665 protein-coding genes, 8 tRNA genes, 1 other RNA gene, 5 pseudogenes and 1 riboswitch (1 of these 680 cut by a window edge) are annotated in these 720901 nt (G+C 65.7%); of the genes and pseudogenes, 344 read left to right on the top strand and 335 right to left on the bottom strand.

The genetic code is table 11. The annotated features are described in order from the left end of the window. From C8J47_RS05260 to C8J47_RS05245, 4 genes are all read right to left on the bottom strand, one after another. On the bottom strand, positions 1 to 2100 hold a 2100-nt coding region (locus tag C8J47_RS05260; protein ID WP_121884673.1), incomplete at its 3' end, for a dihydropteroate synthase. Positions 2101 to 2227: 127 nt separating this feature from the next. Further along, positions 2228 to 3286: a homocysteine S-methyltransferase family protein gene (locus C8J47_RS05255; RefSeq protein ID WP_121884672.1), complete on the bottom strand. Its 1059-nt coding sequence runs from the start codon at positions 3284 to 3286 to the stop codon at positions 2228 to 2230. Between the two features lie 43 nt (positions 3287 to 3329). Then, positions 3330 to 4274: a methylenetetrahydrofolate reductase gene (gene metF, locus C8J47_RS05250; protein ID WP_121884671.1), complete on the bottom strand. Its 945-nt coding sequence runs from the start codon at positions 4272 to 4274 to the stop codon at positions 3330 to 3332. After that, the gene (locus C8J47_RS05245; protein WP_121884670.1) at positions 4271 to 5224 is read right to left on the bottom strand and encodes a metalloregulator ArsR/SmtB family transcription factor; all 954 of its coding nucleotides are present in this window, start codon (positions 5222 to 5224) and stop codon (positions 4271 to 4273) included. Before C8J47_RS05245 ends, metF begins: the two co-directional genes overlap by 4 nt. Positions 5225 to 5417: 193 nt before the next feature. Here C8J47_RS05245 and C8J47_RS05240 point away from each other — a divergent pair, with 193 nt between their 5' ends. The 3 genes from C8J47_RS05240 (at position 5418) to C8J47_RS05230 (ending at position 7048) form a co-directional block, all read left to right on the top strand. Beyond that, complete coding sequence (locus C8J47_RS05240; protein ID WP_093399210.1) at positions 5418 to 5789, top strand: hypothetical protein; 372 nt, start codon at positions 5418 to 5420, stop codon at positions 5787 to 5789. 111 nt (positions 5790 to 5900) lie between these two features. Then, positions 5901 to 6104, top strand: coding sequence for a hypothetical protein (locus C8J47_RS05235; RefSeq protein WP_121884669.1), 204 nt, complete (start codon positions 5901 to 5903; stop codon positions 6102 to 6104). Continuing rightward, positions 6101 to 7048 (top strand): aldo/keto reductase, encoded by a 948-nt coding sequence (locus C8J47_RS05230; protein WP_121884668.1) that lies wholly within the window; start codon positions 6101 to 6103, stop codon positions 7046 to 7048. Before C8J47_RS05235 ends, C8J47_RS05230 begins: the two co-directional genes overlap by 4 nt. Before the next feature lie 143 nt (positions 7049 to 7191). On the opposite strand, the gene C8J47_RS05225 is transcribed toward C8J47_RS05230, so the two are convergent. Beyond that, complete coding sequence (locus C8J47_RS05225) at positions 7192 to 8574, bottom strand: short-chain fatty acyl-CoA regulator family protein (protein ID WP_121884667.1); 1383 nt, start codon at positions 8572 to 8574, stop codon at positions 7192 to 7194. Between the two features lie 191 nt (positions 8575 to 8765). Between C8J47_RS05225 and C8J47_RS19135 the strand changes: the two genes are divergently transcribed. Further along, on the top strand, positions 8766 to 8930 hold the full coding sequence (locus C8J47_RS19135) for a hypothetical protein (RefSeq protein ID WP_164913371.1): 165 nt from the start codon (positions 8766 to 8768) through the stop codon (positions 8928 to 8930). A 301-nt stretch (positions 8931 to 9231) separates the two neighbouring features. Then, complete coding sequence (locus C8J47_RS05220; protein WP_121884666.1) at positions 9232 to 10200, top strand: cation diffusion facilitator family transporter; 969 nt, start codon at positions 9232 to 9234, stop codon at positions 10198 to 10200. A gap of 56 nt (positions 10201 to 10256) precedes the next feature. Here C8J47_RS05220 and C8J47_RS05215 read toward each other — a convergent pair whose 3' ends face one another. Both C8J47_RS05215 and C8J47_RS05210 read right to left on the bottom strand, forming a co-directional pair. After that, positions 10257 to 10901 (bottom strand): DUF4893 domain-containing protein, encoded by a 645-nt coding sequence (locus C8J47_RS05215; RefSeq protein ID WP_121884665.1) that lies wholly within the window; start codon positions 10899 to 10901, stop codon positions 10257 to 10259. 86 nt (positions 10902 to 10987) lie between these two features. Beyond that, positions 10988 to 11773 (bottom strand): 3-hydroxybutyrate dehydrogenase, encoded by a 786-nt coding sequence (locus tag C8J47_RS05210; protein WP_121884664.1) that lies wholly within the window; start codon positions 11771 to 11773, stop codon positions 10988 to 10990. A gap of 102 nt (positions 11774 to 11875) precedes the next feature. Between C8J47_RS05210 and C8J47_RS05205 the strand changes: the two genes are divergently transcribed. Further along, positions 11876 to 12790, top strand: coding sequence for a neutral zinc metallopeptidase (locus C8J47_RS05205; protein ID WP_056050780.1), 915 nt, complete (start codon positions 11876 to 11878; stop codon positions 12788 to 12790). Between the two features lie 126 nt (positions 12791 to 12916). Here C8J47_RS05205 and C8J47_RS05200 read toward each other — a convergent pair whose 3' ends face one another. From C8J47_RS05200 to C8J47_RS05180, 5 genes are all read right to left on the bottom strand, one after another. Then, positions 12917 to 13198, bottom strand: coding sequence for a DUF427 domain-containing protein (locus C8J47_RS05200; protein ID WP_121884663.1), 282 nt, complete (start codon positions 13196 to 13198; stop codon positions 12917 to 12919). A gap of 11 nt (positions 13199 to 13209) precedes the next feature. After that, positions 13210 to 13566, bottom strand: a complete 357-nt coding sequence (locus tag C8J47_RS05195) for an ArsC family reductase (protein ID WP_121884770.1) — start codon at positions 13564 to 13566, stop codon at positions 13210 to 13212. 29 nt (positions 13567 to 13595) lie between these two features. Next, on the bottom strand, positions 13596 to 15101 hold the full coding sequence (locus tag C8J47_RS05190; protein WP_259467361.1) for a S10 family peptidase: 1506 nt from the start codon (positions 15099 to 15101) through the stop codon (positions 13596 to 13598). Further along, positions 15098 to 16870: a DUF885 family protein gene (locus C8J47_RS05185; RefSeq protein WP_121884768.1), complete on the bottom strand. Its 1773-nt coding sequence runs from the start codon at positions 16868 to 16870 to the stop codon at positions 15098 to 15100. Before C8J47_RS05185 ends, C8J47_RS05190 begins: the two co-directional genes overlap by 4 nt. A 175-nt stretch (positions 16871 to 17045) precedes the next feature. Continuing rightward, positions 17046 to 18056 (bottom strand): alpha/beta hydrolase, encoded by a 1011-nt coding sequence (locus tag C8J47_RS05180; RefSeq protein ID WP_259467360.1) that lies wholly within the window; start codon positions 18054 to 18056, stop codon positions 17046 to 17048. A 74-nt stretch (positions 18057 to 18130) separates the two neighbouring features. Between C8J47_RS05180 and C8J47_RS05175 the strand changes: the two genes are divergently transcribed. The 4 genes from C8J47_RS05175 to C8J47_RS05160 are packed head-to-tail and all read left to right on the top strand — an operon-like array spanning position 18131 to position 22931. Beyond that, positions 18131 to 20176, top strand: a complete 2046-nt coding sequence (locus C8J47_RS05175) for an NAD(+) synthase (RefSeq protein WP_121884766.1) — start codon at positions 18131 to 18133, stop codon at positions 20174 to 20176. 54 nt (positions 20177 to 20230) lie between these two features. Further along, positions 20231 to 21091: a CDP-alcohol phosphatidyltransferase family protein gene (locus tag C8J47_RS05170; RefSeq protein ID WP_121884662.1), complete on the top strand. Its 861-nt coding sequence runs from the start codon at positions 20231 to 20233 to the stop codon at positions 21089 to 21091. A 15-nt stretch (positions 21092 to 21106) separates the two neighbouring features. Continuing rightward, positions 21107 to 22198 carry an inositol-3-phosphate synthase gene (locus C8J47_RS05165; protein ID WP_056050788.1) on the top strand — a complete coding sequence of 364 codons (1092 nt, stop codon included), beginning with the start codon at positions 21107 to 21109 and terminating at the stop codon, positions 22196 to 22198. A gap of 1 nt (position 22199) precedes the next feature. Beyond that, a complete protein-coding gene (locus tag C8J47_RS05160; RefSeq protein ID WP_121884661.1) occupies positions 22200 to 22931 on the top strand; it encodes an NTP transferase domain-containing protein in 732 nt (243 codons plus the stop codon). Between the two features lie 126 nt (positions 22932 to 23057). On the opposite strand, the gene C8J47_RS05155 is transcribed toward C8J47_RS05160, so the two are convergent. Then, the gene (locus C8J47_RS05155; protein WP_259467359.1) at positions 23058 to 24257 is read right to left on the bottom strand and encodes a sensor histidine kinase; all 1200 of its coding nucleotides are present in this window, start codon (positions 24255 to 24257) and stop codon (positions 23058 to 23060) included. A 62-nt stretch (positions 24258 to 24319) separates the two neighbouring features. Here C8J47_RS05155 and C8J47_RS05150 point away from each other — a divergent pair, with 62 nt between their 5' ends. Continuing rightward, positions 24320 to 24892, top strand: a complete 573-nt coding sequence (locus C8J47_RS05150) for a Uma2 family endonuclease (RefSeq protein WP_121884660.1) — start codon at positions 24320 to 24322, stop codon at positions 24890 to 24892. Here the strand turns inward: C8J47_RS05150 and C8J47_RS05145 are convergent, their stop codons facing one another. Next, positions 24893 to 25444, bottom strand: coding sequence for a hypothetical protein (locus tag C8J47_RS05145; protein WP_121884659.1), 552 nt, complete (start codon positions 25442 to 25444; stop codon positions 24893 to 24895). 7 nt (positions 25445 to 25451) lie between these two features. Next, positions 25452 to 27131, bottom strand: coding sequence for an energy-dependent translational throttle protein EttA (ettA, locus tag C8J47_RS05140; RefSeq protein WP_121884658.1), 1680 nt, complete (start codon positions 27129 to 27131; stop codon positions 25452 to 25454). Between the two features lie 121 nt (positions 27132 to 27252). Here ettA and C8J47_RS05135 point away from each other — a divergent pair, with 121 nt between their 5' ends. From C8J47_RS05135 to C8J47_RS05125, 3 genes are all read left to right on the top strand, one after another. Next, positions 27253 to 28656 (top strand): M20/M25/M40 family metallo-hydrolase, encoded by a 1404-nt coding sequence (locus tag C8J47_RS05135; RefSeq protein WP_121884657.1) that lies wholly within the window; start codon positions 27253 to 27255, stop codon positions 28654 to 28656. A 154-nt stretch (positions 28657 to 28810) separates the two neighbouring features. Further along, a complete protein-coding gene (locus C8J47_RS05130; protein WP_056050797.1) occupies positions 28811 to 29077 on the top strand; it encodes a hypothetical protein in 267 nt (88 codons plus the stop codon). Between the two features lie 135 nt (positions 29078 to 29212). After that, a tRNA-Ile gene (locus tag C8J47_RS05125) sits at positions 29213 to 29288 on the top strand. Positions 29289 to 29818: 530 nt separating this feature from the next. Here the strand turns inward: C8J47_RS05125 and C8J47_RS05120 are convergent. The 4 genes from C8J47_RS05120 to C8J47_RS05110 form a co-directional block, all read right to left on the bottom strand. Continuing rightward, entirely contained in the window at positions 29819 to 30388 is a 570-nt protein-coding gene (locus C8J47_RS05120) for a class I SAM-dependent methyltransferase (RefSeq protein ID WP_259467367.1), read from the bottom strand. Beyond that, entirely contained in the window at positions 30385 to 30642 is a 258-nt protein-coding gene (locus C8J47_RS19320) for a class I SAM-dependent methyltransferase (RefSeq protein ID WP_220683332.1), read from the bottom strand. The genes C8J47_RS05120 and C8J47_RS19320 overlap by 4 nt, the downstream gene beginning before the upstream one ends. A 661-nt stretch (positions 30643 to 31303) precedes the next feature. Further along, on the bottom strand, positions 31304 to 32296 hold the full coding sequence (gene araD1, locus C8J47_RS05115) for an AraD1 family protein (protein ID WP_121884764.1): 993 nt from the start codon (positions 32294 to 32296) through the stop codon (positions 31304 to 31306). A gap of 188 nt (positions 32297 to 32484) precedes the next feature. After that, complete coding sequence (locus C8J47_RS05110) at positions 32485 to 33807, bottom strand: sugar MFS transporter (RefSeq protein ID WP_183129016.1); 1323 nt, start codon at positions 33805 to 33807, stop codon at positions 32485 to 32487. Positions 33808 to 33995: 188 nt separating this feature from the next. Here C8J47_RS05110 and C8J47_RS05105 point away from each other — a divergent pair, with 188 nt between their 5' ends. The 4 genes from C8J47_RS05105 to C8J47_RS05090 all read left to right on the top strand — a co-directional run bounded on the left by C8J47_RS05105 (position 33996) and on the right by C8J47_RS05090 (position 39549). Next, positions 33996 to 35090, top strand: coding sequence for an aldose epimerase family protein (locus tag C8J47_RS05105; protein WP_404969249.1), 1095 nt, complete (start codon positions 33996 to 33998; stop codon positions 35088 to 35090). Between the two features lie 24 nt (positions 35091 to 35114). Continuing rightward, positions 35115 to 36917 (top strand): IlvD/Edd family dehydratase, encoded by a 1803-nt coding sequence (locus C8J47_RS05100; RefSeq protein ID WP_121884656.1) that lies wholly within the window; start codon positions 35115 to 35117, stop codon positions 36915 to 36917. Between the two features lie 265 nt (positions 36918 to 37182). Then, positions 37183 to 38172 (top strand): LacI family DNA-binding transcriptional regulator, encoded by a 990-nt coding sequence (locus C8J47_RS05095; protein ID WP_121884655.1) that lies wholly within the window; start codon positions 37183 to 37185, stop codon positions 38170 to 38172. A gap of 144 nt (positions 38173 to 38316) precedes the next feature. Further along, entirely contained in the window at positions 38317 to 39549 is a 1233-nt protein-coding gene (locus tag C8J47_RS05090; protein ID WP_121884654.1) for an MFS transporter, read from the top strand. A 15-nt stretch (positions 39550 to 39564) separates the two neighbouring features. On the opposite strand, the gene C8J47_RS05085 is transcribed toward C8J47_RS05090, so the two are convergent. Both C8J47_RS05085 and C8J47_RS05080 read right to left on the bottom strand, forming a co-directional pair. Next, positions 39565 to 41964, bottom strand: coding sequence for a TonB-dependent receptor (locus C8J47_RS05085; protein WP_259467358.1), 2400 nt, complete (start codon positions 41962 to 41964; stop codon positions 39565 to 39567). Positions 41965 to 42112: 148 nt separating this feature from the next. After that, positions 42113 to 43204 (bottom strand): Gfo/Idh/MocA family protein, encoded by a 1092-nt coding sequence (locus tag C8J47_RS05080; RefSeq protein WP_121884652.1) that lies wholly within the window; start codon positions 43202 to 43204, stop codon positions 42113 to 42115. 22 nt (positions 43205 to 43226) lie between these two features. Between C8J47_RS05080 and C8J47_RS05075 the strand changes: the two genes are divergently transcribed. From C8J47_RS05075 to C8J47_RS05025, 13 genes are all read left to right on the top strand, one after another. Beyond that, entirely contained in the window at positions 43227 to 44138 is a 912-nt protein-coding gene (locus C8J47_RS05075; protein ID WP_121884651.1) for an aldo/keto reductase family oxidoreductase, read from the top strand. After that, positions 44135 to 45202 carry an LLM class flavin-dependent oxidoreductase gene (locus C8J47_RS05070; protein ID WP_121884650.1) on the top strand — a complete coding sequence of 356 codons (1068 nt, stop codon included), beginning with the start codon at positions 44135 to 44137 and terminating at the stop codon, positions 45200 to 45202. The genes C8J47_RS05075 and C8J47_RS05070 overlap by 4 nt, the downstream gene beginning before the upstream one ends. Before the next feature lie 129 nt (positions 45203 to 45331). Then, on the top strand, positions 45332 to 45514 hold the full coding sequence (locus C8J47_RS05065; protein ID WP_121884649.1) for a hypothetical protein: 183 nt from the start codon (positions 45332 to 45334) through the stop codon (positions 45512 to 45514). A 79-nt stretch (positions 45515 to 45593) separates the two neighbouring features. After that, the gene (locus C8J47_RS19450; RefSeq protein ID WP_259467357.1) at positions 45594 to 45725 is read left to right on the top strand and encodes a hypothetical protein; all 132 of its coding nucleotides are present in this window, start codon (positions 45594 to 45596) and stop codon (positions 45723 to 45725) included. A 100-nt stretch (positions 45726 to 45825) separates the two neighbouring features. Beyond that, complete coding sequence (locus tag C8J47_RS05060; RefSeq protein ID WP_121884648.1) at positions 45826 to 46191, top strand: CsbD family protein; 366 nt, start codon at positions 45826 to 45828, stop codon at positions 46189 to 46191. Between the two features lie 58 nt (positions 46192 to 46249). Beyond that, positions 46250 to 47728 (top strand): PAS domain S-box protein, encoded by a 1479-nt coding sequence (locus tag C8J47_RS05055; RefSeq protein ID WP_259467356.1) that lies wholly within the window; start codon positions 46250 to 46252, stop codon positions 47726 to 47728. Beyond that, positions 47725 to 47898: a hypothetical protein gene (locus C8J47_RS19130; protein WP_183129015.1), complete on the top strand. Its 174-nt coding sequence runs from the start codon at positions 47725 to 47727 to the stop codon at positions 47896 to 47898. Before C8J47_RS05055 ends, C8J47_RS19130 begins: the two co-directional genes overlap by 4 nt. A 35-nt stretch (positions 47899 to 47933) precedes the next feature. After that, positions 47934 to 48812 carry a hypothetical protein gene (locus C8J47_RS05050; RefSeq protein WP_121884646.1) on the top strand — a complete coding sequence of 293 codons (879 nt, stop codon included), beginning with the start codon at positions 47934 to 47936 and terminating at the stop codon, positions 48810 to 48812. A gap of 465 nt (positions 48813 to 49277) precedes the next feature. Continuing rightward, positions 49278 to 50567: an MFS transporter gene (locus C8J47_RS05045; protein WP_183129014.1), complete on the top strand. Its 1290-nt coding sequence runs from the start codon at positions 49278 to 49280 to the stop codon at positions 50565 to 50567. Continuing rightward, positions 50564 to 51685, top strand: a complete 1122-nt coding sequence (locus C8J47_RS05040; protein ID WP_121884644.1) for a metallophosphoesterase — start codon at positions 50564 to 50566, stop codon at positions 51683 to 51685. Before C8J47_RS05045 ends, C8J47_RS05040 begins: the two co-directional genes overlap by 4 nt. Next, entirely contained in the window at positions 51682 to 52932 is a 1251-nt protein-coding gene (locus tag C8J47_RS05035; RefSeq protein WP_121884643.1) for an arsenic transporter, read from the top strand. The genes C8J47_RS05040 and C8J47_RS05035 overlap by 4 nt, the downstream gene beginning before the upstream one ends. Further along, positions 52929 to 53309 carry a hypothetical protein gene (locus C8J47_RS05030; protein WP_121884642.1) on the top strand — a complete coding sequence of 127 codons (381 nt, stop codon included), beginning with the start codon at positions 52929 to 52931 and terminating at the stop codon, positions 53307 to 53309. The genes C8J47_RS05035 and C8J47_RS05030 overlap by 4 nt, the downstream gene beginning before the upstream one ends. After that, entirely contained in the window at positions 53306 to 53938 is a 633-nt protein-coding gene (locus C8J47_RS05025) for a DedA family protein (RefSeq protein ID WP_259467355.1), read from the top strand. Before C8J47_RS05030 ends, C8J47_RS05025 begins: the two co-directional genes overlap by 4 nt. Before the next feature lie 13 nt (positions 53939 to 53951). On the opposite strand, the gene C8J47_RS05020 is transcribed toward C8J47_RS05025, so the two are convergent. Next, positions 53952 to 54025, bottom strand: a tRNA-Gly gene (locus tag C8J47_RS05020). 143 nt (positions 54026 to 54168) lie between these two features. On the opposite strand from C8J47_RS05020, the gene C8J47_RS05015 reads away from it, so the two are divergent. Next, on the top strand, positions 54169 to 54585 hold the full coding sequence (locus tag C8J47_RS05015) for an HIRAN domain-containing protein (RefSeq protein ID WP_121884641.1): 417 nt from the start codon (positions 54169 to 54171) through the stop codon (positions 54583 to 54585). Between the two features lie 147 nt (positions 54586 to 54732). On the opposite strand, the gene C8J47_RS05010 is transcribed toward C8J47_RS05015, so the two are convergent. Then, positions 54733 to 55491: a molybdopterin-binding protein gene (locus C8J47_RS05010; protein ID WP_121884640.1), complete on the bottom strand. Its 759-nt coding sequence runs from the start codon at positions 55489 to 55491 to the stop codon at positions 54733 to 54735. A gap of 51 nt (positions 55492 to 55542) precedes the next feature. On the opposite strand from C8J47_RS05010, the gene map reads away from it, so the two are divergent. Then, positions 55543 to 56370 carry a type I methionyl aminopeptidase gene (map, locus tag C8J47_RS05005; RefSeq protein ID WP_121884639.1) on the top strand — a complete coding sequence of 276 codons (828 nt, stop codon included), beginning with the start codon at positions 55543 to 55545 and terminating at the stop codon, positions 56368 to 56370. A 2-nt stretch (positions 56371 to 56372) separates the two neighbouring features. Here map and C8J47_RS05000 read toward each other — a convergent pair whose 3' ends face one another. Continuing rightward, the gene (locus C8J47_RS05000; protein WP_121884638.1) at positions 56373 to 56771 is read right to left on the bottom strand and encodes a DUF1842 domain-containing protein; all 399 of its coding nucleotides are present in this window, start codon (positions 56769 to 56771) and stop codon (positions 56373 to 56375) included. Positions 56772 to 56969: 198 nt separating this feature from the next. On the opposite strand from C8J47_RS05000, the gene purL reads away from it, so the two are divergent. From purL to bfr, 4 genes are all read left to right on the top strand, one after another. Then, complete coding sequence (gene purL / locus C8J47_RS04995; RefSeq protein WP_121884637.1) at positions 56970 to 59198, top strand: phosphoribosylformylglycinamidine synthase subunit PurL; 2229 nt, start codon at positions 56970 to 56972, stop codon at positions 59196 to 59198. 845 nt (positions 59199 to 60043) lie between these two features. Next, positions 60044 to 61243, top strand: coding sequence for a DUF418 domain-containing protein (locus C8J47_RS04990; protein WP_121884636.1), 1200 nt, complete (start codon positions 60044 to 60046; stop codon positions 61241 to 61243). Positions 61244 to 61318: 75 nt separating this feature from the next. Beyond that, a complete protein-coding gene (locus C8J47_RS19445) occupies positions 61319 to 61489 on the top strand; it encodes a bacterioferritin-associated ferredoxin (protein WP_082441433.1) in 171 nt (56 codons plus the stop codon). A gap of 103 nt (positions 61490 to 61592) precedes the next feature. Continuing rightward, a complete protein-coding gene (bfr, locus tag C8J47_RS04980; protein ID WP_093399561.1) occupies positions 61593 to 62108 on the top strand; it encodes a bacterioferritin in 516 nt (171 codons plus the stop codon). Between the two features lie 146 nt (positions 62109 to 62254). Here bfr and C8J47_RS04975 read toward each other — a convergent pair whose 3' ends face one another. The 8 genes from C8J47_RS04975 to secG form a co-directional block, all read right to left on the bottom strand. Then, positions 62255 to 62692, bottom strand: a complete 438-nt coding sequence (locus C8J47_RS04975; RefSeq protein ID WP_121884635.1) for an Hpt domain-containing protein — start codon at positions 62690 to 62692, stop codon at positions 62255 to 62257. Positions 62693 to 62775: 83 nt separating this feature from the next. Then, positions 62776 to 62985: a sulfurtransferase TusA family protein gene (locus tag C8J47_RS04970; protein ID WP_121884761.1), complete on the bottom strand. Its 210-nt coding sequence runs from the start codon at positions 62983 to 62985 to the stop codon at positions 62776 to 62778. Positions 62986 to 63000: 15 nt separating this feature from the next. Further along, positions 63001 to 64389 carry a ribosome biogenesis GTPase Der gene (gene der, locus C8J47_RS04965; protein ID WP_056050847.1) on the bottom strand — a complete coding sequence of 463 codons (1389 nt, stop codon included), beginning with the start codon at positions 64387 to 64389 and terminating at the stop codon, positions 63001 to 63003. A gap of 192 nt (positions 64390 to 64581) precedes the next feature. After that, positions 64582 to 65904 carry a PQQ-binding-like beta-propeller repeat protein gene (locus C8J47_RS04960; RefSeq protein ID WP_121884634.1) on the bottom strand — a complete coding sequence of 441 codons (1323 nt, stop codon included), beginning with the start codon at positions 65902 to 65904 and terminating at the stop codon, positions 64582 to 64584. Then, the gene (locus C8J47_RS04955; protein ID WP_056050851.1) at positions 65901 to 66641 is read right to left on the bottom strand and encodes a tetratricopeptide repeat protein; all 741 of its coding nucleotides are present in this window, start codon (positions 66639 to 66641) and stop codon (positions 65901 to 65903) included. The genes C8J47_RS04960 and C8J47_RS04955 overlap by 4 nt, the downstream gene beginning before the upstream one ends. A gap of 69 nt (positions 66642 to 66710) precedes the next feature. After that, on the bottom strand, positions 66711 to 67571 hold the full coding sequence (gene panB / locus C8J47_RS04950; RefSeq protein WP_121884633.1) for a 3-methyl-2-oxobutanoate hydroxymethyltransferase: 861 nt from the start codon (positions 67569 to 67571) through the stop codon (positions 66711 to 66713). A gap of 231 nt (positions 67572 to 67802) precedes the next feature. Continuing rightward, positions 67803 to 69437, bottom strand: coding sequence for a CTP synthase (locus tag C8J47_RS04945; RefSeq protein WP_056050854.1), 1635 nt, complete (start codon positions 69435 to 69437; stop codon positions 67803 to 67805). An 85-nt stretch (positions 69438 to 69522) separates the two neighbouring features. Continuing rightward, positions 69523 to 69918, bottom strand: a complete 396-nt coding sequence (secG, locus tag C8J47_RS04940; protein WP_121884632.1) for a preprotein translocase subunit SecG — start codon at positions 69916 to 69918, stop codon at positions 69523 to 69525. A 234-nt stretch (positions 69919 to 70152) separates the two neighbouring features. Here secG and C8J47_RS04935 point away from each other — a divergent pair, with 234 nt between their 5' ends. The 8 genes from C8J47_RS04935 (at position 70153) to eda (ending at position 77582) form a co-directional block, all read left to right on the top strand. After that, positions 70153 to 70497 (top strand): MarR family transcriptional regulator, encoded by a 345-nt coding sequence (locus tag C8J47_RS04935; protein WP_056063384.1) that lies wholly within the window; start codon positions 70153 to 70155, stop codon positions 70495 to 70497. Then, positions 70409 to 70843, top strand: coding sequence for a hypothetical protein (locus C8J47_RS04925; RefSeq protein WP_259467352.1), 435 nt, complete (start codon positions 70409 to 70411; stop codon positions 70841 to 70843). Before C8J47_RS04935 ends, C8J47_RS04925 begins: the two co-directional genes overlap by 89 nt. Continuing rightward, positions 70840 to 71763 carry an N-acetyl-gamma-glutamyl-phosphate reductase gene (gene argC / locus C8J47_RS04920; RefSeq protein WP_121884629.1) on the top strand — a complete coding sequence of 308 codons (924 nt, stop codon included), beginning with the start codon at positions 70840 to 70842 and terminating at the stop codon, positions 71761 to 71763. Before C8J47_RS04925 ends, argC begins: the two co-directional genes overlap by 4 nt. 45 nt (positions 71764 to 71808) lie before the next feature. Next, positions 71809 to 73272: a glucose-6-phosphate dehydrogenase gene (gene zwf, locus C8J47_RS04915; protein WP_121884628.1), complete on the top strand. Its 1464-nt coding sequence runs from the start codon at positions 71809 to 71811 to the stop codon at positions 73270 to 73272. A gap of 48 nt (positions 73273 to 73320) precedes the next feature. Then, the gene (gene pgl / locus C8J47_RS04910) at positions 73321 to 74025 is read left to right on the top strand and encodes a 6-phosphogluconolactonase (protein WP_056062623.1); all 705 of its coding nucleotides are present in this window, start codon (positions 73321 to 73323) and stop codon (positions 74023 to 74025) included. A 2-nt stretch (positions 74026 to 74027) separates the two neighbouring features. Beyond that, positions 74028 to 75842 carry a phosphogluconate dehydratase gene (gene edd, locus C8J47_RS04905; RefSeq protein ID WP_121884627.1) on the top strand — a complete coding sequence of 605 codons (1815 nt, stop codon included), beginning with the start codon at positions 74028 to 74030 and terminating at the stop codon, positions 75840 to 75842. A 154-nt stretch (positions 75843 to 75996) separates the two neighbouring features. Next, positions 75997 to 76965 (top strand): glucokinase, encoded by a 969-nt coding sequence (glk, locus tag C8J47_RS04900; RefSeq protein ID WP_056486103.1) that lies wholly within the window; start codon positions 75997 to 75999, stop codon positions 76963 to 76965. Next, on the top strand, positions 76962 to 77582 hold the full coding sequence (gene eda / locus C8J47_RS04895; protein WP_121884626.1) for a bifunctional 4-hydroxy-2-oxoglutarate aldolase/2-dehydro-3-deoxy-phosphogluconate aldolase: 621 nt from the start codon (positions 76962 to 76964) through the stop codon (positions 77580 to 77582). Before glk ends, eda begins: the two co-directional genes overlap by 4 nt. 163 nt (positions 77583 to 77745) lie before the next feature. On the opposite strand, the gene mltG is transcribed toward eda, so the two are convergent. From mltG to fabD, 6 genes are all read right to left on the bottom strand, one after another. Beyond that, the gene (mltG, locus tag C8J47_RS04890; RefSeq protein ID WP_121884625.1) at positions 77746 to 78714 is read right to left on the bottom strand and encodes an endolytic transglycosylase MltG; all 969 of its coding nucleotides are present in this window, start codon (positions 78712 to 78714) and stop codon (positions 77746 to 77748) included. Between the two features lie 71 nt (positions 78715 to 78785). Further along, a complete protein-coding gene (gene fabF / locus C8J47_RS04885) occupies positions 78786 to 80048 on the bottom strand; it encodes a beta-ketoacyl-ACP synthase II (RefSeq protein ID WP_121884624.1) in 1263 nt (420 codons plus the stop codon). Between the two features lie 121 nt (positions 80049 to 80169). Further along, positions 80170 to 80406 carry an acyl carrier protein gene (locus tag C8J47_RS04880; RefSeq protein ID WP_031393971.1) on the bottom strand — a complete coding sequence of 79 codons (237 nt, stop codon included), beginning with the start codon at positions 80404 to 80406 and terminating at the stop codon, positions 80170 to 80172. Positions 80407 to 80483: 77 nt separating this feature from the next. Continuing rightward, positions 80484 to 81221, bottom strand: a complete 738-nt coding sequence (gene fabG, locus C8J47_RS04875) for a 3-oxoacyl-[acyl-carrier-protein] reductase (protein ID WP_121884760.1) — start codon at positions 81219 to 81221, stop codon at positions 80484 to 80486. Between the two features lie 11 nt (positions 81222 to 81232). Continuing rightward, positions 81233 to 81652: a GxxExxY protein gene (locus C8J47_RS04870; protein WP_121884623.1), complete on the bottom strand. Its 420-nt coding sequence runs from the start codon at positions 81650 to 81652 to the stop codon at positions 81233 to 81235. A gap of 27 nt (positions 81653 to 81679) precedes the next feature. Beyond that, on the bottom strand, positions 81680 to 82639 hold the full coding sequence (gene fabD / locus C8J47_RS04865; RefSeq protein ID WP_121884622.1) for an ACP S-malonyltransferase: 960 nt from the start codon (positions 82637 to 82639) through the stop codon (positions 81680 to 81682). Positions 82640 to 82839: 200 nt separating this feature from the next. Here fabD and C8J47_RS04860 point away from each other — a divergent pair, with 200 nt between their 5' ends. From C8J47_RS04860 to rplI, 4 genes are all read left to right on the top strand, one after another. Continuing rightward, positions 82840 to 83196, top strand: a complete 357-nt coding sequence (locus C8J47_RS04860) for an RcnB family protein (protein WP_121884759.1) — start codon at positions 82840 to 82842, stop codon at positions 83194 to 83196. Between the two features lie 310 nt (positions 83197 to 83506). Next, positions 83507 to 83941, top strand: coding sequence for a 30S ribosomal protein S6 (gene rpsF / locus C8J47_RS04855; RefSeq protein ID WP_056050884.1), 435 nt, complete (start codon positions 83507 to 83509; stop codon positions 83939 to 83941). A gap of 2 nt (positions 83942 to 83943) precedes the next feature. Continuing rightward, positions 83944 to 84168: a 30S ribosomal protein S18 gene (gene rpsR / locus C8J47_RS04850; protein WP_031393978.1), complete on the top strand. Its 225-nt coding sequence runs from the start codon at positions 83944 to 83946 to the stop codon at positions 84166 to 84168. Between the two features lie 11 nt (positions 84169 to 84179). Beyond that, entirely contained in the window at positions 84180 to 84776 is a 597-nt protein-coding gene (gene rplI / locus C8J47_RS04845) for a 50S ribosomal protein L9 (RefSeq protein WP_107952437.1), read from the top strand. Between the two features lie 398 nt (positions 84777 to 85174). On the opposite strand, the gene C8J47_RS04840 is transcribed toward rplI, so the two are convergent. The 3 genes from C8J47_RS04840 to recR form a co-directional block, all read right to left on the bottom strand. Then, positions 85175 to 86617 (bottom strand): DNA recombination protein RmuC, encoded by a 1443-nt coding sequence (locus C8J47_RS04840; RefSeq protein WP_121884621.1) that lies wholly within the window; start codon positions 86615 to 86617, stop codon positions 85175 to 85177. Between the two features lie 448 nt (positions 86618 to 87065). Next, positions 87066 to 87590, bottom strand: a complete 525-nt coding sequence (gene def, locus C8J47_RS04835) for a peptide deformylase (RefSeq protein WP_121884620.1) — start codon at positions 87588 to 87590, stop codon at positions 87066 to 87068. Between the two features lie 44 nt (positions 87591 to 87634). Further along, positions 87635 to 88231, bottom strand: a complete 597-nt coding sequence (gene recR, locus C8J47_RS04830) for a recombination mediator RecR (protein ID WP_056052820.1) — start codon at positions 88229 to 88231, stop codon at positions 87635 to 87637. A gap of 52 nt (positions 88232 to 88283) precedes the next feature. Here recR and fmt point away from each other — a divergent pair, with 52 nt between their 5' ends. Beyond that, a complete protein-coding gene (gene fmt / locus C8J47_RS04825) occupies positions 88284 to 89210 on the top strand; it encodes a methionyl-tRNA formyltransferase (protein WP_121884758.1) in 927 nt (308 codons plus the stop codon). Next, positions 89207 to 89947, top strand: a complete 741-nt coding sequence (gene truA / locus C8J47_RS04820; protein ID WP_121884619.1) for a tRNA pseudouridine(38-40) synthase TruA — start codon at positions 89207 to 89209, stop codon at positions 89945 to 89947. The genes fmt and truA overlap by 4 nt, the downstream gene beginning before the upstream one ends. Positions 89948 to 90019: 72 nt before the next feature. Here truA and C8J47_RS04815 read toward each other — a convergent pair whose 3' ends face one another. The 11 genes from C8J47_RS04815 to smpB all read right to left on the bottom strand — a co-directional run bounded on the left by C8J47_RS04815 (position 90020) and on the right by smpB (position 104003). Further along, a complete protein-coding gene (locus C8J47_RS04815; protein ID WP_121884618.1) occupies positions 90020 to 91216 on the bottom strand; it encodes a class I SAM-dependent RNA methyltransferase in 1197 nt (398 codons plus the stop codon). Beyond that, the gene (locus C8J47_RS04810) at positions 91213 to 92697 is read right to left on the bottom strand and encodes an NAD(P)H-hydrate dehydratase (RefSeq protein WP_121884617.1); all 1485 of its coding nucleotides are present in this window, start codon (positions 92695 to 92697) and stop codon (positions 91213 to 91215) included. The genes C8J47_RS04815 and C8J47_RS04810 overlap by 4 nt, the downstream gene beginning before the upstream one ends. After that, a complete protein-coding gene (locus tag C8J47_RS04805) occupies positions 92697 to 93059 on the bottom strand; it encodes a hypothetical protein (protein ID WP_259467351.1) in 363 nt (120 codons plus the stop codon). Before C8J47_RS04805 ends, C8J47_RS04810 begins: the two co-directional genes overlap by 1 nt. Positions 93060 to 93078: 19 nt before the next feature. Then, positions 93079 to 94800 carry a dihydroxy-acid dehydratase gene (ilvD, locus tag C8J47_RS04800; protein ID WP_121884616.1) on the bottom strand — a complete coding sequence of 574 codons (1722 nt, stop codon included), beginning with the start codon at positions 94798 to 94800 and terminating at the stop codon, positions 93079 to 93081. Between the two features lie 64 nt (positions 94801 to 94864). Then, positions 94865 to 95098, bottom strand: coding sequence for a hypothetical protein (locus C8J47_RS04795; protein ID WP_121884615.1), 234 nt, complete (start codon positions 95096 to 95098; stop codon positions 94865 to 94867). A 230-nt stretch (positions 95099 to 95328) separates the two neighbouring features. Next, positions 95329 to 95694 (bottom strand): response regulator, encoded by a 366-nt coding sequence (locus C8J47_RS04790; protein WP_060527091.1) that lies wholly within the window; start codon positions 95692 to 95694, stop codon positions 95329 to 95331. 65 nt (positions 95695 to 95759) lie between these two features. Beyond that, complete coding sequence (locus C8J47_RS04785) at positions 95760 to 98135, bottom strand: response regulator (protein WP_121884614.1); 2376 nt, start codon at positions 98133 to 98135, stop codon at positions 95760 to 95762. Between the two features lie 468 nt (positions 98136 to 98603). Next, positions 98604 to 100649 (bottom strand): M13 family metallopeptidase, encoded by a 2046-nt coding sequence (locus C8J47_RS04780; RefSeq protein ID WP_121884613.1) that lies wholly within the window; start codon positions 100647 to 100649, stop codon positions 98604 to 98606. A 120-nt stretch (positions 100650 to 100769) separates the two neighbouring features. Next, entirely contained in the window at positions 100770 to 102848 is a 2079-nt protein-coding gene (locus C8J47_RS04775) for a M13 family metallopeptidase (protein ID WP_121884612.1), read from the bottom strand. An 83-nt stretch (positions 102849 to 102931) separates the two neighbouring features. Next, complete coding sequence (locus C8J47_RS04770; RefSeq protein ID WP_056052830.1) at positions 102932 to 103426, bottom strand: DUF2062 domain-containing protein; 495 nt, start codon at positions 103424 to 103426, stop codon at positions 102932 to 102934. Between the two features lie 94 nt (positions 103427 to 103520). Then, positions 103521 to 104003: an SsrA-binding protein SmpB gene (smpB, locus tag C8J47_RS04765; RefSeq protein WP_055879372.1), complete on the bottom strand. Its 483-nt coding sequence runs from the start codon at positions 104001 to 104003 to the stop codon at positions 103521 to 103523. Between the two features lie 334 nt (positions 104004 to 104337). Between smpB and C8J47_RS04760 the strand changes: the two genes are divergently transcribed. After that, a complete protein-coding gene (locus C8J47_RS04760; protein ID WP_121884611.1) occupies positions 104338 to 104988 on the top strand; it encodes a hypothetical protein in 651 nt (216 codons plus the stop codon). 9 nt (positions 104989 to 104997) lie between these two features. Here C8J47_RS04760 and dapA read toward each other — a convergent pair whose 3' ends face one another. Then, positions 104998 to 105882, bottom strand: a complete 885-nt coding sequence (gene dapA / locus C8J47_RS04755) for a 4-hydroxy-tetrahydrodipicolinate synthase (protein WP_121884610.1) — start codon at positions 105880 to 105882, stop codon at positions 104998 to 105000. Between the two features lie 90 nt (positions 105883 to 105972). Here dapA and C8J47_RS04750 point away from each other — a divergent pair, with 90 nt between their 5' ends. The 4 genes from C8J47_RS04750 (at position 105973) to C8J47_RS04735 (ending at position 109837) form a co-directional block, all read left to right on the top strand. After that, positions 105973 to 107994, top strand: a complete 2022-nt coding sequence (locus C8J47_RS04750) for a lytic transglycosylase domain-containing protein (protein WP_121884609.1) — start codon at positions 105973 to 105975, stop codon at positions 107992 to 107994. A 90-nt stretch (positions 107995 to 108084) separates the two neighbouring features. Then, complete coding sequence (greB, locus tag C8J47_RS04745) at positions 108085 to 108561, top strand: transcription elongation factor GreB (protein ID WP_121884608.1); 477 nt, start codon at positions 108085 to 108087, stop codon at positions 108559 to 108561. Between the two features lie 120 nt (positions 108562 to 108681). Next, positions 108682 to 109062 (top strand): DoxX family protein, encoded by a 381-nt coding sequence (locus tag C8J47_RS04740; protein ID WP_121884607.1) that lies wholly within the window; start codon positions 108682 to 108684, stop codon positions 109060 to 109062. Between the two features lie 10 nt (positions 109063 to 109072). Then, the gene (locus C8J47_RS04735) at positions 109073 to 109837 is read left to right on the top strand and encodes an NYN domain-containing protein (RefSeq protein ID WP_121884756.1); all 765 of its coding nucleotides are present in this window, start codon (positions 109073 to 109075) and stop codon (positions 109835 to 109837) included. Positions 109838 to 110000: 163 nt separating this feature from the next. On the opposite strand, the gene C8J47_RS04730 is transcribed toward C8J47_RS04735, so the two are convergent. The 6 genes and pseudogenes from C8J47_RS04730 to C8J47_RS04695 form a co-directional block, all read right to left on the bottom strand. Next, the gene (locus C8J47_RS04730) at positions 110001 to 111509 is read right to left on the bottom strand and encodes an MATE family efflux transporter (protein ID WP_404969245.1); all 1509 of its coding nucleotides are present in this window, start codon (positions 111507 to 111509) and stop codon (positions 110001 to 110003) included. Positions 111510 to 111986: 477 nt separating this feature from the next. Then, positions 111987 to 115033, bottom strand: a pseudogene (locus tag C8J47_RS19440) (valine--tRNA ligase). Positions 115034 to 115117: 84 nt separating this feature from the next. Beyond that, on the bottom strand, positions 115118 to 116722 hold the full coding sequence (locus C8J47_RS04710; protein ID WP_121884604.1) for a histidine kinase famiy protein: 1605 nt from the start codon (positions 116720 to 116722) through the stop codon (positions 115118 to 115120). A gap of 123 nt (positions 116723 to 116845) precedes the next feature. Beyond that, on the bottom strand, positions 116846 to 117406 hold the full coding sequence (locus tag C8J47_RS04705; RefSeq protein WP_121884754.1) for a DUF2497 domain-containing protein: 561 nt from the start codon (positions 117404 to 117406) through the stop codon (positions 116846 to 116848). A gap of 36 nt (positions 117407 to 117442) precedes the next feature. Then, positions 117443 to 118969 (bottom strand): TolC family outer membrane protein, encoded by a 1527-nt coding sequence (locus C8J47_RS04700; protein WP_121884603.1) that lies wholly within the window; start codon positions 118967 to 118969, stop codon positions 117443 to 117445. An 8-nt stretch (positions 118970 to 118977) separates the two neighbouring features. Beyond that, a complete protein-coding gene (locus tag C8J47_RS04695) occupies positions 118978 to 119607 on the bottom strand; it encodes a protein-L-isoaspartate O-methyltransferase (RefSeq protein WP_259467366.1) in 630 nt (209 codons plus the stop codon). A gap of 566 nt (positions 119608 to 120173) precedes the next feature. Here C8J47_RS04695 and C8J47_RS04690 point away from each other — a divergent pair. After that, positions 120174 to 120247 (top strand) — tRNA-Cys (locus C8J47_RS04690). Between the two features lie 735 nt (positions 120248 to 120982). Here the strand turns inward: C8J47_RS04690 and C8J47_RS18840 are convergent. Further along, positions 120983 to 121408 carry a surface-adhesin E family protein gene (locus tag C8J47_RS18840; protein ID WP_147454280.1) on the bottom strand — a complete coding sequence of 142 codons (426 nt, stop codon included), beginning with the start codon at positions 121406 to 121408 and terminating at the stop codon, positions 120983 to 120985. A gap of 504 nt (positions 121409 to 121912) precedes the next feature. Between C8J47_RS18840 and C8J47_RS04685 the strand changes: the two genes are divergently transcribed. After that, on the top strand, positions 121913 to 122911 hold the full coding sequence (locus C8J47_RS04685; RefSeq protein WP_121884602.1) for a 2-keto-3-deoxygluconate permease: 999 nt from the start codon (positions 121913 to 121915) through the stop codon (positions 122909 to 122911). A gap of 95 nt (positions 122912 to 123006) precedes the next feature. Here the strand turns inward: C8J47_RS04685 and C8J47_RS04680 are convergent, their stop codons facing one another. Further along, positions 123007 to 123429 (bottom strand): (deoxy)nucleoside triphosphate pyrophosphohydrolase, encoded by a 423-nt coding sequence (locus C8J47_RS04680; protein ID WP_121884601.1) that lies wholly within the window; start codon positions 123427 to 123429, stop codon positions 123007 to 123009. Between the two features lie 31 nt (positions 123430 to 123460). On the opposite strand from C8J47_RS04680, the gene C8J47_RS04675 reads away from it, so the two are divergent. Together C8J47_RS04675 and C8J47_RS04670 are read left to right on the top strand one after the other, a co-directional pair. Next, complete coding sequence (locus C8J47_RS04675; RefSeq protein ID WP_121884600.1) at positions 123461 to 123664, top strand: Flp family type IVb pilin; 204 nt, start codon at positions 123461 to 123463, stop codon at positions 123662 to 123664. Positions 123665 to 123824: 160 nt separating this feature from the next. Further along, positions 123825 to 123998, top strand: coding sequence for a Flp family type IVb pilin (locus C8J47_RS04670; RefSeq protein ID WP_055879343.1), 174 nt, complete (start codon positions 123825 to 123827; stop codon positions 123996 to 123998). A 101-nt stretch (positions 123999 to 124099) separates the two neighbouring features. On the opposite strand, the gene C8J47_RS04665 is transcribed toward C8J47_RS04670, so the two are convergent. The 4 genes from C8J47_RS04665 to C8J47_RS19435 are packed head-to-tail and all read right to left on the bottom strand — an operon-like array spanning position 124100 to position 127962. Further along, complete coding sequence (locus C8J47_RS04665; protein ID WP_121884599.1) at positions 124100 to 125047, bottom strand: acetyl-CoA carboxylase carboxyltransferase subunit alpha; 948 nt, start codon at positions 125045 to 125047, stop codon at positions 124100 to 124102. Between the two features lie 53 nt (positions 125048 to 125100). Next, complete coding sequence (locus tag C8J47_RS04660; protein ID WP_259467350.1) at positions 125101 to 126000, bottom strand: tyrosine recombinase; 900 nt, start codon at positions 125998 to 126000, stop codon at positions 125101 to 125103. Next, a complete protein-coding gene (locus C8J47_RS04655) occupies positions 125997 to 127844 on the bottom strand; it encodes a hypothetical protein (protein WP_259467349.1) in 1848 nt (615 codons plus the stop codon). Before C8J47_RS04655 ends, C8J47_RS04660 begins: the two co-directional genes overlap by 4 nt. Beyond that, positions 127828 to 127962 (bottom strand): hypothetical protein, encoded by a 135-nt coding sequence (locus C8J47_RS19435; RefSeq protein WP_258191373.1) that lies wholly within the window; start codon positions 127960 to 127962, stop codon positions 127828 to 127830. Before C8J47_RS19435 ends, C8J47_RS04655 begins: the two co-directional genes overlap by 17 nt. Positions 127963 to 128063: 101 nt before the next feature. Between C8J47_RS19435 and C8J47_RS04650 the strand changes: the two genes are divergently transcribed. The 3 genes from C8J47_RS04650 to C8J47_RS04640 are packed head-to-tail and all read left to right on the top strand — an operon-like array spanning position 128064 to position 129864. Beyond that, complete coding sequence (locus C8J47_RS04650; protein WP_060526913.1) at positions 128064 to 128627, top strand: shikimate kinase; 564 nt, start codon at positions 128064 to 128066, stop codon at positions 128625 to 128627. Further along, positions 128624 to 129724, top strand: a complete 1101-nt coding sequence (gene aroB, locus C8J47_RS04645; protein ID WP_121884598.1) for a 3-dehydroquinate synthase — start codon at positions 128624 to 128626, stop codon at positions 129722 to 129724. The genes C8J47_RS04650 and aroB overlap by 4 nt, the downstream gene beginning before the upstream one ends. Then, on the top strand, positions 129724 to 129864 hold the full coding sequence (locus tag C8J47_RS04640; RefSeq protein WP_082444318.1) for a DUF2256 domain-containing protein: 141 nt from the start codon (positions 129724 to 129726) through the stop codon (positions 129862 to 129864). Before aroB ends, C8J47_RS04640 begins: the two co-directional genes overlap by 1 nt. 84 nt (positions 129865 to 129948) lie before the next feature. Here the strand turns inward: C8J47_RS04640 and C8J47_RS04635 are convergent, their stop codons facing one another. The 7 genes from C8J47_RS04635 to radA all read right to left on the bottom strand — a co-directional run bounded on the left by C8J47_RS04635 (position 129949) and on the right by radA (position 135811). Further along, positions 129949 to 130278, bottom strand: a complete 330-nt coding sequence (locus C8J47_RS04635; protein WP_121884597.1) for a DUF423 domain-containing protein — start codon at positions 130276 to 130278, stop codon at positions 129949 to 129951. Next, positions 130275 to 132038 carry a cation:proton antiporter gene (locus C8J47_RS04630; protein ID WP_056050948.1) on the bottom strand — a complete coding sequence of 588 codons (1764 nt, stop codon included), beginning with the start codon at positions 132036 to 132038 and terminating at the stop codon, positions 130275 to 130277. The genes C8J47_RS04635 and C8J47_RS04630 overlap by 4 nt, the downstream gene beginning before the upstream one ends. After that, complete coding sequence (locus tag C8J47_RS04625) at positions 132038 to 132469, bottom strand: iron-sulfur cluster assembly scaffold protein (protein WP_121884596.1); 432 nt, start codon at positions 132467 to 132469, stop codon at positions 132038 to 132040. The genes C8J47_RS04630 and C8J47_RS04625 overlap by 1 nt, the downstream gene beginning before the upstream one ends. After that, complete coding sequence (locus tag C8J47_RS04620; RefSeq protein ID WP_121884595.1) at positions 132466 to 133032, bottom strand: CvpA family protein; 567 nt, start codon at positions 133030 to 133032, stop codon at positions 132466 to 132468. Before C8J47_RS04620 ends, C8J47_RS04625 begins: the two co-directional genes overlap by 4 nt. Before the next feature lie 95 nt (positions 133033 to 133127). After that, positions 133128 to 133688: a YkgJ family cysteine cluster protein gene (locus C8J47_RS04615; RefSeq protein WP_121884594.1), complete on the bottom strand. Its 561-nt coding sequence runs from the start codon at positions 133686 to 133688 to the stop codon at positions 133128 to 133130. Between the two features lie 48 nt (positions 133689 to 133736). Then, a complete protein-coding gene (locus tag C8J47_RS04610; RefSeq protein WP_121884593.1) occupies positions 133737 to 134069 on the bottom strand; it encodes a hypothetical protein in 333 nt (110 codons plus the stop codon). 371 nt (positions 134070 to 134440) lie between these two features. After that, entirely contained in the window at positions 134441 to 135811 is a 1371-nt protein-coding gene (gene radA, locus C8J47_RS04605) for a DNA repair protein RadA (protein WP_121884592.1), read from the bottom strand. A 115-nt stretch (positions 135812 to 135926) separates the two neighbouring features. On the opposite strand from radA, the gene C8J47_RS04600 reads away from it, so the two are divergent. Then, entirely contained in the window at positions 135927 to 137078 is a 1152-nt protein-coding gene (locus C8J47_RS04600) for a glycosyltransferase family 1 protein (protein WP_121884591.1), read from the top strand. A 900-nt stretch (positions 137079 to 137978) separates the two neighbouring features. On the opposite strand, the gene C8J47_RS18835 is transcribed toward C8J47_RS04600, so the two are convergent. The 3 genes from C8J47_RS18835 to C8J47_RS04590 all read right to left on the bottom strand — a co-directional run bounded on the left by C8J47_RS18835 (position 137979) and on the right by C8J47_RS04590 (position 139817). Continuing rightward, complete coding sequence (locus C8J47_RS18835; protein ID WP_147454279.1) at positions 137979 to 138413, bottom strand: hypothetical protein; 435 nt, start codon at positions 138411 to 138413, stop codon at positions 137979 to 137981. Positions 138414 to 138930: 517 nt separating this feature from the next. Then, positions 138931 to 139236: a DUF2218 domain-containing protein gene (locus C8J47_RS04595; protein WP_121884590.1), complete on the bottom strand. Its 306-nt coding sequence runs from the start codon at positions 139234 to 139236 to the stop codon at positions 138931 to 138933. After that, positions 139233 to 139817 carry a PadR family transcriptional regulator gene (locus tag C8J47_RS04590; RefSeq protein ID WP_259467348.1) on the bottom strand — a complete coding sequence of 195 codons (585 nt, stop codon included), beginning with the start codon at positions 139815 to 139817 and terminating at the stop codon, positions 139233 to 139235. The genes C8J47_RS04595 and C8J47_RS04590 overlap by 4 nt, the downstream gene beginning before the upstream one ends. A 254-nt stretch (positions 139818 to 140071) precedes the next feature. Between C8J47_RS04590 and C8J47_RS04585 the strand changes: the two genes are divergently transcribed. Both C8J47_RS04585 and C8J47_RS04580 read left to right on the top strand, forming a co-directional pair. Beyond that, the gene (locus C8J47_RS04585) at positions 140072 to 141385 is read left to right on the top strand and encodes a replication-associated recombination protein A (protein ID WP_121884588.1); all 1314 of its coding nucleotides are present in this window, start codon (positions 140072 to 140074) and stop codon (positions 141383 to 141385) included. A gap of 86 nt (positions 141386 to 141471) precedes the next feature. After that, a complete protein-coding gene (locus tag C8J47_RS04580; protein WP_121884587.1) occupies positions 141472 to 142392 on the top strand; it encodes a hypothetical protein in 921 nt (306 codons plus the stop codon). On the opposite strand, the gene C8J47_RS04575 is transcribed toward C8J47_RS04580, so the two are convergent. Then, the gene (locus tag C8J47_RS04575) at positions 142389 to 143459 is read right to left on the bottom strand and encodes an endonuclease/exonuclease/phosphatase family protein (RefSeq protein WP_147454278.1); all 1071 of its coding nucleotides are present in this window, start codon (positions 143457 to 143459) and stop codon (positions 142389 to 142391) included. The two genes, C8J47_RS04580 and C8J47_RS04575, sit on opposite strands and share 4 nt — an antisense overlap. A 153-nt stretch (positions 143460 to 143612) precedes the next feature. On the opposite strand from C8J47_RS04575, the gene C8J47_RS04570 reads away from it, so the two are divergent. The 8 genes from C8J47_RS04570 (at position 143613) to C8J47_RS04535 (ending at position 150249) form a co-directional block, all read left to right on the top strand. After that, positions 143613 to 144386, top strand: a complete 774-nt coding sequence (locus tag C8J47_RS04570; RefSeq protein WP_121884585.1) for a hypothetical protein — start codon at positions 143613 to 143615, stop codon at positions 144384 to 144386. Positions 144387 to 144410: 24 nt separating this feature from the next. Then, positions 144411 to 145301 carry a hypothetical protein gene (locus tag C8J47_RS04565; RefSeq protein WP_259467347.1) on the top strand — a complete coding sequence of 297 codons (891 nt, stop codon included), beginning with the start codon at positions 144411 to 144413 and terminating at the stop codon, positions 145299 to 145301. Positions 145302 to 145347: 46 nt separating this feature from the next. Next, positions 145348 to 145423: transfer RNA gene (locus tag C8J47_RS04560), tRNA-Thr, on the top strand. Between the two features lie 359 nt (positions 145424 to 145782). Further along, a complete protein-coding gene (locus C8J47_RS04555; RefSeq protein ID WP_147454277.1) occupies positions 145783 to 146067 on the top strand; it encodes a hypothetical protein in 285 nt (94 codons plus the stop codon). Between the two features lie 140 nt (positions 146068 to 146207). Further along, on the top strand, positions 146208 to 147095 hold the full coding sequence (locus C8J47_RS04550) for a LysR family transcriptional regulator (protein WP_259467346.1): 888 nt from the start codon (positions 146208 to 146210) through the stop codon (positions 147093 to 147095). A 13-nt stretch (positions 147096 to 147108) separates the two neighbouring features. Continuing rightward, on the top strand, positions 147109 to 148407 hold the full coding sequence (locus C8J47_RS04545; RefSeq protein WP_220683330.1) for an MFS transporter: 1299 nt from the start codon (positions 147109 to 147111) through the stop codon (positions 148405 to 148407). 119 nt (positions 148408 to 148526) lie between these two features. After that, entirely contained in the window at positions 148527 to 148937 is a 411-nt protein-coding gene (locus tag C8J47_RS04540) for a cupin domain-containing protein (protein WP_121884581.1), read from the top strand. An 88-nt stretch (positions 148938 to 149025) separates the two neighbouring features. Beyond that, a complete protein-coding gene (locus C8J47_RS04535; RefSeq protein WP_259467345.1) occupies positions 149026 to 150249 on the top strand; it encodes a hypothetical protein in 1224 nt (407 codons plus the stop codon). A gap of 63 nt (positions 150250 to 150312) precedes the next feature. Here the strand turns inward: C8J47_RS04535 and pbpC are convergent, their stop codons facing one another. Both pbpC and C8J47_RS04525 read right to left on the bottom strand, forming a co-directional pair. After that, positions 150313 to 152418, bottom strand: coding sequence for a penicillin-binding protein 1C (gene pbpC / locus C8J47_RS04530; protein ID WP_121884579.1), 2106 nt, complete (start codon positions 152416 to 152418; stop codon positions 150313 to 150315). Continuing rightward, on the bottom strand, positions 152415 to 158171 hold the full coding sequence (locus tag C8J47_RS04525) for an alpha-2-macroglobulin (protein ID WP_121884578.1): 5757 nt from the start codon (positions 158169 to 158171) through the stop codon (positions 152415 to 152417). Before C8J47_RS04525 ends, pbpC begins: the two co-directional genes overlap by 4 nt. A gap of 287 nt (positions 158172 to 158458) precedes the next feature. Between C8J47_RS04525 and C8J47_RS04520 the strand changes: the two genes are divergently transcribed. From C8J47_RS04520 to C8J47_RS04450, 15 genes are all read left to right on the top strand, one after another. Further along, positions 158459 to 159433, top strand: coding sequence for an alpha/beta hydrolase (locus tag C8J47_RS04520; RefSeq protein ID WP_121884577.1), 975 nt, complete (start codon positions 158459 to 158461; stop codon positions 159431 to 159433). 94 nt (positions 159434 to 159527) lie between these two features. Further along, the gene (locus tag C8J47_RS04515; RefSeq protein WP_259467344.1) at positions 159528 to 162035 is read left to right on the top strand and encodes a glycoside hydrolase family 9 protein; all 2508 of its coding nucleotides are present in this window, start codon (positions 159528 to 159530) and stop codon (positions 162033 to 162035) included. Then, complete coding sequence (locus C8J47_RS04510) at positions 162035 to 162922, top strand: alpha/beta hydrolase (protein ID WP_121884575.1); 888 nt, start codon at positions 162035 to 162037, stop codon at positions 162920 to 162922. The genes C8J47_RS04515 and C8J47_RS04510 overlap by 1 nt, the downstream gene beginning before the upstream one ends. A gap of 85 nt (positions 162923 to 163007) precedes the next feature. Continuing rightward, entirely contained in the window at positions 163008 to 163886 is an 879-nt protein-coding gene (locus C8J47_RS04505; RefSeq protein WP_121884574.1) for a type 1 glutamine amidotransferase, read from the top strand. A 14-nt stretch (positions 163887 to 163900) separates the two neighbouring features. Next, complete coding sequence (locus C8J47_RS04500; RefSeq protein ID WP_121884573.1) at positions 163901 to 164209, top strand: hypothetical protein; 309 nt, start codon at positions 163901 to 163903, stop codon at positions 164207 to 164209. 108 nt (positions 164210 to 164317) lie between these two features. After that, positions 164318 to 165013 carry an endonuclease/exonuclease/phosphatase family protein gene (locus tag C8J47_RS04495; protein WP_121884572.1) on the top strand — a complete coding sequence of 232 codons (696 nt, stop codon included), beginning with the start codon at positions 164318 to 164320 and terminating at the stop codon, positions 165011 to 165013. A gap of 36 nt (positions 165014 to 165049) precedes the next feature. After that, positions 165050 to 167338, top strand: a complete 2289-nt coding sequence (locus C8J47_RS04490; RefSeq protein WP_121884571.1) for a patatin-like protein — start codon at positions 165050 to 165052, stop codon at positions 167336 to 167338. 104 nt (positions 167339 to 167442) lie between these two features. Continuing rightward, entirely contained in the window at positions 167443 to 167805 is a 363-nt protein-coding gene (locus tag C8J47_RS04485; protein ID WP_121884570.1) for a LapA family protein, read from the top strand. After that, positions 167802 to 168476: an orotidine-5'-phosphate decarboxylase gene (gene pyrF, locus C8J47_RS04480; RefSeq protein ID WP_121884569.1), complete on the top strand. Its 675-nt coding sequence runs from the start codon at positions 167802 to 167804 to the stop codon at positions 168474 to 168476. Before C8J47_RS04485 ends, pyrF begins: the two co-directional genes overlap by 4 nt. Before the next feature lie 170 nt (positions 168477 to 168646). Beyond that, positions 168647 to 169282, top strand: coding sequence for a phosphoribosylanthranilate isomerase (locus C8J47_RS04475; RefSeq protein WP_121884568.1), 636 nt, complete (start codon positions 168647 to 168649; stop codon positions 169280 to 169282). A 162-nt stretch (positions 169283 to 169444) separates the two neighbouring features. After that, complete coding sequence (gene trpB / locus C8J47_RS04470) at positions 169445 to 170683, top strand: tryptophan synthase subunit beta (RefSeq protein ID WP_121884567.1); 1239 nt, start codon at positions 169445 to 169447, stop codon at positions 170681 to 170683. Positions 170684 to 170807: 124 nt separating this feature from the next. Next, positions 170808 to 171635 (top strand): tryptophan synthase subunit alpha, encoded by an 828-nt coding sequence (gene trpA, locus C8J47_RS04465; protein WP_183129012.1) that lies wholly within the window; start codon positions 170808 to 170810, stop codon positions 171633 to 171635. Continuing rightward, positions 171632 to 172483: an acetyl-CoA carboxylase, carboxyltransferase subunit beta gene (accD, locus tag C8J47_RS04460; protein WP_121884565.1), complete on the top strand. Its 852-nt coding sequence runs from the start codon at positions 171632 to 171634 to the stop codon at positions 172481 to 172483. Before trpA ends, accD begins: the two co-directional genes overlap by 4 nt. A gap of 117 nt (positions 172484 to 172600) precedes the next feature. Beyond that, positions 172601 to 173914: a folylpolyglutamate synthase/dihydrofolate synthase family protein gene (locus C8J47_RS04455; protein ID WP_121884564.1), complete on the top strand. Its 1314-nt coding sequence runs from the start codon at positions 172601 to 172603 to the stop codon at positions 173912 to 173914. 68 nt (positions 173915 to 173982) lie between these two features. Beyond that, positions 173983 to 174411, top strand: coding sequence for a DUF6628 family protein (locus C8J47_RS04450; protein WP_056051010.1), 429 nt, complete (start codon positions 173983 to 173985; stop codon positions 174409 to 174411). 92 nt (positions 174412 to 174503) lie between these two features. Here C8J47_RS04450 and C8J47_RS04445 read toward each other — a convergent pair whose 3' ends face one another. Both C8J47_RS04445 and C8J47_RS04440 read right to left on the bottom strand, forming a co-directional pair. Continuing rightward, entirely contained in the window at positions 174504 to 176141 is a 1638-nt protein-coding gene (locus tag C8J47_RS04445; protein WP_404969248.1) for an inorganic phosphate transporter, read from the bottom strand. Between the two features lie 274 nt (positions 176142 to 176415). Continuing rightward, on the bottom strand, positions 176416 to 176745 hold the full coding sequence (locus C8J47_RS04440; protein WP_121884562.1) for a UrcA family protein: 330 nt from the start codon (positions 176743 to 176745) through the stop codon (positions 176416 to 176418). A 219-nt stretch (positions 176746 to 176964) separates the two neighbouring features. Here C8J47_RS04440 and C8J47_RS04435 point away from each other — a divergent pair, with 219 nt between their 5' ends. Both C8J47_RS04435 and C8J47_RS18830 read left to right on the top strand, forming a co-directional pair. Further along, entirely contained in the window at positions 176965 to 179244 is a 2280-nt protein-coding gene (locus C8J47_RS04435) for a UvrD-helicase domain-containing protein (protein ID WP_121884749.1), read from the top strand. A 124-nt stretch (positions 179245 to 179368) separates the two neighbouring features. Next, entirely contained in the window at positions 179369 to 179647 is a 279-nt protein-coding gene (locus tag C8J47_RS18830) for a hypothetical protein (protein WP_147454276.1), read from the top strand. A gap of 31 nt (positions 179648 to 179678) precedes the next feature. Here the strand turns inward: C8J47_RS18830 and C8J47_RS04430 are convergent, their stop codons facing one another. After that, entirely contained in the window at positions 179679 to 179975 is a 297-nt protein-coding gene (locus tag C8J47_RS04430; protein ID WP_121884561.1) for a HigA family addiction module antitoxin, read from the bottom strand. Then, positions 179975 to 180262, bottom strand: coding sequence for a type II toxin-antitoxin system RelE/ParE family toxin (locus tag C8J47_RS04425; RefSeq protein ID WP_121884560.1), 288 nt, complete (start codon positions 180260 to 180262; stop codon positions 179975 to 179977). The genes C8J47_RS04430 and C8J47_RS04425 overlap by 1 nt, the downstream gene beginning before the upstream one ends. A 185-nt stretch (positions 180263 to 180447) precedes the next feature. On the opposite strand from C8J47_RS04425, the gene C8J47_RS04420 reads away from it, so the two are divergent. Next, the gene (locus C8J47_RS04420) at positions 180448 to 180741 is read left to right on the top strand and encodes a hypothetical protein (RefSeq protein ID WP_121884559.1); all 294 of its coding nucleotides are present in this window, start codon (positions 180448 to 180450) and stop codon (positions 180739 to 180741) included. Positions 180742 to 180844: 103 nt separating this feature from the next. Continuing rightward, positions 180845 to 181387 carry a glycine zipper 2TM domain-containing protein gene (locus C8J47_RS04415; protein WP_056051024.1) on the top strand — a complete coding sequence of 181 codons (543 nt, stop codon included), beginning with the start codon at positions 180845 to 180847 and terminating at the stop codon, positions 181385 to 181387. Positions 181388 to 181516: 129 nt separating this feature from the next. Here the strand turns inward: C8J47_RS04415 and C8J47_RS04410 are convergent, their stop codons facing one another. Beyond that, on the bottom strand, positions 181517 to 183628 hold the full coding sequence (locus C8J47_RS04410) for a prolyl oligopeptidase family protein (RefSeq protein WP_183129011.1): 2112 nt from the start codon (positions 183626 to 183628) through the stop codon (positions 181517 to 181519). A 149-nt stretch (positions 183629 to 183777) separates the two neighbouring features. Between C8J47_RS04410 and C8J47_RS04405 the strand changes: the two genes are divergently transcribed. Next, a complete protein-coding gene (locus C8J47_RS04405; RefSeq protein WP_121884557.1) occupies positions 183778 to 185172 on the top strand; it encodes an MFS transporter in 1395 nt (464 codons plus the stop codon). Between the two features lie 269 nt (positions 185173 to 185441). Here C8J47_RS04405 and C8J47_RS04400 read toward each other — a convergent pair whose 3' ends face one another. Beyond that, entirely contained in the window at positions 185442 to 187181 is a 1740-nt protein-coding gene (locus C8J47_RS04400; RefSeq protein WP_121884556.1) for a DUF885 domain-containing protein, read from the bottom strand. Between the two features lie 125 nt (positions 187182 to 187306). On the opposite strand from C8J47_RS04400, the gene C8J47_RS04395 reads away from it, so the two are divergent. After that, on the top strand, positions 187307 to 188131 hold the full coding sequence (locus C8J47_RS04395) for an alpha/beta fold hydrolase (protein ID WP_121884555.1): 825 nt from the start codon (positions 187307 to 187309) through the stop codon (positions 188129 to 188131). A 138-nt stretch (positions 188132 to 188269) separates the two neighbouring features. Here the strand turns inward: C8J47_RS04395 and C8J47_RS04390 are convergent, their stop codons facing one another. Continuing rightward, positions 188270 to 188554 (bottom strand): septum formation initiator family protein, encoded by a 285-nt coding sequence (locus C8J47_RS04390; protein ID WP_235518634.1) that lies wholly within the window; start codon positions 188552 to 188554, stop codon positions 188270 to 188272. 67 nt (positions 188555 to 188621) lie between these two features. Then, positions 188622 to 189902: a phosphopyruvate hydratase gene (gene eno / locus C8J47_RS04385; RefSeq protein ID WP_121884554.1), complete on the bottom strand. Its 1281-nt coding sequence runs from the start codon at positions 189900 to 189902 to the stop codon at positions 188622 to 188624. A gap of 175 nt (positions 189903 to 190077) precedes the next feature. On the opposite strand from eno, the gene C8J47_RS04380 reads away from it, so the two are divergent. From C8J47_RS04380 to C8J47_RS04360, 5 genes are all read left to right on the top strand, one after another. Next, positions 190078 to 190566 (top strand): hypothetical protein, encoded by a 489-nt coding sequence (locus C8J47_RS04380; protein ID WP_121884553.1) that lies wholly within the window; start codon positions 190078 to 190080, stop codon positions 190564 to 190566. Positions 190567 to 190570: 4 nt separating this feature from the next. Continuing rightward, complete coding sequence (locus tag C8J47_RS04375; protein ID WP_235529837.1) at positions 190571 to 190924, top strand: phage holin family protein; 354 nt, start codon at positions 190571 to 190573, stop codon at positions 190922 to 190924. Further along, complete coding sequence (locus tag C8J47_RS04370) at positions 190921 to 191193, top strand: hypothetical protein (RefSeq protein WP_056062302.1); 273 nt, start codon at positions 190921 to 190923, stop codon at positions 191191 to 191193. Before C8J47_RS04375 ends, C8J47_RS04370 begins: the two co-directional genes overlap by 4 nt. Positions 191194 to 191296: 103 nt before the next feature. Beyond that, a complete protein-coding gene (locus C8J47_RS04365) occupies positions 191297 to 191776 on the top strand; it encodes a hypothetical protein (protein ID WP_056486302.1) in 480 nt (159 codons plus the stop codon). Positions 191777 to 191840: 64 nt separating this feature from the next. Then, positions 191841 to 192068, top strand: a complete 228-nt coding sequence (locus C8J47_RS04360; protein ID WP_056051043.1) for a DUF4170 domain-containing protein — start codon at positions 191841 to 191843, stop codon at positions 192066 to 192068. Positions 192069 to 192533: 465 nt separating this feature from the next. Here the strand turns inward: C8J47_RS04360 and C8J47_RS04355 are convergent, their stop codons facing one another. The 5 genes from C8J47_RS04355 to carA all read right to left on the bottom strand — a co-directional run bounded on the left by C8J47_RS04355 (position 192534) and on the right by carA (position 198962). Beyond that, on the bottom strand, positions 192534 to 193184 hold the full coding sequence (locus tag C8J47_RS04355; protein WP_093399389.1) for a rhomboid family intramembrane serine protease: 651 nt from the start codon (positions 193182 to 193184) through the stop codon (positions 192534 to 192536). Between the two features lie 5 nt (positions 193185 to 193189). Then, positions 193190 to 193666, bottom strand: a complete 477-nt coding sequence (greA, locus tag C8J47_RS04350) for a transcription elongation factor GreA (protein WP_056052861.1) — start codon at positions 193664 to 193666, stop codon at positions 193190 to 193192. Positions 193667 to 193741: 75 nt separating this feature from the next. Further along, a complete protein-coding gene (gene carB, locus C8J47_RS04345) occupies positions 193742 to 197074 on the bottom strand; it encodes a carbamoyl-phosphate synthase large subunit (protein WP_060526860.1) in 3333 nt (1110 codons plus the stop codon). Beyond that, positions 197074 to 197664 carry a hypothetical protein gene (locus C8J47_RS18825; RefSeq protein WP_147454275.1) on the bottom strand — a complete coding sequence of 197 codons (591 nt, stop codon included), beginning with the start codon at positions 197662 to 197664 and terminating at the stop codon, positions 197074 to 197076. Before C8J47_RS18825 ends, carB begins: the two co-directional genes overlap by 1 nt. Continuing rightward, positions 197661 to 198962: a glutamine-hydrolyzing carbamoyl-phosphate synthase small subunit gene (gene carA / locus C8J47_RS04335; RefSeq protein WP_121884551.1), complete on the bottom strand. Its 1302-nt coding sequence runs from the start codon at positions 198960 to 198962 to the stop codon at positions 197661 to 197663. Before carA ends, C8J47_RS18825 begins: the two co-directional genes overlap by 4 nt. A gap of 140 nt (positions 198963 to 199102) precedes the next feature. Between carA and C8J47_RS04330 the strand changes: the two genes are divergently transcribed. The 6 genes from C8J47_RS04330 (at position 199103) to C8J47_RS04305 (ending at position 206018) form a co-directional block, all read left to right on the top strand. Further along, positions 199103 to 199570 carry a GatB/YqeY domain-containing protein gene (locus tag C8J47_RS04330; protein ID WP_120299179.1) on the top strand — a complete coding sequence of 156 codons (468 nt, stop codon included), beginning with the start codon at positions 199103 to 199105 and terminating at the stop codon, positions 199568 to 199570. A gap of 135 nt (positions 199571 to 199705) precedes the next feature. Beyond that, positions 199706 to 200053, top strand: coding sequence for an endonuclease domain-containing protein (locus tag C8J47_RS04325; RefSeq protein WP_404969244.1), 348 nt, complete (start codon positions 199706 to 199708; stop codon positions 200051 to 200053). Further along, positions 200054 to 201916, top strand: coding sequence for a DNA primase (gene dnaG / locus C8J47_RS04320; protein ID WP_121884549.1), 1863 nt, complete (start codon positions 200054 to 200056; stop codon positions 201914 to 201916). It abuts the gene before it with no gap. Then, positions 201916 to 203943: an RNA polymerase sigma factor RpoD gene (rpoD, locus tag C8J47_RS04315; RefSeq protein WP_056051057.1), complete on the top strand. Its 2028-nt coding sequence runs from the start codon at positions 201916 to 201918 to the stop codon at positions 203941 to 203943. The genes dnaG and rpoD overlap by 1 nt, the downstream gene beginning before the upstream one ends. Before the next feature lie 567 nt (positions 203944 to 204510). Beyond that, complete coding sequence (locus tag C8J47_RS18820; RefSeq protein WP_147454274.1) at positions 204511 to 205152, top strand: hypothetical protein; 642 nt, start codon at positions 204511 to 204513, stop codon at positions 205150 to 205152. Positions 205153 to 205478: 326 nt separating this feature from the next. Continuing rightward, on the top strand, positions 205479 to 206018 hold the full coding sequence (locus C8J47_RS04305) for a pseudouridine synthase (protein WP_121884547.1): 540 nt from the start codon (positions 205479 to 205481) through the stop codon (positions 206016 to 206018). Positions 206019 to 207012: 994 nt separating this feature from the next. On the opposite strand, the gene rplS is transcribed toward C8J47_RS04305, so the two are convergent. Both rplS and trmD read right to left on the bottom strand, forming a co-directional pair. Continuing rightward, positions 207013 to 207405, bottom strand: coding sequence for a 50S ribosomal protein L19 (gene rplS / locus C8J47_RS04300; protein WP_031395442.1), 393 nt, complete (start codon positions 207403 to 207405; stop codon positions 207013 to 207015). Next, complete coding sequence (trmD, locus tag C8J47_RS04295) at positions 207402 to 208133, bottom strand: tRNA (guanosine(37)-N1)-methyltransferase TrmD (RefSeq protein ID WP_121884748.1); 732 nt, start codon at positions 208131 to 208133, stop codon at positions 207402 to 207404. The genes rplS and trmD overlap by 4 nt, the downstream gene beginning before the upstream one ends. 108 nt (positions 208134 to 208241) lie before the next feature. Here trmD and C8J47_RS04290 point away from each other — a divergent pair, with 108 nt between their 5' ends. Continuing rightward, on the top strand, positions 208242 to 209147 hold the full coding sequence (locus tag C8J47_RS04290) for an NAD(P)/FAD-dependent oxidoreductase (RefSeq protein ID WP_121884546.1): 906 nt from the start codon (positions 208242 to 208244) through the stop codon (positions 209145 to 209147). Between the two features lie 27 nt (positions 209148 to 209174). On the opposite strand, the gene rimM is transcribed toward C8J47_RS04290, so the two are convergent. The 4 genes from rimM to ffh form a co-directional block, all read right to left on the bottom strand. Then, positions 209175 to 209675 (bottom strand): ribosome maturation factor RimM, encoded by a 501-nt coding sequence (gene rimM, locus C8J47_RS04285; protein ID WP_121884545.1) that lies wholly within the window; start codon positions 209673 to 209675, stop codon positions 209175 to 209177. Then, a complete protein-coding gene (locus C8J47_RS19125; protein WP_183129025.1) occupies positions 209653 to 209796 on the bottom strand; it encodes a hypothetical protein in 144 nt (47 codons plus the stop codon). Before C8J47_RS19125 ends, rimM begins: the two co-directional genes overlap by 23 nt. Before the next feature lie 233 nt (positions 209797 to 210029). Then, a complete protein-coding gene (rpsP, locus tag C8J47_RS04280; protein WP_056062272.1) occupies positions 210030 to 210458 on the bottom strand; it encodes a 30S ribosomal protein S16 in 429 nt (142 codons plus the stop codon). A 67-nt stretch (positions 210459 to 210525) separates the two neighbouring features. Further along, positions 210526 to 212082 (bottom strand): signal recognition particle protein, encoded by a 1557-nt coding sequence (gene ffh, locus C8J47_RS04275; RefSeq protein ID WP_107952269.1) that lies wholly within the window; start codon positions 212080 to 212082, stop codon positions 210526 to 210528. Between the two features lie 361 nt (positions 212083 to 212443). On the opposite strand from ffh, the gene C8J47_RS04270 reads away from it, so the two are divergent. The 4 genes from C8J47_RS04270 to C8J47_RS04255 all read left to right on the top strand — a co-directional run bounded on the left by C8J47_RS04270 (position 212444) and on the right by C8J47_RS04255 (position 216997). Next, a complete protein-coding gene (locus tag C8J47_RS04270) occupies positions 212444 to 214015 on the top strand; it encodes an EAL domain-containing protein (RefSeq protein ID WP_310886116.1) in 1572 nt (523 codons plus the stop codon). Between the two features lie 71 nt (positions 214016 to 214086). Beyond that, positions 214087 to 215334: a tRNA (N(6)-L-threonylcarbamoyladenosine(37)-C(2))-methylthiotransferase MtaB gene (gene mtaB / locus C8J47_RS04265; protein ID WP_121884543.1), complete on the top strand. Its 1248-nt coding sequence runs from the start codon at positions 214087 to 214089 to the stop codon at positions 215332 to 215334. Next, positions 215331 to 216266 (top strand): signal recognition particle-docking protein FtsY, encoded by a 936-nt coding sequence (ftsY, locus tag C8J47_RS04260; protein ID WP_056051078.1) that lies wholly within the window; start codon positions 215331 to 215333, stop codon positions 216264 to 216266. The genes mtaB and ftsY overlap by 4 nt, the downstream gene beginning before the upstream one ends. Positions 216267 to 216385: 119 nt before the next feature. Further along, complete coding sequence (locus tag C8J47_RS04255) at positions 216386 to 216997, top strand: septation protein A (protein WP_258191250.1); 612 nt, start codon at positions 216386 to 216388, stop codon at positions 216995 to 216997. Between the two features lie 72 nt (positions 216998 to 217069). Here the strand turns inward: C8J47_RS04255 and C8J47_RS04250 are convergent, their stop codons facing one another. The 6 genes from C8J47_RS04250 to C8J47_RS04225 all read right to left on the bottom strand — a co-directional run bounded on the left by C8J47_RS04250 (position 217070) and on the right by C8J47_RS04225 (position 223047). Beyond that, on the bottom strand, positions 217070 to 217684 hold the full coding sequence (locus C8J47_RS04250; RefSeq protein WP_121884542.1) for a superoxide dismutase: 615 nt from the start codon (positions 217682 to 217684) through the stop codon (positions 217070 to 217072). Positions 217685 to 217786: 102 nt separating this feature from the next. Beyond that, positions 217787 to 218584, bottom strand: coding sequence for an SDR family NAD(P)-dependent oxidoreductase (locus tag C8J47_RS04245; protein WP_121884541.1), 798 nt, complete (start codon positions 218582 to 218584; stop codon positions 217787 to 217789). Between the two features lie 15 nt (positions 218585 to 218599). Beyond that, on the bottom strand, positions 218600 to 219364 hold the full coding sequence (locus tag C8J47_RS04240; RefSeq protein WP_121884540.1) for an SDR family oxidoreductase: 765 nt from the start codon (positions 219362 to 219364) through the stop codon (positions 218600 to 218602). 125 nt (positions 219365 to 219489) lie between these two features. Further along, positions 219490 to 220533: a phosphotransferase family protein gene (locus C8J47_RS04235; protein WP_121884747.1), complete on the bottom strand. Its 1044-nt coding sequence runs from the start codon at positions 220531 to 220533 to the stop codon at positions 219490 to 219492. Positions 220534 to 220550: 17 nt separating this feature from the next. Then, a complete protein-coding gene (locus tag C8J47_RS04230) occupies positions 220551 to 221633 on the bottom strand; it encodes a Zn-dependent alcohol dehydrogenase (protein WP_121884539.1) in 1083 nt (360 codons plus the stop codon). A 130-nt stretch (positions 221634 to 221763) separates the two neighbouring features. Then, the gene (locus C8J47_RS04225; RefSeq protein ID WP_121884538.1) at positions 221764 to 223047 is read right to left on the bottom strand and encodes an acyl-CoA dehydrogenase family protein; all 1284 of its coding nucleotides are present in this window, start codon (positions 223045 to 223047) and stop codon (positions 221764 to 221766) included. A 156-nt stretch (positions 223048 to 223203) separates the two neighbouring features. Here C8J47_RS04225 and C8J47_RS04220 point away from each other — a divergent pair, with 156 nt between their 5' ends. Continuing rightward, positions 223204 to 224448 carry a TetR/AcrR family transcriptional regulator gene (locus tag C8J47_RS04220; RefSeq protein ID WP_121884537.1) on the top strand — a complete coding sequence of 415 codons (1245 nt, stop codon included), beginning with the start codon at positions 223204 to 223206 and terminating at the stop codon, positions 224446 to 224448. 98 nt (positions 224449 to 224546) lie between these two features. Continuing rightward, a complete protein-coding gene (locus C8J47_RS04215; RefSeq protein ID WP_121884536.1) occupies positions 224547 to 224942 on the top strand; it encodes a hypothetical protein in 396 nt (131 codons plus the stop codon). Between the two features lie 11 nt (positions 224943 to 224953). On the opposite strand, the gene C8J47_RS04210 is transcribed toward C8J47_RS04215, so the two are convergent. From C8J47_RS04210 to C8J47_RS04200, 3 genes are all read right to left on the bottom strand, one after another. Next, positions 224954 to 226255, bottom strand: coding sequence for an MFS transporter (locus C8J47_RS04210; protein WP_121884535.1), 1302 nt, complete (start codon positions 226253 to 226255; stop codon positions 224954 to 224956). 392 nt (positions 226256 to 226647) lie between these two features. Beyond that, positions 226648 to 227394: a hypothetical protein gene (locus tag C8J47_RS04205; RefSeq protein ID WP_121884534.1), complete on the bottom strand. Its 747-nt coding sequence runs from the start codon at positions 227392 to 227394 to the stop codon at positions 226648 to 226650. Positions 227395 to 227501: 107 nt separating this feature from the next. After that, on the bottom strand, positions 227502 to 228209 hold the full coding sequence (locus tag C8J47_RS04200; protein WP_121884746.1) for a glutathione S-transferase family protein: 708 nt from the start codon (positions 228207 to 228209) through the stop codon (positions 227502 to 227504). Between C8J47_RS04200 and C8J47_RS04195 the strand changes: the two genes are divergently transcribed. The 5 genes from C8J47_RS04195 (at position 228190) to C8J47_RS04175 (ending at position 233465) form a co-directional block, all read left to right on the top strand. Further along, positions 228190 to 229773, top strand: coding sequence for a class I adenylate-forming enzyme family protein (locus C8J47_RS04195; protein WP_121884533.1), 1584 nt, complete (start codon positions 228190 to 228192; stop codon positions 229771 to 229773). The two genes, C8J47_RS04200 and C8J47_RS04195, sit on opposite strands and share 20 nt — an antisense overlap. A gap of 90 nt (positions 229774 to 229863) precedes the next feature. Then, positions 229864 to 230640: a thioesterase family protein gene (locus C8J47_RS04190; RefSeq protein WP_121884745.1), complete on the top strand. Its 777-nt coding sequence runs from the start codon at positions 229864 to 229866 to the stop codon at positions 230638 to 230640. 112 nt (positions 230641 to 230752) lie between these two features. After that, the gene (locus C8J47_RS04185; protein ID WP_183129010.1) at positions 230753 to 231274 is read left to right on the top strand and encodes an EF-hand domain-containing protein; all 522 of its coding nucleotides are present in this window, start codon (positions 230753 to 230755) and stop codon (positions 231272 to 231274) included. A gap of 69 nt (positions 231275 to 231343) precedes the next feature. Beyond that, entirely contained in the window at positions 231344 to 232063 is a 720-nt protein-coding gene (locus tag C8J47_RS04180) for a response regulator (RefSeq protein WP_056051122.1), read from the top strand. A gap of 52 nt (positions 232064 to 232115) precedes the next feature. Further along, positions 232116 to 233465, top strand: coding sequence for a HAMP domain-containing sensor histidine kinase (locus C8J47_RS04175; protein WP_259467340.1), 1350 nt, complete (start codon positions 232116 to 232118; stop codon positions 233463 to 233465). A gap of 120 nt (positions 233466 to 233585) precedes the next feature. On the opposite strand, the gene C8J47_RS04170 is transcribed toward C8J47_RS04175, so the two are convergent. The 3 genes from C8J47_RS04170 to C8J47_RS04160 form a co-directional block, all read right to left on the bottom strand. Beyond that, a complete protein-coding gene (locus C8J47_RS04170; RefSeq protein ID WP_107952251.1) occupies positions 233586 to 234875 on the bottom strand; it encodes an MFS transporter in 1290 nt (429 codons plus the stop codon). Further along, on the bottom strand, positions 234875 to 237016 hold the full coding sequence (locus tag C8J47_RS04165; protein ID WP_121884531.1) for a M3 family metallopeptidase: 2142 nt from the start codon (positions 237014 to 237016) through the stop codon (positions 234875 to 234877). Before C8J47_RS04165 ends, C8J47_RS04170 begins: the two co-directional genes overlap by 1 nt. Before the next feature lie 107 nt (positions 237017 to 237123). Further along, positions 237124 to 237843 (bottom strand): Crp/Fnr family transcriptional regulator, encoded by a 720-nt coding sequence (locus C8J47_RS04160; protein ID WP_121884743.1) that lies wholly within the window; start codon positions 237841 to 237843, stop codon positions 237124 to 237126. 131 nt (positions 237844 to 237974) lie between these two features. Between C8J47_RS04160 and gntA the strand changes: the two genes are divergently transcribed. Together gntA and C8J47_RS04150 are read left to right on the top strand one after the other, a co-directional pair. Further along, the gene (gene gntA, locus C8J47_RS04155) at positions 237975 to 238661 is read left to right on the top strand and encodes a guanitoxin biosynthesis heme-dependent pre-guanitoxin N-hydroxylase GntA (RefSeq protein ID WP_056051135.1); all 687 of its coding nucleotides are present in this window, start codon (positions 237975 to 237977) and stop codon (positions 238659 to 238661) included. Continuing rightward, complete coding sequence (locus C8J47_RS04150; protein ID WP_121884530.1) at positions 238654 to 239241, top strand: DUF1989 domain-containing protein; 588 nt, start codon at positions 238654 to 238656, stop codon at positions 239239 to 239241. Before gntA ends, C8J47_RS04150 begins: the two co-directional genes overlap by 8 nt. Before the next feature lie 5 nt (positions 239242 to 239246). On the opposite strand, the gene C8J47_RS04145 is transcribed toward C8J47_RS04150, so the two are convergent. After that, a complete protein-coding gene (locus C8J47_RS04145) occupies positions 239247 to 240413 on the bottom strand; it encodes an alpha-hydroxy-acid oxidizing protein (protein WP_121884529.1) in 1167 nt (388 codons plus the stop codon). Positions 240414 to 240583: 170 nt separating this feature from the next. Between C8J47_RS04145 and C8J47_RS04140 the strand changes: the two genes are divergently transcribed. The 3 genes from C8J47_RS04140 to C8J47_RS04130 are packed head-to-tail and all read left to right on the top strand — an operon-like array spanning position 240584 to position 244876. Continuing rightward, positions 240584 to 241270, top strand: coding sequence for an ABC transporter ATP-binding protein (locus C8J47_RS04140; protein WP_121884528.1), 687 nt, complete (start codon positions 240584 to 240586; stop codon positions 241268 to 241270). Further along, the gene (locus C8J47_RS04135; RefSeq protein WP_259467338.1) at positions 241260 to 243806 is read left to right on the top strand and encodes an FtsX-like permease family protein; all 2547 of its coding nucleotides are present in this window, start codon (positions 241260 to 241262) and stop codon (positions 243804 to 243806) included. Before C8J47_RS04140 ends, C8J47_RS04135 begins: the two co-directional genes overlap by 11 nt. Next, on the top strand, positions 243806 to 244876 hold the full coding sequence (locus C8J47_RS04130) for a lipocalin-like domain-containing protein (protein ID WP_121884526.1): 1071 nt from the start codon (positions 243806 to 243808) through the stop codon (positions 244874 to 244876). The genes C8J47_RS04135 and C8J47_RS04130 overlap by 1 nt, the downstream gene beginning before the upstream one ends. A gap of 10 nt (positions 244877 to 244886) precedes the next feature. Here the strand turns inward: C8J47_RS04130 and C8J47_RS04125 are convergent, their stop codons facing one another. From C8J47_RS04125 to C8J47_RS04080, 9 genes are all read right to left on the bottom strand, one after another. After that, positions 244887 to 245456, bottom strand: a complete 570-nt coding sequence (locus C8J47_RS04125) for a septal ring lytic transglycosylase RlpA family protein (protein WP_121884742.1) — start codon at positions 245454 to 245456, stop codon at positions 244887 to 244889. 5 nt (positions 245457 to 245461) lie between these two features. Beyond that, a complete protein-coding gene (locus C8J47_RS19710; protein WP_121884525.1) occupies positions 245462 to 246133 on the bottom strand; it encodes a cell wall hydrolase in 672 nt (223 codons plus the stop codon). 190 nt (positions 246134 to 246323) lie between these two features. Next, the gene (locus C8J47_RS04115) at positions 246324 to 246566 is read right to left on the bottom strand and encodes an AlpA family transcriptional regulator (RefSeq protein ID WP_107952245.1); all 243 of its coding nucleotides are present in this window, start codon (positions 246564 to 246566) and stop codon (positions 246324 to 246326) included. After that, complete coding sequence (locus C8J47_RS19120) at positions 246563 to 246955, bottom strand: hypothetical protein (RefSeq protein WP_183129009.1); 393 nt, start codon at positions 246953 to 246955, stop codon at positions 246563 to 246565. Before C8J47_RS19120 ends, C8J47_RS04115 begins: the two co-directional genes overlap by 4 nt. Positions 246956 to 247251: 296 nt before the next feature. Then, positions 247252 to 247437, bottom strand: coding sequence for a hypothetical protein (locus C8J47_RS04105; RefSeq protein WP_121884523.1), 186 nt, complete (start codon positions 247435 to 247437; stop codon positions 247252 to 247254). After that, positions 247434 to 248234: a hypothetical protein gene (locus C8J47_RS04100; RefSeq protein WP_121884522.1), complete on the bottom strand. Its 801-nt coding sequence runs from the start codon at positions 248232 to 248234 to the stop codon at positions 247434 to 247436. The genes C8J47_RS04105 and C8J47_RS04100 overlap by 4 nt, the downstream gene beginning before the upstream one ends. 84 nt (positions 248235 to 248318) lie before the next feature. Next, on the bottom strand, positions 248319 to 248531 hold the full coding sequence (locus tag C8J47_RS04095) for a hypothetical protein (RefSeq protein ID WP_133030475.1): 213 nt from the start codon (positions 248529 to 248531) through the stop codon (positions 248319 to 248321). Between the two features lie 50 nt (positions 248532 to 248581). Then, complete coding sequence (locus tag C8J47_RS04090; RefSeq protein ID WP_147454273.1) at positions 248582 to 248935, bottom strand: hypothetical protein; 354 nt, start codon at positions 248933 to 248935, stop codon at positions 248582 to 248584. Between the two features lie 662 nt (positions 248936 to 249597). Continuing rightward, the gene (locus tag C8J47_RS04080) at positions 249598 to 250485 is read right to left on the bottom strand and encodes a LysR family transcriptional regulator (RefSeq protein ID WP_121884518.1); all 888 of its coding nucleotides are present in this window, start codon (positions 250483 to 250485) and stop codon (positions 249598 to 249600) included. Between the two features lie 95 nt (positions 250486 to 250580). On the opposite strand from C8J47_RS04080, the gene C8J47_RS04075 reads away from it, so the two are divergent. The 7 genes from C8J47_RS04075 (at position 250581) to C8J47_RS04045 (ending at position 256414) form a co-directional block, all read left to right on the top strand. After that, on the top strand, positions 250581 to 251684 hold the full coding sequence (locus tag C8J47_RS04075; protein WP_121884517.1) for an aldo/keto reductase: 1104 nt from the start codon (positions 250581 to 250583) through the stop codon (positions 251682 to 251684). A 130-nt stretch (positions 251685 to 251814) separates the two neighbouring features. Continuing rightward, the gene (locus tag C8J47_RS19785) at positions 251815 to 251991 is read left to right on the top strand and encodes an NAD(P)-binding protein (RefSeq protein WP_121884516.1); all 177 of its coding nucleotides are present in this window, start codon (positions 251815 to 251817) and stop codon (positions 251989 to 251991) included. A 138-nt stretch (positions 251992 to 252129) separates the two neighbouring features. Beyond that, positions 252130 to 252510, top strand: coding sequence for a RidA family protein (locus C8J47_RS04065; RefSeq protein WP_121884515.1), 381 nt, complete (start codon positions 252130 to 252132; stop codon positions 252508 to 252510). A gap of 289 nt (positions 252511 to 252799) precedes the next feature. Beyond that, positions 252800 to 253900 carry a histidine kinase dimerization/phosphoacceptor domain -containing protein gene (locus C8J47_RS04060; protein WP_121884514.1) on the top strand — a complete coding sequence of 367 codons (1101 nt, stop codon included), beginning with the start codon at positions 252800 to 252802 and terminating at the stop codon, positions 253898 to 253900. Then, positions 253900 to 254364 (top strand): response regulator, encoded by a 465-nt coding sequence (locus C8J47_RS04055; RefSeq protein WP_121884513.1) that lies wholly within the window; start codon positions 253900 to 253902, stop codon positions 254362 to 254364. Before C8J47_RS04060 ends, C8J47_RS04055 begins: the two co-directional genes overlap by 1 nt. 258 nt (positions 254365 to 254622) lie before the next feature. Further along, positions 254623 to 255972, top strand: a complete 1350-nt coding sequence (locus C8J47_RS04050) for a PAS domain-containing protein (protein ID WP_404969243.1) — start codon at positions 254623 to 254625, stop codon at positions 255970 to 255972. Positions 255973 to 256063: 91 nt separating this feature from the next. After that, positions 256064 to 256414, top strand: coding sequence for a response regulator (locus C8J47_RS04045; RefSeq protein WP_121884511.1), 351 nt, complete (start codon positions 256064 to 256066; stop codon positions 256412 to 256414). Between the two features lie 177 nt (positions 256415 to 256591). On the opposite strand, the gene C8J47_RS04040 is transcribed toward C8J47_RS04045, so the two are convergent. After that, positions 256592 to 257122, bottom strand: coding sequence for a response regulator (locus C8J47_RS04040; protein WP_121884510.1), 531 nt, complete (start codon positions 257120 to 257122; stop codon positions 256592 to 256594). Continuing rightward, the gene (locus C8J47_RS04035; protein WP_183129008.1) at positions 257115 to 257921 is read right to left on the bottom strand and encodes a sensor histidine kinase; all 807 of its coding nucleotides are present in this window, start codon (positions 257919 to 257921) and stop codon (positions 257115 to 257117) included. The genes C8J47_RS04040 and C8J47_RS04035 overlap by 8 nt, the downstream gene beginning before the upstream one ends. Positions 257922 to 258464: 543 nt before the next feature. Here C8J47_RS04035 and C8J47_RS04030 point away from each other — a divergent pair. After that, complete coding sequence (locus C8J47_RS04030; RefSeq protein WP_259467337.1) at positions 258465 to 259142, top strand: PAS domain S-box protein; 678 nt, start codon at positions 258465 to 258467, stop codon at positions 259140 to 259142. A gap of 480 nt (positions 259143 to 259622) precedes the next feature. Here the strand turns inward: C8J47_RS04030 and C8J47_RS04025 are convergent, their stop codons facing one another. The 8 genes and pseudogenes from C8J47_RS04025 to C8J47_RS03995 form a co-directional block, all read right to left on the bottom strand. Next, positions 259623 to 260153, bottom strand: a complete 531-nt coding sequence (locus C8J47_RS04025; protein WP_147454272.1) for a restriction endonuclease — start codon at positions 260151 to 260153, stop codon at positions 259623 to 259625. 284 nt (positions 260154 to 260437) lie between these two features. Continuing rightward, positions 260438 to 260665 carry a hypothetical protein gene (locus C8J47_RS18815; RefSeq protein WP_147454271.1) on the bottom strand — a complete coding sequence of 76 codons (228 nt, stop codon included), beginning with the start codon at positions 260663 to 260665 and terminating at the stop codon, positions 260438 to 260440. A gap of 51 nt (positions 260666 to 260716) precedes the next feature. After that, complete coding sequence (locus C8J47_RS04020) at positions 260717 to 261280, bottom strand: hypothetical protein (RefSeq protein WP_121884507.1); 564 nt, start codon at positions 261278 to 261280, stop codon at positions 260717 to 260719. Then, the gene (locus C8J47_RS04015) at positions 261277 to 261936 is read right to left on the bottom strand and encodes a hypothetical protein (RefSeq protein WP_121884506.1); all 660 of its coding nucleotides are present in this window, start codon (positions 261934 to 261936) and stop codon (positions 261277 to 261279) included. The genes C8J47_RS04020 and C8J47_RS04015 overlap by 4 nt, the downstream gene beginning before the upstream one ends. Before the next feature lie 210 nt (positions 261937 to 262146). Next, positions 262147 to 262197 (bottom strand): annotated as a pseudogene (locus tag C8J47_RS19780) (hypothetical protein); the annotation flags it as partial. Between the two features lie 175 nt (positions 262198 to 262372). Beyond that, the gene (locus C8J47_RS04005) at positions 262373 to 263830 is read right to left on the bottom strand and encodes a caspase family protein (RefSeq protein WP_121884505.1); all 1458 of its coding nucleotides are present in this window, start codon (positions 263828 to 263830) and stop codon (positions 262373 to 262375) included. A 269-nt stretch (positions 263831 to 264099) separates the two neighbouring features. Then, complete coding sequence (locus C8J47_RS04000; protein WP_183129006.1) at positions 264100 to 265797, bottom strand: HNH endonuclease; 1698 nt, start codon at positions 265795 to 265797, stop codon at positions 264100 to 264102. A 1315-nt stretch (positions 265798 to 267112) separates the two neighbouring features. Beyond that, a complete protein-coding gene (locus tag C8J47_RS03995) occupies positions 267113 to 268657 on the bottom strand; it encodes a HEPN domain-containing protein (RefSeq protein ID WP_121884503.1) in 1545 nt (514 codons plus the stop codon). A 538-nt stretch (positions 268658 to 269195) separates the two neighbouring features. On the opposite strand from C8J47_RS03995, the gene C8J47_RS03990 reads away from it, so the two are divergent. Genes C8J47_RS03990 through C8J47_RS18810 form a run of 3 tightly spaced genes read left to right on the top strand, consistent with a single transcriptional unit; the run spans position 269196 to position 273463 of the window. After that, the gene (locus C8J47_RS03990; protein WP_121884502.1) at positions 269196 to 270212 is read left to right on the top strand and encodes a DNA cytosine methyltransferase; all 1017 of its coding nucleotides are present in this window, start codon (positions 269196 to 269198) and stop codon (positions 270210 to 270212) included. A gap of 39 nt (positions 270213 to 270251) precedes the next feature. Further along, entirely contained in the window at positions 270252 to 272249 is a 1998-nt protein-coding gene (locus C8J47_RS03985; protein WP_121884501.1) for an ATP-binding protein, read from the top strand. Continuing rightward, positions 272246 to 273463, top strand: coding sequence for a PP_RS20740 family protein (locus C8J47_RS18810; RefSeq protein WP_147454270.1), 1218 nt, complete (start codon positions 272246 to 272248; stop codon positions 273461 to 273463). Before C8J47_RS03985 ends, C8J47_RS18810 begins: the two co-directional genes overlap by 4 nt. 87 nt (positions 273464 to 273550) lie before the next feature. On the opposite strand, the gene C8J47_RS03980 is transcribed toward C8J47_RS18810, so the two are convergent. Next, entirely contained in the window at positions 273551 to 276073 is a 2523-nt protein-coding gene (locus C8J47_RS03980; RefSeq protein ID WP_121884500.1) for a DEAD/DEAH box helicase, read from the bottom strand. A gap of 134 nt (positions 276074 to 276207) precedes the next feature. Between C8J47_RS03980 and C8J47_RS19115 the strand changes: the two genes are divergently transcribed. Next, positions 276208 to 276381 (top strand): hypothetical protein, encoded by a 174-nt coding sequence (locus C8J47_RS19115; RefSeq protein WP_183129005.1) that lies wholly within the window; start codon positions 276208 to 276210, stop codon positions 276379 to 276381. Positions 276382 to 277796: 1415 nt separating this feature from the next. On the opposite strand, the gene C8J47_RS03975 is transcribed toward C8J47_RS19115, so the two are convergent. From C8J47_RS03975 to C8J47_RS03950, 6 genes are all read right to left on the bottom strand, one after another. Beyond that, the gene (locus tag C8J47_RS03975) at positions 277797 to 278450 is read right to left on the bottom strand and encodes a hypothetical protein (RefSeq protein WP_121884499.1); all 654 of its coding nucleotides are present in this window, start codon (positions 278448 to 278450) and stop codon (positions 277797 to 277799) included. Next, the gene (locus tag C8J47_RS03970; protein ID WP_121884498.1) at positions 278447 to 279298 is read right to left on the bottom strand and encodes a hypothetical protein; all 852 of its coding nucleotides are present in this window, start codon (positions 279296 to 279298) and stop codon (positions 278447 to 278449) included. The genes C8J47_RS03975 and C8J47_RS03970 overlap by 4 nt, the downstream gene beginning before the upstream one ends. A gap of 435 nt (positions 279299 to 279733) precedes the next feature. Continuing rightward, positions 279734 to 280447 carry a hypothetical protein gene (locus C8J47_RS03965; protein ID WP_060526759.1) on the bottom strand — a complete coding sequence of 238 codons (714 nt, stop codon included), beginning with the start codon at positions 280445 to 280447 and terminating at the stop codon, positions 279734 to 279736. Between the two features lie 19 nt (positions 280448 to 280466). Then, positions 280467 to 281732 carry a phage integrase central domain-containing protein gene (locus C8J47_RS03960; RefSeq protein ID WP_121884497.1) on the bottom strand — a complete coding sequence of 422 codons (1266 nt, stop codon included), beginning with the start codon at positions 281730 to 281732 and terminating at the stop codon, positions 280467 to 280469. Between the two features lie 160 nt (positions 281733 to 281892). Beyond that, positions 281893 to 281977 (bottom strand) — tRNA-Leu (locus C8J47_RS03955). Between the two features lie 66 nt (positions 281978 to 282043). Continuing rightward, entirely contained in the window at positions 282044 to 283552 is a 1509-nt protein-coding gene (locus tag C8J47_RS03950; RefSeq protein ID WP_121884496.1) for a YifB family Mg chelatase-like AAA ATPase, read from the bottom strand. Positions 283553 to 283682: 130 nt separating this feature from the next. On the opposite strand from C8J47_RS03950, the gene C8J47_RS03945 reads away from it, so the two are divergent. From C8J47_RS03945 to dapE, 10 genes are all read left to right on the top strand, one after another. After that, positions 283683 to 283985 carry a hypothetical protein gene (locus C8J47_RS03945; RefSeq protein ID WP_404969242.1) on the top strand — a complete coding sequence of 101 codons (303 nt, stop codon included), beginning with the start codon at positions 283683 to 283685 and terminating at the stop codon, positions 283983 to 283985. 87 nt (positions 283986 to 284072) lie between these two features. Continuing rightward, complete coding sequence (gene rpmH / locus C8J47_RS03940; protein WP_031393806.1) at positions 284073 to 284207, top strand: 50S ribosomal protein L34; 135 nt, start codon at positions 284073 to 284075, stop codon at positions 284205 to 284207. 56 nt (positions 284208 to 284263) lie between these two features. After that, entirely contained in the window at positions 284264 to 284620 is a 357-nt protein-coding gene (rnpA, locus tag C8J47_RS03935; protein ID WP_259467336.1) for a ribonuclease P protein component, read from the top strand. A gap of 198 nt (positions 284621 to 284818) precedes the next feature. After that, positions 284819 to 285076: a membrane protein insertion efficiency factor YidD gene (yidD, locus tag C8J47_RS03930; protein WP_121884494.1), complete on the top strand. Its 258-nt coding sequence runs from the start codon at positions 284819 to 284821 to the stop codon at positions 285074 to 285076. Continuing rightward, complete coding sequence (yidC, locus tag C8J47_RS03925; RefSeq protein WP_121884493.1) at positions 285073 to 286782, top strand: membrane protein insertase YidC; 1710 nt, start codon at positions 285073 to 285075, stop codon at positions 286780 to 286782. The genes yidD and yidC overlap by 4 nt, the downstream gene beginning before the upstream one ends. A 59-nt stretch (positions 286783 to 286841) precedes the next feature. Then, positions 286842 to 287459: a ribosome biogenesis GTP-binding protein YihA/YsxC gene (yihA, locus tag C8J47_RS03920; RefSeq protein WP_056052878.1), complete on the top strand. Its 618-nt coding sequence runs from the start codon at positions 286842 to 286844 to the stop codon at positions 287457 to 287459. 85 nt (positions 287460 to 287544) lie between these two features. Next, positions 287545 to 288978, top strand: a complete 1434-nt coding sequence (locus tag C8J47_RS03915) for a S41 family peptidase (protein ID WP_259467335.1) — start codon at positions 287545 to 287547, stop codon at positions 288976 to 288978. Between the two features lie 153 nt (positions 288979 to 289131). After that, positions 289132 to 290145: a phosphatase PAP2 family protein gene (locus C8J47_RS03910; protein ID WP_121884492.1), complete on the top strand. Its 1014-nt coding sequence runs from the start codon at positions 289132 to 289134 to the stop codon at positions 290143 to 290145. Between the two features lie 10 nt (positions 290146 to 290155). Then, positions 290156 to 290827, top strand: a complete 672-nt coding sequence (locus C8J47_RS03905; RefSeq protein WP_121884491.1) for a glutathione S-transferase — start codon at positions 290156 to 290158, stop codon at positions 290825 to 290827. Then, the gene (gene dapE / locus C8J47_RS03900; protein ID WP_121884490.1) at positions 290824 to 291948 is read left to right on the top strand and encodes a succinyl-diaminopimelate desuccinylase; all 1125 of its coding nucleotides are present in this window, start codon (positions 290824 to 290826) and stop codon (positions 291946 to 291948) included. Before C8J47_RS03905 ends, dapE begins: the two co-directional genes overlap by 4 nt. Before the next feature lie 53 nt (positions 291949 to 292001). Here the strand turns inward: dapE and C8J47_RS03895 are convergent, their stop codons facing one another. The 3 genes from C8J47_RS03895 to C8J47_RS03885 are packed head-to-tail and all read right to left on the bottom strand — an operon-like array spanning position 292002 to position 294620. Then, positions 292002 to 292640, bottom strand: a complete 639-nt coding sequence (locus C8J47_RS03895; RefSeq protein WP_121884738.1) for a Smr/MutS family protein — start codon at positions 292638 to 292640, stop codon at positions 292002 to 292004. Next, positions 292615 to 293976 (bottom strand): murein transglycosylase A, encoded by a 1362-nt coding sequence (locus C8J47_RS03890; RefSeq protein ID WP_259467333.1) that lies wholly within the window; start codon positions 293974 to 293976, stop codon positions 292615 to 292617. Before C8J47_RS03890 ends, C8J47_RS03895 begins: the two co-directional genes overlap by 26 nt. Then, positions 293976 to 294620, bottom strand: a complete 645-nt coding sequence (locus C8J47_RS03885; RefSeq protein ID WP_133030444.1) for a Tim44/TimA family putative adaptor protein — start codon at positions 294618 to 294620, stop codon at positions 293976 to 293978. The genes C8J47_RS03890 and C8J47_RS03885 overlap by 1 nt, the downstream gene beginning before the upstream one ends. A 174-nt stretch (positions 294621 to 294794) precedes the next feature. On the opposite strand from C8J47_RS03885, the gene secB reads away from it, so the two are divergent. From secB to trpS, 3 genes are read left to right on the top strand one after another with little or no spacing between them, the layout of a single operon-like run. Then, positions 294795 to 295307: a protein-export chaperone SecB gene (gene secB, locus C8J47_RS03880; protein WP_056051217.1), complete on the top strand. Its 513-nt coding sequence runs from the start codon at positions 294795 to 294797 to the stop codon at positions 295305 to 295307. 19 nt (positions 295308 to 295326) lie between these two features. Next, entirely contained in the window at positions 295327 to 296892 is a 1566-nt protein-coding gene (gene murJ / locus C8J47_RS03875) for a murein biosynthesis integral membrane protein MurJ (RefSeq protein ID WP_121884488.1), read from the top strand. 9 nt (positions 296893 to 296901) lie between these two features. Then, on the top strand, positions 296902 to 297909 hold the full coding sequence (gene trpS, locus C8J47_RS03870; protein WP_121884487.1) for a tryptophan--tRNA ligase: 1008 nt from the start codon (positions 296902 to 296904) through the stop codon (positions 297907 to 297909). Positions 297910 to 298134: 225 nt separating this feature from the next. On the opposite strand, the gene dnaA is transcribed toward trpS, so the two are convergent. The 3 genes from dnaA to mutM form a co-directional block, all read right to left on the bottom strand. Beyond that, entirely contained in the window at positions 298135 to 299649 is a 1515-nt protein-coding gene (gene dnaA / locus C8J47_RS03865; protein ID WP_259467332.1) for a chromosomal replication initiator protein DnaA, read from the bottom strand. 428 nt (positions 299650 to 300077) lie between these two features. Beyond that, a complete protein-coding gene (rpsT, locus tag C8J47_RS03860; protein ID WP_031394736.1) occupies positions 300078 to 300341 on the bottom strand; it encodes a 30S ribosomal protein S20 in 264 nt (87 codons plus the stop codon). A 107-nt stretch (positions 300342 to 300448) separates the two neighbouring features. Continuing rightward, positions 300449 to 301264, bottom strand: a complete 816-nt coding sequence (gene mutM, locus C8J47_RS03855; protein WP_121884485.1) for a bifunctional DNA-formamidopyrimidine glycosylase/DNA-(apurinic or apyrimidinic site) lyase — start codon at positions 301262 to 301264, stop codon at positions 300449 to 300451. Positions 301265 to 301320: 56 nt separating this feature from the next. Here mutM and C8J47_RS03850 point away from each other — a divergent pair, with 56 nt between their 5' ends. From C8J47_RS03850 to C8J47_RS03820, 7 genes are all read left to right on the top strand, one after another. Next, positions 301321 to 302085: a class I SAM-dependent methyltransferase gene (locus C8J47_RS03850; protein WP_056051226.1), complete on the top strand. Its 765-nt coding sequence runs from the start codon at positions 301321 to 301323 to the stop codon at positions 302083 to 302085. Between the two features lie 259 nt (positions 302086 to 302344). Then, on the top strand, positions 302345 to 303877 hold the full coding sequence (gene ubiB, locus C8J47_RS03845) for a 2-polyprenylphenol 6-hydroxylase (protein WP_121884484.1): 1533 nt from the start codon (positions 302345 to 302347) through the stop codon (positions 303875 to 303877). Positions 303878 to 303881: 4 nt separating this feature from the next. After that, positions 303882 to 305027, top strand: coding sequence for a hypothetical protein (locus C8J47_RS03840; RefSeq protein ID WP_121884483.1), 1146 nt, complete (start codon positions 303882 to 303884; stop codon positions 305025 to 305027). 10 nt (positions 305028 to 305037) lie between these two features. After that, positions 305038 to 306225 carry a bifunctional phosphopantothenoylcysteine decarboxylase/phosphopantothenate--cysteine ligase CoaBC gene (gene coaBC / locus C8J47_RS03835; RefSeq protein WP_121884482.1) on the top strand — a complete coding sequence of 396 codons (1188 nt, stop codon included), beginning with the start codon at positions 305038 to 305040 and terminating at the stop codon, positions 306223 to 306225. Further along, positions 306222 to 306659 (top strand): dUTP diphosphatase, encoded by a 438-nt coding sequence (dut, locus tag C8J47_RS03830; RefSeq protein ID WP_121884481.1) that lies wholly within the window; start codon positions 306222 to 306224, stop codon positions 306657 to 306659. Before coaBC ends, dut begins: the two co-directional genes overlap by 4 nt. After that, positions 306656 to 307120 carry a hypothetical protein gene (locus tag C8J47_RS03825; protein ID WP_121884480.1) on the top strand — a complete coding sequence of 155 codons (465 nt, stop codon included), beginning with the start codon at positions 306656 to 306658 and terminating at the stop codon, positions 307118 to 307120. The genes dut and C8J47_RS03825 overlap by 4 nt, the downstream gene beginning before the upstream one ends. Then, positions 307117 to 307878 (top strand): HesA/MoeB/ThiF family protein, encoded by a 762-nt coding sequence (locus C8J47_RS03820; protein ID WP_121884479.1) that lies wholly within the window; start codon positions 307117 to 307119, stop codon positions 307876 to 307878. Before C8J47_RS03825 ends, C8J47_RS03820 begins: the two co-directional genes overlap by 4 nt. 308 nt (positions 307879 to 308186) lie before the next feature. Here C8J47_RS03820 and galU read toward each other — a convergent pair whose 3' ends face one another. Next, positions 308187 to 309059 carry a UTP--glucose-1-phosphate uridylyltransferase GalU gene (galU, locus tag C8J47_RS03815; RefSeq protein ID WP_121884478.1) on the bottom strand — a complete coding sequence of 291 codons (873 nt, stop codon included), beginning with the start codon at positions 309057 to 309059 and terminating at the stop codon, positions 308187 to 308189. Between the two features lie 147 nt (positions 309060 to 309206). Between galU and wecB the strand changes: the two genes are divergently transcribed. Together wecB and wecC are read left to right on the top strand one after the other, a co-directional pair. After that, a complete protein-coding gene (gene wecB, locus C8J47_RS03810) occupies positions 309207 to 310367 on the top strand; it encodes a non-hydrolyzing UDP-N-acetylglucosamine 2-epimerase (protein WP_121884477.1) in 1161 nt (386 codons plus the stop codon). Next, complete coding sequence (wecC, locus tag C8J47_RS03805) at positions 310357 to 311640, top strand: UDP-N-acetyl-D-mannosamine dehydrogenase (protein WP_121884476.1); 1284 nt, start codon at positions 310357 to 310359, stop codon at positions 311638 to 311640. Before wecB ends, wecC begins: the two co-directional genes overlap by 11 nt. A 110-nt stretch (positions 311641 to 311750) precedes the next feature. Here wecC and C8J47_RS03800 read toward each other — a convergent pair whose 3' ends face one another. Together C8J47_RS03800 and rpsU are read right to left on the bottom strand one after the other, a co-directional pair. Beyond that, positions 311751 to 312356 carry an FKBP-type peptidyl-prolyl cis-trans isomerase gene (locus C8J47_RS03800; RefSeq protein WP_121884475.1) on the bottom strand — a complete coding sequence of 202 codons (606 nt, stop codon included), beginning with the start codon at positions 312354 to 312356 and terminating at the stop codon, positions 311751 to 311753. A 143-nt stretch (positions 312357 to 312499) separates the two neighbouring features. Beyond that, positions 312500 to 312706: a 30S ribosomal protein S21 gene (rpsU, locus tag C8J47_RS03795; protein WP_055878578.1), complete on the bottom strand. Its 207-nt coding sequence runs from the start codon at positions 312704 to 312706 to the stop codon at positions 312500 to 312502. 178 nt (positions 312707 to 312884) lie between these two features. Between rpsU and cysS the strand changes: the two genes are divergently transcribed. The 4 genes from cysS to C8J47_RS03775 all read left to right on the top strand — a co-directional run bounded on the left by cysS (position 312885) and on the right by C8J47_RS03775 (position 317115). Continuing rightward, the gene (gene cysS, locus C8J47_RS03790) at positions 312885 to 314318 is read left to right on the top strand and encodes a cysteine--tRNA ligase (RefSeq protein WP_121884474.1); all 1434 of its coding nucleotides are present in this window, start codon (positions 312885 to 312887) and stop codon (positions 314316 to 314318) included. Positions 314319 to 314530: 212 nt separating this feature from the next. After that, positions 314531 to 315469 carry a D-2-hydroxyacid dehydrogenase gene (locus C8J47_RS03785; protein WP_121884473.1) on the top strand — a complete coding sequence of 313 codons (939 nt, stop codon included), beginning with the start codon at positions 314531 to 314533 and terminating at the stop codon, positions 315467 to 315469. 98 nt (positions 315470 to 315567) lie between these two features. Further along, entirely contained in the window at positions 315568 to 316941 is a 1374-nt protein-coding gene (locus tag C8J47_RS03780) for a class II 3-deoxy-7-phosphoheptulonate synthase (RefSeq protein ID WP_121884472.1), read from the top strand. Positions 316942 to 317040: 99 nt separating this feature from the next. Further along, positions 317041 to 317115: transfer RNA gene (locus C8J47_RS03775), tRNA-Glu, on the top strand. Between the two features lie 139 nt (positions 317116 to 317254). Here the strand turns inward: C8J47_RS03775 and C8J47_RS03770 are convergent. From C8J47_RS03770 to C8J47_RS03730, 9 genes are all read right to left on the bottom strand, one after another. Continuing rightward, complete coding sequence (locus tag C8J47_RS03770) at positions 317255 to 318934, bottom strand: GMC family oxidoreductase (RefSeq protein ID WP_121884471.1); 1680 nt, start codon at positions 318932 to 318934, stop codon at positions 317255 to 317257. Between the two features lie 67 nt (positions 318935 to 319001). Further along, a complete protein-coding gene (locus tag C8J47_RS03765) occupies positions 319002 to 319835 on the bottom strand; it encodes a sugar phosphate isomerase/epimerase (RefSeq protein ID WP_121884470.1) in 834 nt (277 codons plus the stop codon). Beyond that, a complete protein-coding gene (locus C8J47_RS03760; RefSeq protein WP_121884469.1) occupies positions 319832 to 320413 on the bottom strand; it encodes a gluconate 2-dehydrogenase subunit 3 family protein in 582 nt (193 codons plus the stop codon). The genes C8J47_RS03765 and C8J47_RS03760 overlap by 4 nt, the downstream gene beginning before the upstream one ends. Next, positions 320410 to 321234, bottom strand: coding sequence for a DUF1080 domain-containing protein (locus C8J47_RS03755; RefSeq protein ID WP_121884737.1), 825 nt, complete (start codon positions 321232 to 321234; stop codon positions 320410 to 320412). The genes C8J47_RS03760 and C8J47_RS03755 overlap by 4 nt, the downstream gene beginning before the upstream one ends. A 5-nt stretch (positions 321235 to 321239) precedes the next feature. After that, positions 321240 to 322151 carry a hydroxypyruvate isomerase family protein gene (locus C8J47_RS03750; RefSeq protein WP_121884468.1) on the bottom strand — a complete coding sequence of 304 codons (912 nt, stop codon included), beginning with the start codon at positions 322149 to 322151 and terminating at the stop codon, positions 321240 to 321242. A gap of 13 nt (positions 322152 to 322164) precedes the next feature. After that, entirely contained in the window at positions 322165 to 322551 is a 387-nt protein-coding gene (locus C8J47_RS03745) for a cytochrome c family protein (RefSeq protein WP_121884467.1), read from the bottom strand. Next, entirely contained in the window at positions 322548 to 323669 is a 1122-nt protein-coding gene (locus C8J47_RS03740) for a Gfo/Idh/MocA family protein (RefSeq protein ID WP_121884466.1), read from the bottom strand. Before C8J47_RS03740 ends, C8J47_RS03745 begins: the two co-directional genes overlap by 4 nt. 17 nt (positions 323670 to 323686) lie before the next feature. Continuing rightward, complete coding sequence (locus tag C8J47_RS03735) at positions 323687 to 324751, bottom strand: sugar phosphate isomerase/epimerase (protein WP_121884465.1); 1065 nt, start codon at positions 324749 to 324751, stop codon at positions 323687 to 323689. Beyond that, the gene (locus tag C8J47_RS03730) at positions 324748 to 325992 is read right to left on the bottom strand and encodes an MFS transporter (RefSeq protein ID WP_121884464.1); all 1245 of its coding nucleotides are present in this window, start codon (positions 325990 to 325992) and stop codon (positions 324748 to 324750) included. The genes C8J47_RS03735 and C8J47_RS03730 overlap by 4 nt, the downstream gene beginning before the upstream one ends. A 125-nt stretch (positions 325993 to 326117) precedes the next feature. On the opposite strand from C8J47_RS03730, the gene C8J47_RS03725 reads away from it, so the two are divergent. The 3 genes from C8J47_RS03725 (at position 326118) to C8J47_RS03715 (ending at position 328913) form a co-directional block, all read left to right on the top strand. After that, the gene (locus tag C8J47_RS03725; protein WP_121884463.1) at positions 326118 to 327122 is read left to right on the top strand and encodes a LacI family DNA-binding transcriptional regulator; all 1005 of its coding nucleotides are present in this window, start codon (positions 326118 to 326120) and stop codon (positions 327120 to 327122) included. A gap of 272 nt (positions 327123 to 327394) precedes the next feature. Continuing rightward, a complete protein-coding gene (locus C8J47_RS03720; RefSeq protein WP_121884462.1) occupies positions 327395 to 328159 on the top strand; it encodes an NUDIX domain-containing protein in 765 nt (254 codons plus the stop codon). A 4-nt stretch (positions 328160 to 328163) separates the two neighbouring features. After that, positions 328164 to 328913: an extensin family protein gene (locus C8J47_RS03715; RefSeq protein ID WP_121884461.1), complete on the top strand. Its 750-nt coding sequence runs from the start codon at positions 328164 to 328166 to the stop codon at positions 328911 to 328913. 8 nt (positions 328914 to 328921) lie between these two features. Here C8J47_RS03715 and C8J47_RS03710 read toward each other — a convergent pair whose 3' ends face one another. The 4 genes from C8J47_RS03710 to C8J47_RS03695 all read right to left on the bottom strand — a co-directional run bounded on the left by C8J47_RS03710 (position 328922) and on the right by C8J47_RS03695 (position 331710). Further along, positions 328922 to 329476: a hypothetical protein gene (locus C8J47_RS03710; RefSeq protein WP_121884460.1), complete on the bottom strand. Its 555-nt coding sequence runs from the start codon at positions 329474 to 329476 to the stop codon at positions 328922 to 328924. A gap of 236 nt (positions 329477 to 329712) precedes the next feature. After that, a complete protein-coding gene (locus C8J47_RS03705; RefSeq protein ID WP_121884459.1) occupies positions 329713 to 330012 on the bottom strand; it encodes a hypothetical protein in 300 nt (99 codons plus the stop codon). Between the two features lie 80 nt (positions 330013 to 330092). Continuing rightward, complete coding sequence (locus C8J47_RS03700) at positions 330093 to 330872, bottom strand: transglutaminase family protein (RefSeq protein ID WP_121884458.1); 780 nt, start codon at positions 330870 to 330872, stop codon at positions 330093 to 330095. An 88-nt stretch (positions 330873 to 330960) separates the two neighbouring features. Continuing rightward, positions 330961 to 331710 (bottom strand): Bax inhibitor-1/YccA family protein, encoded by a 750-nt coding sequence (locus C8J47_RS03695; RefSeq protein ID WP_121884457.1) that lies wholly within the window; start codon positions 331708 to 331710, stop codon positions 330961 to 330963. A gap of 122 nt (positions 331711 to 331832) precedes the next feature. Between C8J47_RS03695 and thpR the strand changes: the two genes are divergently transcribed. The 3 genes and pseudogenes from thpR to C8J47_RS03685 all read left to right on the top strand — a co-directional run bounded on the left by thpR (position 331833) and on the right by C8J47_RS03685 (position 332970). Continuing rightward, positions 331833 to 332144, top strand: coding sequence for an RNA 2',3'-cyclic phosphodiesterase (gene thpR, locus C8J47_RS19775; RefSeq protein ID WP_404969241.1), 312 nt, complete (start codon positions 331833 to 331835; stop codon positions 332142 to 332144). Positions 332145 to 332159: 15 nt separating this feature from the next. Beyond that, positions 332160 to 332390: pseudogene (locus C8J47_RS19770) on the top strand (2'-5' RNA ligase family protein); the annotation flags it as partial. Positions 332391 to 332433: 43 nt separating this feature from the next. After that, a complete protein-coding gene (locus tag C8J47_RS03685; RefSeq protein WP_121884456.1) occupies positions 332434 to 332970 on the top strand; it encodes a superoxide dismutase family protein in 537 nt (178 codons plus the stop codon). A 463-nt stretch (positions 332971 to 333433) separates the two neighbouring features. Here the strand turns inward: C8J47_RS03685 and C8J47_RS03680 are convergent, their stop codons facing one another. The 3 genes from C8J47_RS03680 to C8J47_RS03670 form a co-directional block, all read right to left on the bottom strand. Next, positions 333434 to 335035 carry an MFS transporter gene (locus C8J47_RS03680; protein WP_121884455.1) on the bottom strand — a complete coding sequence of 534 codons (1602 nt, stop codon included), beginning with the start codon at positions 335033 to 335035 and terminating at the stop codon, positions 333434 to 333436. Between the two features lie 87 nt (positions 335036 to 335122). Then, a complete protein-coding gene (locus C8J47_RS03675) occupies positions 335123 to 335923 on the bottom strand; it encodes a hypothetical protein (protein WP_121884454.1) in 801 nt (266 codons plus the stop codon). Further along, positions 335923 to 337143: a TIGR04063 family PEP-CTERM/XrtA system glycosyltransferase gene (locus tag C8J47_RS03670; RefSeq protein ID WP_121884736.1), complete on the bottom strand. Its 1221-nt coding sequence runs from the start codon at positions 337141 to 337143 to the stop codon at positions 335923 to 335925. The genes C8J47_RS03675 and C8J47_RS03670 overlap by 1 nt, the downstream gene beginning before the upstream one ends. A 97-nt stretch (positions 337144 to 337240) precedes the next feature. On the opposite strand from C8J47_RS03670, the gene C8J47_RS19110 reads away from it, so the two are divergent. The 3 genes from C8J47_RS19110 to C8J47_RS03660 are packed head-to-tail and all read left to right on the top strand — an operon-like array spanning position 337241 to position 339822. After that, positions 337241 to 337387 carry a hypothetical protein gene (locus C8J47_RS19110; protein ID WP_183129004.1) on the top strand — a complete coding sequence of 49 codons (147 nt, stop codon included), beginning with the start codon at positions 337241 to 337243 and terminating at the stop codon, positions 337385 to 337387. Beyond that, on the top strand, positions 337380 to 338735 hold the full coding sequence (locus C8J47_RS03665) for a putative O-glycosylation ligase, exosortase A system-associated (protein ID WP_121884453.1): 1356 nt from the start codon (positions 337380 to 337382) through the stop codon (positions 338733 to 338735). Before C8J47_RS19110 ends, C8J47_RS03665 begins: the two co-directional genes overlap by 8 nt. Before the next feature lie 10 nt (positions 338736 to 338745). Further along, a complete protein-coding gene (locus C8J47_RS03660) occupies positions 338746 to 339822 on the top strand; it encodes an acyltransferase (RefSeq protein ID WP_310886115.1) in 1077 nt (358 codons plus the stop codon). 55 nt (positions 339823 to 339877) lie between these two features. On the opposite strand, the gene C8J47_RS03650 is transcribed toward C8J47_RS03660, so the two are convergent. Then, complete coding sequence (locus tag C8J47_RS03650) at positions 339878 to 340441, bottom strand: type 1 glutamine amidotransferase domain-containing protein (protein ID WP_056065353.1); 564 nt, start codon at positions 340439 to 340441, stop codon at positions 339878 to 339880. A 182-nt stretch (positions 340442 to 340623) separates the two neighbouring features. Here C8J47_RS03650 and C8J47_RS03645 point away from each other — a divergent pair, with 182 nt between their 5' ends. The 5 genes from C8J47_RS03645 to C8J47_RS03625 all read left to right on the top strand — a co-directional run bounded on the left by C8J47_RS03645 (position 340624) and on the right by C8J47_RS03625 (position 345537). Then, complete coding sequence (locus tag C8J47_RS03645; RefSeq protein ID WP_060526812.1) at positions 340624 to 341580, top strand: DNA topoisomerase IB; 957 nt, start codon at positions 340624 to 340626, stop codon at positions 341578 to 341580. Between the two features lie 11 nt (positions 341581 to 341591). Beyond that, positions 341592 to 342758: a mechanosensitive ion channel family protein gene (locus tag C8J47_RS03640; RefSeq protein ID WP_121884452.1), complete on the top strand. Its 1167-nt coding sequence runs from the start codon at positions 341592 to 341594 to the stop codon at positions 342756 to 342758. A gap of 130 nt (positions 342759 to 342888) precedes the next feature. After that, positions 342889 to 343347, top strand: coding sequence for a MaoC family dehydratase (locus C8J47_RS03635; RefSeq protein WP_121884451.1), 459 nt, complete (start codon positions 342889 to 342891; stop codon positions 343345 to 343347). 131 nt (positions 343348 to 343478) lie between these two features. Further along, positions 343479 to 344657: an acetyl-CoA C-acyltransferase gene (locus C8J47_RS03630; protein WP_121884450.1), complete on the top strand. Its 1179-nt coding sequence runs from the start codon at positions 343479 to 343481 to the stop codon at positions 344655 to 344657. A 397-nt stretch (positions 344658 to 345054) separates the two neighbouring features. Beyond that, the gene (locus tag C8J47_RS03625; RefSeq protein WP_121884734.1) at positions 345055 to 345537 is read left to right on the top strand and encodes a pyridoxamine 5'-phosphate oxidase family protein; all 483 of its coding nucleotides are present in this window, start codon (positions 345055 to 345057) and stop codon (positions 345535 to 345537) included. Between the two features lie 39 nt (positions 345538 to 345576). Here the strand turns inward: C8J47_RS03625 and C8J47_RS03620 are convergent, their stop codons facing one another. Beyond that, positions 345577 to 346809 carry a polyhydroxyalkanoate depolymerase gene (locus tag C8J47_RS03620; RefSeq protein WP_121884449.1) on the bottom strand — a complete coding sequence of 411 codons (1233 nt, stop codon included), beginning with the start codon at positions 346807 to 346809 and terminating at the stop codon, positions 345577 to 345579. Positions 346810 to 346971: 162 nt separating this feature from the next. Here C8J47_RS03620 and C8J47_RS03615 point away from each other — a divergent pair, with 162 nt between their 5' ends. Continuing rightward, positions 346972 to 348747 (top strand): ABC transporter transmembrane domain-containing protein, encoded by a 1776-nt coding sequence (locus tag C8J47_RS03615; protein ID WP_121884448.1) that lies wholly within the window; start codon positions 346972 to 346974, stop codon positions 348745 to 348747. Here the strand turns inward: C8J47_RS03615 and C8J47_RS03610 are convergent. Next, positions 348744 to 349082 carry a TfoX/Sxy family protein gene (locus C8J47_RS03610; protein ID WP_121884447.1) on the bottom strand — a complete coding sequence of 113 codons (339 nt, stop codon included), beginning with the start codon at positions 349080 to 349082 and terminating at the stop codon, positions 348744 to 348746. The two genes, C8J47_RS03615 and C8J47_RS03610, sit on opposite strands and share 4 nt — an antisense overlap. A gap of 108 nt (positions 349083 to 349190) precedes the next feature. Between C8J47_RS03610 and C8J47_RS03605 the strand changes: the two genes are divergently transcribed. Further along, positions 349191 to 350348, top strand: coding sequence for a trans-acting enoyl reductase family protein (locus C8J47_RS03605; RefSeq protein ID WP_121884733.1), 1158 nt, complete (start codon positions 349191 to 349193; stop codon positions 350346 to 350348). Here C8J47_RS03605 and C8J47_RS03600 read toward each other — a convergent pair whose 3' ends face one another. Genes C8J47_RS03600 through rnr form a run of 3 tightly spaced genes read right to left on the bottom strand, consistent with a single transcriptional unit; the run spans position 350349 to position 353258 of the window. Further along, positions 350349 to 350690, bottom strand: coding sequence for a hypothetical protein (locus tag C8J47_RS03600; RefSeq protein WP_147454269.1), 342 nt, complete (start codon positions 350688 to 350690; stop codon positions 350349 to 350351). Beyond that, entirely contained in the window at positions 350680 to 350976 is a 297-nt protein-coding gene (locus C8J47_RS03595; protein ID WP_121884445.1) for a hypothetical protein, read from the bottom strand. Before C8J47_RS03595 ends, C8J47_RS03600 begins: the two co-directional genes overlap by 11 nt. A gap of 50 nt (positions 350977 to 351026) precedes the next feature. Next, positions 351027 to 353258 carry a ribonuclease R gene (gene rnr / locus C8J47_RS03590; protein ID WP_121884444.1) on the bottom strand — a complete coding sequence of 744 codons (2232 nt, stop codon included), beginning with the start codon at positions 353256 to 353258 and terminating at the stop codon, positions 351027 to 351029. A gap of 228 nt (positions 353259 to 353486) precedes the next feature. On the opposite strand from rnr, the gene C8J47_RS03585 reads away from it, so the two are divergent. After that, positions 353487 to 353759, top strand: coding sequence for a hypothetical protein (locus tag C8J47_RS03585; protein WP_235529827.1), 273 nt, complete (start codon positions 353487 to 353489; stop codon positions 353757 to 353759). Between the two features lie 225 nt (positions 353760 to 353984). Here C8J47_RS03585 and C8J47_RS03580 read toward each other — a convergent pair whose 3' ends face one another. The 4 genes from C8J47_RS03580 to C8J47_RS03565 all read right to left on the bottom strand — a co-directional run bounded on the left by C8J47_RS03580 (position 353985) and on the right by C8J47_RS03565 (position 359523). After that, entirely contained in the window at positions 353985 to 354704 is a 720-nt protein-coding gene (locus C8J47_RS03580) for an SPOR domain-containing protein (RefSeq protein WP_121884443.1), read from the bottom strand. Beyond that, a complete protein-coding gene (argS, locus tag C8J47_RS03575; RefSeq protein WP_121884442.1) occupies positions 354704 to 356428 on the bottom strand; it encodes an arginine--tRNA ligase in 1725 nt (574 codons plus the stop codon). The genes C8J47_RS03580 and argS overlap by 1 nt, the downstream gene beginning before the upstream one ends. A gap of 396 nt (positions 356429 to 356824) precedes the next feature. After that, positions 356825 to 357979: a DUF1501 domain-containing protein gene (locus C8J47_RS03570; RefSeq protein WP_121884441.1), complete on the bottom strand. Its 1155-nt coding sequence runs from the start codon at positions 357977 to 357979 to the stop codon at positions 356825 to 356827. Between the two features lie 2 nt (positions 357980 to 357981). Further along, the gene (locus tag C8J47_RS03565) at positions 357982 to 359523 is read right to left on the bottom strand and encodes a DUF1800 family protein (RefSeq protein WP_121884440.1); all 1542 of its coding nucleotides are present in this window, start codon (positions 359521 to 359523) and stop codon (positions 357982 to 357984) included. Between the two features lie 218 nt (positions 359524 to 359741). Between C8J47_RS03565 and C8J47_RS03560 the strand changes: the two genes are divergently transcribed. Next, positions 359742 to 360035, top strand: a complete 294-nt coding sequence (locus tag C8J47_RS03560; RefSeq protein ID WP_259467329.1) for a hypothetical protein — start codon at positions 359742 to 359744, stop codon at positions 360033 to 360035. Between the two features lie 180 nt (positions 360036 to 360215). Here C8J47_RS03560 and C8J47_RS03555 read toward each other — a convergent pair whose 3' ends face one another. The 20 genes from C8J47_RS03555 to C8J47_RS03460 all read right to left on the bottom strand — a co-directional run bounded on the left by C8J47_RS03555 (position 360216) and on the right by C8J47_RS03460 (position 384462). Then, entirely contained in the window at positions 360216 to 361382 is a 1167-nt protein-coding gene (locus C8J47_RS03555; RefSeq protein ID WP_121884439.1) for a deoxyguanosinetriphosphate triphosphohydrolase, read from the bottom strand. Between the two features lie 25 nt (positions 361383 to 361407). Then, complete coding sequence (locus C8J47_RS03550; protein ID WP_121884731.1) at positions 361408 to 363516, bottom strand: tetratricopeptide repeat protein; 2109 nt, start codon at positions 363514 to 363516, stop codon at positions 361408 to 361410. A gap of 324 nt (positions 363517 to 363840) precedes the next feature. Next, positions 363841 to 365418, bottom strand: coding sequence for a cell division protein FtsZ (ftsZ, locus tag C8J47_RS03545; RefSeq protein ID WP_121884438.1), 1578 nt, complete (start codon positions 365416 to 365418; stop codon positions 363841 to 363843). A 113-nt stretch (positions 365419 to 365531) separates the two neighbouring features. Beyond that, complete coding sequence (ftsA, locus tag C8J47_RS03540) at positions 365532 to 366794, bottom strand: cell division protein FtsA (RefSeq protein WP_056051322.1); 1263 nt, start codon at positions 366792 to 366794, stop codon at positions 365532 to 365534. A gap of 1 nt (position 366795) precedes the next feature. Continuing rightward, the gene (locus C8J47_RS03535; protein ID WP_121884437.1) at positions 366796 to 367770 is read right to left on the bottom strand and encodes a cell division protein FtsQ/DivIB; all 975 of its coding nucleotides are present in this window, start codon (positions 367768 to 367770) and stop codon (positions 366796 to 366798) included. Continuing rightward, the gene (locus tag C8J47_RS03530) at positions 367767 to 368705 is read right to left on the bottom strand and encodes a D-alanine--D-alanine ligase (protein WP_121884436.1); all 939 of its coding nucleotides are present in this window, start codon (positions 368703 to 368705) and stop codon (positions 367767 to 367769) included. The genes C8J47_RS03535 and C8J47_RS03530 overlap by 4 nt, the downstream gene beginning before the upstream one ends. Then, the gene (gene murB, locus C8J47_RS03525) at positions 368702 to 369706 is read right to left on the bottom strand and encodes a UDP-N-acetylmuramate dehydrogenase (protein ID WP_121884435.1); all 1005 of its coding nucleotides are present in this window, start codon (positions 369704 to 369706) and stop codon (positions 368702 to 368704) included. The genes C8J47_RS03530 and murB overlap by 4 nt, the downstream gene beginning before the upstream one ends. An 83-nt stretch (positions 369707 to 369789) precedes the next feature. Continuing rightward, positions 369790 to 371208 (bottom strand): UDP-N-acetylmuramate--L-alanine ligase, encoded by a 1419-nt coding sequence (murC, locus tag C8J47_RS03520; RefSeq protein WP_121884434.1) that lies wholly within the window; start codon positions 371206 to 371208, stop codon positions 369790 to 369792. Continuing rightward, positions 371205 to 372359 carry an undecaprenyldiphospho-muramoylpentapeptide beta-N-acetylglucosaminyltransferase gene (murG, locus tag C8J47_RS03515; RefSeq protein WP_121884433.1) on the bottom strand — a complete coding sequence of 385 codons (1155 nt, stop codon included), beginning with the start codon at positions 372357 to 372359 and terminating at the stop codon, positions 371205 to 371207. Before murG ends, murC begins: the two co-directional genes overlap by 4 nt. Then, a complete protein-coding gene (locus C8J47_RS03510; RefSeq protein ID WP_060526809.1) occupies positions 372356 to 373537 on the bottom strand; it encodes an FtsW/RodA/SpoVE family cell cycle protein in 1182 nt (393 codons plus the stop codon). The genes murG and C8J47_RS03510 overlap by 4 nt, the downstream gene beginning before the upstream one ends. Before the next feature lie 71 nt (positions 373538 to 373608). Next, the gene (gene murD / locus C8J47_RS03505; RefSeq protein ID WP_404969240.1) at positions 373609 to 374688 is read right to left on the bottom strand and encodes a UDP-N-acetylmuramoyl-L-alanine--D-glutamate ligase; all 1080 of its coding nucleotides are present in this window, start codon (positions 374686 to 374688) and stop codon (positions 373609 to 373611) included. A gap of 232 nt (positions 374689 to 374920) precedes the next feature. Further along, on the bottom strand, positions 374921 to 375991 hold the full coding sequence (gene mraY / locus C8J47_RS03500) for a phospho-N-acetylmuramoyl-pentapeptide-transferase (RefSeq protein WP_056486650.1): 1071 nt from the start codon (positions 375989 to 375991) through the stop codon (positions 374921 to 374923). Beyond that, positions 375992 to 377383: a UDP-N-acetylmuramoyl-tripeptide--D-alanyl-D-alanine ligase gene (murF, locus tag C8J47_RS03495; protein WP_121884432.1), complete on the bottom strand. Its 1392-nt coding sequence runs from the start codon at positions 377381 to 377383 to the stop codon at positions 375992 to 375994. A 127-nt stretch (positions 377384 to 377510) separates the two neighbouring features. Beyond that, positions 377511 to 378926: a UDP-N-acetylmuramoyl-L-alanyl-D-glutamate--2,6-diaminopimelate ligase gene (locus C8J47_RS03490; RefSeq protein WP_121884431.1), complete on the bottom strand. Its 1416-nt coding sequence runs from the start codon at positions 378924 to 378926 to the stop codon at positions 377511 to 377513. A 10-nt stretch (positions 378927 to 378936) separates the two neighbouring features. Further along, positions 378937 to 380655 carry a penicillin-binding protein 2 gene (locus tag C8J47_RS03485; protein ID WP_060526690.1) on the bottom strand — a complete coding sequence of 573 codons (1719 nt, stop codon included), beginning with the start codon at positions 380653 to 380655 and terminating at the stop codon, positions 378937 to 378939. Beyond that, positions 380652 to 381341 carry a hypothetical protein gene (locus tag C8J47_RS03480; RefSeq protein WP_121884430.1) on the bottom strand — a complete coding sequence of 230 codons (690 nt, stop codon included), beginning with the start codon at positions 381339 to 381341 and terminating at the stop codon, positions 380652 to 380654. Before C8J47_RS03480 ends, C8J47_RS03485 begins: the two co-directional genes overlap by 4 nt. Continuing rightward, complete coding sequence (rsmH, locus tag C8J47_RS03475; RefSeq protein ID WP_121884429.1) at positions 381338 to 382288, bottom strand: 16S rRNA (cytosine(1402)-N(4))-methyltransferase RsmH; 951 nt, start codon at positions 382286 to 382288, stop codon at positions 381338 to 381340. Before rsmH ends, C8J47_RS03480 begins: the two co-directional genes overlap by 4 nt. Then, positions 382285 to 382812 (bottom strand): division/cell wall cluster transcriptional repressor MraZ, encoded by a 528-nt coding sequence (locus tag C8J47_RS03470; protein ID WP_183129002.1) that lies wholly within the window; start codon positions 382810 to 382812, stop codon positions 382285 to 382287. The genes rsmH and C8J47_RS03470 overlap by 4 nt, the downstream gene beginning before the upstream one ends. A 353-nt stretch (positions 382813 to 383165) precedes the next feature. Continuing rightward, positions 383166 to 383435, bottom strand: a complete 270-nt coding sequence (locus C8J47_RS03465) for a hypothetical protein (protein ID WP_243645466.1) — start codon at positions 383433 to 383435, stop codon at positions 383166 to 383168. A gap of 58 nt (positions 383436 to 383493) precedes the next feature. Beyond that, complete coding sequence (locus tag C8J47_RS03460) at positions 383494 to 384462, bottom strand: cysteine synthase A (protein ID WP_121884729.1); 969 nt, start codon at positions 384460 to 384462, stop codon at positions 383494 to 383496. A 190-nt stretch (positions 384463 to 384652) separates the two neighbouring features. Between C8J47_RS03460 and C8J47_RS19105 the strand changes: the two genes are divergently transcribed. From C8J47_RS19105 to aat, 4 genes are all read left to right on the top strand, one after another. Next, positions 384653 to 384805 carry a hypothetical protein gene (locus tag C8J47_RS19105; RefSeq protein WP_156364198.1) on the top strand — a complete coding sequence of 51 codons (153 nt, stop codon included), beginning with the start codon at positions 384653 to 384655 and terminating at the stop codon, positions 384803 to 384805. Between the two features lie 139 nt (positions 384806 to 384944). Continuing rightward, positions 384945 to 385328 carry a hypothetical protein gene (locus C8J47_RS03455; protein ID WP_056051347.1) on the top strand — a complete coding sequence of 128 codons (384 nt, stop codon included), beginning with the start codon at positions 384945 to 384947 and terminating at the stop codon, positions 385326 to 385328. A gap of 124 nt (positions 385329 to 385452) precedes the next feature. Continuing rightward, positions 385453 to 386163, top strand: coding sequence for a ParA family protein (locus tag C8J47_RS03450; protein ID WP_121884428.1), 711 nt, complete (start codon positions 385453 to 385455; stop codon positions 386161 to 386163). After that, positions 386160 to 386906, top strand: a complete 747-nt coding sequence (gene aat, locus C8J47_RS03445) for a leucyl/phenylalanyl-tRNA--protein transferase (RefSeq protein ID WP_121884427.1) — start codon at positions 386160 to 386162, stop codon at positions 386904 to 386906. The genes C8J47_RS03450 and aat overlap by 4 nt, the downstream gene beginning before the upstream one ends. 35 nt (positions 386907 to 386941) lie before the next feature. Here aat and C8J47_RS19705 read toward each other — a convergent pair. The 5 genes and pseudogenes from C8J47_RS19705 to C8J47_RS19100 form a co-directional block, all read right to left on the bottom strand. Continuing rightward, positions 386942 to 387175: pseudogene (locus C8J47_RS19705) on the bottom strand (DUF2155 domain-containing protein); the annotation flags it as partial. 197 nt (positions 387176 to 387372) lie between these two features. After that, positions 387373 to 387765, bottom strand: a complete 393-nt coding sequence (locus C8J47_RS03435) for an NADH:ubiquinone oxidoreductase subunit NDUFA12 (RefSeq protein WP_056051356.1) — start codon at positions 387763 to 387765, stop codon at positions 387373 to 387375. A 277-nt stretch (positions 387766 to 388042) separates the two neighbouring features. Next, on the bottom strand, positions 388043 to 388537 hold the full coding sequence (locus C8J47_RS03430) for a DUF192 domain-containing protein (protein WP_121884426.1): 495 nt from the start codon (positions 388535 to 388537) through the stop codon (positions 388043 to 388045). After that, positions 388537 to 389121, bottom strand: coding sequence for a cold shock protein (locus tag C8J47_RS03425; RefSeq protein WP_121884425.1), 585 nt, complete (start codon positions 389119 to 389121; stop codon positions 388537 to 388539). Before C8J47_RS03425 ends, C8J47_RS03430 begins: the two co-directional genes overlap by 1 nt. A gap of 94 nt (positions 389122 to 389215) precedes the next feature. Next, positions 389216 to 389893: a RecX family transcriptional regulator gene (locus C8J47_RS19100; protein WP_183129001.1), complete on the bottom strand. Its 678-nt coding sequence runs from the start codon at positions 389891 to 389893 to the stop codon at positions 389216 to 389218. Between the two features lie 98 nt (positions 389894 to 389991). On the opposite strand from C8J47_RS19100, the gene C8J47_RS03415 reads away from it, so the two are divergent. Beyond that, positions 389992 to 391779, top strand: coding sequence for a fatty acyl-AMP ligase (locus C8J47_RS03415; protein ID WP_121884424.1), 1788 nt, complete (start codon positions 389992 to 389994; stop codon positions 391777 to 391779). Positions 391780 to 391917: 138 nt separating this feature from the next. Beyond that, the gene (locus C8J47_RS03410) at positions 391918 to 394275 is read left to right on the top strand and encodes a bifunctional diguanylate cyclase/phosphodiesterase (RefSeq protein WP_259467328.1); all 2358 of its coding nucleotides are present in this window, start codon (positions 391918 to 391920) and stop codon (positions 394273 to 394275) included. 57 nt (positions 394276 to 394332) lie between these two features. Here the strand turns inward: C8J47_RS03410 and C8J47_RS03405 are convergent, their stop codons facing one another. Beyond that, positions 394333 to 395649 (bottom strand): M20/M25/M40 family metallo-hydrolase, encoded by a 1317-nt coding sequence (locus tag C8J47_RS03405; protein WP_121884423.1) that lies wholly within the window; start codon positions 395647 to 395649, stop codon positions 394333 to 394335. 286 nt (positions 395650 to 395935) lie between these two features. Between C8J47_RS03405 and C8J47_RS03400 the strand changes: the two genes are divergently transcribed. After that, positions 395936 to 396517: a hypothetical protein gene (locus tag C8J47_RS03400; RefSeq protein WP_147454268.1), complete on the top strand. Its 582-nt coding sequence runs from the start codon at positions 395936 to 395938 to the stop codon at positions 396515 to 396517. On the opposite strand, the gene C8J47_RS03395 is transcribed toward C8J47_RS03400, so the two are convergent. Beyond that, positions 396510 to 396965, bottom strand: a complete 456-nt coding sequence (locus C8J47_RS03395) for a universal stress protein (protein WP_056051362.1) — start codon at positions 396963 to 396965, stop codon at positions 396510 to 396512. The genes C8J47_RS03400 and C8J47_RS03395 overlap by 8 nt on opposite strands. Before the next feature lie 122 nt (positions 396966 to 397087). Here C8J47_RS03395 and C8J47_RS03390 point away from each other — a divergent pair, with 122 nt between their 5' ends. The 5 genes from C8J47_RS03390 (at position 397088) to C8J47_RS03370 (ending at position 402325) form a co-directional block, all read left to right on the top strand. Then, on the top strand, positions 397088 to 398431 hold the full coding sequence (locus C8J47_RS03390; protein ID WP_121884422.1) for a pyruvate dehydrogenase complex dihydrolipoamide acetyltransferase: 1344 nt from the start codon (positions 397088 to 397090) through the stop codon (positions 398429 to 398431). Positions 398432 to 398441: 10 nt separating this feature from the next. Next, entirely contained in the window at positions 398442 to 398672 is a 231-nt protein-coding gene (locus C8J47_RS03385) for a hypothetical protein (RefSeq protein WP_259467327.1), read from the top strand. A gap of 44 nt (positions 398673 to 398716) precedes the next feature. Beyond that, positions 398717 to 399058: an acyl-CoA thioesterase gene (locus tag C8J47_RS03380; RefSeq protein ID WP_056052938.1), complete on the top strand. Its 342-nt coding sequence runs from the start codon at positions 398717 to 398719 to the stop codon at positions 399056 to 399058. A gap of 15 nt (positions 399059 to 399073) precedes the next feature. Next, entirely contained in the window at positions 399074 to 400480 is a 1407-nt protein-coding gene (lpdA, locus tag C8J47_RS03375) for a dihydrolipoyl dehydrogenase (protein WP_121884420.1), read from the top strand. Between the two features lie 420 nt (positions 400481 to 400900). Continuing rightward, a complete protein-coding gene (locus tag C8J47_RS03370; RefSeq protein WP_121884419.1) occupies positions 400901 to 402325 on the top strand; it encodes a hypothetical protein in 1425 nt (474 codons plus the stop codon). Between the two features lie 16 nt (positions 402326 to 402341). Here C8J47_RS03370 and C8J47_RS03365 read toward each other — a convergent pair whose 3' ends face one another. The 4 genes from C8J47_RS03365 to C8J47_RS03350 all read right to left on the bottom strand — a co-directional run bounded on the left by C8J47_RS03365 (position 402342) and on the right by C8J47_RS03350 (position 405511). Continuing rightward, positions 402342 to 403418 carry an RcnB family protein gene (locus C8J47_RS03365; RefSeq protein ID WP_121884726.1) on the bottom strand — a complete coding sequence of 359 codons (1077 nt, stop codon included), beginning with the start codon at positions 403416 to 403418 and terminating at the stop codon, positions 402342 to 402344. 118 nt (positions 403419 to 403536) lie between these two features. Next, entirely contained in the window at positions 403537 to 404028 is a 492-nt protein-coding gene (locus C8J47_RS03360) for a GAF domain-containing protein (RefSeq protein ID WP_121884725.1), read from the bottom strand. Positions 404029 to 404346: 318 nt separating this feature from the next. Beyond that, complete coding sequence (arfB, locus tag C8J47_RS03355) at positions 404347 to 404772, bottom strand: alternative ribosome rescue aminoacyl-tRNA hydrolase ArfB (RefSeq protein WP_056051376.1); 426 nt, start codon at positions 404770 to 404772, stop codon at positions 404347 to 404349. Positions 404773 to 404791: 19 nt separating this feature from the next. After that, a complete protein-coding gene (locus C8J47_RS03350) occupies positions 404792 to 405511 on the bottom strand; it encodes an RluA family pseudouridine synthase (RefSeq protein ID WP_121884418.1) in 720 nt (239 codons plus the stop codon). A 30-nt stretch (positions 405512 to 405541) separates the two neighbouring features. On the opposite strand from C8J47_RS03350, the gene C8J47_RS03345 reads away from it, so the two are divergent. Beyond that, the gene (locus tag C8J47_RS03345) at positions 405542 to 406306 is read left to right on the top strand and encodes a M15 family metallopeptidase (protein ID WP_259467326.1); all 765 of its coding nucleotides are present in this window, start codon (positions 405542 to 405544) and stop codon (positions 406304 to 406306) included. 208 nt (positions 406307 to 406514) lie between these two features. On the opposite strand, the gene C8J47_RS18805 is transcribed toward C8J47_RS03345, so the two are convergent. Then, on the bottom strand, positions 406515 to 406826 hold the full coding sequence (locus C8J47_RS18805) for a hypothetical protein (RefSeq protein WP_133030371.1): 312 nt from the start codon (positions 406824 to 406826) through the stop codon (positions 406515 to 406517). Between the two features lie 548 nt (positions 406827 to 407374). Here C8J47_RS18805 and rpoB point away from each other — a divergent pair. Beyond that, on the top strand, positions 407375 to 411529 hold the full coding sequence (gene rpoB, locus C8J47_RS03335; RefSeq protein WP_056051380.1) for a DNA-directed RNA polymerase subunit beta: 4155 nt from the start codon (positions 407375 to 407377) through the stop codon (positions 411527 to 411529). Between the two features lie 162 nt (positions 411530 to 411691). Further along, positions 411692 to 415978 carry a DNA-directed RNA polymerase subunit beta' gene (rpoC, locus tag C8J47_RS03330; RefSeq protein ID WP_056060318.1) on the top strand — a complete coding sequence of 1429 codons (4287 nt, stop codon included), beginning with the start codon at positions 411692 to 411694 and terminating at the stop codon, positions 415976 to 415978. 71 nt (positions 415979 to 416049) lie between these two features. On the opposite strand, the gene C8J47_RS03325 is transcribed toward rpoC, so the two are convergent. Then, positions 416050 to 416484 carry a hypothetical protein gene (locus tag C8J47_RS03325; RefSeq protein WP_121884415.1) on the bottom strand — a complete coding sequence of 145 codons (435 nt, stop codon included), beginning with the start codon at positions 416482 to 416484 and terminating at the stop codon, positions 416050 to 416052. Between the two features lie 197 nt (positions 416485 to 416681). On the opposite strand from C8J47_RS03325, the gene C8J47_RS03320 reads away from it, so the two are divergent. From C8J47_RS03320 to C8J47_RS03310, 3 genes are all read left to right on the top strand, one after another. After that, positions 416682 to 417404 (top strand): response regulator, encoded by a 723-nt coding sequence (locus C8J47_RS03320; protein ID WP_121884414.1) that lies wholly within the window; start codon positions 416682 to 416684, stop codon positions 417402 to 417404. Next, entirely contained in the window at positions 417401 to 418762 is a 1362-nt protein-coding gene (locus tag C8J47_RS03315; protein WP_259467325.1) for a HAMP domain-containing sensor histidine kinase, read from the top strand. Before C8J47_RS03320 ends, C8J47_RS03315 begins: the two co-directional genes overlap by 4 nt. A gap of 89 nt (positions 418763 to 418851) precedes the next feature. Then, entirely contained in the window at positions 418852 to 419664 is an 813-nt protein-coding gene (locus tag C8J47_RS03310) for an EF-hand domain-containing protein (protein WP_121884413.1), read from the top strand. A 52-nt stretch (positions 419665 to 419716) separates the two neighbouring features. Here C8J47_RS03310 and C8J47_RS19095 read toward each other — a convergent pair whose 3' ends face one another. Continuing rightward, a complete protein-coding gene (locus C8J47_RS19095; protein WP_183129000.1) occupies positions 419717 to 419893 on the bottom strand; it encodes a hypothetical protein in 177 nt (58 codons plus the stop codon). Positions 419894 to 420047: 154 nt separating this feature from the next. Between C8J47_RS19095 and C8J47_RS03305 the strand changes: the two genes are divergently transcribed. Further along, entirely contained in the window at positions 420048 to 421343 is a 1296-nt protein-coding gene (locus C8J47_RS03305; RefSeq protein ID WP_121884412.1) for a glycoside hydrolase family 130 protein, read from the top strand. A gap of 106 nt (positions 421344 to 421449) precedes the next feature. Here C8J47_RS03305 and C8J47_RS03300 read toward each other — a convergent pair whose 3' ends face one another. Continuing rightward, the gene (locus tag C8J47_RS03300; RefSeq protein WP_121884411.1) at positions 421450 to 422058 is read right to left on the bottom strand and encodes an isochorismatase family protein; all 609 of its coding nucleotides are present in this window, start codon (positions 422056 to 422058) and stop codon (positions 421450 to 421452) included. Positions 422059 to 422141: 83 nt separating this feature from the next. Between C8J47_RS03300 and pncB the strand changes: the two genes are divergently transcribed. Then, positions 422142 to 423446, top strand: coding sequence for a nicotinate phosphoribosyltransferase (pncB, locus tag C8J47_RS03295; protein WP_121884410.1), 1305 nt, complete (start codon positions 422142 to 422144; stop codon positions 423444 to 423446). Positions 423447 to 423578: 132 nt separating this feature from the next. On the opposite strand, the gene C8J47_RS03290 is transcribed toward pncB, so the two are convergent. Continuing rightward, positions 423579 to 423917, bottom strand: a complete 339-nt coding sequence (locus C8J47_RS03290) for a DUF2794 domain-containing protein (RefSeq protein WP_056051400.1) — start codon at positions 423915 to 423917, stop codon at positions 423579 to 423581. Positions 423918 to 423930: 13 nt separating this feature from the next. Then, complete coding sequence (epsC, locus tag C8J47_RS03285) at positions 423931 to 424623, bottom strand: serine O-acetyltransferase EpsC (protein WP_056057758.1); 693 nt, start codon at positions 424621 to 424623, stop codon at positions 423931 to 423933. 162 nt (positions 424624 to 424785) lie between these two features. On the opposite strand from epsC, the gene C8J47_RS03280 reads away from it, so the two are divergent. After that, on the top strand, positions 424786 to 425553 hold the full coding sequence (locus C8J47_RS03280; RefSeq protein ID WP_056052944.1) for a sulfite exporter TauE/SafE family protein: 768 nt from the start codon (positions 424786 to 424788) through the stop codon (positions 425551 to 425553). Positions 425554 to 425686: 133 nt separating this feature from the next. Here C8J47_RS03280 and C8J47_RS03275 read toward each other — a convergent pair whose 3' ends face one another. Beyond that, complete coding sequence (locus tag C8J47_RS03275) at positions 425687 to 426205, bottom strand: carboxymuconolactone decarboxylase family protein (protein ID WP_121884409.1); 519 nt, start codon at positions 426203 to 426205, stop codon at positions 425687 to 425689. Between the two features lie 128 nt (positions 426206 to 426333). After that, positions 426334 to 426879, bottom strand: a complete 546-nt coding sequence (locus C8J47_RS03270) for a peroxiredoxin (RefSeq protein ID WP_055879693.1) — start codon at positions 426877 to 426879, stop codon at positions 426334 to 426336. Positions 426880 to 427027: 148 nt separating this feature from the next. Between C8J47_RS03270 and C8J47_RS03265 the strand changes: the two genes are divergently transcribed. From C8J47_RS03265 to C8J47_RS03255, 3 genes are all read left to right on the top strand, one after another. Next, positions 427028 to 427930 (top strand): hydrogen peroxide-inducible genes activator, encoded by a 903-nt coding sequence (locus C8J47_RS03265; RefSeq protein ID WP_056051404.1) that lies wholly within the window; start codon positions 427028 to 427030, stop codon positions 427928 to 427930. A 241-nt stretch (positions 427931 to 428171) separates the two neighbouring features. Then, a complete protein-coding gene (locus C8J47_RS03260; RefSeq protein ID WP_121884408.1) occupies positions 428172 to 428804 on the top strand; it encodes a fasciclin domain-containing protein in 633 nt (210 codons plus the stop codon). A gap of 134 nt (positions 428805 to 428938) precedes the next feature. Further along, entirely contained in the window at positions 428939 to 429592 is a 654-nt protein-coding gene (locus C8J47_RS03255) for a fasciclin domain-containing protein (protein ID WP_121884407.1), read from the top strand. 112 nt (positions 429593 to 429704) lie between these two features. Here the strand turns inward: C8J47_RS03255 and C8J47_RS03250 are convergent, their stop codons facing one another. Genes C8J47_RS03250 through pgsA form a run of 3 tightly spaced genes read right to left on the bottom strand, consistent with a single transcriptional unit; the run spans position 429705 to position 430975 of the window. Continuing rightward, a complete protein-coding gene (locus C8J47_RS03250) occupies positions 429705 to 430154 on the bottom strand; it encodes a molybdenum cofactor biosynthesis protein MoaE (protein WP_121884406.1) in 450 nt (149 codons plus the stop codon). Next, on the bottom strand, positions 430151 to 430408 hold the full coding sequence (moaD, locus tag C8J47_RS03245) for a molybdopterin converting factor subunit 1 (protein ID WP_121884405.1): 258 nt from the start codon (positions 430406 to 430408) through the stop codon (positions 430151 to 430153). The genes C8J47_RS03250 and moaD overlap by 4 nt, the downstream gene beginning before the upstream one ends. Before the next feature lie 15 nt (positions 430409 to 430423). Further along, positions 430424 to 430975 (bottom strand): CDP-diacylglycerol--glycerol-3-phosphate 3-phosphatidyltransferase, encoded by a 552-nt coding sequence (gene pgsA / locus C8J47_RS03240; protein ID WP_121884404.1) that lies wholly within the window; start codon positions 430973 to 430975, stop codon positions 430424 to 430426. A gap of 115 nt (positions 430976 to 431090) precedes the next feature. Between pgsA and C8J47_RS03235 the strand changes: the two genes are divergently transcribed. Then, positions 431091 to 432416, top strand: coding sequence for an MFS transporter (locus tag C8J47_RS03235; protein ID WP_121884403.1), 1326 nt, complete (start codon positions 431091 to 431093; stop codon positions 432414 to 432416). A gap of 104 nt (positions 432417 to 432520) precedes the next feature. On the opposite strand, the gene C8J47_RS19090 is transcribed toward C8J47_RS03235, so the two are convergent. Further along, the gene (locus tag C8J47_RS19090; RefSeq protein WP_165899569.1) at positions 432521 to 432685 is read right to left on the bottom strand and encodes a hypothetical protein; all 165 of its coding nucleotides are present in this window, start codon (positions 432683 to 432685) and stop codon (positions 432521 to 432523) included. A gap of 195 nt (positions 432686 to 432880) precedes the next feature. On the opposite strand from C8J47_RS19090, the gene C8J47_RS03230 reads away from it, so the two are divergent. The 3 genes from C8J47_RS03230 to C8J47_RS03220 all read left to right on the top strand — a co-directional run bounded on the left by C8J47_RS03230 (position 432881) and on the right by C8J47_RS03220 (position 437067). After that, positions 432881 to 433999 (top strand): DUF47 family protein, encoded by a 1119-nt coding sequence (locus tag C8J47_RS03230; RefSeq protein ID WP_060526799.1) that lies wholly within the window; start codon positions 432881 to 432883, stop codon positions 433997 to 433999. 165 nt (positions 434000 to 434164) lie between these two features. Further along, positions 434165 to 435163, top strand: a complete 999-nt coding sequence (locus tag C8J47_RS03225) for an inorganic phosphate transporter (RefSeq protein ID WP_121884402.1) — start codon at positions 434165 to 434167, stop codon at positions 435161 to 435163. Between the two features lie 110 nt (positions 435164 to 435273). After that, positions 435274 to 437067 (top strand): autotransporter outer membrane beta-barrel domain-containing protein, encoded by a 1794-nt coding sequence (locus tag C8J47_RS03220; protein ID WP_121884401.1) that lies wholly within the window; start codon positions 435274 to 435276, stop codon positions 437065 to 437067. A gap of 110 nt (positions 437068 to 437177) precedes the next feature. On the opposite strand, the gene C8J47_RS03215 is transcribed toward C8J47_RS03220, so the two are convergent. Both C8J47_RS03215 and C8J47_RS03210 read right to left on the bottom strand, forming a co-directional pair. Beyond that, a tRNA-Ala gene (locus C8J47_RS03215) sits at positions 437178 to 437253 on the bottom strand. 82 nt (positions 437254 to 437335) lie between these two features. Then, on the bottom strand, positions 437336 to 437662 hold the full coding sequence (locus C8J47_RS03210) for a TIGR02300 family protein (RefSeq protein WP_031395784.1): 327 nt from the start codon (positions 437660 to 437662) through the stop codon (positions 437336 to 437338). A 99-nt stretch (positions 437663 to 437761) separates the two neighbouring features. Here C8J47_RS03210 and aroA point away from each other — a divergent pair, with 99 nt between their 5' ends. After that, entirely contained in the window at positions 437762 to 439096 is a 1335-nt protein-coding gene (gene aroA, locus C8J47_RS03205; protein WP_121884400.1) for a 3-phosphoshikimate 1-carboxyvinyltransferase, read from the top strand. Between the two features lies 1 nt (position 439097). Further along, positions 439098 to 439736, top strand: coding sequence for a (d)CMP kinase (gene cmk / locus C8J47_RS03200; RefSeq protein WP_056051420.1), 639 nt, complete (start codon positions 439098 to 439100; stop codon positions 439734 to 439736). Between the two features lie 307 nt (positions 439737 to 440043). Here the strand turns inward: cmk and C8J47_RS03195 are convergent, their stop codons facing one another. Continuing rightward, entirely contained in the window at positions 440044 to 440301 is a 258-nt protein-coding gene (locus C8J47_RS03195) for a SemiSWEET family transporter (protein WP_056060411.1), read from the bottom strand. Positions 440302 to 440576: 275 nt separating this feature from the next. Between C8J47_RS03195 and rpsA the strand changes: the two genes are divergently transcribed. Together rpsA and ihfB are read left to right on the top strand one after the other, a co-directional pair. Beyond that, a complete protein-coding gene (gene rpsA / locus C8J47_RS03190) occupies positions 440577 to 442295 on the top strand; it encodes a 30S ribosomal protein S1 (protein WP_055879635.1) in 1719 nt (572 codons plus the stop codon). 160 nt (positions 442296 to 442455) lie between these two features. Next, the gene (gene ihfB / locus C8J47_RS03185; RefSeq protein ID WP_056051424.1) at positions 442456 to 442734 is read left to right on the top strand and encodes an integration host factor subunit beta; all 279 of its coding nucleotides are present in this window, start codon (positions 442456 to 442458) and stop codon (positions 442732 to 442734) included. Positions 442735 to 443160: 426 nt separating this feature from the next. On the opposite strand, the gene C8J47_RS03180 is transcribed toward ihfB, so the two are convergent. Continuing rightward, entirely contained in the window at positions 443161 to 443358 is a 198-nt protein-coding gene (locus C8J47_RS03180) for a hypothetical protein (RefSeq protein WP_082470946.1), read from the bottom strand. A gap of 169 nt (positions 443359 to 443527) precedes the next feature. Here C8J47_RS03180 and C8J47_RS03175 point away from each other — a divergent pair, with 169 nt between their 5' ends. Continuing rightward, positions 443528 to 444223, top strand: coding sequence for an outer membrane protein (locus C8J47_RS03175; RefSeq protein WP_121884399.1), 696 nt, complete (start codon positions 443528 to 443530; stop codon positions 444221 to 444223). A gap of 43 nt (positions 444224 to 444266) precedes the next feature. Next, positions 444267 to 445337 carry a PA0069 family radical SAM protein gene (locus C8J47_RS03170; protein ID WP_121884398.1) on the top strand — a complete coding sequence of 357 codons (1071 nt, stop codon included), beginning with the start codon at positions 444267 to 444269 and terminating at the stop codon, positions 445335 to 445337. Positions 445338 to 445608: 271 nt separating this feature from the next. Here the strand turns inward: C8J47_RS03170 and C8J47_RS03165 are convergent, their stop codons facing one another. Beyond that, the gene (locus C8J47_RS03165) at positions 445609 to 445971 is read right to left on the bottom strand and encodes a VOC family protein (RefSeq protein ID WP_121884397.1); all 363 of its coding nucleotides are present in this window, start codon (positions 445969 to 445971) and stop codon (positions 445609 to 445611) included. Positions 445972 to 446150: 179 nt separating this feature from the next. Continuing rightward, on the bottom strand, positions 446151 to 447686 hold the full coding sequence (locus C8J47_RS03160) for an aminoacyl--tRNA ligase-related protein (RefSeq protein WP_121884396.1): 1536 nt from the start codon (positions 447684 to 447686) through the stop codon (positions 446151 to 446153). A gap of 204 nt (positions 447687 to 447890) precedes the next feature. Between C8J47_RS03160 and C8J47_RS03155 the strand changes: the two genes are divergently transcribed. Beyond that, a complete protein-coding gene (locus tag C8J47_RS03155; protein WP_121884395.1) occupies positions 447891 to 448787 on the top strand; it encodes a DMT family transporter in 897 nt (298 codons plus the stop codon). 149 nt (positions 448788 to 448936) lie between these two features. Here C8J47_RS03155 and C8J47_RS03150 read toward each other — a convergent pair whose 3' ends face one another. The 7 genes from C8J47_RS03150 to glmU form a co-directional block, all read right to left on the bottom strand. Continuing rightward, complete coding sequence (locus C8J47_RS03150; RefSeq protein ID WP_121884394.1) at positions 448937 to 449449, bottom strand: CcdC protein domain-containing protein; 513 nt, start codon at positions 449447 to 449449, stop codon at positions 448937 to 448939. Between the two features lie 149 nt (positions 449450 to 449598). Then, positions 449599 to 451260 carry an aminomethyl-transferring glycine dehydrogenase subunit GcvPB gene (gcvPB, locus tag C8J47_RS03145; protein ID WP_121884393.1) on the bottom strand — a complete coding sequence of 554 codons (1662 nt, stop codon included), beginning with the start codon at positions 451258 to 451260 and terminating at the stop codon, positions 449599 to 449601. Then, positions 451257 to 452627 (bottom strand): aminomethyl-transferring glycine dehydrogenase subunit GcvPA, encoded by a 1371-nt coding sequence (gcvPA, locus tag C8J47_RS03140; RefSeq protein ID WP_121884392.1) that lies wholly within the window; start codon positions 452625 to 452627, stop codon positions 451257 to 451259. Before gcvPA ends, gcvPB begins: the two co-directional genes overlap by 4 nt. Positions 452628 to 452759: 132 nt before the next feature. Further along, positions 452760 to 453131, bottom strand: coding sequence for a glycine cleavage system protein GcvH (gcvH, locus tag C8J47_RS03135; RefSeq protein WP_056057335.1), 372 nt, complete (start codon positions 453129 to 453131; stop codon positions 452760 to 452762). Position 453132: 1 nt separating this feature from the next. Further along, complete coding sequence (gene gcvT, locus C8J47_RS03130) at positions 453133 to 454380, bottom strand: glycine cleavage system aminomethyltransferase GcvT (RefSeq protein ID WP_121884391.1); 1248 nt, start codon at positions 454378 to 454380, stop codon at positions 453133 to 453135. Between the two features lie 155 nt (positions 454381 to 454535). Next, a riboswitch (glycine riboswitch) is annotated at positions 454536 to 454639 on the bottom strand. A gap of 254 nt (positions 454640 to 454893) precedes the next feature. Further along, positions 454894 to 456717, bottom strand: a complete 1824-nt coding sequence (gene glmS / locus C8J47_RS03125; protein ID WP_121884390.1) for a glutamine--fructose-6-phosphate transaminase (isomerizing) — start codon at positions 456715 to 456717, stop codon at positions 454894 to 454896. A 40-nt stretch (positions 456718 to 456757) separates the two neighbouring features. Beyond that, positions 456758 to 458149, bottom strand: a complete 1392-nt coding sequence (gene glmU, locus C8J47_RS03120) for a bifunctional UDP-N-acetylglucosamine diphosphorylase/glucosamine-1-phosphate N-acetyltransferase GlmU (RefSeq protein WP_121884723.1) — start codon at positions 458147 to 458149, stop codon at positions 456758 to 456760. A 65-nt stretch (positions 458150 to 458214) separates the two neighbouring features. Between glmU and C8J47_RS03115 the strand changes: the two genes are divergently transcribed. Beyond that, positions 458215 to 458898 carry an HAD family hydrolase gene (locus C8J47_RS03115; protein ID WP_121884389.1) on the top strand — a complete coding sequence of 228 codons (684 nt, stop codon included), beginning with the start codon at positions 458215 to 458217 and terminating at the stop codon, positions 458896 to 458898. Then, on the top strand, positions 458895 to 459254 hold the full coding sequence (locus C8J47_RS03110) for a hypothetical protein (RefSeq protein ID WP_121884388.1): 360 nt from the start codon (positions 458895 to 458897) through the stop codon (positions 459252 to 459254). Before C8J47_RS03115 ends, C8J47_RS03110 begins: the two co-directional genes overlap by 4 nt. Positions 459255 to 459264: 10 nt before the next feature. On the opposite strand, the gene C8J47_RS03105 is transcribed toward C8J47_RS03110, so the two are convergent. The 4 genes from C8J47_RS03105 to C8J47_RS03090 are packed head-to-tail and all read right to left on the bottom strand — an operon-like array spanning position 459265 to position 461771. Further along, positions 459265 to 460242, bottom strand: a complete 978-nt coding sequence (locus C8J47_RS03105) for a nucleotidyltransferase family protein (RefSeq protein WP_404969239.1) — start codon at positions 460240 to 460242, stop codon at positions 459265 to 459267. Beyond that, entirely contained in the window at positions 460239 to 461099 is an 861-nt protein-coding gene (locus C8J47_RS03100; RefSeq protein WP_121884387.1) for an HprK-related kinase A, read from the bottom strand. The genes C8J47_RS03105 and C8J47_RS03100 overlap by 4 nt, the downstream gene beginning before the upstream one ends. After that, positions 461096 to 461371, bottom strand: coding sequence for an HPr-rel-A system PqqD family peptide chaperone (locus C8J47_RS03095; RefSeq protein ID WP_121884386.1), 276 nt, complete (start codon positions 461369 to 461371; stop codon positions 461096 to 461098). Before C8J47_RS03095 ends, C8J47_RS03100 begins: the two co-directional genes overlap by 4 nt. A 4-nt stretch (positions 461372 to 461375) precedes the next feature. After that, positions 461376 to 461771 (bottom strand): hypothetical protein, encoded by a 396-nt coding sequence (locus C8J47_RS03090; RefSeq protein WP_183129021.1) that lies wholly within the window; start codon positions 461769 to 461771, stop codon positions 461376 to 461378. A 152-nt stretch (positions 461772 to 461923) separates the two neighbouring features. Here C8J47_RS03090 and C8J47_RS03085 point away from each other — a divergent pair, with 152 nt between their 5' ends. From C8J47_RS03085 to C8J47_RS03045, 9 genes are all read left to right on the top strand, one after another. Next, positions 461924 to 463150, top strand: a complete 1227-nt coding sequence (locus C8J47_RS03085) for an ATP-binding protein (RefSeq protein WP_121884385.1) — start codon at positions 461924 to 461926, stop codon at positions 463148 to 463150. Between the two features lie 46 nt (positions 463151 to 463196). Continuing rightward, complete coding sequence (locus tag C8J47_RS03080) at positions 463197 to 464267, top strand: substrate-binding domain-containing protein (RefSeq protein ID WP_121884384.1); 1071 nt, start codon at positions 463197 to 463199, stop codon at positions 464265 to 464267. 313 nt (positions 464268 to 464580) lie between these two features. After that, positions 464581 to 465957, top strand: a complete 1377-nt coding sequence (pstC, locus tag C8J47_RS03075; protein WP_121884383.1) for a phosphate ABC transporter permease subunit PstC — start codon at positions 464581 to 464583, stop codon at positions 465955 to 465957. Beyond that, a complete protein-coding gene (gene pstA / locus C8J47_RS03070) occupies positions 465950 to 467248 on the top strand; it encodes a phosphate ABC transporter permease PstA (RefSeq protein WP_121884382.1) in 1299 nt (432 codons plus the stop codon). Before pstC ends, pstA begins: the two co-directional genes overlap by 8 nt. Continuing rightward, positions 467248 to 468027: a phosphate ABC transporter ATP-binding protein PstB gene (gene pstB / locus C8J47_RS03065; RefSeq protein WP_056051462.1), complete on the top strand. Its 780-nt coding sequence runs from the start codon at positions 467248 to 467250 to the stop codon at positions 468025 to 468027. Before pstA ends, pstB begins: the two co-directional genes overlap by 1 nt. Before the next feature lie 14 nt (positions 468028 to 468041). Continuing rightward, complete coding sequence (gene phoU / locus C8J47_RS03060; RefSeq protein WP_056057297.1) at positions 468042 to 468731, top strand: phosphate signaling complex protein PhoU; 690 nt, start codon at positions 468042 to 468044, stop codon at positions 468729 to 468731. Next, entirely contained in the window at positions 468731 to 469423 is a 693-nt protein-coding gene (gene phoB, locus C8J47_RS03055; protein WP_055873047.1) for a phosphate regulon transcriptional regulator PhoB, read from the top strand. Before phoU ends, phoB begins: the two co-directional genes overlap by 1 nt. 127 nt (positions 469424 to 469550) lie before the next feature. Further along, positions 469551 to 469892 (top strand): hypothetical protein, encoded by a 342-nt coding sequence (locus C8J47_RS03050; protein ID WP_121884381.1) that lies wholly within the window; start codon positions 469551 to 469553, stop codon positions 469890 to 469892. Positions 469893 to 469987: 95 nt separating this feature from the next. After that, a complete protein-coding gene (locus C8J47_RS03045) occupies positions 469988 to 470887 on the top strand; it encodes an SDR family NAD(P)-dependent oxidoreductase (protein ID WP_121884380.1) in 900 nt (299 codons plus the stop codon). Positions 470888 to 470962: 75 nt separating this feature from the next. On the opposite strand, the gene C8J47_RS03040 is transcribed toward C8J47_RS03045, so the two are convergent. Both C8J47_RS03040 and C8J47_RS03035 read right to left on the bottom strand, forming a co-directional pair. Next, positions 470963 to 471319, bottom strand: a complete 357-nt coding sequence (locus C8J47_RS03040) for a PilZ domain-containing protein (protein WP_056051469.1) — start codon at positions 471317 to 471319, stop codon at positions 470963 to 470965. A 106-nt stretch (positions 471320 to 471425) separates the two neighbouring features. Further along, positions 471426 to 471836, bottom strand: a complete 411-nt coding sequence (locus C8J47_RS03035) for a phasin family protein (protein WP_056051472.1) — start codon at positions 471834 to 471836, stop codon at positions 471426 to 471428. A gap of 142 nt (positions 471837 to 471978) precedes the next feature. Between C8J47_RS03035 and C8J47_RS03030 the strand changes: the two genes are divergently transcribed. The 6 genes from C8J47_RS03030 (at position 471979) to C8J47_RS03005 (ending at position 479693) form a co-directional block, all read left to right on the top strand. Continuing rightward, the gene (locus tag C8J47_RS03030) at positions 471979 to 472593 is read left to right on the top strand and encodes a TetR/AcrR family transcriptional regulator (RefSeq protein ID WP_121884379.1); all 615 of its coding nucleotides are present in this window, start codon (positions 471979 to 471981) and stop codon (positions 472591 to 472593) included. A 311-nt stretch (positions 472594 to 472904) separates the two neighbouring features. Next, a complete protein-coding gene (locus tag C8J47_RS03025) occupies positions 472905 to 473303 on the top strand; it encodes a hypothetical protein (RefSeq protein ID WP_093400325.1) in 399 nt (132 codons plus the stop codon). Continuing rightward, entirely contained in the window at positions 473300 to 474577 is a 1278-nt protein-coding gene (locus C8J47_RS03020) for an efflux RND transporter periplasmic adaptor subunit (RefSeq protein WP_404969238.1), read from the top strand. Before C8J47_RS03025 ends, C8J47_RS03020 begins: the two co-directional genes overlap by 4 nt. A gap of 144 nt (positions 474578 to 474721) precedes the next feature. Further along, positions 474722 to 477913 carry an efflux RND transporter permease subunit gene (locus C8J47_RS03015; protein ID WP_121884378.1) on the top strand — a complete coding sequence of 1064 codons (3192 nt, stop codon included), beginning with the start codon at positions 474722 to 474724 and terminating at the stop codon, positions 477911 to 477913. A 10-nt stretch (positions 477914 to 477923) separates the two neighbouring features. Beyond that, complete coding sequence (locus tag C8J47_RS03010; protein WP_121884377.1) at positions 477924 to 479336, top strand: efflux transporter outer membrane subunit; 1413 nt, start codon at positions 477924 to 477926, stop codon at positions 479334 to 479336. Positions 479337 to 479423: 87 nt separating this feature from the next. After that, on the top strand, positions 479424 to 479693 hold the full coding sequence (locus tag C8J47_RS03005) for a hypothetical protein (RefSeq protein ID WP_056051483.1): 270 nt from the start codon (positions 479424 to 479426) through the stop codon (positions 479691 to 479693). Between the two features lie 43 nt (positions 479694 to 479736). On the opposite strand, the gene C8J47_RS03000 is transcribed toward C8J47_RS03005, so the two are convergent. Then, complete coding sequence (locus tag C8J47_RS03000) at positions 479737 to 480075, bottom strand: hypothetical protein (protein WP_235529821.1); 339 nt, start codon at positions 480073 to 480075, stop codon at positions 479737 to 479739. A gap of 257 nt (positions 480076 to 480332) precedes the next feature. Here C8J47_RS03000 and C8J47_RS02995 point away from each other — a divergent pair, with 257 nt between their 5' ends. After that, positions 480333 to 481406, top strand: a complete 1074-nt coding sequence (locus tag C8J47_RS02995; RefSeq protein WP_121884376.1) for a lactonase family protein — start codon at positions 480333 to 480335, stop codon at positions 481404 to 481406. A gap of 8 nt (positions 481407 to 481414) precedes the next feature. Here C8J47_RS02995 and C8J47_RS02990 read toward each other — a convergent pair whose 3' ends face one another. From C8J47_RS02990 to C8J47_RS02965, 7 genes are all read right to left on the bottom strand, one after another. Continuing rightward, complete coding sequence (locus tag C8J47_RS02990) at positions 481415 to 481690, bottom strand: hypothetical protein (protein ID WP_121884375.1); 276 nt, start codon at positions 481688 to 481690, stop codon at positions 481415 to 481417. A gap of 94 nt (positions 481691 to 481784) precedes the next feature. Continuing rightward, positions 481785 to 483329, bottom strand: a complete 1545-nt coding sequence (locus C8J47_RS02985) for a DHA2 family efflux MFS transporter permease subunit (protein ID WP_060526619.1) — start codon at positions 483327 to 483329, stop codon at positions 481785 to 481787. A gap of 271 nt (positions 483330 to 483600) precedes the next feature. Continuing rightward, on the bottom strand, positions 483601 to 484764 hold the full coding sequence (locus C8J47_RS02980; RefSeq protein ID WP_121884374.1) for an efflux RND transporter periplasmic adaptor subunit: 1164 nt from the start codon (positions 484762 to 484764) through the stop codon (positions 483601 to 483603). Continuing rightward, positions 484761 to 486173: an efflux transporter outer membrane subunit gene (locus C8J47_RS02975; protein WP_121884373.1), complete on the bottom strand. Its 1413-nt coding sequence runs from the start codon at positions 486171 to 486173 to the stop codon at positions 484761 to 484763. The genes C8J47_RS02980 and C8J47_RS02975 overlap by 4 nt, the downstream gene beginning before the upstream one ends. Next, a complete protein-coding gene (locus C8J47_RS02970) occupies positions 486170 to 486643 on the bottom strand; it encodes a MarR family winged helix-turn-helix transcriptional regulator (RefSeq protein ID WP_121884372.1) in 474 nt (157 codons plus the stop codon). Before C8J47_RS02970 ends, C8J47_RS02975 begins: the two co-directional genes overlap by 4 nt. An 81-nt stretch (positions 486644 to 486724) precedes the next feature. Continuing rightward, complete coding sequence (locus C8J47_RS19085) at positions 486725 to 486886, bottom strand: hypothetical protein (RefSeq protein WP_183128999.1); 162 nt, start codon at positions 486884 to 486886, stop codon at positions 486725 to 486727. A 521-nt stretch (positions 486887 to 487407) separates the two neighbouring features. After that, positions 487408 to 490944 (bottom strand): autotransporter domain-containing protein, encoded by a 3537-nt coding sequence (locus C8J47_RS02965; protein WP_121884371.1) that lies wholly within the window; start codon positions 490942 to 490944, stop codon positions 487408 to 487410. A 427-nt stretch (positions 490945 to 491371) separates the two neighbouring features. On the opposite strand from C8J47_RS02965, the gene acnA reads away from it, so the two are divergent. Beyond that, on the top strand, positions 491372 to 494068 hold the full coding sequence (gene acnA / locus C8J47_RS02960; RefSeq protein WP_121884370.1) for an aconitate hydratase AcnA: 2697 nt from the start codon (positions 491372 to 491374) through the stop codon (positions 494066 to 494068). Positions 494069 to 494444: 376 nt separating this feature from the next. Here the strand turns inward: acnA and putA are convergent, their stop codons facing one another. Beyond that, a complete protein-coding gene (putA, locus tag C8J47_RS02955) occupies positions 494445 to 498047 on the bottom strand; it encodes a trifunctional transcriptional regulator/proline dehydrogenase/L-glutamate gamma-semialdehyde dehydrogenase (protein ID WP_121884720.1) in 3603 nt (1200 codons plus the stop codon). Positions 498048 to 498154: 107 nt separating this feature from the next. Between putA and C8J47_RS02950 the strand changes: the two genes are divergently transcribed. Next, the gene (locus C8J47_RS02950) at positions 498155 to 498616 is read left to right on the top strand and encodes an Lrp/AsnC family transcriptional regulator (RefSeq protein WP_121884369.1); all 462 of its coding nucleotides are present in this window, start codon (positions 498155 to 498157) and stop codon (positions 498614 to 498616) included. A gap of 24 nt (positions 498617 to 498640) precedes the next feature. On the opposite strand, the gene C8J47_RS02945 is transcribed toward C8J47_RS02950, so the two are convergent. Then, positions 498641 to 499150 (bottom strand): DUF2141 domain-containing protein, encoded by a 510-nt coding sequence (locus tag C8J47_RS02945; RefSeq protein WP_404969237.1) that lies wholly within the window; start codon positions 499148 to 499150, stop codon positions 498641 to 498643. After that, positions 499147 to 500070 carry a hypothetical protein gene (locus C8J47_RS02940; protein WP_147453163.1) on the bottom strand — a complete coding sequence of 308 codons (924 nt, stop codon included), beginning with the start codon at positions 500068 to 500070 and terminating at the stop codon, positions 499147 to 499149. Before C8J47_RS02940 ends, C8J47_RS02945 begins: the two co-directional genes overlap by 4 nt. 244 nt (positions 500071 to 500314) lie before the next feature. On the opposite strand from C8J47_RS02940, the gene C8J47_RS02935 reads away from it, so the two are divergent. The 10 genes from C8J47_RS02935 to C8J47_RS02890 all read left to right on the top strand — a co-directional run bounded on the left by C8J47_RS02935 (position 500315) and on the right by C8J47_RS02890 (position 514649). Continuing rightward, positions 500315 to 501187: a DUF2334 domain-containing protein gene (locus C8J47_RS02935; RefSeq protein ID WP_121884718.1), complete on the top strand. Its 873-nt coding sequence runs from the start codon at positions 500315 to 500317 to the stop codon at positions 501185 to 501187. Further along, complete coding sequence (locus tag C8J47_RS02930; protein ID WP_121884368.1) at positions 501184 to 502374, top strand: glycosyltransferase; 1191 nt, start codon at positions 501184 to 501186, stop codon at positions 502372 to 502374. The genes C8J47_RS02935 and C8J47_RS02930 overlap by 4 nt, the downstream gene beginning before the upstream one ends. Further along, entirely contained in the window at positions 502371 to 502607 is a 237-nt protein-coding gene (locus C8J47_RS02925; RefSeq protein ID WP_121884367.1) for a hypothetical protein, read from the top strand. Before C8J47_RS02930 ends, C8J47_RS02925 begins: the two co-directional genes overlap by 4 nt. Positions 502608 to 502729: 122 nt before the next feature. Next, positions 502730 to 503230, top strand: a complete 501-nt coding sequence (locus tag C8J47_RS02920) for an RNA polymerase sigma factor (protein WP_121884366.1) — start codon at positions 502730 to 502732, stop codon at positions 503228 to 503230. Between the two features lie 84 nt (positions 503231 to 503314). Beyond that, positions 503315 to 504301, top strand: coding sequence for a FecR domain-containing protein (locus C8J47_RS02915; RefSeq protein ID WP_121884365.1), 987 nt, complete (start codon positions 503315 to 503317; stop codon positions 504299 to 504301). Beyond that, the gene (locus tag C8J47_RS02910) at positions 504201 to 506549 is read left to right on the top strand and encodes a TonB-dependent receptor (RefSeq protein WP_121884364.1); all 2349 of its coding nucleotides are present in this window, start codon (positions 504201 to 504203) and stop codon (positions 506547 to 506549) included. The genes C8J47_RS02915 and C8J47_RS02910 overlap by 101 nt, the downstream gene beginning before the upstream one ends. Before the next feature lie 130 nt (positions 506550 to 506679). Further along, complete coding sequence (locus tag C8J47_RS02905) at positions 506680 to 509208, top strand: exo 1,3/1,4-beta-D-glucan glucohydrolase (RefSeq protein WP_121884717.1); 2529 nt, start codon at positions 506680 to 506682, stop codon at positions 509206 to 509208. Positions 509209 to 509357: 149 nt separating this feature from the next. Continuing rightward, a complete protein-coding gene (locus tag C8J47_RS02900) occupies positions 509358 to 512303 on the top strand; it encodes a glycosyl hydrolase 2 galactose-binding domain-containing protein (RefSeq protein ID WP_121884363.1) in 2946 nt (981 codons plus the stop codon). 109 nt (positions 512304 to 512412) lie between these two features. After that, complete coding sequence (locus C8J47_RS02895) at positions 512413 to 513180, top strand: GDSL-type esterase/lipase family protein (RefSeq protein ID WP_121884362.1); 768 nt, start codon at positions 512413 to 512415, stop codon at positions 513178 to 513180. Beyond that, on the top strand, positions 513180 to 514649 hold the full coding sequence (locus C8J47_RS02890) for a carboxylesterase/lipase family protein (RefSeq protein WP_121884361.1): 1470 nt from the start codon (positions 513180 to 513182) through the stop codon (positions 514647 to 514649). Before C8J47_RS02895 ends, C8J47_RS02890 begins: the two co-directional genes overlap by 1 nt. 12 nt (positions 514650 to 514661) lie before the next feature. Here C8J47_RS02890 and C8J47_RS02885 read toward each other — a convergent pair whose 3' ends face one another. Then, positions 514662 to 515558: an ROK family protein gene (locus C8J47_RS02885; protein WP_121884360.1), complete on the bottom strand. Its 897-nt coding sequence runs from the start codon at positions 515556 to 515558 to the stop codon at positions 514662 to 514664. A gap of 206 nt (positions 515559 to 515764) precedes the next feature. Further along, positions 515765 to 517033: an ROK family transcriptional regulator gene (locus C8J47_RS02880; RefSeq protein WP_259467324.1), complete on the bottom strand. Its 1269-nt coding sequence runs from the start codon at positions 517031 to 517033 to the stop codon at positions 515765 to 515767. A 299-nt stretch (positions 517034 to 517332) separates the two neighbouring features. On the opposite strand from C8J47_RS02880, the gene nadB reads away from it, so the two are divergent. Beyond that, positions 517333 to 518910 carry an L-aspartate oxidase gene (gene nadB, locus C8J47_RS02875; protein ID WP_121884359.1) on the top strand — a complete coding sequence of 526 codons (1578 nt, stop codon included), beginning with the start codon at positions 517333 to 517335 and terminating at the stop codon, positions 518908 to 518910. 118 nt (positions 518911 to 519028) lie between these two features. Beyond that, complete coding sequence (locus C8J47_RS02870) at positions 519029 to 520141, top strand: serine hydrolase (RefSeq protein ID WP_183128998.1); 1113 nt, start codon at positions 519029 to 519031, stop codon at positions 520139 to 520141. A gap of 144 nt (positions 520142 to 520285) precedes the next feature. On the opposite strand, the gene C8J47_RS02865 is transcribed toward C8J47_RS02870, so the two are convergent. The 5 genes from C8J47_RS02865 to hflK form a co-directional block, all read right to left on the bottom strand. Next, a complete protein-coding gene (locus C8J47_RS02865; protein WP_121884358.1) occupies positions 520286 to 521530 on the bottom strand; it encodes a M20 family metallopeptidase in 1245 nt (414 codons plus the stop codon). Between the two features lie 173 nt (positions 521531 to 521703). Beyond that, positions 521704 to 523347: a helicase HerA-like domain-containing protein gene (locus C8J47_RS02860; protein ID WP_121884357.1), complete on the bottom strand. Its 1644-nt coding sequence runs from the start codon at positions 523345 to 523347 to the stop codon at positions 521704 to 521706. A gap of 111 nt (positions 523348 to 523458) precedes the next feature. Then, positions 523459 to 525015, bottom strand: coding sequence for a Do family serine endopeptidase (locus C8J47_RS02855; RefSeq protein WP_121884356.1), 1557 nt, complete (start codon positions 525013 to 525015; stop codon positions 523459 to 523461). A gap of 102 nt (positions 525016 to 525117) precedes the next feature. After that, on the bottom strand, positions 525118 to 525984 hold the full coding sequence (gene hflC, locus C8J47_RS02850; RefSeq protein WP_121884355.1) for a protease modulator HflC: 867 nt from the start codon (positions 525982 to 525984) through the stop codon (positions 525118 to 525120). Beyond that, positions 525981 to 527114, bottom strand: coding sequence for a protease modulator HflK (gene hflK / locus C8J47_RS02845; RefSeq protein ID WP_121884354.1), 1134 nt, complete (start codon positions 527112 to 527114; stop codon positions 525981 to 525983). Before hflK ends, hflC begins: the two co-directional genes overlap by 4 nt. A 70-nt stretch (positions 527115 to 527184) precedes the next feature. Here hflK and C8J47_RS02840 point away from each other — a divergent pair, with 70 nt between their 5' ends. The 5 genes from C8J47_RS02840 to C8J47_RS02820 all read left to right on the top strand — a co-directional run bounded on the left by C8J47_RS02840 (position 527185) and on the right by C8J47_RS02820 (position 529998). Further along, positions 527185 to 528135 (top strand): Mrp/NBP35 family ATP-binding protein, encoded by a 951-nt coding sequence (locus tag C8J47_RS02840; protein WP_121884353.1) that lies wholly within the window; start codon positions 527185 to 527187, stop codon positions 528133 to 528135. Between the two features lie 98 nt (positions 528136 to 528233). Then, a complete protein-coding gene (locus C8J47_RS02835; protein ID WP_121884352.1) occupies positions 528234 to 528677 on the top strand; it encodes a CoA-binding protein in 444 nt (147 codons plus the stop codon). A 54-nt stretch (positions 528678 to 528731) separates the two neighbouring features. Further along, on the top strand, positions 528732 to 529085 hold the full coding sequence (locus C8J47_RS02830) for a hypothetical protein (RefSeq protein WP_121884351.1): 354 nt from the start codon (positions 528732 to 528734) through the stop codon (positions 529083 to 529085). Between the two features lie 7 nt (positions 529086 to 529092). Continuing rightward, positions 529093 to 529521 (top strand): hypothetical protein, encoded by a 429-nt coding sequence (locus C8J47_RS02825; RefSeq protein ID WP_147454266.1) that lies wholly within the window; start codon positions 529093 to 529095, stop codon positions 529519 to 529521. 15 nt (positions 529522 to 529536) lie between these two features. Then, positions 529537 to 529998, top strand: coding sequence for a hypothetical protein (locus tag C8J47_RS02820; RefSeq protein ID WP_121884349.1), 462 nt, complete (start codon positions 529537 to 529539; stop codon positions 529996 to 529998). Between the two features lie 249 nt (positions 529999 to 530247). Here the strand turns inward: C8J47_RS02820 and C8J47_RS02815 are convergent, their stop codons facing one another. Then, on the bottom strand, positions 530248 to 531537 hold the full coding sequence (locus C8J47_RS02815) for a homoserine dehydrogenase (RefSeq protein ID WP_121884348.1): 1290 nt from the start codon (positions 531535 to 531537) through the stop codon (positions 530248 to 530250). 91 nt (positions 531538 to 531628) lie between these two features. Here C8J47_RS02815 and C8J47_RS02810 point away from each other — a divergent pair, with 91 nt between their 5' ends. Continuing rightward, on the top strand, positions 531629 to 534376 hold the full coding sequence (locus C8J47_RS02810) for a [protein-PII] uridylyltransferase (protein ID WP_121884347.1): 2748 nt from the start codon (positions 531629 to 531631) through the stop codon (positions 534374 to 534376). A gap of 167 nt (positions 534377 to 534543) precedes the next feature. Here the strand turns inward: C8J47_RS02810 and C8J47_RS02805 are convergent, their stop codons facing one another. The 3 genes from C8J47_RS02805 to thrS all read right to left on the bottom strand — a co-directional run bounded on the left by C8J47_RS02805 (position 534544) and on the right by thrS (position 540556). Continuing rightward, positions 534544 to 537462, bottom strand: a complete 2919-nt coding sequence (locus C8J47_RS02805) for a TonB-dependent receptor (protein WP_121884346.1) — start codon at positions 537460 to 537462, stop codon at positions 534544 to 534546. A gap of 465 nt (positions 537463 to 537927) precedes the next feature. Next, a complete protein-coding gene (gene infC, locus C8J47_RS02795; RefSeq protein ID WP_056051537.1) occupies positions 537928 to 538446 on the bottom strand; it encodes a translation initiation factor IF-3 in 519 nt (172 codons plus the stop codon). Positions 538447 to 538567: 121 nt separating this feature from the next. Continuing rightward, positions 538568 to 540556 (bottom strand): threonine--tRNA ligase, encoded by a 1989-nt coding sequence (gene thrS / locus C8J47_RS02790; RefSeq protein WP_121884344.1) that lies wholly within the window; start codon positions 540554 to 540556, stop codon positions 538568 to 538570. Between the two features lie 134 nt (positions 540557 to 540690). On the opposite strand from thrS, the gene C8J47_RS19080 reads away from it, so the two are divergent. Beyond that, entirely contained in the window at positions 540691 to 541242 is a 552-nt protein-coding gene (locus C8J47_RS19080) for a hypothetical protein (RefSeq protein ID WP_183128997.1), read from the top strand. 155 nt (positions 541243 to 541397) lie between these two features. Here the strand turns inward: C8J47_RS19080 and C8J47_RS02780 are convergent, their stop codons facing one another. Beyond that, positions 541398 to 542213 carry an LD-carboxypeptidase gene (locus tag C8J47_RS02780; RefSeq protein ID WP_121884343.1) on the bottom strand — a complete coding sequence of 272 codons (816 nt, stop codon included), beginning with the start codon at positions 542211 to 542213 and terminating at the stop codon, positions 541398 to 541400. A 49-nt stretch (positions 542214 to 542262) separates the two neighbouring features. Between C8J47_RS02780 and C8J47_RS02775 the strand changes: the two genes are divergently transcribed. The 11 genes from C8J47_RS02775 to C8J47_RS02725 all read left to right on the top strand — a co-directional run bounded on the left by C8J47_RS02775 (position 542263) and on the right by C8J47_RS02725 (position 549390). After that, a complete protein-coding gene (locus C8J47_RS02775; protein WP_121884342.1) occupies positions 542263 to 543660 on the top strand; it encodes a glutamate ligase domain-containing protein in 1398 nt (465 codons plus the stop codon). 26 nt (positions 543661 to 543686) lie between these two features. Continuing rightward, complete coding sequence (locus C8J47_RS02770) at positions 543687 to 543941, top strand: DUF6356 family protein (protein ID WP_121884341.1); 255 nt, start codon at positions 543687 to 543689, stop codon at positions 543939 to 543941. A gap of 181 nt (positions 543942 to 544122) precedes the next feature. Next, positions 544123 to 544536 (top strand): hypothetical protein, encoded by a 414-nt coding sequence (locus C8J47_RS02765; RefSeq protein ID WP_259467323.1) that lies wholly within the window; start codon positions 544123 to 544125, stop codon positions 544534 to 544536. Further along, positions 544533 to 544742, top strand: a complete 210-nt coding sequence (locus C8J47_RS02760; RefSeq protein WP_121884340.1) for a helix-turn-helix transcriptional regulator — start codon at positions 544533 to 544535, stop codon at positions 544740 to 544742. Before C8J47_RS02765 ends, C8J47_RS02760 begins: the two co-directional genes overlap by 4 nt. Next, positions 544739 to 545680 (top strand): alpha/beta fold hydrolase, encoded by a 942-nt coding sequence (locus tag C8J47_RS02755; protein ID WP_121884339.1) that lies wholly within the window; start codon positions 544739 to 544741, stop codon positions 545678 to 545680. The genes C8J47_RS02760 and C8J47_RS02755 overlap by 4 nt, the downstream gene beginning before the upstream one ends. Positions 545681 to 545700: 20 nt before the next feature. Next, complete coding sequence (locus C8J47_RS02750; protein WP_121884338.1) at positions 545701 to 546468, top strand: alpha/beta fold hydrolase; 768 nt, start codon at positions 545701 to 545703, stop codon at positions 546466 to 546468. Continuing rightward, positions 546465 to 547286, top strand: coding sequence for a hypothetical protein (locus C8J47_RS02745; RefSeq protein WP_121884337.1), 822 nt, complete (start codon positions 546465 to 546467; stop codon positions 547284 to 547286). Before C8J47_RS02750 ends, C8J47_RS02745 begins: the two co-directional genes overlap by 4 nt. Before the next feature lie 144 nt (positions 547287 to 547430). Continuing rightward, a complete protein-coding gene (locus C8J47_RS02740) occupies positions 547431 to 547847 on the top strand; it encodes a VOC family protein (protein WP_121884336.1) in 417 nt (138 codons plus the stop codon). Between the two features lie 7 nt (positions 547848 to 547854). Continuing rightward, the gene (gloB, locus tag C8J47_RS02735; protein WP_121884335.1) at positions 547855 to 548580 is read left to right on the top strand and encodes a hydroxyacylglutathione hydrolase; all 726 of its coding nucleotides are present in this window, start codon (positions 547855 to 547857) and stop codon (positions 548578 to 548580) included. Positions 548581 to 548620: 40 nt separating this feature from the next. Next, a complete protein-coding gene (locus tag C8J47_RS02730) occupies positions 548621 to 549037 on the top strand; it encodes a hypothetical protein (RefSeq protein WP_259467322.1) in 417 nt (138 codons plus the stop codon). Next, positions 549037 to 549390: a hypothetical protein gene (locus C8J47_RS02725; protein WP_121884334.1), complete on the top strand. Its 354-nt coding sequence runs from the start codon at positions 549037 to 549039 to the stop codon at positions 549388 to 549390. Before C8J47_RS02730 ends, C8J47_RS02725 begins: the two co-directional genes overlap by 1 nt. Before the next feature lie 255 nt (positions 549391 to 549645). Here C8J47_RS02725 and C8J47_RS02720 read toward each other — a convergent pair whose 3' ends face one another. Beyond that, entirely contained in the window at positions 549646 to 550428 is a 783-nt protein-coding gene (locus C8J47_RS02720) for a crotonase/enoyl-CoA hydratase family protein (RefSeq protein WP_121884333.1), read from the bottom strand. Positions 550429 to 550521: 93 nt separating this feature from the next. Between C8J47_RS02720 and C8J47_RS02715 the strand changes: the two genes are divergently transcribed. Both C8J47_RS02715 and C8J47_RS02710 read left to right on the top strand, forming a co-directional pair. After that, positions 550522 to 550977 carry a PaaI family thioesterase gene (locus tag C8J47_RS02715; protein ID WP_093398789.1) on the top strand — a complete coding sequence of 152 codons (456 nt, stop codon included), beginning with the start codon at positions 550522 to 550524 and terminating at the stop codon, positions 550975 to 550977. Further along, positions 550974 to 551363 carry a PaaI family thioesterase gene (locus C8J47_RS02710; protein WP_121884332.1) on the top strand — a complete coding sequence of 130 codons (390 nt, stop codon included), beginning with the start codon at positions 550974 to 550976 and terminating at the stop codon, positions 551361 to 551363. Before C8J47_RS02715 ends, C8J47_RS02710 begins: the two co-directional genes overlap by 4 nt. 164 nt (positions 551364 to 551527) lie before the next feature. On the opposite strand, the gene C8J47_RS02705 is transcribed toward C8J47_RS02710, so the two are convergent. Then, a complete protein-coding gene (locus C8J47_RS02705) occupies positions 551528 to 552652 on the bottom strand; it encodes a PQQ-dependent sugar dehydrogenase (RefSeq protein ID WP_121884331.1) in 1125 nt (374 codons plus the stop codon). A 178-nt stretch (positions 552653 to 552830) separates the two neighbouring features. On the opposite strand from C8J47_RS02705, the gene rimP reads away from it, so the two are divergent. From rimP to C8J47_RS02645, 12 genes are all read left to right on the top strand, one after another. After that, positions 552831 to 553421: a ribosome maturation protein RimP gene (gene rimP / locus C8J47_RS02700; RefSeq protein WP_121884330.1), complete on the top strand. Its 591-nt coding sequence runs from the start codon at positions 552831 to 552833 to the stop codon at positions 553419 to 553421. Further along, complete coding sequence (gene nusA / locus C8J47_RS02695) at positions 553421 to 555229, top strand: transcription termination factor NusA (protein WP_121884329.1); 1809 nt, start codon at positions 553421 to 553423, stop codon at positions 555227 to 555229. Before rimP ends, nusA begins: the two co-directional genes overlap by 1 nt. Then, entirely contained in the window at positions 555229 to 555468 is a 240-nt protein-coding gene (locus tag C8J47_RS02690; RefSeq protein WP_121884328.1) for a 4-oxalocrotonate tautomerase family protein, read from the top strand. The genes nusA and C8J47_RS02690 overlap by 1 nt, the downstream gene beginning before the upstream one ends. Positions 555469 to 555664: 196 nt before the next feature. Beyond that, positions 555665 to 556402: a DUF448 domain-containing protein gene (locus C8J47_RS02685; protein WP_259467321.1), complete on the top strand. Its 738-nt coding sequence runs from the start codon at positions 555665 to 555667 to the stop codon at positions 556400 to 556402. Further along, positions 556399 to 559260, top strand: a complete 2862-nt coding sequence (gene infB / locus C8J47_RS02680) for a translation initiation factor IF-2 (RefSeq protein ID WP_121884326.1) — start codon at positions 556399 to 556401, stop codon at positions 559258 to 559260. Before C8J47_RS02685 ends, infB begins: the two co-directional genes overlap by 4 nt. 118 nt (positions 559261 to 559378) lie before the next feature. Next, entirely contained in the window at positions 559379 to 559768 is a 390-nt protein-coding gene (gene rbfA, locus C8J47_RS02675; RefSeq protein WP_107954753.1) for a 30S ribosome-binding factor RbfA, read from the top strand. A gap of 320 nt (positions 559769 to 560088) precedes the next feature. Then, the gene (locus C8J47_RS02670) at positions 560089 to 560664 is read left to right on the top strand and encodes a thymidine kinase (RefSeq protein WP_121884325.1); all 576 of its coding nucleotides are present in this window, start codon (positions 560089 to 560091) and stop codon (positions 560662 to 560664) included. Between the two features lie 144 nt (positions 560665 to 560808). Beyond that, complete coding sequence (gene truB, locus C8J47_RS02665; RefSeq protein ID WP_121884324.1) at positions 560809 to 561834, top strand: tRNA pseudouridine(55) synthase TruB; 1026 nt, start codon at positions 560809 to 560811, stop codon at positions 561832 to 561834. Between the two features lie 18 nt (positions 561835 to 561852). Then, positions 561853 to 562122, top strand: a complete 270-nt coding sequence (rpsO, locus tag C8J47_RS02660) for a 30S ribosomal protein S15 (protein ID WP_055881152.1) — start codon at positions 561853 to 561855, stop codon at positions 562120 to 562122. Positions 562123 to 562345: 223 nt separating this feature from the next. Then, complete coding sequence (gene pnp / locus C8J47_RS02655) at positions 562346 to 564778, top strand: polyribonucleotide nucleotidyltransferase (RefSeq protein WP_121884323.1); 2433 nt, start codon at positions 562346 to 562348, stop codon at positions 564776 to 564778. A gap of 119 nt (positions 564779 to 564897) precedes the next feature. Continuing rightward, positions 564898 to 565296 carry a response regulator gene (locus C8J47_RS02650; RefSeq protein ID WP_183128996.1) on the top strand — a complete coding sequence of 133 codons (399 nt, stop codon included), beginning with the start codon at positions 564898 to 564900 and terminating at the stop codon, positions 565294 to 565296. A gap of 116 nt (positions 565297 to 565412) precedes the next feature. After that, positions 565413 to 566147: a hypothetical protein gene (locus C8J47_RS02645; RefSeq protein WP_121884321.1), complete on the top strand. Its 735-nt coding sequence runs from the start codon at positions 565413 to 565415 to the stop codon at positions 566145 to 566147. Between the two features lie 86 nt (positions 566148 to 566233). Here C8J47_RS02645 and ssrA read toward each other — a convergent pair. After that, positions 566234 to 566589, bottom strand: a transfer-messenger RNA (tmRNA) gene (gene ssrA / locus C8J47_RS02640). Positions 566590 to 566689: 100 nt separating this feature from the next. On the opposite strand from ssrA, the gene C8J47_RS02635 reads away from it, so the two are divergent. Further along, on the top strand, positions 566690 to 567121 hold the full coding sequence (locus C8J47_RS02635; RefSeq protein ID WP_056065892.1) for an Rrf2 family transcriptional regulator: 432 nt from the start codon (positions 566690 to 566692) through the stop codon (positions 567119 to 567121). Positions 567122 to 567268: 147 nt separating this feature from the next. Here C8J47_RS02635 and mscL read toward each other — a convergent pair whose 3' ends face one another. Beyond that, a complete protein-coding gene (mscL, locus tag C8J47_RS02630; protein ID WP_093398784.1) occupies positions 567269 to 567739 on the bottom strand; it encodes a large conductance mechanosensitive channel protein MscL in 471 nt (156 codons plus the stop codon). 101 nt (positions 567740 to 567840) lie between these two features. On the opposite strand from mscL, the gene C8J47_RS02625 reads away from it, so the two are divergent. The 4 genes from C8J47_RS02625 to C8J47_RS02610 are packed head-to-tail and all read left to right on the top strand — an operon-like array spanning position 567841 to position 570472. Then, positions 567841 to 568437, top strand: coding sequence for a LemA family protein (locus C8J47_RS02625; protein WP_121884320.1), 597 nt, complete (start codon positions 567841 to 567843; stop codon positions 568435 to 568437). Between the two features lie 10 nt (positions 568438 to 568447). Then, positions 568448 to 569305 carry a YgcG family protein gene (locus tag C8J47_RS02620; protein ID WP_121884319.1) on the top strand — a complete coding sequence of 286 codons (858 nt, stop codon included), beginning with the start codon at positions 568448 to 568450 and terminating at the stop codon, positions 569303 to 569305. A 1-nt stretch (position 569306) separates the two neighbouring features. After that, positions 569307 to 569972, top strand: a complete 666-nt coding sequence (locus C8J47_RS02615) for a TPM domain-containing protein (RefSeq protein ID WP_121884318.1) — start codon at positions 569307 to 569309, stop codon at positions 569970 to 569972. Next, positions 569969 to 570472 (top strand): NUDIX hydrolase, encoded by a 504-nt coding sequence (locus tag C8J47_RS02610; protein WP_121884317.1) that lies wholly within the window; start codon positions 569969 to 569971, stop codon positions 570470 to 570472. Before C8J47_RS02615 ends, C8J47_RS02610 begins: the two co-directional genes overlap by 4 nt. A gap of 109 nt (positions 570473 to 570581) precedes the next feature. Here C8J47_RS02610 and C8J47_RS02605 read toward each other — a convergent pair whose 3' ends face one another. Then, positions 570582 to 570863, bottom strand: a complete 282-nt coding sequence (locus C8J47_RS02605; protein WP_056051595.1) for an ETC complex I subunit — start codon at positions 570861 to 570863, stop codon at positions 570582 to 570584. A gap of 8 nt (positions 570864 to 570871) precedes the next feature. Further along, positions 570872 to 573400, bottom strand: a complete 2529-nt coding sequence (gene hrpB, locus C8J47_RS02600) for an ATP-dependent helicase HrpB (protein ID WP_121884316.1) — start codon at positions 573398 to 573400, stop codon at positions 570872 to 570874. A gap of 453 nt (positions 573401 to 573853) precedes the next feature. Here hrpB and C8J47_RS02595 point away from each other — a divergent pair, with 453 nt between their 5' ends. From C8J47_RS02595 to C8J47_RS02585, 3 genes are all read left to right on the top strand, one after another. After that, positions 573854 to 576373 (top strand): penicillin-binding protein 1A, encoded by a 2520-nt coding sequence (locus tag C8J47_RS02595; protein WP_121884315.1) that lies wholly within the window; start codon positions 573854 to 573856, stop codon positions 576371 to 576373. Between the two features lie 133 nt (positions 576374 to 576506). Further along, a complete protein-coding gene (prfB, locus tag C8J47_RS02590; protein WP_121884314.1) occupies positions 576507 to 577634 on the top strand; it encodes a peptide chain release factor 2 in 1128 nt (375 codons plus the stop codon). A 23-nt stretch (positions 577635 to 577657) separates the two neighbouring features. Then, complete coding sequence (locus tag C8J47_RS02585; RefSeq protein ID WP_121884313.1) at positions 577658 to 578353, top strand: class I SAM-dependent methyltransferase; 696 nt, start codon at positions 577658 to 577660, stop codon at positions 578351 to 578353. A gap of 172 nt (positions 578354 to 578525) precedes the next feature. On the opposite strand, the gene C8J47_RS02580 is transcribed toward C8J47_RS02585, so the two are convergent. Next, the gene (locus C8J47_RS02580) at positions 578526 to 578903 is read right to left on the bottom strand and encodes a JAB domain-containing protein (protein WP_259467320.1); all 378 of its coding nucleotides are present in this window, start codon (positions 578901 to 578903) and stop codon (positions 578526 to 578528) included. Positions 578904 to 579003: 100 nt separating this feature from the next. On the opposite strand from C8J47_RS02580, the gene C8J47_RS02575 reads away from it, so the two are divergent. From C8J47_RS02575 to C8J47_RS02545, 7 genes are all read left to right on the top strand, one after another. Further along, on the top strand, positions 579004 to 579798 hold the full coding sequence (locus tag C8J47_RS02575; RefSeq protein ID WP_121884311.1) for a thymidylate synthase: 795 nt from the start codon (positions 579004 to 579006) through the stop codon (positions 579796 to 579798). A gap of 79 nt (positions 579799 to 579877) precedes the next feature. Beyond that, positions 579878 to 580393 (top strand): hemerythrin domain-containing protein, encoded by a 516-nt coding sequence (locus tag C8J47_RS02570; RefSeq protein WP_121884310.1) that lies wholly within the window; start codon positions 579878 to 579880, stop codon positions 580391 to 580393. A 159-nt stretch (positions 580394 to 580552) separates the two neighbouring features. Then, positions 580553 to 581209: a dihydrofolate reductase gene (locus tag C8J47_RS02565; RefSeq protein ID WP_121884309.1), complete on the top strand. Its 657-nt coding sequence runs from the start codon at positions 580553 to 580555 to the stop codon at positions 581207 to 581209. A 51-nt stretch (positions 581210 to 581260) separates the two neighbouring features. Then, positions 581261 to 582184 carry a bifunctional riboflavin kinase/FAD synthetase gene (locus C8J47_RS02560; protein WP_121884308.1) on the top strand — a complete coding sequence of 308 codons (924 nt, stop codon included), beginning with the start codon at positions 581261 to 581263 and terminating at the stop codon, positions 582182 to 582184. 68 nt (positions 582185 to 582252) lie between these two features. Further along, complete coding sequence (locus C8J47_RS02555) at positions 582253 to 585231, top strand: isoleucine--tRNA ligase (protein WP_121884307.1); 2979 nt, start codon at positions 582253 to 582255, stop codon at positions 585229 to 585231. After that, positions 585224 to 585727 carry a signal peptidase II gene (lspA, locus tag C8J47_RS02550; RefSeq protein ID WP_056065859.1) on the top strand — a complete coding sequence of 168 codons (504 nt, stop codon included), beginning with the start codon at positions 585224 to 585226 and terminating at the stop codon, positions 585725 to 585727. Before C8J47_RS02555 ends, lspA begins: the two co-directional genes overlap by 8 nt. Then, a complete protein-coding gene (locus C8J47_RS02545) occupies positions 585720 to 586148 on the top strand; it encodes a DUF3035 domain-containing protein (RefSeq protein WP_056051615.1) in 429 nt (142 codons plus the stop codon). The genes lspA and C8J47_RS02545 overlap by 8 nt, the downstream gene beginning before the upstream one ends. 286 nt (positions 586149 to 586434) lie before the next feature. On the opposite strand, the gene C8J47_RS02540 is transcribed toward C8J47_RS02545, so the two are convergent. The 5 genes from C8J47_RS02540 to C8J47_RS02520 form a co-directional block, all read right to left on the bottom strand. Next, on the bottom strand, positions 586435 to 587286 hold the full coding sequence (locus C8J47_RS02540) for a TorF family putative porin (protein ID WP_060526552.1): 852 nt from the start codon (positions 587284 to 587286) through the stop codon (positions 586435 to 586437). A gap of 221 nt (positions 587287 to 587507) precedes the next feature. Then, on the bottom strand, positions 587508 to 588155 hold the full coding sequence (gene bluB / locus C8J47_RS02535; RefSeq protein ID WP_121884306.1) for a 5,6-dimethylbenzimidazole synthase: 648 nt from the start codon (positions 588153 to 588155) through the stop codon (positions 587508 to 587510). An 18-nt stretch (positions 588156 to 588173) separates the two neighbouring features. Next, entirely contained in the window at positions 588174 to 589370 is a 1197-nt protein-coding gene (gene metC, locus C8J47_RS02530; RefSeq protein ID WP_121884305.1) for a cystathionine beta-lyase, read from the bottom strand. Continuing rightward, positions 589367 to 590209, bottom strand: coding sequence for a sulfurtransferase (locus tag C8J47_RS02525; RefSeq protein WP_121884304.1), 843 nt, complete (start codon positions 590207 to 590209; stop codon positions 589367 to 589369). Before C8J47_RS02525 ends, metC begins: the two co-directional genes overlap by 4 nt. A gap of 24 nt (positions 590210 to 590233) precedes the next feature. After that, the gene (locus tag C8J47_RS02520) at positions 590234 to 591784 is read right to left on the bottom strand and encodes a cryptochrome/photolyase family protein (RefSeq protein WP_121884303.1); all 1551 of its coding nucleotides are present in this window, start codon (positions 591782 to 591784) and stop codon (positions 590234 to 590236) included. Positions 591785 to 591981: 197 nt separating this feature from the next. Here C8J47_RS02520 and queF point away from each other — a divergent pair, with 197 nt between their 5' ends. The 3 genes from queF (at position 591982) to C8J47_RS02505 (ending at position 596205) form a co-directional block, all read left to right on the top strand. Further along, entirely contained in the window at positions 591982 to 592440 is a 459-nt protein-coding gene (gene queF, locus C8J47_RS02515; RefSeq protein WP_056411723.1) for a preQ(1) synthase, read from the top strand. Between the two features lie 146 nt (positions 592441 to 592586). Beyond that, complete coding sequence (locus tag C8J47_RS02510) at positions 592587 to 594857, top strand: glycosyltransferase family 4 protein (RefSeq protein ID WP_121884302.1); 2271 nt, start codon at positions 592587 to 592589, stop codon at positions 594855 to 594857. A gap of 64 nt (positions 594858 to 594921) precedes the next feature. Beyond that, on the top strand, positions 594922 to 596205 hold the full coding sequence (locus C8J47_RS02505; protein WP_056051630.1) for a glycoside hydrolase family 130 protein: 1284 nt from the start codon (positions 594922 to 594924) through the stop codon (positions 596203 to 596205). Between the two features lie 397 nt (positions 596206 to 596602). On the opposite strand, the gene C8J47_RS02500 is transcribed toward C8J47_RS02505, so the two are convergent. Beyond that, positions 596603 to 598588, bottom strand: a complete 1986-nt coding sequence (locus tag C8J47_RS02500; RefSeq protein ID WP_259467319.1) for an OPT family oligopeptide transporter — start codon at positions 598586 to 598588, stop codon at positions 596603 to 596605. A 132-nt stretch (positions 598589 to 598720) separates the two neighbouring features. After that, positions 598721 to 599962: an N-acetylmuramoyl-L-alanine amidase gene (locus C8J47_RS02495; protein WP_121884301.1), complete on the bottom strand. Its 1242-nt coding sequence runs from the start codon at positions 599960 to 599962 to the stop codon at positions 598721 to 598723. A 540-nt stretch (positions 599963 to 600502) separates the two neighbouring features. Between C8J47_RS02495 and C8J47_RS02490 the strand changes: the two genes are divergently transcribed. The 5 genes from C8J47_RS02490 (at position 600503) to C8J47_RS02470 (ending at position 607988) form a co-directional block, all read left to right on the top strand. Beyond that, positions 600503 to 603469, top strand: a complete 2967-nt coding sequence (locus C8J47_RS02490) for a ribonuclease E/G (protein ID WP_259467318.1) — start codon at positions 600503 to 600505, stop codon at positions 603467 to 603469. Between the two features lie 606 nt (positions 603470 to 604075). Next, positions 604076 to 605431, top strand: a complete 1356-nt coding sequence (locus C8J47_RS02485; protein ID WP_121884299.1) for a M48 family metalloprotease — start codon at positions 604076 to 604078, stop codon at positions 605429 to 605431. Then, positions 605428 to 606138, top strand: coding sequence for a DsbA family protein (locus C8J47_RS02480; RefSeq protein ID WP_121884298.1), 711 nt, complete (start codon positions 605428 to 605430; stop codon positions 606136 to 606138). The genes C8J47_RS02485 and C8J47_RS02480 overlap by 4 nt, the downstream gene beginning before the upstream one ends. A 144-nt stretch (positions 606139 to 606282) precedes the next feature. Next, positions 606283 to 607212 carry an ABC transporter ATP-binding protein gene (locus C8J47_RS02475; RefSeq protein ID WP_121884297.1) on the top strand — a complete coding sequence of 310 codons (930 nt, stop codon included), beginning with the start codon at positions 606283 to 606285 and terminating at the stop codon, positions 607210 to 607212. Further along, on the top strand, positions 607209 to 607988 hold the full coding sequence (locus C8J47_RS02470; RefSeq protein ID WP_121884296.1) for an ABC transporter permease: 780 nt from the start codon (positions 607209 to 607211) through the stop codon (positions 607986 to 607988). The genes C8J47_RS02475 and C8J47_RS02470 overlap by 4 nt, the downstream gene beginning before the upstream one ends. 272 nt (positions 607989 to 608260) lie before the next feature. Here C8J47_RS02470 and glpX read toward each other — a convergent pair whose 3' ends face one another. The 3 genes from glpX to C8J47_RS02455 form a co-directional block, all read right to left on the bottom strand. Then, positions 608261 to 609232, bottom strand: a complete 972-nt coding sequence (gene glpX, locus C8J47_RS02465; RefSeq protein WP_121884295.1) for a class II fructose-bisphosphatase — start codon at positions 609230 to 609232, stop codon at positions 608261 to 608263. A gap of 61 nt (positions 609233 to 609293) precedes the next feature. Then, the gene (dapD, locus tag C8J47_RS02460; protein WP_121884294.1) at positions 609294 to 610112 is read right to left on the bottom strand and encodes a 2,3,4,5-tetrahydropyridine-2,6-dicarboxylate N-succinyltransferase; all 819 of its coding nucleotides are present in this window, start codon (positions 610110 to 610112) and stop codon (positions 609294 to 609296) included. Continuing rightward, positions 610109 to 610774, bottom strand: a complete 666-nt coding sequence (locus C8J47_RS02455) for a pyrimidine 5'-nucleotidase (RefSeq protein WP_121884293.1) — start codon at positions 610772 to 610774, stop codon at positions 610109 to 610111. The genes dapD and C8J47_RS02455 overlap by 4 nt, the downstream gene beginning before the upstream one ends. A gap of 134 nt (positions 610775 to 610908) precedes the next feature. Between C8J47_RS02455 and C8J47_RS02450 the strand changes: the two genes are divergently transcribed. Both C8J47_RS02450 and C8J47_RS02445 read left to right on the top strand, forming a co-directional pair. After that, positions 610909 to 613242, top strand: coding sequence for a S8 family peptidase (locus C8J47_RS02450; RefSeq protein ID WP_121884292.1), 2334 nt, complete (start codon positions 610909 to 610911; stop codon positions 613240 to 613242). Between the two features lie 102 nt (positions 613243 to 613344). Next, positions 613345 to 614343: an LLM class flavin-dependent oxidoreductase gene (locus C8J47_RS02445; RefSeq protein ID WP_121884291.1), complete on the top strand. Its 999-nt coding sequence runs from the start codon at positions 613345 to 613347 to the stop codon at positions 614341 to 614343. Positions 614344 to 614498: 155 nt separating this feature from the next. Here C8J47_RS02445 and nudC read toward each other — a convergent pair whose 3' ends face one another. From nudC to mutY, 3 genes are read right to left on the bottom strand one after another with little or no spacing between them, the layout of a single operon-like run. After that, positions 614499 to 615377 (bottom strand): NAD(+) diphosphatase, encoded by an 879-nt coding sequence (gene nudC / locus C8J47_RS02440; RefSeq protein WP_121884711.1) that lies wholly within the window; start codon positions 615375 to 615377, stop codon positions 614499 to 614501. A gap of 5 nt (positions 615378 to 615382) precedes the next feature. Beyond that, complete coding sequence (locus C8J47_RS02435; RefSeq protein ID WP_121884290.1) at positions 615383 to 616735, bottom strand: serine hydrolase; 1353 nt, start codon at positions 616733 to 616735, stop codon at positions 615383 to 615385. After that, on the bottom strand, positions 616732 to 617781 hold the full coding sequence (mutY, locus tag C8J47_RS02430; protein ID WP_259467317.1) for an A/G-specific adenine glycosylase: 1050 nt from the start codon (positions 617779 to 617781) through the stop codon (positions 616732 to 616734). Before mutY ends, C8J47_RS02435 begins: the two co-directional genes overlap by 4 nt. 26 nt (positions 617782 to 617807) lie before the next feature. Here mutY and C8J47_RS02425 point away from each other — a divergent pair, with 26 nt between their 5' ends. The 7 genes from C8J47_RS02425 to C8J47_RS02400 all read left to right on the top strand — a co-directional run bounded on the left by C8J47_RS02425 (position 617808) and on the right by C8J47_RS02400 (position 626659). Then, on the top strand, positions 617808 to 618371 hold the full coding sequence (locus C8J47_RS02425) for a DUF721 domain-containing protein (protein ID WP_121884709.1): 564 nt from the start codon (positions 617808 to 617810) through the stop codon (positions 618369 to 618371). Next, positions 618371 to 619036, top strand: coding sequence for a thioredoxin domain-containing protein (locus tag C8J47_RS02420; protein ID WP_121884289.1), 666 nt, complete (start codon positions 618371 to 618373; stop codon positions 619034 to 619036). The genes C8J47_RS02425 and C8J47_RS02420 overlap by 1 nt, the downstream gene beginning before the upstream one ends. Before the next feature lie 26 nt (positions 619037 to 619062). Beyond that, positions 619063 to 619803 carry a thioredoxin domain-containing protein gene (locus C8J47_RS02415; protein ID WP_056051660.1) on the top strand — a complete coding sequence of 247 codons (741 nt, stop codon included), beginning with the start codon at positions 619063 to 619065 and terminating at the stop codon, positions 619801 to 619803. Between the two features lie 289 nt (positions 619804 to 620092). After that, positions 620093 to 623479 (top strand): chromosome segregation SMC family protein, encoded by a 3387-nt coding sequence (locus tag C8J47_RS02410; protein ID WP_121884288.1) that lies wholly within the window; start codon positions 620093 to 620095, stop codon positions 623477 to 623479. Positions 623480 to 623512: 33 nt separating this feature from the next. Then, positions 623513 to 623689, top strand: coding sequence for a hypothetical protein (locus C8J47_RS19075; protein ID WP_183128995.1), 177 nt, complete (start codon positions 623513 to 623515; stop codon positions 623687 to 623689). A 218-nt stretch (positions 623690 to 623907) separates the two neighbouring features. Then, positions 623908 to 625152 (top strand): putative DNA modification/repair radical SAM protein, encoded by a 1245-nt coding sequence (locus C8J47_RS02405; RefSeq protein ID WP_121884287.1) that lies wholly within the window; start codon positions 623908 to 623910, stop codon positions 625150 to 625152. A 121-nt stretch (positions 625153 to 625273) separates the two neighbouring features. Further along, on the top strand, positions 625274 to 626659 hold the full coding sequence (locus tag C8J47_RS02400; protein WP_121884286.1) for a UdgX family uracil-DNA binding protein: 1386 nt from the start codon (positions 625274 to 625276) through the stop codon (positions 626657 to 626659). 129 nt (positions 626660 to 626788) lie between these two features. Here the strand turns inward: C8J47_RS02400 and C8J47_RS02395 are convergent, their stop codons facing one another. Then, positions 626789 to 627586: an aldo/keto reductase gene (locus tag C8J47_RS02395; RefSeq protein ID WP_121884285.1), complete on the bottom strand. Its 798-nt coding sequence runs from the start codon at positions 627584 to 627586 to the stop codon at positions 626789 to 626791. An 80-nt stretch (positions 627587 to 627666) separates the two neighbouring features. Between C8J47_RS02395 and C8J47_RS02390 the strand changes: the two genes are divergently transcribed. Beyond that, complete coding sequence (locus C8J47_RS02390) at positions 627667 to 628299, top strand: DedA family protein (RefSeq protein WP_056051668.1); 633 nt, start codon at positions 627667 to 627669, stop codon at positions 628297 to 628299. On the opposite strand, the gene C8J47_RS02385 is transcribed toward C8J47_RS02390, so the two are convergent. From C8J47_RS02385 to C8J47_RS02270, 24 genes are all read right to left on the bottom strand, one after another. Beyond that, positions 628296 to 628997: a DJ-1/PfpI family protein gene (locus tag C8J47_RS02385; protein ID WP_121884284.1), complete on the bottom strand. Its 702-nt coding sequence runs from the start codon at positions 628995 to 628997 to the stop codon at positions 628296 to 628298. The two genes, C8J47_RS02390 and C8J47_RS02385, sit on opposite strands and share 4 nt — an antisense overlap. Before the next feature lie 281 nt (positions 628998 to 629278). Further along, a complete protein-coding gene (locus C8J47_RS02380; RefSeq protein WP_056051671.1) occupies positions 629279 to 629788 on the bottom strand; it encodes a DUF2306 domain-containing protein in 510 nt (169 codons plus the stop codon). A 233-nt stretch (positions 629789 to 630021) separates the two neighbouring features. Then, positions 630022 to 630537 carry a hypothetical protein gene (locus tag C8J47_RS02375; RefSeq protein ID WP_121884283.1) on the bottom strand — a complete coding sequence of 172 codons (516 nt, stop codon included), beginning with the start codon at positions 630535 to 630537 and terminating at the stop codon, positions 630022 to 630024. A 45-nt stretch (positions 630538 to 630582) separates the two neighbouring features. Then, positions 630583 to 631119: a demethoxyubiquinone hydroxylase family protein gene (locus tag C8J47_RS02370; protein WP_056051676.1), complete on the bottom strand. Its 537-nt coding sequence runs from the start codon at positions 631117 to 631119 to the stop codon at positions 630583 to 630585. After that, positions 631116 to 631598: a disulfide bond formation protein B gene (locus tag C8J47_RS02365; RefSeq protein ID WP_056051678.1), complete on the bottom strand. Its 483-nt coding sequence runs from the start codon at positions 631596 to 631598 to the stop codon at positions 631116 to 631118. The genes C8J47_RS02370 and C8J47_RS02365 overlap by 4 nt, the downstream gene beginning before the upstream one ends. Before the next feature lie 20 nt (positions 631599 to 631618). Beyond that, positions 631619 to 633004 carry a S41 family peptidase gene (locus tag C8J47_RS02360; protein ID WP_121884282.1) on the bottom strand — a complete coding sequence of 462 codons (1386 nt, stop codon included), beginning with the start codon at positions 633002 to 633004 and terminating at the stop codon, positions 631619 to 631621. Between the two features lie 462 nt (positions 633005 to 633466). Beyond that, positions 633467 to 634633, bottom strand: coding sequence for a murein hydrolase activator EnvC (locus C8J47_RS02355; RefSeq protein WP_121884281.1), 1167 nt, complete (start codon positions 634631 to 634633; stop codon positions 633467 to 633469). A 3-nt stretch (positions 634634 to 634636) separates the two neighbouring features. Continuing rightward, on the bottom strand, positions 634637 to 635059 hold the full coding sequence (locus C8J47_RS02350; RefSeq protein WP_121884280.1) for a 23S rRNA (pseudouridine(1915)-N(3))-methyltransferase RlmH: 423 nt from the start codon (positions 635057 to 635059) through the stop codon (positions 634637 to 634639). A gap of 14 nt (positions 635060 to 635073) precedes the next feature. Next, positions 635074 to 635481: a ribosome silencing factor gene (gene rsfS / locus C8J47_RS02345; RefSeq protein WP_056061225.1), complete on the bottom strand. Its 408-nt coding sequence runs from the start codon at positions 635479 to 635481 to the stop codon at positions 635074 to 635076. A 1-nt stretch (position 635482) separates the two neighbouring features. Beyond that, entirely contained in the window at positions 635483 to 636112 is a 630-nt protein-coding gene (locus C8J47_RS02340) for a nicotinate-nucleotide adenylyltransferase (protein WP_259467316.1), read from the bottom strand. Positions 636113 to 636203: 91 nt separating this feature from the next. After that, the gene (locus C8J47_RS02335) at positions 636204 to 636563 is read right to left on the bottom strand and encodes a hypothetical protein (protein WP_259467315.1); all 360 of its coding nucleotides are present in this window, start codon (positions 636561 to 636563) and stop codon (positions 636204 to 636206) included. 104 nt (positions 636564 to 636667) lie between these two features. Further along, positions 636668 to 638659, bottom strand: a complete 1992-nt coding sequence (gene ftsH, locus C8J47_RS02330; RefSeq protein ID WP_056051689.1) for an ATP-dependent zinc metalloprotease FtsH — start codon at positions 638657 to 638659, stop codon at positions 636668 to 636670. A 157-nt stretch (positions 638660 to 638816) separates the two neighbouring features. Beyond that, entirely contained in the window at positions 638817 to 639785 is a 969-nt protein-coding gene (gene tilS / locus C8J47_RS02325) for a tRNA lysidine(34) synthetase TilS (RefSeq protein WP_121884278.1), read from the bottom strand. 193 nt (positions 639786 to 639978) lie between these two features. Further along, complete coding sequence (locus C8J47_RS02320; protein WP_121884277.1) at positions 639979 to 640899, bottom strand: tetratricopeptide repeat protein; 921 nt, start codon at positions 640897 to 640899, stop codon at positions 639979 to 639981. Between the two features lie 96 nt (positions 640900 to 640995). Then, positions 640996 to 641940: a helix-turn-helix domain-containing protein gene (locus C8J47_RS02315; RefSeq protein ID WP_121884276.1), complete on the bottom strand. Its 945-nt coding sequence runs from the start codon at positions 641938 to 641940 to the stop codon at positions 640996 to 640998. Between the two features lie 101 nt (positions 641941 to 642041). Further along, positions 642042 to 644315 (bottom strand): phosphoenolpyruvate--protein phosphotransferase, encoded by a 2274-nt coding sequence (ptsP, locus tag C8J47_RS02310; RefSeq protein ID WP_121884275.1) that lies wholly within the window; start codon positions 644313 to 644315, stop codon positions 642042 to 642044. A 230-nt stretch (positions 644316 to 644545) separates the two neighbouring features. After that, positions 644546 to 645568: a Holliday junction branch migration DNA helicase RuvB gene (gene ruvB / locus C8J47_RS02305; protein WP_121884274.1), complete on the bottom strand. Its 1023-nt coding sequence runs from the start codon at positions 645566 to 645568 to the stop codon at positions 644546 to 644548. Continuing rightward, the gene (locus tag C8J47_RS02300) at positions 645565 to 645867 is read right to left on the bottom strand and encodes a type II toxin-antitoxin system RelE/ParE family toxin (RefSeq protein WP_183128994.1); all 303 of its coding nucleotides are present in this window, start codon (positions 645865 to 645867) and stop codon (positions 645565 to 645567) included. The genes ruvB and C8J47_RS02300 overlap by 4 nt, the downstream gene beginning before the upstream one ends. Next, entirely contained in the window at positions 645860 to 646111 is a 252-nt protein-coding gene (locus tag C8J47_RS02295; protein ID WP_121884272.1) for a type II toxin-antitoxin system ParD family antitoxin, read from the bottom strand. The genes C8J47_RS02300 and C8J47_RS02295 overlap by 8 nt, the downstream gene beginning before the upstream one ends. A gap of 49 nt (positions 646112 to 646160) precedes the next feature. Continuing rightward, a complete protein-coding gene (gene ruvA, locus C8J47_RS02290; RefSeq protein WP_121884271.1) occupies positions 646161 to 646757 on the bottom strand; it encodes a Holliday junction branch migration protein RuvA in 597 nt (198 codons plus the stop codon). A 76-nt stretch (positions 646758 to 646833) separates the two neighbouring features. Next, the gene (locus tag C8J47_RS02285) at positions 646834 to 647784 is read right to left on the bottom strand and encodes a hypothetical protein (RefSeq protein ID WP_147454265.1); all 951 of its coding nucleotides are present in this window, start codon (positions 647782 to 647784) and stop codon (positions 646834 to 646836) included. 291 nt (positions 647785 to 648075) lie between these two features. Next, on the bottom strand, positions 648076 to 648582 hold the full coding sequence (gene ruvC, locus C8J47_RS02280; protein ID WP_060526511.1) for a crossover junction endodeoxyribonuclease RuvC: 507 nt from the start codon (positions 648580 to 648582) through the stop codon (positions 648076 to 648078). A 195-nt stretch (positions 648583 to 648777) separates the two neighbouring features. Then, the gene (locus C8J47_RS02275) at positions 648778 to 649521 is read right to left on the bottom strand and encodes a YebC/PmpR family DNA-binding transcriptional regulator (RefSeq protein ID WP_056477859.1); all 744 of its coding nucleotides are present in this window, start codon (positions 649519 to 649521) and stop codon (positions 648778 to 648780) included. A 30-nt stretch (positions 649522 to 649551) separates the two neighbouring features. Continuing rightward, complete coding sequence (locus tag C8J47_RS02270) at positions 649552 to 650097, bottom strand: DUF1003 domain-containing protein (protein ID WP_121884269.1); 546 nt, start codon at positions 650095 to 650097, stop codon at positions 649552 to 649554. A gap of 113 nt (positions 650098 to 650210) precedes the next feature. On the opposite strand from C8J47_RS02270, the gene C8J47_RS02265 reads away from it, so the two are divergent. Beyond that, a complete protein-coding gene (locus tag C8J47_RS02265; RefSeq protein ID WP_056051716.1) occupies positions 650211 to 651674 on the top strand; it encodes an ATP-binding protein in 1464 nt (487 codons plus the stop codon). On the opposite strand, the gene C8J47_RS02260 is transcribed toward C8J47_RS02265, so the two are convergent. The 4 genes from C8J47_RS02260 to C8J47_RS02245 all read right to left on the bottom strand — a co-directional run bounded on the left by C8J47_RS02260 (position 651671) and on the right by C8J47_RS02245 (position 653321). After that, positions 651671 to 652108 carry a nuclear transport factor 2 family protein gene (locus C8J47_RS02260; RefSeq protein ID WP_121884268.1) on the bottom strand — a complete coding sequence of 146 codons (438 nt, stop codon included), beginning with the start codon at positions 652106 to 652108 and terminating at the stop codon, positions 651671 to 651673. The two genes, C8J47_RS02265 and C8J47_RS02260, sit on opposite strands and share 4 nt — an antisense overlap. A gap of 79 nt (positions 652109 to 652187) precedes the next feature. Then, positions 652188 to 652472 (bottom strand): DUF1294 domain-containing protein, encoded by a 285-nt coding sequence (locus C8J47_RS02255; protein ID WP_121884267.1) that lies wholly within the window; start codon positions 652470 to 652472, stop codon positions 652188 to 652190. Between the two features lie 89 nt (positions 652473 to 652561). Next, the gene (locus C8J47_RS02250) at positions 652562 to 652804 is read right to left on the bottom strand and encodes a DUF2312 domain-containing protein (protein WP_197942503.1); all 243 of its coding nucleotides are present in this window, start codon (positions 652802 to 652804) and stop codon (positions 652562 to 652564) included. Between the two features lie 214 nt (positions 652805 to 653018). Further along, on the bottom strand, positions 653019 to 653321 hold the full coding sequence (locus C8J47_RS02245; protein ID WP_121884266.1) for a DUF1244 domain-containing protein: 303 nt from the start codon (positions 653319 to 653321) through the stop codon (positions 653019 to 653021). Positions 653322 to 653413: 92 nt separating this feature from the next. On the opposite strand from C8J47_RS02245, the gene pyk reads away from it, so the two are divergent. The 4 genes from pyk (at position 653414) to C8J47_RS02225 (ending at position 658640) form a co-directional block, all read left to right on the top strand. Continuing rightward, positions 653414 to 654877 (top strand): pyruvate kinase, encoded by a 1464-nt coding sequence (gene pyk, locus C8J47_RS02240; protein ID WP_121884265.1) that lies wholly within the window; start codon positions 653414 to 653416, stop codon positions 654875 to 654877. 1008 nt (positions 654878 to 655885) lie between these two features. After that, positions 655886 to 657940 (top strand): carbon starvation CstA family protein, encoded by a 2055-nt coding sequence (locus tag C8J47_RS02235; RefSeq protein ID WP_121884264.1) that lies wholly within the window; start codon positions 655886 to 655888, stop codon positions 657938 to 657940. Further along, complete coding sequence (locus tag C8J47_RS02230) at positions 657937 to 658125, top strand: YbdD/YjiX family protein (protein WP_121884263.1); 189 nt, start codon at positions 657937 to 657939, stop codon at positions 658123 to 658125. The genes C8J47_RS02235 and C8J47_RS02230 overlap by 4 nt, the downstream gene beginning before the upstream one ends. After that, a complete protein-coding gene (locus C8J47_RS02225; RefSeq protein ID WP_147454264.1) occupies positions 658122 to 658640 on the top strand; it encodes a biliverdin-producing heme oxygenase in 519 nt (172 codons plus the stop codon). The genes C8J47_RS02230 and C8J47_RS02225 overlap by 4 nt, the downstream gene beginning before the upstream one ends. 11 nt (positions 658641 to 658651) lie before the next feature. Here C8J47_RS02225 and C8J47_RS02220 read toward each other — a convergent pair whose 3' ends face one another. Together C8J47_RS02220 and C8J47_RS02215 are read right to left on the bottom strand one after the other, a co-directional pair. Next, a complete protein-coding gene (locus C8J47_RS02220) occupies positions 658652 to 658954 on the bottom strand; it encodes a polyhydroxyalkanoic acid system family protein (protein WP_056051730.1) in 303 nt (100 codons plus the stop codon). Positions 658955 to 658963: 9 nt separating this feature from the next. Then, entirely contained in the window at positions 658964 to 659383 is a 420-nt protein-coding gene (locus tag C8J47_RS02215; protein ID WP_121884261.1) for a VOC family protein, read from the bottom strand. 374 nt (positions 659384 to 659757) lie between these two features. On the opposite strand from C8J47_RS02215, the gene lnt reads away from it, so the two are divergent. Further along, positions 659758 to 661290: an apolipoprotein N-acyltransferase gene (lnt, locus tag C8J47_RS02210; RefSeq protein WP_183128993.1), complete on the top strand. Its 1533-nt coding sequence runs from the start codon at positions 659758 to 659760 to the stop codon at positions 661288 to 661290. 71 nt (positions 661291 to 661361) lie between these two features. Further along, complete coding sequence (metK, locus tag C8J47_RS02205) at positions 661362 to 662579, top strand: methionine adenosyltransferase (protein WP_121884259.1); 1218 nt, start codon at positions 661362 to 661364, stop codon at positions 662577 to 662579. A gap of 413 nt (positions 662580 to 662992) precedes the next feature. On the opposite strand, the gene C8J47_RS02200 is transcribed toward metK, so the two are convergent. From C8J47_RS02200 to C8J47_RS02185, 4 genes are all read right to left on the bottom strand, one after another. After that, positions 662993 to 664072: an AI-2E family transporter gene (locus C8J47_RS02200; RefSeq protein WP_121884258.1), complete on the bottom strand. Its 1080-nt coding sequence runs from the start codon at positions 664070 to 664072 to the stop codon at positions 662993 to 662995. Between the two features lie 117 nt (positions 664073 to 664189). After that, positions 664190 to 664474 carry a hypothetical protein gene (locus C8J47_RS02195; RefSeq protein WP_060526497.1) on the bottom strand — a complete coding sequence of 95 codons (285 nt, stop codon included), beginning with the start codon at positions 664472 to 664474 and terminating at the stop codon, positions 664190 to 664192. 91 nt (positions 664475 to 664565) lie between these two features. Next, positions 664566 to 665198: a phosphatase PAP2 family protein gene (locus tag C8J47_RS02190; protein WP_121884257.1), complete on the bottom strand. Its 633-nt coding sequence runs from the start codon at positions 665196 to 665198 to the stop codon at positions 664566 to 664568. Further along, positions 665198 to 666022, bottom strand: a complete 825-nt coding sequence (locus C8J47_RS02185; RefSeq protein WP_121884256.1) for a formate/nitrite transporter family protein — start codon at positions 666020 to 666022, stop codon at positions 665198 to 665200. The genes C8J47_RS02190 and C8J47_RS02185 overlap by 1 nt, the downstream gene beginning before the upstream one ends. A gap of 65 nt (positions 666023 to 666087) precedes the next feature. Between C8J47_RS02185 and trmB the strand changes: the two genes are divergently transcribed. Further along, positions 666088 to 666768: a tRNA (guanosine(46)-N7)-methyltransferase TrmB gene (trmB, locus tag C8J47_RS02180; RefSeq protein ID WP_121884255.1), complete on the top strand. Its 681-nt coding sequence runs from the start codon at positions 666088 to 666090 to the stop codon at positions 666766 to 666768. 12 nt (positions 666769 to 666780) lie between these two features. On the opposite strand, the gene C8J47_RS02175 is transcribed toward trmB, so the two are convergent. Beyond that, on the bottom strand, positions 666781 to 667878 hold the full coding sequence (locus C8J47_RS02175) for a GNAT family N-acetyltransferase (RefSeq protein ID WP_121884254.1): 1098 nt from the start codon (positions 667876 to 667878) through the stop codon (positions 666781 to 666783). Between the two features lie 93 nt (positions 667879 to 667971). Here C8J47_RS02175 and C8J47_RS02170 point away from each other — a divergent pair, with 93 nt between their 5' ends. Together C8J47_RS02170 and C8J47_RS02165 are read left to right on the top strand one after the other, a co-directional pair. Then, the gene (locus C8J47_RS02170) at positions 667972 to 668430 is read left to right on the top strand and encodes a DUF2721 domain-containing protein (protein ID WP_056053043.1); all 459 of its coding nucleotides are present in this window, start codon (positions 667972 to 667974) and stop codon (positions 668428 to 668430) included. Next, entirely contained in the window at positions 668427 to 668816 is a 390-nt protein-coding gene (locus C8J47_RS02165) for a DUF4345 domain-containing protein (RefSeq protein ID WP_121884253.1), read from the top strand. The genes C8J47_RS02170 and C8J47_RS02165 overlap by 4 nt, the downstream gene beginning before the upstream one ends. A 172-nt stretch (positions 668817 to 668988) precedes the next feature. Here C8J47_RS02165 and C8J47_RS02160 read toward each other — a convergent pair whose 3' ends face one another. Next, on the bottom strand, positions 668989 to 670569 hold the full coding sequence (locus tag C8J47_RS02160; RefSeq protein ID WP_121884252.1) for an amidase: 1581 nt from the start codon (positions 670567 to 670569) through the stop codon (positions 668989 to 668991). Positions 670570 to 670679: 110 nt separating this feature from the next. Between C8J47_RS02160 and C8J47_RS02155 the strand changes: the two genes are divergently transcribed. Further along, positions 670680 to 671852, top strand: coding sequence for an MBL fold metallo-hydrolase (locus C8J47_RS02155; protein WP_404969236.1), 1173 nt, complete (start codon positions 670680 to 670682; stop codon positions 671850 to 671852). Positions 671853 to 672126: 274 nt separating this feature from the next. Here the strand turns inward: C8J47_RS02155 and C8J47_RS02150 are convergent, their stop codons facing one another. Both C8J47_RS02150 and C8J47_RS02145 read right to left on the bottom strand, forming a co-directional pair. After that, positions 672127 to 672513 carry a VOC family protein gene (locus tag C8J47_RS02150; protein WP_121884251.1) on the bottom strand — a complete coding sequence of 129 codons (387 nt, stop codon included), beginning with the start codon at positions 672511 to 672513 and terminating at the stop codon, positions 672127 to 672129. A 170-nt stretch (positions 672514 to 672683) separates the two neighbouring features. After that, complete coding sequence (locus C8J47_RS02145) at positions 672684 to 673514, bottom strand: ferredoxin--NADP reductase (protein ID WP_107963158.1); 831 nt, start codon at positions 673512 to 673514, stop codon at positions 672684 to 672686. Between the two features lie 166 nt (positions 673515 to 673680). Here C8J47_RS02145 and uvrB point away from each other — a divergent pair, with 166 nt between their 5' ends. Together uvrB and C8J47_RS02130 are read left to right on the top strand one after the other, a co-directional pair. Further along, positions 673681 to 675879, top strand: coding sequence for an excinuclease ABC subunit UvrB (gene uvrB, locus C8J47_RS02140; RefSeq protein ID WP_121884250.1), 2199 nt, complete (start codon positions 673681 to 673683; stop codon positions 675877 to 675879). 267 nt (positions 675880 to 676146) lie between these two features. After that, positions 676147 to 677496 carry a PQQ-dependent sugar dehydrogenase gene (locus tag C8J47_RS02130; protein ID WP_147454263.1) on the top strand — a complete coding sequence of 450 codons (1350 nt, stop codon included), beginning with the start codon at positions 676147 to 676149 and terminating at the stop codon, positions 677494 to 677496. A gap of 8 nt (positions 677497 to 677504) precedes the next feature. On the opposite strand, the gene C8J47_RS02125 is transcribed toward C8J47_RS02130, so the two are convergent. Next, a complete protein-coding gene (locus tag C8J47_RS02125; RefSeq protein WP_056051762.1) occupies positions 677505 to 677882 on the bottom strand; it encodes a PRC-barrel domain-containing protein in 378 nt (125 codons plus the stop codon). Between the two features lie 112 nt (positions 677883 to 677994). On the opposite strand from C8J47_RS02125, the gene C8J47_RS02120 reads away from it, so the two are divergent. Next, positions 677995 to 678579, top strand: coding sequence for a hypothetical protein (locus C8J47_RS02120; protein WP_259467314.1), 585 nt, complete (start codon positions 677995 to 677997; stop codon positions 678577 to 678579). An 818-nt stretch (positions 678580 to 679397) separates the two neighbouring features. Here C8J47_RS02120 and C8J47_RS02115 read toward each other — a convergent pair. The 3 genes from C8J47_RS02115 to C8J47_RS02105 form a co-directional block, all read right to left on the bottom strand. Then, positions 679398 to 679892, bottom strand: a complete 495-nt coding sequence (locus tag C8J47_RS02115) for a DUF2501 domain-containing protein (RefSeq protein ID WP_056051766.1) — start codon at positions 679890 to 679892, stop codon at positions 679398 to 679400. 69 nt (positions 679893 to 679961) lie between these two features. Then, entirely contained in the window at positions 679962 to 680588 is a 627-nt protein-coding gene (locus C8J47_RS02110; RefSeq protein WP_259467313.1) for a hypothetical protein, read from the bottom strand. 44 nt (positions 680589 to 680632) lie between these two features. Beyond that, positions 680633 to 682150, bottom strand: coding sequence for a fumarate hydratase (locus C8J47_RS02105; RefSeq protein ID WP_121884246.1), 1518 nt, complete (start codon positions 682148 to 682150; stop codon positions 680633 to 680635). Between the two features lie 197 nt (positions 682151 to 682347). Here C8J47_RS02105 and C8J47_RS02100 point away from each other — a divergent pair, with 197 nt between their 5' ends. After that, positions 682348 to 682566, top strand: coding sequence for a hypothetical protein (locus C8J47_RS02100; protein WP_121884245.1), 219 nt, complete (start codon positions 682348 to 682350; stop codon positions 682564 to 682566). Positions 682567 to 683054: 488 nt separating this feature from the next. Here C8J47_RS02100 and C8J47_RS02095 read toward each other — a convergent pair whose 3' ends face one another. Continuing rightward, positions 683055 to 683849 (bottom strand): hypothetical protein, encoded by a 795-nt coding sequence (locus tag C8J47_RS02095; protein ID WP_183128992.1) that lies wholly within the window; start codon positions 683847 to 683849, stop codon positions 683055 to 683057. Between the two features lie 217 nt (positions 683850 to 684066). On the opposite strand from C8J47_RS02095, the gene C8J47_RS02090 reads away from it, so the two are divergent. Then, on the top strand, positions 684067 to 684765 hold the full coding sequence (locus C8J47_RS02090) for an NAD-dependent deacylase (RefSeq protein ID WP_121884244.1): 699 nt from the start codon (positions 684067 to 684069) through the stop codon (positions 684763 to 684765). A 73-nt stretch (positions 684766 to 684838) separates the two neighbouring features. On the opposite strand, the gene era is transcribed toward C8J47_RS02090, so the two are convergent. From era to lepB, 3 genes are all read right to left on the bottom strand, one after another. Further along, entirely contained in the window at positions 684839 to 685762 is a 924-nt protein-coding gene (gene era / locus C8J47_RS02085) for a GTPase Era (protein WP_259467312.1), read from the bottom strand. Between the two features lie 264 nt (positions 685763 to 686026). Next, positions 686027 to 686731, bottom strand: coding sequence for a ribonuclease III (gene rnc / locus C8J47_RS02080; RefSeq protein WP_404969247.1), 705 nt, complete (start codon positions 686729 to 686731; stop codon positions 686027 to 686029). After that, a complete protein-coding gene (gene lepB, locus C8J47_RS02075) occupies positions 686686 to 687495 on the bottom strand; it encodes a signal peptidase I (protein ID WP_121884243.1) in 810 nt (269 codons plus the stop codon). Before lepB ends, rnc begins: the two co-directional genes overlap by 46 nt. A 125-nt stretch (positions 687496 to 687620) precedes the next feature. Between lepB and pgi the strand changes: the two genes are divergently transcribed. From pgi to C8J47_RS02045, 6 genes are all read left to right on the top strand, one after another. Then, positions 687621 to 689111 (top strand): glucose-6-phosphate isomerase, encoded by a 1491-nt coding sequence (gene pgi / locus C8J47_RS02070; RefSeq protein ID WP_121884242.1) that lies wholly within the window; start codon positions 687621 to 687623, stop codon positions 689109 to 689111. Positions 689112 to 689299: 188 nt separating this feature from the next. Beyond that, positions 689300 to 689677, top strand: coding sequence for a DUF4174 domain-containing protein (locus C8J47_RS02065; RefSeq protein ID WP_121884241.1), 378 nt, complete (start codon positions 689300 to 689302; stop codon positions 689675 to 689677). A 106-nt stretch (positions 689678 to 689783) separates the two neighbouring features. After that, positions 689784 to 691157: a glutathione-disulfide reductase gene (gene gorA / locus C8J47_RS02060; RefSeq protein ID WP_259467310.1), complete on the top strand. Its 1374-nt coding sequence runs from the start codon at positions 689784 to 689786 to the stop codon at positions 691155 to 691157. Between the two features lie 370 nt (positions 691158 to 691527). Next, positions 691528 to 694485: a TonB-dependent receptor domain-containing protein gene (locus tag C8J47_RS02055; RefSeq protein WP_121884239.1), complete on the top strand. Its 2958-nt coding sequence runs from the start codon at positions 691528 to 691530 to the stop codon at positions 694483 to 694485. 67 nt (positions 694486 to 694552) lie between these two features. Continuing rightward, entirely contained in the window at positions 694553 to 696022 is a 1470-nt protein-coding gene (locus C8J47_RS02050; RefSeq protein WP_121884238.1) for a glucoamylase family protein, read from the top strand. Between the two features lie 65 nt (positions 696023 to 696087). Continuing rightward, positions 696088 to 697284: a thiolase family protein gene (locus tag C8J47_RS02045; RefSeq protein WP_121884237.1), complete on the top strand. Its 1197-nt coding sequence runs from the start codon at positions 696088 to 696090 to the stop codon at positions 697282 to 697284. Between the two features lie 130 nt (positions 697285 to 697414). Here the strand turns inward: C8J47_RS02045 and C8J47_RS02040 are convergent, their stop codons facing one another. From C8J47_RS02040 to C8J47_RS02025, 4 genes are all read right to left on the bottom strand, one after another. Then, complete coding sequence (locus C8J47_RS02040; protein ID WP_121884236.1) at positions 697415 to 698794, bottom strand: dihydrolipoamide acetyltransferase family protein; 1380 nt, start codon at positions 698792 to 698794, stop codon at positions 697415 to 697417. Further along, positions 698794 to 699801, bottom strand: coding sequence for an alpha-ketoacid dehydrogenase subunit beta (locus tag C8J47_RS02035; protein WP_056053047.1), 1008 nt, complete (start codon positions 699799 to 699801; stop codon positions 698794 to 698796). Before C8J47_RS02035 ends, C8J47_RS02040 begins: the two co-directional genes overlap by 1 nt. Before the next feature lie 56 nt (positions 699802 to 699857). Continuing rightward, complete coding sequence (locus C8J47_RS02030) at positions 699858 to 701147, bottom strand: thiamine pyrophosphate-dependent enzyme (protein ID WP_121884235.1); 1290 nt, start codon at positions 701145 to 701147, stop codon at positions 699858 to 699860. Between the two features lie 137 nt (positions 701148 to 701284). Further along, positions 701285 to 702304: a fumarylacetoacetate hydrolase family protein gene (locus tag C8J47_RS02025; RefSeq protein ID WP_121884234.1), complete on the bottom strand. Its 1020-nt coding sequence runs from the start codon at positions 702302 to 702304 to the stop codon at positions 701285 to 701287. A 151-nt stretch (positions 702305 to 702455) separates the two neighbouring features. Here C8J47_RS02025 and C8J47_RS02020 point away from each other — a divergent pair, with 151 nt between their 5' ends. The 4 genes from C8J47_RS02020 to C8J47_RS02005 all read left to right on the top strand — a co-directional run bounded on the left by C8J47_RS02020 (position 702456) and on the right by C8J47_RS02005 (position 705613). After that, positions 702456 to 702701, top strand: coding sequence for a DUF6894 family protein (locus C8J47_RS02020; protein WP_060526429.1), 246 nt, complete (start codon positions 702456 to 702458; stop codon positions 702699 to 702701). 205 nt (positions 702702 to 702906) lie between these two features. After that, positions 702907 to 703635 (top strand): Crp/Fnr family transcriptional regulator, encoded by a 729-nt coding sequence (locus C8J47_RS02015; RefSeq protein WP_060526428.1) that lies wholly within the window; start codon positions 702907 to 702909, stop codon positions 703633 to 703635. A 225-nt stretch (positions 703636 to 703860) separates the two neighbouring features. After that, the gene (locus C8J47_RS02010; protein ID WP_121884233.1) at positions 703861 to 705288 is read left to right on the top strand and encodes a DEAD/DEAH box helicase; all 1428 of its coding nucleotides are present in this window, start codon (positions 703861 to 703863) and stop codon (positions 705286 to 705288) included. A 58-nt stretch (positions 705289 to 705346) separates the two neighbouring features. Continuing rightward, positions 705347 to 705613 carry a hypothetical protein gene (locus tag C8J47_RS02005; protein WP_093399082.1) on the top strand — a complete coding sequence of 89 codons (267 nt, stop codon included), beginning with the start codon at positions 705347 to 705349 and terminating at the stop codon, positions 705611 to 705613. A 208-nt stretch (positions 705614 to 705821) separates the two neighbouring features. Here the strand turns inward: C8J47_RS02005 and C8J47_RS02000 are convergent, their stop codons facing one another. The 5 genes and pseudogenes from C8J47_RS02000 to C8J47_RS01980 form a co-directional block, all read right to left on the bottom strand. Then, positions 705822 to 706487 carry a nitroreductase gene (locus C8J47_RS02000; RefSeq protein WP_121884232.1) on the bottom strand — a complete coding sequence of 222 codons (666 nt, stop codon included), beginning with the start codon at positions 706485 to 706487 and terminating at the stop codon, positions 705822 to 705824. A gap of 190 nt (positions 706488 to 706677) precedes the next feature. Then, the gene (gene hslU / locus C8J47_RS01995; RefSeq protein WP_121884231.1) at positions 706678 to 707973 is read right to left on the bottom strand and encodes an ATP-dependent protease ATPase subunit HslU; all 1296 of its coding nucleotides are present in this window, start codon (positions 707971 to 707973) and stop codon (positions 706678 to 706680) included. A 126-nt stretch (positions 707974 to 708099) separates the two neighbouring features. Then, a complete protein-coding gene (gene hslV, locus C8J47_RS01990; RefSeq protein WP_121884702.1) occupies positions 708100 to 708642 on the bottom strand; it encodes an ATP-dependent protease subunit HslV in 543 nt (180 codons plus the stop codon). Positions 708643 to 708805: 163 nt separating this feature from the next. Continuing rightward, positions 708806 to 709039, bottom strand: a pseudogene (locus C8J47_RS01985) (3TM-type holin); the annotation flags it as partial. A gap of 88 nt (positions 709040 to 709127) precedes the next feature. Next, the gene (locus tag C8J47_RS01980; RefSeq protein ID WP_121884229.1) at positions 709128 to 709664 is read right to left on the bottom strand and encodes a glycoside hydrolase family 108 protein; all 537 of its coding nucleotides are present in this window, start codon (positions 709662 to 709664) and stop codon (positions 709128 to 709130) included. Positions 709665 to 710234: 570 nt separating this feature from the next. On the opposite strand from C8J47_RS01980, the gene C8J47_RS01975 reads away from it, so the two are divergent. Continuing rightward, positions 710235 to 712517: an NADP-dependent malic enzyme gene (locus tag C8J47_RS01975; protein ID WP_121884228.1), complete on the top strand. Its 2283-nt coding sequence runs from the start codon at positions 710235 to 710237 to the stop codon at positions 712515 to 712517. A 265-nt stretch (positions 712518 to 712782) separates the two neighbouring features. Here C8J47_RS01975 and C8J47_RS01970 read toward each other — a convergent pair. After that, positions 712783 to 712859 (bottom strand) — tRNA-Pro (locus tag C8J47_RS01970). 279 nt (positions 712860 to 713138) lie between these two features. Between C8J47_RS01970 and yajC the strand changes: the two genes are divergently transcribed. The 4 genes from yajC (at position 713139) to C8J47_RS01950 (ending at position 716563) form a co-directional block, all read left to right on the top strand. Next, positions 713139 to 713480 carry a preprotein translocase subunit YajC gene (gene yajC, locus C8J47_RS01965; RefSeq protein ID WP_055875282.1) on the top strand — a complete coding sequence of 114 codons (342 nt, stop codon included), beginning with the start codon at positions 713139 to 713141 and terminating at the stop codon, positions 713478 to 713480. Then, a complete protein-coding gene (gene secD / locus C8J47_RS01960; protein ID WP_121884227.1) occupies positions 713480 to 715084 on the top strand; it encodes a protein translocase subunit SecD in 1605 nt (534 codons plus the stop codon). Before yajC ends, secD begins: the two co-directional genes overlap by 1 nt. Positions 715085 to 715098: 14 nt before the next feature. Next, positions 715099 to 716073, top strand: coding sequence for a protein translocase subunit SecF (gene secF / locus C8J47_RS01955; RefSeq protein ID WP_056051840.1), 975 nt, complete (start codon positions 715099 to 715101; stop codon positions 716071 to 716073). A 115-nt stretch (positions 716074 to 716188) separates the two neighbouring features. After that, positions 716189 to 716563 (top strand): Mth938-like domain-containing protein, encoded by a 375-nt coding sequence (locus C8J47_RS01950; RefSeq protein ID WP_060526420.1) that lies wholly within the window; start codon positions 716189 to 716191, stop codon positions 716561 to 716563. On the opposite strand, the gene C8J47_RS01945 is transcribed toward C8J47_RS01950, so the two are convergent. Together C8J47_RS01945 and C8J47_RS01940 are read right to left on the bottom strand one after the other, a co-directional pair. Continuing rightward, the gene (locus tag C8J47_RS01945) at positions 716545 to 717729 is read right to left on the bottom strand and encodes a glycosyltransferase (RefSeq protein WP_121884226.1); all 1185 of its coding nucleotides are present in this window, start codon (positions 717727 to 717729) and stop codon (positions 716545 to 716547) included. The genes C8J47_RS01950 and C8J47_RS01945 overlap by 19 nt on opposite strands. Before the next feature lie 307 nt (positions 717730 to 718036). Next, positions 718037 to 718861: a class I mannose-6-phosphate isomerase gene (locus C8J47_RS01940; protein WP_121884225.1), complete on the bottom strand. Its 825-nt coding sequence runs from the start codon at positions 718859 to 718861 to the stop codon at positions 718037 to 718039. A gap of 169 nt (positions 718862 to 719030) precedes the next feature. Here C8J47_RS01940 and C8J47_RS01935 point away from each other — a divergent pair, with 169 nt between their 5' ends. Both C8J47_RS01935 and recN read left to right on the top strand, forming a co-directional pair. Continuing rightward, positions 719031 to 719993: an outer membrane protein assembly factor BamD gene (locus tag C8J47_RS01935; RefSeq protein WP_056051853.1), complete on the top strand. Its 963-nt coding sequence runs from the start codon at positions 719031 to 719033 to the stop codon at positions 719991 to 719993. A gap of 73 nt (positions 719994 to 720066) precedes the next feature. Continuing rightward, positions 720067 to 720901, top strand: the 5' portion of a protein-coding gene (recN, locus tag C8J47_RS01930) for a DNA repair protein RecN (protein ID WP_121884224.1). The gene runs 830 nt beyond the window's last position; only the first 835 of its 1665 coding nucleotides appear in the window; the start codon lies at positions 720067 to 720069; the stop codon falls past the right edge of the window.

Genomic DNA, 720901 nt, shown 5'->3' with positions numbered 1-720901 from the left:
GGGGGGGGGGGGGGGGGGGGGGGGGGGGGCTGTTCCGGGCGCTGCATTGCTTGGCTGCCCCTCACCCCAGCCCTCTCCCCGGAGGGGAGAGGGAGCAGTGACCACCACATCATCACCCTCGCGGCGCGCTGGCCATAGGCCCGCGACACCGCGCGGGGTCAGCCATTTCTCCGCGACGATCGTATCGAGCATCGCCTGCGCATCCGCATACAGCGAACTCGCGCTCTCGCCGACCACTTCATCCGTCAGGATCGCCGGGAAATTTCCCGCAAGCTCCCACGCGCGGAAGAACGGCGTCCAGTCGATATAGTCGCGCAGGTCCGACAGGTCCCAGTCCGCAAACACATGCACGCCCGGCTTCACTGGTGCTGGCGGCTTCAGCGCGAAATCGGCTACGAACGCACGCTCGCGCGCCGTTGCCAACGGCAGCAACTCGCTCTGCCCCTTGTTCGCGCGCGAGATTCGCACCGCCTCGTATTCGTCCGCGGTCTTCGTCACGAACTCGTCGCGGATCGTGTCGCTGACCAGCGTCGACGCGACTCCCACCGCACGGCTCGCATCGAGCACATGTACCACGGGGCCGTCATAGGCCGGCGCAATCCGGAGCGCGGTGTGTACCTTCGAGGTCGTCGCGCCGCCGATCAGCAGCGGCATTGTCATGCCCGCCCGCTTCATCTCCTCGGCAACCGTCACCATCTCGTCCAGCGACGGCGTGATCAGCCCGCTGAGCCCGATCATGTCCGCATCATTCTCGTTCGCGGATTCGAGAATCTTCGACCACGGCACCATCACACCCAAATCGACCACGTCGAAGCCGTTGCACTGCAGCACCACGCCGACGATGTTCTTGCCGATGTCATGCACGTCGCCCTTGACGGTCGCCATGATGATCTTGCCCTTGCCGCGCGCGCCGGGCTCCTTCATCGCCTCGATATACGGCAGCAGATGCGCGACTGCCTTCTTCATCACGCGCGCCGACTTGACCACCTGCGGCAGGAACATCTTGCCCGATCCGAACAGGTCGCCGACGACGTTCATGCCATCCATCAGCGGGCCTTCGATGACCTCGATCGGGCGGCCGTTATTGCCGTCGATGATCAGCCGCGCTTCCTCGGTATCCTCGACGACGTGGAGATCGATGCCCTTGACCAAGGCATATTCGAGCCGCTTGTTGACGCTCAGCGAGCGCCATTCCGCCGCCGCCTTCTCGGCCACCACGTCGGTGCCGCGGTAACGTTCGGCGAGCGCGACGAGGCGATCGCCGGCCTCGGGATCCTTGTTGAGCACGACGTCCTCGACCGCCTGGCGCAGTTCGGGATCGATGTCGTCGTAGATGTCGAGCTGACCCGCGTTGACGATCGCCATGTCCATGCCTGCGGGGATCGCATAGTACAGGAACACGCTGTGCATCGCGCGGCGCACGGGTTCGTTGCCGCGGAACGAGAAGCTGAAGTTCGACAGCCCGCCCGAGATATGGACGTGTGGGCAGCGCGCCTTGATCTCACGACACGCCTCGATGAAGTCGACGCCGTAATTGTCGTGCTCCTCGATCCCGGTCGCGACCGCGAACACATTGGGATCGAAGATGATGTCCTCGGGCGGGAAGCCGATCCCGACGAGCAGCTTGTACGCGCGCTCGCAGATCTCGACTTTCCGATCCTTGGTGTCCGCCTGCCCGACCTCGTCGAACGCCATCACGACGACCGCCGCGCCGTACGCCATGCACTTGCGCGCCTGCGCGAGGAACTGCTCTTCCCCCTCCTTCATGCTGATCGAATTGACGATCGGCTTGCCGCTGACGCACTTCAGCCCCGCCTCGATCACGCTCCATTTCGAGCTGTCGACCATGAACGGGATGCGCGCGATATCGGGTTCGGCGGCGATCAGCTTGAGGAACGTCGTCATCGCGTGGTGCGCGTCGAGCAGCCCCTCGTCCATGTTGACGTCGAGCACCTGCGCGCCGCTCTCGACCTGCTGGCGCGCGACCTCGACCGCGGCGGGGTAGTCGCCCGCCATGATCAGCTTCTTGAAACGCGCCGAGCCGGTGACGTTGGTGCGCTCGCCGATGTTGACGAAACTGGTGGAGGAGGAGGTTGTCATCGGTTCGCTTCTTCTAGCCCCCTCTCCCCTCCGGGGAGAGGGTTGGGGTGAGGAGTAGTTCCGGGCGGTAGCGCTCGTGGCGCCCCTCACCCCGGCCCTCTCCCCGACGGGGAGAGGGAGCGGTGGCCTAAGCCGCCATCGTGAATGGTTCGAGGCCGGCGAGCTTGGTCCGCACTTCAGGCCGAGCCACGACACGCGGCTCAAGCCCGCGCACACCGTCGGCCATCGCCTTGATATGCGCCGGCGTCGACCCGCAGCAGCCGCCGAGCACGTTGACCTGCTTAGCCACCGCCCACTCGCCGACCAGCCCCGCCGTCGTCTCGGGCTGCTCGTCATACTCGCCGAGTTCGTTCGGAAGCCCGGCATTCGGGTAGATCATGATCAGCGTATCGGCGATCGCCGACAGCGTCTTCACATGCGGCCGCAGCTGCTCCGCACCGAACGAGCAGTTCAGCCCGATCGTGATCGGCTTGGCGTGCCGCACCGCATGCCAGAACGCCTCGACCGTATGCCCCGACAGGTTGCGCCCCGAAAGATCCGTCAGCGTCATCGACATCATGATCGGCACGTCGCGGCCGAGAGCATCGCCCGCCTCGATCGCCGCCATGATGCCGGCCTTGGCGTTGAGCGTATCGAACACCGTCTCGATCAGGATGAAGTCGACGCCGACCCCCTCGCCGCCTTCGAGCAGCGCATCGATCTGCTCGCGGTACACGCCCTTGAGATAATCGAAGTCGATCTCGCGGAAGCCCGGATCGTTGACGTCGGGCGACAGCGACAGCGTCTTGTTGGTAGGCCCGATCGCGCCAGCGACGAAGCGCGGGCGGCCGTCTTTCGCCTGATATTCATTGGCGAGCGCGCGCGCGATCCGCGCGGACTCGACGTTGATCTCGCGCACGAGATGCTCGGCGCCATAGTCCGCCTGCGAAATGATGTTCGCGCTGAACGTGTTGGTCGAGACGATGTCCGACCCCGCTTCGAGATATTCGCGAGTGATCGTCTCGGGGACGTCCGGCTTTGTGATCGCCAGGATGTCGTTGTTGCCCTTCTGGTCGTGCGACAAGCCGAGCGACCCTGCGTAAGCCGCCTCGTCGAGCTTCCAGTTCTGGATCTCGGTCCCGAACGCGCCGTCGGTGATCAGGATGCGCTTGGCGGCTTCCGCGTTGAAACGTTCACGTGGTGTCATCGTTTTCACTCCCCCCTCCCGCGTACGGGAAGGGGGCAGAAGTTTACGCCGCGGCGACCTTGTCGACCGGCTTCGCGCGCACACCCAGCATGTGGCAGATCGCATAGGCCAGTTCCGCGCGGTTGAGCGTGTAGAAGTGGAAATCCTTCACCCCGCCCGCGTACAGCCGCCGGCACATCTCGGCCGCGATCGTCGCCGCGACGAGTTGCCGCGCCGACGGATGATCGTCGAGCCCCTCGAACAGCCGGTCCATCCACGCCGGGATTTCAGCGCCACAGAGCCCCGCGAATTTCCGCGTCTGCGCGACGTTCGACACCGGCAGGATTCCCGGCAAAATCTGCGCAGTGATCCCGGCGGCTGCGACCCGGTCGCGGAACCGGAAATACGCTTCTGGCGAGAAGAAGAACTGCGTGATCGCGCGGGTCGCACCGGCATCGATCTTGCGCTTTAGATTGTCGATATCCGCATCATGCCCGCCCGATTCCGGATGGCACTCGGGATACGCCGCGACCGAGATCTCGAACGGATGCAGCTTCCGCAGGCCGGCGACCAGAGCCGCCGCGTTCTCATATCCGCCCGGATGCGCCTGATAAGGCTGGCCCAGCGTCGGCATGTCGCCGCGGAGCGCGACGATGTGACGCACTCCTGCCGCCCAATATTCCTCGGCGACCTGGTCGATCTCGGCATTGGTCGCCTCGACGCAGGTCAGGTGCGCCGCAGCGTTCATCGATGTCTCGCGCTGGATCCGCGCCACCGTCGCGTGCGTGCGCTCGCGCGTGGAGCCGCCCGCGCCGTAGGTGACCGACACGAAATCGGGTGCGAGCGGCTCCAGCGTGCGGATCGCCTCCCAGAGCTGCGTCTCCATCTTCTCGCTCTTCGGGGGGAAGAATTCGAAGCTCAGACCGACATCACCCGCAAGATCCGCGAAGAGCGGTTCTTCGAGCGCGCGGCGCGCTTCGGCCAGTTGGGGGATCGAAATGTTCGTCATGCCGCCTTCACCTCACGCAAGCTCGCGCCGATCTTCCGACCGAGCCATAATTTCACCGTCAACTCGCCGCCCTCGAGCGTTTCCACGCGCGCCGTCTGCAAGCCCGCCGCCTCGAACCACGCCGCCATCTGCTCGTCCGCGAACCCGAGACGCGTATGCGCATCGCGCAACCGCAGTTCCTCGCGGTCGTGGCTGGCGAAGTCGGCGATCAGCAACCGCCCGCCGGGAGCCAGCACCCGCGCCGCTTCGCTCACCGCAGCGCCGGGCTGTTGCGCGAAATGCAGCACGTGATGCAGAATCGCGACGTCCGCCGCCGCGTCCGCCATCGGCAGCGCGTACAGATCGGCCTGCCGCAGTTCGGCATGCGTCATATCATGCAGCTTGGCGCGTGCGAGCCGCAGCATCTCCGAACTGCGATCGATCCCGAGCGCAACCGTCGCGCGTCCGCCGAACAGTTCGAGCATCCGCCCGGTGCCCGTACCGATGTCGATCAGCGTGCCGACCGGCGCATCGCCGAGCACGGCGGCCATCGCCGCCTCGACTTCGCTGTCGGCGACGTGCAGCGACCGGATCGCGTCCCACTCGTCGGCATGCCCTTCGAACCACGCCGCGGCACTCGCCGCCCGATCCGCGCGCACTGCCGCGAGCCGCGCTGCGTCCGCGACCGCCCAGTGATCCGGCTCGACCTTCGCCCAGACATCGAGTGCGACCGCAACCGGCTCGACCACGTCCGCAGACCCCAGCGCGACGAACACCCAGCTGCCTTCCTTGCGACGTTCGGCAAGGCCGGCATCGCACAGGATCTTCACATGGCGCGAAACGCGTGGCTGGCTCTGACCGAGCACCTGCGCGAGCTCGCCGACCGACAGCTCCATCCGCCGCAACAGCGCGAGTATCCGCAGCCGGGTCGCGTCCGCCAAAGCACGGAAGATTTCGAGCGCCATCGTCATGCCAGGACATATAAAGAATTCTTTATATGAGGTCAACGCAGGCGTGCGGCTCTTCGACATTGGCCATATCCGCCCGCGGCTTATCGCATCGCGCGAGATCGTGACGGATCGGAAACGCTTTATCCGCGTTCGATTGCGCTATGGGCTGGGCGTTACCCGGTCCACAAGACGACATCCACGGGAGTAGATACCTATGAAGAAGTTCCTGATCCCCGCCCTCGCCCTGACCGCCGGCCTCGCAGCCTGCAGCAACAACGCGCAGGACCAGACCGCACAGGCCGCCAACGCGATCGCCGCCGATGCCAGCGCGACCACCGCCAATGCCGTCGACGACGTCAGCGCCGCCAGCGATCGCGCACTGGGTTCGGCCGAGCGTTCGCTCGACAATGCCGGTGCCAAGATCGACAACTCGACCGATCACCTCGACGCCAAGGCCGACCGCGCCGGCGACCGGATCGAGGCCGGTGCAGACCGTGCAGGCGCCGCCATCAGCAACGGTGCGGACCGCGCCGCCGACGCCACCGGCAACGCACTGACCCGCGCCGGCAAAGCGATCAAGGACTAAGCGTTGCCGAAGCGCCCCCACTTCTCCGTCACCCCAGCTTCCGCTGGGGACTCCCGGTTCGGGTCACGACGACCTCTACGGCAGGATACCAGCGTTCGCTGGCGCGACGGTATGATGGTGGGGGCGCTTTTCGCCATTTCAGCGCTCGCGGCGTGTTCGCCCGCGAGCGAACCCGGCGCGGTCACCGCCGACGAAGCACACCAGTTGAACGAAGCCGCCGCGATGCTCGATGCGAACAGCGTCGATCTGAATGCGGTCGCCGCCGCTCCTGAAGATACTGAACTCCCCTCGAATCAAAGCGATCAGACCCGATGACCCTCCGCCGCCTCGGCTCGACCGATCTGAAGATCGCCCCGCTCGTCCTTGGCGGCAACGTGTTCGGCTGGACTGCCGACCGCGCCGCCAGCTTCGCCGTGCTCGACGCGTTTGTCGCGGGCGGCGGCACGATGATCGACACCGCCGACGTCTATTCGGCCTGGGTCGACGGCCATCAGGGCGGCGAATCCGAGAGCATGATCGGCGAATGGCTGAAGGCCAGCGGCAAGCGCGACGACGTCCTGATCGCGACCAAGGTCGGCATGCTCCCCGGTGAGGGCGGCGAGAAGCTCGCCCCCGCGCGTATCGCCGCCGCTGCCGAAGCCTCGCTGAAGCGCCTCGGCACCGATCGCATCGACCTATATTACGCGCATCAGGACGACGACTCGCAGTCACTAGAGGCCGTCCTCGAAGCGTTCGGCAAACTGGTCGATGCGGGGAAAGTCCGCGTGATCGGTGCATCGAACTTCCACGCCGCCCGCCTCAAGTCCGCGGTCGAGGCTGCCAAGACGTCGGACCTGCCGCGCTATCACGTCCTCCAGCCCGAATATAACCTCGTCAGCCGCACAAAGTTCGAGGGCGAATTGCAGGATTACTGCGTCACCGAGAACATCGGTGTTCTGCCCTATTACGGGCTCGCCTCGGGATTCCTCACCGGCAAGTACCGGACGAAGGACGACCTCAGCCAGAGCGTTCGCGGCAGTCGGATGGGCGAATTGCTCGAAGGTACCGGCAAGGCTGTCCTTGAGGCGATGGACTCGGTCGTCGAAGCCACCGGTGCGACCCACGCGCAGGTCGCGCTCGCATGGTTGATCGCGCAGCCGGGCGTCACCGCGCCGATTGCGAGCGCCACCAGCGTGAAGCAGGTCGAAGACCTGCTGCCTGCGATGACGCTGGAGTTGAGCAAGGATCAGATCGACGCACTGACGACAGCCGGCGCCTGACCACTTGATCCTCCCCCGCCAGAGGGAGGTATCACCGAAGGTGACGGAGGGGAGGACGCGCAACAGAGGTTGGCCCTTCCTCCCCCTCCGTCAGGCAAGCGCCTGCCACCTCCCCCTTGCGGGGGAGGATTAGAAGGGCTCCCTTAGTCACCCGCAAACGTCAGCGCGGACGTCCGACGCTCCCGCTCGTTGATCAGCAGCGCCCGCCCGGCCGGCGCGACCGACCGCTGTGGGCAATCGTTGCGGAAACAGGCGCGGCAGCCGAGCCCGATAGGCATCGCCCTGCCCGCCAGATCGAAGCCGCTTGCCGCCGCCAGCACGCCCGCCTGCGCCGCCGCGACCCCGAGACCGATCGCGAACTCGGCATGCACTGCGCCAAAGCGGCTGCCCTGCGGCGTCACGGTGCGCGCCATCGTCAGCCAGCGCGCGCCATCCTCCAGTTCGACCAGCTGCACCATCAGGCTGCCCGGTCGGTCGAACGCATGATGCAACCGCCATAGCGGACAACGCCCGTCCGCTTCGACCAACGCCGCGCCGCTCGCGCCGGGATAGCGCTTCGACGCCTGTCCCGCCCGATCGATCCGGATCATGAAGAAGGGCAAGCCGCGCGCGCCGACGCGCTGCAACGTCGTCAGCCGGTGCGCCACCTGTTCGAAGCCCGCGCCGAACCGGCGTTGCAGCAGTTCGATGTCGTACCCCGTCGTCTCGCACCCGCGGAGGAATCGCGCATAGGGCATCATCAGCGCGGCGGCGAAATAGCCGAGAAGGTGGCGGCGATAGAGCCGTTCCGCCGCGCGATCGGTGAACCCGGCGCCTTTCGCCAGCGCATCGATCTCCGCCTTCGCCTCGATCTGGCCGAGCTGGAACGCGACCGCGAACGTGCGCGAGGCGGGGTCGAGCATCTCGCTCAACTGCAACTGGCGCGCGTGCAGGTCGAGGCGGCGCAACGTGTCGGGAAGCACGTCGGCGGGCAGCACGCGGATGGTCAGGCCGTGCTTCGCGCGCAGCCGCTCGGCGATTGCGCCGTAGAGATCGCCTGCGCCGAGCCGCAATTCGTCGGCCAACGCTTCGGCCGCGGCGTCGAGGTCGGCGAAGTGATTGCGCCAACGCTCTATTTCACGGCGGACGAGCGTAACCGGGTCGTCGCCCGCCTCGACCACCGCGCCGCCGCCGATCCGATCGAACACGCGGGCGAACGCCGCCGCACCGCCTGGGGCGCTGGCAAGCCACTCCTCGACTTCGTTGCGGTCGATCTCGAGGTCGGCGAACATCGGGTCAGCCAGCCGTCGCCGGATCGCGTCCGCGCCGCCACCCGGCTCACCCGCCGCGAGCGATCGAGGATCGAAGTCGAAGCTCTCGGCCAGCTTGATCAGCAGCGTCGCGGAGATCGGCCTCTGGTTGCGCTCGACTAGGTTGAGATAGCTCGGGCTGATCGCGAGCATTTCGGCCATCGCCGCCTGCGTCAGCCCCGTCCCGCGCCGCAGGCGACGGATCGCATGCCCCGCCAGCAATTTACGTTCCGTCATCGCAAACCCTCCTGTCACGATGTTTACAGAACGACACGTGTTCCACAAGCTGGACGGACACCGCGACGTTGCGGCGGCTCGTGGCGGCCTTCCAACTATCCGGCCCCGAACGCTATTGGCTGTGCATCGCCTCTCTCGGCACATGATACGTGTAAAGAGAGAGACAAGACGATCATCGAAGGAGGCAAGCCTTGCAGACGACCACCGAACAACCCCGCGCCCGCGCCGTCTTCTCGACCAACGATTTCGCGCTGATGAAGGAAGTCCTCGGCGAGATGATCAGCAAGACCTCGATCGACGACGAACGTCTGACGCGGATGAGTGCGCTGTACCACCGCCTCGGCCGGCTCGGCTAAACCGCTTCACACAGTTTCCTGGGGAGGAAAGGATCCCGCCGGTGGCTCGTCCATCGGCGGGTATTCCTGTTTAAACGGACGGGGCGCTCCCGAAGCCCGTCATCCTGACGAACGTCAGGATCCAGGGTAACGGGCGCTGGAGCTTGTGGCTCTGGATCCTGACTTTCGTCAGGATGACGGAGTGGGGGTGGCGGGTGCGTCCGCCTACCAGGGCACCGTCGACCTTACGCCGGACTAAGCATCCTCAACACATTGCGAAGGCCGCCCTTTCCAACACCGCCCCCTCGTGTAGGACGGCGGCATGGCCAAGACACTGACCGCTCGCATCAAGGACGACATCGTCCTCTACGGCGCCCTCGCCGCCAATCTCGGGATCGGCGTGGCGAAATTCGTCGCCGCCGGGATGACCGGATCGTCGTCGATGCTGACCGAGGGCTTCCACTCGGTGGTCGACAGCGGCAACCAGGTGCTGCTGCTCTACGGTCAGAAAAAGGCCAAGCGCCCGGCGGACGAAGCGCACCCGTTCGGCTATGGTCGCGAGCTGTATTTCTGGGCGTTCGTCGTCGCGATCCTGATCTTCGCGATCGGCGCGGGCGTGTCGATCTTCGAAGGCTGGCGGCATATCCGGCAGCCCGAGCCGCTCACCAGCCCGACCATCAACTACGTCGTCCTCGCAATCTCGTTCGCGCTCGAGGGCAGCAGCTGGACGATCGCGGTGCGCGAATTCTCGAAGTCGAAGGGCGACATGGGCTGGTGGCAGGCGATCCACCGGTCGAAGGACCCCGCCGGTTTCATCGTGCTGTTCGAAGATTCCGCGGCGCTGGCGGGCCTCGTCATCGCCGGGATCGGTATCTGGGCGAGCCATGCGTTCAACGATCCGCGGATCGATGGCGCCGCCTCGATCGCGATCGGGGTGATCCTCGCGCTGGTCGCGGTGCTGCTCGCGCGCGAATCGAAGGGCTTGCTGATCGGCGAGCGTGCCGACCCGGCGGTGATCGCGACGATCCGCAAGATCGTGTCCGCGCATCCCGCGATCGTCGCGGTCAACCACGTCCGCACGATCCACACCGCGCCCGAGAGCATCTTCGCCGCGATCAGCGCCGACTTCGACGATTCGGTGACGATGGGCGACGGCGAGACGCTGATCGAGGCGATCGAAACCGAATTACGTGCGGCGGTGCCGACGCTCTCCTCGATCTATATCCGGCCGGAAAAGCGCGAGAACGCGACACTCGCGCCGGTATCGACCGCTACCCCAAACTCTGCCTGAACTGCGACGCGTCGCTAGCGGACGTCAGACCGAACCACGGGGCCGGCGGCCCCGCGCTAGCTGGCGGGCACCAGTTCGACGACGTCGAGCACCGATTCAAACCGGGGATAGGGCAGCACCACGCGCCAGCGCTCCGTGCCGATCCGTTCGATCAGCCCAGCCATGTCGCGGTTGGCGTCGCGACCATAGCGCATCGGGCGCTTTTCATCGCCAAGTTCCATCGTCCCGAGAAAGACGGCGCGAAAATCGGTGTCGGCGAAGACCGTGCCGACCGGGCGCTGCGATCCGTCGAGCTTGACGAGGCTGACAACGCTCTCGCCATCGTCGCCACCGTCATCGCTGGCGCCGAACCGGCAGGCGAACCAGCCTGATCGCGTAAAGGTCGGGCCGATTCCCGCGCGCGCGCCGAGCTTGTAGGTCCGGCACCGGTACGCACCCGAGGGTGGCAACGGGTCGACCAGCGAACGATCGGGATCGAACAGGACCGGATCGCCCGTCACTTCGTGGGGATCGACCTGCGCGAGCGCGTTGACCCATGCTTCGCGCCAGCTCCGCAGCCGTGCGCGGTCCGCGGTGGTGGCGACCCGGCGCCAGTCGAGGCTCGGGCGGGACGGAGAGGCCCCCGCCGTTCCCACGCCGATACCAGTCGACCCGCAGACCGCGATCATCACGCACGAAGCAGTTCCGAACCAAGTCCGCATCGTCTGGTGTCCCCATGGCTTGACCGAGGCTACCCGCGCATCCCCTTGAACGGCAATGATTTTTCGAACGCCCCCGCGACTAAAGTTCACGCCGCGGTCCAGCCGCCATCCATCGACAGGTTCGCGCCGGTGATCGCCTTGGCCTCGTCGCGACACAGGAACAGCGCGAATGCCGCGACCTGTTCGGGCGTGACGAATTCCTTGGTCGGCTGTGCGGCGAGCAGGACATCGTTCATCACCTGGTCGCGCGTCAGCCCTCTAGCCGCCATCGTGTCGGGAATCTGGTTCTCGACCAGCGGCGTCCAGACATAGCCCGGCGAGATGCAGTTGACGGTGATGCCGTCGGTCGCGGTCTCCAGCGCGATCGTCTTGGTCAGCCCGGCGATCGCGTGCTTGGCCATGACGTATGCCGACTTGTTCGGGCTCGCGACGAGCGAGTGCGCGGACGCGGTCGAGATGATCCGCCCCCAGCCCTTCGCGCGCATCAACGGGACCGCGGCGCGCATCATGTGCCAAGCGGACGACAGGTTGATCGCGATGATCGCGTCGAACTTGTCGACGGGGAAGTCGGCGATCCCCGCGACATGCTGGATACCGGCGTTGTTGACGACGATGTCGACGCTGCCGGTTTCCGCCGCAGCACGCGCGACCATCGCGGCGATCTCGTCGGGCCTGGTCATGTCCGCCGCATCGTACAGCGCGGCGGTACCGCTGGTCTCCGCCAATGCGGCGCGGTCGCGCTCGATCGTATCCGCATCGCCGAAGCCGTTGAGCACGATCGCGGCGCCCTCGGCTGCGAACGCCTTGGCGTAGGCGAGCCCGATACCCGAGGTCGATCCGGTGATGACCGCGGTCTTGCCCTTCAGGAACATACGCACTCCTCGCTTCTCGCGTTCGGCCGATACGATGGCCGTGCAACCCTAGCGCCACCTTGCGCATTTCGTTCCCAAGCAGAAACGAAAAGGGGCATATTCATGCGGCTCGACGATTACGATCCGAACATCAACGTCGAGGACCAGCGCGGCTCGGGCGGCGGCGGTGGCGGTTTTGGCGGAGGCGGCGGCGGCCTGCTGATGGGGCTGTTGCCGATGATCGGCAGCCGCTTCGGCTGCGGCGGGATCGTCGTCGTGCTGATCCTGATGGCGGTGTTCGGCGGCATGGGCGGGCTCGGTGGCCTGCTCGGCGGCGGGCAATCGTCGGCGCCGACCACCCAGAGCGGACCGCGAGCCGGCACCAACACGGCGTCAAGCTGCAATTTGACTCCCGAGAGCAAGGCGGCGTGCAACGCGTTCAGTTCGGCCGACAACACTTGGGAGGCGATCTTCCAGAAGAACGGCCAGAAATTCGAAGCGCCCAAGCTCGTCTTCTATTCGGGTAACGGTCGCTCGGGCTGCGGCGCGGCGCAGTCGGCGATGGGGCCTTTCTATTGCCCGACCGACCAGGGCATCTATCTCGACACGAGCTTCTTCTCCGAACTCGCCAACCGCTTCCACGCGCAGGGCGACTTCGCGCAGGATTACGTGATCGCGCATGAGTTCGGTCACCACATCCAGAAGCTGCTCGGCACCAACGCGCAGGTCCAGCAGGCGCAGCGTCAGGCGAGCGAGACCGAAGGCAACGCGCTGTCGGTCCGGCTCGAACTGCAGGCGGACTGCTATGCAGGGGTATGGGCGGCAGCGAACAAGTCGCGGCTGGAGGCGGGCGATATCCAGGAGGGCATGACCGCGGCGCAGGCGATCGGCGACGATACGCTGCAGAAAGAGACGCAGGGTCGCGTGGTACCCGACAGCTTCACGCACGGCACGTCGGCACAGCGCCAGTCGTGGCTGAAGCGCGGCCTCGACAGCGGCGATCCGCAGCAGTGCGATACGTTCTCGGGCGCGATCTGACGCAGGATCGGTCCGACCCACTCCCGTTCCCCCGCGAAAGCGGGGGTCAGGAGCCACCAACGCCGTCCTGCTTGACCCTGGACTCCCGCCTTCGCGGGAGAACAAAGCGCGGGGCGGCAGCGTGAATCAGCCGACCGTCACGCCCTTCCAGAACGCGTACCGGTCCTTGATCTCCGCCGCCGCCGACTTCGGGTCGGGATAATACCAGACCGCATCGACGTTGCGCTTCCCGTCGACGACCAGCGTCCTGTAGCTCGCCACGCCCTTCCACGGGCAGTTCGAGTGCGTCGCGCTGTCCTCCAGCAGCGCCGGATCGACGCTGTCCGCGGGAAAATAATGATTGCCCTCGACGACGACGGTATCGTCCGATCGTGCGATCTCGTGGCCATTCCATGTAGCAACAGGCATTCTCGTCTCCTTCAAGCGCGCCCCAGCCCCGCCCCCTCATACGCCTCGGGCTTGAACCCGACCAGCAGCGTCTCGCCGGTATCCAGCACGGGTCGCTTGATCATCGACGGCTGCGCCAGCATCAGCGCCGTCGCCTTTGCCGCATCAAGATCCGAACGGTCGGCCTCGGGCAGCTTTCGAAACGTCGTCCCCGCACGGTTGAGCAACACCTCCCAACCGACCCGGTCGATCCAGTCGTGCAGATGCGCAACGTCGATTCCCGCCGTCTTGTAGTCGTGAAAAGCGTAGGGAACTTGGTGCTCGTCGAGCCAGGTCCGCGCCTTCTTGATCGTGTCGCAGTTCTTGATCCCGAACATCGTGATCGTCAAAATCGTCTCCTGTGTCATCGCGCCCGATTTTACTCGGCCTTGCCCGTGTAGATCGCCCGCGCGTCGCGCTTGAATGCCGCGCCGCTGTCCTCGCGGCTGTAGAACATGTGCCCGCCCGGATAGACGTTGAGCTTCACGCGCTCGGTCGCGCCGAAGCTCGGCATCTGGTCGACGATCAGCCGCGAGGCGAAGAACGGGCAGGACAGGTCGTCCCAGCCGTGCACGATCATCACCGCCATCTTGGGATCGTTGGCGATCGCTTTTCGCAGGTCGGTGACCGGCGTGTCGTCGGGCTTGCCGCGATCCCACGCCGCGTTCACCTCGTAGGACAGCGCGTGATAGCGCGCATCGGTCTTCCACCCGACAACGCGCGTGACGAAATCGACCATCGCGCTGGTCGTCGGCGCGATCAGCGCGTCGAGGATCGGGTCGTTCGACTGGCGCTGCGCGGACCAGGGAAACGGATCGAACGCGGTCACGTTCGAATCGTAGACGCTGCCGATCGTGCCGTCGGCGCGGTGGATCTCGCGCAGGAAGGTCGCGGAATCGACCCGGCCGCCCATCTTCTGCACCAGCGCCGGATCGAGCCCCGTCAGCCGGCTGACATTGGTGACGAGCCGCGAGACCGCCTGCGGATCGGTGCGTCCGCGCAGCAGATCGGTCGCGAAGGCGCCGCGTGTATACGCTTCGACGTCGACCATCGCCGCGGGGGTCAGTTGATGCTGCTGTTCGAGATGCGCCGCCGCCATCGACGGCAGGTCGATCATCCATGGCAACGGCGACAACGCCGTCGCGCCGTCGCCCGAGGCGGGATCGAGATACGGCGAGACCATCACGATCCCGTTGACCCCGACGCCGATCTGCGACTGGAGTTCGTACGCGATCCGCGGCGCGCGATAGCCGCCATAGCTTTCGCCCATAACGTATTTCGGCGAGCGCAGACGCCCGGCCTTCACGAGCCAGTCGTAGACAACTTTCGACAGGTATTTGATGTCGGGATCGTTGGCGTAGAACGCCTTCTTGGTCTTCTCCTCGTCGACCAGGCTGCGGCTGAAGCCAGTGCCGACCGGGTCGATGAAGACGAGATCGGTGAAGTCGAGCCAGCTGTTCGGATTGTCGGTGGTGATCGGTGCGTCGGACGGCGCATTGCCCTGCGCGCCGAACTGGACGCGCTTGGGTCCGACCGCGCCGAGGTTGAGGTAGACCGACGACGCGCCCGGCCCGCCGTTGAAGGCGAACGTCATCGGGCGGTTGGCGGCTCCACCGGTCGCGACATAGGACGTGTAGACGACCTGGCCGATCTCCTTGCCCTTGTCGTCGCGCACCGAGATCGTGCCGATCGTCGCGTCATAAGCAATCGACCGGCCGCCGATCGACGCCGACTGGCGGACCGTCTTGTCGGCGGGGAGCGGCGGGAACTTGACCTCGTCGTCGACCTTCTTCTCGACGGTCGAGGTCTCCTTCTTGTCCTGCGCCGCGATCGGGGCAGCGAGAAGGCTGGTAGCGGCCAGCGCGGTAACGAGGCGCGCGATCACTTCGCCGCCCCCCCGCCGACCGCGATCCACGCGTCGATCTTGCGTTCGAGCACCGGCATCGGCAGCGATCCGGTATCGAGCACCTGCGCATGGAAATCACGCGGATCGAACTTGGCACCGAGCGCCGCCTGCGCCTTGGCCTTGGTTCGCGCGATGGTCAGCTGGCCGATCTTGTAAGCGAGTGCCTGGCCCGGAATCGCGATGTAGCGCTCGACCTCGGCGGTCGCATCGGTCCGCGCCATCGGCGAGTTGGCGAGCATGTATTCGATCGCCTGATCACGCGTCCAACCCTTGGCATGGATACCGCTGTCGACCACCAGCCGCATCGCGCGCAGCATCTCGTCGTTCAGCCCACCCATCCGCTGATACGGATCGGTCTCCATGCCCAACTCCTTCCAGAGGCTCTCGGCGTACAGCGCCCAGCCCTCGACATAGGCGGTGTTGCCGCCGAACCGCATGAAGGCGGGCAGCGCGGTGTTCTCCTGCGCGAGGCTGATCTGGAAATGATGCCCCGGCACGCCCTCATGCAGGAACAGCGTCTCCATCTCCCACATGTAGCGCGAGGGCAGGTCGTAGCTGTTGTAGTAGAACACGCCCGGCCGCGATCCGTCCGGCGTACCGCCTTCATACGAGCCGCCCGCCGCGGTCTTCTCCTTGAATGCCGGGACCGGTCGGATTTCCAGCGCGGTCTTCGGCGTCAGCGAGAATTGCTCGGGAATCCGCTGGTAGATGCGCTTCTCGATTGCCTGATAGCCGTCGCGAAGCTGCGCGACCGAGCTCGGCTGGAACTGCTTGTCGGTACGCAGGAAGGTGAAGAACGCGGGCAGATCGCCCTTGAACCCGACCGCCTGCCTCTGAGCCTCCATCCCCTTGAGGATCCGCGCGACCTCCGACAGCCCGAGCTGGTGGACCTGCTCGGCGGTCATCGGCAGCGTGGTGCGCTGCTGGATCAGATAGGCGTAATAAGCATCGCCACCGGGCAGCGCGGACAGCCCGACCGTATCGCGCGCGACCGGCAGATAGGTCTTGGCGAGGAAGTCCCGCATCCGCTGGTGCGCGGGCGTGATGACGTCGCGGATCTGCTTGGCATAGGCTGCCTTCAACCGCGCCTGGTCGGCGGCCGAGATCGTCGCGGGGAAGGTCTTCACCGGGCCGCAGAAAGTCGAGCCCTCGACGCCTTCCGCGATCAGATTGTCGAACTCCTGGATCATGTTGGTCACGACCAGCTTGGGCTGGACGATCTTGTCCTTCATGCCCTGACGGAACAGTCCGATCGCACGGTCGAGCACCACCGCATATTGCGCGTTGCGCTTGAGGTTGTTCTCATAATCCGCGAGCGTCTTGAACGGAGCCGCGCCCTTGCCCGACGCGAAGTCCGGATAGAAGGTCTGGAAGCCGCCGAAATGGTCGATCGGCAGGTCGCGCTGAACTTTCAGGATGGCGGGCGCGTAGCCGGCGAGATCGGTCTCGTTACGCGTCTTGAACACGTCATAGGCGATCTGGTCGGTCGGCGTCAGCTTGGTCCGGTCGATCGCCTTCAGTGCGGCGAGATCATGCTCGATCGCCGCACGTTCGGCGGCGAGATACGCATCGGTCAGATACTCGCCGAGCCGGTCGGCGTAGCGCAGGTCGCCACGGAAAATCGCATCGACCGGGTTGCGCTTCAGGCTCGCCTCGTCGCTGTCGTAGAACAGCCGCTTGAGCCGCGCGTCGTCCGCACTTTCCCCGGGTTGCGCTGTGGGCGGGGGCAATGCCTGCGCGGTGGCCATCGACGCCGTGGCGGCGACGGTCAGCGTGGTGGACAACAAGGCGGCAATCACCAGTTTAACGGACAAAGGCGTTCCTTCGAATACGACGGGACGGGGGTAGGATGCGACGGGTGTCGCCGCAAGCGCCTGCGCGCGGCCGGAGACGTCGAGATCGGAATCTCCCGTATCCCGCACGTCACAGCATGCCGAGATCCTGCAGCCATTGCCGCACCTGCCCCGGCCATTCGCGGGTGACCGGGTCCGTCGTCGGCCGCATGCCGAAGGCGTGGCGGCCCTTCGCATAGAGGCGCAGATCGACCGGTACGCCGGCCTCGTTCAACGCGAGCGCATACGCGATCGCATGCCGGACATTATCGGTCGGATCGTTCATCGCATGGATGAGCAGCGTCGGCGGCGCCTTAGCACTGATCGTCACCCACGGCGCCAACCCCAGATCGGTCTTGGCGTTGCTCCGATCCCAGAGGCGTCCGGTATAGGCCAGCACGGCGAAATCGGGTCGCGACGGCTCGCGGTCGGCTGCGTCGACCGTCGGATAGGTTCGTCGCTCGGCATTGCTCAGCGATGCCGCCACGTACGCGCCAGCAGAAAACCCCATGACGCCGATCTTGTGCGGATCGATGCCGTAGCCGGCCGCCCCATAGCGCAGCAGACTGACGGCGCGTTGGGCATCCTGCAAGGCCAGCAGGATTTCGGGCCGTCGACCGAAGCCCGTCTTCTTGTCGACGGTCCATTCCTGGGGTGCGCGGTATTTCAGGATCACGCAGGTCATGGCCTGGCGGACGACCCAGTCGCAGATTTCGGTGCCTTCGAGATCGATCGCCACCGCCGAAAACCCGCCGCCCGGCAGGACCAGAATCGTCGCTCCGCCAGTCTTCCGTTTCGGTCGATAGACCGACATCGTCGGTCGCGAGACGTAGCTTGCCCAATGCCACGCCCGCCCCCCGACGAGCGGCGAGCCGTTGCCGGTTTCTTCGGGATGATCGCCGCTATCGGGCTTCAGGATCGCAAGGTCCTTCGGCCACAGTGGCACCTGCGTACCGCCCGGTCCCGGTTGCCACACCCCTACCGTCGCGACCTTCGCGATCTCCGTCGGCGGATCGGCGGTCGGTTTAGTCTGGGCTGGCGCCATCGCGACCGTGCCGATGGTCAGCAGCGATGCGGAGACCAGGGCCAAGATATTGTTCAAACCTGCAACTCCTTTTGCGCGCCGACGACGCAAGCCGGTGGCGTGACGCGGGCTTGGCGTTTATCGGTACGGGTATGACGCATCCGTTCTTCGCGATCCATCGCCACGGCCTGATACGGGTTGCCGCCGCCACGCCGCGCGCGTCGGTGGGGGATACTGCCGCCAACGCAGACGCGACGATCGCGTTGGCGAAGGAGGCCGGCGCGCGGGGCGTCGACCTCGTGGTGTTCCCCGAACTGAACCTCACCTCCTATGCGATCGACGACCTGCATCTGCAGACCGCGCAGCAGCGCGCGACGCTGGCGGCGATCGCGACCGTGGTGGCGGCCAGCACCGAGATGCGGCCGGTGCTGCTCGTCGGCGCGGCGCTGGTTCGCAACGGGCGGTTGTACAATTGCGCTCTGGCGATCGCGCGAGGCCGTGTGCTCGGCGCGGTGCCGAAGACGTTCCTGCCCAACTACCGCGAGTTCTACGAAAAGCGGTGGTTCGCGAGTGGCGCCGGGATGACCGGACTGACGATCGACCTAAACGGCGAGGAAGTGCCGTTCGGGACCGACCTGATCTTCGCCGCGCGCGACCTGCCCGGTTTCGTCTTCCATGCCGAGATCTGCGAGGATTACTGGGCCCCCACCCCGCCCTCGACCGCGGGCGCGCTGTCCGGCGCGCTGATCTGCTGCAACCTGTCCGCGTCGAACATCGTCATCGGCAAGGCGCGCGACCGAGCGATGCTGGCCGCGGCACAATCGGCGCGCGCGGTCTGCGCTTACGTCTATTCCGCGGCGGGACCGGGCGAGAGCACGACCGAAGTCGCCTGGGATGGCCAAGGTTTGGTCCACGAACTCGGCGAACAGATCGCGGAGTCGGCGCGGTTCTCCACTGAGCCCGAACTGGTCGTCGCTGACGTCGACTGCGAACGGATCACGCAGGAACGGCTGCGGACCGGCACGTTCAACGATGCGGCAATGTTCGCCGGCAATCCCGAGACACGCTTCCGACGGATCGCGTTCGATCACGCGCCGGTGCTCGCCGACAGCGGCCTCGAACGCGCGATCCGCCGGTTCCCGTTCGTCCCGAACGATCCGGCACGTCGAGACGACGATTGCTACGAGGCGTTCAACATCCAGGTGGAGGCGCTGTCGAAGCGCCTCGTCTCCGCGCATGCCGAGACGATCGTGATCGGCGTATCGGGCGGCCTCGACTCGACGCACGCGCTGATCGTTGCGGCCAAGGCGATGGATCGGCTTGGACGCCCGCGGACTAATATTCTTGGATTCACCATGCCCGGCTTCGCGACCGGCGAAGGCACCAAGGCAAACGCGTGGGCGCTGATGCGCGCGCTCGGCATCACCGCGGAAGAGATCGACATCCGCCCCGTCGCCACGCGAATGTTGCAGGACATCGGCCACCCGTTCAGCGAAGGCGAGCCCGTCTACGACATCACCTTCGAGAACGTGCAGGCTGGCCTGCGGACAGACTATCTCTTCCGCCTCGCCAACCAGCGCCGCGGGATCGTGCTCGGCACCGGCGATCTCAGCGAGATGGCGCTCGGCTGGTGCACCTACGGCGTCGGCGATCAGATGAGCCATTATGCCGTGAACAGCGGCGTGCCCAAGACGCTTATCCAGTTCCTGATCCGCTGGTGTATCCGCACCGACCAGTATGACGCGGCGACCGACGCGATCCTGTCGACGATCCTCGCACAGGAGATCTCGCCCGAGCTCGTCCCTGCTGGCGCAGACGGCGCATTGCAGAGCACCGAGTCGATGATCGGGCCCTATGCGCTGAACGATTTCTTCGCGCATTACGTGATCCGCTACGGCCTAGCGCCCTCGAAGATCGCGTTTCTTGCCTGGCACGCGTGGCGCGATGCGGGCGTCGGCGCCTGGCCTGAAGACCTGCCGGCGGATGCGCGCGTCGCCTACGACCTGCCGACGATCCGGCATTGGCTGGAGAAATTCCTGATCCGGTTCTTCACGACCAGCCAGTTCAAACGATCGGCGATGCCCAACGGGCCGAAGGTCTCGGCGGGCGGCGCATTGTCGCCGCGCGGCGATTGGCGCGCCCCGTCGGACGGGATCGCAGCCACTTGGATCGAAGAATTGCGGTCAAGCGTTCCGTAAGGTTCGTTGCACTACCTTGCATAAATCGCCCGCGCGGCGCATTATGAAAATCCTATGACAGTGGCTCCACCGGATGGATCGCGCGATCGCCGGATCGAGATCCCATCTAACCTTTGGCTGATTCATCCGGCGGGCCGTGCGCTGCTGCCGGTCGCGCTTGCGCGTGGTATTTCGGCGAATGCGGTGTCGGTGGCGGGGCTTTGTCTCGGCGGCGCCGCGGCTTTTGCCTATGCGCAATGGCATAGCTGGGCGCTTGCGCTGGTCGGTTTGGTGCTGTCGATCGGCTGGCTGATCGCCGATGGACTCGACGGCATGGTCGCGCGCGCGACCAAGACCGCGAGCCCGCTCGGGCGGATGCTCGACGGGCTGTGCGATCACGGCGTCTTCGCGCTGATCTACACCGCGCTGGCGCTGACGATTAATACCCCCGAGGGCTGGATCCTGGCGTTTGCCGCGGGTGGCGCGCATGCGGTGCAGTCGAACATGTACGAAGGCGAGCGGTCGCGCTTCCATCGTCGCATCAAGGGCGTGGCGCTCGAAGCCCCCCCCGTGCCGACCGGCAACGCGCTCGTCCGCTTCTATGACGGGGTCGCCGGCAGCATCGATCGGATCGCCATGCCGTTCGAACGCACGCTCGGCCAGTCGAGCGATCCGGTCGCGCTTGGCACGCTATACGGTGCCCGTGCCGTCGCCCCGTTGCGCTTCATGGCCTTGCTTACCGCGAATGTCCGGGTATGGGCGATCTTCGTCGCCTGCTTCGCGGGCAACCCGCGCATCTTCTGGTGGTTCGAGATCGTCCCTCTGACGCTCGTCGCCATCGTCGGGCTCGTCTGGCACCGTCGTGTCGAACGCGCCTTCGTTCGTCGTACTTCCGCAACGCGACCAAAGACCGCGTCGCGCATGCATCTTTCGTAAGGAACAGGGTCAGTAATGAATAGCATTCGGATCGCCGTGGTCGGCATCGGCAACTGCGCGAGTTCGCTCGTCCAGGGCCTCGAGCATTATCGCGAGGGGGCAAACGACCAGGTTGGCCTGATGCATTTCGACATGGGTGGCTACAAGCCGAGCGACATCAAGGTTGTCGCGGCTTGGGACGTCGATCGCCGGAAAGTCGGAAAAGACGTCGCCGAGGCGATCTTCGCCAAGCCGAACTGCACCGCGGTGTTCGCACCCAATGTCGGCAACACCGGCACGATCGTGAAGATGGGCAAGAAGCTGGACGGCGTCGCCGACCACATGGCCGACTTCAAGGACGACCGCACGTTCCTCGTCTCCGACGCCGCCGAGCCGACGCGTGAAGAGGTCATCGCCGAGCTGAAGGCGTCGGGCGCAGACGTGCTGATGAACTATTTGCCGGTCGGTTCGCAGGAAGCCACCGAGTTCTACGCCGAATGCGCGATCGAGGCGGGCGTTGCGTTCGTCAACAACATCCCCGTGTTCATCGCCTCGAACCCGGTCTGGGCGAAGAAGTTCGAGGACGCCGGCGTCGCGATCATCGGCGACGACATCAAGGCGCAGCTCGGCGCGACGATCGTCCACCGCGTGCTGACCGACCTGTTCGCCAAGCGCGGCGTGAAGCTGGATCGTACGTATCAGCTCAATACCGGCGGCAACACCGACTTCCTCAACATGTCGAACCATCGCCGGCTCGAGTCGAAGAAGATCTCGAAGACCGAAGCCGTCCAGTCGGTCGCGGCCGAGCGGATGGACGACGATAACGTCCATATCGGTCCGTCGGACTATGTGCCCTGGCAGAACGACAACAAGGTCTGCTTCCTGCGCATGGAAGGCCAGCTGTTCGGCGGCGTGCCGATGAACATCGAGCTGCGTCTCTCGGTCGAGGACAGCCCCAACTCGGCGGGTGTCGCGATCGACATGATCCGCTGCGCCAAGATCGCCAAGGATCGCGGCATCGCCGGCGTGATCGACCCTGCATCGGCGTATTTCTGCAAGCACCCGCGCACGCAGATGACCGACGATCTCGCGCAGATCGAAGTCGAGCGGTTCATCAAGGCCGCCTGACATGATCGAGACGCCCCGGATACAAACGGCGATCATCCTCGCCGCCGGGGAAGGTAGCCGCCTTCGCACCTCCGCCCCGTACAAGCCGCTCTGCGCGGTTGCGGGGCGGCCATTGATCGATCACGCGCTTGAAGGGCTGGCCGAGGCTGGCCTCACGCGGGCGATCGTGACGGTGAGCTATGGGCGCGAGGCGATCGAAGCGTATCTTGCGAGCCGGCGCTGGCCGTTGAAAGTCGAAACGGTTCTTGCGGACCACCGCGAACCTAACGGCGTTTCGGTACTGGCGGCGCGCGATGCGCTCGGCGGTAGTGAAGCAATTCTCGCGATGTGCGACCACCTCGTCAGCCCCGAACTTTACGCGCGCATGGCGAGGGCCGGCGCTGGCGGTGGTCTGCGCCTCGGCATCGACCGGCGCCTCGGCCACGATTGGGTCGACCCGGAGGACGTTACCTGCGTCGCGACCGAAGGCGACCGCATCGTCGCGATCGGCAAGGGTCTCGAACCGCACGACTGCTACGACACCGGCGTCTTCGCGATCTGCCCTGCACTGTCGGATGCGCTGGCCACGTTGGCGAGCCCCTCGCTCACCGAAGGCGTCCGTCTGCTGGCCGCGCAGGGCCTCGCCCGGATCGTCGATTGCAGCGACATCGACTGGATCGACGTCGACGACGCCCCCGCGCTGGCCAAGGCAGAGGCGTGGATGGCGACCAAAGCGGACGCCGTAGCGGCCTGAAACTCCCATTCTCCTGCGAACGCAGGAGAACCAAACCCGTCATCCTGACGAAAGTCGGGATCCAGAGTCACGAGTGGCGCTCTTTGGGCTCTGGGTCCTGACATTCGTAAGGATGACGGGATGTCGTCAGGACGCCGAGGCTTCCTCGACCCGAGGGTCAGGCACGTCCAGCGTCGCGCATGTCCCGACCGACGCGTTCTCGATCGTCACCGCCCCACGCAACTGCCGCGCGAGACTGCCGATCATCCGCATCCCGAGACTCTTGCGCGACGCCGTCTTCAGGTCGAAGTCCGCCGGCAACCCATCGCCCTCGTCCGACACTGTCAGCACGATCCGCCCCTCGGCGCTCCGCACCGTGACCAGGATCACGCCGCCGTCGTCGCCATACGCATATTTGATCGCGTTGGTGACCAGTTCGGTGACCAGCAACCCCATCGGAATCGCCACGTCCGCGCTGATCAGGATCGCCTCGATATCGCACTCGATCCGGTGGTTGGGCGACTGCTCTCCCAGCCCGGTCGCGATCCCGCAAACCAGGTCGTTGAGCGCGACGATGCCGACCTGATCGCCACGCCACAACTGGTCGTGCGTCTGCGCGATCGCGGTGATCCGCGCCTGCGCATCGCCCAGCAGCCGCCGGATCCGCGGATCGTCGTCCTCCTGCATCTGGAGGTTGAGCATCGCCGACACGAGCGCAAGGCTGTTCTTCACGCGGTGGCTAGCCTCCCGCGTGAGCAATTCCTGATGCTCCATCGCCTCGCTCAGCCGCTGCTCCGCCTGCTGCCGCTCGATCGCCACGCCGATGAGATTGGCGAAGCCCTGCATGAATGCAAAGTCGGCCGGCTCGAACTGGCCCTCGTCGGGGCTGTCGACCTCGAGCACGCCGAAGCGCTTGCCCGACGTCTCGACCAGCACGTTGATCGCGCGCCGGATATTGTGCCGTGCCATGAACTCGGGGGTCCGGAACCGCTGCTCGTTCTCAAGGTGGTTCGAAATGACCGGCAGGCCCGTCTCCAGCGCGAACCCGGCAGGCGACCCGAGATCGGTCCGCATCTCGGTCGACCCGACCACGCCCGGCTCCCAGCCGATGCCGGCGCGCACCAGCAGCGTATCCTGCTCGGGGCGATATTCGAGGAACTTGCAGTATTTCGAGCGCATCCCCTCGCCGCACAATTCGGTCGCACGCTGCAACATCGGCTGCAGATCCCGCGCGCGCAAAGCCTCGATCCCGAAATCGGCCAGGATCGATTGCTGACGCAGGCGATACTCAAGCTCGCCCGCACCCGGAGGACTATCCCCGCCGGGAGAAGGTTCGACGATAGGCAATACATACTCCGCTCTGTTTCACGCGTCTTGGGGACGCTTGCCGATCATGCTAGGCTTGCGCGATGACCGAGATGGTGCCTCTTACCACCGTGCCGCTCCCCGTAAAGCTTCGGGTCGAGGACTATCTGATGCTCGACGCCGCCGGCGCGTTCGAGGCGTATGCCAAGACCGAGCTGCTGGACGGGGAAATCGTCTATATAAATTCGCAGCACCGGCCGCACGCGCGGATCAAGTCACGGCTTTTCCGTCTGATTGCGGATGCGCTTGATACGTTGCCAGGCAATCTGGAGGCGCTGGTCGAGGGGTCGGTTTCGATGCCGCCGTACAACGTGCCGGAACCGGATATCGCCGTGACCGCAGAGCCGGAGGGCGAAGGCCTGATCCCGCTCGCATCGCTAGCGCTAGTGATCGAGGTTGCCGATACGACGCTGCGCAACGATCTCGGACGCAAGCGCAAGATCTATGCGCGCGAAGGCATCGCCGAATATTGGGTCGTCAACGTCCGCGCCCGCGTGATCCATCAGATGTGGGCACCGGTCGGCGATCGGTTCACCCAATCGCGCGACGCGACGTTCGATGCGGGCATAGAGTCGACGACCATCCCGGACCTGACAGTCGACACTGCGACGCTTTAATCAGCTCATCGCTTGGTGGACGAATATCTGTGCGCTTGATCGAGCGAGCAACGCCAACGTGCCGCCCTCAAAGTCCGGATCACACGTAACCTCGGACCGAGCCCATTCGGGTGGCTGCACGGCCGCTAGCGACGCGGCGTCGGGCTGCTCGATTTCGGCTAGCTCGAGCCCGGCAAGTGCCCCTTCGAACAGATGGATTCCGAATTCGCCCGACGCGCTCGGCACGGCATGCCGCCGCTTGCGGAGCCAGTGGCCCGGCAGCGCCGCGAACAGCGCGTCTTCCTCCGACGTCAGATACGTCGTCACTAGCGGCCGCGCGAGCGGATCGGGGACGTCGTATTTCTTCGACAGCTTGAGCACCACGCGCCCGCCGACGCTGTCGGTCATCCGCCGCAGCCGGCACCGCGTATCCGTAATGTAGAGATCCTCGATCAGGATCGACCGGCAACCAGCCAGCGATGGCCGCTTCAGAGGATCGACGAGAAACCGCCGCTCACGCTCGACATGCGAGTATTTGTGAGCCGCCAGTTCCTCGTCGAGGCCTCTCAGCACGCCATGATCAGCGCGTCAGCTTCTTGTAGGACAGCGCGGTCGGACGATCCGCCGCATCGCCCAGACGGCGGCGCTTGTCCTCTTCGTAGGATTCGAAATTGCCTTCGAACCATTCGACATGGCTGTTGCCCTCGAACGCCAGGATGTGCGTGGCGAGACGATCCAGGAAGAAGCGGTCGTGGCTGATCACCACCGCGCACCCGGCGAAGTTCTCGATCGCTTCCTCGAGCGCGCCCAGGGTCTCGACATCGAGATCGTTGGTCGGTTCGTCGAGTAGCAGCACGTTGCCGCCGCGCTTCAACATCTTGGCGATGTTGACGCGGTTGCGCTCGCCACCCGAAAGCTTGCCGACGTTCTTCTGCTGGTCCTGGCCCTTGAAGTTGAACGCGCCGACATAGGCGCGCGTCGACTGGTCGAACCCGTTGACCTTCATCGAATCGAGACCGTCGGAAATCTCCTCCCAGACGTTCTTCTTGTCGTCGAGATGATCGCGGCTCTGGTCGACATAGCCCAACCGCACGGTCGATCCCTTGTCGATCGTGCCGCTGTCTGGTGTCTCCTGCCCGGTGATCAGCTTGAACAAAGTCGACTTGCCGGCGCCGTTGGGACCGATGACGCCGACGATGCCGCCCGCGGGCAGCGTGAACGAGAGGTTCTCGAACAGCAGCTTGTCGCCGTAAGCTTTCGAAACGTTCTCCAGCTCGATCACCTTGCCGCCGAGACGCTCGGGCACCTGGATGACGATCTGCGCCTTGCCGGGGCTGCGATTCTCCTGCTGGGCGACGAGTCGTTCGAAGTTGGCGATACGCGCCTTGGACTTGGTCTGGCGTGCCTTGGCACCCTGGCGGATCCATTCGAGCTCGTTCTTGATCGCGGTCTGACGACCGGATTCCTCGCGATCCTCCTGCTCGAGGCGCTTGGCCTTCTTCTCGAGATAGGTGGAGTAATTGCCCTCGTACGGGAAATACTTGCCACGATCGAGTTCGAGCACCCAGCCGACGACGTTGTCGAGGAAATAGCGGTCATGGGTGATCATCAGCACCGCGCCCGCATAATCCTTCAGGTGGTTCTCCAGCCACTGGACGCTTTCGGCGTCGAGATGGTTGGTGGGCTCGTCGAGCAGCAGGATCCCCGGCTTCTGGATCAGCAGGCGGGTCAGTGCGACTCGGCGCTTCTCACCACCCGACAGCTTGTCGACCGGCCAGTCGCCCGGCGGGCAGCGCAGCGCTTCCATCGCGACCTCGAGCTGGTTGTCGAGCGTCCACCCGTCGACCGCGTCGATCTTTTCCTGGAGCGTGCCCATCTCTTCGAGCAGCGCGTCGAAGTCGGTGTCGTCCTGGGGATCGCCCATCTCGGCCGAAATCGCGTTGAAACGGTCGACCATGTCGGCAACGCCGCGCGCGCCGTCCTTGACGTTCTCCAGCACGGTCTTCGAGGCGTCGAGCTGCGGCTCCTGCTCCAGATAGCCGACCGTGACGTTCTCGCCCGGCCATGCCTCGCCGGTATAATCCTTGTCGATGCCGGCCATGATCTTGATCAGCGTCGACTTGCCCGCACCGTTGGGGCCGACGATGCCGATCTTGGCGCCATGATAGAATTGCAGGTTGATGTTCGACAGCACCGGCTTGGGCGCGCCGGGGAAGGTCTTCGTCATGTCCTTCATGACATAGGCGTATTGGCCGGCCACGGGGGTCTCCGTTCGGGTGTTCGTGAGGGCGGGATTGATCTGCGCATGTAAGGGCAGGCGCGAAGGTTGGCAACGCGCGCGCTCGGACCTAACGGTGGGTCGACACCAAGGGGAATAGCCGATGACGCGTATCGCACCATTTCTAGCGGCCTGTGCCGTCATCACCGCCGTTCCTGTCGTGGCGCAGCGCACCGCCGCCCCGGCAACCGCGGTCGACGCGAAGGTCGCCGCGCTGCGCGACAAGGCGCTGACCGACGATACGGCGTACAAGATCGTCGAGGGGATCACGACCGAGGTCGGCCCGCGCATGACCGGCACCGAGGCGGAAGCGCGCGCGCGCGTCTGGTCGGTCGCCAAGCTGAAGGCGCTCGGGTTCAAGAACGTGCGGATCGAAACCTACCAGCTGCCGGTCTGGCAGCGCGGCGCAGAGAGCGCCGAGATCGTCTCGCCCTACCCTCAGAAGCTTCGGCTGGTCGGGCTCGGCAATTCGGGTGCGACGCCGCCCGCCGGGCTGACGCTGCCGGTGACGTATTTCGCGAGCTACAACGACCTTGCGCTGGCGCCAGAGGGTAGCCTGAAGGGCCGGATCGCCTTCGTCTCGAATTCGATGCAGCCGACGCAGGACGGGTCGAGCTATGGCAGCCAGGGCACCGCGCGGTTCGTCGGCCCCAACGTCGCGGCCAAGAAGGGCGCGGCCGCGATCGTCATCCGTTCGATCGGCACCGACCAGGGCCGCGGGCCGCATGCCGGCACGACCAACTTCGAACCCGGCGTCACGCCGATCCCGGCGGCGGCGCTGTCGGTGTCCGACGCGGCGAACCTCGAACGGATGATCAGGCTCGGCAAGCCGGTGACGATGCGGCTGATCCTCGACGATCATCAGGTCGGCATGCGCGAATCCGGCAACATCGTCGCCGAAGTTCCCGGCACCGATCCCAAGGCCGGGATCGTGTTGGTCGGTGGCCATCTCGACAGCTGGGATCTCGGCACCGGCGCGATCGACGACGGCGCGGGGATCGCGATCACCGCGGCGGCCGCCAAGATCGTGATGGACGGCGGCCAGCGCCCACGTCGCACGATCCGCGTCGTCTGGTTCGGCGACGAGGAGGGCGGCGGCTTCGGCGGGCTCGCCTACGCCAAGGCGCATGCCGGCGAACCTCACGCGACCGCCGCCGAATCGGATTTCGGCGCCGATCGCGTCTGGCGGTTCGAAAGCAGCCTGCCGCCCGCCGCCAAGCCCATCGAGGATCGCCTGGCCGTCGCACTCGCGCCGCTCGGGATCATCCGCGGTGACGATGCGCCGCATGGTGGCACCGATGTCGGCCCGACGATCGCCACCGGGGTGGCCGGGATCGATCTCAACCAGTCGGGTCAGCGCTACTTCGACTTCCACCACACGCCTGAGGATACGCTGGAGCGGATCGACCCTGAGCAGCTTCGCCAGAACGTCGCGGCGTGGACCGCGATGATCGCAACGGTGGCCAATGCGCCCGAGGAAATCGGCCCGATCGTGCCCGGAAAGTGACCAGTCGCTGCAACCGAAACGTCATCGTTCTGCCGCAAACCTTGCGGAGAGATGAATTTAGCGGATTGACCCCCCGCCGGGGTCCGCTATTTGACGTGACTTCGCGACGGCAATCGGGTCGGCCGCGAGTGAAACTATGCTTGGGAGCATTCGAATGAAGAAGATCGTTCTGATCGCTGCTGCCGCCGGCCTGATGTCCGTCGCAGCCTGCAGCAAGTCGCCAGAAGCCGCCGCCGTTGAGAACAACGCGGACATGCTGGCTGACAACATGGAAATGCAGGCTGACAACATGGACGCCATGGCGGACAACACCTCGAACGGCGTCGCAACCGACGTTCTCGAGAACGCAGCCGACAACATGAACGCTGCTGCCGACAACGTCCGTGACGCTGCCGACGCAAAGACCGACAACATGAACTAAGACCCGTCGGGCGCTCGCGCTCGATAGAGTTTTAGTGTCGGAAAGGGCGTTCCTTCGGGAGCGCCCTTTTTCTTTGTGTCCGTTGCTTTGCGCTCTTTTGCGGGCTGGACGCTTGCGCTAACGCAAGCACCGGTGGGGCCTGTAGCTCAACGGTTAGAGCTGGCCGCTCATAACGGCTAGGTTGCGGGTTCGATTCCTGCCGGGCCCACCAACTCCCAATCCCACGCTGCACAGGTTGTCATATGGGCGTTCATTTCGCCTCTTTGCGGCTACTGTCTTTGTCCCATGCTGGAACCAGTAAGCTTGCCATAGATGGGGTAACCTTTGGGGGTATGCTCATCAACAGCGGCGGCAATACCCCCACGTAAGGGGTACGGTAATGGTCAGGCCACGGTCATGTGGCGATGCTTACCCGAACCGGCGGCGAAAAATTTGCGTTCACCAAAGCGGCTGACCGGGGCGGGCAGACGAGTTCCCGCACGTCCTGATCCGCGCAGTTTCGTCAGCGCTTCCCGCTCGGGCCAATTGGATCGATGATGTAGTCGGCGGGCTTACCAATTTTCCTGCGGATGCCGTGCACCTCAAGCCAGGACGTGCAGTTCGACGTCTCTCGCCGCGTCGCGATCCTCTGACCGGATGCCAGGAGCGCTTTGCCGCCGCCCTACTGCACCCATTACGAGCATGCGTAATAACATCCCGGGGACCGGCAAGGATGATCGTCGATTGTCCTAACGGCGCGAGTTACATGCGCTTCTTGGTACCGATCGCCACCCAGTACGGCACCCCGTCACGGAACCGTACATCCTCCAGGCCGGCAGCCTCCATCATCGCCTGAATCTGAGCTTTGGTGAATCGCTGCTCCAATCGCGTTCCAAAGCGATCGAGCGCGTCGGTCCGCATGGTATAGAAGCTGTATTTTCGATAGGAACTCAGCGGAATCGCATCGACGTTCCCACCCAGCCGGTCGACGACGGTCGCGACTTTTGCGGCAGGCCAATACACCGTGGCGGCGATCATCGAGGTGATGGCTTTGCGCGGACCGATCGGAAGCTTCGATATGCCGCGCCGGACCGTATCCGACGCTTTCCAGGTCGCGCGGAACCATGCGGGTCGCTGATCGAACGCGTAGTATAAATAGGTGAGGAAAGGCGCTCCGGGCTTCAGCTTGGTAACCGCGTCCCTCAGGGCCTGTGCCGTATCGGGAATATGGTGAAGCACGCCCAGCGAGTACCCGAAATCCTGGCTGCCGTCGGAGAGCGGTATGGCTTTAGCATCCGCGAGATGGAACTGGACGTTCGTGCTGTCTTTCAGGCGACGTCGAGCGCGGCGGCGGCGGGGTCGATGCAGTGCAGCTTACCGACTTTCGGCACGACTCCGGCCGCCCATCGGCCTGAGCCGCACCCGAGATCGAATCCCTCGGCCTCCGCAGGCAGTCGCGAAAAGTCGAGCAGCGAGAAATAGCCATCGAAATGGTGCTGCCATTCGTCGTTCGACATGGCCGTCTGATCGAACGCCGCCCACTCCTCGCCGAATCCCTCGACAGTCGCCTTGTCAATGTTCTGCACGCCCAGCCTCTCTCGTCCTTGGCACGATGGCCCGTCTGTCCTGTGTCCAGCTGCAACCGGGTCTTTTCGATCGCCGCAAAATGTGTTCGAAGCCCGATCCTGACGGAAGGTTCGCGCCTGCAGACGACGTGTTCCGCCGACAGCCGAAATCATCACCGATCGCACGATAAAACGCGCCGGATTATCTCCTGCCGGACGAACCGGCGAAGCATGCCGGACCGTCGCCTCCAATTTTTATGCCAAGTAGTTCTTCGTTTTTGACTGGTCGGCGCAATATTCGCCCAAACCTGATAACGCAAGCCATAACAAGCACATACATGTTGTGCTGTGCCGTTATTACCGGTGATACGAATTTCCAGCCGTCGCTATCGATCGGGCGACAGCATGTCTGCGCCGGGCGCGACGCGATCGCATTCTACGGCCTCGCCGCATTCGGAAATAGCGGTGACGGCTCATAGCCCACCCGTGTCGCGCGATCGTTTCGACCGCGTCATGCAGGACGCGGCGGGCGCGGCGTGACGGCCATCCGACGCACTCGTTATCCGATGACTGTCGATCCGCCGGACAAGACGGATCTACGGGCCATGCAAAGCCACATGCGCAACCGACGCTACGATGCGCGGACAGCCGAGCATCATAGCGTCGGTCGGTAGGAGCTAGCTTAGAGCGTGACGACCGACAGCGGGCGCGCGGCGGCCTTGGTCAGCGTGTTGCGCAGCGGCAGCGTGAACGGCGCGGCCTCGATCTCGAAGACGTCGCCCTCGCGCGTCGTCACGCCGTCCGCGAACGACAGCGTCGCGGTGCCGAAAAAATGGACGTGGACGTCGCCGGGCCGGCGGAACAGGTCGTATTTGAAATGATGCGCCTCGAGATTGGCGATCGTGTGCGACATGTTCGCCTCGCCCGACAGGAACGGCTTTTCCCACAGCAACGCGCCGTCGCGGTGAATGCGGCTCACGCCCTCGATATGCTCGGGCGGCGTGCCGACCAGCAGTTCGGGACCCAGCGACGCCTGCCGCAGCTTCGAATGCGCGAGCCACAGATAATTGTGCCGCTCGGTCACATGGTCGCTGAACTCGTTGGCGAGGCACAGCCCCAGCCGGAACGGCGTCCCATCCGGACCGATCAGGTAGATCCCGGCAAGTTCGGGCTCCTCGCCGCCGTCCTCGGCGAAATCGGGCATCGTCAGCGCGGCCCCAGGCGCGACCAGTCCCGAGCCATCGCCCTTGTAGAACCATTCGGGCTGCTGGCCGCGCTGGCCGGGCGCGGGCTTGCCGCCCTCGACGCCTTCGAGGAACATCCGCATCGAATCGGTCTGCTTGGACGCGTCCGCCGCCGCGCGGTGCATCTTGTCGCGCCCCTCGGCCGAGCCGAGATGCGTCAGGCCGGTGCCGGTCATGATCAGATGCGCCGGATCCACATGGTCTATCGGCGACACGATCCGCCCGGCCGCCAGCTCGACCACGATGTCGACGCTAGCGCCGGTACCGCACGATGCCACTGCCGCGGCCAGGTCGCTGCCGTCGGCGATCGCCTTGGTAGCCAGCGCGCGGACGCTGTCGACGTCCTTCACGAACACCGCGCGCTCGGCGGTCGCGGCGATCACCGAGCGCGTACCGTCGGCGCCGACATGCTGCAGCAAACGTAACGTCATCATTCTCTCCTAACGGACCCGGCGGTGACGGATTGCACCGACTCACGGCACAATGTCGTCAGATACACCAACGCCTCGACCGGCCGGAAAAGCGATCGAGGCGTATATATCGTATAAGTGCGCCCGGCAGAATAGTCCGACATGACAGCGAGCAGGGGTTGCCCCCTGCCGCGCAGTCATGCGGCCGATTATGCGACGGTCTGATCGGGCAGCGGATCGGTGACCTTCGATCCCCACACCGCATAGAACAGCACATAGAGTTCGCACGCCGCGGTCAGCAGGAACGACGACTGCAACCCGTAATTGTCGGCCAGCCAGCCCTGCACGATCACCAGCGCGCCTCCAGCGATTGCCATGATCAGCAGCCCCGAGCCCTCCTCGGTCAGCGGCCCCAGGCCCTTGATGCCGAGCGTGAAGATCGTCGGGAACATGATCGAGTGGAACAGCCCGACCGAGATCAGCGCCCACATCGCGACATGGCCGGTGGTGAAGGTGGCGATCAGCATGACGACGCACGCGCCGATGCTGGCGATCGCGAGCACGCGTTCGGCGGGCACGGTGCGCATGACATAGCTGCCGACGAGTCGACCGACCATCATCCCGCCCCACAGGATGAATAGGTAATGCGACGCCTGTTCGTGGCTCAGGTTGCCGATCTGCGGCTGGCTGACAAAGTTGATGAAGAGGTTGGCGACGCCGATCTCGGCGATCAGGTAGATGAAGATCGCTGGGATGCCGAACACCAGGTTGCGGTGCGACCAGAGCGACAGGCCCTTGCGCGCCTCCTTGGCGGAGCGCTGCGTCGAGGATCCCATCGCCGGCAACGGGAATCGCGCAATCACGATCGCGAGCACGACCAGAACGCCCGCGACGATCAGATACGGCAACACCACCGACTGCGCATCCGCGAGTCGCTCGGCGGCGGTCAGCGTCGCGGTCGAGCCCGCGGCCGCGGTGCCCGAAGTCGAGCGCCCCAGGATCAGATAGCCGCCGAACAGCGGCGCGAGCGTCGCACCCGCCGAGTTGAACGCCTGGACCAGGTTCAACCGCGACGACGCGGTCTCGGGCGGACCGACGACCGCGACATACGGGTTCGCGGCGACCTGCAGCAGCGTGATCCCGCTGGCGATGATGAACAACGCAACGAGGGTCACGCCGTAGGACGGGATCCGCGCGGCCGGCACCATCAACAGCGCACCGCCCGCCATCAGCGCGAGGCCGAACACCATCGACTTCTGATAGCCGATCCGCTCGATCAGCTTGGCCGACGGGATCGATGCGAAGAAATAGGCGATGAACCAGACGCTCTCGATCAGCGTCGTCTGCGTATAGCTCAGGTCGAACACGCTGCGCAGGTGCGGCAGCAGCGTGTTGTTGATGACCGTGATGAAGCCCCACATGAAGAACAGGCTGGCGAGCAACGTCAGCGCCGAGCGATAACTCGGCCCCGCGCCCTGCGCCCCCTGACTCAGGGGTCGTGTCGTCTGTGTAGGCTGTATCGGCATCGCCATAGTCGTCCATCCTCCGTGCCATGTCGGCGACCGATCGACAGTCTTTTACCGCATGGCTTGCTCAGAAATATATTGTCGGACTATATACCCCGACAAGGCGCGTCAACGGCGTCGGACGATTAAGGATGGGAACCGAAATGCGCGTATTGGGGACGACGGGGATCATCGTGGCGACGTTACTGGCGGTCATGCCGACACAAGCCGCGCACGCTGCCGAGGCGAAGCGTTCGCCCGCGGGCACGCTGCGGGACGGCACCGCGATCGAGGCGATCACGCTCAGCAACGCGCACGGCGTCTCGGCGCGCGTCCTATCCTACGGCGCGACGCTGCAATCGCTGATGGGCCCGGACCGCAGCGGCAAGATCGCCGACGTCATGCTCGGCTATGACGACCTCGCCTCCTATGTCGACCATCCCAATTTCTTCGGCGTGACCGTCGGCCGTTTCGCCAACCGCATCGCCGGTGGCCGCTTCACGCTCGACGGCAAAGCCTATCAATTGCCGCTCAACGACAAGGTCAACTCGCTGCACGGGGGCGGCAAGGGTTTCGACAAGGTCGCTTGGAAAGTGCTCTCGTTGAAGAGCGGCCCGACCGCGACCCTCGTGCTCGGCTATCGCAGCCCGGATGGCGACTCCGGCTATCCCGGCAACCTCGACGTCACCGTCACCTACACGCTCGACGAGGCCGGCAATCTCGGCATCGCCTATGACGCGAAAACCGACAAGCCGACGATCGTCAACATGACCAATCACGGTATCTTCGATCTCGGCGGCGAAGGCTCGCGGATCGGCACCTACGGCCACCGGCTGACGATCCCCGCCAAGGCGATCACCCCGGTGGACGACAAGCTGATCCCGACCGGCGTCCTGCAACCCGTCGACGGCACGGTGTTCGACTTCCGCGCCGGCCGCATCGTCGGTGATGGCATCCGCGACGGCCGCGACCAGCAGATCCGCTACGGGCATGGCTACGATCACAATTTCGCGCTCGACAAGGGCCTGACCGCCAAGCCCGAACTGGCCGCGCGGCTCGAGGATCCGGCTTCGGGTCGCGTTCTCGAGGTGCTGACGACCGAGCCCGGCGTGCAGTTCTACACCGGCAATTTCCTTGACGGGACGTTTGTCGGCAAGCACGGCCATCTCTACCGGATGGGTGACGGGATCGCGCTCGAACCGCAGAAATTCCCGGATGCCCCGAACAAACCGAACTTCATCTCCGCGCGCGTCGATCCGGGCAAGCCGTATCACCACGCGATGATCTACCGCCTTTCCGTCGCCCGCTGACACCCGATCTCCAGAAAGCCCCCGATGACCGACATGCCCAACCCTCTCCAGAAGCTCCGGAGCCGCGCGTGGTTCGACAACCCCGAGAACATCGACATGACCGCGCTCTATCTCGAGCGCTATCTGAACTTCGGGCTTAGCCTGGAGGAACTGCGTTCGGGCAAGCCGATCATCGGCATCGCGCAGACCGGCAGCGACCTGTCGCCGTGCAACCGCCACCATCTCGTATTGGCTGAACGGCTGCGCGAAGGCATCCGTGAAGCCGGCGGCATCGCGCTCGAATTCCCGGTTCACCCGATCCAGGAAACCGGCAAGCGCCCGACCGCCGGGCTCGACCGCAACCTCGCCTACCTGGCGCTGGTCGAGGTGCTCTACGGCTATCCGCTCGACGGCGTCGTGCTGACGATCGGTTGCGACAAGACGACGCCGGCCTGCCTGATGGCCGCCGCGACCGTGAACATTCCAGCGATCGCGTTGTCGGTCGGGCCGATGCTTAACGGCTGGCACAAGGGCGAGCGGACCGGCTCGGGCACCATCGTCTGGAAGGCCCGCGAACTGCTCGCGACCGGCGCGATTGATGACGAGGGCTTCATCAAGCTCGTCGCGTCGTCGGCGCCATCGACCGGCTATTGCAACACGATGGGCACCGCAACCACGATGAACTCGCTCGCCGAGGCGCTCGGCATGCAGTTGCCCGGCTCGGCCGCGATCCCCGCGCCCTACCGTGATCGCCAGGAAGTCGCGTATCGCACCGGCAAGCGCATCGTCGACATGGTCGCCGAGGATCTCAAGCCCTCCGATATCCTGACCAAGGAGGCGTTCCACAACGCGATCGTCGTCAATTCGGCGATCGGCGGCTCGACCAACGCTCCGATCCATCTTGCTGCGATCGCGCGCCATATCGGCGTCGACCTGCCGATCGACGACTGGCAGACGCACGGCCACAAGGTGCCGCTGATGGTCAACCTCCAGCCCGCCGGCGAATATCTCGGCGAGGATTATTATCATGCCGGCGGCGTGCCCGCGGTGGTGGCCGAGCTGATGAAGCAGGGCCTGATCCACGAAGACGCGATGACCGCCAACGGCAAGACGATGGGCGACAATTGCCGCGATGCGACGATCGAGGACGAGCGCGTCATCCGCCCGTTCGCAACGCCGCTCCTCCAGGACGCCGGCTTCATCGTGCTGCGCGGCAATCTGTTCGACAGCGCGATCATGAAGACCAGCGTGATCTCGCCCGAATTCCGCGCGCGCTATCTGAGCAATCCAGACGATCCCGAGGCGTTCGAAGGCCCCGCGGTCGTGTTCGACGGCCCGGAGGATTATCACCACCGGATCGACGATCCCTCGCTCGGGATCACCACGGACACGCTGCTGTTCATGCGTGGCGCGGGCCCGATCGGCTATCCGGGTGCCGCCGAGGTGGTCAACATGCGGCCGCCCGCGTATCTGATCCGCGAAGGCGTCCATGCCCTTCCCTGCATCGGTGATGGCCGCCAGTCGGGGACGTCGGGCTCGCCGTCGATCCTCAATGCCTCGCCCGAGGCTGCAGCGATGGGCGGGCTCGCGCTGATCCGCACCGGCGACCGCGTCCGCATCGATCTCGGCAAGGGCACCGCCGACGTGCTGATCTCGGCCGACGAGCTCGCCGAACGCCGGCGGACGCTGACCGCAGCCGGCGGCTATGCCTATCCCGGCTCGCAGACCCCGTGGCAGGAAATCCAGCGCGCCACCGTCGGCCAGTTGCAGACCGGCGCGATCCTCGAAGGTGCCGAGAAGTACCAGCGCATTGCGCAGACCATGGGCCTCCCCCGCGACAACCACTGATCCCGGTAATTGTAGCGCCCACGCCTCTTCCCCCCTCCCTGGAAGGGAGGGGTCGGGGTGGGTCGGCTTCCGCATCATCGAACGCGAGCGTCACAAGCGAACCAACCCACCCCCAGCCCCTCCCTTCCAGGGAGGGGAGTCCGTACCGCCCGGGGCAAGGCCAGCGGCATCTCGCCTCCCACGCCCAACGACCGCACAATCTAACCGATTGCCCAACGCAGTCGCCGATGCGAAACAATGCCATGACGCACGGACAGCATCGACGGTGAAACGGGTCACGATACGCGACGTCGCCACCGCCAGCGGAACCTCGATCAAGACCGTCAGCCGCGTCCTCAACAAGGAGCGCTATGTCGGCGCCGAAACGCGCGAGAGGGTCGAGCGCGCGGTGGCGGACCTGAACTTCCGCCCCAGTTTCGCTGCGCGCTCGCTCGCCGGCGGGCGGTCCTTCCAGGTCGCTCTGGTTTGCGACAACCCCAGCCCTGCCTATGTCTATGCGATGCAGCAGGGCATCCGCGACCGGTGCGAAGTCGATGGCGTCCGCGTCCTCACCCAGCCCTACGACCGGGGCTCGCCGCGTCTGCTCGCCGATCTCGACGCGCTGATCGCGACCAGCGGCCCCGACGGGATCATCCTGACGCCGCCGCTGTCGGATAACGACGACGTGCTGGCGCTGCTCGCCGCGCGCGCGATCCCCTTCGTCCGCGTGTCGCCCGGAACGCGGACGGGCCTCGCGCCGGCGACGTTCATCGACAACGTCACCGCCGCGCACGAACTGACCGCGCATCTGCTCGAGCGCGGTCACCGCCGGATCGCACATATCGCTGGCCCTCGCGACTATGCGACGAGTGCGCAACGGCGTGCCGGCTACGAAGCCGCGCTGCTGGCGGCCGGCATCGCGCCCGAGACCGAACTGATCGTCGAGGGGCGCTACGACTTCGCCAGCGGCGCGGAGGCCGCGGAAGTGTTGCTCGCACGCCCCTCCCCGCCGACCGCGATCTTCGCGGGCTCGGACGAGATGGCGGCGGGTGCGTTGATGGTCGCGCATCGCCGTGGCCTGCGCATTCCCACCGACATCGCGATCGCCGGGTTCGGCGACGATGCCCTGGCGAGCTATGTCTGGCCACCGCTGACGACGGTCCGCCAACCGGTGCGCGACCTCGCCTGGCAGGCAGCGGACCTGCTGCTGGGTCACGCGGAGCCGGACGAACGGCGCGCGGTGGCGCACGCGCTGATAATCCGCGCCTCGACCTGACCGATCATCCGGGGGGGGCGCTTCGCATGCCGGGCGACGTTGCGGACTGACGCCGGGGGCGGCATGAGGGCGCATGCGACAAGGGTCGAGCGCGATCGAACGCGCTATGCCATCGCTATCGGACTGTCGAAATCAGGAGAGCCTATGTCCACCGATCGCCGGCGCTGGATCATCGTCGCGCTCGTCTTCGTGGCGATCATGCTGAACTATGTCGACCGCCAGATCCTCTCGCTGTTGAAGCCGACGCTCGAGGCCGAATTCCACTGGTCGGACCAGGATTACGCCAACATGCTGTCGGCGTTCCAGGTCGCCGCCGCGGTCGCGTTCCTCGGCACCGGCTGGTTCATCGACCGCGTCGGGCTAAAGCTCGGGTTCGCGCTCGGGGTCGCGGTATGGAGCCTTGCGGGGATGGCGCACGCGGTCGTCAGCAGCGTCGGCGGCTTCATCGCCGCGCGCGTCGTGCTGGGCGGCGCGGAGTCGATCGGCACGCCCGCCGCGGTCAAGTCGGCCGCGACCTATTTCACGCAACGCGAACGCTCGATCGCGCTCGGCATCGGCAACACCGCCCCCAATATCGGCGCGGTCATCACCCCGCTGGTCGTCCCGGCGCTGGCCGTCGCCTATGGCTGGCGCGCGGCGTTCCTCGCGGCCGGTGCACTCGGGCTGGTCTGGGTCGTGGTCTGGTTCTCGGTGCGGATCCCCGCGGTCGCCGAGAGCAGCGTGCGCCCCGCGCCGATCCGCTGGTCCGATCTGTTCAAGCGCCGCGAAACCGCTGCGATCGCGATCGCCAAAGTGCTGTCGGACCAGGTCTGGTTCTTCATGCTAGCCTGGCTCCCCGACCTGTTCCACCGGATGTTCGGGCTGCCGCAGGGCACCGTCGGGCTCCCCGTCGCGCTCGCCTATGCGATGGCGGCGGCGGGGGCGCTGACCGGCGGCTGGCTGCCGACCCGGCTGATGGCGCGCGGCTGGAGCGTCGATCGCGCGCGCAAGGGCACGATGCTGCTCTACGCGCTGCTCGTCCTGCCGGTGACGCTGGTGCTGGTGGTCGACGATGCCTGGTCGGCGGCGCTGCTGCTCGGTCTCGGGCTGTTCGCGCATCAAGGGTTTTCGACCAACGTCTTCGCGCTCGCCACGGACATAGTCCCCGCCCGCGCGGTCGGCTCGACGATCGGGATCGCGGCGTTCTGCGGCAACATGTGGTCGATCGTGCTGATCCAGCTGGCCGCGGTGTCGCTCGCAGCGGGCTATGGCTATGGCCCGCTGCTTGGCGTCTGCTCGGTGTCCTATCTACTCGCCCTGGGACTGGTCCAGCTCATCATCCCGACCATCGTCGCGGTGCCGGACGACGGGTCGGACGTCGTAGCGATGGCGCACTGACGTCCGACCTCAAGGTCAGAAGTTGATCCGGCCGGTCACCCCGTAATAGCGGTCCGCCTCGCGCGGGATGATGTAGCGATACGCGCCGCCCGGCCCGCCGCTCGTGATCGCCGAGGCGAAGCTCGTGTCGAACACGTTCTTGACCGCGAACGTGATGCGGAACAGGTCGTCGCGCTGGACGATGCCCGCCGACAGGTCGAGCAGGCCGTAGCCCTTGATCGTCGTCGCCTCGCGGATGACGGCGCTCGCGTCGAGCTGCGAGATCTGCTTCGACTGGTAGCTGCTCTGCGCACCCAGCGCGAAGTCGATCCGCCCGCCGGTGCGATAGCGATAGTCCGCGCCGAGCGACCCCTTCCACTTCGGCGCATAGCCGAGCGGCGTGCCCGACGGCACCACGCCCGTCGTCACGCCGTTGGTTGGCACCTTGAACTGATCGATATGCGCGTCGGTATACGCGAGCCCGCCCGAGAAACTCAGGTCGCGGACCGGCTGGAACACCAGATCCAGTTCGCCGCCGCGCGTCGAGATCTCGCCCGCATTGGTGAACCGCGTCACCAGCACGCCCGCGACGATGTCGGGGTTGTTCGCCTGGAAATTATGATATTTCGCGTAGAACGCCGCGAGGTTGACGACCAGCTTGCCGCCGAACAGCGTGTTCTTCAGGCCGAGTTCGTAGCTGTCGGCGGTCTCCGGCGCGATCACGTTGGTGCCGGTCGCGGTCAGGTTGTAAAAGATGTTGAACGCCGGCCCCTTATAGCCGCGCGAATAGGTGGCGTAGGCTGTAGACTGACGGGCGATGTCGAACTGCACGCCGCCCTTGCCCGACCAATTGTCGTTGGTGGTCTTGGCGGTGAACGGCACGCCGTTCGAGGACGCGACGGCCTGCGTCGCGGCAAGATCGGGGCGGATGCCCTGCCCGACCAGCCGGACATACGCGTCGTTCACGCCCTGATCGAAATTGGGGTTGATGCCGGGGCCGGTCAGCGTCGTGCGACGGATATGCGACACGTCGAGCTGGTCGGTCGTGTAGCGGATCCCGCCGATCAGGCGGAGGCGATCGGTAAGCCGCAGCGTCCCCTGTCCGAACAGCGCGAAGTTCTTGAACACCGACCCGAAGTCCGCGGTCCCGGTCGGCCGCGTCGTCACGGTCCCGGTCGTTCCGCACGGGATCAGCACGGTGGTCGAGGTCGCCCCGGTGCAGGCGATGTCGTTGCGGGTAAAGGTGCGGTCGGTCTCGGCGCGCGAATAATAGGCACCCAGCACATAGCTGAAGACCTGGTTCGACGGCGATGTCAGCCGCAGTTCCTGCGTCAGCGTGTTGCTCACCTGCGGCCCGAAATCGTGCAGCTGGTTCAGCCCGACATAGGCCCGCGGCAGCCAGTCGCCATCGCGGATTTCCTCGTTGTCGTACTCGCGGTACGAACCGATATAGGTCAGCGTCTGGTTGCCGAGCGTCCAGTCGACCTGACCCGAAGCGCCCCAGCTCTTCTCGTTCGAGCGCGTGACCAGATCCTGGTTGATGACCCGGGACTTGTCGCCGCGCGGCGTCGGCAGGACGGTGGCGGACAGGTTGTTGGGCACGGTACCGATCACCTCGGCGCAGCAATTGTCCTTACTCCGGCGATAGTCGGCGATCAGCGTGATCGTCAGATCTGGCGTCGGATCGGCAACGACGATCCCGCGCACGCCGTAATGCTTGTAGCCGTTGACGCGCTCGTTGCCCTGCGCGAGGTTGCGGATGTTGCCGTCGTAATGGCCATAGAAGCCCGTAATCCGGCTCTTGATGATCCCCGAGATCGGCAGGTCGACCGCACCGCGCACGCGGTACTCGCTGCCGTTGCTGTAATACCCGCCCTCGACATAGCCGCCGAAGTCGTTGCCGGGTCGTTTGGTGACGATGTTGATGACGCCGGCGCTGGTGTTCTTGCCGAACAACGTGCCCTGCGGTCCGCGCAGTACCTCGATCCGGTCGACGTCGATCAGGTCGCTGAACGCTTCGCCGGCGCGGCTGTAGACCACGCCGTCGACCACCGTGGAGATCGACGGCTCGCCGGCGATCGAGAAGGTCGAGGTGCCGACGCCGCGCAGGAACAGCGACTGGTTGATCGCGGTGCCCGACTTGCGGAAATTGAGCGTCGGCACGAGATATTGCGCGCTTTCGAGGTTAGTGCCGCCCTTGGCGCTGATCGCATCGCCCGAGATCACCGAGACCGCGACCGGCACGTCCTGCAGACGCTCGGACCGCTTCTGCGCGGTAACGACGATGTCGCCGGGCTGATTCTGCGCGCCAGCAGTCGGCGCCTCGGCAGCTGCAACCGGCGCAGGCTGAGATGCATCGGTCGGCGGTGCCGCTGGCGCCTGCTGCGCGAATGCGGGGGCGGCAATCGCCAGCGCGGCCAGGGCGACGCCCGTCAACAATCCCGTGTTCAAATCGGCTCTCCCTTTTCCTACCTGACCGGTAGGTTATATTTCAAACGCCGCCTTGTCGTCGGCGGTTCGTCTTTGGTCCGGGCAAGGCCTGCTATCGTCGAGCCCGGTGTCAAACCGGGCGTCGAAACCGCCGTCAGAAGCCCAGTTCGCGCATCTCCACGACGCGGTGTTCGCGCGCGCTGATCTCGGCCGCGGTGCCGATCGCGACCGCCATCAGCCCGTCGCGCGCCGTCACTTCGACAGTCCCCTCGCCGCGCACCGCCGCAATGAATTTCTGGTGTTCGTAGAAGGTCGACCCGTGATGGCTGCCCGCGTCGAGTGCGACCGGATCGACCGCCACCACGCGGCGCGTAGCCCGCTTTGGGTTGCGGAAACCGACGCGCGGCGAGTGGATCAGCGCACCCTCGGGGATCAGCACCTCGAGCCGCGCCGCATCACCGACCGCCGCGATCTCCTCCTGGTTCTCCGCGCCGTCGGCGAACATCGACAGGTCGAGCATCGCGCGCACGCCGTTGGCGAAGTCGATCGTCGTGTAGCTGTTGTCGATGATGTCGGGCCGCGCGCCGTCGTAACGCTCGTCGAGATGGTTCACGTCCATCGCTCCCGAGCAATAGACGCGCACCGCCTCCGACTGCGTGATCAACCGCATCAGATCGAAGAAATGGCAGCATTTCTCGACCATCGTCCCGCCGGTGTTCCGCGCGAACCGGTTCCAGTCGCCGACCTTGGGCAGGAAGGGAAAGCGGTGTTCGCGGATCGACAGCATCTTCAGCGCACCGATCGCGCCACCGTGGATCTCGTCGATGAACGCGGCGGCGGGCGGCATGTAGCGATATTCCATCGCGGTCCAGAACGGCGCTTCGCTCGCCTCGGCCTGTTCGACGATCCAGCGCGCATCGTCGATCGTCGTCGCGAGCGGCTTCTCGCACAGGATCGCGATCCCCTCGCCGAACAGCGGTGTCAGCACGTCGCGGTGCGTGTTGTTGGGGCTCGCGACGATCACCGCGTCTACAAGGCCGCTCTTGGCCAACGCGCCGGAGTCGGCGAACGCAGTCACGCCATCTGCCCGCGCGCCCAGCGCATCTCGGGCCCAGCCGAGCGACGCCTCGGTCGGATCGGCGATCGCGGTAACGACCGCGCCGGGCGTGACGGCGAGGTTGGCGAGATGCTCCACGCCCATCATCCCGGTGCCTACCAACCCGTAACGGACTTGCTCAACCGGCATTCGTACCCCTATCATGACAACGATGTCTGACCTTCATGTTACACCTGATTCGCGTCCCCTCGGCAAGAGCGGAATCCTCGTCTCACCGGTCGCCTGGGGCATGTGGCGGTTCGCCGGCAACACCGAGAGCGAAGGCCGTGCGCTGATCGACGCGGCGTTCGAGGCCGGCGTGACGCTGTTCGACACCGCCGACATCTACGGGTTCGACGGCAGCGGCGGGTTCGGCGATGCGGAGACATTGCTCGGCCGCATCCTTGCCGCATCACCGGGCTTGCGCGACCGCATGGTGCTCACGACCAAGGGCGGCATCACCCCGCCCGTGCCCTATGATTCGAGCCGCGACTACCTGATGGCGGCGCTCGATGCGTCGCTCGCGCGGATGCAGGTCGAGCAGGTCGATCTCTACCAGATCCACCGCCCCGATATCCTGACGCATCCGCACGAAGTGGCGCGCACGCTCGAGGACATGGTGACGTCGGGCAAGGTGCGCAGCATCGGCGTGTCGAACTACACGCCCGCGCAGACCGCGACGCTCGCATCGTTCCTGACGAACGTGCCGATCGCGACGCAGCAACCCGAATTCTCCCCGCTGTTCCTCGATCCGATGACCAACGGGCTGTTCGATCAGGCGATCGAGCACGACATCGCCGTCCTTGCCTGGTCGCCGCTCGGCGGCGGTCGCATTGCCAAGCCGACGACGCCGCACGAAACCGCGGTCGCCGATGCGCTGGACACGGTCGCGGCGAAGTTCGGTGTCAGTCGATCGATCGCCACCTACAGCTGGATCATGGCGCATCCGGCGCGCGTGATCCCGATCGTCGGCACGCAGAACGCCGGCCGGATCGCCGAACTGCGCGACGTCTGCAAGGTCAGCTGGTCGCGCGACGACTGGTACGCGGTTCTGACCGCCGCGCGCGGAGCGCCGCTGCCATGACGACCGGCCCCTGCGAGATTTCGTGGTTCTCAGCGCTCTGCGATGACGATTACGAATTCCTCGGCCAGCCCGACCCCGCGCTGGCGTCGAGCTGGGAGCATTGCCGCGACATCGTGATGCAGGCCGAAACCGGCGGCTTCGACAATATCCTGCTGCCGTCGGGCTATGCGCTCGGGATCGACACGACCGCGTTCGCCGCGGGTATCGCCGCGCTGACCAAGCGGATCAAGCTGCTGATGGCGGTGCGCGTCGGCGAATCCTGGCCGCCGCAGCTCGCGCGCCAGATTGCGACGATCGACCAGATGACCGGCGGTCGCCTGACGATCAACATCATCTCGTCCGACCTGCCCGGCGAAACGCTCGCCTCGGCGCCGCGCTACGCCCGCACGGTCGAGGCGATGCATATCCTGAAGACGCTGCTCAACGGCGAGGCGCTCGATCACCAGGGCGAGTTCTGGCAGCTCAAGGTCGATCCGCCACGCATCCGCACGGTCTCGGGCAAGGCCCCCCTGCTCTATTTCGGCGGCCTGTCGCCCGACGCGCGCGAGGCGGCTGCCAAGGGCTGCGACGTCTTCCTGATGTGGCCCGACAAGAAGGAGACGGTCGCAGCGATCATCACCGACATGACCGCGCGCGCCGCCGCACACGGCCGCACGCTCCGCTTCGGCTACCGCGCACACGTCATCGTGCGCTATACCGAGGCCGAGGCGCGCACCTATGCCGACCGCCTGCTGTCGAAACTCGACGCGCAACAGGGTGCGGAAATCCGCGCGAAGTCGCTCGACTCCAACTCGGCCGGCGTCGCCGCGCAGGCCGCGCTCCGCGAAACCGCCGCCGATGACGGCTATGCCGAAGAGAATCTGTGGACCGGCGTCGGTCGCGCACGCTCGGGCTGCGGCGCGGCGATCGTCGGCGATCCCGATCAGGTGCTCGCCAAGCTGCGCATGTACCAGGACATGGGGATCGAGGCCTTCATCCTGTCCGGCTACCCGCATGCCGCGGAGGCCGACCTGTTCGCGCGTCACGTCCTGCCCCGGCTCGATCACGCCCCTCTGACGCGATAATCATACCGGGATCGCACCGGCATCGGCGGGTCCGCGCCGACATTTATACCCGTCGCACTGGTAGTTTCGGATCGTTCACCGCGCCGAAATTGGCCGTAGGTATGCGCCACGCAAACACGGGTGGTGGCCATGACGGATCTGTACGACGGCGGCGCAACGACTGCGCTCGACGACTTCATCGACGACGACGCGACGTATTTTCGCACGCGCGCGGCATGGCATCGTGCCCGCGCCTCAGTCGCGCCGGACTCGCCGACGCGCAACCTCCATCAGAAATTCGCGACGCTGTATGAAGCGCGTTCGCTCTCCTAACGTGGTACATCCCGCTTAGTGTTTGTGAGAAAAGTACCAGGAACCAATCGGTTACGCTCGGGTTTATCCGCCTGATCCGATGGCACATCGCTTTCGGACGATCGCTGGAGCGTTGTCGATGAAGCGTCTGTTCGAAATCGCCGAGGTCTCGACCTCGCGCGGACCGTCGCCTGCCCCACTGCTCCCCGGTCGCGACGCGGCAGCCGGGTAACGGCGGCATCCGCCCCCCCTACCCGCTTCGACATCTCCGCGCCTCTCTGCGCCGTGATCGGTCGAGCCGCTCGCGACATCTACAATCAAAGGACACCAGCATGAACAAGGACGAATTCCAGGGCGGTGCACGCTATGTCGGCGGCAAGGTCGAAAAGGCCATCGGCGACACCGTGGACAGCCGCGACTGGCAGGTCGACGGCGTCGTCGACCAGGTCGCCGGTGGCGCGCAGAACCTGTACGGCCGCGCGAAATCGGCGGTCGAGGACATCGTCGACGGCGCGCCCGAACTCGCTGACAAGCTGGGCAGCGAAGCGCGTCACGCCGCCGATCGCACCGCGAAGGTCGCTCGCCAGGGTGCGCAGACCGCGCAGGACTCGGCCAAGGACGCACCTTTGCTCTGGGCACTGGGTGCGGCGGCGATCGGCTACGGCCTCGCCTGGTTCGTTCACGGCCAGCGCGACTAAGCCTGTGACGTTGGTCCCGGTCCTCAAGTCTCTTCGCGACTCCGCGGATCTGCGCCATTTGCGCCAGATCATCGCGGGGCTCGACGAAGGCGTGATCCTGATCGATCCCGATCAGTCGATCCTGTGGGCGAACGCTGCGGCGCTCGCGATGCACGGGGTCGACTCGGTCGAGGATATCGGGGCCGATGTCGACGATTACCGCGGACGGTTTCAGCTACGGTATCGCAATAACCACCGGCTGAGCGGTGCCGACTACCCGATCGAACGCGTCGTGTCGGGTGAGGCGTTTTCGCAGGTCGTGGTCGAGGTCGCCGTCGCGGGCGAGGACGACCCGCGCTGGGTCCACCAGGTCCGCAGCCTCGTCCTGACCGACGACGACGATGCGCCGGAATGCCTCGTCCTGATCATCCAGGACGTGTCGGCGCAATTCGAGGCGGAAGACCGCTTCGAGCAGTCGTTCAACGCGAACCCCGCGCCCGCGGTGATCTGCCGCCTGAGCGATCTCAGGTTCGTCAAGGTCAACCAGGGGTTCGTCGAAATGACGGGGCACGACAAGGCCAATGTGCTGTCGCGCACCGTCTACGATATCGACGTGCTCGAACGCGCCGAGAAGCGTGATCTCGCCAAGCAGCGGCTGTCCGAAGGCCGCACCATCCCGCAGATGGAGGCCGAACTCGACCTGCCGGACGGCACGACCAAGCTCGTCATCGTCGCGGGCCAGCCGATCGACATGGGCGATCAGCCCTGCATGCTGTTCACCTTCGCGGACCTCGAACCGCGTCGCAAGGCCGAGACCGCGCTGCGCCAGAGCGAGGAGCGGTTCATGCGGACCTTCTCGCTTGCCCCCGTGGCGCTGGCGATCGGTTCGCTCGATGGCCACCGGCTGTGCGACGTCAACGAGGCGTTCACCGCGCTCACCGGCTATGCGTCGCAGGAGATCATCGGCCGCCCGCTCGGCGAAGTCGGACTGTGGGAAACGCCTGCGCTCCGGACCGCGATCGAGGCGGATATCGATGCCGGCGTGGCGATCCGCGACCGCGAGACTCGCATCCGCGAGAAGGACGGCGACGTCCTCGACTGCATGATCTCGGCCGAGCCGATCCATCTCGGCGACGAACCCTGCGTGTTGTGGGCGATGCGCGACATCAGCACGCGCAAGGCGTCCGAGCGCGAACTCGTCAACGCGATCGAAGCGGTGATGAAGGACACAAGCTGGCTGAGCCGGTCGATTATGGAAAAGCTCGCGCGGATCAGGACCCCGGAAGCGACACCGCCGGGCGTCGGGCTCGACGAGCTGACGCCGCGCGAGCGCGAGGTGCTGGCGCTGATCTGTCGCGGTCTCGACGACAAGTCGATCGCCCGCACGCTCGACGTCTCGGGCAACACGGTGCGCAATCACGTCGCACGGATTTATTCGAAGATCGGCGTCAACCGGCGCAACGCGGCGGCCGCCTGGGCGCGTGCACGCGGGTTCGACGGCGACTCGATGCCGACGCCGCAGCGCCCCGTCGCGCCCGCCAAGGAGATGGCAGCATGACCAGCAAGAAAGACGAGGCCGTGGTCCGCCAGACCAAGGGGTCCGTCCAGGAAGCCATCGGCAAGATCATCGGCGACGTCGCTGTGGAAAAGCAAGGCTCACGCGAAAGCAAGGCCGGCGCGAAGCAGGCGGATGCCGAGCCCCCCATCGACCCGAACGACAAGACGTAAGCGTTCGTCGAAACTTAGAATCAACAGGAGTGACTATGGCTATCAATACGACAACCGGCATTTTGCCGGAGCATGACGCGCGCTTTGTGAAGACGCCCGCCCGCATTTCGTGGGGCGCGATCTTTGCCGGCGTGGTGATCGCGATCGCGGTTCAGCTGGTGCTCGGCATTCTCGGCACGGGGATCGGGCTCACCATGGTCGATCCGGTCGAGGGTACCACGCCCGGCGCAGCCGGCTTCGGGATCGGCGCAGGGATCTACTGGATCATCACGACGATCATCGCGCTCGGCGCCGGCGGCTATTCCGCTGCACGTCTCGCCGGTGTCCATGACCGCTTCGACGGCCTGGTCCACGGCCTGGTCGTGTGGGGCGTGACGCTGATCCTGACGCTGTACCTCCTGACCTCGGCAGTCGGTGGCATCATCGGCGGCGCCTTCCGCACCGTCGGTTCGGTCGCGACCGCCGCCGGTAGCGGCATCGGTGCCGCAGCCCCCAAGGTTGCCGACGTCGCTGGCGTCGACACCGGCGATGTCCGCGACGAGGCGTCCGCCTATCTGTCGACCGCACCGTCGGATCCCGCCCAGATGACTCCCGAGCAGGCGCAGAAGGAAATCGCCAAGGAACTGCCCGCCCTTGCCCGCGGTGGTCAGGACGGCGCGCAGGCTGAAAGCCGCATCGTCGACATCGTCGCCGCGCAGCGCAAGATCAGCCGTCCCGAGGCACAGGCTCAGGTGACGCGTGCCAAAGCGCAGTTCGTGAAGACCAAGGAAACCGCGATCCAGACCGCGAAGTCGGCAACCGACAAGGCCGCCGGTGCCGCCGCCGGAACGTCGTTCATAGTCGTGATCGCGCTGCTGATCGGCGCCGCCGCAGCCGGCTTCGGGGCGACGGCCGCCACGCGCCGCCGCGTCTGATTTCGACACTTGATATCGAAGGGGACGGTATCGGCCAGACCGATATCCTCCTCGCTCGATCGACAATATGACGACGATATCCTGCGCCGCTGCCGATGACCTCGTGCAGCGGCGTAGTCGTATGGGAACGCCGCCAAAGCAGCGACGCATGCTGAACTCTGTTTGCCACGTGGTCAGTTCTGAGAACAATCTAGACCCTACAACGATGACTGCATGCTGGAGATCACGCTGCTCTCAAGCGCTCACGACGATTTCGGTACTTATAGATTCTCACACGGCAGTATTAATAAAATTAAACCGAACCTGAACGAACACATTCAGCCTTGCGTGCCATCGCTCCGGTATGCCGAACTCTACCGAGCCATTCAGCTCGGTACGGTTTGATGAAAAGATGTTCACGCTGGAACTTACCGTCTTCAAATCGTCTTTCCGATCCCGACTGAAGCGATGCGAGGACGTGCACACATGGCAAGCAAAGCGCTGACGCCGTCCGGCGAACGGCAAAGCGATGCCCGTCGCGCGAAGACGGCGCTCCAATCGCTCAATTTCTTCATGGCGGACATGCAGGCGGGGATCGGCCCGTTCCTCGGCGTGTTCCTCCAGCAGCGCGGCTGGTCGACCGGACCGATCGGTACGGTGATGACCGCGGGCGGCGTCGCCGGGATGATCATGACGGTCCCGGCGGGCGCGTTCATCGACCACACCGAGAAGAAGAGGATGGTGGTGATCGTCACCGGCATCTGCACGGTGATGGCGTCGTTCCTGATCCTGCTGTCGCAATCCGCCTGGGTCGTCACCGTCAGCCAAGTCGCGACCGCGATCGCCGGCGCCGCGATCGGCCCCGCGGTGGCGGGCATGACGCTCGGCGTCGTCCGCCAGCGCGGCTTCAACGCGCAGAACGGCCGCAACCAGGCCTGGAACCACGCGGGCAACATGATCGGCGCGGGACTGTCCGGCTATCTCGGCTGGAAATTCGGCATGCCGGCGATCTTCTATCTCGCCGCGGTGTTCGGCGTGCTCGCGATGGCGAGCGTCCTGATGATCCCCGAAAAGGCGATCGACCACCGCGCCGCGCGCGGTCTCGAAGCCGCCGACGACGATACCGGTAGCGAGGGAGAAGGCGGCAAGGCGGAAGGCTTCAAGGCGCTGCTCCGCAACAAGCCGATGCTGATTTTGGCGGCCGCCCTCGCCTGTTTCCATCTCGGCAACGGTGCGATGCTGCCGCTATACGGACTGGCGGTGGTCGGCGCGGGCAAGGGCAACGCCGCGCTCTTCACGGCCGAGACCGTCGTCGTCGCGCAAGCGGTGATGATCGTCGCGTCGTTGCTGGCGATGCGGATGTCGGCAGGCAAAGGCTATTGGCTGGTGCTGCTGATCTCGTTCGCCGCGCTGCCGTTGCGCGGATTCCTGGCAGGGACCTTCATCGAACATTGGGGCGTCTGGCCGGTCCAGGCGCTCGACGGAATCGGCGCGGGATTGCAGAGCGTCGCCGTGCCCGGACTGGTCGCATGCCTGCTCGACGGCACCGGCCGCGTCAACGTCGGCCAGGGTGCGGTGATGACCGTGCAGGGTGTCGGCGCCTCGCTCAGCCCCGCGATCGGCGGCTGGCTCGCGCAGGAACTCGGCTACAACATCGCCTTCTATATCCTCGGCAGCTTCGCGATCGTCAGCGTCGCGCTGTGGGTCGGTTTCGCGGGAACCCTGCGCCCCGCCTGTTCGGGATCGCGATCGCAGCATAAGGAACAAACGGCATGACGCCCTCGCTCACCTGGGTCCATATCGGCGATCTCCACATGGACGAGGCGAACGGCTGGCAGAGCCGCGACCGGCTCGCCGCGATCGTCGCCGAGATCAACGCGCATATCGGCGACGCCGCCGATTTCGTCTATCTGCCCGGCGACAACGCGAACCACGCGACCGCCGAGCAATACCGCGTCATCACCGACACGCTCGCGCCACTGTCGCTCCCCTACCGCGTCATCCCCGGCGATCATGATTTCGAACTCGGCGATCTCGCCAATTACGAGGCCGCGTTCCCCAAGGCCAACCGGCCCGAGGCGGAGGTCATCGCCGGCCATCGCTGCATCTTTCTCGACATCATTTCGGCCGGCGCGGGCGGTCCCGACTTCCGGCTGACGATGCACCACCGCAACCGTTTGCTCGAAGAACTCGCGCGCGCCGAAGCCGAGGGCCAGACCCCGGTCGTCTTCATGCACGCCTATCCCGGCGACCTCGCCGCCGATGGCGAGGACATCGCTCGCACGCTGGCCGATGCGCGAGTCGCGTTCGTCGACACCGGCCACACGCACTACAACGAACTGCTCAACGACGGCCGCGTGATCTACGGCGCGACCCGCTCGACCGGCGAGATCGAGGAGGGCGGCGGCAAGCCCGGCTTCTCGATCACGACGATCCATGGTCGCGTCCCGAGCTGGCGGTTCAAGGAAACCGGCGGCGATTGGCCGTTCGTCCAGATCGTCGCGCCTGCCGACCTCCGACTGGTCACACGCCCCGCCGATCCGACGCAGGTCCCGCGCCCCGGCGAGGTCGAGATCGTCGCCAAGCTGTTCGGCGCCACCGCCGCCGCCGTCACGATCTCGGTCGATGGCGCCGCCGCACAACCGATGATCCCGACTCCCGGCGCCGCATTCTGGACAGCCCGAGTCCCGCTCGACGCAGGACTGCACCGCGTGGAAGTTTCCGTCGGCACGGATCGCGACGTGATCGACATTCTCGTCCGCGGCGAAAAGGACATTCCCCGTCGCGGCATTCCGATCGCACCGGGCCGCGATATCCACAGTATCGGACCCTGGCCCGAACACGGTATCGAAGCGTCGAGGCTCGGCCCCAACAAGAACGGAAAGCATTGGTGATACTGGCGACGGGCGCGACTTGGGGGATTTGCGCCGCCTCGACCGCCGCGGTGATCGCGCGACCATTCCGCTGGCCTGAGGCGATCTGGGCGGTCGCCGGTGCTGCGCTGCTGCTGCTGTTCGGCCTGATGCCCTTCCCCGCGGCGCTGCATGCGGTCGAAAAGGGCATGGACGTCTATCTGTTCCTGATCGGCATGATGCTGCTGAGCGAAACGGCGCGCGCGGAAGGGTTGTTCGACTGGGTCGCGGCCACCGCGGCGATCCATGCCAAGGGATCGCGCGCGCGTCTGTTCGGGCTGGTCTACGTCACCGGGATCGTCACCACGACGTTCCTGTCCAACGATGCGACCGCGGTGGTGCTGACGCCGGCGGTGTATGCCGCCGCCAAGAAGGCGAAGGCGGACCCGCTGCCGCTGTTGTTCGCCTGCGCGCTGATCGCCAACGCGGCGAGCTTCGTGCTGCCGATCTCCAACCCCGCCAACCTCGTCCTCTACGGAGGCAAGATGCCGCCGCTCGGCCAGTGGTTCGCCTCGTTCGCGCTGCCGTCGCTCGCCTCGATCGTCGTCACCTTCCTCGTCCTGCGCTGGCTCGAGCGCAAGCGACTTGCGGGCGAGTGCGTCAGCGATGTCGAGCGCACGCCGCTGACCGCCGGCGGCAAGGCCGCGTTCGTCGGGATCGTCGCGACCGCAGTCGTCCTGCTCGTGGTCTCCGCGCTCGACATGGAACTGGGCCTGCCGACTGCGATCGCCGGGATCGTGACGACGCTGGCGGTATCGGCGATCGCAAAGTCGTCGCCACTTAAACTCGCGCGTGAAATTTCGTGGAGCGTGTTGCCGCTCGTCGCAGGCCTGTTCGTGCTGGTCGAGGCCCTCGACCTGACCGGCGTGATTGCAGAGGTCGCGCAGTACCTGCGAACGCTGTCGGTCGATCCCGCGCACGGTGCGGCGGTGTCGGGGACGATCCTCGCCTTCGGGTCCAACCTGATGAACAACCTACCCGCCGGCCTGGTCGCGAGCACCGCGGTCGCGCAGTCGCATCCGCCGCGCCTGATCGTCGACGGTCTGCTGATCGGCGTCGATCTCGGCCCGAACCTGTCGATCACCGGCAGTCTCGCGACGATCCTGTGGTTGCAGGCGATTCGTCGCGAGGGCGAGGACGTCGGCTTCTGGCGCTTCCTGAAAGTCGGCGCGGTCGCGATGCCGCTTGCGTTGCTCGCCGCGCTCGGCACGCGTATCGCGCTCGGATGACCCGCACCCGCCCCTGGCGCAAAGCCCTGATCGCGCTGTTCGTCGCCGTCGTGGCATTTACCGGCTACCACGCGGTCCGCACCGTCAGCGACGCGATCTACTGGAACGCGCACCGTGACGAGCCGATCGAACGCTGGATGACGATCGGCTATGTCGCGCATTCCTATCACGTGCCGCCGCACATCCTGCATCAGGCGCTGAACCTGCAACCCGCCCCCGATCACCGCACGCTCGGCCGGATCGCGCGGCAGAGCGGCCGGACGATGACGCAGGTCGAGGACAAGCTCACCTACGCGATCGTCCACGCGCGCCCGCCCTACCCGCCGCCCGGCCCGCCGCCGCGGCCTTTCCAGCCTGCGCCGTCGCCCAAACCGTGACGGAACAGCTCCTCGAACTGCTGACCACCTACGGCCTGCCGGCGCTGTTCGGCGCGATGGTGCTCGCCGCCGCGGGCATGCCGTTCCCGAGTTCGCTCACGCTGGTCGCGATGGGATCGTTCGTCGCGCAGGGCGAGCTGTCGTTCTGGCCGGTGGTATTCGCCGGCGCTACCGGCGCGATCGTCGGCGACCAGATCGGCTATGCGTTCGGTCGCTACGGCGGGCGCCCGCTGCTCGCGGCGGTGACACGGCGGATCGGCGGCGCGGACAAGGTCGAGCAGGCAGAGGCCTATTCGCGCAAATGGGCAGGCTGGGGCATTTTCTTCAGCCGCTGGCTGATCGGGCCGCTCGGACCATGGATCAACGTCACCAGCGGCCTCACCGAATATCCGTGGCTGCGGTTCATCGCGCTCGACGTCGCGGGCGAATTCCTGTGGCTGCTGATCTACGTATCACTCGGCCGCGCGTTCAGCGACCAGGTCCAGACGATCGCGAGCCTGCTCGGCAACCTCACCTGGGTCATCGTCGGAGTGCTCGTCGCCGGACTGCTCGGTTGGAAGCTGTTCGCGAAATCGTCGAACGGCGAGACCGCTTCGGAATCCGACGAACGGACCGCAACGAAGCGCTGATGCTGGCATGATGTGGAGCGGGTGAAGGGAATCGAACCCTCGTCACTTGCTTGGGAAGCAAAAGCTCTACCATTGAGCTACACCCGCATAGCCTTGAGATTACCGCGTAATGTCAGGCACCGGCGGTTGCTGTGCAGCGCGCCGATGCCCCGCCTCTATCCGCTGCCCGTGACCGGCGCAAGAGTCCCTTTTGCGCATGCGGCGGAGCGCTTTCCTGTTACGGTGAGAGTATGGACGAACTGACGCTCAGCGTGGTCGGCATCGACTTTCCCAATCCGGACCGGAGCAAGAGCAACCGGCGCATGGAACTGCTACTCTGCGCGCCCGGCGAACCGGTCGACCTCCGCCGCGAGCCCAAGAACCCGCACGACGCCAACGCGGTGGCGGTGTTCAGCGCCCGCGGCATCCAGATGGGCTATCTCTCCGCCGAGCGCGCGCCGCTGATCGGCCGACGGATGCAGCAGGAGGAACATGTCGCGGTGTTCCAGGCACTGACCGGCAGCATGGGCTACGTCCGCATCCGCTTCGGCGGCGGGGTACCGACATTGCCGGATCCAGAAGCGCCCACACCTGCGAGGTCTCGCGTGGCTACGTTCGACCCCGACGCGTTCTACCCAGATCCCGAAGGCCCCGAATGGGGCGCATGACCGCAAACCTCTGATCCTCCCCCGCCAGGGGGAGGTGGCCGGCTCTTGCCGGACGGAGGGGGCGGACACGCACCAGAGGTCGTTGCCGCCCCCCCCTCCGTCGCTACGCGCAACCTCCCCCTGGCGGGTGAGGATACTTAAACAGCCTTAGATCGCCTGTGCGGTGACGATACGCCCGGTCGCTTCAAGATCGCGCGTCAGGTCGGCGAGGCAGCGGTCGACCAGCGCCTCGTCCGAACTCCGCACCACGAAGTTCGCGCCCGTCTTGCCGTCGCGGAAGAACGGGTAACTGCCGATCGCGACGCCCTCATGCGTTTTCTCGGCGTCGCGCAGGATATCCGCCACTTCGCTCTCGGCCACCCAGCAGCCGATCGTCTTCGAGACCACCGGGCGCCCGCCCTTGAGCGTGCCGGTCAGCGCGTCGAGCATGCCCGCGGTAATGTGCGGCACGCCCGCCATGATGAAGATGTTGCCGATCTTGATCCCCGGCGCGCCCGACACCTTGTTGTCGATCAGGTCCGCCCCGACCGGCACCCGCGCCATCCGTGCCCGCGCCTCGGTCAGCCCGCCCCGCGTCGCGTAATACGCCTCCAGCACCGCCATCGCGCGCGGATGATGCTCGACCGCGACGCCCAACGCCTCGGCGATCGCGTCCACCGTGATGTCGTCGTGGGTCGGCCCGATCCCGCCGGTCGTTAACAGGTAATCGTTGCGCGCGCGCAAGATGTTGACCGCCTCGACGATCGCTTCGGTCTTGTCGGCGACCACGCGCACTTCGGCGAGGCGGATGCCCTGCACGTTGAGCCAGGCCGCGATCTGCGCGACGTTCTTGTCCTGCGTGCGGCCCGACAGGATCTCGTCGCCGATGATCGTCAGCGCGGCCGTCCAGATGCGTTCCTCTACCATGCCGCTCGCATAGCCTCGCAAAACCGTCCCCGCCACGCTATATCGCGCGTCATGACCGAATATGTAACCGTCACCTCGGACCAGCCCGACGCACGCACCGGCGCCATCAAGCTGCACGGCCCCGCCGCGTTCGCCGGCATGATGAAGGCGGGGCAGCTCGCCGCCGAAACGCTCGACATGATCGTCCCGCACATGGTGCCGGGCGTGACCACCGCCGAGATCGACCGGCTGATCTACGACTTCATCGTCGCCGGCGGCGGCGTCCCCGCGACGCTCGGGTATCGCGGCTACACGCACAGCGTCTGCATCTCGATCAACCATGTCGTCTGCCACGGCATCCCGAGCGAGAAGACGCTGAAATCGGGCGATATCGTCAACGTCGACGTCACGCCCCTGCTCGATGGCTGGCACGGTGATACGAGCCGGATGTACCTGATCGGCGACGTCCCCATCAAGGCGCGCCGCCTCGTCGAAGTCACCTACGAATGCCTGATGATCGGCATCGAGCACGCCAAGCCCGGCAACCGCATGGGCGACGTCGCCAACGCGATCCAGCGCCACGCGGAGAAGCACCGTTACGGCGTAGTCCGCGATTTCTGCGGCCACGGCGTCGGTCGGCTGTTCCACGATGCTCCCGAAGTCGTCCATGTCGGCAAGCCCGGCACCGGTCCCGAGCTTCGCCCCGGCATGATCTTCACGATCGAGCCGATGATCAACATCGGTCGCCCCGATGTGAAGCTGCTCGACGACGGCTGGACGGCGGTCACGCGCGACCGCTCGTTGTCCGCGCAGTTCGAGCATTCGATCGGCATAACGGAAGACGGCTGCGAGATCTTCACGCTCAGCCCCAAGGGCTACACGCAGCCGCCTTACGTATAGGCTCAGGTCGTCGAGACGTTCTTCACCGTGCAATCGGTGATAACGTTGCCATTATATTCAAACGATCCCTTGCCGTTCCAGTCTTTCGTGACGGCAAGCGCGACACTGAAGTGCGCCATATAGGATCCGATCGCAGGCGGCGGGAATGACACGTAGTACTGCCCAGTGAGATGCACGAGCAGCGTGTCCTGCCCGAATCCGGTGTGAAGGATAGCGCCCGTGACATGCGGAATGATCGTCGTGCCATAGGGTGGCGGTAATGCCTGCGTGATTTGCGCAGAGCCTATGACCTGTCCGGACACGGCATTCACACCCAGATCGAGATGAAGCACCGGCGCGCCGGCAAAACCACCATGCTGAACTTGTAGCTTTACTAGATAATATCCAACTGCCTCGGTCATGAATATTTCCTCCTGAGGATCCATGCTGATCCTTCATTCGAGTTCCTCATAGGACGACTGTCGAGTCCAGCGGGATTGGGTCCGAAACGAACCGGCCGAAGCCGGAGCGACCGGCCGAAACCCTCTTGCACGACTGCGCCATACGAATCTGACGTACAAAGGGTGACGCGGACCGCCAGCACCGCTATCTGCCGCCCCATGACCGAGATCACGCCCCAGATCGTCGCCGACCACGGCCTGTCCCCCGAAGAATATGAGCGCGTCCTGCGCGCCATCGGCCGCGAGCCGAACATGGTCGAGCTCGGCATCTTCTCGGTCATGTGGTCCGAGCATTGCAGCTACAAATCCAGCAAGATCCACCTGATGAAGCTGCCCACCAAGGGCCCCCGCGTCATCTGCGGCCCCGGCGAGAACGCCGGCGTCGTCGATATCGGCGACAATCAGGCGGCGATCTTCAAGATGGAGAGCCACAACCACCCGTCCTACATCGAGCCGTACCAGGGCGCGGCGACCGGCGTCGGCGGCATCCTGCGCGACGTCTTCACGATGGGCGCGCGGCCGATCGCCAATCTCAACGCGCTGCGCTTCGGCCGCCCCGATCACCCCAAGATGCGCCACCTGATCTCGGGCGTGGTCCACGGCATCGGCGGCTACGGCAATTGCGTCGGCGTGCCGACCGTCGGCGGCGAGGTGAACTTCCACAGCGCGTATGACGGCAACATCCTGGTCAACGCGATGACCGTCGGGATCGCCGACCAGGACAAGATCTTCTATTCGGCCGCCAGCGGCATCGGCAATCCGATCGTCTATGTCGGCAGCAAGACGGGCCGCGACGGCATCCACGGCGCGACGATGGCGTCGGCCGATTTCGGCGAGGATTCGGACGCCAAGCGCCCGACCGTGCAGGTCGGCGATCCGTTCACCGAGAAGCTGCTGATCGAAGCCTGCCTTGAGTTGATGGCGACCGACGTGATCGTCGCGATCCAGGACATGGGCGCCGCGGGCCTCACGTCTTCGGCTGTGGAAATGGCGTCGAAGGGCGGCGTCGGCATCGAGCTGACGATGGACGACGTGCCGCAGCGCGAGACCGGCATGACGCCGTACGAGATGATGCTCTCGGAATCGCAGGAGCGCATGCTGATGGTCCTGAAGCCCGGCCGTGAAGCCGAGGCCGAGGCGATCTTCAAGAAGTGGGAGCTCGATTTTGCGGTTATCGGCCGCGTCACCGACACCGGCCGCATGGTGCTGAATTTCAAGGGCGAGACCGTCTGCGACATCCCGCTGGGGCCTCTCGCCGACGAAGCGCCGCTCTACGATCGCCCGCACGTCCCGACACCCAAGCCCGCGCCGCTCGAAAACGCGCCGCATAGCAGCGACATCGCCGCCGATCTGCTCACGCTGATGGGCTCGCCCGATATCGCCTCGCGCCGCTGGATCTGGGAGCAGTACGACCACATGGTCGGCGCCGACACGGTCCAGCGCCCCGGTGGCGACGCCGCAGTCGTCCGCGTCCACGGCACGCAGAAGGCGCTGGCGATGACCACCGACTGCACGCCGCGTTACTGTTTCGCCGATCCCGTCGAGGGCGGCAAGCAGGCGGTCGCCGAAGCCTGGCGCAACCTGACCGCGGTCGGCGCGCTGCCGCTCGCCGTCACCAACTGCCTCAACTTCGCCAACCCGCAGCGCCCCGAGATCATGGGCCAGATCGTCGGCTGCCTCGAAGGCATGAGCGACGCCTGTATCGCGCTCGACTTCCCGATCGTGTCGGGCAACGTCTCGCTCTACAATGAATCCAAGGCGACCGGCGGCGGCTCGGCGATCCTGCCGACACCGGCAATCGGCGCGATTGGGCTGCTGGCGGACTGGCAGAAGAATGCGACGGTCGCGTTCAAGGGCTCGGGCGACATCATTCTCGCAGTCGGCACGCGCGGCGGCCATCTCGGCCAGTCGCTGTGGCTGCGCGAGTGCCACGGCCGCGAACAGCTCGACGCCGGCCCGCCGCCGCCGGTCGATCTCGCCGCCGAACGCCGTGTCGGCGATCTGATCCGCGAGGCGATCGCGCTCGGCCAGCTGACCGCGGTCCACGACGTCTCCGACGGCGGCATCGCCGTGACGCTGGCCGAGATGGCGCTCGCCGGTGGGATCGGCGCGATGATCGACCGGAAGCAGCCATTCGACTGCGCACGCTCGTTCTTCGCCGAGGATCAGGGCGTCTATATCGTGACGGTCGACGACCATTCGCTGCTCGACTTTCTCGGCGCCGCCCACGCTGCCGACGTAGAGGCCGAACCGCTCGGTCGCACCGGCGGCAAGCGCCTGATCTTCGAACGCCCCGACCGCGACGACGTCATCGCGTTGGATACGCTGCGCACTGCGCACGAGGGATTTTTCCCGAAGCTGATGGGCGTGGATGCCGCGCTGGCGTGATGGATTCGGGAGCGAGTAATTCGAAGCGCTCCGTCCTGAAAGAAACTACCCCGGCGAAGGCCGGGGCCCAATTGGGATTGCCGCAGTAACGAGGCACTGTCTCCAGCCACTACCGTCCCCCAATTGGGCCCCGGCCTCCGCCGGGGTGGTTGTCCTTCGAGGTAAGGCACCAACCCCATCCCACAGCATGTTTCCCCGCGAAGGCGGGGACCCAGTCTGGGCTCCCGCCTTCGCGGGAGGACAAGGAGCGGAGAGATGTCGTGCGATCAAGCTCAAGTAGGACGCGGCGACCTGCCCCTCTACGTCATCCCAGCGAAAGCTGGGATCTCCCTGGTCAGACCACAGCGCTAGCAAACGGGGATGCCCCAGCGTTCGCTGGGGTGGCCGGGGGCGCATTGGCTTCGGGGGCGACAGCCGAGGAGGACAACAGGTGAGGTACGGCGGGGTATCGCGCAGGGACGACAGGTCAAGCAGATGACCTACCGGCTCGCCCACACACCAAGCCGCGAGGCATGCGACGCCGAGATGCCCCTCAAAGCGGCCTGTCCTACACCACCCCGATATGCCAGCGTCGAACCATGAGCGAAGCATTCCAGACCTACAGCGCTACCAAGGCGCGTCGACCCGGTCCGAGCGTCGATCGAGCACCACCTGTATCGGGCCGGCCCGGTCGAGGCAGCCACGCTTGCAACGCCGCTGAGCGCGATCATGCCGTCTTCCAGCGTGGAGAACGACCTCACGGAAATGCTGCGCGAGCGTCTACACTTCCTATACTTCACTTTTCCCGCAAGCCCCCCGCCCCCCCCAGAATCGCGACGCTAGACCTGATCCGAGGGGTAGCCGTCATGGGCATCCTCGCCTCAAACATCGCCGCATTCGGCTTCCCCGAATTCGCCTACATGACCCCCGCCTCGATGGGCTGGCCAAGCACGCCCGACCTCATCGCCTGGACCACGACCTTCATCGTCATCGACGGCAAGATGCGCGGGCTCTTCTCGTTCCTGTTCGGCGCATCGATGCTGCTGGTCATCGACCGGGCCGAGGCGAATGGCGAAGACCCGGCGACCGTCCACCTGCGCCGCATGGCGTGGCTGTTCGTCTTCGGCATAGCGCATCTGTACCTTCTCTGGTGGGGCGACATCCTCGCGCACTACGCATTGGTCGGCGCGATCGCGTACATGCTCGCGCGGTTGCCGGTGCGCTGGCTGATCGGCGTCGGGCTCGCCTGCATCGCGTTCCAGACGGTCGAGCTGACGACGCTCGTCGCCTACACGTTCGACCTCCACGGTGCCGCGCACCGGCCGGGCGCAACGGCGCGCGTAATCACGAACTGGCAGCTGTTGGCGGATCAATTCGGCCAGCCCTCCCCCGCCTCCGTCACCCGCGAACTTGCCATCGGTCGTGGCGGATGGCGCGATCTGGTCGCGTGGCGCTGGACGCACGCCGCTGGGCCGATCACGTCCCTCACCGCCACTGGTCCAGAAACGCTAGGCTTCATGCTGTTCGGCATGGCGGGGCTGCGATCGGGGTTCCTGACGGGGGAATGGTCGCGGCGACGCTACACCGTGATTGCGGTCGTCGGGATCGGACTCGGCTGGATCGGCTATGCGGCCATCGCGGCGTTCGACATCGCCCACGGGTTCGACGCGCGCTATGTCGCGCTGTCGTGGCTCGCGCTCGCGACCCCGCTTCGGCCACCGACGATCATGGGGTACGCCGCGGCAATCATCCTGCTCGCACGGCCCGGCGGCTGGCTGACGACCCGAGTCGCGGCGGCAGGTCGAATGGCGTTCTCCAACTATCTCGGCACGACAATCCTCTGCACCACCCTGTTCTACGGGTACGGCTTCGGGCTGTACGGCACATTGTCGCGAGCCCAGCTCTATCTAGTCGTCGTACCGGTTTGCCTGCTGATGCTCCTATGGTCGAAACCCTGGCTCGATCGATTCCGCTATGGTCCGCTCGAATGGCTGTGGCGCAGCCTGTCGCGATTCGCGTGGCAGCCGATGCGCGGTTCGGCGTTCACGACGAACCGATCGGACTAGTTGCGAATAAGACGCAAAACAGCTTGCGAGTGGTTCGCATTATCCGTATCCCGTGCTTACAGCTAGGGAGTTCCCATGGTCGTCTGCGTTTGCAATGCCATACGAGAATCCGACGTTCGCAACTGCGCACGCGGCGGTTGCACGACACCGTGCCAAGCCTTCCGTTCGATGGGCCGGAAACCCAAATGCGGCCAGTGTACATCGATAGCGCGAGCGATTATCGACGAGGAACGCGCCGCTGCATAAGCGTCGCAACAGCTAAAAAAGCCCGGAAAACCGCCATTTTTGGGGGTTGTGCTAATCTGTGTCAGCCCGCTACATGCTCCTCAGAGGTGACGGAGATATGGCCATGCGCGGCGACCCACAAGTAATCGAATTCCTGAACGAGGCGCTCAAGAACGAGCTGACCGCGGTCAATCAATATTGGCTCCATTACCGGATGCTCGAGCATTGGGGCGTCTACAAGCTCGCCCAGTACGAGCGGATGGAATCGATCGACGAGATGAAGCACGCCGACTGGCTGTCGGAGCGCATCCTGTTCTTAGACGGCCTGCCGAACTTCCAGCTGCTCGGCCGCCTCCGCATCGGCGAGACCGTCGAGGAGGTCCTGAAGTCGGATCTGGCGCTCGAAGTCGAGGCCACCGTACAGCTCAAGGGCGCGATCGCGTATTGCGAAGAGGTCAAGGACTACATCAGCCGCGACCTGTTCGCGCGCATCCTCGCCAGCGAGGAAGAGCATGTCGACACGCTCGAGCGTCAGTTCGAGATGATCGCGCGGATGGGTATCCACAACTATATCCAGCTCAACTCGATCTCGGAGCATGATTCGCCAAAGGCTGGCGCGGCGCCGTATCTGAAGGGCTGATCTAGTCTCCCTCGTCCTGACGAAAGCCAGGATCTAGAGCCAAGGGTGCGTATCCTCGCGGCTCTGGATCCCAGCTTTCGCTGGGGTGACGGATCTGGTTCATTGTCTTCTTGTCGAGGGCTTCGATGAGCCCCGCATCGACGGCGTTATTCTTCGCCGAAGCCGGTCGGGACGGCGCGGCGACCGAAGCCGACAGCGGTGGGCTTGCGCGCGACGATCGGGTTGGCTTCGCGCTCCAGCAACGTCAGCGTCTCCCTGAACAACGGCCGCAACCGAACGATATGCTCCAGCGCCTCGTCCGGCGTATCCTGCATTTCGACACACTCGCGCGCGATGACCTCGATCGCTTCGGCCAGATCGGCGAGCGGCTCGGCCCCGAACTGTAGCGCTTCGCCCTTGAGCGTGTGCGCAGGGATCACCATTGCCGCCGCATTGAGCGACCGCATCGCCGCTTCGATCGCAGCGACCGACTTCACGCCGTCCTCGCGAAAATACCCGAGAATGCGGCCAAATCCCGCACCCAGCTCACTGCGCGCCTGCGAAAACGCCGGCCAGTTGATCACGGTGCTTCCTTCGAACGACACTGTCGCCTTCTCCCGTTGAGCAATAGCGCCATGAAGGTCAGGGCCGCATCTTACCCCATTCAGGTAAATACAATGTTGTCATACTACCGACAAGTTACGACATACGTCCGGTAAGTTTCATCCAAAATGATCTCGATCGTCGCATCGTTCGCTTCGGCAACCGCCGCAAGTTCGGTCGACGCCTGCGGATCGTCGGCAAGGATCTCGGCGATCCGCGCGCCGTCACGCAGCACGCGGGCGAGCCGCACCGCTGGCCAGGGGCAACGCATACGCCGGGCGTCGATGCGGACCATGCCGGACGCCACCGCCTAGCTGCCGCCGCCGCCCCTGCCGTTGTCGTCATAGGGATTCTTCGGCGCACGGAACATCAGACGCACCGGTACCGCACCGAACCCCAGATCTTTGCGCATCGAATTGACGAGATAGCGCTCGTAGCTCGCCGGCAGCTGATCGACACGCGTGCCGAAGATGACGAAGCTGGGCGGGCGCGTCTTGACCTGCGTGACGTAACGCATCTTGATACGCTTGCCGCCGGGCGCCGGCGGCGGAGTCGCCTCGATCGCACGCTCGAACCAGCGGTTGAGTTCGCCGGTACCGACTCGCTTCGACCATGCGTCGCGCGTGTCGAAGCACGCTTGCAGCAACTGGTCGATGCCCTTGCCGGTCGCGCCGGATACGGTCATCACGGTGACGCCCTTGACTTGGCTTAGGCCGTCTTCGAGCGCCCGCTTGACGCCGTTGAACAGCGACGAGGCGCTTTCGGCGATATCCCATTTGTTTAGTGCGATGACGAGCGCACGGCCCTCCTGGAGCACCTTGTCGGCGATGCGGAGATCCTGCGCCTCGAGCCCCAGCGTGGCGTCGAGCAGCAGGACGACGACCTCGGCGAAGTCGACCGCATGGAGCGCGTCCTCGACCGACATCTTCTCGAGCTTGTCCTGCACCTTGGCACGCTTGCGCATCCCGGCGGTGTCGATCAGGCGGACTTTGCGTGCTTCGCCACCGGTCGGGTGCCAGTCGTAGTCTACGCTGATCGAATCGCGCGTGATGCCGGCTTCGGGGCCGGTGATCATGCGGTCTTCGCCGAGGATGCGGTTGACGAGCGTCGACTTGCCAGCGTTCGGGCGACCGACGATCGCGAGCTTCAGCGGGCCCTCATATTCATTGTCGGGCTGTTCCTCGGGCGGCTCTTCCTTGCCTTCGAGCAGCGGCAGCAGGCCTTCAAACAGGTCGCCCAGGCCTTCGCCGTGCTCCGCCGACAGCTGCACCGGATCGCCGAAGCCGAGCGCGAGCGATTCGAGGATGCCGTCTTCGCCCGCGCGACCCTCGGCCTTGTTGGCGACGAGGATGACGGGGACGTCGGCGGTGCGAAGCCAGCGCGCGATCTCTTCGTCGAGTGGCACGATGCCTGCGCGCGCGTCGAACAGGAACAGCGCGACGTCGGCTTGCTCGACGGCGGCTTCGGTCTGCTGGCGCATGCGGCCGGGCAAAGTCTGCGCGTCGTGGTCTTCGTAGCCGGCGGTGTCGATGATGCGGAATTCGAGCCCGATCAGCGACGCATCGCCTTCACGACGGTCGCGCGTGACGCCCGGGCGATCGTCGACCAGCGCGAGCTTCTTGCCGACGAGGCGGTTGAACAGGGTCGACTTGCCGACATTTGGGCGGCCGACGATCGCGACCACGGGGAGTTTGGACATGCAAGGGGCCTTAGCGCGGGAACGCGCTGGCGTCACCTAGTCCCTCGCCCCTCCGGGGAGGGGGAGGGAGGAGCGAAGCGACGGAAGGGTGAGGGGAGTTTGGGCCGGCTTCCGCGCCTCACTCCCCTCACCCTTCCCACCGCAAGCGCGGCGGGCCCCTTCCCTCTCCCCGGCGGGGAGAGGGAGTCGACGTCACCGGTACGCGGTGACCTTGCCCTTCTGGTCGAGCGTGTAGAGCGTCGAGTTGGCGACGATCGGCGACAACGAGAACGGCGTCTTGGTCTCGATCGTCGAACTCACCGAACCATCGGTCGGCGAGACGAAATTGATCTCGCCGCGCGAGTTGGTGAGCACGAGGTGATTGCCGGCGAGGACCGGACCGAACCACGTGATCGCATTGCTGCGCTTCTTCTCGTTCTGGAACCGCGGCAGCTGGGAAATCCAGCGCGCCTTGCCGTTCGAGCGCGAGAGGCAGACGAGCTTGGCGTCGTCGGTCACCACGAACAGCCATTCGCCCGCGATCCACGGCGTCGAGATACCCGCGAAGTTCTGCTCCCACAGCCGCTGTCCGGTTGCCAGTTCCAGCGCGACCATCCGGCCACCCTGCCCGACCGCATAGACGCGACCGCCATCGATCACCGGCGCCGCATCGATATCCGACAGGCTCGACACCGAGGTCGTGATCGACGTGCGCGACAGCGCGTCCTGCCACAGGATACGGCCGTTCTCGTAGCGATAGGCGCTAAGTTCGCCGCTGGAGAAGCCGGCGACGACGGTGCCCTGGCTGACCGCTGGCGCCGCGACGCCGAACACGCCCTGCGTTTCGAGCGTGCCCGACTGGACCCACTGGACCTTGCCGTCGGTCTGGTTGAGCGAGAACACTTGGTTGTCCTGCGTCAGGACATAGACCGCGCCGTTGGCGACGGTCGGCGACCCGCGCAACGGCGCGCCGGGTTTGGCCCGCCACAGGATCTTGCCATCCGCCGCGCTCATCGCGACGACATCGCCGACGCCGTCGGTGGCGTAGAGCTTGCCGTCGTCATAGCTGACACCGCCGCCGAAGCGGGCTGCGCGGTTGATCTTGCCTTCGGTGATCGCCGCACTCCACAGCGCCGCGCCGGTATCGGCCCTGAAGGCGTGGATCGTCGCGGTGACGTCGCTCACGAACAGCATGCCGTCGGCGACGACCGGTGGCGCACCCAGGCGCTCACGGTTCGAGCCACCGTCGATCGACGCCTGCCAGGCGCGCTTGGGCTGGTCGCCCAGCGCGAGCTGCCCCATCGACTTGGCGGGGTTGCCGCCCGGCTGCGCCCATGCGTCATTGACTGCTGGCGCGGGCAGCAGAACCTGGACGTCGGCGATCGCCTTGTCGGTCTCGACCTGGTTCTCGGACACCAGGATCGATACGCGGTCCCCCACCGTCGGGGTCTTCTTGCCGCCGCCCTTGAAGATACCACACCCGCTCAAGGCCATCAGCGCGGCGACGGCGACCGTCACCCGATATGTCTTCATCATTGCGCCTTGGTATCCTCGTTTGATGCAGCCGTTTTGGTCGTTCCGGCACGCGCCTCGGTGCTCGCAACCGCGTCGACCCCCAGTACGCCGGCCATCTGAACCGCGCGTTGACGGATCGTGTCGGGCACCGTCGCGTCACGCGCGATCTGCCCGAACATCGTGCCGGCCTGCTGACGCTGGTTCATGCGGAGATAGGCGATCGCGACCATCTCGCCCGCACTGCCCAGCCATGCGCCACCCGGTACCGCCAGCGGCCGCAGCCGTTCGACCACGACCTGCGGCTTCAGCGTGTCGAACTCGGCCGACGTCTGGCGAACCAGCGCGAGATCGCGAAAGGGCTTGGCCAGCGAAGTATCCGCGGCGATCGCGCCGAGCTTGGCTGCGGCGCCCTTCAGATCGTCCTTCTGCAGCAGCACGTCGGCCTGGGTGAACTGGGCGAGCGCGCGGTAGCCGTCGCGGTTCGACTTGGCGAGTTCGGCCAGCGGCTTCGCAGCGGCCGCGGCATTGTTCGCGCCGAGCGCGTCATACGCCACCTGAAGCTGTTCGCCCTCGACGCCTGCCGCTTCACCATTATGGTGCTGCCAGTACAGGAAGCCGGCGAGTGCGGCGAGCGCGGCGACGACGCCGATCGCGACCCAGACGCCCCAGTTCGTCCAGAACCCGGCGAGTTGGTCGCGTCGGAGTTCTTCGTCGACCTCGCGCAAAAATGCTTCATCGGTTTTCGGCGGGAGGGCCAAGGACAGCTCCGGAATATTGGGGATGGACGGCGCGGACCTTAGCCGCGCGGGAACCGAAACGGAAGCGGATCAATCCTTGGGCGCGTAGACCTGCTCCGGCCCCGGAAATGCGCGGCTCCGAACGTCGTCGGCATAGGTCTGCGCCGCCGACGAGATCGTATCGGCGATGTCGGCGAACCGCTTCACGAACTTGGCGGTGCGCTCGAACATACCGAGCATGTCCTCGGCGACCAGGACCTGCCCGTCGCACTGCGCCGACGCGCCGATGCCGATCGTCGGGCACGCGATACTGTTGGTGATCTCGATCGCGATCGGCTCGACCACGCCCTCGATCACCAGCGCGAACGCCCCCGCCTCGGCGATGTCCTGCGCGTCGGCAACGATCTTGGCGGCCTCCTCGGGCGTGCGACCGCGAGCGCCATAGCCACCGAGCACGTTCACCGCCTGCGGGGTCAGCCCGACATGCCCCATCACCGGGATGCCGCGCTCGGTCAGGAACTTGACCGTCGGCGCCATTGGCGTGCCGCCCTCGAGCTTCACCGCCGCCGCGCCGGTCTGTTTCAGCAGATATGCCGCGCTCTCGAACGCCTTCTCGGGCGACGCTTCATAGCTGCCGAACGGCATGTCGATCACCACGACCGCATGATAGCTGCCGCGCACGACCGCCGCGCCGTGGGCGGCCATCATCTCGAGCGTTACCGGCACGGTCGACGGCAGCCCGTAGATCACCTGCCCCAGACTGTCGCCGACCAGCAGCATATCGCAATGCGGATCGAGCAGCTGCGCGGTCCGCACGGTGTAGGCGGTCAGCATGACGAGCGGCGTTTCGCCCTTCTGGCGACGAATCGCGGGCACGGTGAGGCGCTTCAGCGGCGCAGGCGTTGGATTGGCGCGACTCGTCGCGGTGTCGAGCGTGTAGGTCGTGGACATGCGGGCGTTCTAGCGATTGTCGGCGGGCTAGCCCAGCCGCCGAAATTTCAGACGCCGACACGGTCGCGGTTCGGACCGGGAAGAGCGGGAGCTTCCGACTGCAACTCTTCCCGGCGTCGCATTAGGAACGTGCGATGCGGCGCATGAACCTGCGCTGAGTGGGCTCGACACCTACTCAGGCGGATGCATCCTCTGGGTACGCCTCCACTACCGCAAAGGCGTACCGACAAATCAGACCAAGCGGCTTTGCTTGACCGCGGCTTCGATGAAGCTGGCGAACAAAGGGTGCGGGTCGAAGGGTTTCGACTTCAGTTCCGGGTGGAACTGGACGCCGACGAACCAGGGGTGATCGGGACGTTCGACGATCTCGGGCAGCGTGCCGTCTGGGGACATGCCCGAGAAGACGAGGCCGCCCTGTTCGAGCGCTTCCTTGTAGCCGGTGTTGACCTCGTAGCGGTGGCGGTGACGCTCCGAGATTTCGGTGCCGCCGTAGATCGACGCCACGACGCTGTTGCCGTCGAGCTTCGCATCATACGCGCCGAGGCGCATCGTGCCGCCCATGTCGCCCTCGGCCGCCCGCGTTTCGAGGCCTTCGCGGCCCATCCATTCGGTGATCATGCCGACCACCGGCTCGTCGGTCGGGCCGAACTCGGTCGACGAGGCATTGGGGATGCCGGCAAGATCGCGTGCGCCCTCGACGCAGGCCATCTGCATCCCGAAGCAGATCCCGAAATACGGGATTTTCCGCTCGCGTGCGAACTTGACCGAGGCAATTTTGCCTTCCGCGCCACGTTCGCCGAACGCGCCGGGGACGAGGATCGCGTCGCACGGTTCGAGCTGTCCGGCGATATCGCTTTCGGCGTTCTCGAACAGCTCGGCGTCGATCCAGCGGACGTTGACCTTCACGCGATTTGCGATGCCGCCATGGACCAGCGCTTCGTTGAGCGACTTGTACGCATCCTGGAGCCCGACATATTTGCCGACCACGCCGATCGTGACTTCGCCTTGCGGGTTGGTCAGGCGGTCCATGATTTCGGTCCAGCGCGACAGGTCGGGCGCCTCGGCGGGCTCGATCCCGAACGCGCGGAGCACTTCAATGTCGAGGCCTTCGCCGTGATACTGGAGCGGCACCGCGTAGATGCTCTTCGCGTCGAGCGCGGGGATGACCGCGCTGGCAGGGACATTGCAGAACAGCGCGATCTTGGCGCGTTCCGACGGCGGCAGCGGATGCTCGCAGCGGCACACCAGCACGTCGGGCTGCACGCCCAACGCCGCGAGTTCGCGGACCGAATGCTGCGTCGGCTTGGTCTTAAGTTCGCCCGCGGCGGCGATGTACGGCACCAGGGTCACGTGGATGCTGATCGCCTTGCCGCGACCTTCCTCGTTCTTCAGCTGGCGAATCGCCTCGATGAACGGGAGTGATTCGATATCGCCGACGGTGCCGCCGATCTCGCAGAGCACGAAATCGATATCGTCGGTCTCGGCGCGCGCGAATGCCTTGATCGCGTCGGTGACGTGCGGGATGACCTGCACGGTCGCACCGAGATAATCGCCGCGACGCTCGCGCGTGATGATCTGCTGATAGATCCGGCCCGACGTGACGTTGTCCGACTGGCGCGAGGGAACGCCGGTGAAGCGCTCGTAATGGCCGAGATCGAGATCGGTCTCGGCACCGTCGTCGGTGACGTAGACCTCGCCGTGCTGATACGGCGACATCGTGCCGGGATCGACGTTCAGATACGGATCGAACTTCCGAATCCTGACGGTATACCCGCGTGCCTGAAGGAGAGCGGCAAGCGATGCCGCCATGAGACCTTTACCGAGCGACGAAACCACGCCCCCGGTGATGAAAATGTACCGAGCCATGGGAAGAGTCTCGTAGCGTGTGTTGGGGACGAACGACAAGAGCCCCGCGGATCACGCAGGGGCCTTTTATCGGCGAATGGAGTGTTTAGCGGGCGAGTGGGACCGCGCCGTTGTCGGCCGGCTTGGTCGTGCCGGCGGGTACGCCAGCGTTCTCGGCGCCACCGGCGAACGGAGCCGCATCACCCTTGGGCTGCGCGGTCGGAACGGTCGTCGCCGCCGCCGGGGTGCGGGCGAGCGACGTGTCGATCGTGGTGGTGCGGTGATTCGCCGCGAGAACCGCGAGCAGGATCGAGAACAGCACGAACATCGTCGCGAGGACGCCGGTCGCGCGGGTCAGGAAATCGGCTGCGCCGCGGGCCGACATCAGGCCCGACGGACTGCCACCCATGCCCAGACCGCCGCCTTCCGAGCGCTGCATGAGGATCACCGTGACGAGGGCGGCCGCGATGATCGCGTGGATGACGAGCAGAAAGGCGAACATTGCGCGGAAAACCCCGGAACTTTTGCGAAGGCGCGCACATAGGCGACGTCGCGGTTTCGATCAACCGCAACACGGGCTCCGCATATCGCAAGCCAATCGCAAAACTACGGAAACATGACGTCCGGGCGGCGTTGTGAACCCGTAACGACGCTCATGACTGGGCATCGTGTTTATAAATTCAGATGGCGGATCAACGCTGTGGCATCAATGGCAGCCAATACCTTATCGACTTGGATGACCGCTCTGGTGGATTACGTCCGTTCGGGCGAACCCGATCTGACCAATCGGCAGATGGCGCTTCTTCTGCTCGTATATCTCAAACCGGGGCCGCATACGGTGCGCGGCCTGGCCCGTGCGCTGAACGTATCGAAGCCGGTCGTTACGCGCGCCTTGAACAGGTTGGGTGCCCTCGGCTATCTGCGCCGCCAACGCGACGATAGCGACAAGCGCAACATCTTCGTCGCGCGCACGACCGAAGGGGCAGATTTTCTTGAAGAGTTCGGGCAATTCATCGGCGACGGCCCCGCCCCAGCCGGCACTGGCAACGGATCTGGCGGCCGCGCAGCCGCTCACGCTTGAGCCGTTCGACGACCAGGCCCGTACGAGCTTTTCGCTGACGGGCCGCTCGGTCGACCTCGACCCGCGCACCCACGCGGTTCGCCGCGATATCGCCGACATTCGCCTCGCCGAATACGTATTCGCTCCACACTATGCCGTGCCGATGATACGGCCCGTCGCGCGCACAGCTTTGTTGCGCAGCGGACGAGACGAAGCGAGCGATACGATGGTCGACCTCAACCCTGGCGACAGTTTCGAAGTGCTGGAGATTGCTGGCGTGTCCGCATGGGGCGTTGCGCGCCCGAGCGGACTGGTCGGCTATGTCGAGGCCGCTGCGCTCGACCTTTCGACGACGGACGCAGCATGACCACGGTCTTCATCGATGGCGCGGTCGGCACCACTGGACTCGAGATCCGCGAACGGCTCGCCGGCCGGACCGACATCACGCTGGCGTTGCTGCCGGAGGATCGGCGCAAGGATCCGGCGGCACGGCGCGAGGCGCTGAACGATGCCGATTTCGTCATCCTCTGCCTGCCGGACGACGCATCGCGCGAAGCCGTCACGCTGATCGACAATACGCGCACGCGGGTCATCGACGCGTCGAGCGCACACCGGGTCGCTGCCGGCTGGACCTACGGCTTCCCCGAACTGCCGGGCCAGGCCGAGAAGGTCGCGACCGCGATGCGCGTGTCGAACCCCGGCTGCTACCCCACCGGTTTCCTCGCGCTCGTCGCGCCTCTGGTCGCGGCCGGTCTTATCCCCGCCGACCTCCCGCTGAGCGTCAACGCGACCTCTGGTTACTCGGGCGGCGGCAAGGCAATGATCGCGGCGTTCGAGAATGGCGAGCCGGCGACGGCGTTCCGCGCCTACGCGCTAGGCCTTGCGCACAAGCATATCGCCGAGATGACGCAGCATGCGGGCCTAACGCACGCACCGATCTTCGCGCCTGCCGTGGCGAACACCTACCGCGGCATGGTCGTCGAAGTGCCGTTGCACCTCCACGCCCTGCCCGGCCACCCGACGCTCGCGGCGATCGAAGACGTGCTGCGCGCTGCGTTCGATGGCTCGAAGCTCGTCTCGGTTGCCCCCGGCGATATCGGCTCGGTCGATATCGAGGAGAACGCAGGGACCGATCGTCTGACGCTTAGGGTCTGCGGCAACGACGCGGTCGGCCATGCGCGGCTGGTCGCGACGCTCGACAATCTGGGCAAGGGTGCCGGCGGTGCCGCAGTCCAGAACCTCAACATCATGGCCGGGGTCGATCCCGTAGCCGGCCTCGTTTTCTAGGACCGGCGTTTTCCGCCCGGCCCATCGGCAAATCCAGGAGCTTTCATGCACCGTAATCCCGTAGCCAAGCTGCTCCTGTTCGGCGCGACCGGCGATCTCGCGCAGCGCATGCTGCTGCCGTCGCTCTATGGCCTGCACGCCGACGGGTTGCTGCCCGAGGAGTTGACGATCACCGGCGCCGCGCGTCACGAGCATGACGACGAGGATTACCGCAAGTTCGCCAAGAAGGCGCTCGACGAGTTCCTGCCCGAGGATCGCAAGGACGAAAGCGCGATCGGGACGTTCCTCGACAGGATCTTCTATCAGCCGACCGACCTGTCGGACCCTGCGAGCTTCCAGCCACTGGCAGACAAGATCGGCGATATCTCGGGCGGTCTCGCGATCTATCTGTCGACCGCGCCATCGCTGTTCGAAGCCGCGATCGAGGGGCTGCACAAGGTTGGCCTGGCTGGCGAGACGGTCCGCGTCGGGCTTGAGAAGCCGCTCGGCTACGACCTGGAGACGAGCCGCGAGATCAACGATGCGGTGGCGAAGGCTTTCCCAGAGGACCGGACCTACCGGATCGATCATTATCTCGGCAAGGAAACCGTCCAGAACATCCTCGCGCTGCGCTTCGGCAACTCGTTCTTCGAGCCGGTGTGGAATGCTCAGGGGATCGACAACGTCCAGATCACGATCTCCGAGACGGTCGGGCTCGAGGAGCGCGCAGGCTATTACGAGACCGCGGGCGCGCTGCGTGACATGGTCGCCAACCACATGCTCCAGCTGCTCGCGCTGATCGCGATGGAGCCGCCTGCGCGCTTCGAGGGCACCGACGTCCGCGACGAGAAGTCGAAGGTTTTCCGATCGTTGCGACTGATCAAGCCCGAGGAAGTGCCGCACGTCACGGTGACCGGCCAATATGGCGACGGCGCGGTAAAGGGGAAGATCGTCAAGAGCTACTCCGACGAACTGGGCAAGCCATCGACCACCGAGACGTTCGTCGCGATCAAGGCGCATGTCGATAACTGGCGCTGGCAGGGCGTGCCGTTCTACCTGCGCACCGGCAAGCGGATGGCCACGCGCCAGAGCGAGATCGCGATCCAGTTCAAGGCGGTGCCGCACTCGATGTTCGCGGGTCGTGGCGGGCTGTTGCAGCCCAACATGCTGATCATCCGCCTCCAGCCGGAGGAGTATGTCCAGCTGCTGGTGATGGCGAAGGAGCCGGGGCTCGATCGCGAGGGCGTCCGCCTGCGCGAAGTGCCGCTGAACCTAAGCCTGGATGCCGAATTCGCCGGCTCGCGTCGGCGTATCGCCTATGAGCGGCTGCTGCTCGACCTGATCGAGGGCGACCAGACGCTGTTCGTGCGGCGTGACGAGGTCGAGGCGCAATGGACCTGGATCGACGCGATCCGCGAGGGCTGGAAGGCCAACGCGATGAAGCCCAAGAGCTATGCCTCGGGCAGCTGGGGTCCGTCGGCCGCGATCGCGTTGACCGAGCGGGACGGCGTGACCTGGCAGGACGACTGAGTTTTCGGGGAGGGAGCACCCTCCCCAAGGTTTTCAAGGAAAGATCGAATGACCGAAATCGAATGGTGGGAATATGACGACGCGGGCGAGCTCGCCAACGCGGTCGCGGGCGACATCCAGTTCGTCATCGAGAGCGCACTCGACGCGCGTGGCTCGGCGGTGATCGCGCTGGCGGGCGGCAAGACGCCGTTCGCCGCGTATGAGAAGCTTGCGCAGGCGAAGCTCGACTGGAAGAAGGTCACGATCATCCCCGGCGACGAGCGGATCGTGAAGCTCGGCGATCCCTTGTCCAACGTGACGGCGCTGGCGAAGATCTTCCTTCCCAAGGGTGCCCGCGTGAAGCCGATCGTTCCCGAAGCGATGTCGGACTACAAGGCTGCCGGTCGTTCGGCGGATGCGTTGATGCAGGATCTGCACTGGCCGCTCGACTTCTGCCTGCTCGGCATGGGCGGCGACGGGCATACCGCGTCGATCTTCCCCGGCCCCGATTACGACGAGGCATTGAGCGGGCCGAAGGAACGTCGTGCGCTCGGCGTCATGCCCGATCCGCTGCCACCCGAGGCTCCGCTCGCACGCGTCACGCTGTCGGCGGCGGCGATCGCATCGTCGAAGGCGCTGATGATCATGATCACCGGCGACGCGAAGAAGAAGGTTCTCGAACAGGCGATCGAACAGGGGCCGTCGTCGTCCTATCCGATCGGCCGCGTGCTGGCCGAGGTCGAGCTGCCGGTCGACGTGCACTGGGCGCCGTGACGATGCTTAACGCCGTCGTCTCCGCGGTGACCGACCGGATCATCGAGCGCTCGCGCGACAGCCGCGCTGCCTACCTCGCGCTGATCGAGCGTGAGGCGGCGGCGCAGGTCCGTCGTCCCGGTCTCGGCTGCGCGAACCTGGCACACGCCTATGCCGGGACCGAGGAAGACCGCGACGCGATGAAGGCCGATGCCGGCATGAACATCGGCATCGTCACCGCGTATAACGACATGCTGTCGGCACACGCGGTCTATTATCGCTACCCTGAACTGATGAAGATCTGGGCACGCGAAGCGGGCGCGACGGCGCAGGTCGCGGGCGGCGTGCCGGCGATGTGCGACGGCGTGACGCAGGGCTATCCGGGGATGGAGCTATCGCTGTTCAGCCGCGACACGATCGCGCTGAGCACGGCGATTGCCTTGTCGCACGGAACGTTCGAAGGCGCCGCTTTGCTCGGCATCTGCGACAAGATCGTCCCCGGTTTGCTGATGGGCGCGTTGCGCTTCGGGCATCTGCCGATGGTGCTGATCCCCGGCGGGCCGATGCCAACCGGCTTGCCGAACAAGGCGAAGGCCGCGGTTCGTGAGAAGTTCGCGGAAGGGTTGGTCGGGCGCGACGAGCTTCTCGAAGCCGAGATCGGCGCGTATCATTCGAAGGGCACGTGCACTTTCTACGGCACGGCGAACACCAACCAGATGATGATGGAGGTCATGGGCCTCCACATGCCGGGCGCGGCGTTCGTCAATCCGGGTACCAAGCTGCGCCAGGAACTGACGCGGGCGGCAGTGCACCGGTTGGCGAAGATCGGTGCCCGCGGCGATTCGTATCGGCCGCTCGGGCATTGCGTCGACGAGAAGGCGATCGTGAACGCCGCGGTCGGCCTGCTCGCGACGGGGGGCTCGACCAACCATCTGCTCCACGTGCCGGCGATCGCTCGCGCGGCGGGGATCATCATCGACTGGGAGGATTTCGACCGTCTCTCCTGCGCAGTACCGCTGATCGCGCGCGTCTATCCCAACGGCTCGGCGGACGTGAACGCGTTCGAGGCTGCCGGGGGCATGCCCTATGTGATCCGCGAGCTGCTCGGCGAAGGGCTGCTGCACGGCGACATCATGACGATCGGCGGCGACGACCTGTCGGCCTATGCGAAGACCGCGGTGGTCGAGGGCGATACGCTCGGCTGGCGCAACACGCCGGACAGCGGCGACGAGACGATCCTGCGCCCCGCGACCGCGCCGTTCTCTCCCGATGGCGGGATGCGGATTCTCGCGGGGAATATCGGCCGGGCGTGCATCAAGGTGTCGGCGGTCGAGCGCGAGCGCTGGATCGTCGAGGCGCCCGCGATGGTGTTCGACGACCAGCTCGACGTGATTGAGGCGTTCAAGCGCGGCGAGCTGGAGAAGGACGTCGTCGTCGTCGTCCGCTTCCAAGGGCCGCGCGCCAACGGCATGCCGGAACTGCACAAGCTGACGCCGCCGCTGGGGGTGTTGCAGAACCGCGGGTTCAAGGTCGCGCTGGTCACCGATGGCCGGATGTCGGGCGCGAGCGGGAAAGTGCCGTGCGCGATCCATTGCTCGCCCGAGGCGTTGCTGGATGGGGCGATCGGGTTGATCCGCGATGGCGACATGATCCGGGTGGATGCGGTCAACGGTACGCTGGAGGCGCTGGTCGACGCGGATGTGTGGGCGACGCGCGAAATGGTCGCGGTGCCGCCGCCGGTGAGTGGTATGGGCCGCGAACTGTTCGGCATGTTCCGCGGGCTTGCCGACGAGGCCGAGAAGGGTGCGTCGGCAATGCTGGCGGGGGCTGGGCTTTAGAACGTCGCACACGCCGCCGTCGCCTCAGCCACACCCCCGTCATCCCGGCGAAAGCCGGGACCTCGCTCCACGGGGACGGAGCATGCGGCTTGAGATCCCAGCTTTCGCTGGGATGACGGGGTGGCGGTAATGATGAAATCGGACGGAGGATGACATGGAAATCGTAGCGGCAGATATCGGCGGAACGCACGCCCGGTTCGCGATCGCCGAGGTCGAGAATGGCCGCGTCGTGTCGCTCGGCGAGCCGGCGACGCTGAAGACCGCGGATCACGCGTCGCTCCAGACCGCGTATCAGGCGTTCGAGGCCGGGCTCGGCCGCCCCCTCCCCCGCGCGCTCGCGATCGCGGTCGCGTCGCCGGTCGCGAACGACGTCATCCGGCTGACCAACAACCCGTGGATCATCCGCAAGTCGCTGATCACCGAGCGGCTGAAGGCGGACCAGTGGGTGGTGGTCAACGATTTCGGCGCGGTCGGCCACGCCGTCGCGCAGGTGCCAAGCAGCGACTTCATCCACCTTTGCGGGCCCGATACGCCGTTGCCTTCCGAGGGCATCACGACGATCTGCGGACCCGGCACCGGGCTCGGCGTCGCACAGTTGCTGCGGCGGAAGGACGGCTATCAGGTCCTTGAGACCGAGGGTGGCCACATGGATTTCGCCCCGCTCGACGGGATCGAAGACGCGTTACTGAAGCGACTGCGGAAGACGTTCACGCGCGTATCCGCCGAGCGCGTCGTCGCCGGGCCCGGCATCGTCGCGATCTACGAGACGCTTGCCGCATTGGAGGGCCGCGCAGTTCCCAGCCATGACGACAAGACGATCTGGACCGAGGCGATCGACGGTACCGATTCGATCGCGCTCGCCGCGCTGGACCGGTTCTGTCTCGCACTCGGCGCGGTCGCGGGCGATCTCGCGCTAGCGCAAGGCGCGAAGGCAGTCGTGATCGCCGGCGGCCTCGGCTTCCGGATCAAGGATCGGCTCATTCGCTCGGGCTTCGACCAGCGCTTCGTCGCCAAGGGTCGCTTCCAGGGCATGATGGCGGCGATGCCCGTCAAGCTCATAACCCATCCCCAGCCCGGCCTGTTCGGCGCCGCGGCCGCTTTCGCACAGGAACATACGCAATGACCGCAACCCCCTCGCGCGCAATCGCAGACATCATGCAGACCAGCGCCGTCATTCCGGTGCTGGTGATCGAGGATGCCGCGCTTGCTCGTCCGCTCGCGGAGGCGCTGGTCGCAGGCGGTCTGCGCGTCCTCGAGGTGACGCTGCGCACCGGCGCTGCACTGGAGGCGATCGCCGAGATGAAGAAGGTGCCGGGCGCGATCGTCGGTGCCGGTACCGTCGTCAACACGCAGCAGTTCGCGCAGGTGCGCGATGCGGGCGCCGAGTTCATCGTCTCGCCGGGGCTGACCGAACGCCTTGCCACGCCGATCATCGAGAGCGGTATTCCGTTCCTGCCGGGGATCGCCAATGCGGCGGACATCATGACCGGGCTCGACCTGGGGCTGACGCACTTCAAGTTCTTTCCGGCAGAAGCGAATGGCGGGTTGAAGGCGCTGAAGGCTCTGGCCGCGCCGTTCTATCAGTGCAGTTTCTGCCCGACCGGCGGGATCACCGAGGCCAGCGCGCCCGAGTGGCTGGCGTTCAAGCCGGTGCTGTGTGTGGGCGGAAGCTGGGTGACCGGCGGGACGATGGCCGAGATCGAGATCAAGGCCCGCGCCGCCAACGCGCTGCGAGGGTAAATCCTCCCCGGCACGGGGAGGGGGACCGCGACGCGGAGCGGCGGGGTGGAGGGGGAGTGCCACGAGAGTCCCGCCCCGCGGAATCCCGCCCCACTGACGGTACGCTCGCGGTGAGCCCCCTCCACCATCCTGCGGATGGTCCCCCTCCCCGTTCCGGGGAGGATTACATCTCGCCGCGGGCTTTGCGGATGGCGTACCATTTCTTCACGTTGGCATTGTGTTCGGCCAGCGTGTTCGCGAACACGTGGCCGCCGGTGCCATCCGCGACGAAATAGAGCGCCTGGGTCTGCGCCGGGTCGAGCACCGCGTCGATCGAGGCACGGCCGGGATTGGCGATCGGGCCGACCGGCAGGCCGGCTTCGGCATAGGTGTTGTAGCCGTTCTTCGCGTGCAGTTCCGACCGCAGAATACGGCGACCCAGCGGGCGGCCCTTGGTGATCGGGTAGATTACCGTGGGGTCGGCCTGAAGCGGCATGCCGCCCCGCAGGCGATTGCCGTAGACCGCGGCGACGGTGCGGCGTTCGGAGGGTTTGCCGGTTTCCTTCTCGACGATCGAGGCGAGGATGATCGCCTGTTCTGGCGTGCTCACCGCGATGCCGGGCTTGCGCGCGGCCCAGGCGGTGGCGAGGTAGGTCTTCATCGCCGCCTGCATCCGCGTGACGACCGATGCGCGGGTGTCGCCGGCCTGGAAGGCGTAGCTATCGGGGAGAATCGAGCCTTCCGCCGGGACCGGCACTGTGCCGGTCAGACCGTCAGCCTTCGCCAGCGCGTCGTGGACGAGCACCGAGGGATAGCCTTCGGGGACGACGACGAGGCGCTGGACGACCTTGCCGCCCTGCATCAGCTTGAGGATGTCGGACTGGCTGGTGTGCGGCGCGATGCGGTATTCCCCGGCCTTGATCGGATCGCCCGAGCCGAAGACGCGCGCGTACAGGCGGAAGCGGCGGGCCGAGGGAATGGCGCCGGCCTTTTCAAGTTCGGTGGCAGCGCCGGCCAGCGTACTGCCTTCGCCGATCTGCACGGTCAGCGTGCGGGGCGCAGGGCCAGCGCCGCCCCAGCCTTGGACGACCAGGAACAGCGCTACGACTGCCGCCAGGCCGATGATCAATCCGAAACAGCCGACCTTGCGCATTGGTACTCCTTGGATCCCCGCGAAGGCGGGGACCCAGTCTGGGCCCCCGCCTTCGCGGGGGAACAAGGCTTTTAGCGGACGTTCGTCATCACCAGCGAGGCGTTGGTGCCGCCGAAGCCGAACGAGTTGTTCAGCACCGCGCGGACTTCGCGCTTCTTGGCCACATGCGGCACGAGGTCGACCCCCACGCAGCTGTCGCTCGGATTGTCGAGGTTCAGCGTCGGCGGGACGATCTGGTCGCGCAGCGCGAGGATGCAGAAGATGCTCTCGACCGCGCCGGCCCCGCCAAGCAGATGGCCGATCGCGGACTTGGTCGACGACATCGACAGACCCGAGATCGCATCGCCGAACAAACGACGCACCGCGCCCAGTTCGAGCTCGTCGCCGAGCGGCGTCGAAGTGCCGTGCGCATTGATGTAATCGATGTCCTCGAGCTTGAGGCCCGACTTCTTGATCGCCATCTGCATCGAGCGGAACGCGCCGTCGCCTTCCGGATGCGGTGCGGTCACATGGTATGCGTCGCCCGACAGACCGTAGCCGATCACCTCGGCATACATCTTCGCGCCGCGTGCCTTGGCGTGCTCGTATTCCTCGAGCACCAGCACACCCGCGCCCTCGCCCATCACGAAGCCGTCGCGATCCTTGTCATAGGGACGCGAGGCCTTTTCGGGCGAATCGTTGAAGTTGGTCGACAGTGCGCGGGCCTGTGCGAACCCGGCGATGCCGAGCGGGCAGACGGTGCCCTCCGCGCCGCCCGCGAGCATCACGTCGGCGTCGTCCATCGCGATCATCCGCGCGGCGTCGCCGATCGCGTGCGCGCCGGTCGAGCAGGCGGTTACGACCGCGTGATTCGGGCCGCGCAGGCCGTATTTGATCGAGACCTGACCCGAGATCAGGTTGATCAGACGGCCGTGGACGAAGTGCGGCGACACGCGGCGCGGGCCCTTGGTGTGGAGCACGATCGATTCGCTCTCGATGCCCGGCAGACCGCCGATACCCGAGCCGATCGAGACGCCGGCGCGCCAGCTTTCTTCGAGCGTCATTTCGGTCAGCCCGGCGTCTTCCAGCGCCTGGCCCGCGGCGTCGATGCCGTAGATGATGAACGGATCGACCTGGCGCTGGACCTTGTGGTCGACGCGCTTGCCGGGATCGAAGCCATACTCGTGGTCGGCCGGCTTCACCTCGCAGGCGATGCGGCACACCTGGTCCGACGCATCGAAGCGCGTGATCGGGCCCGCGCCCGACTTGCCGGCGAGGATATTCGCCCAGGCCGTTTCAACATCCGCCCCCAGGGGGGTGACCAGGCCTAGCCCGGTTACGACGACACGCCGCATGGCTTCAAACTCCGTCTGCTCTCAAAACGAAACGGCTCCCCGCCCTCTTTGCCCAAGGACGGGGAGCCGCTCAAATCACACCCTTCAGGGCAGGTCCAAAGGTTTGAACCCTAGACCCTGATCAGGCCTTGTGCTCGTCGATATAGGTGATCGCGTCCTTGACGGTCGCAATCTTCTCGGCGGCATCATCGGGGATCTCGACACCGAATTCTTCCTCGAACGCCATGACGAGTTCGACGATGTCGAGGCTGTCTGCGCCCAGGTCGTCGATGAAGCTCGCGTCCTCGGTCACCTTGTCGGCTTCGACGCCGAGATGCTCGACGACGATCTTCTTCACGCGGTCAGCTGTCTCGCTCATGGTAGTTCCCTCTTCAAATCTGGGGGTTTTCGGTATTTCCTGAACGCACCTAGAACGCGGTAGTTCAGCGCGCAAGTTCAGATCATCGCCATCCCGCCGTTCACGTGCACGGTTTGTCCCGTGACGTACCCGGCTTCACGGCTGGCAAGGTACACGATCGCCGCGCCGATGTCTGCGCCTTCGCCGAGGCGACCGGCGGGAATCTTCGCGGTGAGCGCGGTCTTCTGCGCGTCGGGCAGCGCGTCGGTCATCGGCGAGGTGATGAACCCAGGCGCGACGCAATTGACGGTGATGCCGCGGCTGGCGAGTTCCTGCGCCATCGATTTCGACATGCCGATCAGGCCGGCCTTCGACGCGGCGTAGTTCGCCTGGCCGGGATTGCCAGTGACGCCGACGATCGAGGTGACCGAGATCATCCGGCCGAAGCGCGCCTTCATCATCGGCTTGGCGGCGGCGCGCATGAGGCGGAACGCGGCTTCGAGATTGACGCGGATGACGCTGTCCCACTCGTCGTCCTTCATCCGCATCGCGAGATTGTCGCGGGTGACGCCGGCGTTGTTGACGAGGATGTCGAGCTTGCCGAGCTTTCCCACTGCCTGTGGAACGAGCGCGTCGACGGCAGCGGCGTCGGAGAGGTTGCAGGGAAGCGCGACGTGGTCGCCGCCGAGGCTCGCGCGAAAGGCTTCGAGCTTGTCGGCGTTGGAGCCGGATACGGCCAGGCGCGCGCCTTGGGCGGCCAGTGCCTTGGCGATCTCGGACCCGATCCCGCCGGATGCCCCGGTGACGAGGGCGGTCATGCCTGTGAGGTCGAACATTTTGATCTCCATTAGATTTTGTTCACGCGAAGGCGCGATGGCGCGAAGGGGGTGTAGCCGTTGACGATCCGACGGAGCCCCTCCTTCAGCGTCTCGCCTCCGAAGTTGATCAGCAGCCCCAAGGGCTGTTTGGTTAGTCGCAGATAAGTCAGCAGTTGCTTTGCGTGAGCGGCATTCAGCCGCTCGACCGATTTAATTTCGACGAGCAACCGATTGCCGACAATGAGATCGATGCGGAACGCAGCGTCGAAGTGCAGTCCCTCGAAATCGATCGAGACAGAGCGTTGCCGCTCGACCTCATATCCGAGGCTGGCGAGCTTGCTCGCCAACACAGTCTCGTAGACGCTTTCAAGCAATCCAGGCCCAAGCTCGCGGTGAAGGCGAAGCGACACATCAATGACGTCGGAAGCGGCAGCCTCGAGATCCATCATCTTCGCGCCTTTGCGCCTTCGCGTGAATCACATCTTCTTCACCAATTCCTCGATGTCGTCCATCGTGATGACGCTCGTCGTTTCGACGTCGGGGGTGATGCGTTTGATCATCGGGCTGAGAACCTTGCCGCCGAATTCGACGAAGTGCTCGACGCCTGCCGCGTGCATCGCCAACACCGATTCGCGCCAACGGACCATGCCGGTGACCTGTTGCACCAGCAGGTGACGGATCGCAGCGGGGTCGGCGACCGCGGTCGCGTCTACATTGGCGAAGACGGGGACCAAGGGCGCGCGGAGGTCGGCGTCGAGGAGCGCGGCTTCCATGGCTTCGGCGGCGGGTTGCATCAGGGGGCAGTGGAAGGGGGCGGATACGGGTAGTAGCACCGCACGCTTGGCGCCTAGGTCCTTGGCCAGTGCGATCGCCTTTTCGATGGCGAGGCGGTGGCCGGAGATGACGACCTGCGACGGGTCGTTGTCGTTGGCGACGGTGCAGATCAGTTCGGGGCCGCCCTCGGCGAGGATCGCGTCGACCGCGGCACCAGCGATCAGCTGCGCCTTTTCGAGATCGGTGCCGAGCAGCGCGGCCATTGCGCCCTCGCCTACCGGTACCGCCGCCTGCATCGCACGGCCGCGCAGCTTCAACAGGCGGGCGGTCGTCGAGAGATCAAGCGCACCGGCGGCGCACAAGGCGGTATATTCGCCTAGGCTGTGGCCGGCGACGTAGTCGGCTTTGTCGGCGAGGCGGATGCCGCCTTCCTTCTCGGCGACGCGCAAGGTGGCGATCGCGTTCGCCATGATTGCGGGCTGCGCGTTCTCGGTGAGGAGGAGGTCGTCGGCAGGCCCTTCGCTCATCAGGCGGAACAGGTGCTGGCCGAGCGCCTCGTCGACTTCGGCGAAGACCTCGCGGGCGATGGCACTGGCGTCGGCGAGCGCCTTGCCCATGCCGACAGACTGGCTCCCCTGGCCGGGGAAGATGAACGCGCGCATGGCCTCTCCTCTGTGTTGGGTCTTCGTTTGAGCGCGGGGCCTATAAAGGTGCGCGTCGAGTTGCAACCTGAACGAACCACGCGGCCTTGCGACAATATGCGACCATTTCGCCGACCTTGCGACAATCGCCTGCGACAATCGGCGCCCAGATTATGGAGGACGCCGCAGCAACGGCGCCGTGTTTCAAACGGGAGATTATCATGAAGAAGTTCATCCTCAGCGCGCTCGCCGCCACCCTCGTCGCAAGCCCGCTGCTCGCCGCAGCGCCTGCCGAAGCGCAGCAGCGTCGCGAAGTCACCACCGTGCGCCACAACGACAACGGCCGCACCGTCGTCACCAAGCGCACCGTCGTCCGCACGCCGCAGTATCGCAACTGGCGCGCCGGCCAGCGCTTCGATCGTCGCCAGGCACAGAACTACCGGGTCATCACGACGTACCGCAACTATCGCCTCGCCGCCCCGCCGCGTGGCAGCCAGTGGGTCCGCTCGGGCAACGACGCGCTGCTGATCAACGGTCGCGGCAACGTGGTCCAGGTTCGTGGCGGCGCGTTCCGGTAAATCGGTAGGGCCAGATCTTGGGGGCGTAATAAGTACGCCCCCTCGCTCCACGCCCCGTCATCCTGACGAAAGTCAGGATCCAGGGTTACGAGCGGCGGCATTTCTGGCTCTGGATCCTGACTTTCGTCAGGATGACAGGACTAGTTGAACGAAGCACACCAACCTTGCCTTTGCCGGATAATCGGCTAAGGCCCTCTGCAACCGGGGTGAGAGATTCGCGTCTCTCGCCCCTGTTTGCATTCTAGACGACAGCCGGAGGGGTGCACGCATGGGGCGTGTATCAGCGATCGGCCAAGACGAAGGACAAGACATGGCTCTTTACGAGCACGTGTTCCTTGCGCGCCAGGATCTGGCACAAGCGCAGGTGGACGCACTGGCGGAAATCGCCACCAAGATCGTGAACGACAACGAAGGTCGGGTCGTAAAGACCGAGAACTGGGGCCTGCGTTCGCTGGCGTACAAGATCGCCAAGAACCGCAAGGCGCACTATGTCATGCTCGAGATCGATGCCCCGGGCAGCGTGATCGCAGAGCTGGAGCGCCAGACCCAGATCAACGAAGACATCATCCGTTACATGACGGTCAAGGTCGACACCCTCGAAGAGGGCCCGACCGTGATGATGCGCAAGCAGGATCGTGACCGCGAGCGTCGTGGCGACCGTGAAGGTGGCCGTGAGGGTCGTCCCGATCGTGGCGATCGTCCGGACCGTGGTCCCCGTCGTGACCGCGAAGAGGGAGCTGAATAATCATGGCACGTCCATTCTTCCGCCGCCGCAAGAGCTGCCCGTTCTCCGCCAAAGACGCTCCCCGGATCGACTATAAGGACGTCCGGTTGCTGCAGGGCTTCGTGTCCGAGCGTGGCAAGATCGTCCCGTCGCGTATCACTTCGGTGGCCGCAAAGAAGCAGCGCGAACTGGCCCAGGCCATCAAGCGTGCGCGTCATCTGGGCTTGCTGCCCTACATCGTTAAGTAAGGAGCGCCCACATGGACGTCATTCTGCTTGAGCGCGTCGAAAAGCTTGGTGCTATCGGCGACGTGGTGAAGGTCAAGGACGGTTACGCACGTAACTTCCTGCTTCCCAACAAGAAGGCGCTTCGTTCGAACGAAGCCAACCGCAAGGTGTTCGAGTCGAACCGTGCGAAGATCGAATCGGACAACGCATCGCGTCGCAGCGATGCCGAGACCGAAGCGAAGACCTTCAACGACGCGACCGTGACCCTGATCCGTCAGGCGTCGAACACCGGTCAGCTCTACGGTTCGGTCGCGGTTCGCGATCTGGTCGATGCGCTGGTGGCCGACGGTCACAAGGTCGGCAAGTCGGCGATCGTGCTCGACAAGCCGATCAAGGCAATCGGTGTCTACACCGTCAAGGTATCGCTGCACCCCGAGGTGTCGGTGGCCGTCAAGGTCAACGTCGCCCGCTCGCCTGAAGAGGCCGAGATGCAGGCTTCGGGCGTCGACGTTATGTCGTCGATGTTCGAGCGCGACGAGGCTGGCTTCGTCGAGGATTACGATCCGAACGCAGAGCCCGGCGCGACCGCCGAAGCACCGCGCGACCAGGAGGACGAAGCTCAGGGTTGATCCCTCCGCTTCCTTCTTGGCTGATACAGAAAGGCCCGCCCGGAGTGATCCGGGCGGGCCTTTTCTTTTGTGCTTTTGCGGTGGGTGTCAGGGGCAGGTTACGCAGGCGCCGATCATTGCTGCGAAGGGGATCAAGGCGCAGAGGATGGGGACTAGGTGTTTCATGACCGGGTGACTCTTGGGGGTGTTATCCGGTTAATGCGCAGGGTTGGGAAAGGTTGCCGGGAGGTGAACGAATTTTGTACCGACCGGTTTTTGGGGCCGAAGAACGCTACTTCCGCACCACCCCGGCGGAGGCCGGGGCCCAGTTGGGAAAGCTAGAGTAACGGATCGCAGCGCCCATCATCCGCGTCCCCCAACTGGGCCCCGGCCTTCGCCGGGGTGGTGGTAGTGGAAGGTCAGCTTTCGACATTCTCCGGCTTCTCGATCAGCGCGGGCCCCTCGCCTAACGCTAGCGCTTCTACCAGCGGCACGTCCTCAAGATCGCGTGGGCCCGTCTCGATATTCAGATCGCGAAATTTCCGGCCGGTGCCCATCAATCGACTATTGAACGAGTTCGTGAAGCCGTTGAAGTTCTTCACCGCGCTGTTGAGGCCGACGCCAACCTTGCGCAGGTCGTCCGCCACCTTGGCGAGGCGATCGTGCATCTCCTTGCCGAGTTCGCCGATCTTTCGTGCTTCGTTGGCCAGTTTTTCCTGGCGCCAGACCGCCGCGACGGTGCGCGCGATCGCGATCAGGTTCGTTGGGGTTGCCAGCAACACACGCTTTTCAAACGCGAAATCCCAGAGCGTCGGGTCGTGTTCGAGCGCCGCCGAGAGGAAGTGTTCGCCGGGGACGAACATGATGACGTAGTCGGGGGTGTCGGCGAACTGGCTCCAATAGGCCTTGTTGCCGAGGCCGTTGACGTGCGCGCGCATCGAGGCCGCGTGGGCGGCGAGGCCGATCAGGCGCTCGGCGTCGTCGACCGCGCCGAATGCATCCTGGTAGGCGTTGAGCGAGACCTTCGCGTCGATCACCAGAGCCCGGCCGCCGGGAACGCGGATGATCGCGTCGGGGCGTAACCTTGCCCCGTCGTCGCCGACCGCGACCGAGACCTCGGTCTGGAAGTCGGTGTGTTCGCTGAGGCCGCAGGTTTCTAGGACGTTCTTCAGCTGCTGTTCGCCCCAGCGGCCGCGGGACTTGGGGGCGTTGCGGAGGGAGTTGACAAGCTTGGCGGCTTCGGTCGAGACCTTTTCCTGGCCGAGGCGCATCTGTTCGATCTGGCCCTTGAGGTCGCCGAACGCGTCGCGGCGCTCGGCTTCTACCTTCGCGACGCCCTCTTCGTAGCGTTGCAGGCGGTCGCTGACGGGTTGCAGCATCGACTTCAGATTCAGACCGGCGGATTCCTCGGACTGGCGGAAGCGGGCGTCGGCGCGTTCGAGGAAGGTCTTCTGCGCGTCGCTGAGCAGCTTGTTGGCGACGTCGCCGAACTGGGCGGCCATGACGTCCTTTGCTTCGCGCAGGCGCATTTCGAATGCCTCGCCTTGAGCTTTCAGAGTAGCATTCTCGGTGCGAGCCGCGTCACGGTCCTTGCGGATAGCTTCCAAATCTAGGCGAATGCGATCGGTGTCGGTGGCGCGTTCGGCGTTCTGCGCGCGGAGCGTGGCGAGGTCCTGCATCGCGGCGTTGCGCTCGCGCTCGACCGCATCGCGCGCGGTGCGGATGAGGTCGGCGTCTGCGACCTTGGTTTGGGCGACGGCGAGTTCACTGGCGAGGGCGGCGGCTCGGCGGGAGGCTAGGAGCCAGCCCAGGAGGATGCCGGCGGCTAGCGCGAGGACGGCGATAATGGCGAACTCAGCCATTTTGCACCGGCGAATTTAGCTGGAAGTGCACAAAGTGCAGACGCTGGCGCAGCATTTTCTCAGGGGACAATGTGCGCATCGGCGAGCGGGTTTGGGCGGGGGATGGAGACGTCATGCGTGGAACATACGTCGAACGGTTGATGTAGGACAATCGGAATATGTTGTTCTCCCGCGGAGGCGGGAGTCCAGGGTTACTGACAATAGTAATCGTGGTCCTGGGCCCCCGCCTTCGCGGGGGAACTTGGGTGCGCGTCCGCACCCTCCAAAATAATACCACCCCGGCGGAGGCCGGGGCCCAATTGGAAAGGTCGGGGTAACAGAGGACTGCGCTCAGTTGGCGATGTCCCCCAATTGGGCCCCGGCCTTCGCCGGGGTGGTAGCTTGTTGGGTGATTGGGCGCCCACCCTCAAGCGCCCCTGCTCGTGCGGTGCTCGTGCTCGCCCCGCCCTCAGCCCACCTTGCGCTGCTTCGCCAGCTTCTTCAGCACCATGTCGCGCTTGAGGCGGCTGATGTGGTCTATGAACAGCACACCGTCGAGATGGTCGATCTCATGCTGCATGCAGGTCGAGAGCAACCCGTCGAAATCCTCCTCGTGCGCCGCACCGGTCTCGTCGAGCCACTTCACGCGGCACCGCGCCGGGCGCGCCACCTCGGCGTACTGCTCGGGGATCGAGAGGCACCCTTCGTTGTACGTGGAGACCTCGTCGCTGACCGACAGAATCTCGGCGTTGATGTACGCCTTGGGGTTCTTGATCGGCTTGTCCTCCTCGTCCTTCTCCTCCTGGAGATCGATGACGAGGACGCGCAGCTGGACGCCGACCTGAGTCGCGGCGAGGCCGATGCCGTTGAAGTCGTACATCGTCTCGATCATGTCGGCGACGAGCGTGCGGGTGGAGTCGTCGACCGTCTCCACCGGCTCGGCGACGAGGCGCAGGCGGGGATCGGGGACTTCGAGAACGGTCATGACGGTCATTCTGCGCAGCTAGGTTCCGCGCGGGGGTGCGTCAAGCACTTGGCTCAAGCCATTGGCCGCCTTGCCCTTAACGCCTGCGCCAGCGTGCCCTCGTCGAGATAGTCGAGTTCGCCGCCGACCGGCAGGCCGTGCGCGAGCTGCGTGACGCGGACGGGGAAGCGTTCGATGCGCTCGGCGATGTAGTGCGCGGTGGTCTGGCCTTCGAGCGTGGCGTTCATCGCGAGGACGACTTCGTCGATGCCGCCGGCTTCGATGCGGCGGACGAGGCTGTCGATGCTGAGATCCTCGGGGCGGATGCCTTCGAGTGCGGACAGGCGACCGCCGAGGACGTGGAAGCGGCCGGGGAACAGCCGCGAGCGATCGAGCGCCCAGAGATCGGCGACTTCCTCGACGACGCACAGCGAGCGCTGGTCGCGGCGCGGATCGGCGCAGATCGCGCACGGGTTGGTGGTGTCGACGTTGCCGCAGGTCGAGCAGTTCTCCAGCCGCTCGTCGACGGCGGTCAGCGCCTCGCGCAACGGACCCAGCGCCGCGTCGCGCTTCTTAAGCAGATGCAGCACGGCGCGACGTGCGGACCGGGGGCCGAGGCCGGGGAGCCGGGCCAGCGCCTGCGTCAGCGCCTCGATCTCGGGGGATGCCATAGGGAACAGATAGGGGGTTGCGCGGCTCCCCGCCAGCGTGTTCGAGAGGGCCATGCGGATCATCTTCATGGGAACGCCGGACTTCGCAGTGCCGGTGCTGGAGGCCCTCGTCGCGGCGGGGCATGACGTGGTGGCGGCGTATTGCCAGCCGGCTAGGCCAGGGGGGCGGCGTGGGCGCGAGTTGGTGCCGTCGCCGGTGCAAGTTCGGGCGGAGGCGCTGGGGATCGAGGTGCGGACGCCGGTGTCGTTCAAGGCGTCGTTGCCGGAGGGGCTGGCGGCTCGCGAGGCGTTTGCGGCCTTGGACGCGGATGTGGCGGTGGTCGCGGCCTATGGTCTTATTCTGCCGCGCGCGGTGCTGGAGGCGCCTCGGTTCGGGTGCCTGAACGTGCATGGGTCGCTGTTGCCGCGGTGGCGCGGGGCGGCGCCGGTCCAGCGGGCGATCCTCGCGGGCGATGCCGAGACGGGGGTCGGGATCATGCAAATGGAGGCGGGTCTGGATACCGGGCCGGTGCGGCTCGAGGGACGGACGCCGATCGTCGGCAAGACCGCCGGGGACCTGACGTCCGAGCTTTCCGCCATGGGAGCTCGGTTGATGGTCGAGGTGCTGGGCGACCTCGACGCCTACCCTGCCCGGCCGCAGCCCGAGGAGGGCGTCACTTACGCCGCGAAGATCGACAAGGCGGAGGCGCGGATCGATTTCGAGCGGTCGGCGGTCGAAGTCGAGCGGCTGGTGCGGGCGATGAACCCGGCGCCGGGTGCTTGGTTCGAGCATGCTGGCGAACGCGTGAAGGTGCTGGCGGCGGACGTGTTGCCGTTCTCGTTTCTTGGGTGCGAGGGGCTGACGGTCAACGGCGAGCTGACGATCGGGTGTGGCGACGGGGCGATCCGGCCGACATTGGTGCAGCGCGCTGGGCGTGGCGTGACCTCGGCGGAGGAGATGCTGCGCGGGTTTCCGATTCGGTCGGGGACGCAGCTTTGACGCGGTTCGCGTTGACGGTGGAGTTCGACGGGCGGCCGTTCATGGGCTGGCAGCGGCAGAAGCACGGGCCGAGCGTGCAGGCGGCGCTGGAGGCCGCGGTGCTGAAGATGACCGGCGAGACCGCGTCGGTGCAGGCGGCGGGGCGGACCGATGCGGGCGTGCACGGGATGGCGATGCGCGCGCATGTCGACATCGCGAAGCCGCTCGCGGCGTTTCGGTTGATGGAGGGGCTGAATGCGCTCGTTAAGCCCGCACCGGTGTCTGTGTTGGCGTGCGAGGTGGTCGAGGACGACTGGCATGCCCGGTTTTCGTGTGTCGGGCGGTCGTACGAGTACCGGATCGTCAACCGGCGCTCGCCGCTGACGTTCGAGTCGGGGCTCGCCTGGCAGGTGCCGCAGTTGCTGGATGCAGACGCGATGGCGGAGGCTGCGGAGGCGCTGGTCGGGCGGCATGACTTCACGACGTTTCGGTCTGCGCATTGCCAGGCGGATAGTCCGGTGCGGACTCTCGACCGGCTCGAGGTGGTGCGCGAAGGGGAGCGGTTGTTCGTCTATGCGGCGGCTCGATCGTTCCTGCATCATCAGGTGCGGTCGATGGTCGGGTGCCTGGCGCTGGTTGGTATGGGGCGTTGGGCGGTTGGCGATGTTGCGGTTGCGCTCGCGGCGAGGGATCGGGCGATGCTGGGACTGAATGCGCCGCCTGACGGGTTGTTCTTCGTGAGTGCCGTCTACCCGTAGGAAGCGTGTTCCCCCGCGAAGGCGGGGGTCCAGACTGGGCCCCCGCCTTCGCGGGGGACCACGCTTCCTGGGTTACCGAACGAACTTCGCCGCCAGCTCGACATGCGTCGACCAGCGGAACTGGCCGACCGGCTGGACCCAGTCGATCCGCCAACCCGCGTCGCACAGTTCCTTCGCATCGCGCGCGAAGCTTGCGGGATTGCAGGACACATAAGCGATCACCGGCGTCTTGCACTCTGCCAGCGCGGTCGCCTGCTCGCGCGCGCCGGAGCGGGGCGGATCGATCACCACCGCATCGAAGCGATCGAGTTCGGCCACCGTCAGCGGGCGGCGGTAGAGATCACGGTGTTCGGGGTAGACGGGCCGCTGGGTGCGGTGCGCGGCGGCCTTCAGCGAGCCGAGCGCGTCACGCGCGCCCTCTGCGGCATAGACCTTGGCGGGAATCGCGAGCGTGAAAGTGCCGAGGCCGGCGAAAAGGTCGGCGACCGTCGCTGGTTTGCCGATCGCTTCCAGGACGGCGGCGGTGAGTGCGGCTTCGCCATCGGGTGTAGCCTGGAGGAACGACGCGGGCGGGAGCGGCACGGGGACGCCGCCGAGCGTGATCGTGACCGCGTCGGGCTCCCAGCGCGTCTCCGGTCCGAGGCCGTCGTCGAACGCCACGCGGGCGATCTTGTTGTCTTCGCAGAATTTGGTGAGCGCTTCGGCGGCGGGGAGGCCTTCGGGGGCGAAGCCGGTGATCAGGATGTCCGCGCCCTGGTCGGCGAGCGTCAGGTGGATGTCGGCGCGGCGGCGGAAGTTGAGGCGCTTGAGCAGTTGGCGCAAGGGCTGGACGAGCGCGAACAGGCGCGGATCGAGAATCCAGCATTCCTTGATGTCGACGATCGTGTGCGCTTTCTCGGCGGTAAAGCCCAGCGTGATCTTGCCGCCCTTGGCCTCGGCGTGGAGCGTCGCGCGGCGGCGGCTGCGTTCGGGGGAGATGTGCGGCGTGCGGATCGGCGCGGACAGGTCCTGGCCGTCGAGCGCGGAGGCGATGCGGTCGGTGACGAACTCGGCATAGGCCTGGTCGTCGAGATGCTGGAGCTGGCAGCCGCCGCAGGTCGGGAAATGCACGCAGGGGGGAGTCTGGTGGTGCGGGCCGGGGATCACGGTGCCGTCGGCGGCGAGCGTGTCGCCGGGGGCCGAGAAGGCGGCGTGGCGACCGTCAGCGGTCATGCCGTCGCCGCGGGCCGCGACGCGGACGATGGTGTCGATATTCGATTCAGAGGTCATAGCGATGCTCTGGCCGACCGGAGCGCTTCCGCCAAGTCGTCGGCGATGAAGGCCGCGCCCAATCGGCGGGCAGCGTCACCGTGGAGCCACACTCCGGCGCAGGCTGCGTCGAGCGGATCGAGCCTGGCGGCGAGCATCGCGCCGATCGCGCCGGCGAGGACGTCGCCGGTACCGGCGGTGGAGAGCCAGTCGCTGGACCCTTGCGCAATGCGGACGCGGCCGTCGGGGGCGGCGATGACGGTGTCTGCGCCTTTGAAGACGACGATGGCATTAGCGCGGGTGGCGGCGTCGCGGGCTCGGGTGATCTTGTTCGCGTCGGATTTGCCGAAGAGCGCGTCGAACTCGCCGGCGTGCGGGGTGAGGATGACGGGGACGTCGTGCGCTTTGATCCGGTCGGGGTTCAGCAGGCGGAGAGCGTCGCCGTCGATGATCAGCGGGTGGCCCGAGGTCAGCGCGGCTTCGAGACGGGCCTTGGCGGTATCGTCGCGACCCAGGCCGGGACCGATCACGAGTGCGCCGATGCGATCGTTGGCCAGTGCGTGATCGGAGAACGGCGTGCGGACGAGCGCATGCGGGGGGCCTTGGCTGTCGCCGAGCAGGGTCACGTAGCCGGCGCCGGCGCGCATTGCGGCCAAGGCTGCGAGGTCGGAGGCGCCGGACATGGTGCCCGCGATGATCGCGACCATGCCTCGGGTGTATTTGTGAGAGTCCGGGCCGGGGGTTGGAAGGATTGGGGTTTTAAGGACTTCGGCTTGGCTGACGGTGGGGACGCCGATGTCGAGAAGGCGGATATGGCCGCAGTAGCGGGCTGCGGGTTGGAGGATGTGCGCGGGTTTTACCGCGCCGAGCGCAAGGGTAAGGTTGAAGACGGGCGGCGTGCTGAGCGCCTCGACTGTGTCGGTGGCAAGGCCACTGGGCAGGTCGACAGCGATGCTGAGCTGCGCGGCGTTTGCGAGGGAATGGAGACACTCGACCACAGACCGTTCCCCCGCGGACGCGGGGGCCCAGCTAAGTTTCAAGGGCGTACCCAGCGGCTTACTCTGGGCCCCCGCGTCCGCGGGGGAACGGTTGGGGGTCGGTGTTGTACTGGCGTCGAGCGGGCGCGTGAGGCCGGTGCCGAACAGCGCGTCTACGAGGATTGGAGCGGGTTTCGCCTCCGTCAGCGTTTCGACCGAGCCTAGCCACCCTACCCTCGCCGACTTGGCCGCATCCGTCTTGGGTCCCGACAGCGCCGCAACGCGGACCGCCACGCCCATTTCCGCCAGCACACGGGCCGCAATATAGCCGTCACCGCCGTTGTTGCCGGGGCCGCAGAGGATCAGAACTTCGTTCGCGCCAGCCAACCGGCGCACCGCGTGTGCAATCGCGGTGCCCGCGCGGTCCATCAGCGTTTCCACCGAGACGCCGGTGGCGATCACCGCATCCTCCGCTGCGCGCATCTCGGCGGCGGTCAGGATGGGGCGGCCTTCGATCTCGATCATCACTGCGGCGTGACGCCCCGGACCGTGGCGGGCAACCGGTAGCGATCGCCGCCGAGCGCTACTTCGATGCCGTCCCGACCCACTACGGTAACCGTTGCGGCCTCGGCCCCGTCCGCCGCGATCACCCCGCGACCATCCTGCGTGACGAGCAGGCGCCGAAATGCACCGTCGGCATGCCGCACCGTGAGGATCAGGCCGTCCTTGCCGAGCGCCTGCTCAACGGTACAGGTCGGGGTCAGCGCAGCCGTACCGCGCGCGCATGGAATCTGGCGATCGCCGGCGGTTTCGGCCTTCTGCTTGGCCTCGACGTCCGCGCTGGACGGCCCCCGCCCGCACGCTGCGAGCGGGAGCGAGAGAAGCACGGCAACCGCCAGTATTTGCTTAGATATCCGCGTAGACATGGGTTTCGGCTGCCGCTCCAGGGTGCGTGACGGCACCCTTGTACGCGGGGCCGACGGTCTTCGCATAGCGCCAGAGTGCGCCCGACCCGTAATCGTTGGTGCGCGGCACCCACGCGGCACGGCGCGCCGCCATCACGTCCTCGGGAACGTCGAGATCGATCGTGCCGGCTTCGGCGTCGATGTGGATGATGTCGCCATTCTCGACCAGCGCGATCGGGCCGCCGTCCGCCGCTTCGGGACCGACATGGCCGATGCAGAAGCCGCGCGTGCCGCCCGAGAAGCGCCCATCGGTGATCAGCGCGACGCTCTCGCCCATGCCGAGCCCGTAGAGCGCGGCGGTGGTCGACAGCATCTCGCGCATGCCGGGGCCGCCCTTGGGGCCTTCGTAGCGGATGACGATGACTTCGCCTTCGTTGATCTCGCGATTCTCGACCGCGGCGAAGGTGTCCTCCTCGCAATCGAACACTCGGGCGGGCCCTGAGAACTGGAGGCGGTGCATGCCGGCGACCTTCACGATCGCGCCGTCGGGGGCGAGACTGCCGCGCAGGCCGACGACGCCGCCGGTAGGGGTCAACGGGGTCTTGATGTCGTAGATGACCTTCTGGTCGGGGTTCCACGTCACCTGGTCGATGTTCTCGCCGAGCGACTTGCCGGTCACCGTCAGGCAATCGCCGTTGAGGAAACCGCCGGCGAGCATCGTCTTCATGAGCATGTAGACGCCGCCGGCCTCGTACATGTCCTTGGCGACGTACTTACCACCGGGTTTGAGGTCCGCGATGTACGGCGTTGTCTTGAAGATCTCGGCGACGTCGAACAGGTCGAATTCGATACCGGCTTCGGACGCCATCGCGGGCAGATGCAGCGCGGCGTTGGTCGAGCCGCCAGTCGCAGCGACGACGCGCGCGGCGTTGATGAACGCCTCGCGCGTGCAGATGTCGCGCGGGCGGATGTTGTCGGCGAGGCACTCCATGACCTGCGCGCCCGCCGCCACGGCGATCTGCTCGCGTGTGGTGTAAGGTGCGGGCACCATGTTGCTGTTCGGGATCGACAAACCGATCGCCTCGGCGACACAAGCCATCGTGTTCGCGGTATACTGGCCGCCGCATGCGCCGTGACCAGGGCACGCAACCTTCTCGATCGCGTGGACTTCGGAGAGCGGGCACGCGCCGGCGGCGTATTTGCCGACGATCTCGAACACGTCGACGACGGTGACGTCGCGGTCCTGATAGCGGCCTGGCAGGATCGAGCCGCCATAGACGAACACCGACGGTATATTGAGGCGGAGCATCGCCATCATCATGCCGGGCAAGGACTTGTCGCAGCCGGCGAACCCGACGAGTGCGTCGTAGCAATGGCCACGGACCGACAGTTCGACCGAGTCGGCGATGACTTCGCGGCTCACCAGCGAGGCCTTCATACCCTGGTGGCCCATCGCGATGCCGTCGGTGACGGTGATCGTGTTGAACCGGCGCGGCATCCCGCCGCCCTGGATGACGCCGGCCTGCGCGGCATCGGCCTGCGCGTCGAGCGTGGTGTTGCAAGGCGCGGAGTTGTTGCCGGCGGACGCGAGCGCGACGAACGGGCGGGCGATCTGCTCCTCGTCGAGGCCCATCGCGTAGTAATAGCTGCGGTGCGGGGCGCGTTCTGGGCCGACGGAGACGTGGCGGCTCGGCAGGCGCGATTTATCGAATATGCGGGTCATGGCGAACGCCTATGTCGCGAGAGGGGGTATTTGCGCAAGAGAGTTGCGAGGCCGAACGGGCAATTTAGTGGACGAGCGCCATCAGGGCGATGAGCAGGACCATGACCCCGATCGTGACGACGAAGAGCGTTGCGAGGATCAGAAACGTGCCGCTGTCATTGTCGAACGCCCAAGCGACCGGGGGGAGAGCGAGTATCGCGACGGCTGTCGCGACGCTGCTGCCGCCTAAACCATACCCTACGACCAGTGCCACCAGCGTGCACGACAGCGTGACCGTCCGGGCTCGCGAAAGTCGCATCAGATCTGGTGTAGCAAATACATAGGAACGCAGCGTGAGGCTGGGACAGTGTTTGTGCAATACGGTGGCATCGAGTCGCCAACGTGAGTCATTCCGACGAGGTCAGAATCCAAGGTTACTGACAATGCGCTACTTGGCTCTGGGCCCTGACTTTCGTCGGGATGACGGTCTAGATGGAGGTTGCTCTCACCAAGCGCCCCCAGCCTCACCTTTTCAAGGAGGAGAAGGAGTCAGAGGCCTTCGAGGGCCTTGGCGACCCCGTCCATCGTGAAGGGCTTCTGCAGGCGGGGACGGTCGCGGAATTCGGGGGCTACGCCGTCGTCACCGCCGCCGGTGGCGAAGACGAACGGGACGCCGCGCGCGGCCAGGGCCTCGGCGACCGCGGTGCTCTTTTCGCCGCCGCGGAGGTTGACGTCGAGGATGGCGCCATCGACGCCGCCCTGCTCGATCCGCTTGAGCGCGTCGGCGACGGTGTCGACCGAGCCTGCGACTCCCTTGTCCAGCACCTCGAGGAAATCCTCGAGCATCATGGCGATCAACGGTTCGTCCTCGACGATCAGAATCTGCTGCGGGAGGATCTGCTGGGAAGCGGTCATGCCATGCGCATAGTCGGGATTGTTACGACTTGCCAACATCTTGTCCAATTCATTCCGGTTTCGTTTCACCGCGCGGCGAGCACGTCCCGCGCCGCTTCGGCAAGTTCCTGGACCGAGAAGGGTTTCGGCAGGAACGAGACGTTGTCCAGATCGATCGATTTCCGCAGCTGCTCCTCCGCATAGCCCGACATGAACAGGATCGGCAGGTCGGGATATTTCTCGCGCACGTGCCGGACCATCGTCGGGCCATCCATCTGCGGCATGACGACGTCGCTGATGAGCAGATCGGGGCGCCCGTGTTTCTCAAGCACTTCGAGCGCGACCTCGCCGTTCTCCGCGGTCAGTACCGTATAACCCTGACGCGAGAGCGCGCGCTCGGCAACCGCCCGGACCATGTCCTCGTCCTCGACCAGCAGGATCGTGCCGGTGCCCCAGAGATCGACGGGCTTCGGCGCGGGCTTCACGATCGCGGGCCGCGTCGCGGCGGGGGCCGAATGAACCGGCAGATACATCGTGAAGGTGGCGCCCTGCCCCAGCTTGCTGTCGGCGAAGATATAGCCGCCGGATTGCTTGACGATCCCGTAGACGGTGGAAAGGCCGAGGCCGGTGCCCTTGCCGAATTCCTTGGTCGTGAAGAACGGTTCGAAGATCTTGGGCAACACGTCGGGGGGAATGCCGGTGCCGGTGTCCTGGACGATCAGCGCGGTGTAGTCGGCCACGGGCAGGATGTCGGAGGCCATCGCGCGGACTTCGGACGCGTACACCGCGCGGGTGGTTATGGTCAGCACGCCGCCACCGCGTGCATTGGCCGAGACGATCGCGTCGCGCGCGTTGACGGCCAGGTTGACGACGACCTGCTCGAGCTGGCCGGGATCGGCGCGCACCGGGCCGAGGTTGCGGCCATGCGTCATATCGAGGCGGACGTTCTCGCCCATGAGCCGTTTGAGCAGGTTCGAGACTTCGGAAACGACGTCGGGGAGTTGCAGGATCTGCGGCCTCAGCGTTTGCTGGCGCGAGAAGGCGAGCAGTTGGCGGGTCAGGCTGGCGGCGCGGTTCGAGTTGGTGCGGACCTGCTGGATGTCGTCGTAATCGCTGTCGCCGGGCGAATGGCGCATCAACATCAGATCGCAGTGGCCGATGATCGCGGTCAGGATGTTGTTGAAATCATGCGCGACGCCGCCCGCGAGCTGGCCGACTGCCTGCATCTTGGTGGCCTGCGCGACCTCGCGCTTGAGGCGGCTCTCCTCGCTATTGTCCTTGAGGCTGAGCAGAACGGCGGCGTCGCCCAATCCGCGCGCACCGGCGATGGTCAGCGCGACCGGCTCGTCCGGGTGATCCTTGAGGCGGACCGCCATGTCGGCGGAATGCGTCGCGCCGTTCGCGAACTTGCGGATCGCGTCGGCGACCGCGGCCTTGTCCTCGCGGACGACCAGATCGCCCGGATACAGCGGCGGGGCGACCGGATTGACGCCCGCCGCGCGCAGGAACGACGTGTTCATCTGAAGAAACCGGCCGTCACGGTCGACCAACGCCATCCCGAACGGCATCAGACTGACCAAGCTGCGGACATGCGCCGACGCACTGGCGCCGACCGGCGGAGCGGCCTCCTCGTCGTCCAGCAGCGCCACGAGAACCGGCGCATCGTCGCCTTCGAGAAACGGGACCTGGAGGACGCGAAGCGGCGTGCCTTCGAGACCCTCGCGTTCGAAGCGCACGAAGCCGCGGCTGTCGGTAATGAGAAAGCTCGCGAAATCGCGTCCGTCGATCGATTCGTGATCGTTGCCGCTAGCGCGCGCGCGCAGCACGCGGTTGGCGGTCCGCACGCGGCCGTCGGTGGAGAGCAACGCCGCCATGATGCCACTGCCGCCGAGCCGGTCGCCGGTCGGTCCGGGCAGCAGCGCCGCCAGCGTTTCGGCGAGATCGTGATCCTGCGCGGTGACGAATCGCCAGACGAGCATGTCCGCTTCATCGCCGGCGCGTGCGATGTGCGCGGACAGGCAGATCCCGCGGGCGTTGAGGCGCTCGACCCTCGCAATCCCATCGCGCCAGGCGGTTCGGCCGGCATCGGCGAGCGCCGCCGTGCCGACATCGTCGAGCGGCAATCCCGGGGGTGTCGGAAAGCCTGCGAACAGCGCGTCGTATGCGTCGTTGGCGCAGACCAGTCGGCCGGCGCGGTCGGTGATCGCGATGGCGTCGGTGCCGGCTTCGGCGACGGTGCGGGTGAGGTCCCAATCGACCGGGCGCGGCGCGTCCTTCGCAACCGGGTTCAGCAGACGCCACGCGATCAGCGCACCGATGACGATGACGGCCGCGGCGAAGAACCCCGCGGCGGCGATCCAGCTGCCGACGAGCAGGAGCACGATCGCGGCGGCGGCGACGCCGGACGCGATGGCGACGAGCGCGGCGTTGCGGGCGGGGGTGGATAAAGCGAACGATGCCATCGGGTGGGTCATCCGCTCAAGCGGGGCTGGGCGTCAAGCGGGTTGGTGGGTTTGGGGGGCCGGGCGGCGGCGGGGTGGCGCGGATTTATCGGACCTCCTCCGCTGGGAGGCTGTCTAGCCAGCCCCTGTTAGACTGCGCGGCATCAAATGTTGCCGTCCCGCTGCGGATGCAGGGGGCAGAGCTCCGGACAGTTGCGGTTGATTCCTGGGCCCCGCCTTCGCGGGGGAACCGGTCGTCACCAGCGGAGCGTTCGAGGAACGAATCGATCTCTTTTGCTCCCCTCCCTGGAAGGGAGGGTTGGGGGTGGGTCGGCCTGTTGGCGGATGCTGCGCGTTCCAAGCAGCCTACCCACCCCCGGCCCCTCCCTTCCAGGGAGGGGGACCGTTGGGGGTTGGGCGGACTTGGGCGCTTTGCTTTGCAGAGAGCGTCGTCGCTTCCGCTCCCCCGTAGTCCAAGGGAGTCGCCTATTACCAGATCCGAACGCGCTGTTCCGGCGTCAGGTACAGCTTCTGCCCGGGCGTCGGCTTATACGCCGCGTACCAGGGGTCGAGGTTGCGCACGACCCACGCGCGCTGTTGCGACGGCGAGTGAGGATCGGTCAGCAAGCGGTTGCGAAGGTTGGCTTCGCGGTAGTTGCGGCGCCAGACCTGCGCCCAGCCCAGATAGAAGCGCTGGTCGCCCGTGAACCCGTCGAGCACCGGCGCGGCCTTGGCACCGAGCGCGGTGTGGTAGGCATCGTACGCTACCGTCAGGCCGGCGAGATCGGCGATGTTCTCGCCCATCGTCAACTGGCCCTTCACATGCATGCCGGGGAGCGGTTCGTAGGCGTCGTACTGCGCGCCGAGCTTGCCCGTGAGCGCCTTGAAGCGCGAGACGTCCTGCGGCGTCCACCAGTCGGTGAGCTGGCCCTTGGCGTCATACTTCGAGCCCTGATCGTCGAAATGATGGCTCAGTTCGTGGCCGATCACCGCGCCGATGCCGCCGTAATTGACCGCGTCGTCGGCCTTCGGATCGAAGAACGGCGGTTGCAGGATCGCCGCCGGGAAGACGATCTCGACCATGCCGAAATTGGCGTAGGCGTTCACCTCCATCGGCGTCATGCCCCATTCCCAGCGCTGGAGCGGCTTGCCGAGCTTGGCGATGTTGTCCTGGTGCTGCCATTCGTTCGACCGCCATTCGTTGCCGAACGCGTCGCCGCTCGTGATCGTCAGCCCGGAGAAATCCTTCCACTGACTGGGGTAGCCGATCTTGGGCGTGAAGGCGGCGAGCTTGGCGTGTGCCTTGACCTTCGTCTCGGGCGCCATCCATTCGAGCTTGTCGATCCGGCGGCCCATCGCGGCGAGCACGTTCTTGACGAGCTTGTCGGCCGCCGCCTTGGTCTCGGGCGGGAAATACTGCGCGACGTAGAGCTTGCTGACCTCGTCATCGAGCGCGCCGGAGGTGAACTGGACGCCACGCTTCCAGCGCGCTTCCTGCTCGGGCGTGCCGCCGAGGACGGTGCCGAAGAACGCGAACTGCTCGGCGTCGAACGCCTTGGGCAGGACGTCCGCGTAACCGTCGAGCGAGCGGAGGATCAGTTGGTCTTTCAGCACGCCGATCGGTGCAGTCGCTACGAGCTTGGCGATGCCGGTGATCGCCGATGGCTGCGCGACGATGACGGTCGGGACGGGCGTGCCGATACCCTTGAAATACGCGGCAAAATCGAAGCCGGGCGCGCGCTTGGCGAGATCGGCGACGGTTATCTTGTTGTAGGTCTTGGTGGCGTCGCGGCTGTCGACGCGGGTCCAGCTGACCTTGGCGATCTCGGTTTCGAACGCGAGCAACGCTGTGGCGCGCGCCTCGGCGTTGGGTTCGCCGGCGAGAGTGAGCATCTTGACGATGTGTGCGCGGTAGGCGTTGCGTGCCTCGACCAGTTTCGCGTCGGTGCTGAGGTAATAGTCGCGGTCGGGGAGGCCGAGGCCGGACTGGCCGAGCGAGAGCGCGTATTGCTCAGGCGACTTGTCGTCCTGGCCGACGCCGCCGCCGAACGGGCCGCCGATGCCGGCGCGGTCTGCTTCGGCGAGGAGGGCCGGATAGCCCGCGCGATCGTTCAGCGCAGCGATCTTCTTCAGCCACGGGCGGATCGGCGCGAGGCCTTTGGCTTCGATCGTGCCGGTGTCGAGGTAGGTCGCGTAAGCGCGGCCGATCTTCGACTTCGGGTCCTTCGCGGCGGTGTCGAGGATGCCGCGGGTGCGGCTCTCGGACAGGTCGGACAGGAAGTTGAACGCGCCGTACGCCGCCTTATCGGCCGGGATCGGGGTGTTCTTCGCCCAGGTGCCGTTGGCGTAGCTGTAGAAGTCGTCGCCGGGCTGGACGGTCTTGTCCATGCCCTTCTCGTCGAAGCCGAAGGTGCCGTATTGCGCGCCGGTCGAGGCGGGTGCGGGCGGGGTCGGCTCAGCCGTTTGCGAGATGGCGGCGGTGACGCCGGTGATGGCGGTTGCGGCGAGCAGGCCGGCGACGATGAAGGACTTCATGTTTCTCTCCAGACTTCGTCATCCTGGCGAAAGTCAGGATCCAGAGCCCGCAGCGTTACCTGCGTGGCTCTGGATCCTGGGTCGAGCCCAGGATGACGGGGCTCTATGGAACGGGGTCAGTTACCAGATGCGGACGCGGTTGGCGGGGGCGAGGTAGCTCTTCTCGCCCGGCTTGGCGCCGAATGCGGCGTACCAGGGGTCGAGGTTGCGGACCGTGAGGACGCGCTGGTGGCCCGGCGAATGCGGGTCCGACAGCAACGTCTGCTGAAGCGCGGCGTCGCGGAACTTGGTGCGCCAGACGCCCGCCCAACCGTAATAGAAGCGCTGGTCGCCCGTCGTGCCATCGATGATCGGCGCCTGCTTACCGCCGAGCGACTTGTGGTACGCGTCGTAGGCGACCGTCAGGCCCGCCAAGTCGGCGATGTTCTCGCCGAGCGTCAGGCCGCCCTGGATATGTTGGCCGGGGAGCGGTTCGTACGCGTCGTACTGCTTCACGAGCGCGTCGGTGAACACCTTGAAGCGCGCGACGTCCTGTGGCGTCCACCAATCGGTGAGCTTGCCGTTGAGGTCGTATTTGCGGCCCTGGTCGTCGAAGTGATGGCTGATCTCGTGGCCGATCACCGCGCCGATGCCACCGTAATTGACCGCCGCGTCCGCCTTAGGATCGAAGAACGGGGGCTGCAGGATCGCGGCCGGGAACACGACCTCGTTCATCGTCGGGTTGGCGTAGGCGTTGATCGTCATCGGCGTCATGAACCACTCGCCGCGATCGATCGGCTGGCCGAGCTTCTTGAGGTCGCGATCATATTCGAACGCGTTGGCGCGCGCGACGTTACCGATGAGATCGCCCCGCTGGATTTGAAGCGCAGCATAGTCGCGCCACTTGTCCGGATACCCGATCTTCGGGGTGAAGGCGGCGAGCTTGGCGAGCGCCTTGGTCTTGGTTTCGAGCGCCATCCATTCGAGGTTCCGGAGCCGCTCGCCCATCGCGGCGATGACGTTCTTGACGAGGTCGTCGGCTGCCGCCTTCGAGGCTGGTGGGAAATACTTCGCCACGTACTGCTGGCCGATCGCCTCGCCCATCGCGCCCGATACGGTCGAGACGCCGCGCTTCCAGCGGGCCTGCTGCTCGGGCGTGCCCGACAGCGTGGTGCCGTAGAACGCGAAGTTGGTCTTGTCGAAATCGCTCGACAGGTACGGCGCGTACGCGCGCAGCACCTTGAGCATCGCATAGTCCTGCAGGACGTTGACCGGCGTATCGGCGAAGACCTTGGCCTCGCCGGTCACCGCGCTCGGCTGTGCGACGAGGTAGAACGGACGGCCGGTGACGCCCATCGCGGTCATGTACTGCGCCCAAGGGAAGCCCGGCGCCTTCGCGGCGAAGTCGGCGGCGGTCCACTTGTTGTAGGTCTTGTCGGCGTCGCGGCTCTCGATCCGCGTCCAGTGCGCCGTGGCGAGGCCCTTCTCCATGTTGAAGACGGCGGCGGCGCGGGTGGCGGCGTTTGGCTCGCCGGCTAGCGTCAGCATCCGCGCGAGATACGCCTGGTACGCGGTGCGGACGGTCGCGAGCTTGGCGTCGTCCTTCAGGTAATAGTCGCGGTCGGGGAGGCCGAGGCCGCTCTGGCCGAACTGGACGACATAGGTGGTCGGATCCTTGTCGTCCTGCGACACGCCGACCCCGACGAGGCCACCGACGCCCTGGCGCTGGAGCTTGGCGATCTCGGTGACGAGCGCGGTCTTGTCCTTGGTCGCCTTCAGCGCGGCGAGCATCGGCTTGACCGGGGTCACACCCTTCGCGTTGACCGCGGCCTCGTCCATGAAGCTCGAGTAGAAATCGCCGACCTTGTCGCCGGGCTTGGTCGCCGCGGCATCGAGGATCGTACGGGTACGCGCGAGCGACAGGTCCTGGAGGACATGGAACATGCCGTAGGACGAGCGATCGGCGGGGATCGGCGTCGTCTTTACCCAGCCGCCGTTCGCATAATCGAAGAAGTCGGTGCCCGGCGTCACGCTGGTATCGCGGCCTGCCATGTCGAAGCCGAAATCGCCGATCTGCGGCTTGTTCGCGTCCCTGGCCGCGACCGGGCCTTTCGCGGCCTTCGCCAGCACAGGCGATGGGCGGTTGGTGCTGGGTTTCGTCTGGGCGAAAGCCGACGCGGCGGACGCGAGCAGGATCACGGTAACAATCGACTTGCGCATCAAGAACCTCGGAGAAAGATCGTCAGGATGCGATGTGTTCTACGCCGATAGGACGGTCCGTCAATTCCAACCGGTGTCAAATGTTACGAAACATGACCGTGGCGATTGTCGTGGCGGTGCCGCCACTTGCGCGCGATCCACAATCGCCAGCCAAGCGCGCTGAGCGCATAGCCGCCGACCGAACAGACGACCGTGATGACCAGCAGGCCGAGCGCGGTGGCAGGCCCCGCCTGCATCAGCCACGGGATCCATTCGGTGCGCGCCGCGGCGTCGGCGACGGGCTGGCCGGGGACATGCGCGTCGAGCCGCAACAACGACGAGCCGATCCAATAGGCCGCGATCCAGAGAGGCGGCGTGGTCAGCGGGTTGGTGATGAAGGTGGTCAGCGCCGCGGTCGGCACGTTGGCGCGGAACGGCAGCGCGAAGATCGCCGCGACCGGCGTCTGCGCGACCGGGATCAGGATGCCCGCGACCATCCCCAGCGCAACGCCGCGCGGGACCGAGCGACGTGTGAAGCGCCATAGTTCGGGCGCGAGCACGCGGTGCGCGACCGGACGAAGGAGACGGTTCCGCTCCATCGATTCGCGGGTCGGCAGGTTACGACGCGACCACGCCGCGAGACGCCCGAATATGCTCAAGACGATAGGGTCATCGACACCGGCGCCACGTCGGTTATCCGCGATCCCGCATGATCCGGCCCTGCTCGCGCTTCCAGTCCTGTTCCTTCACCGAATCGCGCTTGTCGTGGTTCTGCTTGCCCTTGGCGAGCGCCAGTTCGATCTTCGCGCGGCCCTTCGAATTGAAATAGATCATCAGCGGCACGAGCGTCATGCCCTGGCGCGCGACCGCGCCGAACATCTTGTTGATCTCGCGCTCGTGGAGCAGCAATTTACGCGGCCGCTTGGGTTCGTGGTTGAAGCGGTTGCCGTGGCTGAATTCGGGGATGTTCGAATTCACCAGAACGACGTTCTTGCCCTTCACCTCGGCATAGGCCTCGGCGATCGAGCCTTCGCCGCCACGCAGCGCCTTCACCTCGGTGCCGGTGAGCGCGATGCCCGCCTCGAACACCTGCTCGATATAATAGTCGTACCGCGCGCGCCGGTTCTCGGCGACGATCTTGGTCTTCTCGAAGGTCGGGGGTTTGGGACGTGCCATGGGACGCGCGATGTAGGGGGTCGCGAGGCTTAGGGGAAGCGGTGGTGGTCGTTATTAACTGCCTCCTCCTCTTCTCCGCCCCTCCCTGGAAGGGAGGGGTTGGGGTGGGTCGGGTTCCGCATATCCGAACCGTGGCGGCTCAAGCTGGCCTACCCACCCCCTGCCCCTCCCTTCCAGGGAGGGGAGACCGTTGTGGTTGGTTCAAACGAGGTTCGCGTTCGCCAGGGCGGCGTAGACTGCGGCACAGGCCACCGTCTTACGACACCCCAACCAAACGTTCACACGCCTACACACACATGATTGCCGCCCCCCAGCCATTGGGTTAGCTCACGCCATGAACGTCACTGAACGCTATGACCAAGACGGCTATGCCGCCGTTCCGCGCCTGATCGCGCCGTCGGTCGCCAACGCCTTCCTCCGCCAACTCATCACCGACATGCAGGCTCGGGGCACGCCGTTGACCGCGCAGAAGAACGGCTCGGCGTTGCTGCGGCGCGACGCGATCGAGGTCTACGGGTTTCACTATCCGCCGATGCTGGGGTTCCTCTGGGGCCTGACGCCGTTCGTCGCGAACGCGATCGGGCGCGACCTGCTGCCAGCGTACAGCTATTTCCGGATCTACCAGGAAGGCGACATCTGCCGTGTGCACAGCGATCGGCCGTCGTGCGAGCATAGCCTGTCGCTGACGCTGGACTATAGCGACGGCGTGGCGTGGGACCTGGAAATCGGCACCGACCACATCGCCGTGCCGAAACCCGTGGTCGAGGATGATTTCGGTTCGGCGGGCTTCGCCTCGGTCAGCATGGAGCCCGGCGACGGCGTACTGTACCAAGGCGTGCACCGTCGGCACGGCCGGATCACACCCAATCCCAATGCCTGGTCCGCGCACCTGTTCCTGCACTGGGTCGAGCGTGGTGGGCCCAACGCCGCGTTCGCCTTCGACGGCAACCATGCGGCGACGCGGCCCGTCGATCTCGCCCTGTAGCAGCAGGCTTCAGACGAGCCGGGCGTGTGCGAGCGCGGCGTCCACCGCAGCCCGCGACGCTTCGCCGGCGGGGGTCATCGGCAGGCGCAGGGTTTCGGGGAAGCCGGCGCGCACCTTGGTCATCGCGTATTTTACCGGGCCCGGCGAGGCGTCGGTGAAGAGTGCTTCGTGGAGCGGGTAGAGCTGGTCCTGATACGCCAGCGCCTTGATAAAATCGCCCGCCTGGCACGCCGCCTGGAACTCCGCGCACAGCTTCGGCGCGACGTTGGCGCTTACCGAGATGCAGCCGGTGCCGCCCATCACGTTGAACGCCAGCGCCATATCGTCATTCCCCGACAACTGGCAGAAATCCGGTCCACATGACGCGCGGTGCTGCGAGACGCGCGCGAGGACACCGCTGGCATCCTTGACGCCGACGAACACGTCCGGGAACGCCTTCACGATCCGCGCCAGCGTCGCCGGCTGGATATCGGTCACCGTGCGCGCGGGGACGTTGTAGAGGATGATCGGCAGCGGGGTCGAAGTGGCGAGCGCCTCGAAATGGCGGAAGATCCCCTCCTGCCCTGGCCGGTTGTAATAGGGCGGCACCATCAACGCGGCGTCGGCGCCGGCGTCCTTCGCGGCGCGCAAATTGGCCGAGGCGACGCGCGTGTCGTTGGAGCCGGCGCCGGCGATGACGGGGACGCGGCCCTTGGCCTGGTCGACGCAGACGCGGACCACATGGAAATGCTCGTCGTACGACAGGGTCGCCGCCTCGCCGGTGGTCCCGCAGGCGACCAGCCCCGACGAGCCCTCGACGATCTGCCATTCGATGAAGTCGCGATAGGCGGGTTCGTCGAAGCTGCCATCGGCGGCGAACGGCGTGACGAGCGCGGGAATCGATCCTGAAAACATGCGGTGGCCTGCGGTCCTATTGCGCCAGATCCTGGGACGTATCTGGATTTCGTTCAGGACAGATACGGGTTCGATGCGTATGCTGTCCACATGGTAGCATCGATGTTCAAAACGAGCCTTCTTCTTGCAGTGGTCGCGGGGACGGCTGTTTCGTCCGGCGTGTTGGGCCAGGGCGGCGAGCAGACGCTGGATCGCTACAGCACGCAGCTCGCCAATATGGGGCCACAGGCCCAGCCGGTCGCGAACCCGACGATGAGTGACGGCGCGATCGCCGCGACCATCGCGCAGTGGCGCGCGTTGCAGCAGACCGATGCGCTGCCGTTCGACAGCTATGCCGGCTTCCTGATGGCGCATCCGGGCTGGCCCAACGAGGCGGCGAACCGGCGTGCGGCGGAGCGCAAGGCTTCGACCGGATCGCCGACGAGCGTCGTCGCGTTTTTCCGCCGCTTTCCGCCGCAGTCGGCGTCGGGCGGGGTCGGCTACGCGCGGGCGTTGATGGCGACGGGTGCGCGCGATCAGGCGTATGCGGCGGTGCGGACGGCGTGGCGGAGCAGCGGGCTGACCCCGACCGACGAGGCGATGGTGATGTCGGGCTTTCCGGGCGCGCTGACGCCGGACGACCAGGATGCGCGGATGGATGCGCTGCTGTGGGCGGGCCAGACAGGCACGGCGCAACGGCAACTGGCATGGACGAGCCCGGCGCGGCGGCCGATCTTCGAGGCACGGCTCGCGTTCCGGACGAATGCGCCGAACGCGTCGGATATCTCGTCTGCGACGCAGACTCTGTATGCGAACGATGCGGGCTATGTCGCGGACCGGGCGCAGTGGTTGCGTAATTCGGGGGCAAGCCCGTCCGCCCGCGCGTGGCTGGCGCGGCCTCGGTCGCTGGTGACGCGGCCGGGGAATGCCGCCGAGTGGTACGAGGTGCTCGTCACCAACGCGAACGGCGCGGCGAACGACGGGCAATACCAGACGGCTTACGATATCGCGCGGCAGATCGACGATGCGTATCCGTATGGCGCGGACATCGCGGCGAAGTCCTATGCCGAGCGCGACGAATACACCAATCTCGCCTGGCTTGGCGGGCGGGTGGCGATGAAGCAGCTCGGCCGGCCGGCGGATGCGATGACGCTGTTCGACCGGTACGCGCGCGGCTCGCGGTCGCCGCAGGTGCGGTCGAAGGGGTATTACTGGGCGGGGCGTGCGGCGGAGGCGGCCGGGTTGGCGCCTCAGGCTGCGGCGTTCTACGGTCAGGCGGCGGGGTACCGCGATCAATATTACGGGCAGCTCGCCAACGAGCGTACGGGTCGGGCGCTGGTCGCACCGCCGTCGGTCGCGTCGATCGTCGTCGATCCGTCGGTCCGCGCCGCGTTCGACCGGCGCGAGGTGGTGCGTGCGGTGAAGTTCCTCGGGCAGATCGGCGACTGGCAGGACCAGACCGCATTCGTCCGCCAGATCGCCGCGGATGCGACGACCGATACCGATCACCTGCTCGCCGCCGAACTGTCGAAGACGATCAACCGGCCGGACTTGGGCGTGATGGTCGGGCGGAGTGCGCTGGCAAACGGGCTCAGCGATTATTCCGCGGTCGGCTTTCCGATGGTGGCGGTGCCGGCGGGGTATGAGGATAACTGGACGATCATCCACGCGATCTCGCGGCAGGAGAGCCAGTTCGATCGTGCCGCCGTGTCGCATGCCGGCGCACGCGGGCTGATGCAGCTGATGCCGGCGACCGCGCGCGAGCAGTCAGGGAAGATCGGCCTGGCGTACAATCAGGCGGCGCTGACGACTGATCCGAACATGTCGATCATGCTGGGCTCGAGCTATTTCCAGCGGGTGTATGCGAATTACGGCAGTTATCCGCTGGCGGTGGCGGCGTATAATGCGGGCGGCGGCAACGTGAACAAATGGCTCCGCGCGAACGGCGATCCGCGGACGGGGGCCGTGGACATGGTCGATTGGGTCGAGGCGATCCCGTACCAGGAGACGCGCAATTACGTACAGCGCGTGCTGGAAAATGCGGTGGTGTACGACCTGATGAACCCTGCGCGGGCGAAGAGCCGGGGGGCGGCGCGGTTGTCGTGGTATCTGGGGAAGAACCGGCCGGGTTGAGGTCTCGCTACCTCATAAGATTGTTCTCCCGCGAAGGCGGGAGGCCAGACTGGGCTCCCGCCTTCGCGGGAGAACATGGTAGGGCACCGCATGGATCGCCCCAACTACATCACCCCCACCGGCTACACGATTCTTCGCGAAGAATATGAGCACCTGCTCGCTGGCGAACGGCCGAAGCTAGTCGAAGTCATCTCTTGGGCGGCAGGCAACGGCGACCGGTCCGAGAACGGTGATTACATCTACGGCCGCAAGCGCCTGCGCGAGATCGACCGGCGGCTCGGCTGGCTGTCGAAGCGGATGAAGGCGGCCAAGGTCGTCGACCCCGCCGCGCAGGAAGACCGCTCGCGCGTGTGGTTCGGTGCGTGCGTGACGGTCGCGGACGAGGACGATGCCGAGCGCATCCTGACCTTGGTCGGCGACGACGAGACAGACGCGAGCAACGGGCGGATCGGCTGGAACTCGCCGTTCGCACGCGCCTTGCGTGGCGCGGCGATCGGCGATGTGCGGCGCGTGGACCTGCCGGCAGGCGAGCGCCAATATGAGGTGATGGCGATCGCTTATCCATAATCCCCCTTTGGCGGGGGGATCGTGAGTTGCCCGTCAACGATGCGTTTCGATCTACGCGAATTGACCTCGACCCGCCTCCGTGTGACGTTTCGCCCACGCAACGACACTCGAGGAATCCCCATGCCGATACCCGCCACCTGGTCCGCCCGCCTGCTCAGCGTCATGCGCATCGTCGTCGCGCTGGTGTTCTTCAGCCACGGCATCTCGAAATTCTTCGGCCTGCCCCCCTTCCCGATGCCGATGAACCCGCTGCTGACCGTTGCCGGCGTGCTCGAAGTCGTCGGCGGCGGTCTGCTCATTATCGGCCTGTTCACGCGGCCGGTCGCGTTCGTGCTGTCGGGAATGTCCGCGGTCGCGTATTTCATGGCGCACATGCCGAAGGGCCCCTTCCCGATCGCCAATGGCGGCGAGGCGGCGGTGCTCTACTGCTTCGTCTTCCTGTACCTCGCCGCGGCCGGTGGCGGCGCGTGGAGCGTGGACGCGGCGCGCGCGCGGGGCTAACCTTGCGCGCATGATCGATACCACAGCGCGCAACGTCGCCCTCCTGATCGACGCGGACAATGCGTCCGCGGCGACCCTCGACCCGGTGCTGACCGTCCTTGCCGAGCTCGGCACGGTCAACGTCCGGCGGGTCTATGGCAACTGGTCGAAGCCCGCGCTGAAGGCGTGGAGCGACATGTCGATCAAGCACGGCATCGAGCCGCAGCAGCAGTTCGACCTGACCAAGGGCAAGAACGCTACCGACATGAAGATGACGATCGACGCGATGGACCTGCTGTTCCGCGGGCGCATCGACGGGTTCGGGATCATGTCGTCGGACAGCGATTTCATGCCGCTCGCGACCCGCATCCGCCAAGACGGGATTCCGGTGTATGGCTTCGGCACCAGCCGTACGCCGGAAGGGTTTCGGCAGGCGTGCACGCGGTTCATCGACGTCGGCGCGCTGAACGAGACGTCGCAGGCTATGCCCGCGTCAGTGCCTGCCCCGGTGGCTGGCGAGAAGCCCGCTACGCCGGCGCCGGTCGCTCGGCCAAAGACGGCGCAGCCGATCGACGAGCAGGTGATCAAGCTCCTGATCGACGCGTACAACGCGGTGAAGCGTGACGAGAAGGGGTATGCCAGCGTTGCCGAACTCGGCCAGCTCGCCGGGAACCGGTCGAGCTTCGATGCGCGCAACTACGGGTTCAACCGGCTGTCGGACCTGATCGAGACGATCCCGAACTTCCAGCACGAACGCCGCGAAGGTGGCCGTTCGTTCGTCAAGCGCCTGCGGTAGGCAGTTCAAGCGTGACTAAAAGGTGAACCACCCCGGCGAAGGCCGGAGCCCAGTTGGGGAACATTGCTAACCGGGCGCCGCACTTTGTTACTGCAACCTCTCCAACTGGGCCCCGGCCTCCGCCGGGGAGGTGGCTTTGACCTAGCGGGGCCAGATTTCGGTCTCACCCCGTAGGCTGCAACCGCCCACCCGGCTCACTCATGCCGTGCGCCTGTTCCTCGCTGTCGTCGGGCACTACCAGCGCGCCCTTCCGCCAGTTGCCATAGCGATAATACCACGCGGCAATCGCCAGCGTCGTGAGCGACCCTAGCGGAAAGCTCCACCACAACGCGTCCGCCCCGAGCCACGGTTTTGCCAGCAGCGCGAAGCCGATCCGCACCGGATACAGCGCGACGATCAGCGCGATCAGCGGCGCGATCACCGCGCCGTTCGCGCGGACGGTCGAGAACAGCACCATCGTCATCCCGAACAGGATGAAGTTCCAGCTCGCAATCAGCTGGATGTGCCGCGCGATTGGCAGCGCCGGGCTGGCCGTGCCGATGAACAACGTCATCACCGATCGGTCGAACAGGATGACCACGCCGACCATCGTCCCGGTCAGCGCAACGTTGAAGAGCAGGCCGTATTTCGTGATGTCGCCGACCCGGTCCCAGCGGCCCGCGCCTATATTTTGCGCCGCCATCGAACTGACCGCTGCGCCGATCGCTAGCGCGGGCATCTGGATATAGGTCCAGAGCTGCTGCGACACGGCGTACGCCGCCGCGGTATCCACGCCGAGCCGGTTGACCAGCCCGACCATCGCGAGGCCGGCGGTCGACATGACCAGCATCTGAGCGCCCATCGGCAGGCCTTTCCGCACGATCGTCCCGGTCAGCGCGCGCTCGGGAATGAGGTAGCGGAGTTCGTTGCCGCGCAGCCTCAGCGGCAGGTCGCGCTTGTAGATATAGACGATCAGCCCGAGCAGCGAGACGTGGCTCGCCACCAGTGTCGCCATCGCCGAGCCGGCGATGCCCATCTGCGGGAACGGGCCGATCCCGGCGATCAGCAACGGGTTGAGGCCAGAGTCGAGGATCGCGCTAAGCAGCATGAACCACAGCGGCGTCATCGAATCGCCGGTGCCGCGCAGGCCCATCATGAGGAGGACCATCATCATCGAAGCCGGCAGCCCGAGGAAGATCACGCGGAGGTAGGCGAGCGCGAGCGGCATGGCGTCGCCGGGGGTGGCAAGCAGGTGAAGGATCTCGGGCGCGAATACCCAGCCTAGCGCGGCGATCACGATTGCGCCGCCGAGGACCAAGCCGACCGCGGAGCCGAACGCCCGGCGCGCGCCTTCGAGGTCGTGACGACCGAAGCTCTGGCCGACCAGGATCGTCGCCGCCATGCCGAAGCCGAATACCGCGCCGAAGGTGAGGAACATGATGATGTTGGCGTTCGAGGTGGCCGCGAGCGCGCCTTCGCCGAGATAGCGCCCGACCCAGATCGCGTTGATCGAGCCGTTGAGCGACTGGAGGATGTTCGAGCCGAGCGTTGGAAGCGCGAACGCGAGCAGCGTGCGGCCGATGTGTCCGGTGGTGAGGTCACGCTGGCCTGGTTTGCCTCGGGAGCGGACGGGACCGGGGCTGGGCTCGCGGGAAACGGCGCTCGTCCCGACGTCAGATAAAAGGTCGCTCACACAGTCTCTCCGTCAGGCCGAACTTCGTCCGGCATGCACCGGCGAACGGGCAGGCGCCCTGTCATGTCGACGGCCTAACCGCGGAGTGAACTCCGGAACAAGCCGGTAGGTCAGTCGTGCTCGCGAACAACTATACCGCCCCGGCGGATGCCGGGGTCCAATTGGAAAGGTCGCAGCAACGAATCGCTAGCGCAGCTAGCGACGTCGCCCAATTGGACCCCGGCCTTCGCCGGGGGGGGAGCGGGGGAAACGGCGGTGCTGATTTGAGGGTCGAAGGCTCCCTCGCCTATGCTCGCCGATTCGCCATCCCGGCGGAACCTTGGGGGCGGACCTTGGTAGGAGCGACGAGGTCTTCAACCACGCATTCCCCTCCCGCATGCGGGAGGGGTCAGGGGAGGGCGCGACGTACGTACTGGCGTCCGGCTTCTTATTGCACGCCCCTCCCCCAGCCCCTCCCGCAAGCGGGAGGGGAGCAGGTTAGCCCAGGCGTCCGAGGGCAGCCTGCAACCGCGCAGCTTCGGCGGCCTTGTCGGCGTGGTCGGCCCTGGCCTTTTCCACCGCTTCGGGCTTGGCGCGTTCGACGAAGCTGGCGTTGCCCAGGCGGCCCGACAGTGCGTCGCGCTCCTTCTCTGCCGCCGCGATCGCCTTGGTCAGGCGGGCGCGTTCGGAGTCGAGGTCGATGACGCCTTCAAGGGGCAGGACGAAGGTTGCTTCGTCGACCACGACCTGCGCCGCACCGCCGGTGGCTTCGCCGTCTGCGCGCGTGACGCGGGCGAGACGCGCGAGCGCCGGCGCCTGGCGTTCCAACCGCGCCAACGTCGTCGCATTCGCATCACGGACGTGGAGCGGCAGGCGCGCGCCCGGCGGAACGTTCAGTTCGTTGCGCGCGGTACGGATTTCCTGAACCAGGCGGATCAGCCAGTCGACTTCCTTGCTCGCCTCGGGATCGAGCGAGCGCGCGTCCGCCATCGGCCACTGCGCGACGATCAGGTCGTGCTCGCGCGGATGGGCGGGGTCGGCCATCGCGTGCCACAGTTCCTCGGTGATGAACGGCATGAACGGGTGGAGCAACACCAGGATCTGGTCGAGCACCCAGCCTGCTACCGCCTTCGACTCGTCGTCGATGACGCCCCGCTCGTCGCCGACCATCTGCGGCTTGATCAGCTCGAGATACCAGTCGCAGAACCGGCTCCACGCGAACTGGTAGATCGCGTTCGCGGCACCGTCGAAGCGATAGTCGGCGAGCGCGAGGTCGACCGTCTGGACGGTCGCGATCGTCTCGGCGATGATCCACTTGTTCACGGCCAACTCGGCGCGCGGTGCCTCCAGAGTGGTGCTGGCGACGATGCCGTTGGATTGTGCGAAGCGGGCCGCGTTCCATAGCTTGGTGGCGAAGTTGCGATAGCCCTCGACGCGCTTCTCATCCATCTTGATGTCGCGGCCCTGGCTCTCCATCGCCGCCATGAAGAAGCGCAGCGCGTCGGCGCCGTAGGTGTCGATCAGGCCGAGCGGGTTGACGACGTTGCCCTTCGACTTCGACATCTTCGCGCCGTCCGCCGCACGGACGAGTCCGTGGAGATAGAGCGTGCGGAACGGCACGTCCTTCATGAAGTGCAGCCCCTGCATCATCATCCGCGCGTTCCAGAAGAACAGGATGTCGAAGCCGGAAATGAGCACGTCGTTGGGGTAGCGGCCGTTTAGCTGCTTCTGCTCCCTCTCCCCTGCGGGGAGAGGGTCGGGGTGAGGGGCGGTACCGGGCGTTGCGCCGCTTGGCTGCCCCCCCCCCCCGCCCCCCCCCCCGGGGGGGGGGGGGGGGGGGGGGGGGGGCCGGTACCGGGCGTTGCGCCGCTTGGCTGCCCCTCACCCTGGCCCTCTCCCCGGAGGGGAGAGGGAACGGCACCCTCCTCGGGCCAGCCGAGCGTGGCGAAGGGCCAGAGGGCGGACGAGAACCACGTGTCGAGGACGTCAGTATCGCGAAACAACAGGATCTTTTCGCGCTGCCGCTGTGACGCTTCGACTATGGTATCGCCAATACCAATATCGCCGTGTTCGCAAATCTGCACATGATCAGATCCGTATTTTTCTTGAGCAAGCTTAATCGCTTCCGCTTCGCTTTCAGCCACGAAGCACTCTCGTTGCAACCCGGTGATCAGCTCAACCTTCGGATTTGATCCGAGAAGATACGCAAGCTCTCCATCTGGTTTAATCGCTGGCCCGAACCAAGCCGGAATCCGGTGCCCCCACCATAGCTGGCGCGACACACACCAAGGCTGGATGTTGTCCATCCAGTTGAAGAACGTCTTCTCCCAGGTCTTCGGCACGATATCGATCGCGCCGGTCCGCACCGCTTCGATCGCGGGCTGCGCGAGCGTCTTCGCGTCGACATACCATTGGTCGGTCAGCCACGGCTCGATCACCACGCCCGAGCGGTCGCCATACGGCGTCTGGATCGTGCGCGGCTCGGCGTCGTGCTCTTCGCCGTCCTTGTCGACGTGCGGAATCAGGAAGCCTTCGTCCTTGAGCCGCGAAACGACAGCATTCCGCGCCTCAGCGGTCGTCTTGCCGAGCAGGTCACCCGGTATCAGCCCGTCCGAAACCTGTACCACCCGCGCCTTCGCATCGAGCATGTTGAGCATCGATCCCGCGGCCATCCCTGCCCGCTTGCCGACCTCGAAATCGTTGAAGTCGTGCCCCGGCGTGATCTTGACAGCGCCCGAACCGAGTTCCGGATCGGCATGATCGTCGGCGATGATCGGGATCAGGCGTCCGGTGATCGGCAGCTTCACCTGCTTGCCGATCAGCGCGGTGTAGCGTTCGTCGGACGCGTTAACCGCCACCGCCATGTCGGCGAGCATCGTCTCGGGCCGCGTGGTCGCGACCTCGATGAAGCCCGATCCGTCTTCGAGCGGATAGCGCAGATGCCAGAAGCTGCCCTTGATCTCGCGCGTCTCGACTTCGAGGTCGCTGATCGCGGTGCCGAGGCCCGGATCCCAGTTCACCAGGCGCTTGTCACGGTAGAGCAGGCCCTGCTTGTGGAGGTCGACGAACACCTTCAGGACGGCCTTCGAAAAGCCCTCGTCCATCGTGAAGCGCTCGTTCGCCCAGTCCATCGAGCAGCCAAGCCGGCGGAGCTGCTGCGTGATCTCGCCGCCGCTCTCTTCCTTCCACGCCCAGACCTTCGCGACGAACTCCTCGCGCGAGAAATCGGTGCGCTTCTGCGGCGGGGTGAGCGCGCCCATCTGCCGCTCGACCACCATCTGCGTCGCGATGCCGGCGTGATCGGTGCCGACCACCCACAACGCATCCTTGCCCTTCAGGCGGGCGTGACGCGTGAGGATGTCCTGCAGCGTGTTGTCGAGCGCGTGGCCGATGTGCAGCGAGCCGGTGACGTTGGGCGGCGGGTTGACGATCGTCCAAGGCTCGGCGTTCGGCCGGTCGGGGCGGAACTGGCCGCTCGCCTCCCAATGCGCGTACCAGCGCGATTCGATGGAGGCCGGGTCGAAGGTTTTGGGAAGCTCGCTCATGCGCCGAGCCTTAGCGAGCGTGCCCGCGCTAGGCCAGCCTCAGGTACGCCAACGTCAGGTACGCCAACGTCAGGTACGCCAACGTCAGGTACGGGCCCCCGGCTTGTCGAGCACCTGCCGGATCCTCTCGTTCAGTTCGTTGCGGCGGTACGGCTTGCGGATCAGCTCGAACGACCGGCTGCCCTCGTCGATCGCCTCGTCGGCGAACCCGGTGGTCAGCAGCACCGCAGTATGCGGATAATCGCGCCGCACCGACTGCGCGAGCGCGACGCCGTTCATCCCGCCGGGCATGAGGATATCGGTGAACAGCAGCTTGAAATCGGAATCACCCGCCAGCGTATCGAGCGCACTGCGCGCGCTGTTCACCAGCACGACCTCGTAGCCGAGATCCTCGAGAATCGTGCGGCCGAGTTCGCCGACTTCGATCTGATCCTCGACCATCAGCACGCGCTCGGCGCCACCGGTGCGCGGCGCGAGCGGGGCGGCAGGCTTGCGCTCGACCGCACCACTGGCGCGCGGGAAGTACAGCGAGAATTCCGCGCCGCCGCCAGCGCCGTTGCGGACGGTCGCCAAACCGCCCGACTGGCGCATGAAGCCGTACACCATCGCGAGGCCGAGCCCGGCGCCCTTGCCCATTTCCTTGGTGGTGTAGAACGGTTCGAACAGCTTGTCGGCGGTCGTCAGGTCGACGCCGGGGCCGTCGTCGCAGATGCTGACGACAACATATTCGCCGGGTTCGAGCTTGGCGAGGCTGGCATCCTCGGGCAGCACCGCGTTGCGCGTCGCGATCGTGACCTTGCCCGCGCCGCCCGTGGCATCGCGCGCGTTGGCGATGATGTTGAGCAACGCCATCTCGGCCTGGACAGGATCGACGCGGCAGTTCCACAGATCCTCCGCCAAATCGCGCTTGAGCGTGATGCCGCTACCGACGCTACGTTCGAGGATCACGCGGAAGTCGCCGATCAGCTGGTTGAGGTTCATCAACCGGTCGCGCAATTCCTGTTTCCGCGCGAACGCGAGCAACTGCTGCGTCAGGGTCGCGGCGCGCGTGGCGGAGGTCGAAATCGCGTCGACCGCGCGGCGTGCCGACTTGTCGTCGGGATCGATCCGCGCGTCGAGGATGTCGGCATAGCCCTGGATGACTTGCAACAGGTTGTTGAAATCGTGCGCGATCCCACCGGTCAGCTTGCCGACCGCCTCCATCCGCTGCGCCTCGTGGAGCGCCTCCTCGGCCTCGCGCCGACGTGAGATGTCGAGCTGGCTGGCGAAGAAATATTTGAGTGTGCCGTCCTCGCCGAACACCGGCGAGACAAACAGCGCGTTCCAGAAGGTCGAGCCGTTCTTGCGGTAGTTGAGGATCTCGACCGCGACTTCCTCGCGGTTCGCGATCGCCGCGCGGACTTCGGCGACGGCGGTGCGGTCGGTCTCGGGACCTTGCAGGAACCGGCAGTTGCGGCCGAGAATCTCGTCCTGCGAATAGCCGCTCAGGAACGAGAAAGCCTCGTTGCAGAAGATGATCGGGTTGTCGTCGCGGTGCGGGTCGGTGACGACCATCGGCATCCGCGTGGTCTTCACCGCAGCAAAGAAGATATCGCTGTTGGTGTCCGCGGACGAAAAGTCGTTCTGCCCGCCGTGCGACGCAGGAATTGCCGGTTTTTCGGCGGGGCTAACGGTCTCGGTATCGGACATGGATAGTAAAACACCGCATCGCACGGCGTTGTTCCGCAGCGATAAAACCAAATCGACCGCGTTGGCAACCCACTTGAGGTGTCCAGCGATATGAACGGCAGACGCGCGCGTCCGCCGCTCGGATCAGGGCTGCTGGTTCATGATCTTGGCGATCTCGCGCGCGACCATGTCCTCGACCAGGCCGGGCAGGTTCGCGTCCATCCATTCGCGCAGCATCGGCCGCAACATCTCGCGGACGAGGCCTTCGAGCGTCCCGTCGCTGTTGGCATCGGGTTTCACCATCATCCGCGTCAACGCTTCGAGCGGCGCACGCGTTGCAGCGGCCGTTTCGCGCGAGACGATCGGGCGATCGGTCGGTGCGGCGGCCGTCGCGGGCGCATCGACCGGCAGCGGCTTCGGCGCGGACTGGCGCGACTCGGCGACCGCATCGACGGAAGACAGCACCGGAGATTTCGGGGTGCGGGGCGTACGGTCGACCATCGGCATGGGATCGCTCAGTTCGAGGATTTCGTCGTCGTCAGCATCGGCGCCGCCGTCCAGATAGGCGTCGCGATCGACCGGCGACGGCATCGGCCGCGACGGACGGCGGTTACGACCGGGCATCGTATCGCCCTCTTCGGCAATGATCCGTTTGATCGACGAGAGGATTTCCTCCATCGACGGCTCCGCACTGATATCCCCCATCCGGACCATCCCAAACCCCGCGGCCGCGCGACGCCCCTATCGGCGGCTCGGCGCGTCCATACCTGTCGTCAATGCTGGGTTCCTGTCAACTGGCGTTGCGAGCAACGGATCGCTTTGCGGCTGAACATGCGCGTCCTGCGCGGGCGATTGCGCGGTGCTGGTCGCGACCGCAGCAGGTTCGCCGTCGCCGCCGAAGTCCCAGATCTTGTGGCTGACCCGCTTGTAATTGGCGACCGGATCGTAAAGCACGCCGCCGTCGAGCCCCAGGTCGCGCGCCTCCGCCTGCCCCATCGCGGCGAGCAACGCGAAGCCCGCGACATACGCATCGCGCCGCGCCGTCACCAGCGTGACCTGGCTGTTGAGCAATTCCTGCTCCGCGTTGAGGATATCGAGGATCGTCCGCGTGCCCACGCTGTTCTCGGCACGGACGCCCTCCAGGCTCAGCTTGTTCGCGTTGACCGCGGTTTCCGACGACTGGATCACCTGCTCCGACGACCGCCACACCGCATAGGCAGAGCGCGCCTGCGAGATGACGTTGCGCTCGGTCGCAGTCACGTTCTCGATCGCGCGCGAGCTGAGCGCCTCGGCCTGCCGGACCTGTGCCGCGGGACGCCCGCCCTGGAACAGCGGCAGGGTCAGCGACAGCCCGCCCTGCACCGTCTTGTTCGCGTTGGGAAACGCGGCGACGCCGTTGGTCTTGCTGATCGACCCGAGATAATTGGTGTAGCCCGCGCCGCCCGTCGCGCTGATCTGCGGCAGGCGAGTCGCGCGCGCCACGCCGATGTCGTAACGAGTCGCATCGCGCTCCTTTGCGGCGGCGAGCAGGGTCGGATTATTGTCGATCGCCACCGTCACCGCCGATGCCGGGCTGTCGGGCAGATGCGGCAACACCGGCGGTGGCTCGAGCGTGCCGGGCGGCGTGCCGACCAGCTGGATGTAGTTCTCCCGGCTGGAGATCAGCTGCGCCTGTGCGGATTGAAGCTGCGCGCGGGCGAGCGCGAGACGCGCCTCGGACTGCGCGACGTCGGTGCGCGTCAGGTCGCCGACCTGGAACCGATCGCGACTGGCCTGGAGATTGACGTCGAGCACGCGGACGTTCTGCGTGTTGAGCCCGACGATCGATTCGTCGCGGATCACGTTCATGTACGCGCTGACGACGTTGGTGAAGAGATCCGCCTCGGTCCCGCGCAGCGTCGCGCGGCCGCCCTCGACGCGCGTCTTGGCGGCGGCCACCGAATTTCGGACCTGACCGCCCAAATACAGCGGGATCGACACGTTCGCGCGCGCCACCGCCTGCCGAGGGGGTGCGATGAAGCTGTTCTGCGCGGTCACCACGAACTCGGTATAGTCGCCGGTCGCGTTCACCGACGGCAGTCCGGTCGCGCGCGCGATCGGCACGTTCTCGTCGCTCGCGCGCAGGGCGGCGCGCTGACCGGTGATCGTCGGGTTGGTGTTGTACGCCTTGACCAGCGCCTCGCGCAGCGTTTCGGCGCCAACCGGTGCAGCGCCGTAAACCAGCGCAACACCCAGAAACAAACGACGAATATGAGCGGTGCGCGGCATGGTCTGCCTCAGAACTTGAAGGATTTGGGCGTATCGAAGCCGGGTAGCGTGACGCATTCGACGTCGACGAAAGCCACCAGCGCGAAACCGCCGTCGGTCTTTCGTCCTGCCGCCAACCGGGTCAGCCCGCGCTCGGCGATCCCGGCGACGACCCGGCCGCCCGGACGGACCTGCGCGATCAGCGCATCGGGCACCGATTCGACCGCGCCGTCGACGATCAGCACGTCATAGGGCGCCCCGGCAGCGCTACCGTCCGTCATCGCCCCCTCGACGAGTTCGACGTTGCCGACCCCGGCCAGCGCCGTGCGTGCGGTCGCGACCAACGCCGGATCGCTCTCCACCGCGACCACCGAGGCGACGATCTCGGACAACACCGCGGCGGTGTAGCCGCTTGCCGCACCGATCAGCAGCACGCGGTCGCTGGCGGTCAGATACGCTTCGGTCAGCAGCCGGCCGGTCGCCATCGGCAGGTTGGCATAGCGACCGCCGCCGAGCGGGATCGCGGTGTCGCGGTAGGCGATCGACCGGACGGCCTCAGGCATGAACGTCTCGCGCGGCACCCGCGCCATCGCCGCGACCACGCGCTGGTCGTTGACCGCGTTGGTGCGCAGCTGGCTGGCGACCATCGCGTGGCGCATGCCGTCGAATGCCGATGCGGTGGGGCCGGTGCCTGCGCCGCCGATCGGGCGCGTGGCGGGCTGGGCGGTGTCGATGCTCATCGTCGTCATGGCTTATCCTGTCGCACAGCTGTTTTACATGTGCAATACACTAGTTGTCGTGATGACCTGATATCGCGCGCCCCGCGCTACGCCAAGCGCGCGTTTGGTTCAAAACAGGCGGAAGCCCCCGCACGACGCGACGAAGTGCGGAAGAGGGCCGATGCTGGGAGGGTGACGCCCCGCCCGCCCGTGTGACACCGAGATGCCGCGGGCGGGACGTCGAGGGCGCATGCGGAAGTCCACGGCAACACCTCTGTGGCTCCTCTAGCAAGCAAACCGACCGTCGTCCCGCGCAAATCGCCCTCGCGCCCTGCGGCTCACCGCATCCAGTGCCCCGCAACCGTCGTGACCAGACCGCGCTTCGAGGAACGGCCGGTCGGTTTGCGCGCCCCCGCCGCACCGATCGCGACAATTCGCCGCGATCTGCAAACTCCCGGTTGACCCGCCGCCCAAAACGAAGCATTTGCGCCGCCTTCACGCATCGGGGCCCGATGGCGGAGTGGTGACGTAGAGGACTGCAAATCCTCGCACCCGGGTTCGATTCCCGGTCGGGCCTCCAAATTAGCTAACTGTGATTTTCAGTTACTTAGCGCTGGCTAACTAGGTCTAATCGCGAATTTCGTCGATTGCTGGTCGGCTGGAATGTCTGAAATGGGAGGAAAGCGGACGTCCGCTGAGGAGCGTTCTGACTTAGTTTTAAGCGCATGGTTCGTTAGAAACCGTACCGTCCACTATCAAGGATCGGGAACTTAACTGACCAGTCTTGGCCTCGCATATGCCAGTTTGCTTAGTGGTGCCGTGGGCAGCACCAGATGTCGAAATGCACTCACCCTCGCAATCACTTCCATTCGTGCAGATCTTGCCTGCGTCTTTGTAAGGGCGAATACAGCCTTCAGCATTGAACGCTATCATTCCCGGCAGCCCGCCTGCGACGTGACAAGCGCGTAGCTCTTAAACGGATAGCCTTGTTATTGTTGGGCCATCCGGCAACGCATCCGCTGACGTAATTACGACAAGCAATGGAGTGGCAAGGAGTCGAGTTAAGAGAGCAGCCATAAGTCTAGCTTAATCAGCGGACGAATGTCCGCAAGTGGGCGCTTTACGACCGGGGTATCGCTAGGGTACAGTGCGACGCAGGCAGTGAAAAAAGCCGCGATTTGAGCTGGCCGCCGACGGGTGCGGCGGAGGGTGTCTCCGCCGCAAAGGTAGCCGTGACCGACGAATCCCGTTGCAAAGGTGTGCCGGGAGAGACCTTGGCGAATCCACACTCGGTTTTTCCGCTACCGTCGCGATGTCATCCAGGTGGCGGACTCCCGGCCCCGTCACAAACAGCGCTGAACGTCGCGGCGCCCACACTCTCCGGTGGCGCTGCCCTATAACTCGATTCGCCCGCTACCCAACTGTACGATTTCAGAACGTTGCCGTTCGCATCATATTCTAATGCTTCGCGAAGTCTCGATACGCCTGCCGAGCAGTCGTATTCGCGACGATCTTTTTCGATGATGTACGTCCGTTTCGGGTTTTTGGGAGCTAAGCGGTAATCCCACTTCTCCCATGCGAACACGCGCGAACCGTTTCGAACTATTGTATCTTTATCCACCGAGATTACGGTGCCTTCGTCAGTGCTCGCGGTTTGTACCCATTCCGTAGCCAACGCCGGTTGCGGGATCACCGTTGCAATCAACAGGAGAGATGTTATTTTCTTAAGATAATTGTTCATTTGCTGCCCCCGCGTCATCGAACAATCTTTCGATGAGTGCAATCGTGAGTCAATATCGAACGTTTCGGGATAGGCGGATTTAATTGTCTAAAAAGAATGCGGCAGAGTGAATATCCGCCGTCCGCGAGTGTCCGGGTTGGGAGGAAAGCGGAAGGACCGCTTTCGAACACGTCAGCGGCGATAGCTGCACCGCGCGGCGGGGTCGCCTTTCTCGCAGTGCTGATCGACCCCTTATTGACTACCGCCGCTGTGGACGTTCGGCTCATGCAGGATTGGCGAGGCCGGTCGAAACGGTCGAGCTTCGCGATAAAGTACCGATTCGGCCAGATGCGGCCGGGGTGATTGCCCTGTAGAAGCCTGCTCCGTGCTCTGCTCGCGGCCGGAGCAATCTTCTCCCGCGGCGATCGAACGAGGTGCTCCCGACATGACCAGCATTCTCAAGAATTTCGAAGCATACGAGCGGCGGGAAATCAAGCCAGCCAAGGCAACGAGGGCAGTGCCCCGATGAATATCAAGGACCGCGTCGACCGCATTCCGGGTGGCATGATGATAGTGCCACTGTTCATTGGCGCATTATGCCGAACGCTTGCCCCCGGCGCGCCGACGTATTTCAGCGGCTTTACCCAGGGGCTCATGACCGGGATCATCCCTATCCTTGCGATCTGGTTCTTTTGCATCGGCGCATCCGTCCATCTCAGCACGACCACGACGGTGCTCCGCAAATCCGGTTCCCTGCTGCTGACCAAGCTTCTCACGGCTTGGGTGATCGTTGCCATCGCGTCCCGGTACATTCCGCCGGACGTTGTTCAGACAGGCTTTTTTGCGGGCATGTCGCTTCTCGCGCTCGTGTGTGCAGTCGATATGACCAATGGCGGACTGTACGCGTCGCTGATGCAAAATTTCGGGAGCAGCGAGGAATCCGGGGCTTTCGTCCTGCTCTCGATCGAGTCCGGTCCGCTGATGAGCATGCTCATACTCGGGGCAACCGGCGTAGCGCATTTCAAAGTGGCGGTATTTGTCGGCGCCATATTGCCATTTGTGGCGGGCTTTGCTCTCGGGAACCTCGATCCGAAGTTACGCGACTTCTTTTCACCGGGATGCAAGATCTTGATCCCCTTCTTCGCGTTCGCGCTCGGCAATACGATCGATCTGCATACGCTTATGTCACCCTTGGCTGCGCTTGGGATCGTTTTCGCACTTTTCGTAATCGTCGCGACCGGCGTGCCGCTGATCATTGCGGACATTCTGGTCGGCGGAGGCACCGGTACTGCTGGCATCGCAGCATCGTCGACTGCCGGCGCCGCAGTGGCCAACCCTCTGGCAATCGCCGCCGTCGCACCGGAATTCATGCCCGTCGCTAAAGATGCCACGACGTTGGTCGCTATCTGCGTGATCATGACATCGATCATAGTGCCGATCATCACCGGGCTTTGGCACAAGCGCTTCGGCCAAGGCCGCAACGCCGGAAAGGGCGTCCAACGGTCTCCGAGTCTTTTTCCCTAGACGTCCCCCGGGTCGGTCGGACGCCATACGACGGCAGGGACGTTTGCCCAGCGGTTGCAGCCCCGATCGCAGTTGCGGCTGGCCGGATCGCCGAGTCAGATCAGCGCGTCGAGCAGGCCGATCAGCGGACGGTCGGCGGGCGGCATCGCCAGCGCGTGCATCTCGACCGGCCTCACCCAGCGCAACGCGGTCGCTTCGAGCGCGCGCGGGACACCGCTCCACTTGCGCGTCACGTACAGCAGCAACAGCAGGTGGCGATCGCCCAGCGGTGCACTCGCGAACGTCGCCGGGGCGAGGCAGGCGTGCGGGACCGCGATCCCGAGTTCCTCCTCGAGTTCGCGAATCAACGCCGCTTCGGGCGTCTCCCCCGGTTCGACCTTGCCGCCGGGAAATTCCCAGAGGCCGGCGAGCGACTTTCCCTCGGGCCGTTGCTGGAGCAGCACCCGCCCCTCCAGGTCGACGAGCGCCGCAGCCACCACGGGCAACAATCTCGCGGGAACACTGTCGTCGTTGGTCATTCTTTAATCTCCTACGCCTACACGTGCGAGCATGCGTTTCCTGTCGTCCAGATCGAACCGGGTGCCCCGCACCGTCGTTAGCATCGTCCGCGATTCACGCGGCGCGACGGCAATCGAATATGGCCTGATCCTGGGTCTCGTGGTGATCGCGATGATCGTCGGGCTGTCCGCCATGGCGGGCTCGACGATCGGCATGTGGAACACGGTCGATGCCAAGGTTTCGCAGGCGCGCTGACCCGCGGGGCGCCATCGCGCGCACTAAGTATCGGCACCGCCAAAACTATCGATCGCGACCTTAAACCTTTCTCAACCAGACACTTGTATCTGTCGATGCGCTGTTCCGGTCCATCCGGCCAGCCGGGTGACACTGAAGCAATCCAACAATGGAGACCGGAATGAAGACGATCCGCAAGTTTTTCAAGAACTCCAAGGGCGCAACCGCAATCGAGTACGGCCTGATCGCCGCGCTGATCGCCGTCGCCGCCATCGCTGCGATGCAGGGCCTGGGTAACAGCCTGAACAAGACGTTCAACAACGTCTCGACCAAGCTGAACACCTCGACCACGTAATCGAGTTACCAGTAGCGTACGAAAAAGGGCGGCGAAACTTCGGTTTCGCCGCCCTTTTTCGTTGCGCTGTTGGGCGAAGTGTCGCCGGGCGAGCGACCGCGTCAGAGGCGGCCCATCTTGAGGAACTTCGCCTGGCGATCCGTGCGGAGGTCGGCAGGCGCGAGCGGCGCCAGCTCGGCCAGCGCGGACGACACCGCATTGCCGAGCGACTCGATCGCTACCGCCGAGTCGCGGTGCGCGCCGCCGAGCGGCTCGGCAACGATATCGTCGATGACGCCGAACGCCTTGAGGTCCTGTGCGGTGATCCGCATCGCTTCGGCGGCCTCGGGGGCCTTGTCGGAGGTGCGCCACAGGATCGACGCGCAGCCTTCAGGGCTGATCACCGAATAGACGGCATGCTCGAACATCAGCACGCGGTTGCCCGCGGCGAGTGCGACCGCGCCACCCGAACCGCCCTCGCCGACGATCACCGCGACGATCGGCACGCCGGCGTTGAGGCACGCTTCGGTCGAGCGGGCGATCGCCTCGGCCTGACCGCGTTCTTCGGCCTGGATACCGGGGAACGCGCCCGAGGTGTCGACCAACGTGACGATCGGCAGGCCGAACCGGTTGGCGAGTTCGACCAGGCGGATCGCTTTCCGGTAGCCCTCGGGCTTGCCCATGCCGAAATTGTGACGGAGGCGGCTGGCGGTGTCGTCGCCCTTTTCGTGGCCGAGCACCATGATCTTGCGGCCCCGGAACGTCGCGAAGCCGCCGATGATCGCCTGGTCGTCGCCAAATGCGCGGTCACCCGCGAGCGGCACGAACTCGTCGAACAGCGCGGCGACGTAATCCTTGAAGTGCGGGCGCTCGGGATGGCGCGCGACCTGCGTCTTCTGCCACGGAGTCAGCCGCGCGAAGGTGTCCTTCAGCAGCTTGTCGGACTTGGCTTGCAGACGGGCGATATCGACCGACAGGTCGACGCTGCCTTCGGCGGCGGTGTCGCGGAGTTCGTCGATCCGGCCCTGGAGTTCGGCGATCGGTTTCTCGAAGTCGAGGAAGCTAGGCATGTGCGGCGGTTACGGCGCGGCGCCGTCCGCGTCAACGCGCCGCCCTGTTCGCGTCAGCGCGGCGGCATATCCGCAAGGGGGTGATGCGTGTTGACGAGCTCGACGAGGCGGCTCGAATCGACGTGCGTGTAGATCTCCGTCGTCGCGATATCGGCATGACCGAGCATCGATTGCAGCGCGCGCAGGTCGGCACCGCCGGCGAGCAGGTGCGTCGCGAACGCATGGCGCAGGACGTGGGGGCTGACGCGGTCGGGGGGAATGCCGGCTTCGGCGGCGAGCGCCTTGACGATCTGGTACAGCCGGATGCGCGAGAGGTGCCCCTTGCCCGACGGAAACAGCCAAGCGCGATCGGTCGCGACATGAGTCCGCCACAGCGCCACGGCGGCTCGCGCACGGTCGGAGATCGGGACGAGACGCTCGCGCCCGCCCTTGCCGCGCAGGATCAGGAACGGCCGATCGGGATGGACCGCGTTGCGCGGCAGGCTGACCAGCTCGGTCGCGCGCAGTCCGGAGCCGTAGAGCAGTTCGAACAGCGCGGACAGGCGCAGGTCGTTGGGATCGAGCGGATCGCGCGCTGCCCGTTCGGCGATCGCCGCGAACAGCCGGTCGACATCGGCGTGACTCAATATCCTGGGCAACGCGCGGACGGTGCCCGGCCGAGGGAGCGCGTTGCCGGGATCGTCGGGACGGTGGCCCTCGTCGGCAAGGAACGCGAAGAAACGCCGGAGCGACGCAGACTTCCGCCCGACCGTCGCGTTCGACAGCGCGGACCATTCGCCCGCGAGCGTCGCCAGCGCATCCGCATTCGCCTCGACTAGGCCGCCTTCGAGTGCCTGCGACGCTAGCGACAGGTCGCTGCGATACGCCGCGACGGTGTTCGCTGCCGCGCCGGCCTCCGCCGTCATCATTTCCAGGAAGCGATCGATCAGCGCGCGATCCCGACCGTGCGTCACGCCCGCGCGATCGCCTCGGCCGCGATCATCCGCGCTTCGCCGTCGAGCCCGACCGCGCGCAGCGCACCGACGATCCGGTAGAGCGCCTCGGGCGGGATACCCTTCCAGTTCGGCGCCTGCATGCCGATCGCCGCGAGCAGGACGACTGTCCCCGCCTGACCGTCGCGCGCGGCACGATCCAGCGCGCGCGTCCAAGCATTGGCGGCACCGATCCGCACGCCGAGTGTCTGCGCGGCGCGCTCGATGTCGCTCTGCGAAAGCCGGCCCATCCCGGCTAGACCCGCGAACAGCATCCGCTGCTTCAACGCCGAATCGCCCGCGCCGCCCGAATAGGAGGCAAGGTCGGCGTAACTCAGACGGCGATATGCATCGGGATCGCTCAGCACGATCATCGCCCAGGCGTCGCTGCCGCTCGGCACCGTACCGAGCCAGCGCGCCGCGGTCCGGTCGAGCCCGGCGGTCAGCATCGACGCGACCAGATGATCGGCGTCCGCCTTGCCCGAGGTCGGGTCGATCCGCGCCGCCGCCCGCGCGGTCAGCACCAGCCGCGCATAGGCAGGTTCCGCGTCCTTGACGCCCCACAACTGACGCAGCGCGGTCAGCCGCGTCTCGGCGTTGCGATCGGCATAGGCGGTCTGGAGATCGTTCGCCGTCGCGCTCGCGCCGCTCTGCGCGTCGTCGTCGGTCGCGGTCGCCGCATACAGGTCGACCAGCGCGGCGCTGGACAGCACGCCCTGCCCCGCCGCCGCCTCGGCAGGCGCCAGCCGGTCACCCAGCGCGACCGACGGCGAGAGCGCCTGCCAGTATCGCACCTGCGGCCCGGCGCTCGCATAGAGCTCGTCGGGCACCGCAACGCCGGTCGCCATCGCCAGCCCGAACCGCCAGGCGGTCAGCTGATCGACGCCGTCCCATTCGATCGTCACCGCCTGACGCCCCTGCGCCCCGGCACCGACGACCTTCTGCGCCAGCAGCATGTCGACGCCACTGGCGACGTTGCGGCGCTTGGCGGTCGCGATCAGCGGGGTGGCCTGCGCCGGATTGCCCGACAGCCCGGCGCATATCGCCTGCGCCATCGTCCAGCCGCGCGACGGGGCATAGCGCATCGCGCCGGGAACCAGCGGGCAGAACCCGGCAGGATCGCCGGTCGCCAGCGACGCGTTCATCGCGACCTGATACAGCTTGGGCGTGTAGTTGAAGGTATCGACGTTCTGCGTGACCGCCCGCGCGGCAACCGATTCGCCCATCCGCAACAACAGCCACGCCCGCTCGGCGGCGAAGTCCGCGCCGTTGGTATGGCTCGGCGTATCGACATGCGACACCAGCGCGCGCCGCAGCAGGATCGACATCCACCGCGACGGCAGCGGCGCGGTCAGCCGGCGCATCAGCGTCTCGACATACTGGCCATCGGCATCGCCGAACGCATCCGTCTCCAGCCCGCCCTCGCTCGCGGTGACCGGTCCGACCGTCTCGAGCGAACGCCGCGCGGATTCGGGCATCTCGTAGCGCGCGAGCACGCTCGGATCGACCGGTGCGGGCGTGGCGACGGGTGGTGGAACCGGTAGCCCGTCCGGCGTCGTCGACGGCAGCGGCTGGATCATCGCGCTGGAGGGCGATGGGGGTGTCGATGAGGAGGGCGATGATTGCGTAGGCGTAGTCGGGCGCGTCGGTTGCGGTGCGTTTGCAGGCGCGTTCGGTCGCGACGCGGGGGCCGGCGACGGGGTCGCATCGCCAAAGCCCGGCGGCAGGATCGATTCGGGGCGATCCTGGCCGATCGCGGGTGCCAGCGCGACGAGCGCCCCGACGGCGACGGCCGCCGCCAGCGTTGCCTTAAGAGAGGTTCGCAAGCGTCACGGCCTTTTCGACGTGGCTCTGCGGACGTTCCGTCGCGCGGCCCGCCAGCAGGAACAGGCCGCCGACCACGACCACAAGAACGACGACGACCGAGACGATGAAACGGGACATACGACGTAACCTTGTAGTGGACAGGGGTAGTGAACGGGGCAGAAAATCGCGCGCCAAGAGCTTTTGCCCTCGCGCGGAGCCGCTGTATAGCGCGGGCTACGATGTTGCAAAGCCACAACCCTTCAGGCGGGCCCTCGGGCAGTCGTCGCCCTGCCCCGATCGATCGCCCGATCGTGCTCGTCGGGCTGATGGGCGTCGGCAAGACGACCGTTGGCCGCCGCCTTGCGCTGCGCATGAACCTGCCGTTCGTCGACGCCGATCACGAGATCGAGGCCGCGTCGGGGATGACCGTCGCCGAGATTTTCGCGAAATACGGTGAAGAGTATTTCCGTGATGGCGAACGCCGCGTGATCGCACGGCTGATCGACGGCACGCCGAAGGTCATCGCGACCGGTGGCGGCGCGTTCATCAACGACGACACGCGCGCGCTGATCCTGCGCGATACGGTGTCGGTCTGGCTCAGCGCGCACCCCGACATCCTGGTGGAACGCGTGGGCCGGCGCGACAGCCGCCCGCTGCTCCGCAACCGCGATGCGGGGAAGGTGCTCACCGAACTGGCGCGCGTGCGCAACCCGATCTACGCGCAGGCGCACATCCATATTGTCAGCAACAAGACGCCGCACGAAGCGACCGTCGCCGCTATCCTGAGAGCGCTTGGCCGATGAAGACCGTTATTGTCGAACTGGGGTCGCGGACCTACCCGATCCATATCGAAGCGGGGATTCTCGCGCGGGCGGGTGAGTTCCTTGCGCCGCTTGCGAAGGGCCGGCGGGTGGCGATCGTCACCGACGAGAATTTGTCGGTCCACCTCGCGACGTTGCAGGCGTCGCTGACTGCGGCGGGGATCGCGTCGGAGGCGATCGTGTTGGCCCCCGGCGAAGGCAGCAAGAGCTGGGCGACGCTGGAGATGCTGTGCGACCGGCTGCTCGAACTCGGCGTCGAGCGCGGCGATCATGTCGTTGCGCTCGGTGGGGGCGTGATGGGTGACCTGGTCGGGTTCGCCTGCTCGATCCTGAAGCGCGGGTGCAACTTCGTGCAGATCCCGACGTCGCTGCTCGCGCAGGTCGACAGCTCGGTTGGCGGCAAGACCGCGATCAACACGAAGGCCGGCAAGAATTTGATCGGCGCGTTTCATCAGCCGGTGATGGTGCTGATCGACCCGCAGGTGCTCGACACGCTGCCGATCCGTGAGTTGCGCGCGGGTTACGCCGAGGTCGTGAAATACGGCCTGATCGACGACTTCGTGTTCTTCGAATGGTGTGAAGCCAACGGCGCTGCTTTGCTCGCGGGCGACATCCGCCTGCGTGAGTACGCGATCGCGCACAGCGTTTCGGCCAAGGCGCGGATCGTCGCGGCGGACGAGCATGAGACGAACGGGACGCGTGCTCTGCTCAATCTCGGGCATACGTTCGGCCATGCGCTGGAGGCGGAGACCGGGTTCTCGCAGGCGCTGATCCACGGCGAGGGCGTCGCGGCGGGTTGTTCGCTGGCGTTCGGGTTTTCGGCAGCCCAAGGGATTTGCTCGGTTCAGGTCGCGGAGCGCGTTGCAGCGCACTTGCGCGACGTCGGGCTTCCCGACGGTCTCGCGGCCGCGAAGATCGGCGCGAGCGGTGCGCGGCTCGTCGATCACATGCGGCACGATAAGAAGATGGCGGCGGGCACTCTCCCCTTCCTGCTCGCGCGCGGGATCGGCCAGACGTATCTCGACAAGACGGTCGACCTCGGGGACGTCGAAACCTTCCTCGACGCGCAGCCCCGCTGATGCCCAACGGTGTCGCCAAGCAGAACCTGCCGACCAAGGTGTGTCCGGCATGCGAACGGCCGTTTACGTGGCGGAAGAAGTGGGCTCGAGACTGGGACAGCGTGATCTATTGTTCGGACGCGTGCCGGAAGAAGCGGTAGCACCCGAGAACCAGAAAGAAGTTTGTTCACCCGCGAAGGCGGGTGCCCAGACTGGGTCCCCGCCTTCGCGGGGAAACAATTCTGCTAGGGGCGAGCCGCACTCCAAGCCAGCCACAACCACCCGCCGATCAGCAGCGCGCCACCGATCGGCGTAATTGCGCCGAACCAGCGCGGCGCGCCCAGCGCCATCGCGTACAGCGTCAGCGCGAAGATCGCCGCGCCGATCACGAACAGCCACGCCGGCCCGCGCGCCTCCATCCGCACCGCAACCAGCGCCGCCACGACGTGGACGAGCTGATACTGCGCGCCGGTCTTCAACCACTCCGCCGCGGAGCCACTCGCGCCGTGCGCCCCGAATGCTCCAGCCGCGACCGCGATCGCGCCCGACAAGGCGGCCAGTATGACGAGTATCATGTCGCGTCGTTCCCCCACGGAAAGCGTTCGGCGGTTTCGGCACGCGCCGCGCGCATGTCGCCCGAATCGATCTGGAGCTGCAACCGCTCCTTGTCACGCGCGCGGTACATGTCCTCCGCACGGTCGATATCCGCGCTCGCGACGCCGAGCCCGTCCATCGCCAGCCGCGCCATCTTCACCGCCGATTCGAGCACCTCGCGGATGACATACTGCGCCGACGTGTTCTTCAGCTTGACCAGCGCGCGCCGATCGAACGCGCGGACATAGATCGCGGCGTTCGGGAACGCCTCGTGCACGCCCTCAATCGTGTCGGGTTCGAGCTGATCGCCATCCATGCAGAAGCAGATCAGTTCGGCCTCCGCCGCCCCCGCCTGCCGCAACAGGTCGAGCCGCGTGCCGTCGCCGTAATAGACCTTCGCGCCGAACTCGCCGGCGATGTCGATCATCTCGATATCGGTATCGATCAGCGTCACCGGGATATCCTGCGTCAGCAGCATCTGGCCGACCGTCTGCCCAAACCGGCCATAGCCGACGATGATCGCGTTCGAGCCATCGGTCTTGGGCCCGTCGCGCTCCTGGTTCTTCGCCAGTGGTTCGGTGCGGAAGCGCCGGGTGATCCCCATCAGGAACGGCGTCGTCGCCATCGACAGCGTGATGATGGCGCCGAACAGGCTGGCCGCCTGCGGTTCGATCAGCAGCCCGGCCTGCGCCTGCGCGAACAGCACGAAGCCGAACTCGCCGCCCTGGCTGAGCAACAGCCCGAGCGCGAACGCCTGCCGCCACGTCATCTTGAACGCCATGCCGATCAGCATGATCACGCTGGTCTTGGTCGCGATCAGCGCGGCGGCCATCGCCATCACGAACACCGGCCGCTCGGCGATCGCGTTGAGGTCGAGCACCATGCCGACCGCGAGGAAGAACAGGCCGAGCAGGATCGAGCGGAACGGCTCGACATCGGCTTCGAGTTCATGCCGATACGGGCTGTCCGCGAGCATCACGCCGGCGATGAACGCACCGAGCGCGGTCGACAGCCCGAGCCATTCCATGATCGCGGCGCTGGCGATGACGGTAAAGAGGCCGGCGAACACGAACATCTCGCGCTCGCCGAGATTGCCGATGAGGCGGAAGAACGGGCGGAGCAAGAAGCGCCCTGCAACGACGAGCCCGACCACCGCAAGCACCGTATAGATCGCCAGCAGCCAGCCGGGAGGCGCATTCGCGTCGGCAGGGTTGCGGCTCATTGCGGCGACGATCGTGATCAGGGGGACGATCGAGAGATCCTGGAACAGAAGGATCGAGAACGCACGTTCGCCGAACGGGGTGCGCATCCGCCCCGAAGACCGCAACATCGGCAGCACCTGCGCGGTCGACGACAGCGCGAGCGGCAGGCCGAGCGCAAGCGCGGCGGGAAGCGAGAACTTCGCCCCGACCCAGACGATCGCGGTGATCGCGAGGCCGCAGATCGCGACCTGGAGAAGGCCCAACCCGAAGATCTCCTCCTTCATCTTCCACAGCCGTGACGGGTTCAGCTCGAGCCCGACGATGAACAGCAGCAGCGTGATGCCCAGTTCGGCGAAGCCGAGCTTCGACTCCGCATCGCCGACTAGCCCCAGCACATGCGGCCCGACGACCGCGCCCGCCACGAGATACCCCAGCGTCGCCCCGAGCCCGAGCCGCCGGAACAGCAGCACGAACATTAGACCGAACCCGAGCAGTACGACGCCGTCGCGGAGCAGCGACGGTGCCGTGCCCTCCGCCATCAGACTTTCGCCTTTGCGGCGGTGTCGGCAGCCTCGGCCGCGGCTTCGAACGCGAGCCGGATCGACGGGTGCCGCGCGGTGTAGTCGAGCGCGGGGGTGAAAATATCCATCCCCGGCCAATCGGGCGCATCGCCGTCGCGCGCAAGCCATGCCGTCAGCGCATCGCGCGTCGCGGCGAGCTCGGCGGGGGTGCGACCGAGGATGTTCGACGCCAGCAACGACGACGACGCCTGACCGAGCGCGCAGGCGCGGACCAGCAGGCCGACCTTGCTGACTTTGCCCTCATCGTCGACCGCGACATCGATCGTCACGCGGCTGCCGCAGATCGGCGAGCGTTTCTCCGCGGTCGCCATCGGCTCGGGCAGGCGTTCATGGTGGGGGATCGTGGCAGCAAGGCGCAGGATCTCGGCATTGTAGAGGGGCGCGCTCATGATTTCGGGTCGCTTGCGTTGTCGGGTCGGGAGGTCGGCGTGCGGGCGCCGAAGACGGGCTGACCGCGGCGACGGCGGTCGACGAAATCGGCGATGCCGGCGCTAGTCGCGTCGAGCAGCGGATAGGTGCGCGACCGGGTCATCCATTCGGGCCGGCGCGACGGTCCGCCGCTCATCGTATCGATCACGAGCGTGGCGAGCAGGAAGACGAGGCTGGCGAGGATGAGCCCTTTGAGCGCACCGAACCCGAAGCCCAGCGCACGGTCGACCGGGCCGAGAATGGAGGTCCGCGTCCGCGCGCCGATCGCGTTCGCGACGAGACGACCGCCGATATAGGTGACGCCGGTGATGATCGCGAAGGCCAGCACGGCTGCCCCTCCGACCGTGCCGATCATCGGCGACAACGCGGCGGCGAGCGGGATGTGGAACAGCTTCAACATCGCCACCATCGCCACCCAGGCGAACATCGACAGCACTTCGGTCACGAACCCGCGGATCAGCCCCAGCACTGCGGACCCGGCGACGGCAATCAGGACGACTATGTCTAGGGCGGTCAGGTTCATGCAGTCTGGAATAGGGACGCGGCGCGCGAACCGCTAGTGCACGCGGCGAGCGACGTGTTCAGACCGGTCATTCCGCTGCCGCGAAAACTGGAATCCTAGTGGTTCGCACCGAATACAGCGTAGTGTTCGCGCCATGCGGCGACTTCGTCCTGTAGATCCTGGGGGGCCGCGTCTCCCGAGAGGACGAAGCGCGCAACGTCGGTGTCGGGATGCATCAGCATCTTCTTTGAGCCGTCGCTGAACCAGACCGGGACCAACTGGTCGCACACGCCGTCCAGCACGGTGGCCGCCATCCCGTTCGCGATAGCGTCGCTGCCGGTGAGCATGCGGACATGAATCGAGACGCCTTCAAGGCAGTTCTGCGGCCTGTCGACGAAATTGAGCGAGACGAGAAGTCCGGACCGGTCGGGACGCGCTTCGTCCGGCAGGCTCGCGACGCGTCGCCACGCGCAGAACCAGGTCCGGCAGATGCGCGGGCGGATGGCATGGATACCGCACCCCTTGTCGGAAAGGTGGATGCACGGCGTTCCCGCGGGTTTGGCGAACTCGGGCGTGTTCACCGTCAGTTCGGTGCAGCACGCGGTGCAATCGCCGCACTCTCGATCGGGTAGGATCGGGCCCAGCAACGTCGTTTCCACGTCGGCTTGAGGCTGCATCTGCGCGCGTGGGTCGACCGGAGTCGGGGTATCACGCCGTTCCACGGTTCAATTCCCTTCGGAATCCACCGTGAAGACCATCGGCTTGCCGCGCGACATCGGCTCCCATCCCGCGGCCAACGCCGCCCGCACGCCGCGCGCGATCGTCGCGTCGTCGATCTGAAGACGCCCACGCGGCAAGCCTTTCAACAGGCGTTTCGGCGCGGGGAATTCGAGCAATGCTTCGCGCTGCGCATCGTCCTGCAACAGCGAGATCGTCATGCCCTTCCAGCCTTCGGCATCCGTGTGTTGCGGCTCGCGCTCCAGGTTCCAGTCGTATCGGGTGCCGTCGACCTCGACAGTGCCCGTGTTGCTTTTGGTGTTTGCCATGCCCGCGGCCATAGCATGGCTGTCGCGAGAGGCCATGCGTTCGCCGATTGGCCGAACCTGCCCGCCACGATGACGTCGTGTGCGGCTCGATCGACCGATGGCCGACAAAGGCCCTTACCACCCCACCCCGGCGGAGGCCGGGGCCTAATTGGAGAGGTCGTGATAACGAAGCGCAGCGGTCGTCAGCAGCGTTTCCCAATTGGGCCCCAGCCTCCGCCGGGGAGGAGACCATTCGGGACGTTAACAACGAACCGGAGCTATCCCCGTCGCAAGGGTACGTCCGACCCAACACCGTCACTAACGCTGCCCTGTTCTCCCGCGAAGGCGGGAGCCCAGTCTGGATCCCCGCCTTCGCGGGGAAACAAGTTGCCTTCCTGCGTGCGTTATCCCCGCCCCATCATGTGATCGACGAATGACGCGAGCGTCTTGAACCCCGAGAGTTTCATGCCACTCTTCTCCCCCGTCATCGACGCCGGCACCAACGCGCGTTCGAAGCCGAGCTTGCTCGCTTCCTTCAACCGCAGCGGGCCATGCGCAACCGGGCGGATCTCGCCCGACAGCGCGACCTCGCCGAACGCCACCGCGTCGACCGGGACGGGCCGCTCCGACATCGCCGATATCAGCGCTGCCGCCACTGCTAGGTCCGCGGCGGGATCCTGCACGCGGTAGCCCCCGGCGATATTCAGATACACTTCGGCATTCGAGAAGCTCAGCCCACACCGCGCCTCCAGCACCGCCAAAATCATCGCGAGCCGCCCCGAATCCCAGCCGACCACCGCACGCCTTGGTGTTGCCCCCGACGCCAATCGCACGGTCAGCGCCTGAATCTCAACCAGCACCGGCCGTGTCCCCTCCAGCGCCGGGAACACCGTCGCCCCCGTCATCGCGTCGTCACGGTGCGTCAGGAACAGCGACGACGGATTGCCGACCTCCGCCAGCCCCTCGGTCTGCATCGAGAACACGCCGATCTCGTCGGTCCCGCCGAAGCGGTTCTTGATCGCGCGGAGAATGCGGTATTGGTGGCTGCGCTCGCCTTCGAACGACAGCACCGTGTCGACCATATGCTCCAGCACGCGCGGGCCGGCGATCGAGCCGTCCTTCGTTACATGCCCGACCAGAACTACCGCCGTCCCGCGCTCCTTGGCGAAACGGATCAGCTCCTGCGCCGACGCACGCACCTGGCTGACCGTGCCGGGCGCGCCCTCGATCAGGTCGGAGTGCATCGTCTGGATCGAATCTATCACCAGCATCGCCGGCGGCTTGGTCTGCAATGTCGTCAGGATGTCGCGCGTCGAGGTCGCCGCCGCGAGTTGCACCGGCGCATTGCCGAGCCCCAGCCGCCGCGCGCGCAGACGCACCTGATCCGCCGCTTCCTCGCCAGACACGTACGCGACCGACTGCCCCGCCAGCGCCATCTTCGCCGCCGCCTGCAACAGCAGCGTCGACTTGCCGATCCCCGGATCGCCACCGATCAACGTCGCCGAACCCTCGACGAACCCGCCGCCCAGCGCGCGGTCGAGCTCGGCGATGCCGGTCGCCATCCGATCGGGAAGCTTGATCTCGGCGTCGAGCCCGACGAGCTGGATCGCCCGCCCACCGGTCTGCAGATTATGCTTCGTATGGAACGGCGTCGCGGCGGTGTTCGCCTCCTCGACCAGCGTGTTCCACTCGTTGCAATCGGCGCATTGCCCTGCCCATCGGTGGGACACCGATCCGCAGGCCTGACACACATAACGCTTCTGGGGTTTCGCCATACGCGGCATGTACGAGAACGATACGGGAACATCAATGGGCGCCGACGTGAACCGTGGCGACGCTATCGTGCGGATTTAGTGGCGCTTCACCGCACCCGGCGTTATCCGCGCGGCGATGGACGCCACCGACCTGCGTATTGCCCTGTTCAGCGGCAATTATAATTATGTTCGCGACGGCGCCAACCAGGCGCTGAACCTGCTCGTCGGGCATTTGCTGTCGCAGGGCGCAAAAGTCCGCGTCTACTCGCCGACCAACGCCAAGCCGGCCTTCCCGCCGACCGGCGATCTGGTCGCGGTCCCGTCGCTGCCGCTGCCGGCCGGGCGCGGCGAGTACAAGATGGCGCGCGGCCTGCCCGCTGCGATCCGCCGCGATCTCGATGCGTTCGCGCCGAACCTGATCCACGTTTCCGCACCCGATTTCCTCGGCCACCGCGCGATCGCCTATGGCCACCGCCACGGCCTCGCCACGGTCGCGTCGCTGCACACCCGGTTCGAGACGTATTTCCGCTATTACAAGATGGCGTTCTTCGAGCCCGTCATGATCAGGATCCTGACGCGCTTCTACAACCGCGTCGACGAAGTGCTGGTGCCGGGCCGCGGCATGGCCGAGATCGTCCACGATTGGGGCGTGACGACGCCGACCGCGATCTGGTCGCGCGGTGTGAACCACGATCGCTTCACGCCGACCCGCCGCGATCTGGACTGGCGCCGCGCGCACGGGATCGCCGACGGCGAGGTCGCGGTCGGGTTTCTCGGCAGGCTGGTGAAGGAAAAGGGCCTCGACGTCTTCGCCGACGTGATCCGCACGCTCGAGACGCGCGGCATAGCGCACAAGGTGCTGGTGATCGGCGAAGGTCCGGCGCGCAACTGGTTCGCCGAGCGCGTGCCCGGGGCAGTATTCGCCGGGTTCCAGTCGGGCGACGATCTCGGCCGTGCGGTCGCGTCGATGGACGTGTTCTTCAACCCCAGCGTCACCGAGACGTTCGGCAACGTCACGCTGGAGGCGATGGCTTCGGGCGTACCCGTCGTGGCGGCGCGCGCCTCGGGCGCGGTCGGCCTGGTCGACGACGGCGTCACCGGCTTCCTCGTTCCCCCGACCGATATCGCCGGCTATGCCGACGCGATCGGTCGGATCGTCACCGAACCGGGCCTGCGCGAGACGATGGGCTGGGCCGGCCACGACAAAGCCGCGGGCTATCTGTGGGATACGATCAACCAGGCCGTGCTTGATACGTATCTGCAAGTCATGGCCCGACGGGGAGCATAGTTCGCCACTGCGGGGTGGGCGCGGTGTGCGCTGTCCTGTTTTGCGGAGGTAGCGCCTTGTTCTGATCAAGGACACCCATTCGGAGCGACAGGTTCGCGTCATGAAGCGTATCAACCTCGGGCCGCTTGCCTGTTTCGCTTATCACCCGTTCCACGAGCGAAACCCCGTGAAAGGTTCGAGGATCAACGAGCTGGTGAGCAGGATCCTTTTACCAATTGACACATTCGCCTGGGCTAAATGCGCTTCCTACTGGTCGGTCGAACCCGGCGTAATATTGGCGGCTTTCCGTTATCGCTTTAGACTGACAAACAGAAGCTATTCAATAATTCCGCTCTTCAATGGCGGCAGGTTGTGGACTACCGTAGATTTTCTCCCATTCCGGATGAATGCTTTCGCGCGGCTATACTTCTCTAGAAGTTTAACTGCGGAAAGAGAGAATTGACCTTTTACAATAGACACGGTCGGTTAATTACCAATTCCTATAATTTCGGCAAAGCAGACCCAACGTGACCTAACAATTTCGCCGTTCCCCTAACGAACTCGGACACTCCGGTGTCAGCATAATCTGCGTCAGTTCTGTCGTAACTCACCGATCGCTCCCCGCGATGCGATGCGCGCGCCGCTGTTTTCCGAGGCCCGGTCCTCCTGGATAGGAATGCCCTATCCAATCTCAAACGCGGCCTACCCGTATTGCGGATACGGGGTCGGCACCTCGTAGCGGGCGCAGAACCAAGCCATCCGCGCGGCGCCAACACGCTAGCTACGTGACTACGGGCTGGTCACCGGCCGATGGCAGACGTGCCGGCCGCAGCGGTAGCGGGCAAGACACCAAATCCGAGCAGCGGAAAAAACCACGGATGCAAATGAATTCCTTCCGCCATCGGGCTCATATACCATTACTCATAGTGGAACAAATTCAACTTCCACTATATTTTTATTATCGAGATAGAAACTATCACCCTCTTTCCCCACAAGACTATTATTATCAAGACACTTTAAATTTTTACCTGATAATTGCCACTTGGCCGCAACATCCCAGCCTCTCATTTTCAAGCCGTTCGAAAATACGACGTTATTGCTCCGGTACGAAAGATAGTTGTTCGTAGATTTCTTTAGGTAGGTAAACCCACCATATGCAACTTGGGTCCAGGTTGTGCCGTCAACCTGACGCGGGGTTACAGTAATCCAGTATTCTGGCGGCCCTACGTCTGTAAACCAGCCCTGTTCAACGCCGTTCAAAAAAACCTTTATTTTGAATTCGCCAACAGAACTTGTGACATCTAGCGCAGGCTCGACATCGCTATTTGATATGAAATCGCCATCACCTTTGCTCATAACATCACCTCGGCTTATGATTTGCTTTTATCAATGCGTAGTTGTTAAACTTAGGCTAATGACTATTTAACATTACTACAATCCGAACATTACCGGTTGACGTGTAGCAGGGTCAAGCAATGTATATTAAGTCTCTGTATGCTATCGATTTGTATATCGACGTTAAAAACTGTTATCCACTGATATATAGTATTTTAATACGCTTGATATTGGTTCAGTTCGGATGCGATTGGCTTCATCATATAGATATCGCTCTGTTGATCAGGCGACGCTTGCATTTAAGCTTCAAGTGACCAGCTCACGCTTCTACCCGACGGTAGAAATGCAAACGCCCAATCCTTGAGGCAGAACCCTCTCCGCCCCGGCCTCGTTCGAGCGCAAGACGGCAGCGCCGCTCAACATGGGCTACCGCCATCGGTATCCCGAAACCAACAGTCCGGACTTCTCCGACCTCAGCCATTCCCCACGCCTTGAGACTTATCGCGCGCCCGCCCCGCCACAAGGGGAACGGATCGGTTTACGGCGCCAGCATCCAGTCGAACGTCAGCGGCGCCTCGCGGAAGGCGAAGCGGTCTAAGTGGCTCGACACCACGCCACGCATGCGGTCGACGTCCTCGCCCTCCGGCACCGTCAAGGCGACGTCGAGCGTGGCGGTGTCGGCGCGCATGTCGAGCACCGCGCCGTTCGGGAAGGCGATCCGTCCTTCTTCGGCCGAAAAGGTCACCTCCATCTTGTGGCTCCAGTGCTTGGCGAGTTGCTGGAGATACTTGCTGGCGGACTGCGTCGGCACGCGCGCGACCGAAATGATGGGCGAGACGCTCACTTGAGCCGCTCGATCTTCTGCGCCGCCTCGTCGAGCAGGCCCGCGACCGCGTGCAGCGTGTCCTCGTTCACGTCCTCGCGCATCAGCCGCGTCTGCAGCACCTGGCGCAGATTGCCCATCGCGCGGCGGATCGGTGCGCCGTCGGTCCGTTCGGACTCGGCGCCGACGGCGGCCAACCGGGCGAACAGCGCCTCGACGATCTCCGCATTGTCCTTCAGCAACTGGCGCCCTTCGTCGGTCACCGCGAAGCGCTTCTTGGAACCTTCCGACTTCTGCTCGTCGATCAGCCCCATGTCGTCGAGCGTACTGAGCGTGGGATAGATCACGCCCGGGCTTGGCGCATAGCTGCCACCCGCCAGTCCTTCGATCTCGCGGATCAGGTCGTAGCCGTGGCGCGGTGCATCCGCGATCAGCTTCAACAGCACGAGCTTCATCTCGCCGCCGTCGAAGACCCGGCGGCCGCGACCGCGTGCTCCCCCGCCCGACTTCCAATGGCCATGGTCCTCACCATGCTCGCGACGGCCGTGGCCGCCATGCCGGGGGCCACCGCTCCACGGTCCAAATCCCATTTCGTTACGCATTTGAGTATTCTCCGATATCTCTAAGATGGTTTGAGATATATCGCAGAATATTCCGAATTCAAGGGATGCGCTGAATTTTGTTCGATCGCGCCTAGCAGCAGTCCAGAGGCCGCCCCCCGCCGCCAAGGGTTCAATGTCGGCGCCACACCCCTTATGTTCTTTCAGGCGAAAGACCTGCCGCAGCGATGTCGGCGATGCCGTGCGCCGCGGTATCGCCCGCTGCGCCCCCCTCGATCCGTGGAACCCGAGACCCGATGTCCGACACGCTCTTCAGCGCCAACGCACCGCGACCGCTTGCGGAAATCCTGCGCCCGCGCCGGTTTTCGGACATCATCGGCCAGGAGCATCTCGTCGGGCCCGAGGGCGCGCTCGCGCGGATGATCGCTGCCAAGCGCCTGTCCTCGTTCATCCTCTGGGGCCCGCCTGGGGTCGGCAAGACGACGATCGCGCGGCTGATGGCGGACGAGGTCGGCTACAATTTCATCCAGCTTTCTGCGGTGTCGACCGGTATCGCCGACCTGCGCAAGGCGCTGGCGGAGGCCACGCGGCTGCGCGAATCGGCGTCGAAACCGACCGTCGCGTTCGTCGACGAGCTTCACCGGTTCTCGCGGCCGGTGCAGGACGCGCTGCTCCCCGCGGTCGAGGATGGGACGATCGTGCTGATCGGCGCCACCACCGAGAATCCGAGCTTCAGCCTGGTATCCGCACTGTTGTCGCGCGCGAAGGTCTACACGCTCAACCGGTTTGCCGCCGCCGACCTCCACCGCGTGATCGCGCGGGCGGAAGCGCATTTCGAACGTCCCCTGCCGCTCACCGACGATGCGCGCGACGCGCTGGTGGCGATGGCGGACGGCGACGCGCGCTATCTGCTCGGGCTGTGCGAGGATATCGTCGCGACCGATCATCCATCCGATCTCGATACCATCGCGCTCGCCACCTTGGTGCAGCAACGCGCGCCGCTCTACGACAAGGGGCAGGAAGAGCATTTCAACCTGCTCAGCTGCTTCCACAAGAGCCTGCGCGGTAGCGATCCCGATGCGGCGCTGTACTGGGCGGCGCGGATGATCGCCGGTGGCGAGGACCCGTCGGTGGTGTTCCGCCGGCTGTGCTGCGCGGCGTCGGAGGATGTCGGCATGGCCGATCCGCAGGCGCTGGTCCAGGTGATGACCGCGTGGCAGGCGTTCGAACGCGTCGGCCTGCCCGAGGCGCGGTTGTTCCTGGCGCAGGCGATCAACTATGTCGCGACCGCGCCGAAATCGAACGCCTCGTACCGCGCGTTCGACAAGGCCAGCGCGCTGGCGAAATCGACCGGGTCGATCGCGCCGCCCAAGCGCATCCTCAACGCGCCGACCAAGCTGATGAAGGAGCTCGGCTACCACGATGGGTATCAATACGACCACGATCACCCCGATGCGTTCGCCGGGCAGAGCTTCTTCCCCGACGAACTCGGCGGACATGATCATCCGGTGCTCTACGAACCCAACGAGCGCGGCTTCGAACGCGACGTGAAGAAGCGTCTCGAATTCTGGAACCGCCGCCGCAAACAGGCGCCCGAAGGCAAGGACTGACGTGAGATTGGACAACGGCGCGCGCCGATCTGCGTGGCGATGCGTTGGGGGTGCTCGTCCTGCCATCCCCAAGCCGTGAGATCCTCATGTCCATCATAGACCCCGCGCGCGACTATGCGACGCGCGACGCCAGCATCGTCGTCAACAGCTACACCACCGTGCTCCGCCGCCCCGGGGTTCCGCACGAGGTGTTCGCGACCTATTGGCGCGACGTCCACGGCCCGCTGTGCTCGCGCATCCCGGGGCTCGGCTGGTATGTCCAGACACATTTGAACCGCGAGCAGGACGCGCATCTGTGGCCGGCGATCGACGGCATCGCCCCGTTCGACGACTATGTGTTGGATGGCGGCGTCGAGATCGGCTTCGCCTCCGCCGAGGATCAGGACATTTTCAACGATGCCTGCGCGATCCTGTTCGCGGACGAACAGAACATGTTCGCGGCGACCGTCGCCTATGCGCTGCCGAAGGGGTCACGGACGCTGGTCGACCGCGCGCCGGACCCGATCCCGAACGGCGATGACGGCCTCGACCGCCTCCATGTCCATTTCGGCGCGCGCCACGACGACGCGGCAGGCTTTGGCGCGTACATGACGCAGTTCGCCGAGACGCTGGCGGGCGATCCGGCGGTGCTGAAGGTGCGGCTCCATGTGCCCGAGCGCTACGACAATGCGGACCCCGCCCCGCCCGCGCCCAACGTCGACCACAGCGTGCCGCCCGAACGCGCGCTGGTCGCGATCCTCGACATCGCGTTCGCCACGCCGATGACGCGCCGCGCATTCTACGCGTCCGACGCGTTCCAGCGCGCCACCGCGGAGCAGCAGGCGCATATCGCCTACACCTCGGCGTTCGCGGTGAGCGGGGTCTACACCTATGTCCGCGACGGCGCGCTGACGGTCGCGGGTCTGCGCGGCAGCCGCCCCGCGCAGCTGATCGAACGGCTCGGCGCCGCCAACCAGGTCGCCGACGACGCCCGCCACCTGCTCTTCACAGGCAAACTCAGGGGCTAGGCGCGGGTCGCAGCACCCTTTGCCCGGCGGCTGGCCAGCGTGCTGCCGGGCACCGAACGCCCGACCGAGCCGTCGATCCGATAGCGCACCATCACGCCGATATGATCCGACAGCATCGCATTGTCGGGACCGCGGCCGAACGGCGCGCTGAGCGCGAGCGGCTGGACGGCGGCGGCGGTCGACGGACGATACAGCAGGAAATCCTTCGCGCGCCCGGTCGAGTAGGCGATGTCGGCAGGCTGCGTCACCAGGCAGGTCCGCGACTCCCGGCACTTCAGCGAGCCGCCGGTCAGCGCGGTCGCTCCGCCGAACATGTGCTGCGCGAAATAGGCGCGCCGCGCGATGTCGCGGCCGACGTTGAAGTCGCCTGCCACCAGCATCGTCCCGCCGGGCCGCGCCATCGAACCGATGAACCCGCTGAGCACGTCGATCTGTCGCCGATATGCGTACAGCGCGCGCGGCTCGGACACGCCGGTCGCGCCGTTCGAATTGAGATGCGTGTCGATCACCGTGACCGGCCCCGCGACACCGGGCACCGCGATCAGCGCCGCCATCGCGCCCTTGTTCGCGAGGCAGTCATAGCCCGCACAGACCGGATAGCTGATCCGCCGCACCGCCAGGATCGGATAGTCGGAGAAGATCGCGAGACCACTGCCGACATGCTTGCCGACCCGCTCGCCGCGCAGCATGCTGCCATCCGCGACGAACTGCCGGTCCTGTGCGGTTGCGGGGTCCGCGGTCGCCTCGGCCGGCGCGCCGAACGCGACGTAGCGATAGCCTGCCGCGGCACCGATCGCCTTGGCCTCGGGCACGAACGATTCCTGCAACGCGACGATTCCGGGCTGCCGTCCCTCGGCGCGCATCGTGCGAAGCTGCGCGGCGATCGCCGACAACGCGCTCGATCGGTCCTCCGCGACCGGCCAGGGCACGCCGTGGACGTTGTAGGTCATCACCGACACGCTCGTGCCGGGCGCGGTCATCACGGCGGGGGGCGCTGCAGCGGCCGGCGCAGCGCTTCCGACCAGCGCGGCGATACCGACACCCAAACTCGCGATCCGTACCGACACCGTGCGATCTCCCTGCTCTTGCTTCGACGACGAGACGCCGCCGCGGCATCGGTTCCACATGTCCCGAGTAAAACTTCCGCGATTTTCCGGTGTGCGACACTGCGGATCGATCGCCTCGTCGGCGTCTCCCAAGTAACGCCAAGGGGGAATGTCATGACGGCTCGCGATCGCGCCACGCTCGCCAAGGTTGCCGCCAAGGTGCCGGCGGTGATGACGGCGTTCTGGATCATCAAGATCCTCGCCACCACGCTCGGCGAGACCGCGGGCGACACGGTCAGCATGTCGCTGAACCTCGGCTACCTCACCGCCACAATCGTCTTCGTCGCGATCCTGGTGCTGCTGGTGTGGCGACAGATCGCGGCGGACCGTTATCGCCCCGCGCTCTACTGGGCGACGATCATCGCCTCGACGACCGCGGGCACGACACTCGCCGACTTCGCCACCCGGTCGCTCGGCATCGGCTACCCCGGTGGATCGCTGCTCCTGCTCGGCTGCGTCGTCGCATCGCTGGCGCTGTGGCACAACCGGCTCGGCTCGGTGTCGGTCGAAACGGTCCACGAACCCCGCGCGGAACTGTTCTACTGGCTGACGATCACGTTTTCGCAGACGCTGGGCACCGCGCTCGGCGACTGGACTGCGGATACCGGCGGGCTCGGCTACGGCGGTGCCGCGATCCTGTTCGGCATCGTGCTCGCAGGGGTAACCGCGCTGTATCTGTGGACCGCGGTAGACCGGGTGCTCCTGTTCTGGAGCGCGTTCATCCTCACGCGCCCGCTCGGCGCCGCGGTCGGCGATTTCCTCGACAAGCCGCTCGATCATGGCGGACTCGCGTTCAGCCGACCCGATGCGTCCGCGGTGCTGGTGATCGCGATCGTCGTTCTGGTACTGCTCAAACCCTTGTACCCGTCCGGACGCCGCGCCACCTGAGCCGCGATGCCGAGCCCACCGCCTGTGAATACCGAACCCGGCAAGGCGACGCGGTTCACCCGGTTCACCGCGATCGACTGGTCTGGCGCGCAGGGGCACCGCCACAAAGGTATCGCGGTGGCGACCTGCGGGGTCGGCGACGCTGCGCCGATCCTGGTATCGCCCCCCGACTCGGCGGCCTGGTCGCGCGCGGACGTGCTCGACTGGCTGCTCGATCAGCGCGATTCGCCGATGCTGATCGGGCTCGACCTTTCGCCAGGGTTTCCCTTCGTCGATCAGGGCGGCTATTTTCCCGGCTGGCAGCAAAGCCCCGGCGACGCGCGCGCGCTGTGGAACCTGGTCGAGACGCTGTCGTCGGCCGATCCGCATCTCGCGGTCGACACGGTCCTGCGCGATCCCGACATCCGCCGCCATTTCCGCCAGCACCGCGATTGCGGCGATCTGTTCGCGGGCGGCGCTGGCCGGATGCGCGTGTGCGAGCGGGGCCAGCGCGCGATGGGCTTCGCGCCGACGAGCTGCTTCAACCTGGTCGGCGCGGCGCAGGTCGGCAAGTCGAGCCTGACGGGGATGCGCGTGCTGCACCGGCTGGCGGGCCGAATCCCGGTCTGGCCGTTCGATTTGCTGCCCGATCACGGTCCGGCGATCGTCGAAATCTACACCACCGTCGCCGCGCGCGCCGCCGGCATCCGCAAGGGCCTGAGCAAGATGCGCGATGCCGCCGCGCTCGACATGGCGCTGGCAGGGCTCGGCAGCGACCCGCATACGCCGCTGCCGCGCTACGACGATCACGCCACCGACGCGATCCTGACCGCGGCGTGGCTGCGCGCGAACGCGGATCGCGCGGATCTCTGGGCGCCGGCAGCCATGACGCGCGATATCGCCCGCTCCGAGGGCTGGACCTTCGGCGTTTCTTGAAGCATTGGAGCGCAACGTCGCGGACGCCTTGCCGCTGCGCACGTGGGCCGGTTTAGCTCAGTTGGTAGAGCGCCAGTTTTGTAAACTGGATGTCGCGGGTTCGATTCCTGCAACCGGCACCACTTTTCACCGCCGTTGGACAGACAGTCGAAACTCTTCGGCGGAAATGGCCTCTGTCTCGAGGTCCTGAAGCGGCTCGCCAAAGCGCCCGCCCCGCCTCGTCGAACAAATGGTTCGCCCGTCGAGGACAATATGGTTGCGCCGGAATTTTGCGCGCGTTGACATTACGGCGTGGGTCCACGATGGTATTCGCATGTACGCTCCTGCGACACATAAGCGTTTTCGCGACCACGCTGGCCAACTCGCCGCACGCGGTTAGCCCGAGCTCGCGGCCAATGCCGCTGGAGTTCGGGCTTTATTCGATCTGACCTTTGGGACGCGCGCTGCGCGCCCATGATCTCGAATGTGCGGAAACCGTAAAATGGCAGACAATATCTCGAAATCCGACGATCCTTCTGCGAACGACCATAAGCCGCCGGTTCGCAGCCCGTCGCCCCAGCCTTTTCTGAGAATGCGCCCTAAACACTTCTTCTCGAACAAATTCGACATGGAAATCGTCGAGGACTATTCGAAAGCCGATGCTGCGGGTGCACCGGATGGGAAGCGGAACTGGCTCGGTAGACTTATGGAGCTGAACCTTCTGCTTCTGATCCTTTTGATCGGCGTGCCGGTGCTGGTGTATTGCATCTTGTCCTCGGCGGCCTGACCCGGAACCGGACATCCGCGCCCAACCGGCTCGGCCAGTCACAGGCCGCGCCGCGTACCTGGCCCCTCTGCCCCCGGCGCGTATTGTCTTCGCCGGGGGGACGCTCCACACCGTGAGCCATGCCTTCCAGCCGACCCGACATGGCCGATTTCACCTATTTTCTGGCGATCGCGCGACACCGCAGTTTCAGTCGCGCGGGGCTCGAACTCGGCGTCACCGCTTCGGGCCTGAGCCATGCGCTGAAGGGGCTGGAAGGACGGCTTGGCGTGCGTCTGCTCAACCGCACCAGCCGCAGCGTCACGCTCACCGCGGCCGGGGAGGCGCTGCGCGATGCGGTCGAAGGACCGTTCGCCGAGATCGCTGTGGCCGTGGAAGGCCTCAACCGCTTTCGCGACACGCCGGCCGGGCGGATACGCCTCAACGTCGTCGCCGACGCGGCGACCTTGCTGCTCGGGCCGGTGATGTCGGCGTTCGCCGACCGCTATCCGGACGTCGAGGTCGACATCGTCGCCAGCAACCGGATGATCGATGTGATCGACTCCGGGTTCGACGCGGGCATCCGTCATGGCGGCACGGTGCCGGAGGACATGATCGCGCAGCGGCTGTCCGCCGACCTGCGCTGGGTGGTCGCGGCGGCGCCGTCGTATCTCGCGCGGTTCGGTACGCCGGCGACCCCCGCCGATCTCGTTCGGCATCGCTGCATCGGTGTGCGGTTGGGGGACGATCGCATCTATCGCTGGGAATTCGAGGGACCGGACGGGGAGTTCGCGGTGCCGGTCGCGAGCCGCATCACCGCCGACGATGGCCGCGCCATGCTGGCGATGGCGCTCGGCGGCGCCGGACTAGTCTATGGCATCGCGCCGATCTTCGCGCCCCATGTCGCATCCGGTGCGCTGTCGCTGGTGCTGGAGTCCTGGTCGACGACCGGCCCCGGCTACGAACTGTATTACCCGAGCCGCCGCCATGTGCCGACCGGGCTCCGGGCATTGATCGACTTGATCAAGGAGTTGCAGCCGCTCGGGCGGTGATGCGCAACGGTGAGTGTTGCTCACAGGTCCTTGGAGCGCATCGGGGCTAATCGCCGTCGATGAACAGGCCTATCTCGCCCGAGAAATACGCCGCCGCGTTCCGAGGAGAGCTTCGCTGACCACCGCAACCCTGATCGAAGCCGAGCACGGCCACGCGTCGCAAGCCTCCGCATGGGGCGCGGTGTACGCGATGACGCTCTGCACCTTCGTGCTGGTGGCATCCGAATTCATGCCGGTCAGCCTGCTCAGCCCCATTGCGGCCGATCTCCGGCTCTCCACAGGCCAGACGGGCCAGGCGATCGCGATCTCGGGCCTGTTCGCGATGATCGCCAGCCTGTCGCTCGGCCGGCTCATCAACGGCATCGATCGCCGCCTCGTCCTGCTCGGGCTGACCGCCCTGCTGATCGTGTCTGGCGCCGTGGTGGCCTGCGCGCCGAGCTACGCGATGCTGATGCTCGGACGCGCGGTGCTCGGGATTGCTATCGGCGGCTTCTGGTCGATGTCCGCGGCGATCGCGATGCGGCTGGTGCCGGCGGAGGCGGTGCCCAAGGCGCTCGCCATGCTCAATGGCGGCAACGCGCTCGCCACGGTGATCGGCGCGCCGCTGGGCAGCTTTCTCGGTGGCCTGATCGGCTGGCGCGGCGCTTTCTTCTGCGTGGTGCCGATCGCGATCGCCGCGACCGCGTGGCAGGCTTTGGCGCTGCCGTCGCTACCCGCCGAACGACGCGTCGGGGGCCGCGGCATGGTGGTCCTGTTGCGGCGCAGGACGGTCCTGCTCGGGCTGGCCGGCGCGGTCCTGCTCTTCATGGGCCAGTTTGCGCTCTACACCTATCTTCGTCCGTTCCTCGAACAGGTGACGCGGGTCGGGCTGGGCACGCTTTCGACGCTGCTGCTCGTGGTCGGCGTCGCGGGGTTCATCGGCACGACGCTGATCGGTCGCCTGATCGGCCGCCGGCTTCACCTCCTGCTCGCGGCAATCCCGGCGATCATGGCCCTCGTCGCGGTCGGCCTGGCGATCTTCGGGACGTCGGCCGCCATCGTCGCGGTCCTGCTCGCCGTGTGGGGCTTCGTCGCCACCGCGGCACCGGTCGGATGGTGGACCTGGTTGACCCGCGCCGCCCCCGATCATCCCGAAGCCGGTGGCGGACTGATGGTCGCGGTGGTCCAGTTCGCGATCATGTCCGGGGCGACCATCGGCGGCCTGGCGTATGATGCGGCCGGACCGAGCACGGAGTTTCTCGGCTGCGCGGCGATCCTCAGCGCGGCAGCAGCGGTCGCGCTGTTCTGCGGCACCGACCGCGCCGCCGCCTGACCGCGTCCCGCACCCCCTCGCGCCGGTACGCGCACTATCTCTCACGGCCGACGAACCCGCCGAAGCCAGCAAGGCATTCGGCGATATCCCGTCATGATCACCCACAAAGGAGTCGTTCGATGCACCTCAAGCGCGCAGGATCGCAACCGTCGCAGCCCGGCCCAGCCGAGTATTTCACCGGCAGCGTGCGTATCGACCCGCTGAACGCGCCGCCCGCTCCCGCCCGTCATTCCTGCGCGGCGGTGACGTTCGAGCCCGGCGCGCGGTCGTACTGGCACACCCATCCGCTCGGCCAGACGCTGATCGTCACCGCCGGCTGCGGCTGGACGCAGTGCGAGGGCGAAAAGATCGTCGAAATCCGCGCTGGCGACGTGATCTGGTGTCCTCCAGGCCACAAGCACTGGCATGGTGCGACCCCGACGACGGCAATGACCCACATCGCCGTCCAGGAATCGCTCGACGGCAAGAACGTCGAATGGCTCGAGCCCGTCACGGATGCGCAATATGCCGGCGTTCGGGACGATGCCTGAGACCGTGCCGCGCCGCTCGACCCATCCACCAGGATCGCGAAACGGCTAAAGGTGTGGAACACGGAGGCCCGGCTTGATAGCTTGGGCAATGCCTATGTCTCCCGCCACGCGCATCGCTTCCCTGCTGGTGCTCACGACGCTCGGCGCATCGGTCATGGCCAGGGAAGACCGTCCGGTGCGGAGCGTTCGCTTCGTGGGACCGGTCGAGCGGGTTACCACCGCCGGCCTCCCCAACTTGTCCTCCATTCTCGCCCGGCTGGCAGCGATCGATCCGGCGCATCCGCTGGGCGACGGGAGCACTGCACAGACGCTGAGCCTGTTCGGTCGGGAAGACCTGATCGCGGCGAGCAGCAAGGACTATCAGGCGAAGGCATGCGCGCCGGTCGAGGCCGCAACGGACGTTCTGACCGAGATCGAGCGACGCGCGCGGACGACCTCGATCGTCATCATCACCGAGAGCCACGAACGCACCGACCATCGCGGATTCAGCGCCGCGGTCGCGACGCGGTTGCGGCCGCTCGGGTACGATACGCTGGCACTGGAGACGCTGTCTCCGTCGATGACCGGCACGCCGACGCGAGATCTGCCCGCGTTCGTCCGGCAGCCGGCGCTGCCGTATTTCGAGGACGGCGACGGCCATTATCTCTCTGAGGCGGGGTACGGGCGGCTCGGTCGACGTGCGGAGGCGCTCGGCTATCATCTCCTGGCCTACGAGTTCATCGACGAACATCCGGCGGCGGACGCGACGATGGACCAGCGGATCGCAACGCGCGAGGAAGGACAGGCGCGCAACCTCGCCGCCTACGTCCACGATCATCCCGGTGCCAGGCTGCTGGTCCATGTCGGCTACTCGCATGCCGCGGAGGTGCCACGCGCCGACGGCACCCGGTGGATGGCCGCGCGGCTCAAGGCGACGACCGGAATCGATCCGCTCACCATCTCGCAGACGACGTGTCGCGGCGGTGGCGGCGAGGTGCGGCTGTCCGCGCTGCCGAACGACGAGCCGCCCGGCACGTTCGACCTGGTCGTCGATCACCCTACCGCGCGCTTTGTCCGCGGGCGCCCGCTATGGCGGCAGCGGGCCGGCGACCTGCCGGTCAGCATCCCGCGCGGGCTGTATCCGGCAAGCGGCTGGCGCGTCGTCGAGGCCCGCCCGGTCGGCGAGCCCGCCGCCTCCGTGCCGCTGGATCGGATCGCGATCCGCGCGGGGGATGATGTCGCGCTGATGCTGCCGGCAGGGCGCTATCGGTTGCGAGTGATCGACGTGGGACCGGCGCTAGGATCGCAGACACCCGGCAAACCGGCCCTGTGAACGGCGAACGGCAGGCTCCGCGCTTGATCCCTGCTCGCCAGCCCGTCCGCAAATGCAGCCCGCTCAGCGGATCGTGACGATCACCTGGTCGGCGGCGCGACCGGCTGGGTCGACGAGCCGCAACCGGTGTCGGCCCGGCGGAGCGAAGAACAGCAGTTGTTGCGCGGCGGGGCCGAGGTCGCGGTTGTCGAGGAAGACGTGATGCGCGCGGACGTCGCCGGTGGTCTCGATCGCGAGGCGCTGGCGGTCGGCGGGGATGTCGGGATCGATCGCGTAGACGCTGCCCGAGGCGGGGTTGACGATGCGCGCGCGCCGGGCGGTGGCCGGCGCCGCGGCGATCAGCGACTGGCCGGTGCCGCGGAGGAAATATTCGATGCGGGGCTGCTCGATCGCATCGGCGAATGCGATGCGGCGGTGCTCGACGCCGGCGGGCATGGGCGGCCCGCGTTCGTCGTCGCGTCCGAGCGCGAGCATAACGTCGCGCCACACCGGCGCCGCGCCGCTGGTGCCCGAGACCGCGCGCATCGGATCGCCCTCGACGTTCCCGACCCACACGGCGACCGTATAGCGGCGCGAGAACCCGACGCACCAATTGTCGCGCATGCCTTTCGAGGTGCCCGTCTTTACCGCGGTCCAGAACGGCAGGCGCAGGGCCGAGTCCAAGCCAAAGGTGGCGGCGCGGGCATTGGGGTCCGCCATCATGTCGGCGACGATCCAGGCTGCGGCAGGGGTCGTGACCGGGCGAGGTGCAACGTGGGGCGCGTCGGCGGTGAGGCGCAGCGGCGACCAGCGGCCGCCATTCGCGAGCGACCGATACGCGTCGGCCTGTTCGAGCAGCGTCACCTCGGCCGATCCGAGCGCAAGGCTGAACCCGTAATAATCGCCGTCCTCGACGAGGCCACGATAGCCCGTATCCCATAGCCGGTCGCGGAACGGTTCGACCCCGACCAGCAACAGCGTCCGCACCGCGGGCACGTTGAGCGACCCCGCCAGCGCACTGCGCACCGACACGCGCCCCTTGAACCCGCGATCGTAGTTCTGCGGTACGTACAGCCCCGACGCCGTGTCGAGCTGCACCGGGGAATCGTCGAGCACCGAGGCCGGAGTCAGATATCCGCGCTCGATCGCCTGCGCGTAGAGGAACGGTTTCAGCGTCGACCCGGCCTGGCGATAGGCGTTGGCGGCATCGACCGCCGGCGCGGTCGAGGCGCCGCCGATCCCGCCGACATAGGCGAGGACGTCGCCGCTCGCATTGTCGATCACCACCGCGGAACCGTCGCGCGCGCGCGATCCGCCAAGCCCGAGCAGCTGGCGACGCAGCGCGGCGGCGACCGTGCGCTGGAGCGCGGCGTCGAGCGTGGTGGTGATCCGCAGGCCGGGCTTGGTCAGCAGGCGGTCGGCGAGATGCGGCGCGAGCCCCGGATCGAGCGCCAGCGTCCGCACAGGCCCGAGCATCGACGCGGCCTCGCTCGCGAACCGTGCGCAGTCGCCTGTGCCACCCAGGCGACACGCCCGCGCGGCGATGCGCGGTGCGGGTGCCTGCGGATCGGGCAGCAGTGCGGTCAGCAGCAGCGCGTCGTCGCGCGCCATCGCGGCGGGGGTCTTGCCGAACAGCGACAGCGCCGCCGCACCGATCCCCTGCGCCTCGCCGCGGAACGGTGCGAGGTTGAGATACGCCTCGAGGATCTGGTCCTTGCTCCAGGTCATCTCTAGCGATCGGGCCGCGCGCATCTGGCGGAGCTTGTCGCGCCAATCGCGTGCGCCGGGCATCGCCAGCGTCGGCGACAGGAATGCGGCGACCTGCATCGAGAGCGTGCTAGCCCCCCTGCCCCGCTCGCCCTTCGCGCGCGCGCTAACCGACCCGAGGATCGCCAGCCAATCGACGCCGCCATGGCTGCGGAAGCGGGCGTCCTCCGCCGCGACGACGGTGGTGGGCACGACCGGTGCGATCTGGTCGAGAGGTACCCACGCCAGCCGTCGCGCGGCGAAATTGACGCGCGCGCTGTCGATCAGCACGCCGTGGCGATCGTACAGCCACGCCTCCGACGGCTTCCACGCAGCGCGCACCTGCGCATAGCCCGGCAGCGGCGGCGGGAACGTCGCCCAGTCGAACCCCACCGCGGCGAGGATCAGCACCAGCAATCCGACAAGCGCCGCGCGCTGCTTCATCGATCCGCGACGACCATCGTCTGGTTCGGCACCGCGGCGCGTATTGCGGGGGAATACATCGCCTCGACCCGGCTAGGCGGCATCTGGAACCGGCCGGCGCCATTGAGCCGCAGCGTGTACGTCACGGTGGTGGTCCCCTTGGGCAGCCACGCGAAATAGGCGCGCCACGTATCGCGTCCGCGTTCGACGTAGCTGGGACCGCCGCCCTCCCCTTCTGCCCCGCCGCCCTGCTGGAGCAGTTGCGACTGGCCGCCGAGATCGCCGATCACGGTCGCGCCGGCGGGCACCGGATCGCTGATCGCGACCCAGTTGCGCTCGGCGGTCGCCTCGACCGACAGCGTCACGCGGAGTACGTCGCCCGTCGTCAGCCGCCCGGCGGTGCGGGCCTGCACGACATCGACTTTCCGCGTCAGGCGATAGCCGGCGAACAGCGGTTGCCGAAGCGGTACCGCCGCCGAAATCGACACGGTCGCCCACGGCCCTGCCCCGCCGCCTTGCGCCAAGCGAAGCGGTCCGGCGGCGGCCAGCGGGAACGACACCGTCCGCGCCGGTTCCGCCAGCGGCCAGCCACGCGCAACGCTACGCCCAGCGTAGGACAGCATCGTCGTCCCCGTGACCGCCTGCGCCGGATAGACCTGCGCGAACCGCCGCGCGGCGATCGCACCCCAGGCGTTGGCGGTGGTCGTATCCCAATGCCCGCGCGACTGGCGCAGCGCCGTGCCGACCATCAGCCGCGGCGCGTCGTCCTGCCAACCCGGCCGCCCAAGCACCGCCGCGGTGGCCTTGTTCGCCGCCTCGTCCGCCGACGACATCAGCCACCACGACGCGTTGGCCGAGTCCGACAGATCGAGCCGCGTGCCCTCGAACACGAGGCGCGTGCGCAAAACTGCTTCGGCCTGCGCCTTGGCCTCGGTCGACGCGCCGGGGATCGCCGTCAGCGCGGTGATATAGTCGGCGAGGCTCGCGGTCGGCATTTCCGCGGACGTCATGCCGATCTGGCCAAGCATCGCCGGGGTGGCCTCGCCCTGCCGCGCCAATGCCGCCAGAGCCGCGACCTTGGTCAGGCGGACGTCGCCGTAATCCTCATGCCGCAAGCGCCCGTCGAGCACCGCCTTCATCGCCTCGATCATCCGCGCGCGCTGCACCGGCGGCAGCGACAGGTTCGCCGCGCCCGTCATCGACAGGACATAGGCGGTCAGCGCCTCGGACCCCTGCAGGCTGTCGCCGGGAAAATACCGGAGCAGGCCGTCGGGCGCCTGATAGGTCGGAATCTCGCCCGCCAGCGCCGCCCAGCCCGCCATGTCGCCGAGCACGACGACCCGCGACAGCCGCTGCTCGAAACAGTTGAACGGATAGCGGCTCATATAGTCGCGCACGCCGGCGAGCGAGGGCGCCAGCGTATCGGCAAGGTGGATATCGACGCTGCCACGACCCGGCAACGCGCCCATCGGCGGCGCGATCGGGATCAGCGTATTCTCGCCGACCTTCGCGAGCGTCGCCGCCCAGATCTCGGTCGGGACCGCGGGGATGACGTCCTGCGTCACCGTGACCTGATCGGTCGCACGGCCGTCGGTACTCTTCGCGCGCACCGTCCAGCGCAGCGTATCGACTCCGGACGGCGCGGTGAGGTTCCACGCCACCGGTGCAGCACCGCCCGCGGGAATGGTGACGGTGAGCGGCTTGCCCTGCGCAATTCGCGGGAAGACGTCGACGTTCGCGGTGACCGTCATTGCACGGTCCGATCCGTTCCGCAGCGTGAACCGCGCACCGTAGAAATCGCCCGAACGGACCAGCGGCGGCATCCCGGCATACAACGACAGATCTTGCGCGGTACGGATGTCGGTGCTGCCGGTACCGAACGCCTGCGCGCCGTCGGTGGCAATCGCGACGAGCTTGAACGACGACAGCGCGTCGGACAGCGGCACGGAAACGCGCGCACGCCCTTGCGCATCGAGCGGGACATGGCCCTTCCACAACAGCACCGGCTGGAAATTCTCGCGGTTGAGCCCCGACAGGTCGCCGCCACCACCGCCGCCACCCGCTTCGAGCGCCTTGCGTCCATAATGCCGCTTGCCGACGACCTGCATCTGCGCGGTCGCGGTCAGCACCGACAGCGGACGATCGCCCATCATCGCGTCGAGGATTTTCCAGCTGTCGTTCGGCGCGAGTTGCAGCAACGCCTGGTCAACCGCGGCGAACGCGACATCGGCCTCGCGCGCCGGGCTGCCATCGGGCTTCCGCACCTGGATCGCGACATTGGCCGTCCCCCGCGGCGCGTAACGCTCGCGGTCCGCCTTGACCGCGACGGCGAGCGTGTGGCCCTCCCAGCCGACCTTCACCTTGGCGATGCCGAGGCGGTAGGCGGGCTTGGCGAGATCGACCAGCGCGGTCGGCTCGGCTGCATCCTCCGGCGTATCCGACAGCCCGAGCGTCCGCGCGATCCGGTGGATCCAGCTCCAGAACCCGCTCTCGACGCGGCCGCGCACGACCAGCACCGAGACATAGACGTCGGGCGCATAGGCCGCGTCCATCGGCACCTCGATCACCGGGTCCTTGCCCGACAATTCGGTGACGAAGCTCGACAACACGCCCTCGCGCTCGACACTGACCAAAGCGGTCGCCGAGCGGAACGGCATCCGCACCTGGAACCGTGCGGTCTCGCCCGACGCATAGGTGAGTTTCTCGGGAACGACGTCCATCCGGTCGCCATTGTCGCCGCCGAACCACCAGTCGTCGTTCCCGGCGAGCCACACCGACTTCACCGCCCGCGCGACGTTGCCGTCGGCGTCGGTGGTGGTGACGACCGCGTAGATCTCGCCCGAGACGCCCGGGTCGGCCTTGCACTGCGCAAGCCCCTGCGCGTCGGTGGTGGCGCTGCACGACGCCGACAGCTTGGTCGTCCGCATCCGGTTGTCATAGGCGTAGAACCCGCCGATCAGCCGCCGCCGCGCGGTCAGGATCTGGCGGCTGTAGAGCGCGACCGACAGCTTTTGCCCCTTGATCGGCTTGCCGTCGGTATCGAGCGCGACGAAGCGCAGGCGAAGATCGTCCGCGCGCATCATCCAGCCATCGGTGGCGACGCCGAGTTGCACGCCCGAGGCGTAGATCGGGATCGATTTCGAGGCGGTCAGCGTCTCGCCGTTCGCATCGCGGTAATCCATCTCCACCTGCATATCGGTCGTGCCGGGGAGGGTCTGCGGCATGTCGACCGTCATCCGCCGCGTGCCGTCGCTGCCGAGCGTCGCCGGCAGCATCTGGGTCGGCGGCAACGGCGTCTTCGCATCCTCGCCCTCGCCGTCGAGCGGCTTGACGCCCTCGCTGATCGGTTCGCCGCCGAAGCTGAACTTGTCGTAGCCGACAGGAGTCGCACTATGCGCGAACCAGCCGATGCGGACGTCGACCGGCAGGCCGGGGGCACCGCCGCCCGAGAGATAGCCGGCGAACAGGTCGAGCTGTGCAGTGCGCGGTTTGATCAGTGCGGTCTTCGGCCCGGTGACGCTCGCGCGCATCGTCGGCAGGCGGTATTCGTCGACCTTGAACGACTGCGCGGATTCGGTGGTGGTGTCGCCGACGACGAAGACGAGGTCGTAATCGCCCATCGGCGCGCCCTTGGGGGCGGTCCAGACCGTCTCGCCGGTGCCGTTCGCGCCGATCGTCACGGGCATCTCGAACTGTGTATCCGAACCGCGATGCGACAGCCGCAGCGTGCCGGTAAAGCCGGGTGCGAGGCTGAAACCACGTGCATCCGGGCGGCGCAGGATGTGCTTCATGTGGATCGTCTCGCCCTGGCGGACCAGCGCGCGATCGAACACGGTGTGGATGATGTCGGTCGCCGCCGAATAGCCATAGGACAGGTCGAAATCGAACGGCCGGATGCCCTCGCCCCAGTCGGTCAGCGTGAAGCTGAAATCGTCGCCGGTACGCGCCGAGATCATCAGTGGATGTGGCGAACCCTCGCCCTTGCAACTGCCATAGGTCTCGGGTTCGGGAAGGCCGCGCGCGACCATCAGTCCGCCGCTCCTGTCGGTCGCGCCGCGCGCGAGCGGCTTCCCCGTGCAACTGTCGCTGACTTGCACCACCGCGTTCGCGACCGGCTTGCCGGTCGACAGCCGCGTGACCCAGGCGAGCGAGCGATCGCGCCCCCATTCGAAATGCACGGCCAGATCGGTGACCAGCGCGGCGCTCGCGACATAGCGCGGCACGTCGCGACCGAGCAGCGCACGCCCCAGCGTCGGGCTGGCGAGTTCGACGACGTAGAAACCGGGCTTGCCGAGCGGCAGGCCGACGACCTCGAAGTCCTTGCCCTTGCCCGGCAGATCGAGCTTGAACGGATCGCCCGCGCCCCCGCCTGCCCCACCGCCACCACTCCCGAACAGCAGCGGCTTCTCGCCGGTATGGTTGATCTGGAGTGGCTCGGCACCCTTGCGCTCGATCGTCTGATAGTCGGTCTTGCCCGCCTCCTCGACGCGCCGCAGCCACGCGGCGATCTCGCCGTCGGTGCCGCCCACGCGCAGCCGCTGGCCGCCGATCCCCGCGGTCTGGCCTTGCAGCGAGGGCTCGACGTTGCGCACGGTGACGGGCAGCACGCCGCCCTGTTTGGCTTCAAGGATGCCGAAGTCCGCCGCGAACTTGACGAGCGGCGGGGCCTCGTCGAACTTCACCTCGAGCGGAAAGCGTTCGCGGTTGGCGAGTATCCGGCCGCTTTCGTCCTTGAGGTCGGCGGGAATCGACACGTTGCCGCGCGTCGCGACCGGCAAGGGTGCGGCGAACGTGACCTGCTCGATCGTCGCGCGGGTCTTCTCCTCGTCGCTGAACACGGGCGCGATCGACTTGCCGTCGGCGAGCGTCAGCCCGACCTGCGTCGCCGCGCTCATCGGGACCGGCGCGGAGAATCGCAGATACGCCTTCTCGACCGGGCTGCATCCCGCCGCGGTGTTGACCCGCGAGCATTCGAACCGCGCGGTGAACGGTTTGCGGACGGTGAAGTCGAACCGCTGGTCGGCACCGGCGAGCTTGCCCCCGGCGCTGGCGATATTCGCGCCCCACACCAGCGCCATGTCGCGGCCCGGTGGCAGGGGCCGGCGGCATTTCAGCGCGGTAATGCCGGCCAGCGCGCGCTGGCGGGATGCGGCATCGGCGGGGACCGTCTTGGGCAGCCCGGCGCTTTCGAGGAAATTGGTCACCGAGTAGTTGTTTCCCAACCCGGCAAGCAGCTTGCCCGGCAAATCGGGCGCGAGCACGTCGACCGCGATCTTCTCGCCGATCCCGTCGACCGCGCAATAGGCGTTGGCAGCGATCGACTCACGGGTCGCGAGCATGTTCGCGGCGACCAGGAACACCTGGTCCTCCTCGATATCGCCCTCGCCGGGCAGCACCGCGCGGGCGATCGGACCGCCGGCATCGACGGCGAAGCTCTCCGCATCGACGCCGTAGCCCGCCGCGCTCTTGAGCCCCTCTCGCGTCGCGAGCGTGCAGCGCGTACCGCCGGGCAGGCCTTGCGCGAAGTCCCAGACATAGGTCTGCGGATCGACCCAGCGCCCTTCGCCCGGCACCGCGCACTCGACCTTCAGCGGCGAGGTGGCGCGCGGATCGCCGAGCGGGACGATCGCGTCGCTGAACCGCACGGTGAAACGCGTGATCGCGCCGTCCGAGATGTTGGGCGTGGCAAGCGTGACGTGCGGCGTATCGCCCCCGAACGCGGCAACCGGCGCAACGACGATCGCTAGCGCCGCCCACAGTCTAGCAAATCGCATCCCCGCTCTCCCCGCCGCCAGAATAGGGATCCGGGAGCGCTAGTCCAGACCGTTCCCGTCGAGATTGGAATACGGCGCCACGCTGCACCCGCGAATAGCCCGTTCGACAGGGGCGTGGATGGCCATGATGGCATTGAATACACGCGGAAGTCTTTGGCGGGCATCGCCGTCTTTCCGATAACTCAGTATGTTCGACGGCAACGCGCGGGATCGAAAGTATAAATTGCGCAATGGTAGCGCTCTCTTTATCGTGACGACCAATAACGATAAAACAGGGGAGAGCGATCATGGTACACGTGATGAGCAACAACGCGTCCGGCGGGGGCGTGCGCCGTCGCCGTTCGGGATTCGGGCTGGCGCGACTCGGTTTCGCCGCAGCGATGATCCTGGCGACTCCGGTCCAGGCGCAGTCCGACCAGATGACCCCGATCGCGATTCCCGCGCAGACCGATGCGATCGTCCTCGGCACCGGCAAGCTGCCCGGCGCGACCGCTCCCGAAGTCTGGCACAGCCAATATGGCAGCGTGTTCGCGCGCAACGTCACGATCGCCACACTGACCCCGTTCCTCCCCGATCCGGCCAAGGCGACCGGCACCGCGGTGATCGTCGCACCGGGCGGCGGCTTCAAGACGCTGTCGATGGAAAACGAGGGTTATGACGTCGCGCGCGCGCTGGCCGCGAAGGGTGTCGCCGCGTTCGTGCTCAAATACCGGCTTAACCCGACGCCCGAGGCGATGCCCGCGTTCGAAAAGTCGATGACCGCGATGTTCTCGTCGATCGCGCGGGCGCCGCGTCCGAAGCCCGATGCGATGATGGCGGGGCTCGCACCGCAGATCGCCGACGCGCGCGCCGCCTTCGCGCTTGTCCGCAAACGATCCGGCGAATGGCACGTCGATCCGACTCGCATCGGCATGGTCGGGTTCTCCGCCGGCGCGATGCTGACGATGGCGACCACCGTGGCGGGCGGCGACGCGAAGCCCGCATTCATCGGCAACATCTACGGGCCGCTCGCGGCGATGACGGTGCCAGCCGGCGCCCCGCCGCTGTTCGTCGCGCTCGCCGCGGACGATCCGTTCTTCGGCAATAGCGGGTTCGGGCTGATCGAAAGCTGGCACGCGGCCAAGCGCCCGGTCGAGTTCCACCTGTTCGAGCAAGGCGGCCACGGCTTCGGCATGTACCCCAAGACCACCACGAGCACCGGCTGGTTCGACGAGTTCACCCGCTGGATGGCGATGCACGACCTGCTCAAGCCCGCGAAGTAACCCCACCAAGACCTTGACTACCCGGCGGCCCCGCGAGCGCTCGATAGAAGCGCCGCCGCCGGACGAAACTGCAGACATCATCAGGGAGAGGCCTGTGCCAAGATCGGCGTTTATCGCTTTGCTCGCATCCGTCGGTGCGTGCGTCGTTCCAGCATTTTCCGGAGGCGCCGGAACGGCCGCCGCCCAATCGCTCACCGCGACGCCGGCCGGGACGCTGGAAACGCAGGGGCTGTCGGTGATCATCGACCAGAACCAGTTCAGCCCGATCTTCTTCGACGAGAAGAATGCCGGGATCCAGATCGTCCTGCACGGCAATCGCCTCGCGACCGACGGTGCCGTGCGGCTCGATCCCACCCCCGAACAATGGGCGCGCGTGCCCGCGTTCGTCAGCCGTACCGAGGGCAGCGAACCCAACCAGATCGTCGTCCGTTCGACCTACAAGGACGTGAACCTCGCTTATGCGGTGAAGGTGACGGCGGAGGGCGACGGCTTCCGGATCGCGGTCGATCTCGACCAGCCGCTACCCGCCAGCCTCGCGGGCAAGGCGGGCTTCAACCTCGATTTCCTGCCGACCGCCTATTTCGGCAAGACCTATCTGATGGACGCCGCGCCGGGCCTGTTCCCGCGTCATCCGACCGGACCGATGGCGAAGGACGGCTCGGGCGATCCACTGCCGATCGCGACTGGCGGCAAGTCGGTCACGCTGTCGCCCGAGGATCCGCTGACCCGCGTGACGATCACGTCGGATCAGGGGCCGCTGTCGCTCTACGACGCGCGCAATCGTGCACAGAACGGCTGGTTCGTCGTCCGCTCGATGATCGCCGCGGGGGCGAAGGAGAATGCGGTCGTCTGGCACGTCCGGCCCAACATCGTGAAGAACTGGGTGCGCGAGCCGGTCGTGTCGTTCAACCAGGCGGGTTATACGCCGAACCGGCCCAAGATCGCGCTGATCGAGCTCGATCCCAAGTTCAGGGCGCCCGCCGACGCTGCGCTCGTCAGGCTTACCGCGGATGGCGGCCAACAGACCGTGCTGCGCGCCCGGACGCAATCGCGCGGCCGTTGGACGCGCTACGATTACGCGGCGTTCGATTTCTCGACGGTGCGCGAACCCGGCATCTACGCGATCTCTTACGCGGGCAAGACGACCAACCCGTTCCGGATCGCCGCCGACGCGTATGACCGGATCTGGCAGACCTCGCTCGACACCTTCATCGCCGAACAGATGGATCATGTCGGGATCAGGGAGCAGTACCGCGTGTGGTCGGCGCCGTCGCATCTCGACGATGCGCGCCAGGCGCCGCCGAACATAACCCATTTCGACGGCTACAAGATGGGCGCGAACCTCGACTCGCCGTTCAAGGCGGGCGAGCACATCCCAGGCCTTGCGGTCGGCGGTTTCCAGGATGCCGGCGATTACGACATCCAGACTCCCGAGAACGCCTCGGTGGTGCGCGATCTGGTATGGGCGCGCGAGCTGTTCGGGCTCGACTGGGACGAGACCAGCGTCGACGAGGCCGCGCGAGCGGTCGAGATCCGCAAGCCGGACGGGGTCGAGGACGCGGTCCAGCAGATCCGCCACGGCACGCTCCAGCTGCTCGCGCAGTACAAGGTGTTCGGCCACGCGATCGTCGGCATCGTCGACCCGGCGCTGCGCCAATACGCGCATCTCGGCGAAGCGGGATCGCAGACCGATGGCCTGCTCTACGACGCCGCGCTGAAGCCGGCCGAACGCAAGGGCGGCACGTCGGGCGCTCCCGATGATCGCTGGGCGTTCACCACCGACCTGCCCGCCAACAATTTGCTCGTCGCCGCCGCGCTCGCCGCCTCGTCGCGCGCACTGGCAGCCAGCGATCCGGCGATGGCGAAGGACACGCTGACCGCGGCGACGGCGATGTGGGCGAAACAGCAGCGCGGCATCGTCAAGTCGGGCGACGGTCGCGATGACTCCTCGTCGCCGCGCTCGGCCGAGGCGGCTAACGTCGCCGCGACGATCGAACTGCTGATCACCAGCAAGGGCGACAAGGCCTATGCCGATCGCCTGCGCCAGTTGTTGCCCGTGATCCGCCAGAATTTCGGCTGGATCGGCGGCGTCGCGGTGCGGGCGATCCCGTTCATGGATGCGGACTATCGCGCGCAGCTCGCGCCGCTGGTCCAGCAGTTCAAGGCGAAGGCCGATGGCGACCGGGCACGCAATCCATTCGGGGTGCCGATCAGCGACGGCTCCTGGGCCGGATCAAACCAGGTCGTCAGCTTCGGCACCTCGATGTACCTGATGCACAAGGCGTTCCCCGAGCTGATCGGCACGGGCTACACGCTCGACGCGCTCGATTATGTGCTCGGGCGGCACCCCGCCAACAACCTGTCGCTGGTGTCGACCGTCGGCACCGACTCGAAACTGATCGGCTATGGTCACAACCGCGCCGACTACAGCTTCATCCCGGGCGGGATGGTGCCGGGCGTGCTGATCGTCAAACCCGACTTTCCCGAATTGAAGACCGACTGGCCGTTCCTGTGGTTCGAGAACGAATACACCGTCAGCACGACCTCGGCCTATATCCTCGCCGCGCGCGCGGCGATGGCGGCCGCGGCGGAAGCCAAGTGATGCGCGCCGTCTGGACGATCGCGGCGCTGATCATGGCGGGACCGGCGGCGGCACAGGATCCCGCGCCGGTACCGGCCCCGACCTATCGGTCGATCCCGCTCTGGCCGAACGGCGCGCCCGGTTCGACGGGACGCCGCAAGGAGGCCGAGGTCGGCCGCGATTACTGGGTGCGCAACATCCACGATCCGTCGCTGATCGCCTTCCCCGCCGCGCCCGCGCACCGCAACGGCGCGGCGATCGTCGTCATTCCCGGCGGCGGCCACAAGCTGCTGGTCTGGACCAACGAGGGGACGAAGGTCGCCACCGCGCTCAACCGCATGGGGGTGACCGCGTTCGTGCTGAAGTACCGGTTGGCGAACGAACCGGGCTCTCACTATTCGGTCGAGGGCGACGCCGCCGACGATGCGCGGCGCGCCGTGCGCTGGGTCCGAGCGCACGGCGCCGACTACGGAATCGATCCGCACCGCGTCGGCGCAATGGGCTTCTCGGCGGGCGGTGAACTCGTATCGCTGATCGCCAACAACCCCGAGCCACCTGCCCGGCCCGTGGTCGACGCGATCGACCGCCAGTCCGCGCGCCCCGATTTCCAGGTCCTGGTATTCCCCGGACCGCGTGGCATTCCGGCAAAGGCGATCAGCACCGCGCCACCGGCCTTCCTGATCGCCGGCAGTCGCGACGCCTGTTGTGCCGCACCGCCGGTCGCGCTCTACGAACAATTGCGCAAGGCGGGCGTCTCGGCCGAGCTGCACATGTATGCGGACAGCGACCACGCGTTCAATCTCGACGAGTCCGACCGTATCTCGATCCTGCACTGGCCCGACCGGCTGAACGACTGGCTCGCCGACAGCGGCTGGCTGTCCGCCAAACCTGCCACACCGCGGAAGTAGCGCAATAATTGTTCGCGGGCGCGCGGACCAAACGCCGGGCCATGCGTTGGGGGATGTCTGATCGATACTGGACGAAGGACGCAGCGTGCCGCACTTTCTCGTCGCCGAGAGCGAAACCGCCGACGAGCGTGACGCGCGGCGTCAGCATACCGGCAAGAGTTCGGGCGAAAGCTACGCCGCCACGCTCGAACAGCTTCGTCCCGATGCCAGGATCACGATCGTCGCTCCTGCGGACGACGATGCGGAGGTCTATGACGCCACCGAGATCGCGGCATTCGATGCGGTGTTCGTCACCGGTTCACCGCTCCACGTCTACGACGACACTCCCGAAGTCCGCCGCCAGCTGAGCTTCATGCGCAACGTCTTCGCATCGCGCACCCCGTCGTTCGGATCGTGCGCCGGCCTGCAACTCGCGGTGGCCGCAGCGGGCGGCACGGTGCGGAAGATGCCCGGCAAGCTCGAGGCCGGGCTCGCGCGCCGGATCACGCCGACCGACGCGGGGCGCAGCCATCCGCTGCTCGCGGGCCGGGCACCCAGCTGGGATGCGCCCGCGATCCACGGCGACGAGGTCGAGCACCTACCCGACGATGCCACCCTGCTCGCCAGCAACGCCGTCACGACCATCCAGGCGGCCGAAATCCGCCATGACGGCGGAATCTTCTGGGGTGTGCAATACCACCCCGAACTGGCGCCCGGCGAGATCGCGGTGGCGCTACGCCGACAGTCCGACGACCTGATCGAGGCGGGTCTCGCCGACACACGCGACGACGTCGAGCACCGCGCGGCACAGCTGGATGCTCTTCACGACGATCCCGGTCGGCGATCGATCCTGTGGGCGCTCGGTGTCGACAGCGAGTTCGCGCAGGAGGCAAGTCGGCGGATCGAGCTAACCAACTTCCTCGATCATTTCGTTGCCGCGACGAGCGCCGATCGTTCGAATCACCCCACCCCCCTTCCCGCCTAACCCAAGGAGTTCCCATGCCCACGACCCTCAAAGCCAAGTTCGACACCCGCCGCGAAGCCGAGATGACCGTCGAACGTCTCGTCCAGGAGCAGCATATCGAGCGGACCGATATCTTCATCACCACCGACGGCCCGGCCAACAGTGCCGGCAGCGAGACGGCGGGCGCGGACACCGAAGGCCAGGACCCTTCGCCCGCATCGCGCGACGACGCGGCGCTGGAGGACAAGATCGTCGTCTCGGTCGACATCGCGGACGAGGCCAAGGCCGCCAAGGTGAAGGCCGCGTTCGCCGAGTTCGACGCGAGCGACGTCGCGCAAGGCTGAATGCGCACGCCGACGCGGGTCGATCCCGCGTCGGCGCTCGATCGCTTTGTCGTTTCGCAGGCATGATGCCGCAACCCATTTCCCGGCCGCCGCGTTAAGCCCCCACGCATGATCAAGGTCGCCAGCTACAATATCCACAAGGGCATCGGGCTCGACCGTCGGCGCAATCCCGAGCGCGTGGTCGAGGTGTTGCGTGAAATCGATGCCGACGTGATCGCGCTGCAGGAGGCGGATCGACGCTTCGGCGCCAAGGCCTGCGTCCTACCGCACCATCTTCTCGACGAACATAGCGACTGGAAACCGGTCGATTTTGGCCTCCGCGCGCTCAGCATGGGCTGGCACGGCAATGTCATTCTCGTCCGCAAATCGGCGCGCATTGTCGCGAGCGAACCGCTGCATCTGCCCGCGCTCGAACCACGCGGCGCGGTGATGGCGGACATCGAACTCGCCGGCGCGACGCTACGCGTACTCGGCATGCACCTCGATCTGTCGGGGCTCTGGCGCCGCAAGCAGGCCGCCGCGATCATGAATCATGTCGACGCCTGCGCGCACCGTCATCCCACCGTGATGATGGGCGATCTCAACGAATGGAGTGCAGGCGCCGGGTGCCTGCGCGATTTCGGGCGCGACTATGCGTTTGCCGAAACCGGCGCGAGTTTCCATTCCAGGCGGGCGATCGCACGGCTCGACCGGATCATGGTCTCGCGCGACTTGCACGTCGCCGAGTGCGGCGTGCATGCAAGCCCGGCGGCGCGCAAGGCATCGGATCATCTGCCGATCTGGGCTATTCTGCAGCCGACATAAGCGCGGTACGAACGACGATGCGGGACGGGATGTAGAATGCGCGAGAAGGAACTGCGACTGGCGCTCGTCTGCTATGGCGGGATCAGCCTGGCGGTCTACATGCACGGCATCACCAAGGAAATCTGGCGGCTGGTCTGCGCCAGCCGCGCGTTCCACGACGGCGAGACCGCGGTCGGCGGCAGCCAGGGCGTCTATCACGCGCTGCTCCAGGAGATCGAAGAACACGCGTCGATCCGCGTGCGCGTGCTCGCCGACATCATTGCCGGCGCGAGTGCTGGCGGGATCAACGGCATCTTCCTCGCGCAGGCGATCGCCACCGGGCAGAGCCTCGATCCGCTGACCGACCTCTGGATGACCTCGGCCGACGTCGAGGCGCTGATCGATACCGAAGCGGCGCCGAAATCGCGCCTGTCGAAGGTCTGGGCGATGCCGCTCGCGTGGATGGCGGCGGGCCGCAGCACCGACAAGGTCGAGGAACTCGACGAGCCGACGCGCGAGGAGGTGCGGGCCAAGCTGTCGCACTTCATCCGCTCGCGCTGGTTCGAACCGCCGTTCGGGGGGAAGACCTTCACCAATTTGCTGCTCGACGCATTCGACGCGATGGCGGCCAGCACGCGCGGCCCCCGCCTGTTGCCACCCGGGCAACCGCTCGACCTGTTCGTGACGGTCACCGATTTCTCCGGCCATCCCGAGCGGTTGCAGCTCAACTCACCCGCCGAAGTGGTCGAAACCGAGCATCGGCTGGTGGTCGACTTCACCGACAATGGCGGTGCGACCGATACGCTCGCGCCGCGCGCGGAACTCGCGTTCGCGGCCCGCGCGACGTCGAGCTTCCCCGGCGCGTTCCCGCCGTTCACCGTGGCGGAACTCGATACCGTGCTCCAGACCCGCCAGATCGCATGGCCCGGGCGTGGCGCCTTCCTCAAGCGCGTCCTGCCGCGCCATGCTGCGGCGAAGGCGGCGGAGACCGCGGTGCTGATCGATGGATCGGTGCTCGCCAACGCGCCGTTCCGGCCGGCGCTCGATGCGCTCAAGGAACGGCCGGCACGGCGCCAGATCGACCGTCGCTTCATCTACATCGACCCATCGCCGGGCATCAAGCTGCGGCTCAATCGCGGCGAAGGCACGCCCGGTTTCTTCCAGACGATCATCGCCGCGATCAGCGACATCCCGCGCCAGCAGCCGATCCGCGACAATCTAGAGGCGATCGCCGAACGCTCCGCGCGGATCGACCGGATGCGCGGGATCGTCACCGCGATCCGCCCCGATGTCGAGGCCGATGTCGAATCGCTGTTCGGCCACACGCTGTTTCTCGACCGCCCGACCGCCCCCCGGCTGATCGCCTGGCGACGGCGCGCGCAAAAGGCGGCCGCGTCGAAGGCAGGGTACGGCTTCGTCGCCTACGGGCACGTCAAACGCAGCGCGGTGATCGAGACGATGGCCAGCCTGCTGTTTCACGCGGGCCGTCATCATCGCCCACGCCGCCTCGCCCAGATCAGGTCGGCGATCGTGGCGAGCGTCGTCGCGACCGGCGCCGATCAACTCGGCTCGAACTATCCCGGCGGCGCCAGCCCCGCGTCGATCGCGTTCCTCCGCACCTTCGACATCGGCTTCCGCATCCGCCGGCTACGGTTGATGGCGCGCCGGCTGGCCGAGGTGGAGACTCAGGCCGACGAGCCCGAACTCGCCCCGATGCGCGACGCGATCTACGAATCGCTGTCGCCGTATCTCGATCGGATGCGCGGCGAGATGCATGCCGGACAGCATGACGCGGTCCGCGCGATGCGCGGCGATGCGACCGAGGTGCTGGCGACGCTCGGCCGGACGTTCGACCTCGGTCGGCTCGACGCCGAGACCGACCAGCGCCTCGCCGCGGCGTTCGCGCAACTCGCCAAGCCCGCACGGCGCACGATGTTGCTCGCCTATCTCGGCTTTCCGTATTTCGACACCGCCACGCTGCCGCTGTTGCAGGGCGAAGGACTCGACGAGTTCGATCCGATCAAGGTCGACCGGATCGCCCCCGACGACGCCACCGCGATCCGCTCGGGTGGTGCCGACGCGACGTTGAAGGGGATCCAGTTCGGCACGTTCGGCGCGTTCTTCAGCCGCGCCTACCGCGAGAACGACTATCTCTGGGGCCGCCTGCACGGCGCCGAGCGGATGATCGACATCACCGTCTCGACGCTGCCGAAGACGGTGCGGATGAAGCCCGGCCGCGTCGCCGCGATCAAGCGCGCCGCGTTCGTCGCGATCCTCGACGAGGAGGAGCCCCGGCTCACCGCGATTCTGCCGCTGATCGCGCAGATCAGGACCGAAATCGGCTGAAACCCGACTTGTTCGGCACAAGACTGGCCAAACCGGCCGCTTGGCGGTAGCTCTGGCACACCCATCGGCGCTTCGGCGCGGAGGGACGCGATAGAGGTGGCCGCATGCAGTTCCTGAAAATCCTGTTCTGGTGCCTGTTGGCGTTCATCGCCGCAGTCTTCACGATCTCGAACTGGAATGCCGTCCAGATCCAGCTTTGGGGCGGGCTGATCGCCGACGTGAACCTGCCGCTGCTGCTGTTCGTCACGTTCCTGATCGGGTTCGTGCCGACGATGCTGTACAATCACGCGATCCGGTGGCGGCTGCGCCAGCGCCTTGCGACGTGCGAACGCGAGTTGGTCGAACTGCGGACGCCGCGGCCCGAGCCGGTGGCCTTCGCGCACGCCGAGACACCGGTTGCGCGGATCACCCCCGTTGGCCCAGCCACGGACATGTCGACCGCCACCCCGCCGGGCTCTCTGCTGTGAGCAACCGCATCTACGTCGCGCTCGATACGCCCGATCTTGCCAAGGCCAAGGCGATCGCATCGCGCGTCCGCCATCATGTCGGCGGCATCAAGCTGGGACTCGAATTCTTTTCCGCGCACGGCCAGGCCGGCGTCCAGGCGATGGCCGAACTCGGTTTGCCGATCTTCCTAGACTTGAAGCTGCACGATATCCCCAACACCGTCGCCAAGGCGGTGCAGGCGCTCGGCGCGCTCGAACCCGCGATCCTCACCGTCCATGCGAGCGGCGGCCGGGCGATGCTCGAGGATGCCAAGGCAGCTGCCCCGATCGGCACCAAGGTGATCGCGGTGACGTTGCTCACCAGCCTCGACGCGTCCGATCTTGCCGCGAGCGGCGTCGTCGGCAGCGCGCACGACCAGGTCTCGCGGCTGACCGAACTGGCGTGCCAGGCGGGGGTCGACGGCATCGTCTGCTCGGGTGCCGAGGTCGCGGCGGCGAAGAAGATCTGGCCGAAGGGGTTCTTCGTCGTGCCGGGCGTACGCCTGCCCGACGGCCACATCGGCGACCAGAAGCGAGTCGTCACGCCGCGCCAGGCGCTCGATGCAGGCGCGTCGATCCTCGTGGTCGGTCGCCCGATCACGCAAGCCGAAGACCCCGACACCGCCGCCCGCGCAATCGGCGCGACGCTCTAAGCTCACGTCGTCATCCTGACGAAAGTCAGGATCCAGTACCAAGATCGACAGCGTTCGTTACTCTGGATCCTGACTTTCGTCAGGATGACGGGCGCTTGAGCGCTACGAAGTAATCGATCGCTACTCCGTCCCGGACATCCGCTACCGTTGGCAAAGGCCGATAGAAGACCATGACCACCGCCAAGATCTGCGGCCTCTCCACGCCCGCGACGCTCGACGCCGCGATCCGGCACGGCGCAAGCCATGTCGGGTTCGTATTCTTCCCCGCCTCGCCGCGCCACGTGACGTTCGCCAAAGCTGCCGAACTCGCCGCGCGCGTGCCGGGCCATGTCGCAAAGGTCGGCGTGTTCGTCGATCCGGAGGACGACATGCTCGAACAGGCGGTCGGCTCGGCCGCGCTGGACGTGCTGCAACTCCACAAGGTGACCCCGCCACGCGCCGCCGCGATCCGCGCGAAATTCGAGATCGAGACCTGGGTCGCGGTGGCGGTTCGCACGCGCGGCGATCTGGATGCGGCGCATGGGTTCGTCGGGGTCGCCGACCGGATACTGTACGACGCGAAGACGCCGGACTCGGCCGCGTTACCCGGCGGGATGGGCTTGCGATTCGACTGGGACCTGCTTGACGGCTTCCGGCATCCGCTGCCCTGGGCCCTCTCGGGCGGGCTCGATCCGGCGAACGTGGCCGAGGCGATCCGGCGGACCGGCGCGGAACTCGTCGACGTGTCTTCCGGGGTCGAAAGCGAACCCGGTACCAAGGACGAAGCCAGGATCGCGGCGTTCCTGAAGGCGGTCGCCACGCGCTAGCACCACCCCGGCGAAGGCCGGGGCCCAATTGGAAAGGTCGCGGTAACGGAGCATCCGACTCGCCAAAAAGCCTTTCCCAATTGGGCCCCGGCCTCCGCTGGGGTGGGCTTTAGCGGAAACGGAAGGGGTGACAGCGATTTACGAAGTGCTAAACGCCCCTGCATGAATGCTCCCCTCGCCCCCAACTCCTACCGCGCCCAGCCCGACGAGCGCGGCCATTTCGGCGACTTCGGCGGCCGCTATGTCGCCGAGACGCTGATGCCGCTCGTCCTCGAACTCGACGAGGCGTACCGCGCCGCCAAGGCCGACCCCGCCTTCAAGGCGCAGTTCGACGATCTGCTCGAACATTATGTCGGCCGCCCGAGCCCGCTCTACTATGCCGAACGCCTGACCGAAGCGCTCCGCGAGTCCGCCCCCGAGGGCATGGGCGCGCAAATCTGGTTCAAGCGCGACGAGCTGAACCACACCGGCGCGCACAAGATCAACAACTGCATCGGCCAGATCCTGCTCGCGATGCGGATGGGCAAGACCCGGATCATCGCCGAGACCGGCGCGGGCCAGCACGGCGTCGCCACCGCCACGGTCTGCGCGCGCTTCGGCCTGCCCTGCGTGATCTACATGGGCGCGAAGGACGTCGAGCGTCAGGCGCCCAACGTGTTCCGCATGAAGCTGCTCGGCGCCGAAGTCCGCCCCGTGACCAGCGGCGCGCACACACTGAAGGACGCGATGAACGAGGGCATGCGCGACTGGGTCGCGAACGTCCACGACACCTTCTACATCATCGGCACCGCCGCCGGCCCGCACCCGTATCCCGAGATGGTCCGCGATTTCCAGAGCGTGATCGGCACCGAGGCACGCGCGCAGATGCTGGAGCGGGTCGGTCGCCTCCCCGACATGCTGGTCGCGGCGATCGGTGGCGGCTCGAACGCGATCGGGTTGTTCCATCCGTTCCTCGACGATGCCGACGTGCAGATGCTCGGCGTCGAGGCAGCGGGCCACGGGCTGGACAAGGAACATGCGGCGAGCCTCGCGGGCGGTTTCCCGGGCGTCCTGCACGGCAACAAGACGTACCTGTTGCAGGACGAGGACGGCCAGATCACCGAGGCGCATTCGATCTCGGCGGGTCTCGATTATCCCGGCATCGGGCCGGAGCATGCATGGCTGCGCGACATCGGCCGCGTCCAGTATGACAGCGCCACCGACACCGAAGCGCTCGACGCGTTCCAGCTGTTGTGCCGGACTGAAGGCATCATCCCCGCGCTGGAACCAAGCCACGCGATCGCCACGGTAACGAAGAAGGCCCGCGAGATGCGGCAGGACCAGATCATCCTCGCCAACCTGTGCGGCCGCGGCGACAAGGACATCTTCACCGTGGCCGAAGCGCTCGGGGTGGCGATATGATCGCACTTCTGCTCCCCTCCCGCCTGCGGGAGGGGTCGGGGGAGGGCCTGTTCGCTCCTCAGACCTTTAATGTGCGGCTATGTCAGCCCCTCCCCCAACCCCTCCCGCAAGCGGGAGGGGAGCTTTGAGCCGCCTCGCCGCCACCTTTGCGCGCACCGCCGCCACCGGCCGCGCTGCGCTCGTCGCGTTCGTCACCGCGGGCGACCCCACCACCGAAGCCACCGGCCCGATCCTCGACGCGCTCGTCGCGGGAGGTGCAGACGCGATCGAGCTCGGCATGCCGTTCACCGATCCGATGGCCGACGGCCCCGCGATCCAGGCCGCGAACATCCGCAGCCTCGCGCAAGGCACGCGCACCGCGGACATCCTCGCCACCGCCACCGCCTTCCGCGCGCGGCATCCGGACGTGCCGCTGGTCCTGATGGGCTATGGCAACCCGATGCTCCGGCGCGGCGCGGACTGGTTCGCCGAGGCAGCTGCCAACGCCGGCGTCGACGGCGTGATCTGCGTCGACGTGCCGCCCGAAGAAGACGATGCGCTCGGCCCACAATTGCGCGCTGCCGGAATCGACCTGATCCGCCTCGCCACGCCGACCACCGATGCTGCCCGCCTGCCGACGGTGCTCGATGGCGCCAGCGGGTTCCTATATTACGTATCGGTCGCAGGGATCACCGGGCTCCAGCAGGCGCAACAATCCTCGATCGAGGACGCCGTCGCGCGCCTGAAGGTACAGACCGACATCCCGATCGCGGTCGGCTTCGGCATCCGCACGCCTGAGCAGGCCGCCAACGTTGCGCGCGTCGCGGACGGCGTCGTGGTAGGCTCGGCGATCGTCGAGCTGGTCGCGCAGCACGGTGCCGCTGCGGCCGAACCGGTCCGCGCCTATATCAAGTCTCTCGCCGACGCCGTCGCCTCGGCTCGAAAGGAAATTCCCATGGAGATCGGGGCATGAGCTGGCTCAACAGCGTCCGCAACGTCCTGCCCTTCGTCGCGAAGCGCGAGACGCCCGAGAATCTCTGGCACAAGTGCAAGGGCTGCGGGCAGATGATCTTCACCAAGGAGCTCGAGGACAATCTCTACGTCTGTCCGAAATGCGATCACCACGACCGCATCGGGCCGAAGATCCGTTTTGCGCAACTGTTCGACGAGGGCAGCTGCAGCGAACTCCCCGCACCCAAAGTGCCCGAGGATCCGCTCAAGTTCCGCGATCAGAAGCGCTACACCGATCGCCTGAAAGCGGCACGCACCGACAGCAGCGAACAGGACGCGCTGATCAACGCACGCGGCGCGATCGACGGCCACCGCGTCGTCGTGGGCGTGCAGGATTTCGGCTTCATGGGCGGGTCGATGGGCCTGGCCGTCGGCGAGGCGTTCGTGCGCGGCGTCGAGGCAGCGATCGAGGACCGCGTGCCCTACGTGATCTTCACCGCGAGCGGCGGCGCGCGCATGCAGGAGGGCATCCTCAGCCTGATGCAGATGCCGCGCAGCACGGTCGCGATCCAGATGCTGCACGACGCCGGCCTGCCGTATATCGTCGTGCTCACCGACCCGACCTCGGGCGGCGTGATGGCGGCGTATGCGATGCTCGGCGACGTGCAGATCGCCGAGCCCAAGGCGACGCTCGCCTTCACCGGCCGCCGCGTGATCGAGAGCACGATCCGCGAGAAGCTGCCCGAGGATTTCCAGACGTCGGAATATTATCTCGAACACGGGATGATCGACATGGTCGTCCACCGGAAGGACCTGCGCGAACAGCTCGGCACGGTCATCGGGTATCTCAGCGCGCGCGAGGCTGCGTAACGCACTCCCTCTCCCCTTCGGGGAGAGGGTCGGGGTGAGGGGCAGCCACAGGCGCAGCGCCCCGGTACTACCCCTCACCCCAGCCCTCTCCCCGGAGGGGAGAGGGAGCCTAGAAGAATGCCCGACCACGCGACGTCCTCGTCCCCCGCAGTGCAAGCCCAGCTCGACCGACTGACCGCATTGTCACCGGGCGCGGACATCCTCGGCCTCGAGCGCATCACCGCGCTGCTGAGCCGTCTCGGCGACCCGCACCTCTTGCTCCCCCCCGTGTTCCACGTCGCCGGCACCAACGGCAAGGGCTCGACCTGCGCGTTCCTCCGCGCCGCGATCGAGGCCGCCGGGCACAGCGTCCACGTCTATTCCTCGCCGCACCTCGTCCGCTTCAACGAACGCATCCGCCTCGCGGGATCGCTGATCGAAGACGACCTGCTCGCCGCGTTGCTGGCCGAAGTGCTCGACCAAGCCGCCGACCTCCAGGCCAGCTTCTTCGAAGTCACCACCGCCGCCGCCTTGCTCGCCTTCGCCCGCACGCCGGCGGCAGCGACGATCGTCGAAGTCGGCCTCGGCGGTCGGCTCGACGCAACCAACGTCATCCCGAACCCGGTCGTCACCGGCATCGCCGCGCTCGGCATCGACCACCAGTCGTTCCTCGGCGACACGTTGCTCGAAATCGCCGGCGAGAAGGCGGGCATCGCCAAGCCCGGTGTCCCCCTCGTCACGATGGACTATCCCAAGGCCCTCCGCGCGAAGATCGCAGCCATCGCCGCAGCCGCCGGCGCACCCGTCGTCGCCCGCGGCACTGCCTGGACCAGCGAGACCGCGCGCGCGACCGTCCGCTACGAGGACGAAGGCTTTTCGGTCGTCACCAATCGCCCCCGCCTCGTCGGCGCGCACCAGTCGCGCAACCTCGCGCTGGCCATCGCCATGCTGCGGCACCAAGGCGCATTGCATATCCCCGAAGCCGCGATGCGCGCCGCCGCCGACTGGGCGCAATGGCCGGCGCGCATGCAGCGGCTCTCGGACGGCCCGCTCCTCGCGCGCCTCCCCGCCGGCAGCGAACTCTGGCTTGATGGCGCGCACAATCCCAACGCCGCCAAGCCGGTCGAAAGGACGTTGCGCCGGATCGCGCAAGGTCGCCCCGTCACGCTCGTCATGGGGATGCTGGCGAACAAGGATGCCGACGCCGTCCTCCGCATCCTGTCGCCGTCGCTGGCCCGGATCATCGCCATCCCCGTCGAAGGGCACGCGCATCACGCCCCCCAGGCACTGGTCGAGATCGCCGCCCGGTACGACGTCCAGGGCGACGTCGCTCCAGGCATTGCGGACGCGCTCGATCGCCTGTCCACGCAGGGTCCATCAGTCGTGCTGATCGCAGGATCGCTGTACATTGCAGGCGAAGCGCTCGTCGCAAACGACCAGCCGCCGGACTGATCCCTTATTGCTATTGACTATCAATAACCAACAGGCGAGTTTGGCGCGACCACCACGGAGTCGCGTGAATGACCGATGTTCGAACCGCCACCGCCCTGCTTCCGCACGCGTTGCCCGACTGTGAAAACGCGCGGATCGCGCTGTTCGCGATGCGGCGGATGGGCGCCAACGGCCTTGCCGACGCACGCGCCGCGCACACCCTGTTTACCGCGTTCGGCCAGAGCTTCCGGCGGCCGCTCGTCCTGCTGCGCGCGTTGATGGCGGATCTCGCCGGCACGTCCGCGGGAACGATCGCGATCGCGCCGTGCTGCTGCGCGCGGATGACGCCCGCGGAGGCAGCGATGCTGTCGATCCTAGCACGCATCGAGACCGCACCCGAGACCGCCCGCCTGCTGATGGCCGATCTGCTCGGCGTGCGTCGCGTCGATGGAGTCTTGGCGAGCGCCGCCGCCGTCGCCGCAGCCTTTGCCGACGAAGGACGCCCCGTCACCGCCTAGCGCGGGTCAGTCTGCGGCGATCGATCTACTGATGCCGGACGAGTGCCGGCATCCACGGTGCAGCAAAATCGAAGGATCGTTGCCGTCCTCGATCAATATCCCAGCGCGTGCGCCAGCGTCAGCAGCAGCCAGTACAGCCCCCCCGACAGCAGCATCGCCACCGGCAGCGTCATGACCCAGGCCAGCGCCATGTTCATGACCGTACGCCGCTGCAACCCGGCGCCATTGGCGACGCTCGCCCCCGCGACGCCCGACGACAGGATGTGCGTGGTCGATACCGGCAGGCCATAGCGGACCGCCAGCAGGATCGTCGCCGCCGCGACCAGCTCGGCGGACGCGCCCATCCCGTAGGTCAGATGCGACTTGCCGATCTTCTCACCTACCGTGACGACGATCCGCTTCCACCCCACCATCGTCCCGAGCCCGAGCGCCAGCGCGACCGAGATCTTGACCCAGGTCGGGATGTAGCGCGTGCCCTGCTCGAGCTGCCCGCTATAGCTTTTGAGCGTCGTGATCTCCTGCGCGGTGAAGCGGCTCTGCGCGGCCGTATCGGCGGTGATCAGCTTGGTCGTATCGAGCAGCAGATACATGTCGTTGCGCAGGTTCGGCGTTGCCGCCGCGGGCACCTTGCCGAGCGAGCCATAGCCCGCGATCCGCGTCGACACGTCGTCCGAAAGCGTCCCCAACGCACCATAGACGACCGGATCGGCAACCTGCTTGGTCTTCAGCGCGCGCGTCACGTCGATGCGCGCGGCGGCGACGTCGCCGGGCGCACCATTCGCATGCGCCACGAACGCGGTCGACGCGTCGTGCGCGGCCTGCACGAACGCCGGCGTCGCGCTCTCGGGCATCGTCCGGTTCAAGGCATAGGCGGTCGGCGCGCAGCCGATCAGGATGAGCATGATCAGCCCCATCCCCTTCTGCCCGTCGTTGCTGCCATGCGCGAAGCTGACCGCGGTGCAGGTGCCGATCAACAGCGCGCGGATGCCGCGCGGCGGCGGCGTATCGCTCTTGGGGGCCTCGTACAGCGCGCGATCGCGCAGGAACCGCTTCATCACGAGCAGCATCAGCAACGCGCCGACGAAGCCGACGACCGGGCTGAACGCGAGCGCCGACAGCACTTTCCAGACCTGCGCCATGTCGACGCCCGACGTGCCGTCAGCGCCGCCCTTGATCATCTGATTGGCGAGGCCGACGCCGAGAATCGACCCGATCAGCGCGTGGCTCGACGAATTGGGCAGTCCGGCCGCCCAGGTCGCGAGGTTCCACACGATCGCCGCGAGCAGCAACGCGAAGATCATCGCGAACCCGCCGACGCTGCCGACGTTGAGGATCAGGTCCACCGGCAACAACGTGATCACCGCGTAAGCGACCGCCCCCGACGACAGCATCACACCGAGGAAATTGAAGAACCCCGACCACACTACCGCGAGCGGCGCGGGCATCGAATGCGTGTAGATGACGGTGGCGACCGCGTTGGCGGTATCGTGAAACCCGTTCACGAACTCGAACCCCAGCGCGATCAGCAGCGCGAGCGCCAGGAACGCGAACGCTCCGCCCGCCAGCGACTCACCGACCTGCGCGGTATCGATCGCGATGCTGAACCCGGCATAAGCGAGCCCGCCGATCAGCACCGCGAGGAAAATCCAGCGGCCGGACGGATGGATCGCATGATCGAGTTTGGGACCGGTGCGCGGGGCCGACGCCGTAGCGCTCGAATCAGCCGTCATCGCATCGGGTGCAAATGTGGAGGTTGCCATGAGGATGTGCAGTCGGCCCTAACGATGACAATCTTATGACAGATGTAAATCAAGCGACGATCCGCCCTGATTGGGGACGAGGCCGTCACCGATCCTCCCCCGCCAGGGGGAGGTGGCTGGCTCTTGCCAGACGGAGGGGGAGGAAGCGGTAACTTCTGTTCCGTGTCCTCCCCCTCCGTCGCCTCCGGCGCCCCCTCGCGGGGAAGGGTCGCTAAGCGCCGACCTCCTCAACGACCGCTACAGCTCACCGCCCCGCGCCGATGCTGGCGAGCTGCGTCTCGTTGCGGCCGAGGATCGCGGCGAACTTGACGCGCGCATCGTCGGTCATCTCCTGACGGCACTGGCGCGCATCGGCGAGCGCATCGAGACCGTTGGTACGCGCCTGGCAGGCGCTGGCGATCGCCGATTGCAGGCGGCGCTGGAACGCGGTCCGCCCGGCGTCGCTGGTCAGGTCGAGTCCGCGATGCGACACGCGCACCGACACTGGCTCGCGCACGGCGCTGGCCGATGCCCCCGTCGAGAACAGGCACGCGCCAAAAATCGCCGCCGAAACGACGCTGTTGAAAAGCTTCATGATGATGGTCCTCAAATGGTCCTGCGGTCCGCAGGGCGCTGCCTGCGGGACGACGGCGCCAGTGCGTCGGGCAGCCTTTCTGAATGCGGCTGCTCCGACCACGAACCACGTCGCTGCGCCGTCTCTAGGCGCGCTTCATGACGCCCGCGCGACGATTCGGCGACGTTTCAAAGGTTGCCCGATCGCCCCCCGTTCCCTACCTGTTCACCGGTGAACCAGATCGCCCACTCGTCCGACGCGCAAGCAGAACCCCCTTATCTGCGCGGTCTCAATCCGCCGCAGCGCGAGGCGGTGCTGACCACCGACGGCCCCGTGCTGATCATCGCCGGCGCGGGCACCGGCAAGACCGCGGCGCTCACCGCCCGCTTGGCTCACCTGATCTTCACGAAGAAGGCGTGGCCTTCGGAGATCCTCAGCGTCACCTTCACCAACAAGGCCGCACGCGAGATGCGCGAGCGGGTCGGTCGCCTGGTCGGCGATGCGGTCGAGGGGATGCCGTGGCTCGGCACCTTCCACGCGATCGCCGCGAAGATGCTGCGACGTCACGCCGAACTGGTCGGGCTGCAATCGAACTTCACGATCCTCGATACCGACGACCAGTTGCGGTTGTTGAAACAGCTGATCCTCGCCGCGGACATCGACGAGAAGCGCTTCCCGACGCGCAGCCTCGCCGGGCTGATCGATCAGTGGAAGAACAAGGGCCTCGTCCCCGCCGATATCGATGCGGGTGAGAGCGAGCGCTACGCCAACGGCCGCGGCGGCGAACTGTACCAGCAATATCAGGCGCGGCTGATCGCGCTCAACGCGTGCGATTTCGGCGACCTGCTGCTCCACATGCTCGTCATCCTGAAGACGCACCGCGACGTGCTCGCGCAATACCAGCAGCGCTTCAAATACATCATGGTCGACGAGTATCAGGACACCAACTCGTCGCAATATCTCTGGCTGCGGCTGCTCGCGCAGGAGCGCAAGAACATCGCCTGCGTCGGTGACGACGACCAGTCGATCTATTCGTGGCGCGGCGCGCAGGTCGAGAACATCCTGAAGTTCGAGCGCGACTTTCCGGGCGCGAAGGTCATCCGGCTCGAACAGAATTACCGCAGCACGCCGCACATCCTCGGCGCCGCATCGGGCGTGATCGCCAACAATGGCGGGCGGCTCGGCAAGCAACTCTGGACCGAGCGCGACGTCGGCGAAAAGGTGAAGGTCATCGGTGTCTGGGACGGCCCCGAGGAGGCGCGCCGGGTCGGCGAGGAGATCGACATCGTCCGGCGCTCCGGCAAATCGCTCGACGAGGTCGCGATCCTGGTCCGCGCGCAGCACCAGACGCGCGAGTTCGAGGACCGCTTCATCGCGATCGGCATGCCGTACAAGATCGTCGGCGGCTTCCGCTTCTACGAACGCGCCGAAATCCGCGACGCGCTGGCGTATCTTCGCGTCGTCAACCAGCCGGCGGACGACCTCGCCTTCGAACGTATCGTCAACGTCCCCAAGCGCGGCCTCGGCGACAAGGCGGTCGCGCGCATCTACCAGCTCGCGCGCGCCACCGGCACACCGCTGACCACCGCCGCCGCGCGCATCCTCGACACCGACGAACTGACCGGGGCTGCGAAGAAGTCGCTGGGACGGCTGGTCGGCGACATCGCCCGCTGGCGCGACATGGCGACCAGCCTGCCGCACGCCGAACTCGCGCGGCAGTTGCTCGACGAGAGCGGCTACACCGCGATGTACCAGGCCGAGAAGTCGGTCGAGGCGACCGGCCGCCTGGAGAACCTGAGCGAACTCGTCCGCGCGATGGAGGAGTACGACTCGCTCGGCGCATTCCTCGAACACGTCAGCCTCGTGATGGACAACGAGGGCGGCGCGCAGGACCCGCAGGTCACGATCATGACCATCCACGCCGCCAAGGGCCTCGAATACGACACGGTGTTCCTGGTCGGCTGGGAGGAAGGCCTGTTCCCGTCGCAGCGCTCGCTCGACGAAGGCGGCGTGAAGAGTCTCGAAGAGGAACGCCGTCTGGCCTATGTCGCGATCACGCGCGCACGCCGGCTTGCGGTCATCATCCACGCCGCCAACCGCCGCATTTATGGCCAATGGAACTCGTCGATCCCCTCACGCTTCGTCGCCGAACTTCCGCCTGAGCATATCGACACGGAAACCACGATGTCCGGCGGCGCGAGCCTCTGGCAAGCCAACTGGTCCGACCGCGCCGATCCGTTCGCTGACGTCGCCCGCGGCACCGGCCGCGGCCCCGGCTGGCAGCGTGCGTCGGGCACCGGCAGCACCTTCTCCACCAAACCCGCGCGCGTCGTCGAAAGCCGATCGAGCGCGATCAGCCTCGGCAACAAGGGCCGCGACGACCTCTCGCTCGGCATGCGCGTCTTCCACCAGAAGTTCGGCTACGGCACGATCGCCGAGATCGAAGGCAACAAGCTGGAGATCGACTTCGAACAGTCAGGTCGCAAGCGGGTGATGGACAGCTTCGTTACGATAGGTTGAAGTAAAGCGTCGAGAGGCGCCCGATGCCGAACTGGACGGGAATTTTTTGCACGTTCCCGTAAACTTGCAACTTTCGGTCAAGTTTGAGATCATCACTCCAAGACTTCGAGTCGAGGACAGATGCATGTCGGGTAACAAGCGAACGATTCCGCAGATACGTTCTCGACTTCGCGAGATTGCAGACGAGTACGGAATCGAAGAACTTCACGATCTAGCCGACGAAACGTATCGAAATTCGCCCGTCACGCGCGCCTCGGTGCGAAGCGCACATTTCACGCCAGAACTCGCGGAGGATATCAGGGCATTCGTTGCCAAGTATCCAAAGCTACATCAACGTGACGTGGCACAGAAATTCAACGTAAATCCGGGACGCGTATCCGAGGCGTTGACCCGCCAGATGTAAAACGATCCTGAGGTGATCGACGTTAAGCCGCTTAGGCCGCCACTCGCTCTACCTCGATCTCGCCCTCACGCGTCCGCGCTAGTGCCAGATCATACGCCGCCTGCATCCGCATCAGCGTCTCAGCCTGCAGCCCGAATGCCTTCTCGAACCGGATCGCCATCTCAGCCGACAACCCGGCCCGACTGCCAAGCAAGTTGCTCATCGCCTGCCGCGTCACGCGCAATTTGGCGGCCGCGTCGGTCACGCTCAACCCATGCGGCGCGACGACTTCAGCCCGCAACCAAGCGCCTGGGTGAACCGCAAAACTCGCATGAAGCTTGATCGCCATCAGTGATAATCCTCCAGATCGAGATCCTCGATGCCACCCGCATCGTTGATCCAAAACGTCATCCGCCAATTCTTCGTCACCGTCAGCGACCATAGGCCTGCCCGATCACCCGCCAGGCGATACGCGCCGAAATTGGGTGGCACCGTCAGTTCGTCCGCGGCTTCGACAGCGGCGAGATACGCCAGCATATTTCGCAATCGATCGACGAGATTGCCGGGCAGTCCCCTCGACCGGCCGGTCTCGGCGAACGACCGCAACGCCTTATGCCGAATGCTTTCGATCACCATGATGGAACGTGCGCCATTCGATGCAGTCCGTCAACCGTCGCTTGTCGCTTTACGATCACGAGCTTCAATCGGCGGCTGGAATGATGGCAAACCTGTACCGCAGCCGACAACCCCGTTCAGGAACGATGTCACTCGATAGCCGTATCACCGGCACATCCCGATTGTCGGGTTCGAGAGGACATCTCATGAAGTTTACCCATCTCATCGCTGCCGGGCTGGCCTTCGCAACGCTCGGTCTCGGCGCCGCCGCACCGGCCGCGGCGCAGCGCGATCGCGGGCATAGCGAGCAGTATCGCGACAACGATCACCGTGGCGACCATCGTGGCGACCGCCGTGATTTCCGCCGGAACGATCACCGCGGCGATCGTCACGACGACCGCCGCTATCGTGGTCGCGACCATGATCGTCGCAACTGGAACAACAATCGCCGCTGCCGCACCGAATGGCGCAACCACCGTCGCGTGCAGATCTGCCGCTGATGTAAGGCGATCCGGCGCGTGAAAATCGCGCGCCGGGAAAGGTGGACGGTGGTACCATGCTGCCGTCCGCCGTTGCGTTCGACCCTCGATAAGGATTTCAGTCATGAAGCGTTTGTTCGGTACGGTTGCAGTGATTGCGGCGACGTGCCTTTCCGTAGCGACACCGGCGCTCGCGCAGAGCAGCGCCGACGACGCGCGTTTCGCCGCCGCCCAGTCGCGCCTCGACAGCGAATTGCAGATCTTCCGCCAGGAATTCGATCGCTACCAGTCGGTCCGCAATCGCGGCGGCTATGCGCCACAGGGCGGCTATCGCACCGCGCCCGACCGTGGTTATCAGGAAGCCTATCCCGACGAGCGCGACGAGGGCAATTACGACCCCTCGCGCTATTACCGCGCCGGCCCGAACTATCAGGAGCGCACGCTGTCGACCAACGACCGCGTCTATGCCGGTCAGGACGGCAAATATTACTGCAAGCGCAGCGACGGCACGACCGGGCTGATCATCGGCGCGGCCGGCGGCGGTATCCTCGGCAACGTAATCGACGGCGGCCGTTCGCGGACCGTGGGTACGCTGCTGGGTGCAGCGGTCGGTGGCCTCGCCGGCCGTGCAGTCGACCAGAACAACAGCCAGGTTCGCTGCCGCTGAGCCGCACTCCCATCCCGTCATCCTGACGAACCTCCGTCATCCTGACGAACGTCAGGATCCAGAGCCACAAGCACAACGCTCCGTGGCTCTGGATCCTGGATCAAGTCCAGGATGACGGGACGGCCGCCCCTACTTCGCCGGCCCGACCAGCTTCTGCGTGAAGTATGTCATCTGCAACGCCTGCAACCGGGCGCCCTGCTCGATATCCGCATCGCCCGAATGACCGCCCGCCGTGTCCTCATAATACAGATACGGCAGCCCATATTCCTTCAATCGCGCCGCGAACTTGCGCGCGTGCTGCGGCCCGACCCGGTCGTCCTTGGTCGTCGTCCAGATATACGGCTCCGGATACGCCACGCCCTTCTTGATGTTCTGATACGGCGAGATCGTCTCGAGGAACGCCTTTTCCGCAGGCACCGTCACCGAGCCATATTCGTCGACCCACGATGCCCCGGCCGCGATCCCCTCATACCGGATCATGTCGAGCAGCGGCACCTGGATCGTCACCGCCTTCCACAAATCCGGATGCTGGTTGAACTCGACGCCCATCAACAGCCCGCCGTTCGACCCGCCATAAATGCCCAGCTTGGCCGGACTCGTCAGCTTCCGCGCAAACAGGTCCTTCGCGACCGCCGCGAAGTCGTCGTAGATCACCTGCCGCTTGGTCTTGCGCCCGGCATCATGCCATTTCGGCCCGAACTCGCCGCCACCGCGGATGTTGGCGAGCACGTAAGACCCACCCCGCTCTAGCCACAGCTTGCCGGTGCTCCCCGAATAGCTCGGCGTCATCGACACCTCGAACCCGCCATAGGCGGTCATGATCGTCGGCGTCGTCCCGTCGAGCACGATGCCCTTCTTGTGCACCACGAAATACGGCACCTTCGTCCCGTCGGTCGAGGTCGCCTCGAACTGCTCGACGATATCGTTCGACGCATCGAACTTCGCCGGCAGCGTCTTGATCGGCTTGGGCGCAGCGCCCGTCGCCGCATCCAGCGAATAGAGCGAGGTCGGCGTGAGGAACCCGGTCACCGTCAGATAGGCGTCGTCGCTGCGATCGGTCGTGCTCACGACATCGATCGAGGCGTTGTCGGGCAGCGCGATCGGCTTGGCGGTCCAGCCCCCTGCCCCATGCGTATAGACCGACGCCCGGCCACGAACATTGTCCGACACCACCAGCAACAGCTTCGACTTGGTCAGCCCCATCCCGTCGACCGACTGGCGCGGCCCCGGCGCGAACACGATCGTCGGGTTGATCGTCCCCTTCTCAACCTCGACGAGCGGCGCCGACGCGACTGCGCCTTCGGGGATCTTGCCCCATGGATCGCTGGTCGAGAAGATCACCTGCCCGTCGATCATCCCCGCCGGAAACGTCCGGCCGGGCAGATCGAGCGGTCGTGTACCCGTCGGCGTCCACACCAGCTTGTCCGCCCCGAAGAACGTCTTCCGGCGCTGGATCACGATCAGGCGATTGCCCTTCTCGTCGGTCAGCACGTTTGCCGCGGTGCCGCCCTGATCGGTCGCCGCGCCGCGGTACACCTCGGTCGCGGCAGCTAGCGGCTGGCCGCGCTTCAGCTGCTTCATCACGAACGCATAGCCCGACTGGGTGGTCGTCCCCGCGCCCCAGTCGCGCGCGACCAGCAGCGTATCCTTGTCGACCCAGGTCGCATCCTGCTTCGACTTGGGCAGCATAAAGCCGCCCTCGACGAACTGTCCGGTCGAGAGGTCGAACTCACGATACGTCACCGCGTCCTCGCCACCCTCGGATAGCGCGACCAGGCACAGCCGCTGCTCGGGCTCGAGGCAGGTCGAGCCCTTCCAGACCCACTGCTTGCCCTCGGCCTTGCCCAGCGCATCGAGATCGAGCGCGGTGGTCCACTTTGGCGTTGCCGATGCGTAATCCGCCGCACTCGTCCAGCGCCACAGCCCGTGCGGATGATCGGCATCGCGCCAGAAATTATAGATCCGCCCGAACATCTGGTTCGGCATCGGAATGCGATCCTTCGCCGACGCGATCGCCAGCGCCTCGGCATAGAAGGTCTTGTAGCGCGGATCGTTCTGCAGCCGCGGCAACGTCTTCGCATTCTCAGCCTCGACCCAGGCGAGCGGCTTCGCGCCATCCTTGTCCTCGAGCCAGATATACGGGTCGGCGGCGGTGTTCGTTGTGGTCATTGGTGCGACTTGGGCGGTGGCTGCGGTCCCCGCAAGCAGTGTCGCCGCCGTCGCAAACAAGATACCACGCATATACAACTCCCTACCGTCACCCCGGGCTTGTTCCGGGGTCCACCGATCCGCATAACAAATCCTGTCGATTGTGCGGCACGGTGGTCCCCGGAACAAGGCTCTCCTGAGGAAAGTTGAAGTATCCGGGGTAACGAAGCGAGTTCAAGAAAATGCAGGACGGCCTGCCCAAGCCCCGCCGCTTCGTCGCCATCGCCGCGATCTCGGCAGGCACCGCGCTGACGATCATCGACGGCGGCATCGCCACAGTCGCACTCCCGACGATCGCGCGCGACCTGAACGTCGGCAGCAGCGCGGTGGTGACCGTCGTCACCGTGTACCAGCTGATCCTGGCGATGGCGCTGCTCCCGTTCTCGGGGCTCGGCGACCGGATCGGCCTGAAGCGCATGTACCAATACGGTCAACTGATCTTCACGGTCGCGACGTTGCTCTGCTTCTTCGCGAAGAGCCTGCCGTTCCTCCTGGTCGTCCGCGCCGCGCAGGCCCTGGGTGCGGCGGCGGCACTGAGCGTCTCGTCGGCGCTGATCCGCTCGATCTACCCGACCAAGCAGCTCGGTCGCGGGCTCGGCATCAACTCGGTGGTCGTCTCCAGTTCGGCGGCACTCGCCCCGACGATCGGCGGTCTAGTCCTCGCCATTGCCCCCTGGCCCTGGGTGTTCGCCAGTGCAGTACCGTTCGCGATCGCGTCGCTGGTGCTAGGCCGCGCGCTGCCCGAACCGCGGAAACACGACGAACCCTTCGACGTGCTCGGCGCAGTGATGTGCGCGGCGATGATCGGCCTCGTCATCGGCGGTGCGGAGAGCGCGGTCCACGGCGACAGCCCGATCGTCTCGGCCGCGATCGTGCTGACCGGCGCAGTGATCGGCTGGTTCTTCGTGAAACGCGAACAAGGCGAGACCAAGCCGATCCTGCCGATCGACCTGCTCGCTCGGCCCGTGCTCGCGCTGTCGGCGGTCGGTGCCTACACCGCGTTCATCGCGCAGATGACGCTGCTGCTCTCAACCCCGTTCCGCCTGACGCACGCCTACGGCTTCAGTGCGGCGGAAGTCGGCGCGGCGATCGCACCGTGGCCGCTCGCCAACATGTTCGTCGCGCCGCTCTCCGGCTGGTTGTCGGATCGCTACCCGGCCGGGCTGCTCGGCGGGATCGGGATGAGCGTCTCGATCTGCGCGCTGCTGCTGATCGCGTACATGCCCGCGGATCCGGGGTATTTCGACATCGCGTGGCGGATGGCCTTGTGCGGCTCGGGGTTCGGGATGTTCATGGCGCCGAATGCACGCCTCATCATCGGCTCCGCACCACGCGAACGCGCCGCAGCAGCAGGCGGCCTCGTCTCGACGGTCCGCCTGGTAGGCCAGACCACCGGCGCCACCTTGGTAGCCGCCCTCCTGGCCATGGGCGTAGGCGCTGGCATGATCCCGCCGCTCGTAGCTGCCGGCCTAGCACTAGTAGCAGGCCTATGCAGCCTAAGCCGCCTCCGCCCCTTGATCCGCAACCCACCGACCGAAGAAACCCAAGACGTGCAACCCGCCCAACAAACGCGGTGACTCTTGCTCCCTCTCCCCGAAGGGGGAGAGGGAGCAGGAGCAGAAGAAGAATGTTCACCCAGCTATTCCTCCCCGGCACGGGGAGGGGGACCGCCGCTCGCAGAGCGGGGGTGGAGGGGGATCACCCGGAGCGTAACGCCGCGAAGAACGAACACGGCAACCGCTGACGGCTACAAATCGCAACCCGAGCATCCACGACCGTAATTCCCGGGGTGAGCCCCCTCCACCAGCTTCGCTGGTCCCCCTCCCCGTTCCGGGGAGGATACCCCTCAAAACGCCGCCGTCGCTCTATCCTCCCCCATCATAGCAGCCCGCACCAAAGGAATCGGCGGCCCACCATAACTCAAGAACTGGTCATGAAACGCCTTCCAGGCCTTCCGCCCGCCCCGCGTCGCGGTCCAGTCCGCCCGCAGCTTCCGGATCATCAACTTACCCATAGTATAATTCAGATACGCCGGATCATACGTCCCCCGCGCCGCCTGCTGCTTGGCGTTCCCCTCATCCTGGTAACATTCATCGACGAACATCCGGAACGACTGCTCCTGCGTCATCCCCTTCGCATGCATGCGGATCGCCGAAAGATACCGGCAATCCCGCAGCAGCGCGTTCGAGATCTGCCCGACATGCGTCTCCGGATCGCCGTTGTTGAGCCCGGCCTCCCACATCATTTCCTCGGCGTAATGCGCCCACCCCTCGGCAAACGCATACCCCACGAACAGCCGCCCGAAGAGCGACGGCGAGCGGTTCGCATGCAGGAACTGGACGAAATGCCCCGGCATCACCTCGTGCACCGACGTGAACAGCAGGTCGTTCTTGCCCGGCACGAACGCGTCCTGCACCGCCTTGGTCCAGGTCGGGTCGGGCGGCGAAATATAGTAGATCGACGGCACGCCCTTATCGAACGGCCCCGGCGGATCGATATACGCCGAGTTCTGCCGGTTGTACGGCGGCGATTCCTCGACCAGCGCTTGCTCGGTCCCCGGGATCGTCACCAGATCGTGATCCACGACGAACTTCCGCAAGGTCGGGATCTGCCGCCGTGCCTCCGCGACCGGGCCGCCGACCGGCTTGTTCGCGTTCATCTTGTCCATGCACGCGAGGATCGTCTGCCCCTTGGCAAAGACCCCGCACGCCTGCGCCAGCGCCGCCTGGTTGCGCTTCAGGTCAGCGACACCCGCCGCCTCGAGCTGGTCGAGCGGCGTATCGACGCCCTCGGTCATCGCCACCATCCGCGAGAACTTGTCCGCCCCGAGCGCGAAATCCTGCGTCGCGGTCGCGCGCTGGCGCTCGGTCCACGTTCCCAGATCGCGCATCGCCTTCGACGCCGCCTGCGCCGCATCGGTCAGCTGCTTCTGCGCCGCCGCATCCTTCACGCTCGCAAACGCCTTTACCGCGTCGCCCGCATAATAGTCGGCAAAGCCGTTGAACGCCGCCGTCCCGTAATTGACATAGCTCAGCGGCATCGGCGTCTTGAGGTTCGCCTTGATGTTCCCCGCCGCCGCCGGGATCTTCTGCAGGAATGCGGTCAGCGCCTTCATCCGGGTCGGCGCATCGGCATAGTTGCGCGCGATATACGTGTTCGGATCGAGCCCCGCACTGACATACCACGCCGGATTATGGTGCGGCTGGTCGGCATCCTCCAGCCAGAACAGCTTGCCCTTGGCGACCTGCACCAGATAATCGCGCTCGAACGCCTCGGCGGGCTTCAGATCCTTGAACGCCCCCGCCTTGTCGATCGCGCCATGCAGGAAGTCCGCCTGCCGCTTCAGCCCCGCCGCGCTCCAGTCGCCCAAGCCGCCGTCATATTCGTGCTTGCCCTGATAGACCGCGTTGGCCGGATCGATCTTGAACCAGCCGTCGATGAAGCCATCGCGGAACCCCGCCCAGTCGCCCTTCGCAGCGGTCGTCGGCGCGGCAGGAGCCTGCGTGTTCGCGGTGGTCTGCGCAGGGCCGCACGCGCTCAAGGCGAGGACCGCGCCAAGCGCCGTCGTCAAAAGTCCGATCCGCATCCTGTCTCCAATTCCGATTCGTCCGGGACCATGCTGCCAGTCGAAGCTTCGGTACGCCAGCGTGCGGAACGGCGCGCGCGATGAGCCGTTGAGCGCACACCTCCCTAGAGAGACTGGATAGCCTGATGCCCTACGTAAAAACCCGTGACGGTACCGATATTTACGTCAAGGATTGGGGCACGGGACGCCCGGTGATCCTGACGCACGGCTGGCCGCTCAACGCCGACAGCTGGGACGCGCAGGCGATGGCACTCGCGCACGCCGGCTTCCGCGCGATCGCCTATGACCGCCGCGGGTTCGGTCGCTCGGGCCAGCCCTGGACCGGCTATAACTACGACACGCTGACCGACGATCTGGCCGACGTGATGGAAGCCACCGGCGCGAACACCGACGCGACGATCGTCGGCTTCTCGATGGGCGGTGGCGAGATCGCGCGCTACATGAGCCGCTACGAAGGCAAGGGTGTGGTCGCCGCCGGGCTGATCTCGTCGGTGGTGCCGTACATGCTCAAGACCGACGACAATCCCGACGGCGTTCCCGAAGAGACGCTGGCCAGCATCGGCGCCGGTATCGAAGACGACCGCCCGGCGTTCTTCAAGACCTTCCTCCAGCAATTCCTCGGCGTCGGGTTCATCACCTCGCCGGTCAGCGACGAGGTCGTCGACTGGGTCTGGAGCCTTGCGATGCAGGCGGGCCTGCACCCGACGCTGGAGTGCGCCAAGGCGTTCGGCCACACCGACTTCCGCGGCGACCTGGCGGCCTTCCGCGTACCGACGCTGGTCGTCCACGGGACGAGCGACAAGACGGTGCCGATCGACGCCACCGGCCGCGCCGCCGCCAAGGGTATCGCGGACTCGCAACTCGTCGAATATGACGGCGCCCCGCACGGCCTGACGATCACCGAGAGCGATCGCTTCACCAACGACCTGCTGACGTTCCTGGGTCGGTAATTTCTAAATCCTCCCCCGCAAGGGGGAGGTGGCACCGAAGGTGACGGAGGGGGAGGACGGCGAAACACAGGTTTCCCTTTCCTCCCCCTCCGTCTGGCAAGAGCCAGCCACCTCCCCCTGGCGGGGGAGGATCGAAGATCAGTTCCCCAGCGGGACGATAACCTCGTCGGGATGCGCGACGTTCAGTTCCTTGCGAACCATCTCGTCGACCATATCCGGGTTCGCATGATCCGGGTTCAGCAACGCGACCCGGTTCTTCAACACCTCGCGCTTGCGATCGAGCGCGGCATAGTCCTGCTCGCGCTTCGCAAGCTGGCGCTTGTAATCGCCATACGCGAACATCCCGTTCGGGCCGAGCACGGCATACGCGCCGAAGAACGCCATCAGCGTCAGCCCCAGCGCCGGCCACGCGGCCTTGCGCATCGTCTTCCGCAACTTGCTGGTCTTCGTCGTCACGCGTGCCATGTCGAACCTCCGGTTTCCGAACCTATCACCCCCCGATCAGGATGTCGCGCCCGGCATAGCGCGCCGCATCGCCCAGCTCTTCCTCGATCCGGATCAGCTGGTTGTACTTCGCCAACCGGTCCGACCGCGCGAGGCTGCCCGTCTTGATCTGACCGCAGTTGGTCGCGACCGCCAGGTCGGCGATCGTCGAGTCCTCGGTCTCACCCGACCGATGCGACATCACCGCCGTATACTTCGCGCGCTGTGCCATCGACACCGCCTCCAGCGTCTCGGTCAGCGTGCCGATCTGGTTGACCTTCACCAGCAGCGAATTCGCGATACCCTGGTCGATGCCGCGCTTCAGACGCTTCGGATTGGTCACGAACAGATCGTCGCCGACCAGCTGGACCTTGTCGCCGATCAGGTCGGTGAGCGTCTTCCAGCCCTCCCAATCGTCCTCGCCCATGCCGTCCTCGATCGAGAAGATCGGATAGCGCCGCGTCAGGTCCGCGAGATACTCCGCCATCTCGGCGCTTTCGAGGATCCGGCCCTCACCCGAGATGTCGTACTTGCCGTTCTTGTAGAACTCGGTCGCCGCGCAATCGAGCGCGAGCATCACGTCCTCGCCAGGCTTGTACCCCGCCTTCTCGATGCTCGACATGATGAAGTCGAGCGCCTCGGTGGTGCTGCCGATGTTCGGCGCGAAGCCGCCCTCGTCGCCGACGCTGGTCGACAGGCCCTTCTCGCTCAGGCCCTTCTTCAGCGTGTGGAAGATCTCCGAGCCACAGCGGACTGCTTCGAGGATGTTCGACGCGCCGACCGGTACGACCATGAACTCCTGGAAATCGATCGGGTTGTCGGCATGCTCGCCGCCGTTGATGATGTTCATCATCGGCACCGGCAGCAGATGCGCCTGCACGCCGCCGACATAGCGGTACAGCGGCAGGCCACGCGCTTCGGCCGCGGCCTTGGCGACGGCGAGGCTGACGCCGAGGATCGCGTTCGCGCCCAGCCGGCCCTTGTTCTCGGTGCCGTCGAGTTCGATCATCGCGCGATCGAGGTCCGACTGGTCCTCCGCGTCCATGCCGAGCACGGTGTCGGTGATCTCGTCGTTGACCGCATCGACCGCGCCATCGACGCCCTTGCCCCCCCAACGGGTCTTGTCGCCGTCGCGGCGCTCGACCGCCTCGTGTGCGCCGGTCGATGCCCCCGACGGGACAGCCGCGCGGCCGAAGCTGCCGTCTTCGAGCAGCACGTCGACCTCGACGGTCGGATTGCCGCGGCTGTCGAGGATCTGGCGTGCATGAAGGTCGATGATTGCGGTCACGTAACGATGCTCCTACAAATCCCGGTGCCGGGTCGTTCGCGCCGCCTCTACCGTCTCACGCCATATCGGGCAATCGCGCGGACATCCGAGAATAGTGTCGCGCAATCGCGCGACGGTTCGGGAACCGCGCTCCAACGACGGTGTTGAGGGCGTAACAATTCTGAAAGGGACCGTCATGGCCGACTCCAGCGTAAACGACACCGTCAACGACCTGAAAACGACCGCGAACGAGGTCGGGACCGAGCTCAGCAAGACGATCGATACCGGCGATGTCTCGGCCAAGGCCGGCGACGCCAAGCAGGCGATCAAGGACGGCGCCAACAAGTACACCGCGCAGGCGACCGACAAGGTCCGCACCTTCGCCGAGGACGGCAAGGCACGTGCAAGCGGTGCTCTGGAGCAGGTCGCGCAGTTGCTGACCGACGCCGCCGGCCAGGTCGACGAGAAGCTCGGCTCGCAATATGGCGGCTATGCCCGCAGCGCCGCCGACAGCGTCTCGGGTTTCGCCGACCAGGTGAAGGCGAAGGACATCGACGAGTTGTTCGACGACGCGCGCGAACTCGTGCGGAAATCGCCGGCCATCGCGGTGGGTGCAGCAGCGGCCATCGGCTTCGTCGTCGCGCGACTGGTGCAGTCGGGCGTCGATGCCAACTCGAAGGTCTGACGTCTTGGTCGATCCACTGACGTTCGCGACCGGTGAGGACGAGAGCCTCGTGTCGATCGTCGGTCGCCTGGCGACCGAGACGAAGAGCCTCGCGACCGCGGAAGTCGCTGTCTACAAGGCGAAGTTCGGCGAGACGGCGAGCGCGTACAAGTCCGCCGCGATGTTCTTCGCGGTCGCCGGCGTGCTGGCTTTGGCCGCGCTGATCGCACTGCTGGTCGGTGCGATCTTGACGGTGGCGACGCTGGTGGGGCCAGGATGGGCGACCGCCATCGTCGTGGTGGCCGTCCTCGCAGTGGCGGCGATCCTGGCGATGATCGGCAAGTCGAAGCTTCAGACGAAGAGCGAGCCCGTATCATGACATCCGCCAAAGTCGCCGCCGCAGAGATCGAATCGGCCCTCGCCCGCCAGCGCGTCATGATGACGATCGGGCAGTTGCAGGACCGGCTCAATCCGCGAAAGCTCGCGCTGAACGCCAGCCGCGACGTCGCCGATGCCGGCACCGCCGCGCTCAGCGCCAGCGTCGAGACCGTAAAGCGCAATCCGGGACCGACTGCGGGGTTCGCCGCGGTCGCCGGGCTGTTCCTCGCGCGTCACCGGATCGTCGGACTGTTCCGCCGCGGGCGGTGACCGCCCTGACCACGGTACCGTATTGAAACCTTGAAGTCCCGGCTCGCGTTGAACCCTCATTGCATTGAACGGCGAGCAGCTTGCCACCAGAAGGACATTTTCCATGACCGACGCAAAGACCACCGCCAACGAAGCCGCCCACGAGACCGAGAGCCGTCTCCGCGAGGGTCTCGACACCGTCCGCGAGACCGCGTCGAAGGTTTATCACGACGCCGGCGACAAGGCCTCCGAGGTCCTCGAAGTCTCGCGCGAGAAGACCAAGCGCGTCGTCAACAACCTCGAATCCAACCCGCTCGGCATCCTCGTCGGCGGCCTCGCTGTCGGCGCCCTCGCCGGCGCGCTGCTCCCGCGTTCGGCCCGCGAAAAAGAACTGCTCGCCCCCGTCGGCAAGCGCCTCAGCGAGACGCTCGTCGCGGCGACCGCGGCCGCGAAGGATGCTGGCCGCTCGGAACTCGGCGAACTCGGCCTGACCAAGGACAATGCGCGCGACCAGGCCAAGGGCTTGCTCGAAGGTATCGTCAAGGCGGTCACGACGGCTGGTACCGCAGGTGCGAAGGCGGTTTCGCAAAAGCCTACTGTCTAAGGGTTCAAACCGCGGGTCGAACACGCTAGGGAGGCGGCAACCCCCTCCCTAGGAAAGCAAGCGCATGAGCAAGCTCCACCTCGTATTCGGCGGCCGCGTCAGCGACCCGCGCACCCTGGATTTCAACGATCTGAGCAAGATCGAATTCGTTGGCGTATTCCCCGACTACGCCAGCGCCGAGAAGGCCTGGCGTGCTGCGGCGCAGCGTACCGTCGATGATGCCGAGATGAAGTTCGTTGTGGTGCACCTGCACCGGATGCTCGAACCGAACCTCGGCGCGACCGTAGCCTGAACTACTCCTGAGCCGTCATTCCCGCGAAGGCGGGAACCCATACCGGCTAACGTAGCGATCTGATCGCAACGACATAGGCTATGGATCCCCGCCTCCGCGGGGATGACGGTTCTGTGGCACCTGTCTGACGATCAAGTTTGCATGAAGCGGCCCCCCTCGTCCCTCTCCCCTCGGGGAGAGGGAAAGACGCCAACGGCGGCGATGGGTGAGGGCACGCTTAGCAGGACTATGGCTACGAACTCCCGCGGTCTCGCCAGTTCGCGGCTTGGGCAGTAGCCCTCCCCACCCCCGTTCGTGCTGAGTAGAGACCGAGTAGCTCCGCAGGGAGCGTATCGAGGGCTCGTATCGAAGCACAGGCCCCGCGCGCCAACTCATCCTTCGATACGCCGCTTCGACAAGCTCAGCAGCTACTCAGGACGAACGGGGTGTGCGTGGATCGAGTGGCGGTAGTTAGAGCCGGCAGGCTCAAGCCGCCCGGTAATGCCAAAGCAACAAAGGCCGAGCCAGCACCAGCCCCGCCAAGAACCCACCGATATGCGCGCCAATAGCAATCGGCCCGCTAGCCCCAACCGAAGCCCCAAACCCGGCCAGCCCCATCAGCAACTGAATCCCGATCCAGGCGGCAGCCAGCCACACAACATGCACAACCCCAGCCGGCACAGGCCCGATCGCCTGCGCCCGCCGCTCGCCATACAACAGCGCGTAAGCCCCAACGACCGCGGAAATAGCCCCGGAAGCGCCGATCATAGGCGCGGTGGAGTCAGGCCCGAAAGCCCAATGTCCCGCCGCCGCCGCATACGCGCCCAGCACATACAGAACGACCAACCCGACCGTCCCCAGCGCCTTCTCAACGAACTGCCCGCAATACACGAGCATCACGAGGTTCAGCGCGATGTGCGCCCAGCCGCCATGGATCAGAGTCGCGGTCAGCGGCGTCGCCCAGGATGGCACGACAAACATATGCTCGCTCGGAATACCGAGATCGGTCATCCGCAACGGAATGAACCCGGCGTTCACCGCCCAGTAGCCAAGCGACCCGCTCAGCACCAGAAACCCCGAGACGATGACCGTCACGATCGTGATGATCGCCGTCGCCCTCGTCTCGAAGAATTGCATAAGGCTCAGATGAACTCGATCTTGGAGACGACGTAGTAACGCTCGCCGGCCGGCACCGTAACCTCGACCTCTTCGTCGAGCTTGCGCCCGATCAGCCCACGCCCCAGCGGCGAATTATACGAGATCCGCCCGGTCTTGGCGTTCGCCTCGGTCTGGCCGACGATCTGATACTTCACCGGCTTGTCGTTCTCGTCGAGCAACGTCACTGTCGCACCGAACACGACCTTGTCGCCCGACAGGTCCTTCGGGTCGATGATCTGCGCACGCGACAACTTGTCCTCGATGTCGGAGATCGATGCCTCGACCTGGCCCTGACGCTCCTTCGCGGCATGATATTCCGCGTTCTCGCTCAGGTCGCCGTGCGCGCGCGCCTCTTCGATCGCGTCGACGATCGTCGGACGTTCGGCTTTCAGGCGCTTGAGATCCGCACTGAGCGTCTCATAGCCTTCCTGCAGCATCGGCATCTTTTCGACGGTCGCCATCATCTCGTCCCCAAATCCATTTCCCCGCGCGAGGCCCTGTACCAGCCCCGCCCACACATCATTCTCATGTCGGGATCAGTCGTGCGACTGCGAATAATAGGATTGCAGCGGCCGTACTTCAAGGCTGTGCGTCGAAAGCTTGGCGATCGCCTTCGCCGCTTCGAGCGAAGCCGGCGCGGTCGTGAAGTACGGAATGCGTTGTCCCAGCGCGGACGCGCGGATCGGCTGCGAGTCCTTCAGGCTCTGCCACCCCTCGGTGGTATTGAAGATCAGCGCGATATCGCCGTCCTTGATCCGATCGACGATATGCGGCCGGCCCTGCGCGACCTTGTTGACCTTCTCCACGGGCAAACCGGCAAGCGCGAGATGATCCGCCGTCCCACCGGTCGCGACGATCGAGAAGCCGGTATCGACCAGCGCTTTCACCGCCTCGACGATCATCGCCTTGTCGCCGTCCTTCACGCTGACGAAGACGTTGCCCTTGGTCGGCAGGATCGTCCCCGCGCCAAGCTGGGCTTTCGCAAACGCGATCGTGAAATCGGGATCGATTCCCATGACTTCGCCGGTCGACTTCATTTCCGGTGACAGCACCGGATCGACGCCGGGGAATTTGTTGAAGGGGAACACCGCCTCCTTCACCGCATAATAGTCGATATGCCGGTCGATCTTCGGCAAATTGACCAGCTTTTCGCCCGCCATCACGCGTGCGGCGATTTTGGCGATAGGCGCGCCAATCGCCTTGGCGACGAACGGCACGGTGCGCGACGCACGCGGGTTGACCTCGATGAGATAGACCAGCCCGTCCTTCACCGCGAATTGGATGTTCATCAGGCCGACGACGGACAAGGCATGCGCGAGCGCCACCGTCTGCCGTTCGATCTCGGCGATGATCTCCGCCGACAGCGAGTAAGGCGGGATCGAGCACGCAGAGTCACCCGAATGGACGCCCGCCTCCTCGATATGCTGCAACACGCCCGCGACCACCACGTCGGTCCCGTCGCAGATCGCATCGACATCGACCTCGATCGCATCGCGCAGATACTGGTCGATCAGCACCGGCGAGTCGCCCGACACCTGCACCGCGGTCGCGATGTAATGCTCGAGCTGCCCGATCGTGTCGACGATCTCCATCGCCCGCCCACCGAGCACATAGGAAGGCCGCATCAGCACCGGATAGCCGATCCGCTCCGCCGCCGCGACCGCCTCGTCCCGGCTCCGCGCCAGGCCATTGGCCGGCTGCAGCAACCCGAGCTTGGTGATCAGCGCCGCGAACCGCTCACGGTCCTCCGCCAGATCGATCGCGTCCGGCGTCGTCCCCAGGATCGGAATGCCCGCAGCCTCAAGCGCCCGCGCGAGGTTCAGCGGCGTCTGCCCACCGAACTGCACGATCACGCCCACCAGCGTGCCGTTCTGCTGCTCGACATGCAGGATCTCCAGCACATCCTCGGCGGTCAGTGGCTCGAAATACAGCCGGTCCGACGTGTCGTAATCGGTCGACACCGTTTCCGGGTTGCAGTTGACCATGATCGTTTCGTAGCCCGCGTCCGCCAGCGCAAAGCACGCATGGCAGCAGCAATAATCGAACTCGATCCCCTGCCCGATCCGGTTCGGCCCGCCGCCCAGGATCACGATCTTCTTGCGATCGGTCGGCTCGGACTCGTTCTCGGGCTCGCCAAAGCTCGGCGCCTCGTAGGTCGAATACATATACGGCGTCTTCGCATCGAATTCGGCCGCGCACGTGTCGATCCGCTTGAACACCGGCCGCACGCCGAGCTTCAGGCGATGCTGGCGCACCTCCTCCTCGGTCACGCCACCGGTCATCGCCTTGACGACCTCGTGGATCAGCCCCGAGCCGCGCGCGATCCCGCGGTTCATGCCGCGCAGATTGGCGGATTGCAGCGCCAGCCATGCGAGCCGCTTGTCGCTGAACCCCATGCTTTTCAGGCGGCGCATACCCGGCGCGTCGATCGGCAGGCCGTCCTTCATCACCTCGGCCTCGGCCGCGATGATCTCGGCGATCCGTTCCAGGAACCATGGATCGTACTTGGCGATCGCATGCACCTCGGCGACCGTGAAGCCCTCGCGCAACGCTTGAGCCGCCACCAGCAACCGGTCCGGCGTCGCGACGGCCAGCGCCGCCTCTATCTCCGCACGCGGCGCACCGACCAGATGATCGACCTGGTTGAACCCAGACAAACCCGTCTCGAGCCCGCGCAACGCCTTCTGCATCGATTCGTGGATGTTGCGACCGATCGCCATCACCTCGCCGACCGACTTCATCGCGGTGCCGAGCGTGTTCGACGCGCCCTTGAACTTCTCGAACGCGAACCGCGGAATCTTGGTGACGACGTAATCGATCGTCGGCTCGAACGCGGCGGGCGTAGCGCCGGTGATATCGTTCTCGATCTCGTCGAGCGTGTACCCGACCGCCAGCTTCGCCGCGACCTTCGCGATCGGGAAGCCGGTAGCCTTCGACGCCAGCGCGGACGAGCGCGAAACGCGCGGGTTCATCTCGATGACGACGAGCCGGCCATCCTTCGGATTCACTGCGAACTGGACGTTCGAACCGCCTGTTTCGACACCGATTTCGCGCAACACCGCGATCGATGCGTTACGCATGATCTGGTATTCCTTGTCGGTCAGCGTCAGCGCCGGCGCGACCGTGATCGAGTCGCCGGTGTGGACGCCCATCGGATCGACGTTCTCGATCGAGCAGATGATGATCGCGTTGTCGTTGCGATCGCGCACCACCTCCATCTCGTATTCTTTCCAGCCGAGCAGCGATTCCTCGATCAGCACCTCGGTAGTCGGCGACAGGTCGAGCCCGTTGCGGACGATCGCGATGAATTCCTCGCGGTTGTACGCGATGCCGCCGCCCGAGCCACCCATCGTGAAGCTCGGCCGGATGATCGACGGAAGCCCCGTCTTCTCAAGACCTTCCAAGGCTTCTTCAACAGTATGTGCGATCGCCGAGCGCGCGCTTTCCAGCCCGATCCGGTCCATCGCGTCGCGGAACTTCAGCCGGTCCTCCGCCATGTCGATCGCATCGGCATCCGCCCCGATCATCGTCACGCCGAACTTCTCCAGCGTACCGTCATGGAACAGCGCCAGCGCGGTGTTGAGCGCAGTCTGGCCCCCCATCGTCGGCAGGATCGCGTCAGGACGCTCCTTCTCGATGATCTTGGCGACGATCGCGGGCGTGATCGGCTCGACATAGGTCGCGTCGGCCAACTCGGGATCGGTCATGATCGTGGCGGGGTTCGAATTGACGAGGACGATACGATAGCCCTCCTCCTTCAACGCCTTGATCGCCTGCGTGCCCGAATAATCGAACTCGCACGCCTGGCCGATGACGATGGGTCCTGCGCCGATGACGAGGATCGAGGAGATGTCGGTGCGTTTTGGCATTATTCTTCTTTCGCCGAGTAGCGCGTGCAAAGCGGCCGCTGAAATTTTTTGGAGAATTTGTAGTTCAGACAACGGCGACCCCAACCACCGAACTGCTCCTTCGCTGACGCTTTCATCACCTCTAGCGCTGGCGCAAAGTCGGATCTCGCGATCGCGAACTCACTGACGTAGGATTCTAGTTGCGAGGTATTTAACGAACCTCGGCAAATCTCGATAATGTCGGCGCGGAGCCCTGTACCGAACTGCATCCATCGCTCGGTTGATGCTGCATTCGACTGATAGGTAAGCAGCGTGCCACCGGTCAATCTCCCACAAACCGTGTCGCTAAGGTCCGGCTTGGACAAATCGAACGTTGTAAAAAGATCTTGGCCATCATCGTCCAGCGAAAACCGAACGCGACGATCTGCTGATCGCCATTCGAGTCGTATTTTCTTCGTGACGAGCGGGGCATGCATAATCGGTGTATCGCTAATATCGTCGACTTCAGTGACGACGGCCAGCTTTCCAACCGGGACCGTCGTTACCGTCAGCTTTGCACTGGCCGGCCCTGCACATAACAGAAGGCCTATGAACGCCAGTGGTAGTTTCACCGCAGCGATCCGACGAACCGCTCGAAGAGGTACAGGCTATCCTGTGGCCCTGGGCTCGCTTCAGGATGATATTGCACCGAGAACGCCGGCTTGTCGGTCAGTTCCAGCCCCGCGTTCGACCCATCGAACAGCGACACATGCGTCTCGCGGACGTTCGCCGGCAGGCTGTCGCGCTCGACCGCGAAGCCGTGGTTCATGCTGGTGATCTCGACCGCGCCGTCGGACAGGCGCTTGACCGGATGGTTGGCGCCGCGATGACCTTGGAACATCTTGGTCGTGGTCGCGCCGACCGCGAGGCCGAGCAACTGGTGGCCGAGGCAGATGCCGAACAGCGGCTTGCCCGTCTCCAGCAGCTGGCGGATCACCGGCACCGCGTAGTCGGCGGTCGCGGCGGGATCGCCGGGGCCATTCGACAGGAAGATGCCGTCGGGGGCGAGCGCCATTACGTCGTCGAAGCTGGCGGTGGCGGAGACGACGGAGACCCTGGCGCCCGCCTCGACGAGGTTGCGGAAGATGTTGCGCTTGCTGCCATAATCGATCGCGACGACGTGGGGGGGCGCCTTCTGCTCCCCTCCCGCATCGCGGGAGGGGTTGGGGGAGGGCATGGCCTCAGGCGGGGTCGGCGCTGTTTGGTCAGCCCCTCCCCCGACCCCTCCCGCAAGCGGGAGGGGAGCAGAAGCACCCTCTCCTGCTTGCGAGCTGTCTCCGTAGCCGAAGCCCAGCTTCCAGACACCGCCGGGCGCATCCTCACCCCAGCCATAATGCATGCTCGTGGACACATCCTTGGCGAGGTCCATGCCCTCCAGCCCCGGCCACGCGCGCGCCATCGCCAGCAACGCGGCCACGTCGAACTCGCCGCTAGCCGAATGCGCGATCACGCCATTAGGCGCGCCCGCCACCCGGATCCGCCGCGTCAACGCACGCGTGTCGACCCCGGAAAGGCCGATCCGCGCATGCCGCTTCATCCAGCCATCCAGCCCCTCGACCGCACGGAAGCTCGACGGCTGCGTCACGTCCTCGCGGACGATGATGCCGAGCGCGTGCGGGTCGTCCGCCTCGACGTCGTCGGGGTTCGCACCGACATTGCCGATGTGTGGGAAGGTGAAGCAGATCATCTGCCCGGCGAAGGACGGGTCGGTCAGCACCTCCTGATAGCCGGTCATCGCGGTGTGGAAGCACACTTCGCCGACTGCACTGCCCTCTGCGCCGAACCCGCGACCCCAGATCACGTCGCCATTGGCGAGGACCAGGACGCCTGTTGCACCGGCAGGCATGGCTATAGGCTGGGTGTCGGCCATCAGGCTGGGCACTCTCTTTACGTTGACGATGTCGCTAAGTGGTGTCCGCTAAGGCCGGCGTGCCGCAGCGTCAATCTGTTAAACCGACGGCGGACGCGCTATCCCGTCGGGCTATCCCGAACCGCCTGAAAGACCAGTACATGATTCGCGACGACATCAAGGCTGCGCAGCTGACCGCCATGAAGGCCGGCGACAAGCAGAGCCGCAACGCTATCTCGTTGATCCAGGCCGCGATCAAGAACCGCGACATCGAGGCGCGTGCCCCTCAGTCCAGAGACGGCAAAGCCCCCGAGAGCGACGACGCGCTGGTGGTCGAGGTGCTCCAGAAGATGGTCAAGCAGCGCCGCGAGTCGATCGAGATGTTCTCGAAGGGCGGCCGCCAGGAGCTCGCCGATGCGGAGACGGCCGAGGTCGCGGTGATCGAACGCTTCCTGCCCCAGCAGATGAGCGAGGCGGAAACGTCGGCGGCGATCGAGGCGATCAAGGCGGAACTCGGCGCGACCGGCATGAAGGACATGGGCCGCGTGATGGCGGAACTGAAGGCGCGCCACGCCAGCGAGCTGGACATGAGCAAGGCGAGCGGCCTGGTAAAGGCGGCACTGTCATAAATGGATAAGGGCGGCCCCCTTCTTCCTCCCCTCCCGCAAGCGGGAGGGGACCGAGGGGTGGGCACGCGCCATCGTCTGGACCGACCAACAGAGAGGGCGCGAGACCTCCGCAACGACGCGACGAATGCCGAGCAGATGCTGTGGCGGCAGCTGAAGGGCTCCAGGTTGCAGGACCTAAAGTTCAGCCGCCAGATGCCGATCGCCGGGTATTTCGCAGACTTCGTGTGCCGCTCGCACAAGCTGATCGTCGAACTCGACGGCAGCCAGCATGTCGAAGGCCAACCTCATGACGACGCCCGCACGAAGCAGCTCGAAGCCGCCGGCTACCGCGTCATTCGCTTCTGGAACAACGATCTGACCTCGAACATGCCCGGCGTATTGGAGACCATTCTGACCGCTGCGAGCGGAACCGAGCGCGTGCCCACCCCCCAGCCCCCTCCCGCAAGCGGGCGGGGGGGCTCTGTCGTGGGCGGGGCGAGTTAGATGGCCCTAACCCCACAATTCCTCGACGAGCTCCGCGCCCGCACCTCGCTCAGCGCCCTCGTCGGCAAAACCACCAAGCTCACCAAGGCCGGGCGCGAGCACAAGGGCTGCTGCCCGTTCCACAACGAGAAGACGCCCTCCTTCTACGTCAACGACGACAAGGGCTTCTACCATTGCTTCGGCTGCTCGGCGCACGGCGACGCGATCAAGTGGATGACGGACCAGCGCGGCCTCCCCTTCATGGATGCGGTGAAGGAACTCGCCCAGGCCGCCGGGATGGACATGCCCGCGATGGACCGCCAGTCCGCCGCCAAGGCCGAGCGCGCCAAGGGCCTGCACGAGGTGATGTCCGACGCCGCCGACTGGTTCACCGAACAACTCAACGGCCTCCCCGGCACCGACGCCCGCGCGCTCCTCGACCGCCGCGGAATCAGGCCCGAGACGGCGCGTGCGTTCGGGATGGGGTTCGCCCCCGACAGCCGCGGCAAGCTCAAGACCGCGCTGAAGGACTACGGCGACCCGATGCTGGTCGAGTCCGGCATGCTCATTTCGGTCGAAGGCAAGGACCCGTACGACCGGTTCCGCGGTCGCCTGATGATTCCGATCCGCGACCCCCGCGGCCGGACGATCGCGTTCGGCGGACGCGTGCTCGACGGTGGCGAGCCGAAGTACCTCAACTCCCCCGACACGCCACTCTTCGACAAGGGCCGCACGCTCTACAATCTCGACAAGGCCGCCCCCGCCTCGCGCAAGTCCGGCCGCGTGCTGGTGGTCGAAGGCTATGTGGACGTCATCGCGCTAGCCCAGGCCGGCTTCGGCGAAGCGGTCGCCCCGCTCGGCACGGCCCTTACCGAAGCGCAGCTCGAACGCCTGTGGCGGATGGTCGATGTCCCCCTGCTCTGCTTCGACGGCGACGGCGCCGGCCAGAAGGCGTCGCTCCGGGCCGCCCACCGCGCGCTCCCGCTGCTGGCGCCCGGCCGCAGCCTCGCCTTCGTCACGCTCCCGCAAGGCCAGGACCCCGACGACCTCGTCCGCGCCGGCGGTCCCGGTGCGTTCGAGGCGCTACTGAAAACCCCCGAACAGCTCGTCGACCGGCTCTGGACGTCCGAAGTCGCCGCGGAGGCGCTCGACACCCCCGAACAGCGCGCCGGCCTCAAGCGCCGCCTCCACGAACTCGCCGAAGGCATCGCCGACCCGTCAGTGAAGCAGCAATATCACGCCGAGTTCAAGAACCGCTTCTACGAGCATTTCAAACCCGTCCGCGCCCCCTTCGTGCCCAGAGGCGAGCGCCCCAAAGGCGGCTGGAAACCTCCCGCAGCCCCCGTCACCGAAGACGCGAAGGCCTTCCTCGCCACCGGCATCGACCGCGTATTGGCCAAGGCGGTGCTCGCCGGCCTAATCCGCCACCCGGTCGAGATCGCGCGTCACATGGAGGTGCTCGGCTCGCTGCAAATGATCGACGGCGCGCTCGGGCGGTTGTTCGAAGCGGTCGTAGATGTTGCACTTGAGGACCAGAAGCTTGATAGCGGGCGCTTGCTCACCATATTGGCGAGGTCCGGTTTCAATTCAGTCGCGAGTGACCTGTTGAGAGCCGATACGATGCCCTATTCGTTCACGCAGACCACGGCCGATCCAGCCCGCGTCCGTGCCGACCTCGACGAGGCGATCGCGATCATGGTCGCCCGCCCTGAGGTAGACGCGGCACTCAAGCAGGCGACCGCGGCGATGCAGACGCACTTCACCGAAGATGCGTTCGAACGACAAGTGGCTATGGTAAGAGAGAAACAGGCGTTGGAAGTCCGACTTGCAAATCTTGTACAGTCGAACGAAGACGCCCGAGCGTTGGGTACCGAGGGCGATTGATGGCTAAGGCGAACATGGCGGAACCCGCCGAGACGAACGAAACCGGCGATGCGCCGCTGATCGACATGAACGATGCGTCGATCAAGAAGGTCATCGCGCGCGCCAAGAAGCGCGGCTACATCACCTATGAGCAGCTCAACGAAGCGCTGCCGCAGGGCGAGATGTCGTCCGACCAGATCGAGGACATCAGCGCCGCGCTGAGCGAGATGGGCATCAACATCGTCGAGAACGACGAAGCCGGCGAGGACGGCGAGACCGAGCCCGCCAAGGATGACGAGGACGAGCCGGAGGCCGCCGACGCGGATGCCGACACAGGCCCCGCGATCGAGAAGAAGAAAGAGACCATCGATCGCACCGACGATCCGGTCCGCATGTACCTGCGCGAGATGGGCGCGGTCGAGCTGCTCAGCCGCGAGGGCGAGATCGCGATCGCCAAGCGTATCGAGGCGGGTCGCGACACGATGATCCTCGGTCTCTGCGAATCGCCGATCACCTTCAACGCGATCATCGACTGGTCGACCGCGCTGAACGAGGGCACGATGCAGCTGCGCGAGATCATGGATCTCGACGCGATGTTGTCGAAGGACCCGGCGCCCGAAGCGATGGCCGAGGACGGCGAAGCCGACGACGGCGAGATCAGCGAGAAGAACGCCGGCCCTTCGTTCAAGGAAGAGGCCGAGCCCGAAGAGCCGTCCGCCGACGAGGACGAGGACGGCGAGCGCCGCGCCCCGCGCGCATCGGACGACGAGGAGGAGGACAACACCCTCAGCCTCGCGCAGATGGAAGAGCAGCTGAAACCAATCGCGCTCGAGCGGTTCGCCAGCATCACCGCGCTCTACAAGAAGTTCAGCAAGATCCAGCAGAGCCGCGTCGACGCGATGGGCATCGGCGGCGATTTCTCCGCGGCCGACGAGCGCAAATACCAGAAGCTGCGCGAGGAACTCACGGCGGAAGTCGAGAGCGTCCAGTTCCACAACGCCAAGATCGAATATCTGGTCGATCAGCTTTACGCTTATAACCGTCGCCTGACCGCGCTGGGCGGCCAGATGCTGCGCCTCGCCGAGCGCCACAAGGTGCCGCGCAAGGACTTCCTCGATCGCTATATCGGTCACGAGATCGACGAGAACTGGCTGACGACGGTCAACAAGGTCGATAAGAAGTGGACCGCGTTCGTCGCCAACGAGGGTGAGGCGGTCGAGCGCATCCGTGCCGAGATCGCCGACATCACGCAGCAGACCGGCATGGCGCTCACCGAGTTCCGCCGGATCGTCAACATGGTCCAGAAGGGCGAGCGCGAGGCGCGTATCGCCAAGAAGGAAATGGTCGAGGCGAACCTGCGGCTGGTGATCTCGATCGCCAAGAAATACACGAACCGCGGCCTTCAGTTTCTGGATCTCATCCAGGAGGGCAATATCGGCCTGATGAAGGCGGTCGACAAGTTCGAGTATCGCCGCGGCTACAAGTTCAGCACCTATGCGACGTGGTGGATCCGCCAGGCGATCACCCGCTCGATCGCGGACCAGGCGCGGACCATCCGTATCCCGGTCCACATGATCGAGACGATCAACAAGCTGGTCCGCACCAGCCGCCAGTTCCTCCACGAGCAGGGCCGCGAACCGACCCCGGAGGAGATGGCCGAGCGCCTCTCCATGCCGCTCGAGAAGGTGCGCAAGGTGATGAAGATCGCCAAGGAGCCGATCAGCCTCGAAACGCCGATCGGCGACGAGGAGGATTCGCATCTCGGCGACTTCATCGAGGACAAGAACGCGATCATCCCGGTGGATGCCGCGATCCAGGCGAACCTCAAGGAGACGGTCACGCGCGTGCTGGCATCGCTCACCCCGCGCGAAGAGCGCGTGCTACGCATGCGCTTCGGCATCGGCATGAACACCGATCACACGTTGGAAGAGGTCGGCCAGCAGTTCTCGGTGACGCGCGAACGCATCCGCCAGATCGAGGCTAAGGCGCTGCGCAAGCTGAAGCATCCTTCGCGCAGCCGGAAGATGCGGAGCTTCCTCGACCAGTAAGGGTTGGCAATTGCTGATCGAAAGGACGGGCCGCGGTGGAAACACCGCGGCCTTTTCTAATTTGTAGCGGCGTCCAACGTGGGCTGGCATCCGCACTGAGCTTCACGCCGAAAGAGCAACAGCGCCCCGCCAGCATTCGCCTGAACCTCGTTTGGCGATTGTGGACAGGTCAGATTAGCCACAGTCCGTAGGCCAAATGATATAGCAGGCTGGTCCTAATCTCTATCGTGTCGAGGCAACACTGTTGCTCCAGCCGTATCGGCTTGGCCTTGCGATCGCAGAAGCCAAGCAGGGAAGCGTAATGGTATTGTTCACGCCTGATGATAGCTGTGCCAAACCAAATGAGCATGGCGAGCAGGATGGCTATGGCTCGGTTCTTCAAGCTCGATCCTATGGCGACTGTGACACGTCATGCAGGGATGGAGATTGCCCTCTCGCAAATCTCTACCGAAATTAGGCCATAGCCGGGATGCGTTCAAATAAGGCCGCGCAGCAAGATAAATTCTGTTTATCCAGTCTTTTCTGTAGGCTAACTGGCGCTTATCAAGATGGCAGGGGGAATAAGATATGCTTGAATTTATAACATCCGTCAGACCGTATCTTGAAGTTTTGTCTTTTACTGCCACAATAATTCTCGTCATCGGTCTCATTTTGGCCCGTTCGCAGCTGGTAGCGTTTTCTCGTGACGCGAATGTCCGAAATGAACGACTGGCCAAGGAAAAGGCTATCGAGGCTGCAACGAGATATTTATCCGAATACATCAGGTTGGCGAATATCGAATATGATAAAATTGTCGAATTGAAGTTGCCTACTTTTAATGGAGAGGTCGATGATTTCAGTGCATTTTCGGTGTCAACAAATCTGCGCCGTAAGATGAATGAAACATTATTAATAGCAAAGACTGATCTTTCATCGATCAATGAGCTAGAACTAATCGCATCCTACTTTATTTCTCGCGTTGCTGACGAAAAAACAGGTTTCCGCATAATCGGCAGGTCGTACTGCGCGACCGTAAAATCAAACTATCACATTATTTCGATACTTCGTGGGAACGATACTGCGCAGCCTTACTGGTACAATATCGTAGCATTATATCAGCTATGGGCACCAAGTCTTACAAGAGAGGAATTGGAGTCAAGTTCCATTGGCTTGGCTCAAAGGCTTGCAGCGCTTCCCACCGACCGCTCTGTTGCGCCACTTGGTTGTTGAAAGGCACCTCGCCTGCGCTCGTACAAGGGGCTAATACAACGGTCCCGACGACGAAATAAATATCCTTTTTCCAGTTCTTACGGGGATTTTAACCGATCCCCCTCGGCTCCACCAATGCAGTCTTTCAGAACGATGATTGCGGTCGAAACCAATCCGGAAAACCGCCCCCCTATCCTCCCCTGTAAGGGGAGGTGGCGCGAAGCGACGGAGGGGTGACGCCCTATCGTGAGCGGGCCACCCCTCCGTCAGCGCTCTGCGCTGCCACCTCCCCTTGGAGGGGAGGAATTACGGTCGAATCCGCTCGCCAATCCCGATAAGCCCACGCCATGCCCCGGATAATCCTGTTCAACAAACCGTACGACGTGCTCAGCCAGTTCACCGACGTGAACAGTCCGACCCCGCGCGCGACGCTGTCGCAGTTCGTCGATGTGCCGGGCGTCTATCCGGCGGGGCGGCTCGATCGCGATAGCGAAGGGCTGTTGCTGCTGACCGACGACGGCCGCCTCCAGGCGCGGATCGCGGACCCGAAGTTCAAGCTGGCCAAGACCTATCTCGTGCAGGTCGAGGGCGATGCGGGCGAGGACGCGCTCGATCGGTTGCGGGGCGGCGTCGTGCTGAAGGACGGTCCTGCCCGCGCCGACGTCGAGCGGATCGCCGCGCCCGACCTCTGGCCGCGCGTGCCGCCGATCCGGGTCCGCGCGAGCATCCCCGATTGCTGGCTCAAGATAACGATTCGCGAAGGCCGCAACCGCCAAGTCCGCCGCATGACCGCCGCGATCGACCACCCCACGCTGCGGCTGGTCCGGTGGAGCATCGGCGACTGGACCGTGGCGGGTCTGGAACCCGGCACGTGGCGCGACGCCTGACGAGCGCTTGAGGCGGGCTGGCGGGTGCACGCTGGCCACCGGAGGCACGGGCGCCCATGGGCACCCTTCAGACGACAGCGTTCGCGACTGCGAGCGGAACGCCTGCCCACCCACGCCGTCATCCTGACGAAAGTCAGGACCCAGAGCCAAGCAGCGCGGCGTTCGCGATCCTGGGTCCTGACTTTCGTCAGGATGACGGAGAAGGGCATGTTCACGCGAAGGCGCTAAGGCGCGAAGAGAAGCAGCTTATTTAGCGCACTTGCCCGGTCTTCTCTTCGCGCCTTAGCGCCTTCGCGTGAATCCATTTCTTGAGCTGCGCTCCGTGGCGCAATGTGATCATAAGTCCCGAGGATAGCGTTCCCCGCCCGCGCGGGGAGTGCGTTGCGTGACGCGCCGAAATTGCATGGTGGCACGACGAAAACTCCCTCCCCTTCAGGGGAGGGTCGGGGTGGGGCATGTCCACGCGAGCGTGCTCAGCGTCACAAAGCCCCTCACGCCTCAAACGAGCAGCCATCCCAAGTCGCCCAGCAAGACGTGTTTCCCCGCGAAGGCGGGGACCCAGACTGGGCTCCCGCCTTCGCGGGAGAACAAGGAAGCGCAAGTCGGCCTGCGCAGGACAGCGCGTCCCTGTCCGACCGAATAACCGTCCCTATGTCCCGAAGGACAGAGGAGGTGTGCAGCCACCACCGCCACCGCCGGCCGGCGAGCTAATCGGCTGTCCTACACGCCCGGAGAAGCGCACCGTCACCAGATGCCCGCGCCCGCCCCCTTCACCACGACACCGCCCCCACACCCCGACGCCACCACCGCGGCGAAAATGCTTCACAGCGTCTACACTTCCTATACTTCCGTGCTGCAGCATAAACGCGAAACGCCAACAATCGGCAACACTTCCAACAGCTTGCAGCCCCAACCAGCCCCCACCCCGCGCACAACGAAAAAGGGCGCCGGGACCATCGCCCCCGCGCCCTTCTCCAACTCCAGCAGTCTCCGATTACTCGGCGGCTGCGGTGCCCTTTGCAGGGCGCATGTCGCGGCGCTCGGCGATACGCGCTGCCTTGCCGGTGCGGCCACGCAGGTAATACAGCTTGGCGCGACGCACGGCGCCCTTGCGGACGACTTCGATCGAATCGACGTTCGGCGAGTAGAGCGGGAAGACGCGCTCGACGCCCTCGCCGAAGCTCATCTTCCGCACGGTGAAGTTCGAGCCCATGCCCTTGTTCGAGCGCGCGATGCACACGCCCTCGTAGTTCTGAATACGCGTGCGCTCGCCTTCGACGACCTTCACGCCGACCTTCAGTGTGTCGCCGGGGCGGAAATCGGGGATCGTCTTGTTGGCCAGGAACTTCGCGATGTTCTCGGCTTCGATCGTCTGCAACAGGTTCATGTCTCGTCCTCGTGTCGCTGCGCGCCAGAGGGCGACTGGACCCGAACGCCCTCATGGCGCTCCCAAAGGTCCGGTCGCCGTGACCGTGTATCGATCTCCGCGCGGCGTTTGCGCCATGCAGCGATCTTCGCATGATCCCCCGATCGCAGCACCTGAGGGATCGTACGCCCTTCCCATGATTGAGGTCGGGTATAATGCGGATATTCGAGCAGCCCCGTTTCGAAGCTCTCGTCATCCCCACTAGAAGCCGCGCCCATTACGCCGGGCAGCAGCCGAATGCAAGCATCGAGCAGCACCAGCGCCCCCATCTCGCCCCCCGACAGGATGTAGTCGCCGATCGAGACCTCCTCGATATCCCGCGCCTCGAACAGGCGTTCGTCGAACCCCTCGAACCGGCCGCAAAGAATAGTGACGCCGGGACCCTGCGCGAGTTCGCGAACCCGCTCTTGGGTCAGCGGCTTCCCCCGAGGAGTCATGGCCAGCACCGGTCGCCCATCCGCAACGCTGTCGATCGCCGAGGCCACCACGTCGGCGCGCAGCACCATCCCAGCCCCGCCCCCCGCCGGCGTATCATCCACCGACTTGTGCTTGTCGGTCGCAAAGTCCCGGATCTGCACCGGCGAGCAGGACCACCGCCCCTCCCCCAGCGCCCGCCCCGCGAGCGATGTCCCCAGCGGCCCGGGAAACATCTCCGGATACAGCGTCAATATCGTGGCAGCGAAAGTCACAGCGTCCAGTTCTCTATGCGTTTGCGCCAGCACGTGGCGCCGAATGCGCCCAGCACCTATACGGATCGGCGCAGTGGAACAATTACGCTGGCGAAACGCTCGCGGCCAATGGACGATTGCATCATCATCGGCGCCGGCCCGGCGGGTCTCACCGCAGCGATCTATCTCGCGCGCTTCCACCTCTCGATCCGCCTGTTCGATTGCGGCAGCAGCCGCGCCGCGTTGATCCCGTGCACGCATAATCATGCCGGCTATCCCGAAGGCATCCGCGGCACAGACCTGCTCGGGCGGATGCTAGCGCAGGCCGAGAATTACGGTGCGGTGCGCGAGGGCGTGCGGGTCGATGCAATCGAGGTGGAGGACGACGGCTTCACCGTACGGCTCGGCGACCGCCGCGCGCGCGCCCGGAGCGTACTGCTCGCCACCGGAGTCGTGAACAACCGCCCCGACATGCCCGACGCTATCCACGACGAGGCGCTGGAGGCCGGGTTGCTCCGCTACTGCCCGATCTGCGACGGCTACGAAGTTACCGACAAGCGCGTAGGCATCATCGGCACCGGCGACCACGGCATGCGCGAGGCGCTGTTTCTGCGCGGTTACACGAAAGACGTAACGCTGATCGCCCCAGAGGGCGGCCACGATCTAGATCCGGCATGCGAAGCGGCGCTAGACGATGCCGGGATCGTCCGCGTCGGAGGCCCCTGCGGCAACTACGCGATCGAGGAAAACAAGCTTTCGCTGGAAACGGTGGAGGGCCGATTGTCGTTCGACAGCATCTATCCAGCGCTCGGATCGGTCATCCGTTCGGAACTGGCCGTCGCCGCAGGCGCACGCGCATCCGAGGACGGATGCCCGGAGGTCGACTCGCACCAGCGCACTTCGATCCCCGGCCTGTTCGCAGCCGGTGACGTGGTGAAGGGGCTCGACCAGATCAGCCACGCAATGGGCGAAGCCGGCGTCGCCGCGACGACAATCCGCAACATGCTCGCCGAACAGCGACCACTTCGGCGGTAATCGCTACTCAACTTGGGAGAACAAGGCTTACTCAGCCGCGAACGAAGCCTCGACGATAAGCCGGTCGGCATCCCATTCAGGAACGGCCTCGGGTCGCATCGGTATCATGAACCGCTTGCCGGGCTTGTCATCCACGGCCGGCCGTTCGATCTCGATCACGTCGCCCGCACCAAAATTATCGATCGCAACGACGCGCCCGATCGCCTCCCCATCGGTCGAGACGACATCGAGACCGATCACATCCGTGTGATAATACTCACCGTCTTCCAGCGGCGGCAACGAAGACCGCGGCACGGTCAGTTCGGTCCCGCGCATCGCCTCGGCGGCGTTGCGATCAGCGACTTCGGCAAAGCGCGCGATCATACCGTTGTTGCCGTTGCGCGCGGACTTCAGCGACAGCCCGCCATTGTTGAAGCTCTTATAGCTGCCGAAATTCTCGGCGAAGACCTTCAGCCGCACCTCGCCACCGATGCCGTGCGCACCGATGACGACGGCGAGCGTCACGTCAGCCTTGCGCGGAGCCTTCATCGCGACCGGGGGTCTCGTCGGAACCTTCGGCGGGGTCGTCGGCGGAGACGCCTTGGTTGGTGGCATCTTCGATATCCTCGGGTGCGGGGGCTGTGCGGGGGTCGGTTTCGGGGGCCATCATGCGCTCCTGTTCGGGGTTACCGATTGAGAGAACGCATGAAGTCCGGTTCGGGTGCGGTTACGCACGCGTAGGTGGAGGGGACACTCAGGCCCCGCTCCCTCACCGTCATCCTGGGCTCGACCCAGGATCCAGAGCAACGGAACGCTTTCGTCCGTGGCTCTGGATCCCAGCTTTCGCTGGGATGACGGGAAGAAAGACGGATCGGTCCAATCAGAACCGATCCGTCCGCCGTCTTACGAAGCGGCTTCTTCGGTCTCGGCAGCGGCAGGAGCCTCTGCCTCGGCAGCAGGTGCAGCCTTCGCAGCGGCTTCAGCCTCGGCAGCTTCAGCCGCCTTGGTCGCACGCTCTTCGGCGCGCTCGGTGGCCTTCTCGCCGGGCTTGCCCTTGTTCGGGTTGTTGCGCGCCGAACGCTCGAGCACGCCAGCCTGGTCGAGGAAGCGCGCGACGCGGTCGGTCGGCTGCGCGCCGACGCTCAGCCAATGCTTCGCGCGGTCGGCGTCGAGCTGCACGCGCTGCTCGTTGTCCTTGGCGAGGAGCGGGTTGTAGTTGCCGATCTTCTCGATGAAGCGGCCATCACGCGGCGAACGCGCATCGGCAACGACGATCTTGTAATAGGGACGCTTCTTGGAGCCACCGCGCGCGAGGCGAATGTTGATTGCCATGATATTTTCCTTCGTTTTCTAGATAGATCCCCGAGCAAAGCCGAGGTGTCGTGGTTGGATAAGGAGGTTATTTCTTCTTCAGAAAATCGTCGAAACCGGCCGGCATCTGCGGCATCTTGGGGCCACCAAGCCCCGGCAGACCGCCGCCGCCCATACCGCCGCCACCGCCCGGCAGGCCACCGGCGCCGGCCTTGTTGAGCATGTCGCCCATCTGCGGCCCGCCGATCGCATTGCCGATGCCGCCAAGACCACCGCCCATGCCGCCCTTGCCGAGCATCGCCATCATGCCCTTCATGCCGCCCATCTTCTTGATCTTCTTCATGGCGGTCGACATTTCGAGGTGCATCTTGAGCAGCTTGTTGACCTCCTGGACGGTCGTCCCGGAGCCCTTGGCGATGCGGATCTTGCGCTTGGCGTTGATCAGCTCGGGCTTGTTGCGCTCCTTGATCGTCATCGATCCGATCATCGCGTCCATGTGCACCAGCACCTTTTCGCCCCCGACCGACGCGACCGCGCCCTGCGCCTTCTTCATGCCGGGGATCATCCCCGCCAGTGCGCCGAGCCCGCCCATCCGCTGCATCTGCGCCAGCTGAGCCCGCAGGTCGTTCATGTCGAACTGACCCTTGGCCATCTTGGCGGCCATGCGCTCGGCGTCTTCGGCCTGGATAGACTCCGCAGCGCGTTCGACCAGGCTGACGACATCGCCCATGCCGAGAATACGCCCCGCGACACGCTCCGGATGGAACGCCTCGAGCGCATCGAGCTTCTCGCCGGTCCCTGCGAACTTGATCGGCTTGCCGGTGACCGCGCGCATCGACAGCGCCGCGCCGCCGCGGGCATCGCCGTCCATGCGGGTCAGCACGATACCCGTCAGCGGCACCTGGTCGCTGAAGTTCTGCGCGACGTTGACCGCGTCCTGGCCGGTCAGCGAGTCGACGACCAGCAGGATCTCGGCCGGGTTCGCGACGTCGGCGACCGCCTTCATCTCGTCCATCAACGCCTGGTCGACATGGAGTCGACCCGCGGTGTCGAGCATCAGGACGTCATAGCCCTGGAGCTTGGCCGCCTGCATCGCGCGACGGGCGATATCGACCGGCTGCTGGCCCTGGACGATCGGCAGCGTCGCGACGTCGATCTGCGTGCCGAGCGTCGCCAGCTGCTCCTGCGCGTTCGGGCGATTGACGTCGAGCGACGCCATCAGCACCTTCTTGCGCTCGCGACCGGCCTGTCCGAAATTGGCCTGCCCCGCCGCCAGCCGCTTGGCGATCTTGGCGGTGGTGGTCGTCTTGCCCGAGCCCTGGAGGCCGACCATCATGATGACGGCCGGCGGCGTAACGCCCAGCTCGAGCTCTACGGCATCCGAACCGAGCATCTCAACCAGCGCATCGCTGACGATCTTGACGACCTGCTGCCCCGGCGTGACCGAACGCAGGACGTTCTGACCGATCGCTTTCTCGGTCGCCTTCTCGACGAACTCGCGCGCGACGGGCAGCGCGACGTCGGCTTCGAGCAGCGCGACGCGCACCTCGCGCATCGCCGCGCGCACGTCCGCTTCGGTCAGCGCACCCCGGCCGCGAAGGCGGTCGAAGACGCCGCCAAGTCGATCGCTCAGGCTTTCGAACATCGAAATACTCCAAATCACCGCGACAAAACACAAAAGCGCCGGCGGGCGAAACCTCGCCGGCCAGCGTGCATCCTTGGATGCTCGTCCAATGCGCCCCGTAACGGAACGTGAGGTGCCGCCTACTGGAAGTGCGCACGAAGTGCAAGGCAGGCATGATCCCGGAGGCTCGCCACAGCGTACGGGGTCCTGCGTGTTCCCTTCACCGCAGCATATCAACGCCCCGGCGCAACGCCGCGGACCTTAACCTGTCCTACATATCTCACGGAGCACATCGGATGGACCAAGGACCCTACAGGCCGTTTTATCGATGATTTTACCGCCGGCGACGACCCGTTCGCTTCGCCTCATCAGCCGGGAATTCATGACCGGCGCGCTCACGGGCGCCGCACTGCTGCTGTTCATCGGCACCGGCGGGGGCGTATTGCTGGAAGCGATCGAGCATTTGAAGGGCGGCAACGCCGTCATCGATCGCACGCTGATCGCGGCGATGTTTCTCAACGTCGCGCTGATCCTGTTCGGCTGGTTCCGGTATCGCGGCCTCGCCGAAGAACTGTCGCAACTGTCGGACGCGGATCAGCGCGCGAAGCTGCTGTCGCAATATGATCCGCTGACTGGCTTCCTGAATCGCCGAAGCCTGATCGAGGAAGGCGCAGCGCTGTTCACCGGATCGCTTCGCCGGGGCAAGGCCTTGGCCCTGCTGACCATCGATCTCGATCACTTCAAGACGGTCAACGACGTGCACGGTTATGCCATCGGCGATGCGCTGCTCACGCTGGTTGCCGAGAAGATCAGCGCATTGGTCCCGGGGTCGAGCCTGCTCGCACGCCTCAACGCCGACGAGTTCGCCTGCGCGGTGGTATTCGATGCCGCCTATCCGGGAGTCGTCGACCGGATCGCCGACCGGCTGATCGCGGATCTCTCGAAACCGTTCCTCATCGGTGAGACCGAAGTCCATGTCAGCACCTCGATCGGCATCGCCCGCTCGGACATAGATTGCACGTCGATGGACGCGCTGTTGCGAACGTCGGACATGGCGTTGCACGCTGCCAAGGTCGCCGGGCGCAATCGTCACGCCTGGTTCGATGGCGCGATGGAGCGATCCGTCCAGTTGCGCGGCGAACTCGAGGCCGGGTTGCGCGTGGCCGTCCCCAACGATGCGATCGTGCCGTTCTTCGAACAGCAGGTCGATCTGACGACCGGCTGCATCACCGGGTTCGAGGTGCTCGCACGGTGGGAGCATCCGACGCGCGGCGCGATCGGGCCGGAAGTTTTCATTCCGATCGCGGAGGGGATCGGCCTGATCGGCGATCTGTCGCTGTCGGTGATGCGTCAGGCTTTCACCGCCGCGCGCGACTGGGATGCAGGCCTGTCGCTGTCGATCAACATCTCGCCGGTGCAGTTGCGCGACGCGTGGCTGGCGCAGAAGATCATCAAGACGCTCGTCGAGACCGGCTTCCCCGCCAGCCGGCTCGAGATCGAGATCACCGAAAGCGCATTGTTCGACAATCTGCCGCTCGCGCAGTCGATCGTCGGCAGCCTGAAGAACCAGGGTATCCGCATCGCCCTCGACGACTTCGGCACCGGCTATTCGAGCCTCGCGCATCTGCGCGCGCTGCCGTTCGACCGGATCAAGGTCGACAAGAGCTTCGTCGGCTCGATGCTCGACAACCCCGACAGCATGGCGATCGTCAACACGATCGTCCGGCTCGGCGACAGTCTCAACCTGCCGACCACCGCCGAGGGAATCGAGAACGCCGCAATCGAAGAGCGACTGCGCGGCATGGGATGCGCAAAGGGCCAGGGCTATCTGTACGGGCGGCCGCTGTGCGCTGCGCAGGTGCGCCGACTGCTCGCGGAAAAGCGGCTGCTAGCGCAACGACCGGACATCAGCGCGCGGCCTTCGCGCGGCATCGCGCCAAGGTTGGCGGGCTGATCGACGGCAGGCGGGCCCGACCCGAACCACAAGGCGTGGACTTCGCCCCCTACGGCTCCTAAATCGCGCGCATGTCACCCGCCCCCGCGCCAGAGGTCATCAGCCTCGGCTGCCGCCTCAACATCGCCGAAAGCGAGACCATCCGCGAGCTCGTCGCCGGGCGGGACATGGTGGTGGTCAACAGCTGCGCCGTCACCAACGCCGCGGTAAAGGCGACGCGGGTCGCGATCCGCCGCGCCAAGCGCGACCGTCCCGAGGCTCAGATCGTCGTCACCGGATGCGCAGCGCAGATCGACCCTGCTAGCTTCGCCGCGATGCCCGAAGTCGACCGCGTCATCGGCAATGCGGACAAACTCACGTATTCAGCTTGGAAGGCTGATGTAAAAGTCGTCGTCTCCGACATCATGCAGGTCCGCGAAACCGCCCCCCATCTCGCCGCCAGCTTCTCAGCCCACGCTAGAGCGTTCGTCGAGGTCCAGAACGGCTGCGACCACCGCTGCACCTTCTGCGCGATCCCGTTCGGCCGCGGCCCGAGCCGCTCGGTCCCCGCGGGCGCGGTGGTCGACCGGATCGCCGGTCTCGTCGACGCCGGCCACCGCGAGATCGTCCTCACCGGCGTCGATCTCACCAGCTACGGCCCCGACCTCCCCGGCGCCCCAACACTCGGCCATCTCGTAGAACGCATCCTGCACCACGTCCCCAACCTGGAACGCCTGCGTCTCTCGTCGCTGGACGGCATCGAGATCGACGACCGCCTCTTCGCGCTGCTGACGACCGAAGCGCGGATCATGCCGCACGTCCACCTCTCGCTCCAGGCCGGCGACGACATGATCCTCAAGCGCATGAAGCGCCGCCATTCGCGCGCCGAAAGCGTCGCGCTGGTCGATCGCCTAAAGACCGCGCGCCCCGACATCGCGATCGGCGCGGACCTGATCGCCGGCTTCCCGACCGAGGACGCGGCGATGTTCGCCAACACGCGCGCGCTGATCGACGACTGCCACATCGTCCACCCGCACATCTTCCCCTATTCGCCCCGCGCCGGCACCCCCGCCGCACGCATGCCGCAGGTCGAACCCGAGGTCCGCCGCCACCGCGCCGCCTTCCTCCGCGAGGCCGGCGAAACATCGCGCGCGAACTGGCTGCAAACGCTGGTGGGGACATCGCAGGATCTGCTCGTCGAACGCCCCGGCGACCGCGGCCATATCGGCAATTTCGCAGAAGTCCTGCTGGACGAACCCGCCATACCCGGCGACATCGTCCGCATCACGATCACCGGCGCCACGGCCGACCGCCTCAGCGCAACACGAGAACCAACATGAGCACCACCCCCACTTGGCACGACAAGCTGATCGGCGGCTTCAAGCGCACCTCCGACCGGCTGGTCGGCAACCTCGCCGGTCTCGGCGGCGCGCGGCTCGACGATTCGACGCTCGACGACATCGAGGAGGCGCTGATCGCCTCCGATCTCGGCCCCGAGACCGCCGGCCGCATCCGCCGCCGCCTTTCCGAAGGCAGCTTCGAGCGCAACATGGAGGAACTCGGCATCCGCGTGATCGTCGCCGAGGAGGTCGAGAAGGTGCTCGCCACGGTCGCCAAACCAATCGAGATCGACGCCTTCCCGCGCCCGCAGGTGATCCTGGTCATCGGCGTCAACGGCTCGGGCAAGACCACCACCATCGCCAAGCTCGCGCATCTGCTGATGGAACAGGACTACGGCGTGATGCTCGCCGCCGGCGACACCTTCCGCGCCGCCGCGATCGGCCAGCTCCGCACCTGGGCCGAGCGCGTGGGCGTGCCGATCGTTACCGGTCCCGAGGGCGGCGATGCGGCGGGCGTGGTATGGGACGCGGTAAAGAAGGCGACCGAGACGGGCATCGACGTGCTGATCGTCGACACCGCCGGCCGCCTCCAGAACAAGCGCGAACTGATGGACGAACTGGCCAAGATCCGCCGCGTGCTCGGCCGGATCAACCCCGAGAGCCCGCACGACATCGTTCTGGTGCTCGACGCGACGACCGGCCAGAACGCGCTCCAGCAGATCGAGGTCTTCAAAGAGGTCGCGGGAGTTACCGGCCTCGTCATGACGAAGCTCGACGGCACCGCCCGCGGCGGCGTTCTCGTGGCGGCGGCCGAGAAATACGGCCTGCCGATCCATGCGATCGGGATAGGCGAGGGCATGACCGACCTGCGCCCGTTCGATGCGAACGAGGTGAGCCGGATCATCGCGGGAGTAGAGAGCGTTCGAAAGTAACGCCTGCCCCGCCTCCCCCGTTCGTCCTGAGCGAAGTCGAAGGACTGGTCAGCTTGTGGCAATGTCCTTCGGCTACGCTCAGGACGAACGGCATCTTACCGTATTTCGTGGATAATCCAGTGACCAAGCCCCCCCTTTCCCCCGGCCTCCGCATGGCGGTCGACTATGGCCCGCTCGCGGTCTTCTTCGCGGTGAACTTCCTCACCCCCGGCCTGCCGATCGTCCGCGTCGTCGCCGCCACCACCGCGTTCATCATCGCCACGATCGCCGCGATGATCGTGTCGAAGGTCAAGACCGGCCACATCTCACCGATGCTGTGGCTATCAGGTGCGCTGATCGTCGTCTTCGGCGGGCTGACGATCTATTTCCACGACCAGCGCTTCATCCAGATGAAGCCGACGATCATCTACGCGATGTTCGCTGCGATCCTAACGTTCGGGCTCGTCACCGGGCGCCCACTGCTCCAGTCGCTGCTCGCCACCGCTTACCCCGGTCTGTCCGCCGATGGTTGGCGCAAGCTGACGCGCAACTGGGCGGTGTTTTTCGTGTTCATGGCGGTGCTGAACGAGGCGGTGTGGCGCAACACGACCTGGGATTTCTGGGTCGGGTTCAAGCTATGGGGTGCGATCCCGCTGACGCTGCTGTTCGCGTTCGCCAACATTCCGATGCTGCTGAAGCACGGATTGCAAACGGGCGACAAAGCCGTGACCGACCTGCCGCCCGAAGGGTAACTTCTTGTTCTCCCGCGAAGGCGGGAGTCCAGACTGGGCCCCGCCTTCGCGGGGGAACAATCTTAGCTCGGTTCAGCCAGCAACCTTCGCGTAGCGCTCAGCCACGACGTCCCAGTTCACGATGTCCCACCAGGCCTTCAGATAGCCCGGACGATCGTTCTTGTACGTCAGGTAGTATGCGTGCTCCCAGACGTCGTTACCGAGCAGCGGCGTGCCGGGCTCCTTGGCGTCGTCCATCAGCGGGTTGTCCTGGTTCGGCGTGCTCGTCACCTTCAGCTTGCCGCTCGCATCCGCGATCAGCCATGCCCAGCCCGAGCCGAACTGCCCCGCACCCTTGGTGTTGAACTCTTCCTTGAGCTTGTCGAGGCTGCCGAAGTCGCGATCGATCGCCTCGGCGAGCTTACCCGACGGTGCCTGGCCGTTCTTGGCCGCCATCGTCTTCCAGAAGAAGTCGTGGTTCCAGAAACCGCCACCATTGTTGCGCACTAGCGGCGGCTGCGACGAGATCATGCCGAGGATGTCCTCGATCGACTTGCCTGCCAGCGCAGAGTCCTTCTCGACGCCTTCGTTCAGCTTCGCGGTGTACGCCGCGTGATGCTTGTCGTGATGAAACTTCATCGTTTCTTGGTCGATCACCGGCTCGAGCGCGTCATAGGCATACGGCAGCGGTGGGAGTTCGAAAGCCATGGGGGTTCTCCTTTATGGGGGTCGGACGCTCAACGCCCGCAGGCTCCAAATGCTCCCCGCGAAGTCGTTACGCAAGCGTACCCCGCGTCTTCGCGAGCGGGATCAGGCGGCGGTCTTCCCGTATTCCTGCCGCGTGACGGGATGGCTCGACGAGAGACCGCCATCGACCGCGATCGCTTGGCCGTTGACGTAGCTGGCGTCGTCGGAGGCGAGGAACAGCGCGACCTTGGCGAGCTCCTCGGGCTGCGCGCCGCGGTGGAGCGGGTTGAGGCGGCCGACGCGGTCCATCTTGTTCGCCTCGCGTGCGTAGTCGAACACGGGTTTGGTCATGCCGGTCTCGGTAAGCCCGGGGCAGATCGCGTTGACGCGGACGTTCGAGCCGGTGAGTTGTTGCGCCGAGACGGCAGCGAGGTTGATGACGCCGGCCTTTGACGCAGAGTATGCGGGCGAGCCGGCGCCGGAGCGGATGCCGGCGACGCTGGCGGTAAGGACGATCGCGCCCTTCCCTCGCTCGGCGATCCGCGGCGCGGCGTGTTTGATCGCGAGGAACGGGCCGATCAGGTTGACGCGCAACACCTCCGTGATGAGCGCAACGTCGGTGTCGAACAGGTTCGCCATGCCGCCCGAGATCCCCGCATTGGCGAACATCACGTCGAGCCCGCCGAAGCTGTCGCAGGCGAGCGCGATCGTGCGGATCACGTCCTCTTCGAGCCCCGCGTCGATGCGGATCGCCTTCGCCGTGCCGCCGGCCTGCGTGATCAGGTGCGCGGTTTCGTCCGCGCCCTCGGTCTTGTCGGCGACGACGACCCTGCCCCCTTCGCTCGCGAACAGGAGTGCGGCGGCGCGGCCTATGCCGGATCCTGCGCCGGTGACGATGATCGATTTGTCGGTAAAGCGCATCGCATGGTCCTTCGGTTAGATCGTGACGCCGCCATCGATGACCATCGTCTGGCCGGTCATGAAATTGCTTGCCGACGACGCCAGAAAGACGACCGCGCCCGCGATTTCTTCCGGCTCGCCGATCCGGCGGAGCGGCACGCTGGTGTTCGCCGCCTCGATCCGCTGCGGGTCCTCCCACAAGGCTCGCGCGAAGTCGGTCTTGATCAGGCCCGGCGCGATACAGTTCACGCGGACGTTGGACGGACCGAACTCGACCGCGAGGTTGCGCGCGAGTTGCATGTCGGCGGCCTTGCTGATGCAGTACGCGCCGATCACCGGCGAGCCCCGCAGGCCGCCGATCGAGGAAATGATGATTATGCTGCCGCTGCGGCGCTCCAGCATCTCGGGCGCGACCATCTGGATCAGCCAGTGGTTCGAGACGATGTTGTTGTCGAGGATCTTCCGGAACTGGTCGTCGGCGATGCCGGCCTGCGGGCCGTAATAGGGGTTCGAGGCGGCGTTGCAGACGAGGATGTCGATGCGGCCGAACTGGGCTCGGGTCTGGTCGACAAGGTTCTGGAGACCCGCCTTGTCGGAGATGTTGGCGGCGATGGCGATCGCGGTGCCGTCTCCGTGCTTGGCGTTGAGTTCCGCCGCGACGGTATCGCAGGCGTCCTGCTTGCGGCTGGAGATCACGATCTTCGCGCCGTGTTCTGCCAGTTCCCGCGCGGAGGCGAGGCCGATGCCGCGCGAGGAGCCCGTGACGATGGCGACCATGCCGGTAAGGTCGAATTGCGACATTCTTGCTTCTCCCCTCCCGCATGCGGGAGGGGTCGGGGGTGGGCCCCCGGCCAGCCACAAACGGTATCGGTTATGGTGAGCGCGAGCCCACCCCTAGCCCCTCCCGCATGCGGGAGGGGGATGAACTAAGCCCCCGCCTTCACCGCGAACCCCCACGCAGCGTCCGCCAACCCGTGGATCTTCGCCACCGTCTTCTCCGCCTGCGCACTCGACGCAGTGCCGTCGATGATGCGCCTCTTGATGCCCTGGACGATGCCGGTCAGACGGAAGAGGTTGTAGGCAAAATACCAGTTCAGATCGGGGACGCCGTCGCGGCCGGTGGCGGCGCAATAGCGTTCGACCACCTGCTCGATCGTCGGAATGCCCGTCCCCGGCCCGGTCATGCCAAGCACGCCCGAGCGCCCTTCGGGTTCGGTCACCCAGCTCATCAGCAGATACGAGAAGTCCGCCAGCGGATCGCCGAGCGTCGACAACTCCCAGTCGAGCACCGCGATTACCCTCGGCTCGGACGGCGCGAAGATCATGTTGTCGATGCGGTAGTCGCCGTGGACGATCGAGGTGCGCGTTTGCTCGGGGAGCGTCCGCGGCAGCCACTCGATCAGGCGTTCGACCGACTCCATATGCTCGGTTTCGGCGGCGCGGTATTGCTTGGTCCAGCGGCCGACCTGACGCTCGAAATAATTGCCGGGCTTGCCGTACTCGCCGAGCCCCGCCGCCGCGTAATCGGTGTTGTGAAGTGCGGCGAGCGTGTCGACCATCGCCTCGTAATGCGCGTTGCGCTCAGGCGGAGTCGCGTCGGGCATCGCGCCGTCCCAGATCGTCCGGCCCTCGACCATCTCCATCACGTAGAAGGCCGAACCGATGACCGCCGCGTCCTCGCAGAGACCATAGGGCCGAGGCACCGGGAAGCCGGTCGGATGGAGGCCCGCAATCACGCGATATTCGCGGTCGACGGCGTGCGCGCTCGGCAGGATCGGGCCGAACGGTTTCCGGCGCAGGACATAAGCGCGCTCCGGCGTGTCGAGGCGGTAGGTCGGGTTCGACTGGCCGCCGGCGAACTTCGCGTAGGTCAGCGGGCCGGCATAGCCGGGCACGTTGGCGGTCATCCACGCGCCAAGCGTGTCGAGGTCGAGACGGTCCTTGTCGCCGACCTCGATCGTGCCGACCATGCTGGTCGATGCGTCGCTCACGAGAAGGTGATCACGCTACGGGTCGTGTCGCCGCGGCGGAGTTCGTCGAATGCGTCGTTGATGCGCTCCAGCGGCATCCGGTCGGCGATGATCGTGTCGAGATCGAGCAGCCCGCGCATGTAGAAATCGACCAGCCGCGGTATGTCGACCGGGAACCGGTTCGAGCCCATGAACCCGCCCTGCAACCGCTTGCCCGACAGCAGGTCCATCGCCGACAGCCCCACCTTCTCGCCGAGCGGCATCATCCCGAGGATCGTCGCGGTGCCCCCGCGACGCAGGACCTTGACTGCGGTCGCCGCCGATTGCGCACGCCCGACTGCCTCGATCGCGTGATGCACGCCGCCCTTGGTGATCGCGACGACCTCGTCCGCGGCGGTGTCCGACAGTGCGTCGATACTGTGAGTCGCGCCGAGCTTCTCCGCCGTCGCGCGCTTTTCAGGCACCGGATCGAGCGCAATGATCTTCCCCGCGCCTGCGATCTTGGCCGCGTTGACCGCCGCCAGACCGATACCGCCGCAACCGACCACGCACACCGTCTCGCCGGGCGTCACATCGGTGGTGTTGAACACCGCCCCTGCCCCGGTGGTAATCGCGCAACCGAGCAATGCTGCGCGGTCCATCGGCATGTCGCGGTCGATCGCGACGCACGCGTGTTCGTGGACCAGCATCATTTCCGCGTAGGCGCTGAGGTTTAGCATCTGCGCGATGGGTCGGTCGCCGAGCATAAGGCGCGGCGAAGCACCCTTCGGACGGCGGACACTGGCGTCGATACACAACGACATCCGCCCGGTGACGCAGAACTCGCACTGGCCGCAAAATGCCGAGAGGCAGGTCACGACATGGTCACCGACCTTCACGCCGCGCACTTCGTCGCCGATCGCCTCGACGACGCCGCAAGCCTCATGCCCCGGGATCGTCGGCATCGCGTGGGGATAGGCGCCGTCGACGAAATGCAGGTCGGACCGGCACACGCCAACCGCGACCGTACGGATCAGCACTTCGTGCGCTGTCGGCTTCGAGACGGTCACGTCCTCGATGCTGAGCGGGGTGTTGGCTTCGAAAAGGACTGCGGCTTTCATGGGTAGGTGCGCTCCGAAACGAGACCGTCATCCTGACGAAAGTCAGGACCCAGAGCCAAGATCGTCACCCTTGTGGCTCTGGGTCCTGGGTCGAGCCCAGGATGACGAAGAAGGAAAGACGAACGGGAGTTTACCGGCTCACCCCGACATCCCCGCTCGACACGCCGCCCTTCCGGAAGTCGCCGTATTTCCCGAACTCGTTGCGCGCGATCGAGCGATTGTGGACCTCGTCCGGACCGTCCGCGAACCGCAGCGTACGCATCGCCGCCCAGTCGTGCGCCAACCGGAAGTCGCCCGAGACGCCGCCGCCGCCATGCGCCTGGATCGCATCGTCGAGAATGCGCAACGCCATGTTCGGTGCGGCGACCTTGATCATCGAAATCTCGATCTGCGCGGACTTGTTGCCCGCCTTGTCCATCATGTCCGCCGCCTTGAGGCAGAGCAGCCGCGTCATCTCGATGTCGATACGCGCGGTGGCGATGCGCTCCTCCCAGACCGAGAAGTCGGCGATCCGCTTGCCGAACGCGACCCGGTCGAGCAGCCGCCGCGCCATCGCCTCGATCGCGGTCTCGGCCACGCCGATGGTGCGCATGCAGTGATGGATACGCCCCGGCCCAAGCCGTCCCTGTGCGATCTCGAACCCGCGCCCTTCGCCAAGCAGCACGTTCTCGACCGGCACGCGGACATTCTCCAGCACGACTTCGCCATGCCCATGCGGCGCATGATCGTACCCGTAGACCGACAGCATCCGCTTGATCGTCACGCCGGGCGTATCCATCGGCACGAGGATCTGGCTCTGCTGTTGATGCCGCGAGCCCTCGAAGCTCGTCTTGCCCATCACGATCGCGATCTTGCAGCGCGGATCGCCGACGCCGCTCGACCACCATTTGGTGCCGTTGATGACGTAGTGATCGCCGTCGCGCACCATCGACGTCTCGATGTTGGTCGCATCCGACGACGCCACCGCGGGCTCGGTCATCAGGAACGCCGAGCGGATCTCGCCGCGCATCAACGGCCCGAGATACGCCTCCTTCTGCTCGCGCGTGCCATAGCGGTGAAACACCTCCATGTTGCCGGTATCGGGCGCCGAACAGTTGAAGCACTCGCTCGCCCAGCTGATCTTCCCCATCTCCTCCGCGCATAACGCATATTCGAGATTGGTCAGCTGCGTGCCCTCGAACGCGAACGAATCGTCGACGTGCGTCTGGCCAGAATGCGGCGGCATGAAGAAATTCCACAAGCCCGCGGCCTTGGCCTTCTCCTTCATCTCCTCGATCACCGGAATTACCTTCCAGCGCTCGCCCTCATGCGCCTGCTGGTCGTAATCGGCTTGGCGCGGGCGGATATTCTGGTCGATGAAATCCCGGACCCGATCCCGGAAATACGTCTCTCGTTCGCTAAAGCTGAAATCCATGCGGGCTCTCCAATCGTCATCGCTTTGAAGGCGAGGTAGACCATACCGCACATTCGGTAAAGCGTGTGGAGGGCCCCGGAAAGCATGTTTTCAAGTCCGCCCTGAAAGCGCCTAAAAAGCACTGTATCTTCAAATCGAAGCTGTTAGGGTGTTTCGATGAAGGTTCCGGCAGAGGCCAGCGACGAGAGCGAACAGGGGACCAAGCGCTTCCGTGCGAAGCGTGACGCGATCCTCGCCGCGGCGGCAGAAGCGATCAACGAACAGAGTGCCAAGGGCATGACGTTCGCGGACGTGGCGCGGCGCGTCGGGCTCAACACGACGAGCGTTACCTATTATTTCAAGCGCAAGGAAGACCTCGCGGCGGCGGCGTTCGAGAACACGCTCGAATCGCTGATCGCGATGCTCGACGTCGCGGCGGAAGAAGCGACGCCGGAGGACCGCGTTCGGCGCTATCTCGCGCTCAACATGGACCGGCTCGGGCGGATCCAGCGCGGCGAGGAGAAGGCGTTCGCGGTCCTCTCCGATCTGCGCGCGACCGAGGAGCCCATGCGCGGCCGGCTGATGGCGGGCTGGCGCGAAGTGTTCCGCCGCACGCGGCTGTTGTGGGGGCCGACTTCGTCGCGCGCGCAGACCGATCTCAACGGCGCACGCGCGCATGTGCTGCTGGAAAACACGTTCTGGCTGCCGATCTGGCTGACGCGGTACGAGCCCGACCAGTACGGCCGCGTCGAGGAACGGCTGATGGACGTGTTCGCGCATGGCATCGCAGGGAAGGACGCGCGCTGGGCCCCTACCCTGCTCGATCTCAGCCATGACGAGGCCGAGCCGGGGCGCGAGGCATTCCTGCTCGCCGCGACGCGTCTGATCAACGAACTCGGCTATCGCGGCGCCTCGGTGCAGAAGATCGCATCCGAATTGAACGTCACCAAGGGCAGTTTCTACCACCATCTCGACGCGAAGGACGACCTCGTCATCGCGTGCTACCGCCGCAGCTTCGACACGATCGCCGATGCGCAGAGCCGCGGCGAGGCCGAGGGCGGAAGCTATTGGCACAAATTGTCGAGCACCGTCGCGACCTTGCTCGACGTGCAGTTCGCCGAACGCGGGCCGTTGCTTCGCACCACGGCGCTGAGCGGCCTGCCGGTCGGCGTACGCAACGCGATGGTCGATCGCTCGAACGGAATCGCGCGGCGTTATGCAGGCATGATGATGGACGGGATCGGCGAAGGCTCGATCCGCGCGGTCGATGCGTTGATCGCGGCGCAGGCGTTGATGGCGCTCCAGAACGCGGCGTTCGACATGCGCAAATGGGCGTCGACGATGCCGCGCGAGCGGGCGATCGCGATGTACGCCTCGACGCTGATGTTCGGGCTATTCGACGATCGGATGGCGCAGGGTTGATCCGCCGTCACAAGCCGGACGACAATCGCATTCGTAACGGTTTGGTTACGCGTCGTTAACGCCGAGCGGCCGATCCCGACACCTCCACGGAGGGCGTCATGCACACGATCACGACCGATCTCGACACCGGCATCATCGAGGTCGAGGCGTCCGGATTCTGGACGATCCCGCATGTCGAGGGCTTCCTCCGCGATCTGGATGGTGAGGCGCGGCGCGTGCTGGCAACCGGCAAGCGTCACATGCTGCTGGGCAATTTCTCGCGGTCCGCGATCCAGCCCCAGGAAGTGGTCGCGATGCTCCAGCGCGTCGCTCTGACCATCCCGCTGAAATCGCGGAAAGTCGCCTTGTTCACCGACGGCAAGCTCGCGCGGCTGCAGGTGAAACGGATCGTCGCGGTGCGCGACGACATGGCGGTGTTCGATGACCGGACAAGCGCGATGACGTGGCTGTTGGCGGATGCGTTGGCCCGCCCTGCCGCCGCCCAGCCAAGCTGACGAAGAAGCGATTACCTAGCAGCATCATCCGCGCGCTTCAGAAGAACCCCCGCGCGCCAGTAATGGAACAGTGCCCACGGCGTCATCAGCACGATGATGATCAGCGCATAGCGCAGCGAATCCTCGCCGAACCCCGGCTTCAGCAGATCGCTGAGCCACCCGACCAGCGTCGGCCCCAGCCCCAGCCCGACCAGATTGATCACCAGCAGCGTGATCGCCGCCCACATCGCACGGATCTGCAACGGCGCGAGGTGCTGGATCAGCGCAAAGCTCGGCCCGAGATACGAATTGGCGAAGATCAGCGACACGAAATAGCTGCCGATCGCGATCACCGGCGCATCAATCAGGTAGAAGGCGAGCGCGAACGGGAGCGACAGGCCCTTCATCACGAGTACCACCCAGGCCTGGACGTGCAGCCCATGACGCTTGGCGAGCATGTCGGCGATCTTGCCGCCCGCCAGCGCGGAGACCGCACCGAACAGCGCCCCCGGCAGCGCGATGTAGCGCGAGATGTCGAGCATCGAGATCCCGAGCGAGCGCTGGATGTAGCTCGGCCCCCAGCCGGTCAGCGCGTAACCGATCATCGACGTCAGCGTCACGCCGACCACCAGATGCCGCGCCGGAGCGCTCGCCCACATCGACGCGAACCCTTGCGCGACGCTCGGCATCGGCGTCGCCACCGCGCGGGCAGCGTCAGACAGACCGCGGCGCGGCTCGACCATGAACAGGCGGACGAGGACAGCGAGCACGATCCCCGGCAAGCCGACCGTCATCGTCGCAATCCTCCACCCATAGGAATGCGCGACGACGCCACCGATCAGCGTGCCGAAGCCTGCGCCGAGTACCACGCCGAGCGAATACACCGCCATCGCACTCGCGCGCTTCTCGGGCGGATACAGGTCGGCGATGATCGAGTGGCTGGGCGGACTAGACCCCGCCTCGCCGATGCCGACGCCGATCCGGAAGAGCATCAGCTGCGTGAAGTTCTGTGCGAGCCCGCATAGCGCGGTCATCGCGCTCCAGATCGTCAGGCTGGCGGCGATGATGTTGCGACGGCTGGTCCGATCCGCGAGTCGCGCAACCGGAATGCCGAGCGTCGCATAGAAGATCGCGAACACGAGTCCGGACAACAGCCCGAGCTGCGTATCGGTCAGCAGCAGGTCCGCCTTGATCCGCTCGAGCAGGATGGCGAGGATTTGGCGGTCCATGTAACTGAAGAAATAGGTGAAGGTGAGCAGCGCGAGCGTCAGGCCCCGTCGCTTCATCGCCAACGCGTCGGCGATCTCGGGATGGGACTGATACGCTACTGCCATTACGATACCTCGACATCGAATACTGCCCGAGGCTAAGGCATTGGTCGCGTACCAGACAAGCTAAACCTGCATCATAGCGCGGCTAGCGACCACCACGGCACGCGCAAATCGGCTGAAGCACAGGCCGTGGGCGGGGTTTTTGACGCGCCTGGCTCGAAAGGATGGGATGCGAAGAAGGACGGCGGAAGATGCGACCTCCGTGGGTCGCTCTTCCGCCTTATCCCCTCTCCAACCTCGTGGCCGGGCTCGTCGGTCCATCGGCGATGGAGCGGAGCGTCCGGGCAATCTGAATACCGGGTATGCGGCTCCCTCGCACAGAAAACCGGGATTGCAAAGGGTCTTTTCGCACAGGGGCTGGACCGATCGCACGGTGTCAGACGCCTAGCGGCTCGTCAGTCGCTGATCGTCCACCCCAGACGCGGATCACCGCCACGGACGGGTTGCGCGGCAGCGAGACGCTGCGCGATGGTTCCATAGGCGACGTAGGCGGGCGCGACTTTAGGAGCAGCATCCCCGAATAGCGGTCCGTTCGACCCCACCCACTCGAACATCGCGTTGCGCATAGCGGGCGTCGTGACGGGCGGAACGAACCGCGCCATCCGAACGCTCGGGCGGGCGATCGGAGTCGCGGCGCCGGTAAAGGCGGTGAACTCGCGACCTTCCTCGAAGATCGCGTGATGACCCGTGACGAAGGCGCCGGCGACGACTCCGCCGATCAGGATCGTACCGATCGTCTCGCCGGTCCGCCCGTCGCCCGCGGCGTGATAGCGGCCGACCACCGGGACCATGCGTCCCCCGACGTCGATCGACCTTAGCTCGATGTCGACCTTGCCCGATTTGCCAAACGCGCCCTTGCCGGTGCGATAGGTCACGGCGCCCGTTCCTGCGGTGCCGCGTGGGATCACCACCAGACCGTCGACGACGACATCGCGCGCCACCGAGACGGCAACCGGCTGACCGACGCGGGCACGGTCGGAGCCGATTTCCTCGTCCAGCCGCAACATCATCTCGGTATGCGCGGGCACGACGATCTGCGAAACCGGGGCGACCGCCACGGACGCGATACCGGGCCGTACATCTTCGGCCAATGCCGCCGTCGGCAGCGCGCAGATCGCTCCGATTAGTAACGCCGCTTTCATCGATGCTCCCCGAACTGTGCAATCAGCCTGTCGGGGGTTTTAGGTCGCGATGACTGCGATCTCGTCAAACGAGTTGGTTAATCCAGCCTGTTCGCATCAGGATAGCTCTACGCACTCGCACTGGGGCGCGCCGACGCACGCGCATGCCAGGCCTTCAGGTGCGCCAGATCGTCGGGCATCGCGATGCCGACGAACTTGGCGAAGTCGATCGTCGTGAGCAGAACGATGTCGGCGATCGTATAGCGTTCGCCGTCGAGCCAGTCGCGGCCGTCCAGCGCGTGATCGAACTCCGCCATCGCCGCGAGCACCCGTGGGCGCTGGCTCTCGCCGAACTCGGTATATTGCGGCTGGACGATCCGCGCGGTCCAGGGATGCGTGTGCAGCCAGACCATCGACAGTGGGGTCATCAGCCGCAATTCGATCCGCCGCGTCCACATGTCGATCTCGGCGATGTTGTGCGCACCGTGCCCGAACATCGGCGGTTCGGGGTGCAGCAACTCGAAATAGCGGCAGATCGCAACGCTCTCGGTCAGCACGCGGCCATCGTCGAACGCGAGCGCGGGCGTCTGGCCGAGCGCATTGACCGACAGGAACGCTTCCGCCTTGTGCTCTGCCTTGGGGATCGAAATCTGCGCCATCGGTACGCGGACATGCTTTTCGGCGAGGAATATGCGGACGCGGCGCGGGTTGGGCGCTGGCAGCGCGCTATCGTAGAACAGCAACGGCGTCTCCTCGAGTCCAGTTTTCGAATATACCGTATGGCATTGCCGGACGCGTTCGCCTAGCGATGCGCGGATGACGAACGCCGCAGACATGCTCGCCACCGGCTTTGCCACCCTGCCCGATCTGATCCGTGCGCACGCGCTCGAACGGGGGGATCGCACCGCCGTCGCCGACGCTCGGGGCAGCATCGACTATCGGACGCTGGACGCGATGATGGACCGGATCGCGGCGGCCTTGCAGCGCGATGGGGTGGCGCCGGGGACGGCGGTGGCGATCGTCGCGGCGCCGACGACGGAGTATGCGGCGGCTTTCCTTGGTTCGGTACGCGCAGGGTGTGTCGCAACGCCGATCGCACCATCCGCTACGCCGGCGGCGATCGCCGCGATGATTGCGGATAGTGGCGCGCCGATCGTGTTCCTCGATGCGGAGAATGCGCGAGCGTTGGAAGGGCAAATGCTGGCAGCCCGCCCGGTCTTGTTCTCCCGCGAAAGCGGGAGCCCAGCCTGGGCCACCGCCTCCGCGGGGGAACAATCTTTTGATGCGTGGCTCGCTCCTCCAGAGATCAAGCCAACCCCGGTCGATATCGCACCCGAAGACCCGTTCAACATCATCTATTCCTCCGGCACCACCGGCACGCCGAAGGGCATCGTCCAGAGCCACGCGATGCGCTGGGCGCATATTTCGCGCAACACGGCCGCGGGGTTCGACACCGCCGTGACGATGATCGCCACCCCGCTCTATTCGAACACTACCTTGGTCAGCTTCCTGCCGACGCTCGGCTGGGGCGGTACCGTCGTGCTGATGGGCAAGTTCGACGCGCGAGCCTATCTCGAACTCGCGCAGCACTATCATGCGACGCATACGATGCTGGTCCCGGTACAATATCAGCGGATCATGGCGCTGCCGGATTTCGACGCCTTCGACCTGTCGGCATTCCGCTTCAAGACCAGCACCAGCGCGCCGTTCTCCGCGACGCTGAAAGCCGACGTGGTCGCGCGCTGGCCGGGCGTGCTCGTCGAGTTCTACGGCATGACCGAGGGCGGCGCGAGTTGCGCGCTGAACGCGACCGCGAACCCGACCAAGCTCCACACCGTCGGCCAGCCGATGCCGGGCCACGAGATCCGCCTGATCGACGACGACGGCATCGAGGTCGCGCCGGGCGAGATGGGCGAGGTCGTCGGCCGCAGCCCGGCCATGATGAACGGCTATCACGGGCGCACCGAGGCGACGCGCGACGCAGAATGGCATGACGCAGACGGCAATCGTTATATCCGTCACGGCGATGTCGGCCGGTTCGACGAGGACGGTTTTCTCACGCTGATGGACCGGAAGAAGGACCTGATCATCTCCGGCGGGTTCAACATCTATCCGTCGGACCTGGAGGCGGTGTTGGCGCAGCATCCAGCGGTAGCGGACTGCGCGGTGATCGGCGTTCCGTCGGAGGCCTGGGGCGAAACGCCGGTGGGGTTCTACGTGCCGCGTGACGGTGCGACGGAGGATGCGTCCTCGATCCTAAGCTGGGTAAACGCACAAGTCGGCAAGACGCAGCGACTGTCGGCGCTTCACGTTACCGATGAACTCCCCCGCAGCGCGATCGGCAAGGTTCTCAAACGCGACCTGCGCGATCAGTTGGCCGCCTCCCTCCCGTCATCCTGACGAACGTCAGGATCCAGAGCCACGAATGCTCCGATGCTTGGCTCTGGATCCTGGGTCGAGCCCAGGATGACGAAGGATGAAAGGACCATAATGACCAGTCTCAAACAGGCGATCGACGCGCTCGAGCCGATCGAGGGGGGCTGGCGTGGCACCGTGCCGGAGAACTGGACGCAAGGCCGCACGGCCTATGGTGGCTTCTCCGCCGCGCTGGCGCTCCACGCCGCGCAGCAGTCCGACATCGACCTGCCGCCGCTGCGGTCCGCGCAGGTGTCGTTCATCGGGCCACTGTCGGGCGATATCACGATCCGGGCGCAGCGGTTGCGGCGCGGGCGCAACGCGGCGTTCGTCCAGGCCGACGTCGAGAGCGAGGCCGGGCTAGGCCTGCGCGCGACGTTCGTGTTCATGGCGGCGGTCGAGTCGCGCGTCGATCACCAGACCGGCAGCGCGCCCGACTTCCCGATGCCGGAGCCGGACACGCAGACCTTCCGCGGCCACAGCGGGGTCGCGTTCTCGCGCAACTTCGATCTGCTCGATCGTCGCGACGACAGCGTCGGGCCCGCCGAGTGGCTGCGCTGGGCGCGCCTGGTCGAGCGCGAGGGGCTCGATCCGATGGTCGAGCTGATCGCGATCGCGGACTGCCTGCCGCCTGCCGCGCTGAAGCTGCTCGGCGGCCCCGCCCCGCTCAGTTCGATGACGTGGCTGCTCAACATCCTGGGGCCTCAGCCGGTGACGCAGGACGGCTGGTGGCTGCTTCGCGCGACCACCGACTACACGCGTGAGGGGAGTTCGAGCCAGGAGATGGCGATCTGGAACGCCGACGGCACGCCGGTCGCGGAACAGATGCAGAGCGTCGCGATCTTCGCCTGATATCCGGCACATCTTGCGACACATTGGCGGCCCGGCGGCAAGAGCCTGCGACAACCGGGGCTTAGACCGGCGTCATTCGATGGGAATTCGTCCCACACAGCCGGAGTCCGACATGCGCAAGACCGTCCTCACCCTGATGCTAGCCGCCAGCGCGATCACCTCCGACGCCAGCGCGCAGACCGCGCCGGTAACCCCGCGTCCGCCGATGATGCGGCAAGATGCCAATCACGACGGCGTCGCCACACGCGCGGAAGCGATCGCGCAGGCCGACGCGCGGTTCGCGCAGATGGATACCGACCATGACGGCCGGGTGAGCGGCGGCGAGATGCAGGCCTATCGCGAGGCACTGCACGACCGGATGGTGGCCAGCGGCCGCGACGTGCCCGTGCCCCCGCCGGGCGGTCGCAAGCATGACGGGATGGGTCGGCGGATGGATCCGAACCGCGACGGCAGCGTCACGCGCGAGGAGTTCGAGGCGCGCGCGCTCAGGCGGTTCGACCGGATGGACGCCAATCACGACGGCACGATCGACGCGACCGAGCGCGCCAATGCCGCCGAGATGCGCCATGTCGACCGGCGCGAACGCCGCGAAGGCGTCACCCCGCCCGCACCAGCCCCCGCCCCTGCTCGATAATCCGGAAAGGGGGGAGGCACCACGCCCCGGTGCTTCCTCTGGACAGCCGCCATGCTAGACACTGCCCCGATGGGAGATATGCCGCATCTGCTGCTCGTCGACGACGAGCGCTCGATCCGCGAGCCGTTGGCTGCGTACCTCACCAAACAGGGGTTTCGCGTCACGCAGGCGGGCGATGCGGAAAGCGCGCGGACGCGGCTGACGGCGTATGCGATCGATCTCGTCATCCTCGACATCATGATGCCGGGCGAGGACGGGCTGTCGCTGTGCCGCCATATCGCCGCGACCAGCGACGTGCCGGTGATCCTGCTGACCGCGCGCACCGAGGAGACCGACCGGATCATCGGGCTCGAAATGGGCGCGGACGACTATGTGGTGAAGCCGTTCTCGCCCCGCGAGCTGGCGACCCGGGTGAAGGTCATCCTGCGGCGGGCGACCGCGGGCGGTGCGCGCCAGCACGCGCCCGAGGCGAACGCCTATGCCTTTGCCGGCTGGGTGCTTAAATCGGGCGAGCGTGCGCTGGTCGACCGCGAGGGCGTGTCGGTGCCGCTGTCGACGGGCGAATACAACCTGCTGCTCGCGCTCGTCACGCGGCCACGCCAAGTGCTGACCCGCGACCAGTTGCTCGATCTGACGCAGGGGCGCGAGGCCGCGGCGTTCGATCGCGCGGTCGACAATCAGGTCAGCCGGTTGCGGCGCAAGATCGAGACCGATGCCAAGACGCCCGAGTTGATCAAGACGGTCTGGGGTGGCGGCTATACGCTGGCCGCCGAAGTGACCCGCCTGTGATCGCCCGCCCGTGATCGCCCGCCTGTGATTACCCGCCCGTGATCCTACGCTCATGACCCGCCCGTGGCCGCGCAATCTGGCCGGGCAGATGGCGTTGCTGATCGCGCTCGCGCTGTTCGTCGCGCAGGCGATCAACTTCGGTCTGGTCCTGCGCGATCGGATCGAGTTTCGCCTTTCGCAGGCGACCCGCCCGGTCGCGACCCGGATCGCCGATGCGCTCGACCGCGAGGCGCATGGCGGGCGTCCCCTGACCGCGGATCGCGGCCGCGTCCGCCGTCTTCCCGCCGATCCGATCCGACGGATCGGAGACGAGCGCCATCCCGAGGTCGCCGCCGAACTTCGCCGCCAGCTCGGGGATCAGGGCGTGACGGTCGGGCGGATCGATACCGGGCTCCAGCCCTCGACGCTCGACGACGACAGCGACCGCGACAATCGCCGCCGTGCGGGGATCCGCCGCGGCGAACGCGATGGCGCCACGCTGTTGATCGCGGTCGAACAACCCGGCCGCGGCTGGCTGACGATCACCGCGCCCTGGCCGCAACCCGGTGCGCGCCTGCTGTTCGCGTTGCTGAGCCAGACCGCGATCCTCTACATCATCGTCCTGTTGCCGGTGCTGTGGATCGTCCGCCGACTGTCGCGCCCGCTACGTGACCTGCGCGTCGCGGCGGAGCGGTTCCGGCCCGGCGAACCCGGCGCGCCGATGCCGGCGGAAGGGCCCGACGACGTCGCCGCACTGATCACTGCGTTCAACGCGTTAAGGCTGCGCGTGACGGGCATGCTCGACGAGAAGGACCGCATGCTCGGCGCGATCGGGCATGATCTGCGGACGCCGCTCGCCGCGCTGCGCGTGCGGATCGAATCGGTCGAGGACGATACCGATCGCGCCAAGATGATCGACACGGTGGCGGAAATGAACCGGACGCTCGACGACATCCTGTCGCTGGCGCGGCTGGGACGGCCGAGCGAGCCGCCGACCGATGTCGATCTGGCGGCGCTGGTCGATGCGGTGGTCGAGGATTTTCGCGACATCGGCAGCGATGTGAGCTTCGTCGAGGCGGATCGGTTGCGGATGCGATTGCGGCCGTCGCTGATGCGCCGCGCGGTGCGCAATCTGATCGAGAATGCCATCAAATACGGCGTGTCGGCGGAGGTGCGTGTCGAGGCGGGTGCGAAGACCGTGGCGATCGTCGTCGCGGACCAGGGGCCCGGTATCCCCGAGGATCGGATGGGCGACGTGTTCGATGCCTTCACGCGGTTGGAGAGTTCGCGGAACCGGGAGACGGGGGGGATCGGCTTGGGCCTAGCGCTGGCCCGCGCGATCGTCCGGGAAGCTGGCGGTGAGATCCGCTTGGTCAACCGCGCGGCTGGCGGTCTCGACGCGATCATCGAGCTCCCGCGCTAATTCCTTCTCCCTCTCCCCTCCGGGGAGAGGGTCGGGGTGAGGGGCAGCCAAGCAGCGCATCGCCCCTGGAACAGCCCCTCACCCCAGCCCTCTCCCTGCAGGGGAGAGGGAGCAGTAAGTTCAATCCTCGACGATCTGACTGTTCGTCCGCGTGTCCTTCATGCGCAGGTACACGACCAGCGACACCGCGATCATCGCCGTCACATACCAGTAGAAGCCGCGTTCGAAGCCCGCGCCCTTGAACTTCAGCGCGACGAACTCCGCGGTCCCGCCGAACAGCGTGTTGGCGAGCGCATAGGGCAAGGCGACGCCAAGCGCGCGAATGTGCGCCGGGAACAGTTCCGCCTTCACGACCGCATTGATCGACGTATAGCCCGTCACGATCACCAGCGCCGCCATCACCAGCAGGCCAGCATAGATCGGGTTGGTCGCGGTCTCCAGTGCGGCGAAGATCGGGTAGGTGAACAGCACGCCGGCAATGCCGAACCCGACCATCAGCGGCTTGCGCCCGATCTTGTCCGAAAGCCCGCCCGCGATCGGCTGCAACAGCATGAACACGAACAGCGTCGCGGCGTTGATCTGGCTCGCCACTTCGCGGCTGAACCCGCTGGTGTTGACCAGGAACTTCTGCATGTAGATCGAGTAGGCATAGAAGGCGAGCGTACCGCCAGCGGTCAGCAGCATCACCGTGATCGTCTCGCGCGGATGCTTGGTGATCAGCTGGATGAAGCCCGACTTGGGCTTGCCGTCGCCTGCGTCAGCCTTGGCATTCTCGAAGCTCTGCGTCTCGGCAAGGCCACGACGGATGTAGAACACGACCACGGCGAGCACCGCGCCGATCGCGAACGGGATGCGCCAGCCCCAGGAATCGAGCGCCGCCTCGCTCATCGTCGATTGGAGGATCAGCAGCACGCAGATCGCGAGCAGCTGGCCCGAGATCAGCGTAACGTACTGGAACGACGAAAAGAACCCGCGGCGGTTCTTGCCCGCCATCTCGGTCAGGTACGTCGCCGACGCGCCGTATTCGCCGCCGACCGACAGACCCTGCATCAACCGCGCGATCACCAGCATCGTCGGTGCGAAGACGCCGATCGTCTCATAGCCCGGCGTGCACGCGATGATCAGCGAGCCCGCGCACATCAGCGTGACCGACACCGTCAGCCCCGCCTTGCGACCATGGCGATCCGCATAGATGCCCATGATCCATGCACCGATCGGCCGCATCAGGAAGCCGACCGCGAAGACCGCCGCCGTGCTGAGCAACTGCGCGGTGCGATCGGTCGACGGGAAGAAATGCGGTGCGAAATACAGGGTGAAGGCGGAATAGACGTACCAGTCGAACCATTCGACCAGATTGCCGGTCGATCCACCGATGATCGCCTTGAGGCGCGTTTTCTGATCGGGTGCCATTACTTCGTCCCCTGCGGAGCTTGTGTCGGAAAGCCGCGCTTCTTGAGGAGCGCATTCACGTCGGGATCACGCCCGCGGAACGCACGATACGCCTCGGCGCGATCGGTCTCGTTACCCGTCGACAGCAGGATCTTCGCGAACCTGTCCGCGGTCGGCTTGTCCCATGGACTGCCCGCCTCCTCGAACGCCGCGAAGGTGTCCGCGTCCATCGTCTCGGACCACAGGTAGCTGTAATAGCCCGCCGAATAGCTGTCCGAGGCGAACAGATGCTGGAACTGCGGCACGCGGTGGCGCATCACTAGCTGCTTCGGCATGCCGATTTCGGCGAGCGTCGCGGCCTCGAACTTGTCGGGGTCGATCACGCCGTCGGGGACGGTGTGGATCTTCATGTCGACGATCGCCGACGACAGATATTCCGCGGTCTTGAAGCCCTCGTTGAACTTGCTCGACTGCTCGATCTTGTCGAGCAACGCCTGCGGCATCGCCGCCTTGGTCTGGTAATGCCGCGCATATTTGTCGAGCACGTCGCGGGTCAGCAGCCAATGCTCGTTCACCTGGCTCGGATATTCGACGAAGTCGCGCGGCGTGCCGGCGAGCCCCGGATAATAGACGTTCTGGAGCATCGCGTGGATCGCGTGGCCGAACTCGTGGAACAGCGTCTGCGCATCGTCGAGGCTGATCAGGATCGGCTCGCCGGGCGCGCCCTTGGCGAAATTGTTGTTGTTAGACGACAGCACGAGCTGCGCCGGCGCGAGCCCACGTTGCCCACGATACGTGTTCGCCCACGCACCCGATCGCTTGCCGGTCCGCGCGAAATCGTCGCGATAGAACAGCCCGACATCCTTGCCGTTCTTGTCGGTCACGCTCCACACGCGCATGTTCGGTTCGAACACGGGCACGGTGCCGGTGATCTCCTTGAAGTTCAGCCCGTACAGCCGGTTGGCGGCGTACAGCGAACCCTGGATGATGTTCCCCAGCTCGAAATACGGCTTCAGCTGCGCCTGATCGAGGTCGTACCGAGCTTTCCGCACCTTCTCCTGGTAGAAGCGGTAATCCCACGGCTCGATCGTCAGCGAGGTGCCGGCGACCTTCTGCATGTCCGCGAGTTCCTCGGCCACGCGCGCCTTGGCGGCGGGCCAGACGCGCATCATCAGGTTCATCGCCGCGGCGGGCGTCTTGGCCATCGTGTCCTGCATCCGCCAGTCGGCATGCGTCTTGAACCCGAGCAGATGTGCGCGGTCGGCGCGGAGCTTGACGATCTGCGCGATCGTCGCGTTCGTGTCGTTCGCATCGCCATTGTCGCCGCGGTTGACGAACGCGCGCCACACCTTCTCGCGCAGCGCACGATCGGTGGCGTAGGTCAGCACGGGATCGACCGCCGACCGCGTGTTGACGATCGCGAAGCCCGGCAGCTTCCGCTCGGTAGCGGCAGCCTTGGCCACCGCCTTCACGCTATCGGGAAGCCCGGCAAGCTGTGCTTCATCGCCGACCGCGATGGCGGTGCTCTCGTCGGCGAGCAGCTTCTCGCCGAAGGTCGAGAACGCGGTCGCGAGTTGCTGGTTATACTGCGAAAGCTGAGTCTTCTGCGCGTCGGTCAGCTTGGCGCCCTGCCGCACATAGCTGTCGTAGATCCGCGTCACGAGCCGGATCTGCTGCGCGCTCAACCCGCTCGAATTGCGGCCTGCGTAGATCGTCTGGATCCGCGCGAACAGCGGCTTGTCGAACGTGATCGCGTCCGACGCGGCGGAGAATTTGGGCGACCATTCGCGGTCGAGCTTCTGATAGGCCGGGGTGTTCATGTTGCCGGTCATCACGCCGAACAGCGTCATCACCTGACCGTAGCGCCTGCCGGCCAACTGCATAGGTACGATGGTGTTGGCGAAGGTCGGCTTGGCCGGATTGTCGGCGATCTTGCGGTAGTCCGCGGTCCGTTCGGCGAGAGTCGTCTCGAACGCCTGCGGGAACAGTTCGGGGCGAACCTTGTCCCAGGGCGGCACTCCACCCAGCGGACCGGTCCAGTCCGCGAGCAAGGGGTTCGTGGCTGGCGTCGTCGGTGGCTGGGCGGCGGGCGCGAGCTGCGCGACGACGGAGGTAGACGCCATCAGCGCGACGGCGCTGGCGGCGAAGTATAGAAATTGCACATGGATCTCCCGGTCGATGTCCCGGGTAGCATAGTGATAAAGTCACAATGCGGAACCCTGCCGCAGGATCGGACGCGATCTTCGCCGATCCGCGACACTATTCCGGTTCACTGGTCCGTGTGCGTGCCATACAGATACTGCGGTTCGAATTCGGCAAGCTTGGCGAGTTTCTGCTGGTCGAGAATGCAGACCTGCCCGCCCTTGAACGTCAGCAATTCACGCTCGCGCAGCACGCGCAACACGCGGTTGACGTGGACTCCCGTCAACCCCGTCGCCTCCGCCAGATCGGGCTGGGTCATCGGCAACATGAACTGTCCGTCAGCCGCCATCCCGATCATCTCGAGCCGCGCGTTCAGTTCGCAGAACAGATGCGCGATCCGCCCTTCGGCGCCGAGCCGCCCGAGCCGGAAGATCCACTCGCGGTGCATCGCCGCATCGAGCAGCGTGCTGAACCACAGCTTTTTCGTCAGATGCGGATAGCGCTCGGTGATCGTCTGGAGCGTACGGTGTTCGAAGCAGGCGATCTTCACCGGCCCCAGCGTGGCGATGTCGTGATCGAGCCGCTTCATCGGGAAGGCATGGAGGTCGACGAAATCGCCCGGCACATGCACCGCGACCAGCTGACGCTGGCCTTCGCGATCGTCCATATAGCGGCACACGAAGCCCTCGATCAGCAGCGTGCTCGTCTCGATCAGATCGCCCGCGCGGACGATCTGTTTGCGCGCGGGCACCTGCCGCACGGATTCGATGCCGTCCTCCAGCACCTGCTTTTCTTCGTTGCTCAGCTCATGGCGGCCGCGCCCCATGAGGAATTTTTCCGAGATCATCGACACCCCTTCATCACCCGGCCTCGTACCGCCCCGCGCGATAGAAGAACAGATCGGGATTCGTACTGATCAATATCAAAGGTTATGCCGGATGCGAAACATTGCGGCGGTTCGCGGGTTCCTCCCCGACCATGTACCAGCCAATCTTCCAGAACGATCATCCGCTCGCGCGCAAGTTCATCGAAACGGTGCAGGCGCCGCAGTTTCCATGTGTCGGCGCCAAATCGGCGCTCGCCAAGGGACAGATGGACATCCTGGTCGCCCGTGACGTGCGATCTGCTTGGGACGACATGAGAATTTCTCCCGCGCTGGGTGAAACGGTGCGGAAATACCGTGAGGATCGCGCAATCTTCCGGACGCTCATCATTCTGTTCGAAGCGCCTGCTTTGCTGTCGGAAGAAGAGTTCGAGGCGCATCTTTGGGCCCGTGCTCAGTCACTTAGCGACAAGGACGAGTGGCTTGGCTACCGCCCCGACCCGTCGGTCAGCAGCGATCCCGACGATCCGCACTTTTCGCTGAGCTTTGCAGGCGAGGCGTTCTTCGTGGTCGGCCTGCATCCCAACGCGAGCCGTCCGGCGCGCAAGTTCGAATCGCCGGCGATGGTGTTCAACCTGCACGACCAGTTCGAAGTGCTGCGCGACCAGCAGCGCTACGACAAGTTGCGCTCGTCGATCCTCGCGCGCGATCTCGAATATGCCGGCTCGATGAACCCGATGCTGGCGCGCCACGGCGAATCGAGCGAAGCACGGCAGTATAGTGGGCGCGTCGTCGACGAATCCTGGAAATGCCCTTTCAAGCGAGGCGAAGCCCGTGGATGATATCAAGACGATCCCGCCGCGTTCGGGAGCCGGGTTCACGCTCGACAAGGGGCAGACGCTCACCGTGATCGATCCCGAGGGTCGTCAAGTGTCGGACTTGCTTGCCTACAACCGCGCGGACGTGCGTGAGGCGATCTCGTCGGGGCGGACGCTCGATTATGCGAGCCGACTGTACCTGACGACCGGCGACCTGCTCTATTCGAACCGCAGCAACGTTATGCTGGAGATCGTTTCGGACGATGTCGGACGGCATGATTTTCTGCTGACGCCATGTTCGAAGGAAACGTTCGCGATCATCTATGGCGATACCGATCCGCATCGCGGCTGTTTCGGCAATCTCGCCGAGGCGCTCGCGCCTTGGGATATCGAGCCCGACCAGATCCCGGTGGCATTCAACTGCTTCATGAACGTGCCGATCAATGGCGAAACGGGCGCCTTCACGGTCGAGCCGCCGCTGAGCAAGGCCGGTGACACGATCGTCTTCCGTGCGGCGATGGACCTCGTGATCGGCATGACCGCGTGTTCGGCGCTGCAGTCGAACGGCGGCAGTTTCAAGCCGATCCAGTACCGCATCGACTGAGCCGCTCAGCGCGATTGGCGAACCGCGCCGGCCGCGCGCACGTCGGCGATGCTCGGGTATCCGTTGACCGCCATCAGCAGGTCGGCTTCGGCGAGCAGGCACTTCAGGACATGCGCCGCGCCGTCCGCGCCATCGAGTGCCAGACCATAGGTATAGGGGCGGCCCACCCCGACCGCGGTTGCGCCGAGCGCGAGTGCCTTGACCACGTCGGTGCCGGAGCGCACGCCTGAATCGAACAGCACCGGCGTAGAGCCCGAGGCGGCGACGACATCGGCGAGCATGTCGATCGCGGCGATCCCGCCGTTCGCCTGGCGTCCGCCGTGGTTGGAGCAGTAGATCCCGTCCGCGCCCTCGTCGACCGTGCGCCGCGCATCCTCGGGGTGGCAGATGCCCTTGAGCACGATCGGCAGCTTGGTGAGCGAGCGCAGCCACGGCATGTCCGCCCAGGTCAGCACGCGTCCGAACGTCGCGGCCCACGCGCCGATCGCCGCCGCGGGATCCTCCTCGGGTGGTTTGGCGAGCAGTTTGCGGAAGGCGGGGTCGGAGAAGTAGTTCATCAGCACATGGCCGCGAAGCTGCGGGAAGTTCGCCGCATTCAGGTCGCGCGGTCGCCAGCCGGTCACCCAGGTGTCGAGCGTCACGACGATCGCCTTGTACCCCGCCGCCTCGGCGCGCTGGACCAGACTCTCGGCGACGCCGACGTCTTTCGGCGTGTAGAGCTGGAAGAAGCCCGGCGTATCGCCCAGCGCCTGCGCCACGGTTTCGAGCGGATCGTTCGACAGCGTCGACGCCATCAGCGGCACACCGGTCATAGCCGAAGCGCGCGCGGCGGCGAGATCGCCGTGCTGATCCTGCGTGCAAATGCCGTTGATCCCGACCGGAGCCATGAACAGCGGCGTCGGCAGCGTCATCCCGAATAGCTCGACCGACAGATCACGCGTCCGGCAGTCGACCATCATCCGCGGCACCAGGCCCCAATGGCTAAAGGCGCGCGCATTCTCGTCCTGCGTGAACTCGTCGCCGCACCCGCCCTGGAGATACGACAGCACCGCGGGCGGCAGCGCCGCGCTCGCGCGCCGTTCGAGCGTCGCGAAATCGACCGGCAGCTTCGGCACGACACCGCGCAGGCCCGCGCCATAGATCGCGTTCTGGAAATCACCGTACTGCGCCATCGGACCCTCTCGCGTTTTTTATTGCGGCGATCGTGCAGGAGCGGAGCCGCGCGGGCAAGCGGCGGAATACCCGCATGAAATACCGGGGCGGTAACATCGATGAACAGGATCAAGCGATATCCGCTAAATCGGACTTGCCCACCCCGCCCTCCTCCTGCACGGCTTGGGCCATGAGCGAACCCGCGCCCCTGTTATCGGTCAAGACGCTCGGCAAATCGGTGCCGGGGCCGCGGCGGCTGTTCGAGCACCTCGATCTCGAGGTCGCAGGCGGCGAGTTGGTCGCGATCATCGGCGAATCGGGGGTCGGCAAATCGACCTTGCTCAACATCCTCGCCGGGCTCGACGACGCCGACGAGGGCAGCGTCGCGATCGACGGCGTGATACTCGGCCCGCTCGACGAAACCGCGCGGACGCGGCTGCGGCGCGAGCGGATCGGCTTCGTGTTCCAGGCTTTCCACATCCTGCCTTATCTGACGTTGCAGCAGAACGTCGCGCTCCCTCTCGCGTTGATTGCGCCCGATGCCGGGGCGGCAAAAGTGCGTGCCGAGGCGATGCTCGATGCGGTCGGTCTCGGTCGCCGCGGCGACGGCTATGCGCGCGATCTGTCGGGCGGCGAATTGCAGCGTGTCGCGATCGCACGCGCGCTCGTCCACCGGCCTGCGTTGATGCTCGCCGACGAACCGACCGGCAATCTCGATCCCGAAACGGCGGCGCGCGTGCTGGCGTTGTTCGCCGATGCGGTGCGCGGCAACGGTGCAGCGGGGATCATGGTCACGCATTCGGCAGCGACCGCGGCGATCGCCGACCGCGTACTGACGCTCGGACGCGATGGGCTGGTGGAGCATCGTGGCGTCTGAGTCGCGTGAACCGAGTCTTCGCTCAAGCCGCCTCGCGCTCGGCTGGCTGATCGGCGGCGAGTGCCGGTTCCACCCTGCCCGCTTCCTGTTGACCGCGGTCGCGATCCTGGTCGGTGTGGCGCTCGGATTTGCGGTCCATCTCGTCAACGGATCGGCGCTAGCGGCGTTCGACGGAGCGATGCGCGGCGTCAGCGGTGCGGCCGAACTGTCGGTCCGCGCGACCAGCCCGCTCGGCATCGACGAACGGCTCTATCCGCGCGTGGCACGCGCCGACGGCGTCGCCGATGCGAGCCCGGTCGTCACGCTGGATGCGCGGGTCGGCAAGACCCGGCTGACGCTGCTCGGGGTCGACGTGATCCGTGCGGCGATGGTGACGCCGTCGCTGATCGGCGTGCGTCCGCCAAGTCTGGGCCAGGATGCGGCGAGTACCGACACCCCGTTCGACGAGGACTCGGTGTTCCTGTCGCGGGCCGCGCTGACGCAGGCCAGGACCGCGGTCGGGCGGCGCATCGTGGTGACCGCGAACGGCCGGTCGGTGCCGCTGCGTATCGCCGGCACGCTGCCCGCGTCCGACGCCGCGACCGCAGTCGCGGTGATCGACATCGCCGCCGCGCAGTGGCGGTTCGGGCGCCTCGGCCGGGTCGACCGGATCGACCTGGCGCTGGCGGATCGGCAAGCGGCGGAATCGGCGTGGCGCGCCATCCTGCCCGCCGACGCGATCCTCTCCAGCGCGCAGACGCAGAACGCGCAGGGCGACTCGTTGTCGCGCGCGTACCGGGTCAATCTCGACATGCTGGCGCTGGTGGCGCTGCTGACGGGCGGTTTCCTCGTCTATTCCGCGCAGTCGCTGTCGGTGGTCCGTCGCCAGCGCGCCTTCGCGTTGCTGCGGACGCTCGGCATGCCGCGTGGCGGGATCGTCGCGGCGGTGGTCGTCGAGGGGTTGGCGATCGGCTTGGTCGGCGCATCGGCGGGGCTCGCTGCTGGCTATGGCCTCGCCTGGGCGGCGCTACACTGGTTCGGTGGCGATCTCGGCGCGGGCTATTTCGGCGGCGGCGCGGCGCACGTCGTGTTCCAGCCGGGAGCGGCGCTCGGCTTCTTCGCGCTCGGGCTGCTTGCCGCTGTTCTGGGTAGCGCGCTCCCAGCACGCGCCGCCGCCCGCGCCGCGCCCGCCGCCGCGTTGAAGAACGCGGGCGACGTCCTCGACCCGCGCCGCGCCGTGCCGTGGTGGCCCGCCGCCGCGCTGTTGTTGGTCGGTGGCGGCGTGGCGATGCTGCCAGCGATAAACGGGCTCCCGCTGTTCGGCTTTGCCGGGATGGCGGCGATGCTTGCGGGCGGCGTCGCTGGCGTGCCGTGGTTCGCCCGGACGCTGCTCGCGCCGATGGCGAAGCGAACGCGCGGTAGCGTGCCGGGAATGCTGGCCATCCGCCATCTCCATGGTGCCCCCGGCGAAGCGGCGACCGCGCTGTGCGGGATCGTCGCGTCGACCGCGCTAATGATCGCGATGGCGACGATGGTGACCAGCTTTCGCGGCGCGGTCGACGAATGGCTCGGGCAGGTGCTGGGCGCCGATCTGTATCTGCGCACGACCGCGGGCGCGAGTTTCGATCCGGCGACGCGGACTCGTCTCGCCACCACGCCCGGCGTCGCGCGGCTCGCCTTCAGCCGCCAGATCCCGCTGACCATCACGCCCGATCGTCCACCGATCAGCCTGATCGCAAGGCCCGAACGCGGCGGTCGTGATCCGCTGTTGGTACTGATCGCGAAGGGGTCGGCCTTGCCCGCCAACGCCCTGCCCGTCTGGGTCTCCGAACCCGCACAACGGCTGTATGGCTGGGATCCGGACGAGACCATCACGCTGCCGATCGCCGGCCGCACTCGGTTCGTGGTCGCGGGCGTCTGGCGCGATTACGGACGGCAAGCGGGCGCGGTCCTAATCGACGAGGGCGATTACCAGCGGCTCACCGGCGACGAAGGCCGCGACGAGATTTCGGCGATGGTCGCGCCCGGCGGGGATATCGGCAAGGTCGCCGACGCGATGACCGCGCGCTTGCCCGCAAGCCTGCGCGATCAGGTCGAGGTCGGTCGCCCGGCAACGCTCAGGAAACTCGCGCTGACGCTCTTCGACCGGAGTTTCGCGGTGACCTATCTGCTCGAAGCGGTCGCGATTCTGGTCGGGCTGGCCGGCGTCGCGGCCACCATGTCGGCACAGACGATCGCGCGCGAACGCGAGTTCGGGATGCTGCGGCATCTCGGGCTGACGCGCCGCCAGTTGACCGCAATGCTGGGAATCGAAGGCGCGATCGTCGGGCTGACGGGTGCGCTTGCGGGGATCGGGCTAGGGTTGATCCTGTCACAGGTGCTGATCCACGTCATCAATCCCCAGTCGTTCAACTGGACGATGACGACGCGGATTCCCTACGAGACGCTGCTCGGGGTCGCCGCGGCGCTGACCGGGGCGGCCGCGATCACCGCCGTACTGGCAGGACGCCGCGCGACCGCGAGGAGTGCGGTGCAATCGGTACGAGAGGATTGGTGATGCGCCGCAAGCTGCCGTTGTTGCTTGGCTTGATCGCATCGCTCGGCATCGCCGCGCCAGCAGCGACGCCCTACCCCGTCGTCCGGCCCGGCATCGTCCTGCGCTTCCCGGCCGGCCACGGCGCGCATCCGCAGTTCCGCACCGAATGGTGGTACGTCACCGGCTGGCTGAAGACCGATGCGGGCGAGGATCTCGGGTTTCAGGTCACCTTCTTCCGCACGCGGCCGCCGGGCGACACGCGCAACCCGAGCCGGTTCGCGCCGAACCAGGTGCTGTTCGCGCACGCCGCACTGTCCGATCCCGCGACCGGCCGGCTGCTGCACGGCGAACGCGCCGCGCGGGCCGGCTTCGGCTTGGCGCAGGCGCGCACTGGCGATGCCGATATCGCGATCCGCGACTGGCGGATGCTGCGCGCGAAGGACGGGCATTGGACGACGCGCGTGACCGCCGACGGTTTCGGCCTGGCGCTCGATCTCCAGCCGACGCAGCCGCCGCTGCCGCAGGGTCGTGGCGGCTATAGCCAGAAGGGGCCGCGGCCCGAGGAAGCGAGCTATTATTACTCGATCCCGCATCTGCGCGTGACCGGGCGGGTGATGCGCGGCGGGCGAGCGGTCGCGGTGCGCGGCGAGGCGTGGCTCGATCGCGAATGGTCGTCGAACTATCTCGCACCGACCGCGCAAGGCTGGGATTGGACCGGGCTCAACTTCGACGACGGCTCCGCACTGATGGCGTTCCGCATCCGCCGCAAGGGGGGCGGGATCTTGTGGACGGGCGGGTCGCTGCGCCGCGCCGATGGCACGACGACGGTGTTCGGGCCCAACGACGTCGCGTTCCGCCCGCTCGCGACATGGCGGAGCAAGGCGACCGGCGCGACCTATCCGGTGGCGCAGGAGCTCAGCGTGCGTATCGCCGATCGGATCCAGCGCTGGCGCCTGACGCCGATGTTCGACGCGCAGGAACTCGACGCGCGCCGCAGCGGATTGCCGGTCTATTGGGAGGGTGCGGTTCGCACGCGTGGCGGCCGGGGGTATCTCGAGCTCACCGGCTACGATCGCGCGCTGGCGATGTAGGGCGCGCGCCTCAGAAGCCCGCGGCCGAAAGCTGCGACCGGAAGCTCAGGCGGTCATGCTCGGAGATCGGCGGCAATCCCTGTGCGGCCTTCCCCTTGCGCAACCGCGCGCGATCCTTTTCGGAAGGTTCGACGCGGCGGACTCGCACCGCAGCCAAACCGCCGGCGCGCACGCCAAGCAGTTCGGCGGCGCCGCGCGACAGGTCTAGGATCCGCGCATGACCGGCAAACGGTCCGCGATCGTTGATCCGGACGATGATCCGCCGCCCGGTATCGAGCGCGGTGACCTCGACATAGGTCGGCAGCGGCAGCGTCGTATGCGCCGCCGTCGGCCACTCGGCGCGGAAACGCTCGCCATTGGCGGTGCGGTTACCCGATTCACTGCCGTACCAGCTCGCATAGCCGAGCACGTCGTAGCTCGGGTCCGCCGCCGGGACATAGGTCGTGCCACGGACCCGATACGGGCCGCCGAGCTTTACCTGTGCGTCGCTGACCGGGCGGTACGATCCGCCCGCACACCCCGCCACGAGGAACACGCCGACGCACGCGATCCTGGCCAGCGGTCTCGAAAGTGTAAGCATGGACGTCATCGCCGTTGATAGAAGATATGGGATTCGACGGTCGCCACCTTGACGAGCGAGCTTCGCCAATACGGCACCATCCAGTCGGTATGATAGTGCGTCGCGCGGCCGACCGGCGCGTAGACATAGCCGCTCAGCGCACGGCGGGCGGCGCGACGCGCCTGCTCCCAGCCCTCATGTTCGGGCCGCCGCGTGCGCGATCCGTCGCAGCTGAATGAGAACTGGCACCCGGTCGTCCGGTTCGCGCCCTGGTAGACGACGCCGCACACCGTCTTGGGAAAGCCCGCCGCGCCGACGCGGTTGAGCACGACCTGGATCACCGCGCGCTGCGCGTCGCGGTCGTCGCCCGCCTCGTACAGCGCGACGGTCGCGAGGCAGTCGGTCGCCTGGAGCCGCGCGGCCGGACCGCCACGGAAGCGGAACGGCGTCGCCGCCCGGCGCTTGGCGGCCACTATCGGGACCAGAGCGTTCGAGGCACGCGCCTGCGCCATCGTCAGCCGCGGTTTCCGGTTGCCTGCGTTGGTTTCGGTCGGCCAGGGTACATCGGTCAGCCATCCGATGACGACCGCGAACGCAACGACGGCGCCGAGCAGGAGCAGCCAATGCTCGGACGATGGCCTCAGCCCGGACCGCTTGCGCCGTCGCGACGAGACATATCGGACCGGTCGCTTCGCCATCCCGCGTCCTTACCGGCGAAATTTTCGCAAGGGAACGATCGGTATGACGCTAGCCGCAAGGGTCGAAGCGCGATCGTTGGAGAGAGATGGTGCCCCTGGCCTCTGCCGGTTTTCGCCGATCATGATATTGTTGTTCCTGCGTTTTCATAGTTGATTGATTTGGGAGGTGCCCCCTTAAGTGCCCCCATCCTCAGGGGCGTAGGGGGCACGCTGCTAGCCGTTCGCGCATCCAATCATCGATGTCGGCCTGCCACCAGCCGCTGGCTTGCACGGTCAGCTTCACTTGCTGAGGGAACGTACCGGCCGCGACCATGCGGTAGATCGTCGATCGACCAAGGCCTGTGGTCTTCATCACGTCAGGTACGCGCAGGAAGCGACCGCCGGAGCTGGCCGCGCCGCGTTGTCTGGCGGTAGCGAGGGTCATAGCGGTCATGCGGCTTCCTTGAGGCAATCGTGTTCAAATAGGCGGGCGAGTACGGTGCGAAGACTGCGTGCATGGGCGAGGAGCCGTTCGCCCCTTCCCTCGCGGGCGGCCGCTGCGGACCTGATGTCGGCATCGGACGCGCCACGCTCGCCGCTGATTTTGTAATTGAGTGCGCGAACGGTGATGCAGAGTTCGTCTGCACGGCGGCCCTTGCCCATCAACCCCACTGCGGTATCCAGGCCCATCATCGGCACGACCTCGATAGGCAATGCTACCTGTTCCCGCTTTAAGGCACTCCCAGTTGGAGTGCGGCCCTGTTCCCGAATTGGGGAACAGGCAGCTAGCTGCTTCGATGGTTCATTCACGTGGGTTTCAACGGTCGCTGCAATGCTCATCATGAATTTCCCACTGGTGGAGATTCGGCTGCCATTGCGGAGCGATCGTCGCGGCGATCACACCGATCGACACGCCGCCCCCCCCTCATGAACAGAGCGATCCCGACGTCGTGAGGGATTGGCTGCGCGATCATGCGCGGCGGTCCGATACGCGGAGGCTGCCGGTTGTCGTTGGCTGCCATGGAAGCCGCTGCGGGAGCGGCTACAGGCTTGGCGTTTATCATCAGATGCGTTCCGGCAAGGCGGTGGCGTTCTCGGAAGCGCGTTCCGAGCGATGGGGTAGGGCGGACGTGTCGAAATTAGCGGGTGTGCTTGGCCTTGGGCGGTCGCAGGCGCGGCTTACTGGTCACGCGGTACGCCTCGACCAGTAGCGTCAGCCACCAGCGGACCAATAAGACCTGGAAAACCTCGCCGATCGGACGGGGCCTCGGCACCGTCTCCAACGGAGCGTAGAGGTCGGCCGGTTCGCGAGGCTTCACGATCATGCGGAAGCTCCGCCTTCTGGTGTGTGCCAGACCGATCGCAGAACCGCGGAGACGTCGATCGCGATCATGGACTTTGCGCCATCCGCGCGCGCCAATTTGCCTGCGTCGGGACCCCATCTGAAGCGGTAGTCGTCAGTCTCTCCAACCCGCCAGAAAAAGGTCAATTCCTCGGGGGATGCAACGCCGTCGGGCGCATAGCTCACCTCGGCCTGCTCGGTGATGTTCACATAGGGATCGAGGTGGCGGCGAAATTCCTCGCGCGGCATCCCTTCCCACAACTCCATGACGCGCACGGTTACCTTCTGCGCGCCGTGGATTTCAGCGGTCCACGGCACGATCTCGGCCCAAAGCTCGTCTTCCATCGAGATATTATCGGCCGCTTCTGCGGCAATCAGTGGGTTCGTCTCTGGGTCGAAGCCGGGGGCTTCAACTATGTCGCGATACCCCCAGCGCTTCACCCTGCGGGCGATCACGTTGCGCTCGATCATGTCGAGCGACCACATGGCGTGAACTTCGTCGCGAGTCGCGCCGCGACCGTCGAAGAACGCAATAGCGTCGCGATAGACCTTGCAGACCGACAGCATCCCTTTGATGCTGACGCCAAGGATGCGGAGCTGGTTCATGATCGCGGCAATGTTCGCCTCGTACCATTCGAACCGCAACTTAAAGCCGGTGCCCGTTTTCGGAGCCTCGATCGGGCGCAGCACGCCGCCCCGAACCCAGAACGTCATGACGTCCCGAGGGATTTCAGCCTTGGCCATGATATCGCCGCGTAGAATCGGCTCCTTGGTTGGCATCGGCCATCCTTGTATTCGACTGGCTCTCACTTCTAAGTGACCAAAGATCACTCCGCAAGCGACGATTTGGAAAGCCGGTGCCTGTCACGCTGCGTTCTGCCAAAGGATATCGATCCGCGCGTCTGCTATTGGGCCGTCTTCGTCCGCCGTGCCGCGGTCTAGGTCCCCGTCTTCCAAGTCCGGATCGCCTGCGGCTTGGTTCAGCAATCCAAACAACGCCTTGATCAGATTGCCAATCCGGATGCCGTCGACGCGATCGAGCGCAGCCGGCGCAACCGACTTAGCGAGGGCGAACACTTCGCCCTGCCTCACCAAGCTATCTGCGGCCTTCCGTTGCGACGCGGCCCTCACGCTGCCGTGACCTTTGGCAAGCGCTGGCCGGCCTTCTCCATTGCCCCGCCGACGTCGACGATCTCGGTTGCCTTGGTCCGGACCATCGTAAGCAACGACGCAATCGCACCCCAAAACTCGTTATCGATCAGGAAGGCGTCGGCGTGCTGATGACGCATCATTCCACGCTGCCGCTCGATCAAAACCTCGACGCCAAGTATCAGCGCGTCGATCGATTCGCCGCCCTCTTGGACGTCGCTGGAACCGCTCATGACTATGTCGCGGTCGGCCATGTCCACCAAAGGGACGTCGGCAGCATGAATTTCAGGTGCACGGATTGGCACACCCCTATAAGGGGCTTCAGCAGCCATATTCGATCTCCACTCGATCGGTTGTGGTCAGAGCTGGCGCGAGGGTCCTAAGCCTTGCGTCAGCTCGTCATATCTGGCACCAACTATTAACCATGTCAATTGTTGGCGCCAACAAAAGAGGTCGCGGAAGGCCGCCAGTGGGTTCGACACCCATCAACTTGCGCTTGGCTCCTGATCAACTCGCCACGCTGGATGCATGGATCGACCGCCAGACGAGCCCACTGTCTCGTCCCGAGGCAGTGCGCCAACTCATGATGGCACAGCTCGCCACAGCCGACTGATCCAGATTCGAATTTTGCATAATCCGCACAGACTGGGCCGCCTTTAGGGCTGTTGTTCCTGAACGGGGTCGTCCAAATCGGCTATGCAAATTCGCCCAGAGCATCACTGGTTCCGCCCGATTGGCATGAGTTTTCTGCGGCGATACAAATTCCTCTGGATCAGCCAGCCGCGAACGTCGGCAATCGGTCCTTGATGGCCCGGCCGGTTGGGGCCGGCGAGACCCATAGTCGGCCATCCGCGCGCCCTTCCACGCTTTCCAACTTCAGACACTCATTCATAAGCGCCTGCGCCTTCCAAGGTTGATGCCAACGTCCCCCACCGAGCGCCCAACGTACATCTTGAACATCACCGCTTTCATCCTCGCCAAAGCACGCTGGCGATCACACGCGCATCGCCGTCACGAAGGCCTGGAAGGCCGCAGTCGGTTGACGTCGGCTGGGATAGTAGAGGTGGTTCGGGGGTAACGTCGGTGCCCAACCGGCCAGCACTTCGACCAGCGTACCGTGGGCCAGTTGCAGCGCGGCGTGCGGCAGCGGCAGGCACGCCACCCCTAGCCCTGCCACGGCGGCGTCGCGCATCACATCGATGTCGTTGGTGATGAAGTCGCCGCGGACCGACCGTTCCGACGTCCGGCCGTCCCGCTCGAATTCCCAACGGTGGACGACGCCGGACGACGTGTATCGGTAACACAGGCAACGATGCGCCACGAGATCGTCGGGATCGAGCGGAGCCGGATGATCGGCGAGGTAGGCCGGAGCGGCAACGAAGACGAGAGGCACCGGCGCGCTGATCCGGACAGATATCATGTCGGCCTGCAGCGTCTGCGCGTGCCGGACCCCGCAATCGGAACGGTCGGCGACGATGTCGACTAGTCCGTCGTCGACGACCAGTTCGACGGCGATGTCGGGATAGGCACGTGCAAAGTCCGCCAGCCGCGGCAGGATAACGTAGATCGCCGCGACCCGATGCGCGCTGACCCGGATACGCCCCGCCGGTCGTTCGCGCGCGTTGTCCAGGTCGGCCAGCGCGCCCGCGACCGAGGCTATCGCCGGTCTCAACCGCACCAGCAGTTCCTCGCCCGCAGGCGTCGGCGCCAGCGAGCGGGTGGTACGGTCGAGCAGCCGCACACCCAGTTTCGTCTCCAGCGATCGCATCGCATGGCTGAGTGCAGAGGCCGACAATCCAAGCCGCGTCGCCGCTCGCGCGAAGCTGCCAGCCTCGACGATCGTTTCGAACACCGCGAGACCGGACCAGAGATCACGATCCATTCCTGAACATCCTTCAGCAACCCATGCGCCGCAGATGATCTAATCCTCGCGCCGTCCGGCGTCCATCTGGGGGCGACACACTGCAGGATGCCACCATGAACCTCGACACATATCGCCCGCTCGGCCGCTCCGGCCTTCTCGTTAGCCCGCTAGCGCTCGGCACGATGACCTTCGGCACGCCGCGATGGGGGCTGGACGAGAGCGGCAGCCGCGCGGTGTTCGACCGCTACACCGATCTGGGCGGCAATTTCATCGACACCGCCGACGTCTACGCAGGCGGGCGATCGGAAGAGATGGTCGGCAGTTTCGTCACCGCGCAATCGTCGCGCGACCGGCTGGTGATCGCGACGAAATCGGGATTTGCGACCGGCCGCGGCTATCACGCGGGCGGCAATGGCGCGCGCCACATATTCGCCTCCGTCGAAGGCTCGCTGCGCCGACTTCGGACGGACTTCATCGACCTGTACTGGGTGCATGTCTGGGACGGCGTCACGCCCGCCGAGGAACTGCTGCGGACGATGACCGCGCTCGTCGCAGCGGGCAAGATCCGCTATTGGGGCATATCCAACACACCGGCCTGGTACGTCGCCGAACTCGCGACGCTGGCGCGAGTCCAGGGCGATCCGGCGCCGATCGGCCTGCAATATTTCTACTCGCTGGTCGAACGCGGGGTCGAGGCCGAGCACCTGCCACTCGCCCGATCGGCCGGCATGGGTCTCGTCCCCTGGAGCCCCCTCGCCTATGGCCTGCTTACCGGCAAATACGACCGCGCGACCGTCGAGGCGGGTCCGAAGCGTGCGGGCGGCGTCCCCAACCAGGCCGGGCATGACGACGCCGCGCGGCCCGCCGACGACAAGCGGCTCGATGGCGACAACCCGTTCGGCGACACGCTGTTCACCGAGCGCAACTGGCAAATCCTCGACATACTGAAGCGCGTCGCAGCGGAGATCGGCGAGACGTCGGCGCGCGTAGCGCTGTCCTGGGTAGTCCGGCAGCCCGGCGTCGCATCGACGCTGATGGGCGTGAGCCGGGCGGCGCAGGTGACCGACAATGTCGCCGCGCTCAGCCTCAACCTGCCACCGGAGCACCGTGCCGCGCTCGATGCGGTAAGCGGTGACAACCTGCCGTTTCTATACGGCCTGTTCGCCCCTCCCGTACGCAACCAGGTCGTCTTCGGCGGCGGAGACGTTCGAAGGTGACGCGTCACCCGGAGCCGGCTGCCTGAGACTAAAGTCTGCGCCTAGGCCGGCTCTAATCGACGAGCCTGGCGTTTGAGGTCCTTCGGTCGGCCGTAAGTTCAGTCGCTGCACGCCGGGAGGGAGGAATGTCATGCGGAGCGGAATTATCGGTTTGGGAATGGCAGGCCTGTCCAGCGCCCAGGCGCTCCGCCACCAGGGTCACAATGCCATTTTGTTCGACACGAGCCACGGGCCCGGTGGCCGTATGTCTAGCCGTTGCATCGACACGCCGCTGTGTCATGCTGCGTCCGATCAAGGCGCGCAATAGCTGACGGCGCGCGACCCTGCGTTCGTGGCGCATGTCGACTGTTGGGCGTAAGGCGGCCATGTCGGGCGCACTAAAACTCTTGACCATTCCGAGTGCGCGGCGCCTCATACGGGCATTGATCCGGAGGCGCGGCGACGCATGTCCCGAACTATAATCTTCACAGCCGGCGCGCCTATTACACCGCCAGGCTATAGTCAGGCAGTAAAGGCTGCCGGGCTGGTGTTCGTATCGGGCACTCCTCCTGTCGACCCGCAGACTGGGAAGATCATTCCGGGATCAGTTCGGGAGCAGGTCGCACAATGCCTGGCGAATATCAGTGCGATCCTTGCCGAGGCAGGCAGCAGTCTGAAGCAAGCAGTCAGCGCGACGCTCATTTTGGCGGATGAGGAGGATTTCGCGGAGGCCGCCGAGGAATGGAGCAAGTGGTTCGACGTCGATCCTCCAGCGCGGCAAGGTGCCAAGATGCCAGTGCGGATCACTGGAATGAAAGTTTCGATTGCGATGATAGCCGAAGCCTAACATCACTCGCGGGCTGCTACCGTGTTCTCAGCATCGGCACCATTCGGACCCACAAGCGGACACTCATGAGCCGTTTCCGCTTTCCCCGTTTCTGCCGTTCGTTTATCTTCCAGCCTGCACGACATATCCCCGATTTGCTACCTCGAAGAGCCTTTGTACGCGCAAGCCATGCCGCCCAATGGTCATGCCTCAGTGAGACGAACTCGATCTCTCAGCGGAACGGAAGACGATCAAAACGATTTAGTCCCGGCACGGAGTTCGGCTGGTCGGCACGCTCCACGGAGGCGTGATGAAGCAGCGGGACGATTGGCATCTGACGGAAGCGCTCGATTACGAGCACGGGCGAGCGGACCCTTTTGCCGCGGCTGTTCGGGCTACCCGAATGCCTATGGTCATCACGGACCCCGCGCAGACCGATAACCCGATCGTCTTCTGCAACGAAGCCTTTCAAACGCTGTCGGGCTATGACCGAAGTGAAATCATTGGCCGTAACTGCCGCTTCCTGCAGGGTCCCGACACCGACCGAGAGCAGGTGGCTAAAGTGCGTCGGGCAATCGACGCCCAGACCGACATTGCCGTGGACCTTCTAAACTATCGAAAGGATGGATCTACGTTCTGGAACGCGTTGTATCTGAGCCCTGTACGCAATGACGCCGGTAAGGTTGTATTCTTCTTCGCCTCCCAGCTTGATGTTACTGACCGCGTCAAAGCGCAGACTATCATTTCAAAGCAGAAGTTATTGGTCGAACAGGAAGTCGAGGCGCGCACGTCAGACCTCGAGGCCGCGTTAGATGCGAAAACTCTGCTGCTTCACGAAGTCGACCACCGGGTAAAGAACAACCTTACGATGATCGGTTCGCTTCTGCGTTTGCAGGCGCGGAGCATATCTGACCCGGCCGTTTCATCAAAACTTGAAACCATGCTCGAACGGGTTGATGCGCTGGCGACAGTGCATCGCCGTCTTTATCAGTCGGACGACGTCACCCGGTTCGATGTCGGGGCGTTTACCGAAAATCTAATCAGCGACGTCGTTGGTGCCAGCCGACGCGACGACATCAAGCTTGTTTCGAACATTTCGCAAATAGAGGTGCCGTCCAGTAAGGCGGCATCGCTTGGGTTGATCCTCAACGAAATAGCGACCAACGCCATCAAGCATGCATTTGCCGACGGGCGAGCGGGTACGATTTCCGTCCGCACCGCCCTAGAAGGCAATAATGCCCTGATCGAAATCACCGATGATGGGCATGGGCTTGCCAGCAATGACGTTCAGCCGGACGGCATTGGCAAAATGCTTATTTCCCGCCTCGCCAAGCAAGTCAGGGCCGACGTCGTATGGTCCGACGCCGCCCCCGGTGTTCGTGTATCTCTCTCATTCCCGGTGGACGATTAATGAGTGGACGTGCCAAACCGCCGTTGAATGTGCTGATCGTCGAGGACGAAGCTCTTTTGGCGATGGATATTGAAGCGATGATCGAAGACGCCGGTCACCGTGTCGTCGGCGAGGCCGCGTCTCTCTACGAAGTTGAAGACCTGGCAGGCGATCTCCATCCGGACCTGGCTTTTGTCGACATACAGCTTGCGAAAGGCACCAGCGGCCTGGATGTCTGTGCACTGATCCGGAAGCGATGGGCGGACGCGATAGTCGTCTTCGTCACTGCAAACCCACTCAAGATCCCAGCCGACTTTGCCGGTGGCCATGGCGTCATACCCAAGCCCTTCTCCCGGAATGGTCTGATGTCCGCAATGCGCTACATTGAAGAGGGTGTCTGCGATCCGCCGCCCGTATCCCCGCAGCCAGCGAGCTTCATTGCAGCGCCCGCGTTTGCCGCAGAGTGGTCCCAGACCAGTCCCTGATTTCCGGGTTTAAGCGACAATCCACGGCCTCACGAAGTGGGACGACAGATGACAGAAGTTATGCATAATTTCGATTACGTTGATCCATCAACGTCTTACCGCTAGGACGTTCCCGCTTTGGACCGTCAGCCACTCCCGCCTTCGCCTATTCGACCGCACGATGCCTCAGGTGTCGTACGCGAGGCTGTCAACGCATTTGCGTCCCGCCTAAACGAGCATGACCCCTTCGTTGCGGCGTTCGATCACTGCATTACGCCGATGGTCGTCAGCGATCCAACGCTACCGGATAACCCGCTGGTTTACGTCAATCGGGCGTTCGAGGCTCTGACAGGGTTCTCGGCGGTCGAGGTCGTTGGCCGGAACTGCCGTTTCATGCAGGGACCGCTGACCGATCAGGCCGACGTCCGACGCATGAAGGACGCGATTGCTCGCCGTGAGCCGATCGATATCGACCTCCTCAATCACCGTCGTGATGGCACGCCGTTCTGGAACCGCCTCATGGTCGCGCCCGTGCATGACGCGACCGGCAGCCTACGCTACTTCGTGGCATCCCAGCTCGATGTCACACTCGAGCGGCACGGGCTGTTGCAGTTGGAACGCGATCGCGACTCGCTGAGTGCCGAGCTTGCGAAGCGTGAAGTCGCTTTGGCCGAACGAGAAGCGCGCTTGGCGCTTGCGCTCGATGCCGGAGGACTGGGCACGTGGACCATCGACCTGCCAGAATGGCGGCTTAGCTATTCGCCAAGCTGTCTTGCAAACTTTGGAAGGCCGGCCGGAGAAATATTATCGGCGGAAGGCCTGTTGGCTTGCGTGCACCCAGAGGATCGCGAACTCGTCAGATCTTCGCTAAATAGCGCTATAGAGCATGGCACGCGTTACAACGTCCAATACCGCATATTGACGCCTGAAGGCGAGCAACGCTGGATCCATTCCCAAGGCTCGCTGCAGCGCCGTGCGGATGGCACACCGTTGGCGGTTTCGGGCTTTTCGAGCAATGTTTCAGCTCGCAAATTTGCCGAGGAGCAACGGTCGGTTCTGGCACATGAACTGACACACCGCGTGAAGAACACGCTTGCGACGGTCAGTGCCGTTGTCAGTCAGACGCTACGCGATGCTGGGTCCCTTGCTGAGGCTCGGGATGCGGTGTCGGGCCGCATCGCTAGCCTCGCGTCTGCGCACGAACTGCTGCTCAAGGACGAGATCGAAGGCGCGGCAATCGGTGAGATCGTCGAGCGGGTGCTGGCGCCGTTCATGGACAGCAACGGTCGACGGTTTTCCGCTGTCGGCCCGACGATACGGCTAACCCCGGAAGTGACACTTGCGTTGTCTATGGCACTGCACGAGCTGGCGACCAATGCGATCAAATATGGTGCACTTTCGGTACCGGAGGGCCAGGTGACCATACGCTGGAACCTGAACGGCAATGTAACGGAACGCCGGCTCACCTTTTCCTGGACGGAGCAGGATGGTCCTATCGTTGCAACGCCAACACGTATTGGATTTGGTACGCGAATGATTGAGCGCGTCCTGTCGCGCCACATCCGCGGCAAGGCGGAAATCCAATATCTGCCGGAAGGTGTTCGCTTCGCAATTGAAGCGCCGGTCTAAGCTTTCGACCTTGCCTGACATTTATTAACGCCGTGGCGGGCCCATTGCGTGATCACATTGGTTAAGAGCTCAGCTTATCGGGATCTGTCATATGTGCCACGTGCTCGTCATCGAGGATGATTTCCTCATCGCCGATCACATCATCCAGCTGATCGAACGGGCTGGCGGCACATCCTTCGATCAGGCTGCCTCGCAAGATGAGGCAATCGATGCCGCCAAGTTGCGGCCTCCCTCCATCATCATGTCCGACGTCAATCTCTCAGTCGGTACCGGCCCTGACGCGGTAGAAGCCATCATCTTGGAGCATGGGCCGACGCCCGTAATCTTCGTGACCGGCACGCGCGAGGCATGCCATGTAAGTCGCCCATCGATGATTGTTCTCGACAAGCCGATCAACGAACAGGCTCTTATCGCGGCGTTCCAAAGCCTCGCCCCCGTCTAGGTCAGCGATCGCCGACGGTGAGTGACACAGTTTCGCCATCGGCGTTACCGGTAAGACCGGGCAATTCATCGAGCTCAGCAGCCTTCCGCGAAATTTCTCGCGACGACCCGGTTTCGAACATTCAAACCTGTTGCATCGCTAAACTTCAGACGCACGCTCATGTCATCAAAACGTTGATTAGCAGTTCAAGAACTGATCGATTGCGTTGACCGCCTCGTATAATCGTGCCGCTAATAGCGGTTCATGGATGCCGTCAGCTACGGCAATCTGAACGATCAGCTGTTCACGCAATTGCAAAAACGAGGTATGCTGAGAAACTTTGGCAACCGCTCCATCGGCGGTCGTATCGATTTTCTTGAGCGCATCGATTATCGACGAGGCCTTAACAGGTTTTTCTAATCTAACGATCTCTTTGTAGTTTGATGGAACATCGGCAATATCATTACCTGTTGCAAAGACGCAACGAACGCCCCGAGCGAGTAGGCGGTCGACCACTGGGTATACTTTCTGCTCGCCGAGGTTGATGTCGAGAACAGCGCCGTCGATACGCCCTCCCTGATCAAGCAAAGCCATTGCCTGGTCAACAGACGGCACCGGTCCAAGCACGGTAGCTCCCGCCCGTCTCAGAGTGCGCTCGATCGCTTCGGCAACGACATACTCGTCTTCAATCACAAGTACCCGCTGATGTTCCATGAGCATGTCAGCCATCTTGCACCTCCCCCGCTGTCCGGCGAGATACGACCGGCACCGCGATCGTACAGTGCACACCATCTTCGACGAAAGCATAATGTGTCTGAGCGCCAAGTTGGTAAGGCAAGGCTTTTTCGATCAGTTGACGACCATAACCGCCGGTAGACGGTGCAGCGACCGGTTGTGACATCCGAACACCGCTCTCGCGCCAGTCGACGTGGAGCCACAGAACGCCATCTTTTTCCGTCTCCACGTGCCACGTGATTGTAAGCAACCCTCCGAGGGTCCCCAACGCACCATATTTTACCGCATTGGTCCCAAGCTCATGGATCGCTAGAGCCAGGCTTTGAACTGCGCGCGAGCGTAACGGAACATCAGGTGGGCCTGCCAATATGAGATGGCCATCACCACCCTTCCGGCCAATGGCACCAAGCGAAAGGAGCTCCGCGCGCAAAAGATCGTCGAACTTTACTCGTTGGCCTGCTGTTGCATGCGAGAGCATCTGTTGGACGCGGGATAGAGCTGAAAGGCGGTCGTTGAAGCCACGCTCGAACTCTTGAAGCGACGAGGCACCATCCAGCATCCGCGCAGCAATCGAGCTTACAACCGCGATAAGGTTACGCGTCCTGTGTTGCAGCTCCGCAACCATCACGACCTGCCGTTGCTCGCTTTCCCGCAAAGATTCCGCGCTGCGCTTCAATGCGTTTATGTCACTGATTACGCTTGCTTGTCCGGTCAACTTGCCCAACTCGTCGCGTACCGGAACTGCCGCAACTCGCACCCAAATGGCCCGCTGGTCGTCATCGGTGAACAGCATTTCCTGACCAGGCGTAACACATTCTCCGCGGCGGGCGCGCGCACCGGGAAACTCGTCGGGTTGCAACGGCCGCCCATCCTCGTCCCACGCTTGCCACCGGGCTACGCGAGCCGGGTCCTGGGAGGGCATCAAGCCGGTGGGACAGAAACGCTGATACTCGGAATTGGAGGCTACCATTCGTCCGTTCATGTCCAACGTAGCAACGCCCGCAGGCACGCTTTCGAGCGTAGCCGCGAACCGAGCCTTACTCTGGTGAAGCGCTGCCTCTGACTCCGCCAGACGACGGCGTAAGTCGGCGATTGTTGCCACGTCATCCATCTTACATTCCATGTATAAGCGTCGGAGCGCGCCAAGGGGGGATAGCTACGTCAGCCTGTTCTTAGCCAAAAATGTCGTGCTATCTGTGTCAGTGTTTCCCATACGCCCTCTCCAACCCACGGGAAAAACGTCACAGATCGGCAAGCCATCCTTCGACGCTGCGAGATGCCTTGCAAGGAGAATAAACTGATATATGTCAATTGATACAAGGCTCGTGGTAAGGTAATGATGCCTGCAGGTCATTGCGTTTCGTCGATCGAAGGAGTCATTCTGCAAGCGGATCAGGGCTTGCTTGATCTACTTCAGCGTTGCGCCGACGAAGTTATCGGAGTTTCGTACCGCCAAATAACCGATGCTCGCGACTTGGATCGAAGCGCAGATATGCTAGCCGCGCTAAAGGACGGCGCAGCCCCCGTACGGTTGCAAAAGCGCTACCTTCGGCCTGATGGTAGCTCAGTAGCAGCGAATCTACTGGTCACCCGCTTCGCCAACCCCGACCGATTGATAAGCACGCTGTTCTGGCAAGAAAATGGCCGCCCTTTACCGCCAGCCAGGCTTTGGGAAGCAGCACTGCGTATGCGCCAGGTCCATGCCACCCGAGCCATGCTATTTGGGGATGATCTAAGCACTGACCCCATAGGTTCGCTGCTGATCGGCATCTATTTGGCGGAGGCAGAAGGCCGGACCATCGGACTAGCCGATGCCGCAGCCCATGCCAACATCCCGACATCTGGTACCGAACGGTGGATCAAGGCACTGCAGCAGCGCGGAGTGCTTGAACAACAAGATACTATGATGGATATTCGACTGACGCACGCAGGTCTGAACAAGGTAGAGGCGATGCTTGCTACTGCTTACGAATCACCTGACGCGGCAGCGATGCTTCTTGGTAGCTTTGATTGATGCCTTATGTTTCAAATATTATAATAGTACATCAATCCTGTTTCGCAGGCATGACTAGAGCCAAATGTAATACTCTGCGTAATTGGTTTAGAATTAAGTGAAATCGGTCAGCCCGGTTTACGTTATTATTCCCTTTCGAATGAAGGCGCCACTGTACTACTTTGACTCATAAACCGACATTCAGCGGTCATTTCGTTCTCCCCGACTTCAGACATCCATTCATGTTCGCTCGACGCCTCGACAGCCGGTCATAGAACGGCAAGAAGTGGGACATTACCGCTATTCCCGTGCCACTGTCGAAGCGGCGACTTTCTGCCGAACACCGGACGTTCTGAAAGAAAGCAGGCGGCGGCAGGGGATGGGAAAGGCGGCCGGTCGCGGATTGTCGGCTTCTGAAGCTCAGCTATGCAAGAGCGGACCATGCACATGACGATATTCGAATTGTTCGTGCCCGCCGATCCAGCTTCGATATTTACTGTTCTATGTGCCAGAACTTGATTTTGTTCGGCGTCCCTTCTCAGCGAGAGAAGCCTTAAGCGGAGTGGAGATCGATTTAGGGGTGGTTTCGTTAGCAGCCAAGTCCTCCAAGCCCTTGTAGAGGGTCACCGCGATATCCTCACCATTTCTCTTGGCATCCCGAAGCTCAGTCCTCGCGGGCAGGCTAAGACTCCCGGAGGTAGAATATAGCTGCCCGCGGCCTTTACCATTGCCCAATGAATTATTCCTCGCGGTCGCCTCGCGAAGGTTGACAATGTCTCGCTTTGGGATTGCCTTGTGTTGCTTGTAATGCTTAGCCTCGACGGTCAGTCTATTACCGGTATCTTCGTTCTCATAAAGGCCGTCATCTCCGTCTCTATTGCTCGCACCTCGAAGTTTTTTCATTTTCGGATCGATCTCGACAATGTTTCGAGAGACCTCCTCGAAATCAGAGTCTGACGGTGCAAAATTGGGATGATGCTTGTCCGGCTGACTGTCCGACATACTCAACGGCACCTTGGATATTGCTTTCAACAGCCCGCCGATTGCGTCAGCCGGTAGCTAATTGCAACGGCTGCCCCTTCAGCCTCTATCCGGGCTGGCAGCCTTGGGATAGCGGACGGTAGTTGTAAGGACCGTCAAACGAAGCTGGAGCGGTCAACTTGGGCGGCTGGCAGACCTGCCGCTGCCCCGCTTTCGAATTATCGATTCCGGCGTCAGCGGACATTCAAACGAACGCACGGAACGGCGGGAGTTGGTCGACCGCTGCCGGAAGGACGTGGGGATATCTCTGCCGCGCAGGAGCGCCGGGCGAAACGTCAGCCTTTGTCTGGAGGAGACGTTCCGCGCTCATGGATGAGAGCGCGGATTCGCAGAAGCCATGCCGGTTTCTTCATTTGTTCGATCCCGCCAACACCGCCGACGATGCCTGGCGGAAAAAGCCAGAACGCTTCGCCATCTGAGCCGTAGCCGTGGACGAGGACGAGGACGACCAGAGAGTCGGCTTGTCGCTGGATATTGGGATAGGCGGGGCCGGTGGGTATCATGCACTCCCATTCGACCGAGGTTTCAAGGTGCGAGGCGTTGGCCGTCCGGTCTTACCTTCCGCTACGCTTCCCAAGCAGTGGAGTGCAGCTGTCCCATAGCTCCTGCTCGAGCGCCTCCAGCTCGATCGGATTGATGTCTGGGTCATACGGCCACAATCTCAGGCCGATGGTCGCCGGCACCGCCGTCGCCCAGAGCGCCAGCCGCATCGAGTAAGTGCCCGCACCGCCTATGCGGCCGAGGTGCTGACCGATACGCGATCGGAAGCTCGCACTTGATCCGACGTAGAGAGCGCACGGGTCGGCGGGCGCCATCATGCGGCTGTATCGCAGCGTCTTCCCTTTTGAGTTCTCCATCGGCCTCGCGCCAAACGCATCTCGCAAATCAGCATAGGAAGTCGGGTCGCGCGCGACAAACTGGTAAATGACGCGACTGTCGCGATCGACCATATTGCCGAGGTCGACGTCGAGCGCCTTCAACGCGTCGGGGTCCGCCAGCCAGGCGAGTTCGAAGTCGATGCTATCGGCGCCCAGCGGACGACGATCGACCACCTTCGCAGACAAGAGCCGGAGTCGCGCCGAAGCTCGGGCAGCCAGGCCAAGGATCGGCTCGGTCATTTCTGCGCCCACCTCTTCCTCAGCAGTTTCAATTCGACCGCCAGTCTGATCAGGATGGCCGGTTGGCGATGCACTCGGTCGGGCGGGATGGCCGTCTCGCACCATAGGCTGCCGTCCATCTCCGCGTCGGGGTAGTAGGGCTCGGCTCCAGTGCGCACTTTCTGGACATCCCACGATCGCAGCATCTTCGCGCCGATCCGCGTGATCCCATTCGGGGCCGCCGTCCCGGTGGCACGGCTCTCGATGTAGGTGAGCGCGCCTTCGAGCGAACCGGCGACGTGAACACGGGGCGTAAGATAGTGGCGGTTGGTCCAAGTCGTGCTCGAGCCGCTGACGGTCAGGCCTTGAGCTTTGATCAGTCCGCGATATTCGCGCGGGCTCGCGTGATAGACATGGACGCCGGGGGTGACCGGCTCCTGCCAGGCTGGCTCGATGCAGAATTCAAACAACCCTGATCCTGCCACTATGGATTTCCTGGTAATGTACCAGCCGAGCGGGGTGACAACACTCGTCACGTCCGGCTCCCAATCCCGGCCGAGCATTGGACTAAGGCGGAACGCGACGCTGATATGGGATCGCTCGATCGAGCCCGCAAAGACCCCGCCCAGGCGCCAATCACTCGCTAGTGCGGCGATGATCTGCTTTGCCGTCGTCATGACGGGAGGTACTCCGTGATTGGTTGATACCGCTAGCACGCGTTGGCTCGAAGTCGATAGGTTCGATAATGCCCGTTCAGCACTTGACGGCCTCGAAGTGGGTGCGCGCGTCCGCGTTGGCCGACGCCCATTCACCAATGGCTGAGACGGCCCCTGCAGGGAGGCGCCGAGAGGCGCGAAGGAGCAGTCGACACGCGGCGGAATCGACGGTGTGACGGTGTGGATGACCAGTCCGCGCTCGAGGCTGCGCAGCGAGAGCATCAGGACCCGCTGGGAAATGGTGCCGCGAAACGCACACGTAAGCCACCAGTCGGCCGACGGCGACGTTCGCGCGCACTCTGATGGCCGTCGGGAAAACACTGGACGTCGGTTCCTAGCGAGAGCTGGTGTCGGAGGATTGACCAACGAACGGCGTGCTTTGGTCGTTTGCGTTCCGTCAGCTCATCCATTCGAGCGAATAGCCAACAGGGTAGCCCAGTTCACCGGGCGGCATGGAGAGATCAGGGAAGTTCAACACTTGTCGCGAAGTGGGCAGCGCAGCTTCAGCGGCGAGCCGATTCGCGAGGTCCTGCGGCCGGAACGCGAAGTATCGCGGTATCCCATGCTCATCGACATAGTCGGGGCTGTCGAGCGAGAGAATGTCGCGACCGCCTACTACAATCCCCGTGATGGACGGATTAGCTTTACCCGGTAGCATAGTTGTCGTGATGTCAACCGACACGTCATCGTCGATATTGGGGAAAGCGAGAAACCGCCGCCCGGTGTTGACCAGCACTTCGCCGATAAATTCGAGGCTTGGCCGCAATAATTTCGCGCTCGCCGCGCCGTAAAGCTCGTCGAAGTGCTTCGCTTTCGGCTTGCTACGCAAGATGCCGTCGCGATCGAAGAAAACTTCGAAGAGCATCCCGTCGAGCAGCGCCTTGCGCTTGTGCGGATCGACGCCGCCCGTCTTGGCGATGAAGTTGGTCACCCAGGGCTCGGCACCCTTGGATCCGCCATCGGCGGCGGAATAGAGCGCGCGACCGATCATGAAACAAGCGTTCTCGCGGAAGCCATTCAGATCCGAAGGCTTGATGCCCCGCGCGGCGGGATTCTGCCTGTACCAGTCGTGCGACTTCAGTTCATCGAGGACCACGTGCGCCGGTTTCTTTGGATCCGCGATGAACCCGCCGTCGCTCACCGCCTGCTCGCTGTACTGGGTCACGGGCACGTTGCGACTGCGGTTAAAGTAGAACTCCGCGATCAGCGAAGTGTGCTCCCATGGCGTCTGCTTCTTGCCGGTCGAGGTCGCCATCGTCGCCCGGACGCGCTTGAACATCGTTTCGACCGGACAGACCGCATCGAAGTGCTGGAGCAGAGCCTCGGTGTAGCGGCCATGCTTGCCGGTGCCGTTCATCGCCTTCTCGCCGGGCGACGTCGCGAACGCGATCAGCGTGCCCCGTGGCGCGGTCACCGGCCCCAGCCCGCCCGTACCCAGCGACCGGTCCCAGTTCTTGCCGAACGGGTTTTCGCGGCAAGCGTCAAGGATAACGATGTTTGTTTCCGATCCGGCATGGTCCATTAGGTCCACCACGTAGTCGAGTTTGAGGGAGTTGTGCTTCGCGTCGACCGCGCTCGTCGGGTCGGCGTCAATCCCGATCAGGTAGTTGACGCCATCGATCTCGACGCCGTGTCCCGCGAAGTAGAAAGTGGCGGCGCCGTCACGCTTGAGCGACTTACCGAAAGCTAGTGCGGCGTCCTGCATGGCCGTATGGTCGAGGTCCGTGAACTCGTTCACCTCGAATCCGCTGCGGCGCAGCGCCTCGGCTACGGCCACAGCGTCGTTCACAGCGTTTTCGAGATCGAACCCGGGCGCGTAGGCGCCGTTGCCGATCGCCAAGGCCTTACGCTTCATCTACATTCATGCCTTCCGAAATCGAGTTTTACGGGATGTAGTGTTGCGGCGCGAGCAACCACAATTTTTTGGAAAGGTCGACGGTCCACCTCACTTAGTCCCATCGGCAGTTTCTGTCCGGAGCCGTCGTTCACGGTGGCTGATCCGGGCGACCGGTTCTAGTCGTGAGGAGACTGGCAGGTTTCGAGCAGCCACGCGGGGGAAGCGGACCTTGTTCCCGGTTTCCGATGGAAGCGCGATTAGCGCCGCCATCTTCGTTGTTGGCCCCGTCAACCTTTACCACCACGCGCACGATATTCGGCTCGATGCCACGCGAGATAACGCGCATGCTTCGCCGATACGGCGATGGCGCGGTCGGGATCGCACCCCAGCGCGATCAGATCGCCGCGGCCGATCTCCGGCCCGTAGAGCATGTCGCCGGCATCGCTAAACGAGATCAAGAAACGGTCGAACAGCGCGTCGATATTGGCGACCAGTAGAAGACCATTGAAACGGTCGAGACGCTCGAAATTGTCTGCGGCGCGCCACGGTTTGATGTGCGAGGCCCGCAGGACCGGTCGGATCTCGCATGCGGTGACGGAGCAGCGACCGTTCCACAACTCGAGCAGCCGGTCGCGAAACAAGCCCTGCCCGACGCGAGCCTGGATCAGCTGATCCTTGTGGGTAACGGTCAGCTCGGGATCGTCTATCATCGCCCGCTCCGCGAGGAGATCGAGCCGGTCTTGGATATCCGCGGTCAGCCAGTATTTGCGCGGCGCACCGAACGTCCCGGTTGCCGCTGGCTTCATGCCGAGCCGGATACAGAAAAGCCTATACTCCTCCTCGAGGACCTGTTCAGGTCTCGGGGCATAGCCCATAATATCGTTTATCGCGGCATTGGTGAGCCGTCCGTCACGCGCCTCGTTCGCAGCATGGCGCGCGAAGCTGTTGCCGGCATAACCGATGAAGCGTGATGGCGCGAAAGCAATCCCGTCGCGCGACATATAGGGCAGGAAGCAGGTACCGCGCCTGATCAGCTCGATATAGGCGGCGTAGTCCGCTCTGCCGGGATTGGCACGGATGGCATCTAGCGTCTCGATATTGGCGAGCAGCGCGTCATGGTCTGACACAAACGCAATCACGGCGCTCTCCCGCGCCGGCTCGCCGCCACGACGCGCGAGATCGCAGAGCTCAACGAAGCGCGTGGTCGTGCGACGAATCCGCTCCTCGGAATCACCAAGACTGGCGACCAGAAACCAGCGCCGGGCGGCCGCACGACCGCTCGCCTTGATCGGCACGGCACTCAGTCCGGTCAACCGTTCGAACGCGGCCTCCCTGACATCGGGTGCCGAGCGGCGTCCGCGGAGCCTGCCCTGCCGCAGCAGATGAAGACCGCCGGTGGCATCCTCGGCGATTCCGGCAAGCCGGTTGTGGTCCCCAGGCTGGGGCGGCGCGTTGATTTCGACTGCCCATTCCGAACCCGTCGGATCGGTACCGAGCCGTGCATCGACCCCCGCAGGAACTAGGTCAGCTCGCATCCAGATGTTTTGTCCCGGCACCTGCACCGTCGCGCCTGACGGCACGCTTCCAGCCATAATCCTAGCCCAGGCGGCGAACGCGCTGCGCGATCGTACTTGTTCGGTGATCAGTTTCATCTCGGGCGGAATAAGGCCAAGTTCCTGCGCGAGCGCATCATAGCCGGGTTCGAAGGCCCCGATGCCATCGATCGACCAGTCAACGAGCTCTTCGAACGACATGCGTAGACCCTCCTCCGCAGTGAGGATCGCCGCGAAGGGCGAGGTGTGATTGTCGAAGTTGCGCAGTTCATCGTAGCGTTGCCTGGTCGGGGTCGCGTTGATCTGGACCGTGTCGAGTTTGACGCAGAACTCGCCCGACGCATCGATGCCGACGGTGTAGGCCAGCTCCTTCGGCGCGCTCGGCCGCGGATAGATGCGCACCCAAGGATAATATTTGAACTTCTGCGCCATGTGGTGGGCCGTGAGAGCTTGCGCACCTTGCCGTCGGCGAACAGCCGTTGGTTGACCGCATGCAGCCGTTGGTTGACCGCATGCGCCCATGCCGCCGTCGCTTCATAAGCCTCGACGAGACTGCCGAAGGCAGCATCTCTGCTGGTGCGGCGCTCGCCGGTCCAACGGTGCAGCAGTTCAAAATGCTCCGCGCGAAACCCGTGATTCATAAATCCTCTCTGAATTTTACAGGATGGCAAAATCGGGCCTGAGCGCAAGAGACGCCTCATGCCGAGGAGCCGCGGGCGCATCGTCCCGATGAGTCAGTAATACGGTGCAATCCCGACCGAGATGTCGATCGCAATCTGGTGGAAGTGGAAGGCAGCTATTGGTTGATCGGACGCGTTCCGTCAGTCTGAAGGGCCCAAGGCAAACTCCGTTTGCCACCATTGCCTGTTTTCGGCAGTGTCAACGCACCGATCAAACTTGCCAACGAACCATGGCCCGGACAGCACCGAAAATGCTCGAGGAATCCTCGCCAACCAGCTGAAGGAGTCTTGCAGTTCCTTGTAACTGACGCGCCCCTCCTCGCCGTTTAGCCGCCATAACAGTTGAGCAGATCGTTCTGACCCCGACGAATAGCCGGTAAGCCCGTGGCAAAGGCCGTTGCGCATTTTGAGTGCGTGTTGAAGCTGCTGAATAAGGTAGTCGGCCAATTCTCCTCGGAACTGTCCGATGTCGTTTGTATCAGGGATACTGCTGCGCCAAGAGCGGAGACACGCCGCTATGCCGTGTGCTGGTCTTGGGACTGTCCCGCAATATCTGGCGACCTGTTCCCGCAACTCCCGCTCGATGTCGGCCCACAGGAACAGCAAAGATCCGAGACAGGCTTGCATATCATGAACCGACACCGTCGTATTCTCAGGCATCGTCCAAACCTGCACGTCATTTGCTAACAACCGGTTTCCGATTGCCTAGCTTCGCATCAGAAGAAGCGGTAGGTCGAACGTCCAGAAAATGGCTTACTCAGAAGGACCGCTATGTCGCGGGGAAGATGAGATAGCGGACGTTCCCGCCGAAGTTCGCGCTTTTCGACGACAGTGCGAGTGACCGGCTGGTGACAAGATCCAGAACGGACAGTCAATGCGTCGTCAGCCCTTCTTCACCGCGGCCATTCGTTTATTTCTGCAAGACACAGTCGGCGCGGTTGACTGCTGGCGGCTCGTGACGACTGAAGTAGTTCGTAAACCGATCATGACGGGTCTGCTCGGACGAGTGCAATGGTAGCTCGGTAGCTGACCGAGCATCGTCAACTTTCTGGCGTAGGCGAGCTTGGCTAATCGGACCGATCATCCCCGGCGCCCTCTGGAATTCCATCGGCAGACATTTTCGGGGGAGCACTTAACCGGGACTCAAGCAGAAGCTCATCGTCGATGCGCTGGGGGCTAAGGTACTCTTGATGGCGGATAAGGCTCTGGAGCACCTGCCGCAAGACGCCGATTGCCTGCCTTGAGGCAGCATAGCCGCCATCGGCAGACGAGGCTGACCTCTTGCGACCGCCGTGCACGATTGCGGAACGGGCTTCGTATGTGTCCCTGATAGCATCGCGGACCTTCCCCATCGTCTCTCGGTCGGCATCTACGCCGGTCAGCGCCGCAGCCCTCATACGAAGCTTCCAAGCTATGGATTGACCGTCTCCGTCGCCCAGCAGGATTTCAAGCGCAATCGTCGCGTCAAGAATAGCGTCCGCGGGGTCGTCTCTGGTCATCGCGGCGTTCAGACGGCGCAACGCGAGTGCGAACCGACCATCCTCCAAGCCCTGCATATCCCGCCATGTGCTAGCCACCCTTTCGATGTCCGCGCGCCTTACTAGCGCAAGCTCCTCGGCATTCCAGCCATAGTCGTCGAACCACGTGGGGTAACGTCGCGCTCCGACCGCATAAACCTCAGGTTCCCCAATTCGCCCGTGGCTCCGCCAGCCTCGGCCAAGGCGTATTTCCTGGGCGTAGCCCGTCTCAATACCGAGTTCGATACGTAAGGCTGCGAAGAAGGATTCTACGACGGCAGTTACCTGCGGGGCAGGGCTCGATAGGGTCTGCCCTAAATCCCATTTTGCTTCGTTAGGAATGCTCCAGTCAGTGAGAATCAACGCATGCGTCGCCGAGGCCAGCACGGCATCGTGCCCGTTTGCTGCGCGTGCCTTCTGATCCCAGCGTGCCCGCTGGAGGCCTTCCGACATTCTAACAATTATTGCGTCCTCCGAAAGTCGCGCGCGGTCGAAGCCGAACCGCGTTAGGGCGATAGGTACGACGACCGGCGTCCGGAGGCGCGGGAGAATTATGGCATTCAGCACCGGCATGAGGGAGATCGTCCTCGTACCGAGGGTCGATTCTATTGCGCCGAACCTCTGAAAGTGGGTGTTGGCGGCCCACTCGACACCTCCTTCGACGAGTATCTCAAGGATGCGCTCGTGTGGATTGACCATGTATGCTGCGCCGACGTCGAGTTCGGTCGAGACGAACGATTTCAGCGCATGCATCGCCGGAAAGCGGTCAATGGGGAACTTGCCTTGCGCGCGAGCCTCGTCGTCTCCCCAGGGCGGCTCGAGGACGCTACTGTGCTCTATGGGTCCGTTTCCACCGCCAAAAGGCGCATCCGATATGGACGGCATGCCGTTCTCCCGGAGCGAAACCTGCGGACGTCCAGGCCGCTTCGGCTTTTGGCCCTCGCTCAGCCGCCCACGGATCGCGTCGACGACCTCGCTAACCGCACGGTCATAAAGCTCACGAAGACGATCGGCCTTGGGTGCAGGAACGATTACGGGATCTAGCGGCACTTTCATGTGGACCTGATAAGGCCGGACTGCCAGCATGTCGTCCATGATCAAAAGTCCGCCGCGCAAAGACGCGGAATTATCTGATCATGGTAATAAGAAGGCCTGAGCTTTGGCTTGCGCCCAGAAAGCGTACGAGGCGCAAGTTAGCTGCCGACCTCCTGACGCCCTTACGTGTCACAAACGCCTAAAGTCGACGCCTTCCTTCCCCAGCGGCAAAAGGACACTTCGAACAGGCGGGTGGCAAAGGATGGACATCGACCTGAAGACTGAGGGAAAGCTCATCGTGGAGAACCTCAACAGCGTACTAGTTCTGTGCCACACGCCATTGGCAACCTTGCGGCGCCTACCGCATGCTGATGCTCTACACACGTGCCGAGGGAACAAGCAAGGAGACCGTTATTGACGGCCTCACAAGAGCACCACCGCAATTTTTGGCGACTTCCAGGATCAGACCCCGTTGGCGTACGATCTTTGCCCGACATGCCTCTCAGGCGGTTGCCCCCCCCCCCCTTTACCGTCGCAATCTCGCTGGTATCCAATCGTAATGAGCTATAAAGGCCTAGCGTTTAGACGGGGAAAATGATTGCTGCTTAGCCTGTTTTGCGGTGCCGGCGGCCTAGATTTAGGCTTCGAGCGCAGTGGCTTCGACGTTGGGATCGCCGTCGATAAAAAGCACGATTCAGTTCGGTCATACAATCAGAACCGCGTAGCTCCCCCCCGGGGCCATTGCGTCGACGTGAATGACCTGTCTCTGTCTAGCCTAGACGAAATGTGGGGCCGAGAATTTAAGCCAACAGGCTTGATCGGTGGGCCACCATGTCAAAGCTTTAGTCAGGCTAATCGCTCAATAACCGAGGCCGATCCACGACACCAGTTGCCCCTCGTTTACGCGCGCCTTCTTACCGAGCTGAACGCGAGAAACCCCATGGATTTCTTTGTTATGGAGAACGTCAAAGGTTTGCGTAGTGGGCCCCACGCTCACCGACTGGTTCTCTTTAAGGCTGCCTTAACTGCTGCCGGCTTCCACGTAACCGAACGCCTTCTCAATGCTGCAGATTATGGAACGCCACAGTCGCGAGAGCGCATCTTCCTTGTCGGACTTAACAAAAAGAAGTTTGGTGAGCTCGAGTGGTCTCCGCCGAAAGCCTTACTAGAACGGCACCAGCGACTTACCGTAAGGACTGCCATTGGCGGTCTCAAGGAGCCGACTCACTTTTCTCGCGACGCAGAGCCGAGCAACTTTGCCCACCACAAAAACCATTGGTGCATGGCGCCTAAATCAAAGCGATTCAAAGAGGGTGGCGGCCTGAAGGCGGGAGACAGCTCGTTCAGAAGTTTTAAGACTTTAGATTGGGAAAAGCCGAGCATTACCGTCGCATACGGCCATCGCGAGGTTCATGTGCACCCTGACCGGCACCGCCGGTTGAGTGTCTACGAAGCGATGATTCTTCAAGGCTTTCCGCACAGCTACGAACTGGTGGGAACCTTATCCTCCCAAATTGACCAGGTAAGTGAAGCGGTCCCACCGCCTTTAGCGGAGGCCGTGGCACGCTCCGTTAAAGATGTTATCGCACATTGGCGTCAAGCAAGAGCCGCATGATCAGAACCCACACGCCCGCGAAGGCCCGGAGTAACGACAATGATCGCTGACGGCGACTTGGATAGGCCGTCGGCTGCGGTTTCGCAGGCCGAGGCTAAGTTCACTGCTGAGATGCGCAGCTATCGTACGTCTGGGAAACCGGCGGTTGCGACGTTACACACAGATGATCGGGTTTTAGCGAGGATCACAGACGGCATTTATCGGCAACCGTCATCGGCACTGCGAGAATTGATATCAAATGCTTACGACGCCGATGCTACCAACGTGACGATCGACACCGATGCCCCCCGGTTCAACGTGATCGAAGTACGGGACAATGGGCGAGGTATGAACGAGGAAGCCTTATCTCGTTTGATCCATCATATTGGGGGAAGCTCTAAGCGGACTACCTTAGGGTCTATTGTCGGTACGACAGACCCTGGAAATCCATCCCTGTCTCCTGGCGGCAGACGACTTATAGGAAAGATAGGCATTGGCCTTTTTTCCGTAAAGCAACTCACCTCGCACTTTCAGATAATTACCAAGGTCAAAGGTTCAGATCATCGCCTTTTCGCCGACGTTATATTACAGACTTACGCTGAGGATAGCGATGAGTTGTCCAGCGATGGTCAGTATGAAACTGGTCGTGTACAGGTTATCAGTGTGCCAGCCGATGATATTGACGCCCATGGCACTCAGATCATTCTGCGTCAGGTTAACCCGCGTGCGCGAGATATACTTCGAAGTAAGGACCGCTGGCAACGGATCGTAGAGCAAGATGCACTACCTGACGACGAAAAAGATCCCACGGTGATTAAGCCGGTGTTCCATTCGGGACACTTGGCCAAAGATCCCGACGACAATGATAACGAGTTTCTATATAACGTCGAGCCATCGCTGCCATGGAGCCGCATTGATCCTCCGTTAGAAAAGTTTAAACGGCTTCGTCAGGCTGTTGCTGATCAGACAGGCACCTCCTCAGATCGGCCTGATCTAGCAACGACGCTGGATAACTACCTAACTACAATTTGGACACTTAGCTTGTCGGCGCCGGTTATGTATGTGGAGCAGCACCCTTTTGACCTGACATCAGCTAGCGACGCCGTCCCGTATCGCCTAACGAACGCACGCGGCCAAGCTCAACCAATTAGACTTGAGCCAGATCAGACTATTCGAAGCGCCCTAAATTTGAAGGCGACAGCCGATACTTCTGCCGGCGGATTTGAGGTCATAGTCGACGGCGTTGAATTGCGTCGGCCCATCACTTTCGAATGGTGGCCGTCCACCCGGCAGGCCATCGGGTACCCTCTGATGTTTGTGGGAAGCTACGCACCAAATCTTTCTAACGTCTCAGCTGCGATTCGCGGTGGCGATCTTGAATTTGAGGCGTATCTATTTTGGAACTCTAAAGTGGTTCCGAAAGAAAATAATGGCGTACTCGTTCGAATAAATGGAGCTAGCGGAGCTCTGTTTGACGATACCTTTATGAGATATCAGGTTTCAGAGCAGACCCGCTTAAGACAAATAACTGCCGAGATATTTGTCACTAAAGGACTTGACGCAGCCTTAAACATTGACCGCGAATCATTTAACTTCGCGCATCCGCATTACGTTATTTTGAGCAATTGGTTGCATCGGGCACTGCGTCAATTAGCCAACACGCATAAAGCTATAAGCGCTTCAATAAGAGAAACGGAAAACAGTTCGCGACAGGCTGAGCGCCTGTCTCGGCTGGATGAATATGCCGATGAGGTTTGGCTTGAAACCCGTCGCGAGTCTTCTGAGCTGCCTCCGCGAGTAGAAGTCGTATCGACCTCAGAAGCAGCGATCCAGGAGCGAAAAGCCGGCCGTATTGCCTTTGACAAATCGCGGCTTCCGGCCGCTGATCCTCCAGGAGGCAGGCGGTCGTCAGAAATCGGTGAACAACGGCAAGCGCAAGTCCGGGCATTAGCAACCGTCTTGGACGGTTTCGGCATCCTAGACAGCATGGATTACGATAATCAGCATCGTCTTCTCAACGCCGTTTTGTCGATCTTTAGTGGTGATGAGACATTATGATCGCGGATGAAGTTGAGCAGACGCAAACGGACGATGAATTTGTCGATGAAGACGTCTATACGGCACTTCCGGAACATGGCTTACCGGAGCGCAGGCTGAAGGTCGACTTCCAGCCTTGGCATCATCCACGCAAGCAATACGTCAGGATTGAGCAATGGTGTGCTGGCGTGCGCGCACTAATCCCCCGACTTTCTTTACAAACCGGTGATTCGTTTCGTTATCTAACGCTGCCCGGCAATGAGTTACTTGATGTACGAGCCCTCCACGGCGTCTGCGAAAGAGCAGGAATAAACCTTCGGTACCTTGGCTTCAACAGTGTAGGCGCAAATACGGCTTCGCAGTCGGAGTTAGCCCTTTCTCAAAGCGAGGTTCTGGCGCTTTCGAATATTGATAGACTTTCGATGGTATTAGAAGATCGTCTTGAATCCGTTGTCAACAGTCGAAGTGTGGCCTTTAAGCGAACTGAGCAGGGCGGCCCATTTCACGCAATCAACCTAGATTTGTGTGATGCACTTACGTTTCGCGAGATCGGCGGTCGCAGAGGTAGCCCGCTTGAGGCAATGGGGAAGCTGCTTGAGCTTCAGGTGCAATCTACGTCCCCATGGTTGTTATTTGTAACCACGAAGGCGGAACCTGCTTTGGTAGCAGAATTTGCGCGTGAAGGTTTTATGCGCGCGGTCAACGCCAACGCCGAAGCGAGCTCCGATTTTAGGCAAGCATTAGCTGATCTTATAGCTGCCGACCTCATGAATCTCGATGAGCATTTGTCATCCGCGTGGCAGGATCAGGATCAAAAGTTTCTCCGGATCTTTTGCACCGGCTTAGGAAAATGGCTATTAGGCATTCTTGCACAGGCGGCTCCGCCGAGGGACTTGGAACTTCTTAGCAGCTGTTATTATCAGTCCGGTCCTGCCGGACCAGACATGCTTTCGCTTGCCTTTCTATGTTCCACCCCACCAATGCCGCTGCACGATCCGTCGGCGCTTCTACCCTCTGCGCCGCCTTCATCCCCGTTTTCAGAGGTAAACAGCGCGCTTAAGCTCGCCGCTCAAGTCGCTAATCTTTTCGATCTTGATGCAAAAGTCGCTTCAGCCGAAGGCCTAGCCGAAAAGCTGATCAAACAGTCTACAACGTTGCTAGCAAGCGCACGCTACGACGCAGACAGGTACGGATTGTGGGCTCGGGATAAGCTCAACAGTCAGCCGGCAACTTGATAGACCTACCGCGAAAGCTTGTAACAGAACATATGTCCGGTCGTAGCATAGTCGAAAATGTGGTGAAGACATTAAATCGACACCCAACTATTCTTTAAGGTCTTTTAACTTTTGAGAATAGGATGTCATGATCGACTGCACAGAGATTTTGTGCAAGTCAATCAGCTTTTGCGTATATTCGTCCGAAAGATCTTTGAAATTAAGTCCTTCAAATGCCTTGAAGAAATCTCGACATGCTTTCACAAACCTTTTCAGGTCGCCCTCTCGCATACCTTCGACCTTATGGGTAAAGGCTGCAGCGGTTTGAATCTTGCCTGAGGGATGGATGATGATCCGTTTGGCGTCAAATCCGGGATAATGTTTATCGAACCAGGCACTCGATCGATTCATTTGTTCTGCTTCGCGCTTGTTGATCTCGGCGCGTAAAACTTCGACCTCACTTTTGCATTCGATAAGGAGGTAGTTCTTATCGTCCAAGGCCCAAAGGTTGTCCGGCCCTTCCTTCCACTCGGTGTCGGGACGCTCTCCAGCAAATCCAAGAGCAAAGCTTAGCTCGTTCAAAGCGTGCTCAAATTTGTCGGCCTTCACGCCGAATACTAGCCGACTAAGAATATCCGTAACAGCAACATCAAGGTCGCCATAGCCGTCGAATCGGCGGATCCATTTCTGAACACGCTCAACGCGTCCTTGGCTGCGTACAGTTAGCTTGGTGACCGTCACGCCGGTCTCTGGCTTCAGAAGTAGCTTGTTACTCTTGTGCGCAGCCTTTTGTTGAACCTGTGAGTCTGGCCGAGCAGAGTTATAGAGGTAGCGGGCGCGCTCCTGTAGGTACCATCCTTTATCATCGGCATCGATTTTGCCACTGTCGAGTAGACGCTGCAAGATCGCTGCTGCTTCAGCATAGTCGTCGGCCATATAGGCTGTCTCGGCCTTGAGTTCCGCGGCATAGATTGCGAGAATAGCCTTATTCGCACCGGCAGGTGCAACCCCCGCCATCTGCTCACCATAATACGCCTTCCACTCATCGTCGCGGCTCAGGCTCTGCTTCACTAGTCCATTAAATGCGTCTAGCGGAGTTTCGCCATCTGCGATTTCTTGCTTCGCCATCTTGCCAAGCTCTATGCCGATCTTGACCTGTTTAGCGAATTGGGGCGAGAGATATTTCCGTGACGCAGCATCGCGCAACGTGCGCACAAGATCCGATCCAACGACGACGATGACAGAATAGTCCTTTTCGCCCCGGACGCTGCGTCCCATTCCCTGCTCAATCGTGCGCATCATTTTCGTGAGCGTCGCCTCGCTATTGGGCCGAACTCGTTCAGAATAAAGATCAGTTAGATTTTCGGAAAAAGGCTGTGAGTCAAACATAAGGATGCGGCAGGTGGAATCTGGCAAATCGATTCCGTCGTAGCGATTTACCAACACAACGGTCTTTTCATAAGCTCCTTTCCGGAGCTCGTCGATCGTCTCGTCAACATTGTCTTTGTCTGTTATGATTGCGCCATAAGATTCCCAGTCCTTAGAACGCGCCGCACTCGGCGTAAGTCCTACCCGGCCGAATTTCCGCTTATTGTTAGGCGTTGCGAGCCATTTGACCAAACTACCGCGATCAAGATCCTCATGGATTACCGAGGGAAGAAGTATCATCTTCTCGCCTGACCATGTCTCCTTCGCATAGGTCAGCGGGTTCGAGATTGTCTCCGGCGAGAGTTGAAGCCCTTTCACCAGAAAGGCGTCATCCGTTACCGTTGCAGACATAAAGATGCGGTGCGCCGCCTTGGAGTAAGAGCCAAAGGCGTCCAGCGGCGCGACGTGGGGCTCGATCTCAATCGCTGCTCCGGAGACGATGCACTGACAATGCTTGAGCATGTCCTTCAGCAAAGGCCAAGCAAACTTAATTGACTTGCGCTCGCTCTCCTGGGCAAGGATCGAGGCGACATCACCTTCGTGAGCGAGCCAACTCCAATAGGGCACTGGAAGGAAGGCGTGCCTTTTTTTGTTTTCGATCTCGGCAAAGGTACCCTTGCCCTGCTGTTCAAGATCAGTACCGAACAGCGCCATAAGCGCAGCGTAAGCAGGCTCTTCACGAGGGATGCGAATGCGACACTGTTCGCGAATACGGTCGGCACAGGCATGTGCGTCATCCATCAACACGGTGTCTAGTGAGATGGACTGTCGGTTAAGGCCAAACTTCGTCATGCCGTTGAACAATTTCTGCGCTGACGTCACGAGGATACGATCACCATTGATGAATTCCTCTGGTAGATCGCCGTCACTTGTGCAGGTTCTGATTCCGAACTGCTTGGCCTGCTCGCAGGTTTGATTGATTAGAAAATGATCAGGGCAGAGATAGACGACAGGGTGCTTCCCCGAATTCAGGCGCGATTGAAGCATTAGTAGTCCGATCAGCGTCTTGCCCTGGCCGGTGTGAAGCTTGACGATCACATCGCGCGTTTTAGCCTGATCATTATACCAATCTTTAAGGATTGCCTCTTGGGCTGGCCGCAAAGGCCCCTTGTCATGCGCACGATCGAGCGTGCCGTAAAGGGCCACAGGATCACTCGGCTTGGCCGCGATTTTGCCGGCGAGGTGTTTCTTAAAATTGACCATATGCCACCACCCTCAGAAATCTTGCTATGATCGCGATTAGTTTTTTGTGTCACGTGGTGCAATCCATCTAAGGCCCCATCCGCTCACATGACATCGGCTGCTACCCAGATCTGCCGGTCGATCGCCGCCACACCATGCGCCGTCGCAGCACGTTCGGCGCCCTGCAGACTAACCAGCGCTGCCGCTTCCCGTTGAAGCGCCTCCCGCAGAGCGTCATTCAGGCGATCTACCTCAGGTCTACCTTGCAAAGCTGCGAACTGCGCCACGGCGTTGGCAGCATCACGCTCGGCACCAGCCGCCTGATCTAGCAGCGGCCTATTGCGCGCTTTGAGTTCGCGCAGTTGCGCCGACGGCGCCTTATCGACACCTTCGCTCTTGCAAACGCTCAGTCAGCCTCCGCTGCAATCACCGTTAATGTGTTGACGTCCGGCCCCTCCTCACCGCCCTCCCCCTACCCGTAGATCGTCAAGCGTATCGTGCCGTCAAGAGACCAAGCCTGTTCGGAGCCCTACGAATACCGAGCAGACTATAATGTGCAGGCTTAAGCTCCTTACCCCACTACATGAACGAACGGCGGGAATCGCAGATGCGTCTCCCGAAAGCGGCCAGGCCGTAATCCACCAATTTCGTCGGTTCAAAGTTGCACACCCTAATACGGCGAAAGAACCCCCGCCTCGCCCGTTAGCTTCCCATGTGCCTTTTGATGCAATCGGGGAATCTGATGCGCGGCGCGCATAATCACTTGGCCCCCACGCCGCCATGATTCATCCTCCGGTGATGCGAACCGATGCACCCGCAACCCCATTTAACACGCTTATCCCCCCGCCTCGCCCGCGTACTTTCTGTGTCGCAAAAGGTGCAATCCCAGACCGCCCGGAAGCCGGCCCATGTCCTAGGCCGCGCGGCGTTTAGAACTGGCGCGGCGTGGGTGCAGTTTGGTGCACTTCCGGGGGTGCCAGGTGCAGCCTGTGGGGAGTGGCAGTCGAGGGGCGTTTGGGAAGGCCCCGCCACCCAGCCGCACTGGCACCCCGGCCCCGCGTGTCGGATCGATCCCCTCACACCGGCCGCCCTGTCGTAGCCCGCCTCGTGGCTCTTTCGTCTCGTTACCCGAAATACGGCGCAAGAACCCCCGCCTCGCCTGCGAGCTTTTTAGGCGGCTTTGGATGCAGTCTGCGCATCTGCCGCAGACTCGCAGAAAACCACGCCTTTAGGGGCTGTTTCGAGCGCATCGGTTGGATGCAGATTGCTGCAGCTACAGGCTTATTCCGGAGAGCCGATGTCAGATCCCCCCGGAGCCGAATTTAGCTCTTCCATTTGCTTGTCGAGCGCGTCGGCAATTCACGCAACATCGGCGCTTATGCTGCGACAGATTAATCCTTGATCTCAAGAAATTCAGCTTTTTTGTCCTTGGTTGAGACCGGGACTGTGATCGAGATGTACGGTTCACATTCCCGACCATCGACATCGAAGGTTGAGTACACCCTGAACTCGACCTCAAACGAAGCCGGCACTTCGGGTGTGCCAATCCTGTTAATGGTCGTGTTCCCTTGAACCTCTAACGTCGTCGGTACGGCGCCCTTACCATTGATGAACTAGATCTTCCCGTTCGATACGAAGGCGGTCTTAAGCATCACGATGGCGACTGTCTTTAGGCGCGAGAGAATACCGCGGGACCATGTTGCAAACCAGTGCTGATCGGCATCTGGTGAGAATCCTTTGGGGGTCAGTCCGGAGTACCCTTGATCTGGCATACAAGCGTGGCATTACCACCACCTCTGTCGTCCAGATAAAGTTGCGCATAGGGGTTGCTAGCAAGTCCCCTACTGTAGTGGCGGATCTTGTACTTCTTGTAGGATTGAAAATCTATCTGCAGACGGGCGGCATTGACGACCTGGTTCACGGTCACGCCGTTGTCGAAGACAGTGACGTACATCGCGTTCGCATCGCCGATCATGCCGTTTAACTCCACCGATCGGACAGGCAAGCCGAGAACGGTTAGGCCGGAGGGTGCCGCGATCTTGCCCCCCACGCTCTCAAGATCGCCGTCGCGCCCTTCCCGCGTGAAGCCGAGCGACTTGAGCAGCGTCACGTCGCGTGCGCGCTCGGCTCGCCCCGCCTCCGTCTTATGATAGGTCTGCACGGCAGTGGTGAGCTTCTCGTCGAAGTCGCACGACAGTGCCTTCACGTATTTCGCCGGCAGGTTCTTGCTGGCCACAGCCGACGTTCGGATCGTGTCCTTGCCCGGTTGCGAACTAGCCGCATCAGGGCTTGCCGCGTTGGTGGGAAGGTCCACGTCGGATCGATCCTTAGTTGAGCCACACGCGGTCAGCGCGATCAAGCACAGCAGGAAGGCCTTCATCGCCGATGCGTCCTTCATCGAGAAAAGTTCACATCGACACCAAATTTGGTGCTTTTCGATAACCGATTGACCAGCCTTCTGACTTCGATCGCGGTCGGCCACAAATGTCTTGGCAAGAGGTTGCTGTTGGGGTTCGTACTCATCTCCGTCCTGAGATCCGAATTGCGGCGGCCAGACGTAACCCCGCCTTGCCGGTTGGCGGGGATGAAAGCGTCCGGCCGCTGAAGCAACAGGCCCTCGCGCCCGTCCGGCTTGAAATAGCCGACACCGGGGTGGCTGTATTCGTCGGGTAGCCCGATGCAGTGACCGAATTCATGACTGAATGTCCACGCCTGTTCGGTCGCCGCGATGTGCATCTCGATCCTGTGCGATTGAGTCCAGGCGCCTGACATGACGAACGGCGGCCGGTCGGTCCTACCTGGGACCATGGGAAGATCGTTCTGTGTTGGGTACACGCACAAGACGTAATTGGCGCTCGCCATCGACCGAGTCCATCTGATCCGAAACTCGACATCCAGGCTGCGTGAGACGTCGGTGGACCGTCCTCGCTCGTCCAGCACGAACAATATCAGTCTCAACCTGCGCTGGTTCCACAGCGACCGGACCTGATCAACCAGCGTATCCTTGGCTCTCTGCATCTCGCCCGCAGTCGAAGAAAAGCCGTAGCCAGATAAGGCGAAGAAGTTCAGAGTGACCAGAACCTTTCTTCTGGACGAAGCCATGACGCTTAGGCTGGCCTTATAACCGGGAGCTCGCTCGCCGATCCTGTTCGCGCCTGCCGTATCGGAGTAATTGTTGTAATATACGCCTGCGCTGTTGCTAGTATTTATCCGCCCCAGCGCATCCGGCCAGTGTTGGTCACTCATGCCGCTTTCCTAAATCCATGCCGCGTTTGGCATCTCCCCTACGTAGTCTAACTTACGCGACGCCGCATCGAAGTCCAGCGCCGCGCGACGACCACACCCCACCAATTCCGCGAAATGCGAATGGCCTGTTGGCAGTAAATCACGTTTGGCTTCTGGCACTTTGACAACCTCAATCGCGATGCCTCAGCCGCTACCCGGTCCCCTAACTGCTATGGCGCGCGCGCAGGCCAAACGCCCTCTAACCGAGGATATCCGCGAGCATGGACGTCCGCGGCTGAAATGGCACCGAATTTGCGCATCCTCCCCAGGATGCACGGGACGGCGCAAGCCGGCTCGCTCACCCGCGGTCGCTGGATGTTGAACCCGTCGGGTTAGGGGCCTCGGAGGCTTGGTGGAGCAGCAAATCTGCGCACGCCAACGGCGTTCCTTTTATATTTAACCTTGTAGGGTCGGGTTCTGACCACCCGGTGAATTCGCGTTACAAAGATCTACGCGACGGCCTAGCGAAGCGAGAGCTTTCGCGAGAGGGGACTCGTCGCCGGCACGGAACGCCGCCAGATCCTCGGCCGAGATCGTCGCCAGCATAGCCGCGGTTTCCTCTTCGTTGGCCTTCCTGCGGGTTACCTCGTCGTCTGGCATCGGCCCCTTGCCCATCATGCGGCGGACCATGTCGGCCGCTTCCTTTGGCAAGCCGAACCAATACGCGTTCGTCACCTGCTTCACCTGGGGACCGAAGGCGTCGGGATCCTCGATCGGTTCGAACCGCCGAATCCAGTTGAGGAAGCCATGCTCCTTCAGACGCGCGAGCGCCTTGACGATCGCGCCGCGCGAACGGCTTAGCCGCGTCGCCAACGTCGCGATGGCGGGTTCGAGCCTGCCCGTCTTGAAGTCGATCATTCGCATCAGCTCGCGCAGCACGTCTACGCCGATCGCGCCAAGCGGCCCGTTACGCTTGCCTGCGATCTTGTGCTTCCGGTCGTAGGTTTCCGCAGCACGCATGCGCGCGTTGCGTTCAGCCTTGTTGAACGGCCGCCAATACCGCTGCTCGCGCTCGCCTGCACGATAGCTGCTACGGCGGACCGGCTGCCCGGTCCGATGGCCCTTTGAGGCTTTGCCGCCGACGATCTTGAAGAGGGAGCGCGCGGTCATGCCACTGCTCCCTGACGGGTCAGGCGTGTTGCCGTAGCCCCGTCAGCAATGATTCTAGCGGTGCAAGGTCCTGCACCAGCATATCCGCCCATTCCTGCGCCAGCTCGCGCCGACGCGGCATGTATGCGGCACGGTTGTAAGCGGCCTCGACGCTGTTGCTCGGCACGTGTGCCAGCATGAGGTCGATGATCGCACGATCCCCTACCCTGCTCTCTACCCCTGCCAGTTCGTTCATAACGGTCGAGAAGGTCGATCGCCAACCGTGCGGGACGTGAAGTCCGGTAAACCCGGCCTCGCGATATGCCTTGCTCAACGTACTGTCGCTCAACGGGTGGCGCGGATGGCGCACGCTGCGAAAGATCAACGGCCCCTTCCCAGCGAACTCCATTGCGACCCTCACTGTGTCGACGGCCTGCCGGGAGAGCGGGACGATGAATTCGAAGGCTGCATCTTCCTTCTGGTCGATAACCAGTTTCATCTTGGCTGCCGGGATACGCCAGATCGGCTCCGGCCCGCCCAGTCCCTCGAATTCCTTTGGCTCGGCCATGCGCAACACGCCCGATCGCACGGCCGTCAGCGAAAGGAAGCGCGACGCGAGCTTGGTTAGCGGATGCGCCGGCTGTTCCTCGACCTTCCGCAGGACGATCCGTGCGGCTTCCACCGTCCGCACCGCAGGCTGTTTGCCACGCTTGATCGGCGACAGCGCACGTTGCGCCACCCCGGCCGGATCCGCCGCCACGATGCCGCTGCCGATCGCTCGCGCGAACACCTCCGAAATCCGCTGCCGGATACGATGCGCCGTCTCGATCGCGCCGCGCTCCTCGACCGGACGTAGAACTTTTAGCACCAACGGCGTAGTGATCGCGTCGATCGGCAAATGACCGAGCTTCGGATACACGTCCTGCACGAAGCTGTTCTTCACGTTCTGCGCATACCGCTTGGACCAGGTCGCTTCCTGGCTGATCAACCAGTCCTCCGCGATCGTCTTGAACGTTGCGCCGACGCGAGCCACCTGCGCTGCCGCCTGTTGCACCTTGTGGATCGACGGGTCGATCCCGTCCCGCAGTAGCTTCGCCGCGTTCTCCCGCATGGCGCGCGCTTGAAGCAAAGTCGTGTCCGGGTAGGAACCGAAGACCAGACGCTTCTCCTTGCCGCCGTATCGGAACTTCATGCGCCAGCTGCGATATCCGCTGGGCATGATGTATAAATATAAGCCGCCGGAGTCGCCGAGCTTGTAAGCCTTCTCCTTCGGCTTCGCCTTTTTGATTGCTGTATCGGTCAGCATTCAGTGCCCCCAAGCACGAAACTCGGTGCCCCCGAAGTGCCCCCAAATGATCGTCGCTGCATTGGGTGACAATGGGACGCGATGAGACGCCGCACAACCCTGTAATAGCAACAAAACCCGCCCCTTGCGGGACGGGTTGGGATGCGTTGGAATTAGTGGTTGGTGCCCCTGGCCGGAATCGAACCAGCATGCCTTGCGGCAACCGATTTTGAGTCGGTCGCGTCTACCAATTTCGCCACAGGGGCAGCGGCAGGTTGGCTAGACGAAGCTTTCGTCCGCCGCAAGCCATCTCGGCGAGGAATTACGACCGTTCAGTTTCTCGGCGGTTGGCGGCGGTAGCTGAGCGCCTCGGCGATGTGGATGCGGCCGACGGTCTCGCTGCCGGCGAGATCGGCGATGGTGCGGCCGACGCGGAGGATGCGCGTGTAGCCTCGCGCGGTCAGCCGCATCGCTTCGGCGGCTTGGGCGAGAAGCTTACGGCCGGCTTCGTCGGGCGTGGCAACGGCGTCGAGCAATGCGCCGTCAGCCTCCGCATTCGTGCGTACCGGGTGGTCGCGGTATCGCTCGGTCTGGATCGCCCGGGCGACGGAAACGCGAGCGGAAACCTCGGCCGAGCCCTCGGTCGGCGGCGGGAGAATCAGGTCGGCGGCGCTGACCGCCTGGACGTCGATGTGCAGGTCGATTCGGTCGAGTAGCGGACCCGACACCTTCGCCTGATAATCCGCGGCGCATTTCGGGGCTCTCGCGCAGGCCAGGCTCGCGTCGCCGAGGTGGCCGCATCGGCACGGGTTCATCGCGGCGATCAACTGTACGCGCGCAGGAAAGGTGACGTGCGCGTTGGCACGGGCGACGCTGACCGTGCCCGTCTCAAGAGGTTGGCGCAGCGAATCGAGCACGGCGCGCTGGAACTCGGGGAGTTCGTCGAGGAAGAGCACGCCGAGATGCGCGAGGCTGACCTCCCCCGGCTTCACCTTCAACCCGCCCCCGGTGAGTGCCGCCATCGATGCGGAATGATGCGGCGCACGGAACGGCCGCGTGCGGGTCAGGCGCCCACCGGACAGCGTGCCGGCGATCGACTGGACCATCGACACTTCCAGCGCTTCGACCGGGTCTAGAGGCGGAAGGATGCCCGGAAGGCAGGAGGCCATCAGCGACTTGCCGGAACCCGGCGGGCCTACCATCAGCAGATTATGCGACCCGGCGGCGGCGATTTCCAAGGCGCGCTTGGCCGTCTCCTGCCCCTTCACCTGCCGCAGGTCCGGACCGTGATCGGCGGCTTCCGCGATGCCGGGCTTGGGTGGACTAAGCAAGCCGTGCCCCTTGAAGTGGTTGAGCAGCGACAAAAGGTCGGGCGCGGCGATGACCTCAATCTCGCCCGCCCATGCCGCTTCCGATCCTTGCGCGGCCGGACAGACGAGCCCCTTCCCGACTTCCGACGCATGCAGCGCCGCGAGCAACACGCCCGGCGATGCGGTGATCCGCGCGTCGAGGCCAAGCTCGCCGACGATCACGTAATCCGCCAGCGCCTCGGCATCGACGACGCCCATCGCCGCGAGCAACGCCAGCGCGATAGGAAGATCGAAATGCGATCCTTCTTTCGGGAGATCGGCGGGCGACAGGTTCACCGCGATGCGTTTCGGCGGCAGCGACAAGCCCATCCCGGCGATCGCACCCCGCACGCGTTCGCGACTTTCTCCTACCGCCTTGTCCGCGAGACCCACGACGTTGAACGCAGGAAGTCCTGGAATCAGTTGGACTTGCACCTCGACTGCGCGCGCTTCGAGCCCGAGATACGCCACCGTCGCTACGATCGCCGCCATGCCCGCTCCCCCGCGACATGACGTCACGCCTTATTCATACCCGATTTGCCATGTCTGCAAGGACGCGCGGTCGGGAACTCTCCGATCACGCCGTCTTGTGAACCTAATACACCGGACCCACATGCCTTCCGTGAAAGAAGTCCGCTCCCCCGTTCTTCGCTTCGGCCAGTTGGTGCTCGGGATAGTGTTGATCCTGAGTGCGCCCTTGCTCGCGCCGCTGCCGGGGCCTGCAGGTATCTTCCTGTTCGCGGGCGGGATGGTCCTCGTCCTGCGCAATTCGCGGTGGGCACGGCTCAAATGGGCGCGGTTGAAGCGGCGTTGGCCCCGCACCGGGCAGTTCGTCGATCGAATGATGCGGCGGCAGAGTGCGATGCGACGGCACGAGCGTGCCAAGGCTGCCAAAAACACGACCGTTACGACGGGTGTGAATTGACTTGTCGCGCCCCTTTCCGTAAGCGCCCAGCCATCAAGGCCGTCCTCGTGGCGGCCGTTTTCTATTTGATGACCTAGGGAATGACCAATGAAGCGGACCTTTCAGCCGAGCAACCTGGTACGCGCACGCCGTCACGGCTTCCGCGCACGGATGGCGACGGTCGGCGGCCGGGCAGTGATCCACGCACGCCGCGCCCGCGGTCGCAAGAAGCTGTCGGCCTAACCATTCTAGATAAGCGCCGCGATTTTCTCGCGGCGAATGCGGGGAAGCGCGCACCGATGCCGGGATTCGTCCTGCTCATGCGCCCTCGCGACGACGGTGACGACACGATGCGAATCGGCTTCACCGTCACCAAGAAGATCGGCAACGCCGTCGTCCGGAACCGCATGAAACGGCGGTTGCGGGCGTTGGCGCGTGAGCTGTTGGCGGAGCGCGGCGTTGCGGGTGCCGATCATGTGTTGATCGGGCGGAACGGCGGGGTCGAGCGGGATTACGCGTTGTTGCGGACCGAGTTGGGCAAGGCGTTTCGCAAGGTCACGCCGCAAGCTGCTGACACGCCAGCAGGTAAGGTTGCCACTCCCGCGGACACCACCACCCCGGCGAAGGCCGGGGCCCAGGTGGGAAAGCGGCCGTGATGCAGTACCGCCCTTCGTTAGCTACGTTCCCCAACTGGGCCCCGGCCTCCGCCGGGGTGGTACCTCAGTTTGGGTGGCACGGTGCAGAACGGGCAATCGCCCCTCGCTCCTTGTTCTCCCGCGAAGGCGGGAGCCCAGGCTGGGTCCCCGCCTTCGCGGGGAAACAATCTTGCAGCGGGGGCGAGCGTCGGCTTTGACATGCTAGCCCGCCTCCTCATCCTCCTCGCCCGCGCATGGCAACTCGGCCCCTCGCTCGTCCTGCCGTCGAGCTGCCGCTACGATCCTTCGTGTTCCGCCTATGCAATCGAGGCCGTTGGGCGCTATGGCGCGCTCAAGGGGGGCTGGTTGGCGGCGAAGCGTATCGCGCGTTGCCATCCGTGGGGCGGGTACGGACCTGACCCGGTCCCTGACCCAGTCGCCGATATCGACAAGAAATTGAAAGACGCCGCCCTGTGAAAGACGACAAGCAGAATTTCGTGCTGTTCGCGGTGATCGCGGCGCTGATCCTGTTCGGATGGCCGATGATCCAGGGCAAGTTCTTCCCGACCGCGAATCCGTCGGTCACGAAGATCGAAGCCGGCAAAACCAAGGCCGTCGCCAATCCCGCCGCCGACCCGGCCGCGGACGGTGCCGCCGCAGTGCGCGATCGCGCCGCAGTGATCGCCGAGACGCCGCGTATCCGCATCGAGACGCCTCGCGTGTCAGGTTCGATCAACCTGAAGGGCGCGCGGATCGATGATCTCGTGCTCAAGGGCTATGACGAAACGGTCGCGAAAAACTCGCCGCCGATCCGCCTGCTGTCGCCAGCCGGTGCGCCCGACGCGTATTTTGCAAGCTTCGGCTGGCGCGCGCAGGGCCTGACCCCGCCCGCAGCCGACGCCGTCTGGACCCCCTCGGGCGCGACCACGCTGACGCCGACCACGCCGGTCACGCTCGACGCGACCAACGCCACCGGGCAGCGGTTTCGCATCCAGATCGCGATCGACCAGGATTATATGTTCACGGTCCGCCAGACCGTCCTCAACGCCGGCACCGCGCCCGTCCCCGTCGCGCCCTATGGCCTCGTCAACCGCGTCGGGATCTCGAAGGATCCGTCGTCGATGACGATCCATGTCGGGCCGATGTCGGTCGACAATGGCGGCGCGCATTACCGCCCGAACTACAAGGACATCGACGCCGCCGCGCAGAAGTTCACGACGACCGGCGGCTGGCTCGGCTTCACCGACAAATACTGGCTGACCGCGATCATCCCCGACCAGGGTCAGGCGTTCGACGGCCAGTTCCGCGCCGGCGCCAACAAGGCGTACCAGGCAGACTACGCGCTCCAGCCCAAGCAGCTCGCCCCCGGCCAGGCGATCACGCAGACCTCGCGCTTCTTCGCGGGTGCCAAGGAAGTCCGCCTGCTCGATCGCTACTCGGATCAGGCCGGCGGCGTCGCCAAGCTCGATTACGCGATCGACTGGGGCTGGTTCCGGATCGTCGAGAAGCCGATCTTCTATTATCTCGACTGGCTGTTCCGCGTGATCGGCAACTTCGGTGTCGCCATCATCCTGCTGACCGTGACGATCCGCGGCCTGCTGTTCCCGATCGCGCAGCGCCAGTTCAAGTCGATGGCGGCGATGCGCGCCGTCCAGCCCAAGGCGAAGGCGCTCCAGGAAAAGCACAAGGACGACAAGGTCCGGCTGCAGCAGGAGACGATGGCGCTGTACAAGGCCGAGGGCGTCAACCCGCTCGCCGGTTGCGCCCCGACGCTGCTCCAGATCCCGATCATGTACGCGCTGTACAAGGTGCTGATGCTGACGATCGAAATGCGTCACCAGCCGTTCGTCGCGTGGATCAAGGATCTGTCCGCACCCGATCCGCTGACGCCGCTCAACCTGTTCGGCCTGCTCGCCTTCACGCCGCCTCACATGATCGCGATCGGGGTCGTGCCGATCATCCTCGGCATCAGCATGTACTTCCAGTTCAAGCTGAACCCGACGCCGATGGACGACACGCAGAAGCAGGTCTTCGCGCTGCTGCCATGGGTGCTGATGTTCGTGATGGCGCCGTTCGCGGTCGGCCTCCAGGTGTACTGGATCACGTCGAACTGCCTGACCATCATCCAGCAGAAGTTGCTCTACGCCCGCCATCCGGGCCTGAAAGTGCCGGTGACCAAGTGAACGAGCCATCCAACCTCGGCGCGGACCTTGAGCAGACCGACGCCCCGTTCACCCCGGAGATGCTGGAGCATGCGCGCAAATTGTTCGCGGGACATGTCGGCTTCCTGAAGTCGGCGCCGACGCTGGAGTTCCTGCCCGATGCGTCGGTACCGGAAGTGGCGTTCGCCGGCCGCTCGAACGTCGGCAAGTCGTCGCTGTTGAACGCGCTGACCGGGCGCAATTCGATGGCGCGCACGTCGAACACGCCGGGCCGTACGCAGGAGTTGAACTTCTTCGACGTCGGCGCGCCGCTCGCGTTCCGGCTGGTCGACATGCCCGGCTACGGGTTCGCCAAGGCCCCCAAGGACGTCGTCAAGAAATGGCGCTTCCTGATCAACGACTTCCTGCGCGGCCGTGACGTGTTGAAGCGCGCGCTCGTGCTGATCGATTCGCGTCACGGCATCAAGGACGTCGACCGCGAGATCCTCGAGATGCTCGACAAGGCCGCGGTCAGCTACCGCATGGTCCTGACCAAGGCGGACAAGATCAAGGCGTCCGAGCTGGTCGAGGTGACGGAGCGCACCGCGATCGAAGCGCGCAAGCGTCCGGCCGCGCATCCCGACATCCTCGTCACGTCGAGCGAATACGGCATGGGTATCCCCGAACTCCGCGCAGCGGTAGTCGAAGCGGTCAGCTAAAAGAACGATTGCGGATCGATCGACTGATTCCGCCTGACACCGTTCGTCAAACTCCGTAACGCCCCGTCAAAGGGGAGAATGCGGGATGCGTATGCGTGCAGGGGCGATGCTGGCGATGGCCGCTATGCTGTCGGGCTGCGGGGGTAGCGATAGCGGGTCGGTCTCGACGGGGGGCAGCACAGCCGCGACGCCGACGCCAACCGCGACTGCGGGCTGCTCGTTACGGGAGCGCCAGGACTGGGCCGCCGCACAATTGCGCGAATGGTATCTCTTCCCAGATACGTTGCCCGCAACCCTGAGCCCCGCGGCGTACAGCACGGTCGACGATTATATCGATGCGTTGACCGCCACCGCGCGGGCGCAGCGCAAGGATCGGTATTTCACCTATCTGACGTCGATCAAGGAAGAGACCGCCTATTATACGTCGGGGTCGAGTGCAGGGTTCGGCATCCGGTTCGCACTCGACCAGACCGGCCAGCGGCTGTTCGCGACCGAATCGTTCGAGGGGGCGCCCGCCCTCGCAGCCGGAATCGATCGCGGCACGGAGATCCTGGCGATCGGCACGACGGCGGCTACTCTCCGCACGGTCAGCGCGATCATCGCCGCCGAAGGCACCGCAGGACTGACCACGGCCTTGGGTCCCGATACCACCGGCACGGCGCGCGTATTCCGCGTTTCCGATGCTGCGGGAGCCCGGAACGTGACGGTTACCAAGGCCGACTTCACCCTGCTGCCTGTGTCGACACGGTACGGCGCGAAGATCATCGACGATAACGGCCAACGCGTCGGTTACATCAACCTCCGCACGTTCATCTCGACCGCCGAACCCGCGCTGAAGGCTGCGTTCGCCGATTTCCGCGCCAAGGGCGTTACCAACGTCATCGTCGATCTGCGCTACAATGGCGGCGGGCTGGTCGGGACTGCCGAGTATCTCGGCGACCTGCTCGGCGGCGGCCGATCGACGTCGGAAGTGTTCGACTACACGACGTTCCGCACCGAAAAGGCGTCGAACAACACCACCCGCTTTTTCGCACCCCAGCCCGAATCGATCGCCCCGACACGGATCGCGTTCATCGGCAGCGGGGGGACGGCGTCGGCGAGCGAACTGGTGATCAACGCGTTCACCCCCTATCTCCACGCCAATGCCGCGCTGATCGGCACCAACACCTATGGCAAGCCGGTCGGCCAGATCGCGCTCGACAAACCAGCCTGCGACGATCGCCTCCGCGTGATCGCGTTCGCGACGCAGAACGCGGCGCGCAACGGCAATTACTTCGATGGTCTGGCATCGACCGTCGAGGCGACCTGCCGTGCGGACGACGACATCGGCTATCCGCTCGGCGACTCGCGTGAAGCCTCGACGCGTCGCGTACTCGACTTCCTCGCAGGACGCACATGCTCGGCGATCACCAGCGATGTCAGCGCGCAATCGGCACGGACCACCGCGAGCACGCGGAAGGACCTGCTGATCCCAACCGCCCCGACCACCGCGCAACGGATGGTCCCCGGCTCGTTCTAACAAGGGGGCGCATACCGGGGCCGTCGCCTGCATAGCGACAGGCGACGTCCCGCGGGTGAGCCGAGGTCCGCTCGATCCCGTTCAGCCAAGCGAAAGCTGGTCCGGCCGACGGGGGTCGCTTGTTCTTCCCGATGTGATACGCGTTCGCCGACCATGAGTGACGTTTCCATTACAGCCACCCGGCCGCGCGCCGCCGAGTACCGTATCACCGCGCCCGCGAACGCCAGCCTGCCCGACTACGGGTGGTGGGTCGGCGGCGGCATGATCCTCAGCCTGGCGCTGTTGACGGTGATGATGCGCATCGCCGGTCTCTCGATCGACCCGTACGATGCGGACAACATGCCGTTCTACGTCAGCGGCATTGGCCTGTTTGCGTTGCGCTTCGGCCTTCGCGACCGGCCCTGGCGCCATGCCCGCGCGGTCGCCGACTGCGCCGAATATTACGGTGTCTTCACGCTGTTGGCACTGATGGGCGCGGTCGCGAGCTATCCGGTCGCGGCGATGACCCACGGTTTCCACGACGCCGCGCTGCAGCGGATCGACGCGCTGCTGCAGTTCGACTGGCTCGCCTGGTACCGGCTCGTCGCGGCGACGCCGATCCTGCAATCGCTCGGTCTCGCCGCGTATCGCAGCATCTACCTGACGCCCGTCATCCTGTTCGCGACCTTCGCCTTCACCGGCGACCGCGTTGCCGCACACCGTTTCCTCGCGACGTTCTGGCTGACCGCGATCGGCACGTTGATCCTCTACGCGTTCATGCCGGCGATCGGTCCGTTCTCGTATCTGTGGCATGGCCCGATCGCCTATATGCCCGAGAGCGAACAGTGGCAGCAGGGGCTGATCCCGGCGCTGCGCGATCACAGCGTGCGCGTGGTCGATCTCGGTCACCTGCGCGGCATCGTTTCGGCGCCGAGCTTCCACGCCGCCGCCGCGACGCTCTACATCAACGCCGCATGGCGGTTGCCGCGGCTGCGCTGGCCGGTCGTCGCGATCAACGCCGCGATGCTGCTGTCGACACCGGTCGAAGGCACGCATTATCTGATCGATATCATCCTCGGCACAGTCGTGGCGCTGGCCGCCATCGGTGTGCTCCACCGGATCATGCCGCGTGAACGCGCTGGCGTCGTGCCGATGCCCGACGTTGCCCCCGCCCGCCGACGCGGCTAGCACCGCTGCCATGAAACTGATCATCGGCAACAAGGCCTATTCGTCCTGGTCGCTTCGCGGCTGGCTCGCCTGCAAACAATCCGGGCTGCTCTTCGAAGAGGTGGTCGTGCCGATGTACGACGCCGATTGGGAAAAGCGCCGCTCGGGCGACGAGTTCGCGCCATCGTCGGGCAAGGTGCCGATCCTGTGGGACGGCGACGCGGTGGTGTGGGACAGCCTGGCGATCGTTGACTATCTCGCGGACAAGGTCGGCCGCGAGCGCTTCTGGCCCGAGGACGACGCCGCACGCGCAATGGCACGGTCGATGGCCGCCGAGATGCATTCGAGTTTTGCCGCGCTGCGTCGCAAGCACAGCATGAACGTGCGTCAGGTGTTCCCCGCGCAGCAACCCGACGACGACGTGCTGGTCGAATTGCAGCGGGTCATGGAATTATGGGCGCAGGCGCGCGCGCGCTTCGGCGGCGGCGGCGATTTCCTGTTCGGCCAGTTCGGCGCGGCGGACATCATGTTCGCGCCGCTCGTGACCCGCATCGTCACCTATCAGCTGCCGATCGCGCGCTTTGCGGCGGGCTATATGCAGGCGATGTTCGAACATCCGTTCATGCAGGACTGGATCGCCGCCGCGCAAGAAGAGGAATGGGTCCTCGAGCAATTCGAGCAGCCGGTGCCGACGCCTGCATGAGCGGGCAGATCGACCCGGTCGCGCTGACACAGGTGCTGCTCCGCGCGGATAGCGTCACGCCCGCGCGCGGCACCGTGTTCGATGTGCTGGAAGCCGCGCTCGTTCCGCTCGGTTTCGCGGTCGATCGCTTCATGAGCGGCGAGGCACCCGACGGTCCGGTAGAGAATTTGCTCGCGGTGCGCGGCGACGGCCCCCGCCATCTCGCCTTCGCCGGTCATGTCGACGTCGTCCCGCCCGGCGAAGGCTGGACCGGATCGCCCTGGTCCGGCGAGGTCCGCGGTGGACTGCTGTACGGACGCGGCGCGGTCGACATGAAGGGCGCGGTCGCGGCGTTCGTCGCTGCCGCCAGCCGGAGCAATGCCGGGACGCTGTCGCTGATCATCACTGGCGACGAGGAAGGCCCCGCCACCTACGGCACCGTGGCGTTGATGGAGCGTATGGCGGCACGTGGGATCGTGCCGGACTTGTGTCTGGTCGGCGAACCCACCTCGACCGCGCGCCTCGGCGACATGGTCAAGATCGGGCGGCGCGGTTCGGTCAACATCTGGATCGACGTGCCGGGACGCCAGGGTCACGTCGCGTATCCGCATCTCGCCGACAATCCGATCCCGCGGCTGATCGCGATCCTCGCGGAGATCGAAGGCGTGGTGCTCGACGAGGGCACCGACTGGTTTCAGTCGTCGAACATCGAGGTCACCGACATCACCGTCGGCAACCCCGCGCACAACGTCATTCCCGCCAAGGCGTCCGCGCGACTGAGCATCCGGTTCAATGATCGCCACCGCGGGGCGGACCTGATCGACCGTATCCGCGCGATCGCCGAGCGTCACGCGCCGGGCGTCGTGGTGACGGGCAAGGTTTCGGGCGAGGCGTTTCTGACTGCGCCGGGGGCATTCTCGACGCTGTTGTCGGAGGCCATTGCGGGCGCGACCGGGATCACCCCGGAACTGTCGACCACCGGCGGCACCTCCGACGCGCGCTTCCTCTCGAAGCTCTGCCCGGTGGTCGAGTTCGGGCTGATCAACGCGACGATGCACAAGGTCGACGAGGCGGTCGCGGTCGAGGATCTGCTGACGCTGACGGATATCTATGCGGACGTGATCGCGCGCACACTAGCCTAAGTCGGGTATGCTCGTTCGATCCTTCCCGCCAGGGGGAGGATCAATGCACTCGCCTACTCCCGCCCGCGGCGCAGGACGATATACAGTGCACCCTGCCCGCCGTGTCGCGGATGCGCGCCGCGGACCGCCGCGATCGAATCCGCGTGGCGCGAACCTGCCAGCCAGTCGGCGACCGCGGACCGGATAGCGCCTCTGGCGTGCGGGCGTTCGCTTTCGGGTCGGGGCGGCTTTCCCGTGACCAGCAGCAGCACGCGGTCGCCACGTGCGATCGCGCGGCCAAGGCCGACATCGAGGAGTGCATGTGCCGAGGCCAGCGTGTGCCCGTGCAGATCAATCGAACTGTCGGGACTCACCACACCTCGCGTGAGCCGCTTGTCCCAGCCACCATCGAGCGTGTTGGCGGTGATCGGTTTGACCGCCGGCCGCGCGACGACCGGCTTGGCCCCCGCACCGCCCCCTGCCCTTGCCGCGTACGGCGTCACGACGGTACGAACGAGCGGCTTCACGCGCCCCATCGGCGCAGGCGGCGCGGGCACGATCTTGCCGTTGGGACCGATGATCGGCTTGGGCGGTGGCGGCAAAGGCGGCGCGCGCTCGGGAATCCGTACGGCGACCACGCGCATCGGTCGCACGGTCTGCATCACCCTCGCCCAAAGCTGGGCTTCGTCAGGGTTGAGTGGTCGGCCCGCCATATCGCGCCCCATTACCCTGAGCGTTCAGCCGCGCGACCGTCCCGATCGGCAGCAGCAGATACGCCGTGCCGCGTCCGGCCATGCCGCCAGCCGTCGCCTCGGCCGCCGCGCCCGCACCCCAGAAGGTGTCGAAACGATTGCTGCCCTTGATCGCGCCGCCGGTATCCTGCGCGATCCACAGGCCGCTCGCGTCCTGACGATCGAGCGACAGGAACACGGGCGCACCGAGCGGCACGAACTTGACGTCGACGGCGGCGCTCACCTGACCCGTGACGGGCAAGCCAAGTGCCCCCAGCGGTGCCCCCTCAAGTTCGCAGAAAAACACGAAGCTCTTGTTCTCGCGCATGATCGCCTGCCCGTCGGCGGGGTGCGCGTGCAGCCACGCGACGATGCCCTGCATCGAGGTCTGGCCCGGCTGGAGCAGCCCGCGCGACTTCATCAGCGCGCCGATACCGGTATAATCACGGCCGTTCTGCGTCGCATAGCCGATCCGCAGGATTTCGCCGTCGGGCAGCCGCAACCGCCCGGACCCCTGGATCTGGAGGAAGAATAGTTCGACCGGATCGCGCGCCCAAGCGAGAATCGGCGCACGCCCCGAAATCGCACCCTGCTCGATCGCGGTCCGGTCGTAATAGGGCACGAGGTTGCTGCCATCGACGCGACCACGAACCTTCTTGCCCTTGAGCGCGGTGGAAAACGCGCCGAGATCGACATCGATCAGATCATTCGGGCGACCATAGATCGGCGCATAGCCATCGCGGCGCTCGAGCGAGCCGGCGATCTCGGGTTCGTAATAGCCCGTCGCGAACGCCTTGCCGTCGCCGATCTGCGCCGCCTCGAACCATTGCGCGAAGAACGCCCGCGCATCGCGACGATCGGTCGACGCCGCCGCGGCGCACGCCGGTTGCCAATCCGTACCCCGCGTTAGACCCGAGGAATCATTTCGACGCATCAGCGACGGGCAGCTCGTAACGAACGCGGCCAGCGCGGCCTGCGCCTGGCCGTCGTCGATCGGCAGCGTGGCGACGGCCGGTCCCGGCACCACGCCGGCGGCCGCAGCATTCAAAGGCTCGTTCGCAGGCACGACCGGGGCCGCCAGCAGAGGCACCGCACCGACGATCCGCGCCGGCATCTGGATCCCTCGGATGTTCGGTGAAGCCCCGGTATCGCGCGAGGGATGGACGCGGACCGGTTCGCTCGGCCGATCGGCTGGGCGCCCGGTTGGGCGATCGATCGGCCCCGGCCCGGATCGGGGCGGTTCGACGCCGCCGACGCACGCGCTCAACAGCAGCGCCATTCCCAGGCCAGCGAGCCCGCCCCCCCTGAAATCGCGCATCAGGCTTCGTCGGTGTCTGCGAGCTTCCAGTTCGGATCACTGCTCTTCAGCGTCCGCGCGAACGTCCAGACGTCATGCGTCTCGACGGCATCGGTCAGCGAGCCGGCGAGGACGACGCCCTCAGCGTCCCGCGTGACCGCCGCGATGTCCGCATCGAAGCGTACCGTGATCTGGGCATCGCGCCCGGAAACGCTCGCATCGGCGATCACCGCGCGCTCGATCGACACCAGCCGGTTGTCGAGCACTTCGCCCGCCTCGCGACGCGCGGCGATCGCCTCGACGAACGCGGCGCGGACGTCGTCGATCGCGAGATCGGCCAGCGCATCCTCATCGCCCTTCCAGAACGCTTCGAGGATCATGCGGTACGCGGCCTGCGACCCTTCCAGGAAGCGGCCGACGTCGAAGCCCGGCTCGCCTGCGACGATCGCGCGAAGCCCGGCTTCCGCCTGCGGCTCGATATTGCGGTTGGCGACGTCGCGCGGCTCGGCGACGGCATCGATCGTCCGCGGCACCGACACGGGCACCGGACGCTCTTCGGCCGCACGCGGCAACGGCTGTTCATGCCCGGTTCGCTTACCAAGCACGCTGTAAAGACGCATGGCGAGGAACCCGGCCACCATCGCGAGAAGAACTACGTAAAACAACGGTGCCTCCGATCTTGCGTCCAACATAGGCCAAAGCTGTGGTTATTCAAACCCGCGCCCGTTGAAACACCCCCCCGGCACTGCTAATCGCACCGGCTCGACCGATGGGAACGCGCCAGCGCTCCGGTTCGGTCCCGATTTTACGGCCTAGCCATAGCTTCAAGGACATGACGAATGGATGACCAGGATAACGGCGTGACGACGCCCGACCAGATGCTGGCGAACGGCGAGGACACGATCCCCGCCGCCGGGCTGATCTCGCAATACGTCAAGGACCTGTCGTTCGAGAACCCGAACGCGCCGGCGGTCTACCAGAACCAGACGCCGCCGGCGATCGACGTGCAGTTCAACATCGGCGCGGCGCAGGTCGGCGACGAGGTGCACGAGGTCGTGCTCAAGATCGACGTCCGCGCCGAGAGCGAGGGGCAGGTCGCGTTCATCGTCGACCTTTCGTACGCGGGCCTGTTCGGGCTGCGCAACATCCCGGCCGAGCACGTCCAGCCGTTCCTGCTGGGCGAGGCGCCGCGCCTGCTGTTCCCGTTCGCCCGCCGCGTGCTGTCTGACGCCGTGCGTGACGGTGGCTTCCCGCCGCTGCTGCTCGAGCCGATCGACTTCGGCCAGCTTTACCTGACGCAGTCGGAGCAGCAGGGCGTCCAGCCGAACGTCGGCGATTTCGGCCAAGCCTGATCGACCGGAGGCGGAATAAATGAACCTTACCAAGGCGCTGGGATCGGTCGGCGGGCTGACGCTCGCCAGCCGGATCCTGGGGCTGGTACGCGACTCGCTGTTCGCGCGGTTCGTCGGCGCGGGGTTCGCGTCGGACGCGTACCTGATTGCGTTCCGCCTCCCCAACATGTTCCGCGCCCTCTTCGCGGAGGGCGCATTCTCCGCCGCGTTCATCCCGATGTTCAACCGGAAGGTCGGCGACAAGTCTGGCCGTGGCCTGCCCGACGGGATCACGTTCGCCGAGGATGCGCTGTCGGTGCTGCTGCCGACGCTGATCCTGATGACCGTGCTCTTCGAGATCGCGGCATGGCCGCTGACGTGGCTGCTGACCTTCGGCTTCAACGGCGCGAGCGCGGAGCGGTTCGACTATGTCGTCCATCTGTCGCGGATCATGCTCCCCTATCTGCCGCTGATCAGCCTCGTGTCGCTGCTCGGTGGCATCCTCAATTCGCTGCACAAGTTCTGGATCAACGCGGCCGCGCCGATCCTGCTGAACGCGACGCTGATCGCCGCGCTGCTGCTGTTCCACGAACACCAGCCGCTGCTGACGGCGCGCAACCAGGCGATCGCGGTCACCGTCTCGGGCGCGCTCCAGTTGCTCTGGCTGATCTACGCCTGCCGCGCCTCAGGCGTGAAGCTCCGGCTCAAGCGTCCGCAGCTCAACCCCGACGTGAAGAAGCTCATGTCGCTGATCTGGCCTGCTGCCGCCGGCGCGGGCGCGGTGCAGATCAACCTCGTCGTCTCGACCGCGCTCGCCGCCGCGTTGCTGCCCGCGGGCTCGGTGTCGTACATCTATTTCGCCGACCGGCTGAACCAGCTCCCACTCGGGCTGATCGGGATCGGGCTCGGCACCGTCCTGCTCCCGACCATCTCGCGCCAGCTCGGCCGCGGCGAGGATGCGGAGGCGATGACCACGCAGAACCGCGGGATGGAGCTGGCGCTGTTCCTGACCCTGCCGGCGACGGTCGCGCTGATCGTGTGCGGCGGGCCGATTATCGCCGCGCTCTTCCAGCACGGCAAGTTCACCGCCGCGCAGACGCTGCCAACCGCGCAGGCACTTGCCGCCTTCTCGATCGGACTGCCCTCGTACATTCTCGTGAAGGTGCTGACGCCGGGCTATTACGCGCGCTCCGACACAAAGACGCCGGTGCGCTATGCGACGATGTCGATGGTCGTGAACCTCGTCCTCAACCTCGCCTTCATCAAGCCGCTCGGCCACATGGGCCCGCCGCTCGCCACCGCGATCGCCAGCACGGTCAATGTCGCGATGCTGTACCGGACGCTGGTCCGTCGCGGGCACTTCACGCCCGACGCGCGGCTGCGCCGGCGGACGTGGCGGCTGCTGGTCGCCGCATTGATCATGGGCGTCGTGATGTATTTCCTCAACGACCTGTTCCAGCCGTTCGTGACGGGCATCAGCATCCAGCGCTGGGGGGCGATGCTCGTGCTGGTGACAACTGGCGGTGTCGTCTATGCGATCGCGACCCTGCTCACCGGCGCGTTCCGGCTGGGCGACATCTCCACGCTTCTGCGTCGTTCCAAGTAAGGTTTCTCCATGCGCGTCGTTTCCGGCATCAAGCCCACCGGTAATCTCCATCTCGGCAATTACCTGGGGGCGGTGAAGCAGTGGGTGACGCTGCAGGATGATGTCGCGGCGCAGGGCGGCGAGTCGATGTTCTTCATCGCCGATCTCCACGCGCCGACCGAATGGATCGCACCGTCGGAACTGTCGTCCCACACGATCGAGGTCGCCGCGACGATGATCGCGGCCGGGATCGATCCGGCCAAGTCGATCCTGTTCAACCAGGCGCGCGTGCCGGCGCATAGTGAGATGGCGTGGTTGCTCAACACCGTCGCCCGCGTCGGTTGGCTCAACCGGATGACGCAGTTCAAGGACAAGGCGGGCAAGAACCGCGAGGGCGCGAGCGTCGGGCTGTACGATTACCCCGTGCTGATGGCGGCGGACGTGCTGCTCTACAACGCGACGCACGTCCCGGTCGGCGAGGACCAGAAGCAGCATCTCGAACTCGCGCGCGACATCGCCACCAAGTTCAACGGCGACTACGGCGTCGACCTGTTCACGCTCCCCGCGCCGCTGATCAGCAAGGCCGCACCGCGGATCATGTCGTTGCGCGATGCGTCGGCGAAGATGTCGAAATCGAACCCGTCCGAACAGTCGGTGGTCAAGCTGATCGACAGCGACGACACGATCGCCGACAAGTTCCGCAAGGCGAAGACCGATCCCGACGTGCTGCCCGCGACGGTCGAGGAACTGGGCGACCGCGCCGAGGCCCGCAACCTGCTGACGATCTACGCGGCGTTGGCGGACAGCGACGTCGCGACGGTGCTCGGCGAGTTCGGCGGCAAGGGCTTCGGCGCGTTCAAGCCTGCGCTGGCGGATCTCGCGGTGGCGAAGCTCGGGCCGATCCGTGACGAGATGGTGCGGTTGCTCGACGACCGCAGCGCGGTGACCGCAGTGTTGCAGGCGGGCGCGGAAAAGGCGCGCGCGCTGGCGGCACCGGTGCTCAAGCAGACGCAGGACGCGATGGGATTGCAGGTCTAAGGACCGCCCCCGGTCCCGTCATCCTGACGAAAGTCAGGATCCAGAGCCAAATAGGCCACCGTCCGTAACTCTGGATCCTGACTTTCGTCAGGATGACGGGGAAGTTTTTGGTGTGCCGGGTCACGCGGCTACAGGCCGCGATATCGCGCGCACTAGCGTGTTCCCCCGCGAAGGCGGGGGCCCAGTCTGGGCTCCCGCCTTCGCGGGAGAACACGGAGGGAAAGCCTAGCCTTCGAGCTCGCGCATCAGCACGCGCACCGCGGCATCGATATCGCGGTCCGAATCACGCAGTTCCTCGATCTTCCGCACCGCATGGATCACCGTCGAGTGATCGCGCCCGCCGAACTTCCGGCCGATCTCCGGCAACGACCGCGTCGTCAGCCGCTTCGCCAGATACATCGCGATCTGCCGCGGCCGCGCCACCGCCCGAGCCCGCCGCGCCGAAATCAGGTCGAGCGGCTTCAGTTCGAAATGCGCCGACACGAGCTTCTGGATCTCGTCGATCGTCACGCGCTTCTGCGCGCCGCGAAGCACCTCACCCAACGTCGCCACCGCGAAGTCGAGGTCGATGGTGTCCCCGGTCAGCTGCGCATACGCCACGACCCGGTTCAGCGCGCCCTCCAGCTCGCGGATATTCGCATGGATCCGCGCCGCGAGCAGGTCGAGCACATCGGTCGGCACGCGCATGTCGGGCAGGTCGACAAGCTTCCGGTCGAGGATCGTCCGGCGCAGCGTCAGGTCGGGCGCCTTGATGTCCGCAACGAGACCGACCGACATCCGGCTGACGATCCGCGCCTCGACGCCTTCGAGCGCCTGCGGGCAGCGATCGGCGGAGATCACCAGCCGCTTGCCCGCCGCCATGATCTCGTTGACCGTGTGGAAGAATTCTTCCTGCGTCGCGTCCTTGCCGGCGATGAACTGAAGATCGTCGATCAACAGCAGGTCGGCACCGCGCAGCCGCTGCTTGAACGCATGCGTATCGCGCGCGCGCATCGACGCGACGAAGTCGTACATGAACCGCTCGGCGGACATGCACAGCACGATCGCGTGCGGGTTATGCTCGAGGAACGCGTGACCGATCGCGTGCATGAGATGGGTCTTGCCCTGCCCCGTGCCGCTGTGGAGGAACAACGGGCTGAACCGGACCGGGCCGGGCTCGGCGAGCACCTTGGCCGCGTTGAACGCGACCTTGTTCGACGGATCGACGACGAATCGCGCAAACGTGTAGCGCGGATCGAGCGGCGGCCGCTCGGCCGGCACGCCGACCGGCGCGGCGGCCGCAACCGGCGCCGGCGCAGGCTTCAGCGAAGGATCGACGCCGAACTTCATCGAGACCTGCGCAGGCTCGGCGACCGGCTTGAGTGCCGGCTTGGCCTCGACCGGCACCGGATCGGCGACGGGCTTGGCTGGAATGGCATCGGCGACCGGCTCGATCGCCAGCACGACGGGCGCGCGACCCGGGGCCCGGGTCTCGATCTGGACGGTGCGGACGTGGGGCAGGATCTGCTTGAATTCGAGCACGAGCCGGTCGGCATAGTGATTGCGGACCCAGTTCGTCATGAACGCCGAGGGCAGTGCGAGCCGGATCGTGTCGCGATCGTCACCCGGAACGAGTTCAATCGGTTTCAGCCACTGCTCGAACAGGCGTGCCCCCGCCGACTCGCGCAAGGATGCACGTACGCGGGCCCAGGCCTTCTCGGCCTCGGTCGCGTGCGTCACTGATCCTTGCCACTTCGTCACGCGCACGCTTCTCCGACCCCGCGAGATTGCTCGCGCGGGTGATATAGTCCCGACAGAAAATGGTCCCCAGACGACCTCAAGGGTCATCCGGCATCTTCGCCCTGTGTGTTTGATGCAGCGGTGGAAACCACCGTCGCTGTGAGCCCCGTTATGAAGCGATCGGCGATCCGGGCAAGACCCCGACGCGTCACATTTTCGAAATAAAGCGGGTTGACTTGATCAAGCCGCGGAAATGCGTCGATATTTTTATAAGTGGCTGTGTTTACGTATTTTTTGCGAATTCAATCATTCCATGACTTGACTTCGGACCACTCGAATCGCGGGGAATCCGTGGGTTACGCACCGTCGCACTTGGTTCCCTTCGCAGACGCAAAAAACCCGCCGGGAATGTCCCGACGGGTGATCCGCTTTCGACAGTGATCGGTCGCTTATGCGAGCCCGGTCACGGCCTTGGTCAAACGCGCGAACTTGCGGCTCGCGGTGTTCTTGTGCAGCACGCCCTTGGCGACGCCACGCTGCAGCTCAGGCTGAGCGGCCGCGAGTGCGGTGGTCGCTGCGCCCTTGTCGCCCGATGCCAGTGCGGCCTCGACCTTCTTGATGAAGGTACGGATACGGCCGACGCGGTTGCCGTTCACTTCCGCGCGACGGTCGTTGCGACGGATACGCTTTTTCGCCTGCGGCGTGTTCGCCATGAAGCCCTCTGGATGTTCGAATGAATAAAAAGGGGCGCCGGATTGCTCCTACGCCCTCTCGAAGCCGCGGCCCTACCCACTTTGCTCCAGCGCGTCAACCGAAACGCTCAGCCGCGTTGGCACTTCGCACACCAGAAGGTCGAGCGCCCGCCCTCAGTACGCCGTTTGACGACGGCACCGCATTCGCACGCCTCCCCTTCACGCCCATAGACGCGCCATTGCTTGGAGAAATAGCCGAGTTCGCCGTCCGGCCGGACGTAGTCCCGGAGCGAAGACCCGCCCGCCAGGATCGCGGCGGTCAGCACCGTCCGAATCGCCTCGACGAGTCGCTCGAGTCGAAACAGCGAGATCCGCCCCGCCGCGCGTGACGGTGCGATCTTCGCCATGTGCAGCGCTTCGCAGACATAGATGTTGCCGAGCCCCGCGACGATTCGCTGGTCGAGCAGCATCGCCTTGATCGACGCCCCCCGCCCTTCAAGCGCTTCCAGCAGATACGCGGCGGTCAGGTCGGGGCCGAGCGGCTCCGGCCCCATGCTGAGGAACGGCGGGTAATTCGCGATGTCCTCGGTCGCCCACAGATCGAGAAAGCCGAATCGCCGCGGATCGTTGAGCGCCACCGTTCGCCCCGCCTCAGTGCCGATCAGCAGATGATCGTGCGCGAGCAATTCGCTCGGATCGACCCGCCAGCGGCCCGACATGCCGAGATGGAAGACGAGCGTATCGCCGCGATCGGTATCGATCAGCCCGTATTTCGCGCGACGTCCCAGATGCGTAACGGTCGCCCCGGTCATCCGCTGGCGCAGGTCGACCGGGATCGCTTTGCGCAGGTCGGCGCGGCGCGGCTCGACCGAGGTCAGGCGCTGGCCCTTCAGCACGGGCTCCAGCCCGCGCACGGTGGTTTCGACTTCTGGTAATTCTGGCACGGTTTGCAGCTAGGTTGCGTTTGCTCGCGCCACAAGGCGCGGCTAGAGCGCAGGATATGAACGACTTGATCGCGCCCGCGCCCGCACTCACGCCCGATACCGTCTCCTTCGGCTACGAAGACATCCCCGCCACCGAGAAGACCGCCCGCGTCGGCGGCGTCTTCTCGAACGTCGCAGGCAAATACGACCTGATGAACGATGCGATGTCGGGCGGCATGCACCGCCTGTGGAAGGACCGCTTCGTCCGCCGCGTGAAACCGCGCGAGGGCGAGCAGATCCTCGACATGGCCGGCGGCACGGGCGACATCGCCTTCCGCATGGAGCCGTCGGGCGCGTCGATCACGGTCGCCGACATCAACCCGCAGATGCTCGAAGTCGGCATGCAACGCGCGCAGAAGCGCGGGATCGACGGCCTCGTCTGGACCGAAGCCAATGCGGAAACGCTGACCTTCCCCGACAAGTTCTTCGACGCGTACACGATCGCGTTCGGCATCCGTAACGTGACGGATATCCCGAAGGCGCTCCGCGAGGCCCACCGCGTCCTGCGCCGCGGCGGCCGCTTTTACTGCCTCGAATTCTCGACCACCGTCTGGCCCGGGTTCGCCGAGGTATACGACGCCTATTCGCACAAGATGGTCCCGAAGCTCGGCCAGCTTCTGGCGCAAGACGCCGACAGCTACCGCTACCTCATCGAATCGATCCGCCGCTTCCCCGACATGCCCAAGTTCAAGGGCATGATCGCGGACGCCGGATTCGTGCAGACGAAGGTCGAGCCACTTCTTGGCGGGCTCGTCGCGATCCACAGCGGGTGGAAGATCTAGTGATCACGCGAAGGCGCGAAGGCGCGAAGATTTGTTCGCGCAGAGGCGCAGAGGCGCGGAGAGTAAGTGGGCGCGAGGGCGCCAAGGCGGCTCTTGCGCATCAGCGCTATGACGCCCTGACGTCGGTTATTAAAAGCCGCATCCGCGGCGAAGAACAACACCTCCGCGCCTCTGCGCCTCTGCGCGAACCAGTTCTTCCTTCTCTTCGCGCCTTCGCGCCTTCGCGTGAACAAAACCCTTCTCAAGGCGCCCTCGCCCAGTGACCGCGTCCACAACCCACGTCTGGCGCCTCCTCAAATGGGGCCGCATTCTCGCACGCCACGGCGCGCTGCGCGGGATCGAGCGTGATCCGAACACCCCCGCCCCCGTCCGCCGCCTAGCGCGGATCGCGCGGTTCGGAGCGCGCGTGCCGGCAGTGCCGCGCTATGCGGATGCGTTCCAGGCGATCGGGCCGGCGGCGATCAAGCTCGGGCAGACGCTCGCCACGCGGCCGGATCTCGTCGGCGAGGACGCCGCGCAGGATCTGTTGCGGCTTCAGGACCAGCTCTCCCCGGTCCCCTACGAGACGATCGAAGCGGCGATGCTGGCGAGCTTCGGCAAGCCGCTGGAGACGCTGTTCTCGCGCATCGAGCCGATCCCCGTCGGCGCCGCGTCGATCGCCCAAGTCCACCGCGCTGTTACGACGGATGGCCGCCAGGTCGCCGTAAAGGTCCTCCGCCCCGGCGTAGAAGACGACTTCGCGCGCGCGATCGACACCTACAGCTGGGCCGCAGCGCAACTCGAGGCGCTCAGCCCCGAGGCGATGCGCCTGCGCCCCCGCCTCACGATCGAGACGTTCAAGCGCTGGACCTTACGCGAACTCAACTTCCGCCGCGAAGCCGCGTCCGCCTCGGAACTCGCGGAGGGCATGACCGCCGAGCCCGATTTCGTCATCCCCGCGATCGACTGGGCACGCTCGACTGCGAAGGTCATGACGATCGAGTGGATCGACGGCATCAAGCTGTCCGACCGCGCGGCGCTGGTCGCCGCCGGCTACGACCTCCCCGCGCTCGCGCAGACATTGGTCCGCGCGTTCTTGCGCCAGGCGATCGCCGACGGGTTCTTCCACGCCGACATGCACCAGGGAAACCTGTTCGCGCTCCCCGGCAATCGCATCGCCGCGATCGACTTCGGCATCATGGGCCGGATCGACCGTCGTGCACGCGTCTGGCTCGCCGAGATCCTCTACGGCCTGATCACCGGCAACTACAAACGCGTCGCCGAGATCCATTTCGAGGCAGGCTACGTCCCCGCGCACCACGACGTCGCCGAATTCGCGACGGCGCTGCGGGCGGTCGGCGAACCGATGCGCGGGCTGCCGGTCAAGGATATGTCGATCGGCATGATGCTCGACAGCCTGTTCTCGATCACGCGCGATTTCGACATGGTGACGCAGCCGCATCTGCTACTACTCCAGAAGACGATGGTGATGGTCGAGGGCGTCGCGACCAGCCTCAACCCCGACATCAACCTGTGGGAAACCGCCGAGCCGTTCGTCCGCGACTGGATCCGCGGCGAGCTCGGCCCCGAGGCGATGATCGCCGAACGCCTGATCGCCGACGTCCAGACGCTGACCCGGCTCCCCGAACTGGTCCGCCGGATCGAGGCGCACTACCCCGCCCCCGGCGGCGCCCCGCCGACGATGCCGTTGCGCGAGATCGAGGTGATCCGGATCGGTGGCGGCTGGCGTTACGGTCTGGTCGCGGTGCTCGCTGCCGCTGCCGGGGTCGCGACGACGCTGCTTCTTGGTTGAGGGCATGAAGACGCGCCGCGGCGCTCCGGTATGGACGACCGGCGCGACCCGGTTCGCGGGCATGCCGTCGGCGCACGCGCGGATCGGTATCGTGGTGTTGCTCGTGTTCCTGGCGGCGTGCCTCGGCGCGATCGCCTCACCCGGCCCGCGACCGAGCAGCATGTCCGGGACCGCTGCCGGTTCGGTGGCTGCCGACCCGCCACCGCCGGGCCAGACCGACCTCCTGCTGTACCAGTCGATCGTTGCCGGGATCCGCGGCGGCTCGCCCTACTACACGGCCGCGGCCGAGGCGCAGCGCATGGGGCATTACCCCCTGAAACCCTTCTTCGCGGTCCGCCTGCCGACGTTGGCGGTCGTCGAGGCGGCTCTGCCCCCGATGCTGGTGAACCTGCTGCTGCTGGGGTTGTGCGTCGGAACGATCCTCGCCTGGGTCGCGCGGCTTCGTCCGGCGATGACCGGCTTGGTGCCGCTCGGTGCCGCGGGCTTGCTCGCCGTCGCGGGGCTCTTCGTAAACCTCGATCCGAGTTTCGTGATGTTCCACGAGGTGTGGGCGGGCCCGCTGATCGCAGTGTCGCTCGCGTTGCGCCGTCCCGGCCACTGGTTGCCCGCGGTCGCGTTCGGGCTGTCGGCGATGCTGATCCGCGAGACCGCGTTGCTGTACGTCGCGATCATGGCCGTCTTCGCGTGGCTCGAAGGCGAGCGCCGCGAGACGCTGGGCTGGCTCGGCGCGATCGCAATCTTCGCGATCGTCCTTGCCGCCCATGCGCACGCGGTGTCGCTGGTGAGCGGGCCGCTCGACCGCGTGTCGCAAGGCTGGAGCGGGCTCGAAGGGTTCGGGTTCTACGTCCGGCTCGCGACCATCTCGTCGGGCCTCGACATCCTGCCGCAATGGCTCGCCTCGCTGGTCCTCGGCATGGCGCTGTTCGGCTGGCTCGCGTGGCGCGATGCGGTCGCGACGCGCGCGCTGGTCGTGTTCGCCGCCTATGCCGCGCTGATCTCGCTGTTCGCGCGCAGCGACAATTTCTACTGGGCGCTGATGACCACGCCGGTGCTGCTGGTCGGGCTGGTGTTCGCGGTCGACGGCCTGCGCGACATGATCGCCGCCGCACGCGATACGCGACGCATTACGGTGACGCGCGTTATCCGCTAGAACTGCGCCGATGAAACGCATCCTCCTGATCGTCGGCGGCGGGATCGCGGCCTACAAGGCCGCCGAACTCATCCGCCTGCTCAAGACCAGCGGCCACGCCGTGCGCTGCGTGATGACCGAGGCGGCGCATCATTTCGTCACGCCGATGACGCTTGCCGCGCTCAGCGAGGACAAGGTCTACACGACGCTGTGGGACCTCAAGGACGAGGCCGAGATGGGCCATATCCAGCTCAGCCGCGAGGCCGACCTGATCGTCGTCGCCCCCGCGACCGCGGATCTGATCGCGCGTATGGCGACCGGCATGGCGAACGATCTCGCGACGACGCTGCTGCTGGCGACCGATACGCGCGTGCTGGTCGCGCCGGCGATGAACGTCCGCATGTGGCAACACGCGGCGACCGTCCGCAACGTGGCGCAGCTTCGCGCCGACGGGATCACCGTCCTGCAACCCGACGAAGGGATGATGGCCTGCGGGGAATTCGGCCCCGGCCGCCTGCCAGAACCGCCAGCGATCGTGGCGGCGGTCGAGGCGATGCTGACACCGCCCCGCCCCGGCAGACTGGAGGGGCGTCATATCCTCGTCACCGCCGGCCCGACGCATGAGCCGATCGACCCGGTCCGCTACATCGCCAACCGATCCTCCGGCAAACAGGGGTTCGCGATCGCCGCGGCGCTGGCGGATCTCGGCGCGCGCGTCACGCTGGTCGCCGGCCCGGTCACGCTTCCCACGCCTGCCGGAGTCGACCGGATCGACGTCGAGACCGCGCGGCAGATGGCGAGCGCGGTCGACGCGGCGCTGCCGGTCGACGCCGCCGTGATGGTCGCGGCGGTCGCCGACTGGCACGTCGACTCCGCCCCGCAGAAGATCAAGAAAAACGGTGCGACTCCGCTGCTCTCGCTCGCGGAGAACCCGGACATCCTCGCCACGCTCGCGCACGGCTCGCGGCGACCACGTCTGGTGATCGGCTTCGCCGCGGAGACCGAAAACGTGATCGAACACGCGACCGCCAAGCGCCTCCGCAAGTCGGCCGACTGGATCGTCGCGAACGACGTATCGGGCGACGTGATGGGCGGCGCCGACAACAGCGTCCATCTGGTCACCGCGACCGGCGTCGAAAGCTGGGAGCGGCTGCCGAAAGAGACGGTCGCCGCACGACTGGCGGACCGCATCGCCGATGCGCTAGAACCCGAATCATGATCCGGATCGAACTCAAACGCCTGCCGCACGGCGAAGGCCTGCCACTGCCTGCTTATGCGACCGATGGCGCTGCCGGGATGGACGTGGTCGCCGCCGAAGCGCTGACGCTCGCGCCCGGCGACCGCGCTGCGGTGGCGACGGGTTTCGCGATCGCGATCCCGCCCGGTCACGAAGTCCAGGTCCGCCCGCGCTCAGGCCTCGCGCTGAAGCACGGCGTCACCTGCCTCAACACCCCCGGCACGATCGACAGCGACTATCGCGGCGAAGTGAAGGTGATCCTCGCCAATCTCGGCCGCGAGCCGTTCGCGATCGCGCGCGGCGACCGCATCGCGCAGCTCGTTCCCGCGGTCGTCCTGCGTGCGACGCTGACCGAAGTCGCGATGCTCGACGACACGACGCGTGGCGCAGGCGGCTTCGGATCGACCGGACGATGATCGGCGCCCTGTTCGCCCTTCTCCAGGTCGTCGCCCCCCCCGGTGCGATCCTATCCACGCCTCCGGCTGCACAGACATCGCCCAGCATGCCGTCGAGCGGCGGGGCCTCTGCCGGCGTACCGCTGGCTCCGCAGGATTGGAGTGCCTTGCCGGTCCTGCGCATCCGCCAACGCTCGACGACGCTGGCCAACACATCGGCCTATGTGCACGGCGAAGTCATGGCCGGGCGGTGCGCAAGGGCGATCCGGACGACACAGGGCTGGACGCTCAGCATCGACCTTGCGGTGCTGATGACCCCCGACGGCCGCGTCCGGCGGATCACCCCGCGTGCGATCGACTGCCCGACCGTGGAGCAATATGCGGCCGGCGTCATCCTCGGCGCGCGCGATGCGATCGACGTGGTCGATACCGATAGCGACACCTGGTATCGCACCAGCCTGACGTTCGCCTGGGGCGCATGATCCTCTCCGACGACGAACTCACCCGGTATGCGCGGCATATCGTCCTCAAGGAATTCGGCGGCACCGGCCAGGCGCGACTGAAGGCCGCGACCGTCGCGATCGTCGGTGCCGGCGGGATCGGCTCGCCCGCGCTCCAATATCTTGGGGCCGCCGGGATCGGTCGGCTGATCCTGATCGACGACGACTTGGTCGAACCGTCCAACCTGCAGCGCCAGACGATCTTCACCACCGCCGACACCGGCGTCGCCAAGGTCGACGCGGCGGCGGCGGCGGTCGGGCGAATCAATCCTTACGTGACGGTCGACGTCCACCGTACACGCATCGACCCGACCAATGCCGCTGCACTGTTGGCGGGCGCGGACGTCGTGCTCGACGGTTGCGACAATTTCGCGACCCGGTTTTGCGTCGCGGATGCCGCCAACGCGCTACGCATCCCGCTCGTGTCGGCCGCCGTCGGCCAGTTCGAAGGACAGCTCGCGACCTACCGGGGGTGGGAACTCGACAAGCCGTGTTACCGCTGTTTCGTCGGCGACGATCCCGAGCGCGCCGAGACAAGCTGCGCGGAAGACGGCGTGCTGGGCCCGGTCACCGGCGTGCTGGGCAGCCTCGCCGCGCTCGAAGTCCTGCGCGCGATCGCACCGTTCGGCGACGATCAAGCGGGTAAGTTGCTGCTGGTCGACCTGCTCGGCCTGCGGTTTCGCACGATCCGTCTGCCCAAGGACCCCGGATGCCGCGGCTGCTCTGGGCAAAGGTTTTAGGGCGTACCGCCCTATGTTGGGCTTGATGCCCCGGCTCCCGTCATGCCGACTGGTTCCAGCATCCACCGTTCGGCAAAATCGACAAATCTAGATTTGTCGAACGGTCGATGCCGGACCAGTCGGCAGATATCCCTTTCCATGTACGGCTCCGTCATCCCCGCGGAGGCGGGGACCCAGATGCTCAAACGGTTGCGATCACGTCGCGAGGTTTGCCACTATGGGTTCCCGCCTGCGCGGGAATGACTGTACATGTCTGACGGGATACGCGGCGAACCAGTCCGCGGTGACGGAGAGCCGATAAACCCCGCTCAGCCCTGAAGCAGGCCCTTCGCGAAATCGCGAACCGCCGGACCGATATCGGCGCGCGACAGCGCGATCGCCAGATTGGCCTGGATGTAGCCGGCCTTGTCGCCGCAGTCATACCGCTGGCCGTCGAACGTGAAGCCGTGGAACGGCTGGTTGCCGATCAGCTGCGCCATCGCGTCGGTCAGCTGGATCTCGCCGCCTGCACCCTTTTCCTGCGTCTCGAGGATCCGCATCACGTCGGGCTGGAGGATGTAGCGGCCGGGGATCATCAGGTTCGACGGCGCCGAACCCTGCTTGGGCTTTTCGACGAGCGCCTTCACTTCGGTCAGCCGGCCATCGATCGCGCCGGGCGAGATGATGCCGTACTTGTCGGTCTCCGAATCGGCGACTTCGAGCGCACCGATCACGTTGCCGCCGACACGGTTATACGCCTCGACCATCTGCTTCATGAAACCCGGCTTGCCGACCATCAACTCGTCGGGCAGCAGCACCGCGAACGGCTCGTCGCCGACGATCTCGCGCGCGCACCACACGGCATGGCCCAGGCCGAGCGGCTCCTGCTGGCGGACATAGACGGGCGAACCCGGCTTCATCCGGATATGGCTGATCGCATCCAACGACTTGCCCCGCGCGCGCATCGTCGCTTCGAGCTCGTACGAGATATCGAAATGATCCTCGAGCGCGCCCTTGCCGCGTCCGGTCACGAAGATGATCTGCTCGATCCCCGCCTCGAGCGCTTCCTCGACCGCGTACTGGATCAGCGGCTTGTCGACGACGGTGAGCATTTCCTTGGGCATCGACTTGGTCGCCGGCAGGAAGCGCGTGCCGAGTCCGGCGACGGGAAATACGGCCTTGCGAAGCGGCTTGATCGTCATTCGGAGCTCCAATTATGTCGTCGAGGTCGTTTAGTTGCGGTGCACCATTTACCGATCGTTACGCACCCGCGCAATTCCGAACAGCCGACCAAAGAAACGCTGTAACCGGTTAGCGCGTCCTTAAATATCCTGGGCTAGAGAGGTTCCATGTCCAAGATCCTCGTCATTTTCGGAACGCGACCCGAAGCGATCAAACTCTTTCCGGTGATCCGCGCGCTGGCGGCGATATCTGGGCTTACGGTGCGAACCTGCGTGACCGCCCAACATCGCGGGTTGCTCGATCAGGTGCTCGCGATCGCCGACCTCGCCCCCGACATCGATCTCGACCTGATGGAGCCGGGCCAGACGCTCGACCGCCTGACCGCGCGTCTGCTAACCGGGCTCGGCGAGGTGATGGACGCCGAACGCCCCGATCTGGTCGTCGTCCAGGGCGACACCGCCACCGCGATGACCGGTGCGCTCGCCGCTTATTACCGCAAGGTGCCCGTGGCGCATGTCGAGGCGGGGCTGCGCTCGGGCGACATCTACCAACCCTGGCCCGAGGAGGTGAACCGCCGAATCGTCGCGCCGATCGCCGCGCTGCACTTCGCGCCGACCGACACCGCGGCCGAGGCACTGCGCCGCGAGACGATCGCCGCCGAGACGATCCACGTGACCGGCAACACCGTCATCGACGCGCTCCACTGGACCGCCGACCGGGTCGCCGCCGATCCTTCGCTGGCTGCCGGGCTCGACGACATCGCGCTGCGGTTCGCGGGGAAACGCCTCATCCTGGTGACGACGCACCGCCGCGAGAATTTCGGCGACGGCATGGCGGCGATCGCGCGCGCGATCGGGCGAATCGCCGAGCGTGAGGACGTCGCGGTCCTGTTCCCGGTCCACCCCAACCCCAACGTCGTTTCGGTGATGGACGCAGTCCTCGGCGACCGCGCCAACGTCGCGCGTATCGCGCCGCTCGATTATCCGCATTTCGTCCGCGCGCTCGGGATGGCCGACATCGTCCTGACCGATTCGGGCGGCGTGCAGGAGGAAGCGCCCGCGCTCGGCAAACCCGTCCTGGTAATGCGCGAGACGACCGAGCGACCCGAGGGAATCGCCGCCGGCACCGCCAAGCTGATCGGCACAGACGAGGACCGCATCGTAACCGAGATCTTTACACTGCTCGACGACCCCACCGCCCATGCCGCAATGGCGCGCGCGCACAATCCGTTCGGCGACGGTCACGCCGCCGCGCGGATCGCCGACGTCATTGCTCGAACTCTTGCCCGAAACTCCGCCCCGAAGGACGCCGCCGCGCATGCTCTCTGATCCCGAACTCTCCGTCGTCGTCATGGGCCTCGGCTATATCGGCCTGCCGACCGCGGCGGTGATCGCCCGCACCGGCGCGCGCGTGCTCGGCGTCGACGTGACCGAATCGGTCGTCGAAACGGTGAACTCGGGTCGCGTGCATATCGAGGAGGTCGATCTCGACGGCCTCGTTTCGGGCGTCGTGGCACGCGGCACGTTGCGCGCATCGATGACGATCGAGCCCGCCGACGTCTTCGTGATCGCGGTCCCGACGCCGTTCGACGCCGACCACGCGCCCAACATCGGCTATGTCCTCGACGCCGCGACGACCATCGCGACGGTGCTTAAAGCCGGCGATACGATCATCCTCGAATCGACGTCCCCCGTCGGCACCACTGAACAGGTGCGTGACGTGCTGGCCAGGCTGCGTCCCGACATCCGCGTACCCGGACGTGCCGGAGAACAGGCCGACATCGCGATCGCCTATTGCCCCGAACGCGTGTTGCCCGGCCGCATCCTGGTCGAACTCATCGACAACGACCGCGTGATCGGCGGGATCACGCCGCGGTGTGCGCGGAAAGCGCTGACCTTCTATCGTCGCTTCGTCCGCGGCGCCTGCGTCACCACAACCGCGCGCGCCGCGGAGATGACCAAGCTCACCGAGAACGCGTTTCGCGACGTGAACATCGCGTTCGCCAACGAACTGTCGCTGATCGCCGACACGATGGGCGTCGACGTGTGGGAGGTGATCCGCCTCGCCAATCGCCATCCGCGCGTCAATATCCTGCAACCCGGCCCCGGCGTCGGCGGCCATTGCATCGCGGTCGACCCGTGGTTCCTCGTCCACGCCGCCCCCGACCAGACCCCGCTGATCCGCACCGCGCGCGAGGTGAACGACGGCAAGACCGACCATGTCATCGCGCAGGTCTCGGCGCTGGTCGACTCGATGCCCGATGCGGTGGTCGCGTGCCTAGGCCTCGCGTTCAAGGCGAACATCGACGACTTCCGCGAGAGCCCCGCACTCAAGGTCGCCCAGGCGGTGGCGGAGGCGTTCGGCGACCGCGTGCGGATCGTCGAGCCCTATGCCAAGTCGCTGCCGATCGCGCTCGCCGAGACAGGGGCGGCGCTGATCGATGTCGACAGCGCGATCGAAACCTGTTCGATCATGGTCGTGCTGGTCGATCACGACGTCTTCAAATCGATCCCCCTCGAGGAACGCGCGGACAAGACCGTGCTCGACACCCGCGGCATCTGGCCGGACCAGCCGCGCCCGGTCGTCCCGCCCCGGCACTGATCACCTACCCGAACGAAAAAACGCCCGACGGCATAGGCCGCGGGCGTTTTTTCATGTCTCGATCGTAAGGTCCGTAAACCGGAGGACCGTCCGGCTTAAGTCGCCGCGGCTTACTGCTGCGGCTGGCCCTGCGCGCCACCCGGCATGCCGGCCGGACCACCCGGAACACCGCCCGGCATCGCGCCCGGTGCGCCACGACCCATCTGGGCCTGCGCCTGCATCTGCTGCACGACGCTCTGCGGCAGGAAGTCGAGCAGTTCGACATCGAACACCAGCGTCGAGTTGGCCGGGATCGGGCCGGCGGCCTTGTCACCATAGCCTAGCGACGGCTTCATCCAGAAGCGGTACTTCGACCCCTTCGGCATCAGCTTCAGCGCTTCGGAAAAGCCTGGGACGACGCCGGTCACCGGCATCGGCATCGGCTGCTGCGACTTGTCGAAGGTCGTGCCGTTGAGCAGCTTGCCCTCGTAGTTGACCAGCGCGACATCCGCATCGGTGGGCTTGGCCGCACCGGGCTTGCCGGGCGCGATCACCTTGTACTGCAACCCGGATGCGGTCACGACCACACCGCGCGCGCGTGCATTGCGGGCCAGCGGATCATCGCCTTGGCGCGCAAGTGCGACCGCGGCGATCAGCGCGAGCGCGATGCCGACCCAGAGATAGACGAGGTAGCTGCGCTTGGTGGGCTGCAGCGGCACTGCGGTGACGGTCGACATCGGATCAAGGCCCTCAGATCATCTGGGATCATCTGGTCACGCCGGAGCGCCGCGCGTGCCGTTGGAAAGCAAACGGGGGCGCCGATCACGACGCCCCCCGAAACTATCGGCCTGCCCGTTCGCCGGGCGTGGCCTATCAAATCTTACCGTGCGCCGTCGCGCTCTGCGCGCTTGCGGTCGAGCTTGCGCGAACGACGAATCGCCGCTGCACGCTCGCGTGCACGCTTCTCCGACGGCTTCTCATAGTGCCGGCGCAGCTTCATCTCGCGATACACGCCTTCGCGCTGCAGCTTCTTCTTGAGCGCGCGAAGGGCCTGGTCGACGTTGTTGTCGCGTACGATGATCTGCATAAACCCGTTAAGCTCCGGTCGAATAGATTTTTGCCGTCGCGAATAGGTCCGCGCCGCATGAACTGGGGCCCCTAACAGGGGAGTGCGGGGGTTTCAAGCCAAACCGCGCGTGCCGGTACGGCGACACGCCACTTTGCCCGCTTTGCGGCAGGACCAATGCATCGCTAAGAGCAGCCGCATGACCCGCATTCCCCTGACCCTGTATAACAGCCTCACGCGCCAGCTCGAGACGTTCCAGCCGATCGACCCGACCGATGTCGGGCTCTACACCTGCGGGCCTACCGTCTATAATTACCAGCATATCGGCAACATGCGTGCCTTCCTGTTTGCCGACACGCTGGGCCGCGTGCTGCGGTGGAAGGGATGGCCGACGACTCACATCATCAACATCACCGATGTCGGGCACCTGACCTCCGACGCCGATGTCGGCGACGACAAGATGGAGAAGGCTGCCGCCGCACAAGGACGTTCGATCTGGGAGATCGCAGCCTATTACACCGACGTGTTCAAACGCGACGTCGCGCGCCTTAACATCGTTTCACCAGCACGCTGGGCGGTCGCGACGGATCATATCGCCGAGATGATCGCGTTCGCCGAACAGATCGCGCCCAAGCACTGCTATATACTCGACAGCGGACTGTATTTCGATGTGGCGACGGTCCCGGACTATGGCCGCCTCGCACGTGCCGGGAACGACGACATCGAAAGCCGAATCGAACCCGTCGCCGGCAAGCGCAACCCGCAGGACTTCGCGATCTGGCGCACCTCGACTCCGGGCGAAAACCGCCAGATGGAATGGGATTCACCGTGGGGTCGCGGCGCGCCGGGCTGGCATCTCGAATGTTCGGTGATGAGCAAGCATTACCTCGGCGCGCATTTCGACATCCACACCGGCGGGATCGATCACCGCGAGATCCACCATCCCAACGAGATCGCGCAGAACCAGGCGCATTGCGAGTGCGCCGATACCGGTGCGAGCGTCTGGATGCACAACAATTTCCTGGTCGAACGTGCGGGCAAGATGTCGAAGTCGACCGGGCAGTTCACAACGATGCAGACGATCGTCGACCGCGGCTTCCACCCCCTCGCCTACCGCCTGATGTGCCTCCAGGCGCACTATCGCAGCGAACTTGAATTCTCCTGGGAGAACCTCGCGGCGGCAGCGATCCGCCTGAAGCGGATGGTGCAGGCGGTCGAGACGTTGCGTGCCCGCGAGCCCGGCGGCCCGTCGGGCAGCGCGCATGCCTATGCCAATCGGCTGGAGGAGGCTGTCTCTGACGATCTCGCTACCCCGCGCGCGCTGCCGATCCTCGACGAACTGCTCGCGGACAAGCGAGTCGCGCCAGCGGACCGGATCGCCGCGCTGGACGATTTCGACGCCGTGCTGGGACTCGATCTCGCGACGATCAGCCGCGAGGACCTGCGGATCCGCCCGGTAACGGCAACGATCGACGAAGCCACCATCGCCGCACGCCTCTCGGACCGTCGCGACGCGCGCGCCGCGAAGGATTTCGAACGGTCGGATGCGATCCGCGACGAACTCGCCGCCGCCGGAGTCGAGGTGATGGACGGCGACTCGCTGGGCTGGGACTGGAAGATCGCGGTGGCCTAAGCGTTTCGGTCGTCATTCCCGCGGAGGCGGGAACCCATACTGGCAAACCTCTCGATACGATCGCGACCTCGGAGCATATGGATCCCCGCCTGCGCGGGGATGACGAGATAATAACGGGAGGATGGTAACACTCTGGAACACGCGGACCGATCCACCCCCTCGCTAGCCCCGGCACAACTTGACATGCCTCGCCGGGCGCCGATGCTCTCCCAATGAAAGCCGTCCTCCCCGCCGCCGCCCGCCCGCTCCTCGAACCGCACCTCCCCGCGGACCTCGAAACCGCCTGGTTCACCAAGCCCGCCGAGGCGAACGCAATGATCGCCGATGCGGACATCGCCTGGGTCGACATGCAGCCGACCGAGCTCGTCGCCGACGCGATCCGCCACGCCGGACCGACCCTCAGATGGGTCTCGACGATCTACGCGGGGCTCGACGCGTTCCCGCTCGGCACGCTGCGCGAGAACGGCGTCACGCTGACCAACGGTGCGGGCATCAACGCCGTCGCGGTCGCCGAATACGCCGTGATGGCCGTGCTCGTCGCCGCCAAGCGCTTCGACACCGTCGTTCGCGCGCAGGACCGCCACGAATGGCTGAAGGACGCGCCCGGCAAGATCGAACTCGCCGGCACCAAGGCCCTCGTCATCGGCTACGGCACGATCGGCAAGATGATCGGCGATCGCCTGAGCGCGTTCAGCGTCGACGTCACCGGCGTCACGCGCACCGGCCGCGACGGCACGCTTACGCCGGACGCGTGGCGCGATCGGCTCGGAGACTTCGACTGGATCATCCTTGCCGCCCCCTCGACCGGTGCCACGCACGCAATGATCGGCCACGACGAACTCGCCGCGATGAAGCCGTCCGCCTGGCTGATCAACATCGCGCGCGGCGACATGATCGACGACGAGGCGCTGATCGTCGCGCTCACCGATGGCGGCATCGCCGGTGCGGTCCTCGACCCGACCAACCCCGAGCCGCTGCCGCCCGAGCACCCGCTCTGGTCGACGCCCAACGCGATCGTAACGATGCATCTATCCGGTCGCAGCCAGACCACGATGTTTGCGCGCGGCGCCGCGCTGTTCCTCGAAAACCTCGCCGCGTTCCTCGCAGGCAATCCGATGAAGAACGTCGCCGACCTCGACGCGGGCTATTGAAACCAGCCGCCACACCCGCCCCAAAGCTTTACTTCATTGCGCGAAAAGGCATTTTCCCGCATGGCCAGCCCCACAATTCATCGATCGGACGACATGATATGGCCGCGAACTGGGCCCCCGACAGCTGGACGCGTCACGAAGCACGACAGCTCCCCTCTTATCCCAACGCCGCAGCGCTGACCGCCGCGACCGACCAGCTGGCCACGTTTCCGCCGCTCGTCTTCGCCGGCGAAGCGCGCAACCTGACCGCGCAGCTCGCCGAAGTCGCCGCCGGCAAGGCGTTCCTGCTCCAGGGTGGCGACTGCGCCGAGAGCTTCGCGGAGCATAGCGCGAACAACATCCGCGACACGTTCCGCGTCATCCTCCAGATGGCGGTGGTGCTCACCTACGCGTCGAAGCTGCCGGTCGTGAAGCTCGGTCGCATGGCGGGGCAGTTTGCCAAGCCGCGCTCGACCGACACCGAGACGATCGGCGGCGTCGAGCTGCCCTCGTACCGCGGCGACAACGTCAACGACATCGCCTTCACCGCGGAATCGCGTGCGCCCGACCCGCAGCGGATGATCCGCGCCTATTCGCAGTCGGCGGCGACGCTCAACCTGCTCCGCGCCTTTGCGCAAGGCGGCTACGCGAACCTGCATCAGGTCCACCGCTGGACGCACGACTTCATGGGACGCAGCCCCTGGTCGAAGAAATACGCCGAGACCGCGGACCGGATCGGCGAGGCGCTCGAGTTCATGGCCGCCTGCGGGATCGATCCCGAGACCGTGCCGCAGCTCGCGCAGACGCATTTCTACACCAGCCACGAGGCGTTGCTGCTCCAGTACGAGCAGGCGCTGACCCGGCAGGATTCGCTGACCGGCGACTGGTACGACACCAGCGCGCATTTCCTGTGGATCGGCGACCGTACGCGCTTCGAGGGCTCCAGCCACGTCGAATACCTGCGCGGCATCGGCAACCCGATCGGCATCAAGTGCGGCCCGAGCCTGGAGCCCGACGCCTTGTTGCGCATGCTCGACACGCTCAACCCGGGCCGCATCCCTGGCCGGATGACGCTGATCACGCGCTATGGCTATGACAAGATCGAGGCGAACCTGCCCCGCCTCGTCCGTGCCGTCACCCGCGAGGGCCATCCGGTAGTGTGGAGCTGCGACCCGATGCACGGCAACGTCGTCAAGGCCGCCAACGGCTACAAGACGCGGCCGTTCGACCGCATTCTCGCCGAGGTCCGCGGCTTCTTCGCGGTCCACCGCGCGGAAGGCACGCATGCCGGCGGCATCCACGCCGAGATGACCGGGCAGAACGTGACCGAGTGCACGGGCGGTGCGGTCGACGTGACCGAGCAGTCGCTAGCCGACCGCTATCACACCCATTGCGACCCCCGCCTCAACGCCAGCCAGAGCCTGGAGCTGGCCTTCCTACTGGCCGAGATGCTCAACGAGGAAATGGCCGAGCGCAAGAAGGCCGCTGCCTGATAAAACGGGTGTGTAACAAAACAGGTGGGCGTCGCACGAAAAGTCGGCAGGTGTCTTGACGCCTGCCGCCCCATTCCGTAGACGCCCGCATCTGCTAACGGCCCCTTCGTCTAGCGGTTAGGACGACGCCCTCTCACGGCGTAAGCACGAGTTCGATTCTCGTAGGGGTCACCAGCTGTTCTTGAGAACACGTAGCGCTGGAATATGCGCCATCGTTCAACATCCCAAAGTATATAATTAGCGGGTCAAGACTTCCGCAGCATAACGCATGCCGGTCCGCCTATTTTCCGGTCAGCTGCGTAACCCACCATCGCTAGGCGTTCAATTTTTTCTGGCGAACCGCATGATCCGCAGCGCGGGCGGTCAGCGCCATGAACGTCAGCGACGGGTTCACACAGGCGATCGAGGCCATCTGTGCCCCGTCGGTCACATAGAGGTTTGACGCGGCGTGTGCCTGGCTCCATTCGTTGAGCACCGAGGTGCGCGGGTCTCGACCCATGCGGGCGCCACCCATCTCGTGGATCGCGTCGCCGGGGACGTGCTCGCTTTCCGAACTCTTGACGTTGGTCAGGCCCGCCGCCTTCAGCATCGCCTCGCCCTGCGTCCGTGCGTCGGTCATCATCTTCAGTTCGTTCTCGCGGAAGCGGACGTCGAAGCGCATCAGGGGGACGCCGTACCGGTCGACCTTCGACTGATGCAGCGACACGCGGTTGTCCGCATAGGGCAGGCATTCGCCGAACGCGCCCATGCCGAACCGCCACGGCGCGTATTTGCGCATGCCCTGCTTCATCGAGGCGCCGAAGCCGACAGGGGCGGCGGGGTTGCGATAGGCGCTGCCCTGATAGCCATAGCCACGCTTGAAGCCGACGCCCTCGTCGCCGCCGATGTTGCGGAAGCGCGGGATGTAGACGCCGCCCGGGCGGCGACCGAATTCGATGAACTCCTCCATGCCGGGGATGTCGCCCTCGATCCCGACGCGGAAGATGTGGTCCATCACATAGCGCCCGAGCGTGCCGCTCTCGTCGAAATAGCTGCGGTTGCTGCCCGGCGCGCGCGAGTTCAGCATGATCTGCGTGGATGCGATCGCCGAGGCGCACAGGAAGACGAGATCGGCGTTGACCGTCTCCGCCTGGCCGGTCTTCGCATCGATGTAGCGGACGCCGGTAACCTTTTTCCGCGCCGCGTCGTAGACAAGGTTGGTGACGACCGAGTCCGATTTGAGCGTCAACCGTCCGGTCGCGCGTGCGGCCGGCAACGTCACTGCCTGGGTCGAGAAGTAGGCGCCGAACGAACAGCCATTGCCGCACTGGTTGCGGAACTGGCACTTGGTGCGGTTCTGGTCGGGCTTGTCCTCGGTCATGTTGGACAGCCGCGTGTTGATCAGCTTCCGGCCCGGGAATTTGGTTTCGAGACCTTGCTTCAGCCATTTCTCGGCGACGTTCATCGGCATCGGCGGCTGAAATTCGCTGTCGGGGAGATAGGCGAGGTTCTCGCGCGAACCCGAGACGCCGATGTATTTCTCGACATAGCTGTACCACGGCGCGACGTCGTCATAGCGGATCGGCCAGTCGCCATCGATGCCGTCGCGCTTGTTCGCCTCGAAATCCTCAGGCGCCCAGCGGAAGCACCAGCGGCCCCAGATCAGCGACTTGCCGCCGACCGCGCCCGGCCGGATCCAGTAGAACTTGCTGCCTTCGTCATAAGCATAAGGGTTCAGCCGGTCGTCATTGTGGAACTCGCGGTTGCTGGGCTGGACATAGCCGTGCTTGCCGATGAAGTAATCGCTGTCGAGCAACGCCTTGGGCATGATGTTGCGCGCGGGCACCTCGTAGGCGGGCTTGCCGTCGTAGGTGTAGCCCTCGCCATGCTCGACCATCTTGCCGCGGTCGAGCATCAGGACGCGCAGGCCCTTTTCCGTCAGTTCCTTGGCAGCGAAACCGCCGCTGACACCAGATCCTATGACGATCGCGTCGAACCTGTTGGTCTCGGCCATGATCTTCCTCTCCTACTACTTAGAAACGCACCCAATTAGAAACGCCGCCGGTCAGAAGCGCGGTCGGTCAGAAACGAAGCGCGCGCAACGTCCGGAAACTCGTGGTGATGTCGGGCAGATAGGGCGCGGGGGCCTCGTCGTTCTCGACGTAGAAATGCCGGACGCCGGCGCTGCCCTTCAGCTTGAACAGCGCGGCGAAATCGATCGTGCCCTGCCCGACCGCGGTCATGCTCCGATCGGGGCGCATGTCCTTGACGTGATACGCGTAGAGGCGCGTCGACAGTCGCTCGATCAGCGTCGTCAGGTTTTCGCCGGCATGCAGCGCCCAGTAGAGATCGAGTTCGAGCTTCACGAGCGTGGGGTCGGTTTCCTTGAGCAGCCGCTCGTACAGGCTGACGCCACCCGGCTTGGTGGTGAACTCGAAATCGTGGTTGTGATAGGCGAAACCCAGCCCGGCCTTCTTCAGGTCGGTTGCGAACCGGTTGAAGTTCGGCAGCGCCGCGGTCCAGCCCGCCTCGTTGCGATGCTCGTCGGTCATGTACGGCAGCACGACGGTGGTGGCGCCGAGCGTCTTGGCCATCGTCACGGATTGGTCGAACCGCTGGAGCAGCGCGTCGTAGCCGATATGCACCGACGGCGAGGTCAGGCCGAGCTTGTCCATCGTCCGGCGCAGCATCGCATGGTCCATGCCCTCGAAGCCGCCGCCGCCGAACTCGACCTCGCGGTAGCCGATCTTCGCGACCTTGCCGAGTGTACCGACGGGGTCCTTCGAGAAGATGTCGCGGATCGTGTAGAGTTGCAGGCCGATCGCCTTCAACTGTGCCGCGGAAGCGGTCGGCACGAACGCGAGCGCTGCGACCGCGCCGGAGCCGGCAAGCAGGTTTCTACGGCTGAGGATCATGCGGAATACACCTTGTTGACCTGAGAATAGGGGAATGCGCCGTTATACTCGCCCGGCACCGGCAGATATTCGCGCTCCTGCGTCATGCCGATTTCCGACGTATAGTAACCGGTGACGACGAGCTGTCGGAACGCTTCGAAGAAGACGCCGCCGGATGGGATCTGGTCGTTCATCGCCAGCGTGAGCAGCGCATCCTGCTGCGCCGCGGTCGCTTTGGCGCCGGCAACCTTATAATCCTTCAGGCTGCGCGCCTCGATCGCGTCGAGCCCGGCGAGGATCGGCACGCGGTCGGCCGGCGCGGCCCAGTCGGCGAGCAGCTTCTCGATATAGGCCGGGACACCCGCGGCGATCGCGCCCGGCGTGTCGGTGGTCGGCAGGACGCGCTCGCTGAGCGCGGTCATCAGCGCGCGCTGGGAGGCCGTGAAGACCGCGACGCTGGGCGGCCCCTCGCTGATGACGGGGATCCCCGCCGCCGCGCCGGGGGCCTGGCCGACCCCTGCGGCGCGCGCGATGGGTGCGTACAAGGCGCTGCCGAACATGGCGACGACGCCGGCGAGTGCTGTTCTGCGATCGATCATTTACCGTCCCTCTTCAGATCCTGCGCGATCGCCGCTTCGGTCAGCGGACGGACCCAGATGTTGCGGAACGACACCGGTGAATCGTGATCCTGGAGCTGGATTGGTGCGGCATCGGCGTGCGCGGTGTAACTGGCGACCTTGCGCCAAATCGTGGTGCCGAGCATCGCCTGATGGTTCTGGACGAGCACGCCGTTAAGCAGCGCAGTGACATAGGCCGGACGGAGCAGGCTGCCGTCAGCGGCAAAGCGCGGCCGCTCGAACACGATGTCGTAGGTCTGCCATTCGCCGGGACGCCGCGCGGCGTTCACCAGTGGCGGCTTCCAGCCATAGACCGCGCCGACGGTGCCATCGGCATAGGTCGGGTTCTGCGAGCCATCGAGGATCTGCAATTCGTAGCGCTGCATGAACCAGATGCCGCTGTTGCCGCGATCCTGCGAGCTTTTCGTCGGCGGGTTGGGCGAGCGGAATTCGAGGTGCATCTGCACGTCGCCAAAGCTCTGCTTCGAGACGAGGTTGTTCTCGCCGCCGCTTTTCGCGCGCGAGGGGATAGTGAGGACGCCGTTGACGATCGACCACGCGGTGCGATCGGGCTTCCACGCGTCGGTCGATCGGCCGTCGAACAGCACGACCGCGTCGGCGGGCGCACCGCCGGGGGTAGCGGCTGGCGCGACGACGGTTGGCGCGGGCCGGTCGGCGTCGTGGACCCGCCACTGGCCGCCGGGCAGCATCGGGGTGTCGTTGAAGCCAGGCTTCTCCTGCGCCGCGACCGGACCCGCCAGCACCACAATGACACTTGCCATCACCACCGTCTTCATCCCCATCCCCTTCATGCTGCGTCGATCTCGCGATAGGCGGCGATCAGGCGATCCTCGCCTGCGCGGCCTGCGATCGAATTGCCGTGTTCCATGCCGATCACGCCGGTATAGCGTTGCGCCTTCAGCCATTTCACGACCGAGGCGAAGTTGATCTCGCCGGTCGACGGCTCGTTGCGGCCTGGATTGTCACCGAACTGGATATAGCCGATCTCGCTCCAGCAGGTCGCCAACGTCGGGATCAGGTTCCCCGACTGGATCTGCTCGTGATACAGGTCGGCGAGGATCTTCACCGCCGGGCTGTTGGCACCGCGCGCGACCGCATAGCCCTGCGCAATCGTCTGCATATAGACGCCGGGATGGTTGGTCCGCGTGTTGAGGGGCTCCATCACCATCGCCACGCGCGACGGCGCGACGATATCGCCCGCGCGGCGCATCACGTCGATGACGCGGGCGGTTTGGATATCCACGGGGACCTTCGGGTCCATGAACCCGGTGACGACGGTCATCCGCGTCGCGTTCAGTCGCTTGGCGACATCGAGCGAGGCGCGGATGTCGGCGAGAAAAGCCTCGCGCTCAGCGCCGTCATTGGCACCGAGGAGCGGCCGCGACTTCGCCCATTTGGGCATGCTGGCGACGAACACGCCCATCGTCATGCCGCGCTGCGCAAGCGCCTTGGCCATCTGTTCCTGCTCGGCAACCGAGCGCGTCGCCGCCTCGTTGTCCTCCCAGGCGGTGAAGCCCTGATCGGCGGCGTAGGCGATCTGCTCGATCCTTCCGCCGCGGCTCGCGAAGCTGCCCTCGTGCGGCGCATAGCCGAGCGAGAAGCGCGCGGCGTTCGTGCTACGACGCTGGGCGGCGATCCCGGCGGGGATCAGCGAGGCGGCGGCACCGGCGGCGAGCAAGGTACGGCGCGAGAGCGTCATGCGCGCGGCGCGATCACTTCGCGCCCTCCGCCTTGAGATACGCGATGATCGCCGCGCGCTTGGCCGCATCCGGCGTCGCGATCGGCATCCGCGTAGCCGGCACCTTCTTCGACGGGGCGGCGAGATACTCGTTCAGCGTCTGCTCGTCCCAGCGCAGCTTCGACGCCTTCATCGCGGGGGAGTAGTTGAAGCCGGGCGTCGCCGCGGCGGCACGCCCGACCACACCGTACAGGTTCGGCCCGATGCCGTTGCGGCCGCCCTTCACCACGGTATGGCAGGCGCGGCAGGCGGCGAACGCTGGCGGCGAGGCTGCGGTCGATTGCGCGATTGTCGGCACGGATATCGTGACCGTCGCGACCGCGGCGATGCTTCCCGCGACCAGGGCCATGAGCAGCTTCATTCATTCTCTCCCGGATTCACTGAAGTCCATTTCTGGTCCGACGCGGCGTTGGCGATCACCGCCTCGATGAAGCGCATCGTGCGCAGGCCATCGGTCACGCCCGGAAACCAGCGATCGCCTCCGCCACGGATCGCCGAGGCGAACGCGCGGTAAAGGTTGGCGAATGCTTCGATATACCCCTCGGGATGACCGGCAGGTGTACGCACCAGCGGGGCGGTCGCGTCGAGCATGCCGGGGCCACCGGTCCGCACGATCTCGGCCGGGCGGTCGAGCCAGCGCAATGTCAGCGTGTTCGGCTCCATCTGTGACCAGTCGAGCCCGCCGCGTTCGCCGTGGATGCGCAGTCGCAGCCCGTTCTCCTCGCCCGCCGCGACCTGGCTCGCCTTGAGCACGCCGCGCGCGCCGCCCTCGAACCGCAGCAGCGCGCTGACGTCGTCGTCGAGCCGTCGGCCTTCGACATGCGTGGTGAGGTCCGCCGAGACCGACTCCACCGAGAGGCCCGAGACATGCTCGGCAAGCTGGAATGCGTGCGTGCCGATGTCGCCGAGGCAGCCGCCAAGCCCGGCGCGGGCGGGATCGGTCCGCCATTCGGCTTGCTTGTTGCCATCGGTGTCGATCGGTTGGCTCAACCAGCCTTGCAGATATTCGACCTGCACCAATCGGATCGCGCCGAAATCGCCGCGATCGACCCGTGCGCGTGCCTCTTCGATCATCGGGTAGCCGCTATACGTGAACGCCAGCGCGAACTGGCGCCCGCTCGCCTTGGCAGCCGCAGCGATCGCTTCGGCCTCGACGACGCTCATCGCCATCGGCTTTTCGCAGAACACGTGAAAGCCGGCGTCCAGTGCCGCGATCGCCATCGGCGCGTGCAGGTGGTTCGGCGTGACGATCGCGAGCGCTTCGATGCGCTGGTCCTCTGGCAGCGTGCGTTCGTGAGCGATCAGTTCGTCGAGCGACGGATAGACGCGTTGCGCATCCAGTCCGAGCAGTTCGCCGGTGCGCATGTTGCGTCCGCCATCGGTGCTGAACGCGCCCGCCACCAGCGCCCAGTCGCCGTCCAGCGCCGCCGCCATCCGGTGGACCGCGCCGATAAACGCGCCCTCCCCACCGCCAGCCATGCCGAGACGAAGCCGGGTCACGGCCGCTCCTCCGACAGTCCGAGCAGCGTGCGGATGGCGGTGCGATCGACCCCGCTGGCGGCGAAATCGTCGAACGATCGCTCGGTCTTGCGGATGATGTGGTCGCGGATGAACGGCGCGCCTTCGCGGGCGCCGTCATCGGAGCGTTTCAGCGCGCACTCCCATTCGAGAACCGCCCAGCCGTCATAGCCATATTGCGCCATCTTGCTGAAGATGGACGAGAAATCGACCTGCCCGTCACCGAGCGAGCGGAATCGGCCGGCGCGGTCGACCCAGTTCTCGTAGCCGCCGTAGACGCCGGTACGCCCGTTCGGGTTGAACTCGGCATCCTTGACGTGGAAGCACGAGATCCGGTCGTGATAGCGGTCGATGAAGTCGAGATAGTCGAGCTGCTGCAGCACGAAATGCGACGGATCGAACAGCAGGCGCGCGCGCGGGTGGTTGTCGACCGCGGCGAGGAAGCGTTCCCAGGTTGCGCCATCGTGGACGTCTTCGCCGGGATGCACTTCGAACGCGCAATCGACGCTGGCGTCCTCGAACACGTCGAGGATCGGGACCCAACGGCGGGCGAGTTCGGCAAACGCTTCCTCGATCAGTCCAGCGGGACGTTGCGGCCACGGGTAAACGTACGGCCACGCCAGTGCGCCGGAGAAGGTCGCATGTGCGGTCAGCCCGAGATTGGCGCTCGCCTTCGCCGCCAGTTTCACCTGCTCGACCGCCCACAGCTGGCGCTCGGCGGGTTTGCCGTGGACTTCGGGGGGCGCAAAGCCGTCGAACAGCGTGTCGTACGCCGGATGCACCGCGACCAGCTGGCCTTGCAGATGCGTCGATAGCTCGGTCACTTCGATGCCGTGCTTTGCCAAACCACCGCGAAGATCGTCGCAATAGGTCTTGCTCTCGGCGGCGAGCTTCAGGTCGATCAGTTGCGCGTTGCAGGGGATCTGGACGCCGACATAGCCGAGCCCCGCCGCCCATTCCGCCAGACCGTCGAGCGTGTCGAACGGCGCTTCGTCGCCAAGAAACTGGGCGAGGAATATCCCGGGGCCCTTCATACCGGTCATGCTGCACTCTTTCTGGTGTCGTCGCGGAACGTGAACTGGAACAGCAGCGCGATCACCGCCGCGGCGATCGCGGGATACCACCACATATGCTGCCAGTCGGCGATGGTCGGCGATGCGGGCAGCTGCGCGTACAGCAGCGCGCCGATCTGCGACCCGAGCAGCATCCCGACGCCGTAGGTGAACAGCGTCAGCATGCCCTGCGCCTGCGCGTTCACACCCTTGGGCGTGGCGATCGTGCCGGTGTAGATCGCGCCGGCGACGAAGAAGAAATCATAGCATACGCCGTGCAACGCGACGCCGAGATACACCGCCCAGATCGACGATCCGCCATCGCCGATCGCGAACAAGGCGTAGCGCAACGCCCATGCGGCCATGCCGACCAGCAGCAACGGCTTCACGCCGAACCTGCGGTACAACCACGGCATCGAGAACATGAACACCAGCTCGGACATCTGCCCGATCGCGAGCGTGCCGCCGACGTTGCTGATCCCGGTCGCGCCGACATAGGGCGAGGCATAGGCGTAATACATCGCCAGCGGGATCGAGATCAGCGTGGCGCAGGTCATGAAGATCAGGAACGAGCGCTGCTTGAGCAACCCGAACGCCTCGACGCACAACACCTGGCGAAGCACGCTCTCGTCGCGCGGCGCATCCGACGAGACGTTCGGCAGCGTGAAGCTGTAGAGCCCCAGCGTGATCGAGACGACCGCCGCGACGCGGAAGATCTCCGGGCTCGCCGATAGCCCTGCCCATCCGATGATCAGCCCGGCGGTGATCCAGCCGAGCGTACCGAACGCCCGGACGAACGGGAAGTTGTCGGTCCGCTCGCCAAAGCTCTTCAGCGCGATCGTGTTCGCGAGGCCGACCGTCGGCATGTAGAGGATCATGTAGCAGAGCAGCAGCCAGACGAAGGTGCCGCCATTTTCCGGCGTGACCAGCGACGGCAGAACGAACAGCAGCATGCCGCCGACCAGGTGCAGGATGACCATCAGCATCCGCGGGCTGACATAGCGCGCTGCCGCCATGCCGAGCAGGAACGACCCGACGATCGACGCAATCGGCCCGACCGAAAACGCGTTGCCGATAAGGTTGCCGATGCCGACGGTCTGCATGACGAGGCCGAGCGTGACGGTCCAGGCGCCCCAGACGAAGAACTGCAGGAACATCATCACGCTCAGGCGGCCGGTCAGCATCCCACCGACGGCGGGCGCGGCCTGAAATCCATCGTTCGTCACGGCCATTCGCCACCTCTCCGATCGCAGTTTTCCTGCTTGTCGGACACGAGGCTACGGAGGCGTGAAACGAATGTAAAGGATTACATCGGATATATATCGACACTGCCCCAAACCGGATCCATGACGAACCGATGCCGACGATCATCGAAGTGGCCGCACTCGCGGGCGTCTCCACCGCCACCGTGTCGCGCGTGCTGAGCCGCCCCGAACAGGTGTCCGAGGAAACGCGGCGGCGGGTGCTCGCGGTCGTCCGCGAGTCGGGGTACGCGCCCAATGTCGCCGCGCGCAGCCTTCGCACGTTGCGCGCGGCGAAGATCCTGCTGACCGTCCCCGACATCTCGAACGCGTTCTTCGCCAGCGTCATCCGCGGCGCGGAGGAGGCGGCGCGAGACGCGGGGTATTCGGTCGTCGTCGGCGACACGCGGCACGATCCAGACGTCGAGGATCAGTACGCCGATATGCTCTCGCGCCGCGAAGTCGATGGGCTGATCTTCCTCGGCCACCGCCTGCCCGCCAGCCTTGCCCCGCTGATGGCACGCAAGGGGACCGCTGCGCCGATCGTCAACGGCTGCGAATACAGCCCGGAGCTGGGCGTCCCCAGCGTCCACATCGACAACGCCGCGGCGAGCGCCGATGCGATTAACCATTTGATCGATCTCGGCCACCGCACCATCGGCGTCATCACTGGCCCCGAGATAAGCCCGATCAGCCGCGACCGCCTCGCCGGCGCGATCGTCGCCGCGACCCGCGCCGGCCTGCGCGACAGCCTGCACATCCGCATCGGCGACTATTCCGCGGGATCCGCGGTCGATCACACCCGCGACCTGCTCGCACACGACGTCACCGCGCTATTCTGCTTCAGCGACGAAATGGCGATGGGCGCGCTCAGTGCGATCGGCGATGCGAGGCTATCGTGCCCCGCCGACATCTCGGTGATCGGCTTCGACGACCTGCCACTCGCACGTTATTTCCAGCCGCCGCTGACCACCATCGCCCAGCCCAAGGGCATGATCGGGCGCCGCACGGTCGAACTGCTCGTCGACATCCTGCGTGGCGTCGACGGCCCCCCTAAGCAAGTCACGCTCCACCACGAACTCGTGGTGAGGAAAAGCACCGCGGGACTTCGCCCTCGATGACAGAAATCGGCGACAGGATTGTCTGACCGAGATTGACCGTCGCTCTCTCCTTCGCATGACGCCCGCTGCGTCCCTAAATCAAAGCTCGACCGAACCGGCTCGGGCTATCGGCTGTGGCTCCGCCAACGCTAGGGGCGCCCCGGCTGAGCGTAGATCCGCCCGAGATTTACAGACCTTCGAGTCTTCGATGTCCTGAACCCCGCCGATCGAGACCGATCGGCCAACGTCGCGCATGCGCTACCGGACCGGCCGTTCGCGGAGTATCGCGGGCCATGCGCGAATCAGACCCGACGCCCCCGATCCCTGCAGCGACGTTGATCGTGTTCCGCGAAGCATCGGTAGGGCCACCCCAGATCCTGATGGTCGAGCGCGCGAAGGCGATGGCGTTCGCGGGGGGTGCACTCGTGTTTCCGGGCGGGCGGGTCGATCCCGGCGATCATGCGCTGGCGGCGTTGCTGGGGCGTTCCGACGCCGATACCGCCGCGCGGATCGCCGCGATTCGCGAGACTATCGAGGAAGTCGGACTGGCGATCGGCCTGTCGCCGGCACCATCGGCATCGACGCTCGCGACGCTCAGGGCCGCCTTGCACGCGGGGTTCCCCTTCGCGCAGGTGCTGGCGGAGGCAAAAACGCAGATCGACGTCGATGCGCTCGAGTATTTCGCGCGATGGCTGCCCGCGCACGCCGCCGTGCGGATCTTCGACACGCGCTTCTATCTGGCCCGCCTGCCCGCCGGTGCGCCCGCACCCCGCGTCGACGCAACGGAGAATGTCCGCCTGTTCTGGTCCACCGCCGCCGACGTGTTGGCGGATGCCGATGCAGGCCGGGCCACGATCATCTTCCCGACCCGTCGCAATCTCGAACGGCTGGCGCAATTCGCCGATGTCGAGACGGCGATCGCGCACGCGCGGAGTCACCCGGTTCGCACGATCACGCCGTGGATCGAGACGCGCGATGGCGTCGATCGTCTCTGCATTCCCGACGATCTCGGCTATCCCGTGACCGTGGAGCGGCTCAGCGACGCGGTCCGCGGCTGATCGCATGCGCGCGCTTCGTCGTACGATCGGCGGGCTTACGGGGCTCGCATTGCTTGTCGCGCTCAGCCTCGTGCTGTGGGTCAACCTGCGCGCGCGACCGCAGGACCTGCCGTGGACTCCGCTTGATCTCGGCCAACCGATCGGCGCGTTCACCGGCCGCAAGCTGACGGCGCTGACCCGAGATTTTCCGGCGTGCCGGGCGCTGCTCGACCAGGCCGGCGTGTCCTATGCGGTCCTGCCGCCCCGTCGGGACGGAGGCCAATGCGGCTATGCCGATGTGGTTCGCTTGGTCGAAGATCCCCGCGCGGCAGATGGCAAGGTTCGGCGGATCGCGTTCAGCCCGGCTGGATTGCGCCTATCCTGCCCGGTTGCGGCGGCGCTGGCGATGTGGGAATGGAATGTCGTGCAGCCAGCCGCCCAGCGGCATTTCGGCGCCCAAGTCGCGCGGATCGATCATCTTGGCAGCTATAGTTGCCGCCGCATCGCTGGCAACGGATCGAACGCGTGGAGCGAACACGCCACCGCCGACGCCGTCGACATCGCGGGGTTTCGGCTCAGCGACGGCACGCGCATCACGATCGCGGGCGACTGGCGGGGCAACCCGGCGAAAGCGGCGTTTCTCCACGACGTACGCAGCGGCGCATGCACGCTGTTCGCGACGACATTGTCCCCCGATTACAATCCCGCACATGCCGACCATCTCCACCTCGACCAGGCCGAACGCGGATCGATCGGCTGGCGCGCGTGTCGTTAGGTCTTTGCTCAGTTCGCCAGCGTCGTGCCCGAATCGACCTTCTCCACCCAATAGGGAAAGAACACGGGTTGACGGTTCGACCAGCCCGACGCGGTCGCCGCGGCTTCGCTGATCGACTGGAGCAATTTTCGCCGGAGTTCGGGATGCAGATGCGGCAGCGCGGCGGCAGCGCAGAAGGCGGACGGTAGCCATGGCCGGACCTCCGCCCCAATCAGCCGCTCGTACAGGAAGCGCAACGCGGAAAAGCTGGTCAACCGCCCCTGCCCCAGATCGAACGCGACAAGGGTCATCAGCGGCGCGAGGAATGGCTCGATCGCGTCGAGACCGCTGTCGTCGGGCACCATGACGCGAAGTTCGGGCAGCGCATTGTAGAGTCTCGCCTGGGCACGGATGCTTGCCGCCTCGACGATATCGCGGGACCACCGCTCGGTCGCATCGTCACGGTCCAGCCCGACATCCAGAGACCGTCGGATGTAGCGCTGAGCAGCACTCGGAAAAGCCGCGAATTCCTTCATCTCGGCGAGGGTCATCGATCCCTGTGCCGGTTTCATTCTGGAAGCCATGTCGTCACCCCGCTCTCGTCAAGGAACCGGCAGACTATGCGCTCGGATGGTTAACAACGACCCTATCGCGCGTCATCTTTCCGTAACACCAAGCGACCATGAAAGCTGTTGCGCTGCAACAAGGCTGCGACGAACCGAACGAAACTAAGCGATTTGATCGTCTTGCGAGGTGTTTGGGTAACAAAAAAGCGCCGGTCGTTGCCGACCGACGCCCGTTCATTGATCAGATGCGAGGGTTACGCCTGCTTTTCGCGCAGCGCCCGCTCAGCGTCCTCGTCATAACCCGACGACTTCGCCGGCTCGTTGCCAGATCCCGGCTGCGTCGCCGAAATCGGATCGCTGCCGTCCATCGACTCGTCGAGCCCGTTGTCGAGACGCGCGTCGGCGCTGTCGGGGTTCTTCTGCAGGCGTTTGCCGATCGACTTGTCCTGGCCCGCTTCCTGGCGTGGATCGCGACCCGAGCTCTTGCCCTCGGCATCGTTGTGGTCGGGCGCTACGGACAGGCTATCCAGCGCGCTCTTGTCTATGTCGGTCATTGCGACGTCCCTTTTTAATCTTGGCGATGACCAACGGTCGAGGTGCGCTTTGTTTCCCCGCGAAGGGCCCCGGGAAGCGCTCAATCGAGCGGCGTCACTTTCACCGTCTGCTCCCACAGATATGCCTGCCCGAACACCGTCATGAACGCGATATCGGTCGCATCTCTCCCCACACAGACCCGCGCGATATCGCTGCACGTCGCCATCTTGGTCGCATCGATCAGCCGCCAGTCCCCTGCCAGCCACAGCTCCGCGACCGCATGGAAGTCGGGCGGATCGACCCCCGGCGCATAGGCCGACACGCACCGCGCCGGGATCCCGCCCGCCCGTGCGAGCGACACCAGCAGATGCGAATAATCGCGACACACCCCCAAGCGCGACGCAAACGTATCGAGCGCGGTCGTCTCGCCGCTGCTCGATCCACAGCGATAGTCGAGCGACTGGTACACCCACTCGGTCAACGCCGCCGCCAGCGGACCGCCTTCCAGACCCCCGAACTCGCGCGCGACGAAGCCCTCGAAGCGGTCCGACGGACAATAGCGGCTCGGCATCAGATACGGCGTCAGCTCGCCATCGAGCATTCGCGGCGGCGTTGCCGGATACAGCTCGAGCTGCACCCGCTCGCGATTTACGGCGACGATGGCCTTATACTCGGCCGTGAACCGGCCATGCCCGCGCGACCAGCAACGCTGGCCGATCCCGTCCTCGCCGCGCACCGCCCGGATCGGACTGTCGGACCACAGAGTGAGGGACTCGGACTCGATCGTCTGGTCGGCCATCGCCGCCGCCTCGATCTGGAGGAGCACATCGGCATCCCCGGTGATCCCGTAATCCAGACGCACGTCGATCGAGAGCCGCATTGCGCGTCCCATTCCTGTCTCGAAGCCAAAAGAAAAGGGCCCGGCGGTGTCCCGCCGAGCCCTGCGTTCGTCACACCCTTAGCGGGAGTTAATTGCGGCTGCTACCAAACAGACGCAGTACGAACATGAACATGTTGATGAAGTCGAGGTACAGGCTCAGCGCCGACATGATGACGACCTTGCCGACCATGTCCGTGCCAGCGACCTGCGCATACAGGCTCTTGGTACGCTGCGTGTCATAGGCGGTAAGGCCCGCGAACAGCAGCACGCCGACGCCGCTGATAACCAGCTGCATGATGCCCGACTGCAGGAACATGTTGATCAGGCTCGCGACCAGCAGGCCAACGACGCCGATGATCAGGAACGTCCCGAACGCCGACAGGTCGCGCTTGGTGGTGTAGCCGTACAGGCTGAGACCCGCGAAACCGGCTGCGGTGGCGAAGAACGCACCCGCGATCGACGTGCCGCTATAGACCAGGAAGATGGTCGACATCGACAGGCCCATCAGGACGGCAAAGCCCCAGAACAGCATCTGCATCGTGCCGGTCGACATCTTGTTCTGGCCATAGCTCATGCCGAACACGATCGCGAGCGGCGAGAACATGATGACGTACTTCAAGATGCCGCCGGTCATGAACACCTGTGCGGCAGGCGACTCCGCGCCGCCCCATGCGAACAGCATCGCGACGATGCCCGTCAGCAGGACAGCCAAGCCCATGTAGTTATACACGGACAGCATGTACGACCGGAGACCAGCGTCATAGGCCTCGGTACGCTGGCCCGTGGCCGTCGTTCCGAACGGCGCGGCGCGGGGCCGGGGGTCAGACCAATTAGCCATGGTGAAATCAGCTCCTTTGTCCGGCATGGTGCCGGTTACGGTGAATATCGTCTTTTACAGGACGCTTTTCAAGCAGAGTGGTTGCATCGGCATGGTGGTTCGCGGTTAACCTGCCGCAATCCATGATCCGCCTTTTCGTCGCCCTCCGCCCGCCGCCCGCTATCCGTCAGAGCTTGCTCGACATAATGGAGGGCGTACCCACCGCGCGCTGGCAGGACGACGAGCAACTCCACGTGACGCTGCGCTTCATCGGCGAGGTCGAGCGGCCGGTGGCGGAGGACGTCGCGGTCGCGCTCAGCCAGATCGCCGCGCCGGCGCCGAGCGTGTCGCTCGCCGGAGTCGGACGTTTCGAGAAGCGCGGGCGCACCGATACGCTCTGGGCCGCAGTAAGCCCCCACGACGCGCTGGCGGCGCTGCACCGCAAGGTCGACTAGGCGTGCGTTCGTGCGGGTCTCGAACCGGAATGCCGCGCGTATCTGCCGCATATCACGGTCGCGAGACTGCCGCGGTCCAGCGGATTCGGTCCGGCGGTCGATGGCTGGCTGGCGGATCATGCCGGGCTTGCCAGCCCCCTCTTTCCGCTGACCCACCTCGTCCTGTATCAGAGCCATCTGGGAAACGACGGCGCGACCTACGCGCCGGTGGCCCGCTGGCCGCTGGGATCCGGTGGCGGAACCTGAGACACGTCGAAGGGTTCGCCAATACACAACAGGGAGAGACGATATGCGGATTGCGACATTGGCACTGCTCGGCGCGGCAACGCTTGGGCTGAGCGCCTGCGACCAGAAGGGCGTGAAGACGGGGACGCCCGTCGTCGGTGGCCAGCGCGCCACCGCGATGGTGCAGAACGCGAACGGCATCGACGTCGGCCGCGCGACCGCCACCGAAGTCGCCGGCGGCCTGCGCGTCACGCTCGACGCCCAGACGCTGCCACCGGGCACGCACGGCGTCCACATCCACACCGTCGGCCGCTGCGACGGACCCGACTTCACGACCGCGGGCGGACACTGGAACCCGACCGGCATGAAGCACGGCAGCATGAACCCGCAAGGCCCGCACGAAGGCGACCTGCCCAACCTGATCATCGGCACCGACGGTCGCGGCACGATCGGCATCACCATTCCGGGCGCGACGATGGCCGGGCTGCTCGACGCGGACGGCGCGGCGTTCGTCGTCCATGCGGGTCCGGACGATCTGATGACCGACCCGGCCGGCAACAGCGGCGGGCGGATCGCCTGCGGCGTTTTCCAGGCGGGGTAACACCTCCTTCCGTTCGTGGTGAGTAGAGACCGAGTAGCTTGGTAGAAGCGTATCGAGGGCGCGTATCGATGCATGGGTCCCGCGCCAACCCGTCCTTCGATACGCCATCTCGATACGCTGCTCACGCAGCCACCCGATGACTATTCAGAACGAACGAAAAGGGAGGTTGCAGCGACGAATCTCAAACCGCTGGATCCCCCCCCGCCGGGGGGGGAGGTGGCCGGCATCGTCGCCAGCCGGAGGGGGAGGTCAGAGTAAACCTCTGTTCGAAGCCCTCCCCTTCCGTCACCTGCGGCGACACCTCCCCTTGGCGGGGGGAATCAAATCCCGTCCGCGCACCGACGCGCACCGACCTGCCCCCCCCGTTCGCCCTGAGCGAAGTCGAAGGGCATGCCCCACGCTCAGTTGCCTCGACTTCGCTCGGCACGAACGGAAGAGGGTGACCGAACGGGTTCGGGAGCAGTCAAACCGCCTCCCCCGCCGCCCGAGCCCTAGCCTCCCGCGTAGCCTCGGCCTTCGGCGCCAGCCGGTACGCCGCCACCGCACAAACCAGCGTGATCGGCGTCACGACCAGCAACGACAGCATGCCCGTCGACAGGCTCCCGGTCAGCGTCGACACCCGCCCCGCCATATACGGCCCGAGCGCCAGCCCGATCAGCGTCGTCCCGATAAAGAACGTCGCTGTCGCCGTCCCGCGCATCCGCGGCAAGACCATATCCTGCGTGGTCGCCGCCGCAGCGCCCAGCGCACACGACGCGGTCAACTGCGCAAGGAAGATCCCGGCATAGAACGTCGTCGACGACAATGCGGTGAAGGCGAGCACGAGGAACGGGACCGGCACGACCGCGCCGAAGATCACCACCCACAGTCGCCCGGCGGGATTACCCTGCCGCAACCGGTCGGAGACCACGCCGCCGATCGTCAGTCCGAGAAACCCCGCAGTCGCGCCGAGGCTGCCGATCATGAACCCCGCCGACGCCGGCGTCGCGCCCAACTCGCGCAACGCATAGGGCGCCGCCCAGAAACTCGCGGCATAGCTCAGGAACGCGTTCAGCCCGTAGGCTACCACCGTGCACAGGAACGCCGGCGTGCCGACGATCAGCGCGAAGGTCGGCGGATCGCGCCGCTTCAACGCCGACGCCCAAGAGAACACCGCATACACGCCGATCCCGATCGCCACCCATTGCGGCCACGGTTCACCCGCTGCCACCAGCCCCGACACCGCCGCGACCACGACTGCCAGCGCAACCAGATTATAGCCGAGCGCCCGCGCGCCACCCATCGCCGCACCGATCAACGTCAGCGGCGGCACGATCGTCACCAGTTCGGCCCCGAACGCGCGGAACGGCGCCGGATGCTTCTCCGGCTCGGGCAGACCCTCGACCAGCCCGCGGATCGGCTCCTTCAATGTCGCGATCCACACCGCCAGCAACAGTCCCGGCACGCCGACCGCCATGAACGCCGCCTGCCAGCCGACCAGCCCGAGCGGTCCTCCGCCGGGATAGGCCTTGTTCCAGCCCTGCACGATCAGCCCGCCAATGAACAACGAACAGCCGCCGCCCACGTACAATCCAGCGGAGTAGATCGATAACGCCGTCGCCCGCAGCCGCTTCGGGAAATAATCAGAAATGATCGAATAGGCCGACGGACTCGCGGTAGCCTCGCCGATCCCGACGCCGATCCGCGCCGCGGCAAGATGCCCGCCGGTCTTCGAAAAGCCCGACAGCGCGGTCATTACCGACCAGAGCGACAGCCCGATCGTCATCAGCCTGACGCGGTGCCAATTGTCCGCCAGCCGCCCCAGCGGGATGCCAAACAGCGAATAGAACACCCCGAACGCAGTGCCGTACAGGAACCCGAGATCCTGGTCCTTGAGCCCCAGGTCGCGCTTGATGTCCTCCGCCAGGATCGAGATGATCTGCCGGTCGACGAAGTTCAGCACATAGACCAGGAACAGGACCGACAGCACATACCAGGCATAGCGCGATGCGCCCAGTTCGGAGGGCGGGACGACGCCCGAGCTATCGCCCGATCGGTCAGCAAGCTCGTCTATAGTCGCCGCCATGATCCCTCCTCGATGTTTTCGAAGCTTGGGTATCAGAGCTTACCAGATAGAAAAAGCGGTTTCGACCCTATCGGGTACGTCCGGCCCTCAGTGCGCGCCGAGCCGCCGCCGACGGCTCGCGCCCTTCTCAAGCCGGCGTAACAAGGCCTCGATCGTTTGCGGTTGCGCCGCCTCCTTGGGGGGCGTGGTCGGCTCGGCCGGGGGCGTTGCCGGCGCGACGACGGTCGGCTCCGCCACCGGCAGTTCGGTATCGGCGTGCCCCTTCGCCACAGGGACGTCCCCCGGCTCGAGCATCGCCACGGGATCGGCGCTGCCGGCTGCCGCCCTTCTGTTGAGGGCGACGCTCTCCGTCGCGTTCAGCGAGATGTGGATCAGCGACGACACCGGTCGAGCCGGTGCCATCGGTGTCGGCAGGATCGCCGTCGGATCGAACGCCGCCAGTGGAAGGTCGAGATCGACCGGAATGCCGCGCTCGTTGCGGGCAGCGCCGACGCCGACCTCCATCATCGGCGTCCCGAGATCGGCGGCCGACATCGGTTTGCGCGGCGGAGCGTCGGGATGCGCATCGGCGCGACGGACCACCGGCAGATCATCGTGGTGACGCGGGCGCCGGACGAGCAGACCGCCACGCCCTACCAACAGGAACAGCGACGACCACAGCAGCGCCGCGGCCAGCATGCCACCGCCCAAGGCCAGCAACAGGCGCGCCGTCATGCCGAGCGGCGGTGCGGCGGCCGGGATCAACGACGCAACCCCGGTGGTCCAGACCAGGCCTTCGAGGGTGGTGGTCGGCGACAGGAAGACGCCGCCCGCGACGATCACCGCGCCGACGACCGCGCCGTAGACGGGGACCAAACGGATCAGGCGTTGGCGGAGGAATGCGACCATCAATTTTCCCGTGCCGCGGCTGAAACGAGCCGCTGATAGACAGGTGCATAACGTAGAATGTTTGACGACCAGTTACGCTCCGCCTGCACGAAGGCGCGGCCCTGTGCTCGCCGCGCGTCCCAACCCGTGCGATCGTCGAACATCGCACCCAGTGCCGCGGCGATCGCGGCGGGATCGTCGGGCGCGAACAGCGTGCCGGTATCGCTCGCCTTGCCCTCGGCGCGGATCAGTTCGCGGTGACCGCCGACATCCGACGCCGCGACCAGCCGCCCCTGCGCCATCGCCTCGAGTGGTTTCAGCGGCGTGACCAGGTCGGTCAACCGCATCCGTTTGCGCGGATAGGCGAGGATGTCGACCAGCCCGTAATAGCGCTCGACCTCGCCATGCGGAACCCGGCCGATGAAGCGGATCGCGTCCGCCACCGGCGACGCCGCCGCCTGCGCGCGCAACGCCGCCTCCATCGGACCACCACCGACCATCAACAGCCGCGCGTTCGGACGCCGCGCCACCAGCATCGGCATCGCCGCGATCAGGTCGTCCAGTCCCTCGTAATCGTAGAAGCTGCCGATGAACCCAACCACGTCCGCGCCATCGAGCCCCAGTTCCGCGCCGAGCGCATCGTCGCGCGGCGGGGCGGTCCCGAACAGGTCGAGATCGACGCCATTGGGCGACACGATGATCTTGTCCGCCGCGATCCCGCGCGCGACCAGGTCGCCGCGCAGGCCTTCGCAGATTACCGCCACCGCATCCGCGCGCCGCACCGCCCAGGTCTCGAGTGCGCGCGTCGCCCGGTAGCGCAGCGACGTCGCCGTACCCGTTCCGTTGCCGACCGCCGCATCCTCCCAGAACGCACGGATCTCATACACCAGCGGCAGCTTCCGCTTACGCGCTACGATCAGCGCGGCGAGCGCGTCGATCACCGGGGAATGCGCGTGCAGGATATCGGGCTTGAACGCCTCGACCGCGGCCTCGATACGCCGGGCGAACGCCGCGATTCCCGCGACTTCGCCGATCGGGCCGGACGTCAGCCCCGCCGGCGTGCGATGAAAAATCAGCCCGTCGACCGACTCCACCGACGCCGGCGCGTCGCCGTGCCGCGGCCCGGTCACCGCCGCGACGGTCCACCCTAGCCCCTCCTGCGCCTTGAGGATCGCCCGCGTGCGGAACGTATAGCCGCTCTGCAACGGAAGGCCGTGATCGAGGATATGAAGAATGCGCATCGTGCTATCCGCTTGCCACCACATCGCTTAACGGCGCGTCAACCGACCCGACCTAAAGCTGTCGGTCCTAGCATCGTTGCCGGAAGGAGGCCGCCTTATGATCGACAATCTCGCACTCGGCCTCAGCCACGGGCTGATGATGCTCGCTGCGTTCCTTTTGCTCAAGCGCCCCGACCTCGATCGCGAGCCGAGCCCGCACGATACGCCCGAGAAGCCCGACACGAAGACCCGCCCCGGTGCGTGATCTCGCCTTCATCGCGTTCCTGCTGGCGTTCTTCGGGATGGGCTTCCGGCGGCCGTTCCTGCTGGTGCTCGTGTACGTCTATATCGATATCGTCTCGCCGCAGCGCCTCACCTACCTGCTGCTCAACACCATCCCGATCTCATTGATTGCGGTTGCGCTCGCGGTCGGCGGCTGGGTGCTCGCCGACGACAAGCGCGATACGCGGGTCGGCGCGCGGTCGATCCTGATCGTCGTGCTGATGCTCTATTGCTGGGCCACCACGCTCGCCGCCGACTTCCCGGTCGAGGCGCTAGAAAAGTGGGACTGGGTGTGGAAGGCGCTGATCTTCGCCGCGTTCCTGCCGCTGACGCTGCGGACGCGGTTGCGGATCGAGGCGCTGCTGGTCTTCATGGTCCTGTCCGCCTCGTCGATCATTATCGTCGGCGGGATCAAGACGATCGCCAGCGGCGGCGGCGGCTATGGTCAGTTGAACCTGATGGTCGACAATAATTCCGGCCTGTACGAGGGCAGCACGATCAGCACCGTCGCGATCGCGATCATCCCGGTGATCTTCTGGTTCATGGGGTATGGCACGATCTTGAAGCGCGACTGGCGGCTGAAGGGCTTCTGCCTCGCGCTGGTCTTCGCGTGCCTGCTGATCCCGGTCGGCACATCGACCCGTACCGGGCTGTTGTGCATTGGCCTGCTGGCGCTGCTGTCGTTGCGCGCGGTCAAGCGCAAGGGTCTGTATCTGGCGGCGATTGCCGCGCTTGGGGTTGCCGCCGTGCCGTTCCTCCCGTCGACCTTCACCAGCCGGATGAACACCATCAAGACCTATCAGGCGGACGAGTCCGCCTCGACCCGGCTGGCGGTGTGGAAATGGACGATCGACTATGCGAAGGATCATCCGTTCGGCGGCGGGTTCAACGCCTTCCTCGGCAACCGAATCCGCTACGACCTGAAGACCGCCGAGGGTGGCGCGATCACCGGCAGGTCGAAAGTCGAGGTCGACAAGGCGCGCGCGTATCATAGCGCCTATTTCGAGATGCTCGGCGAACAGGGCTATCCGGGGCTGGCGCTCTGGCTGGCGATCAACCTGATCGGCATCGTCCGGATGGAGGTACTGCGCCGCCGCTACCGCGATCCCGACGACGAACTCGCCTGGGCCGGACCGCTCGCCGCCGCATTGCAGAGCGCACATATCGTCTATCTGCTGGGCGCCGCGTTCATCGCGATCGCGTTCCAGCCGTTCATCTACATGCTGATCGGTGCGCAGATCGGCCTCGACACGTATCTCGGTCGCAAGCTCAGCGAGCAGACGTTCCGGCCGATGCGCCGCGTACCGCAATCGCGACCGGCACCCCTATGAAGACCTGCGCGTGAAGACCGAGCTTCGGGCGCTGACCGGCGCGCGCGGTCTCGCTGCCTGGCTGGTCGTCCTCTACCACATCCGGCTGTCGATCGCCGGGCTTCCGCAGGCGGCGCTCGCCATCATCGCCAAGGGCTATCTCGCGGTCGACTTCTTCTTCTTGTTGTCCGGTTTCGTAATCTGGCTGACCTGGCATGAACGCCTGCGTGTGCAGGGCGTCGCCGGGATCGGCCCGTTTCTGCGCAAGCGGATCGCGCGGATCTGGCCGCTGCACATCGTTGTGCTGGCGGGTGCGGTGGCGCTCGCGCTGGTGTTCGTCGCGACCGGCCGCGCCGACCCGGTCGATTATCCCTTCGCACGACTCCCGCTCGACATACTGCTCTTGCAGAATTGGGGGTTCACGGACCGCCTGGCCTGGAACGATCCGAGCTGGTCGATCAGCGCTGAACTCGGCGCCTATCTGCTGTTTCCGCTGCTGATTGCGACGGTCGACTGGCGGCGGCTAGCCAGCCCGGTCTTGCTGGTCGTCGCACTGGCGATCCTCGTGCTGCTCTACCTCACGACGGCCGCGCCGACGCTCGGTACAGATATCCCGCGCTACGGATTGCTGCGATGCCTGACCGAGTTCGCGACCGGTACGATCGTGAGCGCGCTCTGGCTGCGGTGGCGTGATGCTGGGAAAAGGCCGATCGTTATCGCTGCGTCGACCGCAGGCATCGCGTTTCTCGCAGCCTGGGTGGCTGGAGCACCCGAAACGCTGATGGTCCCGGCTGCGTTCGCTTGTCTGCTACTCGTATTGGCGCTCACAACCGCGGCAAATCACAATCCGCTCTCCAGCCGGGCGATCCACTATCTTGGCGAGATCAGCTACTCCACGTATCTCGGCCATTTCATGCTATGGGCGGTGTTCAAGCTGCTGTTCGTCAGCAATGTGGCGCGTGTCCCGCCGATATTGATCGCGCTATACCTCAGCCTGGTACTGCTGGCCTCGATCGCGCTCTACCACCTGGTAGAACGCCCCGCGCAACGCTGGCTCAACAGGCTCCCCTCCCGCCTGCGGGAGGGGTCGGGGGAGGGGCTGCGATAAAAGCCGCAACCCCGTCCCCTCCCCTAACCCCTCCCGCAAGCGGGAGGGGAACAGGTCAGTCGACCGGTTCGTCAGCCAGTTCTTCTTCCAGCGCGTCGATGATAGCCTTGTTGAACGCGGGGATATCGTCCGGCTTGCGGCTCGTGATCAGGTTGCCGTCGACCACGACCTCCTCGTCCACCACGTCCGCCCCCGCATTCTCCAGGTCCGTGCGGATCGACGGGAAGCTCGTCACGCGGCGTCCGTCGATCACGTCCGCCTCGGCCAGCAGCCACGGCGCATGGCAGATCGCAGCGATGATCTTGCCGTCCTCCATGAACTCGGTGATGATCTCGATGGCGCGCTCCTCCTGGCGCATCGTGTCGGGATTGGCGACGCCACCCGGCAGCACCAGCGCATCGTAATCGTCGGTATCGACCTCGTCGAGCGTCAGGTCGGGCGTCGCCGTCTCGGCCTTGTTGATGTCGCCCTTCATACCCTGGATCGGGTCGGTCTTGATCGACGCGAGCGTCACCTTCGCGCCCGCCGCCTCCAGCGCTTTGCGCGGTTCGAACAGTTCGACGGTCTCGAAACCATCGGCAGCGAGCATCAATACGCGAGCTTGGGAAAGATCGGCCATGTCATGTCTCCAGTGAAATCCCGTGCCCCCTCAACCAAGCGCAGCCCGCCTCGTTCCGGAACGATGCGCCTTCCCGAACATTTGCAGAGATAGTCAGAATCAGACGCCCCCAAGGGACCACCGCATTGCCCACCAAGATCGTGTATTCCGACGACTCCAAGCCCGGCATCACCCGCAAGAAGATGCGGAACGGCTGGGGCTATTGGGATGCCAAGGGCGAGCGCATCACCGACCGCGACGAGATCGACCGGCTGAACGCGGTCGGCCTGCCCCCCGCCTACCGCGACGCCTGGTTCTGCCCCAAGCCCAACGGCCATATCCAAGCGGTCGGCTGGGACGAGAAGGGGCGCAAGCAATACCGCTATCACCTGGGTTTTCGCGAAGCACAGGAAGCCGCCAAGTACGAACGTTGCGCCGATTTCGGCCACGCCCTCCCCAAGATCCGCAAGGCGGTCGAGGCCGATCTCCGTAAACGCTCGCTGACCCGTGAACGCGCGGTCGCCGCGGTCATCCGGCTGCTCGACGGCGGCCATATCCGCATCGGTAACGAAGCTTATGCCGAGGCGAACGAAAGCTTCGGCGCGACCACGCTTCGCAAGCGCCACGGCGAAGTGAAGGGCTCGACACTCAAGCTCCAGTACAAAGGCAAGTCCGGCAAGATGCGGACGCTCAAGATCACCGACCGCTCGCTCAGCAGTTTCGTCAAGAAATGCCAGGACCTCGACGAACAGCACCTGTTCGCCTGGCTCGACGATGCCGGCGTCGCGCACCCGGTCACCTCGACCGACGTGAACTGCTACATCCGCGATGTCACCGGCACCGATTTCACCGCCAAGAATTTCCGCACCTGGGCTGCCAGCGTCGCCGCGTTCGAGGCACTCGCGTCCGCCGAGCGGGACCTGAGCCTCAAGACGATGCTCGAACCCGTCGTGGCGCGGCTCGGCAACACCCACGCGATCGCGCGGAAAAGCTATGTCCACCCGTCACTGATCGCGCTGGTCAAAACTGGCCAATCAACTTTCCGCAAGGCGCTCCGCCTCCCCCGCGCCAAGCGCTACATGAGCCGCGAGGAATGTGGCCTGATCACCTTCCTCGAAGCCGGCACGCCCGCTGTTGCGACACTGGCCAAAGCGGCCTGACGAGTATTTCCATGACCAACACCACTGCCGCCGCCAAGCAACCGATCTTCGACGCGGGCGACGTCGGCGACCAGGCGCAGGGCTTCGTCACCGCGAGCTTCGCCTGGGTCCAGGCCTATTGGCTCCAGATCCTGATCGCATTCGGGATCGGCGCGGTCATCGTGATCGTCCTCCACACCGCGCGCCGCTTCGGCAGCAAGCTCTGCGAACGCCCGCGCGCGCTTAACGGCTGGGGTATTGTCGTCGGCAAGGCAATCGCGCGGACCGGCAATTTCTTCATCGTCATGCTCGCCGCAAAGCTGGTCGCGGGATACTCCGCTGCCCCCGGCGAGGTCGCGACGACGATCAACTTCCTCTTCACCGTCGCCGCGGTGTTCCAGGCCGCCGTCTGGGTCCGCGAGATCATCCTCGGCGCGATCGAGCACCGCACCCAGTCCGAACATTATTCGGGCGAAGCTTTGCTCTCGGCGATGGGCCTGATCCGCCTGCTCGTCACGTTCGTGGTGTTCGCGGTCGCGCTGGTCGTCGTGCTCGACAATCTTGGGGTGAACGTCACCGGCCTTGTCGCGGGTCTCGGCGTCGGCGGCATCGCGATCGGCCTGGCGGCACAGGGCATCTTCGCCGACCTGTTCGCCGCGCTCGCGATCATCTTCGACCGCCCGTTCCGCCGGGGCGACTCGATCAGCTACGACACCGCCTCGGGCAGCGTCGAGGCGATCGGCCTCAAATCGACCCGCATCCGCGGCATCGACGGCGAGGAGCGCGTGATCTCGAACAAGAACCTCCTCAACAAGGAGATCCTCAACAACACGCAGCGCAACCACCGCCGCGCGAAGTTCGTCATCGGCGTCACCTATTCGACGCCCCCCGAAGTCTGCTCGCGCATCCCGGCGATGCTGAAGGAGATCGTCGAAGCCAACGACAAGATTTTCACCCGCGCCGGCTTCACCGGCTTCGGCGCGTCGAGCCTCGATTTCGAGATCCAGTTCGACAGCAAGGGGCCGGATTACGCGAGTTTCTACGACGGCCGCACGGCCGTCGGCATCGCGATCCTGAAGCGCTTCAACGACGAGAAGATCGAGATCGCCTTCCCGACGCAGGTGAACATGATGGCGGCACCCGATGGATCGGTGGTCATGCCCTATCCCGAACGCAAAGCGGCCCGCGACGAAGTTTAGAACATCGGGTTCGCGCTTCCGCCTGAGCGAATACGGGTTTTTCCTCTTTTAGGTTGGTCGAGGCTTGCAGGAGCCTTACCGACATGCCTAGAGACGCCCAGCGTTCAGCGCCAACCATAAGGGGAATGCCGTGGCCACGATCACCACTGCCGAAATGCAGGCCCGCATCGGCACCGAGACGGTTTCCGACTGGGTCGAGGTGACGCAAGCCATGATCGACAAGTTCGCCGATGCGACCGGCGACCACCAGTTCATCCACATCGATCCCGCACGCGCGGCGCAGACCCCGTTCGGCGGCACGATCGCACATGGTTTCCTGACGCTCTCGCTGATGCCGCTGCTGTCGTCGAAGGTCCCCGATGCGCCGACCATCGAAGGCGCGAAGATGGGCGTCAATTACGGCGGCAATTCGGTCCGCTTCCTGACGCCGGTCCGCTCGGGCTCGAAGGTACGCGGCCGCTTCAAGCTGCTCTCGTTCGACGAAAAGCGACCCGGCCAGTGGCAGCAGGCCAACGCCTTCTCGGTCGAGATCGAAGGCCAGGAAAAGCCCGCCCTGATCGCCGAATGGATCAGCCAGATCTTCGTCTAAACTAATTCCCCTCCCGCTTGCGGGAGGGGTCAGGGGAGGGTCCGAGATAGCCGCAATTGCGCCGGCCGCTCTGGCCACCCCCTCCCCCAACCCCTCCCGCAAGCGGGAAGGGAGCAGATAAGGATATACTCATGCGTTCAGCCGTCATCGTCTCCACCGCCCGCACCCCCATCGGCCGCGCCTATCGCGGCGGCTTCAACAACACCCCCGCCCCCACGCTCGCCTCGCATTCGATCAAGGCCGCGGTCGAGCGCGCCGGCATCGACGGCGCCGAAGTTGACGATGTAGTCTTCGGCTGCGCCCTCCAGCAGGGTCACCAAGCCGGCAACATCGCCCGCACCTCGCTGCTGCGCGCCGGTCTCCCCGTCACCGTTTCGGGTATGTCGGTCGATCGCCAGTGCGCGTCCGGCCTCATGGCGATCGCCACCGCGGCCAAGCAGATCATCACCGACAACATGGACATCACGATCGGCGGCGGCGTCGAGAGCATCAGCCTCGTCCAGACCCCGCAGATGCGCGTCGCGCCCGATCCCCAGCTGATCGCGATGCACAAGGACGTCTACATGCCGATGCTGCAGACCGCCGAGGTCGTCGCCAAGCGCTACGGCATCAGCCGCGACGCAATGGACGCCTACGCGCTCCAATCGCAGCAGCGCACCGCCGCCGCGCAGGCCGCGGGCTATTTCGACGCCGAGATCATCCCCGTCGACGCCAACATGGCGATCGTCGACAAGGCGACCAAGGAAGTCACGTACAAGGACGTGACGATCACCAAGGACGAGGGCAACCGCGCCGACACGACGTTGGAAGGGCTCCAGTCGCTCAAGCCGGTGATGGGCCCCGACTTCACGATCACTGCCGGCAACGCGTCGCAATTGTCGGACGGCTCGTCCTCCTCGGTGCTGATGGAAGAGAAGATCGCCTCGCAGCGCGGTCTCCAGCCGCTCGGTCGCTATGTCGGCATGGCGGTCGGCGGCACCGAGCCCGACGAAATGGGCATCGGCCCGGTCGTGGCGATCCCCAAGCTGCTCAAGCGCTTCGGCCTCAAGATGGACGATATCGGCCTGTGGGAGCTGAACGAGGCGTTCGCGGTGCAGGTCCTGTATTGCCGCGACCATCTCGGCATCCCCGACGAACTGCTCAACGTCAGCGGCGGTGCGATCTCGATCGGCCACCCCTACGGCATGACCGGCGCCCGCGCGACCGGCCACGCGCTGATCGAAGGCAAGCGTCGCGGTGCGAAGTATGTCGTCGTCACGATGTGCGTCGGCGGCGGCATGGGCGCAGCCGGGTTGTTCGAAGTGCTGTGACCTTGCAAGGTATCCGGCAAAGGGATATTTAGAGTTCGGCGAAGGACATTCTCGCCTTTCTGGGAGCCTCGACCGTTGCAGCGGTCGGGGCTCTAATACGTTTGGGGCTTGGCTTGCAGGCCAAACCCCGCCCGTGTGCTTATCCTCGACGTGCCACTTCGATGATCTTCACGACCAAGGTCGCAAAGGCGAAGAGCACGCCTAGTATCAGACACAGATCGGTGAGAGACATTCTCGATCCTTTCTGGTCGACAGCAGAACTGCTGCCGCCGCCACCGTGACGCGTCGCATGCGCTTTCACCAAGCAGCATCGCATACGCCGATCCGGCCGCCCCCGCGCAACCAACCTCCGCCCCGCCCGTTCTCAGTGGCAATCCAAGCCAATAGGAGAATGACGATGGCCGACAAGGATACCCCGCAGGAAGTCGCAGCGAAGTTCATCGACAAGCTGAAGGCCAGCCCGTTCGTGATGATCGGCCTCAATGACGGCGAGCATTCCGAGCCGATGACCGCGCAGATCGACGACGATCAGCCCAACACGCTGTTCTTCTTCGCCGGCCGCGACAACCGCATCGCCAAGGGTGGCGCGGCGATGGCGCAGTTCGTCGGCAAGGGCCATGATTTCTTCGCGTGCATGGCGGGCGACGTCTCGACGTCGAACGACCGCACGCAGATCGACAAGCTCTGGAACAACCAGGTCGAGGCATGGTTTCCGGGCGGCAAGGAAGACCCCAACCTGACGCTCCTGCGCTTCGACATCGACAGCGCCGAGCTTTGGGAAACCGATATCTCGGTCGGCGGCCGCCTCAAGATGCTGTTTGGCGGCACGATCCGTTCGGACGAGTCGAGCAGCCACGCAGTGGTCAACTCGATCGCCTGAGCCGATTTTGGGCAGCCCGTACTGGGCTGCCCTTTTTTCTTACCCGTTCGCGGTGATGAACTCTTCCACTACCGGCGCGATCTTCTCCCGCCAGCGCGAGCCGTTGAAGATGCCGTAATGGCCGGCCCCCTCCGCCATGAGGTAGCGCTTCTTCTCGTCGGGTAGCGCGGTCGCCAGCGTCAACGCCGCCTTGGTCTGGCCCAGCCCCGAGATATCGTCGCGCTCACCCTCGACCGCGAGCAGGCCGATGTCAGTGATCGCCGCAGGATCGACCAGCCGACCCCGATGCGTCATGATCCCACGCGGCAGCGCATGGTTTTGGAACACGACGTCGATCGTCTGGAGATAGAATTCCGCGGTCATGTCGCAGACCGAGCGGTATTCCTCATAAAAATCCTGGCTCTGCGACGCGCTCTCGCCGTCGCCCTCGACGAGATGCTTATACATCTCCCAATGCGAGACCATGTGGTTGCCCAGGTTCATCGACATGAATCCGGCGAGTTGCAGGAAGCCAGGATACACCTTCCGCCCCGCACCCGGATAATTGCCCGGCACCGTCGCGATCACGTTCTGCTCGAACCACGCATGCGGCCGCTCGGTCGCCAGCGTGTTCACCGCGGTCGGGGCTTCGCGCGTGTCGACGGGACCGCCCATCATCGTCAGCGTCTTCGGACGGCACGGGTTCTTGTCCGCACTCATCAATGCGACGGCGGCGTAGCAGGGGACCGAGGGCTGGCAGACGGCCAGCATGTGCGTGCCCCCCTGCCCCTCATTCGCGCCGATCGTCTCCAGATATTCGATCAGATAATCGATGTAATCGTCGAGATCGAACCGCCCTGCCGACAGCGGCACGCTGCGCGCGTCGCGCCAGTCGGTGATGTAGACGTCGGCGAACGGCAGCATCCGCTCGACCGTCCCGCGCAGCAAGGTCGCGTAATGGCCCGACATCGGCGCGACGATCAGCAGCTTCGGACCGTCCTCCCCACCCTCGCGCACGAAGCGCTTCAGCTGCCCGAAGTCCTTCCGCAGCACGATCTCCTCGCGCACCGCGACCTCACGACCGTCGATCGTCGTCGTGTCGAGCCCGAACGCTGGCTTCCCTCGCGTCGCATTCGCGTGTGCGAACACCTCAAGCGCCGATGCGACCACCGTGCCGCCGCCCAAATAGGCGAACGGGTTTGCCGGATTGTTCAGCATATCCGCGCCGAAGCTCGCCATCTTGCTGGCGCCGGCCATCATCGAACGCTGGAATTCATAGGCATCGTAGAGCATGCGGTATCCTCTCGCCTCATCGGGCTTTGCACGGTGGTAACGCAATTTTGCCGCAGTGCAACGCGCGATCGACGGCCACTCCGTCCCGCGCGACCGGATCACCGCTCTCTGCGACGCCCGGTTCTCGTTGAGCGCCACCCCCGCCACTGCTAGGCACCGCGCATGGCCAAGCCGATACCCGAAGAGAAGACGTCCCGCCGGATCGGCGATCTCGCGATGGTGTGGCGTCACGCCTCCCAATATCCTCGCCAGATCGCGTTCGCCGGCCTCGCGCTGATGATGACCTCGGCGGCGACGATCGGCATTCCGTACGGGTTCAAGCGCGTCATCGACCGGGGCTTCGGCCCCGGCGCGGGCGGGTCGGTCGCCAACTCGTTCCACTATTTGTTGATGATCGTCGTGGTACTCGCGCTCGCGACCGCGGTGCGCTTCTATTACGTCTCGTGGCTAGGCGAGCGCGTCGTCGCGGACATCCGCACCAACGTGCAGCGCCACCTCCTCCGCCTGACGCCGCGCTTCTTCGAGGAGAACCGCCCGTCCGAGATCGCCTCGCGCCTGACATCGGATACGGCGCTGATCGAACAGGTCGTCGGCAGCACGGTATCGATCGCACTCCGCAACACCTTCACCGGCATCGGTGGGCTGATCTACCTGTTCGCGATCTCGCCGAAACTCGCGGGCATGCTGATGATCGGCATCCCGCTGATCATCCTGCCGATCGCCTTGCTCGGCAAGCGCGTCCGCAACTACTCGCGCACGTCGCAGGACCGCGTCGCCGACGTCGGCTCGATCGCCACCGAAACGCTCGGCGCGATGAAGGTCGTGCAGGCATTCGGCCAGGAAGACCGCGAGGCCGCGCGGTTCGCGTACGCGGTCGGCGCGACGTTTGCTGCGGCTCGCGCCCGGATCATGCTCCGCGCGGTGATGACGGCAATCGTCATCGGCCTCGTCTTCGGATCGATCACATTGGTCCTGTGGGAAGGTGCGATCGACGTAGCCGCCGGCCGCATCAGCGGTGGCGCGATCGCCGCGTTCGTCCTGACCGGAGGCATCGTCGCAGGCGCGTTCGGCGCGTTGACCGAGGTCTATGGCGACCTATTGCGCGGCGCCGGAGCAGCCGGACGCCTGTCCGAACTCCTGCGCGAAAAGCCCGAGATTGCCGCGCCCATTAACCCGGTCGCCCTGCCCCAACCGCCACGCGGCGCGCTCGCGTTCGAAGGCGTGCAGTTCCACTACCCGACGCGCCGCGACGTCGCCGCGCTCAACGGCTTCTCGCTCGACGTGAAGCCCGGCGAGACGGTCGCCGTCGTCGGCCCCTCGGGCGCGGGCAAGACGACCCTCTTCCAGCTGGTCCAGCGCTTCTACGACCCCGACGCCGGCCGCGTGACGCTCGACGGCATCGACCTCCGCGAGGCCGACCCGGCGGAAGTCCGCGCACGGATCGCAATGGTCCCACAGGAAACGATCATCTTCGGCGCCTCGGCCCGCGACAACCTCCGCTACGGCGACTGGTCCGCGACCGACGACCAGCTCTGGGCCGCCGCCGAAGCCGCCAACGCCGCCGAATTCCTGCGCAAGCTGCCCGAAGGCCTCGACACGTTCCTCGGCGAAGGCGGCGCACGGCTGTCGGGCGGCCAGCGCCAGCGCGTTACGATCGCCCGCGCGCTGCTCCGCGACGCGCCGATCCTGCTGCTCGACGAGGCCACCAGTGCGCTCGATGCCGAAAGCGAGCGGCTCGTGCAGGAAGCGCTAGAGCGGCTCATGGCGAACCGTACCACACTGGTCATCGCGCACCGCCTAGCGACCGTACGCGCGGCGGAGCGGATCATCGTGATGAGCGATGGTCAGATCGTCGAGGAAGGCTCGCACGCGTCGCTAATGACCAACAGCGGGCTCTACGCGCGGCTCGCCAGCCTGCAGTTCAACGAGGCCGCCTAGACCTTCTTGAGCTTGGACTTCTTCGGTTTCGGCATCGGCAGTTCCGCGGTCGAGATACGGACGAGTTCGGCCAGCCAGTCGGCGTCGTCCCAGCGATCGGCATCGACCAGCAGGCACGGTTTCGCCCCCGGATACGGCGACGCTTCGTCGATCGCCCCTGCGAACGCGCGGCCACCCGGGGTCGGCTTCACGAACAGCTGGTCGTCGCAGATCAGCGCGACCATTTTGCCGTCGCAATAGACGCCGTATTCGCCGAACATCGGCTTTGCGGAGACCTCCCCCGCCGCAGCGAGCTGATCGACGATGAACGCGACGGTCTTGGGATCGGATGCCATCGGGCGATCCTCGCAGATCGTCGCGGCCTTGGCGAGCCACCCCGACGACGGCGTTTCACTTGCGATGCCATGACTGCGCGCGCAAACTCGGCAAAACAGGAGATGGATATGCGCGACTTCGACATCGTCATCTACGGCGCGACCGGGTTCACCGGCCGGCTCGTGGCGGAGTATCTCGTCCAGACTTATCCCACGGGCGTTAGGTGGGCGATGGCGGGGCGATCGCTCGCGAAGCTGCAAGAGGTCCGCGACCTGATCGGAGCGCCTGCCGACATATCGCTAATCACCGCCGACTCCGACGATCCCGCCAGCCTCCGCGCCATGGCCGAACGCGCCACCGTCGTCATTTCCACGGTCGGACCGTACCAGCTCTACGGTTCCAACCTCCTCGCCGCTTGCGCCGCGACCGGCACCGGTTACGTCGATCTGTGCGGCGAGCCAGCCTGGATGCGCCACATGATCGACGCGCACGAAGGCGAAGCGACGCGGACCGGTGCGCGCATCGTGTTCTCCTGCGGCTTCGACTCGATCCCATTCGATCTCGGCGTGCTGACGTTGCAGGAGGCGGCAAAGGCCAAATACGGCGCCCCAGCACCGCGCGTGAAAGGCCGCGTGCGGAAAATGCAGGGCACGTTCTCGGGCGGCACCGCGGCCAGCCTCAAGGCGACGCTGGCTGCCGCCGCGCGCGATCCCGGCATCGTCAAGCTGCTGACCAGCCCGTTCGCGCTGACGCCGGGCTTCAGCGGACCGCACCAGCCGACCGGGTTGCTCCCCGAATACGATACGACCCTCTCGGCCTGGGTCGCACCGTTCGTGATGGCGCCGATCAACACCAAGAACGTCCACCGCACGAACTTCCTGCTCGGCGAGGCCTATGGCGCGGACTTCGTCTATGACGAGATGATGGTCGCCGGCCTCGGCGATCTCGGCAAGGTAGCGGCCGAAGCGATCGCCAAGTTCAATCCGTTCTCGGGCGACAAGGGGCCGAAACCCGGCGAAGGCCCGTCGAAGGAGGAGCGCGACGCCGGCCATTACGACCTTCTGTTCGCAGGCATCATGCCCGACGGCGAGCGGATCGACGCGGTCGTCACCGGCGACCGTGATCCCGGCTATGGCTCGACCAGCAAGATGATCGCCGAGGCGGCGCTGTGCCTCGTCCAGGACGTGGAGGGCGATGGCGGGATCTGGACACCGGGTGCGCTGATGGGGGCGAAGTTGCGCGACCGGCTGGTGGCGAAGGCGGGGCTGACCTTCACGGTCGGGTGATCAACCGCGGAAAAACCGCGTGGCGATCCAGGCAATCAGCACCGAGACGATGATGGCGATCGGCACGGCGAGACGTCGGCGTCGCTCGATCGCAGCATAATGCGCGTCGAGATCGAAGTAAAAGCGGCCTGGTGCGGTTTCGCGGACGATGCCGTTGGCGCGCAGCCGATCGAAAGCCGCCTGCTCCCAGGCATCACGCGGTAGGAAGGCGATCGCATCGTCGGGTCCGATCGCGTGTCGCGCCAGAAACAGCCCCGGGATGACTCCGCGGATCCGATGCGGTCGCAACGCCATCGGCATGCCGGATGGAGTCAGATTTACCGGCGAGAGCTTATTCGGCAAGCGCGAAGACCGTCGCCGCCGCCGCAACGCTTGCAGCGACGCCCGATACCCCGACGATCGCTGCGGCTCGAAGTCGTACCGACGCGCGAAATGCGCCAAGTTTGCGGGCGTCGAGATGGTAACGCCCGGCCCCGTCGTCGACGATCGCGCCATAGACTCGAAGTTGGCGAAATATCCGCGCGTCGTTCGCGACATAGGGGATCGCACGATCAGCCGACGTGGCCCGTGCCGCAACGAAATCCTTGACGATCCGTCGACGCGATCGGCCTAGAATAAGTCCCCTCATACTCTTCCCCCCGCGCCGATCTCGCATAGCGCGGGGGGTTTGCGCAAATCCTAACGTCGCTTGCCTTGGTGGCGGATGTTCGCCGGGCGACCACGTCGCTTGATCTCGCGCACCGGCTTGCGGCCGCCCCGTGGAGGCTGTGCGGCCCCCTTCCCCTCGGGCATCTCGAAGCGCAGAGCGCCCGAAACCGGGTTCGCCTCTGCCAAGCGCAACTCCAGCGTCTGCCCTTGCGCGAAAACGTCGCCACTATGCTCGCCGGTCAGCGTCCGCGCGCCCTCGTCGAAGCGGAAATACTCGCCGCCCAGATCACGCACCGGCATCAGGCCATCGCCCCCGATCCCCTCGACCGTCGCAAAGAAGCCGAAATTGGTCACGCCGGTGATCCGCACGTCCATCACCTGGCCGATGCGCTCCGACAGGAACGCCGCGACATAGCGATCCGTGGTGTCGCGCTCGGCCTCCATCGCGCGACGCTCCAGCCGGCTGATGATCTCGCCGACCGACTCCATGTTGGCCGCATCGTCCGCCGGCAACCCGCCCTCGCCAAGGCCGTAGGCGGACACCAGCGAACGGTGGACGAGCAGATCGGCATAGCGCCGGATCGGCGAGGTGAAGTGCGCGTAACTGCCGAGACTGAGGCCGAAATGCCCGTGGTTGCCGGGCGCGTAATAGGCCTGGGTCTGGGTGCGGAGGATCTGCTCCATCACCTGCGGCCGGAAATCCGCGTCGCCGATCCGCTCGATGATATGGTTGAACGTCGCCGGACGAACGACCTGCCCGAGCGCGAACGGCACGTCGAACGTCTCGAGATATTCCTTCAGCCCCGCCAACTTCTCGCGGCTCGGCGGCTCGTGGATGCGGTACATCACCGGCGCCTTCTTCGCCTCCAGCGCCTTGGCGGCGGCAACGTTGGCGGCGATCATGTAGTCCTCGATCAACCGGTGCGCATCGAGCCGTTCGCGCGGCGACACCGACATGATCCGTCCCTGCTCGTCGAGCACCACGCGACGCTCCGGCAAATCGAGATCGAGCGGCGCCCGCGCATCCCGCGCTTTGGCCAGCGCATGCCAGCAAGCCCAGAGCGGCTGCAATACGCTCAGCATATCGCCGCGCTCGTCCACCACCGGCGGTGTGGCGTCGATGATCGCCTGCGCTTCTTCATACGCCAAGTTCGCCGCGATCCGCACGACCGCGCGCGTGAACCGCCATGATTTGAGCGAACCGTCCTTGCCGATCCTGAGATGGCATGCGAGCGCCGCCCGGTCCGCGCCCTCCTTCAGCGAACATACCTCCGCCGACAGGATCTCGGGCAGCATCGGCACGACGCGGTCGGGGAAATACACCGAGTTCCCGCGCCGCCGCGCCTCGCGGTCGACCTCGGACTTCGGCCGCACGTAAAAGCTGACATCGGCGATCGCGACGATCGCCTTCCAGCCGCCGGCGTTGGAGGGATCGTCATCCGCCTCCGCCCACACCGCATCGTCGTGATCGCGCGCATCCTCAGGATCGATCGCGACGATCGGCAGGTCGCGCAGATCCTCGCGGCCCTCCCCTAGCGGCAGTTTCGACACCCGTTCCGCCTCGTCGAGCGCCTCCTGCGAGAACACGTCCGGAATGCCGAGCTTGTGGATCGCGATCAGCGAGAAACTGCGCGCCGCAAATGGATCGCCCAGCTTCGACACGACGCGTGCCGCGATCTTGGGCGGTTTACCCGCGAGTTCCGCCAACACCAGATCGCCCGGCGCCGCGCCACCTGCGTCCGCAACCGCGAACTCGCGCCGCTCGCGCTTGTCGACACCGGTCAGCCACAGCCGCCCCGCCTCCTCGCGCAACACGCCGAGCACCTGCTCGGAGGCAGGCGCGAGCACCTTCATCGGATGCGCGATCCAGCCGTTCCCGGCCTCCTCGGTCCGCGCCAAAATGCGTTCGCCGACGCCAAGCGCACCACGTTTCCGTTCGCGAACGCGCAGGCGTGGCGGCGGTACGCCTTCCGCCTCCCAGCGCTCCGGGACCGCCCAGACGTTGCCGCCGTCGTCGACATCGGCGATCCGCAGCACCGTCACCTTGGGGATGCCGCCCATCTTGTGGAACGCGCGACCGGGGGCACTGTCGATCAACCCCTCGTCGGCCATGTCCTTCAACAACGCTTTGAGCCCGATCTTGTCCTGCGCGCTGAGCCCAAAGCCCTTGGCGATCTCGCGCTTGCCCGCGGGCACGTCGGAGGTGGCGATGAAGTCGAGGATCTGCTCGCGCGTCGGAAGACCGGCTTTTGGTTTGTACATCGCACACAGATAAGCACGCCAACCCGTTCCGTCACCCCGGCTTCACTCGGACCGACAGCATCCGGAAGGAATGGAAGATAACTTATCCGGTACGGGATTGACGCTGAAAACGCCTGCCGACCAGGAGGACAGTCCTCCAGTTTCGAGCAATCGGTACGCCATTTTTGGCTTTAGGGCTTGCAACGGGTCCAGATGGGCATAGTCTACTGAAAACATTGAAGGAGAGGCATGATGGCAACGCCCCTGAAGCTCGAAGCGGACCCCGAGGACAAAAACCTCGTCATCCTGCAAAGCCTTATCTGCCTCCTGCGAGAGAAGAACGTTCTCTCTCGCGCGGATATCGAGGAGCTGTGCGACAAGGTTCAGGCCCGGGTCGCCAATCACGATAGCGATCCACTTCCTTGCCAGATGAACGGCGCGCTGGCCGCAGCGACCGAAGTCGCACAGATCGGCGATTATATCGGGCGCAAATACGGTGGAAAGCATCGTCGCGTGGTGTGATGCCCTAGCGAGTCGTCAAGCCAGGCGAAGACGATCGACTGTGCGATAGCGTCGCGCGACCGCAACGCGCCGCGCAACCTCAAGCAGAGCGCCGTGCGCGAGGCCGGTCGCACCTTGGCGGTGTTATTATGCCACCGAAACCGCGCGCAACAAATATATCTATGACAACCGGCGTTCAGCCAGGGTCTGCGGAAAACAGTAAGCTCCCGCCGATCGCCACAGCTCTTAGCTGGCGACGAAGCAAGTCTCGCCAGCGACCCGCAACCGGCCACAGATATCCGCCGCCTGGTTCGCGCTGCCCGCGTTCACGCGCAAACGATACAGGGTCCGACCACCCGTCGCGACCGGCTGGACCGACTTGCCGAGCGCACCGACATACGCGAACCGCTTCGAGAAGTTCGTCCAGGCCGCGTTGGCGACTGCTTCGCTTGGATACGCACCGAGCTGGACCAGCGAACCGCCAGTAGCCGCGCCAGCGCCACTCGGCTTCGACGCTGACAGCGGTGCCTTGGCGACCAGCCGACCACCCGATGCGGGAACCTGTGCGACCGCGTTGCGGCCCGCTGCGTCGTCAGCCTTGGCCGCGGCCGCACGCTTGCCGTCGACCGGCGCTTCCGGCACGCCGCGCAGATCGATCGCGCCGTTGCCCGACTTGCCCGCACTGGTCGCGATCGCCGAGTCGCCCTCGCCCTTGACCTTCAGGCCGCCGGCATCGTCGGGCTTGACCTTGTAGTCGCCTTCCTGCGCGGCGATCATCTGGCCATCGCCGGTCGGCGCGCGCTGTTGCAGCTTGTAGATGCCGAAGATGATCGCCGCGAGCACCGCGAGACCGAGCACGACGAGCGCAATGACGCGGCCGATGCCAACGGTTTCCTGCTCGTCCGGTTCGACGGTTTCGAGCCAGGGGAGCCGGTCTTCCTCGCGCAGATCCATGTCTTCGGCCATCACTTCATCTCCGAAACCGCTTCGACACCCATGATGGCGAGGCCGTTATGAATAATCTGCCCTATAGCGGACGCCAAGAAAAGCCGTGCCGCGGTCGCCTGTGGATCCTCGATCACCAGGAAACGACGGTCAGGACGGTCGTTTCCGACATTCCACAGCGCATGGAACGCAGCCGCCAAGTCATAGAGATAGAACGCAATTCTATGCGGTTCGCGCGCGGTCGAGGCGATCTCGACGAGCCGGGGGAACTGCGCCGCAAGCTGTACGAGCGCCAGTTCGTCCGTATCAAGCCGGGACAAATCCGCAGAAATAGGCGTGATTCCGGCCTCTTCCGCACGCCGATGCAGCGATGCGATGCGGGCGTGCGCGTACTGGACGTAGAAAACCGGGTTGTCCTTCGACGCCTCGACCACCTTGGCGAAGTCGAAATCCATCTGCGCATCGGACCGGCGAGTCAGCATCGTGAAGCGCACGACATCCTTGCCGACCTCGCGCACGACATCGGCCAACGTGACGAAATTGCCCGACCGCTTCGACATCTTGACCGGCTCGCCGTTGCGCAGCAGCCGGACCATTTGGACGAGCTTGACGTCGAACCGCGTCTTGCCGCCGGTCAGCGCCGCGACCGCCGCGACGATCCGCTTGACCGTGCCGCCATGATCCGCGCCCCAGATGTCGATCAGTTGGTCGGCGCTCTGGCTCTTCTGGAAATGATAGGCGAGATCGGCGCCGAAATAGGTCCACGACCCGTTCGACTTCTTGATCGGGCGATCCTGGTCGTCGCCGAACTGCGACGAGCGGAACAGCGGCAGCTCGACCGGCTCCCAATCGTCGGTCGTCTCGCCCTTCGGCGCTTCGAGCACGCCGTCATAGACCAGATCGCGCGACCGCAATTCCGCCTCGGCTGCCTCAGGCTTCTTCGCAGCCTGAAGTTCGGCCTCCGACGCGAACACCTCGTGCTCGATCCCGAGCAAGGCCAGATCGGCACGGATCATCACCATCATCGCGGCGACCGCCTGCGTGCGGAAGATGACCAGCCATTCGCTCTCGGGCGCGCCGACGTAGCGGTCGCCGAACTCCTTCGCGAGCGACTGGCCGACGGGGACGAGATAGTCGCCCGGATACAGGCCCTCGGGGATCTCGACGGTTTCGCCGAGCGCCTCGCGGTAGCGGAGGTGGACCGAGCGCGCGAGCACGTCGACCTGACCACCGGCATCGTTGACGTAATATTCGCGGATCACCTTGTGGCCGGCAAATTCGAGCAGGCTGGCAAGTGCATCGCCGACCACTGCACCACGGCAATGCCCCATGTGCATCGGACCGGTCGGGTTTGCCGAGACATACTCGATGTTGACGGTGATCCCGTCGCCCTGCTTCGACCGGCCGTAGTCGGCGCCCGCCTCGGGAATCGCGGCGAGTTCGGCGCGCCAGGCGTCGTCCGTGAGCTTCATGTTGATGAAGCCGGGTCCCGCGACGCTCGCCGAGGCGACGTCATCGAGCTTCGACAGTTCGACGACCAGCGCATCCGCGAGCACGCGCGGATTGGTCTTGGCGGGCTTGGCGAGCACCATCGCGGCGTTGGTCGCGAGATCGCCGTGGCTCGTGTCGCGCGGCGGCTCGACCGTAACGTTCTTGCGGTCGAGACCAGCCGGCAGCATCCCCGCCGCGGTCAGCGTGTCGAGCGCCGCATCGATATGCGCGGCGAAACGGGTGTAGAGCGTCATGGCAGTCCCGGTACGTCAAGGAAACGCGCGCTCTAGACCATCGCGGCTTTGCGCTCAATTTTAATCCCGTTGGAGGGACGGGTGATACGTGTCGACCAGTCCCACCGTCATTCCCGCGAAGGCGGGACGCCATACTGGCTAGCCAGGCGAGGTATAGCTGCCGTCCCGAGATATGGGTCCCCGCCTCCGCGGGGATGACGGATGGGATGGGGCACATGTTTAGCCCCCCCGTCATCCTGACGAAAGTCAGGAGCCAGGGTTATAAAGGGCGACATGTGGTACTCTGGGTCCTGACTTTCGTCAGGATGACGGACTTGGTGAAGGTTGCGGCTCTTCCGGTAAAGAAGCGCGGGCGAGCGGCGACTCGGTCGGGCGCATCTACAGCCCCCCCAACACTCAGACCCGCACCAGCCCTTCAACCACCGCCGTCCTTGCGCTCGCAGGAAACAACGCGGCCATCGCACGGGCTGGCTCGACGCCGAAATGCGACGACACCGCACCGCCGATGAACGCGTCGAGTTGCATCGTCGGTTTCAGATCGCGTGCCTCGTACAGCGCGGCGGGCGCGAGGCCCGGCCAGTCGGACACTACCCTGCCCCCTTTCACGCCGCCGCCGAACAGCATCGCCGATGTCCCCGTGCCATGATCCGTCCCCCCGGTGCCATTGACCGCGACGGTCCGTCCGAACTCGGTCGCGACCAGCACCATCGTGTCCGCCCATAACGGCCCCAGCCCCGCCTGCAGCGATGCGACCATCGCGTCGAGGCCCTTCAATTGCGCGGTCAGCCGGCCGCGTTGGCCGGTGTGCGTATCCCAGCCGCCGGTCTCGATCATCGCGATCCGCGCGCCGGTGTCGGGCTTGAGCAACCGCGCGGCGAGCGCACCGGTCGCAGCCGCATTGCGCCCGCCGTCCTGCGCGAGATCGCTGGTGAGTTGCCGCGTCGCCATCGCCTCGCTCCACAGGCCGTGCAGTTGCTGGTCGCCCTCGTACAACATCGCGACGCGTTGCAGCAGATCGTCGGACGCGTCCGGCAGGCTCGACGGCGCATAGGACGCCACCTCGCGCCGCCCCCGCAGCGCCATCGGCACGGTCGCCGCGACCGCGATTGCGCGTGCCTCGTCCGCAGGCAGCACGCCGAGCAGCCGGTTGAGCCAGCCGTCGCGGACCTGATACGCGCTGACCCCACCCGTTTCGAGCACGTTCTGGCCGTCGAAATGCGACCGATCCCGGTAGGGCGACGCGATCGCGTGCGCGAACAGCGCCTGGCCTTGTTTGTAGAGCACGGCACTCGCGGTCATCGCCGGGTGCAGCGTGAACATGCCGTCGAGCTTGGCGCCCGTCGCAAAGTCCGCCGCGAGATCGCCGCGCACGCCCGCAAACGCCGGATCGCCGACCGCACCGATCGTGCCGAGACCATCGGCCGCGCCGCGCTGGATGATGAAGACGAACCGCTTGTCGGTCGCCGCGCGCGCAAAGGCGATGCGAGGCGCGAAGGCGGACGCCAGCACGCCAAGCGTCCCGGTGGTGAGGAAGGAACGACGGTCGAGCATGACTATCTCCGCAGCGATTCGGGGGCGACGAGCAACAGTGCGAGCGCCTGCGCGGGGCTTTCCGCGCGAGACAGGCCCTGCGCAGTGGTGGGGCTGAGCGAGGCGGGGTATAGCGTCGGCGCCAACGCCCGCGCATCGACCGCCCCCGCCCGCGCGGCAAACCGTTCCGCCGCCTCCACACGCCGCAGGATCGCGTCGGGGCCGGCCCATGCTGCGGCGATATCGTCGTACCCGATCGGCTGCCCCGGCTGCCAGATCGGCTGGCCGAGCTGGTTCATCATCCCCACCGTGACACCGGGCTGGACCGTCGTCGTGCCGAGCGCGCGCTGGGTCGAGACATACCATTCCCATGGCGACTTGAACTTCACGGGTTGCGCCACCCATGCCTCGGGCGAGGCAACCAGCGCGCGATAGACCGTCGGCAGGTCGCCGCCCGATTTCAGGAACGCCGTCTTCAGCCGTGCGACCATCGCCGGGGGCGGCGTATCGCCGGCAAAATGCCGGGCGAGCTTGGTCGCGATGTGCGTCGCCGTCGCGGGGTGGACCGCGAGATCGGACAGCACCGCCTGTGCCTGCGCTTCCCCCGCCGCGGGATAGAGCTTGCCCATGACGGTTCGATCGCCGGGCTGATGAACGTCGTCGAGGAACAGGAAGGCGCCCGCGCGCGAATCGTCCTGGACGCGCGCACCGGGGCCACGACCGATGCCCGCGACCGTCCAGCCGGTCATCGCGCGCGCGAATTCGGTGACGTCGGCCTGACTGTAGCCGCTGCGGACGCCGAGCGTGTGCAACTCCATGATCTCGCGCGCGAGATTCTCGTTCAATCCGGTGCGTCGTTTGGTCTTCCGGACGGCAAAGGGACTGTCCGGACCGATCGACACCGCCTGGTCGAGATACAGCAGCATCGCCGGATGCCGCTCGACCGCGTTCAGCATGTCGGCGAACTTGCCCAGCACATGCGGGCGGATCGCCTCGAACTCCATTGGCCCGGCGAGCGCCATTACCTCGAATTTCTCGGTCGAGACCGCGAAATGGTTCGCCCAGAAATGCACGAGTCGCTCGACGAACGGCGCGTCGCCGGTCAGCGCCGCCATCGTCCGCGCCGCAACCGCCGCACCGTAATCACTGCGGCTCTGCTTGCCGATGACCTGTCGCGCCTCCTGCCGCGCCGCCGTTCCGGGATCGATCGCGCCCGGCGTGGCAGGAGGCTGCACCATGGTTGGAAGGGCAACGCCCGGGGGCACGGGGGCGGGACTCATCGCGCCGGACATCGTGGGACCGGAGACCGCGGGCTTCCCGCCCATGCCGATCGCAACTTTCGGCGTGCGCGGCCCGAACTGCGCCTTGATCGCCTTTTCCTGCGCATAATAGGCGACGAGCCCGACCGAAATCCCGGCAGTCGAGGGCGCGGTTGCGATCACCGCCGGCCGCGGCTCGAACCCTTCGCGCTGTGCCAACACCCACTTCGCCGGATCGCCGGCAATGGTATCACCGGGCCTTGCGCCGAGGCCAAACCGATTGAGCGCTATACTGGAAGCAGACACGACGCTTCTCCTTCGTCACCCGGCGTACGCGTCAAATGTCGTGCAAGTATGTCACGCGCGCCGCTGGTCGCATCCGCGCTGCAATTCGTCGTTGCACGGTACGCAATCGCGACGGATAGGTTTGCAATTGCAACTGATGCTGCACCGCAATATTTCATTGGATCGAGAGTTGGGTGGAGACTCGATCCGGCTCGATGCACCACGCGGGAGACACGATCATGCGCAACGCTATCAAGATCATCGCAGCAGCAGCGGCAGCCCTCACCTCGACGATCGGCATGGCCGCCGACGCCAAGCAGAGCTTCGTCCACGAGGGCAGCACGTATGTCTACACCTCGACGCAGGACGGCAGCCGCCAAGTTATCGACGGCCACCGCTATCCGTCGGGGCAGAAGTTCCACCTGATCGTCCGCGGCGATCGCGTATCGGGTGTGTCGGGCGGCGTTCCGGTCGCGTTCAAGACCATCGAGGCCAATGGCGCGGCTGGCGGCATCGCTGCGGTTACGCGCTGAGCTGACTTCTTCGTGAGACGGCATGACGGCGGTAGGACTTCGGTCCGGCCGCCGTTTTGCGTTTGGTTTCAGACACCGCCGTCATCCTGACGAAAGTCAGGATCCAGGGTAACGGGCGATGCCCTTAGTGGCTCTGGATCCTGACTTTCGTCAGGATGACGGACGAACGATGTCTCTGCCTCAGAACCCTTCGGGCAGGTCGATCGGGCCGACCAGTTCGCGGTAGCGCGATACGGCATACCGGTCCGTCATGCCCGCGATGAAATCCGCGATATGCCTGCTGCGGTCAGGATCCTCCGCAGGCAGGCGGTCGCGCCATTCCTCGGGCATGGTCATCGGATCGTTGCGATAGACCGCGAACAGGCCTGAGACGATTCCGTGTGCCGCATCCGCCGCGGCAAGCTGGCGCGGGTGGTGATAGAGATTGGCGTACATGAAGCGCTTCAGGTCGCGCTCCGCCTCGCGCATCTCGGGCGAGAAGCCGACCAGGCATTGGCCGGCATCGCGGACGTCGTCGACGCTGGTGACGCCGCTCGCCGCGATCCGCTGGCGCGTCTCGGCGATGAGGTCGTTGACCATCGTCCCGATCTGCGTGCGGACGAGTTCGCCGACCAGACGCTTCGGCTCGATATCGGGAAAGCGCCGTCGCACGTCGTCCCAGCCGCGCGCGACCAGTGGCACCGCCAGCATCTGGTCGAGCGTCAGCAACCCGGCGCGAAGACCGTCGTCGATGTCGTGATTGTCGTAGGCGATATCGTCGGCGATCGCCGCAACCTGCGCTTCGAGGCTCGAGAAACTGGTCAGAGCGAGTGGGTATTCCGCATCCGCCGTCGCCAGCGCCCAACCCGGATGCCGCACCGGGCCGTTATGCTTGGCGAGGCCCTCGAGTGCTTCCCACGTCAGGTTCAGCCCGTTCCACAACGGATACGGCCGCTCGATCGTCATCAGCGTGCGTAGCGTGTGGCCGTTGTGATCGAACCCGCCCTGCCCCTTCAGCGCCGCCTTCAGCGCATCCTCGCCGGCATGGCCGAACGGCGGATGACCGATATCGTGCGCGAGACACAGCGCCTCGGTCAGGTCCTCGTTCAGCGCCAGCGTCCGCGCGATCGTCCGGCCGATCTGCGCAACCTCGAGACTGTGCGTCAGGCGGACGCGGAAATGATCGCCGTCGGGCGCCATGAACACTTGGGTCTTGTGGCGCAGTCGCCGGAAGCTGATCGAGTGGATGATCCGGTCGCGGTCGCGCTGGAAGGCGTCGCGCGGGCCACGGACGGACCCGTTCTGTTCCTCGTGAAGCCGTCCTTTGCTGCGCGCCGGGTCCGATGCCCAGGGCGCGCGGTAACTCACTTCGACTGCCCGAGTGCGAACGCGCTCACTTCGCAGGAAGCTTCGTGATGATCTCGCCGGGATCGCTGGTGAAGGTGAACGTCGAGACGCCTTCCTTGGCGAGCTGGTTGACGAAGGTGCGTGCTTCCGCATCGGTCTTGAACGGGCCGGCGAGCACGCGGTTGGTGGCCTTCCACGGTGCAGTCCAGCCGCCGCGAGCGCCGAATACGGTCGGTGCCTTGGCCTTCGCCTTCTTCCAAGCCTTGGGTAGGTCACCCTCGGTCGCGCCGGTCGACACCTGCACCCAGACCCGCTCGGGATTGGCGCGCGCGATCCGCTTTTCCTCGGCCGCGGCCTTATCGGCGGCGAGCTTCTCAGCCGCGGCGGCCTTCTTCTCGGCCAGCGCCTTCTTGTCCGCGATCGCTTTTCTCGCAGCCGCCTTCTTATCGAGGGCAGCCTTCTTGTCCGCGGCGAGCTGCTCGGCGGCGATCTTCCTGGCCGCTGCGTCACGCTCGGTCTTGGCCTTGGCCTCCGCAAGCACGCGTTCGGCATCGTCGGGCATGGGGACAGCGGCCTGCGTCACGACGGGCGCGGGATGCATCGGTGCGACACCGAGTTCGGAAGCGGGGATCGACAGCCCCGCGACGATCCGCGCGAGGATCGAGTCCTCGCTCGCCGCAACCGCGCGCGGCGGGATCGCGGCGGCCACCTCGACCGGCGGCGTCGAGGGTGTCGCACCAGCGGAGAAACCGGGGCTCGGCAGCGGCGCGGCGCTGGCCTGCCGTACGGGCACCGGCTGTACGGATGTCGGCTGGGCCGCTGCCTGCTGCACCGGCGCCGGTTGCACGGGGCTCGCCGTCGCGGATTGGGCGGGCGTACGTGTCGCTGCGGCAGCCACCGAATTGGCCACCCGCTTGTTGCTCTCCGACTGTATGCGACCAGCGGGCACCGCGGCCATCTGCGTCACGGTAGTCGCCGGCAACGCCCCGGTCGGCATTGGCGCGACCCGCGCCGCCAAAACCGGCGACGGGGTTTGCGGCCCTCCAGTCGCTGCCTGCGCGACTTGCGGCGCGCGATAGGTCGGCTGCGGCGTTGCGATGCGCCCTCCTGCTTGCACAGGCGCGGCCTGCACCGTCCGAACCGACGCCAGTTGGGGCGGTGGCGCGATCGCAGCGGGCATAGTCGACGCGGGTGTCGCCGCAACAGGCATCGTCGCAGCGGCACGCGTGGTAGTCGCGGCCATCTCGGTCCGATCCGGTTTGCCGCGCCGGTTGCGTTTGGTCTTGCCGGAGGTCGCGACGACCGCCGGTCGCGGCACGGCGGCGACCATAACCGGCGCGGTCGGATCGGGCGCCAGCATGCCCAGCGGCGGGGTCATCCGCGCGTCGGCCAGACGCGTGGGCGTCGCGTGGACCTCGCCGAAATGTACAGCGAAGGCGCGGTCGCTCGCCGGCAGGCTTGGCAGGCGCTGGAAGAACGGTTGCAGACCCTGTGCGGTGCCAGCCGGCATCATCGTCGTCGCGATCTTCTCGGCACCGGCGACGTCCCCGTTCATCGCTATGATGAACGCACGCGAGCGCCATGCGCCACGATCGCTCTTGAGCAGCAATGGATTAAGCTGCTGGATCGCAAGCTCGGGCTTGCCCGAGATACCGAGTGACAACGCGTAGCGCCTGATCGTCTCGTCATCGGGCGCATCGCGGAGTGCCACGCGGTAATCGCGCTGCGCCCGGTCCTGCTGGCCGATCAGGTCATAGGCGAGGCCGCGGTCGGCGGCGAACTTGCGCGGATCGAGGCCGAGACCCTCCGCCTGCGCGTAATAACGCAGCGCTTCGCCCGGACGCTCGGACCGGACGAGAATCGACGCCATCCCCGCCTTCGCACGACCATCACGCGGGTTCACCTTCTCGGCGCGCGCGAACAGCGCCGCGGCACCGCTGAGATCGCCGAGCCCCATCGACAGATCGCCGGCCTTTATCAGCGCATCGATGTCGCGCGGATTGCTGGCCAGCTGGCGCATCACGTCGCCGAGCTTGTCCGCATCGGTCGTGCCCGGAAGTGCCTGGACGACGCCTTGCGCGGACGCGGCGGACGGCGCGGTCGCGAGCACGAGTGCCAGCGCAGCGGTCAGGAAATGATGGGACGAGCGGGTCATGAGGATCATCTGTCTAGACGCCAGCCCGACCGAACCGGCAATGTTTGCGTGCGCGGGTCGCGGCGAACCGGGGCGCGGTGGCGACGAACGATGCGTTGGGCAGAGTCATTCGCTCAAGAGCAGTATCTATCAGCTTGTGACACGCCTTCCTCCTAGATGCTCCGTCACCCCGGACGTGTTCCGGGGTCCATCGTGCCGCGTATCGCTGATCGGCGAGCTGCGGTGCGGTGGATGCCGGAACAAGCCTGGCGTGACGGAGCTTTCGAGGCGCGCTTCAAACTCAAACCCGTCAGTCGACCTCCCGCCGACAGGATGATTCCCGGCTTACTGGTTGTTCTGACGATGCAGGAAGCGGGGGATGTCGAGCGGGTCCTGAGGGGCCGCTTCGCCGTCTTCCTTCGCAGCACCGCGTGCCGCATTCGACATGCGCTCGAACAACGTACCGCCGAGCTTGACGCGCGGTGCGGCGGGAACCGCCTCGGGGGCAGCCTCGGCACCCGGAGCGAGCCAGCGGCGACGTGCACCACCTTCGTCGGCAGCGGGCGTCGGCACCGGAACAGCCGGCGCGATCGGTGCGCGAGCGGGCGGGACGGACGATGCCGAAGCTGGGCGCGCGATCGGACCACGACCGTAAGGCTCGTCGCCATACGTGCGCGGCGCGGGCGCCGGCTGCGGTGCAGGAGCAACCGGCGCAGGCGCGGCCTGCGGCACCATCGTCTCGGCACCGAGCACCAGCTCGTCATCCGACTTCGACGCCGACGGCTCGACTTCCGACGACGCGTTCAGGTCGAGCGGCTCTTCGTCGGCGGACGACGCAGCAGGCGCGGCCGACGATGCGGCAGGCTCGCTCGGACGGAACGAGGTGTTCTCGTCCGTCTTGCGCGATCCGAAGCTGAACGAGCGGGTCGGCTCGGGTGCAACCTCGGGTGGACGCGCGTCGGCGTCGATCCCGGTCGCGACGACCGAGACGCGAATCTTGCCTTCGAGCTCCTGGTTGAACGCCGAGCCCCAGATGATGTTCGCATCGGGATCGACCAGGTCGCGGATGTGATTCGCGGCTTCGTCGACTTCGAGCAGGCGCATGTCGTCGCCGCCGGTGATCGAGATGATGACGCCCTTCGCGCCGCGCATGCTGACGCCTTCGAGCAGCGGGTTCGAGATCGCCTTCTGCGCAGCTTCGAGCGCACGGTTGTCGCCGCTAGCCTCGCCGGTGCCCATCATGGCCTTGCCCATCTCCTGCATCACCGAGCGGACGTCGGCGAAATCGAGGTTGATGAGGCCCGGCATCACCATCAGGTCGGTGATGCTGCGGACGCCCTGCTGGAGCACCTCGTCCGCCATCGTGAACGCTTCCTTGAAGGTCGTGTTCGCGTTGGCGATGAGGAACAGGTTCTGGTTCGGGATGACGATCAGCGTGTCGACATACTTCTGCAGCTCGTCGATGCCGCCCTCGGCCGACTTGGCGCGACGATTGCCCTCGAACGCGAACGGCTTGGTCACGACGCCGACGGTCAGGATGCCCATGTCGCGCGCCGCCTTGGCGATGACCGGCGCTGCGCCCGTGCCCGTGCCGCCGCCCATGCCGGCGGTGATGAAGCACATGTGCGCGCCCTCGAGCATCTTGGCGAGCTGGTCGATCGTCTCTTCGGCGGCCGCGCGACCGATCTCGGGACGCGAACCGGCGCCGAGACCCTGCGTGATCTTGGTGCCGAGCTGGATCCGCTGCGGGGCGGTCGACTGCTTCAACGCCTGCGCGTCGGTGTTCGCCACGAGGAAGTCGACGCCCTGGACGTCGGCCCGCATCATGTTGGCGATCGCGTTGCCGCCTGCGCCGCCGACGCCGATCACCGCGATGCGGGGGGCCAGATCGTCCACTTCGGGACTAAGGAATTCGATGCTCATCGCCGTTCTCCGCACAACCCGGTAGATACGCTACGGCCGGGCCCCTGATTAATCTGTGTGCACCAACGTCACGGCCTGTTCCAGCCGAAATAACGCCAGACGCTTCGAAACTCTTAATAATTCGCGCGTGCTGCCTGAATCAACTTGCGCATCATGCCCATACCCTTTGGCCGATGGACAGTCGTCCGCTGCGGCGCGAGCCCGCGAAGGTCGATCGGGTTGGTCGCCGCATAGAAGGCCAACCCCGCTAGCGTCGCGAACGCCGGTCCGCCATGCGCTTCCGGCAGCGCGGTCAGACCACGCGGTCGACCGATCCGCACCGACCGCCCGAGCGCCTGTTGCGCGTAATCGGCGATGCCCTTCAGCTCCGCACCACCGCCGGTCAGCACGACCTGACGCCCGACCGGCCCCTCGAACTTCAGCTTGGTGAGCGCGTTGCGCACTTCGCCCATCTGATGCTCGAGCCGCTGGCGGATCACGCCGATCAGCTGCGCCTTGGTGATCTGCGCGCCTTCGCCCGCGCCGTCCTCGGCAGAGATCGGCATGACCGGGATCATGTCGTGATTATCGCGCGGGCTCGCATTGGCCGAGCCGTGGAAACACTTCATCCGCTCGGCATTCTGCCGCCGCGTGCCGAACGCGCTGGCGATATCGTCGGTAATGTCCTGCGCGCCGATCGGGATCGAGGTCAGCCCGACCAGCATGCCCCCTGCGAACAGCGACACGTTGGTGATCCCCGCCCCCATCTCGACCAGCGCGACACCAAGCTCGCGCTCCTCGTCGCTGAGGCACGCGAGCCCGGTGGCGACCGGCGAGGCGATGATCGACTTCACTTCGAGATGCGCCGACCGCACGCAGAGATCGAGGTTGCGCACCGGCGAACCGTCCGCCGCGACGACATGGATGTGCACGCCGAGCCGATCGGCGTGCAGACCGAGCGGCGTCTTCACCCCCGTAAGCCCGTCGAGCGTATAGAGCGCCGGCTGCGCGTGCAGCACCATGCGGCCCTGCGGATCGATCGAGTTGCGCCCGGCGGCAAGCAACGCATCGATATCCTGCTGCTCGACGCGGTGACCGCCCAGTTCGAACTCGACCTCGGCGACGTCGGACACGAGCCCACCGGCCGAGAATCCGACCCAGACATTCTCGATGTTGATCCCCGCGATCCGCTCGGCTTGCTCGACCGCCTCGCGCACCGCCGCCTCGGTCGTCGCCATGTCGGCGATATAGCCGCGCTTGACGCCGCGGCTCTCGCGCTGGCCGGTGCCGAGCACGATCAGCTCGCCGCCGTCCCCCTTTTGCGCGATCATCGCCGAAACCTTCGACGACCCGATATCGAGCGCCGTGATCAGCCCTTCCGGTGCCACCTTTGCCATGTCATCCCTCCCCGCCCGTTACGTTCGCGCCCGCCGTTTGCGACGGAGTATTCACAGTCTCGCCTGCCGCCGGCGCGCTTGCCCCCGCGCTGGCAGGTGCCGGCACGTCGACGCTGTGCGCCAGGCTCGCACCCGGCTTGCGCGCGACCAGCTTGGTCGGATCGCGCATGTCGAACCGGATCCAGCCGCGCCCCAGCAACGGCCGCGCGCCATCCAACTCGGCGAACTTCACGAGCGCACGCGGCGCACCGTCTTCCGGCAGCGCCAACGTCTCGCCGCTCTCGAAGGTAAGATCCCAGCGCCGATTGCCAACCCAAGTCGCCGCCTTCACGCGCGGCTTCAGCGCAGGCGCGGCGGCGAGCAGCGTCTGGTACGACGCCTCCTGTCGATCCGCGCCCGGACCGATCACCAGCGGCAGGTTCGGGATCGCATCGGGCTGAACCGGCTCGAGCAGCACCCCCGACGAATCGATCAGCGTGAGCTGGCCATTGTCTTGCCACACCGCCGCGGGGGTCCGCTCGACGATATCGACCAGCATCGTGTTCGGCAGCCGCCGCGAGACGTGCGCGTCCGCGATCCAGCCATAGCGCAGCAGCTTCTGGCGGACCGCCTCAAGGTCGACGGACAACATCGACGTCTGGTTCTGCTTGTCCTCCAGCGCGACCGCGTAGACCGACATGCGGTCCATCCGCTTGAGCCCCGTGACCTCGATCTGCTCGACCTTGAAGCCCGCACGCCCGGCACCCTCGGCCACCGCCGCGCCGATCATGCCGGGAATGCCGACCCACGTCGCTGCCGCAATCGCCACCGCGCCGCCCGCGCCGAGGATCGACCAGGTCGCGATTTTCCGGAGCGTATCCTCGCTGACCGGGAGCATCCCGACCAGCCGGTCCATCACCGACACCTTCTTGACCGCGACCTTCCGGCGCGGGGCGGGCCGCTTGGGCGGCGGACCGCGCTTAATCGTGCGGCTCATGGAGAAGGATGGTCCTGAAGCGCTTCGTCGACGATTGCCTGGACCAGCTCGGCATAGCTCATGCCGATATGTCGCGCCTGTTCGGGCACGAGGCTCAAAGGCGTCATCCCCGGCTGCGTGTTCACCTCGAGCAGGAACAGCCCATCGACGCCGCGCTCGTCATCCCAGCGGAAGTCCGACCGCGACGCGCCCTTGCAGCCAAGCAACCGGTGCGCTTCGAGCGCGAGGCTCTTGCACGCATCGGTGATCTCGTCGGGGATTTCGGCCGGGCAGACGTGGACCGTCATCCCGTCGGTGTATTTCGCGTCGTAATCGTACCAGCCGCTCTTGGGCTTCAACTCGGTCACGCCAAGTGCCTTGCCGCCGAGCACAGCGGTCGTCAGTTCACGCCCACGGATATAGGGCTCGGCGAGCAATTCCTCGAACTCGCCCCACGGCCCGACGCTATCGCGCGCGATCGGATTTCCGTAATTGCCGCTGTCGGTGACGATCGCCACCCCGACCGACGAGCCCTCGTTGACCGGCTTCAGCACATACGGCCGCGCCATCGGATCGCTCTCGAACAAGTCCGCCGACTTGACGATCCGCCCACCTGGCATCGGCACGCCCGCGGGGACGAGCAGCAGCTTGGTCAGCACCTTGTCGATCGCGATCACCGACGTCGCGAGGCCGGAGTGCGTGTATCGCAGACCCATCAGGTCGAGCAGACCCTGCACCGAACCGTCCTCGCCAGGCGTCCCATGCAGCGCATTGAACACGAGATCAGGCTCGGCCTCGGCGAGCTTGGCGGCAACATCCCGCCCCATGTCGATCCGCGTAACCCGGTGCCCGAGCGACTCCAGCGCGTCCGCACAGCCGTTGCCCGACATCAGCGAAACCTCACGCTCCGCCGACCAGCCGCCCATCAGGACTGCGATGTGAAGCGGCGCGCTCACTGCTCCCCTCCCGCCTGCGGGAGGGGTCGGGGGAGGGGTTGATGCGAGATGCCGGTATCCAGACCGCCCTCCCCCGACCCCTCCCGCAAGCGGGAGGGGAGGTACTCACCAACCCGCTGGATTTCCCATTCCAACGTCACCCCCGAATGCGCCTTCACTTTATCCCGTACCTCTTCACCCAGCGCCTCGATCTCCGCGCTCGACGCGGACCCGAGGTTCAGCAGGAAATTGCAATGCTTCTCGCTGACCTGCGCATCACCGCGAGTCAGCCCCCGACACCCGGCCGCGTCGATCAACGCCCAAGCCTTGTGGCCCTCGGGATTCTTGAACGTCGACCCCCCGGTGCGCGAACGCAGCGGCTGCGAAGCCTCACGCTCGGCGGCGATCCGATCCATCTCCGCACCGATCACGGCGGGCTCGCCGGGCGTGCCGGAGAACACCGCTTCGACCACGACGGCGCCCGCGGGCAGGTCCGAGTGACGATAGGTGAACCCGAGTTTCTCGGCGGACCAGGTCTCGACCGAACCGTCGCGCGTGACGACGGTAGCCTCGACGAGAATATTGCTGACATCCCGTCCATAAGCCCCCGCGTTCATCCGAACCGCGCCACCAACGGTGCCCGGTATCCCACGCAGAAACTCAAGCCCGGCAATCCCAGCATCCCGCGCGGCACTGGCAACGGTAATCCCCATCGCCCCCGCACCCGCACGAACGCGGCCGTCCTGCACCGACACCTTCGCCATCGCCTTGGGGAGACGCACCACGACCCCCGGCACGCCGCCGTCGCGCACGATCAGGTTCGAGCCGACCCCGACCGGCAGCACGGGCGTCGAAGGATCAAGATCACGCAAAAATCCAGCTAGATCATTCGCCGTATCGGGCCGCACCAGTGTCTCCGCCGGCCCACCAGTCCGAAACCATATGAAAGCCGCCAGCGAAGCCCCTGCCTCGACCTTGATTCCCCTCCCGCTTGCGGGAGGGGTCAGGGGAGGGACTGACATAGCCCCGCCCGTGCCGTTGGAGGAGGCCAGAGCCCCTCCCCCGACCCCTCCCGCAAGCGGGAGGGGAGCAGAAGCGCGAGCGTTCACGCCATCACCTTCGCGCGCTCGGCAGCAATCGCATCCGCCAACCCAGCCGCCCATTTCGTGATGTCGCCAGCCCCCAGACAAACAACCAGGTCGTCAGCCTCGATCGTCGCCGCCAACTCTACCGCGAGCGCGTCAGCATCAGCAACCACACCCGCAAACCGGTGCCCCCGCCGCTTCAACCCCTCGACCAAAGCCGCCGCATCGACGCCCTCCACAGGCGCCTCGCCGGCAGCATAGACAGGCGTCACCAATACCCGGTCGGCATCGTTGAAGGCCGTCTGGAAATCCTCCATCAGATTGCCGAGACGCGAGTAACGATGCGGCTGCACCACCGCGATCACGCGGCCCTTCACACCCTCGCGCGCGGCCGCCAGCACGGCGCGGATCTCGACCGGATGATGCCCGTAGTCGTCGATGATCGTCACGCCCGCCACTTCGCCGACCTTGGTGAACCGCCGCTTCACGCCACCGAACTTGGCAAACCCCTGCTGGATCGTCGCATCCGCAATCCCGAGTTCGAGCGCCACGCCGATCGCCGCCAGCGCGTTCTGCACGTTGTGCCGCCCCGGCATCGGCATCTCGATCCCTGCAATCGTCCGCGTCGCACCATCGCGCTCGCGCACCACGCAATCGAAGCGGTTGCCGCCCGGGATCGGCGTGACCTCCACGCCGCGCACGTCCGCCTGCGCCGAGAAACCGTACGTCACCACGCGACGATCGCGCACCCGCGGCAGGATCCCCTGCACTTCCGGATGGTCGAGGCACAGCAGCGCGGCGCCATAGAACGGCACGTTCTCGACGAACTCGACGAACGCATCCTTCACCGCGTCGAACGAGCCGTAATGGTCGAGATGCTCGGGATCGATATTCGTGACGACCGCGATCGTACCATCGAGCCGCAGGAAACTGCCGTCGCTCTCGTCCGCTTCGACAACCATCCAGTCACTCGCGCCCAGCCGCGCGTTCGAGCCGTACGAGTTGATGATCCCACCGTTGATGACCGTCGGATCGACCCCGCCCGCATCGAGCAGCGCTGCCACCATCGACGTCGTCGTCGTCTTCCCGTGCGTGCCCGCAACCGCGACGGTCGACTTCAACCGCATCAGTTCGGCCAGCATTTCCGCGCGCCGCACCACCGGCACGCGCGCATTCAACGCCGCTTCGACCTCGGGGTTCGAGCGCACGATCGCGGTCGACACGACCACCACCGCGGCATCGCCGATGTTAGACGCGGCATGGCCGATCGCGACCGGGATACCCTTGTCGCGCAACCCCTGCACGACATAGCCCTCGGCCACGTCCGACCCCTGCACGCGGTAGCCGAGGTTCTTCATCACCTCGGCGATGCCCGACATCCCGATCCCGCCGATCCCGACGAAATGGATCGTGCCGATATCCGTTGCGACGCCCTTCATGCGAACTGCGCCTTGGGCTTCGAGGGCGCACCGACAGGAATACGCGACAATGGCACATCGAGGCTCTCGACCAGATCGGCTAGGTCGCTCGCCGCGTTCGGCCGCCCGCAACTCCGCGCACGCCCCGCCGCATTCTGCAACGCCGCCGGATCGAGCCCGAGTTTCTGCATCTGCTTGGCCAGTTCCACTGCGGTAAAGTCTCCCTGCGCGATCGTCCGCGCGCCACCCGCCCGCGTGATCTCGAGCGCGTTCACGGTCTGGTGGTCGTCGGTCGCTCCCGGCAGGGGTACCAGGATTGCAGGACGCCCCGCCGCGGTCAGCTCCGAAATCGTCGAAGCCCCCGCGCGTGCGATCACCAGATGCGCCCAGGCCAGTTGCTCGGGCATATCGGGCAGATACGTCGCCAGCTCGGCCGGGATATGATGCTCGGCGTACTTGGCGCGCACCGCATCGATGTCCTCGATCCGCGCCTGATGAGTCACCTGCAACCGCCGCCGGAACGTCACCGGCAGCATCGCCAGACCATCGGGCACGACCTGAGACAGGATGCTCGCCCCCTGGCTCCCACCCGTCACGAGCACGCGAAAAATCCCGTCCTCCTCCAGCAGCGGATACGGCCGCGAGCGCAGCGCCAGCACCGCCTCGCGCACCGGATTGCCGACCAGATGCGCCTTGCCCAGCAGCTTCGGCGCGAGGCGCTCGGTCGGCTCGGACGAGGTCGCGATCGCGTCCACGCGCCCCGCGACGAAGCGGTTCACGCGCCCCAGCACCGCGTTCTGCTCATGCACGGCGGTCGGGATCTTGTCCGCGAACGCCGCCAGCAGCGCCGGTAGCGCAGGATAGCCGCCAAAGCCGATCACGGCCGCCGGCTTGAAGGTCCGGTACAGCTCTCGCGCCATCGCCCGCCCGCGCCACATCTCCCGCGTGGCCCGAGCCCACCCGAGCGGCCCGCCGGTAAAACGCCCAGCCGGTAGGACATGCGTCTGGACGTCCTCGAACAGCCCCGGAAACCGCACGCCACGCGCATCGCTGACCAACGCGACACGGTGGCCACGCTTGGTCAGTTCGGCCGCGAGCGCCGCTGCCGGGACCATGTGTCCCCCGGTCCCACCGGCTGCGAGGACGTAATGCCGAGACTGATTAACGTTCATTCACCACTCCAGCGGACGACATAGGGGCTCCGCGTGAGAAACGGATTGCGCCGGGTAAACGCCAGCAGCAACCCCATGCCGACCGACAACGCGATCATCGACGACCCGCCATAGCTGATGAACGGCAGCGTCATACCCTTCGAGGGCGCGAGGCCAGTGTTCACCGCCATGCTGACCAGCGCCTGCGCACCGAACTGCGTCGCGAGGCCCGCGGAGGCCAGCAATTTGAATTCGTCCTGCTCGTCCAGCAACTTGACGAACACGCGTACCACGATCGCCAGGAAGATCACCGCGATCACCGAGCATGCGATCAGCCCGAATTCCTCGCCGATCACCGAGAAGATATAGTCGGTATGCGCCTCGGGCAGCCCAAATTTCGCCGCACCCGCGCCGGGGCCCGTCCCGGTCCAACCACCCGCGGTCAGCGTATTATGCGCCGCATTCGTCTGGAAATGGTCGCCCGCGCCCTCGCCCTCGACGCCCGGAAACAGGAACGCATCGATCCGCGACCGCGCCACGCCGTAGAAAACATAGGCCGCGATCAATCCGGCAGGTGCCATCGCGACGAGGCCGAGCATCACCTTGGCCGGCGTCCCCGCGATCATCAGCAGCGCCATCCACACCGAGCAGAAGATGATCGTCTGGCCGAAATCGGGTTGCAGCATCAGCAGCACCGCGACGCCCGCGGTCATCGCGCCGGTGATCAGCACGGTCGGCAGTTCGGCATCCTTCGCGCGCAGCGACAGCAGCCACGCGACCGTGACGATGAACAGCGGTTTCAGGAACTCGGAAGGCTGGAACTGCGCGAACCCGACGCCGAGCCAGCGCCGTGCGCCATTCGCCTCGACCCCGATGAACGGCGTCACCATCAGCATCAGCACGAACAACGCGCACCCGCCGATCGCCATCCGCCGCGCCATCGAGACGGGCATCATCGACACGCCGAACAGCACGGGGAGCGACACGCCGACCCACATCAACTGTCGCCAGAAATAGTAGAGCGGCGCGATCTTGTGATGCTCGCCCGAATAGCGGACCGCGCTCGCCGGCGACGCCGCCGCGACCGCAATCAGCCCGATCGCGATCAGGAAGAGCGTCAGCAACAGCAGCATCCGATCGATATCCCAGAACCACGTGCCGAGCGGCGACTGATCACCGCGCCCGCCGCGCCGCTTCATCTTGGCGACGATGCTGGTCTTCGGTGTGCCCATATCGCCCCTAACGTCGATCCTTCCAGCGCGGATATCGGTCATGCCAGCGACTCCACCGCAGCGCGGAACGCGGCCCCGCGCGCTTCGTAATCGCGAAACTGGTCGAAGCTAGCACAGGCGGGGGATAACAAAACAGTGTCGCCCGGCTTGGCGTTTGCGGCGGCAGTCCGAACGGCGGCGTCGAGCGTGCCGACGTTCTCGACGGGCATGGAACCTTTCAAAATCTCGGCGAACTTCGGGCCAGCTTCGCCGATCGTGTAGGCGTGGACGACGTGGCCGAAGGCGGGCTTGCAGGCGTCGAGGTCGTCGCCCTTCGCGCGCCCACCGACGATCCAGTGCACCCGGTCGAACGCAGCCAAAGCCGGCGCAGTGCTCTCGGGATTGGTCGCCTTGCTGTCGTCGACATAGGCGACGCCGGCGTACGAGGCGATCTGTTCCATCCGGTGCGGCAGGCCCGCGAAACTCGTAAGGCCGCGGTCGATATCGACTTCGCTCACGCCCAGCGCCTTGACCACGGCGATCGCGGCGAGTGCGTTCTGGGCGTTGTGCGGGCCCTGGAGCGTCGGCCAGTTGCTCTGATCCATGCACACGCCCGGGGCGATCTTCGTGAGGTGCTCGCCCTTCGCCGACAGCCCGCGCGCGATCTCGGTGGACGGCGTGTCGCCGATGCCGATGACGGCGTCATGTTCGGGCGACTGCATCGCGAACAGCCGCGCCTTGGAGGCCGCATAGCCTGCGAAGCCGTCGTACCGGTCGAGATGATCCGGCGTGATGTTGAGCAACACCGCGACGTCACAATCGAGCGTCTGCGTCAGGTCGATCTGGTAGCTCGACAGTTCGAGCACGTAGACGCCGCCCACGGGGAGCGCTTCCTGTTCGAGGATCGGCAGGCCGATATTGCCGCCCATCAGCGTGGGGATGCCGGCGGTCTCGAGGATGTGATGGACGAGCGCGGTGGTGGTGGACTTGCCATTGGTCCCGGTGATGCCGACGACCTTGTGCGGGGGGAGGTCGGCACGGGCTTGGGCGAAGAGCTCGATGTCGCCGATAACGGGGACGCCGGCCACGCGCGCGATTGCGGCGAGCGGGTGCGTGTTCAACGGCACCCCCGGCGACACGACAAGCGCATCGAACCCGGAAAGATCGTCGAGCGGTGCGACTTCTAAAAGCCCTCTTTCTAAAAACCCTCTCCTCTCCGGGGAGAGGGAGCAAAGACGTCGCGCTTGGCTTCGTCGGAGTCCCACGCGACGACCTGCGCCCCGCCAGCCACCAAAGCCCGCACAGTCGCAGCCCCGGACCGCGCCAATCCCAGCACCGCATAGCGTTTCCCGCGCCAGGCTTTCGCGATAATCACCGCAGTTTCAACGTCGACAGGCCGACCAGCGCCAGCACCAGCGCAATAATCCAGAACCGGATCACCACCGTCGCCTCGGCCCAGCCGAGCTGTTCGAAATGATGGTGGATCGGCGCCATCCGGAACACCCGCTTGCCGGTGCGCTTGTAGAAGAACACCTGGATGATCACCGACAGCGCCTCGATCACGAACAGCCCGCCGATGATTCCCAGCACGATCTCGTGATGCGCGACGACCGCGATCGTCCCCAGCGCGCCACCCAGAGCCAGCGACCCGGTATCGCCCATGAAGACCGCCGCGGGCGGCGCATTGAACCACAGGAACGCGAGCCCCGCGCCGACGATCGCCCCACAGAATATCGCCAGTTCACCCGCGCGAGGAACGTGCGGGATACCGAGATAATCCGCGAACTTCACATTGCCGACCAGGTACACGATCACCATGAACGCGACGCTGGCGATGATCACCGGCATCGTCGCCAGCCCGTCGAGTCCGTCGGTGAGGTTCACCGCGTTGCCGAACGACACGATCGTGAACGCCGCGAACACCGGGAAGAACCAGCCCAGATCCAGATACATGCGCGAGGTGAACGGCAGATACAGATGCGGCCCGTTCTGCGACATGATGATCGTCGCGGCGATCCCGGCGATCGCGAACTCGAGCAGCAACCGCGTCCGCCCGCTAATTCCCGCGGTGCTCGCTTTGCGCACCTTGTCATAGTCGTCGAGGAACCCGATCGTGCCGAAGCCGAGCGTCACGAACACGCACGCCCAGACATACGGGTTGCTGAGGTCCATCCACAGGAAGATCGCGAGGCACATCGAGGTCAGGATCATCAGCCCGCCCATTGTCGGCGTGCCGCGCTTCGACAGATGCGACTGCGGACCGTCGGCGCGGATCGGCTGGCCCTTGCCCTGCCGCACGCGCAGCCAGCCGATGAACTTCGGCCCGATGATCAGGCCGATGATCAGCGCAGTCGCGACCGCGCCGCCGGTCCGCACTGTCTGATACCGGATGAGGTTCAGCAGGCCGGGAAACCCCAGATGCTCGGCGAGCCAGTACAACATTCAGTTAATCCCGCCTTTGAGGCCCGCTTGAAGACCCGCTACGATGCGCGCGAGGCCCACCCCGTTCGATCCCTTGACGAGCACGGCATCGCCGGGCGCCAGGATCGTCCGTAACGACGCGAGTGCGGCCTCAGCGTCGCCCACATGGACGGTTTCGATCTGTCCCTCAAGCACCTGCGCTAACGGTGCCATCGCTTCACCGACGAGCAGCGCCATTTCGACGCGCGCGGCGAGAATGGGCTCGGCGAGCCCGGCGTGATAGTCGTCGGAGCCCTGGCCCAGCTCGCGCATCTCGCCGAGTACCACGATGTGGCGGCCGGGTTCGTGGCCGAGGACGCTTAGCGTCGCGCGCATCGATGCAGGGTTGGCGTTGTAGCTCTCGTCGATCACCAGCGCCTGGCCTTCGCCGACGGTCACCAGCGACCGCGCGCCACGGCCTTGCAATCCGCCGAGTTCGGCCAGCGCGAGGCCGGCGAGTCCGAGATCACTGCCGGCCGCCTGCACGCACGCAAGCACGCCGAGCGCATTGGACACCCAATGCGCGCCGGGCTGCGCGATCGTGAAGCTCAGCTCGTGCTCGGCCCCCTGCCCCATCCGCGCGGTGACGAACGTCCCGCCCGTCGGCAGCCGCATCGCCTCGATCGCGCGGATATCGGCGCCCTTTTCGCTGCCGAACGTGACGATGCGCGCGGCATGCGGCGCGGCATGGCCGAGCAGCCGATCGCGGTGCGGGCTGTCGTAGGGGACGATCGCGGTCCCGTCCGGTTCGAGACCGGCGAAGATCTCGCCCTTCGCGTCGGCGATCGCGCTCTCGTCTGGGAAGAACGCGGTGTGCGCCGGCGCAATCGCGGTGATCATTGCGATGTGCGGGCGGACGATCTGGGTCAGCTCGGCGAGTTCGCCCGCGTGGTTCATCCCCATCTCGAACACGCCGAACTTCGCGTCGCGCGGCATGCGCGCGAGGCTGAGCGGGACGCCGGTGTGGTTGTTGTAGCTTTTGACCGAGCGATGCACCTCGCCGGGAGATGCGCGGTCGAGACAGGCGAACAGCGCTTCCTTGGCGCTGGTCTTGCCGACGGAACCGGTGACGCCGATTATCTTCGCGGAGGTACGCGCGCGGCTGGCACGGCCGAGGGCATTTAATGCGGCAAAGCTATCCGCAACAAGGACGTGCGGATGGTCGCAAGGCTCGGACACGATCGCCCCCGCCGCGCCCTGTGCGAAGGCCTGATCGAGGAACAGGTGCCCGTCGCTGGCCTCGCCCCTCATCGCCACGAACAAATCGCCGGGGCCAACCTCCCGCGAGTCGAATGCGACGCCAGTGACGGAGAAGTCGCCTGACGCCACGCCACCGGTAGCGGTCGCGATCTCGACTGAAGTCCACAGACTCACTGCTCCCCTCCCGCTTGCGGGAGGGGTCGGGGGAGGGGCTGACCAAACAGAGCGGATTCCAGTACGTACGTCGCGCCCTCCCCTAGCCCCTCCCGCAGGCGGGAGGGGAATGCCGATGTCATGCCCTTCACGCCGCGCACTCCCGCGCGACGGTCACGTCGTCGAACGGCAGGACCATGTCGCCAACGATCTGCCCCTGCTCATGCCCCTTGCCGGCGATCAGGACGATGTCCTCGGGCCCGGCCTCGCGCACCGCCGCCCAGATCGCCCCACGCCGATCGCCGATTTCCTCAGCCCCGCGCGCGCCCTTCAGGACGTCGCAGCGGATCGCGCGCGCGTCCTCGGTCCGGGGGTTGTCGTCGGTGACGATCACGCGGTCGGCGTGTTGCACCGCGACCTGCCCCATCGTCTCACGCTTGCCGGTATCGCGATCGCCGCCTGCCCCGAATACCACGATGAGTTTGCCACCTGCGTGCGGCTTGAGCGCAGCGATTGCCGCTTCGAGAGCGTCCGGCGTATGCGCGTAGTCGACATACACCGGCGCACCCGACTTCGCGATCACGGCGCGTTCCAGTCGCCCGCGGACCGGCTGCAACCGCGCGAGATTGGCGATCGTCGCGGCCACATCGCCACCGGTCGCAATCACCAGCCCAGCAGATACCAGCGCATTCGCCGCTTGGTAGGCACCGATCAGCGGCAAGGTGACCTTATACGTCTGGCCCTCGGCCTCGATCGTCAGCCCCTGCCCCAGCAAAGTTGGATCGCGGCCGACGAGCCGCAAAGTCTCGCCCAGCGTCCCGACCGTGATCAGCCGATTGCCACGCTCCCGTGCTAGGTCGATCACCCGCGCCGACTGAGGATCGTCCGCCCAGACTACCGCCGCACCATCAGGCGAGAGCACTTCGGAGAACAGCCGGATCTTGGCCGTGAAATACGCCGCCATGTCGCCATGATAGTCGAGATGGTCGCGACTGAGATTGGTGAACGCCGCTGCGGCTACCTTCAATCCCTCGGTGCGATACTGCGTCAGCCCGTGGCTGGAAGCCTCGAACGCGAGGTGCGTCACACCCTCGCGCGCGAGCCCCGCCACATTCGACAGGAACGTCACCACATCCGGCGTGGTCAGCCCGGTCGTAACCCGCTCGTCCGCCGTCGTAACCCCCAGCGTCCCGATCGACGCCGCATGAAACCCCGCCATTCGCCACAGCTGCCGGGTCATCTCGACACACGACGTCTTCCCGTTGGTCCCGGTAATCGCCACCGACGTCTCGGGAAACGGCGCGAAGAACTTCGCCGCCAGTTGCGCGAACCGCTCGCGGGGGTTGTCGTCGGCGATGTAGGTGGCGCCCTCGACCGTCAGACCCGGCCGCGCCACCACCGCGATCGCGCCCGAGCGGATCGCGTCGTCGATATAATCCTCACCATTCACGCGCGCGCCTTCGAACGCGCCGAACACCGTGCCCGGCGCGACCTTGCGGTGATCGATCGCGAACCCCGTCACCTGCGCCTCTTCCGTCCCGTCGGTCAGCGCTGCGAGTTTCATGCAATAGTCCTCATTGCCCGGTCGGCTGTGTACGCGACGGGTCCTGCCACAAAGTCGGCAGGATGTCAGACTCGTCGATATCGCGGTGCGCGTCGGGCACCACGCCCAGGATCGCACCGACGCGCGAGATCGTGCGGCCGACCACCGGAGCGGTGTTCCACGCCGCGGTCTTCCACCCGGCGGTTTCCTTCGTGCCGAGCGGCGAATCGAGCATCGCCAGCACGACATAGCGCGGCGCATCCATCGGGAACGCCGCGGCAAACGTCGCCACGTTGCGCGAATGGTCGTAGCCACCAGAGACCGCGGCCTCGGCCGTCCCGGTCTTGCCGCCGACGCGGTAGCCCGGCGCATCGCCCTTGCGGCCCGTACCGCGCTGCACGATCAGCCGCAGCATCTGCCGCATTCGCGCACTGGTCTGCTCGCTGATGACGCGACGACCGGCAACCGCATGCCCCGGCGCGACCTTCAGCAACGTCGCCGGCCGCCAGATCCCGCCATTGACCAGCGCCGCATAGGCGCTCGCCAGATGCAGCGGAGTCACCGCGATGCCGTGGCCATAGGCAGTGGTCATCGTCGTCGTCCGCGCCCAGTATTTCGGCCACAACGGACGGCCCTTCTCGCGCAGTTCGATATCGGGCTTGGTATCGAAGCCCAATTTCTTGAACATCGCCTGCATCTTCGCAGGCCCGACCTCGTCGGCAACCCGCGCCGTCGCGATGTTCGACGAGTAGATCAGCGTCTCGGCCATATTGAGCCAGCGCTTCGGATCGCCGCGCTCGTCGTGAATCGTGAAGCGCCCAACCTGGAGCGGATGAGTCGCATCGAAGCGCCGCGCGAACGACGTCACCACGCCGGTGTCCATCGCCGTCGCCATCGTGATCGGCTTGAACGTCGAGCCAAGCTCGAACACGCTCTGCGTCGTGATGTTGCGAAGCTGTTCGCTGCCCGACATGCCGACGCGGTTGGGATTGAACGTCGGCAGCGAAACCATCGCGATCACTTCGCCGGTAGCCACGTCGAGGACGATGCCGCCAGCCCCGCGGGCCGAAAACGTCGTCATCGCGCGACCGAGTTCGCTCTCCATCGCCGCCTGGACGCGGTTGTCGAGCGATAGCGCGACCGGCGTACCGTTGAGCGCGGGATTGGTCAGTCGCTCGTCGAGCACGCGTTCCATCCCGCTCATGCCGTGACCCGCGGTCGACAGGAAGCCGAGCGCATGCGCCGCCATCGTCGACTGCGGATACAGTCGCTGCGTATCGCGGTCGAACACGATCGCGGGTTCGCCGATCGCATTGACCTGCTCGACCAGCGCCGGCGACGCGCGCCGCTGGAGATAAATGAAGCTCTTGCCCGACGTCAGCAGTGCATAATAATGCGCCTGGTCGCCCGCTTCCGGCATCAGCGCGGCGAGCTTGCTGGCGATCTCGGTCGGATCACCGATCAGCTTCTTCGGGTGCACCGCGATCGTCCACGCATCGATCGTCCGCGCGAGCGGCGCACCGTTGCGATCGACGATATCGCCGCGCGCCGCGATCGCCGCCGAGCGTGCCTGCGGATCGGCGAGCGACGCCTGCACCGCCAGCATCCCGAGCCGACCGACCACCACCAGCACCGCTGCTCCAAACAGGAACATCAGCATCATCAGGCGCGTGTGCGCCGTCGCCACCAGTGCATGACGCTGGTTGGCGCTACGTTGCTGCGAGACGGGCCGGGCGACCAAGGCGGTCACCGCCGCTTACGGCTCTCGGAGCGGGCGCCGCTCATGATGTCACCCAGCGTCGTGTCGGACAGGAGCTTGCGGTCGAGCATCGCGACTGCCTGCGGACGGACCTTCGCGACGGCAGCGAGGCGCTCGGTCTTGGCAGCGCGAACGAGTGCGGCCTCGGCGGAGCGCGGCGTCGATACCGACGCGCGGATCACGACCGGCTTGAGCGCGGTCTTCGACGCAGCCTGGATCGCGACGTTCATCGCGCGCGGTGCGCTAACCTGCGCCATCTGCACAGGAGCAAGCTTCACCACGGCAGGAGCAGCGGTGACCGGCACGATCGACGTGGAGACGACGGACCCCGCCCCCGACGGCACCAGCAGCGCGGCGGTCTGGACCCCATCCGCGCGCAGGCTGTTGACGTCGAGCGCCGCGAGCGCGGCCTCGCTCACGATGAACTGGCCCGCCGTCGGTGCCGACAGTGCCAGCGTATCGCCGTTCCAGCGCTCGAGCTGCGCAAGGTTGCCGCGCGTGTCGAACTCGGTTTCCAGCGCGCGGATGTCGCGCTGCGCGGAGCGGATCTGACCATTGACCGCCTCCAGCTTCTTGCGCTCGGCGGCGACCTGCAGCGACACGAGGTAGAAACCGAGCACGACGGCCACGCAGCCCCCGAACCAGCCCACACCCTTCATCCGATACGCCGCCGTCATGTCGTCACCTCTTCCGTCCAGGGTTGCGCGGAGGTCCGCCGCGCCGTCCGTAATGTCGCCGAACGCGCCCGCGGGTTGCGTGCAATCTCGGCCTCGCCGGCGCGAACACCGCGGCCGACATGAGAAAAACTAGGTTCCGCAACGGCTTTCACCTGCGGAAGATGACGCGAACCTGAAGGCGACCCACCGGACCGCGTGCGCAGGAAGCGCTTCACCATCCGGTCCTCGAGGCTGTGGAAGGTCACGATCGCCAAGCGGCCACCGGGCTTCAGCACACGTTCGGCCGCCAGCAATCCGTCCGCCAGTTCGCCCAGCTCGCGGTTCACGTGGATCCGGATCGCCTGGAACGCCCGGGTCGCCGGGTCCTTCTTGTCGTGCGCCTTGTAGCCGAGCGCGCGGCGGACGATGTGTGCCAACTCGCCGGTCCGCGTCAGCGGGCGCGCCGCGACGATCGCACGCGCGACACGCCGCGACTTGGGCTCGTCGCCATATTGATACAGCACGTCGGCGATCTCGTTCTCGTCCGCCTCGTTGACGAAGTCCGCCGCCGACATGCCGGCCTGCGCCATCCGCATGTCGAGCGGGCCATCCGACTGGAACGAGAAGCCGCGCTCGGCCTGGTCGAGCTGCATCGACGACACGCCGATATCGAGCGTCACGCCGTCGACTGGCGCGAGGCCACGCGTCTCGAGCTCGGACGCCATCGCCGAGAAGTCCGCGGCGATCAGCGTCAGGCCTTCTTCGGCCTCTTCCATCGCGCGACCATTGGCGATCGCATCCGGATCGCGATCGAACGCCACGATCCGCGCGCCCGACTTGAGCAACGCCAGCGTGTAACCGCCCGCACCGAACGTGCCGTCGACCATCGTCTCGCCGGGCTCAGGGGAAAGCGCGGCCAGAACTTCGTCGAGCAGTACCGGAATGTGCGGAGCGTCGGGGTTGCTCACAGCTGCACCCCCTTCTCGGCCATGTAGAAGCGCGCCATCTCCTTGACGACGGGGGGCATGCCGTCGGTGGCGATCAGCGTCGCGGGGTCCCAGATCTCGATGTAGTCGAGCACGCCGTAGAAGAACGCATGCCCCTTGATTCCCGCATAGAAGCGCGGGAACGCGGGCATGATGAAGCGACCGGAGCCGTCGAACGGCACCGCTTCGCCGGATGCTGCGGCGCGCTTGATGTTGTAGTCGTATTCGCCGTTCTCGGACGTGTTCTCGGATTCGCGGCGGTCGAGGCGCTCGGCGAGGATGTCGACGTAACCGGGATCATACGCGACCAGGCAGCGATTCTTCTGATGCGCGCCGATGATGATGGTCCCGCCGTCCTTGCCGTTCGCCTTAGGCGCATTTGCCGAGAGCGTGGTGCGAAGCGCCGAGGGGATGGCTACCCGGCCCTTGTCGTCGACAAGGCCGATACCGTCTCCTTGATAGCGACCACGCACCGACACGCCAAAACCCTTCGAAATGGCGCACATGATTCATCGTCCCGAGCCGCAACCCTCGTCGCGCCTCGACCGCAGCAATCGCCGACGGTGAAACATGCCCCTGTATTAATCTCCATCTACCATAGCAGACTGGGGACGCAACGGGATTTTTGGGGATTGGACGGAATCCGCGACAGGTTTCGTCGACCAAATCGGGGAAAATTGCACCCCACAACGCGGATTAACGCGCCATTAGGGACGTTAGGCTGGGGAATTCCGGGGATCAGGCACAATCGGCGGTTCCAACGGGCAGCCTCGACGGGCAAGCGCGAATGTCCAACGCGCCATGAATCGTGCCCGGCGGTGTGAAATCATCGATGTGCAATTAAGGGCAGCAATCAGCCTCAGCGAGTCGCGGATTGACCATTTGCACTGGGAGCTACGCCCATTTCGGCCAGGGGTTCGGTAGGATCGGCGGCGTCCACGCTGTTCGTCACGCCCATGTTGGCCACCACGTCTGGCTGGGCAGCCCCTACCGCCGCAACCGGCCGCTCGCGGCTTGCAGAGCCGATGATCGCGCTGGCCAGCCCGATCAAAAGCACCACGGCCGCAAGGCCGATCAGGCCGACCTTGATGCGCTGCATGCGCTGATAGGGATCGTTGGGCGACTTCATCTTGTCGCGTTCCGATACCCGACCATCGTCCCGCTGTCGATTCTCGACGCGGGCCGGCTCAAGTCAGGCCCTTGGCTGCGCGCCATTCGGGATCGTACAGCGTCGACAGATACCGGAATCCGGTATCGCATAGGATCGTCGCGATGCGCTTTCCCGGCCCCAGATGTCGCGCCAGCGCGACCGCTCCCGCGACGTTGATACCCGACGACAAGCCGAGGCAGAGTCCTTCGTCGTCGAGCAGCCGGCGCACCCAGGCATACCCCTCCTGATCCGAAATCCGGAACTGGGTGTCGATCGGCGCGCCTTCGAGGTTGGCGGTGATTCGCCCCTGCCCGATCCCCTCGGCGACCGACGATCCCTCGGACTTCAGTTCGCCGTGTGCGTAGTAATTGTAGAGTGCCGCGCCATGCGGGTCGCTGAGCGCGATGCAGACCGTCTCGTCCTTGGCCTTCAGCCCCAGCCCGACGCCGGCGATCGTCCCGCCGGTGCCGGCTGCACAGGTAAAGCCATCAACCCGGCCCTCCATCTGCGCCCAGATTTCCTCGGCGGTGCCGACGATATGCGCGCGGCGGTTGGCGATATTGTCGAACTGGTTCGCCCAGATCGCGCCCGGCGTCTCGTCGGCGATCCGGCGCGAGGTATGGACGAAATGGCACGGCGACGAGAACGCCGCCGCAGGCACCAGCACCAGTTCGGCCCCCAGAGCCCTGAGCGTGTCCATCTTCTCCCGGCTCTGCGTCTCCGGCATGACGATGATCGTCTTGTAGCCCTTGGCGTTGGCGACCAGCGCTAAACCGATACCGGTGTTGCCCGCGGTCCCCTCGACGATCGTGCCGCCGGGCTGGAGCAGACCCCGCTCCTCCGCATCCTCGACGATGAACAGCGCCGCGCGATCCTTGACCGACGCGCCGGGATTGGCGAATTCGCACTTTCCGAAGATATCGCAGCCCGTTGCGTCGCTCGGTCCCTTCAGTCGAACGAGCGGGGTATTGCCGATCAGGGCGAGCGTATCAGATGTCGTGTGCATCGCCGACAAATGGCGCTGCCATCCGCCGCGGGCAACCCATCGAAAGTTTTGCGTACTAAACACGATACGCCACGCCGACAGGTCGCGCCGAACGCCTCTCGCGCAAACCCATAACGTGCTTCCAGGGTGGATTGATCCATGTTAGCCTCACTCCCTGTCCAAGTCGCGGCCAAGAAAGGGGCTATCGGTCATGAAAAACTACGAACATGCGCTGTCGTTGCTGGAGGAAGCAACGCGGATCATGCTCGCTGTCGGCGACACGCTGGTCGCCGCGCACATCGCGACACCGATCGACGTCATCGAAACGCGTCTCACCGCGTTGCGTGGTATGCAGAAGCCCTGATCCTCGTCCGGCACGCGCTCGACATGCCGCGCGCCCTGCGCAGCCCGTCAGCAAGACTGACCTGTTCGTCGTCCGGGGATGCGATGGTAGCGCTTAAACCTTGACGCCCTATGCTGCATGCGCGAAGCGAGGTTCCGCTATGAAGATCATCCCCATCACCGCCGTTGCCGCGCTGCTTGTGCTGGCTGCCTGCAACTCCAAGCCAGCCTCGCCAGAGGTGGTCGACACCAATCCCGATCCGATGGCGAACACGCTCGCGAACGCCGCGCCGGTCGAACTGCCGCCCGCGATAAAGTCGGAAAAGACGTTGCGTTGCAAGGACAACAGCCTGTTGTACGTGACGTTCTTCCAAGGCGACAAGCAGGCCGTGGTCCGCACCAAGCAGGACGGCACGCCAACCACGCTGAAGTCGGACGTCGCCGGTTCGCCGAAGACCGCCGAGGGCGGCTGGTCGATGACCGGCAACGAGGACAGCGTCACGCTGACCCGTCCGGGCAAGTCGGCGCAGATCTGCCACGCATAAGGCTCGATCGACCAATATTTTGGCGTGAACGGTTCCAGAAACGGCCGGCGGTTTTTCCGCCGGCCGTTTTTCTTTGTGTCGTGCACCCTTGCCCGGACGCCGCCGGCCCGGCACCGTATGATCCATGGCAACACTAGCGATATACAGCCTGAAGGGCGGCGTCGGTAAGACGACGCTCGCCGTGAACCTCGCCTGGTGCGCCGCCGCGCTGTCGGCCAGACGTACACTGCTGTGGGATCTCGACCCGCAGGCCGCCGCGACCTGGGTGCTCGGGGGGCCGGGCAAGGTCGACCAGGCGCAGGCGATGTTCTCGAAGGACATCGCCGTCGCCAAGCAGGCACGGCCGACCGCATATCCGCAGCTCGACCTGATCGCCGCCGATGCGTCGCTCCGCGGGCTCGACCAGCTGTTCCACGATCTCGACAAGAAGAAGCGCCTCGCCAAACTGGTGTCCGACCTCGCCGGGTACGACCGCGTCGTCCTCGACTGCCCGCCCGGCCTGACCGAGACCGCGGATCAGGTCATGCGCGCCGCCGACCTGATCGTCATCCCGGTCATCCCCTCGCCGCTGTCGACTCGTGCCTATGAGGCCGTCGTTGCACATCTCGGCGGCCGGACGCCGCTGCTGCCGGTCCATGTCATGGTCGACAAGCGCCGCGCGCTGCATGCCGAGGCGCTGGCCCGCCACCCCGACTGGCCGGTGATCCCGATGGCAAGCGGGATCGAGGCGATGGCATCGCGGCGCGCACCGGTCGGTGTCTTCTTGCCAAAGTCGTCGGCGGCGCGCGCGTTCGCCGATCTGTGGCGGCGGATCGAACAACGGCTGGCCGCATGAACGGGGGTCTCGATCCGAAAAATGGACTCGACCCGCAGCTCGTCCTCGGCGCATACTCGGTCGGCGTCTTTCCGATGGCCGACAGCCGCGATGCCGCCAGCGTCTACTGGGTCGAGCCGCGTCGCCGCGCCGTGCTGCCGCTCGATTCGTTCCGGCTCTCGCGGTCGCTGCGCAAGACGATCGTCGCCGACCGGTTCCGGGTCACCGTCGATACCGCTTTCGAGCCAATTCTCCGGCTCTGCGCCGAAAGCGTCGCTGGCCGGCCCGAGACCTGGATCAACGCGAGCATTGAACGCGTCTTCACGACGCTGCACGCTATGGGCTTCGCACATTCGGTCGAATGCTGGGACGGCGGCAAGCTCGTCGGCGGGCTCTATGGGCTCGCGCTGGGCCGCGCGTTCTTCGGCGAAAGCATGGTCAGCCGCGCGACCGATGCCTCGAAGGTCGCGCTCGCGCATCTGGTCGCACGGCTGCGCGTCGGTGGGTTCACGCTGCTCGATTGTCAGTTTCAGACCTCGCACCTCGCTTCGCTCGGCGCAGTCGAAATCGATCGCGCGGATTACGTTGCGTTGCTGGCCGCGTCACTCGACGGCGCGCTCGGCGCATCGGCTGCTGCGGGCGTGGCGTCGGCCGGCGACTTCCGCGCGCTCGATCGCTTGGCGGGCAAGGCCTCCGCATCGGACGCGGTATCGGGCCCGGTCGCGGGGAACGTCATCGCGCAACTCTTGGTCCAGACGTCGTAGACCGGGTTCTGCACCGCGTTCAGCGCGGGGCGTTCCTTGTAGAGCCAGCCTGAAAACGTCCAGCGCCAATGCGTGTCGACGCCGCGCACCAGCACCTGGACGAACGCGCCGGTCAGTTGCTCCTGCTCCCACGGCGCGGTCTGTTCGCAGGCGCGCAGCCGCAGCACCACATCGCCCATCCGCGTCGCCTGACCGGGCTTCAGCGTGACGTCGTGCGTTTCGCCATTTCGCTTGTTCAGGATGCCGATCACCGCAACGCGTTGCGCCATCGGCGTTCCGCCATTCGCGATCGCCGCCGCCCCGGTATCGATCGTTTCGACGGAGGAACTCGCCGACTCGTCCGCCATCGGCAGATCCTGCTGGACGACCCCGGCAGGCTTATTCGGCGTCTGCAACGCGCGATAGCCGAACCAGCCGCCGATCCCCAGCACCGCGACCAGCACGGCCGCGGCAAGCCAGCGCAAATTCACCCTTCGGGGACCCAGGCTTCGTAGTCACCGGTGGCCGCCGCACGCGTTCCGCCCTTTTCGAGCGCACCCGAAGGCCGATACGCGAGCGCGGTACCGGTCATGTTGGGAATCGCAGGCTTCTGCCAAGCGCGAACCGGGGGCAAAGCGCGCTCGGGAACGTCGTCGACCTGATGATGCAACCAGCTGAACCACGCGGGCGGGACTCGGCTGGCGTCAGTCGCGCCCTGATAGATCACCCAGCGACGCGGGTTGCCGGCGGTATCCTTGCCGCCCTCGTAATAGACGTTGCCAAGCGCGTCCTCGCCCTTCTTCGCCATGCTGCGCAAGCCGAATTTGGTGCCGAGGGTGGCGCCGTTCCACCACGTGAAAGTCGATGCGAGAAAGCCCATGCCGGTGCGCTTAACCCGAGTGAGGGCGGGCTTCAACCATGATGATGGCCGAGGTCAGGCGAAGCCTCGCTTCCTGTGTAATTCGAGAGGCGTGCCGGTGCTTACCTTTTGCAGAAGGGATGTGCCGGCGTTCGACCGGCATGCCGCTCCCCCTTGTTCTCCCGCAAAAGAGGGAACCCAGTCTGGTCCCCGCCTTTGCGGGGAAACGTGTTACCCGCGTAGAGACGCAGCCTTCCCCATCACAGCCCGGCTCGGCGATCCGGCAGCCCCTACCGCGCTACTTCGCGCTCTCGTCCCAGGTTACGCGATCACCCTCGGCGATCCCCAATTCCGCAGACCGTCCACCCATCAGTTCCAGCACCGCGCCGACCGGTTCGCCCGACGGGATCGGCGCCTCGGAAAACGGTACGGTGTTGTCCGCGATCCGGGCGATCGTCCGGTCTGCACGGATGTAGAGAATGTCGAGCGGACTCGGCGTGTTCTTCATCCAGAAGTTCGCGTTCACCGGAGCGCCGCCGTCCGCCGGATAGGGCCAGAACAACATCCCGCCATCGGGTTTGAGATCGGTCCGGTACATCAGCCCACGTTCTTGTTCCGCCGCCGTCTTCGCGCGCTCGACGACGAACACATGCGGGCCGTTCGCGCTTTTGATAGTGAGCGTGAGCACCGGGGCATTCTCGGTCTTGGTATCGGCATGCATATACGCGACCCCGCCCGCTCCAGCTCCGCCAATCAGGACCGCGGCCAGACCGGCCTTGGCAAGTACGCTCATTACAAACCCTCTTCGACCACGACCGCCAGCGGCCCCTTCCGTCCTGCGACGACCCGCGCGCGGAGCGGTTGGTCGGGCTCGACCGATTCGATCCCTGCGCGACGCAGCGTCTCCATATGGACGAATATATCGCAGCCGTCTGCGCTACGGACGAGAAAGCCATAGCCCTTGAGGCGGTTGAACCATTTGACGACGACCGGCTCGAACGGCCCGGCGGCATCGATCATCGCGATCGGATCGACCCGGTCCGGCGACGATGTCGACGTTCGCTCCACCTCGGCGACGGCGTTGGTCATGTCGATCGAGACGATCTCGCGCGCCTGGAACCCGCGCCCACGCTGAACCGACAAGGTCTCGATCCGTGCGCCCTCGGGCAGACTGCGGCGGCCATGAGGCTGCAGGACGGAGAAATGGACGAGGATATCGCCAACGCTGTCGTCGTCCGCGACGGCGAAGCCGAACCCACGGGTCACGTCGAACCACTTGATGACGCCGCCGATCGCACGCACATCGACGCCGCCGACAAGTCCGGCCAATAGTCCCCCGTTGTCGATGGTGGCTTCGATCGCAGTTTCGATCGGCATTTCCGCCCCTGTTTGCGTCACTATACGCATCATTACACCCCTAGCCGCCTAGCTAGCACGCTTCGTCGCAATCGCAACGAATCCGTGACGGACATCACTCGAAATCGGATGCTTCTACAACAGCCGACGGCGGGGCGGCGACGATCCGGCGTGCCAGATCGAAACGGTGACCGGCGCGAAGCATTGCCGCAAGTTGCTTCTCGTGCAGTTTTCGGTAGCCGTGCCCATCGCCCTCCCCGCTGCCGTACGGGCCGATCCGTTTGCGACGTGCGAACGCCAGCGCCGATTCGACCGCACGGTCGGCAATCGCCGGCGCGACCGAGTCCGCGTCGCTTTCATCGATGCCCGCTTCGCGAAATGCGCCCGCGACACGTCGCGCCCCAAGGCCCCGTCGCTGCATCGCCGCCGCGCGCTGCTCGGCAAAGGCCCGGTCGTCGACATAGCCGAGCTCGGCCATACGTTGCGCCAACTCGGCGGGGTCTGCGGCGGCGCCGGCAGTCTCGTCGGCCCAGCCACGTTCGCGGATCTTGCGGTTGAGGTAATCGGTCAGTCGCAGCCGCGTCGTCGCGAACCGTTCGACGTAGCGGAGCGCCAAACGTTCGAGCGCGGCGGCATCGAGTGGTTTGGGCGCGGGCCGTTCGCGCGATCGGCTCTTGTCCTGGCCTTTGCCCCACCCGCCGCGTTTCGCCGTGCCACGACCATCCGCCGAGCGACTATTGTCGGAGTCGCTAGCATCCCGTTGCGGGCCGAGGGCATCGTCATCGTCGTCCACGCCATCATTGTGCCACACTGACACCCGAAGTTGAACGGCTAGACTAGAGATAGGCGTGGTGTGTTCGATCGCCGCGACGGAGCAAGGCAGGAACTGCGATGACGACCGAAACGGCAACGACCGACACGGCCACCACCGACGGCAAGCACGGCCAGACCGTAGCGGCCCCTGTCGCCACCCCGACCGCAGACGCCCTGCCGCGCCGCTTCGCCGACTTCGGCACGCTGGGCGAAGCCCTCGACTACGCGGCAAGCGGTAACCGTGGTCTTAATTTTCACGACGCGCGTGGCACTTTGTCGCAACCTTATCCTTACAGCCAGCTCCGTACCGACGCGCGTGCGATGGCGGATCGCCTGATCGCCGCCGGTGTTGCCCCCGCCGATCGCATCGCGCTGGTCGCGGAGACCGGCCCCGAGTTCGCCGCATTGTTCTTCGGCGTCGTCTATGCCGGCGCATGGCCCGTGCCGTTGCCGTTGCCGACCTCGTTCGGCGGCCGCGATTCGTACATCGAACAGCTTCGCGTCCAGCTTGAAAGCTGCGACCCAAAAATGCTGATCTTCCCGCCCGAACTCGCGCAGATGGCGGGCGAGGCCGCGCGCCTGTCTGGCACCATCGGGATCGACTGGTCCGAGTTCGCGACGCGCGAGGCGCCTGCTGCAACGCTCCCCGAAGCGAAGCCGGACGACATCGCATATCTGCAATATTCGAGCGGCTCGACGCGCTTCCCGCACGGCGTCGTCATCACGCATGCCGCGCTGCTCAACAACCTCGCCGCGCACAGCCACGGCATGGAAGTGTGCGACACCGATCGCTGCGTTTCCTGGCTGCCCTGGTATCACGACATGGGACTGGTCGGCTGCTTCCTGTCGCCGATCGCGAACCAGGTCTCGACCGACTACCTCAAGACCGAGGATTTCGCGCGCCGTCCGCTCGCGTGGCTCGATCTCATCAGCCGCAACGAAGGCACGACGCTCAGCTATTCGCCGACCTTCGGCTACGATATCTGCGCGCGCCGCATGTCTTCGCAAACCAAGGCCAGCGACCGCTTCGACCTGTCGCGCTGGCGTGTCGCGGGCAACGGCGCCGACATGATCCGCCCCGACGTGATGCAGTCGTTCGTCGACGCGTTCGCCGATGCCGGCTTCAAGGCCAGCGCGTTCCTGCCGAGCTACGGCTTGGCCGAGGCGACGCTCGCCGTTTCGCTGATGCCGCCGGGCGAAGGCATCCGCGTCGAACTGGTCGAGGAAACGCAGCTTTCGGGTGGCTCGCGAGGCGGTGACCGTCCTCAGCGCTACCGGGCGATCGTCAACTGCGGCAAGCCGGTCCGCGACATGCGAATCGAGATCCGCGAAGAGGACGGCACGCCGCTCCCCGATCGCGCGATCGGCAAAGTCTGGTGCAGCGGCAAGTCGGTGATGGTCGGCTATTTCCGCGACGACGCCGCGACCGAGGCGTGCATGTCCGGCGGTTGGCTCGATACCGGCGACATGGGCTATATGTCGGACGGCTACATCTACATCGTCGGCCGCGCCAAGGACATGATCATCGTCAACGGCAAGAACCACTGGCCGCAGGACATCGAATGGGCGGTGGAACAGCTTCCCGGCTTCAAGGCCGGTGACATCGCCGCATTCGCGATCACGACGCCTGGCGGCGAGGAGACCCCCGCCGTACTGGTCCAGTGCCGCAGCTCGGACGAAGCCGAACGCCTGCGCCTGCGCGACGAGATCCGCGAGCGCGTGCGGTCGGTGACGGGCATGAATTGCCTGATCGAACTGATCCCGCCGCGCACGCTACCGCGCACCTCGTCGGGCAAGCTCAGCCGTGCGAAGGCACGCAACCTGTACCTCAGCGGCGATATCAAACCATACGATATCGCAGCCTGAGATATCGCATCGACGGACGATGCTCGACGGCTCGAAGTTTGGCAGAACGCGCCGGTCGGACCGAGATCCGCGATGAATCGTGATATCGGCGACGGTACGCCAACAGTCTGCTAACTAAAGCTTATTAGGGTTCGCTCCGTGAGCATCAAAACCCCTTCACCGTTGCGCGGGATCGCAGTCACGCTTCCCTTGTTGTTAGGTCTGCGCGACGGTTCCGATCCGGTCGAATGGAGCCGGATCCGGACTGCGCAACTGCACGGCGGGCGCAGGATGGCGCTGGTGATGCTCGCGGCGAACGGTATCGCCGCAACCGCCACGGCGCTGCTGGTCGACGACACGTCGCCGCAATGGCAGATCGCCAGCTGGCTCGGCGTGCTGCTGCTCGTCGTCGTCGGCATCGCGGCCCGGCGCCTCAGGGCACCACAACTCGGCGATGGCCAGATCGCGCTACGCGATGTCCGCAACACCGGCTGGGAAGGCTTGCTGCTGGCGCTGGCATGGTCGACCGTACCCGTGCTGTTCTGTACCCATGCGCCGTCCGGGACGACCGCGGGTCTGGGGCTGACCCTGTGCGCGCTGATGACCGGCGCGGCGTTCGCGATGGCGCCGCTGACGCTCGGAACCCTGGTCTTCCTCGGGTATCTTGGCAGTGCTGTCACGCTCCAGCTAGCTATGGCAGGCACGATCGCGGCCTCGGTCGGCGTGTTCGTCTTCACGCTGCTGCTGATGCTGGTCTGCGTCAGCCGCGCGCGGACGCTGATGCTGCTCCACGCCAGCGAGATGGCGCTCGACGAGCGCGACGAGACCGTCAGCCTGCTGCTGCGCGAGTTCGAGGAGACCGGCGCCGACTGGCTGTGGGAGACCGATGCCGCACGCCGCATCGTCCGCGCCTCGCCGCGTTTCGCGTTCGCGGCCGGCCTCGACCCGGCCAGCGTCGACGGCATGCCGTTGCTCCAGCTGCTCGCCGGGCCGACTTGGGAGACCGGCGATTTCGCCACCGGATTGCGCACGCTCGCCGACAAGATGAAGAAACGCGAGAGTTTTCGAGACCTGCGCCTGCCCGTGCAGATCAAGGGCGAAGATCGCTGGTGGGAGATCGCTGCCTCGCCGCGGTTCGACGATCGCGGCGTGTTCAGCGGGTTCCGCGGGGTCGGCTCCGACATCACCGAACAGCGCAAGTCGGTCGACAAGATCAACCGGATGGCGCGCTTCGACACGCTCACCGGGCTGCCCAACCGGCTGATGGTCAACGAAACACTGGTCCGGACGATCGGCGAGGCCGGCCAATGGGGCGGCCGGTACGCGTTCATGATGCTCGACCTCGACCGGTTCAAGGCGGTCAACGATACGCTTGGCCATCCGTTCGGCGATCGCCTGCTGAGCCGCGTCTCCGAACGGCTGAGCCAGTTGATGACCGACAACGAACTTTGCGGCCGGCTCGGCGGTGACGAGTTCGCGGTCATCGTCCGCGACGCCAGCGATCAGGTCGCGCTCGAATCGCTCGCCCAGCGGATCATCGACTCGCTGTCGCTCCCCTACGAAATGGATGCGCACACGCTGTATATCGGCGCCAGCATCGGTCTCGCGGTCGGTCCGCGCGATGGCCGGACCGCGGAAATGCTCATCCGTTCGGCCGATCTCGCACTGTACCGCGCCAAGGATGCCGGCCGCGGCGTCTACCGTAGCTACGAACCCGCGCTTCATGTTCAGGCCGAAGAGCGTCGCGTCCTCGAGATCGCGCTGCGCACCGCGGTCGAGAATGGCGAGATGCATCTCGTCTACCAGCCCGTCGTCGACGCCGAAACCGGCGTCCTGCTGGGTTTCGAGGCGTTGCTGCGCTGGAACAGCCCGGAATTCGGCATCGTGTCGCCCGACAAGTTCATCCCGCTCGCCGAAGAAACCCGGCTGATCGCCAATATCGGCGCCTGGGTATTGCGCACCGCGTGCGAGGAAGCTGCGCGCTGGCCATCGGTGATCCGGATCGCGGTTAACGTATCGCCCGACCAGCTGCAGAACCCCGGGTTCGTGACGACCGTCACCGGCGCGCTCGCCAGCTCCGGCCTGTCCGCCGAACGGCTCGAGCTCGAAGTGACCGAGAGCGTGTTCATGCATGAAGGGCTGGGCGTCGCCAAGGTCCTCGAGCGCGTCCTCGATCTCGGCGTGCGGCTCAGCCTCGACGATTTCGGCACCGGCTATTCGTCGCTTGGTTATCTCAGCCGGACGCGGTTCTCATCGATCAAGATTGATCGCAGCTTCGTCCAGGACGCGGCCAAGGGGATGCGAGAGGCGATCGCGATCATTCGTGCGGTCGTCGCGCTGGCCGAGAGCCTCGGCATGGCGACCACTGCCGAGGGCGTCGAGACCGAGGCCGAACACCGGATGGTCCGGCAATTCGGCTGCACCAAGGTTCAGGGCTATTATTTCGGTCGCCCGCTTCCGGTCGAGGAAGCCCGCGCGCTGGCCAACCGCGGCTGGCAAAAATCGGCGGCCGCCTGATCCGACAGCAGCCATCGACTGCCGACCCCGATCACCGACCATGATTTCCAGCCGCGACTATCGCCGGCGCTCACGCCCACCGAAACTGACCAGGCTCTCGGCGCCATCCGCCGATAGCGCCGACACGCCGACGAACGTGTCGTCGACCGGCACCTGGACCAGCACCGTCTGCGTACCCGTCACGTCGCGGACTTCGGTCCAGCCCTGCGCGTCGTTGCGGCGCCACCGGACGCGGTAGCGTGCGGCGCCCGGCACGGCAGTCCATTTGACCGTCGTATCGCGCGACAAGGCACCCGCGATAGATACGTCTTCGGGCGCCGCCGGCGCGGCGGCAATCTGAGCGATCGTCGCGACGTTGATCGCCGTCACCTTGGCCAGATACGGAAAATCCATGCCCTCGATCGTGTCGCCGTAGACGACACCTTTTTCGGTACGCAGATCCTGATGCTGGCGATCCCAGTTCTCGGCCGCGACCGAGAACCGTACCGCGGGATAACCGAGCTTAAGAAACGGTTCGTGATCGCCACCGCGACCGAATCGATCCGGTCGCCGATCGATCATCACGTCGAGCCCGCCCGGAATGCCGCCGGCGATCCCGTCGATCGCCTTAGCCAGAGCGCGACTCGGGCCATCGTCCTCGCCGCCCTCCGCCCGCCGTCCCTGCTGGGCGACCATGTCTTCTGATGCGCGTATGCCTTCCGAAAACACGCGCACCTTGTCCGCGACCCGGATGCCGCCCTGCCCGACCGTGTTGCCGACGATGTCGTTGTTGAGCATCGCCGATATCTGCCAGCCGCGCGCCTTCGCCGTATCGGCGAGCAGTTCGGCGCCCCACAAGCCCTGTTCCTCGCCCGAGAACACCGCGTAGACGATCGTCGCGTCGAACTGACGCTGCGACAGCAAGCGCGCAACCTCGAGGACCAGCGCCACGCCCGAGGCATTGTCGTTGGCGCCCGGCGCGTCGGAGGTCGCGTTCATGACATCGGTCACGCGGCTGTCGATATGTGCGCCGACGATCACCACCCGGTTCGGATCGCGGCCCTTCTGGATCCCCAGGACGTCTTCTACCACCACGCCGGTCGGTGCCCGCGGACCGGTGAAACGTCGCGAAATCCGGTCGACCGCGATGCACCCGCCGCACGATCCACCGATCTCCGTAAAGCGGCGCGCTGCCCAGGTCCGGGCGGCGCCGATACCGCGCTTGGGGTCGGTCGTAATCGACGCCGTGTGGCGTGTGCCGAAATCGACCATCGTTGCGACGTCCGCCTTCAATCGGGTCGCAGAGGGCTTCGCCGAGGCAGCGGATTGGGTCGCAGGTGGGGGCGCGAGCGGGGCGGCGGCTGCGAGAAGCAGTGGAACGATAAGGGTCGACATGGAATGATCGTGCCCGGATCGCAGGCACGCCTCAAGTGTTTAATATCGCCGAGACGAACCAGTTGAAACTGGAATTCAGCTGAAGATCACTTTCGGCGGAATCGATAAATCGCACGAACATGATTCAGATTTGATACTTTTTAATCAAATGCGTAGAGGTACTTATCGAAATCCGGGACCGATAGTGATTATAGGCCATTCAATCTCGAATATGGACGGTATCATACAAGCCATCGATGAACCGGTGGCTCGTGTGCTGAAACGTACGCGCACAGAGCTGATCGGCATGTCGTATACGTCAATCACGCACCCTGAGGATATCGCTCGCAACGTATCGCAGGTCCAGGCTCTTCGTCCGAATGGTCAGTCGCAATCGATCCGCAAGCGATATCTTGGCGGCGATGGCAGTATCATCACGCTCACCGTCCAGGTTTTGCGTATCGGCAGCGGCGAAAGCGGCCATCTCGTCGGTACGATGTCGGCCGCCGCCCCACTCGGCTCGATGATTGCAGGTCCGCGTCACGACGATCGCCTGCCACATAGTCTTTGGCGCCGCGCAAAGGATCTGCTCGCGGTCATGCAGGCACGCGATAAGACGTTGGGCGGCGATCTGTTCGCCGATCATGCCTGGGCGCTGCTGTTGAGCGTCTATGTGGCGGAGGCCGAGAGCCGGATCGCCACGGTCGACTCGGTCGCCAGCCAGCTCGGTCTGAATCGCGCGACCTTGGATCGCTGGATTCGTGTGCTGGAGGCCAAATCGCTGGTCGATCCGCCCGATAGCATGCGCGAAGCACTCCAGCTGACACGCTCCGGCATCGACGATGTCGAACGGCTGTTGTCGACACGATCGCTAGTGGACGTCAGCTAAGACGATCGATCGCCTCGCGCGTCAGCGACCCGGGGATGATCATGACGGGGACCGGCAGCGCGCCCGCGTCGGTTCCCGCGAAATGCGCGATCAGTTCGCCCGGCGCGCCAATGGCGGCCGCGCCCAGCACCAGCGCAGCAATCTCTGGGTTCGCCGCGATCATCTCGCGGATGATCTTGGGCGCTTCGCCTTCGCGGACCGTGATCGACGGCCGCAAGCCGGACTCCTCCAGCAACGTTCCCGCCGCCCCCGCGACCAGCCCCTCGGCATGCAGCCGCGCTTCTTCCTCGATCGTCGCCTGGACGCCGCCGAACGCGATGAACTCCTGCGGCGGGATGACGGTGAGAATCTCGACGCCGCCGCCGGTCTTTACCGCACGCCGTGCCGCGAACCGCAACGCGATGCCGGCTTCCGGACTGTCGTCGATAACCACCAGATAAATGCGCATTTTAGCCCCCGTTATTGCCGGTAATTGGGCCGAGGCGGGTCGATACGCAAGTGCGCCGGGGTTGACCCGAGCGGACGAGGGCGCGAGTAGGCATGCCGTTACGTCACGCCCTGGGGAAATCCATGTCGATCGAGATCAAGATGCCTGCGCTGTCCCCGACCATGGAGGAGGGTACCCTCGCCAAATGGTTGATCAAGGAGGGCGACGTCGTAAAATCCGGCGACCTGATGGCCGAGATCGAGACCGACAAGGCGACGATGGAATTCGAAGCCGTCGACGAAGGCACGGTGGTCAAGATCCTCGTCGCCGAGGGTACCGACAACGTGAAGGTCGGCACGGTCATCGCTATCATCGCCGAAGAGGGCGAGGACGCATCGTCGGTTTCTGCACCGACCAAGAGCGAGACGCCTGAGCCTGCCGCGAAGGAGTCGGAAGCGCAGCCCAACCCGGAAGATCCGAACAAGACCGGGACCGAGGCTAAGCCGGTCGAGCGGACCGAAGCTTCTGCCGAGGATCACGGCCGTCCCGACGACGCCGGCGCGGCCAAGCCCGCCGCCAGCGGTGACCGCGTGAAGGCCAGCCCACTCGCTCGCCGTCTTGCTGCCGACAAGGGCATCGATCTCGGCGCCGTGTCGGGTTCGGGGCCGAAGGGTCGTATCGTCAAGACCGACGTTGAGAGCGCGAAGCCGGGTGCTGCTCCCGCTGCTACGAAGACCGAAGCTGCTGCGCCGACTGCCGCTCCCCCGCCGGCCGCAAAGCCTGCGGCCGTGCCTGATATCCCGCACGAGGCGACCAAGCTCAGCAACGTTCGCAAGACGATCGCACGTCGTCTCACCGAGTCGAAGCAGACCGTCCCGCACATCTACCTGACCGTAAACATCCGCCTCGACGCGCTGCTCAAGCTGCGCGGCGAGCTGAACAAGAGCCTGGAATCACGTGGCGTGAAGCTGTCGGTCAACGATCTGCTGATCAAGGCGCAGGCCGTGGCTCTCATGCAGGTCCCGACCTGCAACGTGATGTTCACGCCCGATCAGCTGATCACTTTTGCGCGCGCCGACATCTCGGTCGCGGTCAGCACGCCATCGGGCCTGATCACGCCGATCATCGTCGGTGCGGACACCGCCTCGCTATCGTCGATCTCGACACAGATGAAGGACCTTGCGGCACGGGCTCGCGACGGCAAACTGAAACCCGAGGAATATCAGGGCGGTACCGCTTCGATAAGCAACATGGGCATGTTCGGCATCACGCAGTTCGATGCGGTCATCAACCCACCGCAGGCGATGATCCTCGCGGTCGGCGCGGGCGAGAAACGTCCGTACGTCGTCGGCGACGAACTGACCGTGGCGACCGTCATGTCGGCGACCGGCAGCTTCGATCACCGCGCGATCGACGGTGCCGATGGCGCGCAGTTCATGAAGGCGTTCAAACATCTCGTCGAGAACCCGCTGGGCATGCTCGCCTGAGATGGGCCTGGTGTCGTCGTTCCGGTCGCTTTCGGGCACCACCATCGAGATCCTTCACATCTTTGGAGGTCTCGTTGCGGCGGTGGCGATGACCTGGGCGGCGGCATGGTCCTACCCGCTTGGGCAGGACGTGATCTGGTCGTGCGGGGCAGCGGCGATGGTCGCGACCGTGCTGATGGGCGTGGGGCCACTGCGCCGCGCCCGCCGTCTCGACCGAACGACCCGCAGGAGTGAAGCGTGACCGACCTGCCCCCCAACAAGGCTCCCACGATCCGCGTCACCGCAATGCCTGCCGACGCCAATCCGTATGGCGACATCTTCGGCGGCTGGCTGATGGGCCAGATGGATCTCGCGGCCGGTTCGGTCGCGTCCAGGCGTAGTGGCGGCCGCGCCGTCACGATCGCGGCGGACGCGATGAAGTTTCACATGCCGGTCGTCGTCGGCGACGAGGTCTCGGTCTATGCCGACCTGAGCGCGGTTGGTCGCACCTCGATGACGATCGAGGTCGAGGCGTGGCGCCGCGCGCGTCACAGCAACGACAGCTGCAAGGTGACCCAAGCGCGCTTCATCTTCGTGGCGGTCGGCGACGATCGCAAACCGCGGCCCGTGCCGCCCGAAACCAATTGAATCAAAGGATTTACCGTGGCTGATACCTATGATCTCGTCATCCTCGGCTCGGGCCCCGGCGGCTACGTCGCCGCGATCCGCGCGTCGCAACTCGGCCTGAAGGTCGCGATCGTCGAGCGTGAGCGACTGGGCGGCATCTGCCTCAACTGGGGCTGCATCCCGACCAAGGCGCTGCTCCGCACCTCGGAAATCTATCACTACATGCAGAACGCCGAGAGCTACGGCCTCAAGGCGGACAATGTCGGCTTCGACCTTGCCAAGATCGTCGACCGCTCGCGCAAGGTTGCCGGGCAGCTGAACGCGGGCGTCAAGGGCCTGATGAAGAAGAACAAGGTGACCGTCGTCGAGGGCGTCGGCACCGTCACGGGCGCCGGTAAGACTGGGGGCAAGCTCAGCGTCAAGCAGGGCGACAAGACCGTCGAGCTGGAAGCCAAGAACATCATCGTCGCGACCGGCGCGCGCGCGCGCGACCTGCCGTTCGCCAAGGCCGACGGCAAGCGGATCTGGACCTATCGTCACGCAATGGTCCCGACTGAGATGCCGACCAAGCTGCTCGTGATCGGCTCGGGCGCGATCGGCGTCGAGTTCGCCAGCTTCTACAACGACATGGGCGCCGACGTGACGATCGTCGAGATGCTCCCGCGCATCCTCCCCGTCGAGGACGAGGAGGTCTCCGCGTTCATGGACAAGGCGCTCACCAAGCAGGGCATCAAGCTGCTAACCCAGACCGGTCTGGAGGGTCTCGCGCCCTCGGCGAACGGCGTCACGGCTAAGATCAAGGCGAAGGACGGCAAGGTTTCGGAAGAAACCTTCAGCCACGCGATCATCGCGATCGGTATCGTCCCCAATACTGAGAATATCGGGCTGGAGGCTTTGGGCGTCGAAACCGACCGCGGCCATATCAAGACCGACGGCTATGGCCGCACCAATGTCGATGGCATCTGGGCGATCGGCGACGTCACCGGCGCGCCTTGGCTCGCGCACAAGGCCAGCCACGAGGGTATCATCGCGGTCGAGAAAATCGCTGGCGGCTCTCCGCACCAGATGGATAAGGCCAACATCCCCGGTTGCACCTATTCGCGCCCGCAGGTGGCGTCGGTCGGCATGACCGAGGCAAAGGCCAAGGAGGCCGGGTACGAGCTGAAGGTCGGCAAATTCCCCTTCATCGGCAATGGCAAGGCGATTGCGCTCGGCGAGGCGGAAGGCTTCGTAAAGACGGTGTTCGACGCGAAGACGGGCGAACTGCTCGGCGCGCACATGGTCGGCGCGGAAGTCACCGAGCTGATCCAGGGCTATGTCGTCGCGCGCCAGCTCGAGACGACCGAAGCCGAGCTGATGGAGACGGTGTTCGCGCATCCGACGCTGTCCGAGATGATGCATGAGAGCGTTCTCGCCGCGTACGGCCGGGCGATCCACTACTAAGGCCCCCGCCAGGAGGGGGTGGCACCGGAGGGGCAGGACGCGCAGCGGGCGTGGTCGCTTACCGCCCCCTCCGTCTTGCAAGCGCCAGCCACCTCCCCCTGGCGGGGGAGGATTTGAGGTTGGTACTCCACTCGCCTCCGTCATCCTGACGAAAGTCAATCCAGGATACCAGCAGCCGCCCTTGTGGCTCTGGGTCCTGACTTTCGTCAGGATGACGGAGGCGAATGGGCGTCCTTTTGTTGTCAGGCACTAAGTCGAGACCAGTCTGATATCCGGCCGACCGACCGATCCGAGCAAACCATCCCGTTTCGGCCCTATCTCTCTTGACCCTCGCGCGCGACGCGGCAAAGGGTCGCGCCGGCCACGGAGTCCTGCTTTCAGGATTTCGCGGCGCATAAGCCACCGGTGCGGGAACCGCGAATGTCGATCGAACCAGACTCCCGCCTCACGCACCACCACATCACGATAACGGCGGTCGCACTATGCATGGCCTCGCTTGCGCTCTTCTGGCCGGGTACCGCGATGTACGACACCGTCACGCAATATCAGCAGGTCCTGTCGGGCGTGTACGACGATTGGCACCCACCGGCGATGGCGCGCGTATGGGCACTGCTCGCGCCGCTCGGGCCCGGCGCGACGCCGATGCTGGTCCTGCAACTCGTCACCTATTGGCTAGGGCTCGGTTTGATCGCCGCCGCGCTGGCCCGGATCGGTCGCGCCCGCAGCGGCGCCGCGATCCTCGCGATCGGCCTGCTCCCGCCCTTTCTCGGCTGGCAGGGCGTAGTGCTCAAGGATGCGCAACTCGCCGGCGCGCTTCTCGCCGCAGTCGGCATCATAGGCTGGTGGCGGCTCGCGCGGCGTCCGCTGCCCCGCGCGATGTATATCCCGGTCGCGCTGCTGCTCGCCTACGCCGTGCTCGTCCGCGCCAACGCCGTGTTCATCGTCGTTCCGCTGATCGTGACGCTCGCCCCGCGCCCGGCACACCCCCTCGCCAAGCTCGTCGCCAGTCTCGTCGCGGTGGTCGCCGTGCTCGGCGTCGCGCCGATCGTGAACCACCAGCTGCTCCGGGCGCAACCCAGTGGGGTCGAAGCGACGCAGGCGCTCTACGACATCGCGGGGATCGCCGCGCGTACGTCGGACGGCAACACCATCGGCCTTACCCGGCAGGAGACAGCAACCGTGATCCAGCGGCGATGCGCGAAGCCGTTCTTCTGGGATCCGCTCGGCGACGATGCGAATTGCGGAACGACGATGGCACGGCTGCGCGCGCTGCCGACCGCGACGCTGTACCTCACGCTGGCGTCGGCGGCGCTGCATCATCCGATCGCCTATGCCGGGCACCGCTTCGCGCATCTGAACTCGACCGACCGGTGGCTGGTCCCGTTCCACTGGCCGAGCGCCGCGCCGCCCGTCGCGTCGGAGCCGAACACGATCGGGCTCGCCAACCCCAGTGCAGGAGCTCGCGCGTGGGAGGTGCTGACCGCGATGATCGTCGAGACCCCGCTCGGCTGGCCGATCGCCTGGATCGTCGTCGCGATCACCGCGCTTGCCGCAAGCCTGTCGCGCCCGCGCGATCCTATCCGCGAACTTGCCACCGCGTTGCTGGTATCCGCTCTCGCGCTGGAGGTCAGCTTCGCAGCGCTGAGCATCGCGTCCGACCTGCGCTATCACCTGTGGCCGATGATCGCGACGGCGGTCTCCGTCGTCCTGCTCGCCGATCGCGCACCGCGGCGGCGGGTCCTGATGATCGGCGCAATTGCGCTGACGATCGTGATCTGCAGCGGGCTGGCGGCGCGCATGACGCTACCCCTCCCGCCCCAGTCCTATGCGGGCATGCTGGGGTGAGCCAGCTGCAGCGCCCCTAGCGCCGGCGTAGCTTGCGCCGCGGATAGGGCACCGTCTCGTAATATTCGGTGGTCGTCGTGGTCGTCGTCACCGGGACGGACTGAACGACCACCGTCGTCGAGCCTGCCGGATAGGCCGGGCCGCTGGTGGTCGTGACCGTCGTGGCGCCATCGCGCGAAACCCAGGTTTCGCCAGGCGCGCTCGCGTAGGTACGCGGCGGCTGATAGCCAGCGCCATATGGTGGCGCGTAGTCGTCCGCATACGGCGCGGGCGGCGGATAGTCTCCGCCGTATCCCGCACGGAGTGGTGGCGGCGTGCGACGGCCACGATCCTCGGCCTTGTCGATCGCGTAGCCCGCCGCTGCGCCGACGCCGGCACCGATCAGCGTACCGCCGAGACGGTTGCCACGTCCGGCGATGACGTTGCCCGCGACGCCACCGGCTACAGCACCGATCGCGGCACCGCCCAAACCCGTGTCGCGCCGGTTGTAGCGACCATCGTCCGACCGCGGCGTGCGACCATCATCATAAGGCGGCGCATATCCGCGTTCGCTCGGCCCGGCGTACACCGTGTCGTTTGCCGCATAATCCCGAGGACTTATCGTCACCGAGCTGCTCGAATCATAGCGGTCCCAATCGACGTCGCCGACGGTGTCGTAGACCGATCCTCGCGGGTCGATCAGCACGGCGTCGTCGTAGTAGCGCGCCCAGTTATACCCCTGCGGCGGTTGCGGAAGACCGTAGGTCGACCAGTCGCCCACGTAGAAGCGCGGCGCATTCCAATAGCCGGGCACCGCCCAGCCGCGATGCGGGCGGCGGTAGCCAGTCCAGCCGCCCGGCGCGTTCGCACCGGCCCACCAGCGACCGCCGATCTTGCTGCCCCAGCGCGGCTGGCGGTGCGGTCCCGCCTGTCGCGACGCGGTTTGCACGATCGGAGGATTGGCGGCGATCGGACCGGGCCGGCGGGGATTTGCCATCGGTGCCTGCATCGTCGCGCCCGGCATACCGTAGCTGGCGCCGGGCCGCTGCTGCGCGTGCGCCGCGCCGCCGCCGACCAAGGCGAGCCCTGCGCTCGCGAGAATAAGGCTCCGCATGTTCATCTCCCTGGTTCCGCCACCCTATCCCGCGCAAACGCCGGATGTCTTGAGGGGTTGCTTACCAAAGCCAAGAGCGAGTCACCAGCAAGCGTACCGTCCCGAAACGGAGCAGCGCCTACAGACGCTGACCCAACAATGCTGCGAGCGCCTCGCAGCCTGCCGCATCCTCCGCGTCGAACCGCGCCGGCTCCGGGCTGTCGAGATCGAGCACGGCGATCAGCGTGCCGTCCTTGATCACCGGTACCACCAGCTCCGACCGGCTTGCCGCGTCGCAGGCGATGTGTCCTGGGAATGCGTGCACGTCCTCGACCAACTGCGTAGTCAGCGTCGCAGCAGCGGCCCCGCAGACGCCCTTGCCGACCGGGATACGGATGCACGCGACCTTGCCCTGGAACGGCCCGAGGACGAGTTCGCCACCCTGCGCTTCGGGCACCAGCCGGTAGAAGCCTGCCCAATTAAGATCAGGGAGATATTCCCATACCAGCGCGGCGGCATTGGCCATGTTGGCGATCGGATCGGTCTCGTCTGCCGTCAGCGCGCCTAGCGCGGCGAGCAGGTCGCGGTAGAGGTCGGCCTTGGTGCCGGCTGAGATATCGAACTCATACATGTGATCGTCCTTGGTCGGCGACGGCGGTAGGCCGGGAGTTTCGTCCGTCATCCTAGCGCAAATTGAGTTCTGCCATATTGGCTTCGAAAGTCCGTTCCTCAAGCATACCCCAGCTTTCGCCGGGGTGACGGACGGGATTTATGACGTGCAACCTCGAAAAACAAAACGTGCTGCTAAGATCGCGAGCGCTGCCGTTTGAGATCCTGGCCCCCCGCCTGCGCGGGGGAACGGTAGAGAGGCGCTCGACGTATCAGGTTTTCGCCGAGTCCACCCAGGGTTCGCTGAAATCGCGCGAGCTTGCCCCCCACTCACGCCCGCTCAATCGTCGCGTACTTTACCCCGGCCCGCCTTCACCCCGCTACGCACCTTCTTCGTATCGACCCGCCGTGCCTTTGCCGCCTTGGACGGCTTGGTCGCGCGGCGTGCCTTGGGGACGATCGTCGCTTCCTTGATCATTGCGACGAGGCGTTCGCGGACCTCCTGGCGGTTGAGCAACTGCGACCGCGATCCCTCGCTACGTAGCACCAGCACACCGTCGCGCGTCAATCGCGATCCCGCCAGCACGGCGATGCGGTTCTTCACCGCGAGGGGCAAACCGGGCGACAGGCCGACGTCGAAGCGCAGGATCACCGCGCTGTCGGTGGTGTTGACGTGCTGACCACCGGGACCGCCCGAGCGGGTCGTGCTCTCGATCAGTTCGCTGTCGTCGATTGAGATCGATCGGGTGATCGGGATCGCGACCATAAGCCCCTGCCCTCAGCTCTCAGCCGTCGGTGGAGTCGGGCGTCGTTACCGCGTCGGCAGTCGGGGCGGTATCTGCAACCGGGGCAGCCTCGTCGGCGAAACCTGCCTTGGCGAACCGCTCGGGCAGCGGCGCTTCGGCGAGCACGTCGGTCTTGCCCGGGCGCGGGACGATCAGCCGCTGCGCGTGGAGCATCATGCCGAGCCCATCCGCCTTGCCGTACACGCCGTCACCGACCACCGGCGCGCCGAGACCGCTCGCGGCGTGGACGCGGATCTGGTGGGTGCGGCCGGTCTCCGGCAGGAACTCGACCAGCGAGCGGCCGTCCCTGATCTGGAGCACGCGCCATTTGGTGCGCGACTTCTTGCCCTCGGGGTCCTCGACCATCCTCCAGCCGGTCTCGGCCGTGCTGACTTTGCCGAGGGGCATTTCGATTAGGCCCGATTCACCGTTAACCTCACCGTCGAGGAGGGCGACGTAGCGTTTCGAGACGAGGCCCTGTTCGAACGCCTGCTGCAACCGGGCATGCGCCTTGGGGTTGCGCGACAAAAGCAGGCAGCCGCTCGTGTCGCGGTCGAGCCGGTGCACCGCCTTCGGCCAGCGCTGGAAGCCGAACTTCAGGCTTTCGAGATGATTTTCGAGGCTCAGCGAGCCATCGCGGGGCGGATCGACCGGCAGCCCTGCGGGCTTGTCGATCACCAGGGCCTCGCCGTCGAGGAAAAGTACGCGTTCACCATGCATGGCGCCGCCCTTGCCATCATTAGCGCCTGCGTGCCAGAGCCCGCGTCGATGTTGCACCGCACGCTGGCCCTCGCGCTCCTGTTCGCCCCGACCATAGCGGAGGCCCAATTGTGCGAAGGCCAGAGCGCGGCGATCGCGCCCGATGGTCGCGCGTTCGGGCATCTGCCGTACGGCGACGCCGCCGAAACCGAACTGGTCACGCTGCCGTCCGAATATTCGGTGGGCAATCCGTGCGTGGTACGTGCCGATATCCTGCCCGATCTGTTGCGGCTGTTCGCAGCGGCGCAGGGCGATCCTTCGGTGATGGGGCAACTGCGCGCGCTCTCGTGTCAGCGGTCGATCGCGCGCCAGCGCAGCGTGTTCTGCCGCGGCGAAATCAGCACCGCGGCCGATCGGGCGATTTCGGTCGCGCCGCCTGGCTATAGCGAGCATTCGACCGGCTATGCGCTCGACTTCGCGGTCCGGCCTGCGAACGGGTGTCCCGATGCGGAGGCGTGCATGGCCGCGACGCCTGCCGCGCGCTGGCTGCGGCTGAACGCGCCGCGGTTCGGGTTCGAGCAGAGCTTTCCGGGGGGCAACAAGCAGAACGTGAAATGGGAGCCCTGGCACTGGCGCTGGGTGGGCACGAGCGGCAGTGCGCCCGGGGCGGCGAAGGCGCGGTTCGTGTTCGCGCGGGCTCGGCGGTTGTATCCGGCGGATCCCGCCGTGCTGCCGCTGGTGGTGAAGGTGTCGGCGCAACCGCCGGTGCCGGTGGCTCCGGTCGTGGTGGTGCCGTCGAAGAAGAAGCGGCGGTAGAATAAAGACTGGTTTGATCGGGGCTATGTGCCCCTGAGAGCAGTACCACCCCGGCGGAGGCCGGGGCCCAGTCGGGGAACGTTGCTGACGACCGCCAGCGCTTCGTTACTGCCACCTTTCCAACTGGGCCCCGGCCTTCGCCGGGGTGGTGGTTTTTTTGGGGGGCACCTTTGAGTTACGGGCCAATTGGATGCCCCACTCTACCCAATCAGTGCAGCACGAGCCCGCCCGTACGCACGACGCCGTCCTGCAACGCGTGGTCGTACAGCAATTCGGTCTCCAGCTTCACCTGGAGCGACAGCCGGTCTAGCATCGACTCCGCCTGCACGCCGAACGCGGCCCAGTCGTCGGGGGAAATCGTCGGCAGCCAGTGGCCGATGAACGCCTTCCAGTCCGAGCGGAGGATGTCGAGATCCTCCTCCATCATCGCGATCGTATCGGCCGAGCATCGCGCTTCCATCGCCACGACGGTGCGATCGATGACCTCGTCCTCGACGCCCAGATGATCGGCGACGGTCACCGCCAGCTCGATCAGCTTGCGCGACGCGATCGCGCTTTGCGTATTAGATTCTCGTGATAAATTAACGAGTTCCGAACATTGCCGGGCAATCTTCTCGTGATCTTCGATCAACCGAATCCAATTCGCACGGTCCTGATCGGATACTTCTCGCTCTGCGATCTTCGCGTTCATGACGTCGCTACTCCCCTGCGAATGCCAAACGGTAACACTGAATATACGCGTCAAATATTACCAAAGATGCAATAGCGTCAGGCGTTTGACCATAGCTATAGTATTTCCGGCAGTGCGGCCGTGTCGAAACGACCGTATCGCGTCCACCCTTTGACATGACGCCGCGGCGCGCCTATATCCGCTTTTCACCACAGCATCCGGGAAATGACATGCCGTCGCGCAGCGTGTCGATCGTATTGGATACCGAGGTTTCATACGCTGAGAGCCGCCGCACCTGATGCGCGCGGCCTTTTTGCGTGAACGTGCGTCCCGCTTGGGGGTTCCCAAGCACGAAATTACGACTGATCCGTCAGTTTTTATAGGGCGAAACAAAACCTATGGCTTCCAAGGCGATCGAACACGGCACTGCAAAGCGCCGTATCCGCAAGGTTTTCGGCAACATCCACGAAGTCGTGCAGATGCCGAACCTGATCGAAGTCCAGCGCGAGAGCTACGAGCAGTTCCTGCGCTCCGACAAGTCGATCGGCCACGTCTCGGGTCTCGAGAAGACGCTGCGCAGCGTGTTCCCGATCCAGGATTTCGCCGGCACCGCCTATCTCGATTTCGACGACTACGTCCTTGAGCCGCCGAAGTTCGACGTCGAGGAATGCCGCCAGCGCGGGATCACCTACGCCGCGCCGATGCGCGTCACGCTGCGTCTGACCGCGTTCGAGGTCGATCCCGATACCGAGGCCAAGTCGGTCATCGATATCAAGGAGCAGGACGTGTACATGGGCGACATGCCGCTCATGACCGAGAACGGCACGTTCTTCATCAACGGCACCGAGCGCGTCATCGTCAGCCAGATGCACCGTTCGCCGGGCGTCCTGTTCGATCACGATCGCGGGAAGACGCACGCATCGGGCAAGTACCTGTTCGCGGCGCGCGTGATTCCGTATCGCGGTTCGTGGCTCGATTTCGAGTTCGACGCGAAGGACATCGTCAACGTCCGCATCGATCGCAAGCGCAAGCTGCCCGTCACGGCGCTGCTCTACGCGCTCGGCATGACGTCGGAAGAGATCCTCAACTATTTCTACAACCGCGTGACGTTCGTTCGCGGTCAGGGTGGCTGGATCGTTCCGTTCCAGGTCGAGAACTGGCGTGGCCAGAAGCCGATGTTCGACATCGTCGATGCGAAGACCGGCGAAGTCGTGTTCCCGAACGGCCAGAAGATCAGCCCCCGCGCTGCCAACAAGGCGTTCAAGGATGGTCTCACCGACCTGCTGATCCCGACCGAGGAAATCTTCGGCCGCTATTCGGCGTACGATCTGATCGACGAGTCGACCGGCCGCATCTACATCGAAGCCGGTGACGAAGTGACCGCCGAGAACCTCGAACTGCTCGACCAGGCAGGCATCGAGCGTCTCGACCTGCTCGACATCGATCACGTCGCGACGGGTCCGTGGATCCGCAACACGCTCAAGGTCGACAAGGCCGAAGAGCGCGAGCAGGCGCTCAGCGACATCTACCGCGTGATGCGCCCCGGCGAGCCGCCGACGCTGGAGACCGCCGAGGCATTGTTCTCGGGTCTGTTCTTCGATCCGGATCGCTACGACCTGTCGGCCGTGGGCCGCGTGAAGCTCAACATGCGTCTCGACCTCGACGTCGAGGATACCGTGACGACGCTGCGCACCGAGGACATTCTCGAGGTCATCAAGACGCTCGTGAACCTCAAGGACGGCAAGGGCGAAATCGACGATATCGACAACCTCGGTAACCGTCGTGTCCGCTCGGTCGGCGAGCTGCTCGAGAACCAGTACCGCGTCGGCCTGCTCCGCATGGAGCGCGCCGTGAAGGAGCGCATGTCGTCGGTCGACGTCTCGACCGTCATGCCGAACGACCTGATCAACGCGAAGCCTGCGGTTGCCGCGGTCCGCGAATTCTTCGGCTCGTCGCAGCTGTCGCAGTTCATGGATCAGACCAACCCGCTGTCGGAAGTCACCCACAAGCGTCGCGTGTCGGCACTTGGACCAGGTGGTCTGACGCGTGAGCGCGCCGGCTTCGAAGTCCGCGACGTTCATCCGACGCACTACGGCCGCATCTGCCCGATCGAGACGCCGGAAGGCCCGAACATCGGTCTGATCAACTCGCTCGCCAGCTTCTCGCGGGTGAACAAGTACGGCTTCATCGAGACTCCGTACCGCAAGGTCGTGGATCACAAGGTCACCGACGACGTCGTGTACCTGTCGGCGATGGAAGAGGCCAAGCACACGATCGCGCAGGCCAACGCCGAGCTCGATTCGTCGAACGGCTTCGTCGAGGAGCTGGTGTCGTCGCGTCAGGCGGGCGAATTCCTGATGGCGCTGCCCGACAATATCACGTTGATGGACGTCAGCCCCAAGCAGCTCGTCTCGGTCGCCGCATCGCTCATTCCGTTCCTGGAAAACGATGACGCCAACCGCGCGCTGATGGGCTCGAACATGCAGCGTCAGGCCGTGCCGCTCGTCCAGGCCGAGGCGCCGTTCGTCGGCACCGGTATGGAAGAGACGGTTGCGCGTGACTCGGGCGCCGCGATCTCGGCAAAGCGTGCGGGCATCGTCGACCAGGTCGACGCGGCGCGTATCGTGATCCGCGCAACCGGCGAGATTGATGCCGGCAAGTCGGGCGTCGATATCTACACCCTAATGAAGTTCCAGCGTTCGAACCAGTCGACCTGCATCAACCAGCGTCCGCTGGTGAAGGTGGGCGATGCGGTTCGTGCCGGCGACGTGCTCGCCGACGGCCCGTCGACCGAGTTCGGCGAGCTGGCGCTGGGTCGCAACAGCCTCGTCGCGTTCATGCCGTGGAACGGCTACAACTACGAGGATTCGATCCTGATCTCCGAGCGGATCGTGAAGGACGACGTGTTCACGTCGATCCATATCGACGAGTTCGAGGTGATGGCTCGCGACACGAAGCTCGGGCCTGAGGACATCACGCGCGACATCCCGAACGTCGGCGAGGAAGCCCTGCGCAACCTCGACGAGGCGGGCATCGTCTACATCGGTGCAGAGGTCGAGCCGGGCGATATCCTCGCCGGCAAGATCACGCCGAAGGGTGAATCGCCGATGACGCCGGAGGAGAAGCTTCTCCGTGCGATCTTCGGCGAGAAGGCCAGCGACGTGCGCGATACGTCGCTTCGCCTGCCGCCGGGCGTGTCGGGTACGGTCGTCGACGTTCGCGTCTTCAACCGTCACGGCATCGACAAGGACGAGCGCGCGATGGCGATCGAGCGCGAGGAGATCGAGCGCCTGAAGAAGGATTCGGACGACGAGCGTTCGATCCTGAACCGTGCGACCTGGTCGCGTCTTCGCGAGATGCTGCTCGACCAGACCGCCACCTCGGCGCCGAAGGGCGTCAAGAAGGGCGTCGTGATCGACATGGATCTGCTCGACAGCGTCGACCGCCACGAGTGGTGGAAGTTCGCGGTCGCCGACGACAAGGTCCAGAGCGATCTGGAAGCGGTCAAGATCCAGTATGACGATGCGGCCAAGCTGATCACGGACAAGTTCCACGATCGTCGCGAGAAGCTGGAGCGTGGTGACGAGCTGTCGCCGGGCGTGCTGAAGATGGTCAAGGTGTTCGTCGCGGTGAAGCGCAAGCTGCAGCCGGGCGACAAGATGGCCGGCCGTCACGGCAACAAGGGCGTCATCAGCCGCATCCTGCCGGCGGAGGACATGCCGTTCCTCGCCGACGGTACGCCGGTCGATATCGTGCTCAACCCGCTGGGCGTGCCGTCGCGCATGAACGTCGGGCAGATCTTCGAGACGCATCTGGGCTGGGCCGCACGTGGCCTGGGCCAGTCGATCACCGCGGCTCTCGAGACGTGGCGCGAAGAGAATCCGGACGCCAAGCCGGGTGCGATGCCTGAGGCGGTCCGCGATCGTCTCAAGACGGTGTACGGCGAGCAGTATCACGCCGAGATCGACGCCCGCACGGGTGACGAGATCGTCGAGCTCGCCAAGAACCTGAAGGGTGGCGTGCCGATGGCGACGCCGGTGTTCGATGGTGCCCGCGAAGCCGATGTGTCGGCGATGCTGGCGCTGGCGGGCCTCGACACGTCGGGTCAGTCGGACCTGTTCGACGGCCGCACCGGCGATCAGTTCGATCGCAAGGTGACGGTGGGCTACATCTACATGCTGAAGCTCCACCATCTGGTCGACGACAAGATCCACGCACGGTCGATCGGGCCGTACTCGTTGGTCACGCAGCAGCCGCTGGGTGGTAAGGCGCAGTTCGGTGGGCAGCGCTTCGGCGAGATGGAGGTCTGGGCACTCCAGGCCTACGGCGCGGCGTACACCTTGCAGGAAATGCTGACGGTGAAGTCGGACGACGTGGTCGGACGCACCAAGGTCTACGAGGCGATCGTCAAGGGCGACGACACGTTCGAGGCTGGCATCCCGGAGAGCTTCAACGTGCTCGTCAAGGAAATGCGCTCGCTCGGCCTGAATGTGGACCTGAAGCAGTCGGAGCCCGGCTTCGACAGCGACGGCATCCAGATCGCGGCGGAGTAACGCGGTTGATTTAGCTCCCCTCCCGCGTGCGGGAGGGGTCGGGGGTGGGCTCCCGGCCGGTGATGGAGCGCCAAGATCGAACCGGGTGCCCACCCCTTCCCAAGCGAGAGCTTGGGCCCCTTCCCCTCCCGCTTGCGGGAGGGGAGTTGGAAGGATCAATATATGAACGAGATGACCCCCTTCGCCAATCCGGTCGCCAAGACCGAGACGTTCGACCAGATCCAGATCGGCATCGCGTCCCCGGACAAGATCCGTTCGTGGTCGTTCGGCGAGATCAAGAAGCCCGAGACCATCAACTACCGCACGTTCAAGCCCGAGCGTGACGGCCTGTTCTGCGCGCGCATCTTCGGTCCGATCAAGGATTACGAGTGCCTGTGCGGCAAGTACAAGCGCATGAAGTACAAGGGCATCGTCTGCGAGAAGTGCGGCGTCGAGGTTACCGTCTCGAAGGTTCGCCGCGAGCGGATGGGCCATATCGAGCTCGCCGCGCCGGTCGCGCACATCTGGTTCCTGAAGTCGCTGCCGTCGCGCATCGGCCTGCTGCTCGACATGCAGCTGAAGCAGCTTGAGCGCGTGCTGTACTTTGAGGCGTACATCGTGATCGAGCCGGGCCTGACCCCGCTCGAGAAGTACCAGCTGATGACCGAGGACGAGCTCCTCGACGCGCAGGACCAGTATGGCGAGGACGCGTTCTCGGCCGGTATCGGTGCCGAAGCGGTCCGCATCATGCTCGAATCGCTCGATCTCGTCGGTGAGCGTACCGCACTGCTCGAAGAGCTCGCGGTCACCAAGTCCGAGCTGAAGCCCAAGAAGATTATCAAGCGCCTGAAGGTCGTCGAGAGCTTCATCGATTCGGGCAACCGCCCCGAGTGGATGATCCTCGAGGTCGTTCCGGTCATCCCGCCCGAGCTGCGCCCGCTGGTGCCGCTGGACGGTGGTCGTTTCGCGACGTCGGATCTGAACGATCTGTATCGCCGCGTGATCAACCGCAACAACCGCCTGAAGCGCCTGATGGAGCTTCGTGCGCCGGACATCATCGTCCGCAACGAGAAGCGCATGCTCCAGGAGGCTGTCGACGCACTGTTCGACAATGGTCGCCGCGGTCGCACGATCACGGGCGCCAACAAGCGTCCGCTGAAGTCGCTGTCCGACATGCTCAAGGGCAAGCAGGGCCGCTTCCGCCAGAACCTGCTCGGCAAGCGCGTCGACTATTCGGGTCGTTCGGTCATCGTGACCGGGCCTGAGCTGAAGCTGCACCAGTGCGGCCTGCCGAAGAAGATGGCGCTCGAGCTGTTCAAGCCGTTCATCTACGCACGTCTCGATGCGAAGGGTCTGTCTATGACCCTGAAGCAGGCTAAGAAGTGGGTCGAGAAGGAGCGCAAGGAAGTCTGGGACATCCTGGACGAGGTGATCCGCGAGCATCCGGTCATGCTGAACCGTGCGCCGACGCTTCACCGTCTCGGCATCCAGGCGTTCGAGCCGGTATTGATCGAGGGCAAGGCGATCCAGCTTCACCCGCTGGTCTGCTCCGCGTTCAACGCCGATTTCGACGGCGATCAGATGGCCGTGCACGTCCCGCTGAGCCTCGAGGCCCAGCTCGAAGCGCGCGTCCTGATGATGTCGACGAACAACATCCTGTCGCCAGCTAACGGCAAGCCGATCATCGTTCCGTCGCAGGACATGGTCCTCGGTCTCTATTATCTGTCGATGATGAAGGAGAACGAGCCGGGCCAGGGGATGCTGCTCGGTGACATGGCCGAAGTGCACCAGGCGCTGAACGCTCAGGCGGTCACGCTGCACACCAAGGTCATCAGCCGCGTTCCGCAGACCGACGAGAAGGGCAAGCAGTACCTCAAGCGGTACGAGACGACCCCGGGCCGCATGCTGCTGGGCGAGTGCCTGCCGCATAGCCACAAGGTGCCGTTCGACACTGTCAACCGCCTCCTCACCAAGAAGGACGTGGGCGACGTGATCGACGAGGTCTATCGTCACACCGGCCAGAAGGAGACCGTGCTGTTCGCCGATGCGATCATGTCGCTCGGCTTCCGCCACGCGTTCCGCGCCGGCATCTCGTTCGGCAAGGACGACATGATCATTCCGGACGCCAAGGTTGGTCTCGTCGACGACACCAAGGCGCTCGTGAAGGACTTCGAGCAGCAGTATCAGGACGGCCTGATCACGCAGCAGGAGAAGTACAACAAGGTGATCGACGCCTGGAGCCGTTGCGGCGATCAGGTCGCGAACGCCATGATGGACGAGATCCGTGCGGTGAAGGTCGACGAGGAGACCGGTCGTGAAAAGCCGATCAACTCGATCTACATGATGGCCCATTCGGGTGCTCGTGGTTCGCAGGCGCAGATCAAGCAGCTTGCCGGTATGCGTGGCCTGATGGCCAAGCCGTCGGGCGAGATCATCGAGACGCCGATCATCTCGAACTTCAAGGAGGGCCTGACCGTCCTCGAATACTTCAACTCGACCCACGGCGCCCGCAAGGGTCTCGCGGATACGGCGTTGAAGACGGCGAACTCGGGTTACCTGACGCGTCGTCTGGTCGACGTGTCGCAGGATTGCGTCATCATCGAACCGGATTGCGGCACGACCCGCGCGCTGGAGATGAAGGCCATTCTTCAGGGTGGTTCGACCATCGCAAGCCTCGGCGAGCGCATCCTCGGTCGTACCACGGCCGAAGACATCGTCGATCCGAAGACCGGCAAGGTCGTCATCCCGTCGGGCACGCTGCTCGACGAGCCGATGATCACGACGATCGAAGGCCTCGGCACGCAGTCGTGCAAGATCCGCAGCCCGCTGGTCTGCGAGTCGAAGATCGGCGTCTGCGGCAAGTGCTACGGGCGCGATCTCGCCCGCGGTACGCCGGTCAACATTGGTGAAGCTGTCGGCGTCATCGCCGCGCAGTCGATCGGTGAGCCGGGCACGCAGCTGACGATGCGTACGTTCCACATCGGTGGTGCGGCGCAGCTCAACGAAACGTCGAACCTCGAGGCGCATGCCGACGGTACGGTGCAGTTCCGCGATCTGCGTATCATCGTCGACCAGCGTGGCCGTCGCGTGGTGCTCAGCCGCTCGGGTGAAATCGCGATTGTCGACATGGACGGCCGCGAGCTCTCGGTCGATCGTATCCCCTACGGTGCGTACGTGCTGTTCGACGATGGTCACATCGTGTCGCGCGGCGATCGGATGGCCGAGTGGGATCCGTTCACCATGCCGGTGATCACGGAGAACCCGGGCACGATCAAGTATGTCGACCTGATCGAGGGCAAGACGCTCACCGAGCAGACCGACGAAGCCACGGGCATCGCCCAGCGCGTCGTGATCGAATATCGTGCGGCGACCAAGTCGAAGGAGGATCTGCGTCCGCGCATGACCCTGCTCGACGAGACGTCGGGCGAGACCGGTCGTTACATGCTGGCGATCGGCGCTACGCTGTCGGTCGAGGATGGCGCACAGGTGTTCGGCGGCGACGTCGTGGCCCGTGTCAGCCGCGAGAGCGCCAAGACGCGCGACATCACCGGTGGTCTGCCGCGTGTTGCCGAGCTGTTCGAGGCGCGTATCCCCAAGGACTCGGCGATCATTGCCAAGATCTCCGGCCGTGTCGTGTTCGGCAAGGACTACAAGGCGAAGCGCAAGATCGGCATCCAGCCCGAGGATGGCGGCGACGTCGTCGAGTATCTGGTGCCGAAGTCGAAGGTCATCGACGTCCAGGAAGGCGATTACGTCAAGCGCGGCGATAACCTGATCGGCGGCTCGCCCGATCCGCACGACATCCTCGAGACGATGGGCATCGAACCCCTCGCCGAGTATCTCGTGTCGGAAATCCAGGAGGTCTATCGTCTCCAGGGCGTGAAGATCAACGACAAGCACATCGAGACGATCGTTCGTCAGATGCTGCAGAAGGTCGAAATCACCGACGGCGGCGACACCACGCTGCTGAAGGGCGAGCAGGTCGATCGCGAGGAAATGGACGCGACCAACGAGAAGCTCGAGAAGAAGCAGACCCGCGCACAGGGCAAGCCCATCCTGCTCGGTATCACCAAGGCGTCGCTGCAGACCCGCAGCTTCATCTCGGCGGCATCGTTCCAGGAAACTACGCGGGTGCTCACCGAAGCAGCCGTGCAGGGTAAGCAGGACATGCTGATGGGCCTGAAGGAGAACGTGATCGTCGGCCGGCTCATCCCGGCAGGCACCGGTGCAGGCCTCAACCGCCTGCGTGTCGTGGCCAACAGCCGCGACGCCGCGATGCGCGTCCAGCAGCGCAAGATGGCGGAGGTGTCGATCGTGGCACCGATGTCGGCTGCCGACGAGCATGCTGCCGAGTTGGCACGTTCGCCGCGCGATGCAGGCGGCACGGGTGAGGATCCGCTCGCAGCGGTCGTCACCTCGGGCACCGGCACCGACGCGGATGCCGGCGAGTATCTGAACGAGACCGAGTAATCGGTTTCGTCAGACGCCTCGGCGCTGACTAAGAAAAAGGCCGCCGTCCGGGATACCGGGCGGCGGCCTTTTTAGTGTTTGGGCGCGGTAGTCGGGGGTTCGGCGGCGATGCAGTCGGACTGGCCGTGACATTCACTGAACCCGGCGCACACCGACTTCGCGAGCGCGGGCAACTCTCCCGCGCTGCGCACGGCCTCGATCTCGGCCAAATTGCCACAGGTCGCCCCTGCAATCGTAGTGCCGCATCGATCGGCTTCGGCAACCGACATCGCTGCGCGTATCCGGGGGTCGGCGCCGGTCTCGTAGGTATCGAGCACGTCGCGGAGATCGGCGGGGGACAGCCATTCCAGATGCTTCGCTGGACACTGCCTGCCAATCTCGGCACGATAGGGGCGCCACGGATCGTCCGCCGCCGTACCGGCAAACGCGAGCAGCGTGCAGGCCGCCGCAGCCACGACGATCCGCACGACCTGGATAGCAAGCGCAGGAAGACTCGACGGCGTCATGCCGCACATCGTGCCGACCCGACCTTACGGCGCGCTGACGGCAATGTGGAAAACAACCGCTGTTCTGGGGGGACGCCGGCCCGTTGTACTGAGATCGCGAAGACCGTTCCGCGCTATTCGCCGACCATATGGCCTGATATCCCGGTGATGATCGGCGCGGAAACATCGCGAACACATCGCCGACCTAAGAAAGACCGATGAATTCAACGTCTGTTCAAGAGTCGGCCAAGCCCGTGCTGCTGGTGGTCGACGACGACCACATGATCCGGACGCTGTTGGCGCAGAGCCTCGGCATGCATGGGTTTCAGGTCGAGACGGCCACCAATGCGCACGAGATGGACGCCGTCCTGGCACGATGCCCGGTATCGCTGATCCTGCTCGACGTGATGATGCCCGGCGAAGATGGCGTGTCGGTCTGTCGCCGGCTCGCGCGGGTCGGCGCGCCGCCGATCGTGATGCTCAGCGCGCTCGGCGATGAACCCGATCGGATCCTCGGCCTCGAAATCGGCGCGAGCCACTATCTGTCCAAGCCGTGCAGCCCGAGGGAGATCCTGGCGACCGTCCGTGCCGCACTGCGCGCGCGCGAAATCCAGGATGCGGGTGAAAGCCGGTCGTTCGCATTCCTCGGCTGGCGAGTCGATTTCGCGGCACACGAACTGTTCGATCCGGAGGGTACGCTGATCGACCTGACCGACGGCGAGTTCGCGGTTCTGCGCGCGTTCGTCGAGCGGCCAAGACGCGTGCTGGCGCGCGATGCGCTGTTGGAAGCGGCGCGCGGACCCGACACCGACGCGTTCGATCGCGCGATCGACGTGCAGGTCAGCCGGTTGCGCCGCAAGCTTCGCTCGCGCGGCGACGAGATCATCCGCACGATCCGCAACGAGGGCTATTTCTTCGTACCGCGCGTGGCCCGGCAGTGACGCAACCCGCCACCATCTACACGCCGTCGAAACTCGGCAGGCTGCGTCCGTGGACGCTGTTCGTCCGGATTCTCGCCTTGCTGCTGACGACGGTGCTGCTGGTCCAGATCCTGAACTTCGCGATCGTGCTGTTGATGCCGCCGCCGATGCCCGTGATCTACACGACGGCGCGCGTTGCCGGCGTGGTCCGCTCGGGTAGCGACCCGGCAAAGTTGCTCACCATGAGGATCACGGGAGGCCCCCCTCGACCGTCCGACAGTTCGCGCGACGCACGCCTCGCCAAACTGATCGCCAACGACCTTGCACTGCCCGCAGAGCGCGTGACCGTCGAGACCGAACCCTCCGCGATGCCGATGCTGGCGGGAGCACTTCGTCCCCCGGTGCCGATGGGCATGGTCCGATCCCGTCATCACCTCTTCGAGAACGCCTTGTTCGGACCGTTCGTGGTGTCGATAGAGCGGCCGGACGGGCGGTGGCTCGTGATCCGGCCAACCAACGGCACGATCGGGCCCTGGCGCGCGCGCATCGTCCTGTGGTTCCTGGCGGCGATGGCGGTCGTCGCGCCGATCGCCCTGCTGCTGGCGCGTCGCGTCGCGACTCCGATCGGGCGGTTTGCCGCCGCCGCCGAACGGCTCGGCCGCGATCCGCGGGCCGCCCCCCTGCCCGTCACCGGTCCGCCCGAGATCGCCGAAGCCGCCAGCGCGTTCAACCTGATGCAGGAACGCCTCAACCGGTACGTCGAGGATCGCACCACGCTGATCGCCGCGGTCGCGCACGATCTGCGCACGCCGCTGATGCGGCTGTCGCTGCGGCTCGAAAAGGCGCCGGAAGATATTCGGATCGCAAGCGAAGGCGATATCCAGGAGATGAGCCAGCGGATCGGCTCGGCGATGGCGTTCGTCCGCGACATGACCCGCCATGTCCGCCGCCAGAAGCTCGACCTTCGATCGCTTGCCGAAAGCGTGACCGACGATTTTGCGGATCGCGGCGATCAGGTGGTGCTGCATCCTGGATCGCCCCTGATCATCGAAGGCGACACGCCGTCGCTGAAGGCCCTGCTCGCAAATCTGGTGGGCAATGCGGTCAATTATGCGGGACATGCCGAAGTCCTGCTCCACCGCACTGGCGGGATGGCCGTGCTCGAAGTGTTCGATTCCGGCAGCGGCATGGCGCCGGCCGACCTGGCACGCGCGTTCGAGCCGTTCTTTCGCGCCGAACACTCGCGCAACCGCGATACGGGCGGCAGCGGGCTGGGCCTCGCCAGCGTGCGTGCGGTCGCCCGCGGGCACGGCGGCGAGGCAACGATCGAAAACCGCGCCGACGGTGGCCTGCTGGTGCGGGTGACGTTGCCCGTATGACCTGAGCGATACATCGGTACCGGCGCGGTCCGACATATCGGGGCAATGTTTCGCGTGCCAGCTGGTGGTCACGGTATCGAGGAGGCGTCATGCGCACAGTAGTTCTTATCGGCCTGGCCGGCGCGCTGGCGGGGTGCGCTGCCGACCTGCCGAGACCTCGCGGATCGAGCGCGCACGGTGATGCCGCACATCGCCTCGCCGATGCGCGGTCAGACCACGGTCGCGGGCAATTGTTCGTCAGTCCGATGGGCGAACCGTTCAGGGCGTCGCAACACCCTGGCGCGGCGGAGGCGCTCTGGTTCGCGGGTGCCGACGCCGACGGCGATGGTCGTATCACCGAAGCGGAATTCCAGCGCGATGCGATGCGATTCTTCGCGGTGCTCGATCGCGGCAACGACGGCGAGATCGATCCCGAGGACATCGCCTATTACGAAAACGTCCTGGTTCCCGAGATTCGTGTCGCGTCGGGCGGCGGTGGGATTTCAGCCGGTGCGAGAGGCCCCGGGGGGCGTGGCGGACGCGGCTCCGGTGGTGGACGGAGGCAGGGCGGCGGCGGCGGCGGCGGCGGCGGCGGCGGCGGCGGCGGCGGCGGTCAGGGGATGCACATGGGCAGCGACGACGGCAAGAAGAGCGATGCCACCGTCCATGAACGGCTCGGTGCCGCGAAGTTCGGGTTCTTCGATTTCCCCGAACCGGTCATCGCGGCCGATCGCAACCTGAACCGCGGCGTCGATCGATCCGAATTCGCGATGGCCGCCGCGACCCGGTTCGCCGCGCTCGACCGCAATCGCGATGGTGCGCTGACCCGCGGCGAATTGCCGAAGGCCGGCGCCGAAACGTGGCGGAACGGGGCGGACCGCCCTTCCCCGCCGCCACCGTCCCCGGATCGCGATACGCCGTAATCGTGGCGACGGCGGCGGATCGGACGCCCCTTTTACCAATATCGCGACCGGGTCAGCCGAGCACGCCCGAGACGATCCAGCGGCGGCTGATCGCAGATTTGACGATCGCTGCGCCGCAGCGTCGACAGGCGGAGTGCTGCACCGGCTGATCGGCCAGATCGCGGTGGCGCGACCGCGGTGCGTGCAATCCCAGGGCGCAGTCGCTGGCGTGTGTCGATAGTCCGCGCATGCCGCCTCCGCCCCAAGATCGAGCATCGGTCATGGCGCGCGATGTTTTCCCGCGTATGTCTGTGCGGTGAAGGGTTTGTCATGCGGCGATCCGGGTGCTCCGGCGTTTGCAGTCGATACCGCACCGCGCCGGTCGGCGCACAAGGGAGCCGATCATGGCCGTAACGGACCTCGTCACCTTCTCGAACATCCAGCTGCGTCCCGATCCGTCGCGGACCGTGATCCGCCCGTTCAACGTCGACTATCCCGGTCCGTTCAAGGTCGAGGGTCATCCTCGCGTCGAGCGCGTGATCGACCGCGTGCTGTCGCTGTCGCATGACGAGCTTCACGCCGAACGCGAGCGCGTCACGGCGTCGCTCGACGAGCGCCACCGCGACGTCGACGACCTGCTGCTCCACCGCTTCGGCGAGGTCATGGCGAGGACGCCGGACGCGCGGACGATCACGCGCGACCAGCAGGTGCTGATCGGCGCATATCTCAGCGAGGAATATTCGTTCGAGGCCGCTGCGCTGTTCAACCCGAGCATGGTGCTGCATCCCGACCAGACCGGTGCGCCCGACGATGGTCTCCGCTTCATCCTGTCGCTGCGCGGGATCGGCGAGGGTCATGTCTCGTCGGTGACGTTCCGCACCGGGCGCTGGTCGCCGCAGGATGGCTTTTCGGTCGATCCCGCCAGCCGGACCGCGGTGCCGCCGCGGATCGAACCATCGGATCAGGGCGCGACCGATGGCGGTCCGACCCGGCTGCAATGCGGCAATAGTCGCGAGCTGTCCGAAACCGTGATCTTCCCGATCCTGCCGAGCCAGCGTCAGGGGATCGAGGATTTGCGGCTCGTCCGGTTCGTGGATGCCGGCGAGGTCCAGTATCTCGGCACCTATACTGCGTTCAGCGGCTCCGAGACGCGCTGCGAGCTGCTGCGCGGCGAGGATTTCAAGACGTTCGAGATGCAGCCGATGCGCGGCGCGGTCGCGGGTACCAAGGGGATGGCGCTGTTCCCGCGCAAGATAGACGGCCGCTTCGCGATGCTCGGGCGGCAGGACAACGAGAATATCTGGTATCTGACCTCGGACGACCTGCTGACCTGGGAGGGCGGTGAGAAGATCGTCGAGCCGAAATGGCCGTGGGAATTCATCCAGATGGGCAATTGCGGCTCGCCGATCGAGATCGACGAGGGCTGGCTGGTGCTGACCCACGGCGTCGGCAGCGTCCGCAATTACTGTGTTGGCGCCTGCCTGCTCGACAAGGCCGACCCGACCAAGCTGCTCGCACGGATGACCGATCCGCTGATCGTGCCGAGCCCGAAAGAGCGCGACGGGTATGTGCCCAACGTCGTCTACAGCTGTGGCGGGATCGTCCATGATCGGACGCTGCTGCTGCCGTTCGGGGTGGCGGACAATTTCGCGTCGTTCGCGACGGTGGATGTCGGGCGGTTGCTCGCGGCGATGGCGTGAACGCCGGCAGCGTGAAAGCATGTTCCCCCGCGAAGGCGGGGGTCCAGCCTGGGCTCCCGCCTTCGCGGGAGAACAAGAGGGAGTGCGAACTGCCGCCCGAACCGACTTACGCGATGCGTTCCGTTGGTTGGACTATCAATCCCGCGCCGGCGAAATCTTCCGCCGCGACCACGTCGATCTGCCGTTCGATCCCGCGCGTGAGGCCAGCCGGGACTGTTACCGTGAAGCCGCGCTCGATCAGTCCGTCGACGGCCCAGCGGACGCAGTAATCCGCGGCGACGCCGATCACCGTGACGTCGGTGACACCGTTCGCGGCCAACGCGGTGAAGAAGTCTTCGCGGAGGATCGTCGGCTTTCTCGCATCGCGGGCGTCTTCGATCGCCAGCCCCGGTTCGGCCCACATGTCGAACACGCCCTTCTCGATCCGCCACGCCGGGATCGCCGGGTCGACCAGTGCGATATCGAGCATATTGGCCCACCCCCGTGTGCCGCGGACGCAGTGGATCGGGAACATCTGCGCTTCGGGCGACGCGGCATAGGTCTCGACGAAATGCGTGTCGAAGGTGAACAGGACGCCTGCAACATCACTGGGACTAAGACCCGACAGCCACGTCTGCATCGGCACGACCAGTGCGTCCGCCCCGGCCACGCTGAGCGCGCCCTCTCGGGCCATGAAATCCCACTGCGTATCCACCACGACCACGAACCGCGCCATCGCCCGTCTCCTTTGCCCGCTGCTTGACACAAACGCGTCTTCTCGGACACCCGCAGCCCACGTAAACGCAGGAGCCCATGCGCATGGCCGTAACCGATATCGCCACCCGGACGTACAACCACAATTTCCGGCTCGATCCGATCGTGCGCAGCCTGCTCGATACCGATTTCTACAAGCTGTTGATGTTGCAGATGATCCGGCAGGTGTATCCCGACGTCAGCGCCACCTTCGCACTCATCAACCGGACCAAGACGGTGCGGCTCGCGGAGATCGTCGACGAGGCCGAACTGCGCGCGCAACTCGATCATGCGCGGACGCTGCGGTTCGCGAAGAAGGAGCTGATCTGGCTGGCGGGCAACAGCTTCTACGGGAAGCAGAAGATGTTCGGGCCCGAGTTCCTCGCATGGCTCGCGGAGTTCCAGTTGCCCGCCTACGATCTGCGAAAAGTCGACGGGCAGTACGAACTGCATTTCGAGGGACCGTGGACTCACACGACGATGTGGGAAATCCCCGCGCTGACGATCATCAACGAGCTGAAGTCGCGCGCAGCCCTGCGTGATCGCGGCCGGTTCGCGCTCGACATCGTCTACGCGCGGGCCAAGGCCAAGCTGTGGGAGAAGGTCGAGCGGCTGCGAGAACTGCCCGACCTCGTGCTGTCGGATTTCGGCACGCGGCGGCGGCACGGATTCCTGTGGCAGCGCTGGTGCGTCGAGGCGCTCAAGGAAGGGCTCGGCGACCGCTTTATCGGTACGTCGAACGTGCTGCTGGCGATGGACGCCGACCTCGAGGCGATCGGGACGAACGCGCACGAACTGCCGATGGTGACCGCCGCGCTCGCCGACAACGACGCAGACCTCGCCGAAGCGCCGTACCGCGTGCTCGAGCATTGGCGGCAACATTATAACGGCAATCTGCTGATCGCCCTCCCCGACGCGTTCGGCACCACCGCGTTCCTGCGCAATGCGCCGCATTGGCTCGCGGAATGGACCGGCTTCCGCCCCGACAGCGCACCGCCGATCGCGGGCGGCGAGCAGATTATCCGCTGGTGGGAGGAGCAGGGCGTCGATCCCAAGACCAAGCTGCTGATCTTCTCCGACGGGATGGACATCGACACGATCGAACAGACGTATCGCCATTTCCACGGCCGCGTGCGGATGAGCTTTGGCTGGGGGACCAACCTGACCAACGACTTCCGCGGCTGCGATCCCGACGGTGCGGCGGCGCTGGAGCCGATCTCGCTGGTCTGCAAGGTGATCGAGGCGAACGGGCGGCCGGCGGTGAAGCTGTCGGATAATCCCGCCAAGGCGACCGGTGAACCTGCGGAGATCGCGCGGTATCTGCGAGTGTTCGGGGAAGCGGATCGGGCAAGCGCGCCGGTGCTGGTGTAACACGGCCCATTACCCCCCTCCCTGGAAGGGAGGGGTCCGGGGGTGGGTCGGTTTCCGTATCGGGCGACGTTGCGACGCGAGCTGGCCTACCCACCCCCAACCCCTCCCTTTCAGGGAGGGGGCAGAACTCGGTTAGTCCTCGACCAGTTTCATGAACCGCCGCTCGACTGGCGCCAGCACCGGCCCGAGTTCATGCCCGCGCTTCACCACCGCGCCGGCCTCGCCGATCAGCGCCCACATGCCCTGCTTGTTGCGCAGCGACGGGCGCTTCTCGATCCTGAACTCCGGCCGTTCGGCGGCGCGGCGGAAGGCGGCGAAGACCGCGGCATCCTTGCCAAGGTCGATCGCATAGTCGCGCCAATGACCTGCCGCGACCATCCGTCCGTAAAGGTCCAGGATTCGGTTCAGTTCGAGGCGTTCGAAGCCGACCTGCGTCGCCTTGGACGGTGTGGGAAAAGGGACGACGCCCATCAGTTATCCACCATCATGCGCGGTCGCGGCGGTCCTCTGGATGCTCGTCGGCGAGCAGCGCGTCGAGCCGCTTGCGCATCGTCTCCAGTTCGCAGCGCATGATCTCCATCTTCTGCGTCGCGGGATCGAACATCTCGCTGCACGGCGTACCGTAGGGCACGAAGCGCGGCACCTCGGGCGCGTTGCCGCCTTCGATCGTCGTCGCGCGCGCGGGAATGCCGACCACCGTCGTGCCCGCAGGCACGTCACGCGTGACGACCGCGTTGGCGCCGACCCGCGACCGCTTGCCGAGCGTGATCGGGCCCAGGACCTGCGCGCCCGAGCCGATGATCGCGCCGTCGGAAATGGTCGGGTGGCGCTTGCCTTGGACGCCGTTATCAGGGCTGGTGCCGCCGAGCGTGACGCACTGGTAGATCGTCACGTCGTCACCGATCTCCGCGGTCTCGCCGATCACGACGAAGCCGTGGTCGATGAAGAAATTGCGGCCGATCGTCGCGCCGGGATGGATGTCGATCGCGGTCGTGAAGCGCGACCAGTGGTTGACGCAGCGCGCGAGGAAATAGAGTTTCGCCTTGTACAGCCGGTGCGCGATCCGGTGATAGCCGAGCGCCCAGACGCCGGGGTACAGCATGATTTCGGCGCGCGAATGCGGGGCGGGATCGCGGGCGCGGATCGAATCCAGATAGGCCAGTAATCCGCTCGACATCCGCAGTCCCCTTCGCGATTTCCGTATCTAGGGTATCGAACGACCGATTTCCAGAACCGCGCGCATGGGCCGCCTCAGCCCATCGGGATCGGGGTAAAGCCTATCTTTGTTGTGGGATAAGCCCGCGCGTTGCACTCTGCGCGCGATATTGAGGGGATGCCGATGTTCGACCTGACGACCTTGAGCTTCGAGACGCTGTTGCCGTTCATCCTGGTCGGGTTCGCCGCGCAGATCGTCGATGGCGCGCTGGGGATGGCGTTCGGGGTGATTTCGAACACGCTGCTGCTGTGGGTCGGCGTGCCGCCGGCCGCGGCGTCGGCGGGCGTGCATACCGTCGAGACCTTCACCACCGCGGTGTCGGGGATCAGCCATGTGCTGCACAAGAACGTCAACTGGACGCTGTTCCTGCGGCTGATGATCCCGGGCGTGATCGGCGGCGTGCTGGGCGCGTACGTGCTGTCGAACATCGATGCGAGCACGGCGAAACCGTTCATCCTCGCGTATCTGACGTCGATCGGCGTGTACCTGCTGTACCGCGGGCTGCGCTATCCGCCCAAGCAGAAGGAGCCGAAGATCGTCGAGCCGCTCGGGCTGGTCGGCGGGTTTCTCGACGCGGCGGGCGGTGGCGGCTGGGGCCCGGTGGTGACGTCGAACCTGCTGGTCCAGGGCGCATCGCCGCGCACCACGATCGGCACGGTGAATACCGCCGAGTTCTTCCTGACCGCGACGATCTCGGCGACGTTCATCACACAGCTCGGCTGGGCGGCGTTCACGCAGGCCACCGTGGGATTGCTGATCGGCGGGGTGCTGGCGGCACCGTTCGGGGCGATGCTGGCGAAGCGCGTTCCGGCGAAGACGCTGATGGTGCTGGTCGGCGTGATCCTGACGATCACCAGTTTGTTCGGCCTCTACCGCGCGATCTGGCACTAAGCCCTTCTCCCGCCAAACTCGCTCCCGTCATCCTGGCGGACGCCAGGATCCAGAGTATCGGGCGCTACGGTCTTAGCTCTGGATCCTGACTTTCGTCAGGATGACGGAAGCGGTTTGGGAAGGGTTGATTAAATCAGAGCGTCGCGTGGACCGTCGCAACCGCAGCCATCACTGCACCGATCCGCACAGACGTCTGGATCGCCTCCGCCGTAACGCCGGCCTTCTTCAAAATCTGCTCGTGGCTGTCGATGCACATGCCGCAGCCGTTCATCGCCGACACGGCCAGACTGAAGAGCTCGAAATCGACCTTGTCGATGCCGGGCTGGCCGATCACGTTCATGCGCAGCTTGGCGGGCATGTTGCGGTATTCCTGGTTCCCGGCGAGGTGCGTGAACCGGTAATAGACGTTGTTCATCGCCATCACCGCAGCGGCTGCACGCGCTGCGTTCGCGGCCTCGGGCGAGAGCTTCGGCACGCATTCGGCCTCGGCGGCCTCGACTAGCGGCTTGTAGCCCGAGCCGTGTGCGCAGGTAAGCAGCAAGCCGTATTTGCGCTGATCGGTCAGGTGCGTCTCGTTCAGCAGCGAGCCGACGTTGAGGCGGATGTCCTTGGCGTAGTCGGGCAGTTGCCCTGCGAATTCCTTGAGCGACATGATAATTCCTTCTGCTCCCCTTCCGCCTGCGGGAAGGGTCGGGGGAGGGACTGGAGACAAAAAGAGAGGGCGGCCCGTATGGACACGCCCTCCCCCAACCCCTCCCGCAAGCGGGAGGGGAGTTTTAGTTACGCAGCGAGCTGGAGGACGTCGTCGCCCTTGTTCCAGTTGCACGGGCACAGCTCGTCGGTCTGCAGCGCGTCGAGCACGCGGAGCGTCTCGGCGGGGTTGCGGCCGACGTTCAGGCCGTTGACCTGGACCGCCTGGATGACGTTGTCCGGATCGATGATGAAGGTCGCGCGGAACGCGACATGCTCGTTCTTGTCGACGATGCCGAGCGCGTCGGCGAGCTTGGCGCCGTTATCCGCGAGCCACGGGAAGTCCGCGGCGGCAAGGTCCGCGTCCGACTTGCGCCAGGCGAGGTGGACGTGCGCGGTGTCGGTCGACGCGCCGATCAGGACGGCGTCGCGGTCCTCGAAATCGCCGCGGATGTCGCTGTAGCCGACGATCTCGGTCGGGCACACGAACGTGAAGTCCTTCGGCCAGTAGAACAGCACCTTCCACTTGCCGGGATATGCCGTCGTCAGGTCGAGCGTCTCGCCGGCGGGCAGCGCAGCGGTGCCCTGCTGGACGGGAATGGTCATCGATGGGAACTGGTCGCCGATGGTCAACATGATGGAAGCCTCCTGGAAATAAACTTGGCTCCAGGCATCCTCAAGCGCGGCGGTTGTCCCGCTCGGTCGTTGTGCAATGCGGTATATGGGGGCTGGTGTAATCGATCCAACACTCTATTTATCATCTGATGATCGATAGAGGCGATTAATGGCTGCGACCTACCTACCCACGTTGAAACAGTTGCAATATCTTGTTGCGCTGAAGGACCACGGCCATTTCGGACGCGCCGCGGAGGCGTGTTTCGTGACGCAATCGACGCTGTCGGCGGGCCTGCGCGAGCTCGAAACGCTGATCGGCGTGGTGCTGGTCGAGCGCACCCGCCGAGTCGTGCGGTTCACGCCGCTGGGCGACGGAATCGCCGACAAGGCGCGGCGCGTGCTGCGCGAGGCGGAGGAACTGGGCGACATGGCGCGCGCCGCGGGCCAGCCGCTTTCGGGCGACATGCGGATGAGCGTCATCCCGACGATCGCGCCGTTCATGTTGCCGAGGATCCTGCCACGGCTGCGAAAGGACTATCCGGACCTGAAGCTATTCCTGCGCGAGGAGCCAAGCGGTCCTGCATGCGAGGGGCTGCATAACGGCCGCACCGACTGCGTGCTGCTGGCGCTTCCCTATGCCTGCGGCGAGGTGACGTTCGAGACGCTGTTCGAGGATCGCCTGTTCGTGGCGTATCCTTCGGGCGAGGAGCCGACCGCCCTACCCGCGATCCCGGCGTCGGCGATCGACGAGACGCGGCTGTTGTTGCTCGAGGACGGGCATTGCCTGAAGGATCATGCGCTCGGCGCATGCAACCGACCGGAGTTACGTGCGGAGGCGACGATGCTGGGGACGTCGCTGCACACGATCGTGCAGATGGTCGACAACGGGCTCGGCATCACGATGCTGCCGGAAATGGCGTTGAAGGCTGGCATCCTCGACAACACCAATATCACCGCGCGCCCGCTCGACGAGATCAATGCCGTGCGGAAAATCGCGCTGGTGTGGCGCCGGGCGAGCCCGCGCGAGAAGGATTTCCGGTTGATGGCGAAGGCGCTCGCCGACGTTCAGTAGTCGCCGTCTCCTTCTGCGCCCCTCCCTGAAAGGGAGGGGTTGGGGGTGGGTCGGTGCCCGTATCAGGCAACCTCACCGACACAAGCTGGCCGACCCAACCCCCTGCCCCTCCCTTTCAGGGAGGGGAGACCGTTGCGAACCGGGCGCGCTCGGTCTTCACCTCGACCCGAGATTGGCACGGGTGCGCAACCAACTCGGCGTTCGATCGTATGTTTCGCGAGTTCCCGCTGGAGATCCAACGATGTCGAAGACGCTTCCGCTACTGCTGATCACGAGTGCGCTGGCGCTTGCGGCGTGCAGTGGCAAATCGAAGGACGACGTCGCCAGTGCGTCGACCACGCCGATCAATCCCGCGCTCGCCGTCCCGAACGGGCCGCCCGCGGTGGCCAATCCGACCGTCGGCGGCGTGCCGATGATGGCGACGCAGACGATCGTCGACAACGCGTCGGCGGCGCCCAATCTCTCGACGCTGGTTGCCGCGGTGAAGGCAGCCGGTCTGGTGCCGACCCTGTCGGGGCCGGGACCGTTCACGGTGTTCGCACCGACCAACGACGCGTTCGGGCGGCTTGCCCCCGGCATGGTCGACACGTTGTTGAAGCCCGAGAACAAGGCTTCGCTGACCAAGGTGCTGACCTATCACGTCGTGCCCGGCGTGGTGACCGCCGACGATCTGCGCCGCCGCATCACGGCAGGCGGCGGTACCGCGACGCTGACCACGGTCGAGGGCGATCCGATCACCGCGACGCTGGTCGGCGCGGTCATCACGCTCACCGACGTCAACGGCAACAAGAGCTATGTTGAGACTGCGGACGTCCGCCAGTCGAACGGCATCGTTCATATCGTCAACGGCGTGATCGTGCCTAAGCTGAGTTGATCCGGGTAGAATTAGGCTCAATTCATCGCGCCGATGCTACGGCTTGTCGGCAAAATCATTGAGTCCGACCGATACCTACCCAAGTTTTTCCGTTCGAGTTTCACACGTTCCTTCCACAATCTCTGGAGTTGCAGATGACTGTTAAGACCAACCTGATGATCGCAGCCGCATCGAGCCTGCTCCTCGCCACCGGCGCGACCGCACAGACCACCGCACCGGCTGCGCCGCGGACGGGCGCTCCCACGGCGGCTGCTCCGACGGCAGCGGCTCCGGGCGCGACGACCGCAGCGCCACAGGCTGCCGGTGCGCCCGCCGCGTCGACGGCCGCGGCGACCACGACGATCGCGGCTGCTCTGCCAACGCTGCCTAATCGTGCGACGCTGACCAAGCTGGTCACCGCAGCGAAGTTGCAGACGACGCTGGCAGGCCCTGGCCCGTACACGCTGTTCGCGCCGAGCGATGAAGCGTTCACGCGTTTGCCCGCCGGTGCGCTCGACACGCTGCTGAAGCCTGAGTCGGTGCCGACGCTGGCGACGATCATCAAGTATCACGTCGTCGCCGGTGCGCTGACGTCGGAGCAGTTGAAGGCACAGATCACCGCGGGCGGTGGCAAGGCCACGCTGACCACGCTCGCCGGTCAGCCGCTGGTCGCGTCGCTTGAAGCCAACGGCAACATCGCGCTGACCGATACCGCCGGGATCAAGTCGTTCGTCGATACGGCGGACATCAAGGAGACGAACGGCGTCGTTCATCTCACCAACGGCATGAGCGTTCCGAAGCTCGGCTGATTTGAGTGCGGGCCGTGGTCTCATCGGAGAGCGCGGCCCGCACTAATTTGTTTCCCTGCGAAGGCGGGGATCCCGTCCGGGCTCCCGCCTTCGCGGGAGAACAAGCTTTGCGCTAGCTGCTCGGCGTATCCCACCGGGCAGCGGCGGCGTGATCATGATCACGCGCCTCTACCCAGCTGGCTTCAACTCCGCGCGTCTCTCGCTTCCAGAACGGAGCGTCGGTCTTCAGCCGGTCGATCAGATACGCGCAGGCCTCCAGCGCCGCGCCGCGATGCGCCGCCGTCGCCGCGACGAACACGATCCGCTCGCCCGGATGCATCGGCCCGACGCGGTGGACGATGATCGCGGCGCTCAGCGACCAGCGCTCGATCGCACCCTCGGCAACCTTGAGCAACGCAGCCTCGGTCGCGCCGGGATAATGTTCGAGCTCGAGCGTCCCCACACCGTCGTCAGCACGCACCAGCCCGGTGAACGTCGCCACCGCGCCAGCGCCAGCCGCCTCCGCGCGCATCATCTCGGCGGCGATATCGATCGGCAATTGCTGGACCGAGATATGAATCATCCGCCGGTCACTGGTGGGAAGATCGCAATCTCCTGCGCGCGACCGATCGGCGTATCGAGCGGCACGAAGTCCTGATCGATAGCCGCGCGTAATCGCGAGCGGTTCTCGAACGCCCCCGCATGCGCCGGGCTGGCCTCCGCCAGCCAGTCGACCAGATCGGCCACCGTGACGACGCTCGCCGGCGGTTCGATCGACTCTTCACCCGTGCCGATGCGCTCGCGCACCCAGGCGAAATACACCATCCGTATCGTCATGCCCGTAATGCCTACTCAGTCCATGTGCTTCAGGCCGACGCGGAGATAATCCCATCCGGTCATCAGCGTAAGGACGGCCGCGCCCCACAGCGCGACGATGCCGACGGTATGCACCCAGACCATTTCGGGCACCGAACCGCCAAGGATGATCCCGCCGAGCGACACGAGCTGCAGCGTCGTCTTCCACTTGGCAAGCTGCGACACCGGCACCGAAACCTGCACCTGCGCCAGGAACTCGCGCAATCCCGACACCGCGATCTCACGCAGCAGGATGACCAGCGCGGCGATCACGTGGATGCCGGCGATATCGCGCGTGCCGACCAGGATCAGGATCACCGCCGCGACCATGATCTTGTCCGCGATCGGATCTAGGAAGATCCCCAGCCGCGACACCGCGCCGCTCGACCGCGCGAGATAGCCGTCGAAATAATCGGTAATACCCATCAGGCAATACAGCACGAAGGCGATGCCGTAGCCCGCCTCCCAGTCGGGCCACCACAGGAACCAGACCAGCAGGGGCACCGCGACGATCCGCGACAATGTCAGGAGGTTAGGCAAGCTCAACACCCACCACCCCTATACCGGTCGGTCGCGCGGCGAAACCGGTTTAAGCGTTGGCGCGCGGATGACGCTCGGCTAAGGGTTGGACATATTACCGCAACGATCAGGGCTATTTCCCGTCATGCTCAATGCCCTTGGGTTGCTGAAGCAACGTCGCTTCCTCCCGCTGTTCACGACCCAGTTTCTCGGCGCGTTCAACGACAATCTGTTCAAGACCTCGATGGTCCTGTTCGCGACCTATGCCGTCTTCAACGATCCGAAGATGGAGGCCAATTTCAACGCGCTGGCGACCGGACTCGGCATCCTGCCGTTCTTCCTGCTGTCCGCGCTCGCCGGGCAATTGGCGGACAGCCACGACAAGGCGCGGATCATCCGGATCGTGAAGACGGTCGAGATCGGCATCATGATTCTGGGCGCGACCGGGCTGATGGTCGCACGTGCCGGGCATCCGTCGCTGGGGATCGGGCTGATGCTCGGCGCGGTCCTGTGTCTCGGCGTGCATTCGACGTTCTTCGGCCCGATCAAATACGCGATCCTGCCGCAGCATCTGAAACCGTGTGATGTGCTCGGCGGCACCGGGCTCGTTGAGGCCGGGACGTATCTCGCGATCCTGCTAGGCACCGTGACCGCGGGCTGGATCCCGATCGAGGGCGCCGCCGCCAGCGTGCTGGTCGTCGCCGCGATCGGCTGGTTTGCAGGACGCCAGGTGCCGCCGGCGCCACGCGAAGGCCCGCCGCTCAAGCTAGACTACAACCCGTTCACGGCGTCGTGGCGACTGATCAGCGCGACGCTGCACATCCCCCGCCTATTCCTAGCAATCATCGCGATCAGCTTCTTCTGGACGATCGGCGCAGTGCTGATCATCGTCTTCCCGCCGCTGGTGAAGAACGTGCTGACCGCCGACGAGCGAGTCGCCAGCTTCGTAATCGCGGTGTTCTCGGTCGGGGTCGCGATCGGCTCCGTGGTCATCAACACGATGCTGCGCGGGCGGATTTCCGCGAAGTTCTCGCCCGCATCGGTGATCGCGATGGGCGGGTTCGTCGTGCTGTTCTCGTTCCTCGCGCGGACCTGGACGCCGGCGCCACCGGGGCATTATTACGACTGGGCCGGCTTCATCCATCAGCCGGGCGCGATCCCCGTGCTGGCGACTCTGCTGGCGATCGCGATCACCGGCGGGATGTTCGTGGTGCCGCTCTATGCGTTCCTGACGACGACGGTCGAGAAGGACCAGACCGCGCGGACCGTGGCGGCGAACAACGTGGTCAACTCGGGCGCGATGACGATCGGCTCGATCCTCGTCATCGGCATCACCGCGATGGGCGTGACGCCCGAGGACATGCTGTTTCTCGTCGCAGCGATGTGCCTCGTCTCGGCATGGCTGGCGCAGAAGCTGCACCGGGCCTGCGACGACGACGCGATCGGGTGTTTGCCGACGCTGAGGGGGTAGCCTCACACCTGAACCCGTTCGCCCTGAGCGAAGTCGAAGGGGGAGTCCCAAAAGCAGGTGCTTCGACTGCGCTCAGCACGAACGGAAAAAGGGGTGCGTAGGCCTCAGAAAATGAAGCTGTAGAAGCACGTGAAGAACGCCGCGAAGCTCAGCAGAAAAAGCTTCACGTCGTGATCGTCGTTCTTCGCGCTGGCGACTACCGGCGGCGGCAGCGACCGGCGCAGCGGGTGGCGGGCGGCTTCGTTGGTAAGGACTAGGCGTCTGGTCATGATGAAAACGTTAACGTCGCGTTTACCAATTCGACCAGTGCCAAAAGTGGTTAAGCTGGCGGCGTCCGGCAATGGGACAGAAATCGGCCCCAGCTAACGGCCCATAAAGCCGCCGCCGATCCGCTATCCTTGCGTAAAAACCGCGTATAAGCTCCCGTCTTTCCCCGTGATTCCGCGGGAGCGAGGACCCGGACCATCGAACAGATCGGCGCGCTTCCCTATGTGATCGACGAAGCCGGGCATGCGCGCGTGATGCTGATCACGTCGCGCGATACCGGCCGATGGGTGATTCCCAAGGGCAATCCCATCACCGGGCTCGCCAGCCACGAGGCCGCCGCGCAGGAAGCCTATGAGGAAGCCGGCATCCGCGGCATTCCCTGCCCCTCGCCGGTCGGGCAATTCGCGTACCGCAAGCGTCGCCGCACCGGCCGCTACCGCGACATGATCGTCACCGTGTTTCCGCTCGCGTTCGTCGAGCAGGTCGAGGACTGGCCCGAGCGTCATCAACGCGACACACGCTGGTTTACGCTTGATCGTGCGGCGGAGGCTGTCAATGAGCCCGGCCTGAAGGCGCTGATCGCTGCTTTCCGTGAGCCGCCGATCCCGGCGTCGCTCGCGCAACGTATCTTACCCGTCGTGCGCACGAGTGCGAAAAGGAGAATTCCGATGCTGGGCTGGTTCCAGTCGCTGATGCCGAAGCAGGGACGGTTCTTCGAACTGTTCGACGCGCATGCCGCGACCTTGGTCGCCGGCGCCGATGCGCTTGCACGGCTGCTCCACGGCGAAGGCTCGATCGAGGGTCAGATCGCCGAGATCGTCAAGCGCGAGCACGAGGCGGACGATATCACCCGGGAGGTCCTCCAGGATGTCCGCCGCGTGTTCGTCACGCCGTTCGACCGCAGCGCGATCACCGATTTGATCGGCGTGATGGACGACGCGATCGACCAGATGAACGGCACCGCCAACGCGATCGCGCTGTACGAAGTGACCGAATTCTCGCCACAGATGCGCGACATGGCTGGCATCATCGTCGAAGCCGCTCGGATCACCGCGGAGGCGATCCCGCTGCTGCGCTCGCTCGGCACCAATGCGGGGCGGCTGCACGACCTGACCGCGCGGCTGATCCAGATCGAGGGTCATGCCGACGATATCCACGACACGGGCCTGCGCGCGCTGTTCCAGGCCTCGAAGATCAGTGCGGACCCGATGACCTTCATCATCAACCGCGAGATCTACAGCAGCCTGGAAAAGATCGTCGACCGCTTCGAGGATGTCGCGAACGAGATCCAGGGGCTGGTCATCGACCATGCTTGAGGTGTTTGAGTCCGAGAGTTTTCACGAAGCTCCCCCCCGGCGAAGGCCGGGGCCCAATTGGGGGACGGCAATAACGAAGGGCGGCGTTCCTTTACTGCGACCTCTCCAATTGGACCCCGGCCTTCGCCGGGGGGGTAAAAAGATGGCGGATAGGGCAGCAGTCGCATGATCCTCTCCCTCCCGCTCCTCATCGGCCTCATCGGCATCGCGCTGCTGTTCGACTTCCTGAACGGCCTCCACGACGCGGCGAACTCGATCGCCACCGTCGTCTCCACGCGCGTCCTGAAGCCACAATACGCCGTGCTCTGGGCAGCGTTCTTCAACTTCATCGCGTTCGCGGTGTTCGGCCTCCACGTCGCGCAGACCGTCGGCACCGGCATCGTCCAGGCGCACATCATCGACGCGCAGGTGATCTTCGCCGCGCTGATGGGCGCGATCGCGTGGAACGTCATCACCTGGGTGCTCGGCATCCCGTCGAGCAGCAGCCACGCGCTGATCGGTGGCCTCCTCGGCGCCGGCATCGCCAAGGTCGGCTTCGATGCGATCGTCTGGAGCGGGGTGATCAAGACCGTCGTTGCGATCTTCGCGTCGCCCGCGATCGGCCTGATGCTCGCGCTGGTGCTGGTGCTGATCGTCGCCTGGACCAGCCTCAAGCTCACCCCGCTCGGCGTCGACAAGCGCTTTCGGAAACTCCAGCTGATCTCCGCCGCGCTCTATTCGCTCGGCCACGGCGGCAACGACGCGCAGAAGACGATGGGGATCATCGCCGTGCTCCTCTATTCGCAAGGGCTGATCGGCGGCAGCTTCCACGTGCCGCTCTGGGTCGTGCTGTCCTGCCAGGCGGCGATGGCGCTCGGCACGTTGTCAGGCGGTTGGCGGATCGTCCACACGATGGGCTCGAAGATCACCCGCCTGACCCCCGCACAAGGGTTCTGCGCAGAAACCGGCGGCGCGATCACGCTGTTCGCCGCGACCTTCTGGGGCATCCCGGTGTCGTCGACGCACACCATTACCGGCTCGATCGTTGGCGTCGGTGCAGCTCGGCGCTTGTCCGCCGTCCGCTGGAACGTCGCCAGCAACATCGTCGTCGCCTGGACGCTCACCCTGCCCGCCGCCGGATTGATCGGCGCGGGGACGTATCTGCTCGTTGGCCTGTTCGTCTGAACGACCACCTCCCGCGCCCAAGCGGCACTCTATTGACGCGGACGTAAACGGCTCCGACACTCCCTGTCGAGCGAAGGACAACGATCCTTCGCCGCCAGGGAGAGGGTATCATGAAGACGACCTATACGGCGTTGCTGTTCGGAACCGCACTGAGCATCGCGAGTCCCGGCCAGGCACAGACCGCCAGCCCGACCAGTGTCGCCAGCACCGAAACCTATAACCGCATGGTCGTGTTCGGCGACAGCCTCGCCGACGGCGGCTATTACTTGACGCTCGACCCACGCCTGCCGCGCGACGCGGGTAGCTTCACGACCAACCCCGACCCGGTCGCACCCGAGGTCCTCGCGGCGCGACTCGGGCTGTCGCTCGATCCGGTCTATGGCAAGGGAGGCACCAACTATGCGGTCGGCGGCGCCCGCGTGACCGCCGCGAACGCGCTATCGATCCCGGTCGCGACCCAGATCAGCAATTTCCTCGCGGCCGGTGGCAGTTTCGGGCCGCGCGACCTCGTCTACATCCAGGGCGGCGGCAACGACTATTTCGCGTTCCAGGCAGCCGGCAGCTCCAACCCCGCGATCCTGACCACCGCAGCGACGCAGCTTGCCACGCAGGTCAGCCGCCTCCAGACCGCCGGTGCGACGCGGATCGTCACGCTCGCGGTTCAGACCGGCGGCGCGGCCGGGCTCCAGCTGTTCAACCGGACCTATGCCGCGGCATTGGCGGCGGCGAACGTCAACGCGCTGTATTTCGATACCGACCGGCTGTTCGGCGAGCTCGTCGCCAGTCCCGCGACCTATGGCTACACCAACATCACCGGAGTCGCCTGCACCGTCCCCTCGTCGCTCGCCTGCACGCGCGCGACGCTCGTGTCCCCGAACGCCAACGAGACGTACATCCAGGCCGACAGCGTCCACCCCGCGGGCATCACGCAGCGTATCCAGGGGCAGGCGCTGGCGAGCCTCGTCCAGGCGCCCGACCAGATCGCCGGGCTCGGTTATGCGGCGCAGGCGATGTTCCGTGGCCAGCGCGACCTGTTCGAGGCTGCCGAGCGTGGCGGCGCGCAACGCGACGGACACGCGCTGTCGGTGTTCGGCGGCGCCGACTATCATTATTATTCGAGCGGCACCTCCGCCCAGCGCGTCGGCATCACCGAGCGCGGCTTCGGCGGCACCGCGGGCGCCGACCTCGCGATCGGCAACGCATCGGGAGTCGGTCTCGCAGGTGGCTATTCGGACGGCACCGGCGACTTCAAGACCGGCGCCGGCAGCTACAAGCCGCGCGCCTGGTCGGTCAGCGGCTACGCGCGCGGCGACCTCGGCCCGGTCCGCATACTTGCGGACGGGACCTATGGCGCGATCGATTACCGCCACATACGGCGCACCGTCCAGCTTGGCCCGGCGGTCCGATCGCACGAGGGTGAAACCGACGGCACCTACGTCGCCGGGCGAGTGACTGCCGCGGTCGACCTGATCAAGTTCGGCGGGCTCGCGTTCGGTCCGGACCTCGCGGCGCAGTATGACCGTGTCCGCATCGCCGGCTATGCGGAGACCGGCGGGCTCTCGACGGCGGCGAGCTTCGGCAAGCAGGAGATCGAAAGCCTGACGGGCCGCTTCGGCGCAGTCCTTCGCACCGTTCCCGGAGAACCGGTGCGATTCTTCGCACGCGCCGGGTACGAGCGCGAATTCGACGACGATCCCCGCACGCTGACGATGACGCCGACGGGTGCCCCGATCAGCTTCACGAGCACGGTCGAACGCGCCGATCGCAGTTACATGAGCTATGCGATGGGGGTGGACGGCAATGTCGCAGGACAATTGTCGCTCCGCGCCGGTGTCGCCGGCTATGCGCTGCGCGACGACCGCAACAGCATCACAGCGTTCGCAGGGTTATCCGCTGCATTCTAGACGTGCGGAATTGGTCTCGGGGTGCGGCGATGCCACATCCCGAACCGCGTTCGACGAATTTGCGATGTCAGCTTGAAAATCATCCGGCGAACCGGTCATCAACGGAGGAATGGTGGAGCCGAGGGGGATCGAACCCCTGACCTTTCGCATGCCATGCGAACGCTCTCCCAGCTGAGCTACGGCCCCATTCCCGTTGGGAGGCGGGTCACTAACCGGACCCGCCCGGGTTGGCAAGCGGCGTAAATGCCGCCTGCCAAATTTATTCTGATTAACGCTCGTGTTCGTCCTGTGGCGTCTCGACGCCGAGGTCGTCGTCGCCGCCGAGATCGACTTCGTCGTCCGCCGACGGCTCTTCGTCTTCGCCGGTGATCGAGGCGATGTCCTCTTCCTCGTCACCCTCGAGATCCGCGTCGGGCTTTTTGGTGTCGGGCTTGGCCACCTCGAACGGCAGCGGCTGCTTCGACTTCAGGATGGGCTCGGGCTCCCACGCATACCCACATTCGATGCAGGTCACGGGGTCGGCTTTTTCGAGGTCGTAGAAACGCGTCGCGCATTTCGGGCACGAACGCTTCGTGCCCCATTCCGGCTTGATCATGCCGATAGAACCTTTCGGATGAATGGATTGCGGGGGGATACCCTCGCAAAGTGGGCGCGCCTTGCCATAGCGCAAGGCCACTGTCAAAAGCCCGGCCCCATGGCACACCCCCTCCCCACTTCGATGGACGTCGTCGCGCGCGGTCCACTGACCGGTTCGATCGCGGTCCCCGGCGACAAGTCGATCAGCCACCGCGCGCTGATGTTCGCGAGCTTGGCGGTCGGCACCAGCCGGATCGAGGGGCTGCTGGAGGGCGAGGACGTGCTCGCCACCGCGGCCGCGATGCGCGCGATGGGCGCGACGATCGAGCGCGGCGAGGATGGGATCTGGACGGTCGACGGTGTCGGCGTCGGCGGACTGCTCCAACCCGAGACCGCGCTGGAGATGGGCAATTCGGGGACGTCGACGCGGTTGCTGATGGGGCTGGTGTCGAGCCATCCGATCACCTGCACCTTTACCGGCGATGCGTCGCTGTCGGGACGGCCGATGGGGCGCGTGATCGAGCCGCTGTCGCAGATGGGGGCGGACATTACCTCTTCGCCGGGCGGGCGGCTGCCGTTGATGGTGCGCGGGATGTGTCCGGCGGTGCCGATCGAATACACGCTGCCGGTCGCGTCGGCGCAGGTGAAGTCGGCGATCCTGCTGGCGGGGCTCAACACGCCGGGGATCACGCGGGTGATCGAGCCCGTCGCGACGCGCGATCATAGCGAACGGATGCTCACGGGGTTCGGCGCGAAGCTGACCGTCGAGGAGACGAACCAGGGTCGTATCATCTCGATCACCGGCGAAGCGGACCTGAAGCCGCAGGATATCGTCGTGCCGGGCGATCCGTCGTCGTCGGCGTTCTGGCTGGTCGCGGCGTCGATCGTACCGGGCTCGGATATCGTCGTGCGCAACGTCGGGCTGAACCCGACGCGGATCGGGATCGTCACGGCTTTGCGGATGATGGGCGCGGATATTACCGAGCTCGATCCGCGGATCGTCGGTGGAGAGCCGGTCGCCGACCTGCGCGTCCGCCACGCGCCGCTAACTGCGATCGAGGTGCCGGCCGATCTCGCGCCGAGCATGATCGACGAATATCCGGTGCTGTTCGTCGCCGCCGCCTTCGCGACCGGCACGACGATCGCGCGCGGCGCCCACGAGCTGCGCGTCAAGGAATCGGACCGGATCACGACGATGCGGATCGCGCTCGAAGCGTGCGGCGTCGTTTGCGAAGAGTATGAGGACGGCATGGCGATCACCGGCTCGGGCGGCGCGGCGATTCGCGGTGGCGCTCGGATCGCCTCGAAACTCGACCACCGCATCGCAATGAGCATGGTCGTGGCTGGACTTGGCGCGCTTGAGCCCGTCACGATCGATGATGTATCGCCGGTGGCGACGAGCTATCCCGTGTTCTTCCGGTCGCTCGATGCGCTTACCGGCCGGGGGAATTAAGATGATCATCGCAGTCGACGGTCCGGCGGCATCGGGCAAGGGCACGATCGCGCGTGCCTTGGCCAAGCATTACAAGCTGCCGTATCTCGATACCGGGCTGTTGTACCGTGCGGTCGCGCTGAGCGTGGCGCGGATGGGGCTCGATCCGGAGACCGAGGCCGACGCGGTCGCGGCGTGCGATTTCAGCGATGCGCTGTTGAGCGATCCGGCGTTGCGTGACGACGATATCGGCGCGCTGGCGTCGGTGGTGTCGGCGCATCCTCTGGTGCGCGCGGCGTTGCTGCACCGGCAGAAGCGGTTTGCGGCGCAGGAGGGTGGCGCGATTCTCGACGGGCGCGATATCGGGACGGTGATCGCGCCGGATGCGGATGCGAAGCTGTTCGTGAAGGCTACGCCGAATATTCGCGCGCAGCGGCGGCATGCCGAGTTGCAGGCTCGGGGTGGGACGGCGAGCAAGGATCGGGTGCTGGCGGATATTCGGGCTCGGGATGCTCGGGATAGCGGGCGGTCGACCGCGCCGCTGGTGATGGCGGCGGATGCTGCGTTGCTGGATACGAGCTTTTTGTCGATCGAGGCTTCGGTGCAGCGGGCGGTAGCGTTGGTTGAAGCGCAGCGGGCGAAGAAGGCTGCTTCGGTTTAGGCTTACCCTCCATTCCTGTTGGCCCCACCCCGGCGAAGGCCGGGGCCCAATTGGAACGTCCGTAGTAACGAAGGGCCATCCTCAGTTACCGATGTTCCCCAATTGGGCCCCGGCCTCCGCCGGGGTGGTTGCTCTGCTGGGGGGAGCTACCGCAACCCAATATTGTTTCCCCGCGAAGGCGGGGACCCAGACTGGGCTCCCGCCTTCGCGGGAGAACAAGGAAGCGGGAGCGCCGCCCGTTATGCCCCCAGCCCCACCGCCCACAGCGACTTGACCCACGCTACCCTAAGACGTGACCCATGCTCTTCTAAAGCGCAGTAACCAGCGCAACCGCCCCGAACACCACCCCCGGCGCATTCGCCACGACGATCGGCCAGTCCCGCTTGTCCTTCAGAAACCCATACCCCACCCACAGCGCGCAGTTCACCATTGTCGCGAACGGCTGGACCACGGATCCCTTCTGCCCCGCAAGGTTCAGCATGATCTGGTCGATGTACGACAGGTACATTACGATCGCTGTCACCGTGGCGACCCAGCCCAGCACGAGAATGCCGCGTTCGTTCAAATCTTCGCTCCTGTGGTTAACCGCCCCTAACGAACCGCCGACGAACTTGCTCCGAGACGCGGTTTCGGCTACACAGGACCGTCCGGCGAGCGATGCTCGTGGAGGAAGGCGCGGAGACCCTCGAGTCTCACGCGCCGTTTTCGCATTCAGCGTCTACGTCCTCCGCGCCTCGTGCCGTCCGGATGCTGCGCCGGCGTTCGGTCGTCGCGGCAACGAAGGCCAAGACCAGCGGACCCAACCGCTTGGCCGGAAACAGACTAGGATTACTGAATTCTATGGCAACCCAGGTAATGCCGACCCGCGACGATTTCGCGGCGATGCTGAACGAAACGCTCGGCGACGCCGACAGCTTCGAGGGCCGCGTGGTGCATGGCACCGTGACCGGCATCGAGAACGACATGGCCGTCATCGACGTCGGTCTGAAGTCGGAAGGCCGCGTGCCGCTTCGCGAATTCGCAGCGCCGGGCCAGAAGGCTGACCTCAAGGTCGGCGACGAAGTCGAAGTCTATGTCGACCGCGTCGAGAACGTCCACGGCGAAGCGATGCTCAGCCGCGATCGCGCACGCCGCGAAGCCGCATGGGACAAGCTGGAAACCGAATTCTCCAAGACGACCCGCGTCGAAGGCGTCATCTTCGGCCGCGTGAAGGGTGGCTTCACCGTCGACCTGAACGGCGCCGTCGCATTCCTGCCCGGCTCGCAGGTCGATATCCGCCCCGTGCGCGATGTCACCCCGCTGATGGATATCCCCCAGCCGTTCCAGATCCTGAAGATGGACCGCAAGCGCGGCAACATCGTCGTGTCGCGTCGCGCCGTTCTCGAAGAGACGCGCGCAGAGCAGCGTTCGGGCCTGATACTCAGCCTGGCCGAGGGCCAGATCATCGACGGCGTCGTCAAGAACATCACCGATTACGGTGCGTTCGTTGACCTCGGCGGCATCGATGGCCTGCTGCACGTCACCGATCTCAGCTACAAGCGCGTCGGTCACCCGAGCGAAGTCCTGAACATCGGCGACACCGTCAAGGTGCAGATCATCCGCATCAACAAGGACACCCAGCGCATCAGCCTCGGCATGAAGCAGCTGGAGAGCGATCCCTGGGATGGCGCGATGGTCAAGTACCCGGTCGGCGCGAAGCTCACCGGCCGCGTCACGAACATCACCGAATATGGTGCGTTCGTCGAGCTGGAAGCGGGCATCGAAGGCCTCGTCCACGTGTCGGAAATGTCCTGGACCAAGAAGAACGTCCATCCGGGCAAGATCGTGTCGACCTCGCAGGAAGTCGACGTCATGGTCCTCGAAGTCGATTCCGAGAAGCGTCGCATCTCGCTCGGCCTCAAGCAGGCTCAGGCCAATCCTTGGGAGGCATTCGCTGCCGCTCATCCGATCGGTTCGACCGTCGAAGGCGAAGTCAAGAACGCGACCGAGTTCGGTCTGTTCATCGGCCTAGACAACGACGTCGACGGCATGGTCCACATGTCCGACATCGCATGGGGTGTTTCGGGCGAGGACGCGCTCAACCTGCATCGCAAGGGTGAGACCGTCGAAGCCGTCGTGCTCGACATCGACGCCGAGAAGGAGCGTATCTCGCTCGGCATGAAGCAGCTCGAGCGTGGCGGGCCATCGGCCGGCGGCATCGCAGCAGCAGGCGACAAGCTGAACAAGAACGCGATCGTCACCGTGACCGTTCTCGAAGTCCGCGACGCTGGCCTCGAAGTGCAGCAGGGCGACGATGGCGCGACCGGCTTCATCAAGCGCACGGATCTGGGTCGCGATCGCGACGAACAGCGTCCGGAGCGTTTCCAGGTCGGCCAGAAGTTCGACGCGATGGTCACCGGCTTCGATCGTTCGAAGAAGCCGACCTTCTCGATCAAGGCTATGCAGATCTCGGAAGAGAAGCAGGCTGTCGCGCAGTACGGTTCGTCGGACTCGGGCGCGACTCTCGGCAACATCCTGGGCGAGGCTCTCAAGGCCCGTACGGAAGCCGAGAAGAAGTAAGCTCAACGGCTTAACCAAGATTTGGCCCGGCATGTCGCGAACATGCCGGGCTTTTTCTTATCTACCCCATTTTGGTTTTTGACTGCGTCCGGATTAGTGCTAACGCTTCGCATGTTGACTTACATCAACGAGCGGAACTGCCACATGAGCGGGAAATCGAATGATTCGATCTGAACTAGTCTTGAAGATCGCCGAAGCGCATCCGGACTTGCAACCGAACGAAGTCGAGCTGATCGTCAGCACGTTCTTCGACGAGATTTCGAAGCGGCTTGCCGGCGACGGCCGTGTCGAACTGCGCGGGTTCGGCGCCTTTTCGACGCGCGCACGCGATGCGCGTACCGGTCGCAACCCGCGTACCGGCGAGGTCGTCGCGGTCGACGCCAAGCGCGTGCCGTATTTCAAACCCGGCAAGGAAATGCGCGCCCGCCTCAACGTGTGAGGTCTTGGCGGCGGCGCCGAAGCGTCTTAAGACCGCCTCGGATGCGGGCGTGGCGGAATGGTAGACGCACCGGACTTAGACATGCTTGAGTGCCCGCGGGGAAACCCGCGGCGTAGAACTGCTCAAATTCGGGGAAGCCTGTGAAATGGGAATCCCGAGCCAAGCCCGAGAGCGATCTCGGGAAGGTGTAGAGACTAGACGGGCAGCACCTGTATCCCGGCCTGCCGGGACATGGTGAAGGGATAGTCCAGACCACAAACGCCCTCGGGCGGCGGTGAAAACCGTAGCTGGTACGAAAATCCGTTGGGCCTAGGCCCGTGGGGGTTCGAGTCCCCCCGCCCGCACCATCCTGCCCAATGTGCCTGCCCGTTGATCGAAGCCAGCGACGCCACTGCGGCGATGCGGCCTACCCGGCAGCCGCACCCATCACTCTGCGCCCGACGATCCTTTTGCGGCGTGCATCAGGTCGACCAGCTGTTTGTTGATCGATGCGCCGTGCAGGTGAAGATGCACCGCATCATAGCCCTCGCGGCGCAAGCGCTGCCGCAGGTCGTTGACCGAGCTGCAGGCGCCGGATCGTGCCAGTTCGAATGCCCGCTCCACGGTGGTGATCTGTTCCGTCATGCTACCGCCCTAGGCGTTCCGTCGCCCCTTCGCGAGCGCTCATTCGAAGCCCGACCGATGGATTGGAAATGGACGCAACCGTGCTGGGTTAACTTTGTCGAAACCACGCGGCGGGGAGAGAGACAGCCGTGGGATCAGCCAGGGGGCTGGTTCACAGGGGACCTATCGAATGTACAAGTACCTGCTTATCGCGGCACTCGCCGCCGCACCGGCCGCGCCGGCTTTCGCACAGTCCGACGTGGGTCCGAATGGCGCTAGCGACGCTGCGACCGCGTATGGCCAGTCCGACGGCGTCAGCGGTCTGCGCGTCGAGCCGCGGATCGGCTACGACCGCGTCATCACCGAACTGAACGTCGAAGCCGGCGAAGACTCGGGCCGCCTCAGCGAAGGCAAGAGCGGCGTCACCTATGGCGGCGAGGTCGGCTACGATATGGTCGTCAACGGCGGCACCATGCTCGGCGTCTATGGCGGTATCGAGGGTTCGAGCGCCAAGCAGTGCTTCGACGGCGGCGACGGTGTCGACACCTGCCTGAAGCCCGGCCGCAACCTGACCGCCGGTGTGCGCGGTGGCTTTCTGATCAACCCAACGACGGTAGCCTACATTAAGGGCGGCTATTCGAACGGCCAGATCCGCCTCAACTACACCGATCCAACCTTCCCTGAGGACAATTTCCGCCTTTCGGACAACCTGAGCGGCTTCCACGTCGGTGCAGGCGTACAGGCCAGGTTCGGGCGCAATTTCTACGGCAAGCTCGAATACGTCTACACCGATTACAACGGCTATGAAGTCGTCGACGGGTCGGACAAGGCGAGCCTCGATTTCAGCCGTCACCAGGTCGTCGCCGGGATCGGCTTCCGCTTCTAATATCGTTCTTGCTATGTTCCGTGACGGTGTCTAGTTTCAGCCGATGAAACAGGCCCGCCCGGTTCGTGGTGCTACCCGCAATGACGAAAGCCGGCGGTTCAATCTGCCGCAGACCGAGGCGGATGGCGACTGGCTCGACATGCGCGAGGGGATCGACGGGATCGCGCCGAAGCTTCGGACGACGGTTACCGTCGAAACCCCGCGCACGGTCATCAGCCGCAACGCGTCGCCCGACGTGCCGTTCGACCGCTCGATCAATCCGTATCGGGGCTGCGAGCACGGCTGCATCTATTGTTTCGCGCGGCCGAGCCATGCGTTCCACGATTTGTCGCCGGGGCTGGACTTCGAAAGCAAGCTGTTCGCCAAACCATCCGCGGCAGCGCTGTTGCGCGCTGAGCTGTCGAAGCCTGGCTATGTTGTCGCACCGATCGCGCTGGGGACGAATACCGATCCGTACCAGCCGATCGAGAGCGACTGGCGGATCACGCGCGGCATCATCGAGGTGCTCAGCGAGACGGATCATCCGCTGACGATCACTACAAAGTCGGACCGCGTGGTGCGCGATATCGATTTGCTCGCGCCGATGGCAGCCAAGGGTCTCGCGGCGGTAGCTATGTCGATCACCTCGCTCGATCCGAAGGTTGCGTCGACCGTCGAACCGCGTGCGCCGCATCCCGAGCGACGGCTGGCGGCGGTGCGCAAGCTCGCGGATGCGGGCGTGCCGGTGTACGTGTCGATCGCGCCGGTCATCCCGGCGATCACCGACCACGAGATCGAGCACCTGATCGCGCGCGCGGCGGAGGCGGGGGCGACGCGGGCGTTCTTTATTCCCGTAAGGCTGCCGCATGAGGTCGCTCCGCTGTTCCGGGCTTGGCTGGACGAACATTTCCCGGATCGCGCGGGGAAAGTGATGGCGACGATCGCGTCGCTGCGCGGGGGTAAGGACAATGATCCGAACTTTTTTACGCGGATGCAGGGACAAGGACCTTGGGCAGACCTCCTCGGGATCCGGTTCCGGATCGCGTGTGCGAAGCATGGGCTGAACCGCGAGCGGGTAGCTTTGCGGAACGATCTGTTCCGGGCGCCAAGGGGGCCGCAGGGGGAGCTGTTCTGAGAAGAGGCGTGGTGGTTCCGAGCTCGGCTAAAGCCCCGTAGCAACCTGCCTGTTAGAGAGGACTGGCCAACCCTGTTCTCCCCTCCCTGGAAGGGAGGGGTTGGGGGTGGGTCGGCTTCCGCACACCCGAACCCCCGTGGCTCAAGCAGGCCAACCCACCCCCGGCCCCTCCCTTCCAGGGAGGGGAGAAGTCTCCACGTCGGCATGGTCGAGACCAAAGGCGCCCTATCCCGATCTACCGCTGATCGTCAGATCAAACTCGGGCGCTTCCTCAACCTTCTGGGTCCTCGGGTTGCCAAAGTTCGATCGGATTGCTTTCCGGATCATGGATGCGCGCGAAGCGGCCGAAACCGGGCATATCCCATTCGGGATCGGTAATTACCGCGATTCCTGCCGCACGAAGGCTCGCGATCAGGCCATCGAGGTCGTCGACGCGCAGATTGAGCATCCAAGGGCGATCTGCGGCGAAATAGTCGGCGTCGACGGCGAACGGCGCGAAGACGCTGGGCCCTGCCTGAGTCTCCCACGATCCATACGGCACCGACCCTACGCCGAGATGCTCGACATACCAGGCGCGTATCGCCTCCGGGTCCTTTGCCCGGAAGAAGAAGCCGCCGATCCCCGTCACGCCCATGCCCGCCCCCTAAGGTCGCACCGCCAAAGCCGATGCAACGATACCAGACGAGCGGCCACGACGCAGCCGACAGACCGGACGGTTTTGGTTGCTCCGTGCTTCGGGTGTTCAGGCTGTCGTCACGCCCAGCCTCAACGCTGAGCCTTGGATGCGACGCCGGTAGGGGCCGATCGGCGCGCTTAGTAGGCGCGGCCGATCAGGATGCGCTCCACCGCGGGTTCGCCGGTGAAGATGCAGGCGCCGTCGTCGCAGCCCGTCTGCCCCATCGGCGCGTTGCGGATCGTGAGCTTGAGCGCCTTCAACCGCTCGACGACCTTGTCGAGCGCCGCCCCCGTCGGCTTGGACCAACGGACGTCGACCCAGCCGGGGTTCTTTACGCCATCAGCGAAGTGCGCCTCGACCGCCGCGAAGTCGTTAGCGGGGACGATGTTGCCCTTCACGCGGTTCATCGATTCGACGTGGAGCGTCGCCTGGATGTCGTGCAGCATCCCCGAGACGTCGCCGACGAACGCGTCGCGCGGCGTGGCGACGCTGTCGAGCTTGCCGTCCTCGCGGTACAGGCGATCGCGGCGGATCACGGTGACGTTGCCGCCGGCCATGTCCCGACCGCCGACCTCGATCACGATCGGGGCGCCCTTCTTGACCCAGCCCCAGCGCTTGGTCGCGGCCTTGGCGGGCTTGAGATCGAGCAACGCACGGACCGGCTCGCCGAGCGCGGACTGCTTGGCGAGTTCGGCCTGGAGCGACTTGCAATACTCGACGATCGCCGCGTCCTCGGGAACGTCGCGCAGCATCGGCACGATCACGACCTGCCACGGGGCGATCATCGGCGGCACGCGCAGGCCGTCGTCATCGCCGTGGACCATGATGACCGCGCCGATCATCCGCGTCGACACGCCCCAGCTGGTGGTGTTGCACAGCTCGAACTCGCCGCCCGCATTCTGGAAGCGGATGTTCTGCGCCGACGCGAAGTTGGTGCCGAGGAAATGCGAGGTGCCCGCCTGCAGCGCCTTGCCGTCCTGCATCATCGCCTCGATCGAATAGGTCGCGACCGCGCCAGGGAAGCGCTCGTTCTCGGGCTTCTCGCCGGCGATGACGTGGACGCCGAGACACTCCTCCGCGAAATCGCGATAGACTTCGAGCATCTTGAGCGTCTCGTCGCGCGCTTCTTGCGAAGTGGCGTGCGCGGTGTGGCCTTCCTGCCAGAGGAACTCGCTGGTGCGCAGGAACATGCGCGTGCGCATCTCCCAGCGGACGACGTTGGCCCATTGGTTGATCAGCACGGGCAGATCGCGCCACGACTGGACCCAGCGCGCGAACGCGGCGCCGATGACCATCTCGGAGGTCGGCCGGACGACCAGCGGCTCCTCAAGCTTGGCGTCGGGATCGGGCACGAGGCGGCCGTAACCGTCGGCCTTGAGGCGGTGGTGCGTGACCACGGCCATTTCCTTGGCGAAGCCATCTACGTGCTCGGCCTCCTTCTCGAAGTACGAGAGCGGGATGAAGAGCGGGAAGTAGCAGTTCTCGTGGCCGGTCGCCTTGATCCGGTCGTCGAGCAGGCGCTGGATGCGCTCCCAGATGCCATAGCCCCACGGGCGGATGACCATGCAGCCGCGGACGCCGGATTCTTCGGCGAGATCGGCCTCGGAGATGACGGCCTGGTACCAGGCGGAGAAATCCGCCTCGCGGGTGACGGGGAGTGCGCGCTTTATCATGGCGTGCGGATAGCGGGTGCGCGGGGGTTCGTCACCCCACCCTCCATCGCGCTCCGCCATCCTGACGAAAGTCAGGCCCCAGGATACCACACGCACCGCTCTTGGCTCTGGGTCCTGACTTTCGTCAGGATGACGGACGTGTTTGTGTGGCGAAGACGGCGGTTTGGGGTGGGAGGCCTGCTCCGCCCTCGCTAGGAGCCACGCATGCCCACCGACCGCATCCTTCCCGCCATCGGCATGCGGTTGCTGTCGGTCGTGATCTTCGCGCTGATGAATACCGCGATCAAGCTGGCCGAGCGGCACGGCGCGAGCGTGTCGGAGATTCTGTTCTTTCGCCAGTTCGGGGCGTGTTTGCTGGTGTCGGCGGTGATCGTGGCGGGGCCTGGTTTGTCGTCGATCGCGACCAAGCGGTTGCCGGCGCATGTCGTGCGCGCGGTGGTCGGGCTGTCGGCGATGGCGTTCACGTTCAACGGGATCGTTGCGTTGCCGCTGGCGGAGGCGACGACGATCGGGTTCACGGTGCCGGTGTTCGCGACGATCCTGGGGGCGCTGGTGTTGCGCGAGCCGACTGGGTGGCATCGCTGGGCGGCAGTGGCCACCGGCTTTGCGGGCGTGTTGATCGTTGCGCAGCCTGGGAGCGGCGATCACTTTCCGTTATGGGGTGCGGGGTGTGCGCTGGCGGGGGCGTTCGGGACGGCGAGCGTGTCGATCCTGTTGCGGCAGATCGGCAAGACCGAGAGCGCGCTGACGACGGTGTTCTGGTTCTCGGCGCTGTCGTTGATCCCGTTGTCGCTGTTCTATGGCCGGGCGGCGCAGTCGCATGATCTGGTCGCGTGGGTGTGTCTGGCGAGCGTCGGGATATTTGGGGGGCTGGCGCAGATCGCGATGACGACGTCGTTGCGGCTCGGGCCGGTGTCGGTGGTGGTGCCGATGGATTATTCGAGCCTGTTGTGGGCGACACTGCTGGGGTGGCTGGTGTTCGACACGTTGCCGGCGGAGGCGACGTGGGTCGGGGCGCCGATCATCGTCGCGAGCGGGTTGTATATCGTGTGGCGGGAGCATGTCCGGCGGCGGGAAGAGACTGAGCAGGCGATTGCTTGAGCCCACTCGATCCTCCCCCGCCAGGGGGAGGTGTCGCCGGAGGCGACGGAGGGGGAGGAACACGCAACCAACGTGGCTCCTTACCTCCCCCTCCGTCTGGCAAGCGCCAGCCACCTCCCCCTGGCGGGGGAGGATCAGCACGTAGCGCACTATCTAAACCGCGCTGTCTCCAGCATCCGCTTGGCGCGGAGGTACATTTCGATGCGTTGGGTGGTGAACAGGCCTAGCGCCAACGCGACCAGCATGTCGGTGATCGCGAAGGCGTCGAGGTGGAGGGCGTGGCCGTCGCCGATCACGGCGCGCGCGCCGGTGCGGACTGCGACGATCGCGACGATGAACAGGACCGCTGCCGGGGACGACGTCGTGTTGAGTGCGTGGCTGTCGGGGTCGATCGTGATCCGCATGAGCTTGCCGCGTTGCCAGCCGAGCGCTGCGCCCATGACCAGGGCCAGTGCGCAGAACAGCCAGGCGAAGCCGTGCGGCGGGTACGTCACGAACATGTACAGCGCGACGGCGGCGTAGAGCGCGGGGAAAATCCAGAGGCGCTCGAGCTTGAGCGGCTTTACGATACTCATGCGGCGCCAGCGGACCGCGAAGACTATGCCGATGATGACCGCGGTGATCGCGTAGCTGATCCAGCCTTGTGCTTCGTGCGCCTGCATTGATCGTGGCCCCCACCCCTGTTGGGGCGGAGGCTAGATCGGTTGCGGTGTTCTGGGCAATCCGTTTTCCTGCGAACGCAGGAATCCAGGGTTACGGGCTGTTGCGTTCGTAACCCTGGGCTCCTGCGTTCGCAGGAGAACCGCGAGGTTTACTCCCCCGTCTGCGCCAGTGGGGCCGGGTCCTTCCAGACCAGCACCGGCTTGCGCGCCGCAAGCGTCTCGTCGAGGCGCGCGCGGGGCGCGAAGTGGGGGGCGGTCTTGAGGCTGGGGTCGCCGGCTTTCGCGCGTTCGGCGACCGAGCGGAGCGCGGCGATGAACTGGTCCAGCGCCGCCTTCGATTCGGTCTCGGTCGGCTCGACCAGCATCGCGCCGTGGACGACGAGCGGGAAATACATCGTCATCGGGTGGAAGCCCTCGTCGATCAGGCCCTTCGCGATGTCGATCGTCGAGAAGCCGGCGGCGAGACCCGAGTCCGAGAACAGCGCCTCGTGCATGCACGGACCCGACGGGCCAAACGGTGCGTCGAGCGTGTCGTCGAGGCTGCGCAGGATGTAGTTCGCGTTGAGCACCGCGTCCTCGGACACCTGGCGCAGGCCGTCGGCGCCGTGGCTGAGGATGTACGTCAGCGCGCGCGTGAACATGCCCATCTGGCCGTGGAACGCGACCATGCGGCCGAAGCTGCCGGCGTGATGCTCGCCGGCGGTTTCCTCCTCGACGAGGACGAACTGGCCGTCCTGGTTCTCGACGAACGGGAGCGGTGCGTAGGGGGTCAAAGCCTCCGAGAACACCACCGGGCCCGAGCCTGGGCCGCCGCCGCCGTGGGGCGTCGAGAAGGTCTTGTGCAGGTTGATGTGCATTGCGTCGATGCCGAGATCGCCTGGCCGGACGCGACCGACGATCGCGTTGAAGTTCGCGCCGTCGCAATAGACGAAGCCACCCGCCGCGTGCACCGCGTCGGAGATCTCGCGCATGTCGCGCTCGAACAGTCCACACGTGTTGGGGTTGGTGATCATCACGCCGGCGACGTCGGGGCCGAGCCGGGCCTTCAGCGCGGCGGTGTCGACGCGGCCTTCGGCGGTGGCGGGGATGTCCTCGACGCTATAGCCGGCGAAGGCTGCGGTGGCGGGGTTGGTGCCGTGCGCGCTCTCCGGGACGAGGATGATCTTCCGCGCGCCTTCGCCCTTGGCTTCGAGCGCGGCGCGGATCGCGAGGATGCCGCAGAGCTCGCCGTGCGCGCCCGCCTTGGGGCTCATCGCGACCGAAGTCATGCCGGTGAGCGTGACGAGCCAGTGCGCGAGCTGGTGAATGACTTCGAGTGCGCCCTGCACCGTGTCGACCGGCTGGAGCGGGTGCACGTCGGAGAACCCGGGGAGCCGCGCCATCTTCTCGTTGAGGCGCGGGTTGTGCTTCATGGTGCACGAGCCGAGCGGGAAGAAGCCGAGGTCGATGCCGTAGTTCTGGCGCGAGAGGCGGGTGTAGTGGCGGACGGTTTCCGGCTCGGAGAGACCGGGGAGGCCGATTGGTGCGGTGCGCGACAGGTTGCCGAGGCGCGATAGCCCTCTCCTCTCCGGGGAGAGGGTTGGGTGAGGGGCTGCTCCAGACGCAACACTGCTGGGCTGCCCCTCACCCCGGCCCTCTCCCCGGAGGGGAGAGGGAGCAGCGAAATCTACGCCGGTGGTATGCGTGTCGCCGATCTCGAAGATCAGCGCCTCTTCCAGCATCAGGGCCTTGTTGCCGGTTACCGATGCTGGGACGTTACCCGTGTTCGCCTCGGGCGAGGTCGGGCGCCAGCCGCTCTGGTTGATGCTCATGCCAGTATCTCCCCAAGGACGGTGGATAGTGCGGATGCAAGCGTTTCGACGTCCTCCGCGGTGGTCGTTTCCGTCACGGCGACGACGAGGCCGTTCGCGAGGGCGTCCTGGCCGGGGTAAAGACGCCCGAGCGATACGCCGGCGAGGATGCCGCGATCGGCGAGCGTGCGGACGACGGGGCGGGCTTCGGTCGGAAGCTTCAGCGTGAACTCGTTGAAGAAGCTGTCGTTGACGAGTTCCACACCGGGGATCTGCGAGAGGCGTTCAGCGGCGGACACCGCGCCTGCGTGGTTCACCTCGGCCAACTGGCGCAGACCAGCTTCACCGAGCAGCGTCATGTGGATCGAGAACGCCAGCGCGCAGAGGCCCGAGTTGGTGCAGATGTTCGACGTCGCCTTTTCGCGGCGGATGTGCTGCTCGCGGGTCGACAGCGTGAGGACGAAACCGCGGCGGCCGTCGGCGTCGACGGTCTCGCCGCAAAGGCGGCCCGGCATCTGGCGGACGTATTTGTCCTTGCAACCAAAGAGCCCGACATAAGGCCCGCCGAACTGGAGGCCGACACCGAGCGACTGGCCTTCGCCGACGACGATGTCCGCGTCCATCTCGCCGGGCGACGTGATCGCGCCCAAGGCGACGGGCTCGGTGACGACCGCGATCAGCAGCGCCTTCTTCGCGTGGCACGCGTCCGCCAGCGGGCGCAGGTCGGCGATGCGGCCGAGGATGTCGGGGTACTGGACGACGACGCAGGAGGTGTCGTCGTCGATCTTCGCGATCAGCTGGTCGAGGTCCATGTCGGCGACCAGTTCGGGCACGCTCGTATCGAGCACGTCGCCGGTGAACTTGGCCATCGTGTTCGCGACCGAGACGTAATGGGGGTGGAGGCCCGACGACAGGATCGCCTTGCCCCGCTTGGTGATGCGACGCGCCATCACGATCGCTTCCCAGCACGCGGTCGAGCCGTCGTACATCGAGGCGTTGGCGACGTCGGTGCCGAGCAGCCGCGCGACCTGCGTCTGGAACTCGAACAGCATCTGCAGCGTGCCCTGCGCGATTTCCGGCTGGTACGGCGTGTAGGCGGTGAGGAACTCGCCGCGCTGGATCAGGTGGTCGACCGACGCAGGAACGTGATGCTTGTACGCGCCGCAGCCGAGGAAGAACGGTGCTTCGCCGGCGGTGAGGTTCTTCTTGGCGAGCGCCGACATGTGGCGTTCGACCGCCATTTCGGAGGCGTGCATCGGCAGGTCGCGGACCGGGCCGTCGAGGCGGGCGGCTTCGGGAACGTCGACGAACAGGTCGTCGATGGTCGCGGCGCCGATGACGGCGAGCATTTCCGCGCGGTCGGGCTGGGTCAGGGGAAGGTAGCGCATCGGCATCGACTCCCCCCTCCCGCATGCGGGAGGGGTCGGGGGTGGGCGCCCGGCCTATTGCGGGCGGAACGCTGGAGGTGAGCGCGTGCCCACCCCCTGCCCCCTCCCGCTAGCGGGAGGGGGTTCTAGGACTTACAGCCCTTCGACGAACGTCGCGTAGGCGGCTTCGTCCATCAGGCTGTCGAGTTCGCTCGGGTCGCTGAGCGTCAGCTTGAAGAACCAGCCCGCGGCTTCGGCGTCCGAGTTCACCAGGCTGGAGTCGTCGGTCAACGCCGCGTTGCCCTCGGTGACGGTGCCCGAGACCGGGGAGTACACGTCCGACGCGGCCTTGACCGACTCGACGACCGCGGCTTCGTCGCCCTTGCTCAGCGTCTTGCCGGCTTCGGGGACGTCGACGAACACGACGTCGCCGAGCTGGCTCTGCGCGTATTCCGAAATGCCGACGGTGCCGACGTCACCGTCGACGTCGACCCATTCATGATCCTGCGTGAAGTAACGGCTCATATCACTTGGCTCCTGCGCGGACGTAGCGGTGGGGAATGAAGGGCATCGCGGTGACGGTGGCGGTGTGGACCTTGCCGCGCTGCGCGATTTCGATGCGGGTGCCGGGCGTCGACAGCGCGAGCGGCACATAGGCCATCGCGATCGGCTTCCCGAGGGTGGGTGCGAAACCACCGCTGGTGAGGCGGCCGATCGGCGCGCCGGTGTCGTCGATTACCTCGGCACCCTCGCGCGCGGGCTGGCGGCCCTCGACAATCAGGCCGACACGCTTGGTGGCGGGGCCGTGCTCGCGCTGGGTGAGGATACGCTCGGCACCGGGGAAGTCGGCGGCTTCGCGGCGGCGCTTCGACAGCGCGAAACCGAGGTCGGCCATCACCGGCGTGATCTCGGGATCGAGGTCGTGGCCGTAGAGCGGCAGGCCGGCTTCGAGTCGCAGCGAGTCGCGCGCGCCGAGGCCGATCGGCTTGATCTCGGAGAGCGCGAGCAGCGCGTCGGCGAACGCGACGGCATGTTCGGCGGGGAGCGAGATCTCGACGCCGTCCTCGCCGGTGTAACCCGAGCGGCTGATCCACAGCGGGACGTCGTTCCAGTGGAACGCACCGGCGGTCATGAACACGAGCGCGTCGACGCCGGGGACGATCCGCGCGACTGCCTCGACCGCCTTGGGGCCCTGCACCGCGAGCAGCGCCTGGTCTTCGAGGATGTTGATCGTGACGTCGTCGGGCAGATGCTCGATCAGGTAGCTGATGTCGTCATACTTGGTCGCGCCATTGACGACGACGTAGAAGCTGCCGCTGGCAGTCGGCGACGGGTGGAGCGGGTCGTACGCTTCAGGCTCGACGTCCTGCGCCGAGAAGGGCGACGGCTGGTCGTCGGGCAGGCGCGTGGCCATCAGATCGTCGAGGATGCCGCCGTCCTGCGCCAGCAGCAGCGAGTAGCGCATCTTGCCCTCGCCAAGGCCGGCGATGTCGCCCGGCAGCACGGTCTCGAGCGCGTGTGCGACGCCTTCGCCGGAGAAGACGAGCTGGCCCATGTGGCTGACGTCGAACAGGCCCGCCGAGTCGCGCGTCCAGGCGTGTTCGGCCATGATGCCTTCATACTGGATCGGCATCTCGTAGCCCGCGAACTCGACCATCCGCGCGCCTTGTGCGCGGTGCCATGCGTCGAGCGGCAATGGCAGGATCTCGGGCTCAACGTAATCGTCGGCCTGGTCGATGATGCTGGCGTAATCGCGCAGTTCTGGGTCGCTCATGGTCGTCTCCGTCGAAGGGGCGCGCGGCACCAATGGGTGCAACGATCCGAACCCCCTCTGTCACGGGACCTGAGAGCTTTCGCGCGGGACTTGTCCAGCGCTTACCCCTTCGGTGGCCCTCGGCGCGAGGCCAGGACGCTTTCCAGAGTGTCGATCAGCCCCGCGCGGTCTCTGGTGCCTGAGAGATTCCGGGGTGGTTGCTCCTTCGGCGGTTCCATCAGCCCTGAAAGGACCGGAAACGCTCTCCCGCGCGGTGCCATGCCAGTTGCCCGACATCGACGCCGCGAGTTGTGACGCGGCGCACAATCTTAGTCAATCGAGGGTTTGGGATTCGAGGAGAAAACGCCTGCTCGACCTGAGAGGAAAGCACCACCCCGGCGAAGGCCGGGGCCCAGTTGGAAAGGTCGTCGTAACAGCGGACCATCCGTCGTTACTACCGTCACCCAACTGGGCCCCGGCCTTCGCCGGGGTGGTGTCTGGGGTTGGGTGTACCAACCCTAACCATGCCGCGCGTTACTCGACCGTCACGCTCTTCGCGAGATTCCGCGGTTGATCGACATCCGTGCCCTTGAGCACCGCCACGTGATACGCCAGCAACTGCACCGGCACCGCGTACACCAAAGGCGCGATCAGTGGGTGGACCTTGGGCATGGTGATCGTCGCCATGCAGCCTTCGCCGGCCGCCTGGATGCCGTCGTAATCCGAGATCAGCACGACCTTGCCGCCGCGTGCCATGACTTCCTGCATGTTGCTCACCGTCTTGTCGAACAGCGGGCCCGACGGTGCGATGACGATGACGGGGACGTGCTCGTCGATCAGCGCGATCGGGCCGTGCTTCATCTCGCCGGCGGCATAGCCCTCGGCGTGGATGTAGCTGATTTCCTTCAGCTTCAGCGCGCCCTCGAGCGCCAGCGGGTAATCCGTCCCGCGGCCGAGATACAGCACGTCGCGCGCGCTGGCGATGTTGTGCGCCATCGCCTCGATCGCTTCGTCATACGCGAGCGCGCCGTTGAGCGCGGCGGGTGCCTCGGCGAGGTGGCGGACGATCTCGCGCTCCTGGTCCCTTGTCAGCAAACCCTTCGCGCGCGCCAGGTTGGCGGCGAGTGCGGCAAGCACCGCGAGCTGGCAGGTGAACGCCTTGGTCGAGGCGACGCCGATCTCGGGGCCGGCATGCGTCGGCAGCAGCAAATCCGCCTCGCGCGCCATCGAGCTGGTCGGCACGTTGACGACGACCGCGATCTTCTGGCCCTCGGCCTTCGCGTGGCGCAGCGCCGCCAGCGTGTCCGCGGTCTCGCCCGACTGCGAGATGAACAGCGCGAGGCCGCCGTCTTCCATCACCGGCGCGCGGTAGCGGAACTCGGACGCGACATCGAGGTCGACGGGGACGCGCGCGAACTGTTCGAACCAGTATTTAGCGACCATGCCGGCGTAGAAGCTCGTCCCGCATGCGACGATCGTCACGCGCTTGATCGTGGACAGATCGAACTCTGGGATCGGCAGCGAGACCTCGCCTTCCATCCGCTTGAGGTACGAGCGGAGCGTCTGCGCAACGACGATCGGCTGCTCGTAGATCTCCTTGAGCATGTAATGCTTGTGGTTGCCCTTCGAGATCACCTCGCCGGTGATCCCGGACAGCGTGATCGCGCGCTCGACAGGAGCATTGTCCCGGTCGTAGACCTGCGCACCGTCACGGGTCAGCACGACCCAGTCACCCTCGTCGAGATACGCGATCCGCTGCGTCAGCGGCGCGAGCGCGAGCGCGTCTGAGCCAAGATACATCTCGCCCTCGCCGTGACCGACGACCAGAGGCGAACCGAGGCGCGCGCCGATCAGCAGGTCGGGATGCTGGCGGAACAGGATCGCGAGCGCGAACGCTCCGTGAAGGCGCGGCAGGATCTCGCGGACGGCCGATACCGGGTCCATGCCCGCCTCGATCTTCTCGCTGACGAGATGCGCGACGACTTCGGTGTCGGTCTCGCTGGTGAAGGTCCGGCCGCGTGCGATCAGTTCGTCGCGCAGCGGCTTGAAGTTCTCGATGATGCCGTTGTGAACCACCGCGACTTCGCCGGTGGCGTGCGGATGCGCGTTGTTGGTGGTCGGGCCGCCATGCGTGGCCCAGCGGGTGTGGGCGATCCCGGTCTTGCCGGGCAGCGGATGTGCGGCGAGTTCGTTGGCGAGATTGACCAGCTTGCCCGACGCCCGACGCCGCTCGATCGCGCCGTCATTGTCGGTGGCGATGCCCGCAGAATCATAGCCCCGATATTCAAGCCGTTTCAGGCCGTCGAGCAACCGACCTGCGACGTCTTCGCCGCTCAAAATTCCAACGATGCCGCACATCAGATCATACTCCGGGGAAACAGGATTTCGCTTGCGAACTTCATCGAGCAGCCTTGCGTGCGATCATCTTCTCGCGGAAGCGCGCTGCCCAACCTGGCTTCGAGGTCTGCGGCGGACGCACCAGCGCCAGCGCATCGGCCTCCACGTCCTGCGTCACCACCGACCCGGCTGCAACGATCGCGCCTGCGCCGATGGTCACGGGCGCGACCAGCGCGGAATTCGAGCCGATGAACGCGCCCTCGCCGACGACGGTCCGGTATTTGAAATATCCGTCATAGTTGCAGGTGATCGTCCCCGCGCCGATGTTCGCGCCCGCGCCGATGTCAGCGTCGCCGATATAGGTGAGGTGGCTGACCTTCGCGCCCTCGCCGATGATCGCCTTCTTGATCTCGACGAAATTGCCGACCTTGGCGTCCGCACGGAGGTCCGCGCCGGGGCGGAGGCGCGCGAAAGGCCCGACATTGGCGCCCTTGCCGACGGTGGCGCCTTCGACGTGGCTGAACGCATGGATCGTCGCGCCGTCCGCGATGAGCGCGCCGGGACCGAAGACGACGTTGGGCTCGATCACGACGTCCCGGCCGATCTGCGTGTCGTGTGAGAACCAAACGGTGTCGGGCGCGATCAACGTCGCGCCGTCCGCCATCGCCTGCGCGCGCCGCGTCGCCTGCCAGGCGCCCTCGACACCGGCGAGTTCACCGCGGCTGTTGACGCCGGCGACTTCGTCCGCGCCGGTCTCGATCACCGCGGACGAGCGGCCGTCCGCGCCCGACAGCCCGACGATATCGGTGAGATAATATTCGCCTGCCGCATTGTCGTTGCCGAGCCGGTCGAGCAGCGCGAACAGGTCGGTCGAGTGCACCGCCATCAGCCCGGAATTGCACAGCGTCACCGCGCGTTCCGCCTCCGACGCGTCCTTGTACTCGACGATCCGATCCATCCGGCCCGCGGCGTCGGCGATCACGCGACCATAGGCGCCGGGATCTGCGGGGCGAAAGCCGAGCACGACGACGGCGGGCATGTCGTCACCGTGCAACCGGTCGATCATCCGCTGCATCGTCGCCGCGGTGACCAGCGGCACGTCGCCGTAGAGGATCAGGACGTCGCCCTCGAACCCCGCCAGCGCGTCGCGAGCCTGCGCGACCGCATGGCCCGTGCCGAGCTGCTCCGCCTGGAGCGCGGTGGAAATACCGAGCGGTGCGACCGCCGCCTCGACCTGCTCGCGCCCTGCGCCTGTCACCACGACGGTTTTTGCCGGATGCAGCGCGGCTGCGCTTGCGACCAGATGCAGCAGCATCGGCCGCCCGGCGATCGGGTGGAGGACCTTGTGCAGGTCCGATTTCATCCGCGTGCCCTTACCAGCGGCAAGAATAACGACCGCAATCGGGTGTGCGGGGGAAGGCGCCGAAAACGGTTGGTCGTTGGAATGCGTCATCATGGAAGGATCGCTGCCACGAAAGCCTTGCCAATTCCATAGCGCCGCTGGCAGGCGTAGCTGCAATGACGTATTTTTCTTTCGATATCGTCGGGTTCGACCTCGACGGTACGCTTCTCGATACCAGCGGCGACCTGGCCGCCGCGGTCAACCACGCGCTGATTACGGCCGGTCGCCCGGAATTGAGCGTCGAGCAGGTCAAGCCGATGATCGGTGGCGGCGCGCGGCATATGCTCAAGCAGGGCCTGACCGCGACCGGCGGCTATGACGAGGCGATGCTCGACACGCTGCACGCCAAGCTGCTCGCCTATTACGAGGCGAACATCTGCGTGCTGACCAAGCCGTACCCGGGCGTCATCGAGGCGGTCGATGCGCTGGCGGCGAACGGCGTGACGCTGGGGATCGTCACCAACAAGATCGAACGGTTCGCGCGGACCGTCCTCGACCAGCTCGGCCTGACCGATCGGTTCGCGTGCATCCTCGGCGGCGATACGCTGGCCGAGTCGAAGCCGTCGCCGATGCCGATCCATGAGATGGTCCGACTTTGCCGGGAAAGCGGGAGCGGCAGCGGACGCGCCGCGTTCGTCGGCGATTCGATCTTCGATATCCAGGCGGGACAGGCGGCGGGGCTGCCAACGATCGCGTGCAGCTTCGGCTTCCTGATGCAGCCGGTCGAGGAGCTTGGCGCCGACGCGGTGATCGACGGCTATGCCGAATTGCTGCCGACGCTCGAAAGGCTCGGCGCATGAACCGGCCGCTGTTTCTCCGCATCGCGCTGGTCTTGGCGATCGTGTTCGCGGTGACGATGGCGTTGCTGCCCAAGCCGCCGCACATGCCGATCGACCAGTTCGGCGACAAGTTCGAGCATATGCTCGCGTTCGCGACGATGTCGCTGCTGGCGGCGTTCGCGTATCCGACCGCCAAGCTGTCGCGGATCGGCGAGCGATTCTCGTTTCTCGGCGCGCTGATCGAGGTGCTGCAGTCGATCCCGTCGCTGCACCGCGATTGCGATATCCACGACTGGATCGCGGATACGTTTGCGATCACGGTCGTGCTGCTGATCGTCTGGGCCGTGCGGCGCCAGCGCGGGGCGCGGTTACCGTAGGTCTGGCGCCCTAACCCTTGCGGAACTTGGTCCAGAGATGCCGTGCGAGCATTGCCGGCGGCATCCGCAACCAGTGCGAGCGGATGTAGAAGGCGAGCCGCGTGATCGGTCGCGTCGGCCTGCCCCAGCCATCGCGTGCGGTAAGGCGGCGGACATAGAGGCGATCGATACCGCGCACGTCGCCCGTACCGAACAGCGCGTCGACCAGCCGTAGCGACCGCGCCACCTGTTCGTGCAGGCCGTGCCGACGTGCATCCGCCTCGAGCCCATCGGTCCCGAACTCGTCGACCAGGCACCGGATATCCCACAGATTACGCAAGCCGCCCGCCAGATCGCCGTCCGCGAACAGATGCGCCGCGGCATGGACGATCATTCCGTTCGGCGACAGCGTGCGCAGTCCGTTCTCCAGCGCCACGCTGCCTTCGATCAGCGCCGGCGCCTCTGGCGTGACCCGCGCGGTGAGCGGCAGGATCGTGTGGTGCACGTCGATCATCCGGTCGCGCTCGCGGTGGATCAGCGGCGGGAGTTCGTGCATCCAGCGCCGGTAATAGACGTCGTCATACGGATCGGGCTTCACCCATTCCCAGCCCGCCGCCAGCAACGCCGCCTCGACCGCATCGAGCGACGCGCGCGGCACCAGGATGTCGAGATCGCCGATCGACCGCCCCTGCCCCGCCGACAATCCCGCCGCGACGAACGCGGTCCCCTTCAACAGCACGACCGGGCAGTCGACCGCGGCGAGCGCCCGCCGCGCCATCTCCGCTTCCCAGAGCGCGACGCGCCGGCCCTGCTCGGCAGAGGCGCGCGCGTCTGCCAGGATCGTCCTTACCGCGCCAGGCATTGGCAGACCGTCGAGGCGGGTGGCCAGCGTCCCGATCAACTGCTCGGCGCGCGCCATCGCCAGCAAGGCCGTCCAGCCATCCGCATCGAGCCCGACGACGCTGGCCGGATCGGCAAGCGCGCGCGAGAGCATGCGGGCATCGGTCACAGTGCGGCCCACAGCGCCTCGACCTGCTCGATCGCGCTCGCCCCGTCGGGATAGTCGATTGCCACTGAGGGAACCCCCGCGATCAGGCCGGTCAGCGCACGGAACCCGGCCTCGCCCAGCGCAACGTAATTGGTCGACGCCTGCGTCATCCGCACGAACGCCTCGGCCGGCGGCACCGGTCGCGTTTCCGCCTCGAACCCGTAGCGAGGGAATACCAGCAACGCCGGGCGCGCTGGAACGTCCATCGCCGCGATCGCGCCTGCATCCGGAACCATATGGCGAATGTCGCCCTTCGGCGTCGCCGGCATCAGCGGTCCCATTCGCGCGTCGGGCCATGCCGCCTCGGCCGCGGCGACCGCTTCGTTCTTCAGGCTGATCAGGCGCGGAAACGCGTGGACCAGTCCGGTCGCCGGATCGAGCAGCGCGAACTCGTCGCCCATGAAGCGCCACCCCTTCGCCGCGAGCAGGGTCGCCAGCGTCGACTTCCCCGCCCCCGAAATCCCCGTCATCAACACCGCCCGCCCATCGCGCTCGACCGCCGATGCGTGGATCAATAGATACCGCCGCGCGCCCAGCGCCATCTGGAGGTTCATCGCCATCTCGGCCGCGAGCAGACCCTGCCGCAACGGCAACGGCGCCGCTTCGGGCAGCATGTAGTCGCCGCCGATCTCGACCGAGGGGCGGATGAGCCGCCGCCAGGGTCGGCGCGCAAAAAGGCGCACGGTGAAGTCCGGCACGCCGTCGGTCGGCTTGGGGTAGTTGCGATACAGCGTCTCCAGCTGCGCGATCGGCGACCGCCAGTCGGAGCCGATGCGGAACCCGATCGGGCCGATGCGCACGGCAAACGCGTGCCTCACGCCGCCTCGACCAGTCCGGCTTCGACCAGTTCGTCGAGCCGCGCCGCCAACGCCTCGCGCGTTCCGTCGCTCAGGTCATAGTCCTGCCCCAGCCGATCGAGCAGCGCATCGAGCGATAGTCCGCCCTCACACAGCACGGCCAGGATCTGCGGCGCGGGTTCGGTCAGCAGATGCGTGATCCCCGACGCCCGGTGATAGACCGCGGTGAATTCGTCGAGCGGCGCGATCAGCAATCCGTCGGTCGGCGGCGCTCGATAGACCGCGTCGTCCACGGTCTCAGGCGCGCGGCATCTGCAACGAGGCAAAGCAGGTGAAGCCGCCCTGGCCGCGCTGCAACCGGCGGATATAATTCACATAGGCTCGGCTACGCTCGGAATCGGTCCCGGGCAGGCTCCTGCCGGTCGCCATCGATCGCTTGACCTCTTCGCCCTTGAACGGGCGCGACGACGAAGGGAACGCTCCCTTGGTGCGCGCTGGAACGACCCTGCCGTTCGCGTCGATATAGCTGCCGGCGCGGCCCGGATCAGGCACCGGGATTTCGCAGTTGAGCACTGAACCGGCGGTCTGCGCGAGCGCGGGCCGGATCGACACGACCGCACCCGCCGTCACCGCGCCGAGCGCCAGGACGCGACGACGCGTCGGCACGCCGTCCTCGCGGTGCTCCGGGATCATGGCCGGATCCTGCTCTGGTCGCGTATCGTCGCTCATGATGCCCCTGTTATTCCCAAGCCCTTTCACAATCCTGAAGCGCTGACAATATAGCCGCACTGATCGTACCGAACTAGGACGGGTGCGCGCCCCGTCCGCGCGCCTTGGAGATCACCATGCTTTCCGGATTTGGCCTGCGTACCTTCTGGGCGATCGTCGTCGTCATCGTCGCCTCGGTCGCGGTGTTCGTTATCACGCGCGATATCCAGGGCGCGATCGTCGCGGTGGTCGGGGGCGTCGCCGCCGCGCTGGTGGCCGCCGGTACCGGGGACGAAGCGCCCACCCCGGACGACACCCTGTCCGCCGTGCCCTCGGTGATGGACGAAGTGCTCGACGCGATCGTCGCGCCGGTGATGCTGGTCCAGGACGGGCGGGTTACGCTGGCCAACAGCGCGGCGCGGACGTTGCTCGGCGCGCACATTCTCGGCGAGGATGCACGCGTCGCGATCCGCCATCCCGCCGCCGCCGAGCGACTCGGCACGCCGGGACCGATCGACGGCGAGCGGCCGATCGAACTCGTCGGGCTCGGGACGCGCGACCAGCGCTGGGAGATGCGGCTCGGCGAGGCGTCGGACGGCCAGCGGATCGTCCACCTCGTCGACCAGACCGGCAACTACGCGGCCGAGCGGATGCGGATCGATTTCGTCGCCAATGCCAGCCACGAACTCCGCACGCCGCTCGCGTCGATCCTCGGCTTCATCGAAACGTTGCGTGACGAGGCCGGCGAGGATGCCGAGGTCCGTGCGCGCTTCCTGAAGGTGATGGACGACGAGGCGCGACGGATGCAGCGGCTGGTCGAGGACCTGATCTCGTTGAGCCGGATCGAGGCGGAGAAGTTCCGCCTGCCCGATCAGGCGGTCAACCTCGCGCAGTTGGTCACCGACGTCTGCGCGGAGGTGGTCGATGCCGCGGGCGATCGCGGGCTCGATCTGGTCGCGACGATCGATCCCCGCCTCGCACCGGTATCCGGCGACAAGGCCCAGCTGTCGCAGATGCTCCACAACCTGATCGGAAATGCGATGAAATACGGTCGCGCGGGAACGCCCGTCTCGATCGATCTGAAACGCGACGATCTGAGCATGATCCGATTGTCGATCCGCGACGAAGGCGACGGGATCGCGGCGGTGCACATTCCGCGGCTGACCGAACGCTTCTATCGCGCCGACGCGGGGCGCAGCCGGTCGCTGGGTGGCACCGGGCTCGGGTTGGCAATCGTCAAGCACATCGTCGAGCGTCACCGCGGGCGGCTCGACATCGCGAGCCAGGTCGGCGTCGGCACCGTCGTTTCGGTCATTCTGCCCCCGAGCGGCGGCGCGGCCAAAGGCGCTGTCATAAAAGGGTAACCCAACTGTCACACAGGATCGTCTTAAGTACCGCTAAGGCCGGTGCATGACGGGAATTCTGGTGCAGCGGTTCGTTCTACTTGGGGTGTTGGGGGCAGTGACAGGCGCTCTGGCCGCGTGCGTCGATCAGGCGAACGGCGGCGGTGCGGGCTCGCGTGACCAGATCACCGCGGTCGGATCGTCGACGGTCTATCCGTTCACGACGATGATCGCCGAACAGCTCGTTGCCAACGATCCCGACGCGAAGGCGCCGGTGATCGAATCGACCGGGACCGGGGCCGGCATGAAGCTGTTCTGCGCAGGCGTCGGCGCGGCGCATCCCGATATCGAGGACGCATCGCGGCGGATGAAGGCGAGCGAATACGCGGCGTGCGCCAAGAACGGCGTGCGCGACGTGATCGAGATCCAGGTCGGGATCGACGGCATCGCGTTTGCCGAGGCGAAGAACGGCCCGAAGATGCAGCTCACGCCGACCGATCTCTACAAGGCGCTCGCCGCCAATCCGGGGGGCAAGGTGAATACCGCGCGGGTCTGGCGCGACGTCAATCCTGCGCTGCCCGCGGTGCCGATCCAGGTTTATGGGCCACCGGCGACTAGCGGCACGCGTGATGCGCTGGCCGAGCTGATCCTGACCAAGGGGTGCGAGGCGAGCGATCCTTCGGCCAAAGCGCTCGCGAAGTCCGATGCCGAGGCGCACAAGGCGCTGTGCACGCGGGTGCGCGAGGACGGCGTGTATGTCGATGCGGGCGAGAACGACAATCTGATCGTCCAGAAATTGCAGTCGAACCCCAATGCGATCGGTGTGTTCGGGTACAGCTATCTCGAAGAGAACAAGGACGACGTGAACGGGGTATCGATCTCGGGCGTCGCGCCGACCTATGCGACGATCGCGGACAATGCGTATCCGGGGTCTAGGCCGCTGTATATCTATGTGAAGAAGGCGCATCTGACCGCGATTCCGGGACTGCGGGACTTGTTGAAGCTGTATGCGGCGAACTGGGGTGCGACGGGGCCGTTGGTGAAGCGGGGGTTGATTGCTTCGCCGGCTGAGATTCAGGCGCGGTCGGCGGCGATTATTGCGAACGAGACTGTGCTGGATCCGGCGGTGTTGTCGTGATGTTTGGCCCACGCAATCGCACGCCCCTCCTCGTTCCCCCGCGAAAGCGGGGGCCCAGGAACCACACGCGCTATCCTGGCTTAGCTGGGCCCCCGCGTCCGCGGGGGAACGGGGATTTGGCGGCGGCAACATCACCGAGTAGCGCCACCACCCCGGCGGAGGCTGGGGCCCAATTGGGGACCGTTGCATTGGCGAGTGCAGCGCCCCGTTACCCCAACCTTTCCAATTGGACCCCGGCCTTCGCCGGGGGGGAGTCCCCCCCAGTGCTCCATCGGGTGCATGCCGAAATAGCAGCATTCGGAGGACACGTCTGATGTCCCCCATCGCCCTCCTCTTCCTGGTCCTAGGCATCGGCCTCATCGGCTGGCTAACCGCGCGCGTCCGCGCCACGCGCTTCCGTGCCGGCAGCACCGTGCGGTTCAGTTCGCTGCCGTCGCATCACGGCTGGTACGTCGCGTTGTGGACCGCGATCCCGCCACTCGTCTTCCTCGTCGTCTGGTCGATGACCGCGCCGGCGCTCGTCACCGATGCGGTCCTTGCCACGCCGGCAGCGATCCAGCTCCCGCCACCGGGCTTCGACCGCGCGTCGATCCTGTCCGAAGCGCGCAGCCTCGCAGACGGTCGCAGCTTCGGTGCGTTCCATGGGCTCGCGCGGACGCTGGCCCCGTCCTACGCCGCGGCGCAATCGCGCTACGACTGGATCGCCACCGCCGCCGCGCTGCTGCTCGCTTTCGCAGGCGGCGCGTTCGCCTTCACGCGCGTCAAACCCGGGTTCGGCGCGCGGACGCAGGTCGAGCGGGTGGTGATGCTGATGCTGCTCGGCGCGTCGCTGATCGCGATCCTGACCACGGTCGGCATCGTCGCGTCGCTGCTATACGAGTCCGCGCGGTTCTTCTCGGTCGTGCCGATCACCGATTTCCTGTTCGGCACGCATTGGAGCCCGCAGGTCATCGACGCGCGCGATCCGGGCGCGTCACTAGGCGCGGTGCCGCTGTTCTGGGGGACGTTCTTCATCGGCGCGGTGATCGCGATGATCGTCGCCATTCCGTTCGGACTGATGAGCGCGATCTACCTCACGCAATATGCCGCGCCCAACACGCGCAAATGGATGAAGCCGATCCTCGAGGTGCTCGCGGGCGTGCCGACCGTCGTCTACGGCTATTTCGCCGCGCTGACCGTCGCGCCCGCGGTGCGTGACCTCGCCGTATCGGTCGGGATCAGCTGGGCGTCGTCGGAAAGCGCGCTCGCCGCGGGGCTCGTCATGGGCATCATGATCATCCCGTTCGTGTCGTCGATGGCGGATGACTCGATCGCCGCGGTCCCGTCGTCGATGCGCGACGGCAGCCTCGCGATGGGCGCGACCTCGTCCGAGACGATCCGTCGCGTGCTGCTCCCGGCCGCGCTACCCGGTGTGGTCGGCGGCGTGCTGCTCGCCGTGTCGCGCGCGATCGGCGAGACGATGATCGTCGTCATGGCCGCGTCCGGCGTCGCGACGCTGACGCTCAACCCGTTCGCGAGCACCACCACCGTCACCAAGCAGATCGTCGACCTGCTGACCGGCGAGGCCGAGTTCGAAAGCCCCAAGACGCTCGCCGCGTTCGCGCTCGGCCTGACGCTGTTCGTGGTCACGCTCCTTCTCAACATCGTCGCGCTGCGCGTCGTCAAACGGTACCGCGAAGCCTATGAGTGACACGCTCGTGCCCCAGATTCCGGTGACGAATGCCGAGCCAGTGCGCCGCGTCCCGACCGACTGGACGACGCAGGCTATGCAGTCGCGCATCCGCCGTCGCTATGCATCCGAGCGCCGCTTCCGCTTCGCCGGGCTTGCCGCGGTATGGCTGTCCGCTGCGTTCCTGGCCTATCTGCTGATCACGATGGTGATGCAGGGCGCGAGCGGGTTCGTCGAGACGCGCGTGTCGCTCCCGGTCGATCTCGCCGCCGCCAAGCTGCCGATCGAGCCCGCCCGCCTCGTCGGTCGCGGCGCCGATCTCGCGCTCGCCGGCGCAGGGCTGGAAGGCACCGTCGACCTCGCCGCGACCAAGGCATTCGGCAAGGACGGCACCGACCTGCTTTCCGACGGCGCCTGGGCGGTGGTCCGCGATGCGATCAAGGCCGACCCGTCGCTGCTCCAGCGCAAGACCGTGTTCGAGGTGCCCGTCTCCAGCCCGATCGACGTCGCCGCCAAGGGCAACGGCACGCGCGACGCCGAGGCGATCGTCGCGCGGCTGAAGGCGAGCGGCGCGCTGACCCGCGGATTCAACGCCGGCTTCCTCACCTCCGCGGACTCGACCGATGCGACGCGCGTCGGGATTTGGGGGGCGTTCAAGGGGTCGCTGCTGACGATGATCGTAACGCTGTTGCTGGCGTTCCCGATCGGCGTGCTGTCGGCGCTGTACCTCGAGGAATATGCGCCGAAGAACCGCTGGACCGACCTGATCGAGGTCTCGATCAACAACCTCGCGGCCGTGCCGTCGATCATCTTCGGGCTGCTCGGGTTGGCCGTGTTCCTCGGCACGTTCGGCATGCCGCGCTCGGCACCTATAGTGGGCGGCCTGACGCTCGCGCTGATGACGATGCCCGTCATCGTCATCGCCGGGCGCAACGCGATCAAGGCCGTGCCGCCGTCGATCCGCGACGCTGCGCTCGGCATCGGCGCATCGCCGGTGCAAGTCGTCTTCCACCACGTCCTTCCGCTAGCTTTGCCAGGTATCCTCACCGGCACGATCATCGGCATGGCGCGCGCGCTGGGCGAGACCGCGCCGCTGCTGATGATCGGCATGCGCGCGTTCATTGCAGCCCCGCCGTCCGGGCTAAGCGATCCCGCGACGGTGCTGCCCGTCCAGATCTTCCTCTGGTCCGATCAGGTCAGCCGCGGCTTCGTCGAGAAGACCTCCGCCGCGATCATCGTCCTGCTCGTGTTCCTGCTCGCGATGAACGGCGTCGCGATCTATCTCCGCAACCGATTCGAGACCCGCTGGTGATGCCAAAACCTTTCAAGCCTCCCGTCCTCAAGATGACGGCGCGCAACGTGTCTGTCGCCTATGGCAGCAAGATCGCGATCAACGATGTCTCGATCGACGTCGACCAAGACGAAGTCGTTGCATTCATCGGCCCGTCGGGCTGCGGCAAGTCGACCTTCCTACGCACGCTCAATCGGATGAACGACACCGTCGCGAGCGCGCGCGTCACAGGCGAGATCAAGCTCGACGGCCAGGATATCTACTCGCCCGACATGGACGTGGTGCAGCTCCGCGCGCGCGTCGGCATGGTGTTCCAGAAGCCCAACCCGTTCCCCAAATCGATCTACGAGAACGTCGCCTACGGCCCGCGCATCCACGGGCTGGCGGGCGCGAAGGCTGACCTCGATCGGATCGTCGAGAAGTCGCTGCGACGGGCTGGCCTGTGGGACGAGGTCAAGGATCGCCTTTCGGACAGCGGTACGGCGCTGTCGGGCGGCCAGCAGCAGCGGTTGTGCATCGCCCGCGCGATCGCGGTCGATCCCGAAGTCATCCTGATGGACGAGCCGTGTTCGGCACTCGATCCGATCGCGACGGCGAAGATCGAGGAGCTGATCCACGAACTGCGCGGCCGCTATGCGATGGTGATCGTCACGCATAACATGCAGCAGGCGGCGCGCGTCAGCCAGAAGACCGCGTTCTTCCACCTCGGCACGCTGGTCGAATACGGCAACACCTCGGACATCTTCACCAATCCCCGCGAAGAGCGGACCAAGGATTACATCACCGGCCGTTACGGCTGAGTCGGGAAACGACCATGAACACGCATACGGTCAAGGCCTTCGACAACGACATCGGCGAGCTCCGCGGGTTGATCTCGCAGATGGGCGGGCTCGCCGAGGACGCGATCGACAAGGCGATGCAGGCGCTGCAACGCAACGACCTCGCGCTCGCGGAGCAAGTGCGCGTCGCCGACAAGCAGATCGACGTCATCGAGGCGGAGGTCGAGCGGCTGGCCGTGCGGATCATCGCCTTGCGCGCGCCGATGGCGGTCGACTTGCGCGAAGTCGTCGCCGCGCTGAAGATCGCGGGCGTCGTCGAGCGGATCGGTGATTACGCCAAGAACATCGCCAAGCGCGTACCGATGATCGAGAGCGAGCACCGGATCGAGCCGATCTCGATCCTGCCCGCGATGGGCCGGATGGCGAGCGAGATGGTCCACGACGTGCTCGACGCGTTCGCCGCGCGCGACCCCGAGGAAGCCGTCCGCGTCGTCGAATGCGACAATGCGCTCGACGATTTCTACGACAGCATTTTCCGCACGCTCGTCACCTACATGGTCGAGAACCCCCGGACGATCGGCCAGGTCGCGCATCTGCTGTTCGTCGCCAAGAACCTCGAGCGGATCGGCGATCACGCCACCAACGTCGCCGAGATGGTCTATTTCGCCGCGACCGGCACGCAGATGGTCGATCGCGAACGCGGCATAAAGAAGGAGCAGGCATAATGGCACGCGCGAAGATGCTGCTGGTCGAGGACGACGCCGCCCTCGCCGAATTGCTTGTCTGGCATTTCAAGCGCGAGGATTTCGAGATCGCGCATACCCCCGATGGCGAGGAAGCGTTGCTGCTCGCCAAGGAGAAGGTGCCCGACATCGTCCTGCTCGACTGGATGGTCGAGGGGCTGTCGGGAATCGAGGTGTGCCGTCGCCTGCGCCGCGCACCCGAGACGCAGAACGTGCCGATCATCATGCTGACCGCACGCGGCGAGGAAGAGGATCGCGTGCGGGGTCTCGAAACCGGTGCCGACGATTACGTGACCAAGCCCTTCTCGCCGCGCGAACTGGTCGCGCGCGTCGGGGCGGTGCTGCGCCGCGTCCGCCCTGCCCTCGCCGGCGAAGCGCTCAGCTATGCCGACATCGAGATGGACACGGTCGGCCACAAGGTCCGCCGTTCGGGCGAAGTCGTGTCGCTCGGACCGACCGAGTTCCGGCTGCTGAAGCATTTCCTCGAGCATCCCGGCTGGGTGTTCTCGCGCGAACGGCTGCTCGATGCGGTCTGGGGGCATGACAGCGATATCGAGAGCCGGACGGTCGACGTGCACATCCGGCGACTGCGCAAGGCTATCAACGTCGGCGAGCGTCCGGACATCATCCGCACCGTTCGTTCGGCGGGCTATTCGCTCGACACGGGCGGCTGAACCGCTGTCCCGATATGGGTCTAGCGGCGGGCCGAATGGAATCGGTTGCGAAACGAAGGACCCAAGCGCGACTTAGTGCGTTCAACCGTCGCGCTACCAAAATGGTGCACCCATTTAGGAGATTCGTATGAAGTCCATTCTTCTCGCCGCCGCCGCTCTTCTCGCGACGCCCGTGATCGCCCAGACCGCTCCGGCCGATCCCGCAGCGCAGACGGCTCCCGCCGATCCCGCAGCGCAGGCCGCACCCGCCGACCAGGCGGCACCAGCACCTGCCGATCCGGCAGCGGCAGCACCCGCCGATGCCGCCGCACCGGCAGCCGCGCCGATGGCGCCTCCCGCACCGCCAGCAGGTGCAGGCAAAATCGTCTTCGGTCAGCCGACCGTGACGCCGCCGACGCCAGCACCGGCCGACTATCCGGTCTGCTCGAAGACGGTCAAGGACGGCTGCCGCAACCGCGGCGGCAAGTAAGTCCGGCGGCAAGCGGCAGGTAATCCTGCCGCTTGCCTAGCTGGCTTTACGTTCTAGGAAAGGCGCTCCAACTATAAGAGAGGGGCGCCTTTTCCATGTCTATCAGCTTTGAAAATCGGGTCGCGATCGTCACCGGCGCAGGCGGCGGTCTCGGTCGCGAATACGCGCTCGAACTCGCCCGTCGTGGTGCGAAGGTCATCGTAAACGATCTCGGCGCCTCGCGCGACGGTACCGGCCATTCCGACGCTGCGCTGAAGGTCGTCGAGGAAATCGAAGCGGCGGGCGGCGAGGCGATGTCGAACGGTGGCAGCGTCACCGACTACGAGCAGATGGTCGAGATGGTCGCCCGCGCCTCGGAGAAATGGGGCGGCGTGCACGTCCTCATCAACAACGCCGGCGTGCTGCGCGACAAGAGCTTCGCCAAGATGGAGCCAGCCGACTTCAAGTTCGTCGTCGACGTCCACCTCAACGGATCGGCCAACGCCACCAAGGCGGTATGGGACACGATGCGCAGCCAGAATTACGGCCGCATCCTGATGACCGCGTCGTCGACCGGTCTCTTCGGCAATTTCGGTCAGGCGAACTACGGTGCCGCCAAGCTCGGCCTCGCCGGCCTGACCAAGACTCTCGCGATCGAAGGCGCGAAGAACAACATCAAGGTCAACACGATCGCGCCGACCGCGGGCACGCGCATGACGCAGGACATCTTCCCGGAGGAAGCGTTCAAGGCCTTCTCCCCCGACAAGGTCGCCCCCGCCGCGGTGTTCCTCGTGTCCGAGGATGCGCCCAACAATATGATTGTCGGCGCCGGCGCGGGCGTGTTCCAGGCTGCGTATGTTACGCTGACGCAAGGCAAACTGCTGACCGGCGACGATCTGTCGGTCGAAGGGGTCGCCGCACATTGGGACGCGATCATCGACCGTGCCGGGGAAATCATCCCCCAGTCGGGGTCGGAACAGTCGATGAGCATCCTGGCCAAACTACAGGGTCGCTAGAATTCCTGCACCCGTGCATCGCCGTCGGCCACGGACAACACGGCATGTGCGGGCTGAGGCCTTATGCCCCTCGAGTCACTTGGCGTAAGGGTCGTTCAACGCCGCCAGCCAACCGGCGGAGGGTGGGGCAACGACGTGCCCTGCCACCCGTCGCGCTCTGGCAAGCGCAAGATCGATCGGCTCGTGGAACCGCAATCCGGCAAGGCCCGCCCTCACCCACATCACATCGGCGACCATATGCTCGACCCTGCCGATCACCAGCACGACCACGTCGCCCACGGCCATTTTGACGGGTTGCACGATGCACATCCCCATCTCGGAGATGTTGGTCACCCGGTGAGCGGTACTACCCGCTCGGCCGGCCTGAAAAACATCCGCACTCAACATGACGCTGGTCCGCGTCGCCCGTCCAAGGAATGTCGAAGGTTGCATCGCTCACGTCTGCAGGAGTGCGGGAGATGATCCGAAGCCTTTCAGCTCAAGACCGAACCAGGACACCCTGCCCAACAAGACGTCCCGGACCGACATACGGCGACTGTTACGTGTCGCCGTTCCGCAGCGGCGCGACCGCATCCTTGCCGAAGCGCATGATCAACTCGCCGATCTCGCGCGCTTGGCTCATGCTGCGCTGGCTCTGCTCGCGCAGATAGTCCCCCTGGATCTTCATGACCTGCTGAAGGTCCTTGGCGCTTGCGGCTTCGCGCATCGCGGTGAACGCTTCGCGCGCGTTCTGCTCGGCCTGATCGATCATCGTCTTGCCGATCGTCGCGCCGCCCTCGGCGATCTTCTCGCCCGATTGCTTCATCGCCTCGCCGGCACGCTTGGCGGGCTCGGCGACCTTCTCAGAAAAGCTGGCCCGCGCGGTGTCGGCGCCTTCGCGAATCCGGTCGGCGGTCGCTTTCGCATAGTCCGCACCCTGATCGATCGCGCTTTTGACTTCGTCGGCCATGATCTCGTTCCTTTCGATTCCACCGGTCACCGCTCTTTCAACCGGCGCGCGCCGCAATGGTTGCACAAACGAAACACCGATCGCCAGTATGATCTTGCGGTAACTGGACCTTTTGACGTGTCGGCCCTATATACCGACCGGTATGAATAGGCTTTGCACGCTCACCGCCCCCAAGGGCCGCCCCCGCGAGTTCGATCTCGACCAGGCGTTGGCGGGTGCGCTGCGCGTATTCTGGCGCAACGGCTATGAGGGCGCGTCGATGGCGGAACTGACCGCCGAGATGGGGATCACCAAGCCCAGCCTGTATGCCGCGTTCGGCAACAAGGAGTCGCTGTTCCACAAGGCACTCGACCTCTACGAGCGCGAGAAGCTCGCCTATATGACGTCCGCGCTCGACGCGCCGACCGCACGTGCCGTAGCGGAAAACCTCCTGCGCGGCGCGTTGCAGATGCAGATGAGCACCTGCGACCCCAAGGGTTGCCTGAGCGTCATCAGCAGCGTCGCGTGCAGTGCGGAAGCCGAGCCGATCAAGGCCGAAGTCGCCAAGCGTCGCGCCTCGTCCGAAGCCGCGCTGATGAAGCGGTTCGACGAAGCCAAGGCTGCGGGCGAGTTCCCTGAGGGTCTCGAGTCGCATGCACTGATGCGCTACCTGTTCGCGATCATGCAGGGGCTGTCGATCCAGGCCGGCTCGGGCGCTAGCTGCACTGAGCTCCAGCAGCTTGTCGAGACCAGCATGCTCATGTGGCCAACCAAATAGACACGGTTTCTGCCGCGCCGCGGGAAAAAATACCGGCCGGTACAAAAGTCTTGTTGACTAGATGAACGCCAGGTTTATATACCGACTGGTATCGAAGCTCTCTCCTACTTCGGATGGGGCAACCGGGGACACCAACCCATGACCACGGTTAAAACCTAGGCTTCGGCCGAACTTTCGAAATTTCCAAGCGGGCAAGCGCGGCACGGTGATGTGCCGGCAACGACCGCTCACGCCCTGCGACCAGCTGACGTCGGTGGACCGTCCACCGACGAAGGCCAGCGCTTGCCCAAGATCAAAAGGGGGACAATCCCATGGCTTATCTCGACCTCGACAACATGTTCGCTTCGCCCGTCACCAGCCGCACGCAGGCCGTGGCAGCCCCTGCCCCGACCGGCTTTTCCGCGCTGGAATGGAGCGTCATCGCGCTCGCCAAGCGCGACACGTTGCGCAGCCTGTCCGGCCCGAGCCGCATGTCGCGGGCGATGGGCAGCCTGTTCGGCCTGAGCACCGCGTCGCGGCTCGCCGACCCCCGGCTCGAGGCGTTGCGGCGGATGGCCGTGTACGCCTGGCGCCGCGGCTTCGCGCTGCCGATGGCCGAGATCCAAGGCTTCCTCGCCGCCGGTTTTGCCGAGGCACAGATCGAGACGCTCGTCGAGAGCGTGACCGGCATGCGCGTCGGCATCCAGCAGAAGCGGAGCATCGCAGCGTGAACCAACTTACCACGATCACGGCCGCGAACGACGCCGACGTCGTCGCGTCGCCGCCCGCCGACCGTCACCGACGACCCGCATGGCAGCGTGGCGCGATGGTGCTCGTGCCGATCGCGCTGCTCGGCGCGGTCGGCGTGAAGATGTTCGATCATCCCGACGCGGCGATGGCAGCACCGCCGCCCGCTTCCGTTACGGTGGCCTCACCGCTCGTGCGGCAGGTCAGCGAGTGGGACGATTATGTCGGCCGCTTCGCACCGAGCCGCACCGTCGAGATCCGTCCGCGCGTTGCCGGCGAAGTTACCGGCATCCATTTCCGCGACGGCGAGATCGTCAGCAAGGGGCAGTTGCTCTTCACGATCGACTCCCGCCCGTTCGCGGCGGCTCTGGCTGAGGCGCATGCCAACGTCGCGAGCGCACGCAGCGCCTTGTCGCTGGCACGTACCGATCTTGGTCGCGCGCAACGGCTCGTCGCTGACGAAGCGGTCTCCGCCGGCGAAGTCGACGCCCTTCGCGGCCGGCTCGAAGCAGCCCAGGCTGCACTTGCCGCGGCGCAAGCTCGCGAACGTGCCCGCGCGCTCGACGTCGGCTTCACCCAGGTTCGCGCACCGATCGGCGGTCGTATCTCCGATCGCCGCGTCGATGCGGGCAACCAGGTCGCGGGCGGCGAAGGCACCGGCGGCACGGTGCTGACGACGATCAACGCGCTCGACCCGATCTACTTCACCTTCGATGGCTCCGAGGCGCTGTACCTCAAGACGCAGCGCGCACGGCAGCCCGGCACGACGCCGGCGGCGGTCGAGATCCAGTTGCAGGACGAGACCGAGCATCGCTGGAAGGGCAAGCTCGACTTCACCGACAACGGGCTCGACCAGCGGTCGGGCACGATCCGCGGCCGTGCGGTCCTCGCCAACCCGGGGTATTTCCTGACGCCGGGCATGTTCGGCAACATGCGCCTCGCCAGTGCGGGAACGCGGCAGGCGCTGCTGGTGCCCGACGATGCGGTGCAGACCGATCAGGCGCGGAAAGTTCTGCTGACGATCGATGCGAAGAACGTCGTGAGCCAGAAGCCCGTCGAACTTGGCCCGGTGGTCGATGGGTTGCGGATCGTGCGCTCGGGGATCGGGCCGAACGATCGGATCATCATCCAGGGTACGCAGATGGCGATGCCCGGCGCGACCGTGGCGCCGAAGGTCGGCCGGATCGTGGTGGCCTCGGGTACGACGGCGCCAGCGTCGGTCCAGCCCATCTCGGGCGAGGCCACGCTCGCCAAGTAACGTCGTTACCCGACCAATTCCGTCATCCTGACGAAAGTCAGGACCCAGAGTTCGAGACGTCCCGCTGAGTAACCCTGGGTCCTGACTTTCGTCAGGATGACGGGGCGTGCGCGGACGGATCGCCCCTCTACCGAGGAAATTCCCATGCGCTTCTCGCGCTTCTTCATCACCCGGCCGATCTTCGCGGGCGTGATCGCGGTGATCATCACGATCGTCGGTGCGATCGCCTATATGACGCTGCCGGTGTCGCAATATCCCGACATCGTCCCCCCCACCGTCACCGTCAGCGCGACCTATCCCGGCGCTTCGGCCGAGACGGTCGCCGAGACCGTCGCCGCGCCGATCGAGCAGGAGATCAACGGCGTCGACAACATGCTGTACCAGTCGTCGCAATCGACCGGCGACGGCAAGGTGACGATCACCGTCACCTTCAAGATCGGCACCAACCTCGACGCCGCCCAGGTGCTCGTCCAGAACCGCGTTGCCGTCGCCGTCCCGCGCCTGCCCGAGGACGTCCAGCGTCTCGGCGTGGTGACGCGCAAGACGTCGCCCGACTTCCTGATGGTGGTGAACCTCGTCTCGCCCGACAACTCGCTCGATCGCGGCTATATCTCCAACTATGCGCTGACCCAGGTCCGCGATCGCCTCAGTCGCATCGACGGCGTCGGCGACGTGCAGCTGTTCGGCGCGCGCGATTACTCCATGCGCATCTGGATCGATCCCGGCCGCGCCGCCGCGCTCGACCTCACCGCCGGCGAAATCGTCGCCGCTCTGCGCGCGCAGAACGTCCAGGTCGCCGCGGGCACGCTCGGCCAGCCGCCGTACGACAAGGGCAACAGCGCGTTCCAGCTCAACGTCGAGACGCAGGGCCGCCTTACCGATCCCAAGCAGTTCGCCGACGTCGTCATCCGCACCGACGCCCAAGGCCGCCAGGTCCGCGTTTCCGACGTTGCCCGCGTCGAACTCGGCGCGCAGGATTATGGCGCCAACACCTATCTCAGCGGTAAGCCCACGGTCATCGCCGCGGTCTTCCAGCGTCCCGGCTCGAACGCACTCGGCGCGGCGCAGGCCGTCACCGCCGAGATGGAAAGCATGTCGAAGCGCTTCCCCAAGGGTCTCGAATACAAGGTTATCTACAACCCGACCGAGTTTATCGCGCAGTCGATCGACGCGGTGAAGCACACACTCTTCGAGGCGATGGTCCTCGTTGTGCTCGTCATCCTCGTCTTCCTGCAGAAGTGGCGCGCGGCGATCATCCCGATCGTGGCGATCCCGGTATCGCTGATCGGCACCTTCGCGGTGCTCGCCGCCGCCGGGTACAGCCTCAACAACCTCTCGCTGTTCGGCCTCGTCCTCGCGATCGGCATCGTCGTCGATGATGCGATCGTCGTGGTCGAGAATGTCGAGCGCAACCTCGAGCACGGGCTCTCCCCGTTGGAGGCGGCGCGCACGTCGATGGACGAAGTGTCGGGCGCGCTGGTCGCGATCGTCCTCGTGCTCTGCGCGGTGTTCATCCCGACCGTGTTCCTCACCGGGCTCTCGGGCGCGTTCTACCGCCAGTTCGCGGTGACGATCTCGACCGCGACGATCATCTCGCTGCTGATCTCGCTGACGCTGTCGCCCGCACTCGCCGCGATGCTCCTCAAGCCGACTGCCCCCGCCGACTCCGGCAACCGCCTGACCCGTACCGTGCGACGTGCCGGCGATGCCTTCAACCGCGGGTTCGAGCGGATGAGCGAGAGCTATGCCCGCCTCACCGCGCGCCTGGTCACCGCCCCGAAGCGGATGATGATCGCCTACGCAGCACTGATCGCGGTCACCGTTGGCGTGTTCACGATCACGCCGTCGGGCTTCGTCCCAGCACAGGACCAGGGCTATTTCCTGACCGTCATCCAGCTTCCGCCCGGCTCGTCGGTCGAGCGCACCGACGCAGTGATGCAGAAGGTCGCGAAACGCATTCTCCCGCTCGCCGGCGTCAAAGGCGCGGTCATGCTCGCGGGCTTCGACGGCCCCTCGCAGACGCTCGCCCCCAACTCGGCCGCCGCGTACATCCCGCTGAAGAGCTTCGAGGAACGCAAGAAGCTCGGCGTCACCCTCGCCAGCATCATGGCGGAGTCGCAGAAGGCGACCGGCGATATCACCGAAGCCCGCCTGCTGATCGTCCCACCGCCGTTGATCCAGGGCATTGGCTCGGCCGGCGGCTATCGCCTGATGGTGCAGGACCAGGGCGGCCACGGATACGCCGACCTCGGCAAGACGAGCTACGCGCTGATCGGCCAGGCGAACCAGACCAAGGGTCTCGCCCAGATCTACACGTTCTTCGACACCGCCACGCCGCGCATCTTCGCCGACGTCGACCGCGCCAAGGCCAACCTCTTGGGCGTCCCCCCGGAGCGCGTGTTCGAGGCGTTGCAGGTCTATCTCGGCTCGGCGTTCGTCAACGACTTCAACCTGCTCGGCCGCACCTACCGCGTCACGGCACAGGCCGACGCGCCGTTCCGCAACACCACCGCGGACATCGCCAACCTCAAGACGCGCTCGAACTCGGGCCAGATGGTCCCGGTCGGCTCGGTCTCGACGTTCAAGGACAAGACCGGCCCGTACCGCGTGGTCCGCTACAACCTCTTCCCAGCGGTCGAGGTCGATGGCGACACCGCCAAGGGCTATTCCTCGGGCCAGTCGCTGGTCGCGATGGAGAAGCTCGCCGATACGTCGCTGCCCGCCGGCTACGCGCATGAATGGACCGGCATCGCCTACCAGCAGAAGGCCGCCGGCAGCACCGCCGCGCTCGTCTTCGGCATGGCGGTGGTGTTCGTCTTCCTCGTGCTCGCCGCGCAATATGAGAGCCTGACGTTGCCGCTCGCGATCATCCTGATCGTGCCGATGTGTCTGCTCGCGGCGATGACCGGCGTGAACCTGCGGGGCATGGACAACAACGTCCTCACGCAGATCGGCCTGGTCGTGCTGATTGCGCTCGCCGCGAAGAACGCGATCCTCGTGGTCGAGTTCGCCAAGCAGGCCGAGGAACAGGACGGCCTCACCCCGGTCGAGGCCGCGGTCCGCGCAGCGAAGGACCGGTTGCGGCCGATCCTGATGACGAGCTTCGCGTTCATCCTCGGCGCAGTGCCGCTGGTGATCGCGACCGGTGCCGGTGCGGAACTCCGCCAGGCGCTCGGGACCGCGGTGTTCTTCGGGATGATCGGCGTGACCGGGTTCGGGCTGCTCTTCACCCCCACCTTCTATGTCGTCGCACGGGCGCTGGCGCTGCGGTTCGAACGCCGCCGCCCAGCCCCGGATACCAACGGTCCCGCCGCGACCCTTCAGCCAGCCGAATAGGACCAGCATCATGAAGTCCGCCCTCCTCGCGAGCCTCTCGGCGCTGACGCTCGCCGCCTGCGCCGCCGGCCCCGACTATGTCGCGCCGATCACCCCACCCAAGGCGGCAGCGTCGTTCGTCACCGCCAACGCAGCCACCATCACGACCGCGCCCGACAACGACTGGTGGCGGATGTACCGCGACCCGGTCCTCGACGGCCTCGTCGCGGATGCATTGGCAGCGAACACCGACCTCCGAGTTGCCGTCGCCCGGCTCGACAGCGCCCGCGCGTCCCTGCGCGGCGCCAAGACCGACCGCGAGCCACAGGTAAACGCGGGCGCGAGCGGCAATTACGCCCGCACCTCACAACTCCAGAACCTGCCCGGTCTCGACCGCGAGCGCGCCACCTACGACGTTGGCCTAGACGTCAGCTACGAGGTCGATCTCGCCGGCCGAGTCCGCCGCAACGTCGAGGCAGCCCGCGGCGACGTCGGCGCGGCGCAAGCCGATGCGGACGCCGTGCGCGTCTCGATCGTCGCCGCCACCACCCGCGCTTATGTCGACGCAGCCTCGTCCGCCGAACGCCTCGCGGTCGCGCGACGGATCGTCGACCTGCTCGACAAGTCGAACACGCTGACCGGCAAGCGCGTCGACGCCGGTCGCGCCGCCCGCCTCGACCAGGTCCGCATCGCCGCACTCCGCGATCAGCGCGCCGCGAACATCCCGCAGATCGAAGCCGAGCGCCAAGCCGCGCTCTTCCGCCTCGCCACGCTCACCGGCCGCACCCCGCAGGACCTCCCCGCAACGGCCGGTGCCCGCACCACCACGCCGCGCCTCGACCAGCCGATCCCGATCGGCGACGGCGCGGCGCTGCTCGCCCGCCGCCCCGACGTCCACGCCGCCGAACGCCGGCTCGCTGCCGCCACCGCGCGGATCGGCGTCCAGACCTCGCAGCTCTATCCGCAGATCTCGCTCGGCGGATCGATCGGCTCGACCGCGCTCAGGGTCGGCGACATCTTCACCGGCGGCCCGATCCGCTGGCTGCTCGGCCCGCTTTTGAACTGGTCGCTCAACCAGTCGGCGGCGCGCGCGCGGATCGCCGGCGCCGAGGCGGACTCGCGTGGCGCACTCGCCAATTTCGACGGCAGCGTGCTCACGGCACTCGAGGAAACCGAGACCGCCTTGTCGAACTACGCCCGCGAACTCGATCGCCGCACGCAGCTACAGTCCGCGCACGACAACGCCGCCACCGCCGCGCGCATCACCCGCGCCCGCCAGCGCGAAGGCCAGATCGACTTCCTCGACGTCCTCGACGCCGAGCGTACATTGGCGGATACGGACACGGACCTTGCCGCAGCCGACGCGCGGATCGCTGGCGCGCAGGTCGACCTGTTCCGTGCGCTGGGGGGTGGCTGGCAAACGCCGACCCCGCGCCCCGTCTGACGCGCGTCGCGCCGTGCCGCAATAAACCAGCGCGTTAACACTCTATAAAGCAACCGACAGCAAACCCGCGGTCGAAGCGGAGACATTATGACCGACGATCACGCGGCGACGCGCACGCAGGCATGGCAGGCGCAGGTGGCCTATCATCGCAGCCGTGCCGAGCAGGAACAGCGGCTGGCCAGCCGGTCGCGTACGGATGCCGGACGTGCGGCGCATCAGGCGCTCAGCGAGCGTCATCTGCAACTGGCGGCGTCCGCCGAGCTGGTGACGGATATGCCCGACCCGGAAATGCCGCGCAGCACGTCGCTGCATGACACCGGCAGGCTTATCCGCGAGAGTTACAGCGAAGCGGGCTAGGCACTTCGGACGCTGGCGGCGGCAATAGTGGTGGCGGCGGCCCTCAAGCGATGTCGTCGATAGCGTCGATGTCGATCTTGCCGAGATTGATGCCGTCGTACAGCGCGAGCAGCGCGGTGACTTCCTCGACGACGGTCTCCTGTTCGGCGCGCCAGCGTGCGGTCGCATCGTTCTGCGGTACGCCGTCCATTCCGTCATGCAGCGTGAAGCCCTGATCGATCAGCCAGATCGCATCCGACGCACGCGATCGCTGCCGTCGCAGGTGATACACCCATTGCTCGATGATCCCCGAAGGAACCAGTCTGTCCAGATCGCCCATCGGCTCGCGGTAGGACAACGCTATCAGCAATACCAGCCTGCCACGACACGGAATATCGCGCATTTCGGGGCGTTAACCGTCTTGGGACATGGGCCGGAAACATCGCGGGTCCAGTAGGGCGGCAATGGATCTTCTCCCGCATCCCTCGATCATCGAACGCCGCATGGACGACCAATCCGTCCTCGCCCGCCGCGCCGCCAACCGCGGGATCGCGCAGATGCACGAGGACCTCGCCGGCCTGTACCGCGAGCAACTGATCGCGGTGCTCAAGCGCTGATTTGGGTGCGACGGCGGAGTCAAACGCCGATAGACGCTCGAACATGACCTCGACCAGAACCGCGCCTGAACTGTTCGCCACCCCCGAATCCCGATCGCCGGAGCTATGGATTGGCACATACGCGGGCGGCAATGGCATGGGTCTTTACCCGCTTTCGATCGGCGTCGATCACCTCTCGGTCGGACGCGCAGACGCGACCGCACATAACGCCTCGTTCGGGTTCTATTCCTCGCGGTTCGATCTCCATTATATCGTCGACGAACAGGATGACGGCGCGATCGGGACCTATCGCCGCGCAGACGACGCCTGGATCTCGCTCGGCACGGTCGACAGCGGCGGCGCGGCGCCCTGCCACCTTGCGCTCGACGCGACACAATCGTGCCTTGCCGTCGCCAATTACGCCAGCGGCAGCACCGCGCTCTACCGCCTTGATCCGGCAGGTCTTCCGATCGCTCCACCAGACATCCACGCGAACATCGGCAACGGCCCCAATCCCGAACGCCAGACCGCACCCCACGCGCACTGGGTCGGCTTCGGCCTCGACAACCGGTTCCTGTATGTCGCCGATCTCGGCGCGGACGCCGTCCTCGCGTTCGCCGTCGATGTAAAAGAGGGAAAGCTCGGAACGCCGCATACCGCTTTCACCGCACCGCCTGGATCGGGGCCTCGGCACATGCTGTTTTCAGCCGCGCATGCCCAGACGGCGTATCTCGTCTGCGAGCTGTCGAGCACACTGGTGATACTCGATGTGGACGGTGCCGACTTGCGCGCCCGGGCGGCACTGTCGACATTACCCGAAGGCTGGCAGGGCGAGAATATCGTCGCGCATATCGGCGCCAACGCCGTGGGCGATCGGTTGTACGTGTCCAACCGCGGGCATGACAGCATCGCGGTCTTCGCGCTCGACCCGAATGGCGACGCGACGCTCGTCCAGCATGTCGCGAGCGGCGGCGCCTCGCCGCGGTTCTTCAGGATATTCGACGACGGCCGGCGGATGGTCGTCGCGCACGAACGCGATCACCGCGTCACGATCCTCGACGTCCGGCCGGACGGGACCCTCGCCCCGACCGACCTCGCCGTCGCCGTTCCCGGCGCGGCGTTCGCCTTTATCAGCTGACGCCCGTATCAGCTGACGCTGGCGATCAGCATCGTCAGTTCGTTGCGGACCGGATCGACACCGACCGCCGGTACCGGCTTCGCGATGCGGCGCTTGCCGGGATAGGATGCCTGCACCGCGTCGCACAGGTCGCGGACCGGGACGCGGACGCAGGCGCCCTCGTCGCAGACCAGTCGCGGCTTGCTCACGGTCGTCAGGCACACGCGCTCACCGGCCCAAGCCGGTGCGCCGGCGAACAGCAGGCACGCAACAGCGAGCCGCGAAGCGGTTGTTTTCATCGTCATTTGGTCTGGCCCCCCACAGGCGTTTCAGAAGTCGTGACTGTCTTATAGGAGGCAACTCGTTGCGATTGTGTTTCGATCATGATTAATATCGGTGTCAGTCCGCCGCGATCGGCCCCTCCTGCGGGGTGGGACGGCGCGTGAACCAGACGATCGCGATCAGCGCCACGCACAGCCACGCCGAGACGCGGAAGATGTCGGTCGACGCCAGCAGATATGCCTGCCCGACCATCTGCCGCGTGATCGCCCCCGCCGCCTGGACATCGGTCAGCCCCATCCGCGTGAGTGCACCCCGCGCCAGCTGATAGGGCGATCCCGACCCGACCGCTTCGGACAAGTGCGACTGGTGCAGCGTTTCGCGGCGATCCCATGCGGTCGTGATCAGCGACGCCGCGAAGCTGCCCGCGGTAATTCGCGCGAAGTTCGAGATGCCGGTTGCCGACGGCAGCCGCTCGGCCGGGATCCGGTCGAACGAGATCGTCAGCATCGCCAGGAAGAACGTGCTCATCGCGATCCCCTGCACCAGCATCGGCAGCATCAGATCGTAGAAGCTCGCATAGGTCGTGTAGCCCGAGCGCAGATAATAGGAGTAGCCGAACGATGCGAACGCGACCGTCGCCAGGATGCGCGCGTCGATCTTGCCGCTAAGCCGCGCGACGAACGGCGTCAGGATCACCGCGACCGCCCCCGACGGTGCCGCCACCAGCCCCGCCCAGGTCGCGGTGTAGCCGAGCTGCGTCTGCAACCAGAGCGGCAGCAGCAGCGTGTTGGCGAAGAACACCGCGTAACCCAGGCAGAACGCGATCGTCCCGATCGCGAAATTGCGGCTCTTGAACAGCGTCAGGTTCACCGCCGGATTGGCGTCGGTCAGTTCCCAGATCAGCCAGCCGACGAACCCGATCGCGGCGACGAGCGCGGCGATCACGATCCGTTCGGACGCGAACCAGTCGTCGTTCTTGCCGAGATCGAGCACGATCTGCAACGCGCCGACCCACACCACCAGCATGATCAGCCCGACTTGGTCGATCGGGAGTTTTCGCGTCGGCGTGTCGCGTTTGCCGAGCTTGTTCCAGCATACGAACGCGCAGAACATCCCGAACGGAACGTTGATCAGGAAAATCCAGCTCCAGTGATAATTGTCGGAAATATAGCCGCCCAGGATCGGCCCCATGATCGGCGCGACCAGCGTCGTCATCGACCAGATGCCGAGCGCGGTGGATCGCTTGTGTGCCGGGAAGATCGCGATCAGCAGCGCCTGGCTACCGGGAATCATCGGCCCGGACACCGCGCCTTGGAGGATGCGGAAGCCGATCAGCGACGGCAGGTCCCACGCGATTCCGCACAGGAACGAAGCGATCGTGAACAGGAACACCGAGACGCAGAACGTCCGCACCACGCCGAACCGGCCCATCAGCCACCCGGTCAGCGGCACCGCGACGCCGTTCGCGACCGCAAACGCGGTGACGATCCAGGTGGAATTGTCGCTGGAGACGCCGAGGTTGCCGGCGATCGTCGGCAGCGACACATTGGCGATGGTGGTGTCGAGCACCTGCATGAACGTGCCCAGCGCCAGCGCGAACGCGGTGAGGGCGAGCGAACCACCGACGAGCGGCGCGGGACCGGGGCCCGAGGGGGCGGCCATCAGGTGGCGCTCCGGCGAGCCGAAAACATCCCAACTAGGCCATCACCCCGGCGAAGGCCGGGGCCCAGGCGGGAAACGTTGCTAATGGAAGACAGCATTCCGTTAATGCCACCTCTCCAACTGGGCCCCGGCCTCCGCCGGGGAGATGCAGCAAGCAGGCAGGCGCGACGCACACCTGTTTCCCCGCGAAGGCGGGAGCCCAGACTGGGCTCCCGCCTTCGCGGGGAAACAAGGAGGACACGATCCATGCTGCGTAACAAACGCGCCAACATCACCGGTTAGCCGCAATGATCTGCCGGATCTTCGCCTCGACCGCGGGATCGCCCCCGCCCGTCGCCAGCCCCTTGTAGGCAGCCGCCGCCGGCCGCCCGACCATCGTCCCCGACTTGTCCGCCGTAGCAACCGTCGCGTTCACCGACAGCCCCACCCGCAGCGGATTGCGCCGCAGCTCGCCCTTGTCGAGCGCGATCCGGACCGGCACGCGCTGGGTGATCTTGATCCAGTTGCCGCTGGCATTCTGCGGTGGCAGCAGCGCGAACGCGTTGCCGCTGCCCGCGCCAAGCCCGACGACATGCCCGTGATAGACCAGATCGTCGCCGTACATATCCGCGGTCACGGTCGCCGGCTGGCCGATACGCAGATCGCGCAACTGCGTCTCGCGGAAGTTCGCATCGACCCACACGCGGTCGAGCGGCACCACCGCCATCAGCGGCATTCCCGCCGACACCTGCTGCCCGAGCTGGACCGTGCGCTGCGCGACGACGCCGTCGATCGGCGCGACGACATGCATGTGGCTGCGCGTGATCGCCGCCCGCCGATACGCCGCGATCGATGCCATCACCGCCGGGTTGGTCGACACGGTGGTGCCCGCGACGCCGCTGCGCGATTGCACCTGCTGGCTGCGCGCGAGTTGCAGCGTCGCCGCCGCCACCTTCACCTGATCGGCGGCGTGGCTCAATTCCTCACCCGAGATCGCGCCTTCCGCGGCGGCGCCGCGACGCCGCACCAAGTCGTTCCGCGCGCGCGCCAGTTCGGCTTCGGCCTGGACCACCGCTGCCCCGGTTTCGTTGACCTTCGAGAAATCCGACCGGGTCGCACGCACCGCCCGCGCGAGCTCCGCTTCGGCAGACGCCAATCCGACATCGGCGGTCGCCGCGTCGAGGTCGATCAGCGGCTGCCCCGCCTTGACCATTTGCGTGTTGTCGGCGTGGATCGCGGTCACCTGCCCCGGATCGCGCGCAGTGATCGAGACGACGTCGCCCGCGACATACGCATCGTCGGTTTCCTGCTCCGGCGCCGCGAGCAGGAAGTGGAACACCGCCCACACGATCACGCCGACCAGCACGATGATGCCGAGGATGGTCAGCCCGAGCTTGCGGCCCCGCGGATTGCCGGCAGGAGCAGCAGCCGCCGCGTGCGTTTCGGTATCGGTCATCGTGTCACATCCTGAAAATCGAAACCGCCGCCCAAGGCCAGCACGAGTTGCACACGCTGTTGCGCCGAATTCGCGGCGAGGTCGGCGTCGGCCTGTTCCGCGGCGAGCAAGCGCACATCGTTGTCGACGAGGTCGAGCCGGTTATCGAGACCGCTGGAGACGCGGATCGCGTTCAGCCGTCCGGTCTCGGCATAGCCGCGTACCACCTCGCGTTGGCGCGCACGGTCGGCCTCCAGCGCGCCGATCCGCGCGACCGCATCGGCGGCTTCGCGCACCGCCCCGATCACGCGATCGTTATAGTCCGCGGTCGCCAGATCGAGCGCCGCGGTCGCCCCCGCCAGCCCTGCCTTCAGCCGACCATTGTCGAAGATCGGCAGATGGATCGCCGGACCGGCGCCGACGGTGCCCGCATCGAACGACACGAGATTGCCGAGCCCGACCGCCTGAAACCCTGCCATCGCGGCGAGGTTGACGTTGGGATAGAAGGCCCGCCGCGCCACCTGACGCCCCGCCGCCGCCGCGTCGATCCGCGCCTGCGCCGCGGCAATGTCCGCCCGGCGTGCGAGCAGGTCAGCGGGCACCGTCCTCGGCAACGGCAGGACCGCATCGAGCTTCAACGCCGTCGCCCCGATCGTCGCGGGGTAATCGACCCCGCGCCCGGCGAGCGCCGCCAGCGCGTTCTTAGCCAGCACCTGCCCGGCCTGCGCGCGCAACAACGCCTGCTGCGCCTGCGCCCGCAACGTGGTCGCCGCCTGCGCATCCAGCTTGCTGCCGAGCTGGTTGCGGATCCGCACATTGACCAGCCGCAGCGTATTCTGCCGCGTCGCGATCGTCCGCTGCGCGATCGCCGCCTGCGCTTCGGCGCGCTCGAGGTCGATATAGGTCTGCACCACCGCCCCCGACAGCGCCAACCGCGCCGCGGCGACGTCGAGCGCCGCGGCGCGTACCGACGCACGCGCGCCCGCGATCGCCGCCTTCTGACGCCCGAACAGATCGAGGTTCCAGCTGAGGTTCGCCGCGACCGTCCCGACGAACTGGGTCGTTCCCGCATATGGCGGCGGAATGGTGTAGCGACCGCTCAGCCGCGCATATTGCTCCTGCGCGTCGAACGTCACCTCGGGGCCGTTGTCCGCGCGGTTGGTCGACAGCACCGCCTGCGCCTGCGTGACCCGCGCCAGCGCTGCATCGAGAGTCGGATTGCCCGCGACCGCATCGTGCACCAGGCGATCGAGTTGCGGATCGCCGAACCCGCGCCACCAGTCCGTCGCCACGACCGGCGCCGGCTCGGCGGACAGACCAAGCGTCGCAGGCGAAATCGGCGTCACGACGGTCTCAGATGCCGGCACCGCGCATCCCGCGAGCATCCCCGTCAGCAGCGTCGTCGCAAAAACTCGGTGTCGAGCGGTCATGGCCGGCGGCCCTCCGTAAGAGCATCGTCCAGCGTCGTGCGGAGTTTCTGCAGGAGGCCGATCAAGGTGTCGATCTCGTCCGCGGACCAACCCTGGGCGAGCAGGACGTTCCAATAGGCGACGATCCGGTCCCGACAACGGACCGCGATCGCTTCGCCGTCGGGGGTCAGTTCGAGATTGAGCACGCGCCGGTCGTCGCTCGCGCGCGATCGCGTCACCCATCCGCGCTGCTCCATCGTATCGACGAGCCGGGTGCTGGCACCCTTGTCGTAGGACAGGTCGCGCGCGAGATCCGCGCAGGTCGACGACCGTCCGGCGAGAAGCGACATGAGCGCAGACCACTGCGTTCCGGACACGCCTTCGTCGACGAAGATCGGTTCGATCAAACTCTGTCCGATCTGGTGGACGCGCCGCGACAGATAGCCGAGCGAGCATTCCGGGCCGAATTCCGCGGGCGTGAAAAAGTCCATATGGTTGCCATGACAACCATTGCCTCGGCAGTCAATTGCGAACTGCGCCCGAGGACGTCGGGCCGCCGACGAACCGCGGACTTACACCGCGAGCGTGGCGATCCGTTCCTCTGCGCACAGCAGGCAATCGTCCAGCTTCGCGCCGAGCATGAATTCCTGCTCCGAGTCGGCGATGTCGCGCGACTCGTTGATAAGGCGGCTGATAGCCGTCAGGCGTTCGATAGCTTGATCTGCGCTTCGCATCGGACTTCCCCCTATTCGCTTGCGTATGTCAGGAGTGCCGAATCGGCACCCTTCGCTTGTTTAGCCGCCACTTCCCCTCGCAGGACTTGCTCAGCATCGCCACGTGCCGACCGGCAATGCCGAGGACGGTCGATCACGACATTATAGGACGCGAGTTAATGAAGCGGACGTACCAAACCTTATCTTTGTCATAGTAATTGATCAAGATTTCAAAACAAGCCTGATAATTCCAAGACATCGATCAAGCATAGTTCTGACTTTAGGCGCGCGATCAACGGCTATCCCGCGCATAAACCATAATATTTGTTAGTTCTGAAAGAACTATCCAATATCAAAATCATTCCTGCATCAGGCGACAATACGCGGCCGCATCGATGGTCGGACGAAAGATGTCGAAGATGCCGAACGTCTCGCCCGAGTCGGAATGCCACTTCGGGATCGGAACGCACAACGAAAAGGGCCATCCGCTACAGCGGACGGCCCTTGCCGGATCGGCGCTATCGCCAAATCGAGGTGTCCTGTCAGAAGCGGATGCTGATCGATCCCTTGTAAGTCTGGTTCGACACGTCGCTGCGCTCGATGGTGGTATCGGCGCCGATCGAGACGTCGACGCGGTCACCGACCAGCGTCAGGCCGCCGCTGACTTCGCCCCAGTTCTTGTCCTGACCCGCGAGCGCGAACAGTGCGTTCGGACCGATCCCGCCGACGAAGTTCGCGCCGAACACGCCCGGCGTCGAGTTGAAGTCGTGGACGTAATTCGCCGCGACATAGGGCTTGAGCGACGCGCCGCCGCTCAGGAACAGCCCGGCACGCCCCTGCACGCTGTCGAAGATGTCGCGGTCGACGAACAGCGCCGGGCCGCTCCCGTTCTGGCCGCCAGTCTCGATCGACTTGCCGAAGCCGATATGGCTGGCCCGAATCGACACGCGCGGGCCGACCTTCAGCATCGACAGGTCGAACGCCTTGCCGAGACCGACCTCGCCGACCAGCGTCAGCGCGTTGTCGGTGCTGCGCAACCGGTAGCTGGTGCCGACCAAGCCGACGCTGCGATCGGTCTTGGCGACGAACGCGCCCGCGCTGAGTTGCGTGTCGAGGATGATCCCCGACGCGGTCTCCAGCTTGCCGTAGACCGTCCCCTGGTACAGCGCGCCCTTGGCCCGCTGCGCGATCCCGCCGGTGGTGCCGTCGGTGTCGGTGTACGAGACCGACAGGCCGATCACCGCGCCCTCGCCGGCCTGCTTCTCCAGACCGCCGGCGATGAAATAACCGTCGAACTTGTCATGCCCGCCAAACGGGATCGCGGTCGGCATCGAGCGGCTGCGGCCGTCGATATAACCGCCGGCGATGAAGCCCCCCATGTCGTCGGGCAGCTTACCCGACTGGACGACCGGGCCGCCGGTGTCGCTCATCATGTCCTGCCCGCCCGGCAGATCGCTCGCCATCAGCGACGCCACCTGGAACGGCTTGCCGATCAGCGCGAGCGTACCCCCGAGTCCGTGACGCGTATCGATCTGCGCGATGCGATCGCGGTAGAACCGCGACATCGTGTCGACCGACGCCACGCCGAGGCTCGACTTCAGCGTTTCCGCGCGCGGCGCGAGCCCCTCCAGCGTCGAGCGGATCGTCGCTGCGGTCTGCAGATCGAGCGTGCCGTACAGCCCGCTCAGCGCCGCAGCGTTCGAGCGGTTGCGATCGAGCAGCCCGGCATAGGCGGTCTGGATCGGCGTCGCGGCAACGACATTGCTGTATTGCCCCGCAGCAATCCGCACCTGCACCGCATTGGCGCTGTAGACATAGGTCGGCGTCAGGATCGCGCTGAGCGGCGTGGCCGCATTGAACGCCCCGCTGACCCCGCCCTGCGCGGTCACGATCGTGTAGATATCGTTCGATCGGATGGTCTGCCCGGCGACGGGCGCGAACCCGACGCTGCCGCCGAGATTGACGATCCCGTTCGTCGCCGCGCCGCTGGCGTTGAACGTCGTCGCTACGAAGGCGAGCTTGTCCGACGTGCCGTTGGCGCCGAGATCGACGAGCAGGTTGGTGCCCGAAGCTAGGATGCCGTTGCCGGCGACGGTCAGCGTCCCGATCGTCCCCATCGTGCCGGGCGCGATCATACCCGAGACGCTGGTGAAGTACGGCGTGTTGATCCGCCCCGATCCGGTCAGCAGTCCGGCCAGCATGAAATAGTCGCCCGGCGTCGAGATCGTGCCGTCGTTCTGGACGGTGCCGGTCACCTGGTTGATCGTCATCAGGCTGGTGAGCGCCCCCGCCGACGTCACCGCCAGCTTGGCCGTGCTGCCCGCGACGGTGAACTTGTCGACCGTGACCGACGATGCGAGCGTGGTGGTGCCCGCCGCCGCCAGCGTGACATCGTAATAGCGTGCGCTGCGCTGCGTGGCGCGATCGGGATCGATGTTGTTGGGGACGAAGTTGGTCGCGCCCGGCAGGCCGTTGGCGAGCGTCGGCGACAGCACCGCGAGCGCCGTCACGTCCTTACCGGCCTGCGCGACGTTCTCCGCGCTGGCCAGCAGCAACGCGTCGGCCTTGCCGCCCTGCGCCACGGTTTCCAGCATCATGCCGGCCGCAGCGACACCGCCCGTCGCGACCTTGGTCACGACTGCCGGCGAGGCGGCGGTCGTCGTCACCGGAACGCCGTCGACCGTCTGGACGCCCGTCTTCACGTCGACGCAATCGGTCTGGAAACATACCTGGCCGAACTTGTTGCCATCGCCGGCGATACCAGCGCCGGTGCTGGTCGGCACGCCGTTGACCAGCTTGCCGTCGACGATGATCTGGTAGTTCGGATCGAGCGCGGTCACCCAGTGCGATGCGTCGGTCCACTGACCGTCGCCCGCCTTGGTCTGCGCATAGCGATACGGATTGTTCGCGGTGATGTAATCCGAGAACAGATAGAGCGGCTGATAGAAGCTGGCCGTACCATAGGCACCGAACGGCTGCGCGCCGAAGAACCGGTTGCCGCCCGACAGGACGCCGATCACCACCTGCTTGGCGAAGGTCCGATCGAGGATCAGCGGACCACCCGAATCGCCGCCCGCGGTCGTACCCTCGTTGGGCAACGCGTCGTCCTTGAACAGGTTGAAATCATAGGGGCTGGCCGCGGCGGTACCGCGGCGGGGATCGTCGAAGTCGAGCTGGTACAGGTTCTGCGGCAGACCGCTGGTCGAGCCGAACAGGAACGCATCGCGATCGTCGAACGAGCCGAGGATACCGATCGTGTTCTCGGCGATGCGGCGGCGATAGTCGATGCCGTTGGTATCGCCGACCAGCGTGCCACCCTGCCCGCTGCGACCATAGCCGGTGATCGTCACGTGATAGCCGGTGCCGGTGGTCGCGCCGATCGTCGCGGGTGCCGGCAGCGCGGACAGCAACAGCGCCCAGGTCGGCACGTTGGCGGCGGGCGTATCGAGCGTCGCGATCGCGACGTCGCCCTGGATGAAATTCTGCGACAGGCCGAGCTTCAGCGAGTCGGCATTATAGATGACCTGATTGACGTTATAGAGGAAGTTGGCGGTGTTGGTCTTGTACTGCTGAGCATTGACCGCGCCGGTCGCGGTGGTCGGCAGGAACCAGTCGATCACCGCGGGGCGGTTGTTCTGCGCGAACCCAAAGGCGATCGGGATGCCGCCGCCCTGCGATCCATATTGCCACGGGTCCTGCGCACCGGTGCCGGCGCCGTTCTCGTTGACGCAGTGCGCGGCGAAGATGACCGTGCGCGGGTTGATCAGCGACCCGGTACAGATTCCGAGGCCGCCACTGCCCAAATCGATCGTCATCTGGCCGACGCCGTTCACGCCACCCGCCACGTCCTGTGCGGTGGTCGGCGTACCCGGTGCGCTAATGACGATGCTCGGCTGGGTGACCAGATCGGCGGGGTTGAGCGTGCTGCCATACGCCATCACGTCGACGCTCGTCGGGCGCTCCTGGGCCGACGCCAGCGTCGGAACGGCGGCCGCGATCAGGATCGCAGTGGACGCGAGCAGGTTCAGCCGTGACCGACGCGTAAGACAGTTCGTTGCGCCCGCAGAAACGATCGTCATCTGTATAACCCCCTGTTCGTGCCGTCCATTTTCGGAAACGTGCACCATGAAGGGAAGCTATGCAGACCATTTTGCGAACGCAATCGATGATCCGTCGACTTTCACACCTTTGTAATTATTCGTAACAAACGCGTTAAATATGACACAGGCCGATCCACCGTTTTCGTCGTGGTCTCGGGATGGTCCGACAGAACGCGCGCACCAAAATTTCCACGCGCGACCGCAAACGACCGGTAGCGCTACCGCGCATACCGCGATGACCGAATACCTTGCAGCGCGGCACCCGCGCCCTTCCCCGATGCGCTCCCCCTTGCTAAGGCCCCAGCGGTAACAGCATTTTTCGCTCGGTCCCCGACGCGCCCGCGTGGCCTATACGGCTGCTTTCCCCTCGGCGCCCGGCGGCCCGACGCCCACGGGAAGGACCCCTATGACTGCCATCGGCCAGGACACCCTCAAGACCCGCACCAGCCTCTCCACCGGCGGCAAGTCGTACGACTATTACAGTCTCGCCAAGGCGTCGGAACAGCTCGGCGACATCAGCCGCCTGCCGTTCTCGATGAAGGTCCTTCTCGAGAACCTGCTCCGCTTCGAGGACGGCGTGACCGTCACGCGCGAGGATATCCAGGCGATCGTCGACTGGCAGAAGGAGCGCCGCAGCGACCGCGAGATCCAGTATCGCCCGGCGCGCGTGCTGATGCAGGACTTCACCGGTGTCCCTTGCGTGGTCGATCTCGCGGCGATGCGCGATGCGATGACCAAGCTCGGCGGTAACCCCGAGAAGATCAACCCGCAGGTCCCCGTCCACCTCGTCATTGATCACTCGGTGATGGTCGACGAGTTCGGCACGCCCCAGGCTTTTCACGACAACGTCGATCTCGAATATGAGCGCAACATCGAGCGCTACGAATTCCTGAAGTGGGGTTCGAAGGCGCTCGACAATTTCCAGGTCGTCCCCCCCGGCACCGGCATCTGCCACCAGGTGAACCTCGAATATATCGGTCAGGCCGTCTGGTCGTCGGCAGCGTCGGGTGACCACGGCGCCAAGCTTCCGGGGGGCACGATGATCGCGTATCCCGACACGCTGGTCGGCACCGACAGCCACACGACGATGATCAACGGTCTGGGCGTACTCGGCTGGGGCGTCGGCGGGATCGAGGCCGAGGCCGCGATGCTCGGCCAGCCCGTCTCGATGCTGATCCCCGAAGTCGTCGGCTTCAAGCTGACCGGCGCGCTGAACGAGGGCATCACCGCCACCGATCTCGTGCTCACCGTCACGCAGATGCTGCGCGCCAAGGGCGTGGTCGGCCGCTTCGTCGAGTTCTTCGGCCCCGGCCTGTCGTCGATGACGCTCGCCGATCGCGCGACGATCGCCAACATGGCCCCCGAATACGGCGCGACCTGCGGCTTCTTCCCGATCGACGACAAGACGCTAGACTACATGCGCCTCACCGCACGCTCGGATGAGAATGTCGAGCTGGTCGAGGCCTATGCCAAGGCCAACGGCTTCTGGCGCGACGAGAACGCCGAGGATCCGGTGTTCACCGACACGCTCGAACTCGACATGGGCACCGTCGTCGCCTCGCTTGCCGGCCCGAAGCGCCCGCAGGACCGCGTCAGCCTCAACAAGGTCGACGAGGTGTTCAACAGCGACCTCCACAAGCTGTACCACAAGGAGCAGCCCGCGCGCGTCGCGGTCGAGGGTCGCGAGCATGACATCGGCGACGGCGACGTCGTGATCGCCGCGATCACGAGTTGCACCAACACCTCGAACCCGTCGGTGCTGGTCGCCGCCGGTCTCGTCGCGCGGAAAGCCAACGCACTCGGCCTCAAGTCGAAGCCGTGGGTGAAGACCTCGCTCGCTCCTGGCTCGCAGGTCGTCACCGACTATCTCGACAAGGCCGGGCTCACTGCCGATCTGAACGCGCTCGGCTTCAACCTCGTCGGTTACGGCTGCACCACCTGCATCGGCAACTCGGGGCCGCTCGCGCCGGCGATCTCGGCCGCGATCAACGAGAACGACCTCGTCGCCGCGTCGGTGCTCTCGGGTAACCGCAACTTCGAAGGCCGCGTGTCGCCCGACGTCCGCGCCAACTTCCTCGCCTCGCCCCCGCTGGTCGTTGCCTATGCGATCAAGGGCACCGTCACGACCGACATGATCGAGACGCCGCTCGGCCAGGGGTCGGACGGCCAGGACGTGTATCTGCGCGATATCTGGCCGACCAACGAGGAAGTCCGCACGACGATGGACGCCAACATCGACGCCGGCATGTTCGGCGCGCGCTATGGCGACGTCTATGCGGGCGACGCCAAGTGGCGCGAGATCGACGTCACCGGCTCGGACACCTACGCATGGCGCGCAGGGTCGACCTATGTCGCCAACCCACCGTACTTCGAGGGCCTCAGCATGACGCCGTCGCCGGTGCAGGACATCATCGACGCCAAGCCGCTTGCGATCCTCGGTGATTCGATCACCACCGATCACATCTCGCCGGCCGGTTCGATCAAGGCGGATTCGCCCGCAGGCCGCTTCCTGCAGGAACATCAGGTCAGCAAGGCGGACTTCAACAGCTATGGCGCACGCCGCGGCAACCATGACGTGATGATGCGCGGCACTTTCGCCAACATCCGCATCAAGAACGAGATGGTCCCCGGCATCGAGGGCGGCATGTCGAAGTACGACGGCGAAGTCATGGCGATCTACGACGCCGCGATGCGCTTCAAGCAGGACGGCACCCCACTCGTGATCGTCGCCGGCAAGGAATACGGCACCGGCTCGTCGCGCGACTGGGCCGCGAAGGGCACGAACTTGTTGGGCGTCCGCGCCGTAATTACGGAGAGCTTCGAGCGCATCCACCGCTCGAACCTGGTCGGCATGGGCGTGCTGCCGCTGCAGTTCGCCGAAGGCACCGATCGCAAGACGCTCGGCCTCGACGGCTCGGAGACGTTCACGATCCTCGACGTCGCGAGCATCCGCCCGCGCCAGGACGTCACGGTGAAGATGACCCGCGCCGACGGCACCAGCGAAACCTTCCAGACCAAGTGCCGGATCGATACGGTCAACGAGCTGGAATATTTCCTCAACGGCGGCATCCTCCACTACGTCCTGCGCAAGCTGGCCGCGTAAGAGCTACCCCGTCGTCCCGGAGCGATCCGGGACGACGCCTCGATACCCGTGAAGCGCCCCCTGCCGATCCTCCCCCGCCAGGGGGAGGATGGGCTGGATAGCGATAACTGAAGCTGTTGCGCGCATCTCGCACGCCCTTCGTCCCGAACACAAAAAAGGCGGGGCGACCGTGAAGGTCGCCCCGTAGTTCAGGGAGAAGACCGGGACAGGGGGGACCCGGTCAAAGTCGCCGTCCACAGGGGGAGAGGGAGCGGCGACGCTCTCCCTTTCGCGCCGATATGTTGCAGGGATATGTCGGTCGCGTGTTCGAGCGACATTTTTACAATTAAAGAGCGGTTAGGCATCATTATGATGACGCCGCATCGTCCTGTTCCCGTCATCCGATCATCATTAAGCTCGCATTGCCGCCCGCGGCGGTGGTGTTGATCGAGGTCGACACCTCCTCCAGCAGCCAGTCGGGCGTGTAGGCGAGCGGCGCGCCAAGCTTGGCCGCATGAACGAGGACGATCGGCCCCGGCATCGCCGCAACCCGTTCGACCATCTGCGTCACCACCGCCGCATCACCCTCGACCAGCACCGCGGCGAACGGCGCATCGCCGTCCTCTGCGAACACCGAAGCGACCGCCGCCGGAATCCCCTCGGGCAACGCCATGCCCTCGATCCGCGCACGATTGCCCGTCGCCAGCACGACCGCCATCTGCTCCAGCAAACCCGCTGGCGTGGCGGGCTTCAACAGCACACGCCCGCGCGGATGCAGCGCATAGACGTTGCGCTCGCCGACCGGGCCCGGCAGCAGCGTCTCGACACCCAGCGCCGACTCGTCGCGATAAAGACGTGCGGCGGTGGCGGTGGCGCGATGGCCACGTTGCCCCAGCCACGCGATGAACGAGTCGAGCAGCGGCATCGGCGTACCGGACCCGATCTGCGCGTTCGCGGCCTCGGTCACGAGCCGCCCGAGATACAGCGGACCGCCCGCCTTCGGACCGGTCCCGGACAGCCCGCGCCCACCGAACGGCTGCACGCCGACGATCGCGCCGATGACGTTGCGATTGACGTAGATATTGCCCGCCTTCACCCGCGCGGTGATGTCCGAGACGGTCCCGTCGAGCCGCGTGTGCAGCCCGAAGGTTAGCCCATACCCGGTCGCATTGATCGCATCGATCAGCGCGTCGAACTTCTCGCGCTTGAACCGGATGACGTGGAGCACCGGTCCGAACACCTCGCGTTCGACGTCGCCGATATGACCGATCTCGATGATCGTCGGCGCGACGAACGTGCCATGCGCGCACTCGGCCGGCAGGTCCTGCTGGTCGACCCGGTGCCCCGCCGCGCGCATCCGCGCGATATGCGACTCGATTCCCGCCTTCGCCTCGGCGGTGATGACCGGACCGATATCGACCGCGAACCGGTCGGTACGGCCGATTCGCAACTCCTGCAGCGCGCCCTTCAGCATCGCCAGCGTCCGATCGGCGACCTCGTCCTGCAGGCACAGGATGCGCAGCGCAGAGCACCGCTGTCCCGCACTATCGAACGCCGACGCCAACACGTCCGCGACGACCTGCTCCGCCAGCGCCGACGAATCGACGATCATCGCGTTCTGGCCGCCGGTTTCGGCGATCAGCGGGATCGGCGCGCCGGTGGCGGACAGCCGCGTCGCCAATTGTCGCTGGATCAGCCGCGCGACCTCCGTCGACCCCGTGAACATCACCGCGGCCGTCTCGGGTGCGCCGACCAGCGCCGCGCCGATCCCGCCGTCGCCGGGAACGAGATGAAGCGCATCCGCCGGGATCCCCGCCTCGTGCAACAACCGCACTGTTTCGGCGGCGATCAACGGGGTTTCCTCGGCGGGCTTGGCGAGCACAGGATTGCCAGCGACCAGCGCCGCGGCCACCTGCCCCGCAAAGATCGCGAGCGGGAAATTCCACGGACTGATGCACACCACCGGCCCCAAAGCGGTCTGTGCCGACCCCATCGTCGTCCGCGCCTGCTGCGCATAATAGCGCAGGAAATCGATCGCCTCGCGGACCTCGCCGATCGCATTGGCCGCCGACTTGCCCGCCTCGCGGATCACGAGACCGATCAGGATCGGCATCCGCGACTGCATCGCGTCGGCTGCACGGTCGAGCGCGGCGGCGCGATCGGCCACGGGCATCGCGGACCAGGTGCTCGCGGCCGCCAGCCCCACTGCGGCGCGCGCCTCCTCGACGGAAACCTCGGCAACGTGACCGACGACGTCGCGGTGATCGGCCGGGTTAAGTACCGGGCGCGTCTCGCCGACGTCCTCGGAACCGGCATGCCAAGCGATCGCCGCGCTTTCCCGCAGAGCGTCGCCCAACGCCGCCAGCGCAGTCTCGTCGCTGAGATCGATGCCGTCGGAATTGCGGCGGTCGGGAAACAACCCGCCCGGCAGCGCGATCTCGTCATGACGCGCACCCGGATTGGCCATCGCCGACACGATATCGACCGGGTCGGCGATCATCGCGTCGATAGAGATCGCGGGATCGGCGATCCGGTTGACGAACGACGAGTTCGCGCCATTCTCGAGCAACCGGCGAACCAGATACGCGAGCAGAGTCTCATGCGTGCCGACCGGTGCGTAGATCCGGCACGGCCGGTCGAGCTTATCCTTTCCGACGACCTGCTGATACAGCGGCTCGCCCATCCCGTGCAGGCACTGGAACTCGTATTGACCGATCGCGAAATCGGGTCCGGCAAGCTGATAGATCGTCGCGAGCGTCTGCGCGTTGTGCGTCGCGAACTGCGGGAACACCGCGTCGGGCGCGGCCAGCAGTTTCCGGGCGCATGCGATGTACGCGATGTCGGTATGGAGCTTGCGCGTGTAGACCGGGAAGTCGGCGAGGCCATCGACCTGCGCGCGCTTGATCTCGGCATCCCAGTATGCGCCCTTGACCAGCCGGACCATGATCCGCCGCTCCGATCGCCGCGCAAGATCGACGATCCAGTCGATCACGAACGGGCACCGCTTGCCATAGCCCTGAACGACGAACCCAAGTCCGTTCCAGTCCGCCAGATCGGGATCGAGCGCCAGGCTCTCGAGCAGGTCGAGCGACAGTTCGAGCCGGTCGGCCTCCTCCGCGTCGATGTTGAAGCCAATGTCGTAGCGCTTCGCCAGCGCGGCGAGACGCGCCACCATCGGCAGCAATTCGTCCATCACGCGCGCCGCCTGCCCACGGACGTAGCGCGGGTGCAGGGCGGACAGCTTGATCGAGATGCCCGGCCCCGCATACACGCCGCGCCCCGCCGACGCCTTGCCGATCGCGTGGATCGCGGTCTCGTAATCGGCGTAATAGCGCGCGGCGTCGGCGGCGGTGGTCGCGGCCTCGCCGAGCATGTCGTAGCTGTAGCCGAAGCCCTTGGCCTCGAGTTCACGTGCGCGCTTCAGCGCCTGCTTGATCGTCTCGCCGGTGACGAACTGTTCGCCCATCATCCGCATCGCGAGATCGACGCCGCGGCGGATGACCGGCTCGCCGACCCGCGCGACCAGCCGCGACAATGCCGCGCCGAGCCCGCGATCGTCGACGCTACCGACCAGCTTGCCGGTCACCACCAACCCCCAGGTCGCGGCGTTGACGAACAGCGACTTGCCGCCGCCGAGATGCGCGGTCCAGTCGCCGCCGGCGATCTTGTCGCGGATCAGCGCATCGCGCGTCGCATCATCCGGAATCCGCAGCAGCGCCTCGGCGAGACACATCAGCGCGACGCCCTCCTGGCTCGACAGCGAATATTCCTGCACCAGTCCTTCGACGCCGGTGCCGCGATGTTCCGCGCGCATCCGCGTCACCAGATCGCGCGCCGTCTCGCGCACCGCGGCATGCGTCTCGGGGTCGAGCGTCGCGGACTTGATCAACGGTGCGAGCGCCTCGGCCTCGTCCAGCCGGTAGGCCGCTGTGATCGCCGATCGCAACGGGGAAGCCTCGCGGATAGCGGGGGCAAAGGCGGCGAAGGGCTGGCTGGTCATGCCACCGCCATAGATCGCTTCCAAAAGTCGATCCGACTTATGTATCGGCTCTTGGCGGGCTATATCGCTTTTGTACGCGCCATTCGCGGACCGATCGGAGTGATTTGATGCCCGCAACAGTCGAAATGGATGGCTTCGACCACAAGATCGTTGCCGCACTGCTGGAGGACGGCCGGATGTCGGTCACCGACCTCGCGGCCGCCGTCGGGCTGTCGAAGACGCCGTGCCAGGTTCGCCTGCGCAAACTGATCGGAAGCGGCGTGATCCGCGGTTTCTGCGCTATCGTCGATGCCGAGAAGATGGGTCTCGATCACGTCGCGTTCGCCGAGGTGAAGCTCGACGACACGCGCGAACAGGCACTGAAGGCGTTCAACGCCGCGGTCCGTCGCATCCCCGAGGTCGAGGAATGCCACATGATCGCAAGCAGCTTCGATTATCTGCTGAAGGTCCGCACCGCCGACATCCGCCGTTACCGCGCGGTGCTCGGCGAGAAGATCTCCAGCCTGCCGCACGTCGCGAGCACGTCGACCTTCGTGGCGATGGAAACCGTCAAGGACCGGACCCGCTGAGCGACGGGTCCGGCCAGTCTGCGGCTAGCGCTTGATCGGCGCGAACGAGAACAGTCCGCTGCGATAGTTCATGACGACGTGGGTGGTCGTGAGGCCGTCATGGACCACGACCTTGGCCTGATCGGCATGCGGCTTGGAATGGCCGAGCTTGGGGTTGCTGGCAAAGCCGATACCGTCGTGGAGCAGGCTGAAGCCGTGACCGCCGTCGCGCGCATGGACGACGCTGAGCGCATAGGTGCCAGGTGCGGGCACGCGCAGGCAGAGCGACACCACGCCGCTCGCAGGCACGGTGATCACCGATCGCCGGAAGGTCTTGCCGGCGCCGATCAGGACGTTGTCATCGGCAAGGAAGTCGCCGTCGCGTGCCGGGTAGAGTTCGGCGCGCAGCACGCCGACGCGGTCCTTCAGGCCGTCGACGTCAACGATCAACGCAGGCCCCGGTTCGTTGGGTCGGCAGCGCGCCTCGACGGTGCCGAGCCTAGGCGTCGAGGGAATCGGTGTCGCGGCGAGTGCCAATATAGAAAACAGGATCACTTGTTACGCTCCATGGTGGCGAGTTCGACCGCGGTCAGCGCCGCGCCGAGCAGAAGATGCGTGACCAGCCACAGCCCGGCGATCATCGTCAGCACCGCGGTCACTTCGGAGGTCCGCCCGACGGTGAACGCGACCAGCCCGGCGAACACGATGTCCTTGTTCGGCAGCAGCGGCAGCCGCGACACGAGCATCCGCAACGTCGCCAGCGCGAGCCACCAGGCAAGCGGCGCGGCGGGCATCACGGCTGCCCACAGCAACGCGGCCAGCACGGTGGTGGCGACGATCCGCAGGAAATGGATGACCGCGATCCGGGTCAGTTCCGGGCGCGGCAGAGTCAGCAGGCGCTTGCGCAGTACCAGCGTGACGAGCGACGGGATCGCCATGCTCGCCGCGGACACGATCATGACCTTCGCGCTGGTACCTAGGTGCAGCGCGGCGAGTGCGTGCCAGCTCGCCGCCGCCAGCGCGAGCGTGCAGACGTTGGCGACGACCGCGGACAGGATCGCGACGTCCTTGATCGCGCCGAACGGCGTGCCGACCATCGTCGCGTGCTTGCGCGCCCAGCCGTAGAAATACAGTTCGCCCGAATAGCCGAGAATGATCTCGTTGCTGATCCGCTTGCGCAGCAGCGCGAGAATGCCGCTCGGCGGCAATCGCCAGAGCCGCCGATAGATCACCCATTCGCTGAACGGCGTGACCAGATAGCCCAGCGCGAAGATCGCCCAGAACAGCGGCGACATCGGCACCATGTGCAGGATGCCCGGCACGTCGAGGCTGCGCAGCTGCCACAGCGCGCCGATCAGGATCGCGGCGGACAACAGCGGCGCGAGCCAGCGGCCGACAAAGCCCTTGCGGACGACCGTCGGGGTAAGGGCGGGGAAAACCTGCGCGCGCGTCAGCGTCAGCGGCATCTCTGTCATGCGACATTGCTCCGGTAGAAACGGGACCTGGCCAGCGGCCGGCGGCAGAGGCGTGTGGTTCCAAGCGGCGCCGAAGCGAGTGATCCGGATCGGGTCATGCCCACAGGACGCCGCCAGCAACGCCGAGCCGCAGCGATGCCCGTCCTATCAGTGAAATAATTTGCCGGTAGGGATCGGCGCGGACTGCGGAAGCATCGAGGCGGCGCCGTCCCGTCATCAGTGCGCGACGTATGAAGGCAAGACCATGGCGACATTCGACCGGAGCAAGAGCGGGGGCGACCAGAGCGAGAGGCAGCGTCCTCAAGCGTCCGACGCCCAGCCGATTGCATGCAAATCGACGGCGCAACGGCGTCTGGTGGTGTCGATCCACGACGTCTCGCCCGCCTTCGTCGCACCGATCGACCTGCTCGCCGAGCGGATCGACGCGATCCTCGGCGGCCCGAAGTTCGCGATGCTGGTAGTCCCCGATCACTGGGGCGCCGCGCGGCTCGATCGTGCCCCGGCGTTCGAGCGGCGCCTGCGCGCATGGTCCGATGCCGGCGTCGAGATGTTCCTGCACGGCTGGTTCCACCGCGACGCGAGCGATCACCGCAATGCGGCCACTGCGCTCAAGGCGCGCTACATGACCGCAGGCGAAGGCGAGTTCCTCGGGCTCGATGCGGTCGAAGCCGAACACCGGATGCGCGCCGGTCGCGACATGGTCGAGCACGCGATCGGCCGCTCGGTCGCGGGCTTCATCGCGCCGGCCTGGCTCTACGGACCGGGCGCGCATGCCGCGCTGAAGGCGTGCGACTTCGCGCTGGCCGAGGATCATTTCCGCGTCTGGCAGCCTGCCACCGGCGCGATCGTCTCGCGCGGCCCGGTCGTGACCTGGGCCAGCCGGACGCGCGCGCGGACCGCCAGTTCGCTCGCGGTCGCCGCCGCGGCGCGCGTCATGCCCGACTGGATGCCGACGATGCGAGTCGCGGTCCATCCCGGCGACGTGACCAAGGAATCGCTGCTGACCAGCATCGACCGCACGCTGCGCACGCTCGCCGAGCGCCGCACGGTTTCGCGCTACGCCGACCTCGTCGCCGACCAGATGTCCGATTCACCGGTCGAGAGGATCGCAGCATGAAGATCGTCGACGTCTGCGCATTCTACACGCCGACCGGCGGCGGCGTCCGGACCTATATCGATCGCAAGCTCGTCGCGCTCGCCGCGCGCGGTCACGAAGTCGTCGTCATCGCTCCCGGCGAGGAGAACCGCGAAGAACAACGCGGCCCCAACGCCCGCGTGCGCTGGTTGAAATCGCCACGCTTCCCACTCGACCGCTCCTATCGCTACTTCGCCGACCGCGCGGCCCTGCATACGATGCTCGACGAGGAGGACGCCGACGTGGTCGAGGTGTCGTCGCCGTGGCGCAGCGCGTCGATGGTCGCGGACTGGCGGACGCAGTCGGGGTCGCGCGCGCGGCTGTCGCTGATCGCACATGCCGATCCGCTGTCGGCCTATGCCTATCGCTGGTTCGGCAACGTCGCCTCGACCCAGGCGATCGATCGCGCGTTCGACTGGTATTGGCGGCATCTGCGCCGGCTCGACGCACAGTTCGACCATATCGTCAGCGCCAGCGACAGCCTGACCCAACGGTTGCGCGAAGGCGGTCTCAACAAGGTGACGACCGATCCGATGGGCGTCGATCCGGGCCAGTTCTCGCCGCGCTTGCGCGACGCCGACCTGCGGCGCGAGATGCTGGCGCTGTGCGGGCTTGGCGAGGATGCGCTGCTGCTGATCGGCGTCGGTCGTCATGCACCGGAGAAGCGCTGGGACATGGTCGCGCAGGCTGCGACGGTCGCGGGCACGCATACCCCGGTCGGGCTGTTGATCATCGGCGGCGGTTCGCGGCAGCGGCGCGTGATCGACGCGGTCGGCGACAACCCGCATGTCCGCCTGCTCGAGCCGATCCGCGACCGGACCGCGATCGCCCGGCTGATGGCGAGTGCCGATGCGCTGGTCCACGGCTGCGAGGCGGAGACCTTCTGCTTCGTCGCGGCCGAGGCGATCGCGTCGGGGCTGACGCTGATCGCCCCCGACCGCGGCGGAGCCGCCGATCTCGCGCGCGCCAGCGACGGCGTGCTCTATCGATCCGGCGACACGCAGGCGGCAGCCGACGCGATCCTGGCGTTTGCCGGAACGCGGCTGGCCTCGGCGGCGGGTCCCCTCGACCGGCCGGTCCGGACGATGGACGATCATTTCGACGCGCTGCTCGCCTTGTACGAGGACGATATGGTTGCGCTGCCCCAACGCCGGCAGGACGTGGCATGATGACCGCCATCGCTCGGATGCCAATGCCGGAAACCAGCGAGGACGATCTGCCGAGCGCTACCACCATGGCGCGACCATCGATCCGCGACGACCTGACCCGATCGCCACCCGTCGCTGCGACACCGTGGCGGGCGCCGCTCTTCTACCTCGCCCCGATCGCCGCGATCTTCCTGTTGATCGCGGTCGCAATCGTGCTGCTGTGGCGTGTCGTCACGCGGTCCCGCAGCCTGTGAGACGCCCCACCGTCCTTCGGTAGCGACAGACGCCGCGATACGCGGTATCCGTCCCGGTTCCTGAAGTTCGGAGCAATGCCGTAGCCGACGCGGAAAGTTTTCAGCCTGCCGGGCTTTCGGCAGTGCTCGCGGCGCACCGCCCGCAGCTCGTCCGGTTCTTCACCGGGCGGACGGGGAGTGCTGCGGAAGCCGAAGACGTGGTGCAGGAAATCTGGTTGCGCACCGCCGAACCCGCCGCCGGACCGATCGCCAACCCGCTCGCCTATCTCCACCGGATCGGCCTGAACATCGTGCTCGACCGGGTGCGCGCGACCGGACGGCGGGCGCGCCGCGACACCGGCTATGCGGAGAGCATGACGACGATCATGGGCGACGAAGCGGTCGACGATACGCCCACCGCCTTCGACGCGGTCGCCGGGCGGCAGCGGATCGCGCAACTGGCGACCGCGCTCGCCGGCCCCCCCGAGGGGGCGATGCGGGTTTTCCGTCGCCACAAGATCGATGGCCTGTCGCATGCCGAGGTCGCCGCGGAATTCGGCATCACGCGCAGCGCGGTCGAAAAGCATATCGCCGTCGCGCTCAAGCACCTCAGAAAGGCGCTCGATGATCGAAACGACGATTGATCGTCACGCCCGACTGCGGTGCGGGATGAACGGTGGCGTCTATGGCACGAGCGGGGGGCATCCGCTTGGAACGAGGGCACCTTGATGGCTGCGACGACCCAAGACCCGATCGACGCAGCGGCAGCCTGGCACGCCCGGATCGATGCGCCCGACATGGATTGGGAGGGGTTCGGAGACTGGCTCGCGCACGACGCCGAGCACCGCCGTGCATACGACTCGATCGCGCTGCTCGATGCCGAGATCGGCGAGGCCGCCCCGTCGATCGCCGCGCTGCTGCCGGCGAACGATGACGCGGTCGTCGAAGCGCAACCGCTCGCCCTGCCCCCTCGTGCATCGCGCTGGCGCTGGGCGGCGACCGGCACCGGCGGCGCGCTCGCCACGGGGCTGGCTCTGCTGTTCGTCGCGCCACAGCTCGGCGGCGACGGTGCGCAAGTCTATGCGACGAACGCCGGCGATACGCGCGCGCTGACGCTGGCGGATGGCAGTGCGATGCGGATCGATCGCGGATCGCGCGTTTCGGTCGCCGGCGGCGCTACCCCGCTGATCACGCTGGCGAACGGCGCGGCGAGCTTTACCGTTCGTCACGATCCGTCGCGAACGCTGATCGTCCGCGCCGGCGACTACGACATCCGCGACGTCGGCACGCGCTTTTCGGTCGTCAACGCCGGTCGAACGCTGTCGGTCGCCGTTGCCGAAGGCGAAGTCAGCGTCGCACCGCACACCGCCGACGGGTCGACTCCCGCTACGGTGAGCGCGGGGCAGCGGCTCGACATCGACACGACGACCGGGATCGCCGAGCGGCGCTCGGTTTCGCCCGCCTCGGTCGCGGACTGGACCGATGGTCGGCTCAACTACGACGGTGCGCCGTTACCGCTGGTTGTCGCGGACATATCGCGGTATGCGACCGCCCCGCTGGTGGTCGATCCGTCCGCCGCTGGGATGCGCTTTTCCGGGGTTTTGACGATTGGCGATGGATCGCGGCTCCTCGATCAGCTTCGCGCGGTTCTGCCTGTACGGTTGCGTCGCGCTGACGGCGTCGTCCATATCGAGCGCGCCGGCCTACGCGGATAAACCGGCTCAGGGCGGGATAAGCATCGCCCAGGGTTCGCTGCGCACCGCACTCGATTCGCTCGCACGACAGACGGGCATTTCGATCGGCATGGCCGGGTCGCTGCCCGCCGTGCAGGTCAAACGCATCGATCACGTGTCGGATATCGCCAAGGCGCTTCGCAAGCTGCTTGCTGGGACGCATCTGCGCGCGGTCCGCGTCGATGCGACGACCTGGCGGATCGAACCCGCACCGCACCGCGACCCGGTCGAGCGAAACCGCGAGATCGCACCGCCAGCCGACGCCGGTGGCGATATCATCGTCACCGCCAGCAAACGCGACGAGCGACTGTCCGACCTCCCCGCCTCGATCGGCATCTTCGGTGTACCCGCGCTCGATCGTCTGAGCGGCAAGCGCGGGCTGGTCGATCTCCTCGCCGCCACCGACGGCGCGTTCTCGACCAATCTCGGGCCGGGCCGCGACCGGGTGTTCCTGCGCGGCGTCGCCGACAGCGCGTTCAACGGCACCAGCCAGTCGCTCGTCAGCCTGTATCTCGACGACGCACGGATCGGCTATTCCTCCCCCGATCCCGACCTCAGGATGGTCGATATCGACCATGTCGAGATCCTCCGCGGGCCACAGGGAACGCTGTACGGCACCGGCGCGCTCGGCGGCGTGGTCCGGATCGTCACCACCCGGCCCGATCTCAACACCGTGTCCCAAACGCTCTCGACCGAGGTCACCGGGATCAAGGACGGCGCGCTGGGCGGCGCGCTCGATGCGACCGTCAATCTGCCGATCGTGACGGGCAGCGTCGCGCTGCGGGCATCGGCCTGGGCGGAGACGATGCCCGGCTGGATCGACGACAGCGGACGCGGCAAACGCAACGTCAACCGCACCGGGCGAACCGGCGCCCGCGCCGCACTGCGCTGGGCGATCGGCAACGGCTGGACCGCGACCGCGAGCGGCATCGGCCAGTGGATCGATACGCGCGACAGCCAATACGCCACGCGAGGGCTGACGCGCGCGACCTCGATCGCCGAGCCGCAGGACAATGATTTCGTGACGGGATCGCTCGACATTCGCGGATCGATCGGCCGGCTCGACGTACAGTCGACCAGTTCGGTCGTATCGCACGATTTCACCAGCACCTACGACGCGAGCAGCAGGGCGAGCCTGCTCGATACCGCCACGCCGCTCGCCTATGACGAGAGTCGCGAGATCCGCCTGTTGACGCAGGAGTTTCGCGTCAGCGATCCGTCGGCGCGGCATCCCTGGATCATCGGTGCGTCGCTGCTAAAGGGCACCACCCGGCTGAAGGGCAGCTTCGTCGCGGCCGGCGACGCGATCGAAGCCCGCGACGACAAGGAGGCGGTCTTCGAGGCCGCGCTGTTCGCCGAAGGCACCGAGCGGCTGTCCTCCGCGCTCGACTTCAAGCTCGGCCTGCGCGGCTTCGTCACGACCAACGACATCGAACAGCAGGGCCCGCAGGAGCAGAGCGCGACCAAGCTCGGAATCACCCCCAGCGCGACGCTCAGTTGGCACCGCGACGAGACCGGTCTGGTCTGGCTGCGCTATGCCAGCGCGATCCGACCCGCCGCGGTCTCGCGCGATCTGCCCGGTAAGGACCAGAAAATTCCAGGCGACGAACTGCAAAGCCTCGAACTCGGCTGGCGGGTCCGCGCGTTCGACGACCGGGTCAGCCTCACCGGTGCGATCTTCGGGTCGGTCTGGAAGCATCTGCGCAGCGATGTGGTCGATTCGGATGGACTGTTCGGAACGATCGACGTCGGCAACGCCACCAATTACGGCATCGAATTCGGCGCACGGATGGACGCGCGACCGTTGACGATCGATGTCGGGACCACCATCCAGCGCGCGCGACTGACCTCCCCCAGCGAATACCAGCGTGGCAACGACGACGACCGCCGCCTGCCGGTGGTCCCCGACTTTTCCGCGCGGTTCGGCCTGACGCGGAAATTCTCGCTGATCGCGCTGCCGGCCAGCGCCTATCTGACCGCGCGCTATATCGGCCAGACCCGGTTGAGCTTCGACCCGACGCTCGATCGTCGGGCGGGCAATTATGCGACGGTCGCCGCCGGCGCGACGGTCGACGACGGTTCGCGCCACTGGTCGCTCGCGGTAGACAATCTCCTGAACGGACGCGGCAACAGTTTCGGCTTCGGCAACCCGTTCACGCTCGCGTCGATCAAGCAGACCGTCCCGGTCCGACCGCGCGCGATCACGCTGAGCCTGTCGATCGGCTTCTGAGCAACGCGACCCCCGCGCGACAGCGCCCGCAACCGCACGACCAATTCGTTTGCATGCTACCGCGCCGCACCGGTACGAGGAGGCCATAAGGTACCGATACCAAATCGCGTGCCATCTCGGGGGAACTATGATGTCGGCAGGCTTTTCCACGGTCACGATCGCGCTTCTGCTGCAATCCGCGGCGACGCCCGTGCCGGCTCCGGCACCCGCGCTTTCCGCGGTCGCGCACCCGGAGATATGGCCTACCGCGAACGCGCGTCCCTCGCGCGATCCGAAGGTCGAGGCACGGATCGACGCGATCCTGAAACGCATGTCCGTAGAGGACAAGATCGGCCAGCTGATCCAGGTCGATATCGCCAGCATCGAGCCGTCGGACCTGCGCACGTACAAGCTCGGCTCGATCCTCAACGGCGGCAATGCCGGCCCGCACGGCAACGACCTGGCTCCGCCGGTCGAGTGGCTGAAGCTCGCCGACGAGTTCTACAACGCGTCGATGGCGCGCAGCGACGGCCGTCCCGCGATTCCCGTGATCTGGGGCACCGACGCGGTCCACGGCAACAACAACATCCCCGGCGCCACGCTCTTCCCGCACAACATCGGGCTTGGTGCAGCGCGCGACCGCGACCTGATGCGCGAGATCGGCCACGTCACCGCGATCGAGACCGCAGCCGCGGGCATCGACTGGACCTTCGCCCCCACCCTCGCCGTCGTCCGCGACGATCGCTGGGGCCGCACGTACGAGAGCTATTCCGAGGAACCGCAGGTCCAGGCGGACTATGCCGGCGCGGTGATCGAAGGCGTCCAGGGCAAGGTCGGCACCAAGGAATTCCTCGCCCCCGACCACGTCATCGCGACCACCAAGCACTTCCTCGGCGATGGCGGCACCGGCGGTCGCGACCAGGGCGACGCGCGCATCCCCGAGACGACGCTGCGCGACATCCACCTCGGCGGCTACCCCGCCGCGATCGAGGCGGGCACGCAGTCGGTGATGGCCAGCTTCTCGAGCTGGAACGGCGCCAAGATGCACGGCAACAAAAGCCTGCTGACCGGCGTGCTCAAGGACCGCCTCCACTTCGACGGCTTCGTGGTCGGCGACTGGAACGGCCACGGCCAGGTCGACGGCTGCTCGAACGAGAGCTGCGCCGCGGCGATCAACGCCGGGCTCGACATGTTCATGTATTCGGGCAGCGGGTGGAAGACGCTCTACGCCAACACGCTGAAACAGGCGCAATCCGGAGAGATCCCCGCCGCGCGCCTCGACGACGCGGTCCGCCGCATTCTCCGCGTCAAGATCCGCGCAGGCACGTTCGATCGCGGTCGCCCGTCGTCGCGCGCGCTTGCCGGCAAGATGACCCTCATCGGTGCCGCCGACCACCGCGCGATCGCGCGACGTGCCGCGCGTGAGTCGATGGTGCTGCTCAAGAACGAAGGCGAACTCCTCCCGCTCAAGCCCTCCGCCAACATCCTCGTCGCGGGCGGCGGCGCGGACAACATTCCGCAACAGGCCGGCGGCTGGTCGCTGACGTGGCAGGGCGGCGGCACCACCAACGCGAACTTCCCCAATGCCGAGACGATCTGGTCGGGGATCAGCACCGCGGTCAAGGACGCCGGCGGCACCGCGACGCTGTCGGCGGACGGCAGCTTTGCGAAGAAGCCCGACGCGGCGATCGTCGTGTTCGGCGAACAGCCCTATGCCGAGTTCAAGGGCGATCGCCCGAACCTCGAATACAGCCCCGACGACAAGTCCGATCTCGAACTGTTGCGGAAACTGAAGGCGGCGGGCGTGCCGGTCGTCGCGGTGTTCCTGTCGGGCCGTCCGCTCTGGGTGAATGCCGAGCTCAACGCCTCCGATGCGTTCGTCGCGGCGTTCCTGCCGGGCAGCGAAGGCGGCGGCGTCGCCGACGTGCTGTTCCGCAAGAAGGACGGCAGCGTCGCCAACGACTTCCGCGGCAAATTGAGTTTCTCCTGGCCCAAGCGCCCCGACCAGTATGTCCTGAACCGTTCCGACCCCGGCTACGACCCGCTGTTCGCATTCGGCTACGGCCTCAGTTACGCCAAGCCGGGCAGCGTGCCGAAGCTCGACGAAACTCGCCCCGCCGGCATGGCCGCATCGTCGAACGGCACGATCTTCGGCAAGGGCCGCGTTCCCGAGGGCTGGTCGCTTGCGCTGGTCGAGCAAGGCCAGTCGAAGGTCCGACTGCTCGGCGTCAACGCGACGACCGCGACCAAGCGCCTCACCGCCTCCGCGGTCGACCGCCGCCGCCAGGAAGACGCGCGCGCGTTGATCTGGACCGGCGGCCCCGCCGAAACGCGGGTCGAGGCGTCCGGCCCGCTTGATCTCACGCGTGAGAGCAACGGCGAACTCAGCCTCGTCATCGACGTCCGCGTCGATCGCGCGGGCAGCGCACCGATCGGTCTCGGCATGGTCAGCAACGACGGCAAGGCGATCACCGTCCCGATCACCAAAACGCTCGCAGCCGGCAAGCCGGGCGCCTGGCAGCAGGTCATCGTCCCGCTGCAATGCTTCGCCAAGCGCGGCATCGACATGGCGCACGTCACCGCACCGTTCGTGATCGCCACCGACGGCAAGCTCGGCCTCTCGATCTCCGACGTGAAGATCGACTCCGCGCCCGTGCCGATGACGAAGTGCGGCGATTGATGGAATCCCAACGGAACTTCGCACCGTCCGCTCGATTCCTGTCAAAGGTCTGATTTGCCAAATCAATTGGCTTTCCCGGTCGGTCATGCTCTGATGGATTGATAGCGCAGCCCGGCCACAGATCCGGCTGCCGATATGGGGGATGACTGATGACCGACCGTTCTGCCACCGTGTTTGGCGTTTCCCTGTTCGCGCTGATGCTCGCGTCGACCGCATCGGCGCAGACGCCGGAGGGAAACGCGGCGCTGCCCGCGGGCTATGCCGATCGCGGCACGGTGAAGTCCGAATGGCCGGTCCAGGTGCGCCAGATGGCCGGACAGGTCACCCCCCAGAATCCCGCAACCATCCCGCGCACGCGCGCGCCGTTGCCCAAGCCCGTCGCCAAGCCCGTCCCGCGCGGTCCGGCACTCGCCAGGCGCGCACCCGGTCTGTGGACCGTCGCCGGTTGGCGGCTCGCCGAAGCCCCCAAGGTGCAGGCCGATGGCGCCGCCCTGTCTCGCGCGGGCTATGACGCGACATCCTGGTACGTCGCAACCGTCCCCGGCACCGTCCTGACGACGCTGGTCGATCGCGGCGTCTATGCCGATCCCGCGTTCGGACTGAACAACCTGACGATCCCCGAGAGCTTGGCGCGACAGGATTACTGGTATCGCACCGAGATCGATGTCCCCGCCGAAACGACCGGCAAGCATCTCGAACTGAGCTTCAAGGGCGTCAACTACGCTGCCGAGATCTGGCTGAACGGCGCGCGTCTCGGCACGATGAAGGGCGCGTTCATCCGCGGCCGGTTCGACGTCACCGGCAAGCTCGCCGCGGGCCGCAACGTCATCGCGGTCAAGGTGTCGCCGCCACCGCATCCCGGCGTCGCGCACGAGGAGTCGATGACCGCGGGCGTCGGCGAGAATGGCGGCATGCAGATGCTCGACGGCCCGACCTTCGTCGCGAGCGAGGGCTGGGACTGGATCCCGTCGATCCGCGACCGCAACACCGGGCTCTGGCAGGGCGTCGACTTGATCGCGACCGGTGATACCGCGCTGGGCGATGCACACGTGGTGACGACCTTGCCGAACGCCGACAACAGCGTCGCGAACGTCGAGATCACCGTCCCCGTCCGCAACCTGACCGACCAGCCGACCACCGCCACGGTCACCGCGAAGTTCGACGCCGTCACGGTCAGCAAGTCGGTGCCGCTCGCGCCCAATGCCAGCGCCGACGTGACGATGGCACCCGCCGAATTCCCCGCGCTCGCGGTCCGCAACCCGAAGCTCTGGTGGCCGAACGGCTACGGCGCGCCCGCTCTGCACGACCTGACGCTGACGACTGCCGCCAACAACGCCGTCTCCGACACAAAGACGCTTCGCTTCGGCATGCGACAGGTGACGTACGAGATCTCGCTGATGGACAAGACCGATACGCTGCGCCGCGTCGGCATCGACCTGTCCAAGGCGCGTTCGCTCGGTACGCAGATCGTCGACGGCACGCACCAGGGTATTCGCCAGACCGACAATGGCTGGGCTGCGTCGCTGGTCCCCGGCGCCGAAAGCTCTCCCGCGGTGACGCCGATCGCCGGCGACGCCGGGCTCGCGCCGTATCTGCTGATCAAGGTCAACGGCGTGCGGATCGCCGCGCGCGGCGGCAATATCGGCATGGACGACTTCATGAAGCGGACCGAGCGCGAGCGCCTGCTCCCGTTCTTCCGGCTGCATCAGGATGCCAACCTCAACATCATCCGCAACTGGGTCGGCCAGAATACCGAGGAGAATTTCTACGATCTCGCCGACGAACACGGGCTGATGATCCTCAACGACTTCTGGGAATCGACTCAGGACTACAACATCGAGGCGCAGAACGTGCCGCTGTTCGCCGCCAACGCCGAGGACGTTGTGAAGCGGTTCCGCAACCACCCCTCGATCGTCGTCTGGTTCGGCCGCAACGAAGGCGTGCCGCAGCCGATCCTCAACGAAGCACTGCAGGGGATCATCAACCGCGACGACGGCACGCGCCTCTACATGGGCTCGTCGAACCGCGTGAACCTGCAGAACAGCGGGCCGTACAACTGGCGCCCGGAATCGACCTATTTCACCGAACACGCCAAGGGCTTCTCGGTCGAGCTCGGCACGCCCAGTTTCCCGACGCTGGAGGCATGGACGCGTGCGCTGCCTAAGGCCGATCTCTGGCCGATCGGCGATACCTGGGCGTATCACGACTGGCACCAGACCGGGAACGGCGCGGTCAAGACGTACATGGATGCGCTCGCGACCCGCTATGGCGCCGGGACCAGCCTGCCCGACTTCGAACGCAAGGCGCAGATGATGGAGTACGACTCCTATCGCGCGATCTTCGAAGGGTTCAACGCCGGGCTCTGGACCACCAACTCCGCGAGGATGCTGTGGATGACGCAGCCCGCCTGGCCGTCCTCGGCATGGCAGATCTTCTCGTCCGACTATGACACGCATGCCGCGTTCTACGGCACGAAGAAGGCGTCGGAGCCGGTCCACGTCCAGATGAACCTGCCCGATCACAAGATCGTGCTGGTCAACAACGGCCCGGCGCTGGCGGGTGCGGTCGTCCATGCCAAGGTGACGTCGCTCGACAACCGCGTGCTCGCCGAACAGCGCGCGACGGTCAGCGCAGGCGCCGGACTGGTCGCCGACGCCTTCACGCTTGATCTCGCGCCGTTGCTGGCACAGGGCATGGTGCTGGTGTCGCTCGACGTCACCGACGCCGCGGGCAAGATCGTCTCGGAGAATGTCTATTGGCAGGGTGCCGATGACGCCGCCTATCGCGGCATGACCCAGATGGCGAAGGTTCGGCTGACCTCGACGGCGTCCAGCCGCCGCGATGGCGACGAGATCGCGACCACGCTCGACCTGGCGAACCCGGGCAGCGTCGCCGCGCTGGCGACCAAGCTCACAGTGATGAACAGCGACGGCACGCAGGTCCTTCCCGCCTATTTCACCGACAATTACGTCTCGCTGCTGCCCGGTGCCAAGCGTCGGATCGAGATCCGCTACCCCGCCTCCGCGACCAAGGGCAGGACGACGGTCGCGCTGCGCGGCTGGAACGTAACGCCGACAGCCGTCAAGGTCCGCTGAACCGATGAAAATCCTCGCCGCCCTCGCCTTGCTTGCAGCCCAAGCAGCAGCGGCGGCGCAGGATCGACCGATGCCGATCCGATAACCGCCGATCCGATAGGATGACCCGATGAAGCCGACCCACCTGTTGCTCGCCGCGCTCGCCGTCGCGGTGGCGTTCCCCGTCTTCGCCGCCGACCCGACGCCCGAGCAGAAATCAGCGAAGGAAGCCGAGGACCGGCTGCACACCGACTGGGCGTGGATCGGCCGCTACCGCGACGCGAACGCAGCGCTCCCGGCCCCCGTCGTCGGACAACCCCGCATTGTCCTGATCGGCGACTCGATCACGCAGGGCTGGTTCGATCACGTCCCGACGTTCTTCAAGCCCGGCCGGATCGGCCGCGGGATCGGCGGCCAGACCACGCCGCAGATGCTGGTCCGCTTCCCCGCCGACGTCATCGCGCTCAAGCCCGCCGTCGTCCAGATCATGGCCGGGACCAACGACATCGCGTTCAATACCGGCCCGATGACGCCCGACGAGAGCAAGGCCAACATCCGCGCGATGACCGAACTCGCACAGGCCAACGGCATCCGCGTGATCCTCGCCTCGATCCCGCCCGCGGATCGCTATCCGTGGCGGCCGGGCCTCGATACCGGCAGCAAGATCGTCGCGATGAACGCGTGGCTCAAATCCTACGCGGCGGCGACCGGCTCGACCTATGCAGATTACTGGTCCGCGCTGGTAGCGCCTGGCACGCTGGGGATGCGCGAGGGGCTCTCGTCGGATCACGTCCACCCGACGGTGGCCGGGTATGCGGTGATGGCGCCGGTCGCCGAACGCGCGTTCAAGGCGGCGCTGTCGCACCCCGCCCCGACCCGCGCGGTGATCGCACGCTGATGCTGCTCGCCGCGCTAGCCCTATCGACCGCCCTCTCGACCGCCATCGTCTCCACCGATCACGGTCCGGTGCGCGGCGAGGTGACTGCGGATGGTCGCCAGCTCTACCGCGGCATCCCCTACGCGGCGCCACCGACGGGCCCGCTCCGCTGGAAACCACCGCAGCCGGTCCGCACGTGGCAGACCACCCGCGACGCCACCGCATCCGCGCCTTCCTGCCCGCAGGTCGATCGCGGCTGGAACACAAAGGTGGCCAGTTTCGCTAGCGAAGACTGCCTCTATCTCGAGGTCGTGACACGCGATTCCAAACCCGCCAGGCCGCTGCCGGTGATGGTCTGGATCCACGGCGGCTCGAACTATGCGGGCGGCGGCGCGGGCACGATCCAGTCGGGCATGGTCCGCAAGGGCGTCGTGCTCGTCAGCATCCAGTACCGGCTCGGCGCGCTCGGCTTTATGTCGCACCCTGCGCTCACCCGCGAAGGCGGCGGCGCCTCGGGCAATTACGGGCTGATGGACCAGCAGGCGGCGCTCCGCTGGGTCCGCGCCAACATCGCCGCGTTCGGTGGCGATCCCGCCAACGTCACGCTGTTCGGCGAGAGCGCGGGCGCAATGGACGTCGGCCTGCATTTGCTCAGCCCCGGCTCGCGCGGGCTGTTCGCCAAGGCGATCGAGGAAAGCGGTACGCCCGGCTTCGGCACGCCCCCGCGCAGCCTCGCCGAGAACGAGCGCATTGGCACGATGATCGCGGCAAAGGCCGGCATCGCGCAGACCGCCGCTGCGCTCCGCACGCTCCCCGTCGCGCGCCTGATCGCCGCGACCGAGGCGGTCGACGTTCCCGGTCTCGCTGACAAGAGCTTCATCTGGCTCCAGGCGATCGTCGACGGCCGCGTCCTCACCGAAACTCCGGCCGAGACCCTGGCGAAAGGCGGCAACCCCGCCCCGCTGATCGTCGGCAACAACGCGCGCGAACTGACGCTCCACGGCGGCGTGGCACGCGCAAGCGAAGCGATCGCCGACGCGTTCGGGAACAATGCCGCCGCTGCGCACAAGGAATACGGCGTGGGCACGATCCCCGTCGCCGACCCGCGGATGGGCGATCTCGACCTGATCCTGTCGAACGACATCAATTTCCGCTGCCCGGTGACAACCGTCGCCGCCGCGCGAGCCCGCGCTGGCCAGCCCGTCTGGCAGTACCAATTCGACTATACCGCCCCCGACGCGAAGCCGGTGACGCACGGCAGCGAGATCCGCTACGTGATGGCGGGCAGCGACGAACTCGAACCGGGCGCGCCGCCGATGCAGGCCTATTGGCTCGCCTTCGCGCGCACTGGCACCCCGAACGCAGCCGGACTGCCGACGTGGAAACGCTACGATCTGGCAACCAAGACCTATCTCGGTTTCGTCAACGGCGGTCCGCAGCCCGGCAACGATCTGCGCGGCGCCGTCTGCGGACTGCGCGCCGCGCCCTGACGTCTAACGGCGTCAGGTTGGCCAGAGCCGCGCGGCGCCGCGGACCCCGCTGCTGTCGCCCCACACCGCCTGGACGATCTTCGCGTCCCAGCCATCCGAGAACGTATGGCTGCGCACCACCGCGGGAAGCCGGTCGTAGATCTCCACGACGTTCGACATGCCGCCGCCGAGCACGAAGCAATCAGGATCGATCAGGTTCGCGATCAGCGCGAGCGCGCGACCCAGGCGGTCGATGTAGCGATCGAGCGTCGCGGTCGCGTCCGCGTTGCCGGCGCGCGCCGCAGCCATGATCGCCGCGCCGTCGAGCGCCTGCCCCGTGACGCTCTCGTGATCGCGACGGAACCCCGTCCCCGACACCCAGCTTTCCAGACAGCCATGCAGGCCGCACCAGCACGCCGGCCCCGGCACCTCGACGCCCGTCGGCCACGGCAGCGGGACATGGCCCCATTCGCCGGCAATCCCGTTCGCGCCCTCGACGATCCGCCCGTCGATCACCAGTCCGCCGCCGCAGCCGGTCCCGACGATGATCGCGAACGCCGATCGCGCACCCGCTGCGGCGCCATCGACCGCCTCCGATAGCGCGAGACAATTGGCATCGTTCGCCATCCGCACCGGCCGCGCCATCGCAGTCTCCAGGTCTTCGCGGAACGTGCGGCCGTTGAGATAGAGCGAATTGGCGTTGCGCATCAGGCCGGTGCGGGGAGAAATCGATCCGGGCGTGCCGATCCCGATCGTGCCTAACGCGCCCGCTTCCGCCTCGACCGCGAGAACGAGGTCGCGGACATCGCGCACCGCGCGATCGTAATCGCCCGGGTTGGGCACGCGAAGACGGCTGAGGAACTGGCCGCCCTCGTCGAGCGCTGCGGCCTCGATCTTCGTCCCTCCGAAATCAATACCAATCTGAACCATCGATCGCCTCTCCCTTCGAACGCCGTCGGCGACGTCGAAACCGGAGGGGGGGAGTGCAGCGTCTCTCGGTAAAAGAGGCACAGGGGCTTCGCTGCGATCAGAACCGCCGACGCCAATCGCTCCCACCGTCGCCCAGTCGCAGCGGCACGTGTGAAACCAATCTAGCCAAGCACCATCGAATTAAAAAGTTAAATTGCGTTAATCGGTCAGCCGGAGCGACCCGCCTGCATCAAGATGGCGTCCGACGGAAGGATATGGTGGAGGAACGGCAGGATCGCCGCGCCGACCGCGGGCGCATCGTCCGACATCGCCGCGCGCATCACCCGCGCCGCCGACGGTAACGTCAGCTTTGCCAGCATCGCATTGAGCCGCTCGACCAGCGCGTCGACCAGCGGCCCGGGCAACCGTCCCCCGATCAAAACCGCACCGGGATCGACCAGGCAGCTCACCGCGATCAGCGGCGCGATCAGCGATTGTGCCGCATCCTCGACCCAGTCGGCGACGATCGCCGACACCGCCGGATCGACGCCGGTCAGCGCGCCGACCCCGGCAACGTCGCAGCCCCCCGCCTCCAGCCGATCGTAGAGCGCGGACAGCGAAACGGTTTCCTGCACCGTTCGGCCGTCGCCGCGCGAGGTCATGTCGGGCATGAAACCGATCTCGCCACTACGCGCACCCGCGCCGCGAAAATAATTCCCGTCGATCACCAGCCCGCCGCCCAGCCCCGCGCTGACCAAGACATAAAAGAAGCTCGGCAGCACCATCCCCGATCCGAACTGCGCTTCACCGATCGCCGCCGCGGCGGCATCGTTGTCGACATAGACCGGCCACGGCACGATCGCCCCGACCAGCGCGACGACGTCGACGTCGTCCCACCCCTCATACGCGGCAGGACGATGCGGGAACGGCACCCGCCCGAGGTCGTCTGGCATCGCGACGCCAACTCCCAGCAGGCGTGCCTCGTCGATCAGGTCGGAGGATCGGATCGCGGCGATCTCGTCGCGTAGCCAGGCCGAGACCGTGTCGGGCATCGCGAACGCGATTTCACGCGTCGCGCGCGTCAGGACGGTGCCCGCGAGGTCGAGCGACACGATCGTGATATGGTCGCGGTCGATATTGATCCCGACCGAAAAGCCGCCCGCCGGATTGATCACGAGCTGCGCCGCGGGCTGACCGCGCGCGCCCTGCCGCCGCCCCGCGTCGCTGATCAGCCCCTCCTCGAGCAGCCGCCGCGTGATGTTCGCGATCGTCGGCGCGGTCAGCCCGGTGATCGTCGCGAGATCGGTCCGGCTCGCCTCGCCGCTCACGCGGATCGCCTGCAGCACGGTCCGCTGGTTGTAGTCGCCCGCGCGTTCGAGGTTGGTTCCCGAAAGACTGATGCCGAGCCGCGCACCGCGATCGCCAAGCCGCGCGCCGCGATCGACCGCCGCCGACTTTCCCAGCGCGCCCGAGCCCAGTTCCTTGTTCTTCGTCACATGCTTCGCCCGTTCCGGTCGGTTGCGCGGAGAATCGATCCCCGGACCATACCGATCGCAGCCTGACGCCCAAATCGCAGCGGGTCAAAGCCGGCTATCGTCGGTTTCGCCGCCGATCGTGACTGGCGTTTCGCTGCGGTCGACTCAATCGGTTGAGGCGTCACAGTTTTATCGCACGACCCGTCCTATCTGCTGTCCTGCACCCGGTATTTTGTGCCACATCGGGCGAATGCAGGATCGTTTTTCCGCGCCGTGCCGCAGCGCGCGCCTATCACCACCTACGTCGAGGCTCTCCCACCATGAATAGCGACGTCCTGATCGTCGGCTCGGGCGCCGCCGGGCTCACCGCGGCGCTCAACCTGGCGGAGCGCTTCAAGGTCACCGTGCTCGCGAAGGGCGCGCTCAACGAAGGCTCGACCGCCTGGGCGCAGGGCGGGATCGCCGCGGTGCTCGAACCCGGTGACACGTTCGAAAACCATGTCGAGGACACGATGGTCGCCGGCGCCGGCCTCAACGACCGCGCGATTGTCGAGATGGTCGTCGAAGGTGCCCCCGCCGCGATCGAGCGCCTCACCCACCTCGGTGTCCCCTTCGAGACCGAGGGCAACGCGCTGCACCTGACTCGCGAAGGCGGCCACTCGCATCGCCGCATCGTCCACGTCGCCGACGCGACCGGCTGGGCGGTGCAGGAAGCGTTGCAGAAAGCCGCCGAGGCACACCCGAACATTACGCTGGTGCCCGACCAGATCGCGATCGACCTCGCCACCGGCCGTCACGAGGAACGCTATTCGGGGTCCGGCAACGTGTGGGGCGTCTACGCGGTCGACCGCAAGACCGAGCGCGTCGCCCTCTACACCGCGCGCGCGACGATCCTCGCGACCGGCGGCGCGGGTCGCACCTACCTGTTCTCGACCGCGCCCCGCGGCGCGACCGGCGACGGCATTGCGATGGCATGGCGCGCGGGCGCGCGCGTCTCCAACATGGAGATGATGCAGTTCCACCCGACCTGCCTCTACAATCTGGAGGTCAAGAATTTCCTGATCACCGAGGCGGTCCGCGGTGAAGGCGGACGGTTGATCAACCCATCGACCGGCAAGCGCTTCATGACCTATTACGACCCCGCGCGGATGGAGCTCGCCCCCCGCGATATCGTCGCGCGCGCGATCGATGCCGAGATCAAGCGCTACGGGCTCGATTACGTCCATCTCGACATCAGCCACATGTCGGCCGAGTTCATCCGCCATCACTTCCCGAACATTTACGAGAAGCTGCTGAGCCTCGGCATCGACATGACGACCGATCCGATTCCGGTCGTCCCCGCCCAGCATTATACTTGCGGCGGCATCGTCATCGACGAACACGGCAAGACCGACCTCCCCGGCCTCTATGCGGCGGGTGAATGCACCGAGTCCGGCCTTCACGGCGCCAACCGGCTCGCGTCCAATTCGCTGCTCGAATGCTTCGTGTTCGGCGAGGCGGCGGCGGACAGCATCGCAGCCGCGTGGGACTCGCTGCCCCCGCCCCCGCCGATCCGCCCCTGGGACGAAAGCCGCGTCACCGATTCCGACGAAGAGGTCGTGATCAAGCAGACTTGGACCGAGATCCGCCGCTTCATGTGGAATTACGTCGGCATTGTCCGCACCACCAAGCGGCTCGAACGCGCCAAGCACCGCATCGAACTGCTCAACGACGAGGTCGCGGAATATTACCAGCATTTCCGCGTTACGCCCGACCTGATCGAGCTGCGCAACCTGCTCCAGACCGCCGAATTGATCGTCCGATCCGCGCTGCACCGGCACGAGAGCCGTGGGCTCCATTTCACGCTTGATTACCCCGAGACCCTGCCGGAGGCAGTTGATACGGTTCTCGTTCCATAGGATGACGGCGGCTCGGCGCATCGTCGGCGCGCTTCGTCGCAGCGACGTGCCGCCGCAGTTTCGCGTGGCCGATCAACGGATAAGGATCGACGCTTCAGTGCAGGGCGTTCAATCCATCATGACATCGGCGAGTGCGTTCAAGCGTCTTCTGGTAACCTCGCTGTTTGGCGCGGCGCTCGCCGGTTGCGGATCGGCCTCGCGGCCAAGCCCTCCCGCGGTCGGACCGATGCACCAGTCCGAAGGGTTCGTCTCGATCCCGGTCCCGCCACCGCTGCCCCGCGCCCTGCGCCCCGCCCCGCTCAGCCTCGTCAACGCGATCTCCGAACTGCACAGCGGTTTCCAGGGCAAGGCGGGGATTGCGATCCGCGCGGTCGACGATGGATGGACGGTCGAAGCCGGCGGGCGCCAGCTCCTGCCGCAGCAATCGGTCAGCAAACTCTGGGTCGCGATGACTGTGATGGACCTGCGCGACCAGGGCAAGCTGCGGCTCGACGAACCGATCGTCGTCCGCCCCCAGGACCTTACGCTGTTCCACCAGCCGATCGCGATGCTCGTCAAGGGCGACGGCTATCGCACCACTGTCGGCGACCTTCTCACCCGCGCGCTCACGCATAGCGACAATACGGCGAACGACCGGCTGCTGACGCGGGTCGGCGGGCCTTCCGCTGTGCGATCGATGATCGCGCGGAAACAGCTTGGCGCGATCCGCTTCGGGCCGGGCGAACGGCTGCTTCAGAGTGGTACGGCGGGCCTGACCTGGCAGCCGTCCTATGCGGTCAATGGCGGCTTCCTGACCGCGCGCAATCGGCTGTCGCCCGCCACGCGCGAAGCGGCGCTGAACGCGTATGTCCGCAATCCGCCCGATGGCGCCGCACCGATCGCGATCGCCGACGCGATCGCGCGGCTGACGAAGGGGGATATCCTGTCCGAGACATCGACCAAGATCCTGCTCGATACGATGGGGCGTTCGGTCACAGGTCGCGCCCGTCTGCGCGCGGCGCTCCCCGGCGGCTGGGAGATCGCGCACAAGACCGGCACCGGCCAGGACCTCGGCCGTCGCAACGCCGGCTTCAACGACGTCGGCCTGCTGACCGCGCCGGACGGGCGCCGCTATGCGATCGCGGTGATGATCGGGGATACCATCCGGCCGATGCCGGAGCGCCAGCGCCTGATCCAACAGGCCGCAGCGGCAGTCGCCCACTACGCCGGAACCACCCGCCCGCTGCACTGAATCTCCCGTCCCGCAAACCCCCGTCATCCTGACGAAAGTCAGGATCCAGAACCAGATACGGCATCGATCGCAACCCTGGATCCTGACTTTCGTCAGGATGACGGGGCGAGGGGAGGCCGCGGAATGGGGGGCTGCGGCGAGCCCTCAGTCGAAGCCGTTCGCCAGGAAGCGCTCGGCCACCGCGCAGTGCATCGCGATCCCGTGCGCCATCACGCGCTCGTCGATCGTCATCTTCGTATTGTGTAGCGGCGGGTTGGTGCGCGGATCGCTGCCCTCGGGTGCGGCGCCGATGAAGGCCATCGCGCCGGGCAGTTTCTGGAGGACGTACGAGAAGTCTTCCGCGCCCATCATCGGCGGCATCACCTGATACGCGCCCTCGCCGCCGATCGCCGTCGCGCAAGCCTTCATCAGCTCGGTCGCGCGCTCGTCGTTGACGGTAACCGGATAGCCTTCCTCGATCGTCGGCGTACCGATCGCGCCGTGCGCAGCGGCGATACCCTCGACCATGCGGATGAACGCCGCGCGGACCTGTTCGCGTGTGCGCTCTGACAGCGTCCGCATCGTGCCGAGCATCTCGACGGTCGACGGGATGACGTTGTGCGCGCTGCCGGCGTTGAGCTTGGTGATCGACAGCACCGCGGGGTCGGTGACCGCGACCTGACGCGCGACATAAGTCTGCAGGGCCGTAACGATCTCGCAGGCGATCGGCAGCGGATCGAGGCAGTCGTGCGGCATCGCGGCGTGCCCGCCACGGCCGGTGATCGTCGCGCGCAGCGTGTCGGTCGAGGCCATCAGCGTGCCCGCGCGGCTGACGACGTGGCCCATCGGCATGTTGGGCGAGATGTGCAGCGCGAAGCCCGCCTCCGGCAGCGGCACATCGAGCAGCCCGTCGGCGATCATGTGACGGGCGCCATGATGGCCTTCCTCGCCGGGCTGGAACATAAACACGACCGTACCAGGCAGGTCTTCGCGGCGTGCACACAGCGCCTTGGCCGCGCCGACCAGCATCGCAGTGTGCGAATCATGGCCGCAAGCGTGCATCGCGCCGTCGATCTTGGAGGCGAACGGCAGGCCCGTTTCCTCCTGCATCGGTAGCGCATCCATGTCGCCGCGGAGGAGTACCGTGCGCCCGTTGCCACCAGCATTGCCAGCGCGCCCGCCACGCAGGATCGCGACGAAGCCGGTGGTTGAGGTGCCCTCTCGGATTTCGAGCGGGAGCCCAGCGAGCGCGGCCTTCACCTTGTCCGAGGTGCGCGGGCAATGGAGGCCGACTTCGGGGTCCGCGTGGATCGCACGGCGAAGCGTGATGGCTTCGTCGAGGCCGTCCTCGCCGATGGCGGTCCAGTCGGTCGGGGCCCAGTCGGTAGTGGATTCGAAATCGAGGGACATGTCTGATTCCTTGAAAACTGGCTTCCACCCCGGCGAAGGCCGGGGCCCAATTGGAAAGGTCGATGTAACGGAGCGCCGTTCGACGTTACCTCCGTTCCCCAATTGGGCCCCGGCCTCCGCCGGGGTGGTGTGTTTGTTTGGGGGGCGGCTCGGCCCCTGGTCATGCAGGCAGTCTACCCCCGGAAGAGCCCGCCTAAAACCCCGCGCAGTACCGTGCCGACCAGACCACCGCCCGACGACGACCGCCGCGATTTCGTCCCGAAGACCTGCTTGCCGATCTCGTTCGCCACCTGCCGGCCGATCGACGAGCTCGCGGCCCTAGTCGCCGAAGACGCCATCTTGGTCCAAGGCGAGTTCGCCGCCTCGCGGTCGGCCCCGCGCTGCTGCCGATCAGCCTCGCGCTGATCCGCAATGCGAGCGCGTTCCGCTTCTTTCGCGGCCTTGGCATCGAGCTTCGCCTGCGCCGCCGCAGCCTTCTCCGCCTCGGTCGTCGCCTTGGCCTCGGCCGCCGCAGCGCTCGCCTCCTGCGTCTTCGCCGCCAGCAATTCCTCCGCCGACTCGCGATCGACCAGCGTGTCGTACTTCGCACCGATCGCATCGGTCTCGATCATCACCTTCCGCTCGGCCGGCGTGATCGGGCCTACGCGCGAGGCGGGCGGCTTGATCAGCGTGCGTTCGACCGGGGTCGGTGCGCCGTCCGCCTGGAGCAGCGACACCAGCGCCTCGCCGACCTTAAGCTCGGTGATGATCGTCGCGACGTCGACGCCGGGGTTCGCCCGGAACGTCTCCGCCGCCGAGCGCACCGCCGCCTGATCGCGCGGGGTGAACGCACGCAACGCATGCTGGACGCGGTTGCCGAGCTGTCCTGCCACCGTGTCGGGAACGTCGATCGGGTTCTGCGTGATGAAGTACACACCCACCCCCTTCGAGCGGATCAGGCGGACGACCTGTTCGATCTTCTCCAACAGCGCCTTCGGCGTCTCGTCGAACAGCAGATGCGCCTCGTCGAAGAAGAAGCACAGCACAGGCTTGTCGGGATCGCCGACCTCGGGGAGATGCTCGAACAGTTCGCTCATCAGCCACAACAGGAACGTCGCATACAGCTTCGGCGAGGCCATCAGCTTGTCGGCGGCGAGGATGTTGACGATCCCCCGCCCCTTGTCGTCGACGCCGATGAAGTCGTTCATCTCCAGCGCAGGCTCACCGAAGAAATTCTCGGCACCCTGCGTCCGCAACTGGAGCAGCGAGCGCTGGATCGCGCCGATCGACTGCTTCGACACGTTGCCATAGGTCGTCGTCAACTCGTCAGCGCGCCCCGCGCATTCGGTCAGCATCGCCTGCAGATCGTCGAGGTCGATCAGCAGCAGCCCCTCCTTGTCGGCGACGTGGAAGGCGATCGTCAGCACGCCCTCCTGCACCTCGTTCAGGTCCATCAGCCGCGACAGCAGCAGCGGCCCCATCTCGCTGATCGTGGTGCGGATCGGATGGCCCTGCTCGCCGAAGAGATCCCAGAACTGCACCGGGTTGTCGGCATAGGCCCAGCTATCGTCGCCGATCGCCTTCGCGCGTTCGGTGAAGGTCGCGTGCGTCTTCTCGGTCGGCGACCCCGCCATCGCGAGGCCGGACAGATCACCCTTCACGTCGGCGACGAAGCACGGCACGCCGTTCGCCGAGAAGCCCTCGATGATGCCCTGCAACGTCACGGTCTTGCCGGTGCCGGTCGCGCCCGCGATGAGGCCGTGCCGGTTGGCGCGCTTCAATTCGAGCGCCTGCGGCTTGCCGTCCACGCTGGCGCCGATGAAGATGCCGTCGGTCATGGGTCTCGTCCTCTGTATCCGGCGCCGACCCTAACCCCGCGCGCCGCAAAGAAAAAGGACCGCCGCTCGGAGGAGCCACGGTCCTTTTGGATCAGTCGTGTCGGTCGTGGATTACTTGATCTTGACCGGCAGGAACGTCGCTGGGCTGCGACCGCGCTTGACCTGCAACAGGACCTGCGGGCGACCGGCTGCCTTGGCGACGTTGACCGCGTTCTGGACGTCGACCGCGGTACGGACGGGGGTGCCGTTGACCGAGATGATGACGTCGCCGCGCTTGAGCTTGCCATACGCGTCACTGGTCTGCGCGACCACGGCGATGACGACGCCCTGCGTGCTGGCTTCGACGCCGACCGCCTGCGCGATCGCAGGGGTCAGCGGCTGGACACCTATGCCAAGCGCTGCGCCGGCCACCGGTGCGGCGGGCGTTGCCGAGTCATCGCCGTCGTCACCGTCGTCGGAGCCGAAGCCTTGCGCATCGCCGCCGACCACAGCCGCCAGCTTGTCCGCGCTCGGACGCGGCACCACGATCACGTTGGCCGTGGTCGGCTTGCCGTTACGCAGGATGTCGAGACGCGCGGTCTGACCGGGCTTCACGTTCGAGACCAGGTAGGACAGCGACTGGTCGACCGTCACCGGCTGACCGTTGACCTTCGTCACGACGTCGCCCGCACGCACGCCGGCCTTGGCTGCCGGGCCGCCCGCGGTCACGTCGTTGATCAGCTCGCCCTGGTTCTTGGGGATGCCGAGTGCCGCGGCCGTATCCTCGTTGATCGTGCCGCCCGGCTGCAGCTGGACGCCGATATAGCCGCGCTCGATCGTGCCGCCCTTCATGAAGGTCGCGATGATCGGCTTGGCGACGGCGGCCGGAATGGCGAAGCCAATGCCGATATTTCCGCCCGACTGGCTGAAGATCTGCGAGTTCACGCCGATCACGTTGCCGTTGAGGTCGAACATCGGACCACCGGAGTTGCCCTGGTTGATCGACGCATCCGTCTGGATGAAGCGGTCATAAGCACCGCCCTGGCCGGTGACGCGGTTGATCGCCGAGACGATGCCTGCGGTGACGGTGCCGCCGAGCCCGAACGGCTCGCCGATTGCAACGACCCAGTCCCCGACGCGCGCGCCGTTTGAATCACCGAACTTCACGAACGGCAGGTTGGCCGCGTCGATCTTCAGCAACGCGAGATCGGACTCCTGATCCTTGCCGATGACCTTGGCGACATATTCCTTCTTGTCGCTCAGCGTCACGGTGATCGAATCGACCGTCGCGCCCTGCGCGCCCGGCGAGATCACGTGGTTGTTCGTGACGACATAGCCGTCAGGCGAGATCAGGAAGCCCGAGCCGAGCGAAGCGCCTTCGCGCTTCACCGGCGCGCCGCCCTGGCCACCGCCGCCCATGCCGCCGAACAGGTCGCCGAACGGCGTGCCCGCGAACGGATTGGCCTGCTGCTTCTGGACGATCGTCTGCTTGGTCGAGATGTTGACGACCGCAGGCTGGAGCCGCGCGACCATGTCGGCGAAGCTCATCGGCGCGCCGGGTTTCGGCGAGACCGCCTGGATCGCACCGGGTTCGTTTTGCGCGACCTGCGCGCCGCTTGGCTGGAGCGCAAGCGTCGCGGTCGCGCCGCCGAGGAGAAGAGCACTGGTAATGGCGTAGGCGTAACGCACTAGATGTTGTCCTCTCGTTTCATCAATCGAAACAGGCATCCCGTAGGGACACCGTCCTGAATGATGCTTGAATATGAACGGGCGTTCAAAGGTTCCGCAGGCTCAACGCCCGCGGCCCTCGAATTCCCGCAAATAGCTGTTGTTCGGCGAAAGAATGATCGAGGTCGATCCTTCGGGTGCCGGACCGCCATCCGCGCCGAACGTGTGGCGATACGACTGCATCGCGCGGTAGAAGTCGTAGAAATCGGCGTCCTTGCCAAAGCTCTCGGCATAGATCTTCGCCGAATCCGCATCGGCCTGCGCACGGACGATCTGCGCCTGCTTCTGGCCCTCAGCACGGATCGTGATCGCCTCCTGCTGGCGCGCACTCGACATGCGCTTGAGCGCGCTTTCGAGCGGCAGACCGACGGGCAGGTTCGCCTGCTTGATACGGACGTCGACGATCTCGACGCCGTACTGGCTGGCGACGCGCTGGAGACCCTTCTGGATGTTATCCATCAGTTCGGACCGCTCGGGGCTCAGCAGTTCGACGAAGCGGCGCTTGCCGAGCTCGTTACGCAATGCGGAGCCAAGGATCGGACGAAGCTGATCCGGAATCCGGTCCTCGCTGCCGACCGCGTTGCGCATCTTGCGCGGATCGACGATCCGGTAGCGCGCATAGGCATCGACCTCGAGGCGGAGCTGATCGGTCGACAGCACCAGCGTGTTGTCGAGCTCGAGATCCTGGACGCGCTTGTCGATCCAGACGATCCGATCGACGAACGGAATGCGCGCGATCAGGCCCGCACCGGTCTGGCCGAACGGCGTGTTCGGCTGCCACGCGTTGACGGTGCGGATCGGCTGGCCGAAGCGCAGGATCACGGCCTGCTTGGTCTCGGGCACGATCGCGAAGGTCGATGCGGCGAGGATCACCAGCAGTAGGGCGACGATCCCGGCGACGATCGGATTGCGCAAACTCACGGCGTTCACTGGGCAGCTCCAGGCTGAGCTTGGGGTGCCGCGGCGGCAGCGGGGGGCGCTGGCGTGACTACCTCGGGATTCGGCAGGCGCTTGGCGTTCGACAGCGGCAGATACGGAACCACCCCGCCCGGCGTCTCGACGATCGTCTTGTCGCTCTTGGCGAGCACCGCCTCCATCGTCTCATAATACATACGACGGCGTGTCACTTCTGGCGCGAGCTTGTACTGCTCGTAAACCTTGTCGAACGACGCGGCCTCACCCTGCGCGCGCGCCACGACCTGTTGCGCATACGAGCGCGACTGGTTGAGGTTGGCGATCGCCTCCTGCTGCGCGGCGGTAACCGCATTGAAGTCCTCGACGATCCGCGCCGGCGCAGCGGCCTGCTTGATCGCAACGCCCTGGATACGGACGCCCGACTTATAGTCGTTGAGGATCTGCTGGGTCAGGTCGGCGACACGCTGCTCGATCACGGTACGACCTGTGCCGATCGCCTGGTCGAGCGTCGTCGTCGCGACCACCGCGCGCATCGCGCTCTCGGCAGCGGCGCGAACGGTCTCGTTCGGCTCGGCAAGCTGGAACACGTAATCGCGCGGATCGGAAATATCCCAGCGCACCGAGTATGCGAGGTCGATGATGTTCTGGTCGCCGGTCAGCGTCAAATTCTCGCCGTCCCCAGTCGGGAAATTGTCGGTGCGGATCTTCTGCACGTCGACCACCGTCACGTCGGCGATCGGCGCGGGCATCGTCAGGCGAACGCCCGGATCGAGCGTGCCGGCGTACTTGCCGAAATAGGTGACGACGCCGCGCTGCTGCGGACCGATCTGATGCACCGAGGTGAACAGGATCCACACGACCGCGATGATCGCAACCCCGATCGCCCAGAGCGCGCGAGCGTTGGCCCCCGACGGCAGGCCGCCAAAGCCACCATTACCGCCGCCGCCGCCACCCGAGCCGCGCGCTTTACGCAGGAACTCGTCGAGCGCGGTCGGCTTGGCAGCAGGCTTGCGGCCACCTGGAGGTTGCGCCCAGGGATTGCGCGGGCCGCTGTTACCGTCGTCGCCCGAGCCGCCCCAAGGGCCTTTCGGTGTTTCGGTGGCGAGGATATCGGGGCGCCGGAACCAGCGCGAGAAGATCGTCATACCAACCTTTATAGGTGTGCGCTGGCGGAAAAACAGTGCCAAGCGGCCTTCGCGACCCTATCTGGCGCGGATGATCGACATCGAAGGCGTAAAGGCGGCGGTTGCCGTAGTGGCGGGCAAGCGGGCGACCGTCCGGCTCGAAGGGACGCGGGCGGGCATCATCATCGATGCGACCGGGCTCGACCCGCAAGCGCGCGATGCGCTGGAGGCGACCGTCCGGATGGCCGCGACGCAGCCCGGCGTGACCGAAGTGCGGATCGCCGTCACCGCCGAACGCTCGACCCGCCGGCTGATCGCGGTCGCCAGCGGCAAGGGCGGCGTCGGCAAATCGACGCTCGCCGCCAATCTCGCCATCGCGATGTCGCGCGCGGGGCGCCGCGTCGGGCTGGTCGACGCCGATATCTACGGCCCGTCGCAGCCCCGGCTGATGAACGTCGAAGGCACGCGACCGACTGCGAAGGACAAGGTGCTCGACCCCGTCCCCACCCCGTATGGCGTCCCATTGCTGTCGATGGGCCAGCTCGTCGAGCCGGGCAAGGCTATCGCCTGGCGCGGGCCGATGGCGGCGGGGGCGCTCGGCCAGCTGGTCGAGGCGGATTGGGGCGTGACCGATACGCTCGTGCTCGATCTCCCCCCCGGCACCGGCGACGTCCAGCTGACGATGGTCCAGAAATATCGGCCGGCGGGGGCGGTGATCGTCTCTACCCCGCAGGATCTCGCGCTAATCGATGCGCGCCGCGCGATCGATCTGTTCGAGAAGGCCGGCATCCCGATCATCGGACTGGTCGAGAACATGGCAGGCTATATCTGCCCGCATTGCGGCGAGGCATCGGACCCGTTCGGCAATGGCGGCGCGGAAGCGGCGGCGCGTGAACTTGGCATCCCGTTTCTCGGCCGCGTCCCGCTGACGATCTCAATCCGCACCGCCTCCGATGCGGGCACCCCGCCGGCTTCCGATCCGTGCGATACGGTGTTCATGCCGATTGCGGCTCAGGTCGTCGCATGGCTCGGGAAACTGTGAAACCCGCGAGCCTGATCCACGTTGTCTGATTACCGGTCGTACCCGACGTGTTGAGTTGCGGTACGAGCGGACCAAGTTTATTCTTGCAGGAGGCATCGATGCCGTTGACCGCCGATGCCGACATCAAGGCCCTGCTCGAAGGCGCGCGAACGATCGCGTTGATCGGCGCCTCCGACCGCCCCGATCGCCCCTCCTATGGCGTGATGGCTAAGCTCCAGGCGCATGGCTACCGCGTTATCCCGGTCAATCCGCAGATCACCGGCGAGCATGTCCACGGCGAGTTCGTCTTTCGCGACCTGTCGCAACTCGGCGACCCGATCGACATCGTCGATATATTTCGCAACTCTGCGGCTGCCGGTGAGGCCGTCGACCAGGCCATCGCGGCGGGGGCAAAAGCGGTGTGGATGCAGCTTGGCGTCGTTAACGAAGACGCTGCCGCCCGTGCCGAAGCTGCCGGACTGAAGGTGGTGATGGATCGGTGTCCGGCAATCGACATTCCCCGGCTTGGTGTCGCCAAGATTGACGCAACCACCAGCGAATGATGCTTGCTACCCCGGCCGATCGCAGCCAGGCTGCGGATCTGGCTGGAGGCGCTCATGCTCGCGATGCTGCTGTCGTTACTGAACGAGGACCCGCTGATCGCCACCGCGAAGGCGCGCATGGCCGCCGAGAAACCGTGTATCCAGAGTGCCGACGAGACCGATATTACGGTCTGCGGGATGCGACATGCCGACCGGTTCCGTGTGCCGCTCGCGACGCGTATCGTCGAACGTCGGGATATGGTGACGGAGCAGCGGTCAGCTTTGGTCCATGCGCGTACGCCGATGGAAGACATGGGGCCATTTCTGGTAGGCGGGGGTAGCGCTGGCGTGCGGGCAACCGTTGGCTTCGGTCCCGGCGAGGGCTCCGGCGACGTGAAAGCCGGCGGCATGCGTCCGACAGCACCGTGACGGTCCGATGATCATAACCGTCCTGCTCTCGATCCTCGCGCAAGCCGCACCAACGACTGCGTCTACGCAAACACCCCTGCCCGAGCGCTTTTCAATTTTGGTCGATCCATGTGCGGCGGCGTCGAAGGATGGCAGCGAGATCATCGTCTGCGGCGGCCCCGCGGTGAACAGCCCGCGCCTGCCGCTGCCGGACGAACGCGGCCCGCCCGACCGTGCCGTCGCGTCTAATCCCGAGCTCAGCGCCGTCCGTGCGCTGCAACTGGAGGGCACGCCCTGCGCGGCCAGCCAGCGCGGATGCCAGGTTGGCTTTGGCCCACCGATCGCCCCGATCGCAAAGGCGGCAGTCGGACTGATAAAGAGCGCATTGGCGAAGAAACCGGACAAGCGTGGTCGCGTGCCGATCGACCTCGACGGCCCCGTCGGCACCGTCAACTAAGGCTTTGGAGGCGCTGTGATCCTGCTGCCGATCCTGCTGCAAACCGCCGTGCCTACCATCCCGGTCATCGCTCCCCCACCGCAGCGCTGGTCGATCCTGAACCCGCCCGCCTGCCCCGGTTCGAGCCCGACCGAAATCATCGTCTGCGGCGGCGACGGTACGACCGAGCAACGCCTTCCGCTACCTGAAGAACGCCCGCCGCAGGATCGACCGCGCCAGCCGACCGGCGATCCGCGGGCTGCGCTCGACAATGCGGGGCCGGTGTGTCCGCTGGGGGGGTGTACGGGGGTCGATCTGCTGACGGTCCCGGTGGTGCTGATCCGCGGCATCGGCGCACTGATCGATCCGCATAGCTGCTGCGAGAATGGCAAGGGGAAGGATGCGATGGCGCTAGTGCGCGACGTCGCGCGAAAGTTTCGGAAAAAGCCTGACACGTCGAACCGCGTGCCGATCGTGCTCGATGAGCCGGTGAGGTAGACGCGCCTCCGCTGACAAAAGCAGAATGTTTCCCCGCGAAGGCGGGGACCCAGTCTGGACTCCCGCCTTCGCGGGAGAACAAGGAGGAGGTTGCCTAGCTGTCCTCCACCCCGGCGAAGGCCGGGGCCCAATTGGGGGACGTTAGTAACGAGGCGCATGGCCGCTACTGCGACCTTTCCGATTGGGCCCGGCCTCCGCCGGGGTGGTAGCCTTTAGGCGGGCGTGGCGGTCATTACCGGCCCCCTCGCCTCAATCCAGAATATGCATCCACATCGGCTGGCCCATGAGGCTCTGCGACCCCCGCAGTTTCTCCAACGCCTGCGCGATCGAGCGTTCCGGGCTCTCATGCGTGACGATGGCCACCAGCACACTGCCATCCGCGATCGCCCCACGCTGGATCAGGCTCTCGATCGAAACACCCGCGTCACGCATCGCTGCCGCGATTTCCGCCAGCACGCCGACACGGTCCGCCACCGTGAAGCGCAGATACGCGCGGCCGCGTCGCTCGCCGCTGTCCGACTTGGGCGCTGCGGTGAGTGAGACGACCGGCATTGCGAACGGCGGGCCGAACTCGCCGCGGGCAATGTCGATCAGATCGGCGACCACCGCGCTCGCGGTCGGGCCGTCGCCCGCGCCCGCGCCTTGGAACAGCAGGCGACCGACGAAATTGCCTTCCGCCACGACCGCGTTCAGGGATCCGGTGACGTGCGCGAGCGGATGATCGATCGGCACCAGATGCGGATGCACGCGCTGGAACAGCCCATCGCTGCCCGCTTCCGCCAACCCAAGCAGTCGTACGCGATAGCCGAGCGCTGCCGCCTCGGCGATATCCGCGCCCAGCAAGTGCCGAATGCCGCTGATCGCGACGTCGTCGAACGCAGGCCGCGTCCCGAAGGCAACCGCAGCCAGGATCGACAGCTTGTGCGCCGCATCGACGCCGTCGATGTCGAAGCTCGGATCGGACTCGGCAAACCCCAGCGCCTGCGCTTCCGCCAGCACTTCGGCAAAGTCGCGACCTTCCGACTCCATCTTGGACAGGATGAAATTGCAGGTACCGTTGAGAATTCCGTAAACGCGGGCGATCTCGTTCGCGGCCGCGCCTTCACGAAGCCCCTTAATAACTGGGATGCCGCCCGCGACTGCCGCCTCGAACTTCAACGCGACCCCGGCACCCTCTGCCGCCTGCGCGAGTTCGAGACCGTGATGCGCGATCATCGCCTTGTTCGCGGTGACGAAGTTACGCCCTGCCGCCAGCGTGCTACGCGCCAAGGTCAACGCGGGGCCGTCCGATCCTCCGATCAGCTCGACCACGACATCAGCCCCCGGCTGTTTCGCCAGCGCCGTCGTGTCATCGACCCACGCGAACCGCGACAGATCGACGCCGCGATCCTTGCCGCGATCGCGCGCGGAGACCGCGACGATCTCGATCTCGCGACCAGCCCGCCGCGCAATCAACTCGCGGTTGGCATCCAGCAATCGGATCACACCGCCGCCAACGGTTCCCAGACCCGCAAGGGCCACGCGCAATGGTTCGCTCATTTTCGTCCTCCACTCGCGCGTCCGGTTACGTTTCGCGGACGTTTTGCGCAATCCTGATGACGCACGCGCCCGGCACCCCTATCTGGACGTCATGTCCGGCCGCTTCGATCACCTCCCCAACCGTCGCACGATCATCGATCGCCGCGCCGTCGCCGAAACGATTGCCGCCTTGGAAGGCGTCGATCCCACCGCGCTTCGCCGCGATGCAACTTCCCTGTTGAAAGCCGCGCTGGAGAAGGGTCGGGTCGAGGTCGAACGCCGTCTCGTCGAACACCCCTCCCGTGGATTGGAAGCATCGAGTGCGCAGGCGTACCTGATCGACGCGCTGCTCCGCATCCTGTTCGATTTCACCACGCAGCGGCTGTACCCGCTGCCCAACCCGACGATCGGCGAGCGCCTGACGGTGATCGCGGTCGGTGGTTACGGCCGCGCGGAAATGGCGCCGCATTCCGACGTCGACATCGGCTTCCTGACCCCCGGCAAGCAGACGCCTTGGGCCGAGCGCGTGATCGAATCGATGCTGTACGCGCTGTGGGATCTCGGGCTGAAGCTCGGCCAGTCCAGCCGCTCGCTCGACGAGATGGTCCGCCAGGCCAAGAGCGACGTCACCGTCCGCACCGCGCTTCTCGAAGCACGCTACGTCTGCGGCGATACCGAACTGTACGAGCAGGCGTCGCACCGCTTCAAGACCGAGGTCCAGGCGGACACCGCGCGCACCTTCATCGCCGACAAGCTCGCCGAGCGTGACGCGCGCCACCGGAAGATGGGCGACACGCGCTATGTCGTCGAACCCAACGTCAAGGAGGGCAAGGGCGGCCTGCGCGATCTTCACGCATTGTTTTGGATCGGCAAATACATCTACGACGTCCAGCGCGCTGCCGAACTGGTCGGGGTCGGACTGTTCACAAAGGCCGAATACCGGCTGTTCCACCGCGCCGACAATTTCTTCCAGGCGGTGCGCTGCCATCTGCACAGCATCACCGGCCGCGCCGAGGACCGTCTGACCTTCGACCTGCAACGCGAGATCGCCGACCGGATGCGGTTCTCCGACCGACCGGGCAAGTCGAAGGTCGAGCGGTTCATGCAATTCTATTTCCTGCAAGCGAAGACCGTCGGTACGCTCAGCGGTGTCTTTCTCGCGCATCTCGACGAGAAGTTCGCGGCGCGGGGGCGGCGGTTTGGGTTGCCGACGATCCGCCGTAGCCCGCGGAAACTCAACGGGTTCGTACTCGATCGCGGACGCCTAGCGATGCCGAGCGACGACTTCTTCCAGGCCGATCCCGAACGACTGATCGAGATCTTCCAACTCGCCGACAAGCACGGCGTCGAGATCCACCCGCTGGCGATGCGCGCCGCGGCGCGGGATGCAAAACTGGTCGACGATGTGCGCAACAGCCCGACCGCCAACGCACTGTTCCTTGATGTGCTGACCTCGCCGCGCGATCCCGAACTCGTGCTGCGCTGGATGAACGAGGCGGGCGTGTTCGGCCGCTTCGTGCCCGATTTCGCGCGCGTCGTCGCGCAGATGCAGTTCGATATGTACCATCACTACACCGTCGATGAGCACACGATCCGCGCGATCGGCCTGCTCGCACGGATCGAGAGCGGCGTGCTGAAGGAGGAGCATCCGCTCGCCAGCGCGATCTTCGAACAGATCGTGTCACGGCGCGCGCTGTACGTTGCGGTGCTGCTCCACGACATCGCCAAGGGACGCGGCGGCGATCATTCGATCTTGGGCGCGGAGGTGGCGCAGCGGCTCTGCCCGCGCTTCGGCCTAACGCCCGCCGAGACCGAGACCGTTGCCTGGCTCGTACGCTGGCACCTGTTGATGTCGGCGACCGCATTCAAGCGCGATCTCAGCGACTTCAAGACGATCCTCGATTTCTGCGACGTGGTGCAGAGCCCGGAGCGATTGCGCCTGCTGCTGACGCTGACGATCGTCGATATCCGCGCGGTCGGTCCGGGGGTGTGGAACGGCTGGAAACGCCAGTTGCTCGGCGACCTGTACGAGTCCGCGGAGGAGGTCCTTCGGCTGGGCCACAAGCAAAAGGGGCGAGCCGAGCGGATCGCCGCCAAGCAGGAGCATCTGCGCGACGCACTTGGCTGGGACGAAGCGACGTTCGCGACGCTCGTCCACCGCCTGCCCGAAGCGTATTGGATCGCCGAACCGGAAGACGTGCTCGCGCACAACGCCCGCTTCCTCGCCGCCACCGGCGAGGCTCAGCTGGCGATCGACGCGCACGTCTATCCGGGGCGCGGGGCGACACTGGTGACGATCTACGCGGCCGATCATCCGGGGCTCTTCTACCGCATCGCCGGTGCGATCCATGTCGCCGGGGGCAACATCATCGATGCACGGATCCACACCACCCGTGACGGCATGGCGATCGATAATTTCCTTGTGCAAGATCCGTTCGGACGGCCGTTCGACGAATCCGGCCAGCTCTCGCGGCTGAAGACCGCGATCGAAGATGCACTCGCCAACCGCGGCAAGCTGGCCGATCGGCTGGTAGCCAAACCCCTGCCCCGCACGCGGGCGGAAGCGTTCGACATCGTCCCGAATGCGCTGGTCGACAATAAGGCATCGAACCGGTTCACAGTGGTCGAGGTCAACGCGCGTGACCGACCGGCGCTGCTCAACCAGCTCGCCAACGCGCTGTTCCAGTCGAAGGTGACGATCCACTCCGCGCATGTCGCCACGTACGGCGAGCGTGCGGTCGATACGTTCTACATCACGGATTTGACGGGCGACCGGATCACCCAGCCCGCTCGGTTGAGAACGCTGGAGCGAAGGCTACTGGCAGCCGCGGCGGGCGAAGAGATCGATCTAGCGGCCTAGCCGCTACGCATGCTTGGCCATCCTCGCGCAGGCGGGGACCCATATTCTCAAACGTTCGCGTCAACCAATCTGGGTTCCCGCCTCCGCGGGAATGACGGAAGAGGAACACGAAGAAGCCGGCCTGCACCGAAGTGCAGACCGGCTTCTTCGTTACGCGTTGCTCCCGATCAGAAGCGCGAGCGCAGCGTCAGGCCGTAAGTGCGCGGCTCGGCGAGGAATGCCGAGTAGAGCGCGTTGCCGGTGCCGCCATAGGCTGCAACGTTGGCCGAAGACCCCGCGCCCTGGAACGGCGTGTTGAACGCGACCTGGATGTAGTTCTTGTTGAACACATTCTGCGCCCAGAACTCGAGCGCCCAGACCTGATCCTTGCCGCGCAGACCGACGCGCGCGTTGACTACCGCGAAGCCATCCTGCTTCTTCTCCGGCGCCAAGTCCGATCCCGTATTATAGTCGGACGACAGGCGGCTATCGACGTAGAACAGACCCGACATGCCGTTAGCACCGATATCCGGAGTCCAGGCAAACGACGTGGTGACGACGTTCTTAGGTGCGTTCGACAGTTGGCTGCCCGGAAGCAGGAAGAGCGCGCGGTCAAGCGCCTCGCCGGTCGTCGAGCTGCCGATCAGGTTCTTGCGGAAATGCGTGTCGGCATAGGTGTAGCCCGCGGTGAACGTGACCTGCTTGATCGGCGACATCGTCGCCTCCAGCTCGACGCCCTGCGAGATCACGCCCGGCTTCTTCGAGCGGTTCGTCGGGCACGTCCCGGTCTGCGCGCCGGTAACCGGGTTGAAGCCGTTGTCCCTGTCGAGCCCGTTGAGATTGTCCTTACACGCCTCGATGTTCTGAACGACGAAGATCGAGCCGTTGAAGGTGTTGAGCTGGAAGTCGGTGAACTCTTCACGGAACGCGGCGACATTGAACGTGAAGCCACGCGTGTTGAACTTCGCACCGATCTCGTAATTGTTCACCTTTTCGGCGTTGAAGCGCAGGCCAGACGCATCGGCGTTGCTGCGCGGCGAGAGCACGCCGTTGACGCCACCCAGATCCGATCGATCGAGATTGTAACCGCCGGCCTTGTAGCCCTTCGCATACGAAGCATAGGTCAACAGCTTGGTGAACGGCTTCCACGACAGGACCGCGGTGCCGGTGAATTCACCGTCGCCGAAGCTGTCGTTCAGGTTCAAGGCGTTCAGCGCGGGGCTGGAGTTACCCGTGCAGGTCAGCGTGACGATCCCTTGCGCGAACCCGGTAGCGCCGCTCTGCGTCAGCGTCAGCGGCGCGAGTGCCGCCTGCTGGATCGGGCAGACGGTGTTGTTGTTGTTGAACTTTGCGTTGAACTTCTTCGTCTCGTGCGTGTAGCGCAGACCACCGGTCAGCGACAACGTATCGGTCAGATGCAGGATATTGTGCGTGAAGAACGCATAGTTCTCGCTCTTCTGGCGATAGATCGACCCCGAGTCGCCGACGTTGTTGACGCCGCCGCCAAGTCCTGGACCGCCGGTCAGACGATCGAGTGCCGACGTGATCAGGCCACCTGCCGGGCCAAAGGCGCCGCCAATCGTTGCCCGTCCAGCGGCGCTCATGCAGCCCGGATTGTTCTGGTTCTGAAGCGCGGCCACCGGGCTGACCGTCGCGACGAGGCGGCAGGCAGCGAATTGTCCGTATTGCGCGCCGAAGACGACGTTATCGACCAGTTTCAGCTTCTCGTTCGAGTAGAAGCCGCCGACCAGCCAGTCGAGCTTGTCGTTGAACAGCGAGCCCTGCAGGCGCGCTTCCTGCGTGAAGGTCTTGAACTGGCGGTACGCGTTGCCGTCGCCCGCGCGGTGCGTGAGGTCGACGTTGGTGTAATCGACATCGCCGGCATTGCCCGACTTGTATTGGCGATACGACGTGATCGACGTCAGCGTGGCGCCGCCGAGATCCCAATCGGCCTGCAACGAGCCGCCATAATCCTTGGTCGTATTCCGGAACGTCTGACCCGGCGTGATCGCGACATCGCGATTGAACGGATCGGGCCTGTTGCCGGCGAGCGGGAACGCAGCGCCCTGGCGACGCAGGATATCGACGATGCGGTTGGTGGCGTTGTTGACGACCGCGCCATCTGCGTTGACCGTTCCGAAGAACGGCGCGACGCCCGCCGCGTTCGGCGTAGGATCGGTCGTCTCGACCTGGTTGTAATAGACCGCACCGCAGCAGCTTTCCTTGCGGTGCGAATAGTCGCCGATCAGGCGGAAGCTCAAGGTCTCGGTCGGCTTGAACAGCAGCTGCCCGCGGACGAAATAGCGATCGCGGTCGTTGACGCGGCTTTCGCTGCCGTTCGCCGCCGTGACGTTCTTGTAGAAACCGTCGCGCTTCACGAAGACGCCGTCGACGCGGAAGGCGAGCTTGTCGGCGATCAGCGGACCGGTGATGCCGCCGGCGACGCGTTTCTGATCGTAATTGCCATAGGTCGCCTCAGCGTTGCCGTGCCAGTCGAACTCGGGCGAGCGGGTGATGATGTTGATGAGACCCGCGGAGGCGTTGCGACCGAACAGCGTGCCTTGCGGACCGCGCAGAACCTCGACGCGGTCGATCTCGCCCAGTTCGTTGAGACCGACGCCGGTGCGGCTGCGATAGACGCCGTCGATGAAGACAGCGACCGAGCTTTCGAGGCCGGGATTGTCGCCGACCGTACCGATTCCGCGAATACGCGCGGACGCGTTCGATTCGTTACCGGTCGACGAGATGAGCAGCGAGGGCGCGAGCTGGTTGAGCGAACGGATGTCGCTGCCGCCCGAATTCTGGAGCGCTTCCTGACCGACCGCCGAGACCGCGATCGGCACGTTCGACAGACGCTCGGAGCGGCGGGTCGCGGTAATCACGATGTCGCTCGCATTGACGCCGGCGTCGGCGTCGGCTGCCGCGCTGGCCGCACGCGTCGTGTCGGCATCCGTCGCCGCGCTGGTCTGCCCGGCGACCGATGCGTTCGCCGTTCCCTGCGATGGCGTGGCCTGTGCCTCGACGGCCGAAGTCGCCTGCTGCGCGAGTGCCGGTGTTACAATGGCCGCAGTCGCAGCAGCGGACAACAGATATGCGATCATACGCATCGGCACTCTCTCCTGATGTGTTCGAATGTTTTCGAACTTATGGTTTGGAGCATTGGTAGAGATACTACGCCCTGCGCGTCTAGTGATTTCCGCATACGGAAATAGATTTTCGAAGATCGTGTCTCCAAACCGCCACACCGCGGCAGCGGCCAAACCCTAGTTTCAAATTGCAACGTTTTGTCCGGCGGCGTTACATGGCGCTACCAAGCGAGCTCGGAGCAGACCGACGCGCCGCCTCGAGGCCGCCGCAGGTGACAGGCAGCACACGATATGTTTGGCAGCGAAACATGGGTGCGGCCTTGACCCCGGCCCTGCGGATCGCCGCGATGGCGACCAGCTGGACGCTCTCGTCGCCCGACCGATACGTGCCCGGAGGAATTGCAGACAACAAAAAGGCCGGCAAGTCCGTTGGGACCAACCAGCCTTTCATACTTCACATCGTCGCGGCAAGAAGCCGCCGCGCAGTTACTTCGGTGCGAGCACCATCAGCATCTGGCGGCCTTCCATGCGCGGATACGCCTCGATCTTGGCGATCTCCGCGACATCGTCCTGGACGCGCTTCAACAGGTTCATACCGAGCTGGCCGTGGCTGAGTTCGCGACCGCGAAAGCGCAGCGTGATCTTGACCTTGTCGCCCTCGCCGATGAAGTCGTTCACCTTCTTCATCTTGGTGTCGTAGTCATGGTCGTCGATGTTCGGACGCATCTTGATCTCCTTGATCTCCTGCGTCTTCTGCGACTTGCGTGCGAGGTTCGCCTTCTTCTGCGCCTCGTACTTGAACTTGCCGACATCGAGGAACTTGGCAACGGGCGGATCGGCGTTAGGCGACACTTCGACCAGGTCCAGACCATGCTCGGCTGCCTGCTCGATCGCTTCGCGCGTGTACATCACGCCCAGATTCTCGCCCTCGTGATCAATCACGCGGACCTTCTGGCTCTGGATGAATTCGTTGAATCGCGGGCCGTTCATTGCGGGCGTCTGCATCGGCCGGCGTATCGTGGGAGGACGTATGGGGATTGCTCCTGAAGTTTCAGACAATATTTGGGCCGGTCTATAGCGCAGAAACGCGCGCCCGAACAGATGGCGAATAGCCGGCCCCGTTGGATCACATATCGGGTGCGCGGGCCTCGACCGCAAGACGCGCGATCGCCTCGTCGAGCGTCAGGATGGTTTGTGCCTGGCTGCCGAGCGTGCGCAGCGCGACCTTGCCCTCCTCGGCCTCGCGCTTGCCGACGACCAGCAAGTTCGGCACCTTCGCGAGGCTGTGCTCGCGCACCTTGTAGTTGATCTTCTCGTTGCGGAGATCGGTTTCGACGCGGATTCCGGCGGCCTTCAGCTTTGCCGCGACCTGCTCGGCATATTCGTCGGCATCCGACACGATCGTCGCCACGACCGCCTGCACCGGCGCGAGCCAGAGCGGGAAGCGACCGGCATGATGCTCGATCAGGATGCCCAGGAAGCGCTCGAACGTGCCAAGGATCGCACGATGGAGCATGACCGGGCGATGCCGCTCACCGTCCGCACCGACATACGACGCGTCGAGTCGCTCGGGCAACACGTAATCGAGCTGCAATGTCCCGCACTGCCACGTCCGGCCGATCGCGTCGGTCAGGTGGAATTCGAGCTTCGGACCGTAGAACGCACCCTCGCCCGGCAACTCCTCGAACTGGAAGCGATCCTCCATCAGCCCGGCAAGCGTCAATGCCTCACGCAGATCACCCTCGGCGCGGTCCCACAGCGCGTCGTCGCCGGCGCGATTGTCGGGCCGCAACGCGAGCTTCACCATGTAGTCGGCGAAACCCAGGTCGCGGTACACCGCGTCGAGCAACTCGCAGAACGCGCGCGTCTCGGCGACGATCTGCTCGGGCGTGCAGAAGATATGCGCGTCGTCCTGCGTGAACTGGCGAACGCGCATGATGCCGTGCAGCGCGCCGTGCGGCTCGTTGCGGTGGCAGCAGCCGAACTCGGCGAGCCGCAGCGGCAGGTCGCGGTACGACTTGATCCCCTGGCGGAAGACCTGAACGTGCGCGGGGCAGTTCATCGGCTTCAGCGCCATCAGGTCGCCCTTGCCGGACAGCACGGGGGCGTTCGGATCGATCCCGGGCACCTCGTCGGGGACCACGAACATGTTCTCGCGGAACTTGCCCCAATGGCCCGACGCCTCCCAGAGCTTGGCATCCATCAGCTGCGGCGTCTTGATCTCGGCATAGCCGGCCGCGTCGAGCTTGCGGCGCATATACGCCTCGAGCTGGCGCCACATCACCCAGCCCTTGGGATGCCAGAACACCGAGCCCTGCGCTTCGGACTGCAGATGGAACAGGTCCATTTCCTGCGCGATGCGGCGATGATCGCGCTTGGCCGCTTCCTCGATCCGCAGCAGATGCGCGTCGAGCTGCTTCTTGTTGAGCCAGCCGGTACCGTAGATGCGGGACAGCATCGCGTTCTTCTGGTCGCCGCGCCAATAGGCGCCGCTGACGCGCGTCAGCTTGAAAGCAGCGGGATCGAGCTTGCCGGTCGAGGCCATGTGCGGCCCGCGGCACATGTCGAGCCACTCGCCCTGGCGATAGATCGTCAGTTCTTCGCCCTCGGGGAGCTCGGCGGCCCATTCGGCCTTGAAGCTCTCGCCCTGCTGCGTCCAGCGATCGATCAGCTGCTGCCGCGACCAGACCTCGCGCAGGAACGGCTCGTTCCGGGCGATGATCGCACGCATCTCGGCTTCGATCGCGGGCAGGTCCTCGTCGGTGAACGGGCGGTCCTTCGGCGCGAAGTCGTAATAGAAGCCGTCGTCGGTCGCAGGACCGAAGGTGATTTGCGTGCCCGGGAAGAGATGCTGCACCGCTTCGGCCATGACGTGCGCGAGATCGTGGCGGACGAGTTCGAGCGCATCCGCCTCGTCGCGCGCGGTCACCAGCGCGAGCGCGGTATCGCCCTCGAACGGCCGGTTGAGATCGCGCACCTGCCCGTCGATGCGTGCGGCGAGCGCGGCCTTGGCGAGGCCCGGGCCGATCGCAGCGGCGACATCCGCGGGGGTAGTCCCGGGCGCAACCTCGCGGACGGAACCGTCGGGCAGCGTGATTCGGAACATTGCGGACATGGGAGACTTTCTCTCGGGGTGACGCGCGCGGACCAATCCGCGCACGGCGTGTATATAAGACGATACGCGCACAGGGCTACTCCAGACGGACATGCGCCGGACTGGGGAGTGGCTGGGCGTTTTGGGAGAGTGCGATGCTGGGTCTGGTGATGATGCTGTCCGCCGCTGCCGCGCCTGCTGCGACATGCGCGCCAACGAGGTTGGCGGCGTGCCGCGATACGAACCAGTTGATCATGGCGCCGGCGTTCACCGCCGCGGTCCGACGGTTTATCGGCAAGCGCAAGGCGTCGTATCTTTATGCAAACGGCGACGTCGCGGATCAGCAGATCGAGGTGCTGCACGGCCCGCCCGACGAACCGACCCGGATTGGAGATCTGTACCGCTTCATTGCCTGTCGCGCGCATAGCTGTCCGGAGAAAGGCGCGGCGGTGCTCGATCCTGCGGGGAAGATCGTGGCGCTGGCGATGCTGTATTCACCGTGTGCGACGGCCGACACGCGCGACTGCAATCGGCGCGACGATCTGGTCGTGTTCATGCGCGAACGGGAGCGGTTGCAGCGGGTGGAGGTCGTGGCGAATCTCCGCGCCTGGGCGGTGGAGCAGGCGGCGGGGAGCTATACGGTGCCGGGCCAGCCGAAGGTGCGGTTCGGGGGAATGCAGGTGATTGATCCGACCGCAGTTAGGTAAACCGTACTTTCGGGAAAGAGCACCACCCCGGCGGAGGCCGGGGCCCAGGTGGGGAACGTCGCTAACGGAGGGCGCGCTCGGTTACCTCCACCTTTCCAACTGGGCCCCGGCCTCCGTCGGGGTGACGCTAGCAATTTTGAGATGTGAGGCCCCGCTCAAACCACCCCGAACGGCACCACATGGTTCGCCTGCGTATGCCCGATCTCCGCCCGCCCCAGATACGGCACACCCATGTCCCGCGACCAGCGGATCATCATGTAGTCGAGCGTCTCGCCCCAAGGCGGATCATTCTCCTGCACCGCCGTCACCGCACCCAGCCGCAGCCCCGCAATCCCCTTCAACTGCGTGGCATTGGCGACCTTGAACAGCATGCGGTCGATCGCGTACATCGGCTCCGACACCTCCTCGACGATCAGCACGTGATCCGTCAGGTCGGGCAGCCACGGCGTGCCGATCAGCGACGTCAGAATGCTCAGGTTGAACGCCGCCGACGGCCGCCCGTCGAGCCCCGGCTCCAGCCCTGCCCGATCGCCCCGCACCATCCAGCCTAGCGACCGTGCGACCGTCGCAGCGCCGTCATGCCGGTTGACGTCGCTGACCATCGGCCCGTGCACCGGCCGCCCGATCTGCCGGGCATACAGCGCGCCGAGCAGGAACCCGACGTCGGAATAGCCGAGATAAATCTTGTGCCGCGCCGCGCGCCCGAGCTCGGGCATGACCATCGCGAGGATCCGGTTCGCGCCATAGCCACCGCGCAAAAACCAGAGCGCATCGAATGCCGGATCGTTGGCGTATTCGAGGAACGCCCCCGCCCGCCGAAAGTCGGAACCGGCGAAATGGCCGTCGGTCTCCAGGCATTGCGGGTGGAAGACGAGTTCGACCTCGGGGAACGCGGTCGCCGCGTACGCGGTGATCTTGGCGATCGCCGCGGGGTTGGTCCGGCTCGACGCGGCGAGGACACCGATGCGCATTGTTGTTCCCGACCTTGCCCCGTTACCAAACCGCCCATATCGCGGGCCGATGGATATCAGCAAACCCTGTTTCTTCGTCGGCATCGGCGGCAGCGGCATGATGCCGCTCGCGATGATCCTCGCGGGCCGCGGCGCGACCGTCGCGGGTTCGGACCGCAACCTCGACCAAGGCCGCGTTCCCGCCAAGTTCGACGACCTCGCCGCGAAGGGCGTCGCGCTGTTCCCGCAGGATGGCAGCGGGATCGTCTCGGCCGACCAGCTCGTCATTGCCTCGGCCGCGATTGAGGCGACCGTGCCGGACATGATCGCAGCGGATGCGCTTGGCTGCACCCGCTCGACCCGTGCGGCGATGCTGGCGTCGCTGTTCAACGACAGTCGGCTGCCGATCGGCGTCGCGGGGACGAGCGGCAAGTCGACCGTTACGGGCATGATCGGCTGGATCCTGCATGCCGTCGGGCGTGATCCGACGGTGATGAACGGCGCGGTGATGAAGAACTTCGCCACCCCCGACGCGCCGTTCGCGAGTGCGCTGGTCGGAGACGGCGACGCGTTCGTCAGCGAAGTGGATGAGAGCGACGGATCGATCGCGGGCTATGCACCAAAGATCGCGGTGCTTAACAATGTCAGCCTCGACCACAAGTCGCTCGAGGAACTGCGCGTGCTGTTCGGGGACTTCATCGCCAAGGCCGAGACCGCGGTGGTGAACGCGAACGATCCGGACGCCGCGGCGCTCGCGGCGCGGCTGCCGCGTGGTCAGGTCACGACATTTGCGATCGATGCGTCGGCCGATCTACGTGCCGAGAATTTGAAGCCTGAGCCATTCGCGATCCGCTTCGACATCGTCTCGCGCGGCGTTCGGACGCCGGTGAAGCTGGCAGTGCCGGGTCGCCACAACGTGTCGAACGCGCTCGCCGCTATCGGTGCGGCGATGGCGGCGGACGTATCGTTGGCCGATGCGGTCAAGGCGATTGCTGGGTTCACAGGCTTGCGTCGTCGCTTCGATCTGGTCGGGGAGGCCGGCGGTGTCGCGGTGATCGACGATTTCGGGCACAACCCCGACAAGATCGCCGCCACACTCGACACGCTTCACGCCTTCCCCGGTCGCTTGCTGCTGTTCTTCCAGCCGCACGGCTATGGCCCGCTAAAGGTGATGGGCCGCGAGCTTGTCACCACGTTCGTCGAGCGGATGGCGGAGGACGACGTGCTCGTCCTGCCCGACCCGGCCTATTACGGCGGGACGGTCGCGCGGGAGGTCACCAGCTCGGACATCGTCGCGCAGATCGTCGAGGGTGGTCGGGACGCGCGGCACATCGCCGACCGTGCGGAGGCCGCCGCGGCGCTGGTCGCCGAAGCGCGACCGGGCGACCGGATCGTCGTGATGGGCGCGCGCGACGACACGCTGAGCGTGCTCGCCAGCGGCATGGTCGACGCCTTGGCCGCGCGGTGATACGCTCACCGCTTAGGAGACCACCCATGTTCCGCCGCCTGTTCCTCGACCACCCCGACACCGTCGGCGAGAGCTACACCGAGCATTTCAGCGTCGCCGGGCGCTTTGGCGTGACGATGATCAAGGGCGGCCTGGGTGCGCTGGTCCACGCGTTCGTGCCCGCTTGGTGCAAGACGCGCGGTAGCGACACGGTCGCCGAACTGCACCGGCAGATGGTGCTGAAGCGCGGCGCGGTCGCGGCCGATCAGACGCAGATGAAGACGGTCGAATTCATCATCTGACGCGGTGAGACAGGTGCCGCGCGCACAGGCGCACGGCCAAAGGTTACGATAAAGTTACATCTAGAACGCGTTTGCGTGGCCTGGACCACCACGCCTGATGACAAGCCAGCCCTCCGCAACGTAAAGCGTGATTGACATGCTCAGAGGTGGGTGACAAGCTTCCTTTACCGATTCGAAAAGGATGCGTGCCATGCTCATGAACCCGGCGATCCGCCGCTATTACCGCCGCATCCTGCCGCTCGGCCTTGCCTACGCGGTGTTGCTGGTCGCGATCGTCGCGCTGTTCTGGCGCGGGGCGCTGCATGGTCCGATCGCCTATGTCGCAGCGTTGCTGCCGGCGGTGCCGCTGATCGGCACATTCGTCGCGCTCGGCCAATATATGGTTGAAGAAACCGACGAGTATCTGCGCATGCTGATGATCCGTCAGTCGCTGATCGCCAGTGGATTCATGGTCAGCGTCATGACCGCGTGGGGCTTTCTCGAGGGCTTCGGATTGGTGCCGCACATCGTGTCCTATTACGCGGCGGTGCTGTGGTTTGCCGGGCTGTGGATCGGCTGGGGGTATAATATCGTGGCAATGCGGCGCCCCGCGTGAAAAACCGTCTCAAGGTGCTGCGCGCCGAACGGGACTGGAGCCAGGGCGACCTCGCCGAGCGCCTCGAAGTCTCGCGGCAGAGCGTCAACGCGATCGAGACGGGACGCTACGATCCGTCTTTGCCGCTCGCGTTCAAGATCGCCGAACTGTTCGGGCTAGCGATCGAGGATATCTTCACCAGTCCGTCGAAGGAGCCCGTGACATGATCTCGCATCTCAAAGCCCGCCTTGCCGCCACCGTGGTCACGTTGATGATCGTCCTGCAACCCATCGGAAGCGACGCGCAGTCTGCCCCCGCCACCGCGCCAAAGGTCGAGGCGGGCGCGACGCAGATGCCGCATATCTCGGTGCAAACGACCGGCAAGGGCACGCCGGTGATCCTCGTTCCTGGGCTATCGTCGCCGCGCGCCGTATGGGCGGGCTTCGTGCCCACGCTCGCCAAGTCGCACCGGGTGTATGTGGTGCAGGTCAACGGCTTCGGCGGCGACGATCCGCGCGCGAACCTGTCGCCGGGCATTCTCGACGGGATCGTCGCCGACCTGCACACGCTGATTGCCACGTCGATCACTGGGTCGAAGCTCGGCAAGCCCGCGATCGTCGGGCATTCGATGGGCGGGCTGGTCGCGCTGATGCTGGCCAAGGCGCATCCCGAGGATGTCGGCAAGCTGATGATCGTCGATTCGCTACCGTATATCGGCGAGATCTTCGCGCCCGGCGCGACCGTGGCGGCGCTCGAACCGCAGGCCAAGGCGATGCGCGCCGGCATGGCCGCGGCGTACGGGAAGCCGGCCAACCCGGCAGCGAACGCGGCGCTTGCCGAGCGCATGGCACTGAAGCCCGCCTCTCGCACGGCGGTCGCCGGCTGGGCGGCGAAGGCGGATGCGCGCGTCGCAGCGCAGGCGATGTACGAGGACCTGACCACCGACCTGCGTCCCGCTATGGCGTCGATCGCCGCGCCGATCACGCTGGTCTATCCGTGGAACGCGGTGGGACCGACCAAGCCGGTTGCCGACGCACTTTATCGGAAGGCCTATGCCCCTGCGCCGCGCGTAACCTTCGTCGATATCGGCGATGCGGCGCATTTCGTGATGCTCGATCAGCCTGCCGCGTTCCAGGCTGCACTCGACGCCTTTCTCCGGCGCTGAGGGGCGGCTAAGGTGTCGGCATGACCGACATCGCCACGCCGCCTGCACCGACGCCCCCCATCAAGGCCCCCGTCAAGGAGCGCCCTCGCCTCGCCTATCATCATACACCTGGGACAGGGCCAACTCTGGTGTTCCTGTCGGGGTATGCGTCCGACATGATGGGGACCAAGGCGGTGACGCTGGAGGCGTGGGCGAAGTCCGAGGGGCGCGCGTCCCTGCGGTTCGATTATGGCGGGTGCGGGCAGAGCGAGGGGGCGTTCGAGGACCAGACGCTGGTCGACTGGCGCGACGACGTGCTGGCGATGATCGACGCGCTGGCCGAGGGCTCCGCGATCCTGGTCGGATCGTCGCTGGGCGGGTGGCTGATGTTGATGGTGGCCAAGCTGCGCCCCGACCTAGTCAAGGGGTTGGTCGGGATCGCTCCGGCGCCCGACTTCACCGACTGGGGTTTCACCACCGACGAGAAGATGACGCTGCTCAGCAACGGGCGGCTCGAGCGCAAGAACCCCTACGGCCCCGAACCGACGGTCTATACCCGCGCGTTCTGGTCGTCGGGCGAGGCGAACCGGCTGATGTTCGGCGAGATCGCGTTCGACGGCCCGGTGCGGCTGGTGCAGGGGCAGCGTGATCCGGACGTGCCGTGGCACCGCACCGCGCGCCTTGCCGAGCTGTTGCGTTCAGCCGATGTGCAGACGTGGCTGGTCAAGGACGGCGACCACCGCCTGTCGCGCGACAGCGACATTTCCCTCATCATCCGGGCGGTCGAGGATGTGATCGCCGCCCTATGATCTCGATTTTGCTCGCTCTCGCAGCCGCTCAGACCGCTGGCCAAGCCACTGGCCATACCTCCGGCTTGGCACCGGCGCAGGCCGGGCCGCTCGACATCCGGGCCGACCGGTTGCAGCGCTGTATCGCGCTCGTCCAGACCGATCCGGCGGCGGCGCGGGCCGAGGCAGCGCGGTGGCGGATCGCGGGCGGGCGCTTCGCCGCGCGCGAATGTGCCGGTCTCGCGTTTGCCGCGGAAAAGGCGTGGCCGGCGGCGGCGGGCGAGTTCGAGGAGGCCGCGCGGGCGGCGCAGCTCGCCAAGAATGCGGGCGCTGCGACCTATTGGGCGCAGGCGGGCAATGCGTGGCTGGCGGCGGCCGACCCGGCCAAGGCGCGTGTGGCGCTCGATTCTGCGCTGACCGCGGGGACGTTGACCGGCTTGCCGCTGGGCGAGGCGCAGCTCGATCACGCGCGCGCGCTGGTCGCGACAGGGGACCTTGAGGCGGCGCGGACCGATATCGATCTGGCGCTGACCAATGCCGCGGACGATCCGCTCGCGTGGTTGTTGTCGGCGACGCTGGCGCGGCGCGAGGGGAATCCGGCACGGGCGAAGAAGGATATCGGCGAGGCGCTGAGGCGGTCGGCGGACGATGCTTCGGTGCAGTTGGAGGCGGGCAATATCGCGGCGCTGGCGGGCGATGAGGCTGGTGCGCGGGCGGCGTGGGGACAGGCGGCGCGGCTGGCGCCGGATACGCCGGTGGGGCGGAGTGCGGTGGCGGCGTTGCGGCAGTTCGACGGGCAGGCTAGCGCTCCTCGTCCCAGCATGCCGATCGGACGCTAGCGCTCGCCTCCTTGTTCTCCCGCGAAGGCGGGAGCCCAGACTGGGTCCCCGCCTTCGCGGGGAAACAAGCTTCCCTGGAACCCTACCCTTTCACGCCACTCAAGCCGTCCCTATCTTCCGCTCCGAACAACCCTCGGAGCAAGCATGAAATACCTCCACACGATGATCCGCGTGACCGACCCGGCGAAGACCATCGCGTTCTTCGAGCTTCTCGGGCTGAAGGAGGTCCGGCGGATGGAGAACGAGAAGGGTCGCTTCACGCTGATCTTCCTGTCGGTCCCCGGCGACGAGGGTGCCGAAGTCGAGCTGACGCACAATTGGGATCCGGAAGAGTATGGCGAAGGCCGCAATTTCGGGCATTTGGCCTACCGCGTCGACAATATCTACGACACGTGCCAGCGGCTCCACGATGCCGGCGTGACGATCAAGCGGCCGCCGCGCGACGGGCACATGGCGTTCGTACGGACGCCCGACAACATCTCGATCGAGCTGTTACAGGCGGACGGTCCGCTCGATCCTGCCGAGCCGTGGGCGTCGATGCCGAACACCGGCAAGTGGTGACACGCTGATGCTCGATATCGTCCGCGTGCCGGTGCTGGCCGACAATTACGCCTGGCTGATCCACGACACCGTCTCGGGCGAGACGGTGGTGGTCGATCCGGGCGAGGCTGGGCCGGTGATCGCCGCCGCGAAGAAGCGCGACTGGCGGATCGACCGGGTGTGGACGACGCACTGGCATCCCGATCATACCGGCGGGAATGCCGAGATGAAGGCATATGGCGCCATCGTCGTCGGCCCGGCGGCGGAGGGAGACAAGATCCCGACGCTCGACGAGCAGGTCGGCGAAGGCGATGTCGTATGCCTTGGTGGGCACGAGGCGACCGTGATGACGGTGCCGGGGCATACGCAGGGGCATATCGCGTTCCACTTCGCCGACGACGCTGCGATCTTCACCGGCGACACGCTGTTTGCGATGGGCTGTGGCCGGCTGTTCGAGGGGACGCCGGCGGATATGTTCGCGAATATGCAGCGATACGCGACGCTTTCGGATGAGACCGAAGTGTTCTGCGGGCATGAATATACGCAGAGCAACGGGCGCTATGCGTTGGTTGCCGAGCCGGACAATGCGGACATCGTCGCGCGGATGGTCGAGGTCGACGCAGCGCGCGCGAAGGGTGAGCCTACCGTGCCGACGACGATCGGGCGCGAGCGGGCGACCAACCCCTTCCTGCGGGCGACATCGGTCGAGCAGCTTGCCGGCTATCGTGCGGCGAAGGATGCGTTTCGCGGATAAAGAGCGCATGAGGATGGCGGGGATTTTGAGGAGCGTTGCGATGCGTATGCGAACCCTGCCACTCTTGATGCTGCCGGCACTCCTATTGGGTGCATGTACGCAGACCCAGGCGGAGGTCGAGCGCGCGCAGGTCCGCGAGGCTGGCGTGCAGGAGAAGCTGGCAAAGGAACTCGCCGGACTGGTGCCGGGCAAGCCCGAGACGTGCATCAGCCAGTTCCCGCAGAAGCAGAGTTCGGGATACGGCGCGACGATCCTGTACCGGGTGAACAGCGGGCTGGTGTATCGCAGCGATACCGTGGGTGGCTGTGAGGGCATCGCGCGCGGCGATATCCTCGTGACGCGGACATCGACCGGGCAACTGTGCCGCGGCGATATCGCGCAGACGTTCGACCAGACCTCGCGCTTTCCGACCGGGAGTTGCAGCTTCGGCGACTTCGTGCCGTATCGGAAGCCCTGATGCGCGCACTGCTCCTCGCGGCGTTGGCGCTGCCGCTTCTCGCCGGCCGATCGGACCCGCTTGAGGGGCGCATTGCGGGGGCACCCGTGCGGTGCATCGACCTTCAGCAGCTCAACGGGCCTGAGATCGTCGATCCGCAGACGATCCTGTATCGGCAATCGGGCAAGCGGATCTGGAAGACGGGGCCGGTCGGCGAGTGTGCTTCGTTGCGGCCGCTCGATACGTTGATCGTCGATGTTTATGGTGGGCAATTGTGTCGGAATGATCGGTTTCGGACGGTGTCCGGGGGTATGTCGATCCCGTCGGGATATTGCCGGTTTCGGGATTTCACGCCGTATGACAAGGTGAAGTAGCGCCTAGTTCAGCCTGAAAGCGCGCCCTCCCAACTTGTCGCACCACCCCGGCGGAGGGCCCAATTGGGGGACGACGATGGCGTAAGACAGCGCTCCGTTACAACGACCTTCCAACTGGGCCCCGGCCTGCGCCGGGGTGGTAGAAGTAAGGCCGAACGTCGTACCCCTTCGTCATCCTGACGAAAGTCAGGATCCAGGGTTGCTCAGGGCAACGCGCATGGCTCTGGATCCTGACTTTTGTCAGGATGACGGGAGTCAGTCCTCGAATACCGCCGCCCGCTTCTCCATGTTCGCGCGGACCTGTTCGATCTGGTTAGGCGTGCGGATGACCTTCAGCTGCTCTTCGGTTTCCGCGTGCAGCACCGCTACCGCATCGGCATCCGCAGCAAGGTTGTAGAGTGCCTTCGATCCGCGGATCGCGTGGGGATTCCTTCCCGCGATCTCGCGGGCGAGCATCATCGCCTCGCCGAGCGGGTCGTCCGACAGCCGCGTGACGAAGCCGTGCCGCAGCGCTTCCGCGCCATCGAACTCGCGGGCGGTGTAGGTGAGTTCGCGCAGTACGTCGTCGCGGGCAAGCGTTCGCCAGAGCGCGATCCCGGCCATGTCGGGGACCAGGCCCCAATACGCCTCACGTATCGCGAACCTCGCCTGCGGATGCGCGATGCGGATGTCGGCGCCCGACATGATCTGGAAGCCGCCGCCAAACGCTACGCCGTGGACCGCGGCGATCACCGGCATCGGCAAGGTCCGCCAGCCCCACGCGACCTGCTGGACGAGGTTGGCACCCTCTTCGGTGCGGTCGCCGAGTGCCAGCCCGGAACCGCCGTTCGCCATCGACGCCATGTCGAGCCCGGCGCAGAACGCCTTGCCCTCGCCCGAGAGGACGACACAGCGGACTTCGGTCATCCCCTTGAGCCGGTCGATCGCGGCGGCGATGCCTTCGAACATCGCCGGGTCGATCGCGTTCATCTTGTCGGCGCGCGCGAGGCGGACGTCGGCGATGCCGTCCGTGACGGTGATGGTTACCCGGTCGTTCATTTTGGCGATCCTCTCGATCTTTGCGCGAACGCTAACCGGCCCTGCGCTCGCCCGCAACGTTGCGCGCGGCCACCCGGCGTGTAGAGGCGGGCAATGGCTGGTTTTGATCCACAATGGTTTGCGACGCGCGGGTTCGGCGGGCACGGTGCCGCGCTGGGGATGCGCTATCACGCGCATGGCGACGACTGGGCGGAGCTTGCGCTGCCCTATGACGAACGGCTGATCGGCGACCGCGCGAGCGGCGTGATCGCGTCGGGGCCGATCATCACGATGATGGACATGGCGACGAGTCTGGCGATCTGGATCAAGCGCAACGCGTTCGTGCCGCATGCGACGCTCGATCTGCGGGTGGATTATCTGCGGCCGGCGACGCCGGGCAAGACGGTGATCGGGCGCGGCGAATGCTACCGCATCACGCGCTCGATCGCGTTCGTCCGCGGGCAGGCGCATGACGGCGACCCGAGCGATCCGCTGGCGCACGTCGCGGGGACGTTCATGGTCGTGGGTGACGTTGCCGGCATGGGTCTCAACAGAAGGATCGAGGCATGACGATCGGCCTGCCGCCCTATGCGGAGATTCTCCGCGTGTCGGTCGAAGCCGAAGACGGCGCGCCACCTGTGTTGCTGATGCCGTTTGCGGATGACGTGCTGGGGCGGCCGGGGTTCTTACATGGGGGTGCGATCTCGGGGTTGCTGGAGATGGCGGCGATTGCGGCCTTGCAGCATGCGTTGGAGGCTGAGGGCGGCGGGCGGATCAAGCCGGTGAACGTTACCGTCGATTTCATGCGGGGCGGCAGGGACAAGCCTACTCGGGCGGCAGGCGTGGTGACTCGGTTGGGGAACCGGGTGGCTAATGTCGAGGCGACAGCGTGGCAGGACGAGCGGGAGAAGCCGATTGCGGCTGCGCGGATGAACTACCTGATCGTGCGCGACTGAACTTCCTCCCCTCCCGCAAGCGGGAGGGGACCGAGGGGTGGGCGCGCGGCTTCGGCGTTGGCTGACGTAGCGATGATCCCGCCACACTGCACCGTCAGCAACCGACGTGAACGCGTGCCCACCCCTAGCCCCTCCCGCTTGCGGGAGGGGGATGGTGTTGTGGCTTACTTCGCCGTCAGCTTGATCAGGCGGCCTTGCGAGTCGCCGCCGTCTTCCAGCACCCAGATCGCGCCGTCAGGGCCTTGTTCGACTTCGCGGATCCTTGCCCCCATGTCCCATTGGTCGCCCTTGGCGGCGTTGGTGCCGGTGAGGTGGACGCGGACGAGGGACTTCGACGACAATCCGCCGATGAAGGCGTCGCCCTTCCACTGCGGGAACATGCTGCCCGAATAGATCATCAGGCCGCCGGGGGAGATCACCGGGTTCCAGAACACCTTGGGCGGCTCATAGCCGTCGCCGGGCTTGTGATCGGGGATGTCGGTGCCGTCATAGTTGCTGCCGTTCGAGGCATTGGGCCAGCCATAGTTGAGGCCGGGCTTGATCAGATTGACCTCGTCGCCGCCCTTGGGGCCCATCTCCTGCTCCCAGAGATTGCCCTGCGCGTCGAACGCGATGCCCAGCAGGTTGCGGTGGCCGTAGCTCCAGATCTCGGGCGCGAAACCTTTCGAAACGAGCGGGTTGCCGGGGGCGGGCTTGCCGTCGAGCGTGAGGCGCAGCACCTTGCCGAGCGTCATCTTCGGGTCCTGCGCAGGCGTGAACTTCTGGCGCTCGCCGTTGGTGAAGAACAGATATTTGCCGTCGGGCGAGAAGGCGATGCGGCCGGAATAATGGCCATTGCCCTCGACGAACGGCCGCGCGCTGAAGATCGTCTCGATCTCGCCGAGACGCTCGCCGCCGCCACCATCCGGACGCAGGCGACCGCGTGCGAGGACGACGCCCTTGCCGCCCTCGCCTGCAGTCGAATAGCTGAAATACACGCGCTGACTGGTCGCGAAGTCGGGGGCGAGGACGACGTCCATCAAGCCACCCTGCCCGGCCGAATCGACCGTGAGCGTCGCGACGGTCTGGCGCGACTTGCCGTCGGCGGAGACGAGCAGCATGTGACCCTTCTTTTCGGTCACCAGCATGCGCTTGTCGGGCAGGAACGTCATCGCCCAGGGCGAATCGAAATCGGCGACCACCGTCTCCTTGAACGGCTTGCCCGCCGCTGCCGGTTGCGCGGAACAGGCGGTCGAGGCGAGCAGCGTGGTTGTCAGCAACCCAGTGGCAAACAGCGTTTTGCGAATCATGATCTTCTCCCGGAAATCTCTCCGCAAACGCGGCGCGACAGATGAAGGTTGCGCGCGCTTGCGGAGCAGCGCCACCCCGCGTATAGAGGCACCACTTCTCTACATCGCCAGATGAAGAGGCTGCGGGGCTTGCTCCGCGGCGGCAATCACCTGTGCTTTGGCCCTGTTTGGAATTTCGATGGCGAATATCGCCCTGCTGACCGACCTGATCGAACCCGAGGCGACCGCGCTCGGCCTCAGCCTCGTGCGCGTACGCATGCAGGGCGGCAAGTCGGATCCGACGTTGCAGGTGATGGCCGAGCGCCCCGACACCCGCCAGCTGGTGATCGAGGATTGCGCCGAGCTGTCGCGCCGGATCTCCGACAAGTTCGACGCGCTCGAAGCCGAGGGCAAGGACCCGGTCGGCGAGGACGCGTACCGTCTCGAAGTGTCGAGCCCCGGTATCGATCGTCCGCTGACCCGGCTGCAGGACTTTGCCGACTGGGAAGGCCAGGAGGCGCGCATCCGCCTCGTCGAGCCGTTCGAGGATCGCAAGCAGATTTCGGGCAATCTGATGGGCGTCGAGGGGACGAAGATCACCGTCGACGTCAACAAGCACAAGCTCATGACGATCGACTTTTCGCAGGTCGCCGACGCCAAGCTCGTCATGACCGACCGACTCATCGCCGCGACCGCGCCGCTTTCCACCGAAGGCGCGGACGAAGTTTTCTATCAAGACGTGGCCGAGCCTGATGCTCAGGGCACCGAGACCGAAGAAGGACAGCATTGATGGCCACGGCAGTCACCGCAAACCGCGCGGAACTGATCGCGATCGCGAATTCGGTCGCGTCGGAGAAGATGATCGACAAGGCGATCGTGATCGAGGCGATGGAGGACGCGATCCAGCGCGCCGCCCGCTCGCGCTACGGCGCCGAGAACGACATCCGCGCGAAGCTCGATCCGAACACCGGCGATCTGCGCTTGTGGCGCGTCGTCGAAGTGGTCGAGGCGGTCGACGATTATTTCAAGCAGGTCGACGTCAAGGGCGCGCAGAAGCTCCAGAAGGACGCCGCACTCGGCGACTTCATCGTCGACCCGCTGCCCCCGATCGAGTTCGGCCGCATCGCCGCACAGGCCGCCAAGCAGGTCATCTTCCAGAAGGTCCGCGACGCCGAGCGCGAGCGCCAGTTCGAAGAGTATAAGGACCGCGCAGGCGAGATCATCACCGGCGTCGTCAAGCGCGTCGAGTTCGGCCATGTCGTCGTCGACCTGGGCCGCGCCGAGGGCGTCATCCGCCGCGACGCGCAGATCCCGCGCGAAGTGGTGCGCGTCAACGACCGCATCCGCTCGCTGATCCTGAACGTCCGCCGCGAGAACCGTGGGCCGCAGATCTTCCTCAGCCGCGCGCACCCCGACTTCATGAAGAAGCTGTTCGCGCAGGAAGTGCCCGAGATCTACGACGGCATCATCGAGATCAAGGCCGCGGCCCGCGATCCGGGGTCGCGCGCGAAGATCGGCGTCATCTCGCATGATTCGAGCATCGATCCGGTCGGCGCGTGCGTCGGCATGAAGGGCTCGCGCGTCCAGGCCGTCGTCCAGGAAATGCAGGGCGAGAAGATCGACATCATCCCCTGGTCGCCCGACATCGCGACCTTCGTCGTCAACGCGTTGCAGCCGGCCTCCGTGTCGCGCGTCGTGATCGATGAGGAAGAAGAGCGCATCGAGGTGGTCGTTCCCGATGACCAGTTGTCGCTGGCGATCGGTCGTCGTGGCCAGAACGTGCGGCTCGCGTCGCAGCTGACCGGCAAGGCGATCGACATCCTCACCGAGGCGGATGCGTCGGAGAAGCGCCAGAAGGACTTCGTCGAGCGTTCGGCGATGTTCGAGAAGGAGCTCGATGTCGACGAGACGCTCGCGCAGTTGCTGGTCGCCGAAGGGTTCACGAACCTCGAAGAGGTCGCCTATGTCGAGGTCGAGGAGATCGCCGGCATCGAGGGCTTCGACGAAGACTTGGCGGGCGAGTTGCAGAACCGTGCGACCGAGGCTTTGGAGCGTCGTGACGCTGCGAGCCGCGAAGAGCGTACCGCGCTCGGCGTCGAGGATGCGCTGGCCGGCATGCCGTACCTCAACGAGGCGATGCTGGTCACGCTCGGCAAGGCGGGCATCAAGACGCTCGACGATCTCGCCGATCTCGCGACCGACGAACTGGTCGAGAAGAAGCGCATCGAGCCGCGTCGTCGCAATGAAGATGCGCCGAAGCGGCCTGAGCCTAAGGGCGGGATTCTCGCGGAGTATGGCCTGAGCGACGAGCAGGGCAACGAGATCATCATGGCCGCTCGCGCGCACTGGTTCGAGGACGAGGCTCCCGAGGCTTCGGCTGAGCAGGCGGACGAGGCGGACGAGACTCCGGTGGAAGAGGCTTCGGCTGACGAAGCTGTTGTTGATGACGCTGTGGTCGAGGACGCTGCGACTGAAGAAACGACGGCCGACGAAGCCGTGGCTGAGGACGCTTCGGCGGACGACGCTTCGGTCGAGGACGCTTCGGTTGAAGACGCGGCGGACAAGACCGACACGAAGAGCGAGGACGACAAGGCCTGATGCCCTTCGTCAGCATCCGCATCTCGGGGTCCGCCACCAAGGACCAGAAGTCCGGCATCGTCGCCGACGTCACCCAGTCGCTCGTGCAGCGGCTGGGAAAGAACCCGGTTGCGGTGCAGATCGTGATCGAAGAGGTCTCGACCGAGAATTACGCCGCGGGCGGCCAGTTGCTGGTCGACCGCGACGCTCCGAAGACGACTCCAGCGCAGGAGGACGCACATGCGGAACCCTCCCGATGAGGCGCTAGGCGCTACCGACACCCTGCCTTCCTCCCCTCCCGCAAGCGGGAGGGGACCGAGGGGTGGGCGCCCGGCTTCAGCCAAGGGCGACGCTTCGGCCAAATCTCACGCTTCCAAGGCTAAGGCCAAGGGCGGCAATGGAGGTGAGCGCGGGCCCACCCCTAGCCCCTCCCGCTTGCGGGAGGGGGATGACGACTTGCCCGTCCGCAAGTGCATTCTTTCGGGCGAGCGCGACGTCAGGCCGCACCTCGTGCGACTCGCGTTGTCGCCTGATGGCCAGATCCTTCCCGACGTGCGCGCCAAGGCTCCCGGCCGCGGCGCGTGGATTGGCGTAACTCGAGTCGAGCTCGAAGCCGCGATCAAGAAGGGCAAGCTCAAGGGCGCGCTCGCACGGGCGTTCAAGACCGGCGAGTTCACCATCGATCCCGAGCTTCCGGCCAAGATCGAATCCGCGCTCGAGCGTAACGCGCTTGACCGGCTCGGTCTCGAATCGCGCTCCGGCACGGTGCTGATCGGCTCCGACCGGATCGAGCAGAACGCACGCCAGGGCAAGCTGAAGGCGCTGTATCACGCGTCCGACGCGGCCGAGGACGGCAACCGCAAGCTCGATCAGGCGTGGCGCATCGGCAACGATGTCGAGGGCTCGGGTTTGCGGGGGTTGGCACTCCCTGTGTCACGCACCATATTGGCGTTGGCGCTGGGGCGGGAAAATGTGGTACACATTGGCCTGACCGACCGCGCTGCAGCAAAGCGGGTGAGCGAAGCGCTCGACCGTTGGTTGCATTTTATCGGCCCCGAACCTTCTTCCGTGTCTTGCGAAACGGCCTCGCAGGGCGCATCGGCGTCACCACAAAATGGGGCGCCACCGATACAACAGGCGTCCGGATCGACCGGAACACGCCCGGCCGTGGACATGACTGAGGAATTTGAGTGAGCGACACGGACAACGAGAAGCCGAAACTTGGCATGCGCGCACCTTTGGGTGTGAAGCGCACGGTCGAGACCGGCCAGGTGAAGCAGAGCTTCAGCCACGGCCGATCGAATACGGTGATCGTGGAAACCAAGCGCGCGCGCGTCCTGCGCCGTCCGGGCGAGCCCGACGTGCAGGTCGCGGATGCCGCACCGGTTGCCGCGCCCGCCCCGGCGGCTGCCCCCGCAGCCCCGGCACCGCAGGCGCGCGCACCGCAGCCTGCGCCCGCCCCCGTGCGTCAGCAGCAGAGCAATCTGTCGCCGCAGGAGCGCCAGGCCAAGCTGCTCCGCGAGGCCGAAGAGCAGCGCATGAACACGCTGGAAGAAGGGCGTCGTCGCCAGGAAGCCGAACGGGCCAAGGCGATCGAGGACGAGCGTAACCGCGTCGCCGATCGTGCGCGTGCCGAGGCTGAAGCCAAGGCGCCGAAGCCCGTCGAGGCACCCGCACCGGCACCGGCACCGACCCCTGTGGTCGAAGCGGCTCCTGCTCCGGTCGCGGCTCCGACGCCAGCGCCTGCGCCGGCTCCGGTCGAAGCCCCCGTTGCTGCGGCGCCTGCCCCGGCTCCGGTTGCCGCGGCACCTGCGCCTGCACCGAAGCCCGCTCCGGTAGTGGCTGCTCCTGCGCCGGCTTCCAAGCCTGCGCCGGCCCCCGTTGCTCCACCGGCACCGCCGCCCGTCATCGAACTGACCCGCGATCCGGCGTTCCCGGCACCGCGCCGGTTCTCGCCGGTGGCACGTCCCGAGCGTCCTCCGCCGCCGCCAAAGCCTGTCGCAGCACCCGCTGCCGCAGCGCCGACAACGGCTGCGAATGCCGGCACGACCGCGGCGCGCCCCGGCGCGACCGGCGTCAATGCTCCGGCTGGTGGCATCCGTCGCGACGCCGTGCCTGCGCGTCCGCAGCAGCGTGACCGCAAGGGTGACGATCGTCGCACCTCGGGCAAGCTCACCGTCAACCGCGCGCTCGGCGATGGTGATGGTGCACGCGCTCGCTCGCTCGCCGCACTGAAGCGTGCGCGTGAGAAGGAGCGTCGTGGCACCGGTGGTCCGCGCGAGGCGCAGGCCAAGCAGATCCGCGACGTCGTCGTCCCCGAGGCGATCACGGTGCAGGAACTCGCCAACCGCATGGCCGAGAAGGGTGCCGACCTCGTCAAGGCGCTGTTCAAGATGGGCATGCCCGTCACGATGACGCAGACGATCGACCAGGATACCGCCGAGTTGCTCGTCACCGAGTTCGGCCACAACCTGACTCGCGTCAGCGATGTCGACCAGGATCTGGCCAACGACACGATCGACGATGCCGAGGAGACGCTGAAGCCGCGTGCCCCGGTCGTCACGATCATGGGTCACGTCGATCACGGCAAGACGTCGCTGCTCGATGCCCTGCGCGGCACCGACGTGGTGCGCGGCGAAGCGGGTGGCATCACCCAGCATATCGGCGCCTACCAGGTCACGCTGAAGGACAAGTCGAAGATCACCTTCCTCGACACCCCGGGCCATGAGGCGTTCACGCAGATGCGTGCGCGCGGCGCGGACGTCACCGACATCGTCATCCTGGTGGTGGCGGCGGACGACGGCCTGATGCCGCAGACGGTGGAGGCGATCGCCCACACCAAGGCGGCGGGCGTGCCGATGATCGTTGCGATCAACAAGATCGACAAGGAAGGCGCGAATGCCCAGAAGGTGCGCGAGCGCCTGCTGAGCGAGGAGATCGTGGTCGAGGACATGGGCGGCGACGTCCAGGACGTCGAAGTCTCCGCGACCAAGAAGATCGGTCTCGATGCGTTGATCGAGAAGATCCAGCTCCAGGCCGAACTGCTCGAACTGCGCGCCAATCCGGATCGCGCCGCCGAGGGTACGGTGATCGAGGCCAAGCTCGACAAGGGCCGTGGCCCGGTCGCGACGATCCTCGTCAACCGCGGTACGCTGCGGGTCGGCGACATCTTCGTGGTCGGTGGCGAGAGCGGCAAGGTCCGCGCGCTGGTCGACGACAAGGGCAAGCAGATCAAGGAAGCGGGTCCGGCGATGCCGGTCGAGGTCCTCGGTCTGTCGGGTGTTCCGCAGGCAGGCGATCCGTTCCAGGTCGTCGAGAACGAGGCACGCGCCCGCGAAGTCGCGGAATACCGTCGCAGCGTGAAGACCGACAAGCGGACCGCTTCGGTTCCTGCCAGCCTCGAGAGCATGTTCTCGGCGCTGAAGGAAAAGCAGGCGATCGAATATCCGCTGGTCGTGAAGGCGGATACGCAAGGCACGGTCGAGGCGATCGTCGGGGCGATCAACAAGATCTCCACCGATCTGATCAAGGCGCGCGTGTTGAGCTCGGGCGTTGGCGGCATCACCGAGTCGGACGTCACCTTGGCGGCCGCATCGGGGGCACCGATCATCGGCTTCAACGTTCGTCCGAACGCCAAGGCACGCGAGATCGCCGAGCGCCAGAAGGTCGCGTTCAAGTATTACGACGTGATCTACGACCTGATCGACGAGATCCGGGCGGGCATGGCCGGCGAGCTTGGGCCGGAAGCGTTCGAGACGGTCGTCGGTCGTGCCGATATCCGCGAGGTCTTCTCGGCGGGCAAGCACGGCAAGGCGGCAGGTCTGCTCGTCACCGAGGGCAACATCCGCAAGGCGCTCAAGGCGCGCATCACGCGCAACGATGTCATCATCTACCAGGGCGAAATCGCATCGCTGCGTCGCTTCAAGGATGATGTCGCCGAGGTCCGTGCGGGGCTCGAGTGCGGCGTGACGTTCACGTCGAACTTCGTCGACATCAAGGCCGGCGACGTCCTCGAGACGTTCGAAGTCGAGATGCGCGAACGTACGCTTTGAGGCCGAAAGCCCTCTCCCCTGCGGGGAGAGGGTTGGGTGAGGGGCGGTACCGCGCGACAGCGTTCGTGGCCGCCCCTCACCCCCACCCTCTCCCCGGAGGGGCGAGGGAGTTAGAAGAATGAAGACCGATACCCCAGAAGCAAAAGCCGTCCGCTCCTTGCGAGTCGGCGAACAGGCGCGTCACGCGCTGTCCGACATCCTCGCGCGCGGCGACGTCCACGATCCGGTGCTCGAAAAGCATCTTGTGACGATCACCGAAGTCCGCATGTCCCCCGACCTCCGCCACGCCACCGTCTTCGTGAAGCCGTTGCTCGGCAAGGACGAGGAAAAGGTACTGAAGGCGCTCCGCACCAACACCGCCTACCTCCAGCGCGAAGTCGCGAACCGGGTGCAGATGCGGTATGCGGCGAAACTCAAGTTCCTCGCGGACGAAAGCTTCGACGAGGGCACGCACATCGACCAGTTGTTGCGGGATCCGCATGTTGCGCGGGATCTGGCGGAAGATTGATACTGGAGGCAGTTTAGTACCCCAGTTGCAGCGAGTCAGGTTGATCGCGGGTCGATTGCAATGCCTCGTCCGCCCCATCAAGGTTCCCTGCCCCTCCCGCTCCTCGCGTCCCGCCCTCCTTTCCGTTCGTGCTGAGTAGAGACCGAGTAGCTTCGCAGAAGCGTATCGAGGGCTCGTATCGAAGCACATGTTCCGCGCGCCAACCTGTCCTTCGATATGCCGCTTCGACAAGCTCAGCAGCTACTCGGGACGAACGGGTGTGGGGTAGCGCGTGACAAACGCCCCTGGACATCCGCCCGCCTTCCCGCTCTTTGCCCCCAATGGCCAAGCTGTATTTCTACTACGCGTCGATGAACGCGGGGAAGTCGACGAACCTGTTGCAGGCGGACTTCAACTATCGTGAGCGGGGGATGCGGACGATGCTGTTTACCGCGGCGATCGACGATCGGTTCGCGGCGGGGACGATCACGTCCCGGATCGGGCTGGAAGCGCCGGCGATCGCGTTCGATGCGGGGACGGATATTGGGGCTTGCGTGGTTCGGCAGCACGGCGAGGAGGCGATCTCCTGCGTGCTGGTGGATGAGGCGCAGTTTCTGACGTCTGCGCAGGTCGATCAGCTTGCGCATATCTGCGACGTCGTGGGGATACCGGTGCTGGCGTACGGGTTGCGGACTGATTTTCAGGGGGCGCTGTTTCCGGGGTCGGCGCGGTTGCTGGCGCTGGCGGACTCGCTGGTGGAGATCAAGTCGGTCTGCATGTGTGGGCGCAAGGCTACGATGAACCTGCGGGTCGACGGGAACGGGCGGGCGATTGCCGAGGGGCAGCAGACCGAGATTGGCGGGAACGACCGCTATGTCGCGCTGTGTCGGCGGCATTTTACCGAGGCGTTGGCGTAACGCCCCCACTCCCGTCATCCTGACGAAAGTCAGGACCCAGGGTACCGGACACCGTCTTTTGTGGCTCTGGGTCCTGACTTTCGTCAGGATGACGGAGTGAGTGGGGACCGCTCCCGCTTCAACTAAGCTCTAGGACTTATACGCATGCATGGCTGGATCATTCTCGACAAGCCGCTGGGGCTTGGCTCGACGCAGGGGGTGTCGGCGGTGAAGCGTGCCTTGCGCGGCGGCGGGTATGGGAAATTCAAGGTGGGCCACGGGGGGACGCTCGACCCGCTGGCTACCGGCGTTCTGCCGATCGCCGTCGGCGAGGCTACGAAGCTGACCGGGCGGATGCTCGATAGCGACAAGATCTATGATTTCACGGTAATGTTCGGGGTTCAGACGGATACGTTGGATGCCGAGGGTGTGAGCATCGCTACGTCCGATGTGCGGCCGACTCTCGCTGCGGTGGAGGCTGTGCTTGCGCAGTTTACCGGGCCGATCTCGCAGGTGCCGCCTGCGTATTCTGCGCTGAAGGTGGATGGGGAGCGGGCTTATGACTTGGCACGGGCTGGGCATGAGGTGGTGCTCGCGAGCCGGAATGTGACGATTCATTCGCTATCCTCCCCGGTACGGGGAGGGGGACCAGCGCAGCTGGTGGAGGGGGGCTTCCGCAAGCGTTCCGCGGGTGGCGCGCCCCCCTCCACCCCCGTCCAAGCGGACGGCGGTCCCCCTCCCCGTGCCGGGGAGGAATTGCCGGAGGTCGCCCTGCCCCACGCCCCCCTCGAGGAGGTCACGCTCACCACGCATGTGTCGAAGGGCACCTACATCCGCTCCCTCGCGCGAGACATCGCAATCGCCCTCGGCACCGTCGGCCACGTCACCATGCTGCGCCGCACCAAAGCCGGTCCGTTCGACCTCACGTCCGCGATATCGCTGGACAAACTGGACGAACTCGCTAGAGGCAACGCGCTTGAAGATGTACTTCTGCCCTTGAGGGTGGCGCTGGACGACATCCCGGCTCTCTCCCTCACCCCCGACCAGGCAGGGGCGCTCCGACAGGGGCGTATCTTGGCCGGGATCGCCGCAGACGATGGCCAATACTTTGCCGAACTGGACGCTGTCCCGGTCGCGCTGGTCGAGGTCGAGGACGGAGACGTCCGGGTCGTTCGCGGTTTCAATCTGTGATGTCGAGGACATGAATTCATGACGATTACCGCTGAACGCAAGACCGAGCTCGTCAAGGAGCATTCGCGCGCCGAGGGTGACACCGGTTCGCCGGAAGTCCAGGTCGCGATCCTGACCGAGCGCATCAAGAACCTGACCGAGCATTTCAAGGGCCACAAGAAGGACAACCACTCGCGTCGTGGTCTTCTCATGATGGTCAACAAGCGCCGGACGCTGCTGGATTATCTCCGTCACAAGGATGGCCAGCGCTATCTGGATCTGATCGCGAAGCTCGGCCTCCGCAAGTAACACGAACGGCTCCCCTCGGGGGGCCGTTTTCGTATATAGGGTTGTTCTCCCGCGAAGGCGGGAGTCCAGACTGGGCCCCCGCCTTCGCGGGGGAACAAGGAACTGGAGGGGCGGCAATTCGGCCACCCCTTCCGGGATGACAATTCATCCCACACCGCCGCGGGCCGGCTAAGCCCGCACATAGGCCCCGTTCGCATCTGGCGACCGGAGTGAAGGAAAAAGAATGTTCGATACCAAGACCGTAAGCGCCCAGTGGGGCGGCAAGACGCTGACGCTCGAGACCGGCCGCGTTGCGCGCCAGGCAAACGGCGCAGTGCTCGCCACCCTCGGCGAGACCGTCGTTCTGTGCGCCGTGACGGCTGCACGGACCGTCAAGGAAGGGCAGGATTTCTTCCCGCTCACCGTCCATTACCAGGAGAAGTTCTCCGCGAGCGGCCGCATCCCCGGCGGCTTCTTCAAGCGTGAGCGCGGCGCGACCGAAAAGGAGACGCTGACCAGCCGTCTCATCGATCGCCCGATCCGTCCCCTCTTCCCAGAGGGTTTCTACAACGAAATCAACGTGATCTGCCAGGTTCTGTCGTATGACGGCGAGAACGAGCCGGACGTCCTCGCGATGGTCGCGGCGTCGGCAGCGCTGACGATCTCGGGCGTGCCGTTCATGGGCCCGATCGGCGCGGCACGCGTCGGTTACGTCGATGGCGCGTACATCCTCAACCCGACACTGGAAGAAGCCAAGGCCGGCGATCTCGACCTCGTCGTCGCCGCCACCGGCCAGGCCGTGATGATGGTCGAATCGGAAGCCAAGGAGCTTTCGGAGGAGATCATGCTCGGCGCCGTGCAGTTCGCACACAAGGCGTGCCGCGAAGCCGCGAACCTGATCATCGATCTGGCCGAGAAGGCTGCCAAGGATCCTTGGGAAATGGCCGAGCAGGCCGACCTGTCGACCGCCAAGGACAAGCTGAAGAAGCTGATCGGCAAGGACATCGCGGCCGCCTACAAGGTGACCGACAAGTCCAAGCGTTCCGACCTGCTGAATGCCGCGCGTGCGAAGGGCAAGACGGCGTTCGCCGATGCATCCCCGCAGGACCAGATGGCAGCCGGCAAGCTGATGAAGAAGCTGGAGGCGGAGATCGTCCGCGGCGCCATCCTCAAGGACGGCACCCGCATCGACGGCCGCACCACCACGCAGATCCGTCCGATCGAGGCGATGGTGCATTTCCTCCCGCGTACGCACGGCTCGGCCCTGTTCACGCGCGGCGAGACGCAGTCGATCTGCACCACCACGCTCGGTACGCGCGATGCGGAGCAGATGATCGATGGTCTGAACGGCCTCAGCTACGAAAACTTCATGCTGCACTACAACTTCCCGCCATACTCGGTCGGTGAAGTCGGTCGCTTCGGTGCGCCGGGTCGTCGCGAAGTCGGTCACGGCAAGCTCGCATGGCGCGCGCTGCATCCGGTGCTGCCGACCAAGGAAGAGTTCCCGTACACGATCCGCGTCCTGTCGGACATCACGGAGAGCAATGGCTCGTCGTCGATGGCGACGGTCTGCGGTGGTTCGCTGAGCATGATGGATGCGGGCGTTCCGTTGAAGCGTCCGGTATCGGGCATCGCGATGGGCCTGATCCTCGAGGGCAAGAACTTCGCGGTTCTGTCGGACATCCTCGGCGACGAGGATCACCTCGGCGACATGGACTTCAAGGTTGCTGGCACGTCCGAGGGCATCACCACGATGCAGATGGACATCAAGATCGCCGGCATCACCGAAGAAATCATGGGCAAGGCGCTGGCGCAGGCCAAGGAGGGCCGCGCGCACATCCTGGGCGAGATGGCAAAGGCGCTCGACCACACCCGTGAGGAACTGTCGGCACACGCACCGCGCATCGAAAGCTTCCAGATCGACAAGTCGAAGATCCGTGAAGTCATCGGCACCGGCGGCAAGGTGATCCGCGAGATCGTCGCGCAGACCGGCGCCAAGGTCGACATCGACGACGAGGGCGTCATCAAGGTGTCGTCGTCCGACCCCGCGCAGATCGAAGCCGCGATCAAGTGGATCAAGGGCCTCGTCGAGGAAGCCGAAGTCGGCAAGGTTTATGACGGCAAGGTCGTCAACCTGGTCGATTTCGGGGCGTTCGTGAACTTCATGGGTGGCAAGGACGGTCTCGTCCACGTGTCCGAAATCAAGAACGAGCGCGTCGAGAAGGTGTCTGACGCCCTGACCGAAGGCCAGGAGGTCAAGGTCAAGGTTCTCGAGATCGACCCGCGCGGCAAGGTTCGCCTGTCGATGCGTGTCGTCGACCAGACGACCGGCGAAGAGCTGGAGGACACGCGTCCTGCTCGTGAGCCCCGTGAGGGTGGTGACCGTGGTCCGCGCGGTCCGCGTCGTGATGGCGATGGCGGTCGTGATGCTGGCAACGGCGGCGGCGGTCGTGATGGCGGCGGTCGTGGTCCACGCGGCGAAGGCGGCGGCGGTGATCGTGGCTCGCGTGGCCCGCGCCGTGACGGCGACGGTGGCCGTGACGCAGGTGGCAACGGCGGTGGCCGTGGTCCGCGTCGCGACGGCGGCGGCAACGGCGGCGGCGAGCGTGCTGCACGCACCGACGGTGACAAGGCGCCGGAGTTCGCTCCAGCATTCCTGACCGGCGATCGCGACTAAGCCTTTGCCGCCTAACGGCAATTGATGGAGGGGCTCGGGAAACCGGGCCCCTTTCTCATATCAGGCTCGCTTTGCCGCGTTATGGTCCGATAAGGCGATTAATGTCGGAACGGAGCGGCATGCCGGAAGTTCGAACCGGTATGAACGCCATTCGCAAATCTGTAATACTAATCGTCGACGACGACGCGCTCGTCCGTGTCCATTCCAACCTCGCGCTGGAGGATGCAGGCTACGAAGTCGTCGAAGCGACCAATGCGGCCGACGCTCTGGTCAAGCTCAAGGAACGACCCGATATCGCCGCCTTGTTCACCGATGTCCGCATGCCGGGAGCTCTAAACGGCATCGACCTCGCGCACGCGGTCCACGCGCAACGTCCCGACATCGCGATCCTGGTCACGTCGGGCGCCGACAACGGTGCGTCATCCGCCCTCCCCGCGGCCGCGCAGTTTCTGCAAAAGCCCTATACGAAGGCGCAGCTCAGCCAGATGCTCCAGCACGGACAGACAGTGCGCGCATAGACCTGATAACGATGTCGCGGTTACTGGCCTCGGTACGCGCCGCCGACGATAGTCGTTGCCGCGGACGATAATTGGGATCACCCTCCGCCCCCTGAGCATCGACTCGTGGGGGCGGTATGATGGCGACGGCAAACACTTTGGCAGGCACGCCACGAAACGCTTTCGCCAGCGAGCGACGCTTCTTCCTCGGCATGGCGATAGCGATCGCGGCGACGGTGATCCTAGGTTTCACGGTGAACGCCGCGCGAATGCACTGGACGTTCTTTGCATTACCCCTCCAAGTCCATGTGCACGCCGCCGCTTTTCTATCATGGATCATACTTTACGTCGTCCAGAACTGGCTGATCGTGCGCGGTTCCATCACGCGCCATCGCCAGCTGGGGGTGCTCGGCGCGGGTATCGCGGTGACGATGGTCGTGCTTGGCATACTCACCACCGTCATGGCGATCCAGCAGCAGCGCGTGCCGCCGTTCTTTCCACCGGGCATTTTCCTGGTGCTCGACGTGCTCGGGGTGATCGGCTTCGGCATTCTCACCGCCTCGGCGATCGCGCTGCGCAAGCAGGCTGCGTGGCACAAGCGCCTGATGCTGTGCGGGACGATCCTGGTCATGTCGCCAGCGCTCGGGCGGCTCCTGCCGATGCCGCAGTTGGGCAGGTTCGCGCCGCTTGCGGTGTTCGCGTCGATGGCAGTGTTCGTCATCGCAGGGATGATCTGCGATCTGCGCGTGCGCGGGAAGATACATCCGGCCTATTATTGGGGCGGCGGCGTGCTCATCGTGACCAACGTGCTGGTCGGTCCGCTCGGCTTCAGCCCGCCTGTGCTGCGGCTGGTCGAGCGCCTTGCTGCGTGATCGAGGCGCTTGATAGGGGCCACGTGATCGCGGCCAGATTGCGATTTAGTGGGGAGCTTCTGTTGCTCGGTGCCCCCCGTACCGCCGGTGTCCACTTCTGTTGCCCGGTGTGGCCCGAACCGCGCTTTCGTCCGTATAACCTAGGTCGTTAGACCGTCAGTTATGCGGCAATTGCGAGTGCTTCGTTATCGTTGGCACTTGTGTATGGGCCGTTGCGGTGGTCCCATTCCGAGCGAAACATAGCGTCGTTGAACACACGTCGATCCTAGTTCGACCCCGTCATCGTCCCCCTCTTACGAAGAGGGCGGTGGTGGAGTCGCCGGGTACTGCCCCCGGGTCCGCTGTGTCTATGACACGCCACGGTTTATCGCCATAGCCGCCAAGAGAAGATTCCCCCGACGGCAACTCCGATATAGGCGCGACACGGCGCGATGAAAAGCCCGAGCCCGACGGCTTTTTTATTACCAAACGTGACAGTCTAGCATGCAGCGTGCCAAACCGCCTTTCGCTCGCCACAAAGCGCGTGCATAGCAACCTGCATTATGTTGACGCAGCGCTCCCGCTACGCGCTCCGCGCGATGATCTTCCTTGGCGGCGCCCCCGTCGGTGGCCCTCCCATCCCGATGACGCGGATCGCCGCCGAGGCGAACGTGCCGCGCAAATTCCTCGAGCTGATCCTCGCCGACCTGCGCGAGTCCGGCCTGCTCCACAGCCATCGCGGCAAGATGGGCGGCTACCGCCTGTCGCGGCCGAGCCACCTGATTTCGCTCGGCGAGATCATCCGGATCATCGAGGGTCCGCTGGCGCTGGTACCGTGCGTAAGCCGCACCGCGTACCGCCCGTGTCTCGACTGCAAGAGCGAGGCAGACTGCGCGATCCGCTTTGCGATGATGCGCGTGCGCGATGAGACCGCGCGGATCCTCGATGGGACGAGCCTTGCGGATGCCAACGCCGAGGAACTGGTAGCAGCGTAACCCTATCCTTCTCCCCTCGGGGAGAAGGTGGCGCGGCAGCGTCGGATGAGGGGGAGTTGGGATGCGCTCCCGAGCCTCACTCCCCTCACCCTTCCGTCGCCTACGGCTCCTCCCTCCCTCTCCCCGCAGGGGAGAGGAGAACGCGGATCACCCCCGCGCCTTCAACTCGTCCCGGATTTCGCGGAGCAGCGCGATCTCGACCGGCTCCGGTGCAGGCGCGACGGCCACCGCCTCTTCCTCGCGCTTCAACCGCGCCGTCTCGCGCTCGATCAGCGCCGCCGTCCGGTTCACCACGCGCAGGATCATGAAGATGATCCCCGCGACGATCACGAAATTGACCAGCTGCGTTGCGAACGCGCCATAGCCGAGCAGCGGCACGCCCGCCTTCTTGAGCGCCGCGTAATCGCTGAGCGAGCCCGCGTAGTTCGCCGGCACCGGCCCCATCCGCCAGAAATAGCTCGAGAAATCGAGCCCGCCGAAGATCTTGCCGATCACCGGCATCAGCACGTCATCGGTCAGCGACGTCACGATCTTGCCGAACGCCGCGCCGATGATAACCGCGATGGCGAGATCGAGCACGTTGCCGCGCATGATGAACGCCTTGAATTCCTTGAGCATGTTGCCCCCTCTGTTGTCGGCCGACGCTAACCACCGATTTCGGTTTCGCCAACCCTGCGGACTGTCCTATGAGGGTGACACAGGTATTCAGGAGAGCCCCGATGTCACGTGCCCCAATCGCCCGCGCTACCGCCGCGATCCTCCTCGCATCGGCGCTCGCCGGCTGCGGGATCAACAGCATTCCGACTGCCGAGGAAAACGTGAAGGCACGCTGGGCCGACGTCCAGAACGATTACCAGCGCCGCGCCGACCTGATCCCCAACCTCGTCGCGACCGTGAAGGCTGCAGGCGCGCAGGAGAAGAGCATCCTGGTCGAGGTGACGCAGGCGCGCGCTGCCGCGAACACCGTGCAGGTCTCGGGCGACGACCTGACCGACCCCGCCAAGATCGCGCAGTTCTCGCGCGTCCAGGGTGCCGTCGGGCTGTCGCTCCAGCGCTTGCAGGAGGCGTATCCCGAGCTGAAGAGCCAGGCCAACTACACCACGCTGATGAGCCAGCTCGAGGGCACCGAGAACCGCATCACGATCGCGCGGCGCGACTATAACGGCGCGGTGCAGGCGTATAATACGAAGATCCGCACCTTCCCCGACGCGGTCGGCGCGAAGATCTTCTACGGCGCCAAGCCGATGGTGCCGTTCGCGGCGACCACGCCGGGTGCCGAGACCGCACCGACGGTGAACTTCGGCAACGCGAGCTGATCCGAGCGTCATGCTCCGCCATCTCCTGACGCTGGCGTTCGCGGTGCTGCTGGGAAGCGGCACCGCAACCGCGCAGACCTTCCCGAAGTTCACCGGCTTCGTCGTCGATGCGGCGAACGTCATCCCGCCCGATCAGGAAGCGGCGCTGACCAAGCGGCTCGACGACCTGCAGAAGACGACCGGCAACCAGCTGGTGGTCGCAACCGTGCCCGATTTAGAGGGCTATCCGATCGAGGATTACGGCAATCGGTTGCTGCGGAGCTGGAGCGTCGGGCTGAAGGACGCGAACAACGGCGCGATCCTGCTGGTGGCGCCGAACGACCGGAAGGTCCGGATCGAGGTCGGCTACGGGCTTGAGCCCGTACTGACCGACGCGTTTTCCAGCGTGGTAATCAACCAGCAGATCCTGCCGCGTTTCAAGGCGGGCGACATCCCCGGCGGCATCGTCGCTGGGACGAACGCGGTGGCGGACCAGCTCGCGCTCCCCGATGCGGAGGCGCGCGCGAAGGTGACGGCGGCGGCGGCGGAGTACGACAAGACGCATCGTCGCTCCAATTCGGGCGGCGGCGGCGTGCCGATCGGGCTGATCTTCTTCGGGATCGTGCTCGCGGCGATCGTCATTCCGATGATCTCGCGACGCGCCGGCGGCAAGCATTACGTCGACGGTGGAAGCCGCGGCGGCGGCAGCGGCGCCTTGCCGATCGTGTTGTGGAGCATCGCCGACGCGATGACTCGTGGCGGCGGTAGTGGCGGCGGCGGAAGCTGGGGCGGCGGTGGCGACAGCGGCGGCGGCGGCTGGGGCGGCGGTGGTTTTGGCGGCGGCGGCGGAGGATCCGGCGGCGGCGGCGGCGCATCGGGGGGATGGTGACATGCGGTTGAGCGACACCGACCACGGCCGCGTCACCGCGGCGGTCACCCAGGCGGAGACCGCGACGACCGGCGAGATCGTCACGATCGTCGCGCGGCAGTCCGATGCGTATCACGACGTGTCGATGCACTGGGGCGTGCTGGCGATGCTGCTGACGCTGGCGTTGCTCGCATATCATCCGGTCGCGGCGGACCATATCTACGCGCGGGTCGATCCCTGGCAGGCGGCACCGCAGGGTGCGCTGTACGTGGTCGCGCTCGTGCTGGTGACCTTAGTGTTCTTGGGCGTACGGCTGGTGCTGGCGTGGACGCCGGCGCGGCTCGCGCTGACCCCGGGCGCGAGCAAGGCGCGGCGCGTGCGGCGGCGGGCTCTGCTCCTGTTCCGGGCGGGGGCCGAGAAGCGGACCAAGGGTTCGACCGGCGTATTGCTGTACCTGTCGCTCGCCGAGCACCGCGCGGAGATCATCGCCGACGATGCGATCCACTCGCGCGTGCCGAACGAGACCTGGGGCGCGGCGATGGCGGCGGTGCTCGCCGGCGTGCGCGACGATCGTCCCGCTGACGGCATGGCAGACGCGGTCGCGCAGATCGGCGCGGTGTTGGCCGAGCATTTCCCAAGAACCGGTGCGCCGGTTAACGAACTTCCGGACAGGCTGATCGAACTATGAGCAAGACCGTATGGACCGGGAAATTCCTGACCGTGCAGACCGAAGGCACGTGGGAATTCGCCGCGCGTCAGGGCGAGATCGCGGCGGCGGTGATCGTCGCGATCGACGACGGCGACGTGATCCTGGTGGAGCAGTTCCGCGTGCCGCTGGGCCGCACGTGTCTCGAACTGCCGGCCGGGCTGGTCGGTGACGAAACCGCGGGCGAGAGCGTGGCGGTCGCCGCCGGCCGCGAGCTGGAGGAAGAGACCGGCTACCGCGCGGACGCGATCGAGGACCTGGGGGTGTTCTATTCGTCGCCGGGGATGACGTCGGAATGCTTCACGCTGGTCCGCGCCACCGGGCTGACCAAGGTGAGCGATGGCGGCGGGGATGGCGACGAGAACATCACCGTGCACCGGGTGGCACTAGCGGATGTGCCGGCGTTCGTGGCCGAGAAGCGGAAGGCGGGGGTGGCGATCGATACCAAGATGCTGCTGATCCTGGCTGGGTCGATCCTCTAACCAATACCTGTTTCCCCGCGAAGGCGGGGACCCAGACTGGACTCCCGCCTTCGCGGGAGAACAAAGAAGCGAGTGCTAGCGGACGCCCAAAGCGTCCATCCCCTCCCGCTTACTTGAAGTTGTCCGCGTAGCTCTGGAGCTTAAGCGTCTTCTGCGGCGCCGGCACGACGGTGTAGCCGAACCCCTCACGCTCGCAGTGCGCAATCGCCGCTTCCGCCGTCGGGAACAGCAACCGCAGCTGGTCGCGCGTGTCGCCGCTGCCGGCCCAGCCGGTGAGCGGGTCGGGGCGCTTGGGCTCCGAGGGTTCGAATTCGAGCTGCCAGGCGTCGGTCCGGTGCTTGCCGGACTGCATGGCGTTCTTGGGGCGCTGGAAGATACGGGCGGTTGGCATGAGCCCCCTTATCGCGAACCGGCGGCCCTTGCATCCGCCTTTTTCGTGCGCAGCGTGGCGGACGCCGCGGCGGGGTCGTCGGGCCAGGGATGCTTGGGGTAGCGCCCGCGCATTTCCTTCGCCACCGCGGTCCAGCTGCCCGCCCAGAAACCGGGGAGATCGCGCGTCGTCTGGATCGGGCGGCCGGCGGGGGATGTGAGGCTCAGCACTAGCGGTACGCGGCGCTCGCCGATCGTCGGATGCACCGCGAGGCCGAACAGGGCTTGCACGCGGAGTTCGACGCGCGGGCCGCCTTCGGCAGCGTAGTCGATCGCGTGCGTGCTGCCGGCGGGGCTGGTGAAATCGGGCGGGGCAAGGCGGTTGATCGTCTGCATCGCGTCCCAGCCGAGCAGATTGCGCAAGGCTTCGGCGAGCGCACCGGGGGCGATCGCGTCGAGTCGGCGCTTGCCGGTCAGGAGCGGTGCGAGCCATTCGTCGACCCGGTCGAGCAGGATCGCGTCGTCGAGTGGTACGCCGGCATAGGCGGCACGGTCGCGGAGGGCCTGCCCGCCGTCACTCCGCGGGAGGAGCGCGAGGCCGTGCTCGCGGACGCCCTCGATGAGTGCGGCGAGGATCGCGTCGGGCTCGGCGCCGCTGTCGGGGCCGCTCGACAGGCGGATCGCCCCGAGGCGGCGTTCGCGCAGCGTCTGGATGCCGCCGGTCGTGGGGTCGAACGTGACGGTGCGGCGGGATTCGATGCGGTCGGCGAAAAGTGTTTCGACGGTGGCCTGGTCGATCGCCACGGCGGAGAGAATGCGCGCGCCGGCCGCCGAGCCCTGCGTATCGGCGACGGCAAGCCATTCGGAGCGGGCGAGCGGCGAGGTCGGGTCGAGCTTGAACCCGCGCCCGCCGACCGAGGCCCAGGTTTCGCCGGACGGGTCACGGCGGCGTGCGACGCGGTCGGGGAAACCAAGCGCAACGCATACTTCTGCTCCCCCTCCCGCAAGCGGGAGGGGGTTGGGGGGTGGACCCGCGCCATCCGCGTTATTTGACGTTGAGGCCGGGCGCCCACCCCCCAGCCCTCTCCCGCTTGCGGGAGGGGGGGCAAGTTTCGCCCACCTATCCGCCATGGCGCGTGCCGCCTGCGCCTTCGAACCGCGTTCGGTTTTCCAGCGGCGGAGGCGGGTTTCCAGGTCGACGTCCTGTCCACCGATGCCGCGTTCGCCTAGCAGGACCGCGATTTGCGCCGCTACATTCGCCAGCCCGCGCTTCCCCGCCCGCAGAAGCATGTGCGCCAGCCTCGGCGGCATCGGCAGCTTGGCGATGGCTCGGCCGTGCGGTGTTGGGCGACCGTCCTCGATCGCCTCCAGCGTCGCCAACCGCGCCATCGCCTCGTCGATCGCGGCGGCAGGGGGCGGGTCGATCCAGCGAAGGTCTCGGGGATCGCCGACGCCCCATAATGCGCAGGCGAGCACCAGCGCGGACAAGTCCGCCTCCAGGATTTCCGGCGGGTCGTAGCGCGGAAGGCCGGCGGTGGCGGCTTCTTCCCACAAGCGATACGCCATCCCCGGTCCGAGCCGCGCGGCGCGGCCGGCGCGTTGGGTGACCGCAGCTTGACTCGCGCGTTCGGTCACCAGCCGCGTCATACCGGCGGCGCGGTCGTAGCGGGGGCGTCTCGCCAACCCCGAATCGACGACGATGCGGATGCCGTCGAGCGTCAGGCTGGTCTCGGCGATGCTGGTGGCGAGCACGACTTTCCGGCGGCCGTCCGGTTCGGGGAGGATCGCGGCGCGCTGGGCTGCGGGATCGAGGCTGCCGTGCAGTTCATGCAGGACGATGTCGTCGGGGAGATTCGCGAGCCGATCAGCGGTGCGCTCGATCTCCGCGACGCCGGGTAGGAACGCGAGCACGCCGCCCTCCGCTTCGCCGAGTGCGCGACGGATGGCGGCGGCGACCGAGTCCTCGATGCGCAACTCGGCTTGGCGGCCGATGTGACGGAGCGTCAGCGGATAGCTTCGGCCTTCGCTCTCGATGACGGGGGCGCCGTCCATCAAGGCTGCAAACCGCGCGCCGTCGAGCGTTGCGGACATCGCGACGATGCGGAGGTCGGGGCGGAAGCCGGCTTGCACGTCGAGCGCCAGCGCGAGGCCGAAATCGCCGTCCAGGCTGCGCTCGTGGACTTCGTCGAACAGGACCGCCGAGACGCCGGCGAGTTCGGGATCGGCCTGGATGCGGGCGACGAAGATGCCCTCCGTGATCACCGTGACGCGGGTTGCGGCGGAGCGCTTGCTGTCCATGCGGGTGGCGTAGCCGAAGGTCTGGCCGATGGGTTCGCCCGCGGTGGAGGCCATCCGTTCGGCGGCGGCGCGGGCGGCCAGGCGGCGGGGGGATAGGAGAAGGATCTCGCCGATGCACCAGGGTTCGGTGAGGAGGGCCGGCGCTACTGCGGTGGTCTTGCCGGCACCCGGGGGGGCGACGAGGACCGCGGAGGTGCGGTCGCGGAGGGTAGCGAGCAGGTCGGGGAGTACGGCTAGGATCGGGAGCGGCGGCGGGGTCATCCGCGCCTGCTGCCACAGTAGCGGGGTTGGCGACAGGTTTTGTGGTTGGGAGCGGTCTGCACTTCTACGGTCATTCCCGCGGAGGCGGGAACCCATATTGGCTGACCTCGCGATGAAGTAGCAGGTGCCAGAGGTTATGGGTCCCCGCCTTTGCAGGAATGACGTGTTCAGATGGAACACCCCCGCCTTCAGCACGGTTGGCGGATCTCGATCAGCCAATCACGTATATTCCATCCCACACCGCCCCGGCGAAGGCCGTTGCGCTCCATTACTGCCACCTCACCAATTGGGCCCCGGCCTTCGCCGGGGTGGTGGACATAAGCAAACGGACTCAGCACCAGCCGAGCTTGGAATAGCAAATCGCTGACGAACGCATTGCGACAGCCCGCCCCGCCCCCCACCACCGAAGGCTGGCAAGCGCCCGCGAACCTGCTAGACGCTGCGCCAGTAATCATGGCGTCCGATCCCTCCCCCATCTCGACGACGGCGACAGGCCGCACTTCCGACCGGCTGCGCGGCAGGGTCGCGCGTGCGTGGGCGAGTCGGTGGACCAAGGCCGCGCTCGTACTCGTCGTGCTCGGCTTCGTCGCGATCTTCGCGTTCTGGTTTGCGGTCATGCGCGACCTGCCATCGGTCGATACGTTGCGCACCTACCAGCCGCCGCTGCCGACCAACGTCCGCGGGATCGATGGCGCACCGATCCACAGCTACGCGCGGGAGCGTCGCGTCGAGCTCAGCTACGCCGAATATCCGCCGCTGCTGGTCAAGGCGTTCCTCGCCGCCGAGGACAAGTCGTTCTTCGAGCACCACGGCGTCGATTATCCCGGCCTCGCCGGCGCGGTGTACGATTATGCGACCAAGCTCGGCACCGGCAAGCGCGCCAAGGGCGGCTCGACGATCACGCAGCAGGTCGCCAAGAACCTGTTGATCGGCAACGCCTATTCGCCGTCGCGCAAACTGCGCGAGGCGGTGCTGGCGTACAAGATCGAGGATACGCTGACCAAGGAGCAGATCCTCGAGCTGTACCTCAACCAAATCGCGCTCGGCCGCAACGCGTTCGGCGTCGAGGCGGCGAGCCACGCCTATTTCGACAAGGAGCTTGATCAGCTCGATCTCGCGCAGATGGCGTATCTCGCGATCCTGCCCAAGGGTCCGTCGAACTACGATCCGGTGCGCAACACCGAGAAGGCGATGACGCGGCGCAATTACGTGCTGAACCGGATGCTCGACAACGGCTTCATCACGCGCGCGCAGCATGACCAGGCGAATGCCGAGCCGCTCGGCGCGGTGATGCGCCGCACACCGAAATTCGAGAGCGTCGGCGGCTATTTCGTCGAGGAAGTCCGTCGCCAGCTGATGGCGAAGTTCGGCGAAAACGCGAAAGACGGTCCGTACAGCGTCTATTCGGGCGGGCTGTGGGTGAGGACCTCGTTCGACGCGAAGTTGCAGGATCTGGCGCAGCAGGCCTTGCGTGATGGGCTGGTGCGGTTCGACAGCGGACGCGGCTGGAACGGTCCCATTCGTCATGTCGAGATCGAGGACGACAACTGGCTCCAGCCTCTGCTCAACAGCAATATCGCGCTCGATTATCGCGACTGGGTCGCGGCGATCGTAACGGGCAAGGACGGCAACGCCTGGAGCCTCGGCTTCCGCACCGGCAAGACCGGCACGCTGCCGCGCTATGCGGCGCAGATGCCGGTACGCGGCAAGGGCGGCAACGCGTTCGGCGCGATCAAGACGGGCGATATCATCGCGGTAGCGCCCGACGGCGGCGAGTTCTCGCTGCGGGCGATCCCCAAGGTCTCGGGCGCGTTCGTCGTCGAGGAGCCGGCGTCGGGCCGCGTGCTGGCGATGCAGGGCGGCTTCGACGACCGGTTGCAGGCGTTCAACCGCGCGACGCAGGCGATGCGCCAGCCGGGGTCGACGATCAAGCCGATCGTCTATTCCGCCGCGCTCGACAACGGCATGACCCCCGCGTCGATCATCATCGATGGGCCGTTCTGCGTCTATCAGGGCGCGCGGCTGGGGCAGAAATGCTTCCGCAACTTCGGCAATTCGCGCGGGTCCGGCCCGCACACGATGCGCTGGGGCATCGAACAGTCGCGCAACCTGATGACGGTGCGCGCCGCCGCGCAGACCGGCATGCCGAAGGTGGTCGCGACGATCAAGAAGATGGGCGTTGGCGATTACGCGCCGTATCTGTCCTACGCGCTCGGCGCCGGCGAGACGACTGTCGGGCGGATGGTCAACGCGTATTCGATCCTCGCCAACAACGGCAAGGGCGGCCCGCCGTCGCTGATCGACTTCGTCCAGGATCGCCACGGCAAGGTGATCTGGCCGGAGAACTGGCGGCCGTGCGATCGCTGCAACGCGCCCGACTGGGACGGCAAGCCGATGCCGCGGCCGATTACGCGCCAGCGTCAGGTGCTCGACGCGATGACCGCCTACCAGATGGTCCACATCACCGAGGGCGTAGTCCAGCGCGGCACTGCGGTGACGTTGCGCGATCTCGATCGGCCGATGTTCGGCAAGACGGGCACGAACAACGGTCCGACCGACGTGTGGTTCGTCGGCGGCACGCCGCAGTTCGTCGGCGGGCTGTATATCGGGTTCGACACACCGAAGAACCTTGGCGGTGCAGCACAGGGCGGCACGCTCGCCGCGCCGATCTTCAAGCAGTTCGCGGTCAAGGCGTATGAGGATTTGCCCAAGCTGCCGTTCCGTGCCCCCGCCGGGATCCGCATGGTCCGGATCGATCGCGGCAGCGGCCGGCCGGTCTATGGCACGTGGCCCGATACCAGCGATCCGAAACCCGCGGTAATCTGGGAGGCGTTCAAGCCCGAAAGCGAACCGCGCCGGGCCGCACGGCGCGCGGATATAGCCCCCACGGCTGCTACGACGACGACCGCGGTGAAGAAGGCCGAAGCGCCGCGCGACAGCGATTTCTTGCAAAGACAAGGCGGAATCTACTAGCGCGCTTATATAGACGTCATCCCGGCGCCCGCCGGAGACCCGCCCCGCTCGCTTGGGACGGCGATCCCGGCCTCCGCTGGGACGACGAAATTTCCCGGCCTCCGCTGGGACGACGGAATTTTTGGAGAATATCATGCGCGCCGAAGCGCAGGCTCACGTAGACACCATCAACGACGCGCTGGCGCTGCTGCGCCGCTTCCTCGACTGGGACCGCGCGCTGCGTCGTCTCGACGAGCTGAACGCGCGCGTCGAGGATCAGGCGCTCTGGTCCGATCCCAAGGCCGCACAGGAGGTGATGCGCGAGCGTCGTCGTCTCGACGAGGCGATCAGCGCGACGCGCGCGATCCAGAGCGAGCTTAGCGACACCGCCGAGCTGATCGAGATGGCCGAGGCCGAGGGCGATACCGAGATGGAGGCGGACGGCGTCGCCGCGCTCGCCGAACTCGCCGCGCGTGCCGACAAGGACAAGATCAAGGCGTTGCTCGCGGGCGAGGCCGATGCCAACGATACCTATATCGAGGTCAACGCGGGCGCCGGCGGGACCGAGAGCCAGGACTGGGCCGGCATGCTCAGCCGAATGTATTCGCGCTGGGGCGAGCGCCACGGGCTGAAGGTCGAGCTGGTCGACCAGCATTCGGGCGAGCAGGCCGGAATCAAGTCCGCCACGCTGCTGCTAAAGGGCGAAAACGCCTACGGTTACGCCAAGACCGAGAGCGGCGTGCACCGGCTCGTGCGGATCAGCCCGTACGATTCGGCGGCGCGGCGGCACACGTCGTTCGCCAGCGTCTGGGTGTACCCGGTCGTCGACGACAATATCGAGGTCGAGTATAACGAGAGCGACCTGCGCATCGACACGTACCGCGCGTCGGGCGCCGGTGGTCAGCACATCAACACGACCGATTCGGCGGTGCGCATCACGCACATTCCGACCGGCATCGTCGTGCAGTGCCAGAACCAGCGCTCGCAGCACAAGAACAAGGCCGAAGCCTACAACCAGCTCCGCGCGCGTCTGTACGAGCGCGAACTGGCGATCCGCGAGACTGCGGCGAACGCCGAGAACGCCGGCAAGACCGACATCGGCTGGGGTCACCAGATCCGCAGCTACGTGCTCCAGCCGTACCAGATGGTGAAGGACCTGCGCACCGGCGTGGTGTCGACCAGCCCGTCGGACGTTCTCGACGGCGACCTCGAGATGTTCATGGCGGCGGCGCTGTCGCAGCGCGTGACCGGCGAGGCCGTCGAGGTGGAGGACGTCGATTGAGCTTGCGGGGTGTCCTTGCCCTGATGGTCCTGCCGATGCTCTCGCTGGCAGCGTGCGACGGCAGCAAGCCGCTGATCAAGCGCGAGACCAAGGAGCCGGTGTTCCCCGCCGCGGACCGTCCGGTCGCGTCGATCGTCTCGGCGCGCTGGTCGAACGAGGAAGCGCGCGACCGGCTCAACGAGGCTGGCGAGGTGATGAACAAGGCCGAGATCCGCAGGGGCATGACGGTCGCGGACATCGGCGCGGGCGAAGGCTATTACACGATCCGCATGGCCGCCCGCGTCGGCAAGACCGGCCGCGTGCTGGCCGAAGACATCCTCCCCGCCGTCCGCGACCAGCTGGCCGAACGCGTCGCGCGCGAGGACCTGGCGAACGTCAGCGTGAAACTCGGCGAGGCGAACGACCCCAAGTTGCCGGAGGCGAGCTTCGACCGGGTCGTGATGGTCCACATGTATCACGAGATCGAGCAGCCCTACGAATTCCTGTGGCGGCTGCGGCCGTCGCTGAAGCCCGACGGGCTGGTGGTGGTGGTCGACGCGAACCGCCCGACGCAGAACCACGGCACGCCGCCCGCGCTGTTGAAATGCGAGTTCGCGTCGGTGGGGTATACGCAGGTCGACATGGACGACATGCCCTCCGCCGGAGGGTATCTCGCGACGTTCCGCGCGACCGGCCCGCGGCCCGCGCCGGAAGCGATTCGGGCGTGCCGGCTGAAGTGATGTCGGCTTTGGCGTCGCGATCCGAGGCGCTAATTTAATCGATTGCACCACCCCGGCGGAGGCCGGGGCCCAATTGGAAAGGTCGGAGTAACTGCAAACTGCGCGTAGTTGGCAACGTCCCCCAATTGGGCCCCGGCCTTCGCCGGGGTGGTGCGTTTGGGGTTAGTGTTCCTCACACCACGCCCATCGCGCGGAGGCTGGTCACTCTGTTCCCTGCGATCACCAGGTGATCGAGCAACACCACCTCCAACGTCCGCAACCCCGCCGCCAGCGCCCGCGTGAACGCGACGTCCCGCGCGCTCGGCGTGGCATCCCCGCTCGGATGGTTGTGCGCGATGAGCACCCCATGAGCACCGAACGCCAGCGCATCCACCGCGACCGTCCGGATCGAGATCGTCACCTGATCCCGCCCCCCGACGACATGCCGCATCCCGAGAAGCCTCCGATCCGGATCAAGATACGCGACCGCTACCGTCTCGACCGTGGCATCACGCAAGCTGGCGAACAGCGCGCGCGCCGCAGCGAGGTCAGCAATACGAGGGGAAGGCACGGGCGACGGCGGCACATACTCGCCTGCCCCGCGACACCGGCGACCGCACGCGCAACTACATCCGCTTGAGCCCCCGCCACCGCATCGCTACGCAAACCCGATGCGCCAATATCTAGACCTCATGGACCGCGTGCTCTCGACCGGCGTCGAGACGATGGACCGCACCGGCACCGGCACGCTCAGCGTGTTCGGCGCGCAGATGCGGTTCGATCTCGCGCAGGGCTTCCCCGTGCTCACCACCAAGAAGCTCCACCTCCGCTCGATCATCGTCGAGCTCCTCTGGTTCCTGCGCGGCGACACCAACGTCCGCTGGTTGCAGGAGCGCAAGGTCGCGATCTGGGACGAATGGGCGGACGAGAACGGCGATCTCGGCCCGGTCTATGGCAAGCAATGGCGCGACTGGGTCGCCGCGGACGGCCGCCACATCGACCAGATCGCCGAGCTGATCGACCAGATCAAGACGAACCCCGCCTCGCGCCGCCAGATCGTCAGCGCGTGGAACCCGGGCGACCTGCACGCGATGGCGCTCGCGCCGTGCCACTGCCTGTTCCAGACACACGTCGCGAACGGCAAGCTCTCGCTCCAGCTCTACCAGCGCTCGGGCGACATCTTCCTCGGCGTGCCGTTCAACATCGCCAGCTACGCGCTGCTCACGCACATCCTCGCGCAGCAATGCGGGCTCGAGGTCGGCGAGTTCATCTGGACCGGCGGCGATTGCCACCTCTATTCGAACCATCTGGAGCAGGCGCAACTGCAACTGACGCGCTCGCCCGGACCTCTCCCGCGCCTCGAAATTCTCCGGAAGCCGGACTCGATCGACGCCTACGAGTATGAGGATTTCGTCCTCCACGACTATGTCGCGCAAGCGCACATCAAGGCCCCCGTCGCGGTCTGACCAGAGAGCGACCCCGCGGCAGCGCCGCGCGACCGAATCGCAATAGGAACCGCCGGCAGCGCGCGCGGTTCAGATGCGCATGGATATCACACAGCTCATTCTCGACGAACACGCGCAGCAGCGTGCACTGTTCGCGCAGATCGATTCGATCGACGCCAAGGACACCGAGGCGCTGTCGGCGCTCTGGACCCGCCTCAAGAACCTGCTCGACGCGCATGCCGAGGCGGAGGAGCGCTTCTTCTACCCGCGGTTGATGAAGATCGGCACCGGCGGCAATGACGCCGACTCGGCCGCCGAGGAGACCGAGGACGCGATCGAGGATCACAACGACATCCGCGACACTGGTGAAGCGGTCGACAAGCACCCGGTCGGATCGGACGCATGGTTCGCAGCGGTCGGCGAGTGCAACAAGGCGAACAGCGATCACTTGGCGGAGGAAGAGCGCCAGGGTCTCACCGACTTCCGCAAGCATGCGACGCTGGAGGAGCGGCATGAGCTTGGCGTACGGTTCGCGGCGTTCGAGGCCAACCACCTCAACGGGGTGAAGGTCGTCGACAAGGATCCCGAGGCGTATGTGAAGGAACACGCCGCTTAGAAGCCTTAAGCGATCACATCGGCCGTTTGGGGCGCATCTTATTTTGAATAATTTTATCCACAGTTTTGCCCACCGAGATACAGCCACGGCTTACCGTTTTAGGATTCACATGTTGCACCGTGTGTGTCAGAGGAAGCTGACACACACGGGTTTTTGCCAATGCGTCAACTGACGTCTATCGTTGCAGTAAATAGGGAAGGCATCATTGGATGCCGGAATTCGCTGCCTTGGCGCGTTAAATCCGATCTCGCTTTCTTCAAAAGCATGACCTCAAATAACGTCGTTTTGATGGGGCGGAAAACTCACGATTCGCTCGGTAGATGCCTACCAAACAGGCACAATATTGTCTTAAGCAAACAGTTCCATCTATTTGAAGACAAACCAGATTGCGTGCTTCGTGAAGGAATAGTCGAAGGCATCGCTGAAGCTGAAATAGCACCCAGCCGTTTTTCGGAAATATTCGTAATCGGCGGATCGACGATGTATTCGCAGTTTCACGACATTGTTGACCGCTATCTAATCACCATCGTGGATAAATCAGTATCTGATGGCGATGCGTTTTTTGATCTGAGCCTTTTTGACCAGCCGCTCCAGTGGTCGATTAATCGCATGGTACAGAAAACGCAGGGTGAAAACGATGAAGCACCGTATGAGATTTTTGAACTAGTTGCTAAAGATTCAGACGATCGCAAAACTCGCAGAGCGGAAGCGATAGATTCTCTGCGCTCAAAGCGAATGGACAAAAATGGTGTGAACCGTCGGTTACGCACGGCATCAGCGGATACGTCACAGTCGCCTGCTTTTAGCTGGACGTGACGCTCAACCAACAAGCTAGCGCGATAATCGCCTCCCCCCTATAGCCCGCGCATGCAACGGCTCGACGGTGGCGCCTCCCTCCCTTCGTATCTGGCGAACGGGATCGTCGCGCTGGGGAATTTCGATGGATTTCACCTCGGTCACCAGGCGGTGGTCGCGCGCGCGGTCGCCTGGGCGCGGGCCGAGGGGCGTCCGGCGCTGGTGGCGACGTTCGATCCGCATCCGGTCCGCCATTTCCGCCCCGATACCGCGCCGTTCCGCCTGACCACGCTCGATCAGCGCCAGCAGCTTTTCAAGAAGGCCGGCGCCGATGCGATGGTCGTGTTCAATTTCGACGGCGATCTCGCCGCGCTGACCGCCGAACGCTTCATCACCGAGCGGCTCGAACGCAACCTCCGGGTAGCGGGGGTCGTCACCGGCCAGGACTTCACCTTCGGCAAGGGCAAGGCCGGCACCGTCCGCACGCTCGCCTCGCGTGGGCCCGCGCACGGATTTCGCGCCGAAACGGTGAGCGCGATCGAACTGGAGGGCGAGACCGTCTCGTCCACCCGCATCCGCGAGGCGCTGCGCACTGGCGACATGGCCACCGCCACCCGCCTGCTGACGCGCCCGTTCGCGATCCAGGGCTTCGTCCAGCACGGTGACAAGGTCGGCCGCACGATCGGCTATCCGACCGCCAATCTCGACATGGGCAATTACCTGCGCCCCGCCTACGGGATCTACGCGGTGACCGGGCGGCTGGAGGACGGTCGCGTGCTCAAGGGCGCCGCGAACCTCGGCATCCGCCCGAGCTTCGATCCGCCCAAGGAACTGCTCGAGCCGCATTTCTTCGATTTCGGCGAAGACCTGTACGGCCAGCGGATCGAGGTTGCGCTGATCGAGTATCTCCGCCCCGAGGCGAAATTCGCCAACCTCAATGCGCTCATTACCCAGATGGACGCCGACTGCGCGCGCGCGCGGACGATCTTGGCATAACCGCGCCCCTCTCCGCGAGGGAGAGGGATGGCAACGTGAGCCGCTACCGGCTACAGCCCGGCCCACTTATGACCGATACTCCTGCGCCCGCCCGCGATTACCGCGATACCGTCTTCCTGCCGAAGACCGACTTCCCGATGAAGGCGGGCCTCGCCGCCAAGGAGCCGGCGATCCTGGAGCGCTGGGCGAAGCTCGGCATCTACGACCGGTTGCGCGAACAGCGGCTCGGGCGCGAGCGGTTCATCCTGCACGACGGCCCGCCCTACGCGAACGGCGACATCCACATGGGCCACGCGATGAACAAGGTCCTGAAGGACATCATCGTCCGCTCGCAGTCGCTGATGGGCAAGGACGCGCCCTACGTCCCCGGCTGGGACTGCCACGGCCTGCCGATCGAGTGGAAGGTCGAGGAAGCGTATCGCGCCAAGAAGCTCGACAAGGACGACGTCCCGGTCGACCAGTTCCGCGCCGAATGCCGCGCCTATGCCGAGAAATGGGTCGCCGTGCAGAAGGCCGAGTTCGAGCGGCTCGGGGTTATGGGCGACTGGGCCGATCCGTATCTGACGATGAAGTACGAGGCCGAGGCCGCGATCGTCGGCGAGCTGCTCAAGTTCGCCGAGAGCGGCCAGCTGTACCGCGGCGCCAAGCCGGTGATGTGGTCGCCGGTTGAGAAGACCGCCCTCGCCGAGGCGGAGGTCGAGTATGAGGACATCGCTTCCACTCAAATTGACGTCGCGTTCGAGATCGACTCTGCGCCGAACGCTCCCGAATTGGAGGGCGCCTATGCGGTGATCTGGACGACGACGCCGTGGACGATCCCGGTGAACCAAGCGCTGAGCTATGGGCCTGAGATCGAGTATGTGCTGGTCGCGGACGGAGATCGTCGCTTCCTGATCGCAGATGCGCTGATCGACAGCTTTTTTGCCCGTACCCTCCCCTCCCGTCATCCCGGCGGAGGCCGGGACCCACTTACCAACGGGGGAGACCGCGGTGAGGTGGGCCCCGGCCTCCGCCGGGGTGACGGAGAGGAGGGTGGCGTTGCCATCCTTTGGCGCGGAAAGGGCTCCGACCTCGCCGACGCAACCGCACGCCACCCGATGCACGCACTCGGCGGGTTCTTCGCGAAGCCGCGCCCGTTCCTCCCCGGCGAGTTCGTCACGACCGACGCGGGCACCGGGCTCGTCCACATGGCGCCGGACCACGGCGAGGACGATTTCGAACTCTGCAAGCAATACGGCATCGACCCGGTCTTCGCGGTCGACGGCGCGGGGATGTACCGCGCCGACTGGGCGTGGCTCGGTGGCCAGGGCAGCGTCATCAACAAGAAGTTCGTGAGCGCCGACGGTCCGATCTGCACGGACCTGCGCGAGGCTGGTGCGTTGCTCGCGGCGAGCGACGACTTCAAGCACAGCTACCCACATTCGTGGCGCTCGAAGGCGAAAGTGATCTTCCGCGCGACCCCGCAATGGTTCATCCCGATGGATGCGTCTTCTGCTCCCTCTCCCCTGCGGGGAGAGGGTCGGGGTGAGGGGCAGCCCAGCAATGCTGCGCCCGGAACAACCCCTCACCCCAGCCCTCTCCCCGACGGGGAGAGGGAGCCAGGCAACGGCGCCACGCTCCGCGAGATCGCGCTCGACGCGATCGCCGCCACCACCTGGATCCCCGCACGCGCGGAAAACCGGATCACGTCGATGGTGCAGGGCCGCCCCGACTGGGTCATCTCGCGCCAGCGCGCCTGGGGCGTCCCGATCGCGCTGTTCGTGAACCGCCTCACCGGCCAGTATCTCAACGATCCCGCCGTCAACGCGCGCATCGTCGAAGCCTTCCGCGAGAACGGCGCAGATGCGTGGTATGCGGACGGCCATCAGGCGCTGCTTGGCCCCGACTACGACCTCGCCGACTATGAGGTTGTGAAGGACATCCTCGACGTCTGGTTCGATTCCGGCTGCACGCACGTCTTCACCGTCGAAGCACGCTACGGCGAAGGCACGCGCGCCAACCTCTATCTCGAAGGCTCGGACCAGCATCGCGGCTGGTTCCAGTCGTCGCTGCTCGAAAGCTGCGGCACGCGCGGTCGCGCACCATACGACGCGGTCCTCACCCACGGCTTCGCGCTCGACGGCCAGGGCCGGAAGATGTCGAAGTCGCTCGGCAACGTCGTCGATCCGCTCAAGATCATCGGCGAATCCGGCGCGGACATTCTGCGCATGTGGGTCGCCTCGACCGACTATTTCGACGACGTGAAGATCGGCAAGGAGGTGCTCGCCACCGCCTCCGACGCGTACCGCAAGCTGCGCAACACGTTCCGCTACATGCTCGGCGCGCTCGAAGGCTTCGACGATTCGGAGCGCGTCGCGGTGTCCGACATGCCCGAGCTCGAGCGCTACGTCCTCCACCGCCTCGGCATGATCGACACCGAACTGCGCCAGGCCGCCGAAGCCTACGAGTTCAACCGCTACACGCGCCTGCTGACCGACTTCGCGAACGAGGACCTGTCCGCGTTCTTCTTCGATATCCGCAAGGACTCGCTCTATTGCGACGCGCCGACCGACATCAAGCGCCGGTCGTACCGCACCGTCCTCGACGTGCTGTTCCACGCGCTGGTCCGCTACGCCGCGCCGGTGCTCTGCTTCACCGCGGAAGAAGTGTGGCAGTCGCGCTTTCCCAACGACGACAGCTCGGTGCACTACCTCGAATGGCCGTCGCTGCCCGAGGTGGAGGATGGCGTCGAAGTCGGGAAGAAGTGGACGCAGATCCGTGCACTTCGCGAAACGGTTACCGAAGCGATCGAACCCATGCGTCGCGAAAAGACCGTGCGTTCGAGTTTGGAGGCAGAGGTCACGATCAAATCGATGTCGTCTCTCGCGCCGACTGAAGCTGCGGAATTGGCCGAAGCATTCATCGTCGCCAAGGTCACGCCGGGCGACGCGGTCACCGTAACGCGCACCGACTTCCACAAATGCGGCCGCTGCTGGCGCCACCTCCCCGAGGTGACCGTCGATGGCGAACTCTGCAACCGATGCGACGAGGTAGTGGCCGATGCGTAACCTGCCCAAAGCCGGGTTCGGCGCTGCGATCGCGCTGTTCCTCGCCGACCAGCTCAGCAAATGGGCGGTGACCAAGCCGCTCGGGATCGATTCGCTCGGCGACTCGCAGACGATCACCTCGTTCTTCGACCTGCGCTTCGTCCCCAACATCGGCATCTCGCTCGGGCTGCTGCCCGCCGACGGCCACCTGACCCGCTGGGCGCTGGTGCTGCTGACCGGCGCGATCGCGGTCGGCGTCGCGGTGTGGATGACGCGCGAGAAGAACCCCGCCGACCAGGTCGCGCTCGGCTTCGTGCTGGGCGGTGCGATCGGCAATATCCTCGACCGGATCCGGCTCGGTTATGTGGTCGATTTCTGCGACCTGCATATCGGCGAATGGCGTCCGTTTTTGGTCTTCAATGTCGCCGATGCAGCGATTACTGTCGGCGTGCTCGTCCTGCTTGTTCGGGCGCTCCTCGTGCGCGAGAAGCCCCCTGTGGAGAATTCCCATGCGTAAGTTCGTACCCCTGGCCGCCGGGCCCGTCGTCGCCTTGGCGAGCGCCGTCGTCCTCCTGTCCGGCTGTGCGACGAGCAAGAGCCTCGATCGTGCGCGTCCCGACGAGTTCGCAGTCGCACGCCAGGCGCCGCTGGTCATCCCGCCCGACTTCGCGCTGGTCCCGCCGCAGCCCGGCGCCGCCCGCCCGCAGGATACCGCGGCCAACGCGCAGACGCTCGACGCCCTGTTCGGCGGCACCGCAGCACGCAGCCCCGCCGAGACCGGCGTGCTCAACGACGCCGGTGCCGATTCGGACGATCCCGGCATCCGCTCGAGCGCGGGCGATCCCGACACCACTGTCGTCGACAAGGGCAGCACGACACGCGACATCGTTGCCGCCCCCGAAGGCGACGGCCAGGACGCGCGCGCCAAGGCGAACTGATCGGGGTTTTCCCGTCGTACGAAAAAGGGCGGCTCCTCGCGGGGCCGCCCTTTTTCGTGTCTGCCGGTCTCGTTCCGCCGCCCCACTCCCGTCATCCTGACGAAAGTCAGGATCCAGAGCCACGAACGGAACGCCTGCGGCTCTGGATCCTGGGTCAAGCCCAGGATGACGGTTCCGGTATTGCGGAACCTCTACCCGTCTTGTTCTCCCGCGAAGGCGGGAGCCCAGACTGGGTCCCCGCCTTCGCGGGGAAACACGGTTCGGGGGAGACCTCTCCTCAGAGCGATCAGAATGCCGCGGTCAGCGACACCAGTACCTTGCCGCCGGCGATCGAACCGGTGCCATCCTGGCCCCGGCTGAAGCTTGGCTGGAGATACGCCGATTCGCGCTTCGAGATATCGGTGTCGACATAGGCGACCCCCAGCGTGAGCGGCGTCGTCGGGATCACGTAATCCGCACCGAGCAGCCAGTCCCAATACTCACCCGTCGGCGACACGCTGGTCGCGAACGGCCCGAGGCCCTTGTTGCCGCGCGAATAGCCGACATGCGCCTTCACGGTCACGCCGGTGGTCGGGATCCCGCTGCTGACGTCGCCCCACAGATAGAGGTTGTCGTCCTTGGCGTTGACGCGGTCGTACACCCCGTTCGCGGCCGACGTACCGTTGGTGTACCACGGCCCCAGTGCCTGCTGTTTGGGCGCATAGGCGACGCCCGCGAGCAACGCGACCGGGCCGGCGGTGCCCGACAGCTTGGCATAGGGCTCGATGAAGTCGGTGTTGTCGAAGCCGCCCGGATACATGTACCAAGTCGCACCGACATCGAGCGCGCCGCCACCGACCGGCACCTTGTACCCGGCGATCAGGTCGAGCTCCATGTTGGCGCCGCCGAACGTGCCCCAGCCGGACAGGTTCGACGCCCAGGTCCCGATGTACACGCCGCTCTTGTGCGCGATCGTGATGCCGCCTTGGACGGCGAGGTTCTCGTCCGACTGCGACACGCCGCGGAAGCGATAGTCGCTGACGAGACCGACCGAGCCCGTGACCGTAACCTCCTTGGGAGGCGCGGTATCGTCCTGCGCGAACGCTGGCGTTGCGGCAGCCAAAGCAATGCCGCCGAGAAGAAGTGTGGTGAAGCGCATCGTTTCCCTTTCGATACCGGAAGTCGATGTCCGCCCTGCATCCGCGGACGCCGCATCTTTAGGGGCCGAACCCCAGCGCGGTCTTTCCGACGATGACATCGGGATGACAGCGCATGGTGCAGCGCACAAGCGAATCTTGCGTACAATCGGGCTTTGACAGCACGCATGTTGCGCATGCGCCACAGTGTCGCTGGATAGCCGGCGCGGGCCGCACGTACGTCTCAGCGCGCCACGATGCTGATCGAACGCCGTTTTTCCCAGCCTTCGCGCTCCAGTTCCGGAGTGACCACGTCAATCTCGGGATATCCGATGCAGAGATACGCGACGAGCTGCCACGTCTCGGGCACGTCCAGAATCTCACGGATCCGCGAGGGGTCGAGGATCGAGACCCAGCCGAGGCCGATCCCGTGTGCGCGCGCCGCTAGCCAGACCGTGTGCACCGCGATGACAGCGGAATAGGCGACGCTCTCGGGCATGGTCCGGCGGCCGAGACCGTGGCCCTGCGCCGGGTCGGGTTCGACGAACACCGCGACATGACACGGCGCCTGTTCGAGCCCGGCGAGCTTGAGCCGCGCGTAGTTGGCCACCCGCGTCTCGTCCTGCGTCGCCAGCGCCGCCGCATTGCACATCTCGAAATCGGCGCGGACCGCGGCGCGGCGTGCGGGGTCGTCGACCGTGACGAACCGCCACGGCTGGCTGAGTCCGACCGACGGGGCGGCGTTCGCCGTCTCTAGCAACCGGTCGAGCAACCCGACCGACAACGCATCGCGACGAAACCGTCGGACGTCTCGGCGCCAGCGGAACAGCGCGTCCAGCTCGGCCTGGAACGCGGGGCCGAAGATGGGGGCGTCGGCCTCCCGCGCGGACACGCCTCGATCGGAAATCGTCTAGACCTTTGTGGCAGAGAAGGCGGCGAGCCCGGCTTCGAGATCGGCGATCAGGTCGGCGGGGTCTTCGAGGCCGATCTGGAGGCGGACCAGGGGGCCGACAGCGGTGCGCTGGGTGACGGTGCGGTGGCGGTGCGGGTCGGCGGGGATGGCGAGGCTTTCGAAGCCGCCCCAGCTATAGCCGATTCCGAACAGCTGCAGCGCGTCGATCAGCGCAGCGCGGGACGCCTCGTCACCACCGTTCAGGACGAACGAGAAGAGGCCGCTGGAGCCCTTGAAGTCGCGGACGAACAGGTCGTGGCCGGGGCAGTCGGGGAGCGCCGGGTGGAGGACCTGCGCGACTTCGGGCCGCGATTGCAGCCATTTGGCGATGGTGAGCGCGCTCGACTGATGCTGCGCGAGGCGGACCGCCATCGTACGCAAGCCGCGGCTGCCGAGCCAGCAATCGTCGGGGCTGGCGACCTGGCCGAGCTGGAAACTCGTCTCGCGCAGTTTCTTGAAATGGCCGGGGGCTGCGGTGACCGAGCCGAGCATGACGTCCGAGTGGCCGACGACATACTTGGTGCCGGCGAGGATCGTGAGGTCGACGCCGTGCTCGATCGCGGGGAAGAACAGCGGGGTCGCCCAGGTGTTGTCGAGCAACGTCGTCACGCCGCGCGCCTTGGCGGCGGCGACGATCGCGGGGACGTCCTGCACCTCGAAGCTCAAGGAGCCGGGGCTTTCCATGAAGATCGCCCGCGTCTTGTCGCCAATCAGGTCAGCGATGCCCGCGCCGATCATCGGGTCGTAATAGCGCGTGGTGATGCCGAACCGCTTGAGCAGTCCGCCAGCCATCCCGCGCGTCGGGTCATAGGCGCTGTCGACCAGCAGCAGCTCATCGCCGGGCGACAGCACCGACAGCAGAGCCGCCGCGATCGCCGCGACGCCCGAGCAATAGAGGAACGTCCCCTCCGCGCCGGGCTCCAGCGAAGTCAGCGCGTCGGCAAGACTCCACTGCGTCGGCGTACCCTTCCGCCCGTAGAACAGCCGGTGATGCGTATCGCGCGTGGCGCTTTCGCGGAGATGGCCGACCGAATCATAAAGGATGGTCGAGGCGCGCCAGACCGGCGGGCTTACGATGCCCTGAGTCCATTCCGGGCGACGACCGGCGAGGACGACCTTGGTCGCGTCGCCGACCGGCTTGTTCGTATCGCTCATGCCGTTCCTGTCGCCTTGGGTGTCTCGGGATCGCCGCCCCATTCTGACCAGCTGCCGTCGTACAGCGCCGCATCGTTGCCGAGCAGGTGTGCGCCGAACGCGAGTACCGACGCGGTGATGCCCGAGCCGCAGGTCATCACGATCGGCTTCGCCAGGTCGATGCCCGCCTTGTCGAACTCGGCCTTCAGCGCGTCGCCGGTCTTCCAAGTCTCATCGGCGTTGAATACCGCGCCTTGGGGCAGGTTCTTCGAGCCCGGTATATGCCCCGGCGCGGTGCCCGGCCGCGGGTCTTCCTCCGCACCGGTGAAGCGCGCCGCCGAGCGCGCGTCGAGCACCTGCTCCGCCCCGCTTGCGACGTTCGCCTTCATCTGCTCGAGATCGCGCACGCCCTTCAGGTCCGCCCATGTCGTGAAGTGACGATGCCGCGGCGTCTCCTTCCCCGACACGGTCTCGCGCCCTTCGGCCTGCCACTTGGCGAACCCGCCATCCAGGATCGCGACGTTGTGCGCGCCGAACAGCCGCAGCATCCACCACGCGCGCGCCGCCGTATGCCAGGGGGAGCTGTCGTACAGCACGATCCGGCTGCCATCGCCGAGTCCCAGCGTCTGCATCCGGCTCGCGAACTTCTCCGCCGAGGGCAGAGTATTCGGCAGGTCGCTGTCGGTATCGCGCAACTCGCTGAGGTTCATGAACACGGCGCCGGGAATATGCGCCGCCTCATACTCCGCCCCCGCATCGCGGCCCTCGGCGTAGGTCGCGTCGACGATCCGCAGATCGCCCAAGCCTGATGCCGCGCCCAGTTCGTTCGCCAGCCAATCGGTGCTTACCAACGCGTCCATATGCGGCTCCTTGTGCTCGATCGGTCAGTAGCCAGCCGGGCCGCTCGCGTCGAGGGAGGCGAGGAACCCCGCCGCCTGCGCGCGCGTCGCCTCGCGGTCCGCATCGGACTGTTTCGCCCAGTTGCGATACGGCATCGCCAGCCGGTTGTTGCGCCCGAGCTTGTCCTCGTGCCGCGCGAGAAAATCCCAGTACAGCGCGTTGAACGGACACGCATCGGGCCCGATCCGCTGCTTCACATTATATCGGCACGTCCCGCAATAATCGGACATCCGGTCGATATACGCGCCCGACGAGATATACGGCTTAGACCCCAACAAGCCGCCATCGCCGAACTGGCTCATCCCCAGCGTGTTGGGCAGCTCGACCCATTCATACGCGTCGACATACACCTCGAGATACCAGAGGTGCACCTTGGCCGGGTCCGCGCCGATCAGCAGCGCGAAATTGCCCGTCACCATCAGCCGCTGGATATGGTGTGCGTGCGCGGTGTCCAGCGTCTGGCCGATCGCCTCGCGCAGGCAGTGCATGTCGGTCTCGCCGGTCCAGTACCAGCCGGGCAACTCACGGTGATGGTCGAGGAAGTTGCGCTCGACGTAATCCGGTCCCTCGCGCCAGTAGATCCCGCGCATATATTCGCGCCAGCCGATGATCTGGCGGATATACCCCTCGACCGCGTTCAGCGGCGCCCGCCCGGCGCGATATTCCGCCTCCGCCCGACGGCACAAATCGAGCGGATCGAGCAGCCCCGAATTGATGTACGGCGACAAAATCGAGTGCCACAGATGCCGCTCGCCGGTGAGCATCGCATCCTCGTAGTCACCGAACTGCGCGAGCGCGTGCTTGAAGAAATTCGCCGCCTGCCGCTCCGCATCCTTCGCGGTCACGGCGTATTCGAACCCGTCGAGGCTCCCCGGATGATCCGCGAACCTCTCCGCCACCAGCGCCAGCACACCTTGCGTGATCGCGTCCGGCTTGAACACCAGCGGACGCGGCATCAGCAGGTCGTTCTTCGCGGGCTTGCGGTTCTCCTTGTCGAAGTTCCAGCGATCGCCCTCGGGCTTGCCGGCGGTCATCAACAGCCCGGTGCGCGTCCGCATCTGGCGATAGAACCACTCCATCGTCAGCGTCTTCCGCTCCGCCGCCCACGTCTCGAAATCGGCATGGCTGGCGAGGAAGCGGTCGTCGCTGCGGATCTCGACCGGGATGCCGAACAGCGTCTCCCAGCTTTCGAGCATCGCCATCACGCGCCACTCGCCACCCTCGGTGACGACGATCCGCTCGGGATCATGCCGTACGACCGCGCGCGCGATATCGCCGGTGAAGCTGCCGGCGTTGTCGGGGTCGTCGAGCTTGGCGTATTCGACCGTCCACCCGGCCTCGCGCAGCGCCTCGGCGTGGTGCCGCATCGCCGACAGGATATACGCGATCTTGCGCTTGTGGTGGCGGACATAGGTCGTCTCTTCGTCGACCTCCATCATCAGCACCACGGTCGTCGCCGGATCGCAGTCCCGCAGCGACGCGATGTCGATAGTGAGCTGGTCGCCTAGGATCGGTACGAGTGTGCTGACGGTCACTTTGCGGCCCCCATCGCTACTAGCATGCGATCGTCATTCCCGCGCAGGCGGGAACCCATACTGGCAGGCTTCGCGGCATGATCGCGACCGTCCGAGGATATGGGTCCCCGCCTCCGCGGGGATGACGAGCGGGCAAAGCCAATATCAAACATGTAACCCACTTTGCGGCACCCCCTGTACATCCTACATGGCGGCACATGACCGCTCCCCAGAACCCATTGCATCTCGGCCAGAACAGCGCCCTCCCCGCCTCTCCAGAAGAGGCCGTGCTCGATTATGTTCCGAACCCGCGGCCGGGCCGGACGTATCTCGTTCGGTTCGCGGCGCCCGAGTTCACCTCGCTGTGCCCGGTCACCGGCCAGCCCGACTTCGCGCACCTCGTCATCGACTATGTCCCCGGCGAGACGATCGTCGAATCCAAGTCGCTCAAACTCTTCCTGAGCAGCTTCCGCAATCATGCCGGGTTCCACGAAGACTGCACCGTCGGCATCGGCGAGCGCCTGTTCGACGAAATGAAACCGGTGTGGCTGCGCATCGGCGGCTACTGGTATCCGCGCGGCGGAATCCCGATCGACGTGTTCTGGCAATCGAGTGCACCGCCGCAAGATCTGTGGCTGCCGGACCAGGGAGTCGCCTCGTATCGCGGTCGCGGTTGAGGCGCCTGAAATATCGGTTTGATTTAGATTGATATTATTCCCGTGCTGCACTGCAGTATGTGATGAAACTTTATGCTACCTGAACCGTTCAAATGGATGCGCGACCGGGTTCTCCCAGAAGTGCGCGCTCAAACGAGGGACAGGGTATGGTGAAACCGGCGGACGGTGAGAATATCGCGCGACTGGCGCTGATCGGTAATTTCCTGCCGAGACAGTGTGGCATCGCCACTTTCACGACCGACGTTTTCACGGCCATGCGCGCGCGCTTTCCCGAGATCGCCGTCGACGTCTATGCGATGGACGATCACCCCGGCAAATACGACTACCCGGCCGAAGTCACCGGCACGATCCCCGAGCCCGAGCTGTCGGCCTATATCGACACCGCACGGAAGATCGAGGCGAGCGGCGCGCAGGCGATCTGGCTTCAGCACGAATACGGCATCTTCGGTGGTCCGGCGGGCGAGCATATCCTCGCGCTGCTCGATCGCACCACGCTGCCCGTCATCGTCACGCTGCACACCATCCTCGAAAAGCCCAACGCCGACGAGCGCCGCGTGCTCGAAGGGCTGCTGCGTCGCGCCGCCCGCGTGGTCGTGATGGCCGAGCGTGGCCGCGACATCCTCCAGCGTGTCTACGGTGCCAATTCGCGCCAGATCGTCATGATCCCGCACGGCGTGCCCGATCGCGACCTGCTCGATCCGGCCGCGCTGAAGGACAAGTTCGGCTGGGAAGGACGGAAGGTCATGCTGACGTTCGGCCTGCTCGCGCCCAACAAGGGGATCGAGACGGTCATCAACGCGCTGCCCGCGGTGATCGCGAAGCATCCCGACCTGCTCTACGTCGTGCTCGGCGCGACCCACCCGAACCTCGTCGCGTACGAGGGCGAGAAGTACCGCGACAAGCTGAAGGCGCTCGCCGCCGAGAAGGGCGTCGCCGACAACGTCTCGTTCGTCGATGCCTTCCTCGAGCATGGCGAACTGCTTGATTATCTTCAGGCGGCGGACGTCTATGTGACGCCGTACACCAACCCCGCGCAGATCACATCGGGTACGCTCAGCTACGCGATCGGTGTCGGCAAGCCCGTCATCTCGACGCCGTACGTGCATGCGACCGAGATCCTCGCAGATGGCCACGGCGTGCTCGTCCCGTTCGGCGACGTCGATGCGTTCGCGCGTGAGATCGACGCGCTGATGTCGAACGACCGCGATCGCAATCGTCTGGCCGAGCGCGCCTATGCGCGCGGTCGCACGATGATCTGGCCTAAGCTCGCCGAGGCGATGATGACGGAGATCCGTGCGATCGTGGCGGCGCGCCCTTTTCGCCTCGCCAAGGTGCCAGCCCCGCTGAAGCAGCTGACGCCTGATTTCGCCGCAGTCGAGCGCATGAGCGATTCGACCGGCATGCTCCAGCATTCGATCTATTCGATCCCCGATCGTCGCCACGGCTACTGCATCGACGATAACTGCCGCGCGCTGATGTTGATGAGCGCGCTGCCCGATCTCGATGACGTCACCCGCGACAAATGGATGACGATCTATGCATCGTTCGTGCAGTACGCGTGGAACCCGGACACGCGCCGGTTCCGCAACTTCATGAACTTCGATCGCACCTGGTGCGAGGATTCGGGCTCGGAAGACTCGAACGGCCGCACGCTCTGGTCGCTCGGCGTCACCGCGCGCGATGCGCAGGCTGCCAAGCACCGCGACTGGGCGACCGCGATGTTCGATTCCACTGCGTCGATGGCGCTCGAACTTGGCTCCTTGCGTGCCCAAGCGTTCGCGATGCTCGGTGCGGCGGCAATGCTGGAGGCCAAGCCCGGTCACCAGCTGTCGCTGTCGATCCTCGAGGCGTTCCCCAAGGTCCATCTCGACCTTCTCGCGAAAGCACGTCGCCCCGAGTGGCAATGGTTCGAGATCGTTCTCGCCTACGACAATACGCGCCTCCCGCAGGCGCTGATCCGCGCAGGCCAAGCCCTTGGGCGTCAGGACCTGATCGACTGCGGCCTCGCCACGCTCGACTGGATCGTCGCCAAGCAGACCTCGCCGGAGGGTCGCTTCCGCGCGGTCGGGTCGGAGAGCTTCAACCGGCCCTATGCCGAGCCGTTGCAATTCGACCAGCAGCCGCTGGAGGCGCAGGCGACCGTCGACGCGTGCGCCGCGGCGTATGACGCGACCGGCGACGTGCGCTGGCGTGACGAGGCGTTGCGCGCCTACGGCTGGTTCCTCGGCGTCAACGACCTCGACCTGCCGCTCGCGAGCGTCGCGGACGGCGGTTGCTATGACGGCCTGATGCCGACCGGGCTCAACCGAAACCAGGGCGCCGAGTCGATTTTGGCGCTTCAACTCGCAAGTTGTGCCATTTCAGGGGTATCAAAGGCAGCGCAAAGCGTGGCAGGAGCGGCGCGCGTCGTCGCCTAGCCACGCTAGTGACAGCCTGACAGGCGACGGTGCGCTGAGTGGAACGACGCGGGGCACTGCTACGATGGATCTGTTCAACCACCAGCTGCGGCTGCACGCGGACCCTTCGCGTGTCGTCGTGCGGCCGTTCCATATCGCCTGGGGCGGTCATGGCGGCGCACCGAGCCGCACCGAGCGGCTCGTCGGCGAAGTGCTGGAAATGTCGCCCGCACAGGCGCGCGCGCAGCTCGAGGTCGTGCTGAAGGATTTCGAGGCACGCCACTGGCAGACGCGGCGCGTGTTCATGACGCGCTACGACCAGATCGAGGACATGCTCGGGCTGAACGGTGCGGAGATCGGCGACGAGAAGCGCCAGCTGATCGGTGCGTATTTCTGCCACGAATACAGCTATGCCGCCGCCGCGCTGATGAACCCGAGCGCGGTTCCCCATTTCGACCAGTCGGGCATGCCGCCGGGCTCGATGCGGATCCTGATGAGCCTGCGCGCGGTCGGCGAGGGTCACATCTCGTCGGTTGCGTTCCGCGAAGGCATCATCACCTGCGAAAACCAGATGAAGCTCGCGCCCGAGCCCCCGTTCGCGACCGCGACCGATGCGGTCGGCAGCGGCGAGGACGAGATGCCGATCGGCCCCGTCACCGTTTATCGCCACCGCGACAGCACGCTGAGCGGCACGGTGATCTTCCCGATCACGCAGGCGCAGTCGAAGGGCCTCGAGGATCTCCGCATCGTCCGCTTCCAGCACGAGGACGGCGATTACGAATGGATCGGCACCTACACCGCGTATAACGGCTCGGTGATCCAGTCCGAACTGATGCGCACCCGCGATTTCCGCGCGTTCGACCTCGTGCCGATGACCGGCCCCGCCGCGCGCAACAAGGGTATGGCGCTGTTCCCGCGCAAGGTGAACGGCCAGTACATGATGATCGGCCGGCAGGACGGCGAGAACCTATTCCTGCTCAAGTCCGACACGCTCACCGACTGGGACGACGGCGAGAAGATCCTGACGCCCGAATATCCGTGGGAGCTGGTGCAGATCGGCAATTGCGGCCCGCCGATCGAACTCGACGAGGGCTGGCTGCTGCTGACGCACGGCGTCGGCGCGATGCGCAAATACTCGATCGGTGCGGTGCTGCTCGACAAGGACGATCCGTCGAAGGTGATCGGCCGGACGAGCCAGCCGATTTTGGCGGCGAAGGACCAGGACCGCGAGGGGTATGTCCCCAACGTCGTCTACAGCTGCGGCGCGCTGAAGCATGGCGATACGATCTTCATGCCGTACGGGATTGCGGACAGCTCGGTGGGCTTCGCGTTCGTGCCGATCAAGGACATGCTTGCTGCGATGAAGTGAGAGGGACGTGGCTCAAATGGAGCGGGCGCTCACTCGTCCTCCGTTGCGCCCGTCCTCCGTTCCATCTCCTCTTCCGTCTCCCCTCTTCGTTCCAACCCTCTTCCGTTCGTCCTGAGTAGCCATCGAGTAGCTGCTCTTGCAGCGTATCGAGAGGGCGTATCGAAGGACAGGTTGGCGCGCGGAACGCATGCTTCGATACGCGCCCTCGATACGCTTCTTCGAAGCTACTCGGTCGCTACTCAGCACGAACGGGGGGGGTCTGGTTATCCCGCAAAGGCGGGAGCCCAGTCTGGATCCCCGCCTTCGCTGGGATACAAACTCTCTACTCCCTCTCCCTCGGGGGAGAGGGAAGGGGCCCGCCCGGCGCTTACCGGGTGGGAAGGGTGAGGGCACGCGCCTAGCGCGAAGCCGCCATAGTCCGCCGGTACATCACCCACGTCAGCACCGCGAACAACACCGTCCCGCCAATCAGCGCCACGCTCGCAAACCCGTCCCCAACGAGCGCCAACGGCGTCTCCTTGTTGGTCAAATACACGATCCCCGCAAAGCCGACGCCCCACAGCGACTCTCCGACGATCATGCCGGTAGCGGTCAGCACGCCCATCCGCTTGGCAAGCTCAGGATCGCGAGCCCGATCCGCCCAGCGATCATACGCAAACCCCACGACCGCCCCGATAGTCACCGGCAACGTCACCGACATCGGCAGATATACGCCAAGCCCGACTCCCAGAGGCGGCAACCGCAGCTTCCCCGCCTTGCCCAGCAATTCATCGACCGCGATCACGACCACGCCAGTCAGCGCCCCATACCCGATCATCGCCCAGTTGAGGTTCCCCCCCAGCACGCCCTTCGCCAACGCCGAGATCAACGCCGCCTGAGGCGCCGCCAGCGCATTAGGCCCCGCCCCCGGCGCCCCCGCAAACCCAAGCGTGCTCCCCAGCAAGTTCAACACCGGCGGCACCACGATCGAGCCGAACACCACGCCGATCAGCAACGCGACCTGCTGCTTCCACGGCGTCGCACCGACCAGCTGGCCCGTCTTCAGATCCTGCAGATTGTCGTTCGAGATCGTCGCGATCCCGAACACGATCCCCGTCACGATCAGTCCGTAAGCGACCAAAGCTTGCGTCGTCCCCGGCTCGACCGCGCGGCCGAACCACGACGCCAGCAGGATCGACGCGGCCAGGATTGCAAGGATGCCGATCCCAGACACCGGCGAGTTCGACGCGCCGATCAGCCCCGCCATATACCCACAGACCGCCGCGATCACGAGGCCGATGACGAGGATGAACACGAGGCTCCCCGCGATCAGTCCGATCGCCGACGCCTCCAGAGGCCCGCCCTGCAAGACGGTCCAAAGCAGGATGCCGATCGGCACCAGCATCGCGAGCGAGCCGATCCCGACGATCCCGATCGGAATGTCGCGCTCTTCCAGCGCCAACACTTCGCCGCCACGCTTGGCCGCCGACGCCGCCAACGCCGAGCGGACGCCGCCCACCACCGGCCCGGCGATCTTCAACAACGTCCAGATCGCCGCGACGCCGATCACGCCTGCGCCGAAAAAGCGGACGTCCGAGCGAAAAACGGTGTTGGCGATCACTTCCGCGGTCCCGGTGACGCTGCCGCCCCCAACCACGCCCGACGTCAGGATCGGCAGCAATATCCACCAGCCGATCACCACGCCCGCGAACATCGCCATGCCGACCGAGATGCCGACCAGGTGCCCCGCGCCGAGCAACGCGAACGACAGCCCGCCCGAGATCCCGGTCGCGCCCGCGCCGACGCGGAACCACGTCGCGGCCTCTGCAGCGGCGAGCTTGGTCTGCGTCAAGATCGCGAACCCGGCCGAGACGACTGCGTTGGCGACGATGATGCCCAGCCCGCGCGCGCTCTCCTCGCCACCTTCGCGACTGCCCGCGCCGACCTTCAGCACCTCGGCGGCCGCGCGGCCCTCAGGATACGGCAGCACCGTATCGACGACGAGCGCACGCCGCAGCGGCACCGAGAACAGCACGCCGAGCACGCCGCCGAACATCGTGATCGCCGCAGTGGTGAAGAACGGAAAGCCCTGCCACCAGCCGATCATCACGAGGCCGGGCAACACGAAGATGATCGCTGCCAGCGTGCCCGCGGCGGAGGCGATCGTCTGGACGATGTTGTTCTCGAGGATCGTCGAATCCTTGAACAACCGCAGCACCGCCATCGAGATCACCGCAGCCGGGATCGACGTCGCGAACGTCAGTCCGATCTTGAGTCCGAGATAGACGTTGGCCGCGGTGAACAGCAGCGTGATGATCCCGCCGAGCACGATCCCGCGAAACGTAAGCTCGCGCATGCTGGTCTCGGGGCCCGTGTCGGTTACGCCCCGCGTCGCGTCGGTCATGTCGTCAGCCTCAAAGCAATTTGGGCGACTTGTGGCATGATGTGCGATCAGAGGAAACAGTATCGACCGTAACTAGCCTGTTCTCTCGCGAAGCTGGAGAACAAGGAGGAGGGAGCACCCCCTCCCCGAACCCTACCGAGCTGCCATCCGGCGCGCGAAATGCACCTCGACCGCCCGCGTGACGCTCTCCGCGATCCGGTGCCGCCCCTCTTCGCTATCCAGGAACGCCGCATCCTGCGGGTTCGAGATATACCCAGTCTCGAACAGGATCGACGGCATGTCCGGCGCCTTCAGCACCATCAGCGACGCCATCCGGTGGAAGTTCGCCTTCAACGGCATCAACGGCCTGGCCTCACGCCCGAGCAACCGCGCGAAGGTCGCCGACGCGTTCATCGTCTCGCGTTGCGTGAGGTCGATCAGGATCGACGACACGTCCGCGGGCGCCTCTCCGAGGTTCACGCCGGAGATCACGTCCGCCTTGTTCTCGCGCGCCGCCAGCCGCGCCGCTTCCTTATCCGACGCCACCTCCGACAACGTGTACGCCGTCGCCCCGGTCGCGTTCTCGGAACCCGTGCTGTCGCAGTGGATCGAGATGAACAGGTCACCCTTCAACCGCCGCGCAACGCCGTACCGCTCGCGCAGAATCAGGTAGCGGTCGTCGTTCCGCGTCAGCGCCACGCGCACGCGCCCAGACGCCAGCAACTCGTCGCGGATCGCCTTGGCGACCTTCAGCGTAACGTCCTTCTCGCGCAGCCCGTTCGGCCCGATCGCGCCCGGATCGACACCGCCATGCCCCGCGTCGATCACCACCAGCGGTCGCGTATCGTCGCCCTGCACGCGCGGCAGTTTCATCCCCCGCGCCTTGGGCGGCACCGGCACCGACACCTTGTACTTGGGCCGCGACGCAGCGCCGAAATTGAACGGGAAGAAGTTCAGCGGCCCGGCGATCCCGGCTTCTGCGAACTGATCGTAATCGACCGTGCGCAACGCCAGTGTCAGCTCGCGCCCGTCGGAGTCGAACCCGCCGTCGGTGACGATCGCCGGCTCGGCCAGATCGAACACCATCCGCATGCCCGACCGCCCACTGCGCATCTGCGTAACGCCGGTCACCAGCCCGCGGCCGGTGATCTCCCGCCCCGGAGTAGCGCCCGACACGTCGACCGCGATCTGGCGCGGCCCCGTCAGAACGCGGCTGGCGGCATCGCCGACCGCCTCGTCGAAGCGGATGACGATCCGCCCGTCCCTGATCGCGACGCTCTGCACGGTCGCCGCCCAGGCGGGGACGCTCGCCAGCCAGCCGGCGATGAGGGCGATGACCGTCAACACCTCGCGTCCTTGCCGTGCGGCCCTGCCGCCGGTCCAGCGAAAACCCATGCTACACCCCTTTGATCGATACATCCGATCTCTGCGAGCGAGCGATAGCGCCTCGCATCACAAGACGCGGTTGCGCAGTGCGGTTAATTTGCCGTTTGCCATGTATTTGCCGGCAAGGCTCTGCCGCCCCGGCAAGTCTGCGCCTCGCTGCCCCTAATTCGAGCCGAAACGCCCACGAAAGCGACGGTTCCGGGGCTAGTTGCGAGATCGGGTATGCAGTGCTAGTCCTGTCGTACAGCCGTGTGTCGCCTAGTTTTTACCAGCGACGCGCCGGTCTCGACGCCCGCCAGCGGATTCTCGCCGGCGCGGCAATTCAGGTTGACGCTCGAATGACGCATTCCCCCCGCCCCGCACTCCGACCGGCCTTCGCCGACGGACTCGCGGTCGTGCGGGCGCCGCAGGGAGAGTTCCCGCGGCATGCACTTCGCGCAGAGGCAGTTTCGCACACCATCCGCGAGTCCGGGCGTCCGTGCCCGACCGCACCACCATCAAGCGCGCGACGGCTGCCGACAGGCCCGGCGCGCGCGCGGAGAATCTATAATGACAACGCGCATGCTGATCGACGCACGCCACCGGGAAGAGACCCGGATCGCAGTCGTCAAGGGTAACCGGATCGAGGAATTCGATTTCGAGAGTGCCGAACGCAAGCAGCTCAAGGGCAATATCTACCTCGCCAAGGTCACGCGGGTCGAGCCGTCGCTCCAGGCGGCGTTCATCGATTACGGCGGCAATCGCCACGGCTTCCTCGCGTTCAGCGAGATCCACCCCGATTACTACCAGATCCCCAAGGAAGACCGCGACGCGCTGCTCCGTGAGGAAGCAGAGCACGCCGCCGAGGAAGCCGCCCTTCGCGCCGACTACGATTCGGACGAAGACGAGGGTGACGACGAGGACGACATCGAGCGCTTCGAGGACGATGGCGGTGTAGACCCCGACGTCGCCGAAGAACTCGAGGGCGGCGAATCCGGCGAAGCCCCGCGACGGAAACGCAAGCCGAGCGCCGACGATGCCGCGGTCGAGGACCTGCGCGAGCGTCGCATGAACCTGCGCCGCCGCTACAAGATCCAGGACGTGATCCATCGCCGCCAGGTGCTGCTCGTCCAGGTCGTCAAGGAGGAGCGCGGCAACAAGGGCGCGGCGCTGACCACGTACCTCAGCCTCGCCGGTCGTTATTGCGTGCTGATGCCGAACACGTCGCACGGCGGCGGCATCTCGCGGAAGATCAGCAACGCGGGCGATCGCAAGCGTCTCAAGACGATCATGGCCGACATGCAGTTGCCGCCGTCGATGGGCTGCATCGTCCGCACCGCGGGTCTCCAGCGCTCGAAGGTCGAGATCAAGCGCGACTTCGATTACCTCGCCCGTCTGTGGGACGGCATCCGCGAAGCCACGCTCAAGGCGTCGGCCCCCGCGCTCGTCTACGGCGACAGCGACCTGATCAAGCGCGCGATCCGCGACATCTACAACAAGGAAATCGAAGAGGTCATCGTCGAGGGCGAGGACGGCTATCGCCAGGCACGCGAGTTCATGCGCCTGCTGATGCCGACGCACGCGCGGCGCATCAAGCATTACGCCGACCCCGTGCCGCTGTTCCAGCGCGCCGGCGTCGAGGATCAGCTTGCCGCGATGTACCACCCCGTCGTCCAGCTGAAGTCGGGTGGCTACCTCGTCATCAACCCGACCGAGGCGCTCGTCTCGATCGACATCAACTCGGGCCGTTCGACGCGCGAGCATTCGATCGAGCAGACCGCGACTGCGACCAACCTCGAAGCCGCACAGGAAATCGGCCGCCAGCTCCGCCTGCGCGACATGGCCGGGCTCGTCGTCATCGACTTCATCGACATGGATAACAATTCCAACGTCCGTAAGGTCGAGAAGGCGATGAAGGAGGCGCTCAAGAACGATCGCGCGCGTATCCAGATCGGCCGCATCTCGTCGTTCGGCCTCATGGAAATGAGCCGCCAGCGCCTGCGCACCGGCGTGCTCGAAGCGTCGACCCGCGCCTGCCCGCATTGCGAGGGCACCGGCCTGGTCCGCACCGCATCGTCGTCGGGCATCTCCGCGCTTCGCCTCATCGAGGACGAGGCGGCACGCGGTCGCGGTTCGCTGCTCACCCTGCGCGCGAGCCAGGAAGCTGCGGTCTACATCCTCAACCGCAAGCGTGCCGACATCGCCGAGATCGAGGATCGCTACGGCGTGATCGTCGAAATCATCCCCGGCCAGGACGAGGAAGGCGCGCACATGACGGTCGAGGCCAGCGGCCCGCCGCCCGCGCACGCCCCGAAGTTCGTCCAGATCATCGAGGAAGACGAAGACGACCTCCCCGAGGAGATCGAGGACGAGATCGAGGAAGAGGAAGTCGAGGAGGCCGAGGCCGAGCAGCCGCGGCGTCGTGAGGGGGGTCGTGAGCCCCGCGAAGGCAATGGCGAGCAGCGTGCGCCCCGCGAGGCTCGCGATGCGGATGGTGAAGGCGGCAAGAAGCGTCGTCGTCGCCGCGGTCGCCGTGGTCGCGCACGTCCCGGTGAGGAAGGTGCAGCTGAGGGCGTCAACGAGGACGGTACGTTCGAGGACGCCGACACCAACGTCGAGGAGATCGACGAGGTCGAGGGCGAGATCGTCGAAGTCGGCGGTGGCGAAGCGGTCGAGGCCGGCGCACCTGCCGAGCAGGCGAACGGCGCAGAGGGCGAAGGCCGTCGTCGTCGCGGTCGTCGGGGACGTCGCGGCGGTCGCCGCAACGAGCAGGGCGCCGAGAACGGCCAGTCGGTCGCCGTCAGCAGCATCGACGACGCCCAGCTGATCGCCGAGGCGCCCGAGCCGGAAGCGTACGAGCCGGTCGAATCGACCTACGCCGAGCCGCCTTACGAGCCGGCGTTCGAACCGGTCGTCGAGGAAACTCCGGTGGCGGAAGTCGCCGAGGGTCCGAAGATGCGCCGTCGTCCGCGTGCCCGTGCGGCAGCCGCAGCGGCGAACATCGCCGATGCGGTCGCCGATGCAGCCCCCAAGGCTCGCCGTGGCCGCAAGCCACGCGCGGTCGAGGCGGAAGCCGAGACGGTTGCACCGGAGCCAGTGGTTCCGGCGCCGATCGCTCCGGAGCCCGTCGCGGCCGAGCCGGCTGCACCGAAGCCCGGTCGTCGCCGTCGCGAGGCGGTTGCGGAAGCGACGATGGACGAGGTGAGCGCAACGCCCGCCGAGACCATCGAAGCGTCGGCGCCCAAGCCCAAGCGTGCGCGTCGCAAGGCGTCGGACGCGGTGGTCGAAGCGCCAGCGGTTGAAGAGGCGGTCGTCGAGGAAGCACCCGCCAAGGTCGCCAAGCCCCGCGGTCGTCCGCGGAAAGCAGCGGTGGTCGATGCCGGCGATGCCGCCCCGACCAGCGAACCGCTCGCCGAGCCGATCGCAACGACCCCGCCCAAGGCCGAAGTCCAGCCCCAGGACGTCGCGACCTCGGACACCAACGACGACCCCGACGGCGCCCCCCGCCGCGGCTGGTGGCAGCGCACCTTCGGCTAACGCCGGACGCTGTAACTAAAGAAACGGGCGCGACCGAAAGGCCGCGCCCGTTTTCGTCTGTGGGGAAGCGATCCTCCGGCAGCACGATATCCGTGAGCGCCCAATGCCTCACGTGGCGAACGAGAAAAGCTTGTATCCCCGCGAAGGCGGGGACCCAGACTGGGCACCCGCCTTCGCGGGTGAACACGACACGGGGGCGATACGAGGTTTGGGTTCCAGCGCCGGAGTGACGCACGCCGAACTCCCCCATCCACAACCACCCCGGCGAAGGCCGGGGCCCAAGTGGAAAGGTGGCAATAACGAAGCGCCACCCTCAGTTAGCCCGGTCCCCCAATTGGACCCCGGCCTCCGCCGGGGCGGTGCCCTGATAGCCAGGGAGGAAACCGATAGCCGGGGAAGTGGCCGACAGCCGGCGTAGCAACCCGTAATGCCCCCCTCAAACCCCTGTCCTACACACCCAAACCCTGCTCCCCTCCCCCAATGCCACCCACACTCCCACCAACCGCAAAACAGCTCCGAGCGTCTGCACTTCCTATACTTCACTCCACCGCACGCCCGACCGCACGACCATTGCCCCCCCGCCCCCAATCGACGATACCCCGTAAAATGAAGCGCCTAGTAGCCGCCGCAGCCACCGCCCTCCTCCTCTGGACGACGCCCCTCCAGGCCCAGTCGATCCTCCGCGATGCCGAGACCGAGACTATGTTCGCGGAGATGTCGAACCCGCTGATCAAGGCCGCCGGGCTCTCGACGCGCGACGTGAAGGTCGTCCTCATCAACGACGACTCGATCAACGCGTTCGTCGCCGGCGGCCAGACCGTCTACGTCCACTCGGGCCTCATCCAGGCCGCCGACAACGCCAACGAAGTCCAGGGCGTCATCGCGCACGAGCTCGGCCACATCGCCGACGGCCATGTCGTCCTCGCCGACCGCGGCACCAAGCCGGCAATGGGCATGTACCTGCTCTCGATGGTCCTCGGCCTCGCCGCGATGGCGGCCGGTTCCGGTGAAGCGGGCGCCGGCATCATGGCGGCGGGTCAGCAGGCGGCGATGGGCAGCTACCTCTCGTTCAGCCGCGTCCAGGAATCGACCGCCGACGCCACCGGCGCGAAATTCCTCCGCGAGGCCAACGTCTCCGGCCGCGGCATGCTCAGCTTCTTCAAGAAATTGCAGCAGCAGGAATACCGCTTCGGCACCGCCAACATCGATCCGTTCATGCAGTCGCATCCGCTGTCGGGCGAGCGCGTCGCCACCCTCACCGCTGACCTGCAAGCCTCGCCCGCCTGGGCCAACAAACCCGACGCCGCACTGGAAGAACGCTTCCGCCGCGTGAAGGCCAAACTCGCCGGCTACGTCATGCCCGCCGACCAGACACTGCAAGCCTACCCGCCCAGCAACCAGTCGATCTACGCGCACTACGCCCGCGCCTATGCCTATCACAAAGCCGGCTACCCGGAGAAAGCCGACGCCGAGGCCAACGCGCTCGTAAAAGCCGAGCCCACCGACCCGTATTTCCTCGAGATCAAGGGTCAGATCCTGCTGGAGGCGGGCAAGCCGACCGAGTCGCTGGTCCCCCTGCGCGAAGCCACGGAGGGTTCGCGCAACAACCCGCTGATCGCCACCACCTTCGGCCACGCGCTCATCGCGACCGAGAACAAGGCGAACTACCCCGAGGCGACCAGGGTCCTGCGCACCGCAGTCGGCCGCGACGACCAGAACCCGTTCGCCTGGATGCAGCTCGGCACTGTCTACGAACTCACCGGCGACACCGCCCGCGCCGCGCTCGCCACCGCCGAGCGCGCCAGCATGGGCGGCGACATGCGGACCGCCTCGGCGAGCGCACAATATGCGCTCGCGAACATCCCGGCGAACACCACCGACTGGATCCGCGCACAGGATATCGCGATGGCCGCGCAGAACGAGATGGACGACAATCCCAAGCAGTATAAGCGCCGCAAATGAGCAAACTTACATTCCCCGCGATTGCCGTCGCGGGCGCCGTCATCGGAGGCCTCGCGGTCTGGGGCTATGACCGCCAGGGCGGCGGCGTCGAGCGCGCACAGGTCGAATCGATCGTCCACGACTATGTGCTGGCGCACCCCGAAATCCTCCCCGAGGCGATGGAGAAACTGCGCGACCGCGAGTCGGGCAAGACCGTCACCGCCAACCGCGACGCGATCGTCACGCCGTTCGGCAGCGCCTGGGCCGGCAACCCCAAGGGCGACGTCACGCTGGTCGAATATTTCGATTATAATTGCGGATACTGCCGCGCGAGCCTGCCGATGATCGCCAAGCTGATCGCCGCCGACGCGAAAGTCCGCGTCGTCTTCCGCGAACTCCCGATCCTCAGCGCCGAAAGCCGCATCGCCGCGCGCGCCAGCCTCGCCGCCGCGCAACAGGGCAAGTTCGCCACCTTCCACGACGCGCTCTACGCCGGCGGCCCCGTCAGCGACGCCTCGATCGCAGCGGCTGCGAGTAAGGCCGGGGTCGACACCACGCAGGCAAGCTTCACCAAGACCGCCGACGCCGAGATCGCCAAGAACATGGAAACCGCCGCCAAGCTCGGCATGACCGGTACGCCAAGCTGGGTGGTGGGCGACCGCGTGTTGTCGGGGGCGCTACCGCTGGAGGACCTCCAAAAAGCCGTCGCCGCAGCCCGCGCGGGCTAACCGTTCTCCTGCGAACGCAGGAGCCCAGGGTTACAAAGCGCAACGCCCGGTATCCTGGGCTCCTGCGTTCGCAGGAGAACAGGGTGGGGGCCCTTACTTTCGCACCCCACCACCCCCATCTTCCCCTCACAAAAAGGGGTGCCAATGACCGAACCGATCCTGTCCATCGCGGGCGTCACCAAGACCTACAAGAGCGGCACCACCGCCCTCCACCCCGTCGACCTCGACATCCAGAAAGGCGAGATCTTCGCCCTCCTCGGCCCCAACGGCGCGGGCAAGACGACGCTCATCAGCATCATCTGCGGCATCGTCACGCCGTCCGCCGGCACGATCAAGGTCGCCGGCTACGACGCGATCCGCGACTATAAGCAGGCGCGCAGCCGCATCGGCCTCGTGCCGCAGGAACTCAACGTCGACATGTTCGAGACGGTGCTCGCCACCGTCACCTTCAGCCGCCGCCTCTTCGGCCGCTCGGGGCACAGCGATTACATCGAACAGGTGCTCCGAGACCTCTCGCTCTGGGACAAGCGCGACGCGAAGATCCGCGAACTCTCGGGCGGCATGAAGCGCCGCGTGCTGATCGCGAAAGCGCTCGCGCACGAACCCGAAATCCTGTTCCTCGACGAGCCCACCGCAGGCGTCGACGTGGCGCTCCGCCGCGACATGTGGAAGCTCGTCCACCGCCTGCGCGAAGGCGGTACGACGATCATCCTGACGACGCATTACATCGAGGAAGCCGAGGAAATGGCTGACCGCGTCGGCGTCATCAACAAGGGCAAGCTGCTCCTCGTCGACGACAAGGCGTCGTTGATGAAGAAGCTAGGCAAGCGCGAGTTGGACATCGCGCTCCAGGATCCGATGACAGCGATCCCCGCCGACCTCACCGACTGGGACCTGTCGCTGGAAGACGACGGCAAGCGCCTCCGCTACGTGTTCGACGCGCAGGCCGACCACACCGGGATCCCGTCGTTGCTGCGCAAGCTCAGCGAACTCGGCATCGGCTTCAAGGATCTCGAAACCAGCAAATCGAGCCTCGAAGACATCTTCGTCGATCTCGTCGGAGAACGCGCATGAATACTCCCCCCCTTCTAAACAGACATGGCATCTGGGCGATCTACCGCTTCGAAATGGCGCGCGCATTGCGCACCCTGTGGCAGAGCCTCGTCACGCCCGTCCTCACCACCTCACTCTATTTCATCGTCTTCGGCGGCGCGATCGGCAGCCGCATGCAACAGGTCGGCGGCGTCGGCTATGGCAGCTTCATCGTTCCCGGCCTGATCATGCTGTCGCTGCTCACGCAGAGCATTTCGAACGCATCGATCGGCATCTACTTCCCGAAGTTCACCGGGACGATCTACGAGCTGTTGTCGGCGCCCGTGTCGGCGATGGAGATGGTGATCGGCTATGTCGGCGCGGCGACCACCAAGTCGGTAATCCTCGGGCTGATCATCCTCGCGACCGCCTCGTTCTTCGTACCACTGCGGATCGAACATCCGTTCGCAATGATCGCGTTCCTGATCCTGACGGCCGTGGCGTTCAGCCTGTTCGGGTTCATCATCGGCGTCTGGGCCAACGGCTTCGAGCAACTGAACTTCGTCCCCGCGCTGCTGATCACGCCGCTGACGTTCCTCGGCGGCGCGTTCTACTCGATCGACATGCTGCCCCAGCCGTGGCGGACGTTTAGCCTGTTCAACCCGGTCGTCTACCTGGTCAGCGGCTTCCGCTGGAGCTTCTTCGGGGTCGGCGACGTCGCGGTCGGGGTCAGCCTCGCGGTGACGGCGGGCTTCCTCGCGGCATGCCTGATCGCGATCGCCTGGATCTTCAAGACCGGCTGGCGGATGAAGAACTGACCGGGCGAAGGCCGACCAGGTCGGTAGTGTAAGTTCGGTCGCCCTTGTTCTCCCACAAAGGTGGGAGCCCAGTCTGGGTCCCCGCCTTCGCAGGGAAACATGGTTGGCTGGTGCGACATTCCACCGAAGGCACCACCCCGGCGAAGGCCGGGGCCCAGTTGGGGGACGTTGCTAACTGCGGACAACGCTCCGTTACTCCGACCTTTCCACCTGGGCCCCGGCCTTCGCCGGGGTGGTGTCAGCTGGCGAAACCCGTTCGCTGGCAAGCCAAATCAGGCCGTGCGATGCTCGCCCTTGACCCAACGCACGGTCCCCGAAGACGCGCGCATCACAACGCTCTCGGTGGTCATCTTGCCCTTCTTCCGCTTCACGCCCGCCAGCAAAGAGCCATCGGTCACGCCGGTCGCCGCGAAGATGCAGTCGCCCTTCGCCAGCTCGGACAGGTCATACTGCTTGTCGAGATCGGTGATCCCCCACTTCGCCGCACGCCCGCGCTCGTCGTCGTTGCGGAACAGCAACCGCCCCTTGAACTGCCCGCCAACGCAGCGCAGCGCCGCGCACGCCAGCACGCCCTCGGGCGCTCCACCGGACCCCATGTACACGTCCACCGTGGTCTCAGGATCCGACGTCGCGATCACGCCGGCGACATCGCCGTCGCCGATCAGCATGATTCCGCAGCCGACCTTGCGCAGTTCGGCGATCAGCGCCTCGTGACGCGGCCGGTCGAGCACGCACACGATCAGGTCGCGCGCCGGCACGCCCTTGGCCGCAGCGACCGCCATGATGTTCTCGGTCGGCGTCTTGTCGAGATCGATGATGCCCTCGGGATAGCCCGGCCCGACCGCGATCTTGTCCATGTAGACGTCGGGCGCGTTGAGCAGCCCGCCCTCTTCGGCGATCGCCAGCACGGCAAGGCTGTTCGGCCCCGCGGTCGCGCAGATCGTCGTGCCTTCGAGCGGATCGAGCGCGATGTCGATCTTCGGGCCCTTGCCGATCGCCGAGCCGACCTTCTCGCCGATGAACAGCATCGGGGCCTCGTCGCGCTCGCCCTCGCCGATCACGACCGTGCCGTCCATGTACAGCGAGTTGAGCGCCTCGCGCATCGCCTCGACCGCGGCCGCATCCGCCGCCTTCTCGTCGCCACGACCGACGAGCGTGGACGCGGCGATCGCCGCAGCTTCGGTCACGCGGACCATTTCGAGGACGAGAACGCGGTCGAGAACCTGGCTTGCGGCAGCGGTCAAAATATTTCTCCTCGGAATGTTTCGGCGGGGATAGGCAGCAGTCGCAGCATTGTCGACCCGATCAGTCCCTGAGCAGGTCGTTGATGCTGGTCTTCGAGCGGGTTTGCGCGTCGACCCGTTTGGCAATCACGGCGCAATACAAGGCCGGTTTCCCGTCCCCGCCACCGATCGAGCCCGGCACGACCACCGCGTACGGCGGCACTTCGCCCTTGAACACTTCGCCGGTCGCGCGGTCGACGATCTTGGTCGAGGCGCCCAGATACACGCCCATCGACAGCACCGCGCCCTCGCCGACGCGGACGCCCTCGGCCACTTCCGCCCGCGCGCCGATGAAGGCGCCGTCACCGATGATGACCGGATCGGCCTGCAACGGCTCGAGCACGCCGCCGATGCCGGCGCCGCCCGACAGATGCACGTTCCTGCCGATCTGCGCGCACGACCCGACCGTCGCCCACGCGTCGACCATTGTCCCCTCGCCGACATAGGCGCCGATGTTGACGAAGCTCGGCATCAGGATCGCACCCTTGGCGATGAAGCTCCCACGCCGCGCGACCGCGCCCGGCACGACGCGGATACCCGCCGCGCGGAACTCCGCCTCGCCCCAGCCGGCGAACTTCGACGGCACCTTGTCGAACCCCGGAGCACCCGCCGAACCACCGTCGATCACGACGTTGTCGTTGAGCCGGAACGACAGCAGCACCGCCTTCTTCAACCACTGGTTCACCTGCCAGCCGTTAGCAGTCGGCTCGGCAACGCGCGCGGTCCCCGCGTCCAGCATCGCCAGAGCGGACTCGACGGCGTCGCGTATTTCGCCCCTGGTATCGAGTCCCAGGTTCGCGCGGTCGTCCCAGGCGGCGTCGATGATGGTCTGCAAGGTCATGATGTCTCCAGGATGGTTTCGAGCCATGGCGCAAGCACCGGCACGGTGAAATCGATGTGATCGCGCGCCGCGTCGGGCGACTGCTCGGAGCCGTTGTCGATCCACACGGTCGTCATTCCGATCGCCTTGGCCGGCGTCAGGTTGCGCGCCATGTCGTCCGCGAACAGCGACTCCCGCGGGTCGATGTCGAACGCCGCGCAGAACCCGGCATAGGCCGACGCGTGCGGCTTCGGGATTAGGTTCATCGCGTGGATATCGTGGATCGCCTCGAAGCTCTCGCTCAACCCGAGCCGCTCCAGGATCCGCGTCGCATACGGCGTGTCGCCATTGGTGAAGACGAGCTTGCGCCCCGGCAGCTTGGCGATCGCGGCGACCAGCGGCGCGTCATGCTCGATCACATCCATCTCGATATCGTGGACATGCGCGAGGAACGCGTGCGGATCGACGTGATGCTCGGTCATCAACCCCGACAGCGTCGTGCCGTGATTGTGGAAATACCCCTTCTGCACGCGCCGCGCCTCGTCATGCTCCAACCCGAGCAGATCCTGGATGAACCCGGTCATCCGCGCATCGACCTGCGCGAACAGGTCCGCGCTCGCCGGGTACAGCGTGTTGTCGAGATCGAAGATCCAGTTGCGGACATGGTTTAGGCGGGCAAGCATCGCGCGAACCTCTAGGCATCACGCGGTGACGGGGCAAGCCGGGGCCCGCCGCACGGTGATCTCCTGCGCTGGCGTTTACGGTCGAGTAACGCTTTTCATTCCAATAGCTTGATGGGGAATAAGGGGTAAAATTCATGCGACGCATAAAGGCCGGCCTATTGCGGTCCGCGACCGTGGCGACGGGACTTCTCGTCGCCGCCTGTGGCGGTGGGGGCAGCGGCGGTATCAACAGCACGCCGGCGCCTCCGGCAGCGCCCACCCCGACACCCACGCCAGTGCCGACTCCAACACCGACGCCAACACCCACCCCGGCCCCGACGCCTGCTCCCACGCCGACTCCATCCGGCAACGATACCGCGGAATACCGCGCGACCGTCGGCGCCGTCTCGATGAACGCGCTCGCGGCGTATAACGTCGGTGCGACCGGCAAGGGCATCAACGTCGGCGTGATCGACAGCGGCATCGACCTGCAAAGTCAGGAGTTCGGCACCCGCGTTTCGTCCGCCTCGCAGGACGTTGCCGGCAACAGCACGATCGACGACGAAGGCGGCCACGGCACCGCAGTCGCCTTCACGCTGGCAGGCCGGAGGAATGGCGCGGGCTCGCACGGCGTGGCGTTCGACGCGACGCTGATCGTGCTGCGCGCCGACCGACCCGGCACCTGCGCCACCGCCAGCAAGGACGACAAGGACTCGGGCTGCAAGTTCGGCACCGATGCGATCACCAAGGGCCTCGACGCGGCGCGCGTCGGCGGCGCGAAGGTCGTCAACATCTCGCTCGGCGGCTCCGAAATGCCGCAAAGCCTGAAGGATGCGATCGGCCGCGCGACCGCCGCCGGGCTCGTCGTCGTGATCGCGGCTGGCAACGACGGCTCGGTCAACCCCGATCCCTTCACTAATGTCGCCGGCGAAGTGCAGGGCCGCAATCAGGTCATCATCGCCGGCTCGGTCGGATCCGCGGACGGTATCTCCACCTTCAGCGACCGTGCCGGCACCGGCGCCGCGCACTTCCTCACCGCGGTCGGCGAAAGCGTCCGCGCGCCCGACCAGGCCGACACGACCTATCTCTGGTCCGGCACCTCGTTCGCAGCGCCACAAATCTCCGGCGCGGTCGCATTGCTGGCGCAAGCCTTCCCCAACCTCACCGGTGCGCAGATCGTCGACATCCTGTTCAAGAGCGCGCGCGATGCCGGTGCGCCGGGCGTCGACGCGGTCTACGGCAACGGCGTGCTCGACCTGACGCGCGCGTTCCAGCCGCTCGGCGCGATGTCGGTCGCCGGGTCGAAAGCGGTCGTCTCGACGACCGGCAACGCCACCCTGTCCGCGCCGATGGGTGACGCCGCGCAAGGCGAACTCGGCGCGGTGATCCTCGACGGCTACAGCCGCGCGTTCGCGATCGACCTCGCCAAGACGATCGCCCGCCGCAGCCCCGACCGCTCGCTCGGCGGCGCGCTCCAGTCGCGATTCCGCACCGTGGCGCTGGCGCAAGGGGGGATGACCGTCTCGATGACGCTAGCGCCGCGCGCCAACGGCGACGTCGCGCTCGATCGCACCTCACTCTCCACCGCCGACGCGACCAGCGCGCGGGCGATCGCCGGGATGGTGACGCAGAAGCTCGGCAGCACCCTCTCGTTCGGGTTCGGCTTCGCGCAAGGCTCGGGCGCGCTGAGTGCACAGCTTTCCGGCCAGTCCGAACCCGCCTTCCTGATCGCCAACACCGGCGGCCTTGGCTTCGACAGCACCACGAGAGCCTCGAGCGCGATGCGGCAGAGCTTCGGCGGATTTGGCTTCACCGCTGGAATCGAGAATGGCGACGTCCTGACGCAGCGCGACGGCGACCTCCGCCTCCGCGACCGCTGGCAGCGCTCGGGCTACAACCGCGCCTCGTTGACCGTCGACCGCCGCTTCGGCGCGCTGTCGACGATGGTGGCCGCCACCCGCATGGACGAGCGCGACACCGTCCTCGGCGCGCGCTTCGACGCTGCGCTCGGCGCGACCCGCGCGGCGACGTGGTTCGTCGATACCAAGGCGCGGTTCGATGCCGGCGCTGGCTGGAGCATCGGCGGGTCGATGCGGCAAGGCTGGACCCGCGCGGCGGTGCGCGGCGGTCTCAGTGGGGACGGCCTCGTCCGCACCAACGCCTTCGCGGCCGACATCGGCAAGGACGGCGTGTTCGGCCACGACACGCTCGGCCTCCGCGTCGCGCAACCGTTGCGGGTGGCGCGCGGCGGGATCGACCTCGGCCTCCCGACCTATTTCGACTACGCCAGCAACACCGTCACCGACTGGACCACGCAACGCCTCAACCTCGCCCCCCAAGGCCGCGAACTCGATGTCGAGATGCGCTACGGCGTCCCCGCGTTCGGCGGCGGCCTCGACACCAACCTGTTCTTCCGCCGCGACCCTGGCAATTTCGCGGCGCTCCCGAACGATTACGGCATGGCGATGCGCTACAGCTTGGGCTTCTGAAACCCACGTCCCCCAATTCGTCATCCTGACGAAAGTCAGGATGACGGACGTGAGAGACGGGCGGGGCTGGATAAGCTACCGTTCGGTACCTATCTCTGCCGCATGACACGCTATTCCCTGCTCGATCTGGTCCCCGTCATCGAAGGCGGCACCGTCTCCCAATCGCTCGCCAACGCGGCCGACCTCGCGCGGCACGCCGAGAGCGTCGGGTTCCAGCGCTACTGGGTCGCCGAACACCACGGCATGACCGGCATCGCCTCCGCGGCGACCGCCGTCGTGATCGCGCACATCGCCGCCGCCACGAAGACGATCCGCGTAGGCTCGGGCGGCATCATGCTTCCCAACCACGCGCCGCTGACCATCGCCGAGCAGTTCGGCACGCTCGACGCGCTGTACTCCGGCCGCATCGACCTGGGCCTCGGCCGAGCACCCGGTTCGGACCAGCGCGTCGCCCGCGCGATGCGCCGCACGCTCGAAACCGACGCCAACGCCTTCCCGCAGGACGTGATGGAGCTCCAGAGCTACTTCGCCAACGACGGCCAGACCGGCATCGTCGCAACCCCGGGCGCAGGCGCGGACGTCGAGATGTGGATCCTCGGCTCGAGCACGTTCGGCGCACAGCTGGCGGCGGCACTCGGGCTCCCCTACGCGTTCGCCTCGCACTTCGCGCCCGATGCGCTCGATGCCGCGCTCGCGATCTACCGCCGCGACTTCCGCCCCTCGGCACGCCTCGCCAAGCCCCACGTCATGGCAGGCTTCAACGTGTTCGCGGCCGAAACCGACGCGGAAGCCGAACTGCTCGCCACCTCGCAGCAGCAGTCGTTCGTAGCGTTGCGCACCGGCAACCCCGGCCTGATGAAGCCGCCCCTCGCCGGCTACCGCGACTCTCTCGGCGCACAGGGCAACCAGATACTCGATCATGTGCTGCAATGCTCGGCAGTCGGCAGCCCGGCCAAGGTCGCGCGTGGCATCGCCGCTTTCGTCGAGCGGACCGGCGTCGACGAGGTCATGGTGACGAGCGCGATCTACGATCACGAGGCCCGCAAGCGGAGTTTGTCGATCACGGCGGACGTGATGCAGGAGCTGAAGATCGCTGCGTAAGTCGGCTGCCACCGCTCCCGCTTAAGACACCACCCCGGCGAAGGCCGGGGCCCAATTGGGGGAAGGTGGTAACGGAGGGCAGCACGTCGTTACTGCGACCTCTCCAATTGGACCCCGGCCTCCGCCGGGGTGGTGCCCGCGGGGAGACATCTCACCTACTCCCCCGCCCATTCCTTCAGCAGCGTATACGCAATCGCATAAGGCGGCGGCGGCACGAACGGCCCCTCCTCCCCGCGCAACACCGCGCGCACCATCTCACGCGGCACCCACATCGCATCCTCGAGCTCGTTCACATCGAGCGTGATCGCATCGTCCTCCGCCTCCGCCACACACGCCATCATCAGCGACGACGGAAACGGCCAAGGCTGGCTCGCGACATACCGCACCTTGCCGACCCGCACGCCCGACTCCTCGAGAATCTCGCGCGCAACCGCCTCCTCGATCGACTCGGCCGGCTCGACGAAACCGGCGAGCGCGGAATACCGCCCCGGCGGCCACCCCTTGCCCCGCCCGAGCAACGCACGCCCGTCATGCTCGGCGATCATGATCACCACCGGATCGACGCGCGGGAAATGCTCGGTCGCGCAGTTCGGGCACTTCCGCGCCCACCCCGCCCGGAACATCTCGGTCGGCGATCCGCACTTCGCACAGAAGCCATGCCGAACATGCCAGTCGATCACACTCCGCGCGCTAGCGTACGTCGCTGCCTCACCCGGCGCGAGCGCGGCCAGCACCGCCATCAGCGCAGGCGACCGCATCGCCGGAGCATTGTCGACGCGCATGCCCGCCAGCAGCGCCGCGAAATGTGGCCGCCCGCTCTCGTCGAGCCCAAGCAGGATCGGCTCGGCATCGTCGGGCATGTCCGCCATCGACGTCCAGGCGAGATGCCCGTCGTCGGTCGTGCCCGGCAGCAACCCATCAAGCACCAGCAACCGCGCACGCCAGTCGCGCTGCGCCGCCGCCAGCCCCTCCGGATCGTGGCGCAGCGCATCGGACCGGTCGAGCATCCCGCCCGTGAAACCGGGCGCCGCCATCACGCTCATCGGCGCAACCTCGCCGCATCCTGGAGCAGCGCCGCGACCACCTGCTGGCGCAGCGGTATCCGGTCCGCCGGGAAGTAATTGACCATCACGTTACCACGCGAGTGCTTCGACGGATCGACCCAGGCGATCGTCCCCGCAGCGCCACCCCAGGCGTAAGTCCCCTTGCCCGGTCCGTTCGGCGTATCCGCGAGCACCACGGAACCGCCCGCGCCGAAGCCCATGTTGCTCCCCTGCGTTCCCCCGGTGCCGCCACCGACTCCGCCGAACACGACGCCCGCCGGCAGCAGGTTCGACGTCGCCAGCGCGATCGTCTCGGGCTTCATCACCCGCACGCCGTCGAGCGTCCCACCGTCCTGGATCATGTGCAGGAACCGGTCGTAGTCACGCGCCGACATCACCAGCCCGGCGCCGCCATACGGAAAGCTCGGCTTCTGGAGGAACACCGAGTTGGCCGCCGGATCGAGCGGCGTCCGCGTGTCGCCGACGAACGCATAGTTGGTCGCGAGCCGCCCGACCTCGCTCTGCGGCACCTGCCAGAAGCTCGACCGCATCTTGAGCGGATCGAACAGCCGCGTCTGCACGAACCGTTCGAAGCTCATGCCGCTCGCGACCTCGATCACGCGACCCATCACGTCGAGCCCGATCGAATAGCTCCACTTGGTGCCCGGCTCCGCGATCAGCGGCAGCGTCGCGACGCGGTTCGCGAACTCCTCGAGCGACTTCGGCCGAACGGGCCGCATCTTCTCTTCCATCGCCGCGCTGACCGACAGAGGCAGGATGCCGAGCCGCTCATATTCCTTGAGCAGCGGTCCCTTGGTGACGATAGTGTAGCCGAGCCCCGCGGTGTGCGTCAGCAAATTGCGGATCGTGATCGGCCGCACGGCGGGCCGCGTCGCAAGCGACGTGTCGGGGCTGGTCGCGACCTTCATGTCCTTGAACGCCGGGATATATTTGCTGACCGGATCGTCGAGGTTGAGCTTGCCGTCCTCGACCAGCATCATCGCCGACATGCCGGTGATGGGCTTGGACATCGAATAGACGCGCCACAGCGAGTCGGGGCCCGCCGCCGGAGCATTCGGGTCGTCACTGATCTTGCCCGCGGACGGGAATAGCGTCGGACCGTCCCCGGCCCCGAACGCACCGACGATTCCCGGCATCTTGTCCTGCGCGACGAGGCTGTCGAACAGCGCGGACGTGGCAGGCAGCAGCGCATTGACCGGGATCGTCATCCGCGGCGTCGGCCGAGCCTGCGGGCTCATTTGCGGACGTGGTTGCGCCTGTTGGGCATAAGCCGTGGCGGCTGCCAGCGCGGCAAGTCCGCCCGTCGAAATCCAATGCACCAATTTCATGCAGCTCTCCGTATGGTCTTGCTGGCCTTGGCGAAAACGGTCGGGAGCCCGGCGGTATCCAGCTCGTCGATCGGCCACCATTCGCTTGCCGTTGGAACGCGCGGTTGATGCGCCTCGACCGTCGCCACCGCAAGCGTCAGTTGCAGATCGAAATGCGTAAATCCGTGTGCGACGGTCGCGTCCAGCATCCGCCAATCCGCCTGCGCCGGCGCATCCTCGAAACCGGGGGGAACATCACCCCAAGGCCCGGTAGGAAACGCGCGCATCCCGCCGAGCAGACCCTTGTCCGGCCGTCGCACCAGCAACACCTGCCCGTCGCGCTCCAACCAGAATATCGTCCCGTACCGCTGGGGCTTGGCCGCCTTCTTCGCCTTCACCGGCAACCGCTCCGGCGCGCCCTGCTTGAAGCCTTCGCAAAACGCGCGGATCGGACACAGCAGGCACTTCGGCGCGCGCGTCGTGCAGATACCCGACCCCAGATCCATCATCGCCTGCGCGAAATCGCCCGCCCGAGCATCCGGCGTGATCGAGTCCGCCGCCACCCGAATCGCCGATCGCGCAGCCGGCAAAGGCGTCTCGATCGCGAACAATCGCGCGACCACCCGCTCGACATTCGCATCAACGACCACCGCCCGCTCGCCGAACGCGATCGCCGCCACCGCTGCCGCGGTATATGCGCCGAGCCCAGGCAGCGCACGCAGCTCCACCTCGGCCCGCGGAAACACGCCGCCATGCTCGGCGACCACGGCCTTCGCCGCCTTCACCAGATTGCGCGCCCGAGCGTAATACCCAAGCCCCGCCCACGCGGCCATCACATCGGCATCGTCCGCCGCCGCCAGACTCGCGAAATCCGGCCACCGCGCAGTCCACGCCAGGAACCGCGGCGTCACGGCCGCCACCGTCGTCTGCTGCAACATCACCTCGGACAGCCACACCCGGTACGGATCGACCGCCTCGCCCGGCTTCGCGCGCCACGGCAGGTCGCGACGGTGCGCGTCATACCAGTCGAGCAGGGCCCCGGAGACCGAAGAGCGCTTGGCGTTCACGCGTCGCCTATGGCATGGGTTCGCAGATGAGCAAGCCGCCCGTTTCTGTGCCTAAATCTGCGACGCCCAAGCCGTCGACGAAGCGCGTGAAAGGCAGGACCGATCCCGACGCCCCGCGCGAGAACCGCTCGCGCGCGGTCGCCGAGCTGTTGCCCGCGATCGGCGGCGCCGCGTTCCGGCGATTCGGCTTCGTCCAGTCGTCGATCGTCAGCCGCTGGCCCGAGATCGTCGGCGCGAAACTGGCGGGCGCGAGCATCCCCGAATCGATCCGCTTCCCGGTCGGCAAGAAGCAGGACGGCGTCCTGACCCTTACCGTCCGCGGCGCACACGCGCCGATGATGCAGCACATCGCGCCCGAGATCATCGAGCGCGTGAACCGCTTCTTCGGTTACGCCGCGATCGTGAAGGTCGCGATCCGCCAGGGCGAGGTCGCCGCGCCCGTCCCGCGCAAAGCACCGCCATCGATCCGCCCGGTCCCCGTCGATCTCGGTATGAGCCTGAAGGGCATCGCCGATCCGGAATTGCGCGCCGTCCTCGAATCCCTCGCCGCCGGCGTCGCCTCGACGCACGGCCTTCCCAGGATCAACTGATGCGCGTCTTGCTTGCCGTCTTCGCCCTCTTTCTGCTGACCGGTGCCGCGCCCAAGCGCGACTGGTCGCAGACCGCGCGCATCCTCCCCTCGGGCGCGTACCTGATCGGCAACCCCGCCGCCCGCGTGAAGCTCGTCGAATACGCCAGCTACACCTGCTCGCACTGCGCCGACTTCTCGGTGAAGTCCGAACCCGTGCTCAAGCGCCAGATGATCGCATCGGGCTCGACCAGCCTCGAATTCCGCCACTTCATCCGCGACCGGCTCGACCTGTCGGCGGCGATCCTCGCCCGCTGCACCGGCCCGAAAGGCTTCTCCGCCACCTCGTCCGCGATCTTCGCCGCGCAGCCGCAATGGCTCGAGCGCGGGATCGAATACCAGCAGGGCAACGCCGCGCGCCTGAACATGTACCCGGCAGCGGCCCAGATCCGCGCCAACGCCGACGGCTCCGGCCTGACCGCGATGGTTAAGGCGCGCGGGCTCTCGGACGCGGCGATCAACGCGTGTTTCGCCAACCAGCCCGAGATCGACCGCATCGTCAAACTGACCGCCGATGCGCCGAAGGAGATCGACTCGACGCCGACCTTCTACCTCAACAGCAAGATCGTACCCCATGTCGGCTGGGAACAGCTCGAACCCGCGCTCCGCAAGGCGGGCGCCCGTTAATTCACGTGATCCACTGGAGTAACCCGATGAAGTTCCTGACAACGCTCGCCGTCCTGCCGCTCGCGCTCGCCGCCTGCTCGAAGAACGATTCGACCGGCAACGTCGACCAGCCCGCCGCCGCACCAGTAGCAGCCGCCGCAGCCCCCGCCGGCCAGAACTGGACCGAGACGGTCGTGAAGACCCCCGAGGGCTATCTGATGGGCAACCCGAACGCGCCGATCAAGCTCGTCGAATACGGCGCGCGCTCGTGCCCGACCTGCGGCGCGTTCGGTCGCGAGGCGTACAAGCCGCTGACCGAGAAGTACGTCTCGACCGGGAAGGTCAGCTTCGAATTCCGCGACTTCCTCGTCCACGGCGCGCCCGACGTGGCGCTGACTCTGCTCGGCCAGTGCGGCGGCGTCGCACCGTTCTTCCCGATCCTCGAGCAGATGTACGGCAACCAGATCGCCTTCCTCGACAAGCTCCAGGCGATGACCCCCGACCAGCAGAAGGCGCTCGCCAACCAGCCGCCGACGGTCGTCGCGACCAAGCTCGCCGAACAGATGGGCGCGATCGATTTCGTCAAGCAGCGCGGGATCCCGGAAGCGAAGGCGCGCGCATGCCTGGCGGATCAGAAGCAGCTCGAAGTGATGGCCAAGCCGACCGAGAACGCGATGCAGGCCGGCACGGTGACGGGCACGCCGACGTTCCTGATCAACGACAAGAAGCTCGATCAGGTCGTGAGCTGGGATCAGATGGAGAAGGCACTGAAGGCGGCTGGGGCGTAAGCTAACCGCTCCACAAGTAATTACCACCCCGGCTAACTACCACCCCGGCGAAGGCCGGGGCCCAATTGGGGGACGTTGCTAACGGAGATCAGCACTTCGTTACCGCGACCTCTCCAATTGGGCCCCGGCCTTCGCCGGGGTGGAGGCAAGGGCGGTAAGCGTGCCCACGGGCAGCCCGCCCCCTTGTTCTCCCGCGAAGGCGGGAGCCCAGTCTGGGTCCCCGCCTTCGCGGGGACACAAGCTTTGCAGTTCGGGATAACAGCAACACTAGTCGTCGGGGGGCGCAAGAATGCAGATCAAGCGCCTCCGCATCACCGGCTTCAAGAGCTTCGTCGACCCCGCCGATCTCCGCATAGAACCCGGCCTCACCGGCGTCGTCGGCCCGAACGGCTGCGGCAAGTCGAACCTCCTCGAAGCCCTCCGCTGGACGATGGGCGAGGCCAGCGCGAAATCCCTGCGCGGCGCCGACATGGAAGACGTCATCTTCGCCGGCACCGCAACCCGCCCGCCGCGCGACTTCGCCGAAGTTTCGATCCTCGCCGAAATTGCTGGCGACGAGAGAGAGATCGTCCGCCGGATCGAACGCGGCGCCGGCTCCGCCTACCGGATCGACGGCCGCGACGTCCGCGCAAAGGACGTCGGCCTGCTCTTCGCCGACGCCGCCACCGGCGCGCACTCCCCCGCGCTCGTCAGCCAGGGCAAGATCGGCGCGGTCATCGCCGCCAAACCCGCCGACCGCCGCGCGATGCTGGAGGAAGCCGCCGGGATCGCCGGCCTCCACGTCCGCCGGAAAGACGCCGATGGAAAACTCCGCGCCACCGAAGCCAATCTCGCCAAGCTCGACGAGATCATTGCCGACCAGGACGCGCGCGCCGCGACGCTGAAACGTCAGGCCCGCGCCGCCGAACGCTACCGCCTCATCTCCGCGCAGATCCGCGTCGCAGAAGCGCGCACAGTGTTCGCCCGATGGCGCGAAGCCGCCACCGCAGCCGATGCCGCCAAGGCCGAAGCCGCCGCCGCCGAAACCCGCGTCCGCGCAATCACCGACGCCGAACGCGCAGCCGCCGCAGACCAGCACCGCGCGATCGAAGCCGTCTCCGCTGCCCGCACCGCAGCGCTCGCCGCGCGCGACCTGGTCGGCGACCTCGCCCACCGCCTCGCCGAGCTCAAAACCGAGAAGGCCAGCGTCGAGCGCAGGATCGCCGACCTCACCGATGCCCGCACCCGCATCGCCGACGACCGCGCGCGCGAAGGATCGCTCGCCAGCGACGCCGCCGCCGCGCTCGGCCGCCTCGCCGACGAGGGCAAGGCGCTCGACACCGCGATCGCCCATGCCACCGCCGCGATCCCCGATCTCGACGCAACACTCGCCGAAACCGAACGCAGCGCCCGCGACGCCGAAGTCGCGCTGGCCCAGGCGCTCGCCACGCAAGCCCGCGACGCCGCCGAAGTCCGCGTCGCCAGCGCAGCCCTCGCCGCCGCCCGCACCCGCGCCGACCGCGCCAACCGCGATGCCGCCCAAATCGCCGCCGCCCTCCGCGCCCTCGGCAACCCCGCGCCGCTAGCCGCAGAGCGCGAAACCGCCGCCGAAGCCCGACGCGCCGCGACCGCCGCAGCAGAATCCGCCCGCCAAGCCATCACCCAGGCAGACACCGAAGAAGCCGCCGCGACCAGCGCACGAGACGCCGCCGAAACCACCCGCGCCACCGCCCGCGCAGACCTCGCCGCGATCGACAGCGAAGTGACGGCGCTCACCAAGGCAACGCAGCGCAGCGGCCGCGATCGGCTGCTCGACCATGTCTCGGCCAGCACCGGCTACGAACGCGCACTCGCCGCAGCACTTGGAGACGATCTCGACACCGGCCTAGACGCATGGGCCGGCGCCAAGCCCCGCGAAGACGACCCCGCCCCGCCCGCCGACGCCGAACCGCTGGCAAAGCATGTCGACGCGCCCCCCGCCCTGGCCCGCAGGCTGGCGCAGGTCTTCGTCGTCGCCACCGACGGCCAGCAACACCTCGCCGTCGGCCAGCGCATCGTCACCCGAGACGGCCAGCTCCGCCGCTGGGACGGCTTCACCGCAACCGGCACCGGCGCGGCGGCTGCCGAACGCCTCGTCCGCCGCAACCGCCTAGCCGCGCTCCAGGCCGCCCGCCCCGTCGCAGCCAAGGCGCTGGACGACGCCGAACGAACCCGCGCCGCGATCGACGAGCGGATCGCCCAGGCTAGAGGCCAGTCACAAACCGCCCGCGCCGCCCTGCAACGCGCCGAAACCGCCGCGCGCGACGCCCTCCGCCAGGAAGACCGCGCCGCCGCCGCGCTCGAACGCCTCGCCACTCAGCGCGCAGACCTCGACGTCCGCGCGCACCGCATTGCCGACGACGTCGCCGACGCGCACGCCGACCACACCCGCGCCGAAGCCGCGATGGCCGCCGTCCCCGACGGCACCGCCAACGCGCGCCAGGTCGCCACGCTCCAGTACGACGCCGAACGTGCCCGCACCGCCGTCGCGCAGGCCCGCGCCGATCGCATCGCGCTCGACCGCAGCATCGCCACCCACCGCGAACGCCTGTCCGCCGCCCAAGCCGACACCCGAAGCTGGCGCGCGCGCGCCGGTGAAGCCGCCAAACGCATCGCCGCCATGGACGCGCGCGAAACTACGCTCGGCACCGACCTCGCCGCGATCGCCGCACGCCCCGACGCCCTGGACGCTGAAATCGAGGCGCTCGACATTGAACACCAGGAAGCGCGCACAACCGCCGACGCGCTCCTCGGCACCGAACGCACCGCGGAAACCGCCGCCCGCACCGCCGACGACGCCCACCGCGCCGCCACCGAAGCGCTCGCCGTCGCCCGCGAAGCCCGCGCTGGCGCGGTCGCCCGCGTCGAAAACCACGAAGCGCGCCGCCTCGATCTCGGCCGCCTCTCGGGCGAGCGCTTCCAATGCCCCGCCCCCGTGCTCCCCGAGCGCCTCGGATTCGCGGTCGCCGACGTCCGCGCGCCAGCCGAAGAGTCCGCCACGCACGACCGCCTCACCACCGACCGAGAGCGGATCGGCCCGGTCAACCTCGTTGCCGAAACCGAACTCGCCGAACTCGAAGAGTCCGCGCGGAGCAATGCGGTCGAGCGCGACGAACTCGGCCAGGCGGTCAACCGCCTGCGCGGCTCGATCGGCACGCTCAACCGTGAAGGTCGCCAGCGCCTGCTCGCCGCGTTCGAGGCGGTGAACGGCCATTTCCAGCGCCTATTCACCACGCTCTTCGACGGAGGCGCCGCGCACTTGGAACTGATCGATTCCGACGACCCGCTCGAAGCCGGCCTCGAAATCATGGCGCAACCACCCGGCAAGCGCCTCCAGTCGCTCACCCTCCTGTCGGGCGGCGAGCAGGCGCTGACTGCGGTCGCACTGATCTTCGGCCTGTTCCTCACCAATCCCGCGCCGATCTGCGTCCTCGACGAGGTGGACGCGCCGCTCGACGATGCGAATATCGAGCGTTTCTGCGACCTGCTCGACCGCATGTCCCGCGACACCGACACGCGCTATCTCGTCGTCACGCACAACGCCGTCACGATGAGCCGCATGCACCGCCTGTTTGGCGTAACGATGATCGAACGCGGCGTCAGCCGGCTGGTCTCGGTCGACCTGCAAGCCGCGACCGGACTCATTGCAACGGCGTAGGGAGACAATCCCCGTTCGCGACGTTGACCCTCGATGTTCCTCGACGAATCCAGCATCTGGCCACGCAAGGAGGATCTGCCTCCGCGCAAGCCCGTGTATCGGCACGAGAAGGCGCTGACCCGCCTGATCTTCGTCTATCTCTTCCTGTTACTGGTCCTGCCCGTGAGCCTCGGCGGCATGGTCGACCTGATCCGCTATCTGTTCGACTGACTTTCGGGTGTCCTACACAACCCGATCCTGCCACCGTCGTGAATCCGCAATCGTCCACGTCTTGGCCTAAGTGCAGACATCGGAAAAATGCTCCCAGCGTCTGCACTTTGTGCACTTCCGGCATCGGGGCCGACCCGAAAGGCGTCCAGTACAACGACATAGCGACAAGTTGATCTCCATCACTCGACACCCCTTTTTGCGGAACGTAAGACGAACGAATGGCCCAACTCGACACCCGTGAAAAGCTCGAGATCCTCGCCGATGCAGCCAAATACGACGCATCGTGCGCATCGTCGGGCACGACCAAGCGCAATTCGAAGGACGGCAAGGGGCTCGGCTCGACTGAAGGCATGGGCATCTGCCACGCCTATGCGCCCGACGGCCGCTGCATCTCACTGCTGAAGATCCTACTGACCAATAGCTGCATCTTCGACTGCCATTACTGCATCAACCGCAAGAGCTCGAACGTCCGCCGCGCGCGCTTCACGGCGAAGGAAGTCGTCGATCTCACCATCGCCTTCTACAAGCGCAATTATATCGAAGGCCTGTTCCTATCGTCGGGCATCATCGCGTCGTCGAACTACACGATGGAGCAGATGGTCGAGGTCGCGCGGAGTTTGCGCGAGGACCACCATTTCCGCGGCTACATCCACCTCAAGACGATCCCCGACGCCGATCCCGAACTCGTCCACCAGGCCGGGCTGTACGCGGACCGCGTCTCGATCAACGTCGAACTCCCGACCGCAAACGGCCTGAAGCGTCTCGCCCCCGAGAAAGACGGCGTTCGCATCGAAACCGCGATGGCCGAGGTGAAGGCGTCGATCATCGACGGCAAGGACGCCAAGGCCAGGTACAAGTCCGCGCCGCGCTATGCCCCTGCCGGCCAGTCGACCCAGATGATCGTCGGCGCAGATGCTGCAACGGACGGCGACATCGTCCGAAAGGCATCGACCCTGTACGACCGCTTCGGCCTGCGCCGCGTTTACTACTCCGCGTTCAGCCCCATCCCCGACGCGAGCGCGGTCCTCCCGCTGCAACGCCCGCCCTTGATGCGCGAGCACCGTCTGTACCAATCCGACTGGCTGATGCGCTTCTACGAATTTCAGCCGCACGAAGTCGTCGCCGCCGCCGACGACGCAACCGGCATGCTCCCGCTCGACATCGACCCCAAGCTCGCCTGGGCGCTCAAATTCCGCGGATCTTTCCCGGTAGACGTCAACCGCGCCCCCCGCGAAATGCTCCTCCGCGTCCCCGGACTCGGCGTGAAGGCAGTCAACGGCATCCTCACCAGCCGCCGCTGGCGCCGCCTGCATTTGGCGGACATCGCCCGGCTGACCGTGTCGGTCGCCAAGCTCCGCCCCTTCATCATCGCCGAAGACTGGCGCCCGGTAGCTCTGGCGGACAAAGCCGAACTCCGCCCGATCGTCGCCCCGAAACCCAAGCAAATGGAAATGTTCGCGTGAACCCCGCGCGCATCCTGCCCCCCTCCCTGAAAGGGAGGGGTTGGGGGTGGGTCGGCCCGAGGCTTACGCGGCATTCCCTCGAAAGCAACCAGCCCCCTCCCTTCCAGGGAAGGAGGTAAAGATGCGCGTCGTAACCCTAACCGAACCCGACGACTTCGACGGCTGGCGCGACGCCGCGCGTGGCCTGATCGCCGAGGACGTCCCCCCCGACGACGTCGTCTGGCAAGTCGGCGACGAACCCGTCGACCTGTTCGCAACCGTCGCCGAACCCGCCCCTGCCCCGCCCCCCGGCGCGTTCTCCGTCCCCCGCGCCTTCATAGACCTAGCCCGCAGCGCCATCCTCGGCAGCGACCCAGAACGGTTCGCCCTGCTCTACACGTTGCTTTTCCGCCTCCGCCGCGAACAAAAACTGATCGAGGACCGCGCCGATCCGCTCGTCCGCCGCCTCGACAGGATCGCCAAGGACGTCCGCCGCGACATCCACAAGATGCGCGCATTCCTGCGTTTTCGCGAGGTCGAGGAGGACGGCGGAACCCGCTTCGTCGCGTGGTTCGAGCCCGACCACCATATCGTCCGCGCCAACGCCGCGTTCTTCGTCAACCGCTTCGCCAGCATGCGCTGGTCGATCCTGACGCCCGAGGTCTCGATCCACTGGGACGGCAAGGCGCTCAGCGAAGGCCCCGGCGCAAGCAAGACCGACGCCCCAGATGGCGACCCGACCGAGGAAGTCTGGAAGACCTATTACGCCAGCATCTTCAACCCGGCGCGCGTGAAAATCGGCGCCATGCTGAAGGAGATGCCGAAGAAATACTGGAAGAACATGCCCGAAACCGCGCTGGTGCCGGGCTTGCTTGCAGCGGCGCAAGCGAGGGAGAGCGGCATGTTCCAAAAGGCGCGCGACACGGTCGGCGGCAACAGCCTGATCGCATGGGAAGCCCTGCGCGACGAGGCCGCCGGCTGCACCCGTTGCCCGCTCTACAAGCCGGCGACGCAAACCGTGTTCGGCGAAGGCCCGGTCGACGCCCCACTGATGTTCGTCGGCGAACAACCCGGCGACCAGGAGGACATCGCCGGCCGCCCGTTCGTCGGCCCCGCCGGCCAGATGTTCGACAAGGCGATGGCCGAAGCCGGCGTCGATCGCTCGCGCGCGTACGTCACCAACGCGGTAAAGCATTTCAAGTTCGAACAACGCGGCAAACGCCGCATCCATGCCAAACCTGGGGCGGGTGAAATCGACGCCTGCCGCTGGTGGATCGAACAGGAACAGATGCTGATCAAGCCGAAGGTGACCGTGGCCCTCGGCGCGACGGCGGCGCGGTCGTTGTTCGGCAAGGTGATGACGATCGGCCGGGAGCGCGGGCGTGCGCTGCAGCTGCCCGATGGCGGCGAGGCCTGGATCACGGTGCATCCGAGCTATCTGCTGCGGCTGCCGGACCCAGCGCAGGCGGCGGAGGAATATGCGCGATTCGTCGAAGATCTGCGGACGGTAGGCGGTCGGATCAACTAATCCTCCCCGGCACGGGGAGGGGAACCGCGACGTGCAGCGGCGGGGTGGAGGGGGTTCTCCACGCACGATACACTCCGGGTGATCCCCCTCCACCAGCTACGCTGGTCCCCCTCCCCGTACCGGGGAGGATTACATGGCGTTCGGTTCTGGTCCCAACCGGCCAGCAGGATCGTCGAGCGCATCGATCGCGGCCATGTCTTCGTTATCCAGCGTCAGGTCGAGCGCTGCAAAATTGTCTGCCAGATGCTCGGCATCCGACGCCTTCGGGATGACCGAAAAGCCGTTTGCCAGATGCCATGCGAGGATGACCTGCGCCGCACTTCGCCCATGCTTGTCCGCAATCCGGACGATCGCGCCGTCCTGCAACAGCGTCTTGCCCTGACCCAACGGGCTCCAGCTCTGCGTCACGATGCCGTGCGCTTCATGATACGCATGCTGTTCGCGCTGCTGAAAATTCGGGTGGAGTTCGATCTGGTTGACCGCCGGCGTCACGCCGGTCTCAGCGACAATCGCGTCGATATGCTCGGGCAGGAAGTTCGACACGCCGATCGACTTGGCCTTCCCGGCATCACGCAGCGCGATCATCGCCTTCCAGGCTTCGACATACTTGTCCTGCTTAGGCACCGGCCAATGCATCAGGTACAGGTCGACCGATTCGACACCGAGCAGCGCAAGGCTCTCGTCCATCGCCGCTTCGGCGTCGCCCTGTCGGTCGTTCCAGAGCTTGGTCGTCAGGAACGCGTCAGAGCCCTTGTAGCCGTCACCGACGCCACGTTCGTTCTCATAGACCGCGGCGGTGTCGACCAGCCGGAAGCCGATATCGAGCCCGGAGCGGACGATCGCCGCGGCCTGGCTGTCGGGGATCTGCCACGTGCCCATGCCAAGCTGGGGCATCGTGCGGCCGTCGTTGAGTGTAAGATCTGTCATGCCGCAAACAGCGCACGACACGGCCGGCGGTTCCGATTGGCTCTTCCCTTCCGCGCCCGGTTCGCGCAATCGACCGAGCCATGTTCGAAAAGATCCTGGCCGTGCTGGCCACCTTCACGATCGGCGTCATCTCGTCGGGTGGCTATGTCGGCATCGCCCTGCTCATGGCGATCGAGAGCGCGTGCATCCCGCTGCCGTCCGAAATCATCATGCCGTTCGCCGGCTACCTCGTCTCGACCGGGCGGTTCGACCTGTATCTCGCCGCCACCGCGGGCGCGATCGGGTGCAACCTCGGCTCGATCGTTGCCTACGAGATCGGCAAGCGCGGGGGCCGGCCGATGGCGGAGCGTTGGGGCCGCTATCTGCTAATCGGACCGGGCGAGCTCGATGCGGCCGATCGGTTCTTCGCCCGCTGGGGCTCGATCGCCGTGCTGATCGGGCGCCTGCTGCCGGTGATCCGCTCGTTCATCGCCTTCCCCGCCGGCGTCGCGCGGATGAAGCTGGTGCCGTTCCACGTCTACACCTTCGTCGGGTCGTGGCCGTGGTGCTTCGGGCTGGCATGGGTCGGCATGAAGCTCGGCGATAAGTGGGACAGCGATCCGCGCGTGAAAGCTGCGTTCCACAGCGCCGACCTGCTGATCGGCGTGGTCCTGATCGCTCTCGTCGGCTTCTACATCTGGCACCGCGTGCGTGGTCTGAAGCGCCACCCTTAAGTCTCTCGAGGGTAACCGCGACGCTTCGCCAGCGCACGCAGATCGTCGTCGCGGGTCGGGGCGAGCGCCCGCACGCGACGCCGATAGCCCGCGACGATCTCGGCACCGGCTTTCTCCGGTGATCCGCTGTCGAACGGCGGTGCTGGATCATATTCGAGACCCAGCTGGACCGCCTTGGCATGCGCCTCGCCGCGGATCATCGCGGTCAGCGTCAGGGCGAAGTCGATCCCGGCTGTGACGCCGCCGCCGGTGACGCGGTTACGGTCGACCACGGTGCGCGCGTCGACCGGGATCGCGCCGAACAGCGGCAGCATGTCGCGCTGCGCCCAGTGGCACCCGGCACGATAGCCGTCGAGCAAGCCCGCCGCACCGAGGATCAGCGATCCGGTGCAGACGCTCGTCACCCACGTCGCCTCGGCCCCGACCGCCTGGACCCACGCCATCGCTTCGTCGTCGGCAATCACGTCGTTGGTTCCGAAGCCGCCTGGGACGCACAGGATGTCGGCGCGCGGGACATCGGCGAAGGTCGCGGTCGGCAGGATCGAGAAGCCGGCGTCGGTCGGGACCGGATCGAGCGTCTTCCAGACGAGATCGAGCCGAGCGTTGCCGAGCCGAGACAGGACCTGCGCGGGGCCGGTCAGGTCGAGCTGGGTCACGTTCGGGAACAGCAGGAAGGCGATGCTGAGCGGTTTAGTCATGCCATTGCGCCTTGCGATGGGCTCTCACGATCGAAAACCGCGACATCGCTCCGGATTGGCTTAACTCGCTGACAAACAACGCGAGTCCGGCACCGAGCAAGGAGCGCGCTCAACCGAAGTGCAGAAAGTGCAGACGCTGGTGCAGCATTTTCGTCGGCACCCGACGCACCGTAGGGGGCGGTTTTAGCGAACGCGCTTCGGATGGTTGCCGACGTCATTCGCGCATCATGCCATCCCCTCTGCCTGTAGGACAGTTACCTCGGGAACAGCGCGCGCGGGTATCAGGCGAACAGCCATGTCCCGAGCATGCGCCCGAACGGGAAGGTGAACACGCCCGCGATGAGCAACGCGCCGGTGACCATCCCGCGCACGCTGGTGCGGTGCCGTGCAAGGTCGTGCGCGCGTGCCGACCACCAGATGATCGGGACCTGGACGAGCGTAAAGATCGACAGGAGGTGGATGATGCCAAAACCACCCGTGCTGGTCCGGATGCCGAACGAGGCGAGCGCGGTGGCGAGCATCGCGACGACCCAGATCGTGCCGAGCGCGCGGTGCGGACGGTCGCCGCGTTTGCGCAGGAGCATGAGGGGGGTCAGCGCGAGCGCGACGAGGATGGTGGCGAGGTGGAACCAGACGATCGTCGGGACCTCCGGCCAGTGCGGGCGGCCGCGGATCAGCGCGGTCATGACGGCGGCGAGGAGGAGGATCGCGGCGTAGGCGAGAAGCTTTTCGTAACCGTCGGCAGCGATCGGTCGCAGACGGGTTTTTCGTTTTCCGAGTGTTAGTGCCATTCGTGCCCCCTTGTATGTCCCAGGGGGACGGTACGGGGTGCGCAGCGCGGAAGCCAAGGGGCATTTGTGCCGCCGACCTCGCCAGGGTCAAAACGTGCCCCCCTCCCTGGAAGGGAGGGGTTGGGGGTGGGTTGGCCTGCTGGTGCCACTGACTGAGCCGCTTGCGGAACCCGCCCCCCCCCTGCCCCTCCCTTCCAGGGAGGGGTGAGTAGCAGAACTGTTTCTCGAATTTCTTATGGGAGGACGGGGACTTCCGCTGCTCGCGTCTTGTTCTCCAGCCGCGATTCCCGCACCCGCTGGCCGAAGCAGCCAGTGGCGCCGCCTGCGCCGACCGCGGAGCAGCTGCCGATGGTGTTCACGCCTGACCCGGCGTCCATCGTGCCTTGGGCCTTGGTCGCCCAGCTGGCATTCTCGGGCGTGACGACGAACTCGCGGAGTTCCTTGGGGACGCGGTATTGCTCCTGCGCGCTGCGGCGGACGCAGACGACGATCTCTTCGCCGTTCTGGTTGGTCGGGCAGCGTTCGTTGCCGAACAGGGTGAGCACGCCGTTGACGGGCGCGCTGCGCGAGACTTCGCCAGGGGCAGAGATCGTGTTCGGCTTGCCGGTAGCGCCGGGCAACGCCGGGGCCAGCGTCGGCGCTTTGGCGGGCAGTTGTGCGAGCGTCGGCGGCGCGCGGCGCACGGGTTGCAACGTCTGCGCCACCGCAGGTCCGGCGACGAGCAACGCCGCCGCAAAAAGCATTTTCATACGCATCACTCCCACAATCCGTATTCTCATCTCAAACGTCGCATCTCAGATCCGCTTGGCGGTAGCGATCGCGACCTTGCAACCGAGCCGGATCGCCGCGCTCAGTACGGGATAACCCGGTGTTTCCTCGGCCCCAGCCGCAATCGCAGTCGCCTTGTGCTCGAGTTCCTCAGCCTGAAAATCGAGGATCGCTGCGGATAGCTCGGGATCGCTGGCGCCAAGCTGAACGAGCTGTTCCTCGTAATGCTTGTCGATCTCGGTCTCGACCGCGGCGGTGCACGCCATCGCCGCCCGCGGGCTGATCGCCGCGGTCACGGCGCCGAGCGCGAAGCCGGCGACTTTCCAGATCGGCTGCAGCACCGTCGGGCGCACGCGGCGATCGACGATCATCTTGTCGAAGAACGCGCGGTGCCGCTCTTCCTGCTGCGCCATGTGATGGATCGAGCGCGATGCCGGGTGACGATCGCCGAGCACGGCAAGCTGGCCCGCATAGATGCGGATCGCGCCGTATTCGCCGGCCTGGTCGACGCGGATCATCGAATCCGTCGCCCGCTTGGCGTCTCCTGGCTTCCAGCCGCTCATCTCGTCTTCCTCATGAGTGCGAATATGGTGAACGCACCGACGAGGGAAAAGATCGCGTTGAACCCGGCGAGCGAAATGCCGAGCAGCTTCCACTGCGGCGAATCGCAGCGCACCATCGGCGCGTTCATGATCGCGGCGAGGCGCTCGGCAGCGGTCGTGCCGGCCATCGAGACGGTCGTGGTGCAGGCGGTGAACCCGTTCCACCAATGATATTCGACGCCGGCATGCGCGACGCCGATCAGCCCGCTCAGCCCGATCAGCACCCCGGCGATGATCACCAGCGATGCCCTTAGCGACCGTCCGGGAACGAAGAACGTCGCGCCCGCGATCAGCACCGCGGAATAATGCGGCCAGCGCTGCCAGTGGCACATCTCGCAAGGATATAGACCGCCGAGATATTGCGAGCCGAGCGCACCGAGCAGCAGGAACGCGGGCAGCAGGAGCGCGATGGCGCGCGCGATCTCTTCGTTCTTGGTCATGCCCAACCCGCGACGCACGCTCACTTGGTGGCTGCCTTGGCGGCGTCGGCATCAGGCTTGATCGGGCGCGGCTTGGTCGCGGCGGCAACCTGGGTCGGGCCGCCGAGACGCGCGACGGTCTTCAGCGCGTAATAGAGCTGGAAGTCGTCGATGCCCTGCTTCTTCAGCTGATCGGGCGTCTGCGAGAAGCGCGGGTCGGTCTTGGTATCCTCCTCGAGCACCGCGTTGTCGGCCTTCACCTCGTTGATCAGGTGTTTCCGGAGGTCGGCCTCGCGGAACACCGGGCGCGACTTGTAGTCGGGATCGGTGAGCTGCGGCACCTTGATGTCGGGCTCGATTCCGCCCTCCTGCACCGATCGGCCGGACGGCGTGAAGTAGCGCGCGGTGGTCAGGCGGAGCGCGGTCTGGGGCCCGAGCGGGAGCACGGTCTGGACCGAGCCCTTGCCGAAGCTGCGCTCACCCATGATCAGCGCGCGGTGATGATCCTGGAGCGCGCCGGCGACGATCTCGGAGGCGGACGCGGTGCCGGGATCGGTGAGGACGACGACCGGCAGGCCGTGCGCGTCGTCGCCGGGTTTGGCATAATAGCGCTCGATATCGGTCTTCTCGCGGCCGCGCTGCGAGACGATCTCGCCGTGATCGAGGAATGCGTCGCTGACCTCGATCGCCTGCGTCAGCAAGCCGCCGCCATTCTCGCGCAGGTCGACGACATAGCCGAGCGGGCGGTGGCCGAGCGACTTGTCGATCGCCATGATCGCCGCGCGGGTATCGGCGCCGGTGTTCTCGCTGAAGGTGTTGATGTTGATGTAGCCGACGTCGCCGCGGACTTCCCACTTCACCGGCTTCTGGACGATGATCTCGCGCATCATCGTCACGTCGAGCGGCTTGTCGCGGCCCGGACGGACGAGGCCGAGCGTGATCTTGCTGCCCGGCTTGCCGCGCATCTTGCCGACCGCCTCGTCGAGCGAATCGCCGTAGATCAGCTTGCCGTCGATATGCGTGATGTAATCCCCGGACTTGACGCCAGCGCGGGCCGCGGGGGAGTCCTCCTGCGGGGAGACGACCTTGATCGCGCCGTCCTCCATCTGCACCGTGAGGCCCAGGCCGCCGTAGTTGCCTTCGGTCATAATCCGGAGGTTCTCGTAGTCGAGCGCGTCGACATACGAGCTGTGCGGATCGAGGCTGGCGAGCATGCCCTGGATCGCGCCCTTGATCAGCGTCTTGTCATCGACCTTGTCGACGTAATCCGCCTTCACGCGGTTGAACACGTCAAGGAACTGGTCGAACTCGCGATACGTGTCGGTGTCGACCGCCGCCATCGCCGAGGTGGCAAGCGGGATCAGCGTCAGCGCGCCGACGATCGCGGTCGCGGCAAGGAACGGGGTACGCAGTATAGGACGAGGCATCGATGGTCCTGCAACCTGAGAAAAGACGTGTCGTACGGTCGTGACGGCGTAGCGTAGCGGAACGCTGGCGGCAACGCGCTGAGCAAAGCGGGGCCGGGGTTAATAGTGGCTGACTGCGGGGTGACCGTGGGGGCGGCACGTACCCCACGATGCTCCGTCATGCCGGGCTCGTTCCGGCATCCACGGTTCCACACACTCGACCGAATTTGATTAGTGGAAAGGTGGCCTACTGAGCCCGTCGGCGCTTATCCCCCGTCAAACATGTCACGGTCATTCCCGCGCAGGCAGGAACCCATACTGGCGAATCTCGCGAAATAATCGCAACCGTTTGAGCATCTGGGTCCCCGCCTCCGCGGGGATGACGGAGCATTACATGTCGTGGAGGATATGTGCCGAAACCGTCCGGCGTGACGGGGTGTCTTGGTCAGGTCCAGATCCGACTCACTTCCCAGCCGTCAGTTGTCAGTTGATCAACGAAGCTACGTCGACGGGCCGCCCCCGGCGCCGGAGTTCGACGGTGATGCGGGGGTCTTCGCTGGGCGCGGTGCCGAGCGGCGCACCCATCACTACGTGGTCGCCAGACTTGGCGGTGGTTGCGGCGAGGCCCGTCACGAGACTTGTCCAACCGTCGGCGTGGTCGACGATAACGATCATGCCGTAGTCGCGGAAACGGCGGGCGTAGCGGACCGTGCCGGCTGCGGGGGCGACGACGCGCGCGCGGGGGGCGGTGGCGAAGGTCAGGCCGCGCGATCGGACGCCGGAGTCCGAAACCTCGTCGAAGCCGGTGACGAGCCTGCCCGCTACGGGTGTGCGATACACGCCACGCGGAGGCGCCGGGGGCGTGGTGCCGGGCGCGATCGGGCGGGGGATCGGGCCGGCGAGCGCGATCAGGCTGGCCGCCGTCGCCTGGGCGATGGTAGTGGTGGCCATGCCGTCGACCAGATCGCGCGCGCGTTCGCCGAGCGCGAGTGCGCGATCGGACTCGCTGAGCGCACCGCGGCCGAGCGACTGGCTACGCTGGCGATGGCGCGCTTCGAGGGTAGCAAGCGCAACGCGGTCGCTCTCGAGGCGCGCGCGACCGTCTGCCAAGGCCTTGGCGGCGAGCGTGGCGCTGGCTTGCAGGCGACGTGTTTCGACGAGTTCGGTGCGGACGACTTCGGTGCGGTGGCGGACTACGGGAAGCGCGCTGCCGAGCACTGCGCGGACGTGGACCAGGTCGTCGACCGATCCCGGCTGCGCGACCGCGACGATCGTCGGGCGGCGAGCCAGCGATTGCAGCGCTGCGAGGAGCCGGGCGACCGGGCCTTGCGCGCGGCCGAGCTTGGCGCGTTGATCGGATAGCAGGCGCTCTACCAGCGTTACGCGCGCACTTGCGGTGGCTAGGTTCGCTTCGGCGGCGGTCACGCGCGCAGCGAGCGCCTGTTCTTCGCGGCGCGCCTTGTCGGCGGCGTTGCGCTCCTGCGTGGCAGCAGCGGCGAGCTTGGCGGCGCGGGCGGCGGCGAGCGCGGCGTCGCGTTTCGCCGCGACCAGACGTTGCTGCTCGGTCGCCAGTTCAGGCGCGTCAGTCTGTGCGGTTACGCCCGCCGCCGCGAACAGCGCCGCGATCGCGAGAACGCCCCCTACCCTCATGCGTCACCCTTCGCGGTGATAGGGGTGGTTGGCAAGGATGCTGGTGGCGCGGAACAGTTGTTCGGCGAGCATCGCGCGGGCGAGCAGATGCGGCCAGGTCGCGCGGCCGAACGAGAAGAGCAGGTCCGCCTCGTCGCGCGCCGCGTCGTCGAAGCCATCGGCGGCGCCGATCATGAACCGTGCCTCGCGCACGCCGCCGTCACGCCAGCGCTCGAGCTTTTGCGCGAACTGCGTCGAGGACAACGTCTCGCCCTTCTCGTCGAGCAGGATGCGTTTGGTCTGCTCGCCGACCAGCGGGATCTTGCCGCCGGTGTCGGGGAGCTCGCTGACCTTGGTCGGCCAGACGATCCGCTTCAGATAGCGGTCGACGAGGTCGGCCTCGGGCGAGCGCCCGATCCGACCGCGGGCGACGATGTGGAGCAGCACCGCCGCCTCGGGATCTAGTCTTCGTCGGTGAAGGTCGGCACGGGCGGCGGCGCCGGCGCGTCGCCGAATGCCCACATCCGCTCCAGATTGTAGAAGCTGCGGACTTCGGGGCGGAACAGGTGGACGATGACGTCGGTCGCATCGATCAGCACCCAGTCAGCCGTGGGGAGCCCCTCGATCTTCACCGGGCGCTTGAACTCGGCCTTGATCCGCTCGGCCAGCTTCTGCGCCATCGAGGCGACCTGGCGGGTCGAACGACCGCTGGCGATCACCATGTAGTCGGCGATGCTGGTCTTGCCCGCGAGCGGGATCGAGATGGTCTCGACCGCCTGGTCGTCGTCGAGCGACGCGAGGATCAGGCGATGCAGCGCCTCAACCTCTTCGGGGTCGGTCGCGCGAGGGGCAGTAGGGGAAGTGGCCAAGTCAGCTCCTGGGTAAGACTACCGGACCAGCAACGTGCTGAACCCAGTCGGGATTTTTGGCACGCAGGCCGGTTGCGGAGGTCGGGTCGGGTCGGAAGCGCAACAGCACCAGGGCCGGCAATCTCCACGTCGTCCAGCTCTTCGCATGGTCTGTGCGCCGTTGGAAGCGCCGCAGCCAACCCATCGCGGGGGCCGCGAGGGCGCGCCCGTCATATCCCGGACGCGCGATTACCGCAATCGGAACCTCGCGGGCGATCTGGCGCCAGTTCTTCCACCGGTGGAAGTCCGCGAGATTGTCCGCGCCCATCAGCCAGATGAACCGGACCTTGGGGTAGCGGCGCTTGAGGTTTCGGATCGTGTCGAGTGTGTAGCGGGTGTGGAGCCGCGCCTCGATATCGGTCGCGCGGATCGGCGCGCGGCGCGCCATGCGTCGCGCCGAGGCGAGGCGCGCGGGGAGCGGCGCCATGTCGTTGGCCGCATCCTTGAGCGGGTTGCCGGGGGATACCAGCCACCACGCCTCGTCGAGCGCAAGCGCATCGATCGCCGCGAGCGTGATGCCGCGGTGGCCGCGGTGGGCGGGGTTAAACGACCCGCCGAGAATGCCGACGCGGGTCAAACCTTGGGCAAGCAAAAGCTGATGCTGGAAAGCCGAGGCGAGCAAAACATCGACCGACGGTATGACCGGATTCGTCGGTTATCAACACGGCAGCGCGCCCGGCGCCTCAGTTGCAGGGGAAACGCTTCGCCAGCACTCGCGCGTACCCGTCCTTGAGCGGACGCTTCTGATCGGCGGCGGGGAGTTGCGACAGGCCGTCGAGCATATCCATGATGCCGACCGACTCGCCCTCCGGCACGCAGGCGATCGGCGGCTTGCCCGCGGCGGCGCGCGCGGCGCGATCCGCCTTCAACTGCGTGGTCGCCGCCTTGGCTTCCGCCTTTAGCACAGGCAGATCGGGCGACACCAACGCCATCGGCCCCTGATCGCGAAGCGCGTTGGCGCGAGCGAGAAAGGTCTGGACGGTCATCGCCGCATTTGCCGGGACGGCGGCCGCGACGATCGTCGCGGCGGCGATCAGAGCCACGGGAAATGATTTGGGCAGATACGACATGGGCAGCCTTTCCGGAGAAAGACTGCCCATACACATCAATGGCTTACGCCTCAATGAACCGATCCGCGACGAACCGATCAGGCGCCGAGCGGCGACGGCGTACCGAACGGACCGTTCGGGCGGCGCGTCTTGGGGATCGATGTCCCCGCACGTGGTACGGTCGATGCCTTCGCCCCCGGATCCGGACGATCGATATCCTCACCGGCGATCAATTGCTTGATCTCGTCGCCAGTCAGCGTCTCGAACTCGAGCAGCGCGCCGGCCACGGTATGGAGCTGGTCAACGTGATCGCTCAGCACCTGCTTGGCGCGGTCGAGACCACCTTCGACGATCCGCTTGATCTCGTCGTCGATCAGCTGCGCGGTCTGGTTCGACATCCGCGACGGACGGCTCGACGAGTAACCAAGGAACGACTCGCCCTCGGGCTCACCATATTCGAGCGGGCCGACCTTGTCCGACATGCCCCAGCGCGTGACCATGTCGCGCGCCAGACCCGTGGCGTACTGGATATCGCCCGACGCGCCGCTCGAGACCTTGTCGTAACCGAAGATGACTTCCTCGGCGACGCGGCCGCCCATCGACACCGCGAGGTTCGCGTACATCTTGTCGCGGTGATAGCTGTACGAGTCGCGCTCAGGGAGACGCATGACCATGCCCAGCGCACGACCACGGGGAATGATCGTCGCCTTGTGGATCGGATCCGACGCAGCCTCGTGCATCGCGACGACGGCATGGCCGGCCTCGTGATACGCGGTCATCCGCTTCTCGTCGTCGGTCATGACCATGCTGCGACGCTCTGCGCCCATCATGACCTTGTCCTTGGCCTCCTCGAACTCGGCCATCGCCACCAGACGCTTGCCCTTGCGCGCCGCATGCAGCGCCGCCTCGTTGACGAGGTTGGCGAGATCGGCACCCGAGAACCCAGGCGTACCGCGAGCGATGACGCGGGCGTCGACGTCGGGTGCGAGCGGCACCTTCTTCATGTGCACTTCGAGGATCTTGATACGACCCTCGATATCCGGCCGCGGCACGGTGACCTGGCGATCGAAGCGGCCCGGACGCAGCAGCGCGGGGTCGAGCACGTCGGGACGGTTGGTCGCGGCGATGATGATGATGCCTTCGTTCGCCTCGAAGCCGTCCATTTCGACCAGCAGCTGGTTCAGCGTCTGCTCGCGCTCATCATTGCCGTTGCCGAGACCGGCGCCGCGATGACGACCCACAGCATCGATTTCATCGATAAAGACGATGCACGGTGCGGACTTCTTCGCCTGCTCGAACATATCGCGGACACGGCTCGCGCCGACGCCGACAAACATCTCGACGAAATCGGAACCCGAGATCGTGAAGAACGGCACGCCAGCCTCACCCGCGATCGCGCGGGCGAGCAACGTCTTGCCGGTACCAGGCGAGCCGACCAACAGCGCGCCCTTGGGGATCTTGCCGCCGAGGCGGGCGAACTTGGTCGGGTCCTTCAGGAACTCGACGATCTCCTCCAGCTCTTCGCGAGCCTCGTCGATGCCGGCGACGTCCTGGAAGGTGACCTTACCCTCCTTCTGCGTCAGCATCTTCGCGCGGCTCTTGCCGAAGCCCATCGCGCCCGAGCCAGAGTTCTTCTGCATCTGCTTCAGCACGAAGAACGCGATGCCGAGGAACAGCAGGAACGGCAGCGACTGATACAGGAGCAGCGCCAGCATCGACGGCCCCTCTTCGGGCTTCGCGCTGATCGCAACGCCCTTCTCGCGCAGCTTCGGCACGAGCGTCGAGTCCTGGATCGGGTACGACTTGAACTTCTCGCCCGACGACAACGTGCCCGAGATCATGTCGCGCGAGATGTTGACGTCCTTGACGGTGCCCTCGTCGACCTTGTCGAGGAACGCCGAATACGCGATCGTGTTGCCGCCCGACGTGGCCGTACGGCCGTCGAACATGGTTACGAACAGCGCCAGCGCGAGCAGGATGCCGACCCAGATCAACAGGCTCTTCATCCAAGGATTGCCGCCGCCGCCATTGTCAGGACCGCCGTTGCCGGGGCCCTGGGGCTTCTGCCCGCGGTTCTCGTTGTCGTTCATGGGTGCACGATACCTTTCAGCGCACAAGATAAGCGCGCGCAGGTTAATGGCAATGGAACAACGCGCGACTTGCGTTGATCAGTGTGAACGGGCGGTCACGTCACCCGACGTAGAGGCTCTTGCTTGGACGTGAACGCAGGTCAGTCGGGAACGCGGGTCAGTCGATAAGGCGGCGGGGCGGGGCCTCGCGGAACCGCCAGACATCGCCGCGGACGCTGGCGATGATGCCGGCCTGAGTCGTGCGCTTGCCGGTCGTGAGCGAGTCGAGCAGCTTTTCGATGTTGGCGGCTTCGGTCCATTCGGGCGCGACGATGCCGGCCTCGGCGCGGACCGTGCCGATCGCGCGACGGGCGAGACGGCGGAGAATTTCGCGGGGCAGATTCTCGACCGCGAGCTTCACCTCGCCGCCGCCGACCTTGGCGCGCTCGGTCCATATCCAGTCGACCATCGCGCGGACGTCGGTGTCGGTCTCTGCCAGCGCGGCGGCGGCGCGTGCGAGGTTGGGCGTGCCGAGCCATTCGTTCTCCCCGAGCAACCGGCGGAACCGCGTGCGATCATGGCGGTCGTCATGGTTCGAGGGATCGTCCAGGAACGGAACCTCGGCACGACGGACGATCGCGCGAAGTTCGGCGCGGCGCCAATCGAGCAACGGACGAATCACGATGACGCCGTTGACGTGGGTGCGCGCCCGCACGCCGGCGAGTCCCGCAAGTCCGGAACCGCGGGCGGCGCGCATGAGGAAGGTCTCGGCCTGATCGTCGGCGTGATGCCCGGTGACGAGAGCCCCCGCGCCGATCGCGCGGGCGTGCTCCGTCAGCAGCGCATAGCGCGTGGTGCGGGCTTGCGCCTGGATGCTGGCACCGGTGATCGGTTCGCTCGGCGCGAGCGTGGCGTGAGAAATGCCGAGCGTTGCGCAATACGCGGCGACCATCGCGGATTCCTCGACCGCTTCGGGGCGGAGGCGGTGGTCGATGCTGGCGACCGTGAAGCCGGGGGGAAGCGATTCATGCGCGAGGGTGAGCATCGCCATGCTGTCGGGGCCGCCGGATACCGCGAACAGCGGGTTGGTGATGTCGCCGGCGAGCCGCGCGAAGTCGGCGGCGAAGCGACGGCCTTCTTCGGTCATGCGGCGGGGGCCCTGACCGTCGAGCGGTCGCTACCCCGGCGGAGGCCGGGGCCCAATTGGCGAGCGGTAATGACTGAGCGCAGCCCGCCGTTACGCTGGCCTTCCCAATTGGGCCCCGGCCTCCGCCGGGGTGGTGCTGATGTGCGGAATGAGGTCACGAGCACACGATCACGCACGAGCATGAATACATCGCTTACTTGCACTTCGCCGCGCTGCGTCCGGCAGCGACCTGCCCCTTCATCGCCGCGGCCATCTTGGCGCCGTAGACGTCGTTCAGCTCGTCATACACCTTGCACGCATCGGCAGGCTTGTTGAGCTTGGTCAGCGCTTGGCCGAGGTACAGCAGGCTGTCGGGCGCGCGCTCGCCATCGGGCATCTTCTTGTAATTGTCGTAGAACGCCATCGACGCGAGGCTCGGCTTGCCCTCGTCGAGATACGACCGACCGAGCAGATTCTGTGCATAGCTGGCGCGCTTGCTCTTGGGATAGTCCGCGACGACCTTCTTCAGCTGCGCCTCGGCCTGCGGGTATTGCTTGGCCGCCCACAGTCGATAACCATACATATAATCGTCTTCCGCAGCGTCGCCGGTGGACGGCTTCTCGACCGACACCTTGGTCGGTGCCGGCGTAGCGGTTCCCGGCTTGGCCGCCGTATCGGGCCGCGGTGTCGGGCGCGAAGGACCGCCGTTCGACGCGTCGTCAGGCTCGATCGGACCGCCCGCCGCGATCGGCGCGGGGCCGGTTTCGAGTGCCTTCAGCCGCGCGTCGTTGGTGCGCCGATAGCTGTCGAACGCATCCTGCAACTGGCGCACGCGGTTCTGGTTCTGCTCGATCTGCTCGGTGAGCGAGGTCATCTGCTGTTCGAGCGAGGTGACGCGCTGCGTCACGTCGATGATCGCGCTGTTCGCGGGCGAGCCCGGACCGGGGCCCTGTTCGCCTTGCGGCGCACGGACCTCGGGCTGGAGCATCTGGCCTGCGCCACCGGGAAACACCTTGCGCTGCACCGCGCGCATCTCGCTCTCGAGCTTGCCGACGCGGCCTTCGACGTTCTGCGCCTGCGCGGTCGCCGGCAACAGAGCCGCGAGGCAGACGCCGACCAGAATTGACTTACGCATGGGCCACGCCCCCCGGTGAATTGGTTAATCGTCCGGGTATAGCTACACTACCCCTCCTGTCGCCAGCCTTAAGACCCTGGCGATGCCTGCCGTTGCTCACGGATTCGTGGTCGCCCGCGCGGGGGTCTCGGCCGAGTCGAGGTTCGCACGCTGCGTTTCGCTGAGCGGACGGCGGAGCGTATTCGGCCGACGTGAACGCGATCGCTCGGTGGTCGCGGACGAGGCCGTTGGCGTGTCCTGTGGCTCGGGTGTTCCCGCGATCCGCGCGGCGATCGCCGTCGCACCGACGGGAACGTCCTTGATCGCACGCTCGCCGGTACCGAGCGCCGGCGCCGCGGCGCCATTGAGTGTCACCGCCAGCTTGTCGGCACGACCGATATTGATCTTCGGGTCCTTCGCCTCGCGCGGCACATCGAACTTCTCGCCCGGCTTCATCGTCCCCAGATACAGCGTCTTGTTATCGGCGTCGTAGATCCGCATCCAGACCTCGTCCGAAGCGGTCAGCGTCACCTGCCCGTTGGCCGGGGTCGGCGCCGAGGGGACGGACTGCGCGGTCTTCGCCGCTGGCGCTGCCGGAACCTGTGCGACGGATACGTCGGCGGGCGATGTCCGCGATCCGCGGAACATGTCGGTGCCGTACCAGAGGCCGACCAGTACGAGCACGGCGATCGCGATCCCGAGCGCGACGATCGTGATCCCGCGCGACGGCACGCGCGATGGGTCGGTCATCTCATACGGTTCGTATTCGGGCGTCCGGCGGCCGAGCTTGGCGACGTCTTCGCGGACCATCTGTGCAATCCGCACCTCATCGACGCCGACCGCGCGCGCATAGGCCCGCGCGAAACCGATCGCATAGGTCGCGGACGGCAATACGCTATAGTCCGAAGCCTCGATCGCCTCGAGATGGCGGAGCGGTACGCGGGTCCGCGTCGCGATATCGGCAACGCTCAACCCCTGCGCCTCGCGTGCGGTACGAAGAATGTCGCCAGCACGCTCGGTCGGAGCGGGCACAGCGTTCTGGCCGGGTTCGACCTCGTCCATTCTTATCTCCGAAACCGGGCTCTCAAAGCGTCGCCCGCTATGGTTTCCGTTTCTACGACGGTCCGTGTCCTGTCAACGCGCAGCCGGCAGGCAAACGCGGTTCAGGTGAGTTCGACGCCGTTTTCCACCGCCCACGCGGTCAGCGCGGCGCGCATGTCGCGCGGCGGGTTGGCGAGCAGCGCTGTCATGACCGGCGCCAACGCCGACCGATCGAGCGAGCGCGTCATCGCCTTGATCGGGCCGACCGCCGCCGGCGTGATCGACAGCCGCTCGATCCCGAGACCGATCAACGCCATCGCCTCCAGCGGCAACCCGCCCATCTCGCCGCAGACCGCCAGATCGACACCCGCCGCACGGACCGGCGCGACCAGCCGGGCGATGAAGCGCAGGATCGACGGGCTCAGCCAGTCGTAGCGCTCGGCAAGCTTGGGGTTCGCGCGATCGGCGGCGAACAGGAACTGCGTCAGATCGTTGGTGCCGATCGACAGGAAATCGATGTTCGGCAGCAGGATGTCGAGCATCTCGGCGAGCGCCGGCACTTCGAGCATCGCACCATAGCGGATCGCCAGCGGCATCTTTCGGCCGCGGCCCTCGAGCCAGTGACGTTGCGCCTCGAACAGCGCGCGCGCCTCGTCGAACTCCCACGGCTCGCTGACCATCGGGAACATCACGTTGAGCGTGCGACCGGCGGCGGCTTCGAGGAGCGCGCGGGCCTGCACCTTCATCAACCCGTCGCGCTCCAGGCCGAGACGCAGCGCGCGCCAGCCCATCGCCGGATTCTCCTCATCCGCATCGTGCTTGTTGAGATACGGCAACGCCTTGTCGCCGCCGATATCGACGGTGCGGAAGATCACCGGGCGATCGCCCGCCGCGTCGAGCACTTCGCGGTACAGCCGCTGCTGACGCTCGCGCTGCGGCAGCGTCGCGGAGACGAGGAACTGGAATTCGGTCCGGAACAGGCCGATGCCGTCGGCGCCGGTGATGTCGAGCGCGGCGACGTCGTCGCGCAGGCCTGCGTTGACCATCAGCGTCAGCCGGTGGCCGTCCTTGGTGATCGGGGGCACGTCGCGCAGCGCCGCGAACGCCGCCTTGCGCTTCTGGCGCATCGCGAGCCGCGCCTCGAACGCCTCCTCCATCGCCGCCGAAGGCCGCGCGAAGACGTTGCTCTCGGCGCTGTCGAGCAACAGCATGTCGCCTTCCGCCACGAGACGCCGAATGTCGCGGACGCGGCCGAGCACCGGCACGCCCATCGCGCGCGCGACGATCGTGACGTGCGCGGTCAGCGATCCTTCCTCAAGGATCACGCCCTTGAGCCGACGTTTGTCGTATTCCAGCAACTCGGCGGGTCCGAGGTTGCGCGCGATCAGGATGGTGTCCTGGCGCAGACCCATCTGCGCCGCGGTGCCCATCTGGCCCGAGACGATCCGGAGCAGCCGGTTCGACAGGTCCTCCAGATCGTGCATCCGGTCGGCGAGCAGCGGATCGTCGATCTGGCGCATGCGCTGGCGGGTGCGTTGCTGGACGCGTTCGATCGCCGCCTCGGCGGTGAGGCCGGAGTCGATCGCTTCGTTGATGCGCCGCGCCCAACCCTCGTCATAGGCGAACATCTTGTAGGTCTGGAGCACTTCGACATGCTCGCCGCCGACGCCGAATTCGGCATCGCGCGTCATCCGGTCGATGCCTTCGCGCATCTTGTCGAACGCGGCGTAGACGCGGTGGCGCTCGGCGTCGGTGTCCTCGGCGACGGTGTGCTCGATATGGATGCGCGGCTGGTGATAGACCGCGTAGCCCGCGCCCATGCCGTCGACGAGCTTTTGACCGGGGATCCGCATCGCCGCGGTCGACTGCGGCCGGTCCGCGCCGCCGCCGGTGGTATCGATCAGCCCTGCGTTGGCGATCAGTTCGGAGAGCACCATCGCGACCGTCTGCAGCGCCTCGATCTCGACGTCCGCATATTTGCGACGGTCGGTGTGCTGGACGGCCAGCACCCCCACCGAGCGCTCACGGCGGATGATCGGAACGCCCGCAAAACTGTGGAACCGGTCCTCGCCGGTCTCGGGCTTGTAGGCGAAATCGGGGTGGCTGGCGGCTTCGTCGAGGTTGAGCACCTCGATATCCTCGGCGATCGTCCCAACCAGCCCCTCGCCCATCGCCAGTTTGGTGACGTGGACCGCGGCCTGATCAAGGCCACGCGTGGCGAACAGTTCGAGCACGCCTTCGCGCAGAAGGTAGATCGAGCACACCTCGCTATCGATCGCGGTGGCGATGATGCCGACGACCGAATTGAGCTTGGCTTGCGCGGACGTGCGCGACGCCATCACGTCGTGAAGGCTGGTGAGGATTTCGCGGGCAGAGGCGGCGGCCGAAAGGGGCATTCGGGTTGGCTATCAGATGAAGCGCTTGGGTGCCACGCAACAAAAGCAGTGTTGCGGCCAAGTTCGATCGATCTCTGGGTGTGGATTCTTACAAGTGCTTGTGAATTGCGACTTCTTCCCTCCCTGAAAGGGAGGGGTTGGGGGTGGGTCGGCCAGTTTAGCCCCCGAGGTCTGGAATGTGCGGACGCCGACCCACCCCCTGCCCCTCCCTTCCAGGGAGGGGGGAGAAGTCAGGTGTCGAACAAGCCGTCCTGACTGCCGGTTGGTGGGTTGAGGCCCAGATGTTTCCAACCGCCCGCGTTCAGGAACCGCCCGCGAGCGGTGCGCGCGATCAGGCCGAGCTGGATCAGATACGGCTCGATCACTTCCTCGATCGTATCGCGCGGCTCGCTGAGCCCTGCGGCAAGTGTCTCCACGCCGACCGGACCGCCGCGGTAGATGTCGGCGATCATCATCAGATAACGCCGATCCATTGCGTCGAGCCCGAGCGAATCGACCTCCAGCCGGTTAAGCGCCGCATCCGCCGCCCGCGCGTCGACCGTCTCGTGCCCCGCGACATTGGCGAAATCGCGCACCCGACGCAGCAATCGCCCGGCGATGCGCGGCGTACCGCGGGCGCGGCGCGCGATCTCCATCGCACCGTCCTTGGCGATCCCCAGCCCGAGCAACCCGGCGGCACGCGTGACGACGCGCTCGAGTTCCTCGACGGTGTAGAATTGCAGCCGCACCGGGATGCCGAAGCGATCCCTCAACGGCGTCGTCAGCAGGCCTTGCCGCGTGGTCGCGCCGATCAGCGTGAACCGCGGCAGGTCGATCCGCACCGATCGCGCGGATGGCCCCTCGCCGATCATCAGATCGAGCGCACGGTCCTCCATTGCCGGATACAACACCTCCTCGACCGCAGGCTGCAGCCGGTGGATCTCGTCGATGAACAGCACGTCGCCGTCCTCGAGATTGGTCAACAGCGCGGCAAGATCACCCGACTTGGCGATCACCGGGCCCGAGGTGGCGCGGAACCCCACCCCCATCTCGCGCGCGACGATCTGCGCCAGCGTGGTCTTGCCGAGCCCCGGCGGCCCGAAGAACAGCACGTGATCGAGCGCATCGCCGCGCGATTTCGCCGCCTGGATAAAGATGCGAAGATTCTCGCGCGCGGCCTTCTGCCCGACGAATTCGTCGAGCGTTTTAGGGCGCAGCGCAGCGTCTATGTCTTCGGGGCGCTTGGCTGCGGTCAGGATGCGGTCGTCTGTCACTGATCTTTCCGGAACGTACGCGGCACGTCGCGCGCCTGATGGATGATGCGATCGATCGACACCTTGTCGGCCTCGACCCGGTATAGAATGCGATGCGGCCGGAGCGAGAGACTACGGACCGGCTGTGTGAACTCGAACCGTCGCTGACCGGCAAGCGGATTGCGCCGCAATAGCCCGAACAGCCGCTCCAACCCGAGCATGTGCGCGTCCGACGCCGCAGCGCCGAAATCCCGAATGCCATCTGCCCTGATCTGCCGGAGATCGCGTAACGCCGCGACGCTAAGGCGGAGTTCAACCACGTGGTTCGGCAATCTCCGCCATGATCGCCCGAACATGATCTTCGGGTTCACCGTCCACCACGCCAGAGGCGATCCCCTCGTCGATCAGCGCCTGGACACGACCAACGTCGGCTTCATAAGTCTGCCGGTCCCTTTGCACGAGAGCCCGCAAAAAGTCCGACGGATCGACGTACCCCTCTGCCGATGCGCGCGTGTCCAGATAGTCCTGAAGATCGGCCGGCAGGGACACGTTGAGCTGAGCCATGTTCCCGATATAGTCCTGTTTCGCCGAACCGTCCAGCAGACCGGGAATGCTACCGCGACGCCTTCCGCAGCGCCAGTCGGACCAACGCGTCGAGCGTGGCGTCCGTCCCCAGTTCCTCTTCCGCCGCGGCGACGGCGGTGGAGGCTTCGGCGGGGCGGAACCCGAGGTTGAGCAGTGCCGACACCGCATCCGCACCCGCGCCAACGACAGGCGCCGCGGTGGTACCGCCCGGACCGAGCACGATACCGCCGGTCTTGTCCTTCAGCTCCATGACGATGCGCTGCGCGAGCTTGGGCCCGACACCGTTGGCGCGCGCGACCATCGCCTTGTCGCCGCTGGCGATCGCCCGCGACAGGTCATTGGGTTCGAGCGCGGACAGGATTGCCAGCGCGACGCGTGCACCGACGCCCTGCACGCCCGTCAGCAGGCGAAACCAGTCGCGTTCGGCCCCGCTCGAAAACCCGACGAGGCGGATCGAATCCTCCGACACGAGCATCTCGGTGAAGACAGTCGCCGCCTCGCCGATCGGGCCGAGCGTCGACAGCGTGCGTGCCGAGGCGCCGACCAGATAACCGACGCCGCCGACATCGATCACCGCATGATCGATACCGGTCGAGTCCAGACGTCCTTTGAGATGCGCGATCATGATCGATGGCGGTAGAACAATGCCGCGGTCGCGTCATCCCGGCAAAACGGGACCGGCATGACCGGTTTCGGTCCCCTCACCCTCGCAATTGGCTCGCCGCGGGTTCGCTGGCCTGGGAACGCGACGCCGTGGACGGCGCGGACTTGTGCACACCGTGGAGCGCCTGGGTGGGCGCGCCGATGACCGCGGCGCGCGCGCGCAGGCTCGCCTTCAGGAACACCGTCTCCGATGCCACGAACCGCCGCGGCGTCGTGCCGAGAAACGTGCCGGCATCGCGCAGGAAGTGCGAAGCATCGAAATAGCTGCTGTCGATCTTCGAATAATCGTTCAGCCCCGCATCGGTGATCAACCGGATGAACGACCGCAGGAACCGCGCCCGCCGCAGCAGCAGCTTCGGCGGCATCCCGAAATAGCGCGTCGCCATCCGGCGGAGTTCGTGCGTTGGGATATCGAGCCGGTCGGCGACATCCTTCATCTCGATCACCCCGTCGGTCACGGTCAGCGCACCGAACGCGCGGATCAGGTCTTCGCGCGGGTGGGGTCGCCGGAACAGCGAGGGAAGGATGGAGTCGAGCAGCGGCTTGATCTTGGCGTCGTCGTCCAGCAGGTCCAGCCCGTCGGCCAATCTGGTCGATATGGCGGGGCCCGCCACGCCCGCGAGCGGTACGACGCGGTTGTGGAAATCGCCCGCCGAGCGCACCGTCATCCGTGCCCAACCGAGCGCGCTCAAGCCGATACCGACGGCGATGCCACCGTGCGTCTCGGTGCGGAACGCCCTGCTGGTCGGACCATAGAGACTCGCGCGATCGAGCGGGCCGAAGCGGTGGTTGCCGATCGACACGTCGAGAGGACCAGCGTCGACGAGCACGGAGATCATCGCCGGTGCAGGCAGATACCAGTTGATCATCGGCGCGCGATCGACATTGGTGTAGATCGCGTAGCCGGTCACGAACTCCGCCAGCGCCGGATCGGGAAGGTCGTAGCGCATCCGCATGCCGGGTGGCATCGCAAAGGCCTCGATGGGCACGGCCGGGCTGTTGGTGCCCCCGCGCACGTGATCTACGAGCATCATTCCCCCTGAACGGCGTAGCAAAGTTTCTTTTCGGCACCGAAAAACCACGGCGATTGAACCGCGGCAGCCGAACCCCGCACGATCCTTAGCCTATCGTTACGCGGCAGTGCGAGCTTTATTCAAGTTAAACCGGGCGGGCGACTCTGGCGGCGATCCATACAACACGCGCAGCCCCGCAAGGCAGCGGCCCGGTCGAAGGACAGTGAACGCGGATTCGAACTGCCATCTCGGGCAGTAACGGGCAGGTCAGATGCCGAAGCCGCTCCGTCGCGACATCGCCGCCGCGCTGGCGACATGATGCGCATGCGTTATCGCCACCGCCAGCGCGTCGGCGGCGTCGGGCCCGGCGAGCTTCGCGCCCGGCAGCAATACCGCCATCATCGCCTGGATCTGCTTCTTGTCCGCGCCGCCGGTGCCGACCACGCCCTTCTTGACGGTCGAGGGGTGATATTCGCCGATATGCAGCCCGGCGCCGGCGGCAGCCAGAAGCACGACGCCGCGCGCTTGCCCGAGCTTCAACGTCGATTGCGCGTTGGTGTTGCCGAGCACTTCCTCGACCGCGGCACCATCGGGGCGTTCGGTGCGAATGACGTCGATCAGCGCATTGTAGAGCGCTGTCAGACGGCGAGGGAGCGCCATCGAAGGATCGGTCTTGATCTGGCCGTTGGCGATATGGCTCAGCCGGTTGCCGTCGGCGCGAATGACGCCCCAGCCAGTGGTGCCGAGGCCGGGGTCTAGTCCCAGGATGATCATGAGAAGAAAGAAGATTGGTTCGCGCGGAGGCGCGGAGGCGCGGAGGGGGTGCGCTTTTGGCTATCGTCTCGCGTCAGCGGGACTTTCACTTCATCGGGTTGGCCGACAGGTGACAGGCCGCTAGCGCGGAAGACGATTGCACGAAGCGCTACTCTCCGCGCCTCCGCGCCTCCGCGCGAACCAACCTTCTTCATCTTAACCAAGCGACTCCATGATCTCGTCGGAGATCTCGTAATTGCCCCACACCGTCTGCACGTCGTCGTCGTCGTCGAGCGCGTCGATCAGCTTGAACAGCGTCGCCGCATCGTCCGCACCGACCGCGACCATCACCTGCGGGCGCCAGGCGAGCTTTGCGCCTTCGGCCTCGCCGAGCTTCGCTTCCAGAGCCTTCGCCACCTCGTGGAGGTCGCCCTGCGCGGTCCAGACCTCATGACCGTCCTCGCTAGACGTGACGTCCTCGGCGCCCGCTTCGAGCGCTGCTTCGAACACCGTGTCGGCATCGCCCGCGCTCGCAGGGTACGAGATCAGCCCGACGCGATCGAATGCGTGGCTGACCGAACCGCCCGCGCCGAGATTGCCGCCGTTCTTGCCGACCGCGACGCGCACGTTGGTCGCGGTGCGGTTGCGGTTGTCGGTCAGTGCTTCGATGATCAGCGAAACGCCGCCGGGGCCAAAGCCCTCGTAGCGGATCTCTTCGTAATTCTCGGCATCGCCGCGGCTCGCCTTGTCGATCGAGCGCTGGATATTCTCCTTCGGCAGCGACGCCGCCTTGGCCGCGTTGACCGCCGCACGCAGGCGCGGGTTCATGTCGACGTCGGGCAGGCCCATCTTGGCCGCGACCGTGATTTCCCGGCTAAGCTTGCTGAACGCCGACGAGCGCTTCTTGTCCTGCGCGCCCTTGCGGTACATGATATTCTTGTATTTGGAATGGCCTGCCATCGGTGCCTCTAATAGCCTGATGCGGTGGCTTTAGGACGGTGAGGCCGTTTTCGCCAGAGCGTCGATCTTCTGCTCGATCGCGTCGAGCCGCGCGAGCACGAGATGATCGATCTTGTGGTGGACGCGCAAAATGTCGAGTTCGGCGCGCAGGTTGGTCTCGTAGTCGAGGCTCGCCGCCAAACGATCCTTCGCCGATTGCCGGTTCTGGCTCATCATGATCACCGGCGCCTGGATCGCGGCGACCGTCGACAGCATCAGGTTGAGGAAGATGTAGGGATACGGATCGAACGCCGCGCCGAAATGCGTCAGGATATCCGAGTTCAGCAGCATCCAGCCCAGCAGCACGACCGTAAAGGCGATGATGAACGCCCATGATCCACCGATCGCCGCGACCCGGTCCGACAGCCGCTCGCCGAAGGTCGATCGCTCGTCCGACACGTCGGCGGCGTCGCGGCTGACGGTGGTACCCGATTCGATCCCCGCGAGGACGCGGCGCTCCTCGTCGTCGAGATCGCCCGGCGCCTTGCCGAGCAGTCGCTGCGAGAGATCGGCGAGCAGGGATTGTTTCGTAGCCATGTTTTGCGCCCTAGCCTGGAATGCGGATTATGCCAGTGCGCAAAGCCCCCACTTGCGACGGAAGCGACAAAGACTCCTTGCTCCCACACGCCCGCACCTGCCAAACGCGCGGCATGACGGTTAGCGTGAATATGGGCACCGACGGCAATGGTACTGCCGTCGGCGTCGACCTGGAGGAACTACTCGCCACCCGCCTGTTGGTGCAGGGCAATTCGGGCTCGGGAAAATCGCATCTGCTACGCCGCTTGCTCGAGCGATCGGCGGGCCACGTCCAGCAGATCGTGATCGATCCGGAGGGCGATTTCGTGACGCTCGCGGGGCCGCATGGTCATGTCGTGATCGAGGCGGGCGACTATAGCGAACGCGAGATCTCACGCATCGCGACGCGGTTGCGCGAACACCGGACGTCCGCGGTGCTCAGCCTCGAAGGGCTGGAGGTCGAGGGCCAGATGCGCTGCGCCGCGTCGTTCCTCTCCGCGCTGTTCGATGCGCCGCGCGAGCATTGGTATCCCGTGCTGGTAGTGGTCGACGAAGCGCAGATGTTCGCGCCCGTCACCGGTGGCGAAGTGTCGGAAGAGGTGCGTCGTGCGTCGCTGGCGGCGATGACGAACCTGATGTGCCGCGGGCGCAAACGCGGGCTCGCCGGCGTGATCGCGACTCAGCGTCTGGCGAAGCTTGCGAAGAACGTCGCGGCGGAAGCGTCGAACTTCCTGATGGGCCGTACCTTCCTCGACATCGACATGGCGCGCGCGGCCGATCTGCTGGGCATGGAGCGGCGTCAGGCCGAGGCGATTCGCGATCTCCAGCGCGGCACGTTCATGGCGCTTGGGCCGGCAGTGTCGCGCCGGCCGATCACGGTGAAGATCGGCGACGTCGCGACGTCTGCGCGGAGCGGCAGCCCGAAGCTCACCCCCCTCCCCAGCGCCGCGCCGATGGACCTGCAGGACCTGTTGTCCGAGCCGGTGGTCGATGCCCCCGAACTCGGCCTGATGTTCGATTCGCGCCCGCGTCGCGTTCCCGCGGAGGAACTGCTCGACGGTATCGCCCGTCCGCCCGAGCCGCGCACCGCCGCACCGCCACCGCCCGAGAAGACCGACGACGAGGTCGAGGCGGTCTACGCCGACGTCTTCCGTGCGATCGTCGAGGATCCGGAGTCGACGCTGCGGCCGCCGTCGGTGCTGTTCCAGGATTTCCAGGTACGCTGCCGGATGGGCGGTCTCGCCAAGCCACCGCTCGATCTCCCCGGTTTCGTCCGGCGTCTCAGTTGCGCCCGCGCCGGAATCTTCGACATGACCGACGAGGCGTGGACGGCGGCGCTCGACGTGGCGAGCGGCCTCCCCGACGACATGCTAGGCGCGTTCCTGCTTGTGGCGCGTGCAGCGCGGGAGGGTGAACCCTGCCCATCCGACGCGCGTATCGCAGCCACATACGGCACGAGTTCGCTTGGCCGTGTGAAGCGGCTGATCGGCTATATCGAAAGCCGAGAGTTGATCGTCTGCCGCACCGATCTCGCCGGCAAGCGCTCGATCACGATCCCCGGGCTGGGCTGGACGACGCTGCCGGCGGAAGCGGCCTAGCGGATCGGCGTGAACTGCGCCGACACGAAACGCCACTCCTTGCCGAACCGCCGCGCGACGAAGCCGGCGCGCAGCGCGCGTGACTGTGGCTGGCCGTCCTTGCCGGGTACCGCATAAGCGATCCGCATCGTCACTACGCCAAGTGCCCCAGCAGGTCTTGCGATCGTCTCGGTGATCGTCATCGGCGGCGCGGGCTTCTTCTTGTCGGGCGCGTAGAACCCGATCACGCGCTCGAGGGAATCGACCTCGCCGACGGGCGATATTTCTTGGTATTCGGGCGCCATCATCGCGATCATCGCCGCCTGATCGAACCTGTTGCGGACCTGGACGAACGCCTCCGCCCGCTGCGCGAGCCGATGCGCATCGGTCTCGATCGATTGCGCCGCGACGGGAGCACTGACCAATGCCGCCGCAATTCCCAGAAATACCCGCATGCTCGCCCCCGATGCAATGTTGCATAACGGCAATACACCCAAGCTTCAGGTACAGCAATGACGAGACAAGTTGCTCAAGCTAGAATGCGAAAGCGATGACGAGACCTGCGACGACGCCGACTTGTACCATCGCGATCAGCTGTAGCCGGCCGACGAATGGTTGCTTTCGGGTCTTGTGCCGGTAGCGACCGCGCGCCCAGAACGCACCGGGGCTACCGCCAAGCGCCGCGAACCATAGCAAGCGTGACTCCGGAATGCGCCACGCGCCGGTCGACGATCGCCGCTTGTCGATCGCGAACGCGGCGACGGTAATCGCGTTGATGACTAGGAACAGGACTAACGCCGCGACGATCGGGAGAAACATTCTCTACCGGTACATCGAGCGGGTTAACGCGGTGCCCCCTCGCGACCCGACACCATGTCGGGAGAGGCACCGCGCGAGATCAGAAATCCTCAGATCATCCCCAACGCCTGGAGATACACCTCGAGGATCGCTTCCTCCTCCTGATATTCTTCCTTCTTCTTCTTCCGGATCGACAGGATCTTGCGGATCGCCTTGGGGTCGTACCCGCGGCCCTTGGCTTCGGCCATCACGTCCTTGATGTCGTCCGAGATACCCTTCTTCTCTTCTTCGAGACGCTCGGCGCGCTCAATCAGCAGGCGCAGTTCGTCCGCTGCGACCGCGCCGCCGCCCATGCCGTGTTGCCGTTCGTCAGACATCGAAAATTCCCCACTCGCCAGCGCCCACGCGCCGGCCAAAAGCCAATCAAGATACAAGCCCGCACCGGTGATCGTCGTCCGGAGACGTCCTGAATCATGCCGAATTGGGTGCGGGCCCGCGTCTAGGCGTTTACCGTGTTCGGCTCAAGCGACCCTGCGGGGGATCGTCGCGAATCAATTGCAGCCGTTCTCAGACCACTGCGTTCTTCGCGACGCTCGCCTTCATCCGTTCGAGCTGCTCGGGGGTCGCGTCGCCCTGGTGGTGCGTCTTCCACTCCGCATACGGCATCCCGTACACAGTCTCGCGTGCGACATCCTTCGTCATGCCGCCCGCTTCCTCGACCCAGTCGGACAGACAATTGCGACAGAAACCGGCGAGCCCCATCAGGTCGACGTTCTGCGCGTCTTCACGGTGGCGGAGGTGGCGGATCAGGCGACGAAAGGCCTGTGCCGCCACGGCATCGTCCAAAGTATCGAGGCGATCGGGGTTCATTACTGTGCTCCGTGGTTGATCCCGCGGAGATAGGGTTTAAGGCCCATCGCGGCAAAGATCTCCCCCAGGAAACGCCGAGGAAAACGCACCGCATGACCAAGGCCATCGCACCCCGTTCGCGGAAAGTCCGCATCCTCGCGACGCTAGGCCCTGCCAGCAGCACGCCCGAGATGATCGCGACGCTGTTCCGCACCGGCGCCGACGCGTTTCGAATCAACATGAGCCACGGCGACCAGCAGTCCAAGATCGCGGTGATCCAGGCGATTCGTGCGCTGGAGAAGGAATTCGGGCGGCCGTCCACGATTCTCGCCGACCTTCAGGGACCGAAGCTGCGCGTCGGCAAGTTCGATGGCGGCCGGACCGTGCTCGAAACCGGCTCGACCTTCGTGCTCGACCGCGACCCGACGCCGGGCGACGCAACACGTGTCGAACTGCCGCACGACGAGATCTTCGCGGCGATCGAGCCGGGCGCGCGCCTGCTGCTCGACGACGGCAAGCTCGTCCTCCGTGTCGTGTCGCATAGCCCGCGCGAGATCACGACGCGGGTCGAGGTCGGCGGCGCCTTGTCGAACAGCAAGGGGTTGAACGTCCCCGACGTGGTGCTGCCGATGGCGGCGCTGACCGAGAAGGATCGCAGCGATCTCGACTTCGCGGTCGACCAGGGCGTCGACTGGATCGCCTTGTCGTTCGTCCAGCGCCCCGAGGATCTGTGGGAAGCGCGCAAGCTGATCGGCGGCAAGGCGGCGCTGATGGCGAAGATCGAGAAGCCGGCGGCGATCGAGCGGCTCGAGGAGATCGTCGAGGCCTGCGACGGCGTGATGGTCGCGCGCGGCGATCTCGGCGTCGAGCTGCCACCGCAGCAGGTACCGCCCTTGCAGAAGCGCATCGTCGAGGTTTCGCGCCGGATGGGCCGCCCGGTGGTGGTCGCGACGCAGATGCTCGAATCGATGATCACGTCGCCCTCGCCGACGCGCGCGGAAGTGTCCGACGTCGCGACCGCGGTATATGATGGCGCGGATGCGATCATGCTGTCGGCGGAGAGCGCAGCGGGCGCGTGGCCGGTCGAATCGGTGGCGATGATGGATGCGATCGGCGTGTCGGTCGAGTCCGACCCCGAGCACGGCGACCGCATGCACTTCACCGTAATGAAGCCTGATCCGACGACCGCGGACGCGCTCGCCGAGGCCGCGAAGACCATCGCCGCTACCGTGTCGGCGGTGGCGATCATCTGCTTCACGACCTCGGGCTCGACTGCGCGCCGAATCGCGCGCGAGCGGCCTTCGGTGCCGTTGCTGGTGCTCACGCCGAGCCAGGAGACCGCGCGGCGGCTTGGGCTGCTGTGGGGGACGCATGCGGTGCATACGCGCGACGTCGAGTCGTTCGAGGACATGGTGGCGAAGTCGAAGCGGATGGCTTTGCGGCATGGGATGGCCAAGGCTGGCGACCGGGTGATCGTGCTGGCGGGCGTGCCGTTCCGGACGCCTGGGTCGACCAACGTGCTGCATGTGGTTCGGATCGTCGGGGATGAACTCAAGGGGCATCATTCGCAGGTTTAAGCTTTGGATGCGGTGGAGGCGACGAGCCAAGGTGCGGCTCCCCCTTCTCCTCCCCTCCCTGGAAGGGAGGGGTCGGAGGTGGGTCGGCTCCCACACGGTCCAACGCTAGTGGCCTAAACCGGCCAACCCACCCCCAGCCCCTCCCTTCCAGGGAGGGCGGCAAAGTGAATTGCGGCGTTGGTCTGCCCCTTGTCGTGACATCGCGGCGGCTGATGCGTCTCTCGAACTGCCCGCGCGTCGGTAATCCGAATGGTAAAGTCCCATCGAAGGACATTCGCATTCAGGCGCATGCGCATCGGTAGACCTGCTGTTCCCTCGCGAACGCGGGGGTCCAGGGTACCGGTGCGCTACGGTATTCAGCTGGGCCCCCGCGTCTGCGGCGAACGGCTCAGGGGCGGTCCGCATCTTCCGTGCGGTTCTGACGGTCGAACACCCAGATTGCGCCACTACCAAGCCCTCCCCAACCCCATGCCGGGCTCGTTCCGGCCTCCACCGTGCCGCAAGCCAACCGCATTCGTGCGGCGGTGGGCCCCGGCTTCCACCGGGGTGACGGGAGGGGGTTTGAGCCTCCTGGGTGTTCCGTGACGACTTTCGGTTCCGTACGAAGCCCGCATTCCAGGGCTCGTGTCGAACAACGCTATCCCGCGCGACCGAGGGCGCGCAACCGAACAGATTTTCCGGCACCCCAACGGAGCGAAGCCCCTCACCCAACCTAAGCCCACCACCCCGGCGGAGGCCGGGGCCCAGTTGGGGGACGGCGATTGCGATGCTCCCCGCTTCGTTACTGCAACCTTGCCAACTGGGCCCCGGCCTCCGCCGGGGTGGTACCTCCGCCGGGGTGGTACCTCCGCTGGGGGTAACAGCCTCGTGATGCACCTTACCGCTACGGAACCCCAACCGCGGTTCGAGCCAAACTGTGGTCAGGCCTCACCAACCCAATCTAGGCTAGCGCTCCGCGCCCGAATACGCGATGCCGCGCGGAACGGACCGCACGGGAGGGCGAACGCAATGACATTACGCGAAAAGATCGGTTGGGGCGCACTCGCCCTGCTCGCAGCCTGCGCGCTCGCGGCCGTCGCGTTCGAGCGCGGCGAGCATGTAAACGCGCTGTGGATCGTGACCGCCGCCGTGTCGGTCCAGCTGATCGCGTACCGGTTCTACGCGCGCTACATCGCGCGGCATGTGATGCAGCTCGACCCGTCGCGGCCTACCCCAGCGCTCCGCCGAGCCGACGGCCTCGATTACGTCGCGACCGACCGCAACGTCCTGTTCGGCCACCATTTCGCCGCCATCGCCGGTGCTGGACCGCTCGTTGGCCCGGTGCTTGCCGCGCAGATGGGGTACCTCCCCGGCACGCTCTGGATCCTTGCCGGCGTCGTGCTGGCGGGCGCGGTGCAGGACTTCATGATCCTATTCATCTCGATGCGGCGTGACGGGCGTTCGCTCGGCGAACTGATCCGCATGGAGATGGGCGCGATTCCCGGCGTGATCGCGCTGATCGGTGCGTTCGCGATCATGGTCATCATCCTCGCCGTGCTCGCGCTGATCGTCGTGCGCGCGCTCGCCGGCAGCCCGTGGGGGCTGTTCACCGTCGCCGCGACGATCCCGCTCGCGTTCCTGATGGGCATCTACACGCGCTGGATCCGCCCTGGAAAGGTCGGCGAAGTCTCCGTTCTCGGTGTCATCGGGCTGCTGGCGGCGATCGTCTATGGCGGCACGGTTGCCGCCTCGCCGACGCTCGCGCCGCTGTTCACGCTGACTTCGGTGCAGCTCTGCGTGCTGATGGTCGGCTATGGCGCGGTCGCATCTGTTCTCCCGGTGTGGCTGCTGCTGGCCCCCCGCGACTACCTCTCCACCTTCCTCAAGATCGGCGCGATCGTCGCGCTCGCGATCGGTATCGCGGTCGTCGCGCCACCGCTACGGATGCCGGCGCTGACCCCGTTCATCGACGGCTCCGGCCCGGTCTGGTCGGGCGGGCTCTTCCCGTTCCTGTTCATCACGATCGCGTGCGGCGCGGTCTCTGGCTTCCACGCACTGATCGCGAGCGGCACCACGCCCAAGCTGATCGCCAGCGAAGGCGACGCGCAGTTCATCGGGTACGGCGCGATGCTGATGGAGAGCTTCGTCGCAATCATGGCGCTGGTCGGCGCGTCGATCCTCGATCCCGGCGTGTATTTCGCGATGAACAGCCCGGCGGCGGTGGTTGGCACCGACTTCGCCTCGGCCGCAACCGCAGTGACCGCTATGGGCTTCCCGATCACGCCGGAGCTGCTCGCACAGACCGCGAAGGACGTCGGCGAGACCACGATCGTCTCACGGACGGGCGGCGCGCCGACGCTGGCGGTGGCGATGTCGGAGATCTTCAGCCACCTCGTCGGCGGGCAGGCGATGAAGGCGTTCTGGTATCATTTCGCGATCCTGTTCGAGGCGCTGTTCATCCTCACCGCGGTCGACGCGGGCACGCGTGCCGGGCGGTTCATGTTGCAGGACCTGATCGGGCTCGCGGTGCCGTCGTTCCGCAATGCCTCGGCGATCGTACCGGGGCTGATCGCGACTGCGCTATGTGTCGTTGCCTGGGGCTTCTTCCTGTACCAGGGCGTCACCGATCCCTTGGGCGGAGTGAACACGCTGTGGCCGTTGTTCGGCATCTCGAACCAGATGCTCGCGGCGGTCGCGCTGGTGCTGGCCACCGTCGTGCTGTTCCGGATGAAACGCCAGCGTTATGCGTGGGTGACGATCCTGCCCGCCGCATGGCTGTGCCTGTGCACGATCACTGCCGGGCTGATGAAGCTGTTCGCGAGCGATCCGAAGGTCGGCTTCCTCGCACATGCGTCGAAGTTCGCCAATGCGGCGGCGCGGGGGGAACTGCTCGCGCCGGCCAAGACGATGGCGGAGATGCAGCGGATCGTGCTCAACGACCGGATCGACGCGGGGCTGTGCGCGCTGTTCCTGGCGGTGGTGCTGTCGATCGTCTTCTTCGGCATCCGCACCTGTCTCGCGGCGCTGAAGATCGACCGGCCGACGGTGACCGAAGTCCCGCCGCAGCTGGTCGCCGCAGAATGATCCGCGCGCTCTACGCAAAGGTCCGCGAGACCGCGCTGCTGATGGTCGGCGTGCCGTCCTATGCCGCGTACCGCCAGCACATGGCCGAGCGGCATCCCGACCACGCGCCGATGGACGAACGCACGTTCTTCCGCGATCGCCAGGAGGCGCGATACGGCAGCAAGGGCGGGGGACGCTGCTGTTGAGCGATCGGGTTTCCACCGTTGCGCGATTGCGGAGCGCGACGGCAGCGGATCACGACGCGGTCGATGCAGGGTTTGGACGCTACGACCTGACCAATGCGAACGATTACCGGGCGTTCCTGATCGCACATGCCAGGGCCTTGCCCGCGGTCGAGGCTTGGCTGACCGCTATTCCGGGGCTGGCGACGGTTCGGTCGCGCGGGACAGAGCTTGCCGCGGACCTCGCCGCGCTGGGCGAAGACATGCCCGCGCCGATGGCGTTCGACGTCCCGGCGAGCACGGCAGCCGGGTGGGGCGCGATGTATGTGGTCGAAGGGTCGCGGCTCGGTGGTGTCATGCTGTCGCGGTCGGTTCCCGACGGGATGCCCTCGGCCTATCTCGGCGCCAAACATCTGTCGGGCGAGTGGCGCGCATTGCTGACCGCGATCGACGGCGAAACCGCCGACGAGGCCTGGATCAAGCAGGCCATCGTCGGCGCCAAGGCAGCGTTCGACCTGTATCGGCGCGCGCCGGCCTGATCTCCCTGATCTCAGCGCAGGAGCTTCGGCGCTTCCTTGCGGATCATGTCCTGCACCTTGCTCGCGAACAGCCCGAGAATCCCGGGCAGGTCGACGACCGCGTGGACGTTGGTCTCGAACACGGTGACCGCGCTGGCGATCGTCTGGCCCATCGCCTTGACGGTGAAGTGTAGCGTGTCGCCGTCCCAGCGGTGATCGGTCACAGAACCGCCGGGAATGTTCGCGCCGATCTTGTCGATGCTGCCGTCGAGCCGCGCGCGAACCGCGGCCTTGCCGAGCTGATGGGGTACGTCAACGGTGATGGGAGTGCCCATTTCTATTCCTTAAGTCGCGAAAAGCATGTCGTCGTTGGCGAACGCCTTGAACTCCAGCGCGTTGCCCGACGGGTCGAGAAAGAACATCGTCGCCTGCTCGCCGGGCTCGCCCTTGAAGCGGATGTACGGCGCGATCCCGAACTGGACGCCGGCGGCGGTGACGCGTTCGGACAGCGCGGTCCAGTCGTCCATCGTCAGCACGACGCCGAAATGCGGGACCGGGACGGCGTGGCCATCGACCGCGTTCTCGACCGCGACGGGTTTGGCCGAGGGGTCGAGGTGCGCGACGATCTGGTGGCCGAACAGATCGAAGTCGATCCACTGCTCGCTGGAGCGGCCTTCGCGGCAGCCGAGGGTCGCGCCGTAGAAGGTGCGGGCGGCTGTGAGGTCGTGGACCGGGAAGGCGAGGTGGAAGGGGCGTAGGGTCATGGAGGGAAGATAGATCGTGGTTGAGAGTTCGTCGACCCGGCGGATTACGTGGGTGCTTTTACCCACCCGCAATACCGTCAGCCCGCCCTACCTTGTTCTCCCGCAAAGGCGGGAGTCCGGTCTGGGCTCCCGCCTTCGCGGGAGAACAAGCTTTGGGGTGTACGTCCCTCCCCCACGCTACTCCACCCCCTCGGAGGCCGGGGCCCAGTTGGAAAGGTCGCCGTAACGAAGCGCAGTTCCCCGTTAGTTACCTCCCCCAACTGGCCCCCGGCCTTCGCCGGGGTGGTGCTAGAGGTCGGGGGGCGCTCTTCATGCCCCCGCCCCATCACACCGAAAACATTGCCCCCCCTTCCCCGCCACGGCATAGCGCGAGCGTGAACCGTTACCCTGCCCTCGCCTGCCTCGTGCTCGGTGCGCTTGCCGCGACCGGGTTCGCCCCGCTCGATCTCTGGCCGCTGACGCTTGTCGCGTTCGCGGTGTGGATGAAGCTCGTCCACGACGCGCCGACCTTGCGTAACGCGCTGTGGCGCGGATGGCTGTTCGGGCTCGGGCATTTCACGATCAACAGCAACTGGGTCCAGCACGCGTTCGACTTCCAGGACGCGATGCCGCCGGTGCTCGGCTATTTCGCCGCGGTCGGCCTCGCGCTGTACCTCGCGGTGTTCCCGATGCTCGCCGGCGCGCTCGCCTGGCGGATCGCACGGCGGCCCGGCACGCCCGACGCGACGTTCGTGCTGATCTTCGCCGCCGCCTGGATCACGACCGAGTGGCTCCGCGCGACGCTGTTCACCGGTTATGCCTGGGATCCGCTGAGCGTCGTCTGGCTCCCCGCGATCGGCGTCGCGCGACTGTCCGCGTGGATCGGCACCTACGCGTTGTCCGGCGTGACCCTATTGGCGGCAGGCGCGCTGCTGCTGCTCACCGTACGCCGCTGGACGCTGCCGGCGATCGCCATCCCCGCCCTCGGACTCGCCGCACTGTCCGCGCTCTGGACCAACGCGCCGCCGCCCGCCCCCGGCACGCCGCTGGTCCGTGTGGTCCAGCCGGATATCGGCCAGGAGGACCGCAATGAATCCGACGGCGAGCGCGTGCTTTCCGCGCTCGAAAAGCTCAGCGGCCAAGGCGGCGCCACCCCGCGTCTGGTCGTCTGGCCCGAGGGCGTCGTCCGCGATTACGTCGAGGATGGCTATCCGTTCTACGCTTACGGCTGGTCGAGCCCGCTCTATCTCCGCCGCCGGATGGCGCGGCTGCTCGGCCCGGACGATATGCTGCTGATCGGCGGCACCGCGCTCGAGTTCGATGGCAAGGACCGCATTTCGGGCGCGGCCAATTCGGTGTTCGCGCTCGACGCGCAGGCGCGGTTGCGCGGTCGCTATGACAAAGCGCACCTCGTGCCGTACGGCGAGTACCTCCCGATGCCGTGGCTGCTGAAGCCGCTCGGTCTTGCGCGGCTCGTCCCCGGCGACTTCGACTTCACCTCGGGCAAGGGTCCTGCGAACCTGACGTTGCCGGGCTTCGGCGCGATCGGCATGCAAATCTGCTACGAGATCATTTTCTCGGGCGACGTGGTCGATCGCGCGCACCGCCCGCGGATCCTGTTCAACCCGTCGAACGACGCCTGGTTCGGCAAATGGGGTCCGCCGCAGCATCTCGCGCAAGCCCGGATGCGCGCGATCGAGGAGGGGTTGCCGATCCTCCGCGCCACCCCGACGGGTATCTCGGCGATCATCGCCGCCGATGGCCGCCTCGTCGCGACCGTTCCGCACGAGACCGCCGGCGCGATCGAGCAACCGATGCCGTCCGCACTGCCGCCGACGCTGTTCTCGCGTGTCGGCAACGCGATGGCGGCGATCGTCGCGGCGCTAATGCTTGCAAGCGCGGTTGCCGTGCGCCGTCGGCGTCGCTAGAAGGTCATATAAAGCTTTCCTTATATGTCGCTCCCCGACGCTCTGTCGGCGAGCCTTTGCGAAGAGGTTTCATGCGCAAGTCCTTTCTCTTCACTTCCGAATCGGTCTCCGAAGGCCATCCCGACAAGGTCGCCGACCAGATCAGCGATACCGTCGTCGACCTGTTCCTCGCCAAGGACCCGCAGGCGCGGATCGCCTGCGAGACGCTGACCACCACGCAGCTCGTCGTCCTTGCCGGTGAAATCCGCGGCAAGGGCATCTACGAGAACGGCGAGTGGGCGCCGGGCGTGCTCGAGGAGATCGAGGCCGCGGTCCGCAACACCGTCAAGGAAATCGGCTACGAGCAGACCGGCTTCCACTGGAAGACCTTCCGCTTCGAGAACAACCTCCACGCGCAGTCCGCGGAAATTGCGATGGGCGTCGACGAGAGCGGCAACAAGGACGAGGGCGCCGGCGATCAAGGCATCATGTTCGGCTACGCGACCGACGAGACCCCCGGCCTGATGCCTGCCACGCTGTATTACAGCCACAAGATCCTCGAGCGGATGGCCGCTGACCGCCATTCGGGCGTTGCGCCGTTCCTCCAGCCCGACGCCAAGAGCCAGGTCACGCTGTCGTACGAGAACGAAGCGCCGGTCGCCGCGACCGCGCTCGTCGTCTCGACGCAGCATGCGCCGGGCTATTCGGAGAAGGGCACGAACCCCGATCCCGCCAAGTACGCCGAACTGCGTGACTACGTGATGGGCGTGTTCAAGGACGTGCTGCCCGACGGCTTCATCTCCGACGCGACCAAGATCTACATCAACCCGACCGGCGCGTTCGAGATCGGCGGCCCCGACGGCGACGCCGGCGTCACGGGTCGCAAGATCATCGTCGACACCTACGGCGGCGCGGCCCCGCATGGCGGCGGCGCGTTCAGCGGCAAGGATCCGACCAAGGTCGATCGTTCGGCCGCGTACGTCTCGCGCTATCTGGCGAAGAACGTGGTCGCAGCCGGCCTCGCGCGCCGCTGCACGATCCAGCTCAGCTACGCGATCGGCATCGCCGAGCCGCTGTCGGTGTATGTCGACCTGCACGGCACCGGCACGGTCGACGAGGCCAAGCTGGAGGCGGTCCTGCCGCAGCTCGTGCGCTTGACGCCGAAGGGCATCCGCGAGCACCTCAAGCTCAACGCGCCGATCTACAAGAAGACTGCGGCGTATGGCCATTTCGGTCGCGAGCCCGTGGGCGACACGTTCACCTGGGAAAAGACCGATCTGGTCGACGCGCTGAAGGCCGCCGTCGCCTGATAGCGACGCCTTTGGTGATGTGAAAAAGCCTCCCGCGGATCCAGTCCGCGGGAGGCTTTTTTTTGTTCACTCGTTCATCCCGACGAAAGTCAGGATCCAGGGTAACAAGCGGTGTCCATCATGGCTCTGGATCCTGACTTTCGTCAGGATGACGGGAGGGGTTGGTTCGCACCGCGGAAATTGAGCCCTACTAGTCCCTCTCCCCGCTGGGGAGAGGGAGGGAGGAGCCGCTTGGCGACGGAAGGGTGAGGGGCGTTGGGGAGAGGGTCCGAGCCTCACTCCCCCTCACCCTCCCACCCGGCTTCGCCGTGCGGGCCCCTCCCTCTCCCCGAGGGGAGAGGGATTATCGAAGGCCAGGCTCGTATTAAAGCACGCGTCACGAACGCCGACCCTTCCTTCGACAAGCTCAGCCGCTACTCAGGACGAACGGCGTCGGTAACCTGAGCATGCCGCTGCTCGGTCAAAATCTGCCACGCCGTCAGGAACAGCGCCGCGACCAACGGACCGACGACGATGCCGCTGATCCCGACCGCTTCGATCCCGCCGAGCGTCGACACCAGCACGATGTAATCCGGGATGCCGGTATCCCGCCCGACCAGGATCGGGCGCAGGATATTGTCGGCCAGACCGATCACCACGACGCCCGAGACGACGACTACCACGCCCTGCCAGATCGCGCCGGTCGCCAGCAGATAGACCGCGACCGGGACCCAGACGAGCGCGGGGCCCAACGCCGGCAGCAGCGACGTCAGCGCCATCAACAGCCCCCACAGCAGCGCGGCCGGCACCCCGACGATCCAGAACGTCACCGCGCCGAGTGCGCCCTGCGCGAGACCGACGATCACCGATCCCTTGATCGTCGCGCGCACCACCGCGACGAACTTGTCGACCAGCGTCATCGCCACCGAATGCTCCAGCGGCAACGCACGCCGGATCGCCGGCCCCACCTTGTCGCCGTCGCGCAGCAGGAAGAACGTCACGTACAGCCCGATGCCGAACGACAGCACGAACGCTGCCGCGTTGCGCCCGATCGACAGCGCCTGCCCGGCGATCGAGCGGACGCTGTTGCCGAGGATCGTCGACACGCGCGACTGTGCCTGTTCGAAGCTGTTGAGCCCGGCCTTGTCGAGCGCACCCTGGATCCGGCGCGGCAACGCGTCGTGGATCTGCTGGAAATACGCGCCGAAGTTGATCTGCCCGCTTTGCAGCTTGGCGTAGACCGAGGCGGACTGGTCGATCATCAGGCTGCCGATGATGAGCGTCGGCACGATCACCGCGACGAAGATGATCAACAGCGTCATTGCCGCAGCCAGATTGCGGCGGCCCGGCCAACGTTTGAGCAGCCACTGGTACAACGACTGGAACAGGATCGCCGCCAGCCCGCTCCAAAGCAACGCCACCGCGAAGGTCGAAACGACGACGCACAACGCTACCGTGATCGCCACCAGGAAGACGATGAAGCCCCCCGTTTCCAGCCGACGCCTGTCGATCATGTCCTACCCCTTTTCTAGCGCCGCACCGCGATCCGCCGCCACCTTTATAATAAAAGCCGCCCCCCGGTCTTCACCAAGGGACGGCCCAGCTTTCGGCGCAGCTATGCGCCGGCGCTATCAGCGAAGCTTCTCGCTGCCGTTGACCAGCGCATCCTTCTGCGCCTGTGGCATCGCCTGCGCGTTAACATCGGCATCGTCGATCGCGTCCGACTGACGCTCACCGTCCTTGCGAACCGCCTTGGCCTGATCCTCGAGGTTGTCAGCGGCTGCGTCGAGCGAATCGGCGCGGTTGTCCGCGGCCTTCTCGACCTGGCTGCCGAGCTTGTCGTCGCCCTTGCCGCCGCAGGCTGCGAGCGGGAGTGCGATGGCGGCGATCAACGTGGCGATGGCGAGTTTCTTCATGGTATCTTCCCTCTGGTGTTGAGGTCGCAAACCGTCACGGGCTCGTAACGGTTCCACGCAACGCCGCCATCCGCGAAAAAAGTATGGCTAATCAAGCGTTAGCGACAGGCGCGCCGAGCAAAGGCAGCTTTTCCGCGGCGACGTTTTCGATCACCGGTGCGACCCGGTCGAACACCGCGCTGACCATCGCCTCGGCAATCCAGCCGACGGCCGCGCCGACGACGAGGTCGGACAGATAGTGCTTCCCATTGATCGGCTGCGCGACGGCGACCACGCCGGTGATCAATGCGGCGGGTGTCCCGGCCCCATCGATATCGCGCGCCACGGCACGCGCAACCGCTACCGCGCCGGCGGTATGTCCCGACGGGAACGAGGTCTGTTCATGCTCGTCGCTCTTGCCCGGTTCGAACCGCGCCTTGCCGTCCTCGATCGCCTTTTCGGGGCGTGTGCGATCGACCGACGCCTTGATCGCCGACTTGACGAAGGTCGCCGCCGCATGCGCCGCCAGCATCCGCACGCCGCCGCGGATCACGTCCGGCCTGCGCGCGATCAGGCCGATCACGACCGTGCCGATCGAGGTCGCCACGAGTTGCGGCTGGTCGCCGATCTCGGCGAGGAATCCAGTCGCCTTGACCAGCGGTTGATCGCGGTGCTCGGCGGCTTTGTGCGTCGCGTCTCGGTCCGCCTTCTCGACGGCCTTTGCGGCTTGCTTGGTTTTGCCCATCAGTTTTCGCCCTGTCCGTCCATCTCGCCGCGCACCTGTGCATGCGCGAGCAAGGCGAACAACCCCGCACCGCCCAGCAAGTTGCCGAGCACCGCGGGCAGGATCAATGCGCCCAACGCCTGCCAGACGCCGGTGTGCCCGGAGAACAGCAACAGGAAGGCCTCGTCCGAGCCGACGATCGAATGGCTGAACCCGCCGATCGCCACGACATAGGTAATCGCGAAGATCACCATGAACGCCTGTTGCCGCGCGTTGGGCAGCGACCAGGCGAGGATCGCGATCATGAACCCGGCAGGAATCGCGTTGACGAACGTCGCCCAGGCCGAAAGCTCGGTGATCCGCATCGATACCTCGATCATCGCCCCGCGCAATTCGCTGTTGCCGAGCACCCCCGCCGCGATCGCACCGCCGGTAATCGCCGTCCCGATCAGATTGGCGAGGAGCACCACGCCCCACAGCCGCAGCGTCCGCTTCAGCGCCCAGCCTGATGGCTTCGTCACCAGGGGCAGCATCGCGCTGATCGTGCTCTCGGTGAACAACTGCATCCGCCCTAGGATCACGACCAGAAAGCCGATCGGATAGCCGAGCGACACGATGATCGTCCGCCACGGCGTGTCCGGCAGTGCCTGATGCAGCGCCCCCTCTGCGATCAGCGAACTGGAGATCGCCATGCCCGCGGCAAGCCCCGAAAAGAACAGCGACGACACCGGGCGGTCGAGTTCCTCCTCGCCCGCCTCGCGCACGGCCTTGTGCAGGTCCTGCGCATCGGCGGCCTTGAGGTTCTCGACGTCTTCGCCGGGCGGATTAGAAGCGTTGTCGACCATTACGAGCGTGCAACGGTTCGCGTCATGCTTTGCTCCGGCGCAATCGCCCGCTAGAGCGCGCGGCGATGAACGATCCTTCTGTTATCCGCCGCCTCTATGGCCGTCGCCAGGGCCACAAGCTGCGTCTCGGCCAGGCCGCGCTCGTCGAGGAAACGCTCGCCGACCTGTCGGTGCCCGAAGAAGGGCTGATCGACGCGATGACGCTGTTCGGGGACGATCGCCCCCTCCATGTCGAGATCGGCTTCGGTGCGGGCGAGCATCTGGCGGGACAGGCCGCGATGAACCCGGAGGTCGGGTTCATCGGCTGCGAGCCGTTTCTCAACGGTGTCGTCGGCGCGCTCGCGCACATCCGCGATGGCGAACTGACCAACGTGCGGTTGCACATGGGCGATGCGCTCGAGGTGATCGAGCGTCTGCCCGACGCGAGCCTCGATCGGTTGTACCTGCTCCATCCCGATCCGTGGCGGAAGGCACGCCACGCCAAGCGCCGCATGGTCAATCACGGTCCGCTCGACACGATCGCCGCCAAGCTGAAGCCGGGCGCGGAATTCCGGCTCGGCACCGACGACCCGACCTATTGCCGGTGGTCGATGATGATCATGAACGCCCGCCGCGATTTCGAATGGCAGGCAAACACCCCGCACGACTTCCTGACTCGTCCCGACGACTGGCCCGAGACGCGGTACGAGCGGAAAGCGCGGCGGCAGGGGCACGAGGTCTGGTATTATCGCTACCTGCGGGTGTGATCCGCGCGGGCGCTAGCTGCGGGTGTGATGCCCGCTGCGGCGCCAGAGCCAACCGAACGCGCGACCGGCGAGCGAGGGTAACCCCGGCCTGAGCAGCAGCCAGTCGCGGATCGGGGCGTCGACCCGCGCGCCGATCACGCGCTTGTAGCCGCTGTCGCCCGCCCCCCAATCGATCCGGCGCGTGCCATGCGCGAGCGCGGCGGCGATATTGCGCCAGTAGAGAAGCTTGCCGGGCGAATGCTTGGCGAAGCGCGGATCATAGCTGTTCGCGATCGCATACAACAGGTCGCCGGTGTCGATGTCGAACGAGAAGGCGGCGGGCTTGCCATCGACGCCGAGCAGCGCCGCGCGGAACATCGCGGCCAGGACCGGGTCGGCGACGGCGGCCTGCCAGAAGGCGAGGTGACCGTCGCGCGTGAATTTCATGCCCGTGCGATCGGTTGCATGCGCGATCCAGCTGCTCTCCTCGATCGTGCCGAGCGCTTCGAACGCGGCAGGCCAATCGCCGCCCGACAGGAACCGCCACTCGAGCGCACCATGGTCGGCAAGATGTTTTTCGTGGAAGCGGTTCTTGCGCTGCGTCGAACGGCGCGGCCAGGGCTTCCCATCGACGACCGGGTGGAGATCCAGCGACCAGCTCTCGCCGATCGGGCGATCGATCACCACCCAGCCGTTTGCGCGGGCGGTGGCGATCAGCGCGGTGGCGGCGAAATCATCGTCATAGACCGGGCCGATGCGCAGGCCGTTGATGTGCGCGGACAGCGTCGACAGCGCGGTCTTCAGCGCGGCGTCGCCATGTTCGAGCGCGAGGCCGAAGCTGCGGAACGGCCAGTAGCATCCGGGGATCGCCGCGATCCCCAACGCGGGCGGGCCACGCGGGACGAACGGCAGCGTCAGCACCGGCGCATCGTCCTGTTCGACGACCAGCGTGCGGGCCTGCCCGCCATAGGCGGCGAGCGCGGCGGCGTACCAGCCGAAGCGGAGGAAGCGATGGCTCGGCGCGCCTCGTTCCGCCACGCTGTCGATCGCGGCGGCCAGCCCCTCGACCACGTCGCTGCGCACGATCGGCGGCAGCCGGACGAAGTCGGCCAGAAGCATCGGCTTGGACATTCGCCGTCGATACCGCGGAGAAGGTTACGATTGCATGCTCTTTTGCGGCCGGCCCTTTTGCAATCGGCGACGTTCCCCAGCATGGTGGCCGTCATGCCGACGATCCCCGCCATTTCGACCATCGCCCAGACGATCCAGCTCTCGCTCGCGCCCGTGTTCATGCTCGCGGGCATCGGCCAGTTGCTCAACGTGCTGGCCGGGCGGCTGTCCCGCGTGATCGACCGCGCGCGAAAACTGGAGCAGCTGCACCCCAATTTCTCGGCCGCCGATCGGACCCGCTACGGCTGGGAACTGCGGTTGCTCGACCGTCGGATGACGATCATCAACGCGGCGCTGTTCCTGGCGGTGTCAAGCGCGATCATGACCTGCGTGCTGATCGCGCTGCTGTTCATCGCCGAACTCGCCAAGCTTCATTTCGGTACGGCGGTCGCGCTCTGTTTCATTCTCGCGATGATCCTGCTGATCGCGGCCTTGGTCTCCTTCATCTTCGAGGTCAGAATGTCGTTGAGAGCCTTCCGGATCCGGCCTGAATTGCTGAAGGACCTGTTGTGATCGAGAAACGCATATTGCAGGCGGTGATCGCGGTCGCGTGCCTGTTGCCGCTGATCGTCGGCGGCCAAGGCGTGCTGCACGGGCCGGCCCCGTTCGGGCATCTGAGCGATGTGCCGCGCGATCTGGACAGCCATTTCCGGTATATCTCGGGGATCTTTTTTGCGACCGGGTTGGGGTTTTTGAGCTGCATTCCGGCGATCGAGCGCAAGGGGCCGCGGTTTCGGCTGCTTGGCGGGCTGATCTTCATCGGCGGACTGTCGCGCGGGATTTCGCTGCTGGCGGTGGGCGTGCCGTCGCAGGGCCACGTGCTCGGGCTGGCGATGGAGACGGTCGTCGTGCCGCTGCTGATGCTCTGGCAGTGGAATTTCGCGAAGCGGGCTGACTGACGCCTCCCCCACCCCCTCCGGGGCACATCGTCCCATCCACCGTCATCCTGACGAAAGTCAGGATCCAGGGTCACGCAGTACGGAGCTCCTGGCTCTGGATCCTGGCTTTCGTCAGGATGACGGGACGTATGGGGCATCGCGGTCTGGTTGCCAGCAGACCGGCCGGGTCATACTAGCGAGCAGCATCAAGGCCCGGACCGACATCGGCGGTCGGAAGATACCGTGGCGCGACCCGCGTCTTCGCTTTCTGCTCATACGCATAGCCGGCACCGAGAACCGCTGCGTCGCCATACTTCGTCGCGATGAACGACAGCCCGACGGGCAGTCCGCGGACCAGCCCCATCGGCACGGTCAGGTTCGGATAGCCCGCCACCGCCGGCAGTCCGCTCGAACTCGGGCCACCGTATTGATCGCCGTACACAGGCTCGCTCAGCCACGCGGGGCCGTAGGTCGGCTCGACCAGGACGCTCGCGCCCGCCGCCTTGAGCATCGCATCGATCCCCTCCGCGCCCGCCAGCCGCAGCGATTTCGCGCGCGCTGCCTTGTACGCCGGATCGTTCAACCCCTTGGTCTTCGCCGCAGCCTCGAACGTCTCCTGCGCGAAGAAGGGCATTTCGGTGCCTGCGTTGGCGGTGTTGAACGCGATGACCTGATCGAGCGTCCGCGTGCCGACCGCCGCTGGCGTGGTCGCGAGATAAGTGTCGAGATCGGCCTTCAACTCGGTCTGGAGCACGACGAGTTCCGCCTCGCCGAGCCCATCGAGCTTGGGCTGCTTGACCTCGACCAGCACCGCGCCCGCCGCCTTGAGCACATCGAGCGAGGCCTGGTATTTCGCGGCAAGGTCCGCGGTCATCTCGGGCCGGATCACGCCGATGCGCAGACCCGACAGCGCGCTGGTCGACAGCCCGGCCGCATAGTCGCGCTTGTAAGCCCCTGCCCCCGCGGTCGCGGCATCGGCAGGATCGGCCGCGATCATCGCCGAGAACAGCGTCGCGACGTCGCGCACACTCCGCGCCATCGGCCCCGGCGTATCCTGGCTGTGGCTGATCGGCACGACATGCGTGCGGCTCACGAGGCCCAGCGTCGGCTTCAACCCGACCAGCCCGTTGAGCGACGACGGACACACCACCGAGCCATCGGTCTCCGTGCCGATCGCCGCCGCCGCGAAGCTCGCCGCGATCGCCGCGCCCGAGCCGCTCGACGATCCACACGCGGTCCGGTCGAGCGCGTAGGGATTCTTGACCAAGCCGCCGACCGCACTCCAGCCGCTCATCGACCGGGTTGAGCGGATGTTCGCCCATTCGCTGAGGTTGGTCTTCCCCAGGATCACCGCCCCCGCCGCGCGGAGTTGCGCGACCACGGGCGCATCGCGACGTGTGAGATTGTCCTTCAGCGCGAGGCTGCCGGCCGTCGTCGGCATCGCATCGGCGGTCTCGACATTGTCCTTGATCAGCACCGGCACGCCGTGGAGGGGCCCACGGATGCGCCCGGCCTTGCGTTCGACGTCGAGCGCCCTGGCCTGCGCCAGCGCGTCGGGGTTGAGCGCGATGACGGCGCGGAGAGTGGGGCCCTTGCGGTCCATGGCCGCGATCCGTGCGAGATAGGCGCGGACGAGGTCGACGCTGCTCGCCTTGCCGGACTTCATAGCCGCCTGGAGCTGGTCGATCGACTGTTCCTCGACCGCGACCGTCTTTGCGCTCGCGACGGCTGGAACGGCGGTTGCGAGCAATAGCCCGATGATAAACTTACGCATTTTGCGAATCCCCTTTGGCGCGAGGCTATCGGGGTTGCGGGCCTGCGCCAAGCGGTCTGAACGATGCTCGACACGATGCGTTACGGACCAGCAACGGATAGGGGAATGGCGTGCGTCTGGTGTTGAAGATCGTCGGAGGCGTCGTACTGCTGGCGGTCGTGGTCGTCGCGCTGGCGGTGACGATCGTCCCACGCTTCCTCGACCGCATCTACTACCGCGGACCAGCGACCGGCCATTTCGATGGCGCGCACTTCGCCAATCCCGACAACGACGCCGACACGCAGCAGATCCAGCCGGCCGGTGGCGGTCGCGCGAGCTTCTTCTGGCGCTATTTCACGGGCAGCGATGGGCGGCCTGCGTGGCCGAAATCGGTCGCAGTGAACCGCATCGCTCCGCCCGCCCGCGTCGAGGGCGAGCGGATGGTCGTGACGTGGGTCGGCCATGCGAGCGTGCTGATCCAGACGCAGGGGCTCAACATCCTCACCGATCCGGTCTGGGCGGAGAAGGCCGGGCCGCTGGGCACGGGCCCGCGTCGTGTCGCCGAGCCGGGGATCGCGTTCGATGCGCTGCCGAAGATCGACGTCGTGCTGGTCAGCCACAATCACTACGATCATCTCGACAAGGCGACGCTGCAGCGGCTGTGGGAGCGCGATCGGCCGCGGATCGTCACGAGTTTGGGCAACGACAGCGTGATCGGCCAGACCGGTGCGGAGGCGACCGCGCTCGACTGGGGGCAGCGAGTGGCGATCAAGCCCGGCGTTTCCGTCACCGTGACGCGAAACCATCATTGGGGCAGCCGCTGGTTCACCGATCGCAACCGCGCCTTGTGGTCGAGTTTCGTCGTGACGCTGCCGGGCGGGAACGTGTTCTTTGCGGGCGATACCGGGATGGGCGACGGCCGGTGGCCGGTCGAAGCGGCGGCGCTCGGGCCGGTTCGGCTGGCGCTGATCCCGGTCGGTGCGTTCCGGTTCGTCGACGGGCAGATGGAGTCGGGCAGCCATATCGGACCGGTCGACGCGGTCGAGGTCTATCGCCGGCTCGGCGCGGCGCACGCGATCCCGATTCACTGGGGGACGTTCCGGCTGTCGTTCGAGGGGTATGATACGCCGCCGAAACTGCTGGCGGCGGCGATGCGGTGTACGGGGCAGACTGGGTTCGCGCCCGTGGCGATCGGGCGGCCGACGGAGGTTGCGGGGTATGTGAAGCCGGCGGCGGTTACGCCTATGCCGCGGGCGGCGTTGCTCAAGTGTCTCGATACGCCGACGGTTCGGGCTCTGCGCTAAATTTCCCGTCACCCCGGAGCTATTCGGCAGGTATTCTCTTCGAGCGAGTAAGCCTGTTTCCCCGCGAAGGCGGGGACCCAGACTGGGCTCCCGCCTTCGCGGTAGAACAACGAGAGAGAAGCGTAACGCCGGCCCCCCTATCCAACCACCCCGGCGAAGGCCGGGGCCCAATTGGGGAAGGCTGCTAACGGTGGACAGCCCCTCGTTACTGCCACCTTTCCAATTGGGCCCCGGCCTTCGCCGGGGTGGTATTTCCCTCAATCGTGCACGCACCTCACCCCATCTTGAACACGCAGAGCTTGTTGCCGTCGGGATCGCGGAAATATGCGCCGTAGAAACCCATTTCCTCGGGTCCGCGCGTGCCGGCAGCGCCTTCGTCCGCGCCGCCGAGTTCGATCGCCTTGGCGTAGACCTGGTCGACCTGCTCGCGCGAATCCGCTGCTAGCGCGACCATCGTGCCGTTGCCCGCGGTCGCAGCCGCGCCGTCATAGGGCTTGCCGATCACAAGCATCGGCTTGTCGGGGCCCGCGCCGTAGAAGGTCAACTGGCGGGCGTCGGGCATTTGCATCAGGCGCTTGCCGCCCACCGTCGCGAACAGCGCGTCGTAAAACGCCAGTGCGGCGTCGATGTCGTTGGTGCCGAGCGTCGCGTAACCGATCATGGGTCTCTCCTAAGTTGGTAGAGGCCTATCGACGGGTTCAGCCGCGGAGACAATCCATCCGCATACTGCCATCCGTCCAAACCGTCATCCTGGACTTGATCCAGGATCCAGGGCCACGATCGAAACCGCTTGGGGCTCTGGATCCTGACTTTCGTCAGGATGACGGAGAGTCAGCCGACGAAGGCGCGCTCGATCACGAACGTACCCGGCTTCGAATTCGCGCCCTCCTCGAAGCCATTCGCCTCGAGCATCACCGCGAATTCCTTGATCATTTCGGTCGAGCCGCACAGCATCGCACGGTCGGTCTCGGGGTTGAGCTTCTGCTCGCCGCGGACCGGATGGCCGAACAGCGACGCGTCCTCGATCAGCGCACCGATCCGCCGCGTGGTGCGGAACGGCTCGCGCGTCACGGTCGGGATGTAGTGGAACTGCGTCTGCGCCTCGTCGGCGATCAGCGGATCCTCCGCCAGCAGCCCGACCATCTCGTCATGATACGCCAAGTCGCTCACGCGACGCACGCTGTGCACGACGATCACCTGCTCGTACGCGGCATACACGTCGGGATCGCGCATCAGGCTGAGGAACGGCGCGAGGCCGGTGCCGGTCGAGAACATGAACAACCGCTTCCCCGGCAACAGCGCGTCGAGCACCAGCGTGCCGGTCGGCTTCTTGCCGAGATACACTTCGTCGCCGGGCTGGATCAGCTGGAGCTTCGAGGTCAGCGGGCCATCCTCGACCTTGATCGACAGGAACTCGAGCTCTTCCGAATAATGCGGGGACGCGATCGAATAGGCGCGCATGATCGGCTTGCCGCCTTCCTGCGGCAAACCGATCATCACGAACTCGCCCGACCGGAAGCGGAAAGTGGATGGCCGCTCGATTGCGAAACTGAACAGATGTTCGTTCCAGTGACGCACCCACAGCACCTTGGCGTTCAGGAACGCGGGGGTCTCGGGGATCAGCGCGGGCGCGCGGGTTGCTTCGACGGTCGGGGCGGTCATGCGTCTATTCCTTGGCCTACGCGCGGACGCTGGCGGATCGATGGCTTGCGAAACGGTCGCATTATGGGCGTGAGCCGGACGGGTCAACAACAGCTAAACTTGGCATCGGCCAAACGGGTCCCGCGGCCGTTGCCGACTCAGGCCATGTTCCCCATATTCCCCCTCGATGGCCATTCAGATCCGCACCAGTCTCGCCGAGCCCGAAACCGGCGAAAGCTTCGTCCCGCACCGCCCGACCGCGCGCCCCGACAAGGTCGAGGGCGGCAAGCGATTCAACCTCGTCAGCGAATACGAACCGGCGGGCGACCAGCCTACCGCGATCGCTGAACTCGTCTCCGCGATCGGCGAAGGCGAGAAGGACCAGGTGCTGCTTGGCGTCACCGGCTCGGGCAAGACCTTCACGATGGCCAGCGTCATCAACCGCGTCCAGCGCCCTGCCCTGATCCTCGCGCCGAACAAGATCCTGGCCGCGCAGCTGTATGGCGAGATGAAATCGTTCTTCCCCGACAACGCGGTCGAATATTTCGTCAGCTATTACGATTATTACCAGCCCGAGGCGTATGTCGCGCGCTCGGACACGTACATCGAGAAGGAATCCTCGACCAACGAGTCGATCGACCGGATGCGCCATTCCGCCACCCGCGCGCTGCTCGAACGCGACGACGTGATCATCGTCGCGTCGGTGTCGTGCCTGTACGGCATCGGCTCGGTCGAGACCTATTCGGCGATGATCTTCGACCTCAAGAAGGGCACGACGGTCGACCAGCGCGAGATCGTGCGAAAGCTCGTCGCGCTCCAGTACAAGCGCAACGACGCCGCGTTCCAGCGCGGCAATTTCCGCGTGAAGGGCGACACGCTCGAGATCTTCCCGTCGCATTACGAGGACAGCGCGTGGCGCATCTCGTTCTTCGGCGACGATATCGAGGAGATCATCGAGTTCGATCCACTGACCGGCAAGAAGGTCGCATCGCTGAACTCGGTGCGCGTGTACGCGAATTCGCATTACGTGACGCCCGGCCCGACGCTCAAGCAGGCGGGCGAGGCGATCAAGCACGAGCTCGCCGAGCGGCTGAAGGAGCTGGTGCTGGAGGGCAAGCTGTTGGAGGCGCAGCGCCTGGAGCAGCGCACTAACTTCGATCTGGAAATGATCGCCGCGACCGGCTCCTGCGCGGGGATCGAGAATTACAGCCGCTTCCTCACCGGCCGCATGCCGGGCGAGCCGCCACCCACTTTGTTCGAATACCTGCCCGACAACGCGCTGCTGTTCGTCGACGAGAGCCACGTCACGATCGGCCAGATCAACGGCATGTCGCGCGGCGATCATCGTCGCAAACTGACGCTCGCCGAATACGGCTTCCGCCTGCCATCGGCGATCGACAACCGCCCGTTGCGCTTCAACGAATGGGACGCGATGCGGCCGCCGACGACCTATGTCTCGGCGACTCCCGGCAGCTGGGAGATGGAACAGACCGGCGGCGTGTTCGCCGAACAGGTCATCCGCCCGACCGGGCTGATCGATCCGCCCGTCGAGATCAAGCCGGTCGAGGAACAGGTCCAGGACCTGATCGTCGAGGTCGGCAAAACGACCGCGCTCGGCTACCGCACCCTAGTCACCACGCTGACCAAGCGGATGGCCGAAGATCTGACCGAATACATGCACGAAGCGGGCATAAAAGTCCGCTACATGCACAGCGACGTCGAGACGCTGGAACGCATCGAACTTATCAGAGATCTCCGTCTGGGCGTCTACGACGTGCTGATCGGCATCAACCTGTTGCGCGAGGGATTGGACATCCCCGAGTGCGGGCTGGTCGCGATCCTCGATGCGGACAAGGAGGGCTTCCTGCGCTCCGAGACGTCGCTAATCCAGACGATCGGTCGCGCAGCACGCAACGTCGATGGCCGCGTGATCCTGTATGCCGACCGCGTCACCGGATCGATGGAACGCGCGATGAACGAAACCTCGCGCCGCCGCGAGAAGCAGGTCGCGTACAACACCGAGCACGGCATCACCCCGACGACGATCCGCCGCAACATCGGTGACATCATCGCGCATGTCGCGAGCCAGGATCAGGTGACGATCCCGATCGACGAGGACCGCCCGCACATGGTCGGCCACAACCTGCGCGCGTACATCGAGGACCTCGAAAAGCAGATGCGCAAGGCTGCGTCGGATCTGGAGTTCGAGACCGCCGGGCGCCTGCGCGACGAAATCCGACAGCTGGAGAACGAGGAACTCGGCCTGCCGGTCGACCAGCAGAAGGCGCCGGTCATGGGCCGCTCGAACGAGGGCAAGCCCGGCACGCGAAAGACGCGCTACGGCAAGAGCCAGAAGATGCGGATGGGGGGATCGCGGTCGCGATAATCGGTCGAACTTCGGTCGCCCCGCCCCTTGGCGTCCGCACGGATCCACGGTAGCGTCGCTGATCCGGCGGGGGCCGGGTTCTGGGGAGTAACGATTATCGCTACCATCAAAGCCGTCGCGCGTTCGCGCGGCGCATCGCGTCCGTGGGCTGCAGTTGCCGCGATCACGGCGCCGATCGCGGCCTTACTGCTGACGGCCTGCGGGGGTAGCGATTCTGCAAGTTCGCCGACCGTTCCGCCCACGGCCCCGACGCCGACCCCCGCTCCCGTGAACGCCCCCCCGGTCTTCACATCGGCCAATGCCGTCAGCGTGGTCGAGAATACGACGACCACCGTCTATCAGGTCGCGGCAACCGATCCCGAGGGCGCCCCGGTCGCCTACGCGATCAGCGGCGGCGCGGATGCCGCGAAGTTCACGCTGAACGGAACCGGCCAGCTCGGCTTCGTGGCACCGCCGAATTTCGAACTGCCGACCGACCTCGACGGAAACAACGTCTATCTGGTCCAGCTGACTGCGAGCGACGGTCAGGCGAGCACCACGATCGCACTCCAGGTCACCGTGACGAACAGCAAGGAGGGGATCGCCGTCCACCGTGTCGCGACCGGTTTCATCCACCCCGTCGCGATCGCCAGCCTGAGTGCCACGCGGATGCTGGTCGCGGAACGATCCGGCGCGATTTACGATCTGAACCCGCAGACCGGTGCGCGGACGTTGTTCTATCAGGTCGCCAATGTCGGAACCGGCGACCGCGGGATGATCGCACTGGCGGTTGCGCCGACGTTTGCCACCACCGGCATCTTCCACGTGATGTTCACGAACCCCAACGGGTTCCTGATCGTTCAGCGCTATCTCCGCAACCAAGCGGGGCCGACTGTCCCGGATAATAGCGGTCCGCTGCTGGCAGTGTCCGCACCCCAATATCCCGGCGGGGGTTGGCTGGGCTACGACGCCGGCAACCTGATCATCGCGACGGGCGATGCCGGTGGCGCCGGCGACCCGGCTGGCAGCGCGCAGGACTCATCGTCAAGATTGGGGAAGATCCTTCGCGTGACGAACAATCCGGACCCCTATGCCGGAGCCTCTCCGCAGTTCTTCCTGGTTTCGGCTATCGCGAAGGGCCTGCGAAATCCGAACGGCGGCGCGTATTACAGCGGTGGCCTGCTGATCGCCGACAGCGGACAGGATGTCGCCGAAGAGGTCGACTTCCTGCCGCTCGGCGCACCCGTGACGAATTTCGGATGGCCGTTCAAGGAAGGGACCAAGATCGTCCGAGGCACCCCTCCGGCCGATGTCGTAGACCCGTCGATCCAATATCCGCACACCGGCGGCACGCGCTTCGGCCAAGCGATCGTCGGCGGATTTGTCGGCTCGCCAACGATCGCCTCGCTGTCGGGCGTCTATGTCTTCGCCGATCGCAACGGCGCCCTGTTTACGACGCCTGCCGATTCACTGCGCCGTGCCGGGACGATCGAGGGGCCGATGCTGGAGCGGCGCAACGAGGATTTTGCCCCGGATCAGGGCACGATCGATCGCCCGGTTTCGTTCGGCGTCGCGAGCGATGGTCAGGCCTATATCGTCGACGACGACGGCGAAATCCTCAGCATCGACCAAGGGTAGCGCAGAACTTAGCCGACGACGAGATCCTCGCTGCTCGACCCGTAATAGCTGGCGACGCGGTCCGCATAGGCCTGGTCGAACACCGGTGCGTTGTTGGCCCAGCTTGGGCCGCCTTCGAGAACGCGCTTGTCGATCGTGACGACGTAGAGGTCGCGGACCGCGTCGAACTGGAGCAGCGAGAACGGCAGCGGGTAGAAGCTCTTGCCCATGCCAAGGAAGCCGCCGAGACTGAGGACGGCGTGGGTGACGCGGCCGGTGCCCTTGTGGACCATGAACGCGTGGACCGAACCGACATTGTCGCCGTCGCGGCTCTCGACCTTCATCGTGCCGGAGATGTTCGACTGGACGAGCAGCTGGGTCGGCGTCTGGGCGGCGGTATCGGACATGGACATTCTCCTGATTTCTTCCGTCGCTGAACCGGTATCACCGTGCGGCGGTTCCCGGCTAGCGCGCTTCGTCGTACTTGAGCGACCGCCGGGCGTGCCGCATAGCGATCCGATGCGCACTCCGTCCTCTTCCCTCGTCGGCTTGCGATCGCTTGCCAGCCCCCGCGTCCTGGCGCGACTCGCCGGCCTGGCAACGCTCGCGTCGATCGCCGGCTGTGTCCCGCCGCCGCGAGCCGAAGCACCGCCGCCTCCGCCGCGCACCGTGACGCGGCCCCCCGCGCCGGCGCCGCGCCCGGTACCGATCGCCGCCGATTGGCGCGACTGGCCGTATTCGCCGGGGACGTGGGTGTATCGCCGCGATGCGCGTGGTTCGATCGCGTTGTTCGGGCCGGCCAATGCCGATGCGTCGCTGACGCTACGCTGCGATACGGCTGCGCGCGCGATCTATCTGTCGCGCGCGGGGAGCACCGCGACGCCGCTGACGATCCGCACGTCCAGCGTGACGCGCGCCGTGTCCGTCCAGCCGACCGGGGGCACGCCGCCCTATGTCGCGGCCGCGCTGACGCCGAACGATTCGTTGCTGGAGGCGATGGGGTTCAGTCGCGGGCGGTTCGTCGTGCAGCAGGCCGGACTGCCACCGCTCGTGGTGCCCGCCTGGGCCGAGATCGAGCGCGTCACCGAGGATTGCCGCGGCTAACTTCGATCGGGTCACCGGCTGGCTGGCAGTCGCACAGGATTGCCCGAAAACTTCCGTAAAACAAGGCTTGTATCGCAGCCGCGGTCGGCACACATTGGCGTTGCGGTCAGGCTTGGCCGCGTTGTTTCAACAAGCGAAAGGAGGTGATCCGATGTCTCATGGTTCAGCAGTGAGTTCGGTTCGGTTCGTTCGGGGGACGCACCGCTAAGTCCGCCGGTCCGCGTGGGGAGTATCCTCTCCCAGTCAACACGTGGTCCATAGGATAGGCGGTACGCATGGTCCTCCGGGCTGGAGCTCTCCGGCCGCTGACCATGTCAGGAGGTTGTCGGGTCGTCGGGAGACGATCCGGCAGCCTCTTTTCGTTTGTGGGGTGGTGGGTTGGCGGTGGTGGTCGATCCAGGCGCCGTTTACGACATTGCGTGAGCTAACGATGCCGCCGTCTTCGAAGCCGCCCCCACTGCGCCTAGCTGACGATATTGGCAGGCACGGGCGAGCGGGTGCTCGCTTTCCCTCCCCACCGGTCATCTCCTGTGTTCCGCTTTACGGTCGAGGACGAGGCAATCAAACGTGCATAGGGCCAACGCTGCAGCAGCCGAAGCGTCACAAGTGCGCCCTCCCCCTGCGCCGTCATCCTGACGAAAGTCAGGATCCAGGGTCGCAAAGGGCTGCATTTGGTTACTCTGGATCCTGTGGTTACTCTGGATCCTGACTTTCGTCAGGATGACGGGACGTAGGCGGGACCGAGTGGGCTGCTGATGCAGGCAGCTCGACCTGCTACGCGTGTTGCCCGCGCCCCGCCCTTGGTCCGTAACTGCCCCCTACAGGAACGACTTCGCCCGATTGAGAACGATGCTGCACATCCGCGTCTTCACCTGCCCGCCGAGATCGTCGAGCGAAAACGCCTGCCCGTTCGGCGCCTGCACTTCGCCGTCTTGTCCGGCGGCATAGCCCGGCGACGTCTGCACACCCTGTCGTCCCGTCAGTCGCTGGAGGATCGATTGCGCGCCGGTCGCCGGAGCTTTCGTGGTGCTGCCCGCTCGCGGTGCATTCCGCCCACCGGTCAGCGCGCCAAGCGCACCACCCTGCCCGAGCAGATTGTTCTTCAGGCAATACCCGAGCAGGCCAGCCGCGTTCCCGGCACCGATCGATCCGACGCTCGGCAACGCACCACCGAGCAGGCCACCGAGGCCGCCAAGTCCACCCAGACCGCCAAGACCGTTTTGCGTCGACGCCGACTCGGGTGCGCTGGTCTGGGCCGATGCGGAGGTCGCGAGGGCGAAGGCTGCGACGAGGGCGATTGCGGTCTTGGGCATGATACGGAGCTCCGATAAGGTCGTGTTACCAACAGGACTGGCCGGGGTGCGTTCCGAGCTCGGCTTCGCTCAGCCGCCCGCAAAGAACGCGTCGACGGATCCGCGCTTGGCGCTCAACGCCGCCGCCACCCGTCGGCGGGCATCGTAATATACCAGTGCCGTCGCGGCCGGATCGGTCTTGCGAAGGCGCGCGGCCTCCGCGTCCGTCAGGCTGCTCTCGAGCGCAACATGATCCGCATACCCCTCCTGCTGCCAGGTCGGGAGCATCGCGCTACGTACTTCGCCAAGATGGTTGGCGATCATGATGTGCGTCGACTCGTGCGCGATCACCCCGGACAGCGTCCGGATACCGCCGATCGCACGACCGTTCGTCACGCGATCCGCGGGGATGTCGCTGCGGTTAAAGACGATCGCCGAACTGAAGGGCCGGCGGAATGCAAAGGCACCCGGCGACTGGATCGCCAGAAGGCGCCAGCGCCAGCCACCGTCCGTCAGGAACAGCGAGCGATCGAGCGGGCCGGTGTAGATCGGACTGGCGCGCAGCAACCCTTCCGCGCGCGCCAGTTTGCTGCCGATCCGCGGATCGATCGGGCGCTCGGCATAGACGGTGACGGTGCCGATCCGCTGCTCATGCGGAAACGCCAGCAACTGCGGCGCGTAGACGACTGCGACGGCAAGCAGAAGGAAGATGGCCACGACCCACCGGACGGGCCCCCGCCCCCTTCTGCGTGCGCGGGTCGTCATGCCGGCGTGAGCAACCCTTCGCGAGCGATCTTCTCACGCCAGACCAGAGGTGCGAGCTGGTGGACGTTCTCGCCTGCGGAATCGACCGCGACGGTCACCGGGAAGTCGCTGACCTCGAACTCGTAGATCGCTTCCATCCCGAGATCCGCGAAGCCGACGACCTTCGATCCCTTGATCGCGCGCGCGACCAGATACGCCGCCCCGCCGACCGCCATCAGATACGCGGACTTGGCCTCGGCAATCGCCTTGGTCGCATCGCCCCCGCGTTCCGCCTTGCCGACCATCGCCAGCAGGCCCTGATCGAGCATCATCCGCGTGAACTTGTCCATCCGCGTCGCCGTGGTGGGACCAGCAGGTCCGACGACTTCCTCGCCGACCGGATCGACCGGGCCGACGTAATAGATCACGCGACCCCTGAAATCGACCGGCAGCGGCTCGCCCGCATCGAGCATGTCCTTGATCCGCTTGTGCGCCGCATCGCGCCCGGTCAGCATCTTGCCGTTGAGCAGCAGGCGGTCGCCGTGCTTCCACGTCTGCACGACTTCGGGCGTCAGCGTGTCGAGATCGACGCTGATCGCGGCCTTGTCGGGCATCCAGTTGACGTCGGGCCATTCCTCGAGCTTGGGCGCCTCCAGATACACCGGGCCCGAGCCGTCGAGGACGAAATGCGCGTGGCGCGTGGCGGCGCAGTTCGGGATCATCGCGACCGGCTTCGACGCGGCGTGCGTCGGCCAGTCGAAGATCTTGACGTCGAGGATCGTGGACAACCCGCCCAAGCCTTGCGCGCCGATGCCCAGCGCGTTGACCTTGTCGTAGATCTCGATCCGCAGCGCTTCGATGTCGTTCTTCGGGCCGCGCGCTTTCAGCTGCGCCATATCGATCGAGCCCATCAGCGACTGCTTGGCGAGGATCATCGACTTTTCCGCGGTGCCGCCGATGCCGATGCCGAGCATCCCCGGCGGGCACCAGCCCGCACCCATCTGCGGGATCATCTCGAGCACCCAGTCGACAATCGAATCGCTTGGGTTCATCATCTTGAACTTCGACTTGTTCTCGCTGCCGCCGCCCTTCGCCGCGACGTCGATCGAGACGGTGTTGCCGGGCACCATGTCGACATGCATCACGCTCGGCGTGTTGTCCTTGGTGTTCCGACGCGTGAAGGCGGGGTCGGCGAGGATCGACGCGCGCAGCTTGTTCTCGGGATTGAGATAGGCTTTCCGGACGCCTTCATCGACGACTTCCTGCAAGGAGCGGGTCGAGTCGAGGCGGCAATCCTGGCCCCATTTGACGAAGATCGTGACGATGCCGGTATCCTGGCAGATCGGACGGTGGCCCTCCGCGCACATCCGGCTGTTGGTGAGGATCTGCGCGATCGCATCCTTGGCCGCGGGGCTCTGCTCGGCCTCGTACGCGACGCCCAGTGCGCGGATGTAATCCATTGGGTGGTAGTAGCTGATGAACTGGAGCGCGTCGGCGACGCTTTCGATCAGGTCGGCTTCGGTGATGACGGTCATGCAGCGCCTTTGAGATACAGATGTATGCGCATCTTAACGGCCTTCGCGACGCGGAGGAAGCGCGCGGGCTCAGTCGATATCCCATCCCGTCGATAGGGTATTGCGCACGATGTCGGTCCCTTGTAGCCTTTGCTACCGAAACACGCTGTTGCACACAGCAACACGACGCTCGGCCCGGATCAACACGGAGATTATCCATGAAGAAGATCGCATTCGTACCGATACTTGCAGTCCTCGGCCTTGGCCTCGCTGCCTGCAACAAGACTGCCGATACGACCAACACGAGCTCGGTCGAGACGAACACGGTGGTCGAAGAGTCGGATGCAAACTTCTCCGCGGTCGATGGCATCGATACCGCTAATGATACCGATCTCGGCAATGCCGAGCTGTCGAATGGTACGACGAACGCCCAATAATCGCATCGGTCAGCGAGCGGGGCAAGACGATCGCTGGCTTTTCGCAGAGTTGAAAATATTACTCCCCCATACCGGGGGAGTTTTAAGTCGTTGCGCAAGCAATGTTTGCTAACGGCTTTTCCCTTTACTTGACCGTCCAAAATCTCGTCTTGTTTTTAAGGCGTCTCGTCGCCGATCAATAGGTCAGCGTATTCCCATCGCAGCGATGTGGATTACAAAGTCGCAACGTCAAGGCGAAGTGAAGCTCCCTAGACGGACCCTCGGCGGCTCGGTGGATCTCCCGCCGGGCCGTTTTTTTGGTCGTCGGTCGCGCGGGGAAAGCAGCCAACGTCTGGACGAGGTCATGACCGGATGCGCGCTGCAACACGCACACGGCAGACTTACCGTATGAAACGAGAGCGGGCTGGAATGACCCTGCGATCATTCCAGCCCGCTTTCATTGCCAGCAACCCTGCATCACTGCCGGGACGCATAGTGCGTCGGGGCGATTACATCGGCGGGGTCAGGCCGTCCTTGCCGACCGCAACCGATTTGGCGCCGGAAGCATCGGTCGAGGTGATCGCGAACAGCTTCTGGCCCTTGGCGAGGACGGTGCGCTCGGCCGGCTCGAACCGGACGATCGGCGTGCCCACGGGGACGACGACCTGTGCCTTGCCGCCCTTGTACGAGATACTCAGCTTGGTCTCGCCGGGCTTGCCTGCGCCACCGGTGACGGTGCCGTTGGTCATGCCGCTCTGCTGATCGACCGTGCCGTTCGTCATTGCGCTCTGGCCATCGACCGTGCCGTTGGTCATCGCACTCTGGCCATCGACGGTGCCGTTGGTCATCGCGCTGGACCCGTTCGTGCCGCCGCCTGCAGCCGCGACCGCGCCGGGGACGTCCCAGGGATAATGACCCTCGCCAGTGCCGCGCATCGCCTCGGGGAAGATGACCAGTTCGACCGCGCGCAGCGCGTCGTCGGGACCGGTCGTCGCGGTGCCGATGAAGTCGCCGTCCTTGAGCGTCGACAGGTCGGACTTCACCACCCACGCGAACTTGGTCTTGGCGTCGAGAGGCACGGTGGCCGACTTGCCGTCATAGGTCTGGACGGTCAGCGCATCGGTGCCGATCGCGGTGATGACGCCGCGGACACGGTTGACCGCCGGAGTCGCGCTCGCCGCGGCGCTGGTGTTGCCCATGGCAATGTTTGCGGTCGAGGTGTTCGAGTCCGTCGAAGTCGTCTGCCCGCAGCCGCCGAGGACCGCGATCACACCGCCCAGCAGCATCAGCTTTTTCGTCAACATCGCAGTAAATCCTTCACAATATCAAAGCGTAGCGCCGAGACGGCACCGGCGATCGATTCGCAGACGGCCATGATGATATGGTCGATGTACCTCAACGCCGGAAGGGGCAATCGGTCGCATCGCATGGACAGGGCGGGCGGGCAACCGGAAGGCCATTTCGGCGGCGGCAGGCCGACTTCGGCTTTCCGCGCGTCGCTGCCCCGCCTAGAATGTGCCGATGCAGGATATCAGAAACATCGTCGTCCTGACGGGCGCGGGCATCTCGGCGGAGAGCGGGATCGCGACGTTTCGCGGGCCGGGCGGCTTGTGGGAGGGGCACCGTGTCGAAGACGTGTGCACGCCCGAGGCGCTCGCGGCGGACCCGGAACTGGTGCACCGGTTCTATGATCTGCGGCGCGCGGCTCTGGCGGGGGTCGAGCCTAACGCCGCGCACCACGCGCTGGCGCGGCTGGATGCGGCTTGGGAGGGCGAGCTGCTGATCGTCACGCAGAATGTCGACGATTTGCACGAGCGGGCGGGGGCGACGCGGATGCTGCATATGCATGGCGAGTTGTTGTCGGCGCTGTGTGCCGTTTGTGGGGCGCGCGAGCCCTGGACGGGGGCGTTGCCTGAAGGGTCGGTGTGCGGCGCGTGCGGGTCGGCGGCGTTGCGGCCGGACATCGTGTTCTTTGGCGAGATGCCGTACCAGATGGAGCGGATCGAGGCGGCGTTGGCGAAGGCCGATCTGTTCGTTTCGATCGGGACTTCGGGCGCGGTGTATCCGGCGGCGGGGTTCGTGCAGACCGCGGCGTATCATGGCGCGCGGACGCTGGAGCTGAACCTTGATCCGTCAATGGGAAGCGTGTTCTTCGAGCAGACGCGGATCGGTGCGGCGGGCGTGCTGGTGCCGGCTTGGGTGGAGGAGGTGCTGTCCTAAGCTTGTTCCCCCGCGAAGGCGGGGGCCCAGACTGGACCCCCGCCTTCGCGGGGGAACATTGTCCCGGTTGAGGTCAGTCGACCCAGTCGAGGCCCATGTCGCGGTAGACTTCGCGGTCTTCGTCCCAGCCGGGTTTGACCTTCACGTGCAGGTAGAGATGGACGGGCTTGCCGGTGATCGAGGCGAGTTCGATCCGGGAGCGGGCGCCGATTTCCTTGATGCGGACGCCGCCCTTGCCGAGCACGATCGCGCGCTGGGTGGGGCGTTCGACGAGGATCTGCTGGTGGATCTCCAACGAGCCGTCCTGGCGTTCGATATACTGCTCGGTCTCGATCGTACTTGCGTACGGCAGCTCGGCGTGGAGCTGGAGGTACAGCTGCTCGCGCGTGACTTCGGACGCCAGTGCGCGTTCGGTCGAGTCGGACACCTGATCCTCGGGGTAGTGCCACGGGCCTTCGGGCATCGCCTTGGCGAGCTCGGTCTTGAAGTGCGCGAGGCCGTCGCCGGTACCCGCGCTGATGAAGAAGGTCTCGGCGAACGGGAGCAGCGCATTCAGTTTCTCGGCGTGGATCAGCAGCTTGGTCTTGTCGGCGAGATCGACCTTGTTGAGGATCAGCCAGATCGGCTCGGTGCGGCCGACCAGCGACTCGACGATCGTGGTGACCTTGCCGCCGATGCCGCCCTTCGCGTCGACCACCAGCGCGATGATGTCGGAGCCCTCCGCGCCGCCCCAGGCGGCGGCGACCATCGCGCGGTCGAAGCGGCGCTTGGGCTCGAAGATGCCGGGCGTGTCGACGAGCAGGATCTGCGTATCGCCTTCGATCGCGACGCCCATCAGCTTCGCGCGCGTCGTCTGCGCCTTGGGGCTGACGATCGCGACCTTCTGGCCGACGAGCGCGTTGACGAGCGTCGACTTGCCCGCGTTCGGCGCACCGACGATCGCGACTAGGCCGCAACGCTTGGGATTGGAAATTTCAGGCGTGGTAGGTTCGGTCACTTAGGCTCTTTTCGGCATCGGGATATTCGGGGGCGGTCATACAGACAAAACGCCCTCGCGTCATTCCCGCCAAACTGCGGCCTTGCCCGTCGTCGCCCGGTCCGCAGTTTAAGAAAGAGAATTGGTTCACGCGGAGGCGCGGAGATGGTGTGGATGGGACTCGCGCCATCTGCGATCATGCACCGCCGATTATCTCGGAGGCGTTCGGGGCAAGGCCGGATTTCCAATCGCACCGCCTCCGCGGCTCCGCGTGAACCATTCTTCTCAGCAGAGCTTCTCCAGCAACGCCTTGGCCGCAGCGGTTTCGGCTTCCTGTTTGCTGGAGCCGGTTGCGGTGGCTTCGGCGAGTTTGCCGACCGAGACGAGCATCGTGAATTTGGGGGCGTGGCCGGGGCCGGTGCGTTCGACGATGGTGTATTCGGGGGGCTTGCGATTGTGGGCGGCGGCCCATTCCTGGAGCGCGGACTTGGGGTGTTGCGGGGCCTTCGCGCCGGCCTGGACGCGGTCGCCCCAGGCGCCGCGGACGAACGCGCGCGCGGCGTCGAGGCCGGCTTCCTGATACCAGGCGCCGATCAGCGCCTCCATCACGTCGCCGAGCACGTTGTCGCTGTCGCTGGCGCCGTCGTCGCGGGCCTGCTTGCCGAGCTTGAGGTGCGCGCGGACGCCGAGTTCTCGTGCTACGTCCGCGCAGACGGGGCCGGTGACCAGCGCATTGAGGCGCTTCGACAGCGAGCCTTCGGGGTCGGTCGCGAACAGTTCGTACAGCCACTCGGCGATGATCAGGCCGAGGACGCGGTCGCCGAGGAACTCGAGACGCTCGTAGTTCGCCGCGGCCTGGCTGCCGTGCGTGAGGGCGCGTTCATACGGGGCGAGGTTGGTCGGTGCGCGGCCGAAGAGCGTCTTCAGCCAATTGGCGAGGTCGCTCAAAAGCCTTCCCCGATACGGCTCCAGCGCGCGGCACTGACCCAGGTCCACGGCTTCAGCCATTCGGCATCGCCGTCGGTCGAGAAGAAGTTGACGACGGCCTTGCCCTCGACGTTCTCGAGCGGGACGTAGCCCATGCCCTGCGGCGCGGGGAACCGGCTGTCGCCGCTGTCGTCGCGGTTGTCGCCCATAACGAAGATGTGGCCGGCGGGGATCGTGTAGAGCCCGGTGTCGTCGCGATCAGGGAGTTCGGCCTGGTCCAGGACTTCATAGCTGCGGCCGCCGGGAAGCGTTTCGCGGAAGCGGGGGTAGCGGCAGATCTGGACGTTTGCGACGACATCAACGAACGGCGCGCCGCATTTCTCGGCGTTGAAATTCTCGGTCAGCGGGATCGTGAAGTCGGCGATGCGGAGCTTCGGGATCGCCTTGCCGTTGAGGTAGACGGTGCCCTGCCGCATCTGGATGGTCTCGCCGGGGAGGCCGATGACGCGCTTGATGACGTCATGGTCGAGCACTTCGGGTGCGCGGAAGACGACGACGTCGCCGCGGGTGGGGGTGCTGCCGAAGATGCGACCGGGGATAAGCGGGATGCCCGCGGGGAGCGACCAGCGCGAATAGCCGTAGTTCCACTTCGACACGAAGAGATAGTCGCCGATCAGCAGCCGGGGCAGCATCGATTCGGATGGGATGCTGAACGGCGCGAAGATGAAGCTGCGCAGGATCAGCACGACCACGGCCAGCTTGAGCAGGAAGCGGAACGTTTCGCTCGTTTCGGAACGTACGGGTTTGGTCTTCACGTCATTTGCCATGTGCGCGGGTTTGCGCAGACCGCGCCTATCGTCAAGCGTGTGCGGGATACGTGTCACCGAAAGAGCGTTGTCGCGGTCTCGCGCTTGCAGCATGACCGGCGCGCACGTCTATTCGGAGAAGTAGCATGACCGCCGACTGGTCCAAGATCGAAGCCCTGCCCGCCACCAAGCTGACCGACCTGTTCGCAGCAGACTCGGAGCGACTCTCGAAGCTGAGCCTCGACGTTGCAGGCATCCACTTCGACTGGTCGAAAACGCATCTGACGACGGACATGGTCACGGCGTTCGAGGAAATGGCGAAGGCGCAGGATCTGGCCGGCAAGCGCCAGGCGATGTTCTCGGGCGCGATCGTCAATGTTACCGAAGGCCGCGCGGTCGAGCACACCGCCGAGCGCGGCGAGGGCAAGCCCGAAAGCGTCGCAATCGCCCAGGCTAGCCACCAGCGGATGCGGACGCTGATCGATGCGATCGAGGCCGAGGCGCTCGGGCCGGTGCGGCATATCCTGCACGTCGGGATCGGTGGCTCGGCGCTGGGGCCGCAGTTGCTGGTCGATGCGCTGGGGCGTGACGATAAGCGCTACGACGTGGCGATCGTCGCCAACGTCGACGGTGTGGCGCTGGAGGACGTGTTCGCGAAGTTCGATCCGGCGGCGACGTTGCTGGTGGTTGCGTCGAAGACGTTCACGACGACCGAGACGCTGATGAACGCCGAAAGCGTGCTGCAGTGGATGACCGAGCATAATGTCGAGGATCCCTATGGCCGCGTGATCGCGCTGACCGCGTCGCCCGAGAAGGCGATGGAATGGGGCGTCGACGAAACGCGCATCCTGCCGTTCGCGGAAAGCGTCGGCGGGCGATATTCACTGTGGTCGACAATCGGTTTTCCGGCGGCGATCGCGCTCGGGTGGGACAAGTTCGAGGAACTGCTCGAGGGTGCGGCCGAGATGGACCGGCATTTCCGCCTCGCCGCGCTGCACGAGAACGCGCCGGCGCTCGCGGCGTTCGCCGACCTGTATTACACGCAGATCCGCCATGCCGAGACGCGCGCACCGTTCGCGTATGACGAGCGGCTGCGGTTGCTGCCGAGCTATCTCCAGCAGTTGGAGATGGAGTCGAACGGCAAGTCGGTGACGGTCGACGGCCAGCCGCTCGGGCGTCCTTCGGCGGCGATCACCTGGGGTGGCGTCGGCACCGAGGCGCAGCATGCGGTGTTCCAGTTGCTGCACCAGGGCACGCATCTCGTGCCGGTCGAGTTCATCGCGGTGATCGAGCCAGGTGACACGCTGCCCGAGGAGCACCACCGGGCGCTGTTGCTGAACGCATTCGCGCAGGGGGCTGCGCTGATGGCGGGCAAGCAGGTCGAGGATCCGGCGCGGAGCTATTCGGGTGATCGGCCGTCTTCGACGTTGCTGCTGGACGATCTGGATGCGCGGACGTTGGGGGCGCTGATCGCGTTTTATGAGCACCGAGTGTTCGTGAACGGGGTGCTGCTGGGGATTAATTCGTTCGACCAGTTCGGGGTGGAGCTGGGCAAGGAAATGGCGAAGGCGGCGGAGAAGGGCGGACAGACGTTCGATCCTTCGACGGGCGACCTGATCAAGCGCGCCTTTGGGTGAGATTTTTGGGGAGGGCGGCCCCCCCCCTTTTTCTGAAGTTGCCCTCAGCTACTCCACCCCGGCGAGGGCCAAGGCCCAATTGGGCGAACCGCGGTTTATTAAAAACCACCTTTCCAATTGGGCCCCGGCCTTCGCCGGGGTGGTTGTGGTGGAGGGGAGCACAAGCCTGCTTCCCGCGTTATCTAGTTATGCCGCTACTCCATGCCGTCGCGCTCGCCGCCTCCTCCACCATTGCGCAAATGAAGTGGGAGCGGCGCGTGTTGATCGTCTCTGCCCCGACCGCTGAAGATCCTGCACTCGCCGAGCAACGCCGCATCCTCGTCGGGTGGAAAACCCACGCCGCCGCCCGCGATCTCACTGTCGTAGAAATCGTTGGTGACACTGTCCGCGGCGCGAGTGACCCAGCCGCAGCGATCCGCCACAAATACCGTCTCCCCGCCACCTTCACCGCGATCCTCATCGGCAAGGATGGCGGCGAAAAACTGCGTAGCGCCAAGCCCTTCCCAGCCGCCGCGCTGGAGGCGACGATCGATGCGATGCCGATGCGCAAGGCGGGGCAGCGATAGGCTGAGCCGATCAGCGTGATCGCCGCGCCGGGGTTGCCGCCTTGCGCCCCCTGCCCCAGATGGCATGCAAAGCCGCCCCGCGGCGCACGACCTGCAAGGACCGCCCGTGACCTACACCAAATCCGCGACCGATACCCAATTCGACTACGACCTCTTCGTCATCGGTGCAGGCTCGGGCGGCACACGTGCGTCGCGCGTCGCCGCCGCGCACGGGGCGCGCGTCGCGGTCGCGGAGGAATACCGGGTCGGCGGTACCTGCGTGATCCGCGGCTGCGTACCGAAGAAGCTGCTGATCTACGGCGCGCATTTCGCCGAGGACCTGAAGGACGCCAAGCGGTTCGGCTGGCAAGTGCCCGACAACTGCGCGTTCAGCTGGCCCACGTTGCGCGACAACGTCATGGAGGAGGTCGACCGGATCAACGGCGCCTACACGACCACGCTCAAGAACAATCATGTCGACATCATCCACCAGCGCGCGGTCGTCTCCGGGCCCAACGAAGTCACGCTGGCCGATGGCACCGTGAAGACCGCAGCGAAGATCCTGATCGCGGTCGGTGCGCATCCGCTGGTGCCCGAGTTCCCCGGCGCCGAACACGGGATCACCTCGAACGAGGTGTTCCATCTCGACGACGTGCCGAAGCGCGTGCTGATCGCCGGCGCGGGCTATATCGCCAACGAGTTCGCTGGGATCTTCCACCAGTTCGGATCGCACGTCACGCTGGTCAACCGGACCGACGTGATCCTGCGCGGCTATGACGAATCGATCCGCGACCGCCTGCTCCAGATCTCGATGAGCAAGGGCATCGATTTCCGCTTCAACGCCGCGTTCGAAAGCATCGAGAAGGGCGAAGACGGCTGCTTGACGGTCAGTATGAAGGGTCATGAGCCGATCGTCGTCGACCTGATAATGTTCGCGACCGGGCGCTTGCCCAACACCAAGGGGCTCGGGCTAGAGAGCGCGGGCGTCGAGATGGACGCAGCGGGCGCGGTGGTCGTCGACGAAGACAACAAGTCGAGTTGCAACTCGATCTTCGCAGTCGGCGATGTCACCAACCGCATCCAGCTGACACCGGTCGCGATCCGCGAGGGGCAGGCGTTCGCCGACACGTTCTTCGGGGGCAAGCCGACCCGGGTCGATTACGCCAACGTCCCCGCCGCGGTGTTCAGCCACCCGCCGATGGCCGGCGTCGGCATGACCGAATCGCAGGCCAAGCAGGCGCTGGGTTCGGTGAAGGTCTACACGTCCGACTTCCGGCCGATGAAGAACGTGCTGGCGGGCCGCAACGAGCGCTCGCTGTACAAGATGATCTGCGACGGCGAGACCGACCGGGTGGTGGGTATCCACATGATCGGTCCCGACTGCCCGGAAATCCTGCAATCCGCCGCGGTGGCGGTAAAGGCCGGACTGACCAAGGCCGATTTCGACGCGACGGTCGCACTGCATCCGACGATGGCGGAAGAATTAGTCCTTATGAAATAAGGGATTCTCTGCTTTCGGCGAGCAAACGTCGAGGCGGATCACCGTCCTGATAGTCACAGGTGAGCAGCAAATACCTGCCACACATGGGTTGTTGCGGAAAAGACACGTCTTGTCGCGCAACGACCACGCCCCCTGGCCGAAGGCTGGATGCTGGCCAAAACGCGGCGTAAGCCCCCTCTCCCGGCAGCATACGCAAACATGCGCGGCGCCGGGACCGTCTCCATGAGGAGCGGTTCGCGGGAGTGGATCAGGGCATGGAAGCGCGGGAAATCGCGACGCAGGATACCGACAGTCGGCGCACAGCCCGACCTGACGGTGCGATGCGCGTACCGTCTGTCCCGATGCGCCTTCCAACAGGGGACTTTGGGACATGAAGACGATGATGGCCACGGCGTTGCGCGCCGCACTGGCGACGACGACGATACTCGGCACTGCGGCTGCACTGGTTGCCCCCGCATCGGCGCAGACCACGACCGCGGCGATCCGCGGGCAGGTGCGCGATGCGACCGGGGCGACGGTCGCCGGCGCGACCGTGGTCGCGGTCAATGACGGGACCAACCAGACGTTTCGCGCGACCACCAGCACGACCGGCAGCTATGTGCTGAACGGCCTGCGCCCCGCCACATACACGATCACGTTCACCGGTCCCGACGGCAAGATTTCGGCGCAGCGTATCTCGGTCGGCGTCGGCCAGTCCGCGACGCTCGACGCGGTGCTCGCCGCACCGACCGCGGCGGCCCCTGCTGCCGGCGCGACCGCCGAGGGTGGCACGACCACCGGCGGGGCCAACGAAGGCGGCGAGATCGTCGTCACCGCGGGGAAACTGGTCGAGACCAAGACCTCCGAAGTCGCGACCAACGTCAGCCAGAACCAGATCCGCATCCTGCCGCAGGGCGATCGCAATTTCCTGACGTTCGCCGCGCTCGCACCTGGCGTCCGCTACAACGACAGCGAGACCAACAAGGGCATCACCGCCGGTGCCTCGCCCGCGAGCCAGGTCAACGTCTTCATCGACGGCACCAGCCTGAAGAGCCAGACGCTGGGCGGCATCGCCGGCCAGACCGACAGCCGCGGCAACCCGTTCGGACAGCTCGCGGTCGGCGAATTCCGCGTGCTGACGCAGAACTACAAGGCTGAGTACGAGCAGGCCGGGTCGGCGATCATCACCGCGATCACGAAGTCGGGCACCAACGATTTCCACGGCGAGATGTTCGGTCAATATACCGACCGCAGCCTGACCGCCGCGAACATCATCGACGAGCGCGCCGGTCGCGGCAAACCGAAGTTCGAGCGCAAGCAATACGGCATCTCGCTCGGTGGCCCGATCATCAAGGACAAGCTGTTCTTCTTCGGCGCGTACGAAGGCAACGACCAGGATCGCGCGTCGAGCGTGACCGTCGGCACCCCGACGCCGCAAAACCTCGCGCGCTTCGGCCAGTATGAAGGCACCTATGTAAGCCCGTATCGCGGCGATTTCTACTTCGGCAAGCTGACCTTCACGCCCGACGAGCGCCAGGTGTTCGACCTGTCGTTCAGCCGCCGCCAGGAGACCGACATCACCGGCTTCGGCGCGAATTTCGGGTCGGCCAACATCGCGTATTCGGCGGCAGTCAACAAGATCAACAAGACCGACACCTACACGTACAAATGGACCTATACCGGCGACAGTTTCGTCAACGAATTCAACGCGACCTATCTCGACACGGTCTACAATCCGTCGTCGCTCAACCCCGACGATCCTAGCTTCCAGTTCGAGGGCGTCATCACCTTCGGCGGCAAGGATTCGACGCAGCGGATCAGCCAGCAGAGCTACACGTTGCGCGACGACCTGACGTATAACGGTCTGGACAACCACGTGATCAAGGGCGGCATCCGCTTCGCCTTCCAGGATTACGACTTCACCAAGAACTTCTACGTCCAACCGAACTATTTTTTCCAGAACGACGCGAAAAGAGGGCTCGATTTCAGCTTCCCGGCGACCGCGCAGCTCGGCGTGGGCAATCCGCGGATCATCGCGTCGAACTCGCAGCTCGGCGTGTATCTGCAGGACGATTGGGATATCACCAACAAGCTGCAGCTCAACCTCGGCCTGCGCTGGGACTACGAAAGCAATCTGTTCAACAACAAGTATCGTACGCCCGCCGCGGCCGTCGCGACGTTGAACGCGCTGCCCAAGACCGATTATTTCGATCCCGCGAACTACATCACCGACGGCACGGATCGCCCGACGCGCAAGGACATGTTCCAGCCGCGTATCGGCTTCAGCTACGACTTCAACGACGACCAGCGCACGGTCCTGTTCGGCGGCTACGGCAAATATTACGACCGCAACGTCTTCAACAACACGCTCGACGAGCAATTCCGCCTGCAATACCAGACCGGCATCTTCTATTTCTCACGCGATGGCCAGCCGCGTGACGGCAATCCGACGGTGGTGTGGAACGAAAGCTATCAGACGCGGGAGGGCCTGCTCGCGCTGCGCCAGACCGCGCAGACCGGCCTGCCCGAACTGTTCGCGGTGAAGAACAACGCGAAGGCGCCGTCGACCGATCAGTTCAGCCTTGGCCTGCGCCAGAAGTTCGGCATCTTCCGCGCCTCGGTGACAGGGTCGTATGTCCGCGGGCAGAACGGCTACACGCACCTGTTCGCCACGCGCAACGCGGACGGATCGTGCTGCGATACGACGATCCCGCGCGAGAACGGCTTCGGCAACGTGCTGATCGGCTATGATGGCCTGCGCACGCGCTACAAGGCGCTGCTGGTGACGATCGACAAGGATTACACCGTGTCGTCGGGCTGGGGCTTCAACCTCGCCTACACGCTGTCGAAGGCGGAGCAGGACGGCGGCGATCTGTTCAGCCTCGATAAGGTGACGCCCGATCAATATGGCTGGCGGCCGATCGCCGATCAGGACGAGCGCCACCGGATCGTCCTGTCGGGCATCGTCGACCTGCCAGTCGGGTTCCAGTTCTCGACGCTGACGACGCTCGGCAGCGGCACCGCGTTCCAGCTGCTCGACCAGTCCGCGGGCACCAGCATCAACCAGCAAACCATCCGATCGCTATACCGGCCGAAGAATTGCCTCGGCAGCGTGTTCGCGTTCTGCGAGGTCAATCTGACGCTGCAGAACAACGTCAAGGTGTTTAACACGCACACCATCAACGTCGCGGTCGACCTGCTCAACGCCTTCAACAACAAGAACTACACGGGCTATTCGGGCAACCTCGGGGTCGGCGAGACCTACAGCTTCGGCGGGCCGACCAACCTGCCGACCGGACTGCTCACCCTGCCGCGTCGCTTCCAGTTCAGGGTCGGATATCGTTTCTGATGCGTTAATCGGCGGGTGGCCATGTTGGTCGCCTGCCGCCATCGGCGGTCCCCGATCAGGAGTATCCATGCTCGACAGACGGCAGTTTCTGGGCACCGGCGCACTATCACTTGGCGGACTGACAGCAGGGTGTACATCGGTCGGACGACCGATCGTCAAAGCGTTTCAAGAGGTTACGGGCTTCACGCCGGCAACGGCCCCGTCCGCCAACCCGCTCATCGACAATTTGCAGGAGCGCGCGTTCCTGTATTTCTGGGATACGACGAATCCGGTGACCGGGCTCGCGCTCGATCGCTGGCCGACGCCGTCCTTCTCGTCGATCGCCGCGGTCGGGTTCGCGCTCACCGCGTATCCGATCGGCGTGGTCAACGGCTGGATCACGCGCGAACAGGCGCGCAAGCGGACGCTCGCGACGCTCGCGTTCTTCGCCAATGCACCGATGGGTCCCGAGCCGACCGGCAACAGCGGCTACAAGGGATTTTTCTACCACTTCCTCGGCATCACCAAGGGCCAGCGGTTCGCGCGCGCGGAGGTGTCGACGATCGACACCGCGCTGATGCTCGCCGGCATGCTGTTCGCGCAAAGCTGGTTCGATGCGGATCACCCCGAGGAACAGCGGATCAGGGCGCTCGCCGACCAGATCTATGGTGCGGTCGACTGGACCTGGATCACGCCGCGCGCGCCGTTCCTGTCGATGGGCTGGCACCCCGAGAGCGGCTTCATCCCGAGCGACTGGAACATCTACAACGAGGGGATGCTGATGTACCTCCTCGCGCTGGGCTCACCGACGCATCCGCTGCCGCCGTCGACCTGGACGGCACTGACCGAGAAGTTCGAGCCGAGCTGGAACGATCGCTACGGCGCATCCTATCTCCATTACCCGCCGCTGTTCGTCCACCAGTACAGCCACGTCTGGGTCGATTTCCGCGGCATCCGCGACGCGTATATCGCGACCAAGGACATCGATTATTTCGAGAACAGCAAGCGCGCAACGATCGCGCAGCGCGACTATGCGATCGCCAACGGCGGCACCAACGGCGCCGGGTTCGCGGGCTATGGGCCGGACATCTGGGGGCTGACCGCATGCGACGGGCCGGGTGATTTCAAGGCGACGATCGGCGGGCGGCAACGCGAATTCTTCAGCTATTCCGAACGCGGCCCCGGCGCGCGCGACGACGGCACGCTGGCGCCGACCGCCGCGGTCGGATCGATTGTTTTCGCGCCCGATCTCGTCATCCCGGCGATCACCGCGATGCACGATCGCTACGGCAAGGGCATCTACGGCAAATACGGGTTCTTCGACGCGTTCAACCCCACGCTCACCGAGATGGGCGAACCGTTGAAGCACGGCCGGATCGTCCCCGACGTCGGCTGGGTGGACAACGACTATCTCGGGATCGACCAGGGACCGATCGTCGCGATGATCGAGAACTGGCGGACCGGTATGGTCTGGAACACGATGCGAAAGAACCCGCATATCCGTCGCGGGCTGGATCGTGCCGGGTTTACCGGGGGATGGCTGGCGCGCGTTCCCTGAGGGGTTTCCCCGTTACGCCGGAACGCCTAGAGTAACGACATACCCGATCCTTGAAAGGTTCCAGCATGCGTGAAGCCGCCATCATCTCTACCGCCCGTACCGCTATCGGCAAAGCGTATCGCGGCGCGTTCAACGCGACCGAGGCGCCGGTGCTGGCGGGGCATGTGATGAACGCCGTCGTCGAGCGCGCCGGGATCGATCCGACGCGGATCGACGAGGTGTTTTGGGGCGTCGGCAATCAATGGGGTACGCAGGGCGGCAACGCCGGGCGGATGGCGATCTTTGCGGGCGGGCTGCCGGAGTCGGTGCCCGCGTTCACGCTCGATCGGAAGTGCGGGTCAGGGCTGACCGCAGTGGCGCTCGCGGCGCGGACGATCATGTGCGACGAGGCGGATGTCGCGCTGGCCGGCGGGATGGAGTCGATCAGCTATACCGTGACGAAGGACGCGCCGCGCTTCGTCAATGCGAGCGTGGTCGCGAAGGAGCCGGCGGCGTATATCCCGATGATCGAGACCGCGGAGATCGTCGCGGAGAAATACGGGATCAGCCGCGAGGCGCAGGATGCGTACGCCGCGATGAGCCAGCAGCGGGCCGCCGCCGGGGTGGCGAACGGCGCGTTTGCCGAGGAGATCGTGCCGATCACCGTCGAGAAGGCGCTGTACGACAAGCAGGGTGCGCATGCCGGGATCGAGAGCGTCACGCTGTCGCTGGACGAGGGTATTCGCGCGGGGACGACGCTGGAGGGTCTGCGCGGGCTGAAGACGGTGTGGCCGGGTGGTGAGTTCTCGGGGCCGGGATCGAGCGTGACCGCGGGCAATGCCAGCCAGTTGTCGGACGGGGCTTCTGCGCAGTTGCTGATGGATCGCAGAACCGCGGAGGCCGAGGGCAAGAACATCCTGGGCATCTATCGCGGCTTCCAGGCGGCGGGATGCAGCCCGGCGGAAATGGGCATCGGCCCGATCTTCGCGATCCCGAAACTGCTTGAGCGCACGGGACTGTCGGTGGGCGATATCGGGCTGTGGGAGCTGAACGAGGCGTTCGCGTCGCAATGCCTGTATTGCCGTGATTTCCTCGGGATCGATCCGGAGAAGTATAACGTCAACGGCGGCGCGATCGCGGTCGGACATCCGTTCGGGATGACGGGGTCGCGGCTGGTCGGGCATGCGCTGATAGAGGGGCGCAAACGCGGCGTGCGCTATGTGGTGGTGTCGATGTGCACCGCGGGGGGCATGGGCGCGGCCGGGTTGTTCGAGATCGTCTGAGCTTCTTCGCCCCCCCTGGAAGGGAGGGGTTGGGGTGGGTCGCCCAGTTGGCAGGCGTCTTGTCCGCCCAGCAGCCAACCCACCCCCGGCCCCTCCCTTTCAGGGAGGGGAGAGCGATCAGTTTCCGGACTCAGTCCGCGAAGAGCAGGACCGGGGTTTCGAGGTACTTCTTCAACCCTTGCACGAAGCTTGCCGCGTCCCACCCGTCGACGACGCGGTGGTCGCAGCTGATCGACAGGTTCATCAGCTTGGCGCGGACGACCTCGTCGCCCCCTCTTCCATCAGAACGGAAGACCGGGCGTTCGACTATCTTGTTGGGGCCGATGATCGCGACTTCGGGTCGGTTGATCACTGGGGTCGTGGCGATGCCGCCGAGCGGGCCTAGCGAGGTTACGGTGATCGTGCCGCCGCCCATTTCGCTGGGGGCGAGCTTGCCGGCGCGCGCGGCTTCCGCGAGACGCGTGATCTCGGTTGCGAGCTGCCAGACGTTGCGGTCCTGTGCGTCGCGGATCACGGGGACGGTGAGCCCGGCATCGGTCTGCGCGGCCATGCCGAGATGGATGGCGCCGTGGCGCGTGACCACGCCGGCCTCGTCGTCGTAGCGCGCGTTAAGCATCGGGAAGTCGGGGATCGTCTTGCAGATCGCGACGATCATCAGCGGCAGCATGGTGAGCTTGGAGCGGCCGCCTCGGTTGGCGTTGAGGTCGGCGCGCATCGCTTCGAGGGCGGTGACGTCGATCTCGTCGACATAGGTGAAGTGCGGGATCGCGCGCTTCGATGCAGCCATGTTCTCGGCGATGCGACGACGCATGCCGATGACCTTGATGGGCTGGTCCTCGCGGGCGCGCGACGCGTGCGGGGGGTGGTAGCCTTCGCTCGAGCCGTAGCGGAGGTAGGCGTCGAGGTCGGCGTGCCGGACTCGGTCGGAGTCGGTTTTTACCGAGGCCAGGTCGATGCCGAGGTCGCGGGCGCGGGCGCGGACTGCGGGGGATGCGAGCGCGTGGGGCTTTGGCTCCGCCTCAGCCGCAGGAACGGCTTGCGCCTTCTGCTCCCTCTCCCCGACGGGGAGAGGGCTGGGGTGAGGGGTCGGGGCAGTTGCCGGCGTTTGCGCCTGGGGCTGTCCCTCACCCCGACCCTCTCCCCAGAGGGGAGAGGGAGGTGCCTCGACCACCTCTTCGACGCCGGGGTTCTCGGCTTCGTATTGTTCGGCGGTCTCGGCCTGCGCCGAGGTCAGCGGCGCGGCGACGACTTCGTCCGCGGCATCCACCGCGTCCGTCTCGATCACAACGAGCGCGGCGCCAATCGAGACCTGGTCGCCGACTTCGCCTGCCAGTTCAACGACGATTCCCGTCACCGGCGACTCCATCTCGACGGTGGCCTTGTCGGTCATCATGTCGGCGATCGGCGAATCCTCCTCGACGCGGTCGCCGATGGCGACGTGCCACGCAACGATCTCGGCCTCGGAGATGCCTTCGCCGATGTCCGGCAGCTTGAAGGTGAAGCGGGCCATTATGCGTCCTTCATGATCTTTTTCAGGGCTTCGCCGATGCGGACCGGCCCCGGGAAATAGGCCCATTCGAGGCTGTGCGGGTACGGCGTGTCGAACCCGGTCACGCGCTCGATCGGCGCTTCGAGATGGTAGAAACAGCGTTCCTGGACGATCGCCGACAGCTCCGCGCCGAACCCGCTCGTGCGAGTCGCCTCGTGGACGATCATGCAGCGACCGGTCTTCTTCACCGACGCCTCGATCGTCTCGATGTCGAGCGGGACGAGCGTGCGAAGGTCGACGATCTCGGCGTCGATTCCGGCTTCGGCCACGACGGCCGCGCAGACATGGACCATCGTGCCGTAGGCGAGGATCGTGAGCGCCTCGCCGGCGCGGACGATCTTCGCCTTGCCGAGCTCGATCTTGTAATAGCCGGTCGGGACTTCGCCCGCCGGATGCTTCGACCAGTTCTGCGACGGTCGATCCCAATAGCCGTCGAACGGGCCGTTGTAGATGCGCTTGGGCTCGAAGAAGAGCGTCGGATCATTGTCCTCGATCGCGGCGATTAGCAGGCCCTTCGCGTCGTAGGGCGTCGAGGGGATGACCGTCTTGATGCCCGACATGTGCGTGAAGAGCCCTTCCGGCGACTGGCTGTGCGTCTGGCCGCCGAAGATGCCGCCGCCGAACGGCGAGCGCACCGTGATCGGCGAGGTGAACTCGCCGGCGGAGCGGTAGCGCAGGCGGGCGGCTTCGGAGACGAGCTGGTCGAGCGCGGGGTAAATGTAGTCCGCGAACTGGATCTCGGGGACGGGGCGCAGGCCGTACGCGCCCATGCCCACCGCAACGCCGATGATGCCGCATTCGGTGATCGGGGTGTCGAAGACGCGGGTCTTGCCGTGCTTCGCCTGAAGCCCGGCGGTCGCGCGGAAGACGCCGCCGAAATAGCCGACGTCCTCGCCCATGACGATCACGTCCGGGTCGCGCTCCATCATGATGTCCATGGCGGAGTTGATCGCCTGGATCATGTTCATTCGGGTGGTGGGTTCGGCGTCCGTTGTTTCGGACACGGGTGCCTCGATCATGTCGCTCATGCCTTGCGATCCCATGGACGGCCGCTGGCCGTTTCTTCGTCGAGCATCTGCTGACGCTGCTCCTTCAGATGCCACGGCAGTTCCTCGAACACGCCGTCGAACAGCGATTCGAGCGGCTGGTGGAGGCCGTGGCCGAGGATGCCGTTCTTCTCGGCTTCCTTCTGCGCGGCCTTGACCTGCTCGGCGAGTTCCTTGTCCTGTGCCGCGTGGCGCTCCTCGTCCCATTCGCCGATTGCAATGAGGTGGTCCTTGAGGCGCTTGATCGGGTCGCCGAGCGGCCAGGCATTGGGTTCGCCTTCGCTGCGATACTGGCCGGGATCGTCGGAGGTCGAATGGCCTTCCGCGCGGTAGGTGAAGTGCTCGATCAGCGTCGGGCCCTGGTTGGTGCGTGCCCTCTCGGCGGCCCATTCGGTCGCGGCGTAGACCGCCAGCGCGTCATTGCCGTCCACCCGGAGCCCGGCGATGCCGTAGCCGACCGCGCGTGCTGCGAACGTCGTCGCCTCGGCGCCGGCGAACCCGGAGAAGCTGGAGATCGCCCACTGGTTGTTGACGACGTTGAAGATCACCGGCGCGCGGTACACCGCAGCGAACGTGCAGGCCGAGTGGAAGTCGCCCTCGGCGGTGGAACCCTCGCCGCACCAGGTCGCGGCGATGCGCGTGTCGCCCTTGGCGGCGGATGCCATCGCCCAGCCGACCGCCTGTGGGTACTGCGTCGTGAGGTTGCCGGAGATCGAGAAGAACCCGGCTTCCTTGACCGAATACATGATCGGCAACTGCTTGCCGCCGAGCCTATCGGCAGTGTTCGAATAGATCTGGTTCATCATGTCGACGAGGCTCCAGCCCCGCGCGATCAATAGCCCCTGCTGGCGGTACGAGGGAAAGCACATGTCCTCGTGATCGAGCGCATAGGCCGCCGCGACCGCGACCGCCTCCTCGCCGAGCGCCTTCATGTAGAAGCTGGTCTTGCCCTGCCGCTGCGCGCGGAACATGCGCTCGTCGAACGCGCGGAGCAGCGCCATGCTGCGCAACATGCGGCGCATCACGTCAGGCGAAAGCTTGGGGTCCCAGGGGCCGACCGCGTTGCCGTCGTCGTCGAGCACGCGGACCAGCGTGTAGGCGAGATCGATGAAGTCGGACGCCTTGTCGGCGGTGTCAGGGCGGCGCGCTTCGCCGGCGGGCGGCACGTCGACTTCGGCGAAGTCCACCGCGTCGCCGGGGCGGAACTTCGGCTCGGGGATATGCAGCGTAAGTGGCTGCAAATTGGCGCGCGGATGCTCGCTTGCCATCGTGATTCCATCTCCATGAGGCCGCTGTGACCGCGGAACACTCTTACCGAGGCTTGTTATTAAATTTCAACGCAGATTGCGAGGGGGAGTTGCGCATTCACGATGTGCCGCGCGGATTTTTCTCCCCTCCGCAGAATTCAGCCGCCGACGGTCTGCTCGATCACGCCGAAGATCGGATGTCGCTTGTCGTCCTCCGCCCAGATGCGGACGACGTCACCCCGCTTGAGGAACGGCGTGACGGGCTTGCCGCCCTGGATCGTTTCGATCGTCCGCACTTCGGCGAGACAGGAATAGCCGACGCCGCCCTTGGCAACCGACTTGCCTGGACCGCCATCGGGGCCACGGTTCGAGACGGTGCCGGATCCGACGATCGTCCCCGCCCCCAGCTTCCGCGTCTTGGCGGCGTGCGCGACCAGCGTACCGAAATCGAACGTCATGTCCTCGCCCGCCTCTGCGCGACCGAGCGGCTGGCCGTTGAGGTCGACCATCAGCTTGCGGTGCAGCTTGCCGTCCTTCCACCAGTCGCCAAGTGAGTCGGGGGTAACGAAGACGGGCGAAAACGCGCTCGCCGGTTTCGACTGGAAGAAACCGAAGCCCTTGCCGAGTTCGCCGGGGATCAGGTTGCGCAGGCTAACGTCGTTGGTCAGCCCGACCAGCAAGATCGCCGCCAGCGCCTCGTCGCGACTCGCGCCGAGCGGCACGTCACCGGTGACGACGACGACCTCGGCCTCCATGTCGCAACCCCAGGACTCGTCAGCGAGCGGAATCGGATCGCGCGGGCCCAGGAACCCGTCCGAGCCGCCCTGGTACATCAGCGGATCGTGCCAGAAGCTGTCGGGCATCTCCGCCGCGCGCGCCTGTCGCACGAGCGCGACGTGGTTCACGTACGCCGAGCCGTCCGCCCATTGATACGCACGCGGCAACGGCGACTCGGCGTCGTGCTCGTGGAAGCGGCGCATCGGGATCATCTCGTGCTCGAGATCGGTCGACAGGTTCTTCAGGTCGATCGAAAGCCGGTCCCAGTCGTCGAGCGCGGCCTGCAGCGTCGGCGCGATGTGGCTCGCATCGGCATACCAGGCGAGGTCGTTCGAGACGACCACAAGCTTCCCGTCTCGTCCGCGGGTGGCGTCGGGATGCTTCAGGCTGGCCAGTTTCATGGTGCGGATCCTCTATATGTTTGCACGCATCCTACGCCCGTGACGGAGTTCAAGTCGAGCACGCCGCGCCCGACAAACCTGATTTTAGTAAGAGCGGAGCGATTTCCGGCCTGATACAAACAGGCTTGCGTAACGGTTGAGGAAGTCGAGCATGCCCAGATACTTCTTCGACATCGACAACCATAAACACGTCAACGACGACGACGGTACCGATCTGGCCAACGACGAGGAAGCGCGCGTCCAGGCGGTGATCTTCGCGGGCGACTATCTCAGCGACCATCCGGCGATCGCGCGTCACGGCGCGCGCTTCCGTGTTGCGGTCCGCAACGATCGAGGCAGCGTGCTGCTGGCGGTTGCCGTCACGATCGACGAACCCGGCGACAGCTCCGCGCTCTGACCCCAGATCGTCCCATGTCTGAGCCGATATCGCCGCGCGCGGTCGACTCGACGCACCGCGCGAGTGCGTCGCGATAATATAACATGGGTTTTGTCATGCTTCTCAATCCTGGGATAAGGTGCGTTCCCTTGCGACGCGCTATCCCAGAGAGGGTGACAGCGAGAAACGAGTGCTCCTGCCCTGGATGCGGAGAGTGCACGTGGATATGTCCACCGTGACTGAACAGGTTATACGGAAATTCGAGTCGCGAACGACGCTGCGTGCGGACGATCGCGTTCAAATCGCCGCATTGCCGTTCAAGGTTCGGACGCTCGATGCGTCGACGTATATGCTGCGCGAGGGCCAACGCCCGACGCGGTGCGCGTTCATCCTCGACGGCCTCGCCTATCGCCAGAAGCTGACACCCAATGGCGAGCGCGAGATCGTCTCGATCCTGATGCCCGGCGAATTCGTCGACCTGCAGAACCTGTTCCTCGATGAATCCGATCACGATATCCAGGCGCTGACCCGGCTGACGCTGGCCGAGGTGCCGATCGTGGCGTTGCGGCAGTTCATCGAGACGTGCCCGGCGGCGGGCCAGGCATTGTGGATCGACGCGCTGGTCGAGGCTTCGATCCACCGCGAATGGTTGCTCAACGTCGGGCGGCGCAACGCGCGCAGTCGACTGGCGCATCTGCTGTGCGAATTCTCGGTGCGGTTCAAGACATCGGCCCTGGGAGGCGGGATGGCATACGAGTTGCCGATGACGCAGGAGCAGCTCGGCGACGCGCTCGGGCTGACCCCGGTGCACGTCAACCGCGTGCTGAAATCGCTCGAATCGGACGGACTGATCGCGCGCAAGAAGCGGCAGGTCAGCGTCACCGACTGGCCCCGGCTGCGTGATGCCGCCGAGTTCAACGAACGCTATCTGCACCTGGGGCAAATTCGGAGCTGACACCGCCACGGGTCCAGATCGGCACCACAGGTTGACTTTTCGACGATGACACGCCAGATGGCGCTCATCGAAGCGTAATGCAGCGTGATTGGACCTTTACGGTCTTAGCTCCGCCTCGGTCGTTTCCAACGGGCTTCCCTTTTCACGCGGGGTGTCAAAACACCACCGCCCCTCGCGCGTCCTTGTGTGGATTCGCGAGCCCGGCATCTATTTGAGAGACTCTACATGTCATTTGCAAACCTCGGCCTTGCCGAGCCGCTCGTCCGTGCGCTCGAAGCCAAGGGCTATACCGAGCCGACGCCGATCCAGGCGCAGTCGATCCCGATCCTGCTCGAGGGTGGCGATCTGCTCGGCATCGCGCAGACCGGCACCGGCAAGACCGCAGCGTTCGTGCTGCCGTCGATCCAGCGCCTGACCGAGAACCAGAAGCGCGTCCTGCCGACGCATTGCCGCATGCTGGTGCTCGCGCCGACGCGCGAACTCGCCAGCCAGATCGCCGACAGCGCGCGCGCGTATGGCCAGTTCAGCAAGATGTCGGTGACGACCGTGTTCGGCGGCACCAGCATCAACAAGAACCGCCAGGACATGAGCCGCGGCGTCGACATCCTCGTCGCCACGCCGGGTCGCCTGATCGACCTGATCGAGCAGGGCTTCGTGAACCTGTCGATGATCGAGATCCTCGTGCTCGACGAGGCCGACCAGATGATGGACCTCGGCTTCATCCACGCGCTGAAGAAGATCGTCCGCATGCTGCCGAAGAAGCGCCAGACTTTGTTTTTCTCGGCGACGATGCCAGTCGCGATCCGCGAGCTGGCGTCGCAGTTCCTGCTCGACCCGAAGACGGTGTCGGTGAAGCCGGCCGCGACGACCGCCGAGCGCGTCGACCAGTATGTCACCTTCTGCAACCAGTCGGAGAAGCAGGCGCTGCTGACGATCACGCTGGCGGATCCGGCGATCGACCGCGCGCTCGTCTTCACGCGCACCAAGCATGGCGCCGACCGCGTCGTGAAGCTGCTCGCCGGCAACGGCATCGCCTCGAACGCGATCCACGGCAACAAGAGCCAGGGCCAGCGCGAGCGCGCACTTGGCGAGTTCAAGCAGGGCAAGGTCAAGGTCCTGATCGCGACCGACATCGCCGCACGCGGTATCGACGTCTCGGGCGTTTCGCACGTCATCAACTTCGAGCTGCCGAACGTCGCCGAGCAGTATGTCCACCGCATCGGCCGTACCGCGCGTGCGGGCGCCAGCGGCATCGCCGTCGCGTTCTGCGCGGATGACGAGAAGGCGTACCTGCGCGACATCGAGCGGATCACCCGCCAGAAGGTCCAGGTCCGGTCGCTGCCGGACGATTTCGTCAACCTGTCGAACCAGATCAAGCAGACGCGCGTCAAGACGATGGGTGCCGATCCCGAGGTTCGTATCGATCGTCCGCGCGATCCGGCACGTCCGCGTGCGACGCATTCGCCGCGGGCGACCGGTACGACCGGCCGCAACTATGCGGGTGCGAGCCGTGGTGGCCAGGGTGGCGGCCAAGGTGGTGGCGGTCGTCCGCAAGGTGGCGGTCGTTCCGGTGGTCAGGGCGGCGGTCGTCCGGCTGGCGGCGGCGGGGGCCGTGGCCCTGCGCGTGGCGCGGGTTCGGGCCCGGCACGCTAAAGGAGCATTCGTTCGCCTCGCGGGTTTGGTGTAGACCGGTCCCGCGAGGAGAATGCTCATGGACGTTTCCACTACACCTGTCGCCGAACGCGTCGCGCGCGTGCTGGCGGGACAGCGGATCAGCGCGAACGCCGGCGGCGATGCCGAGTCGGCGTCGCGTCTTATCGACGATGCGTGGGCGGATTATCTGCCCGACGCGCTGGCGGTGCTGAAGACTCTGCGCGAGCCTGACAAGGCGATGGCGGCGGCGGGCGACCCTGCGGTGTGGGAGGCCATGATCCTTGCGGGGATCAAGGGCGCCAAGCCCCAGACGGTAATTCTCTAATCGTTGTTTCCCCGCGAAGGCGGGAACCCAGTCTGGGCACCCGCCTTCGCGGGTGAACAAGCTTACGCATCTACGCACCACCCCGGCGGAGGCCGGGGCCCAATTGGCAAGGCCGGCGTGACGAGGCGCTTCGCTCCGTTACCATCGTCGCCCAATTGGGCCCCGGCCTTCGCCGGGGTATTGTTTTGCTTAGCTTCGATCGCCTAAATTAACCCATCGTCGTCAGCCATTCCGCTTCGTCCGCGCGCTCCGTGCGCAACGCATTGGCAGGCGCGCTTTTGTCTTCGTAGCCGATTGCCATGCCGCAGAAGAGCATGCGGTCATCGGGCATGTCCAAGACCCTTCCGACCGTTTCCGGATACATCGCCCAGCATTCCTGCGGGCAGGTGGCGAGGCCGGCGTCGACCGCGAGCAGCATCAGGTTTTGCAGGTACATGCCGAGGTCCGACCATTGCGGCGGGCCCATGCGGCGGTCGATCGTGCAGAAATACGCGGCGGGGGCGCCGAAAAATTCGAAATTTCGGGCGAACCATTTCTGCCGCGCGGGCTTGTCGTCGCGGGGGATGCCGAGGTGCGCGTACATCGCTTCGCCGACGGCGTAGCGGCGGTCTCGGTAGGGGGCGGTCAGGTCTTTGGGGTAGATGTCGTAAGCCGGGGTTTCGGTGACGCTGCTCGCGATCTTTTTAGCCATGATTGTCTTGAGACGGGTCATGGGTTCGCCGTGGACGACCGCTAGGTGCCAGGGCTGGAGATTGCCGCCGGTTGCTGCTCGCGACGCTTTTACGGCTAGGTCTTCGAGAAGGGTCGGGTCGACGGGCGTGTCGAGGAAGCCTCGGACGGAGCGGTGAGCGGCTATGGCTTCGGTCACGTCCATGATCTTCTCCTGACAGCCCCCATACGAAGGCCCTAACCAATCAATCCTCCCCCGCCAGGGGGAGGTGGCAGGCCCTTGCCTGACGGAGGGCAAGGAAAGGGATCACGTCCGTTCCGTGTCCTCCCCCTCCGTCACCTTCGGCGACACCTACCCCTGGCGGGGGAGGATACGGAACCGACCGGCTCCCAGATCACAGCACGAACCGGCTCAGATCGGTATTCCGCGCAATTTCCTTCAGCTGGCTGTCGACATAGGCGCCGTCGATGACGAGGTTCGAGCCGCCGCGGTCTTCGGCGTTGTAGCTTACCTCTTCCAGCAGCTTTTCCATCACCGTCTGCAGACGCCGCGCGCCGATGTTCTCGATCTCGGAGTTCACCTCCGCGGCGATGCGAGCGATCGCGGCGATGCCGTCTTCGGTGAACTCGATGCCGACGCCTTCGGTGGCGATCAGCGCCTTGTATTGCAGCGGCAGCGACGCCTTGGTGTCCGACAGGATCGCGACGAAATCGGCTTCGGTGAGGCCCTTCAACTCGACGCGGATCGGCAGGCGGCCCTGGAGTTCAGGGAGCAGGTCGCTCGGCTTGGCGACGTGGAACGCGCCGCTGGCGATGAAGAGGATGTGGTCGGTCTTCATCGGGCCGTATTTCGTGGCGACGGTGGTGCCTTCGATCAAGGGCAACAGGTCGCGCTGGACGCCTTCGCGGCTGATCGAACCGCCGCGGCCGTCCGCGACCGCGATCTTGTCGATCTCGTCGAGGAAGACGATGCCGTTGGCTTCCGCATCGGCCAGCGCCGCGCGGCTGACCTCGTCCTGGTCGAGGCGCTTGTCGGCCTCTTCCTCGACGAGCTTGTCCCACGCCGCGTGGACGGTAAGCTTGCGGCGCTTAAGTTGCTGGCCGCCGCCGAACGATTTCATCATCTCGCCGAGATTGATCATCTGCGGCGCACCGCCGGGGATGTCGAACGGCATGGCGGGCGCCTGCTCGATCTCGATCTCGACTTCGGCGTTATTGAGATGGCCATCGAGGAAGCGCTGCTTGAAGCTTTCGCGCGTCGCCTCACTAGCGTTCTTGCCGGTGAGCGCGTCAAGCAGACGTCCCATCGCCGCCTCTTCGGCCTTGTCCTTGACGGCTATACGACGCCGTTCCTTTTCGAGGCGGATCGCTTCCTCGACGAGGTCGCGGGCGATCTGCTCGACGTCGCGGCCGACATAGCCGACCTCGGTGAACTTGGTCGCCTCGACCTTCACGAACGGTGCGTCGGCGAGCTTGGCGAGGCGGCGGCTGATCTCGGTCTTGCCGCAGCCGGTCGGTCCGATCATCAAGATGTTCTTCGGCGTGACCTCATCGCGGAGGTCTTCGCTGAGCTGCTGGCGGCGCCAGCGGTTGCGCATCGCGACGGCGACCGCGCGTTTCGCGGCGGCCTGGCCGATGATGTGGGCGTCGAGCGCGGCGACGATGGCCTTCGGGGTGAGCTGGTCGTTCATGGGGCTACTCTGCTCCCCTCCCTGGAAAGGAGGGGTTGGGGGTGGGTCGGTGTGGGGCGCGGACGGCAATTCCTCTCGGGCCGACCCACCCCCGGCCCCTCCCTTCCAGGGAGGGGTGAAGGCAAATCAGGTCGCGCTGTCCATCGTTTCGACCGTGAGGCGGTCGTTGGTGTAGACGCAGAGCTCGGACGCTATGTGCATCGCCTTGCGGCAGAGGACTTCGGCGTCGGTCTCGTATTCGACCAGCGCTCGGGCCGCGGCGAGCGCGAAGTTGCCGCCGGAGCCGATCGCGGCGACGCCGTTCTCGGGTTCCAGCACGTCGCCGTTGCCGGTGAGGATCAGCGTCACGTCCTTGTCGGCGACGATCATCATTGCCTCGAGGTTGCGGAGGAACTTGTCGGTGCGCCAGTCCTTGGCGAGTTCGACCGCGGCGCGGAGGAGTTGGCCCTGGTGCGCTTCGAGTTTCCGCTCGAGGCGTTCGAAAAGCGTGAAGGCATCTGCCGTGGCGCCGGCGAATCCACCGATGACGCTGCCGTCGCCGAGGCGACGGACTTTGCGCGCGTTGGGTTTCATGACGGTCTGGCCCATCGAGACCTGGCCGTCGCCGATCACGACGACCTTGCCGCCGCGGCGGACCGAGAGAATCGTGGTGCCGTGCCATGTCGGCATGGCGTGGGGGTCGTTGCTCATGGCAGCGATGTAGGGTTTGGTTTTGGGGGTGCAACGCCCTGCACCTCCTCCGTCATCCTGACGAAAGTCAGGACCCAGGGTTCCAGACGGCCCGCCCGTGGCTCTGGGTCCTGACTTTCGTCAGGATGACGGGAGAAAGAGGTTAGCGCCCCTTCCCCCATTCCCGCGCGACCGTGTAGCCAAGATAGCCTGTGCCGAAGAGCGCGTAGAGCGGTTCGGGGATGGCGTTGAGATACGCCGCCATGCCCGCCGCGATGGCCTGCGCCATCTGCGGGCGAACGGCGGCGATCAGGCCGGCGGGGATCGCGCCGAGCAGCAATGTGTACATCACGTACAGGAAAGTCGGGCGGGCTCGGGTGATCCAAGGATCTGTTGCGGGATCAAGGGGTTGCGGGGTCATTGGCTGTCTCCGGGAATCTGGAAGTGCACAAAGTTCACACGCTGGACGCGTTTTCGCAGGGGCCTCAGACGCGGTTCGCCAGCCAGCCGTAGAGGAAGGCTTCGTTGGCGGGACGCGTCTCGGCGAGCGCGACGTAGCGTTCGCCCTGGAGCGCCTTGATCGCTTTCAGGAGCACGGTTTCGCCGCCGGGTTTTCGGCGGGATAGGAAGGCGTCGAGCGCGGTGAGCGTCGCGGGGCCGATGCGGCCGTCGAGGGTCATGTCGGGGTAGTCGGTGGCGCCTCGGTTTAGCGCGTTGAGCGCGCGCTGGAGGAAGGTGGCGGCGACCGCGGGGCCCATGTTGACGCCGGTGTCGAAGAGTTCTTCGGCGATTTTGAGCGCGCGTGCGGCGATTTGGTCGAAGGCGGGGCGGGTCCAGTAGAGGCGGCGGTATATGGCTTCTGCCTGGTCGCGGGGGAAGGTGCGCATGTCTCCGGGATAGCCGTTGGTGCGGGCTACTGCTTGGGTGATGCCGTAGCGGGTGGGGCCGCCTCGGTCTGCCGGGTGGTTGGTGTAGCCGCCTTCGCGGTCGATGACGGCTTCGATGAGGTGGTCGATGGTCATGATGTGGGTCCCGCCCTGTTTGGGGGTGGAGCGAACCATATTGGTTCGCTGTAGGACAGGGGATTTTGGGGTCGCACTTCGCGCTGAACGAAGTCGCTTAGGCGCAACCTGCTCCCCTCCCTGGAAGGGAGGGGTTGGGGGTGGGTCGGCCTGCTTGGGTCGCGACGGGTTTATATGCGGAAGCCGACCCACCCCCTGCCCCTCCCTTTCAGGGAGGGGGGAAGTCTAGGGGCAGCAGCTATCGAGAAGATCGCAAGGCGTTCGTTTGGAGAGCAAATCCCCGGCGGAGGCCGCGGTCCAATTGGGGGACGGCGATGACGGAGGACGGCGCTTCGTTATGTCCGACGTTCCAATTGGGCCCCGACCTTCGCCGGGGTGGTGCCGTTGCGGGGTGGTGCCGTTGCTGGATGGCAGGCGGGTCGCGGTCGCCCCCGCCCACCCAAACCGACGCTACGTCCGCGCGGGGTTGGCGGATTGGTGCCCCTAAGGCTATGCGCTCCCTTGAACATTCGCCGCGGGCCTTGCCCGCGCCCATCCGGTCGCCGCCGCGGCCGACAGGTTAGGAAGACCATGGAAGACGATTTCCGCAAAGCCGCGCTCGATTATCACCGCTATCCAAAGCCGGGCAAACTCTCGGTCGAGGCGACCAAGCGGATGGCGACGCAGCGCGATCTCGCGCTCGCCTACTCGCCGGGCGTGGCTGCCGCGTGCGAGGAAATCGCTGCGGATCCGGACAAAGCGCGGGATTATACCGCGCGTGGCAATCTCGTTGCTGTCATTACCAACGGTACCGCGGTGCTGGGGCTCGGGGCGATCGGCGCACTCGCGTCGAAGCCGGTGATGGAGGGCAAGGCGGTGCTCTTCAAGAAATTCGCCGGGATCGACTGCTTCGACATCGAGATCGACCAGCTCGATCCGCAGGCGTTCATCGAGGCGGTCCGCGTGCTCGAGCCGACGTTCGGCGGGATCAATCTCGAGGACATCAAGGCGCCGGAATGCTTCGAGATCGAGACGAAGCTGCGCGAGCTGATGAACATCCCGGTGTTCCACGACGACCAGCACGGCACCGCGATCGTGTGTGCGGCGGCGGTCCGCAACGTGCTCGAACTGCGCGGCAAGCGGCTCGACCAGATGAAGCTGGTGACGTCGGGCGCAGGCGCGGCGGCGCTCGCGACGGTCGACCTGCTGGTGTCGATGGGGCTCAACCCCGAGAACGTGACGCTGACCGATATCGCCGGCGTCGTGCACAAGGATCGCGGCGACGTGATGCCGCCGAACATGGCGCGGTACGCGCGCACCACGAACGCGCGGACCTTGCCGGATGTTCTGGAGGGGGCGGACATCTTCCTCGGGCTGTCGGCACCGCGCGTGCTAAAGCAGGAATGGCTGCATTTGCTCGCACCCGATCCGCTGATCCTGGCGCTGGCGAATCCGGAGCCCGAGATCCAGCCGGCGCTGGTCCATGCGACCCGGCCCGATGCGATCATCGCCACGGGCCGCTCGGATTTTCCGAACCAGGTCAACAACGTGCTGTGCTTCCCGTTCATCTTCCGCGGTGCGCTCGACGTCGGCGCGACCGAGATCAACGAGGCGATGAAGGTCGCGGCGGTCGACGCGATCGCGGCGCTGGCGCGCGCTACGGCTTCGGATGTGGTCGTCTCCGCGTACGGCGGCGCGACGCCGGTGTTCGGGCCGACCTACATCATCCCCAAGCCGTTCGATCCGCGGCTGATCCTGCACGTCGCGCCGGCAGTGGCGAAGGCGGCGATGGAGTCGGGCGTGGCGACGCGGCCGATCGAGGATTTCGACGCGTATCTGCGTGACCTCGAAGTGTTCGTGTACCGCTCGGGCCAGCTGATGCGGCCGATCTTCGCGCGCGCCAAGCAGGCCGGGCGCTCGATCGCGTACGGCGAGGGCGAGGACCCGCGGACGCTGCGCGCGGTGCAGACGGTGATCGACGAGGGTATCGGCCGGCCGGTGCTGATCGGGCGGCGCGAGGTCATCGCCGAGCGGATCGAGGCGAGCGGGCTTCGCATGACGATCGGCACCGACGTCGACGTGCTCGATCCGGGCACCGACCGCGAGGTGTTCGATCCCCTGCTTGCCGGCTACAGCACGCTGGTCGGGCGGCGTGGCACCCCGCCCGACAGCGCCGAGCGTGCGCTGCGGACGCGGCCGAGCGTGGCGGCGGCGATGCTGCTGCGCGAGGGGCGAGTCGATGCAGCCTTGTGCGGTGGCATCGGCGACTGGTGGACGCAGATGACGTACGTCATGCCGCTGCTGCCGCGGAAGCCGGGCGTGTCGCGGCTGTACGCGATGTCGGCGGTGATCCTGCGGACCGGCAGTCTGTTCTTCTGCGATACGCACGTGACGATCGACCCGACCGCCGAGCAGATCGCGGAGATGACGATGCTGGCGGCCGAGGCGGTGCGCGCGTTCGCGATCGAGCCGAAGGCGGCGTTGCTGTCGCATTCGAGCTTTGGCGCGTCACGCTCGCCCTCGGCGCAGAAGATGCGCGCGGGGCATGCTTTGCTGAAGGAAATGGCGCCCGAGTTCGAGTTCGACGGCGAGATGCACGGCGATGCGGCGCTGTCGGAGGCGCTGCGGCGGCGGCTGGTCGACGACAGCCCGCTGACCGGGTCGGCGAACCTGCTGGTGATGCCGAACATAGACGCGGCGAACATCGCGGTGTCGCTGCTGTCGGCATCGACCGAATCCGCGCCGCTGGGGCCGATGCTGCTGGGGCTCGCCAAGCCGCTGCAGATGATGGTGCCGAGCGTGACCGCACGCGGGATCGTGAACCTGAGCGCGATCGCGGTGGGGCATGCTGCCACGGTGCGCGAGACGGCGTAAGCTTGCCCCCCGTCATGCCGGGCTCGTTCCGGCATCCACGGTTCCGCAAACTATCGGCCGCTGATACGCGGCACGGTGGATGCCGGAACGAGCCCGGCATGACGGAGTATGTTTTGCGGCTGCCGTTCTCCCGCGAACGCGGGAGTCCAGGTTTACGGGCGGCAGCGTTCGTGGTCCTGGGCCCCCGCGTTCGCGAGGGAACAGCAAGGTTTGCCCAGAACGGCAGGACGACTGATCGTCACCGCATATCATCGCTGTAAGAAAATGGTCGGAGCGACAGGATTCGAACCTGCGACCCCCACACCCCCAGTGTGGTGCGCTACCAGGCTGCGCTACGCTCCGACCGAACGGGCCGCAAGGCGACCCGAGGGGGGCGCACTACGCGGGGTCTGCGCCTGATGCAAGCCCGAACGATGCGGCGATTTCTGCGACGATGTCGGCAGCGGGGTCGGCAGCCATGTCGGATGCGCCCGGTCGCGTGACGCCCACGTCTCATCCTGTGGCGATCTGTTGCGCGAGGTTCCAAGCGATGATAGCGGGCGGACCAATGCGGGCGCGACGCGCGACGTCCGGCCCGACCCAACCTTGCGCCTTCCACGGCCCAGCCAGATACGGACCTTCATGTTCATCTCACCAGCTTATGCCCAGGCCGCAGACGGCGCCACGACGGCGGGGGGCGGGATCGCCTCGTTCCTGAGCCTCGCGCCACTCTTCCTCGTGTTCGTCGTGTTCTATTTCCTGATGATCCGCCCGCAGCAAAAGCGCATGAAGGCGCTGCAGGCATCGGTCGCCGCGGTGAAGAAGAACGACAGCGTCGTGACCTCGGGCGGGATCCTCGGCAAGGTGACCAAGGTCGAGGATAACGTCGTCGAGGTCGAGATCGCGCCGAATGTCCGCGTGCGCGTCGTCAAGGCGACGCTGACCGACATCACCAGCCCGAACACGAAGCCGGCGAACGACTGATGCTCGATTTCCCGCGCTGGAAAATCGGATCGATCATCGGGCTGCTGGCGGCACTCTGCCTGCTGGCGATCCCGAGCTTCCTCCCCGAGAGCACCACGAGCCAATGGGGGCGGATCCCGCATCCGCACATCAACCTCGGGCTCGATCTCGCCGGCGGCAGCTATCTGCTGCTCGAGGCGGATACCGCCGACCTCGCCGCGACGCGGATCGAGGCGATGCGCGACAGCGTCGCGGGGACGATGCGCAACGGGACGCCGCGGATCGAGATCGGCGACATCTCGACGCGGGGCGGCCAGCTGAGCTTCCTGCTGCGTGATCCGAGCCAGGTCGACGCGGCACGCGAGCGCCTGCTGGCGATCACCGGCGGTGGCGCAGGCATGAGCGGCCAGCGCGAATGGGACATCACCGTCGTCGACACGAGCCGGTTCGTGCTCAAGCCGACCGAGGCCGGCCTGACCCAGGCGGTCGACACGGCGATGAAGGACGCGACCGAAGTCGTCCGCCGCCGCATCGACGAACTCGGCACCAAGGAGCCGACGATCGTCCGCCAGGGCGCGACCCGGATCGTCGTCCAGGTGCCGGGGCTGAAGAACCCGCAGGCGCTGAAGGACCTGCTCGGCAAGACCGCCAAGCTCGAATTCAAGCTGGTCGACGAGACCGCGAACCCCGCCGACCTGGTCAAGGGTATCGCGCCGATTGGCAGCCAGGTCCTCCCCTACCCCGGCAATCCGCGCGGTGTGCCGTTCATCGCGGTCAAGCGCTCCGTGATCATCTCGGGCGACCAGCTCGCCGATGCGCGCCAGGAGTTCGAGCCGCAGACCAACGCGCCGCAGGTGGCGATCACGTTCGACGCGGTCGGCGGCCGTCGCTTCGCCAAGGTCACGACCGAGAACACGGGTAAACCGTTCGCGATCATCCTCGACAATTCGGTGATCTCCGCGCCCAATATCAACGAGCCGATCCTTGGCGGTCGCGCGTCGATCTCGGGCAATTTCACGGTCGAATCGGCGAACTCGCTGGCGATTTCGCTGCGCTCGGGCAAGCTGCCGGTCGCGCTGAAGACGATCGCCGAGAGCACCGTCAGCCCCGATCTCGGCAAGGATTCGATCCGCGCCGGCGTGCTCGCCTCGATCATCGCGGCGCTCGCGGTGATCGTGTTCATGTTCGTCACCTATGGCCGCTTCGGCGTCTATGCGAACCTCGCGGTGGTCATCAACATCCTGGTGATCGTCGCTGTCATGGCGATGCTGAACGCGACGCTGACGCTGCCCGGTATCGCCGGCTTCGTGCTGACGATCGGGACCGCGGTGGATGCCAACGTGCTGATCAACGAGCGTATCCGCGAGGAGCGGCGACGCGGACGTAGCGTGATCCAGTCGGTCGAGCTCGGCTACAAGGAAGCATCGCGGACGATCTTCGAGGCCAACGTGACGCACGCCATCACCGGCGTGATCATGCTGCTGCTCGGCTCGGGGCCGGTGAAGGGCTTTGCGGTCGTGCTGCTGATCGGGATCTGCACGTCGGTGTTCACCGCCGTCACGTTCACCCGGATGATGGTCGCGCTGTGGCTGCGGAAGAACCGCCCCACCACGATCAATATTTGAGGCGGGAGATAACCATGCGCCTGCTGAAACTCGTACCCGACAACACGAACCTCAAGTTCGTCTCGCTCCGTAAATGGGCGTTCGGGCTGACCCTGATCCTCTCGCTTCTCGCAGTTGGCCTCGTCGCCTTCCGCGGCCTGAACATGGGCGTCGATTTCGTCGGCGGCGTGCTGATCGAACAGAATTTCGCAACGCCGCCGTCGATCGAGGCGGTGCGGACAGAAGTCGACCGGCTTGGTGTCGGCGAAGCCTCGATCCAGTCGTTCAGCGATCCCAAGACGCTGTCGATCCGCTTGCCGTTGCCTGACAGTGGCGACGAAGGTGCGACCAACCGCCTGGTGAAGAAGGTGTCGGATGATATCGGGGCGAAATTCCCCGGGTCGACCTTCTCGAAATACGACACCATCTCGGGCAAGGTCTCGGACGAACTGATCACCAAGGGGCTGCTCGCGGTCGGCCTGGCGATCCTGGGCATCGCCTTGTTCGCCGTGGTGCGGTTCGAGTGGCAGTTCGGCGTCTCGACGATCGTCGCGATCGTCCACGATCTGTTGATGACGCTCGGCTTCTTCGCGCTGATGCGGAATGATTTCGAGGTTGACCTGAACATCGTCGCGGCAGTGCTGACGATCATCTCGTATTCGATCAACGACAAGATCGTGATCGACGATCGTATCCGCGAGAACATGCGCCGCTACCGCAAGATGGACATGCGCGAGATCATCGACCTGTCGGTGAACGAGACGCTGCCGCGTACAGTGATGACGTCGGTGACGATCCTGCTCGCGCTGGTCGCGATGCTGGTGCTCGGCGGCCACGTGCTGCGCGGGTTCACCGCGGCGATGATCCTGGGCATCGTAGTCGGGACCTATTCGTCGATCTACGTATCGTCGTCGCTGCTGATCACGCTGGGGCTGCGGGCCGATCCTGCGCCGCGCAAGGGTGGCGTGCAGGACGGTGCTGAGCGGGTTGGTCCCAAGGTCGAGCGTTGATCTCCACGCTACCGTCATTCCCGCGCAGGCGGGAACCCATAGTGGCTGGCGTCGCGATCGAGTCGCTGACGGTTGCCATTATGGATCCCCGCTTCCGCGGGGATGACGAAGCATCATGAGGATGGACCGCGAGAAGACCGATGGGCCGATGATCTCGGCGATCGGTCGGGCCGGGTTCAAGGTCGACGACGGCTATTATACCGCGTTGTCGATCAGTCCCGAGCGCGCGGATGGCTGGGAGCCGCCGGCGTTCGAGGCTCTCGGCGAGGCGGACGTGGCGGCGTTGCTGGCGCTCGATCCGCCGCCGGAGTTCCTGTTGCTGGGTACCGGCTCGGCACTGCGCCAGCCGCCGCTTGCGTTCAAGCGGGCGGTCGAGGCGCGCGGGTTCGGGATCGAGGCGATGGACAGCCGCGCCGCCGCCCGCGCCTGGGCAGTATTGCGCGGCGAAGGTCGCTGGATCGTCGCGGCGCTCTACCCCCTCGAAGGGTAATTCGTCACCAGCGCCGCGAGGTGCGCGTACAGCGTTGCGGTGTTTCTCTCCCAGGTGAAACCGGCTGCCATCGCCCGAGTGGCCTCGGGGGATGGGGGATCGGCCAGGATATCGCTGATCGCGCCGGCGAACGCGAGGGGATCGCCGATCGTCACGCGTCCGGCGTCGGGGGACGTGACGACCTCGCAGGCGCCGCCAGCCGCAGTGATGACGATCGGTGTCCCACACGCGAGCGACTCGACCCAGACATTGGCGAGGCCTTCCGAACTGGAGGCGAGCGCGCTGACGTCGGCGGCGGCGACCAACCCCGGCACATCCGCGTGCGGAACGGCGCCCAGCAGCCGGACACGATCGCCGACACCGAGTCGCGCGATCTGAGCCTCAAGCGTTGCGCGCGCCGGTCCGTGGCCGGCGATCAGCAGCGTCACGCCGGGCAACGCCGCGACCGCGTCGATGACGATGTCGTGGCCCTTGCGCGGCAACAGCCCGCCGATCGCGATCACCAGCGGACCGCGCACGCCGAGCCTGGCCTTGGCGGCGATGCGGTCGTCGATGGGGCGGAAGCGATCCTGGTCGACGCCGGTATGATGCACCGTGATCCGCTCGCCCGGCATGCCGAGCGTGACCATGTCGGCCTTCATCGCAGCACTGACCGCGAGCAGACCGGCGGCGCCCTGCCCGGCCTCGCGGACCTGCGATGCAGTCGCGGGCGCTTCGCCCCAATGATGGACGTCCGAGCCGCGCGCCTTGATCGAGACGGGCACGCCGTAGCGTTTGCCGAGCGCGACCGCGGCGGGACCGTCGGGGAAGAAGAACGACACGTCGATGACGTCGAACGCAAAGTCGGCGCGGATCGCGTCGAGCACCGGCACGAGCGCGCGTTCGAGCGCGGCGGCGTGATGGCGGCCCTTGGTGAACGGAACCGCGGTGAAGCGCGGGCGGTGGACGTCGAGGCCCTTCCAGCTTTCGCGGTGCGGCAGTTTGGCGAGCTCCGCGTAATGGCGGACATTGCGCAGGATGCCGGGCGGAAGACCGATCGGCGCAACCATTTTCAGCGCGACATCGGGATGCGCGGCGAGCCCCAGCGTCTGCCGTTCGACGAAGCCGCCGAAGTTCGGACGGGCCGCATCGGGAAACAGCGTGGAGAGGGTTAGAACGCGCAGCATTGCGCGGGGGTATAGCGCGGCGCGCGTTAACTGGGGATGAGTGCGAAGCGGCGGTTACCCGTTACTCCACCCCGGCGGAGGCCGGGGCCCAATTGGAGAGGTGGCAATAATAGCGTGCCACGTGTCATTAGCAACGTTCCCCAATTGGGCCCCGGCCTTCGCCGGGGTGGTGGTGACTTGGGCTGGTAAAGACCTTCGATTACCCTGTTTCCCCGCGAAGGCGGGGACCCAGACTGGGCTCCCGCCTTCGCGGGAGAACAAGGAGGGGAGGACGCGCCCTCCTGCTCTCCCTCGATCTACCCCTCGCTCAAATCCGCTTCGCCAAAGGATACGCGAACAACACATCCGCATCCGCGCTGGTCGAGACCGTCTCGCTGCCCGTCATCGTCGCGCATTCGCCGGCCTTGAACGCAACGCCGGCGACATCGCCCGAGCCGGTGATCGGGATCACCCAGCCGGTCGTGCCCTCGGGCAGGTTGACGACATGATCGCCGCCCTTCCAGCGCTCGAGTACGAACTTGGGCCCCTCGACCATGATCGTGCGACCCGTCTCGATCTCGATCGGCGGCGCGACCGGCACGTACGGCGTGGGATCCGCGACCTCGATCCCGTCCTTCAGATGCAGTTCGCGGTCGCTGCCGTAATCGTACAGGCGATAGGTCGTCTCGGAATTCTGCTGGACCTCGATCACCGTCAGGCCACCGCCGATCGCGTGGATCGTGTCCGAGGCGCAATACATGAAGTCGCCCGGCTTGACCGGTTTCCAGTCGAGCTTGTCCTCGATCGTGCCGTCGATCGCCGACTGGCGGAGCTCGTCCTTCGAGATCGCCTGTTTCGTGCCGACCGCGATCGTCGATGTCGGTTCGGCGGCGAGGACCGTCCAGCATTCGTCCTTGCCGCGCGGCAAGCCGCGGGCGTGCGCCTGCTCGTCGTTCGGATGGACCTGGACCGACAGTTTTTCGCTGGTGAACAGATACTTGATCAACAGGTCGGGCGTGGTGTTGCCGGGCTCCTGGAACCAGACTTCGCCGATCGGCGGCGTTCCGGCGGCCGCGTCCTCGAAACCGGGCCAGAGCGTGTCGCGACCCCAGGGCTTCTCGACGCGGTGGGTGTGCAACAGGGTGGCGGGCATGGGATCGTCCTCGATTGGAATGGCGTTTCGCCAACGCACGACCTTTGCCGTGCGATCCGCGCCAGCGAAAGCCCCCCTGCCCCATGAAAGTCGCCCGCCCGAGAGCCTCCTTGGGTGTTTGGCGAAAGGGATTGTTCGCGAAGCCCCGGTTACGCTAAGGACAACGCCAATGCGTATCCCCCAGTCCTTTCCGAGCATGCCCCGTGCCCTTGTGGTCACGCTCGTCGCCGCGCTTGCGCTCCCCATGGCTGGTTGCGCGGGCGGTCGTGCCGCAAAGGGCGATCTGCCCTATGTCGCGCGCGACGTGGGTACGCTGTACTCGACCGCCAAGCGGCGGCTCGATCAGGCGCGCTACAAGGAAGCAGCCCAGCTGTTCGACGAGGTCGAGCGCCAGCATCCCTATTCGATCTGGGCCCGCCGTGCGCAGATCATGTCGGCGTTCAGCTATTACCTCGCGCGCGATTACACCGCCTCGATCAGCTCGGCGCAGCGTTTCCTCGCGGTCCATCCGGGCAACCGCGATGCGCCCTACGCCTATTACCTGATCGCGCTCGGCTATTACGAGCAGATCACCGACGTGACGCGCGACCAGAAGATCACGCGCCAGGCGCTCGATTCGCTCGGCGAACTGATGCGCCGCTATCCGAACACGCGTTACGCATCGGACGCGCGGCTGAAGATCGATCTGGTCAACGACCATCTCGCGGGCAAGGAGATGGAGATCGGGCGGTTCTACGAGACTCGCGGCCAGTGGCTCGCGGCGAACGGCCGGTTCCGCACCGTGATCGATAAGTTCCAGCAGACGACGCACACGCCGGAAGCGCTGATGCGGCTGACCGAGACGTATCTGGCGCTCGGCGTGCCCGTCGAGGCCGAAAAGGCCGGCGCGGTGCTCGGGCGCAACTATCCCGGTACCGACTGGTACCAGCATGCGTACGACCTGCTGAAGAAGAAGCAGGTGCCAGCCGTGCCGCCGCTGAAGCCCGGCGAACAGGTGGTGCCGGTCGGGACCAAGGGGACGCCGTCGGTGATGGTCGAGCTCGACGAGCCGGGCTCGACGCCGACCGGCCCTTCGGTGCGCACGCCCGACAAGCCGCGTTCGGCGGGCCAGCCGTCCAACACCGGCAGCTGACGCGAGTCCAGGCCGTTCGGTTGGAACATAGGGGGATCGCATTGCGCGCCCGTTCGTCTATGGCGGACATCCTATGCTGACCGAACTTTCCATTCGCGACGTGGTGCTGATCGAAGCGCTGGATCTGGGATTCGGCGAGGGGCTTGGCGTGCTCACCGGCGAGACCGGTGCGGGCAAGTCGATCCTGCTCGATGCGCTGGGCCTCGCGCTCGGCGGGCGCGGCGACAGCGGCCTAGTGCGGCACGGTGCCGCGCAGGCCGTGGTGACCGCGACGTTCGATGCTCCTGCCCCCGAGTCGCCGCTCGCGCTGCTGTTCGACGAGAACGGGGTGGAGATCGAGCGCGGCGAACCGCTGATCGTGAAGCGGATCGTCAAGGCGGATGGTGGCAGTCGCGGGTTCGTCAACGACCAGCCCGCGTCGGCGGGGCTGTTGCGCGAGATGGCACCGCATCTCGTCGAGATTCACGGACAGCATGACGAGCGCGGGCTGCTCAACGCGCGGGGGCATCGGGCGTTGCTCGACATCTTCGGGCGGACCGAGCCGGGCGCGACGGGCAAGGCGTATGCGGCGTTTCGTGCTGCTGAGGCTGAGCTTGCCGCCGCTCGCGCGGACATCGAGACGGCGGCGCGCGATCGCGAATGGCTTGAGCATACGGTTGCCGAACTGACCGCGCTGGCGCCGGTCGCGGGCGAGGAAGAAACGCTGGCGGATACGCGGCGGTCGATGCAGCGCGCGGAGAAGATCGCCGACGATCTCGCCGCGATCGACGATTTCCTCGAGGGCAAGGACGGCGGGATGGCGAAGCTGCGCCAGGCCGCGCGCGTGCTCGAGCGGATCGCGGAGGATCATGTCGCGCTCGGCAATGCGCTGGCGGCGGTGGATCGTGCGGTGATCGAGGCTTCGGTCG

The organism is Sphingomonas sp. PP-F2F-G114-C0414 (assembly GCF_003688595.1).
GTDB lineage: Bacteria > Pseudomonadota > Alphaproteobacteria > Sphingomonadales > Sphingomonadaceae > Sphingomonas.
The sequence above is the reverse complement of the archived record's forward strand: the minus strand, read 5'-3'. Positions and strand labels throughout refer to the sequence as shown.

Bases quoted from the DNA above. Each gene is read 5' to 3' on its own strand.
- C8J47_RS02905 (WP_121884717.1), top strand. From the start codon at position 506,680: ATGTCGGCAGGCTTTTCCACGGTCACGATCGCGCTTCTGCTGCAATCC.
- C8J47_RS03430 (WP_121884426.1), bottom strand. From the start codon at position 388,537: ATGAGCGTACTTGCCAAGGCCGGTCTGGCCGCGGTCCTGATTGGCGGA.
- C8J47_RS02780 (WP_121884343.1), bottom strand. From the start codon at position 542,213: ATGCGCATCGGTGTCCTCGCCGCGTCGAGCCGGACCAACCCCGCGGCG.
- C8J47_RS02385 (WP_121884284.1), bottom strand. From the start codon at position 628,997: ATGACTAAACCGCTCAGCATCGCCTTCCTGCTGTTCCCGAACGTGACC.
- C8J47_RS05200 (WP_121884663.1), bottom strand. From the start codon at position 13,198: ATGCCTGTTGCTACATGGAATGGCCACGAGATCGCACGATCGGACGAT.
- C8J47_RS02545 (WP_056051615.1), top strand. From the start codon at position 585,720: ATGCGTAAGTTCGTACCCCTGGCCGCCGGGCCCGTCGTCGCCTTGGCG.
- C8J47_RS02455 (WP_121884293.1), bottom strand. From the start codon at position 610,774: ATGCTTGCCCGCCTAAACCATGTCCGCAACTGGATCTTCGATCTCGAC.
- C8J47_RS19130 (WP_183129015.1), top strand. From the start codon at position 47,725: ATGACCAGCAAGAAAGACGAGGCCGTGGTCCGCCAGACCAAGGGGTCC.
- rplS (WP_031395442.1), bottom strand. From the start codon at position 207,405: ATGAACCTGTTGCAGACGATCGAAGCCGAGAACATCGCGAAGTTCCTG.
- C8J47_RS01950 (WP_060526420.1), top strand. From the start codon at position 716,189: ATGAGGATGGACCGCGAGAAGACCGATGGGCCGATGATCTCGGCGATC.
- C8J47_RS02295 (WP_121884272.1), bottom strand. From the start codon at position 646,111: ATGGCTCAGCTCAACGTGTCCCTGCCGGCCGATCTTCAGGACTATCTG.
- C8J47_RS04710 (WP_121884604.1), bottom strand. From the start codon at position 116,722: ATGTCCGATACCGAGACCGTTAGCCCCGCCGAAAAACCGGCAATTCCT.
- C8J47_RS03550 (WP_121884731.1), bottom strand. From the start codon at position 363,516: ATGACCCGCTCGTCCCATCATTTCCTGACCGCTGCGCTGGCACTCGTG.
- C8J47_RS03220 (WP_121884401.1), top strand. From the start codon at position 435,274: ATGAAGACGACCTATACGGCGTTGCTGTTCGGAACCGCACTGAGCATC.
- fabG (WP_121884760.1), bottom strand. From the start codon at position 81,221: ATGTTCGACCTCACAGGCATGACCGCCCTCGTCACCGGGGCATCCGGC.
- C8J47_RS02380 (WP_056051671.1), bottom strand. From the start codon at position 629,788: ATGGCACTAACACTCGGAAAACGAAAAACCCGTCTGCGACCGATCGCT.
- C8J47_RS04585 (WP_121884588.1), top strand. From the start codon at position 140,072: ATGTCCGACACGCTCTTCAGCGCCAACGCACCGCGACCGCTTGCGGAA.
- C8J47_RS05150 (WP_121884660.1), top strand. From the start codon at position 24,320: ATGACCGAGATGGTGCCTCTTACCACCGTGCCGCTCCCCGTAAAGCTT.
- C8J47_RS02900 (WP_121884363.1), top strand. From the start codon at position 509,358: ATGACCGACCGTTCTGCCACCGTGTTTGGCGTTTCCCTGTTCGCGCTG.
- C8J47_RS02625 (WP_121884320.1), top strand. From the start codon at position 567,841: ATGTCACGTGCCCCAATCGCCCGCGCTACCGCCGCGATCCTCCTCGCA.
- aat (WP_121884427.1), top strand. From the start codon at position 386,160: ATGAACGGGGGTCTCGATCCGAAAAATGGACTCGACCCGCAGCTCGTC.
- C8J47_RS04590 (WP_259467348.1), bottom strand. From the start codon at position 139,817: ATGCGTAACGAAATGGGATTTGGACCGTGGAGCGGTGGCCCCCGGCAT.
- C8J47_RS03080 (WP_121884384.1), top strand. From the start codon at position 463,197: ATGACGGGAATTCTGGTGCAGCGGTTCGTTCTACTTGGGGTGTTGGGG.
- C8J47_RS02055 (WP_121884239.1), top strand. From the start codon at position 691,528: ATGAAGACGATGATGGCCACGGCGTTGCGCGCCGCACTGGCGACGACG.
- galU (WP_121884478.1), bottom strand. From the start codon at position 309,059: ATGACGATCAAGCCGCTTCGCAAGGCCGTATTTCCCGTCGCCGGACTC.
- C8J47_RS04065 (WP_121884515.1), top strand. From the start codon at position 252,130: ATGTCCCGAACTATAATCTTCACAGCCGGCGCGCCTATTACACCGCCA.
- coaBC (WP_121884482.1), top strand. From the start codon at position 305,038: ATGAAACGCATCCTCCTGATCGTCGGCGGCGGGATCGCGGCCTACAAG.
- C8J47_RS03780 (WP_121884472.1), top strand. From the start codon at position 315,568: ATGGCCGCGAACTGGGCCCCCGACAGCTGGACGCGTCACGAAGCACGA.
- C8J47_RS03700 (WP_121884458.1), bottom strand. From the start codon at position 330,872: ATGCGGCTCTCGATCGACGTGCGTCTGGATTACGGGATCACCGGGGAT.
- C8J47_RS01935 (WP_056051853.1), top strand. From the start codon at position 719,031: ATGCGTATCCCCCAGTCCTTTCCGAGCATGCCCCGTGCCCTTGTGGTC.
- C8J47_RS04775 (WP_121884612.1), bottom strand. From the start codon at position 102,848: ATGCGCAAGTCGATTGTTACCGTGATCCTGCTCGCGTCCGCCGCGTCG.
- C8J47_RS04090 (WP_147454273.1), bottom strand. From the start codon at position 248,935: ATGGCTGCTGAAGCCCCTTATAGGGGTGTGCCAATCCGTGCACCTGAA.
- C8J47_RS03695 (WP_121884457.1), bottom strand. From the start codon at position 331,710: ATGGCTAATTGGTCTGACCCCCGGCCCCGCGCCGCGCCGTTCGGAACG.
- C8J47_RS04750 (WP_121884609.1), top strand. From the start codon at position 105,973: ATGGTAGCATCGATGTTCAAAACGAGCCTTCTTCTTGCAGTGGTCGCG.
- C8J47_RS05135 (WP_121884657.1), top strand. From the start codon at position 27,253: ATGACGCGTATCGCACCATTTCTAGCGGCCTGTGCCGTCATCACCGCC.
- dapE (WP_121884490.1), top strand. From the start codon at position 290,824: ATGAGCGGGCAGATCGACCCGGTCGCGCTGACACAGGTGCTGCTCCGC.
- C8J47_RS02620 (WP_121884319.1), top strand. From the start codon at position 568,448: ATGCTCCGCCATCTCCTGACGCTGGCGTTCGCGGTGCTGCTGGGAAGC.
- C8J47_RS19110 (WP_183129004.1), top strand. From the start codon at position 337,241: ATGATCGACAATCTCGCACTCGGCCTCAGCCACGGGCTGATGATGCTC.
- C8J47_RS02115 (WP_056051766.1), bottom strand. From the start codon at position 679,892: ATGCCCAAGACCGCAATCGCCCTCGTCGCAGCCTTCGCCCTCGCGACC.
- C8J47_RS03225 (WP_121884402.1), top strand. From the start codon at position 434,165: ATGATCCTCTCCCTCCCGCTCCTCATCGGCCTCATCGGCATCGCGCTG.
- ptsP (WP_121884275.1), bottom strand. From the start codon at position 644,315: ATGCCCCTTTCGGCCGCCGCCTCTGCCCGCGAAATCCTCACCAGCCTT.
- C8J47_RS19785 (WP_121884516.1), top strand. From the start codon at position 251,815: ATGCGGAGCGGAATTATCGGTTTGGGAATGGCAGGCCTGTCCAGCGCC.
- C8J47_RS03170 (WP_121884398.1), top strand. From the start codon at position 444,267: ATGAAACAGGCCCGCCCGGTTCGTGGTGCTACCCGCAATGACGAAAGC.
- C8J47_RS04700 (WP_121884603.1), bottom strand. From the start codon at position 118,969: ATGCCGCGCACCGCTCATATTCGTCGTTTGTTTCTGGGTGTTGCGCTG.
- rimM (WP_121884545.1), bottom strand. From the start codon at position 209,675: ATGAAGGCTCCGCGCAAGGCTGACGTGACGCTCGCCGTCGTCATCGGT.
- C8J47_RS02020 (WP_060526429.1), top strand. From the start codon at position 702,456: ATGCCCAGATACTTCTTCGACATCGACAACCATAAACACGTCAACGAC.
- C8J47_RS03460 (WP_121884729.1), bottom strand. From the start codon at position 384,462: ATGCACACGACATCTGATACGCTCGCCCTGATCGGCAATACCCCGCTC.
- lepB (WP_121884243.1), bottom strand. From the start codon at position 687,495: ATGGCAAATGACGTGAAGACCAAACCCGTACGTTCCGAAACGAGCGAA.
- C8J47_RS03400 (WP_147454268.1), top strand. From the start codon at position 395,936: ATGTCGTATACGTCAATCACGCACCCTGAGGATATCGCTCGCAACGTA.
- ftsA (WP_056051322.1), bottom strand. From the start codon at position 366,794: ATGGCAAAGGTGGCACCGGAAGGGCTGATCACGGCGCTCGATATCGGG.
- C8J47_RS04390 (WP_235518634.1), bottom strand. From the start codon at position 188,554: ATGCGCAAGGCCGCGTGGCCGGCGCTGGGGCTGACGCTGATGGCGTTC.
- C8J47_RS03740 (WP_121884466.1), bottom strand. From the start codon at position 323,669: ATGGCTGGCGGTGGGGAGGGCGCGTTTATCGGCGCGGTCCACCGGATG.
- murG (WP_121884433.1), bottom strand. From the start codon at position 372,359: ATGAACGTTAATCAGTCTCGGCATTACGTCCTCGCAGCCGGTGGGACC.
- C8J47_RS04175 (WP_259467340.1), top strand. From the start codon at position 232,116: ATGACCCGCCCGTGGCCGCGCAATCTGGCCGGGCAGATGGCGTTGCTG.
- C8J47_RS03155 (WP_121884395.1), top strand. From the start codon at position 447,891: ATGCCCACCGACCGCATCCTTCCCGCCATCGGCATGCGGTTGCTGTCG.
- C8J47_RS03970 (WP_121884498.1), bottom strand. From the start codon at position 279,298: ATGAGTGACCAACACTGGCCGGATGCGCTGGGGCGGATAAATACTAGC.
- yidD (WP_121884494.1), top strand. From the start codon at position 284,819: ATGCTAGCCCGCCTCCTCATCCTCCTCGCCCGCGCATGGCAACTCGGC.
- ffh (WP_107952269.1), bottom strand. From the start codon at position 212,082: ATGTTCGAAAGCCTGAGCGATCGACTTGGCGGCGTCTTCGACCGCCTT.
- C8J47_RS02720 (WP_121884333.1), bottom strand. From the start codon at position 550,428: ATGAACGACCGGGTAACCATCACCGTCACGGACGGCATCGCCGACGTC.
- C8J47_RS03680 (WP_121884455.1), bottom strand. From the start codon at position 335,035: ATGGCGGCGACTATAGACGAGCTTGCTGACCGATCGGGCGATAGCTCG.
- C8J47_RS04630 (WP_056050948.1), bottom strand. From the start codon at position 132,038: ATGGCGGAGGGCACGGCACCGTCGCTGCTCCGCGACGGCGTCGTACTG.
- C8J47_RS04680 (WP_121884601.1), bottom strand. From the start codon at position 123,429: ATGACCAACGACGACAGTGTTCCCGCGAGATTGTTGCCCGTGGTGGCT.
- carA (WP_121884551.1), bottom strand. From the start codon at position 198,962: ATGGCCGACACCCAGCCTATAGCCATGCCTGCCGGTGCAACAGGCGTC.
- gcvPA (WP_121884392.1), bottom strand. From the start codon at position 452,627: ATGCGCTACCTTCCCCTGACCCAGCCCGACCGCGCGGAAATGCTCGCC.
- C8J47_RS03305 (WP_121884412.1), top strand. From the start codon at position 420,048: ATGGCCGTAACGGACCTCGTCACCTTCTCGAACATCCAGCTGCGTCCC.
- C8J47_RS03725 (WP_121884463.1), top strand. From the start codon at position 326,118: ATGCCGACGATCATCGAAGTGGCCGCACTCGCGGGCGTCTCCACCGCC.
- rpsR (WP_031393978.1), top strand. From the start codon at position 83,944: ATGGCACGTCCATTCTTCCGCCGCCGCAAGAGCTGCCCGTTCTCCGCC.
- pyk (WP_121884265.1), top strand. From the start codon at position 653,414: ATGACCAAGGCCATCGCACCCCGTTCGCGGAAAGTCCGCATCCTCGCG.
- C8J47_RS02435 (WP_121884290.1), bottom strand. From the start codon at position 616,735: ATGAAATTGGTGCATTGGATTTCGACGGGCGGACTTGCCGCGCTGGCA.
- C8J47_RS02045 (WP_121884237.1), top strand. From the start codon at position 696,088: ATGCGTGAAGCCGCCATCATCTCTACCGCCCGTACCGCTATCGGCAAA.
- C8J47_RS05210 (WP_121884664.1), bottom strand. From the start codon at position 11,773: ATGTTCCTGAAGGGCAAGACCGCGGTCATCACCGGATCGACCTCGGGT.
- C8J47_RS04520 (WP_121884577.1), top strand. From the start codon at position 158,459: ATGGTACACGTGATGAGCAACAACGCGTCCGGCGGGGGCGTGCGCCGT.
- C8J47_RS05215 (WP_121884665.1), bottom strand. From the start codon at position 10,901: ATGCGGACTTGGTTCGGAACTGCTTCGTGCGTGATGATCGCGGTCTGC.
- C8J47_RS05235 (WP_121884669.1), top strand. From the start codon at position 5,901: ATGATGGTGGGGGCGCTTTTCGCCATTTCAGCGCTCGCGGCGTGTTCG.
- C8J47_RS03465 (WP_243645466.1), bottom strand. From the start codon at position 383,435: ATGAAGTCGCCCAACGATCCCTATCAGCGCATGCAGCGCATCAAGGTC.
- C8J47_RS02560 (WP_121884308.1), top strand. From the start codon at position 581,261: ATGCAACGGCTCGACGGTGGCGCCTCCCTCCCTTCGTATCTGGCGAAC.
- C8J47_RS05130 (WP_056050797.1), top strand. From the start codon at position 28,811: ATGAAGAAGATCGTTCTGATCGCTGCTGCCGCCGGCCTGATGTCCGTC.
- C8J47_RS02990 (WP_121884375.1), bottom strand. From the start codon at position 481,690: ATGACGATGAAAACAACCGCTTCGCGGCTCGCTGTTGCGTGCCTGCTG.
- C8J47_RS03210 (WP_031395784.1), bottom strand. From the start codon at position 437,662: ATGATCAAGCCGGAATGGGGCACGAAGCGTTCGTGCCCGAAATGCGCG.
- C8J47_RS03480 (WP_121884430.1), bottom strand. From the start codon at position 381,341: ATGACGGCGGCGTATCGGATGAAGGGTGTGGGCTGGTTCGGGGGCTGC.
- C8J47_RS02970 (WP_121884372.1), bottom strand. From the start codon at position 486,643: ATGGACTTTTTCACGCCCGCGGAATTCGGCCCGGAATGCTCGCTCGGC.
- C8J47_RS01975 (WP_121884228.1), top strand. From the start codon at position 710,235: ATGGAAGACGATTTCCGCAAAGCCGCGCTCGATTATCACCGCTATCCA.
- C8J47_RS04705 (WP_121884754.1), bottom strand. From the start codon at position 117,406: ATGGGGGATATCAGTGCGGAGCCGTCGATGGAGGAAATCCTCTCGTCG.
- glk (WP_056486103.1), top strand. From the start codon at position 75,997: ATGGAAATCGTAGCGGCAGATATCGGCGGAACGCACGCCCGGTTCGCG.
- C8J47_RS03760 (WP_121884469.1), bottom strand. From the start codon at position 320,413: ATGATCGATCGCAGAACAGCACTCGCCGGCGTCGTCGCCATGTTCGGC.
- C8J47_RS04420 (WP_121884559.1), top strand. From the start codon at position 180,448: ATGAAGTTTACCCATCTCATCGCTGCCGGGCTGGCCTTCGCAACGCTC.
- C8J47_RS03310 (WP_121884413.1), top strand. From the start codon at position 418,852: ATGCGCACAGTAGTTCTTATCGGCCTGGCCGGCGCGCTGGCGGGGTGC.
- C8J47_RS04490 (WP_121884571.1), top strand. From the start codon at position 165,050: ATGCGCGAGAAGGAACTGCGACTGGCGCTCGTCTGCTATGGCGGGATC.
- C8J47_RS04105 (WP_121884523.1), bottom strand. From the start codon at position 247,437: ATGATCGTGAAGCCTCGCGAACCGGCCGACCTCTACGCTCCGTTGGAG.
- radA (WP_121884592.1), bottom strand. From the start codon at position 135,811: ATGGCGAAACCCCAGAAGCGTTATGTGTGTCAGGCCTGCGGATCGGTG.
- eda (WP_121884626.1), top strand. From the start codon at position 76,962: ATGACCGCAACCCCCTCGCGCGCAATCGCAGACATCATGCAGACCAGC.
- C8J47_RS02470 (WP_121884296.1), top strand. From the start codon at position 607,209: ATGAATACTCCCCCCCTTCTAAACAGACATGGCATCTGGGCGATCTAC.
- C8J47_RS04970 (WP_121884761.1), bottom strand. From the start codon at position 62,985: ATGGTCCGCATCGACGCCCGGCGTATGCGTTGCCCCTGGCCAGCGGTG.
- C8J47_RS04395 (WP_121884555.1), top strand. From the start codon at position 187,307: ATGCCCTACGTAAAAACCCGTGACGGTACCGATATTTACGTCAAGGAT.
- C8J47_RS19710 (WP_121884525.1), bottom strand. From the start codon at position 246,133: ATGGCGAAGCGACCGGTCCGATATGTCTCGTCGCGACGGCGCAAGCGG.
- gcvPB (WP_121884393.1), bottom strand. From the start codon at position 451,260: ATGAGCATCAACCAGAGCGGCTGGCGCCCGACCTCGCCCGAGGCGAAC.
- C8J47_RS03615 (WP_121884448.1), top strand. From the start codon at position 346,972: ATGGCCAAGCCGATACCCGAAGAGAAGACGTCCCGCCGGATCGGCGAT.
- queF (WP_056411723.1), top strand. From the start codon at position 591,982: ATGACCGCTCCCCAGAACCCATTGCATCTCGGCCAGAACAGCGCCCTC.
- C8J47_RS04430 (WP_121884561.1), bottom strand. From the start codon at position 179,975: ATGGCGATCAAGCTTCATGCGAGTTTTGCGGTTCACCCAGGCGCTTGG.
- ftsZ (WP_121884438.1), bottom strand. From the start codon at position 365,418: ATGAGCATCGAATTCCTTAGTCCCGAAGTGGACGATCTGGCCCCCCGC.
- C8J47_RS03265 (WP_056051404.1), top strand. From the start codon at position 427,028: ATGGCTGCGACCTACCTACCCACGTTGAAACAGTTGCAATATCTTGTT.
- C8J47_RS03260 (WP_121884408.1), top strand. From the start codon at position 428,172: ATGTCGAAGACGCTTCCGCTACTGCTGATCACGAGTGCGCTGGCGCTT.
- C8J47_RS03685 (WP_121884456.1), top strand. From the start codon at position 332,434: ATGCGGATTGCGACATTGGCACTGCTCGGCGCGGCAACGCTTGGGCTG.
- C8J47_RS02835 (WP_121884352.1), top strand. From the start codon at position 528,234: ATGCCGTTGACCGCCGATGCCGACATCAAGGCCCTGCTCGAAGGCGCG.
- ftsY (WP_056051078.1), top strand. From the start codon at position 215,331: ATGAGCACCACCCCCACTTGGCACGACAAGCTGATCGGCGGCTTCAAG.
- C8J47_RS03585 (WP_235529827.1), top strand. From the start codon at position 353,487: ATGATGGCAACGCCCCTGAAGCTCGAAGCGGACCCCGAGGACAAAAAC.
- C8J47_RS03425 (WP_121884425.1), bottom strand. From the start codon at position 389,121: ATGCCGATCGAAACTGCGATCGAAGCCACCATCGACAACGGGGGACTA.
- C8J47_RS05050 (WP_121884646.1), top strand. From the start codon at position 47,934: ATGGCTATCAATACGACAACCGGCATTTTGCCGGAGCATGACGCGCGC.
- C8J47_RS05170 (WP_121884662.1), top strand. From the start codon at position 20,231: ATGACAGTGGCTCCACCGGATGGATCGCGCGATCGCCGGATCGAGATC.
- C8J47_RS02645 (WP_121884321.1), top strand. From the start codon at position 565,413: ATGATGGCGACGGCAAACACTTTGGCAGGCACGCCACGAAACGCTTTC.
- pbpC (WP_121884579.1), bottom strand. From the start codon at position 152,418: ATGAAGCAGCGCGCGGCGCTTGTCGGATTGCTGGTGCTGATCCTCGCC.
- C8J47_RS04230 (WP_121884539.1), bottom strand. From the start codon at position 221,633: ATGAAAGCCGCAGTCCTTTTCGAAGCCAACACCCCGCTCAGCATCGAG.
- C8J47_RS02830 (WP_121884351.1), top strand. From the start codon at position 528,732: ATGCTCGCGATGCTGCTGTCGTTACTGAACGAGGACCCGCTGATCGCC.
- C8J47_RS04815 (WP_121884618.1), bottom strand. From the start codon at position 91,216: ATGACCTCTGAATCGAATATCGACACCATCGTCCGCGTCGCGGCCCGC.
- C8J47_RS02005 (WP_093399082.1), top strand. From the start codon at position 705,347: ATGGACGTTTCCACTACACCTGTCGCCGAACGCGTCGCGCGCGTGCTG.
- C8J47_RS04770 (WP_056052830.1), bottom strand. From the start codon at position 103,426: ATGGAGCGGAACCGTCTCCTTCGTCCGGTCGCGCACCGCGTGCTCGCG.
- C8J47_RS02365 (WP_056051678.1), bottom strand. From the start codon at position 631,598: ATGACCAAGAACGAAGAGATCGCGCGCGCCATCGCGCTCCTGCTGCCC.
- trmB (WP_121884255.1), top strand. From the start codon at position 666,088: ATGAACGATCCTTCTGTTATCCGCCGCCTCTATGGCCGTCGCCAGGGC.
- C8J47_RS04330 (WP_120299179.1), top strand. From the start codon at position 199,103: ATGATTCGCGACGACATCAAGGCTGCGCAGCTGACCGCCATGAAGGCC.
- C8J47_RS19125 (WP_183129025.1), bottom strand. From the start codon at position 209,796: ATGATGGCCCCCGAAACCGACCCCCGCACAGCCCCCGCACCCGAGGAT.
- dapA (WP_121884610.1), bottom strand. From the start codon at position 105,882: ATGTTTTCAGGATCGATTCCCGCGCTCGTCACGCCGTTCGCCGCCGAT.
- C8J47_RS02910 (WP_121884364.1), top strand. From the start codon at position 504,201: ATGGATCGCGGCTCCTCGATCAGCTTCGCGCGGTTCTGCCTGTACGGT.
- C8J47_RS03610 (WP_121884447.1), bottom strand. From the start codon at position 349,082: ATGGCATCCGATCCCAAGACCGTCGCGTTCATCGTCGATCAGCTCGCT.
- C8J47_RS03730 (WP_121884464.1), bottom strand. From the start codon at position 325,992: ATGGCCGTGACGAACGATGGATTTCAGGCCGCGCCCGCCGTCGGTGGG.
- C8J47_RS02485 (WP_121884299.1), top strand. From the start codon at position 604,076: ATGAAGCGCCTAGTAGCCGCCGCAGCCACCGCCCTCCTCCTCTGGACG.
- gntA (WP_056051135.1), top strand. From the start codon at position 237,975: ATGTACCAGCCAATCTTCCAGAACGATCATCCGCTCGCGCGCAAGTTC.
- smpB (WP_055879372.1), bottom strand. From the start codon at position 104,003: ATGGCACGTCCCAAACCCCCGACCTTCGAGAAGACCAAGATCGTCGCC.
- C8J47_RS19435 (WP_258191373.1), bottom strand. From the start codon at position 127,962: ATGTCCCGTTTCATCGTCTCGGTCGTCGTCGTTCTTGTGGTCGTGGTC.
- C8J47_RS02710 (WP_121884332.1), top strand. From the start codon at position 550,974: ATGACGATCGGCCTGCCGCCCTATGCGGAGATTCTCCGCGTGTCGGTC.
- C8J47_RS04325 (WP_404969244.1), top strand. From the start codon at position 199,706: ATGCTGTGGCGGCAGCTGAAGGGCTCCAGGTTGCAGGACCTAAAGTTC.
- C8J47_RS02870 (WP_183128998.1), top strand. From the start codon at position 519,029: ATGACATCGGCGAGTGCGTTCAAGCGTCTTCTGGTAACCTCGCTGTTT.
- ihfB (WP_056051424.1), top strand. From the start codon at position 442,456: ATGATTCGATCTGAACTAGTCTTGAAGATCGCCGAAGCGCATCCGGAC.
- C8J47_RS04055 (WP_121884513.1), top strand. From the start codon at position 253,900: ATGAGTGGACGTGCCAAACCGCCGTTGAATGTGCTGATCGTCGAGGAC.
- C8J47_RS04960 (WP_121884634.1), bottom strand. From the start codon at position 65,904: ATGATGAAGACATATCGGGTGACGGTCGCCGTCGCCGCGCTGATGGCC.
- C8J47_RS04415 (WP_056051024.1), top strand. From the start codon at position 180,845: ATGAAGCGTTTGTTCGGTACGGTTGCAGTGATTGCGGCGACGTGCCTT.
- C8J47_RS02415 (WP_056051660.1), top strand. From the start codon at position 619,063: ATGAAGTTCCTGACAACGCTCGCCGTCCTGCCGCTCGCGCTCGCCGCC.
- C8J47_RS05225 (WP_121884667.1), bottom strand. From the start codon at position 8,574: ATGACGGAACGTAAATTGCTGGCGGGGCATGCGATCCGTCGCCTGCGG.
- C8J47_RS19080 (WP_183128997.1), top strand. From the start codon at position 540,691: ATGCTGGGTCTGGTGATGATGCTGTCCGCCGCTGCCGCGCCTGCTGCG.
- C8J47_RS04425 (WP_121884560.1), bottom strand. From the start codon at position 180,262: ATGGTGATCGAAAGCATTCGGCATAAGGCGTTGCGGTCGTTCGCCGAG.
- C8J47_RS03765 (WP_121884470.1), bottom strand. From the start codon at position 319,835: ATGATCCTCAGCCGTAGAAACCTGCTTGCCGGCTCCGGCGCGGTCGCA.
- thrS (WP_121884344.1), bottom strand. From the start codon at position 540,556: ATGTCCGCAATGTTCCGAATCACGCTGCCCGACGGTTCCGTCCGCGAG.
- C8J47_RS01940 (WP_121884225.1), bottom strand. From the start codon at position 718,861: ATGCCCGCCACCCTGTTGCACACCCACCGCGTCGAGAAGCCCTGGGGT.
- C8J47_RS02120 (WP_259467314.1), top strand. From the start codon at position 677,995: ATGCGCACTCCGTCCTCTTCCCTCGTCGGCTTGCGATCGCTTGCCAGC.
- C8J47_RS03605 (WP_121884733.1), top strand. From the start codon at position 349,191: ATGCGCGACTTCGACATCGTCATCTACGGCGCGACCGGGTTCACCGGC.
- C8J47_RS03390 (WP_121884422.1), top strand. From the start codon at position 397,088: ATGTCGATCGAGATCAAGATGCCTGCGCTGTCCCCGACCATGGAGGAG.
- C8J47_RS04215 (WP_121884536.1), top strand. From the start codon at position 224,547: ATGCACACGATCACGACCGATCTCGACACCGGCATCATCGAGGTCGAG.
- nadB (WP_121884359.1), top strand. From the start codon at position 517,333: ATGAATAGCGACGTCCTGATCGTCGGCTCGGGCGCCGCCGGGCTCACC.
- C8J47_RS02315 (WP_121884276.1), bottom strand. From the start codon at position 641,940: ATGGACGAGGTCGAACCCGGCCAGAACGCTGTGCCCGCTCCGACCGAG.
- rpoB (WP_056051380.1), top strand. From the start codon at position 407,375: ATGGCTTCCAAGGCGATCGAACACGGCACTGCAAAGCGCCGTATCCGC.
- gcvH (WP_056057335.1), bottom strand. From the start codon at position 453,131: ATGAGCCGTTACTTCACGCAGGATCATGAATGGGTCGACGTCGACGGT.
- pstA (WP_121884382.1), top strand. From the start codon at position 465,950: ATGAGTGACACGCTCGTGCCCCAGATTCCGGTGACGAATGCCGAGCCA.
- truB (WP_121884324.1), top strand. From the start codon at position 560,809: ATGCATGGCTGGATCATTCTCGACAAGCCGCTGGGGCTTGGCTCGACG.
- C8J47_RS02320 (WP_121884277.1), bottom strand. From the start codon at position 640,899: ATGCGTAAGTCAATTCTGGTCGGCGTCTGCCTCGCGGCTCTGTTGCCG.
- C8J47_RS02965 (WP_121884371.1), bottom strand. From the start codon at position 490,944: ATGACGATCGTTTCTGCGGGCGCAACGAACTGTCTTACGCGTCGGTCA.
- C8J47_RS02010 (WP_121884233.1), top strand. From the start codon at position 703,861: ATGTCATTTGCAAACCTCGGCCTTGCCGAGCCGCTCGTCCGTGCGCTC.
- C8J47_RS03950 (WP_121884496.1), bottom strand. From the start codon at position 283,552: ATGGCGGCGATCGTAGCGACGGTGGCGTATCTCGGGCTCGAAGCGCGC.
- C8J47_RS02235 (WP_121884264.1), top strand. From the start codon at position 655,886: ATGACATTACGCGAAAAGATCGGTTGGGGCGCACTCGCCCTGCTCGCA.
- C8J47_RS04130 (WP_121884526.1), top strand. From the start codon at position 243,806: ATGCGCCGCAAGCTGCCGTTGTTGCTTGGCTTGATCGCATCGCTCGGC.
- recR (WP_056052820.1), bottom strand. From the start codon at position 88,231: ATGGCATCCCCCGAGATCGAGGCGCTGACGCAGGCGCTGGCCCGGCTC.
- yajC (WP_055875282.1), top strand. From the start codon at position 713,139: ATGTTCATCTCACCAGCTTATGCCCAGGCCGCAGACGGCGCCACGACG.
- C8J47_RS02770 (WP_121884341.1), top strand. From the start codon at position 543,687: ATGTTCCGCCGCCTGTTCCTCGACCACCCCGACACCGTCGGCGAGAGC.
- C8J47_RS03395 (WP_056051362.1), bottom strand. From the start codon at position 396,965: ATGCGCATTTATCTGGTGGTTATCGACGACAGTCCGGAAGCCGGCATC.
- C8J47_RS02255 (WP_121884267.1), bottom strand. From the start codon at position 652,472: ATGTTTCTCCCGATCGTCGCGGCGTTAGTCCTGTTCCTAGTCATCAAC.
- C8J47_RS04015 (WP_121884506.1), bottom strand. From the start codon at position 261,936: ATGACGACGGCAAAGCAGATCATCGCCGCACTAGCGAGTGATTGGCGC.
- rpsP (WP_056062272.1), bottom strand. From the start codon at position 210,458: ATGGCAATCAACATTCGCCTCGCGCGCGGTGGCTCCAAGAAGCGTCCC.
- C8J47_RS02775 (WP_121884342.1), top strand. From the start codon at position 542,263: ATGGATATCAGCAAACCCTGTTTCTTCGTCGGCATCGGCGGCAGCGGC.
- C8J47_RS02755 (WP_121884339.1), top strand. From the start codon at position 544,739: ATGATCTCGCATCTCAAAGCCCGCCTTGCCGCCACCGTGGTCACGTTG.
- aroB (WP_121884598.1), top strand. From the start codon at position 128,624: ATGAAGACCGTTATTGTCGAACTGGGGTCGCGGACCTACCCGATCCAT.
- fmt (WP_121884758.1), top strand. From the start codon at position 88,284: ATGCGGATCATCTTCATGGGAACGCCGGACTTCGCAGTGCCGGTGCTG.
- carB (WP_060526860.1), bottom strand. From the start codon at position 197,074: ATGCCAAAACGCACCGACATCTCCTCGATCCTCGTCATCGGCGCAGGA.
- C8J47_RS03710 (WP_121884460.1), bottom strand. From the start codon at position 329,476: ATGGCTTCCAGAATGAAACCGGCACAGGGATCGATGACCCTCGCCGAG.
- C8J47_RS03365 (WP_121884726.1), bottom strand. From the start codon at position 403,418: ATGCGGAGCCTTATTCTCGCGAGCGCAGGGCTCGCCTTGGTCGGCGGC.
- argS (WP_121884442.1), bottom strand. From the start codon at position 356,428: ATGACGCTCTACACCCGTTTCGCCGCGCATATCGATGCGGCGCTCGAC.
- C8J47_RS02610 (WP_121884317.1), top strand. From the start codon at position 569,969: ATGAGCAAGACCGTATGGACCGGGAAATTCCTGACCGTGCAGACCGAA.
- C8J47_RS05000 (WP_121884638.1), bottom strand. From the start codon at position 56,771: ATGACCGAGGCAGTTGGATATTATCTAGTAAAGCTACAAGTTCAGCAT.
- C8J47_RS04640 (WP_082444318.1), top strand. From the start codon at position 129,724: ATGCCCAACGGTGTCGCCAAGCAGAACCTGCCGACCAAGGTGTGTCCG.
- C8J47_RS02615 (WP_121884318.1), top strand. From the start codon at position 569,307: ATGCGGTTGAGCGACACCGACCACGGCCGCGTCACCGCGGCGGTCACC.
- C8J47_RS04040 (WP_121884510.1), bottom strand. From the start codon at position 257,122: ATGGCTGACATGCTCATGGAACATCAGCGGGTACTTGTGATTGAAGAC.
- C8J47_RS03270 (WP_055879693.1), bottom strand. From the start codon at position 426,879: ATGTTGACCATCGGCGACCAGTTCCCATCGATGACCATTCCCGTCCAG.
- C8J47_RS04555 (WP_147454277.1), top strand. From the start codon at position 145,783: ATGGCAGACAATATCTCGAAATCCGACGATCCTTCTGCGAACGACCAT.
- C8J47_RS03670 (WP_121884736.1), bottom strand. From the start codon at position 337,143: ATGCGCATTCTTCATATCCTCGATCACGGCCTTCCGTTGCAGAGCGGC.
- pstC (WP_121884383.1), top strand. From the start codon at position 464,581: ATGTCCCCCATCGCCCTCCTCTTCCTGGTCCTAGGCATCGGCCTCATC.
- C8J47_RS04580 (WP_121884587.1), top strand. From the start codon at position 141,472: ATGTCCATCATAGACCCCGCGCGCGACTATGCGACGCGCGACGCCAGC.
- C8J47_RS04020 (WP_121884507.1), bottom strand. From the start codon at position 261,280: ATGACCGAGCCGATCCTTGGCCTGGCTGCCCGAGCTTCGGCGCGACTC.
- C8J47_RS02860 (WP_121884357.1), bottom strand. From the start codon at position 523,347: ATGACCGACGGCATCTTCATCGGCGCCAGCGTGGACGGCAAGCCGCAG.
- C8J47_RS03850 (WP_056051226.1), top strand. From the start codon at position 301,321: ATGAACGACTTGATCGCGCCCGCGCCCGCACTCACGCCCGATACCGTC.
- C8J47_RS04195 (WP_121884533.1), top strand. From the start codon at position 228,190: ATGACGAACGCCGCAGACATGCTCGCCACCGGCTTTGCCACCCTGCCC.
- C8J47_RS03975 (WP_121884499.1), bottom strand. From the start codon at position 278,450: ATGAAGGACGCATCGGCGATGAAGGCCTTCCTGCTGTGCTTGATCGCG.
- secG (WP_121884632.1), bottom strand. From the start codon at position 69,918: ATGTTCGCCTTTCTGCTCGTCATCCACGCGATCATCGCGGCCGCCCTC.
- mscL (WP_093398784.1), bottom strand. From the start codon at position 567,739: ATGCTCAAGGAATTCAAGGCGTTCATCATGCGCGGCAACGTGCTCGAT.
- C8J47_RS03755 (WP_121884737.1), bottom strand. From the start codon at position 321,234: ATGGGGATGAAGACGGTGGTGATGGCAAGTGTCATTGTGGTGCTGGCG.
- C8J47_RS02480 (WP_121884298.1), top strand. From the start codon at position 605,428: ATGAGCAAACTTACATTCCCCGCGATTGCCGTCGCGGGCGCCGTCATC.
- C8J47_RS03325 (WP_121884415.1), bottom strand. From the start codon at position 416,484: ATGACGCCGTCGAGTCTTCCTGCGCTTGCTATCCAGGTCGTGCGGATC.
- C8J47_RS03320 (WP_121884414.1), top strand. From the start codon at position 416,682: ATGAATTCAACGTCTGTTCAAGAGTCGGCCAAGCCCGTGCTGCTGGTG.
- C8J47_RS02145 (WP_107963158.1), bottom strand. From the start codon at position 673,514: ATGACCGCCCCGACCGTCGAAGCAACCCGCGCGCCCGCGCTGATCCCC.
- C8J47_RS05205 (WP_056050780.1), top strand. From the start codon at position 11,876: ATGCGGCTCGACGATTACGATCCGAACATCAACGTCGAGGACCAGCGC.
- C8J47_RS18815 (WP_147454271.1), bottom strand. From the start codon at position 260,665: ATGATACCCACCGGCCCCGCCTATCCCAATATCCAGCGACAAGCCGAC.
- C8J47_RS04550 (WP_259467346.1), top strand. From the start codon at position 146,208: ATGGCCGATTTCACCTATTTTCTGGCGATCGCGCGACACCGCAGTTTC.
- C8J47_RS04780 (WP_121884613.1), bottom strand. From the start codon at position 100,649: ATGAAGTCCTTCATCGTCGCCGGCCTGCTCGCCGCAACCGCCATCACC.
- C8J47_RS03035 (WP_056051472.1), bottom strand. From the start codon at position 471,836: ATGGCCGACGAAGTCAAAAGCGCGATCGATCAGGGTGCGGACTATGCG.
- C8J47_RS03745 (WP_121884467.1), bottom strand. From the start codon at position 322,551: ATGAAGCTGCTCATGGCCCTGGTCGCGGGAAGCATCGCCGCGGTCGCG.
- C8J47_RS02425 (WP_121884709.1), top strand. From the start codon at position 617,808: ATGAGCAAGCCGCCCGTTTCTGTGCCTAAATCTGCGACGCCCAAGCCG.
- C8J47_RS04365 (WP_056486302.1), top strand. From the start codon at position 191,297: ATGACCGACGCAAAGACCACCGCCAACGAAGCCGCCCACGAGACCGAG.
- C8J47_RS05220 (WP_121884666.1), top strand. From the start codon at position 9,232: ATGGCCAAGACACTGACCGCTCGCATCAAGGACGACATCGTCCTCTAC.
- C8J47_RS04510 (WP_121884575.1), top strand. From the start codon at position 162,035: ATGCGCGCCGTCTGGACGATCGCGGCGCTGATCATGGCGGGACCGGCG.
- C8J47_RS02260 (WP_121884268.1), bottom strand. From the start codon at position 652,108: ATGCGGGTATTTCTGGGAATTGCGGCGGCATTGGTCAGTGCTCCCGTC.
- accD (WP_121884565.1), top strand. From the start codon at position 171,632: ATGAGCTGGCTCAACAGCGTCCGCAACGTCCTGCCCTTCGTCGCGAAG.
- C8J47_RS04500 (WP_121884573.1), top strand. From the start codon at position 163,901: ATGCCCACGACCCTCAAAGCCAAGTTCGACACCCGCCGCGAAGCCGAG.
- C8J47_RS02420 (WP_121884289.1), top strand. From the start codon at position 618,371: ATGCGCGTCTTGCTTGCCGTCTTCGCCCTCTTTCTGCTGACCGGTGCC.
- C8J47_RS02170 (WP_056053043.1), top strand. From the start codon at position 667,972: ATGCCGACGATCCCCGCCATTTCGACCATCGCCCAGACGATCCAGCTC.
- C8J47_RS03085 (WP_121884385.1), top strand. From the start codon at position 461,924: ATGCTTTCCGGATTTGGCCTGCGTACCTTCTGGGCGATCGTCGTCGTC.
- C8J47_RS03370 (WP_121884419.1), top strand. From the start codon at position 400,901: ATGTCGATCGAACCAGACTCCCGCCTCACGCACCACCACATCACGATA.
- C8J47_RS03915 (WP_259467335.1), top strand. From the start codon at position 287,545: ATGCGTATGCGTGCAGGGGCGATGCTGGCGATGGCCGCTATGCTGTCG.
- C8J47_RS19085 (WP_183128999.1), bottom strand. From the start codon at position 486,886: ATGCGAAGCGCAGATCAAGCTATCGAACGCCTGACGGCTATCAGCCGC.
- C8J47_RS19105 (WP_156364198.1), top strand. From the start codon at position 384,653: ATGAAAAACTACGAACATGCGCTGTCGTTGCTGGAGGAAGCAACGCGG.
- zwf (WP_121884628.1), top strand. From the start codon at position 71,809: ATGCACCGTAATCCCGTAGCCAAGCTGCTCCTGTTCGGCGCGACCGGC.
- C8J47_RS04100 (WP_121884522.1), bottom strand. From the start codon at position 248,234: ATGCCAACCAAGGAGCCGATTCTACGCGGCGATATCATGGCCAAGGCT.
- C8J47_RS03165 (WP_121884397.1), bottom strand. From the start codon at position 445,971: ATGGGCGTGACGGGGATCGGCGGCTTCTTCTTCCGGGCAAAGGACCCG.
- C8J47_RS05255 (WP_121884672.1), bottom strand. From the start codon at position 3,286: ATGACACCACGTGAACGTTTCAACGCGGAAGCCGCCAAGCGCATCCTG.
- C8J47_RS02160 (WP_121884252.1), bottom strand. From the start codon at position 670,569: ATGCGTAAGTTTATCATCGGGCTATTGCTCGCAACCGCCGTTCCAGCC.
- C8J47_RS02740 (WP_121884336.1), top strand. From the start codon at position 547,431: ATGAAATACCTCCACACGATGATCCGCGTGACCGACCCGGCGAAGACC.
- C8J47_RS02525 (WP_121884304.1), bottom strand. From the start codon at position 590,209: ATGGACGCGTTGGTAAGCACCGATTGGCTGGCGAACGAACTGGGCGCG.
- C8J47_RS02995 (WP_121884376.1), top strand. From the start codon at position 480,333: ATGACCTCGACCAGAACCGCGCCTGAACTGTTCGCCACCCCCGAATCC.
- C8J47_RS02250 (WP_197942503.1), bottom strand. From the start codon at position 652,804: ATGGGCGGCGGCGCGGTCGCAGCGGACGAACTGCGCCTGCTGATTGAG.
- C8J47_RS04880 (WP_031393971.1), bottom strand. From the start codon at position 80,406: ATGAGCGAGACAGCTGACCGCGTGAAGAAGATCGTCGTCGAGCATCTC.
- C8J47_RS03620 (WP_121884449.1), bottom strand. From the start codon at position 346,809: ATGCTCTACGATGCCTATGAATTCCAGCGTTCGATGATGGCCGGCGCC.
- C8J47_RS04650 (WP_060526913.1), top strand. From the start codon at position 128,064: ATGTTGCAAAGCCACAACCCTTCAGGCGGGCCCTCGGGCAGTCGTCGC.
- rnpA (WP_259467336.1), top strand. From the start codon at position 284,264: ATGCCGGGATTCGTCCTGCTCATGCGCCCTCGCGACGACGGTGACGAC.
- C8J47_RS01945 (WP_121884226.1), bottom strand. From the start codon at position 717,729: ATGCTGCGCGTTCTAACCCTCTCCACGCTGTTTCCCGATGCGGCCCGT.
- C8J47_RS02805 (WP_121884346.1), bottom strand. From the start codon at position 537,462: ATGCGTATGATCGCATATCTGTTGTCCGCTGCTGCGACTGCGGCCATT.
- dapD (WP_121884294.1), bottom strand. From the start codon at position 610,112: ATGACCTTGCAGACCATCATCGACGCCGCCTGGGACGACCGCGCGAAC.
- def (WP_121884620.1), bottom strand. From the start codon at position 87,590: ATGACCGTCATGACCGTTCTCGAAGTCCCCGATCCCCGCCTGCGCCTC.
- C8J47_RS03300 (WP_121884411.1), bottom strand. From the start codon at position 422,058: ATGGCGCGGTTCGTGGTCGTGGTGGATACGCAGTGGGATTTCATGGCC.
- purL (WP_121884637.1), top strand. From the start codon at position 56,970: ATGACCGAGATCACGCCCCAGATCGTCGCCGACCACGGCCTGTCCCCC.
- C8J47_RS02495 (WP_121884301.1), bottom strand. From the start codon at position 599,962: ATGGGTTTTCGCTGGACCGGCGGCAGGGCCGCACGGCAAGGACGCGAG.
- uvrB (WP_121884250.1), top strand. From the start codon at position 673,681: ATGGCCATTCAGATCCGCACCAGTCTCGCCGAGCCCGAAACCGGCGAA.
- C8J47_RS04540 (WP_121884581.1), top strand. From the start codon at position 148,527: ATGCACCTCAAGCGCGCAGGATCGCAACCGTCGCAGCCCGGCCCAGCC.
- C8J47_RS02275 (WP_056477859.1), bottom strand. From the start codon at position 649,521: ATGGCAGGCCATTCCAAATACAAGAATATCATGTACCGCAAGGGCGCG.
- C8J47_RS04810 (WP_121884617.1), bottom strand. From the start codon at position 92,697: ATGATCGAGATCGAAGGCCGCCCCATCCTGACCGCCGCCGAGATGCGC.
- C8J47_RS02715 (WP_093398789.1), top strand. From the start codon at position 550,522: ATGGCTGGTTTTGATCCACAATGGTTTGCGACGCGCGGGTTCGGCGGG.
- C8J47_RS02865 (WP_121884358.1), bottom strand. From the start codon at position 521,530: ATGTCCCTCGATTTCGAATCCACTACCGACTGGGCCCCGACCGACTGG.
- C8J47_RS04600 (WP_121884591.1), top strand. From the start codon at position 135,927: ATGGACGCCACCGACCTGCGTATTGCCCTGTTCAGCGGCAATTATAAT.
- C8J47_RS04050 (WP_404969243.1), top strand. From the start codon at position 254,623: ATGGTCGTCAGCGATCCAACGCTACCGGATAACCCGCTGGTTTACGTC.
- C8J47_RS02730 (WP_259467322.1), top strand. From the start codon at position 548,621: ATGCGTATGCGAACCCTGCCACTCTTGATGCTGCCGGCACTCCTATTG.
- C8J47_RS03640 (WP_121884452.1), top strand. From the start codon at position 341,592: ATGACCAACACCACTGCCGCCGCCAAGCAACCGATCTTCGACGCGGGC.
- trpS (WP_121884487.1), top strand. From the start codon at position 296,902: ATGCGCGTCGTTTCCGGCATCAAGCCCACCGGTAATCTCCATCTCGGC.
- C8J47_RS02405 (WP_121884287.1), top strand. From the start codon at position 623,908: ATGGCCCAACTCGACACCCGTGAAAAGCTCGAGATCCTCGCCGATGCA.
- rpoD (WP_056051057.1), top strand. From the start codon at position 201,916: ATGGCTAAGGCGAACATGGCGGAACCCGCCGAGACGAACGAAACCGGC.
- C8J47_RS04535 (WP_259467345.1), top strand. From the start codon at position 149,026: ATGCCTATGTCTCCCGCCACGCGCATCGCTTCCCTGCTGGTGCTCACG.
- C8J47_RS04140 (WP_121884528.1), top strand. From the start codon at position 240,584: ATGAGCGAACCCGCGCCCCTGTTATCGGTCAAGACGCTCGGCAAATCG.
- C8J47_RS05245 (WP_121884670.1), bottom strand. From the start codon at position 5,224: ATGACGATGGCGCTCGAAATCTTCCGTGCTTTGGCGGACGCGACCCGG.
- C8J47_RS03800 (WP_121884475.1), bottom strand. From the start codon at position 312,356: ATGTCGACCGTCACCGCAGTGCCGCTGCAGCCCACCAAGCGCAGCTAC.
- C8J47_RS04615 (WP_121884594.1), bottom strand. From the start codon at position 133,688: ATGCAGCCTCAAGCCGACGTGGAAACGACGTTGCTGGGCCCGATCCTA.
- wecC (WP_121884476.1), top strand. From the start codon at position 310,357: ATGCTCTCTGATCCCGAACTCTCCGTCGTCGTCATGGGCCTCGGCTAT.
- C8J47_RS03050 (WP_121884381.1), top strand. From the start codon at position 469,551: ATGAAGTCCATTCTTCTCGCCGCCGCCGCTCTTCTCGCGACGCCCGTG.
- C8J47_RS05175 (WP_121884766.1), top strand. From the start codon at position 18,131: ATGACGCATCCGTTCTTCGCGATCCATCGCCACGGCCTGATACGGGTT.
- C8J47_RS04235 (WP_121884747.1), bottom strand. From the start codon at position 220,533: ATGGTCGGCACGATCGAGGTCGGCGACAAGGACCGTCTCGACCTCGAC.
- C8J47_RS04170 (WP_107952251.1), bottom strand. From the start codon at position 234,875: ATGGCACCCGATCAGAAAACGCGCCTCAAGGCGATCATCGGTGGATCG.
- C8J47_RS02395 (WP_121884285.1), bottom strand. From the start codon at position 627,586: ATGACAGATCTTACACTCAACGACGGCCGCACGATGCCCCAGCTTGGC.
- C8J47_RS03965 (WP_060526759.1), bottom strand. From the start codon at position 280,447: ATGACCGCGCGCTCCCTCTTCAAGATCGTCGGCGGCAAAGCCTCAAAG.
- C8J47_RS02540 (WP_060526552.1), bottom strand. From the start codon at position 587,286: ATGCGCTTCACCACACTTCTTCTCGGCGGCATTGCTTTGGCTGCCGCA.
- C8J47_RS02505 (WP_056051630.1), top strand. From the start codon at position 594,922: ATGGATCTGTTCAACCACCAGCTGCGGCTGCACGCGGACCCTTCGCGT.
- C8J47_RS05080 (WP_121884652.1), bottom strand. From the start codon at position 43,204: ATGCCGGTTGAGCAAGTCCGTTACGGGTTGGTAGGCACCGGGATGATG.
- C8J47_RS02150 (WP_121884251.1), bottom strand. From the start codon at position 672,513: ATGATCGGTTACGCGACGCTCGGCACCAACGACATCGACGCCGCACTG.
- C8J47_RS02095 (WP_183128992.1), bottom strand. From the start codon at position 683,849: ATGTTGACGAAAAAGCTGATGCTGCTGGGCGGTGTGATCGCGGTCCTC.
- C8J47_RS05015 (WP_121884641.1), top strand. From the start codon at position 54,169: ATGGACGAACTGACGCTCAGCGTGGTCGGCATCGACTTTCCCAATCCG.
- C8J47_RS02940 (WP_147453163.1), bottom strand. From the start codon at position 500,070: ATGACAGAGATGCCGCTGACGCTGACGCGCGCGCAGGTTTTCCCCGCC.
- C8J47_RS02980 (WP_121884374.1), bottom strand. From the start codon at position 484,764: ATGACCGATACCGAAACGCACGCGGCGGCTGCTGCTCCTGCCGGCAAT.
- secB (WP_056051217.1), top strand. From the start codon at position 294,795: ATGGATGACCAGGATAACGGCGTGACGACGCCCGACCAGATGCTGGCG.
- nudC (WP_121884711.1), bottom strand. From the start codon at position 615,377: ATGGCGGCGCCCGGTTTCACGGGCGGGATGCTCGACCGGTCCGATGCG.
- C8J47_RS05090 (WP_121884654.1), top strand. From the start codon at position 38,317: ATGTCCACCGATCGCCGGCGCTGGATCATCGTCGCGCTCGTCTTCGTG.
- C8J47_RS03045 (WP_121884380.1), top strand. From the start codon at position 469,988: ATGTCTATCAGCTTTGAAAATCGGGTCGCGATCGTCACCGGCGCAGGC.
- dnaG (WP_121884549.1), top strand. From the start codon at position 200,054: ATGGCCCTAACCCCACAATTCCTCGACGAGCTCCGCGCCCGCACCTCG.
- C8J47_RS02245 (WP_121884266.1), bottom strand. From the start codon at position 653,321: ATGAACCCCGATCGCCTCGATACTTTGGACGATGCCGTGGCGGCACAG.
- C8J47_RS02585 (WP_121884313.1), top strand. From the start codon at position 577,658: ATGGTCCTGCCGATGCTCTCGCTGGCAGCGTGCGACGGCAGCAAGCCG.
- C8J47_RS03150 (WP_121884394.1), bottom strand. From the start codon at position 449,449: ATGCAGGCGCACGAAGCACAAGGCTGGATCAGCTACGCGATCACCGCG.
- rpsA (WP_055879635.1), top strand. From the start codon at position 440,577: ATGGCAACCCAGGTAATGCCGACCCGCGACGATTTCGCGGCGATGCTG.
- C8J47_RS04485 (WP_121884570.1), top strand. From the start codon at position 167,443: ATGCAGTTCCTGAAAATCCTGTTCTGGTGCCTGTTGGCGTTCATCGCC.
- C8J47_RS04455 (WP_121884564.1), top strand. From the start codon at position 172,601: ATGCCCGACCACGCGACGTCCTCGTCCCCCGCAGTGCAAGCCCAGCTC.
- rimP (WP_121884330.1), top strand. From the start codon at position 552,831: ATGGCGAATATCGCCCTGCTGACCGACCTGATCGAACCCGAGGCGACC.
- C8J47_RS04225 (WP_121884538.1), bottom strand. From the start codon at position 223,047: ATGGATTTCAGCTTTAGCGAACGAGAGACGTATTTCCGGGATCGGGTC.
- C8J47_RS04160 (WP_121884743.1), bottom strand. From the start codon at position 237,843: ATGATCTCGGAAAAATTCCTCATGGGGCGCGGCCGCCATGAGCTGAGC.
- C8J47_RS04475 (WP_121884568.1), top strand. From the start codon at position 168,647: ATGACCACCGCCAAGATCTGCGGCCTCTCCACGCCCGCGACGCTCGAC.
- C8J47_RS04220 (WP_121884537.1), top strand. From the start codon at position 223,204: ATGAAGGTTCCGGCAGAGGCCAGCGACGAGAGCGAACAGGGGACCAAG.
- C8J47_RS04180 (WP_056051122.1), top strand. From the start codon at position 231,344: ATGGGAGATATGCCGCATCTGCTGCTCGTCGACGACGAGCGCTCGATC.
- C8J47_RS02050 (WP_121884238.1), top strand. From the start codon at position 694,553: ATGCTCGACAGACGGCAGTTTCTGGGCACCGGCGCACTATCACTTGGC.
- yihA (WP_056052878.1), top strand. From the start codon at position 286,842: ATGCTGGAGCATGCGCGCAAATTGTTCGCGGGACATGTCGGCTTCCTG.
- C8J47_RS04000 (WP_183129006.1), bottom strand. From the start codon at position 265,797: ATGGCGCAGAAGTTCAAATATTATCCTTGGGTGCGCATCTATCCGCGG.
- C8J47_RS05100 (WP_121884656.1), top strand. From the start codon at position 35,115: ATGACCGACATGCCCAACCCTCTCCAGAAGCTCCGGAGCCGCGCGTGG.
- C8J47_RS02370 (WP_056051676.1), bottom strand. From the start codon at position 631,119: ATGAGCGGCTGGAAGCCAGGAGACGCCAAGCGGGCGACGGATTCGATG.
- C8J47_RS03910 (WP_121884492.1), top strand. From the start codon at position 289,132: ATGAGTGACGTTTCCATTACAGCCACCCGGCCGCGCGCCGCCGAGTAC.
- C8J47_RS01980 (WP_121884229.1), bottom strand. From the start codon at position 709,664: ATGACCATCGACCACCTCATCGAAGCCGTCATCGACCGCGAAGGCGGC.
- C8J47_RS03675 (WP_121884454.1), bottom strand. From the start codon at position 335,923: ATGGTCGCATTCCTCCGCCAACGCCTGATCCGTTTGGTCCCCGTCTAC.
- C8J47_RS03180 (WP_082470946.1), bottom strand. From the start codon at position 443,358: ATGACGGAACAGATCACCACCGTGGAGCGGGCATTCGAACTGGCACGA.
- C8J47_RS02270 (WP_121884269.1), bottom strand. From the start codon at position 650,097: ATGGCTACGAAACAATCCCTGCTCGCCGATCTCTCGCAGCGACTGCTC.
- C8J47_RS04740 (WP_121884607.1), top strand. From the start codon at position 108,682: ATGCCGATACCCGCCACCTGGTCCGCCCGCCTGCTCAGCGTCATGCGC.
- C8J47_RS04410 (WP_183129011.1), bottom strand. From the start codon at position 183,628: ATGCGTGGTATCTTGTTTGCGACGGCGGCGACACTGCTTGCGGGGACC.
- C8J47_RS03595 (WP_121884445.1), bottom strand. From the start codon at position 350,976: ATGAGGGGACTTATTCTAGGCCGATCGCGTCGACGGATCGTCAAGGAT.
- C8J47_RS04080 (WP_121884518.1), bottom strand. From the start codon at position 250,485: ATGGATCGTGATCTCTGGTCCGGTCTCGCGGTGTTCGAAACGATCGTC.
- C8J47_RS04495 (WP_121884572.1), top strand. From the start codon at position 164,318: ATGATCAAGGTCGCCAGCTACAATATCCACAAGGGCATCGGGCTCGAC.
- C8J47_RS05040 (WP_121884644.1), top strand. From the start codon at position 50,564: ATGACGCCCTCGCTCACCTGGGTCCATATCGGCGATCTCCACATGGAC.
- C8J47_RS03160 (WP_121884396.1), bottom strand. From the start codon at position 447,686: ATGATAAAGCGCGCACTCCCCGTCACCCGCGAGGCGGATTTCTCCGCC.
- C8J47_RS02765 (WP_259467323.1), top strand. From the start codon at position 544,123: ATGCGTGCCATGCTCATGAACCCGGCGATCCGCCGCTATTACCGCCGC.
- C8J47_RS04240 (WP_121884540.1), bottom strand. From the start codon at position 219,364: ATGTCGCAATTCGACCTTACCGGCATGGTCGCCATCGTCACGGGCTCC.
- C8J47_RS18835 (WP_147454279.1), bottom strand. From the start codon at position 138,413: ATGAGCAAAGGTGATGGCGATTTCATATCAAATAGCGATGTCGAGCCT.
- C8J47_RS03005 (WP_056051483.1), top strand. From the start codon at position 479,424: ATGACCGACGATCACGCGGCGACGCGCACGCAGGCATGGCAGGCGCAG.
- greB (WP_121884608.1), top strand. From the start codon at position 108,085: ATGGATCGCCCCAACTACATCACCCCCACCGGCTACACGATTCTTCGC.
- dut (WP_121884481.1), top strand. From the start codon at position 306,222: ATGATCCGGATCGAACTCAAACGCCTGCCGCACGGCGAAGGCCTGCCA.
- metF (WP_121884671.1), bottom strand. From the start codon at position 4,274: ATGACGAACATTTCGATCCCCCAACTGGCCGAAGCGCGCCGCGCGCTC.
- C8J47_RS04200 (WP_121884746.1), bottom strand. From the start codon at position 228,209: ATGTCTGCGGCGTTCGTCATCCGCGCATCGCTAGGCGAACGCGTCCGG.
- C8J47_RS03995 (WP_121884503.1), bottom strand. From the start codon at position 268,657: ATGGACGACATGCTGGCAGTCCGGCCTTATCAGGTCCACATGAAAGTG.
- C8J47_RS18820 (WP_147454274.1), top strand. From the start codon at position 204,511: ATGCTTGAATTTATAACATCCGTCAGACCGTATCTTGAAGTTTTGTCT.
- C8J47_RS04675 (WP_121884600.1), top strand. From the start codon at position 123,461: ATGCGTTTCCTGTCGTCCAGATCGAACCGGGTGCCCCGCACCGTCGTT.
- C8J47_RS02935 (WP_121884718.1), top strand. From the start codon at position 500,315: ATGGCGACATTCGACCGGAGCAAGAGCGGGGGCGACCAGAGCGAGAGG.
- C8J47_RS04270 (WP_310886116.1), top strand. From the start codon at position 212,444: ATGACCGGCGCGCTCACGGGCGCCGCACTGCTGCTGTTCATCGGCACC.
- C8J47_RS02570 (WP_121884310.1), top strand. From the start codon at position 579,878: ATGGATATCACACAGCTCATTCTCGACGAACACGCGCAGCAGCGTGCA.
- metK (WP_121884259.1), top strand. From the start codon at position 661,362: ATGCGCAAGTCCTTTCTCTTCACTTCCGAATCGGTCTCCGAAGGCCAT.
- C8J47_RS04570 (WP_121884585.1), top strand. From the start codon at position 143,613: ATGACGGCTCGCGATCGCGCCACGCTCGCCAAGGTTGCCGCCAAGGTG.
- C8J47_RS03450 (WP_121884428.1), top strand. From the start codon at position 385,453: ATGGCAACACTAGCGATATACAGCCTGAAGGGCGGCGTCGGTAAGACG.
- C8J47_RS03010 (WP_121884377.1), top strand. From the start codon at position 477,924: ATGAAGTCCGCCCTCCTCGCGAGCCTCTCGGCGCTGACGCTCGCCGCC.
- C8J47_RS04860 (WP_121884759.1), top strand. From the start codon at position 82,840: ATGAAGAAGTTCATCCTCAGCGCGCTCGCCGCCACCCTCGTCGCAAGC.
- glmS (WP_121884390.1), bottom strand. From the start codon at position 456,717: ATGTGCGGCATCGTTGGAATTTTGAGCGGCGAAGACGTCGCAGGTCGG.
- C8J47_RS02360 (WP_121884282.1), bottom strand. From the start codon at position 633,004: ATGCCTCGTCCTATACTGCGTACCCCGTTCCTTGCCGCGACCGCGATC.
- greA (WP_056052861.1), bottom strand. From the start codon at position 193,666: ATGGCGACCGTCGAAAAGATGCCGATGCTGCAGGAAGGCTATGAGACG.
- C8J47_RS04735 (WP_121884756.1), top strand. From the start codon at position 109,073: ATGATCGATACCACAGCGCGCAACGTCGCCCTCCTGATCGACGCGGAC.
- C8J47_RS03820 (WP_121884479.1), top strand. From the start codon at position 307,117: ATGATCCTCTCCGACGACGAACTCACCCGGTATGCGCGGCATATCGTC.
- acnA (WP_121884370.1), top strand. From the start codon at position 491,372: ATGACTGCCATCGGCCAGGACACCCTCAAGACCCGCACCAGCCTCTCC.
- C8J47_RS03580 (WP_121884443.1), bottom strand. From the start codon at position 354,704: ATGGCCGAAGACATGGATCTGCGCGAGGAAGACCGGCTCCCCTGGCTC.
- C8J47_RS03825 (WP_121884480.1), top strand. From the start codon at position 306,656: ATGATCGGCGCCCTGTTCGCCCTTCTCCAGGTCGTCGCCCCCCCCGGT.
- C8J47_RS18830 (WP_147454276.1), top strand. From the start codon at position 179,369: ATGTCGGGTAACAAGCGAACGATTCCGCAGATACGTTCTCGACTTCGC.
- pstB (WP_056051462.1), top strand. From the start codon at position 467,248: ATGCCAAAACCTTTCAAGCCTCCCGTCCTCAAGATGACGGCGCGCAAC.
- C8J47_RS02925 (WP_121884367.1), top strand. From the start codon at position 502,371: ATGATGACCGCCATCGCTCGGATGCCAATGCCGGAAACCAGCGAGGAC.
- C8J47_RS05010 (WP_121884640.1), bottom strand. From the start codon at position 55,491: ATGGTAGAGGAACGCATCTGGACGGCCGCGCTGACGATCATCGGCGAC.
- C8J47_RS04250 (WP_121884542.1), bottom strand. From the start codon at position 217,684: ATGGCTTTCGAACTCCCACCGCTGCCGTATGCCTATGACGCGCTCGAG.
- tilS (WP_121884278.1), bottom strand. From the start codon at position 639,785: ATGACCGAAGAAGGCCGTCGCTTCGCCGCCGACTTCGCGCGGCTCGCC.
- C8J47_RS03770 (WP_121884471.1), bottom strand. From the start codon at position 318,934: ATGGCCGAGACCAACAGGTTCGACGCGATCGTCATAGGATCTGGTGTC.
- C8J47_RS18840 (WP_147454280.1), bottom strand. From the start codon at position 121,408: ATGAACAATTATCTTAAGAAAATAACATCTCTCCTGTTGATTGCAACG.
- C8J47_RS03290 (WP_056051400.1), bottom strand. From the start codon at position 423,917: ATGGGCGTCGTCCCTTTTCCCACACCGTCCAAGGCGACGCAGGTCGGC.
- C8J47_RS04790 (WP_060527091.1), bottom strand. From the start codon at position 95,694: ATGACCGCTTCCCAGCAGATCCTCCCGCAGCAGATTCTGATCGTCGAG.
- araD1 (WP_121884764.1), bottom strand. From the start codon at position 32,296: ATGACGTTACGTTTGCTGCAGCATGTCGGCGCCGACGGTACGCGCTCG.
- C8J47_RS03415 (WP_121884424.1), top strand. From the start codon at position 389,992: ATGACGACCGAAACGGCAACGACCGACACGGCCACCACCGACGGCAAG.
- C8J47_RS03455 (WP_056051347.1), top strand. From the start codon at position 384,945: ATGAAGATCATCCCCATCACCGCCGTTGCCGCGCTGCTTGTGCTGGCT.
- C8J47_RS04870 (WP_121884623.1), bottom strand. From the start codon at position 81,652: ATGATGGATCTCGAGGCTGCCGCTTCCGACGTCATTGATGTGTCGCTT.
- C8J47_RS02035 (WP_056053047.1), bottom strand. From the start codon at position 699,801: ATGAACATGATCCAGGCGATCAACTCCGCCATGGACATCATGATGGAG.
- C8J47_RS18810 (WP_147454270.1), top strand. From the start codon at position 272,246: ATGATCGCGGATGAAGTTGAGCAGACGCAAACGGACGATGAATTTGTC.
- hslV (WP_121884702.1), bottom strand. From the start codon at position 708,642: ATGCCGACATGGCACGGCACCACGATTCTCTCGGTCCGCCGCGGCGGC.
- C8J47_RS03630 (WP_121884450.1), top strand. From the start codon at position 343,479: ATGCGTTCAGCCGTCATCGTCTCCACCGCCCGCACCCCCATCGGCCGC.
- rplI (WP_107952437.1), top strand. From the start codon at position 84,180: ATGGACGTCATTCTGCTTGAGCGCGTCGAAAAGCTTGGTGCTATCGGC.
- C8J47_RS02450 (WP_121884292.1), top strand. From the start codon at position 610,909: ATGCGACGCATAAAGGCCGGCCTATTGCGGTCCGCGACCGTGGCGACG.
- der (WP_056050847.1), bottom strand. From the start codon at position 64,389: ATGTCCAAACTCCCCGTGGTCGCGATCGTCGGCCGCCCAAATGTCGGC.
- C8J47_RS03250 (WP_121884406.1), bottom strand. From the start codon at position 430,154: ATGATTCATATCTCGGTCCAGCAATTGCCGATCGATATCGCCGCCGAG.
- C8J47_RS04525 (WP_121884578.1), bottom strand. From the start codon at position 158,171: ATGCGATTTGCTAGACTGTGGGCGGCGCTAGCGATCGTCGTTGCGCCG.
- C8J47_RS03255 (WP_121884407.1), top strand. From the start codon at position 428,939: ATGACTGTTAAGACCAACCTGATGATCGCAGCCGCATCGAGCCTGCTC.
- C8J47_RS02025 (WP_121884234.1), bottom strand. From the start codon at position 702,304: ATGAAACTGGCCAGCCTGAAGCATCCCGACGCCACCCGCGGACGAGAC.
- C8J47_RS02705 (WP_121884331.1), bottom strand. From the start codon at position 552,652: ATGATTCGCAAAACGCTGTTTGCCACTGGGTTGCTGACAACCACGCTG.
- C8J47_RS03025 (WP_093400325.1), top strand. From the start codon at position 472,905: ATGGCTTATCTCGACCTCGACAACATGTTCGCTTCGCCCGTCACCAGC.
- C8J47_RS04210 (WP_121884535.1), bottom strand. From the start codon at position 226,255: ATGGCAGTAGCGTATCAGTCCCATCCCGAGATCGCCGACGCGTTGGCG.
- C8J47_RS04030 (WP_259467337.1), top strand. From the start codon at position 258,465: ATGATGCCTGCAGGTCATTGCGTTTCGTCGATCGAAGGAGTCATTCTG.
- C8J47_RS03645 (WP_060526812.1), top strand. From the start codon at position 340,624: ATGCGGAACGGCTGGGGCTATTGGGATGCCAAGGGCGAGCGCATCACC.
- C8J47_RS03280 (WP_056052944.1), top strand. From the start codon at position 424,786: ATGTTCGACCTGACGACCTTGAGCTTCGAGACGCTGTTGCCGTTCATC.
- C8J47_RS05070 (WP_121884650.1), top strand. From the start codon at position 44,135: ATGACGACCGGCCCCTGCGAGATTTCGTGGTTCTCAGCGCTCTGCGAT.
- ilvD (WP_121884616.1), bottom strand. From the start codon at position 94,800: ATGACCCGCATATTCGATAAATCGCGCCTGCCGAGCCGCCACGTCTCC.
- C8J47_RS03785 (WP_121884473.1), top strand. From the start codon at position 314,531: ATGAAAGCCGTCCTCCCCGCCGCCGCCCGCCCGCTCCTCGAACCGCAC.
- C8J47_RS02355 (WP_121884281.1), bottom strand. From the start codon at position 634,633: ATGAGGGTAGGGGGCGTTCTCGCGATCGCGGCGCTGTTCGCGGCGGCG.
- C8J47_RS03980 (WP_121884500.1), bottom strand. From the start codon at position 276,073: ATGGTCAATTTTAAGAAACACCTCGCCGGCAAAATCGCGGCCAAGCCG.
- ruvA (WP_121884271.1), bottom strand. From the start codon at position 646,757: ATGATCGCGCATCTCAAAGGACGTCTGGACTCGACCGGTATCGATCAT.
- ruvC (WP_060526511.1), bottom strand. From the start codon at position 648,582: ATGATCATCCTGGGACTAGACCCCGGCCTCGGCACCACTGGCTGGGGC.
- C8J47_RS19095 (WP_183129000.1), bottom strand. From the start codon at position 419,893: ATGCGCGGACTATCGACACACGCCAGCGACTGCGCCCTGGGATTGCAC.
- phoB (WP_055873047.1), top strand. From the start codon at position 468,731: ATGGCACGCGCGAAGATGCTGCTGGTCGAGGACGACGCCGCCCTCGCC.
- C8J47_RS03570 (WP_121884441.1), bottom strand. From the start codon at position 357,979: ATGCTCGACCGTCGTTCCTTCCTCACCACCGGGACGCTTGGCGTGCTG.
- C8J47_RS05160 (WP_121884661.1), top strand. From the start codon at position 22,200: ATGATCGAGACGCCCCGGATACAAACGGCGATCATCCTCGCCGCCGGG.
- C8J47_RS02510 (WP_121884302.1), top strand. From the start codon at position 592,587: ATGGTGAAACCGGCGGACGGTGAGAATATCGCGCGACTGGCGCTGATC.
- C8J47_RS04450 (WP_056051010.1), top strand. From the start codon at position 173,983: ATGACCGATGTTCGAACCGCCACCGCCCTGCTTCCGCACGCGTTGCCC.
- C8J47_RS02400 (WP_121884286.1), top strand. From the start codon at position 625,274: ATGCGCGTCGTAACCCTAACCGAACCCGACGACTTCGACGGCTGGCGC.
- pncB (WP_121884410.1), top strand. From the start codon at position 422,142: ATGGCCGTAACCGATATCGCCACCCGGACGTACAACCACAATTTCCGG.
- C8J47_RS02500 (WP_259467319.1), bottom strand. From the start codon at position 598,588: ATGACCGACGCGACGCGGGGCGTAACCGACACGGGCCCCGAGACCAGC.
- C8J47_RS05045 (WP_183129014.1), top strand. From the start codon at position 49,278: ATGGCAAGCAAAGCGCTGACGCCGTCCGGCGAACGGCAAAGCGATGCC.
- C8J47_RS02725 (WP_121884334.1), top strand. From the start codon at position 549,037: ATGCGCGCACTGCTCCTCGCGGCGTTGGCGCTGCCGCTTCTCGCCGGC.
- C8J47_RS03650 (WP_056065353.1), bottom strand. From the start codon at position 340,441: ATGGCCGATCTTTCCCAAGCTCGCGTATTGATGCTCGCTGCCGATGGT.
- gloB (WP_121884335.1), top strand. From the start codon at position 547,855: ATGCTCGATATCGTCCGCGTGCCGGTGCTGGCCGACAATTACGCCTGG.
- C8J47_RS03510 (WP_060526809.1), bottom strand. From the start codon at position 373,537: ATGAAGCGGCGCGGCGGGCGCGGTGATCAGTCGCCGCTCGGCACGTGG.
- metC (WP_121884305.1), bottom strand. From the start codon at position 589,370: ATGAGCGATACGAACAAGCCGGTCGGCGACGCGACCAAGGTCGTCCTC.
- C8J47_RS02575 (WP_121884311.1), top strand. From the start codon at position 579,004: ATGCGCCAATATCTAGACCTCATGGACCGCGTGCTCTCGACCGGCGTC.
- C8J47_RS02745 (WP_121884337.1), top strand. From the start codon at position 546,465: ATGATCTCGATTTTGCTCGCTCTCGCAGCCGCTCAGACCGCTGGCCAA.
- C8J47_RS04370 (WP_056062302.1), top strand. From the start codon at position 190,921: ATGACATCCGCCAAAGTCGCCGCCGCAGAGATCGAATCGGCCCTCGCC.
- glmU (WP_121884723.1), bottom strand. From the start codon at position 458,149: ATGACGCATTCCAACGACCAACCGTTTTCGGCGCCTTCCCCCGCACAC.
- trpB (WP_121884567.1), top strand. From the start codon at position 169,445: ATGAATGCTCCCCTCGCCCCCAACTCCTACCGCGCCCAGCCCGACGAG.
- C8J47_RS04625 (WP_121884596.1), bottom strand. From the start codon at position 132,469: ATGAGCGCGCCCCTCTACAATGCCGAGATCCTGCGCCTTGCTGCCACG.
- C8J47_RS19075 (WP_183128995.1), top strand. From the start codon at position 623,513: ATGTTCCTCGACGAATCCAGCATCTGGCCACGCAAGGAGGATCTGCCT.
- C8J47_RS03360 (WP_121884725.1), bottom strand. From the start codon at position 404,028: ATGTATGAGTTCGATATCTCAGCCGGCACCAAGGCCGACCTCTACCGC.
- C8J47_RS04405 (WP_121884557.1), top strand. From the start codon at position 183,778: ATGCAGGACGGCCTGCCCAAGCCCCGCCGCTTCGTCGCCATCGCCGCG.
- C8J47_RS04685 (WP_121884602.1), top strand. From the start codon at position 121,913: ATGAATATCAAGGACCGCGTCGACCGCATTCCGGGTGGCATGATGATA.
- C8J47_RS04935 (WP_056063384.1), top strand. From the start codon at position 70,153: ATGACCGCTCTGGTGGATTACGTCCGTTCGGGCGAACCCGATCTGACC.
- C8J47_RS19120 (WP_183129009.1), bottom strand. From the start codon at position 246,955: ATGATGAGCATTGCAGCGACCGTTGAAACCCACGTGAATGAACCATCG.
- C8J47_RS03470 (WP_183129002.1), bottom strand. From the start codon at position 382,812: ATGTGCGCCATTTCGAAGGGTTTTGGCGTGTCGGTGCGTGGTCGCTAT.
- C8J47_RS04840 (WP_121884621.1), bottom strand. From the start codon at position 86,617: ATGGCTGAGTTCGCCATTATCGCCGTCCTCGCGCTAGCCGCCGGCATC.
- infC (WP_056051537.1), bottom strand. From the start codon at position 538,446: ATGCAGACGCCCGCAATGAACGGCCCGCGATTCAACGAATTCATCCAG.
- C8J47_RS02915 (WP_121884365.1), top strand. From the start codon at position 503,315: ATGGCTGCGACGACCCAAGACCCGATCGACGCAGCGGCAGCCTGGCAC.
- C8J47_RS05105 (WP_404969249.1), top strand. From the start codon at position 33,996: ATGCCGACACAAGCCGCGCACGCTGCCGAGGCGAAGCGTTCGCCCGCG.
- murB (WP_121884435.1), bottom strand. From the start codon at position 369,706: ATGTCAGTCCCTCCCCTGACCCCTCCCGCAAGCGGGAGGGGAATCAAG.
- epsC (WP_056057758.1), bottom strand. From the start codon at position 424,623: ATGTCGAGCGGATTACTGGCCTATCTGGATTCGATCCGCGCCCGCGAT.
- C8J47_RS03985 (WP_121884501.1), top strand. From the start codon at position 270,252: ATGATCGCTGACGGCGACTTGGATAGGCCGTCGGCTGCGGTTTCGCAG.
- C8J47_RS04145 (WP_121884529.1), bottom strand. From the start codon at position 240,413: ATGGCGCAGTACGGTGATTTCCAGAACGCGATCTATGGCGCGGGCCTG.
- C8J47_RS02175 (WP_121884254.1), bottom strand. From the start codon at position 667,878: ATGTCCAAGCCGATGCTTCTGGCCGACTTCGTCCGGCTGCCGCCGATC.
- rnr (WP_121884444.1), bottom strand. From the start codon at position 353,258: ATGTACAAACCAAAAGCCGGTCTTCCGACGCGCGAGCAGATCCTCGAC.
- rpmH (WP_031393806.1), top strand. From the start codon at position 284,073: ATGAAGCGGACCTTTCAGCCGAGCAACCTGGTACGCGCACGCCGTCAC.
- putA (WP_121884720.1), bottom strand. From the start codon at position 498,047: ATGACCAGCCAGCCCTTCGCCGCCTTTGCCCCCGCTATCCGCGAGGCT.
- C8J47_RS02090 (WP_121884244.1), top strand. From the start codon at position 684,067: ATGCAGGATATCAGAAACATCGTCGTCCTGACGGGCGCGGGCATCTCG.
- C8J47_RS02895 (WP_121884362.1), top strand. From the start codon at position 512,413: ATGAAGCCGACCCACCTGTTGCTCGCCGCGCTCGCCGTCGCGGTGGCG.
- C8J47_RS04290 (WP_121884546.1), top strand. From the start codon at position 208,242: ATGGACGATTGCATCATCATCGGCGCCGGCCCGGCGGGTCTCACCGCA.
- mltG (WP_121884625.1), bottom strand. From the start codon at position 78,714: ATGCGCAAGGTCGGCTGTTTCGGATTGATCATCGGCCTGGCGGCAGTC.
- C8J47_RS04125 (WP_121884742.1), bottom strand. From the start codon at position 245,456: ATGCTTACACTTTCGAGACCGCTGGCCAGGATCGCGTGCGTCGGCGTG.
- C8J47_RS04355 (WP_093399389.1), bottom strand. From the start codon at position 193,184: ATGCAATTCTTCGAGACGAGGGCGACGGCGATCATCACGATCGTGACG.
- mtaB (WP_121884543.1), top strand. From the start codon at position 214,087: ATGTCACCCGCCCCCGCGCCAGAGGTCATCAGCCTCGGCTGCCGCCTC.
- C8J47_RS03110 (WP_121884388.1), top strand. From the start codon at position 458,895: ATGAACCGGCCGCTGTTTCTCCGCATCGCGCTGGTCTTGGCGATCGTG.
- rpsU (WP_055878578.1), bottom strand. From the start codon at position 312,706: ATGCAGATCATCGTACGCGACAACAACGTCGACCAGGCCCTTCGCGCG.
- C8J47_RS03405 (WP_121884423.1), bottom strand. From the start codon at position 395,649: ATGTCGACCCTTATCGTTCCACTGCTTCTCGCAGCCGCCGCCCCGCTC.
- C8J47_RS02195 (WP_060526497.1), bottom strand. From the start codon at position 664,474: ATGAAGAAACTCGCCATCGCCACGTTGATCGCCGCCATCGCACTCCCG.
- C8J47_RS19450 (WP_259467357.1), top strand. From the start codon at position 45,594: ATGGCACATCGCTTTCGGACGATCGCTGGAGCGTTGTCGATGAAGCGT.
- C8J47_RS04115 (WP_107952245.1), bottom strand. From the start codon at position 246,566: ATGACCGCTATGACCCTCGCTACCGCCAGACAACGCGGCGCGGCCAGC.
- nusA (WP_121884329.1), top strand. From the start codon at position 553,421: ATGGCCACGGCAGTCACCGCAAACCGCGCGGAACTGATCGCGATCGCG.
- C8J47_RS03115 (WP_121884389.1), top strand. From the start codon at position 458,215: ATGACGTATTTTTCTTTCGATATCGTCGGGTTCGACCTCGACGGTACG.
- rpsF (WP_056050884.1), top strand. From the start codon at position 83,507: ATGGCTCTTTACGAGCACGTGTTCCTTGCGCGCCAGGATCTGGCACAA.
- C8J47_RS02825 (WP_147454266.1), top strand. From the start codon at position 529,093: ATGATCATAACCGTCCTGCTCTCGATCCTCGCGCAAGCCGCACCAACG.
- C8J47_RS03175 (WP_121884399.1), top strand. From the start codon at position 443,528: ATGTACAAGTACCTGCTTATCGCGGCACTCGCCGCCGCACCGGCCGCG.
- C8J47_RS03705 (WP_121884459.1), bottom strand. From the start codon at position 330,012: ATGACCGACATAGACAAGAGCGCGCTGGATAGCCTGTCCGTAGCGCCC.
- C8J47_RS19115 (WP_183129005.1), top strand. From the start codon at position 276,208: ATGCGCCGTCGCAGCACGTTCGGCGCCCTGCAGACTAACCAGCGCTGC.
- C8J47_RS03040 (WP_056051469.1), bottom strand. From the start codon at position 471,319: ATGCAACCTTCGACATTCCTTGGACGGGCGACGCGGACCAGCGTCATG.
- C8J47_RS02390 (WP_056051668.1), top strand. From the start codon at position 627,667: ATGTTCGAAAAGATCCTGGCCGTGCTGGCCACCTTCACGATCGGCGTC.
- C8J47_RS02375 (WP_121884283.1), bottom strand. From the start codon at position 630,537: ATGAAAATGCTTTTTGCGGCGGCGTTGCTCGTCGCCGGACCTGCGGTG.
- C8J47_RS03720 (WP_121884462.1), top strand. From the start codon at position 327,395: ATGCGCGAATCAGACCCGACGCCCCCGATCCCTGCAGCGACGTTGATC.
- bfr (WP_093399561.1), top strand. From the start codon at position 61,593: ATGCGCGGCGACCCACAAGTAATCGAATTCCTGAACGAGGCGCTCAAG.
- C8J47_RS19445 (WP_082441433.1), top strand. From the start codon at position 61,319: ATGGTCGTCTGCGTTTGCAATGCCATACGAGAATCCGACGTTCGCAAC.
- C8J47_RS02690 (WP_121884328.1), top strand. From the start codon at position 555,229: ATGCCCTTCGTCAGCATCCGCATCTCGGGGTCCGCCACCAAGGACCAG.
- C8J47_RS02220 (WP_056051730.1), bottom strand. From the start codon at position 658,954: ATGGGCACTCCCATCACCGTTGACGTACCCCATCAGCTCGGCAAGGCC.
- C8J47_RS02475 (WP_121884297.1), top strand. From the start codon at position 606,283: ATGACCGAACCGATCCTGTCCATCGCGGGCGTCACCAAGACCTACAAG.
- C8J47_RS02650 (WP_183128996.1), top strand. From the start codon at position 564,898: ATGCCGGAAGTTCGAACCGGTATGAACGCCATTCGCAAATCTGTAATA.
- C8J47_RS02125 (WP_056051762.1), bottom strand. From the start codon at position 677,882: ATGTCCGATACCGCCGCCCAGACGCCGACCCAGCTGCTCGTCCAGTCG.
- mraY (WP_056486650.1), bottom strand. From the start codon at position 375,991: ATGTTGTACTGGCTCGCCGAGCATCTGGGGTTTCCCGGCCTGCTGAAC.
- C8J47_RS04945 (WP_056050854.1), bottom strand. From the start codon at position 69,437: ATGGCTCGGTACATTTTCATCACCGGGGGCGTGGTTTCGTCGCTCGGT.
- C8J47_RS03840 (WP_121884483.1), top strand. From the start codon at position 303,882: ATGAAGACGCGCCGCGGCGCTCCGGTATGGACGACCGGCGCGACCCGG.
- fabD (WP_121884622.1), bottom strand. From the start codon at position 82,639: ATGCGCGCGTTCATCTTCCCCGGCCAGGGGAGCCAGTCTGTCGGCATG.
- murJ (WP_121884488.1), top strand. From the start codon at position 295,327: ATGAACCTTACCAAGGCGCTGGGATCGGTCGGCGGGCTGACGCTCGCC.
- C8J47_RS02000 (WP_121884232.1), bottom strand. From the start codon at position 706,487: ATGGACGTGACCGAAGCCATAGCCGCTCACCGCTCCGTCCGAGGCTTC.
- C8J47_RS04005 (WP_121884505.1), bottom strand. From the start codon at position 263,830: ATGAAGCGTAAGGCCTTGGCGATCGGCAACGGCGCCTACGCGCCCGGG.
- hslU (WP_121884231.1), bottom strand. From the start codon at position 707,973: ATGAACGACCAGCTCACCCCGAAGGCCATCGTCGCCGCGCTCGACGCC.
- moaD (WP_121884405.1), bottom strand. From the start codon at position 430,408: ATGACGATACGGATGGTGTATTTCGCCTGGGTGCGCGAGCGCATCGGC.
- C8J47_RS04400 (WP_121884556.1), bottom strand. From the start codon at position 187,181: ATGCGGATCGGACTTTTGACGACGGCGCTTGGCGCGGTCCTCGCCTTG.
- rpsT (WP_031394736.1), bottom strand. From the start codon at position 300,341: ATGGCGAACACGCCGCAGGCGAAAAAGCGTATCCGTCGCAACGACCGT.
- thpR (WP_404969241.1), top strand. From the start codon at position 331,833: ATGATCCGCCTTTTCGTCGCCCTCCGCCCGCCGCCCGCTATCCGTCAG.
- pgi (WP_121884242.1), top strand. From the start codon at position 687,621: ATGACCGCCGACTGGTCCAAGATCGAAGCCCTGCCCGCCACCAAGCTG.
- C8J47_RS02555 (WP_121884307.1), top strand. From the start codon at position 582,253: ATGACCGATACTCCTGCGCCCGCCCGCGATTACCGCGATACCGTCTTC.
- C8J47_RS02410 (WP_121884288.1), top strand. From the start codon at position 620,093: ATGCAGATCAAGCGCCTCCGCATCACCGGCTTCAAGAGCTTCGTCGAC.
- C8J47_RS04205 (WP_121884534.1), bottom strand. From the start codon at position 227,394: ATGAAAGCGGCGTTACTAATCGGAGCGATCTGCGCGCTGCCGACGGCG.
- C8J47_RS04185 (WP_183129010.1), top strand. From the start codon at position 230,753: ATGCGCAAGACCGTCCTCACCCTGATGCTAGCCGCCAGCGCGATCACC.
- C8J47_RS04695 (WP_259467366.1), bottom strand. From the start codon at position 119,607: ATGCGCCACGCGATGGTCGCCAGCCAGCTGCGCACCAACGCGGTCAAC.
- pgl (WP_056062623.1), top strand. From the start codon at position 73,321: ATGACCGAAATCGAATGGTGGGAATATGACGACGCGGGCGAGCTCGCC.
- C8J47_RS03560 (WP_259467329.1), top strand. From the start codon at position 359,742: ATGCGCAACGCTATCAAGATCATCGCAGCAGCAGCGGCAGCCCTCACC.
- C8J47_RS03625 (WP_121884734.1), top strand. From the start codon at position 345,055: ATGGCCGACAAGGATACCCCGCAGGAAGTCGCAGCGAAGTTCATCGAC.
- C8J47_RS03890 (WP_259467333.1), bottom strand. From the start codon at position 293,976: ATGCGCGATTTCAGGGGGGGCGGGCTCGCTGGCCTGGGAATGGCGCTG.
- C8J47_RS02595 (WP_121884315.1), top strand. From the start codon at position 573,854: ATGGCGTCCGATCCCTCCCCCATCTCGACGACGGCGACAGGCCGCACT.
- C8J47_RS04445 (WP_404969248.1), bottom strand. From the start codon at position 176,141: ATGACGGCTGATTCGAGCGCTACGGCGTCGGCCCCGCGCACCGGTCCC.
- C8J47_RS05075 (WP_121884651.1), top strand. From the start codon at position 43,227: ATGTCTGACCTTCATGTTACACCTGATTCGCGTCCCCTCGGCAAGAGC.
- C8J47_RS03895 (WP_121884738.1), bottom strand. From the start codon at position 292,640: ATGGCGGGCCGACCACTCAACCCTGACGAAGCCCAGCTTTGGGCGAGG.
- C8J47_RS03490 (WP_121884431.1), bottom strand. From the start codon at position 378,926: ATGAAACTCGCAGCGCTGACCGACGGGACGGAAGAGGCGCAGGTGACG.
- C8J47_RS02635 (WP_056065892.1), top strand. From the start codon at position 566,690: ATGTTGACGCAGCGCTCCCGCTACGCGCTCCGCGCGATGATCTTCCTT.
- secD (WP_121884227.1), top strand. From the start codon at position 713,480: ATGCTCGATTTCCCGCGCTGGAAAATCGGATCGATCATCGGGCTGCTG.
- C8J47_RS02445 (WP_121884291.1), top strand. From the start codon at position 613,345: ATGACACGCTATTCCCTGCTCGATCTGGTCCCCGTCATCGAAGGCGGC.
- C8J47_RS04665 (WP_121884599.1), bottom strand. From the start codon at position 125,047: ATGCCTAGCTTCCTCGACTTCGAGAAACCGATCGCCGAACTCCAGGGC.
- argC (WP_121884629.1), top strand. From the start codon at position 70,840: ATGACCACGGTCTTCATCGATGGCGCGGTCGGCACCACTGGACTCGAG.
- C8J47_RS05060 (WP_121884648.1), top strand. From the start codon at position 45,826: ATGAACAAGGACGAATTCCAGGGCGGTGCACGCTATGTCGGCGGCAAG.
- C8J47_RS02890 (WP_121884361.1), top strand. From the start codon at position 513,180: ATGCTGCTCGCCGCGCTAGCCCTATCGACCGCCCTCTCGACCGCCATC.
- C8J47_RS02190 (WP_121884257.1), bottom strand. From the start codon at position 665,198: ATGGGCAAAACCAAGCAAGCCGCAAAGGCCGTCGAGAAGGCGGACCGA.
- prfB (WP_121884314.1), top strand. From the start codon at position 576,507: ATGCGCGCCGAAGCGCAGGCTCACGTAGACACCATCAACGACGCGCTG.
- C8J47_RS04785 (WP_121884614.1), bottom strand. From the start codon at position 98,135: ATGGCATCGTTCGCTTTATCCACCCCCGCCCGCAACGCCGCGCTCGTC.
- C8J47_RS05240 (WP_093399210.1), top strand. From the start codon at position 5,418: ATGAAGAAGTTCCTGATCCCCGCCCTCGCCCTGACCGCCGGCCTCGCA.
- C8J47_RS03275 (WP_121884409.1), bottom strand. From the start codon at position 426,205: ATGTCGCTCAAGGAATTCGCAGGGCAACTGCCCGACTACGCCAAGGAC.
- C8J47_RS02930 (WP_121884368.1), top strand. From the start codon at position 501,184: ATGAAGATCGTCGACGTCTGCGCATTCTACACGCCGACCGGCGGCGGC.
- C8J47_RS02200 (WP_121884258.1), bottom strand. From the start codon at position 664,072: ATGATCGACAGGCGTCGGCTGGAAACGGGGGGCTTCATCGTCTTCCTG.
- C8J47_RS03000 (WP_235529821.1), bottom strand. From the start codon at position 480,075: ATGCGCGATATTCCGTGTCGTGGCAGGCTGGTATTGCTGATAGCGTTG.
- C8J47_RS04190 (WP_121884745.1), top strand. From the start codon at position 229,864: ATGACCAGTCTCAAACAGGCGATCGACGCGCTCGAGCCGATCGAGGGG.
- C8J47_RS02015 (WP_060526428.1), top strand. From the start codon at position 702,907: ATGTCCACCGTGACTGAACAGGTTATACGGAAATTCGAGTCGCGAACG.
- C8J47_RS03535 (WP_121884437.1), bottom strand. From the start codon at position 367,770: ATGAGCCGCACGATTAAGCGCGGTCCGCCGCCCAAGCGGCCCGCCCCG.
- cmk (WP_056051420.1), top strand. From the start codon at position 439,098: ATGATCATCGCAGTCGACGGTCCGGCGGCATCGGGCAAGGGCACGATC.
- C8J47_RS02975 (WP_121884373.1), bottom strand. From the start codon at position 486,173: ATGACCGCTCGACACCGAGTTTTTGCGACGACGCTGCTGACGGGGATG.
- fabF (WP_121884624.1), bottom strand. From the start codon at position 80,048: ATGCGGCGTGTCGTCGTAACCGGGCTAGGCCTGGTCACCCCCCTGGGG.
- C8J47_RS03715 (WP_121884461.1), top strand. From the start codon at position 328,164: ATGCGCGCGCTTCGTCGTACGATCGGCGGGCTTACGGGGCTCGCATTG.
- rbfA (WP_107954753.1), top strand. From the start codon at position 559,379: ATGAAGACCGATACCCCAGAAGCAAAAGCCGTCCGCTCCTTGCGAGTC.
- C8J47_RS02565 (WP_121884309.1), top strand. From the start codon at position 580,553: ATGCGTCAACTGACGTCTATCGTTGCAGTAAATAGGGAAGGCATCATT.
- C8J47_RS02215 (WP_121884261.1), bottom strand. From the start codon at position 659,383: ATGACCCTACGCCCCTTCCACCTCGCCTTCCCGGTCCACGACCTCACA.
- C8J47_RS03735 (WP_121884465.1), bottom strand. From the start codon at position 324,751: ATGACCGGTATGAAGGGCCCCGGGATATTCCTCGCCCAGTTTCTTGGC.
- C8J47_RS02265 (WP_056051716.1), top strand. From the start codon at position 650,211: ATGACGGTTAGCGTGAATATGGGCACCGACGGCAATGGTACTGCCGTC.
- C8J47_RS04760 (WP_121884611.1), top strand. From the start codon at position 104,338: ATGAACGTCACTGAACGCTATGACCAAGACGGCTATGCCGCCGTTCCG.
- rpoC (WP_056060318.1), top strand. From the start codon at position 411,692: ATGAACGAGATGACCCCCTTCGCCAATCCGGTCGCCAAGACCGAGACG.
- C8J47_RS04610 (WP_121884593.1), bottom strand. From the start codon at position 134,069: ATGGCCGCGGGCATGGCAAACACCAAAAGCAACACGGGCACTGTCGAG.
- C8J47_RS04360 (WP_056051043.1), top strand. From the start codon at position 191,841: ATGAGCAAGCTCCACCTCGTATTCGGCGGCCGCGTCAGCGACCCGCGC.
- C8J47_RS04035 (WP_183129008.1), bottom strand. From the start codon at position 257,921: ATGCTGTTCACCGATGACGACCAGCGGGCCATTTGGGTGCGAGTTGCG.
- panB (WP_121884633.1), bottom strand. From the start codon at position 67,571: ATGTCCACGACCTACACGCTCGACACCGCGACGAGTCGCGCCAATCCA.
- wecB (WP_121884477.1), top strand. From the start codon at position 309,207: ATGTCCAAGATCCTCGTCATTTTCGGAACGCGACCCGAAGCGATCAAA.
- C8J47_RS03960 (WP_121884497.1), bottom strand. From the start codon at position 281,732: ATGCTGACCGATACAGCAATCAAAAAGGCGAAGCCGAAGGAGAAGGCT.
- C8J47_RS04245 (WP_121884541.1), bottom strand. From the start codon at position 218,584: ATGCGCTTTACCGACAAATCGATCATCGTCACCGGCGCAGGATCCGGC.
- lspA (WP_056065859.1), top strand. From the start codon at position 585,224: ATGCGTAACCTGCCCAAAGCCGGGTTCGGCGCTGCGATCGCGCTGTTC.
- C8J47_RS03090 (WP_183129021.1), bottom strand. From the start codon at position 461,771: ATGATCCCGGAGCACCGCGAGGACGGCGTGCCGACGCGTCGTCGCGTC.
- C8J47_RS05230 (WP_121884668.1), top strand. From the start codon at position 6,101: ATGACCCTCCGCCGCCTCGGCTCGACCGATCTGAAGATCGCCCCGCTC.
- aroA (WP_121884400.1), top strand. From the start codon at position 437,762: ATGGCACACCCCCTCCCCACTTCGATGGACGTCGTCGCGCGCGGTCCA.
- C8J47_RS04635 (WP_121884597.1), bottom strand. From the start codon at position 130,278: ATGATACTCGTCATACTGGCCGCCTTGTCGGGCGCGATCGCGGTCGCG.
- murC (WP_121884434.1), bottom strand. From the start codon at position 371,208: ATGAAGGGCGTCGCAACGGATATCGGCACGATCCATTTCGTCGGGATC.
- C8J47_RS02985 (WP_060526619.1), bottom strand. From the start codon at position 483,329: ATGGCCGCCCCCTCGGGCCCCGGTCCCGCGCCGCTCGTCGGTGGTTCG.
- C8J47_RS05065 (WP_121884649.1), top strand. From the start codon at position 45,332: ATGACGGATCTGTACGACGGCGGCGCAACGACTGCGCTCGACGACTTC.
- C8J47_RS04990 (WP_121884636.1), top strand. From the start codon at position 60,044: ATGGGCATCCTCGCCTCAAACATCGCCGCATTCGGCTTCCCCGAATTC.
- C8J47_RS02750 (WP_121884338.1), top strand. From the start codon at position 545,701: ATGACCGACATCGCCACGCCGCCTGCACCGACGCCCCCCATCAAGGCC.
- C8J47_RS04380 (WP_121884553.1), top strand. From the start codon at position 190,078: ATGGCCGACTCCAGCGTAAACGACACCGTCAACGACCTGAAAACGACC.
- rpsO (WP_055881152.1), top strand. From the start codon at position 561,853: ATGACGATTACCGCTGAACGCAAGACCGAGCTCGTCAAGGAGCATTCG.
- C8J47_RS04305 (WP_121884547.1), top strand. From the start codon at position 205,479: ATGCCCCGGATAATCCTGTTCAACAAACCGTACGACGTGCTCAGCCAG.
- C8J47_RS02840 (WP_121884353.1), top strand. From the start codon at position 527,185: ATGATCGACATCGAAGGCGTAAAGGCGGCGGTTGCCGTAGTGGCGGGC.
- C8J47_RS02100 (WP_121884245.1), top strand. From the start codon at position 682,348: ATGAAGAAGATCGCATTCGTACCGATACTTGCAGTCCTCGGCCTTGGC.
- C8J47_RS04075 (WP_121884517.1), top strand. From the start codon at position 250,581: ATGAACCTCGACACATATCGCCCGCTCGGCCGCTCCGGCCTTCTCGTT.
- C8J47_RS04060 (WP_121884514.1), top strand. From the start codon at position 252,800: ATGAAGCAGCGGGACGATTGGCATCTGACGGAAGCGCTCGATTACGAG.
- ftsH (WP_056051689.1), bottom strand. From the start codon at position 638,659: ATGAACGACAACGAGAACCGCGGGCAGAAGCCCCAGGGCCCCGGCAAC.
- C8J47_RS02040 (WP_121884236.1), bottom strand. From the start codon at position 698,794: ATGGCCCGCTTCACCTTCAAGCTGCCGGACATCGGCGAAGGCATCTCC.
- C8J47_RS02065 (WP_121884241.1), top strand. From the start codon at position 689,300: ATGCCGCTACTCCATGCCGTCGCGCTCGCCGCCTCCTCCACCATTGCG.
- hrpB (WP_121884316.1), bottom strand. From the start codon at position 573,400: ATGACCCCGCCGCCGCTCCCGATCCTAGCCGTACTCCCCGACCTGCTC.
- C8J47_RS02885 (WP_121884360.1), bottom strand. From the start codon at position 515,558: ATGGTTCAGATTGGTATTGATTTCGGAGGGACGAAGATCGAGGCCGCA.
- C8J47_RS03380 (WP_056052938.1), top strand. From the start codon at position 398,717: ATGCCTGCCGACGCCAATCCGTATGGCGACATCTTCGGCGGCTGGCTG.
- pnp (WP_121884323.1), top strand. From the start codon at position 562,346: ATGTTCGATACCAAGACCGTAAGCGCCCAGTGGGGCGGCAAGACGCTG.
- C8J47_RS19090 (WP_165899569.1), bottom strand. From the start codon at position 432,685: ATGACCAGACGCCTAGTCCTTACCAACGAAGCCGCCCGCCACCCGCTG.
- C8J47_RS03435 (WP_056051356.1), bottom strand. From the start codon at position 387,765: ATGGGCTTTCTCGCATCGACTTTCACGTGGTGGAACGGCGCCACCCTC.
- C8J47_RS05185 (WP_121884768.1), bottom strand. From the start codon at position 16,870: ATGGCCACCGCGCAGGCATTGCCCCCGCCCACAGCGCAACCCGGGGAA.
- gcvT (WP_121884391.1), bottom strand. From the start codon at position 454,380: ATGAGCGACCCAGAACTGCGCGATTACGCCAGCATCATCGACCAGGCC.
- C8J47_RS05165 (WP_056050788.1), top strand. From the start codon at position 21,107: ATGAATAGCATTCGGATCGCCGTGGTCGGCATCGGCAACTGCGCGAGT.
- C8J47_RS03015 (WP_121884378.1), top strand. From the start codon at position 474,722: ATGCGCTTCTCGCGCTTCTTCATCACCCGGCCGATCTTCGCGGGCGTG.
- C8J47_RS03750 (WP_121884468.1), bottom strand. From the start codon at position 322,151: ATGACGCTCTCGCGCCGTACCTTGCTCGCCGCCGGTGCCGCCGCCTCG.
- C8J47_RS03235 (WP_121884403.1), top strand. From the start codon at position 431,091: ATGCTCAATGCCCTTGGGTTGCTGAAGCAACGTCGCTTCCTCCCGCTG.
- C8J47_RS05030 (WP_121884642.1), top strand. From the start codon at position 52,929: ATGACCCGCACCCGCCCCTGGCGCAAAGCCCTGATCGCGCTGTTCGTC.
- C8J47_RS02185 (WP_121884256.1), bottom strand. From the start codon at position 666,022: ATGGTCGACAACGCTTCTAATCCGCCCGGCGAAGACGTCGAGAACCTC.
- map (WP_121884639.1), top strand. From the start codon at position 55,543: ATGACCGAATATGTAACCGTCACCTCGGACCAGCCCGACGCACGCACC.
- C8J47_RS03030 (WP_121884379.1), top strand. From the start codon at position 471,979: ATGAATAGGCTTTGCACGCTCACCGCCCCCAAGGGCCGCCCCCGCGAG.
- C8J47_RS02815 (WP_121884348.1), bottom strand. From the start codon at position 531,537: ATGAGCGAACCATTGCGCGTGGCCCTTGCGGGTCTGGGAACCGTTGGC.
- C8J47_RS02030 (WP_121884235.1), bottom strand. From the start codon at position 701,147: ATGGCAAGCGAGCATCCGCGCGCCAATTTGCAGCCACTTACGCTGCAT.
- C8J47_RS02230 (WP_121884263.1), top strand. From the start codon at position 657,937: ATGATCCGCGCGCTCTACGCAAAGGTCCGCGAGACCGCGCTGCTGATG.
- C8J47_RS04620 (WP_121884595.1), bottom strand. From the start codon at position 133,032: ATGAACCTGACCGCCCTAGACATAGTCGTCCTGATTGCCGTCGCCGGG.
- hflK (WP_121884354.1), bottom strand. From the start codon at position 527,114: ATGACGATCTTCTCGCGCTGGTTCCGGCGCCCCGATATCCTCGCCACC.
- C8J47_RS04440 (WP_121884562.1), bottom strand. From the start codon at position 176,745: ATGAAGCTTTTCAACAGCGTCGTTTCGGCGGCGATTTTTGGCGCGTGC.
- phoU (WP_056057297.1), top strand. From the start codon at position 468,042: ATGAACACGCATACGGTCAAGGCCTTCGACAACGACATCGGCGAGCTC.
- C8J47_RS02810 (WP_121884347.1), top strand. From the start codon at position 531,629: ATGTCCGGCCGCTTCGATCACCTCCCCAACCGTCGCACGATCATCGAT.
- C8J47_RS02105 (WP_121884246.1), bottom strand. From the start codon at position 682,150: ATGACCGTCATCACCGAAGCCGACCTGATCGAAAGCGTCGCCGACGCG.
- C8J47_RS03905 (WP_121884491.1), top strand. From the start codon at position 290,156: ATGAAACTGATCATCGGCAACAAGGCCTATTCGTCCTGGTCGCTTCGC.
- C8J47_RS03350 (WP_121884418.1), bottom strand. From the start codon at position 405,511: ATGCATGGTGAACGCGTACTTTTCCTCGACGGCGAGGCCCTGGTGATC.
- arfB (WP_056051376.1), bottom strand. From the start codon at position 404,772: ATGGTCGCGATCCCGATCACCCGATCGATCTCAATCGACGACAGCGAA.
- C8J47_RS02950 (WP_121884369.1), top strand. From the start codon at position 498,155: ATGCCCGCAACAGTCGAAATGGATGGCTTCGACCACAAGATCGTTGCC.
- C8J47_RS05110 (WP_183129016.1), bottom strand. From the start codon at position 33,807: ATGGCGATGCCGATACAGCCTACACAGACGACACGACCCCTGAGTCAG.
- C8J47_RS04795 (WP_121884615.1), bottom strand. From the start codon at position 95,098: ATGCGACTTTCGCGAGCCCGGACGGTCACGCTGTCGTGCACGCTGGTG.
- C8J47_RS02490 (WP_259467318.1), top strand. From the start codon at position 600,503: ATGACAACGCGCATGCTGATCGACGCACGCCACCGGGAAGAGACCCGG.
- edd (WP_121884627.1), top strand. From the start codon at position 74,028: ATGCTTAACGCCGTCGTCTCCGCGGTGACCGACCGGATCATCGAGCGC.
- C8J47_RS04045 (WP_121884511.1), top strand. From the start codon at position 256,064: ATGTGCCACGTGCTCGTCATCGAGGATGATTTCCTCATCGCCGATCAC.
- C8J47_RS02605 (WP_056051595.1), bottom strand. From the start codon at position 570,863: ATGCCAACCGCCCGTATCTTCCAGCGCCCCAAGAACGCCATGCAGTCC.
- C8J47_RS02670 (WP_121884325.1), top strand. From the start codon at position 560,089: ATGGCCAAGCTGTATTTCTACTACGCGTCGATGAACGCGGGGAAGTCG.
- cysS (WP_121884474.1), top strand. From the start codon at position 312,885: ATGACCCGCATTCCCCTGACCCTGTATAACAGCCTCACGCGCCAGCTC.
- secF (WP_056051840.1), top strand. From the start codon at position 715,099: ATGCGCCTGCTGAAACTCGTACCCGACAACACGAACCTCAAGTTCGTC.
- C8J47_RS04670 (WP_055879343.1), top strand. From the start codon at position 123,825: ATGAAGACGATCCGCAAGTTTTTCAAGAACTCCAAGGGCGCAACCGCA.